General features: G+C 66.1%; 853 protein-coding genes, 9 tRNA genes, 8 pseudogenes and 4 riboswitches (1 of these 874 only partly in view). Of the genes and pseudogenes, 503 read left to right on the forward strand and 367 right to left on the reverse strand.

Going from position 1 to position 905,791, the window contains the following annotated elements; translation table 11 throughout:
* On the reverse strand, nt 1-1,283 hold the 5' portion of the coding sequence (locus JOF46_RS05785) for an MFS transporter (protein WP_209906446.1). The gene continues 73 nt to the left of window position 1, outside the view; only the first 1,283 of its 1,356 coding nucleotides appear in the window; the start codon lies at nt 1,281-1,283; its stop codon lies off the left edge, out of view.
* A gap of 330 nt (nt 1,284-1,613) precedes the next feature.
* Between JOF46_RS05785 and JOF46_RS05790 the strand changes: the two genes are divergently transcribed.
* Nucleotides 1,614-1,814 (forward strand): hypothetical protein, encoded by a 201-nt coding sequence (locus JOF46_RS05790; RefSeq protein WP_209906447.1) that lies wholly within the window; start codon nt 1,614-1,616, stop codon nt 1,812-1,814.
* A gap of 565 nt (nt 1,815-2,379) precedes the next feature.
* Here JOF46_RS05790 and JOF46_RS05795 read toward each other — a convergent pair.
* Genes JOF46_RS05795 through JOF46_RS05825 form a run of 7 tightly spaced genes read right to left on the reverse strand, consistent with a single transcriptional unit; the run spans nt 2,380 to nt 7,894 of the window.
* Nucleotides 2,380-3,453 carry an LLM class flavin-dependent oxidoreductase gene (locus tag JOF46_RS05795; protein WP_209906448.1) on the reverse strand — a complete coding sequence of 358 codons (1,074 nt, stop codon included), beginning with the start codon at nt 3,451-3,453 and terminating at the stop codon, nt 2,380-2,382.
* A gap of 18 nt (nt 3,454-3,471) precedes the next feature.
* Nucleotides 3,472-3,738, reverse strand: a complete 267-nt coding sequence (locus JOF46_RS05800) for a tautomerase family protein (RefSeq protein ID WP_425355034.1) — start codon at nt 3,736-3,738, stop codon at nt 3,472-3,474.
* Nucleotides 3,684-5,168, reverse strand: a complete 1,485-nt coding sequence (locus tag JOF46_RS05805; protein ID WP_209906449.1) for an aldehyde dehydrogenase — start codon at nt 5,166-5,168, stop codon at nt 3,684-3,686. The genes JOF46_RS05800 and JOF46_RS05805 overlap by 55 nt, the downstream gene beginning before the upstream one ends.
* Entirely contained in the window at nt 5,165-5,917 is a 753-nt protein-coding gene (locus JOF46_RS05810; RefSeq protein WP_209906450.1) for an alpha/beta fold hydrolase, read from the reverse strand. Before JOF46_RS05810 ends, JOF46_RS05805 begins: the two co-directional genes overlap by 4 nt.
* A gap of 17 nt (nt 5,918-5,934) precedes the next feature.
* Complete coding sequence (locus tag JOF46_RS05815; protein WP_209906451.1) at nt 5,935-6,486, reverse strand: amino acid synthesis family protein; 552 nt, start codon at nt 6,484-6,486, stop codon at nt 5,935-5,937.
* Nucleotides 6,483-7,151 carry an amino acid synthesis family protein gene (locus JOF46_RS05820; protein ID WP_209906452.1) on the reverse strand — a complete coding sequence of 223 codons (669 nt, stop codon included), beginning with the start codon at nt 7,149-7,151 and terminating at the stop codon, nt 6,483-6,485. Before JOF46_RS05820 ends, JOF46_RS05815 begins: the two co-directional genes overlap by 4 nt.
* Nucleotides 7,152-7,189: 38 nt before the next feature.
* Nucleotides 7,190-7,894 carry a GntR family transcriptional regulator gene (locus tag JOF46_RS05825; RefSeq protein ID WP_209906453.1) on the reverse strand — a complete coding sequence of 235 codons (705 nt, stop codon included), beginning with the start codon at nt 7,892-7,894 and terminating at the stop codon, nt 7,190-7,192.
* 117 nt (nt 7,895-8,011) lie between these two features.
* Here JOF46_RS05825 and JOF46_RS05830 point away from each other — a divergent pair, with 117 nt between their 5' ends.
* The 4 genes from JOF46_RS05830 (at nt 8,012) to JOF46_RS05845 (ending at nt 12,840) form a co-directional block, all read left to right on the forward strand.
* On the forward strand, nt 8,012-8,986 hold the full coding sequence (locus tag JOF46_RS05830) for a flavin reductase (protein ID WP_209906454.1): 975 nt from the start codon (nt 8,012-8,014) through the stop codon (nt 8,984-8,986).
* A gap of 41 nt (nt 8,987-9,027) precedes the next feature.
* Complete coding sequence (locus JOF46_RS05835) at nt 9,028-10,644, forward strand: BCCT family transporter (RefSeq protein WP_209906455.1); 1,617 nt, start codon at nt 9,028-9,030, stop codon at nt 10,642-10,644.
* A gap of 223 nt (nt 10,645-10,867) precedes the next feature.
* Complete coding sequence (locus tag JOF46_RS05840) at nt 10,868-12,265, forward strand: purine-cytosine permease family protein (protein WP_209906456.1); 1,398 nt, start codon at nt 10,868-10,870, stop codon at nt 12,263-12,265.
* Nucleotides 12,262-12,840: a cysteine hydrolase family protein gene (locus tag JOF46_RS05845; RefSeq protein ID WP_209906457.1), complete on the forward strand. Its 579-nt coding sequence runs from the start codon at nt 12,262-12,264 to the stop codon at nt 12,838-12,840. The genes JOF46_RS05840 and JOF46_RS05845 overlap by 4 nt, the downstream gene beginning before the upstream one ends.
* A 134-nt stretch (nt 12,841-12,974) precedes the next feature.
* On the opposite strand, the gene purB is transcribed toward JOF46_RS05845, so the two are convergent.
* Nucleotides 12,975-14,384, reverse strand: coding sequence for an adenylosuccinate lyase (purB, locus tag JOF46_RS05850; RefSeq protein WP_209906458.1), 1,410 nt, complete (start codon nt 14,382-14,384; stop codon nt 12,975-12,977).
* A gap of 201 nt (nt 14,385-14,585) precedes the next feature.
* Here purB and JOF46_RS05855 point away from each other — a divergent pair, with 201 nt between their 5' ends.
* Together JOF46_RS05855 and JOF46_RS05860 are read left to right on the forward strand one after the other, a co-directional pair.
* On the forward strand, nt 14,586-14,906 hold the full coding sequence (locus JOF46_RS05855; protein ID WP_209906459.1) for a hypothetical protein: 321 nt from the start codon (nt 14,586-14,588) through the stop codon (nt 14,904-14,906).
* 27 nt (nt 14,907-14,933) lie between these two features.
* Nucleotides 14,934-16,358 (forward strand): hypothetical protein, encoded by a 1,425-nt coding sequence (locus tag JOF46_RS05860; protein ID WP_209906460.1) that lies wholly within the window; start codon nt 14,934-14,936, stop codon nt 16,356-16,358.
* Nucleotides 16,359-16,402: 44 nt separating this feature from the next.
* On the opposite strand, the gene JOF46_RS05865 is transcribed toward JOF46_RS05860, so the two are convergent.
* Nucleotides 16,403-16,795, reverse strand: a complete 393-nt coding sequence (locus JOF46_RS05865; RefSeq protein ID WP_209906461.1) for a phage holin family protein — start codon at nt 16,793-16,795, stop codon at nt 16,403-16,405.
* A gap of 121 nt (nt 16,796-16,916) precedes the next feature.
* Between JOF46_RS05865 and JOF46_RS05870 the strand changes: the two genes are divergently transcribed.
* The 9 genes from JOF46_RS05870 to catC all read left to right on the forward strand — a co-directional run bounded on the left by JOF46_RS05870 (nt 16,917) and on the right by catC (nt 25,897).
* A complete protein-coding gene (locus JOF46_RS05870; protein WP_209906462.1) occupies nt 16,917-18,038 on the forward strand; it encodes a histidinol-phosphate transaminase in 1,122 nt (373 codons plus the stop codon).
* Nucleotides 18,039-18,161: 123 nt separating this feature from the next.
* The gene (locus JOF46_RS05875; RefSeq protein WP_209906463.1) at nt 18,162-19,310 is read left to right on the forward strand and encodes a thiamine pyrophosphate-dependent dehydrogenase E1 component subunit alpha; all 1,149 of its coding nucleotides are present in this window, start codon (nt 18,162-18,164) and stop codon (nt 19,308-19,310) included.
* A complete protein-coding gene (locus tag JOF46_RS05880; RefSeq protein ID WP_209906464.1) occupies nt 19,307-20,287 on the forward strand; it encodes an alpha-ketoacid dehydrogenase subunit beta in 981 nt (326 codons plus the stop codon). The genes JOF46_RS05875 and JOF46_RS05880 overlap by 4 nt, the downstream gene beginning before the upstream one ends.
* A gap of 62 nt (nt 20,288-20,349) precedes the next feature.
* Entirely contained in the window at nt 20,350-21,777 is a 1,428-nt protein-coding gene (locus JOF46_RS05885; protein ID WP_209906465.1) for a dihydrolipoamide acetyltransferase family protein, read from the forward strand.
* Nucleotides 21,778-21,936: 159 nt separating this feature from the next.
* Complete coding sequence (locus JOF46_RS05890; RefSeq protein WP_209906466.1) at nt 21,937-22,749, forward strand: hypothetical protein; 813 nt, start codon at nt 21,937-21,939, stop codon at nt 22,747-22,749.
* 42 nt (nt 22,750-22,791) lie between these two features.
* On the forward strand, nt 22,792-23,430 hold the full coding sequence (locus JOF46_RS05895; RefSeq protein ID WP_209906467.1) for a phosphoribosylanthranilate isomerase: 639 nt from the start codon (nt 22,792-22,794) through the stop codon (nt 23,428-23,430).
* A gap of 164 nt (nt 23,431-23,594) precedes the next feature.
* The gene (locus JOF46_RS05900) at nt 23,595-24,488 is read left to right on the forward strand and encodes a LysR substrate-binding domain-containing protein (protein ID WP_342592376.1); all 894 of its coding nucleotides are present in this window, start codon (nt 23,595-23,597) and stop codon (nt 24,486-24,488) included.
* A complete protein-coding gene (locus tag JOF46_RS05905) occupies nt 24,485-25,585 on the forward strand; it encodes an enolase C-terminal domain-like protein (protein ID WP_209906468.1) in 1,101 nt (366 codons plus the stop codon). Before JOF46_RS05900 ends, JOF46_RS05905 begins: the two co-directional genes overlap by 4 nt.
* A gap of 33 nt (nt 25,586-25,618) precedes the next feature.
* Entirely contained in the window at nt 25,619-25,897 is a 279-nt protein-coding gene (gene catC / locus JOF46_RS05910) for a muconolactone Delta-isomerase (protein WP_209906469.1), read from the forward strand.
* 137 nt (nt 25,898-26,034) lie between these two features.
* Here the strand turns inward: catC and JOF46_RS05915 are convergent, their stop codons facing one another.
* Nucleotides 26,035-27,420, reverse strand: a complete 1,386-nt coding sequence (locus JOF46_RS05915) for an HNH endonuclease (RefSeq protein ID WP_209906470.1) — start codon at nt 27,418-27,420, stop codon at nt 26,035-26,037.
* A 447-nt stretch (nt 27,421-27,867) separates the two neighbouring features.
* Here JOF46_RS05915 and catA point away from each other — a divergent pair, with 447 nt between their 5' ends.
* The 3 genes from catA to JOF46_RS05930 all read left to right on the forward strand — a co-directional run bounded on the left by catA (nt 27,868) and on the right by JOF46_RS05930 (nt 29,719).
* A complete protein-coding gene (gene catA / locus JOF46_RS05920; RefSeq protein WP_209906471.1) occupies nt 27,868-28,722 on the forward strand; it encodes a catechol 1,2-dioxygenase in 855 nt (284 codons plus the stop codon).
* A gap of 171 nt (nt 28,723-28,893) precedes the next feature.
* Entirely contained in the window at nt 28,894-29,454 is a 561-nt protein-coding gene (locus JOF46_RS05925) for a flavin reductase family protein (RefSeq protein WP_209906472.1), read from the forward strand.
* Between the two features lie 76 nt (nt 29,455-29,530).
* On the forward strand, nt 29,531-29,719 hold the full coding sequence (locus JOF46_RS05930) for a hypothetical protein (protein WP_209906473.1): 189 nt from the start codon (nt 29,531-29,533) through the stop codon (nt 29,717-29,719).
* Between the two features lie 102 nt (nt 29,720-29,821).
* On the opposite strand, the gene JOF46_RS05935 is transcribed toward JOF46_RS05930, so the two are convergent.
* The 7 genes from JOF46_RS05935 to benA form a co-directional block, all read right to left on the reverse strand.
* Nucleotides 29,822-30,616 (reverse strand): alpha/beta fold hydrolase, encoded by a 795-nt coding sequence (locus tag JOF46_RS05935; RefSeq protein WP_209906474.1) that lies wholly within the window; start codon nt 30,614-30,616, stop codon nt 29,822-29,824.
* Between the two features lie 39 nt (nt 30,617-30,655).
* A complete protein-coding gene (locus JOF46_RS05940; protein WP_209906475.1) occupies nt 30,656-33,307 on the reverse strand; it encodes a helix-turn-helix transcriptional regulator in 2,652 nt (883 codons plus the stop codon).
* A gap of 132 nt (nt 33,308-33,439) precedes the next feature.
* On the reverse strand, nt 33,440-34,798 hold the full coding sequence (locus JOF46_RS05945; RefSeq protein WP_342592377.1) for an MFS transporter: 1,359 nt from the start codon (nt 34,796-34,798) through the stop codon (nt 33,440-33,442).
* Nucleotides 34,799-35,023: 225 nt separating this feature from the next.
* Nucleotides 35,024-35,863: a 1,6-dihydroxycyclohexa-2,4-diene-1-carboxylate dehydrogenase gene (locus tag JOF46_RS05950; RefSeq protein ID WP_209906476.1), complete on the reverse strand. Its 840-nt coding sequence runs from the start codon at nt 35,861-35,863 to the stop codon at nt 35,024-35,026.
* Complete coding sequence (gene benC / locus JOF46_RS05955; RefSeq protein ID WP_209906477.1) at nt 35,860-37,416, reverse strand: benzoate 1,2-dioxygenase electron transfer component BenC; 1,557 nt, start codon at nt 37,414-37,416, stop codon at nt 35,860-35,862. The genes JOF46_RS05950 and benC overlap by 4 nt, the downstream gene beginning before the upstream one ends.
* A gap of 120 nt (nt 37,417-37,536) precedes the next feature.
* Nucleotides 37,537-38,082: a benzoate 1,2-dioxygenase small subunit gene (gene benB, locus JOF46_RS05960; RefSeq protein ID WP_209906478.1), complete on the reverse strand. Its 546-nt coding sequence runs from the start codon at nt 38,080-38,082 to the stop codon at nt 37,537-37,539.
* Nucleotides 38,060-39,460, reverse strand: coding sequence for a benzoate 1,2-dioxygenase large subunit (benA, locus tag JOF46_RS05965; protein WP_209906479.1), 1,401 nt, complete (start codon nt 39,458-39,460; stop codon nt 38,060-38,062). Before benA ends, benB begins: the two co-directional genes overlap by 23 nt.
* A gap of 292 nt (nt 39,461-39,752) precedes the next feature.
* On the opposite strand from benA, the gene JOF46_RS05970 reads away from it, so the two are divergent.
* On the forward strand, nt 39,753-41,054 hold the full coding sequence (locus JOF46_RS05970) for a benzoate/H(+) symporter BenE family transporter (RefSeq protein WP_342592379.1): 1,302 nt from the start codon (nt 39,753-39,755) through the stop codon (nt 41,052-41,054).
* 40 nt (nt 41,055-41,094) lie between these two features.
* Here JOF46_RS05970 and JOF46_RS05975 read toward each other — a convergent pair whose 3' ends face one another.
* From JOF46_RS05975 to JOF46_RS05990, 4 genes and pseudogenes are all read right to left on the reverse strand, one after another.
* A complete protein-coding gene (locus JOF46_RS05975; RefSeq protein WP_209906481.1) occupies nt 41,095-41,604 on the reverse strand; it encodes a DUF2127 domain-containing protein in 510 nt (169 codons plus the stop codon).
* Complete coding sequence (locus JOF46_RS22515; protein WP_209906482.1) at nt 41,601-42,056, reverse strand: DUF1232 domain-containing protein; 456 nt, start codon at nt 42,054-42,056, stop codon at nt 41,601-41,603. Before JOF46_RS22515 ends, JOF46_RS05975 begins: the two co-directional genes overlap by 4 nt.
* Before the next feature lie 7 nt (nt 42,057-42,063).
* Nucleotides 42,064-42,636 (reverse strand): Chromate resistance protein ChrB, encoded by a 573-nt coding sequence (locus tag JOF46_RS05985; RefSeq protein ID WP_209906483.1) that lies wholly within the window; start codon nt 42,634-42,636, stop codon nt 42,064-42,066.
* A gap of 77 nt (nt 42,637-42,713) precedes the next feature.
* Nucleotides 42,714-43,322, reverse strand: a pseudogene (locus JOF46_RS05990) (transposase); the annotation flags it as partial.
* Nucleotides 43,323-43,491: 169 nt separating this feature from the next.
* On the opposite strand from JOF46_RS05990, the gene JOF46_RS05995 reads away from it, so the two are divergent.
* The 3 genes from JOF46_RS05995 to JOF46_RS06005 are packed head-to-tail and all read left to right on the forward strand — an operon-like array spanning nt 43,492 to nt 46,645.
* On the forward strand, nt 43,492-44,709 hold the full coding sequence (locus tag JOF46_RS05995; protein ID WP_209906484.1) for a tyrosine-type recombinase/integrase: 1,218 nt from the start codon (nt 43,492-43,494) through the stop codon (nt 44,707-44,709).
* On the forward strand, nt 44,706-45,656 hold the full coding sequence (locus JOF46_RS06000) for a tyrosine-type recombinase/integrase (protein ID WP_209906485.1): 951 nt from the start codon (nt 44,706-44,708) through the stop codon (nt 45,654-45,656). The genes JOF46_RS05995 and JOF46_RS06000 overlap by 4 nt, the downstream gene beginning before the upstream one ends.
* Nucleotides 45,653-46,645: a tyrosine-type recombinase/integrase gene (locus JOF46_RS06005; protein ID WP_209906486.1), complete on the forward strand. Its 993-nt coding sequence runs from the start codon at nt 45,653-45,655 to the stop codon at nt 46,643-46,645. The genes JOF46_RS06000 and JOF46_RS06005 overlap by 4 nt, the downstream gene beginning before the upstream one ends.
* Here JOF46_RS06005 and JOF46_RS06010 read toward each other — a convergent pair whose 3' ends face one another.
* On the reverse strand, nt 46,646-46,918 hold the full coding sequence (locus tag JOF46_RS06010; protein ID WP_209906487.1) for a hypothetical protein: 273 nt from the start codon (nt 46,916-46,918) through the stop codon (nt 46,646-46,648).
* A 230-nt stretch (nt 46,919-47,148) separates the two neighbouring features.
* Complete coding sequence (locus JOF46_RS06015) at nt 47,149-47,553, reverse strand: hypothetical protein (protein ID WP_209906488.1); 405 nt, start codon at nt 47,551-47,553, stop codon at nt 47,149-47,151.
* Nucleotides 47,554-47,720: 167 nt separating this feature from the next.
* Between JOF46_RS06015 and JOF46_RS06020 the strand changes: the two genes are divergently transcribed.
* A complete protein-coding gene (locus JOF46_RS06020) occupies nt 47,721-48,077 on the forward strand; it encodes an ArsR/SmtB family transcription factor (protein ID WP_209906489.1) in 357 nt (118 codons plus the stop codon).
* Nucleotides 48,074-49,195: a cation diffusion facilitator family transporter gene (locus tag JOF46_RS06025; RefSeq protein WP_209906490.1), complete on the forward strand. Its 1,122-nt coding sequence runs from the start codon at nt 48,074-48,076 to the stop codon at nt 49,193-49,195. The genes JOF46_RS06020 and JOF46_RS06025 overlap by 4 nt, the downstream gene beginning before the upstream one ends.
* A gap of 106 nt (nt 49,196-49,301) precedes the next feature.
* Here JOF46_RS06025 and JOF46_RS06030 read toward each other — a convergent pair whose 3' ends face one another.
* The 6 genes from JOF46_RS06030 to JOF46_RS06055 all read right to left on the reverse strand — a co-directional run bounded on the left by JOF46_RS06030 (nt 49,302) and on the right by JOF46_RS06055 (nt 56,348).
* Nucleotides 49,302-49,676: a phosphoribosyltransferase gene (locus JOF46_RS06030; protein ID WP_209906491.1), complete on the reverse strand. Its 375-nt coding sequence runs from the start codon at nt 49,674-49,676 to the stop codon at nt 49,302-49,304.
* Nucleotides 49,677-50,110: 434 nt separating this feature from the next.
* A complete protein-coding gene (locus JOF46_RS06035; RefSeq protein WP_209906492.1) occupies nt 50,111-51,040 on the reverse strand; it encodes a DNA-processing protein DprA in 930 nt (309 codons plus the stop codon).
* Between the two features lie 98 nt (nt 51,041-51,138).
* Nucleotides 51,139-52,785 carry a dipeptide ABC transporter ATP-binding protein gene (locus JOF46_RS06040; RefSeq protein WP_209906493.1) on the reverse strand — a complete coding sequence of 549 codons (1,647 nt, stop codon included), beginning with the start codon at nt 52,783-52,785 and terminating at the stop codon, nt 51,139-51,141.
* Nucleotides 52,782-53,675, reverse strand: coding sequence for an ABC transporter permease (locus tag JOF46_RS06045; protein ID WP_209906494.1), 894 nt, complete (start codon nt 53,673-53,675; stop codon nt 52,782-52,784). Before JOF46_RS06045 ends, JOF46_RS06040 begins: the two co-directional genes overlap by 4 nt.
* Entirely contained in the window at nt 53,672-54,646 is a 975-nt protein-coding gene (locus tag JOF46_RS06050; RefSeq protein ID WP_209906495.1) for an ABC transporter permease, read from the reverse strand. Before JOF46_RS06050 ends, JOF46_RS06045 begins: the two co-directional genes overlap by 4 nt.
* Nucleotides 54,647-54,668: 22 nt before the next feature.
* Nucleotides 54,669-56,348 (reverse strand): ABC transporter substrate-binding protein, encoded by a 1,680-nt coding sequence (locus JOF46_RS06055; protein WP_209906496.1) that lies wholly within the window; start codon nt 56,346-56,348, stop codon nt 54,669-54,671.
* Nucleotides 56,349-56,718: 370 nt separating this feature from the next.
* Here JOF46_RS06055 and JOF46_RS06060 point away from each other — a divergent pair, with 370 nt between their 5' ends.
* Nucleotides 56,719-57,648, forward strand: coding sequence for an alpha/beta fold hydrolase (locus tag JOF46_RS06060; protein ID WP_209906497.1), 930 nt, complete (start codon nt 56,719-56,721; stop codon nt 57,646-57,648).
* A gap of 99 nt (nt 57,649-57,747) precedes the next feature.
* Here JOF46_RS06060 and JOF46_RS06065 read toward each other — a convergent pair whose 3' ends face one another.
* Nucleotides 57,748-58,356 carry an NAD(P)-dependent oxidoreductase gene (locus tag JOF46_RS06065; RefSeq protein ID WP_209906498.1) on the reverse strand — a complete coding sequence of 203 codons (609 nt, stop codon included), beginning with the start codon at nt 58,354-58,356 and terminating at the stop codon, nt 57,748-57,750.
* Nucleotides 58,357-58,462: 106 nt separating this feature from the next.
* Here JOF46_RS06065 and JOF46_RS06070 point away from each other — a divergent pair, with 106 nt between their 5' ends.
* The 4 genes from JOF46_RS06070 to JOF46_RS06085 all read left to right on the forward strand — a co-directional run bounded on the left by JOF46_RS06070 (nt 58,463) and on the right by JOF46_RS06085 (nt 62,607).
* Nucleotides 58,463-58,843, forward strand: coding sequence for a winged helix-turn-helix transcriptional regulator (locus JOF46_RS06070; protein WP_209906499.1), 381 nt, complete (start codon nt 58,463-58,465; stop codon nt 58,841-58,843).
* Nucleotides 58,844-58,962: 119 nt separating this feature from the next.
* Nucleotides 58,963-60,432, forward strand: coding sequence for an L-lactate permease (locus tag JOF46_RS06075; RefSeq protein WP_209906500.1), 1,470 nt, complete (start codon nt 58,963-58,965; stop codon nt 60,430-60,432).
* 406 nt (nt 60,433-60,838) lie between these two features.
* Nucleotides 60,839-61,825, forward strand: coding sequence for a helix-turn-helix domain-containing protein (locus tag JOF46_RS06080; RefSeq protein ID WP_209906501.1), 987 nt, complete (start codon nt 60,839-60,841; stop codon nt 61,823-61,825).
* A complete protein-coding gene (locus JOF46_RS06085) occupies nt 61,822-62,607 on the forward strand; it encodes a nucleotidyl transferase AbiEii/AbiGii toxin family protein (protein ID WP_209906502.1) in 786 nt (261 codons plus the stop codon). The genes JOF46_RS06080 and JOF46_RS06085 overlap by 4 nt, the downstream gene beginning before the upstream one ends.
* Nucleotides 62,608-62,791: 184 nt before the next feature.
* Here JOF46_RS06085 and JOF46_RS06090 read toward each other — a convergent pair whose 3' ends face one another.
* The 4 genes from JOF46_RS06090 to JOF46_RS06105 all read right to left on the reverse strand — a co-directional run bounded on the left by JOF46_RS06090 (nt 62,792) and on the right by JOF46_RS06105 (nt 65,648).
* Nucleotides 62,792-63,088, reverse strand: a complete 297-nt coding sequence (locus JOF46_RS06090; protein ID WP_209906503.1) for a DUF503 domain-containing protein — start codon at nt 63,086-63,088, stop codon at nt 62,792-62,794.
* Between the two features lie 59 nt (nt 63,089-63,147).
* A complete protein-coding gene (locus tag JOF46_RS06095) occupies nt 63,148-64,416 on the reverse strand; it encodes an aminotransferase-like domain-containing protein (protein ID WP_342592540.1) in 1,269 nt (422 codons plus the stop codon).
* 53 nt (nt 64,417-64,469) lie between these two features.
* Entirely contained in the window at nt 64,470-65,144 is a 675-nt protein-coding gene (locus JOF46_RS06100) for a GerMN domain-containing protein (RefSeq protein ID WP_209906505.1), read from the reverse strand.
* 102 nt (nt 65,145-65,246) lie between these two features.
* Entirely contained in the window at nt 65,247-65,648 is a 402-nt protein-coding gene (locus JOF46_RS06105) for a helix-turn-helix domain-containing protein (protein ID WP_209906506.1), read from the reverse strand.
* A gap of 356 nt (nt 65,649-66,004) precedes the next feature.
* On the opposite strand from JOF46_RS06105, the gene JOF46_RS06110 reads away from it, so the two are divergent.
* From JOF46_RS06110 to JOF46_RS06135, 6 genes are all read left to right on the forward strand, one after another.
* Entirely contained in the window at nt 66,005-67,180 is a 1,176-nt protein-coding gene (locus JOF46_RS06110) for an NAD(P)-dependent malic enzyme (RefSeq protein WP_209906507.1), read from the forward strand.
* A gap of 929 nt (nt 67,181-68,109) precedes the next feature.
* Nucleotides 68,110-68,583: a DUF4262 domain-containing protein gene (locus tag JOF46_RS06115; protein WP_209906508.1), complete on the forward strand. Its 474-nt coding sequence runs from the start codon at nt 68,110-68,112 to the stop codon at nt 68,581-68,583.
* Between the two features lie 15 nt (nt 68,584-68,598).
* The gene (locus tag JOF46_RS06120) at nt 68,599-69,042 is read left to right on the forward strand and encodes a hypothetical protein (protein ID WP_209906509.1); all 444 of its coding nucleotides are present in this window, start codon (nt 68,599-68,601) and stop codon (nt 69,040-69,042) included.
* Complete coding sequence (locus JOF46_RS06125; RefSeq protein WP_209906510.1) at nt 69,042-69,377, forward strand: hypothetical protein; 336 nt, start codon at nt 69,042-69,044, stop codon at nt 69,375-69,377. Before JOF46_RS06120 ends, JOF46_RS06125 begins: the two co-directional genes overlap by 1 nt.
* A gap of 321 nt (nt 69,378-69,698) precedes the next feature.
* The gene (locus JOF46_RS06130; RefSeq protein ID WP_209906511.1) at nt 69,699-70,544 is read left to right on the forward strand and encodes an HpcH/HpaI aldolase/citrate lyase family protein; all 846 of its coding nucleotides are present in this window, start codon (nt 69,699-69,701) and stop codon (nt 70,542-70,544) included.
* Between the two features lie 148 nt (nt 70,545-70,692).
* The gene (locus JOF46_RS06135; RefSeq protein ID WP_209906512.1) at nt 70,693-71,313 is read left to right on the forward strand and encodes a class I SAM-dependent methyltransferase; all 621 of its coding nucleotides are present in this window, start codon (nt 70,693-70,695) and stop codon (nt 71,311-71,313) included.
* Nucleotides 71,314-71,323: 10 nt separating this feature from the next.
* Here JOF46_RS06135 and JOF46_RS06140 read toward each other — a convergent pair whose 3' ends face one another.
* From JOF46_RS06140 to rraA, 3 genes are all read right to left on the reverse strand, one after another.
* Nucleotides 71,324-72,877, reverse strand: a complete 1,554-nt coding sequence (locus JOF46_RS06140) for a long-chain-fatty-acid--CoA ligase (protein WP_209906513.1) — start codon at nt 72,875-72,877, stop codon at nt 71,324-71,326.
* A 91-nt stretch (nt 72,878-72,968) separates the two neighbouring features.
* Entirely contained in the window at nt 72,969-73,622 is a 654-nt protein-coding gene (locus JOF46_RS06145) for an SDR family oxidoreductase (RefSeq protein ID WP_209911631.1), read from the reverse strand.
* Between the two features lie 226 nt (nt 73,623-73,848).
* A complete protein-coding gene (gene rraA / locus JOF46_RS06150; protein ID WP_209906514.1) occupies nt 73,849-74,313 on the reverse strand; it encodes a ribonuclease E activity regulator RraA in 465 nt (154 codons plus the stop codon).
* Nucleotides 74,314-74,705: 392 nt separating this feature from the next.
* Here rraA and JOF46_RS06155 point away from each other — a divergent pair, with 392 nt between their 5' ends.
* Nucleotides 74,706-75,071 (forward strand): type II toxin-antitoxin system RelE/ParE family toxin, encoded by a 366-nt coding sequence (locus JOF46_RS06155; RefSeq protein WP_209906515.1) that lies wholly within the window; start codon nt 74,706-74,708, stop codon nt 75,069-75,071.
* A gap of 1 nt (nt 75,072) precedes the next feature.
* Nucleotides 75,073-75,369, forward strand: coding sequence for a helix-turn-helix domain-containing protein (locus JOF46_RS06160; protein WP_209906516.1), 297 nt, complete (start codon nt 75,073-75,075; stop codon nt 75,367-75,369).
* 255 nt (nt 75,370-75,624) lie between these two features.
* On the opposite strand, the gene JOF46_RS06165 is transcribed toward JOF46_RS06160, so the two are convergent.
* The 3 genes from JOF46_RS06165 to JOF46_RS06175 form a co-directional block, all read right to left on the reverse strand.
* Complete coding sequence (locus tag JOF46_RS06165; RefSeq protein WP_209906517.1) at nt 75,625-76,473, reverse strand: fumarylacetoacetate hydrolase family protein; 849 nt, start codon at nt 76,471-76,473, stop codon at nt 75,625-75,627.
* 75 nt (nt 76,474-76,548) lie between these two features.
* The gene (locus JOF46_RS06170) at nt 76,549-77,184 is read right to left on the reverse strand and encodes a bifunctional 4-hydroxy-2-oxoglutarate aldolase/2-dehydro-3-deoxy-phosphogluconate aldolase (protein WP_209906518.1); all 636 of its coding nucleotides are present in this window, start codon (nt 77,182-77,184) and stop codon (nt 76,549-76,551) included.
* Entirely contained in the window at nt 77,181-78,794 is a 1,614-nt protein-coding gene (locus JOF46_RS06175) for an N-acyl-D-amino-acid deacylase family protein (protein WP_209906519.1), read from the reverse strand. The genes JOF46_RS06170 and JOF46_RS06175 overlap by 4 nt, the downstream gene beginning before the upstream one ends.
* A 1,377-nt stretch (nt 78,795-80,171) precedes the next feature.
* Here JOF46_RS06175 and JOF46_RS06180 point away from each other — a divergent pair.
* The 4 genes from JOF46_RS06180 to JOF46_RS06195 are packed head-to-tail and all read left to right on the forward strand — an operon-like array spanning nt 80,172 to nt 83,863.
* Nucleotides 80,172-80,813: an ABC transporter permease gene (locus tag JOF46_RS06180; RefSeq protein ID WP_209911634.1), complete on the forward strand. Its 642-nt coding sequence runs from the start codon at nt 80,172-80,174 to the stop codon at nt 80,811-80,813.
* Nucleotides 80,806-82,089, forward strand: coding sequence for an ABC transporter ATP-binding protein (locus JOF46_RS06185; RefSeq protein ID WP_209906520.1), 1,284 nt, complete (start codon nt 80,806-80,808; stop codon nt 82,087-82,089). The genes JOF46_RS06180 and JOF46_RS06185 overlap by 8 nt, the downstream gene beginning before the upstream one ends.
* A complete protein-coding gene (locus tag JOF46_RS06190) occupies nt 82,086-82,871 on the forward strand; it encodes an ABC transporter permease (RefSeq protein ID WP_209906521.1) in 786 nt (261 codons plus the stop codon). The genes JOF46_RS06185 and JOF46_RS06190 overlap by 4 nt, the downstream gene beginning before the upstream one ends.
* On the forward strand, nt 82,871-83,863 hold the full coding sequence (locus JOF46_RS06195; RefSeq protein WP_209906522.1) for a glycine betaine ABC transporter substrate-binding protein: 993 nt from the start codon (nt 82,871-82,873) through the stop codon (nt 83,861-83,863). The genes JOF46_RS06190 and JOF46_RS06195 overlap by 1 nt, the downstream gene beginning before the upstream one ends.
* Before the next feature lie 277 nt (nt 83,864-84,140).
* On the opposite strand, the gene JOF46_RS06200 is transcribed toward JOF46_RS06195, so the two are convergent.
* The 3 genes from JOF46_RS06200 to JOF46_RS06210 form a co-directional block, all read right to left on the reverse strand.
* The gene (locus JOF46_RS06200; RefSeq protein ID WP_209906523.1) at nt 84,141-84,632 is read right to left on the reverse strand and encodes a nucleoside deaminase; all 492 of its coding nucleotides are present in this window, start codon (nt 84,630-84,632) and stop codon (nt 84,141-84,143) included.
* Nucleotides 84,633-84,988: 356 nt separating this feature from the next.
* Nucleotides 84,989-85,804, reverse strand: a complete 816-nt coding sequence (locus JOF46_RS06205) for a DUF4184 family protein (RefSeq protein ID WP_209906524.1) — start codon at nt 85,802-85,804, stop codon at nt 84,989-84,991.
* A 143-nt stretch (nt 85,805-85,947) separates the two neighbouring features.
* Nucleotides 85,948-86,889: a LysR family transcriptional regulator gene (locus tag JOF46_RS06210; protein ID WP_209906525.1), complete on the reverse strand. Its 942-nt coding sequence runs from the start codon at nt 86,887-86,889 to the stop codon at nt 85,948-85,950.
* 78 nt (nt 86,890-86,967) lie between these two features.
* Here JOF46_RS06210 and JOF46_RS06215 point away from each other — a divergent pair, with 78 nt between their 5' ends.
* Both JOF46_RS06215 and JOF46_RS06220 read left to right on the forward strand, forming a co-directional pair.
* Nucleotides 86,968-88,707, forward strand: coding sequence for an L-aspartate oxidase (locus JOF46_RS06215; RefSeq protein ID WP_209906526.1), 1,740 nt, complete (start codon nt 86,968-86,970; stop codon nt 88,705-88,707).
* Nucleotides 88,708-88,711: 4 nt separating this feature from the next.
* Nucleotides 88,712-89,233: a hypothetical protein gene (locus JOF46_RS06220; protein ID WP_209906527.1), complete on the forward strand. Its 522-nt coding sequence runs from the start codon at nt 88,712-88,714 to the stop codon at nt 89,231-89,233.
* Between the two features lie 38 nt (nt 89,234-89,271).
* On the opposite strand, the gene JOF46_RS06225 is transcribed toward JOF46_RS06220, so the two are convergent.
* The 5 genes from JOF46_RS06225 to JOF46_RS06245 all read right to left on the reverse strand — a co-directional run bounded on the left by JOF46_RS06225 (nt 89,272) and on the right by JOF46_RS06245 (nt 94,089).
* The gene (locus JOF46_RS06225) at nt 89,272-89,805 is read right to left on the reverse strand and encodes a hypothetical protein (RefSeq protein WP_209906528.1); all 534 of its coding nucleotides are present in this window, start codon (nt 89,803-89,805) and stop codon (nt 89,272-89,274) included.
* Nucleotides 89,806-90,910: 1,105 nt separating this feature from the next.
* Nucleotides 90,911-91,225, reverse strand: coding sequence for a hypothetical protein (locus tag JOF46_RS06230; protein ID WP_209906529.1), 315 nt, complete (start codon nt 91,223-91,225; stop codon nt 90,911-90,913).
* Nucleotides 91,226-91,325: 100 nt separating this feature from the next.
* Nucleotides 91,326-92,012 (reverse strand): transposase, encoded by a 687-nt coding sequence (locus JOF46_RS22520; RefSeq protein ID WP_209906530.1) that lies wholly within the window; start codon nt 92,010-92,012, stop codon nt 91,326-91,328.
* On the reverse strand, nt 92,009-92,755 hold the full coding sequence (locus JOF46_RS22525) for an IS4 family transposase (RefSeq protein ID WP_209906531.1): 747 nt from the start codon (nt 92,753-92,755) through the stop codon (nt 92,009-92,011). The genes JOF46_RS22520 and JOF46_RS22525 overlap by 4 nt, the downstream gene beginning before the upstream one ends.
* 110 nt (nt 92,756-92,865) lie before the next feature.
* Nucleotides 92,866-94,089 (reverse strand): IS110 family RNA-guided transposase, encoded by a 1,224-nt coding sequence (locus JOF46_RS06245; protein WP_209906532.1) that lies wholly within the window; start codon nt 94,087-94,089, stop codon nt 92,866-92,868.
* 361 nt (nt 94,090-94,450) lie between these two features.
* Here JOF46_RS06245 and JOF46_RS06250 point away from each other — a divergent pair, with 361 nt between their 5' ends.
* Nucleotides 94,451-95,836 carry an integrase core domain-containing protein gene (locus tag JOF46_RS06250; protein ID WP_209906533.1) on the forward strand — a complete coding sequence of 462 codons (1,386 nt, stop codon included), beginning with the start codon at nt 94,451-94,453 and terminating at the stop codon, nt 95,834-95,836.
* A gap of 165 nt (nt 95,837-96,001) precedes the next feature.
* Here the strand turns inward: JOF46_RS06250 and JOF46_RS22530 are convergent, their stop codons facing one another.
* From JOF46_RS22530 to JOF46_RS06270, 5 genes are all read right to left on the reverse strand, one after another.
* Nucleotides 96,002-96,133: a hypothetical protein gene (locus JOF46_RS22530; protein ID WP_281070093.1), complete on the reverse strand. Its 132-nt coding sequence runs from the start codon at nt 96,131-96,133 to the stop codon at nt 96,002-96,004.
* 38 nt (nt 96,134-96,171) lie between these two features.
* Nucleotides 96,172-99,372, reverse strand: coding sequence for a type I restriction endonuclease subunit R (locus tag JOF46_RS06255; protein ID WP_209906534.1), 3,201 nt, complete (start codon nt 99,370-99,372; stop codon nt 96,172-96,174).
* Between the two features lie 100 nt (nt 99,373-99,472).
* Nucleotides 99,473-100,654, reverse strand: coding sequence for a restriction endonuclease subunit S (locus JOF46_RS06260; protein WP_209906535.1), 1,182 nt, complete (start codon nt 100,652-100,654; stop codon nt 99,473-99,475).
* Nucleotides 100,651-102,261 (reverse strand): class I SAM-dependent DNA methyltransferase, encoded by a 1,611-nt coding sequence (locus JOF46_RS06265; protein ID WP_209906536.1) that lies wholly within the window; start codon nt 102,259-102,261, stop codon nt 100,651-100,653. Before JOF46_RS06265 ends, JOF46_RS06260 begins: the two co-directional genes overlap by 4 nt.
* Entirely contained in the window at nt 102,261-104,261 is a 2,001-nt protein-coding gene (locus tag JOF46_RS06270) for a hypothetical protein (RefSeq protein WP_209906537.1), read from the reverse strand. Before JOF46_RS06270 ends, JOF46_RS06265 begins: the two co-directional genes overlap by 1 nt.
* Before the next feature lie 238 nt (nt 104,262-104,499).
* On the opposite strand from JOF46_RS06270, the gene JOF46_RS06275 reads away from it, so the two are divergent.
* From JOF46_RS06275 to JOF46_RS06315, 9 genes are all read left to right on the forward strand, one after another.
* On the forward strand, nt 104,500-105,003 hold the full coding sequence (locus JOF46_RS06275) for a hypothetical protein (protein ID WP_209906538.1): 504 nt from the start codon (nt 104,500-104,502) through the stop codon (nt 105,001-105,003).
* A gap of 41 nt (nt 105,004-105,044) precedes the next feature.
* Nucleotides 105,045-105,620: an Rv1352/Rv1906c domain-containing protein gene (locus JOF46_RS06280; protein WP_209906539.1), complete on the forward strand. Its 576-nt coding sequence runs from the start codon at nt 105,045-105,047 to the stop codon at nt 105,618-105,620.
* A gap of 91 nt (nt 105,621-105,711) precedes the next feature.
* Nucleotides 105,712-106,473 (forward strand): TM2 domain-containing protein, encoded by a 762-nt coding sequence (locus tag JOF46_RS06285; protein ID WP_245348025.1) that lies wholly within the window; start codon nt 105,712-105,714, stop codon nt 106,471-106,473.
* 438 nt (nt 106,474-106,911) lie between these two features.
* Nucleotides 106,912-107,922: an ABC transporter ATP-binding protein gene (locus JOF46_RS06290; RefSeq protein ID WP_425355035.1), complete on the forward strand. Its 1,011-nt coding sequence runs from the start codon at nt 106,912-106,914 to the stop codon at nt 107,920-107,922.
* Complete coding sequence (locus JOF46_RS06295; RefSeq protein WP_209906540.1) at nt 107,919-108,728, forward strand: ABC transporter permease subunit; 810 nt, start codon at nt 107,919-107,921, stop codon at nt 108,726-108,728. The genes JOF46_RS06290 and JOF46_RS06295 overlap by 4 nt, the downstream gene beginning before the upstream one ends.
* A gap of 159 nt (nt 108,729-108,887) precedes the next feature.
* Nucleotides 108,888-109,427, forward strand: coding sequence for a hypothetical protein (locus tag JOF46_RS06300; RefSeq protein ID WP_209906541.1), 540 nt, complete (start codon nt 108,888-108,890; stop codon nt 109,425-109,427).
* 432 nt (nt 109,428-109,859) lie between these two features.
* Entirely contained in the window at nt 109,860-110,945 is a 1,086-nt protein-coding gene (locus tag JOF46_RS06305) for a zinc-binding dehydrogenase (protein WP_209906542.1), read from the forward strand.
* Nucleotides 110,946-111,351: 406 nt separating this feature from the next.
* Complete coding sequence (locus JOF46_RS06310) at nt 111,352-111,909, forward strand: helix-turn-helix domain-containing protein (RefSeq protein ID WP_245348026.1); 558 nt, start codon at nt 111,352-111,354, stop codon at nt 111,907-111,909.
* Nucleotides 111,910-111,942: 33 nt separating this feature from the next.
* Nucleotides 111,943-112,446, forward strand: a complete 504-nt coding sequence (locus tag JOF46_RS06315) for a PIN domain-containing protein (RefSeq protein WP_245348027.1) — start codon at nt 111,943-111,945, stop codon at nt 112,444-112,446.
* Between the two features lie 192 nt (nt 112,447-112,638).
* On the opposite strand, the gene JOF46_RS06320 is transcribed toward JOF46_RS06315, so the two are convergent.
* The 3 genes from JOF46_RS06320 to JOF46_RS06330 are packed head-to-tail and all read right to left on the reverse strand — an operon-like array spanning nt 112,639 to nt 115,585.
* Nucleotides 112,639-113,277, reverse strand: coding sequence for a LutC/YkgG family protein (locus JOF46_RS06320; protein WP_209906543.1), 639 nt, complete (start codon nt 113,275-113,277; stop codon nt 112,639-112,641).
* Between the two features lie 5 nt (nt 113,278-113,282).
* Entirely contained in the window at nt 113,283-114,788 is a 1,506-nt protein-coding gene (locus JOF46_RS06325) for a LutB/LldF family L-lactate oxidation iron-sulfur protein (RefSeq protein WP_209906544.1), read from the reverse strand.
* Nucleotides 114,785-115,585 carry a (Fe-S)-binding protein gene (locus JOF46_RS06330; protein ID WP_209906545.1) on the reverse strand — a complete coding sequence of 267 codons (801 nt, stop codon included), beginning with the start codon at nt 115,583-115,585 and terminating at the stop codon, nt 114,785-114,787. Before JOF46_RS06330 ends, JOF46_RS06325 begins: the two co-directional genes overlap by 4 nt.
* A 237-nt stretch (nt 115,586-115,822) precedes the next feature.
* On the opposite strand from JOF46_RS06330, the gene JOF46_RS06335 reads away from it, so the two are divergent.
* Together JOF46_RS06335 and JOF46_RS06340 are read left to right on the forward strand one after the other, a co-directional pair.
* Nucleotides 115,823-117,550 (forward strand): L-lactate permease, encoded by a 1,728-nt coding sequence (locus tag JOF46_RS06335; RefSeq protein ID WP_209906546.1) that lies wholly within the window; start codon nt 115,823-115,825, stop codon nt 117,548-117,550.
* A gap of 172 nt (nt 117,551-117,722) precedes the next feature.
* Complete coding sequence (locus tag JOF46_RS06340; protein WP_209906547.1) at nt 117,723-118,457, forward strand: FadR/GntR family transcriptional regulator; 735 nt, start codon at nt 117,723-117,725, stop codon at nt 118,455-118,457.
* A 45-nt stretch (nt 118,458-118,502) separates the two neighbouring features.
* Here JOF46_RS06340 and JOF46_RS06345 read toward each other — a convergent pair whose 3' ends face one another.
* Together JOF46_RS06345 and JOF46_RS06350 are read right to left on the reverse strand one after the other, a co-directional pair.
* The gene (locus tag JOF46_RS06345; RefSeq protein WP_209906548.1) at nt 118,503-119,513 is read right to left on the reverse strand and encodes an NADP-dependent oxidoreductase; all 1,011 of its coding nucleotides are present in this window, start codon (nt 119,511-119,513) and stop codon (nt 118,503-118,505) included.
* 43 nt (nt 119,514-119,556) lie between these two features.
* Nucleotides 119,557-119,946: a DUF1304 domain-containing protein gene (locus tag JOF46_RS06350; RefSeq protein ID WP_209906549.1), complete on the reverse strand. Its 390-nt coding sequence runs from the start codon at nt 119,944-119,946 to the stop codon at nt 119,557-119,559.
* A 220-nt stretch (nt 119,947-120,166) separates the two neighbouring features.
* Here JOF46_RS06350 and JOF46_RS06355 point away from each other — a divergent pair, with 220 nt between their 5' ends.
* Nucleotides 120,167-121,390 (forward strand): MFS transporter, encoded by a 1,224-nt coding sequence (locus JOF46_RS06355; RefSeq protein WP_245348028.1) that lies wholly within the window; start codon nt 120,167-120,169, stop codon nt 121,388-121,390.
* 20 nt (nt 121,391-121,410) lie between these two features.
* On the opposite strand, the gene JOF46_RS06360 is transcribed toward JOF46_RS06355, so the two are convergent.
* Nucleotides 121,411-122,937, reverse strand: a complete 1,527-nt coding sequence (locus tag JOF46_RS06360) for an amino acid permease (protein WP_425355078.1) — start codon at nt 122,935-122,937, stop codon at nt 121,411-121,413.
* Nucleotides 122,938-123,525: 588 nt separating this feature from the next.
* On the reverse strand, nt 123,526-125,271 hold the full coding sequence (locus tag JOF46_RS06365; RefSeq protein WP_209906550.1) for a bifunctional metallophosphatase/5'-nucleotidase: 1,746 nt from the start codon (nt 125,269-125,271) through the stop codon (nt 123,526-123,528).
* A gap of 276 nt (nt 125,272-125,547) precedes the next feature.
* Here JOF46_RS06365 and JOF46_RS06370 point away from each other — a divergent pair, with 276 nt between their 5' ends.
* Nucleotides 125,548-126,840, forward strand: a complete 1,293-nt coding sequence (locus JOF46_RS06370) for a hypothetical protein (protein ID WP_209906551.1) — start codon at nt 125,548-125,550, stop codon at nt 126,838-126,840.
* Nucleotides 126,841-126,930: 90 nt separating this feature from the next.
* Here the strand turns inward: JOF46_RS06370 and JOF46_RS06375 are convergent, their stop codons facing one another.
* The 3 genes from JOF46_RS06375 to JOF46_RS06385 form a co-directional block, all read right to left on the reverse strand.
* Complete coding sequence (locus tag JOF46_RS06375; protein ID WP_209906552.1) at nt 126,931-127,476, reverse strand: OsmC family protein; 546 nt, start codon at nt 127,474-127,476, stop codon at nt 126,931-126,933.
* Nucleotides 127,477-127,517: 41 nt separating this feature from the next.
* Nucleotides 127,518-127,636: riboswitch (SAM riboswitch) on the reverse strand.
* A gap of 288 nt (nt 127,637-127,924) precedes the next feature.
* A complete protein-coding gene (locus JOF46_RS06380; RefSeq protein ID WP_209906553.1) occupies nt 127,925-128,428 on the reverse strand; it encodes a MarR family winged helix-turn-helix transcriptional regulator in 504 nt (167 codons plus the stop codon).
* A 10-nt stretch (nt 128,429-128,438) separates the two neighbouring features.
* Nucleotides 128,439-128,672, reverse strand: a complete 234-nt coding sequence (locus tag JOF46_RS06385) for a hypothetical protein (protein ID WP_209906554.1) — start codon at nt 128,670-128,672, stop codon at nt 128,439-128,441.
* On the opposite strand from JOF46_RS06385, the gene JOF46_RS06390 reads away from it, so the two are divergent.
* A complete protein-coding gene (locus tag JOF46_RS06390) occupies nt 128,671-129,102 on the forward strand; it encodes a VOC family protein (protein WP_209906555.1) in 432 nt (143 codons plus the stop codon). The two genes, JOF46_RS06385 and JOF46_RS06390, sit on opposite strands and share 2 nt — an antisense overlap.
* Nucleotides 129,103-129,202: 100 nt before the next feature.
* Here JOF46_RS06390 and JOF46_RS06395 read toward each other — a convergent pair whose 3' ends face one another.
* Nucleotides 129,203-129,523, reverse strand: coding sequence for a DUF2249 domain-containing protein (locus JOF46_RS06395; protein ID WP_209906556.1), 321 nt, complete (start codon nt 129,521-129,523; stop codon nt 129,203-129,205).
* 135 nt (nt 129,524-129,658) lie between these two features.
* On the opposite strand from JOF46_RS06395, the gene JOF46_RS06400 reads away from it, so the two are divergent.
* The 5 genes from JOF46_RS06400 (at nt 129,659) to JOF46_RS06420 (ending at nt 136,313) form a co-directional block, all read left to right on the forward strand.
* The gene (locus tag JOF46_RS06400) at nt 129,659-130,366 is read left to right on the forward strand and encodes a helix-turn-helix transcriptional regulator (RefSeq protein WP_425355036.1); all 708 of its coding nucleotides are present in this window, start codon (nt 129,659-129,661) and stop codon (nt 130,364-130,366) included.
* Nucleotides 130,363-131,643, forward strand: coding sequence for a hypothetical protein (locus JOF46_RS06405; RefSeq protein ID WP_209906558.1), 1,281 nt, complete (start codon nt 130,363-130,365; stop codon nt 131,641-131,643). Before JOF46_RS06400 ends, JOF46_RS06405 begins: the two co-directional genes overlap by 4 nt.
* Nucleotides 131,640-134,348, forward strand: a complete 2,709-nt coding sequence (locus tag JOF46_RS06410) for a multicopper oxidase domain-containing protein (protein ID WP_245348031.1) — start codon at nt 131,640-131,642, stop codon at nt 134,346-134,348. The genes JOF46_RS06405 and JOF46_RS06410 overlap by 4 nt, the downstream gene beginning before the upstream one ends.
* Before the next feature lie 140 nt (nt 134,349-134,488).
* Nucleotides 134,489-135,859: an FAD-dependent oxidoreductase gene (locus tag JOF46_RS06415; RefSeq protein ID WP_209906559.1), complete on the forward strand. Its 1,371-nt coding sequence runs from the start codon at nt 134,489-134,491 to the stop codon at nt 135,857-135,859.
* Nucleotides 135,860-135,923: 64 nt separating this feature from the next.
* On the forward strand, nt 135,924-136,313 hold the full coding sequence (locus tag JOF46_RS06420; RefSeq protein WP_209906560.1) for a hypothetical protein: 390 nt from the start codon (nt 135,924-135,926) through the stop codon (nt 136,311-136,313).
* On the opposite strand, the gene JOF46_RS06425 is transcribed toward JOF46_RS06420, so the two are convergent.
* From JOF46_RS06425 to JOF46_RS06440, 4 genes are all read right to left on the reverse strand, one after another.
* Complete coding sequence (locus tag JOF46_RS06425; RefSeq protein ID WP_209906561.1) at nt 136,314-137,429, reverse strand: PQQ-dependent sugar dehydrogenase; 1,116 nt, start codon at nt 137,427-137,429, stop codon at nt 136,314-136,316.
* Nucleotides 137,430-137,567: 138 nt separating this feature from the next.
* Nucleotides 137,568-138,479, reverse strand: coding sequence for a glycine betaine ABC transporter substrate-binding protein (locus JOF46_RS06430; RefSeq protein ID WP_209906562.1), 912 nt, complete (start codon nt 138,477-138,479; stop codon nt 137,568-137,570).
* A gap of 57 nt (nt 138,480-138,536) precedes the next feature.
* A complete protein-coding gene (locus JOF46_RS06435; RefSeq protein WP_209906563.1) occupies nt 138,537-139,382 on the reverse strand; it encodes an ABC transporter permease in 846 nt (281 codons plus the stop codon).
* Nucleotides 139,382-140,698, reverse strand: coding sequence for a quaternary amine ABC transporter ATP-binding protein (locus JOF46_RS06440; RefSeq protein WP_209906564.1), 1,317 nt, complete (start codon nt 140,696-140,698; stop codon nt 139,382-139,384). The genes JOF46_RS06435 and JOF46_RS06440 overlap by 1 nt, the downstream gene beginning before the upstream one ends.
* Nucleotides 140,699-141,227: 529 nt before the next feature.
* Here JOF46_RS06440 and JOF46_RS06445 point away from each other — a divergent pair.
* The 8 genes from JOF46_RS06445 (at nt 141,228) to JOF46_RS06480 (ending at nt 149,375) form a co-directional block, all read left to right on the forward strand.
* Nucleotides 141,228-141,566 (forward strand): bifunctional 3-phenylpropionate/cinnamic acid dioxygenase ferredoxin subunit, encoded by a 339-nt coding sequence (locus tag JOF46_RS06445; RefSeq protein ID WP_209906565.1) that lies wholly within the window; start codon nt 141,228-141,230, stop codon nt 141,564-141,566.
* 286 nt (nt 141,567-141,852) lie between these two features.
* Nucleotides 141,853-143,082, forward strand: a complete 1,230-nt coding sequence (gene bioB, locus JOF46_RS06450) for a biotin synthase BioB (RefSeq protein WP_209906566.1) — start codon at nt 141,853-141,855, stop codon at nt 143,080-143,082.
* Entirely contained in the window at nt 143,079-144,458 is a 1,380-nt protein-coding gene (gene bioA / locus JOF46_RS06455) for an adenosylmethionine--8-amino-7-oxononanoate transaminase (RefSeq protein WP_209906567.1), read from the forward strand. Before bioB ends, bioA begins: the two co-directional genes overlap by 4 nt.
* A complete protein-coding gene (locus JOF46_RS06460) occupies nt 144,442-145,656 on the forward strand; it encodes an aminotransferase class I/II-fold pyridoxal phosphate-dependent enzyme (protein WP_209906568.1) in 1,215 nt (404 codons plus the stop codon). Before bioA ends, JOF46_RS06460 begins: the two co-directional genes overlap by 17 nt.
* Complete coding sequence (locus tag JOF46_RS06465; protein ID WP_209906569.1) at nt 145,653-146,822, forward strand: cytochrome P450; 1,170 nt, start codon at nt 145,653-145,655, stop codon at nt 146,820-146,822. Before JOF46_RS06460 ends, JOF46_RS06465 begins: the two co-directional genes overlap by 4 nt.
* Nucleotides 146,819-147,604, forward strand: coding sequence for a dethiobiotin synthase (gene bioD, locus JOF46_RS06470; protein WP_209906570.1), 786 nt, complete (start codon nt 146,819-146,821; stop codon nt 147,602-147,604). Before JOF46_RS06465 ends, bioD begins: the two co-directional genes overlap by 4 nt.
* An 80-nt stretch (nt 147,605-147,684) precedes the next feature.
* Nucleotides 147,685-148,896, forward strand: a complete 1,212-nt coding sequence (locus JOF46_RS06475; protein ID WP_209906571.1) for an NAD(P)/FAD-dependent oxidoreductase — start codon at nt 147,685-147,687, stop codon at nt 148,894-148,896.
* A gap of 113 nt (nt 148,897-149,009) precedes the next feature.
* The gene (locus JOF46_RS06480; RefSeq protein WP_209906572.1) at nt 149,010-149,375 is read left to right on the forward strand and encodes a non-heme iron oxygenase ferredoxin subunit; all 366 of its coding nucleotides are present in this window, start codon (nt 149,010-149,012) and stop codon (nt 149,373-149,375) included.
* Here JOF46_RS06480 and JOF46_RS06485 read toward each other — a convergent pair.
* The 3 genes from JOF46_RS06485 to JOF46_RS06495 form a co-directional block, all read right to left on the reverse strand.
* Nucleotides 149,372-150,205, reverse strand: a complete 834-nt coding sequence (locus JOF46_RS06485; protein WP_209906573.1) for a hypothetical protein — start codon at nt 150,203-150,205, stop codon at nt 149,372-149,374. The two genes, JOF46_RS06480 and JOF46_RS06485, sit on opposite strands and share 4 nt — an antisense overlap.
* Nucleotides 150,202-150,708: a zinc ribbon domain-containing protein gene (locus JOF46_RS06490; protein ID WP_209906574.1), complete on the reverse strand. Its 507-nt coding sequence runs from the start codon at nt 150,706-150,708 to the stop codon at nt 150,202-150,204. The genes JOF46_RS06485 and JOF46_RS06490 overlap by 4 nt, the downstream gene beginning before the upstream one ends.
* Before the next feature lie 351 nt (nt 150,709-151,059).
* Nucleotides 151,060-151,935 (reverse strand): hypothetical protein, encoded by an 876-nt coding sequence (locus JOF46_RS06495; protein ID WP_209906575.1) that lies wholly within the window; start codon nt 151,933-151,935, stop codon nt 151,060-151,062.
* Nucleotides 151,936-152,404: 469 nt separating this feature from the next.
* On the opposite strand from JOF46_RS06495, the gene JOF46_RS06500 reads away from it, so the two are divergent.
* The 3 genes from JOF46_RS06500 (at nt 152,405) to JOF46_RS06510 (ending at nt 154,868) form a co-directional block, all read left to right on the forward strand.
* Nucleotides 152,405-153,691, forward strand: coding sequence for an MFS transporter (locus JOF46_RS06500; protein WP_209906576.1), 1,287 nt, complete (start codon nt 152,405-152,407; stop codon nt 153,689-153,691).
* 79 nt (nt 153,692-153,770) lie between these two features.
* On the forward strand, nt 153,771-154,223 hold the full coding sequence (locus JOF46_RS06505) for a DedA family protein (RefSeq protein WP_209906577.1): 453 nt from the start codon (nt 153,771-153,773) through the stop codon (nt 154,221-154,223).
* Nucleotides 154,224-154,373: 150 nt separating this feature from the next.
* Nucleotides 154,374-154,868 (forward strand): Lrp/AsnC family transcriptional regulator, encoded by a 495-nt coding sequence (locus JOF46_RS06510; protein ID WP_071214487.1) that lies wholly within the window; start codon nt 154,374-154,376, stop codon nt 154,866-154,868.
* A gap of 7 nt (nt 154,869-154,875) precedes the next feature.
* Here JOF46_RS06510 and JOF46_RS06515 read toward each other — a convergent pair whose 3' ends face one another.
* A complete protein-coding gene (locus tag JOF46_RS06515; RefSeq protein ID WP_209906578.1) occupies nt 154,876-156,333 on the reverse strand; it encodes a GuaB1 family IMP dehydrogenase-related protein in 1,458 nt (485 codons plus the stop codon).
* A gap of 239 nt (nt 156,334-156,572) precedes the next feature.
* Here JOF46_RS06515 and JOF46_RS06520 point away from each other — a divergent pair, with 239 nt between their 5' ends.
* The 3 genes from JOF46_RS06520 (at nt 156,573) to JOF46_RS06530 (ending at nt 159,207) form a co-directional block, all read left to right on the forward strand.
* Complete coding sequence (locus JOF46_RS06520) at nt 156,573-156,866, forward strand: DUF1540 domain-containing protein (protein WP_209906579.1); 294 nt, start codon at nt 156,573-156,575, stop codon at nt 156,864-156,866.
* Between the two features lie 238 nt (nt 156,867-157,104).
* Nucleotides 157,105-158,322 (forward strand): NRAMP family divalent metal transporter, encoded by a 1,218-nt coding sequence (locus tag JOF46_RS06525; protein ID WP_245348032.1) that lies wholly within the window; start codon nt 157,105-157,107, stop codon nt 158,320-158,322.
* 69 nt (nt 158,323-158,391) lie between these two features.
* Nucleotides 158,392-159,207, forward strand: coding sequence for a putative hydro-lyase (locus JOF46_RS06530; RefSeq protein WP_209906580.1), 816 nt, complete (start codon nt 158,392-158,394; stop codon nt 159,205-159,207).
* 95 nt (nt 159,208-159,302) lie between these two features.
* Here JOF46_RS06530 and JOF46_RS06535 read toward each other — a convergent pair whose 3' ends face one another.
* Nucleotides 159,303-160,292, reverse strand: a complete 990-nt coding sequence (locus JOF46_RS06535) for an adenosine deaminase (protein WP_209906581.1) — start codon at nt 160,290-160,292, stop codon at nt 159,303-159,305.
* Nucleotides 160,289-161,278, reverse strand: coding sequence for a nucleoside hydrolase (locus tag JOF46_RS06540; RefSeq protein ID WP_209906582.1), 990 nt, complete (start codon nt 161,276-161,278; stop codon nt 160,289-160,291). Before JOF46_RS06540 ends, JOF46_RS06535 begins: the two co-directional genes overlap by 4 nt.
* Nucleotides 161,279-161,567: 289 nt before the next feature.
* On the opposite strand from JOF46_RS06540, the gene JOF46_RS06545 reads away from it, so the two are divergent.
* Together JOF46_RS06545 and JOF46_RS06550 are read left to right on the forward strand one after the other, a co-directional pair.
* Entirely contained in the window at nt 161,568-162,842 is a 1,275-nt protein-coding gene (locus JOF46_RS06545) for an MFS transporter (RefSeq protein ID WP_209906583.1), read from the forward strand.
* Between the two features lie 115 nt (nt 162,843-162,957).
* A complete protein-coding gene (locus JOF46_RS06550; protein WP_209906584.1) occupies nt 162,958-164,208 on the forward strand; it encodes an MFS transporter in 1,251 nt (416 codons plus the stop codon).
* 27 nt (nt 164,209-164,235) lie between these two features.
* On the opposite strand, the gene JOF46_RS06555 is transcribed toward JOF46_RS06550, so the two are convergent.
* Both JOF46_RS06555 and JOF46_RS06560 read right to left on the reverse strand, forming a co-directional pair.
* Complete coding sequence (locus tag JOF46_RS06555) at nt 164,236-164,616, reverse strand: hypothetical protein (protein ID WP_209906585.1); 381 nt, start codon at nt 164,614-164,616, stop codon at nt 164,236-164,238.
* A 190-nt stretch (nt 164,617-164,806) separates the two neighbouring features.
* The gene (locus JOF46_RS06560) at nt 164,807-166,447 is read right to left on the reverse strand and encodes a helix-turn-helix domain-containing protein (protein WP_209906586.1); all 1,641 of its coding nucleotides are present in this window, start codon (nt 166,445-166,447) and stop codon (nt 164,807-164,809) included.
* A gap of 186 nt (nt 166,448-166,633) precedes the next feature.
* Between JOF46_RS06560 and lysA the strand changes: the two genes are divergently transcribed.
* The 5 genes from lysA (at nt 166,634) to JOF46_RS06585 (ending at nt 171,585) form a co-directional block, all read left to right on the forward strand.
* Nucleotides 166,634-167,938, forward strand: a complete 1,305-nt coding sequence (gene lysA, locus JOF46_RS06565; RefSeq protein ID WP_209906587.1) for a diaminopimelate decarboxylase — start codon at nt 166,634-166,636, stop codon at nt 167,936-167,938.
* Nucleotides 167,939-167,997: 59 nt separating this feature from the next.
* Complete coding sequence (locus JOF46_RS06570) at nt 167,998-168,939, forward strand: ABC transporter substrate-binding protein (RefSeq protein WP_209906588.1); 942 nt, start codon at nt 167,998-168,000, stop codon at nt 168,937-168,939.
* Between the two features lie 4 nt (nt 168,940-168,943).
* Nucleotides 168,944-169,897 carry an amino acid ABC transporter permease gene (locus tag JOF46_RS06575; RefSeq protein ID WP_342592381.1) on the forward strand — a complete coding sequence of 318 codons (954 nt, stop codon included), beginning with the start codon at nt 168,944-168,946 and terminating at the stop codon, nt 169,895-169,897.
* Nucleotides 169,894-170,703: an amino acid ABC transporter ATP-binding protein gene (locus JOF46_RS06580; RefSeq protein ID WP_281070094.1), complete on the forward strand. Its 810-nt coding sequence runs from the start codon at nt 169,894-169,896 to the stop codon at nt 170,701-170,703. Before JOF46_RS06575 ends, JOF46_RS06580 begins: the two co-directional genes overlap by 4 nt.
* Before the next feature lie 117 nt (nt 170,704-170,820).
* Nucleotides 170,821-171,585 (forward strand): SurA N-terminal domain-containing protein, encoded by a 765-nt coding sequence (locus tag JOF46_RS06585; protein WP_209906590.1) that lies wholly within the window; start codon nt 170,821-170,823, stop codon nt 171,583-171,585.
* A gap of 19 nt (nt 171,586-171,604) precedes the next feature.
* Here the strand turns inward: JOF46_RS06585 and JOF46_RS06590 are convergent, their stop codons facing one another.
* From JOF46_RS06590 to JOF46_RS06605, 4 genes are read right to left on the reverse strand one after another with little or no spacing between them, the layout of a single operon-like run.
* Nucleotides 171,605-172,291 (reverse strand): GntR family transcriptional regulator, encoded by a 687-nt coding sequence (locus JOF46_RS06590; RefSeq protein WP_209906591.1) that lies wholly within the window; start codon nt 172,289-172,291, stop codon nt 171,605-171,607.
* Between the two features lie 41 nt (nt 172,292-172,332).
* Nucleotides 172,333-174,075: an acetyl/propionyl/methylcrotonyl-CoA carboxylase subunit alpha gene (locus JOF46_RS06595; protein WP_209906592.1), complete on the reverse strand. Its 1,743-nt coding sequence runs from the start codon at nt 174,073-174,075 to the stop codon at nt 172,333-172,335.
* Nucleotides 174,072-175,694 (reverse strand): 5-oxoprolinase subunit B/C family protein, encoded by a 1,623-nt coding sequence (locus tag JOF46_RS06600; protein WP_209906593.1) that lies wholly within the window; start codon nt 175,692-175,694, stop codon nt 174,072-174,074. The genes JOF46_RS06595 and JOF46_RS06600 overlap by 4 nt, the downstream gene beginning before the upstream one ends.
* Complete coding sequence (locus tag JOF46_RS06605) at nt 175,691-176,449, reverse strand: LamB/YcsF family protein (protein ID WP_209906594.1); 759 nt, start codon at nt 176,447-176,449, stop codon at nt 175,691-175,693. The genes JOF46_RS06600 and JOF46_RS06605 overlap by 4 nt, the downstream gene beginning before the upstream one ends.
* 209 nt (nt 176,450-176,658) lie before the next feature.
* Between JOF46_RS06605 and JOF46_RS06610 the strand changes: the two genes are divergently transcribed.
* On the forward strand, nt 176,659-176,847 hold the full coding sequence (locus tag JOF46_RS06610; protein WP_209906595.1) for a hypothetical protein: 189 nt from the start codon (nt 176,659-176,661) through the stop codon (nt 176,845-176,847).
* 68 nt (nt 176,848-176,915) lie between these two features.
* On the forward strand, nt 176,916-177,416 hold the full coding sequence (locus JOF46_RS06615; protein ID WP_209906596.1) for a DUF456 domain-containing protein: 501 nt from the start codon (nt 176,916-176,918) through the stop codon (nt 177,414-177,416).
* Here JOF46_RS06615 and JOF46_RS06620 read toward each other — a convergent pair.
* The gene (locus JOF46_RS06620; protein WP_209906597.1) at nt 177,403-177,690 is read right to left on the reverse strand and encodes a hypothetical protein; all 288 of its coding nucleotides are present in this window, start codon (nt 177,688-177,690) and stop codon (nt 177,403-177,405) included. The two genes, JOF46_RS06615 and JOF46_RS06620, sit on opposite strands and share 14 nt — an antisense overlap.
* Before the next feature lie 230 nt (nt 177,691-177,920).
* Between JOF46_RS06620 and JOF46_RS06625 the strand changes: the two genes are divergently transcribed.
* The gene (locus JOF46_RS06625) at nt 177,921-178,304 is read left to right on the forward strand and encodes a hypothetical protein (RefSeq protein WP_209906598.1); all 384 of its coding nucleotides are present in this window, start codon (nt 177,921-177,923) and stop codon (nt 178,302-178,304) included.
* Between the two features lie 108 nt (nt 178,305-178,412).
* Here the strand turns inward: JOF46_RS06625 and JOF46_RS06630 are convergent, their stop codons facing one another.
* Together JOF46_RS06630 and JOF46_RS06635 are read right to left on the reverse strand one after the other, a co-directional pair.
* Nucleotides 178,413-178,652, reverse strand: a complete 240-nt coding sequence (locus JOF46_RS06630) for a LapA family protein (protein WP_209906599.1) — start codon at nt 178,650-178,652, stop codon at nt 178,413-178,415.
* Nucleotides 178,653-178,690: 38 nt separating this feature from the next.
* Nucleotides 178,691-179,365 (reverse strand): TetR/AcrR family transcriptional regulator, encoded by a 675-nt coding sequence (locus JOF46_RS06635; RefSeq protein ID WP_209906600.1) that lies wholly within the window; start codon nt 179,363-179,365, stop codon nt 178,691-178,693.
* Between the two features lie 110 nt (nt 179,366-179,475).
* Here JOF46_RS06635 and JOF46_RS06640 point away from each other — a divergent pair, with 110 nt between their 5' ends.
* The 8 genes from JOF46_RS06640 (at nt 179,476) to JOF46_RS06675 (ending at nt 188,255) form a co-directional block, all read left to right on the forward strand.
* A complete protein-coding gene (locus JOF46_RS06640) occupies nt 179,476-180,900 on the forward strand; it encodes a flavin monoamine oxidase family protein (protein ID WP_209906601.1) in 1,425 nt (474 codons plus the stop codon).
* Between the two features lie 5 nt (nt 180,901-180,905).
* On the forward strand, nt 180,906-181,784 hold the full coding sequence (locus JOF46_RS06645; RefSeq protein WP_209906602.1) for a universal stress protein: 879 nt from the start codon (nt 180,906-180,908) through the stop codon (nt 181,782-181,784).
* A gap of 85 nt (nt 181,785-181,869) precedes the next feature.
* The gene (locus JOF46_RS06650) at nt 181,870-183,396 is read left to right on the forward strand and encodes an APC family permease (RefSeq protein ID WP_209906603.1); all 1,527 of its coding nucleotides are present in this window, start codon (nt 181,870-181,872) and stop codon (nt 183,394-183,396) included.
* Between the two features lie 172 nt (nt 183,397-183,568).
* The gene (gene idi / locus JOF46_RS06655; protein WP_209906604.1) at nt 183,569-184,099 is read left to right on the forward strand and encodes an isopentenyl-diphosphate Delta-isomerase; all 531 of its coding nucleotides are present in this window, start codon (nt 183,569-183,571) and stop codon (nt 184,097-184,099) included.
* A 230-nt stretch (nt 184,100-184,329) separates the two neighbouring features.
* Nucleotides 184,330-185,094, forward strand: coding sequence for an electron transfer flavoprotein subunit beta/FixA family protein (locus JOF46_RS06660; RefSeq protein ID WP_209906605.1), 765 nt, complete (start codon nt 184,330-184,332; stop codon nt 185,092-185,094).
* A gap of 14 nt (nt 185,095-185,108) precedes the next feature.
* Nucleotides 185,109-186,077 carry an electron transfer flavoprotein subunit alpha/FixB family protein gene (locus JOF46_RS06665; protein WP_209906606.1) on the forward strand — a complete coding sequence of 323 codons (969 nt, stop codon included), beginning with the start codon at nt 185,109-185,111 and terminating at the stop codon, nt 186,075-186,077.
* Between the two features lie 51 nt (nt 186,078-186,128).
* The gene (locus tag JOF46_RS06670) at nt 186,129-187,061 is read left to right on the forward strand and encodes a cytochrome b/b6 domain-containing protein (protein WP_209906607.1); all 933 of its coding nucleotides are present in this window, start codon (nt 186,129-186,131) and stop codon (nt 187,059-187,061) included.
* A 57-nt stretch (nt 187,062-187,118) separates the two neighbouring features.
* Nucleotides 187,119-188,255, forward strand: coding sequence for an acyl-CoA dehydrogenase family protein (locus tag JOF46_RS06675; protein WP_209906608.1), 1,137 nt, complete (start codon nt 187,119-187,121; stop codon nt 188,253-188,255).
* 179 nt (nt 188,256-188,434) lie between these two features.
* On the opposite strand, the gene JOF46_RS06680 is transcribed toward JOF46_RS06675, so the two are convergent.
* A complete protein-coding gene (locus JOF46_RS06680) occupies nt 188,435-188,830 on the reverse strand; it encodes a RidA family protein (RefSeq protein ID WP_209906609.1) in 396 nt (131 codons plus the stop codon).
* Between the two features lie 106 nt (nt 188,831-188,936).
* The gene (locus JOF46_RS06685; RefSeq protein ID WP_209906610.1) at nt 188,937-189,413 is read right to left on the reverse strand and encodes an Lrp/AsnC family transcriptional regulator; all 477 of its coding nucleotides are present in this window, start codon (nt 189,411-189,413) and stop codon (nt 188,937-188,939) included.
* A 399-nt stretch (nt 189,414-189,812) separates the two neighbouring features.
* On the opposite strand from JOF46_RS06685, the gene JOF46_RS06690 reads away from it, so the two are divergent.
* Both JOF46_RS06690 and JOF46_RS06695 read left to right on the forward strand, forming a co-directional pair.
* A complete protein-coding gene (locus JOF46_RS06690) occupies nt 189,813-190,022 on the forward strand; it encodes a helix-turn-helix domain-containing protein (protein WP_209906611.1) in 210 nt (69 codons plus the stop codon).
* Nucleotides 190,023-190,100: 78 nt separating this feature from the next.
* A tRNA-Ala gene (locus JOF46_RS06695) sits at nt 190,101-190,173 on the forward strand.
* Nucleotides 190,174-190,195: 22 nt separating this feature from the next.
* On the opposite strand, the gene JOF46_RS06700 is transcribed toward JOF46_RS06695, so the two are convergent.
* Both JOF46_RS06700 and JOF46_RS06705 read right to left on the reverse strand, forming a co-directional pair.
* Nucleotides 190,196-191,374, reverse strand: coding sequence for a DUF4232 domain-containing protein (locus JOF46_RS06700; RefSeq protein WP_209906612.1), 1,179 nt, complete (start codon nt 191,372-191,374; stop codon nt 190,196-190,198).
* A gap of 47 nt (nt 191,375-191,421) precedes the next feature.
* Complete coding sequence (locus JOF46_RS06705) at nt 191,422-191,892, reverse strand: hemerythrin domain-containing protein (protein ID WP_209906613.1); 471 nt, start codon at nt 191,890-191,892, stop codon at nt 191,422-191,424.
* 135 nt (nt 191,893-192,027) lie between these two features.
* On the opposite strand from JOF46_RS06705, the gene JOF46_RS06710 reads away from it, so the two are divergent.
* The 3 genes from JOF46_RS06710 (at nt 192,028) to JOF46_RS06720 (ending at nt 195,245) form a co-directional block, all read left to right on the forward strand.
* On the forward strand, nt 192,028-193,263 hold the full coding sequence (locus tag JOF46_RS06710; protein ID WP_209906614.1) for a hypothetical protein: 1,236 nt from the start codon (nt 192,028-192,030) through the stop codon (nt 193,261-193,263).
* An 85-nt stretch (nt 193,264-193,348) separates the two neighbouring features.
* Nucleotides 193,349-194,503, forward strand: a complete 1,155-nt coding sequence (locus JOF46_RS06715) for a N(5)-(carboxyethyl)ornithine synthase (protein WP_209906615.1) — start codon at nt 193,349-193,351, stop codon at nt 194,501-194,503.
* A 70-nt stretch (nt 194,504-194,573) separates the two neighbouring features.
* On the forward strand, nt 194,574-195,245 hold the full coding sequence (locus JOF46_RS06720; RefSeq protein ID WP_209906616.1) for an alpha-ketoglutarate-dependent dioxygenase AlkB family protein: 672 nt from the start codon (nt 194,574-194,576) through the stop codon (nt 195,243-195,245).
* 24 nt (nt 195,246-195,269) lie between these two features.
* Here JOF46_RS06720 and JOF46_RS06725 read toward each other — a convergent pair whose 3' ends face one another.
* On the reverse strand, nt 195,270-196,172 hold the full coding sequence (locus JOF46_RS06725; RefSeq protein ID WP_209906617.1) for an endonuclease/exonuclease/phosphatase family protein: 903 nt from the start codon (nt 196,170-196,172) through the stop codon (nt 195,270-195,272).
* Between the two features lie 333 nt (nt 196,173-196,505).
* On the opposite strand from JOF46_RS06725, the gene JOF46_RS06730 reads away from it, so the two are divergent.
* A complete protein-coding gene (locus JOF46_RS06730; RefSeq protein WP_209906618.1) occupies nt 196,506-197,759 on the forward strand; it encodes an NAD(P)/FAD-dependent oxidoreductase in 1,254 nt (417 codons plus the stop codon).
* A gap of 173 nt (nt 197,760-197,932) precedes the next feature.
* On the forward strand, nt 197,933-199,165 hold the full coding sequence (locus tag JOF46_RS06735) for an MFS transporter (protein ID WP_425355037.1): 1,233 nt from the start codon (nt 197,933-197,935) through the stop codon (nt 199,163-199,165).
* 25 nt (nt 199,166-199,190) lie between these two features.
* On the opposite strand, the gene JOF46_RS22695 is transcribed toward JOF46_RS06735, so the two are convergent.
* Nucleotides 199,191-200,219 carry a TetR/AcrR family transcriptional regulator gene (locus tag JOF46_RS22695; RefSeq protein ID WP_342592382.1) on the reverse strand — a complete coding sequence of 343 codons (1,029 nt, stop codon included), beginning with the start codon at nt 200,217-200,219 and terminating at the stop codon, nt 199,191-199,193.
* Here JOF46_RS22695 and JOF46_RS06745 point away from each other — a divergent pair.
* Nucleotides 200,187-200,259, forward strand: a tRNA-Ala gene (locus JOF46_RS06745). The two genes, JOF46_RS22695 and JOF46_RS06745, sit on opposite strands and share 33 nt — an antisense overlap.
* Nucleotides 200,260-200,321: 62 nt before the next feature.
* Here the strand turns inward: JOF46_RS06745 and JOF46_RS06750 are convergent.
* Complete coding sequence (locus JOF46_RS06750; protein ID WP_209906620.1) at nt 200,322-200,738, reverse strand: hypothetical protein; 417 nt, start codon at nt 200,736-200,738, stop codon at nt 200,322-200,324.
* A 292-nt stretch (nt 200,739-201,030) separates the two neighbouring features.
* Here JOF46_RS06750 and JOF46_RS06755 point away from each other — a divergent pair, with 292 nt between their 5' ends.
* Nucleotides 201,031-202,212, forward strand: a complete 1,182-nt coding sequence (locus JOF46_RS06755; protein WP_209906621.1) for an SH3 domain-containing protein — start codon at nt 201,031-201,033, stop codon at nt 202,210-202,212.
* Here JOF46_RS06755 and galK read toward each other — a convergent pair whose 3' ends face one another.
* On the reverse strand, nt 202,213-203,379 hold the full coding sequence (galK, locus tag JOF46_RS06760; protein WP_209906622.1) for a galactokinase: 1,167 nt from the start codon (nt 203,377-203,379) through the stop codon (nt 202,213-202,215).
* Between the two features lie 11 nt (nt 203,380-203,390).
* Nucleotides 203,391-204,548, reverse strand: a complete 1,158-nt coding sequence (gene galT, locus JOF46_RS06765) for a galactose-1-phosphate uridylyltransferase (RefSeq protein WP_209906623.1) — start codon at nt 204,546-204,548, stop codon at nt 203,391-203,393.
* A gap of 248 nt (nt 204,549-204,796) precedes the next feature.
* Here galT and JOF46_RS06770 point away from each other — a divergent pair, with 248 nt between their 5' ends.
* The gene (locus JOF46_RS06770; protein ID WP_209906624.1) at nt 204,797-205,573 is read left to right on the forward strand and encodes a DeoR/GlpR family DNA-binding transcription regulator; all 777 of its coding nucleotides are present in this window, start codon (nt 204,797-204,799) and stop codon (nt 205,571-205,573) included.
* An 18-nt stretch (nt 205,574-205,591) separates the two neighbouring features.
* Here the strand turns inward: JOF46_RS06770 and JOF46_RS06775 are convergent, their stop codons facing one another.
* From JOF46_RS06775 to JOF46_RS06800, 6 genes are all read right to left on the reverse strand, one after another.
* Nucleotides 205,592-206,173, reverse strand: a complete 582-nt coding sequence (locus JOF46_RS06775) for a methylated-DNA--[protein]-cysteine S-methyltransferase (protein ID WP_209906625.1) — start codon at nt 206,171-206,173, stop codon at nt 205,592-205,594.
* The gene (locus JOF46_RS06780; RefSeq protein ID WP_209906626.1) at nt 206,112-207,512 is read right to left on the reverse strand and encodes a DUF1731 domain-containing protein; all 1,401 of its coding nucleotides are present in this window, start codon (nt 207,510-207,512) and stop codon (nt 206,112-206,114) included. The genes JOF46_RS06775 and JOF46_RS06780 overlap by 62 nt, the downstream gene beginning before the upstream one ends.
* A gap of 30 nt (nt 207,513-207,542) precedes the next feature.
* Entirely contained in the window at nt 207,543-209,063 is a 1,521-nt protein-coding gene (locus JOF46_RS06785; protein ID WP_209906627.1) for a S10 family peptidase, read from the reverse strand.
* Nucleotides 209,064-209,212: 149 nt separating this feature from the next.
* A complete protein-coding gene (locus JOF46_RS06790) occupies nt 209,213-209,620 on the reverse strand; it encodes a DUF4282 domain-containing protein (RefSeq protein ID WP_209906628.1) in 408 nt (135 codons plus the stop codon).
* A 122-nt stretch (nt 209,621-209,742) separates the two neighbouring features.
* Nucleotides 209,743-211,272, reverse strand: a complete 1,530-nt coding sequence (gene putP / locus JOF46_RS06795) for a sodium/proline symporter PutP (protein ID WP_209906629.1) — start codon at nt 211,270-211,272, stop codon at nt 209,743-209,745.
* A gap of 182 nt (nt 211,273-211,454) precedes the next feature.
* Entirely contained in the window at nt 211,455-212,399 is a 945-nt protein-coding gene (locus JOF46_RS06800; RefSeq protein ID WP_209906630.1) for a LysR substrate-binding domain-containing protein, read from the reverse strand.
* Nucleotides 212,400-212,632: 233 nt separating this feature from the next.
* Here JOF46_RS06800 and JOF46_RS06805 point away from each other — a divergent pair, with 233 nt between their 5' ends.
* The 3 genes from JOF46_RS06805 to JOF46_RS06815 all read left to right on the forward strand — a co-directional run bounded on the left by JOF46_RS06805 (nt 212,633) and on the right by JOF46_RS06815 (nt 217,012).
* Complete coding sequence (locus JOF46_RS06805) at nt 212,633-216,169, forward strand: bifunctional proline dehydrogenase/L-glutamate gamma-semialdehyde dehydrogenase (protein ID WP_209906631.1); 3,537 nt, start codon at nt 212,633-212,635, stop codon at nt 216,167-216,169.
* Between the two features lie 193 nt (nt 216,170-216,362).
* Nucleotides 216,363-216,587, forward strand: coding sequence for a hypothetical protein (locus JOF46_RS06810; RefSeq protein ID WP_209906632.1), 225 nt, complete (start codon nt 216,363-216,365; stop codon nt 216,585-216,587).
* Complete coding sequence (locus JOF46_RS06815; RefSeq protein ID WP_245348373.1) at nt 216,587-217,012, forward strand: PIN domain-containing protein; 426 nt, start codon at nt 216,587-216,589, stop codon at nt 217,010-217,012. The genes JOF46_RS06810 and JOF46_RS06815 overlap by 1 nt, the downstream gene beginning before the upstream one ends.
* A 9-nt stretch (nt 217,013-217,021) precedes the next feature.
* On the opposite strand, the gene JOF46_RS06820 is transcribed toward JOF46_RS06815, so the two are convergent.
* From JOF46_RS06820 to JOF46_RS06835, 4 genes are all read right to left on the reverse strand, one after another.
* On the reverse strand, nt 217,022-218,260 hold the full coding sequence (locus tag JOF46_RS06820) for an ABC transporter permease (RefSeq protein ID WP_209906633.1): 1,239 nt from the start codon (nt 218,258-218,260) through the stop codon (nt 217,022-217,024).
* Nucleotides 218,257-219,138, reverse strand: a complete 882-nt coding sequence (locus tag JOF46_RS06825) for an ABC transporter ATP-binding protein (protein ID WP_209906634.1) — start codon at nt 219,136-219,138, stop codon at nt 218,257-218,259. The genes JOF46_RS06820 and JOF46_RS06825 overlap by 4 nt, the downstream gene beginning before the upstream one ends.
* Nucleotides 219,139-219,256: 118 nt before the next feature.
* Nucleotides 219,257-219,949 (reverse strand): response regulator, encoded by a 693-nt coding sequence (locus JOF46_RS06830; protein WP_209906635.1) that lies wholly within the window; start codon nt 219,947-219,949, stop codon nt 219,257-219,259.
* The gene (locus tag JOF46_RS06835) at nt 219,946-221,310 is read right to left on the reverse strand and encodes a sensor histidine kinase (RefSeq protein ID WP_209906636.1); all 1,365 of its coding nucleotides are present in this window, start codon (nt 221,308-221,310) and stop codon (nt 219,946-219,948) included. Before JOF46_RS06835 ends, JOF46_RS06830 begins: the two co-directional genes overlap by 4 nt.
* Before the next feature lie 124 nt (nt 221,311-221,434).
* Here JOF46_RS06835 and JOF46_RS06840 point away from each other — a divergent pair, with 124 nt between their 5' ends.
* Nucleotides 221,435-223,270 (forward strand): glycoside hydrolase family 15 protein, encoded by a 1,836-nt coding sequence (locus tag JOF46_RS06840; protein ID WP_281070096.1) that lies wholly within the window; start codon nt 221,435-221,437, stop codon nt 223,268-223,270.
* A 28-nt stretch (nt 223,271-223,298) separates the two neighbouring features.
* Here JOF46_RS06840 and JOF46_RS06845 read toward each other — a convergent pair whose 3' ends face one another.
* Entirely contained in the window at nt 223,299-224,489 is a 1,191-nt protein-coding gene (locus JOF46_RS06845; RefSeq protein ID WP_209906638.1) for a metallophosphoesterase family protein, read from the reverse strand.
* 431 nt (nt 224,490-224,920) lie between these two features.
* Here JOF46_RS06845 and JOF46_RS06850 point away from each other — a divergent pair, with 431 nt between their 5' ends.
* Nucleotides 224,921-225,295: a VOC family protein gene (locus JOF46_RS06850; RefSeq protein ID WP_209906639.1), complete on the forward strand. Its 375-nt coding sequence runs from the start codon at nt 224,921-224,923 to the stop codon at nt 225,293-225,295.
* A gap of 63 nt (nt 225,296-225,358) precedes the next feature.
* Here JOF46_RS06850 and JOF46_RS06855 read toward each other — a convergent pair whose 3' ends face one another.
* From JOF46_RS06855 to JOF46_RS06865, 3 genes are all read right to left on the reverse strand, one after another.
* The gene (locus tag JOF46_RS06855; RefSeq protein WP_209906640.1) at nt 225,359-225,898 is read right to left on the reverse strand and encodes a hypothetical protein; all 540 of its coding nucleotides are present in this window, start codon (nt 225,896-225,898) and stop codon (nt 225,359-225,361) included.
* Nucleotides 225,899-226,295: 397 nt separating this feature from the next.
* Complete coding sequence (locus JOF46_RS06860; RefSeq protein ID WP_209906641.1) at nt 226,296-226,952, reverse strand: DUF6318 family protein; 657 nt, start codon at nt 226,950-226,952, stop codon at nt 226,296-226,298.
* Between the two features lie 145 nt (nt 226,953-227,097).
* Nucleotides 227,098-228,432, reverse strand: coding sequence for an MFS transporter (locus JOF46_RS06865; protein WP_425355038.1), 1,335 nt, complete (start codon nt 228,430-228,432; stop codon nt 227,098-227,100).
* A gap of 86 nt (nt 228,433-228,518) precedes the next feature.
* Here JOF46_RS06865 and JOF46_RS06870 point away from each other — a divergent pair, with 86 nt between their 5' ends.
* Nucleotides 228,519-229,067: an acyl-CoA thioesterase gene (locus JOF46_RS06870; protein WP_209906643.1), complete on the forward strand. Its 549-nt coding sequence runs from the start codon at nt 228,519-228,521 to the stop codon at nt 229,065-229,067.
* Here the strand turns inward: JOF46_RS06870 and JOF46_RS06875 are convergent.
* Nucleotides 229,064-229,798, reverse strand: coding sequence for a FadR/GntR family transcriptional regulator (locus JOF46_RS06875; protein WP_209906644.1), 735 nt, complete (start codon nt 229,796-229,798; stop codon nt 229,064-229,066). The genes JOF46_RS06870 and JOF46_RS06875 overlap by 4 nt on opposite strands.
* A 177-nt stretch (nt 229,799-229,975) precedes the next feature.
* Between JOF46_RS06875 and JOF46_RS06880 the strand changes: the two genes are divergently transcribed.
* The 7 genes from JOF46_RS06880 (at nt 229,976) to JOF46_RS06910 (ending at nt 238,165) form a co-directional block, all read left to right on the forward strand.
* Nucleotides 229,976-231,589 carry an ABC transporter substrate-binding protein gene (locus JOF46_RS06880; RefSeq protein ID WP_209906645.1) on the forward strand — a complete coding sequence of 538 codons (1,614 nt, stop codon included), beginning with the start codon at nt 229,976-229,978 and terminating at the stop codon, nt 231,587-231,589.
* Nucleotides 231,590-231,697: 108 nt separating this feature from the next.
* Nucleotides 231,698-232,654 carry an ABC transporter permease gene (locus tag JOF46_RS06885; protein WP_342592383.1) on the forward strand — a complete coding sequence of 319 codons (957 nt, stop codon included), beginning with the start codon at nt 231,698-231,700 and terminating at the stop codon, nt 232,652-232,654.
* Nucleotides 232,655-232,658: 4 nt separating this feature from the next.
* Nucleotides 232,659-234,668, forward strand: a complete 2,010-nt coding sequence (locus JOF46_RS06890; RefSeq protein WP_209906646.1) for a dipeptide/oligopeptide/nickel ABC transporter permease/ATP-binding protein — start codon at nt 232,659-232,661, stop codon at nt 234,666-234,668.
* A complete protein-coding gene (locus tag JOF46_RS06895; RefSeq protein ID WP_209906647.1) occupies nt 234,665-235,471 on the forward strand; it encodes an ATP-binding cassette domain-containing protein in 807 nt (268 codons plus the stop codon). The genes JOF46_RS06890 and JOF46_RS06895 overlap by 4 nt, the downstream gene beginning before the upstream one ends.
* Nucleotides 235,472-235,560: 89 nt before the next feature.
* A complete protein-coding gene (locus JOF46_RS06900; RefSeq protein ID WP_209906648.1) occupies nt 235,561-236,493 on the forward strand; it encodes a dihydrodipicolinate synthase family protein in 933 nt (310 codons plus the stop codon).
* Between the two features lie 6 nt (nt 236,494-236,499).
* Entirely contained in the window at nt 236,500-237,471 is a 972-nt protein-coding gene (locus tag JOF46_RS06905; RefSeq protein WP_209906649.1) for an ROK family protein, read from the forward strand.
* A 10-nt stretch (nt 237,472-237,481) separates the two neighbouring features.
* Nucleotides 237,482-238,165, forward strand: a complete 684-nt coding sequence (locus tag JOF46_RS06910; RefSeq protein WP_209906650.1) for an N-acetylmannosamine-6-phosphate 2-epimerase — start codon at nt 237,482-237,484, stop codon at nt 238,163-238,165.
* Here the strand turns inward: JOF46_RS06910 and JOF46_RS06915 are convergent.
* Nucleotides 238,162-238,542, reverse strand: coding sequence for an MbcA/ParS/Xre antitoxin family protein (locus tag JOF46_RS06915; protein ID WP_209906651.1), 381 nt, complete (start codon nt 238,540-238,542; stop codon nt 238,162-238,164). The two genes, JOF46_RS06910 and JOF46_RS06915, sit on opposite strands and share 4 nt — an antisense overlap.
* A 121-nt stretch (nt 238,543-238,663) precedes the next feature.
* Between JOF46_RS06915 and JOF46_RS06920 the strand changes: the two genes are divergently transcribed.
* Nucleotides 238,664-239,539, forward strand: a complete 876-nt coding sequence (locus tag JOF46_RS06920) for an SDR family oxidoreductase (RefSeq protein ID WP_209906652.1) — start codon at nt 238,664-238,666, stop codon at nt 239,537-239,539.
* On the opposite strand, the gene JOF46_RS06925 is transcribed toward JOF46_RS06920, so the two are convergent.
* The 4 genes from JOF46_RS06925 to JOF46_RS06940 all read right to left on the reverse strand — a co-directional run bounded on the left by JOF46_RS06925 (nt 239,522) and on the right by JOF46_RS06940 (nt 245,599).
* Nucleotides 239,522-240,814: a M20 family metallo-hydrolase gene (locus JOF46_RS06925; RefSeq protein WP_209906653.1), complete on the reverse strand. Its 1,293-nt coding sequence runs from the start codon at nt 240,812-240,814 to the stop codon at nt 239,522-239,524. The two genes, JOF46_RS06920 and JOF46_RS06925, sit on opposite strands and share 18 nt — an antisense overlap.
* A 40-nt stretch (nt 240,815-240,854) precedes the next feature.
* Nucleotides 240,855-242,522 (reverse strand): amidohydrolase, encoded by a 1,668-nt coding sequence (locus tag JOF46_RS06930; protein WP_209906654.1) that lies wholly within the window; start codon nt 242,520-242,522, stop codon nt 240,855-240,857.
* Nucleotides 242,519-244,174, reverse strand: coding sequence for a thiamine pyrophosphate-dependent enzyme (locus JOF46_RS06935; RefSeq protein WP_209906655.1), 1,656 nt, complete (start codon nt 244,172-244,174; stop codon nt 242,519-242,521). The genes JOF46_RS06930 and JOF46_RS06935 overlap by 4 nt, the downstream gene beginning before the upstream one ends.
* Before the next feature lie 102 nt (nt 244,175-244,276).
* On the reverse strand, nt 244,277-245,599 hold the full coding sequence (locus tag JOF46_RS06940) for an MFS transporter (protein WP_209906656.1): 1,323 nt from the start codon (nt 245,597-245,599) through the stop codon (nt 244,277-244,279).
* Nucleotides 245,600-245,761: 162 nt separating this feature from the next.
* Between JOF46_RS06940 and JOF46_RS06945 the strand changes: the two genes are divergently transcribed.
* The 3 genes from JOF46_RS06945 (at nt 245,762) to JOF46_RS06955 (ending at nt 249,556) form a co-directional block, all read left to right on the forward strand.
* Entirely contained in the window at nt 245,762-246,946 is a 1,185-nt protein-coding gene (locus JOF46_RS06945) for an RsbRD N-terminal domain-containing protein (protein WP_209906657.1), read from the forward strand.
* Nucleotides 246,947-247,428: 482 nt separating this feature from the next.
* Nucleotides 247,429-248,841 (forward strand): DUF222 domain-containing protein, encoded by a 1,413-nt coding sequence (locus tag JOF46_RS06950; protein WP_209906658.1) that lies wholly within the window; start codon nt 247,429-247,431, stop codon nt 248,839-248,841.
* A gap of 136 nt (nt 248,842-248,977) precedes the next feature.
* Nucleotides 248,978-249,556: an antibiotic biosynthesis monooxygenase gene (locus JOF46_RS06955; protein WP_425355039.1), complete on the forward strand. Its 579-nt coding sequence runs from the start codon at nt 248,978-248,980 to the stop codon at nt 249,554-249,556.
* A 77-nt stretch (nt 249,557-249,633) separates the two neighbouring features.
* Here the strand turns inward: JOF46_RS06955 and JOF46_RS06960 are convergent, their stop codons facing one another.
* From JOF46_RS06960 to JOF46_RS06970, 3 genes are all read right to left on the reverse strand, one after another.
* On the reverse strand, nt 249,634-250,617 hold the full coding sequence (locus tag JOF46_RS06960; RefSeq protein WP_209906660.1) for a diaminopimelate dehydrogenase: 984 nt from the start codon (nt 250,615-250,617) through the stop codon (nt 249,634-249,636).
* Between the two features lie 130 nt (nt 250,618-250,747).
* On the reverse strand, nt 250,748-251,230 hold the full coding sequence (locus JOF46_RS06965; RefSeq protein ID WP_209906661.1) for a glutathione peroxidase: 483 nt from the start codon (nt 251,228-251,230) through the stop codon (nt 250,748-250,750).
* Nucleotides 251,231-251,412: 182 nt separating this feature from the next.
* Nucleotides 251,413-253,821 carry a YhgE/Pip domain-containing protein gene (locus JOF46_RS06970; RefSeq protein WP_209906662.1) on the reverse strand — a complete coding sequence of 803 codons (2,409 nt, stop codon included), beginning with the start codon at nt 253,819-253,821 and terminating at the stop codon, nt 251,413-251,415.
* 351 nt (nt 253,822-254,172) lie between these two features.
* On the opposite strand from JOF46_RS06970, the gene JOF46_RS06975 reads away from it, so the two are divergent.
* Together JOF46_RS06975 and JOF46_RS06980 are read left to right on the forward strand one after the other, a co-directional pair.
* The gene (locus JOF46_RS06975; protein WP_209906663.1) at nt 254,173-255,930 is read left to right on the forward strand and encodes an FMN-binding glutamate synthase family protein; all 1,758 of its coding nucleotides are present in this window, start codon (nt 254,173-254,175) and stop codon (nt 255,928-255,930) included.
* Between the two features lie 50 nt (nt 255,931-255,980).
* Nucleotides 255,981-257,174, forward strand: coding sequence for an MFS transporter (locus JOF46_RS06980; protein WP_209906664.1), 1,194 nt, complete (start codon nt 255,981-255,983; stop codon nt 257,172-257,174).
* 5 nt (nt 257,175-257,179) lie between these two features.
* Here JOF46_RS06980 and JOF46_RS06985 read toward each other — a convergent pair whose 3' ends face one another.
* Complete coding sequence (locus JOF46_RS06985) at nt 257,180-258,253, reverse strand: enoyl-CoA hydratase/isomerase family protein (RefSeq protein WP_245348037.1); 1,074 nt, start codon at nt 258,251-258,253, stop codon at nt 257,180-257,182.
* 167 nt (nt 258,254-258,420) lie between these two features.
* Between JOF46_RS06985 and JOF46_RS06990 the strand changes: the two genes are divergently transcribed.
* The 4 genes and pseudogenes from JOF46_RS06990 to JOF46_RS22840 all read left to right on the forward strand — a co-directional run.
* Nucleotides 258,421-258,810, forward strand: coding sequence for a YidH family protein (locus JOF46_RS06990; RefSeq protein WP_209906665.1), 390 nt, complete (start codon nt 258,421-258,423; stop codon nt 258,808-258,810).
* Complete coding sequence (locus tag JOF46_RS06995; protein ID WP_209906666.1) at nt 258,807-259,142, forward strand: DUF202 domain-containing protein; 336 nt, start codon at nt 258,807-258,809, stop codon at nt 259,140-259,142. The genes JOF46_RS06990 and JOF46_RS06995 overlap by 4 nt, the downstream gene beginning before the upstream one ends.
* 776 nt (nt 259,143-259,918) lie before the next feature.
* Nucleotides 259,919-260,836 (forward strand): annotated as a pseudogene (locus tag JOF46_RS22835) (SpoIID/LytB domain-containing protein); the annotation flags it as partial.
* Nucleotides 260,837-261,508: 672 nt separating this feature from the next.
* Nucleotides 261,509-261,868: pseudogene (locus JOF46_RS22840) on the forward strand (right-handed parallel beta-helix repeat-containing protein); the annotation flags it as partial.
* Between the two features lie 4 nt (nt 261,869-261,872).
* Here JOF46_RS22840 and JOF46_RS07005 read toward each other — a convergent pair.
* On the reverse strand, nt 261,873-262,808 hold the full coding sequence (locus JOF46_RS07005) for a LysR family transcriptional regulator (RefSeq protein ID WP_209906668.1): 936 nt from the start codon (nt 262,806-262,808) through the stop codon (nt 261,873-261,875).
* A gap of 84 nt (nt 262,809-262,892) precedes the next feature.
* Nucleotides 262,893-263,150 (reverse strand): hypothetical protein, encoded by a 258-nt coding sequence (locus JOF46_RS07010; RefSeq protein WP_209906669.1) that lies wholly within the window; start codon nt 263,148-263,150, stop codon nt 262,893-262,895.
* A gap of 134 nt (nt 263,151-263,284) precedes the next feature.
* On the opposite strand from JOF46_RS07010, the gene JOF46_RS07015 reads away from it, so the two are divergent.
* Nucleotides 263,285-263,779: a hypothetical protein gene (locus tag JOF46_RS07015; protein WP_209906670.1), complete on the forward strand. Its 495-nt coding sequence runs from the start codon at nt 263,285-263,287 to the stop codon at nt 263,777-263,779.
* A 97-nt stretch (nt 263,780-263,876) separates the two neighbouring features.
* Here the strand turns inward: JOF46_RS07015 and JOF46_RS22535 are convergent.
* The 3 genes and pseudogenes from JOF46_RS22535 to JOF46_RS07030 all read right to left on the reverse strand — a co-directional run.
* A pseudogene (locus JOF46_RS22535) lies at nt 263,877-264,923 on the reverse strand (Tn3 family transposase); the annotation flags it as partial.
* 175 nt (nt 264,924-265,098) lie between these two features.
* Nucleotides 265,099-265,941, reverse strand: a complete 843-nt coding sequence (locus JOF46_RS07025; RefSeq protein ID WP_209906671.1) for an urea carboxylase-associated family protein — start codon at nt 265,939-265,941, stop codon at nt 265,099-265,101.
* 44 nt (nt 265,942-265,985) lie between these two features.
* Entirely contained in the window at nt 265,986-266,651 is a 666-nt protein-coding gene (locus tag JOF46_RS07030) for a GntR family transcriptional regulator (protein WP_209906672.1), read from the reverse strand.
* A 187-nt stretch (nt 266,652-266,838) separates the two neighbouring features.
* Here JOF46_RS07030 and JOF46_RS07035 point away from each other — a divergent pair, with 187 nt between their 5' ends.
* Entirely contained in the window at nt 266,839-268,134 is a 1,296-nt protein-coding gene (locus JOF46_RS07035; protein ID WP_209906673.1) for an Nramp family divalent metal transporter, read from the forward strand.
* 338 nt (nt 268,135-268,472) lie between these two features.
* Here the strand turns inward: JOF46_RS07035 and JOF46_RS07040 are convergent, their stop codons facing one another.
* Nucleotides 268,473-269,468: an LLM class flavin-dependent oxidoreductase gene (locus JOF46_RS07040; RefSeq protein ID WP_209906674.1), complete on the reverse strand. Its 996-nt coding sequence runs from the start codon at nt 269,466-269,468 to the stop codon at nt 268,473-268,475.
* An 87-nt stretch (nt 269,469-269,555) separates the two neighbouring features.
* Between JOF46_RS07040 and JOF46_RS07045 the strand changes: the two genes are divergently transcribed.
* On the forward strand, nt 269,556-270,218 hold the full coding sequence (locus tag JOF46_RS07045) for a hypothetical protein (protein WP_209906675.1): 663 nt from the start codon (nt 269,556-269,558) through the stop codon (nt 270,216-270,218).
* A 91-nt stretch (nt 270,219-270,309) separates the two neighbouring features.
* On the opposite strand, the gene cspE is transcribed toward JOF46_RS07045, so the two are convergent.
* The 3 genes from cspE to nirD all read right to left on the reverse strand — a co-directional run bounded on the left by cspE (nt 270,310) and on the right by nirD (nt 271,924).
* On the reverse strand, nt 270,310-270,513 hold the full coding sequence (cspE, locus tag JOF46_RS07050) for a transcription antiterminator/RNA stability regulator CspE (RefSeq protein ID WP_007271190.1): 204 nt from the start codon (nt 270,511-270,513) through the stop codon (nt 270,310-270,312).
* Between the two features lie 245 nt (nt 270,514-270,758).
* On the reverse strand, nt 270,759-271,550 hold the full coding sequence (locus tag JOF46_RS07055; RefSeq protein ID WP_209906676.1) for a sirohydrochlorin chelatase: 792 nt from the start codon (nt 271,548-271,550) through the stop codon (nt 270,759-270,761).
* Nucleotides 271,547-271,924: a nitrite reductase small subunit NirD gene (gene nirD / locus JOF46_RS07060; protein ID WP_209906677.1), complete on the reverse strand. Its 378-nt coding sequence runs from the start codon at nt 271,922-271,924 to the stop codon at nt 271,547-271,549. Before nirD ends, JOF46_RS07055 begins: the two co-directional genes overlap by 4 nt.
* A gap of 338 nt (nt 271,925-272,262) precedes the next feature.
* On the opposite strand from nirD, the gene nirB reads away from it, so the two are divergent.
* From nirB to JOF46_RS07075, 3 genes are read left to right on the forward strand one after another with little or no spacing between them, the layout of a single operon-like run.
* The gene (gene nirB, locus JOF46_RS07065) at nt 272,263-274,896 is read left to right on the forward strand and encodes a nitrite reductase large subunit NirB (protein ID WP_209906678.1); all 2,634 of its coding nucleotides are present in this window, start codon (nt 272,263-272,265) and stop codon (nt 274,894-274,896) included.
* A complete protein-coding gene (gene cobA / locus JOF46_RS07070) occupies nt 274,893-275,915 on the forward strand; it encodes a uroporphyrinogen-III C-methyltransferase (RefSeq protein ID WP_209906679.1) in 1,023 nt (340 codons plus the stop codon). Before nirB ends, cobA begins: the two co-directional genes overlap by 4 nt.
* Nucleotides 275,912-277,033, forward strand: a complete 1,122-nt coding sequence (locus JOF46_RS07075; protein ID WP_209906680.1) for a uroporphyrinogen-III synthase — start codon at nt 275,912-275,914, stop codon at nt 277,031-277,033. The genes cobA and JOF46_RS07075 overlap by 4 nt, the downstream gene beginning before the upstream one ends.
* Before the next feature lie 13 nt (nt 277,034-277,046).
* On the opposite strand, the gene JOF46_RS07080 is transcribed toward JOF46_RS07075, so the two are convergent.
* Nucleotides 277,047-278,594, reverse strand: coding sequence for an MFS transporter (locus JOF46_RS07080; RefSeq protein ID WP_209906681.1), 1,548 nt, complete (start codon nt 278,592-278,594; stop codon nt 277,047-277,049).
* A gap of 110 nt (nt 278,595-278,704) precedes the next feature.
* Between JOF46_RS07080 and JOF46_RS07085 the strand changes: the two genes are divergently transcribed.
* Both JOF46_RS07085 and JOF46_RS07090 read left to right on the forward strand, forming a co-directional pair.
* On the forward strand, nt 278,705-279,247 hold the full coding sequence (locus tag JOF46_RS07085) for a TetR/AcrR family transcriptional regulator (RefSeq protein WP_209906682.1): 543 nt from the start codon (nt 278,705-278,707) through the stop codon (nt 279,245-279,247).
* A gap of 5 nt (nt 279,248-279,252) precedes the next feature.
* A complete protein-coding gene (locus tag JOF46_RS07090) occupies nt 279,253-280,512 on the forward strand; it encodes an MFS transporter (RefSeq protein WP_209906683.1) in 1,260 nt (419 codons plus the stop codon).
* A 13-nt stretch (nt 280,513-280,525) separates the two neighbouring features.
* Here the strand turns inward: JOF46_RS07090 and JOF46_RS07095 are convergent, their stop codons facing one another.
* The 3 genes from JOF46_RS07095 to JOF46_RS07105 all read right to left on the reverse strand — a co-directional run bounded on the left by JOF46_RS07095 (nt 280,526) and on the right by JOF46_RS07105 (nt 283,222).
* Entirely contained in the window at nt 280,526-281,152 is a 627-nt protein-coding gene (locus JOF46_RS07095) for a trimeric intracellular cation channel family protein (protein ID WP_209911672.1), read from the reverse strand.
* Nucleotides 281,153-281,238: 86 nt separating this feature from the next.
* Nucleotides 281,239-281,790 carry a DUF1697 domain-containing protein gene (locus JOF46_RS07100; RefSeq protein WP_209906684.1) on the reverse strand — a complete coding sequence of 184 codons (552 nt, stop codon included), beginning with the start codon at nt 281,788-281,790 and terminating at the stop codon, nt 281,239-281,241.
* A gap of 124 nt (nt 281,791-281,914) precedes the next feature.
* Entirely contained in the window at nt 281,915-283,222 is a 1,308-nt protein-coding gene (locus JOF46_RS07105) for an Nramp family divalent metal transporter (protein ID WP_209906685.1), read from the reverse strand.
* A gap of 406 nt (nt 283,223-283,628) precedes the next feature.
* Here JOF46_RS07105 and JOF46_RS07110 point away from each other — a divergent pair, with 406 nt between their 5' ends.
* Nucleotides 283,629-285,587: a S9 family peptidase gene (locus tag JOF46_RS07110; RefSeq protein ID WP_209906686.1), complete on the forward strand. Its 1,959-nt coding sequence runs from the start codon at nt 283,629-283,631 to the stop codon at nt 285,585-285,587.
* Nucleotides 285,588-285,641: 54 nt separating this feature from the next.
* Nucleotides 285,642-287,030 carry an NAD(P)/FAD-dependent oxidoreductase gene (locus JOF46_RS07115; protein ID WP_209906687.1) on the forward strand — a complete coding sequence of 463 codons (1,389 nt, stop codon included), beginning with the start codon at nt 285,642-285,644 and terminating at the stop codon, nt 287,028-287,030.
* Between the two features lie 3 nt (nt 287,031-287,033).
* On the opposite strand, the gene JOF46_RS07120 is transcribed toward JOF46_RS07115, so the two are convergent.
* From JOF46_RS07120 to JOF46_RS07130, 3 genes are all read right to left on the reverse strand, one after another.
* Entirely contained in the window at nt 287,034-287,348 is a 315-nt protein-coding gene (locus JOF46_RS07120) for a winged helix-turn-helix domain-containing protein (RefSeq protein WP_209906688.1), read from the reverse strand.
* A complete protein-coding gene (locus JOF46_RS07125; RefSeq protein WP_209906689.1) occupies nt 287,345-287,782 on the reverse strand; it encodes a hypothetical protein in 438 nt (145 codons plus the stop codon). The genes JOF46_RS07120 and JOF46_RS07125 overlap by 4 nt, the downstream gene beginning before the upstream one ends.
* A 259-nt stretch (nt 287,783-288,041) precedes the next feature.
* Nucleotides 288,042-289,385, reverse strand: a complete 1,344-nt coding sequence (locus tag JOF46_RS07130; protein ID WP_209906690.1) for an MFS transporter — start codon at nt 289,383-289,385, stop codon at nt 288,042-288,044.
* A 94-nt stretch (nt 289,386-289,479) separates the two neighbouring features.
* Between JOF46_RS07130 and JOF46_RS07135 the strand changes: the two genes are divergently transcribed.
* Together JOF46_RS07135 and JOF46_RS07140 are read left to right on the forward strand one after the other, a co-directional pair.
* The gene (locus JOF46_RS07135) at nt 289,480-289,980 is read left to right on the forward strand and encodes an acyl-CoA thioesterase (protein ID WP_245348040.1); all 501 of its coding nucleotides are present in this window, start codon (nt 289,480-289,482) and stop codon (nt 289,978-289,980) included.
* A gap of 365 nt (nt 289,981-290,345) precedes the next feature.
* Nucleotides 290,346-291,293 (forward strand): LysR substrate-binding domain-containing protein, encoded by a 948-nt coding sequence (locus JOF46_RS07140; protein WP_209906691.1) that lies wholly within the window; start codon nt 290,346-290,348, stop codon nt 291,291-291,293.
* A 265-nt stretch (nt 291,294-291,558) separates the two neighbouring features.
* Here the strand turns inward: JOF46_RS07140 and JOF46_RS07145 are convergent, their stop codons facing one another.
* From JOF46_RS07145 to JOF46_RS07160, 4 genes are read right to left on the reverse strand one after another with little or no spacing between them, the layout of a single operon-like run.
* Complete coding sequence (locus JOF46_RS07145) at nt 291,559-292,179, reverse strand: Zn-ribbon domain-containing OB-fold protein (RefSeq protein ID WP_209906692.1); 621 nt, start codon at nt 292,177-292,179, stop codon at nt 291,559-291,561.
* Nucleotides 292,176-293,351, reverse strand: a complete 1,176-nt coding sequence (locus JOF46_RS07150) for a thiolase family protein (protein WP_209906693.1) — start codon at nt 293,349-293,351, stop codon at nt 292,176-292,178. Before JOF46_RS07150 ends, JOF46_RS07145 begins: the two co-directional genes overlap by 4 nt.
* Nucleotides 293,348-294,712, reverse strand: a complete 1,365-nt coding sequence (locus JOF46_RS07155) for an MFS transporter (protein WP_209906694.1) — start codon at nt 294,710-294,712, stop codon at nt 293,348-293,350. The genes JOF46_RS07150 and JOF46_RS07155 overlap by 4 nt, the downstream gene beginning before the upstream one ends.
* 48 nt (nt 294,713-294,760) lie before the next feature.
* A complete protein-coding gene (locus JOF46_RS07160; protein WP_209906695.1) occupies nt 294,761-296,395 on the reverse strand; it encodes an ATP-dependent acyl-CoA ligase in 1,635 nt (544 codons plus the stop codon).
* 506 nt (nt 296,396-296,901) lie between these two features.
* On the opposite strand from JOF46_RS07160, the gene JOF46_RS07165 reads away from it, so the two are divergent.
* Together JOF46_RS07165 and JOF46_RS07170 are read left to right on the forward strand one after the other, a co-directional pair.
* A complete protein-coding gene (locus tag JOF46_RS07165; protein ID WP_209906696.1) occupies nt 296,902-297,678 on the forward strand; it encodes a cyclase family protein in 777 nt (258 codons plus the stop codon).
* A gap of 2 nt (nt 297,679-297,680) precedes the next feature.
* Complete coding sequence (locus JOF46_RS07170; RefSeq protein ID WP_209906697.1) at nt 297,681-299,339, forward strand: thiamine pyrophosphate-binding protein; 1,659 nt, start codon at nt 297,681-297,683, stop codon at nt 299,337-299,339.
* Nucleotides 299,340-299,514: 175 nt separating this feature from the next.
* Here the strand turns inward: JOF46_RS07170 and JOF46_RS07175 are convergent, their stop codons facing one another.
* The 5 genes from JOF46_RS07175 to JOF46_RS07195 form a co-directional block, all read right to left on the reverse strand.
* Nucleotides 299,515-301,911: a bifunctional salicylyl-CoA 5-hydroxylase/oxidoreductase gene (locus tag JOF46_RS07175; RefSeq protein WP_209906698.1), complete on the reverse strand. Its 2,397-nt coding sequence runs from the start codon at nt 301,909-301,911 to the stop codon at nt 299,515-299,517.
* Nucleotides 301,912-302,011: 100 nt separating this feature from the next.
* On the reverse strand, nt 302,012-303,643 hold the full coding sequence (locus JOF46_RS07180; protein ID WP_209906699.1) for an AMP-binding protein: 1,632 nt from the start codon (nt 303,641-303,643) through the stop codon (nt 302,012-302,014).
* Between the two features lie 59 nt (nt 303,644-303,702).
* Nucleotides 303,703-304,569 carry an acyl-CoA thioesterase gene (locus JOF46_RS07185; RefSeq protein WP_209906700.1) on the reverse strand — a complete coding sequence of 289 codons (867 nt, stop codon included), beginning with the start codon at nt 304,567-304,569 and terminating at the stop codon, nt 303,703-303,705.
* Complete coding sequence (locus JOF46_RS07190; RefSeq protein WP_209906701.1) at nt 304,566-305,051, reverse strand: cupin domain-containing protein; 486 nt, start codon at nt 305,049-305,051, stop codon at nt 304,566-304,568. Before JOF46_RS07190 ends, JOF46_RS07185 begins: the two co-directional genes overlap by 4 nt.
* Nucleotides 305,052-305,107: 56 nt before the next feature.
* Nucleotides 305,108-305,959, reverse strand: coding sequence for a fumarylacetoacetate hydrolase family protein (locus tag JOF46_RS07195; RefSeq protein ID WP_209906702.1), 852 nt, complete (start codon nt 305,957-305,959; stop codon nt 305,108-305,110).
* Between the two features lie 141 nt (nt 305,960-306,100).
* Here JOF46_RS07195 and JOF46_RS07200 point away from each other — a divergent pair, with 141 nt between their 5' ends.
* Nucleotides 306,101-306,520: a RidA family protein gene (locus tag JOF46_RS07200; RefSeq protein WP_245348041.1), complete on the forward strand. Its 420-nt coding sequence runs from the start codon at nt 306,101-306,103 to the stop codon at nt 306,518-306,520.
* Nucleotides 306,521-306,630: 110 nt separating this feature from the next.
* Here JOF46_RS07200 and JOF46_RS07205 read toward each other — a convergent pair whose 3' ends face one another.
* Nucleotides 306,631-307,512 (reverse strand): PaaX family transcriptional regulator, encoded by an 882-nt coding sequence (locus tag JOF46_RS07205; RefSeq protein WP_209906703.1) that lies wholly within the window; start codon nt 307,510-307,512, stop codon nt 306,631-306,633.
* Between the two features lie 144 nt (nt 307,513-307,656).
* Here JOF46_RS07205 and JOF46_RS07210 point away from each other — a divergent pair, with 144 nt between their 5' ends.
* Entirely contained in the window at nt 307,657-308,673 is a 1,017-nt protein-coding gene (locus tag JOF46_RS07210) for a D-2-hydroxyacid dehydrogenase (RefSeq protein ID WP_209906704.1), read from the forward strand.
* On the opposite strand, the gene JOF46_RS22845 is transcribed toward JOF46_RS07210, so the two are convergent.
* The 10 genes from JOF46_RS22845 to JOF46_RS07260 all read right to left on the reverse strand — a co-directional run bounded on the left by JOF46_RS22845 (nt 308,670) and on the right by JOF46_RS07260 (nt 318,626).
* Entirely contained in the window at nt 308,670-309,386 is a 717-nt protein-coding gene (locus JOF46_RS22845) for a response regulator transcription factor (protein WP_425355079.1), read from the reverse strand. The two genes, JOF46_RS07210 and JOF46_RS22845, sit on opposite strands and share 4 nt — an antisense overlap.
* 1,088 nt (nt 309,387-310,474) lie before the next feature.
* Nucleotides 310,475-310,699 (reverse strand): PLDc N-terminal domain-containing protein, encoded by a 225-nt coding sequence (locus JOF46_RS07220; protein WP_209906706.1) that lies wholly within the window; start codon nt 310,697-310,699, stop codon nt 310,475-310,477.
* Nucleotides 310,700-310,779: 80 nt separating this feature from the next.
* Nucleotides 310,780-311,157: an RNA-binding S4 domain-containing protein gene (locus tag JOF46_RS07225; RefSeq protein ID WP_209906707.1), complete on the reverse strand. Its 378-nt coding sequence runs from the start codon at nt 311,155-311,157 to the stop codon at nt 310,780-310,782.
* A 93-nt stretch (nt 311,158-311,250) separates the two neighbouring features.
* On the reverse strand, nt 311,251-311,775 hold the full coding sequence (locus JOF46_RS07230) for a thermonuclease family protein (protein ID WP_209906708.1): 525 nt from the start codon (nt 311,773-311,775) through the stop codon (nt 311,251-311,253).
* A gap of 17 nt (nt 311,776-311,792) precedes the next feature.
* Nucleotides 311,793-312,149: a hypothetical protein gene (locus JOF46_RS07235; RefSeq protein ID WP_245348042.1), complete on the reverse strand. Its 357-nt coding sequence runs from the start codon at nt 312,147-312,149 to the stop codon at nt 311,793-311,795.
* Between the two features lie 74 nt (nt 312,150-312,223).
* Nucleotides 312,224-313,558: an LLM class flavin-dependent oxidoreductase gene (locus JOF46_RS07240; protein ID WP_209906710.1), complete on the reverse strand. Its 1,335-nt coding sequence runs from the start codon at nt 313,556-313,558 to the stop codon at nt 312,224-312,226.
* A gap of 19 nt (nt 313,559-313,577) precedes the next feature.
* Nucleotides 313,578-314,342, reverse strand: a complete 765-nt coding sequence (locus JOF46_RS07245; protein ID WP_209906711.1) for a 3-oxoacyl-ACP reductase — start codon at nt 314,340-314,342, stop codon at nt 313,578-313,580.
* A 77-nt stretch (nt 314,343-314,419) separates the two neighbouring features.
* Nucleotides 314,420-314,513, reverse strand: a riboswitch (TPP riboswitch).
* 152 nt (nt 314,514-314,665) lie between these two features.
* Nucleotides 314,666-315,955 carry an alpha/beta fold hydrolase gene (locus tag JOF46_RS07250; RefSeq protein ID WP_209906712.1) on the reverse strand — a complete coding sequence of 430 codons (1,290 nt, stop codon included), beginning with the start codon at nt 315,953-315,955 and terminating at the stop codon, nt 314,666-314,668.
* Nucleotides 315,952-317,172 (reverse strand): metal-dependent hydrolase family protein, encoded by a 1,221-nt coding sequence (locus JOF46_RS07255; RefSeq protein WP_209906713.1) that lies wholly within the window; start codon nt 317,170-317,172, stop codon nt 315,952-315,954. Before JOF46_RS07255 ends, JOF46_RS07250 begins: the two co-directional genes overlap by 4 nt.
* Entirely contained in the window at nt 317,169-318,626 is a 1,458-nt protein-coding gene (locus JOF46_RS07260; protein ID WP_342592386.1) for an aminopeptidase P family protein, read from the reverse strand. The genes JOF46_RS07255 and JOF46_RS07260 overlap by 4 nt, the downstream gene beginning before the upstream one ends.
* A gap of 198 nt (nt 318,627-318,824) precedes the next feature.
* On the opposite strand from JOF46_RS07260, the gene JOF46_RS07265 reads away from it, so the two are divergent.
* The 6 genes from JOF46_RS07265 to JOF46_RS07290 all read left to right on the forward strand — a co-directional run bounded on the left by JOF46_RS07265 (nt 318,825) and on the right by JOF46_RS07290 (nt 326,394).
* A complete protein-coding gene (locus JOF46_RS07265; protein ID WP_209906714.1) occupies nt 318,825-321,212 on the forward strand; it encodes a Tex family protein in 2,388 nt (795 codons plus the stop codon).
* A gap of 151 nt (nt 321,213-321,363) precedes the next feature.
* A complete protein-coding gene (locus tag JOF46_RS07270) occupies nt 321,364-321,759 on the forward strand; it encodes an SdpI family protein (protein ID WP_209906715.1) in 396 nt (131 codons plus the stop codon).
* Nucleotides 321,756-322,166, forward strand: coding sequence for an SdpI family protein (locus tag JOF46_RS07275; RefSeq protein ID WP_209906716.1), 411 nt, complete (start codon nt 321,756-321,758; stop codon nt 322,164-322,166). Before JOF46_RS07270 ends, JOF46_RS07275 begins: the two co-directional genes overlap by 4 nt.
* A gap of 111 nt (nt 322,167-322,277) precedes the next feature.
* The gene (locus JOF46_RS07280; protein WP_113762647.1) at nt 322,278-322,772 is read left to right on the forward strand and encodes a ferritin; all 495 of its coding nucleotides are present in this window, start codon (nt 322,278-322,280) and stop codon (nt 322,770-322,772) included.
* Between the two features lie 318 nt (nt 322,773-323,090).
* The gene (locus JOF46_RS07285; protein WP_209906717.1) at nt 323,091-324,032 is read left to right on the forward strand and encodes an SH3 domain-containing protein; all 942 of its coding nucleotides are present in this window, start codon (nt 323,091-323,093) and stop codon (nt 324,030-324,032) included.
* Between the two features lie 154 nt (nt 324,033-324,186).
* Entirely contained in the window at nt 324,187-326,394 is a 2,208-nt protein-coding gene (locus JOF46_RS07290) for an SH3 domain-containing protein (protein ID WP_209906718.1), read from the forward strand.
* A gap of 99 nt (nt 326,395-326,493) precedes the next feature.
* On the opposite strand, the gene JOF46_RS07295 is transcribed toward JOF46_RS07290, so the two are convergent.
* Complete coding sequence (locus JOF46_RS07295; protein WP_209906719.1) at nt 326,494-327,792, reverse strand: AI-2E family transporter; 1,299 nt, start codon at nt 327,790-327,792, stop codon at nt 326,494-326,496.
* A gap of 226 nt (nt 327,793-328,018) precedes the next feature.
* On the opposite strand from JOF46_RS07295, the gene JOF46_RS07300 reads away from it, so the two are divergent.
* Together JOF46_RS07300 and JOF46_RS07305 are read left to right on the forward strand one after the other, a co-directional pair.
* Complete coding sequence (locus tag JOF46_RS07300) at nt 328,019-329,281, forward strand: SH3 domain-containing protein (protein WP_209906720.1); 1,263 nt, start codon at nt 328,019-328,021, stop codon at nt 329,279-329,281.
* Between the two features lie 3 nt (nt 329,282-329,284).
* Nucleotides 329,285-329,650: an META domain-containing protein gene (locus JOF46_RS07305; protein ID WP_209906721.1), complete on the forward strand. Its 366-nt coding sequence runs from the start codon at nt 329,285-329,287 to the stop codon at nt 329,648-329,650.
* Nucleotides 329,651-329,742: 92 nt separating this feature from the next.
* On the opposite strand, the gene JOF46_RS07310 is transcribed toward JOF46_RS07305, so the two are convergent.
* The 4 genes from JOF46_RS07310 to JOF46_RS07325 all read right to left on the reverse strand — a co-directional run bounded on the left by JOF46_RS07310 (nt 329,743) and on the right by JOF46_RS07325 (nt 334,394).
* Nucleotides 329,743-331,155: an NAD-dependent succinate-semialdehyde dehydrogenase gene (locus tag JOF46_RS07310; protein WP_209906722.1), complete on the reverse strand. Its 1,413-nt coding sequence runs from the start codon at nt 331,153-331,155 to the stop codon at nt 329,743-329,745.
* A gap of 216 nt (nt 331,156-331,371) precedes the next feature.
* Nucleotides 331,372-332,436, reverse strand: coding sequence for an aldo/keto reductase (locus tag JOF46_RS07315; RefSeq protein WP_209906723.1), 1,065 nt, complete (start codon nt 332,434-332,436; stop codon nt 331,372-331,374).
* Nucleotides 332,437-332,766: 330 nt separating this feature from the next.
* Nucleotides 332,767-332,919 carry a hypothetical protein gene (locus tag JOF46_RS07320; RefSeq protein WP_209906724.1) on the reverse strand — a complete coding sequence of 51 codons (153 nt, stop codon included), beginning with the start codon at nt 332,917-332,919 and terminating at the stop codon, nt 332,767-332,769.
* Nucleotides 332,920-333,206: 287 nt separating this feature from the next.
* Nucleotides 333,207-334,394: an acetyl-CoA C-acetyltransferase gene (locus JOF46_RS07325; RefSeq protein WP_209906725.1), complete on the reverse strand. Its 1,188-nt coding sequence runs from the start codon at nt 334,392-334,394 to the stop codon at nt 333,207-333,209.
* 55 nt (nt 334,395-334,449) lie between these two features.
* Between JOF46_RS07325 and JOF46_RS07330 the strand changes: the two genes are divergently transcribed.
* The gene (locus JOF46_RS07330; RefSeq protein ID WP_209906726.1) at nt 334,450-335,241 is read left to right on the forward strand and encodes an alpha/beta fold hydrolase; all 792 of its coding nucleotides are present in this window, start codon (nt 334,450-334,452) and stop codon (nt 335,239-335,241) included.
* Between the two features lie 12 nt (nt 335,242-335,253).
* Here the strand turns inward: JOF46_RS07330 and JOF46_RS07335 are convergent, their stop codons facing one another.
* Nucleotides 335,254-335,787: a universal stress protein gene (locus JOF46_RS07335; RefSeq protein WP_245348043.1), complete on the reverse strand. Its 534-nt coding sequence runs from the start codon at nt 335,785-335,787 to the stop codon at nt 335,254-335,256.
* 151 nt (nt 335,788-335,938) lie between these two features.
* Between JOF46_RS07335 and JOF46_RS07340 the strand changes: the two genes are divergently transcribed.
* From JOF46_RS07340 to JOF46_RS07360, 5 genes are all read left to right on the forward strand, one after another.
* Nucleotides 335,939-336,715 (forward strand): ABC transporter ATP-binding protein, encoded by a 777-nt coding sequence (locus tag JOF46_RS07340; protein ID WP_209906728.1) that lies wholly within the window; start codon nt 335,939-335,941, stop codon nt 336,713-336,715.
* Nucleotides 336,712-337,446, forward strand: a complete 735-nt coding sequence (locus JOF46_RS07345) for an ABC transporter permease (protein ID WP_209906729.1) — start codon at nt 336,712-336,714, stop codon at nt 337,444-337,446. Before JOF46_RS07340 ends, JOF46_RS07345 begins: the two co-directional genes overlap by 4 nt.
* A 29-nt stretch (nt 337,447-337,475) precedes the next feature.
* Nucleotides 337,476-340,127 (forward strand): ATP-dependent helicase HrpB, encoded by a 2,652-nt coding sequence (gene hrpB / locus JOF46_RS07350; protein ID WP_209906730.1) that lies wholly within the window; start codon nt 337,476-337,478, stop codon nt 340,125-340,127.
* A 25-nt stretch (nt 340,128-340,152) separates the two neighbouring features.
* Nucleotides 340,153-341,136, forward strand: coding sequence for a DMT family transporter (locus JOF46_RS07355; protein WP_209906731.1), 984 nt, complete (start codon nt 340,153-340,155; stop codon nt 341,134-341,136).
* Nucleotides 341,137-341,702: 566 nt separating this feature from the next.
* On the forward strand, nt 341,703-342,686 hold the full coding sequence (locus tag JOF46_RS07360; RefSeq protein ID WP_209906732.1) for an intradiol ring-cleavage dioxygenase: 984 nt from the start codon (nt 341,703-341,705) through the stop codon (nt 342,684-342,686).
* 11 nt (nt 342,687-342,697) lie between these two features.
* On the opposite strand, the gene JOF46_RS07365 is transcribed toward JOF46_RS07360, so the two are convergent.
* From JOF46_RS07365 to JOF46_RS07375, 3 genes are all read right to left on the reverse strand, one after another.
* Nucleotides 342,698-343,279 (reverse strand): phosphatase PAP2 family protein, encoded by a 582-nt coding sequence (locus JOF46_RS07365; RefSeq protein WP_209906733.1) that lies wholly within the window; start codon nt 343,277-343,279, stop codon nt 342,698-342,700.
* A 98-nt stretch (nt 343,280-343,377) separates the two neighbouring features.
* On the reverse strand, nt 343,378-344,610 hold the full coding sequence (locus tag JOF46_RS07370) for an acyl-CoA dehydrogenase family protein (protein ID WP_209906734.1): 1,233 nt from the start codon (nt 344,608-344,610) through the stop codon (nt 343,378-343,380).
* Nucleotides 344,611-344,696: 86 nt separating this feature from the next.
* Complete coding sequence (locus JOF46_RS07375; RefSeq protein WP_209906735.1) at nt 344,697-345,380, reverse strand: TetR/AcrR family transcriptional regulator; 684 nt, start codon at nt 345,378-345,380, stop codon at nt 344,697-344,699.
* Between the two features lie 201 nt (nt 345,381-345,581).
* Between JOF46_RS07375 and JOF46_RS07380 the strand changes: the two genes are divergently transcribed.
* Nucleotides 345,582-346,028, forward strand: coding sequence for a DoxX family membrane protein (locus JOF46_RS07380; RefSeq protein ID WP_209906736.1), 447 nt, complete (start codon nt 345,582-345,584; stop codon nt 346,026-346,028).
* Nucleotides 346,029-346,117: 89 nt separating this feature from the next.
* Here JOF46_RS07380 and JOF46_RS07385 read toward each other — a convergent pair whose 3' ends face one another.
* From JOF46_RS07385 to JOF46_RS07395, 3 genes are all read right to left on the reverse strand, one after another.
* Nucleotides 346,118-347,635 carry a DHA2 family efflux MFS transporter permease subunit gene (locus tag JOF46_RS07385; protein ID WP_209906737.1) on the reverse strand — a complete coding sequence of 506 codons (1,518 nt, stop codon included), beginning with the start codon at nt 347,633-347,635 and terminating at the stop codon, nt 346,118-346,120.
* A gap of 78 nt (nt 347,636-347,713) precedes the next feature.
* Nucleotides 347,714-348,709 (reverse strand): PhzF family phenazine biosynthesis protein, encoded by a 996-nt coding sequence (locus JOF46_RS07390; RefSeq protein WP_209906738.1) that lies wholly within the window; start codon nt 348,707-348,709, stop codon nt 347,714-347,716.
* A 171-nt stretch (nt 348,710-348,880) separates the two neighbouring features.
* Nucleotides 348,881-349,444 (reverse strand): AMIN-like domain-containing (lipo)protein, encoded by a 564-nt coding sequence (locus tag JOF46_RS07395; protein ID WP_209906739.1) that lies wholly within the window; start codon nt 349,442-349,444, stop codon nt 348,881-348,883.
* A gap of 185 nt (nt 349,445-349,629) precedes the next feature.
* On the opposite strand from JOF46_RS07395, the gene JOF46_RS07400 reads away from it, so the two are divergent.
* On the forward strand, nt 349,630-350,724 hold the full coding sequence (locus JOF46_RS07400) for a mechanosensitive ion channel family protein (protein ID WP_209906740.1): 1,095 nt from the start codon (nt 349,630-349,632) through the stop codon (nt 350,722-350,724).
* On the opposite strand, the gene JOF46_RS07405 is transcribed toward JOF46_RS07400, so the two are convergent.
* Nucleotides 350,721-351,380 (reverse strand): YqaJ viral recombinase family protein, encoded by a 660-nt coding sequence (locus tag JOF46_RS07405; RefSeq protein WP_209906741.1) that lies wholly within the window; start codon nt 351,378-351,380, stop codon nt 350,721-350,723. The genes JOF46_RS07400 and JOF46_RS07405 overlap by 4 nt on opposite strands.
* Nucleotides 351,368-351,973 (reverse strand): hypothetical protein, encoded by a 606-nt coding sequence (locus JOF46_RS07410; RefSeq protein ID WP_209906742.1) that lies wholly within the window; start codon nt 351,971-351,973, stop codon nt 351,368-351,370. Before JOF46_RS07410 ends, JOF46_RS07405 begins: the two co-directional genes overlap by 13 nt.
* On the opposite strand from JOF46_RS07410, the gene JOF46_RS07415 reads away from it, so the two are divergent.
* Nucleotides 351,972-352,634 carry a hypothetical protein gene (locus JOF46_RS07415; RefSeq protein WP_209906743.1) on the forward strand — a complete coding sequence of 221 codons (663 nt, stop codon included), beginning with the start codon at nt 351,972-351,974 and terminating at the stop codon, nt 352,632-352,634. The two genes, JOF46_RS07410 and JOF46_RS07415, sit on opposite strands and share 2 nt — an antisense overlap.
* A 123-nt stretch (nt 352,635-352,757) precedes the next feature.
* Here the strand turns inward: JOF46_RS07415 and JOF46_RS07420 are convergent, their stop codons facing one another.
* On the reverse strand, nt 352,758-353,945 hold the full coding sequence (locus tag JOF46_RS07420; protein WP_209906744.1) for an ROK family transcriptional regulator: 1,188 nt from the start codon (nt 353,943-353,945) through the stop codon (nt 352,758-352,760).
* 115 nt (nt 353,946-354,060) lie between these two features.
* Between JOF46_RS07420 and JOF46_RS07425 the strand changes: the two genes are divergently transcribed.
* From JOF46_RS07425 to JOF46_RS07455, 7 genes are all read left to right on the forward strand, one after another.
* On the forward strand, nt 354,061-355,167 hold the full coding sequence (locus tag JOF46_RS07425) for a Gfo/Idh/MocA family protein (protein ID WP_209906745.1): 1,107 nt from the start codon (nt 354,061-354,063) through the stop codon (nt 355,165-355,167).
* A complete protein-coding gene (locus JOF46_RS07430) occupies nt 355,164-356,702 on the forward strand; it encodes a sugar ABC transporter ATP-binding protein (protein WP_209906746.1) in 1,539 nt (512 codons plus the stop codon). The genes JOF46_RS07425 and JOF46_RS07430 overlap by 4 nt, the downstream gene beginning before the upstream one ends.
* Nucleotides 356,699-357,790: an ABC transporter permease gene (locus JOF46_RS07435; protein ID WP_209906747.1), complete on the forward strand. Its 1,092-nt coding sequence runs from the start codon at nt 356,699-356,701 to the stop codon at nt 357,788-357,790. Before JOF46_RS07430 ends, JOF46_RS07435 begins: the two co-directional genes overlap by 4 nt.
* Nucleotides 357,787-358,824, forward strand: a complete 1,038-nt coding sequence (locus JOF46_RS07440; RefSeq protein WP_209906748.1) for an ABC transporter permease — start codon at nt 357,787-357,789, stop codon at nt 358,822-358,824. The genes JOF46_RS07435 and JOF46_RS07440 overlap by 4 nt, the downstream gene beginning before the upstream one ends.
* 78 nt (nt 358,825-358,902) lie before the next feature.
* Nucleotides 358,903-360,126, forward strand: a complete 1,224-nt coding sequence (locus JOF46_RS07445; protein ID WP_425355040.1) for a substrate-binding domain-containing protein — start codon at nt 358,903-358,905, stop codon at nt 360,124-360,126.
* A 157-nt stretch (nt 360,127-360,283) separates the two neighbouring features.
* On the forward strand, nt 360,284-361,150 hold the full coding sequence (locus JOF46_RS07450) for a sugar phosphate isomerase/epimerase family protein (protein ID WP_209906750.1): 867 nt from the start codon (nt 360,284-360,286) through the stop codon (nt 361,148-361,150).
* The gene (locus tag JOF46_RS07455) at nt 361,150-362,223 is read left to right on the forward strand and encodes a sugar phosphate isomerase/epimerase family protein (RefSeq protein WP_209906751.1); all 1,074 of its coding nucleotides are present in this window, start codon (nt 361,150-361,152) and stop codon (nt 362,221-362,223) included. The genes JOF46_RS07450 and JOF46_RS07455 overlap by 1 nt, the downstream gene beginning before the upstream one ends.
* Before the next feature lie 58 nt (nt 362,224-362,281).
* Here the strand turns inward: JOF46_RS07455 and JOF46_RS07460 are convergent, their stop codons facing one another.
* Nucleotides 362,282-362,854, reverse strand: coding sequence for a hypothetical protein (locus tag JOF46_RS07460; RefSeq protein WP_209906752.1), 573 nt, complete (start codon nt 362,852-362,854; stop codon nt 362,282-362,284).
* Nucleotides 362,855-363,085: 231 nt separating this feature from the next.
* Nucleotides 363,086-363,346: a glutaredoxin family protein gene (locus JOF46_RS07465; RefSeq protein WP_209906753.1), complete on the reverse strand. Its 261-nt coding sequence runs from the start codon at nt 363,344-363,346 to the stop codon at nt 363,086-363,088.
* A gap of 160 nt (nt 363,347-363,506) precedes the next feature.
* Between JOF46_RS07465 and JOF46_RS07470 the strand changes: the two genes are divergently transcribed.
* Together JOF46_RS07470 and JOF46_RS07475 are read left to right on the forward strand one after the other, a co-directional pair.
* Nucleotides 363,507-364,301, forward strand: coding sequence for an ABC transporter ATP-binding protein (locus JOF46_RS07470; protein ID WP_209906754.1), 795 nt, complete (start codon nt 363,507-363,509; stop codon nt 364,299-364,301).
* Nucleotides 364,301-365,629 (forward strand): ABC transporter permease family protein, encoded by a 1,329-nt coding sequence (locus tag JOF46_RS07475; RefSeq protein WP_209911681.1) that lies wholly within the window; start codon nt 364,301-364,303, stop codon nt 365,627-365,629. Before JOF46_RS07470 ends, JOF46_RS07475 begins: the two co-directional genes overlap by 1 nt.
* A gap of 91 nt (nt 365,630-365,720) precedes the next feature.
* On the opposite strand, the gene JOF46_RS07480 is transcribed toward JOF46_RS07475, so the two are convergent.
* The 6 genes from JOF46_RS07480 to JOF46_RS07505 form a co-directional block, all read right to left on the reverse strand.
* The gene (locus JOF46_RS07480; protein ID WP_209906755.1) at nt 365,721-367,184 is read right to left on the reverse strand and encodes an amino acid permease; all 1,464 of its coding nucleotides are present in this window, start codon (nt 367,182-367,184) and stop codon (nt 365,721-365,723) included.
* A 226-nt stretch (nt 367,185-367,410) separates the two neighbouring features.
* On the reverse strand, nt 367,411-368,169 hold the full coding sequence (locus tag JOF46_RS07485) for an iron ABC transporter ATP-binding protein (protein WP_209906756.1): 759 nt from the start codon (nt 368,167-368,169) through the stop codon (nt 367,411-367,413).
* Nucleotides 368,166-369,203, reverse strand: coding sequence for an iron chelate uptake ABC transporter family permease subunit (locus JOF46_RS07490; RefSeq protein ID WP_209906757.1), 1,038 nt, complete (start codon nt 369,201-369,203; stop codon nt 368,166-368,168). The genes JOF46_RS07485 and JOF46_RS07490 overlap by 4 nt, the downstream gene beginning before the upstream one ends.
* On the reverse strand, nt 369,196-370,236 hold the full coding sequence (locus tag JOF46_RS07495; protein ID WP_245348044.1) for an ABC transporter permease: 1,041 nt from the start codon (nt 370,234-370,236) through the stop codon (nt 369,196-369,198). The genes JOF46_RS07490 and JOF46_RS07495 overlap by 8 nt, the downstream gene beginning before the upstream one ends.
* 27 nt (nt 370,237-370,263) lie before the next feature.
* Nucleotides 370,264-371,208: a siderophore ABC transporter substrate-binding protein gene (locus JOF46_RS07500; RefSeq protein WP_209911687.1), complete on the reverse strand. Its 945-nt coding sequence runs from the start codon at nt 371,206-371,208 to the stop codon at nt 370,264-370,266.
* Nucleotides 371,209-371,590: 382 nt separating this feature from the next.
* The gene (locus JOF46_RS07505; protein WP_209906758.1) at nt 371,591-372,391 is read right to left on the reverse strand and encodes an SDR family NAD(P)-dependent oxidoreductase; all 801 of its coding nucleotides are present in this window, start codon (nt 372,389-372,391) and stop codon (nt 371,591-371,593) included.
* 240 nt (nt 372,392-372,631) lie between these two features.
* Between JOF46_RS07505 and JOF46_RS07510 the strand changes: the two genes are divergently transcribed.
* The gene (locus tag JOF46_RS07510) at nt 372,632-373,678 is read left to right on the forward strand and encodes an ABC transporter substrate-binding protein (RefSeq protein ID WP_209906759.1); all 1,047 of its coding nucleotides are present in this window, start codon (nt 372,632-372,634) and stop codon (nt 373,676-373,678) included.
* Nucleotides 373,679-373,733: 55 nt separating this feature from the next.
* On the opposite strand, the gene JOF46_RS07515 is transcribed toward JOF46_RS07510, so the two are convergent.
* Nucleotides 373,734-374,528 carry an MBL fold metallo-hydrolase gene (locus JOF46_RS07515; protein WP_209906760.1) on the reverse strand — a complete coding sequence of 265 codons (795 nt, stop codon included), beginning with the start codon at nt 374,526-374,528 and terminating at the stop codon, nt 373,734-373,736.
* A gap of 56 nt (nt 374,529-374,584) precedes the next feature.
* On the opposite strand from JOF46_RS07515, the gene JOF46_RS07520 reads away from it, so the two are divergent.
* Genes JOF46_RS07520 through JOF46_RS07530 form a run of 3 tightly spaced genes read left to right on the forward strand, consistent with a single transcriptional unit; the run spans nt 374,585 to nt 378,854 of the window.
* Nucleotides 374,585-375,670: a FecCD family ABC transporter permease gene (locus JOF46_RS07520; RefSeq protein WP_209906761.1), complete on the forward strand. Its 1,086-nt coding sequence runs from the start codon at nt 374,585-374,587 to the stop codon at nt 375,668-375,670.
* Nucleotides 375,667-376,821 carry a FecCD family ABC transporter permease gene (locus JOF46_RS07525; protein WP_342592389.1) on the forward strand — a complete coding sequence of 385 codons (1,155 nt, stop codon included), beginning with the start codon at nt 375,667-375,669 and terminating at the stop codon, nt 376,819-376,821. Before JOF46_RS07520 ends, JOF46_RS07525 begins: the two co-directional genes overlap by 4 nt.
* Nucleotides 376,822-376,829: 8 nt before the next feature.
* Nucleotides 376,830-378,854, forward strand: a complete 2,025-nt coding sequence (locus JOF46_RS07530; RefSeq protein ID WP_209906762.1) for an SIP domain-containing protein — start codon at nt 376,830-376,832, stop codon at nt 378,852-378,854.
* 21 nt (nt 378,855-378,875) lie between these two features.
* Here JOF46_RS07530 and JOF46_RS07535 read toward each other — a convergent pair whose 3' ends face one another.
* Nucleotides 378,876-379,337 carry a MarR family winged helix-turn-helix transcriptional regulator gene (locus JOF46_RS07535; protein ID WP_245348046.1) on the reverse strand — a complete coding sequence of 154 codons (462 nt, stop codon included), beginning with the start codon at nt 379,335-379,337 and terminating at the stop codon, nt 378,876-378,878.
* 118 nt (nt 379,338-379,455) lie between these two features.
* On the opposite strand from JOF46_RS07535, the gene JOF46_RS07540 reads away from it, so the two are divergent.
* On the forward strand, nt 379,456-381,366 hold the full coding sequence (locus JOF46_RS07540) for an ABC transporter ATP-binding protein (protein WP_209906763.1): 1,911 nt from the start codon (nt 379,456-379,458) through the stop codon (nt 381,364-381,366).
* Between the two features lie 147 nt (nt 381,367-381,513).
* Here the strand turns inward: JOF46_RS07540 and JOF46_RS07545 are convergent, their stop codons facing one another.
* The 4 genes from JOF46_RS07545 to ptsP form a co-directional block, all read right to left on the reverse strand.
* The gene (locus tag JOF46_RS07545; RefSeq protein ID WP_209906764.1) at nt 381,514-382,215 is read right to left on the reverse strand and encodes a class I SAM-dependent methyltransferase; all 702 of its coding nucleotides are present in this window, start codon (nt 382,213-382,215) and stop codon (nt 381,514-381,516) included.
* A 266-nt stretch (nt 382,216-382,481) separates the two neighbouring features.
* Nucleotides 382,482-383,189, reverse strand: coding sequence for an alpha/beta hydrolase (locus JOF46_RS07550; RefSeq protein ID WP_209906765.1), 708 nt, complete (start codon nt 383,187-383,189; stop codon nt 382,482-382,484).
* 561 nt (nt 383,190-383,750) lie between these two features.
* Nucleotides 383,751-384,029, reverse strand: coding sequence for an HPr family phosphocarrier protein (locus tag JOF46_RS07555; RefSeq protein ID WP_071216729.1), 279 nt, complete (start codon nt 384,027-384,029; stop codon nt 383,751-383,753).
* Between the two features lie 79 nt (nt 384,030-384,108).
* Nucleotides 384,109-385,794, reverse strand: coding sequence for a phosphoenolpyruvate--protein phosphotransferase (gene ptsP / locus JOF46_RS07560; RefSeq protein ID WP_209906766.1), 1,686 nt, complete (start codon nt 385,792-385,794; stop codon nt 384,109-384,111).
* A gap of 136 nt (nt 385,795-385,930) precedes the next feature.
* Between ptsP and JOF46_RS07565 the strand changes: the two genes are divergently transcribed.
* The 3 genes from JOF46_RS07565 to JOF46_RS07575 are packed head-to-tail and all read left to right on the forward strand — an operon-like array spanning nt 385,931 to nt 389,847.
* Complete coding sequence (locus tag JOF46_RS07565) at nt 385,931-386,653, forward strand: TetR/AcrR family transcriptional regulator (RefSeq protein WP_209906767.1); 723 nt, start codon at nt 385,931-385,933, stop codon at nt 386,651-386,653.
* Nucleotides 386,654-386,713: 60 nt separating this feature from the next.
* The gene (locus JOF46_RS07570) at nt 386,714-388,705 is read left to right on the forward strand and encodes a PTS mannitol transporter subunit IICBA (RefSeq protein ID WP_209906768.1); all 1,992 of its coding nucleotides are present in this window, start codon (nt 386,714-386,716) and stop codon (nt 388,703-388,705) included.
* Nucleotides 388,702-389,847, forward strand: a complete 1,146-nt coding sequence (locus JOF46_RS07575; protein ID WP_209906769.1) for a mannitol-1-phosphate 5-dehydrogenase — start codon at nt 388,702-388,704, stop codon at nt 389,845-389,847. Before JOF46_RS07570 ends, JOF46_RS07575 begins: the two co-directional genes overlap by 4 nt.
* A 268-nt stretch (nt 389,848-390,115) precedes the next feature.
* On the opposite strand, the gene JOF46_RS07580 is transcribed toward JOF46_RS07575, so the two are convergent.
* Nucleotides 390,116-390,427: a hypothetical protein gene (locus JOF46_RS07580; RefSeq protein ID WP_209906770.1), complete on the reverse strand. Its 312-nt coding sequence runs from the start codon at nt 390,425-390,427 to the stop codon at nt 390,116-390,118.
* 98 nt (nt 390,428-390,525) lie between these two features.
* Complete coding sequence (locus JOF46_RS07585; protein ID WP_209906771.1) at nt 390,526-392,277, reverse strand: HNH endonuclease signature motif containing protein; 1,752 nt, start codon at nt 392,275-392,277, stop codon at nt 390,526-390,528.
* Between the two features lie 168 nt (nt 392,278-392,445).
* Here JOF46_RS07585 and JOF46_RS07590 point away from each other — a divergent pair, with 168 nt between their 5' ends.
* A complete protein-coding gene (locus JOF46_RS07590) occupies nt 392,446-392,895 on the forward strand; it encodes a cytidine deaminase (RefSeq protein ID WP_209906772.1) in 450 nt (149 codons plus the stop codon).
* A 43-nt stretch (nt 392,896-392,938) separates the two neighbouring features.
* Here the strand turns inward: JOF46_RS07590 and JOF46_RS07595 are convergent, their stop codons facing one another.
* The gene (locus JOF46_RS07595; protein WP_209906773.1) at nt 392,939-393,406 is read right to left on the reverse strand and encodes a MarR family winged helix-turn-helix transcriptional regulator; all 468 of its coding nucleotides are present in this window, start codon (nt 393,404-393,406) and stop codon (nt 392,939-392,941) included.
* A 131-nt stretch (nt 393,407-393,537) separates the two neighbouring features.
* Between JOF46_RS07595 and JOF46_RS07600 the strand changes: the two genes are divergently transcribed.
* The 3 genes from JOF46_RS07600 (at nt 393,538) to JOF46_RS07610 (ending at nt 396,536) form a co-directional block, all read left to right on the forward strand.
* The gene (locus JOF46_RS07600) at nt 393,538-394,113 is read left to right on the forward strand and encodes an NADPH-dependent FMN reductase (RefSeq protein ID WP_209906774.1); all 576 of its coding nucleotides are present in this window, start codon (nt 393,538-393,540) and stop codon (nt 394,111-394,113) included.
* Nucleotides 394,114-394,328: 215 nt separating this feature from the next.
* Complete coding sequence (locus JOF46_RS07605) at nt 394,329-395,441, forward strand: glutathione S-transferase family protein (RefSeq protein ID WP_209906775.1); 1,113 nt, start codon at nt 394,329-394,331, stop codon at nt 395,439-395,441.
* Between the two features lie 177 nt (nt 395,442-395,618).
* A complete protein-coding gene (locus JOF46_RS07610) occupies nt 395,619-396,536 on the forward strand; it encodes an SDR family oxidoreductase (RefSeq protein WP_209906776.1) in 918 nt (305 codons plus the stop codon).
* On the opposite strand, the gene JOF46_RS07615 is transcribed toward JOF46_RS07610, so the two are convergent.
* Nucleotides 396,533-397,267 (reverse strand): class I SAM-dependent methyltransferase, encoded by a 735-nt coding sequence (locus tag JOF46_RS07615; RefSeq protein ID WP_209906777.1) that lies wholly within the window; start codon nt 397,265-397,267, stop codon nt 396,533-396,535. The genes JOF46_RS07610 and JOF46_RS07615 overlap by 4 nt on opposite strands.
* A 296-nt stretch (nt 397,268-397,563) precedes the next feature.
* Nucleotides 397,564-398,253: a ubiquinone/menaquinone biosynthesis methyltransferase gene (locus JOF46_RS07620; protein ID WP_209906778.1), complete on the reverse strand. Its 690-nt coding sequence runs from the start codon at nt 398,251-398,253 to the stop codon at nt 397,564-397,566.
* A gap of 139 nt (nt 398,254-398,392) precedes the next feature.
* On the opposite strand from JOF46_RS07620, the gene JOF46_RS07625 reads away from it, so the two are divergent.
* From JOF46_RS07625 to JOF46_RS07635, 3 genes are all read left to right on the forward strand, one after another.
* Complete coding sequence (locus JOF46_RS07625; protein WP_209906779.1) at nt 398,393-398,953, forward strand: GNAT family N-acetyltransferase; 561 nt, start codon at nt 398,393-398,395, stop codon at nt 398,951-398,953.
* An 823-nt stretch (nt 398,954-399,776) separates the two neighbouring features.
* Nucleotides 399,777-400,253 (forward strand): NfeD family protein, encoded by a 477-nt coding sequence (locus tag JOF46_RS07630; protein ID WP_209906780.1) that lies wholly within the window; start codon nt 399,777-399,779, stop codon nt 400,251-400,253.
* A 2-nt stretch (nt 400,254-400,255) separates the two neighbouring features.
* Nucleotides 400,256-401,818 carry an SPFH domain-containing protein gene (locus JOF46_RS07635; protein WP_209906781.1) on the forward strand — a complete coding sequence of 521 codons (1,563 nt, stop codon included), beginning with the start codon at nt 400,256-400,258 and terminating at the stop codon, nt 401,816-401,818.
* A gap of 108 nt (nt 401,819-401,926) precedes the next feature.
* Here the strand turns inward: JOF46_RS07635 and JOF46_RS07640 are convergent, their stop codons facing one another.
* Both JOF46_RS07640 and fdhA read right to left on the reverse strand, forming a co-directional pair.
* Nucleotides 401,927-402,325 (reverse strand): GlcG/HbpS family heme-binding protein, encoded by a 399-nt coding sequence (locus tag JOF46_RS07640; RefSeq protein WP_209906782.1) that lies wholly within the window; start codon nt 402,323-402,325, stop codon nt 401,927-401,929.
* Between the two features lie 35 nt (nt 402,326-402,360).
* Nucleotides 402,361-403,581 carry a formaldehyde dehydrogenase, glutathione-independent gene (fdhA, locus tag JOF46_RS07645; protein ID WP_209906783.1) on the reverse strand — a complete coding sequence of 407 codons (1,221 nt, stop codon included), beginning with the start codon at nt 403,579-403,581 and terminating at the stop codon, nt 402,361-402,363.
* Between the two features lie 272 nt (nt 403,582-403,853).
* On the opposite strand from fdhA, the gene JOF46_RS07650 reads away from it, so the two are divergent.
* Both JOF46_RS07650 and JOF46_RS07655 read left to right on the forward strand, forming a co-directional pair.
* On the forward strand, nt 403,854-404,843 hold the full coding sequence (locus JOF46_RS07650) for a ribonuclease HI family protein (RefSeq protein WP_209906784.1): 990 nt from the start codon (nt 403,854-403,856) through the stop codon (nt 404,841-404,843).
* Between the two features lie 47 nt (nt 404,844-404,890).
* Nucleotides 404,891-406,054: a serine hydrolase domain-containing protein gene (locus JOF46_RS07655; RefSeq protein WP_342592392.1), complete on the forward strand. Its 1,164-nt coding sequence runs from the start codon at nt 404,891-404,893 to the stop codon at nt 406,052-406,054.
* Here the strand turns inward: JOF46_RS07655 and JOF46_RS07660 are convergent.
* Nucleotides 406,051-406,323, reverse strand: a complete 273-nt coding sequence (locus JOF46_RS07660) for a hypothetical protein (protein ID WP_209906785.1) — start codon at nt 406,321-406,323, stop codon at nt 406,051-406,053. The two genes, JOF46_RS07655 and JOF46_RS07660, sit on opposite strands and share 4 nt — an antisense overlap.
* Nucleotides 406,324-406,473: 150 nt before the next feature.
* Here JOF46_RS07660 and JOF46_RS07665 point away from each other — a divergent pair, with 150 nt between their 5' ends.
* Both JOF46_RS07665 and JOF46_RS07670 read left to right on the forward strand, forming a co-directional pair.
* Nucleotides 406,474-407,250, forward strand: a complete 777-nt coding sequence (locus tag JOF46_RS07665) for an SGNH/GDSL hydrolase family protein (protein ID WP_209906786.1) — start codon at nt 406,474-406,476, stop codon at nt 407,248-407,250.
* 53 nt (nt 407,251-407,303) lie between these two features.
* Nucleotides 407,304-408,035 (forward strand): VIT1/CCC1 transporter family protein, encoded by a 732-nt coding sequence (locus JOF46_RS07670; protein WP_209906787.1) that lies wholly within the window; start codon nt 407,304-407,306, stop codon nt 408,033-408,035.
* 130 nt (nt 408,036-408,165) lie between these two features.
* Here JOF46_RS07670 and JOF46_RS07675 read toward each other — a convergent pair whose 3' ends face one another.
* Nucleotides 408,166-408,843: an NADPH-dependent F420 reductase gene (locus JOF46_RS07675; protein ID WP_245348047.1), complete on the reverse strand. Its 678-nt coding sequence runs from the start codon at nt 408,841-408,843 to the stop codon at nt 408,166-408,168.
* Between the two features lie 397 nt (nt 408,844-409,240).
* Between JOF46_RS07675 and JOF46_RS07680 the strand changes: the two genes are divergently transcribed.
* From JOF46_RS07680 to JOF46_RS07720, 9 genes are all read left to right on the forward strand, one after another.
* Complete coding sequence (locus JOF46_RS07680) at nt 409,241-409,825, forward strand: hypothetical protein (protein WP_209906788.1); 585 nt, start codon at nt 409,241-409,243, stop codon at nt 409,823-409,825.
* Nucleotides 409,826-409,990: 165 nt separating this feature from the next.
* Nucleotides 409,991-410,091, forward strand: a riboswitch (glycine riboswitch).
* A 181-nt stretch (nt 410,092-410,272) separates the two neighbouring features.
* A complete protein-coding gene (gcvP, locus tag JOF46_RS07685; protein WP_209906789.1) occupies nt 410,273-413,110 on the forward strand; it encodes an aminomethyl-transferring glycine dehydrogenase in 2,838 nt (945 codons plus the stop codon).
* A gap of 40 nt (nt 413,111-413,150) precedes the next feature.
* Nucleotides 413,151-414,263, forward strand: coding sequence for a glycine cleavage system aminomethyltransferase GcvT (gene gcvT, locus JOF46_RS07690; RefSeq protein WP_209906790.1), 1,113 nt, complete (start codon nt 413,151-413,153; stop codon nt 414,261-414,263).
* 89 nt (nt 414,264-414,352) lie between these two features.
* Complete coding sequence (gcvH, locus tag JOF46_RS07695; protein ID WP_209906791.1) at nt 414,353-414,733, forward strand: glycine cleavage system protein GcvH; 381 nt, start codon at nt 414,353-414,355, stop codon at nt 414,731-414,733.
* The gene (gene glyA, locus JOF46_RS07700; RefSeq protein WP_342592393.1) at nt 414,730-416,049 is read left to right on the forward strand and encodes a serine hydroxymethyltransferase; all 1,320 of its coding nucleotides are present in this window, start codon (nt 414,730-414,732) and stop codon (nt 416,047-416,049) included. The genes gcvH and glyA overlap by 4 nt, the downstream gene beginning before the upstream one ends.
* Nucleotides 416,050-416,192: 143 nt before the next feature.
* Entirely contained in the window at nt 416,193-417,608 is a 1,416-nt protein-coding gene (locus JOF46_RS07705; protein ID WP_209906792.1) for an L-serine ammonia-lyase, read from the forward strand.
* Between the two features lie 122 nt (nt 417,609-417,730).
* Nucleotides 417,731-418,252 (forward strand): GNAT family N-acetyltransferase, encoded by a 522-nt coding sequence (locus JOF46_RS07710; protein ID WP_209906793.1) that lies wholly within the window; start codon nt 417,731-417,733, stop codon nt 418,250-418,252.
* Nucleotides 418,253-418,748: 496 nt separating this feature from the next.
* Complete coding sequence (mgtE, locus tag JOF46_RS07715; RefSeq protein ID WP_209906794.1) at nt 418,749-420,107, forward strand: magnesium transporter; 1,359 nt, start codon at nt 418,749-418,751, stop codon at nt 420,105-420,107.
* 197 nt (nt 420,108-420,304) lie between these two features.
* Nucleotides 420,305-421,450 carry a baeRF2 domain-containing protein gene (locus JOF46_RS07720; protein ID WP_209906795.1) on the forward strand — a complete coding sequence of 382 codons (1,146 nt, stop codon included), beginning with the start codon at nt 420,305-420,307 and terminating at the stop codon, nt 421,448-421,450.
* Nucleotides 421,451-421,537: 87 nt separating this feature from the next.
* Here JOF46_RS07720 and JOF46_RS07725 read toward each other — a convergent pair whose 3' ends face one another.
* Both JOF46_RS07725 and JOF46_RS07730 read right to left on the reverse strand, forming a co-directional pair.
* Nucleotides 421,538-422,515: a metal ABC transporter solute-binding protein, Zn/Mn family gene (locus tag JOF46_RS07725; RefSeq protein WP_209906796.1), complete on the reverse strand. Its 978-nt coding sequence runs from the start codon at nt 422,513-422,515 to the stop codon at nt 421,538-421,540.
* Nucleotides 422,516-422,594: 79 nt separating this feature from the next.
* Nucleotides 422,595-423,926, reverse strand: a complete 1,332-nt coding sequence (locus tag JOF46_RS07730; RefSeq protein ID WP_209906797.1) for a YibE/F family protein — start codon at nt 423,924-423,926, stop codon at nt 422,595-422,597.
* A 189-nt stretch (nt 423,927-424,115) separates the two neighbouring features.
* Between JOF46_RS07730 and JOF46_RS07735 the strand changes: the two genes are divergently transcribed.
* Nucleotides 424,116-424,727 carry a class I SAM-dependent methyltransferase gene (locus JOF46_RS07735; RefSeq protein WP_209906798.1) on the forward strand — a complete coding sequence of 204 codons (612 nt, stop codon included), beginning with the start codon at nt 424,116-424,118 and terminating at the stop codon, nt 424,725-424,727.
* A 37-nt stretch (nt 424,728-424,764) separates the two neighbouring features.
* Here JOF46_RS07735 and JOF46_RS07740 read toward each other — a convergent pair whose 3' ends face one another.
* From JOF46_RS07740 to JOF46_RS07760, 5 genes are all read right to left on the reverse strand, one after another.
* Nucleotides 424,765-425,181 carry a hypothetical protein gene (locus tag JOF46_RS07740; RefSeq protein ID WP_209906799.1) on the reverse strand — a complete coding sequence of 139 codons (417 nt, stop codon included), beginning with the start codon at nt 425,179-425,181 and terminating at the stop codon, nt 424,765-424,767.
* A 73-nt stretch (nt 425,182-425,254) separates the two neighbouring features.
* On the reverse strand, nt 425,255-426,739 hold the full coding sequence (locus JOF46_RS07745; RefSeq protein ID WP_209906800.1) for a gamma-aminobutyraldehyde dehydrogenase: 1,485 nt from the start codon (nt 426,737-426,739) through the stop codon (nt 425,255-425,257).
* Nucleotides 426,736-427,134, reverse strand: coding sequence for a cupin domain-containing protein (locus JOF46_RS22540; RefSeq protein ID WP_209906801.1), 399 nt, complete (start codon nt 427,132-427,134; stop codon nt 426,736-426,738). The genes JOF46_RS07745 and JOF46_RS22540 overlap by 4 nt, the downstream gene beginning before the upstream one ends.
* Nucleotides 427,131-428,597, reverse strand: coding sequence for an NAD(P)/FAD-dependent oxidoreductase (locus tag JOF46_RS07755; RefSeq protein ID WP_209906802.1), 1,467 nt, complete (start codon nt 428,595-428,597; stop codon nt 427,131-427,133). Before JOF46_RS07755 ends, JOF46_RS22540 begins: the two co-directional genes overlap by 4 nt.
* Before the next feature lie 83 nt (nt 428,598-428,680).
* Nucleotides 428,681-430,348, reverse strand: a complete 1,668-nt coding sequence (locus tag JOF46_RS07760; RefSeq protein WP_209906803.1) for an amidohydrolase — start codon at nt 430,346-430,348, stop codon at nt 428,681-428,683.
* 138 nt (nt 430,349-430,486) lie between these two features.
* Here JOF46_RS07760 and JOF46_RS07765 point away from each other — a divergent pair, with 138 nt between their 5' ends.
* Nucleotides 430,487-431,173 (forward strand): TetR/AcrR family transcriptional regulator C-terminal domain-containing protein, encoded by a 687-nt coding sequence (locus JOF46_RS07765; protein ID WP_209906804.1) that lies wholly within the window; start codon nt 430,487-430,489, stop codon nt 431,171-431,173.
* A 58-nt stretch (nt 431,174-431,231) separates the two neighbouring features.
* On the opposite strand, the gene JOF46_RS07770 is transcribed toward JOF46_RS07765, so the two are convergent.
* From JOF46_RS07770 to JOF46_RS07790, 5 genes are all read right to left on the reverse strand, one after another.
* On the reverse strand, nt 431,232-431,825 hold the full coding sequence (locus tag JOF46_RS07770; RefSeq protein WP_209906805.1) for a hypothetical protein: 594 nt from the start codon (nt 431,823-431,825) through the stop codon (nt 431,232-431,234).
* Nucleotides 431,826-431,948: 123 nt separating this feature from the next.
* Entirely contained in the window at nt 431,949-432,425 is a 477-nt protein-coding gene (locus tag JOF46_RS07775; RefSeq protein WP_209906806.1) for a hypothetical protein, read from the reverse strand.
* 97 nt (nt 432,426-432,522) lie between these two features.
* Nucleotides 432,523-433,041 carry a hypothetical protein gene (locus JOF46_RS07780; protein WP_209906807.1) on the reverse strand — a complete coding sequence of 173 codons (519 nt, stop codon included), beginning with the start codon at nt 433,039-433,041 and terminating at the stop codon, nt 432,523-432,525.
* 69 nt (nt 433,042-433,110) lie between these two features.
* Nucleotides 433,111-434,481 carry an aspartate aminotransferase family protein gene (locus JOF46_RS07785; RefSeq protein ID WP_209906808.1) on the reverse strand — a complete coding sequence of 457 codons (1,371 nt, stop codon included), beginning with the start codon at nt 434,479-434,481 and terminating at the stop codon, nt 433,111-433,113.
* Nucleotides 434,482-434,516: 35 nt separating this feature from the next.
* Entirely contained in the window at nt 434,517-436,010 is a 1,494-nt protein-coding gene (locus JOF46_RS07790) for a CoA-acylating methylmalonate-semialdehyde dehydrogenase (protein WP_209906809.1), read from the reverse strand.
* Between the two features lie 115 nt (nt 436,011-436,125).
* On the opposite strand from JOF46_RS07790, the gene JOF46_RS07795 reads away from it, so the two are divergent.
* On the forward strand, nt 436,126-437,775 hold the full coding sequence (locus JOF46_RS07795; protein ID WP_209906810.1) for a PucR family transcriptional regulator: 1,650 nt from the start codon (nt 436,126-436,128) through the stop codon (nt 437,773-437,775).
* 213 nt (nt 437,776-437,988) lie between these two features.
* Here the strand turns inward: JOF46_RS07795 and JOF46_RS07800 are convergent, their stop codons facing one another.
* The 3 genes from JOF46_RS07800 to JOF46_RS07810 form a co-directional block, all read right to left on the reverse strand.
* Entirely contained in the window at nt 437,989-439,275 is a 1,287-nt protein-coding gene (locus JOF46_RS07800) for a dicarboxylate/amino acid:cation symporter (protein ID WP_209906811.1), read from the reverse strand.
* A 240-nt stretch (nt 439,276-439,515) separates the two neighbouring features.
* Nucleotides 439,516-441,465: an acyl-CoA dehydrogenase family protein gene (locus JOF46_RS07805; protein ID WP_209906812.1), complete on the reverse strand. Its 1,950-nt coding sequence runs from the start codon at nt 441,463-441,465 to the stop codon at nt 439,516-439,518.
* Between the two features lie 196 nt (nt 441,466-441,661).
* Nucleotides 441,662-442,333: a helix-turn-helix transcriptional regulator gene (locus JOF46_RS07810; protein WP_209906813.1), complete on the reverse strand. Its 672-nt coding sequence runs from the start codon at nt 442,331-442,333 to the stop codon at nt 441,662-441,664.
* A gap of 96 nt (nt 442,334-442,429) precedes the next feature.
* Here JOF46_RS07810 and JOF46_RS07815 point away from each other — a divergent pair, with 96 nt between their 5' ends.
* Nucleotides 442,430-442,837 (forward strand): DoxX family membrane protein, encoded by a 408-nt coding sequence (locus JOF46_RS07815; protein WP_209906814.1) that lies wholly within the window; start codon nt 442,430-442,432, stop codon nt 442,835-442,837.
* Here JOF46_RS07815 and JOF46_RS07820 read toward each other — a convergent pair.
* On the reverse strand, nt 442,834-443,097 hold the full coding sequence (locus JOF46_RS07820) for a hypothetical protein (RefSeq protein ID WP_209906815.1): 264 nt from the start codon (nt 443,095-443,097) through the stop codon (nt 442,834-442,836). The two genes, JOF46_RS07815 and JOF46_RS07820, sit on opposite strands and share 4 nt — an antisense overlap.
* A 209-nt stretch (nt 443,098-443,306) precedes the next feature.
* Here JOF46_RS07820 and JOF46_RS07825 point away from each other — a divergent pair, with 209 nt between their 5' ends.
* On the forward strand, nt 443,307-445,037 hold the full coding sequence (locus JOF46_RS07825) for an MDR family MFS transporter (RefSeq protein WP_209906816.1): 1,731 nt from the start codon (nt 443,307-443,309) through the stop codon (nt 445,035-445,037).
* 111 nt (nt 445,038-445,148) lie between these two features.
* Here the strand turns inward: JOF46_RS07825 and JOF46_RS07830 are convergent, their stop codons facing one another.
* Complete coding sequence (locus tag JOF46_RS07830; protein WP_209906817.1) at nt 445,149-446,564, reverse strand: aspartate aminotransferase family protein; 1,416 nt, start codon at nt 446,562-446,564, stop codon at nt 445,149-445,151.
* Complete coding sequence (locus JOF46_RS07835) at nt 446,561-446,998, reverse strand: Lrp/AsnC family transcriptional regulator (RefSeq protein WP_071213195.1); 438 nt, start codon at nt 446,996-446,998, stop codon at nt 446,561-446,563. The genes JOF46_RS07830 and JOF46_RS07835 overlap by 4 nt, the downstream gene beginning before the upstream one ends.
* 320 nt (nt 446,999-447,318) lie before the next feature.
* Here JOF46_RS07835 and JOF46_RS07840 point away from each other — a divergent pair, with 320 nt between their 5' ends.
* The 10 genes from JOF46_RS07840 (at nt 447,319) to JOF46_RS07885 (ending at nt 454,664) form a co-directional block, all read left to right on the forward strand.
* Nucleotides 447,319-448,554, forward strand: coding sequence for a polyamine ABC transporter substrate-binding protein (locus JOF46_RS07840; RefSeq protein WP_209906818.1), 1,236 nt, complete (start codon nt 447,319-447,321; stop codon nt 448,552-448,554).
* Complete coding sequence (locus tag JOF46_RS07845; protein ID WP_209906819.1) at nt 448,554-449,771, forward strand: ABC transporter substrate-binding protein; 1,218 nt, start codon at nt 448,554-448,556, stop codon at nt 449,769-449,771. The genes JOF46_RS07840 and JOF46_RS07845 overlap by 1 nt, the downstream gene beginning before the upstream one ends.
* Nucleotides 449,772-449,773: 2 nt before the next feature.
* Nucleotides 449,774-450,928: an ABC transporter ATP-binding protein gene (locus JOF46_RS07850; protein WP_245348049.1), complete on the forward strand. Its 1,155-nt coding sequence runs from the start codon at nt 449,774-449,776 to the stop codon at nt 450,926-450,928.
* Nucleotides 450,925-451,869 (forward strand): ABC transporter permease, encoded by a 945-nt coding sequence (locus JOF46_RS07855; protein ID WP_209906820.1) that lies wholly within the window; start codon nt 450,925-450,927, stop codon nt 451,867-451,869. The genes JOF46_RS07850 and JOF46_RS07855 overlap by 4 nt, the downstream gene beginning before the upstream one ends.
* An 11-nt stretch (nt 451,870-451,880) precedes the next feature.
* A complete protein-coding gene (locus tag JOF46_RS07860; protein ID WP_113761636.1) occupies nt 451,881-452,678 on the forward strand; it encodes an ABC transporter permease in 798 nt (265 codons plus the stop codon).
* 106 nt (nt 452,679-452,784) lie between these two features.
* Nucleotides 452,785-453,258 (forward strand): MarR family winged helix-turn-helix transcriptional regulator, encoded by a 474-nt coding sequence (locus JOF46_RS07865; RefSeq protein WP_209906821.1) that lies wholly within the window; start codon nt 452,785-452,787, stop codon nt 453,256-453,258.
* A gap of 409 nt (nt 453,259-453,667) precedes the next feature.
* Nucleotides 453,668-453,904, forward strand: coding sequence for a 50S ribosomal protein L28 (gene rpmB / locus JOF46_RS07870; RefSeq protein ID WP_071212671.1), 237 nt, complete (start codon nt 453,668-453,670; stop codon nt 453,902-453,904).
* Nucleotides 453,904-454,071: a 50S ribosomal protein L33 gene (gene rpmG, locus JOF46_RS07875; protein WP_007270730.1), complete on the forward strand. Its 168-nt coding sequence runs from the start codon at nt 453,904-453,906 to the stop codon at nt 454,069-454,071. The genes rpmB and rpmG overlap by 1 nt, the downstream gene beginning before the upstream one ends.
* Nucleotides 454,072-454,073: 2 nt before the next feature.
* Nucleotides 454,074-454,379, forward strand: a complete 306-nt coding sequence (gene rpsN / locus JOF46_RS07880; RefSeq protein WP_071212672.1) for a 30S ribosomal protein S14 — start codon at nt 454,074-454,076, stop codon at nt 454,377-454,379.
* 96 nt (nt 454,380-454,475) lie between these two features.
* On the forward strand, nt 454,476-454,664 hold the full coding sequence (locus JOF46_RS07885) for a hypothetical protein (protein WP_209906822.1): 189 nt from the start codon (nt 454,476-454,478) through the stop codon (nt 454,662-454,664).
* A 68-nt stretch (nt 454,665-454,732) separates the two neighbouring features.
* On the opposite strand, the gene JOF46_RS07890 is transcribed toward JOF46_RS07885, so the two are convergent.
* Entirely contained in the window at nt 454,733-455,380 is a 648-nt protein-coding gene (locus JOF46_RS07890) for a DnaJ family domain-containing protein (RefSeq protein WP_209906823.1), read from the reverse strand.
* Nucleotides 455,381-455,532: 152 nt separating this feature from the next.
* Here JOF46_RS07890 and JOF46_RS07895 point away from each other — a divergent pair, with 152 nt between their 5' ends.
* The 10 genes from JOF46_RS07895 to JOF46_RS07940 all read left to right on the forward strand — a co-directional run bounded on the left by JOF46_RS07895 (nt 455,533) and on the right by JOF46_RS07940 (nt 466,011).
* Complete coding sequence (locus JOF46_RS07895; RefSeq protein ID WP_209906824.1) at nt 455,533-455,700, forward strand: hypothetical protein; 168 nt, start codon at nt 455,533-455,535, stop codon at nt 455,698-455,700.
* A gap of 106 nt (nt 455,701-455,806) precedes the next feature.
* Nucleotides 455,807-456,793 carry an SDR family NAD(P)-dependent oxidoreductase gene (locus tag JOF46_RS07900; RefSeq protein WP_209906825.1) on the forward strand — a complete coding sequence of 329 codons (987 nt, stop codon included), beginning with the start codon at nt 455,807-455,809 and terminating at the stop codon, nt 456,791-456,793.
* 322 nt (nt 456,794-457,115) lie between these two features.
* Nucleotides 457,116-457,400 (forward strand): HU family DNA-binding protein, encoded by a 285-nt coding sequence (locus JOF46_RS07905; RefSeq protein WP_071212675.1) that lies wholly within the window; start codon nt 457,116-457,118, stop codon nt 457,398-457,400.
* A gap of 188 nt (nt 457,401-457,588) precedes the next feature.
* A complete protein-coding gene (locus JOF46_RS07910) occupies nt 457,589-458,224 on the forward strand; it encodes a hypothetical protein (protein ID WP_209906826.1) in 636 nt (211 codons plus the stop codon).
* A 59-nt stretch (nt 458,225-458,283) separates the two neighbouring features.
* Complete coding sequence (locus JOF46_RS07915; RefSeq protein ID WP_209906827.1) at nt 458,284-458,895, forward strand: copper resistance CopC family protein; 612 nt, start codon at nt 458,284-458,286, stop codon at nt 458,893-458,895.
* 144 nt (nt 458,896-459,039) lie between these two features.
* Nucleotides 459,040-461,169, forward strand: coding sequence for a bifunctional copper resistance protein CopD/cytochrome c oxidase assembly protein (locus JOF46_RS07920; protein ID WP_342592395.1), 2,130 nt, complete (start codon nt 459,040-459,042; stop codon nt 461,167-461,169).
* The gene (locus JOF46_RS07925; RefSeq protein ID WP_209906828.1) at nt 461,159-461,926 is read left to right on the forward strand and encodes a hypothetical protein; all 768 of its coding nucleotides are present in this window, start codon (nt 461,159-461,161) and stop codon (nt 461,924-461,926) included. The genes JOF46_RS07920 and JOF46_RS07925 overlap by 11 nt, the downstream gene beginning before the upstream one ends.
* Nucleotides 461,927-462,032: 106 nt before the next feature.
* Nucleotides 462,033-463,988 carry an NHL domain-containing thioredoxin family protein gene (locus tag JOF46_RS07930; RefSeq protein WP_209906829.1) on the forward strand — a complete coding sequence of 652 codons (1,956 nt, stop codon included), beginning with the start codon at nt 462,033-462,035 and terminating at the stop codon, nt 463,986-463,988.
* Between the two features lie 284 nt (nt 463,989-464,272).
* The gene (locus JOF46_RS07935) at nt 464,273-464,716 is read left to right on the forward strand and encodes a MarR family winged helix-turn-helix transcriptional regulator (RefSeq protein WP_209906830.1); all 444 of its coding nucleotides are present in this window, start codon (nt 464,273-464,275) and stop codon (nt 464,714-464,716) included.
* Complete coding sequence (locus tag JOF46_RS07940) at nt 464,713-466,011, forward strand: MFS transporter (protein WP_425355041.1); 1,299 nt, start codon at nt 464,713-464,715, stop codon at nt 466,009-466,011. Before JOF46_RS07935 ends, JOF46_RS07940 begins: the two co-directional genes overlap by 4 nt.
* 27 nt (nt 466,012-466,038) lie before the next feature.
* Here JOF46_RS07940 and JOF46_RS07945 read toward each other — a convergent pair whose 3' ends face one another.
* From JOF46_RS07945 to JOF46_RS07990, 10 genes are all read right to left on the reverse strand, one after another.
* Complete coding sequence (locus JOF46_RS07945; RefSeq protein WP_209906831.1) at nt 466,039-467,034, reverse strand: hypothetical protein; 996 nt, start codon at nt 467,032-467,034, stop codon at nt 466,039-466,041.
* Nucleotides 467,035-467,081: 47 nt separating this feature from the next.
* Entirely contained in the window at nt 467,082-468,785 is a 1,704-nt protein-coding gene (locus tag JOF46_RS07950; RefSeq protein WP_209906832.1) for a helicase HerA-like domain-containing protein, read from the reverse strand.
* Nucleotides 468,786-468,862: 77 nt separating this feature from the next.
* Nucleotides 468,863-469,642, reverse strand: a complete 780-nt coding sequence (locus JOF46_RS07955) for an amino acid ABC transporter ATP-binding protein (protein ID WP_209906833.1) — start codon at nt 469,640-469,642, stop codon at nt 468,863-468,865.
* Complete coding sequence (locus JOF46_RS07960; protein WP_209906834.1) at nt 469,629-470,294, reverse strand: amino acid ABC transporter permease; 666 nt, start codon at nt 470,292-470,294, stop codon at nt 469,629-469,631. Before JOF46_RS07960 ends, JOF46_RS07955 begins: the two co-directional genes overlap by 14 nt.
* Before the next feature lie 66 nt (nt 470,295-470,360).
* Nucleotides 470,361-471,182, reverse strand: coding sequence for an amino acid ABC transporter substrate-binding protein (locus JOF46_RS07965; protein WP_209906835.1), 822 nt, complete (start codon nt 471,180-471,182; stop codon nt 470,361-470,363).
* A 203-nt stretch (nt 471,183-471,385) separates the two neighbouring features.
* Nucleotides 471,386-472,312, reverse strand: coding sequence for an AEC family transporter (locus JOF46_RS07970; RefSeq protein ID WP_209906836.1), 927 nt, complete (start codon nt 472,310-472,312; stop codon nt 471,386-471,388).
* A 99-nt stretch (nt 472,313-472,411) separates the two neighbouring features.
* A tRNA-Gly gene (locus JOF46_RS07975) sits at nt 472,412-472,482 on the reverse strand.
* An 89-nt stretch (nt 472,483-472,571) separates the two neighbouring features.
* Nucleotides 472,572-473,759 (reverse strand): cation:proton antiporter, encoded by a 1,188-nt coding sequence (locus tag JOF46_RS07980; protein ID WP_209906837.1) that lies wholly within the window; start codon nt 473,757-473,759, stop codon nt 472,572-472,574.
* A gap of 19 nt (nt 473,760-473,778) precedes the next feature.
* On the reverse strand, nt 473,779-474,261 hold the full coding sequence (locus tag JOF46_RS07985; protein WP_113761656.1) for a cation:proton antiporter regulatory subunit: 483 nt from the start codon (nt 474,259-474,261) through the stop codon (nt 473,779-473,781).
* A 72-nt stretch (nt 474,262-474,333) separates the two neighbouring features.
* A complete protein-coding gene (locus tag JOF46_RS07990) occupies nt 474,334-474,825 on the reverse strand; it encodes an SseB family protein (protein WP_209906838.1) in 492 nt (163 codons plus the stop codon).
* Between the two features lie 109 nt (nt 474,826-474,934).
* On the opposite strand from JOF46_RS07990, the gene JOF46_RS07995 reads away from it, so the two are divergent.
* Nucleotides 474,935-476,641 carry a fumarate hydratase gene (locus tag JOF46_RS07995; protein ID WP_209906839.1) on the forward strand — a complete coding sequence of 569 codons (1,707 nt, stop codon included), beginning with the start codon at nt 474,935-474,937 and terminating at the stop codon, nt 476,639-476,641.
* A 107-nt stretch (nt 476,642-476,748) separates the two neighbouring features.
* Here JOF46_RS07995 and JOF46_RS08000 read toward each other — a convergent pair whose 3' ends face one another.
* Both JOF46_RS08000 and JOF46_RS08005 read right to left on the reverse strand, forming a co-directional pair.
* The gene (locus tag JOF46_RS08000; RefSeq protein WP_209906840.1) at nt 476,749-478,026 is read right to left on the reverse strand and encodes an Nramp family divalent metal transporter; all 1,278 of its coding nucleotides are present in this window, start codon (nt 478,024-478,026) and stop codon (nt 476,749-476,751) included.
* Between the two features lie 124 nt (nt 478,027-478,150).
* The gene (locus tag JOF46_RS08005) at nt 478,151-478,984 is read right to left on the reverse strand and encodes a M15 family metallopeptidase (protein ID WP_209906841.1); all 834 of its coding nucleotides are present in this window, start codon (nt 478,982-478,984) and stop codon (nt 478,151-478,153) included.
* Nucleotides 478,985-479,163: 179 nt separating this feature from the next.
* Here JOF46_RS08005 and dcd point away from each other — a divergent pair, with 179 nt between their 5' ends.
* Nucleotides 479,164-479,745, forward strand: coding sequence for a dCTP deaminase (gene dcd / locus JOF46_RS08010; RefSeq protein WP_113761661.1), 582 nt, complete (start codon nt 479,164-479,166; stop codon nt 479,743-479,745).
* 90 nt (nt 479,746-479,835) lie between these two features.
* On the opposite strand, the gene JOF46_RS08015 is transcribed toward dcd, so the two are convergent.
* The 3 genes from JOF46_RS08015 to JOF46_RS08025 are packed head-to-tail and all read right to left on the reverse strand — an operon-like array spanning nt 479,836 to nt 482,753.
* The gene (locus JOF46_RS08015; RefSeq protein ID WP_342592396.1) at nt 479,836-480,321 is read right to left on the reverse strand and encodes a GNAT family N-acetyltransferase; all 486 of its coding nucleotides are present in this window, start codon (nt 480,319-480,321) and stop codon (nt 479,836-479,838) included.
* Nucleotides 480,318-481,379 carry a malate dehydrogenase gene (locus JOF46_RS08020; RefSeq protein ID WP_209906842.1) on the reverse strand — a complete coding sequence of 354 codons (1,062 nt, stop codon included), beginning with the start codon at nt 481,377-481,379 and terminating at the stop codon, nt 480,318-480,320. Before JOF46_RS08020 ends, JOF46_RS08015 begins: the two co-directional genes overlap by 4 nt.
* 51 nt (nt 481,380-481,430) lie before the next feature.
* Complete coding sequence (locus JOF46_RS08025; RefSeq protein ID WP_209906843.1) at nt 481,431-482,753, reverse strand: MFS transporter; 1,323 nt, start codon at nt 482,751-482,753, stop codon at nt 481,431-481,433.
* Between the two features lie 244 nt (nt 482,754-482,997).
* On the opposite strand from JOF46_RS08025, the gene JOF46_RS08030 reads away from it, so the two are divergent.
* The 6 genes from JOF46_RS08030 to mnhG are packed head-to-tail and all read left to right on the forward strand — an operon-like array spanning nt 482,998 to nt 489,350.
* Nucleotides 482,998-485,985 (forward strand): Na+/H+ antiporter subunit A, encoded by a 2,988-nt coding sequence (locus JOF46_RS08030; RefSeq protein ID WP_209906844.1) that lies wholly within the window; start codon nt 482,998-483,000, stop codon nt 485,983-485,985.
* The gene (locus JOF46_RS08035; RefSeq protein ID WP_209906845.1) at nt 485,982-486,446 is read left to right on the forward strand and encodes a Na(+)/H(+) antiporter subunit C; all 465 of its coding nucleotides are present in this window, start codon (nt 485,982-485,984) and stop codon (nt 486,444-486,446) included. The genes JOF46_RS08030 and JOF46_RS08035 overlap by 4 nt, the downstream gene beginning before the upstream one ends.
* A complete protein-coding gene (locus tag JOF46_RS08040; RefSeq protein WP_245348051.1) occupies nt 486,443-488,068 on the forward strand; it encodes a Na+/H+ antiporter subunit D in 1,626 nt (541 codons plus the stop codon). The genes JOF46_RS08035 and JOF46_RS08040 overlap by 4 nt, the downstream gene beginning before the upstream one ends.
* Nucleotides 488,069-488,683, forward strand: a complete 615-nt coding sequence (locus tag JOF46_RS08045) for a Na+/H+ antiporter subunit E (RefSeq protein ID WP_209906846.1) — start codon at nt 488,069-488,071, stop codon at nt 488,681-488,683.
* The gene (locus JOF46_RS08050; protein ID WP_209906847.1) at nt 488,680-488,943 is read left to right on the forward strand and encodes an MrpF/PhaF family protein; all 264 of its coding nucleotides are present in this window, start codon (nt 488,680-488,682) and stop codon (nt 488,941-488,943) included. The genes JOF46_RS08045 and JOF46_RS08050 overlap by 4 nt, the downstream gene beginning before the upstream one ends.
* A complete protein-coding gene (gene mnhG, locus JOF46_RS08055) occupies nt 488,943-489,350 on the forward strand; it encodes a monovalent cation/H(+) antiporter subunit G (RefSeq protein ID WP_209906848.1) in 408 nt (135 codons plus the stop codon). Before JOF46_RS08050 ends, mnhG begins: the two co-directional genes overlap by 1 nt.
* Before the next feature lie 112 nt (nt 489,351-489,462).
* Here mnhG and JOF46_RS08060 read toward each other — a convergent pair whose 3' ends face one another.
* Nucleotides 489,463-489,723: a DUF4235 domain-containing protein gene (locus JOF46_RS08060; protein ID WP_209906849.1), complete on the reverse strand. Its 261-nt coding sequence runs from the start codon at nt 489,721-489,723 to the stop codon at nt 489,463-489,465.
* 69 nt (nt 489,724-489,792) lie between these two features.
* Nucleotides 489,793-489,914: riboswitch (TPP riboswitch) on the forward strand.
* 63 nt (nt 489,915-489,977) lie between these two features.
* Here JOF46_RS08060 and JOF46_RS08065 point away from each other — a divergent pair.
* Together JOF46_RS08065 and JOF46_RS08070 are read left to right on the forward strand one after the other, a co-directional pair.
* Nucleotides 489,978-490,604, forward strand: coding sequence for an ECF transporter S component (locus JOF46_RS08065; protein WP_209906850.1), 627 nt, complete (start codon nt 489,978-489,980; stop codon nt 490,602-490,604).
* A gap of 32 nt (nt 490,605-490,636) precedes the next feature.
* A complete protein-coding gene (locus tag JOF46_RS08070; RefSeq protein WP_209911716.1) occupies nt 490,637-492,991 on the forward strand; it encodes an ATP-binding cassette domain-containing protein in 2,355 nt (784 codons plus the stop codon).
* A gap of 94 nt (nt 492,992-493,085) precedes the next feature.
* Here the strand turns inward: JOF46_RS08070 and JOF46_RS22850 are convergent.
* Both JOF46_RS22850 and JOF46_RS08075 read right to left on the reverse strand, forming a co-directional pair.
* A pseudogene (locus JOF46_RS22850) lies at nt 493,086-493,309 on the reverse strand (IS5/IS1182 family transposase); the annotation flags it as partial.
* A gap of 451 nt (nt 493,310-493,760) precedes the next feature.
* Entirely contained in the window at nt 493,761-494,132 is a 372-nt protein-coding gene (locus tag JOF46_RS08075) for a hypothetical protein (RefSeq protein ID WP_209906851.1), read from the reverse strand.
* A gap of 248 nt (nt 494,133-494,380) precedes the next feature.
* On the opposite strand from JOF46_RS08075, the gene JOF46_RS22550 reads away from it, so the two are divergent.
* Nucleotides 494,381-494,512: a hypothetical protein gene (locus JOF46_RS22550; protein ID WP_281070210.1), complete on the forward strand. Its 132-nt coding sequence runs from the start codon at nt 494,381-494,383 to the stop codon at nt 494,510-494,512.
* Nucleotides 494,513-494,623: 111 nt separating this feature from the next.
* On the opposite strand, the gene JOF46_RS08080 is transcribed toward JOF46_RS22550, so the two are convergent.
* Nucleotides 494,624-495,085, reverse strand: coding sequence for an NUDIX domain-containing protein (locus JOF46_RS08080; protein ID WP_209906852.1), 462 nt, complete (start codon nt 495,083-495,085; stop codon nt 494,624-494,626).
* A 59-nt stretch (nt 495,086-495,144) separates the two neighbouring features.
* Nucleotides 495,145-496,020: an aminodeoxychorismate lyase gene (locus JOF46_RS08085; RefSeq protein WP_209906853.1), complete on the reverse strand. Its 876-nt coding sequence runs from the start codon at nt 496,018-496,020 to the stop codon at nt 495,145-495,147.
* Between the two features lie 101 nt (nt 496,021-496,121).
* On the opposite strand from JOF46_RS08085, the gene cls reads away from it, so the two are divergent.
* The gene (gene cls, locus JOF46_RS08090; protein ID WP_209906854.1) at nt 496,122-497,612 is read left to right on the forward strand and encodes a cardiolipin synthase; all 1,491 of its coding nucleotides are present in this window, start codon (nt 496,122-496,124) and stop codon (nt 497,610-497,612) included.
* Nucleotides 497,613-497,625: 13 nt separating this feature from the next.
* Here cls and JOF46_RS08095 read toward each other — a convergent pair whose 3' ends face one another.
* Complete coding sequence (locus JOF46_RS08095) at nt 497,626-498,189, reverse strand: TetR/AcrR family transcriptional regulator (RefSeq protein ID WP_209906855.1); 564 nt, start codon at nt 498,187-498,189, stop codon at nt 497,626-497,628.
* A 75-nt stretch (nt 498,190-498,264) separates the two neighbouring features.
* Here JOF46_RS08095 and JOF46_RS08100 point away from each other — a divergent pair, with 75 nt between their 5' ends.
* Nucleotides 498,265-499,161: an alpha/beta fold hydrolase gene (locus tag JOF46_RS08100; protein ID WP_209906856.1), complete on the forward strand. Its 897-nt coding sequence runs from the start codon at nt 498,265-498,267 to the stop codon at nt 499,159-499,161.
* Nucleotides 499,162-499,186: 25 nt separating this feature from the next.
* On the opposite strand, the gene JOF46_RS08105 is transcribed toward JOF46_RS08100, so the two are convergent.
* Complete coding sequence (locus tag JOF46_RS08105; protein WP_209906857.1) at nt 499,187-500,383, reverse strand: FAD-dependent monooxygenase; 1,197 nt, start codon at nt 500,381-500,383, stop codon at nt 499,187-499,189.
* A 371-nt stretch (nt 500,384-500,754) separates the two neighbouring features.
* Here JOF46_RS08105 and JOF46_RS08110 point away from each other — a divergent pair, with 371 nt between their 5' ends.
* From JOF46_RS08110 to JOF46_RS08130, 5 genes are all read left to right on the forward strand, one after another.
* Complete coding sequence (locus JOF46_RS08110) at nt 500,755-502,038, forward strand: MFS transporter (protein WP_209906858.1); 1,284 nt, start codon at nt 500,755-500,757, stop codon at nt 502,036-502,038.
* A gap of 226 nt (nt 502,039-502,264) precedes the next feature.
* Complete coding sequence (locus JOF46_RS08115; RefSeq protein ID WP_209906859.1) at nt 502,265-502,795, forward strand: class IV adenylate cyclase; 531 nt, start codon at nt 502,265-502,267, stop codon at nt 502,793-502,795.
* Nucleotides 502,796-503,080: 285 nt separating this feature from the next.
* Entirely contained in the window at nt 503,081-504,199 is a 1,119-nt protein-coding gene (gene srmL / locus JOF46_RS08120) for a PheS-related mystery ligase SrmL (RefSeq protein ID WP_209906860.1), read from the forward strand.
* 134 nt (nt 504,200-504,333) lie between these two features.
* Entirely contained in the window at nt 504,334-504,720 is a 387-nt protein-coding gene (locus tag JOF46_RS08125) for a VOC family protein (protein ID WP_245348052.1), read from the forward strand.
* A 360-nt stretch (nt 504,721-505,080) separates the two neighbouring features.
* Nucleotides 505,081-505,497, forward strand: coding sequence for a hypothetical protein (locus JOF46_RS08130; protein ID WP_209906861.1), 417 nt, complete (start codon nt 505,081-505,083; stop codon nt 505,495-505,497).
* 57 nt (nt 505,498-505,554) lie between these two features.
* On the opposite strand, the gene JOF46_RS08135 is transcribed toward JOF46_RS08130, so the two are convergent.
* From JOF46_RS08135 to JOF46_RS08155, 5 genes are all read right to left on the reverse strand, one after another.
* The gene (locus JOF46_RS08135; RefSeq protein WP_209906862.1) at nt 505,555-507,597 is read right to left on the reverse strand and encodes a chorismate-binding protein; all 2,043 of its coding nucleotides are present in this window, start codon (nt 507,595-507,597) and stop codon (nt 505,555-505,557) included.
* Nucleotides 507,587-508,096, reverse strand: a complete 510-nt coding sequence (locus JOF46_RS08140) for a low molecular weight protein-tyrosine-phosphatase (RefSeq protein ID WP_209906863.1) — start codon at nt 508,094-508,096, stop codon at nt 507,587-507,589. The genes JOF46_RS08135 and JOF46_RS08140 overlap by 11 nt, the downstream gene beginning before the upstream one ends.
* Before the next feature lie 114 nt (nt 508,097-508,210).
* A complete protein-coding gene (locus tag JOF46_RS08145; protein WP_209906864.1) occupies nt 508,211-508,831 on the reverse strand; it encodes a LysE family transporter in 621 nt (206 codons plus the stop codon).
* An 80-nt stretch (nt 508,832-508,911) separates the two neighbouring features.
* Complete coding sequence (locus JOF46_RS08150; RefSeq protein WP_209906865.1) at nt 508,912-510,402, reverse strand: glycoside hydrolase family 1 protein; 1,491 nt, start codon at nt 510,400-510,402, stop codon at nt 508,912-508,914.
* Between the two features lie 178 nt (nt 510,403-510,580).
* A complete protein-coding gene (locus tag JOF46_RS08155) occupies nt 510,581-511,045 on the reverse strand; it encodes a MarR family winged helix-turn-helix transcriptional regulator (RefSeq protein WP_209906866.1) in 465 nt (154 codons plus the stop codon).
* 152 nt (nt 511,046-511,197) lie between these two features.
* On the opposite strand from JOF46_RS08155, the gene JOF46_RS08160 reads away from it, so the two are divergent.
* From JOF46_RS08160 to JOF46_RS08195, 8 genes are all read left to right on the forward strand, one after another.
* Nucleotides 511,198-513,300, forward strand: a complete 2,103-nt coding sequence (locus tag JOF46_RS08160; protein ID WP_425355080.1) for an MMPL family transporter — start codon at nt 511,198-511,200, stop codon at nt 513,298-513,300.
* A 256-nt stretch (nt 513,301-513,556) separates the two neighbouring features.
* Nucleotides 513,557-515,332: a DEAD/DEAH box helicase gene (locus JOF46_RS08165; RefSeq protein WP_209906867.1), complete on the forward strand. Its 1,776-nt coding sequence runs from the start codon at nt 513,557-513,559 to the stop codon at nt 515,330-515,332.
* A gap of 297 nt (nt 515,333-515,629) precedes the next feature.
* Complete coding sequence (locus JOF46_RS08170) at nt 515,630-516,103, forward strand: hypothetical protein (RefSeq protein WP_209906868.1); 474 nt, start codon at nt 515,630-515,632, stop codon at nt 516,101-516,103.
* A gap of 346 nt (nt 516,104-516,449) precedes the next feature.
* Nucleotides 516,450-518,294, forward strand: coding sequence for a molecular chaperone DnaK (gene dnaK, locus JOF46_RS08175; RefSeq protein ID WP_209906869.1), 1,845 nt, complete (start codon nt 516,450-516,452; stop codon nt 518,292-518,294).
* A gap of 14 nt (nt 518,295-518,308) precedes the next feature.
* Nucleotides 518,309-518,866 carry a nucleotide exchange factor GrpE gene (locus JOF46_RS08180; protein WP_209906870.1) on the forward strand — a complete coding sequence of 186 codons (558 nt, stop codon included), beginning with the start codon at nt 518,309-518,311 and terminating at the stop codon, nt 518,864-518,866.
* Between the two features lie 188 nt (nt 518,867-519,054).
* Nucleotides 519,055-520,023, forward strand: coding sequence for a DnaJ C-terminal domain-containing protein (locus JOF46_RS08185; RefSeq protein ID WP_209906871.1), 969 nt, complete (start codon nt 519,055-519,057; stop codon nt 520,021-520,023).
* Between the two features lie 99 nt (nt 520,024-520,122).
* Complete coding sequence (locus JOF46_RS08190) at nt 520,123-520,554, forward strand: heat shock protein transcriptional repressor HspR (RefSeq protein ID WP_071212722.1); 432 nt, start codon at nt 520,123-520,125, stop codon at nt 520,552-520,554.
* 30 nt (nt 520,555-520,584) lie between these two features.
* Nucleotides 520,585-521,493 (forward strand): alpha/beta hydrolase, encoded by a 909-nt coding sequence (locus JOF46_RS08195; protein ID WP_209906872.1) that lies wholly within the window; start codon nt 520,585-520,587, stop codon nt 521,491-521,493.
* A 56-nt stretch (nt 521,494-521,549) separates the two neighbouring features.
* Here JOF46_RS08195 and trmB read toward each other — a convergent pair whose 3' ends face one another.
* Nucleotides 521,550-522,407 carry a tRNA (guanosine(46)-N7)-methyltransferase TrmB gene (gene trmB, locus JOF46_RS08200; protein WP_209906873.1) on the reverse strand — a complete coding sequence of 286 codons (858 nt, stop codon included), beginning with the start codon at nt 522,405-522,407 and terminating at the stop codon, nt 521,550-521,552.
* A 20-nt stretch (nt 522,408-522,427) separates the two neighbouring features.
* Nucleotides 522,428-523,816, reverse strand: a complete 1,389-nt coding sequence (locus JOF46_RS08205; protein ID WP_209906874.1) for a polysaccharide deacetylase family protein — start codon at nt 523,814-523,816, stop codon at nt 522,428-522,430.
* Nucleotides 523,817-524,163: 347 nt separating this feature from the next.
* Between JOF46_RS08205 and JOF46_RS08210 the strand changes: the two genes are divergently transcribed.
* From JOF46_RS08210 to clpB, 4 genes are all read left to right on the forward strand, one after another.
* Nucleotides 524,164-524,571: a YccF domain-containing protein gene (locus tag JOF46_RS08210; RefSeq protein WP_209911727.1), complete on the forward strand. Its 408-nt coding sequence runs from the start codon at nt 524,164-524,166 to the stop codon at nt 524,569-524,571.
* 105 nt (nt 524,572-524,676) lie between these two features.
* Nucleotides 524,677-525,213 (forward strand): VOC family protein, encoded by a 537-nt coding sequence (locus tag JOF46_RS08215; protein ID WP_342592397.1) that lies wholly within the window; start codon nt 524,677-524,679, stop codon nt 525,211-525,213.
* 320 nt (nt 525,214-525,533) lie between these two features.
* Nucleotides 525,534-526,106 carry a YceI family protein gene (locus tag JOF46_RS08220; protein WP_209906875.1) on the forward strand — a complete coding sequence of 191 codons (573 nt, stop codon included), beginning with the start codon at nt 525,534-525,536 and terminating at the stop codon, nt 526,104-526,106.
* A 178-nt stretch (nt 526,107-526,284) separates the two neighbouring features.
* Nucleotides 526,285-528,876: an ATP-dependent chaperone ClpB gene (gene clpB, locus JOF46_RS08225; protein WP_209906876.1), complete on the forward strand. Its 2,592-nt coding sequence runs from the start codon at nt 526,285-526,287 to the stop codon at nt 528,874-528,876.
* A 93-nt stretch (nt 528,877-528,969) separates the two neighbouring features.
* On the opposite strand, the gene JOF46_RS08230 is transcribed toward clpB, so the two are convergent.
* Nucleotides 528,970-529,512: a hypothetical protein gene (locus JOF46_RS08230; RefSeq protein WP_209906877.1), complete on the reverse strand. Its 543-nt coding sequence runs from the start codon at nt 529,510-529,512 to the stop codon at nt 528,970-528,972.
* A 248-nt stretch (nt 529,513-529,760) separates the two neighbouring features.
* Here JOF46_RS08230 and JOF46_RS08235 point away from each other — a divergent pair, with 248 nt between their 5' ends.
* Both JOF46_RS08235 and JOF46_RS08240 read left to right on the forward strand, forming a co-directional pair.
* Nucleotides 529,761-529,988 carry a DUF3073 domain-containing protein gene (locus tag JOF46_RS08235; RefSeq protein WP_071212731.1) on the forward strand — a complete coding sequence of 76 codons (228 nt, stop codon included), beginning with the start codon at nt 529,761-529,763 and terminating at the stop codon, nt 529,986-529,988.
* 173 nt (nt 529,989-530,161) lie between these two features.
* The gene (locus JOF46_RS08240; protein ID WP_245348053.1) at nt 530,162-531,085 is read left to right on the forward strand and encodes a Sir2 family NAD-dependent protein deacetylase; all 924 of its coding nucleotides are present in this window, start codon (nt 530,162-530,164) and stop codon (nt 531,083-531,085) included.
* A 227-nt stretch (nt 531,086-531,312) separates the two neighbouring features.
* On the opposite strand, the gene purM is transcribed toward JOF46_RS08240, so the two are convergent.
* The 6 genes from purM to JOF46_RS08270 form a co-directional block, all read right to left on the reverse strand.
* Nucleotides 531,313-532,455, reverse strand: coding sequence for a phosphoribosylformylglycinamidine cyclo-ligase (gene purM, locus JOF46_RS08245; protein ID WP_209906879.1), 1,143 nt, complete (start codon nt 532,453-532,455; stop codon nt 531,313-531,315).
* A gap of 17 nt (nt 532,456-532,472) precedes the next feature.
* Entirely contained in the window at nt 532,473-534,023 is a 1,551-nt protein-coding gene (gene purF, locus JOF46_RS08250) for an amidophosphoribosyltransferase (protein WP_209906880.1), read from the reverse strand.
* A 62-nt stretch (nt 534,024-534,085) separates the two neighbouring features.
* On the reverse strand, nt 534,086-534,412 hold the full coding sequence (locus JOF46_RS08255; protein ID WP_209906881.1) for a hypothetical protein: 327 nt from the start codon (nt 534,410-534,412) through the stop codon (nt 534,086-534,088).
* A gap of 13 nt (nt 534,413-534,425) precedes the next feature.
* Nucleotides 534,426-534,800, reverse strand: coding sequence for a sterol carrier family protein (locus JOF46_RS08260; RefSeq protein WP_209906882.1), 375 nt, complete (start codon nt 534,798-534,800; stop codon nt 534,426-534,428).
* 6 nt (nt 534,801-534,806) lie between these two features.
* On the reverse strand, nt 534,807-535,814 hold the full coding sequence (locus JOF46_RS08265; RefSeq protein WP_209906883.1) for an asparaginase: 1,008 nt from the start codon (nt 535,812-535,814) through the stop codon (nt 534,807-534,809).
* Nucleotides 535,815-535,819: 5 nt separating this feature from the next.
* Complete coding sequence (locus JOF46_RS08270) at nt 535,820-536,440, reverse strand: class I SAM-dependent methyltransferase (RefSeq protein ID WP_245348054.1); 621 nt, start codon at nt 536,438-536,440, stop codon at nt 535,820-535,822.
* Nucleotides 536,441-536,555: 115 nt separating this feature from the next.
* On the opposite strand from JOF46_RS08270, the gene purD reads away from it, so the two are divergent.
* Both purD and JOF46_RS08280 read left to right on the forward strand, forming a co-directional pair.
* Nucleotides 536,556-537,842, forward strand: a complete 1,287-nt coding sequence (gene purD, locus JOF46_RS08275) for a phosphoribosylamine--glycine ligase (protein WP_209906885.1) — start codon at nt 536,556-536,558, stop codon at nt 537,840-537,842.
* A complete protein-coding gene (locus JOF46_RS08280) occupies nt 537,843-538,748 on the forward strand; it encodes a phosphoribosylaminoimidazolesuccinocarboxamide synthase (protein WP_209906886.1) in 906 nt (301 codons plus the stop codon).
* On the opposite strand, the gene JOF46_RS08285 is transcribed toward JOF46_RS08280, so the two are convergent.
* From JOF46_RS08285 to JOF46_RS08305, 5 genes are all read right to left on the reverse strand, one after another.
* Complete coding sequence (locus tag JOF46_RS08285; RefSeq protein ID WP_209906887.1) at nt 538,738-539,199, reverse strand: hypothetical protein; 462 nt, start codon at nt 539,197-539,199, stop codon at nt 538,738-538,740. The two genes, JOF46_RS08280 and JOF46_RS08285, sit on opposite strands and share 11 nt — an antisense overlap.
* A gap of 97 nt (nt 539,200-539,296) precedes the next feature.
* Complete coding sequence (locus JOF46_RS08290) at nt 539,297-541,105, reverse strand: ABC transporter ATP-binding protein (protein WP_209906888.1); 1,809 nt, start codon at nt 541,103-541,105, stop codon at nt 539,297-539,299.
* Entirely contained in the window at nt 541,102-542,928 is a 1,827-nt protein-coding gene (locus JOF46_RS08295; RefSeq protein ID WP_209906889.1) for an ABC transporter ATP-binding protein, read from the reverse strand. The genes JOF46_RS08290 and JOF46_RS08295 overlap by 4 nt, the downstream gene beginning before the upstream one ends.
* A gap of 89 nt (nt 542,929-543,017) precedes the next feature.
* Complete coding sequence (locus tag JOF46_RS08300) at nt 543,018-543,971, reverse strand: metallophosphoesterase (protein WP_209906890.1); 954 nt, start codon at nt 543,969-543,971, stop codon at nt 543,018-543,020.
* 4 nt (nt 543,972-543,975) lie between these two features.
* Nucleotides 543,976-546,144 (reverse strand): transglycosylase domain-containing protein, encoded by a 2,169-nt coding sequence (locus JOF46_RS08305; protein WP_342592398.1) that lies wholly within the window; start codon nt 546,142-546,144, stop codon nt 543,976-543,978.
* A gap of 193 nt (nt 546,145-546,337) precedes the next feature.
* Between JOF46_RS08305 and sp36 the strand changes: the two genes are divergently transcribed.
* The 3 genes from sp36 (at nt 546,338) to JOF46_RS08315 (ending at nt 547,964) form a co-directional block, all read left to right on the forward strand.
* Entirely contained in the window at nt 546,338-546,493 is a 156-nt protein-coding gene (sp36, locus tag JOF46_RS22940; protein ID WP_181578252.1) for a Sp36 family protein, read from the forward strand.
* A gap of 21 nt (nt 546,494-546,514) precedes the next feature.
* Nucleotides 546,515-546,991, forward strand: coding sequence for a RidA family protein (locus JOF46_RS08310; protein WP_209906892.1), 477 nt, complete (start codon nt 546,515-546,517; stop codon nt 546,989-546,991).
* 97 nt (nt 546,992-547,088) lie between these two features.
* On the forward strand, nt 547,089-547,964 hold the full coding sequence (locus JOF46_RS08315; protein WP_209911732.1) for an NUDIX hydrolase: 876 nt from the start codon (nt 547,089-547,091) through the stop codon (nt 547,962-547,964).
* Between the two features lie 122 nt (nt 547,965-548,086).
* On the opposite strand, the gene JOF46_RS08320 is transcribed toward JOF46_RS08315, so the two are convergent.
* Entirely contained in the window at nt 548,087-548,764 is a 678-nt protein-coding gene (locus JOF46_RS08320) for a Crp/Fnr family transcriptional regulator (protein ID WP_113761716.1), read from the reverse strand.
* A 208-nt stretch (nt 548,765-548,972) separates the two neighbouring features.
* Between JOF46_RS08320 and JOF46_RS08325 the strand changes: the two genes are divergently transcribed.
* Nucleotides 548,973-550,157, forward strand: a complete 1,185-nt coding sequence (locus tag JOF46_RS08325; protein WP_209906893.1) for a MarP family serine protease — start codon at nt 548,973-548,975, stop codon at nt 550,155-550,157.
* A gap of 42 nt (nt 550,158-550,199) precedes the next feature.
* Here the strand turns inward: JOF46_RS08325 and JOF46_RS08330 are convergent, their stop codons facing one another.
* The 4 genes from JOF46_RS08330 to acs all read right to left on the reverse strand — a co-directional run bounded on the left by JOF46_RS08330 (nt 550,200) and on the right by acs (nt 554,271).
* Nucleotides 550,200-551,195 carry a DUF2332 domain-containing protein gene (locus JOF46_RS08330; RefSeq protein WP_342592400.1) on the reverse strand — a complete coding sequence of 332 codons (996 nt, stop codon included), beginning with the start codon at nt 551,193-551,195 and terminating at the stop codon, nt 550,200-550,202.
* 154 nt (nt 551,196-551,349) lie between these two features.
* Nucleotides 551,350-551,658 carry an MmcQ/YjbR family DNA-binding protein gene (locus JOF46_RS08335; RefSeq protein ID WP_209906894.1) on the reverse strand — a complete coding sequence of 103 codons (309 nt, stop codon included), beginning with the start codon at nt 551,656-551,658 and terminating at the stop codon, nt 551,350-551,352.
* A gap of 52 nt (nt 551,659-551,710) precedes the next feature.
* A complete protein-coding gene (gene aroQ, locus JOF46_RS08340; RefSeq protein ID WP_209906895.1) occupies nt 551,711-552,163 on the reverse strand; it encodes a type II 3-dehydroquinate dehydratase in 453 nt (150 codons plus the stop codon).
* A gap of 122 nt (nt 552,164-552,285) precedes the next feature.
* The gene (gene acs / locus JOF46_RS08345; protein WP_209906896.1) at nt 552,286-554,271 is read right to left on the reverse strand and encodes an acetate--CoA ligase; all 1,986 of its coding nucleotides are present in this window, start codon (nt 554,269-554,271) and stop codon (nt 552,286-552,288) included.
* Between the two features lie 422 nt (nt 554,272-554,693).
* Between acs and JOF46_RS08350 the strand changes: the two genes are divergently transcribed.
* The 3 genes from JOF46_RS08350 to JOF46_RS08360 are packed head-to-tail and all read left to right on the forward strand — an operon-like array spanning nt 554,694 to nt 557,916.
* Nucleotides 554,694-556,415 carry a hypothetical protein gene (locus JOF46_RS08350; protein ID WP_209906897.1) on the forward strand — a complete coding sequence of 574 codons (1,722 nt, stop codon included), beginning with the start codon at nt 554,694-554,696 and terminating at the stop codon, nt 556,413-556,415.
* Between the two features lie 2 nt (nt 556,416-556,417).
* Nucleotides 556,418-557,203 carry an endonuclease III gene (gene nth / locus JOF46_RS08355; protein WP_209906898.1) on the forward strand — a complete coding sequence of 262 codons (786 nt, stop codon included), beginning with the start codon at nt 556,418-556,420 and terminating at the stop codon, nt 557,201-557,203.
* Entirely contained in the window at nt 557,200-557,916 is a 717-nt protein-coding gene (locus JOF46_RS08360; RefSeq protein WP_209906899.1) for an NUDIX hydrolase, read from the forward strand. The genes nth and JOF46_RS08360 overlap by 4 nt, the downstream gene beginning before the upstream one ends.
* A 9-nt stretch (nt 557,917-557,925) precedes the next feature.
* On the opposite strand, the gene JOF46_RS08365 is transcribed toward JOF46_RS08360, so the two are convergent.
* Nucleotides 557,926-559,623: a bifunctional 3'-5' exonuclease/DNA polymerase gene (locus tag JOF46_RS08365; protein ID WP_342592401.1), complete on the reverse strand. Its 1,698-nt coding sequence runs from the start codon at nt 559,621-559,623 to the stop codon at nt 557,926-557,928.
* 172 nt (nt 559,624-559,795) lie between these two features.
* Between JOF46_RS08365 and ssd the strand changes: the two genes are divergently transcribed.
* From ssd to JOF46_RS08400, 7 genes are all read left to right on the forward strand, one after another.
* Nucleotides 559,796-561,049: a septum site-determining protein Ssd gene (ssd, locus tag JOF46_RS08370; protein WP_209906900.1), complete on the forward strand. Its 1,254-nt coding sequence runs from the start codon at nt 559,796-559,798 to the stop codon at nt 561,047-561,049.
* Nucleotides 561,046-562,305 carry a TadA family conjugal transfer-associated ATPase gene (locus JOF46_RS08375; protein ID WP_209906901.1) on the forward strand — a complete coding sequence of 420 codons (1,260 nt, stop codon included), beginning with the start codon at nt 561,046-561,048 and terminating at the stop codon, nt 562,303-562,305. The genes ssd and JOF46_RS08375 overlap by 4 nt, the downstream gene beginning before the upstream one ends.
* Nucleotides 562,302-563,072: a type II secretion system F family protein gene (locus JOF46_RS08380; RefSeq protein ID WP_209906902.1), complete on the forward strand. Its 771-nt coding sequence runs from the start codon at nt 562,302-562,304 to the stop codon at nt 563,070-563,072. The genes JOF46_RS08375 and JOF46_RS08380 overlap by 4 nt, the downstream gene beginning before the upstream one ends.
* A complete protein-coding gene (locus JOF46_RS08385) occupies nt 563,069-563,656 on the forward strand; it encodes a type II secretion system F family protein (protein WP_209906903.1) in 588 nt (195 codons plus the stop codon). Before JOF46_RS08380 ends, JOF46_RS08385 begins: the two co-directional genes overlap by 4 nt.
* A 216-nt stretch (nt 563,657-563,872) precedes the next feature.
* Entirely contained in the window at nt 563,873-564,097 is a 225-nt protein-coding gene (locus JOF46_RS08390; protein ID WP_245348055.1) for a DUF4244 domain-containing protein, read from the forward strand.
* Between the two features lie 17 nt (nt 564,098-564,114).
* A complete protein-coding gene (locus JOF46_RS08395) occupies nt 564,115-564,459 on the forward strand; it encodes a TadE family type IV pilus minor pilin (protein ID WP_209906904.1) in 345 nt (114 codons plus the stop codon).
* Nucleotides 564,456-564,863: an Rv3654c family TadE-like protein gene (locus JOF46_RS08400; protein ID WP_209906905.1), complete on the forward strand. Its 408-nt coding sequence runs from the start codon at nt 564,456-564,458 to the stop codon at nt 564,861-564,863. The genes JOF46_RS08395 and JOF46_RS08400 overlap by 4 nt, the downstream gene beginning before the upstream one ends.
* A 34-nt stretch (nt 564,864-564,897) precedes the next feature.
* Here the strand turns inward: JOF46_RS08400 and JOF46_RS08405 are convergent, their stop codons facing one another.
* Nucleotides 564,898-567,243: a DEAD/DEAH box helicase gene (locus JOF46_RS08405; RefSeq protein ID WP_209906906.1), complete on the reverse strand. Its 2,346-nt coding sequence runs from the start codon at nt 567,241-567,243 to the stop codon at nt 564,898-564,900.
* 104 nt (nt 567,244-567,347) lie between these two features.
* Nucleotides 567,348-568,016: a GNAT family N-acetyltransferase gene (locus JOF46_RS08410; protein ID WP_209906907.1), complete on the reverse strand. Its 669-nt coding sequence runs from the start codon at nt 568,014-568,016 to the stop codon at nt 567,348-567,350.
* Between the two features lie 137 nt (nt 568,017-568,153).
* Here JOF46_RS08410 and trhO point away from each other — a divergent pair, with 137 nt between their 5' ends.
* Complete coding sequence (gene trhO, locus JOF46_RS08415; protein WP_209906908.1) at nt 568,154-569,074, forward strand: oxygen-dependent tRNA uridine(34) hydroxylase TrhO; 921 nt, start codon at nt 568,154-568,156, stop codon at nt 569,072-569,074.
* 96 nt (nt 569,075-569,170) lie between these two features.
* Here the strand turns inward: trhO and JOF46_RS08420 are convergent, their stop codons facing one another.
* Nucleotides 569,171-570,778, reverse strand: a complete 1,608-nt coding sequence (locus JOF46_RS08420) for a PucR family transcriptional regulator (RefSeq protein WP_209906909.1) — start codon at nt 570,776-570,778, stop codon at nt 569,171-569,173.
* A gap of 257 nt (nt 570,779-571,035) precedes the next feature.
* Here JOF46_RS08420 and JOF46_RS08425 point away from each other — a divergent pair, with 257 nt between their 5' ends.
* From JOF46_RS08425 to speB, 5 genes are all read left to right on the forward strand, one after another.
* Nucleotides 571,036-571,233, forward strand: a complete 198-nt coding sequence (locus JOF46_RS08425) for a hypothetical protein (protein WP_209906910.1) — start codon at nt 571,036-571,038, stop codon at nt 571,231-571,233.
* 59 nt (nt 571,234-571,292) lie between these two features.
* Complete coding sequence (locus JOF46_RS08430) at nt 571,293-572,720, forward strand: purine-cytosine permease family protein (protein WP_209906911.1); 1,428 nt, start codon at nt 571,293-571,295, stop codon at nt 572,718-572,720.
* A gap of 12 nt (nt 572,721-572,732) precedes the next feature.
* Nucleotides 572,733-573,746, forward strand: a complete 1,014-nt coding sequence (locus JOF46_RS08435) for an alcohol dehydrogenase catalytic domain-containing protein (RefSeq protein WP_209906912.1) — start codon at nt 572,733-572,735, stop codon at nt 573,744-573,746.
* Nucleotides 573,747-573,810: 64 nt separating this feature from the next.
* Entirely contained in the window at nt 573,811-575,322 is a 1,512-nt protein-coding gene (locus JOF46_RS08440) for an aldehyde dehydrogenase family protein (protein WP_209906913.1), read from the forward strand.
* A 35-nt stretch (nt 575,323-575,357) separates the two neighbouring features.
* Complete coding sequence (gene speB / locus JOF46_RS08445) at nt 575,358-576,305, forward strand: agmatinase (RefSeq protein ID WP_209906914.1); 948 nt, start codon at nt 575,358-575,360, stop codon at nt 576,303-576,305.
* A 222-nt stretch (nt 576,306-576,527) separates the two neighbouring features.
* Here the strand turns inward: speB and JOF46_RS08450 are convergent, their stop codons facing one another.
* Genes JOF46_RS08450 through JOF46_RS08460 form a run of 3 tightly spaced genes read right to left on the reverse strand, consistent with a single transcriptional unit; the run spans nt 576,528 to nt 579,556 of the window.
* Entirely contained in the window at nt 576,528-578,363 is a 1,836-nt protein-coding gene (locus tag JOF46_RS08450; protein ID WP_245348056.1) for an HNH endonuclease signature motif containing protein, read from the reverse strand.
* 60 nt (nt 578,364-578,423) lie between these two features.
* Complete coding sequence (locus tag JOF46_RS08455; RefSeq protein WP_209906916.1) at nt 578,424-578,912, reverse strand: SatD family protein; 489 nt, start codon at nt 578,910-578,912, stop codon at nt 578,424-578,426.
* Between the two features lie 59 nt (nt 578,913-578,971).
* On the reverse strand, nt 578,972-579,556 hold the full coding sequence (locus JOF46_RS08460) for an N-acetyltransferase (RefSeq protein WP_245348057.1): 585 nt from the start codon (nt 579,554-579,556) through the stop codon (nt 578,972-578,974).
* Nucleotides 579,557-579,614: 58 nt separating this feature from the next.
* Here JOF46_RS08460 and JOF46_RS08465 point away from each other — a divergent pair, with 58 nt between their 5' ends.
* The 6 genes from JOF46_RS08465 to proC all read left to right on the forward strand — a co-directional run bounded on the left by JOF46_RS08465 (nt 579,615) and on the right by proC (nt 587,649).
* Nucleotides 579,615-581,228 carry a DUF7059 domain-containing protein gene (locus JOF46_RS08465; protein WP_342592404.1) on the forward strand — a complete coding sequence of 538 codons (1,614 nt, stop codon included), beginning with the start codon at nt 579,615-579,617 and terminating at the stop codon, nt 581,226-581,228.
* 11 nt (nt 581,229-581,239) lie between these two features.
* Complete coding sequence (locus JOF46_RS08470) at nt 581,240-581,884, forward strand: ArsR/SmtB family transcription factor (protein ID WP_209906917.1); 645 nt, start codon at nt 581,240-581,242, stop codon at nt 581,882-581,884.
* 135 nt (nt 581,885-582,019) lie between these two features.
* On the forward strand, nt 582,020-584,803 hold the full coding sequence (topA, locus tag JOF46_RS08475) for a type I DNA topoisomerase (protein WP_209906918.1): 2,784 nt from the start codon (nt 582,020-582,022) through the stop codon (nt 584,801-584,803).
* 39 nt (nt 584,804-584,842) lie between these two features.
* A complete protein-coding gene (locus tag JOF46_RS08480; RefSeq protein ID WP_209906919.1) occupies nt 584,843-585,868 on the forward strand; it encodes a Ppx/GppA family phosphatase in 1,026 nt (341 codons plus the stop codon).
* A 24-nt stretch (nt 585,869-585,892) separates the two neighbouring features.
* Nucleotides 585,893-586,732: a sugar phosphate isomerase/epimerase family protein gene (locus tag JOF46_RS08485; protein WP_209906920.1), complete on the forward strand. Its 840-nt coding sequence runs from the start codon at nt 585,893-585,895 to the stop codon at nt 586,730-586,732.
* Between the two features lie 56 nt (nt 586,733-586,788).
* The gene (proC, locus tag JOF46_RS08490; protein ID WP_209906921.1) at nt 586,789-587,649 is read left to right on the forward strand and encodes a pyrroline-5-carboxylate reductase; all 861 of its coding nucleotides are present in this window, start codon (nt 586,789-586,791) and stop codon (nt 587,647-587,649) included.
* 105 nt (nt 587,650-587,754) lie between these two features.
* On the opposite strand, the gene JOF46_RS08495 is transcribed toward proC, so the two are convergent.
* On the reverse strand, nt 587,755-588,393 hold the full coding sequence (locus tag JOF46_RS08495; protein WP_113761830.1) for a potassium channel family protein: 639 nt from the start codon (nt 588,391-588,393) through the stop codon (nt 587,755-587,757).
* 25 nt (nt 588,394-588,418) lie between these two features.
* Entirely contained in the window at nt 588,419-589,858 is a 1,440-nt protein-coding gene (locus JOF46_RS08500) for a TrkH family potassium uptake protein (RefSeq protein WP_209906922.1), read from the reverse strand.
* A gap of 243 nt (nt 589,859-590,101) precedes the next feature.
* Here JOF46_RS08500 and JOF46_RS08505 point away from each other — a divergent pair, with 243 nt between their 5' ends.
* The 6 genes from JOF46_RS08505 (at nt 590,102) to JOF46_RS08530 (ending at nt 595,448) form a co-directional block, all read left to right on the forward strand.
* Complete coding sequence (locus JOF46_RS08505) at nt 590,102-591,250, forward strand: acetoin utilization protein AcuC (RefSeq protein ID WP_209911749.1); 1,149 nt, start codon at nt 590,102-590,104, stop codon at nt 591,248-591,250.
* Between the two features lie 46 nt (nt 591,251-591,296).
* Nucleotides 591,297-591,749: an ArsR/SmtB family transcription factor gene (locus JOF46_RS08510; protein ID WP_209906923.1), complete on the forward strand. Its 453-nt coding sequence runs from the start codon at nt 591,297-591,299 to the stop codon at nt 591,747-591,749.
* A 187-nt stretch (nt 591,750-591,936) separates the two neighbouring features.
* Nucleotides 591,937-593,280 carry an NADP-specific glutamate dehydrogenase gene (gdhA, locus tag JOF46_RS08515; protein ID WP_209906924.1) on the forward strand — a complete coding sequence of 448 codons (1,344 nt, stop codon included), beginning with the start codon at nt 591,937-591,939 and terminating at the stop codon, nt 593,278-593,280.
* 403 nt (nt 593,281-593,683) lie between these two features.
* A complete protein-coding gene (locus JOF46_RS08520; protein ID WP_209906925.1) occupies nt 593,684-594,790 on the forward strand; it encodes a 3-deoxy-7-phosphoheptulonate synthase in 1,107 nt (368 codons plus the stop codon).
* A gap of 202 nt (nt 594,791-594,992) precedes the next feature.
* Nucleotides 594,993-595,205, forward strand: coding sequence for a helix-turn-helix domain-containing protein (locus JOF46_RS08525; RefSeq protein WP_209906926.1), 213 nt, complete (start codon nt 594,993-594,995; stop codon nt 595,203-595,205).
* Between the two features lie 144 nt (nt 595,206-595,349).
* Entirely contained in the window at nt 595,350-595,448 is a 99-nt protein-coding gene (locus JOF46_RS08530; RefSeq protein ID WP_003792170.1) for a 30S ribosomal protein bS22, read from the forward strand.
* Between the two features lie 116 nt (nt 595,449-595,564).
* Here JOF46_RS08530 and JOF46_RS08535 read toward each other — a convergent pair whose 3' ends face one another.
* Nucleotides 595,565-596,431 carry an HAD family hydrolase gene (locus JOF46_RS08535; protein ID WP_209906927.1) on the reverse strand — a complete coding sequence of 289 codons (867 nt, stop codon included), beginning with the start codon at nt 596,429-596,431 and terminating at the stop codon, nt 595,565-595,567.
* Here JOF46_RS08535 and JOF46_RS08540 point away from each other — a divergent pair.
* Both JOF46_RS08540 and JOF46_RS08545 read left to right on the forward strand, forming a co-directional pair.
* On the forward strand, nt 596,430-596,684 hold the full coding sequence (locus JOF46_RS08540; RefSeq protein ID WP_209906928.1) for a glutaredoxin family protein: 255 nt from the start codon (nt 596,430-596,432) through the stop codon (nt 596,682-596,684). The genes JOF46_RS08535 and JOF46_RS08540 overlap by 2 nt on opposite strands.
* 193 nt (nt 596,685-596,877) lie before the next feature.
* Complete coding sequence (locus tag JOF46_RS08545; RefSeq protein ID WP_245348408.1) at nt 596,878-597,537, forward strand: redox-sensing transcriptional repressor Rex; 660 nt, start codon at nt 596,878-596,880, stop codon at nt 597,535-597,537.
* A 106-nt stretch (nt 597,538-597,643) separates the two neighbouring features.
* On the opposite strand, the gene JOF46_RS08550 is transcribed toward JOF46_RS08545, so the two are convergent.
* Nucleotides 597,644-598,417, reverse strand: a complete 774-nt coding sequence (locus tag JOF46_RS08550) for a polyadenylate binding domain-containing protein (RefSeq protein ID WP_209906929.1) — start codon at nt 598,415-598,417, stop codon at nt 597,644-597,646.
* Nucleotides 598,418-598,688: 271 nt separating this feature from the next.
* On the opposite strand from JOF46_RS08550, the gene JOF46_RS08555 reads away from it, so the two are divergent.
* The 8 genes from JOF46_RS08555 (at nt 598,689) to JOF46_RS08590 (ending at nt 605,950) form a co-directional block, all read left to right on the forward strand.
* Nucleotides 598,689-599,351 (forward strand): histidine phosphatase family protein, encoded by a 663-nt coding sequence (locus tag JOF46_RS08555; protein ID WP_209906930.1) that lies wholly within the window; start codon nt 598,689-598,691, stop codon nt 599,349-599,351.
* Between the two features lie 4 nt (nt 599,352-599,355).
* Entirely contained in the window at nt 599,356-599,982 is a 627-nt protein-coding gene (locus tag JOF46_RS08560) for a TlpA family protein disulfide reductase (protein ID WP_209906931.1), read from the forward strand.
* A 26-nt stretch (nt 599,983-600,008) separates the two neighbouring features.
* Nucleotides 600,009-600,773 carry a cytochrome c biogenesis CcdA family protein gene (locus JOF46_RS08565; RefSeq protein WP_209911754.1) on the forward strand — a complete coding sequence of 255 codons (765 nt, stop codon included), beginning with the start codon at nt 600,009-600,011 and terminating at the stop codon, nt 600,771-600,773.
* 14 nt (nt 600,774-600,787) lie between these two features.
* Nucleotides 600,788-602,392: a cytochrome c biogenesis protein ResB gene (resB, locus tag JOF46_RS08570; protein ID WP_209906932.1), complete on the forward strand. Its 1,605-nt coding sequence runs from the start codon at nt 600,788-600,790 to the stop codon at nt 602,390-602,392.
* Between the two features lie 20 nt (nt 602,393-602,412).
* A complete protein-coding gene (gene ccsB, locus JOF46_RS08575; RefSeq protein ID WP_209911756.1) occupies nt 602,413-603,429 on the forward strand; it encodes a c-type cytochrome biogenesis protein CcsB in 1,017 nt (338 codons plus the stop codon).
* Between the two features lie 138 nt (nt 603,430-603,567).
* Nucleotides 603,568-603,972 carry a hypothetical protein gene (locus JOF46_RS08580; RefSeq protein WP_209906933.1) on the forward strand — a complete coding sequence of 135 codons (405 nt, stop codon included), beginning with the start codon at nt 603,568-603,570 and terminating at the stop codon, nt 603,970-603,972.
* 164 nt (nt 603,973-604,136) lie between these two features.
* Nucleotides 604,137-604,210 (forward strand) — tRNA-Met (locus JOF46_RS08585).
* Between the two features lie 573 nt (nt 604,211-604,783).
* Nucleotides 604,784-605,950 carry an RtcB family protein gene (locus tag JOF46_RS08590; protein ID WP_209911760.1) on the forward strand — a complete coding sequence of 389 codons (1,167 nt, stop codon included), beginning with the start codon at nt 604,784-604,786 and terminating at the stop codon, nt 605,948-605,950.
* 75 nt (nt 605,951-606,025) lie between these two features.
* Here the strand turns inward: JOF46_RS08590 and JOF46_RS08595 are convergent, their stop codons facing one another.
* On the reverse strand, nt 606,026-606,442 hold the full coding sequence (locus JOF46_RS08595) for a PLD nuclease N-terminal domain-containing protein (protein WP_209906934.1): 417 nt from the start codon (nt 606,440-606,442) through the stop codon (nt 606,026-606,028).
* 52 nt (nt 606,443-606,494) lie between these two features.
* On the opposite strand from JOF46_RS08595, the gene JOF46_RS08600 reads away from it, so the two are divergent.
* On the forward strand, nt 606,495-606,764 hold the full coding sequence (locus tag JOF46_RS08600) for a DUF4229 domain-containing protein (RefSeq protein WP_209906935.1): 270 nt from the start codon (nt 606,495-606,497) through the stop codon (nt 606,762-606,764).
* 92 nt (nt 606,765-606,856) lie between these two features.
* On the opposite strand, the gene JOF46_RS08605 is transcribed toward JOF46_RS08600, so the two are convergent.
* Nucleotides 606,857-607,522, reverse strand: a complete 666-nt coding sequence (locus JOF46_RS08605) for a GntR family transcriptional regulator (protein WP_209906936.1) — start codon at nt 607,520-607,522, stop codon at nt 606,857-606,859.
* A 158-nt stretch (nt 607,523-607,680) separates the two neighbouring features.
* Here JOF46_RS08605 and JOF46_RS08610 point away from each other — a divergent pair, with 158 nt between their 5' ends.
* Nucleotides 607,681-610,506: an FAD-binding and (Fe-S)-binding domain-containing protein gene (locus JOF46_RS08610; protein ID WP_209906937.1), complete on the forward strand. Its 2,826-nt coding sequence runs from the start codon at nt 607,681-607,683 to the stop codon at nt 610,504-610,506.
* Between the two features lie 244 nt (nt 610,507-610,750).
* On the opposite strand, the gene JOF46_RS08615 is transcribed toward JOF46_RS08610, so the two are convergent.
* From JOF46_RS08615 to JOF46_RS08630, 4 genes are all read right to left on the reverse strand, one after another.
* Nucleotides 610,751-611,638, reverse strand: coding sequence for a 1,4-dihydroxy-2-naphthoate polyprenyltransferase (locus JOF46_RS08615; RefSeq protein WP_209906938.1), 888 nt, complete (start codon nt 611,636-611,638; stop codon nt 610,751-610,753).
* 94 nt (nt 611,639-611,732) lie between these two features.
* A complete protein-coding gene (locus JOF46_RS08620) occupies nt 611,733-613,100 on the reverse strand; it encodes a short-chain fatty acid transporter (RefSeq protein ID WP_209906939.1) in 1,368 nt (455 codons plus the stop codon).
* A 169-nt stretch (nt 613,101-613,269) separates the two neighbouring features.
* Nucleotides 613,270-614,397 (reverse strand): AMP-binding protein, encoded by a 1,128-nt coding sequence (locus JOF46_RS08625; protein WP_209906940.1) that lies wholly within the window; start codon nt 614,395-614,397, stop codon nt 613,270-613,272.
* A 13-nt stretch (nt 614,398-614,410) separates the two neighbouring features.
* Entirely contained in the window at nt 614,411-615,376 is a 966-nt protein-coding gene (locus JOF46_RS08630; RefSeq protein WP_342592405.1) for a 1,4-dihydroxy-2-naphthoyl-CoA synthase, read from the reverse strand.
* A gap of 402 nt (nt 615,377-615,778) precedes the next feature.
* On the opposite strand from JOF46_RS08630, the gene JOF46_RS08635 reads away from it, so the two are divergent.
* The 7 genes from JOF46_RS08635 to JOF46_RS08665 all read left to right on the forward strand — a co-directional run bounded on the left by JOF46_RS08635 (nt 615,779) and on the right by JOF46_RS08665 (nt 622,516).
* Nucleotides 615,779-617,230, forward strand: coding sequence for an amino acid permease (locus JOF46_RS08635; RefSeq protein ID WP_209906942.1), 1,452 nt, complete (start codon nt 615,779-615,781; stop codon nt 617,228-617,230).
* A 617-nt stretch (nt 617,231-617,847) separates the two neighbouring features.
* Nucleotides 617,848-619,071, forward strand: coding sequence for a thiolase family protein (locus tag JOF46_RS08640; RefSeq protein WP_209906943.1), 1,224 nt, complete (start codon nt 617,848-617,850; stop codon nt 619,069-619,071).
* 14 nt (nt 619,072-619,085) lie between these two features.
* On the forward strand, nt 619,086-619,856 hold the full coding sequence (locus tag JOF46_RS08645; RefSeq protein WP_245348062.1) for an enoyl-CoA hydratase/isomerase family protein: 771 nt from the start codon (nt 619,086-619,088) through the stop codon (nt 619,854-619,856).
* A 2-nt stretch (nt 619,857-619,858) separates the two neighbouring features.
* Entirely contained in the window at nt 619,859-620,731 is an 873-nt protein-coding gene (locus JOF46_RS08650; protein WP_209906945.1) for a 3-hydroxyacyl-CoA dehydrogenase family protein, read from the forward strand.
* Nucleotides 620,732-620,844: 113 nt separating this feature from the next.
* Nucleotides 620,845-621,177 (forward strand): hypothetical protein, encoded by a 333-nt coding sequence (locus JOF46_RS08655; RefSeq protein WP_209906946.1) that lies wholly within the window; start codon nt 620,845-620,847, stop codon nt 621,175-621,177.
* Nucleotides 621,165-621,869, forward strand: coding sequence for a tyrosine-protein phosphatase (locus tag JOF46_RS08660; RefSeq protein WP_245348063.1), 705 nt, complete (start codon nt 621,165-621,167; stop codon nt 621,867-621,869). The genes JOF46_RS08655 and JOF46_RS08660 overlap by 13 nt, the downstream gene beginning before the upstream one ends.
* Before the next feature lie 41 nt (nt 621,870-621,910).
* Nucleotides 621,911-622,516 carry a GNAT family N-acetyltransferase gene (locus JOF46_RS08665; protein WP_209906948.1) on the forward strand — a complete coding sequence of 202 codons (606 nt, stop codon included), beginning with the start codon at nt 621,911-621,913 and terminating at the stop codon, nt 622,514-622,516.
* Nucleotides 622,517-622,560: 44 nt separating this feature from the next.
* Here JOF46_RS08665 and JOF46_RS08670 read toward each other — a convergent pair whose 3' ends face one another.
* The 8 genes from JOF46_RS08670 to JOF46_RS08705 form a co-directional block, all read right to left on the reverse strand.
* Nucleotides 622,561-623,046 carry a hypothetical protein gene (locus tag JOF46_RS08670; protein ID WP_209906949.1) on the reverse strand — a complete coding sequence of 162 codons (486 nt, stop codon included), beginning with the start codon at nt 623,044-623,046 and terminating at the stop codon, nt 622,561-622,563.
* A 170-nt stretch (nt 623,047-623,216) separates the two neighbouring features.
* On the reverse strand, nt 623,217-623,831 hold the full coding sequence (locus JOF46_RS08675; RefSeq protein WP_209906950.1) for a hypothetical protein: 615 nt from the start codon (nt 623,829-623,831) through the stop codon (nt 623,217-623,219).
* 9 nt (nt 623,832-623,840) lie between these two features.
* On the reverse strand, nt 623,841-624,416 hold the full coding sequence (locus tag JOF46_RS08680; protein WP_209906951.1) for a hypothetical protein: 576 nt from the start codon (nt 624,414-624,416) through the stop codon (nt 623,841-623,843).
* A gap of 191 nt (nt 624,417-624,607) precedes the next feature.
* Entirely contained in the window at nt 624,608-627,022 is a 2,415-nt protein-coding gene (locus tag JOF46_RS08685) for a GNAT family N-acetyltransferase (RefSeq protein ID WP_209906952.1), read from the reverse strand.
* Entirely contained in the window at nt 627,019-628,353 is a 1,335-nt protein-coding gene (locus tag JOF46_RS08690) for a lysine N(6)-hydroxylase/L-ornithine N(5)-oxygenase family protein (RefSeq protein WP_209906953.1), read from the reverse strand. Before JOF46_RS08690 ends, JOF46_RS08685 begins: the two co-directional genes overlap by 4 nt.
* Nucleotides 628,350-629,870, reverse strand: a complete 1,521-nt coding sequence (locus JOF46_RS08695) for a pyridoxal phosphate-dependent decarboxylase family protein (RefSeq protein ID WP_209906954.1) — start codon at nt 629,868-629,870, stop codon at nt 628,350-628,352. Before JOF46_RS08695 ends, JOF46_RS08690 begins: the two co-directional genes overlap by 4 nt.
* 345 nt (nt 629,871-630,215) lie before the next feature.
* On the reverse strand, nt 630,216-630,809 hold the full coding sequence (locus JOF46_RS08700) for a hypothetical protein (protein ID WP_209906955.1): 594 nt from the start codon (nt 630,807-630,809) through the stop codon (nt 630,216-630,218).
* 69 nt (nt 630,810-630,878) lie between these two features.
* Nucleotides 630,879-631,472 (reverse strand): hypothetical protein, encoded by a 594-nt coding sequence (locus tag JOF46_RS08705; protein WP_209906956.1) that lies wholly within the window; start codon nt 631,470-631,472, stop codon nt 630,879-630,881.
* A gap of 140 nt (nt 631,473-631,612) precedes the next feature.
* Between JOF46_RS08705 and JOF46_RS08710 the strand changes: the two genes are divergently transcribed.
* Nucleotides 631,613-632,656 (forward strand): NAD-dependent epimerase/dehydratase family protein, encoded by a 1,044-nt coding sequence (locus JOF46_RS08710; RefSeq protein ID WP_209906957.1) that lies wholly within the window; start codon nt 631,613-631,615, stop codon nt 632,654-632,656.
* Nucleotides 632,657-632,850: 194 nt separating this feature from the next.
* Nucleotides 632,851-634,515 (forward strand): ATP-binding cassette domain-containing protein, encoded by a 1,665-nt coding sequence (locus tag JOF46_RS08715; RefSeq protein WP_209906958.1) that lies wholly within the window; start codon nt 632,851-632,853, stop codon nt 634,513-634,515.
* On the opposite strand, the gene JOF46_RS08720 is transcribed toward JOF46_RS08715, so the two are convergent.
* Together JOF46_RS08720 and JOF46_RS08725 are read right to left on the reverse strand one after the other, a co-directional pair.
* Nucleotides 634,496-634,924: a hypothetical protein gene (locus JOF46_RS08720; protein ID WP_209906959.1), complete on the reverse strand. Its 429-nt coding sequence runs from the start codon at nt 634,922-634,924 to the stop codon at nt 634,496-634,498. The genes JOF46_RS08715 and JOF46_RS08720 overlap by 20 nt on opposite strands.
* A gap of 246 nt (nt 634,925-635,170) precedes the next feature.
* A complete protein-coding gene (locus tag JOF46_RS08725; protein ID WP_209906960.1) occupies nt 635,171-636,058 on the reverse strand; it encodes a serine protein kinase RIO in 888 nt (295 codons plus the stop codon).
* Between the two features lie 258 nt (nt 636,059-636,316).
* Here JOF46_RS08725 and JOF46_RS08730 point away from each other — a divergent pair, with 258 nt between their 5' ends.
* Both JOF46_RS08730 and JOF46_RS08735 read left to right on the forward strand, forming a co-directional pair.
* On the forward strand, nt 636,317-637,060 hold the full coding sequence (locus JOF46_RS08730) for a hypothetical protein (protein WP_209906961.1): 744 nt from the start codon (nt 636,317-636,319) through the stop codon (nt 637,058-637,060).
* Nucleotides 637,060-637,296 (forward strand): helix-turn-helix domain-containing protein, encoded by a 237-nt coding sequence (locus JOF46_RS08735; RefSeq protein ID WP_209906962.1) that lies wholly within the window; start codon nt 637,060-637,062, stop codon nt 637,294-637,296. The genes JOF46_RS08730 and JOF46_RS08735 overlap by 1 nt, the downstream gene beginning before the upstream one ends.
* A 45-nt stretch (nt 637,297-637,341) precedes the next feature.
* Here the strand turns inward: JOF46_RS08735 and JOF46_RS08740 are convergent, their stop codons facing one another.
* Complete coding sequence (locus tag JOF46_RS08740) at nt 637,342-637,782, reverse strand: PaaI family thioesterase (protein ID WP_209906963.1); 441 nt, start codon at nt 637,780-637,782, stop codon at nt 637,342-637,344.
* A 113-nt stretch (nt 637,783-637,895) separates the two neighbouring features.
* On the opposite strand from JOF46_RS08740, the gene paaZ reads away from it, so the two are divergent.
* The 6 genes and pseudogenes from paaZ to JOF46_RS08765 all read left to right on the forward strand — a co-directional run bounded on the left by paaZ (nt 637,896) and on the right by JOF46_RS08765 (nt 643,899).
* Nucleotides 637,896-640,025 (forward strand): phenylacetic acid degradation bifunctional protein PaaZ, encoded by a 2,130-nt coding sequence (gene paaZ, locus JOF46_RS08745; RefSeq protein WP_209906964.1) that lies wholly within the window; start codon nt 637,896-637,898, stop codon nt 640,023-640,025.
* A 228-nt stretch (nt 640,026-640,253) separates the two neighbouring features.
* The gene (locus JOF46_RS08750; RefSeq protein ID WP_209906965.1) at nt 640,254-641,471 is read left to right on the forward strand and encodes a phosphotransferase; all 1,218 of its coding nucleotides are present in this window, start codon (nt 640,254-640,256) and stop codon (nt 641,469-641,471) included.
* Nucleotides 641,472-641,564: 93 nt separating this feature from the next.
* Entirely contained in the window at nt 641,565-642,053 is a 489-nt protein-coding gene (locus JOF46_RS08755) for a hypothetical protein (RefSeq protein WP_209906966.1), read from the forward strand.
* A 151-nt stretch (nt 642,054-642,204) separates the two neighbouring features.
* A complete protein-coding gene (locus JOF46_RS22700) occupies nt 642,205-642,522 on the forward strand; it encodes a hypothetical protein (protein ID WP_342592406.1) in 318 nt (105 codons plus the stop codon).
* Nucleotides 642,523-642,537: 15 nt separating this feature from the next.
* A pseudogene (locus JOF46_RS22705) lies at nt 642,538-642,747 on the forward strand (hypothetical protein); the annotation flags it as partial.
* A gap of 261 nt (nt 642,748-643,008) precedes the next feature.
* On the forward strand, nt 643,009-643,899 hold the full coding sequence (locus JOF46_RS08765; RefSeq protein ID WP_209906967.1) for a hypothetical protein: 891 nt from the start codon (nt 643,009-643,011) through the stop codon (nt 643,897-643,899).
* 142 nt (nt 643,900-644,041) lie between these two features.
* On the opposite strand, the gene JOF46_RS08770 is transcribed toward JOF46_RS08765, so the two are convergent.
* Genes JOF46_RS08770 through JOF46_RS08780 form a run of 3 tightly spaced genes read right to left on the reverse strand, consistent with a single transcriptional unit; the run spans nt 644,042 to nt 646,572 of the window.
* The gene (locus tag JOF46_RS08770) at nt 644,042-644,710 is read right to left on the reverse strand and encodes a response regulator transcription factor (RefSeq protein WP_209906968.1); all 669 of its coding nucleotides are present in this window, start codon (nt 644,708-644,710) and stop codon (nt 644,042-644,044) included.
* Nucleotides 644,688-646,205: a sensor histidine kinase gene (locus JOF46_RS08775; RefSeq protein WP_245348064.1), complete on the reverse strand. Its 1,518-nt coding sequence runs from the start codon at nt 646,203-646,205 to the stop codon at nt 644,688-644,690. Before JOF46_RS08775 ends, JOF46_RS08770 begins: the two co-directional genes overlap by 23 nt.
* Nucleotides 646,195-646,572: a hypothetical protein gene (locus JOF46_RS08780; RefSeq protein ID WP_209906969.1), complete on the reverse strand. Its 378-nt coding sequence runs from the start codon at nt 646,570-646,572 to the stop codon at nt 646,195-646,197. Before JOF46_RS08780 ends, JOF46_RS08775 begins: the two co-directional genes overlap by 11 nt.
* A gap of 244 nt (nt 646,573-646,816) precedes the next feature.
* On the opposite strand from JOF46_RS08780, the gene JOF46_RS08785 reads away from it, so the two are divergent.
* On the forward strand, nt 646,817-647,581 hold the full coding sequence (locus tag JOF46_RS08785) for an SGNH/GDSL hydrolase family protein (protein WP_209906970.1): 765 nt from the start codon (nt 646,817-646,819) through the stop codon (nt 647,579-647,581).
* A gap of 93 nt (nt 647,582-647,674) precedes the next feature.
* On the opposite strand, the gene JOF46_RS08790 is transcribed toward JOF46_RS08785, so the two are convergent.
* Nucleotides 647,675-649,351 (reverse strand): thiamine pyrophosphate-dependent enzyme, encoded by a 1,677-nt coding sequence (locus JOF46_RS08790; RefSeq protein WP_209906971.1) that lies wholly within the window; start codon nt 649,349-649,351, stop codon nt 647,675-647,677.
* Between the two features lie 295 nt (nt 649,352-649,646).
* Between JOF46_RS08790 and JOF46_RS08795 the strand changes: the two genes are divergently transcribed.
* The 4 genes from JOF46_RS08795 to JOF46_RS08810 are packed head-to-tail and all read left to right on the forward strand — an operon-like array spanning nt 649,647 to nt 654,497.
* Nucleotides 649,647-650,234, forward strand: coding sequence for a PadR family transcriptional regulator (locus JOF46_RS08795; RefSeq protein ID WP_209906972.1), 588 nt, complete (start codon nt 649,647-649,649; stop codon nt 650,232-650,234).
* The gene (locus tag JOF46_RS08800; protein ID WP_425355042.1) at nt 650,231-650,962 is read left to right on the forward strand and encodes an ABC transporter ATP-binding protein; all 732 of its coding nucleotides are present in this window, start codon (nt 650,231-650,233) and stop codon (nt 650,960-650,962) included. Before JOF46_RS08795 ends, JOF46_RS08800 begins: the two co-directional genes overlap by 4 nt.
* A gap of 41 nt (nt 650,963-651,003) precedes the next feature.
* Complete coding sequence (locus JOF46_RS08805; protein ID WP_209906973.1) at nt 651,004-653,910, forward strand: FtsX-like permease family protein; 2,907 nt, start codon at nt 651,004-651,006, stop codon at nt 653,908-653,910.
* Nucleotides 653,907-654,497, forward strand: a complete 591-nt coding sequence (locus tag JOF46_RS08810) for a GNAT family N-acetyltransferase (protein ID WP_209906974.1) — start codon at nt 653,907-653,909, stop codon at nt 654,495-654,497. The genes JOF46_RS08805 and JOF46_RS08810 overlap by 4 nt, the downstream gene beginning before the upstream one ends.
* Before the next feature lie 82 nt (nt 654,498-654,579).
* On the opposite strand, the gene JOF46_RS08815 is transcribed toward JOF46_RS08810, so the two are convergent.
* From JOF46_RS08815 to paaI, 4 genes are all read right to left on the reverse strand, one after another.
* Nucleotides 654,580-655,281: a nicotinamide mononucleotide transporter gene (locus tag JOF46_RS08815; RefSeq protein WP_209906975.1), complete on the reverse strand. Its 702-nt coding sequence runs from the start codon at nt 655,279-655,281 to the stop codon at nt 654,580-654,582.
* A gap of 88 nt (nt 655,282-655,369) precedes the next feature.
* Nucleotides 655,370-655,987: a TetR/AcrR family transcriptional regulator gene (locus JOF46_RS08820; protein WP_209906976.1), complete on the reverse strand. Its 618-nt coding sequence runs from the start codon at nt 655,985-655,987 to the stop codon at nt 655,370-655,372.
* Between the two features lie 112 nt (nt 655,988-656,099).
* Entirely contained in the window at nt 656,100-657,422 is a 1,323-nt protein-coding gene (locus tag JOF46_RS08825; protein ID WP_209906977.1) for a phenylacetate--CoA ligase family protein, read from the reverse strand.
* Nucleotides 657,423-657,472: 50 nt separating this feature from the next.
* The gene (gene paaI, locus JOF46_RS08830; protein WP_209906978.1) at nt 657,473-657,913 is read right to left on the reverse strand and encodes a hydroxyphenylacetyl-CoA thioesterase PaaI; all 441 of its coding nucleotides are present in this window, start codon (nt 657,911-657,913) and stop codon (nt 657,473-657,475) included.
* A gap of 343 nt (nt 657,914-658,256) precedes the next feature.
* Here paaI and JOF46_RS08835 point away from each other — a divergent pair, with 343 nt between their 5' ends.
* Nucleotides 658,257-658,532, forward strand: a complete 276-nt coding sequence (locus JOF46_RS08835) for a hypothetical protein (protein ID WP_209906979.1) — start codon at nt 658,257-658,259, stop codon at nt 658,530-658,532.
* A 62-nt stretch (nt 658,533-658,594) separates the two neighbouring features.
* On the opposite strand, the gene JOF46_RS08840 is transcribed toward JOF46_RS08835, so the two are convergent.
* Complete coding sequence (locus tag JOF46_RS08840) at nt 658,595-659,842, reverse strand: MFS transporter (protein WP_209906980.1); 1,248 nt, start codon at nt 659,840-659,842, stop codon at nt 658,595-658,597.
* Between the two features lie 154 nt (nt 659,843-659,996).
* Between JOF46_RS08840 and JOF46_RS08845 the strand changes: the two genes are divergently transcribed.
* Together JOF46_RS08845 and JOF46_RS08850 are read left to right on the forward strand one after the other, a co-directional pair.
* On the forward strand, nt 659,997-660,380 hold the full coding sequence (locus tag JOF46_RS08845; protein WP_209906981.1) for a ClpX C4-type zinc finger protein: 384 nt from the start codon (nt 659,997-659,999) through the stop codon (nt 660,378-660,380).
* A gap of 51 nt (nt 660,381-660,431) precedes the next feature.
* Nucleotides 660,432-660,602, forward strand: a complete 171-nt coding sequence (locus tag JOF46_RS08850) for a hypothetical protein (protein WP_209906982.1) — start codon at nt 660,432-660,434, stop codon at nt 660,600-660,602.
* Here the strand turns inward: JOF46_RS08850 and JOF46_RS08855 are convergent.
* The 3 genes from JOF46_RS08855 to JOF46_RS08865 all read right to left on the reverse strand — a co-directional run bounded on the left by JOF46_RS08855 (nt 660,599) and on the right by JOF46_RS08865 (nt 665,587).
* Nucleotides 660,599-661,645 carry a GNAT family N-acetyltransferase gene (locus JOF46_RS08855; RefSeq protein WP_209906983.1) on the reverse strand — a complete coding sequence of 349 codons (1,047 nt, stop codon included), beginning with the start codon at nt 661,643-661,645 and terminating at the stop codon, nt 660,599-660,601. The genes JOF46_RS08850 and JOF46_RS08855 overlap by 4 nt on opposite strands.
* A complete protein-coding gene (locus JOF46_RS08860) occupies nt 661,642-663,804 on the reverse strand; it encodes a S9 family peptidase (RefSeq protein ID WP_209906984.1) in 2,163 nt (720 codons plus the stop codon). Before JOF46_RS08860 ends, JOF46_RS08855 begins: the two co-directional genes overlap by 4 nt.
* Before the next feature lie 154 nt (nt 663,805-663,958).
* Nucleotides 663,959-665,587, reverse strand: coding sequence for an alkaline phosphatase D family protein (locus JOF46_RS08865; protein ID WP_209906985.1), 1,629 nt, complete (start codon nt 665,585-665,587; stop codon nt 663,959-663,961).
* Nucleotides 665,588-665,727: 140 nt separating this feature from the next.
* On the opposite strand from JOF46_RS08865, the gene JOF46_RS08870 reads away from it, so the two are divergent.
* The 3 genes from JOF46_RS08870 to JOF46_RS08880 all read left to right on the forward strand — a co-directional run bounded on the left by JOF46_RS08870 (nt 665,728) and on the right by JOF46_RS08880 (nt 669,557).
* Nucleotides 665,728-667,161, forward strand: a complete 1,434-nt coding sequence (locus tag JOF46_RS08870; RefSeq protein WP_209906986.1) for a serine hydrolase domain-containing protein — start codon at nt 665,728-665,730, stop codon at nt 667,159-667,161.
* Between the two features lie 234 nt (nt 667,162-667,395).
* Nucleotides 667,396-668,802 carry an amino acid ABC transporter substrate-binding protein/permease gene (locus JOF46_RS08875; protein ID WP_209911767.1) on the forward strand — a complete coding sequence of 469 codons (1,407 nt, stop codon included), beginning with the start codon at nt 667,396-667,398 and terminating at the stop codon, nt 668,800-668,802.
* On the forward strand, nt 668,799-669,557 hold the full coding sequence (locus tag JOF46_RS08880) for an amino acid ABC transporter ATP-binding protein (RefSeq protein WP_342592407.1): 759 nt from the start codon (nt 668,799-668,801) through the stop codon (nt 669,555-669,557). Before JOF46_RS08875 ends, JOF46_RS08880 begins: the two co-directional genes overlap by 4 nt.
* 116 nt (nt 669,558-669,673) lie before the next feature.
* Here the strand turns inward: JOF46_RS08880 and JOF46_RS08885 are convergent, their stop codons facing one another.
* The gene (locus JOF46_RS08885; RefSeq protein ID WP_209906987.1) at nt 669,674-670,477 is read right to left on the reverse strand and encodes a polysaccharide deacetylase family protein; all 804 of its coding nucleotides are present in this window, start codon (nt 670,475-670,477) and stop codon (nt 669,674-669,676) included.
* Nucleotides 670,478-670,739: 262 nt separating this feature from the next.
* On the opposite strand from JOF46_RS08885, the gene JOF46_RS08890 reads away from it, so the two are divergent.
* Complete coding sequence (locus JOF46_RS08890; RefSeq protein WP_209906988.1) at nt 670,740-671,168, forward strand: DoxX family protein; 429 nt, start codon at nt 670,740-670,742, stop codon at nt 671,166-671,168.
* Between the two features lie 109 nt (nt 671,169-671,277).
* Here the strand turns inward: JOF46_RS08890 and JOF46_RS08895 are convergent, their stop codons facing one another.
* From JOF46_RS08895 to JOF46_RS08915, 5 genes are all read right to left on the reverse strand, one after another.
* Entirely contained in the window at nt 671,278-671,601 is a 324-nt protein-coding gene (locus JOF46_RS08895; protein ID WP_209906989.1) for a hypothetical protein, read from the reverse strand.
* A gap of 46 nt (nt 671,602-671,647) precedes the next feature.
* Nucleotides 671,648-671,950 carry a hypothetical protein gene (locus JOF46_RS08900; RefSeq protein WP_209906990.1) on the reverse strand — a complete coding sequence of 101 codons (303 nt, stop codon included), beginning with the start codon at nt 671,948-671,950 and terminating at the stop codon, nt 671,648-671,650.
* Nucleotides 671,951-672,071: 121 nt separating this feature from the next.
* On the reverse strand, nt 672,072-672,986 hold the full coding sequence (locus JOF46_RS08905; RefSeq protein WP_209906991.1) for a MetQ/NlpA family ABC transporter substrate-binding protein: 915 nt from the start codon (nt 672,984-672,986) through the stop codon (nt 672,072-672,074).
* Between the two features lie 96 nt (nt 672,987-673,082).
* Nucleotides 673,083-673,802: a methionine ABC transporter permease gene (locus JOF46_RS08910; RefSeq protein ID WP_209906992.1), complete on the reverse strand. Its 720-nt coding sequence runs from the start codon at nt 673,800-673,802 to the stop codon at nt 673,083-673,085.
* Nucleotides 673,793-674,827: a methionine ABC transporter ATP-binding protein gene (locus JOF46_RS08915; protein WP_209906993.1), complete on the reverse strand. Its 1,035-nt coding sequence runs from the start codon at nt 674,825-674,827 to the stop codon at nt 673,793-673,795. Before JOF46_RS08915 ends, JOF46_RS08910 begins: the two co-directional genes overlap by 10 nt.
* A gap of 716 nt (nt 674,828-675,543) precedes the next feature.
* On the opposite strand from JOF46_RS08915, the gene paaA reads away from it, so the two are divergent.
* The 6 genes from paaA to JOF46_RS08945 all read left to right on the forward strand — a co-directional run bounded on the left by paaA (nt 675,544) and on the right by JOF46_RS08945 (nt 680,251).
* Nucleotides 675,544-676,533, forward strand: a complete 990-nt coding sequence (gene paaA / locus JOF46_RS08920) for a 1,2-phenylacetyl-CoA epoxidase subunit PaaA (protein WP_209906994.1) — start codon at nt 675,544-675,546, stop codon at nt 676,531-676,533.
* Between the two features lie 3 nt (nt 676,534-676,536).
* Complete coding sequence (gene paaB / locus JOF46_RS08925) at nt 676,537-676,830, forward strand: 1,2-phenylacetyl-CoA epoxidase subunit PaaB (RefSeq protein WP_209906995.1); 294 nt, start codon at nt 676,537-676,539, stop codon at nt 676,828-676,830.
* Nucleotides 676,827-677,687 carry a 1,2-phenylacetyl-CoA epoxidase subunit PaaC gene (paaC, locus tag JOF46_RS08930; RefSeq protein WP_209906996.1) on the forward strand — a complete coding sequence of 287 codons (861 nt, stop codon included), beginning with the start codon at nt 676,827-676,829 and terminating at the stop codon, nt 677,685-677,687. The genes paaB and paaC overlap by 4 nt, the downstream gene beginning before the upstream one ends.
* A gap of 17 nt (nt 677,688-677,704) precedes the next feature.
* A complete protein-coding gene (paaD, locus tag JOF46_RS08935) occupies nt 677,705-678,190 on the forward strand; it encodes a 1,2-phenylacetyl-CoA epoxidase subunit PaaD (RefSeq protein WP_209906997.1) in 486 nt (161 codons plus the stop codon).
* The gene (gene paaE, locus JOF46_RS08940) at nt 678,187-679,383 is read left to right on the forward strand and encodes a 1,2-phenylacetyl-CoA epoxidase subunit PaaE (RefSeq protein WP_209906998.1); all 1,197 of its coding nucleotides are present in this window, start codon (nt 678,187-678,189) and stop codon (nt 679,381-679,383) included. Before paaD ends, paaE begins: the two co-directional genes overlap by 4 nt.
* 88 nt (nt 679,384-679,471) lie before the next feature.
* The gene (locus JOF46_RS08945; RefSeq protein WP_209906999.1) at nt 679,472-680,251 is read left to right on the forward strand and encodes an enoyl-CoA hydratase/isomerase family protein; all 780 of its coding nucleotides are present in this window, start codon (nt 679,472-679,474) and stop codon (nt 680,249-680,251) included.
* 243 nt (nt 680,252-680,494) lie between these two features.
* Here JOF46_RS08945 and JOF46_RS08950 read toward each other — a convergent pair whose 3' ends face one another.
* Nucleotides 680,495-681,190 (reverse strand): Abi family protein, encoded by a 696-nt coding sequence (locus JOF46_RS08950; protein WP_209907000.1) that lies wholly within the window; start codon nt 681,188-681,190, stop codon nt 680,495-680,497.
* A gap of 250 nt (nt 681,191-681,440) precedes the next feature.
* Between JOF46_RS08950 and JOF46_RS08955 the strand changes: the two genes are divergently transcribed.
* Nucleotides 681,441-681,953 (forward strand): hypothetical protein, encoded by a 513-nt coding sequence (locus JOF46_RS08955; RefSeq protein WP_209907001.1) that lies wholly within the window; start codon nt 681,441-681,443, stop codon nt 681,951-681,953.
* Complete coding sequence (locus JOF46_RS08960; RefSeq protein WP_209907002.1) at nt 681,947-682,186, forward strand: helix-turn-helix transcriptional regulator; 240 nt, start codon at nt 681,947-681,949, stop codon at nt 682,184-682,186. The genes JOF46_RS08955 and JOF46_RS08960 overlap by 7 nt, the downstream gene beginning before the upstream one ends.
* Here the strand turns inward: JOF46_RS08960 and JOF46_RS08965 are convergent.
* Nucleotides 682,183-683,478 (reverse strand): MFS transporter, encoded by a 1,296-nt coding sequence (locus JOF46_RS08965; RefSeq protein WP_209907003.1) that lies wholly within the window; start codon nt 683,476-683,478, stop codon nt 682,183-682,185. The two genes, JOF46_RS08960 and JOF46_RS08965, sit on opposite strands and share 4 nt — an antisense overlap.
* Nucleotides 683,479-683,540: 62 nt before the next feature.
* A complete protein-coding gene (locus JOF46_RS08970; RefSeq protein WP_113761810.1) occupies nt 683,541-683,990 on the reverse strand; it encodes an Lrp/AsnC family transcriptional regulator in 450 nt (149 codons plus the stop codon).
* A gap of 289 nt (nt 683,991-684,279) precedes the next feature.
* Here JOF46_RS08970 and JOF46_RS08975 point away from each other — a divergent pair, with 289 nt between their 5' ends.
* The 6 genes from JOF46_RS08975 (at nt 684,280) to JOF46_RS09000 (ending at nt 690,539) form a co-directional block, all read left to right on the forward strand.
* Nucleotides 684,280-685,377, forward strand: a complete 1,098-nt coding sequence (locus JOF46_RS08975) for a thiamine pyrophosphate-dependent enzyme (RefSeq protein ID WP_245348419.1) — start codon at nt 684,280-684,282, stop codon at nt 685,375-685,377.
* A complete protein-coding gene (locus JOF46_RS08980; protein WP_113761812.1) occupies nt 685,374-686,474 on the forward strand; it encodes an alpha-ketoacid dehydrogenase subunit beta in 1,101 nt (366 codons plus the stop codon). The genes JOF46_RS08975 and JOF46_RS08980 overlap by 4 nt, the downstream gene beginning before the upstream one ends.
* Nucleotides 686,471-687,916 carry a dihydrolipoamide acetyltransferase family protein gene (locus JOF46_RS08985; protein WP_209907005.1) on the forward strand — a complete coding sequence of 482 codons (1,446 nt, stop codon included), beginning with the start codon at nt 686,471-686,473 and terminating at the stop codon, nt 687,914-687,916. Before JOF46_RS08980 ends, JOF46_RS08985 begins: the two co-directional genes overlap by 4 nt.
* 214 nt (nt 687,917-688,130) lie before the next feature.
* Nucleotides 688,131-688,331 (forward strand): hypothetical protein, encoded by a 201-nt coding sequence (locus tag JOF46_RS08990; protein WP_209907006.1) that lies wholly within the window; start codon nt 688,131-688,133, stop codon nt 688,329-688,331.
* A gap of 150 nt (nt 688,332-688,481) precedes the next feature.
* Complete coding sequence (locus JOF46_RS08995) at nt 688,482-689,318, forward strand: MBL fold metallo-hydrolase (RefSeq protein WP_209907007.1); 837 nt, start codon at nt 688,482-688,484, stop codon at nt 689,316-689,318.
* Nucleotides 689,319-689,339: 21 nt separating this feature from the next.
* The gene (locus JOF46_RS09000; protein ID WP_209907008.1) at nt 689,340-690,539 is read left to right on the forward strand and encodes an MFS transporter; all 1,200 of its coding nucleotides are present in this window, start codon (nt 689,340-689,342) and stop codon (nt 690,537-690,539) included.
* Here JOF46_RS09000 and JOF46_RS09005 read toward each other — a convergent pair.
* Nucleotides 690,494-691,423, reverse strand: a complete 930-nt coding sequence (locus JOF46_RS09005; RefSeq protein WP_209907009.1) for a phosphatase PAP2 family protein — start codon at nt 691,421-691,423, stop codon at nt 690,494-690,496. The genes JOF46_RS09000 and JOF46_RS09005 overlap by 46 nt on opposite strands.
* Nucleotides 691,424-691,585: 162 nt before the next feature.
* On the opposite strand from JOF46_RS09005, the gene JOF46_RS09010 reads away from it, so the two are divergent.
* The 7 genes from JOF46_RS09010 (at nt 691,586) to menD (ending at nt 699,715) form a co-directional block, all read left to right on the forward strand.
* Nucleotides 691,586-692,179 (forward strand): winged helix-turn-helix domain-containing protein, encoded by a 594-nt coding sequence (locus JOF46_RS09010; RefSeq protein WP_209907010.1) that lies wholly within the window; start codon nt 691,586-691,588, stop codon nt 692,177-692,179.
* The gene (locus JOF46_RS09015) at nt 692,176-692,862 is read left to right on the forward strand and encodes an SRPBCC family protein (protein WP_209907011.1); all 687 of its coding nucleotides are present in this window, start codon (nt 692,176-692,178) and stop codon (nt 692,860-692,862) included. Before JOF46_RS09010 ends, JOF46_RS09015 begins: the two co-directional genes overlap by 4 nt.
* A 28-nt stretch (nt 692,863-692,890) precedes the next feature.
* Nucleotides 692,891-693,889 (forward strand): o-succinylbenzoate synthase, encoded by a 999-nt coding sequence (locus JOF46_RS09020; protein ID WP_209907012.1) that lies wholly within the window; start codon nt 692,891-692,893, stop codon nt 693,887-693,889.
* Nucleotides 693,890-694,085: 196 nt separating this feature from the next.
* Nucleotides 694,086-696,161, forward strand: a complete 2,076-nt coding sequence (locus tag JOF46_RS09025; protein WP_209907013.1) for a PhoX family protein — start codon at nt 694,086-694,088, stop codon at nt 696,159-696,161.
* Between the two features lie 186 nt (nt 696,162-696,347).
* Nucleotides 696,348-696,875 carry an RNA polymerase sigma factor gene (locus JOF46_RS09030; protein WP_209907014.1) on the forward strand — a complete coding sequence of 176 codons (528 nt, stop codon included), beginning with the start codon at nt 696,348-696,350 and terminating at the stop codon, nt 696,873-696,875.
* Entirely contained in the window at nt 696,868-697,974 is a 1,107-nt protein-coding gene (locus JOF46_RS09035) for a hypothetical protein (protein WP_209907015.1), read from the forward strand. The genes JOF46_RS09030 and JOF46_RS09035 overlap by 8 nt, the downstream gene beginning before the upstream one ends.
* Before the next feature lie 43 nt (nt 697,975-698,017).
* Entirely contained in the window at nt 698,018-699,715 is a 1,698-nt protein-coding gene (menD, locus tag JOF46_RS09040; RefSeq protein WP_209907016.1) for a 2-succinyl-5-enolpyruvyl-6-hydroxy-3-cyclohexene-1-carboxylic-acid synthase, read from the forward strand.
* 93 nt (nt 699,716-699,808) lie between these two features.
* On the opposite strand, the gene JOF46_RS09045 is transcribed toward menD, so the two are convergent.
* Nucleotides 699,809-701,563: a glycoside hydrolase family 35 protein gene (locus JOF46_RS09045; RefSeq protein ID WP_209907017.1), complete on the reverse strand. Its 1,755-nt coding sequence runs from the start codon at nt 701,561-701,563 to the stop codon at nt 699,809-699,811.
* Between the two features lie 168 nt (nt 701,564-701,731).
* On the reverse strand, nt 701,732-702,751 hold the full coding sequence (locus JOF46_RS09050; protein WP_209907018.1) for a LacI family DNA-binding transcriptional regulator: 1,020 nt from the start codon (nt 702,749-702,751) through the stop codon (nt 701,732-701,734).
* A gap of 304 nt (nt 702,752-703,055) precedes the next feature.
* Here JOF46_RS09050 and JOF46_RS09055 point away from each other — a divergent pair, with 304 nt between their 5' ends.
* The 3 genes from JOF46_RS09055 to JOF46_RS09065 all read left to right on the forward strand — a co-directional run bounded on the left by JOF46_RS09055 (nt 703,056) and on the right by JOF46_RS09065 (nt 706,355).
* Nucleotides 703,056-704,384 carry an ABC transporter substrate-binding protein gene (locus tag JOF46_RS09055; protein ID WP_209907019.1) on the forward strand — a complete coding sequence of 443 codons (1,329 nt, stop codon included), beginning with the start codon at nt 703,056-703,058 and terminating at the stop codon, nt 704,382-704,384.
* A gap of 76 nt (nt 704,385-704,460) precedes the next feature.
* A complete protein-coding gene (locus JOF46_RS09060; protein WP_209907020.1) occupies nt 704,461-705,390 on the forward strand; it encodes a carbohydrate ABC transporter permease in 930 nt (309 codons plus the stop codon).
* A complete protein-coding gene (locus JOF46_RS09065; protein ID WP_209907021.1) occupies nt 705,387-706,355 on the forward strand; it encodes a carbohydrate ABC transporter permease in 969 nt (322 codons plus the stop codon). Before JOF46_RS09060 ends, JOF46_RS09065 begins: the two co-directional genes overlap by 4 nt.
* A 265-nt stretch (nt 706,356-706,620) precedes the next feature.
* On the opposite strand, the gene JOF46_RS09070 is transcribed toward JOF46_RS09065, so the two are convergent.
* From JOF46_RS09070 to JOF46_RS09085, 4 genes are all read right to left on the reverse strand, one after another.
* A complete protein-coding gene (locus tag JOF46_RS09070; protein WP_209907022.1) occupies nt 706,621-707,409 on the reverse strand; it encodes an amino acid ABC transporter ATP-binding protein in 789 nt (262 codons plus the stop codon).
* A gap of 11 nt (nt 707,410-707,420) precedes the next feature.
* Nucleotides 707,421-708,215 carry an amino acid ABC transporter permease gene (locus JOF46_RS09075; protein WP_209907023.1) on the reverse strand — a complete coding sequence of 265 codons (795 nt, stop codon included), beginning with the start codon at nt 708,213-708,215 and terminating at the stop codon, nt 707,421-707,423.
* 92 nt (nt 708,216-708,307) lie between these two features.
* The gene (locus JOF46_RS09080) at nt 708,308-709,099 is read right to left on the reverse strand and encodes an ABC transporter substrate-binding protein (protein WP_209907024.1); all 792 of its coding nucleotides are present in this window, start codon (nt 709,097-709,099) and stop codon (nt 708,308-708,310) included.
* Between the two features lie 165 nt (nt 709,100-709,264).
* Entirely contained in the window at nt 709,265-710,602 is a 1,338-nt protein-coding gene (locus tag JOF46_RS09085) for an isochorismate synthase (RefSeq protein ID WP_209907025.1), read from the reverse strand.
* A 118-nt stretch (nt 710,603-710,720) separates the two neighbouring features.
* Between JOF46_RS09085 and JOF46_RS09090 the strand changes: the two genes are divergently transcribed.
* Together JOF46_RS09090 and JOF46_RS09095 are read left to right on the forward strand one after the other, a co-directional pair.
* Nucleotides 710,721-711,419 (forward strand): demethylmenaquinone methyltransferase, encoded by a 699-nt coding sequence (locus JOF46_RS09090; protein ID WP_209907026.1) that lies wholly within the window; start codon nt 710,721-710,723, stop codon nt 711,417-711,419.
* Between the two features lie 186 nt (nt 711,420-711,605).
* On the forward strand, nt 711,606-712,703 hold the full coding sequence (locus tag JOF46_RS09095; protein ID WP_209907027.1) for a polyprenyl synthetase family protein: 1,098 nt from the start codon (nt 711,606-711,608) through the stop codon (nt 712,701-712,703).
* Nucleotides 712,704-712,724: 21 nt separating this feature from the next.
* Here JOF46_RS09095 and JOF46_RS09100 read toward each other — a convergent pair whose 3' ends face one another.
* Genes JOF46_RS09100 through JOF46_RS09110 form a run of 3 tightly spaced genes read right to left on the reverse strand, consistent with a single transcriptional unit; the run spans nt 712,725 to nt 715,118 of the window.
* A complete protein-coding gene (locus JOF46_RS09100; RefSeq protein WP_209907028.1) occupies nt 712,725-713,240 on the reverse strand; it encodes an HIT family protein in 516 nt (171 codons plus the stop codon).
* A 10-nt stretch (nt 713,241-713,250) separates the two neighbouring features.
* Nucleotides 713,251-713,685, reverse strand: coding sequence for an SMI1/KNR4 family protein (locus JOF46_RS09105; protein ID WP_209907029.1), 435 nt, complete (start codon nt 713,683-713,685; stop codon nt 713,251-713,253).
* Nucleotides 713,686-713,711: 26 nt separating this feature from the next.
* Entirely contained in the window at nt 713,712-715,118 is a 1,407-nt protein-coding gene (locus JOF46_RS09110; RefSeq protein ID WP_209907030.1) for a PucR family transcriptional regulator, read from the reverse strand.
* A gap of 111 nt (nt 715,119-715,229) precedes the next feature.
* On the opposite strand from JOF46_RS09110, the gene JOF46_RS09115 reads away from it, so the two are divergent.
* From JOF46_RS09115 to gabT, 3 genes are all read left to right on the forward strand, one after another.
* Nucleotides 715,230-716,807, forward strand: coding sequence for a sodium-dependent transporter (locus JOF46_RS09115; protein ID WP_209907031.1), 1,578 nt, complete (start codon nt 715,230-715,232; stop codon nt 716,805-716,807).
* Nucleotides 716,804-716,941 carry a methionine/alanine import family NSS transporter small subunit gene (locus JOF46_RS09120; RefSeq protein ID WP_209907032.1) on the forward strand — a complete coding sequence of 46 codons (138 nt, stop codon included), beginning with the start codon at nt 716,804-716,806 and terminating at the stop codon, nt 716,939-716,941. Before JOF46_RS09115 ends, JOF46_RS09120 begins: the two co-directional genes overlap by 4 nt.
* Nucleotides 716,942-717,240: 299 nt before the next feature.
* Nucleotides 717,241-718,581, forward strand: a complete 1,341-nt coding sequence (gene gabT, locus JOF46_RS09125; protein WP_113762302.1) for a 4-aminobutyrate--2-oxoglutarate transaminase — start codon at nt 717,241-717,243, stop codon at nt 718,579-718,581.
* Between the two features lie 150 nt (nt 718,582-718,731).
* Here the strand turns inward: gabT and rarD are convergent, their stop codons facing one another.
* The gene (rarD, locus tag JOF46_RS09130) at nt 718,732-719,682 is read right to left on the reverse strand and encodes an EamA family transporter RarD (protein ID WP_209907033.1); all 951 of its coding nucleotides are present in this window, start codon (nt 719,680-719,682) and stop codon (nt 718,732-718,734) included.
* A gap of 357 nt (nt 719,683-720,039) precedes the next feature.
* Here rarD and JOF46_RS09135 point away from each other — a divergent pair, with 357 nt between their 5' ends.
* A complete protein-coding gene (locus JOF46_RS09135) occupies nt 720,040-721,437 on the forward strand; it encodes an FAD-dependent oxidoreductase (RefSeq protein ID WP_209907034.1) in 1,398 nt (465 codons plus the stop codon).
* 62 nt (nt 721,438-721,499) lie between these two features.
* Here JOF46_RS09135 and JOF46_RS09140 read toward each other — a convergent pair whose 3' ends face one another.
* A complete protein-coding gene (locus JOF46_RS09140; RefSeq protein ID WP_209907035.1) occupies nt 721,500-722,030 on the reverse strand; it encodes a hypothetical protein in 531 nt (176 codons plus the stop codon).
* A 186-nt stretch (nt 722,031-722,216) separates the two neighbouring features.
* On the opposite strand from JOF46_RS09140, the gene JOF46_RS09145 reads away from it, so the two are divergent.
* Genes JOF46_RS09145 through JOF46_RS09155 form a run of 3 tightly spaced genes read left to right on the forward strand, consistent with a single transcriptional unit; the run spans nt 722,217 to nt 724,128 of the window.
* Complete coding sequence (locus JOF46_RS09145; RefSeq protein ID WP_209907036.1) at nt 722,217-723,296, forward strand: sigma-70 family RNA polymerase sigma factor; 1,080 nt, start codon at nt 722,217-722,219, stop codon at nt 723,294-723,296.
* Nucleotides 723,283-723,714, forward strand: a complete 432-nt coding sequence (locus JOF46_RS09150) for a hypothetical protein (RefSeq protein ID WP_209907037.1) — start codon at nt 723,283-723,285, stop codon at nt 723,712-723,714. The genes JOF46_RS09145 and JOF46_RS09150 overlap by 14 nt, the downstream gene beginning before the upstream one ends.
* A gap of 30 nt (nt 723,715-723,744) precedes the next feature.
* Nucleotides 723,745-724,128, forward strand: a complete 384-nt coding sequence (locus tag JOF46_RS09155; RefSeq protein WP_209907038.1) for a hypothetical protein — start codon at nt 723,745-723,747, stop codon at nt 724,126-724,128.
* A 183-nt stretch (nt 724,129-724,311) separates the two neighbouring features.
* Here JOF46_RS09155 and JOF46_RS09160 read toward each other — a convergent pair whose 3' ends face one another.
* A complete protein-coding gene (locus JOF46_RS09160) occupies nt 724,312-725,823 on the reverse strand; it encodes a catalase (protein WP_425355043.1) in 1,512 nt (503 codons plus the stop codon).
* 40 nt (nt 725,824-725,863) lie between these two features.
* A complete protein-coding gene (locus tag JOF46_RS09165; protein ID WP_209907040.1) occupies nt 725,864-726,292 on the reverse strand; it encodes a Fur family transcriptional regulator in 429 nt (142 codons plus the stop codon).
* A gap of 71 nt (nt 726,293-726,363) precedes the next feature.
* Between JOF46_RS09165 and JOF46_RS09170 the strand changes: the two genes are divergently transcribed.
* The 5 genes from JOF46_RS09170 (at nt 726,364) to efeB (ending at nt 732,369) form a co-directional block, all read left to right on the forward strand.
* The gene (locus JOF46_RS09170; protein WP_209907041.1) at nt 726,364-727,644 is read left to right on the forward strand and encodes an MFS transporter; all 1,281 of its coding nucleotides are present in this window, start codon (nt 726,364-726,366) and stop codon (nt 727,642-727,644) included.
* A gap of 106 nt (nt 727,645-727,750) precedes the next feature.
* A complete protein-coding gene (gene htpX / locus JOF46_RS09175) occupies nt 727,751-728,623 on the forward strand; it encodes a zinc metalloprotease HtpX (protein WP_209907042.1) in 873 nt (290 codons plus the stop codon).
* A gap of 380 nt (nt 728,624-729,003) precedes the next feature.
* A complete protein-coding gene (gene efeU / locus JOF46_RS09180) occupies nt 729,004-729,849 on the forward strand; it encodes an iron uptake transporter permease EfeU (RefSeq protein WP_209907043.1) in 846 nt (281 codons plus the stop codon).
* A gap of 31 nt (nt 729,850-729,880) precedes the next feature.
* A complete protein-coding gene (gene efeO / locus JOF46_RS09185) occupies nt 729,881-731,041 on the forward strand; it encodes an iron uptake system protein EfeO (protein ID WP_209907044.1) in 1,161 nt (386 codons plus the stop codon).
* 5 nt (nt 731,042-731,046) lie between these two features.
* On the forward strand, nt 731,047-732,369 hold the full coding sequence (gene efeB / locus JOF46_RS09190) for an iron uptake transporter deferrochelatase/peroxidase subunit (protein WP_209907045.1): 1,323 nt from the start codon (nt 731,047-731,049) through the stop codon (nt 732,367-732,369).
* 124 nt (nt 732,370-732,493) lie between these two features.
* Here the strand turns inward: efeB and JOF46_RS09195 are convergent, their stop codons facing one another.
* Nucleotides 732,494-732,982, reverse strand: coding sequence for a YajQ family cyclic di-GMP-binding protein (locus tag JOF46_RS09195; RefSeq protein WP_209907046.1), 489 nt, complete (start codon nt 732,980-732,982; stop codon nt 732,494-732,496).
* 157 nt (nt 732,983-733,139) lie between these two features.
* Between JOF46_RS09195 and JOF46_RS09200 the strand changes: the two genes are divergently transcribed.
* Nucleotides 733,140-733,221: transfer RNA gene (locus JOF46_RS09200), tRNA-Tyr, on the forward strand.
* 169 nt (nt 733,222-733,390) lie between these two features.
* On the opposite strand, the gene JOF46_RS09205 is transcribed toward JOF46_RS09200, so the two are convergent.
* The gene (locus JOF46_RS09205) at nt 733,391-733,804 is read right to left on the reverse strand and encodes a hypothetical protein (RefSeq protein ID WP_209907047.1); all 414 of its coding nucleotides are present in this window, start codon (nt 733,802-733,804) and stop codon (nt 733,391-733,393) included.
* A 349-nt stretch (nt 733,805-734,153) separates the two neighbouring features.
* Between JOF46_RS09205 and trxA the strand changes: the two genes are divergently transcribed.
* Nucleotides 734,154-734,525 (forward strand): thioredoxin, encoded by a 372-nt coding sequence (gene trxA, locus JOF46_RS09210; RefSeq protein ID WP_209907048.1) that lies wholly within the window; start codon nt 734,154-734,156, stop codon nt 734,523-734,525.
* A 13-nt stretch (nt 734,526-734,538) separates the two neighbouring features.
* On the opposite strand, the gene JOF46_RS09215 is transcribed toward trxA, so the two are convergent.
* Nucleotides 734,539-735,531, reverse strand: coding sequence for a DNA-3-methyladenine glycosylase family protein (locus JOF46_RS09215; RefSeq protein WP_209907049.1), 993 nt, complete (start codon nt 735,529-735,531; stop codon nt 734,539-734,541).
* Between the two features lie 95 nt (nt 735,532-735,626).
* On the opposite strand from JOF46_RS09215, the gene JOF46_RS09220 reads away from it, so the two are divergent.
* Nucleotides 735,627-737,003, forward strand: coding sequence for a cystathionine beta-synthase (locus tag JOF46_RS09220; protein WP_209907050.1), 1,377 nt, complete (start codon nt 735,627-735,629; stop codon nt 737,001-737,003).
* A 19-nt stretch (nt 737,004-737,022) separates the two neighbouring features.
* Nucleotides 737,023-738,180, forward strand: coding sequence for a cystathionine gamma-synthase (locus JOF46_RS09225; RefSeq protein ID WP_209907051.1), 1,158 nt, complete (start codon nt 737,023-737,025; stop codon nt 738,178-738,180).
* Nucleotides 738,181-738,268: 88 nt separating this feature from the next.
* On the opposite strand, the gene JOF46_RS09230 is transcribed toward JOF46_RS09225, so the two are convergent.
* Both JOF46_RS09230 and JOF46_RS09235 read right to left on the reverse strand, forming a co-directional pair.
* Nucleotides 738,269-739,456 carry an amidohydrolase gene (locus tag JOF46_RS09230; RefSeq protein ID WP_209907052.1) on the reverse strand — a complete coding sequence of 396 codons (1,188 nt, stop codon included), beginning with the start codon at nt 739,454-739,456 and terminating at the stop codon, nt 738,269-738,271.
* 61 nt (nt 739,457-739,517) lie between these two features.
* Entirely contained in the window at nt 739,518-739,958 is a 441-nt protein-coding gene (locus JOF46_RS09235) for a hypothetical protein (protein WP_209907053.1), read from the reverse strand.
* A 129-nt stretch (nt 739,959-740,087) separates the two neighbouring features.
* On the opposite strand from JOF46_RS09235, the gene JOF46_RS09240 reads away from it, so the two are divergent.
* The 7 genes from JOF46_RS09240 to JOF46_RS09270 all read left to right on the forward strand — a co-directional run bounded on the left by JOF46_RS09240 (nt 740,088) and on the right by JOF46_RS09270 (nt 746,045).
* Nucleotides 740,088-740,360 (forward strand): metal-sensitive transcriptional regulator, encoded by a 273-nt coding sequence (locus JOF46_RS09240; protein WP_071212887.1) that lies wholly within the window; start codon nt 740,088-740,090, stop codon nt 740,358-740,360.
* Nucleotides 740,361-740,369: 9 nt separating this feature from the next.
* Nucleotides 740,370-741,056, forward strand: coding sequence for an MOSC domain-containing protein (locus tag JOF46_RS09245; protein ID WP_209907054.1), 687 nt, complete (start codon nt 740,370-740,372; stop codon nt 741,054-741,056).
* Nucleotides 741,057-741,396: 340 nt separating this feature from the next.
* Nucleotides 741,397-743,406, forward strand: coding sequence for a DEAD/DEAH box helicase (locus tag JOF46_RS09250; protein ID WP_209907055.1), 2,010 nt, complete (start codon nt 741,397-741,399; stop codon nt 743,404-743,406).
* 1,001 nt (nt 743,407-744,407) lie between these two features.
* Nucleotides 744,408-744,479 (forward strand) — tRNA-Thr (locus tag JOF46_RS09255).
* A 71-nt stretch (nt 744,480-744,550) separates the two neighbouring features.
* Nucleotides 744,551-744,624, forward strand: a tRNA-Met gene (locus JOF46_RS09260).
* Nucleotides 744,625-745,108: 484 nt separating this feature from the next.
* Nucleotides 745,109-745,804: a VTT domain-containing protein gene (locus tag JOF46_RS09265; RefSeq protein WP_209911772.1), complete on the forward strand. Its 696-nt coding sequence runs from the start codon at nt 745,109-745,111 to the stop codon at nt 745,802-745,804.
* Between the two features lie 169 nt (nt 745,805-745,973).
* Nucleotides 745,974-746,045: transfer RNA gene (locus tag JOF46_RS09270), tRNA-Thr, on the forward strand.
* 68 nt (nt 746,046-746,113) lie between these two features.
* Here the strand turns inward: JOF46_RS09270 and JOF46_RS09275 are convergent.
* Complete coding sequence (locus JOF46_RS09275; RefSeq protein WP_209911775.1) at nt 746,114-746,722, reverse strand: DedA family protein; 609 nt, start codon at nt 746,720-746,722, stop codon at nt 746,114-746,116.
* 352 nt (nt 746,723-747,074) lie between these two features.
* Between JOF46_RS09275 and JOF46_RS09280 the strand changes: the two genes are divergently transcribed.
* The 8 genes and pseudogenes from JOF46_RS09280 (at nt 747,075) to JOF46_RS09315 (ending at nt 754,802) form a co-directional block, all read left to right on the forward strand.
* Entirely contained in the window at nt 747,075-749,084 is a 2,010-nt protein-coding gene (locus JOF46_RS09280; RefSeq protein WP_209907056.1) for a MinD/ParA family ATP-binding protein, read from the forward strand.
* A gap of 1 nt (nt 749,085) precedes the next feature.
* A complete protein-coding gene (locus tag JOF46_RS09285) occupies nt 749,086-750,021 on the forward strand; it encodes a DUF2797 domain-containing protein (protein WP_209907057.1) in 936 nt (311 codons plus the stop codon).
* Between the two features lie 32 nt (nt 750,022-750,053).
* A complete protein-coding gene (locus JOF46_RS09290) occupies nt 750,054-750,347 on the forward strand; it encodes a hypothetical protein (RefSeq protein WP_209907058.1) in 294 nt (97 codons plus the stop codon).
* A gap of 70 nt (nt 750,348-750,417) precedes the next feature.
* Complete coding sequence (locus tag JOF46_RS09295) at nt 750,418-750,867, forward strand: FAS1-like dehydratase domain-containing protein (RefSeq protein WP_209907059.1); 450 nt, start codon at nt 750,418-750,420, stop codon at nt 750,865-750,867.
* Complete coding sequence (locus JOF46_RS09300) at nt 750,867-751,307, forward strand: MaoC family dehydratase (protein ID WP_209907060.1); 441 nt, start codon at nt 750,867-750,869, stop codon at nt 751,305-751,307. Before JOF46_RS09295 ends, JOF46_RS09300 begins: the two co-directional genes overlap by 1 nt.
* Before the next feature lie 56 nt (nt 751,308-751,363).
* Nucleotides 751,364-752,557 carry an MFS transporter gene (locus JOF46_RS09305; RefSeq protein WP_209907061.1) on the forward strand — a complete coding sequence of 398 codons (1,194 nt, stop codon included), beginning with the start codon at nt 751,364-751,366 and terminating at the stop codon, nt 752,555-752,557.
* A gap of 10 nt (nt 752,558-752,567) precedes the next feature.
* Nucleotides 752,568-753,647: pseudogene (locus tag JOF46_RS09310) on the forward strand (UDP-N-acetylmuramate dehydrogenase); the annotation flags it as partial.
* An 18-nt stretch (nt 753,648-753,665) separates the two neighbouring features.
* Complete coding sequence (locus tag JOF46_RS09315; RefSeq protein WP_209907063.1) at nt 753,666-754,802, forward strand: winged helix DNA-binding domain-containing protein; 1,137 nt, start codon at nt 753,666-753,668, stop codon at nt 754,800-754,802.
* Nucleotides 754,803-754,976: 174 nt separating this feature from the next.
* On the opposite strand, the gene asd is transcribed toward JOF46_RS09315, so the two are convergent.
* The 13 genes from asd to JOF46_RS09380 form a co-directional block, all read right to left on the reverse strand.
* Nucleotides 754,977-756,095, reverse strand: coding sequence for an aspartate-semialdehyde dehydrogenase (asd, locus tag JOF46_RS09320; RefSeq protein ID WP_209907064.1), 1,119 nt, complete (start codon nt 756,093-756,095; stop codon nt 754,977-754,979).
* A 73-nt stretch (nt 756,096-756,168) separates the two neighbouring features.
* Nucleotides 756,169-756,597 (reverse strand): hypothetical protein, encoded by a 429-nt coding sequence (locus JOF46_RS09325; RefSeq protein ID WP_209907065.1) that lies wholly within the window; start codon nt 756,595-756,597, stop codon nt 756,169-756,171.
* A gap of 66 nt (nt 756,598-756,663) precedes the next feature.
* Nucleotides 756,664-756,924 (reverse strand): NF038396 family protein, encoded by a 261-nt coding sequence (locus JOF46_RS09330; RefSeq protein WP_245348066.1) that lies wholly within the window; start codon nt 756,922-756,924, stop codon nt 756,664-756,666.
* Nucleotides 756,906-757,415 carry a dihydrofolate reductase gene (locus tag JOF46_RS09335; protein ID WP_425355081.1) on the reverse strand — a complete coding sequence of 170 codons (510 nt, stop codon included), beginning with the start codon at nt 757,413-757,415 and terminating at the stop codon, nt 756,906-756,908. Before JOF46_RS09335 ends, JOF46_RS09330 begins: the two co-directional genes overlap by 19 nt.
* A gap of 59 nt (nt 757,416-757,474) precedes the next feature.
* A complete protein-coding gene (locus JOF46_RS09340; protein WP_209907067.1) occupies nt 757,475-758,278 on the reverse strand; it encodes a thymidylate synthase in 804 nt (267 codons plus the stop codon).
* A 140-nt stretch (nt 758,279-758,418) separates the two neighbouring features.
* Nucleotides 758,419-758,805, reverse strand: a complete 387-nt coding sequence (locus JOF46_RS09345; RefSeq protein WP_209907068.1) for a GntR family transcriptional regulator — start codon at nt 758,803-758,805, stop codon at nt 758,419-758,421.
* Nucleotides 758,802-760,499, reverse strand: coding sequence for a hypothetical protein (locus JOF46_RS09350; protein ID WP_209907069.1), 1,698 nt, complete (start codon nt 760,497-760,499; stop codon nt 758,802-758,804). Before JOF46_RS09350 ends, JOF46_RS09345 begins: the two co-directional genes overlap by 4 nt.
* A 79-nt stretch (nt 760,500-760,578) precedes the next feature.
* Entirely contained in the window at nt 760,579-762,447 is a 1,869-nt protein-coding gene (locus tag JOF46_RS09355; protein ID WP_209907070.1) for a hypothetical protein, read from the reverse strand.
* A gap of 108 nt (nt 762,448-762,555) precedes the next feature.
* Entirely contained in the window at nt 762,556-762,891 is a 336-nt protein-coding gene (locus tag JOF46_RS09360; RefSeq protein ID WP_209907071.1) for a GNAT family N-acetyltransferase, read from the reverse strand.
* A 92-nt stretch (nt 762,892-762,983) separates the two neighbouring features.
* Nucleotides 762,984-763,949: an NUDIX hydrolase gene (locus JOF46_RS09365; RefSeq protein ID WP_209907072.1), complete on the reverse strand. Its 966-nt coding sequence runs from the start codon at nt 763,947-763,949 to the stop codon at nt 762,984-762,986.
* A gap of 4 nt (nt 763,950-763,953) precedes the next feature.
* A complete protein-coding gene (locus JOF46_RS09370) occupies nt 763,954-766,167 on the reverse strand; it encodes an RNA degradosome polyphosphate kinase (protein WP_209907073.1) in 2,214 nt (737 codons plus the stop codon).
* Nucleotides 766,168-766,254: 87 nt separating this feature from the next.
* Nucleotides 766,255-767,232, reverse strand: a complete 978-nt coding sequence (gene mshD, locus JOF46_RS09375; RefSeq protein ID WP_209907074.1) for a mycothiol synthase — start codon at nt 767,230-767,232, stop codon at nt 766,255-766,257.
* 25 nt (nt 767,233-767,257) lie between these two features.
* Nucleotides 767,258-767,956 carry a winged helix-turn-helix transcriptional regulator gene (locus tag JOF46_RS09380; protein ID WP_209907075.1) on the reverse strand — a complete coding sequence of 233 codons (699 nt, stop codon included), beginning with the start codon at nt 767,954-767,956 and terminating at the stop codon, nt 767,258-767,260.
* A 201-nt stretch (nt 767,957-768,157) separates the two neighbouring features.
* On the opposite strand from JOF46_RS09380, the gene JOF46_RS09385 reads away from it, so the two are divergent.
* The 3 genes from JOF46_RS09385 (at nt 768,158) to ygfZ (ending at nt 770,809) form a co-directional block, all read left to right on the forward strand.
* On the forward strand, nt 768,158-768,904 hold the full coding sequence (locus JOF46_RS09385) for a hypothetical protein (RefSeq protein ID WP_209907076.1): 747 nt from the start codon (nt 768,158-768,160) through the stop codon (nt 768,902-768,904).
* Nucleotides 768,905-769,136: 232 nt separating this feature from the next.
* Nucleotides 769,137-769,736 (forward strand): heme-binding beta-barrel domain-containing protein, encoded by a 600-nt coding sequence (locus tag JOF46_RS09390; RefSeq protein ID WP_209907077.1) that lies wholly within the window; start codon nt 769,137-769,139, stop codon nt 769,734-769,736.
* A 2-nt stretch (nt 769,737-769,738) separates the two neighbouring features.
* Nucleotides 769,739-770,809 (forward strand): CAF17-like 4Fe-4S cluster assembly/insertion protein YgfZ, encoded by a 1,071-nt coding sequence (gene ygfZ / locus JOF46_RS09395; protein ID WP_425355044.1) that lies wholly within the window; start codon nt 769,739-769,741, stop codon nt 770,807-770,809.
* A 107-nt stretch (nt 770,810-770,916) separates the two neighbouring features.
* On the opposite strand, the gene JOF46_RS09400 is transcribed toward ygfZ, so the two are convergent.
* Nucleotides 770,917-773,562, reverse strand: coding sequence for an AMP-binding protein (locus tag JOF46_RS09400; RefSeq protein WP_209907079.1), 2,646 nt, complete (start codon nt 773,560-773,562; stop codon nt 770,917-770,919).
* Nucleotides 773,563-773,616: 54 nt separating this feature from the next.
* On the opposite strand from JOF46_RS09400, the gene JOF46_RS09405 reads away from it, so the two are divergent.
* The 3 genes from JOF46_RS09405 to merA all read left to right on the forward strand — a co-directional run bounded on the left by JOF46_RS09405 (nt 773,617) and on the right by merA (nt 777,012).
* Nucleotides 773,617-774,201, forward strand: coding sequence for a 4'-phosphopantetheinyl transferase family protein (locus tag JOF46_RS09405; RefSeq protein ID WP_209907080.1), 585 nt, complete (start codon nt 773,617-773,619; stop codon nt 774,199-774,201).
* A gap of 286 nt (nt 774,202-774,487) precedes the next feature.
* Complete coding sequence (locus tag JOF46_RS09410; protein ID WP_209907081.1) at nt 774,488-775,024, forward strand: hypothetical protein; 537 nt, start codon at nt 774,488-774,490, stop codon at nt 775,022-775,024.
* Between the two features lie 506 nt (nt 775,025-775,530).
* The gene (gene merA, locus JOF46_RS09415) at nt 775,531-777,012 is read left to right on the forward strand and encodes a mercury(II) reductase (protein WP_209907082.1); all 1,482 of its coding nucleotides are present in this window, start codon (nt 775,531-775,533) and stop codon (nt 777,010-777,012) included.
* 53 nt (nt 777,013-777,065) lie between these two features.
* Here merA and JOF46_RS09420 read toward each other — a convergent pair whose 3' ends face one another.
* From JOF46_RS09420 to JOF46_RS09440, 5 genes are all read right to left on the reverse strand, one after another.
* The gene (locus JOF46_RS09420; protein WP_209907083.1) at nt 777,066-777,794 is read right to left on the reverse strand and encodes a GNAT family N-acetyltransferase; all 729 of its coding nucleotides are present in this window, start codon (nt 777,792-777,794) and stop codon (nt 777,066-777,068) included.
* A 91-nt stretch (nt 777,795-777,885) separates the two neighbouring features.
* Complete coding sequence (locus tag JOF46_RS09425; protein ID WP_209911781.1) at nt 777,886-778,914, reverse strand: 6-phosphofructokinase; 1,029 nt, start codon at nt 778,912-778,914, stop codon at nt 777,886-777,888.
* A gap of 288 nt (nt 778,915-779,202) precedes the next feature.
* On the reverse strand, nt 779,203-779,448 hold the full coding sequence (locus tag JOF46_RS09430) for a PspC domain-containing protein (protein WP_209907084.1): 246 nt from the start codon (nt 779,446-779,448) through the stop codon (nt 779,203-779,205).
* Nucleotides 779,449-779,521: 73 nt separating this feature from the next.
* Complete coding sequence (locus tag JOF46_RS09435) at nt 779,522-779,752, reverse strand: hypothetical protein (RefSeq protein WP_209907085.1); 231 nt, start codon at nt 779,750-779,752, stop codon at nt 779,522-779,524.
* A complete protein-coding gene (locus JOF46_RS09440) occupies nt 779,749-781,095 on the reverse strand; it encodes a PspC domain-containing protein (protein ID WP_209907086.1) in 1,347 nt (448 codons plus the stop codon). The genes JOF46_RS09435 and JOF46_RS09440 overlap by 4 nt, the downstream gene beginning before the upstream one ends.
* Before the next feature lie 125 nt (nt 781,096-781,220).
* On the opposite strand from JOF46_RS09440, the gene JOF46_RS09445 reads away from it, so the two are divergent.
* Complete coding sequence (locus JOF46_RS09445; RefSeq protein ID WP_209907087.1) at nt 781,221-782,480, forward strand: ATP-binding protein; 1,260 nt, start codon at nt 781,221-781,223, stop codon at nt 782,478-782,480.
* Nucleotides 782,473-783,123, forward strand: coding sequence for a LuxR C-terminal-related transcriptional regulator (locus JOF46_RS09450; RefSeq protein WP_209907088.1), 651 nt, complete (start codon nt 782,473-782,475; stop codon nt 783,121-783,123). Before JOF46_RS09445 ends, JOF46_RS09450 begins: the two co-directional genes overlap by 8 nt.
* Before the next feature lie 107 nt (nt 783,124-783,230).
* On the opposite strand, the gene JOF46_RS09455 is transcribed toward JOF46_RS09450, so the two are convergent.
* Both JOF46_RS09455 and JOF46_RS09460 read right to left on the reverse strand, forming a co-directional pair.
* Nucleotides 783,231-784,430: a pyridoxal phosphate-dependent aminotransferase gene (locus tag JOF46_RS09455; protein ID WP_209907089.1), complete on the reverse strand. Its 1,200-nt coding sequence runs from the start codon at nt 784,428-784,430 to the stop codon at nt 783,231-783,233.
* Nucleotides 784,431-784,628: 198 nt separating this feature from the next.
* Nucleotides 784,629-785,207, reverse strand: a complete 579-nt coding sequence (locus tag JOF46_RS09460) for a hypothetical protein (protein ID WP_209907090.1) — start codon at nt 785,205-785,207, stop codon at nt 784,629-784,631.
* A 171-nt stretch (nt 785,208-785,378) separates the two neighbouring features.
* On the opposite strand from JOF46_RS09460, the gene JOF46_RS09465 reads away from it, so the two are divergent.
* From JOF46_RS09465 to JOF46_RS09500, 8 genes are all read left to right on the forward strand, one after another.
* Nucleotides 785,379-785,451: transfer RNA gene (locus tag JOF46_RS09465), tRNA-Trp, on the forward strand.
* Between the two features lie 117 nt (nt 785,452-785,568).
* Entirely contained in the window at nt 785,569-785,835 is a 267-nt protein-coding gene (gene secE / locus JOF46_RS09470; protein ID WP_071212919.1) for a preprotein translocase subunit SecE, read from the forward strand.
* Between the two features lie 57 nt (nt 785,836-785,892).
* On the forward strand, nt 785,893-786,690 hold the full coding sequence (gene nusG / locus JOF46_RS09475) for a transcription termination/antitermination protein NusG (RefSeq protein ID WP_209907091.1): 798 nt from the start codon (nt 785,893-785,895) through the stop codon (nt 786,688-786,690).
* 132 nt (nt 786,691-786,822) lie between these two features.
* Entirely contained in the window at nt 786,823-787,254 is a 432-nt protein-coding gene (gene rplK / locus JOF46_RS09480; RefSeq protein ID WP_071212921.1) for a 50S ribosomal protein L11, read from the forward strand.
* Between the two features lie 158 nt (nt 787,255-787,412).
* On the forward strand, nt 787,413-788,123 hold the full coding sequence (rplA, locus tag JOF46_RS09485) for a 50S ribosomal protein L1 (protein WP_209907092.1): 711 nt from the start codon (nt 787,413-787,415) through the stop codon (nt 788,121-788,123).
* 1,058 nt (nt 788,124-789,181) lie between these two features.
* Entirely contained in the window at nt 789,182-789,736 is a 555-nt protein-coding gene (gene rplJ, locus JOF46_RS09490) for a 50S ribosomal protein L10 (protein WP_007271013.1), read from the forward strand.
* A 68-nt stretch (nt 789,737-789,804) separates the two neighbouring features.
* On the forward strand, nt 789,805-790,176 hold the full coding sequence (rplL, locus tag JOF46_RS09495; protein ID WP_071212923.1) for a 50S ribosomal protein L7/L12: 372 nt from the start codon (nt 789,805-789,807) through the stop codon (nt 790,174-790,176).
* A 204-nt stretch (nt 790,177-790,380) separates the two neighbouring features.
* Nucleotides 790,381-791,574 carry an acyltransferase family protein gene (locus JOF46_RS09500; RefSeq protein ID WP_209907093.1) on the forward strand — a complete coding sequence of 398 codons (1,194 nt, stop codon included), beginning with the start codon at nt 790,381-790,383 and terminating at the stop codon, nt 791,572-791,574.
* On the opposite strand, the gene JOF46_RS09505 is transcribed toward JOF46_RS09500, so the two are convergent.
* Together JOF46_RS09505 and JOF46_RS09510 are read right to left on the reverse strand one after the other, a co-directional pair.
* A complete protein-coding gene (locus tag JOF46_RS09505) occupies nt 791,537-792,004 on the reverse strand; it encodes an aminoacyl-tRNA deacylase (protein ID WP_425355045.1) in 468 nt (155 codons plus the stop codon). The genes JOF46_RS09500 and JOF46_RS09505 overlap by 38 nt on opposite strands.
* Before the next feature lie 41 nt (nt 792,005-792,045).
* Nucleotides 792,046-793,239 (reverse strand): acetyl-CoA C-acetyltransferase, encoded by a 1,194-nt coding sequence (locus JOF46_RS09510; RefSeq protein WP_209907095.1) that lies wholly within the window; start codon nt 793,237-793,239, stop codon nt 792,046-792,048.
* Between the two features lie 309 nt (nt 793,240-793,548).
* Between JOF46_RS09510 and rpoB the strand changes: the two genes are divergently transcribed.
* Together rpoB and JOF46_RS09520 are read left to right on the forward strand one after the other, a co-directional pair.
* The gene (gene rpoB / locus JOF46_RS09515) at nt 793,549-797,055 is read left to right on the forward strand and encodes a DNA-directed RNA polymerase subunit beta (protein ID WP_209907096.1); all 3,507 of its coding nucleotides are present in this window, start codon (nt 793,549-793,551) and stop codon (nt 797,053-797,055) included.
* Nucleotides 797,056-797,253: 198 nt separating this feature from the next.
* Complete coding sequence (locus JOF46_RS09520; RefSeq protein ID WP_209907097.1) at nt 797,254-801,147, forward strand: DNA-directed RNA polymerase subunit beta'; 3,894 nt, start codon at nt 797,254-797,256, stop codon at nt 801,145-801,147.
* Nucleotides 801,148-801,665: 518 nt separating this feature from the next.
* Here JOF46_RS09520 and JOF46_RS22710 read toward each other — a convergent pair.
* Complete coding sequence (locus JOF46_RS22710; RefSeq protein ID WP_209907098.1) at nt 801,666-803,348, reverse strand: HNH endonuclease signature motif containing protein; 1,683 nt, start codon at nt 803,346-803,348, stop codon at nt 801,666-801,668.
* Between the two features lie 611 nt (nt 803,349-803,959).
* Between JOF46_RS22710 and rpsL the strand changes: the two genes are divergently transcribed.
* The 41 genes from rpsL to JOF46_RS09725 all read left to right on the forward strand — a co-directional run bounded on the left by rpsL (nt 803,960) and on the right by JOF46_RS09725 (nt 836,289).
* Nucleotides 803,960-804,334 (forward strand): 30S ribosomal protein S12, encoded by a 375-nt coding sequence (gene rpsL / locus JOF46_RS09530; protein WP_007271021.1) that lies wholly within the window; start codon nt 803,960-803,962, stop codon nt 804,332-804,334.
* Nucleotides 804,334-804,804, forward strand: coding sequence for a 30S ribosomal protein S7 (gene rpsG, locus JOF46_RS09535; protein ID WP_113762243.1), 471 nt, complete (start codon nt 804,334-804,336; stop codon nt 804,802-804,804). The genes rpsL and rpsG overlap by 1 nt, the downstream gene beginning before the upstream one ends.
* A gap of 81 nt (nt 804,805-804,885) precedes the next feature.
* Complete coding sequence (gene fusA, locus JOF46_RS09540) at nt 804,886-807,000, forward strand: elongation factor G (RefSeq protein WP_209907099.1); 2,115 nt, start codon at nt 804,886-804,888, stop codon at nt 806,998-807,000.
* A gap of 235 nt (nt 807,001-807,235) precedes the next feature.
* Complete coding sequence (tuf, locus tag JOF46_RS09545) at nt 807,236-808,426, forward strand: elongation factor Tu (protein WP_209907100.1); 1,191 nt, start codon at nt 807,236-807,238, stop codon at nt 808,424-808,426.
* Between the two features lie 217 nt (nt 808,427-808,643).
* Nucleotides 808,644-812,741, forward strand: coding sequence for a hypothetical protein (locus tag JOF46_RS09550; protein WP_209907101.1), 4,098 nt, complete (start codon nt 808,644-808,646; stop codon nt 812,739-812,741).
* An 81-nt stretch (nt 812,742-812,822) separates the two neighbouring features.
* On the forward strand, nt 812,823-812,951 hold the full coding sequence (locus tag JOF46_RS22555; protein WP_281070099.1) for a hypothetical protein: 129 nt from the start codon (nt 812,823-812,825) through the stop codon (nt 812,949-812,951).
* Nucleotides 812,952-813,526: 575 nt separating this feature from the next.
* On the forward strand, nt 813,527-813,835 hold the full coding sequence (rpsJ, locus tag JOF46_RS09555; RefSeq protein WP_003803825.1) for a 30S ribosomal protein S10: 309 nt from the start codon (nt 813,527-813,529) through the stop codon (nt 813,833-813,835).
* 20 nt (nt 813,836-813,855) lie between these two features.
* Nucleotides 813,856-814,506, forward strand: coding sequence for a 50S ribosomal protein L3 (gene rplC / locus JOF46_RS09560; protein WP_071212933.1), 651 nt, complete (start codon nt 813,856-813,858; stop codon nt 814,504-814,506).
* A 4-nt stretch (nt 814,507-814,510) separates the two neighbouring features.
* Nucleotides 814,511-815,113 (forward strand): 50S ribosomal protein L4, encoded by a 603-nt coding sequence (rplD, locus tag JOF46_RS09565; RefSeq protein ID WP_209907102.1) that lies wholly within the window; start codon nt 814,511-814,513, stop codon nt 815,111-815,113.
* Nucleotides 815,110-815,412, forward strand: a complete 303-nt coding sequence (gene rplW / locus JOF46_RS09570; RefSeq protein WP_071212935.1) for a 50S ribosomal protein L23 — start codon at nt 815,110-815,112, stop codon at nt 815,410-815,412. The genes rplD and rplW overlap by 4 nt, the downstream gene beginning before the upstream one ends.
* A 30-nt stretch (nt 815,413-815,442) precedes the next feature.
* Nucleotides 815,443-816,282: a 50S ribosomal protein L2 gene (gene rplB / locus JOF46_RS09575; protein WP_071212936.1), complete on the forward strand. Its 840-nt coding sequence runs from the start codon at nt 815,443-815,445 to the stop codon at nt 816,280-816,282.
* A gap of 12 nt (nt 816,283-816,294) precedes the next feature.
* A complete protein-coding gene (rpsS, locus tag JOF46_RS09580; protein ID WP_068731512.1) occupies nt 816,295-816,576 on the forward strand; it encodes a 30S ribosomal protein S19 in 282 nt (93 codons plus the stop codon).
* Nucleotides 816,577-816,633: 57 nt separating this feature from the next.
* Complete coding sequence (gene rplV / locus JOF46_RS09585) at nt 816,634-816,999, forward strand: 50S ribosomal protein L22 (protein WP_071212937.1); 366 nt, start codon at nt 816,634-816,636, stop codon at nt 816,997-816,999.
* A 1-nt stretch (nt 817,000) separates the two neighbouring features.
* Nucleotides 817,001-817,831 carry a 30S ribosomal protein S3 gene (gene rpsC, locus JOF46_RS09590; RefSeq protein WP_113762237.1) on the forward strand — a complete coding sequence of 277 codons (831 nt, stop codon included), beginning with the start codon at nt 817,001-817,003 and terminating at the stop codon, nt 817,829-817,831.
* Nucleotides 817,832-818,248 (forward strand): 50S ribosomal protein L16, encoded by a 417-nt coding sequence (rplP, locus tag JOF46_RS09595; RefSeq protein WP_113762236.1) that lies wholly within the window; start codon nt 817,832-817,834, stop codon nt 818,246-818,248.
* Between the two features lie 2 nt (nt 818,249-818,250).
* Entirely contained in the window at nt 818,251-818,520 is a 270-nt protein-coding gene (rpmC, locus tag JOF46_RS09600) for a 50S ribosomal protein L29 (protein WP_071212940.1), read from the forward strand.
* Complete coding sequence (gene rpsQ / locus JOF46_RS09605) at nt 818,520-818,807, forward strand: 30S ribosomal protein S17 (RefSeq protein ID WP_113762234.1); 288 nt, start codon at nt 818,520-818,522, stop codon at nt 818,805-818,807. Before rpmC ends, rpsQ begins: the two co-directional genes overlap by 1 nt.
* A 176-nt stretch (nt 818,808-818,983) precedes the next feature.
* Nucleotides 818,984-819,964, forward strand: coding sequence for an endonuclease/exonuclease/phosphatase family protein (locus JOF46_RS09610; RefSeq protein ID WP_209907103.1), 981 nt, complete (start codon nt 818,984-818,986; stop codon nt 819,962-819,964).
* Nucleotides 819,965-820,331: 367 nt separating this feature from the next.
* Nucleotides 820,332-820,700, forward strand: a complete 369-nt coding sequence (gene rplN / locus JOF46_RS09615; RefSeq protein ID WP_071212943.1) for a 50S ribosomal protein L14 — start codon at nt 820,332-820,334, stop codon at nt 820,698-820,700.
* A gap of 2 nt (nt 820,701-820,702) precedes the next feature.
* Nucleotides 820,703-821,047, forward strand: a complete 345-nt coding sequence (gene rplX, locus JOF46_RS09620; protein ID WP_071212944.1) for a 50S ribosomal protein L24 — start codon at nt 820,703-820,705, stop codon at nt 821,045-821,047.
* Entirely contained in the window at nt 821,047-821,616 is a 570-nt protein-coding gene (gene rplE / locus JOF46_RS09625; RefSeq protein ID WP_209907104.1) for a 50S ribosomal protein L5, read from the forward strand. The genes rplX and rplE overlap by 1 nt, the downstream gene beginning before the upstream one ends.
* 62 nt (nt 821,617-821,678) lie before the next feature.
* A complete protein-coding gene (gene rpsH / locus JOF46_RS09630) occupies nt 821,679-822,077 on the forward strand; it encodes a 30S ribosomal protein S8 (protein WP_071212946.1) in 399 nt (132 codons plus the stop codon).
* A gap of 21 nt (nt 822,078-822,098) precedes the next feature.
* The gene (gene rplF / locus JOF46_RS09635) at nt 822,099-822,635 is read left to right on the forward strand and encodes a 50S ribosomal protein L6 (RefSeq protein WP_209907105.1); all 537 of its coding nucleotides are present in this window, start codon (nt 822,099-822,101) and stop codon (nt 822,633-822,635) included.
* A 2-nt stretch (nt 822,636-822,637) separates the two neighbouring features.
* On the forward strand, nt 822,638-823,009 hold the full coding sequence (gene rplR, locus JOF46_RS09640; RefSeq protein ID WP_209907106.1) for a 50S ribosomal protein L18: 372 nt from the start codon (nt 822,638-822,640) through the stop codon (nt 823,007-823,009).
* Complete coding sequence (gene rpsE, locus JOF46_RS09645) at nt 823,006-823,713, forward strand: 30S ribosomal protein S5 (RefSeq protein ID WP_209907107.1); 708 nt, start codon at nt 823,006-823,008, stop codon at nt 823,711-823,713. Before rplR ends, rpsE begins: the two co-directional genes overlap by 4 nt.
* Nucleotides 823,714-823,715: 2 nt before the next feature.
* On the forward strand, nt 823,716-823,922 hold the full coding sequence (gene rpmD, locus JOF46_RS09650) for a 50S ribosomal protein L30 (protein WP_113762227.1): 207 nt from the start codon (nt 823,716-823,718) through the stop codon (nt 823,920-823,922).
* Between the two features lie 2 nt (nt 823,923-823,924).
* Nucleotides 823,925-824,380 (forward strand): 50S ribosomal protein L15, encoded by a 456-nt coding sequence (gene rplO / locus JOF46_RS09655; RefSeq protein ID WP_113762226.1) that lies wholly within the window; start codon nt 823,925-823,927, stop codon nt 824,378-824,380.
* A 287-nt stretch (nt 824,381-824,667) separates the two neighbouring features.
* Nucleotides 824,668-825,972, forward strand: a complete 1,305-nt coding sequence (gene secY, locus JOF46_RS09660; protein WP_209907108.1) for a preprotein translocase subunit SecY — start codon at nt 824,668-824,670, stop codon at nt 825,970-825,972.
* A complete protein-coding gene (locus JOF46_RS09665) occupies nt 825,969-826,541 on the forward strand; it encodes an adenylate kinase (protein ID WP_209907109.1) in 573 nt (190 codons plus the stop codon). The genes secY and JOF46_RS09665 overlap by 4 nt, the downstream gene beginning before the upstream one ends.
* A 110-nt stretch (nt 826,542-826,651) precedes the next feature.
* Nucleotides 826,652-827,482, forward strand: coding sequence for a type I methionyl aminopeptidase (gene map / locus JOF46_RS09670; protein WP_209907110.1), 831 nt, complete (start codon nt 826,652-826,654; stop codon nt 827,480-827,482).
* A gap of 231 nt (nt 827,483-827,713) precedes the next feature.
* The gene (infA, locus tag JOF46_RS09675) at nt 827,714-827,935 is read left to right on the forward strand and encodes a translation initiation factor IF-1 (protein WP_068731548.1); all 222 of its coding nucleotides are present in this window, start codon (nt 827,714-827,716) and stop codon (nt 827,933-827,935) included.
* 85 nt (nt 827,936-828,020) lie between these two features.
* Complete coding sequence (rpmJ, locus tag JOF46_RS09680; RefSeq protein ID WP_013349661.1) at nt 828,021-828,134, forward strand: 50S ribosomal protein L36; 114 nt, start codon at nt 828,021-828,023, stop codon at nt 828,132-828,134.
* Between the two features lie 149 nt (nt 828,135-828,283).
* The gene (gene rpsM / locus JOF46_RS09685) at nt 828,284-828,658 is read left to right on the forward strand and encodes a 30S ribosomal protein S13 (protein WP_113762222.1); all 375 of its coding nucleotides are present in this window, start codon (nt 828,284-828,286) and stop codon (nt 828,656-828,658) included.
* Between the two features lie 43 nt (nt 828,659-828,701).
* Entirely contained in the window at nt 828,702-829,103 is a 402-nt protein-coding gene (gene rpsK / locus JOF46_RS09690; protein ID WP_113762221.1) for a 30S ribosomal protein S11, read from the forward strand.
* A 173-nt stretch (nt 829,104-829,276) separates the two neighbouring features.
* A complete protein-coding gene (locus tag JOF46_RS09695) occupies nt 829,277-830,284 on the forward strand; it encodes a DNA-directed RNA polymerase subunit alpha (protein ID WP_071212957.1) in 1,008 nt (335 codons plus the stop codon).
* 94 nt (nt 830,285-830,378) lie between these two features.
* Nucleotides 830,379-830,891, forward strand: coding sequence for a 50S ribosomal protein L17 (gene rplQ / locus JOF46_RS09700; RefSeq protein ID WP_071212958.1), 513 nt, complete (start codon nt 830,379-830,381; stop codon nt 830,889-830,891).
* 133 nt (nt 830,892-831,024) lie between these two features.
* Nucleotides 831,025-831,969, forward strand: a complete 945-nt coding sequence (truA, locus tag JOF46_RS09705) for a tRNA pseudouridine(38-40) synthase TruA (RefSeq protein ID WP_209907111.1) — start codon at nt 831,025-831,027, stop codon at nt 831,967-831,969.
* A gap of 343 nt (nt 831,970-832,312) precedes the next feature.
* Entirely contained in the window at nt 832,313-832,756 is a 444-nt protein-coding gene (gene rplM / locus JOF46_RS09710) for a 50S ribosomal protein L13 (RefSeq protein ID WP_071212959.1), read from the forward strand.
* A gap of 36 nt (nt 832,757-832,792) precedes the next feature.
* Nucleotides 832,793-833,293 (forward strand): 30S ribosomal protein S9, encoded by a 501-nt coding sequence (gene rpsI, locus JOF46_RS09715; RefSeq protein WP_113762218.1) that lies wholly within the window; start codon nt 832,793-832,795, stop codon nt 833,291-833,293.
* Nucleotides 833,294-833,469: 176 nt separating this feature from the next.
* Complete coding sequence (gene glmM / locus JOF46_RS09720) at nt 833,470-834,816, forward strand: phosphoglucosamine mutase (RefSeq protein WP_209907112.1); 1,347 nt, start codon at nt 833,470-833,472, stop codon at nt 834,814-834,816.
* Between the two features lie 129 nt (nt 834,817-834,945).
* Nucleotides 834,946-836,289, forward strand: a complete 1,344-nt coding sequence (locus tag JOF46_RS09725; protein WP_245348067.1) for a UDP-glucose dehydrogenase family protein — start codon at nt 834,946-834,948, stop codon at nt 836,287-836,289.
* Nucleotides 836,290-836,532: 243 nt separating this feature from the next.
* On the opposite strand, the gene JOF46_RS09730 is transcribed toward JOF46_RS09725, so the two are convergent.
* Both JOF46_RS09730 and JOF46_RS09735 read right to left on the reverse strand, forming a co-directional pair.
* A complete protein-coding gene (locus tag JOF46_RS09730) occupies nt 836,533-838,068 on the reverse strand; it encodes an NAD(P)H-hydrate dehydratase (RefSeq protein WP_209907113.1) in 1,536 nt (511 codons plus the stop codon).
* A gap of 86 nt (nt 838,069-838,154) precedes the next feature.
* On the reverse strand, nt 838,155-838,505 hold the full coding sequence (locus JOF46_RS09735; RefSeq protein ID WP_209907114.1) for a holo-ACP synthase: 351 nt from the start codon (nt 838,503-838,505) through the stop codon (nt 838,155-838,157).
* A 104-nt stretch (nt 838,506-838,609) separates the two neighbouring features.
* On the opposite strand from JOF46_RS09735, the gene JOF46_RS09740 reads away from it, so the two are divergent.
* Nucleotides 838,610-839,191, forward strand: a complete 582-nt coding sequence (locus JOF46_RS09740; protein WP_209907115.1) for a mycothiol transferase — start codon at nt 838,610-838,612, stop codon at nt 839,189-839,191.
* 81 nt (nt 839,192-839,272) lie between these two features.
* Here JOF46_RS09740 and glmS read toward each other — a convergent pair whose 3' ends face one another.
* Entirely contained in the window at nt 839,273-841,144 is a 1,872-nt protein-coding gene (gene glmS / locus JOF46_RS09745; RefSeq protein WP_209907116.1) for a glutamine--fructose-6-phosphate transaminase (isomerizing), read from the reverse strand.
* A gap of 148 nt (nt 841,145-841,292) precedes the next feature.
* Here glmS and coaA point away from each other — a divergent pair, with 148 nt between their 5' ends.
* The 7 genes from coaA to tsaD all read left to right on the forward strand — a co-directional run bounded on the left by coaA (nt 841,293) and on the right by tsaD (nt 847,003).
* Nucleotides 841,293-842,252, forward strand: a complete 960-nt coding sequence (gene coaA, locus JOF46_RS09750) for a type I pantothenate kinase (protein WP_209907117.1) — start codon at nt 841,293-841,295, stop codon at nt 842,250-842,252.
* A 95-nt stretch (nt 842,253-842,347) separates the two neighbouring features.
* Nucleotides 842,348-842,746: a large conductance mechanosensitive channel protein MscL gene (gene mscL / locus JOF46_RS09755; RefSeq protein WP_209911784.1), complete on the forward strand. Its 399-nt coding sequence runs from the start codon at nt 842,348-842,350 to the stop codon at nt 842,744-842,746.
* Nucleotides 842,747-842,912: 166 nt separating this feature from the next.
* Entirely contained in the window at nt 842,913-844,115 is a 1,203-nt protein-coding gene (gene alr / locus JOF46_RS09760) for an alanine racemase (protein WP_209907118.1), read from the forward strand.
* Entirely contained in the window at nt 844,108-844,656 is a 549-nt protein-coding gene (gene tsaE / locus JOF46_RS09765; RefSeq protein WP_425355046.1) for a tRNA (adenosine(37)-N6)-threonylcarbamoyltransferase complex ATPase subunit type 1 TsaE, read from the forward strand. The genes alr and tsaE overlap by 8 nt, the downstream gene beginning before the upstream one ends.
* A 15-nt stretch (nt 844,657-844,671) precedes the next feature.
* Nucleotides 844,672-845,343: a tRNA (adenosine(37)-N6)-threonylcarbamoyltransferase complex dimerization subunit type 1 TsaB gene (gene tsaB, locus JOF46_RS09770; protein ID WP_209907120.1), complete on the forward strand. Its 672-nt coding sequence runs from the start codon at nt 844,672-844,674 to the stop codon at nt 845,341-845,343.
* The gene (gene rimI, locus JOF46_RS09775) at nt 845,340-845,825 is read left to right on the forward strand and encodes a ribosomal protein S18-alanine N-acetyltransferase (protein WP_425355047.1); all 486 of its coding nucleotides are present in this window, start codon (nt 845,340-845,342) and stop codon (nt 845,823-845,825) included. Before tsaB ends, rimI begins: the two co-directional genes overlap by 4 nt.
* A gap of 104 nt (nt 845,826-845,929) precedes the next feature.
* Nucleotides 845,930-847,003 (forward strand): tRNA (adenosine(37)-N6)-threonylcarbamoyltransferase complex transferase subunit TsaD, encoded by a 1,074-nt coding sequence (gene tsaD, locus JOF46_RS09780; protein ID WP_209907121.1) that lies wholly within the window; start codon nt 845,930-845,932, stop codon nt 847,001-847,003.
* Between the two features lie 77 nt (nt 847,004-847,080).
* Here the strand turns inward: tsaD and JOF46_RS09785 are convergent, their stop codons facing one another.
* The 7 genes from JOF46_RS09785 to JOF46_RS09815 form a co-directional block, all read right to left on the reverse strand.
* Nucleotides 847,081-848,223 carry a glutamate--cysteine ligase gene (locus JOF46_RS09785; protein WP_209907122.1) on the reverse strand — a complete coding sequence of 381 codons (1,143 nt, stop codon included), beginning with the start codon at nt 848,221-848,223 and terminating at the stop codon, nt 847,081-847,083.
* Nucleotides 848,224-848,356: 133 nt separating this feature from the next.
* Nucleotides 848,357-849,619: a class I SAM-dependent methyltransferase gene (locus tag JOF46_RS09790; RefSeq protein WP_209907123.1), complete on the reverse strand. Its 1,263-nt coding sequence runs from the start codon at nt 849,617-849,619 to the stop codon at nt 848,357-848,359.
* A 117-nt stretch (nt 849,620-849,736) separates the two neighbouring features.
* On the reverse strand, nt 849,737-850,606 hold the full coding sequence (locus JOF46_RS09795) for a GDSL-type esterase/lipase family protein (protein ID WP_209907124.1): 870 nt from the start codon (nt 850,604-850,606) through the stop codon (nt 849,737-849,739).
* Nucleotides 850,607-850,998: 392 nt separating this feature from the next.
* Complete coding sequence (gene fliW, locus JOF46_RS09800) at nt 850,999-851,373, reverse strand: flagellar assembly protein FliW (RefSeq protein ID WP_209907125.1); 375 nt, start codon at nt 851,371-851,373, stop codon at nt 850,999-851,001.
* Nucleotides 851,370-852,248 carry a flagellar hook-associated protein FlgL gene (flgL, locus tag JOF46_RS09805; RefSeq protein WP_209907126.1) on the reverse strand — a complete coding sequence of 293 codons (879 nt, stop codon included), beginning with the start codon at nt 852,246-852,248 and terminating at the stop codon, nt 851,370-851,372. Before flgL ends, fliW begins: the two co-directional genes overlap by 4 nt.
* Before the next feature lie 16 nt (nt 852,249-852,264).
* Nucleotides 852,265-853,683, reverse strand: coding sequence for a flagellar hook-associated protein FlgK (flgK, locus tag JOF46_RS09810; RefSeq protein ID WP_209907127.1), 1,419 nt, complete (start codon nt 853,681-853,683; stop codon nt 852,265-852,267).
* 9 nt (nt 853,684-853,692) lie between these two features.
* Nucleotides 853,693-854,211: a flagellar protein FlgN gene (locus JOF46_RS09815; RefSeq protein WP_245348069.1), complete on the reverse strand. Its 519-nt coding sequence runs from the start codon at nt 854,209-854,211 to the stop codon at nt 853,693-853,695.
* A gap of 188 nt (nt 854,212-854,399) precedes the next feature.
* Here JOF46_RS09815 and JOF46_RS09820 point away from each other — a divergent pair, with 188 nt between their 5' ends.
* From JOF46_RS09820 to csrA, 33 genes and pseudogenes are all read left to right on the forward strand, one after another.
* A complete protein-coding gene (locus JOF46_RS09820) occupies nt 854,400-855,212 on the forward strand; it encodes a sigma-70 family RNA polymerase sigma factor (protein WP_209907128.1) in 813 nt (270 codons plus the stop codon).
* 118 nt (nt 855,213-855,330) lie between these two features.
* A pseudogene (locus JOF46_RS22855) lies at nt 855,331-855,963 on the forward strand (flagellin N-terminal helical domain-containing protein); the annotation flags it as partial.
* A gap of 93 nt (nt 855,964-856,056) precedes the next feature.
* Nucleotides 856,057-856,530 carry a flagellin gene (locus JOF46_RS22860; protein ID WP_425355082.1) on the forward strand — a complete coding sequence of 158 codons (474 nt, stop codon included), beginning with the start codon at nt 856,057-856,059 and terminating at the stop codon, nt 856,528-856,530.
* Between the two features lie 163 nt (nt 856,531-856,693).
* The gene (gene fliD / locus JOF46_RS09830) at nt 856,694-858,025 is read left to right on the forward strand and encodes a flagellar filament capping protein FliD (RefSeq protein WP_209907129.1); all 1,332 of its coding nucleotides are present in this window, start codon (nt 856,694-856,696) and stop codon (nt 858,023-858,025) included.
* Nucleotides 858,025-858,432, forward strand: coding sequence for a flagellar export chaperone FliS (locus JOF46_RS09835; protein WP_245348071.1), 408 nt, complete (start codon nt 858,025-858,027; stop codon nt 858,430-858,432). The genes fliD and JOF46_RS09835 overlap by 1 nt, the downstream gene beginning before the upstream one ends.
* The gene (locus JOF46_RS09840) at nt 858,425-858,754 is read left to right on the forward strand and encodes a hypothetical protein (protein WP_209907130.1); all 330 of its coding nucleotides are present in this window, start codon (nt 858,425-858,427) and stop codon (nt 858,752-858,754) included. Before JOF46_RS09835 ends, JOF46_RS09840 begins: the two co-directional genes overlap by 8 nt.
* A gap of 114 nt (nt 858,755-858,868) precedes the next feature.
* The gene (locus JOF46_RS09845; protein ID WP_209911792.1) at nt 858,869-859,210 is read left to right on the forward strand and encodes a flagellar basal body rod protein FlgB; all 342 of its coding nucleotides are present in this window, start codon (nt 858,869-858,871) and stop codon (nt 859,208-859,210) included.
* Nucleotides 859,210-859,602 (forward strand): flagellar basal body rod protein FlgC, encoded by a 393-nt coding sequence (locus tag JOF46_RS09850; protein WP_209907131.1) that lies wholly within the window; start codon nt 859,210-859,212, stop codon nt 859,600-859,602. Before JOF46_RS09845 ends, JOF46_RS09850 begins: the two co-directional genes overlap by 1 nt.
* A 5-nt stretch (nt 859,603-859,607) precedes the next feature.
* The gene (gene fliE / locus JOF46_RS09855; RefSeq protein WP_425355048.1) at nt 859,608-859,910 is read left to right on the forward strand and encodes a flagellar hook-basal body complex protein FliE; all 303 of its coding nucleotides are present in this window, start codon (nt 859,608-859,610) and stop codon (nt 859,908-859,910) included.
* On the forward strand, nt 859,910-861,502 hold the full coding sequence (fliF, locus tag JOF46_RS09860; protein WP_209907133.1) for a flagellar basal-body MS-ring/collar protein FliF: 1,593 nt from the start codon (nt 859,910-859,912) through the stop codon (nt 861,500-861,502). Before fliE ends, fliF begins: the two co-directional genes overlap by 1 nt.
* The gene (gene fliG, locus JOF46_RS09865; RefSeq protein ID WP_209907134.1) at nt 861,499-862,530 is read left to right on the forward strand and encodes a flagellar motor switch protein FliG; all 1,032 of its coding nucleotides are present in this window, start codon (nt 861,499-861,501) and stop codon (nt 862,528-862,530) included. Before fliF ends, fliG begins: the two co-directional genes overlap by 4 nt.
* On the forward strand, nt 862,520-863,134 hold the full coding sequence (locus JOF46_RS09870; protein ID WP_209907135.1) for a FliH/SctL family protein: 615 nt from the start codon (nt 862,520-862,522) through the stop codon (nt 863,132-863,134). The genes fliG and JOF46_RS09870 overlap by 11 nt, the downstream gene beginning before the upstream one ends.
* The gene (locus JOF46_RS09875) at nt 863,131-864,450 is read left to right on the forward strand and encodes a FliI/YscN family ATPase (protein ID WP_209907136.1); all 1,320 of its coding nucleotides are present in this window, start codon (nt 863,131-863,133) and stop codon (nt 864,448-864,450) included. The genes JOF46_RS09870 and JOF46_RS09875 overlap by 4 nt, the downstream gene beginning before the upstream one ends.
* Entirely contained in the window at nt 864,450-864,875 is a 426-nt protein-coding gene (locus JOF46_RS09880; RefSeq protein ID WP_209907137.1) for a flagellar FliJ family protein, read from the forward strand. Before JOF46_RS09875 ends, JOF46_RS09880 begins: the two co-directional genes overlap by 1 nt.
* Nucleotides 864,872-865,702 (forward strand): C40 family peptidase, encoded by an 831-nt coding sequence (locus JOF46_RS09885; RefSeq protein WP_209907138.1) that lies wholly within the window; start codon nt 864,872-864,874, stop codon nt 865,700-865,702. The genes JOF46_RS09880 and JOF46_RS09885 overlap by 4 nt, the downstream gene beginning before the upstream one ends.
* Nucleotides 865,703-866,154: 452 nt before the next feature.
* Nucleotides 866,155-867,297 (forward strand): flagellar hook-length control protein FliK, encoded by a 1,143-nt coding sequence (locus JOF46_RS09890; RefSeq protein ID WP_209907139.1) that lies wholly within the window; start codon nt 866,155-866,157, stop codon nt 867,295-867,297.
* Nucleotides 867,298-867,312: 15 nt separating this feature from the next.
* Nucleotides 867,313-867,792, forward strand: a complete 480-nt coding sequence (locus tag JOF46_RS09895; protein ID WP_209907140.1) for a flagellar hook assembly protein FlgD — start codon at nt 867,313-867,315, stop codon at nt 867,790-867,792.
* A 65-nt stretch (nt 867,793-867,857) separates the two neighbouring features.
* Nucleotides 867,858-869,063 (forward strand): flagellar hook protein FlgE, encoded by a 1,206-nt coding sequence (locus tag JOF46_RS09900; protein WP_209907141.1) that lies wholly within the window; start codon nt 867,858-867,860, stop codon nt 869,061-869,063.
* Between the two features lie 79 nt (nt 869,064-869,142).
* The gene (locus tag JOF46_RS09905; protein ID WP_209907142.1) at nt 869,143-869,370 is read left to right on the forward strand and encodes a flagellar FlbD family protein; all 228 of its coding nucleotides are present in this window, start codon (nt 869,143-869,145) and stop codon (nt 869,368-869,370) included.
* Nucleotides 869,371-869,382: 12 nt separating this feature from the next.
* Nucleotides 869,383-870,204 carry a motility protein A gene (locus JOF46_RS09910; RefSeq protein ID WP_209907143.1) on the forward strand — a complete coding sequence of 274 codons (822 nt, stop codon included), beginning with the start codon at nt 869,383-869,385 and terminating at the stop codon, nt 870,202-870,204.
* Nucleotides 870,201-871,022 (forward strand): OmpA/MotB family protein, encoded by an 822-nt coding sequence (locus JOF46_RS09915; protein ID WP_342592411.1) that lies wholly within the window; start codon nt 870,201-870,203, stop codon nt 871,020-871,022. The genes JOF46_RS09910 and JOF46_RS09915 overlap by 4 nt, the downstream gene beginning before the upstream one ends.
* 124 nt (nt 871,023-871,146) lie before the next feature.
* On the forward strand, nt 871,147-872,040 hold the full coding sequence (locus tag JOF46_RS09920) for a flagellar motor switch protein FliM (RefSeq protein WP_209907144.1): 894 nt from the start codon (nt 871,147-871,149) through the stop codon (nt 872,038-872,040).
* Nucleotides 872,037-872,783 carry a flagellar motor switch protein FliN gene (gene fliN, locus JOF46_RS09925; protein WP_209907145.1) on the forward strand — a complete coding sequence of 249 codons (747 nt, stop codon included), beginning with the start codon at nt 872,037-872,039 and terminating at the stop codon, nt 872,781-872,783. Before JOF46_RS09920 ends, fliN begins: the two co-directional genes overlap by 4 nt.
* A gap of 2 nt (nt 872,784-872,785) precedes the next feature.
* Nucleotides 872,786-873,328 carry a FliO/MopB family protein gene (locus JOF46_RS09930; protein ID WP_209907146.1) on the forward strand — a complete coding sequence of 181 codons (543 nt, stop codon included), beginning with the start codon at nt 872,786-872,788 and terminating at the stop codon, nt 873,326-873,328.
* Complete coding sequence (gene fliP, locus JOF46_RS09935; RefSeq protein ID WP_209907147.1) at nt 873,325-874,146, forward strand: flagellar type III secretion system pore protein FliP; 822 nt, start codon at nt 873,325-873,327, stop codon at nt 874,144-874,146. The genes JOF46_RS09930 and fliP overlap by 4 nt, the downstream gene beginning before the upstream one ends.
* 4 nt (nt 874,147-874,150) lie before the next feature.
* Nucleotides 874,151-874,426 carry a flagellar biosynthesis protein FliQ gene (fliQ, locus tag JOF46_RS09940; RefSeq protein WP_209907148.1) on the forward strand — a complete coding sequence of 92 codons (276 nt, stop codon included), beginning with the start codon at nt 874,151-874,153 and terminating at the stop codon, nt 874,424-874,426.
* Nucleotides 874,427-874,428: 2 nt separating this feature from the next.
* Nucleotides 874,429-875,193, forward strand: coding sequence for a flagellar biosynthetic protein FliR (locus tag JOF46_RS09945; RefSeq protein ID WP_342592412.1), 765 nt, complete (start codon nt 874,429-874,431; stop codon nt 875,191-875,193).
* On the forward strand, nt 875,190-876,305 hold the full coding sequence (locus JOF46_RS09950) for an EscU/YscU/HrcU family type III secretion system export apparatus switch protein (protein WP_209907149.1): 1,116 nt from the start codon (nt 875,190-875,192) through the stop codon (nt 876,303-876,305). Before JOF46_RS09945 ends, JOF46_RS09950 begins: the two co-directional genes overlap by 4 nt.
* A gap of 106 nt (nt 876,306-876,411) precedes the next feature.
* Nucleotides 876,412-878,466, forward strand: coding sequence for a flagellar biosynthesis protein FlhA (locus tag JOF46_RS09955; RefSeq protein WP_209907150.1), 2,055 nt, complete (start codon nt 876,412-876,414; stop codon nt 878,464-878,466).
* Nucleotides 878,450-879,604 carry a hypothetical protein gene (locus JOF46_RS09960; RefSeq protein ID WP_209907151.1) on the forward strand — a complete coding sequence of 385 codons (1,155 nt, stop codon included), beginning with the start codon at nt 878,450-878,452 and terminating at the stop codon, nt 879,602-879,604. Before JOF46_RS09955 ends, JOF46_RS09960 begins: the two co-directional genes overlap by 17 nt.
* A gap of 111 nt (nt 879,605-879,715) precedes the next feature.
* The gene (locus JOF46_RS09965) at nt 879,716-880,243 is read left to right on the forward strand and encodes a helix-turn-helix domain-containing protein (protein WP_209907152.1); all 528 of its coding nucleotides are present in this window, start codon (nt 879,716-879,718) and stop codon (nt 880,241-880,243) included.
* 303 nt (nt 880,244-880,546) lie between these two features.
* Nucleotides 880,547-880,900 (forward strand): Fic family protein, encoded by a 354-nt coding sequence (locus tag JOF46_RS22190; protein WP_245348073.1) that lies wholly within the window; start codon nt 880,547-880,549, stop codon nt 880,898-880,900.
* 505 nt (nt 880,901-881,405) lie between these two features.
* Complete coding sequence (csrA, locus tag JOF46_RS09975; RefSeq protein WP_209907153.1) at nt 881,406-881,672, forward strand: carbon storage regulator CsrA; 267 nt, start codon at nt 881,406-881,408, stop codon at nt 881,670-881,672.
* Between the two features lie 101 nt (nt 881,673-881,773).
* Here csrA and JOF46_RS09980 read toward each other — a convergent pair whose 3' ends face one another.
* Nucleotides 881,774-881,977: an XRE family transcriptional regulator gene (locus JOF46_RS09980; protein ID WP_209907154.1), complete on the reverse strand. Its 204-nt coding sequence runs from the start codon at nt 881,975-881,977 to the stop codon at nt 881,774-881,776.
* Between the two features lie 100 nt (nt 881,978-882,077).
* Nucleotides 882,078-882,308 carry a type II toxin-antitoxin system RelE/ParE family toxin gene (locus tag JOF46_RS09985; RefSeq protein WP_245348074.1) on the reverse strand — a complete coding sequence of 77 codons (231 nt, stop codon included), beginning with the start codon at nt 882,306-882,308 and terminating at the stop codon, nt 882,078-882,080.
* 451 nt (nt 882,309-882,759) lie between these two features.
* Between JOF46_RS09985 and JOF46_RS09990 the strand changes: the two genes are divergently transcribed.
* The 9 genes from JOF46_RS09990 (at nt 882,760) to guaB (ending at nt 893,275) form a co-directional block, all read left to right on the forward strand.
* A complete protein-coding gene (locus tag JOF46_RS09990) occupies nt 882,760-883,572 on the forward strand; it encodes a TIGR04255 family protein (RefSeq protein ID WP_209907155.1) in 813 nt (270 codons plus the stop codon).
* A gap of 8 nt (nt 883,573-883,580) precedes the next feature.
* Nucleotides 883,581-884,132: a helix-turn-helix domain-containing protein gene (locus tag JOF46_RS09995; protein WP_209907156.1), complete on the forward strand. Its 552-nt coding sequence runs from the start codon at nt 883,581-883,583 to the stop codon at nt 884,130-884,132.
* Nucleotides 884,129-885,067, forward strand: a complete 939-nt coding sequence (locus JOF46_RS10000) for a hypothetical protein (protein ID WP_209907157.1) — start codon at nt 884,129-884,131, stop codon at nt 885,065-885,067. The genes JOF46_RS09995 and JOF46_RS10000 overlap by 4 nt, the downstream gene beginning before the upstream one ends.
* A 4-nt stretch (nt 885,068-885,071) precedes the next feature.
* Entirely contained in the window at nt 885,072-885,194 is a 123-nt protein-coding gene (locus JOF46_RS22560) for a hypothetical protein (protein ID WP_281070100.1), read from the forward strand.
* Between the two features lie 242 nt (nt 885,195-885,436).
* A complete protein-coding gene (groES, locus tag JOF46_RS10005; RefSeq protein WP_071213005.1) occupies nt 885,437-885,733 on the forward strand; it encodes a co-chaperone GroES in 297 nt (98 codons plus the stop codon).
* A 60-nt stretch (nt 885,734-885,793) separates the two neighbouring features.
* Nucleotides 885,794-887,407, forward strand: a complete 1,614-nt coding sequence (gene groL, locus JOF46_RS10010; RefSeq protein ID WP_209907158.1) for a chaperonin GroEL — start codon at nt 885,794-885,796, stop codon at nt 887,405-887,407.
* A gap of 215 nt (nt 887,408-887,622) precedes the next feature.
* The gene (locus tag JOF46_RS10015; protein WP_209907159.1) at nt 887,623-889,725 is read left to right on the forward strand and encodes an acyltransferase family protein; all 2,103 of its coding nucleotides are present in this window, start codon (nt 887,623-887,625) and stop codon (nt 889,723-889,725) included.
* 185 nt (nt 889,726-889,910) lie between these two features.
* On the forward strand, nt 889,911-891,566 hold the full coding sequence (locus JOF46_RS10020) for a glycoside hydrolase family 10-like protein (RefSeq protein WP_209907160.1): 1,656 nt from the start codon (nt 889,911-889,913) through the stop codon (nt 891,564-891,566).
* A 203-nt stretch (nt 891,567-891,769) separates the two neighbouring features.
* Complete coding sequence (guaB, locus tag JOF46_RS10025) at nt 891,770-893,275, forward strand: IMP dehydrogenase (RefSeq protein ID WP_209907161.1); 1,506 nt, start codon at nt 891,770-891,772, stop codon at nt 893,273-893,275.
* A 588-nt stretch (nt 893,276-893,863) separates the two neighbouring features.
* Here the strand turns inward: guaB and JOF46_RS10030 are convergent.
* The 5 genes from JOF46_RS10030 to JOF46_RS10050 all read right to left on the reverse strand — a co-directional run bounded on the left by JOF46_RS10030 (nt 893,864) and on the right by JOF46_RS10050 (nt 898,117).
* Nucleotides 893,864-894,355, reverse strand: a complete 492-nt coding sequence (locus JOF46_RS10030) for a SipW-dependent-type signal peptide-containing protein (protein WP_209907162.1) — start codon at nt 894,353-894,355, stop codon at nt 893,864-893,866.
* On the reverse strand, nt 894,352-894,915 hold the full coding sequence (locus tag JOF46_RS10035) for a signal peptidase I (protein WP_209907163.1): 564 nt from the start codon (nt 894,913-894,915) through the stop codon (nt 894,352-894,354). The genes JOF46_RS10030 and JOF46_RS10035 overlap by 4 nt, the downstream gene beginning before the upstream one ends.
* Nucleotides 894,916-894,935: 20 nt before the next feature.
* Nucleotides 894,936-895,478 (reverse strand): SipW-dependent-type signal peptide-containing protein, encoded by a 543-nt coding sequence (locus JOF46_RS10040; protein WP_209907164.1) that lies wholly within the window; start codon nt 895,476-895,478, stop codon nt 894,936-894,938.
* Nucleotides 895,479-895,489: 11 nt separating this feature from the next.
* Nucleotides 895,490-896,038: an alternate-type signal peptide domain-containing protein gene (locus JOF46_RS10045; RefSeq protein WP_209907165.1), complete on the reverse strand. Its 549-nt coding sequence runs from the start codon at nt 896,036-896,038 to the stop codon at nt 895,490-895,492.
* A gap of 1,569 nt (nt 896,039-897,607) precedes the next feature.
* Complete coding sequence (locus JOF46_RS10050; RefSeq protein ID WP_209907166.1) at nt 897,608-898,117, reverse strand: VanZ family protein; 510 nt, start codon at nt 898,115-898,117, stop codon at nt 897,608-897,610.
* Nucleotides 898,118-898,274: 157 nt separating this feature from the next.
* On the opposite strand from JOF46_RS10050, the gene JOF46_RS10055 reads away from it, so the two are divergent.
* Entirely contained in the window at nt 898,275-898,823 is a 549-nt protein-coding gene (locus JOF46_RS10055) for a GNAT family N-acetyltransferase (RefSeq protein ID WP_209907167.1), read from the forward strand.
* A gap of 30 nt (nt 898,824-898,853) precedes the next feature.
* Here JOF46_RS10055 and JOF46_RS22565 read toward each other — a convergent pair whose 3' ends face one another.
* Nucleotides 898,854-899,654, reverse strand: coding sequence for a DUF427 domain-containing protein (locus JOF46_RS22565; protein WP_209907168.1), 801 nt, complete (start codon nt 899,652-899,654; stop codon nt 898,854-898,856).
* 218 nt (nt 899,655-899,872) lie between these two features.
* On the opposite strand from JOF46_RS22565, the gene JOF46_RS10065 reads away from it, so the two are divergent.
* The 5 genes from JOF46_RS10065 to JOF46_RS10085 all read left to right on the forward strand — a co-directional run bounded on the left by JOF46_RS10065 (nt 899,873) and on the right by JOF46_RS10085 (nt 905,620).
* Entirely contained in the window at nt 899,873-901,312 is a 1,440-nt protein-coding gene (locus JOF46_RS10065) for a J domain-containing protein (protein ID WP_209907169.1), read from the forward strand.
* Nucleotides 901,313-901,455: 143 nt separating this feature from the next.
* Nucleotides 901,456-902,268, forward strand: a complete 813-nt coding sequence (locus JOF46_RS10070) for a class I SAM-dependent methyltransferase (protein WP_209907170.1) — start codon at nt 901,456-901,458, stop codon at nt 902,266-902,268.
* A 123-nt stretch (nt 902,269-902,391) separates the two neighbouring features.
* The gene (locus tag JOF46_RS10075) at nt 902,392-903,636 is read left to right on the forward strand and encodes a BtrH N-terminal domain-containing protein (RefSeq protein WP_209907171.1); all 1,245 of its coding nucleotides are present in this window, start codon (nt 902,392-902,394) and stop codon (nt 903,634-903,636) included.
* Between the two features lie 90 nt (nt 903,637-903,726).
* On the forward strand, nt 903,727-904,872 hold the full coding sequence (locus JOF46_RS10080) for a GuaB3 family IMP dehydrogenase-related protein (protein ID WP_209907172.1): 1,146 nt from the start codon (nt 903,727-903,729) through the stop codon (nt 904,870-904,872).
* A 247-nt stretch (nt 904,873-905,119) separates the two neighbouring features.
* A complete protein-coding gene (locus tag JOF46_RS10085; RefSeq protein WP_209911799.1) occupies nt 905,120-905,620 on the forward strand; it encodes a PTS sugar transporter subunit IIA in 501 nt (166 codons plus the stop codon).
* Nucleotides 905,621-905,791 lie beyond the last annotated feature (171 nt).

A 905,791-nucleotide genomic window follows, 5' to 3' on the forward strand; every position in this document is an offset into this window, starting at 1 on the left:
TAGAGGGCCACGAACAGGATGAAGGCCGCGGTGTAGGAACCGGATTTGGACAGGGAGAGCCCGAGCGCCTGCGGGATCAGGAATCCGCCGTAGGCGCCGATGGCGGAGATCAGCCCGAGCGCCGCGGCACCCTTGCGTGCCGCCGAGACGTTGCCGGTTCCGGTTCCTGCGCGCAGCGCGAAGACGACGGGGATCATCCGGTAGGTCGATCCGTTGCCGATGCCGCTGGCGGTAAAGAGCACCAGGAACAGGGACAGGAAGACCCAGAAGTTCGCCGACGGAAGGATCATGACCACGGCCAGGGTCACCAGGCCCATGACCCCCAGGGCGCCCAGGGTGATGCGCGCCCCGCCGTGCCTGTCGGCAAGCTTGCCGCCGGCGGGCCGGGCGAGGGAACCGACCAGCGGGCCGAGGAAGGCCAGGGAGAGTGCCGCCGTGCCCAGGGCGAAGGTGGAGTAGTCGGGGAAGGTGTCACGGATGAGCTTGGGGAAGACCGCGGAGAATCCGATGAAGGAGCCGAAGGTGCCGATGTACAGGGCGGCGATGATCCACAGGTGCGGTTCCTTCAGGCAGGCCAGGGCACCGCGGACATCCGAACGGGCGTTGGACAGGTTGTGCATGTTGCGCTTGGCGCCCCAGGCGGCCAGCAGGATCAGCGGGATCCAGATCAGCCCGGCCAGCGGCAGTTGCAGGGAACCCGCGGCGAAGACGGTGATGGCGATGGGCACCAGCAGCTGGGCCACGGCCGCACCGAGGTTGCCGCCGGCGGCGTTCAGGCCCAGCGCCCACCCCTTCTGCGAGGCGGGGAAGAAGTAGGTGATGTTGGCCATCGAGGAGGCGAAGTTGCCGCCGCCGAATCCCGCAAGGCCCGCCAGGGTCAGCAACGCCCAGAAGGGGGTCGCGGGGTTTGACACCGCCAGGGCCAGGCCGCCGGCGGGTATCAGCAGCAACAGCGCCGAGACAATGGTCCAGTTGCGTCCGCCGAAGCGCGCGACCATGAAGGTGTAGGGAATCCGCAGCGTGGCACCGACCAGGCTGGGCATCGAGATCAGCCAGAAGAGCTGGCTGTTGTCCAACTCGAATCCCGCGGCCGGCAGGTACACGGCGACGACGGCAAAGAGCTGCCACACCACGAAGCCCAGGAATTCGGCGAAGATCGACCAGCGAAGATTGGTGCGGGCGGTGGCCCTGCCGATGCCCTCCCAGAATGCCGGGTTTTCCGCATCCCAGTTGTGTACCCAGCGTCCCGGACCCATCTCGAGACCGGCGTGCGTGGTCGGCATGCCCGTGCGATGTTGTTCTTGTTCTAGCTGTGCGCTCAAGGCGTATCGTCCCCTCGTCCCTGGTGGTTGATGCCTTAAGCATCCCGGGGGGAGGTTTCACTTGGCCGCACTTGATGTTGCCGGAAGCGAACATGTGGATCACCGCGGCGACGCGGGCGGGGAGACGACGGAAACGCGCCCGAAACACACGCGCCACCGGGACCGGGTCACCGGCCTTTCATGACAGCAGCCGGCGGACCCGGCGCCGAGTGGTTCGACGGTTCACGCGGGGACAGGAAGGGGTGCTTGCCGCCGAACGATTCCGGGTAGGCCGGGGCGCAGCTGCGCAGCGTGCTGGAATTCATCCGCATGGAGCTGGCTGCGGACAACGTGGAACTGACCCTTCCGCGCGACTCCTATGGCGCCGACTGGCGGCTTACCGCCGCCGAGCCGATTATTGCGAGCCGCGAATCGGAGATTGGTGTGGCGGCCGAGTTGCTCGGTGGGCATGTGCGCAGTATTGCAGGAAAATCGGTACCGGCAGGCGTCTAACCCAGGGCAATTTTGGTCCCCGGTGCTGGATGCTTTGGCATGGGGAATGGAACCCCGCCTGGAACCGAAAAGTGGGCAGAGCGCCCGGAGCGCCTCAGGTGTTCAGCTAATTAGAGGAGTCCGTCACGCACGGAAACTTGCTATTAACTGAACATGCCCGGCCGGGTTGACGTCGAGTCGATGGCCCGGGTCTTGTCAGCCGAGTCGGAAGGACTCGTGTGGGCCAAGGGGTTTCTCCAGGATGCAGCCGGGCGCTGGCATGAAGTCCAGCTGGCCGGCGGCCGCGTGAACGCCAAACATCGGAACTTGTGTGGAGGCGAAAACTTTCTGAAGAAGAAGGTGGTTCAAAGTCCAGCCAGGAACGTGCCGAATCTACAACAGACCGCGAAAAGCGATGGGTCCGAGATCCTCGGTCGACGATCCTTGCTTGATTCCGCGAGGGGAATCGGTGGGTTGCCGCCGGCATCGAGTAACCAACCCGATGTCTTGGTAGGTGGCACCAACGGGCATGGGCCCATCGAAAACGATGGGCCCATGCCGGGAGTTACTCGGATCAACCTGGCAGTTACTTCTCCATGGCCAAAACACTTGGCGCCTGGGCAAACTGCGGAACAACCTCATCGATGAACAGTTGCAGCGAACGCTTCTTTTCCTCGTGGCTGAGGGAGTTGTCGTTCCAGAAGCTGTACTCGGTCACACCCAACGCTTCGTAGCGGCGCAGACGCTCGACAACCTCGGCGGGGGTGCCGATCATCGCCGACTTGTGCAGCGATTCAACAGTGAAATCAGCGCGGCCCTCGAACTTCTCCAGCGGGCTGGGCTCCAGGAAGCCGTTGACAGGCGTGGTCTTGTTGCCGAACCAGGCATCGAAGGTCCGGTAGAACTTCTGGATTCCCTCTGCGGCCGGACGCCAGGCCTCCGGCTCGTCGGCCGAGTGGACGTAGGTGTGGCGCAGAACCATGATGTCAGGGCGTTCGGTGATCTCGGGGTGGTTGGCGATCGCGGTCTCGAACTTCTCGACCAGCGATTCCACCTCTTCATCCCCCTTCATCAGCGGGGTCACCATGACGTGGCAGCCGTTGGCCACGGCGTAGTCGTGGGATTCGGGGCTACGCGCCGCAACCCAGACCGGAACCTTCTTCTGCACCGGCTTGGGCACCGAGGTCGAAGTGGGGAACTGCCATACCTCGCCGTCGTGGGCGTAGTCGCCCTCCCAGAGCTTCTGGATCGCAGGGATGATCTCCTGCATGTGCTGGCCACCATCGGTGGCCGGCAGTCCACCGGCGACACGGTCGAATTCGAACTGGTAGGCGCCTCGGGCCACACCCAGTTCGGCGCGGCCGTTGCTGATGACATCGAGCAGGGCGACCTCGCCGGCAGCCCGAATCGGGTTCCAGAACGGGGCGATGATGGTGCCGGCACCCAGGCGGATGGTGGAGGTCTTGGCCGCGAGGTATGCCAGCTGCGGAAGCGGGTTCGGGGAAACCGTGTACTCCATGGAGTGGTGCTCGCCGATCCACACGGTGTCGAAGCCTCCGGCTTCGGCCATCTGGGTCAGCTCGACCAGGTTCTCCCAGTGCTGCTGGGTGGTGAGCGATTCATCGTAGCGTTCCATGTGGATAAAGAGGGAAAAGCGCATGGTTGCTTCCTTTCGGGCTTAGTTGGTGTTGTTTCGTTCGGCGATCGTCACGTTGGTGCGTGACCAGTGCTCGTGTTCGATCTCGCGGACGATGACCGTGATGTTTTCGGGGGCGGCGTCAACCGTTTGGACTGCTGCATGGTGCAGGGCGTCCATCAGTGCGCGTAGTTGTTCGGGGCTGCGGCCCTTGGCAATGGAGACATCTATCAGTGGCATGGTGCTTGTCCCTTCTAGGAGCGCATGACGAACGGGTCTGCAACGGGGGACTCGTCGGTGTTGATCCACACGCTCTTCAACCTGGTGTATTCGTTCATGGACTCCAGGCCGTGCTCGATGCCGACTCCCGAGTTCTTGAATCCCTGGCGTGGGGACATCGGGGACATGGCTCGGTAGGTGTTGACCCAGATCGTGCCGGCTTCAAGTTTGCGGGCCATGCGGTGTGCACGGGACAGGTTCTGCGTCCAGACACCTGCCGCCAGGCCGTATTCGGTGTCGTTGGCCATGCCGAGCAGCTCGTCCTCGTGCTCGAACGGCATGATCGCGGCGACCGGGCCGAAGATTTCCTCGCGGACCACGCGCATGTCGTTGTTGACGTCGGTGAGCACGGTGGGTGCGTAGTAGTAGCCGGGCAGCTCAAGCCCTTCGGGACGGCAGCCTCCGGCCAGCACGGTGGCACCCTCTTTGGCGCCGAGCTCCACGTAGGAGGACACCTTCTCAAGCTGGCCGGCAAATGCCAGCGGGCCCAATTCGGTGGAGTCGGCCAGCGGGTCGCCGATCACGATCGACCGGGCACGCGCGGTGACCTTCTCCACCAGCTCGTCGTAGACCGACTTGTGGGCGAACACCCGGCTGCCGGCGATGCAGGTCTGTCCCGCCGCCGCGTAGATGCCGGCGATGACACCCATTGCGGCATTTGAAACATTTGCGTCGTCAAAGATGATGTTTGGGCTCTTGCCGCCCAGCTCCAGCGTGCAGCCGATGAAGCGGCTGGCGGCCTGCGAGGCAATGTGCGAGCCGGTGGCCGTTGACCCGGTAAAGGAGATCTTTGCCAGCAGCGGGTGGGCCACCAATGCTGCACCGGCTTCGGCGCCGAATCCGGTGACCACGTTGATGACACCGGCCGGGAACCCGGCCTGGTCGGCAAGCTCGGCCAGCAGCAGCACCGTGCGCGAGGTGTATTCGCTGGGCTTGATCACCACGGTGTTGCCGGCGGCCAGCGCCGGTGCGATCTTGGAGGTGGTCAAGGTCAGGGGCGAGTTCCACGGGGTGATGGCACCGACCACGCCGAGCGGCTCGCGCTGGGTGTAGTTCAGGATCGCCGGGTTCATCGCCGGAATCTGGGCACCCTGGACCTTGTCGGCCAGTCCCGCGTAGTAGTAGAAGTACTCGGGCAGGGCAGCCATCTGGCCGCGCATCTCGCGCAGCAGCTTGCCGTTGTCCAAGGACTCGTCCATCGCCAGCTTCTCGGCGTTCTCGCCGACCAAATCGCCCAGGCGGCGCAGCAGGTGGCCGCGCTGGGTGGCGTTCAGCGAGCTCCAGGCCGAGGAGGTGAAGGCCGAATGGGCGGCCTTGACCGCGAGGTCAACGTCCTGGGCATTGCCGCGGGCCGCTTCGTAGAGTTCCTCGAGCGTCGCGGGGTTGGTGCTGGTGAAATAGCGGTCTTCGCTCGGGGCGACGTATTCGCCGTTGATGAAGTGCTGGTAGCGCTCGGTCATGATGGCATTCCTTCATTTTCACTAAAAAAACTGTTCAACTGTGCCGCCAGGGCCGGGGCATTTTCCACCGGCAACATGTGCCGGGCACCGGGAACGACATGCACCGTGCAATGGGGGATCGCAGCCCCCAGCCGGTGGGACATCTCCGGGGTCGATCCCGGATCCAGCTCACCGGTGATGGCCAGCGTCGGCTGGGTGATCGAGCCGAGTTCCCCGGCGATTTCCCGGTCGCCACGGGCGAAGACCGCGTAGGCGTGCAGGTAGGACTCCAGATCGTTGGCTGCCAGCACCCGCCGGGTATCGGCGATGATGTCGGCCGGAACGGTGCTTTGTTCCTTCGGGTACCAACGCTCAATGGCCTTGTCCACGCCCTCCTCGAAGTGCTCGCCGGCGGTGGCCAGGCGCTGCTCAACGGACGCGGATTCCTCCGCGGTGCGTTGGCAGACCGAATTGACCGCGGTGAGGGTCAGTACGCGTTCGGGGGCGAAGCGGGCGATGTGCTGGGCGACCAGTGCACCGAGTGAGAAACCCACCAGGTGTACGGGCCCGGATTCATCCATCCGTCCCAGCACGTCCCGGGCGAGGCTGGCCAGGTCCTGTGGTTCGCGCAGGGCCGGCTGTTGGCCATGCCCGGGCAGGTCCAGTGCCACGGATACGCGGCCCAGCTGCTGCTGGAGGGGCCGCCACATGGTGTGGTCCAAACCCACACCATGCAGCAGCACCACCGTGGCTTGCTTGGAATTCGTCATCTTCGCCCCCGACTTGCCTACAGTTCGGTGGACAGCGACGCGAGCCGCTGCTGCGGACGTCCCTGGGTGGAACCGGCCAACGCAATGAGGATCTCGCCGGCGTGGGGTGCATCGGCGATCTTCACCTCGATGCTCTGGTGGTGCGAGCGGATGGTCGCGTCGGTGAAGTGCTTGAGCGGGATGTCGAACTGCACGCCGGCCGGGCCGCGCTTCTCAACTGCCGGCAGCAGCGTGGTCGCGTTGGCGGCATCGCGGAAGTGGTTGCCGAACTTCAGGGTGTGGATCAGTGCCGAGCCATGCTCGATCTCCCCGTCCAGTCCCACGATTGCTGCCTTTCCGTAGGCCTCAAGCGGAGCGCCCAACGCTTCGATGACGCGTGGTGCCAGCAGTGCACCCAGATCGGAAGCGACCTTGTCGATGCCCTCGGTCAGGTCCTCAACGAACCCCTGCCCGGCCCACGGGTTGTCGAAGACCGCGGCAACGATGACCACGCGGGCCGCCGGATCCACCTGGCGGCCGCCCTCGGTGTTGGTCTCTTCAATGATGGTGACAAGCTTGCGGTAGTTCACAGTGTGATTCCTTTCAGGATTTCTGACGTGATCGTGCGGTCGGTGGTGCGGTCCCCGATCCGGGCATGTGGTCGTGGACCGGTGGAAGCTGCGGCGATGACCGCAATTTCACCTGCATGCGGGGCATCGGGCACAGTGAGCTCAATGGTTTGGTAGTGGCTGCGGGTAGCAGGGGAGGTCTTGTGCCACATCGGCACACGCAATTGTTCGCCGGCGGTGGCTCGACCATCCACGAAGCAGATGATTGAGGTTCCCTCGAGTGCCTCGCGCAGCAGGTTGCCGAAATACGGGGTGTGGATCAGCGCACCGGCATGTTCCAGCTCGCCATCGAGTCCCACGAGCGCGGCCTTGCCGAAGGCCTCGACCTTCTCGGCTCCACCCAAAGCGTCCAACAAGCGGTCGGAGAGAAGCTTGGCAAGCAGTGGGGCAATGCTTTCAGTTCGCTCGGACAGGTCATGGGAGGTTCCGGTGCCAAGCCATGGGTTGGCGATGACCGCGGTGGCCGTGGCCCGGGTGATCGTGCCGAGCGATTCGTGGGGGACTTCTTCAATGATGGAAGTGATCTTGCGCAGTCCGATCGCCCCAGCGATGTCGGAGTACTCGCCCAGCGTTGAGCGTTGGCTGAGATCGATGGTTTGTGCCGTAGTGGCGAGTGGGCTGTTCATGTACGTTCCTTTGACTATGAGGTCTAAATGCCGAGGCGCTAGTCCGAGTGTCCGGTGTCCTCGGACTCGCGCAGGGCTGCCAAGACTGCGGACTGGCTTGAGGATGCGACGTGGCGGCGCATCACCAGCTCGGCTGCCAGGGGATCCTTGGAGAGGATTGCATCGACGATGGCTTGGTGTTCGTTCACGGAGTTGCGTAGTCGCCCGGGAAGACTCAGCGTCTGGGAGACGATCCGGTGGTAGGCCAGCTGGTTCATCAACAGGTCGTAGTGTTCCGCGAGCTTGAGGTTGTCGGCCCCCGCTACCAACGTGCTGTGGAATTCGTGCACCAGCTGCGAATACCGCTCTGCGTCCCCCCGTTCAACTGCTTCCGTGGCCTGAGCAATGTTCTCCTGTAACAAGAGCAGCTCCGGGACTCGGCCGCGACGAGCCAACAGCCCGGCAGCCAGCCCTTCAAAGGCTTCCTTGAGTTGGAACATCTCGTGGATTTCTCGCTGCGTTGGTTTGCGAACGAAGGTTCCGACGCGGGCCCGGACTTCGACAAGCCCCTCACGCTCAAGCTGCTTGAGGGCTTCGCGGATCGGTGTGCGGCTGACCTCGAATTCCTGGGCCAAAGCGGTTTCGGCCAGCATGTTCCCGGGCTGCACCGTCCCGGTGACAATCATTTGACGCAGCCGGGTGAGTAGTGGCGGTTCGTTCGAATCCTGGCTGGGCTTTGGTTCCAGTGATGTGGTCTCTTGCATACAAGAACAATATCCCCGACTGCTGTTGTATGCAAGTGATTCCCTTGAAACCCCTGAATCATAGAAGAAAAATCGGAAGCCTGTTGACTCAGTCACATCAACTGCTACGATTCTTGCATGCAACATATTCAAGATTCTCAGATTCAGCTCACCAAGGACGCACTGACTGCCGCATGGGAGGCAGCGTGGGATCGCGGCGAAGTTGACGCGCTGGACGCCGTGCTGCACCCGGACTACCGCCGGGAGAGCACCCAGTCCAGCCACGTATCGAGCGCGCAGGATCTGAAGCAGGAAATCCTCGATGTGCGTGCAGCGTTCCCGGACCTGACCACCCAGATCGACAACATCCTGTTCGACTCGGAGACGGGAACCGCGGGCATCTTCTGGCGCACCACCGGAACCTTCACCAACGATCTGCAGGGCGTGCCCGCCACGGGCAGCACCGTTGAGACCCGCGGGTCCAACTTGCTGACGTTCCAGGGCGACAAGATCATGACCGAAAAGGTCACCTGGGACCAGAGTGAGCTGCTTGCGGATGTCGGCGTTCCCTCGCTGCGCTCGGCATTTGAAACCCCCGAGGACGCCGTGGTCGATGACCTGAGCGGCATTCCCGGACTAGATGAACTCAAGGGCTTCAACCGCCAGTTCATCACCGGTGTCACCGTGGTCACCACCATCGATGACGCCGGAAAGCCACGCGGTCTGGCCGCGAATTCCTACGTGTCGATTTCCCTGGAACCGCCCCTGGTGCTGGTCTGCGTGCAGAAGACCACCAGCACGTACTCCCCGCTGTTCAAGTCCACCCACCTGGGTATCAACATCATGAGCAACGAGCAGCGCGACACCCTGGGCGTCTTCGCATCCAAGGGCGATGACAAGTTCGCCAACATCCAGTGGCATGAGGGACCGAACGGCAGCCCGCTGATCGACGGTTCCGCGGCCTCGATCGAAGCCGAGATCAAGGAACGCTTCCAGGCCAAGACCCACACGGTCTTCATCGCCAAGGTCAAGCACTCCGAGGTCGCCGAGCTCGCCCCCATGGTCTACAAGGCCGGCCGCTTCTTTGACGGGGCAGAGCTCACCGAGCTTTAGTCCGTTCCCTCCCAACTCCGAGAACACGAAGTGCGAGAGTCATGAACACCAACACCGAAGATCAGCAGAGTTCCATACCGTTGGACGAATCGGCACCCCACGTCGGGAATCGACGCAGGGTCGGCGATGCCGCCGAAGCACGCGACCTGTATAAGAAGCTGCATGCCCCCGGCAGCGTGCTCTTTATCTCCCTGGCATTAGTTGCCGTATTCGTTCTTTGGGCGGCACTTGCACCGGAGCAGCTCAATCAGTGGATGTCCAGTGCCTCGGCGTGGTCCGCCGAATACATCGGCTGGTCCTACCTGCTAGTGACCGGTTCCTGTATTCTGCTGCTCCTGTTCCTGGCTTTCAGTCGCTACGGCGGGATCCGCCTCGGGAAGGACGGCGACCGCCCGGAGTTCAGCAACTGGGCTTGGATCGCCATGATCCTGGGCACCGTCATGGGTATCGGCCTGATCAGCTACGGCGCTGCTGAGCCCATGTCGCACTTCATGTCGCCGCCCCATGGCCGGGCGGAAGCCGGAACCATTGACGCGGCGGTAGTTGCGCTGCAATTCTCCTACTTCGACTGGGGGCCCAACGCCTGGGCCTTGTTCGGGGTGTTCGGCTTGGCAATTGCCTACTCGACCCACCGCCGCGGCAACTCCGGTCTGGTCTCGGCGATGCTGCGTCCGGTCCTGGGCAGGACCATGGACGGCTGGCTGGGCAAGGCCATTGACATCTTTACCGTTTTGGCCACCCTGTTCGGCACCACCACCTCACTGGGGCTGGGCGCCTCGCAAATTGCCGAGGGAATGAACCGGGTCCTGGGCCTGCCCACCGACCTGTTCGTCAAGATCGTCATCATCGCCGGCATCACGGTGATTTTCACCCTCTCCGCGCTCTCGGGCATCGGCAAAGGAATCAAATGGCTGAGCCAGGGAACCATGATCGGCGCGGCAATCATCGGCATCTTCGTGCTTTTCTCCGGGCCCACCGGATTCATCACGAACATCTACTTCCGTTCCATGGGACAGTTTCTTGGCGAGTTCCCGGCCGTGGCGCTACTGACACCCTCCAATGGGGAAGACCTGCAGTGGATGCAGTGGTGGACTTACTTCATGATGGCCTGGTGGCTGAGCTGGGGTGCCTTCGTGGGCATTTTCCTGGCCCGCATTTCCAAGGGCCGCACGGTAAGAGGATTCGTGGCCGCGGTGCTTGGCATCCCGACGCTGGTCTTCAGTGTGTGGTTCAGCATCTTCGGCGGCACCGCTATCCACCAGGAAATGAACCTGGACACCGGGATCGGTGAAGTCACGCTGGAGGACACCAACACGACCTTCTTCGCGCTGCTCGCCGAACTGCCGTTCGAGGGCATCACCTCTGTGCTCACGATCATCATGGTGATCTTGTTCTTCATCACCGGCGCGGATTCGAATACTTATGTCCTGGGGACGCTGACCTCCGGGGGGAACATGTATCCCAAGCGCCCGGTGCTGACCGTATGGGGCTTGCTCACCGGGGCCTGCGCAATCGTACTGATGTTGGTTGGTGGCCTGCAGGCACTACAACAGGCGGCGATCCTCTCGGCGGTACCGTTCACGGTGATCGTCGCCCTGCTGGGCTACGCACTGGTCAAGGAATTGAAGTCCGATTCCCGGCTGCACGTGACCGAGTAACCGAGCACCGAAACAGGCACAAGTCGCGGGTCGCCAGGCCCGCAAGCAGGACGAGGCCCCCGCGGCCGCGACCGGCCCAGGAGTTCTTGGGGTACACCGCTGGCCGACACAACACGCAGCAGTGGTTGGGTTCACCCGTTCGAACGACAACTACGCAAACACTCGAGAAAAGGACAGTCCAATGTCGCTACACGACGAGACAACGCCTGCCTATGGCACGTCGTTGACTAAGGCAGAACCGTTTGCCACGGAGCAAATCCCGGATTCCGAACGCCATGGCCACCCGCGCAGCCAGTTCACCCTGTGGTTTGCAGCGAACATGGTGCTGGCTGTAATGGTTTCCGGGTTCTTCTCCTCGCTGTTTGGCCTTTCGGTGATCCAGGGACTGACCGCAGTAGCCGCCGGAACCCTGTTGGGCGTTCTGGTCATGGGCCTTCTGGCGGGTATCGGCACCAAGCTGGGAGTGCCCCAGCAGGTCCAGGGCCGCGGTCCGATGGGCTTCTACGGCAACTTCCTGCCGATCACCGTGCTCACCATTGTCTCGGCCATTGGCTGGACTGCTGTCAACACCGTATTCGCGGTCATTGCGCTGCAGATGCTCATCGATGTGCCGTTCTTCTTGGCGGCAATCTCGATTTTCGCCGTACAGTCGGTATTCGCGATCTGGGGCCACAACCTGGTGCACCTGGTCAACAAGATCGCCACCGTGGTGTTGACCATCCTGTTCGTGGTCATCTCGATCCTGTCCCTGCGCGAGGCAGACTTCAGCCTCGGGGTGGACACCAGTGCGCCGTTGTACATGGGAAGCTTCGCTGGCTGGGTTACCTTCGCCGGGTTCTTCTTCGCCTACGTGATGACCTGGACCCCGTTCGCCTCCGACTTCTCGCGCTACCTGCCGCGCAACACCTCGCACGCCAAGGTGGTCGGTTACACCGCCGGAGGCAGCTTCATTGCCATGGTCTGGCTTGGCAGCATTGGCGTAGTGGTCTCCAGTTTTGCCGGGGAGCTTGACGCGATCCCGGCCCTGGCGCAATTGACCGGTAGCTGGGCCCCGATCGCCATGCTCACCGTGGTGCTCTCCACCCTGCCGGTCAGTGCCATGAACCTGTATGGAGGATCCCTGTCGCTGCTGACCATTAAAGTGCCGGTCAGCCGCATCGCAGGCGTGATCATCGTGGCTGCACTCAGCCTGGGCATGACCCTGCTGATGCAGACCAACCCGTACGGCGGCTTCTACGACTTCCTCTCCGTCCTTGCCTACCTGGTGGTCCCGTTCAGCGTGGTGCTGCTCCTCGACTACTACCTGCGCATGCGCAAGGACATCGCGGGGTCCGTCGCTGACTTGTTCAACACCGGTCGGCGCATCAACTGGGGCTTCTTTGCCTGGATCTTCGGATGCTTGGTCTCCGCATTGTTCTGGAACACGACCATGTTCACCGGGCCGTTTGCCTCGCTCGCCAACACCTTTGGCGATTTGGGCTTCCTGACCGGCGCGGTTGCCTCCGCGGTTGCCTACCTGGTCCTGTACAAGAAGCCGGTACCGTCGGGAATGCGCATGGCGGATCGGCCAGGCATCATCGAACTGCGGGACAACCTGGAAAAAGGAGTAAGCAAATCATGAAGCCCCAAGACCAGGCCACCGTGCGCGAAGGCAAGGCGCTGGTACTGATCGACATGCAGCGCATCTTCCAGGAACCGGAAAGCCAGTGGTTCGTCTCGAACTACCAAGACGTGGAGCAAAACGTCGGCAAGCTCCGGGACGCCTTTGACAACGTCATCTGGACGCGCTTCGTGCGAGACCCCCAGGAGTCCGGCGCATGGTCCGACTACTACGGCAGGTGGGACCAGTGCCGTGAGGAACCCGCATCCGCACGCTGGGACATCACGCTCCCGGTCCAGGAAAACGAAAAGGTCCTCTCGCTTCCGACATTCAGCAAATGGGGCGAAGAGCTGGCCCGGATGACCGATGGATACCAGCACCTGGTGGTGGCCGGGGTGGCCACGGACTGCTGCGTGCTTTCCACGGTGCTCGGAGCCGTCGACGCAGGGAAGCATGTAACAGTGGTTTCCGACGCCTGCGGCGGGGCCACGCCCCGCGCCCACGAGCAAGCACTGGAACTGATGGAACTGCTCTCGCCCATGGTGAAGGTTCAAACAACCGGGAGCCTGCGCGGCGAGGCCATCGAGTCACCCTGACATTGGCGCGGTGAAAGCTGCGGCATCACGGATCCGGACTTGCGTCCACGGTGCAGGTGAACCAGTCCCGGAAAACAGAAAGGTCCCCGGAACCGAGAATGATCTCGGTTCCGGGGACCTTTCTGCGTATGCAGCTACTTTGTCAGGTGGTCAACCAGCTTCGAGGCGATGCCGTTGTACGAACCCGGGGTCAGTGCCAGCAGGCGTGCCTCGGCCTCGGCAGACAGACCCAGCGAGGAGACGAACTCCTGCATGCGGGCGGCGTCCACGCGCTGGCCGCGGGTCAGGTCCTTGAGGCGCTCGTACGGGTTTTCCATGCCCTCGACACCGGCGATGGACTCGGCGCGCATGACCATCTGGATGGCCTCGCCGAGCACCTCCCAGTTGTGGTCGAGGTCGTCCGCAAGCACATCTTCGGCAACGTCCAGGCGGTCAAGGCCCTTGGCGACGTTGGAGATCGCCAGCAGCGAGTGGCCGAAGGCGGTGCCGATGTTGCGCTGCGAGGAGGAGTCGGTGAGGTCGCGCTGCCAGCGGCTGGTCACCAGGGTTGCACCCAGGGTGTCGAGCAGGCCGTTGGAGATTTCCAGGTTCGCCTCGGCGTTTTCGAAGCGGATCGGGTTGACCTTGTGCGGCATGGTCGAGGAACCGGTGGCACCTGCAACCGGGATCTGCGCGAAGTAGCCGATGGAGATGTAGCTCCACACGTCGGTGCACAGGTTGTGCAGCACGCGGTTGAAGCGTGCCATGTCCGCATACAGCTCTGCCTGCCAGTCGTGGGATTCGATCTGGGTGGTCAGCGGGTTCCAGGTCAGGCCCAGGCCCTCGACGAAGGTGCGCGAGACTTCCTGCCAGTCGGCGGACGGGACCGAGGCGTAGTGGGCGGCGTAGGTGCCGGTGGCGCCGTTGATCTTGCCCAGGAACTCGGTCTTCTCGATGCGGTCCAGCTGGCGGGTCAGGCGCCAGGCCAGCACGGCCATTTCCTTGCCCAGGGTGGTGGGGGTCGCCGGCTGGCCGTGGGTGCGCGAGAGCATCGGCACGTCGCGGGATTCTTCTGCCATGGCGGTGATCTGGGCGACCAGGGTGCGTGCGGCCGGCAGCCACACGTTCATGACCGCATCTTTGACGCCCAGGGCGTAGGAGAGGTTGTTGATGTCCTCGGAGGTGCAGCCGAAGTGCACCAGCGCGGTGAGGTTCGCGATGCCGATGCCCTCGAGGCGGCGGCCGATGTAGTACTCCACTGCCTTCACGTCGTGGACCGTGACGGCCTCGATCTCAGCCAGTTCTGCCACGGAGGCGGCGTTGAAGTCGGTGACGATCTTGCGCAGCGCGGAGCGCTGGGCCTCGGTGAGCGGGGAGGTGCCCGGCAGCACGGAGTTGTCGGTCAGGTGGATCAGCCATTCGACTTCCACGTGGACGCGGTCGCGGTTCAAGGCCGCTTCGGAGAGGTGGTCAACCAGCGGGGCCACTGCTGCACGGTAACGACCGTCCAGGGCACCAAGGGCGAGGGGTTCGGATGCAAGTGAAATGCGCGCGGAATCAGCCATGGTGCCCATTCTTTCATGATTCATCAGCCCAGCGCCCGGGACGTGACGCCGAGCACGTCGCATACGGGTCGAATTCGGATTTGGGTGGTTATCCACATGTTGCGGCCATCCGTCCTCCGGCGGCCCGAAGTGGTGTCAGCGTTGAACCCAACAAACATGACCGGGCCACCGGTACGAAGACGGAAAGGGTGCGGCAGAAAAATGCTCGAAGCAATTGCCGATGAAATGCTCATGCGGGTGGTCGCAACCCAGGCCGCGGTGTATCGGGCCCGCGAACAACTCGAACAGGTGCTGCGCCTGGAATGGGAATCCCCGGCCGGACGGGCGTTCAGGGACCGGGCTGCCGAACTGGCAGCCAAGGTCGGCGACCTGGACACCCGGCTGGAATCGGCCCGCGGTGAAATCTGGTCCGCCCGGGCAGACCTGGCCGAACTCGAATCCGCGATCCTGTCCACCATGGGTACCCTGGGTCCGATCATGACACCCGGCGGGTTGCCGCGCGGGCTGCTTGGCGGGTACTAGGGCACGGATCAAGGAGGCGAAGCGACCATGGGATATGAAGTGCATGGAGGACCGGGATCCATCCGGTTCTCCCTGACCGAACTCGAACGAACCACCTCGATGCTCACCCGGACCGGGACCGAACTGCTCGAAGGCGCTTCCTTCCTAGTTCGGTTCCCGCAAATCCCTGCGGCCATGTTGGCGCTGGGCACGATGATGTTGCGGGCCCGGGTCATCGGCGCCGTGCAGTCCCTGGCCGAAGCCGCCGGTTCGTGCACCGCGCGGGCAGCAGAGGCGGGGGTGTTGGCATTGTCAGTGGCGACCGCTCGAAGCACCTACGAACAGGCCGAATCCGCGGCGCAGCGCGGCATGAACGAGGCGCGCGGAAGCCTGCTGCCCTTGACTGTGATGCAGGACCTGGCCAACAACAAGGGCAGGCCACGTACCCAAACCACCGAGGACCTGATCAACGAGCTGCCAAGCTTCCTGGGGTTTCCCTTCGGGTTCTTGCGCGACACCGAGCACGGGGGAGTGTTCCAGGCCCCGCTGGCCGATCGGCTCTACCCACAGCTCACCGATTTCCTGCGCAGCCAGAACCTCATGCACCTGGGCCCCATCAAGGTCCGTGGACAGGGGCCCGACCGCGTCATGCAATTCGACGGGACCATCGAAACCCTGGTTGAGCTGCAGAAGCTGGCGGAGCGGGAACCCCCGGGCAGCCTGCTGGTCACCCGATTCGAGGGCAACGACGGACCGGTCTATGTCATGACGATCCCGGGCACGCAATCCGATCCGCTGAAAAACATCAACGAGAAATTCAGCCGCATCCGGGGCACTGAATCGGTGCCGGAGCTGGGCAACCCCTGGGACGGCACGGGGATTGTCGAGGGGATGGGCAACGACTCGAAGAACCTCATCCCGTCCATCGAGGAGGCATTGCGGCAATCGGGTGCCAACGACGGGGACCGCGTGGTGGTCACCGGGTACAGCCAGGGCGGGATCCACGCGGTAAACATCGTCAACGACGAGCACCTCAACCAACTGTTCGACTTCGAGTACCTGGCGACCTTCGGTTCCCCGACGGGACAGGTCCCGGTTCCCGAGGACACCCACGCGCTGCACCTGGAGGACAGGAACGACTTGGTTCCGGGGACCGACGGGAGCAGGAACCCCGAAGAGCGCAACAGGTTGACGATCGTCTTCGACGGACCCGACGGATCCATCGAGTTGGGCAACGACGGGTTCGGCGAGGCCCACAAGCTGGAGAACTACGAATCGCATGCCAAGGAATTGCGCGGCTCCCAGGATCCCGGCGTCATCGAGTCCCTGGGCCTGCTGGGAACCCTGTTCGGGCAATCCCGGCGCGGGAAAGTGCGCTCCCTCCAACTCGGGCGCCAACCCCGGCCGGAAATGAAGCCGCCGAAGAAGGACAAGAAGCTTGAGCGCCTTTCCAGAATCACCCCGGGACACTAGGGGGTGAAATTCCAGGTGGCTCTAGTTGTCTGACCGGCAGCGCATCAGCGCTTGGCCGGGGCGATCCAGCCCATCAGGGCCGAAACGATTGAAATGATCACCGAACCGATGATGGCATCCCAAAAGAACTTGTCGACATGCAGCCCCATGGGCAGGTACTGGGTCAACCAGGAGGTCAGCATCAACATTCCGGCGTTGATGACCAATGTGAACAGGCCAAGGGTCAAGCAGGTGATGGGCATCGACAGCAGGCTCACGATCGGCTTCACCACCGCATTGACCAGTCCAAAGACCAAGCCCACCACCAGGTACGCCAGGACCACGCCCAACGTGGCATCGGTGGACGATGCGGTGGTGACGGTGATGCCGGGCACGACCCACGCGGCAGCGGCAAGGGCCAGCGCGTTGATCACCACGCGAAAGATAAACGCAATCATGGACCCAATACTGGCACACCGCATCCCGGCCTCGCGGCAGTGAAACAGACTTCCCAGAAGCTTGGCAGGAACGGTGCGACACATGGGCTTCGGACGTGAAGCAGCAGATAGGGTGTAAGGCATGACCACCGAAAATCCTGCACCCCTCGATCCGGTCCAGCCCCGCACCATTATTGGTCGGATGCCCAAGTATGCTGCAGGCAAGCCGCCGCGTGAGGTGACGGGCCTGAGCGCCTTCAAGCTCTCCTCGAACGAGAATCCACTGCCGCCGATCCCCGAGGTCATGGACGCGATCCGTGCCCAGCTCGAGATCAACAGGTATCCCGATCCACTCTCGACCAAGCTGCGCAATGCCCTGTCGGAATTTCTGTCGGTCCCGGCCGACGACATCGTCACCGGCGCCGGCTCCCTCGGAGCGCTGACCCAGATCCTGGCAACCTTTGCCGGCCAGGACGACGACGGCGTGCAGGACGAAGTGGTCTTTGCCTGGCGCTCCTTCGAGGCCTACCCGATCGTGGTGGAAACCGCCGGGGCCCTGCCGGTGCAGGTTCCCCTGCTGGCAGATGGCCGCCACGACCTGGACGCCATGGCCGCAGCCGTCAACGAGAACACATCGGTGATCCTGCTCTGCACACCGAACAACCCCACCGGCCCGGCACTGCGCACCGAGGAGGTCGAAGCGTTCATCGCCAAGGTTCCTTCAAACGTGTTGATCGTCATCGACGAGGCCTACCAGGAATTTGTGCGCGACCCGCAGGCCGTCAACGGGATCGACACCTACCGCAAGCACTCCAATGTGATGGTGTTGCGGACATTCTCCAAGGCCCACAGCCTGGCCAACCTCCGTGTGGGATATTCGGTCTCGCACCCCGAGATCACCAATCACATCAGGGTCGTCGCCACCCCGTTCGCTGTCTCCTCGGTGGCCGAGGATGCGGCGGTTGCCTCCCTGGCCCACTTCGACAAGGTTGTGGAAAGGGTACAAAAGGTCGTTGACGAACGAACCCGCGTTGTTGCCGGCCTGCGGGAGCTTGGATGGCAGATTCCTGACGCCGACGGCAACTTCGTCTGGCTGCAACTGGGTGCCAATACCGCCGAATTTGCCGAGCTGGCCTCGGAACACGCGTTGGCGGTGCGTGCCTTCGGCAACGAGGGGGTCCGCGTGAGCATCGGGGAGGTTGAGGCCAATACCCGGTTCCTCGAGCTTTGTCGGAACTATCCAAAAGCCCCGACACTTTCCTAGGGGTGGATAAGTCGTGGTTTGCGGCAATCCACCGCTAGGCTAGAACAGACAATCCCGCTATATGCCCCATGGGGAATGTATTCCGTATGGGGCATATTTCATGTATGTAAGGACGCCCTCGGTATGACCAACACCGTGCACGAGCCCTCGGAGCAAGCGCTGATACAGCTACTTACCCCAGAAGGGGAACGTCGCTCGCACGCCGAGTACGACAGCTACATCCAGGACGTCGACGCGGAAATGTTGCGTGGGTTCTACCGCGACATGGCATTGACCCGCCGCTTCGACCAGGAAGCCACCGCGCTTCAGCGCCAGGGGCAGCTGGCCCTGTGGGTTCCCTTGCGCGGACAGGAAGCGGCACAGATCGGTTCGGGAAGGGCCACCCGCCCGTCCGACTACATCTTCCCCACCTACCGCGAACACGGCGTGGCGCTGACCCGCAATGTCGACTTCCCGCAGATGCTGCGGATCTTCCGCGGCATCTCCAACGGCGGCTGGGACCCGAGGGAAAACAACTTCCACATGTACACCATGGTGCTCGCGGCCCAGATGCCGCACGCCACGGGCTATGCCATGGGCATCCAGCGCGACCAGGCCGGCTGGGACGCCGAGCGCCTCGAAAAGGACGGCGAGGCGGTCGTCGCCTACTTCGGCGACGGTTCCTCCACCGAGGGCGAGGTCCATGAATCCATGGTCTTCGCCGCCAGCTTCAACTCCCCGGTCGTCTTCTTCTGCCAGAACAACCAGTGGGCCATCTCGGTCCCGTTCCACGTGCAGTCCAAGGTGCCGCTCGCCGACCGCGCCGCCGGCTACGGCTTCCCCGGAATCCGGGTGGACGGCAACGACGTGCTGGCCGTGCTGGCCGTGACCCGCTGGGCGCTCGAGCGCGCCCGCCGCGGCGAAGGCCCGGTGCTGATCGAGGCGGTCACCTACCGGATGAGCGCCCACACCACCGCCGACGACCCCACCAAATACCGCCTGGACGCCGACGAGGAAGCCTGGGTCGGCCGCGACCCGCTGGCCCGCCTGGAGAAGCACCTGCGCGACAACGACCTTGCCGACGAGCTGTTCTTCAAGCAGGTCGCCGTCGACGGCGACGAGATGGCCACCCGCGTCCGCGTCGAAGCCATGGCTTTCCCGGACCCGGAACTCGCCCAGTCCTTCGCCAACGTCTACGCCGAGGCACACCCGCTGATCCAGGAAGAGCTCAAGTGGCACCTGGAATACGAAGCAGGATTCGCCGACACCACCGAGGAAGGGGCCCCCCGATGAGCACCACCACGATGACCCTGGCCAAGGCCATCACCGCCGGACTCGACAAGGTCCTGGCAACAAACCCCAAGTCCCTGCTCATCGGCGAGGACATCGGACGCCTGGGCGGGGTCTACCGCGTCACCGACGGGCTGATCGACAGCTACGGCGCCGACCGTGTGATCGATTCCCCGCTGGGCGAGGCCGGGATCATCGGCACGTCCATCGGGATGGCAATCCGCGGCTACTCGCCGATCGCCGAGATCCAGTTCGACGGCTTCGTCTTCCCCGCCTTCAACCAGATCACCACCCAGCTGGCCAAGATGCGTGCCCGCTCCGAGGGCCGCTTCGGCGCCCCGGTGGTCATCCGGATCCCGTACGGCGGCGGCATCGGATCCATCGAGCACCACTCCGAATCCCCGGAGGCGCTCTTCGCGCACACCGCAGGGCTGCGCATCATGGCACCGTCCAACGCGCACGACGCCTACTGGATGATCCAGCAGGCCGCCGCCTGCCAGGACCCGGTGATCTTCTTCGAGCCCAAGCGCCGCTACTGGCTCAAGGGCGAGGTCGACACCGAGAACCCGGCCGCCGACGCCTTCAAGGCCCAGGTCATCCGGCCCGGCGAGGATGCCACCATCGTCACCTACGGCCCGCTGGTGCCCGTCGCCCTGGCCGCGGCCGAGGCTGCACGCGAGGACGGCCGCTCGGTGGAGGTCATCGACCTGCGCTCGGTCTCCCCGATCGACTTCGACACCATCACCGAGTCGGTGGAAAAGACCGGCCGGCTGATCGTCACGCACGAGGCACCGACCTTCGGCGGCATCGGCGGGGAAATCGCCGCCCGCATCTCCGAGCGCGCCTTCCTCTCGCTGGAGGCCCCGGTCATCCGCGTCGGCGGCTTCCACATGCCCTACCCGGTGGCCAAGGTCGAGGAACAGTACCTGCCCGACATCGACAAGGTCCTCGAGGCCCTCGATCGGTCCTTCGCCTACTAAATGAGTGGTGCGCACGAGCGCCACCGCACCGCTGCAGCATTGTTTCTTAAAGGAGTCAGACGATGAGCACCTTCAACCTTCCCGATGTCGGCGAAGGCCTCACCGAGGCCGAAATCGTCGGATGGAAAGTCAAGCCCGGGGACACCGTGGTCGTCAACCAGGTCTTCGTGGAAATCGAGACCGCCAAGTCGCTGGTCGAGCTGCCCAGCCCCTACGCCGGCGTGGTCAAGGAACTGCATGCCGCCGAGGGCGAGACCCTGGCCGTGGGTGCCCCGCTCTTCTCCGTGGACGAAGTCGGTTCCCGGCCGGCCCCGCTGACCAACGTGCCCCAGGTGGCCGACATCGCCGAATCCGACACCCCGGTTGCCAGCGAGGAGCCCGGCCCGCTGGTGGGCTCGGGCCCCAAGGCCGACGCCGTCAAGCGCCGCGCCCGCACCAACCGCCCGGCCCCGGCCAAGCCCGGCAAGGCCGCAGGCGCACCGGGTGCCCCAGCGATCCCCGCGGCGCTGGCCGACACCATTTCGCGCCGCGCCGCCGAGATCGGCCAGGCCTCCACCCGGCTGACCGCTGCGGCCAAGCCCGCGGTGGCCGCCTTCGTGGACCGTGTGCTGGCCAAGCCGCCCGTGCGCAAGGTCGCCAAGGAACTCGGCGTGGATTTGACCGAGGTCACCGGCACCGGCGGACAGGGTGAGATCACCCGAGACGACGTGATCTCCTACAAGTCCCAGCGCGAGGCCGAACGCGACGCCGCCCCGATGTTCTGGTCCTCCCGGGGCGTGGAGCGCGACGAGCGGATCGTGCGCACCCCAGTGCGCGGGGTGCGCAAGGCCACGGCCAAGGCCATGGTCGACTCGGCCTTCACCGCCCCGCACGTGTCGATCTTCGTTGACGTGGATGCCTCCCGGACCATGGAGTACGTGGCCCGGCTGAAGAAGAGCCGCGATTTCGAGGGCATCCGGGTTTCCCCGCTGCTGGTGCTGGCCAAGGCCGTCATCTGGGCGGCCGCCCGCAACCCCTCGGTCAACGCCTCGTGGGTGGAGACCGAGAACGGCGCCGAGATCCAGGTCAAGCACTTCATGAACCTGGGCATCGCCGCGGCAACCCCGCGCGGGCTGATCGTCCCGAACGTCAAGGAAGCGCAGAACCTGTCCATGCGCGAGCTGGCGATCGCGCTGAACGACCTGGCCGAGACCGCCCGCGCCGGCAAGACCTCCCCGGCCGACATGTCCGGCGGCACCCTGACGGTGACCAACATCGGCGTGCTGGGCATCGACACCGGAACCCCGATCATCAACCCCGGCGAGGTCGCGATCGTCGCCTTCGGTACCATCCGGCAGAAGCCGTGGGTCGTCGACGGTGCGGTGGTGCCGCGCTGGATCACCACCCTGGGCGGCTCCTTCGACCACCGCGTGGTGGACGGGGACCTGTCGGCCCGCTTCATGGCGGACGTGGCGGCCATCATGCAGGAACCGGCGCTGCTGCTGGACTGACACCTACAGCGGGAAAACCTGTCGGGCCCGGCCGGTGCGTGGAAGCGATTCCGCGCACCGGCCGCGGCACTTTTCCGCGCTGGCAATTCCACCGGTGCTGGGGCACAGTGGGAAGCGTATCGACGTCCGATTATGCACTCGCGCACAAGGAGACCACCGATGAGCATCAACCGGGCAGCCACCGCATTCGGTGTTGCATCCCTGCTGGGCATGGTTATGCTGGCCGGCTGCGCAGATGCCGCACCCCGCAACACCCTGGACCAAAGCACCATAGATTCGAGCCCTTTCGGCCCGCCCCAGGTGCCCTCCGCCTACCACGGGGAAGATTCCGGCAGCCAGACCCCGACCCCCACCCCGGCGGCCTCGAGCCAAACGTCCGGCACCCCGGTCCCCGCCGGCGAGATCGACACCACCGGGTGGAAGAGCTTCAGCACCCAGGGCGTGGGCTTCAAGTACCCGGCCGACTGGAACATCGAGGAAGACGACTGCAGCGACTGCAACTCCACGGCCAAGGCACTGGATGACCCGTTCGCCAAGTGGGACCTCGAAACCTCCGACGGCGACGAGATCGCGGAGTTCAGGGCCGACAGCGCGACGGACACCGACGGCGACACGGCAACCTACACCCGCACCGTCCTGGAATCCACGCCCCTGGACTCCGGCTTCCACCAACCGGCCGAGGTGCTCTTCGAACACACGGTGATCCAGGCCCCGGGCAAGAAGACCGAGCAAAAGGTCATGCTGATGATCAACGATTCCGCAGCGGCCAAGGACCGCGACGAACGCCCGGCGCTGGGCTTCTTCACGCCGATCAAGGGCCTGGCCAGCCAAATGGCCAGCACCGACGACCTGGCCGAGGAACTGGGGTTCGACGACGACCAGGTGAGCCTCGACGATGCCAGGAAGATCATGCGAAGCAGGGAATACCGGCAATTGCGGGCCGTCATGCTCAGCGTGCGGGTTGAGAAGTAGCATGGATGCAGACCAACCCATGTACCGACCCGGAAGTGCCGAGTGAAACACCCGCTGTACGTCAAGATCTGTGGACTGAGCACTCCGGCGACCGTGGAAGCGGCAGTGGCGGCCGGAGCAAACGCCGTGGGATTCGTCTTTGCCCCCGGAAGCCCCCGAACCGTGGACCCGGAACTCGTCAAGGCGCTCGTCACACGGGTGCCCGAGGACGTCGAGACCGTCGGTGTCTTCCGCAACCAGCCGCTGGACCAGGTCATCGACATCGCCAGGCGGGCCGGAGTGGGCACCGTGCAGCTGCACGGGGATGAAGCGTACTCGGATGTGCAGGAACTGCACGGGCAGGGATTTGCGACGCTGCGCGCCCTGTCCATCGATGCCTACCGTGCGCTGGCCGAGGCGGAGCGGGAACTCTGGGAGACCGAGCGGATCCTGCTGGACGCCGTGGAGCCGGGTGCCGGGGTCACCTTTGATGCCTCGGAGCTGCTGGCTGCACCTCCCGTCGGAACGTGGATCCTGGCCGGGGGACTGAACCCCGGCAACGTCGCGCACCTGGTCGAGACCCTGCACCCCGCCGGGGTGGATGTCTCCTCCGGCGTCGAATCCAGCCGCGGCACCAAGGACATCGGGTTGATCAAGGCGTTCATCGCCGCGGCACGTTCCACCGAAGCAACGGCCGAATAGGCGCGGCGTCTTGCGCCCCCGGAGGGCGCTGCAATGGGGACCCCACCGGTGACTGATACTTTTTACCTCTGAATCAAGCTGAAACATGTATTTCCCATAAGTAATCTTTGCGTCCTAATCTGGCTGTGGAGCACATCGGTGCCCGCAACCGGAGGGTGGACGACGTGGAAGTACGTCAGATGCGTTACTTCATTGCCGTGGCCGAGGAAAAACACTTTGGCCGCGCGGCACAACGCCTGCATATGGCCCAGCCTCCGCTGTCCCAGCAGATCAAGGCGCTCGAGGAGCAGCTGGGCACCCAACTGCTGGTGCGCACCACCCGCAAGGTAGACCTCACCGCTGCCGGCGAGTTGCTCCTGGCCCGGGCCAGGTTGCTGCTGGCCGAAATCGAGAAGCTCGAACAGGACGTCAAGCTCGTGGGCCAGGGCGCCAGCGGCGTGCTGCGGGTGGGCGTCTCCGGCACCGCCACCTACCGACTGATGCCCATCATCGTGCAAGCGGCCCGGAAACACATGCCGGGCCTGCGCCTGAGCGTGCAGGGCGAGATGCTCACCCCCGAGATGGAAATCGCGCTGGAAGAGCAGCGCGTGGATGTCGCGGTGCTGCGCCCGCCGATCCGTTCGAACCAGTTGAGCCTGAAGTTCCTTGAGAAGGACGAACTTGTCGTGGCACTGCCCGAGGACCACGAACTTGCCTCGCGCGGATTGCTCGACCTTGCGGACCTGGCCGATGAACCCTTCATCGCCTACCCGATGAGCTCCGCGGTGAATGCCATCTCCACCGAGGCCTGCCGCCGGGCCGGCTTCAGCCCCCAGATCGTCCAGGAAACCCAGGAGACCTCCACCCTGCTTTCATTCGTAGCGGCGGGGATGGGCGTGGCCCTGGTCCCCACCGCACGACGCATGTTTGCCCTGCAGGGCATCGTCTTCCGCCAGCTGCGCAATGCGCCCGCGGTCGACCTTGCCGTCGCCTGGAAGACCGACAACGAAACCGCCCTGCTGAAAAAGTTCCTGGACCTCTTCGAGACTCCAGCCACCACGGAAGGAAACCAGGCGTGAAGATCCTGCGCATTGAAGCGATTCCCTATTCGATTCCCTACAACCACCCGCTCAAGTTCGCCAGCGGCCAGGTCACCGATGCCGAGCACGTGCTGGTGCGCATCCACTCGGACGAGGGACTCATCGGGGAGGCCGATGCCCCGCCGCGGCCCTACACCTATGGCGAGACCCAGGAATCGATCATCACCATCATCGAGAAGGTCTTCGCCCCGCAACTCATCGGGCTCGATCCCTTCGACCGCGGCAAGGTCCACGAGGTGATGGCCCGGACCATCCACAACCAGGTCGCCAAGGGTGCCGTGGACATCGCGTTGTGGGACCTGCTGGGCAAGGCGCTGGGAACCCCGGTGCACAAGCTGCTGGGCGGCTACACCGATTCGATGCGCGTCTCGCACATGCTCGGTTTCAAGCCGGCCCAGGAACTGCTCGACGAGGCGCTGCGCTTCGGCGAGGAATACGGCATCACCACCTTCAAGCTCAAGGTCGGACGCCGCCCGCTGGCCCTGGACATCGAGGCCTGCCATGTGCTGCGCGCCGGGCTCGGCGACGACGTGGAACTCTACCTGGACGCCAACCGCGGCTGGAGCGCCAACGAGGCCATGGAGGTGCTTCGCCGCACCGAGGGCCTGGGGCTGACAGCCCTGGAGGAACCATGCGACGCGAAGGAAGCCATGAGCCGCCGCCGGCTGGTGGAAAAGTCCCCGATCCCCATCGTGGGCGACGAGTCGGTGCCCACGGCCGGGGATGTCTCTCGCGAACTGCTCTCCGGAGGTTCGAACGCGATCTGCATCAAGACTGCACGCAGCGGCTTCACCGAGGCCACCGAGATCCTGGGCCTGTGCACCGGGCTGGGCGTGGATGTCACCATGGGAAACCAGATCGACACGCAGGTCGGCTCGCTGGCCACCGTGACCTTCGGTGCCGCCCACGAGGCCACCGTCCGCCGGGCGGGCGAGCTGTCCAACTTCCTGGACATGGCCGACGACCTGCTGGCCGAACCCATCCGCATCAACGGCGGCCGCATCTCGGTGCGCAACGTCCCGGGGGTCGGCGCCGCCATCGACGAGGACAAGCTCTCCCAATACCGCCAGAACTAGCACCTACCCATCACGCCTAATCCAGGAGAAGACATGTTGTTCCTTGCCCGCATGGACGTAACGTTCCCGACCCACCTGACCGAGGCGCAGATCGCCGATTTCCAGGTCCGCGAGAAGGAGTACTCGGGATCGCTGCAAAGCAGCGGAAAAATGGCCGGCATCTGGCGCATCGTCGGTGAGTACGCCAACCACTCGCTGTTCGACGTCGAATCGAATGACGAGCTGCACCAGATCCTCAGCGGGTTCCCGATGTACCCGTACATGAAGATCAATGTCACCCCGCTGGCCAAGCACCCGAACTCGATTCGCTAATACCCTGTCTCTTTCGCACGCCGCGCGGTCCGTGGCGCCGGGGCACGCTTCAATGCGTGCCCGGGTGCCGCGGACCGTTTTCGTTGGCGGGCAGGCTGGCGCCGGGTGTGGTGCGGGTGTGGTGCGGGTCCCCGGCGTCAGCCGGGGGTGCCGGGCAGCGGCGGTGCGGTGGAGGTGTAGGTCGCCCCGACCGGGGTGGTGATCTCGATGGCGTGCCGCCCGCCGCTGTCCACGACGCGCTCCTCCCAGCCGGATTGTTCCTTGGTCTGGTTGCAACTTGCACACCTCCCGGCCGAATTGGCCTCGCTGGTCGGGCCGCCGCGGCTGTGTTGGACCACGTGGTCGAAGTGCTTGATCGGTGCGTTGCACCAGGGGGTGCGGCAGTACCTGTCGCGGATGCTGATCAGGTCCTTCAGGGCGGTGGGGAATTGGCGGGACCTGGAGTCCATGGCCACCAGCGCCCCGGTGTCGGGGTGGGTGTAGATCCTCTTGAGGGACACCAGCCCCCGGTAGCGTTCCCGGTCCTGGGGGTCCCGCCCGGCGACCACCATCCTGGCCCAGGTGGAGGGGACGGTGCCGTAGCCGACCAGGTGGGCCGGTTCGCTGGAGCCCTGGAAGAGGGTGCGGTCGTTCATGACCAGGTTCAGGACGACCTTCACGCCCTGGGCCGGCTTCCTCCCGCTGACCCGGTCCACCAGCACGTCGGCCCGGATCTGGGCCAGGGTGCGGGGGTCCCCGGCCGCCTTGATCTCCCGGGCCGCCTCGTCCAGGGCCTGGTGCACGGCCAGTCCGTCGTCGACGGGCAGCAGCCCGGCCAGCTGCATCATGCCGTCGCGGGCCGGGAACGCGGCCGCGTAGCGCCCGGCCCGGGCGTCCTCCAGGCGGGTCAGGGCGTCGAGCGAGTCGTACCTGTAGGCGAGGCGGCGCACGGTGTCCACCAGCTGCCGGTCGCACATCCCGTCCAGGGCGTGCGGGGTGCGCATCAGTTCGGCGTCCACTTCCTGGCGTTCCCGGGAGGGGAGGTTCCGGGTTTCGCTGTCGATGGCCATGGCCTGGGCCTCGTTGAGGTTCCCGGCCAGCAGTGCGGCGAAGGTCAGGGGCAGGTCCTGGACCATGCGGTTGGAGTAGGCCATGAAGGCCCTGCCCTTGTCCGGGGATTCGCGCCGCGCCATCCCGGCCTGGACGCCGACCCCGTAGGCGGGGTTGTTTTCGTGGACCCCGGCCTCGGTGCGGGCGTCGATGACGCTTTGCTGCATCATGGTGCCGGCGATGAGCTGTGCGCCGCAGGCCGCGCCCTTGATGCGTTCGAGCATGGCCATTTTTTCGTGTTGGTCCCGGGCGCTGCCGCCGGTGTGCAGGTTGGCGACGCCGTCCAGGAACGCGTGGAGGTAGGCCAGGTCTTCGGCGTGGCTGCGTCCGGGCACCGGCGGGAGGGGGATGGCCGGGGGCGTTGGGGCCGCCGGCGCACTGTTTTCGTCGGGGGGTTCGTCTTCCGAATCCTCTTTGTGGTATTCATCGAACATACCTCCATTCTACGCCGTAAGACCGGCAAAATGAAGACCCGGAGTGCGACCATTTTGGCACAAGAGTGCATGTCAGCATCGGTTTTTGGTTGTCCACAGAACTGCGCGGGGGGCTTGACAATCGGGCCCGGAATGGGCACCCAAGCCGCGGAAATTGCTGCTTCCCGGCCCCCGCGCGAGACCGCGAGATGGTGGTTGAATGCTTTCCCTCTGCAGGCGGGATCAAGTGCGGTTCGATCGGCGGGGCGCAGTTCACGGCAAATCGACCAAAGAAGCCGTCGACTTATATGCAGAAGCTCTGAATGAAGCCGAAAGAAGTATTTCCCTCTTCTCAATAACCGCCATAGATTGAAGACATGGAAAGTCGCTGTGAGCGCAGTCACCGGATGGTGTGACCGGCGTCCAGCGCAACAACACCCCTCCAGCAGGAGATAGAAGGAGCAACTCGTGAGCACCGAAACCACCGCCAGCGCAGCAGCATCAGGCAACGCAGCCACCGATCGTTTCCGCGAATCCGGCAAGACCTCGTCCCTCGCGGTTGACGTCGAGCGGGTCAACCTGCTGGCCAGCAAGCTGATCAAGGCCGCCAACGACATCGTCCTCGAAGAGCGCGTCAGCTACGACGAGTTCAACGCCCTGAAGTCCTGGCTGATCAAGGTCGGTGCCGACGGTGAATGGCCGCTGTTCCTCGATGTCTGGCTGGAGCACTCCGTTGAGGACGTCGCCACCGACCACCGCGAGGGCAACAAGGGCTCCATCGAGGGCCCGTACTACGTTCCCGAGGCTCCGGAGCAGAAGTCCCCGGCCACCATCCAGATGCGCGACGATGAGAAGGGCACCTCGCTGCTCTTCCAGGGCCAGGTCCGCAGCACCGACGGCAGCGCGCTGTCCAATGCGAAGATCGAGCTGTGGCACGCCGACGAAGAAGGCTTCTACTCCCAGTTCGCCCCGAACATCCCGCAGTGGAACCTGCGCGGCACCTTCATTGCCGATGCGGAAGGCAACTTCCAGATCAACACCATGCAGCCGGCCCCGTACCAGATCCCGACCGACGGTGCCTGCGGCCAGCTGATCGCCGCCGCCGGCTGGCACGCCTGGCGTCCGGCCCACCTTCACCTGAAGGTCTCGGCCCCGGGCCACGAGCTGCTCACCGCCCAGCTGTACTTCCCGGGCGACGAGCACAACGACGACGACATCGCGACCGCGGTGAAGCCGGAGCTGCTGCTGGACATCAAGCCGGCCACCGAAGGTACCGGCGTGCAGACCACCTACGACTTCGTGCTTGATCCCGTAGCCAAGTAGGTCCTCACCTCCCTCGTCACGGCGGGGCTCCTCGGATACGTTTCCGGGGGACCCCGCCGTTGTCGTACCCCCGCACTTCCGCGGAGCCGCGAGCGGTGCCGCAACCGGGTGCCACGACATCACCAAGACCACCGTCGCAACCCGGCAACAACATGCGAAAGAGAACCACCAATGACCCAGGAAACCATGTTGAACTCGGTGGATGCGAGTGATTTGAGCAGCGCGTTTGGACAATTCACCACCGGCGTCACCGTGGTCACCACGCAGGGAACCGACGGCAAACCCTACGGCGCCATGGTGACCGCTTTCGCAGCGGTGTCCGTGGACCCGCCGCTGGCCCAGATCACGCTGACCCGCAGCTCGCGGGCCGCCAAGCACCTGGACGGGTCCTCGTTCGCCATCAACATCCTCTCCGCTGACCAGCTGGAGGTTGCCAGGCACTTCGCCGGCCAGCCGTTGGACCGCGAACCGGAATGGGCCTTGAACGGAAGCGTCCCGGTGCTGGTGGGCAACGCCGCCACATTGGAATGCCGGGCCTGGAACCACTACGACGGCGGCGACCACATCATCGTGGTCGGCGAAGTCCGCTCGCTGGCCCTCGGCGATGCCGAGCCGCTGCTCTTCCACGGGGGAACCTTCCACCGCATCGGTGAACGCCTCACTGGCGGAGCAGGTGAAAGCTGGTTCGCCGGCGCCAAGGCCTTCCTGCCGTTTGCGCCCCAACGCCCCTGAACCGCGCCGTCCGGCTGCGCTGGACGACCACCACATCCAACCATCCATGCACTGCCTGGCAACAAAGGAGCACACCATGTTTGTCCCAACCCGGCGTAAGACCGCAGGAGAAAACCGCCCCGCGAATGTCCTGCGGAGCAGCACCGACACCGTCCAAAGCCTGAACCACTGGGCCTGGACCGGGTGGATGCCCGAAGCCGAGCGCGACCTCTCGCAGCCCGGAATGCAGGCCACCGAACACCGCACCACAATGCTTGCCGCCTAGGTTTCCGTCCCGAGCTGCACGGACGACCCAGGGGCCCAAGACAGCGATGGAGCTGTCTTGGGCCTCTGCCATGTTTGTCAAAGGTCCAGGGAGCACGTCGGCTCAACCGAGCGAACCAAGAAACTCCGACGCGTCTGCCGCCACGCGTTCAGGGCATTCCCACAGGACCAGGTGCCCGGCGTCCGGATAGATCTTCAGCACCGAACCGGCAATGCGCGCGGCCAGGGTCTGCTCATCGGCCAGTGAAAGCAGGTGGTCGTGCCCGCCCCACAGGACCAACGTGGGTGCCGCGATGGTTCCCGATTCGGTCGGGGGTACGGCCTCGCACAATCCGTCCAGGATGGCGCGCCACACGTGTGCGGGCATCCTGGTTCCGTCGTCCACGCGGTCGTCGATGTACCAGGCGGGCACCTCGTGCAGCAGCGGAAACCAGGTGAGCGATTCGCGGACCCACTCCGCGCCGACAGGGTCCACCAGGGTCTCGACTTCATTGGCGAAGTCGGGCCTGCCGCGCAGGCTCAGCGGAGCGCCGACCAGCACCAGGGCCGCGACCCGCTCCGGATGGTCCACGGCCAGAGCCTGGGCAACATATCCGCCGCTCGAGGAACCCAGGACGAAGGCCCGGGGGACGTCGAGCGCATCGAGGATCGCGGCGGCGTCCGCGGCCTGTTCCGCCAGCGAATATCCGCCCTGCGGCTTGTCGGCATCGCCCTGGCCGCGCAGGTCCGGCGCGTGGACCCTGAAGCCGGCCATCAGGGGCGCCAAGCGGTCGAAGCTCTCGAAGGATTCGCCCCACGCATGCAGCAACAGCAGCGGTGGCGCATCCGCGTCCCCGGCGGTGAAGCAGGGCACCTCGATGCCCGTGGATAGCTTGAGTTTCCTGATCGCGGATCCCATGCTTTCACGTTACGCCGGTGCTCCCGGCCCTGCCCATGCCTAGCCGTCGGACTCCCGGTACCGGGCGGCTAGCTCGGTGCGGGATGTCACCCCGAGCTTCGCATAGATCCTGGTCAAGTGGTACTGGACAGTCTTGGCGCCGATGAACAGCTCCTCTGCGGCCTTCTTGTTGCTGGCCCCGGCACAGACCAGCGAAGCCACCGCCTTTTCCTGGGAGGTGAGCGTCGACCAGTCCGCGGCGTCGCGGCGCGGGACGCTGATGCCGGTGGCCTGCAGCTCCCGGTTGCAGCGCTGGATGTAGATCGTGGCGCCGAGCTGGGTGTAACCGGCCAGCGCCCGGGTGAGCGGTCCGACGGCGTCCCCGCGTTTGCCCGCCCGGCGCAGGGCCTGCCCGTAGGCGTACTCCACCTGGGCCCGCAGCACCGGCAGGGCAGTTCCCTGCAGCTTGGCCAGGGCCTCGTCGAAGGCGGCCCGTGCTCCGTCGATGTCTCCGCGTGCACCGAGGATCTGTCCGCGCACCACCAGGGCGCGCGCCGTGGTCGAGCGGTGGTTGCGTGCCCTGGCCAGCGCTTCGTACGGTTCCAACAGCGCTTCAGCCTCGTCGAGGCGGTCCTTGCGCACCAGGGCATCGAGGTAGAGGTCTTGCCAGGGCCAGAAACCCGGTTCGTCGATCCCGCCCGAACGGTCGAACGCCAACAACGGCTCGAGGGCCAGAATCACCTCGTCGTGGTCGGCCCGGGCGCGGGCGGCCGACGCGCGGGCCATGCGGTACGGCACCTGCATCACCTCGTAGCTTCCGGTGCGTGCCCAGGCCTTGGCCAGGTGGGCCTGGGCCTCGTCCTGCTCCCCGCGCATGGAGTGGATCAGCACCGCGGTGTGGTGCAGCAACGGGCGCACCAACTCGATTCCGGAGCGCTCCTGCAGGAGAACTGCTGCACGCACCGTCTCCAGCGCCTGGTCCCAGTCCCCGGCGGCGAACTCGGCCCGGGCCAGCCAGGCCCTGGCCCACAGGGCAATGCGGTGGGAACCTTCGCTGTAATCGGTCGAGCTGGCGCCGGAAAGTTCGTGGCGGGCCAGTTCCACCTGGTCCGCGGCGACATGCAGCCATCCCAGCGACATCTCGGCGCGCTGGCGCTGGGCACCCGAAGGAAGCTTGGACAGAAGCGCTGCCAGCATCTCCTCACCCCTCGGTGCTTGGCCGATCATGCCCAGGCCCAGTCCCTGGATGACCGAGGCCTCCACGGCCAACGTGCTTTCCGGGTTGGCCAGCTCAAGGGTCTTTTCCGCCCACCCCACCAAGCCGGGACCATCGATCCGGCAGAGCGCGTCAAGGACCCGGCGTTGGGCCACCGTGGCCATGATCTCGGTCTGTCCCGAGTGGGCGGCGCTTCTCCAGGCGCTGGCCAGCCACAAGTCCGCGGTGTTTGCCAGGCCCTGGAGGATCGCGATGTAGCCCGAAAGCAGGTCGCGTGCCGGGCTGGCGGCCAGGGATGCCAGCTCGTCCGAACAGGCCAGCGCGCCGGGCAAATCACCGGCGGCCACCGTGGCGTCCACGGCACGCAGGAAGAGCGGGTCGCGGTGGGCGCTGTCGGTCGCCAGTCCCGCCGCCCGGTGCAGAGCCACCGCGGCCGAGGCCCACTGCCCCTTTTTTGCCTGCTTTTGGGCGTAGAGCTCCAATAGATGCGACAGCGCCGGGTCCGAGAGCAGCGTGGCATCGGCCCGGTGGGCCAGTGCGGTTCCTTCGCTCTCGCTCGTTTCGGCAGCGGCCGAATGCAGGGCCAGACGGCGCGAAAGCGGGATCAGGTGGTAGACGGCGACCTGCGCGATGGGTCCCGGGAACACCAGGGAGAGGTTTCCGCCGGTTCCGGCCACGGCGACCAGCCCGGAGGCCACGCATTCCTCCACCAACGGGAGCGGGTCCGTGGTTCCGGCCAGGCGAACAACGGCGTCCAGCCGGGCGCCGTGCTCCAGCACCGAGGCGGCTTCGATGAGGGACCTGGCAGCGGGCGAGAGCCCGTCCAGCCGCGCGGCCGTGTCGGCTGCCAGCGCACGGGGCACCGGGAACCGGTGGCCGGGTTGGTTCCAGGTTTCCCCGGGATTCTCCCTGACCAGGTCCAGCGCCGTGTGCAAGTTTCCGGCGGTGTAGGTGGCCAGCTGGTCGGCCGCGGCCGCCGAAAGCTCGACGCCGAGCCGGGCCACGGAGATTTCCCTCAGGACGGCACCGCTCGGCGGGTCCAGCTCGATCGTGGTGCTGCCCGGCGCCTCGATGAGTTCGCGGGCCCCGGGCGGGAGGAAGACTGCCTCCTCCTGGCGGAGGGTCAGAATCACCAGCACCCGTTCGTTGCGCAGCCGCCGCCAGGCGAACAGCAGGGCGGCGAGGGATTCGGCGTCCGCCCACTGCAGGTTTTCGACCAGGACGATGCCGGTGCGCTTGCCGACGGCCTGGAGGAAGGCGAGCAGGGCCTCGGGCAGCGGATCGGGACCCGCGGTGTCGGAGGACCCCAAAATTTCCTGAAGGGCCGATCCTGCAAGTTCCTGCTCCCAGCGGGCCCCGCCGGAGGTCCAGGCGGCAAGATGCTTGTGGTTTTCCATGAAGCGCCGCACCATGGTGGTCTTCCCGCACCCGGCCGGGCCGCGCACGATCAGCAGCTGCGCGGCACACCCCTCGGCGGCTTGCAGCAAGCGAGCCATCAAGGCCAATGACCGTTGTTGATCCATGGTTCCGCGTCTACCAATCTTTCAATGTACACAGGCGGGGCTGCGTGGACATCCTTGTCCACGCAGCCCCCCAATATTGCCGGTGTTCCACCCGACCCATGGCTGTTACTTCGCGAGCTCGACCCGTACAGCGGAGCCCGCGGGCAGCTGCGCCTCGGAGTTGCGCAGCGGAACGCATGCGGTGACCAATGCACCAACGATAGCAACCCCGGCAAAGACGTAGAAGGCGACGTGGTTCTCCACGCCCGCGGCCATGAGCAGCCCTCCGATCAACGGACCGAAGATGCCGCCCAACCGGCCGAATCCGGCGCACCAGGCCACACCTGCGCCGCGGGCGGCGGAGTTGTAGTAGTTGGAAACAAACCCGTAGATCAGCACCTGCGTGCCGATGGTTCCCACCCCGGCCACGGCAACAAGTGCGAGCAGGATTCCGAAGGGAAGCTGCATCGTCAGCAGCACCATGGCCACCGCGGCGAGGAAGAACGTCGTGGAGACCACGCGCTTGGCACCGATGCGGTCCGCGCCCACGGAGGCAATGAGCCCTCCGAAGACCGCACCGGCGTTGAGCACCAACAGGAATGCGAGCGAGTAGGACTTGCCGTAGCCGAACTGGGACATGATCTGCGGCAGCCAGGTGTTCAGGCCGTAGGTCAGCATCAGGCCGGCGAAGCTCATCAGGCCCAGCAATAAGGTCGGCAGCGCATACTTCCTGGAGGCCAATGCCCGGAAGCCGATCTTGGTGTCAACGGGTTCGGTCAGAAGCACGGGGGCTCCGGTGGCAACGGGCTCGGCGATCGGGACTCCGGTGCGGATCGAGACCCGCTGTGCTTCCTCGGTGCGGCCGCGGGCCATGAGCCATTCGGGGGATTCCGGAAGCTTGGCCAATGCCATGGGCAGCAGGAAGAGGATGGGGGTGGCGCCGATGAGGAAGAGCCCGCGCCAGCCGACGTGGTCAAGGAGAACGATGGCCAGCAGGGACGCCAGGACGCCGCCGACCGGGACACCCGAGTAGACGATGGCGTTGTAGTAGTTGCGCTTGCCCTTGGGGGCGAACTCTGCCACGACCGCGCCCGCGGTGGCCACCAACGCTCCGACGCCGAGCCCGGTGGCGAAGCGCAGGGCGCCGAACGCGAAGACGTTCGGGGCCAGGGCCGTCAGGCCCATGAACACGGAGAACCAGATGATGCCGGTGATCATGATCTTCCTCCGGCCCAGGTAGTCCCCGACCGCGCCGGTGGTCAACGCGCCGACCATGACACCGAACAAGGCCCAGCTGCCCAGCACCCCGGCGGTGGCGGGACCGATCTCGCCGAGCTGTGTGGGGTCGTTGAGCAGTGTGGAGACGATGGTTCCGTAGACAACAAGGTCGTATCCGTCGAAGATCAGGGCGATGGCGGCGATGGCCACCACCCAGGCCACGGTGCTTTTTTGCCTTGCGAGGGTGCTTGGTTCCGGTGATTTCACGTTGTGCTCCATTTGTCTCATGGGCCCGGCGCGCACGGCATTGTGCGGGTGTCAGGGCACGAACAAGTGCCTCAGGGGATTCCCTGGGGTGTGGAAGCCGTGGCCCGAAGGAATTTCGGGCGGCGGGCCGTGGAATTGCTGGGTGGAAACTTGGTGCTGGTGGATGCCGGTCGCAGGCGGCGGCAAGACCGCCGCCTGCGACCAAAATGGGGGTGGGAACGGGCCCTAGCCCAAATCCCCGCCCGCCACCGCAAGGGTGCTGCCGGTGATGTAGGAAGCCTCGTCGGAGGCCAGGAACGCGATGGGGCCGGCCTGCTCGTCAAGGGTTCCGTAGCGCTTGAGCAGGGTTGACTCGACGGTCTGGTCAACGATTTGCTGGTACCAGGCCTGCTCCTGCTCGCCCTCGGGGGACGGGCCGCGCTTCACCAGGCGTTCGGGGGCTTCGGTGCCGCCCGGCGCGGTGGCCACCACGCGGATCCCGTGGGCCGCCCCCTCCATGGCCAGGGCCGAGGTGATGGCCTTGACCCCGCCCTTGGCCCCGGCGTACGGGACGCGGTTGACGCCGCGGGTGGCAACCGAGGAGACGTTCACGATGGTGCCGGACCCGGCCTTGATCATTTCCGGGAACGCGGCGCGGCACATCCACAGCGTGGGGAAGAGCGAACGCTGGATTTCCTTCTGTATCTCCTCCGGCGCATAGTGCTCGAACGGCTTGGCCCAGATGGTCCCGCCGACGTTGTTGATCAGCACATCGATCCGGCCGTATTCGCTGACCGTGGCGGTGACAGCGGACATCGCGCCCTCGAAGGCCTCGAGGTCGGCTGTCACGCTCAGCGCGTGCACGCCGTGGGCACGCAGGCCCTCGGCGACGTCGTGGACCAGCGGGGAGCGGTCCACCAGGACCAGTTCCCCACCCTCGGCGGCGATCCGCCGGGCCACGGCCCAGCCGATTCCCTGGGCGGCCCCGGTGATCAGCACGACCTTGGAGGCGAAGCGGCCGGCGTGGAAGGACCCGGGCAGTGAAGCCGTGGCGGCCTGGTTCGCCGCCGTGTTGTCGGCGCTCATTTGCCCGGGGTGCGCGACGCTGCGGCCATGGTGGCCTTGGCGTGCTCGTTGTGGGCGATGATGGCCGTGCGTGCGGCGGGCAGGTCCTGGTTTTCGAAGGCGGCAACGATGGACAGGTGGTCGGCGTCGACGGCGCCGTCGATCCAGTGCTCCTTGCGCAGCACCTTGGCCATGGTCGCGGGGACCTCCAGACGCTGGTAGGCCTGGAGCAGGTGTTCGTTGCCGACGCAGTTGAACAGGAACTCGTGGAAGGCCTCGTTGGTGATGGTGAATTCCTCGGAGCTGACGAACTTCTCGCCGTCCAGGGTCTTGCCGGCCAGTTCGGCCAGCACCTTGAACTCGACAAGCTGCTCGGGCGTCAGCTTGCCCATGGTCAGTTCAACGATGGCCAGTTCCAGGGCCATGCGCGCGTCGAACTGCGCCTGAAACGTTGCATGCTCTTCGCCGATTTCGTAGGCGGGCAGGGCTGCCGGGGCCACTGCGGCAGGAGCTGCCGCCGGAGCCGGTGCCGCTGCGGGTGCCGGTGCCGCTGCAGCATCGGGGGTGACGGCCAGAGCGAACTTCTCGAAGTAGAAGTTCTGCGGCTTGATGCCCTCGGCCTCCAGGTGGCGGCGGACGCCCTCGACCATCGGCGGGGGACCGCAGAGGTAGATGTCGACGTCGCCCTCGACCAGGTGGTGCGGCTCGAAGTGGTTGGTGACGTAGCCCTTCTTTTCCGAGCTGCTGGCCGGGTCGCCCACGACGGTGTCGAAGGTGAAACCGTCGATGCGTGCCTTGTAGTCCTCGAGCACATCGATCTCGACCAGGTCGGTGTCGGTGTTGACGCCATAGATCAGGTGGACGGGGTGGGCGTTGCCCATGCCGGAGAGCTTTTCCAGGATGGCCAGCAGCGGAGCCAGGCCGGTGCCGCCGGCCAGCAGCAGCGAGGTGCGCTTGGGGTCGCGCAGGAAGAAGCTGCCCATCGGGCCGGTGAAGTTCAGCTGGTCCCCGACCTGCGCCGTGTCGCGCATGTAGGTGGACATCAGTCCGCCGTCGGTGATGCGGATCAGGAAGGAGAGGGTGGAGACCTCCGGGCCGGAGCTGAAGGAGTAGGAGCGGGTCTGGCCGTTGGAGCCGGGAACCTCGATGTTCACGTACTGGCCGGGCAGGAAGTTCAGGTCGTCACGGTTTTCGATCTCGAGGGTGAAGGCGTAGGTGGTCTCGGAGATCCGGCGGATCTCGGTCAGCGTCGAGGAGTACGTGGTCGCCGCCGTCTTGGCAACGTCCGAGGTGGTGGGGATCTGCAGCACGAGGTCGGACTCGGGGACCATCTGGCAGGGCAGGCAGAAGCCCTTCTCGGCTTCGTCGTCGGTCAGCGCCTCCTCGATGTAGTCGCCGGCGTCGAACGTGCCGGATTCGCAGAAGGCCTTGCAGGTGCCGCACGCGCCGTCACGGCAGTCGAGCGGGATGTTGATCCGTGCCTTGTAGGAGGCATCGGCGACGGTTTCGCGGGGTCCGACCTTGATGAACCGGGTAATTCCGTCCTCGAAGGCGAGGGCAACCTGATAGGTCATGAGGGGAGCTCTTTTCAAAATAGTGCAGGGAGGTGCAACGGCTGGTACGGGCAAGGGCGGGGCGGGGGCATCACTGCCCCCGCGCGCGCCTGCCGGTTTGCCCACCGGGGGCGCGGGGAATCAGATGTGGTAGATGTCCACGACGTGGTGGATGTAGTCGTTCTTCAGCACGACCTTCTTGGCCATGATCACCGGCTGGGTGCCGGAGTAGTCGATGGTGTAGAAGGATGCGCCGAAGTAGGTGTCGACGTTCTGGTAGCGGTAGTACAGCGTGAACCAGTTGAAACGCACGTCGACCCTGTCGCCGTCAACGGAGACGATCTCCACGTTGGAGATGTTGTGCCCGGTGCGCGGTTCCGGAAGGCTCGTGGCCGAGGAGCGGTCGGTCTTGATGCGGAAGACGCGGTCTTCCAACCCGCCGCGGTTTGCATAGAAGATCAGCGAGATCTCGCGCTGCGGGTCCTCGGTGAGCTTGTCGTCGTCGGCCCAGGCCGGCATCCAGAAGGTGGCCTCGGGGTGGTAGCAGTCGATCCAGCGGTCGAAGTCGCGGTCGTCCAGGAAGCGGGCCTCGCGGTAGAGGAACTGCTTGATGTCCTCCAGCGAGAGGGTCCCGGAGCTGGTGCGGACCTCCGTGACGATGGCGTCAGTGGTTGCAGTCAATGTCATGCCCCTTTTCGGTGGTTCCGTTGGTGGTGTTTGCCGCCTCGGCGGCAACGGCCTCGCGCATGGCGGAAAGCCAGTAGCCGTGCTGGATCGGGTACAGGCCCTCGTCCTCGGTGCGGGCGCCGGAGGAAATCGGCTCCAGGCCGATCTTCTTGGCGTTCTCGTCGGCGCCGGTGATCTGGTGGGCCTGGCCGCGGGAGAGGTCGTTCCACTTGGCGGCGGTGGCCATGTAGGTCTTCTGGCAGGACCGGAATTCCTCCAGGTCATCCGGGGTCGCCATGCCCGAGGCGTTGAAGAAGTCCTCGTACTGGCGGATGCGGTTGGCGCGGGCCTCGTCGGATTCGCCGACGGGCGCGATGCAGTAGATGGTGACCTCGGTCTTGTCCACGGCGACCGGGCGGAAGACCCGGATCTGCGAGGAGAACTGGTCCATCAGGTACACGTTGGGGTACAGGCAGAGGTTGCGGGAAACACCGATCATCCAGTCGGCCTTGGCCTCGCCGTGGGCGGCGACCAGTTCGTCGCGCTTCTCGGCCAACGGGCGGTTGGCCGGGTCCAGCCACTCGGTCCACAACAGCAGGTGGCCGTTGTCGAAGGAGTAGTAGCCGCCTTCCTGCTTGTCCCAGCCGCCGGCATCCATGGTCTTGGTGTCGTTGGTGGACTCCCCGGCGCTGCGGCGGGCCTGGGTGGCGGCGTAGTTCCAGTGGGTGGCCGAGACGTGGTAGCCATCGGCGCCGTTTTCCGCCTGCAGCTTCCAGTTGCCGTCGTAGGTGTAGGTGGAGGAACCGCGCAGCACCTCAAGGCCGTCGGGGGACTGGTCCACGATCATGTCCATGATCTTGGTGGATTCGCCCAGGTGCTCTTCCAGCGGCTTGACGTCCGCGTTCAGCGAGCCGAAGAGGAATCCGCGGTAGGACTCGAAGCGGGCGACCTTGGTCAAATCGTGCGAGCCGTCCTTGTTGAAGCCTTCCGGGTAGCCGGCGCCGCGGGAGTCCTTGACCTTGAGCAGCTTGCCGGAGTTGTTGAAGGTCCAGCCGTGGAAGGGGCAGGTGAACGTGGTGCGGTTGTCCGTCTTGCGGCGGCAGAGCATGGCCCCGCGGTGGCTGCACGCGTTGATGAGGGCGTTGAGCACGCCTTCCTTGTTGCGCGAGATCACGATCGGCTGGCGGCCGATGTTGGTGGTGAAATAGTCGCCGATGTTGGGGATCTGGGACTCGTGGGCCAGGTAGATCCAGTTGCCCTCCCAGATGTGCTTCATCTCCAGTTCGAAGATCTCTTCGTCGGTGAAGATGTTCCGGTTGGCGCGGAAGACGCCGGTCTCCGGGCTGTCGACGAGTGCGTCGTCGAGCAGTGTCGAGACTGCATTGAGAGTTTCAGTCATGGGGTGCTCCATCCTTCGTAGGGGCGTTGGCGCCCGGGTCCACCGCTGGGGTGGCGAAACCATGATCTACACCATGCCAGTACGTGCGCGACCTCACACTGGGCATATGCCTAGGCTTGGCCAAGGGTGGGGCCCATTGGGTGTCTTCCCCTATCAATCAAACTTTTTTGGATATTTGTCGGCCCGCTGTGAGCGACGTAACGTGGGTGCCCCAGGCGGTTTGCATCCCTGCATCGGCCCTGGCGCCGCTGCCGGCCGGCCGGCTCCCACCACCCGAAAGGCGGCCAACACCGTGCCCAAGAACCAACAAGGCGGAGCCGCGACCCGCGGCCGAAACGTCCGCCGCCCGGGGCTCCGGGGGGATGTCTCGATCAGTGCGATCTGCGCCGGATTCATCGCCGTGGCGGTTTCCTATGCCGGTCCGATGCTGGTCATCATCCAGGCCGCCGAGCGGGCGGGCCTCGATACGGCGCAGACCACGTCCTGGGTCTGGGCGGTGTCGGTGGGCAGCGGCATCGTGGGCCTGGTGCTGAGCTTTTTCACTCGCCAGCCCGTCGTGGTGGCCTGGTCGGTTCCGGGCTCGGCGCTGTTGCTGGCGGTGCTGGGGGACTACGAATTCTCCGATGCCGTCGGGGCCTACCTGGTGGCCGGGTTGCTGGGCCTGGTGCTCAGTTTGGGCGGGCTGTTCGGCAAATTGTTGGCCGTGGTTCCGCGGCCGATCCTTGCCGCGGTCCTGGCCGGGGTGCTGCTGCCGTTCGTCCTGAACGTCACCCATGCGGTGCTTGCCTCTCCGCTGGTTGCCGGTGGATTGGTGGTGGCATATTTTGCCGGGCGGCGCCTGTTCCCGAAGTACGCGGTGCCCGGCGCCCTGGTTGTTGGCGTGTTGCTGTCGGTGGCGGCCGGCCAAGCGCGGGCCCCGGAGTTGTCGCTGGCGCTGACCAGTCCGCTGTTCACCGTGCCCACCTTTTCCATACAGGCCATCATGGGCATTTCCATCCCGTTGCTGATCGTGACCATGGCCGGACAGAACGGCCCGGGGCTGGTGATGATGCGCACCAGCGGCTACGAGCCCAACGACCGGCTGCTGCTGACCGGCACCTGCGTGGCCAGCGTGCTGTTTGCGCCGTTCGGGTCCCACGCCATCAACCTCGCGGCCATCACCGCGGGAATCTGCTGCGGGCGCGAGGCCCACGAGGACCCGGCCAAGCGCTATGTCGCAGGGGTTGCCGGCGGCCTGTTCTTCATTGGCTTCGGGTTGTTCAGCGCCACGATCCTTGACCTCTTTGCCGCGGTGCCGGGCGAGCTGATCACCGCCATGGCCGGGGTGGCGCTGCTGGGCGCCCTGCACGGTTCGATGCTGGACATGCTCGATGCGGGGCCGCACGGACCGGCGGCCATCGAGGCCGCCGTCGTCACCCTGATCGTCACGGCCTCGGGCATCGCCCCGTTCGGCATCGTGGCACCGTTCTGGGGAGTGTTGGCAGGTGCCGGCGTGTACCTGGTGCTGACGGCCCTGCGGAATCCGCGCGGCCGGAAAAGTTCGGTGGGACAAGTTCGGGAGCGGCAGGTTCCGGTCCCCGAGCCTCTGGGATGAGTCGCCGGGGCGCCGATTCCGGGAGCGTCTCCGGGAAGGTTTAGCCGGATCCCACGTGGTGCGCCGGGTCGGAAGCCAGGTCGTGCCGACGCTTGTGGCGGCGGTATTCGTGCCAGGTCAGCACCGTGACCGCGGCGTCGAAGATGGTCAGTGCCCACAGTCCGCCGGTGGGTGCCACGACAAGTTCGTAGCCCTGGTAGGCGATGAAGGCCAGCAGCATGGCAATCATCCAGGGGTAGGCCCAGAACTGCTTGCGCAGCAGGGCGGTGACAAGCGCGATCTTCACCGCGCCGTGGATCAGCAGGTAGACGGCGGCGAACGTGATCCCCTGGTCGGTCAGCCCGCTGGCCACGTGGAGCAGGTGCGTGGCGATGAAGTCCGTGGGATCCTCGGAGAGCTCCTCGCGGGTCAGCAGCAGCACCAGGTGGTTAAGCGTCCCGGGGCTGGCGAAAAGCAGCAGCAGGCCGCCGATGACTTCCGCCAGGCCGTCGAGGCCCTTGCCGATGACGCCGACCCAAAACAGGCGTCCCCACCAATCAAGATTTCTCACGGGCGCTTCTCCCGGTGCACGGGCACCGGCAGGGGGGCTTCCGGGGCCAATCCCGCGAGTTTTTCGACCACGAGCAGGCCGGTCGCGGAACCTGTCCAGTTCCTTTCAAGTGGCTGCCTGCCGGAGGTGCGAACCACCAGGCGCAGCACCAGGGCCACGACCAGAACGTCGTCGGCGTAGCCGATCACCGGGATGAAGTCCGGCACCAGGTCGATCGGGGACGCGAGGTAGACGAGCAGGAACAGCAGGGCCAGGCGGGGACGCAGCGGCAATTCCCTGTCCGACACGAGCCGGCCCAGGAAGCGAAGCAGCTCGGGCAGCAGCCGCAGGGCTTCGCCCAGGTCGACGGTGCCGGGGTTCTTGCGCGCGTAAAGCCACAAGAGCGCCAGTGCCACCGCATAGGCCAGCAGCAGGCCGCCGAGGATGGCCAGCAGGGGCTCAAGCCAGGGCATCCCCGACTCAGCCCCGCCCGGAATCTGCGGATCCTGGTTCAACCGGGGCGCCGTCGTTGTGCAGCCGGGCATAGACCATGTCGGCATACTCCTCGAGGCGTGCGACGCAGTTCTTCAGGTGTTCCTCGGCCGCGGTGGCCTCGGCCAGTTCCAGCACGTCGCGGCTCTTCAGGTCGCGGTGCCACCGGCGCAGCCGTTCCAGGCTCTGTTCTTCCTCCTCCAGCTCGGCGAGCGTGAACTTTTCGATGCGGATCTCCTTGGCGATCTCGACCTCGAACTTCCCGCAATCGGCGGAGAATTCCTTCCATTCCTCGAGCCGCAGGGTTCGGAAGGCGGTGGCCACGGCTTCCTGGCCGGGCGCGCCGGTGGAGGCCGTGGAGAGCACGATGACATCGCCGGCGCCCTTGGCTGCCAGCTCCTGGACCTTGGTGAGGGAGCCTTGGAAATGTGGGGTATCGGGCACTGTCCACACCCCCTGGGAGACGGGGGCTGCGCCGATGCGGCGCAGTTCCCGCCACACGGCGACGCGGTGCCGCGACGAGGCCCCGGTCAAGCGAACGATCAATACCAACCATGTCATGCTGCAAGGTTAGACGGTTACAGCAAAAAATGTAACAAGTTATACAAGACCGAAAATTGTCAAGCTGTGTGGAGTCACTAGGCGCTTAGTCTTACTGGTTTCGTTTCGGGCAGGTTGATGCCGACCAGGTCGGCCGGGGATGGAGTGGTGGGTCGTCGGCGGAACCGTCCGGGGTTCTGGGCGTAGTACCCCTGGAGCGCGTGGTCGCGTGTTTTCCACACGTCCCTCCAGGAGCCGTCGTGGACCTGTGAGGGTGAGAACAGGGCGATGCCCGAGTGCTTGTGCTTGGTGTTGTACCAAGGCACGTAGTCGCCGATGTAGCTCCTGGCGGTCTCGACGGTCTTGAAGATGCGCGGGTAGCCCGGTCGGTATTTCATGGTCCGGAATCCGGACTCGCTGAACGGGTTGTCGTTGCTCACGTAGGGCCGGATATAGGACAGCTCCACGCCGTGGGCGGTGAGGGCATCGCGCAGCAGATGGGATTTCATCGCCGGGCCGGAGTCCGCGTGGACCAGCTGGGGTGCGCCGTGTTCGGCGATGGCCGTTTCGAACATCTCCACAGCCAAGTGGTTGGCCTCGCGTTCCTCCACCCTCCACCCCACGATCTGTCGGGAGAAGATGTCCATCACGGAGTAGACCTTGAAGACGATTTTGCGCCACGGCGAGTAGACATCGGTAATGTCCCACGACCTATGCCGATATCGGCATAGGTCGTGTTATGCCGAGGTTGTGGTTATGCCGATACCGGTGTCGGCGGCCCGGGTTCCGGAGGCGCCCGGGGCCGTCTTATCGGCATAATCATCGGCTCGTGTTCGACTTGTTTCCCATCAATTCAGGAGACAAGGAAGCGACATCATGGAGCTTGTTGGCACATCGAGCCGGGAGCATTCCGCTGCCCCGTTGGAAACGTACATCGAGGGATTCGAGACCGAGCTGATCCGGCTGGGATTCACCCCCTTCTCGACGCGGGGCCAGCTGAGCCTCATGAGGCATCTGAGCCGCTGGCTCCAATCCAGGGGCCTGGCGGTGGAAGAGCTGACGGTGGAAGTCATCGAGGTGTTCCTCCGTGAGCGGCGGGCATCACATGCTGCGCTCTTCACGTTCCGGGCCCTGAAACCGCTGCTGAAGTGGCTGGCCACCTCAGGGAGAATCGCCGTGGAGGCGGCTTCGCCGCGGCAGATCCAGGATCCGCCCGTGCTGATCCGGTTCGAGGAATACCTGCGTGGTGAGCGGCGGCTGAAGGAGATCTCCGTCCAGGCGCAGGTGTCCCGGGTACGTCGATTCCTCAACGGCTACACCCCGCCGGGAGGCCTCCGCACCCTGAGCGCGGCCGATGTCGTTCGGGCGTTGCTGGACGAGGGCGAGGGCAGGAAGCCCGTTTCGGTGAAGAAGTTCGGCTATGTGTTGCGTTCGTTTCTGCGGTTCTGCTTCCTGGTCGGAGAGCTGGATCGCGACCTGACCGGCGCGACCCTTGTGGTGCGGTTGCCACAGCCCTCGCTGCTGCCGATTGGCGTGAGCCCGGGCCAGATCCAGACCCTGCTGGATGCCTGCGACCGGAACACCTCGGTGGGAAAACGCGACTATGCGATGGTCCTCCTGCTCGCCCGATTGGGGTTGCGCGCCGGTGAAGTCGCGGGGCTGCACCTGGAGGACATCGACTGGCACCACGGCGAATTCATGGTCCGAGGCAAGGGGTCCAAGGACGAACGGCTGCCCCTGCCCGACGAGGTCGGCGCGGCAATCGCTGATTACCTGCTCCATGCCCGCCCGGCTGCACCGGATCTGCGCGAAGCGTTCAGCACGGTCAAGGCACCGTGGCGCGGGCTCAGCTCCCCGGCCGTCTGGGCAATCGTCGTGCGCGCCTGCAAGCGTGCCGGCATGCAGCCCTTCGGCGCGCACCGGCTGCGCCATTCCCTGGGTGAGGCCATGGTCAGAGCCGAGGTGCCACTGGCCGCGATCGGGCAGGTGCTGCGCCATGACGACCCGGTCACCACCGCAAATTATGCCCGCGTCGACGTGACCCGGCTGCGCACCTTGGCCCAGCCATGGGCCGCCGAGGGGAGCCCGTCATGAACGGGTGGGAGGAACACGTGGCCGACTACCTGCGGCTCCGTCGCCAACTCGGTGCCCACCTGGCAGAGGACGAACGGCTGTTGGGCCGGTACACGACCCACCTGGCCGCCAGCGGCAGCCCGAGCATCACCACCGCCAATGCCGTCTCGTGGGCGCAGGCCTCCTTCAGCGGAACGGGCAACCCCGTGGCCCGTGCGGCCAGGCGGCTCAGGGCCGTGCGGGGCTTTGCCACCTATATGCACGCGGTGGACCCCGCCCACGAGATCCCGCCCCAGGGGATCTTCGCCCACCCCGTCCACCGGACGGCACCGTACATTTACACCAGCGCCGAGACCTCCGCGCTGATCAAGGCCGCGGGGCATCTCGGCCACGGGATCCGGGCACGGACCTATCCCACGTTGTTTGGGCTGCTGGCTGCCACCGGGCTCAGGGTCGGTGAAGCGCTGGGCCTGGACCGTGGAGATGTCGACCTTGAAGCCGGGATATTAACGGTTAGCAGCGGCAAATCCCGCCACCAGCGACTGGTGCCGCTGCATGGGAGCACCACCGCGGCATTGGGCCGGTACTCGTCGTGGCGTGATGGGCATGAGCAGCAGAGATACGCCGGCAGTGCATCGTTTTTCATCAACCGTGACGGCGACCGGCTTCCCTATCACAACGTCCTGATGGCGTTCCGGCAGGCAGCCGGCGCAGCCGGGATACAAACCCATCGGCTGCATCCCCGGATGCATGACCTGAGACATGCCTTCGCGGTAAATGCCCTGCTGGGTTGGTACCGCGAGGGGGCCGACGTCGCGGCCATGATGCCCGCGCTCTCAACGTATTTGGGGCACAGCGACCCGGCCAACACCTATTGGTACCTCAGCGCGGTCCCCGAACTGTTGGCCCATGCCTCGGCCCGGTTGGCCGCCGGCGCCGCCACCCCGGAAGGGCAGGAAAGGCCATGACCAGTTTCGCCCCTTTGCTGCAGTCTTTCTTCACCGATCGGTTGATGACCCAGCGCCAGGCCAGTCCGAACACGATCGCCTCCTACCGGGACACCTTCAAGCTGCTGCTTGGCCACGTTCAGGAGCAGACGGGCAAGACGCCCTCGGCCATGGCGATCGGTGACCTGGATGCGGGCACCATCACCGGGTTCCTCACCCATTTGGAGACGGTCCGGGGAAACAGCGTGCGGACCCGCAACGCACGCCTGGCGGCCATCCATTCGCTGTTCGCCTACGCCGCACTGCGCCACCCCGAGCAGGCGGCGGTGATCCAGCGGGTCCTGGCAATTCCGACCGCACGAATCCAACGCAACATCGTCTCCTGGCTCGACCGGGACGAGGCCGATGCGTTGCTGGCCGCCTGCAACCAAGGCACCAGGACCGGCCGACGTGATCATGCACTCTTCAGCCTGGCGATCCAGACGGGGCTACGCGTCAGCGAACTGATCGGCCTGAACATCGCGGACATCCACACCGGAACCGGGCCGCACGTCCATTGCCTGGGCAAGGGCCGCAAGGAACGACGGACACCATTGCTCCCGGCGGTCCTGGAGATCCTGGGCAGCTGGATCGCGGAACGCGGCGGCACCGCCGAGGACCCGCTGTTCACGACCACGACCGGGCGCCGACTCAGCCGGGACGCGATCGAACAGCGCCTGCGCGTCACGGTGGCCACCGCTGCGGCATCACGCCCGTCATTGAACGGCAAGCGGGTCACCGCCCACACGATGCGTCACACGGCTGCGATGAGACTGCTCCAATCCGGGGTCGACACCACGGTCATCGCGCTCTGGCTAGGCCACGAGCAAATTTCCACGACGAATATTTACATCCATGCAGACATGACCCTCAAGGAGAACGCCATCGCGAAGGTCGCCCCGTCCGCGGTCGCCGCCCAGGGCCGCTACCAGCCCACGGACGCCGTCATTGCGTTCCTCGAGGCGCTCTGATTATGCCGATAAGACGGCCCCGGGCGCCGCCGGAACCCGGGCCGCCGACACCGGTATCGGCATAACCACAACCTCGGCATAACACGACCAGGCCTGACCCGGCCCGGTGGCCTTCACCACGGGCTTCTCCCGCCGCCCCTGCTTGTTCTCGCGTCTGGTGGGGATCGTGGGGCGCAGCATCTGGTCCTCGATCTCTGCCGCGATGCGCCACCAGGTGCGCCGGGAGGCGAGCATGACCCCGTCGTCCCACGCCGTGGCGAAGGAATGGTCCACGGAGACCTGATCGGCCCAGCCCAGCATGATGTATTCGCTGATTCGCTCCCGGTCCCCGGGACTGATGCGGCTCTCGTAGGCGCGCTCGGACTGGTGGATCGGGTCTTGGACTTGTTCCCGGGGATTTTGCCGGTAATGCCAGGTGGAACGCGATACGCCCGTCAGTTCAAGCGCCTTCCGCTGGGAGCCGGTGAACTCCGCCAGGGTGCGGACGAGGTGGTTCTCGGTGTCTAGGAACTTTTCGGATCGTTCGTCTGCTTCGTATCGGGCCCTGGCACGTTCAAGTCGTGCAAGAGCCCGATAGCTTTTCCCAGGGCCACGTTTGATCCCTCGAGTTCACGGATGCGGTCCTTGAGCTGCTCGACTTCTGACTGGTGTTCGGCGATCTCCTTGGCGCGCGCTTTTTCAAACGCGGACCGTTCGCCTTGTGTGCGGGCCATGTGTCCATGATCCCTTGGTATCAGGTTCCGGTCGAGGTCGCCCTCGTAGACCAGCTTCCGCCACTGCTGGAACTTCCACCTCGGCACCGACTGGGCGGCAAGCCATGCCACCTTCGTCCCGTGTGGCTGAAGATAGTACTCGTGCACGAACTGACGGATCTCCTCACGGGTTTGCCCCTGGGCGGTAACTGTCATGGCTGTCTCCTTCAATCACTTAAGAAAGAACCGGGTGGCTCACAACCAGCCTGACGTAGAGGGGACCTTGCTGTTTTCAGGGTCAATGCACAGCATGGGGCCGTGCCGGACATGGTTGAGCAGGTCCAATGCTTGCCAGCCCCATCGATATGTGCAACTATCTGCGTATGAATGCAGATAACAAGTCTTGTTCGTTGGACACCGACAGCCAGTACGTCGAACTGGCAGTTGAAGTGTTCAGCATGCTCGCGGACGCGACCCGGGTGCGGATCATCCTGGCCCTGAGGTCCGGGGAGATGGCGGTCGGCGCGCTGGCCGAGTTGCTGGGCAAGTCCCCGGCCTCGGTTTCCCAGCACCTGGCCAAGATGCGCCTGGCCCGAATGGTCTCGACCAGGCAGGAAGGGACCAAGGTGCTCTACCGCCTTGAAAATGAGCATGCGCGCCAGCTGGTCGTTGACGCCATCCACCAGGCCGAACACGCCTTGGGGGGTACCCCCGCCCACCATTCCCGAGGGCAACAGTGAGCGCGGCGAGCGGCCACGCGCCGGGGAACCCCGGCCACGATCACGGGCCGGCAGGGCACCACGACCACCCGCATGACCACGAGCACAACCATGACGGCCACAACCATGACGGCCACGGCCACAAGCATCGCTCCGGATTCACCGGATGGCTGTTCGAGCTCTTCGTCCCGCACACCCACGACGCAGCCGATTCCATCGACGACGCCCTGGAATCCAACGTCCAGGGGATCCGTGCGCTGAAAATCAGCCTGGCCATCCTGCTGGCAACCACCGTTCTGCAATTCATCGTGGTGGGTTTCAGCGGATCGGTGGCCCTGCTGGCCGACACCATCCACAACCTCTCCGACGCGCTCACCGCCGTGCCCCTGTGGATCGCCTTCATCCTCGGGCGCCGGGCCGCAAACCGGCGCTACACCTTTGGCTATGGGCGGGCCGAGGACCTGGCGGGGCTGTTCATCGTGGTTGTGGTGGCCCTGTCCGCGGTCCTCGCGGCCTGGCAGTCGATCGACCGGCTGCTCCATCCGCAACCACTGGAACACCTGGGCTGGGTGCTGGCCGCCGGCGTCGTGGGATTCATCGGCAACGAGGCCGTGGCCATGTACCGGATCAAGATCGGGCGCAGGATCGGCTCCGCCGCGCTGGTTGCCGACGGAGTGCACGCCCGCACCGACGGGTTCACCTCCCTGGCCGTCGTGCTGGGCGCCGGCGGTGCGATGCTGGGCTTCCCGCTGGCCGACCCCATCGTGGGCCTGCTCATTTCCGCGGCCATCTTCATCCTGCTGATCGGCACCATCTGCAGCATTGGGCGCAGGCTCATGGACGGCATCGAGCCCGACCTGCTGGCCAAGGCCGAGGAAGCGTTCGCCTCGGTTCCAGGGATCTTGGAAACGCCGCGGATCCAGTTGCGCTGGGTCGGCCACCGGCTGCACTGCACGGCCGTGGCCGTGGTCCGGGACGCGGCCCTCTCCGAGGTCGAGGCCACGCTGGCGGAGGCCAGGGCGGCCGTTGCCCGGGCGCTGCCCAAGCTCGATGACCTGCTGATTCAGACCGGGACACTGCGGATCGATGCGGTAGAAGGAAGTTCACAGTGTCATCAGAAAATCAGTCGAACGGGCTGAATGGCTTTCCTCAAGGTGACAGGTGCGAGGCTTATGAGCGAGCTGGCTGTGGATGCGCGAGTCTTCTATAGGATACTGATAATGCGCCTTGGTCCAGGCGAGGATTCTATGTCGGCGGAGGGCACTTGCCGCGGGTTACCGGGCAGAAAAACGGATCGTAGGGAGTCTTGGCAACACCTTTTTCCAGCCAGAGGCGGTTCACCGGCCACTCTGTGTTGAAATAGCGTCCAATGCTGAGGATGCTCACCTTCGCTGCGCCGCTTAGTCTTGCTTTGGCTGCCACCGCGACGGAGCTCTTGCCGGTTACCCAAGAATCTTCCAGCACCAGAATATGTTTTCCATTTAAGTCGTCTTCGAAGTGAAAGTAGCGGGGATCGAGGACTTTTGGCCTTGCGTTACGGACTTGGCCCACATAGGTGGCGGGGGTTCTGAAGATTTCACTCGGGAACATCTTTAGCAGTTCGTTGAGCGGATGCGGCATTCTGCCTCGTCCAGAAGGAACTATTGTGATTGCAGAAGTAGTCTGCAATGTATGTCTTGAAATGCATGCGGCATGTAACTCGAGAACCAATTATAGAAGTATGCCGAGGCGCCAACGTGCAGGTTCGCTTGGGTTTGTAGCGTTCTTGTATTGATAAAAGTCTGTCTGGGACTGCATCGTTGCGCCAGCGTATGCGAGCGTCACCACACAATCAGGAAGTTCATTCGGTGGAACTTGCTTGGCAATGGCATCGCAAGGAATACAACGACGGTACGTTGCAGAAATTGGAATTGAACAAATAGGGCAATATTTCAGACCGGTCGCAAACAGAGTTCCGTCGTTGTCGCTCGCATCAATCGGTAGGCCAGTATTGCGCATGATCTGTGCAATATGGGGTAGCAATTCTCCTACTCGACTGTGCGGCAAGCGTTCCACTAGGCGAAAGCCTCAATCGGCAGCCGAAGCTGGCTGCAGACTTCTCGTGGAGACGCAAGTTCGATCGCAAGTTCGGCAGCTTGGTCCGAGGAACGCGCAATATGAACATCATTAAGTGAACCGGTGGCCGTCAATTTTCGGCCCCAGGAAGTTTCCGTCGCGACCGCTGGTGCCAGTACCAAGGGACGCCCATGCTTGACTGCCGTCGAGGCTTGATGCCTGGTACCGGACTTTTCATCGGCTTCGACTATGACAGTAACTCTGGAATAGGCCGACATTACGGAATTTCGCATCGGAAAGTTACGTTGTTGGGGTTCCGAACCTGGCCAGAATTGGGATACAACAAGCCCCTCACCGCTGGCCAGACGAGCTTGAAGCTGGCTGGATGATCGAGGGTAACTAATGTCGATGCCTGTGCCGATTATGCCAACGGTACGGCCTCCGACGCTTAGCGCACCGGTTTGAGCCGCGTGATCGATACCTTCGGCCAGACCCGAGACAACCGTAACGCCACGAACAGCTAGTGTCTTGCCGAGGTTGTAAGCATCTCGCTTGCCATCGGGCGAAGCCGCGCGCGAGCCAACAATGCTCACTGCGATTTCCGGGACCCCTGCTTCAGGAAGGCGCCCGGCCGCAAATATGAACGGGGGGAAGTCATGGACCTCATGGAATTGAGCGGGGTACTCCGCATCAAGGTAGGTGATCAAAGTGTGGCCTTGACCCTCCCACGCTTGGATCCTCCGGCGACTGTGGGTAATGAGCAATTCTGCTTGGTCTGCTTCTCCGTGGAGTGCCTTCACGAGCAACGACGACGGAAGCACCCCATCCTCGATTATTTGCGTCCGATGTGAGGCCCACTTGAAAGTCCGAGGGGGGTGCAGCAGCGCCACCAATGCGGCACGTTCCGTGGCAAGTTCTTCGGGCGTCATTGGGCTCCTCCCCTCGTTTAAAGCGTGATTACAGCCTACACGTCCAGCATGCTCGGAGACCCGGCGAACAGGGCCCAAGCACGTTGGCAGGGCAGGGCTCAGCGTCCCGGAACCAGGCCCGGGGAGGCGGCGAGCAGCGTGCGCGTGTAGGGGTGCACCGGAGCGGTGAACACCGATTCGGTGGCCCCGGATTCCACGACCTTCCCGCCCTGCATCACCAGCACCTCGTCGCTCATGTGCCGGATCACCGACAGGTCGTGGGAGATGAACAGGTAGGACAGGCCGAGCCGAAACTGGAGGTCATCGAGCAAGTCCAGCACCTGCGCCTGGATGGAGACATCCAGCGCGGAGACCGGCTCGTCGCAGATCAGCACCCGCGGGTTCGGGGCCAGGGCCCGGGCAATGGCCAGGCGCTGGCGTTGCCCGCCCGAGAGCGTTGCCGGGTTCCGGCCTGCCAGTTCATCCTTCAGGCCCACCAGCGCGAGCAGCTCGGAGATCCTCGCTGCGTGCTTGCGCGGGTTGCGGGTGGACCCGAAGCTGACCGCGTCGGCCAGCAGGGACCCGGCGGAAAGGCGCGGGTCGAAGGAGGACAGCGGGTCCTGGTAGATGGCACCGAGCGCGGTGCGCCGGGTGCGCCGGGCGGCCTCGGGCACCTGGCTCCAGGGCTCGCCAAAGAGCTCCACGCTGCCGGTATCCGGGGCCAGCAGCCCCAGGGCCATGCGCGCCGTGGTGGTCTTGCCCGACCCCGATTCACCCACCACGCCCAGGGTCCGGCCGGCATGCAGCTCGAAGCCCACGTCCTTCACGGCCGCGAAGTCGGGGGAGCCGGGGACCTTGAAGCTCTTGGACAGCGATTCGGCGCGCAACACCGGTCGGCTTCCGGACGGCCCTTGGACCGCCGGCGGTGTGCCATGCAACGGGGCGGAAGTTGCCGTGGAGGCGGGGGAGAGCGGTGCGAAGCGGGGCTTGCCGGCGGGAACCGCGGCCAGCAGCGCCCGCGTGTATGGGTGCTGCGGGTCGCCCAGGATCCGTGCCGCGGGCCCGGATTCGACAATCCGCCCGCCCTGCATCACCGCGATCGAATCGGCGAGAGTGGCCACCGCGGCCAGGTCGTGGCTGATCAACAGCATGCCCGATCCTGCGGCACCCAGCCCGCCCAGCAGGTCCATGACCTGCGCGGCAATCGTCGCATCCAGCGCCGTGGTCGGCTCGTCGGCAATGAGCAGCACCGGGTCCAGCGCGATGGCCGAGGCAATCAGCGCGCGCTGGCGCATGCCTCCGGACAGCTCGCCCGAGCGCTGGCCGGCACGGCGCACCGGATCATCCAGGCCCACCGATTCCAGCAGCTCGATGACCCGGGCCGCACGCTCGGACCCGGAGCCGGACGAATGCAGGCGCAGGGCATCGTCGATCTCCTTGCCGATCGTGCGCAGCGGGTCCAGGGAGGTCAGCGCGTCCTGCAGGATGAAGCCGGCCGTCCTGCCGCGCAGCGTGCGCCAGGCGCGCTGGGACAGGGAGCGGGCGTCGGTGCCGGCGACCTGAAGCGCCCCGGCACGCACCCGGGAGCCGGCGCCGGCCAGCCCGATCAGTGAGCGGGCCGTCACCGACTTGCCGGACCCCGATTCGCCCACCAGTGCCAGGGTTTCGCCCGGGTTCACCGTGAATGACACCCCGGCGACCACCTCTGTGGCCCCGAAGGAGACGTGCAGGTTTTCCACCCGCAACACGGGGTTAGGCGTGCTCATCGGTTGCCTCCGGATTTCAGGGAGCGGGAGAGCACCGTGGAGGCGGCGGCGACCAGCACGATGGCCAGCCCGGGGAAGAAGGTCATCCACCACGCGAGCGCCAGGTAGGTGCGACCGGCCGAGAGCATGGCGCCCCATTCGGGGGCCGGCGGCGGGGCGCCCAGGCCCAGGAAGCTCAGTGACGCGGCCCAGACCACGGCCTGGCCCAGGCCCAGGGTGCCCAGCACCGCGATGGGCGCCAGCGCGTTGGGCAGGATGTGCGTGGCCAGGATGCGGGCGCGGGAGCGGCCCAGCACCGTGGCTGCCTCGACCATGGACGAGGTGCGCAGGGCAATGATCTGGGCGCGGATCATCCGCGCGTACCCCGGTGCGGTGGTCAGCCCGACGGCGATCACCGTGGTCCCGACCCCGGGCCCGGACAGCGCAATGAACACCAGCGCCAGCAGCAGCCCGGGCAGCGCGAAGAGCACCTCCAGGATGCGGCCCACCCCGAAGTCCAGCCATTTGCCGCCGAAGCCGGCGATCGTGCCGAGGACCAGCGCCAGGCCCAGCCCGATCGCGGTGGCGGCAGCGCCGATCAGCAGCGAGGGCCGGGAGCCGTGGACGATGCGGGAGTATATGTCGCGCCCGGATTCGTCGGTGCCCAGCAGGTGGTTGGCGCCGGGCGGCGAGAACGCGTCGGCGGGGTTGATGGCCAGCGGGTCGAAGGGCGCCAGCAGGTTGGGCGCAATGGCGGCCAAAACGAAGAAGGCCAGCACCGCGGATGCCAGCAGCAGCGGGGCCAGCGCGGCCACGCGGGCCAGCACCGGGGCGCCGGGCCGCGGGCGCGCGGCGGGGTGCTGCGCCAGCACCGGGTCGCTGGCGGGAAGTTTCTCGATTAATGGGTTCATGCGCGCGCCATCCTCGGGTCTGCCAGCTTCTCGGCGGCGTCGGAGAGCGCCATGATCAGCACGTAGGCTGCAGCGGATACCAGTGCCACGCCGGTGACCAGCGGGATGTCGCGGGCGGTGACCGCCGAGAGCAGCGAGCGGCCCAGCCCCGGCCGGGCAAAGATCGCCTCGACCACCACGGCCCCGGAGAGCAGCGAGCCGAACGCCCAGCCGGAGAGCGCAATGCCGGGCAACGCGGCGTGGCGCAGCGAGTGCCGCAGCAGCACCCCGATCTCGGACTCCCCGCGGGCCCGGGCCGAGAGCGCGAAGCCGGAGCGCTGCGCCGCATCCAGGGTGTCGCGCATGACCTGGCCCAGGAACCCGGCCAGCGGCAGGGCCAGGGTGGCCACCGGCAGCACCAGCCCCGCGCCGGTGGCCGTGCTGACCGGCGGAAGCCAGCCCAGCGCTGTGGCAAAGAGCATGATCAGCACGCTGGCCAGCCAGAAGTGCGGGACCGCAGCGGAGACGATTTCCAGGCCCGAGGCCAGCGCCATGCCTGCCCGCCCGCTGCGCGTGGAGGCCACCGCGAGTCCCAGCGCCAACACCCAGGCCACCAGCAGCGCGAGCACCGCCAGGGTGAGGGTGGGCGGCAGCAGCTCGCCCAGGACCTCGGAGACCGGGTTCTTCAGCGAATACGAGGTGCCCAGGTCCCCGGTGGCCAGGCGCCGGAGCGCGGTGAAATACTGCACGGCCAGGGGCTCGTCGAGCCCGTACTCGGCACGCGCCGCGGCCAGGGCCTCGGCCGAGGCCTGCGAGCCGGGCCCGCCCATGATCGCCTCGGCCGGGTCTCCCGGAATCATCCGGATGCCGAAGAAGATCGCGGTGGCCACGGCCCACAGCACGAAGATCCCGCCCAGGACCTTGCCCAGCACCCAGGAGGCGGCCCCGGTGATCCGGGTGCGCCGCCGCTGGGTGTGTGTGCCGGGGTTCATCGTTGCCGGGAGGGTCGCGTGCCTACTTGGCCAGCCAGGTGTCGAAGAAGGTCGGGGAGGCCACCGCGGTGGTGGAGCCGACGTTGTTCAGCTTGGAGGAGTACAGGAAGTGGTTCTGCTGGTCGTAGAGCGGCAGCAGGTAGTGCCCCTCGAGCACCAGCTTCTGCGCCCGGATGTACAGGCCCTTGCGCTTGCCCTCCTCGCTGATGGTCCCTGCCTCGTCGAGCAGCTTGTCCAGCGCCGGGTCCTTGACCTGGGAGAGGTTGGCGAAGTAGCCCGAGGGTGCGGGGATGGTGGAATCCGAGTGGAACAGGATGGAGAGCACCGAGGGGCCGACCTTGGTGTACGGGGCGGAAACCAGGTTGTAGTCGTTCTTCGCCAGGGCGCCGTACCAGCTGGAGAGGTCCAGCAGGTTGATCTTGATTTCGATGCCCGATTCCTTGGCGGTGGCCTGCAGCTGCTCGAAGAGCGACTGCTCGGCGGGGATCGACTGGCTGGTGCTCACCGGGAAGGTCAGCGAAAGCCGTGTCCCATCCTTCACGCGGTAGCCCTCGGCGTCGCGTTCACTCCATCCGGCGGCATCCAGCAGCTTGGCGGTCTTGGCCGGGTCGAAGTCGAAGAGCGACTTGTCGGCGAAGCCCAGCGGTTCGACGCTGGAAAGCGGGGAGTAGGAGCGCGGTGCGGTGCCGAAGAACAGCGAGTCGATGCCGGCGTCCACGTTGACCGCGTGGATGAAGGCCTCACGGACCGCAGGGTCGTTGAACGGCGCCTTGGAGGAGTTCAGCTCGATGCGGTTCGAGGCGCCGGGGCGCGGGGCGTCCAGGTGCTTGATGGTGTCGTTCTTGGCCGCGGCGGCAATGGTGTCCGGCTGGGCATTGTCGATGACCTGGACCTCGCCGGCCTGCAGCGCGGCGTAGCGGGTGGCGGCCTCGGGGATGAAGCGCCAGGTGATGGCGTCCAGGTAGGCCGGGCCGGTGTGGTCGGCGTCGGCGACCGGGCGCTTGTAGTCCTCGTTGCGGACCAGGTTCACCGCTTCCTGCTTCTTCCAGGACTCGACCTTGAACGGGCCGGTGCCCACGGGGGCGGCGCAGTTTTCCTCCTGCGAGCGCTTCAGCGCGGCGGGGGACTGGATGGCGACCCACGGCATCGAGAAGGACTCGAGCAGCGCGTTGTCCGGGGTGGAGAGCTTCAATTCGAGCGTGGTCGGATCCAGCGCCTTCATGGACTTGATCTTGCCCAGGGCAAGGTAGCCGGTGGAGGATGCAGTGGCGGGGTCGAGCAGGTGCTCGAAGTTGGCCTTGACGGCTTCGGCGGTCAGCGGGGTGCCGTCGGTGAAGCGGATGTCGCCGCGGACCTTCACGGTGCGGGTGAGCCCGTCGGCCGAGACGGTGGAGTCCTGGGCGAGCCACGGTACCAGTTCGCCGGCGGCGTCCTTGGTGTAGAGGGTCTCCAGGTACTGCGAGGAGACCAGCGCCTGCGGGTAGTTGCCGCCCACGTGCGGGTCAAGGCAAGAAGGTTCGGCGTCGCCCGAGGCATAGACCAGGGTGCCGCCGGCGACGGGTGTGGCGGCGGCCGGGGTGCCGGCGCCGTTGCCGGACTCGGGGGCAGGGGCGGCCGGGGCGCAGCCTGCGAGCACGAGTGCCGCGGCAAGGCCGAAGGCGGCCGGGAACAGGCGACGAGCCAAGGGACGAACGTTATTCATGAAGCTGCTTCCTGCGAACCAATGAAGATGAAGTGGAGTCGGGTGTCCGTCGCCGGCCCGATGGGGGTCTTGGCGGGTGGGCACCGCCATCAACCTTAGTCCGCACCATGCGCCCGGTCAGGGGTCTGTGGGAGAGGTCATAGCAGGCGCGGGCTGCCCCCAAGCTGCACGGTTTTGGGTCGCGGGGTGTGGTGGAACCGGCCATCCGCGGCCCCACCACATCCTTTGTGGATCACCGGGGTGTTGGGGATGCCGCCGGGGTGGAAGGTGCGGGGGCCGATGCCGGCGAGGGTGGCGTTCATCGGCCGGGCCCGGAAATCGGGTAAGCGCAGGCATGTTGTGGATGGGTGCACCGTGCCACCATGGGACCATGCAGATACCACTGCGGCCCGAAGACCTGCGCTCCTGCCTTTCCCACCCGCGCATCATCGTGGACACCGCCGCGGGACAGGTGGAATACGCCGACCGGGGCCCGGGGGAGCCGCTCCTTGCGGTGCACGGCACGCTGGGGGGCTGCGACCAGGGATTGGTGGCCACCGAATTCTTCCGGGCCAACGGGTTCCGCATCATTGCGCCGAGCCGTCCGGGCTACCTGGGGACCCCGCTGTCCACGGGAAGTTCGCCCGCGGAACAGGCCGATGCCCTGGCGGCCCTGCTGGACGAGATCGGCATCAGCAAGATCGCGGTGTTTGGTGGCTCGGGCGGTGGCCCGGCGGCCTATGCCCTGGCCGCCAGGCACCCGGAGAAGGTCTCGCGGCTGCTCCAGGTCGACTCCATCAGCCAAGCGGTCGCCCCGGTGCCGTTCGCCAGGCTGGGCGCCAGGGATTCGGCCATCAAGCTGCAGCTGTGGTTCCTCCGCCATTCCGCGGCGCCGATGCTGAAGTTCCTGTTCCGGCGGTTCGGCCAGATGCCCGGGGCCCGGGCCGCCGACCTGGCGGCCTCCGTGGCCGCCGATCCGGTCCGGGTTGCGCATCTCGAGGCCATCCTCCTGGCATCCTCCGGCTGGGCCGGACGCCGCGAAGGGCTCGACAACGACCTCGTGACGTTCAGGGCGCTGGCCCCGTTGGGCCTCGAGGCCATCACCTGCCCCACGCTCATCATGCATGCCTCCGGGGACGCGACCGTGCCGCCGGAGAACGCCCGGAACGCCCACGAGCGGATCCCCGGCTCCGAGCTCTACTGGATGGAGGGTTCCCACCTGTCCTTCTTTCTCGAGGAGGGCGACACGGCCCCCGGCTACGCGCTCGAGTGGCTACGGGGGAACAGTCCCGCGGGCCGGGTGCCCGAGCCAGGGCCTTGAGCAAGCCGCATTCCCGTGGGGTGGCGGGAAAAGGAAATCGCCGGGATCCCCGGCACTGCGGGGATCCCGGCGAGCCGCCAGGTGGAACTTCGGGCAGGATCAGGCGCTGGCCACGGTGAAGCGGCGGTGCAGGTGCCTGGGTTCCTCGAGTTCGTCGAGCGCTGCAACGGCGAAGTCGCCGGTGGTCACGTGGTCCCCGGCCGGGGAGTCATTGCCCAGCACGATGTTGCCGGTGGGCTCACCCGGGGCAATCACCGGGGCCGGGGCCAGCATGGTCCAGTCCAGGCCCGAGGCCGAGGTGTAGAAGTCCAGGACCTCGCCCATGGTGCGGGCCTCCGGCTTGTACTCCTCCGGGAAGCCCGGGGTGTTGAGCAGGCGCACCCCGTCGATCTCGGTGGCTCCGGCTCCGCCGACGACGAAGACGCGGGCCGGGACCAGGGTCTCGGAGATCTCTTCGTGGGCGTCGATGAACGGCTGGTGGGATTCGCCGGTGCGCGATGGCGGGATCGAGAAGACGACGACGTCGTTTTCCTTGGCCAGTGCGCGGTAGGCCGCTGTGTCGCCGAGCTCCGCGACGGCTGCGGAAGCGGCTCCGGCGACGTCGCGCCCGCCGCGGGACACCGCGGTGACCTCGTGGCCACGCTTGGCTGCCTCGGCAACGATCTGGCTGCCGACCATTCCGGTGGCTCCGTATACGGCAATCTTCATGGGTGGTTCCTTGATCTCTAGGGTGGCGGGCGGGGAGGCCCTACCGTGACATTGCCTCTATGGTATCTAATTGATATCGAGTACCTCAACGTAATATGGTTACCTCATGGATACCAATGGTGCGGCTTTCGATGTCATGAGCCCCGACTGCCCCTCGCGCCTGATCCTGCAACGCATGGGGGACAAATGGACGCCGCTGGTGTTCCTGGCCCTGGAATCCGGGCCCCGCCGCTTCTCCCAGCTGAGGGCCGACATCGGTGGCGTCACTCCCAAGGTTCTCACCCAAACACTTCGCCAGCTAGAACGTGACGGCTTGTTGACCCGCACCATCTACCCCGAGATCCCGCCCCGGGTGGAATACGAACTCACCGGCCTGGGAACAACCCTGCTTGGCCCGTTCGCCGTGATCCGCGACTGGGCGCAAACGCACGCCGCGCAGATCCTCGAATCCCGCGACAGCTTTGACGAGAAGGCCCAAGCTCGTTGACACGCAACGCCGCTTGATGACGAGTCCCCGCGGCGACGAATCGGCACCCTGCACCCGGCGACGGTATCCTCAACCCCAGTAGTGAGAAGCCCCTTCAGCGGTTAGGAATCCGAAGAAACATGCTGGCATTGGTCGCCGCCGCCCCCATCGTGGTGGCCATGGCCCTGTTCTTCGCCAAGACCAGGGCTACCACCATGGCGACCTGGTCGCTCGTCACCGGGGTGCTGGCAGCAATCTTCTTTTTCCCCACCCCGCTCGGTGACCTGCTGGACGCCGGGGCCATGTTCGGCCCCACCATCCTCGAGGTGCTGCTGATCCTCTTCGCCGGGGTGCTGCTTTCGCGCATCACCACCGAAACCGGTGCCATGGACAGGATCTCCGGCTGGCTGCGCCAAAGCTCATCGAACCAGCAGGCCGGAACGGTGCTGGTGATCTTCGGTCTGGTCCCGTTCGCCGAATCCGTCACCGGATTCGGCATCGGTGTCACCGTGGGAGTCCCGCTGCTGCTGCAGCTGGGGCACTCGATCAAGCACTCGGCGATCCTGAGCCTGCTGGGACTGGTGGCCGTCCCGTGGGGAGCACTCGGCCCCGGCACCCTCGTAGCGGCGGACCTGGCCGGACTCACCCTCTTCGACGTGGGCGTGCGCTCGGCCCTGATGACCCTGCCGGTGGTCCTGGGCGCGGGAATCGCGTCCTGGCTTGTGCTGCGAGCAGGCTCGCCGAGGCCCGGGCGGCTGCTGGCGCACCTGCTGGGTGCCGCGGTGCTGCTCAACGCCGGAATCCTCGCTGCCAACCTGCTCATGGGAACCCCTCCGGCAGGCATCGCCGGTTCCCTGCTGGTGCTGGCCGTGCACCTTCTGGCGTTCAGGGCCGGCGGAACCCTGGTGCCCGCCGGACGAGCGGTCTGGGTGGCGTTGCTGCCCTACGGGGTGCTCACCGTCGGGCTGCTGGTGGCCAGGGCGTTGACCTCGCCCATGGAACCCTCGCTGCTCAAGCGCGCACTGACCAGCGGCGGGGTGTGGCTGGTTGTCGCCTGCCTGGTCGCGCAATACGCCTCCGCCTCGCTGGGCGGAGGCAACCGGAAACTGCGCACCCGGGCCCATCTGGCCTACCGAAGCTGGATCCCGATCGGGGTGACCACCGGGGGATTCACGATCCTCGGAGCCCTGCTCGCTGCCACCGGGATGGGCAGGGAACTGGGTGCGGCGCTCGCCGGGATCGGCACCGGGTACCTGGTGCTGGGTCCGGTCATCAACGGGCTGGCCGGCTTCATCTCCGGATCCAACACCGCGGCAAACTCCATGCTCGCGGCCACCCAGGCGCAGGCGGCCACCGCGATGGGGTCCTCGGTGCTGCAGATCGTCGCGGTTTCCAATGTCACCGCCTCGATGGCCACCATGCTTGCGCCCTCGCGGATCCTGCTGGCCTACGAGCTGGCCATCCTACCGGTGGCGTCCATTTCCGGTTCCGTCCCGGACCAAGCGCCGCCGAGCGAGCACGAGGTCACCGCGTGGATCGCCCCGCGGCTCGGAATCCTCCTGGCCATTGTCGGTACGCTGCTTGGTCTGGTTACCTGGGCGATCCACTAGCTCACTGTCGTCCAATGCCCCCGTCCGCTATCAATTCCGGCGGTCGGGGACGAGCATTGGGGCCATGGACACCCGACGGTGTGCCGGTGAGGGTACTGCCAGCAACTCCTGAACCATTGGGCCGCAAAGGCGATATGCCTCGCATAGGTCGTGGGTCGGGGTTCAACCGTGCTTGGGTTGGCTGGGGCGCCGGTGATGCTCTCGAGTCGTTTGGGGATTGCATCGTGCCCAGAGCCACTGGCTTCCATGTCTTGGGTTATGCGCTTATTCATGATCTGCACTCTGGTAGAAACTTCATTGAATAACTGGACCAAGCAGACCAGCTGGACTATCTAACACACACATGATCAACTTGTCCAACAATCAAAACCCAAAAAACGGGATGAGAGTTGTAAAGGAGATGAGCATGGACGTCGATGTCGTAGCCCTGTTGCGCGAATTGGATTTCGGGATCGCAGAAGGCACCAGCGAACGCTCCTGGCTGCTGCGCTCGCCGGAGGGGGAGCGTTTCCTAGTCAACCTTGCAAAGCCGACCGAACGGATTACTGCGCACATTCTACGGAGCTACAAACCGCATCGGGGCTCGCCTGTCCGCCCACTCTATGCCGGTCGCACGGCAACCGCCGGTGTTATTGAACGGGCTAGGGCAGGTGAGATCGACATGCTGCTCGAAGAGCCCTTGCAGTTGATTTTGCACGGTCTGGTTTTCACGGCCGAATATGCCGACCAGCCGGTTCAAATACAGCAACGTTCACGCAGGATGGCGTGGGTACGCTGGGCCGTGAAACGGTGTCTTCTCTTGGCAGATGATCCCTTACGCCAATCGGAGATTGCGCGGCTCGTCGGCACTAGTCAGCAGTCTGTTTCTAACGTGTGTCGACAGCTTGGCGAACTCGTCACCGCCACGCCGGAAGGAACGGTAACCCGGGAACCCCAAGCCCTTTTGGAGCACTGGCTGAAAGAGTATCCCGGGGCCGGAGGACAGCAGTTCGGCTGGTACAGCCTAGACCCTATCGTTGAGCAAACGCTCAAAGCGGTTCAGGAAGCTCAGTTACTCGATGCGCACCCATTGGTCAGTGGCGATGTGGCTGCTGACCGACTAATGCCGTGGAAGCTGCCCGCTCGTGGTCGAATCTATATCAGCAGCCCCATTGACCTTGCCGACGTCGGGTTTGTGCCGGCACCACTGGATGAAGCCACTTTGGTCACCTGCGTGCCGGCAGACCCAACGCTGTGGCGGCTGACCGAGCTTGGCACATTCCCCGTTTACGATGACGTGGAGCTTGCTGATCCTGCCCTCGTTTACTGGGACGTGCATGACAGCAACGACATTGACAGCATCGAGGCGGCTGAACACCTTGAAGCACTCATCACAGGGATCCCTTCACTATGAATGAACCACTGACGATCCATGTATATGCGTTGAGCATCTCCGACGCTCTGGGATATCGCGGGCAGAAGGCCGTGGCCGATGCCACGGTCAAGGGGAGCGAATACCGAATTATTGGTGGGCATATGGTGCGCTTGTTGTTGCATGTTTACCCCACCGCGGCGGCCATACCTCGTTCAACCACCGACGCCGATACCGCCATCGGCGACCTTGAAGTCGCGGCTCCTCTAACGCAGAACTTTCTTGACCAGAATTTCACTAAACAGGGCGGGAATCTGTTCTACCGAGAAGTGGCGCCCGGACAACGTATTGAAATCAACGTTCTAGCTCCTCGGACGGGACCAACCCGCGGTATCAAACCAAGGACTGTTCCAGGCGTAGGCCAGATCGACACACTCCCAGAGCTGGCCTACGTATTCAACCACGAACCCCTGATCCTGAACGTGGAAGCAGAACTAAGTGAGAGCGAAACCATCACCTATCAGACGCGTGTACCTGACGTTGAAGAAGCAGTGGTGCTAAAGGCCCATGCGTGGAGAGAGCGTCAATCCGCGAAAGACGTTGCTGATCTGCACACGCTACTGGAAATCAGGGAAGCCCACCCCGAAGTGCCCTGGCATCTGCACGAAACAAATCCGATTGGGTTCCGCAAAGATACCGTGGAAATCCTGCAGACCCTACGTGATGGCATGGCCCGCAAACGCACGCCCTTCGCTGTGCCCAACAACTTGAACAAGATTCGCTTCGCCGCACTCATAGCCAAGCACGTCACCCGAAACCGGTAAGACCGGCCAGGGGCAGCATCATCACTGGCCACTGGCCACTGGCCACTGGCCCCTGGTGCCGGCGGCCGGTGGGGGCATACCGTGATCGGTCCTTGCATACCCTGAACAGGGATCGGTCCGGGTTGAATGACTCGCCCTGAAACGCCTAACAGCGTTCCAGCGCCGCTGCGCGCCGTGGAGCCGCCTATTCGTCCTCGGAGGAATGCAGTCGGCGACGTGCGCTGAGCAGTTCGACCTCCGGGCGACCCGCGACCAGCCGCTCGATCCCGTCGAGCACCTCGATCACGTGCGCGGCGTCCGCCGCGACGAGCCCAGCCGCCACCCCGGCGCGCCGGTGCAGCTCCTGCCCGCCGGTCTCCGCGACGGAGACCTCGAAGCGGCGTCTGATCTCGGCCAGAAGCGGGCGCACGACGGAGCGCTTGGCCTTCAGCGAGTGCACCTCGCCGAGCAACAAATCGAACTCGATCCATCCAAACCACATGGTTACATCATGCGCCACGCCTCACCGGATTTCCGGGCAGGCGGGGCTGTGCGTGGTTTCTAGCGCACACCGTTCCCGGCGATGGCGGCGGCCAGCACCGGGGCCAGGCGCTTGACGCCCTCGCGGATCTTCTCTTCGGGGACCGCGCTGAAGGCCAGGCGCAACCGGTGGCTGGGGGCGTCGTTCGGGCTGAAGGCGGCACCCGGGATGAAGACCACCCCGGCCTCGATGCCCTGGGACAGCAGCGCGTAGGTGTCGATGCCCTCCGGCAGGGTGACCCAGATGAAGAACCCGCCCTCGGGCCGGGTGTAGCTGACACCCTCCGGCATGTGCTCGTCCAGCGCCTCGAGCATCGCCGCGCAACGCCCGGCGTAGAGCTCCCGGTAGGTCTGGATCTGCCCGCGCCAGTCGTGCCCGTCGAGGTACTTGCTGATCAGCATCTGGTTGAAGGTTGCCGGGCAGAGCGTGACGGCCTCGGCGGCGAGGTAGAAGCGGCGGAACAGGTGGGTCGGAACCACCGCCCAGCCGATGCGCAGGCCGGGGGCCAGGATCTTGGAGAACGATCCCATGTAGATGACGTTCTCGGGGTAGTCGGCGCGCAGCGGGCGGATCGGCTCGCCGGAGTAGCGCAGCATCCCGTAGGGGTTGTCCTCCAGGATGAGGATGTTCTCCTCGATGCAGATCTCGGCGATCTCCGCGCGGCGCTCGGCGGCCAGGGTGATGCCCGAGGGGTTGTTGAAGTTGGGGATCGTGTAAAGGAACTTGATCCGTGCACCGGCCTCGCGCAGCTGCCCGATGCGTTGGCGCAGCGCGGAGGGAATGAGCCCGTGCTCGTCGGTGCCGACGGGTTCGGCGTGCACCTGGTAGGCCTCGAAGGTGTTCAGCGCACCCACATAGGTGGGGTCCTCGCACAACACGGTGTCCCCGGGATTGCAGAAGACCTTGCAGGCAACATCCTGTGCGGCTTGTGATCCGGTGGTGATGACAATGTTATCCGGGTCGACCCCGGTGATCCCTTCCTCGGCCATCACCTCGCAGATCTGGGCGCGAAGTTCCTCGGTGCCTTGCCCGCTGCCGTATTGCAGCGCCGTCATGCCCTGGGTCGCGATCAGCTCCGAGGCCATGGCCCCGAGCTTCTGAAGCGGCAGGGACTGCAGGTACGGGTTGCCGCCGGCCAGCGAGACCAACGACGGGTCCAGCGAGAGCTCAAAGACGTCGCGGACCGCGGATTGCTTGATATGCGAGGCGCGCTCGGAGAAGAGCGACTCGTGCGCGGCGGCGCGTTCGAGGGCGATTTCGGTTTCACTGCCCGCAAGGGGTCCTGTAATTGAGCTCACACCCGAACTTTATCAACACTTGTTGCCTATAAGTCAACATCCGATTATTTTTGGCTCAAATACTTGTTGATGTCGATCCCGTTGACCAGTATCTTCGCTTCGCCCGTGCCCGCGGCGACCATTGCGGTGTAGGTGAGTTGGGCAATGATGCGCGGGTCGTCGCACACCCCGCCCGAGCTGATCTGCCCGGAGAGTTCCACCGTGACGGTGTCGCCGGCGACGGAGGAGGAAACGTAGGTGAGATCGGAGCTCGCAAGCGCATTCATCAAGCCCGATTGGCCGTGCTGTGCGTCCTTGTCGTTAAGCAGGTCGCTCATCGCCGCCTCCACCTGGCTGGCGTACACCACCGGCCCGGTCTCGGTGGCCACGATGCTGTCGCCGCACCCGATCATCGGGCCCGATTTTCCCTGGTCGTTGAGGGCGACATAGAAGATCGTCAAGGCGGAAGTCATGGTCGAAGGGCTCGTGGCGGGCGCTGTTTGCGAGGGTGACGGTGTGGGCGTGGGCGTGGGTGTTGGTGTCGGCGTCGCCGAGGGGGACGGGGTGGCGGTTGTCGGGGTGTCCGTTGCCGGTGCCGTGGACGAGGGGACCCCGGATTGCGAAATCCCGGTGGTGCTGGGGGCTTCGGCCGGGCCGCCGAAGCAACCCGACAGGGACAAGGCCATGCCGGCACCCGCCAACGAGGCCAGCGAAAGCCTGATCAATCGATTTCGGAGCATGGCGCCCAACCCCTTCTTGCCAACGTTGCCGGCCACTGCGGCCACTTCCAACATAGGTAGGATGCGGGCGCCGAAACCAGCACGGTGGTGTTGCGGTTGGGTCTATTCCGGGGTGTCGGTGGGGCTTGCTGCCCGTGCATCCAGCCAGGCCTGGACGGCGGCCGGCCGGATCCGGCGGTGGGTGCCCCGGTATTCGACCGGGATGGTTCCCGAATCGGTGAGCTTGCGCAGGTAGCTGGCCGAGACCCCGGCCATTTTCGCCGCCTGCGAGGTGTTCAGCAGCGACTCGACGGTGCTCACGCTCACCTCGTCGCCGCGCGCCATGCGCTGCAGGACATCGATGAGCGCCGCATGGGCGACATCCGGCAATTGCAGGGTGGTGCCGTTGACGAAGACGGTGGTGTCTGCGGACTCGTCCAGGGCTGCCGCGAGCCGTGCCGCGGCCTTCTTCTCCAGCGCGGGGAAGGCCCGGACCTTGCTCAATGACGGTGTGGGAGACGACATGCTTCCATCATGCCCGATGCCGCACCAAAGCGCGGGTCGGGCGCGGCGGATGACGGCGCCCGCGCCCGGATGGCACGGAACCGAACGCCCCGGGCAACAGGGGAATGTTTCACGATCGTTGCGCCGAGCGGTGGCGTGGGCGCGGCGAAATGCCGTAGTGTGTTACTTACGGTCTAAAGAAAGTACTGACCAGTGCACCATCGCCGTACGCCCCAACCCCGGGCCGGCTGACGCACAGCGAGGCTAGCAAATAGGCGCTCACACATCGATGTGGGAACGGCTGAAACCTACGACATCCACGATCATCGAATCGATTCCTCGCTCCGATACATTTCAGAACTTTCTAGGAGACCCTCATGTCCATCGATGCTTCCCTCGACGCCGCCGCAGCCATCACCGAAGCCGACATTTTCGACGCCCACCTCGGTGGCAAGCTCAGTGTCCAGTCCAAGATGCCGCTGACCACCAAGCGCGACCTCTCCATTGCCTACACCCCGGGCGTCGCCCAGGTTTCCCGCGCCATTGCCGCGGATCCGGCACTGGCCGCCACCCACACCTGGGCCTCGCGCCTGGTCGTGGTGGTCTCCGACGGAACCGCGGTGCTGGGCCTGGGCGACATCGGCGCAGCCGCCTCGCTTCCGGTCATGGAAGGCAAGAGCGCGCTCTTCAAGGAATTCGGCGGCCTGGACTCGATCCCGCTGGTGCTGAACACCACCAACGTCGACGAGATCGTCGAGACCCTCGTGCGCCTTCGCCCCAGCTTCGGCGCGGTGAACCTCGAGGACGTCTCGGCCCCGCGCTGCTTCGAACTCGAAGAGCGCCTCATCGAGGCGCTGGACTGCCCGGTCATGCATGATGACCAGCACGGCACCGCCGTGGTGGTGCTGGCCGCGCTGATCAACGCCGCCAAGGTCGCCGGCAAGGAACTGGGCCAGATGCGCGCGGTCATTTCCGGTGCGGGTGCCGCCGGCATCGCGATCTCCGAGATCCTGATCAACGTCGGTCTGGGAGATGTGGTGATCGTCGATTCCAAGGGGATCGTCCACCGCGACCGCGACGACCTGAACGCCGTCAAGGCCAAGTACGCAGCCATCACCAACAAGGAAGGGTTGATCGGCGGGATCCGCGAGGCCCTCGACGGCGCGGACGTTGTGGTCGGGGTTTCCTCCTCGAAGTTCGAGGAAGCGGACCTGGCGAAGATGAACGAGAACGCGGTCATCTTCGCGCTGTCCAACCCGGACCCGGAGGTCATGCCGGATGTGGCACGCAAGTACGCGGCCGTCGTCGCCACCGGCCGCTCGGACTTCCCGAACCAGATCAACAACGTCCTGGCCTTCCCGGGCATCTTCCGCGGCGCCCTGGACGCCGGCGCCCGCCGCATCACCCCGGCGATGAAGCTTGCCGCAGCGCACGCCATTGCCGAGCTGGCCGAGGAGTCGCTCTCCAACGAGTTCATCGTTCCCTCGCCGCTTGACCCGCGCGTCATACCGGCGGTCTCCGCCGCCGTCCAGGCAGCGGTAGTCGCCGAGTAGCGAACACCCAGCAAGGCATCCCACGAAGGGGCGCCGGACAGGTACACCGGATACCCGGGACCCTGGCCGGCGCCCCTTCCTGCATGGCACCCGGTCCGGTCGAACAAAGCGGATGCTCCCCGCCCCGGGTTTCACCGATGGACCTCCGCCAGGTGCCCATCGGATAGAGCGGAAGGGGCAGGTCCAGGAACCACTCCGGGATGCAAACCCGGGTCCGGGCGTGACGCAGCATGTCGGAAAATCCGGACAAGAGACCTGACACAAGCGGGCCGACAAGTCTGCAGATGACAATTCGGGGCGATTCATGACTCGTATTGGCCGTCCATGACAGGCCGTTTGATCGGTCCCGCATTTCTGGGCTGAACTGCGTGGGCAGAGGTTCACCAAACGACCGGCGAACCGGGACCCGCCGAGGAGCAACCAGTGACCAATCGCCAGCCGGCGTACCGGAAAGAACCAACCAGCGACTCCCGATCCGTGGACCCACGCCACGCCACCACCTGGGTTCTTGTCAAGGGAACGCCGTTGGCCCTCGCGGCCGTCGGTGCATTGTTGGCCCTGACCGCTTGCGGGGGATCGGTCCACGCTGACCCGGGGAGGGGCGCCAACCGTGTGCCGGTCAACCCGGGAACCCATGTCCGCGCCATGACCGGCAACGAACCGACACTTCTGGCCACGAGCCGGAAACGCTCCGACGGCCGGCATTGGACGGAGGCATCGGCCCCCGGGGCAAAGCACGGGCCGGGAAGGCTCGATCGCCAACACCGGGACAGAGGCGCAAAGACCCGTGTTCCGGGTCGTCGAATTCGCCGCCGTCATACGTCCGGGAAGTTATCCACAATTTTCAAGAAACGCCCCACAGCATCGGGGGAACGGCGAACACTTGGTGGTGTCAGCGAAAGATCCTAGTGAACCAAGGAGCGGGAACCATGTGCCTCCAATGCGATGGGTGGTCGGCCGCGGAAGTCGAACGCCACATCAACAACCTGATCGAACAGCACGGCTGGGCCTTCCAATACGTGGAGGACCCGAACCCCCGTCGGTGCTTCGGCTACACCATGGGGCTGACCAAGCTTGGCGAACCGGAGTTCCTGGTGCGCGGGCTGGACATGGCCGACACCAACAAGATGTTCAGCGGCTTCGTCTCGTCGGTGATCGAACGCCGCGAACACTTCGACAACGGGCACACCGCAAACTGGGTGGACGGGAGATTGCTGTATTTCTCCACCATGCTCGGGGCCACCAAGTACGCACTGGGCGCGTACGCCCGGTACGGGCACGGCACCCGGGTGCTGGAAATCCATTTCATGGACAGCGAGGTGCCTCCGGCCACCCTGGCGCTGATGTACAAGTCCTTCTCAGCCACGGCCGGTTACGGGCCTGTCCCCGGCCGGAAACGCTAAGGGCAGGGGGTCGAAATGTTGTACGGACCGGCGGCGGATCCCGAAAGCCTGGCGTTGCTGCAACCATTTCGCGACCAAATCGAGCGGGAAGAATACTGCATCGTCAATGATGCCGACTCGGAACACCGGCAGGAGGTCTGCTACTCGGTCGGGCTCACGCAGCGGGGCCTGCCCGAGCTCATCGCCGGGATGGAGGACTTCACCGAATTTCCGCAAGGCACCCCGAGCCTCATGCACCATCTCGTTCGTACGTTGCTCGCGCGTGGCGGCAACTACGGGGAAGGGGACATCTTCGAATTCCACGGGCAGTGGGTACGCCTGGTGCCGGAGACCTTGTACAAGGCGCAGTGCAACGTCAACCTCGGCCTCTACGGCGAAAAGTTCTCCTTGCTGCAGGTCGCACCCTGTGCCCCGAATCCGACCGAACGCAAGGGCACCCAGCCGATCTGCCTGAACTGATGCAGTGGCAATGGCTGCCAGCGCCGTCCGGCGCGTGCACGGGGGAGTTGGGTGTGCAGACGGGCCCGGCGCTCGGCACGCTCGCGCGCGACCTCGGCATCGTGCGGGGCACCGACCGCCGCGTGCTGCTGATTCCGGCGCAGCATCCGGTAGCCCAAGCACATGGCCAAGAACCGCATCGGGGTGAAGTGGACCAGCGCGGCGCCGGTGTCAGGCCGGGTGGTCAGATCCCAGCCGCTGCAGGCGAAGAACGCCAGCACCACATAGGGCATGAACAATCCGCCGGCATCGTGAACCTGCCTTCCCCCTGCAGGAGCGGGCGGCGGCATCGGTAAACGTTGTAGCGGGCCAGGATGATGGTCCACACGAACATGAAGCACGGCCCGGAAATCGTGGTGACCGGCGTGAAGGTTCCCGCCACCTGGGGTCGTACCGTCTTTTCTGCCATGGCGCGCGGTCCTTGTGGAAATTGGTGCGCGTTTGCCTGTGACGGCCGACATAAGACCGAGAATCGGTACGCCCAGTTGACGCCGCCCGCGAAACATTCTCGACGCTTACGGGCGCCAATCACGGGTTTGGCGCACTTTCGCGACATGGAAGGCTCGCGGCGCCCCTCGCGTTGGTACCTTGGCATGCGTTGTCGGTAGGCTGGAGGCATGGCATTCCGTAATCGTCGCGCAGCTAACCTTCCAGCAAAACTCTCCCGCTCTTGGCTGCTTGTCAACGCCTCGAAGCCCGAGGACTTCGGCCCGGCGCTCGCGTCCGAGGCCGATTCGGTGATCTTCGACATGGAAGCAGCCGTCCCGGATGACAAGAAGGATGCCGCACGCGACGCCGTGGTCGAGGCCCTGTCAACGGGCATGACCGCCTGGGTGCGAGTCAACGGCATCGACACCGACTTCTGGGCCAGGGACCTGGCCGAACTGTCCAAGGCCCCGGGCCTGCGCGGGGTCATGCTCGCAATGACCGAGAAGCCGGAGCAGGTCACCTACACGGCCATGCGCCTGCAGGCGGGCACCCCGGTGCTCGCCCTGGTTGAAACGGCGCTCGGCATCGAGAACGCCACCGCCATCGCCTCGGCCCCCGGAACCTTCCGCCTGGCCTTTGGCGTCAACGACTTCCGCAAGGACACCGGAGTCTCCGGCGACCCGCTGGCCCTGGCCTACGCCCGCGGCAAGCTCGTGGTGGCCTCGCGTGTGGGCAAGCTCCCCGGCGCCATCGACGGCCCCCCTGCACCGGGCGCGGAAGCCGCCGAGGTCCTGGCCGACTCCGCCGTCACCGCCTCGATGGGCATGACCGGCAAGCTGGCGCTCTCGCGCACGCAGGTCGACGAGATCAACCTTGGCCTCTCGCCGAGCATCGACGAGCTGTCCTGGGCCCACGAAATGCTCGAGGCACACGCCGCCGGCGCTTCGGTGGGCGACGGTTCCTACCTGCCGCGTCTGGCCCGTGCGCAGAAGATCGCCGACCTGGCCGATTCCTACGGATTGTGGAACGCCTAAGCCCCGTTCTTTCCCTCGGCCCCCGTCCCGGAGCTCTGCTCCGGGACGGGGGCCGAGCTGTTTGCCGCGTCCTTGTGTCCCGCGGCGCGCGGGCAGAGACTTGAGGCATGAACCCGGAACCAAAAACCCGCCCGCACGGTGGAACCTGATGGCCAGCCTCTACGAAAAGCACCTGTTGCCGCGCCTGGTCGCGTACTCCTGCGGCAACGCCTCGCTGGCCCCGCTGCGCGCCAGGACATGCACCGGGCTGCGCGGGAAGGTGCTGGAGCTGGGGTTCGGCTCCGGGACCAACGTGCCGCACTACCCGAGGTCCGTCACCGAGCTGGTGGCCATCGAACCCTCCGACACCGCCTGGCGGCTCTCGGCCCCTGCACGCGCCTCCTCCGCCACCAGGATCCTGCGCGGGTCCCTCGATGGCCAGTCGCTTACCGAAGAAGACGGCGGCTTCGATGCCGCCCTGAGCACGTTCACGCTGTGCACCGTCCCGAACGCGGGCGCGGCGCTGGCGCAGATCCACCGGGTGCTCAAGCCCGGGGCGGCGCTGCACTTCCTCGAGCACGGACTGGCACCCGATGAGAAGGTCGCGCGCTTCCAGCGAAGGGTCGAGCCCATCCAGAAGGCGCTGGCCGGCGGCTGCCACCTCACCCGCTCCGTGGAGGGGATGCTGCTGGCGGCGGGCTTCGAGATCACCGGGTTGGAGACCTTCTACCTGCCCGGGGCCCCGCGCTTCGAGTCCGCGCTGAGCCTGGGCACGGCCATCCGCCCGTGACGGGCGCGGCCTAGTCCTCGGTGTAGCGGGACACCAGCTCGCGCTTGAGGATCTTCCCGCTGGGGCCCAGCGGGAATTCGACCACGATTTCCACCAGCCGCGGGTACTTGTAGGCGGCCAGCCGCTCCTGTGCGTAGTCGACGATGGCATTGGCGTCCAGCAGGCTTCCGGCCACCAGCGTCACGGCCGCCACGATCTCCTGCCCGTGCGTCTCATCGGGCACCCCGAAGACCGCCACGTTGGTGATCTCCGGGTGGGCGATCAGCACCTCCTCGACCTCGCGCGGGTACACGTTGTAGCCGTTGCGCAGGATCATGTCCTTCTTGCGGTCCACGATGGTGATGTAGCCCTCGGAGTCCTTGGTGCCCAGGTCCCCGGTGCGGAACCAGCCATCGACCATGGCCTCGGCGGTGGCCTCGGGCCGGTTCAGGTACCCGGAGAAGAGGTTGTGCCCCCGCACCACCAGCTCGCCCAGTTCGCCGGCGCCCAGCAGCTCGATGGCATCGTGGACCTCGGGGCGGGCCACCTCGATTTCCACGCCCCAGATCGCCTGGCCCACGGTGCCTGGCCGCGGCTCGGTGCCCACGTGGTTGAAGGATGCCACCGGGGAGGTCTCGGTCAGTCCGTACCCCTCGTGGATGGTGGCGCCGAAGTGCTCGCGGAAGCCATCGAGGATGGCCAGCGGCAGGGCCGCGCCCCCGGAGACCGCGTAGCGCAGTGATGGGGCCGGCTCGGGTCGCGCCTTGGCCGCGGCCAACAGCCCCACGTACATGGTCGGGACCCCGATGAAGATGTTCACGCCCTGATCGAGCAGCATGGACAGGGCGGCCTCGCCGGTGAACTTGGGCAGCAGCAGGATTTCGGCCCCGGCGCGCAACCCGGTGTTCAGCGCCACGGTCTGCCCGAAGGTGTGGAACAGCGGCAGCCCGCCGAAGATCTTGTCGCCGCGGCGCATGTCGAAGGTGTTCAGCAGCAGCACGTTGACCTGCTCGACCAGGGCGAAGTGGGTGCCCAGGGCGCCCTTGGGCTTGCCGGTGGTGCCCGAGGTGTACAGGATCGTGGCGATGTCCAGCGGGCCCCGCGGCAGGTAGGTGTCGATGGGGGCAGCGGCCCCGGCCAGGTCCTCGAGCCGGGCGAACTCCCCGGCCTCGGGGGAGAGCACGGTCAGCACGTTGGCGCCGGCGGCAACCGCTCCCGCGGCGCCCTCGACCAGCAGCGGGGCGGCGCACACCATCAGCTTGGCCTCGGCATCGGTGAGCACGTATTCGATCTCGTGGCGCTTGAGCAGCGCGTGGATGGGCACCGCCACCGCTCCCAGGGACAACACCGCGTAATAGACGCGGGCGAAGTCGGTGACGTTCGGGATCAGGATGGCGACCCTGTCCCCGTCCATGACCCCGGCCTCGCGCAGCGCCCCGGCGTAGGCCCGGGTCTGGTCCCAGAGGTCCCGGTAGCTGGTGCTGGCGCCGCCCAGGGTGATGGCGGGCAGCTCGCCGTGGCGCTTGGCGCCCTCGGCCAGGATCGCGGCGACGGACAGGGTGGCGTTTGGAACTGCTGCGTTCACGGCGATACTCCCAAGAGCGGTGCGGGTGGCTTATGCCCCATCCTGCGTGCCGCGCACGCACCTGTCAATGAACCGCGCGGCAGACGAGGCACTAGGCTCCGGCGACGACCTCGGCAACCGGGACGGTCCCGTCGGTGAAGTTGATGGTTTTCCCGATGCTTGCCGGCTGATCCAGGGCCGCGACGATGGCCAGGGCGGTGTTGGAGCGGGAGGTCAAGGTGTCGGATGCCAGGTCCGGGGCAGGATCCAGCAATCCGGTGGGTCCGTCCAGCGTCAGCACCCCGGGACCCAGAATGGTGTAGTCCAGGGTGCTCGCGCGCAGGTGCTCGTCGGCGGCGATCTTGGCGGCCATGTACGGGTAGAACGGGTCATCGAGCGGCACCAGGTGTTCGGTGCTGGCGGTGAGGAAGGAAACCATCACGTAGCGTGCGATGCCGGCGAGCTCGGCCGCGATCATGGAACGGATGGCCGCGTCGCGGTCCACCGCGTAGGTGCGCTCGGGGCTTCCGCCTCCTGCCCCCGCGGACCAGACGATCGCGTCGGCGCCCTTGAACGCCTCGGCCATCTCGGCGGCTGAGGCGTTCTCGATATCCAGCACCAGTGCCGTTGCGCCCGTGGCGGCGATTTCGGCGACGTGGTCGGGGTTGCGGATGACCGAGGTGACGGTGTCCCCGCGCTTGGCCAACTCGGCGGCTGCCAGCAGCGCGACCTTGCCGTGGCCGCCAATGATCGTGACCTTCATGATTGACCTGTTCTTCCGCTCGTTGACCCCGGAGCGCGTGCTCCGGCCGTGTTCTTGGGCTTGAGCCTACCCAAGAACAACGGCCACGGCCGGGTGCGGGCGTTCGATTGCCCGGAGGGCATATCCGGGAATAATCGAGGCGGTTGCCACACACCGATCCACCGCCAACACCCGGTCGCCGCTTCGGCAAGGGGAATCCATTGCCGAAACGGGGAAGTCCCGAACATGGTCAGCCGGTGACGAGGATTCCGTCTTCGTCCGAATACAGGGTGGCTCCGGGGGTGAAGGTGGCCCCGCCGAATTGAACGGGGATGTCCACCGCTCCGACCGAGTCCTTGGCGCTCTTGCGCGGGTTCGAGCCCAGGGCCTTGATGCCCAGCGGGGTGCCGGCCAGGGCCACGCGGTCGCGGATCGCCCCGAAGATCACGACCCCGGACCAGCCATTGGTGACGGCGGCTGCGGCAATCATGTCGCCCATCAGGGCCGATTCCAGCGACCCGGCACCGTCAACCACCAGCACTGCGCCGTCTCCGGGGGAGTTGAGCAGCGACTTGACCAGGCCGTTGTCGCGGTAGCAGCGCACCGTGCGCACCGGTCCGCTGAAGCGCGGGTGCGCACCGAGGTTTTCAAATTGCAGGGATACCGACTGCAGGGATTCGTCGGCGTCAAAGAGGTCACACGTCGTAAAGGTCATGGGACCTAGCCTACGATTCGCGGCCCGGGAATCCATGCGGTGTTACGCGCCGGTAGCAGCGCCGGGACGAGCGATTAAACAACTGATGCGAACGCTACCTAGCGATTCGACGGGGCACCGAGCTTTACACGGCAGCCCGGGCCAACCATTCGGGCAACACGATGTTTGAATGGCGGCCCGAGGCCAGGACCGCCTGCCGCTCAGGAAAGGCCATTGGCAGGGTTTCAACTTCAGCGGGTTGCAGCGTGCCGCATTTTGGTGACGGCTGACGTTGATTTCCGTGGTCTGGAAGGTGCTCACATCCTTGAAGGCGTCTTGGCCGTTCATGTGCTTGTTGATCCGCAGTGGTCAGGTCATTGCTTATAGCGTGAAGCGCATATAGCGTTTGATGCATGACCGAGCTCTATGAGGTCGAGATCGAACCCGAAGTACGATCCTGGTTGGAAAGCCTCACGGACCGTGACTTTGGTCGGGTCGACTTTCTCGTTGGCCTGCTCGCTGAAAACGCGGAGACACTTGGCGAACCGTATTCGCGCCACCTCGGTGGAAAAGTTCGCGAGTTGCGCTTCAGTCTGCTGCGTCAGCAGACCAGAGTGACCTATTGGTTGGCGCCGTCTCGCCGGGTGGTACTGCTGACCGTGTTTCGCAAAACCCGAAGGGTTGAATCCGATGAGGTCGAACGAGCCTTGCACGCGCAGCGGACTTGCGAGGGGTCCCATGATGCAGCACATGCCGTATACGAACGTGAAGGAAACTGAAATGCAAGAGAACCACAGCTCCTACGACGATGTTGCGCGCCGGCGTCGCGGAAGCGCGGACTATCGTCAGGGATATGACGAGGCCCGGCGGGCGTACTTGATAGGCCAGGAAATCCGTGAGCGGCGGCTGGCGCTGGGGTTGTCACAGACCGAAGTCGCCGCGGCTGCGGGAATGACCCAGCCGGCACTCTCTCGGCTCGAGGCCGGCGGTGTCGTGCCCACCATCACCGTGCTGGATCGAATCGCCACGGCTCTCGGTGCCGAACTCACCGTGACGATCACGCCGCACGCAGCCTGAACACCCCTGCCATGAACGGGCGAAAGGGCGCGATTGAAGGCGCATGCGGCTACGGCCAGGGACCCACATGCGCACGACTCCGTGCTGGGCCGCTCGTCGCCCCCGGAAAAACCAATAGGCCAATACCGGCCCTCGGATAGTTTGTGACCATCAGCGGGGCCGGTAGCTGGAAGCAACGGCGCGTATCTACGCACCGACCGATGTCCCGGGCGACGCGGCAGTCCTCCGGAAGCGTGCCGAAGGGTTACCAAGTACTCAGCTGAAGACGTTGCGGCTGGTGCCCAGTGACTCGATGGAGGTTTCCAGCACGTCCCCGGCCTTCAGCCACGGGTGGCGTCCGGCCTCGTTGCGCCGGCCCAGGGCCACGCCGGCCGGGGTCCCGGTGAGGATCACGTCGCCCGGGCGCAGCTCGTTGAACACCGACAGGTAGGCCACCAGCGCGGCGGGGGAGAAGACCAGATCGGCGGTCGAATCCTCCTGGACAACCTCGCCGTTCACGCGCGTGGTGATCTTCGCGCCATGCGCGAAGTCAGCGGCACTGACCAACCACGGGCCCAGCGGGGACGCCGCATCCCAGCACTTGCCCTGGGTCCACTCGGTGGTGCGGCCCTGGTAGCCGCGCATGGACACGTCGTTGGAGACCGCATAGCCGGCAATGTGCTGGTGGGCCTCGGCCTCGGGGATGCGGCGCCCGGGCTCGCCGATGATGACCGCCAGCTCGCCCTCCCAATCGATGCGGTGGTCCTCGGCCGGGATCTCGATCCCGTCGTTGGCACCGGTCAGCGAGGAAGCGAACTTGGTGAAGACCGTGGGGAACTCCGGTTCCTCCTTGCCGACCTCGGCAATGTGGTTCCTGTAGTTCAGCCCGATGCAGTAGACCTTGGCGGGGTTCACGATCAGCGGGGCGTAGTCGGCCTCCGACAGCGGAATCGCGGTGCCGAAATCGACGGCGGAATCCAGCGAATCAAGGCGGGCTTCCTCCGGTGCGCCAAGGAATGACCCGACGTCGGCGAAGCCCGAAAGCTCGAACGCGGCATCTCCCTCTATGAGTGCTGCAAAGGTGTCTTCGGGCGCACCGTTACGGCGCAACGTAGCAAGTTTCATGGGCCTATCCCATCACACCTGCAACCGCCCGCCGCCACCTGTGACGCACCTTGTCATCCATCCGAAGCCACGATCCTAGTGCAGGGCAGCGGTGAATTCGGAGGCGAGCCCGGTGATGGCCTCGTACTGGCCGGCCGCCACCAGGGCCCCCGGAAGGACCGCGGAGTCGACGCACACGGCCAGCGCGCCTGCGTCGAGGAACTCGTTGGCGTTGGCCAGGGTGATGCCGCCGGTGGGCAGCAGCCGCACGCCGGGGTACGGTTCCTGCAGGTCCATCAGGTAGCGCGAACCCATCGTTGCGGCGGGGAAGATCTTGACCATGGCACTGCCCAGGTCAAGGGCCATCGCGACCTCGGTCGGGGTCATGGCGCCCAGACAGAAGGGGATCCCTGCCTGCACGGCGACCTCCGCCACCTCCGGGCGGATGCCCGGAGCGATGATGAACCGTGCACCCGCATCGATGGCGGCGCGAGCCTGGTCGGCATGCAACACCGTGCCGGCCCCGACGATGGCGCCGTGCGTTTCGACGGTTTCGGCTGCCCTGGCCAGGTGGGTGAGCATGCCCGGGATCGTGAAGGTGAATTCGACCGCGTTGATGCCCCCGGCGACCAGTGCGCCGCAGAGTTCTGCGGCGTCGGTGATGGCCTCGGCGCGCACCACCGCCAGGGCCTTGTCCCGGTGGAGCAGCTCGATCATTTCCGGTGTGTTCATAAAGATTGTGTGGTTCCTTCCGGGCCGCGGCGCAAGGCGCGGCCGGCCAAGGCCGAGGTGGGTTGGTGCTCGGAAACGGCGGGCACGCCGTTGACGAACACGTGGTTGATTCCTGCCGCCGGTTGCCGCGGATCGGCAAAGGTGGCCATGTCAATGATGGCATCCGGGTCGAAGACGAGCACATCGGCGGCGTTTCCGGCGGCCAGCACCCCGCGGTTGGCCAGGTGCAGGCGCTGGGCCGGACGACCGGTCAGCTGGTGGATTGCCGCGGGAAGATCCATGGCCTTGGCCTCGCGCGCGAAGCCTCCGACAAAGCGTGGAAAACTTCCCCACACCCCGGGGTGCGCTGCGGCTTCCGAGCGGAATCCGACGCCGGCACCGGTGCGCGTGCGGTGGCCCATGATGGCCCGCAGGTCGTCCTCGCTGCCCGCGGCGTACAGGACGCCGGTGGCCAACGAATCCGAGAGCAGGATCCGCACCAACGTGGTGGCCGGATCCGATGACTGGATCGCTGCGATGCGCGCAATGCTTTGGCCCACCAGCATCCCAAACTGCCCGGATCCCACGAAGGCGATGGTGACCGCATCCCAGTTGATGTCCGTGGAGGCCTCAAGCTCGGAGCGGATCCGTGCAACAACCTCGGGGTCATCGAGCCGTGCCAGGACATCTTCGTCTTGCCCGTCCCGTGCCCAGCAGGGCAGCAGCGAGGCCAGCATGCCGGGGTTCTCGAGGTACGGGTGGGAATCGCAGGACAGGTCAACCCCCGCCTTCAGGGCCCGGTCAAGCACTGTCAACAGGTCTGCAGCCCCTGCGCCGTCCGCGGCGAGGTGCGTGAGGTGCACCGGCACCCCGGTCTTGGTGGCCACCTCAACGGACCGGGAGACGGACTCGGTGACAGGAACAGCCAGGGAGTTCCGGGCGGGTGCCCAATAACCGCCGTAGGCGCCAACCGCAGCGCACAGTGCCTCGAGTTCGGCGGTCTCTGCCGGTGTTGCCAAAGCACCCGGAGCGGAAGACGAAAGGCCCACCGCGCCTTGTTCCAGGGCATCGGCCATGGCCTTGACCTCTGCGACGAGCTGCTGCGCGGTGGGCGCAACCGCTGGGCTTCCCATGGCCAGGGCGCGCACGGCGTGCATTGGCACCAGATAGGCGGTGTTCGTGCCGGTGCCGGAATCGAGGTGGTCGAGATATTGGCCAACGGTGCGCCACTCAACGTCGCGGTCCGCCCATTCAGGGGCCACGCCAGCCAACTGGTGGCGCAGTAGTGATGCCGAAGCATCGGTCAGAGGGGCGCAATTTGCCCCGTCTTGGCCAAGTACCTCGGTGGTGACGCCCTGGGTGAGTGCCGAGTGGCGTGCCGGGTCCGTCAGTGGGGCGGTGTCCGAGGAACCTCGCAGGTCGATGAATCCCGGGCAGGTCACCAGCCCGGCGCCGTCAATGAGAATGGTGGTCCCGTCGTCCTTGAAGGATCCTGCCGGAAGGATGTCCGCAATGAGTCCTGACTCCAGCACGATGTCGCCCAGGTATTCGGGATTTCCGGTGCCATCGAGGATCCGGGTGTGGGTGATGGCGGTGCGAACCGCGGTGGGGCGCACCTCGTGGCCCCGCATTAAAGGGAGACGTGAACTAGGGAAACGGCATCTTGGCCGATTGCTGCCGGGGGAACCGGTTGGCGTCGCATGTTGGCAGTGGTACGTCTCGCGGCGGTGGGGCTTGCCGAGCGGTGGTTGTGCAACGTGGAGAGCGTCGAGTTTGAGGGGGTGAGGTTTTCCACGGCTATTTCCTTATAAAGAGGTCCAGCGGCGAAGTGCCCAATGAACAGCGCAAATGACGGGCACATAGGTCTCATGTCTAACACGGTCTGGAAAATACCGTCAATGCGCCCGACGGTGCAGGCAGGATTGAATGTCGCCAGATTCGCCAGGAACGCTGAAGGGATGGCTTGAACGTGATGGCAGGGCGAGCCGTCCGGTAGAGAGCACAGCGTCGTGGGAAGCCGGGGAGCCCGCTGTGCCAGGGGAAGGACGTTCCAGGATTCGTCACCTCATGGCCGTGCTCCACAGGCAACTTCCATCGAAGCAAGATGTTCCACCCAGACCACTTTTGGGGAACATCCGGGGAATCTGATAATCGACGAATGAGTATGAATATTCATGCACCGAAATGAACGATATTCTCGAACATTCAGATGCCCTGATTTGGGCCGTGGAACTTCCATATTGAGTTGACAGGAATACGTCGCGGGCTTGCCTCAACGCGGCCTTCCCAACATGGCCTGGATTGACCCAAGTGGCACCCGGAGACATGTTGCCCGAAATCAATGAATCTGCTGCCCGGACACCTTGCCAGACAGGTGCGGTGACACCAAATTCGCGCTCGTGAAGCGTGGCGAATCCGGGTTGGCCAGATGTTCGCATGGGCAGTGCGCGGCAGCCGGACACGGAACCGTCCGTGGGGCGGGTTGGACCGATGAGCGGAACCCGGTTCCCGCACCGGAATGCCGTGATCATGGCGATATTCGGCGTACCTATCGGCGAGTTGGATCGATGCTGGCCCAGAAAACAGCGGACCGGCCCAAGAGTTGCTCCGATCTTGTGCCGGAAAAGTGAGGGCCACCTGCGAATTGGTGTGAGCCTTGTTACGTCAGAAGCGTTGGTTTGGGAGCCGAAACACGGCTGCCGTGCGGCTTGCTGCCGCCACCCGAACCGAAGGTGGCGGCAGCAAGGGCCCGAAGGCCCAAAGGGATTATCTGCCCTACGTAGGCAAGGATTTTCCGACAGTCATTGTTGCAATCTGATGCCGATCTAAATGTGGTGATCAACGGATATATTCAACGAAATTCCACGAATTGCAAGGCAATCACAATGCCGCCGAACGGCCCCTCTCAGGTAGATACGAGGCCATTATTCACGTATGTTTGCAAGGTATCCAAGGTCGTTCGGGCCGACGAGAGCAGGCTACGTAACCAAAGTGAAGCAGGTTTTGATGTGTTTGAATTTATTGGCGAAAGGTACCGCCAAATATTGTTTGCCTCATGGCAGCATTTCTCGCTCGTTGCGCAGTGTCTGATCCTCGCAACGATGATCGCCGTGGTCATCGCGGCGCTGGTTTACCGAAATAAGTCTCTATCCTCCTTGGCCAATGGCATCTCGGCCATTGGTCTGACGGTTCCATCTTTCGCCGCGATTGGCTTGCTGATTGCACCGATCGGGTTTGGCGTCCCCCCGGCAGTCATCGTCGTGGCATTCTTCGCCGCACTGCCCATCCTCCGCAACGCGATCGTCGGGCTGGCCGGAATCGAGCCCTCCATCGTGGAATCGGCACGCGGCATCGGCATGGGCCGCATGCGCACCCTTGCCACCGTCGAACTTCCCATGGCGTGGCCGGTGATCCTGTCCGGAATTCGCGTCTCGGCCCAGATGGTCATGGGCGTTGCGGCAGTTGCCGCCTACGCGCTGGGCCCAGGCCTTGGCGGATTCATCTTCTCCGGACTTTCCCGCTCGGGCGGTGCCAAAGCCTTCGACTCTGTGCTCGTCGGCGTGATTGGCGTGGTCATCCTGGCCTTCATTCTTGATCTCATCCTGATCGGCATCGGCCGACTCACAACCCCGCGAGGTATCCGTGTCTGAGACCACCGACGCCATTACTGGCGCATCCATCCTGCTTGATGAAGTCACCAAGCAATACCCAGGCCAAACCAGGCCCGCCGTCGGCGGACTGACCCTGGAAATCCCCGCCGGCAGCATCGTCATGTTCGTGGGCCCTTCCGGTTGCGGCAAGACCACCACGTTGAAGATGATCAACCGCCTGATCGAGCCCAGCAGTGGCAAGATCGTGATCAATGGCGAAGACGTGACCAAGATGGACGGCGACACGCTGCGCCGCCGCATTGGCTACGTGATCCAGGCCGGCGGGCTCTTCCCGCACATGACCGTTGCCGCGAACATCGCCATCGTGCCCAAGATGCTTGGGTGGGACAAGGCAAAGATCGCTGCCCGCGTCGATGAGCTGCTGGAACTGGTGTCGCTGGATCCATCGATCTACCGCGACCGCTACCCCAAGGAACTCTCCGGCGGTCAGCAACAGCGTGTGGGCGTGGCCCGCGCACTGGCAGCCGACCCGCCGGTCCTGCTCATGGATGAGCCCTTCGGTGCGGTTGACCCCATCACCCGCCAGCGCCTGCAGGACGAACTGCTCAACATCCAGTCCGAGGTGCAGAAAACCATCGTCATGGTCACCCACGACTTCGACGAGGCGGTCAAGCTCGGGGACTGGATCGCGGTCTTCGACGAGGGCGCCCAGCTGGTCCAATACGATTCCCCCGAACGCGTCCTGGCCAACCCGGCCAACGAATTCGTGGAAAACTTCATCGGCTCCGGCGCCGGGCTCAAGCAGCTCACGCTCACCCGCGTGAACCAGGTCAAGCTCAACGAGGCCGTCACCGCATTGCCGGGCGAGCTTGCCAGCGATGTGCTTTCCCGAGTGCAGGGCGCCGGCCAGCCGCTGGCAGTGGTGCTGGACAAGCGCCGCCGCCCGGTCCGCCGCCTCACCCGCCGCCAGCTCTCCAGACTGCAGATCGTCGATGACACCATCGACGAGTCGATGCCTGTGGTTGGCGACCAGGCGACGCTGAACGACGCTCTGGACACCATGCTGGTGGCCAGCTCGGAAACCGCAGTGGTCACCGGCCGACGCGACGCGTTCCTGGGCGTCATCAACGTGCAGACGATCATGGAGGCCATCTCGGCCGCCAACGCCGCAGCCGCCGAGGCCGAGGGCGATGCACCTGTCGGGTTGAACTCCGGCGCCATCCCGGCCATCGCCATCGAGGGCGCCTTGGCCGCCAACGGCCACGACGGAGGGAACACATCCGAGGACCTGCAGGATGTGGAGGAGCCACGATGAGTTCCACCACGGCAACCACCGCGCCGGCGCAGGGCGGCATTCCGAAGCTGCGCCTCGAGCACCCCTGGCGGATCCTCGGGCTGCAGCTGGTTGGCATCGGGCTGGCATTCCTGGCCATGGTGCTTTGGCTGCTCAACGCGGATCTGACCGAAACCGAACGCACGACCCTGGGCCCCGGCGTGCTGTGGGGCTACACGGTTGAACACCTGCAGCTCACCGTGGTGGCGGCAGTCATCGTGCTTGCCATAGCCATCCCGCTGGGCATCGTGCTGACACGTCCCACGATGCGGCGCTTCACCGGTCCCGTCCTGGCCGTGGCCAACGTCGGCCAGGCCGCCCCTGCCATCGGCCTGATTGTCATCCTGGCCTTTTGGCTTGGCTTCGGCTTCTGGGCAGCGATCGTCTCGCTGGTGCTCTACGCCATCCTGCCGGTGCTCACCAACACCATGGTGGGACTCAAGCAGGTCGACGAGCGGCTTGTTGAGGCCGGACGCGGGATGGGCATGACCTCCATGGCCGTGCTCTTCAAGGTCGAGCTGCCGCTGGCCGTCCCGGTGATGCTCTCGGGCATCCGCACCGCACTGGTGCTGCTGGTCGGCACCGCCACGCTGGCCGTGTTCATCAACGGCGGCGGGCTGGGCATCCTGATCACCACCGGCGTGGGACTGAGCCTCACGGCGGTGCTGGTCTTCGGCTCCCTGCTGGTGGCCATGCTGGCACTGCTCATTGACTGGGTTGGCCGGGCCGTTGAAGAGCTCGCACGCCCGAAAGGACTCAAGTAATGCGCATTGGAAAACGGATCAAGGCCGCAGCACTGCTGGCATCGGCCGGAGTAGTGCTCACCGGTTGCGGGCTGGCCACGGCCACCGCGTACGTTCCCCCGGCAGGACCGGGAAGCATCCAGGTGCTTCCGGACCTGCCCGACAACGCGACCATGACCGTCACTTCCAAGAACTACACCGAACAGCTGATTCTCGGAAAGATCGCCGTCCTGGCCGGCCAGGCCGCCGGGTTCAAGATCAATGACCTGACCAATGTGCCGGGCAGCCAGCCCGCACGCGAACTGCTGAAATCCGGCCAGGCCGGGATGATGTGGGAATACACGGGTACCGCCTGGATGACCTATCTGGGGCACGAGGACGGCATCGCCGACCAGCAGGAAATGTGGGAGAAGGTTCGTGCCCAGGATGCGGGCAACGGGGTCATCTGGGGCGACCGCGCCCCGTTGAACAACACCTATGCCATGGCCGTTCGGTCCGAGGCACTCCCGAAGCTGGGCAACATCACCAAGCTCTCCCAGCTCAAGGACCTGAGCCCGAAGGACCTGACGTTCTGCGTTGATGCGGAATTCAACTCCCGCTCCGACGGGCTGAACCCGATGCTCGAGCTATACGGGCTCAAGCGCGGGGCCGCGGACTCGGTCCCTGACTCGAACGTGGGCCTGTATGACACCGGTGCGATCTACAGCGCCACGGATGCCGGGGCATGCAACTTCGGCGAGGTTTTCACCACCGACGGGCGCATCAAGGCCCTGGACCTGACGGTGTTGGAAGACGACCTGGGATACTTCCCGGCCTACAACGTGGTTCCGGTCTTCAACGGCAAATTCCTCGAAAAGTATCCGGGCATCGACAAGGTCTTTGCGAAGATCGCCCCGTTGCTGACCGATCAGGAAATGCAGTCGATGAACCTGGAGGTCGATGTCCACGGCGAGGAGCCTGCCGACGTCGCCTTCAAGTGGATGGTCAAGGAAGGCTTCATTTCGGAGCCGTAGCACGACGAATATTTGCAAGACAACCGGGTCGGATTGGTTTCACGTGAAACCAAACTGGCCCGGTTTCTTCTGCCTACCTGGCGGTTGCTCCAAAGGAAAGATCGGCACCCACCTGCCTAACACGGTTTGCGGCAGTCCGATGAGCCGAACATCGTTGGATCAAGCTCTCCGATCTTGAAGACACGCTCCAGCAGCGTGGCGGGGATGACCGGTTACGGCAGGGGTGCTTGTGTCTTTTCACGGTTCGAATTGGTGATGGTCATGGGATTCGCCACCCTCAGTATTCGATGCGGGTGTCGAGGTTCGACCACAGCGTGAATGGTTCGCGATGGTCGAACCCGTCATCGGCAATGCGCTCGACCGGCATCAGGGCGGTCCGGTCGGCCGGGTCGCCCTCGAAGAATTCGTAGAACGCCGCATCGTCGAATCCCGCGGCGGCGGCCTCGTGCCTGTCGGCGGCGTAGACCACACGTGAGATCCGGGCCCAGAGTGCGGAGGCCAGGCACATGGGGCAGGGCTCGCAGCTGGTGTAAAGCACGGCTCCGGACAAGTCGAAGGTGCCCAGGGCGGCGCATGCGGTGCGGATGGCGGTGACCTCTGCGTGGGCGGTGGGGTCGTTGTTGGCGGTGACCCTGTTGACGCCCTCGAAGCGTGCTCCGTCTGTGGTGACGATCAGGGCGCCGAAAGGGCCGCCCGCATTGCGGACGTTGTCAGCTGCGATGGCGACGGCTGCCGCGAGGTTTGCTGCTGCAAGGGTATGGCTGGTCATGGTGCGACTTCCTTATGCTCCAGACGAAGTGCTGGAGCAAAGGTGCCTTGGTCTTGCGCTGTCCCAGGCGACACTCCGCAGCTTCGAAATGGCTGATGGATTAGTTGCGCCTGGTTGATGACTTCCCCTTCAACAAGGTGAAGCCCGCCTTTGGCAAACAACAACTTAGCAAGGAATAGTGACTCGCGCCACTGTTGATTTGAAAGTAAATATTTGCATCGTGAAAGCTGCGCCCCATGGCCGACGATGCAGGCCAGCTGATTTTGGGCGTCCGAAAGCTCGAGGTGTGCGTTTCGGATTCAAGGCATGACGTTCGCCGATGGGAGCAGTGCCGGCGGTGCGTGGCCGGGTTGAAACTAGGCCCGGGAACGGCTCATGGAACGCAATTTTTTCGCCAATGCCATGCCCTGCCACACCAGGGAATATGCGGCCATTGTGACGATCAGGGCCGCCCCTCCGCGGGTGGTGATGATCCACAACAGGGATTCCGCGGTTGCTGCGACATTTGCGGAGAGTTCTCCGGATGCGGCAATGCCCGCAAAAGCCAGCGCGGGCCCCAGCAGGAGTGTTCCCACCAGCGTGGCCCGAAGCGCTGTTCCCCGGGTGCTCTTGATTTCCGTGGCCACCGGTGCCGCCTTCACCCGCTTGATGTACCAAAGGAGCATGACCGCCAGTCCCGCCAGGGAGCTCAGGTGCTGCAGGATCCGGTAGACGGGGAATCCGCGGATTGGTTCGGCACCAAGGAACGGCAGTTGCTGGACCACCCAGCCGTGGGAGTGGGTGAAGGCATCCCAGGCAATGTGCGTGAAAAGCCCGAGCATCAAGGAATAGAAGATCCACAGGGCAATGCGTGCGCTGCTGGGCTTGCGGCCCTTGAGCTTGGTCTTGGCGGGGACCCAGGCATCCGGTGTTGCCCAGCGCAGGGGTTGGGCCACGAGCCAGAGGAAGACGGACATGACCAGTGCCAGTGGCAGTCCGACCGTCAGGATCTGCGCAAAGTCATGCGAGTTGGCGCCGTTGAGCATGGGTGCGTACCAAGCGTTGCTGGTGGAGGAGACCATGGCGAAGTACGGGATGTCCGGTGCCATGGCGCCGGCAACCAAGGCGATCGGCACGAAGGGTTGGCGCAGGAAGGGCAGGACGGCAGCCGGGTGGGCCAGGGTGAAAGGCAAGATGATCCTCGAAAAGTTGCGTCAGAGCCCACGGGGCAACGAATTGAAGTTGCGAATGGGTCCACCATCCAGCCTAGTTGGCTCTGGGTTCGAATGCGGCCGGTGGGACTGTTGCAACCGACACGTTTGACCACCCGTGCCGATTACGAAACCCGAGTTACCAGTCCACTGGCTGAGGCAGCGCCAGACGCCAAGAGATTCGCTGTGTTGACGACCATGTCCTGCATGGCCTGCGCGGCACGGGTCAGCGAGACGTCGTTGCGGTGGGCCAGGCTGATGGTCCGCGACAACCCGGGATCGGTGAGCCGCACCGAACACAGGCGCGGCCGATCGAGCATGACCATGGCCGGGACCACCGCGACCCCCAAACCGCGTTCCACGCAGCGGAGCACCGCATCCATTTCCGGTCCCTCCAGGACCACGTTCGGGGCAAGTCCCGCAGCATGGAACGCCTGCATGGTGACCTCCCTCAGGTCGTAGCTCTCGTGATAGGTGATCTGCGGAAGTTCCGCCAGCTCGGCGAGCGTCAGGGAAGTGCGACCGGCAAGGTGGGGGCTGTTCGCCGAGGCGACGACCACGAGCTCCTCGGTGAGCAGCGGTGTGCGCTGCAGGGAAGCAGTCGAGGTCGCGCGATCCTCCGAGGTGACGATGAGCGCGAGGTCGAGGGCACCTCCGGCGAGCTCGTCGAGCAGGCCGGGGGAGCCCTGCTCGGTCAGGTGCAGGTCGATCCCCGGGTGGGCCGCATGGAACGACGCCAGTACATCCGGGACCAGGCTCACGCACAGGGTCGGGGTCGCACCGATCCGCACCCGCCCCATTTTCAGCCCCGCGAGTTCCTGCATCTCGTGGCGGACGGTTTCCGCGTCGGCGAGCATCCGTTTGGCCAGGGGGAGCAGTGATTCCCCGGCATCGGTGAGTGTGATGTTGCCCCGGGCACGGTGGAAAAGTTCGGCACCGAGGTCCGATTCCAGGGTGGAGATCTGCCGGCTCAGCGAGGGCTGGGCCAGGTGCAGAAGCGCGGCGGCACGCGTGAAATGGCCGGTGCGCGCAACTTCCACGAAGCTTTGAAGCTGTTCCAGGTTCATGGTCGATAGCGTATACGCATTGAAACGACTCGAATAATTCATTGGACGGATCAAGGGCAAGTTCCTAGCGTTGAAGACATGAGTGCAACAGCAACAAAAGAACAACAGATTTCCACGACCGTCCTGGTCATCGGCACCGGAGGATCGGGCCTGCGGGCAGCCATCGAGCTGGCCGAAATAGGGGTGGACGTGCTCGCCGTGGGCAAGCGCCCGCGCAACCACGCCCACACCTCGCTGGCGGCCGGCGGCATCAACGCGGCCCTCGGAACCATGGACAAGGACGACAGCTGGCAGCAGCACGCCGCGGACACCATCAAGGAAAGCTACTACCTGGCCAACCCGCGTACCGTGGAAATTGTCGCCCGCGGCGCGGCCCAGGGAATCGCCGACCTGGAACGCTACGGCATGGGATTTGCCCGGGAGTCGGACGGGAGGATCTCCCAGCGATTTTTCGGCGCCCATACCTTCCGTCGCACCGCCTTCGCCGGCGACTACACCGGCCTGGAAATCCAGCGCAGCCTGGTGAACCGGGCCGAACAGCTGCAGATCCCCATCCTTGACTCGGTCTACATCACCCGGCTGCTGGTGAAGGACAACCAGGTCTTTGGGGCCTACGGCTTCGACATCAACAGCGGCAAGCGCTACCTGATCCATGCGGACTCGGTCATCCTGGCCGCCGGAGGCCACACCCGCATCTGGCGCCGCACCTCCTCGCGCCGCGACGAAAACACCGGCGACGCCTTCCGCCTGGCCGTCGAGGCGGGAGCCAGGCTGCGCGACCCGGAACTGGTCCAGTTCCACCCCTCGGGCATCATCGAACCCGAGAATGCAGCCGGCACGCTGATCTCCGAGGCCGCACGCGGCGAGGGCGGCATCCTGCGCAACGGGCTGGGGGAGCGGTTCATGGACCGCTACGACCCGATCCGCAAGGAGCTCTCCACCCGCGACCGCGTGGCACTGGCCGCCTACACGGAAATCAAGGAAGGCCGCGGCACCAAGAACGGCGGAGTCTGGCTCGATGTCTCGCACCTGCCCCGCAAAACCATCATGGAGCGCCTGCCGCGTGTCTACCAGACCATGATGGAGGTGCAGATGCTCGATATCACCGCCGAACCCATCGAGATCGCCCCGACCGCACACTACTCAATGGGCGGGGTCTGGGTGCGGCCCGAGGACCACAGCACCGACGTCTCAGGGCTCTACGCCATTGGCGAGGCCTCCAGTGGACTGCATGGGGCCAACAGGCTCGGAGGCAACTCCCTGATCGAGTTGCTGGTCTTCGGCCGTATCGTCGCACGCGCTGCGGCCAAGTACTCGGCAGCCCTGGATTTCCAGCCGCGCTCGGCCGAGGCCATCGCCCGGGCCCGCGCCGAGATCGATGACCTGCTGGAGGCGGATGGGCAGGAAAACGTCCGGGAACTGCAACGTGCCATCCGCAACATGATGACCGACCACGCCGGCGTGGTGCGCGACGAGGAAGGCCTGCAAGCCGGACTGGCCAAGCTTGCCGACATCGAAGAACGCATGGAACACGTGGGGATCCACCCGGACATTGCCGGCTACCAGGACTTGGCGCACGCCTTCGACCTGATGGGTTCGGCATTGGCCGCCCGGGCCACCCTCGAGGCGGCCATCGAACGCCGGGAGACGCGCGGCTGCCACAACCGCAGCGACTACCCGGCCATGGACCCGTCGCTGCAGGTCAACCTGGTGTGGTCCCCGTCAGCGGGTATAGTTCGCGAACAGATCCCGGAGATTTCCGATGAGATCGCCGAGCTCATCAAGGAGGTCTCATCCGTGGGCAAGCTCGTCGAATAACAACATGCTGGATCGTATGATGTTGTGTCGTCAGCTGTCTCCCGTATGGAGGCATGGCATCCAACAGGTCTGGCATCTTTGTGATGAGGTTTCGGAGAACATCCCTCGCCTCGGTAGCGTCTTCAGCCAAGGCGAGGGGCTTTTTGGACACAGGGTATTCCGCGGCAGTTCGAAGCCGCTCCATCCAGGAGAAATCGCGCAGGACGTCACCGAGCGGTGGTACCGGCCGGGCTTCGAATACTTCTCCCAAGGCAAGGTGCCCACCAAGTTGTGTTCCTCCAAGTCCTTGATCGACAAATATGGCATCAAAATCTTGTGCATCGCATCGTACGATGTCTGGAACGAAGTCAAAGGAATGACCGAAAGGATGATCTGCGCGGCGCTGATTTGTTCCTTTGCGATTTCAACAAGCCTGTCTGCCCAGTCGCGACTTGCCGCCACCAACTCATGGCGCGACTTCCGCGACACCACACGAACATCGCCAGGAACCGTAAGCCCCCGCACACGCTACCCACCCACCGAATAGAAAAAGGCCGGGGCGCATTACGCGCCCCGGCCCAAGTGCTACTTGTACGCTTCCCAGGAATTTAGTTCGTCGAGAAGCCCCTGCATGCCCTGGGTGACATCCCAAAAGTAGGTGCCGCAACCCAGCGTCGGGTGGCAGTCCTTGTCGACTATTTTCTTAGCACTGTCCTGAATATCTTTCGCTGCACCAATCGACTTCTTCACCCGTGCAGCAAGCTCCACCGGCGGCGGGCCCACATAATACGTGGCCTTAGTTGAATTCATTCCTTCCAACGCCATGCCCGCCATATTTGCTTCCATCTCAGCGGTCATCATCTTCATTGAGCACAGCAAGTTGGTTTCAACTTCTCCAGCTCGGCAGGATGACTCTTCAAAGTCATCGATCCATTCCTGCAGCTGTCGGCGCGTTGTGGTGGTGCCGGCAATGTAATCGGCAACGCTGGCGGTCGCAGGCGCCGAGCTCGCTGGTGCGTCGCTGGTGGTCGGCGCCGCGGCGGGTGCCGGCGTCGTAGTTGCAGAGCATCCGGTGAGCGCGAGTCCTGCCAGAGCGAATAGTGCGAGTGCGCGTTTCATTGTTCCCCCAATGAGTGTTTAGTGGCCGGGTTCGTGATTCTCTTCCCCGAGTTGATCAATCTCTGAATCTATCCGATCCACTTCAATTGGCATATTTGGGTGCGCCGCTAAGTCGTATGTGAGTATTCGACGCTTTGGGGACCACCCATTATTGCCGTTGGGGGCCAGTACCTTCGGTGGTGGGAGCCACTGGCCTCCAGAGGGTCCGGCCACTACTGAACGGCGACAATCCTCTCACACAAGTTTTAACGATCGGTCTCGATCCAGTTGGTGTTGTGATCCGGTCCATGTTCGCGTCGGTACGGAGCCCGGACTCGAACCGCTGAAGCCAGTCGTTCTTCGGATATTGCGTGCACAACGCCGCCTGGGCTGCGTTGTCACGGCGTTCCACGGGCTCGAGCAGCCTGCGGACAAGCTTCCTGGCGGTGTGTTCCAGCAACCACTCTTCGATCGCCCACAGGACGGAAGCTCCCTAAGCTTTCTCAGGAACTGGACGGTGCACAGCGGCTTGTCCTGGGCTTGGACTCGTTCCACCGCCGGGTCGGGCTGGCCGATGTCGCGGGAACGACTCCTGCTTAGGAAAGATGGCTCCCAAGGACGCCACTGGTGGCTCTGAAGGAGAATATTCGCATTTTGGCGGGGTGGCTCTGAACGGCAATATTGATGGCTCCCAATGAGTCAAATATTCAAATACGTTTCAGAGTGGTTGAAGCCATTCTTCGATGCCGTACATACATTGCCTCCAAAGGCTCGAACCCGAAACGACTGGCGAATGCTGGTTGACGAAGAGAACACATGGCTCGATGGCACCGTAAAGCCCGCAGGGATGCCCGAACAGTCTGCTGTCTCAATTACCTACAAAGACGATTACGGCAATATGAGCAGAAGTCGCAAGTGCGGACCGTTGGGTGATTGTTCTTGAGTTAAGGGGTGACCCTAGCTCCGGATCAAGCCCGGCTTCCTGATCCACACTGGCTATCCAAGATAACTGAGCCGGGGTTTCCATGTGGAGCCCGAAAGGGCGTGCCCCGACGCAACGATCACGGGCGGAACTACACTCCTGGCATTTGCCCATTGGCATCCGGCCCATTATATGCGAGATCGATTAAGATGAAGCTTTGATGCGTTCAAGTAGCTTCGAAATGATTTCAAGTGCATAGACCGCTGAATCGCTTACTTCTCCGTTTTTACCGCTCGTACCGACATCGGTGGATAACTTGCCGAAGCGACGATCCAAGAATGCAATTTTTGCTCCGTCGGCGTCGTCGCTATTGTTCAGGGTCGCCAAGAACGGTCCAATCGCGCGCATTTCCAATTCAAGGTTTTTGGTATCGGATGCCTCTTGGAGGAATCGCGTCCCGAGCCGGAACAAGAGTCCCGCTGTGCCGAATACGGCCATGGAGATGGTTAGCTTTGACACGGCGAATGTCCACGAAATGGGGACGCTGGAATCTGCAGCGCCGAAACTGTGAAGGGTAACCATTACACCGGAGATGACCGCTAGTCCCAATGCCGTGAAGTTAAGCCGCGATCCCGTTTGGCAAGCCGGGCGCGGGGTCCACGATCTCAACGGTCAGGGTCGCCGGGAGTGTGGGGGTGTGCGGCCTGCTTGCCCGGGCCTGGAACTTTGAGATCGCCCGCTTGACGGTCCGCGAGCTGGTCCGCAGCCTTCGTGCCGGGAGCAGCCGGTCCAGGACCTCGTCGCCGATGCGGCCGGCCAGTGCCCGCCACCCCGGGCGTTCCCCGGTGGCGGGCCCGGCGGGCCCGAGGATGAGCAGGTCCCGGGCCATGGTCAACGCGACCGTGTAGCTGGCCCGGTCCGGGTCCAGGTCGGGCACCGCGTTGGTCGCCTCGCTCATCACCGTGCGCAGCAGCTGCTGGACGACCAGCAGCGCATAGATTTCCTGTTCCACCAGCAGCACGCTCCTGGAGCGCAGCACCCGGCCCTGCAGCAGGGTGGACTTGATTTCCCGGAACGTCGTTTCGATCTCCCACCGCTGGTGGTAAAGCTCCATCAGCTCCAGGGCCGTGCCCTCTGCCGGGTTGGTGAGGGAGGTGACCAGGCGGTAGGTCTCGCGATGGTCCCCGGCCTTGGTGTGCAGGGTGATGGTGGCATCGAGCACCCGCACCGGCACCCCGGCCAGCAGCGACAGGTAGGACCCGTCGGCCAGGGGCTGGTGCACCGGAAGGTTCCGCCGGTTTTTCACCCGCACCAGAAAGTGGGCCCCGCCTCGCCGATCCGGTGCAGCAGCTTGGCGGAGGCGAAGTTCCGGTCGGCCAGGACCAGCATGCCCGGTGCCATGGACGGCAGCAGGGCCGGGGTGTAGGTGGTTTCCCCGATGCTTGTCGGTCCGAAGACCGCGTCGATGATGCTGCGGGTGCCGCAGGCGACCAACGCCAGCACCCGGGCCTGCGGGTATCCGGTCCCGCCGTGGTTTCCGCGCTGCTTGGTGTATTTGGTGAGGATCTGCGGGGTGTCGGGCAGCGTGAGGACCATCCCGTCGATCGCGCAGATCCGGTACTTGCCGAAGAAGGACCCTTCGCGGGTGGTGGTCGGGGCCGGGCCGCGCAGCATCTCGAAGAGCCGCCGCAGCGGGGCGACCCCGATGCGGCGCCGTGCCTGGGTGAGTGCCGAGTCGGTGATCTTGGCGATCCCGGTGGTGTGCAGGCGGAGTTTGGTGAACACGTTCCGGTAGCCAAGATGGGGGAACAACGCCAGCGCCAACACAAAATACACGACCACCCGGGACGGCAGCTTGCGGATGCGGCGCTCCCGGGTGCCGGTCGCCTCCAAGGCCTCGTCGACCAGGTCGGCGGGGAGGTGTTCGGTCAGGGCACCGAGGTGCGCGGGGGCCCAGGCATCGGTGCAATGCCCGGGATCGGCCGCCGGAGGTCCCGCTCCGGGAAGGCCGGGTTGGTCAGCGGGGGCGGGGAAGTGAGAGGATGGCACGTAGGAACTCCTGTGCGGTCTGTGTGCTTGAACACTCACATTCTTGACAGGAGTTCCGCCGGATTAAAAGGGATTCCGGGACCCGTCTTGTTATGATGCTCCTATTGTTGTCAACGGCTTTCCGCGACCTGTTTCTCCAGCCATGTCCGGTAACGTTCAACGACCTCACGGTCCCGGCACAGACCACGCTCAATCCGTGAAATCGCGGTTGTCCAGCATCCCAAGGAGGAAGCTGCCACCACCTGCGTGAGGCCCAATGCCAGGCGCAGGGGACGTAGGTCATTGGTCAACGGGGTAGGCCTGGGATTCTTCATGACACGGAAGATTTCCCGGGCGACGTAGCGCTTCAGGCAGCGGATGATTTCCTTCTTGCTCAGGCCGTCCTCGGTGCGTTTGGCGACATATTCGCGCGTCCTGGGATCATTGGCCATGCGCACGAGCACGATGCGGTAAAGCGAAGCGTTTGCTTGCCTGTCACCGCCGCGGGAGAGCCTGTGGCGGTTCGTTTTCCCCGAGGACGCCGGCACCGGCGCAACGCCGGCCAGGGCCGCGAAAGCGGCCTCGCTTTCCATGCGTTCGGGGTTGTCCCCGAAGGTCACCAGCAACTGGGACGCGACCACGGTGCCAACGCCGTTGACCTCCAGAAGCTCCGGGGCATGGGCGGACACGATGGCGGCCAACTCGGCGTCGGTCTCGGCGATTTCCTCGCTGAGAAACCGGTACCGTGTGCCCATCCGCTTCAGCGTCAGCAGGGTCGCCACAACCGGGTCCGCAGGATCCCCGGAAGGCCTGCTCGCAGCCAAGGCCTTGGCCCGTGCCACGCTGGTCATGCCCCGATATCTGACTCTGACCTCCTCCGCTGCAGTGGTGAGGACTCCGCTGATCTGGTTCAGCAAGGCCGTGCGGGCCTTCATCGCGCTGGTGCGGGCGGTGCGCAGCACCCGCAACGCCTCGACGTACCCGTCACGCGTTTTGGGCGTGGAAGTGCCACGCTCCGCCAACACGGATTCAGCAGCCTGGTAGGCGTCCAAGGGATCTGACTTTCCGCGCAGTCGGCGCTCGGCGCGGTTGGGTCGGTTCACCTCCCTGACGGTGAATCCCTGGCCGGCCAGGACCCGGGCGAGCTCAGCCCCGTATGAGCCGGTTCCTTCGACGCCGACGGCAGTGACGGCACCGAAGCTAGTCAGGTAGGCGGCGATCTCCTGGTACCCGGATCCGACGGCCAGGAACTTGCGATCCCCGAGCCGTTTCCCGTAATCAGTGACGAGGGCAACGTGGTGGGTGTCGGCATGGGTATCGATGCCGGCGATGACTTTGTAGTTCTCATTTGTCATGATGGATGGAGCTCCTCTGAAACCGGTAAAGCAACAGGGTGGGCTCGTGTTGTCCAGCCGGGCAGACAGGACGGCGAGGGGACCTCTGGATCAGGCTCCTATGAAGTCATGTCCGGCCGGGCAGCACGCTTGGTGCTGGCCACCAGCCGGCGGACTGATCATTATCAAGACAACCCGTAAGGGTGTCAGTCTCAAGAAGGGTCACACCGGGCTGATGGCCTATTACCATCATCGCCGTCTCAAGAGATCGGTGACAGTTCTGCCCCAGCACATCGGTGACACTTCCGGGGGTCTTGGTGGTGACACTTCCCTGCGGTTAATGTGGCTTTGACCGGCAGGGCGCGGGCATGAAGAATGACGGGTGAACAAGAATGAGCCTGTCAATGCCCGTATCCGCCTGGCGATCGCCCAATGGCCCGAGGACGCACCACGCGGGTCGGTGACCACGTTCTGCGCCGAGCACGAGATCACCCGCAAGACGTTCTACGCGATCCGGGCCCGGGCACGCGACGAGGGCCAGGCCGCGGCCCTGGAGCCACGTTCCCGCCGCCCGAAGGCCTCGCCCACGCAGCTCACCGAGGAGCGCAAGCAGGAGGCGCTGCAGGTCCGGGCCGCCCTGGAATCCTCCGGGCTGGACCACGGACCGATCAGCGTGCACGACAAGATGCTGTCCCTGGGGATGCAGGCCCCCTCCGTGGCCTCGCTGGCCCGGATCTTCCGCGAGAAAAACGTGGCACGGTCCGAGCCGAACAAGAAACCCCGGGCCTCGTACCGCCGGTTCGTCTACCCGGCGCCAAACGCCTGCTGGCAGCTGGACGCCACCGAGTACGTGCTCGCCGGCGGACGCAAGTGCGTGATCTTCCAGCTGCAGGACGACCATTCGCGCCTTGCCGTCGCCACCCACGTGGCCTCCGGGGAGACCAGCGAGGCGGCCATCGCGGTCGTGCAAAAGGGCATCGCCGCCCGCGGGGTGCCACAGCGGCTTCTCACGGACAACGGCGCCGCGCTCAACCCCTCGCGGCGCGGGGTCGAAGGGCAACTGGTCGCCTACGTGACCTCGCTCGGGGTCAAGGCGATCACCGGCAAACCGTACAAGCCCACCACCCAGGGGAAGAACGAGCGCTTCCACCAGACCCTTTTCCGCTGGCTGGACAAGCAGCCCCTGGCCCAGTCCCACGCGGAGCTCCAGGCCCAGGTGGACCAATTCGACCACATCTACAACACCGAGCGTCCGCACCAGGGACTGCCCGGGCGCATCACCCCACAGCGGTCGTGGGATGCCACGCCCGTGGCCGAGGAACCCCGGCCCAGCCCGATCCCTCCGGAGGCCAATGTCCCCGAGGCAAGAATCCTGGGCGTTGCCCAACGCCTGACGGCAGCGGCGGAGCAGGAAGCCGCCGCTTCCACCGCCGGCACGGTGAACGAAGGGGCGCCGGCGACCGTTGGGCCGGAGCGGGTCACCGGCAGCATCATCCAGCCCTCCGGCGCCGGGAGCCGGACGCTGAAGGCCTATTCCAACGGCGTCGTCAACATCGGACGAACCATATTCTCCCTGACCGCATCGATGGGCGGACGAAACGTCATTGCGAGCTGGGATGACGACGGCGTCATCTTCGCCAACACCGAAGGGGAAGTCGTGGCCGACTATGCCTGGCCGCCGAAAGGCACGGCCTACGTCGGCATCTCCAAGTCCCGCCCGGTCCTTGGCAGGGACCGGGATTCAGGGCGACTGTCACCGAAGTCCTGATGCATCAACTGTCACCGGTGTCCTGAGGCAGAACTGTCACCGATCTCTTGAGACGGCACATTCCGGGACCCGTCTCACATTTTAAGACAGGTTCCCGCGTCCAGGGTCGTGCCACCGCCAGTGCGCCACATGCCACCGGGCGCCGAAGCCAACAAGGGCTTGACTTCAGCGGTGGACGTTTAACTTCATGGCATTGTCACTAGTGGAGGCATCCTTGGTACGGGCTTTGCCAAGCAGGTCATTGAATTGGTCCAGCAACAACCAGACGTTCTGAGCACCAAATTGTTCCGGGTTCACGCTAGTTTCCATTCTTTCGGGCTGTCGTCTGAATTAGGTCAGGCTGCAGATTTCATGGCCATGGCTTCCATCTGCTCGATGACTAGCTTGATCGCCTCTGGCGTCTGATCCGGCGGATAGCCATTGAGGATCAGCAGCCGTTTCACGGAGGACCGGAGCTTGGCTCGGACGTCCTCGCGAACAGTCCAGTCGGTGCGGACGTCACGTCGCATGACCGTCACCAACTGCCGCGCGATCTCGGCGAGCTTGCCCTCACCCTGGACCTCGACGGCGGACTCGTTCTGCGTGATGGCGTCGTAGAACGTCAGCTCCGCATAGTCCAACGGGGGAGAGAACTGCTTGCCGCGATCAGCCTCGGCAAGTGCTTCCTTTGCCATCTCCACGAGCTCCGCGATGACCTCTGCGGAAGTGAGTTGCTGGTTGGTGTACCTGTTCATTAGCTCGGTGATGCGATCCGAGAACGCACGTTGCCGGATGGTGTTGTGCGCGGTAGTCTTCGCGGACTCCTCAGCCACCAGCTTGCGCAGCGCTTCGATGGCCAGCTGCGGGTTCCGTGCCTTCTGGGTCTTGGCAATGAATTCCGGAGTCAAGTCATTCAGCGATGGTTTGGGCATGCCAGCTGCCTCGTAGATGTCCAAGACTTCCCCGGTGGCGTCCGTCGCCGTTGCAATCAATTGGCCAAGCATCCGCTGGATCTCTTCCGGCACTGGCTCGCCGCGTTCCTGCCGGTCCATGGCGTCGTACTTGCCCATCCAGACCCGGATTTCCTCGTAGACCTGGATTTCCGGCCGCAGCTCCTCGAGCTTTCCGGAGCCCGTGCACAACGACCATGCCCGGGCGAGCTGCCCGGACACCTGGCGGTACTGGACAGCCAAGGGCTGTGCCCCGTCCTCGGTTGTGGCGTTGCCTGGGCTGGCCGAATCGCGCAGGTAGTTGACCGCACCGGTGACGGCATTCAGAAACGCTTTCTGCCCTGGCCTGCGCAGCACCGCGCGCCAGTCGTAGCCGACCAGCAGCTCGCGGGCCTGGTTCACCAGTTCCACCGCAAGGCCCACGGCCTCATCAACGTTCTTTCCGACCGGCTTGTTCGCCCGGTCGTTGTCGGTGTACTCGGCCAGCGCCTTGGCGAGGTTCTCTGCCAGGGGTGCGTAGGCCACCAGCAGTCCGTCCGACTTGCCGCGGAACGTGCGGTTCACGCGGGCGAGCGTCTGCATCAGCAGGGCGCCCTTGAGCGGGCGGTCCAGATAGAGGGTGTGCAGGGGAGGGGCGTCGAACCCGGTGAGCATCATGTCCTTGACGATCACGAGTTCCAGCTCGTCTCCCGGATCCTTGAGCCGTTCCTTGATGGAGTTGTTTTCCGAGTCGCGGCGGACGTGGTCGATGACGGGTGGGGTATCGGACGCGGTCCCCGAATACACGACCTTGATCTTGCCCTTGTCCAGCTCGTCCGAGTGCCAGTCGGGGCGCAGGGCCACGATGGCCGAATAGAGGTTGGCGCAGATCTCGCGGGTTCCGCCGACGATCATGGCCTTGCCGAAAGTCGGGCTTCCCTTGGTATCGGCAATGAACGGGGCCACGGTGTCCCGACGACCCTCCCAGTGGGCCACCAGATCCCTAGCCAGTTCTGCCAAGCGTTCCGGTGCGCCGTAGACGGCGTTGACCACTGCAACGGATTGCTCGATCCGCGCGCGTTCGGTGTCATCCAGCCCGGTGGTGGCCTCGTCCGCTGCGGAATCCAGGTCCTCCTGCGTCACGCCGTCGGCCAGTTGCACCTTGATCAGGCGCGGTTCGAAGTACACCGGAACCGTAGCACCGTCTTCAACGGCACGGGAGAGGTCATAGACATCGATGTAGGGGCCGAACACGTCTCGGGTGTTGCGGTCATCGAAGGAGATGGGGGTTCCGGTGAAGGCGATCAGCGTGGCGTTGGGCAGCGCGTCGCGCAGGTGCCTCGCGTATCCGTCGAGGTCGTCGTAGTGGCTGCGGTGCGCCTCGTCCACGACGACTATGATGTTCTTCCGGTCGCTAAGCAGCGGGTGATCGGTGCCCGAGTCCTTCTCGCCCTTGGTCCGGCCGAACTTCTGCAGCGTGGTGAAGTAGATGCCTCCGGTGACCCGGCCGGAGAGCTCGGAGCGCAGCTCGGACCGGCGTCGGATTTGCTTCGGGGTGTCGGGGAGCAGTTGGGAGCGGGCGAATCCCGAGTAGAGCTGTCCGTCGAGTTCATTGCGGTCCGTGATCAGGACGACCGTCGGGTTCTTCAACGCAGGATGGCGCATTACGGCCGCGGTGTATAGCTCCATTTCCATGGACTTGCCCGAGCCTTGGGTGTGCCAGACAACGCCCGCCTTGCCATGTGTGCGCACCGCATCGATGGTGGACCCGAGGGCTTTGGTGACGGCGAAGTATTGGTGCGGCTTGGCAATGCGCTTGAGCAGGCCGCCGGCCCCGGCATCGAACGCGGTGTAGGAGCGTAGCAGCTGCAGGAAGCGTGTGGGGTTGTAGAGCCCGGCAATCGCGGTTTCGATGGGCAGGACCGCTTCGCCGTCGACGCTGTGTCCTGGAGGGACTGGCACACCCTCGTCGTCGACGTTCCATGGTGAGAAGTGGTTCAGCGGGGTGAACGGCGTTCCGTACTTTGCCTCCAACCCATCGGAGGCAAAGGTGAAGACGCAGAATCGGAAGGCGAGCGGGAATTCGCGCACATAAGTCTGCAGTTGGGCGTGGGCGGCTGCAACGTCGGCGCTCTTGGAACCGGCCTTCTTCAATTCCATGATGCTCACCGGCATGCCGTTGCAGTACAACACGATGTCGAAGCGGCGATGGTACTCACCCTGGATCAGCGTGACCTGGCTGACGGCAAGCCAGTCGTTGTCGGTCTCTTCGGTGCCGATGATCCGCAGCATGGGGTTTTGCTCGGTCCCGTCTGGTTCCAGGTAGGAGATCCGGTGCCCTTCCACGAACATCTTGTGGATGCGGTGGTTCTCGGTAATCGCGTCCTGTGACCCGGGAGCCACTATCTCCGCAAGTGCCTGCTGCAGATACTGACCTGGGACTCCCGGGTTCAGCCGTCGCAGGGCAGCGAGCAGGCGCGGTCGGATGAACAGCTCACTCCAGGTCTCCCGCTCGTGGGTGCCGGGGGCGATTTCATCCCCGTGAAGGGGCCGCCAATTTTCGTCGCCGAGCTGCTCGAGCGCGAGTGCCTCCCAGTCGGCCTCGGTAAAGCTGGTCTGCATAGTCATCGGTTGTACGTCCCCCAGAACTTGTTTCTGACCTGAATCTATCTTGTTTTGAACAAAGCGTTGGCCGTGTTGCAGATGGTGCTTGCAACTTGGTCCATCTCTAGATCGCTGTCGCCACGACCTGTTCGGCTTCCTTGACTTGGAGATTGCCCGACATGAGCTGGGGAAGCAGTGCCTCGCGAGTGGCAGCAAGCGTCTGGCTCTCGGATAGAACACCGATCACAAACGAGCGAACTGTTTGGACCCTGGCGCTTAAGGTTGCCGCGGCGATCTGACCTGGCCATGGCACTTCGACGTTGGACAGATCCTTCCAGCTTGTGCGAGGCATTCTGGTGCCTTCGCTGGCGGCGGTGACTGCCTGCACAACGCTGTCGTGGGAGAGCGACGCCAAAGCGTAGCCCGAGAGGGTCTCATTGATCGAAGTAAGTACAAGAATGTCGGTAGAACAAATTCCTGCTTTAGGTGCAGTGACAACCTTGTGGAAGTAAGGACGAAGCTTTCCGAAAAGGATATCTCCAGGCTGGAAATGGCTTTTATTGCTGCTGACTTCATCGGACGTTCCATGGGTCGCGAGCCACATGGAACGCCGAGGAATATGCTCGAGGCCAACATACGGAACGTGGACTTCAAATAATGCCGGGTCGGCTGCGTTTCGTCGATGAGTAACTAGATCCGCTATGGTGCGCTTCTCGTCACTTGAGTTGGCCATCCTGTCGTACTCGGCCCGAACCCATTCGTCGGCGGTGTTCACTAGCTTCGTATTCGCGGCGATCTTGTCGTCAAGGGCGCCGAGGATTTCAGCAATCGCTTTTTGTTCATATAGGGGAGGCGTGGAGTACTCAAATTGGCGAATTGTTTTCCCGCTTAGGTTTTGCTGAGCGGCACCCGTCGCCTGAGAAACGATAAAATCGCGATCGTTAAGTAGCGCGTAGAATAGCCATCGAGGGTCACAAATATTAGGGTTTGCAATCATCGCACACGCCGCTTGGTTACACGTTGCTTCTTCAATGAGCATGCCGAGCATTCCGACGGTTGCCCCATACATGGCCATGAGAACCGTGTTCGGCGGAAGTACTTTTGCGGACGATGCGCGGACGCCATCCTCAGAAATGCGTTCGCCGTAGTCCCGGATAAAAGCGTCTGTTAAGTCGCCTGTCTTGACCCACGGGATTGTCGCGGGTTCGTAGTATTCAGGATTCGAACGGTTTGGAGTGCCCCCGCTCGTTACTCGGAGACAAAGATCATCTACGGTTCGTATGATCCAGTGATCAGGCGTCGTCACGATATCCTCCCCATCTGCTCGCGCACGACAAGCGCCAGACGATCGGATTCGTCGAACTGCTCAAACAGTTCGTTCTTCAGCCGCTCGATCTTCTCTTCGATCGGCTCGCCGTCGTCTTCCACATCGACCGCTCCTACGTAGCGTCCTGGGGTGAGCGCGTAGTCCGCTTCCTTAATCTCTGCAAGTGTGGCCGAATAACAGAAGCCGGCCTCGTCGTTGTATTCCATGCCATCAGCTGACGCACTGCCGCGCCACGCGTGGAAGGTGTTGGCGATCTTCGCGATGTCCTCGTCGCTCAAGGCACGTTCGGCGCGGTCCACCATGTGACCCAGGTTCCGTGCGTCGATAAACAGAACCTGTCCGGTGCGTTCGACCGAGCCGTGCTCGCCGGCGGTCTTGTCCTTCACAAAGAACCAGGTGCATACCGGGATTGCGGTAGAACGGAAGAGTTGGGTCGGCAGTGCGACCATGCAGGCAACCAAGTCGGCTTCCACAAGCTGAGCCCGGATCTGCCCCTCGCCATTAGAGTTTGAGGACATTGAACCGTTGGCCATGACCACGCCGGCGGTGCCGCCCGGTGCCAGCTTGGAAATGATGTGCTGGATCCATGCGTAGTTGGCGTTGTTTGCCGGAGGGACACCGTAGCGCCAGCGCGGGTCGGACTCGTTGCGGGCCCAGTCCTTGATGTTGAACGGTGGGTTGGCCATGATGTAGTCGGCTTCCATGTCCGGGTGTACATCCCGGGCGAAGGTATCTTGCCAACGCGGACCCAGATTCGCATTGAGCCCGTGAATGGCAAGGTTCATCTTCGCCATCCGCCATGTGCGTTCGTTGAGTTCCTGCCCGTAGACGGAGATCGAAGTGCGATCCGCATTATGGGAATCAAGGAACTTCTCGGTCTGTACGAACATGCCGCCAGAGCCGCAGGCAGGATCGTAGACGCGGCCACTTGTCGGTTCGAGGACTTCGACCAGAACGCGGACAACGCCGGCGGGGGTGTAAAACTCCCCTCCGCGTTTTCCTTCGGCGCGGGCGAACTTTTCCAGGAAGTATTCGTAAACTTCGCCGAGCAGGTCGCGGGCACGTCCGGAACCCTGGCCCGTGAATCGGGCCGAGTTGAACAGGTCAATCAATTCACCCAAGCGACGCTGGTCCACGCTGTCGCGATTGAAGAGCTTTGGCAGGGTTGCCGCCAGAGAAGGGTTCGTGTTCATAACCGAATCCATGGCGGCATCCACGAGCTCACCAATGTTCTTGGGAGCACCGCCATCCATGGCAGGCAGTCCCTTAGCGTTTTCCGCTAAGTAGTTCCAACGGGCGTTGTCCGGAACCCAGAACACACCGCGTCCGGTGTACTCATCGGTGTCATCAATGAGCTGGTCGATCTGGACTTCATTCATGCCATCTGCTGCAAGCTCTTCGGCCAACTGCCCGCGACGTTCCTCAAAGGCATCGGAAACGTACTTCAGGAACACCAGGCCAAGGATCACGTCCTTGTACTGGGATGCATCCATGGAACCGCGGAGCTTGTCCGCCGCCTTCCAGAGGGTGTCCTTGAGTTCCTTCATGGTTGAGGGTGCTGTCTCAACCTTCTTCTTCGGAGGCACTAGTTGTTTCCTTCCAGGGTGGACGTACTGCGGGTAATTTGCAGGGCTGTGGTTGCGGAGCCCCTGGCAAGAAGCGTGGACAACTGTTCCAGCTGTGCCACGCGATCGAGCGCTTGCTGCCTGGATCTCTCGATCTCTTCAAGCACCGCCTTGGTGTTTTCCAAATGATCCTCATGGAATCGTTTCACATGCCACCGACGCCATGAGCCACGGGGCCCCGTGGCGATGTCGGTTGCCAGAACTGAGGGGATCAATCCGGAAGGGGCTTTGTGGTTGGTTCGGAGGATGCGCGCAGGGAACTCAACGACGCTGAGCCCCAGCGGATCGACCCAGGCATGAGGCCCACCAATGGTGGAGAAAATGACGTCGCCGGGCTCGGTCAGATGTGCCTGTGGATATAGGGCAGCCAATTGCAACCTGTCGAGGTGGCGAGTCCGTTCGCCATTGAGGAGTTCCGGCACTCCAATGACCATGAAGCCGTCAGCGGCTGCGGTGTCGTGTGCCTGGAACCGGGTGCCTGGAAGCAACTTGAGCTGCTTGGAATTCAGCAGGTCACCGAGCGCCGCCGTGGGCAACGCCACCCCGGAGCCAAGCTCAAGTTGGATATCCAAAGCGGCCGCATGCGAGGTCCTGTTGAGGGTTTCGATGGCCGTCTCTGCCCTGACCAATATCTCTGCCAAGTCTGGCGTTGCCGCTTTGATGTCGGCCGATTTGGGAGGGACCCGGTGGAGGTTCCCGTCACCGGAGAGGAGCAGCCTGGTCTTGACCAGCCGGGCGAAGCGAAACGCCCTGGCCTTGACATCGTCAAGGCCATGCAACGATGCCAGGAGATCGGCAACCAGGTCCTGGGTTCCGGATTTATCGAGCGAGAACCCCGAAAGGTCTGCAATTGCAGTCCACCGGTCGGCAATGGGTACGTTGGTTTGTTCCTTGCCCAGAAGCCAGAGTGCCAAGTGCTGACGGGGGTGGGATTTGAGCAAGCCGGCCGACAACCGAACGATCGCTCGGAGCTTGCCGGAGCGCATCAACGTGTCACGGATTTGCGACGGGGAACCGGCGGCCAACTTGTCGGTGAGCAGGCGAGCCGGGGCCAACACGACTGCAGCCTGGGTGCCATCCAACTCCAAGGCAATGTTGTCAATCGCCGTCAAGATTTGCGCATCGGTCATGGTCGCGTGGTTCTTGGCCGGGAAATGCGCAACCGTGATTTGTCCGGGTAACTCGGCATCCGGAGCACCGACTCGAAGGTTTTCCCGGCTGAACGCATGGACCTGGAGTCGACGAAGTGCCAGCCGGGAAGAATCCGGGGCCAGCGGTGCAACGGCAAGCGCCACTGATGTCGCTTCGTCGAAGCTGTCCGCGATTGCCAGCAGGAGATCGCTGCCACCGGGTGTCGCCTCGGCAAATGCAAGCTTGCCATCGGCCAGGGATCGTGCCAGGAGCGCGACGAGGTTGAGGACCATCGGATCGAAGAGCGCGTCGGTTCGTTGGAACCGCGACCTGTCATTCATGAGCTTCTCGAATGCAGCTGGTGCCGTGAAGGTAGCATCCACCAGCTGGTCGATGTAGAACAACAAGGGCTCCAGCGACGCGACGGCTGCCTCGAGCTCGGAGAAGATGAAGTCGTCGTCCGGGTCCTGTTCCTCGGCGAGGTCCAGGACATCTTCGGGATGCATGCCTGTGAGGGCTTCTCCGCTAAGCGTCCGCACCACGAGCAACGCGGTCACGAGGTCAAAGTTGTCGCGTGCGCTGCTGGCAAATGCCGCCATATCCTCAGCGGCTGCCGGGTTGTTTCCCCGACCGGTGTCTTGCAGCCATTCAACGATCTCGTCTGCGAGAAAAAGCTCTTGCTTGTTGCTCACTTCCACGGGTTCCGGGAAGCGCGGTGTTGATGTCTTGTGGCGAGTCCGCCACATGGAAACGACCGGGCGTTGGACCTTGGCCAACTTGGAGATGTCAACCAGCGAGAGCTTCAGTGCGGTGTCGCCGGGATATCCCATGTGACCTGTCCTCTCCGTGTCTCGTGTGGCTTATCTACACCCTACGACAAATCAACAGGTTGAGAATTGAATCTCTGATAACCCAGGTTATCAACCGAAACTTATGGCGTTAGATGGTTCTCTTCTAGCTTTGAAACAGGCCCGGTGCTTGGGGGAGTCCCGGGGCCAGGGCAGGTGGGCTTGCTTGGGTTCAGCCCACCTGCCCGACACGTCACCGCATCTTTCAGGAGGAACCGCCATGACCGCACCATCGGGAATCCAGCCGGGATTCGACCCCCAGCATTTTCAACCCGCCGCCCACTCGGCAGAGAAGAAGCACAACCCCTGGGTCTTTGGGATCGTGGGGCTCGTTGCCGGTGTGCTGATTGGCCTGGTGGCTGGATTTTCGTCCGCTACTCCGACAGTCCTTGACGCCTCGGCCAACGCGGCTACGGATGCCATCCCTTCCGCCGTCGAAACCTGCCAGGTGGTCGACAGCAAGGGCATCACCGTGATGGACGGCGGCGGGAGCATTGAACTGCAGACTTCGGGGAAGAGCTCCTGGGGGACGGGTGCACCGTTCTCCGACGTTACTTGCGTCCTGGACGAACTGGGTTCGCCGGCAAGCATCCAGGCGCGGATGGAAACCACTCGAGCCCTTGACGGACGACAAACCGGCTCGTGGTCCGGATTCACCGTCTCGTGGGGCTACCACCCGGATGACGGTCTCAACGTCATTGTCGAAACCCAGGAGCAGCCATGAACACGCCAAAAGACTCAACGGTTCAAGAAACGAAGTCTCCCATGAGCAAGGGCGGAAAAGTTACGCTCGCTGCGGCTCTGGCGGTCGGCCTGGTCATCGGCGGGATCTACGCCGGCATGGCGATGGCCGATCCCACCGCCAGCGAGGAGTACGCCACCGCGGTCAGCCACGCGCAGGTGGCGGGAGCAGACCGCGACAAGTACCGCGGCGAGCTTGCCGAGCTGACCACCAAACACGACACCCTGGCGTCGGAACTCGCGGACCGCGAAAGCGCATTGGAAGAACGCGAGAGTGCGGTGGGCGAGAAGGAAACCGAGGTCTCCGAAGCCGAAGCTGCGGTCAAGACGCGGGAGAAGGCCGTGGGCACCGCGGAGGCCGAAGCCGCCGCCAACACCGTGAGCGACGGAATGTGGACCGTCGGCGAAGACATCAAGCCCGGCACCTATCGGACCACCGGCAGCGTGGGCTCCCGCTGCTACTGGGGAATCTACCGCTCGGGCAGCAACGGAGACGACATCATCGACAACGACATCCCGGGCGGCGGCAAGCCCACGGTGAGGCTCTCCAAGGGCCAGGACTTCAAGTCGTCCAACTGCGGCGACTGGCGGAAAAAGTAGGCCCATGGACAAGGCCGGCCCGGCCGCACCCTGCCCCACACCCACAACCCGATCAACATTTGACCGCCGCAACCGCGGCAAGGAGGACATCATGAGCACCACCAATTCCTACCAGGGATACCCCCAGCAGCCGATGCAGGGCTACGCGCCGCCGGCACCGCGCAAGTCGTTCATTGCCACCTGGCTCTTCGCACTGTTCCTTGGCGTCTTCGGCGTCGATCGCTTCTACCTCGGCAAGGTCGGCACCGGCCTGCTGAAGCTGTTCACCATCGGTGGACTTGGAGTCTGGGTACTGGTCGACCTGATCCTGGTGCTGGCAGGCAAGCAGCGCGACAAGTCCGGGGCACCCCTGGACGGGTATGACAAGAGCAAGACCGTCGCTTGGATCGTCACCGGCGTGCTGATCGTTATCAGCGCCGTCTTCGGCCAGACCTCGTCGGGCGGAACAGCCGGTGCCGGTCTTCCTTCACCCGACACCGCACCTGTTCAACAGGCACCTGCTGCCGCACCGGCCGCGAAGGAAGCGCCCGCACCTGCCAAGCAGGAGAAGAAATGGACAAAGGTCACCACCCTCAAGGGTTCCAACGACAAGGCCAGCGGGGTCTTTGAACTGACCGGAGCCGAAGCACGACTGACCTACGACTTCGCCGGCAAGGGCAGCTTCCTGCTTGGCAGCGTGTACCTGGAAGAAGAAGGCGTGGACCTCATGACAGATGGCGGTATTCCGCTGCTGATGCTCGACAAGGCGGAGAAATCCAGCACCGCGTTGCACAAGAAGGCCGGAAACTACTACCTCGACGTCAATGCTGCCGGCTTTGCCGGATGGACCATTACCGTTGAGGAAAAGCGCTAGCAGCTTCGGGCCCTCAACGAGGCAGCACATGGTTCCGGTGTCCAATGCGTTCCAACGCATCGGACACCGGAGGTTCTGCTTCAGCACCGGCACGTCCATGGCACATGAATGCACGCATCCCACATCCCTTGGACGTAGATCGACCGGAACGTTCGTGCAGGCGGGTTTCGCACTTCCCTTCGGGATCCCTGCCAGTCCTGTTGCATTGGACCCGACCATGACGCCACGGTAATTGTGCAAGCGGGTCTTGCACAATCGACGAGGGCGGGGCGGTCTTTCGGAGCGACCGCTCCGCTTTGGATCATTTTCAGTCCTACTGCGGCCAGGAGATCGGGGCCGATGCGCTCCGTGCAGCATTCGGCGTCGTCCGGGCATTCCATGCCGACGCTTCCGGCGATCACCTACCGGCCCATGGCGTCCGGTCCTCTGGCGTGGATCGTGAGCAGCAACGACAATGAAGTGTGGGGGAGCCCCGAGGCGGGCACCCGGAAGGGCAGCGGCATGGAGAACGTCATCGAGGTGCAGGGCCTGGCCAAGAGCTTCGGCCACCGCGAGGCGCTGCGCGGCATCGACTTCGAAATCCCGCGCGGCAGCGTCTTCGGGGTGATCGGGCCCAACGGTGCCGGCAAGACGACCGCCATGCGCTGCCTGCTGGACATCATCAGGCCCACGGCCGGCCAGGTGCGGGTGCTGGGCACCGATCCGCGCCGGGCAGGCCCGGCGATCCGGCGCCGCATCGGATACCTCCCGGGCGAACTCGCCCTGGAACGGCGGATCACCGGGCGGAGGATGATGGCACACTTTGCCGCCATCAGCGGACCGGTGGCACCCGGCCGCATCGAGGAACTCGCCTCACGCCTGGGACTTGAGCTCGACCGGCAGTCTCGCAAGCTTTCCAAGGGCAACAAGCAGAAACTCGGACTGGTGCAGGCGTTCATGCACGATCCCGAGCTGCTCATCCTCGACGAACCCACCTCCGGCTTGGACCCGCTGATGCAGCGGGAATTCCTCGGCATGGTCGAGGACGCCCGCGGGCGCGGGCAGACGCTTTTCCTGTCTTCCCACATGATTGGGGAGATCGAACAGGCGGCGGACCGCGTGGCGATCCTGCGCGACGGATTGATCGTGCGCACCGCCACCGTCGAGGAGCTGCGGGCAGGTGCCCGTCGCCGGTTGCGCGTCGTGGCCGCCACGGACCCCGAGACACTTGCTGGGGCACTGGAACCGCTCCCCGGCCTGGAGCTGCTGGACACCAAACGGCTCGGCGAAGGGGCCGGCGCGCTCGAGGCGAGATTCGCCGGCGAGGTCGGTGCGCTCCTGCACGCCCTGGCCGGGGTCGAGGTGCTCGACCTGGTCCTTGAGGAACCGGACCTGGAGGAAGCGGTGCTCGAGCTCTACGGCTCCCCTCCCGGGAACGGACGCCATCGCGCGGGGGAGCCGCGGCCATGACGCCCGCCGGCCGCCGCCCGGTCCTGCCGCTGATGGGCAAGGCGCTGCTGGACACCTGGCGTTCCACGCTCGTCTGGGCCCTGGTGTTCCTGTCCGTGCTTGCGCTCTACCTTCCGCTCTACCCGTCCATGGCCGGCCCGGAAATGGAGAAACTGCTCGCCTCCCTGCCCGAGGAGCTGGTCCGTGCACTGAACTACGACCAGATCGCGACCGGTGCCGGCTACACCCAGGCAACCTTCTTCGGCTTGCTGGGATTCATGCTCTCCTCGGCCGTGGCCATCGGCACCGGGGCTGCGGCCATCGGCGGGGATGAGGACGAGGGCCTGCTCGAGCTCACGCTCGCCCACGGGGTGACGCGCACCCAGGTGGTCCTGGAACGGTCCCTGGCGCTGCTGCTGCGCATGGCCTTCCTGATGGTGGTGATCTACGCGGGGGTGCTGGCGCTGAACGGGCCCTCGGAGCTGGGACTTGACGCCGGAATGCTCTTCCAGGCGGTGGCACAGTTCCTGCTGCTGGTGCTGCTTGGCGGCACAGCGGCGCTGCTGGGCGGGGCCGTGGGTGGGCACCGGATGCACGGAAACTCGGCGGGCGCCCTGGTGGCGGTCGGGGGTTACCTGCTCAACGCGCTGGGCAACCAAAGCCCGGACCTGGAATGGATGCATGCTTTTTCGCCGTACCACTGGGCGCTCGGCGGGCAGCTCGTGGCCAACGGCATCGACTGGAGCGCGTTTTGGGGGCTGGCGGGCCTAAACATACTTTTCGTTGCACTGGCTGTTTTGGCGCTGCGGCACCGCGATGTCGGGTGAGCCTAGCTGCGGGATCGGTTCTTCCGCGATTAGCCACAGTCCGTTGACAGGTTCCCGACAATCCCGCCATATCAGCCACGGGCAAGGTGGAGTGGAGCCGGCGTTGCATGCCGGACCACCAACTGGTATCGCTGCGGGCGGCCACTGAAGGGAACACTCATGGCAACGAAGAAGACCATAGCGCTGGGCACATCCGCCGCGGCACTTGCCCTGGTCACCGGGCTGGGCCTGGCGTCGGTCGCATCCGCGGCTGACACGACGGGTACCGTCTCCGACACGACCAGCGGCATCACCCAGTCGCTGCCCTCCGAACGCGGCGGGCACGGCGGCCATCGCGGCGGAGGCCCGGAAATGGCCTCTGGCCTAGCCGAGAAGCTGGGCGTCGAGGAAAGCAAGCTCAGTGATGCCTTGGATACGTTCAGGGAAGCCAACAAGCCGGCCGAGCGCATCAAGGATGCCGCAAGGCCGGATCGTGAGGAAAGGGATGCAGCGCTTGCCAAGTCCCTGGCCCAAACGCTTGGCATCGAGGAATCCGAGGTCACTGCGGCACTGGAGGAACTCCGGACGGAGAGCAACGCCGAACGTGCGGCCGCGTTGACGTCGAAGCTTGATGCGGCGGTGAAGGACGGGACGCCCACCCAGGGCGAGGCCGACGCGGTAACCAAGGCCACCGAGAAAGGCGTGATCGGAGGGCGCTAGACCTAGGGTGCGACGCAGAGTGAGGTGGTACCCGCGAGCCGTGGGTACCACCTCACTGCATTCGGAGCATGGGATCCATCGCCAGTAGACGGTGATCTTTGGCAGGGAAGGCGGCAAATCCGCTGGATACTTCCACGAGACGGTCGTCACTGTTCGCCCAGTTGGCTATCGCTGGTAGCAGGGTTGACTATCACCCTTCGTCGGCCCGGCGCTGCTGCCCGCGGTGGAAGATTGCCGAATCGTTTGCCGGATCTACGAGAAGTTCCAAGTCAGACCTTGCTTCTTAAGAAGGAATCGTCGGGCGGAATAGGTGGGAAATGAGGCGGGTGGGCTGTGGCCCGGGGGCAATGGAGCAAAAGCGAGGCCATAGAGTGATCTGAAACACATGGTGTGCAGCCATCTGGCGGGATCGGTTCAAGGGAGAAATCAAGGATGCAAGCAGTAGTCGTGCACGAAATTGGCGGCGGATTCCACGTTGAGGACATCGCCATCGACGATCCGATTGGCCAGGAGGTCCTGGTCGAGGTCAAGGCATCCGGATTGTGCCGCACCGACCTGAGCGTGGCCAGCCACCGCCATGAGTATCCCGTACCAGCGGTTTTCGGCCACGAGCTTGCCGGCATCGTGACCAAGATCGGCCCCGAGGTCACCGACTTCGCGGTTGGCGACCACGTGGTCGGATCCCTCATCCAGTTCTGCGGGCGCTGCGCGAACTGCCTATCGGAGCGCAGCTTCCAGTGCCTCGACCGGGATGCCACGCTGCGCACCTCGGACCAGCCGTCGCGGCTAACCCGCGATGGTGTGGCAGTGGCCCAAGGCTTCGGGCTGGGCGCCTTTGCCCAGCAGGCCCTCGTCCACTCAAACCAGCTGGTGAAAATTGCGGACGAGATGCCATTTCCCCAGGCCGCGCTCCTCGGGTGCGGTGGATTGACCGGTACTGGTGCGGTGCTCAACACGGCCAAGGTAAAGCCGGGCGAAAGCGTCGTGATCGTGGGAGCCGGAGGCGTCGGCCTCAACGGGGTCAACGGCGCCGTGATTGCCGGGGCATCCCCAATCATCGTGATCGATGTGGCGGAGGCAAAGCTCGAGAAGGCGCGGGAATTCGGGGCGACGCACACCGTCAATTCCGCTGAGGAAGATCCAGTGGCTGCGGTCAAAGCGATCGCCGGGGGCGGCGCGGACCATGTCTTCGATTTCGTGGGCATCGGAAAGGTCCAGGAACAGGGCGTGGCGATGCTGGGCAAGGGCGGCGGCTTGTACCTGATCGGGGTGACCTCCGGCCAGACCATGAACATCGACGGACGTGCCCTGCTGCAGGGGCAGAATTCCATCACCGGCATCCACATGGGTTCGGGCGTGCTGCGCCGCGACGTGCCGGCGTACGTGGACCTGTACCTCGCCGGAAAGCTCAAGCTCGACGACATGATTTCGAAGGAAATCGGGTTGGGCGAGGTCGAAGCGGGCTACGAGATGCTCAAGGATCCCACCGTAACCAGGGTTGTCGTCACCAGCTTCTAAGCTGGCGCGGCTGAACGTGCTCTGTTCTGCCGCTCGGCCAATCACCCGATGAGCCCTGCCGCTGGTGCGCCTTGATGCACCAGCGGCAGGGTTCTTGTGTGTTTGGACGACAGAGTCCGTCGACGATGATCTTGTCCGGCTGGAGTGAGCCGCGCATGCCCTCGTCACGCTCAAACCCGCTCTCGCCGGTGGTGTTCGGCCGGAAAGACCCACTTCATCGGCCGGGTGAGTACCACAGGATGTCACCGGGAACATCTGCCCAACCAACGTTGGGTCTACCCTCGGATTCAGTCCATCCCGAGAATTGCTTGGACGAAAGCCAACAGCTGGACGTTAAAAGCGTAACCCCGGCGATATGGCGGGCCAGTGATCTCTCCGGGGTCTTCCACTTCAGCATAGGCGGTGAATGCTCAAAGCGCATGAATGGCGCTGCCTGTTCGAACGCAACTTCTTGCATTTATTTCACTTGTTTGGCATAGTTGAAATAAGTGAAAGGGTGATCGTGAGTTCAATCGCTACAATCCAAGGTATCCAGACCCTTGATGTGACTTCTGCCCAGCATGCAGAAGCCGTTGAGGTGCAACGTCGACTTCATGAGGTGGACCCGAAGAAGCTTAAGATTCGAATCGAATCCGCTGCTGGTGAAGAAGTCGTCATCCCCGCAGGATTGGCAAAACTCCTCCATCACATCCTTCGCCTGGCTGCATCCGGTAAATCCATCGCCATCACCCAATTGGCCCAGGAATTGACCAGTGTTGAAGCCGCCAAGATCTTGGGCATGTCCCGCCCTACACTCTTGAAGCTCGCAGCCAAAGGAGAGATCAGCTTTCATAAGGTCGGTACCCATTCGCGGTTCCTGCGTGAGGATTTACGGAAGTTTCAGGAGAAGCGGCTTGACTCCCGGCGTCGTGCATTCGACGAACTTCGTACATTCGAAGATTCGCTCGGACTGATCGAGGAGTAAGAACTGTCGTCACCGCTGCGTAGTATTCACTTTATGCAACAAGGGTCGACTCATTTGTTCTTGGACTCAAATATCCTTCTCTCGCGCACTCTGAGAGATTGGTTTTGCCTCATCGATTTGGAATCTGGGGCAGAGGGAATCAGGCTCCGTTGGAGCGAGGATGTCTTGGCTGAATTCCTCTATCACCTTCGAAAACGGAATCCTTCTGCGTCGGAGGTGGTAACCGGTGGTTTGCGACGGCGGCTTGAGAATGCCTGCCCTGACGCCATGGTCGAGGGCTATTCGATTCGCGCTGAACTCATTGCTTCCGGGCGAGACGAATTTGATGCACATGTAGTTGCTGCGGCCGAACACGGGCTGGTGGATTACCTCGTGACCAATAACATCAAACATTTCGAACCATTTCGGGAAGAATGCGAGTTCGAAATATGCACCGCGGATGACATGCTTTGTCTGGTCGATGAGCGCCGACCTGGCGTCGTCCTAATCAGTGGTGCAGAAACAGCTGCGTTATTGGGCCAAGAAACACAACGATAGAACACTCGACGAAGCCCTGTTTGCGGCTGGCGCGCCGAAATTTTCGGTCCGGGTGAGGAATCATCTGGGTGAGCTCGCAATGTCGGGAAAGTACTGAAGCGGATCTCAACCAAGTGCCGCCCAACAGGTGAAGTTTCCCCGCCGCCACATGACATTATGGGCGACGGAGAAACGATGATGCAGCTTGGGGCCTTACAGCCCCTTGACGATGATGACGTCCAGTTGCCGCGGGCCGTGCACGCCTTCGACGCGCTCAAGCTCGATGTCGCTGGTGGCACTCGGTCCGGAGATCCAGGTCAGCGGGCGGGTGATGTCCATGCGCGGCAGCGCCTCGGGCAGCAACTGCACGATGGTGGACACCGGGACCACGCACACGTGGTGGTCCGGAACCAACGAGATCGCGCGGCGGCCCTGGTCACCGGTGCCATCAAGCACGATGGTGCCCGACTCTGCAATGGAAACCGCCGAGGAAGTCAGCACGGCATCGGTGCCATCGAGCTCGGGAATGCCCAGGACCGCACCGGGGGCATCGACGCGGCGGCGCGCATCGTTGGCCAGGGCTGCATTGGTGAGCCATTCCCCGGCGATGCCGTGCGGCACCACGTAGCTGGTGGCGTCCTTCAGGCGTTCGGCAATGGTGGCCGAAAGCTCAGCCGCATCCACCACATTGACGTGGGCCTTGTAGTCCTCGAGCCGGTCGACCAACAGCTCAATGAGCGCGGACTCTTCCATGTCCGAGGTCTTGCGGTATTCGCGGGGGACCGGAGCCGGAACCGGGGCATCGCGCAGTGCGGAGCTGATGCGGGAGAGGATTTCTTCCTTGGCGCCCATGGTCTCTACTTCTCCTGCTTCATCGTGGTGGCTTCGCTCTGGTGTTCCTTCTTCCACCAGTCACGGAATGACTGGCTTGGGGGAGCGGGGATGTCGCGGGACTGGGTCCAGCCGGCGGCAATGCCCGGAAGCCGCTTGATCTTCTTGTCCTGTCCGGCGGCAAGCTTGCCCAGCGGCAGGCCCTTTTCCAACAGGCCCAGGTTCTTGCCCGAGGAGAACGCCCACTGGGCACCCTTCATCATCAGGTCCATCTGGGACGGAAGCTTCTTTTCGCCGCGCCTGGAATCGACGTCTTCGCCGCGCAGGTGCACCAGGATCTCGGGGATGTTGATCTTTACCGGGCAGGCGTCGAAGCAGGCGCCGCACAGCGATGAGGCGTAGGGCAGCGAGCTGTTTTCCTCGGACTTGATGCCGGTGAGCAGCGGGGAGAGGATCGCGCCGATCGGGCCCGGGTAGGTCGAACCGTAGGCATGGCCGCCGGTACGCTCGTAGACGGGGCACACGTTCATGCAGGCCGAGCAGCGGATGCAGTTCAACGCGGTGCGGCCGTACTTGTCGGCCAGCGCGGCGGTGCGGCCGTTGTCCAGCATCACCAAGTGCACATTCTGCGGTCCGTCGCCCTCGGTGACCCCTGTCCAGAGCGAGGTGTACGGGTTCATCCGCTCGCCGGTGGAGGAGCGCGGCAGCAGCTGCATGAAGACCTCGAGGTCCTCCTTGGCCGGCAGCAGCTTTTCTATGCCCATGACGGTGATCAGCGTTTCGGGCAGCGTCAGGCACATGCGCCCGTTGCCCTCCGACTCGACGACCGCCAGCGTGCCGGAGTCGGCCAGGGCGAAGTTGGCGCCGGAGACGGCGACCTTGGCGGAGAGGAACTTGCGGCGCAGGTGTTCGCGGGCGGCCATGGCAAGCAGTCGCGGTTCATCGGTCAGGTTCGGATCCACGTTCGGCATTTCCGCCAGGAAGATGTCGCGCACCTCGGTGCGGTTCTTGTGGATGGCCGGGACCAGGATGTGGCTGGGCTTGTCGTGGCCCAGCTGGACAATGAGCTCGGCCAAGTCGGTCTCGAAGGCGGAGATGCCTTGTTCCTCGAGGTATTCGTTGAGTCCGATTTCCTGGGTGGCCATGGACTTGACCTTGACGACCTCGGTGGTGTCTTGTTCCTTGATCAGATCCGAGACGATCCGGTTGGCCTCGTCGGCGTCGCGCGCCCAGTGGATGATGCCACCGCGGGCGGTGAAGTTCTTTTCGAACTCCTCTAGCAGCGCCGGCAGGTTCGCCATGACCTGGTTCTTGGTTGCCGCTCCGGCGTCGCGCAATTCCTCCCAGTCGGGAAGCTCGCCCACGACCTTGATGCGCTTGTCACGGATGGTGTGGGTCGCGTGGCGCAGGTTGGCCCGCATCTGGGTGTTGCCCAGTTCGCGGTGCGCGGCGGCCGGGAACGGCTCGTCGATGTGCAGGTTGCCGTCGCCGAAGACCGGCAGGCTCGGCATTCCCATGAAGACCCCGCTCATCGCTTGCCTCCCTTTCCTACGAATACCTCGCCCGTCACGGAGACGGGTTCGGCCATGGTGCTTGCCAGGATCTCGGCAAAGTGAAGCGTGGTGGTGTTGGACTTGGTCCGTGAAAGCCCGCCGCCGATGTGCATGAGGCAGGATGCGTCACCGCCGGAGCACAGCGAGGCACCGGTGGATTCGATGTTCTTGGCCTTGTCCTCGAGCATTGCCGAGGACACGTCGGCGTTCTTCATGGAGAAGGTTCCGCCGAAGCCGCAGCATTGGTCGGCCTCGGGCAGGTCGGCGACCTCGATGCCGCCGACACTCTTGAGCAGGTCCAACTGGCGGTCGCCCAGGTTCAGCGAGCGCATGCCGTGGCAGGAGGGGTGGTAGGTGACCTTGTGCGGGAAGTGCGAGCCGAGCTGTTCGCCGGCATTGGTCACGCCCAGGACATCGACCAGCAGCTGGGAAAGTTCGTAGGTCTTGGCGCCCACGGCCTCGGCGCGTGCCTTCAGCGCGGCGTCTCCGCAGCGTTCGGCAAGGATGGGGTGCTGGTGCTTGACCGAGGCGACGCAGGACCCGGACGGCGCGACGGCTACATCGTAGGCATCGGCCTCGAAGGCCTGCACGTGGTTGGCGACCACCGGCAGCGCTTCGTCCATGTATCCGGAGTTGATGTGCATCTGGCCGCAGCAGGCCTGGCCCGAGGGGAAGATGACCTCGTGGCCCAGTCGTTCAAGGATCTTGACGGTGGCACGCGCGGTTTGCGGATACATGGCATCAACGATGCAGGTGGCGAAAAGTGCGATTTTCATTCAACGGCCCTTCCGGCGTGCTCTGCCGAGGATTTGATGTGGTCTGACCATACTAGGTCGTGATCGGGCACACGTCTAGCCGGGTGGCCCCTGCGGGATTCTTGTGATGAGACTCACCGACGGACGGTTTTTTGGGCTACACTATCGTGGTCGGACCATAGTGGTCTGACCACGGACGCCCATCGGCAGCCACAAAACACTTTCCGCGCCCCACTCCCACACGCGAAGGAATCACCAGTGGACACATTCACACCCACGACCGATCCGCTGTCCGGAAGCATCGCGCTTTCGGCCATCGTCTCATTGCTGCCCCTGGTGACGTTCTTCGTCATGCTGGCCGTCGTCAAGGCCAAGGCGCACGTCTCCGGCCTGGCCTCGTTGCTGGTGGCCATCCTGGTCGCGATCTTCGTCTTCAAGATGCCGGCGGGCATGGCGCTGATGTCCGGAGTCATGGGTGCTGTGTTCGGTGCCTTCCCGGTGGTCTGGATCGTCATCATGGCGATCTGGCTCTACCAGGTCACCGTGATTTCGGGACGCTTCGAGGACCTGCGACGCGTCTTTGACGTGATCGGCGGCGGGGACGTGCGCATCCAGTCGATCCTGATCGCCTTCTGCTTCGGCGGCCTGCTCGAGGCGCTCGCCGGCTTCGGCGCCCCGGTGGCCATCACCGCCACGATGCTGCTCGCCCTGGGCATGTCGCCGTTGCGTGCCGCCGCAGCGGTGCTGGTGGCCAACACCGCACCGGTCGCCTTTGGCGCCGTGGCCATCCCGATCACGACCGCGGCCGGCCTGACCGGGCTGGACGCCAACCACATCGGCGCCATCGTCGGGCACCAGGCACCGATCCTGGCCATCTTCGTGCCGACATTGCTGCTGTTCATCCTTGACGGCAAGCGCGGCGTGAAGGAAGTCTGGCCGGCGGCCCTGGTCATCGGTGCCTCCTTCGCCGTTGCCCAGTTCTTCTGCGCCACCTACTTCTCCTACGAACTGACCGACATCGTCGCCTCACTCGCGGGCCTGGGTGCGGCAGTGGTCTTCCTGCGCTTCTGGTCCTCGAAGGGCCGCGACGAGGCACGTGCCCGCATCCTGGTGGGCGAGGTCGCCGGGTCGGCAGGATCGAACGGCAAGTCCGCCGGCAAGATCTCGACCTACGACGAGACGGACCGCAAGCTGCAGCCCGGCCCGACGTTCCTGGCGCTCTTCCCGTACCTGTTGGTCATTGTCATCTTCGGCATTGCCAAGCTCTGGACCTTGGGAGCCAATGTTCCCGGCGCCCTGGCCGCCACCGACGTCAAGGTCAAGTGGCCCATGCTTTACGGGCACATCCTTGACGGCGAGGGCAACCCCGTTTCCTCGACCATCTACAATTTCCAGTGGCTCTCGAACCCCGGCACCCTGCTGCTGTTCACCGGCCTGATCGTGGCGGTCGTCTACTCGCTCAACGACGCCGGCGGCAAGTACAAGATCAAGGTCTCGGACGCGGTGCTGGAAATCGGGCGCACCATCTACAACATGCGCTGGGCCGCCACCACGATCCTGTCCGTGCTGGCCCTGGCCTACGTCATGAACCTTTCCGGCCAGACCATCACCATCGGCACCTGGCTTGCCGGGACCGGCGCGTTCTTCGCCTTCCTGTCCCCGATCCTGGGCTGGATCGGCACCGCGGTGACCGGCTCGGACACCTCGGCCAACGCCCTGTTTGCGAAGCTGCAGCAGACCGCCGGAATCAACGCCGGAATCGACCCCAACCTGCTGGTTGCCGCCAACACCTCCGGCGGCGTGGTCGGCAAGCTGATCTCCCCGCAGAACCTTGCCATTGCCGCCACCGCGGTGGGCATGGAAGGCAAGGAATCGGTCATCCTGAAGAAGGTGGCCGGCTGGTCGGTGGGCATGCTGCTGATCCTGTGCGTGCTGGTCTACCTGCAGTCCACCCCGATCCTGAGCTGGATGCTGCCTACCCCGTAAGGGTGCCGGCACCGCCACGGTGCTGGATCTGGCGGGATGCGGCTCGTGCGCCGGCGACGAAAGTCGCCGTCACACGGGCCGCCTTTCTTTGGCCTGGCACGCACTAGGCTTGGAAGCATCGTTGTGTGGCCAGGGAGCCAGGCAAGAGTCGTGAGCATGGGAAAATGAAGCAGTGACTAGCAAAGCACGTACCTCGCCGCAGCCGGCCCGCGCCTATGAAACGGTTCTGAAAAGCATCGAGGCGGACCTGCGGTCAGGCAAGATCAAGATCGGCGACCAACTGCCCGGCGAACGCTTGCTGGCCGAAACCCACGGCATTTCCCGGGCCTCGGTCAGGGACGCGATCCGCATCCTCGACGCCATGGGCATGGTGCGCACCTCCACCGGTTCCGGACCAAACTCTGGGGCCGTGGTCATTTCCAATCCCGCGGTCGGGCTTTCTGCAACGCTGCGCCTCCACGTGGCCTCGCGCCAGCTCTCGGTTGCCGACATCGTCGAGTCCCGCATCCTCCTGGAAACCTGGGCGGCGCAGTCCGCCGACCTGGCCGGAAACCCGGAACACAGCCAAGCCGTGATCCGCCGAACCGGCGAGCTGCTTGAAGCCATGGACGAACCGGGGCTTGACCGCGAAGAATTCCATGACCTGGACGCGGAGTTCCATGTGCTGTTGTCCTCGCTGGCGGGCAACGCCGTGATCGAGGCCATGATGGAATCGCTGCGCCTGTCGATCAGCGACTACGTCAGCGAATCGGTGGCCAGCGACGCGGCCTGGCAGAAGATCGCCACGGTCCTGCGGTCCCAGCACCATGCGATACACCAGGCGGTCAAGGGCGGCGACGGACCCCTGGCCGCCCATCTCCTGCGCGAGCACATCCAGTGGTTCTACACGGAGTCGCGGCAGTACTGAGCCAAGGGCCAGAGACGGCCGGTCCCGGGATCCGGGTGGTGTTTTCTAGAGCTTGATGACCATTTTTCCTGTGTTGGCCCCGCGCATGAGCTCCAGGAAACCGTGGACCGCATTCTCCAGGCCCTCGATCACCGTTTCCTCGAACACGACCTCGCCGGAATCCAGCCACGCGGACATGTCCTTGACGAAGTCGGGGAAGAGCCCGGGATGGAACCCAACCGTGTAACCCTTCAGGCTCAGCCCCTGGGTGATCAAGTTCCCCATGTTCCGCGGACCCGCCGGGGCCTCGGTCGCGTTGTAGGAGGAGATGGACCCGCACAACGCGGCCCGCCCGTCGCGGTTGAAGACGGACAGTGCGGCCTCGAGGTGGTCCCCGCCGACATTGTCGAAGTACACGTCGATGCCCTCCGGCGCGGCAGCACGCAACTGCTCCAGCACCGGTGCGTCCTTGTAGTTGAATGCCGCGTCGAACCCGTACTTGTCTTTCAAGAGCGCGACCTTCTTGTCCGTGCCCGCCGAACCGATGACGCGGGCCGCGCCCTTGAGCCGGGCGATCTGCCCCGCCGCGCTGCCCACGGCTCCGGCCGCGCCGGAGATGAAGACGATATCGCCCTCCTTCAGCCTTGCGATTTCCAGCAGGCCGACATAGGCGGTGTAGGCGGTCATGCCAAGGATCCCCATGTAGGCGGACAGCGGCACCCCGGAAATCTCCTGGACCACGCGGAAGGCCGCGGCCGGCCCCTGGGACACCGAACGCCAGCCCAGGTGGTGCAGCACCTTGTCGCCCAGGGCAATGCCCTTGGCGCGGGACTCGACGACCTCGCCCACCGCCGCGCCGGTCATGACCTCGCCCAGCGCATAGGGCGCCGCATAGGACTTGGCATCATTCATCCGCCCGCGCATGTACGGATCCACGGAGAGGTACTCGTTGGATACCCGCACCTCGCCCTCGGCCAGGTCGGGCAGCTGGACGGTCGCGGTTTCAAAGTTTTCCGGTGTCGGCCAACCGGTGGGACGCGACGCCAAGCGAATTTCCGTGCTGGTGGGTTTTGACATCGGTTTCTCGTTTCCTGGTGCGGGGAAGGACTGGGCGCCTCTATCAAGGGGTCAAGGCGAATAAGCCGAAAATGATTCCCAGCGCTGGAGCCGTGAGCTGGACGAATGCGGCCTTGGCCAGCTTGGGGGAGGAGAGCAGCAGCACCAACCCGGCGGCAACCATTGAGCCGGTCCCGGCGAAGAACAAGGTTGCCCCTGCGACGGTGCTGCCGGCCAGGTAGAGGACCATGCCAAGGGCCACCAGGATGGCCAGGAACAGGTTGTAGAAACCCTGGTTGAAAGCCATCGGCCTGGTGGCCGTTGCCTCGGCGTCGGTGCGGATGCCGAAGGCCTTGCGGGTGGCCGGGCGGTCCCACACCAATGATTCCAGGACGAAGATGTAGAGGTGGATGGCGGCGGCCAGGGTCCCGAAGACCATTGCGGGAATCAGCATGTGGATCGAGCCTTTCAATCAGGTGCGGCCCCGTATGCGGATGCCCGGGTTGTTTTCCATCGTAGGGGGCGTACGCCTGGCGCGTCTTGGCCGTTGATGAATGCGAAATCCAAGCGTGTGCCGATAGCCGCGCCGTTGCCGCAGCGATGGCGTCGTAACAGGGACCGACATGGCCCGATGCCATTGGCTCCGCCATGGTGGCACCCCGTAACCTGTGAGCATGCAGCCCCCCGACTCGAAGCCCCAACAGCAACGTACCCAACCGCGCGGGTTCATGGTGCTCTCGATCCTGGCGGTGGTGTTGATCGGCCTGAACCTGCGCGCCGGGATCACCAGCGCAGCACCGCTCTTCCTGGACCTGCAGGAGTTCCTGGGCTACGGGGCGTTCGTCGCGGCGTTGCTGCCCTCGATCCCCACCCTGGTCTTCGCCGCGGCCGGGTTGAGCACCGCCTGGCTGGCCCGGCGCCTGGGCCTGAGCGGAACGATCCTCTTCGCCCTCTGCCTGCTCAGCGCGGGGCTGGCCTTCCGCGCCTTGCCCACCACCTGGGCGCTGCTGGCCGGCACGGTGGCGGCGATGTGCGGACTGGCGCTGTGCAACGTCTCCATGCCCTCGTTCATCCGGGAGAACTTCGCGCAGAAGACATCGCTGATGACCGGGCTCTATACGATCACCATGTCGCTGGGGGCCACCGCGGCCTCGGCGCTGAGCGTTCCGCTGGCCCTGGCCGCGGGCTCCCCGACGCTGGGCCTTGCCACCTGGAGCATCCTTGCGGCCGCCGCGGCGCTGGCATTCCTGCCCTTCATGCTCATGGCCCGCGCCGACCGCCCGGGCGCACCGGCCACGTCGGGCATCAGCCCGTTCTCGCTGATCCGCACCAAGCGCGGCCTGGTCATCACCGGGCTCTTCAGCGCCCAGGCGATCCTGGCCTACGCCATCATGAGCTGGCTGCCCACCATCCTGATTTCCCGGTCCATGGCCGCGGCCGATGCCGGAGTCATCCTGGGTGTGCTGCAGGTGATGTCGATCCCGGCCACGATGTTCTCCCTGTGGCTGGTGAACAAGCACGGCATGCTCCGCGGGGCATTCTTCCTGACCTCGATCTCCGCGGCCGCGGGCCTGGCCGGGTTGGTGTGGCTGCCGCTGTCGCTGGCCTGGCTGTGCGCGGTGGTGCTGGGCATCGGGTTCTCGATCTTCCCGCTGGTGCTGCTGGTGATCTCCTTCAGCGGCGAGAGCTCCGAGGAAACCACCGCCATGAGCACCCTGGCCCAGTCCCTCGGCTACCTGGTGGCCACCAGCGGCCCTTTCGGCATGGGCCTGCTGTATTCGCTCACCGGTTCCTGGACCGTGCCGTTGGTGCTGCTCATCGGGGTCACCGGCGTGATGCTTTGGCTCGGCGTGGTGGCCAGTGGCTACCGGCGGGCGGTCGTGCAGCGCGTCCAATAGCCCGCCGGAAACCTGCTTGCTCAGCGCTGGGAAGCGAGCTCGTCCTCGACGTCCTGGGGTGCCGTCAGGTCCATCTCGAGAAGCGGAACGACCTTGGACTTGGTGACCAGTCGGTGGACCAGCCACAGGCCCAGGAAGATCGGCAGGCCGATGTACGAGGAGAGCACTTCCATGCCGCGCCCGGCAAGCACCGCCTCGTAGTTCTGCCCGGCGATCACCAGGATCAGCACCGCGAAGGCCAGCAGCGGGCCGATGGGGAAGAGCGCGGCACGGTAGGGCAGGTCGCTGGTCTTGTTGCCCTGGGCCAGGAAGCCGCGCCTGAAGCGGTAGTGCGAGATCGCGATGCCTGCCCAGACGATGAAGCCGCACAACCCCGAGACGTTCAGCAGCCAGGCGTAGGCGGCGCCCTGTCCGACGATGGCCGAGAGGAACCCGAAGAGTCCCACCGCGGCGGTGGCCAGCAGCGCCGGGATCGGCACGCCGCGCGAGTTGGTCCGCCCGAAGATCTTCGGTGCCTTGCCGTCGTGGGCCATGGAGTAAAGCATGCGCGTGGAGGCATACAGCCCGGAGTTGCCGGCCGACAGGATGGCGGTGAGGATGACCGCGTTCATTAGCGCCGCGGCAAAGGCAATGCCCGCGCGGGAAAAGACCAGGGTGAACGGGGACGCCGCGACGTCGGCCTCGCCGGAGGCCAGCAGGCTCGGGTCGGTGAACGGGACCAGGCAGCCGATGATGAAGATCGCACCGATGTAGAAGAGCATGATGCGCCAGAAGACGGTGCGGATGGCCCGCGGGACCTCGCGCCGCGGATTCTTCGCCTCGCCGGCTGCAACGCCGACCAGCTCGGTGCCCTGGAAGGAGAAGCCGGCGATCATGAAGACCGAGATGATCGAGACCCAGCCGCCGTGGAAGACGTCCTCGCGGTTCTGCCAGTTGCTCAGCCCGGGGGAGTTGTCCCCGAGGATGCCGAAGATCATCAGCACGCCGGCGATCAGGAACAGCACCACGGCGGCGACCTTGATCAGCGAGAGCCAGAACTCGGACTCGCCGAAGGACTTGGCCGACAGGGCGTTCAGGCCGGTGAGCACGAGAAGGAACACCCCGGCCCAGACCCAGCCGGGCACCGACGGGAACCAGAAGTCCATGATGATGCCCGCGGCGACCAGTTCGGCGGCCACCGTGATGGCCCAGTTGAACCAGTAGTTCCAGCCGATCGCGAACCCGAAGGAGGGGGAGACGAATCGGGTGGCGAAGGTCTGGAAGGAACCGGCGACCGGGATCTTGGCCGCCATCTCGCCCAGGGACTGCATCAGCAGGAACACCATCAGGCCGACCAATGCGTAGGCGACCAATGCGCCGCCGGGGCCGGCCTGGGAGATCGTGCCGCCGGAGGCGACGAACAGCCCGGTGCCGATTGCACCGCCGATGGCGATCATCTGCAGGTGCCGGCTGCTGAGTCCGCGCTTGAGTTCGTTGTCGTTCTTGGCGGGGTCGGAGCCGGAGCCCGTGGTGGGGGAGGTTGGCCGGTGCTCCGTTGCGGCGGCCATGGGTTCTACGGATGTTCTGCTCATGGATGTCATGCAACACCACCAAGGGGTTTCGATGCGACCCGGCTCACAAGCGCGCCGTGGGGTGCTATCGGCACAGGCCCGGGCAATGCGCCCATGACGGCCGTGTGATCGGTGGCGAAAGCAGGAGAATACGCAGTTTTGGAGGCCGGTGGACGATATCGCACGAGCTGCCGTGGTGCGAATCCGGGGCGATGAGCCACAGATGATGGAATGAGTGGTCTTACTCTTGCGTGTCCCAAGACACAGCGTTGCTGATGCACAGACGGCTTCCCGGCGGATGGTCTAACTGGATCAAGACCATGCCGCGGTCCTTGACCTGGAGCCTGGCGGACTCCCATGCGCCGCCTTCACCCACCGGCCAGGGGGCCATTGCGCTGAAGGCGACACCACTTTTGAAGATGTGGATTCGTCTTATTATGACGCGAAATTGTCACAAAGGAGGAATCGAGCCAACCGTCGGGCCCTGTCGGCGGGCGGCGCCCGCGACCCGGCCGTGCCGACTGGTCCCGGCACGCAAAAGCGGCCTTCCGCTCGCTGTGCGGAAGGCCGCTTTGGCTGCCCTGCCTACTGGGCGATTTGGGCCCGGCCCAGTGGTGCCGGATCCACCATCGGGTGTGCCTTGAAGTACTCGATGCCAGCCACGAGGTCGATTTGGCCCGAGTCTGCCACGTTGGTGCCCTGGGCGAAGGTGAAGAAGTTGTCTCCGCCGGTGGCCAGGAACGAGTTGGTGACGATGCGGAACACCGCGTCGTTGGCGATCGGCTCTCCCTGGTAGCTCATCGAGATGATGTGCTGCCCGCGCGCCGCATTCGGGCTGTAGGTGTAGCTGAAGCCCCCGGAGATGCCCAGGTGCAGCTTGGGCCGGCTCGCGCCGTCGGGCTGCCACTGTTCCTCAAGCACCGACTTGATCTGTGCACCGGTCAAGTCCATGGTGAACAGCGTGTTGCCGAAGGGCTGCACCGATGCCGCGTCCTTGTAGGTCACGGTTCCGTCCGTGCCGTAGAGCAGGTCCGCGCGCAGGCCGCCGGGATTCATGAAGGCGATCTGTGCCGGGATGCCTCCGAAGCTCTCGTTGGAGGTCGCCCACAGGTGCATGTCGGCCACCAGGTTGCCCAAGGAGGATTCAACGCCGCGGTCCGAGCCATTGGTTCCGCCGCGGAGGATGTTGGCGCTGATGTTGCCGATCTTCTGGGCGCCGACGACCTCGGCCTGCTTGCTGGCCGCCTCGACGATCGTGGCGACCTCGGGCACGGCCTCGAAGCGCGGCACCGTGGTGCCGTCGGAGGCGATGGTGGTCAGCGAGATCAGCCCGCCTTCAAGGCCGGTGACCTGCTTGTGCTTCTTGGAGACGGTGATTTTCAAGGTGTCCAGCGTGGTGCCGTATTGATGTGCCTGGAGCACCGGGCGCTCAAGCCCCTTGGCCCAGCCGTCCACGGGGTAGGCGCAGGAGTAGCCGATGTGGGTGTGGCCCGAAATGATCGCGTCGATCTCGCCGGAGGCCTCGCGGACCAGGTCCCCGTACGAGGTGTCCTCGGTGCCGATGGAGGCGCAATTGCTGCTTGACGAGCCTTCGTGGGTGAGCAACACCAGCACGTCGGCCTCGCCGTTGGACTTGTCCCCGTCGGACAGCTGCGCGGCGACCCGGTTGGCCGCCTCGACCTGGTCGCCGAAGTCGAGCCCGGAAATGCCTGCCGGGGTGACCAGCGAGGCGGTCTGGTCCGTCACGGTGCCGATCAGCCCGACGGTGACGCCGTTGAGTTTCCGCAGCGTGTATTCCTTCAGGGCCGGGGTCTTGGTTCCCTTCAGGTAGACGTTGGCGCCCAGCGCGTAGTCGGCCCCGGCCGCCGCGTCGCCGTTCCCGTAGCGGGGGATGACCCGGTTGAGCAGGTCGTCGAACCCGCGGTCGAACTCGTGGTTCCCCACCGCGGAGGCGTCAAGCCCGGCGGCCTTCAGTGCGTCGATGGTGGGGTCGTCCTGCTGGGAGAAGGACGTGAAGGTGGAGGCGCCGATGTTGTCGCCCGCCGAGACGAAGAGCGTGTTGCGGTTTTTGGACTTGTAGTCCTTCACGGCTCCGGCGAGCACCGCCGCGCCGGCCTCGGCGCCGTTGGCCTCGATGCGGCCGTGGAAGTCGTTGATGCCCACCAGCTCGATGGTGGTGGACGGTGCGTTTTCCTGCTTGTTGGCCTGCCCCTGTGCGTTTGGATCCGCCGGCGCGGCCGTGGCTGGCCCGGCGACAGCTGTTGATGCCATGAGCGTGAGTGTTGCGGCTGCGACCAGGGCATTGCGCCGCAATTGATGTTTCTCGGACACGTGGTTCTCCCTCAAGAAAAGTGACGGACGAGTGGCGTGTTCCCGGCCGATGGCGCCGGCCGTGGGCACGTGGGGCTGATACTACCGAGCGGAACCTTCAAGTGAAAGGGTTCTTTGACGATTGCCCGGGTGATGGACCGGGCCCGGACCGCTCCCGGGTTCCGCGGGGTGCGGCCCGATGCGACGTTGACCAGCCACGACGCGGAAAGAGGCGCGGTCTGTATCTTGCCGGCTTCCTTGTTGCGAATCATTCTCATTTAACTTACCGTTATCGCCATGTCGCAACAAAAAACACGCACCACGCCCCATGCACCAACCGCCACCCGTTGGTGGCGCAACCGGGTCGGTGCCCTGGCACTCATCGCCACCGGGACGCTGCTGGCCGGATGCGGTTCCATCGCACCCGGGGCCGAGCAGGTGCCATCGCACCCTGTCCCGGCGGTGTCCGAGGCAGGCTCCGCGACGCCGCGGCTCGTGCTGACCTACGATGGGGGACTGCTGGTTGCCGATGCGCGCGATGGAGCGGTGCTCTCGGACCACAAGCTTGCGGGTTTCAACCGCGTCAATCCCGGCGGCGACGGCCGCCGGGTGCTCGTCTCCACCGCCGGGGGATTCAAGGTCCTGGATGCCGGCGCCTGGTCCGAGAAGCATGGGGAACACTCGCATCGCTACACCTCCGAACCCTCGCTGACCGAGCTGGTGTTCCCGGCCGGGAAGCCCGGGCACGCGGTGGTCCATGCCGGGCACACCGCCCTCTTCGACGACGCCACCGGCAAGATCAATATCTTCGAATCCACCAAGCTCGCCAACCATGAACTGCCGCGCACCGACGACGTGGCACTGCCCGAAGCCCACCACGGCGTGGCCGTGCGGCGCGAGGACGGGACACTGATGGTCACCGACGGTAATGCGGAGGCCGTCAACGCGGTGAAGCTGCTCTCCGCCCCGGACGCCGGGCACCGACGCACCACGGTGGCCGAGTCCACACAGTGCCCGGGTGTCCACGGCGAGGCGGTCGCCAAGGACGAGGCCATGGTGGTGGGTTGCGAGGACGGCATCCTGGTCATCAAGGGCGAAAAGATCGCCAAACTCGATGCCCCGGACGCGTACGGGCGGATTGGCAACCAGACCGGGTCCGAGGCCTCGTCCGTGGTGCTCGGGGACTACAAAACGGACAAGGAAGCCGAGCTCGAACGCCCGCGCACCTTCTCGCTGACCGACACCGCTACCAATTCCCTGAAGCTCATCGACATCGACTACAGCTATTCGTTCCGCTCCCTGGCCCGCAGCTCCTCGGGCGACGCACTGCTGCTGGGCACCGACGGCAAGCTGCACGCTTACGACGTGAAGACGGGCAAGGAAAAGCGGGCCATCTCGGTGGTCGAGGCGTGGGAGGAGCCGCTCGACTGGCAGCAGCCGCGCCCGACGGTTCACGTTTCCGGCTCTATCGCCTACGTCACCGAGCCGGCAAGCAAGCAGCTGCACCTCGTGGATCTGCAGACCGGCAAGGTGTCCGGCACCGTGGGCCTGCCCGAGGTGCCCAACGAGATCACCTCAATCGCGGGATAGCGCACCCGGGTCCGGGGGCGGAAACCAAAAACCGCGGGCCGGTGTCGATCCCCTCGATCGGCACCGGCCCGCGGCCGGATCATGGTCGTGCTAGCTTGCGGTGACCAATTCGACGCTCACCGGCGTCGGGTTGGTGAAGATGTCCAGCACCGGGCAGTGCTCATCCACGGCCGCCTGCAGTTCCTCGTAGCGCTCGCGGGTTTCCGGGCCCTGGATCTTCACGGTGAGGCGGACCTCGCCGAAGCCGGGGCGGATGGTCTTCTCGATGCCGAACAGCCCGCGCACATCCAGGTCCGCCTCGGCGTTGATCTCCAGCGAGTCGATCTTCAGGCCAAGCTGGTGCGCGTAGAGCCGGTAGACCACGACCTGGCACGAGATCAGCGCACCCAAGGCGAACTCGACGGGGCTGGCGGCCGCGTCGTCCCCGGCCAGGGCCTCGGGCTCGTCGACGATGAAACGGTGCTTCCCGGCGGTGATCTCGCTGGAGACCGATCCGGTGGACACGCCGCTGGTCTTGAAGGTGAGCGCCGCGCTGGCGGTGTTGGCGGCGATGCGCTCGCCCCAGGCGTTGCCGGCGGCGGTGAGCTTTTCGGCGCGAACCGATTCCAGGGTTTCTTCGATCAGGGTTTCGGACATGGGAAACGGATCCTTTCGTGGCTGGCGCATGCGCTTGCACGACGCCATACTTACGCCGGCCCGGTTGGGCGGCGTCGAATCGTCACCTGGAGCACCCCGCTATGACGAAGAGGGTTGCGGTCCAATCGGCCAGGGCCGTGAATGATTGGAGCTCGTGATTCTGCTGATGAGTCTTCCCGAATCCGCGCCGCCGAGGCAAGACGGGTGCTTAACAATTCGTCACGGCAAAGTGCCGATTGATCGAACAAGTGCCTGCCGGGTTCACTGGATACGGCATCCTGGCGAACGTGAACGGTGATTCCGGGCAATTCGTTGAAGAACCTTCGAAGCGCCTGACTGCGTTTCCGGTTCCCGACCCGGCATTGAATATCCATCTGGGCTCTGCCAAAAGCAGCGGCCCCGGCCCTTCGGTGTGAAGGGCCGGGGCCGGTAAATCCATGGAGTCAAATTATTTGCCGTGTTGCGGCTGGTCGTTGGCGTTGAGCCGGGCCAGCAGGTCCGTGAAGCGCTTGATTTCCTCGGGCTCCCAGGAGATCAGCCTGTTGCGCAGCAGCTGGCGCGAGGCAGCGCTCGAGGCGATCACCCCGGCACGGGCCGTGTTCGTGATGCTGACCAGCATGGCCCGTCCGTCGTTCGGATCCGGGACACGGGTGACCAGTTTCTTGGCCTCCAGCCACTTGATCATTCGGCTCATGGTGGCTTTGTCCACCTGGAGTTCCTCGGCCAGGATGATCTGTTGCTGGGCCTGCTCGCGGGCCAGGATGGAGAGCACCTTGTAGCCCAAGGGCTGAAGCTCCGGGTGGATGGAAGCGGCGCGCCTGCGGATGGCCTGGCGCGCCTTGACGACCATCATGGAGAACTCTTTTTCCACATCCTCGATCAGCGGATCAAGTGCGGTGGAGTCGGTGGCCGATCCCGGGTCGGGAAGGGAATCGGAAAACGGTGAAGTCATGTCATTCATTTTAGTAGCGATTTTCCGCTTCGACGTCCTTGTTGCCGCGGGATTTCCCGTGGTGCGGCATCGGTGCGACCGCCGCGAGGCCCGGCTTCGAGGCGGGCTGGGCCGTGCCACCATTCGCGCCTGCCCGTTTCCCGGCGAATTCCCGGCAAACATCCACCCGCAAGGGTTCCCGGAAGCGGGTGTGCCGGGCAGAATTGCTAGTTGTTGAACCCCGCCAAACGATGGAGAACACCATGGGCACGATCCTCAATCCCTACATCAGCTTCCGTGACACGGCGCGTCCCGCGCTCGAGTTCTACCAGTCGGTCTTCGGTGGCGAGCTGGACCTGCGTCCCTTTGCGGACTTCGAGTTCGCCAAGACGGACAATCCGGACGACAACAACAAGATCATGCACGGGCACCTGCGTGCTCCCAACGGCTTGAACCTGATGGCGGCCGACACCCCTGCCTCTATGGAATGGAAGGGAGGAACCGCCATCTCCGTCACCCTCAGCGGCGACGACAAGGAAGAAGTGACAGGTTACTGGGACAAGCTCAGCGACGGAGCCAAGATCGGCGAGCCGCTGGCCCAGGCGCCCTGGGGCGACTGGTTCGGCATGCTGACGGACAAGTTCGGTGTCGACTGGATGGTCAACATCGCCGGACCGGGCACCGCCGGGCAGTAGCGCAGGCCATGTTGGGCGCTCCGATGTCGGACGTGCCAAGGCAAGGACTCGTGGGGCCAGGCCGTCTCGGCCGGGCCCCACGAGTCTTCCCCGAGGTTTTCTAGGCCTTGCGCACCAATTGCAGGCGCCAGGCCTCCGGCCCCTCTTCGAGGTAGCTGATCTCGAAGGCGCCGGGCGCCCGGCCCTCGAGCTGGTCCAGCAGCGGCAGCGGGTTGTGCGGGGCCACCAGGACCAGGCCGCCGCCCACGGCGAGGGAATCCAGTGCTCCAAAGATCGTGGCGTGGCGGATCGCGTGCGGGATGGCCCGGGCGTCAAGCTCCGGAAGTTCGGCATCATGATCGCCGCAGGCGCACTCGTGGGCCGCGGGTTGGGTATGCTTCTCGGCTTCTTCCTTGCTGGAAGAGATAACAATGTCAGCCACGATGGGGTTCCTTTGCTCAAGAGGGGTTTCGATTTCCAGCATCGACTGGCAACCTTCGAATCATTTTAGTACAGTCAACTACGTGGAAAATAATCGTAGTCGCCGCCGCATGTCATTTGCCGCCTTGGCCACCCCGTGACCGGTCCCTCGGATCGTTCCCCGGCCCCCACCCGGCGCACCTCTTTCGGGCGCCCGCTCTCGCCCACACGCATGCGGATTCTTGAGCTGCTGGAAGCGCAGTCGGCCCCCGCCACGCTCGCTGCCGTCACACACATTTGCGGACTGCATGAAAACACCGTCCGGGCGCACCTCGAGGACCTGTTGCGCGACGGCTACCTGAGCCGCGAGCGCGCCGCCTCGAAAGGCCGTGGCCGCCCCGCATGGCTCTGGGAAGCCAAGAAACCCATCGAGCATTCCCCATATGCCTCCCTGGCCTCCGCGCTGGCCACCGTGCTGCATGAAACCAGTGCGCATCCGGTCCAGGATGCGGTGGATGCGGGGAAGGCCTGGGGCAGGGAATTGACGCTCAAGCAACAAGGTGAGCACCATGGACAGCGCCCCGCGGAGGCAGCCCGCTCCCACGTGGTCGACATGCTCGAAGCGGTCGGGTTCGCCCCCGAACCCGACGCCTCCAACGAACACGTGGTGCTGACCCGCTGCCCGCTCATTGAAGCGGCCAGCAAGCATCCGGACATCGTCTGCGGCGTCCACCTGGGGATCATCCAGGGGGCCTTCGCCGAGATGGGACTCGACGGTTCCTCCAGCACCCTTCTGCCGTTTTCGGCCCCCGGCCAGTGCGCCCTGCAGCTGCGCACCGCAGCCAGCGAAAACCACTCCGGATGAGAGTCGCCCGGAAATCCATCCAAGCCAAGCCCCGGCCGATCCCGGCACGTACCCTGTTCATGCTGCCCGCTGCCGCGAGCCTGCTGGCCGGGCTCAACGCCGCCCTGCTTCTCCTGGATTTGCCCGCTCCGCTGAACGCCGCCCACTGGGGAGAGGTCCACGGGATGGTGCTGGCCCTGGGGTTCGTGGGAACCCTGGTTGCCCTTGAACGCGCGGTGGCCCTGGGCCGGCGCGCCGGCTACCTCAGCCCGCTGCTGCTGGGAGTTGGATCCCTCCTGCTGCTTTCCGAGGTGCCGCGCTACGCCGGAAAGCTGGGCCTGCTCGCCGGGATGGCCGCCCTGGTGTGGGTCTACCTTCCGCTCTGGCGCCGCCAACGCGACCATGCCGTGCTCATCCAGCTGCTGGGCGCCGCGCTGGGCACGGGGGCTGCGATCCTGTGGCTCGGCGGGGTCGACATGGCCCTGCTGCTGCCCTGGCTGGTGGCCTTCCTGGTGCTGAGCATCGCGGGCGAGCGCGTCGAACTGGCGCGCATCTCCATGGGCCCGCTGGCCGGAACCCGGGCGCTCCAGCTCTCCTGGCTGCTCACCTTCGCGGTGGTGGCCTCGCTGTTGAACCCGTCGTGGGGATCGATCGGGTTCGGCCTGGCCCTTGCCGCGCTGGCGCTGTGGCTGGCGGCCCACGACGTTGCCCGCCGCACCATCCGTGCCACCGGCGCCACCCGGTTCATGGCCACCTGCATGCTCGCCGGCTACGGATGGCTGCTGGTTGCCGCAATCACCTGGTGCTTCGGATTCCCCGGCACCCGGGCCGCCTACGACACCGTCATCCACGCAGTGTTCCTGGGATTCACCATCTCGATGGTCATTGCACACTCCTCGAGCATCCTTCCCGCGATCCTGCGGCGCCCCTTGCCCTACCGCCCGATGATGTGGGCCCCGGCGATCCTGCTCTGGGCGGGGTTGCTGATGCGGCTGTGGCTCGGCAACGGACTGGGATACGACTGGGCCTGGCGTGCCGGTGGCGTGGCCAACGTCCTGGCCCTGTTGCTCTTCCTGGTCCTGGCCGTCGCCTCCGTGCTGCTCGGCGAGCCCCGGCCGAAGCCTGCGGCACCGGTGCCGCAGTCCGCGGTCCGGCCCGGGCCCGGCACTTCCTTGCTTGCGCCCAAGCCGCCGGGCATCGGCCCGCCGGACGGCGCAAGACCACTGCCCGGCACCAACCCCGCAGCGCGACCCCCGCGTTCCGGCCTAACGATATCGCTACGGGAGCCGGAAGAATGAGCAAGAACCCGGCCAGGGGCTTCTGGCCCATGCGCGATCTGCCGGTGGCCTTCTGGCTGGTTCTCCTGGTGGTTGCCACGCTGGTCCACCGCCAGATCCCCGCGCCCCGCTGGCTCATGATCCACCTGCTGCTGCTTGGTGCGATCTCCCACGCGATCCTGGTCTGGTCCCAGTACTTTGCCATCGCCCTGCTGCGCACCCCGGCCCGGCCCCATGACCGGGCCACCCAGAACTGGCGGCTTCTCATGCTCAACGCCGGCACCGTCGTGGTGGTCGCAGGGGTGCTGTCGATGCTCTGGCCGCTCACCGCGACCGGGGCCGCCCTGGTGGCAGGGGCCGTGATCTGGCACGGGGTGGACCTGTTCGCCCGCATGCGGCGCGCCCTGCCCTCCCGCTTCGGCGCGACCGTGAAGTACTACATCGCCGCGGCCGCCTTCCTGCCCGTCGGGGCGGTGCTGGGCACCGTGTTGGCCCATGGCACCGGCTCGCCGACCCATGAGCAGGTCACCCTGGCCCACGCGTTCCTCAACGTCCTGGGCTGGGTGGGCCTGACGGTGGCGGGAACCCTGGTCACGCTCTGGCCCACCATGCTGCGCACCAGGATCGCCGACCAGGCCGCGGTCAATTCCCGGCGGGCCCTGCCGGTGCTCATTGCCTCGGCCCTGGCCGCGGCGCTCGGCGCCGGATTCGGTCTCCTGCCGGTGGCCGCGGCGGGCCTGCTCGGCTACATTGCGGGCCTCGGGATGATGGCTTCGGCCTTCATCCAGGTCGCTCGGAACAAGCCACCAAAGACCTTCTCCACGCTCTCGGTGCTGGGCGCTGTCAGCTGGTGGATCGGGTGCCTGGTGGCCCTGGTCGTTTCCCTGCTGGGCACCGGCGACTGGCAGGTGGTCGGCCGTCTGTTCGCCTCCATCACCCCGTACCTGGTGGCCGGGTTCGCCGCGCAGGTGCTGCTCGGTGCGCTGTCCTACCTGGTGCCGGTGGTCCTGGGCGGCGGTCCGGCCCCGGTCAGGGCCGCGACCACGGTGCTGGACCGCGGGGCGGTGCTGCGCGTGTCCACCGCGAATGCCGCGCTGCTGGTGTGTGCGCTGCCGGTTCCCTCGCTGGTGCGGGTGCTGTGCTCGGGGCTGTACCTGGTGGCCATGGCAAGCTTCCTCCCGCTGCTCTTTATGGCCCTGCGGGCCCACCGCGGTGCCAAGGCCAAGGCGGCCGCAGGATTCAAGGCCCTGGGCCTGCCCGCCGGAACCCCGGCCCCGCGGGTGCGCCTGGAACCGGAAGGGGAGCGCCCCGCGGGCCAGCGTGCGGGCCAGGCCATGGCCGGGCTCATCGCCGTGGTGCTGGCCATCGCGGTGGGAGTGGCCATCGACCCGGCGGCCTCCGGCATCGCCGCGCCGCCCGCCCCGCCCGAAGCCGGCACAGCGGCACCGGCAACCACTGCCCAAACCATGACAGTGAAGGTCCAGGCCGCCGACATGGGCTTCACCCCCGCCAGCATCGAGGTTCCCGCCGGCACGCACCTGGTCATCGAGCTGACCAACACCGATGCGGCCGAAACGCACGACCTGGTGCTGGCGACCGGGGCGAACAGCGGTCGACTGGCCCCGGGCCAAAGCGCCACCGTGGACGCCGGAGTCATCACCTCCGATGTCTCGGCCTGGTGCTCGATCGTGGGCCACAGGCAAATGGGCATGGTGCTGGAGATCAAGGTCGCCGGCACGCCCGCGGCACCCGGCGAAGAACCCGGAGCGGCTGACCCGGGCCACGGGTCCATGCACCAGCCGGCGTCCCAGGCCCCGTCGGCCCCAGGCGCCCCGCTTGACTTGATGGCAGAACCCGATGCGTCCTTCACCGCGCACGACGCGTCGCTGCCCGCCCTTCCGCCACGGCCGAAGGACGGCAAGCCCGTGGTCCACCAGGCCACGTTCACCGCGCAGGAAGCAATCGCCGAGGTCTCCCCGGGAGTGCGGCAAAAACTCTGGACCTTCAACGGCACCGCGCCGGGCCCGCTGCTGCACGGCCGCGTCGGCGACAGGTTCGAGATCACGCTGGTCAACGACGGAACCATGGGCCACTCCATCGACTTCCATGCCGGTGCGCTGGCCCCGGACGAACCGATGCGCACCATCCAGCCCGGCGAATCGCTGCTCTACACGTTCACCGCCACCCGGGCGGGGATCTGGATGTACCACTGCTCGACCATGCCCATGAGCGCCCACATAGCCAACGGCATGTTCGGCACCGTGGTGATCGAGCCCGAGGGACTGCCCGAGGTGGACCGCTCCTACGTGCTGGCCCAGTCCGAATTCTATTTGGGGGCCCAGGACGCGGAGATCGACACCGGGAAGCTGGCCGCGGAGAAGCCGGACCTGGTGGTCTTCAACGGCTATGCGAACCAATACGTGCACCGGCCGCTTCCGGCCAGGGTCGGGGAACGCGTGCGGATCTGGCTGCTGGATGTCGGGCCCAACCGGGCCTCCTCGTTCCACGTGATCGGCGGGCAATTCGACACCACCTGGTTCGAGGGAAACTACCTGCTCGATGACCGAGAGGGTGGGGACGGCGGAAGCCAGGCCCTTGCGCTCGGCGTGGCGCAGGGCGGATTCGTGGAACTGCAGTTCCCGGAGGCGGGAAACTATCCCTTCGTTTCCCACGTGATGGTCGATGCCGAACGCGGTGCCCAGGGCGTGTTCAAGGTGGCCGAATAGAGGGCAGCGTTTCAACGAGTTGGGTGCAGCGTTTCAACGAGTTGCCTTGGGACAACCCAGGGGTTCCTTGACCGCCCGCACCGTGGCGGAGCACACTCGAGGCTAGTCAACACGAGAATTCCGAATCCGAGGACCGCTTGATGGAACACGAACTTGATATGATTGTCATTGGCTGGGGCAAGGGCGGAAAAACCTTGGCCGGGACCATGGCCCGCGCCGGGCAACGCGTGGCCATCGTCGAGGCCTCGGCCCGGATGTATGGCGGCACCTGCATCAACATCGGCTGCGTTCCCACCAAGGCCCTGATCCACGACGCGGAGACCCGCACCGGTAACGGGTTCGACCCCGGATACTTTGACACCGCGGTGCAACGCCGGGACAAGCTCACCGCCGCCATGCGGGCCAAGAACTTCTCCATGCTCGATGACCTCGACTCGGTCATGGCCATCACCGGGCGAGCCACCTTCATCGGCCCGCGCCGCCTCAGGATCCAGGCCGGGGAAAAGACCATGGAACTGGGCGCCAAGCGCATCATCATCAACACCGGAGCCGTGCCACAGGTCCCGGACCTCGGCGGCGTGCGCATCGGCGGGCGCATCCACGACTCCACCACGCTGCAGCATGCGCCCTTGCCCGCATCGCTGGTGGTGGTCGGCGGCGGATATGTCGGCACGGAGTTCGCCTCCATGTTCGCGCACTTCGGATCCAGGGTCACCGTGCTGGACCGCGGACCCCGGGCGCTGAAGAAGGAAGACGAAGACGTGGCCGCCGAGGTCCTCGGTGCGCTTGGAGATGTAGGCGTCGAGGTCCGCACCGGCGCCAGCGTGCAGCGCATCGAACAGGACGCCGGCAGCGCCCGGGTGCACTACATCCAAGACGGCCAGACACGCGAGATCGAAGCCGAGGCAGTGCTCATCGCCCTGGGCCGCACCCCGGCCACCGACGGGCTGGACCTGGCAGCCGCGGGGATCGAGCTCACCTCTTCCGGGGCCATCAAGGTCGACGAGCACCTTCGCACCACCGCCGAGGGCGTGTATGCGCTGGGCGACGTGAACGGCGGGCCACAGTTCACCTACGTTTCCCTGGACGACAACAGGATTGTCGCCGACGCGATCCTGGGGACCGGGACCCGTTCCACCGCGGACCGTGTTGCGGTTCCCTCCACCATCTTCACCACCCCGCCGCTGGCACGCGTCGGGCTCAGCGAGGAGGCGGCCCGGGCCCGGGGCCTGGAGATCAAGGTCGCCGTCAAGAAGGTCGCCGAGATCGCCGCGATGCCGCGGCCCAAGATCGTGGGCGATCCCCGCGGCATCATCAAGTTCGTGGTCGATGCCAACACGGACCTGGTTCTTGGGGCTGCCCTGATGCACGTGGATTCGCAGGAAGTCATCAACCTGGTTGCCCTGGCCATGCGCCAGAAAGTCACCTCTGCCGCGTTGCGCGATTCGATCTTCACGCACCCTTCGTCCACCGAGGCGCTGAATGAGGTTCTCGGGACCTTCAGCAGGTAGGGTCGCCGGGTTGTGCCGGTGAAGGGATACTGTGCCGGGAAGCTCCAGACCATAAGATGGGTACGTGCAAGACCTGCTGACCAGCCTGGGCCCGGCACTCGACCTCATTGGGTGGGTGGCGCTGATTGCCGCGGCCGGATTCTATGGCTTTGCGTTGGCCGAACGCCGCCGGGATGCGGAATGGAAGACCGCCGACTACGAGATCGCGATGCTCGAGGGCCAGGAATGCCTGGTTTTCCACACCTCCGACGGCACCGTCCGCAGCGAGCTGCTGGTGCTGGACAGCCCCCGGGCGCCCGAGGGCCAGGCCCTGGTGTACTACCGGGACGACAATACCGGATCCTGGCAGCTGGAAAAGCCCCGTTCACAGGTGCGCTTCCTGTATTGGACCGCCGCGGCACTGGTTGCCGGCTTTGTCCTGAGCAAGGTCCTTGGCATCATTGCCCACCTGTAACTAGGCGACGGGAAGTTCCAGGGCGATGATCCTCGAATCAGCACCCTCGTTGGTGGCCACCCACAATTCATCGCCCACCAACAGCGCGTCGCGCAGCCGGCCTTCCTGGCCGGAGAGCAGCTCGCGGGCTCCCGGAAGCGTTCCGCCGGCGGTCGGCTCCCCGGCCGGCAGCGGCAACTCCCACAGCCGCTCGCCGCGCAGGCAGGCCACATAGGCAATGTCCCCGGCAATGGCCAGCGCGCTCGGTGAGGCGTCGGCGGTGCTGGGCCACACATGGATCGGGTCGACAAAACGCGCATCGCGGGCCACCCCGGTGACAAACGGCCATCCGTAGTTCTTGCCGGGCTCGATCAGGTTCACTTCGTCGTTCTTTTCCGGGCCCAGCTCGCTGGCCCAGAGCCGGCCGCTCGAATCCCATCCGAGCCCCTGGACATTGCGGTGCCCGTAGGAATACACCGGGGAACCGGCAAAGGGATTGGCTTCCGGGATGCTTCCGTCCGGATTGATGCGCAGGATCTTGCCATTGAGCCGGGACGGGTCCTGGGCCGCCTCCCGGTCGGTGGCATCCCCGGTGCCGATGTAGAGCAGGCCGTCCGGACCCTGCTTGATGCGCCCGCCGTTGTGGATGTTGGCCCGCGGAATGCCGAGCAGGATGTCCTCGACCGGCCCGACCCCCGAACCCTGCAATTGCATGCGCACCACCCGGTTGTCGGTTTCGGTGCCCAGGTAGGCGTAGAGCCATTCAGCCTCGCCGGATGCGGCGATGATCTCGAGCCCCAGCAGCCCCGCTTCGCCGCCGGCGACCACCTGGGGCAGATGCACCAGGGGCATGAGGTTGCCGTCGGGGGAGAGGCTCAGTATCCGGGCGGTGTCGCGCTCGGAGACCAGGATGCGCCCGTCCTTGGCCCGGACCATGGACCAGGGGGTGTCAAGGCCGGTGGCCTTGAGTATTTTCCGGGGACCGATGCCGGTGGGCGCGGGGCCGGGCGTGGCAGTGGCGATGGGGTTCACCGGAGGTGAACATCCGGCCAGGGCCGCCAGGGACAGGGCCCCGCCGAGGGCCAGCACCGTGCGGCGATCCATCCGGAGGCCGGCCGCGGGCCCGTAAGCCGTCATGGCCTCGAGTCTAGTGCGCACCCGCGGCTCCGCGGAAGGACTGGTCGGAGGCAGCAAAAGGCCCGGGCCGTCCACGGACACCGCGGTGTTCAGCGGTGTCTGTCGACGGCCCGGGCCCCTGGAGCAGGTGCTGCGCGGTTACTTCTTCGCGGTCAGCGAGTCCACCCATTCCTGGTTTTCGGAGATCCACTTGTCAACGAGCGGTCCGTAGTCCTGGGTGTCGGTGTCGTTGAACAGCGCGTTTTCCAAGGAGAAGAGCTTCTCGTCGTCCATCTTGAAGTCCTTCATCCACCCGGTCAAGGTCGGGAAGTCCTCCTTGAAGGTGAGGGATCCGTAGGTGCTGATCTTCTCGGCGACACCCAGTGTGCCCTTGGGGTCCTCGAGGTCCTTGATCGGGAACGCGTCATAGGCCCAGTGCGGGCGCCACAGCGTCACCAGGATGTTGTCCCCGGCGGTGGTTGCCTTCTTCAGCTCGGTCAGCATGGCGGTGGTCGAGGAGGTCACGAAGTCCATCTTCTCCAGGCCGTACTCCGGGATGACACGTTCCTTCACGGCCTTGGTCAGGCCCGCCCCCGGGTCGATGCCCACGATGCGGTTGCCGAACATGTCTGCCTTGCCGGCGAGCTCGTCCAGCGAGGTGATGTCAGCGTCCTCGTTCACCGCGATGGTGAGCTTGGCGTTTTCGTTCCAGGTGCCCAGTTCCTGCATCTTGTCGCCGTACTTCTTCAGGTACTCGGCGTGGGTTTCCGGAAGCCAGACGTCCATGGTCATGTCGAAGTCGCCGGTGGTGATGCCGGTGAAGACCGGTGCCGCGTCGGCGGTGGTCAGCGTGACATCGTAGCCTTCCTTCTCAAGGATGCGCTCCCACAGGTTGGACACTGCGATGCCTTCGTCCCAGCCCGCGAAGACACCGATGGTCACTTCCTTCTTGTCTCCGGTGTCACCCCCGGAAGGAGACGCGGCACCTTCAGGGGTGCTGGAACCGCACGCGGTCAGGGCCAGGGCCGAGGCGGCTGCCACGGCCAGGAATGATACGAGTTTTTTCCTCATGGTTCTTGCCTTTCTTGGCGGTACCCATCGATTCCGGTGCCGCAGATTGGTGAATGGTTATGCTGCTACGAGGGTCTTCTTCCTGCTCAAGGAAGCAGTGACGCGGTCAAGGTAGATCGCCAGGATGACGACCGAGAGACCGGATTCCACGCCCAGCGGCGTGTTCAGCCCGGTCAGTGCCTGGTAGACGGCACCGCCCAGGCCGCCGGCGCCGACCATGCCGGCAATGACGACCATGGACAGCGAGAGCATGATGATCTGGTTGATGCCGGCCATGATGGTGGGCATGGCCAGCGGGATCTGGATCTGGCGCAGGATGCGCATCGGCGAGGCACCGAAGGCCTGCCCGGCCTCGACGACTTCGCTGTCCACGGAGCGGATGCCCAGCTCGGTGAAGCGTGCCCCGGGGGCCAGCGCGAACACGATGGTCGCCACGATGCCCGGGACCGGCCCGATGCCCAGCAACAGCAGCACCGGAATCAGGTACACGAACGCCGGCATGGTCTGCAGGAAGTCCATCACGGGTTTCACGGTGCCCGATACCGCCGGGGACTTGGCGGCGGCGATGCCCAGCGGAACGGATATGACCACGGCAACCACGGAAGCGACAAGGACCAGCGCCAGGGAATGCATGGCGTTGGTCCACTGGTTCATGCCGTAGATCAGCAGGAACCCGGCGACACTGCCCACGCCGAGCTTCCAGCCCTTGAGCCAGAAGGCCAGGCCCGAAAGCACGACGATCACCGCCCAGAACGGCGGGGTGGTCAAAACCCAGTCAAGCGCGCTGTAGAACTGCGCAAAGAAGGCCTTGATGCCGTCGAAGAAGGCGCCGAGGTTATCGATCACCCAATCCAGGGCTGTCTCGGCCCATTTGCCAACGGGAATCCGGAACAAGTCGTCCATTAGAGGTTCCCTCCGCTTTCAGTGGTCGGTTCCGTCGCGAAGATTCCTGGTGGTTGGCTGCCGTCGTTGCTTCCGGCGGTCTGCCCCGGGGTGAGGATCTCCATGGAACTGGTCGATGAGGGCACGTTGCCCAGGGCCGCCAGCAGGGTGGCCCGGGCAACAGCGCCGACCAGGCGTCCCTCGTCATCGACGACGGGCAGCGGCGTGCTGCTTTCCACGGCCCGGCCGAAGAGGTCGTTGAGTGCGGTTTCGGCGGAGACTGCTTCGTCTTCGCGCGCCAGGATCCCGGTGAGATCCGATTCCCCGCTGTCAACCAGCGCCATGACCTCGCGGTCGGTGACAATGCCGCGGAACTTCCGGTGCCGGTCGACGACGAAGGCGCCTGAGGTCTGCTGCTGGCGCATGGTCAGCAGTGCGGCACGGGCGCCGCCGCTCACGCTGACCACTGCCCGCGGGTTCTGCATGACGCTGCCGGCGGTGAGCACCCGGGTGCGGTCCACGTCGCGAACGAACGAGGCCACGTATTCGGTGGCCGGGTGGGTCAGGATGTCGTCGGGGGTGCCGATCTGCACGATTTCCCCGTCCTTCATCACCGCAATGCGGTCCCCGAGGAACATCGCTTCGTTCAGGTCGTGGGTGATGAAGATGATGGTCTTGCCCAGGTCAGCCTGCAGGGAGGCAAGCTGCTCCTGCATATCGCGGCGGATCAACGGGTCGAGTGCCGAAAACGCCTCGTCCATGAGCAGGATGTCGGTTTCCGCGCACAACGCGCGGGCCAGCCCGACGCGTTGCTGCATGCCGCCGGAGAGCTGCGAGGGATACTTTTCGCCCCAACCCTCCAGACCCACGGTCTTGAGCATCTTGGTGGCCAGTTCGGTGCGCTTCTTCTTGTCCATGCCCTGGATCTCCAGGGCGTAGGCGGCGTTCTCCAGCACGGTGCGGTGCGGCAGCAACGCGAAGTGCTGGAAGACCATGGAAACGCTCTTCTGCCGCACCTCGCGCAGGCGCTTTCCGGAGATCTTGGAAATGTCGGTGTCGCCGATGTGGACCGAACCGCTGGTCATCGTCCACAGGCCGTTGAGCATCCGGATCAACGTTGATTTTCCGGAGCCGGACAGGCCCATGACGACGAAGATTTCGCCGGGTTTGACCTCGAACGACGCATCGATGACGGCGGCGGTGCCCATCGCGGCGACGTCCTGGCGCGTCTTGCCCTCCTTGAGGGCCTTCACGGCTTCTTGCGGCCTGCGCCCAAACACCTTGAAGGCGTTGGCGACACGTAGGGCCGGAGAAGCCGCTCCTGGTGCTGCATTCATGCGTCGTTCCATCCACGTGCCGCGCGGAAGATCCGGCAACACGATTTGTGCTTTCTGGATCACAGGGCCGTTGCGGGCGGCTGAATGAGCCCCTCGCAACGGATGAGACTTAGAGCACCCACGCTAACAGGAGCATGTCCTAAAAGGCCATGAAAACAGCCGGTTTTGCTGAATATACCGGACGGGGAAAGTGATTCTGGCCCGTAAACACGGGCCCAAAACGGAGTTACGACATCGTGATATTGACGGTAGTAGTAAACCGGCTTATAGTGCGGAATCCACGAAAACGGATTTCGTTGAGCCGGTACAGATTGCCTGGATTCATAAAAGATATCGCAGGTTTATACGGTGATTTCCGAAGCCCAATTCACGTAACGGATAGTTGGTTGAAGGATTGCCGTGGCGGTCACGGAACCATGCGGCAGTTGGGTTACGGGGCCAAGGCGCGGGATGATGGAGGCACACCTTTTCTTTTATCCACTCTCCTCGCGCCAGTGCGAACGAGGTGGGACACCCAGGAGGCATCCTCATGAGCGAGGCAATCAACATCGGTTCCGTCGACAGCATCGACGAGGGCGAGGCCATCGTGATCCCCTCGGAAGAGAACGGCACGAAGGAAGACATCGCCGTGTTCCACGCCGAGGACGGCAACTTCTACGCCATCAACGACGAGTGCACCCACGAAACCGCCTCGTTGGCCGACGGCTGGATCGAAGGCACGGAGGTCGAGTGCCCGGTGCACGCGGCGAAGTTCTGCCTGAAGTCCGGCACGGCACTTTGCCTGCCTGCCACCGTGGCCGCGCGCACCCACAAGATCGAGGTCCAGGACGGGGAGCTGCTGCTCTACCCCGACACCCCGGCCGTCTAGGAGCTGTGGCCCAAGGGGCCCGTCCGGATGGTGGCAGGAGATTGTTCCTGGCGCCACCAGGACGGGCCCCTTTGTCGTTGCCGGGCGCCGGCGGTGCGACGCGGCGTGGTGGCGGCCAATCGCGGTGATAGGCGATGTGACGCCGTCATCGTTGAACGGTGTTCAATGGATGTGTAATGTGATGCGGGAATCATTGAACGGTGTTCAATATGTTGTTCGGGCCGCCAACGCATGGCCCGGCTCCCCTGGCACCGCCCAGAAGCGCCCGACCGGAAGGCCCCCCGCCATGACCACGACCAACACCATCCCCGCGCCCGCCGCAGCTGCCGCCACCGGGATCCTGGATGCCGCCGACCTGGCCGCGCGCATCGACGCCGGACACCTGCTCACCACCGACGAAGCGCTTGCCGTCCTGCAGACCCCGGACGCGGCCACCCTCGGGCTGGTCGCCGCGGCTTCGACCCTGCGCCGCAAGCACTTCGGGAACACCGTGAAGGTCAACTACCTGGTGAACCTCAAGTCCGGGCTCTGCCCCGAGGACTGCACCTACTGCTCCCAGCGCCTGGGCTCGAAGGCCGAGATCCTCAAGTACACCTGGCTCAAGCCCGACGAGGCCGTGCACCAGGCGGGGCTCGGCATCGCCGGCGGCGCCTCGCGCGTCTGCATGGTCGCCTCCGGCAAGGGACCCAGCGACCGCGACGTGGACCGCGTGGCCACCATGATCGGCCAGATCAAGGACGAGCACCCGCAGGTGGAGGTCTGCGCCTGCCTCGGCATCCTCAAGGCCGGGCAGGCCGAACGGCTCGCCGCCTCCGGCGCCGATGCCTACAACCACAACCTGAACACCGCCGAGTCCCTCTACCCGGAGATCTGCTCGACCCACACCTTCGCCGAACGCGTGGACACCGTCGGGCAGGCCAAGGACGCCGGGCTCTCCCCGTGCTCCGGGCTCATCGTGGGCATGGGGGAGACCCCCGAGCAGCTCGTCGAGGCCGTCTTCGCGCTGCGCGAGCTGGAAGCCGACTCGATCCCGGTGAACTTCCTGATGCCCTTCGACGGGACCCCGCTGGCCGGGACCTGGCACCTGACCCCGATGGCGTGCCTGCGCATCCTCGCCCTGGTCCGTCTCGCCGCCCCCGCCAGCGAGCTGCGCATGGCCGGCGGGCGCGAAATGCACCTGCGCACCCTGCAATCCACCGCGCTGGCCGTGGCCAACTCGCTGTTCCTCGGCGACTACCTCACCAGTGAGGGCCAGGATGCGCGCCGCGACCTGGAAATGATCTCGGACGCCGGGTACGTGATCCTGGGCCAGGAGGACACCGACCCGGCCGAGCTCGCCGCGCGCCTGCGCCACCGGGCCGACGAAGCCCCGGCCACCACCGAGGCCCCGGGCTGCGGAAGTGCCTGCGGTTCCGGCTGCGGCGCCGGTGCATCGCTGGGCTGCGGCCCGGTGCACGGCGCCGAACCGGTGCTGCGACGCCGCGGTGCAGGAACCGGCGAATTCCCCAACGCATGAACGCCGCAACCAGCCTGGTGAGCCGGGGACAGGACTTGCTGGCCCGGGACTCCGGGCTGCTCTGGCACCCCTACGCCTCCCTGGATGACGGGGCACGCTACGCCGTCACCGCTGCCCAAGGCGTGCGGCTCACCCTGCAGGACGCCGCCGGCGGGACCCACGAGGTCATCGACGGCATGGGCTCCTGGTGGTCGATGGTGCACGGCTACCGCAACCAGGTGCTTGATGCCGCCGCCCACGCACAGATCGATTCGTTCAGCCACGTGATGTTCGGCGGGCTGACCCACGCCCCGGCCGTGGAACTTGCCGAGCGGCTCGTGGCCATGGCCCCGGGCGACCTGTCCCACGTGTTCCTGGCCGACTCCGGGTCGATCTCCGTGGAGGTCGCGCTCAAGCTGGTGCTGCAGTACCAGCACGCCCGCGGGCACACCGGCCGGCAGCGCTTCGCCGCGCTGCGCGGCGGCTACCACGGGGACACCTTCGCCGCGATGGGCGTCTGCGACCCGGTCGACGGCATGCACGCGGCCTTCGCCCGACCCGGGGCCGAACAGCTCTTCCTGCCCCGGCCCCCGGCCGCCCGGCTCACCGAGGCCGGGTACTGGGAATTCGATGCGGCCGCATTCGCCGCCTGGGAAACCGATGCCCGGGCGCTGGCCGCTGCCCACGCGGCGGAACTGGCAGGGATCATTGCCGAACCGGTGCTGCAGGGCGCCGGGGGCATGTACGTCTACGCCCCGGCGGCGCTGCGAGTGCTGCGATCGATCGCCGACGAGCACGGCCTGCTGCTGGTGCTCGACGAGATCGCCACCGGCTTCGGGCGCACCGGCAAGCTCTTCGCCTCCGAATGGGCCGGGGTTCTCCCGGATGTGATGTGCGTGGGCAAGGCGCTGACCGGCGGCTACATGACCCTGGCCGCGATGCTCTGCACACCAAAGGTCGCAGCCGCGCTGGCCGGTGCTCCCGGGGGCGGCTCGGCGCTGCTGCACGGACCCACCTTCATGGGCAACCCGCTGGCCTGCGCCGTGGCCAACGCCTCGCTGGGACTGCTCACCGGACCCGGCGACCCGCGCGCCGCCGACGCCCCCTGGCGCGGGCAGGTCGCCTCCTTGGAAACCGGGCTGCGCGAAGCCCTGGCCCCGGCCGCCGTGCTGCCCTCCGTGAAGGACGTGCGGGTGCTGGGCGGGGTCGGCGTCATCCAGCTGCACGAGCAGGTGCGCGTGGCCGAGGTGACCGCGGCCGCGGTCCGCCACGGGGCCTGGGTTCGCCCCTTCCGCGATCTTCTCTATGTCATGCCGCCCTACATCAGCAGCAAGGACGAGATCCGGGAACTGGGTGCGGCCCTTGTCGTGGCGGTGGAACATGTCCACGGCGCCTAGCATCGCCCCGGCCGCCGAAATATGCGCGGCGGTTCCGGAGGCGTGGGGGAGATGGCTGGGCGGACGGGCGCGGGTGCGCGCGGCCCGCGGGCTGCACCGGGTGGAGAGCAACCGCGGGCAATTGGTGGACCTGGCCTCCAACGACTACCTGGGCCTGGGTGCGCACCCGGCGGTGCGTGCCGCCGCCGGGGAGGCCGCGTCCCGCCACGGGGCCGGTGCCGCCGCCAGCCGCGTGGCCACCGGCACCCTGGCGGTGCACACCGCGCTCGAGGAGGCGCTGTGCGACTACACCGGCAGGGCAGCGGCCCTGGTCTTTTCCAGCGGGTACACCGCGAACATCGGTCTCCTGCAGGCCTTGGGCGGACCGGGCAGCCACTTAATCCTGGACGCCCACGCCCATGCCTGCCTGATCGACGGCGCCCGCCTCTCCGGGGCCAGGGTGGCCACCGCCGCCCACAACGACCTCGACGCCGCCAGGGCCCTGCTCGAGGCAAACCGCGATTCGCCCGCACCGGCCCCGCGCGTGGCACTGGTGCTCGAATCCGTCTATTCGGTGCTGGGGGACGCCGCCGACCTGGCCGCCGCGGCTGCGCTGTGCACCGAGTTCGGAGCGCTGCTTCTCATCGACGAGGCCCACTCGCTGGCCGCCACGCACACCGGCTCGGCGCTGCGCGCCGCCGGGCTGGCCGGGGCAGGGCACGTCATCGCCACCGCCACGCTCTCCAAGGCCCTGGGTGCCCAGGGCGGGGTGGTGCTGCTGGGCGGGGAAGCGGCGGGGTTGCTGCGCGAGCACCTGGTGAACACCGCCCGCACCTTCCTCTTCGACACCGCGCTGGCCCCGGCCGCGGCCGGGGCCGCACTGGCCGCCCTGGAACTGGCCGACGCGCAGCTGCTGGGACGGCTGGGGCGCAACGCCGCACTGGTGCACGACACCCTGGCCGCGGTGCCGCAGCTGTCCGGGCGCATCGAGCGGGGTGCCGGCGCGGTGCACTCGATCACCATGGCGGACGCCGCCACCGCGGTGCGCACCGCCGCGGCCCTGCGCGCCCGCGGCATCGCCGTGGCCTGCTTCCGGCCACCCTCCGTGCCCGACGGGGTGTCCCGGCTGCGGATCACCGCCCACGCCAACCACCACCGGCGCGAACTGCTCGCCGCGCTGCACACCATAGCCGCCACCATCCTGGAGGAAGAATCATGAGTTGTCCCTTTGCCGGGTCCACGGCCATTGCCCCGACGCCCGCGCCGCTGGCCACGGCCCTGCCAGATGCCTACCCCGAGGTGGTCAACAACCGCTACCGCAGCATCGAGGACCCCGCCCTGGTGCGCCGGATCCTGCAGCGCCCCGAAGACTTCACCCCGGCCAACGCCCTGGACACCGCCATCGACCTGGAACCGGCGGCCCTGCGCATCCTGGCCGCCGAGCGCTTCTTCCTGCCCCCGGTGCTGGCCAGCGCAGGCGGGGCGGCGCACCTGGCGGTCCGCCGCATCGTGGCACGCTTCTTCAGCCCCGCCAGGGTCGCCGCGCAGGCGGAGCCCATCAGGGAACGGGTGCGGGAAATATGTGCGGGGCTCCAGGCACGCTACCGTGCCGGGGAGGCCGTCGACCTGGCCGCGCACCTGGCCGCGGTCATCCCGCCCGAGGTCATGGCCCGGCTCACCGGGATCCCGGTCCCGCCCGCCGCCGACCTCAAGGCCTGGAGCCTTGATTCCCTGGAGCTCTTCTGGGGCTGGCCCGATGCCGCCCGCCAGCTGGAACTTGCCGCCAGCGCCGCCGGATTCCACGCGTGGCTGCGCACCTCGGTCGCGCAGGCCGTGGCCCGCGACGACGGAAACCTCTATGCGGCGCTGCACCAGGGCGGGGTGGACCTGGACCGGATCCGCTCGCTGGGCTACTTCCTGACCATTGCCGGGCAGGAGACCACCGCGATGCTCATCTCCACGACGCTGGCCGCCGCGCTGCACGAGGGCCGCTGGGAATCCTGCGCGCAGGAATCCGCTGCCGCACAGCTGGTGGCCCGGTCGCTGGCACGGGCCTCCTCGGTGCCGACCTGGCGCCGGGTGGTGCGGGCCGACATCGAGCTGGACGGGGTGCGCTTTGCCGCCGGGGAGCAGCTGGTACTCAGGCTCTCCGGGGGAGTGCTGATGGAGGGGGACGATGATTCGCTGGCCTTCGGGTTCGGGATCCACCGCTGCCTGGGCGCCGCGCTGGCCCGGATGGAAACCGAGGTGGTGCTGCACACCGCGGCCCGCGCGCTGCCGGGGCTCGAACCGGCCGGCGGGGAACCGGAATGGATGCACCTGCTCTCCTTCCAGTCCCCGCGCACCGTGTTCAGCTCGCGCCCGGGTGCGGGGGCGGCGGCATGATCATCGCCGTCACCGGAACCGACACCGACGTCGGCAAGACCGTCCTCACCGCGGCCCTGGCCGCCGGCGCCATGGATGCGGGGCATTCGGTGGCCATCTACAAGCCCACCCAAACCGGCGTGGAACCCGGGCAGGAAGGTGACATCCACGCGATCGGGAACTGGCTGGGGAACCCGCCGCAGCTCACCGTGTCCGAGGGCGTGCGGCTGGCCGATCCGATGGCGCCGGTGGATGCCGCACTGCACGCCGGGGGAGCTGCCGCAGCCGCGGCGCTGCCCACCCTGGCCGACCACCTGCGCCGTGCCCGGGCCCTGGCCAAGTGGCACGATGTGCTGCTCATCGAGGGGGCCGGAGGCCTGCTGGTGTCACTGACCCTCGCGGGGGACACCATCGCGGATATTGCCCGCGGGCTGGATGCCCGGTTGGTCGTGGCCACCCGACCGGACCTGGGAACGTTGAACCACACGGCGCTGACCCTGGAAGCCGCCGCGGCGCGCGGCTTTGCCCGCGGTTTCCTGGTGCCGGGAAGCTTCCCGGCCGACCCCGCCGCGCTGCAGCAGCGGAACCGGACGAACTTGCGCGAGCTGGCCGGGCGCCACGGCTGGGCCTGGGTCGACGGGCCGCCGGCCGGAGCCGTCGCCGACCCCGCGCAACGACAACGGATCCTGCACGCGGCGGGCCGGAAGCTGGCCCCGGTGCTCGCCGAGGCACCGTTGCAGGTTGCCCCGGACGCCACGGACGGCCGTCCCGACTTTGTGCCGGAGCCCGCCCACGCGGGATGATGGGAGGGCGGCAGGCGGCCACCGGTGTGTGCCGGCCCGCCGCACACCCCCTGACAATCCCACGGATCGGCAACCCCCCCATGAGCATTGAATCCATCCTGATCGTTGGCGGCGGCCTGGCAGGGTTCACCGTCGCGCAGAACCTGCGGACGCGCGGCTTCACCGGCACCATCGACATCATCGACCCCGCCGGGATCCCGTACGACCGCCCGCCGCTGAGCAAGGCGTACCTGCTGGGGGACAAGGACGCCGCTGGCATCGAACTGGCGCCGGCCTCCTGGTTCGCCGAACACCGGGTCGGCCTGGTCCGTGCCACGGTGCACGCGCTGGCGACCGAACCGCTGGGCGTGGAACTTGGGGACGGCAGGAAGCTGCACGCCGACACCCTGGTGCTGGCCACCGGCGGCTCCGCGCGCCCGCTGCCGGTGGCAGGCGGGGACCTGGACTCGGTGCTGGTGCTGCGCAGCCGCGCCGATGCAGACACGTTGCGCGGCAAGCTCGCCCCGGGCATCCGGCTGGCCATCGTCGGGGCCGGGCTCATCGGCGCCGAGGTCGCCTCCTCGGCGCTCGCGCTGGGCGCCGAGGTCACGCTGATCGACCCCCTCGAGACCCCGCTGGTGCCCGCCGTTGGCCCGGAACTGGCGCACCGCCTGCACGCCATGCACGCCGGGGCCGGGATCACGGTGGTCCACGGGACCCCCGCGGGCATCAAGCGGACCGGGGCGGGCCACCGGATCGAGCTGGCCGACGGCCGGGTCATCGAGTGCGACGAGGTGCTCGTGGGCATCGGCATCATCCCCAACACCGCACTGGCCCGGGCCGCGGGCCTGGCGACCGAGAACGGGGTGCTGGTCGACGAGCACCAGCGCACCAGCCACCCGGGTGTCTTTGCCGTGGGGGACATGGCCCGCACCAGGTCCGCCGACGGGACGCTGCAACGGCGCGGGGAACACTGGGAACACGCCATGAACACCGGGGCCACCGCGGCCGCCGCGATCCTGGGCCAGGAACCGCCGGTGCACGGCGCCTCGTGGTTCTGGTCCGACCGCCACGGCACCCACGTCGAGGGCGTGGGGGACATGAACGCCGAGGGCACCACCATCCTGCGCCTGAAGGAGGGGGAACCGGTGGCCGCCTTCAACGTTGCCGCGGACGGGCGGATGCTCGGGGCCGCGGCGATCGACGGCGGGCTGATGATCCGGGCAGCCCGGCGCATCATCGACCGCGGCATCGTCGTCCCGGCCGAAGCGCTCGCCGACCCCGAGGTCCCGCTGAAGAAACTGGCCCGCTGAACCTTGCGCCTGGGTGGCGCACCTTGCCCGCCCGGGCACGGAAGGGCAAGACTGGGGGCAGTGGCGGCCGGTTCTCCCGGCCTGTCCTCCCGACGGAGAGGTGCGCGAATCGCATGGACACCGAAAACAGCCCCGGTTTGCCGGTCGTCGACCTGGGCGGCGAGGAACTGCTGGAACCGGGCACGGCCCTGCTGGTCCCCGGGGAAACCAGCGGGTACCCCGAAGACATAGCGCTCTTTCGCGCCGACTCCGGGGTGTACTACGCGCTGGACGATGAATGCCCGCACGAGGTCGCGTCCCTGTCCGAGGGCTGGATCGAGGACGACGAGGTCGAATGCCCTTTGCATTCCTCGCGCTTTTGCCTGCGCGACGGCAAGGTGCTGTGCCTGCCGGCCGTCCGCGATGCCCGCACCCACAAGGTCCAGGTCCTTGCCGGGAGGGTGCTGCTGCATCCGGGAACGGCCGCGGGCGGAAACTAGGGCAGCGGCTCGAACCCCCGCACGCGTTCCAGCGCAGCAGCGGTCCCCAGCTCGGCCCGGTCCGCCGGGTTGGCCCAATAGTGCTCCAGGGTGCGCATCAGCTGGTCCGGGTTGGCGGTGAGCTCGTGGACCAGGATCACCAGGGGCTTGGCGCCGACGGCGTCCCCGGCCCGGGGACGCACCACGATCCATGCCGGGCCGCGCTTGCCCAGAGGCCGGTGGCGGGCCGGATCGGTTGGCTCGATGCCCTCGAGGTCGTTCCAGTAGATTTCCCGGGTGCCGCGCGAGGAGTGCAGCACGATGCGGCTGCGGGTGAGGTAGACCCCGGGATCCTGGGATGCGGCGGCAATGCGCGCCATGCGGATCCCGCGGTTCAAGACATAGACGCCGATCCCGAGCAGGAAAATCGTCAGCAAGACGATCAGGACCATCGGGTCGTAGCTGTGGATGATCAACAGCCGTGCGCTTAGCGCCACCGTGGCCACCAGGATCACCACCGCCAGGCCCATCACCGCGGCTGCCCACTGCGGCGAGGTCCGGAACATCGGGAAGCACGTGGCTGCCCGCGGTCCCGTGCTGGTGCCGACCGCCTCGGTCCCGGCCGCCTGGTCCGCGGTGGGGCGGCGATAGGCAGCGACGACGCCCATCAGCACGGCCAGGGCGCTGGCCAGTAGCCCGGTGGAAAGCACCGGCCGCTCGTGCAGCAGCGCGTAGACCCCGGTGCCGGCCAGGAAGGCCAGCAACACAAAGGACGGCAGCAGATGGTGGGCCAGATTCCAGCCGCTGTGGCGCGGGGCCCACAACATTGGCTCGGATCCGCTTTTGCTCATGCCAGTAGCGTATACGGATCCCTGTCACTTCCCGATGCCGGGGCATCGGGGGCTGGGAGCCGTGGTGCACGGGTGCCCGGGGGCTTCTCCGTGTCCCACACCGACGCTGGGGGTGCAGGAAAAATGGTTGTGGCCGTTTTCACCCCCGCCGGTGCCACGGAGTTCCTGACCCGCTTGTGGCGGGGTCTTGTGGGGGTGGGGGCGTTCTTGGCCGGCCGCACGCGCTTCACCCGGGCATGCACGGCCTTTTTGATGCGCTTGCGCCCGGTTTTCCTGTCGCTTGTGAGAGTGTCCTGGCCGGCGATGGCGCGCTTGGCGATGTTCACCGCGGCGACCTGGTCCCGGTTCCCCTCCAGCCCGCAGGCCCGGCACCGGGCACGGTGGTAGCCGCCGGGACGGGTGAGTTCCGCGTCGCAGCCGGGGCAGCGGGCGCTGGTGCCCCGGGCCGGGACCTCGATGACCTCCAGCCCGGCCCGGGTGCCCAGGTGCGTGGTGGCGTCCACGGCCTTGCGGCGTGCGGATTGGGCGACGCGGTTGTTGTTGGTCCGCCCGATGCCGCCGGCGCCCAGGGTGGAGAGGTCCTCGATGGCGATGGTCGTGGCACCGACCCGGTGAGCGTAGCCGGTGGCCCAGCCGGCGAAGTGGAAGGCCAGCTCCCGGTTGACCCTTGCGCGCTTGGCCCCGAGACTGCTGCGCTGCTGCTTCCAGGTGGCGATCTTTGCCTCCAGCCGTGCGCGCAGGGGTGAGGATTCCGCGAGCCCGTCGGCCAGCTGACCGGTGCGCGCGATCTTGCCGCTCAGGATTTCGCCTTCGGCCTGGAGCCGGGCCAGCTTGGTGCCCAGCCCGCGGTCGTCTTACCTGTGCCCCTCGAACGCCGAGGACAATTCCCCGGCGGGGTCGGCGGTGACGCGGGACATGACGCCCAAGGCACTGGGTGACCAGTCGATCCCGACCACCGAGGTGATCGGCGTTCCGTTCCCTCGCATCGGGGCGTCCGGTTCGGTGTAGGCGACGTGGAAGCGGGCGATGCCGGGTTTGGCCGGGTGTGCGGTGATGGTGGGCAGGTGCCACCGGGTGATCGGTCGGCCCCGCAGGTGCCTCGGGATGGGCAGGACGATCTCGGCCGCCACCCAGTGCCCGCGGCCCGCGGGTCTGGCCCGGGTGGGCAGGCGCACGGTAAGCACCGGCGCGGTGCCCGAGGGGGCCGGTTCCAGGGTGGCGAATTGCTTGTCCACCGCGCCGAGGACCAGCCGGTACCCGGGGGCAGGGGCGGCCTGGAGCACCGGCAGGCGCAGGGACCCGATCTCGGCGCCGGGATGGTTTGTGAGGTGCCGGGCCACCTGGCGGCCCAGGTTTTTGGCAACCCCGGCGCGGACCTTCGGGTGGGACGCTGCCAGGCAACCGGTTTCGGTCAGCCGGTGCAGGGCGGTGTCCCGCGCGGCCAAGGTCCGCAGGACGGAGACGACATTCGCCTGGATCATCCGGTCCACCCGGCTGGGCACATACACGCCCTTGCGGTGCACGGGCACCAGGCCGAGGCGGGTGCCGGCCACGTGGGCGCTGGCCGGCAGCCGCCGACCCTCGGCATCGGTCCCGGACGCGAGCCGGTCCAACACCGCGGTGGTGAAGCCCCGTTCCATCAGCCCGGCGGCCGAGGCGTCGGCGAGGGCGAACAGGCGGGCCAGGCCCGGGGGCATCGGGACGTTCACGCCCACCCCGGAGACCGTCACGGGGCATCACTGCTGCCGGGTGACGGTGCACCGGCACCCCGTGTGCTGGATTTTGTGTCCATGGTTCCAGTGTGCTCCGGGCCACCGACATTTCGCGCCCACATGACACACGGGTGTGGACGAAGGCTCCTGCGCCCGAGGCCCGGGAACCAGGCCATCCTGCCGCGGCGCCGGGCGGGCCGGTACCCGGGGTCCACCGTGGAAGACCCTGCCTCCACACGCCGCCGCCAGCAAGTGGCAACAAGGGCAGGGAACCTTGCGAACTTTTGACCAGCCTAATCCGCCGTCACCGGAAAGGAACTGCGGCGCAAGCAATGCAGGCTTCTTCAAGGGGACATCGGGACCCAAACTCGCCTACGATAAACGCACTATGGAATCGATTCGCAAACGCGTCAAAGTGATCACCTGGCTGCTCATCGGGGCCCTGCTCGTGGGAACCGGAGCAGGCATGCTCTCGGGCGTGATCTAGTTGGCGCGCACACCCGACGATCCCACGGCCCTTGCCGGCGGCGGCGAGGCCGGGCTTCCCGAGGCCCTGCGCACGCCGACCAAGGACGTCACCCGCAGCTGGGTGGCCTCGGTCGTGGCGATCAACATCGGCATCAACATCGTCTTCTTCGCCCCCATCAACGTGTTGCTGGGGTTGCAGGCCACGGCCATCGACGCCGGGTCCAAGGAAGCGATCCTGTCGCTGGTCACCGCCTGCGGCGCATCGGTGGCCCTGGTGGCCAACCCGCTCTTCGGGGCGTTGTCGGACCGCACGGTCTCCAAGATGGGCCGCCGCTCGCCGTGGATCCTCGCCGGGGCCATCCTGGGTGCGGCCGCGCTGCTGGTGCTCTCCGGGGCGACCACCGTCGGGCTGATGCTGCTGGGCTGGTGCGGCCTGCAGGCCGCCGCCAACGCCGCCTATTCCACCGTCACCGCCACCATCCCCGACCGCGTGCCCGAACGCCGGCGCGGCGGCATCGGGGGACTGGCGGCCATGGGGCAAACCGTCGGCATCCTGCTCGGGGCCGTGGTGGGCTTCGTGATCTCGGGGAACATCGCCGTTGGCTACATGATCTGCGCCGTCGCCCTGGTGGTTTCTGTCATCCCCTACGTGCTGCGCCCCAACGACCCGCAGCTGCCGCGCGAATTCCGCACCGACTTCAACCTGCTGGACTTCGCCAAGGGCTTTTGGATCAACCCGCTGACGCACCGGGACTTCGGCTGGGCCTGGCTGACCCGGTTCATGATGAACACCGGCAACCAGATGACCATCGTCTACCTGCTCTTCTTCCTCACCGACGTGGTCCACCACCCGGACCCCGCCGGCGGGGTGCTGGTGTTGACCGGCATCTACGCGGTCATGGTCATCATCAGTGCCGTGATCCTGGGACCCATCAGCGACAGGAGCGGGAAGCGGAAGATCTTCGTGATCATCTCCTCGATCGTCGTCGCCTGCTCCGCGCTGATCATTGCCGTGTCGCAGAACTTCACCGGCGCCATCATCGGGGCGGCGGTGCTGGGGCTCGGTTTCGGCGCGTACCTGGCCGTGGACTTTGCGCTGCTGACCCAGGTGCTGCCCTCGGCCAAGTCCCGGGGCAAGGACATGGGCGTGATCAATGTGGCCAACTCGCTGCCCCAGGTCATCGCCCCGGCGCTCGCGTTCGTTTCGGTGAAGATGCTCGGCGGGTACACGGCCCTGTTCATCGTGGCGGCCGTCATCGGCATCTTCGGTGCCCTGCTGGTGCGCAACATCCGCTCGGTTCCGTAGGAAAAACGCACTTACCGTTCGATGTATGGTGGCTCACGAAAGTCAGGTTCCGCGGCCCGGCACAGATAGGCTGGGAACCATGGACTGGTTAAAAGACGCACCCTTCGGCTGGGCGTTTGCCTTTCTGTTCCTGCTTTCCATGGCCCGTGCGAACACCACCTACTGGCTGGGCCGCGGCATCGCCGCCGGGGTGAAGCACACCCGCTTCCAGCATGTGCTCACCGGGCCGATCTACCAGCGGGCCGAACGCTTCATCCAGCGCTGGGGCATCTTTGCCATACCGCTGTCGTTCATGACCGTGGGCATCCAGACCGCGGTCAACGCCAGCGCTGGTGTCGCCCGGATGCCGGTGCAGCGCTACCTCCCGGCGGCCGTTGTCGGCTGCCTGATCTGGGCCACCATCTATTCCACCGTGGGCATGGCAGTGATCTACGCCTGGATGGCCCTGGGTTGGCAGTGGATCGTGGCGGGGGCGCTGGTGCTGGCGATCACGACCCTGGCGTGGATTCGCTACCGCCGGCAAAACTCCTGACGCAGGCTCCCGCAACCGGCCCGGCCACGGGGTCCGGGCATTGAGTGGACGCACTGTCGTGTTCTTCCTGCGGCGCGTTGAGCGCTTTGGCAAATATTCGTCGGTACGATTCAGGAAACCAATGTTTTAGTGCGAAAGCTGGGTACCGGCATGGCCATCACTCAAAGGAATATTCGCCAGTCCAACCCCGTGGAGCTGGACGACATCGACCGCGGGCTGCTGCGCATGCTCACGGAGAACGCACGCCGCACCAACAACTCGCTCGCCGAGGAACTGGGCATCGCCCCCTCCACCTGCCTGGCCCGGCTCAACGCCCTGCGCTCGGCCGGGGTCATCCGCCGCTTCACCCTCGAAATCGACCCCGAGGTGCTGGGGCACGCGCTCGAGGCGTTGATCTTCGTGAAGATCCGCCCCGGCGCCCGCCACCTGATGTCCTCCTTTGCCGAGGAAATGCGCGCCAAGCCCGGGGTCACCCAGCTTTTCTTCCTGGGCGGTGCCGACGACTTCCTGATCCACGTGGCGGTGCGCGACTCCAAGGACGTGCGCCAGTTCGTGCTGGACAACCTCTCGGCGAACCCGGCGGTGGCCACCACCCAGACCTCGCTGGTCTTCGAGCACAGCCAGGGCGCGGTGCCCTGGCTGTAGCCCCGTCCTACCAGGACACCTCGCGCGGGCGTCCCTCCTCGTAGCCGGCGGCGGACTGCACCCCGACGATGACGCGCTCGCGGAACTCGGCGATCGAGGCTGCCCCGGCGTAGCTGAAGGACGAGCGGACCCCGGAAACGATCGAATCGATCAGGTCCTCCACGCCCGGTCGCTGCGTATCCAGGTACATGCGCGAATGCGAGATCCCCTCCTCGAAGAGCGCGGCGCGGGCTCGCTCGAGGGCAGACTGGTGCCGGGTTCGTTGCTGCACCGCGCGCGCCGAGGCCATGCCGAAGCTCTCCTTGTAGAGCCGGCCCTCGCCGTCGGAGGCCAGGTCCCCGGCCGATTCGTAGGTCCCGGCGAACCAGGAGCCGATCATCACGCTGGCGGCTCCGGCGGCCAGCGCCAGGGCCACGTCGCGCGGGTACTTGACCCCGCCGTCGGCCCACACCTCGACCCCGGCCTGGCGCGCGGCGTCGGCGCATTCCAGGACCGCGGAGAATTGCGGGCGCCCCACCCCGGTCATCATCCGGGTGGTGCACATGGCCCCTGGCCCCACCCCGACCTTCAGGATGTCGGCGCCGGCCGCGGCCAGGTCGCGGGTTCCTGCGGCCGTGACCACGTTTCCTGCAGCAATCTGGATCCGGCGTCCGGTGCGCCGGGCAAAGGCGTCGCGGGCGGCGACCGCCAGCGGCAGGGCCTCGATCATCTTTTCCTGGTGCCCGTGGGCGGTGTCCAGCACGATCACATCCACTCCGGCCTCGAGCAGTTCGGCGGTCTTGGAACCGACGTCTCCGTTGATGCCCACGGCCGCACCGACCATGAGCCGGCCGTCCGGGTCGACCGCCGGGGTGTATAGCCCGGAGCGCAGCACGCCCTTGCGCGTCAGCACGCCGGCCAGGTGCTCGCCATCGAGCACCGGGACCATGCCCAGGTGCCGGATGGCCAGGGTGTCGAACACCGAGTCAAGGTCCGCGTCCTTGGCCACCGTGACGATGTCCGGGGTCATGACCTTGTTGATCGGGGTGAAGCGGTCGACCTCGAAGCAGTCCTTTTCCGCGACGATGCCCACCGGGCGGTGCCCGTCGAGCACCACCGCCGCACCGTGGGAGCGCTTGCCCAGCAGGGCCAGCGCGGTGGAGACCGAGTCGTTGACATCCACGGTGATGGGCGTTTCAAAGACGGTGTGTGCGGCCTTGACCTTCGTGACCATGTCGGTGAGGGCGGCCAGGGAGATGTCCTGGGGCAGGATCGTGACCCCGCCGCGGCGGGCGACGGTTTCGGCCATGCGCTTGCCGGCGACGGCCGTCATGTTGGAGACCACCAGCGGAATGGAGGTCCCCACGCGATCGGGGGTGGCAAGGTCCACCCCGGAGCGGGACACCACCGCCGATCGCGAGGGAACCATGAAGGTGTCGCTGTAGGTCAGGTCGTGGGCGGGGCGCACATCGTTGAGAAACTTCACGTCTTCAGGCTACAGCCGGAGCCCCGCGTGCGTGAGGCCCGTCACCCCGGCGCTTGCGGGCCGGGCGGATTGGGTCATGCCCGGTGCACGGAATAGGCGGCCGCAAACCGCGTACCCGTGGGTAGCAACGACCCCGATTAGGGCCCGGAAACTGCACTAATTTCTTGCACCTCTTTGGGGTTATCTTGGTAGGCAGAGCGGTTCGAATTCCGCGTGGCCGCCCGTTCCAGGAGTGCATCATGACCGTCACCGCGTCCGTCACCGAGTGTTCGGTGTCAAATTGCTCGTTCAACGACCACACCCATTGCGGTGCAGCGGGCATCACCATCGGCGGAAACGCCGACCACGCCCAGTGCGCCACGTTCATCGACACCGGCTCGCACGGCGGCCTGCCCAAGATCCTGGCCTCGGTGGGCGCCTGCCAGCGGGTCGAATGCGTCCACAACGACCACCTGATGTGTGGCGCGGAGTCGGTGCGCGTGGGCCCCGGGGCCGACAATGCCGACTGCCTGACCTACGAACACGGGGCCTGAACCGCGACAAATTGAACCCTCCCCGGCCTGGGGGATGCGCCTGCCTTCAGGGATGGCAGGCCCTTGTCATGCCCTGGTTTCGGGGTGCATCAGGCGGTGCCGGCGGAACGGGAGCGAGGAGGAAGGCGAAGTAAATTGTTGAACAACCTATTGCCATGATTGTTCAACAACCTGTAATGTACCTTTCATCGCTCCCCACTTGTGACAGCTGTCACCCGCACCCCCGACGGATGGAATCATGGCCACTCCAAGCACGAAACCGAAGCTCAGCACTTCCGCCAGGCGCACAGCAATGCTTGGCGCCATGTTCCTCATGGCCACCAGCGCCATTGGGCCCGGCTTCATCACCCAGACCACCGAATTCACGGTCCAGATCGGCGCCTCCTTCGCCTTCGCGATCGTCGTCTCCATCCTGGTGGACATCGCCGTCCAGCTGAACGTGTGGCGGATCATCGGCGTCTCGGGCCTCCGCGCCCAGGAACTAGGCAACAAGGTGCTCCCCGGCATCGGCTGGATCCTGGCCGCGCTGGTCTTCATCGGCGGCATGGTCTTCAACATCGGCAACATCGCCGGCACCGGCCTGGGCATGAACGCCATGATGGGGCTCGACCCCAAGATCGGCGGCATCATTTCCGCCGTCGTGGCGATCCTGATCTTCCTCTCCAAGCGCGCCGGCATGGCCCTGGACAAGATCGTGGTCCTGCTCGGCGCGATCATGATCCTTTTGATGCTCTACGTGGCAATCGTTGCCGCGCCCCCGGTGGGCGAGGCCCTGAAGAATGCCGTCCTGCCGGAAAACATCAGCTTCCTGATCATCACCACGCTGATCGGCGGCACCGTCGGTGGCTACATCACCTATGCCGGCGCCCACCGCATGCTCGACTCCGGCGCCGCCGGCGTCGAGAACGTCAAGGACATCACCAAGACCTCGATCCTGAGCATCATCGTCACCGGCATCATGCGCGTGCTGCTGTTCCTGGCCATCCTCGGCGTCGTCGCCGGGGGAGTCGTGCTGACCAGCGACAACAAGGCCGCCGAGGCCTTCGGCCACGCTGCGGGCGAGATCGGCATGCGTTCCTTCGGCGTGATCCTCTGGGCCGCCGCCCTGACGTCCGTCATCGGCGCCGCGTACACCTCGGTTTCCTTCGTCACCAAGTCGACCACCCCCGAGCGCACCCGCAACCTGATCACCGTCGCGTTCATCGCGGTCTGTACCGTCATCTACATGTTCCTGGGCCAGGCCCCGCAGACGCTGCTGATCTTCGCCGGCGCCTTCAACGGTCTGATCCTGCCGGTCGGCTTCGCGGTCCTGCTCTGGGCCGCCTGGCGCCGCCGCGACCTGCTGCAGGGCTACGTCTACCCCAAGTGGCTGCTGATTATCGGCGTCGCCACCTGGCTGCTGACCCTGTTCCTGGGCTGGAACTCGTTGGCCGGCCTGGCCAAGCTCTGGGCCTAGCCCCAAAGCCCGAACGCCCGCCAACATCCCCGCCAGCCAAAACACGCCCTCGAAAGGACGCCAGCCGTCATGACACCCGCCAATTCGCCAACACCCGGAGCCGGGGAACGCGCATCACTTTCCCCGGCCCAGGCACGTGAACTGTTCCGCAACGGATTGGCCGTGCCGACCGCCGGATTCTCCCTCGGCTACGCCCAGGCAAACCTGATCATCGTGCCCAGGGACCAAGCCTACGACGTGTTGCTCTTCGCCCAGCGCAACCCCAAGTCCTGCCCGATCCTGGGCGTGCTGGACGCGGGGGAGACCAGCGGGGAACTGCTGGCCGGCGGGGACATTCGGACCGACGTGCCGAAGTACGTGGTCTACGAAAACGGCGTGAAGGTCGCAGAACCAACCGACCTGTCCGGGTACTGGCGCGATGACCTGGTCACCTTCATCGTGGGCTGTTCGTTCACCTTCGAGACCGCGCTGATGGAGGGCGGGATCAAGATCGCGCACATCGACCAGGGCGTGAACGTGCCGATGTTCAAGTCGAACATCCGCAGTGCCTCCGCCGGGTCGATGTCCGGGCCCATGGTGGTGTCGATGCGCCCGATCCCCGCTTCCCAGGTGTCCGATGCCGTGCGCATCACCTCCCGCTACCCGGCGGTGCACGGGGCCCCGGTGCACATCGGCAACCCGGAGGAGCTCGGCATCACGGACTTGTCGAAGCCCGACTTCGGCGATGCCGTGGACATCCCGGCCGGCCACATCCCGGTGTTCTGGGCCTGCGGGGTCACCCCGCAGGCTGCGGTCATGGAGTCCAAGCCGGCACTGGCCATCGGACATGCGCCCGGGCACATGCTCATCACCGACGCACGGGACAGCAACTACCTGGTGCCGTAGCCACAAACCGTATTCATACGCTGCAACAACATAGCGGTGCCCGCCCGGTCCCTCCGGGCGGGCATCGCTGTGCCACGGGGGTTCTTGGCCTGAATCTAGCGTGATCCCAGCCAAGTGTTCACTTCGCCCAAAAGCAGGTCCTTGGCCGGGGCGTCGAGGAAGGAAGCCTCGATCGAGTTCCTGGCCAACACCGCCTGCTCCTCGCGGCTCAGGTCGAACTGCCCGATGACCGCGGCGAAGTTCGCGTCCAGGTAGCCGCCGAAGTAGGCGGGGTCATCCGAGTGGATCGATACCTTCAGTCCCGCCTCCAGCATCCGCCGCAGCGGATGCTCGGCCATGGTGTCAACCGTTCGCAGCCGCACGTTCGAGAGCGGGCAAACGGTCAGCGGCACCTGCTCCTTCACCAGCCGTTCAACCAGGGCCGGGTCCTCGAGGCAGCGGATTCCGTGGTCGATGCGCTCGACCTTCAGCAGGTCAAGGGCCTGGACGATGTACTCGGCCGGGCCCTCCTCGCCGGCATGGGCCACGACGTGCAAGCCGTTTTCCCGGGCGTAGGCGAAGACCTCCCGGAACAGGACCGGCGGGTAGCCGAGCTCCGAGGAATCCAGCCCGATGCCATCGACGGCGTGCTTCTCTTGCACCAGGGTGCGCAGGATCTCCATCGCGGATTCGGCGGGGGCATGGCGCCAGAAGCAGGCGATGAGCCGGTGCGTGATGCCCCAGCGGGCCAGTCCCTCGTCGAGGCCCGCACGGATCCCGGAGATCACCTCGGCAAGCGTCAGGCCGCGTTCGAGGTGGGCCTGCGGGTCGAAGAACAACTCAACGTGCCGCACTCCCGATGCTTGGGCCCGCGTCAGGTAGGCGGTGGTGATCTGGTGGAAGTCCGCGGCGGTGCGCAGCACCGCCATGTTCGCGTAGAACAGGTCAAGGAAGGACTGCAGGTTGCTGAAGTCGTACTGCGCGCGCAGCTCCTGAATCGAGGGCCACGGCAATTCAACGTTGTTCTGCCCGGCCAGGCGCAGGATGGCCTCGGGCTCCAGCGTTCCTTCCAGATGTATGTGCAGTTCGGCAACGGGCAATTTCACGGGAGAACCACCAACGACGCATCGGCCAGCGCCAGCGTGCCGCGCACGATCTCCCCGATGGCGTCCTCGGTGGCCGCCAGCACCACGCGGCAGTGCGCGCCGTCCGGCTTGGGGTGGCCCTTGTAGCGTCCGCGCAGGTCGCAGATGGTCTGCCCGCGCCCGGGCCCGTCGGTGGCGTCCACGACCACGCGCGCGTACGGTGCGGAGGTCGGCCGCACCTTCCCGATCGCGATGGCGGCGGCCAGCGGGTCGTGCATGACCGAGCAGCGCCTGCCGAAGACGCTCTTGTAGAAATCGAAGTAGTAGCCGAGCATTGCTGCGACGGCCTGCACGGCCGGGGCCTCGCTGGCAGCCAGGGTCTGCAGGTCGTGTTCCTCCAGCACGTGGTTCATTGTCACATCCAGCGGCACCAGCACGATCTCCCAGTCGGCGGCAAAGACCTCCGCGGCGGCCTCGGGGTCGTTGTGGATGTTGGCCTCGGCGGCGGCGGTGATGTTGCCCGGGGCCAGGGCCGCGCCACCCATGATGGTCAGCTCCCTCACCAGCGACGGAAGCTCGGGGTCCAGGCGCAGCGCGGCGGCGATGTTGGTCAGCGGGCCGATGGCGATGACGCGCAATTCCCCGGCGTGCGCCCGGGCCAGCCGCACCAGCATCTCCGGGGCCGACTCCGGCGCGAGTTCCAGGCCCGCGTCGGGAAGCTGGACCTCGCCGATGCCGTTGTTCCCGTGCACGTGGGGTGCCCCTCCGCCGTACGGGCGTGCCTGCGCGTCGTGGTGGCCCAGCGCGACGGGGATTCCCGCGTGGCCGGACAGCGCGAGCAGGTTCTGCGTGTTCAGCGCCCCCTGCGCCGCACTGGTGTTCCCGGAGACCGAGCCGATGCCCACCAGGTTGGCCCCGGCACCCAGCAGGTAGGCCAGCGCCAGGGCGTCATCGATGCCGGTGTCGCAGTCCAGGAAGAACGGCCGTGTGTCGGTGGTTGTGCCCATGGGGTGGTGGTTTCCTTGCTCTTGGATCGATTCGCCTGCCACAGGCACGGCTCCCCGTGCGCGGTGCATCGTGCACGGGGAGCCGTGTGTGGAGCCAGGTATCCAGAATACCGGGCCGCCGGCGGGGCATCGGGCACCGTTTCAGTCACGTCCGCCCCTGCATGGCAGGTTCCTTCCCGTCCGCGGCCGGCGGTGCGTCTTCAATCCAACGCGGTGCGCAGAACCGTGGAACACTGGCGTGCAATGCCTGTGATGCGCATCGCCTAGAAACTTGAAAGAGCCTCGACCCATGTCACGTCCCGCCAAGTACTGGTTTCCTGCGGCACTAAGCCTGACGATGGTCGGTTGGGGTGCCAACCAGTACGTTTCGCTGCTGGTCCATTACCGGGAGGAACACGGATTCTCCGACGTCCTGGTGACCTCGCTGCTGGGTGTGTACGTGGTGGGCCTGGTCCCGGCGCTGCTGCTGGGCGGGCGGTACTCGGACCGCACCGGACGCAAGCGGCTGGCGATCCTGGCCGTGGCCCTGTCCATGGCGGCCAGCCTTGCGCTGATGTTTTCGGCCTTCGGCCCGGTGCCGCTGGTCATCGGCAGGCTGCTGGCCGGAACCGCGACGGGCCTGGCCATGGCCGCTGCGACAAGCTGGGTGAAGGAACTCTCCCAGCTGCCATGGGACGCTACCTCGGTGCCGGGCTCCGGGGCGCGGCGCGCCTCGTTGCTGACCTCGGCGGGCTTCTGGCTTGGCCCGGTGACCGGCGGGATGCTGGTGGCCTGGGCGCCTGTCCCCGACATCCTCCCGTACGCGGTGCACATCCTGCTCTGCGTCCCGCTGCTCTTCGTGCTGGTGCGGCTGCCCGAAACCAGGACGCGGCAACCGCGCCCGGTCCCGAGCGTGGCAAGGCCGGTAGCCTCGGGCGGTGCCCCCGCCCCGCGCGCCGGCGCCGGACGCAAGCGCTTCCGGGCGGTCATCGCCCCGGCTGCACCCTGGGTCTTCGCGGCCGCCACCATGGGGTTTGTCGTCATCCCCGAAATGGTCCCGGCCATGCGGGAAGAACGCCTGGCCTACACCACCGTGGCGGTGGCGATCACCATGGGCTGCGGCGTGCTCATCCAGCCGCTGGCCCGCCGCGTGGACACGACCAGCAATGCCCGCTCGCTGCTGACCGGTGTCGCGGTGGTGCTGCTGGGCATGGGCACCGTGCTGGCAGCGATCCTGCTGAACAGCCCGGTGCTGGGGCTCGCGGCGGCGGCCCTGCTGGGCTGCGGCAACGGGCTGTTGATGGTCGGCGGGCTGCTTGAGCTGCAGCGTGCGTCCGGTCCCGACGAGCTCGGCACACTGACCGGGTTCTTCTACACGCTGGCCTACGCGGGGTTCCTCGCGCCGACCGCGGTGGCGTTCATCGCCCAGTGGGTCTCGAACACGTGGATCATGGCCGGGACCATCGTGCTGTGCGCCATCTCGTTGGGCGTCGTCGCGCTGAACTCGCGCAAGCACCTGCCGCATGCCCTGGAGCGGGTCGAGTCCCGCAAGGTGCGCCGGGCCCGGCCCGAAGCGACCCGGTAGCCGCCGGCTCGTCATGAAGCCGGGCCGGGCCGGCCGGGCGTGAAACACTGGCGTGCACGGTTTCCTGAATTCTTCACCGATCCCCGCCGAACGAAAGCCAAGAGTACACATCCCGATGTCCCGCACGCCCAAGCCCTGGTTCCCCGCAGCACTGAGCCTGATGATGGTCGGCTGGGGCGCGAACCAGTTCGTCTCCCTGCTGGTGTACTACCGGCAGGAGCACGGCTTCTCCGAGGTCATGGTCACCTCGATGCTCGGCGTGTACGTGCTGGGCCTGGTGCCGGCGTTGTTGCTTGGCGGGCGCTATTCGGACCGGACCGGGCGCAAACACATCACCCTCTTTGCCGTGGCCCTGTCCATGGCGGCCAACGTGGCGATGATGGGCTCGGTCTTCGGGGCCCTTCCGCTCTTTGCCGGGCGCCTCATGGCCGGCGTCGCCACGGGCCTGGTGATGGCCGCCGCCACCAGTTGGGTCAAGGAACTCTCCCAGGCGCCGTGGGACCTGCACTCGGTGGCAGGCTCGGGAGCCCGGCGTGCGTCCCTGCTGACCAGCGCCGGGTTCTGGTTCGGCCCGGTGGTCGGCGGATTACTGGCCAACAACGCCCCCGCCCCGGCGTTCCTCCCGTACGCGGTGCACATCGCACTGTGCGTTCCCGTGCTCTTCGTGGTGGCCAGGCTGCCCGAGACCCGCAGCGCAGGAGCCTCCTTAGGCGGGGCCGCGGAAGCGCAGGCCGCCAACCCGCGGGCCCGCAAGCGGTTCCGGCTGGTGGTCGCGCCGGCGGCGCTGTGGGTGTTTGCCTCCGGCACCACCGGATTTGCCGTCGTCCCCGCCGTCATCCCCGGGCTGGGGGAGGGGCGGCTGGCGTACGCCACCGCCGCGGTGGCCATCACGTTGGGCTGCAGCGTGCTGATACAGCCGCTGGCCCGCCGGCTGGACACCGTGGTTTCGGCCCGCTCGCTGCTCACCGGCACCGTCGTCGTTTTCGTGGGCCTGGCTTCCCTGCTTGCGGCAATCCTTTTGCCAAGCCCGGCGCTGGGGCTGGTGGCATCCGCGGTGCTGGGCTGCGGCAACGGGCTGCTGATGGTCGGCGGGCTGCTGGAGATCCAACGGCTGGCCGCGGCCCACGAGCTGGGCAAGCTCACCGGGTTCTTCTACACGCTGGCCTACGTGGGATTCCTGGCCCCGACCGCCGTGGCCGTGGCCGCGCAATGGATCGACGGCGCCTGGATCATGCTCGCCATGATGGCCCTGGCCCTGGTGTCGCTGGCCTTCATCGGGACGAACTCGCGCAAGTTCCTGCCGCACGCCCTGGAACGCGTGGACCCGGTTCCGGCCGGACAAGACCGAGAGCCAGAAACACGCTGACCCAAGCCGCCCACATGGGTGGGGCTGCTACCTGGCGACCTGGAACCCCACGAAGGGCTCGGCGCACGAGACCCGCAGCATGCCCAATCCTGTTGTGCCGAATCCGGGATTCTCCACCCTGTTGTTTCGTCCGGTGTCGTCGCACCAATCCACACCCTCGGGGAACGCTGAAATGCCGTAGTCGCCGGGTCGCAGGATGGTCGGGAGTTCGATGGCGTGGGTGAAGGCACCGGTATCCGACATGGACGCCAACACCGAGAGCAGGACCTCGTGGTGCTCATCGAGGAGGTCGATGCGGATCCGGGCCTGATCGCCATAGCGCGGGTTGCAGGTGGCTTCGGGCGCCGAAACCACAAGGGTCCCGCCCGGGGCAACGACGCTGGAATCCAGGGTGTAAGCAGGCGGCATGCAGGGTGCGGATAGATGGAATACGGCTGAACACCCGGACATGCCAAACAACACAGCCACACCAAATGCGGCGAGCACCAGGGCACGGAGGGAGCCAACCAAGCCGGGCACGCATCCGGCAAACCATCTCATGGCACCAAGTGTCGACCACCGGAGTGCGCATGGATAGGTCGGTGGCAGCAACGTTGCCTCATCGTTGTGCACGGCCAGGCGACGGCCGGGACGCGTGCGGCTTCGCCACGCGCAGTTGCACCCACAGCGCCAGCTGCTCGTCGCCGGTCGAGAAGTCCAGCCCGAAGAGCTCGGTGGCGCGCTTGATCCGGTAGCGCAGCGTGTTGGGGTGCACATTCAGCGCGCGGGCGGCGGCCGCCACGTCTCCGGTGGCGGCAAAATATGCGGACAGGCTCGCCCGGTACTCGGTCCCCGAGTCGGCGTCGTGTTCCAGCAGCTCCCGCACCCCCGGATGCAGCAGCCGGGGCCGCGACTCCAGGATGCGTGCGAGCTGGTCCAGCAGCAGGGCAGCATTCACGTCCCTGGAGCCGACCACACGTCCGGCGGCACCGCGCGGACCGGGGACCTCCAGCACCTGCACCACCTCCTCGAGTTCCTTGCGCAATTCGGGCAGGCCCGGGGTGCCCGGTTCCACGGAGCCCACGGCGACATCCACCTGGAAACCCAAGCGGGCCGCCAGCGCGGTGGATGCCCCGCCGGCCAGGCGCATGGCCGCCTGCGCGGTGCCGATGGCCGGAACCAGGACATAGACCATGCGCCCGGATTCCACCGAGGAGACATTGGGGTGGAAGATCGAGCAGTACTGCTCGGCGGCAATGGCCAGCTGGCGGGTCAGCGGCAACGCGTGGCTGGGACGTTGGCCCGCGGGGTCCGGGGCGAAGATGAAACCCAGAAGCACCGGTGCCACCCCGTCCATGAGCCCGAAACGCGCCGAGGTCCCCGGATCGGAACCGTGGCCCTCGAGCGCCGAGCGCAACCATTCGGTGCGCACCTGGCGTTCCAGGTCCACCGCGTTCTGCGAGCGCAGGATGTGGATGGCCGCCAGCCGGGCGACTTCCAGGATTGCCGCCTCGCCGTCCGGCCCCAGCGGCGCCTTGTCCTCGATCACCCAGATCGAACCGAGCATCTGCCGGCCCGCGCGCACCGGCGCCGCGCAGCGGGGCAACTCGCCGTCGAGCGGATCGTAGGGGAAGTGGACCACCGAATCGGTGAGCATCACGGCCCGGTACTGGACGGCGTTCTTCTCCATTTCCGGCACCTGCCGGGCCAGGATGCCGCTGCGGCGCAACGGATCGACGGCGTGCCGCTCGAGGTTCGAGTAGGCCAGGATGTTCTGGTCAAGGTCCTCGATGGCCACCGCGCCGTCGGTGGCCGTGGCCAGGGCGTTGGCCAATACGAACAGGTCCTCGCCGTGGGCGCCGGCGCCCCTGCCGCCTGCGGGACGGCCCCTGGTCACCGCCGTGATGAGGTTGTCCAGGTGCAGCCAGGGAACCTGGTCATCCACGACCAGGACGGGCAAGCCGGCACCGGCCAGTTGCGCTGCATCGGGTTCCCGCCCATGGCTCTTGATCACGACCGCGCCGAATCCGTTCTCGGCCGCCCGCCCGATGAGGTCGGCCAGGTCGGGGTTGGCCGGGCCGACTCCCACCAGCAGCAGGATGCCCCCGGGAATTTCGGGCAGTGGATCCAGCTGGTCGTGGATGACCGGGACGGAGATCGAGGCGTCAAGGCCCTGGGCGCCGGTGAGCGGTGTCAGCAGCGGGGCTCCCAGGCTTTCCAGGAGCCCGGCCAAGGTCAGTGGTGCTCCGGAGCTGTTCAACGAGATCCATTCCTTTCGTCCCGAACACGTCTTTAGCGGATCGGACAAATACTCAAGCTGAAGCTTGGATTCCACTACGAACTTTTTCGATGATGCCAATCCTACAGTTGACGCAGATCACATTCGTTCCCGGGGCTTGCCGAGGCAAGGACCGGTCGGAAACACCAGAAAGCACGGCACACCACCATGACAGTGACCCAGCAGCTGCAGCACCCGGACATCAACTTGTTGATGGACATCCTCCCGGAGGAATCAACCGTCTCCGACACCGGGGAACTGTCCATTGGCGGGGTACCGGTCAGCGAACTGGCCCGCCGGTACGGAACCCCGGCCTACATCATGGACGAGACCGGGCTGCGCCGGCAGATCCGCCGCTTCGTCCAGGGCCTGGGCTCCCGGCGCCCGAACTCCGAGGTGCTTTTCGCCTCCAAGTCCCTGCCGTGCGTTGCCATGTACGCCATCGCCCAGGCCGAAGGCCTCAGCGTCGACGTGGCCGGCGGCGGGGAGCTCATGATGGCGCTGACCGCCGGGGTCAGCCCCTCGAACATCTACCTGCACGGCAATGCCAAGTCCGACCAGGAAATCCAGATGGCGCTGACTGCGGGAATCCGGGCGATCATCGTGGACAATTTCGACGACCTGGACCGCCTCGAGGCCATGGCCACCAAGGAACAGCGTGTCCTGCTTCGAATGATCCCGGGGATCACCCCGGCCACCCACGCCTCGCAGGTCACCGGCGGCAACGACTCGAAGTTCGGGCTTCCCCCCGCGGACATCACGCGCGCCATCGAACGCATCGCCAAGCACCCGCTGCTGCACTTCGAGGGCATCCACGTCCACATCGGCTCCCAGGTGCTGGACACCGAGCCGTTCGCGCAGGCCGTGAAATCCGTTGCCGAGTTCGGCACCTTCGACACCTACGACGTGGGCGGGGGGCTGGGCGTGAAATACACCTACGACGAGATCGCCCCCAGCGTCGAGGCCTACCTGGACACCCTGACCGAGGCGGCCGACCGGCTGCTGCCCGCCGGGGCGAAGCTCATCATCGAGCCGGGCCGCTCGCTCGTGGCCCGCGCCGGCATCACGCTGTATTCGGTCAACACGGTCAAGACCACGGGCAAGACCTTCGTCGCCGTCAATGGCGGCATGGCAGACAACATCGACATCGCCCTGACCGGACAGCGCTACGAGGCCCTGATGGCCACCAAGATCGGCGCCGAACCCACCGTCATCGCCGACGTGGTGGGGCGCCAATGCGAATCGGGCGACCTCATGTCCGCCGGCGTGCCGCTGGCCGATCCGCAGGTCGGGGACCTGGTGGCCATGCCGGCCACCGGCGCCTACGCCTACACCCTGGCCAACAACTACAACGGGGCCTGCAAGCCGCCGGTCGTCTTCTGCGCCGACGGCTCCTCCACGCTCGCTGTCGCCAGGGAAACCTACGAGGACCTGCTGCGCACCCAACAGCCGGCCCTGCTGCGCCGTTGGTAACCACGCAGCACCCTATGCATTCCTCCTTGACTCCCACTTCCAAAGGAAACCGCACCGCCATGAACACCACATCGCACAAGAACCGTCCCGGGCTGATCACTCTTTCGGCCGCCGCCCTAGCCATGGGACTGGCCCTCACCGGCTGCTCCGTCGATGAGCCGGTCACCGCGGGACCCCCGGCACCCCAGGTGAGCGTCGAGGTCGATGCGGCCGCGGCGGCTGCCCTGCCGGAAAAATACAAGGACGCCGGGGCCATCAACGTGGCCGCCGACATCCCCAACCCGCCCATGGAAATGCTGGACGAGAACAACAACCCCACCGGCCTTGACTACGACCTCTCCCAGGCCATGGGCGGGAAGCTGGGGGTCAAGTTCAATTTCCAGCAGCAGGCCTTCGACTCCTCGATCCCGTCGCTGCAGGCGGGGAAGAACGACATCATCTTCGCCGGGATGAACGACACCGCCGAACGCCAGAAGGTGCTGAACTTCGTGGACTACTTCCATGCCGGGTTCAAGATCCTGGTCAACGCGGGGAACCCCGAGGGGATCGGATCCATCATCGATTTGTGCGGCAAGCCGGTTGCCGTCCAGAAGGCGACGGTGCAGGGCGAGTACCTGGCCGCTTTCGCCGCCAAGTGCCAGGAGGCCGGCAAGTCCCCGATCGAGCTGGTTCAACTACCCAGCGAGCTTGACGCCCAAACCGCGGTGCGCTCGGGCAAGGCCGTCGCCGACGTCGTGGACGCCTCGGTGGCCACCTACGCCGCGGCCACCGCCGGAGACGGCAAGCTCTTCGAGCTGGTCAAGGACCCCGAGTTCCCCAACGGCTACAACCCGGTCTACACCGGCATCGGCCTGCTGAAGGAAAACAAGGACCTCACCGAGGCGCTGCGCCTGGCACTGCAGTCCCTGGTCGAGGACGGCACCTACACCCGGCTCATGGAAAAGTACGACCTGTCCGACTTCGCCGTGACCGAGGCCGGTGTGAACAATGGCGGGAAATAGCACCGTGCACCGGCAACCCGCACCGCCGTCCCACGTGGCGGTGGAACCCGGTGCCCACGACATCGTCGCGGTCCCGCTGCGCCACCCCGGCCGCTGGGTCCTGGCATCCCTGATCCTGCTGGCCCTTCTCGGCGTGGCAACCTCGCTGTGGCGCAACCCCAACATCGACCACCCCACGATCGCCAGGTACCTCTTCAGCGACCGGATCGTGGCCGGTGCGGTGCTCACCGTGGCCCTGACGATCCTGACCATGGTCCTGTCCACCATCCTGGGCATCGTGCTGGCGCTGATGCGGCTCTCGGCCAACCCGGTGCTGAACTCCGTCGCCTGGCTGTACATCTGGATCTTCCGGGGCACGCCCCTGCTGGTGCAGATCGTGTTCTGGGGCTACCTCGGGTTGCTCTACAAGCAGTTGTCCCTGGGCGTTCCCTTCACCGACTTCACGGTCTTCACCGTGGACACCAACGCGCTGATCCCGGCATTCGTGGCCGGCGTGATCGCCCTGACCACCAACCAGGCCGCCTACACCGCGGAGATCGTCCGCGCCGGCATGCTCTCGGTCGACCAAGGGCAAAAGGAGGCCTGCTACTCACTGGGCATGACCCCGCTGTTCACCCTGTTCAAGGTGGAGCTGCCGCAGGCCATGCGGGTCATCATCCCGCCCATGGGTAACGAGACGATCTCCATGCTCAAGGACACCGCACTGCTCTCGCTGATCGCCGTGGCCGAGCTCTACACGGTGGCCGCGCGGATCTCCTCGCAGAACCTGCACCAGGTGGAACTGCTGATCGTGGTGAGCATCTGGTACCTGGCGCTGACCTCCATCCTGTCGGTGCCGCAGTACTACCTCGAACGCCACTACGGCCGGGGGTCCCGCACCCTGGGACCCACACCCATCGGCCGGGCCGTGGCCCTTGCCCATCGCGTACGCCGCAGCCAGAAAGGCATCAGATCATGAACTCGATCCTTGAGTCCCCGTCCCCGGTCCGCACCGACGAGAACCGCTTGCCGCTGGTCCAGGCCCAGGGGGTGCGCAAGAACTACGGCCAGCTGCAGGTGCTCAAGGGCATCGACCTGCAGGTCGATGCCGGCCAGGTGATGTGCCTGCTCGGGCCCTCGGGCTCGGGAAAGTCCACCTTCCTGCGCTGCATCAACCACCTCGAACGCATCGACGGCGGGAGGATCAACTTCGATGGCGAACTCATCGGCTACGCCCAGCGCAACGGCAAGCTCCACGAGATGAAGCCGCGCGAGGTCGCACGGCAACGCCGGGGCATCGGGATGGTGTTCCAGCGCTTCAACCTCTTCCCGCACCTGACCGCGCTGGAAAACATCATCGCCGCACCCATCGGCATCAAGCGGATCCCCAAGGCCCAAGCCATTGCCCAGGCCCACGAATTGCTCGAACAGGTCGGGCTGGGAGACAAGGCGTCGCTGCACCCGGCCAAGCTCTCCGGCGGCCAGCAGCAGCGCGTGGCCATTGCCAGGGCGCTGGCCATGGAACCGAAGCTGATGCTCTTTGACGAGCCGACCAGCGCACTGGACCCGGAACTGGTGGGAGATGTGCTGGACGTGATGCAAAAGCTCGCAGCCAGCGGCATGACCATGATCGTGGTGACCCACGAGATCGGGTTCGCGCGCAACGTCGCCGACGAGGTGGTGTTCATGGACGGCGGCGTCGTGGTGGAATCCGGTTCGCCGGCCGCCGTGCTGGGCAACCCCAGCCACGAACGCACCCGCGCCTTCCTGGAAAACGTGATCTAGCGGCGGTGCTCCGGGCCGTGGGTGCCGGTCTTGCGGCCGCCTACACCTGCGGGTGTCCAGCGGCCGCCCGGTTTCGCCTGTTAGTGTTCCAAAGGTCGATCCAAATGCTGGGAGTTTATGTTGCAGAAGAAGTGGTTCCTTTCCATGGCCCTTGTTGCCTCGTTGTCGTTCATGACCGGGTGCAGTGCCACGGCCGAACCGGAAGCGGCTCCCGCCTCCAGCAGCGCGGCCGTTGAGGCAGCACCATCAGATGCCGCAAGCCCGACCCCGGACCTCACCGGGGTCCCCGAGATAGTCGCCACCGTCAACGGCGAGGAAATCACCAAGGCCGATTTCACCCGTATCTACGAGGGCCAGTTCGCCCAGGTCCTGCAGCAGGCGCAACTCTCCGGCGAGGAACTCGACCAGGAGCAATTGCGCAAGCAAACGGCAGAAGGCCTGGTGAACACCGAACTGCTGATCCAGCAGGCGGCCAAGAAGAAGGTCTTTGCCACGTCCAAGGACCTGGACGCGGCATTGGGGGACGTTGCCAAGTCCAACGACATGGATTCCAAGGAATTCCTGGCGGCCATGGATGCCCAGGGCCTGAATGAGGACGCGGTGCGCGCGCAGCTGAAGACCCAGCTGGAGGTCGAACGGTTGATCGCCAAGGAGGTGGGCGATTTCCGGCCCTCCGAAAAGGAAACCAAGGCCGCGTACCAGGTGGTCCTCGATCAGTTCAAGAAGCAGTCGGCCACCGACAAGGACGCGCCCAAGGCGCCAAGCTACAAGACGATGAAGGTCGAGCTCGAACAGCAGCTCAAGCTCCAGAAGGAGGCAGCCGCGGTCAAGGATTACGTCGCGGTGCTCCGCAAGGACGCCAAGGTCACCATGAACATGTAGGACCGCCCGGCGGGGTGACTCAGTTTCCTTCGGAGTCGCCCAGGTGCGATAGCAACTCGGCCTCGGCGCGGTCCAGGTAGCCGCGCAGCGCGGTGCAGGCCTCTTCGCGCTGGCCCGCTTCCAGCAACTCGACCAGCGCGGCGTTCAGCTCCACGTAATGCGAGTGGAAGTCGGGGGCGTCCCCCATGGCATGGAAGACCAGCCGCATCTGCGCCAGTACCTTGGTCATGAGTTCCTGCAGGTGCACGCTGCCGGTGGCCCGGACCAGCTCCTCGTGGAAGCACTGGTTGGCATCGGCCATCTTGGCGATGTTGCCGGCCTCCAGCGCGGCGCGGGCGTCCACGATGATGTCTTCAAGGGCCGAGACGTCCAGGTCGGGCCCCCAGAGCACCGCGGCGGGCTCGATCATCCGGCGCACCGCATAGATCTCCCGCACGCCCTCGGGCCCGGGGGAGGAAACGAAAACGCCGCGGTTGGGGATGCGGGTGATGACCAGCTCGCGGTCCAGCACCGCGAAGGCCTCGCGCAGCGTGTTGCGCGAAACCCCCAGGGCGTTGGAGAGCGACTGCTCGGAAAGCTTGGCGCCGGGCAGCAGCTGTCCCTCGGCGATCCGTGAGCGCAACACCGCGGCAACCCACGCACCGGTGTGCGCGTGGGTTGACCCCTCGGCCAGGGGCAGGGACGATAACAAGGCGTTCACTGGCATCCTTTCAATCTAATCGAACCCTTCCCCGCAGACAGCAAGCGTTAAGCGATGCTCCCGAGTGCTTCGCCGCGGACGATGGCGGTTCCCGGTTCCTGGGTTCCGCGGCTGAAGCTGCCTGCACGGTGGGCGGTGATGTTCGATTCCATCTTCATGGCCTCAAGCACAGCCACGGTGTCGCCCTCGGCCACGGCTGCGCCTTCCTCGACGACCCACTTGACCAGGTTCCCGTTCATCGGGGCGGCCAGGGTCGATTCGTCGGCCGCGGCCGCGATGTTCTGCGCCGCAGCATCGAAGGCGGCACCGGTGCCGCCGTGGCGGATCGAGTCCACCAGCGAGGCCGGAAGGCCGATGTTCATGGCCTTGCCGTCAACCTCGATCGTGAGGGTCTCGCGCGCCGAGCCCGGCTCCGCCGCGGCGATCTCGGGGCTGGAGGCCAGCTCGGCCGCGAACTCGGACTCGATCCAGGTGGTGTAGACCCCGTAGTGCTCGTTGTTGGCGAAGTCAGCGTTGCGCACCACGGCACGGTGGAACGGCAGCACCGACGGAACGCCGGAGATGACCATCTCGTCCAGGGCGACCTTGGCCCGGCGCAGCGCCTGGGCGCGGGTGGCACCGGTGACGATCAGCTTGGCCATCAGCGAGTCGTAGTGCGGGGGGATCACCGAGCCGGTGCGCACGCCGGAGTCGACGCGGATGCCCGATCCGGTGGGGGCCTCGAACGCGGTGATGCGGCCCGGGCCCGGCAGGAAACCGCGGGCCGGGTCCTCGGCGTTGAGCCGGAACTCGAAGGAGTGGCCCTGCGGGGTCGGGTCTTCGGTGATCGAGATGGCATCGCCGGAGGCGATGCGGAACTGCTCGGCCACCAGGTCCACGCCGGTGGTTTCCTCGGTGATCGGGTGCTCTACCTGCAGGCGGGTGTTGACCTCCAGAAAGGAGATCAGCCCGTCGGGTGCCACCAGATACTCGACGGTGCCGGCACCCACATAGCCGGCTTCGCGGCAGATGGCCTTGGCCGAGGAATGGATGGAGGCGCGCTGCTCGTCGGAAAGGAACGGCGCCGGGGCCTCCTCGACGAGTTTCTGGTGGCGGCGCTGCAGCGAGCAGTCGCGGGTGCCGACGACCACGACGTTGCCGTGGGTGTCGGCCAGCACCTGGGCCTCGACGTGGCGCGGCCGATCCAGGAAGCGCTCGACGTAGCACTCGCCGCGGCCGAAGGCCACGATGGCCTCGCGCACCGCGGAATCGAAGGCGTCGTCGATTTCCTCGAAGTTGCGCACGATCTTGATGCCGCGCCCGCCGCCGCCGAAGGCGGCCTTGATGGCCACCGGCAGCCCGAATTCCTCGGCAAAGGCGCGCACCTCGGCGCCGGATGCCACGGGTCCGTCGGTGCCGGGCACCAGCGGGGCGTTGGCGCGCACAGCGATCTCGCGGGCGGTGACCTTGTTGCCCAGCGCGCGGATGGCATCGGGGCCCGGGCCGATCCAGGCCATGCCGGCCTCGATGACGGCCTGGGCGAAGTCGGCGTTCTCGGCCAGGAAGCCGTAGCCGGGGTGCACCGCGTCGGCGCCGGAGCGCTTGGCGATGTCCAGGATCTTTTCGATGTCCAGGTAGGTCTCGGAGCTGGCCGAGCCGCCCAGCGCGTAGGCCTCATCGGCGCGTCGCACGTGCAGCGCGTCGGCATCCGGATCCGAGTAGACGGCCACGGAAACCAGCGATGCGTCGGCGCAGGCGCGGGCAATGCGCACGGCGATTTCCCCGCGGTTGGCGATCAGTACTTTTTTCATGCGAGGTTTCCTTCGTCGGTGGGGGTTCCGGTGGCCGGAGCGGTGAGAAGTTCAAAGCGGATGGAGGAGCCCGGGGGCAGCTGCGCCGCGGCGCCGATGTCCTCGGCGATAACCCCGGCGATGACCGGGTATCCGCCGGTGACGGGGTGGTCGGCCAGGAAGAGCACCGGCAGCCCGGAGGGCGGAACCTGCAGGGAACCGACGGCGACGCCCTCGGAGGCCAGCTCGCCGGTGCGGATGCGCTCAAGCGGTGCGGCGTCCTCGCCCAGGGCCAGGCGCACCCCGACGCGGTTGGTGTCGGGGGAGACCTTCCAGGTTTGCCCGGTCAACCGGTCCAGTCCGGCGTCGCCGAACCAGTCGTCGCGCGGGCCTGCAACGACACGCAGCGTGTAGACGCCGTGGGCATCCGGGACCGGCAGGGTCGAGGGTTCGGGGTTGCCCACCACGTGGGCGCCGTGGATGGCACCGACAGGCAGCAGCGTGCCGGCCGCCAGCGGGGCCGGCCCGATGCCGGACATCGAGTCGGTGGAGCGCGAACCAAGCACCGTGGGCACGTCGATGCCGCCGCGCACCGCCAGGTAGCTGCGCAGTCCGTTGCGGGCCGGGGTGAGTTTCAGGACCTCGCCGTCGAGCAGGGCAAACGGGGTGTCCATCGGGATCTCGCGCTCGGTGTGGAAGTCGTCCCCGTCCACCGGGTCGATGTGGATGCGCGCGCCGGCGCCGCTGACCGCGAGCACCGCGTCCCCGTGGGCGCGCAGGGTGATGCGCCCCATGAGGTTTTCGATGACGGCGTTTCCGGGACGGTTGCCCACCAGGCGATTGGCCTGGGTGGCGGAACCGGAATCGGCGAAGCCTGCCGCGGAGACGCCGAGGTCGCCGTAGCCGGGGCGGCCGGAGTCCTGGATGAGCGATTGCAGGCCTGGGTTGATGACCTCGAGCAGGTTCCCGGCCACCGGTGCGGGGCTTGCGGCGGGTTCGGGCCTGGTGCCCAGGCTCAGCGAGGTGCGGGAAGGCACGAAGCGCACGCGGTCCTGCGGGCGGATCAGTGCCGGGTTGGCGCGGTCCAGGTCCCAGAGCACCGCGTCGGTGTGGCCGACCAGCTGCCAGCCGCCGGGGGACTGGCGCGGGTACACCGCGGAGTAGTCCCCGGCCAGTGCGACGGCACCGGAGGGCACCACCTTGCGCGGGGTGGCGCGGCGCGGGACGTGCAATTGCTGGTTTTCGCCCAGCAGGTAGGCGAAACCGGGGGCGAAACCGCCAAAGGCTGCCCGCCAGGTCTGGCTCGAGTGGGCGTTGATGACGCCCTCGACGCTCAGGCCCGTCAGCTCGGCGACCTCGGCCAGGTCCTCCCCGTCGTAGTGCACCGGCACCTCGACGAGCGATCCGGCGTTGGCCGGGGCGGAGCCAAGTTCAAGGGAGCGCACGGTGCCGGCGATGGCCCGGGCGTTGGCGGCGCAGTCCGCCTTGATGAACAGCGTGCTGGCCGCGGCGAGCACGTCGACCTGGCCCGGCAGCGGGGTGGCTTTCAGCAGCGCGGAGAGCGCCAGCACCGAGTCCAGGTCGGAGAGTTCGACCAGCACGGAACGGGTGCCGGCGAAGCGCACGCCCGACACGCTCATGCGAAGCTCTTGATGGTGACGCCGGCGGATTCCAGTCCCGCGCGCACCGCGGCGGCCATGGCGACGGCCCCGGCGGTGTCCCCGTGCACGCAGATGCTCTCGGCGTCCATGGGGATGACCGAGCCGTCGATGGCGACAATGGTCTTCTCGGTGGCCAGGCGGACCATGTTGGCGGTGACGGTTGCCGGGTCGTGCAGCACCGCATTGGCCTCGCGGCGCGAGACCAGGGTTCCGGCGGGGGTGTAGTTCCTGTCGGCGAAGGCCTCGGCGACCGGGCGCAGGCCCGCGGCCTCGGCCTTGGCCAGGGCCACGGAGCCGGGAAGCAGCAGCACCGGCAACTCCGAGCCGAAGGCGCGGATGGCGTCGACGACGGCCTGGGCGTGGGCCTCGTGGTGCACGATGGTGTTGTAGAGCGCGCCGTGCGGCTTGACGTACTTGATGGACGAGCCGGCGGCGCGGGCCAGGGCCTCGAGGGCACCAAGCTGGTAGAGCACGTCGTCGGCCAGCTCGACGGGGGAGCAGTCCAGGAAGCGGCGGCCGAAGCCGGCCAGGTCCCGGTAGCCCACGTGGGCGCCGATGGTGACCCCTGCGGCGACGGCGTCGCGGCAGGTCTGGGCGATGACGCTGGGGTCCCCGGCGTGGAATCCGCAGGCAACGTTTGCCGAGGATACGGAGGTGAAGATGGCGGCGTCGTCGCCCATCACCCAGTTGCCGAAGGATTCCCCGACGTCGGAATTCAGGTCGATGTAAGGCATTTGTGACCCCCGTCTCGTGTTGTGGTTCCCTTAAGGATGCACTATGAACGCGGATTGTTCAACAATCTTTCGTTGCTGGTTTTCTCCGCCGCCACCGTTCGTCCCCGCGATTCGCCGTGGCGCATCCGCCGATTCGGCGCCTAGGATGGGAAAACACAGGCAGTGGTGCCACCAAGCGGGCATCGCACCGATCCAAGGGGAGTGGACAGATGAGATTCATTTTCGAAGTCGACATGGGCACCGAGGCCATGAAGCTGGACCCCGAGGCGGAGATCTCCCGTGCGTTGCGCTACTGGGCAGGGAACCTCAAGAACTACCCCATGGATCCGGGCGCGGGCGAAGACATCTACGACAGCGACTACAAGCCCGCGGGCAGCTGGGCCATCGTCGACGACTGAGCCCCTTTCCTGCCCGGGGGTCGGCGCGCCCCTCGGCACCGGGCCCCGCGGGTGCCAGACTTGCACGTGTGGATATCCAAATCATCAGCACCGTTGTTGCCGGGTTGCTCCTGGCGGTCGCCGTCGTGGGAACCATCGTTCCGGTGCTCCCCGGAAGCCTGTTGGCCATCGGCACGCTGCTGGCCTGGGGCTGGATCCTGGGCAGCCCCGCCGCCTGGTGGTGCGCCGGGATCGGCATGGGCCTGACGCTCGCCGGCTGGAGCGCCTCGACGGTGCTGACCGGACGGAACCTCAAGCAGCAGAAGATCCCGCGCGGCTCCATTGCCCTGGCCATCGCGTTGGCCGTGGTGGGCATGTTCGTCATTCCCGTGCTGGGGCTCTTCATCGGCTTTGCGCTGGGGCTGGTGCTGGGGGAATACGGGCGGCGCAAGGATTTCCCCGCCGCGTTGCGGGCCTCGGGCTCCGCGCTCAAGGCCATGGGGATCGGTGTCCTGGTCGAATTCGGCTGCGCGGCCATGGCCTCTTCGGTGTGGATGATCGGCGTGATCGTGCACTTCACCACCCGCTGAGCCGGGCCCGACGGGCCCAATCGGGGGCCGACCCGCCCAGGCGGATCGGAACCACGGTTCTCTCGCCACGCTCCATGTAGGCAAATTCAGCGCAAATGGAAGCCGCCCTGCCCGCGGCATGCGCTTGCGCCCACCGCAGCAGCTCGTGGTCGTCGCCGGCGCCGGTCAGGCGCCATTCATCGCTTGCACCGTATTCGTGCCGGAGGTCCACGCGGTAGGCCGGCCGCAGCTCTTCCGTCTGCACGAAGCGGGGGTCGAGGTTGGTGGCGGTCATGGTGCCGGCCCGGCTGCGGGGCAACGGAACCGCCGGGGATCGACCCCGATCCGGGGTATTGTGCCGCCCGCCACGGTAAAAGCGCGGTCCAGGCCACAACCCCCTGTGAGCTTGCCAACCGAAAGCGCATAATAGCGCACCCGGGCGCGAAAGCACACGTAATCTCGAGGGTATAACGAACGATTCTTGGACGGGTGTGGATTTCCCCGCGAGCTGAAAAGGGGTAGGGAATGCGATTGCTGCAAAAGACAATGCCACTGGGTGAAGACATCTTGCTGGCACGTCACGGGTCGAACATCGTCGAGATGACCCAGGACCGCAAGAACAACCTGACCCGCGCCCGCCTTGTCGACGGAAGCATCGACACGGCCTCGAACTTCCTGGTGAGCCTGCACGCCATGGCCGCGACCACCCCCGCCGAGCGTTTCACCAAGGTCGCCGGCGACTACTCGGCGGACCGGCTCCCGGTCAGCCGCCAGGAAATCCGGTTCATGGCCAAGATCACCGGCATCTGGGCCGTTGCCTCGACCGTCTTCATTGGCGCACTGGGCTGGGTCATCTTCAACTACGGCGATCCGGAATCGCTGGTGGGAATGATGAGCGCCGCCTACTAGGAACGGACCCGCACCACCTGCTTGCCGCCTCGTCGCGACGCACCTTGTCAAAGGGTGTCGGCCGACGGGGCTTTTTTGCGCCCGTGCAGGATGAGGGAAGGCTCCTCCCTAGCGCTTGCGGAACGAGAAGCGCCCGATGATCCAGCCAATGAGCAGCACCGCGCCCAGGGAAATCCATAGCGGTGCGTTCAGGTCCAGGAACAGCAGCTCGATGCGGACCCGTTGGCGGTTCTGCAGGATGAAGACCAGCACCGCGACGGCGCCGACGATCGCGATCCAGTTCTTGACGGTCATCCGCGAGAGGAATCGCACCACGGGGTTCGTTCCGGTTCCAGGGGTTTCGCTCATGGGGTCAGCGTATCGCGGATTCGTGGTTTGACGGGTGGCTATGCGGTCCGGGAAGTTGCCAGCAGACCGTTGACGATCGCGCGCAGCCCCGTGTGGAACGCGGCGTCGGCGCTGTGCCGGCCCGTGGCCCGCTGCGCCTCCAGGGCGCCCTCGAAGTTCGGGATGCTTCCCGCGTTCTCGCCGGGGTCGAAGATGTCCAGCGGGGCGGTGGCATCGAGGGCGGAGCCGAAGATGAACGATTCCAGGGCCACGATGGCGGGGATGATGTCTTCCTGCTTCCAGCCGGCGCTGGTGAATCCGGCCGCAACCTTTTCATACATTTCCAGCGTGCGCGGGGACCCCGAGACCGGCAGCACCGCGATCAGCGGGATCAGCGGCGCGTGCCCCGCGAAGATGTCGCGGTAGGTCACCGCCCAGGCCATCAGCGCCTCATCCAGCGGCAGGGTCTCGAACACCGTCGAGTCGACCCCGTCCATCACGATTTCCTGGATCCACTGCATGATCTCCTGCTTGGACTCCACGTGGTTGTACAGCGCCGAGGGGGAGACCGACAGGGATCTGGCCAGTGCCGACATGGTCAGGGTGGAGTATCCGCCCGCGACCACGAGCTTCAGCGCGGCCCGGGCAATGAGCTCCCGGTCCAGCACCACCGACCTCGGGCGCCCGGCGCGGCGGCGCGGCGCGGCCGTGGAAGATGCTGGTTCGTGGTTCAAGTTCCGCTCCTGACGTGGCCCACTTCACAATACTGCACAACATGGCCTAATATGGAACCAGTCTAGTAAATGAACGTCATTCATTTAGAACATCGGAAGAAGTGGACATCATGACAACCCTGGATCGCGACGTCGTCATCATCGGAGCCGGCCCCTCGGGCCTGACCGCAGCCTACGAGCTGCGCAAGGCGGGAAAGACCGTCGCAGTGCTCGAGGCCCGCGACCGCGTCGGCGGCCGCACCTGGAGCCAGGACATGGATGGGGCCACCATCGAAATCGGCGGCCAGTGGATCTCCCCGGACCAGACGGGCCTATACTCGCTGATCGAGGAACTGGGCATCGAGACCTTCGAACGCTACAAGGAAGGCGCCTCGGTCTACATGGCGGCAGACGGCACCCGCACCGTCTACACCGGCGAGGACTTCCCGGTGGCCGAATCCACCGTCGCCGAAATGAACAAGCTCATCGCCGAGATGGACCGCCTCACCGCGCAGGTCGACCCGGACGCCCCGTGGGAGCACCCGCAGGCAGCCGAACTGGACATGATCTCCTTCCACCACTGGCTGCGCACCCTCTCCGACGACGAGGTGGCCTGCAACAACGTCGGCCTGTTCATCGCCGGCGGCATGCTCACCAAGCCCGCCCACACCTTCTCCGCACTGCAGGCGCTGTTGATGTCCTCCTCCGCCGGTTCCTTCTCCAACCTGGTCGACGAGGACTTCATCCTGGACCGCCGCATGGTCGGCACCATGCAGGGCGTCTCCATCGCCGTGGCGCAGCGCCTGGGCGAGGACGTGTACCTGAACAACCCGGTCCTCAAGCTCGACTGGTCCGACGAGGGCGTGACCGCCTACGGCGCGGACGTCACCGTCACCGCCAAGAAGGTCATTATTGCCGTTCCGCCGAACCTGTACTCGCGCATCTCCTACAACCCGCCGCTGCCGCGCCGCCAGCACGTGACCCACCAGCACCAGTCCATGGGCCTGGTCATCAAGGTCCACGCCGTCTACGAGACCCCGTTCTGGCGCGAAGAGGGCCTCTCGGGCACCTGCTTCGGCCCGTCCTCGATCGTGCAGGAAATCTACGACAACACCTACCACGAGGAAACCACCGGCACCCTGGTCGGCTTCATCTCCGACCTGCAGGCCGACGCGATGTTCGAGCTCTCCGAAACCGAGCGCAAGGAAACCATCCTCAAGGACATGGCCACCTACCTGGGCCCCAAGGCGCTGGAAGCGAAGGTCTTCTACCTCTCCGACTTCGGCTCGGAGGAATGGACCCGCGGCGCCTACGCCACCAGCTACGACCTGGGCGGGCTGTTCCGCTTCGGGCCCGACCAGAACAAGAACGTCGGCCCGATCTACTTCTCCTCCTCGGACCTGGCCGGCGAGGGCTACCAGCACGTGGACGGTGCCGTGCGCATGGGACGGCGCGCCGCCGCCCGCATCGCCGCTGCCGTCGACGGCACCGACGAAGACCTGGGGTACGACGGAGTCATCTCCAAGTTCGGCACCCTGACCTCGCTGGACGCCTAGGTTCCATGCGCTATTTGATCGGATACACCGCCGACGCCCGCGGCGCGGAGGCCATCGCGCTCGCCGCGGCGCTGGGCGGGCCCACGGCCCACCTGGACATCGCCCTGGTCCTGCCCGAGGACACCCCGTTCTCGGCCACCTACCCGGGCAGCGACCACGGCTACTCCTCCATCCTGGCGGACCAGGTCGACGCCTGGGCCAAGGAAGCGCTCAACCTGGTTCCGGCCGGCCCCACCGCCCGGGTCATCGCCCGCGCGGTCGCCTCCCCGGCCGCCGGATTGATCGCCATGGCCAAGGAAACCGGTGCCCAGGTCATCGTGCTCGGCGGGCGCAAGCGCCACGTGGCCGGGTTCTTTGTCCCGGGCTCGGTGGCCAGCTCGCTGCTGCACGCCTCGCCGTTCCCGGTGGCCATGAGCACCCCCGGCGCCGTCGCGTCCCTGGAAAGGGCAGCGGGCAAGCTCAGCCGGATCACCGCATTCGTCGGGACCCGGCCCGGTGCCCGCTCCGTGGTGCAGGCGGCCGCAACTGCGGCGAGCAACCAGAAACTGGCGTTGCGCGTGGTGTCCCTGGTGGCCCAGGACCGTGCCTCTGCCGATTCCGCGGAAGCGGGCGACTGCCTCGAACGCGCCCGGGCCACCGCCGCCGCGATCGTTCAGGAGCTTGGCGTCACCGCCGAGATCACAGTGGCCTCCGGCACCGGCATCGACGATGCCATCGCCGAACTCGACTGGGAGGACGGCGAAATCGCCGTCGTCGGCTCGAGCCGCCTGGCGCGCAAGCGCCGGCTCTTCCTGGGCACCACGGCCCAACGCATGCTGCGGACCCTGCCTGTCCCGATGGTTGTGGTTCCCAAGAACCACAAGCCCGAACCGGTCAGCTCCTAGCACCAATCCCCGCATGACGGTGCCGCGCTTCCCCCTGCCCGCCAGGGAAGGAGGCGCGGCACCGCCTGGATGAAGGAATACAACCATGAGTCGTGACACAGCGACCGAATCCCGCGCCACACAGGCGGCCGAATCAGGCCTGGGCGACAAGGGCCTGTCCAAGGGCACCGTCGGCGTGCTTGGTGCCGTGGTCATCGGCATCTCCTGCATTGCCCCGGCCTACACCCTGACCGCCGCCCTGGGCCCCACGGTCGCCGAGGTCGGCACCCAGCTGCCGGCGATCTTCCTGGCCGGGTTCCTGCCGATGCTGCTGGTGGCCCTGGGCTACCGCGAGCTGAACTCGGCGATGCCGGACTCCGGCACCTCGTTCACCTGGGCCACCCGCGCCTTCGGCCCCTGGATCGGCTGGATGGGCGGCTGGGGCCTGATCGCCGCCACCATCATCGTGCTCTCCAACCTGGCAGCGGTCGCGGTGGACTTCTTCTACCTGCTGATCGCCCAGCTCACCGGCAACGACGCCATCGCCGAGCTGACGCGCAACCTGTGGGTCAACATCCCCACGACGCTGGTGTTCATCGCCGCCGCCTGCTGGATCTCCTACCGCGGCATGCAAACCACCAAGACCTTCCAATACGCACTGGTCGCCTTCCAGCTCGTGGTGCTCACCTGGTTCGCCGTGGCCGCATTCAGCCACGTGAACAACGGCACCGCCTTCGACCCGACGCCGATCTCGCTGGATTGGTTCAACCCCATGGCCGTTGAATCCTTCGGCGCCTTCGCAGCCGGCGTCTCGCTGTCGATCTTCATCTTCTGGGGCTGGGACGTCACCCTGACAATGAACGAGGAAACCACGAACCCCGCCAAGGTCCCGGGCCGCGCCGCAACGCTGACGATCCTGATCATCATGGGCATCTACATGGTCATATCTCTGGCCGTGATCTCCTACGCGGGCATCGGCGAGACGGGCCTGGGCGCCGGCAACCCGGAGAACCAGGAGTCGATCTTCGCGGTGCTGGCCGGACCGATCATGGGCCCGTTCGCGATCCTGATGTCCCTGGCCATCCTCTCCTCTTCGGCAGCCTCGCTGCAGTCCACCCTGGTGTCCCCGGCCCGAACCATCCTGGCCATGGGCTACTACAAGGCGCTGCCCGAGCGCTTCGGCAAGGTCTCCCCGCGCTTCATGTCCCCCTCCACGGCCACCATCACCGCCGGCTCCGCCGCCGCGGTGTTCTACGTGGTCACCCGGTTGCTGAGCGAAAACGCCCTGTGGGACACCATCACGGCCCTGGGCCTGATGATCTGCTTCTACTACGGCGTCACCGCACTGGCCTGCGTCTGGTACTTCCGCCGCGAGGCGTTCGACACCGTGCGCGGCTTCTTCTTCAAGTTCCTGGCCCCGCTGGTGGGCGGGGTGATCCTGCTGGTGATGTTCGCCAGCACCGCACGCGATTCCATGGACCCGGACTACGGCTCGGGTTCCAACATCGCGGGGCTGGGCATGGTGTTCATCCTGGGCATGGGCGTGCTGCTCCTGGGCGTGGGCGTGATGTTCTACATGCGCATCCGCCAACCCGGGTTCTTCAAGGGCGAGACGCTCAAGCGCATGCTGTAGCCGTCGGCCCGGCAATACCCCTTGTGGCTGTCGGTTTGGCGGGGGACATGTTCCCCGCCAAACCGGCAGCCACCTCGTTAAGCCCGAAACGCGACCACGTACCGGGCCCGGGCGGGCATGGGATGATTGAGGCCCGGGGGCATTGCCCCGGCACCTTCGAAGAAAGAGAGTCATGAGCGAGGAACTTGTGGTGTTGTTGGCCGACGACGGCACCCGCATCGGAACGGCATCCAAGGCGCTGGTGCACACCGCGCACACGCCCCTGCACCTGGCCTTCTCCTGCTACCTCTACGATGGCCAGGGCCGGATCCTGATGACCCGGCGGGCCCTGTCCAAGAAGACCTGGGCCGGGGTGTGGACCAACTCGTTCTGCGGGCACCCGGGCGAGGGTGAATCATTCGAGGACGCCATCGCCAGACGCGCCGAGCAGGAACTGGGCACCACGATCTCCTCGATCGCCCCGCTGCTTCCGGACTTCGCCTACCGCGCAGTGGATGCCTCCGGAATCGTCGAGAACGAGATCTGCCCGGTCTTCTCCGCGCTGATCACTTCCGAGCTGGCCCCCAACCCGGACGAGGTCGCAGAGTACGCATGGGTCGACCCCCAGGCGCTGAAGACCGCCGCGCTGGCCACGCCATTCGCCTTTTCCCCGTGGCTGCTGGAGCAGATCGGCCAGGGTTCGCTGGACGGCACCCGCCCCTGAATGGTGCCCGGCACAGTCCGCCGACCTTCCCTCGCCTTGGCGCGGGGGAAGGTTTTCGCATTTCCCGGACCGCTACGTGAAACACCGTCGGTACAGGCCAGGGTTCGGATCAAGGGGAAAAGCGGCGAGCATCGCCACGGCAAATTTACTAGGAAGACCTAGTAAATTTTGGCCCTTCCCAGTAGAGTCGCGAATGAGTGAATGACACTGCACCCGGGAAGGGAAAACGGATGAAGATCGCGGTTTTGATCAAGCAGGTTCCGGACACCGCCGAGGAACGGATCCTGGATCCGGGAAGCGGACGGGTGGACCGCGAGGCAAGCGACCCGGTGATCGACGAGATCACCGAGCGCGCCCTGGAACTGGCCCTGACCGTCAAGGACCGGGACAAGTCCACCGAGGTGGTGGTCGTGTCCATGGGGCCGGCCGACACCGTCAAATCCATTCGCAAGGCCCTGTCGATGGGCGCCGACTCCGGGATCCACGTGCTGGATGACTTCCTGGCCGGGGCCGATCTGGTGCTCACCGCCAGGATGCTGGCCGCCGCGCTGCGCGACACCGGTGCGGACCTGGTCATCGCCGGCAACGAGTCCACCGACGGGCGCGCCGGAATGCTCCCGGCCATGGTCGCAGAGCACCTTTCCCTGCCCATGCTCGGCTCCCTGGTTTCCGTGGAGATCGGCAGCGACTCGGTCACCGGCCGTCGGCAAAACGAATCCGGCACCCAGGAGGTCGCCGCGACCTACCCGGCCATCATCACCGTGACCGAACGCTTCCCCGAGGCCCGCTTCCCCAACTTCAAGGGCATCCTGGGCGCCAAGCGCAAGCCCGTGCAAACCCTCTCCGCCACCGATCTCGGCGGGGAGACCAGAGCGGCCAGCACCGTGCTTGATGTCTCCCAGCGCCCGGCCCGCACCGCCGGGGCCAAGATCACCGACGACGGTAACGCCGCCGCCGAACTCGTCGACTTCCTCGCCGCCCGGCGCCTGATCTAGCAAAGGACCGTTCCATGGCAAACATCCTGGCCCTGGTAGAACTGACCCACACCGGACACCTGGCCGCATCGGCCCGCGGCCTGCTGGCCGTCGCCGCCCGGCTCGGCACCCCCGTGGCCGTCACCGCCTCCGAAACCGCCTTGGACCCGGCCGCCGCTGCGCGGCTGGCCGACCTCGGAGCCGCCACCATCCATGCGGTCCAGGTCCCCGGGGCCAACGGCACACTCATTACCCCGCTGGTCGACGCCCTTGCCGACGCCGTGGCCGCCCACGCACCGGCCGCGGTGCTCGTGGATGCCTCCGTCGACGGGCGCGAGGCTGCCGCACGCCTGGCCGTGCGCACCGGCGGCGGCCTGCTGGCCGACGTCGTGGACGCCGCATCCACGGATGCCGGCATCGTCACCGAGCACTCGGTCTTCGGCGGCGGCTACACCGTCCACGCACAGGTCTCCGGCGCCCTGCCCATCATCACGCTGCGCTCCGGAGCCATCGACGAGTCCGCGGCCCCGGCCGCCGGAACGCTCAACGCGGTGACCCTCGCGCCACCCGCCACCCGCAGCGGGACCGTGACCTCCTTTGCCGATGCCCCGGAAGACTCCGCGCGGCCCGAGCTGCGCGGTGCCGCCACCGTGGTCTCCGGCGGGCGCGGCCTGGGCTCGGCGGAAAACTTCGTGCTGGTCGAACAGCTCGCCGACGCACTTGGCGGCGCAGTGGGCGCCTCCCGGGCCGCGGTCGACGCCGGCTACATCGCCCAGACCGCGCAGGTCGGGCAGACCGGCGTATCGGTATCCCCGCAGCTCTACGTGGCCCTGGGGATCTCCGGGGCCATCCAGCACCGCGCCGGGATGCAGACGGCCAAGACCATCGTGGCGATCAACAAGGACGAGGACGCCCCGATCTTTGACATCGCCGACTTGGGGATCGTCGGAGATGTCTTTACGCTGGTTCCGCAGGTGATTGAGCTGCTCAAGTCCCGGACCTAGCACCCGGGACACCCCGAAGACGATCCAAACCACGAACGCGAGGCACCACAGATGACGGCCCGGTCCACCCCCAAAAAGCAGGCCACCAACACCTGGGCACGAGCCGGCATCATCGCCGGGTCCCTGGTCGTCCTGCTGGTCATCGCCGTCTTCGTGGCCCGCTGGCTGGTCGGCCTCGAGTCGGTCAAGACGTGGTTGGAAACCTACACCGGGCACTCTGCGCTGCCCACCGGCGCCCCGGTCGGGTTCCCGGCGTGGCTGGGCTGGCAGCACTTCCTGAACGTGTTCTTCCTGGTGCTGATCGTGCGCACCGGCTGGCAGGTGCGCACCAATACCCGGCCCGCCGCCCACTGGGTGCGCAACAACAAGGGCTTGGTCCGCACCAAGGGCGCCCCGACAAAGATCAGCCTTGACCTCTGGTTCCACCTGACCCTCGATGCCCTGTGGGTGCTCAACGGCATCGTCTTCATCATCGTGCTCTTTATTTCCGGGCAGTGGGTGAGGATCGTGCCCACCAGCTGGGACATTTTCCCCAACGCGCTCTCGGCCGGGCTGCAGTACCTCTCGCTGGACTGGCCCACCGAGACCGGCTGGGTCAACTACAACGCCCTGCAGGTGCTCGCCTACTTCGTGACCGTCTTCATCGCCGCCCCGCTGGCGATCGCCACGGGACTGCGCATGTCCGGCGCCTGGCCGAAGCAGGCCAAGGCCCTGAACAAGGCCTACCCGATGGAACTGGCCCGTGCCCTGCACTTCCCGGTCATGATCTACTTCGTTGCCTTCACCGTGGTGCACGTGGCCCTGGTGCTGGCCACCGGGGTGCTTCGGAACCTGAACCACATGTATGCGGCCAACGACTCGGCAGGATTCGCCGGGCTCATCATCTTCGCGGTGTCCATCGTGGTGATCGTGGGCGTCTGGTTCCTGGCCCAACCCGTCTTCCTGCGCCCGCTGGCCTCGCTGACCGGCAAGGTCGGCAAGTAACCAGGAAACACCTTCCGTCCATCCGCCCGCCCGCCACCGAAGACCCAGGAGCCGAGAATGTTCGAACTCACCGAAGACCAAAAGGCCATTGTCGAGATGGTGGCCGATTTCGCCACCGAGAACATCGCACCGCATGCAGCGGTCTGGGACCGGGACCACCATTTCCCCGTCGACGTGCTGGCACAGGCCGGGGAACTGGGCATGGGCGGGATCTATGTGCGGGAGGACTTCGGCGGATCGGGCATGAGCCGGCTGGATGCGGCGCTGATCTTCGAGGAGCTGTCCAAGGCCGACCCGACGATCGCCGCCTACATCTCCATCCACAACATGGTCGCCTGGATGATCGACCGCTTCGGCAACGACGAGCAGCGGGGTACATGGCTTCCGGCGCTGTGCACCATGGAGATGCTCGGCAGCTACTGCCTGACCGAGCCAGGGGTGGGCTCCGACGCCGCGGCATTGAGCACCCGGGCCGTGCTCGACGGGGAGCACTACGTGCTCAACGGGACCAAGCAATTCATTTCCGGCGCCGGGGCCTCGGGCGTGTACCTGGTGATGGCACGGACCTCGGACACCGGCAGTGCCGGGATCACCGCCTTCATCGTCCCCGACGGATCCGAGGGCCTGTCCTTCGGGGCATTGGAGGCAAAGATGGGCTGGAACGCCCAGCCCACCCGCCAGGTGGTCATGGAAAACGTCAGGATTCCCGTGGGCAACCGCCTCGGCGAGGAGGGAACGGGTTTCGGGATCGCCATGAAGGGCCTGAACGGGGGCCGGGTGAACATCGGGGCGTGCTCGGTCGGCGGCGGCCAGTCCGCGCTGGACAAATCCATTGCCTACCTGAAGGAACGCGAGGCCTTTGGGGCACCGCTGATCGGGCAGCAGGCGTTGCTCTTTGCCATCGCCGACATGGAGACCGAACTTGAGATCGCCAGGACCATGATCTGGCGTGCCGCCGACGCCCTGGAACGGGGCACCGCGGATACGGTCAAGCTCTGCGCGATGGCCAAGCTGGTGGCCACGGATGCGGGGTTCAATGCTGCCAATACCGCCCTGCAACTGCACGGCGGCTACGGCTACCTCAGTGAATACGGGATCGAGAAGATCGTCCGCGACCTGCGCGTGCACCAGATCCTGGAGGGCAGCAACGAGATCATGCGGCTGGTCATCGGGCGCCTGGCCGTGGAGAAGTAGGCTCGCCGCGCGGCATGGGCCGAGCCCGGCCACCATGGCTGGGCTCGGTGGGGTCGTGAAGCTTACTGTCCTCGGGGATTGGGTTTCCCCCGAGCGCGACGAGGACACGAAGGACCGGCTCCAATCAATTGTTGGGATCGGTCCTTCGCGTCCCTACAAGTTCATGTTCTGCGAGAGGGCTAGTTTCCAGCCCAGGCGGTGGCCTGGACCTCGACCAGCAGTTCGGGGGCGAGCAGCGGCGCGACGATGGTGGCGCGCGAGGGGCGGTGCATGCCGAAGGCGTCGACCCAGGCGCGGTTGTATTCCCCGGCCATGGCCGCGTCGTTGATGTAGACCGTGGCCGTCGCGACCGCATCGAGACCGAGGTCGTAGGCTGCCAGGACGGTGCGAAGGTTCTTGAGCGTCTGGACCGTTTGCGCGTAGATGTCGCCGGCTCCGACCAGGACCTTGTTTTCGTCCTTGGAGACCATGCCGGAAACGAAGACCAGGTCTCCGGCGCGGGTGGCGCTCGGGAACGGGCTTGCCTCGGTGGTGATGCCGGCAACGTCGATGTTCGTAAGGCCCGAAGTGCCCATGATGCTCCTCAATCAAATGTGGTGCGGACGGCAAAACTCCGCCCGGAAAAAGACTAGGGCATCAAGGGCAAGGTCGCCGGAACCTTGCCGGGCATGTTTCGGCCGGTTAGCTCAGGTGGTCGAGCAGCGCGGTGGTGCGGTAGGGAATCACGTCGCGCAGGATCATCGAGGTGGAGGTCCGGGTGATTCCCGGGCACAGCCGGATTTCCTCGCTGACCCGGTAGAGGTCATCCGGATCGGTGGCGACAGCCCGGATCAGCAGGTCGGTGTCGCCGGCCGGGGCCACGCACTCGAGCACCTCGGGGATCTTGCGCAGGGCCTCTATTGCCTCGTTGAGGTGGGACTGGTCGAGTTCCGCACTGACCATGGCCGAGACGCCGCGTCCGACCGAAGAGGGCTTCACGCGGCTGGAGTTGGGGCGCAAGGCGCCGGAACTGGCAAGGCGTTCCATGCGGGTCTGGACGGTGCCGCGGGCCAAGCCCAGGCGCTGCGCCAGCATCATGGTGGGGACGCGGGGATCTTCGTCCAGGGCCAAGAGAATGCGCCTGTCCGTATCATCCAGTTGGTACGATTCCGGCGTCATTCCGGCTCCTTCGCCTAGGTTCGGTCAGACTGACCAAGTTGTTCGGTAGCTACCGCTCAATGTTAGTCAAAATGATCAGTGAATCCCAACTGTGTTGCACGGTATGCCCGGTTGTTGCTTTAGTGGTTGTTAGAAGCTCAACCAAGGTCACAAGCCACGGGGAGCAGACCCCCGTAGCGGAACCAGATCCCGGGCGTGCTATGGGTTGGCCCACGAGGTCTCAGGTCGCATATCAAGAGTGGCCCGCAAAGATTCCAAGAACTTGGAGTCATCGCGGGCCACTCTTTATGATTGGTCAGCGTTCGGGCCGGAAACGGCATTGCCAGCGAAGTTATCCACAATTGTGACGGTGGCGTTCCGGTGATCCCGGATGCGGGTAGCCTTCTTTACATGAGGTTCATGCGTCTAGAAGATGTCGCCGACGAGTTGAATGTAAACCTGCCGCAGGTGCGGTCTTTGGTGCGCAGCGGAGACCTGCCGGCCATCAAGATCGGCGGTCGCGGGGTCTGGCGGGTGGAGCGCAGTGAACTCGAGGCCTACATCCAGCGCCAGTACACCGTGGCGCGCGAATCCATTGAAGCCGGTGCCGCCGAGGGCGACGAGGAATAGGCGCCCGGTGACCATCGATTTTGCATGCGGGTCGCCACGGGTTTAGGCTGAAAATGTTGGGGCTCGACGCCGTCACATGGGGCATTAGCTCAGTTGGTAGAGCGCTTCGTTCGCATCGAAGAGGTCAGCGGTTCGATTCCGCTATGCTCCACACATCGGCACCCGCCGGAACCCTATGGGTTTGGGCGGGTGTTTTTGTTTGTGCCGGATGGATCCTTGACGAGCTCCCATGCGGTGACCGATACGGCGCCGCCGTCGATGATGTCCAGGTCCACCGTCGAACTGTGGCGCAACGTCCCTGCATAGGGTGCCACCAGCATGGTTCCTGTGCGCACATCGCCCGCTGCAGCCATCGCGTTCCAGCCGAGGAAGGCCCGTGCGCTTTGGCCTGGCAACAGGGTGATGGCCGAGACCCCGGGGTCATCGGTCATGAACGAACCGCCATGGACCACCATCACTTCGATCGCCCACCCTTCGGCGTTGTTGAAGGCGATGTCTGGGTAGGACTCCAAGACGCAAGGTCCGGTCCCGGCATTTGTCAGGTCGAAGGCCATGCCTCGGTGTCCCGTTGCACCTTCCGGTTCATGCCATGAAATTGACACGCCTTCGCCCGAACACCAGTTTTCCCCGGCTGGTTGGAAGGCATCCGACCGGTCGGGCCAGCCGTACGGGGTCTGTGAGGGAGCCGAGGTCGGCGGGGGAGCAGCCTGCGCGGTTTGGGATTCGTTGGTGTAGTTGTAGGCGGCGGGGATCGTGACGACGAGTATCACCGCGAGCAGCCCGGCCACCAGCAACGGCATGGCATCGGGCTGTCGCCGCTCAGTCTTTGGGATGGGGGGCGGCTTGGCGGATTTCATGGCGAGGGTTCCCGCAAGTGCCGGCAGCCAGCCCCAGATGATTCCCCAGTAGCCGGCCGCGAGCAACGTGGGTTGGACTCCGTCCAGCAACCACGCCAACCGTGCAGGCGGCCATGAGGCGATGACGTAGCCGAGGGAGGCGAAGGTGGCCGTGGCGAAACCGGCAAGGACGATGGACATCCACACGGCAAGGAATCCGATGGGTTGGTCGCCGGTTTGCTTGCCCGTACGCATGCCGGCTCCGCGCAGCAGTAGGAGCGTAAAGGCCATCAATGCCAGGACGGAAAACAGGGTTAGCAGGATCGGCCACGGCTGGGCCGATTGCCAGGTCCGCATGGCGATCGTCTCGGGAAAAAGCATCCGGGTGAATTGGGCGGGCAGGCGGACCTGGTGGGTGAGCATCCAGCCGTTCAGCGCGCCGCTGAACAGCCAGAGGAATCCTGCCCCGGCAACGATCCATGCGGTGCCGATGGTTGTTTTTCCGCGTTGTCCCATGCCACCGAGCCTATCCGAGCTGGCTCGGGGGCGGTGCCACCGGCGGGTCAGCCGCGGGCCGAATGCGGCGACCAGTCCGCAGGAAGGACCCCGGAACCAAGGAAATCACCCAATGCCGACGACGCCGTTTCGTCGAGCAGCCCATCGGCCTGGGCATAAATGACTTTCTCCTCCATGGCGTTGTGCTTGCCCAGGAGCGCGAGCAGCTGAGTGCAAGCGGTGCGGGTGCCGGGGGCGTCTCCGTGTTCGATCGAGCTGTCGATGCCGGCCATGGTGTCCCACAACTGGCCGTGTTCTCGTTCCATGGCGAAGATCGGCCCCATCAGGCCGCTCCTTTTCAGGGGCGGGAAAAGGAACTCTTCCTCCAGGTAGATGTGGCGGCGAAGTCCGGCCAGGGAACGCACCAGGGTATCGGACGGGTCCTGCCCGGTACCGTCCGCGGCCAGATACGCCTCGATCCCGCCATCGATTTCGCGGTGCTCCGCCTCGAGTGCTGCACCCAGTGTCTGCTGTTCCACGACGTCTCCTTTTCCGAATCCACGAGGGGATCCCCAGCATAGGCACGTTCGGCGTCGGGACGATCCCTCGGCAGCCGAGGAGGTGCCCCGTGCAAAATCACGAATCGATGGGTAAACCCCGTGTAACATGTATCGGTGACCAGGCACAGCAAGGACCGCCGCCTCACCCAGACCCAGGGAAAGATTCCTTACATGCCCCTGACCCGCAGGTACGACCCCACGATCGAGGATCCCCGGATCCCCGATGCCAACGAATTCCAGCACATGGCACTCGGATTCGTGGAACGGCGCATCCGCATCCTCCACTTCATGCTTTACGGCGCAGGGATCTTCCTGGCCTCGTCAGCGGCATTGCTGGTGCGTTGGCTCACCGACGTTGATCCGTGGGGAGCTACCGTGATGACCGGTCTGGGTATCGTGGTCCTGCTCGTCTCTTGGGCTGTCGCAGGGTTGGCGGCCCTGCGCCCGATCAGGCCGTCGGTGGCGTTTACCGTGGCCGACCAGTCGATCCGGGGCGACAAGGCTGCCGCCATCAGCGTCGCCATGACCGGTGCGGTCTTCACCGTGGTTGTCGCCTTCATGGCCGGTGACCACGACATCGCCAGGGTGGCGAGCATCTTGGTGGGGACGTGGGTGGCCATCGCCGTTGCGATCCATGGCCTGCTCCACGCACGCAGGCTGCGCATGGAGCGCGACGAGGTCTACGCCGCGCACCTGGCCAAGAACGGGGCCTCGCCGCAACCCAACCGGCGGGTGGTCCGCGAGGTCATGCCCGGTCCGCAGGTCTTCGACACCGAGCCCACCGAATTCGAACTGGAAGCCGCTGCCTATGCCGGGACCCGGGTCCGTGCCTGGGCCTGGATGCTTTTCGGTCCGCTCTTTGTGTATTTTCTTGCCCCGCTGCTGGTGATGAGTTGGGCCATGGGGTTCGACTACGAAATGTGGATCGTGCCGGTGCTTGTCGCCCTTGGCTTCGCGCTGGCGTGCTTCGTCCACGGCTTGCTGAAGCTGAAAAGAGACCGCCGCGGCAAGGTGCGGTTCAGGCAGTGGTACGGGCGCAACATGTACCAATCGGTGGGAAGCAATCGCAAGACTGGCATCCTGTACTACAGCATGGCGGCGGGCATTTTCATCACCGGGGCGCTGCTTGCGGGGATTGCCGCCAGCCCCGAATTCGTCCTCTATCCAACGGCATTCGCCATCATGGTTGCCGCGATGAGCCCGTTGATGTTCATCGCCAGCAGGATCCTGCACCGGCGCCGCGAACTCTACACCGCATGGCTGCTGCGCAACGGCTTGCCAGTGGAGAACACACCGAGCGAACGACCGGAGAATCCGCCGCGGAGCGCAGGTAACACGGGCCGAACCTGAGTGCCCCAGATCACGGCCCGGTGTACCGTGAGCCCTATGGGGCGGGTCATTTTGGCCTGCTCCACCTAGGAAGAGAACAAGACGCATGGAATTTACAAACGAACTTACACTGGGTGTTATTGCCACTTCCAACAAAGTGGACGAGCAACGTTTGCCGATCCACCCGTCTCACTTTGAACGTATCGACGAGCGCTTCCGAGACCGCATCACGGTCGAATCCGGTTACGGGGTGGCCTGCGGAATGGACGATGAAGACCTCGCGCCATTCGTTGGAAAATTTGCCACTCGCGAAGAAGTCATGGCCGGCAGCGACATCGTTCTCTTGCCCAAGCCCCAGGCCTCGGATCTGGCGCAGATGCACGAGGGCCAGACACTGTGGGGCTGGCCGCACTGTGTCCAGGACACTGCACTGACGCAGCTGGCCATTGACAAGAAACTCAACATCATTGCCTTCGAAGCCATGAACCACTGGGGAACCGACGGCAGCTTCGGGCTGCATGTGTTCCACAAGAACAATGAATTGGCGGGCTACTCATCGGTCATCCACGCCCTGCAACTGTGCGGCAACACGGGTGACTACGGGCGCAGGCTCTCGGCAACCGTGATCGGGTTCGGCGCCACCGCCCGTGGAGCTGTCACCGCGCTGCGCGCCCACGGCATCCACGACGTGCGTGTCCTGACCGGACGCTCCGTCGCGGCCGTCGCTTCACCCATCCACGCCGTCCAAATGGTCCAGTTCGACCACGACGGCGGACCGAACCTGAGCGAGGTCATCACGGACGAGGGACGCTTGCCGCTGGCACCGTTCTTGGCCGAAAGCGACATCGTGGTGAACTGCACCCTGCAGGATCCCAACGCGCCGTTGATGTACCTGCAGACCGAGGACCTGACGGCGTTTTATCCAGGCAGCCTGATCATCGATGTCTCCTGCGACGAGGGCATGGGATTCGAATGGGCCAAGCCCACCACCTTCGCCAACCCGATGTTCACCGTTGGCCGGAACGTCAACTACTACGCTGTCGACCACTCACCCTCGTACCTGTGGAACTCCGCCAGCTGGGAAATCAGCGAGGCACTCCTGCCCTTCCTGGATGTGGTGCTGGACGGGCCTGCCGCCTGGAAGGAAAATGAGACGATAGCCCGCGCCATCGAGATCCGGGACGGCGTGATCGTGAATCCGGCCATTCTCGAATTCCAGAACCGGACCGCTGCCTACCCGCACCTCATCAACGCCGGCTGACCCCGGCGCAGTTCCGTGTCCCGGGGGTCAGGGGGCACGGAACCGAACCGACAGGAAGGACCCCCGACCCATGGACGCACTCTTTTCCGACAGCTTCCTGGGCCGCCCCCGGCGGGAGCTGGCACCCGGCGCCCAATGGGTTCCAGACTGGCTGGGCCTGGAGGAACAACGCTGGATCGTGGCCCGCTTCCACGAATGGGGGCGGGGCCCGGTGCCGCCGCGCGCGGCCAAGGTCGGCGCACACGAGATGTCGGTCCGGACCGTGTGCCTCGGGTGGCACTGGCGGCCCTACGCCTACTCCCGCGAGGCCGTCGACGTCAACGGGAACCGGGTGCTGGAGTTTCCCGACTGGATGGTGCGGCTGGGACGCAAGGCCTTGTTGGCCGCCACCGGGGACCAAGCCGCGGCCGGGGCCTACACGCCCGACACCGCTCTGGTGAACTACTACGGGGCCGACTCCAGGATGGGCATGCACCAGGACCGCGACGAGCGCTCGGTGGCCCCGGTGGTCTCGATTTCCATCGGGGACACCTGCTCGTTCCGCTTCGGCAACACCCTGAACCGGAACAAGCCGTTTCAAGACATCGCGTTGGCCTCCGGGGACCTGTTCGTCTTCGGCGGCCCGGCGCGCCTTGCGTACCACGGCGTCACCAAGGTCCTGTCCGGTACCGCTCCCGCCGGTTGTGGGCTGGAATCCGGACGCATCAACATCACCATGAGGGTCACCGGACTGGAGGGATGAACCTCGACGATCGGCGGCGCCGAATCAGTCCCCGGGCAGGTTCACCGTGGCCCGAACGGCCAGGTGGTCGCTGAGCCCGGCTTCGACGTTGGTGTTCGAGGTGACGTCCAGACCGCGCACCAGCACGTGGTCAAGGCGCATCATGGCAAAGGGAGCCCGCGGCCAGGTGAACCCGAAGAGCCCGTCGTCCTGGTTGGGCTCTTCCAGCACCGTGGACATTTCCGCGAACGCCCGGTCGGTGCTGGTCGCATTGAAGTCGCCCACGGCCATGACGTTCTTGTGCGGGTCGGCCCGCACCACGGCGGCCAGCTGCTCAAGCATCACGTCGCGGTCGACGTGGTCGTTGGGCCGGGCCGAGGCCGCGTGGATGACATAGAGCGAAACCTCGCCCTGCCCGGTGGCAACCCGTGTCGACAGGGCGCGCTTCCATCCCAGCCCCAGGTCCAGGGAACGGGACCCCTCAAGCGGATACTTGCTCCAGACCCCGACGGTGCCCACCACGAAGTGGTGCGGATACGCGGCGCCCAGGGCATCGGTGACGCGTTGGACGCTGCCGGCGTCGAGTTCCTGCAGGGCAACGATGTCGCTTCCGTTTGCCGCCAGCTCCCGCGCGGACTGCGCGGCCGCCCCGGTTCCGGCCTTGATGTTCTGGCTGGAAACCGTCAACGTGTGGGCAGCGGCTGCCGGCGCCGTCCAGGACAACGGAACGATGGCCGGGCCAAAAATGAGGACCCAGGTCAGCGCGGGCACCAACAGGACCGCCAGCGAGGTGCGGCTGCGCGAGGCCAGCGCCACCAGCAACAGCAGTGGAACCACGAGCCCCAGCCAAGGTGCTGCGTTGTCCAGCAGCAGGCCCAGTCCCGTGGCATCCGGTATGCGGGTGTGGAAAGCGATCAGCAGCGCGGTGCCCAGCGCGCCGAGAAACACCAGGAATCTCAGGAATCGCTGGGCGCGCGAGGGAGGTCGACGGGTACGTTTCGCAGCGCGTGGCCGGGGCGGGTAAACAGACATCGCTACCAAGAATCGCACATCGGCCTGTTCGGTGCATGGACGGCGGCTGTGATTCCGCCCAGAGATCTGTCACGTGATTCCCAGCCGGAATGCTGCAGTTTTTCGGCTCCCATCCATCGGCCACGCCCGACCCCTCGACTCTTGACACGCCAAGTGACATTCTGAAGAGAGGAATACACACGGTCACCACCACTTTCCCGAAAATCCCGAAACACGGCGGTGGCACCATCCTGGCAGGAGACGAAAACCATGAGTGAAGCGGCGACGACAGAAGCGGCAGCGCAAGGAGAATTGGGGACGGTGGTGATTGGCGGCGGACTTGCCGCGGCCCATTGCATCCACGAATTGCGCGAGGGCGGCTACGCCAAGCCCATCACACTCATCTCCTCCGAAAACGAAGTTCCCTACGAACGACCGCCGCTGTCCAAGGAATTCCTCCAGGGCAGCAAGCCCGCCCTGGAACTCGAGCCCTTCCCCGGAAGCTGGTACACCGACGCGGACATCGCGATGCGCCTGGGCACCACTGCCGAATCCATCGACACCGCAGCCAAGACCGTCTCCCTGTCGGACTCCTCGACCCTGGGCTACGAAAACCTCGTGATCGCCACCGGATGCCGTTCCCGGCTGGGCGGGCGCAACGCCAACATGACCGGGTGGGACCTGCCCGGCGTCTACACGCTGCGGTCGCTGGAAGACTCCAAGGCCATCAAGGAGCAACTGGTTTCCGGAAAGCACCTGGTCATCATCGGTGCCGGGTGGATCGGGATGGAGGTCGGGGCCTCGGCACGCGCTGCCGGCCTCGAGGTCACGGTGCTCACCCCTGACCAGGTCCCCCTCGCGGTGGCCATGGGCTCCGAATTCGGGTCGCACGTGGCACAGCTCCACGTCGCCAACGGCGTCCAGTGCCACTTCGGGACCGGGGTCACCGGAATCGCCGCGGACCCCGGGAAGGGGCTGGTCGTGCAGACCCCGACCGGGGACATCCCCGCGGATCTCGTCCTGCTGGCCATCGGCGCGGTGCCCAACAACGAGCTGGCCGTCGCCGCGGGCCTCGAGGTCGGCAGCGGGGTGGTGGTCGATCAGCGCCTGCGCAGCAGCGACAAGAGCATCCTGGCCATCGGCGACATCGCCGAGGCCTACAACACCACCCTGGGACGGAACATGCGGGTCGAGCACTGGGACAACGCGATCCGCCAGGGCAAGCTCGCCGCCGCCACCATCCTGGGACGCGATCAATCCTATGACTGGTTGCCGTACTTCTTCACCGACCAGTTCGATCTGGGCATGGAATACGTCGGGGACCGGCAGGCCGAGGACGACGTGGTGGTGCGCGGGGACATGGCCTCGGGGGAGTTCATCATCTTCTGGCTGCGCCAGGGCGTGATCACCGCCGCCATGAACGTGAACATCTGGGACGTCAACGACCACCTGCGCTCGATGATCAGCAAGAACATCCCGGTGGCGACCCTTCAGGACACGGGCAACGACCTGATGGCGCTCTAAGGCCGGAACCACAGGTCTCGGAACACGCGTGGCACCCTCCCTTTCGCACCGGCTGTGGGGGTGCTCACCAAGGCCCCTTGGTTGCCAGCGGCCACGTAGGCTGGAGACTGCGGCGGCAAAAACGCAAGCATTCGCCCGCCGCCTTCTCCGCACCGAACCTCGAAAAGGGACCCGTGAATTCCGACGCCATCGCCCCGGGCAGCACCAACCTGAAACGCTCCACCCAACTTTCGGGGCGGGCACTGCTGCTGGCGGTCGTGGCCCTGGCCATGGGCGGGTTCGGCATCGGCACCACCGAATTCACCATCATGGGCCTGCTCCAGGAGGGAGCGGCGGACCTCGGCGTCACCAACGCCCGGATGGGCCTGCTGATCTCCGCCTACGCACTGGGCGTCGTGGTGGGGGCCCCGATCCTCACGGCACTGGGTGCCCGGGTCGCCCGAAAGACCATGGTCCTGTGGCTCATGGCGTTCTTCACGTTGGCCAACCTCAGCTCCCTGTTCGCCGCGAACTACGAGTGGATGCTCGTGTCCCGTTTCCTCGCCGGGCTGCCGCACGGCGCGTACTTCGGCATCGCCGCGATCCTTGCGGGCACCCTGGTGCCCGCGTCGATGCGCGGGCGCGCCATCGCCTGGGTGATGCTGGGGCTGTCCGTCGCCAACGTGCTTGGCGTGCCCGTGGTGACGTTCCTGGGGCAGGCCTTCGGCTGGCGCTGGATGTTTGCCGTGGTCGGCCTCGTCGGGGCGCTGACCTGGATCGCCATCCGCATCTTCGTGCCCTTCTCCCCGGTGCACGAGGGAGCCAGCATCCGCAGGGAACTGTCTGCGCTGCGCAGTGGTCAGGTGTGGATGGCGATGCTCACCGGCATCGTCGGTTTCGGCGGGTTCTTTGCCGTGTATTCCTACATCAGCCCGATCCTCACCGATGTCACCGGGCTGCCGATCCGGGCGGTGCCGCTGGTGCTGGGACTCTACGGCATCGGCATGGTGGTCGGTTCGCTGATCGGCGGAAGGCTTGCCGACTGGTCGGTGCTTGGCGCCATCTACGTCGCTACCTCCGCCATGGTCGTCTTCATGGCGTTGTTCGGAGTGGTGGCAACCCATCTGGTGCCGACCCTGGTGCTGGTCTTCATCCTCGGCGGCACCGGCTCGCTGCTGGTGCCCGCGCTGCAGGCACTGCTCATGGATTCGGCCCCGCACGCGCAGTCGCTGGCCGCCTCGCTGAACCACTCGGCACTGAATGTCGCCAACGCCCTGGGCGCGGCCCTGGGTGCAGCTGTCATCACCGCCGGGCTCGGCTACCGGGCCCCGGCATTCCTCGGTGCGGGCCTGGCGCTCCTCGGGCTGCTGCTGGCCCTGGCCACGGGAATCCGGGCCAAGCGCCTGGCAGCAGCCGCGGCAAGGTAGCCGCGCCCGCGGGCGCGGCGGAGCGCTACTCGGACGTTGCCGCCAAGCGCCCCAGCTTCTTGTCCATGGCGTCGTGCATCTGGGACATCAGTTCCTGCATGGTGCCCACGACATCGATGCTGCGGTCCACCAGCCACTGCAGCTGCAGGCCATCGGCCGCGGCCAGGATCAAGCGGGTCATGGTGCGGAAATACTCCAGTTCCTCGGCCGACGGCGCCGGCTTGCCGGCGTAATAGGAGTCTTCGGAGATCTTCAGCAACCGGGCGTTGCGTTCCTGGAAGTAGGCTGCCGCGGGATGCTCCGGGTTCGAGGCCGCCGCGGCCATCGTCACGTACAGGGCAATCAGGCCGGGCTCGCTGGGGCCCTGCCCCAAGATGTCGGCAAACTGGTCCTCTTGCTGCTCCAGGGTGCCGGTGATTTCATTGCGGGCGTCGCGCCTGCGCAGGATCTGGACGAGAAGGTCTTCCTTCGAGTCGAAGTAATGCATCACCCCGGCCAGGGACAGGTTGCACAGGCTTGCGACCTTGCGCAGGGATGTTCCCCGGTAGCCTTCAAGTGCAAACACCTCCAGCGCCACATCTAGAATCTCGGCACGCTTTGCTATGCCCTTTGCGTATGAACCACGTATTGCCATGTTGCTAGAGTAGCGAGATTTTGGGCCATCTCTTACTAACCTGACATCCCCCGGTATTAGGTGTGTCACCTGACCTGCAAAGACGCGCGGGAAGCGGATTCTGCGGCGCGGGCGAGGACGGCTGGCTGCCCAGGGGATCGAAGCGTGTGGGCACTGCGTCGCCGCACCGCGCCCGGGGCCCGAAAAGCCGCTGTGATCGACGTCATGTTTGGGTTTGCGGTGCTGGTTTTGCCGCGTGTTTTTGCGCTTTCCTGCGGCCGTTGGAGTGGATGCACCTGGTGTGCGGGGCGGGTATGCCCGGGCCGATTGGCATTTGGGTGCCGGGGTGCTGTAGATTGTTATCTCGGTTCGGCAGCCCTTCGGGAAAGCCTGAAACCAAACCTTTTCGGGGGTATGGCGCAGTTGGTAGCGCGTCTGCATGGCATGCAGAAGGTCAGGGGTTCGAATCCCCTTACCTCCACGAAATGCGGAAGGCCTCAAACATCATGTTTGGGGCCTTTCGTGTATTTCGCGCCGTTCTGCTCAGCCGATGGCCCGGTATCCCGAATAGCCGATCATGGCGCGCAACCATGTCACCAAGGGTGCAATCCCGGCGTGCGGAAGGTCGCTGCCTCCGGCCGTGAACACCGGAACCTCCCCGCGCATGTGCTTGGGCAGCAGGCGCAGGATGCGGTCGCTGTCGCCGGCACCGGTCAGCAGCAGGGCAACGGGCCGGAATCCGAACACGGCCTTGACCAGTGCCAGACCGTGCATGCGTGAAAAACGCAGCGGGCCCACCAGGACCACGCCGTCGAAGTAGATGAGCTCGTGGGCCGATGAACTGGTGACTTCAAGGATTTCCGAGCGCAGCTCATGGGCGTGCAATTGCTCGGCAAGCTCAGCGGAACGCAGCTTGGAAAGTGCATCACGTTGGTAGTAGACGATGGCAACGCGATCCATGCGAATCCCTCAATCCTGCAACGAACGCAGCGCGCGGGCAGGACCCGCGCGTCATTCCCTCCCACAATATGCGCACTTGCAGGGAAATGGCTAGGAGTGCGATGCCCGGGGGCGCACCCCAAGACGTTATCCAACGGGTGCGAATGCATCGTGTTGCGCACAATAAGGGCACAACATGGAACATCGATTGCGGGTGGCAACCGGCGGCCGCATACTGGCTACAACAGTCTTCTGGGGGGAAGCAATCAAGGGGTGTGTTCTGATGTTGGGGTCTTGGGGACAACACAATTCCGTGAGGGGTGCCTGCGGGCTCCTGGTGGCCGCGGCGCTGCTGGTTTCGTCGGTCCCGACGATGGCTGCCGGACCATCCGAGGTGCCCGCCGCTGCGTCCGTGACGGTGGCGGCGGCGCTTCCGGCGTCGGTGCGCACCACCGCTAACCTGAACCTGCGCACGGGCCCCAGCACCGGGTACCGGATCCTGGTGACCATTCCGAAGGGCACCACGGTCAAGGTGCTCTCGCGTGCCTCCAACGGCTGGTACAAGGTCAGCTACGCCGGGCGCACCGGATGGGTGAGCAACTACTACGTCACCGCCGTGGGTTCCTCGTCCCCGGGGGCGTTGCCGGCATCGGTGCGCACCACCGCGAACCTGAACCTGCGCACGGGCCCCAGCACCGCGTACCGGATCTTGCTGACGATTCCGCGGGGCACCTCGGTCAAGGTGCTGTCGCGTGCCTCCAACGGCTGGTACAAGGTCAGCTACGCCGGGCGCACCGGATGGGTTTCCAATTCGTACGTCACCACCGGCAGCGGAACCTCCACGCCACCGGCGCCCAGCACGCCCCGATCCACCGGCCCGAACCGCACTTCGCGGGTGGTGTTGACCTTTGACGACTGCCCGCGCACGCTCAGCGCCTTCACCGCGGCCATCGACTACGCTTCAAGCCACAACATCGGCCTGGTCATCGCGCCGACCGGCAACTGCCTCTCGGCGTTCAAGTCGCGCTACGGCGTCGATCTGGCGGCGCGGGCCCGGGCCAAGGGGCAATGGGTCATCAACCACTCGGTGAGCCATCCGGACCTGCGCCCGCTGAGTTGTTCGGCCGCCGCCGCCCAACTGGGCGGCACCGGGGTGCACACCAACTTTGGACGTCCCCCGTACGGGGCTGTCGATGGCAGCGTGCTATGCGCATACGACCGGGTGGGCATGGCGATCTGGACCTGGTCGCGCGACACCCTTGACTGGAGCACCAAGTCGAAGGCGACCACCGTGGCCCGGGCCTCGGCCGCCAGGGCCGGGGACACCGTGCTGATGCACATGCAGTGGCAGGGATTCGCCCCCGACTCGCTACGGCAGATCAAGGCCAACCTGGCCAACCGCGGGCTGGGCGTGTGCCGCGCCTACCGCGGCACCGACGGGGCCGGTGCCGTGGTGAGGACGCCCGTGCGGCTTCCTTCCTCGTTGCCCTGCTGACTACAGGTGCCGGGCGCCGGGTCCGGGGACGACGGAGAAGATTTCCGGGGCGATGTACCCGGCCGCCGCAAAGGCCGCCAGCACCGCGGCAGAGACTTCCGCTGCGCGCGAGGCCGCAACCAGCGCGATCGCCGAGCCGCCGAAGCCGCCGCCGGTCATCCGGGCACCGATGGCGCCCGCTGCCATGGCGGTGTCCACGGCCAGGTCCAGCTCGACGCTGGAGATCCCGAAGTCGTCGCGCATCGAGGCGTGGCTGGCCACCAGCAGGTCTCCGATGGCCGCCGGCCCCCGGCTCTCCAGCAGCTCGACGGTCCGAAGCACCCGCTGGTTCTCGGTGACGATGTGCTTGACCCGCCGGTAGATCTCCGGGGCCAGGGTGCCCTCGGCCTCCGCCAGGCGTTCGATCCCCACATCACGCAGGGCCTTGACTCCCAGTTCCTTCGCCCCGCGGGTGCAGGCGGCCACCAATTCCTTGTAGCCGCCCGAATCGTGGGCGTGGCTGACCCGGGTGTCGATGACAAGCATCACCAGGCCCGCGGCCGCCAACGGCAGGGCCACCTGGCGCCCTTGGCGGGTGCGGCAGTCAAGGAACAGGGCGTGGTCGGGTGTGCTCAGCAGCGAGGCCGACTGGTCAAGGATCCCGGTGGGTGCCCCGACGAAATCGTTTTCGGCCGATTGGCACACCAACACCAGCTCCTCGCGGGAAAGCCCCAGGCCCAACTGCTCGTTCAGGCCAAAGGCCACGGCGCATTCGAGGGCAGCGGAGGAGGACAGGCCCGCCCCGATCGGAACCGTGGAATCCACCAGGATGTCGGAGCCGGGCAGGGTGAAACCGCGTTGTTCCAACGCCCAGAAGACCCCGGCGACGTACCGTGCCCACGGGGCAACCGACCGGGTCTCCAGCGAATCCAGCTCGGCCTCGACGACCGGGCCGCCCCGGGTCGAGGCGACGCGCAGCAGCCGCCCGGATCCCTCCGGGCGGATCCGCAGCCCGACGCCCGCGGCCCTGTCGATGGCAAAGGGCAGCACAAAGCCCTCGTTGTAGTCGGTGTGCTCGCCAATGAGGTTCACCCGGCCGGGGGCGGCAAAGCACGCGTCGGGGGACGCGCCGTACAGCTCGGTGAAGGAAGCGGGCAGGGCGTCGAAGGCGGTGGGCAGGGCGGTCATGGCATCGTCTTTCACAGGGCGGGAATGGTGTTCGTCAGGCGGGCTGCGGACTCGCGCAGCGCCGCGGCGGCGGCCTCGGGGGTGACATCCCCGATGAACGCGCCCATGGCGGCCTCGGAGCCGGCCAGGTACTTGAGCTTGTTCTCGGCGCGGCGCGGGGAAGTCAGCTGCAGGTGCAGCCAGGCCTCGGTGCGGTGCTCGTGGGTCCGCGGGGCCTGGAACCAGCCGGAGATGTACGGGGTGGGGGTGGAATACAGCCCGTCCACGGTGAGCAGCAGCCGGTGGTACATCGCGGCCAGCTCGTCGCGCTCATCTCCGGTCAGCTCGCCCAGGTCCGCGACCTGGCGGTGCGGAACCAGGTGGACCTCCACGGGCATGCGCGCGGCATAGGGCACGAAGGTGGTGAAGTGGGTGCCGCGTTCGAGCACGCGCCGCCCGTCGGCGACCTCGAAGTCCAGGACGTCGGCCATGAGGTTGTTCCCGGTGCGAGCCCTGTGTGCGGCGGCCCGCGCCAGGTGGTTCTCCGTGCGCGGGGTGGTGTACGGGTAGGCATAGACCTGCCCGTGCGGGTGGTGCAGCGTCACCCCGATCTCGGCTCCCCGGTTCTCGAACGGGAAGACCTGCTCGATGCCCTCAAGCGCGCCCAGTTCCGTGGTGCGCTGGGCCCACGCCTCGATCACGGTGCGGATGCGGCGCTCGCCGAGCGTGGTGAGCGAATCGGTGTGCCCGGGGCCGAAGGCAATGACCTCGCAGCGGCCGTGGGACGGGCGCTGCGCGCCGAGTTCGGCCTCCACCTGCGAGGCGTGCTGCCCGGGCCCGAAGGAGGGGAAGCGGTTTTCGAAGACCACGACGTCGTAGGTGTCCGCCGGGATCTCGCTGGCCATGTCCGCGCGCGTGGGGCACAGCGGGCATTCGCTGGCCGCTGGCAGGTGCGTGCGGCCCTGGCGATGGGCGGCGAAGGAAATCCAGTCCCCGGCCAGCGCGTCGTAGCGCAGTTGCGAGGTTGCCGGGCGGGCGGGCAGGTCGCGGGTGTCGGCCGGGGCGGTGAAACCGGCCGGGACCGTGGCCTCGTCGAAGAAATAGAGCAGCTCACGTCCGTCCGCCAGGGTGGTGCGCACCGGTTCGCTCGGGCTGGGGTTCTGGTCCACTGCTGCTCCTTGGCGAGACATGTCAACGATTCAAATCAAACAATATCGATCAAATTCTATCAGAAGGCAACGTGAGACGGAAGGGCGGGAGCGTGCTCCCACGTGCCCGCTGCCGGGCCTCCGCAACATTCGTGGATGTGGCCCCCGGGAAAATCCCGGCATGGGCCGGCGGAGTCTTTCCGCGCAACTTCGAACACCAAACGACGATTTGTGTTCGTTTTTTCGCTACGATGGATTACTGAACCAGATGCCCAACCGAACGGATCGCCATGACCGAGATGCTGGCCAGTGCCAGGCAACAACGCATCCTCGATGCCCTGCGCGAACGAGAGCAGGTGCGCGTGACATCCCTTGCCGCCGAGCTGGGCGTCTCGGAGATGACGGTGCGGCGCGACCTGAACGCGCTGGCCGAGCGTGGCGCGCTGGTCAAGGTCCACGGAGGGGCCACGCTGGATGCCGCCCCGACCAGCAGCGAGCCGGGCTTCACGCACAAGCTCGCACTGGAATCCGGAGAAAAGCAGGCCATTGCCCAGGCCGCCGTGAAGCTGATCAAGCCCGGCATGTCGATCGCGCTGAACTCGGGCACCACCACCTACGCCCTGGCCTCGCAGTGCACCGGCATCAAGGACCTGACCGTGGTGACCAACTCCCCGCGGATCGCCGAGATCTTCTATGCGGCGGCGAACCCGAGCCAGAACATCATCCTCACCGGCGGGATCCGCACCGTTTCCGACGCACTGGTCGGGCCGCTGGCCCTGTCCGCGCTGGGCCAGCTCCATGTCGACATCCTCTTCCTGGGTGTCCACGGCATGACCGTCGAGGACGGATTCACGACCCCGAACATGCTCGAGGCGCAGACCAACCAGGCCTTCATCAGGGCTGCGGCACGGCAGATCATCGTGGCAGACCACACCAAGTGGGGAGTGACCGGGTTGTGCCAGATCGCCCCGCTGTCCCAGGTCGACGCGCTGATCACAGGAACACGTCTGGACGAGGAAGCCAAGGTCCTGCTGCGCCAGGCCCTGGACACGCTGATCCTGGCCTGATCCGTGTTCGACCCTTTCCTAGAACAGGGTTGCCTCGGGCGGCGGCTCGATGCCCTCAAGGCGCAGCAGGAACAGCTTGGCGTCGAGCCCTCCGGCATATCCGGTCAGCGAGCCGTCCGCACCGATGACCCGGTGGCACGGAACGATGATCGAGATCGGGTTGCGCCCGTTGGCGGTTCCCACCGCCCGGGTCAGCTTCTCGTCGCCCAGTGCCAGGGCCAGCTGGCCGTAGGTGCGGGAGGTGCCGAATTCAATGCGAGCCAGTTGCTCCCAGACCCGCTTCTGGAAATCGGTTCCCCGTGCATCCAGCGGCACCCCGAATGTGGTCCGGGTGCCGGCGAAGTATTCGGCAAGCTCGCCCGCGCATTGGGAGATGAGCGGGTCGTCTGCCGCCGAGTCCAGCAGCTGCCCCAGCGCCTCGGGGTCCGGCGGGTGGGAGTGGTTTTCCATGTAGATCCCGGTGATCCCGCGGGTCGAGGCCACGATCCGCAGCTCGCCGAGGGGCGAGTCCATTACCGCGTGGCGAAGCCGGCGTTCCTCAGCCAAGGATCTGCCCCAACGCCGCCTCGAAGTCGGGGTGGGCGAACTCGAACCCGGCATCGGCCAGGACCCTGGAGGTCACGTGCCGTCCGGCGGTGCCCAGGGCCGGATCGGTGTGCAGCAGCACCGCGCCGGCTGCCAGCACCGGTGCCGGGGTGGACAGCGAGAACCTGCGCAGTGGCCCGGGTGCCACCCGGGCACGCAGCGCGGCCATCATCTGGCTATTGCGCACCGGGTGCGGGGCAGCCAGGTGGATGATCCCGGACGGGAGGACGAGGTTTTCCTCCAGCCCCAGGGCCGCGCGGACGATGCGCAGCCAATCTGCCAGGTGGATCCAGCTGACCCATTGCTCCCCGCCGGCCACGGGGCCGCCCAGGCCGACCCGGGCCAGCAGCGAGAGCCGGTCCACCAGCGGGCTCTCCTGCTCGAAGACCAGGGAGGTGCGCAGGATGTTCAACCGCTTCGTGTGCGCTCCGGCCGCCGCTTCTTCCCAGGGCTTGGCCACCCCTGTCATCTGCGCCAGCGCGGCCGTGCCGGTGGGCAGGGGCGAATCCTCGGTGAGGTGCCGCTCTCCGGCGTCGGCGAAGATCGCGGTGGTGCTGGCCTGCAGGAACGCGGCCAGCGGTTCCGGGGCGGCATTCGAGGCGTCCACCAGCGCGCGGGTGGAATCCACGCGCGAGGAACGCAGGCGCGCGATGTTGGCCTCGGTCGGCGGCAGGTCCACCAGTTCCCCGGCCAGGTTCAGCACCGCGGTGTCGCGTCCGGCGCGATACAACTTGGTTGACCAGGGGCCCTGGTTCTTCCCGTCCCACAGGACCTGGGTGTAGGGGCTGTCGGGACGGACGGTGCGGGTGAGGATCGTGACCTCGTGCCCGCGGCAGTACAGGTCCGCCGCGGCGCGTGAGCCGAGGAACCCGTGGCCCCCGGCAATGACGATGCGCAACTCCTGCGTGGGGGTTCCGCCGGCCAGCGCGTAGAGCCGGGCGCAGTTCTCGGCGAAGTGCGCGGCAATCGGCTTGGCCGCGGTCTCGGCGAACACGACCGATGCCGGGCCGGCGACCGAGACCGACTGGGTCAGCTCGGTGCCCCCGGGAACCTCGCGCAGCGACCAGTCCACCAGCAGGTGCCCGCCGGGCTGCGGCTGGCGCCAGGCGATGGAGGCGCCCTCGTCGAACCTGGTGATGGTTGCCGCAGGTGCGGTGGCCGAATGGATCGGTCCGATAAACTTCCCCGCGGGGGCCAGCTCCAGTTCGGTCCCGGCGGCCGCCGGCACTTCGTGCGGTTCCAGGCGCGCAACGGCCCGGTTCCATTGGGGAACCCGGGACGGGTCGCGCAGCACCTCCCACACCGAGGCGACGGGACGTGCGAGGAAGTGGGTTTGCGTGCGCTGCCAGGCCATGGTCCCAGCTTAGCCACCCGGACTGGCGTGCTACACCCCCGTGACGAACTCGGCCAGGGCGGCCAGCTGTGCGGCGCGCACGGCCGGGTCCAGGTACATCATGTGCCCGGCGGCGTGGTAGTGGTGGCTGAAGCGTGCCCGGGCTGCCGCCGGGACATCCAGGTGCGCCCAGACGTATTCGGCGGCATAGTGCGGGGTGGCGCCGTCGTGGTAGCCGTAGTCCACGTGCACGCGCAGCTCGGGGATGTCGATGAGCAGGCGCTCGAGGTCCCCGGTGACGTCGATGGGCTTGCCCTCGAAGGCGTCGTAGCTCCACGGGTGCACCCGGCCGGTGAGCACCTCGTAGGGCAGGTCCGATTCGTAGCCGAGCTCGGCGCGCACGTAGTGGTTGATGGCCGCGGCGTAGGCCGGGGTGATGGCCCGCAGCGAGGGATCGTCCCAGGTGTGGGATTCCTGCAGGCGCGGGGGAACCCCGGTGAAGCGCCCGTCGATGCGCCCGACCATCAGCCCGTTTTCGCGCAGCAGCTCGGTGGCGAACTCCATGTAGTCCCAGCGCAGGTTGGTGCGCCGGATGAAGGATTCCGAGAGCGTGGTGAGCTCGGCCAGGTGCTTGACCACGCCGTCGAACTTGCGCTTGGACAGCCGGTTGCCCAGGTGCAGGGCCACCACGTAGTCGCCCGAGGCGTAGTCCTCGGCATCGCGCACGATCTCTTCCAGCGGGCGGTTGCCGTGCCGGCCGTGGTAGTGGGCGATCGCCGCGTAGGTGGGCAGGTGCAGGGCGTAGGGGGTGTCGTTGCCCGGGGCGAAGTCCAGGGTGGACATGTTCAGCACGGTGGAGATCAGCCCCAGCCCGTTGACCGCCATGCCGTGGGCCTCCTGCAGGCGCCGGGCCACGGCCACCGCGCGCATGGTGCCGTAGGACTCGCCAACCAGGTACTTGGGGGAGAGCCAGCGCTGGTTGCGTGTGACCCAGAGCCGGATGACCTCGGCGACCAGGTCGCGGTCGGCGGTGAAGGAATGGAATTCGTCGGTGGTGCCGCCCTCAACGACGCGGGAGAACCCGGTGTTCACCGGGTCGATCATCACCACGTCGGCGTGCTCGAGCAGCGACTCGGGGTTGTCGATGACCCCGTAGGGTGCCGGGGTCATGTTTCCCACGTCCCCGGAATCGACGATGCGCGGGCCCAGCAGGCCCATGTGCAGCCAGAGGCTGGCCGAGCCGGGACCGCCGTTGAAGGCGAACACCACCGGCCGCCGGTTGGCCGCCACCACTCCGGCGGGCTTCTTGGCGCGGGACTTGGTCCCGTTCCCGCCGGCGGATGCTTCCTCGGTCTCGGCGGTGTAGGCGACCAGGAAGATCTCCGCCTTGGCATTGAAGCCCTCGGTCTTGCCCTCGGCGTCTTCTTCCTTGCGCAGCACCAGCCGGCCGGTGGTGCTGGAGTAGCGCAAGCCGGAGGCGGTGCGGTGGCTGCGGGTGACAAAGTCGTCCACGACCTCGGGCTTGGGGGTGGTCTCGGGCGCGTTCGGGGAGGGAACAGAGGCATCAGGCATGCCACGATCCTATCCTTGAAAACCCGTGGTTTCCCGGTGCGCCCGCGCCCGGCGGTGACGGGAGAAAACGGAAGCGGCGGTGGATTCGCGGGGCCGCTTGGGCCTTTCGATGAATCCACCGCCGGATCACGGCGTCGCTGGTGCTGCGGCTAGACCTGCGGTGCGTTCCCGTAGGGGTTGGCCGGAGGTGCCGGCGGGCCCGCGGGGCCGCCGAACGAGGGTCCGTTGCCGCCCGGGTAGGTGCCCGGGGCGGGCAGGTTGGAGCCAGCGGCGTTGCCGCCGGCAAGGCGCACCAGTTCGCCGGTGTTCTGCGCGGTGCGGATCGTGGCGATCAACGATTCCAGGCCCATGCGTGCCAGGGCCAGGTAGATCAGCACCACCAGCGGGCCGACCACGATCATCGCGAAGAAGCCCCAGGCGACCTGCCGGGAGGCGAACGCACCGATCACGATGGCCAGGTACAGGATGCCCAGGCCGATGGTGATCAGGATGTAGACGATCTTGACGACCTTGGGGGTGATAAAGCTGTCGAAGTTGAAATCAAAAAGTTCTTTCATGCGGCTTTCCTCTCTCAGGGGGTCTTTGTATAAGCGAATGATTATTTGTCGTTCCAAGTCAAACACGACAGGGCTCCCTCGCCGAAAATCGGAGAGGGAGCCCTGTCACATCAACGCGTTGGCTACGGGGCGATGGGTGCCTCGACGTAGGGTGCGTTCTCCTCGATTTCCGCTTCCATCGCGGAGAACTCATCCTCGATGGCGGCGTTGTGCTTGTAGGTGGCACGGGAGACCAGCACGGCAACGACGAGGTTGAGCACGAAGCCCGGAACGATCTCGTACATGGCCGAGGACAACACATCGATGTTGCCCCAGACGAAGACCGTCACGGCGCCGGTGAGCATGCCCGCCAGGGCGCCGGTGGAGGACAGCTTGCGCCAGTACAGGCTCAGCAGCACGATCGGTCCGAAGGCCGCGCCGAAGCCGGCCCAGGCGAAGGAAACCAGCTCCAGGATGCTTGAGTTCCGGTTCAGGGCCAGCGCAGCTGCGACGATGGCCACGACCAGCACGCCGGTGCGCCCGAGCATGACTTCGCGCTTGGGGCTCAGCTTCTTGCCGGCGATGTTGTACAAATCCTCGACCAGGGCCGAGGAACAGACGATCAGCTGCGAGGACATGGTGGACATGATGGCCGCCAGCACCGCGGCGAGCACCAGCCCGGCCACGAACGGGTGGAAGAAGATCTGGCTCAGCAACAGGAAGACCGTCTCCGGGTCGGTGATCTCCTTTTCCGGGCTGCCGGCAAAGTAGGCGATGCCGACCAGCGCGGTGACGATTGCGCCCAGTGCCGTGAGCATCATCCAGCCAATGCCGATCCGGCGGGCCGTCTTGGCCTCGGACGGGGAGCGCAGGGCCATGAAGCGCACGATGATGTGCGGCTGGCCGAAGTAGCCCAGGCCCCAGGCTGCGGTGGAGAAGATGGCGACGGCGGCCAGGAAGCCATTGGTCGTGTTGAAGGACGAGAACAGGTTCAGCGCCTCCGGGTTGACCTGCGTGATCTTTTCACCGATTTGCCCGATGTTGCCCATCTGGAAGATGGCCACGATCGGGACGGCAATGAGCGCGGCAAACATCAGCAGCCCCTGGGCCACGTCGGTGAGGGTTGCCCCGAGGAATCCCCCAAAGAGCGTGTAGAGCAGCGTGACGGCGGCAACCACGAACAGGCCGGTGAAGTAGTTCCAGCCGAAGGAGGACTCGAAGAACTTTCCGGCGGCCACCATGCCGGAGGAGACGTAGAAGGTGAAGAACGCCAGGATGATCACCGAGGCGGCGATGCGCAGGAAATGGCTGTTGTCCTTCAGGCGCTTCTCGAAGAAGCTCGGGATGGTGATCGCGTTCTGTGCCACCGCCGTGTAGGAGCGCAGGCGCGGGGCCACGAACTTCCAGTTCAGCCACGCGCCGATGGTCAGGCCGATGGCGATCCAGGCCTCGATGAGGCCATTGAGGTAGATCGCGCCGGGCAGGCCCATCAGCAGCCAGCCGGACATGTCGGAGGCGCCGGCGGAGAGCGCAGCAACCCCGGGCTTCAACCCGCGGCCCGCGAGCATGTAGTCGTCGATGTTGTTGGTGCGCTTGAATGCGAAGTAGCCGATGCCCAGCATGGCGGCAAGGTACACCGCGATGGCTATCAGCTGGAATGTTGAATCGGACATGATGGGGTCCTCATGAAGGTTGGGGCGTCCCGGGGAAGGGTGATCTCCGGGGTCTTTCGTTGCCGGCGGCACGGTTGCACTGCCGCACCGGCACGTGCCTATGGAACGCAACCGGTCTCGAGTATGACAGCAAAGTTCGCCGGGTTGTGGCGGCCCTCACGCCGCCGTTACGCGTTTGTGATCTAAGTAACCGTACTATCACCGACGGCATGCGGTCCCGGAAGCGCCACCGCCTGCTCGTGCAGCGCCCTGCGCACGGCCACCAATCCGGGGTGCTGCGCGGAGGAATGGCGCATGGCGGTGAAGATGGTCCGGTGCGGGGCGCCGGGCAAATCGACCACGCGCAGGTCCCGGGCCCGGTAGGCCCAGACCAAATCCGGCAGCAGGGCCACGGCATTGCCGGATTCGACCAGTCGCACGTGGGCCTGCAGGTCCGCGGTCTCGTAGCGCACGTCCGGCTCGAAGCCCGCGGTGCGGCAGGCCTGCTCGGCCCAGTGCCTGGAGGCCGCGCCGCGCGGCTCCATAACCCAGGGGAGGCCCGCCGCGGCCTCGATGGAGGAGACATGGCGGAACTCCGTGGGCATCTCGTCGTTGTTTCCCGGCAGCGCCAGGCGGATGGCGTCGTGGGCCAGGATCTTGCGGTCCAGGGCCTTGTAGTGCGGGGCCGCATGCCCGGGGTACTGCTCGGCGACGACCAGGTCGAAATCCCGCGCCCACGTCTCATGCAGTGCGGTTTCCGGCTCGTGCTGCACCATCTCGACCCGCAAGTGCGGGTACTGTCGCCGCAGCTCGCGCAGCACCGGGGGAATCAGCGAGAGCACCGCGGTCTGGAACACCGCCAGGCGCACCGTCCCGGCAATCGCCGGCTGGGTCGAGGCGAGATCGGCCTCGGCCCGTTCCATGGAGTCGAGCAACTCGTCGGTGTGGGCGACCAGGACCTCGGCCTGCGGGGTCAGTTGCAGGCGCCGGCCGACCTTGCGCAGCAGCTTCACGCCGGTTTCCTTTTCCAGCAGCGAAAGCTGCTGGGAAACGGATGAGGGGCTGTAGCTCAGGGCGTCGGAAACCTCGGCGATGGTGCCGCGGATGCTCAGCTCGCGCAGCAGCCGCAGGCGGCGGATTTCAAGCATGGTTGGCTCCCTGGGATGCTCGGAGGGGCCGCCGGAATGCGGCCTTTGTCGACACCCCAACGATACATTGGGAAAGCCGAAGTAAATCGTTCGGGTTTGTTCACTTTTGCCGAAGTGATGGTTGGGTCCATACTGACTGGTGAACCCGCCTATCAAAGCGACACCTTTCGTGTGCAAGATGGGTAGTGGTAGCCCCTTTTCAGCCACCCACTTTCCTCCAAGGAGAAGCAGCCGTGTCCCTTACGACCCCGCACGTGCGTGTAGTCCCGCCGGCCCTCGCCGCCGACGGCACCGCTCTGGTCCGCCCCCAGGACCTTGCAGACGAAGCCATCAAGCTGGTGCGCCACTGGCTCACCGAAGGCTCGAAGGTTCCCGTCGATGCCTCCGCCGCGCAACTTGCCGGTGTGCTCAAGGACCCCAACGGCCTGGACTTCACCGTCGGCTTCGTCGACGGCGTGATCCGCCCCGAGGACCTGTTGGTCGCCGCCCGCAACCTCAAGGCCCTGGCTCCGAAGGTCCCCTCCTTCCTGCCCTGGTACATGAAGTCGGCCGTCGCCCTGGGTGGCACCATGGCCCCGATCCTGCCGGGCATCGTGGTCCCGGTGGCCCGCCGCGTGCTGCGCGAAATGGTCGGCCACCTGATCATCGACGCCACCGACGCCAAGCTCGGCGCCTCGATCTCCAAGATCAAGAAGGAGGGCATCGACCTCAACGTCAACCTCCTGGGAGAAGCGATCCTCGGCGAGGGCGAAGCCGCCCGCCGCCTCGAGGGAACCCACAAGCTGCTGGCCCGCGACGATGTCGACTACGTGTCCATCAAGGTCTCCTCCACCGTGGCCCCGCACAACCACTGGGCCTTCGACGAGGCCGTCGAGCACATCATCGAAAAACTCATCCCGCTCTACCGCCTGGCCGCCACCGCCGCGCCCAAGAAGAAGTTCATCAACCTGGACATGGAGGAGTACAAGGACCTGGATTTGACCATTGCGGTCTTCACCAAGATCCTTGACCTGCCCGAGTTCCGCGACCTGGAGGCCGGCATCGTGCTGCAGGCCTACCTGCCCGACGCCCTGTCGGCCATGATCCACCTGCAGGAATGGTCCGCCAAGCGCGTGGACCTCGGCGGTGCCCCGATCAAGGTCCGCGTCGTGAAGGGTGCAAACCTTCCGATGGAGCAGGTCGAGGCAAACCTGCACGGTTGGCCGGTTGCCACCTGGAACACCAAGCAGGACTCCGACACCTCCTACAAGTCGGTGCTGGACTACGCGCTGCGCCCGGGCCACGTGGAAAACGTGCGCATCGGCATTGCCGGCCACAACCTCTTCGACGTTGCCCTGGCCTGGCTGCTGGCCCAGGGCCGCGGTGTCACCGAGGGCATCGAATTCGAGATGCTGCTGGGCATGGCCACCGGCCAGGCCGAGGCAGTGCGCAAGGACGTCGGGCGCCTGCTGCTCTACACGCCGGTCGTGCACCCGGGCGAGTTCGACGTGGCGATCGCCTACCTGATCCGCCGCCTCGAAGAGGGCGCCAGCCAGGAAAACTTCATGTCCGCCGTCTTCGAGCTGGATAAGAACGAGGCCCTGTTCGAGCGCGAGAAGCAGCGCTTCCTCGCGTCCCTGGCGGACCTGGACGACTCCGTCCCGGCCCCGCACCGCATCCAGGACCGCAACATCGTGGACCCTGAGGCGATCGAGGCCAAGCTGGCTGCGCTGGCCGACGGCACCGCCGGCTTCACCAACACCCCGGACACCGACCCCGACCTGCCGGGCAACCGCGCCTGGGGCCGGGACATCGTCAACAAGATGGTCGGTTCGACCCTCGGCAACGACTCCGTGGCGAAGGCCATGATCCACACCGAGGACGAGCTGAACCAGGTCGTCGAGACCGCCGTCGCTGCCTCCGAGTCCTGGCAGGCCATGGGCGCCGCCGCCCGCGCAGCCATCCTGCACCGCGCCGGTGCCGCCCTGGGGGCGCACCGCGCCGACCTGCTCGAGGTCATGGGTTCCGAATGCGGCAAGACCCTGGACCAGGGGGACCCCGAGGTCTCCGAGGCCATTGACTTCGCCCACTACTACGCCCAGCGCGGCCTGGAGCTGGAAAACGTCGACGGCGCCACCTTCGTTCCGTCCAAGTTGACCGTGGTCACTCCGCCGTGGAACTTCCCGGTCGCCATCCCTGCCGGCTCCACCCTCTCGGCCCTGGCTTCCGGCTCCTCGGTCATCATCAAGCCCGCGGGCCAGGCGGCACGCTCCGGCGCCGTCATGGTCGAGGCACTCTGGGAAGCCGGCGTGCCGCGCGACGTCCTGCAGCTGGTCCAGCTCTCCGAGCGCGGGCTGGGCACCGAACTGGTATCCCACCCGAGCGTCGACCGCCTGATCCTGACCGGCGGCTACGAGACCGCGCAGCTCTTCCGTTCCTTCCGCAAGGACCTCCCGCTGCTGGCCGAAACCTCGGGCAAGAACGCCGTGATCGTCACCCCGCACGCCGACCTGGACCTGGCCGCCAAGGACGTCGCGGCATCGGCATTCGGCCACGCCGGACAGAAGTGCTCGGCCGCCTCGCTGGTGATCCTGGTGGGTTCGGCTGCGGACTCCAAGCGCTTCCACAACCAGCTGGTCGATGACATCCGCTCGCTGAAGGTCGGCTACCCGCAGGACCCGCAGACCCAGATGGGCCCGGTCATCGAGCCGGCGCAGGGCAAGCTGCTGCGCGGCCTGACCACCCTGGGCGAGGGCGAGAAGTGGGTGCTTGAGCCCAAGAAGCTCGACGAGTCGGGCAAGCTGTGGAGCCCGGGCGTTCGCTCCGGTGTCAAGCGCGGTTCCGAGTACCACCTGACCGAGTACTTCGGCCCGATCCTCGGCGTCATGACCGCCGAAACCCTCGAAGAAGCAGTGGCGATCGTCAACGACATCGACTACGGCCTGACCAGCGGCCTGCACTCGCTGGACTCGGATGAGATGGGCTACTGGCTGGAGAACATCCAGGCCGGCAACCTCTACATCAACCGCGGCATCACCGGTGCCATCGTGCAGCGCCAGCCGTTCGGCGGCTGGAAGAAGTCGGCCATCGGTGCCGGCACCAAGGCCGGCGGACCGAACTACCTGGTGGGCATGGGCTCCTGGGAAGACGCCCCGGTGGCACACACCGGTGCGCTCTCGGCAACCTCAACCGCGCTGCTGAAGGCTGCCGGCGAATCCGGCCTCGAGGCTGCGGACCTGTCCTGGCTTCAGGGCGCGCTGGCCTCCGATGCCACCGTATGGGCCAACGAGTTCAACACCGCCAAGGACGTCTCCGGCCTGCACGCCGAGCGCAACGTCTTCCGCTACCGCGCCCTGCCGGTGACCGTGCGCTTCGAGAACGAGACCTCGGGCCACGGCATCGCCGAGCTGGTTCGCGTCGTTGCCGCGGGCATCGCCGCCGGGTCCCGCGTCACGGTGTCCTCCGCCATCGAGGTTCCCGCAGCGCTCCGCACGGTGCTGGCCGAATCCTCCGCCACCGTCGTGGTTGAGGATGCCCAGGGCTTCGGCGCCCGCGCCGCACGCCTTGCAGCCAAGACCGGCCCGGACTCCGCGGCCCGCATCCGCCTGATCGGTGGCTCGGTCATGGATGTTGCCGAGGCCACCAACGGCAAGCCCGATGTCGCCATCTACGGCAACAACGTGGTTTCCGCGGGACGGGTGGAGATGCTGACCTTCCTGCACGAGCAGGCAGTCTCCATCACCGCGCACCGCTTCGGCACCCCGAACCACCTGAGCGACTCGGTCATCTAACAACCGCGGTCCGCTGATGCGAAGGCCCGCAGCCCCCTGTCCGGGAGCTGCGGGCCTTCGCTGTTTGCTGCAGAGGCGGGCAACACTTGGCTGGGGACGGCCCCCGAACTTCAGGTCGTCCGAAGCCTTCCAACGAAAACCAGTGACCTATATACTCACCTATATACGCAGAATTGAAGGGGACGTGGTCGTCATGGCTATCACTTCTGTCGATGTCGACAAAGCCAAAATTGAGGAAGCCAAAAGGATCTTGTCCGCAGGCTCGGCCCGGGAAGCCATCGACATGGCCCTGGACGTCGTGCTTGCCTTGAACCACCAGCAAGCCGTGTTGGATGAAATGAAAGCCCATCCCATGACTGCGGAACAACGACGAGCCACCGTTATCGACTACCCGGATTCAGATACTTCCGTGGCGTGATGAACGGCCTCGGGTCGACGCTTCCGCTGTATCTCATCGATGCCAGCGCATGGTCACATTATGGCTCCAGGAATCCGGTGACCGGATTTATCGACCACATTTCTCACCGAGGAGTGATCATGACATGCCCGCCTGCCGCCCTGGAATATTGCTTCATGGCGCGAAACAAGGTGGAGCATGATAATTACCGAATGCGGATGGAAAAACTGTTGCAACCCTTGGTTCATCCAACAGTGCATGACGTACTCGTGATCCAATCCGCACTGTGGGGGAGCGGACTGGTTTGTGCCGCTGGAGCAAGCGACACGCTTATCGCGTCTTACGCCATGCTCAACAATGCCACCGTGATTTCATGTGACAAGGATTTTGGACATATCGCGGCCGCGCTAGATGGCGCCCTGCGGCAAATTCGACTTGTTCCTTGAAGGCTGTGGCTAATCCTCGAGCTTCAGCGCCTTGCGCCAGGACAGCGAAGAACCCGTCTGCATGATGGCCCGGCGGTAGATCTTCTCGCCGAACAGCACCATGGCCCAGGCCGCCGCGACGGCAACGGCCAGCGAGGCGAACGGCTCCCACAGCGGAACATCGCTGCTGAGCAAACGGATGGGCATGGCCACCGAGGAGATCACCGGAACATAAGACGCGATGACCAGCAACGTGCCCTTGGCGTAGATGCCGGTGAACAACACCGCCACCAGCACCATGATCACCGGGCCCGTGGACTGCTGCAAGTCCTCGGTCCGCGAGGCCATCGCACCCAGCGCCGCCCACACCGCGGCCAGGATCAGGAAGCCGGCCACGAAGAAGGCCAGGAACCAACCGGCGGTTGCGAACACCACTGAAATGAACGGGACCTGGGTGGGCATCATGTTCAGGGCCAACAGGCCGATCCCCGTGAACAGGCACAGCTGCCCCATGGCCAGGACCATGTTGCCCAGGATCTTGCCCGCGAGCAGCTGGCGGATGGGGATGGCGGTGGCCAGGATCTCCACCACCCGGTTCTGCTTTTCCTCCACCACCGAGTTGGCGATCGGCATCCCGAAGATCATCGCGGACATGTAGAAGAGGAAGGAGAAGATGAAGCCCATGACCATGGCCATCGAGTTGCGTTCCGAATCCCCGTCGAGCAGCACCGGGCTCACGATGGAACCTGCGGTCAGCGATTCGGGGGAGACCCCCAGCTTCCCGGCGTTGAATTCCAGTGCCTGGGCGCTTGCGGCTTCTCCGAGCAGCGACTGGACCGGGCCGGGCACCTCCTTCAGCGCGGTGAGGCTGTAGCCATCCGGGGTGGGCGCGAGCACCAGGTCCGCGTCCTTGGCACGCAGGGCATCGAGGGCCGCGGTCCCTGACGGCACTGGATGGGAAATCAATTCGACCTTCTGGTCGTTGGCGAGGGCCAGCTCGTTGGCCGAAGCAACCAGGGCGGCGGTCCTGCCGTTCTCGGCGAACGCAATCGTTGCGGTCGTGGTCTTGTCTCCCATGATGCCGGCGAACACCACCGACCCCACGATCAGCGCGAGGGTGATCAGCGTGGTGATGATGAACGACTTGTCCCGGATCTTCACCGTGACCTCGCGCAGGGTCACGATCAGCCATGGCGCGCTTGGCTGCCCGGAAGCTGCGGACCGGTTCGGTGCGTCGGTGGGCCTGGTGCGGTGATCGGTGATGCTCATCGGATGACCTCCCGGTAGATTTCTGCCAACGACGGACGTTGCGGGGCGAATTCGGTGACGGCCCCGCGATCCACCGCGGTGCGCAGCACGCGCTGGGCAGCCGCGTCGTCGGTGAACTCCACCAGGGCGCGCGGACCCGCGACATCCATTACCCGCACCCCGGGCTGCTCGCGCAGCCATCCGGCATCTGGCGGGGTCACCACCACGTGCTTGGCGCTGGCCCGCGCCCGCAGCTCCTCGGCGCTGCCGGAGGCCACGATCTTGCCCCCTGCCAGCACCACGAGGTTGTCGCAGAGCGTATCGATCAGATCCAGCTGGTGGCTGGAGAACAGGATCGGCACCCCGGTGGCGGCCCGCTCGGCCAGCAGCTTGGTCATCGAGTCCACGGCCAGCGGATCCAACCCGGAAAACGGCTCGTCCAGGACCAACGCGGTCGGGTGGTGCATCAGCGAGGCGGCGACCTGCACGCGCTGCTGGTTGCCCAGCGAGAGGGACTCGAGCTTGTCCTTGGTCCGGTCGACAATGCCGAAGCGGTCCAGCAGGTCCAGGGCCTCGGTGCGGGCATCGGTGCGGCTCATGCCGTGGAGCTGGCCCAGGTATTGGAGCTGGTCCAGCACCTGCTGCTTGGGGTAGAGCCCGCGTTCCTCGGGCATGTAGCCGAAGCGCGCCCGGTCGGTGTCGGTGATCTGCGTGCCGTTGAAGTACACCGAGCCGGAATGGGACTTGAGCACTCCCATGATGATGCGCATGGTGGTGGTCTTGCCGGCGCCGTTGGCCCCGACGAAGCCTGTCATGCCGTCGGCGGGGACGGAAAACGACACATCGTCGAGCACCGTCCGGTCACCGAATCGCCTGGTGAGACCTTGTACCTCTAACACGGTGGGACATTCCTTTGGTTGGCGGGAGTTCTCCTGCCTTCCAATCTATGTGCCGGGCCCGCCGCGGGGGATCGTTCGAAGGAATGAAATTCGCCTGCACGGAGCCTGCGCCCCGGCCTCAGGCCTCCGTCAAAGGGATGAGTCCGACGCGGTAGGCAAAGACGACGGCCTGCACCCTGTCCCGAACCCCGGCCTTGGCCAGGACGTTGGACAGATGCGTCTTCACTGTCGCCTCCGAGACATGCAGGGCAGCGGCGATCTCCGCGTTCGACAGGCCCGAGGCCAGCTTCGTGAGCACCTCGCGTTCCCTGTTGGTCAGCTCGTGAAGCACCCGCCGGTCATCCGGGGCAAGTGCGGCCGCCGGTGCCGCGGGCGTGCCCGGCGCCGAAGAGGCAGTGCCGCGCTGGATGATGCGCAGCGTGACCTCGGGGGAGAGCAACGCCTGGCCGCCGGCCGCCGCGTGCACCGCCTGGATGATCATTTCCGGTTCGGTGTTCTTCAGCAGGAACCCGCTGGCCCCGGCATCGATCGCGGCAAAAAGGTAGTCGTCGCGGTCGAAGGTGGTCAGCACGACGACCTTGGCGTCGGTGCCCGAGGTGATCTGCGCGGTGGCGGCGACCCCGTCGAGCACCGGCATCTGGATGTCCATGAGCACCACGTCCGGGTCCAGGTCCAGGGCAGCGGCGACAGCTTCCTGCCCGTCGGCGGCCGTGCCCACGACCTCCAGGGCCTCGTCGGTGCCCAGGATCAGGGCCAGGGAGGAGCGGATCAGCGGCTGGTCGTCGCAGACAAGGATGCGGATGGGACTCATGGGGTTCCTTCAACGGTGTCGGGGGTGTGCAGGGTGCGCAGCCGGGCGCGGGTGCGCCACCCGGCCGGCGAGCGCGGGCCGATGTCCACCAATCCGTGGTGCAGCGCCGCGCGTTCCTTGATGCCGCGCAGGCCGTAGCCGCTGCCGGCGGTTCCCGGGCGCGGGGCCCCGTCATCGACGACCTCGACCTCCACCCAGTCGCCGTTCCCGTCGCTGCCGCTGCGCAGCGAGAGCACCGCCGAGCGTGCGGTGGAGTGCTCGCGCACGTTGGCCAGGGACTCTGCGGCGATCCGGTACAGCGCCAGGCCCAGCCCGGGGCCGACCTCGCCCAGGAAACCCGGCCGGTGTTCGACGGTGATCAACTGCACCGCGACCCCGGCGCGGGCGGACTGCTCCACCAGCCCCGGCAGCTGCCCCAGGGAGGGCTCCGGGGAACGGTCGGTGGCGCCTTCGGCGTCGGAGTCCCCGTGGCGCAGCACCCGCAGCAGCGAGCGGGTCTCGCCCACCGCCCGGCGGGCCGAGTCCTCGATGCCGAGCATCAGCGCGGCCGCGCGTTCCGGGTCCCGCGGCTGGACCATGCGGGCGGCTGCCGCCTGCACCCCGACGGCCGAGATGTGGTGGGCCACCACGTCGTGCAGTTCGCGGGCAATGCGCAGGCGCTCGTCGACCACCGCCCGGCGGGCCAGCTCCTCGGACTGCTCCTTCAGCTGTGCGGCCTGTTCCACGACGACCTCGTGCCGCCAGGCGCTGCGCCAGGAGGTCATCCCCAGGAAGATGGCCCCGCCGAAGTAGAAGAGGTTGACCAGGAAGTTGTACCCGGCGTAGGCGATGACCGGGTCGATGAAGCCGGAAGTCTCGATGGCCGTGGGCAGCTCCAGCTCGGTGCCGTAGAACAGCTTCGCGTTGGTGATGGCCACCAGCAGCCACACGGCCATGGCCAGGATGACGCCGCCCAGTGCCAGCCGCAGGCCGCGCCGGTCGCGCGCCCAGGTGACCGCAGAATAGAGCCCGACGAAGTAGGCGATCTGCGGTGCCAGTTGCATCATGACCGTCGGAAGCCAGGTGCCGAAGCCGATGAACAGTGCGGAAAGGACCAGCATCGAGGCGATCGGGAAGCGCCGGCGCACCGCCAGCGGGGCAATCATCGCGCACATGGCCAGGTAGGCCGGGACACGGTCGGGGGCATCCTGCGCGGGGGCGAAGCTGAGGATCATTTCCATGCCGAGCAGCGCCGCGGCCATGACCAGCAGCGTCACCCACGCATCGCGCCGCAACTGCTGGATGCCTGGTTGCCGGCGTTCCCATTCCTCGGGCGGAAAATCGCCGGGCAGGAAGCGTTGGCGCAAGGCCAGGAAATTCATCGTTCATCCTCTGGTTGCGCGGCTGTCGTCATCATTCCCACCCACGAACCTATCGCATCGGGAACCTGCGGGGCATGTTCTGTTGCGGCACCGGAACCCAAATTCCCTTGTCTGGGAGCGGCAAATGCGATTGGGTGGGGCCATGGGCACTTTCATCGAGGACTACGCGTTGCTTTCCGACCAGCGCACCGCAGCACTGGTCTCCCGGCGGGGCTCGGTGGATTGGCTGTGTTTCCCGCGCTTCGACTCGGGATCGGTCTTCTCCTCGCTGCTGGGCGGCCAGGAGAACGGCCGCTGGCTGCTGGCGCCGCTGCAGGGCGAGGTGGTGAGCCGCAACTACCTCGACGCCTCCTTCGTGCTGCGCACCCTGTGGGCCAGTGACACCGGGCAGATCCTGGTCACCGACTTCATGCCGACGGGCAACGGGCACTCGGGCATCATGCGGCGCGTGGAGGGGCTCTCGGGAACCATGCGCATGGAACATGAACTGGTCATCAGGTACAACTACGGGGCGGTGCTGCCGTGGGTGCGGCGCAGCTTCGACCCGGTGAAGGGCACCGAGTCGCTGGTGGCGGTCGCCGGGCCGAAGGCCGCGGTGCTGCATGCCGCCCGGCTTCCCAAGGCCAGGCACCACACCCACCGCGACGAATTCGATGTGCGGGCCGGGGACGTGTTCGACTTCGAGTTCGCCTGCTATCCCGGACACGCGGCGACGCCCGAACCCAGCGACGTGGGCCTGGCCATGACCCAGACCGCCAAGCACTGGCACGACTGGGCCGCGAAGATCCCCAGGCACGAGGCCCATGACGCGCTGGTGCGCCGCTCGCTGCTGGTGCTCAAGGCGCTGACCCACCGCGAGACCGGCGGCATCGTTGCCGCACCCACCACCTCGTTGCCGGAGTTCTTCGGCGGGGAACGCAATTGGGACTATCGCTTCTGCTGGTTGCGCGACGCCGCGCTGACCTTGCAGGTGATGATGACCCACGGCTACGAGCAGGAGGCGCTGCATTGGCGCGACTGGCTGCTGCGGGCCATTGCCGGGGACCACAACAACCTGCAGATCATGTACGGGGTCGGCGGGGAGCGCGAGCTGCCCGAGCGGGTCCTGCAGCACCTGCCCGGGTACGGGGGAGCGAAGCCGGTGCGGGTGGGCAACGCCGCGGTGAACCAATACCAGGGGGACGTGGTCGGCGAGGTCATGGTCGCGCTCGATGAGTTGCGCACCATGGGCGGGCACGAGGACCACTTCTCCTGGCCGCTGCAGAAGGCGTTGATCCAGTACGTGATCACCAACCTGAAACGCAAGGACCACGGTTTGTGGGAAATGCGCGGGACCCCGGAGTACTTCACGCACTCGCGGGCCATGATGTGGGCCGCCCTGGACGCCGGGGTCCGGGCAGTGAAGCACCACGGGCTGACCGGCGACGTGCAGGCGTGGGAGTCCGCCCGCGACAAGCTGCGCGCCGAGATCATGGAAAAGGGCTTCAACGCGGATCTGGACTCTTTCACGCAGACCTACGCCACCACCGAGGTCGATGCCTCGCTGCTGGTCCTTGCCCAGGTCGGCTTCGTCGACTACGAAGACCCCCGGATGCTGGGGACCGTGGCACGGCTGGAGAAGGACCTGCTCGACGAACACGGGTTCATCCGCCGCTACCGCACCGAGGCCGGGGGAGACGGGCTGCCGCCGGGGGAGTACACCTTCCTGGTGTGCACCTGCTGGCTCGTGGAGCAGTATGCCCACTCCGGGCGCCTCGACGATGCCCGGGCCCTGTTCGAGAAGCTCGCCGGGACCGTCAACGACCTGGGGCTGGTGGCCGAGGAATTCGACCCGGCCTCCGGGCACATGGCCGGGAACTTCCCGCAGGCGCTCTCGCACCTGGGGCTGATCCGTGCCGCCGACGCCATCGCGGAGGCCGAGGGAACGCGTCCGTTCCGGCCGCGCCGCGGACCGAAATAGGCCCGCGGGAGCCTCGGCCTCCCAACGGTTACATGCCCTCGGGCAGTGGCAGCGGTTCGGCTAGCGGCTGGCGGGCGGCATCCATATCGATTCCATGGTCCTTGGCGAAGACCGTGCGGGTTGAGGTGTAGATGTCGTTGGCGTTCTCATCGAGCTCGAAGACGCGGGCACCGCGCAGGTTGTGCTGCTTTGCCCCGCCCAGGCCGTAGGGACCGAAACCGGTGCCCGGGCCGTACCCCAGCTCGATGCCGAAGTAATTGCCCATGTAGGTATTGATGTGGTCGTGGCCGCAATAGGCACCGCGCACGTCCCCACGCTCCAGCATCGCGGTGAACAGCCCCGAGTTGAATGCCCCGACGTAGACGCCCTCGTTCTTCTCGCCCACGATGCCGTGCTTCTTGGCCGCTTTGGCGTGGTCCGCGTCGTTGGACGTGAACTGGGAACCGAACCACATGTGGTGGTGTTCCCACAGCGGGATGTGGAAGAACATCAGCGACGGGACCTTGCCGAAGCGCTGTTCGGTGGCCTTTGAGGCCTCGCGGTACCAGGCAACCTGCTCGGGTCGGATCCAGTCGTAGGACTTCAAGCCGGCAAAGTCCTGCCCGCCGACCTTTGAATCGGCGTAGCGTCCCGAGTCCAGCAGCCAGATGCCGAACACCGGCTTGTTGCCGCGCGAGGAGGAGATCAGCAGCTGGGAGTTCGAGGACCCGAACACCGCGTCATCCTTGGTGTTCACGTTGTACTTGTAACCGCGCACGAACTCGAGCATTTTTGGCTCGGTCATCCCGGTGCCATGCACCAGGGAATCCTCGTCATGGTTGCCAAAGGTCAGCGCCCAGGGGATCTGCCGGGATTCCATGGGCATCACGACGTTGTTGATGGCCTGCTTGACCTCGGTGGCCGTGGTGGGCTTGCCATCGATGACATCCCCGTTGATCACCACGAAGCCAGGCTTCTCGGCGTCCAGCACGTTGCCCATGAGCTCGAGGGTGCGCTTGTCGGTCAGGTGGCCGTCCTGGGTGTCGTTGAACTGGACGATCTTGAACTTGCCGTCTGACCCGAACCTTAGCTTGCCGCCGGGTGTGGCCACCGGCTGCACGGGAGTGGGGGTGGTTGTTGCATTGGCCGGGGCGGTTCCGGCGGCCAGCGCACCGGAGATGGCCGCGGCGGTGCCGCCGAGCAGGATGCCTCGGCGGGGTACGAACGAGGGAGTTTTCACGTGATGCCTTTCAGTGTTTGCGCCTCGGGGGATGTTCGAACGCGATGGTTCGAGGGCGCGAACAAGACCTTAGAAAGGTTTGGTGACCAAGGGGTTAATGCAGGGTTGACGTGGGATTCGGATGAGTGAAGTCGAAGGTGAAAACGGTCGGGGTGCGGGCGGCGCTCGCCGAAGACCTCCTTGCGGCGAGCACCGTTACCTGCAAGAATTCTTGATGCGCCCCAGATGGGCCGAGCTTCCAGGAGGTCAAGGCAACTCACGTTGTTGCCACAACGCAGCGGTTCACGGACCGTCCTGCACCGTGGTGATGATCTTGCGTGTAGCAAGAGCCCCTCCGTATCCGGCGCACACACTTTTCCACACTGCCTGTCGACTGGGCCATGTGTTGCCTGCATCCTTCGGATTCACCGATTCGAGAAACAGGAAAAACCATGAGCATTTCTTTCAACCACACCATCATTGCCGCCAAGGACCGCGAGGCCTCGGCGCAGTTCTACGTTGATCTCGCGGAGGCCCACCGCATCGAAAGCTGGGGCCCGTTCACCAATCTCCAGCTGGACGACGGGGTCATGTTGCAGTTCGCCGAACCGCCCATCGACTTCCCGCCGCAGCACTACGCGTTTCTCGTCGACGACGCGCACTTCGAGCGCACCTATGCGCGCATCCAGGAACGCGGTATTGAGCATTGGGCCGATCCGCAGCGAACCCTCCCGGGCCAGACGAACACCGAACACGGCGGCCGCGGCGTGTACCTTCTGGACCCGGCGGGCCACTACATCGAGTTCATCACGCACCCGTACCTGTAAGAGCCTCGGGCAGCGAGGTGTGGGGCGTCAGCTGTGTGGCGGCCCGGGGGAGCCGTCCGGGGGCTACTTGTCGAACAGCGAAGCGCAGCCCGGTGCGTCGAGGTTCCGATTGCAGTTCTCGGCGACCAGGATCTTCTTGGTCCGCCACACGCTCATCGTGATCTGTTCGCTGGGCACGTTGGCGACGCCCGGGATCGGGGTCCACGGGCCGCCCTCGGTCGAGTACTCCCCGCGGAACCGGGTGGTCAGGCCGACCCTGAAATCGCCGGTGTCCTGGTAGACGTGGCTGGTGCTGGTCGGTTCGTCGAAGCCGCGCTCGGCCACGGGGCCGCCGGGGAACGAGAGTGTCCGGGAGGTTCCGTCGCCGTAGGTCCAGAGGTAGGACACGGGGATCGCCCGCACCCGGATGTCTTGGTCGAACAGGGTGATGTTGAAGTTCTGGGGTTTGGATTCGGCGTACATGTGGGCGTGCCCGTTGCGCAGCGAGAAGTTCTCGGGCTGGCTGACGATGCTCGAAGCGAGGATCCGCAGTTTCCGGAAGTCGCTGAGGCTTACCTTGGCGATGTCGCCTTCCGCGCCCGGAATCGTTGTTGGGGGCTCCACCTGGCAGTACTGCGTTGTCGATACCGTTTGCCCCTTTCGCGGCCCGTTAATGGCGCGGATGGTCCGAATCACTCGGTATCCACCTTCGGGACATGTCGGGTCGGAGATGGCTTCGCAGGAGAGTCTGCGTGACAGATCAGGGGTGCATTCGCTGAAATACTGAACGTCGTACCGAAGTTTCGGCCCGTTGGATAGGATCTTGGATTTCCTCGGATTGTTCACGAACTTTGCGGAGTTCTCGACACTTTCCTCTGGACATTTCACGCGTACTTCGATGTGGCTGTTGCCCATGCGTTCCATGCTGGTGCAAACCTTATCGGCGAAAGCGGGTGGCGGGGCAACGAATGGGTTAGCCACCAGTGCGACTGCCAAAAGGCCGGCGAAGATAATTGGATTTCTATGATTTTTCATCCAAATACTCCATGCTTTCCACAAGCCAGCCCTTCTCGAATTTGAGCAGCATCATCATGGGTGCCGGCTTAGGTGTTGCAGGAAATACGCCTTGCAGTGTTCCATCGCTCATATAAAGTGTCATTTCACCTTGGGTTGTGGTGTACAAGGCAATACCTTGATCGGGTTGCAATATGGTTTTGGTGATCACGGCCTTTATGTCGGCTCCGGCAAGCCAAGAACCAGCTTTCTTGTTGTTGTCGAACGGATCGATGTAGGTGCTGCCACACTCAACACAAGTACGTTTTGTCACCTGCTTGATCGGTTTCGTATCGTTCGTTTGGATCGTGTACTCAATGAGCGCGTAGTAGTACTCGGCAAATGCCTTAATGCCTGCTTCTGACTTTTTCATTGCGGCATCCGGCATCTTGGGGACCGGCCAGTTCTTTGCAGGGCCCTTGGAACTTCCCGGAACAGGTGTGGGGGTTGGCTTCGCAGTGGGGCTCGAAGAGACAGGCGGGGGCGAATTCGTTGCGGTTGTTGTAGGCGCTGGAGACGACTTGGTGGGCTCAACGGGATCAGCGCTTCCGCCGCAACCTGCCGCAGTGAGGACGAGCGCTCCGGAGCAGAAGACGAGCATGACCTTCTTGAATTTCGCAAACATGCCGACGGCCTACGATTCGGTTGGAGTCAATTAGCAGACATCCTAACCCCGTTGCCAAATGTTTGGGAGAGGTTTTCCACAGGCGCTCCATGCAGGTGACTGTCAGGGGTCCAGGGCCATGTCGCGAGACATGGCCCGGGACACCTCAGGCGTCGGCCTGCTGCGGTGCGTCCACTCGATCGAGCGGATGATCGATTTCGTCCCGGTACATTCGTCCTGCAAGCCAAGCCAGGACGCCGATCACCGGTGAAGCCACACCCGCCACCACGAAGATGATCCACAGCGGCATGATTGCGCCCAGCGGGCCGGCAAGCGCCATCGATACCGGCATGAGAGCCAGCGAGACGAAGAAGTCCAACGAGGACACCCGTCCGAGCATGTGGGTCGGCACCCGGCGCTGCAACAGCGTTCCCCAGATGACCTGCCCGAGCCCGCCGGTGATTCCCACGACGACCAGCAGCGCGGCCAGCTGCCACGGGGACCGGGTCAGCCCGATCAACGCCAGGGGGATCGTGCCGAAAGCCCAGAACGCCATCATGAAGGTCAGGTAGCGCCGAGGCAGGGGAAGCGATGCGGTGACCATCGAGCCAAGTGCACTGCCGATGCCGAAAGCCGCCAGCATGAAGCCAAAGGTCTTTGCATTGCCGTTGAGCTGGTCCTCCACGATGAAAGGCAGCAGAACCTCGATCGGGCCAATGAAACTGAGCACGGCGACAACGGCAAACAACAGGGTCCACAGCAGCCACGGGGTGCCCAGCGTGTAGCCGACCGCCTCGCGCAGGTCGGCCAGGACACTGGGACGCTTCTGGTCGGGATTCAGGTGCGCGTCGTAGGCACGGTGGTGGCCAAGCAGGTTCAACACCACGAAGGCCACCAGGTGGCAGGCTGCAATCCCGACAATGGCCATCGAGGGCGCAAAGGAGGCGACGAGCACGCCGGCGATGGCGGGACCCGCGGCCTGCTGCAGCACCGGGCGGAACATGCCCTCCATGCCGTTTGCTGCCAACAGGTCCTCTGCCGGCAGGATGCGGGGAAGCAGCGCCGAGTACGCGGGGAAGAAGAATGCGGCACCGGCACCCTGGATGAAACCTGCCACGGCGAGGTGCCAGAGCTGGATGGAGCCGGTGAGTGCCAGGATCGACAGGGTGCTCATCACCGTGAGCGAGACGACCTCGACGGCGATGATGATCTTCCTGCAGCTGACCCGGTCCGCGGTGATGCCGCCAATGAGAACGAAGCCAAGCAAGCCGAGCGAGGTTGCGGTGGCCACGACCGAGAGCTGGGCCGGGCCGCCGCCCAGGTGCTTGACCTGGTAGACCATGGCCACGGCCCACATTCCATGGGCAAAGACGCTGATGGCCATGGCGATGAGCAGGATGCGGTAATCGCGGTGGGCGAAGGGTCGAAGTGCGCGCGGGGCCATGGTGGGGTCCTGAAGGTGGATGCGATGTCCGGAAGCACGGTGGTGTCCGGATACCATCTTGAATCAACCCATTGACATAAGTCAATCACTAGGTTGCCGCGATGCGGGCGACAGATAAGTTACTCATGAGTAGGATAGGGTTCATGCACGCTCTCTTTCGACTCCTGGTCCTGCTTGCCACTGCCGGCAGGCGCCCCAAGCTGTCCATGTTCGATACATCGTCCGTGCCGATGCGGGCGCTGCTCACCGACATCGACGTGGCCGGACACATCAACAACGGCATGTACTTCTCGCTCTTCGATCTTGGCCGGTTTGACCTCATGGTCCGCGCCGGGGTGTGGAAGGTGATGAAGAAGAACAAATGGACCCCGGTGATCCAGGCCGAGACGATTTCCTTCCGCAAATCAGTGGTCTTCAACCAGAAGTTCACGCAGGAGACCCGCATCCTGGGCATGGACGACAGGTGCATCTACTTTGAGCAGCGGATGGTCGCGGACGGTGAAATCTACGTGCACGCAACGATGGCCACCCGGTTGCTCTCCAAGAAGGGCCCGGTGTCCAACGAGGAGATCCTTGCCGCGATGGGGCTTGAGATTCCGGCGGACCTGGTGCTGCCCGAGTGGGTGGCACGCTGGCGCGAGGACACCGCGTTGCCCGGCGCCCGAAAGCCCGCGCCGCACCTCTGGGGCTAGTCGGCCGAGGCGTTGAAGTCCGCGAGCTGGCCGCGGATTCCGTCGAAGTGGCAGGCGAGCAGCGAGCTGGCCAGCGGCTTGTCGCCGGACTTCACTGCCTCGAACAGTTCGCGGTGCGAATGCGCGGTTTCGGCCAGGTGCGCGCGGGTGCTGTCCTTGGCATCGATGCTCTGGTGGATGGTGCGGTACACATCCCAAAAGACGCCCAGGAGGTTGCTCAGCAGTTGGTTGTTCAGGGGCTCGAACAGGATCCGGTGGAAATTCCTGTCGGCGTCGATGAAGCTGTGTCCGTCGGCGGCGAGCTGCTCCATGTCCACCACGGTGGCCTCGAGGTCGGCCAGGTGCTGCTCGGTGATCGCCGACATTGCCGTCCCCACGAGCCCTGCCTCGAGCGCCTGTCGCACGTCCACGAGCTCGTTGGCCTCGTGCCCCTTGTGGCGCAGCGACATCTGCCCGCGGAAGGTCAGCGAGTCGGACAGCGCCACGAGGTTCTCCTCGGCCACGAACATGCCGAAGCCGTGGCGGATTTCCACCACGCCCAGGGCCTGCAGGACCTTGATGGCCTCGCGCAGGGTGTTGCGCCCCACGCCCAGCTCCGCCATCAGCTCCTGCTCGGTGGGCATGGCGTCGCCCGGCAAAAGGCCGCGGTCCAGGATCAGGTCGGTGATGTCGGAAGTGAGCGCACGCAGCCTGGCGTGGGCATCGAGACGAGGTGGTCGCGAGACGATCATGAGCGGCTGATTCCCCTTTCGGATGGGCGGTGGGAATTCCCTGCTGAATCAATGATGATGCAAGGTTTCCAATGTGACGCGGTTGACGTTTGGTGGTGATGGCGCTTACAGTCTATCTCACAGCATAGGACGTCCTACGTCCGACTTTCACCGTCTGGGAAATGAAAGAGATTAAATATGACCATCAAGGATTTGGCCAGCAAGCCCCGTGGCCGTCGCGAATTTCTCAAGATGACCGGCATGCTTGGTGCAGCCGCTGCCTTCTCGGCAACGGTTGCGGCCTGCTCGAGCCCAGGGACCGCAACCGGCGGCAGCGCCGCCGCAACCGGTGCCGCCACCCACCTGGAAGCCGGCATCTCCTACGCCCTGTCCACCGGCTTCGACCCGATGACCTCCTCCGGCGCCACCCCGTTCGCCGCCAACATGCACATCTTCGAGGGCCTGGTCGACCTGCACCCGGCAACCCGCGAACCGTACCTGGCGCTGGCCGCCGCCGACCCGAAGCAGCTGACCGACACCAGCTGGGAGATCAAGCTTCGCTCCGGCGCCAAGTTCCACAACGGCGACCCGGTCACCGTCGAGGACGTCGTCTACTCCTTCGACCGAGTCACCGACACCAAGAACGCCTCGCTGTTCGCGCAGTTCGTGCCGTTCATCAAGTCGGTCAAGGCCAAGGGCGAAGACACCGTTGTGTTCACCCTGAACTACGCCTTCCCGCTATTTGCCACCCGCATCTCCGTGGTCAAGATCGTCCCGAAGAAGCTCGCCTCGGCGGACCAGGCGGCATTCGACGCGGCCCCGGTCGGCTCGGGCCCGTACAAGCTGGTCTCCGCCACCAAGGACGACAAGATCGTCTTCGAGAAGTTCGCCGACTACAACGGCGCCTACGCCGCCAAGGCAGACACCATGACCTGGTACCTGCTCTCGGATGCCGCCGCCCGCGTCACCGCGGCCGAATCCGGCCGCGTCGCGGCCATCGAGGACGTCCCGTATCTGGACGTCGACCGCCTCAAGTCCAAGATGAACGTCGAATCGGTGCAGTCCTTCGGCCTGCTCTTCCTGATGTTCAACTGCGAGTCCGGCCCGTTCGCCGACAAGCGCGTGCGCCAGGCGTTCCACTACGCCACCGACACGCAGACGGTCATCGACCGTGCACTGCTGGGCAACGCCAAGCCGGCCACCTCCTACGTGCAGGAAACCCACCCGCAGTACGTCAAGGCCGCAAACGTCTACGGCTACGACGCCGCCAAGGCCGAGGCCCTGCTCAAGGAAGCCGGCGTCACCAACCTCGAGATCGAGTTGCTGACCACCGACACCTCCTGGGTCAAGGACATTGCCCCGTTGCTGCTCGAATCCTGGAACAAGCTCCCGGGCGTCAAGGTCACCATGCAGAACCTGCAGTCCGGTGCCCTGTACACCGAGCACGTCGACACCGGAAAGTTCACCATCGTGGCCGCCCCGGGCGACCCGTCGGTCTTCGGCAACGACCTGGATTTGCTGCTGAGCTGGTTCTACCGCGGCGATGTCTGGCCGACCAACCGCTTCCGCTGGTCCAAGACCGCCGAGTACAAGGCACTGCAGGGCATGCTCGACGCCGCGGTCAAGGCCAAGGACGAGGCCGGCGCGGTCAAGGCCTGGACCGAGGCCATCAACCTGCTCTCCGACCAGGTTCCGCTCTACCCGGTGCTGCACCGCCAGCTGCCGACCGCCTGGGACGAGAAGAAGCTCGAGGGCTTCAAGCCTCTTCCGACCACCGGCATCTCCTTCGTCGGCGTGGCCCCCAAGGCCTAGTCCTCGAACGTTCCGGTTGCGCCGCCGATTCTCCCAAGCCGGCGGCGCAACCGCAACCCTTCTGCAACACCCCTTGCCAACTCATTGCCTACCCATCGGAGTTCTTGCGTGGGAACCCTCCTACGGCTGCTGCTACGCCGCCTCGCCGCCCTGCCCCTGATGATCCTGGGAGTCACCTTCCTGGTCTTCATCATCCTCAAGCTTGCACCCGGTGACGAGGCCACCTCCGCCCTGGGCGAAGGCGCCAGCGCGGCGGCCAAGGACGCCTACCGCGCCGAACGCGGGCTGAACGACCCGCTGGTCATCCAGTACGTCTCCTTCCTGGGCCGGCTGATCCGCCTGGACTTCGGCGTGACCACCCCGCCGGCCCGCCCGGTCGGCGAAATGATCGCCAACGCGTTCCCGCTGACCCTGCAGCTGACCTTCTTCGGCGTGCTGATCGCCGTGGTGATCTCCCTGGTCTTCGGCGTGCTCGGCGCCCTCTATCGCGACCGCTGGCCAGACCAGCTGGTCCGCGTCTTCTCCATTGCCGCGATCGCCACCCCGTCCTTCTGGCTGGGCATCCTGCTGATCCAGTGGCTCGCCCTGGGCGCCAACCCGCTGTTCCCCTCCGGCGGCGCCGCCGCCGCGGGCACCGGGCTCGGCGGCTGGCTCGCCCACATGACCCTTCCGGCACTCGCGCTGGCCATCCCGGTCTCCGCCTCGCTGATCCGGGTGGTGCGCACCTCGATGGTCGAGGAACTCGACAAGGACTACGTCCGCACCGCCATCGGCAACGGCGTCCCGCGCGGCGAGGTGCTCACCCGCAACGTGCTGCGCAACGCGCTGGTCACCCCGGTCACGGTGCTGGGCCTGCGCATCGGGTACCTGCTGGGAGGTGCCGTGGTGATCGAGATGATCTTCTCGCTGCCCGGCATGGGCCAGCTGATCATGAACGGCATCACCAACTCCGACGTGAACCTGGTCCAGGGCGTGGTGCTGGCCATCGCGGTCACCTTCGTGCTGGTCAACATCGCCGTGGACCTGCTCTACCTGCTCATCAACCCGCGCATCAGGACGGTGTAACTTCATGGCTCCCCTCGCCCCCCGCAACGGACTTGTCGCCCGCCTGAGTGCCGGCGGCACGCGCTTCACCGCGCTGCCGCTGGGCTCCAAGATCTCCCTGGCCTTCCTGGTGCTGATCGCCCTCGCGGCACTCTTCGCCCCGCTGCTGGCCCCGCAGGACCCGCTGGCCTCCGGCATCCCCGCCCAGGGCCCCAGCGCCGAGAACCCCTTCGGCACCGACCGGCTGGGCCGCGACATCCTCTCCCGGCTGCTCTTCGGCGCACAGGCCTCGCTGCTGGTCGGCCTGGGCTCGGTTGCCCTGGCCCTTCTCATGGGCGGGCTGCTCGGCGCGCTTGCCGCCACCAGCGCCAAGTGGGCCAACGAGACCATCATGCGCATCATGGACATGCTCATGGCCTTCCCCGGCATCGCCCTGGCCGCGGCGCTGCTGGCCTCGCTGGGCAACTCGCTGCCGGTGATCATCCTGTCGATCGCCATCATCTACACCCCGCAGATCGCCCGCGTGGTCCGCGCCAACGTGCTGGCCCAGTGGGGCGAGGACTACGTGCGCGCCGAACGCGTCATCGGCGCCGGGCGCTTCTACATCCTGGGCACCCACGTGCTGCGCAACTGCGCGGCACCGGTGCTGGTGTTCGCCACCATCATGGTCGCCGACGCGATCATCCTCGAGGCCTCGCTCTCCTTCCTGGGCGCAGGCATCCAGGACCCGGCACCAAGCTGGGGCAATGTGATCTCGTACGGGCGCACCCTGGTGCTCAACGGCGCCTGGTGGGCCACCACCTTCGCCGGCGTGACCATCCTGCTGACCGTGCTGGCGCTGAACATCCTGGCCGAGGGCATGACCGATGCACTGGTGAACCCCAAGTCCACCAGGAAGTCGGCCTCCACCTCGGAGCGGGCCGCGGCCAAGGCCGCCAAGCCGGCCGTCGACACCGCCGCCCTGGCCCGCCTGCGCTCCGAGCTCGAGCTGCTCGCGGCCACCGAGGCCAAGCGCACCGACCGACTGGTGCTCGATTCCTCGAACGGGGAACCGAAAACCATCCTGGAGGTTGCGAACCTCTCGATCCGCTTCCCGGCCCGCTTCGGCGAGACCCGGATCGTGGACAACGTCTCCTTCACCGTCCGCGAGGGCGAGACCATGGCGCTGGTCGGGGAATCGGGCTGCGGCAAGTCCATCACCTCGCTGGCCATCATGGGCCTGCTGCCGGACACCGCGGTCGTCACCGGGTCGATCAAGTTCAACGGCAAGGAACTGCTGCCCGTTTCTCCCGACGGGAACCACCTCGCCGGGGACGACAAGGTCTACAAGGGACTGCGCGGCGAGCAGATCGCGATGGTCTACCAGGATGCGCTCTCCTCGCTGAACCCCTCGATGCTCGTGGGCGACCAGCTTCGCCAGCTGACCCGCCGCGGCGGGCGCACCAGCCCGGAGGAGCTGCTGCGCCTGGTCAAGCTCGACCCGGTGCGCACGCTGCGCTCCTACCCGCACGAGCTTTCCGGCGGCCAGCGCCAGCGCGTGCTGATCGCCATGGCGCTTTCCCGCAAGCCCAAGCTCGTGGTCTGCGACGAGCCGACCACCGCACTGGATGTCACGGTCCAGAAGCAGGTCGTTGACCTGCTCAACGAACTGCGCGAATCGCTGGGCTTCGCAATGGTCTTCGTCAGCCACGACCTGGCGCTGGTCGCCTCGCTGGCGCACCGCGTGACGGTGATGTACGCCGGCCAGGTCGTCGAATCCGGCCCGGTCCCGGCGGTGCTCGCCGCCCCGGCGCACGAGTACACCCAGGGCCTGCTCGGAGCGGTGCTCTCGATCGAATCCGGCGCCACGCGCCTGCACCAGATCCCCGGCACGGTTCCCTCCCCGTACTCGTTCGCCGCCGGGGACAGGTTCGCCGAACGCTCCCAGCGCGCCGCGGCGGATCCGAACCGTCCCACCGACTTCGTGCCGGCCGGGGAGCACCCGGAACACTTCTGGGCCAGCCACGAACCAGTTTCCCCAGGAGTCTCGCGATGAGCAACGCATCCACCACCCCCGTCGTTGAGCTGCGCGACATCCATGTGCACCACCGGGCCCGTGGCGGCAAGCTCTTCAAGCCGAACATCGTCAAGGCCGTGAACGGCGTGGACTTCTCCGTCTCGCGCGGGGAAACCGTGGGCATCGTGGGCGAGTCCGGTTGCGGCAAGTCCACCCTCGCCTCGGTGCTGGTGGGCCTGCAGGAACCGACCAGCGGCCAGGTGCTCTTCCGCGGCAAGGACGCGGCCAAGCGCAACGCCGCGGGACGCAAGGAATTCGGCCGCTCGGTGGCCGTGGTCTTCCAGGACCCCTCCACCGCGCTGAACCCGCGCATGACCATCAGCGACATCCTCACCGACCCGCTGAAGATCCACGGCATCGGCAACGCGGCATCCCGCGCGGCCAAGGTCGCGGACCTGCTCTCCGTGGTGGGCCTGCCGGCCTCGGCCGCCTCCGCGATGCCCAACCAGGTCTCCGGCGGGCAGCGCCAGCGCGTGGCCATCGCCCGCGCCCTGGCCCTGGACCCGGACGTGATCGTCGCCGACGAGCCGACCAGCGCGCTGGACGTCTCGGTGCGCGCCCAGGTGCTGAACCTGCTCACCGACCTGAAGACCACACTGAACCTCGGCATGGTGTTCATCTCCCACGACATCCAGACCGTGCGCTACATCTCCGACCGGATCTGCGTGATGAACGCGGGCAAGATCGTCGAATCGGGCACCGCGGAGCAGGTCTTCGAGAACCCGTCGGACCCCTACACCCGCACGCTGCTCGGCGCGGCCCCCACGCTGCTGCAGCACTAAAGACCCGGCGGGCGGGAACGCGGCACCACACATCCGCGCCCCGCCGCCACCCTCCACACCAGGCAACACCCTAAAAGAAAGATTTTCTCGTGGCATTCGCTAACAACCCCAAGTACTCCGGCGTCATCCCCCCGGTCGTGACCCCGCGCACCGCGGATGGGGCCATCGATGTGGCGGGCCTGAAGGCCGTGGTCGAACACCTCATCTCCGGGGGCGTCACCGGCCTGTTCGTGCTCGGTTCCTCCGGCGAGGTCCCGTACCTGACCAACACCGAGCGCGAGCTCGTGGTCACCACCATCAACGCGGCCAACGCCGGCCGCGTCCCGCTGGTCGTGGGCGCCAACGAGCAGACCACCAACCGCGTCATCGAGGAAGGCCGCAAGATGGTCGAACTCGGCGCCGACGCCCTGGTCGTCACCACCCCGTACTACGCGCTGTCCAACGCCGCCGAGGTCGAGGCGCACTTCCGCGCCATCCACGCCGCCCTGCAGGTCGACATCTTCGCCTACGACGTGCCGGTGCGCACCCACGTCAAGCTGTCGGTGGCCACCGCCGTGGCCCTGGCCCAGGACGGGGTCATCGTCGGGGTCAAGGATTCCTCGGGCGACGACGTCTCCTTCCGCCAGCTGCTGCTGGCAACCCGCGACATCGAGGGCTTCTCGGTCTTCACCGGCCACGAGGTCGTCGTCGACGGCGCGCTGCTGGGCGGCGCGCACGGCGTGGTCCCGGGCCTGGGCAACGTCGACCCGGCCGGCTACCGCCGCCTCTTCGACGCCGCGGCCGCCGGCGACTTCGCCACCGCCGCCAAGGAACAGGACCGCCTGGCCCGCGTCTTTGACATCGTCTACACCCCGGATTCCGCACGCGTCTCGGGAGGCGCAGCGGGCCTGGGCGCCTTCAAGACCGCACTGGTCGCCCAGGGCGTCATCGATTGCAACAAGATGAGCGTCCCGATGGTGGACCTGAACGACTCCGAGGCCACCGCGATCACCGCGATCCTCGCCGAGACCGGCCTGCTCTAGGCGTCCATGGACTACGCAACAGCATTGGTGCGCCCCGGGATTCCGGGGCGCACCGCCGCGTTCGGCATCGATTTGGGCGGCACCAAGATCGCCGCCGGGCTGGTTGACGCCGCCGGCACCGTGCTGGCCGCCGCCTCGGTCCCGACCCCCGCCACCGCCGGCGCACGGGCGGTCCTGGACGCCGTGGCAACGCTGGTGGCCGAGCTTTCGGCCACCGAAGCCGCGGCGAACCTGCACATCATCGGCCTGGGCCTGGGCGCCGCCGGGGTCATCGACCCGGCCACCGCCCGGGTGCTCTCGGCCACCGACACCATTGCGCGCTGGGCCGGCACCGACCTGGCCGCCGAGCTGTACACCCGCACCAACCTGCCCGTGCGTGCGGTCAACGACGTGCACGCCCACGGCCTCGGCGAGGCCTGGTGCGGCGCCGCCGCGGGCAAGGCCAACGTGCTGTTGCTGGCCGTGGGCACCGGAGTGGGCGGCTCGCACCTGCTGCACGGGGTGCCGCAGACCGGCGCGCACCACGTCGGCGGGCACATGGGGCACTTCGCCTCCCCGCTGGCCACCGGGGTGCCCTGCTCCTGCGGGCGCACCGGCCACCTGGAGGCCATCGCCGCGGGCCCCGGAATCCACCGCAACTACCTGCGCCTGGGCGGCGATCCGTCCGTTCCCGACACCCGCGAACTGACAGCCCGCGCCTATGCGGGGGACCGGTTGGCTCTTGCGGCTCTGCGTACCGGGGCGCTGGCCGCCGGGATCGCCGCCGGTTCGCTGGCCAACATCCTGGACCCGGAGGCGATCGTGCTCTCCGGGGGCATGAGCGGGGCCGGAACCCTGTGGTGGGATGGTGTGCGGGAAGGCTTCGCCACCGAGGCCATCGACCCGCTGGCGCACCTGGAACTGCTTCCCGCGGCCCTGGGGAACGACGCGGCGCTGATCGGCGCCGCCGGCCTCTTCCTGGCCCCGACCGATAGATAAAGGAACACCCATGCTCTTGACCCCCGCCGAACTCGAGGCCCTGCGCGGACGCCTGATCGTCTCCGCGCAGGCCTACCCGGGCGAGCCCATGCGCACCCCCACCACGATGGCGCAGGTCGCCGCATCCGCAGTCATCGGGGGAGCCGCTGCCATCCGCGTGCAGGGCATCGCGGATGTGCAATTCACCCGCAGCGCCGTGGAGGTGCCGGTGATCGGGCTCTGGAAGGACGGGCACGAGGGCGTCTTCATCACCCCCACGGCCCGCCATGCGCTGGCCGTGGCCCATGCCGGGGCGCACATCGTCGCGCTGGACGGCACCCGCCGGGCACGCCCGGACGGATTGTCGCTGCAGCAGACCATCGAGCTGGTCCACGCCGAATCCCACGCCCTGGTCATGGCTGACTGCGGGTCGCTGGAAGACGCGCTGAACGCGGCCGAGGCCGGGGCCGACCTGGTCGGGACCACGCTGGCGGGCTACTCGGGGGAACGGCCCAAGACCGAGGGCCCGGACCTGGAGCTGCTGGCGGCCATCGCCGCCGCAGGTCTTTCGGTGCCGCTGGTCGCCGAGGGCCGCATCCACACCCCGGCCCAGGCCCGCGCGGCCCTGGACGCCGGGGCGTTTGCCGTGGTGGTCGGCACCGCGATCACCCACCCGGCAACCATCACCGGCTGGTTCGACGCAGCGCTGCGCTAACGCCGGTCCTCGTGGGTGACCAGCGACTCGGCGGTGTTCACGACCTGCTGGGCATGCAGGCGCGCAATGAAGTCCATGGGCCGTTCCTCGTCCAGCGCCCGGTTCGGCGACATGAGCCAGTCGACAGCCGCCTGCGGGTCCTCCAGGGGCTGCAGGGTCAGCCAGACCCGGTAGCCCAGGCGCAGCCGCTGCTCCGTCATGGTGTCCGGTTCCGTGCTGTCCGGGTGGGCCCAGCGGTGCGGTGCGGTGGCGTCATTCGTGCCGGCCAGCTGCTGCACCGCGGGAGCGCCGATGGCATCAACCAAGGTGCGGACGATGTCATGGATGTCTGTCCGTGTTGCTTCGACATATACGGCACTGTGGTTCAACTCTTTCATGCCTTAAGCATCGTCCTGCCGGGCCCGAAAATCCATGGGCATTCGCGGTCTTTTTGCCCAGCCGGGGACACGGTTCTTGGCTCGCTGTACCCCGGGGCCGTTTCAGTGATGGAATGGAGACATGATCATTGTTCCCCCGCCGCTGGCCGTCACCGGGTCCACCGGAAAGCTCGGCGGCAAGGTCGCCGCCATGCTCGCCGCCGCGGGTGTGAAGCAGCGCTTGCTGGCCAGGACCCCGCGCAAGGCCCCGCCGCTTCACGGCGCCACGGTGCTGGCGGCCGCGTACGAGAACACCTCCGCCACGCGCACGGCGCTTGCCGGGGCCGAGACGGTGTTCATGGTCTCGGCCTCCGAGTCCCTGGATCGGCTCGAGAAGCACTGCGACTTCGTTGATGCGGCACTCGAGGCCGGGGTCCGCCACCTGGTGTATGTCTCGTTCGTCGGTGCCGCCCAGGACGCGGTGTTCACCCTGGCCCGGGACCACTTCGCCACCGAGGAGTACATCCGGGCCTCGGGCCTGGACTTCACCTTCCTGCGGGACAACCTCTATGCCGACTTCCTGCCGGGGCTGGTGGGAACGGACGGGGCCATCCGCGGACCCGCCGGCGCGGGCAGGGTGGCGGTGGTGGCCCAGCACGACATCGCACGCACCGCCGTGGCGATCCTGCGCGACCCGGCACCGCATGCCGGCGCGACCTACGAGCTGACCGGCCCGGACGCCCTTTCCCTGGACGAAGTGGCCCGGGAGCTGGGGGAGGCCCGCGGGGAGCCGGTCTCCTACATCGATGAGGGCGTTGAGGAGGCCTATGCCTCGCGGGCACCGTACGGGGCGCCGAAGTGGCAGGTGGAGGCCTGGGTTTCCACCTACCTCTCGATTGCCGCCGGGGCCATGGAACGCGTCAGCGGCGACATCGAGGCGATCACCGGGGTGCCGCCGATGACGTTTGCGCAGTTGCTGGCAACCCTGCCGCGAGCAGCCTCAGGACACGAGGGTTGAACCCCCGGCCGGTTCCTCCACGATTCCGGATGGCGAGACGAATTCGCCGCGCACCACACGCGCCAGCACCTCGGTGAGCAGGTCGACACCTTTGAGCATGTCCGCGTCGTAGGTCAGCTCGCGTTCATTGTGGCTGATGCCCTCGACGCTGGGCACGAAGAGCATGATGGTCGGGACGATGTCCTTCATGTTCGTCGAGTCGTGGCCCGCCAGGGTGCGCACCACCCCGTGGCTCAGGCCCAGTGATTCGGCGGCCCGCGCCGCCAGCTCCAGCCCGGCCTTGTCGTAGGCCTTGGCGCCCCACACGTGCTCCTTGCCGCGCTCGATCCGCACGTTGGCCATCTTCTCGATTCCTTCGATGCGGGCGTGCAGGTCGGCATCCGCGGCGGCCAGCACGTCGGGGTCGGTGGAGCGCACATCCACCAGCAGGTTCACGCGGCTTGCCACCACCACGGGGGAGTTGGGGAAGACGGTGAACTCGCCGCAGGAGGTGATGACCATGTGCTCGTCCGTGGAGTGTGCCAGCGCGATCTCGCGGGCGGCCACCACCAGCGCGGAGGCGCCCAGCAGTGCGTCCCGGCGGTCGGCAATGATCGTCGCGCCGGTGTGTGCCTGGTCCCCGTGCACCGTGAACTCGTACTTGTTCGCGCCCCAGGTCGACTCGACCAGGCCGATGCTCAGGCCGCGGTCTTCCAGGGAGCGGCCCTGCTCGATGTGGATCTCCACGTAGGCGGCCACGGGCAGCTCGAAGTCGCCGATGGTCCCGATGGCCTCGAGCGCCTCGCGCACGGTGGTGCCGGCCGGGTCGGCGGTTTCCAGGACCTGCGCCGCCGAAAGCTTGCCGGTGTAGACCGAGCTGCCCATCATCGAGGGCTTGAACCTGCAGCCCTCCTCGTTGAACCAATTGATGACCACAATGTTGAACAGCGCGGTGCCATTGGTTCCGTCGAGGGATTGCCTCACGCGCTGTGCTGCATGCGCCCCGGCCAGCACGCCGTAGGCGCCGTCGAAGCGGCCGCCCAACGGCTGGGAATCCAGGTGCGAGCCCACCGCGATCCACGGGGCGCCGGGGTTCAGCTCGAGCATCGAGTACTGGTTGCCGACCGCGTCGTAGCGCACGGTGAAGCCGTGGCCCTCCACCAGGCCGCGGAACCAGTTGCGGGTCTGCCCGTCGGCCACGGTGGCCGCCTGGCGGTCCACTCCGCCGCCGGCTGTCGCGCCGTGGCTGCTCATCGAGGTGAAATCGGCAAGGAATGGATTGTTGGTCGGGGTCATGGTCTCTCCTGCAAAGTGGTGGGGGCGGGGAACGGGGGGCTCAGGCGGTGGCGGGAACTGCGGCGGCGGAGCGCGCGTAGCTGGACTTTCCGCCGACGAAGGTGCCCAGGATTTCGAGCGCGGCAATGTCCTGGGTTTGCAGCGGGGATTCGGAAAGCACCACGAAGTCCGCGAGCTTGCCGCGGGCCAGGGACCCGCGGTCGGCGAACAGTCCGGTGGCCTTGGCCGCATTGACGGTGTAGAGACGCAGCGCCTCGCCCGGGCTCAGGCATTCGGCGGCCCCGCCGAGCACCTTGCCGGTTTCGGTCCTGCGGTCCACGGCCGAGGCCATGGCCCGGCGCACGTTGTTGTCGGCCACCGGAAGATCCGAGCTGCCGGCGGCCAGGACGCCCGCCTCCAGCAGCGATTGGCCCCGGTAGAGCCAGCCCTCGCGCCCGGGCCCGACGAGCGTGGCGAACTGGTCGCCCAGCGGGCCGATGAAGGAGGCCTGCGGGGTCACCGCGATCCCGTGCCTGGCCACGGCCGCGACCTGGTCGGGGCGGGCGATGCCGAAGTGCTCGATGCGGTTGGGCAGCGCGTTGGGGCCGTGCTTCTCCTGCAGCCCGGAGATGATCTCGATGGCCAGGTCGATGGCCGCGTCCCCGATGGCGTGCAGGGCCACGGGCCAGCCGGAGCGGTAGGCGGCGGAGATCCGGTCGCGGTAGGCCCGGGGGTCATCGAGCAGGTAGCCGCTGTTGTGCAGGTGCCCGCAATAGTCCTCGGTCACCGCGGCGGTGGCCCCCAGCAGGGAGCCGTCCATGAACACCTTGACCGGGCCCAAAGAGAGGTGCTCGTTGCCGAATCCGGCCGTCACGCCCAGGTCCAGCCCCAGCCCGGTTCCGCTGCCGTGGGCATCGGTGGGGTGTGACTCCTGCTCGCGCAGCGCGTCGAGCGTCGGCATCAGTTGGGCGCGGGCATGCAGCTTCCCGGCGGCCAGCGCCTTTTGGTAGGCGGTGACTTCCACGGGGGAGTGGCCGATCCAGCCGCCGCCGATGCCGGCCTCGGTGAAGGAAGTGATGCCTTCGGCGGCGTAACGGGACGTTGCGGCATCCAGGGCCCCGACGATCTGCTCCACGGAGTAGGGCAGGAGCATCTTCTGGATGATGCCCTGGGCCGCTTCCTCGACCAGCCCGGTGGGCGATCCTTGCGCATCGCGCACCACGGCGCCGCCCACGGGATCGGCAAAGCCGGGTTCCAGGGCCCCGGCCAGGGCGAGGGTGGCGGTGTTGGTGATCGAGGCGTGCCCGGAGATATGGCGCAGGTACAGCGGGCGGTCCCCGGTGATCGCGTCGAGCCGCAGGATGTCGGGGAACGCACCGCCGTGGTTCTTGTGGTTGAATCCGGTGCCGTTGAGCCACACGCCCGGCTTGCCGGCCAGCCGATCCATCTCGTCTTCGAGCAGCGCGTAGAGTTCCTCGAGCCCGCGTGCTTCCGAGAGGTCCAGGGCATCGAGTCCCAGCCCCCACCAGGTGGTGTGGCAGTGGGCATCGATGAAGCCCGGGGTGATGGTGGCATCGCCGAAGTCCTCGATGCGATCGGCCGTGCACCCGGAAAGCTCCTCGTCGAATCCGACGATGCGCCCGGAGATGATTCCCATCTCGCGGGCAGAGGGGCGTGCCTCGTCCATGGTCAGGATGCTGCCGGCACGGACCAATAGATCGAGTCTCATGCGTTGGCCCCCGCACTGTTTTCAACGGTGTGGTGTGCCACGGTGCCCGGGCCCATGGTGGTTGGGTCGGTTTTCAGGTGCAGCACCGCCGGCAGGCCGCTGGCCAGGGCCCTTTCCAGGGCCGGGGCAAAGTCCTCGGTTGACTCGACGAATTCGCCGTGGCCGCCGAACGAAGCAATCCACTGCGCGAAGTTGGGATTGGTCATCGTGGTGCCGGAGGGGCGCTGAGGGTAGTGCCGTTGCTGGTGGTCGACGATCGTGCCGAAGATCCCGTTGTCCGCCACGATGACCAACGGGGTGCCTCCGTGGGCAAAGGACACGGCCAGTTCCTGGGCGTTCATGAAGAAATCCCCGTCGCCGCAGATGGCCACGACGTGGCGGCCCGGATGCATGATGCTTGCCGCCACGGCCGCCGGAACGGAGAGTCCCATGGCACCGTTGCGTGGTCCCACCAGTGACTTGGGTCCGTGGTGGGACAGGTAGCGGTGGCCCCACAGGGTTGCATTGCCCGCGCCGTAGGTCAGGATCCGGTCCGCATCCAGTGCAGCTTCCAGGGATTCGAAGGCGATGCCCAGATCCACGCCGATGCCGCCATCGGCTCCGGGGACAATGAAGTCCAGCTGCTCGGCGCGCAGTGTTTCCATCCACTGCGGGCCGCGCGAACCGCGGACCTGCTCGCCGGCGGGAAGCGCCGCAACAAGTTGTGCGGGGCTAACTCCCAGGTGCGCATCGATGCGTCCGGCGTGGCCGGTCAGCTCGGCATCGGCGGTCACCACGATGGTCGGGGTGTTCAGGGCAGCCGTGTAGCCCTCGGAGAGCACGTCGCCGCGGGTGCAGCCGATGAAGACCAGCAGGTCTGCATCGTTCAGTGCCTTGACGGTGCGTTCGGCACGGCCGTAGCCCAGCCATCCGGCGTAGGCGGGAGCATCATGATCGATTGCATCGTAGGCGCGCCAGTCCGCAAGCACCGGGGTGTGTGCCGCGGCAGCGAAGTTCGCAAGTGCAGCAGAACTTTGCGCATCCCAGGCATCGCCACCGACGATGATCGCCGGCCGGGTTGCTTCGCGCAGCAGGGACGTCAACGATTCGAGGCCCGCACTCGAGGGGGAGGCCTCCGGAAGTGGCAGGACGGTGGGGAGGGGGGAATCGGTCGTGCGGACCAGGACGTCCTCGGGCAGCCCGACCACGACGGGTCCCGGGCGTCCGGTGGAGGCCAGGCGCATGGCCCGCGCGACCACGTCGCCGGCCTGGTGCTCGTCATCGAGCACAAACACCGCCTTGGCGGTGGTGGAGAACCAACCCTCCAGGCTGAACTCCTGGAACGAGTCGCGTCCGCGGTCTGCCAGCGGGATCAATCCGACAAACAGCACCATCGCGGTGGCGTCCTGCCATGCGGTGTGGATCGCGATCATGGCGTTGGCGGCACCGGGGCCGCGGGTGACCATGGCAATGCCGGGCACGCTTCCCAGCCTGCCCTCGGCCAGGGCCATGAAGCCGGCCCCGCCCTCGTGGCGGGTGACGACGGTGTGGATCGGGGAATCGTGAAGTCCGTCGAGCACATCGAGGTAGCTTTCACCCGGAACCGCGTAGATGCGCTCCACGCCGTGGGCTTCGAGGGTCTTGACGATGAGGTGGCCGGCTGACATGGTCATGGGCTGTCGTGGTCCTTTGTGGTGGAGCGTAAGAATGGGGAACTGAAGCGGTATGCACCGCAGGATTTAGGTGGGGGTCCTGCGGTGCACACCGAAGGGTCGCTAGTGCTTGAAGCCGGGAAGGTCGACGCTGAGCTTCGGGGCGATGACGCCCGCAACCGCGGTGAACAGCGAGAGGAAGACCAGCATGGCTGCCGCCGGCCACCAGCGGTTGGAAGCGGCGGCGACCAGGGCGGTGGCTGCCAGCGGGATGAACCCGGAGATCATCCCGGCGGTGTTCTGGGCGAAACCGACACCGGTGTAGCGGGTCTTGGCGGGGAACAGGCCGGTGAGCACCGTGCCGGAGGCCGCGTAGGGAAGGGAGAGCGCCGCGACGGCCAGGGTCATGCCGGAAATGACCAGCACGTCGTTGCCCGAATCGATGAGCATGAAGGCGGGCCAGGCGATGATGGCGGAGAAGATGCCGCCGTAGGTGATGACCTTGGAGGAGCCGAAGCGCTCGCCGAGGCGGCCGCCAAGGATCAGTACCGGGATTTCCACCACGGCGGCAATGATGCCGCCCAGCAGCATGAGGGAGCGCTCGTATTCCAGCACATTGACCCCGTACCAGACCACGAACGCGGTGACCAGGTAGAAGCCTCCGATGCCCAGCATGCCGGCTGCCATGCCGATGATGATGTGCTTCCATGATTCCTTGAGCGTGGTGCGGATCGGGGCCTTCTCGGTCTCGCCCTTCTCCATCAGTTCCTTGAACACGGGGGACTCGTCAAGGCGGCTGCGGATGTACAGTGCCACGAGCAGCATCGGAATCGCGGCCAGGAACGGGATGCGCCAGCCCCAGGCATCGAAGCTCTCCTGGGACAGGAACACCGTCATCAGGAAGAAGCCTCCCGAGGAGAGAATGGTGCCAATGGGCGAACCGATCTGCGGAAGGGCCGCGTAACGGGCACGGCGGTGCAGCGGCGCGTTTTCCACCACGATGGTCATGGCGCCGGACCATTCGCCGCCCACGAACAGGCCCTGGGCGATGCGCAGCAGAACCAGCAGGACCGGGGCTGCGATGCCGATGGCCGCGTAGGTCGGCAGCAAGCCGATCAGGCCGGTGATGATGCCGATGCCGACGATGGTGACCATGAGTGTCTTGCGGCGCCCGATCTTGTCACCCATCACCCCGAAGATCATTCCGCCGATGGGGCGGGCCACGAGTCCCACGCCGAAGGTGGCGAAGGCTGCCATTGCGGCAGCCGTGGCGTTCTGGCTGTCGAAGAACTGGATGTTGAATACCAGCGCGGCGGCGGCGCTGAAGAGGAAGAAGTCGTACCACTCCATGGCGGTGCCAATGAGGGCGCCAATGGCAACCTTGGTGGCCTCCTTGTCGGAGATCTGCCGTGTTGCACCCGCTTCGAGTGTTCCAGTGTGGGTCATGGGATTTTTCTGCCTGATCTCAAGGGGAGGCCCGGTGCGTTGCTGCAAGCCATCCGGATTGTGGGGATGATGAATATCTTGCCAAGGATCCACCGTGATGCGCCGCACGATTCACAACGAGTTCCACGCCACAAACGGTGCAAAAGCACATAATATGATCGAATGGCACTGAACCAAGGCTCCGAAAGCAAGCAAAACGGCCAACCTGGCGATTCAGGGCGCTGGAGCGCCCTGCTGGATGGGTTGGACGTCGTAAAGCTGACCGACGAATTCATAGCTCGCCTGGGCGCCATTTCGATCTATGCCCAATCACCGTTGCCGATCAGTGAGATCAGGCGCACCGGCAGCGCATCGTTCGAGGCGCTGATCCTGGCCATGAAGGCGGACGACGACGAACCGGGCTACCTGCGCGAACGCGATGCCATCGCGCTGGATGTGGGCGTCTCCAGGGCGCGGGCAGGAGTTCCCATCGAGGCGCTGATGACCGCAATCCGCTTGGACTTCTCGGTGATCTGGGAAGCCATTACCGCCATTGCCGCGCCCGCAGACTCGCAATTGCTCGTCGAGCACACCGCCCGTGTCTGGGAAGTCGTAGACGGCTACGCGGGGGAAACCCAGAGGGCCTATGTCGCCGAGCTGGCCAGGATCCAGGCGGAGGCCGCAAGCAAGAGGCAGGGCTACCTGGCCACGCTCTTTAGCGAGAAAAAATTGGCGCCTTCCGCGTTGGACCGGATAGCAGAGGAACTCGGCCAGGACCCCGGCACCGAATATGTGGTCGCGGTCGCGCCGTGGGACCATATTCCTGCACTGCGACTTGCGTTGGCCAATGCGCAGGCGAGCAACCAGGTGTTCACCTATTCCATGGCGGATGCACTTGTGGTTTTTTATCCACTCGAGGAGCGTGCCGGCTCGGAGGCCCAGCGGCTCAACGAGAGCCTTGGGCGACTCTCCTGCGGCTTGATAGGGGAGGGCTGCCTGTTGGAGCAGGTTCCGCACGCCGCCGCCGTGGCCGCCGCGTTGGCAAGGCTGCTGGAGCCGACGGAAGATGGCGCAATGACTTGGGCCCGGGGATGGGCGCGCATGGCCCGGCGAGAGCTGGAACGGGCGGGAGCTCCGGGGCTGGGCGAGGTGGAGCGCGCGCTGGACCACTGCGGCGCGACCGAGCGTCGTCGACTGGGCGAAGCGGTGCAGGCCTACCTGCAAACCGGGAGCATTGCGCATGCCGCCGAACAGCTGTACTGCCACCGCAACACCTTGATGAACCGACTCAAACGCTTCGCCCAACTAACCGGAGTGGACCCCACCATTCCCGTCCAGGCGGCACGACTGGTGGTGGGTTGGTCGTAGGAGCCAGCAGGCTCGGGCGGGGTCGCAGTGACGGTGCAGCGCGATCTCGCGCGGCCATGGCGTTGGTGCGTGATCCTGCCGGGCGTGTTGGTGCAACCTGCGAGCGGGGCTGTCGCGAAGGCCCTTCCCTCGACGAGGTGGCTTGGGTGCCAGTGGCGGTCCATGGACGGCCGGTTTCCGAAGTCGTTGAAGCGTTTGCCTCGCGGGAACCTGGCAAGTCCCCGAGATGGCAGGGCGCAACGGGGTTCCACCTATCTGTCGGATGCCTCCGGGACAATTGAGCATGACCCGGCGACATCGAGGCCATCACCGCGGTCCCGTCGAAGGTTTTGGTCCAGCTTCTGGAGTCTTAGCTGGCAGGCCGTTCATGGACCTAGGGTGCATTTGCCGACGATCGGAGCCCTTTCATTCAGTTAGAATATTTTTTCTATTGCTTGCCAACATGTCTTCTAATTGACGTCGTTTAGTTCTATAATTGTGGTATGGCAACGGCGTCATCGAGCAGCAGCAACCCGCTTCATGGGACCGCGATGTCGACCGCCGGTCAAGCCCCCACTTATGATGCGCTGGTGCTTGCGGGAGTTGACTTGGATGCGATGGTGGCCGAGCACGTGTCACGCACCGGCATTGACGGGATCCGCTGCGTGGCCTCGGCCGTGAACGCTGCCCCACTGCACGAGGGAACTCACCCGGCGATTGAATCCTTGGGGGCTTTGGAGGCCCTGAAAACGGCCACATGGGCGAAGCAAGTAGCGCAAGCGGTGGCCTTCGAGGATACTGTGATCGCCGAGCGTGTGGAAGCAGGGACGCGGAAGAACAACCCCGCGTGGGGAACCCGCGGTGAAGTGGCTCTGGCTTTGCATGTTTCCCCGGACAGCGGGGCCAGCTTCATGAACAACTCGCGGCTCCTGGCCGAAGATCTGCCCAGCACCCTCCGGGGCATGCGTTCCGGACTGATCACGTTCGAGCAAGCCCTGGTGGTGGTTTCTGGCGTGCGTGACCTGCGGGTCGAAAACCGGCAGCTGATTGATGCGCTGCTGTGGAACGGGCAGCAATCCTGCTTCGAGGCTGGAACCGCCATGTTGAGGGACCGGATCCATTGCTGGGCGCTGGCCCTGGAACCCAAGGCTGCTGCGGATCTGGAGGATCTTGCTATCAAGCGCCGCTACTTCGATGGCTACCAAATTGATGACTACACCGTGAAATTCGGCGGCAGATTGCCCCTGGAGCAGGGCCTGCCGATGTTGCAGGCTATACGCAACGCAGTGGACAAGCCCAGGAGTGCGGAAGACGACCGGTCCCGGGCCCAAGTGGCCGCTGACACCGCATTCGAGAAGATAACGGGCACCAAGGCGGGAGACAGTGTTCCTGTCGAACTCCTGCTGGTGATGAATGCCGAGAACCTGACCGAAGATGCCCAGCACCCGGTGCTGGTTCCCGGCCATGGTTTCCTCAGTGCAGCCAAGGGCCTCGAACTGTTGGCAGGGAGCCCGGAAAATCCATTGGACACCTGGCTTCGGAACCTATATGTGGCCCCGGAGACCGGGAAATTGGTGGCCATGGAATCCACCGGGCGGCTCTTCACCGGGCAGCTCAAGAAATTCATCAAGGTCCGTGACCAATATTGCCGGACCCCCTTTTGCAACGGCAGGATCCAGGAACTTGACCATGTGGTTCAGGTGAGCCGTGACGGGAAAACCACCGAAGAAAATTCATCGGGACGCTGCAAACGCTGCAACATGACCAAGGAAGCGCCAGGCTGGAAGGAATCCCCCATTTCCGGCGCCGGCCGGCATGCCTTCGAGATCACCACGCCCAGCAGCCACACCTACATCTCGATGGCACCGGCCCAGATAAATGGATCGGGCCCCCAGTGGCCACCCAAGCGGCTATAGACGCCCACTTCCAAGCGCGGAAGCCATCACCGGGAACACGCATGTGCTCCCGGCATATCCATGGGCTCGAGCCTTCGAATCGCTGAAATTTTCCTCGGATTCGTGGTGGGAACCGGGAGGGCACTAGATTATGGGAATGCCACAAGCAACCCCAATCACCGTATCGATAACCCGGACGGTACTTCCAGAACATCACCGTCGTTTCAATGCCTGGGTCCAGGCCGGCCAGGTGCTGGCCCGGGAGTGGGACGGCTACCTTGGATCCGGATGGATCCGCACCGCTCCCGACTCCAACGAATGGCATGTCCTCTACCGGTTCTCCTCCGCCAAGGCCTTGGCGGCGTGGGACGAATCCGAGGAACGTCGCTGGTGGATCGACAGCGCGGCCGAACTAGTGGAGATCACCAAGGTCGAACACCGCACCGGAATCGAGGGCTGGTTCGAACAGCCCGGGGACACGAACCTCACCATTGCAGAGACCGTGGTGCCGCCGCGCTGGAAGCAAGCGGTCAGCATCTTCCTGCCGTTCTTCCCGCTGAGCCTGCTGTCCAACTTCCTGCTGATGCCCTTCTTGGGGGATTGGCCGCTGGTACTGGCGGTGCTGCTGAATATATGTATTCTCACCCCGCTGATGACCTACATCTTCCTGCCGGTAACCACGCAGTTGCTGCGACCATGGTTGCACAAACCGCGGCGGGACAAACGCAAGAAGTGATCTGGTAGGCCGTGAAAAACGGGTGGGCGCAGACCCCGCGGTCTGCGCCCACCCGAAGAACAAAGTCTTGCTGCGAACTACAGCAGCTCTGCGCGCAGTTGCTCCGGGGACTTCGGCGACAGCAGGCCCGGGGCCACATCGAAGACGGTCTTGGCACCGATCTGGCCGGCCTGGTTCATCTTGTGCACCGCACGGGCGTAGGCCACCAGCACGCTGGAGGTGAACTCAGGGTTGGACTGCAGGGTCAGCGAATATTCGATGACTTGGGAGTGCTCGTCGGTGGTGTTGCCGCTGCGGAAGACAAAGCCGCCGTGCGGCATGGAGGAATGCTCCGAGGCCAGGGTGGCGGCATCGATGAAGTTCACGGTGGTGTCGTACTGGTCGAAGTAGTGCTCCATGGTCACGATGGCCTCGCGCACCGCCTCGGCGTCGGCGCCGTCCTCGAGCACCACGAAGCACTCACGCACGTGCTTCTCGCGGGTGCTCAGGGTCGGGCGTTCGCCCGCGCGTACCTTGGCGATGGCCTCGGTGCTGGGGATCGTGTACTGGACGCCGCCGGCAACGCCGGGCACCCTGCGGATGGCGTCGGAGTGGCCCTGGCTCAGGCCGCGGCCCCAGAAGGTGTAGGTTTCGCCGTCGGGAAGCAACGCCTCGCCGTAGACGCGGTTGATGGAGAACATGCCCGGGTCCCAGCCCGCGGAGATCAGCGCGGTCTTGCCGGCTGAGGTGGCCGGGGCATCGACTGCGGCGAAGTGCTCGGGGATCTTGGCGTGGGTGTCGAAGCTGTCGACGGTGTTGAACATGGCGGCCAAGGCCGGACCCTGCTCGGGCAGGTCGGACTTCGAGCCTCCGCACAGGACCAGCACGTCGATGTCTTCGGTATGCTGGGCCAGCTCATCCATATGGAAGGCCGTGGCACCTCCGGGAAGGGACAATGCTGCCGGGTCGCGTCGGGTGTAGACGCCGACCAACTCCATGTCGGGGTTCTTGGCAATGGCTGCCTGCACCCCGCGTCCCAGGTTTCCATAACCGGCAATGCCAATGCGGATTGATGCTCCCACTAAATTCCTCACTTCAAACTATTCTTGCGACCCCTCACACGCTAGTGCCTGCGGGGCCCGAACACCTAGAACGGTGACGGGCACCGGAACGGAACACCGCTCGAACCGGTCTGCGTGGGGGACCGTGTCGCTAGCCCGGGAGATTGGCTTCGATTGCGCGAATGATTTCGGGGTCATCGGGCACGGTCTGCGGGCGGAATCGCCGGACTTCGCCCGAGGGCATCAGCAGGAACTTCTCGAAGTTCCACGTGATGCGCGCTGCCTTGCCGGAAGCGTCCTTCGTCTTCTTCAGCTCGGTGTACAGCGGGTGTTCATGCTTGCCGTTGACCCGAATGCGGTCGAAGACCGGGAAGGTGACGCCGTAGGTGCTCGAGCAGAACTCCGCGATCGCCTCGTTGCTGGACAGTTCCTGCAGGAACTGGTTGCTGGGGAAGCCGAGCACGGTGAAACCGCGGTTTCCGTAGGTGCGTTGCAGCTGTTCAAGCTGCGCGTATTGCGGGGTGAGCCCGCAACGCGAAGCGACATTGACCAGAAGGACTACCTGACTGGCGTAGGCATCGAGGTTTGTCATCGTTCCATCCATTTTTGCGATGGGAATGGTGTTGATGTTCATGCAAGGTACAGCAACGAGGGGGGTGTCTTGCATTCCCGATGGTGCACGTTTTTCAGGGTTTCCTGGTTCGAGGTGCTTGAAACCAACGGCTGCAACGGGGAAAGCGCAGGCGGAGCGGCCCCAAACCGGGGCCACACCACCTGCGCCTCCTTTCAACGCATGGGTGCGATGGGAACCGCGTTCTAGCCGCGCAGGTACCTGCGGTTGCGGACCATGACCAACACAGGGATCAGCAACAATGCCAGTGGGATGAGCAGCAGCAGCGCGCTGGGGCCACTGCTGATCTTGGCCGCCGAGACCGCCTGCGTGCTGGCTTCCAGCCTCGAAGTGCCGCTGGCCAGCTGCGTGGAACCCTCCGAGAGGGTGGACAGGCCGGTGGCGAGCTGGGAGTTGCCATCGGCCAGCTTCGCCGCACCTTCATCGAGCTTGGTGGCTCCGCTGGACAGGTCCGCGGAACCCTTGCGCAGGGCCTCGAGGCCGAACGCCAGTGTTTCGGTGCCGCCTGCGAGCTTTGCCGCACCGGCGTCGAGGTCTTCGGCGCCGCGGGCTAGTTTTGCATTGCCTGCAGCCAGGCTGCCGGCACCGCTCTTGACCTTGGCTGCACCTGCTGCTGCCGAGCCGGCGCCCTGGGCCAGGGCGGGGGTGTTGGCCGCCAGCTTGGAGGTTCCGTCCTTGAGCTCGCCGGTTCCTGCGGCCAGCTTGTCCGTCCCTGCCGCAAGCTTCTTGCCGCCCGCTGCCAGATCCTTGGCGCCGGTGTTGAGCTTGGCTGCCCCGGCATCCAGGGCCGAGGTGCCGGCCGCTAGCTTGGTTCCGCCCTGTGCCAGGGCTTCGGCACCGGTGCCGAGCTTGCCGGCTCCTTCTTCCAGCGAAGCGGTTCCCTGCGCCAGGGCACCGGCCCCGGTGCTGAGCTTGGTGGTGCCGGCCGCCAAGGCATCGGTGCCCTCGGCCAGCTGCGAGGCGCCGTTGCCCAGTGAACCCAGGCCCGCCAACAGTCCCTTGGAAGAATCGTTGAACCCGGCGTCGAGTTGGCCGAGTCCCGCGTTGAGGTTCTTGGCGCCGGCATCCAGGTCGGTGGCCCCGGCCTTCAGCGCGCCAATGCCCTGGCCCAGGGCCTTGGAGCCTTCGCTGAGTTTCCCCAGCCCTCCATCGAGCCGCGCGGCACCGGTCTTCAGCGCCTGTGCGCCGTCGTCCAGCGCGGCTGTCTGTTCTGGAAGGGACCTGGTTCCAGCCTTCAGGGTATCCATGCCCTGCGCGAGCTGCTTGCTGCCGGCGGCAAGATCCTGGGCGCCGGCGGACAGGTTGGTGGTGCCGGCGTGCAGCTTCTTCAACCCGCCGTTGAGGTCCTGGGAACCCGAACTCAGGGCGTTGACCTTCTCCAGCAACAGGCCCGCTGGCACTGCCGGGTTTTCTTTCACGAATGCTGCCAGGTCCTCGAGGCCGCCAGCGAGGCGTGCGCTTCCGGCGGCCAGTTCGGAGGTCTTCGCATCGGCCGTGGCCAGCCCGTCGGACAGGTTCTTGGCACCGGCCTCGACGCCGGAGGCACCCTGTTGCGCCGCGACGATCCCGCCTCGCAATTGCGGTGCGGCGGCGGCCAGCGACTTGGTGCCCGCGGCCAGCTTGGTGCTTCCGGAGGCCAGCTGACCCGAGCCGTCCTTCAGGCCCGCCACGCCTTCGAGCAGGGCGGGAGCCTTGGAGGCAAGTTCCTCGACGCCGCCAAGCAGCTTGCCGCTTCCGGCGGCCAAGGCACCGGATCCGGCCGCGGCGCTCGAGGTGCCATACGCGAGTTTTTGCGCGCCCGCGTTTGCCGCCTGAGTTCCGGCGGCGAGTTTCTGCGCGCCGTCCCGGGTGGCATCCGCACCGGCAGCTACCTGCTGCGCGCCGGCGGACAGGTCCTGGGCTCCGGCGTTGGCCTGGCCCGTTCCCAGGCCCAGCTTCGCCATTCCCGTGGACAGTTCGAGGGATCCGGCCTTGATCGACTGCGCGCCGGAGTCCAGCGTGGCGGTGCCCGTGGCCAGCGAGTCGGTGCCGGCGGCGAGCTTGGTCGAACCCGCACTCAGTGCACCTGCACCTCTATGTGCATCCTTGGCACCGGTGGCCAGCTTGCCGGCACCGGCATCGAGCTTGCCCGCCGCAGCGTCGAGGGAAAGGGCTCCCGCGGCAAGCTTGTCCACGCCCGTTGCCAGGTCGCCGGCCCCGCTGCCCAGCTTGGAGGCGCCTGCCGCGGCATCCCGGGCACCGAGGGAAAGCTTTGAGGTGCCCGCGTGCAGGGAGGTCGCGCCGTCGCCGAGCTTGCCGGCGCCCGCAGCGGCATCTTGGGCCCCTTCGGCCAGCTTCTGCGCGCCGGTGGACAGGGCACCGGTGCCGTTGGCCAGCTCCGTGGCTCCGGAGGCTGCTGCGCCGGAGCCGTCGGCCAGCTTGGCGACCCCGTCATTGGCCTTGCCCATGCCGTTGTTCAACTCGGAGGCGCCGGTGGCGACCTGCGAGGAGAACATTGCGTAGAACGCCACGAAGGCGATCAGGAACAGGCCGAGCAAAACCGTGATGACGGCATGCAGCAACGTGTGCCGCTTGGCGGCAATATGTGCATTCAACTGGACTCCTTGGGGGGAAAATCGTTGGATGGTGCAGTGTCTTGCCGCAGCGTTTTTGGGCGCACCGAAGTACGCCGAGCACTGCGGCAGGGTGGATCGGGAGGATCAGCGGCCGGCGGCCGGAAGGACCCGGGTTCGAGCTGTGATGGGAGTAACAAAATGGGCTAGACCCATTGAACTTACTCGCGGGTAGGTTTGCAAGCGTTTTGGGGAAAAAACTTACCCGACAGTAGGTTGTGACCTCTTTTGGGTTTTTGCTTGGGCCTTCGCAAATGCCCTTCAGTTGGTGCCAGTTGGTGCCGGATTCCTGAATCGGCCCAAACGGCGCGCGAAAGTTGTAGGCTCGCAGGCATGGTGAGATTCCTGATTATCGCGTTGTTGTCATTGCTCGGCTTCATCACGATCGTTGCCGCGTCCTTCGGCCGCGATGGATGGTGGGCGATTGCGGCGCTGGCCTTGTTGCTGCTGGGGCTGGGCATCCACGACGTGATCCAGACCAAGCACGCGATCCTGAGAAACTTCCCGGTGCTCGGACGCATGCGCTTCCTCTTCGAGTCCATCCGCCCCGAGATCCAGCAGTACTTCATTGAGCGGAACACCGACGGACGGCCCTTTGACCGCGACACCCGCTCGCTGGTCTACGCTCGTGCCAAGGGCGCCGACAGCCACAAGGCCTTCGGCACCGAACGCGACGTCAACGAGGTCGGCTACGAATTCCTGCTGCATTCCACCGCCCCGGTGCCAGTCAGTGGCGAACAGCACCGGGTGCGGATCGGCGGACCGGACTGCACCCAGCCCTACGACATGTCGCTGATGAACGTCTCCTCCATGAGCTTCGGGGCGCTGTCCAAGAACGCGGTGCTGGCCATGAACAAGGGCGCTGCCATGGGCGGGTTCGTCCAGGAAACCGGAGAGGGCGGACTGGCCCCGTACCACTTGGAGCACGGGGCGGACATTTTCTGGGAAATCGGGTCCGGGTACTTCGGCTGCAGGGATGCGGAAGGAAACTTTGACCCCGAAGTCTTCGCCCAAAAGGCGGCCAACGAACACGTCAAGGGCATCACCATCAAGCTCTCCCAGGGTGCCAAGCCGGGATTGGGCGGGGTGCTTCCGGCGGCCAAGATCACCCCGGAAATCGCCGAGACCCGCGGGGTTCCGATGGGCGTGGACTGCATTTCCCCGGCATCGCACTCGGCCTTCGGCACCCCGGCCGAACTCATGGAGTTCGTTGCCCGGCTACGGGAGCTTTCCGGCGGCAAGCCGATCGGCTACAAGTTCTGCGTGGGGTCGCGCACCGACGTGCTGGCCATGTGCAAGGCCATGCTGGAAACGGGGATCACCCCCGATTTCATCACCATCGACGGTTCCGAGGGCGGCACGGGTGCCGCCCCGCTGGAGTACGAGGACCACATGGGCACCCCGCTGACCGAGGGGCTGATGCTGGTACACAACGCCCTGGTCGGCAGCGGGCTGCGCGGCAGGATCCGGCTGGGTGCCGCCGGAAAGATCGCCACCGGCTCCGACGTGGTCAAGCGACTGATCCAGGGCGCCGACTTCACCTTCAGCGCGCGCGCCATGATGATGGCCACCGGATGCATCCAGGCGCAGAAATGCCACACCAACCGCTGCCCGGTCGGCGTGGCCACCCAGGACCCGCGGCTGATGCGGGCGCTGGACGTCACGGACAAGGGCAACCGCGTCTACAACTACCACAAGCTCACCGTCCAGGAGGCCGCGCAGCTGATGGCCTCGATGGGCGTGGGGGCTCCCGGCCAGCTGAATCTGCGGATGCTGCGCCGGCGCACCGACCAGTTCAGCACGCGCAGCTACGCCGGCCTGCACAACTGGCTGTCCCCCGGGGTACTGCTTGAGGACCCGCCACGCGGCTGGGCACAGGATTGGGCGGAAGCCGACTCCGGCACCTTCGGCGAACACGTACCGCTGCTGTGGTCGCATGACCGCGAACCGGCCCCGGTGATTGCCGGGACGGTGCCGACCAAGCGCGTGGAACCCAAGGACTCCACGCACCACACCGTGGCCCCGGTGCATCCCAACGCCGAACGGCCCGAGGGACGCCCGGCACCCAAGGCCACGCCCAAGGCAGGCTAACTTCGTCATGAATGCGTAGGGCCGGGCAGCCCAGCGGAATAATTGCCACCATGGACGCACCCGGAACCGCACCGAAAATCGGATTCCCCTCGGTGCTTGCCCACGCCTTCTTCCTGCAGGGCGCGGTGTACCTGGTGCGCCCTGCAACCTCCTACAAGGCGCTCGAGCTGGGGGTGAACCCCGGGCTGCTGGGACTGGTCGTGGCCAGCTTCTCGATCCTGCCGGTTTTCCTGGCCATCGCCATCGGGCGCGCCACCGACAGGGGACGCGAAAAGCAGGTGCTGCTCGGCGGCGCGGGGCTGATGCTGGCCTCGGGCGCCGGGTTGCTCTTTGCCGCACCCTCGCTCCCGGCACTGCTGGGCTGGAACGTGGTCCTGGGCGTGGGCCACCTGATGAGCATCATCGGGGAACAAGGCCGGCTGGCCTCGGCCAATGCCCGGAACATGGATAAGGTCTTCGGCTTCTACACCATGGTCACAGCGGTGGCGCAGGCCGCGGCCCCGCTGCTGCTGGGGTTCCTGGGAGGGGCGGCGGTGAACCCGGACACCGCGGTGCTGCTGGGCGCCTACCTGCTGGCCACCGCCGCGATGCTGGTGGCCACCTTCTTCATGGTGCGGCACTCGGTCCCGGTGGCTCCCGGCGGCTCCAAGGCCCCGGTGAAGCTGGGCACCGCGTTGAAGGTCGCACCCGCCGCCCGCAACACGCTCATCGCCTCGATCGGGCTGAGCATGATGGTGCTGTGCAGCATCGACCTGCTGCAGGTCTACCTTCCGGCGCTTGGCGTCGAACGGGGGATCCCCACGCAAACCATCGGCGGGTTGCTGGCGCTGCGTGCCGCGGCCACGGTGCTCTCCCGGCTGGGCATGGACCGATTGGTCCGCGCCGTGGGCAGGGCCCGGCTGTTGTTGGTTTCCACGGGTGCTTCGGCGCTGCTGGTCGGTCTGCTGGTGCTGGATCTGCCGGTGCCCGCGGTGGCGGCGCTGCTGGCGGCGGCCGGTTTGGGCCTGGGGCTGGGGCAGCCGCTGAGCATGACCGTGGTGTCCACCGCGGCCACGGAGGGCACCCGCGGGACCTGGATGTCGATCCGGCTGCTGGGCAACAGGCTGGGCCAGGCCGTGATCCCGGTGGGCGTGGGCGTCTTTGCCACCTCGCTGGGCGCCGGGGGAGTGTTCCTGGTCCTGGGCACGCTCATGGGGGCGGCGACGCTCGGGTCGATCGCGCCGCTGCGCACCTTGCGGAAGTGAAGTGGCTACGGGGCCTCGGCAACGACCGCGGCAACCGCGGCGGTGTCCACCTCATCCAGCCGGGCCGGGTTCCACGCGGGGTTCCGGTCCTTGTCGATGACCTGGGCGCGAATGCCCTCGGCGAGGTCGGGGCGGTGCATCAGGTAACCGGCGACCCGCAGCTCGCGATCCAGCGCAGAGCGCAGGTGGTCCTCGGCGCGCGCGGCCCGCACCGCGGCCAACGCGCATTCAAGCGACGTGGGGCTGTTCGCCCGGATCGCCGCGGCGGCCTCGGCGGCGGCGCCGTGGCCCATCGCGTCGAGGCGCTCCAGGATCCCGGCCAGATCCGGCGCGGAAAACGCAGCATCGATCCACGGCCTTGCCGCGGCCAGCCCGGATGCGGCGAAGGACCCGAAAAGCACCTCGAGCCCGGAGGCGATCTCGGCTGCCGGCATCGCCTCGAAGTCCGCCAGCGAGTCGATGGCCTCCTCGAAGCGATCGGATTCCACCATCATGTCCGCGAAGCCCAGCTCCACGGCATCGGCACCGCTGAAGGTGGAGGCGGTGAGCACCAGGTATTCGCCCAGGTGCCCCGGAGCGCGGCCCATCAGGTGAGTGCCACCCACGTCGGGGCTGTAGCCGATGCGGGTCTCGGGCATCGCGAAGCGCGCTTCGGGGGTGGTGATGCGGATCGAGGCGTGCGCGGACAGCCCGATCCCGCCACCCATGCACAACCCGTGGACCAGGGTGAGCACCGGCTTGGGGTAGGAGGAGATCATCTCGTTCAGGTCGAACTCCAGGCTCAATAGCTCCAGGAAGCTGTCGGGGTTCGGCCCGGTGACGGCCTCGTGGAAGCCCTTGATGTCCCCTCCGGCGCAGAAGCCGCGCTCCCCGGCACCGCGCAGCACCACCATGGAGACGGTCGGGTCATGCGCCCAGGCGGTGAACACCTCGGTGAGTTCCTTCAGCATCGGCAGGGTCAACGCATTGATGGCCTCGGGACGGTGCAGCTCGATCAGGCCCAGCGGCCCGGTGCGGGTGGAATGGATCAGGGATGTGATGGCGATCGTCCTTCGATGGTTCCGTGGGGTTGCTGCCAAGATATCGCCGATGCACCCCGAATGTGAAACCACCGGCGCGGCAACATCGCCGACTTGAACAGCGGGACACCGCTGCTTCGCCGGTATCCTGAACAGGAATTCACCACACCGGAGCGGTGCACCGCCGCACCCGAGGGAAGCACTGCGCAAGGGAGCACTCCTCAGCCATGGGATCGACCAAGGACAACGACGAACGCGGGTCCATTGCCAGACGTGTGCTGCCCGGCGGCAAGGAACCCGATCCGCGTTTCACCCTGGCCAACGAGCGTACGTTCCTGGCCTGGATCCGCACCGCCCTGGCGTTCCTGGCCGGAGGCATCGCACTTGAGGCATTCGCCGCCGACGCCTTCCCGGGCCCGCTGCGCACCGGGATCTCGGTGCTGCTGATCGTGATCGGCATGCTGGTCAGTGCCGGTGCGGCCCTGCGCTGGCGGAGGATCGAGATGTCGATGCGCCATTCACGGCCGCTGCCGTTGCCGCTGATCGTTCCCCTTCTGGGCCTGGGCGCGGCCCTGGCCGCCGCGGTGGTGGCCGTGCTGATCGCCCTGGACCGATGAGCGCCGGCCCGCGGGCGCCGATCCACCAGGATCCCGGGCTGCAGCCCGAACGCACCGTGATGTCCTGGGGGCGGACCACGCTCGCGCTGTGCGTCGCGGCCCTGGTGTTCCTGCGCTGGCTGCCGCACTACGGGGCGGGAATCCTGGCCATGGTCGTGTTGGCGACGGCTGCCGCCGGGGGCATCTACGCCACCCAGCGCCGCCGCTACGCACGCTCCTCCCGCGGGATCAGCTCCGAGCTCTTGCACGCCGACGTCGTGGCCGTGCTGTCCATCAGCGCACTGGTGCTGGGTCTGGGCGTGATCGGGATCCTCGTGGTGCTGGGCCCGTAGCGCCCGAAACCGGCAGGTCATCTGGGGTAACGGCCGCTGGCCGGTGGCATATGATCGGTAGTTGATGTTCCGTCGGGAAAACGCCCGGTTCCCCGCCGCACCGAGGTCCAAGGATCAACATGAGAAAAACCGCCCTGGCCGTATCGGCCGTGCTGATTGCCGCACTGCTGGTTCCCGGCGTCCCTGCCCTGGCCGTGGCCCCCGCCAGCGCCGCCGTGGCCACCGCGAGCACCAAGGACACCAACAAGGCCTACCTGGCCAAGGCCGCCAAGGCGCTCGGCGGGGCCGACGCGGCAACGGGCAAGCTCAGGGACGGGACGCTGTGGCGGTCGCACCGCGACGGCATCGTGGTGTACTCCGACAAGCGCCGCGCGCTGACGGTGCGCAACGCGATGGCCCGGGCGTGGGCGGACACCGGCTGGGAAAACGGCCGCTTCGGCTACCCGGCGGGCGAGCAATACAAATCGGGGGCCGACACCCGGCAAAACTTCGGCGGCGGCGTCATCGGCGTGCGCCCCAACGGAACCTCGTACTGGCTGCCCAAGGCCCCGAAGCTCCCGGACTTCACCGTCACCGGGGCCGGCTGGGGACACGGCGTGGGCATGAGCCAATACGGGGCCCGGGCCATGGCCGCCGAGGGCAAGAGCGCCACCGGCATCCTGCAGTACTACTACAACCCCGCCAAGGTCACCGCCGGCAAGAGTGCACCGGCCGGAGACATCCGGGTGCAGGTGCTCAAGTCAACCAGCAGCTCCCTGGCCGTTGCCGGCGCGCGCATGCGCGTCACCGACCCGGCGGCCAGGAAGACCTACACCGCCCCGGCCGGCTCCACGCTCACCCTGAAGCGCAGCGGCTCGCAACTGTCCTACGTGCTGAAGACCGCCGCCGGATACGACGTCATCCCGCGCGATGCGAACAAGGACGGGGTCAACGACAAGGACCCCGCACCGCAGGAAAACAAGACCAGCGGCAAGCTGCGGATCACCTGGGAGGGCACGCGCGCCTGGGCCTCGTCCAAGCGCGCCTCCATCTCCATCCCCAAGGCCAACGCCGAGTCCTCGGCGCCGGGGCTCTACCGCCACGGATACCTGGAAGCTGGACTGCTCAAGGACCAGGTGAACCTGGTGACTTCGCTGCGGCTGAACGACGAATACCTCTACGGCCTGGCCGAGGTCCCGTCCTCCTGGCCTTCCGCGGTGCTGCAGGCCCAGGCCATCGCCGGGCGCACCTACGCCATGCGCAAGGTCACCAGGCTCAAGGAATCCTGCGACTGCAACGTCACCGACGAGGTCCAGGACCAGAAATTCACCGGCTGGACGAAGGAAAACGAACAGCCCGGCTACGGGGCCAGGTGGAAGGCGGCGGTGAACGCGACGCTGACGCGCAACGCCGCGGGCGTGCCCACCTCCGGCAAGGTCGTCACCTACGCCGGGCGGCTGGCCGAGACCCTGTACTCGTCCTCGACCGGCGGGGCCACCCGCAACAGCGAGGACGTATGGGGCGGGGCCGCGCTGCCCTACCTGCGCTCGCGCACCGACCCCTGGTCGCTGAAGGCCAGCGCCAACAACCCCTACCGGACCTGGACCCAGCGCACCTCCCAGCGGGACATGGCCAAGGTCTTCGGACTGAACGATGTGGTGGGCGTGAAGTTCACCCGTGCCAAGGACCTGACCATCAGCTCGGCCACCGCCAGGACCTCCTCCGGGGCGGCCAAGACCCTGGCGGGGAACGCCTTCCGCTCCTGGGCCTCCGGCATCGGCGCGCACTCGGCCTGGATCACCGGCATCAAGGCCAGCACTACCGTCCCCAAGGCCACGGCCATCAACCCCCGGAACTTCTGCACCACCACGGTGAAACCCGGGACGAGCCTTGCCAAGGCCGCCTCCAAGGCCCGCGACGGGGCAGTCATCTGCCTGAAGGCCGGAACGCACAAGGCCGGCAACGTGGTGCTCAAGCCGCGCCAAACCCTCATCGGGCACACCCGCTCCAATACCCGGCTCAACGGGACCATCTCGGTCACCACGAAGAAGTCCGGCAAGCTGCACCGGATCGGCACGGCGCGTATCCCCGCCAAGGCCCCCACAAGGCTTTCCTGCAACACCTCGAGCCAGTGCAACTCCGCGCAGGTGCTCTTCGCCAACGGGGCCCAGCTGACCGCGGTCTCCTCCAAGTCCAGGGTCAAGGCCGGAACGTACTGGATCGACCACAGGAACCGGTCCATCTTCACGTCCAAGGCAAGCAGCAAGAAGTACAAGTACACCCTGGCCACCACGGCGCGCGCGGCAACGCTGGGCACGTGGGCGCGGATGGGCAACGTGACCGTGTCCGGCTACGCCAACCCGGGCAACACCGGGGCGGTGTGGCTGCGCGGCGCACACTCCACGCTGAGCGGCTCGACCGTCGCCTCGAACCACGGCATCGGCGTGCAATCCAACGGCCAGGCCACGGCGGTCCTGGACTCCTTCGTCCGGCGCAACGGCCAGGCGGGCATCAGTGCCTCGGGCGGGAAGAACACCGTGGTGCGGGGCACCGAGGTCGGCAAGAACGGATGGGCAGGCTTCAGGCCCGCGACCTTCACCGGCGGCATCGCCGCCTCCAACAAGGCCACGGTAAAGGTATCGGCCTCCAGGATCCTGGACAACAGGGGAGCGGGGACCCGCGGGGTGCGCGCCAAGAAGGGTGCCAAGGTCTCTGTCGTTTCCAGCACGGTGCGCGGAAACAGGTAGGGCGCTAGCGGCGCCTGGGCCCGATGGCGGTTTCCGCCAGCACCTTGGTCAGCCGGTCCATGAACACCCCGGTCTTGGGGTTGTCCCTGCCTTCGGGCCGCAGCGCGAAGATGCTGCGGGCCAGGCGGATTTCCGGGGCGTCAATGACCTGGATGCCCTCGGGGGCCCGCAGCATGGCCAGCTCGGGGACCAGGGCCGCGCCCAGCCCCGCGGCGACCATGTGCAGCGAGGCGTTGAAGTCATCGGAGTGGGCGACCACGCGCGGGTGGATGTTGAAGGCGGCAAAGAGCCGGGAGATCACCGTTGCATCGGACGTGCCAGGATGGTGCATGATCCAGGGCATGTCGGCCAGCTGGGAAGCGGAAAAGACCGAGGAACCATCGAGATTCCAGGCGGCGGGGACCACGACGCGGAACGGGTCGTCGCCCAGCCACTGGCGCTCGAGCTGCGCCGGCCAGGCCAGTCCGGCCTGTCCGACCTGGAAGATCAGCGCCAAATCCAGTTCCCCGTCCCGGCGCAACCCGGTGATGGTCTGGTGCGGTTCGCCCACGTTCACGCGCAGCGCTATGCCCAGCCGGTCCCATTCCTTGGAGCCGAGCAGCCGCGGCAGGGCGAAGGTGGCCAGTGACGGGAAGATCCCGATGCGCAGTTCCTGCAGCGGCTTGCCGCTGGGGTCAAGGTCGGGGGTGGAGGTCGCTGCCATGAGCGCATCGATGTCGGTGAGCACGCGCTTGGCGTGGCGCACCATGGTCAGCGCGGCGGGCGTCGGCTCGATGCTCTTGGCACTTCGGGCAAAGAGCGTGGTTGAGGTGTCTCGTTCCAGGGCCGACATCTGCTGGGAGACCGCCGAGGGCGTGTAGCCCAGGGCCAGGGCGGCGGCGGCGAAGGACTTGTGCCTCACCACTTCCAGCAGGGTGCGCAGATGAACCGGATTGACCACGTAAGGACTCCTGTGCCTGGGAACGGGTTGAGGGCGCGAACCGGTGAGGCTCGCGCTCCCATCAATCCTAGGCGGACAGGGAAGCTATTCGGTTTCCTCGGCGAGGACTTCCTCTTCGGTCCATTCCTCTTCGACGGTTTCCTCGTCGTCGTCCTGGTCCTGCGCGGTGAGGTCGTCATCGAGCAGGTACAGGTGCTTGCGCAGCGGATCCAGGGCGGTCATGGTCTCCGGGCTGTCGGAGGAACCCTCGTAGGGCTGGCCGTCACGGCCGTCGTCCGGCTCGTACATGTCGTCGTCAATCGGCTCGTCAAAGATGGTGTCATCAAAGCTGTTGCCCATCATGTCCCTCTTTCCTCGATCGTGCGGGATTTGCGGCTGAACCCCGATTGATTACAGCCTATGTTGACTCGACGCGTATGGGAATGGGCACTTTTTCGCGGGCGGATCCGGGTGCCGGCGCGCGGTAGGGTCGACATATGGACAGCGACACCACACCCAGGTTCTTCACCCCGGCCATCAGCCGCCCGGCATTGCTTGCCGCGGCCGGAAGGATCCTGGCACCTGCCTTGTGGCTGGGATTGCTGATCGGGATTTCCTTCATCGAGACGCCGCTGAAGTTCCTGGCCCCGGGCATGACCCTGGCCCTGGGGCTCGGGATCGGGCAGCTGGTGTTCGCCGCCATGAACATCGTGGAGGTCGTGTTCTTCATCGTGCTCGCTGCCTCCTGCATCAAGCGCGGCCTGGACAGGGCATTCCTGTGGGTCGTCGCGTCGACAGGACTGGTGCTGCTGGCCAAGGTAGCATTGATCCGCCCGTTCCTGGCCAAGCGCACCGAGGCGGTGCTGGCCGGTGTCGAGGCCGGCGGATCGAGCTGGCACTACTTCTACATCGCCGCCGATGGGCTGCTGACCGTCTTGCTGGTCACGCTGCTGGTGATGGGCGTGCGCCGCTGGGTCCTCCCGGGACGTTGAGCCGGGCGGGCACCGGGGCACAAGAAGGCCGCGCCGTGCAGAAGCCGGTGAACACGCAGGTGTTCGGGGGCCTTCGCACGACGCGGCCTGTTTGGTTGCGGCGCAGGTCGGGATATTGGAGCCAATCCAACGGGAAAAGCGTTCGTTCCAACCTGCCCAGCTCCCGCAGCGCGTGGCGAGGCCGTTTTGGCGTGGGTAGGCGCCGAGCTTGCGCATCATCAAGGATGCGGTCACGGGGCCTGTCTTATGGATGTGGCCAGCCGGAGGATTTCATCCCAGTGCGCGGTGATGGTCTTGGTGTTGATGGTTCCTCCGATCAGCGGCGCCAGAGTGGCAGGTCCTGGCGCATTGGTAGGTGTGTAGAAGCGGGTGTCGCCGATGTTGCGGATCCGGGGTGCGAACCGGTATCCGAGCAGATCCATGAGGGCGAAGAGATGGTCGGTGAACCCTGCGGTGTCGGTGCAATGCTCCTGGATCGCCAGGTCGGGCTCGTGATACAGCAGCCCGTCCAAGACGTAGGTCGCGTCGCGGTCCCCGACGTTGATGAGTTTGCTGTGGAAGGGCGAATATTTATCCGAGACGTGGGTGTAGATCATTCGTCCGGGTTCGGCCCCGTACTTCGGGTTCACATGCCCGGTGGAATCGGCATGGCTTCCGGCACGGAAGCGCTGCCCGTCCGAGGAAGATGTGGCGCCGTCCCCCAGTGCGCGCCGAATGGGTGTGCGTGCTGGGTATTGACCAGCTCGACCAGGGCGGCACTATATGTTTCATCCCGGATGTGGGAAGCCTGCTGGCGGTCCAGTGGGGCGTAGATGACGCCGGTGCATGACTCGGACATCTTCGTCAATCCCAGGTTGATTCCATCGGCCAGGATTGCGGTGAGCAGAAGCTGATTGTCCTTGGAGGGTTGGCCGGACTTGAGGTTGGTGAAGTGGAGGGTGAAGCCCGTCCAGCCGTCTGTTTTCTTCAACAGGTCGGTGATTCGTATCCGCGGGAACATGGCGCAGGCCCGGTCGATCAAGGGCTACGCGTGTTGCGGCACGATCGTCTCGAGCGGGGTGATCTTCACGCCGCTGGCAGTGATCAGCACCCCGGGCGGTTCATCACGGGAGACAAGAGAGTTGACTTGGTGCAGACGTTCGCCGTCGATGATCTCCAGGCGTACTACGAAAGTCTCACAGTTCTCGGTCCCACGCTGAGGCAGTCGCCAACTGGCATGGGTCCGGAGATCGCCGTCGTACTCGATGGCATTTGCAGCAACCTGATCTAGGTCGTCTTCATAGTCCGTTGAGCACGACGGCGGTGCGCCAGGGAGTGGTTTAGCTCCAGGTCTTGGCGCGCAACCCGTGGGCTCCCAGGTAGCGCGGGGAAGTGGGTTCGGTCCACCCGTTGGTCAAGTCCTCGTCGAGGGCGTAGACGGACACGTTCAGTGGGTGGCAGTTCTCCACGGGGTCCTCATTGCCGGAGCCAAACATGGGCTGGGACAGATCGCCACCGGGGCAGGTCGAGAGGGCTACGAGCAGGTCCTGCTCGGCGAAGAACTCGAAGTGGTCCCCCGGCTGGGCGGGACATGTCTTCATGAAGTACTCGTCCCGGTCGTTGAGGCCGGTGCACTGGAAGACGTTGAGCACGTCGTGCACGTCGAACTCGGTCAGTCCGAACGGGAGAACCGCGCGCACGAGGTTGGAGTGGCAGTGGTAGTCGAAGCTCACGTCGTTGAGCATCTGCGACACGTAGGGGTCGCAGCGTGTGCCCAGCGTGTCGTGCAACCGCCCGCCCTCAGCGTCGGTCCCGTAGTCGGCGAGGGTGTCGCCCACGATGGTTGCCATGGGCCGCAGGAATGGCAGGGTCGACCAGAGGCGGTCATAGGTGCTCAGGTGTGCGGCCTGAAGCTGGCGGGTGCGGGCCGCCCAGAAGCGTTCGCGAGGATCATGGAGGTTCCACATGTTCAGGTCGCCGACCTGTGGGCCATCAACGGTGGAAATCCGGCACACGTGGCCGGCAGGCACTTCCCACGCCTGCCCAGAGCGGATCTGGACCGTGAATTCCTGCACCAGGGTGCGCTTTTCGGTCTGCTCACCGATGCGTTTGTAGAAGTCCTGGTCGACTTTCAGGGCGGTGCCTTGGTAGGCGGCTTCGGTCAAGCGTGGATCGGCGGTCATGTGGGCTCCTTATACTGGGGTGAACGTTGGGATGCGGGCGGGATCTAGGGGTGGTTGCGCTGGGCTGCGCGCACTGCATCGACGACGGCCGCCTCGGAATCGGCCAGGTAGCCCAGCAGTTCGATCTCGGCGGACTCCCGCCGGCCGGCCAACAACAGATCGGCAATGGATCGATCGCGGTCAACCCACTGCGCTTGGAACGCCGCTTCATCGGGCATGACGGCGAAGGCCAGTCGGAGCTGGGCGGCCATGCCGGCGAAGAATCGGTCCAGTCGGGCAGACCCGGCCAGGGCGACGAGCGCCGAGTGGAAGGCCAAGCTGGCCGTTCCAGCATCGCGCCACTGCTGCAGGCGCCGATCCTCAATGCTGGCCTGGGCTGCTTCGTCCAATCGCCGCAGCGTGGCGTCGCTTGCTTGACTGCTGGCCCGAACCCCACCGACCTCAAGGATCCGCCGGGCAGCGTAGATGTCCGAAACATCCGCGGGTGTCAGCACCCGCACCGAGGCGCCGGCATTGACCGTTGAGGCGACCAGCCCGTCGTTGACGAGCAGGCGCAGTGCCTCCCGGACGCTGTTGCGGGAAACGCCGTGCTCGGGGGCTAGGGCCCGGTCCATTAGGCGTGTGCCCGGGGGCAGTTCGCCACGCAGTATCTGCAGGCGCAACTTCTCACGAACCCTGCCGGAAGCGCTGGTGTCGTCGTCCTCTATCATGTATCGAAGATAACATGGTTCAACCATTCCAACGGCATGAAAATGATTCTTGGACCAATTTTCGCTCCAATAGCGTAGATGGGACGACTCATTTCTGAATTTTGTCGAAATGCTCTTGCCAGATGGTTCAACCATCCATAGTGTGGGGCATCACAAGATTATTGCCGCCATTGTTGAGGAGAACATCATGAAGGAAGCGCAGCCAGGAGCACCGGAGGCCTCCGGGACACTCAGGGTCAGGCCCGCCCTGCAGCAGGGCCGTGGCAAGCGGCATTCACGCTTCGGTCCCGGCCTGATCATTGCCGCTTCCTTCATTGGACCTGGGACAATCACGACGTCGATCGTCACCGGGGCCTCGTATGGGTTCACACTGGCCTGGGCCGTGGTTTTTTCGATCATCGCGACCATCGTGTTGCAGGAGATGAGCGGGCGACTGGGAATCGCCACGCGGTTGAGTTTGGGTGAGGCCCTGCGTACGGTGTTTGCCTCGAAGCTGGCGCGCGGGATCATGGTGGTGCTGGTCGTGGCCGCCATCGGCATCGGTGGGGCCAGCTACGCGGGCGGGGACACCACGGGAACGGCCCTGGCGCTCAACACCGTCACAGGGCTGGACATGCGCATACTGGTCGTGGTCCTGCTCGTGTTCATCGGGACGCTGCTGTGGACCGGGAGCTATAAGGCCATCGAGGTCGTGCTGACAATCATGGTGGTCATCTTGGGCGGCATCTTCTTGCTCACTGCCATCGCGGTGCGTCCTCCCGTTGGAGAGATGCTCGCCGGAATGTTGATTCCTACCGTGCCATCAGGGGCCATGCTCACGACCATCGCCCTGATTGGCACGACAGTGGTTCCCTATAACTTGTTTTTGCAGTCGAGTTTGGTCCAGGAAAAGTGGGGCAGGGAGCTGGATCCACGCGCTTCGATCCGGGAATCCCGGGTGGATACCGCGGTGTCCATCTCGGTTGGCGGCCTGATCACCCTCGCAGTCATGGCCACAGCCATGGGGGCAATGTACCTGAACGGGTTGGCAGCCGAGACCGGCGAGGACCTCACGCGCGCGCTGGAACCCCTGCTCGGCGACGCCTCGCCATGGGTCTTTGCCACCGGTCTATTCGCGGCCGGCTTCACTTCCGCCGTGGCCGGACCGCTGGGCGCCGCCTACGCGATCAGCGGCACGCTGGGACGCAGCACCGACCTCAGGAGCACGCCGGCACGCGCCGTGTGGATCGGCATCCTGATCGTTGGCGGACTGATTGCGGTCACGGGCACTAATCCCGTACAGATGATCATCATCGCACAGGCAGCCAACGGCCTGCTGCTCCCGATCATCGCGATCTTCCTAATGGTAGTGATGAACAACAAACAACTGATGGGAGCCTACCGCAACGGCCCGCTGGCCAACGTCTTTGGCTGGATCATTTGCCTCGTTGTCACTGGTCTGGCGGGCTACCAGCTTGGCGATCTGGGCGGACTGTGGGGGTAGACCGCAGTTTTCCACCAGTTCGATCGGGGCTCGAGGGTTCCCGATTCCCCTTCGATCAAGGATCATGAGGGCATACTTGGATCCTGTCGATCGTGGCGAAGCGTCAAATAGAGCATCACGGGTAGGGGCGCGCCGTTTGGGTGCACCCCTACTTTGTGGTGGTGCCGCGGTCTCCACCGTGAACTCCAACCCCGAAGGCTGGGGTAAACGAGCAATGCTGCTCCTTTGCTACCCAAATACCGGCTACAAACCGGGCCGAATACTGTTCAACGGCTGCACACTTCGGGCGAAAAATCGCACAGACGTCGGATATTCGACTTTTTCACAAGCCACCCCTGCTAGACGCCTGCTGGCGCCATGGCCTTGGCGGTGATCTTCACCGAGGCCAGGCGCTGGGCCGGGTCGCTGGCATTGTGCACGGTGATCAGCTCATCGGCCTGCGCGGTGCGCGCGAACTCCTCGAGGTACTGCGCCACGGCCGCCCCGTCGCCGACAGCGGTGTACTTGAGCATGTTCATGATCGAATCCCCGTGTGGGGAATCCAGCAGCATCTCCACCTCGTCGTCGGTGAACTCGACGGGGCGGTTGCGCCCGAGGAAGAGCCGGATGCGGTCGCGGCGGACCTGCTCGAAGATGGCATGGGCCTCGCTGTTGGTCTCTGCGGCCACCACGCCGACCCCGGCGATGACCCAAGGCTCGGCGAGGAATTCGGAGGGCTGGAATTCGTTGCGGTACGCGGTGGTCGCCTGGATGAGCGCGTCGGGGGCAAAGTGCGAGGCGAAGGAATAGGGCAGGCCCAGCTGGGCGGCTAGCCTGGCCCCGAACAGGCTGGAGCCCAGGATGTACAGCGGGACGTTGGTACCGTGGCCCGGGTAGGCGTTGACGCCCTCGATGCGTGATTCCTTCCCGAAGTACGCCTGCAGCTCCAGCACGTCGTGCGGGAACGCGTCGGAGGCGGATGGGTCCCGGCGCAGGGCCCGGAATGTGGCCTGGTCGGTGCCCGGCGCGCGGCCCAGGCCCAGGTCGATGCGGCCCGGGAAGAGCGTTTCCAGGGTGCCGAACTGTTCGGCGATCACCAGCGGGGAGTGGTTGGGCAGCATGACGCCGCCGGCGCCCAGCCGGATGGTGTTGGTGTGGTGGGCGACGTGGCCAATGAGCACCGAGGTTGCCGAGGAGGCGATCGAGCTCATGTTGTGGTGTTCGGCGTACCAGACGCGTTTGTAGCCGTTCGCCTCGGCGGTTTGCGCCAATTCGACGCTCTGGGCGAAGGTCTCGGCGGCTGAACCGCCACGGCGGATGGGGGCAAGATCAAGGATCGACATAGGAATGCTCACATAGGCGGCAACCAGCGCCCGCCCGCATTCATTCCCCGGCATCGGGCACGCCACACCGCGACCGGGTCCGGGCGTAGGCTTTGGGGCATGAGGCGGATTCCGTTGATGATGGCGCCCGGACTGCTGGCCTGTTTCCTGGGCGCCTGCACCACCCTTGTGCCCGATCCGCCCGAACCTGCGCCCTCCACCCAGGCGAACGCCCAGCCACTTCCGCTACCCGGCGATTGCCCGCAGGCCGGCGCGGTCGAACCGGTGAAGGGCATCGCGGCGGGGACCGATGCCCAGATTGCCGCGGACCTGTTGGCTGCGGTGGGGCGGTGGACCAACGCCGGAACGGCAATGGTCACCAATGAACCGGCCTGGATCGGCCCCGGGGTGCGCGGGCATTGCCTGGCGGACCTGGCCGAGGCACTCGGGCGGATCTACGGACCGGTGCTGTTTGCCGGGAACGCGGACGAGACGCTGGCGAGTTTTCGGTCCGAGGTTGTGCAGGAGAACCTGGCGAACCTGAAAACCGCGCAGGAGCAGGGCCGGGCCACCGATGCCAAGCGGGAACTGGTGCTGATCCAGCAGTCGTCGCAATCGGAGTCCGGGACATTCTTGAATCTCGTCGTGCGCCGGTTCGAGAGCGGGTCGATCCAGCCGGCAGGCATGGAGACATGGTTCGTCATCGTGGGGCCGCCGGAATCGCAAAACCTAGTGTTCCACCTGGAGAGAAAGGCGAGCCCGCACGGATCGTTCAGTTGGTGAGGCGCAAATCGTTAAACAGCAAGGGCGCCACTCCCGTAAGGAGTGACGCCCTCGCCTAGTCAGCTAAAAGCCGCAGGTGATGATCCGGAGCTTAGACAGCGCGGATATCGGTGGCCTGCAGGCCCTTCTGGCCCTGGGTAACTTCGAACTCTACGCGCTGGCCCTCTTCGAGCGAGCGGAAGCCGTTCGACTGAATGGCGGAGTAGTGTGCAAAGACATCATCCGAGTTGTCGTCCGGAGCGATGAAGCCGAAGCCCTTTTCGGCGTTGAACCACTTAACGGTACCTGTTGCCATGATGGGTGTGTCCTTTCGAGACTGTCCTGAAATGGGACGTAGGGGAGCGAACTCCACTGTGGAATTCACTTGCAGCTACGTGATTCAACGCGGTTCAGAAAGGTACTCGCCCCGGCAACGGGGTATTTGCACTGCTTTACTGCGAGAAAAACTAGAACTACAAGCTCAACGGTACGCTACTTAGCGCCGAGTTACTACCATCGGGGTACTTTCGAGACAAAATTAGCCCGAAAAACCCCGTTTGTTTACCTCTTGGTGGACTGGTGATACCGGTTGACAACGATATCCACCAGCTCCTTCGGAGGACGTTGCGTGGAATCCAAAAGGGGAGCGCTCAGCACGTCGGGGGCGCATTTGGCCGCCATTTGGGCGAAGTGTCCCGGTGCCAGCAGGTAGCTGGCCACCACCGTGCGCCGCCCCGGATTGTGTGATCGGGCATAGGCGAGCGCATCTTCCAGGCGAGGTTCCTCCGCTGAGATGTAGGCAACAGTCACCGGCACCTGCAAGCTGCCCGCAAGCAGCTGTGCCATGGTGCGGCAGTCGTTGACCCCCACCGGATCCGTGGTTCCGGCGCAGGCCATGATCACCGCCTCCCCGGGAACCCAGCCCGCCTGCAGTAGCCTCCGGTGCATCACCGCCGCAAGGGAAGCATCGGGGCCCAATGGGGCGGCCACGGTGGTGCCCGCGCGCAGGGCAGCGGCGGCGCCCAGATCTTTTGAGGCATGGGTTCCGGCAGATAGCAGGAGGGGAATCAGGGTGGCCCGATTCCCGGGGTTCATGGTGGGTGACGCCATCAGGTCTTCCACGCGTGGCCGCTGCACGTCAACAAAAGCGCCGTGCACCGTGATGCCGTCAAGCGCCCTGGCCACCTCCTCAACCAGGGAGAGCACGGCTGCGCTCCCGGAGGGACTATCCGTCCCGTGCGACACCGCCACCAGATCCGGGTAGGGATCGGCTTCCATCCAGCCGAGCCATGCCGAATGTTCAAGGCGTGGTGCCAATTGCGTGCTGTTGCGTGGTGCGGCGTCGATGCTCATTGCCCGGCCTCCATCCAGAGCGTGTCATCCAGGCGGTGCACGGCGAAGACCGGCAGTGGAGCAGTGGCCGCGCTGAGGCATGCGCCGGTGTCCAACCGGTACACCTCCTTGTGCAGCGGGCAGGCAATGGTGGGAACCCGGGACCCGTCGATGGTCCTGTCTCCGAGAATGCCGCGTGCCATGACCTTGGCGCCGGAACCCGGGCAGTGGTGTGAGGTGGCGAAGTACTCATCGGACTCGGTGCGGTACATGGCGACCTGAGTGCCGTCGACCCATGCGGCTTCACCCCACCCCGGTTCGAGGTCTCCGGCGTTGCACACGGCCACCATGGGCGTGGTGCCCTCGAGCGTGGTTTCTTGAACTGATGCACTCATCGCTTGTCCTTTCATCGGGGTGTTTATTCGATGAATCGAGCTTGGCAGGGGCTTGTTACAGCGGTGCGGGTCGGATATTGCCGGTGGGTAAATCCCGGCTCACGAGTGGGGGCCGGGCCCGTGAACACCGTGCGAGCGGTGCAACCACTTCCGGCACGCCCAACTTTCGGTCCTTCTATTTCGAACGTGTTTCCCGATTCTCACGAGTTGGTATGCGTGGGGGATAGAGAGTTGTCCTGAATGAAACAAAGAGGAAATTGGTAGGCAAAGCGCGTTTCCTAGGCTGAAGGCAATCAAGCACGCGTCACAAGCGCAAGAGTGAAAGTCGGGTAACAGGCATGGGTACAGGAAACGGCATACGCCGCATCGTAGTCATCGGTGGCGGTCCAGCCGCACATCGCTTCACCGAAGCCATGGCAAAACGTGAACCAAGCAATCTCGAAATCACCGTACTGACCGAGGAAGCGCACGTTCCCTATGACCGGGTTGCCCTGACCAAGGCGCTGACCAATACCTCGGTGGACCTCACGCTGGGGGATCCGGGACTCTGGGCCCGTGAAAACGTCACCCTTGAAACCGGTGCCGGCGTGAAAACACTGGACAGCATCAACAAGCACGTGACCACCCACGATGGGCGCAGCTTCGGCTACGACGAACTGGTCCTGGCCACCGGATCGAATGCGGCAACTCTGCCGATCCCGGGCAACGAGCACACCCACGTGTACCGCACGCTCGAAGATGTCTGGGCGATCAACGCCGGCATTCGGAGCCTCGCCGCCCAACTGGGGCGCAAGCCCGTGGTCGCCACCATCGGTGGCGGACTGCTGGGGCTGGAGGCGGCTGCCGGCTCCCAGTCATTGGGTGCCGAGGCAGTGGTCATCGATGGCGGCAAATGGCTGATGGGCACCCAGCTGGATGAGGGCGCCGGCCAGGCCATGGGCCGACTGATCGCGCAGACCGGATTCACGGTCCATGGCGGGGTCTTCCCCAAGGAAGTCACCACCGAAACGGTGAACGGCATTGACAAGGTCACCGGCGTGCTGATGGCCGATGACAAACACATCGCCGCCGACATGGTCATCGTCTCAATCGGTGTGCGTCCCCGTGATGAGCTGGCCCGGAACCACAACCAGGTCCTTGAAGAAAGCAGCATGCAGGCGCCGGTCTTTGGCATCGGTCCGCGCGGCGGCATTGAGATCGACGAGCACTGCGCCACCGCTGTGCCCAACGTCTGGGCCATCGGTGAGGTAGCAAACTTTGGCGGCATGTGCATCGGACTGGTGGCCCCGGCCAACGCCATGGCCGAGGTGCTCGCGGCCCACCTGCAGGGCGGTGACGCCGAATTCACAGGCTTCGACACCGCCACCAAGCTCAAGCTCTCCGGGGTTGACGTGGCAAGCTTCGGTGACGGGTTCGCCCGCACCGAGGGAGCGTTGGAGGTCGTCTACGCGGACGCGGCCCGCGGCCTGTACCAAAAGATCGTCGTCTCCGCCGACGCCAAGGTCCTGCTTGGCGGCATCTTTGTGGGGGATGCCAGCCCGTACCAGTCCCTGCGCCCGCTGCTGGGCCGCGAGCTGCCCGCCGAGGCCGGCGCCTACCTCAGCGCACTGGGCGGCGAGGTACCCGACGGGGAACTGCCCGATGACGCGGTGCTGTGTTCCTGCAACGGCGTGTCCGTCGGATCCATCAAGGACGCCGTGGGTGGCTGCGGGTCCTGCGAGGGCAGCGAACCGGTCAACGACCTGGCCTCGCTGAAGACCTGCACCCGGGCCGGAACCCAGTGCGGATCCTGTGTCCCGATGCTCAAGAAGCTCATGGAATCGGAGATGACCAAGAACGGCGTCGTCGTTTCCACCGCCATGTGCGAGCACTTCGAGCTCTCGCGCTCCGAGCTCTTCGAGGCCGTCCAAGTTGCCGGGCTGCACAGCTACCCGCAGATCATGGAGCGCTTCGGAAAGGGCAGTGGCTGCGACATCTGCAAGCCGGTGATCGCCTCGGTCCTGGCCTCGCAGACCTCGGGCCACCCGATGGAGGCCGGCCTGGCCGGCGCGCAGGACACCAACGACCGCGTCATGGCCAACATGCAGAAGGACGGCACCTACTCGGTGGTCCCGCGCATCCCCGGCGGGGAGATCACCCCGGAAAAGCTCGGCGTGATCGCCGCGGTCGCGGCGAAGTACAAGCTGTACACCAAGCTCACCGGCGGGCTGCGCATCGACATGTTCGGCGCCCGGCTCGAGCAGCTGCCGGAAATCTGGAAGGAACTGGTGGACGCCGGCTTCGAGTCCGGGCAGGCCTACGGCAAGTCGCTGCGCAACGTGAAGACCTGCGTCGGGTCCTCCTGGTGCCGCTACGGGATGCTGGACTCGGTGGCCATGGGCATCGAAATGGAGCTGCGCTACCGCGGGCTGCGCGCCCCGCACAAGTTCAAGATGGGCGTCTCGGGCTGTGCCCGCGAATGCGCCGAGGCCCGCGCCAAGGACGTGGGAGTCATCGCCACCGCCGAGGGCTGGAACCTCTACGTGGGCGGCAACGGCGGGGCGAACCCCGCGCACGGGCAGTTGCTGGCCGGCGGGATCGACGACGCGACGCTGATCCGCTACATCGATCGGTACCTGATGTACTACATCCGCACCGCGGACAAGCTCCAGCGCACCGCGCACTGGATGCAGGACCTGGACGGCGGCATCACCCATGTGCAGCGCGTGGTCGTCGAGGACTCCCTGGGCCTGGGCGCGGAGCTGGAGGCCGCCATGGAAACCCACGTGGGCAACTACCAGGACGAATGGGCAGCCACGCTCGCGGACCCGGAAAAGCTGCGCCGCTTCCGCTCCTTCGTCAACGCCCCGGAACAGGCCGACCCCGACCTGCACTACGTGCCCGAACGCGGGCAGCACCGCCCCGCCGAGCCGGTGCGCCTCGGCGCCACCATCTCCATCGGCGCCCCGACCACGACCCTGGAGTCCTCATGAACATCACCGGACTGCAACTGCACGGCCAATTCGTCCTGGTCGCCGGCGCCCGCTGGGCCGCCCGCCACGTGGTGGCACGCTACGTGTCCGCCGGAGCGCTGGTGTTGCGGGTGCACCACCCCCACGAGCTGGAGGACCACCGGCAGATGCTGGCCTCGGTCCGGCTGCTGGTGGCCGTCGATGACGGCGCCCCGGGCTGGGAGGTGCTTGATGGCCTGGCCAGGCGCGAATCGATCCTGCTTTCACGCGAACCCGCGGCCTCGCGCAACGGCAGCATCACGCTGCTGGGCGGGGGCCCGGGAAGCAGCGACCTGCTCACGGTGCGCGGCGCCGCCGCGCTGGCGAACGCGGACGTGGTCTTCCACGACCGGCTGGGCCCGGGGGAAGACCTGGCCGCAATGGCACCCGGAGCGCAGCTGGTCGACGTGGGCAAGGCCCCCGGGAACCACAAGGTGCCCCAGGAACGCATCAACCTGCTGCTCATCGCCGAGGCCCGGGCCGGGCGCACCGTGGTGCGGCTCAAGGGCGGGGATCCCTTCGTCTTCGGCCGCGGCTCCGAGGAACGCGACGCCGCGCTGGCCGCGGGCATCCCGGTCACGGTGGTGCCGGGGATCAGCAGCGCGATCTCGGTGCCCGGCGCCGCCGGGATCCCGGTGACAGCGCGCGGGGTTTCGAAGTCCTTCACCGTCATCTCGGGCCACGACCCCTTCACCGAGGCGGAGCTGGTGCACCTTGCCGGCATCGGCGGGACGCTGGTGGTGCTCATGGGCGTGGCCACGCTGCAGCAAAACGTCGCCGGGCTGCTGCGCCGCGGCCTGGCGCCCGACACTCCGGCGGCCATCATCGAACGCGGCTTCGCGGACACCCAGCGCAGCACCCGCGCCACCCTGGGCACGCTCGCGGAAGCCGCGCGGGCCGCGGGCTGCTCGAACCCGGCGGTCATCGTCATCGGGTCCGTCGCGGCCCTGGGTGTCGGCACCGACGACATCGCCGCACTGCTGCCGGCGGCAGCGCGATGAGCGCGGCGGCAACCGCAACGACCGGGGTGCTGTCCGGATTCCGCATCGCGGTGACCTCCCAGCGGCGCTCGGCCGAGTTCATCGAGGCCCTTGAGCGACGGGGCGCGCAGGTGCTGCACGCCCCCGCCCTGGCCACCGCCCCGCTGCAGGGCGAGGCGGAGCTGCTTGGAAGCACCCGCCGGGTCCTGGAGCTGCGCCCGGACCATGTACTGGTGTGCACCGCCTACGGGTTCCGCCGCTGGTTCGAATCCGCGGAGGCCGCCGGGATGGGCGAGGAGCTGGCCGAGGTGCTGCACGCCTCAAGGATCCACGTGCGCGGGCCCAAGGCCCTGGGTGCGGTGCGCGCGCTGGGCTTTGACGCCGAGTCGGTGGCGGCCGATGAGCTGACCGGCACGCTGGTGGCACAGCTGGCCCCGGGCCTGGCCGGGAAATCGGTGGTGCTGCAGCACCACGGGCACCCGGACACCGAGGCCACCGCCGCACTGCTGGCGGCCGGCGCCACGGAGGTGGTGGGGATCAGCCCCTACCGCTGGGTGGCCCCGGAGGAGCCCGGGAGGCTCGAGGTGCTGCTGCGTGCGCTGTGTTCCGGCTCGCTGGACGTGCTCACCTTCACCAGCGCCCCGGCGGTGCTCGCCCTGCTGGAGGCCGCGCGCCTGCATGATTGCGGCGACGAGGTGCTCGCTGCCCTGCAGTCCACGGTGTGCACCGTGGCGGTGGGGCCGGTGACCGCCGCCCCGCTGCGGGAGATGGGCATCGAGCCGCTGGTGCCCGAGCGGCACCGGATGGGGGCGATGATCCGCACGCTGGTGGAGCACCTGGGGACCAACGGGTCGATCCAATGCGCCACGGCGCTCGGGAACCTGAGGCTGCGCGGGGACACCGTGAAGTTGGAGGGGGCGGGGGAGGCCCGGGAACTGGGGGAGTCGCAGCTGCGGATCTTCAAGTCCCTGGTCTCGGCCGGGGGCAACGTGGTGGCCCGGCCCGCGCTGGCGGCGCTGCTGCCCGCCGGCTCCTCGGACCACGCGCTGGACATGGCGGTGAGCCGGCTGCGCCGGGCGCTGCCCGATGCCCGGCTCATCTCCACGGTCCTCAAGCGCGGTTACCGGCTCAACACCTGAGCCGGCACAGCGACTAGGCCCGGGGCCGCTCCTTGACCGAGCGCAGCGCGATCGCCACGATCACCGCGGAGGCCAGGGCCAGCACCATGGCGATGGCCGAGGTGTAGACCACGCCCTTGTCGAAGGCGTGCGCGGCGGATTCCAGCAGCCTGCCGGCAGCCGGCTCGCCCAGGGACCTGGCCACCTCGTGTGCGCCGCCCAGGGTCTGCCGGGCGGTTTCGACCGCGGCCTCCCCCAGCTGTCCGGGGAGCTGGATGTTGCTGCGGTATGCGGCGTTGAGGATCGAGCCGAGCACGGCCGTGCCGAGCACCGAGCCCACCTCGTAGGCGGTTTCGGAGATCGCCGAGGCGGCACCGGCCTGTGCCGGGGGCACCGCGGCCAGTGCCATGTCGTTGGACAGGGTCTCGCTCATGCCCACGCCCGCGCCCAGCACGCCGAAAGCCACCATGAGCATCGGCACCGATCCGGACTGGCCGGTGAGCATCACGATGCCGTAGGCCAGCGCGTTCATGACCAGCCCCCACACCATCACGTGCTTGACCTCGAAGCGCCGGGTCAGGCGCACCGCCAGCAGGCCGAAGCCCACCGTCAGCGCCAGCCCGGGAAGCATCAGCACCCCGGCCATCATCGGGGTGTAGCCGGCAACCAGCTGCAGGTGCTGGGAGATGAAGTAGATGAAGCCGACCAGCGCGAAGATGCTCAGCAGGTTCACCGCCAGGGCCGCGGAGAAGGACGGGTTGGCAAACAGGCGCACATCCAGCATCGGGTTGGCGCGCCCCAGCTGGCGCCGGGTGAAGGCCACCCCGGCGGCAAGCCCCACGGCAATGGCAAGGCACGGCAGCACCGGGGATCCGGCATTGGTCAGTTCCTTGATGCCGTAGACGATCGGCAGCAGGGTCATGATGGCCAGCCCGATGGAGATCGGGTCGATGGCACCGGGGTTCGGGTCGCGGGATTCGGGGACCAGTGCCGGGGCCAGCACCAGCAGCGGCAGCAGCATCGGGACGGCCAGCAGGAAGACCGAGCCCCACCAGTAGTGCTCGAGCAGGAAGCCGCCGACGATCGGGCCCAGGGCGGCGCCGCCGGAGAACCCGGCGGCCCAGATGGCGATGGCCTTGCGGCGTTCGAGGGGGTCGGTGAAGATGTTGCGGATCAGCGAGAGCGTCGCGGGCATCAGCATCGCGCCGAAGATGCCCAGCAGGGCGCGTGCGGCGATGAGCTGCTCGGCGCTGGTGGCAAAGGCGGCGGCCGCGGAGATCGCGGCGAACCCGCTGGATCCGACCAACAGCAGCTTGCGGCGGCCGAACCTGTCGCCGAGCGATCCCATGGGCACCAACAGGCCGGCGAGCACCAATGGGTAGATGTCAATGATCCACAGCAGCTGGTTTCCGCTGGGCGTCAGGGCCTCCGAGAGCGCGGGAACGGCGAAGCTGAGCACCGTGTTGTCGACCGAGATCAGCAGGACCGGGAACATGAGCACGGCAAGGGCCGCCCAGCGTCGGCGGTGCATGGAGCCGGTGATCGTCTGCGTGGATGGGCGGCTCAGGCGGGGAGTGCTCATGGGGATCTGTTTCCTGGAAAGGTATGTGCGGGTTGACAACAATAACTGTACCGTCCAGACGGTACAGTTTCAATGTGACGATGCCTACAGGAAAGGATAAGGTTCAGTACATGTCTCGACCGCCATTAGCCAAGGAAAAGATCGTCGACGCCTACGCCTCGATGCTCTGCGACGAGGGCGAGCGCGCTGCGACCATCGAAGCCACCGCCGCACGCGCCGGGGTCTCCAAAGGCGGACTGCTTTACCACTTTGCCTCCAAGGAGGCCCTGGCGCAGGCCGTCATCGAAGGGCTGCTCCAGGCGCACGCCGAAGACCTGGAACGCATGTCGGCATCCCCGGAGGGCGCCTCGCGGTACTTCGTGCGCACCTCGACCATCATCGGCAGCGAACTGGACAGGTACTTCCTGGCCGTGCTGCGCCTGGCCCAATCCGGGCACGAGCCCTCCATCGAGGCGCTGGACGTGGTGCACGCCGGATGGCTGGATTTGATCCGCGTCGAGGTGAAGGACAAGTACGTGGCCGAAACCATCATGCTCATCGGCGAGGGGCTGTACTACCAAACCTCCATGCCCGGGCCCTGGTCCAAGGGGACCTTCGCCAAGGACCTGGAACACCTGCTGCTCCAGGTGGAACGACTCAAGAACGGTAACTAAGCTCCATGGCACTGACCCCACCCCGACAAAAACTGGCCGGCCGGATCGGTGCGTTGCTGGGCATCATCCTGATGGCCCTGTCCCTGCGCGCGGCCGTCGTCTCGGTGCCCCCGCTGCTGGGAAGCATCGGTCCGGAACTGGGATTCGATTCCTTCTCCACCGGCCTGCTGGCCATGCTGGCCCCCGTCGTCTTTGCCGGGTTCGGGCTGCTGACCCCGCGCCTGATCCGCTGGTGGGGGCTGGAGAAGGTGCTGGTGGCAGCGGTCCTGCTGGCCGTGGCAGGGCAGCTGCTGCGCGCCGCGATGGGGGATGTGACAAGCTTCCTGCTGCTCTCGGTCATCACCCTGGCCGGCTACGGCATGGGCAACGTGGTGCTGCCGCCGCTGGTGAAGAAGTACTTCCCCGACTACCTGGCGATCGTCACCTCGGGCTACGTCACGATGCTTGCGGTGGGCACCTGGATGGCCCCGCAATTCTCCGTGCCGCTGTCCAACGCCACGGGCAACTGGCGCACCTCCATCGCCGCCTGGGCGCTGCTGTCGGCGGTGGTCCTGGTGCCCTGGGGCATCCAGATCTTCAGGGACCGCAAGAGCCCGCGCCCGGACACCCCGCTGGTCAACGGGCTGGTGGCAGCGCCCCCGGCACGGATCAACCCGTGGAAGTCCCCGGTGGCCTGGGGCCTGGCCATCTTCCTGGCCGGCAACTCGGCCCAGACCTACGTCTACTTCACCTGGATGCCGCCCTACCTCTCGGAGCAGGGGCTGGACACCATGGCCGCCGGTTCGATGCTGGCCCTGTTCGCGATCCTGGGCCTTCCGGTGAGCCTGCTGGTGCCCTTGTGGGTTCCGCGCCTGCGCCACCCGATCGTGGCGGTGCTGGTCTTCACGGTCTTCTGGATCACCGGCCACCTGGGCCTGTATCTCTCGCCGACCGAGCACACCGTGCTGTGGGTCATCTCCGCCGGCCTGGGCCAGGGCACCTTCGCCATTGCCCTGCTGATGATGAACCTGCGCTCGCGCAGCACCTACGGCTCCGGCGTGCTGGCCGGCTTCAGCCAGGGGCTGGGCTATGCCGGCGCGGCGATCGCCCCGCTGCTCTTTGGCATCGTCAAGGACGCCACCGGCGGCTGGAGCGCCTCGTTCGCGATGCTCGGTATCTGCATCGTGGTGATGCTCACCGGTGCGGTGATGATCAACGGCCCGCGCAAGATCGAGGACGGCCAGGGCGAGGCCGAACACCTCGGCGAGCTCGAACGCGTCACCTGAGCCGGACCGGCCCCTAATGCAGTTCTGCGTCGCGGTGCCAGGACCCGACGGCCTTGGGCACGCGCCAGCGGAACTTCAGCGAGAGCACGCGCAGGATGAAGACCACGGCCGCCACGGCCAGCTCCCACACCCAGCCCCTCACGCCGAGGACCCACAACCCGGCCATGAGTCCGGCACCCAGCATGGCCGGGACCGCGTAGAGGTCGCGCGGGTCAAAGATCGAGGGGGTCTTGTTGGCGACCACGTCGCGCAGCAGTCCGCCGCCCACCGCTGTGGTGACGCCCAGCAGCGTGGCGGCAAAGGGATTCATCCCCGCCTCCAGCGCCTTGATGGTGCCGGCGGTGCAGAACAGGGCCAGGCCGGCGGCGTCAAAGACCAGCAGCGGCCGCTTCAGCCGCTGCACTCCGGGGGCCACGAAGTAGACCAGCAGCGCGGCCAGGGTCGGTGGAATGAAGTAGTACGGGTTCTCGAATGCGGTGGGCACCACGCCCAGGATCACGTCGCGCACGATGCCGCCGCCGATCCCGGTCAACCCGGCCAGCAGCAGGGAACCGACGATGTCGAAACCGCGCCGCGCGGCCAGCAGCGACCCGGAGACGCCAAAGAAAAAGACCCCCAGGAGGTCAAAGAGCAGGGGCATGGTCAACGGGTCGTATCCTCGGGTTTCATGTTCGTGGGCGGTGCGGCAGTGGAGGTTCCATTACAACATGGGCCGCTGCGGCGGGTTCACCGCGCAAGGACGCGAAGGGCAACCAGGACCTTGTTGACGGTGTTCATGTTCCGGGTGGTCACCAGCGTGGAGGATGCCACCTTGGCGAAGTGCTTCGCCAGGGGCGTGCCCAGGGAATCCCCGCGCGGCACCTCCCAGCAGATGCACGAGCCCAGCTGCGCCACGCGCTCGGAATCGCCGGGTGCGGGGGCGCTGCCCAGGATCTCGCCGGCATCCCGGTCGCCGGGCGTGAACACCAGGTAGCGGTGCCGCTGGACCCCGTCATCGGGGGATTCGAAGGGGTAGTTCTCCGTGATCGATTCCAGCTGGTCCCCGTCCTGGACGATCACGCCGATGTCCCGGCCGTAATGCTCCAGCAGGGCCTGCTCGATTCTTTCCTTCACGCGCGAGGGATCGGATTCGTCGGCTCCGACCACCACGTTGCCGCTGGCCAGCAGGGTCTTCACCGGCGCGAAACCGGCCTCCTGCAGCAGCGCAGCGAGGTCCTTCATCAGCACCTTGACCCCGCCGACGTTGACCCCGCGCAGGAAAACAGCATAGAAGATCATGGGGCCAAGTCTGCGCCGCGGGCCATGGTGCTGTCCATCTGCGCCTTCACGCACGAACGGGGCCGCACCCGCGAAAAACGGATACGGCCCCGGGGGATTCGTGCGTTGCGCCGAACGGTGAGTGCTAGCCCTCCCAGAGCGGCGAGGCTGCCTTGTACAGCTGTTGGACGCCCAGGGAAATGAACAGGGCGGCGGTGATGGCCAGCAGGACGTTGGTGTGGACCTTGTTGGCCCAGACCTTGGGGATCCGCTTGCCGTTGAGCAGGCCCAGCAGGGTCACGGCGAGGAACGGCATGAACAGCGAACCGAGCACGCCGTAGGCCAGGATCAGGGCGATCGGCTTGTCCAGCAGGAACAGCACCATCGGCGGGAAGGTCAGCCACAGCACGTAGAACTTGAAGTACTTGCCGCCCACGCGGGTGTCCGGGTGCCCGGATTCCTTGCCGCGGATGTTGCCCCAGAAGTCGGCGAACATCAGCGAGACGCCGTTCCACACCCCGATGATCGAGGAGAAGGAAGCGGCCCAGAATCCGATGAGGAACCCGGTGCCGACCACGTCGCCGTACTTCTCGTTCAGCACGGTGGTCAGGTCCAGCAGCCCGGCATCGCCGGCGCTCAGCGAGACGCCCGCGGCGCGCACTACCTCGGCGCCGACGATCAGCATGGCGATCACGAAGATGCCGGTGATCACGTAGGCCATGGAGTTGTCGATCCGCATGACCTTCATCCACTTGGGCGTGTACCAGCCCTTTTCCCGCAGCCAGTAGCCGTAGGCGGCCAGGGTGATGGTGCCGCCGACGCCTCCGGCCAGCGCCAGGGTGTAGACCACGCCGCCCTTGGGGATCATCGGGATCAGGCCGGAGAACATCTCGGGGATGTTCGGCGCGGCAATGATCGCCAGACCGACGACGGTGACGAACATGATGCCTACCAGCACCGCGGTGATCTTCTCGAAGAAGGAGTAGCGGCCGAACCAGACCATGGCGAAGCCGGCCAGGCCCATCAGGACCGCCCAGATCTTCAGGTCCACGCCCGGGAACAGGGCGGCCAGCGGCATTGCCGCCGAGGACATCGCGGTGGCTCCGTAGACGAAGCCCCAGATGATGATGTACGGGCCGAAGTACCAGGTGGTCCACTTGCCCAGGGACTTCCAGCCCTCGAAGATGGTCTTGCCGGTGGCCAGGGTGAAGCGCCCGGCGCCCTCGACCAGGATGATCTTCAGGATGACGCCGAGGATCACCGCCCAGAGCAGCGCATAGCCGTAGCGCGAGCCGGCCACCAGAGTGGCGACCATGTCTGCGGCGCCGACGCCGGTGGCCGCGACGACCAGGCCGGGGCCGACGATCTTCCATTTGGCCGGCTTGCCGCCGTCGTCGTCGATGCGGTCGGCGTGCAACGCCTTGACCGCTGGTGCATTCTCTTCTGTTGGCATCTGCCTTCGGTTCCTAACCGGTTGAATTTGCCGTGGGTGCGCGCGGTGCCGCTTTGCACGGCGGCGCGTCCATGTCGATTCCGCATCCCGCTGGCGGGCCGGCATGTTGCCCGGGGGACGAATCGTGGAATTCTCCATTGTTTTCTCTGGGAACCGGGCCGGGATCCATGCCGCTTCCTTGCGGCATTCCCCTGCCGCGTTTCCAGCGCGAGAGTCACATCACAGGAAACGTTATAGGTGATCGCATACACAATCGCCCTTGCGGGGTGTTTCCTAACACTTCCTTAGGAATCGGCGAGCGGTTCCCGGGCCTTGTGCCCGGGCAGCGCCCGTCGCCGGAGTGGAAGGAAAAATCCCTTGTCGGGTGATGATTCACTCCTGGAGCGGGGAGGACTAGGATCGCATCATGACATCGCGTTTGCCCTATGGCTCCTGGCCCTCGCCCATTTCCGCCTCACAGGTGGCTGCCGGCACCACGCCGGTGGGAGGCGGTGGATTCGTCGGGGATGAATTGTGGTGGCTCGAGGGCCGCCCGGCCGAGGGCGGGCGGCTGACGGTCCTGGCCCGGGCCGCTGCATCCGACTCACCGGCGCGCGAACTCGTGGCCGCACCCTTCAACGTCCGCAGCCGCGTGAATGAATACGGCGGAGCGTCCTGGGCCGCAGTGGGCACCGGGGACGGGCATCAGCTGGTGTTCGCGAACTTCCGCGACCAGCGCCTCTACCTCGTCGATGCCCACGGCGGCACGCCCGTTCCCCTGACCCCGGAGTCATCCGGGGCCGACGGGGAACCGGCCCTGCGCTTCGCCGAGATCATCCAGGGACCCGCCGGGCACGTGCTGGCCATCTGCGAGGACCACCGCACACAGCTGCGCCGCTACATCGCCGCGATCCCGCTCGACGGCTCCGCCGCCGCGGATCCCGACGCGCTGAAAGAGGTCACGGCCTCCTCGCGCTTTGTCGCGGCCCCGCGGCTGAACCCCTCGGGCACCCGGATCAGCTGGATTTCCTGGGAACACCCGCAGATGCCCTGGGACGGAACCGAACTGCATGTGGCCGACCTCAAAGAACTGGCGGCCGTGCACGACACGGTGCTGGCCGGTTCCACCACCGAATCGGTGATGCAACCCGAATGGCTCGACGAGGACCGGCTCGTGTTCATCTCCGACCGCAACGGCTGGTGGAACCCCTACCTGCACGATCTGTCCTCCTCGTCCCAGCGCCCGCTGTGCGAAAGGGAAGAGGAATTCGCCGGACCGCTGTGGACCGTGGGCCAGAATTGGTACAAGGTCATCGACGCCGACACCCTGCTTCTGACCCACGGCACCCACGGAAGCTCGCTGGCCACGCTGGATGTTCCCAGCGGCAAGCTGCAGCAGCTCGTGCTGCCCTTCACCCGCATCTCGCCCACCGGGCTGCGCGGAAACGAGCTGCTGGCCACCGCCACCTCGCTGGTTCAGGGCGACGGGCTGCGGCTGATCGACCTGGACACCCTGGCGGTGCAGGACATCTCCCTGGCCCTGAAGGACCTGCCCGATCCCGAGGCGCTGCCCGGCGCCGAGGCCATGGAATTCACCGCCGCCGACGGCTCGCGCGTCTACGCCCACGTGTACGAGCCGAGGCTCGGAAACCTCACCGGGTCCACGGACGAGCTGCCGCCCTACGTGGCCTTCGTGCACGGCGGACCCACCTCCCAGGCGTTCGCGCAGCTCTCGCTGTCGATCGCCTACTACACCTCCCGCGGCATCGGGGTCGTGGATGTGAACTACGGAGGATCCACCGGGTTCGGCCGCGCCTACCGCCAGCGACTGAACGGGCAATGGGGAGTGGTCGATGTCCAGGACACCGTCGCGGTGCTCGAGGGCCTGGCCGCCGCCGGCATGGCGGATCCGAAGCGCCTGGCCATCGAGGGCGGGAGTGCCGGAGGCTGGACCGTGCTGTCCGCGCTGACCACCACCAAGACCTTTTCCGCGGGCATTTCCCGCTACGGGGTTTCGGACCTGGTCGGCTTGGTGCGCGACACCCACGACTTCGAATCGCGTTACATGGACTCGCTGGTCGGCCCCTACCCGGAGGCCGCCGAGCTCTACGCGCAACGCGCGCCGATCAACCACGTTGCGGACATCAGCTGCCCGGTGCTGCTGCTGCAGGGGGACCAGGACAAGGTGGTGCCCCCGGCCCAGTCCCGGGTGGTTGCCGATGCTCTGGCCGCCAACGGCATCCCGCACGCCTACGTGCTTTACGAGGGCGAGCAACACGGCTTCCGCCGCGCCGAGAACATCGTCAACGCGCTGGAAACCTCCCTCGGCTTCTATGCCGCGGTCTTCGGCTTCGAATCCGACGTCCCGGTGCTCAAGCTCAGCTAGCCACCACGCAGCCTTCCGCCCGCACGCCCGCCCAACGCAAGGACAATCCGAAGAATGACCACCAACGGGAACGTGTCGTTTTGGTATGCCGAGGACGGGCTTCCGGCCCCGCGCCCGGCGCTCGCCGGGGACCTGGAGGTCGATGTGGCCATCGTCGGGGCCGGGTACACCGGGCTGTGGAGCGCCTACTACCTGGCCAAGGCCGATCCGTCGCTGCGCATCGCGGTGCTCGAGTCCCGCTTCGCCGGGTTCGGCGCCTCGGGTCGCAACGGCGGTTGGCTGGCCAACACCATCACCGGCGGACGTGACGGGTACGTCAAGAGCCACGGCCGTGCCCTGGTGGGGGACTTCCAGCGGATGCTCAACGACACCGTCGACGAGGTCATCAAGGTTGCCGCGGACGAGGGCATCGACGCACACGTTAACAAGGGCGGGGAACTGCTGGTGGCCCGCAACCCTGCGCAACTCGGCCGGCTCGAGGCCATGGCCGCGGAGCAGCTGAGGTGGCCGGAGGATGACGCGGTGCGGCTTTCGGCCGCAGCGACGCGTGAGCGGATCAACGTGGCCGGCGCCCTGGGTTCGATGCACATCCCGCATTGCGCCCGCATCCATCCGGCGAAGCTGGTACGCGGGCTGGCCGAGGCGGTTGAACGCCGCGGCGTCACCATCTATGAGAACACCCTGGTCACCGAGATCAACGCCGGGGCCAGCGGGGCACCTGCCGCCGCGGTGACCGAACGCGGGACCGTGCGCGCCGCACACATCCTGCGGGCCACCGAGGGCTTCACCGCGAACCTGGCGGGGGCGCACCGCGACTGGCTGCCGATGAACTCCTCGATGATCGTCACCGAGCCGCTGGATGCGGGTACCTGGGAGCAGATCGGCTGGGAGGGGTGCGAGACCCTGGAGGATTTCGCCCACGCGTATGTGTACCTGCAGCGCACGGCCGACGGCCGCATCGCCATCGGCGGCCGCGGGGTGCCCTACCGCTTTGGCTCGCGCACCGACATGGACGGGGCAACCCAGCCCAAGACCATCAAGGCGCTGACCGGGATCCTGCACGAGATGTTCCCGGCGGCGGGAGGGGCCCGGATCGAGCATGCCTGGTCCGGGGTCTTGGGGGTGCCGCGCGATTGGCGGGCGACGGTGAACTACGACCCGGCCACGGGCCTGGGCTTTGCCGGGGGATATGTCGGCACCGGGGTCACCGCGACCAACCTGGCCGGCCGGACGCTCACGGACCTGGTGCTGGGGCGGGACACCAAGGCCACCGTCATGCCGTGGGTCAACCGCACCGTGCGCCGCTGGGAACCCGAGCCGGTGCGCTGGCTCGGGGTCCAGGGCATGTACGCCATGTACCACCGGGCCGATGCCCAGGAAAGGGACGGCAGGGCCGCCACCGCCCCGATCGCACGGCTCGCGGATCTGGTCTCCGGCCGGTAGGACTCAGCCGCCGGAGGCGATGGCCTGCAGCGCGGCCAGGTGCCGGGCCCACGTCTCCCGCCCGGCCTTGGTCAGCGAGAGCCAGGTGCGCGGACGCTTGCCGATGTAGCCCTTTCGGATGCGCACGATGCCCGCGGCCTCCAAGGCGGAGGCCTGGCGGCTGAGCACCGAGTCGCTGACCTGCAGGTGGTCGCGAAGCACCGCGAACTCCGTCTCGTCCGTGGCGGCGAGCGCGGCGGCCATCGAGAAGCGCACCGGGTGCGCGAGGTCCTCGGCCAGCTGGTGGCGGGGGTGCGAAGGAATCTCCGGCGTGCTCACTTGGAGGCCTCGGTCCAGGCACCGACGACGGTGGCGATCGTGATGGCGGCCGCGGTGGCGGCGAAGAACCACAAGTCATCGGCAAAGAAGTTGAGCCCGACGACGCAGCCGATGCCCCACAACACGGCCCAGACTCCGATGCAGATGCCCCAGCGGACGGTGAAGCCCTGCTTGGTGGACCTGCCGAAGTACAGCATCACGGCCATGAAGATGCCCAGCCAGGCGAGCATCCCGACCATGGGGATCCAGATCAGTGACTCGTCGACCCGGCCGACGAGCCAAAACGCGAGCAGCGACAGCGAAGAAATGGCGCCCAAGCCCAACAGCATCGTGATGTGCGGCCAGCTGGCACCGGAGCGCGAGGCGGCGCCGAGCCGGCCCGCCTCGTTGAGCAGGTCCCGGGCGGCTGATGGTGAAAGCTTGTTGTTGTCCATGGCGGTCTCCTTGCGGATGGTTGCTGGGGATCCAGCGCTTAAACCATGGTACGTAAATACTTTCCAATATAGCAAGTACTTTTCGAATCGGATTGGGACTGCCCTGCATATGGCGGAAGCGGCCGGAGATTTTTCCTCGGGCAGCGGTTTGGGGGACGGGCCGGGCAAGCGAGGGGCGGAGCGTCCGCGAACCGGGCGAACAAGTTGTTCGGTTCCGGCCGCGGGCGCCCCGCCCCGTCGTGCAAGGTGGTGCATGCCTCTAGTCGAACGATGCCTCGTGCTCGAAGTTTTCCGCCGGAGCCGGCGTCTCGACGATCCGCTTCGGGATCAGCGCGACCGCAATGGCCGCCACCACGCCAACGATGGCGAAGAAGATGAAGTTGAACTCGAAGCTCAGTCCCGTCGAGGCAATCCAGCCGCCGATGATCGGCCCGGAGATGGCACCGATGCGGGCGAACGACAGGGCCCAGCCGGTGGCGGTGCCGCGCTGGGCGGCCGGGTAGTAGTCGGCAATGTATCCGGTGAGCACCAGGGAGGTGGAGATCGATCCGATGCCGGCAAACGCCACAAAGCAGAGGTTCACGAACATGGTGTTCGGGAACATCAGCAACAGGATGCCGCCGGCGCCGAGCAGGTAGAAGAGCACCAGGATGGTCTTCTGCCCGTATTTGTCGGCGAGGAAGCCCAGAACCAGGCCGCCGATGGCGGAGGCCAGGGAGAACACGAGCAGGAAGGCCAGGGAGGATCCCAGGTCGTAGCCTGCCTTGCGCATGATCTGCGGCAACCAGGTGTTCAGGCCATAGACCAGCACCATCCCGCAGAACAGCGAGATCCAGAAGAACACCGTGGAGCGCAGATACTTGCCGGAGAACATGGAGGCCATGACCTCGCGCCAAGGGATCCTCCGGCCCGGGTTCGCCGGCGCCACCGGCCGGTAGTTGCGCACCTTCAACTTCGCGGCCAGGGCCTTGGCCTCGGGGATCCTGCCCTTGGCCACCAGGTATTCAAGGGATTCGGGAACGAGCCAAGCGACCACCGGAAGGATCAAGATCGGCAGCGTGCCCACGGCAATCACCCAACGCCAGCCAAGCGTCGGCAGCAACGCCATGGCCACCAGGGCCGCGGCGACGATGCCCAGCGAATATCCCGAGTACATGATTCCGTAGTTCAGCGACCGCTTCCTGGGTGCCGAGTATTCGATCGTCAGTGCCGCGGCGACGGGAATGATTCCGCCCATGCCCAGGCCGCCGAGAAAGCGGAACAAGCCAAACATCTCCGGGGTCGGGGCCAGGGCGGCCCCGGCCTGGGTGATGGTGAAGATCGCCATCGAGAGCAGGAGCATCCTGCGCCGACCGATGACATCGCTCAGGGTTCCGATGAACAGGGCACCAAAAAGCATGCCGACCAGCGCGTAGGCGCCCAGTCCGCCAAGCTGCAACGGGGTCAGTGACCATTCCTGGTACTCGGCCAACGCCGGCAGGACGGCGCCAAGGACTCCAACGTCGTAGCCTTCGGCCAGGATCGCCAGCCAACAGGCAAAGAGGACCACCGAGGTGGTGCGTTTGGGGATGTTCCAGTCGGTGCTGGTTTGTGTTGCCGCCATGCTTAGGGCTCCTCATGTGAAGGGGTCAAGTCTTGAAGGAGGTGGAACAACGAACGCTTGTATTATGTCGTTAAGGTGACGTGCGTAACAATAGATGGATGGAGAAAACTTTACGATGATCGGAAATTCGGATGATACGGGTGCACCGCAAGAGTCTGCCGTTGCGGATGCGGCAGAGGAATTCCTCGCCGCTGGCTTGGCCGGCAGCGTGCTTGATCGCCACATCGAATGGATCGACACCGATGCGGCAGGACATCAACACAACTCCGTGGTCATGCGGTTTGTCGAGGCCGCCGAAGCCAAGCTCTTTCGGGAGCTCGGAGTTGTTTCCTACTTCGGAAATGCACCTCGGGTACGTCATGAAATCGACTACCGCGCAAAACTCTACTTCGGGCAACGCGTGAGCACCGCAGTGGCCATTGAACATGTCGGAACCTCCTCCATGTCCTTTGCCTTCAAGGTCTGGGGGCATCCACACGAAGGCCGCCAAGCCGTACTTGCGGCCGAGGGCCGCTTTGTTACGGTTTGCGTGCCGGAAGGCACCGAAAAATCGGCGCCCTGGCCCGCAGGGATCCGACGGGCCCTGTCAATGTAGAGGCAAACATTGCCGGGAGCACAGGGATTCAAGTCTGCTTGAGCTTTGCTCAGTAGCTGCCAATAATGAAGCCATTACTAGGGTGAAACGGTTTCGGCTCGTCCGCTGTACTTCCGGCATCTCCGTGTAGAACGAGGCAGGTTACCTAGGAAAGGGAACCTGAGCAAAGCTGGCTCAGGCCGAATTCTTGGGATATCCACGTCCCATGCCGCGCGTGGGCGGCACAACCACGCTTTCGGATTGCGAAACTCATTTCAGCGAGAGCCTTGGGCGATTCGTGAGCCGGCACCTCGGCGTGTTTGGTCGGCTGTGGCAATGGTGCATGCTGCGAAATCCTGTGATGACCGACACTGTAGGATCGGAGCATGGATTTGCGGGCTTTGATGGGCAGCCATTTGAAGTTGCGCCATCTGATTCTTGTACTGGCCGTCGCCGAGTACCGAAGCCTGGCTCGAACGGCAACGGAACTCTTCTTGACCCAACCGGCACTGAGTCGTGCCCTGCGGGAAGCCGAGTCGGCGGTGGGCGTGGCCCTCTTTGAACGAACCCGGCACGGAATGGTCCCCACAACTGCGGGGGTTGCGTATTTGGAACATGCGCTCGTAATCGTCGGACAGGCCGAGGTTCTTCGCCGCCGTCTGGAGGAACTCACGGATCCTCAAGGTGGGTCCGTGAGCATCGGGGCTTTCGTGACCGGGGCAAATCTCTTGGTACCCCGGGCCGTGGCACGATTGGCAAACGCGCGGCCGAAGACGAATGTGCGAATCAGCGAGGCACCGCCAGATACCCTGATCCAGGAGCTGATCTCCGGAGACCTGGACCTGCTGGTTGGACGCATTACACGCCACGCCAGCACGTCGGCTTTGACTCTGGTCCCGCTCTACCGAGAGCCCTACAGAATCGTCGCAGCCACTGGACACCCTGCTCTTCTGCCGGGAGCATCGAATCTGGCGGACCTTGCAGCTTTTCCCTGGGCCATGCCGGTTGCAGGTACGCCGCTGTATGACACGCTCGTGGACGAGTTCCGCAAAACGGGCACGGCGATGCCCGATCACCAAGTCGAGTGTGCGACCCCTGCACCGTTGAGAACCTTGGTTGTCGAAGCGGGATACCTGACTGTAATGCAGGAGTCGATGGCCGCCGCAGATCCAGATTTCAGGATGCACCCCCTCGTCATTGAGGGCCTTGCGCAAGATGTGGGATACATGTTGAGTCCGGATCGGCCCCTGACATCCGCCGCCCAACTTTTGGTGGACTGCCTGCATGAAGAAAGCAAGCGCATCATTCGCGAACTCTCTGCCGCGAGCCCTTGACCAGTTCCACCGTCCGAGTTGAGCCGTATTGTCCAGTAATTCTTGGAGGTGTCATGCGTTGCCGGCGCGATTCGCGGCTCTCTGTCGTTTGACTTCCCGTGGCTTGGCCACGACCCGCGGCAGGTTCTATTGGCCTTTGCCTGGTTGGAATCACGGTGTAGCAAACGGACGATGCGGACGTCGGCGGGAAAACCCGCTCGACGTCCGCATCGTCCGTTTTTCCCATCCGGCCGTAGACACACGACGGCTCACGGCCGAGCCCGGACTAGCCCACTCGGATAGCCAGTCCGGTCGATGCCCCGGTTTCACCAGCTTCGGAAACCACGACTCGAGCCCCGCGCTTCAATGCGGCCTCGGAAAGCACCCTAGCAAGGTCTGATTCCAAACCATTTAGGATGAGCGTTCGTCCTTGCACGTCCGATACGAAGTCGTTCGCAACTGGCCTGGATCCGTTGCTAGAGACGCCGTCCAATGACTCGTCCACGCTGGCAACGACGACGGCGCACCCGGCCTCATCAAAGCGAAGGCTCATTGTCACGGGTTCGCCCACCGAACACGAGGGCAGCACATGGCAAACAACCGATATTCCCATCGGCGAGGCGACAATTCCCGTGCGCCACGGCAGGCGTTCCCTAAAGTACGGCTCGTTGCTGGAGTGAATAAAAGTTTCGGCAATAAGTGTCCCTGCCGGATCCACTTCTCCCCAAGCCATCGATTCACCGAGACAGTGATGGCATGCGTCGCGCGGCGGGTATTGAACCATTCCGCATTCGACACATTCCTGCAGAATGAATTTTCCTGAAACTGCGCCGATCAAGAGACCCGTGGCGGTTGTACTGCGGGCAATTGGCGGTATGTGGGACGAAGTTTCCACTGTCGTTGTCATGCACGCTCCTTGGCTAGGATGGCCGCGGCCGAGCACAAACCGCGGTCGTAATTGATCATTCCGAACCCGGAAACCAAGCCGGCCCGCGCGTCCTTTACTTGGCGACCGACCGTGGAACCGAGAACTTGGCGAATGGCTTCCACCGTACCCAGATGCCCGCCGGCGGCCCCGGCCTGCCCCGTCGACAGCTGGCCGCCCGAGGTATTATGCGGAAACGTTCCGTCCGTGGTGAAAGAATGCCGCCGAACGAACTCCGGCCCCTCGCCCTTACTGCAGAAACCGAGGTCCTCGAACTGCATCATCGAAATGACCGGGTAGTCGTCATAGGTCTGGACCACATCGATGTCGTCATGCCGAAGTCCCGACATGTCCCAGAGCTCGTCTATGTCGACCTGCCATCCTCCACGCGTTTGGATTTCATCTTCCTGGAATGCATTGTGGCGCTCTATTGCCCCCAACAGGTGCGCGTAGTCCAGTCCGAGTTCCTTCGCCGTGTCTTCATGCATCACGAGATAGGCTTCGGCCCCCGAGCATGGCATGACGCAATCGAAAAGCCGGAGCGGATCGGCAATGGGCCGGCTGTTCAGGTACTCATCCATGGTCAGTGGCTTCTTGAACAATGCGTTGGGATTGGACAGTGCATTTTCACGCTGCGAAATGGCGAGCTTACCGAAATCCTTTTCCGTGGCACCGTATGCACGCATGTAGTAATCCGTGAGCATGGCAAAACTTGCATTGGGACCGGCACCGCCGTAGGGGTACGCACCGTCCTGGGCGAAACGGCTGAATGAAGTGACCAGGTCCCGAAAGGCACCGGGCCGGTTGATGTCTGCTCCGATGCAGGCCACGATGCCTGCATCGCCCGCCTGCACTGCCCGGGCTGCCCTGCGGAGACCAACAACGCTTGATGCCCCTCCCAGGGAAATTCCATCAAGCCAGCGCAGTTCCAAGCCCAGATGTTGCGTCATTGCCACCGGGCTGTCGGGTGCCAAGGTGAAGGAAGCAAGGGACAGCCCATCGATCTGGTTCTTGGGGATTCCTGCTTCATCGCAAAGGGCCCTGAGGGCTTTACCGATCCACCACTGCACAGGCTGTTCGGAGTTCCGCGTGTAGGGCACGGTCACCGGAGTCGCGACAACCACGCCTTCGTAGTTTTTCCTTGCAACGCTCATTTGTTTGTTCCCGTCCCGAGTGTGTCCAGCGCGACGGGTGACTTGGCCGTCGAGTCCTCTGACCGAGCCGGGCGCATGTCACCCACCTTGCCTGACAAGGCGAGAGCCAGCAAGGTTATGCAGGCAAGGCCGATGGCATAAATTGCGACCGGGACGTAACTGTCGAATTTGATTAGCAATGCCGTCGCGATCAGAGGAGCCAAGCCACCCGCGAAGACTGCGGCAACTTCATGGGCGATGGACATTCCGGAATAGCGGATCTTGGCGTCGAAGAGTTCGTGGAAGAACGCTGGCTGTGTTCCGATCATTGCTGCATGGCAGACGCCATTGGCAATGAAATAGGCCAGGATGACCAGCGTATTTGAGTTGGATCCGATCATGGCAAAGAACGGGAATGCGATGACCACAAGCATCACTGCGCCGAACGCATAGACCTTGCGCCGGCCGATTTTGTCGGACAGGTGACCAAAGAACAGGGTCATGCCGAACGAGAAGAGCATCGAGAGCATGACACCGGCAAGCAAGATGCCCCTGTCGACGCCAACGTGCACACCGTAGACGATTGAGAACGAAAGGAAGAGGTATGAACCACCATTCTCGGCAACGCGCAGTCCCATTCCCACGAGGATTTCTTTGGGGTGGGTTTTGATGGCTTCGATGAACGGGAGCCGGTGGCTAGTTGCCTGGGCATCGCCTTTCTTGAAGTCCTGGTTATCAGGCAATCGGAATCGAATGTACATCCCAACACCGAAGATCAGCACGGAAAGCAGGAATGGGAGACGCCAACCCCAGCTAAGGAACTGTTCCTCTGGCAACAGCTGAACCAGGAAGAACGCACCCGCTGATAAGACGAAGCCGAGCGAGACGCCGGACTGGCTGAAGGCAGAGAGCAGCCCCCGGCGGCTGCTGCCCGTGTTCTCGCTAATCAGCAGGACACCTCCGCCCCATTCGCCGCCGGCAGCGATGCCTTGCACTACGCGGAGGACAAGGAGAAGGATCGGGGCAAAGATTCCGATTTGGGCGTAGGTCGGCAGCAATCCCATGATGAATGTCGCAGCACCCATGATTGAAAGAGTGAGGACCAATGAGGTCTTGCGGCTAATCTTGTCCCCAATGTGGCCGAAAATGATTCCGCCAATTGGCCGGGCCGCGAAGCCGACGGCAAATCCTGCGAAAGCGCCCATCGTGGCGACGAGTGGATCTGTGTCAGGGGGAAAGAAGAGCTTGCCTAGGACGAGCGAGGCGGCTGTTGCATAGAGAAAGAAGTCATACCATTCAAGGGCACTGCCGAACAATGAAGCCACAACGTACTGCTTGACGCTTTTCTGGCCGCTGACGGCCGAAACTTTTGAGAAAGTCATGAGAATTCTCCTCTAAGGGTGGTTGCTTAAAGTGGTAGGGGGCCAGGTCTAGCGGACCAGTACGTAGCCTGAGTGCTCGCGGTCCCACGTGTTAGGCGTAATACCTGTCTCGCGCAGTTTGAACTTTCGGATTTTGCCGTTCTCAGTTGTAGGCAATGTGTTCACGAAATCGATAAATCGTGGCACGGCGAAATATGCGATGAGGGGCTGGCAGTGATCCATGAGCTCCGATGGCGTCAAGGTCGCATTGTCGTGCAGTATGACCGAGGCCATCACTTCATCTTCTGCGAGTTCCGATTTCACCGGGTAGACAGCGACGTTTTTCACTGCCGGATGTGTGCCAATAGCCTGCTCGACTTCATACGACGAGATGTTCTCTCCGCGGCGTCGGATTACGTCCTTGATCCGGTCCATGAACCTGAAGTATCCGTCGACGTCTTGGATAACACGGTCGCCAGTATGGAGCCAGAGGTTCCTCCAACTTTCAACCGTCTTGTCGGGCATTCCGAAGTATCCGGTTGCGAATGCAAAACTGTCGCTGGCGCGAAGCAGCAACTCGCCAGGTGTGCCAATGGACACTTCAACGTCGAGTTCGTCGACAATTCTTGCTTCGAAGCCCGGGCGGAGCTTCCCCATCGTGCCGCGCTTTCGCTCGGACTGGGGGGAACCAATCACGAAGTTCGATTCTGTGGAGGCAAATCCGTCGAGTAGGACGGTCCCAAATCTTTCTTCGAACTCGCTGGCCGCTTCGGCCGGAACACCAGGTGCAAGAATGACCCGCAGGCCATGATCGTTGTCGTTCTCCGTTTTCGGTGTAGACAACAGAATTGGAACCATCGCACCTAAAAGATACGTCACCGTGGCACCCGAATTCTGGATGGAGCGCAGAAACCCCGAGGCAGAGAATTTCGTTTCAACGAAAATCGAAGATCCAGTTAGCAGTGCTTGGAAGAAGGTGCTCAAGGCATTCGTGTGGAACAACGGGAGCGTGGTGAGCAACTTATCGCCTTGAACAATCTCCAGGATGTTGGCGTTGTGGAATGCCCACCAGAAATATTGGGCGTGCGCACAGATTACGCCCTTGGAAACCCCGGTGGTCCCGGACGTGTACAAGATGGCCAGGGGGTCGCTTGGAGCTAGCAGCGGTCTTGGCGCAGCCGATGATGCAAGCTGCCACGCTGCGGATCGGGTTGAATTGATAAGCAGATCCGGCTGTTCTTCCTTTTCCCCGATGGAAAGGACCGCAGTCAACTGAATCCGAGACTGGTCAATAAGTTCAAGTCTCGAGAGAAACGTCGCCTCGGCCACGAGAAGTTCTGCCCCGCTGTTTTCGAGCATGTGCTGGAGTTGGGTACCTCTGATCGCGGTATTCAACGGCACTGTAATGGCTCCCAGCCAGGCGGCGCCCAAGAAAACCTCGAAGAATTCGGGGCGATTACCGCAAACTAATGCGACTCTATCGCCCTTTGATACACCGGCAAGATGCAATGTTTGCGCGCCGCGTGAGGCAATCGAGATGGCTTCCGAGTAGGTGACTCGTTTCCCATGAAATTCATAGAGCACGCGATCGCCAAATCGAAGAGCTTGCGCCTGCAACATCACCGGCAGCGTTCGATCTTCCACTGCAAATTCACGTGTGAGCGCGTCCCAGGGAAGCGGTGTTGAGATCGTATTGTGGGGCATCGGTGGTAACTCCGTTTCCAAATGAGGCTTGCGTCACAGCGAAGCTATAGCAACGGCTTGACGGTCGTCAATGAGGCGGGATCGATTCCGTGTCTTTGGCCGTCGGTGGGGGCTTGGGCCTGGGGCGGCGATGGGGAGGGTGCTCGCCCCTGAATTCGTCGCCCTAGGGTCGATATGGGCGTTGGCGGGAGAGCTTGTCATGGCCTAAATAGGCAATCTGATTTGGAATGATGCAAAAATATGCGAATCACGCGAGTGCGTTGGCGGGCGACGGCGGAGAGTGATTTTGGGCGCGAAGCTCCAGACTGTGGGGTTAGCATTTTCGTTACCGATAGGCCGAAAGTGTAATGGCTCTCCGTTGCCGCAGGCTTCATTTTCACTTGTCGAATTCCAGTGCGCTGATAGATTGAATCCCAAGCGAAGAGTGGTGACGATCGTCACTCATCTTCGATATATATTCCTTATCGGGCACGAAGCTGCCCTCACGCCTGAACACTGGAGATTCGATGAGTCCTGTACATGAAGTCCTGGCATCGCTGGCTACCGGCGCCGTTGAAGTCCTTGACCTGACGGCGCCACTATCCGCCGATACCCCGACGTTGGTGCTGCCCGAGCCGTTCGCCAACCTGATCGATTTCCGCATCGACGAGGTCTCTGCCTACAACGAGCCCGGCCCGTACTGGAAGCACCACAACATCCACACCGGTGAGCACATCGGCACGCACATCGATGCCCCAATCCACTGGATCTCCGGCCGCGAGGGCAAGGACGTCTCCCAGCTCGATCCAGCACGCCTGGTCGGCCCCGCGGTGGTCCTGGACTTCAGCGAGCAATCATCCGCGGACCCCGATTTCCTGATCGACGTCGAGCACCTGGTGACCTGGCAGGAGGAGCACGGAGCCTTCCCCGCCAATGCGTGGTTGCTCTTCCGCACCGGGTGGGACCAGTACGGGCACGACAAGCAGGCATTTCTGAATCTGGACGAGACCGGATCCCACACCCCGGGCTTCACCGCCGAGTGCGCGAAATGGATCGCTGAGGAACTCGATATCTCCGGCGTCGGGGTGGAAACCGTGGGCATCGACGCCGGGAACGCCGGGGCGCTGAACCCGCCGTTCCCGATGCACTACTTCCTGCTGGGCGCCGACAAATACGGGATCACCTCGCTGAAGAACCTGGACAAGCTGCCCACCCACGGGGCCATGATCATGGTGGCCCCGCTGCCGATCGTCGGCGGAACCGGCGCCCCGACCCGCGTGCTGGCCATGGTCGGAAGGAGCTGACCATGAACGTTGCACAACTTGTCGGCAAGACCCTGGCCGAGCTCGGCGTCGGCCACTGCTTCGGAGTGGTGGGCTCGGGCAACTTCACCATCACCAACACCCTGGTCGAACACGGGGTTCCCTTCACCGCGGCCCGGCACGAGGGCGGGGCCGCCACCATGGCCGATGCCTACTCCCGGGCCAGCGGGCAGGTGGCCCTGCTCTCGGTGCACCAGGGCTGCGGGCTGACCAACGCGGCAACCGGCATCGGGGAGGCGGCCAAGTCCCGCACCCCGATGATCGTGCTGGCTGCCGAGGCGGCGCCATCCGCGGTTTACTCGAACTTCGCCATGGACCAGGACGCCTTCGCTGCCTCGGTCTACGCCATCCCGGAACGGGTCCACAGCGCAGCAAGCGCGGTGGCGGACACGGTGCGTGCCTACCGCCGCGCGGTGAACGACCGCCGCACCGTCGTGTTGAACCTGCCGTTGAATGTCCAGGCACAAGAAGCCACGGACGAGCAGTCCCGTGCGTCGGCGTCCATGGCACCGGCCGAACCGATCCGGCCCTCGCGCGCCTCGGTGGAGGCCCTCACGGAGCTGATCGGCAAGGCCACGCGCCCGGTGTTCGTCGCCGGCCGCGGCGGGCGCGGGGCCCGGGACGAGATCCTGGACCTGGCGAAGCACGCCGGTGCCCTGGTGGCGACCTCCGCGGTGGCCAAGGGCCTGTTCAACGAGGACGAGTTCAACCTGGGCATCTCCGGCGGGTTCTCCTCGCCGCTCGCGGCCGAGCTGATCACCGACGCGGATCTCATCATCGGCTTCGGCTGCGCGCTGAACATGTGGACCATGCGCCACGGGCACCTGATCGGCACCGGCACCAGGGTCGTCCAGGTCGACCTCGAGGAACAAGCGCTGGGTGCCAACCGGCCCATCGACCTGGGAATCGTGGGGGACTCGGCGCAGTGCGCGGCAGACGTGCTCGAAGAGCTCGTCGGTCGAAACATTCAGGCCCGCGAGGGCTACCGCACCGTCGCCGTTGCCGCGCGCATCAAGGAATCCATCGACTGGAACCAGGTTGACTTCGATGACCTGTCCGACGCTCGGCTCATCGACCCGCGCGCGCTGACCAAGCGCCTTGACGAGATGCTTCCGGCCGAGCGCATCGTCAGCGTGGACTCGGGGAACTTCATGGGCTACCCCAGCCAGTACCTCTCCGTGCCCGACGAATTCGGCTTCTGCTTCACCCAGGCGTTCCAGTCCATCGGGCTGGGCCTGTACACGGCCATCGGCGCGGGCCTGGCGCAGCCCGGACGCATGCCGGTGCTGGGCACCGGTGACGGCGGTTTCCACATGGCCATCGCCGAGCTGGACACCGCGGTGCGGCTGGGCATGCCGCTGGTCTGCATCGTCTACAACGACGCGGCCTACGGCGCCGAAGTGCACCACTTCGGGACCGGGAACCCGGAAGCGGACATGGGCATCGTGCAATTCCCGGACACCGACTTCGCCGCCATCGGCCGCGGCTTCGGCGCCGACGGGATCACGGTGCGCACGCTCGCGGACCTGGACGCGGTGCAGGCATGGCTGGATTCGGGCCCGGGCAGGCCGCTGGTCATCGACGCGAAGATCGCCTCGGACTCGGGCGCCTGGTGGCTCGCGGAGGCCTTCAAGGGGCACTAAGGCAATCGCCCGGAATCACCGGCGCGGAGTGCCGGGTGGGAAACGTTCCCCGCCGGCACTCCGCGCATTTCGGTGTCTTCTGCATGGCGCCGCTCCGGATCTTGGCGGGAATGCACAGAGGGAGCGGCTCGACCCGCTCCACGCGAATCGAGCCACTCCCGCCCTGCTTCCGATGCTAGACGCTCGGCACCAGGTTCTTAGTTGCCTTGTCCTTGGCCGGGGTCCAGCGCAGATGGACCTGCTCGTCGATCTGCTCTTCCTTCAGCAGCGAGAGGCGCGGGCGGACCGCGTCGGTGCGGGCGCTGGGCGGCTTGCGGCGCCCGGCCTTGAACGGCAGCGGCCAGGTGGCACCGGCACCGACGTAGTCCTGCTCGGCCGCTGCCTGCAGCGTCCACTGCGGGTTGTACAGGTGTGTGCGGCCCAGAGCGACCAGGTCCGCGCGTCCCGCCAGCAGGATCGAGTTCACGTCGTCGTAGGAGGAGATCGCCCCGACCGCGATGACCGCGACGCCCGCCGCCGCCGCGACCTGGTTGCGGATCTTGTCCGCGAACGGGGTCTGGTAGCTGCGCCCGAACGCGGGGCGTTCATTGCGCACGATCTGACCGGAGGACACGTCGATGGACTTGACCCCGTGCTCGATGAACGCCTGGGCGATGACCAGCGCGTCGTCCTCGGTGTTCCCGCCCTCGGTCCAGTCGGTGGCGGAGATGCGCACGCCGATGGGCTTGTGCGCCGGCCACGCCTCGCGCACCGCATCGAGCACCTCGAGCGGGTAGCGCAGGCGGTTCTGAAGCGATCCGCCGTACTCGTCGGGGCGCTTGTTCGACAGCGGGGAAAGGAAGGAGGAAAGCAGGTAGCCGTGGGCCGCGTGCAGCTCCAGCAGGTCGAAGCCCGCCGCATCGGCCCGGCGCGCGGCGGCCACAAACTCATCGCGGACCGTATCCATCGCGGCGCGGTCCATTTCCACCGGGACGTGGCAGCCCTCGCCGTAGGGGATCGCGCTGGGTGCCAGCACCTCCCAGTTGCCGGTCTCCAGGGGCTCGTCGATGCCCTCCCACATGAGCCTGGTGGAGCCCTTGCGGCCGGAGTGGCCGATCTGCGCGCCGATCTTGGCGTTGGAGTTGGAGTGCACGTACTCGGTGATGCGCTTCCACGCGCTGCCCTGTTCGTCGGTGTACAGGCCGGTGCAGCCCGGGGTGATGCGCCCGATGTCCGAGACGCAGACCATTTCGGTCATGACCAAACCGGCGCCGCCCATGGCCTTGGAGCCCAGGTGCACCAGGTGGAAATCCCCGGGGACGCCGTCGGTCGCGGAGTACATGTCCATGGGGGAGACGACCACGCGGTTGGCTAGTTCCAGCTCGCCGATCTTGTACGGCTGGAACATGGCCGGTGCGGTCTCCGCGGAGCCGGCCAGGCGGGCGAAGTCGGCATCGACCTTCGCGGCGAAGCCGGTGTCGCGCAGCTTCAGGTTCTCGTAGGTGATGCGGCGGGAGCGGGTGAGCAGGTTGAAACAGAACTGCACCGGGTCCTGGTCCTTGTACTGCCCGATGTTCTCGAACCACTCCAGCGAGGCCTGGGCCGCACGCTGGGTCGATGCCACCACCGGGCGGCGCTCGGTCTCGTAGGCGGCAAGGGCGGCCGCGACGGAAACGTGTTCGTGCAGGCAGGCGGCCAGGGCCAGGGAGTCCTCCATGGCCAGTTTGGTGCCCGAGCCGATGGAGAAGTGTGCGGTGTGCGCGGCATCCCCGAGCAGCACGATGTTCTCGTGGCGCCAGTTTTCGTTCCGCACGGTGGTGAAGTTGATCCACTTCGAGTTGTTGGTCAGCACGTTGTAGCCGGCCAGTTCCTCGGCGAAGATCTCCTTGACCTTGGCCACCGCCTTTTCGTCGCTCACCCCGGGGGCGAAGACCTCGTGCTGGGTCTCGTCGAAGCCGGCGGCGCGCCAGACGTCCTCGTGCATTTCCACGATGAAGGTCGAGCCCGTCTCCGAGTAGGGGTAGCCATGGATCTGCATGGTCCCGGCGTCGGTTTCCTTGACGAAGAACTTGAACGCCTCGAAGACCTGGTCGGTGCCCAGCCACATGTACTTGGAGGTGCGCGCATCGAGGGATGGCTTGAAGGACCCGGCGAAGCGGGTGCGGATCGCGGAGTTCAACCCGTCCGCGGCCAGCACCAGGTCATGGTTTGCCGACAGCTCTTCGACGTCCGGGGCGATGGTGGAGAAGCGCACGTCGACGCCCAGTTCGATGGCGCGGCGCTGCAGCAGCTGAAGCAGTTCCTTGCGGCTCATGGCGGCAAAGCCCTGACCGCCCACGGTGTGCATCTGCCCGCGGAAGTGGATGTCGATGTCACTCCAGCGGGCGAAGCGCCGGGACATGTAGTCGGCAATGACGGTGTCGGCGTTGCCGATGCCGCCAAGGGTTTCGTCCGAGAAAACGACGCCGAAGCCGAAGGTGTCCGATGCCGCGTTGCGCTCCCAGACGGTGACCTCGTGGGAGGGATCAAGCTGCTTCATCAGGGACGCGAAGTACAGGCCGCCGGGGCCGCCGCCAACAACTGCAATTTTCATGTCTGGGTCCTTTCAGGGGTCGGCAGGGCTGCGGCGGCCGGGGCTGATCCCGGGGCCGTGCGGTGCTGACAGGGGGGGTGGGGAAGAATAGGGAAAGTGGTTAGGAGGCCGGGGATTGGGCCAATGCCTCGCGCAGCTTGAAGTGCTGGAGCTTGCCGCTGGGGTTGCGGGGCAGCTCATCGACGAAGCGGACCTCGCGCGGGTACTTGTACGGTGCGATGACGGTCTTGACGAAGTCCTGGAGTTCCTTGGCCTTCTCGGGCGAACCGGTGACCCCGTCGACCAGCACCACGAAGGCGCAGACCACCGAGCCGCGGTGTTCGTCGGGCCGTGCGACGACGGCGGTTTCCATCACGTCTGGGTGCTGGATGATGGCTTCCTCGACCTCGGGCCCGCCGATGTTGTAGCCGGAGGAAATGATCATGTTGTCGCTGCGTGCCTGGTAGGTGAAGTAGCCGTCGGCGTCGCGCACGAAGGTGTCCCCGGTGACGTTCCAGCCGTTGGAAACGTAGGCGTGCTGGCGCTCGTCATCGAGGTACCGGCAGCCCGTGGGGCCGATGACCGCGAGGCGCCCGACCTCGTCCGGCCCGAGTTCGTTGCCGTCAAGGTCAAGAATCGTTGCGCGGTAGCCGGGGACCGCCGTCCCGGTGGTGCCGGGGCGGATGTCCGCCCCGGCGGCGGAGATGAACACGTGCAGCAGCTCGGTCGAACCGATCCCGTCGATCAGCTCCAGACCGGTGGCGTCCTTGACAGCCTCCCAGGTGGCCGCCGGAAGGTGTTCGCCGGCCGAGACGGCGATGCGCAGCGGGCGCAGCAACTCGGCCTTGCCCTCCTTGAGGATGGCGCGGTAGGCGGTGGGTGCCGTGAAGAGGATCGTGGCACCGGCGTCGTGGGAGAACTGCGCCAGCTCCACCGGGGTGGTGCGCTCGGTGAGCAGGGTGCTGGCGCCGAAGCGCAGCGGGAAGACGACCAGCCCGCCCAGGCCAAAGGTGAAGGCCAGGGGAGGAGAGCCTGCGAATACGTCGTCGGGCGTCGGGGCCAGGATGTGCCGGGCGAAGGTGTCCGCGTTGGCCAGGATGTCGCGGTGGAAGTGCATGGTGATCTTCGGGACCCCGGTGGTCCCGGAGGTCGGGCCCAGCAGGGCCACGTCGTCGGCCGCGGTGTCGACGTTGGCGAACTCGCCGGACCTGGAGCCGGAGAGCGCCACCAGATCCGCCGGGTCCTGGGATCCGACTGCCACGACGGGGTAGGAGGAACCCGCGGCGTCGCGGGCGTCATCCAGGAAGCGGTGGTCGCACAGCATCAGGGCGGGTTTGGTCAGCTGGGCCAGCTTGGCGATTTCCGGGGCGCGCAGGGCAGGCATGGTGGTGACCACCACGGCGCCGGCCTTCAGAACCCCGAGCCAGCATGCCACGAGCCAGGCATTGTTGGGGGCCCGGAGCATGACCCGGTTTCCGGGGACGATCCCGAAGTCCTCGACCAGCACCTGGGCGACCTGGTTGGAACGGGTGAGCAGCTCCCCGTAGCTTTGCACGGTTCCGTCGGGAGCCAGCAGTGCCGGGGATTCGGCCCCGAACTTTGCCACGGCGTCGTCGATCAGCACCGTCGCGGCGTTGAGCCTTTCGGGGTATTGCAGCTCGGGCAGCGTGAACTCCAGGGTTGGCCACAGCTCGTGTGGCGGCAGGTGGTCGCGCGTGAAGGTGTCTTGATGGGACGAAAGCGATAATTCCATGAACTTGCCGTCTCTTTCCAGGAGTCGATTTTCAAGATTGCAATGGTGCTTGTGGTGCCTTAGCGCGGTCCGCGGATCATGCCCTCCTGGGCAACGGTGGCCAGCAGCCGGCCATCCCGGGTGTAGAAGCGGCCGATGGCCAGGCCGCGGTTGTTTTGGCTGGAGATGGCTTCCTGGACGTAGAGCACCCAGTCGTCCACGCGCCCGCTGCGGTGGAACCACATGGAGTGGTCAAGGCTTGCGGTGACGAGCCCTTCGGTGCTCCAGGACAGGTTCTGGGTCCGCAACAGCGGTTCCAGGATGGTGTAGTCGCACACGTAGGCCAGGGCCGCGCGCTGGGTGATCTGGTCATCGGGAAGTTCGGTGAACGCCTTGACCCAGACCGCTTGGTGGGCCGAGGGCCTGCCGTCTACCTCGAGGTACAGGGCCCCGGGAACGTGGCGCATGTCGAAAGACCGGCCGGTGGACCAGTACTCGGCGGCAGGGCCCTCGGCCGAGGCGAGGACGCTGGCCGCGCTGGCCAGGGTTTCGGGATCCAGATCCAGGAATTCGGCCGGTGCCGTGGAGGACTGTTCGGGACCGGTTTCGGGTACGTGGAAGGAGCCCAGGGCGGTGTAGACGGCCTTGCCGTTCTGGAAGCCGCGGACCTGGCGGGTGGAGTAGCCGCGGCCATCGCGCATCAGCTCGACCTCGTAGCGGACCGGCACGTGCATGTCCACGGGGCGCAGGAAGTAGGAATGCATGGAATGCAGTTCCCGGTCCCCGTCGACCGAGCGCATCATGGCCGAGGCGCCCTGGGCCACCATGTCCCCGCCGTAGGCCTTGGGCCACGGAACGTACTGGGGGATGGCGGTGAAAGCCGTGTCAAAGACCTCGGCTTCGCAAGCGGTCAAGTCAATGGCATCAAGGAAAATTTGTGAGCTCATGCCCGGCGGTATCCTTCCAGGGTTTCGTCGGCGACTTCTTCGAGGTTCACCACGATGTTTTCCGGGGTGCGGGCGGTGAGCCAGACGAGGTCCTCGGTGATCGACATGTTGGCCTCGACGTGCGGCATGAACGGAGGGACAAAGACCCAGTCGCCGGCGGTCATGTCCAGGAACTGCTCGTAGTTCTCGCCGAAGTAGATCCGGCCGTGGCCGCGCAGCACGTAGCCGCCGGTCTCCGCTTCGCCGTGGTGGTGGGGGAGGGACCGGTATCCGGGGGTGTTGGAGACCTGGCCGAACCAGAGCTTCGTGGCCGGTGTGTGCTGGATGCTGACCCCGGAGACGCGGATGCAGTCCCCGGATTGCGCGGTGTTGGTGTCTTCTTCGCCCTTGCGGGTGACCACGGGCACGACGACTCCGTCGGAGTTGGCGTAGACGGTGTTCTCACCCTCGGTGCGGTAGATGGTGGGGGTCGGGTTGTTCATGGGCTTGGCTCCTTGGTCTGTGGCTGGATGCATGGATGAGGTGGTTGTCATGTTGTCTAGAGTGAAGCGTTGATTCGCAGGCTGATGCGGTTGGACAGGGTTCCGATTCCGGGGATCTCGGTGACAAGCTCGTCCCCGTCCTTCAGGAAGCGCGGCGGGACCATGCCCATGCCGACCCCGCCGGGGGTTCCGGTGAGAACGACGTCGCCGGGGCGCAGCACGGTGAAGGTGGAGATGTAGGACAGGAGTTTGGCGGCGGAGAAGACCAGGGTCTTGGTGTTGCCGCGCTGGACCTCTTCGCCGTTGAGGGTGCAGATGACCTCGAGGCCGGCCTCCGGGTCCAGCGCGTCGGCGGTGACCAACACGGGGCCCAGTGGCGTTGTGCGGTCAAAGGCCTTGCCCTGGAACCACTGCAGTGTGCGGCGCTGCCAGTCGCGCATGGAAATGTCGTTGGCCACGGTGTAACCGGCGATGGCGGCTGCCGCCTCGTCCTCGGAGGCGTCCTTCAGGGTGGATCCGACAACCACGGCCAGCTCGGCCTCCCAGTCCAGGTCCACCGATTCGTCGGCGACGATCGGGGCATCGGGGTCGGTGAGGGTGTCGGCGAACTTTGCAAAGAGCGTGGGGAATGAGGGGAGCTCGCGTCCCATTTCCAGGATGTGCTCCGAATAGTTCAGGCCGCAGCAAATGACCTTCGCCGGGCTCGGCACCGGGTTCAACAGCTCGACCTCGGATGCGGGCAGGACATCGGGACCACAGTGGCCGGAAGAAGCTTCCTTGAGGATCGCCTTCCACCCGGGAAGGGCAAGCAACTCGCTGAGATTGCGTGCGGGCAGCGGCTGGTATCCGCCTGCCACCACCAATGCGGCGGTGGTGCGCCCACCATGTCGAACCGTTGCGAGTTTCATTCCTTGGGCTCCTTCGCCATTCATCAAATCTACTGTGTCGACTTTTTGACTGCCGTCACGTATCCTCAATGTAACACGCATCACTAACCTGCGCCAGAGCGGAAGCCGCTCAACCGCCACAAGAACCCACAGGAGAGCACGATGACCGAAACCACCCTCATTCAGAACCTCACCATCAACCCCGATTCATTGGGCAAGCCCTCCGGATTTGCCCACGGCGTGCTCGCCGGCAAGACCGTGTACCTGGGTGGCCAGACGGCCCTGGACAAGGACATGAAGATCGTCCCGGGCAACATCGTGGACCAGTTCAAGCAGGCGTTCTCCAACGTCCTGGCAACACTCGTCGAGGCCGGCGGACAGCCCGAGGACCTGGTGTCGGTGACCATCTACCTCACCGATGTCGATGACTACCTGGCCAACGGCCGCGAGATCGGCCGGCTCTGGCGCGAAATGGCAGGCAGCAAGTACCCGGCGCTCGCCGGCATCGGTGTCAGCCGCCTGTGGCAGCCGGAGGCACTCATTGAGATCCAGGGCGTTGCGGTGATCCAGGACCGCGCCTAGATAATCGGGCAGGCAAGAAGAGCAGATAGCCAAGGAAGCCGTGCTGCGCAACCATTTCCCCGCAAGGGGACGGTTGCACGGCACGGCTTCCTTTTGATGTGGGGGAGCAACTAAGCGGTGACCGCGTGGTCGGCAATGGCGCGGTCGGCATGGCGCTGAGCACGTGGGGCCAGCAGGGTGTGGAGCTGCTGGAAGAGGTGCTCGGCCTCCAGGGCGTTCCAATTATCGGGCAGGAACTCGGTGGGTAGTCCCGGGTCGAGGTAGGGCAGGCGCCGCCACTGGGTGACCAGGACCAGGTAGTCGCCGAAGGCCCTGGCGTCGGAATCGGGATCGGCGTCGAACCCGTCGCGCTGGACCCATGACTCCAGCAGCTCCCGGTTGTGCTCGAGGAAGTCCGAGTAAAGGGAATCCAGTGCCGGCAGGTCCCACCAGGATCCGATGTTCTTGTGCAGGTCGGCCCCGCCGACATGGTCGGCCATGAAGAATTCGAGGTACTCGTTCAGCCCGCGGGTGTCGAAATAGGCCAGCACTGCGTCGCGGAGGTGGCCCGGAGCGATCCACAGTCCCGGGGTCACCGAGCCGAAGCCCATACGCACCAGCGAGGAACGGATCTTGTGACGGATGTTGCGCTGGGACTCGGGGACCGTGAAGGTCGCCAGCAACCATTGATCGCCCTTCTTGGCCCGCCTGGGGTGGAAGATGCGTTCGTCGCCCTCGATGAACGTGGCGATGACCGAAGACGCCAAGGCATACCCGTTGCGGCCGTTGACCTGCACGCTGTCGATGACACCTCGCTTCTTCAGGCGGGAGATCGAGGACCTGGTACCAGTGGATTCGACCCCGATATCACGCATCAGGTCAATGATGGTGGCCACGGCCAAGGCACCGCCATGTTGGCGTGCGTACAGACCGAACAAAGAGACGATGAGCTGGTGGTGCCGAGGTACCGGGGTCTCACTGGGGCCCTTGCGGTCACCTACGTGTGTGGTCATGCGCTCACCTTATCGAATCACCCAAGGTAGCCTGTCCGAGGGGCCCGGTTTTCTTGTCGTGTCGTTCTCGTGACGCCGGAGACCACAACAGATGAGTCGCGCCCCGTTCGTCCCGCCACTCAATGAAAGAGGTCCCGGAGCTCCATGCGCCCACAGGTCTTGATTTGTTCGTATCTCCAGGAAGAGCTGGTTGGCCGGCTGATCGATGCCACTCCCGAGGTCGAGGTCATTTACCGGCCCGAACTGTTGCCGGTCCCGCAATTCGAGGCTGACCACTGGGGCAAGCCTCGTGAACTCACCGAAGGACAGTTGGCCGAGTGGCAGAGGCACCTGGCCAATGCCACCATCATGTTCGACTTCGACTGGTGGCAACCGCGCGATTGGCAAGAACACAGCCCACGGCTCGAATGGATCCAGGCTTCGCAGGCCGGAGTCGGTGCCCGGGCAGCAGCGATGGGGCACACCGACGACAAGGTTCGCATCACCACGGCTGCGGGCGTGCATGCCAAGCCCTTGGCGGAATTTGCCTTGGCCGGGCTGCTTTATTTCATCCGAGAACTTCCACGCCTCGAATCCCAGCGAAAGGCACACCGTTGGACAAACGGTGCGTCGAAGACCCTTCACGGACTTCGTGCCCTGATCATCGGGGCGGGCAGCATTGGTAGCGAAGTAGCCAAGACCTTGAGCTTCATGGGAGTCAGCTGCGACGGGACCACCCGAGCGGGCAGACTGCTGGACAAGCCATTTGAACGCTCCGTCGGCCTGCAGGAATGTCAGCTGGGGGAGTACGACATCGTGGTTCTTGCCTGCCCGCTGACAGAAGAAACCGCGGGGCTCATGGACAAACGGAGGCTGTCCGACATGAAGCAAGGGGCATTTCTCGTAAATCTGGCCCGCGGCCCGGTCATCGACCAGGAAGCCCTTCTCGATGTGCTCGCCACAGGGCACCTTGGCGGGGCCGTTCTTGACGTGGCAAATCCGGAACCACTGCCAGCCGGGCACCCCTTGTGGGACGCCCCGAACCTGATTCTCTCCCCTCATACCGCCGCAAACGTGGACGCGGAGAATTCACGCCTGGTGGAACTCTTCACGAAAAACCTGCGCCGCTACCTGGACGGAGAGGCATTGTTCAATACCTATGACCCGTTGCAGGGGTATTAGTTCTGGCCAAGATTTAGGCTCGGGGCGTTGCATGACGCAAGCGGCCGACACCCAGTGGCACGGTCGTGCGCAATTCTTCGAGTAGCCCGGCCTGAACGGCCAAGACAGCGAGCTGGACACGGTTGCTGACGCCAAGTGGCTCCATGATTTTTTGCCAGTTGCGCCTTGACCGTGCCCTCACTGACATGGAGCAATGCGGCGATTTGGACGTTGGTGAGGCCTTCTGACAGTGCTTGAAGTATGCGTCGATCTCGAGGTCCGGTCTGACGCAATAGTTGCGATTTCAAGTCATACTTGCTCGTGGAGTGGGGCGGGAACTGGTCCGCATCCGTGGGCTTGGAGAAAATCATGTTTCCCGAGTGGATCATTCGAAGCGCGGAGCCCAGGTCTGTTGAAATCGAATTCTTGGCCAGGTAGCTACAGGCACCCGCCGAATGGGCCCTGGCCATGGTCTCGATATCGTGGGTCGCCGAAAGCATCACCACTTTCGTCTCAGGGGCCGCCGACACGATCCGCCGGGTAGCTTCCACGCTGCACATGTTGCTGAGACTGCTTTCCATGAGAACCAAGTCGGGTCTCTTCTCGAGTGCCGCGTCAACTGCGTCGTTGCCGGTGCCGGTAACCTGTTCAAGTTGGACATCCGGGCTTGCAGCCAAAAGACTTTCCAGGCCAAGTCGAAGAAAGTAGTCACTATCTGCAAGATGGACTCGTATTTGGGGCTACATCAGGGATCTCCTATAGATTCTGCGAATGCCTCTGGAATAACTCAATAACTCACGAACAGAAACATCGACCAAAGCCCAAAAACTCTATTCCTCGATGTATTCTTTTCCATACTAGCTAGTTGGTCTAACCGGTTGGCGAGCCGAGACGGCCGAAAGCGTGCACATTACGGTAAACGGACGGAATCATAGACAAGCGGCCATTCCCTCGTGCTGGAGCAGCGATGGAAGCTGAGGCCTTGATGCGTGGCGACAATCGTTCGATGGCCGGAGCCTGTCCGTGCGGGGCAAGGCAAACATCCGATTGCTTTCCCAAGGTCACGATTCGGGATATTGATTGCCGATACTTCCAGCTGCTGGTCCGTCTACGCGACGCGACGGGAACGTGATGTCCCCGTACCGAACTTTTTGGTCCGGTTGTGGAGAGGCAACGCCGTCTTGCTGCAACCGTTGGTGAACATGGCACACAACCTCGTCATCGTGACGTTGATTTGCCACGTTGTATTCATTTACGTTTCCGGTGCACTATGGAAGGCTGTCGGAACGCCTTGGCCAAATGGAACTGTCGCTTACGCGCCACTCCAAATCACGAGGCTTGTCCCTTGGCTGGAACTTAGCAATTTGGCCACTGCGTGCCCACCGGCAGTTGCAGCGGTGACCACTGGTTCCCTCTTGGTTCAGCTTTTCCCCGGGAACATTGTGCTTCCGTCGGACACGGATCCCAACCTTCTTCGCGATGCCTGGTTCACGTGCAGGCAACGGGCAGCTTATGGGATTGCCATGTTTTTCTCTTGGCTTGGTCGCCGTCTACTCGATATTTGTCCGAGTTCTCACTTGGCAACGAATAGAGAACTGGTTCAAGAAGGTAACCGCCGGCAAGCCTCACGTGGAACCTGTCGATTCCGAAGATGCTGGAGCTCCCATGGAGGAATTGTCACCATCAGCAGGTGGCTCCGCCAGCCTGGCATCAGACCTGTTGGAGGTTGGGCGTCGCTAACGTCGGGATAGACAGCGGTTCGGAGTGCCGTGAACCGAAGGGCAATGATCTGGCAGACACCCAACGAGCGTTGGCCGGATCATTACTTTTTGATGTGCCGGCCGAAAACCAGGTAAGCGACGGGGCCCAGGAAATTAATGAACGATGCGGCAGCCCAGGCACCCTTGGCCCCCCGAACATCGGAGGCTGGGCGCTTGACCAGATCGCGCAAGGCGACGAACTGCAAGGCCAGCTGGATGATGCCCAAGACAACGATGCGCCAGCGTGAAACTACAGAAAGTTCGTTCCAGCGTTTCTTCTGCGCCATGTTTCTCCTCAATCAGGGGTTCGGGTACAACGACTTCAATGCACGTATCCAATGACTTACTATTCATCGTAGTCGCGGGGCTAACGGAAATTGTCGCGAAGCCGTTCCATCTCACGCCGATCCTTCTTCGTCGGTCGACCCGCGCCCCTGTCCCTGATCGGGACCTGGGGGATGACTTCCTTGGGCCGGACAGGTGTGTGGTCAACGTAGCAGCGTGCTGCGATGTCGGCACCGACCCTTTTGGCAATCACTGCCGTAACTTCCACGATCCGGTCGAAACCTGCCTGCCTGACCCTGATGGTGTCGCCCGGAACAACAATTTGTGCCGCTTTCGCTGGCTTGTCGTTCAGGCGTACGTGGCCGGCTCTGCACGCCGTGGTCGCCGCCGAGCGGGTCTTGTAGATTCGAATCGACCATAGCCAGGCGTCGATTCTGACGGCTCTTGATTCTTGCTTCACCTCGCCAGTCTAGCCATCTAAGTACGAACGGTCAGGCCATGTTGCGCCAGGCCGGGACCGCCAACTGTGGCATGGACCCATTCGAACGCGGTCTTAGTTGCAACCGTTGGCAGGATTGAACATTCCTGCGTTGTCTCGTTGCGCCTGCTTTTGTGCCGTGAGCAGCTGGGCATAGAACTGCACGTTTGGTTCCACCTTCATCGCCTTGGCATGGCCCGAGGCGACCAACGACCCGTTGATGGATTCGCCTTTGTAATTCACCAAGGCAAGGGTGCGCCCGTAACAGTCGTATCGCTCGACGTCGAATGCAAGCTGGATCGTTGAACCCTTGGGCAGCTTCTTGGAAAGATACCGAGAGGCCTCCTGGCCGAAGCACTGTCCGGGCTGATCACCGTGGGTGAGCTCCGGCGCATCCACATTGAGCAGTCGGACCTTGGTTCGTTCCCCGCCCAGCAGGACGTACAAGGTATCGCCATCAACGACATGTTGAACCGTTGCGCTGCTCGACAGATGGCCGGGGTCGTCGTTCTTCGGCATGAACAGCCAGTAACCGACGATGACGGCTGCGCAAAGAAGCACGCCGATCACTGCAAACCCGCTGCGGTTTCCTCTTCCCAAGGCTGCGGCCCGTTCGCCTAGACCAAAGCGTTGTCGCAAGCGGTGACGAGCCTGGCCTGGACATCGGCGGGAACCTTGTCGCCCGAGGCAGCAACGTCGTCAAGGGCGCTGACGATCTCCTGGGGCAAGCCGCCCTCGCGGACAGCATCCACCATGGACGAGACGACCTTGAGGTCGGAGGCGTTGATGCTGCCGTCCTTGATAGGTGCGCACACCTTCTTGATGAGTTCCTTCTTTGCCCCATCGGCCAGCTGAGTAGCCGCCGAGGATGCGGCGGAGGAAGCGGTGTCGGCGATGGTCGCGCAACCGCTCACCGAGAGCAGCAAGATGGCAGCGGAAAGGAGCACGGCATTTTTGGAACGTGAAAATCTCATGCGTTCCATCGTAGTGGCTCGAAGGTGGGAGAACGCCGGGAACTCCGAGGCCCCCCACCCGCGGGCGCTGGCGACTATCCCGAAACCGGTACGTCCTCCAAGCGTGCTGGCCTGGACAAGCCCAGGGTCTCGCGCAGGGTGCTGCCCGGGTATGAGGAGCGGAACAGGCCCCGTGTCTGCAGGATCGGAACCACGAGTTCCACGAAGTCATCCAATCCCGCCGGGAAGCTTGGGCACATGAGATTGAAGCCGTCGCAGGCGCCGGAGGTGAACCACTCCTCGATCTCGTCGGCGACCTCGGTGGGAGTGCCAATCATGGTGGCATGTCCGCCGCCGGCCGCCAGGAATCCCAGCAGCTCGCGAAGCGTGGGCTGCTTCGTTTCGATGATGCGCTGCACCGTGAGGTAACGGCCCTGCGGACCCGAGAATCCCTCGACCGGGGGCAACTGCGCCACCGGATCATCCAGCGGATGCGAGGTGTAGTCCTGGCCAGTGAACATGTTCAGCTGGGCAATGGCCGAGTCGATATCCAAGTAGGCATCCAATGCGGCCTTCTTTTCCCGAGCTTCCTCCCGGGTTGCCCCGATGTAGGTGACCAGCCCGGGAAGGATGGGAACCGAATGCCCGTCCCGTCCCACACCTTCCAGACGCCTCCGGATGTCCGCGGCGTACTCCAAGGCCGATTCCCGGTCCCAGGAAACCGAGTAGATGGCTTCGGCGTGCCGGGCGGCAAAACTACGCCCGGCCTCCGAGGACCCGGCCTGGAAGAGCACCGGCCGTCCCTGCGGGCACCGCGGGACCGTCAGCGGGCCGGAAACCGAGAAATGCTTGCCGTCATGGTTGATCGGGCGGATCTGTGAGGGATCGAGGTACTGCCCGGCCTCGCGGTCGACCACCAGCGCCGAATCCGACCACGAATCCCACAGTCCCTGCATCGCGTCAACGAACTCCTCGGCGCGTTCGTAGCGTTGTGCGTGCCCGGGCAAGGCATCCATCCCGTGGTTGCGGGCCTCGGCGTCAAACATGGAGGTCACCACGTTGATGCCCGCACGACCCGCACTGATGTGGTCGAGGGACGCCAGCAGCCGGGCGGCATGGAACGGGGTGTAGAAGCTCGCAGAGATCGTGGTGACCAAACCAATGTGCTTGGTGGCCCGTGCCATGGCGCTCAGCGCCGTCACCGGTTCCAGGAACCAGGGGATCCCCGCAGCGTACTCGTGGTTGACGCTTTGCCCGTCGGCAAAGAACACCGCATCCAGGCAGCCGGACTCGGCCAGCCGGGCCAGTTCGTCGTAGTAGGCGATGTCGCCGACGCGGTCGGCACTGGAGTCGGGGTGGCGCCACCCCATGGTGTGGTGGCCGGCGCCGTAGATGAAGGCGTTCAGGTGCAATTGGCGTGTCGAATCCATGGTTGTTCCGTCCCGGTTCCTAGTTCATTACCAGGCCGCCGTCGACAACCAGGTTCTGCCCGGTCACCGCCCGCGACCACGGGGAGGCAAACAGCAGGGCAGCATCGGCGAACTCGGTCGGAGTGGTGACGCGGCGCAGGGGAGTGGATCCGGCGATCAGGTCAAAGACCTCTTCCGGGGTGGCGGCCGAGGCATCGGTGGTGCGCAGCAGTCCGCCGGAGATCATGTTGACGCGGATGTTCTCCGGGCCCAGGTCCGAGGCGAACGTGCGGGTCAGGGACAACAAGGCTGCCTTGGCCGCGGTGTAGTCGTGGTACGGGACCACGGGGTTTTGGAAGAGGTTGGTGCCGATGTTGACGATGTTGCCGAAGCCCGCGGATTTCATGCCCGGCAAGGTCGCTTGGATGGTGTTCAGGGCACCACCGATGATGCCGGTGAATTGTGCCCCGAATTCCGTGTAGCCGATCCCGTCCGCCTTGGAGCGGGCATCGCCGTTGAACGAAAAGTCCGGCAGGGCATTGTTGATCACCGTGGTGATCGGGGCGCCAAAGTGTGCCTGTGCCGTGGCAACCATCCCGGCGACCTGCTTCGGGTCAGAGACGTCGGCGCGGACCGCGATCGCGCGATCCGCCCCGATTTCGGTGGCCAGTTCCTGGGCCGCGGATTCACTGGAGCGGTAGTTCAGCACGAGGCGTGCGCCCTCGCGGGCGAAGGCGCGGGCCAGGTCGGTCCCCAGCCCGCGGCCGGAACCGGTGATAAGTACGATTTGGTCCTTGATGAGCATTCTCTTGCACCTTTCGTTGGAGCGAAAGGATGCCATGGAACCGCCCAATGGTACCCAAAAGCGAGGTGCCACAATGCGACATGCCGGACCGGCATCCCTTCGCTCGGATTATCGAGATCAGGTTCAACGGGTCTATCTCTCAGCCGCCAGGCGGCACCCCGTGTCGAGTCCTACGGCCAACCTAACATCGGTCCAAGTCATCCGGGAAACCTATGAACACCTAGCCAGCCCAATAAGACCGAGAAGCCCCGGTTCCCCACCAACGGGGGAACCGAAGCTCCTCGGCTTGGTGCGCGGCCACGAGGGCGGGTGCGGCCCGGGCGCTAAGCCTCCAACGGCCCGCCCAGCTCGTCAACGATCTCGAAAAGGCGCGGCAGCACGGTTCCCGAACCGATGCCGTCATGCTCGAATTCGTTGGTGACCCAGGCCTTCAGGTTGCCCACCCGCGAGGCGGTGTCCAGCGACAGACCGGCATCCACATACATGTCGTCGTGGTAGACGATCGCTGCCATGGGAACCGTGTTGGCGGCGAGCTTCTCGACGTCGTAGAGGGACGACCATTCGGTCTTCCGGGCCATGACGTCAACCGCGTCCTTGAAGGGGCGCAACAGCTTCGTCTCCTCGAACATCCACGGGTACATCATTTCCCCGGTGAACATGAGCGGGCGGGCAGTCGGGTTGAACTCCGGGTGAAGTTCGAGCTGTGCCTGAGCCGCCCATGCCGTGGCTCCGTTGTCGCCATGTCCGTAGATGCTCTCCTGCATCACGGCAAAGAGCGGGTTCCCGGCAAAGGAGGTCCGGGCCTGCACCTCGGCCAGGAACACGTCGCTCAAGCCTTCGCCGGTGAGCGCCTCGTCGAGCAGCCAGTTCAGCCGCTCGAAGCCAGGCTTCATCCCGAAGTCGATGCCCAGGGACTGGAAGCGGCGCACGGTGAGCCTGTCCCCGTCCGGGAGCCTCACATCGCTGGCATCCAGCAGGTCGGCGATCTTCGCGGTCGTGTCAACGTGGTGCGGGTAGAGCGCATAGAATTCGGCGGTCTTGGCTGCCGTGCGCGGGTATGTGCGGGCGTAGACCCCGGCTGCACTGGGCTCCAGGGCGGGCAAGCCCCCGGTGATGTGGCAGGCGGTGAGCGCTTCGGGGTACATGGACAGGTAGCCCAGGGTCAGGAAGCCGCCGTAGCTTTGGCCCAGGGTTGCCCAGCGGACGGACCCGTAGATTTCCTTGCGCACCTGCTCGGCGTCCCTGACGATCGAGTCGGCACGGAACTTCAGCAGGTAATCGGCACCCTCGTCGGCGCCGGCGAAGCGTTCCATGGTGGCGGCGCTGACCGGGGTGGAGCGTCCGGTGCCGCGCTGGTCGAGCAGCACCACACGGTAGCGTTCCAGGGCAGCATCGAGCCAGCCGGCCGATCCCACCGGGCGCGGACCCTTGCCGCCGGGGCCGCCCTGCAGGAAGAGCAACAGCGGAAGCTCCCGGTTGCGGTCCTTGGCCAGGGAGACCTCGCGCACAAAGACGCTGATCCGTTCCGATGACTCGGGGTTCTCCCAGTCCAACGGAACATCCAGGGTGTGGTCGCGGAAGAACTTGCCGGCCGCAATGTACTCGGTGCTCAATTGGTGTCCCTTGAAACGGCGGTCGGCAGCACGCGGCCGCCCTGGATGATCGTGCGGGGGCGGGACTCGTCGAAGAGCACCGACGGGTCCTCGAATGGATTCCCGTCCAGCAGCAGCGCATCCCCGGCCATGCCCGGTGCAAGCCTGCCCAGCGTCGGTTCCTGCAGCAGGGCAGCATTCACGCTCGTGGCCGAGCGCAGCGTCTCGAAGACGCCGACGGCCTCGATCTGCAGTGCCAGACCGTTGAGCTGCTCGTCGGCCAAATCTCCCATCAGGTCCGAACCGAAGCCCACCTTGATCCCGGCCTTCAAGGCAATCTTGATGGCTTCGCGCCCGGCGGTGAGGACCTCGAGGTTCTTGGCCTTGGAAACCTCGGGCAACCCGACCTCGTCCCCTCGTCGGTCCATGGCGGCGTAGGCGGCCAGCGTGGGCACCAGGAATGCGCTGTGCTCGGCCATCAGCGTTGCGGTGGGCGTATCGAGCAGGTTGCCGTGCTCGATGGAACGCACGCCGTTGCGCACCGAGTGGGCGATGGCCTCGGGGGAGTACGCGTGGGCGGCCACGTAGGAGCCGCGGCGGGCCGCCTCCGCGACAACCACGGAGATTTCCTCGTCCGAGTACTGCGGGATGGCCAGCGGGTCGGTCAGCGAGACCACGCCGCCGCTGGCCATGATCTTGATCGCGTGGGCCCCGGTGCGCAGGCGCTCGCGCACGGCGATGCGCAAAGGCTCGGGCCCGTCCACGACCTCGCACATGTGGCCGTGGCCGAAGCAGACATCCACGTCGGCCTCGCGCGGGTCGCCGTGTCCGCCGGTCTGGCTCAGGGCAGGGCCGGTGTAAAAGTAGCGCGGGGATTCCAGCAGACCGGCCTTGATGGCGGAGGACAGGCCGATGTCCCCGCCTGCAACGTCGCGCACGGTGGTGAAGCCGCGGGCCAGGGCCTGCCCCAGGCGCTTGGCCCCGGCCAGGGCCGCGAAGGAGAGCGGGCCGCGTTCGTTGCGGAAGCCGTCAAGCGAGATGGCGTAGGCGTGGAAGTGGGCATCGATGAGCCCGGGGACCAGGACCTTGCCGTTGGCCGGGAGCAGTTTCCCCTCTTCCTGGGCGCCGATGGCCGCGACCATTCCGTCCTTGAAGGTCACGTTGCCGCGGAGAAGCTCGGGGTTTTCGCCGTCAAAGACCAGCGCGTCGGTGACGGTCAGGACAGGTGCGTGGCTCATGCCTTTGCCCCTGCCTGTGCTGCCATCCAGGCCTCGATGCCCGCGGCATCGATGGGCAGCGGGTCGGAGAGGTTCTCGTAGCCGTCGGCGGTGATCAGCAGGTCGTCCTCGAGGCGCACGCCCATGCCGCGCAGTTCCGGCGGGACCATGGTGTCGTGCTTGTGGAAGTAGAGGCCCGGTTCCACGGTGAGGACCATGTTCTCCTGCAGCACCGCGCCCTGGTATTCCTCGTAGGAGGCCGAGGAGCAGTCGTGCACGTCAAGGCCCAGGTGGTGGCCGACGCCGCAGACCAGCCAGCGGCGGTGGTGCTGGCCAGCGGGGGAGAGCGCCTCGTCGACGGAGACCGGGAGCATGCCCCAGTCGCTCAGGCCGTTGGCGATGACCTCCATGATGGAGGTGTGGAAGGCGGTGAAGTTCTTGCCGGGGGCCAGCTCGGCCAGGCCGGCGCGGTGCGCCTTCTCGACCAGGTCGTGGACCTCGCGCTGGGCGGTGGTGAAGCGGCCGTTGGCCGGGAAGGTGCGGGTGACGTCCGCGGTGTAGAAACTGCTTTCCTCCACGCCCATGTCCAGCAGGAGCAACTCGGATTCCTGGACCGGTCCGTCGCAACGGACCCAGTGCAGGGTGGGGGCGTGGTGGCCGGAGCCGATGATGGTGGCGTAGCCGGGGCCGTGGCCGTGGGTGCGGGCCACCCGGTCGAAGGTGCCCTGCAGCCAGCGTTCGCCGCCGCCTGCGATGGCGGTGGGGATCTCGTTGATGACCTGGGAGAAGCCCTCGATGGTGTGGATGACCGAGTTGCGCAGCTCGGTGATTTCCCATTCGTCCTTGAGCAGGCGCAGTTCGCCCAGGGTGCGGCGCAGGGTGGCGGAGGGGTTCAGCCCGTGCGTGGAGACCATGGAGGAATCCAGGTTGCCGGCTGCCTCGGCGCCGGAGAGCCGTGCCAGCGCCTCGTCCAGCGCACCGAGCGGGGATGTCGGCAGACCGAGTGCCTGTTCCCAGTGGGTGGGGCCGTGGGCGGCTCCGACCCAGAGTTCGCCGTGCGCGGCGCTGGTGAAGAACGCGGGATCCCCGGGCAGTGCCGGGGCCGGAACAAAGAGGCGGTAGTCGTGCCCGCCGGAGGACGGGGTGCCCACCAGCACCGCGCCCTCGGCGTGGCAATTGGTCAGCCACAGGAAGTCCGAGTGGGGTCGGAAGTCGTAGAAGCAGTCGTTGCTGCGCACCGGCGCCCAGCCCGCGGCCACGACGAAGGCCACCCCGGGCAGCGCTGCGGAGAGCTTGGCACGGTGGGCAGCTGCGGCGCCCGCGGCATCGGGTGTGGCGGCGGGGGTGCGCTCAGGCTCTGCCCACCCCTGGGACATCCACTGCGTGAAGGCCGGCACTTCGGCCAGCCTTGGCAGCTTCGGGTCGGCCTCGGTGGGTGCGGGCATGGAGGCTGTTTTTTGCTCGGAAGTGTTCACGACTGCTCTGGCTTTCGGTTCAAGGGTGCCGGTGGTGAATAGGTGGCGCGGGTCTCGACGCACACCCCATGCCTTCCAGCATCACATATCGGCGGTGTTTGGTGGGCCCCGGCACCTTGTCGTCTTGGCGACACGGTGCCGTGCGCCTTGTGAAACATCCACGGCACGCGGCGGCGACGGTGGGGCCAGCCGGCATGGATGCGGCAAACTGGAGGGGTGAGCCAGAGCCGAATAATCCAGACCATTGCCGCAGAACTTTCCAAAGCCGGGGCACCCGTTGCCCCTTGGCAAGTCAAGGCCGCCATTGAGCTGCTTGACGCCGGATCCACCGTTCCCTTTATCGCCAGGTACCGCAAGGAAGTCACCGGGACCCTTGACGATGCGCAATTGCGCATGCTCGAGGAACGACTGCGTTACCTGCGCGAACTCGAGGAACGCCGGGCCGCCATCCTCAAGGCCATCGCGGAAGCCGGCAAGCTCACCGAGGAGCTGGAAGCCGCAATCGGGGCCGCAACCACCAAGGCGGAACTCGAAGACCTCTACCTGCCCTACAAGTCCAAGCGGCGCACCAAGGCCCAGATCGCCCGCGAGGCGGGCCTTGAACCTCTGGCCGATTCGCTCATCAAGGATCCGTCCCAGGATCCGGAGGCGCTGGGGGCAAGGTTCCTGAACCCGGAGCACGAGGTCAACGCAGCCACCGAGGCGCTCGCCGGTGCCCGCGCCATCCTCACCGAGCGGGCCTCCCAGGACGCTGTGCTGGTCTCCGAACTGCGCGAGCGCTTGTGGACCCGGGGCAAGATCGCCTCGAAGACCGCGGCAGGTGCCCCGGCCGCGGACGCCGCGAAGTTCTCCGACTACGAGGACTTCGTCCAGCCCGTGGCCACCCAGCCCTCGCACCGAATCCTGGCACTGTTGCGCGGGGAACGCGAGGGCGTGCTGGACCTGGAACTTGCCGAGGCGGACCCGCGCGACGACGCGGCACTGGCCGAGGCGCGTGCCTCCTACGAGGCTGCGGTCGCCAAGTCCCTGGGCATCACCGCTGCCGTGGATGCGCCGGCCGGAAAATGGCTGGCCCAGACCGTGCGGCTGGCCTGGCGCGGCCGCCTGCTGGCCCGGCTCGAATCCGACCTGCGCACCCGCCTCTTCGAAGCCGCGGAGGAAGCATCCGTGAAGGTCTTCGCCGCGAACCTGCGCGACGTGCTGCTCGCGGCCCCGGCAGGGAACCGCGCGGTGCTGGGGCTGGACCCGGGGCTGCGCACCGGGGTGAAGGTCGCTGTCGTTGATGCCACCGGGAAGGTCGTGGACATCGCCACGATCTACCCGCACGCCCCGGCCAACAAGTGGAACCAATCCGTTGACACATTGGTGGCCCTGGCCGCCAAGCACGGCACCGAGCTCATCGCCGTGGGCAACGGAACGGCCAGCCGGGAAACCGACAAGCTCGCCGGCGAGGTCATCGCCAAGCTGACCAACAAGCCCGCCAAGGTCATCGTCTCCGAGGCGGGTGCCTCGGTGTATTCGGCCTCCGCGCTGGCCAGTGCGGAACTTCCGGAGCTGGACGTGTCCATCCGCGGGGCGGTCTCGATAGCCCGACGCCTGCAAGACCCGCTGGCCGAGCTGGTGAAGATCGAACCCAAATCCATCGGCGTGGGCCAGTACCAGCACGATTTGACCCCGGCGAAGCTGGACCGCTCGCTGGATGCGGTGGTCGAGGACTGCGTGAACGCGGTGGGTGTGGACGTGAACACCGCATCCCCTGCGCTGCTGGCCCGGGTCGCCGGCGTCGGCGCGCTGCTGAGCCGCAACATCGTCGAGCACCGCAACGCCAACGGCCCCTTTGCCAGCCGCAAGGCGCTGCTGAAGGTCCCGCGCCTGGGCGCCAAGGCATTCGAGCAGTGCGCCGGGTTCCTGCGCGTCACCGGCGGCAAGCAGCCGTTGGATGCCTCGGCCGTGCACCCCGAGGCCTACGGCCTGGCAGAGACCCTGCTGGCCGCGGCCACCGCCAAGAACCAGTCCGTGGATTCGTTGGATGCCAGGGAATTTGTCTCCGAGCAATTCGGGTTGCCCACCGTCAAGGACGTCATTTCCGAGCTGGTGCGCCCGGCCCGGGATCCGCGCCCCGACTTCAAGACCGCGAACCTCAAGGAGGGCGTGGAGAAGATCGGGGACCTGGAAGTCGGCATGATCCTTGAGGGCACCGTCTCCAATGTGGCCGCCTTTGGCGCCTTCGTCGACGTGGGCGTCCACCAGGACGGGCTGGTGCACGTCTCGGCCATGAGCAACAAGTTCATTTCCGATCCGCGCGAGGTCGTCACCTCCGGGCAGGTCGTGAGGGTCAAGGTCCTCGAGGTGGATCCGGCGCGCAAGCGCATCTCCCTGACCCTGCGCCTGGACGACGAGCCAGGTGCCAAGGCGGAGAAGCCCGAGCGCGGGCCGCGGGGCCCTCGCGATGGCGGGTCCCGTGCCCCGCGCGAGGCCCACGGTGCTCCGCGCGGCAACAAACCGGCAGCTTCCCGCGAGGCCAAGCCTGCCGGTGGCAACACGGCCATGGCCGAGGCCCTGCGCCGCGCCGGGCTGAGCGGCTAGGGACTGCCAACCACTCCATCAACACGCTGGAGGCCCTCCAGATAGCGGACCGCCGACGACCCCTCCCGGAGGGCCATGGACACCGACTTTCGCCCACGTGGCGTAGCGTTGAGTGCAAATGTCGGCGAGGCACAAGGAGCGAACCACACCCATGGACGGCGAGACGTTGACGGATTTGATCATGACGGTGTTCATGGTGCTGCTGATGGCGGGATTGGCCTGGACGATGAAGGCCGCGGCCACGGGACAGATCAAGCGCAATTCCTGGGTGGGGATCCGCACCCCCGCCTTGATGCACTGCGACGAATGCTGGCTGCTGGGCCACCACGCCGCCGCCCAGAAGGGCACCATCGGCTGCTTGCTTGCCGCGGTGGTCATGGCGGCCGGCGGCGTCGCCGCGCTGCTGGTCCCGGGCGCGGACTACCTCCAGCCCGTGTCCCTGATGATTGGGGTGCTGGTCATGGTCGGCGGCCTGCTGCTGGGCCTGCGCGATGCGAACACCATGCTGGCCAAGATGCACGGAGGCGATCGGGCAACCCGCCCGTGAGCGAAAACCAGGTTGCGGTCCTGCTCTGCGCCGCACTGGCGGTGGCCTTCGCCTGGGCCGTGCGAGCCGCCAACGGGACCGTCGAGCGCGGGAGTTCCGGCGTCGACCCGGCCATGGGCATCCGCACCACCGCCACCATGCACTGCGAGGAATGCTGGGACACAGGCCACCGTGCCGCGGCGGAACCGCTGCGCCGGATGCGCCTTCCCGTGGCTCTGTTTGGCCTCGCCGCGCTGCCCGCAGCCCTCCTCGAACCGGTGATCGGGCCGGCGCCGGCTTGGATCGCGGTGATTGCCGGATGGATTTGGGCCATGGCCGCAGTGTTCGCCGCCTTGAGGGCGGCCAACGCCGCAGCGCGGGAGTTGCACCCGCCAAGTTCGCCCTCCGAGGTCCATCGACCAAGGTGAGCATCACCTTGGTCGGCCCGCATCTTGGCCCAAGGCATGCCATATTTATGGCGAGGTAAGTGCGGCCATACTTCGGTGACAAGGCACAAAAGAGTCGGTAGCGTGTGTGCCATGGAACTTAAAGGAAAGCTTGCAGACGCATTCAACGACCAAATCACCCTGGAACTTGCGGCCTCGACCGTTTATCGCCAGCTGGCCATTGAAATGGATGTGTTGAGCCTGCCCGGCGTTGCCGGCTGGTTCCGCGCCCAGGCCGCAGAGGAACTGGTGCACGCGGAAAAGTTCATCACGCACATGACCGACCGCGGCGCACACCCGGCGATCGGCGACATCTCGGCCCCAGCGCTGCGGGTCTCCACCGTGGATGGTGCCTTCCAGGCCTCGCTGGACCACGAGAAGAAGGTCTCCGAGTCCATCCGCGACCTCTACCGCCTGGCGCACAACGAGGGCGACATCGACTCGGTGCCGCTGCTGAACTGGTTCATCGAGGAGCAGGTCGAAGAGGAAGCCACCGTTGGCGAGATCCTTGACCGCGTGAAGATGATCAACAACGACGGCAACGGACTGCTGCGCCTCGACAGCGAACTGGCCGCCCGCCAGGTGTGACCGCTTCGGGTCCTGGGTCGCTGCGGCACCCAACGGCCCGACACCATGATGTGACCAAGGCCCCCGGACGTAGACTGGGGGCCTTGGCCGTCTGTGCAATAACATGGGGTGTAGGCATGTCCAAGTGCCCGCACCCCGGCACGAGGTTGTTGCCAACGGTCCGGGTGGGGCATCGCGCCGTGCAATGAGTTGCCGCCGCGCATGCCAGTCTCCGGTCAACCACTTTCCCAGTGAGGTCATCCAAACGTGCTCCACGTCCGTGCATGCCTCGCCATGGCCGTTCCCGATGCCCCCATGCCGCCGCGGGGTGATGCCTGAATGAAGAAATTCGACTTTGCACGCACGAATCCCGTACCCGTGCCGGTGGAGGTCCCCGGACCGACACACCGCACGACGGCCGAGCTCAAGCTGCGCAAGGGCGCCGGCCGGCACTACGCCACCCAGTACCTGATCGCGGAAAACACCCCCGTGTACCTGCTGCGCGTCAGCGGCCTGTGGGCCAGCGTGCAGCACGGGCAGACCTTCGGCTGGCTTCCGACCCAATGCCTCGAGCGGCTCGAGGCACCCAGGCAACGCACGCAGGTCCCGGTGCGTCCGGTGGCCAGCCAGGCAGCTGCCATGGCCGGAGGAGCCTCCGGCGCCCCTGAAGTTCCCAATGAGGAATTCGTCCCCACCCACCGCAGCACCGCGGACCTGAACCTGCGCAAGGGCTCGGGCACCAACTACCCGGTGCTTCGCGTGCTGGCGGCAAACCTCCAGGTCCGGAAGCTGGAGGAGCTGGGCACATGGGCCAAGGTATCCACCGGCAAGGACATCGGCTGGGTTCCCAGCGCCTACCTTGCCCGCATCAATGTGCGGCGCCCGGCAACGGGCATCCAGCCCATGGCACCGACGGAGTACACCACCACCGTGCGCCTGAATGTCCGCAAGGATGCCGGGGATCATTTCCCTGTCATGCGCATCATGCAAGCCGGGACCCTGGTGAGGGTCAACGGGAAGCTCGGTCCGTGGTGCCGGATCATGCTGGAGCAGGATGCCGGGTGGGTGCCGGCCAGCCAATTGCAATTGCGCTACCTGGCGTCCACCACACCTGTCACGATCGCGGAGACCACCCTGTACCAGGGAGCATCCGCCAACTACCGGGCCGTGGCGCAGCTCGGGGCCGGCCAACAGGTCGAGGTCCTGGCCAGCAGGGGACAGTGGACGAAGGTCCGTGCCGGACGGCTTGAAGGCTGGGTCCACAGCACCCACCTGGGCTGACACGCGAAGCAAGAATTGCCGTTTCCCGGCACAGGCGGTGGATTTTGCATAGGGTAGTGACTTGGGGGCGATGCTTGGGTGACGCTCCCGACCACTCGCACATCGCGTTGCTCCCTTTCGGGGCGACACACCCCTTAGAGGAAGACCACTGACAATGGCCATACCGAAATCCATTCGCGCCCTTTTCTCGGGGGTGTTGGCGGCAGGGCTGGTGTTCACGGCTTTGCCTTCCACCGCACTGCCTGCCACGACGCTGCCTGTCACCTCGCAGGGGCGCACAGACTTCCCAGAGACCAGTCCTGTACGCGCCGGGGCGTTCTCCCTGCCGCTTGTCCCGAAAACCTACCGAATGACCTCGCCCATGGGGCCGCGCTGCATGCCTGTGGTTGGCGGATCGACCCACCACCTGGGCCAGGACATGGGCACCAAGGACAACAACCCGATCTATGCGGTGGCCGACGGCACCGTGCGCAAGATCGTCCGGGGCACCGGCTCGACCTCGGGCCAGGTGATTGTCACCCACCGGTTCGGCAAGGACACCTACGAATCGGCCTACATGCACATGTGGCCCAATGACGTCTTGGTCAGGGAGGGCCAGAAGGTCAAGTCCGGGCAGAAGATCGCCCTGGTGGGCTCATCCGGTCCCTCGACGGGCCCGCACCTGCACTTGGAGATCTGGAAGGATCGCTTCTATTCCAAGGACGGGAACGTGCGCAATCCAGCGGCGTTCCTCAAGGCCCGCGGGCTCAACCTGGGTTCCCACGCCACCGCAAGTTATTCCGAGTCGCAGAAGACCTGCACGTACTTTGCTCGCGGCAAAGCGGAGCTTTTTGCCTCCGCATCCGCTACCTCGAAGGTCCTGGCCAGGCCGTCGCGCAGCGCCAAGGTCACCAGCCAGCCAGGTGCCATCAACGGACTGCTCAACGGCTCATTCATCAAGGTCAGGTACGGCTCCACGACCGGCTGGATGAACCGTTTTGCCGTCACGCCCAACCCGATGGCCGCGGCGCCCGAGTGGGCGCTGACGCCCACCGGCACTGTCACCAACGGCGTCCGGGTGCCCTTCGCCAAGTACACCAACCCCAACGGCCTGAACATGCGCTCTGGGGCCGCCACCTGGTATTCGAAGCTCCTGATGATTCCCGCCGGAGCCACCTTCGAAGCCTATGAGAGCTCCGCCGGCTGGCTGCGGGTCAAGTACAAGGGAACCGACGGCTGGGTCTCGGCGGGCCTGACGCGCAAGGTCGCCACCGTCAACCAGACGACACTGCCAGCGACGCACGAGGTCCTTCGCAACCTGAAGTTGCGTTCCGGAGCTGGAACGACCTACAAGGAAACCCAGACACTGGGCCGCGGCGCCAAGGTTGCCCTGCGACAGGTACGGGGCACCTGGTCCCAGATCCAGGCGGGGAAGCACGCGGGGTGGATCAGCTCGGCGGACATGAAGAAGATCGGTTCCATCACGCCCCAGACATCGAAGCCGCCGGTCGCCAAGCCCGCGCCGACCAAGCCGACCCATGAGGCCACGGCGAACCTGAACATGCGCAGCGGGCCCGGCACCAACACCAAGATCGTCAAGGTCCTGCGCAAGGGCACCGACGTCATCGAGCTGAAGCGCCAAGGCACCTGGAGCCAGGTCAAGGTCGGGAACTCCACCGGCTGGGTCAGCAACCGCTACCTGCGCGTGGTCAAGGCCGGTGCAGCCCCGGCCAAACCCAAGCCGACGGCGAAGCCGAAGCCCCCGGCGATCCAGTCGGTGAAGAAGACCACGTACCAAACCAAGTCGAAGGTCGTGGCCCGCAAGTCGGCCGATGCGAAGTCGACTTCGGTGGTGGGCATTGCGGCGAAGAAGCAGGTTGTCGTCGATGCCAAGAGCGGGTCGTGGCTGCGCGTGCGCTACGCCGGGAAGACCGGCTGGGTGCCGGCGAACCAGCTGGCCCTCTACAAGGCCCCGGCCAAGCCGAAGCCCTCGGCAATCCAGTCGGTGAAGAAGACCACGTACCAAACCAAGTCGAAGGTCGTGGCCCGCAAGTCGGCCGATGCGAAGTCGGCTTCGGTGGTGGGCATTGCGGCGAAGAAGCAGGTCGTCGTTGATGCCAAGAGCGGGTCGTGGCTGCGCGTGCGCTACGGGGGGAAGACCGGATGGGTGCCGGCGAAGCAACTTGCCGTATACAAGGCCCCGGCCAAGGTGAAGACGACCACCGCCCGGCTTAACCTGCGCACCGGAACCAGCACGTCGACACGATCCTTGCTGGTTATCCCCAAGGGCAAGAAGGTCACCGTCAAGGCCACGCGCAGCGGCTGGACACAGACCAGCCATGGCGGGAAGACCGGCTGGGTCAGCTCGAAGTACCTGCGTTAACACCATTACGTCCCGGGGGCTACGTCCCGACGTGAAACGGGCCGTGGATCCAACCAAAAGGTTGGTTCCACGGCCCGCAATATTTTGCGAAGCTCGCGGTCAGGAACGCTTGGTGCGCAGACCCGGGGACGGGGAACCGGTCTCGCGCTCGGCGTCGGCATCCTGCGCCCGCTCGGCCGCACCGACCTCGGCATGGGCCAGGACCTGCTCCTCGGTGGGCTCCTGCGCGGCATCGTCATTCTTGGAATCGGCGCCGGGATCCAGCCCCGGAAGGTCGCGGCCGGACCAGATCTTCACGATCGCCCAGGCCACGGCCGTCAGCGGCACGGCCAGCACCGCACCCACCAACCCGCCGAGCACCGTGCCGGCGGCCAGCGACAGCAGGATCACCAGCGCGTGCAGGTTCAGGGCGTGGGCCATGACCACCGGCTGCAGGAAGTTGCCCTCCAGCTGGTTCACCACGATCACCGCACCCAGGACAATCAGGGCAACCACGGGGCCATTGGTCACCAGGGCGATCAAGGTCGCCAGGATCCCGGCAAAGGTCGCACCCACCAAGGGGATGAACGAGCTCATGAACACCACGACGCCAAGCGGGATGGCCAGCGGGACCCGCAACACGAGCAATGCCACGGTGATGCCAATGGCATCCACCGCAGCCACTGTGGCGGTGCCACGCATGTAACCGCCGAGGGTTTCCACGGTGCGGCCTCCGGTGGAAAGCCAGCGGTGCATCTGGTGGTCGGGCATCCAGGAGAGGAAGAAGGCCCAGATCTTGTCGCCGTCCTTCAGGAAGAAGAACAGGATCACCAGCAGCAAGGCCAAGCCGGTAAAGAAATTGCCCGCTGCGGAGAGCCCGTTCAGGGCTCCGGCACCAAACTGGGAGCTGGTCAGGAAACCGGTGACCTGGCTGACTGCCTGGTCGATCTGTTCGCTGGATATGCTCCACGGCAGCTGGTTCAGCATTTCCTGGAGCTTGTTGAAGCCTTCAACGCCCTTGTCCACCAGCGTGGACCATTCGGCAAGCACCGAATAGACCAAGGCGGTCCCGATGCCGCCGAGCACGAGCAGCGAACCCAGGAACACAGACCAGGCTGCCAGCAGGGCCGACATGACCTTGCGCAGCAGGCGCACCAGCGGCCACAACGCGCAGGAAAGAATCAAGGCAATCAGGATCGGCAGCGCGATCACGCTCAAGCGCAGGAGGCTGAAGACGACAGCCGAGGCCAACACCAGTACCACCAACAATTGGACCGATCGCGTGGCCACCCGTCCCAGGGGATCGATCCACATCCCGGACACGCTGTGGGCCGGTGGAGCCACGACGGCAGCCGCAGCGGGGGCTTCCTCTGGCGGGATCGTGCGCGGCTTTCTCTTGAAACCTAGTTTCGCTGACATCCAGTGACTCCTCGCAATTGGCAACGGCTCCACCCCGGGCACGGAACGTGCGGGGCGGGCGCCGGAAAAACCTCTTAGCAAAAAGGTTAGTCTAATAGTGCACTAGTGGGCGCCGCATGCCCCGTGTTAGGTATGTCGCGTGAACGTGGATGGTGGGGGAGCTATGCAGGGCAAAGGCAAACGGGATGGCTCATGGCCACCCAACAGGGTTTCTACGGCATTGTTCATGGGAGCCGCGCTCGTGCTGGCCACCCTGAGCCCGGCGCAGGCACAGCAGGCTCCGTCGGCATCCATGCAGGGTTCGTTCGTGTCCGCCGCTGCATCGTCGCACCCGGCATTGTGGCTGCCGGGCAGGATCAGCGCGGCCGCCGTGAAGACCGTCCAAACGACGGCAAACCTGAACCTGCGCGCGAAGCCCGCCACCTCGGGGAAGAAGCTGGCGGTCATTCCCAAGGGCACCAAGCTGACCGTGGGCTCGACGAAGCCAGGCTGGAGCCAGGTCCGTTACGCCGGGAAAACCGGTTGGGCCTCGAGCACCTATTTGCGTGCAGTTCCCACGAAGGCCTCGCCGGCAATCAAGCGCGGGGACCTGGGCAAGAGCACCGTCGCGCTGAAGCTGCGCCGGCAAGCGAACACCACCTCCAAGGCCTTGGCCACGGTGCCCAAGGCCGGGATCTACACGGTCAAGAAGGTATCGGCGGGATTCAGCCAGATCACCAGCCGGGGAAAAACCGGATGGGTGCAGAGCAAATACCTGAAGGTTGTTGCGAAAAAGCCCGGCCGCGAGATCTACATCGACAAGAAATACACCTCCAACCGTGCCGGTCTGACCGACCGGTACTGGACCAGGGTCTCCGGCAGCGACCTCTATGAGAGCGTGAAGGGCAAGATCCGCATCGGCGACATCCCACGCAACTCGGTGGTGTACCGCGACAAGAAGATGGAAAAAACCGCAGGCTCGGTCAAGGGGTGGATTTTCGTCCGGACGCAGGGGATGAGTGGCTGGATGAAGACCATCCAGCTGGCCCGGAAAACCACTGCGACAACCAATCCCGGAAAATATTCGGCCAAGACCGTGCTGGCACAGATAAACGGCAAGGTCCCGGAACGGATGCTAGTGGCCATCGGGTGGGACAAGGAAAAGACCCTCATCGCCGCTCCCGCGGTGAAGGACCTGAACCGGCTCAACGCCGCCTTCAAGAAGAAGTTCGGCCACAATCTCGACATCGACCTGGCCTACCGGACCCGCGCTACCCAGGATGCGTACTGGGTCGAACTCGGACCCTATGTCGCGGCGCGCCCCGGAACCTCCAACCACGGTTGGGGCACAGCCATCGACGTGCCCGAGACCTACAACTATTCCTTCCGCGGCAAATACCACAAGTGGTTGAAAGCCAACTCCAAGAAGTTCAACTGGGTTCACCGCAAGATCCTTGAAGAAGGCTCGCCCTATGCCGAGGCCTGGCACTTCGACTACGTGGGGAAGTAGGCAATGACGAGGAAGATTTCCGCACTCGCCCTGCTGGGAACGATCCTGCTGCTGTCCTCCTGCGCTTCCTCGGCGCGCGTGCCGCCCGATCCGGTGGGCGGCTGGGGAACCGATGGGCCCGGGCAACCGAACCTGGTGCTCGAAGCCAACGGAAAACTGCACGGCACGGACGGCTGCAACCGCTTGGTGGGCAGCTACGAGGCATCCGGCACGGACATCACCTTCGGCCCCTTGGGAGGAACCAGGATGTTCTGCGAGGGCGTCGACACCTGGCTGTCGAATGCCGCCGGCGGCACGCTCGGGGCCGACACGCTCGAGATCACTGACGCGCAGGGCCAGCGGATCGGCACGCTGGAACGCATGCCGTAACGGGCCCCTGCAGAGAACAAAAAGCGAGGCTTCGTGCAATCCCCCAGGGGGATCGCACGAAGCCTCGCTTCATGTCGCGGTGGTGCGTGTGGTTAGTCGGCCACGTAGAAGAGGCGCTTGTTGACGAACTCCTCCATGCCCAGCGGGCCCAGCTCGCGGCCGAAGCCCGAGCGCTTCACGCCGCCGAAGGGCATGTCTGCGCCTTCGGCTGCCGGGGCGTTGACGTTGGCCATGCCGACCTGAAGGCCGGCGGCAACCTTTGCCGCACGGGCCGGATCGGTGGAGAACACCGCGCCGCCCAAGCCGTACTGGGTGTCGTTTGCCATTTCCAGGGCTTCCTCGTCGGAGGACACCTTGTAGACGATCGCCACCGGGCCGAAGAGCTCTTCGTAGTAGGCGCGCATGCCCTTGGTGATCCCGGAAAGGATCGTCGGGGCCAGGTAGGCTCCCGGGCCCTCGTGCAGCACGCCGCCGGCGTGCAGCGTTGCACCCTTGTCGATGGCGTCCTGGACCTGTGCGGCAACGCCTTCAGCGGCGCCACGGGTGGAGAGCGGCCCGAAGGTGCCTTCCTCTTCCTTGGCAGGATCGCCCGGTACCAGGTCGACGGCAAGCTTGGTCAGTTCGCCGACGAAGTCATCGAAGATGTCCTCCATGACGATCATGCGCTTGTTGGAGTTGCAGGCCTGGCCGGTGTTCTCCATGCGGGTGGCCCACGCGGTGGCCGCGTCCCCGGCGATGTCCGCCGAGTCCAGGATCACGTACGGGTCCGAGCCGCCCAGTTCCAGCACGGCCTTCTTCAGGTTGCGGCCGGCCTGCTCGCCGATGATGGCCCCGGCGCGTTCCGAACCGGTCAGCGAGACGCCCTGGATCCGGTCGTCCGCGATGATGGTGGAGATCTGCTCGTGGCTGGCGAAGACGTTGTTGTACACGCCGGCCGGTACGCCTGCATCGTCCATGATCTGCGCGATGGCCAGGGCCGAACGAGGGCAGGTCTCGGCGTGCTTAAGCACGATGGTGTTGCCCAGCATCAGGTTCGGGGCCACAAAGCGGGCGACCTGGTAGTACGGGTAGTTCCACGGCATGATGCCCAGCAGCGGGCCGACGGGCAGGCGCTGGATGATGGCCTTGCCACCGCCGATGGTCTTGATTTCCGTGTCCGCGGCCAGGGTCGGGCCCTCGGTGGCGAAGTACTCGAAGATGTCCTTGCAGAACTCGGCCTCGCCCTTGGACTCGGACAGTGCCTTGCCCATTTCCTGGGTGATGATCGCGGCAAGCTCGTCGGCGCGTTCGGCAAAGAGCTCGCCGACGCGGGAAACGATCTTGGCGCGTTCGTTGATGTCGACATCCTTCCACACCTGGTAGCCGGATTCGGCCGCGGCAATGGCTTCCTGGACCTCGGCGTCTGTGGCGGTGGCGAATTCCTCGACCACGGCGCCGGTGGCGGGGTTGAGGACTCGGTATCCGGTGGCGGTTGGCGTCGTCTGGGCGTTGGCGGTCAAGGCCATGCTCCTTCTGGTAGTCACTGGGCGGCGAAAATCTGCGTTGCGCGCCACGTACGTTTACATCATGTCGCGAAAACTGCGATTTGTGAAGCCGGTCACGCGGGATCGGTGGCGATATCCGCCGTCAGCGAATTGTTCGCCTGCGGTATCCGTTGTTAACGACGAGAAACCCTGCGGAATACGTATTCGCAGGGTTTCAAGTCAGGGCGCTTTGGCTGCTCAGCTCGTGGCTGCCGCGCGCCAGTGGTCGATGCCGGCATCGCCGGCGGCGATCCTGTCGATCAGTTCCAGTTCCGCGGGGCTGAAGGCGGTGTTGCCCAGGGCCCCGAGGTTCTCATCCAGCTGGGCGGTCGAGGACGCCCCGAGCAGCACCGAGGTCACCCCGCCCTCGCGCAGCAGCCAAGCGATGGCCAGCTGGGCCAGGGACTGGCCGCGCGCTTCGGCGACCTTGGACAGGTCGCGGGCCTTGGACAGGTTCTCCTCGGTCAGGTGCCCGGCCAGCGAGTTCCGTCCGCCGGACGGGATGGCCGACTCGTTCTTGAGGTACTTTCCGGTCAACAGCCCCTGGGCCAGCGGGGTGAAGGCGATCGAGCCCATGCCGTGTTCCTGCAGGGTGTCCAGCAATCCGTCTTCCACCCAGCGGTTGAGCATCGAGTAGGAGGGCTGGTGGATGACCAGCGGGGTGCCCATGTCCTTGGCGACCTTCGCGGCCTCGGCCGTGCGCTCGGGGGAATAGGAGGAGATGCCCACGTAGAGGGCCTTGCCCTGGCGGACCAGCGTGTCCAGCGCGCCGATGGTTTCCTCGATCGGGGTGTCGGGGTCCGGGCGGTGCGAGTAGAAGATGTCCACGTAGTCAAGGTTCATGCGGGCCAGGGACTCGTCGGCCGAGGCCATGATGTACTTGCGCGAGCCAAGGTTTCCGTACGGGCCCGGCCACATGTCCCAGCCGGCCTTGGAGGAAATGATGAGCTCGTTGCGGTAGGCCTTGAAGTCGCCGCGCATCATGCGGCCAAAGTTTTCCTCGGCCGAGCCGTAGGGCGGGCCGTAGTTGTTGGCCAGGTCGAAGTGCGTGATGCCGTGGTCGAAGGCGTGGCGCAGCACTTCGCGCTGGGTGTCGAAGGGTCGGTTGTCTCCGAAGTTCCACCACAGGCCCAAGGAGATCGGGGGAAGGACCAGGCCGGAGTTGCCGACGCGGCGGTAGCCGGTGGACTCGTAGCGATCCGCGGCGGCCACATAGGGTGCGTGGGTTTCGGGGACGGGGGCATACCGGAGCTCTTCGGCCATGGTGGTGGTGTTCTCCTGAAAATAGGTGGGACGGAAAAATCCTCTGAAGCCTTCTTGGCTTCATCCGTTTCCATTCTTGTCCCCCGGGGCGTCGATAGTCCACGGCGGCGGGCTCGGCACGCTGGGGAGAAAAGAAATCCCCTGCTTTGTGACCCGTGGAGGCTCGTTTTGGGACCTGCGTTATTAAAGTGAAGAACCGGTCGTGACGGCTAAGGAGGTGAGACTCCGCCGCGACCGGTTCTTCTGATCACTCGCACCTTGAGAAGGTAGCTTCAGCCTAAGAGGCCAAGCTGAGTGTGGGCTGAGGATTGGTTGTCAGTCAGCCGAGAGTCAGTAATTCGATGGGGGATCGGAAGCGGGGAAGGACTCGTCTTCCCATTCCTCGACCAGCGCCTCGTCGTGGGCGCTGGCAACATGTTCCGGTTCTGCGGCAGTTTCTTCCGCATTGACATCTTCTTCGTCGCCGATTGGTTTTTCACTCATCACGCGTGCTCCTTGGTCCGTAGAACATGTCGCCCGATTCACCGGCGCGACCGGTATCTTCAGTTTGGTCCGAAGTTCCGTCGTTGTCGAGGGCGCTGCATGCCACCTCGCGGCGCCGTGACAGGGCGCAGCCGAGTTTAAATGGTTGAGCACCGGTCGGAAGGCTGGGGGGAATCTGCCTTGTATCCGACCGGTGCTCTCATCACTCGCACCTTCATGAGGTAGTTATTACTCTAGGAACCCAACCTATGTGCAGGCTGTACAGGGCCCGGCAACCACGTGTGAACTCAGGCCCGAAGCACCAGCGCATCGCCCTGGCCACCGCCGCCGCACAGCGAGACGATCCCGGTTCCGCCGCCGCGCCGCGCCAGGTCCATGGCCATGTGCAACACCAGCCGTGCCCCGGAAGCACCCACCGGGTGGCCCAGTGCGATGGCCCCGCCCTCGGTGTTGACCTTGGCAGGATCCACGCCGAGGTCCTTGGCCGATTGCAGCACCACCGAGGCGAAGGCCTCGTTGATCTCGATCGCGTCAAGGTCCCCGGCCTTCAGCCCCTCCTTCTCCAAAGCCGCGAGGATCGAGGTGCTGGGCTGGGAATGCAGTTGCCCGTCGGGTCCGGCTGTCTGTCCGTGCGCACCGATCTCGCACAGCCATTTGAGCCCCGCCTTGCGGGCGGCTCCCTTGGAGGCCACGACCAACGCGGCGGCCCCGTCCGACAGCGGCGAGGAGGAACCTGCGGTGATGGTTGCCCCGGGGTCCTTGGAGAACGCCGGCCGCAGCGCCGCCAGCTTCTCCACCGTGGTCTCGGGGCGGATGCCCTCGTCGGTGGAGACGACCAGGTCCTCGCCGCGGCGCTGCGGGATGGAGATCGGTGCGATCTCCGCATCCAGGTGCTCCCGGGCGGCTGCCGCGCGCTGGTGCGAGGCCGCTGCGTATGCATCCTGTTCAGCCCGGCCGAAGCCCAGCTTGGCGTTGCCGCGTTCGGTGGTCGATCCCATGAGCTCGCCGGTCAGCGGGTCGGCCAGGGCATCGTGGTTCAGCGAGTCTTCCAGGCCGCGGTCCCCGATCGCCAGCCCCGTGCGCATGCCGCGAACCAGGTGCGGGGCGTTGGACATGGACTCCTGGCCGGCGGCGACGATGAAGTCGGCCTCCCCGGCCCGGATCATCCGTGCGGCGTCGATGACCGCGGTCAGCCCTGAAAGGCAGAGCTTGTTGATGGTCACCGTGGGCACGTCCCAGCCGATGCCGGCCTTCAAGGAGGCCTGGCGGGCCGGACCCTGTCCGGTGCCGGCCAGGATCACCTGGCCCATGATGACGTGGTTGATGTCGCTGGCCTTGACCCCGCTGCGTTCCAGTGCCGCCTTGATGGCATGGGCGCCGAGGTCGGTGGCCGGCACCGAAGAGATGGCCCCGCGGAACCTGCCAAAGGGCGTGCGCGCCCCGCCAATGATCACGGGGGTCAGATCGTCATTCATTGCTGCATCCTTAGCGCTTGGGAAAAGACCGGTTCGGTGCCATAGGCTCATTCACATGCCCCTTGCAGTGAACCCGATTGATGCCCAGACTATCTACTTCGACGCCAGCGACACAGGGGCCCCACCGGTCCTGCTGCTGCACGGCTCGGCACTCTCCCGTTCCATCTGGCGCGGACTGGGCTACGTGAAGGCACTGGAGCCGGAGTTCGACACCATCCGCATGGACCTGCGCGGGCACGGGCGCTCGGGAAAGCCGCACGATCCGGCCGCCTACAACATGGACCTGGTCCTGGCGGACGTCAAGGCGGTGCTGGCGGCCACCGGCCACGAGTCGATCCACGTCGTGGGATATTCCTTCGGCTCGCGCGTGGGCCTCTCGCTGGCCATCAAGCACCCGTCGATGGTGCGCTCGCTGACCATGCTCGGCGGAACACACGCCATCGAGGCCCAGCACATCAGCACGCTCTTCTTCGACGGCTATCTCGAGGCCCTCAAGACCGGTGACATGGACGCCTTCATCACCGGGATGGAAGCCGACGGCGGGAAACTCGACCCCGCAACACGCCTGGCCTTCGCCTCCAACGATGCGCTGGCGCTGGCGGCCTACTTCGAATCGACCGAGGCCGGAAACGCGGTCAGCGAGATGCTGCTGGCACAACTGGACACCCCGACGCTGCTGATGACAGGAACCCGGGACAGGCCGCGCATCGAGCACTCACGGACCATGGCCTCGGTGATGCCGAACGCCCGGTTGGTTGAGCTGGAGGGCCGCACCCATGGAGGCACTCTCTTCCCGCCACAGCCCATCCTGGAGCAGTTGCTGCCGTTCCTGCGGACCAATGCCTAGGATTCCTCGGCGTCAGGGCATGGGCAGATAGGGTGTATCCGGTTTCCCCGGCGTGAACTCCGGCGGAACCACCAGCACCGGCACCGTACGGTGGGACAGCAACCGGGCCAGGGTAGAGGTGCGGAGCCGGGCGGAGGTGCTGCCGAAGAGCCGCCGCTTCGGGGAACCGAGGACCAGCAGCGAGGCGCCCAGTGCCGTGGCGTAGGCCTCGAGCGCACCCGCGGGAGCGCCCACCAGGATGCGCAGCATCCAGTGCACGGGAGAATCCTGCAACGTCGCTCCGAGGCCGGAGTGGAGCTCGCGGACAACCGTGACGCCGATTTCCTCCTGCTCGTCCCGACCCAGCGTCTCGAAATCGATGATTGCCTTCGCCTTCCACTCGGAAGATTCCAACCCCGTGACGGCGTAGGCACACACCAGATCCAGTTCCAGGGCCACCGCCAGGCGTGCCGCGGTAGCCACCACCTCCGGATGCTGCTTCTGGCACACTCCCACGAGCACGGGATGAGGTGTGCGAATACTTCCTTCTCCGCGCAGCTCGTTCATCGCGCGCTCCTGGTGGTGGTCGGTGGCAGCGGGCCGGGCGGCAGCCTTTCACCCAGTATGCCCGGACCTCGCCGGGCAAGGATAGGGCGGGGCCGTGCCCGGGCGCCGGGCCGCTCTTGACCGGGACCGCAACAGGGGCGAGACTCAAGAAATGGATGCTGACACGGCGGCAATCTCGATCACCGGACTGAAGGTGTTGCGCGGGAAAAACCTCGTGCTGCCGGGCCTTGACCTGCTGGTTCCGCGCGGCGAGGTCGTGGGGCTGCTCGGTCCCAGCGGCTGCGGCAAATCCACCCTGATGCGTGCGATCGTGGGCACCCAGATCATCTCCGGCGGGGACGTGAAAGTGCTGGGGGACACCGCAGGTTCCGCGGCGCTGCGCCGCCGTGTGGGGTACATGACCCAGGAAGCGAGCATCTACGACGACCTGCCGGTCACCGCGAACCTGAACTACTTCGCCAAGATCATCGGCGCCCCGCCCGCGCAGGTCGCCGAGATCATCGAACGCACCGATCTGGGGTCGGTGGCCAGGGCCATGGCCGCGGACCTCTCCGGGGGGCAGCGCAGCAGGCTCTCGCTGGCCATCGCGCTGCTGGGTTCCCCCGAGCTGCTGGTGCTGGACGAGCCCACCGTCGGGCTGGATCCGGTGCTGCGCGTGGCCTTGTGGGAACTGTTCGCCGAGCTCGCCGCCGAGGGCGTGACGCTGCTGGTCTCCAGCCACGTCATGGACGAGGCGACGCGCTGCGACCGGCTGATCCTGATGCGCGAGGGGCAGATCATCGCCCAGGAAACCCCCGGCTCACTTCTGGAGCGCACAGGAACCGACAATGCCGAGGACGCCTTCCTCGCCCTGATCCGCGGGGCGCAGGAGTCCGGGACCGACACGCCGCACGTCCCCAAGCACCGCGCCGGGTCGGAGGAGCCATGAGCGCCACCCGCATCCTTGCCACCACCGCCCGGGTGCTGAACCAGGTGCGGCACGACCACCGCACCCTGGGACTGCTGCTGCTGGTCCCCGCGCTGCTGGTGGGCCTGGTCGCCTGGATCTTCACCGACACCCCGGTGTTCGCGCAAATCGGCCCGGCGATGATCGCGCTCTTCCCCTTCATCGTGATGTTCCTGGTCACCTCCATTGCCACGCTGCGCGAGCGGCGCAGCGGCACCCTGGAACGCCTGCTGTCCCTGCCGCTGGGCAAGGCCGACTTCATCCTGGGCTACGCGCTGGCCTTCGGGTTGCTGGCGATCGCGCAGACCGCGATCGCGGTGGGCTTCGCCGTGTGGGTCTGCGGGTTGGACGTGGGCGGGAACCTGGGACTGCTGTTCGCCGTGGCGATCGTCGACGCACTGCTGGGCACCTCGCTGGGTCTTTTGGCCAGCGCCTTTGCCCGCAGCGAGTTCCAGGTCGTCCAATTCATGCCGGCCTTCATCTTCCCGCAGGTGCTGCTCGGCGGAATTTTCCTGCCCCGGGGCCAGCTGCCCGAGGTCCTGGAGAAGATCGGCGACTGGCTGCCGCTGAGCCACGCCATCGATGCGCTGAACGCAGTGGCCCGCAACGACCAGGACGCCGGCTACATCTGGCTGCGCATCGGCTTCATTGCCGCATGGATCCTGGCCGCCATCGTCGTGGGCTCCATGACGCTGCGCCGCCGCACCCCCTGATCGGCGGGACCCGGCGGCGACACTGGATAATGGGGCGGGTGAGCACCCAGCAGATCCGGCAGGAAAACCCCCTACCCACCCACGACTTCGACCTGGCAGCCATCGGGCACGGGCTGGTCTTTGCCCATTCCCTGCCAGAACTTGCCCAGGTGATTGAGGCCGGCGGGGCCAGCGCCACCGCGGTCATCCAGGCACCCCCGGGCACCGGCAAGACCACCCTGGTCCCGCCGCTGGTCGCCAACGCAGTGGCCGCACGCACCGGGGCGCCCGCCCGCATCGTGGTCACCCAGCCGCGCCGTGTCGCCGCCCGTTCGGCCGCCCGCCGCCTGTCCTTCCTGGACGGCAGCAGCATGGGGGCCCGGGTGGGCTTCACGGTGCGCGGGGAACGCACCGCCGGGGACCACACGCTGGTGGAGTTCGTGACCCCCGGGATCCTGCTGCGCCGGCTGCTGGCCGACCCCGGACTGGAAAACGTGGACGCGGTGATCATCGACGAGGTGCACGAACGCGGGCTGGAAACCGACCTGCTGCTGGGCATGCTGCGCGAGGTCCACGAACTGCGCGGGGACCTCACCCTGGTGGCCATGTCAGCCACGCTCGATGCCCCGCGCTTCGCGCAACTGCTGGGGGATGCCACCGGCAGCAGGGAGGCGCCGCTGGTTGACTGTCCTTCCGCGCTGCACGAACTGGCCGTGCGCTGGGCACCGCAGGCCGCCCCAAGACTGACCGACCGCGGGGTCTCACGCACCTTCCTCACCCACGTGGCTGCCGTCGCCGCCGAGGCCCATGCCAAGGCACTGGAAACCGACCCGGGCATCGACGCGTTGGTGTTCCTGCCCGGGGCCTGGGAAGTTGCCGACGTCGCGGCCCAGCTGCGCACCAGGGCCGAAGGCACCGAGGTGCTCGAGCTGCACGGCCAGGTGCCCGCCAATGAGCAGGACCGCGCGGTCTCCGGGCGCCAACCCGGTGGCAAACCGCGCATCATCGTCTCCACCTCGCTGGCCGAATCCTCGCTCACCGTCCCCGGGGTACGGCTGGTCATCGACTCCGGGCTGGCCCGCGAACCGCGCCGCGACGCGGCCCGCGGCATGAGCGGACTGGTCACTGTCTCCGCCTCTCGGGCCTCGTGCATCCAGCGCGCCGGGCGTGCCGCCCGCCTGGGCCCGGGCACCGTGGTGCGCTGCTTCGAGGAAAAGAGCTTCGCCGCGGCGCCGGCACACCCCCGCGCCGAGATCACCGTGGCGGACCTCGCCTCCGCAGCCCTCATCCTGGCCTGCTGGGGCGCCCCCGGCGGGGAAGGGCTGGCGCTGCCCGAAGCGCCGCCTGCCTCCAGCCTGCAGGCCGCCACCACGGTGCTCGAACACCTCGGCGCGATCGAGCACACAGGGCACGCCACCGCGCTGGGCCGGCGCCTGGCCTCGATCCCGGCCGACCCGCGGCTCGGGCGTGCCTTGCTTGACGGTGCGCCGCTGGCCGGGGCTGCCACCGCCGCACGCATCGTCGCGTTGCTGGCCGGTGACTACCGTGCCCAGGGTGCCGACCTCGGGGCGTTGCTGGCCTCCCTGCGCAGCGGCAAGCACCCCGGCTCCGGTGCCTGGAAGCGCGAAGCGGCCCGCCTCGAACGCATCGCCAAGCAGGCAGCAGGCAAGACGGACCGGTCCGCGGACCCGTTCCCCGGCGATCCGCTGGGCCTCATCACAGCGTTGGCCTTCCCTGGCCAGGTGGCCCGGCGGGTCGAAGGCGCCGCCGGGACCACGTACCTGCTGGCCTCCGGCACCCGGGCCGGGCTTCCGGCGTCAAGCCCCGTGGCGCACCACGCCTGGATCGCGGTGGCCGAGGTGGCCCGGGCCGCCGGACGCGATGCGGCGGGCACCGGCGCGCTGGTCCGCGCCGCGGCGCCGCTGGACGAGGCCACCGCGCTGCTTGCAGCAGCGCACCTGGAAACCCAGGACACTGCCACGGTCTTTGCCAACCGGAAGCTCACCGCCCGGGACGTGCACCGGCTCGGAGCCATCGAGCTGACCAGCACCCCCGTGGCACCCACCCGCGCCCAGGGCCGCACCGCGGTGCTCGACGCGCTGCGGGCCAACGGACTGGGCATGCTGAGGTTCTCCGTCTCCGCCACGGCGCTGCGCAACAGGCTGGCCATGGTGCACCGCGAGCTCGGGGACCCGTGGCCGTCGATGGATGACGCAGCGCTGCTGGAGGCTGCAGAGACCTGGCTGGCCCCGGAACTCGAGGCGCTCGCCGGGGGCAAGCCCGCCGGCTCCCTGCACCTGGCCGATGCGCTGCGCAGGATGCTGCCCTGGCCCGAGGCCAGCCACCTCGACGAGTTGGTCCCCGAGCGCCTCGCGGTGCCCAGCGGATCGAAGATCCGCATCGACTACCCGGGCGTCGATGACTCTGGAGCGCCGCCGGTGGTAGCGGTGAAGCTGCAGGAATGCTTCGGGCTCGCGACCTCCCCGGCGCTGGTGCGCGGCCGGGTCCCGGTGCTTTTCCACCTGCTCTCCCCGGCCGGACGCCCGCTGGCCGTCACCGACGACCTGGCCTCCTTCTGGTCAGGGCCCTACACGCAGGTGCGTGCGGAAAACCGCGGACGCTACCCCAAGCACCCGTGGCCCGAGGACCCGTGGACTGCCCCGGCGACCCGCCACGTGAAAAAGCGCATGGGCCAGCCCTAGGCACCTCCATGGCACACTGGTGGGCATGAGCCCGCGCAGACCCATTCCCCTCGCCACCAGGCGCCGCCCGTCCGGGCTGCTGCTGATCTGCCTGGCCGGGATCGCCTGGGGCACCATCGGCCCGGCCGTCCAGCTCGCGCACCGGGCCTCGGGGCTTTCGCCCTCGCTGCTCGGCTCCTACCGGGCCGCCGCGGCCGCCCTCGCATTGCTGGTGGCGGCCTTGGTTGCAGGTCGGCTGCGCGAGTGCTGGGTGCTGGGCCGGGCAAACCCCGGGCGCGCGGTGGCCGTGGGGTCCTTGACGGCGGTCTTCCAGTTCTTCTTTTTCCTGGCTGTGGTGTGGGCAGGGGTCAGCGTCGGCACGGTGGTGGCCCTGGGCCTGGCACCGGTGTTGTTGCTCGTGCTCAAGTCCGTCCGCTCCAGGGCCCTGCCGCGGCCCGGGGCGCTGGCCACGGTCGCCGTGGCGCTGGCGGGGCTGTGCCTGGTGAGTCTTGCCGGTGCCGAGGTTTCCACCGCACCGCACCCGGTGCTGGGAATCCTGGCCGCGCTGGTCTCGGGGACGGGGTTTGCGCTGGCTGCCGATGCGGCCGTGCCGCTGGCCCGGGTGCTGGACCCCTTCGCGTTGACCGTCATCACCATGGTGCTGGCCGCCGTCTGCCTGGTCCCAGCAGGCCTGGTGCTGGCCTGGGTGAACACCGAGCCGCTTGGCACGACCGATGCCGGGTCCTGGTGGCTGGTCATCTATCTGGGTGTGGTGACCATGGCGCTGGCCTACGGCCTGTTCTATGCCGGGTTGCGCACCACCTCAAGCGCCAACGCGGTGGTTGCCACGCTGCTCGAACCTGCAACGGCGGTGCTGATCGCGGTGCTCTTTCTGGGCGATGAGCCCACGCCCGCCTCCGCGACCGGATTCTTCCTGATCATTGCGGCAATCGCCACGCTGGGCCGTGCGCCGAAGGACCCCGTACCTGGTGTTCGGCGCACAAGTATCGCCGTTCCGGACCCGGACTGACGGCGTTCGCCGGCATGCGGACCGGGCGGCGGTGCCACCGATTTGACGCCCAACAGCCCTGAAAGGCACGGGCAGCAGGCCGGTCGGAGCGGAGTGCCATGGTGCGGTGATGGTGAACGGGGTGTGGTTTGCGATCCCGTTGACCGCGTCGATTTCCCTGGTTTCGCCCTCGGCGAGGTTCACCCGGATCGGGGTGGTGCCGAGCACGGCCCGGGTGCCGCGGTAGCGCAAGCCGGCAGCCACCTCGTGGGTGCCCGCAGGCAGCTGAACCGTGCAGGGTTTGCCCCATGCCCCGGGATGCTCGATGGCATCAACAACGACGACGGGCCGGGCCGCGGGGCGCAGGAACCACGCAGCCACCGGGTGCGGGCGGACGGTGAGGCTCAGATAGGCGGCAGGCATGACCGAAGCCTAGGTCCGGGATTGTCCGCGCATCGAACCCGCCGACCACATGGTCCGCTCTTGGCCGGGCCACAGCGGGGTCAAATCCGCCGGGCCTAGCGTGGGAAACCAACCCACCACGCGCCGGCATGCGGCGCACGAGCTGCCCCAAGGAGCACCCGACCATGGAGAACCAGACCCGCCACCGCACACCGAGTTCCGGGCATCCCACGTACAAGGGCAGGGCCCTGCCGCGACCCGCGGAAGACCTCGAGGACCAGGGACTCGGCTTCGACGTCCAGACGCTGCTGGGGCGCCGCAGTGCATTGAAGGCGTTCGGGGTTGGGGCCCTGGCGCTGGGCCTGGCCGCCTGCAGCGCCACCGCGGATGCGGAAGCACCCGCCGGATCGGGTGGAACCTCCGCCGGGGAAATCCCCGATGAAACCGCCGGCCCCTACCCGGGTGACGGGTCCAACGGCCCGGACGTGCTGGAGCAAAGCGGCATCGTGCGCTCCGACATCCGCTCCAGCTTCGGGGACTCGACCACCACCGCGGCCGGCATCCCGATGACCCTCGAGCTGAACATCAAGGACCTGGCCAACGCCTCGGCGCCCTTCGCCGGGGTCGCCGTCTACGTCTGGCATTGCGACCGCGAAGGCAACTACTCCATGTACTCCGCCGCCGTGGAGAACGAGAACTACCTGCGCGGGGTGCAGGTCGCCGATGCACAGGGCACCGTGCGCTTCACCAGCATCTTCCCGGCCTGCTACACCGGCCGCTGGCCGCACATCCACTTCGAGGTCTACCCCGACGCGGCATCGATCACGGACACGGCCAACGCCATCGCCACCTCCCAGGTGGCGCTGCCCGAGGACGCCTCCGCGAAGGCCTATGCCACCGCCGGGTACGAGTCCTCGGTCAAGAACATGGCCCAGCTGTCCCTGGCCAGCGACAACGTCTTTGGCGACGACGGCGGTGCCAGCCAGCTGGGCACCGTCACCGGGGACGTGTCCGCCGGGTACAAGGTGGTGCTCGATGTCGGGGTGGACACCCGGACCACGCCCGCCGCAGGCGGCGGTGCCCCTGGTGGCGGCCAGGGCGGAACGCCACCCAGTGGCGGACCCGGCGGAACCCCTCCGAGCGGTGCACCCGGGGGCTCCGGCAGCTAGATTGCCGGGGCTCAGGGGAGGGCAAGGCCTGCCGCATACACGGCGCAGCCGACCACAAGACCGGCCAGGACCTGTGTGGCTGTGTGGTCCTTCAGCTCGATCCGCGACCATCCCACGGTTGCCGCAAGGACCAGGGCCAACGCGGCGCCAACCTGCCCCACGGGCGTCAGGAGCTCCAACGACACATAGGCCGCCACCGCGCTGTGGACGGAAAGCTTCCAGACGAGGTTGGCCAGTAGACACACAAGCAGGCCCAGGAATATGGTGCCCACGGCACTGAAAAGACCTGGGGGAGCGTCAAGCACAAAGAGCAACAGGGCACCGACCAGCAGCGAAGTTCCGGCCATCGCCATCACCGGTGCCCGTTGCCGGCGATCTCCCACGTGGTGGTCGGTGACCTTGCCCCGGTGCTTCATCCACAGCAGCGCCGCAAATGGCAGCCCGGTCACGAACAAGAAGGCCACCAGGGCCTGGGGCCAAGTGGTTCCCGGCGTGAGAAACGGCTGCAGCAGCAACAGCACGCTCACCAGGATTGCCGGGGACAGGATTTCGGTCACGTACCGGGCTGGGCACAGCGTGGGGGTTTCGCTCATCCACTGATCATACGAAAGATCGCCGATCGGCCGCGGGCCGAGGCGGGCGGTGCCGGTGGCCGGGGTGCCGTCGTGGTGCCCCGGCCGTTCGCCCGTCCTTAGGCGAAGGCGGAGATCCCGGTGATCGAGCGGCCGATGATCAGTGCCTGCACGGTCTCGGTGCCCTCGTAGGTGTGGATCGCCTCGATGTCGGCGATGTGCCGGGCCACGCGGTTCTGAAGCAGGATGCCGTTGCCGCCGAGCAGGTCGCGGGCGTTGGACGCGATGGTGCGCGCGATCCTGGTGCAGGTGAACTTGGCCAGCGAGGCCTGCACCGGGGTCAGCGTGCCGGCTTCCTCGCGGCGGGTGGCCTGCATGACCATCAGCTGCATGGTGGACAGCTCCGAGTGCATGCGGGCCAGGCGTTCCTGGACGATCTGGCTGGCTGCCAGCGGGCGGCCGAACTGGATGCGCTGGGCAGCGTACTGCACCGCGGTCTCGTAGCAGGCGGTTGCGTGGCCCACCGCGGACCAGGCGACGCCCAGCCGGGTGGCGAAGAGGACCTTGGCGGTGTCCTTGAAGCTGTTGGCCCCGGGCAGCACGTGCGAGTCGGGGACGAACACGTTTTCCATGCGGATGTGCGCCTGCCAGATGGCGCGCAGGGAAAGCTTGCCCTCGATCGTGGTGCCGGTGTAACCCTCCCACTCCTGCTGCACGATGAAGCCGCGGACCTTGTCGGCCTCGTCGCGGGCCCACACGATGGTGATCCCGCCGGTGGAGCCGTTGCCGATCCACTTCTTCTCGCCGTTGATCCGGTAGCCGCCCTCCACCTTGGTGGCGCGGGTTTCCAGCGACACCGAGTCCGAGCCATGGGTGGGTTCGGTCAGCGCGAAGGCGCCGAGCACCTCGGCGGTGGCAAGCTTCGGTGCCCACTGCTCGATCTGTTCGGGGGAGCCGCAGTAGACGATGGAGCGCAGCGCCAGCCCGGCCTGCACCGCGGCGATGGTGCCCACCGATCCGTCGGCGCGGGAGAGTTCCATGTTGACCAGCCCGGCGGCGAGCACGCTCATCCCGGGGTAGCCCTCGAGAGTGAGTCCGTCGCGCAGCAGGTCCAGATCGCCGAGGCGCTTGGCCAGGCCCAGCGGGTAGTCGGAGTTGTTCCAGTATTCGTCGATGACCGGGCGGACCTCATCGAGCCCGAACTTCCTCGCACGGTCCCAGTATTCGCGGTCGGCCGCATCGATGTCCTCGAAGAGGCCGGCAGGATCGACGTCCACCTCGCCCCAGAGTTCGTACTCGGGTTCAACGACCCCTGCGGGGAAATCGGTGCTGAGGCTGGCTTCGATGCTCATGGAAGGTGGTGCCCTTTCGTCGGCGGCGGGAATGTCGCTAGGGCACCAGCATACTGGAACTGAGTATCACGTCAAGAGACTGAGGTTCATCTTGGGTTGCGGTCCAGGGCCTCGCGCACCTGGGAGAGCACGGCCTCGGTGTCCGGGGTTCCGCCGGCAATGGTGATGACCACCGTCGTCGGCTGGGGCGCCGGGGTCGATTCCTGCGGCTCGAGCACCGGGGCGAACAGCGTGCCCAGCGCGGTCAGCTCGCGCTCCAGCTCCGGGCGGCGGGTGTCCTCCGGATGGCGCAGCCAGCGCCGCAGGTGGTCGTTGTGCACCGAGACGATCCCGGAGGCGAAGGCGATGCACATCGCCCGCCCGTTGGGCAGCGAGTACAGCCCGCGGTCGCGCAGGTGGTTGCGGAAGACCCGCTCGTAGCGGTGGATGGAGACCAGTTCGCGGTCGCGCAGCGAGGGCACATCGAGCAGCAGGCGGTGGCGCAGGCCAGCGGCCTCGGGCCGGGCGGTGTGCTGGTCGAAGACCGTCAGCCCCGCATGGACCAGCGAGGCCACGGGCCCGGCCGAGGAGGTTGCAAGCACTGTTTCAAGGTGGTGGATGATCGTTTCCATGTCCGCGAAGACCATCTCTTCCTTGGAACCGAAGCGCCGGAAGAAGGTGGAACGCGAGATTCCCGCGGCCTGGGCCAGCGCATCGACGCTCGTGGCGTCGAAACCCTTTTCGACGAGCAGGCGCAGTGCGGCATCGGGAACCGCAGAGGAGGTGATCATGCACGAGAATCTAGCACGCCGCCCGATTTCGGCGCCCCCTTGGTGACGCGTGATTTCGCGAATGTGCGACAAGCCACAGCCCGCGCGTGCGCCCGCAGCCGCCCCGCGCCACACCGGGGGAGCTATAGCCGTAGCGGAGGGCCAAACCATAGGGTGGGGTGAGAAGTAGCAAGACCGCGACCCACGACCAGGAGAAAACACATGGGCTTCAACATCGCCAACGCCGCACTACGACTCGTCTCGGGTGCCTACATCCTCAACAGCGGCATCGGGAAGCTGCGGCTGCCGGCAGAATCCGCCCAGGGCCTGCACTCCATGACAGCCAACGCCATCCCGCAGGTCGAAAAGCTGGAACCCGCCGTCTTCGGCAAGGCCGTTGCCGTCGGCGAGATCGGCCTGGGCGCCGCCCTGCTGACCCCGTTCCTGCCCTCGCGCCTGGTGGGCCTGGGACTGGGAGCCTTCGCCGCGGGACTGGTGGCGGTCTACCTGAAGACCCCGGGGCTGACCGAGTCCGACGGCATCCGCCCCACCGCCAACGGAGGAGCGATGGCCAAGGACTTCTGGCTTGCCGGCATCGCCGCCGCACTGGTCTTCGGCCGCGGCAAGGCCAAGACCAAGATCAAGGAAGTCGCCAAGCCCGCCAAGTAGCCCAAGGCACAAATAGCGCCGGGCCGTTGCGCACGATTTGATCGTGCACAACGGCCCGGCGCCGTGCGTCTGCGTGTGGGATGGGACGACTACTTGGCCGCGGCGTGCGCACCCTTGCGGAACATCAAGGCCACCAGCGCCGCAGCCATCGCGACGATGCCTGGCAGCAGCAGCGCCTGGCCCAAGGCCAGCGAGAACGCCTGGTGCAGGAATTCGGGCACCTGTGCCCCGCTTCCGGGCTCCGCGCCGACCCCGGCCGGCGCTCCGGAGGCACCGGCGGCCATGGAGGCCACGACCTTTTCGGACTCGACGGCAATGCGCGATTCCATCATCAGCGCGATCAACGCCGAGCCGAGCACCGCACCGACCTGCCGGGTGGTGTTGTAGACCCCGGACCCGGCGCCGGCATTTGCCTGGCCCAGGTCGCGGGTGGCGGTCAGCGAGACCGAGGGCCAGATCATGGCCGAGCCCAGCCCCATGAACACCGGCGGAAGCAGCAGCACCCAGAACGGGGTGTCGGCGCGCAGGATCAGCCCGTAGGCGGTGATCGCCGCGCCAAAGAGAAAGAACCCGGGGACCGCGAAGTACTTGGCCTCGATCTTCCCGACGCTCTTGCCGATGACCGGGGCCAGCACCCCGGCCACCACGGCCATCGGGGCGAGCATCAGCGCCGAGAGCGTGGGGGTCAGCCCGCGCACCGACTGCAGGTACAGGATCATCGGGAAGCTCATGGCGGTGATCGACAGGCCCATGAAGGCGATCGCGATGTTGGCCAGCGAGAAGTTCTTGTCCTTGAACAACCCCAGCGGCACCAGCGGCTCGGCGCGGGTGGCGGCCTGCCACCAGATGAACAGCCCCAGCAGCACCACGCCGCCGATGATCAGGTGCCAGGAACCGATGGGGCCGATGAACGGTCCCCAGTCGTGTCCGTTGCCTTCCTGGATGCCGAAGACCAGCGCAAACATCGCAGAAGCACTCAGGCCCACGCCGAGCCAGTCGAAGGAGTGCGAGTGGCGTTCGAGTTCGGGGACCTTCACCAGCACCCGCCAGATGGCCAGCACGCCGACCGGAACGTTGACGAAGAAGATCCATTCCCAGCCCAGGGTGTCAACGAACACCCCGCCGAGGATCGGGCCCACCAGCGTGGCGATGCCCGCGACGGCACCCCAGACGCCCATGGCCGCGCCGCGGCGGGCGTAGGGGAACATGCGGGTAATGAAGGTCATGGTCTGCGGGCTCATCATGGAGGCGCCCAGTCCCTGGACCACGCGCGCAATGATCAGCGTGCTGATGTCGCCGGAGAGCCCGCACCACAGCGAGGAGAGCGTGAAGACCACAAGCCCGATGAGGTAGATGGTGCGCGGGCCGAACCGGTCTCCCAGCCGCCCGGTGATCAGCAGCGGCACCGCGAAGGCCAGCAGGTAGGCGCTGTTGACCCAGATGACGCCGTTGATGTCGGTGTCCAGGCCGTTCATGATCGCCGGCATGGCGGTCGAAACGATGGTGGAGTCCACCAGGATCATGAAGAAGCCGATGACCAGCGCCCACAGGGCACCCCATGCGCGCTTGTCCTCGGCCGTTTTGGTATCTGTCTGGTTCGCACTCACCGCTTGAGTGTACGCGCGGCCCCGGTGCTTCAACAGGGTCCTGAGCCCAACCTCACAGCCGGGCGAAGGGTGCCGCCACTAGGGCAGATTGACGAAGCCCTCGATGCAGGTGACCGACTGCCCGGCGATCCACACACCGGCCGGATCGCGGTCCACGTGCAGGATCGCGGAGCGGCCCAGCCGGGTGCCCTGGCGCACCGTGTAGGACTCCGGGGCCAGCCCGGAACCGGTCAGCCAGACCCCGAACCCGGCGTTCAGCGATCCGGTGGCCGGGTCCTCGGGAAGCCCCTCGCCGGGGCAGAATGCGCGGACCTCGTAGTCGGCCGGGATGCCGGTGACCACGTTGCGGAAGCGCTGGGAACCGCGGCGCTCGTCGGCCTCGGAGACCGGGCGCAACTCCTCGCGCGCCCCGGAGGGGCGGTCGGTGGGCACATTGGGGTCGTAGGAGCGTGTCGGGATGCCCGGGACGGTGTGCGGGCCGATGACCCCGACCTCCAGCCCGGCCAGGATCGAGTAGTCCGGTTCCAGGGCGAGCACCATTTCCGCGTCGCGCAGCAGCAGCCCGGCGAATTGCGGCCCGTTGGCCAGCCACTGGTGCCCGATGACGACCTCGCGCTTGATGCCCAGCCCGGTCAGGGCCCACTCCAGCACGTCGTCCTCGAGCTCGCCGGTGCGCACCATGGGCGGTGCCTTGAACGCCAGGGACTCGGGATCGGACGGGTCCTCGCCCGGGACGCGGCGGACCTCGATGAGCCCGGCGTCGCATTGCTGGATCAGCGCGGCGGGGTTCTTGGGCACCCCTCCGGCCTCGAGCCATGCGTGGGCCGCACCCAGGGTGGGGTGGCCGGCGAAGGGCAGCTCGGTGGTGGTGGTGAAGATGCGCACGCGGTAGTCGGCGTCGGGGTGCGTGGCCGGCAGCAGGAACGCGGTCTCGGCCAGGTTGGTCCAATTGGCGAAGTTCAGCATTTGCGCGTCGCTGAGCCCCTCGCCGTCCAGCACCACGGCCAGGCCGTTGCCGGTGTAGGGGGAGGAAGAGAAGACATCGACTTGCTTGTACGGGCGGGCAATACTCATGAATGAATCGTGACACATCCGCCGGTGCGGCGCGCCGGATGACGCCGTTTTGTCATCCAGCGGCGCAACAAACCCCGGAGGCAAGCAACCGACACCGGGGAAGGGCGTCGGCCGCACGCCACGAAACCCGTGGTGTGCGACCGGCGCCCTTCGTGCCGGGAACGAGGCGGCCTACCAGCGGTGGGCCACATCGATCACCAGGCGGCTGGTGTTGTCCGGGCCCACCAGCACGAAGGTCCGGAACGGCAGCCGGGCGCGGACGCCCAGGCCGAAGGAGCTCTGGCCCTCGAAGCTGCCCAGGAATGCCACCTGCCTGAAGGTGGTGTAGCCCGAAACATTGCGCACGTTCAGCCGGTTGGCCGGGTAGTACGTCGGGGTCCCGGAGGTCGTGTAGGCAGGCGACTTGACGACGATGCGCAGGTCCGCGGCCCCGGCCAGCGGGACCAGCTTGCCCTGGCCCTCGGTGTAGACGGCCGACACGTAGCGCACGTCGTAGCCCTTCACCTTGCCCTTGAGGTCGATGACCATCCGGTCGAAGCAGTCGTGGCGGCCGGTGCGGACGTTGGTGACGGTGGCTGACGAGTGGCCGGCGACCGAGTCGGCCAGCGAGCCCCAGGTGATGCCGCAGTACGGTGCGCTCACCGCGGTGGGGGTTGCGGCGGGGGCGGCAGGTGCGATGCCGAGCCCCGCAATGAGCAGTGCGCCGGCCAGGCCGGCGGCGATCCTGGTTTTCATGGTGATCCTCGCTTGGTGCGGAAAATCCGGGTGTGGGTGGATGGTGAAATCAGCATGCGCGCAGGAAAATCGGGCCGCAAGGGGGTATATCCACAATCCATTCCATTGCAATGCACAGGAGATATGCCTAACGTCGGGCGGTCATAACCAGCGTGCGCCCACGGGGGTATGACAACCTTGTTGATATGCAGATTTTTGCCACCGGAACACTTGACGACGCCCTGAACGAGGTAGTGGAGAACACGAACGCATTACCGGATCCCATCCGACCATGGGTTGTGGTTGCGATCGGGTTACTGGCCGCGGTGCTCATCACCGTGCTCGTCTCCTTCATCCTCTCCCGCGCGCTGCGCCGGATCCCGACGCTTTCGCAACACCACACCCCCGGTCGCCTGCCGCTGCTGCTGACCCTGGCCTTCGCGTTCACCAAGATCGCCATCTCGCTGACCTTCACCCCGAACCAATGGGTCGCGCTGTGGCAATTCGTGCTGCTGCTGGGGTTGATCGCCGCCATCGCCTGGCTGCTGATCGTCTCGATGCGCGTCTTCGAGGACATCGTGCTGGCAAAGTACCGCGACGATGACGGGAACCCGCGGCGCCTGGCCAAGATCCAGACGCAGGTCGGGTTGCTGCGCCGGGTCGCCACCGCACTGATCGTCACCCTGGCGGTTGCGGGTGCCCTGCTCACGATTCCCGAGGTCAGGGCGCTGGGCGCCGGGCTGCTGGCCTCGGCCGGACTGATCTCCGTGGTGGCAGCGCTCGCCGTGCAGTCCTCGCTGGCCAACGTGTTTGCCGGGCTGCAGATCGCCTTCACCGACGCCATCCGGGTCAACGACACCGTGGTGGTGGAGACCCAGCGCGGCAGCATCGAGGAAATCACCCTCACCTACGTGGTGGTGCTGCTGCTGGACGGGCGCCGGCTGATCATCCCCTCGACGCACTTCACCACGACGCCGTTCGAGAACTGGTCGCGCCGCAGCACCGAGATCAGCGGGTCGGTGCTGCTGGATTTGAACTGGAACGCGCCCATCGAGCACCTGCGCACGCGCACCGAGCAATTGCTCGCCTCCACGGATTTGTGGGACGGACGCACCGGGTCCCTGAACGTGACAGATGCCATCGGCGGCATCCTGAAGGTCACGATTGCGTTGTCCGCGCGCAACCCCGGCGACCTCTACGACCTGCGCAACTTCATCCGCGAGCACCTGATTGCGGAGCTGCGCAGGGATTACCCGGACGCGCTGCCCAAGCCCATGATGCCGGGCGCCGCCCCGGCCTAGAGGCGCAGTGCCGCCGGCCCGTAGTCCTCGTAGGCCCGGGCCCGGGCGGTGCTTTCGCGCAGGATTGCCACCATCGCATCGGCCTTGGAGATCAGGTCGGCGATCTCGGCATCGTCACGGTCCACCCAGCGGGTCAGCGGCTCCCGGTGGACCGGGACGAAGTCCTTGTGCGGTTCCCACACAAAGAGCGTGCGCTCGGCCCCGAGCACGTATTGCTGCCAGAACACCTGGCGCAGGTAGTTGCGCGGGATGGTCTTGAACGGCTTGTTGGTGGTCTTGATTTCCGCCAGCTCCACCCGCCCGTGCTCCCGGATGCCCAACCCGTCGGGGGTGGCCAGGTGGATGTGGTTCTCCGCGGCGTGGAAGAGCTGGGTGGAGGGCACGATCCCGTAGTTCTGCTGCACCCACGCGGCGATCACCGGTTCGCGGGCCCGCCCGTGGTCGGTGTACGGGTTCCCGCCGAAGCCCGAGCCGTTCAGCTTGTCCCAGGCCGCGGACGCGATGGACTTCGGGGTGGAGAGCCTGGCCGCGTCCGTGGCCGTGATGCCCTGCGATCGGGCCCGCAGCCACGCGATCCGGTCCGAGGAATCAGCGACGATGCGCTGCAGGCATGCGGCGGGGGCGGGGTCAAGCGGGGAGGGGATCACCTGACCCATTGTTCACAAAAAAACCGGGCACCGCGAACCCGCGGCGCGTCGGGCGCCGGTCCCCGCGGCCCGGCCGGGCGAGAATGGATGCCATGAACGTCGAAGAACTCTTGTCCCAGGTGGAACGACTCAAGAAGGACCTGGTCGCCTACGCCACCTCGCCGGGGTTCGCCAAGCGGACCAGGGCACTGCTGGCCGCCAAGCGTGCCCAGGGCCCGGCCACCGAGGGCGATGCCGTCATGGCCGTCGAATCGGTGATCTACGAACGCGATCGCCAGGGACGCGAATCGCTGCTCGAGAGGTTCCTGCGCGCCAACAAGAACCTGGCCCCCGCGGACCGCGAGATGTATGAGCAATGGCTCGGGCATTCTTTCCTCGGTGTGTTCAGCCTCCGGGGGTACGACGGCACGCGGATGCGGTTGCACGGCCTCATCGACGACATGGACTACGACGTGTATCCCACCGTCGGCAGGCAGGAACTGGAGCCGCTGCACCGCGGCGACTTTGCGGTGGCCCGCCTGGTGCCCATGGGGGCAGGCCTGGACCATCAGCGGGAACATCACGAAATTTCCCGCCAAGCACCGTGCCGAGATCTTCTCCATGGCGGCCTCCCTGGCCACGGGCAACCCGTTGCTCGTGCTGGCCAACCCGGGCATCGCCGCCGAAAGCCGCGCACTGGTGGCCGACCAGCACCGGGTGTTCGTGAAACTTTTCGGGTCCCACATCGTGCGGGGCACCGGTGCGCAGGTCATTGCCGCCTACCGGCTCTTCCTCACCACCTACGCCGCCGAGGCCTCGAACCGGAACCCGGGGGATGCGGGCGGGGAACGGACCGGCGAGCAGCTGGCGCCGGACTCCATGTTCGCGTCGGAGCTGTTCGGGAACGACGACGTGGCGATGCTGCACCACCGGTTGAAATCAGCGTCCTTCCTGCAGGGATACTCGGTGCTCGAAGACGCGCACCGTAACCCCGCGACGGACCGATGCGACCCGAAGGCCGAGGCCATTCGTGCCTACGTCCAGGAGCCCGGCAGCATCCCCGACATCCTGGAGGAACTGGCCACACGCTTCCCCGGGACGGTCGACGCGGCCTACGAGGTGGCGTTCTCCCGGCCGGGCTTCTCCTGGGAACGGGACGGCGAAGCCCTCTTGCGCAGGTACAAGCCCGAGGAGTTCCGCACCCGGGACCTTCCCTCGATCGCGGTGCTGCCGCCCTGGCTGAAAGATGCCGTCCACGGCAGGGCCCGGGCCCCGCGGGCCTGAGGTCCCACCCGGAGCACGCCATTTGCGATCCGAACGACGTGGCTTGGCAGCCGATGGAACGCCCGCGGCACCAGCCGGTTGATGCGACCGGGCTGGATGCAGGGTTGGATGTCGGCCGAGGCCTCAGCGTCCGGCCAGCGCGTCGATGCCCTCGGGGGACAAGGCGTGGTGCACCGCCAGGGCGCTGGCACCGAGCACCCCGGCCCGGGCCGCCGAGGTGGAGGGAACAATATGCAGGTGTTCGGTGGCCAGCGGCATGGACCTGGAATAGACGACCTCGCGCACCCCGGCAATCAGGTGTTCGCCGGCCCTGGCCATGGAACCTCCGATGGCGATGACCGAGGGGTTCACCAGCGAGACGCAGGCGCTGAGCACCTCGCCGATGTCGCGGCCCGCCTGCCGCACGGCCTGGATCGCGAGCGTGTTGCCGGTCTTGACCAGCTCGATGACCTCCGTGCCGGAGCCGGCGTCGACGCCTTGGGCGCGCAGGGACGCGGCAATGGCCGGACCGGAGGCCAGCGCCTCGAGGCAACCGCGGTTCCCGCAATGGCACAGCGTGTCCCCGCCGCGTCCCACCCGGATGTGCCCGATGTCCCCGGCGATGCCCTGGGCTCCGCGTTGCAGCCTCCCGCCGGAAATGAGCCCGGCACCGATTCCTGTGGCGACCTTGACCAGCATGAAGTGTTCAACGGTCGGGAAATGCGTGGCGCGTTCGCCCAGCGCCATGATGTTCACGTCGTTGTCCACCAGCACCGGAACCGACAGGTGCTGGCGCACCCAGCCGGGCACGTCGAACCGGTCCCAGCCGGGCATGATCGGCGGATTCACCGGCTGTCCGGTGTCGAAGTGCACGGGCCCGGGAACCCCGATGCCGATGGCCACCAGGTCCCGCTCGCTCAGCGAGAGCCGGTTCAGCAACTCATGGGCGGTGTCCACCAGCCAGGAAAGGATCGGCACCGGACCTGCGGCGATGTCCAGCGGCTCGTTGTGCTCGGCCAGCACCGTGCCGGCCAGATCGGTGATGGCCACGGTGGCGTGGGAGGCTCCCAGGTCCGCGGCGAGCACCACGCGGGCCTGCGGGTTCAGGGCGAACTGGGACGGCGGACGCCCTCCGGTGGACAGCGCCTCGGAGACCGGAAGCACCAGGCCAAGGCCCATGAGTTCCTCCACGCGGGCGGTGATGGTGGAGCGGGCCAGTCCGGTCTCAAGCGCCAGCTGGGCCCGCGTGCGCGGGTTTCCGTCGCGCAGCAGCTGGAAAAGCTCCGAGGCTCCGGAAGCTCCAAGGGCCGACCCGCGGGTGTACTCGCTCATGGCTGTCAGTAAACCACAGCCACTTCGTTGAGTAAAACAACAGAAGATGATTTTGGGCAACATACTTTTGTTTGTCTCTTGACAGAAGTGGTGTGACCCATGCCACTATGGGGGCATGAGTCAGTCAGCGATGGCCCCACCGAGGATGTTGCAGGCAGCAGTGGTTGGCGCCGGTTTCATGGCAGCGGTCCATTCCCGTGCCATCCGCAACGCCGGCGGATTGCTGGCGGCGGGAACATCGTCCACCCCCGCAGGTGCCCGCGACGCGGCGGCACGGCTCGGCATCGCCACCGCCTACGACACGCTCGAAGACCTGCTGGCCGATGAATCCGTCGATGTCGTGCACATCTGCACGCCGAACACCACCCACCACGCGCTGGCCGCGGCCGCCCTGCGCGCCGGAAAACACGTCATCTGCGAAAAGCCGCTGACCACCACCCTGGCCGACGCCCTGGAACTGGACAGGCTTGCCGCCGAACGCGGGCTGCACGGCTCGGTCCCGTTCATCTACCGCTTCCACCCCATGGTGCGCGAGGCCCGCGCCCGGATTGCCGCAGGAACCACCGGCCGGCTGCTGACCCTGCAGGCCAGCTACCTGCAGGACTGGCTGCTGGGCGTTTCCGACGACGACTGGCGCGTGGACCCCAAGCGCGGAGGGCCCTCGCGGGCCTTCGCCGACATCGGTTCCCACCTCTGCGACCTCATCGAATTCACCACAGGCCAGCGAATCACCCGGCTCAACGCCACCAAGCGCACCGTCCATGCCCAACGCGCCACGCACAGCAACATCGCCACCGAGGACGTGGTGGCGCTCGTGGCCGAATTCGACGGCGGGCTGCTGGGCACGCTGCTGGTCTCCCAGGTCGCCCCCGGCCACAAGAACGCCCTGGTCTTCGAGGTCGCCGGCACCGCAGAGTCGGTGCGCTTCGCCCAGGAAACGCCGGAAGAGCTATGGATCGGCACGAAGGCCGGAAACCGGCTCCTGCCCCGCGACGCGGCACTGCTCACCCCCGACGCCGCCCGGCTATCCCTGGTCCCGGCAGGACACCCGATGGGATACCAGGACGCATTCAACGCCTTTGTCGCCGATTCCTACGCGGCAATCGCCGGGGAAACCCCCGACGGCCTGCCCACCTTCGCCGATGGGCTGCGCGCGGTGCGCCTGACCGAGGCGGTCCTGGAATCCGCGGCCACCGGGCACTGGGTCGAGGTGCCGTCATGACCACCAACATCTTCGACGCCCCGGCACCCGGCACCTCCCCGAGCACCGCACCGGTGCTGCGCGCCACGGATCTGTCCAAGGAATTCTTCGGCGTGCGCGTGCTGCACGGGGTCTCCATCGACCTCTATCCCGGGCGGGTCCACGGACTGGTGGGGGAGAACGGCGCCGGGAAGTCCACGCTCATGAAGATCCTCGCCGGGGTCTACCAGCGCGACGGCGGCACCGTGGAATTCAACGGGGGCCCGGTCTCCTTCACCCACCCCGTCCAGGCCATGGACGCCGGGCTGGCCACCGTCTTCCAGGAATTCAACCTGCTGCCCGAACGTACCGTGGCGCAGAACGTGTTCATCGGACGCGAACCCCGCCGCGGCGGATTCGTCGACCAAAAGGGCATGGTCACCCGCACCGCCGCGTTGCTCAAGGACCTGGGCATCGACTTCATCGACCCCACCGCGCGGGTCTCGCGGCTCTCGGTGGCCGAGCAGCAGATCGTGGAAATCACCAAGGCCCTGTCCCGCGACGCCAAGGTCATCTCCATGGACGAGCCCACCGCCGCGCTGGCCGGGCACGAGGTCGAGCTGCTCTACACGATCATCCGCAGGCTTGCCGCACGCGGGGTCGCCATCCTCTACGTCTCGCACCGGTTGCGCGAGATCTTCGATTTGTGCGACGAGATCACCGTGCTCAAGGACGGCGCGTTCATCTCCCACACCCCCGCCGCCGAGCTGGACACCGCCGAACTGGTCCGCCTGATGGTGGGCCGCTCCATCAGCACCTACTTTCCCGCCGCACTCGAGGGCACCGTGCCGGGGGACACCCGCCTGCGGATCCGCGGCGGCGGCAACGACTGGATCGACGGGATCGACCTGCAGCTGCATGCCGGGCACATCACCGGGCTCGCCGGGCTCCAGGGCGCCGGGCGCACCGAACTGGCCGAGGCGATCTTCGGCGCTGCCCCCTTCACCCGCGGGACCCTGGCCATCGACGGACGCGAAGCACGCATCACCTCCATCCGCACGGCGGTTCGCTCCGGCATCGCGCTGATCACCGAGGACCGCAAGGCCCAGGGCCTTGCCCTGGGCCAGTCGGTGCTCAACAACGCGCTGCTGGCGGTCCGCTCGGTCTTCTCCCGGCGCTCCGCCGCCGCTGCCGCCGCGCTGCCCGGGGTGCTGAACACCCTTGAACTCTCCTCCCGCGGCACCGACCAGGAGGTCCAATTCCTCTCCGGCGGCAACCAGCAGAAGGTCGTGCTGGCCAAGTGGCTGCTCACCAAGCCCCGGATCGTGGTGCTCGACGAACCAACGCGCGGCATCGACGTCGGCGCGAAGGTCGCCGTCTACCAGCTGATCCGCGAGCTCGCCCGCGAAGGGGTCGCGATCCTGCTGATCTCCTCCGAACTGCCCGAGGTCATCGGCATGGCCGACACCATCCTGGCCATGCACGACGGGCGCATCGTCGCGCAGCTCCCGGCCGGCTCCAGCGAACAAGACGTGCTGGCCGCCGCCGTGGCCGCACCGGGCGGGGGAACGCCATGAACACCGCAACCGGCCGCGGACGCCGGCAACTGGACACCACCGCCATCGTCTTCATCGCCCTGGCCGCGGTCATGGCCATCGGCGCCATCCTGGTGGGAACCGTGGGACGGAACTTCCTGTCCCCGGGCAACATCCGCGACATCCTCACCTCCATGAGCGTGCTCGGATTCGTCGCCATCGGCCAGACCCTGGTCATCCTCGGTTCCTCCCTGGACCTCTCGGTGCCCTACGTCGTCTCGCTCTCCTCGCTGATCGCCGCCGACACGATGGCCGGATCCAACGCCAGGATCCTCCCGGCGGTGCTCGCCGCACTGGGGGCGTGCGCGCTGATTGGGCTGGCCAACGGGCTGATCGTCACCAAGCTCAAGGTCCACGGCTTCATGGCAACCCTGGGCATGGGCCTGGTCGTGAAGGGCTACCTCGATACCCAATACAAGGGCACCAGCGGAAACGTGCCCTGGAACTTCCAGCTCATCGGTGCCACAGGAATCGGCCCGGTGCCGATCTCCACGCTGCTGATGCTCGGCTTCGCCGCGCTGGTGGCGCTGTACCTGGCCCGGACGCGCACCGGAAACCACCTCTTCGCCGTCGGCGACAACGTGGAGGTCTCCCGGCTCTCGGGCATCCGCACCGCCCGCCCGGTGATCGCCGCACACATGCTCTGCTCCGTCTTTGCGGGCCTGGCCGGGCTGCTGCTGGCCAGCCGGCTTGGCGTCGGCTCCCCGACCGTGGGCACCCAGGGCGGCTACGACCTGCTGTCCATCGCCGCGGTGGTGCTCGGCGGCACGCTGCTGATGGGCGGGCGCGGCTCGGTCTGGGGCACCATCGGCGGGGTTGCGATCTTCGCGGTGCTCGACAACGTCATGAGCGTGATGCAGCTGAACCCGTTCCTGAAGGAAGTGGTCCGCGGGGTGGTCATCGTGCTGGCCGTGGCCATCTACACCGGGCGAAGCATCGCCCGCCGGCGCGCCAGGTTCGGGCCCGACACCCCGCCGCCGGTGCCAGGGCCGAGCGATGCCGCGGCACCGGGACCCGCTTCCGCGAGCGCCCCAAGCACGAACCCCGGCGCGCGGGAGGCCCGGAGATGAACGCCATCCGCACCCTGCTCAGCCCGCGCGGCGCCGTCTTCCTGCTGCTGGCGGGCCTGCTCATCGCCATCACCGTAATCAGCCCGTCCTTCGCCGAACCCAGCCAACTGATCCGCTTCACCCAGCGCGTGGCCCCCATCGCGATCGTGGCCATCGGGCAGTACTTCGTGATCGTCGGAGGCGAATTCGACCTGTCCATGGGCTCGCTGATCACCGCCCAGGTGGTCATCGCCGGCAACCTGATCGGGCAGGACGCCGGCCGCATCTTCCCGGTGCTGATCCTGATGCTGGTGCTTGGCGTGCTGGTGGGATTGGTCAACGGGCTGCTGGTCACCTTGCTGAAGGTCCCCTCCTTCATCGTCACCCTGGGGATGATGCTCGCGCTGCTGGGCGGTGTCATGTACTGGACCGGGGGAGCGGCCACCGGCAACCCGGTCGATTCCTTCCGGCAGCTGGGCCGCGGCGGCATCCGCGGCGTGCCGGTCATCGAGATCCTGCCCTACTCGGTGCTGGTCCTGGCCGCCGTGCTCGCCGCGGCGATCTGGCTCACCCGCACCTCCTTCGGCCGCACCATCATCGCCCTGGGCGACAACCCGCGGGCCGTCCGCTACGCCGGGGCAAGGTCCTGGTGGGTCACAACCTCCACCTTCGTGATCTCCGCACTGACCGCCACCATCTCCGGGATCCTGCTGGTCGGCTACGCCGGGGTCCACCCCAAGGTCGGGCAGGGCTACGAATTCATCGCGATCACCGCGGTGGTCCTCGGCGGAGTGGTGCTCGGCGGCGGACGCGGCTGGGTGGTTGCCGCGATGGCCGGGGCGTTCGCGCTCGAGGCCCTGTTCACGCTGCTGAACTTCGCCGAGGTCCCCTCCACGCTGCGCGACGGCATCCAGGGCATCATCATCATTGCCGCCGTCGCCTACTCCGCCTCCCCACTCGGCGGCGCCAGGCGCAAGTCCGCCCCGCCGGCCCCGCCACAGACTTCCCCGCCAGACGGGAAGGAGCCGGTCGCACCCGCGCACCTTGGCTCATGAAACACTCGCAACCCGGCCGGCACCACGCACCGGGACCAATCAACCTTTAGGAGGTTAGTGATGCGACGCAAAGCAGTAATGACCCTCGCGGTCGGTGCCGTGGCAGCTCTTGCCCTGGTCGGGTGCACCACGGATCCGACCGTCACCGGGCCCGGAGCCAGTACCACCCCGGCGACCACCAGCGCCGCGGCCGAGTCATCCACCGCGCCCAGCACCCCGTCCACCGAGTGGTTCGACCAGGCGGTCTACGACGAACAGTTCGCCCAACGCTCGGTCACCCCCGAAGGGCCCGCCGACAAGCCCTACCTGCAGCACATCAACGCGGAGATGGTCTCCACCGCAAAGTACAAGTCCACCGGCGCCAAGAAGGCCTGCTTCGCCAACGCCTCGATCTCCAACCCGTGGCGGCAGACCGGCTGGATCACCATGAACGAGCAGCTCAAGGAACTGCAGAAATCCGGTGCCATCTCCGAGATGGAAACCCGTGATGCCAAGGACTCCGACGACACCCAGATCGCCGACATCGACTACTTCATCAACGAGGGCGAGTGCGATGTCTTCATCATCTCCCCGAACTCCACCGCGGCGATGACCCCGGCCGTGGAACGCGCCTGCAAGACCGACAAACCGGTCATCGTCTTTGACCGCGGCGTCCAGACCGACTGCCCCGTCACCTTCATCCACCCCATTGGCGGCTTCGCCTGGGGCATCGACACCGCGGAGTTCCTCAACGACAACCTCCAGTCCGGCGACAAGGTCGTCGCCCTGCGCATCCTGCCGGGAGTGGACGTGCTCGAACAGCGCTGGGCCGCGGCCGAGAAGCTCTTCAAGGAATCCGGCGTCGAGGCCGTTGACTACTTCACCGGCGCCGACCCGGTGGAGATCAAGAAGATCATCTCCGACGAGCTGGCCAAGGGCGAAGTGAAGGGCATCTGGATGGACGCCGGCGACGGCGCCGTGGCAGCCATCGAGGCGTTCGAGGACGCCGGCAAGGCCCTGCCGGTGATGACCGGCGAGGACGAGCTTTCCTTCCTGCGCAAGTGGAAGGACACCGGCATCACCGCGCTGGGCCCGGTCTACTCCAACTTCCAGTGGCGCACCCCGCTGCTGGCAGCCGCCGACATCTTCGCCGGCAAGGAGGTCCCGAAGGAATGGGTGCTGCCGCAGTCCCCGATCACCTCGGCCGACCTTGACTCCTACCTCACCGCGAACGAGGGCATGCCCGACGGGCACTACGCCAAGTTCGGCGGCGAGGACCTGCCGGGCTACCCGCAGATCTGGCAGAAGCGCGTCATCCCATAGCCGCGCACCGCACCGGTGCACCTTCCCGGGTGCACCGGTTGGCGCTAGCCTGTCCCCAGGAGCCGGAACCCTCCGGCGCCCGGGGACAGGCTAGCGGCACCACCACCTGCGAACCCCGCCCGACGGACGCACCAACTGATACGGAGAAGGCACCACGATGGAACGCAAACTGGGCGTCAACACCTGGATCTGGACCTCCCCGCTGCGCGACGACGACGTCCCGGAACTGGCAGCCCACGTCGCCTCCCTGGGGTTCGACGCGATCGAGCTGCCGCTGGAGAACCTCGGCGACTGGGACCCGAAGCGCACCGCCGGCGTGCTGGCCAAGCATTCCCTGGCCCCGGTCCTCATCGGCGCGATGTCCCCGGGCCGCAACCTGGTCTCCGCACCCGACACCGAGATCGCCGCCACCCAGACCTACCTGCGCGGACTCATCGACGCCGCCGCAGCCCTCGGGGCGAGCACCATCGCCGGCCCGTTCTACGCAGCCACCGGACGGACCTGGTCGATGAACGAGGTCCACCGCCGGGCCACCTACACCCAGTTGCGCGAGAACCTCGCCCCGCTGGTTGACCACGCCGCATCCAAGGGCGTGATGCTGGCCATCGAGCCGCTGAACCGCTACGAAACCTCGCTGATCAACACCGTGGACCAAGCCTTCGACGCGCTCGAGCCGTTGCTCGGGCCCGGGCTCGGGATCGCGCTGGACAGCTACCACCTGAACATCGAGGAACAAGACATCGCCGCCGCCGTCGCCCGCGCCACCGGGCACATCGCCCACGTGCAGGTTTGCGGCAACGACCGCGGCACCGTGGGTGCCGACCACTTCGACTGGCACGGCTTCATCCGCGCCCTGGACCTGGCCGGGTACGACGGCCCGCTGTGCGTGGAATCGTTCACCCCGGAGAACGCCTCGATCGCGGTCGCCGCCTCCATTTGGCGGCCGCTGGCCAGCAGCCAGGACGCGCTGGCCGCGGACTCGCTGGGCTACCTGAGGAACCTGCAAGCGGGGGGACTGCGCTGATGGCCACGGAACCAACCGCCGGCACTGCCACCGAACCGGCCACCAAACCGGCCACCGGCCAAGGGACGCATCCGGTCACGCTGTTCACCGGCCAATGGGCGGACCTGCCCCTCGAGGAGGTCGCACGGCTCGCCGCGTCCTGGGGCTACGACGGGCTGGAGATCGCTGCCTCCGGCGACCACCTGGATTTGAAACGTGCCGACGAAGATGCCGCCTACCTGGACTCCCGCCGCGAAATCCTGGACCGCCACGGCCTTGGCGTCCACGCCATCTCCAACCACCTCACCGGCCAGGCGGTGTGCGACGACCCCATCGACTTCCGCCACCAAAACATCGTGCGCGACTACACCTGGGGCGACGGGGACCCCGAGGGCGTGCGGCAGCGCGCGGCCGAGGACATGAAGCGCGCGGCCCGGGTGGCGCGCAAGCTCGGGGTCGACACCGTCGTGGGGTTCACCGGCTCGAAGATCTGGCAGTACATCGCGATGTTCCCGCCCGTTCCCGCGGCGGTCATCGAGGCGGGGTACGAGGACTTCGCCGCGCGCTGGAACCCGATCCTGGACGTGTTCGACGACCAGGGTGTCCGCTTCGCCCACGAGGTCCACCCGTCCGAGATCGCCTACGACTACCACTCCTCCATCCGGACCCTGGAGGCCATCGGGCACCGGGAAGCGTTCGGCTTCAACTGGGACCCCAGCCACATGATGTGGCAGAACATCGACCCGGTGGCCTTCATCTGGGACTTCAAGGACCGGATCTACCATGTCGACTGCAAGGACACCCGGATGCGCACCCCCAACGGCCGGGCCGGGGTGCTCGGCTCCCACCTGCCCTGGGGGGATCCGCGCCGCGGCTGGGACTTCGTCTCCACCGGGCGCGGGGACGTGCCCTGGGAAGATGCGTTCCGGACGCTGCGCTCCATCGGCTACACCGGACCGATCTCCGTGGAATGGGAAGACGCCGGGATGGACCGGCTGCACGGGGCCGCCGAGGCGCACGACTTCGTGCGCTCGCTGCTCTGGGAAACCCCGGCAACAAGCTTCGACGCCGCCTTCAGCAACCAGGACCGGTAGCGCCGGACCAACGGACCGGCCCGGGACGGCAAGTCCATCACCGAGCCCCGTCCGGTGCTCAAATCCCGGATTCCAGCCTGTCGACGTAGCCCACCAGCGGACTGGCCACGACGGTGACGGCCTGCCCCGGCCGCAGCCCGCGGGCCTTCTGCCGGTTCCGCAGCGTCCAGGCACGGGTCCCGTGGCCGGTGTCGATGACCAGCTCGTGGCGGACCCTGCGCCGCTCGGCCCAGGACTGCCCGACGGTGTTCTTCCGGTCCCACAGCGCATTGTTCACCGCATCGGGCAGGAAATCCAGGAACTTGCGCTCGGAGATACTCACGACCGTCCCGGGAACCGAGGTTCGCGGCACCAAATCGAGGATGCCCACGGCGATCTTCACCAGCGCAGCCAGCGCCAGCACCACCAGCACGACCCCGGCCAGCACCAGGACTCCGCCCAGTCGGGACGCCCCGGCATCCACGGCCGCGAGATGACGGATCTCGGCGCGCATCCTGGCGCCCACCACCAGCAGCACGATGCAGATGGCTGCCTGGAGCGCGCCGCGCAGGATCAGTGAAAGGGGCGCGTGCCCCGAGAACGGGCGCAGCGAAACCCCCAGGAACCGCGTCCACGACGTTGCTTTTTCCATGTCCAACCATCCCCCTTGGTCATGCCCCACCCGGCGGAGGACAACCACCCCCCCCCGGACCGGAGCAGAATAGATGCTTAAGCAGTGCGCCACACTCGAAATCCCCAAAACGCACTGGTCAGCACAGCATAGCCCGAAGCGGTAGGAAGGGGAACGGGTGCCCGCGCCGGCCTGACGGGCAGGCTTCCAGCCACCCGGGGTCCACGTGCCCACTGGCACCGGACCCGGCGGCTAATCCAGTGCGAGCGCCGCCGCGGCCAGGACCTGCTGCACGCTGGGCACCCCCGAAGCCCTGAACACCTCGGTGCCGTCCCTGCGTACCACCAGCGTGGGGGTGGAAACGATGCCCGCCTCCTCGGATTCGGCCAGGTGCGAGAGCACATCGACCTCGCGGATGTTCGCCTGCGCCAGCAGCTTGCCCGCATCGCGGAGCACGGAGCGGGCGCGCACGCACGGTGCACAGAATGCGGAGGTGTAAAGGGTAAGTTCCATCACCGGGATACAACCGCGCCCCGGCGCATTCGATTCCCGCGCTGTGCACCGCAGGTGCCGGATGGGGCGCCCCCGTCTCCACCCTGGGGTGGAGACGGGCCGAAAACAATTCATCACCTGCTCCGATGCCGTGGCGGTGCGGATTTGAAATGCTGGTGGCATGATCGAAGCAAACCCCGCACCCGAGACCGCCGCTTCCCCTGCGGCACCCCCATCCACCACCCTGGTGCTTTCCGCCCGGTCCCTGCGCCGCGCCTATGGATCGACCTTGGCGCTGGACGGCGTGGACCTGGACATCCGCACCGGAGAGTCCGTGGCCATCATGGGTCCCTCAGGCTCGGGCAAGTCCACGCTGCTGCACACCCTGGCCGGCATCGAACGCCCGGACTCCGGCTCGGTGCTCTTCACCCCGGCCCATGGGGCACCGCGGGAAATCACCGCGTTGGGGGAGTCCGAACGCTCCGGGCTGCGCCGCGGGTCCTTCGGCTTCGTCTTCCAGTCCGGGCTGCTGATCCCGGAGCTCACCGCGGTGGAGAACGTGGCGATGGCGCTGCTGATCAACGGGACCCCGCGCGCCGCGGCGCTGCCCCGCGCCACCGAATGGCTGCGTGCGCTGGGACTGGGCGGCATGGAGGAGCGGCGCATCGGCCAGCTCTCCGGCGGCCAGACCCAGCGCGTGGCCATCGCCCGCGCCCAGGTCACCGGCGCGCAGGTGACCTTCGCCGACGAGCCCACCGGCGCCCTGGATTCGGGCACCGGTGCCGAGGTCCTGGCGATCCTGATGGATTCCACCACCGGGCGCGGAAACACGCTGGTCATGGTGACCCACGATGCCGAGGTTGCCGCACGCTGCGACAGGACCATCAGGCTGCGCGACGGACGCATCCTCGCCGAACAGACCGCGGCTGCAGCCTCGGGAAGCCCTCGGACCGAAACCCCGGGAACGGCGCAGTGATGCGCGCGCTGGCCCTGGCCTGGATGCTGGGCCGGCCCGGCCACGGGCGCCGGGCCCCGTTGCTGCTCACCATGGGGGCCTATGCCCTGGTCTCGGCGCTGGTGCTCACCGTCACCGCCGGCGCCCTGTCCTTCACCCGCGTGCAAAACGAGTTGACCGGCATGTACCTGATGCTGGCCGGGCTCGCGGTGGTGCTGCTGCTGGTTCCGCTGGCGGTGCTCGGCGCGGCCGCCGCCCGGCTCTCGGCCCGTAGCCAGGACACCAGGCTGTCCACCGTCCGCCTGCTCGGAGGCACCCCGGGGCTGGTTGTGGGAATCACCATCATCGAATCCAGCGCAACCGCCCTGGCCGGTGCGGTGGGCGGGGTGCTGCTCTATGCCGCCGCCGCTCCGGCGGTCGGCCTGGTCCACTTCCAGGGCTCTGCCATCGGGTCCGCGATGTGGCTGGAACCGGGCATTATCGCCCTGATGGTGGGGGCCGTGGCGCTCATCGCCGCGATCTCCGCGGCCGTGGGCCTGCGCAAGGTCATCGTCTCCCCGTTGGGCGTGCGCAACCGCACCACCACCCCGAAGCCGCGCTGGATCCGCGCGGTGATCGTTGCGGCCCTGATCCTGGTGGTTTCCCTGGCTTTTTCGATGCTCTCGGTCTTTGCCTCCATGGCGGTCATCCTTGCCGTGCTGCTCGGCGGCTTCGCGCTGGGCCTGGGCGCGTTGAACCTGGTGGGCCCGTGGGCCGTGCGGGTCATCGGGACCTCCAAGCTCAAGCGCGCGCAGGGCCCGGCCCAGCTGCTGGCCGCCCGGGTGATCCTGGAAAACCCGGCGCAGGCCTGGCGGCAGGTTTCCGGCGTCGCGATGACCAGTTTCGTCGCGGTGGTCGGTGGAAGCGGCGCCGCGCTGATGAACACGGCGGGTGCCGAGTCCGACCCCGGCAGCCCGGACTCGCTGCTGGCCGCCGACGTGATGACCGGCGTGCTGATCACCCTGGTCGCCTCGTTCATCTCGGTGGCCTGCTCCACGGCCATCACCCAGGCGGCGGCCACGCTGGATCGTGCCGACCTTTACTCCGGGCTTCACCGGCTGGGCATGGAGCGGGCCACCATGGAAAAGGCGCGCGTCGGCTCCGTCATGGCCCCGGTGATCGGGGTCGGCATCGGCGCGGTCATCGTCAGCGGCGTGCTGGTCTTCCCGCTGGCCGGCATGGCCGTCATCTTCGCCCCGGTCTCGGTGGGCATCATCCTGCTCACCCTGCTGGCCGGGGTGCTTGCGGTGCGCGGCGCCGTGGCCCTGACCGCCACCGGCGGCGTGCTGAAGCTGGGCAAATCCGGCTAGCCGTGACGCAAGACCGAACAAGAAACGCCGCTGTCTGGGCACCAACCATCGGTGCCCGGGCAGCGGCGTGTGCACGGCGTTTGCGCAGGGCCTACTTCCGCAGGCTGCCCCAGTCGGCGGCAAGCTTCGAGTGCCTGCGCCCGTAGCCCAGGTAGATGAAGGCACCCACGACCATCCAGGCCCCGAAGACCACCCAGGTGCTTACCCCGAGGTTTGCCATCAGGTACCCGCAGAACAGGATCGCCAGGATCGGGGTCAGCGGGTAGAACGGCACGTTGAAGGTGCGCGGCAGTTCCGGCTGGGTCCGGCGCAGGAAGATGACCGCCAGGGACACCAGCGAGAACGCGAAGAGCGTGCCGATGGAAGTCGCGTCGGCCAGCTGGCCCAGCGGAACCAGGCCGGCCACCAGGGCCACGGCCCCGCCGGTGATCCAGGTGCCGGCCACCGGTGCGCCGTTGCGCGGCGAGATCCGCCCGAAGACCGCCGGGACCATGCCGTCGCGGCTCATCGCCACCAGGATGCGGGTCTGCCCGTAGAGCACGGTGATGACGATGGAGACGATGGAGAGCACAGCGCCGGCGGCGAAGAGCAGCGCCACCCAGCCCTGTCCGGTGACCTCCTGAAGCAGCTGCGCCAGCGCCGCCTCCTTGCCCTCGAACCAGTTCCACTGGCGGGCGCCGATCGCGGAGATTGCCACCAGGATGTACAGCGAGGTGATGATGACCATCGACAGCACGATGGCACGGGGCAGGTCGCGCTGCGGGTTCTTGGCTTCCTCCCCGGCCGTGGAGGCCGCGTCGAAGCCGATGTAGGAGAAGAACAGGCGCGCCGCGGCGGCCGAGACCCCGGCGGTGCCCATGGGCAACAGCGGGTCGAAGTTGCCGGAGGTGAAGGCGCTGAAGGCGATCACGATGAAGAAGAGCAGCACAGCGATCTTGATGAACACCAGCACGGTGTTGACCATGGCCGATTCGTGGGTCCCGCGCACCAGCAGCACCGTGGCAAACAGGACGATCAGCAGGGCGGGGATGTTAAAGACCCCTCCGTCGGTGCCCGGGGGATTGGTCAGTGCGGCGGGCAGGTCGATGCCCAGCGTGCGGGCCATCTCGTTGAGGTATTCGCCGGCTCCCACGGCGATCGCGGCAACGGAAACCGCGTATTCGAGCACCAGGCACCAGCCGCAGATCCAGGCCAGCCCCTCGCCCATGGTCGCGTACGTGTAGGTGTAGCTTGACCCCGACACCGGGACGGCGCCGGCCATTTCCGCGTAGGACAGTGCTGCGAAAAGGGCGGCAAGCCCGGCGATGGCGAAGGAGATCCACACTGCGGGCCCTGCCATCGGCACCGAGGAGGAGAGCACCACGAAGATGCCGGTGCCCAGCGTGGCCCCGACGCTGATCATGGTCAGGTGCAGCAGCCCAAGGGTGCGGCGCAGCTTGGGGCCGTCGGTGCCGTTGCCGGCCTCGGCCATGAATGCCTCGATGGGCTTGCGTGCGCCCAGTTGTTGGCGCAGCGTGGGCTTGGATGTGCCCGCTGCAATGTTTTGCGTGGTCATGCATAAATCTTTGCATTCTTTGGCGATCCGCCACGCGCTGCGGTACTCCCGGAAAGCCCATGAAATGCATCTAAAGACACAGGTCAAATACGGGTTCATGGGTCATCGCCGCGTAGCGCACTGTGGCAAAACTTACCTCGGAAACCCGCAATCAACGCCCGGAAACATGCATGGTGATGAATTATTTTGCATCAGCTCCGGCCGCCGCCGGGACGCGCAGCCAACCTCAGGCGAAGTACACGCCGATCCGGTTGCCGTCGATCTCCTCGATCCGGATGTCGATGTCGTAGATGTCGCGCAGCACCTCTTGGGTCATGATTTCGGAGGGCGCGCCCTGGTGCACCAGCACGCCTCGGCGCATCGCCAGGATGGTGTCCGAGTAGCAGGAAGCGAAGTTGATGTCGTGGATGACGATCACCACGGTCTTGCCCAGGTCGTCGGCCAGCTTGCGGATCATCCGCATCATTTCCACCGAGTGCTTCATGTCCAGGTTGTTCAGCGGTTCGTCCAGCAGCAGGTAGTCGGTGTCCTGCGCCAGCACCATCGCGATGTAGGCGCGCTGGCGCTGTCCGCCGGAGAGCTCGTCGAGGAAGCTGTCGGCCATCTCGGCCAAATCCAGCTGGTCCATGGCGGCCTCGATGTGCGCGCGGTCCTCGGTGGTCGGGTGCCCGCCGGAGTGCGGGAAGCGCCCGAAGCCCACCAGGTCGCGCACGCGCAGGCGCATGGTGATGTGGTTTTCCTGCCGCAGGATCGCCATCGACTTGGCCAGGTCCTTGCTGGGGGTGCGCCCGATATCCAGCCCGGCAATCGACACCGCACCGGAATCCATCGGGATCAGCCGCGAAATCAGCGACAGCAGCGTGGACTTGCCCGCGCCGTTGGGCCCGATGATGGAGGTGACACCGCCGGCGGGAATGGTGGTGCTCACCGCGTCCACCACGGTTTTGCCGGAGTAGGACTTGGTCACCGAATCAATGCGGATCACTTCAGGGAACCCTTCAGGAGCAGGTAGAGGAACAGCAGGCCGCCGGCGAACTCGATGATCACGCTCAGCGCGGTGGCGAAGCCGAAGACCCGTTCGAGCAGCAGCTGGCCGCCGATCAGCGTGATGGCCCCGAGCAGGCAGACGATGGGGATGAGGGCGGCGTGGGAGAACTTGCGCACCATTTGGTAGGCCAGCGAGACCACCAGCAGCCCGAAGAAGGTCACCGGTCCCACCAACGCCGTGGAGATCGCGACCAGGATCGAGCAGAGCACCAGCACCAGGGTGACGATGCGCCGGTGGTCCACACCCAGGTTGATGGCCGTTTCGCGGCCGAGGGCCAGCACGTCGAAGCTCTTGCGCAGCTTCCACACCACGGCCGCAACCAGCGCCACAATGACCGCGGAGATCCCCAGCAGCAGCGGCTCGACCTGGTTGAAGGAGGCGAAGAAGAGGTCCTGCAGCACGATGTATTCGCTCGGTTCCATCAAGCGCTGCAGCAATGAGGAGAATCCGCGGAAGAGCGTGCCGATCACGATGCCCACCAGCAGCATCAGGTGCAGCGCCCCGGTGCCGCCGGTGAACAACCAGCGGTAGAGCAGCGCGGAGAACACGATCATCAGCCCCACTTCCACCCCGAACTTCAGCGCGGGGGAGGCGGTGAGCAACGTGGAGGAGCCCAGCGTGAACACCAACGCGGTCTGGATCAGGATGTACAGCGAGTCGAAGCCCATGATCGAGGGGGTCAGGATGCGGTTGGCCGTCACGGTCTGGAACATCAGCGTGGACAGGCCCACCGCGACGGCCACCACGACCATGGCTCCGACGCGGATGCCGCGGCGACTCAGCGCGTAGGAGAGGTTCCCACGCAGGTCGATCACCATGAAGGCCACGACGCAGCCCAGGGTGATCACGGCCAGCACCGTGATCAGCGCGGCGGGGGAGATCCGCTTGGGCGAGAGCAGCGCGGGGGAGAAATTGCGCCGGGGCAGGGCCCGGAGGGTCCCGGCGCTTGCCGGCGGGAGTGTCTTAGGCATGTCGTTTCCTGGTTCTCAGCAGCAGGGCCAGGAAGATGGTGGCGCCGAGTACGCTCATCACCATGCCCACGGGGACCTCGTAGGGGAAGCGGATGGTCCGCCCGATGATGTCGCAGACAAGCACGAAGCCGGCGCCGAAGAGTGCTGTCCACGGCACCGCGCGGCGCAGGTTGTCGCCGAAGAGCAGCGAGACGATGTTCGGCACGATCAACCCCAGGAACGGGACCGCGCCGACGGTGGTGACCACGACGGCGGAGATCAGCGAGACCAGCACCAGCCCCAAGCGCATGATCGCCTTGTGGTTCATGCCGAGGTTGGTGGTGAAGTCCGCGCCCAGGCCCGCGACGGTGAACCTGTCCGCGGCAAGGTACCCGGCCAGCGTGAGCGCCGCGACGATCCACAGCAGCTCGTAGCGTCCGCGCAGCACCCCGGAGAAATCCCCGATCATCCAGTTGCCCAGCGTCTGGAGCAGGTCGTACTTGTAGGCAAAGAACGTGGTGACCGAGCCGATGACCCCGCCGAGCATGATGCCCACGATGGGCACCAGCAGCGTGTTGCGCGCCGGCAGCCTGCCCAGCACCGCCAGGAAGAGGGCCGTGCCGCCGAGCGCGAACACCGAGGCCACACCCATCTTCATCATGATCGGGGCGGCGGGGAGAAGCACGGTGACCACCAGGATGCCCAGCGTTGCCGACTCCACGGTGCCCACGGTGGAGGGCTCGACGAAGCGGTTGCGCACCATCAGCTGCATGATCAGCCCGGCCACCGCCACCGCGGTTCCGGCCAGGATCACGGCCAGGGTACGCGGCACGCGGGAGATCCACACCAGGTCCCAGGCCTCCGGGTCGCCGGCCAGCAGCCGGGGAAGGCTGACGTCGGAAACCCCGACGAACAGGCTCACGACGGCGAGCAGTCCCACCAGGACGGTGCCGGCGATCAGCCACGTGGTTTCGGATGGCTTCTTGGAACGCCGAACGGCCACCGCGGGATCCTGCTCCGCGGCGGCCGAACGGCTGAGTACTGGTGCGCTCATGATGGGTTTGCGACTGTGGGCAGCTGCCTACAGGCCCGCAGCGACCTCGTCGATCATCTTTTCGGTGTTGTTCAGGCCGTAGCCGACCATGTACCAGGCGTTGGAATCCAGGTTCACGATCTTGTTGTTCTTGGCGGCGTTCGTCGAGGCGACCAGCTCGTTGTCCAGGACGGCCTTGGCGGCATCGCCCGAGGTGCCCATGGCCGAGTCGCGGTCCACCACGTACAGGGTGTCGGGGTTGTTGGTCTTCAGGAACTCGAAGGAGATCGATTCGCCGTGGGCGCCCTCGGACTTGATGTCGGCAACGGTGGACACCCCGAGCACGTCGTGGATCAGGCCGAAGCGCGAGCCGGCGCCGTAGGCGGTCAGTTCGCCGCCGGAGGTCATGATGATCAGTCCCTTGCCGGCGTTGGCGCTCTTGGCCTTGGCGTCGGCGATCTTGGTGTCGATGGCGGCGAGCTGCTCGTCGACCTTGGTTTCGACGTCGAAGATCTGGCCCAGCTTGCCGGCCTGTTCCTTGAAGGAGTCCAGCGGCTTCTTGATGTCCACCGACAAATCGATGGTCGGGGCGATCTTGGACAGTTCCCCGTAGGAGGAGGCTGCGCGGCCGGTGATGATGATCAGGTCCGGGTTGCCGTTGGAGATGGCTTCGAAGTCCGGTTCCTTCATGGACCCGATCTTGGCGACGGCGGCATCGTTGTACTTGGCCAGCGACTCGGGGTATTTGGTTTCCGGAACGCCGTCGGCTTCCAGCCCCAGGGCGGTCATTGAGTCGAGCACACCCAGGTCGAAGGTGTAGACGGTCTCCGGGTTCACCGGAACCTCGGTGGTTCCCTGGGCGTGGGTGATGCTCACGGTCTTGCCGCTGTCGGCCTGGGCACCTGCCTCGGTGGAACCGCCGCAAGCGGTCAGGGCGAGCAGGGATGCGCCGGCGGCAAATGCGCCAAGGACGACGCGAACGGGGGTCTTCACGATGATTTCTCCGATGGTGGGGCAGCTGCCCAAGGCCTGTGCCAATTAGCGAACAGCCTTGTAACGTAAATGAACTCAAGGGAGACGCTATAGATAAGGCGTGCCTATGCGCAAGCCGATCAACCTCGATAGGTTGTCGGCGCGCTTCGATTGGGAGGGCGGGGCGGCCCCGGGAAGCCCTTCGTTGCGGGGAATCCGTGACCCACTTGGCCCGGAAAGTGATGTCGGTCACCCTCTGGCCATGGGTTCGGCAAAAGGGCATGTCGTGACGTTTTTTGACGTCCGGCGAGGCATGGATGGACACGGACGGGTCCATCCACGGCCGCAGTGGCCGCGCAGATGGTTTGGGGGGCGTGGAAGTGGGCGGCCCGGCCGGGCCCGGCTAGCGTCCGCGCCTGGCCAAGCGCTCAACCAGTGCATCGGGTGCGATCCGGGCCAGTGTGGCGGCGAGCTTGTAGCGCATCGAGGGGATCGACAAGGACTTGCCCGCGTCGCTGTCGGCCAGCGCCTGCCGCACCACGTCCGGGGCATCCAGCCATCCCCATGCGGGGATCTTGGTCTTGTCCACGCCCATCCGGTCATGGAACTCGGTACGCACGAAGCCGGGGCACACGGCGGTGACGGAGATGCCGCGGCCGGCGTAGAAAACGTTTGCCCAGCGGCTGAAGTTCACGATCAGCGCCTTGGCTGCCGAGTAGCTGCCGCGCGGGGTGAAGGCGGCGACCGAGGCGACGTTGATGATCTTTCCTCCTCCGCCGGAGCCCATGGCGTTCAGTGCCGCATGCATCAGCACCAGCGGAGTCTGGGTATGGATCCGCAGGTGGTCGAGTTCCTTGTTGAGGTCGTTGTCGGCGAAGTTGCCGCGCAAGCCGTACCCGGCGTTGTTGACCAGCAGGTTGACGGGTCGAGAGGCTTGGGCCAGGCGGGCGGACACCCGTTCGGTTCCCTCGTCGGTCACCAGGTCCGCGGCCAGCACCTCGACGTTGATGGCGAATTGCGCGTGGAGCCGCGCGGCCAGTTCCGCCAGCCGCTGCCCGTCACGGGCCGTGATCACCAGGTCGTGTCCGCGGGCCGCCAATTGCGCGCAGAATTCGGCGCCCAGCCCCGAGGTGGCGCCCGTGACCAGCGCCGTGCCCGGGCTGCGGTGCGGGTTGCTGGTTTCCGGCGGCAAGAAATCACTCATGGTGTGAGCCTAGTCACCGGATGGCCGGATGGCCCGCGAAATGACGGGCATTTGTCATCCCCGGCCGCGGTGGCGTTCAGCCAATTAGGGCCGAGCCGTGTTGCGTAATCCGAATTGGTGAGGTTAGCCTTACTCGTCAGGTGTCGGTGTGACGGCCGAAGCACGAAGCCTGCCGACCGAGCACCTCCTCCGCCGTTTCCATCGCTTGCACCGCCGAATCGCAAAGGATTCCACACCCACATGAAGTTCACTCGACGCGCCGGCCTCATCGCCGCAGCAACCACCGCCCTTGCCTTGACCCTCAGCGCCTGCGGCGGAACCGCCGAAAGCGCCCCGGCCAGCAGCACCGCAGCGGCAAGCGCCGCGTTCCCGGTCAGCATCAAGCACATCTACGGCACGACCGAGATCGCCAAGAAGCCCGAGCGCGTGGCCACGGTTTCCTGGGTCAACGCCGATGCGGTGCTGGCACTGGGCGTCGTTCCGGTGGCCATGGCCGAGGACACCTGGGGAAACAACAAGCAGGGCTCCACCGACTGGAAGGATGCCAAGCTCGCCGAGCTCGGCGCCTCGATCGGCAGCGAGAAGGCACCGGTGCAGTACTCCGAGAAGGACGGCGTGAACTTCACCGCGCTGGCCGAGGCACAGCCCGACCTCATCGTGGCCGGGTACTCGGGCCTGACACAGGAGGAATACGACAAGCTCTCGAAGATCGCCCCGGTCATCGGCCCGATCGCCCCGAGCTACACCTCCGGCTGGCAGGACGTGACCACCGCGGTTGGCCAGGCACTGGGCAAGGACGCCGAGGCCAAGGCCGTCATCAGCGAGGTCGAAGGCAAGATCGCCGCTGCCGCCGCGGCAAACACGGTCTTCAAGGACACCACCTTCATCGCCGGAAACCTGGAGCCGTCCGACAACACCATCAGCCTCTACGCCACCGGGGATTCGCGCCCGCGCTTCCTCACCGCACTGGGCATGACCCAGGCGGCAATCGTCGATGCGAACGCCAAGGACGGCGAGTTCTTCCTTCCATGGGCCGCGGAACGCGCGAACGAGCTGGACTCCGACATCTTCTTCACCTGGGCCGCCGAGGGCACCGGCACCGATGGGATTGCCAAGAACAAGCTCTTCGCCCAGATCCCCGCCGTCTCCAAGGGCGGGCTGGTGGCCGCGGCCAACGACATGGAGGTGCTTGCCATCTCGGCGGCGTCCCCGCTGTCGGTGCCCTACGCCATCGACAAGGTCGTCCCGGCCTTCGCTGCAGCCGCACAGGCTGCCGCCGGCAAGTAGCGGGCACGCACCACCCACGCACCGGCACCGATTCAGGCGGGAACCACAGGCAATGTCAGGAAGCTTCGGACTCCATGAGGTAGTGCAATTGCGCTGCCACCGAGATCTCCGCTGCCCGTCGCACCCGCGGATCCACGTCGGCGTAGACCACGTCGGTGACCTGGGCGATGGTGGGCTCAACGGCGGAATCGGCCCGGATCTGCGCCAGCGCGGAGCGGATCTGGGCCAGCCGCTCAAGCCGGTGCGCCCGGTATTCGCGCACGATTCCGTGCAGGGATCCCAACATCGGGCCATGCGCCGGAAGCACCAGCGCATCGGGGCCGGCCTCCAGCTTGTCCAGCGAGGACAGGTAGCCGCCCAGGGTGCCGTCGGGCGCATCCAGGATCGTGGTGCCGCGGCCCAGGATGGTGTCCCCGGTGAGCATCGAGCCGTTTTCCCCGTCATCGGGCAGCAGGAAACACAGCGAATCGGAGGTGTGGCCGGGGGTTGCGAGAACGCGCAGCCGCAGGCCAGCCGCGTGGATTTCCTCCCCGTCGACCAAGACCCCGGCCTCGCGGCAATGCTCCGGCAGCGCCGCACGCACCGGGGCCCCGGTGAGCCGGTGCAGCGTGTCGATGCCCTCGGTGTGGTCGTGGTGGCGGTGCGTGACCAGGATCAGCTCGACGGATTCGGCGGCCAGCGACCCAAGGTGCCCGGCGTCGTCGGGCCCGGGATCCACGATGACGGCATGCTCGGAACCCGGTGCACGCAGGATCCAGGAATTGGTTCCCTCCAGCGACATCGGTCCGGGGTTCGGGGCCAGGTAATAGGATGCCTGCTCGGTCACGACGGTGGCTTGCTGCTTGATCATGGCCACCAGTCTAGGGCCACGACGTGGGCCTCCGCCCGGAACCGGATGGGCAATCCATGAGCGCGCCACCAGCCGGATCAAGAACGTCCGAGCCCCTGCCGGTGTCCGCACGGAAAACCGATTCCCCCGCGCCCGCACGGCGCCCCGGGCTCATGCCCGCGCCGGTGCTCGGTCTTCTCCTGGCGGCAGCCCTGGCACTGCTGCTCTTCCTGTCCCTGCTGATCGGCGCCCGGCCCATCGCCCCGTCCACGGTCCTCGATGTGCTGGTGCACCTGGACCCGGCCAACGGAGAGCACGCGGTTATCGCCTCGCGCATCCCGCGCACGGTCGCCGGGCTGCTCATCGGTGCCGCCCTGGGACTCGCCGGGGCCGGGATGCAGGGCATCACCCGCAACCCGCTGGCCGACCCGGGCATCCTGGGCGTCAATGCCGGTGCCGCGCTGGCCGTGGTGGCCGGCATCCACTTCTTCGCCGTGTCCACGCTGCACGGCTACATCCTTTTCGCCTTCGCGGGCGCCGCCGGCGCCTCGCTGCTGGTCTACCTGGTGGCGTCGCTGGGCCGCGACGGCGCCACGGGGCTGAAGCTCGCCCTGGCCGGGGCGGCCATGGCCGCGGGCCTCGGGTCACTGACCAACGCCGTGCTGATGATCGGCCAGGAGGCGCTGGACCGCTTCAGGTTCTGGCAGGTCGGCACCCTGGCCGCCCGCGAGGTGCCCGAGATGCTCTCCGTCGCCCCGTTCCTGGCGCTCGGTGCTGTCGCGGTGCTGGCAGGTGCCAGGTTGTTCAATGCGTTGGCACTGGGAGACGACTCGGCCGTGGGGCTCGGGTTCCGCGTGGGCCGCGGGCGTGCGGTGTCGGCGGCGGGAGTGGTGCTGCTGTGCGGGGCGGCCACCGCGCTGGCCGGGCCCATCGGCTTCGTCGGGCTGATCGTGCCCCACGCGATCCGCGTGCTGGCCGGCGGGGACTACCGCTGGCTGCTGCCGCTGTCCATGCTGGCCGGGCCGGTACTGCTGCTGGGCGCCGACGTGGTGGGCCGGGTCATCGCCCCGCCGGCCGAGGTCCAGGTCGGGGTCATGACCGCGGTGATCGGCGCGCCGCTGTTCCTCTGGCTGCTGCGCCGCGGAAAGAAGGTCACGCTGTGAGCCGCCAGATGCTTTCCGGGGTTGGCGACACCGCCGAGGCTGCCCCTGCCATGAAGCGGGCCGAAGTTCCCGGCGCGCCTTCCGGAGGACCGCCCCCGGGCGCGACGCGGTCCAAGCCCCGGCACACGCCCGGGCCCCCGCACCAATCCACACCCCGCCCCGGCCGCCGCATCGGGCCGGTGGCCCGGGTGAACCTGCTGGCCGCCGCCGGCATCGTGGTCGCGGTGCTCCTGAACCTGGTGGCCGGGCGCCACCCCATCGCCATCGACGACCTGCTCGCTGCCCTGGCCGGCGAACGCGTTCCGGGTGTCTCCTTCATGCTGTGGGAGGACCGGCTGCCGCAGGCCGCCGTCGGCGTGCTGGCCGGGGCCGCGTTCGGCGCCTCAGGGGCCATCTTCCAGCGCATGCTGCGCAACCCGTTGGCCAGCCCCGATGTGATCGGCGTCGGCTACGGGGCGTCCGCCGCCGCGGTGGCGGGAATGCTGTTCTTCGGCGCCCAGGGGATTGGCCTCTCGCTGATCGCCTGCGCCGGCGCACTGGCCGTGGCGCTGCTGATCTACGCCATCGCCGATGCCGGGAAGCACACCGGGGCCCGGCTGATCCTGGCCGGCATCGCGGTGGCGGCGATGCTGCAGGGCATCATCTCCTACCTGCTCACCCGCACCGATATCCGGATGGCCTCCGACGCGCTGCGCTGGCTCACCGGATCGCTGTCCGCCAGCACCTGGGACCGGGCGGGCTTGCTGGGCGCGGCGCTGGCGATCCTGCTGCCGCTCCTGGTGCCCGCCGCGGCGAAGCTGCGGATCCTGGAACTGGGCGACGACACCGCCGCCGGTCTGGGGCTGGGCGTGCGGTCCACCCGGCTGGGGCTGATCCTGCTGGGGGTCGGGCTGTGTGCCGTGGCCACCGCGGTGACCGGCCCGCTGGCGTTCGTCGCGTTCCTGGCCGGGCCGTTGGCGCTGCGCCTGTGCAATGGCCGCAGCCACCTGGGCTCCGCCGCCGGCATCGGCGCGCTGCTGGTGGTCTCGGCGACGTTCATCGCCACCAACATCCTGCCCGACATACAACTACCAGTCGGCGTCGTCACCGGCGCACTGGGAGCACCATTCCTGATCTGGGTCTTGGTGCGTTCCAACAAGGAAGGAACCTGAGGGTTTCCATGGCACTTCTCGAAGCACAGGACCTCACGCTCGCCTACGATGCGGTCAGCATCGTCGACGAGCTCTCGTTGCAGCTGCCCGCCGGCGAGGTGACGATCATCGTGGGAGCCAACGGCTGCGGCAAGTCCACGCTGCTGCGCGGGCTGTCCCGGCTGCTGAAGCCCGCCGGGGGCAAGGTCCTGCTCAACGGCGAGGACATCCACACCCGGCCGGCCCGCGAGGTCGCCAAGATGCTGGGCCTGCTGCCGCAGACCCCGACCGCGCCCGACGGGATCACGGTGCGCGAGCTCATCGGCCGCGGCCGCTACCCGCACCAGGGCTGGTTCAAGCGCTTCTCCTCCGAGGACGAGGCAGCGGTGGCCCGTGCCATGGCCGTCACCGGGACCACCGACCTGGCCGAGCGGCCCATCGACGAACTCTCCGGCGGGCAGCGCCAACGCGTCTGGATCGCCATGGCGCTGGCCCAGGAAACCGAGCTGCTGCTGCTCGACGAGCCGACCACCTACCTGGACGTCGCCCACCAGCTGGAGGTGCTCGATGTGATCTCCGAGCTGAACCGCACCCGCGGCACCACCGTGGTGATCGTGCTGCACGACCTCAACCTCGCCGCCCGCTACGCCGACCACCTGGTGGCGCTGAAGCACGGCAAGATCGTCGCCGCCGGTCACCCGGCCGCGGTGGTCACCGAGGAGATGGTGAAAAACGTTTTCGGCATGCCATGCCGGGTCATCCCTGACCCGGTGGCCGGCACCCCGCTGGTGCTGCCCATCGGGCGGCACCGGGTGCTGCGCGCCGAGTCGGTGCTGGCGGCCAAGGGCATCCACCGCACCACGAATCCCGACGCCCGGCTCGATGCCGGTCCGGTGACGTCCGAGGTTCCCGCGGCCGCGAATGCGCCCGGAGCCGCAAGCCCCGCCGCCGATGGCGTTGCGGATGCAGCCACAGGTTCCTTGGCGGAAGTAGGTACCGTGGCCGCAGCCACGGAAGCGGACGCCCCGGCGCCGGCGGAACCGGAGGTGCCCGAACGCGCCGAGGAGATCAGCGAGATGCTGGCCTTCGCCACGCACGTGGTGGCGGTGCAGGGCATCGGGGAGAACTTCAAGCGCATCACCCTGGCCGGGGCGGACCTGGCGCACTTCGGCGCCGGGGATTCCCCGCTGGATTTGCGCATCAAGCTGATGATCCAGCCGGCCGCAGAACCCGGGGTCCCGGCTGCCGGGCTGCCTTCGGAATTCGAGTCCCTGCGCCCGGGCGCCTGGCTGTCCCGTGCCGAGGCCACCGGCTGGTACCGGCGCTGGCTCGCGCTGCCGGCCGAATCCCGCGGCGCCATGCGCACCTACACCGTCCGGGCCCTGCGCCCGGCGGGCCACCGGGACAATCGCGGCACCGAGGCGGAGATCGACATCGACTTCGTGCTTCACCTGCGCAACGAGAACGGCAAGCTGGCCGGCGGCCCGGCCACGGTGTGGGCGGCCCGGGCCAAGGCCGGGGACGAATTGCTGTTGCTGGGCCCCAACGCTGGCCTGTGCGGGCCCGACTACGGAGGCATCGAGTTCCGCCCGGGCTCGGCCAAGCGGATCCTGCTGGCCGGGGACGAGACCGCTGCCCCGGCCATCTGCTCGATCCTCGAAGCGCTGCCGGCCGGGATCACCGGACATGCGCTCATCGAGGTGCCCGACACCGGGGATATCCAGGGTTCCTCGACCCGCTCGGGCGTGTCCGTGCAGTGGCTGCCGCGCGGTTCCCACCCGCACGGCGAACTGCTGGCGGCCGCGGTGCGCGACGTCGTGGCGATTCCCGCCGCCGGCGCGGTGATGCCCGGTGCCGACCCGGAGGACGTCGACGTCGACACCCAGATCCTTTGGGAGACGGCCACCGCCTCCACCCAGCCGTTCTACGCCTGGCTGGCCGGCGAGGCGGAAATGATCAAGGGCATGCGACGCTACCTGGTCCGCGAGGCCGGCATGGACCGCAAGCAGGTTGCGTTCATGGGGTACTGGCGCCGGGGCAGGTCCGAGAACTAGGACCCTGGCCGGGGGTGGGGTTCAGCGTTCCGGGTGGCCGCCGAGCTTGCCCAGGATGCGGGCCAGCTCGGCGCGTTCCTGCGCATCGAGCCGCCCGAAGTAGCTCTCCGTGTGTTCGCGGCGTGCCGCACGGACCTCCTCGGTCAGGCCGAGCCCCTGGGGCGTCAGCGTGACCAGCGTGGCGCGGCGATCGACGGGGTCGGCGCTGCGGGCCACCAGCCCCTTGGCCTCGAGGTTCTCGATGACCTCGGTGGCCGAGCGCGGGGCGATGCGCAGGCGTTCGGCGACGTCCTTGAGCCGCATTCCGTCGGCGGACGCCGGATCCGCGGCATTGCGCGCGAGCGAGTGCAGGGCGCGGAACTGGTGCGGGGTCAGCTCGAAGGGGGCGAGGCGTTGCGACCAGGAATGGCGCAGCGAACGAAAAGCGCGGTGGAAAAGCTCCGAAAGGTCCCCGGGAAGTGCCGGATTGTTGCTGGCTGGCATGCCTTTCAGCCTACCGTCCGGCTGGTGCGGAATTTGACGGGCAACCACATAGTGAGGTAACCTCACTAATGACGTGGTGCGAGTCCCGCACCCACGACCACCACGAAAGGTGGTGCATATGTTGGAATCGAGTTCATCTTCCAGCGCGTCCCGTTCGGGCCAGGGCCAATCGGCCAAGAACCAAGCCGGTGCCGCTTCCGCACCCGGCGGCGGGGGAGGCCGCGGCGGTCCCGTCGCCCGCCTGAACCCCGCGGACCTCAAGCAGGTCAAGCTCCACCCGGTGAAGCCGGCCCGGATCGCGGCCCTCTTCAAGCCGCACAAGCTCACCATCGCCATCGTCGCGCTGCTCATCTCCGCAGCTTCGGTGATCGGGCTGGCCCAGCCGTTTTTGATCCGCGCCATCATCGACGATGCGCTGCCGCAGCAGGACACCGCACTGCTCGCCTGGCTTGCCGGCGGGCTGGTGGCGGTCGCCGCCGCGACAGCTGCCATCGGCGTGATCCAGACCTGGATGGCCACCAAGATGGGCCAGAAGGTCATGCACACGCTGCGGACCCGCCTATTCACGCACCTGCAGGCCCAGTCGCTGGGCTTCTTCACCCGCACCCGCTCCGGGGAGGTGCAATCGAGGCTGACCAACGACATCGCCGGCATGCAGTCGGTGGTGACCTCCACCGCCACCTCGGTGGCCTCCAACCTGACCACGGCCGTGGCCACGGCCATTGCGATGGCCGCTCTCTCCTGGCGGATGAGCCTGCTCTCGCTGGTGGTGCTGCCGCCGGCGATCTGGCTTTCGCGCAAGGTGGCGTTGATGCGCCGCGACGTGACCAGTGCACGCCAGGCCGAGCTTGCCGGGATGTACACGCAGATCGAGGAGGGGCTCTCGGTCTCCGGCATCCGCCTGGCCAAGACCCTGGGCACCACCGGGCGGGATGTGGAGCGCTTCGCCGGTTCCTCGCACCGACTCGTCGACCTGGAAATGCGCAGCCAGCTGGCCGGGCGCTGGCGCATGGCCACCATGGGCATCGTGTTCGCCGCGATCCCCGCGGTCATCTACCTGGCCGCCGGCTTCCCCGCCACCTCCGGGGGGATGACCATCGGCACGCTGGTGGCGTTCACCGCGCTGCAGGGCGCGATCTTCCGCCCCATCATGGGCCTGCTGAACGTCGGGGTCCAATGGGTCACCGCGATGGCCCTGTTCAGCCGCATCTTCGAGTACCTGGACATGGACCCGGAAATCAAGGCGCCGGCGAACCCGACGACGCTGGACCCGGAGTCCGTCCAGGGGAGGGTGCGCTTCGGTGGCGTTTCCTTCGCCTACCGTGGCGGGGCCGACGTGCTGCGCGGGATCGACCTGGAGCTGGCTCCGGGCACCGCCACGGCCATCGTCGGGCCCACCGGATCGGGCAAGTCCACGCTCGGTTCGCTGCTGCCGCGCCTGCATGACCCAAGCCGCGGCAGCATCACCATCGACGGCATCGACATCCGCGAACTCGCCCCGGAAACCCTGAACAGGATCGTGGGCGTGGTCTCCCAGGAGACCTACCTGGTCCACGCCTCGATCCGCGAGAACCTGCTGCTGGCCGATCCCGGGGCCGACGACGCGACGCTGTGGAAGGCGCTGGCCTCCGCGCAGATCGCCGACCTGGTGGCCGGCCTGCCCGAGGGGCTGGACACCCTGGTGGGTGCCCGCGGGCACCGCTTCTCCGGGGGAGAGCAGCAGCGCCTGGCCATCGCCCGCACCATCCTGCGCAACCCGAAGGTGCTGGTGCTCGACGAGGCAACCAGCGCGCTGGACAACACGACCGAGGCGCTGGTGCAGCAGGCACTGGACCTGCTGGCCGTCGGGCGCACCACGCTCACCATCGCCCACCGCCTGTCCACCGTCGAGGGTGCCGACCAGTTGGTTGTCCTTGAGGCCGGGCGCATCGTCGAACGGGGCCTGCCTGCCACACTGCGCGAGAACGACGGACCCTATGCCAGGCTCGTGGCGGCGCGCGAGGAAAAGGTCACCGAGCTGGTCCCCTGAGAGGCGATGCCCGATTACGGACGGTGCGCAAATTCACGCCAAGGGGCCCCACCTGCGGTGAAGGCCCGCGGAAAAACCGAAGGCAAATCAGCCGATCCCCGGACGGACCAGCTGGTTCCTGCCTGCCAAAGCCCGGGAGAACCACCGTCACTTCGCGCGGAGCACGAAGAAAATAAAGCTCAGGAATGATTCCCGGTCCTTGAATTGCGGGGGAACGATTTCCGCAGGCGCATCGGTCGAGTACGGTGGTTCGCTGACCACCTCGATCTGGAATCCCGCCCTGGCAAACGCATCCGTCATGGCGTGCAATGGCCGGTGCCAGTATGTGAGGGTGGCCGCTTGGCCGTTGAAGGTGTGTTCATCCGAGTACTTTGTGGGCTTGAAGTAGTCCGTGCCGGGGTTTGTCCAGGGGTAAAGGATCGGGTGGTTTACCGACATGATGAGTCTGCCTTGCGGCCGCAGGACGCGCCGTATCTCGCTCAGCGGGCCAACCCAGTCTTCCAAATAGTGGAAGACCAGCGATGCCACCACGTCGTCGAACGTGTCGTCGGCGAAGGGAAGGGGCTGGCCGAGGTCGGCCACGAGGAGTTCCGCCCCTGCGCCCAGTCTTTGCCGGGCCAGATCGACCATTGCTTCGCTGGAGTCGAATCCCGATACGGTGGCGCCGCGTTCACCGAGCGCTGCCGCCAGCGGTCCGGAACCGCAGCCGGCGTCAAGAATCCGGTGATTGCGGACATCTCCGGCGAGGTTGAGCATTGCCGGCCGTTCGTAGAAGCCATTAAGCAGACTGGTTTCGTTCTCGGCCGAGTACGCCTCGGCAAAGGTGTCGTAATTGGTGTCCTGTGGCATCTGGTCAGTTCCTCCGGAGCTCGGAATGGGCGCAAGCATTTGGATGAGGCTAACAGCCGCAACCCGGTCCCACTGGGAAGAATCGCTGTTCTTGCCCGCAAGGCGCCCTCCGGGATGACTCGATGTGGGGATTCGGTCGTAGGCGGTGGGGCCGAAGAATGCCGATGGATCACCGAGTAGTGGCGTCGGCTGTCGGGAGTGTCATCCGAAAGGTTCGACGCTCCGAGAAGCCCAAGACTCCGTTCACTCGGGCGACACCGCGCGACTCACCGCCGCTGCAACAGCTCCAGCACTTGTTCGACGACCAGATCGGGTCGGGAAATGAACGGATGGTGCCCGGTCTGCAGTTCGACGGAGTGCGTCGCTCGGCTCGCATGGAAGCGTTGCAACTTGAGCGACGTGCTGCGGTCCTGCCCGCAGATGATGTACGTTGAATCGATTCCCTCCCAGCCGGCAGCACTCGTCGGAGTCGTGAACGCCCCGGCAGCCTGTGCGGTCACCCGCGCCCACGCCTGGTGCTGGGTCTCGTCGTCTGCGTCCTGAAGGAATCGGGCTCCAAACGAAGTTGCGTCGTAGCCGGACACGCCCAGCGTGCCGTCACTGTTGTCACCGATGGACACCGGGTCGACTTCACCGTTCATGATCGCACCCTGGGACTGCCCGACCTCGGGCAGGTACGACGACACATAGAGCAAGTGCGCAATTGCCGGATGCTGGCCGGCTTCGGCGATAACGGTGCCGCCGTAGGAGTGACCGACAACGATTGCGGAGTCCACCTCGCCCAGTGCGCCGCGAAGCACCGCCGCGTCGGCAATGAGGCCGCCGGCAACCTCTTCAGGTGCTCCCTCGCCACAGGAGGGCAACGCAATGGCTCTGCTCCGGATCCCGGTGTGTTGGTGGAGCAGCTCTGCGGTCCGCTGCCACCACCACTGTCCATCGCGCACCAAGGCACCGTGGACAAAGATCAGTTCCATGTCCTGTTCCTCCCCTGAGTTACTCGTTGGGTCGGTCCGAAAAAGACGCCCAGAGCGGGACGCTGTCGACATTTGTGGTCGGCTCGCCGTCGAAGTGCCATGTATGCGCTACCGTACCTCGCGAGAACCGGTGGCCGGAAGACCACAACAGTCTCTTCTTGAACGGCATCATCCGGTCCTCAAATCATGCGACGAGATGGATACTGTGGCAAAAGGTCAAAACTGACGGACCCTTCCGGGACGGTTCTGCCCTCGCGCGTCCCAAGGGCCGTGATCGAACGCTTCGGGGTTGCGCGGATTCACGGGCTGCTGACTGAGCCGCTTGCTGCGAGGCCAAGACAGCCTATGGGAAGGGATTTCCGCTCCCGGGCGCGGCCCCGTTCGGAGCAACGTTGATCCGTGCGTGGCTGAACCTCGTGGAGTGAATTTTCGGCCAGTGGACCACACGGCGTCCACCCAGGGCCATGCACGTGCAGTTGGCCCCAGGGCAAAACACCGATGGCGTGGAACCCGGGCCATCGGCTCGGGATCCACGCCATCGGCGGTGGTCTGCGGGGTTGGCTAAACGGCGTCCAGGTCCGTTTCCAGCAATGCAACCAGGGAATCCAGTGCGGCTTCGGCGCCGTCGCCGGATGCGCGCAGCACCACCTCGTCGCCCTTGGCTGCGCCCAGCGTCATCAGGGAGAGGATGCTCGAGGCGTCGAGGGCATCGTCCTCCGGAGCTCCCTTGGGTGCGATGGTGACCTCGATGTCCAGGGCGCCTGCTGCTTCGGCGAAGAGCGCGGCGGGACGGGCATGCAGGCCTGAGGCGCTGGCGATGGTGGCAAGACGTTCGGACATGTGTTTTCTCCTGTGTACGAAGGTGTTTGGGAAACAGTTGGGGGCAGGCAGGACCAATCCTACGGTGCCGGGGTATTGGCTACAGGCCCAGTTCGGCCAGTGCCGGCAGCGCCTCGCGCACCGCGGTGCGTGCTGCCTCGGCGCTCGGTGCGGCCAGGGCCAGCTGAGCCAATTCGCCGGCGCGGTCCAGCGTGACGGTCTTGAGCACCGCGGCCACGGAGGCCAGCGAGCGGGCGGACATCGACAGGGTCGAGACGCCCAAACCAACCAGCACCACGGCCAGTGCCGGATCCGCCGCGGCCTCGCCGCAGACGCCCACGGGTTTGTGGTTGCCCTCGGCGCGTGAGCCGGCGACAGTCAATTCGATCAGGCGCAGCACCGCGGGCTGCCATGGGTTGTTCAGCGCGGCCAGCGGGCCGAGCTGCCGGTCCGCGGCCATGGTGTACTGCGTCAGGTCGTTGGTGCCCAGGGACGCGAAGGACACCTGGCCCAGGATGGACTCGGAGCTCAGTGCCGCGGAGGGGACCTCGACCATCACCCCGGGGATGGACAGTCCCGCGTCGGCGCACATTGCGGCGAAGTCGGCAGCCTCGGACGGCGTGGAAATCATCGGGGCCATGACCCACACCTCGGCCTCGGAGCCGGCGGATGCGGTGGCGATGGCGGAGAGCTGGCGGGCCAGCACCCCGGGCGAGGTGGTGTCGGTGCGGTAGCCGCGCACGCCCAGTGCGGGGTTGGGTTCCGAGGCGTCGGTGAGGAACGGCAGCGGCTTGTCGGCACCCGCGTCCAGCGTGCGCACCACGACCTTCTTGGATCCGAAGGCGTCGAAGACGGCCTTGTACTCGGCGACCTGCTCCTCGATGGACGGCTCGGTGTCGCGGCCCAGGAAGCAGAATTCGGTGCGCAGCAGCCCCACGCCCTGGGCACCGGCCGCAGCGGCCTTCACCGCGTCCTTGCCGCCGCCGACATTGGCCAGCAGCGGAACCAGGTGCCCGTCGGCCATCACGCCGTTGCCGTCAAAGACCGAGAGCAGCGCTGCGTTCTTCAGCCAGGCGTCCACGGCCGCGCGCTCGGTGTCGCCCGGGGAGGTGGAAATGGTTCCGGCGGCGCCGTCGACGAAGACCACGGTGCCGGATTCCAGCGCCTCCAGTCCCTTGGCCGCGACGATGGCGGTCAATCCCATGGCGCGGGCGATGATGGCGGTGTGCGACTGCGGTCCGCCGCCGGTGGTCAGCAGGGCAACGACCTTTGCCGGGTCCAGCGTGGCGGTGTCCGCCGGGGCCAGGTCCTCGGCCACCAGGATGAAAGGGTCAGTCGAATCGGGGATGCCGGGGGCGGGGACCCCGCGCAATGCGGCCACGATGCGGGCGCGGACGTCCAGCACGTCGGTGGCGCGTTCGGCCATGTAGCCGCCGAGGGTGATGAGCATCTGGGCGACGGTTTCGCCCGACTCCCAGATGCCGCGTTCGGCCGAAAGGCCGGTGGTGATCAGCTTGTTTGCACCCTTGAGCAGCATCGAGTCGGTGGCCATCTGCGCGGTGGCCTCAAGCACGGCCTTGGCCTCGGGGCTGGCGGTTGCGGCGCGGGTGCGCAGGTCCTTCTGCACGGACGCGGCGGCCTCCTTGAGCCCGGCGATGGCCTGCTCCGCGGTGACCGCGGCGTCCAGCTTCTCGCCGGCCGGCGGCTCGGAAAGCGCCGGGGGCATATGCCGGATGGTTCCGATGACGCGTCCGGGCATGACGCCCACTCCGGAGAAGTTTTGCACTTGAGTTCCTCGTTCCCGTGGGTTGCTCTTGGGTTGTCCGTTGCGCGATGCAGACGATGACCACGCAGGACTCGAGCATAAACTCAAGCTGTGATCCCCTTCATATAGCAATGCTATAGGTGCTAGGGTAGCAGTCATGAGTCTAGACATCCAGCTTCCGCCGAGGGAGCGACTGCTGCAGGCAGCCGTCGAGCTCTTGGCCAATTCGGACGGGGCTCCGGTCTCCACCCGGAAGATCACCGAGCTGGCGGGGGTCACGGCGCCGACGCTGTACCACCACTTCGGGGACAAGGAAGGCCTGTTCGACGCGGTCGTTGCCGTCGGTTTCGAGCAGTACGTGGCCAGTGAAATGGACCTTGAACCCACCGGGAAGCCGCTGGACGACGTGCGGCGCATGTGGGACCAGCACGTGCGCTTCGGCATCGAGAAACCGCACCTGTACCTGGTGATGTTCGGCAAGGTCAGGCCCGGGAACCGTTCCAACAGGGTCTCGGAGGCGGAGGCGCTGCTGCGCGGGAAGCTCGACCGGGCCGCGGAAGCCGGGCACCTGAACGTGCCCCCGGCCGACGCGGTGCGCAGCATCCTGGCCGCGAACATCGGGGTCACCCTGATGCTCATCTCCGAGCCGGAGAAGGAGCGGAACTTCGAGCTGTCCGACATGACGCGCGATGCCGTGATCACCGCGGTGTCCTCGGAGGCCGGCATTGCCGACTCCGCCACCCCGGTGGGTGCCTCCGCGGTCGTCGTGGCCGCCATCGCGCTGAACGCCGCGCTGGAGTCCTCGAACCCGCAGCAACTTTCCAACACCGAAATGAAGATGTTCCTCGAATGGCTGCATCGCATCTCCAAGACGACATAACCGTCCACACACGTCGGTTCCTTCCCTGCGACGGCGCAGGACAAACGATTAGGAAAAATCATGGCAACACAAACTGAGGCGGCCACCCGCGGCGGCCTGCGGGTCGGGGTGCAGAAGTTCGGCACTTTCCTCTCGGGAATGATCATGCCCAACATCGGGGCGTTCATCGCCTGGGGGTTGATCACCGCGCTGTTCATCCCCGCCGGCTACTTCCCCAACGAGGACCTCGGGGCGCTCGTGGGGCCGATGATCACCTACCTGCTGCCGTTGCTGATCGGCTACACCGGCGGCAAGATGGTCCACGGCGTGCGCGGCGGGGTGCTCGGCGCGATCGCCACCATGGGCGTGATCGTCGGCGCCGACATCCCGATGTTCATCGGCGCGATGATCATGGGCCCGCTGGCGGCCTACGTCATGAAGCGGCTGGACCGGATCTGGGAAGGGAAGGTCAAGCCGGGCTTCGAAATGCTCATCGACAACTTCTCCGCCGGCATCGTCGGTGCCTTCATGGCCGTCGTCGGGCTGTGGGTGGTCAAGCCGCTGGTGGAGGCCTTCTCCATCGGAGCCGGCAACGTCGTCCAGTTCCTGGTCGCCCACGGGCTGCTGCCGCTGACCAGCATCTTCATCGAGCCGGCCAAGGTCCTGTTCCTGAACAACGCCGTCAACCACGGCATCCTCACCCCGCTGGGCACCGAGCAGGCCCTGGAGCAGGGCAAGTCCATCCTCTTCCTGCTTGAGGCCAACCCCGGCCCGGGCCTTGGCATCCTGCTGGCCTACTCGTTCTTCGGCAAGGGCCTGGCCAAGGGCTCGGCACCGGGCGCCGCGGTCATCCAGTTCCTTGGCGGCATCCACGAAATCTACTTCCCGTACGTCCTGATGAAGCCGATCATGATCCTGGCCGCCATCGGCGGCGGCATGACCGGTGTGTTCATGCTGGTCATCACCGGCGCGGGCCTGCGTGCCCCGGCCGCCCCGGGCAGCATCTTCGCCGTGTTCGCCATGACCCCGCCGGACAGCTTCTTCGGTGTGGGCCTGTCCGTCACCCTGGCCACCGCCGTGTCATTCCTCATCGGTTCGTTCATCCTCAAGGTCAGCAAGACCCCCGAGGACGACGGCCTGGGCGATGCCACCGCCAAGATGGAAGCGATGAAGGGCAAGAAGAGCTCGGTCGCCTTCGCGCTGGCCGGGGACGGGGCCGCCGGCCCGGTCCGCAACGTGGTCTTCGCCTGCGACGCCGGCATGGGATCGAGCGCCATGGGCGCCTCGGTGCTGCGCAACATGTTCAAGAAGGAAGGGCTGGTGGACGTCAAGGTCACCAACTCGGCCATCGCGAACCTCTCCGACACCTACGACATCGTGGTCACCCACCAGGACCTGGCAGCCCGCGCCAAGCCCGTGACGGCCAGCGCCGTGCATGTCTCGGTCGACAACTTCATGAACAGCCCGCGCTACGAGGAAATCGTGGAACTGGTGCGCACCCGCAACGCCGGGCCCGCGGAAACCGTATCCGTGGGTGCCCCGGGCGCCGCGGACCACGCCGCCAGGCATGCGGCCGCCCCCGCCGAAACCGGGGCCGCCGTTTCGGGTGCACCGGTGCAGGAAACCGCGACCCCGGCACGTGAGGTGCTGGTCGCCGACAGCGTCGTGCTCACCGGCACCGCCGCGTCGCGCGATGCAGCCATCGACGAGGCCGGAGCCCTGCTGCTGGCACGCGGTGCCGTCAACGGGGAATACGTGGCCTCGATGCACACCCGCGAGGCCTCGGTGTCCACCTACATGGGCAACTTCCTGGCCATCCCGCACGGAACCAACGAGGCCAAGGGCAATATCGCCAGCTCCGCGGTGTCGATCATCCGCTACCCCGAGGGCATCGACTGGAACGGCAAGGAGGTCAAGTTCGTGGTCGGCATCGCCGGGGTGAACAACGAGCACCTGGCCATCCTGTCCTCGATCGCGCGGGTCTTCACCGACAAGGCGCAGGTGGCACGGCTGGAAACCGCCACCACCCGCGAGGAAATCCTGGACATCTTCGGAAAGGTCAACGCATCGTGAAGGTAGTACATTTTGGGGCAGGGAACATCGGCCGGGGATTCGTCGGGCTGCTGCTGCACGACGCGGGCTACGAGATCGTGTTTGCCGACGTGGCCGACGCGCTGATCTCCGCGCTGGATGCGGCGGAGAGCTACCAGGTGCACGAGGTCGGACAGGATCCGAAGGTGCGCACGGTGGACAACTTCCGCGCGCTGAATTCCTCGACCCAGGCCGACGCGGTCATCGACGAGATCGCCACGGCGGACATGGTCACCACGGCGGTCGGCCCGCACATCCTGAAGTTCGTCGCCCCGCTGATTGCCGCCGGCATCGCCAAGCGCGACACCGCGCTGGCACCGCTGCAGGTCATGGCGTGCGAGAACGCCATCAACGCCACGGACATCCTTGAAGCGGCCGTGCGTGCCGACGGCGCCGCCGCTGCGGAGGCGGTAGACGCCAACGCGATCTTCGCCAACACCGCGGTGGATCGCATCGTGCCGAACCAGGCGCCCGGACAGGGCCTGGACGTCACGGTGGAAACCTTCTTCGAGTGGGTCATCGACAAGACCCCGTTCGGGGATGCAGTGCCCCAGATCGGCGGAGCGACGTTCGTGGAGGACCTGGGTCCGTACATCGAGCGCAAGCTCTTCACCGTGAACACCGGGCACGCCTCCACGGCGTACCTGGGCTTTGCCGCCGGCCTGGAGAAGATCTCCGAGGCGATGGCCGACCCGCAGGTCTTTGCCAAGGTTGCCGCCGTGCTGGCGGAAACGAAGTCCCTGCTGGTGTCCAAGCACGGCTTTGCCGAGGCCGACCAAGAGGCCTATGTGCAAAAGATCCTGGCCCGGTTCTCCAACGAGTACCTGCCCGACACCGTGGTGCGCGTGGGCCGGGCGCCGCTGCGCAAGCTCAGCCGGCACGAGCGGTTCATCGGCCCGGCCGCCGAGCTGGCGGAGAACGGCATCAAGCCGGTGGCGCTGCTCGAGGCCATGGCCGCGGCGTTGCGGTTCAACGATCCGGAAGACACCGAGGCCGCCGAAATGGCGGTGATCCTGGCGGGCAACCCGAGTGAAGCGGCCACCGAGAAGATCACCGGGCTGGCTGCAGACCACCCGCTCTTCGGATCGGTGAACGAACTGGTCAAGGCCGCGCAGGCCGGCTGATTCCACCATGTGGGTCCGGGCATTGGCCGGGCTCCTTGAACGGACAGGCATTAGGGTGCCGGTTTCCTTCTCCGCTGGAGCAGGAAACCGGCACCCTTTGTCGTTGGTCGGGAGCTCGGGGGAGCGCGCCGGATGCGAGGGCCGGGCATGGGCAGATGCGACGGTGGGCAGCTGCCGGGGGGAGCAGATATTCCCGGCGCCCGTGTCTACAGGGACGCCAAGAAATGCAGCGCATTTCGACGTCGGGTGATGACCCGCACCGCAGCGGCTACAAGGTGGGAATGGTGAGGGCGGCGACCGCCGCGAGGGCGCCGATTCCGAGGAGGATGGCACTGCCGGTCGCGACCGTGAGACCCCTGCCTTGTTGTCGTTTGCCGGCAACCACGCCGGTGGTGATGCCTGCCGCGACAGCAAGACCGCAGCCCAGGTAGGCGATGAGGGCTTCCATTGCGTAATCGGGTACAGGCAGTGGCGGGTCCACGAGCGCGATTGAATACCGCATCGACGCGATGAACAGGAGGACCGCGACAACAATTGCGGTCACGGCCGCCGTGCTGGCCCAGGCGGTTGCCTTCGTCACGGGTTCCCCTCCATCCCTCAAGGATGATCGTATCTCCCGGCGGGTGGGCGGCAGCTCGCTGCGGCGACATGGACCTCCCGCCGCGGGTGGAACCGCGGTTAGAAGAGGGTGGTTTGGTTTTGCGGCCAGTAGGGGTTGCGGCGGGGGACCTGCTCGGGGTCCAGGTGCCGGGGCAGCAGGACATGGGGGAGCCCGTTGTGGATGAGCAGGTGCAGCAGGCCGTTGTCGGCCATGTGGTGGTGGCAGGCGCAGCCGGGGGTCAGCCCGGCGACGCCGGTGCCCCCGCCGGCTGCCCAGCCGTCGATGTGGCATATCTCCAGGTGTTCGGGCGGGACGCTGCAGCCGGGGTAGAAGCAGCCGCCGTCGCGGGCCAGGACGGCGCGCCGGATGGTGTCGTTGGCCAGGCGCATTTCCCGCCCGACGTCGAGGACCTCGCTTTGCCCGCCCAGCACGAGCGGGATGGCGCCGTCGGTGGCCAGTCGCCGGCGGATCTCGCCGATGGGGATTTCCAGTCCGTTGGCGCTCCAGCCGTTGCCCTTGGCCAGGCCCAGCAGGGTTTCGAGGCGGCAGTGGATGACCAGTTGGGCGGTGGGCAGCCCGGTGGTGCCCCGGGGCGGGGCGCCCTGCGGTGCCCGCATGAGGTTCAGCAGCAGCTGGAGGTGTCGCTGGGCCGCGGTGAGTCCGTCCGGTCCGGGCTCCGGAGGGGAGCCGGGGTCCGGGTCCGGGAAGGATTCGGCGTTTTCGGGGCGGGTGAACCAATCCGGGCCGTCCGGGGGAGCCATGGCGGTGCCCGGTTCGGGCCCGGGTGCCTGGCTGGTGCTATCCGTGGTGGTGCCGGTGTTCCATGTGCCGTTTCCGGTTGCTTCCGTGGTCTTGGTGTCGGAGTTCCCGGCCCCGTTCCCGGCGGTGGGGTTCATGCCGGTGGCCGAGGCGGCGAGCCCCTGGCGGTTTCCGGCCAGGGTCCGGGGGTTGTCGGCGGCGGCGAAGTGGGAGAGGAAGACCTCGGCATCGGCGTTGAGCATGCAGGCGGAAAAGTGGGTGTAGTGCCGGGTGCGCTTGGTGACGACGATGCCGGTCCGCTCGCGGATCTCGGCGGGTGACGGGGGCTGCCCGGCGTCGGGGGACTGGTCCAGTTCGTCGCCTATGCCCGCCAGCAGCCGGCCGGTGTCCCTCGGGATGCCGGCGGCCACGGAACCGGCGACCTTCTCCTCGATCCGGGCGGCGAGGTCCCCGGGGGAAGGCTGGCGGGCGATGGCGTGGGCAAGCTTGTCGAGCCGGCGGGCCGCGGCCGAAACCGGTCCCAGGCGTGCGGCCCCGGATTCCAGCGCTTCGGCGAGCCTGGGGTAGCGGGGTCCGGCGGGGTTGCCGTGGACATCGGTGCCCGGCAGCAGGGAGTTGGCGGCGTGCAGGCGGTGGAGGGCGAGGGTGCGGGGGATGCGCAGGTCGTGTTCCAGGAAGCCGGAGGTGTCCTTGAAGGGCATGATGCCCCTCGGGACGGTGGCGGGGTCCGCGGGCAGTTCCCGGTTCCCGGCAATGAACGCGGTCGGGTCGGCTGCGATGGAGCGCACCTCGTCCAGGGACTCGGGCCCCAGGTCCTGGACGAGGGTGCGTTGGGCGGCGCGGGCGGCGCGAAGCTGGGTGATTTCGCCTCGCTGGTGGGCGCGTTCGACGGTGTGGGCGAGAAGCGCGGCCTGGGTGGGGGAGGTGGTCTCGGCGGCCAGTTCGGCGGCCAGGGCCGCGGCCCGCCATTCCAGGGCTGCAAGCAGGCGCAGCTTATCGACCGGCGACACTGGGTGTCCCGGCTCGCCACCGGTGGTGGTGAGGGCGTCGATGAGCTGGCATGTTTCCATGGCACCAGTGTGCGCCGCGGGGCCGGCGGGGCGCGGATAAATGCCGGGGACCTGTGGAGACCGGTCCGGGCAGCATGTGCGGGAAAGCGGCCGCGAACGGTTGCCCCCGCGGGGAACAAGTCCCATCGGCAGCGGCCGGAACCCGGTATCGCGTGGCAGAATAAAAACATGGACTCGAACCAACTGCTTGTCAATTCCGCCATTGAACAACTGCGGAGCAGGTGGCCAGGGGCGCAGGACTCGGTGGCGGCCGCTGCCGTTGTTCTGGAGGACGGGCAGATCCTGACCAGCGTCAGCTTCGACAATTTCAACGCCGCCGCGACGCTGTGCGCCGAGGCCGGCGCGGTCGCCCAGGCCTACACCCTCGGAAAGCGCGTGGTGGCTTCGGCCTGCGTGACCAATGGAACCGAAGAAGGAACCTATCAGGTGCTTGCGCCCTGCGGCATCTGCCAAGAGCGCCTGGCCGTCTGGGGACCCGAGGTCCTGGCCGCGGTGCCGGGTTCGGCGGGAAACGATACGTGGGAAATGCTGACCCTGCGGGAACTGAACCCCTACTACTGGGCAACCTCGTTCACTGCGGACGGACACTGGCCCTCAACCGCCGAGCACGGGGAATAGGCTTTACGAACCGCCCCGGCATCCAATCAGGGGGCCGGCGCGGTCACCAGAGGTCGCGGTCGACCACTGCCGAACGGATCTTGGCCAGCATGGCCCCGAATTGTTCCTGTTCGGCCACGGATAGCGGGTCGAAGAGCGTTTCGCGCACGAACGAGACGTGGTCGGGGGCCGCGCCGCGAATCGTTTTCCAGCCTGCCTCGGTCAGCTTGATGTCCTGGCCGCGGCCATCGCAGCTGGAGGCGCAGCGCTCGATCAGGCCCTTGGCCTCCATCCGGCGCAACAGGTGCGAGACCCGGGAGCGCTCCCATTGCAGCGTCGCGGCCAGGTCGCCCGAGCGCAGCGCGTCGGGAGCTGTCTGCGAAACCGCGGCAAGGACCGCGTACTCGCCGCTGGACATCCCGGCGTCGCGGGTGAGCTGGCGATCCATCGCGCTGGGGAAGCCCCAGAGGAATTCCCGGAACTCGAGCCACAGCTGGGCTTCTTCTTTGTTGAGCCAACGGGGCTCGGACATGGTGCGCCTCACACTTCTTCATATTTGGTTGACATGTCAATTTTCTCGCGGCAGAATGGAGATATCAAGTTTTAGTTGACACGTCAACAAACAGCCCGCGTGTCACCCCCCCCAGACCAAGGAGACCCCGCATGACCAAGATTGCCATCATCACCGGTTCAACCCGCCCGGGACGCAACAACGCCGGCGTGGCCCAGTGGGTCCTGGAACAGGCCAACCTGCGCGGCGACGCCGACTACGAGCTCGTTGACATCGCCGATTTCAACCTGGCACTGCTGGATGAAGCCTACCCGGCTGCCTACCAGAACTACCAGAACGAGGCCACCAAGGCCTGGTCCGCCAAGATCGCCGAATTCGATGGCTATGTCTTCGTCACCCCCGAGTACAACCACTCGGTCGCCCCGGCCCTGGCCAACGCGCTGTCCTACCTGAACGCCGAGTTCGCCAACAAGGCCGCCGGCATCGTCTCCTACGGCTCGGCCCACGGCGTGCGCGCCGTCGAGCACCTGCGCGGCATCCTCTCCGAGCTGCAGATCGCCCACGTGCAGAAGACCGGCATGTTCTCGCTGTTCACCGACTTCGAGAACTTCTCGGTGTTCAAGCCGACCGAGATGCAGGCAGCCTCGCTGGCACCGGTCCTGGACCAGCTGGTGCCGTGGACCGTTGCACTGAAGTCGGTTCGCGACGCCGCACTGGTTTCCGCCTAAGGGATTATCCCCCCAAGGCAACATCGCCTGGCCGCTCCCCGTGCAACATGGGGGCGCGGGAACCGGCCAGGCAAATCCCCGGGCCGCCCGCCTCGTGTCGTTCAACGGACGAGTGCGCCGGCCCGCGGGATGAAGGCCTGCCCCGGAGAAATCCACGGGCAGGCCATTCCTTTTCCTCCATGGTGCTTCAGGGCACCCGAACATAGGGTTGGGTTATGAGCGAGCAGCAGCACAGCACCGCCGGTGCATATGTCACGGGCGCGGAATTCACGCGCGACACCAACTACATCCAGGACCGGATCGTCGCAGATCCCGACGCCGTGCGCGCCTCCGGCGGGCCGACCGCGGGGACCATCGGCAACGTGCATGCGGGCGTGGCCGAAGGCGCCGAGCTCTGGCCGGTTCAGGCCGGCCGCTACCGGCTGGTTGCCGCCCGCGCCTGCCCGTGGGCCAACCGTGCCATCATCGTGCGGCGCCTGCTGGGACTGGAAGACGCGATCTCGCTGGGCACACCCGGACCGGTGCACGACGTCCGCTCGTGGACCTTCGACCTGGATGACGGCGGGGTGGACCCGGTGCTGGGCACCGAGCGGATCCAGGAGAACTACTTCAAGCGCTTCGCGAACTACCCGCGCGGCATCACCGTGCCGGCGATCGTCGATGTGCCATCCGGTGCCGTGGTCACCAACGACTACCCGCAGATCACCCTGGACCTCGCCACCCAGTGGAAGGAGTTCCAGCGCGAAGGCGCCCCGGACCTGTTGCCGGAGGACAAGCTCGAGGAGATGATGCCGATCATCAAGCGCATCTTCACCGAGGTCAACAACGGGGTCTACCGCTGCGGCTTCGCCGGAAGCCAGCAGGCCTACGACGAGGCCTACGACCGGCTCTGGACAGCCATGGACTGGCTCGAGGAACGCCTGGCAACCCGCCGCTTCCTGATGGGGGACTCGATCACCGAGGCCGACGTGCGGCTGTTCACCACCCTGGTCCGCTTCGACCCGGTCTACCACGGGCACTTCAAGGCCAACCGGAACAAGCTCACCGAGATGCCGAACCTCTGGGGCTACGCCCGCGACCTGTTCGCGCTGCCCGGATTCGGCGACACCATCGACTTCGAGCAGATCAAGAAGCACTACTACGTGGTCCATGAGGACATCAACCCGACGCAGATCGTCCCGGTCGGCCCGGACCTGGAAAACTGGCTCGAACCGCACGGTCGCGAGGCCCTCGGCGGGAACCCGTGGGGGACCGGCACCGCTCCGGAACCGGTGCGTGATTCCGAGAAGGTCGCCGCCGGGCACAACCCGCTCTACCCGCTGGCCTAAGTTCCACCGGGCCAAGAAGCACGTGTGAAGCAGGCCAGGAACCCCCACTCGATATTCTTCGGTTGGGGGTTCTTGGCTCCTGCGTGGTTCCACCGCGAGTTGATGGCTCCGAAAGCGGGCCGAAGCCACCGCCAACAACTCTGGCCGCGGCCAGCGGGCCGGGTTTAGCGTGAAAGCATGGAGCGAACACTTAAAGGAAAGATCGCCCTGGTTGCCGGGGCGACGCGCGGGGCCGGACGTGGCATTGCCGTCGCGCTGGGCGAGGCCGGGGCCACGGTGTACTGCACCGGGCGCAGCACCCGGGCCGCGCGCAGCGAGTACGACCGCCCCGAAACCATCGAGGAAACCGCTGAACGTGTCACCGCGGCCGGAGGCACCGGGATCGCGGTGGCCGTTGACCACCTGGATTCCGATGCGGTTGCCGCGCTCGTGGCACGCATCGATGCCGAGCAGGGCAGGCTGGACCTGCTGGTCAACGACATCTGGGGCGGGGAAAAACTCATTCAGTGGGAACAGAACATCTGGGAGCACGACCTCGAGGCCGGCCTGCACATGCTGGAACTTGGGGTGAAGACGCACCTGATCACCTCCCACCACGCGCTGGGGCTGCTTTCCCGGAAGCCCGGAGGCCTGGTGGTCGAGGTGACCGACGGGACCAAGGAATTCAACGGAAGCCACTACCGGGTCTCCACGTTCTACGACCTGGCCAAGAACGCTGCGTTGCGCATGGCCTTCACGCTCGCCCACGAACTCAAGGCCCACGGGTGCGCTGCAGTGGTCGTGAGCCCGGGGTGGCTGCGCTCGGAGATGATGCTGGAAAACTACGGGGTCACCGAGGACAACTGGCAAAGCTCCCCGGAGGAGGACGGGCACTTTGCCGCGATCAGCGAATCCCCGCGTTTCGTGGGCCGGGCAATCTCCGCGCTCGCCGCGGATCCCGAGGTCCTCTCGCGCAGCGGCGGATCATTCTCGAGCGGGGGGCTTGCCCGCGAATACGGATTCACGGACCTGGACGGTTCGGCACCAGATTGCTGGCGCTACATGGACGAGGTGCAGGGGGCCGGGCTGCCGGCCAACGGTGCCGGGTACCGCTAGCGGTGTGCCACCACGATGAGTTCCCCGGCGCCGCGGCCCACCGGTTCCCGCTGCCATCCGCCTAACACCGAATCGACGCACAGGCCCGAGGCGGCCAGGTCGGTTCGCAATTGCTGCTCGTTGCGGAAGGCCAGCACCGCGTCCTCGAACTCCCGGTTGCCATCGGCCAGCAGCCGGTGCTCGGTGATGGCCACCAAGCCGCGCTCGCGTTCCTGGGCATCGATCCACAATTGGACGCCGGTCCCGTCGGGCAGCGTGTGCTGGCTGCGTGTGGTGCCCGGGGTCCAGCGTTCCCAGGCCCGTGCCTGCGGATCGCGGGAATCGAAGACCAGCCGTCCGCCGGGCCGCAAGGCGCGGTGGACATCGGCCAAGGTGCGGTGCCATTCGTTATCGTCGTTGATGGCCTGGGCCACGTGCGAACTCATCAGCACCGCATCGAACACGGCATCCGGAGGCAGCTGCGCCGAGGTGCCATCGATCCAGTCAACAGCATGGGCGCCGGGCTTTGCCCTGGCCGCGGCCAACGAGCCGGCGTGCGGGTCCAGGCCGGTGACCCGGTGTCCGGCTTCGGCCAGGGCGATGGTCAGTCGACCGGTTCCGCAGCCGAGGTCAAGGACCCTGCTGCGGGGTTGTTCGTCGATGAAGCCAAGGAAGAAGTCCTCGGCCACGGTCCAGGTGTTCTCGGCATCGTAGAGGTCCGCGTGCTGCTCCGGGGTCAGGAATGACTGCATGGGCCGAGCCTAAACGAATTTTGCCAAAGATTGTATAAACGTTGTGTTGCAATTGCTGCGAACACCCTCGACGCCGGTGGTGCCGGGAACTGGGCCCAGCCGGGGCCGGTGGAGAATCCGGGCGCTTCCGCGGAGCAACGTGGTGTTTCGGACGGACGCCGGCCCCGCGGTGTGGAGCGCCGGAGGCGCGGGCGACGACGGAGGGCCAGTGCCCTGCCTGAGCGCCACCACACCCACCCCGAGATGCCATGGACTGGTGATGGATGCGGCGGCAGCTCGGTGCGGACGCCGAGGAATCAGCTGGGCTTGCGGGCGGACCAGATCATGTTGGTGCGCAGGTACTTCGGCTTGACCTGGACGTCCTCGAAGCCTGCCTGGATGAAGCGCTCGCGCAGCGCCTCGGGGGCCAGGAAGCCCAAGGTCGAATCGACGAGGTATTCGTAGGACGCCCGGTCCTTGCCGATGAACTGCCCCAATACCGGGATCACGATGCGCATGCCCAGGCGGATGGCCGGTGCCAGCGGCCCGGCCGGGGGAGATGACTCCAATGCGGAGACCATGCCGCCGGGCTTGAGCACGCGGAACTGTTCGGCCAGCACCTTGTCCAGGTCGCTGACGTTGCGCAGCAGGTAGCCGTGGGTGACCGCATCGAAGGAGGCATCGGCGAAGGGAAGCTCGTGGGCGTCGGCAAACTGCCATTCGATACCGTCGCCGCCGTTGATCTGCCGGGCCAGGGCCAACATCGAGTCGGAGAAATCGGCGCCGGTGATGCTGGCCGCGGGGTACTGCTTGCGGATTTCGCGGGCGATGACGCCCGTTCCGGTGGCCAGGTCAAGGTAGTCGCGTCCCGGGAACGAGGTGGCGCGGGCGGCGACCTCGCGGCACCAGGTTTGGTGCGAGCCCAGGGTCATCAGGCGGTTGATCAGGTCGTAGCGCCGAGCGACGGAATTGAAGGTCGCCTGGACTGAGGAATCTTTGTTTTGCATTGCCGCCGGTTCTTGCGTGGGAGTGCTGGTGGGGTTCGTCTTCGAGTCTATGTGAGGGCGCGGTCCGAGGCGGCATTGCGCGCACCCGGTCCGGGACGCCGGAGGGCAAGGTGGGAGGCGCCGTGCCACCATGGGAAGCATGGAGATTTCCACCAAGCGGCTGCTGCTGCGCGAATACGGCCCCGGTGACCAGAACGCCGTGCATGCCTTCGCCTCCGACCCGGTGGTGTGTGCCTTCGCCGAATGGGGGCCCAACACGCCGCAGGAGACGGCGGTGTTTTTGGAGGAATGTGCCGCGGTGCAGGCTGCGGCGCCACGGGAGACCTGGACCTTGGCCGTTGACTTGGGCGGCTCGGTCATCGGTTCGGTGGCGCTGATGACCGGGAAATCGGATCTGGTCCACGGGCCCCGTGAAGCGGAGATCGGCTATGTCCTGCGCCGTGACGCCTGGGGCAACGGGTACGCGGCGGAAGCCGCCGAGGCGCTGCTGTCCTGGGCCGGGGCGCACCTGGGGCTCACGAGGGTGGTGGCCACCTGCCGACCGGAGAACACCGGCTCGGTGCGGGTGCTGGAAAAGATCGGAATGCGGCAGGTGGACTACCTGCCCGGCCACAAGCGCATCGACGGAAAGGCGCGGGATTCGCTCGTGTTTGCCGGCCTGCTTCCGGTGGGCGAACCCGCGGGGACATCGGCCGGCTAAAGGGTCACCGCCCAGTATGCAGGGCTGCCGGTTGCGGGAAGCCCTCGCCGCCACTTTCGGTGTTCCACCGCCAAGGATGGGCCCACCCCGGGTAGGCCGCGAGCTGAATTATGGCTCGAAAATGCTTCACGGGTCCTGTCCAGGGACACCCCCGGTCGCCGCGGCTGAAACAGCCAACCGGGGCCTGGTGTGGGAGGCATGTGGCAGCGGTAAATCCACTTCATCGATTACTGTCGGCCGCCGATCCGGAGGTCTCGGCGTGTCCTTTTGATGGACCCTCCGCCGGTATTGGGTCTGGTCCGGTATTGGGGCTGCTCGGGCTTGGGTGACGGCAGGTCGCTGCCTCCCCGTGGCCGTTTGCCCCTGGGTAGGGACCCATCGAAGGCGTCTTCAACGTTGTCGGCGACGGGCTCTTCCTGCCCGGGCCACGGCGGAATTGTCTGCGCCGGGATCGAATCCTCGGTCGCCTTGGCGCCGGAACAGCGAGTTTCGATCAACCCTTGCCCGGAGTGTTGAGAGCTTCGGGCAAGTCTCGATGGATGCTCCCTTTCGGCGAACCAGCCATGCGGGTTTGCAGCTTCCGGGCAGCAACTGCATTCCGCATATGGCGGGCTTGTGACTTCGCTGACCCAACTTTATACAGCTAACCAATAGACTTTATGTCAGGTGAGGCAATCGAGGGAGTCCGACCGGGTGCCCAAACCGACGCTTCAGGAAGCAAAGACACCACGGGAAGCGCCGGAAACTTGGGGCTTAGCCAATGCCGAATCCTTGAATCATGCCGTGCCATGTGGCCCGGCCATCAACCCACGAAGGAATCCACATGCTCACATTCGCAGTGATCGGAGGCAGTGGCCTCCTGCTCCTCATCGTGTCCATGACCCTGGGAGAGCTTGTCGATTTCTTCGACGGAATCATCTCCACCACTGCCGTCGGTGCGGCAGCGACGCTTTTCGGCGCCGCGGGTGCGATTGTGTTGCTCAACGACGGTCCACTCTTTCTGGCCTACAGCGCGGGAGCCATTCTGGGGGTCATTGCCATCGTCGGCGTAGCGCTGCTTGCCCGAAAGATGGCCAGTATCTCCAACGCACAGCCGCACGAAGTCATCGGCCTTCTGGGCGTCGCCACCACAGACATCAACGACATCGTCGGGAAAGTTCAGCTGGACCACCCCGATGAAATCAACCAGCGCCTCGTCTTTTCAAGCAGCCCCATCGAGCAGGGCACACCAATTGCCGTCGTGGCAATTGTTGGAGACCGCATCAGGGTCGCATCCACCTCTGAACTGAACGGAATTTAACCATGGATCTTGCCGTAAATGGAACCGTCATCGCAGTCGCAGCAATCCTCGCTGTCCTCATAGCCCTCATCTGGTACGCCACCACCCGACTGGTTACCGTGGCACCCAACCAGGCAATCATCCGTGCCGGCAAGGGATCGAAGGGCCAGGTGCAGATCTTCACCAAGGGCATCGTGCTTTTCCTGCCGGTCATCCACCAGAAATACGTCATGTCGCTCGAGCAACGCCAGGTGGAGCTTGCCGTGGAAGGCGTTGACAAGAACTTCATCACCACCTCGGTGACAGCCAGCCTGAACTTCAAGTTCGACGATTCGGTCGAGGGAATGAGCAAGGCCGTCCAACGGTTCCTCACCCACTCGAAGGAGGACCTGAACGCCTCGGTGACCAAGTCGGCCGAGGGCGTGCTGCGCGGCATCGTTTCGGCGATGTCGGTCGAGGACGCCAACAACAACCGCAAGGAATTCCAGGACCAGTCGCTGGAATCGGCGGTCACCCAGTTCGCCGAGCAGGGCATCCAGATCGATGCCTTCAACATCTCTTCGGTCAGCACCCCGTCCCGCACGGTGCTGGGCCCGGACAACAAGCCGACGACCATCGACTACCTCGAGGAAGTCGGAAAGCCGGGCCTGGAACGGGCCAAGCGCGAAGCACGCATCGCGACCTCCAAGGCCTTCCAGGAATCCGAAGCCGCCCGCATTGCGCAGGAGGGCGAGACCGCAGCCCTCGAGCGGGACCTTGCCATCAGGAAGGCGGAGTTCAAGGCCGAACGGGACCGCGCCGAAGCCATTGCGGAGGCCGCCAAGGGGATCGCCACCGCGGAGCAGGATGTGACCGTCGCCGAGCTGGAGCGCAAGGCCCTGGCCGAGAAGGCCCTGGTGGAGCAGGAGCGCCTGGACATCGAGGTGCACAAGCCGGCCGACGCCCAGGCCTACAAGATGCGCACCGACGCCGAGGCCAAGCGGGACGCGGACGTGTTCAGCGCCACCGCGCGAGCCAACTCGAAGGCCATCGAGGCCGAGGGCTCCAAGAAGGCGTCCATCGCCGATGCCGAGGCCCGCGCCGCTGCCCAGACCGTTGAGGCCGAGGCGTCCAAGAACGCCGAGGTGTTCAAGGCCCAGGGTCTGGCAACGGCGATCGAGCTCAATGCCAAGGCGGAAGCCGACGCCGTGCGCCTGCGTGGCGAAGCGGAGGGCGCATCGATTGCCGCCATTGGCGAAGCCACCGCCAAGGCCGAGGACGCGAAGGCCGTGGCCTTGACCGGCCACACCCAGGCCTCGCTGGCTTTCCTGGCGATCAGCGCCCTGCCGGACATCGTCAAGGCCAGCTCCGATGCCGTGGCCGGCATCGACAACTACACGGTGATCAGCTCGGACGGTGCATCCGATGCCGTCAAGCAGGCCAACCGCATCGTCACCGAGGGCCTGGCGATGATCAAGGGCAGCACCGAGATCGACATCGCCGGAATGCTTTCCGGACTCCTGAACGGCGCGGGAACAACCCCGGAAGCGGTCTCGGCATCGGCACCTGTCGTGCGATCCGAGGAATCGGTCGCCGAGCGGAACTGACCGAACACGCTTGCCACACCCGCCGATCGCCCCGCCAAACCGGCGGGACGATCGGCCGTGGTGCACCCTGCCCGGGGACTGCACGCAAGGGCGGGCATCCGGGACCGGCTACAGCGCGGTGCTGCCGGCCTCCGCGACCTCCTGGTCCTGGGCACCGGAGCCACCGCTGACCCCGACGGCGCCGACGACCACGCCGTCGCGGCGGATCGGGATGCCGCCGGCGAAGATCATGATGCGCCCGTGGTTGGAGGCGTGGATGCCGTAGAACTGCTGGGTCGGCTGCGAATTCTCCGCCAGGTCCTTGGTGGGAAGGTCGAAGGCCCGGGCGGTGAAGGCCTTGTTGATGGAGATGTCGATGCTGCCCAGCCAGGCACCGTCCATCCGCACGTGGGAGACCAGGTTCCCGCCGGCGTCGACGACGGCGATGTTCATGGGCTGGCCGATTTCGGCCGCGCGCGCCTCGGCGGCGGCAGTGATGGTGCGGGCGTCCGCGAGATTCAGTGACATGGCAATGCTCCTACAGGGGGGTTGGTTGTGGATGGCTACCGGGTGAGGTAGCCGTTGGGATCCAGGACGTATTTGGTGGCCGCCCCGGCGTCGAACTCGGCGTAGCCGCGCGGGGCGTCGGACAGCGGGATCGCCTGGGCGTTGACGGCCTTGGCGATGTGGATCTTCTCGTGCAGGATCGCCATCATCAGCTGCCGGTTGTACTTCATCACCGGGCACTGGCCGGTGGCGAAGGACAGGGACTTGGCCCAGCCGGTGCCCAGCGACAGGGACAGGCTGCCCTGCTTCGCCGCCTCGTCCACCGCTCCGGGGTCCCCGGTGACATAGAGCCCGGGGATGCCCAGGGATCCGCCGGCCCGGGTGAGGTCCATGAGCGAGTTCAGCACGGTGGCCGGGGCTTCCTGCGCGCCGGAGCCGTGCCCGTGGCCGCGGGCCTCGAAGCCGACCGCGTCGATGCCGCAGTCGACCTCGCGCACGCCGAGGATTTGCTCGATCTGGTCGGCCGGGTCCCCGGCCCCGACGTTGATGGTTTCGCAGCCGAAGGACCGTGCCTGGGCGAGGCGGTCCTCGTTCAGGTCGCCCACGATGACCACAGCCGCCCCCAGCAGCTGGGCGGACGCGGCGGCGGCGAGCCCGACGGGCCCGGCCCCTGCCACGTAGACGGTCGAGCCGACGGTGACCCCGGCGGTGACGGCGCCGTGGAAGCCGGTGGGCAGGATGTCCGAGAGCATGGTCAGGTCCATGATCTTTTCCAGCGCCTGGTCCCGGTCGGGGAACCTGAGCAGGTTCCAGTCGGCGTAGGGGACCAGGACGAACTCGGCCTGGCCGCCGACCCAGCCGCCCATGTCGACGTAGCCGTAGGCGCTTCCGGGGCGGTCGGGGTTCACGTTCAGGCAGATCCCCGTCTGCCCCTCCTTGCAGTTGCGGCAGCGGCCGCAGGAGATGTTGAAGGGCACCGAGACGATGTCCCCGACCTTGAGGAACTCCACGTCGGGGCCGGTCTCGATGACCTCCCCGGTGATCTCGTGGCCCAGGACCAGGCCGGCCGGTGCGGTGGTGCGGCCGCGGACCATGTGCTGGTCCGAACCGCAGATGTTGGTGCTCACGGTGCGCAGGATGGCCCCGTGGGGGACCTTGCGCCCGACGTTGGCGGGGTTGACCCCGGGTCCGTCCCTGAGCTCGAGGGTGGGGTACGGGGTGTCGATGACCTCGACGACCCCGGGTTTCACGTAGGCGACGGCCTTGTTTCCGGGCACGGGCACCACTACCTTCCGCAGTTCTGTTCTCTCCGTCGGACGGGAACCGGGAAGCGAATGCCAATGTGGGCGTTGCGGTGCGCGGGGAAAAGCAGGTCCCCGGGCGCGATGATGGCCCCAAGCCTTCGATGGCCGTGTTGCATGTGCCGCGGTCTCCGGCCCCCATCCCTTATGGCCCCAGCGTACGACCTGGACGCGGACAAGGCCATGGGTGGGCCCCGCCGATCGGCGCCGATGTGAAAGCGTCGGTGGGGCCGTGGCAGGATTGAAATATGACGATCACCGCAGCCGCAGACGGATCAGCCCTTGGAAACCCGGGACCGGCAGGATGGGCCTGGTACATCGACGACGACCGCTGGGCCGCCGGCGGCTGGGCCCACGGCACCAACAACATGGGCGAGCTCATGGCCGTGCTTGACCTTTTCCGCGCCACCGCGCACCTGCCCGAGGAGGAACTGCACATCCTGTGCGATTCCCAATACGTGATCAACTCGGTGACCAAGTGGATGCCGGGCTGGAAGAAGAAGGGCTGGAAGAAGTCCGACGGCAAGCCGGTGCTGAACCTGGAGCTGCTCAAGGACATCGACGCCGCCATCACGGGCCGCAAGTACCGATTCGAATGGGTCAAGGGCCACGCCGGGCACGAGCTGAACGAGGCCGCCGACGACCGCGCCCGCGCCGCCGCCACCGCCTACCAGGCAGGCAAGGAGCCGGACGCCGGACCGGGGCTCGACGGTGTGCAGGGGGCCGCCGAAGCAACCGCCAACCACGAGGTTCCGGCGCCCGACGGCCACGACTCGATGATCTTCGAGGACCTGGATGTGCAGGTGCCGAGGTCAGCGGTTGCCGCCGAATCGGCGCCGGCCGAACCTGTTGCCACCGATTCGGTGCCTGCCGACCCGGCGGCTCAACTCGCCGCGGACGTGCAGATGGTCTTCGAACTGGAAACCGAGCTTCTCTCCCCGGCGGTGCGCGGGGACCTGACAGAGGTCATGGCATTCCTGCACCCGGAGTTCCAGGAGATCAGCCGCGACGGTTCGTTGACAGACCGCTCCACCATCATCGCCGCGTTCAACGCCGCCGAGCCGCTGCCCGTCGGCGGCGCCTTGCAGGTTCTGGCCGCCACGCCCTGGGGCCTGGACAAGGTGCAGCTGGCCTACCGGCTGCTGGCCGGGGACCAAGCGGTGCTGTGCTCGTCGTTCTGGCAGCGGGTCGAGGGTCGCTGGCTGCTGCGCTACCGCCAGGAAACGCCGACCGCCTGAGCAGGTCGGCGGCCGTCGGGTACGGGTGGGTCGGTAATGTGGGGGTCGTGACTACGCAGAGCAACCACACCACTGTCATTGACCAGCGCTTCGCCCCGGTGGCCGAGCTGATGTCTTCCTTCGCCGCCAACGATCCGGACTACTCCGGCCAGCTGGCCGTTTACCAGGACGGAAACCTGGCGCTGGACATGAGCGTGGGTGAGAACTGCACCCCCGACTCGATGACCGGGGTGTTCTCCTGTTCCAAGGGGGCCGGGGCCATCGTCATGGCGCTGCTGGTGCAACAGGGGCTGCTGGACCTGGAGGCACCGGTGGCCGTGTACTGGCCCGAGTTCGCCGCTGCCGGGAAGGCCTCGATCACCGTGGCGCAGCTGCTCAGCCACCAGGCGGGCCTGCCCGGGGTCGCCGGGGGGTTCACCCAGGAGGAACTGGTTGATTCGCGGCTGGCCGCCGGCATCCTGGCGGCGACCGCACCGCTGTGGACCCCGGGCAGCACGCACAGCTACCACGCGCTGACCATGGGCGTGTTCATGGAGGAACTCGCCCGCCGCTGCGCACAGGAAACCCTGCAGGAGATCTTCGAGCGCCGCATTCGGGCCCCGCACGACATCGACTTCCACCTGGGCCTGCCCGAGGATCTTGAACCGCGCTTCCGCCCGGTCCTGGCGGCCCTCGACGCCGGTCCGGCTCCCTTCCTCGACCCGTTCTCCCCGATGGGGCTGGCCATGAACTCGACCGGCGGGTTCGAAGGACCCAAGGGGCCCAGCTTCGAGATCATGGACGTGCCCAATGTGCGCGCCATCCGCGAGGCCGGCCTGGCCGCGATCGGCGGGGTGGCCAACGCCCGCGGGCTGGCCAGGCTCTATGCGCTGGCCAGCACCGGGTTCGTCGACGAGTCCGGGGACGAGCATGCGCCGCTGCTCACCGAGGCCACGATCGCGCAGGTGTCCCAGGACCGGGTGTTCGGACTGGACCGGGCCGGAGGCTCTCCCGGGGCCTTCGGCATCGGGTTCATGAAGGCCCACGCGAACAACGACTTCGGGTCCGCGCGGGCCTTTGGCCACGACGGGGCCAACGCCTCGCTGGGATATGCGGATCCGGCCTACGGGCTGGCGCTGGGCTATGTCCCGGCACGGGCCGAAGCCAACGGGACCGGTTCGCGCGGCGGGCAGCTGAGCGTGCTGGCCCGCCAGGTGCTGCTGGCCGGCTAGATGACCCCGGAGAAGGAGTCGTTCAGGTGCTGGTCGCCGCGGATTTCCTCGAGCCAGGGGATCTGCGCGGGGTCGGCGCCCTGGTGGGTCGGCACGATGTCGCAGCGCACCTCGTAGGTGTCCGGGCCCACGGAAACCGGACCGTTGCCATGCGCCGCGGGCTCGGGCGCGTGCTCCGGCATGCCCAGGGGATCGGCACCGTGGCCGATGACGTTCCTGGCGGGATGCCCGTTGGTGCGGTGGGTCTTGCGGCGGTTTGTGGTCTTCATGTTTTCCAGCGTGCGCGCGTTGGCTAGGTGCTTGCTGTGTGCCGGCACAGCGCAGCCGGTGAGTCGTGTCAACGAGGTTGGGCCCCGGGTGTTGCGCAGCGTGTCGCCGCGGTGCCTGAACAAGGGCGGTGGCGGCGATACGCTGGGGGCGTGGAATTTTCGAAACGATATCTGGCCCTGGGCGACTCGTTCACCGAGGGCATGGGCGATGTGGACGGGAACCGGCCGAACCAGGTGCGCGGTTGGGCCGACCGGGTTGCCGAGCAACTCTGTGCGGACCCGGACTGGGGATATGCCAACCTGGCGATCCGCGGCAAGAAGGTCGGGCAGGTGATCGCCGAACAGCTGCCCGTGGCGCTGACCATGCGCCCGACGCTGGTCAGCCTGTACATGGGCGGCAACGACATCCTGCGCCCCAGCGTCGACATCGACACCATGATGTCCAGGTACGAGGAGACGGTGGGCCAGCTGGCCGCAACCGGCGCCTCGCTGCTGCTGTTCACCGGGTTCGATTCCAACGGCTCGGCAATCTTCGAAAAGACCCGCGGCCGCACCGCCATCTACAACGAGGCCGTGCGCGAAATCGCCGAACGCCACGGGGCAGTGATCGCCGACTACTGGCGCTGGCGCGAATTCCGGGACTGGCGCTACTGGGCCACCGACCGACTGCACATGGGCACCGCCGGGCACACCCTGATGGCCGGGAAGGTGCTCGAGGTCCTGGAACGGGACAGCGCCATCCAGCCTCCGGAGCTCCCGCCGCTGGTCGCGCAGTCACGGGCCGAAAAGCTGCGAGCGGACGCGGTCTGGGCCAAGGAATTCCTGGCCCCGTGGGTCAAGCGCCGGCTCACCGGGACCTCGTCGGGGGACAACCTGTCCGCCCGCTACCCGCGCTACGTCTCGCTTCAGGCACCGGCGGCCCGGTAACCAAAGGTCGCGCCGCTGGCCAAGAAGTGTTCGAGGGTGCTTTGCTGGTGGGCATGGACGGGCAGCAGGAACCGCAGGGACAACACGAGGACGAACCGCACAACCAGGGCGTGGCCGAAAGGCTTAACTGGCTGCGTGCCGGGGTGCTGGGCGCCAACGACGGGATCGTCTCGGTCGCAGCGGTGGTCGTCGGTGTTGCCGGTGCCACCACGGCCCACGGACCGATCCTTGCGGCCGGGGCGGCCGCCGCCATCGGCGGGGCGATCTCCATGGCGCTGGGGGAGTACGTCTCGGTGTCCAGTTCGGCGGATTCGCAAAAGGCGCTCATCGAGAAGGAACGCCTCGAGCTGGCCCAGATGCCGCAGGAAGAACTGGCGGAGCTGGCCGGACTATACGAGGCCAAGGGGCTGAGCCAGGAAACCGCCGCCCGGGTGGCCCACGAACTGACCGCCCACGATGCGCTGGCCGCGCACCTTGATGCAGAGCTGCAGCTCGACGAACAAGAGGTGCTGAACCCGTGGAACGCCGCCGTGGCCTCGGCGGTGTCCTTCACGGTGGGGGCCGCGTTGCCCTTCGCCACCGCGGTGTTCCTGCCCGGGCCACTGAAGATCCCGGTGACCTTCATCGCCGTGATGCTGGCGCTGGGAATCACCGGTGCGCTCGGCGCCCGGCTGGGCGGGGCCCCGATGCTTCGACCGACGCTGCGGGTGCTCATCGGCGGGGCCGCGGCTCTCGGGATCACCTTCGCCATCGGCTCCTGGCTGGGTGTCGCCGGGATCGTGTAGCTGCGGCTCGGCGCGCTTGCGGTCGGGTCCGGACTGGATCTGCCTGGTTTGGGTGGTGGAACACCACGGGGAGCCCGACCTTGTGGCCGGGCTCCCCGTGGTGCTGGAGACGTGTGTCGCCGGGCCTGGATCAGCCGGCGATCTTCAGTGCGGTGCCCCAGTTGAAATCGGGCAGTGCGGGGTTGGCCTGCATGGCCATGACCAGAAGCTGGAATCCTTCGAGCTCGCGGGCGTGGTGCAGGCCGCCGACCTCGATAGGGCGCATCCCTGCGGCCGTGGCGAAGGCGGCAACTTCGGTGCGTGCCGAGTCCTCGCCGGCGACGAAGACATCCAGCGGCTCGCCTGCAGCCGAACCGGCGGTCAGCGGGCCGGCAAAGGTGGTGTTGAAGGCCTTGACGACGGTGGCCGAGGTCAGCGCGGCGATTTCCTCGGCGGCGGAGCTGCCTGCCGCGGTGGTCAGTGAATCGAAGGTCGAGAAGTCCACCGGGTTGGTGATGTCGATGACGATTTTGGAATCGAGGGCGGCGCCCTGGGCCGTGACGTATTCCTTGGCGGCGTCGAAGGGCAGCGCCAGGACGACGATACGCCCGGCCGGGGCCTCGGTGAGATTTCCGCCGGTGGTGCCACCGCCGAGCTCCGCGGCGAGCGTGGCCGAAGCCTCGGTGTCGCGGGCGAGGACCTGGAGGTTCTTGCCTGCTGCGAGGGTGCGGGCTGCCAGTGCGCGTCCCATGTTGCCGGTTCCGATGATGCTGATGTCGATGGACATTGCTGCCTTCTTTCCGAAGAGTCGAGCGAGGAAGTTTTTCATGTGGTCTCAATCCGTATGGTTGAAGCTTCAAGTATCACAGTACGCCCCACTTGATTGAAGTGTCAAGTATTTTTTGGCTGAGGTATTGGGGAACCGTTGCCGGCACGCGGGCGGCCTGCGTATTCCAGTGCTGTCCCATGGCCTGGTTGACGTGGGGAACATGTCGGTCTTTGTCTTCCTCAACCTCTATATACCGCCCGGAATGTGATGCCTGGCCTGGCTCCGTGGGAACCCGAAACCGAAAGGAAGATGCCTGCCCGAAACCGAAAGGAAGATGCCTGCCCGAAACCGAGCGTCCCTTGCAACGTGGCGCGCCTTGGAAACGGGACCTAGGATGGGCTGAATACCCACTCCGCAGGTCGGAGAGCCACTCCAGTTCAGTCAAGGAGACTTCACGATGGAAAGGTCGATCCATGCGGATGCGGGCACCTTCCGGAGCAGTCCGCTGACGGTCGTGTCCATCGGAGTGCTTGCCGTGGTGGTCGCCATCGCAGGCTGGGCGGGCTACCGGATGATGGATCCGGTGGCTGGGTACGGCCAGGGCAACTTGACCTGCCATAGCACCGCAGCCCCCGGGGTGGCTTCGGGCGTCTTGACCACTCCATGGATCGAGGTGAAGCCCGGGCGTTCGATCCAGGTGCGGGCGCTCACGTTGGTGGCCCCGGTGAACTATGCACTTGCCGGAACCGGTATCCAGCACGACGGTGTGCAACTTGGTGCGTGGGAGTACCCGGTGGGCGATGGTGATCCGGAAATGCAGGCCACATGGCTTTCCCGCACCGAGTTGCCAGCCACCTTGGAGGACCGGCCCGAACATTCAATCATCATGGCGCTTGAACCCGTCGACGTGAACCAAGAGTCCTCGCTGGATTCCGTGCGCGTGCGCTATGACAACCAGTGGGGCATTCCGTATTCCATAGACGTCGGACCGCGCTTCGAGGCCAAGCCGAATTGCCTGCTTGACGACGAGGAAGCGGACTGAGGGCACCCCCCCGGCCCCGCGGGGTGGGCAGCATCGGCTGAAAGCCCGGAAATTCCCTGGTGGAGCCCCAAAAGTTGGCCCTGGCTTGAGGCGGAGCACCCCGTGTTGTTTGCCTCATGCTTCGCCGGTAGGATGGGAACCGTGCCTCGCAGGAGGCGCAGCCACTGACATGCGGCGGGAGAGTCCCGTTCAGCGAAAGTTGGTCGGGCGCCGTAGGAGCAATTCCTCCCCGGGAAACTCTCAGGCCCCCGTACCGCCGCGAAGAGGCAACTCTGGAAAGTAGCAACATCGCCGTTCGGCGGTGCGGCTCACCGAAGGTGCAAGCACGTCCCTCCTACCTAGTGTCGGATACGTCGCGGAAACTCTCAGGTCACAGCAACAGGGTCGGGGAGGAACTTGCAGCTCGTTCGGTGTGCGCGCACGCCGATGACCCAATGGAGTTCCCCCATGACCGTGACCCCGTCCGCTGAGTTCGTCGCCCGCCACATTGGCCCACAGGGCAGCGACATCGACACCATGCTTTCGCAGCTTGGTTATTCCTCCATCGACGAACTCGTCGACACGGCCGTCCCGGCCGACATCCGCCAGTCCGAGCCGTTGGATCTGCCCGCACCCCGCACCGAAGCCGAAGTCCTGGGCGACCTGCGCGCGCTGGCGAACAAGAACGTGATGAAGACCCAGATGATCGGCCAGGGCTTCTCCGACACCTACACTCCGCCGGTCATCCTGCGCAACGTGCTCGAGGATCCGGCCTGGTACACCGCATACACGCCGTACCAGCCGGAAATCTCCCAGGGCCGCCTCGAGGCCCTCATCAACTTCCAGACCATGGTCATGGACCTGACCGCGATGCCGATCGCCAACGCCTCGATGCTTGACGAAGCCTCCGCCGTCGCCGAATCCGTGTTGCTGATGCGCCGCGGCAACAAGGCCAAGGGCACCGCCAAGACCGTGCTGGATGCCAACCTCTTCCCGCAGTCCATCGCCGTGGTCCAGGGCCGCGCCGAGGCCCTCGGCTTCGAGGTCGAAATCGCCGACCTGTCCCAGGGCCTGCCCGAGGGTGACATCTCCGGCATCGTGCTGCAGCAGCCGGGCAACAACGGCGCCGTGGTTGACCACACCGCCGTCATTGCCGCCGCCAAGGAACGCGGCGCGATGGTCACCATTGCCGCCGACATCCTGGCCCTGACCATGATCACCGCACCGGGCGAGCAGGGTGCCGACATCGCCGTGGGCAACACCCAGCGCTTCGGTGTCCCGCTGTTCTTCGGTGGCCCGCACGCCGCCTACCTGGCCGTGCGCACCGGCCTGGAGCGCCAGCTGCCCGGCCGCCTGGTCGGCGTGTCCAAGGATGACGCCGGATACCCGGCCTACCGCCTGGCACTGCAGACCCGCGAGCAGCACATCCGCCGCGAAAAGGCCACCTCCAACATCTGCACCGCCCAGGCGCTGCTGGCCATCACGGCCTCGATGTACGCGGTCTACCACGGCCCGGCGGGCCTCAAGCGCATCGCCCAGCGCGCCCACAACCACGCCCGCACCATCGCCACGTTCCTTTCCGGTGCCGGCCTCCAGCTGGTTGCCGACTCGTTCTTCGACACCGTGCAGGTGAAGGTCGCCGACGCCGGCGCCATCATCGCCAAGGCCGAGGCAGCGGGCATCAACCTGCGCCGCGTGGACGCCACCACCGTGGGCATCTCCACCGATGAGGCCACCACCTCCGCACACGTGGCCGCTCTCGCGGGGGTCTTCGGCATCGAGGGCGAGTCCTTCACGGCCGAGGGCTTCGAACTGCCGGCCGCGGTGCAGCGCACCAGCGACTACCTGACCCACCCGATCTTCAACACCATCAAGTCCGAGACCCAGATGCTGCGCTACCTGCGCAAGCTCTCGGACCGCGACCTGGCCCTGGACCGCACCATGATCCCGCTGGGCTCGTGCACCATGAAGCTGAACTCCACCGCCGAGATGGAATCCATCTCCTGGCCGGAATTCGCCTCCATCCACCCGTTCGCCCCGGCGCACCAGACCGAGGGCTGGCGCGAACTGATCACCGACCTCGAGGGCCGCCTGACAGAGATCACCGGCTACGCCGGAGTCTCGATCCAGCCCAACGCCGGTTCGCAGGGTGAGTACGCGGGCCTGCTGGCAATCCGCGGCTACCACCTGTCCAACGGCGACACCGCCCGCGAGGTCTGCCTGATCCCGGCCTCCGCGCACGGCACCAACGCCGCTTCCGCGGTGCTCGCCGGAATGAAGGTCGTCGTGGTCAAGACCGCGGCCGACGGCTCCATCGACGCCGCGGACCTGGATGCCAAGATCGAGGCAAACAAGGACGTCCTTGCCGCCATCATGATCACCTACCCCTCCACGCACGGCGTGTACGACGCCGACGTGCGCGAGGTCTGCGACAAGGTCCACGCGGCCGGTGGCCAGGTCTACATCGACGGTGCCAACATGAACGCCCTGGTGGGCCTGGCCCAGCCGGGCAAGTTCGGCGGAGATGTCTCGCACCTGAACCTGCACAAGACCTTCTGCATCCCGCACGGCGGCGGCGGACCGGGCGTGGGCCCGATCGGCGTTGCCGAGCACCTGATCCCGTTCCTGCCGGGCGACGCCTCGGGCAGCTACTCGATCCGCGACGGCATCCCCGTGGTCGCCACCATGTTCGGCTCCGCCGGCGTGCTGCCGATCTCCTGGGCCTACATCGCGATGATGGGCGGCGAAGGACTGACCGACGCCACCAAGACGGCCATCCTCTCGGCGAACTACATCGCCAGCCGCCTCAACGAGTACTTCCCGATCCTGTTCACCGGCAACAAGGGCCTGGTTGCGCACGAGTGCATCCTGGATTTGCGCGAGCTGACCAACAAGACCGGCGTCACCGCCGAGGACGTGGCCAAGCGCCTGATCGACTTCGGCTTCCACGCCCCGACGCTGTCCTTCCCGGTTGCCGGCACCCTGATGGTGGAGCCGACCGAGTCCGAGGACCTGGGCGAGATCGAGCGCTTCATCGAGGCCATGATCGCCATCCACGCCGAGATGCAGCAGGTGCTCGCCGGGGACTTCTCCATCGAGGAATCCCCGCTGCGCAACGCCCCGCACACCGTGGCAGCAGTGGTCAACACCGCCTGGGACCGCAAGTACACCGTCGAGCAGGCCGCCTTCCCGGTCCATGCCCTGCGCGTGGACAAGTACTTCCCGACGGTGGGACGCATCGACGGCGCAGGCGGAGACCGCAACCTGATCTGCTCCTGCCCGGCTCCCGAAGCCTTCGAAGACTAATCCAAGACCACTCGTTTCTTGCCTCACGAAAGGTAGCTTGATGAGCGACCCGAAGAAAACCTCCCTGCATGCCAAGCATGCTGAACTCGGCGCCTCCTTCACCGACTTCGGTGGCTGGGACATGCCGCTGAAGTACGGTTCGGAACTGGCCGAACACAAGGCAGTGCGCGCCACCGCGGGCCTGTTCGACCTCTCCCACATGGGCGAGGTCTGGGTCGAGGGACCCGAGGCGGCGAAGTTCCTGAACTCCGCGCTGGCCGGAAACATGGCAATCATGGCCGTGGGCCGCGCCAAGTACTCGGTCATCTGCAACGAAGCAGGCGGCATCATTGACGACCTGATCACCTACCGCCGCGGCGAGGAGAAGTTCCTCGTGGTGCCCAACGCCGGCAACGCCCCGGTGGTTGCCGCGGCACTTGCCGAACGTGCGGCCGGCTTCGACGTGGTTGTCACCGACGCCTCGGCGGACACCTCGCTGATCGCCGTGCAGGGCCCGGCCTCCGTGGCCATCCTGCACGAACTGGTCGACGAGGCCACCAAGTCGCTGGTCAGCGACATGAAGTACTACGCTGCCGACGACGCCACGGTGGCAGGCTTCGACGTGCTGCTGGCCCGCACCGGATACACCGGCGAGGACGGCTTCGAGCTGTACCTGCCCAACGACCAGGCCCCGGCACTCTGGGAAGCACTGATGAACGCGGGAGCAAACCACGGGCTGATCCCCGCGGGCCTGGCCTGCCGCGACTCGCTGCGCCTGGAAGCCGGCATGCCGCTGTACGGCAACGAGCTGTCCCTCGAAGGCAACCCGTTTGAGGCCAACCTCGGCCCGATCGTGTCCTTCAAGAAGGAAGAGGACTTCACGGGCCGCAAGGCGTTGGAGGCCATCAAGGCCGAGGGCGCCAAGAAGGTCCTGGTGGGCCTGAAGGGCCTGGGCCGTCGCGCCGGCCGCGGCGGCTACCCGGTTTCGGTTGACGGCACCCAGATTGGCGCCGTCACCTCCGGCCAGCCGTCCCCGACCCTGGGTTACCCGGTGGCCCTGGCCTACGTCGAGCCGGCCTTCGCCGAGATCGGCACGAAGGTCGACGTCGACCTTCGCGGCAAGCCCGAGGCCTTCGAGGTCGTCGCGCTGCCGTTCTACACCCGAGCCAAGTAACGTTGTCGGTGGCGGGGGCGCTCCGTGCCCCAGCCACCGATCAACCGGCTTAACTTCTTTACCCACATTCTTTGAGAGGAAACACCCCCATGAGCAAGGTTCTCGCATCCCTTCGTTACTCGGCCGAGCACGAATGGGTTGACGCCTCGACCCCGACCAAGGTCGGCATCACCCAGGTTGCCGCCGACGCACTGGGCGACGTCGTGTATGTCGACCTGCCCGAGGTCGGCGACTCCATCACCGCCGGCGAGACCTGCGGCGAGGTCGAGTCGACCAAGTCCGTTTCCGACCTGTACGCACCGGTCACCGGCACCATCGTTGCCGTCAACCAGGACGCCATCGACAACCCGGCCATCCTGAACGAGGACCCGTACGGCGCCGGCTGGCTGTTCACCGTCGAGGTCACCGAAGAGGGCCCGCTGCTCTCGGCAGCCGACTACGCCTCCGCCAACGGCGGCGATGTAGCGTGACCGCAGTTTACGAATCCCTTGCCCCCGCGTCGCTGACGCAGGACATCGGGACGCTCGATCCGGAGATCGCCCAGCGCATCGACGCGGAGCTGGCCCGCCAGCAGCGCGGCCTGGAGATGATCGCCTCGGAGAACCACACCGCGCTGGCCGTGATGCAGGCGCAGGGCTCGGTGCTGACCAACAAGTACGCCGAGGGCTACCCGGGCCGCCGTTACTACGGCGGTTGCGAGGAGGTCGACGTCGTCGAGACGCTGGCCATCGAACGCGTCAAGGCCCTGTTCGGTGCCAAGTTCGCCAACGTGCAGCCGCACTCCGGTGCCCAGGCCAACGCCTCGGTCATGCACGCGCTGATCCGTCCGGGCGACACCGTCATGGGCCTGAACCTGGCCCACGGCGGTCACCTGACCCACGGGATGAAGATCAACTTCTCCGGGCGCCTCTACAACATCGTCCCGTACGGTGTCGAGGAGGACACCCTGGTCATCGACATGGACAAGGTCGAGGCCCTGGCCATCGAACACCAGCCCAAGATGATCGTGGCCGGCTGGTCCGCCTACCCGCGCCAGCTCGACTTCGAGCGCTTCCGCGCGATCGCCGACAAGGTCGGCGCGTACCTGTTCGTGGACATGGCGCACTTCGCCGGCCTGGTGGCCGCCGGTCTGCACCCGTCCCCGGTTCCGCACGCCCACGTCACCAGCTCCACCACGCACAAGACCCTGGCCGGTCCGCGCGGCGGCATCATCCTGACCAACGACGCGGAGATTGCCAAGAAGATCAACTCCGCGGTGTTCCCCGGACAGCAGGGCGGCCCGCTGGAGCACGTGATTGCCGGCAAGGCGGTCGCGTTCAAGATCGCGGCCACGCCCGAGTTCGCCGAACGCCAGGCACGCACCATTGCCGGGGCCAAGATCCTGGCCGAACGCCTGTGCGCCCCGGACGTCGCGGCGGCCGGCATTTCCGTGCTCACCGGCGGCACCGACGTGCACCTGGTCCTGGTGGATTTGCGCCACTCGGAGCTGGACGGGCAGCAGGGCGAGGACCTGCTGGCGAAGGTGGAGATCACCGTGAACCGCAACGCGGTCCCCTTTGATCCGCGCCCGCCGATGGTCACCTCGGGGTTGCGGATCGGCACCCCGGCGCTGGCCACCCGCGGCTTCTCCGAGGCCGCCTTCGTGGAGGTCGCGGACATCATCGCCGAAACCCTCATCGCGGGCACCACGGAGAACAACCAGGACACCCTCGCGGCCCTCAAGGACCGCGTCACCGCCCTGGCCAACGCCCACCCGCTGTACCCGGAATTGGCAAAACTGGCCTAATCCCGGTTCGCCAACAACCTCGCTGCGAGCCCGGGATCCACAAGGTCCCGGGCTCGCGGTCTCTGCACCACCGACAGTGACGCGCCTCACCAATCCGCGCGTCGGCTCCCACCCCAGCAGTGTCTCTTGAAAGAAGTATTCTCGTGGCTATCAGCGTTTTTGATCTTTTCACCGTCGGCATCGGGCCATCGTCCTCGCATACGGTGGGACCCATGCGTGCGGCCCACGCGTTCGCCGCCAAGCTGGTGCGCGAACAACATCTCGCGAACATCGCCACCATGCGCGTCGATGTCTACGGTTCGCTGGCCGCCACCGGCCGCGGACACGGAACATTCACCGCGATCATGCTGGGCCTCGAGGGCTACGAGCCCGAGGCCATCTTGCCCGAGGAAGTCGATGCGCGCCTGGAAGACATGGCCGCCACGGGCAAGCTGCAGTTGTGCAAGGCCGTGGGTGAGGGTGAAGGCAAGGAGATCGACTACAAGGTCGAGGACATGATCCAGCACCCGCTGACCATCCTGCCGCGGCACACCAACGGCATGAAGATGGCGGCCCTGGATGCGGACGGCAACGTCCTGGCCGAGGACACCTACTACTCGGTGGGCGGCGGCTTCATCGTGCGCGAGGGCGCCGAGGACAAGCTGGCGGAAAACTTCAAGGAAGCGGTCAACAAGCAGCCCTACCCGTTCACCACCGCCGCGAAGCTCCTCGAGCACTGCGCCACCACCGGGCTGTCCATCGCCGGGGTCATGGCCGCCAACGAGGAAGCCTACCGCTCCAAGGAAGAGATCCGTTCCGGCCTGCTGCACATCTGGCAGGTCATGGAGGACTGCAAGAACGCCTCGCTGGAACGCGAGGGCGTGCTGCCCGGCGGGCTGAAGGTCCGCCGCCGCGCACCGGAATGGCACAAGCGCCTGGCCAAGGAAGACAAGGACCGCGACCCGGTGTTCTGGCAGGAATGGGTCAACCTGGTGGCCCTGGCCGTCAACGAGGAAAACGCCTCCGGCGGACGGGTGGTCACCGCCCCGACCAACGGCGCTGCCGGCATCATCCCCGCGGTGATGTTCTACGCGACCCACTACGCACCCGGAGCCAAGTACTGGAACCAGGAGGAGCGCGAGGACGTGATCGTGCGCTTCATGCTCACCGCCGCGGCGATCGGGGTGCTCTACAAGGAGCAGGCCTCGATCTCCGGCGCAGAGGTCGGCTGCCAGGGCGAGGTCGGCTCGGCCTCCTCGATGGCCGCCGGCGGACTGGCCGAGATCCTCGGCGGCACCGTTGACCAGGTGGAAAACGCCGCGGAAATCGCTATGGAACACAACCTGGGCCTGACCTGCGACCCGATCGGCGGGCTCGTGCAGATCCCGTGCATCGAGCGCAACGCGATCGCCGCGTCCAAGGCCATCAACGCCGCCAAGATGGCCTTGATGGGAGATGGGCAGCACCACGTGACCCTCGACGAGGTCATCATCACCATGCGCGAGACCGGCAAGGACATGAGCTCGAAGTACAAGGAAACCGCGATGGGCGGCCTGGCCGTGAACGTCATCGAATGCTAGCGGCGTAGCCCGTAGCTTGTTGCGGCCCGTTCGGTGCCGTGTCCCGGAATCCTCCGGGTCGCGGCACCGAACGGGCCGTCGCCCTTTTCCGGTGCGGGGCTCCGGCTGGTAGCGTTCGATCCATGCTTGAGATACGCCCCTTCACGGCCGCCGACAGCTCCGAGGCGCTTGCCGCGCGCACCGAACTGGACGCCGAGGACTTCGATTTCCTGCTCGGCTACTCATCCCGACGGGGCTTTGATTCCTACCTGGAACAGTTGCAGGCGCACGAGGACGGACTGGGCCTGCCTCCGGGATGGGTGCGCTCGGCACTGTGGGGTGCCTTCGTCGACGGGCAGTTGGTGGGCCGCACATCCATCCGGTTCGAGCTCAACGAGAACCTGCGGGCCGTCGGCGGGCACATCGGCTACGCGGTGCGTCCGGCGCACCGGCGGCGCGGCCACGCCACGGAGATCCTGCGCCAGTCCCTGGCGCAACTGGCCCAGCGCAACATCGGCACGGCGCTGGTGACCTGCCGGGAAGACAACCTCGCCTCGGCCCGCACCATCGAGGCCAACGGGGGAGTGCTGGAAAACATCATCGAGGCCTCCGACGGGCCCACCAAGCGGTACTGGGTTCCCACCGCCGCGACGCCCCGGGGCTGAACCCTGGGGCAGGACCCGCATTGGCCGTTCGAAGCAGTGGTGGCCTAGGATGGGAAGGACGCCCCGACCCGGTGCGACCTGCCCGGAAAACGGAGGCCGCCCAGGGAATTTCGGGCCCTGAGGACGGATGGAGGTGACCGCACGCATGGATGACGGACCTAGTCGATCTACCACGCCGCGCGAGCACCACCCGGGTGCCCGGGAACCCCTGACCCTCCAGCACTGATCCTCCCCTCCTCCGCCGGATGCCACGCACCGGTGCGCCGGGGGGAATGGACCCCACGCACCCCCTGGCGCGCACCGCGCCCAGGGATGCAGATCCCCGATGAACGGATCACGGCTGGAGGCCACCGCGGGCCGTCCCGAGGATTCCGGCGCTTGCTGCGCGGTTGTGTCTTTTGCGCAACACCCAGCCCACACCACCCATTCCTGGCACACGTCGCCGGCACGCGCCGGCGCGATGCATGCGTGTGTTTTCACCGGAGGGAACCGGATCATGATCAAGACGCCCACCAGCTCGTTTGATTTCAGCGCGGAACAACTGGCCAAGGCCCTGGCCGCCAACGACATTGCCGCGACATCAAAGGTGTTCCACCCCCTGGGGACCGCCGAGGCGCTGGAACAGCTTGAACGCCTGAACACCTTTGACCGGGCGCTTGCCTACCGAACCCTGCCCAAGGACCGGGCCATGGAGGTCTTCGAGCGACTTGACGCCTCGTTGCAGGCCGACCTGGTCGCTGGCCTGCAGGAAGCCGACGTTGCCGAGGTCTTTGCGGCGATGAGCCCCGATGACCGGGTGGCGCTGCTCGACGAGCTGCCGGCATCGGTGGCGAACCGGTTGATCCTGGGACTGACCGAGAAGGAACGCGCGCTGACCAGCACCGTGCTGGGCTACCCGCAGGGCGCGGTCGGGCGCTACATGAGCCCGGAGTTCGTGATCACCCACCCCGGGCTGAGCGCGGGCCAGACCCTGGAGCGGGTGCGCAAGCAGCTCGACGACGCCGAGTCCGTCTACACCATCCTGGTCACGGACACGGGCCGGCACCTGGTGGGCGTGGTGTCTTTGCGCGACGTGCTGCGCGCCGAACCGGCCGAACGCGTGCAGGACATCATGAAGAAGCCGATCAGCGTGGGGGCGACGCTCGACGCGGAGGAAGCCGCCCGCTATTGCGCCGACGCCAAGGTCCTGGTGCTGCCGATCGTTGACGCCGAGGAACGCCTCGTGGGCATCCTGACGGTCGATGACGCGCTGCGGATCCTGGAGGACGCCGAGTCCGAGGACGCGGCCCGGTCCGGCGGCACCGAGCCGCTGCGCCGGCCCTACCTGGCAACCCCGGTGCGCGCCATCGTGCGGGCCCGGGTGGTGTGGCTGCTGGTGCTGGCGCTCGGTGCGACGCTGACTGTCCAGGTCATCGGCGCGTTCGAGGCGACCCTCGAGGCACAGGTGGTGCTCTCGCTGTTCATCCCGCTGCTGATCGGCACCGGCGGGAACACCGGCAACCAGGCGGCCACCACCATCACCCGCGCCCTGGCGCTGGGGGACGTGCGCCCGCGCGACGTGTTCAAGGTGTTTGTGCGCGAGGTGCGGGTCGGGGCCATGCTGGGGTTGCTGCTCGGCTCCCTGGGCTTCGCGATCGCCTCGCTGGCCTTCACCGTGCCCATCGGGCTGGTCATCGGGCTCACGCTGCTGGGGGTGTGCACCATGGCCGCGAGCATCGGCGGGCTGATGCCGTTGCTGGGGAAGGCCGTGCGCGCGGATCCGGCGGTGTTCTCCAACCCGTTCATCTCCACCTTCGTGGATGCGGCCGGGCTGATCATCTACTTCCTCATCGCCACCAGCGTGCTGGGGCTCTAGGAAAAGCACGGCAAACAGGCCCCGACGTGCCGGTTCATTCGGGCTCACGGGCCGGGGCCGCGGGGCACGGATGAGATCATCGTACCGGCTGGACGCCCTTCTGGGCAGACCCTTTCGGCGGGACCTCCAGCGGTGCTACGGTGAGCAGACGGTTCGAATCGGCACGCGGGCTTCCCCGCGTGGGAAGGAGCTCCCCCATGGCATCACGCGCAGGTTCCACAGGAATCGACGCCTCGCTCTACCGTCGAGAGGGCCAATGGTGTACCGCCCTCGTAGACGTTTCGCTTGGAACGACCGCGGCCCAGGAAGCGGTTGACGCACTGCCCGGGGTCGTGGGCAAGCTGCTCGCTTCGCAGCAGGCCTCGGAGGCCGACATCGCCGCCCTGGCCGAAGCGCTGGTGCCGGCGCAGGGCCATGCATCCCCGGTGGCCCGCTTCGTTGCGGTGAACAACGGGGAGGTCGTACTCGACGAGCTCATTGACGGGCTGAAGGTCGAGGCAGCGGACGTCGACTGCGGCCCGTTCCCCAACCTGGTCGCCCTGGCCCGGGCCCGCGGTGGGCAATTCCCCTACCTGGTGGCCGAGGCCAGCAAGGACGGCGGCGAGGTGCGGCTCTACCATTCCTCGGTCCAGGGCGTCGGCGAGAGCCGCGGCGTCACCGGGGACCCCGAGGAGGCACACCATGCCCGGAAGGTTCCGGGACGCTACGACGAACCCAAGAACCGCTCCAACACCGAGGAGATCTGGCGGCGCAACGCCGACGAGCTGGCCAAGCAGATCGACGAGCTGGCCCGCGAGAACTACGTGAGGCTGATCGTGCTGGCCGGGGACATCAAGGCCCGCGAGCTGGTGGCAAGCAAGCTCGGTTCGGCGCACAAGCCGATCACCAGCATCCTCGAGCAGCACACGCGCACCGGAGGCGCGGACCAGGCGGCCTTCGCCGCCGCGGTGCAGGGACAGGTCGACGAGGTCCTGGGCCGGGATGTGGAGGAATTGTCCAAGCGCGTGGCCAACCGCACCGGAAACGACCGGCCGGACTTGGCCCTGGGCTTCGACGAGGTCGTGGCCGCGTTGCAGCAGGCACAGGCCGACACGGTGCTGGTGGGCCAGTACCAGGACGATGAGACGCTCATGGCCCTGGATGCCGACCCGTGGCTGTGCGGCGAGGACTCCGAGGAACATTCCGAATCGGTCATCGGGTCCTGGCCGGCCCCCGAGGTGCTGCTGCGTGCCACGGCGTTGACCGATGCCACCATCCGCTATGTGCCCGAGGGCGTGCTGCCCGAGGGCGTGGGCATCGCCGCGCTGCTGCGCTGGCCCAACGCCGCCGAACCGGCGACCTGAGCGCAGTAGGAAAACGGCAAGGTCCGTGGGGTGCGAACCACCGGTTCGCACCCCACGGACCTTTTTCCTGCCCGGCGGGAGGCAATGCTACTTCGCCAGTGCCTCCAGGGCCCGGATGTTGGCGTCCATCCAGGAGACGTAGTCGGTGTTCGGCGGCAGGGTCTCGGTGAAGTCGATGACCTCGACGTTGGCCGCGTCGGCCAGGGCCCGGATGCGTTCGGTCTGCGGGCTTTCGGTCTGGGTGTTGTAGGCCAGCACGTCGATGGCGCCGTTGTCGAACAACGTGCCCATCTCGTTGAACGCCTGCGGGGAGACCTCGCCGCCGCCCTCGATGGATTCGCTCAGGCCCTCGGGGGTGGCGTCCTCCATTCCCAGGTCCTCGAGCAGGTGGAAGGGCACCGGTTCGGTCATGGCGAAGTGCTTGGCTTCCAGCGACCCGCGCAGGATTGCGACCTTGGTTTCCAGGCCCTGGAGCTCGGTGGCCAGTTCCGTCGCGTTCGCGGTGAAGGTGGAGGCCTTCGCCGGCTCGAGGGTGGCCAGGCGTGCGGCGATCTCGGCGGTGAGCAGGCGCATGGATTCGAGGTCGTACCAGATGTGCTCGTTGAAGGCCGCGTGGTCGTGGCCGGCATGGTCCTCGGTGGTTTCGCCCGCGTGGTCGTCGTGTTCGTCGGCGGCTTCGTCTTCCTCGGCCACCGGGGAGGTGTCCACGGCGGTGATCACCGTGGCCGCGGGAAGGCCAAGGTCCTTGGCCAGCACATCCATGAAGGCGTCGTATCCGCCGCCGTTGGCGATGACCAGCCGGGCCTTGGACATCGCGAGCTTGTCACGCGAGGTGGCCTCGTAGGAGTGGGGGTCCTGGGACAGGGAGTCGATGAGGGCGGTGGCCTGGACCGCGTCGCCGCCGATCTTTTCGACGAGGTTGGCGTACACGGTGGTGCTGGTGACCACCTGGAGCTTCTCGCTGCCGGGGGCGGGCTCGTCGCCGGCGGCGTTGCCGCCGCAGGCGGCAAGTGCGAGGGTTCCGGCGAGGGCCAGGGGAAGCAGGGTGCGGGTGCGGCGATTCATGGGGCGGGAAGTTCCTTGTGTCAGGTGAAGGGATGATGCGTTCGGATTCCCACCCTAACTTAAACAAGAATCATTCGCATTAGTCGTCGGGGTGTCGGCCCGCATCCACCGGGACTCCTGCCGGCCGGGGCGCATCCGGAACCGGTGTCGACGGCTGCTGCACCAGGGCCCGCCGTCCGGCTTGCCGGGAGATGGTTTCGGCGGGCGCGGCGCCCGAGCCGACCGCCTTGACAACGGCCACCGCTATCGCGGTGGTCACCGGGATGGCCAGGACCAGGCCGATCGAGCCCACCAGGATGCGGATGACCTCCTCTGCCATCTGGCCCGTGGTGAGGGTGTCGACCAGGGGCCTGTCGTACAGGCTGACCAGCACCAGGATCGGCAGGGCGGCGCCGGCGTAGGCGAAGGCGATGGTGTACACGGTCGAGGCGATGTGGTCCCGGCCGATGCGCATCCCCGAGGCGAAAAGCTGCCGGGCGGTGGAATGAGGGGCGATCTCCGCCAACTCCCACACCGCGGAGGACTGGGTGATGGTCACGTCATTGAGCACTCCCATGCCGGCAATGAGCAGGCCGCACAACAGCAACCCGGACAGGCTCAGCTGCGGCACCACGGTGCTCAGTGTTAGCGCCGCGTCGTCGGTGGCCCCGGTCAGCGCCGCCGCATCGGTGGCCCAGACGGCAATCGCCGCGGTGACTCCCAGCCCGAAAAGTGTCCCGAGCAGGGCCGTGGAGGTCCTGGCCGAGAAACCGTGGGCAAAATACAGGGCGGCAAACATGACGACGGTGGAGGTGGTCAGTCCAACCAGCATCGGGGACTCGCCTTCCAGCAGCGCCGGGATCATGAAGCCGACGATGAAGGCCAGCCCGCCAACGAGCCCGGCCAGGGCACGCAGCCCGCGCCACCGCGCGACCAGGCAGACGACCACCGCGTAGATGATTCCCAGCAGGGCCAGCGGGGTCGAGCGCACGAAGTCAACAAAGACGTAGGGTGCCGAGGAATCGGTGGTGTGCGACAGATCGAGGTACTTGATCTTGTCCCCTGCCACCAGGGGCCGGGACTGGGTCGTCTCCGGGGGCACCTCCAGGGCGAAGGATGCGCCACCGGCTTCGGGCGAAACGTAGGAAATATCGCACAGCAGTTCCTTGCCGCCGACCTCGTCCAGGCCCTGGGTGGAGGGGCAGGTCTCGCTCACGGTCCGGGTGACGGTGCCGGTGGAGAGCTCCACGCCGTTCGCGGTGTCAAAGACATCACCCAGGGGTGCCTGGGTGATGCCGCCGCTGGGCCAGAGCACCAGGGTTGCCACGAAGGCGAGCACCCCGACCGGGGCCAACAGGAACCACAGGATGAGGTTGGCGCGGCGGCGCCTGGCCGGGTCGACGAGCACGTCGCCGTGGTGGTGTCCACCCATGAAAGTTCAGCTCCAGATCGGTTGGAAGGCCTTGTGACCCCAAGTATTGCCCAAGGAAACAGTGTAGCGATTCGACAAGAACAACTGGGGTGTGTGCCCGCCGGCGGTGGCCGGGGACGGTGTCGGAACGGGACATCGGATGGCGGCCGGGTCGCGGATGTACTGGTGCCTCTGGCTAGAATTGATCCCATGTCCAGAGCCCACGTGCGCGATGCCTACTCCCGGCGTGCCGATGAATACATCCAGGCCGTGGGCTCCATGGAACACGTGCATCGAGATGACCTAGACCTGGTGCTCGAGATGGCGAAGCTTGCCGACGGGTTGATCCTCGATGCCGGCTGCGGGCCAGGCCAGTGGACCAATTTCCTGCAGGAACACGGTGCCGAGGTCCTGGGGGTGGATCTTGTCCCGGCCTTCGTCGAGTGTGCGCGGGAACGCTTCCCCCGGGTGCCCTTCACGGAGGGAAACCTCGAAGACCTCCAGATGCCGGACGGATCGGTGGCCGGGATCCTGTCCTGGTACTCGATCATCCACACCGATCCCGCGGACGTGGGCAGGATCCTGCGCGAATTCGCCCGCTGCCTCAAGCCCGGCGGATACCTCGTGACCGGGTTCTTCGAGGGTGCGCGCCTCGAGGACTTCGACCACCAGGTCGTGACGGCCTACCGGTGGCCGGTGCGGGAACTGTCCGGCGAGCTCGAGGACGCCGGATTCACCGTGCATGGGGTCCACACGCGGACCGACCCGGGCCGGCGGCCCCACGGCGCGATTCTCGCCCGAAGGAACGTCGGAGACAACTAGCCCGGGTCAGTGATAAGGGGCATGGCTTTTCGCCACTTCACCGGGTCTCGTGCAGCGGTGCCCGGAATCCGTCCCGGTGCTCCTCGGTGTCCACGGGAACCACGACGACCTGGACCTCGTCTTCATGCATGATCGTCCCCGGGCTTGTTGAACGCAGCTCGATCCAGCCGATGCCGTACTTGTCCAGTAGCCGAAGGTACCCCTGGGTCATCTCCAGCAGGTGCGTTGCCGAAACCTTGAACCATGAACGGGCGCCGGGCAGCGCATAGCAGTCCGGTGTGGCAAGGGTCGGGTCCGGGTACAGTGCGTTGGCCGCGGCATTGGCGGTGCGGTGCCAGGCCAGGTCAGCACGATCCAGGGCCCCGGCGGCGGCCAGCCCGTTCGCCAGCGCAAACACGCCCGGAAACCGGCCGTGCCGGTTCGGGGCGGTGCCCTGGTAGAGGATGAATTCCATGCCTCGACACTACTGCAGCGGGCGGTTGCCGGACCCCTGTGGATCCCGCAACCGCCCGCCGGCGTGCCGGGACCTACCGCTGCTTGAAGACGGTGTCCTGCCAGGCCTTGTGCACGTCGGTGTCATGGGAGATCAGCACGTGCTTGACGTTGGTGTATTCCTCGAAGGAGTAGGAACTCATGTCCTTGCCGAAGCCCGAGGCCTTGTACCCGCCGTGTGGCATTTCCGAGACGATCGGGATGTGCTCGTTGATCCACACGCAGCCGGCCTGGATCTGGGCTGCGGCACGCATGGCCAGGTTCACGTTGCCGGTCCAGGCCGAGGCGGCCAGCCCGTAGGGAGTGTCGTTGGCCAGGTCGATGCCCTGCTCGTCGGTCTCGAAGGGAAGCGCGACCAGCACGGGGCCGAAGATCTCGTCCTGGACGATCTCGGAATCCTGCGCGGCTCCGGTGATGAGCGTGGGGCGGTAGAACGCCCCGGGCAGCTGAGGTGCCAGCCCGCCGGCCAGCACGTTGGCACCGGATTGCCGTGCCCGCTCGACCATGGAGGCGACCTTGTCGCGGTGGGCGAGGGAGATCAGCGAGCCCATGTCGGTGTCCGGGTCGGTGGGATCGCCCACGACCATCGCGTCCATGAGTTCGGCCACCCGCGCGGTGAACTTCCCAAACAGCGAGGAATGCACGTAGGCGCGGGTCGCGGCGGTGCAGTCCTGGCCGGCGTTGATGGTGGAACCGGCCACCGCGCCGTGGGCTGCGGCCTCCACGTCGGCGTCGGCAAAGACGACCAGCGGCGCCTTGCCGCCAAGTTCCAGGTGCACGCGCTTGCCGGTCTCGGCGGCCATTTCCATGATCCGCCTGCCCACGGCCGTGGATCCGGTGAAGGAGCTCATGGCCACCTGCGGGTGGCGGACCAGGGTCTCGCCGACCTCGCGACCGGAACCCGTGACGATGTTGATGACCCCGTCGGGGATGCCGGCGGCGGTGGCTGCCTCGGCGAAGATGAGCGAGGTCGCAGGGGTCAGCTCGCTGGGCTTGAGCACGATGGTGTTGCCCGCCGCGATCGCCGGAAGGATCTTCCACGCCGCCATCTGCAGCGGGTAGTTCCATGGGGCGATCGAGCCGATCACGCCGATGGCCTCACGGCGGATCATCGAGGTGGAGTTCCCGGCGTAGTCCCCGGAGGCTTGGCCCTGCAGGTTGCGTGCGGCACCGGCAAAGAAGTTGATGTTGTCGATGGTTCCGGGCACGTCGAACTCGGTGGACATGCGCGTGGACTTGCCTGTCTGGGCGGTTTCCAGCGCGGCGAGTTGCCCGGCGCGGGAGGCCAGCTCGGTGGCGAAGGCCAGCAGGAAGTCGGAGCGGGCACCGGGGGTCAGCCTCGACCAGGTGGTGAAGGCGGCCGCGGCGGCCGCCACCGCGTCCTCGACATCCCCGGTGCCTGCATAATCGATGACCGAGTCGACCACCCCGGTGGCGGGGTTGATGCGTTCGGCGGTGGGGCCCGAACCCACGCGGTAGGCGCCGTTGATGTACTGGTTGCCCTGGCTGGTGGTGCTCATGAATTGCTCCCGGTGGTGTCCGTGGGGGTGAAATAGATCTTGCGAAGCGGCTCGGTGACGGTCCAGGTGGTCTGCATGCCCGCGCTCAGGCGCATGATGGTTCCCGGCACCAGATCGGCGGTGCGGGCGGGGTGGCCCTCGAAGGGGGCGATGACCACGGTGCCGTGCCCGGCGGTGACGACGAAGATTTCCTCGGCCTCCACGTCGTACATGGAACCTGCGGCCATCTCCCAGATCCCGAACTCGGCCCCGGCGAGCGTGCCGAGTTCCACCACCGCAGTGGTGGTGGTTTCGTCGGCCGCCTGCCCGGGGGCCACCGGTTCGTGGTCCATGGGCACGCGGTTCACACGCAGTGCCTGGCCGCCCAGAAGGTGCGGGAAGTCGGGGGTGCTCACGAGTCGAACCCCATTCCCACGGAGTCCATGACCTTGAGGAACGGGCCGCGCTTGCCCTCGTTCCGGTCGGCCTTGACCAGCCCGTTGGTCATCAACTTGACGCCCATCCAGGCCACCGGTTCCGGGGGGAAGGGCAGCGGCTTCTTCCTGACCATTTCCAGCTCGGTCAGCTCCGTCTTGGCGCCCGAGAGCAGGTCCAGCATGACCCGTGCCCCGAAGCGCGTGGCGCCCACGCCCAGGCCGGTGTACCCGGCGCAATAGGCGACCCGGCCGCCGTGCGAGGTGTCGAAGAAGGCGAAGAAGCGGCTGCAGGTGTCGATGGCACCGCCCCAGGCGTGGGAGAACTTGATGCCCTCCAGCTGCGGGAAGGTGCCCACGAAGTGCGCGGCGAGCTTCCGGAAGGTCTCGTGGTGGGTGTCGTATTGGTGCTTGACGCCCCGCCCATAGTGGTAGACGGCGTCGTAGCCGCCAAAGAGGATGCGCCAGCCGCCGTTCTCATCCACGGTGGGGCGGGAGTAGTGGAAACGGTTGTTCATGTCGGCCAGGCCCATGCCTTCCTCCCAGCCGATGGCCGCACGCTGTTGCTCGGTCAGCGGCTCGGTCATCAAGGCGTAGTCGTACACCGGGATGGTGTGCATCCGATGGCGCTTGAGCAGCGAGGGGAACACGTTGGTGGCCAGCGCGACCCGCGCGGCGGTGATGTGCCCCGCCCCGGTGCGCACCCCGATCGAATCGGGGGTGGAAACGAGTTCCTCGCCCTTGGTGTGCTCGAAGATCTTCACGCCCAGCTCCAGGGCGACCCGGCGCAGGCCCCAGGCGAGCTTGGCCGGGTGGACCAGCACGGCGGTGTGCTTTTCCCAGTTTCCGCCCTCGAAGATCGGCGAGTTGATGTGGCTGCGCACCTCGTCGGCATCCATGAAGGGCGCCCCGGGATTGGCCGCCGCTTCCTCCTTGAGCCAGGACACCTGGTACTTTTCCGTGGCGACGTTCAGCACCCCGGTTGGTGCCAGGTCGCAGTCGATGTTGTACTTCCGGATGGTTTCAACGATGCCGGCGAGGTTTTCGGCGCCGAGCTCGGTGAGCCGCTTGTTTTCCTTGGGCAGGTGCTTTTCGCCGTTGGATTCCCCGTGCACCAGGGATGCCTCGCAGAACCCGCCGTTGCGCCCGGAGGCGGCCCAGCCGATGGTCTCGGATTCGATCAGGGTGACATCGCGGGCCGGGTCCGCTTCCTTGGCCAGCAGCGCGGTCCACAACCCGGAGTAGCCGCCGCCGACGACCAGCAGGTCGGTGGACATGCTGCCTTCCAACGCGGGGAGCGGGGCCGGGCGGTCGGGGTGCTGCAGCCAATAGGGGGAGTAGTCGGTGCCGGACAGGGACGCGTCGATGGTGGACCCGGAGACGGCCGCCTCGATGCGGTCAAAGGAGACGGGGATGCCATTGGAGGTGGCAGGAATGCTGCTCATGGAGGTTCCTTGCATGAATGAAGTGAACGTGGGTTCGTGTGAAGAATGCGTGCGGGGGGAGAACTTGAGGGGAACCGGTGGCCCTAGACGCCCGAGGTGGCACGGGTGAAGACCGCGTGCCCGGAGGCGAGGGTGAGTTCCACCCCCACCCGGTGCAGGTCGTGGGCGGGGATGGAGAACGGATCGGCATCCAACAGCACCAGGTCGGCCCGTGCCCCGGGGCGAAGGTTTCCGCCGGCATGGTCCCGGTTCACCCAGGCGCTGCCGGCCGTGTACCCGCGCATGGCCTCCAGCACCGTGATGGCCTGCTCCGGGACCAGCGGTGCGGCCTCCGGGTGGTCGGGGTCGGTGCGGTTGACCGCGACATGGATGGCCGCGAGCGGGTCGGGCGTGGAGACCGGCCAGTCCGATCCCATGACCAGGTGTGCCCCGGCGTCGATCAGGGAACGGAAGGGGTACTGCCATCCGGCTCGTTCCTCGCCCAGGATCGGGTTGGTCAGCTCCACCATTTGCTCGTCGTTGCAGGCCCAGAGCGCCTGGGCGTTGATGCTCAGGCCCAGGGCCCCGAATCGGGCGACGTCCTCGGGGTGGATGACCTGCAGGTGGGCGAAGTGGTGGCGCCCGCCGGTGGCGCCGTTGGCCGCACGGGCAGCCTCGAGTGCATCCAGGCCCATGCGGGCGGCACCGTCGCCGATGACGTGCAGGTGCAGGTCGAACCCGGCGGCGTCCAGCGCCACGGCAACAGCCGTGAGCACCTCGGCGGAGAGGTAGCGCAGCCCGGTGTCGCCCGGGGAGCCGGGGACGCAATCGCAGGAGCGCAGGTAGGGATCGAGCATGGCAGCGGTCCGGTTTTCCGCGACCCCGTCGACCATGATCTTCGCGGTGGTGGTGCGGAACCCGGCGGCGGCGTTTTCCTTCCGGCGGGCCAGGAAGTCCTGGACCAGGGCGGGAACGGAGGCGAGGGTGGTCTCGCGGGGAACCCAGAGGGCTCCGGCGGCCTGCCCGGTGAGCATGCCCTGGGCGTGCAGTTCGCGGTAGATCACGGAGGCGTCGGTGTATCCGGCGTAGTTGCCCAGGATCGCTTCCTGCCATCCGGTGATCCCGAAGGAATGAAGGTACCGTTGGCCAGCCAGCAGCCCGGCGCGCAGGGTGGCTGCCTCGGGGGCGGGGATGAGGGAGTTGACCAGGTCCATGGCGCCCTCGTGCAGGGTCCCGGTGGGATTTCCCTGCGCATCGCGCTCGATGCGCCCGTCCGCCGGTTCCGGCGTATCCGCGGTGATCCCGGCCCGTTCAAGTGCCGCGGAATTGACCCAGGCGCCGTGGTGGTCGCGATTGATCAGGTAGGTGGGGGTCGCACCGGTGAGCGGGTCCAGCAATTCGGCGGTGGGGGTGCCCCCGGGGAAGTCGCTCATGGTCCAGCCGCCGCCGGTGAGCCAGCCGCCGGTGTGGGTGGCGGCAAAGGAGGCGATGGCTGCCAGGGTTTCGTCCGGGCCGTCGGCGCCGGTGAGGTCGCAGGCCAGGGATTCCACGCCGCCCATCAGGGCGTGGACGTGGGCGTCGGTGAAGCCGGGGGACAGCGCGCGGCCGGCCAGGGAAACATCGTTCTCCGGGTCCGGAAGCGCGCGGCGGACCTGCGCCTCGGAGCCCACGGCCAGGACCCGGCCGTTGCGCACGGCGAGCGCGCTGCCGGCGGCCAAGACGTTGTGGCCATCGAAGATGGTGCCCGAGTGGAATAGCCAGGTCTCGCTCACTGATGCCCTTGTCTACGCGGAGGTGCACAGGATTTGCCTGCGACCTTGAAGAAGTGTCCCACTTCATAAAATCGCACCCATGGCCTAAAGTCAACACTGTTGACTTGAGTGCGAGACAAGAGGGAGCGACACCCGCCGATGGATAAAGACAAGCCAGTGAACAAGGCACCTGCCCCGCGCCGCCGGGCCCAGGGACTCGGACGCGAGGTCATCCTCGAGGCCTGCCTGAGGCTTGCGGCCGGAACCGAACCCGATGCGCTCTCCTTCCGGAAGATCGGCAGGGAGCTCGGGGCCGATCCCACAGCGCTCTACCGCCATTTCGCGGACAAGGACGAACTGCTGCTGGCGCTCGCCGACCGGGTGATCGCCATGGGCATGGACGGCTATGTCCCGGGCACGGGCTGGGAGGACTCGGTGCGGGATCTGATGCTGCGGATCCGGGCGGGCTTCCTTCACTACCCCCAGGTCGCCACGCTTGCCGCATTGCGGGTGACGCGCCAGGAAGGCGAACGCGAATTCATCGAGGCGATGCTCGCGGCGCTTAGCCAGGCGGGATTCGGACGGCGGGAGGCGGCACTGGTGTACCGGGCATGCGGGGACTTCGTGCTGGCCTGGACCGGCTTCAGTGCCGGCCTGCTGCTGCTGGGCGAAAAGTCCGCGCAGGACGACGAGGCCTGGGTGCGCAGCTACGCCCAGGTGCCCAAGGGGAAGTATCCGCTGGCAACCGAATCGGTGGAGGTGATGGCCCGGGTCCAGGACGAGGAGAACTACCGGTTCGCGCTCGAGCTGTTGCTGGGCGGGATCGCCGCGCGGCTTCGAGCCTGAGCGGCGCACCTGTTTCGGCTGCTGCCTTGGCCGTCGGCCCCGGCCCGCAAGCGCGCGGCTACTTTCCTTCCGCGCGCTGGGCCTTGGCCTGCTCCGCGAGGATGCTTTCGGCAATGCCCTTGAGCTCCGGCGTGTAGGCGGTGAGATGCCCGGCTTCCTGGGACACCCACCACTTTCCGCACAGATGCGTGGTCTTTCCCTCCTGGCCGGTGGGCCACCAGTCCGCAGCCAGCAGGGGTGTTTGGTACTGGGATTCCACGCGTCCGGCGATCTCCTGGGCGGCTGCCGGATCCTCGGTGTCCAGCCCCACCGACAGCTCGGCACCGCTTGGCTTGCCCGTTTCGGCGATCGCCGTGCAGCTTGCCGGCAGCGCGCCGCCGAACTCCATGCGCAAGATGCGCTCGTTTCCCGTGGTGCGCACAACCTCCTTGAGGTTCGTCGCCTCGTCGGGGACCCATGACGGAAGGACCTTCCTTTCCTTGCCCTCGGCCCCGGTGGCGAATTCGTGGCTGGCGCTCTTGTCGTACTTGGACTCGATGCCCAGGGCGCCGCACCCGGTGAGCGCCAGGGCCGCCAGGGCGGCAGCGGAGGCCAGGAAGATGGCCTTGGAGCGTGCGGTCGTGGAGGGAAGGGATGGCGCTGTCTGTGTCATGCCTATGAGCCTATGAAGCCGAAGGGCTGCGGCGCATCGGAGTCCGGGCGCAGGTTTCGGGCTTCCGACTAGGCCCTGGGGTGGAGAAGCACGGCCCCTGGGTAGACCAAGGTACCGATTCTCTCAGCCCTGGCGCAGGTCCAGGGCGTGTTCCACGGCATGCTTCGGATCCAGCCCGAACGCCGCATCGCGCAGGACCGGTGCACCCACGGCGTCGAAGGACACCTCGATCCCCGTGGCGGCAACGCCCTTGGCGTCCACCAGGTCGACCAGGGCAGTCGAACCGTTCCAGCTGGTCATCACCACATCGGACACGACGTAGCGGGTTTCGACGTTGGCCTCGAGATTCTTTTCGGATTGCTTCCATCCGATTGAGAACATGCCGGCGAACACCAGGGCGCCGATGATTCCGAGGGCGGCGACAGCCGATTCGATGCCCACATCCCTGCGCCGCGCGTAGGTCTGCTGCTGGGCCGGGTCCTTGCGGAACTTGCGCCAGCGAACCAGTGCGTGGATGCCCATGGGCATGGCAAACACGGCGATGATCCCGGCCACGGCGAGGTGGATCTGCGGGGTTGCGAAATCCACTGGCTGGTACATGGCCCCAGACTAACAAGGCATTTGCGCGTGCCGCATCGACCTTTAGGCGTATTACCGAGCCGTGTTGTGACTGGTCAGTCGACCTAAAACAGGGGAGCTAGGCACCGGGCTCGGTGCTTGGGCGGAACCGTACCTGCCACATGGTGTTTGGATCGCCGCTCACGGCAGTGGCGGAGATTGACCCGGCCGGCAAATCCATGGTTGTTGTTGTGAACCCGGATTCGCCGCAAGGGATGGTTCCTTCACCCAAGGTTGAATCTTCCTGGGAGACGGTGAAAGTTGCTTCCTTCTTGCCATTGCAGGCAAGGTCCACCGAATACCAGCCGCCGGGGATCTCGTTGGCGGTGTAGGCAGTTCCCAGGATTCCTCCGCCACGTGGGAATTGCTTGATATCGGTCTTGCCATCGTCGAAGACCGCATCAAACCATTGTTGGTCCAGTCCGTGAACCGGTGGATCTTGCGCGGCGGAACATCCGGCCAGGGCCAAGCCGGTCATGCAGAGGATAACTGCCATCGCATGCCTTGAAATTATTTGCATGGCCCAATCTAAGCAGGTGAGCGTTGCTTTACGGGGGTCTTGACGCTGATTCGTTAATGCGGCAAAGGCCAGATGCAAAGAAAATGATTTTCTTGCGCATCCGGCCTTTGCGGATTCTGCTGTCTGGTTTTGCCCAGTGCCCAGTGCTCAGGCGTCGACGAATCCGTCGGCGACCGTGAGTGCCTCGTCCAAGACCGCAAGACCTGCACGCAGGTCCTCGTCGCTGATGTTCAGCGGCGGAACCACATGGACGCGGTTGAAGTTCACGAACGGCAGCACGCCGCCGGACTTCAACGCCGCTGTCACCGCGGCCATGGCCGGCGAGGAACCGCCGTAGGGTGCCATGGGTTCGCGGGTTTCGCGGTTGGTGACCAGTTCGACGGCCCAGAAGCAGCCGGTGCCGCGCACATCGCCCACCGACGGGTGCTTGGCCTTGAGCTCTTCCAGGGCCGGGCCGATGATGTCGGCGCCCAGGCGGGCGGCGTTCTCCACCATCCCCTCGTCCTTCATGGCATTGATGGTTGCCACGACGGCCGCGGAGGCCAGCGGGTGGCCCGAGTAGGTCAGGCCGCCCGGGTAGACGCGTTCACGGAAGGTCTCGAAGATGGCATCCGAGATGGCAACCCCGCCCAGCGGCACGTAGCCGGAGTTCACGCCCTTGGCGAAGGTGAGCAGGTCCGGGGTCACGTTCCAGTGGTTCACCGCGAACCACTTTCCGGCGCGGCCGAAGCCGGCCATGACCTCGTCGGCGATGAAGACGATGCCGTACTTGCGGGTCAGCTGGCGCACGCCCTCCATGTAGCCGGTCGGCGGCACGTAGATGCCGCAGCTGCCCGGGATCGATTCGAGGATCAAGGCGGCAATGTTGGAAGGGCCCTCGAGCACGATGGTGTCTTCCAGGTGGCGCAGTGCGCGCTCGGTCTCTTCGGCCTCGGTTGTGGAGTTGAAGTAGGAGCGGTACGGGTAGGCCGGGAAGAAGTGCACGACGCCGTCGGACGCGTTGTCGGATGCCACGCGGCGCGGGTCTCCGGTGACGTTCACGGCCAGGTGCGTGCCGCCATGGTAGCTGCGGTACGCCGAGAGGACCTTGTGCCTGCCGGTGTGCACGCGTGCCATGCGGATCGCGTGCTCGTTGGCGTCCGCCCCGCCGTTGGTGAAGAAGATCCTGTTCAGGTCCCCGGGGGTCAGCTCCGCGATCAGGCGGGCCGCCTCCGAGCGGGCATTGTTGACGTACTGCGGCGCAATGGTGCAGATGTCTGCCGCCTGCGCCTGGATCGCCGCAACGACCTTCGGGTGCTGGTGGCCGATGTTGGTGTTGACCAGCTGCGAGGAGAGGTCAAGGAGCTTGTTGCCCTCGCCGTCCCAGATCCAGGAACCCTCGGCCTTGATGATGGTCATCGGGTCGAACGGGCCCTGGGCCTGCCAGGAATGGAAGACGTGTTCGCGGTCCAGGTCGTGGGCGACCTTGCCCGCGGCAATCTGCTCCGCGGTGATCACGGTGTTCACGGAAGTGCTCATGGGAGTAGTCCCTTTCTGGATTCTGGGCTGGACGCTTAGGCGTTCTGCGGGAAGCCGAGGTTCAGGCCGCCGTGGCTCGGGTCGAGCCAGCGCGAGGTGACGACCTTGCCGCGGGTGAAGAAGTTGATGCCCTCGGCGCCGTAGGCGTGGGTGTCGCCGAAGAGCGAGTTCTTCCAGCCGCCGAAGGAGTAGTAGGCCATCGGCACCGGGATCGGCACGTTGATGCCGACCATGCCGACCTGGATCTCGTTCTCGAAGCGGCGGGCTGCGCCGCCGTCGTTGGTGAAGATCGCGGTGCCGTTGCCGTACTCGTTGGCGTTGATGGTGTCGATGCCTTCTTCGAAGGACTCGACGCGGAGCACGGAAAGGACGGGGCCGAAGATCTCGTCGGTGTAGATCGACATGTCGGTGGTGACGTTGTCGAAGAGCGTCGGGTTCAGGAAGAAGCCCTCGCCGTCGGAATCCGGGTCCACCTTGCGGCCGTCCAGCACCATGGTGGCACCCGCCGCCTCACCGGCGTCGATGTAGCCTGCAACCTTGTCGCGGTGCGCGGCGGTGACCAGCGGGCCCATGTCGCAGCCGCGGGTGCCGTCGCCCACGCGCAGGGTCTGGGTGCGCTCGGCGATCTTGGCAACCAGTTCATCGGCGATCGAGTCGATGGCGACGATCGCGGAGATGGCCATGCAGCGCTCGCCGGCGGCGCCGAAGCCGGCGTTCACTGCCGCGTCGGCTGCCAGGTCCAGGTCCGCATCCGGGAGGACCAGCATGTGGTTCTTCGCCCCGCCCAGGGCCTGGACGCGCTTGCCGTGCGCGGTGCCGGTGGCATAGACGTACTGGGCAATCGGGGTGGAGCCCACGAAGGAGACCGAGGAGACGCGCGGGTCGGTCAGCAGCGTGTCGACCGATTCCTTGTCGCCGTTGACCACGTTGAAGACGCCGTCCGGAAGTCCTGCTTCCTTCCAGAGCTCGGCCATCCAGATGGCTGCGGTCGGATCCTTCTCGGACGGCTTGAGCACCACGGTGTTGCCGGCGGCGATGGCGATGGGGAAGAACCACATCGGGACCATGGCCGGGAAGTTGAAGGGGGAGATGATGGCCGTTACGCCCAGGGGCTGACGGATCGAGTGGACGTCGATCTTGGTGGAGGCGTTCTCCGTGTAGCCGCCCTTGACCAGGTGCGGGATGCCGCAGGCGTATTCGACGACTTCCTGGCCGCGGGAGATCTCGCCCATGGCGTCGTCCAGGACCTTGCCGTGCTCGGCGGTGATGATCGCGGCGAGCTCGCCCTTGCGCTTGTTGAGCAGTTCGCGGTAGTTGAACAGGATGTTGGCGCGGCGGGTCAGCGAGGTGTCGCGCCAGGCCGGGAAGGCTGCGTGGGCGGCGGCGATGACCTCGGCGGTGGTGTCGGCACTGGCCAGGGCCACGCGGGAGGAAACCTCGCCGGTGGCTGGGTTCATGACATCGGCGTGGCGCGAGTCGGCCGGTGCTTCGAGGGTGGTGCCGTTGGACCAGTGTGCGAGGGTTTCCACGGAGGTGGGTGTCCTTTCAAGACGGGGGTTCTGTTGCCTCCATTGTGTCGTCCGGGACACACCCGCAACACCGGCAACATGTAATCTCTTGACACAAAAGCAATACACTCTGTTCATGAGTCCCCTGAACACCCACCCGCAGCCGGCCGTGGCCGGGACGTTGAGCATCGCCCGGATCCTTGAATTGCCGGCCGTTGCCGCCGGCGAGCCGGAGGTCCTGGCAGGCTCCGCATTGCTTCGGAGCCCGGTGCGCTGGGTGCACGTGGCAGAGACCCCCCAGCTGGCGGACCTGCTCTCCGGAGGGGAGCTGGTGCTGACCACCGGCATGACCTTCGGGGAGACGGGCAGCGGGGTCGCCGACTTCCTGGACCAGGTGCGCCGCGCGGGGGCGGCGGGGATCATTGTCGAGCTGGTTGCCTCGCCGGCCGCGGAACGTTCCCTGGCCATCGAGGCGCTGCGCCAGGTGGCCGCCCGCAACGACTTCCCGGTGGTGCTGCTGCACCGGAGGGTCAGGTTCGTTGAGATCACCGAGGTGGTGCACCGGATGCTGGTCTCGGACCAGTTCGCCGCACTGGAGCGCTCGCGGATGATCCACGAGGTCTTCACGGCACTGAGCCTGCAAAACGCCACCGAGGAAGGGATCGTGGAGCGCGCGGCGGAACTCATCGGCGCCCCCGTCGTCCTGGAGGACGTGGCCCACCTGGTTCTGGGCTTCGACCCAGGGCCGCATCCGGATGCCGGGTTGCTGGCGCACTGGCCCGAGCGCTCCCGCCGGGTCGGCTACCTGGATACCACCGGACGCGGCAGGGGGGAGGAAAGCTGGCTGCAGACACCGGTGGGGATCCAGGGCCAACGCTGGGGACGGCTGGTGGTGCCCGGGGAACCGGGCAACGACGCGGACGCGGCCATGGTGCTCGAACGCGCCGGGCAGACCCTGTCCATCGCCCGGCTGGCCGGGCGGGACCAGAAGGAATTGCTCCACCAGGCCCGGGCCGGGCTGCTGCATGAACTGCGCCAGCCCCACGCCCTGGGCGCAGAGGAGGTGCTGATCCGGGCGCAGGCGCTGGGGCTGGTCGAGTCCCCGCACTACGTCCCGGTGGTGTTCAGGCTCGATGTCCGGCGCGGGCAGGCGCCCACCGGCGTGCAGCTGCGCGAGCGTGCCCTGCTCGATGCGATCAACATCGTGGTGGAATCCACCAGGGCCACCGCGCTGGCCGCCAGCCTGCAAAGCGGGCAGGTCGGCATGGTGCTGGGCGTCGGGGCCAAGCAGCTCGAGGAACCGCTGCTGGAGCGGATCTGCCGGCAACTGGCCCACAGCCAGCCCGCCATTGACTGGTCGGTGGGCGTGGGCCGGGGGCGGCGCAGCGTGAAAGAGGCCGCGCACGGGCTGGAGGAAGCCATCCAGGTCGCCGAGACCGTGGCGACCTTCGACACCCGCGCCAGGCCCTTCTACCGCTTTGCCGACGTGCGACTGCGTGGCTTGCTGGCGCTGATGCGCGAGGATGCCCGGCTGAAATCCTTCGCCGAGGCCGAACTGGCCGGGATCCTCGACCCGCTCGACGAGCCCGCGCTCGAGCTGCTCGGTTTGTACCTGAAGCACGGCGGAAACAAGTCGGCGCTGGCCCGCACCGGGTTTCTGAGCCGGCCGGCGCTCTATGCGCGGCTGGAGAAGCTCGAGGACAAGCTCGGGGTCAGCCTGGAGGATGCCGAATCACGCACGTCCCTGCACGTGGCACTGCTCTGGCTCGGGCTGGGCGGGAAGTAGCCTGCCGGCCACCGGCCACCGGCCACCGCCGGGTGCGGTTCCCCGTCCCGCCCGGTTGGCGTGGCGGAAAAGATCGGCGTGGTCCCTTCCTGGTGGAACGAGCAAGGCCGCCCGGACCGCGACTTGCGCGGCGGCCCGGGCGGCCTTCTTGGCATCACCCACAGCGGGGATGCCCCTGGCCGGCGTCGTTGGAGGACGCCGGCCGGGTTGGTGTTAGTTGCTCGGCAGGGCGTGCTCTTCGACCTTGCCGCCCGCTGCCGGCTCGACGTTTTCGTCCCTCGGGTCCTGCGCCTGCGTGCCGAGGTGGCCACGGGTGAGCTTGTTCATGATCAGCGCGATGGCGCCGTCGCCGGTCACGTTGGTTGCCGTGCCGAAGCTGTCCAGCGCGATGTAGGCGGCGAACATGAGGCCGACCTCGACCTCGCCGAAGCCGAGCATTTGTGCCAGCAGGCCCGCGGCCGCAGCGATCGCGCCGCCGGGAACGCCCGGGGCGGCGATCATCATGATGCCGAGCATCATGATGAAGGGCAGGTACGCGCCGAAAGAGACATTCCCGCCGGTGAGCAGCAGCACCGCGATGGAGAAGCAGGTGATCTTGACCATCGAGCCGGAGAGGTGGATGGTTGCGCACAGCGGGACCACGAAGCCGGCCACCGAGTTGGAGACGCCGTTCTTCTTGGTCGATTCGAGGGTGACCGGAATCGTGGCGGCCGAGGAGGACGTGCCCAGGGCCGTGAAGTAGGCATCGCGCATGTTCCACAGCGCCTTCAGCGGGTTCTGGCTCGTCATGGCACCTGCCACCGAGTACTGGATGAGCAGCACGACGAGGCACAGCGCGAACGAAACCACGGCAACGAGCAGGAACTTGGTGACAATGGTGACCGCCGAGCCGCTGGCCGAAAGATCCATGAAGATGCCGAAGATGAACAGCGGCAGGGCCGGAACGATGATGCGGCGGATGACCGACTCGACGATGGTGCGGAACTCGACGGCTCCGCGGAAGAGCACCTTGGAGTGGAAAGCGGTCAGGCCGACACCGATCACGAAGGCGAGCACCAGTGCGCTCATTACGTCGATGACCGGAGGCAACACGATTTCGGTCGCCGAGTCGCTGGCACGACTCACCACGGTCAGGTAGGGGGTGAACCCGGAGCCCGATTCGTCGCCGAGCTCCTCAAGCCCGCCGCCGGCCAGCGACGGGGTGAACAGCCAGCGGCTCACGAAGTATGCGAGCAGCCCGGCAATGATGGTGGAACCGTATGCGATGCCTGCGGTGGCGCCGAGCCACTTGCCCGCACCCTTGCCGAGTTCGGCGATGGCGGGCATGACGAGGCCCAGGATAATCAGCGGCACGATGAAGCCGAGGAATCCGGAGAAGATCGAGTTGTAGGTCAGGAACGCCCCGCCGAGCCACTCGGGCATGATCGGGCCGGTCAGGATGCCCAGGACGATGGCTACGATAATCCAGCCGAGCAGGGGGATCGATTTCAGGAAATTCATGGGGTCCTCAAGGTGACGGAAACGAGTGCCGCGGGTATGCGAAACATGGTGGTGGCGCAGATCACGCCTCAGTAATCGTAGGCGGTGCGGGCCGTTACTCGAAATCCGCGGGCCACGCCCCTCGCGCCCGCAGCGCAGGCGGGAGGGGCAGCGTCCGGTGCCGGCCGGCCACGCCACGGTGCACCCGGGGCAGCATTCACCGGGGGAACCGCGTCGTGCCGCAGGGAGGCAGCCGCCGCGCTAGGACCCGTAGGGGCGCCGGCGATCGGGCAACGTCTCGGTCGACCAGGGGGCGATCCATTCCCCGGTCCCCTCGGAGGAGTCGATGATCCCGGATTCCAGCCACGTGAAATCCCCGGCAAGGACCTTTTTGGACAGCTTCCGGTCGGTCTTGTCGCTGTTGGCCCACAGGTCGCGGAACAGGGTTTCGCAGTGGTGCTCGGATTGTTCGCAGAAGGCCAGGGCCAGCAGCTCGGCCGAGGCCGCGTTCGCCGGGTCCTGGGTGCGCATGAGTTCAACCCGGGAGATGCAGGCGGCCATGGCGAAGAGCTCGGCGCCCAGGTCCACGACCCGGCCCAGGAATGCCTGGTGGCTTTCCATGCCGGCCTGCCAGGTGGCCATGCCGGCGAAGGTGTGCCGCGCCAGGCGCCGCGAGGCCCGCTCGATGAAGCGCAAGTATTTGGCCAGCCTGCCGATCTCCGAATAGGAATTGGGCAGCAGCCCGGAACCGATCGCCAGAGTCGGCAGCCACTTGGCATAGAAGCCGGAGGCGCCCATGGCTGCCTTGGCCTTCGCCGGCAGGTCCGCGTCCTTGTTGGCCAGGTCCCCGGCGGCCTTCAGGTGGGCGTCTACCGCCTCGCGGGCAATGAGCAGGTGCATGATTTCGGTGGAGCCCTCGAAGATCCGGTTGATGCGCAAATCCCGCAGCAGTTGCTCGACGGGGACCGATCGTTCCCCTCGGGCCTGCTGTGATGCAGCGGTTTCGTAGCCCCGCCCGCCGCGGATCTGCAGCAGCTCATCGGCGATCTTGTAGGAGACCTCGGAGGAGAAGAGCTTGGCCAGGGCCGCCTCGATGCGCACGTCCTTCATTCCGGCATCCGCGAGGGCGGCCGAGAGCTCGAAGACCGCTTCAAGGGCAAAGGTGTTGGCGGCGATGTAGGCGATCTTCTTGCCGACCGCCTCGTGTTCCCCGACCGGCTTGCCCCACTGGATGCGGGCGTTGGACCATTCGCGGGCGATCTTCAGCGACCACTTCCCGGCTCCTGCGCACATGGCAGGGATGGACAGGCGTCCGGTGTTCAGGGTGCTCAGGGCGATCTTGAGCCCGGCGCCTTCCTTGCCCAGGCGGTTTTCGACCGGGACCACCACGTCGTGGAAGCGGGTCACTCCGTTTTCGATGCCGCGCAGCCCCATGAAGGCGTTGCGGTTCTCCACGATGATTCCGGGGGAGTCGGCCTCCACGACGAAGGCACTGATTCCGCCGCGGGACTTGCTGCCGTCGGGCAGCTCGTGGGGCGGGACCGCCGCCATGACCACGAGCAACTCGGCCACCACCCCGTTGGTGGTCCAGAGCTTGGCCCCGTTGAGGGTGTAGCTCGTGCCGTCCGCCGAAAGGGTCGCCGTGGTGCCCAAGCGTGCAGGGTCCGAGCCGACATCGTTTTCGGTCAGCAGGAATGCCGAGATGGACCCGGAGGCGCAGCGGGGAAGGAAGGCCCGCTTTTGCTCCTCGGTGCCGAACATCTTCACGGGCTCCGGAACGCCAATGGATTGGTGGGCCGAGAGCAGCGCACCGAGGCTGGGGTTCAGCGTGCCCACCAGCATCAGGGCCCGGCCGTAGTCGGCCAGATCCAGGCCGAGCCCGCCGTATTCCACCGGGATCTTCATGCCGAATGCGCCGACCTCGCGCAGTGCCCTGATGATCTCGTCGGGGATCCGGGACTCGCGCTCGATGGCACCGGTGTCGAGGTCCTTGATGGCCTCGCGCAGCCGTGCCATGAATGCCGTGCCGCGCGCTGCGGCCTGCGGGTCGGGTTGCGGATGCGGGTGGATCAGGCCCCAGTCGAAGTCGCCCATGTACAGGCCCTTGGCGAAGCTGGGACGCTCCCACTTCTGCTCGCGGGCGGCTTCGGCCACCTGGCGTGCAACCTTCTCATCGACGCGTTCACCGAAATGCTGTTCATCAATGCTCATGGCGCTTCCTTTGTCCAAAACAAAGGGCCTGACACGGGGACTTACAGGCCCTGACGTATTGATGCCAGCCTAGCCGCGGTGCCCGGTTGCCGATAGGGGCCTTGGTGCGGTGCGGCGTGGACCGCCAAGGGGCAGGGGGATCACGAGCGGGTCGCGGGCGCAACGGAAATGGTTGGCGCACAGGCCCGCTGTGCGGCTAGCTCTCGTGCGGGTCGAGCCGTACGCAGCAGTGGTGCTCATTCGTGGGTGGGTCGAAGCAGGCGCGGTACGGCGCGTTGGCGCCGTCGACCGCGGCCGTAAGCAGCTCGAAGTTCATGGTGCAAACGGTGGCGCGGTGGCTGCCCGAAAGCTGGTGGAACGGGCAGTCCAGCAGGCCTACGGAGCCGTCCTCGCGTACTTCGGGTCGGTATCCGTGGTCCGTCAGTGCCTGCGTCAGCGAGCTGGCATGTGCACCAATTGACTGACCGGCTTCGCGTGCCACCTCCGCCAACACGGGTGCGACGGGCCGGTTCTGTTTTCCGGCACGTTCGATGGCGCTGGCCATGATATTGGCGGCCAACGCATATTCGCGGTGCGGAATGCTTGCGGATACGTCGATCTGGGTGGCCGCGTACAGCTTTGCCGGCCGCCCCGACCCCGGCCCGCCCTTTCCGTTGAGCCGCCGAAACTCCACGGAAAGGAGGCCTTGGTCTGCAAGTTTGTCCAGTTGGAAGGCCACGGTGTTGCGTGGGAGATCGAGGGCCGAAGCACATTCGTCGCGGCCCACGGCAGCTTCACTCGTGCGCACGAATTCATAGACGGCCTTGCGTACCGGATCGGCCAAAGCCGCCACGGCATTGAGCCCTTGATCCTCTGCCTGAAACTTCATGACTCCAGTCTAAATCTAAAGTTAGCAACTGTTGACTTAGAGCGGGTAATGTTTCTAAAGTTAGACATCATCACTTTAGAGGAAAGGGTCGAGATCATGGCCACCCACACCGTGAACACCGCGGCTGAGAAAAGCGCCCAGCTTCATCACCAGGCGTTCTTCGTTTTGCGCACTATCTTCACCGTCGCACCCATCGTCTTTGGACTCGACAAGTTCACCAACCTGCTCACCGACTGGACGCATTACCTGGCTCCCTTGGCCACCGACATCATCCCGGTCAGCCCGCAGGTCTTCATGTATGCGGTCGGCGTCGTCGAGATCATCGCCGGCATCCTCGTGGCACTTCGCCCCAAGATCGGCTCCTTGGTCGTTTGCCTCTGGTTGCTGGGAATCATCGTGAACCTGATCATCCTGCCGGGGTTCTTCGACGTTGCCCTTCGTGACTTCGGCCTGCTGGTGGCCGCATTTGCCCTGAACCGCCTGGCATTGGCGCGAGACGTTTAGGGTTCCTTGCGGTCCTCGGGACGCGGCGGCACCGAAATCGTGGCTGGCCACGTGAGCGAAGAAGATTCGTCCACCTGGCCGGCCACTTCCCTGTGCGGCGGTGTGCCGGCCCCAGTGCCGCGGCGGGCACCCAAGCCGTCCATGGACGCGCGTGTGGTCAGGTGGCGCTGCACGCCGGGCCACACGTGCGAGGCGATCGGGCCCGAAAGCCCGATCCTGTAGGCCTGCTGTGCAGCGGCCGAAAGCCATTGTTTCCACATGGTCCTCCTGCCACCATGGAGACATGTTCCTTGAACCGGCCGGAATCCCACGTGCTGCGCTGACAAGAAGCGTGTGGCTCCGGGAAACCCAACATTTTCCCTAGTCCCGTGCCGGGGCAGTAGACGAACCAACCCCCACGCGTGCGGCGGCGACCGGAGAAACGGTACTTTGGCGGCACACGGTTCTTGCAACGAACGGGATGCTTCCAATGACGATTCCAACGGCACGCGCGGAACGAACCGACGAACAAAAACAACACCGCAACATCCTGCTGGTCTTTGCCGGGCTGGTCATGACGATGCTGCTGGCCTCCCTGGACCAAACGATCTTCTCAACCGCACTGCCAACGATCGTCGGCGAACTCAACGGCGTCAACGAAATGCTGTGGGTCATCACGATATACATCCTGGCGTCCACCATCACCCTTCCGATCTACGGGAAGATGGGCGACCTGGTGGGCCGCAAGGGCATCTTCATGGGGGCCATCAGCCTGTTCATCTTCGGATCGATAGTGGGTGGCTTTGCCCCGGACATGGCTTGGTTGATTGCCGGGCGCGGCATCCAGGGGCTGGGCGGCGGCGGGCTGATGGTGCTCTCCCAGGCGATCATCGCCGACGTGGTTCCGGCCCGCGAGCGCGGCAAGTACATGGGCATCATGGGCGGGGTCTTCGCGCTGTCCTCGGTGGCGGGTCCATTGCTGGGCGGCTGGTTCACCGAGGAAGTGACATGGCGGTGGTGCCTGTGGATGAACATCCCGCTGGGCATCATGGCCTTGGTTGCGGCGCTGTTCTTCCTCCACCTTCCCGAGACCGCCGCCGGGGAACGGCCTCGTGTGGATGTCGGCGGCATGCTGCTGCTGGCGGTGGCCTCCACGGCGTTGGTGCTGACCACCACCTGGGGCGGGACCACCTACGCGTGGGATTCGGCAATGGTGCTCTTCCTCATTGGCCTCACGCTGGCTGCCGCGGTGCTGTTCGTGCTGGTGGAACGGCGGGCCCAGGCCCCGATCATGTCCATGAAGTTGTTCAGGGAGCCCAACTTCATCAGGACCACCCTGGCCGGCCTGGTCATCGGGGTGGCCATGTTCGGGGCGCTGGCCTACCTGCCGACATTCCTGCAGATGGTCACCGGGGCCAACGCCACCCAGGCGGGTTTGCTGATGATCCCGATGATGGGCGGGCTGCTGGTGACATCCATTGGTTCCGGCGCCTTCGTCAGCAAGACCGGGCGCTACAAGTGGTTCCCCGTGGTGGGAACGCTCGTGGTCGCCGGGGCGCTGGCCCTGCTCTCGACCATGGATGCAGACCTCCAGGTGTGGATCATCTGTTGCTATCTCGCGCTGATGGGCGTCGGGCTCGGGCTCGGGATGCAGATCCTGGTGTTGATCGTGCAAAACACCTTTCCCAACTCGCAGGTGGGCATGGCCACGGCGGCCAACAACTACTTCCGGCAGATCGGTGCCTCGATCGGCACGGCCGTTGTCGGCAGCGTTTTCGTCACGAACCTGGGCAACCTGCTGACCGAAAGGATGCCGGCCGCAGGTGCCGGCCCGCAGGGCGATTCCAACTCGTTCACCCCGGAGTTGGTGCGGTCCCTTCCCGAGGGAATTCGCCACATCATTGTCGGGGCCTACAGCGATGCGCTGACTCCGGTGTTCCTCTACATGGTGCCGTTGGTGATTGCCGCCGCCATCGTGCTGGTGTTCCTGAGGGAAAAGCCCTTGGCCACCTCCATCGAGCGTGACGGGCACAAGAAGCCGGTCCCGGTTGCGGACTCCGGGCCCTACCCCGGAAACGGGGAACCTGAAACCGTAACGGTTCCCGGGACACCATCGAGCGGGGATGCCGCCACGGCAGCGCCGGATTCGGGAACCGCGCCCGGTGCGGTGCCGGGAACCCCGTCACCTCGCCACCGGGCGACGCCCCCCGGCGACGGGTAGGCGCGGCCCACGGATGGAATCGGCCGTCGGCGCCGGCGGACAACGCGCGGGAGGCCGGGTCGGTGATTGCCTCACCGGCCCGGCCTCCCGCGTTGCGTTTCCGCGGTTTTCCTAGAGGTGGTTTTCCGCCTCGGTGAGCACCGAGCGCAGGATCGATTCCATCGCATCGAATTCCGGCGGGCCCACGGTCAGCGGCGGGGCCAGCTGGATCACCGGGTCCCCACGGTCGTCGGCGCGGCAGTACAGCCCGGCGTCATAGAGCGCGGTGGACAGGAAGCCGCGCAGCAGGCGCTCGGATTCGTCGTCGTTGAACGTCTCCTTGGTCTTCTTGTCCTTGACCAGCTCGATGCCGTAGAAGTAGCCCGCCCCGCGCACGTCCCCGACGATCGGCAGGTCCTTGAGCTTCTCCAGCGTGGATTTGAAGATCGGGGCGTTGTCCTTGACCCTCTGGTTCAGGCCCTCGCGCTCGAAGATGTCCAGGTTTGCCATGGCCACCGCGGTCGACACCGGGTGTCCACCGAAGGTATAGCCGTGGTAGAACGTGGTGTCCCCGTGCTTGAAGGGTTCGAAGAGCCTCTCGGAGGCGATCATGGCACCCAGCGGCGAGTAGCCGCTGGTGATGCCCTTGGCGCAGGTGATGATGTCCGGGACGTAGCCGAAGTCGTCGCAGGCGAACATCGAGCCGATGCGGCCGAAGGCGCAGATGACCTCGTCCGAGACCAGCAGCACGTCGTACTCGTCGCAGATTTCGCGCACCCGCTGGAAGTAGCCCGGGGGTGGCGGGAAGCAGCCGCCGGAGTTCTGCACCGGTTCCAGGAAGACCGCGGCGACCGAATCGGCGCCCTCGAACTCGATGGCCTCGCGGATGCGCTCGGCGGCCCAGAATCCGAAGTCTTTCTCGTTGTCCGCGAACTGTTCCGGCGCGCGGTAGAAGTTGGTGTTCGGGACCCGGAAGGTGCCCGGCACCAACGGCTCGAAGGGTGTCTTCATGCCTGGCAGGGAGGTGATGGCCAGGGCACCCTGCGGGGTGCCGTGGTAGGCGAGCGCCCGGGAAATCACCTTGTACTTGCCGGGCTTGCCCTGCAGCTTGAAGTACTGCTTGGCGAGCTTGAACGCCGATTCGACCGCTTCGCCGCCGCCGGTGGTGAAGAAGACGCGGTTCAAATCGCCAGGTGCGTAGTTGGCCAGGCGCTCGGCGAGGTCGATGGCCGGTTCGTGCGCGTAGGACCAAAGCGGCATGAAGGCAAGCTTTTCGGCCTGCTTGGCTGCGGCCTCGGCCAGTTCGGCGCGGCCGTGCCCCGCGTTGACGACAAAGAGGCCGGCAAGCCCGTCAATGTAGCTTTTGCCCTGGTCGTCCCAGAGGGTGTGGCCCTTGCCTCGGGTGATGATCGGGACGCGGCCGCCCTCCTGCAGGACGGAGTGGCGTGCCATGTGCATCCACAAGTGGTCCCTGGCGGCGACCTGGCGGTCGGTGCCCAGGGGCGTGGTGTTGGCGGTGGTGCTGGTCGTGGTGCTGGAAATGCTCATCGGGTACCCCAGTTGTATTCCTGTTTGCGTAGCGAGAGATACATGAACGTTTCGGTTTCACGCACCCCCTCCACGGATCGAATTTCTGTGATGATACGAAGCAGGTCCTCATCATTGGCGCAGATGACTTCCGCAATGATGTCCGAAGGTCCGGCCACCACAACGCAGTAGTCGACCTCGGGCAGGGCCGCGATCCTGTCGGCGGTGGCAATGATGTCGCCGGTGGATCGGATGCCCAGGAGGGCCTGGCGCTTGAAACCAAGTTGCAGCGGGTCGGTGACCGCCACTACCTGCATGACTTTGCTGTCGACGAGTTTTTGGACCCGCTGCCGTACGGCTGCCTCGCTGAGGCCCACGGCCTTGCCAATGGCGGCGTATGAACGCCGCCCGTCTTGCTGCAATTGCTCAATGATCGCCTTGGACGTTTCATCCATGGCGAAGCCATTGGATGTGCCGTTGGGTGCGGATTGGGTCACTTCCTATCGACCTCCTGATCGAACGAATTGGGTGGCCAAGCTCGCGGATGTGGCTTCCGCCCCACCACTTGGGAATGAGCATAGCCCGAAGGAATCAGTTGTGGAAGGGGTGTTTTACGGCAGATTTCCGTGGTGCTGGAAATGCAACTCAACGAAAACTATTGTCAGCTCGGAAAATTCCTGACATGATCCATGTCAAGAGTTGGGCGTGACGAGCGTCACGATCGCCCAGTGTTCATCAAGGGAAGATGCAACGCCAGTTGAAGGGGAACCAGATGATGTCCAACCAGAACCAGCGCGAAATGCCTCGGGATCCGGCCGTACGGGCCCTGATCGGACAGGCGCAGCGCATGCAGTTGTCACGCCGCAAGCTGCTGGCAGGTGCCGGAGGCCTGGGGTTGGCAGCCTTCCTGGCTGCCTGCGGCACCGGAGGCGGAGGAGGCAGCGCCACCAGCGCCGCCGCGGCCGTAACGGACATGTCCGAAAGCGACAAGAACGTCTTCTGGGCCAACTGGACCCTGTACCTGGACTACGACGACAAGGCCAAGAAATATCCAACGCTCGAGGAATTCACCAAGCGCACCGGGATCAAGACGCATTACGCCGAGGACATCGACGGCAACGATTCCTACTACGGCAAGGTCCAGGCGCAGCTCTCCGCGGGCCAGGACATCGGCCAGGACATCATGACGCTGACCGACTGGATGACCGGCCGGGTCATCCGCCAGGGCTTCACCCAGGAACTGGACCACGCCAATATCCCGAACATGAAGAACCTGCTGCCAACCTTGAAAGACGTTGACTTCGATCCGGGCCGGAAGAACTCGCTGACCTGGCAAAGCGGCTACGCGGGCATCGCGTACAACAAGGCCAAGTACCCCAAGGGACTGCGCAACGTCTCCGACCTGTGGAACCCGGATCTCAAGGGCCGGATCACGGTGCTCGATGAAATGCGCGACACCATGGGCCTGTTGCTGCTCGACAACGGCGTGGAAATCTCCGACAAATGGGGAGACACCGAATTCGCCGCGGCCACCGATGTGCTCTCCAAGCAAATCGCCAACGGCCAGATCCGCCAGGTGAAGGGCAACTCCTACAAGGAGGACTTCATCTCGGGTGACGCCATCGCCGGAATCGTCTGGAGCGGGGATATCACCCAGATGAACTTCGAGAACGACAACCAGTGGGAGTTCGTGCTTCCCGATGCGGGCGGAACCCTGTGGAGCGACAACCTCATGGTCCCTGTCGCCTCCCCACGCAAGGCCAACGCCGAGAAGCTCATGGACTACTACTACGAACCGGAGGTCGCCGCCCAGGTGGCCGCCTACGTGAACTTCATTTCCCCGGTCGAGGGTGCCAAGGAAGCCATGGAAAAGATCGACCCGGAACTGATGAACAATCCGCTGATCTTCCCGTCCGAATCCGACCTGGCCAAGGCGCACGTCTTCAGGTCACTGAGCGCCGAGGAAGAAACCAACTTCAACAGCCAGTTCCAAACCGCGATCGGAGCCTAATGTCCCGCCACGACCATCAGTTCTCTTCCCGTCGACGCATCGCGCGCGGGATTGCGGAAGCCCAGGCTTCACGCAGGGGCGTGTTGGCCGGTGCCGGCGGGCTGGCATTGGCCGGCCTGCTGGCAGCCTGCGGGACCTCCGGTCCCAAGTCCTCCGCCGGCCCCAGCGCCGCAGTCGATGTGTCCGGCGAGCAAAAGCTCGTCAACTGGGCCAACTGGACGTTGTACCTGGACTACGACGACAAGACCAAGAAGTATCCGACCCTCGAACGGTTCATGAAGGAAAGCGGCATCACCGCCAAGTACGCGGAGGACATCGACTCCAACGACACCTACTACGGCAAGATCCAGGCCCAGCTGGCTGCCGGCAAGGACATCGGGCAGGACATCATCACCCCCAGCGACTGGATGTCCGAGCGGCTGATCCGCCAGGGCTACGTCCAGGAACTCGACCACGCCAACATCCCCAACATCAAGAACCTGCTGCCGGAACTGCGCGATGTCCGCTTCGACCCCGGACGCACGAAGTCCCTGACCTGGCAATCAGGGTTCACCGGGCTGGCCTGGAACAAGGAGGCCTTCCCGAAGGGCCTGAAAAACGTCTCGGACCTGTGGGACCCGGCGCTCAAGGGCCGGGTCACGGTGCTGGACGAAATGCGCGACACCATGCCGATGCTGTTGCTCGACGACGGCGTGGACATCCAGGGCGACTGGGGAGAGAACGAATACGGGAACTCGCTGGACGTGCTGGAAAAGAACATCGCCAACGGCCAGATCCGCCAGGTGAAGGGCAACTCCTACAAGCAGGATTTCATTTCCGGGGATGCGATCGCCGGGCTGGTCTACTCCGGGGACATCACCCAGTTGAACTTCGAAGAGGGCGACAAATGGGAATTCGTGATGCCCGAGGCCAAGGGCCTGATCTGGAGCGACAACTTCATGGTCCCGATCGGTGCCACGCACAAGACCAACGCCGAGAAGCTCATGGACTTCTACTACGACCCGGACGTCGCAGCCGAGGTGGCGGCCTACGTGAACTACGTCTGCCCCGTGGTCGGCGCACGTGAGGCCATGGAAAAGATCGACCCGGAACTCGTGGACAACCCGCTGATCTTCCCGACCGAGGAATTCCTGTCCCTTTCCTCCACCGAGCGCGCGATGAGCGTGGAGGAAGAAACCCAGTTCCAGAACATGTTCCAGCAAGTGATTGGTGCCTGACAATGACAACCACGACTTCCCTGAAGGGAAAGGCCCAGCCCATGACATCCTCCGGGGCGGACCTTCACCTGGGCAACGTCACCAAGCGGTTTGCCGACTTCACCGCGGTTGACGACCTGACCCTGACGGTGCCCAGCGGCACTTTCTTCGCACTCCTGGGCCCCTCGGGCTGCGGCAAGACCACCACGTTGCGGATGATCGCAGGCCTTGAACAACCCACCAGCGGGACCATCAGCATCGGCGGGCAGGACGTCACCAAGCTCGCCTCGTACCAGCGCCAGGTCAACACCGTTTTCCAGTCCTACGCGCTCTTCCCGCACATGAGCGTGCTGGACAACGTGGCCTTCGGGCTCAAGCGCAAGGGGGTCAAGGACTCGGTGTCCCGGGCCAAGGCCGCACTGGAAATGGTGGAGCTCGAACACCTCGCGTCGCGCAAGCCGGTCCAGCTCTCCGGCGGGCAGCAGCAGCGCGTGGCCCTGGCACGGGCCCTGGTCAACCGCCCCGCGGTCCTGCTGCTCGACGAGCCGCTCGGCGCCCTGGACATGAAGCTGCGCCGGCAGATGCAGGTGGAGCTCAAATCCATCCAGACCGAGGTCGGCCTGACCTTCATCCACGTGACCCACGACCAGGAAGAGGCCATGACCATGGCCGACACCGTCGCGGTCATGAACAAGGGCAAGATCGAGCAGATGGGTGCCCCGCGCGACCTGTACGAACTGCCCAAGACCGCCTTCGTGGCCAACTTCCTGGGCAAGTCCAACCTCATGCATGGAACGGTGACCGAGGACCTCGGCGACGCCGTCGCCGTGAACGCGGCCGGGCACCGACTGGTCATGCCCAAGGACCGGTCGGTGGCCCACAGCGGTGCCGCCGTGGTGGGAGTGCGCCCGGAAAAGATGCGGGTGCTGAACCTGCCCGACGACTACTCGCCCACGGCCAACATGCTCACCGGCACGGTGCTGGACGCCTCCTTCACCGGGGTCAGCACCGAGTACCTGGTGGAGGTCCAGGGCATCGGAACCATCGGGACATTCTCGCAGAACATGGGCCAACCACCGGCACAGCGCGGGGACACCGTGCGCATGACCTGGGAACCGGAATTCTCCTTCGGACTTGACGGGGCCGAAGAGGCAACCGCAGGGAGGGACGCGATATGACCACCACCGGATCCCGCCCCCGGAACAAGAAAAAGCCGGCAACCCTGGACCTGCGCAGCGAGGAGGAACTTGCCGCCGAGCGGCGCAAGGGAAGGGTCGGGCTGTACCTGATCATTCCCGGCATGGCCGTCTTGGCACTGTTTTTCGCTGCCCCGGTGCTGGTCCTCTTGAGCATGTCGCTGTACGCCAAGCCCCCGGGGGCCGAAATCGGCGAGTTCGTCCCGGCACTGGAGTTCGGCAACTACGTCACCGTCATCGGCGCCTACTGGGACGTCTTCCTGCGCTCGTTCTTCTTCGCCCTGATCGCCACGGTCGCGGCCCTGCTCATCGGCTACCCCATGGCCTACCTGGTGGCGGTGCGGCTGCGCGGGCGCCAGCTGATGCAGGGGATCTTGCTGGTGCTGCTGATTGCACCGTTCTTCTCCAGCTTCATCCTGCGCACCCAGGCCTGGAAGCAGATCCTCTCCGACGAGGGCCCGGTGGTCACGGTGCTGCGGGCCATTGCGATCCTTCCAGCGGATGGACACCTCACCGCCACGGCCTTCGCCGTGGTGTGCGGGCTGACCTACAACTTCCTGCCGTTCATGATGCTGCCGATCTACGCCAACCTCGACCGCCTGGACACCAACCTGCTGGAGGCCTCGGGGGACCTGTATGCCAGCCCGCTGACCACCTTCTTCAAGGTGACACTGCCGCTGTCGATGCCCGGTGTCTTTGCCGGCACGCTGCTCACGTTCATTCCCGCGGCCGGCGACTATGTCAACGCGGCACTGCTGGGCAACAACCGGGACACGGCCATGATCGGGCAGATCATTGATTCGCGCTTCTTCAAGGTGGTCGACTACCCCGGCGCCTCGGCACTGAGCTTCATCCTGATGATCCTGATCCTTGCCTTGGTCATGATCTACATCAAACGCTTTGGCACCAAGGAACTGTTCTAGGAAGGCTTGGAATGCGACAAAAATTTGGGCGCTGGTTCATCCCGGTCGCCGGAGGCCTGGCCTTCATCTATCTCTTGGTACCGATTGCGTACATCTTCGTGTTTTCGTTCAATGATGCCGGACGCACCAACCTCGAGTGGCGCGGATTCACGCTCGAGAACTGGAAGAATCCCTGCGGGGCACCGAATGTGTGCGAGTCGCTGGTCAACTCGCTGCAGATCGGGTTGGTCGCCACGATCTTCGCCACGGTGCTGGGCACCTGCGTGGCCCTGGGCCTGGTGCGCTACAAGTTCAAGTTCCGCAACACCGCGGACCTGTTGATCATCCTGCCGCTGGCCACCCCGGAGGTCGTGCTCGGTGCCTCGCTGCTGGCCCAGTTCCTGAACCTGGGATGGGAGCTTGGCTTCAGCACCATCGTGATTTCCCACGTGATCTTCTGCATGTCGTTCGTGGTGGTTACGGTCAGGGCGCGCGTGTCCTCGCTGGATCCCAGGTTGGAAGAGGCGGCATCGGACTTGTACGCCAGCCCGTTCCTCACGTTCTGGAAGGTCACCTTCCCCCTGCTGCTTCCGGGGATCGTGGCCGCGGCACTGCTGTCCTTCGCGATGAGTTTCGACGACTTCATCATCACGAACTTCAACTCCGGAAACTTCTCGACCTTCCCGAAGTTCATCTACGTCTCGGCTACCCGCGGCATCCCCGCGCAGGCCAACGTGATCGGGTCGGCAATGTTCATCCTGGCACTGGTGGTCGTGGTCACCTCGCAGGTCATTGCCTACCGCCGACGCAAGGCCCTGGCCGCCCGCTAGGAAAGCGGCGGGGCCGTGCCGCGCGGTGTGCCCTTCACCAACGGTGAACGGGCACACCGGAGCGCGGAATCCGGAAGCGGGCATGAGCTATGCAAGGATAGTGCCCATGAGCGAACCTAAGTGGCTAAGCCCCGTTGAAAGAGACGCTTGGCTGGCCCTGGTGTCCGTCACGACGTTGCTGCCCGCCGCACTCGACAGCGAGTTGCAGGTCCAGGCCAAGATCACCCTTTTCGACTACAACGTGCTCGCCATGCTGTCGGAGGCCACCGAACGGATCCTGCCGATGAGCGAACTGGCTTCCCGGACCAGTGCCTCGCTCTCGCGGCTATCGCACGTGGTCAAGAAGCTCGAAAGCCGGGGATGGGTTGAACGGTCCAGGTCTCCGGAGGATGCCCGCGTGACCATCGCCAGGCTCACGGACGATGGATGGAACAAGGTCGAGTCCCTTGCCCCCGAACACGTTGGTTCGGTGCGGAAGCTGATTTTCCAGGGTTTGGACGACCGCGACGTGGCCGAGCTGGCACGCATCGGCCAGAAGCTCGTGGGTCGGCTGGACCCCGAGCACTGGATTCTGCGCTAGGAACGCCTCGGGCCCGGTGGTCCCGCCTCGGCGCCCTTGATTCGGACGTGAGGCAGATCGCATGCCGGGGACACGAAAAGACCTGTTGTCGATTTGGCTGCCGATGTGTTAATCGCCTAGAATGGTGAGGCGTTAAGTCGTGCATGCCCAAACGGGTTTGCACGGTTGCCCGTAAAACCGAATATCATGGTCAGCCGAGTAGGGAAAAGTACTCATTGGCCATGAGGTTCACCGTCTTTCACGCTAAAAAAGGCTCTTCGGTTGGTTCTCACCCAGCCTGGTTACCTTCTGCAGTAATAACGGTGTCACAACTGGTGGCGGGACTCTTATACGCAGATTCAGAGGCAGCAGTTTCCGCTGTATCTGTAAAACGAGTACCGCCAATATTTACTACAACTGAGGAGTGATCATGGCAGCTGTATGCCAGGTGACTGGTGCGGTTCCGAACTTCGGACACAGCATCTCCCACTCGCACCGCCGCAACAAGCGTCGGTTCGACCCGAATATCCAAAAGAAGCGCTACTGGGTTCCGTCCCTGCGTCGCAACGTGACCCTGACCCTTTCGGTCAAGGGCATCAAGCGCATTGACGTCCGCGGCATTGATGCCGTTGTAGCCGACCTGCTTGCAAAGGGTGTGAAGCTCTAGTGGCTAAGGATAAGGACGTACGTCCGATCATTAAGCTCAAGTCGACCGCCGGTACCGGGTTCACCTACGTGACCCGCAAGAACCGTCGTAACAACCCAGACCGCATGGTTCTGAAGAAGTACGACCCGGTAGTCCGCAAGCACGTCGAATTCCGAGAGGAGCGCTAAACATGGCCAAGAAGTCTATGATTGCTAAGAACGAGCAGCGCAAGGTCATTGTTGAGCGTTACGCCGAAAAGCGTGCAGCCCTCAAGAAGACCTTGGTTGATCCGAACGCAACCGATGAGGCACGTGAAGAGGCCCGCTTGGGCCTGCAGAAGCTGCCCCGCAATGCTTCGCCGGTACGCGTTCGTAACCGCGATTCCATTGACGGCCGCCCGCGCGGCACCCTCCAGAAGTTCGGTATCTCCCGTGTTCGCTTCCGCGACATGGCACACCGTGGCGAGCTTCCGGGCATCACCAAGTCTTCCTGGTAAATTCCAGAAGCAGTCGAAGGCCCCAACCGATTCGGTTGGGGCCTTCGGCCATTTAACCAGCGCTTTCCCGATCCGGAACGAGAGTAGGCTCGCAGTATGGACATGCCATCGATCTTGATCGTCGCGGGGATTCTCGTGCTGTGTCTGTTGTCCGTCGGAATCGGAATGCGCAGGACCCTGGACAAGCGAGCAGGCGACATTCTGCGGACGGATCCCGAGACGGCTCGCGCCCTGCGCGAAGCCCGACGCAACATCGATCAGGGCAGAGGCCTCTACCGCCGCTGAATGTGTCCGTCGCCCGCACCGGGGCAGGGCGGGTGACGCCGCCGACGGCCTGAGTGGCCCACGGTCGGTTACCGCTTTCGTGCCGAGCCGAACAAGCGCCCGAACCACCCGGGACGATGTTCCTGCCGTGCCTGCTCTGCGGGTGCCGCAGCCACCGCACGGGCGGTGCGGCGTTCCCGCCACGCGGCGACTTCGTCCCCGACATCACGCAGCGCGGTGATCACCGGTGGACCGCCCAGCAGCTGGCGGCGGGCCTCGATGATCCGGGCGTTGAAATCTTCCAGCAATGCACGCACCGCGGCGGGATCCGCCATCCGGTCCAAGGTCTCTTCCAGTTCTTCGTCTTCCTTGCGCAGCAGCAACGCCGGGGGACCGACACCGCTGATGTGTTCACGCTTCATCATCCCCTTGATCCACCAATCGGGATCCGCGGTGGACCCAAGGCCGGGTATCGGCTTGCCCGCATAGGCGAGGTTGTCGAAGTCGCCCCGGGCGAACGCTGCGTCAAGGGCGCTGTTGGCGACTTCCCAGACCTCGTCGTCGGCGTGGAAGCTGCGGACCTCGGCTGCCGGCTCGGACCCATCGCCCAGCGTCCGCCCGGTCCTTTCGGCATACTCATCGATTGGGAGCTGCTCCTCCGCAGCTTCGCGAGCCAACCGGTAGCGGGCCGAACGCAATGCGGCTTCACGGTCTTCATCGAGATTGCGTCGGGACATGTGCTGGGACCACCCTTCCGGGATGTTTCCTTAACCTTAACAACGCGCTGGTCCAGCATCAACAGGCGGGCAATGGTGGTTCCCGGGGGATGGGCCCACAACGTGTCGTCCGACCCAAGCCCTGATTTTATTCGCTCGGTAGGATGTGTCGCATGAAGGCACTTTTTGGCACCTCAACCGTTCTGTTCCTGCTGACCGCCGCCATTGCCCTGGGCATCGACCCGCTGTGGGGGTTTCTCAGTGCAGCTGCCGCGTTGTCATCGGGCATTGGCTATCTTCTCTGCCGCAACCAAGCCAAGGGCGGCTTCCAGGAGCGCTGAGGCAACGACCGGCAGGGGCATGAGCCACCGAATGCCGGGGGGAGAACTGGCAGGGCGACCTCCCTCATCGGGCGCTGCTGTCGGGAAGACTGTAGCTTTGGACATCATGGACCAGTTCAAGACCACAGGCATCAACAAGACCCGAACCTCCAGGCAGGAAGACGAGGTGGCGGCACATCGTCGGAACGGCGACGCCAGCGGCTTGCGCATCATGGTCACCGGAGCCAATGCCGGGATCGGATTCTGGACCAGTCTCCAATTGGCCCGGCGCGGGGCCGAAGTCATCATGGCGTGCCGCGACAGACTCAAGGCGGAAACCGCAGCCAAGGCAATCCGGGCACGGATCCCCGGGGCCAGGCTTCGCCTCACGACCCTTGATGTTTCCAGTCTCGGATCCGTCGCCACGGCCATTGCCGAACTTGACCGGCTCGAGCACCTGGATGTGCTGATCGCCAACGCCGGCATGGTCCATGCCCCATCCACGCGCCAGCGGAGCGCGGACGGGCTGGAACTGGTGGCAGCGACCAACTACTTTGGGCACTTTGCGCTGGTTGCCGGGCTGTTGCCGCTCCTGGGGCGTGCCCCGGCCGCCCGCGTGGTGACCCTGGGCTCGCTGTCAACCCTGCTGGTTCGCCCGCACCTTGATGATCCGCAATTGGAGCGCAACTATTCCTCATGGCAGGCATACGCCCAATCCAAGATCATGCTCCAATCCTTCGCTTTTGAACTTGACCGACGGCTGCAGCGAACCACAAGCACCACCCGGGCGCTGAGCGCCCATCCCGGCTATTCGCTCTCCGGGCGCACACCCAGGATTGCAGGAGTCAACGAGCCCGGCACATTCAAACGTGTCGTGGATACGCTCCAGGCACCCTTTACCCAGGGCAAGGACCACGGCGCCTGGCCGATAGTTCGGGCGGCCGTTGACCCCGACGCCTTCAGCACTCCGGGACCGGTCTTTTACGGGCCGAGGGGGCTGGTCAAGGGCGGCCCGTGCAAGGCCACACCCGCCTCAATCACCACCGATTCGGCGGCTGCCGAAAGCATCTGGAAGGCAGCCGAATCCGCCACCGGAATTTCCCTTTTAGGCTAGGAACGTGGCCGCTTGCCGGTGCGCAGATGTCCGTGTCCGGGGCGCCTGAAACCGTTGGGCAGGGAGCCCGAAATGGACGCGGGGACCGGACTGCCGGATTGTGTCGGCTTGGACGCCCAAGAGTGCTGTTCGTCTCTCTTTCGGAGTAAAACGGGCCGCTGAACGCGAAAAAACCTCCAAACTTCAAAAAATTCCCGGGAATTCGGCCCGTATCGGGCGTTTCGCGCAGGAACATTTGGTAAGTTCTCACACAGAAGTCCCCGCGAACGCGAGGCGACCCGGGCCGATTGCGCCCGGGAAGAGAAGTCCAGGAGGACATACTTTGGCTATGAACCGTAGTGAACTTGTTGCAGCTGTCGCCGAGAAGACCGGCAACTCCCAGGTAGCCGTCAACGGTGTTTTGGATGCAGTGTTCGACGTATTCGTTTCCCAGATTTCCAAGGGCGAGAAGGTCTCGATCCCGGGCTGGCTCGCAGTTGAGCGCACCGACCGTGCAGCACGCACCGGCCGCAACCCGCAGACCGGCGAAGCCATCCAGATTCCGGCTGGCCACTCGGTCAAGCTGACCGCTGGCTCCAAGCTGAAGGCTGCCGTTACCGGCAAGTAGTCTGCGCTGCGCGCAAGAGCTTTCAAGCCGCCTCCCGCATTGGTCCCATGGACCGGATGCAGGGGGCGGCTTTGGCTTTAACGGGTGCCGTGGGCGAAATTCGAATTCTACGAATCGTAGAATCGCGTAGAATGGCTTGCTGGAACCATTAGGCATTACCTTTCAATCCCTTGGCGGAGGAAAACGGCATGAAGGATCACGGCCTGCGCATCGTGCGTGGCTGGATTGGTGCATTGATTTGCACCTGCCTTGCTGCTGCCTCCCATACCGCCGTGGACGGGGTCATGCCGCCGCCGGCCATCCTCGGGCTCCTGCTATGCATCAGTGCCGTCATATGCACGGCCTTGGCTTCCGGCAAGATCTCACTGATGCGCACCAGCCTGGCGGTGTTGCTGAGCCAGGGCGCCTACCATGGCGCATTCGGCCTATTCGGCCACCAGCACCCGGGTGCCGGGCTCATCCGCGAAGCCGGAGCCCATGCGGCCCACACAGGACACGGCCTGGAACTGGGCCTTGATCCAACGGTGGCTGCCGCAACCGCCGCCGACTCGCCCGCTGGCTGGCTGATGACCGCGGCACACGTGGTTGCAGCAATCGCGACCATCGCGGCCATGCGCCGCGGTGAGATTGCCGCCCGCACTTTTGCCGAGGCTATCTCCCTGTACGTCCCGCGCTTGATCCTCTTTGTGCGCGGGCTGCAGGCAGCTCGAGGCAAACAGCCCTTGCTCGGGGTTGCCTATCGCATGCTTGTCCTTCGTGACGTGCTGCGCCCGGCCCTGCACCGCCGTGGTCCTCCACGGGGACCTGCTTTCGCACACCCGTAAAGCAACCCCCCAACTTTCTGCGAGCCACCATCGCCGCGGAGAAAAGGACCACATACCCCATGACTGAAGCAATCCGAGCCCCACGCACCGCCACCCGAGTCGGCGTCCTCGTCGCCGCCGTGCTGCTGTGCCTGATGACCGTCTTCGGCGTGTCAAGCGCCCAGGCACACGACGAACTGATTTCCTCGACACCGGCCAGCGGCGAGGTGCTCAAGACCGCACCCAAATCCTTGGTGCTGACCTTCAGCGGAGACATCAAGAAGATTGGCACGATCCTTGAGCTTTCGGATGCCAAGGGAAACAGCGTCGATACCACCTTCACGATCGACCGCCGCGATGTCACCGTCACCCCGTCCACCGCCTTGGCCAACGGCAAGTACACACTGGCTGCCCGCGTGGTCTCCTCCGACGGCCACCCGATCGCCAAGGACATCGCCTTCCAGGTCAGCGACCCGGCGGCCGTGGCCAGCAGCGCACCGGCAACCGCGAGCGCTCCGGGAGCGTCCACTGCGCCGAGCGCCACGCCGTCTGCGCAGCCGAGCGCCGAGGCCAGCGACACCGCCACTCCCGTGGCCGGCATGCCCGCGGGCCTTGTATGGACGATCGTCGCCCTCGCCGGTGCCGGCATGATCGCCCTGGTGATACTGAAGGTCCGCCGCCAGGCCAAGTAGGCGGCTACCGGGCTCCGGTACCGACCGGAGCCCGGCAATAGCCGGAACCTCCGTGGCGGGCCCAAGGTGGCGTGAGCCACCTTGGGCCCCGGAGCGCGGTCGATCGGTGGGAGAATGGATCGGCGAGGAAGCTGAGAGGACATTGTGAACAAGTCACGGAACACGCAGGCCACGGCCACCAAGGTCGAGGCATCGATGCCAGGCAAGAGGCTCTGGCTCCTGCTGACCCTTCCCGCACTCGTTGTCGGGGTGCTGGTGATCATTGCGGCCAGCTACTTTGCCGGCACCGCCCAGGCCAGTGAGCTGGGGGACCCCGGACCCTTCGTGCGGTGGGCACTGCCCGCGGCCAAGGCGCTTCACCACTCATCGATGGCCATCACGATCGCCGCACTGGTCTTCGCCGCAACGATCCTGCCGCGTTCCACCCGGCCCAAGCGACCGGAACCGGGCAAGCACGACACCGACGGCGGCCAAACCCACCCCGCCTTTGCACGCACCATGAACCTGGCCGCCGCCTCCGGCATGGTCTGGACGGTGTCCGCTGCCGCGGTGCTTGTATTCACCTTCTGGGACCTGGTCGGCAAGCCGATGAGCGCCGACCCCAGCTACACCTCCGCCATGCTCGACTACGTCCTGAACATCTCCGTGGGCCGGGCCTGGGCCTGGATGATCGTGATTGCTGCGATCACCTCATCCCTGGCCTTCGGCGTGCGCTCCCCGGCCTGGGTCGGGGCCACGACCGCCTTCTCCTTCGCCGGGATCCTGCCGATGTCGCTGATCGGCCACGCCGCCGGCGGAGACGACCACTGGGGTGCGGTCAACTCGATCATGCTGCACCTGGCCGGGGTGTGCCTGTGGTTCGGCGGCATCGTGGTGCTGGCCGCGCTGGCACCGCTGCTGGCCACCAAGGCCCCGGGACGCTTTACCGGCACCCGCCCGATCCTTGCCGGCACCGTGTTGCACCGATTCTCCGCGCTGGCCACCATCTCCATCATCCTGGTTGCCGGCTCCGGCGTCGTGAACGCGACCATCCGCATCACCGACTGGGACCAGTGGATGACCCCCTACGGATGGCTGGTGATCGCCAAGGCCTTGGCCACCATCGCCCTGGGCGCGCTGGGCCTGGCCCACCGCCGCCGGGTCATCCCCGCGCTGGAAGCCGGAAAGCTTGCCGCAACCCGCGCGGCCTGGCTGGTCGTGGGAGCCGAAACCATCATCATGGCCACGGTCATGGCCCTGGCCACCGTGCTGGCCCGCACCGCGCCGCCCACCCCCGACACCGCCCCGGTGCTGCCCACCCCGGCACGGCTGCTCACCGGGTACGAACTGCCCCCGGAACTGACCAACTCCAGCTGGACGGAAGTCTGGCGCTTTGACTGGCTGTGGATCGCCATCGTGCTTTTCCTGGCAATCGCCTACCTGTGGGCCGTGGTGACGGTGCGCCGTCGCGGCGACAAATGGTCGATCCTGCTGACCATTTCCTGGCTCCTCGGACTGACGGCCCTGTTCTACTTCACCTCGGGCGCGCTGGCCGTCTACGGCAAGATCCTCTTCTCCGTGCACATGGTGGACCACATGGCCCTGACCATGGTGGCCCCGCTGCTCCTGGTCATCGGCTCGCCCGTCACCCTGGCGTTGAAGGCACTGGGCTCGCGCACCGACGGGACCCGTGGGCCCCGTGAATGGATCCTGGTGCTGGTGCACTCGAAGTTCTCTGCCGTTGTCACCAACCCGCTCTTTGCCGCGGCCAACTTCGCCGGTTCCATCATCATCTTCTACGAATCCTCGGCCTTCGGCTTCGCGCTGCGCAACCACATGGGCCACGAGCTGATGAACCTGCACTTCCTCATCACCGGGTACCTCTTTGCACTGTCCATGATCGGCACCGACCCCGTCCCGAAGCGGGCACCGCACGCCATGCGCTTGGTGATCCTGCTGGCCACCATGGCCTTCCACGCCTTCTACGGCGTCTCCATCATGAGCTCCACCTCGCTCTACCAGGCCGACTGGTTCGGCAACATGGGCAGGACCTGGGGCGAGGGCGCGCTGGCCGACCAGCGGCTGGGTGCCGGGGCCATGTGGGGGATCGGGGAGATCCCGACGCTGCTGCTGGCCCTGGGCGTGATGGTGTCCTGGAACCGGGACGACACCAAGGAATCCAAGCGGAAGGACCGGCAGGCGGACCGCGACAACGACGCGGAACTGCACGCCTACAACGAGATGTTTGCCCAATTGAAGAAGCAGGACGAGGAGATTGCGCGCCGTGGCCGCTAGGACCAAGACGGGTGCCTTGCGCACCCTTGCCCTGACCCTGGCCCTCGGGCTGGCACTTGCCGGCTGCGCCGGGGCCCCGCAAGCCGTGGAGCTGCCCGAAGGGCACGCGCCGCTGCCCACTGACGCCTCCGCAACGCCCAGCGGCGAGGCCGCGGAACTGAACGTCTCCGAACTCTCGGTGGCCTCGGGCATCTCCATGGCCGCACGGCTGGGCTTCGACAAGGCCCGGGTGATCTCCGGGACCGAACTCACCGACCTGAAGAAGGCCCCAGAGGACACCCTGGGCGGGGTCGCGGTGCTGCCCACCCAATGCGCGGATGTCATCGAGTCGCTGAACTGGTCCCCGGTGCAAATGGGCGCCGAGGGTGCGAGGACCGACTTCCTGACAGAGAAGATCCCCGCCACCGGATCGGTCGAGGTCGCGAAGATCACCGACAAGTCGGCGCTGGAGGCGCACTACGCCACGGTGCTGGCGATGCTCACCGAATGCAAGAAGGTGACCCTGCACCAGGAAACCGAGACCGTTCCCTTCACCACCGAGAAGCCGGTGCTGAAGGCCGGGGACGCGGATTCGGCAATCCTGTGGACCCGCGGCACCAAGGGCCAGGGAATGCGCCAGCAGGCCCTGGTGTTGATCAAGGCCAAGGGGGATTACGTGGGAATGGTTTCGTTCATTGCCGCCGACGGCCTGAAGGCACCGGAGTTCAGCCAAATGGCGGCCCAGGTGCTCAACGCCGCCCTGACCCAGGCCCGCTAGCCAAGCGTCCGGATCGTCGCATCATGTCATGATGTCCGCTCCGGCGGGCAAAAACGGGATAATTGAATACAGCACAACGTCAGCCGACAAGCCCAGGAGCAGATCCATGACAGCAACCCCCAGCACCGGAACCGAATCCGTACGCACCTCCTACAAGGTCCGTGCCTCAGAACTGGTCGGCCGCAACTGGCTGAACACCGGCGGGAAGCAACTGACGCTGGAAGACTTCCGCGGCAAGATCACGATCCTCGATTTTTGGACGTTCTGCTGCATCAACTGCCTGCACGTGCTCGACGAGCTGCGTCCGCTGGAAGCCAAGTACTCCGATGTCCTGGTGACCGTGGGCGTGCACTCCCCGAAGTTCGAGTACGAGGCCGACCCGGTCGCGCTGGCCGCCGCCGTGGAACGCTACGAGATCGAACACCCGGTGCTGGACGACCCGGAGCTGGTCACCTGGCAGGCCTACGCCGCCCGCGCCTGGCCCACCCTGGTGGTCGTTGACCCCGAGGGCTACATCGTCGCCCACCTCTCCGGCGAGGGCCACGCCGCCGGCCTGGAATCCCTGGTCGAGGAACTCATCGCCGAGCACGATGCCAAGGGCACGCTGCACCGCGGCACCGGCCCCTACGTGGCACCGCCCGCCCGCGAGGGCGACCTGCGCTTCCCGGGCAAGGCCGTGGCTCTCCAAAACGGGAACTTCCTCATCGGGGACTCGGGCCACCACCGCATCGTGGAACTGGGCAACGACCTGTCCACCGTGGTGCGCACCTTCGGATCCGGCGTGAAGGGCTTCGCCGACGGGGATGCGGAAACCGCGCAATTCAACGAACCACAGGGCCTGGCGCTGCTCCCGGCCGAGCTCGCCGCCACGCTGGGCTACCACGCGGTCATCGCGGACACCGTGAACCACCGCCTGCGCGGACTGGACCTGGAGACCGGGAACGTCACCACTCTGGCCGGCAACGGCATCCAGCGGCTGCTCGACGCCGACCAGGCCCGCGCAGCAGTCGACGAGAACAACGAGGAAGCCTGGATCAGCGAGTTGGGCAGCGACCCGCTGGGCACCTCGCTGTCCTCCCCGTGGGACGTGCTGTGGAGCCCCAAGACGCAGGCCGTGCTCATCGCGATGGCCGGAACCCACCAGATCTTCGCCTTCAACCCGGTGACCAGCGCGCTCTCGGTCTTCGCCGGCACCGGCCTGGAAGGCCTGGCCGACGGCGGCCCGGAGGCCAGCTGGTTCGCCCAGCCCTCGGGCCTGGCCCTGGACAAGGACGAGAACATCTGGGTCGCCGACTCGGAGACCTCCGCGCTGCGCCGCCTGGTGCTGGCAGATGACGGGTCGGTCGCGGCAGTGGAGTCGGCCATCGGTGCCGGGCTCTTCGACTTCGGCTTCCGCGACGGCGCCGCCGCCGAGGCCCGCCTGCAGCACCCGCTGGGTGTCGCGGCGCTGCCCGACGGCTCGATCGCCATCGCCGACACCTACAACGGCGCGGTGCGCCGCTACGACCCGGCAACTGCGACCGTCAGCACGCTGGCCCGCGGCCTGAACGAGCCGGCGGACGTGCAGCTGGATACCTCGGTGGACGGCGAGCCGGTGCTGCTGGTCGTGGAGACCAACAACCACCAGTTGGTGCGCCTGCCGCTTCCGGCCGAGGCCCTTCTCGTCGACGAAGGCGCGTCCCAGACCCAGCGCCCCAAGACCAAGGTCGCTGCCGGCGAGCACGCGCTGAGCGTGCGCTTCTCCGCACCCAAGGGCCAGAAGCTCGATGACCGCTGGGGGGACCCGACCCAGCTGAAGATCTCCTCGTCCCCGGAGGAGCTGCTGCTCTCCGGCGGCGGCACCTCCACCGGGCTGACCCGGACCCTGGAGCTGAACCCGGACATCGCCGAGGGCGTCCTGCACATCACCGCCCGTGCCGCGGCCTGCGACGGCGAGCCCGGCGGGGAGATCCCCATGCACGCCGCCTGCCACCTGTACCAGCAGGACTGGGGCATCCCGGTGCTGGTGGATGCCGAGGGCGAGACCGAGCTGGTCCTGGACCTGCGCGGCATGGACAACTAAGCGACACGACCACACACCGATGCGAGGCCCGTCCCCTGAATCCAGGGGGGCGGGCCTCGCTCGTGGTTGACGCCGGGACCCGGCGTTAGGCATCTCACCCGTCGCCGGGGCACCCAAGGTGACGCCCGTCATGGCGGGAATATTTCGGCCCACGTATTGTTAGCAATGCTAAGTAACTAATGAGGTCGAAACCCAAGACGCCGGATGACCGGCGCGATGAAGGAGGATCCGTGGCCAGCCCGGATCAAGTGAACGAAACCGATAATGCCCCGAATCCCGTAAGAATGGCCCCCACCCGGGTCAGCAATGCAACGAACACCGGCGACCTTGCCGCGGAACTGCGCGTGGCCGTGATGAAGACATCCCGCCGCCTGCGCCTGGAATCAAGTTCCGACACGCTGACCCCCGCCCAGTACTCCGTGCTTGCGGGCCTGCGGACCGAAGAGCACACCATTGGGGAGCTGGCCGGCCGCGAGCAGGTCGCCGCCCCGTCCATGACCCGAATCGTCAAGGGCCTGCTGGAAGCGGGCCTGGTCACCCGCACCAGCAGCGAACACGACGGGCGCCTCGTGATGGTGGCGCTGAGCCCGGCAGGACGCAAGGCCTTCCACGCGGCCCGCAACCAGCGCACCGCATGGCTGGCCGTGCGCCTGGAAACGCTCGATGCCAAGGACCGGGCAACCCTGGCGCGGGCAGCGGCACTGCTGCAGGAAATGAGCGCCAAATGAGCAAGATGTTCAGCGCCCTGAAGATCCCGAACTACCGGCTCTGGACCGCCGGCGCCCTGGTCTCCAACATCGGCACCTGGATGCAGCGCGTCGCCCAGGACTGGCTGGTGCTCACCATCCTGACCAACCACGACGGAACCGCCACCGGCATCACCACAGGCCTGCAGTTCCTGCCCATCCTGTTCCTGGGCCCGTTCGCCGGAGTGCTCGCGGACCGCATGAACAAGCGCAAGCTGCTGCTGATCACCCAGTCGTCCATGGGCGTCTTCGCCACCATCCTGGGCGTGCTGGTGGCCACCGGCACCGCCGAGCTCTGGCACGTATACCTGCTGGCCTTCGGCCTGGGCGTGGCCAGCGCCTTTGATGCCCCGGCACGCCAGGCCTTCGTCTCCGAGCTCGTCCCGGCGCGCGAACTGCCCAACGCGGTTGCCCTGAACAGCGCCTCGTTCAACCTGGCCCGCCTGGCCGGCCCCGGCGTCGCCGGGCTGCTGATCGCCGCCTTCGGCACCGGACCGGCATTCCTCGTCAACGCCGCAAGCTTCGGGGCAGTGATCTTCTCGCTGGGCAAGATGCGCAGCGAACAGTTCCAGCCCACCAGGCTGGTGGCCCGCCAGAAGGGCCAGATCCGCGACGGGCTGGCCTATGTGCGCAAGCGCCCGGACCTGCTGCTGATCTTCGCGCTGGCCTTCGTCGTGGCCACCTTCGGACTGAACTTCCAGCTCACCAACGCCATGATGGCCACCGACATCTTCCACGTGGGGGCAGGGGCCTTCGGCCTGCTGGGAACCATCATGGCGATCGGCACGCTCGCCGGCGCGCTGCTGGCCGCCCGCCGCGGCAAGCCGCGGATGCGCTACCTGCTCGGCGGGGCCGTCGGATTCGGGGCCATGGCCCTGACCGCCAGCTTCATGCCCACCTTCTTCTGGTACGCGGTGATGATGGTGCCGGTGGGGCTGGCCTCGCTGACCTTCCTGAACAGCGCCAACACCATGATCCAGCTGTCGGTCGACCCCGCCTACCGCGGGCGCGTGCTCGGCCTCTACATCATGGTGGTCCAGGGCGGAACACCGCTGGGCGCCCCGCTGGTGGGCTGGCTCGGCACCGAGTTCGGTGCCCGCTGGTCTGTCGGCAGCGGCGCGGTGCTCTCCCTGGTTGCAGGTCTCATCGCCGTCATCGTGGTGCTGCGCCGGGCGCGCCGCACCCCGAAGCTGGGTGCCGGGGCCCCGGCACGGCACAAGGCCGCAACAAAATCCCGGTCCAAGGTCCGCACCCTGGTTCCCTTGCTGGGCAGATAGGGGCAATCGGGCCAGGGACCGGGAAGGCTACTCGCTGGAGACCGGGGTGACCCGGACCTTGGTCGTGCTGGCCTTGAGCACGGCGGTGAATCCGAAGCTGTCATCCACGGTCTGCTCGGTGTACCGCCCGGTGCGCAGGTCCTGTTCGGTGACGTCCAGGCGTGCCTTCACCGTCAGGGGGCGCAGGGCCCAGGAGCCGTCGTAGGCCACGATCGCGGCCGAAGGGTAGTCAACGATGCTCCAGTGGATGGAATCCGAACGCACCCTCGCCGAGGTGGAGTAACTCATCGGGCAGCCCGCCGGCATGAGGACCTGCTGCTGAGCGCAGCCATCCAGGTACGCGGTGATCTGCTTGTTGACCTCGTCGAGCAGCTTCTTGGTCGGCTGGGTGCGAAGCTTGACCTCCGTGGCCTTCTTGGAGAACCCGGTGACCGCCAGGCCGCGGGAATCTGCGCTGAAGTTCGGGGTGGCGAAGCTGGTGTCGATGACGGCCGGGACAAACACCGGGACCGTGGTCTTGCCCTTGACCAGCGGTGCGGGCCGCGAATTCACGACCACCTCGTTGGTGGTGTTCGCGGAGATGGCCACGGTGGGAAGCGTCGTGGGGACAAAGGACCAGTTATCGAAGAACAGCCAGCTGCGACCCGTGCGTTCCAGCTGGTAGCTCGATTGCTGCGCCACCCCGTGGATGGAGTAGGTCGCCGTGACGGTGGCAAGGTCATCGGCGCCGGTGACCGCTTCGGGCTTGCCCACCGTGAAGTCCTTGATGTCGGCGCTGGCTGCCTTCAGGCCCTCGCCGTCAAGCAGCAGGGCATTGCCCTTGGGAACCGTGGCGTGGAGCAGCCCCAGCGCCGCGGCGCCTTCGCCGCGGGTGAGATGCGCCTGCAGTTCCTTGACCTTCTGGGCGGGCCCGAAGGTGTTGTGGTTGACCAGGGCAATGGCAGCAAAAGCCATGACGGCCAGCACCACAAGGGCCGCCGCCCATGTGGCGGCGACCCTTGTGGGAGATAAACGTTCGCTCATTGTGTCCAAGGCTACCGGGAATCCGGCGTGGTTCGCGCCGACCCTCCCTAGCGGCGGCGGCGCCGCTTGGTGCCGAACATGCCGCGAAACAGCTCTCTTCCGATCATGTTTGCGGCCTGCAAGGCCATGTCAAGCACGGGATTGTCGGGTTTCGGCGCGGGAGCCGGGGTGCTTGAACTGCGCTTGGGCGGATTTTTTGTTGCCACCGGTGGGTCGGGCATGGCGTAATCCGTGGCACCGGGTTCCGGTGCGGAATGCGGGATCGACGAGGGCCGGCCCAGGATCGATTCCTCGATTTCGCGTGCCGCGGCGTCGATGTCCGCCTGGCTTTGCCCCGGGCCGGGGACCCGCGCGGCCACCGATCCGCCCGTGGGGACCTGGGCAGCAGTCGGCGTCGCGGCGCCGGTGGTGAGTTTCTCGTACGCGGATTCCCGGTCAACTGCCGTGCCGTAGACCTGCATCAGGGCCGAGGTGCCAATGATCCCGGAAACCGTTTCCGGGGCCGAGGGGCCCATGGTTGATTCCGGGCTCCACATCCGGGTCCAGGCCACAGGGGTCGGTGCGCCCTTCTCGTTCATCACGGTGACCACCGCCTCCCCGGTCCCGGCCTGCGTCAACGCCGCATCCAGGTCGTAGTCGCTGGTGGGGAACGTGGAGATGGTCGCCTTAAGCGCCTTGGCATCGTCCGGGGTGAAGGCACGCAGGGCATGCTGGACGCGGTTGGCCAGCTGCCCGAGCACGTCCGCGGGGACGTCCTTGGGCGTCTGGGTCACGAAGAACACCCCGACGCCCTTGGAACGGATCAGGCGGACCGTGGCGGTGATCGAGGCCAGGAACGCCTTGGAAGCCCCGTTGAAGAGCAGGTGGGCCTCGTCGAGGAAGAACACCAGCTTCGGCTTGTCCGGGTTTCCGACCTCGGGCAGCTCGGAGAAGAGATCGGCGAGCAGCCAGATCATGAAGGTGGAGAAGAGCACCGGCTTTTCCATGAGCGTGGGAAGTTCCAGGCAGCTGATGATTCCCCGCCCGTCGGGCGCCTGGCGCAGCAGCTCGGCGGTGTCGAATTCCGGTTCGCCGAAGAAGGACTCCATGCCCTGGGCCTGCAGGGTGACCAGCTCGCGCAGGATCACCCCGGCGGTGGCCTTGGAGACCCCTCCCAGGCCCTCGAGTTCGGTCTTGCCCTCGTCGCTGGTCAGATGCGTGATGACCGCGCGCAGGTCCTTGAGGTCGTGCAGCTCGAGGTCCTTGGTGTCCGCGTAGTGGAAGATCAGCTGCAGGCAGGATTCCTGGGTCTCGTTCAACTCCATGATCCGCGAGAGCAGCAGCGGACCGAAGGAGGAGATGGTGGCCCGGATCGGGATCCCCTGCCCGTCCCCGCCCAGCGAGTAGTACTCCACGGGGAAGGACTTCGCTTCCCAGGCCATGCCGACCGAGGCGGTGCGCGCCGTGAGTTTTTCCGTGGGTGTACCCGGGGTGGAAAGTCCGGTGAGGTCGCCCTTGATGTCCGCCAGGAACACCGGGACCCCATGGGAGGAGAGCTGCTCGGCCATCAACTGCAAGGTGATGGTCTTGCCGGTGCCGGTGGCGCCGGCCACCAGTCCGTGCCGGTTCATCATGCGCAGCGGCAAGCGGACCTGCGCCTCGGGGAAGAGCTGGTCATCGACCAGCGCCGCTCCGAGTGTCACGGCCGGGCCTTCGAAGGCGTAACCGGCGGTTATGGTTTCCACGTGCTGGGATGTCGTCATCTTGGCCATGTCCATAGCCTACGGTCTGGAACACGTCCGTGGTGGTGGGCGCACCAATTCTTTTTCGCCTGTCAGGGCGGCGGTCCCTAGAACGGGTTGAGCAGCCGGTGCACAAACTGCTTGGTGCGCTCGTTCTGCGGGGTGCGCAGCACCACCTCGGGATGCCCGCGCTCGACGACCACGCCCTGGTCCATGAACACGATCTCGTCGGCGACCTCCCGGGCGAAGGCCAGCTCGTGGGTCACCAGCACCATGGTCCAGCCCTCGTCGGCGAGTTCCTTGATCACCCTGAGCACGTCTCCCACCAGTTCCGGGTCCAGGGCCGAGGTCGGCTCGTCGAAGAGCAGCAGCGACGGCTTCAGCGCCAGCGCCCGGACAATGCCCACGCGCTGCTGCTGGCCTCCGGAGAGCTGGTGCGGATACTGGTCGCGCTTCTCGGCCAGCCCGACCCGGGCCAGCAGCGACTCGGCCTCGGCGACCACCTCGGCGCGTTTGCGGCGCTGGACCTGGAGGGGGCCCTCGATGACATTTTCCAGCACCGTCATGTGCGGGAAGAGGTTGTAGTTCTGGAACACCATGGCGCTGCGGGTGCGCAGCACCTGCGCCTGCTTCTGCGTGGTGCCCGGGGCGAAGGCCACCGCCGGTCCGCCGTCGAAGGCCACCTCGCCGCCGTCGGGGATCTCCAGGCCGTTGAGGCAGCGCAGCACCGTGGTCTTGCCGGAACCGGACGGACCGATCAATGCCAGGACCTGCCCCTTGCCGATCAACAGGTCAATGGACTTGAGCACCTGGTGCTCGCCGAAGCTCTTTTGCAGGTCGGTGGCTCTCAGCAGGGGCCGGGCGTTGCCGGGGTCAGTGTGCGACATAGCGGTCAAACCTTCTTTCCAGTCGGGTCTGGCCCGAGGAAAGCACCAGGCAGAACACCCAGTACACCAGGGCTGCCTCGATGTAGACGAGCATGAATTCCTGGCTGAAAGCGGCGATTTCCTGGGCGCGGCGGAACAGTTCGGTGAATGTGATCAGCGAGGCCAGGGAGGTGTCCTTGACCAGGGAAATGAATGTGTTTGACAGCGGCGGGACGGAAACCCTGGCCGCCTGCGGCAAGATCAGCCGGCGCAGCGTGGTGGTGCGCGACATGCCAATGGTGTAGCCGGCCTCCCACTGCCCCTTGGGGACCGAAAGGATGGCCGCCCGGATCACCTCCGCCGCATAGCCGCCGACGTTCATCGAGAAGGCAATGATGGCGCTTGGCCACGGGCTCAGGGTCACGCCGATGGAGGGCAGCCCGTAGAAGATGACGAAGAGCTGGACCAGCAACGGGGTGCCGCGGATCACCGAGATGTATGCCCGGGCGATGAAGGACACCACCGGGTTTCGGCTCAGCCGCATCAGCGCCATGACCAGCGCAATCGCCAGGCCGATGGCAAAGCTTGCCAACGACAGCGGAATGGTGCCGCTCAGACCGCCCAGCACAATGGGCCAGAGGGAATCGCCGATCAGTTCCCAGTCGATGTCCATGGGCAGGACTCCTTCGCACGGTGGAGTCGCGGGCCGCCGGGATGCAGTCCGCGATGCTGCAGGAAACTACTTGGTGACGTCGGCCCCGAAGTACTTCTCGGAGATCGTGGACAGGGTCCCGTCACTCGAGAGCTCTTCGAGCGCCTTGTCCACGGCCTTGACCAGGTCCTCGCTGCCCTGCCGGAAGGCCATGGCGCTGAGGGACTTCTCGGCGGTCTCTGCCGCGATCTTGATGCCGTCGTCCTGCTTGGTTTTCTGCGAATCCAGGTAGGTGAGCTTGTCATTGATGGTGGCATCGACGCGGCCCTGCTTCAGCAACGTGATGGCCTGGGCCCAGCCCTCGACGGCCTCGATATTCGCCCCGGAGTCCTTGGCCAGCTGCTGCCAGTTGCTGGTCAGGGACTGGGCGGTGGTCTTGCCCTTCAAATCCGCGAAGGAGGAAATGTCGGTATTGCCGGACTTGGTCACGATGACCCCGGTGCTCACGGTATAGGGCTTGGAAAACTCGTACTTGGCCTCGCGCTCCGGGGTGATGGAGACCTGGTTGGCGATCACGTCGGAGCGCCCGGCTTCCAGTCCGGCAAAGATCGCATCCCACTGGGTTTCCTCGAACTGCGGCTTCACGCCCAGCTTCTGGGCCACGGCGGTGACGACGTCCACGTCGAAGCCGGTCAGCGCGCCGGTGCCCCCTTCGTGGAAGGAGAACGGCTTGTAGGTTCCCTCGGTGCCGATCTTCAGCACCCCGGCATCCTGGACCTGCTTGAGCGTCAGGCCGGTCGCGGTGCCGCTGGCGGAAGGGGACCCGGAAGGATCGGTGGAGCCGCTGCACCCGGTGACCGACACGGCGAGCAATGCGGCGGTGGCCAGGGCGATGATGTGGCGCTTCATGGGAAACGGTCCTTTCGGTCACGGTCGTCCACCCGCCGACCGGCAGCTGCCGCCTTCGCGAATCGAGGCGGGCACCGGATGCCGAACAAGTGAACCTTGCTCAGACGCTAACACGGAGGTGGGAATCGCATAAGCCCTTTGTTCCGAAGTGCGTCGACACGTCGCGTTCCGGCCCGCAACGCGGTGCCACTCCGGGAAGAAGCTCAGGTCAGCAACAGGGGAACGAGCATCATGGCCGGGACCGCGACGATGGTGGTGAGCAGGACGGTGTCCTTGGCCAGGACGATGCCGCGCTCGTAGCGCGAGGCGGTGACGAAGATGTTTTGGGCCGTGGGCAGCGCGGCCATGATGACCGAGACAAACACCGCGTGGCTGTCCAGGCGGAACACCCACACGGCCAGCGCCCAGGCGACCACGGGCTGGAACACCAGCTTCATGCCGGTGGCCACCAGCGTGTCGGCCCTCCGGCCGCCGGAGGCCTCCAGGGGCTTGGAGCCCACCAGCGAAATGCCGAAGGCGATGAGCATGGCCGGGATCGAGGCCCCGGCGATCAGCTCGATGGGGTCGGCCAGCGGCTGGGGGAGTCGGATCTCGAACAGTGCACATACCAGTCCGGCCAGCGAACCGACGATCATCGGGTTTTTCAGGGTCTGGACCATCATCGAAAACACCGTGGTGCGGTGCCGTGAGGTGCTGGCATCCAGGATGGCCAGGCAGACGGGGGAGTAAAGGGCCAGCTGCCACAGGATCACCGGCGCCGCGTGCGCCATGTCGCCCAGGACGTACAGGGCAATGGGCAGCCCCAGGTTGGCCGAGTTCACGGTGGAGGCACTCATGGCGCCGATGGTCGACTCGGTCAAGTCCCGCCGCAGCCACCAGCGGGTCACCAGCACGAAGGCGATGGCAGTGGCCAGCGAGGAAAGCGCTGCAACACCCAGGAACGGGCCAAGCACCGAGGCCGGGTTGGAATCGGCCAGGGTGGTGAACAGCAGTGCGGGGCTGGCGACGAAGAAGGTCAGGCGGTTGAGCACATAGCGCGCGTCATCCCCCAGGACACCGGTTCTCCCGACCAGGTACCCCACGGCAATGACGGTCCAGACCACGGCAAAACCAGAGAGTACTCCGCTCATGAGCTTGAAGGGCCCGCTTCCCGCTGTTGGTGGCCACGCACTGCGCAAATGGCTTAACGACGTGGGACCCGGCCACCGGCCGGGTCCCACATCCTTGCGAGCGGGCGACGGGAATCGAACCCGCGTGTCCAGCTTGGGAAGCTGGCGCTCTACCATTGAGCTACGCCCGCAGTGCGCCGGAAAGCCTATTGACCGCCCGGGCAGAAAACAGCATATCCCAAGGTGGGGTGCGAAAACCTAATCGGCGATCCCGGGCGCGTCAAAAAGCGGTGTCCGGGGCGGGGGCCGCCTTGGGCAGGAACGGACGGGATAGGGGCTCGGCCAGGCGGGCCGCCACGGGACCGAAGACCGCCAGCAGCAGCACATAGGCGGTCGAGAGCGCCGCGAGCTCCCCGGTGATCGCCCCGGAGGCGACGGCCAGGCCCGCAATGACAATGGAGAATTCGCCGCGCGCAATCAAGGCGAGGCCGGCGCGGATGCGCCCGGGGACCCCGATTCCGACGCGCTTCGCGGCCCAGACGCCGGTGGCGACCTTGGTCAGCGAGGTGACCACGGCCAGCAGGATCGCCATGGGAAGCACCGCGGGAATGGTGGTGGGGTCGGTGTTCAACCCGAAGACCACAAAGAACATCGCGGCAAACAGGTCCCGCAGCGGCTCCAGGACCTTGGTGGCCGAGTGCGCGGTGGAACCGGAGATCGCGATGCCGAGCATGAACGCGCCGACGGCGGCGGAGACCTGCAGTGCCGAGGCGAGCCCGGCGACCAGCAGGGCCGCGCCAATGAGCTTGAGCAGGAAGTTTTCCCGGTCTGCGGAGTGGATCAGCCGGGAGATCTGCGGGCCGAAGCGCAACGCCGCCAGCAGCACCAGGGTGATGGTCCCCAGCGCGATCCCCACGGTGCGCAACCCGCCCAGGAAGCTGAGCCCGGCCAGCGTGGCGGTGAGCACCGGCAGGTAGATGGCCATGGCCAGGTCCTCGAGCACCAGGATGGAGAGCACCACCGGGGTCTCCCTGTTGCCCAGGCGACCCAGGTCCGAAAGGACCTTGGCAATGATGCCGGAGGAGGAGACATAGGTGACCCCGCCCAGGACCAACGCCCCGGGAAAGCCCCAGCCCATGAGCAGGGCCAGGCCGGCGCCAGGGGTGAAATTCAGGACCAGGTCCACCACCCCGGCGAGCCAGGACCCCTTGAGTCCGGTGACAAGTTCACGGGCGGTGTATTCCAGCCCCAGCATCAGCAGGAGCAGGATCACCCCGATCTCGCTGGCGATCTCCCCGAATTCGGTGATGCCCGCCAGGTTGACCACGCCGCCGCTGCCAAAGAGCAGCCCGCCGAGCAGGTACAACGGAACGGGGGACATGCCGACCCGTGCGGCCAACCTCCCCAACAACCCAAGCCCCAAGAAAACGGCGCCAAGCTCAACCAATATCAGCGCAGTGCCGTCCATGCCCCCGTGCACCTCTCCCTTAGCCGTCGTTGATCAGGTGCGCTGCGTTTTCCAAACCTGCAGAGGTTCCGACAATGACAAGTACGTCCCCGGCGTTGAGCTCGAAGCCGGGACTGGGGGAGGGGAAGACGCTGCCGCTGCGTGAGATCGCGACGACCGAGGCGCCCGTGCGGGTGCGCAGGTGCGTGTCCCCGAGGGTCTGGTTCACGTATGGGCTTTCGTGGCTGAGCACGAATTGCTGCGTGTTGACCCCGGGCAGATCCCGGTGTTGGTCCGACAGCTGGGTGACCAGTTGCGGGGCGCCGAGCATGGCGCCGATGGCCCCGGCCTCCTCGGTGCTCAACGGTATTGCCGCCGCACAGGCGTCCGGGTCCTCGCGCTGGGAAATGATCAGCTGCATGGTTCCGTCACGCAGGATCACCACGCCCACCCGGCGCCCGGACGCGAGGGTGATTTCGCGACGGACGCCGAGGCCGGGCAGCGACGTATCTTCAAAATTCATGCTCCCACTCTAGTCCGCGCTTCAGGCAAATGCAGGAGCCTGGACCGGTGTCGGGCGGGAGGGGCCACGGGCCTACTTCGAGGGCTTTTTGAGACTGCCGTCGAGGTTGAATTCCTGGCGGATGGTCTTGATCCCGGCGGCGTCGATTTCCAGGCAGAGATCGTGGCCCGGGTTGATGACCAGTCCGGTGTCTTGCAGCGAGCGGATGATGGTGCCGCCCAGCAGCTGCACCCCGTAGGGTGCGACGTCGATGTAGGCGCCCGGGATCCGGGCCAGGTGGGTGAACAGGGCGATGACGGGTTCGCCGGCAGCGTTCTGCAGCAGCATCGGCTGCGCGTTGGTGGTTTCGCCGGAGACCGCCTCGCGGCTGAGGAAATACACTTCCGAGTTCATGAAGCTGGCGATGACCTGCCCATTTAGCGCCGGATCATTCTGAGCCGCACGGATCATCATCTCCAGGTGGGTGGCCGGCTCGTTGCCGATGGTCGTCGGTTCGATGCCCAAGGCCGCCTGGATGTCCTCGGCATTGGTGTTGGTCTTGGCTTGCTCGTTCTCTTCGCTCATGCCCCCAAGCATGTCGACTAAGCGACCGGCGGCGCAACCCGATGTCTGGTTGGAGGGCCAACCGTTCTAGAGTGGAGGGACAAAATTGTTTCTGTTGCGAGGAAGCCTGATGCCCGAATTCCAGTACGAAGACCTCCTGCCCATCGGGGCGGACGAGACCACCTACCGCCAGATTTCCACCGAAGGCGTACGCACCATCGAGGGTCCGGGCGGCCGGACGTACCTCGAGGTCGACCCCGAGGCGCTCGAACTGCTGGCCTCCACAGCACTGCACGACATCTCGCACTACCTGCGCCCGGCGCACCTGCAGCAGCTGCGCAACATCCTCGATGACGAGGAAGCCAGCCCGAACGACAAGTTCGTCGCCCTTGACCTGTTGAAGAACGCCAACATCGCCGCCGGCGGCATCCTGCCCATGTGCCAGGACACCGGAACGGCAATCGTCATGGGCAAGCGCGGCCAGCAGGTGCTGACCCAGGGCCCGGACGAGAAGGACCTGTCCAAGGGCATCTACAACGCCTACACCACGCTGAACCTGCGCTACTCGCAGCTGGCCCCGCTGACCACCTGGGAAGAAAAGTCCACGGGGAACAACCTTCCGGCGCAGATCGAGCTGTACGCGGACACCACCCCGGGGCACGAGAACCAGTACAAGTTCCTCTTCATGGCCAAGGGCGGCGGATCGGCCAACAAGTCCTTCCTGTACCAGGAGACCAAGGCCATCCTGAACCCGAACGCGATGCTCCGCTTCCTGGATGAGAAGCTGCGCTCGCTGGGCACCGCCGCATGCCCGCCGTACCACCTGTCCATCGTCATCGGCGGCACCAGCGCCGAATTCGCGCTGAAGACCGCCAAGTACGGTTCGGCCAAGTACCTGGACAACCTGCCGACCACCGGTGCGATCACAGGCCGCGGTTTCCGCGACACCGAGCTGGAGGAACAGGTCCTGGAGCTGACCCGCAACTTCGGCATCGGCGCCCAGTTCGGCGGCAAGTACTTCTGCCACGACGTGCGCGTGGTGCGCCTCCCGCGCCACGGCGCCTCGCTGCCGGTCGCCATTGCCGTCTCGTGCTCGGCCGACCGCCAGATGCTGGCCAAGATCACCCCCGAGGGCGTGTTCGTGGAGCAGCTGGAAACCGATCCGGCCCGCTTCATGCCGGAGTCCGACCACCCGGCCATCGCCGCGCACGACAACGAGACCGACGGGGTCACCGGCACCGGCGGCTCCTCGGTGGTGAAGATCGATTTGAACCAACCCATGGAGCAGATCCTGGCCGAGCTGACCAAGCACCCGGTCAAGACCCGCCTGTCGCTGTCCGGACCGCTGGTGGTGGCCCGCGACATCGCGCACGCCAAGATCAAGGAACGCCTGGACGCCGGCGAGGAGATGCCGCAGTACCTCAAGGACCACCCGGTCTACTACGCGGGCCCGGCCAAGACCCCCGAAGGCATGGCCTCGGGTTCCTTCGGCCCGACCACCGCCGGTCGCATGGACTCCTACGTCGACCAGTTCCAGGCCGCCGGCGGCTCGATGGTCATGCTGGCCAAGGGCAACCGCTCCAAGGCAGTCACCGACGCCTGCAACACCCACGGCGGTTTCTACCTGGGCTCCATCGGCGGTCCCGCCGCCCGCCTGGCCCTGGATTGCATCAAGAAGGTCGAGGTTGTCGAATACGAGGAGCTCGGCATGGAAGCGATCTGGAAGATCGAGGTCGAGGACTTCCCGGCGTTCATCGTCGTCGATGACAAGGGCAACGACTTCTTCGCCGAATCCTCCAAGCCGACCTTCACGGGCCTGCCGATCCGCACCAAGTAGGCATCACGCATCGGACCCTCCGGGGTTCCACGGCACCCAAGTGGGGGTGCGGGCATCGGTGCCCGCACCCCCACCGGCGTCTTGACGCCCGGGGAGCCCTGCGGATTTCAGCCCCGGACGGTGAGCACGATCAGCAGCACGTTCAGCGACACCAGGAGCACGGAGATCAGGATCCCGGCCCCGGTCGTGAACCAGCGGTTGGCGTGTTCCCCCATGACGGCCTTGCGGGCCGTGAGGTTCACCAGCGGGATCAGCGCGAAGGGGATGCCGAAGGACAGGGCGACCTGGCTGATGATCAGCGCGAAGGTCGGTTCCACGCCGGAGGCCAGCAGGGCCAGGGCCGGGGCGAGGGTGATCAGGCGCCTGGCCAACAAGGAAATGCGCCGGTGCAGCAGCCCGGCCATGATCTCGGCCCCGGCGTAGGCGCCCACCGCGGTGGAGGCAAGGCCGGAGGCCAGCAGGCCCACGGCGAAGAGCGTGGCGACCACCGGGCCCAGGGCAACCTCGAGCGCGGCGTGCGCCCCCTCGAGGGATTCGGTGCCCTGGACCCCGGCCAGGTTCACCGCGGCCAGCAGCAGCATCGCGACGTTGACCGACCCGGCGACGAGCATGGCGATCGAGACGTCCCAGCGCGTGGCCTTCAGCAGCCGGGGGATGGAACGGAGCAGCGGCTTGGAGCCGAAGCGGTCCCGCGCCAACGAGGAATGCGCGTAGATCGCGTGCGGCATGATCGTGGCACCGAGGATGGACACGGCCAGCAGCACCGAGTTGGTGTCGGCAAAGCGGGGAACCAGCCCGCCGGCCAACCCGGCCGCCTCGGGCGGTGCGATGAACACCCCGGCACAAAACCCCACGGCAATGACCAGCAGCAGGCCGATCACGATCCGCTCGAAGACCCAGGGCCCGCGGCGGGACTGGACCAGCAGAAGCCCCATGGAGACGACCCCGGTGATCAGGCCCCCGGCCAGCAGCGGCAAATCGAAGAGCAGGTAGAGGGCCACGGCCCCGCCGATGACCTCGGCGACATCGGTGGCCATGGCCACGGCCTCGGCCTGGAGCCAGTAGGCGATCCGGCCCGCACGGCTGCCGAAACGCTCGCGCAGCACCTCGGGCAGCGATTTTCCGGTTACCACGCCCAGCTTCGCCGAGAGGTACTGCACCAGCCAGGCCATGATGTTGCCGCTGAGCACCACCCACACCAGCAGGTACCCGTACTGCGCCCCGGCGCTCATGTTGGCCGCGACGTTGCCCGGGTCCAGGTAGGCCACCCCGGCCACCAGTGCCGGGCCCAGCAGCCAGAGCAGGCGGCGGGTCGCCGGCAGGTGCGTGCCGGGGGTCGTGGATTGCCCCGTTGTTACCGGGGCCTCGGGGGTGTCTTTCGCCATGGCTACAGAATAACCTGTTTTAGGCATGGCTAAAATACCTGGGTGGTTGATGTGTGCACGGCCTTGGCGGCCGATTCACCCGGCGAACCATCGCCGGGAGGGAACCCGAAAGCCCCGTGGATTGCTAGCGGGCGAAGTCGTAGCCAATCGACCAGTCGCGGTACGGCGGCAGGAACCGCAGCACCAGCAGGGACTCGCGCTGCTTCTTGATCTCGGCGGCCGTCAGCGGCTTGACCTTGGACGCCTTGACCAGGGCCGCGTGGAATGCCTCGAAGGTGCCGGCCTTGGATTTTGCCATGGCCTTGGCCTGGTCGACGCCGATGTAGCGCAGGTGCCACGGCTCGTACTTGTATCCGGTGACCTTTTCGCCGTCGGCCGGGTAGCGGACGATGAAGCCGAAGTCCGCGGCATTGGCGGCCAACCACTTCCCGCCGGCGGTGTCGCCGAAGCATGCCTTGAGGTTGCAATGTCCGCTGGACAGGCCGATGTCCGCGGCCAGCCCGATCTGGTGTTCGCTGGTTCCGGCCGGTGCCGACAACCGCGTGGCGTATTCGATCCCGTAACGGGCCTTGTACCCGTTGAACAAGGACAGCTGGCGGTCATAGGAACGGTAGGCGCTGAGCACGGCCAGGGACTGGGAATCCTTGCGCGCCCCCTTGAGCAGGGACTCCAGCGCGGTGGCGGCATCCTTGCGCAACTCGTGCCCGCTGCCGGCCACGCCGCGCAGGTCCTTGGGCTTGTAGTTCACCGGATCCAGGGGGTGGTCCCTACTCACCAGCGCCAGGTAGGAACCCTGGTCCTTGGTCAGCTCCTCGGTCGTCGGTGGTTTCGGCTGCTTTTCGACATGCACCCGCGCCGCAGCGGGTGCCGCGGGAGCGGCCTGTGCGGCGATCGGGGCTGCCAGCACCAGGCTGGCGCCCAGCAACAGGGCGGGAATGCCGGCACGAAACAAAGACACGATGTCCCTTCGGGGAATGTAGCAAGATGGATCCCCTTCAGGATAGCCGCTGGGGCCATGGTTCGCCCATGTCGGAGGGCGCGCAGCGCCCGGTCCCGGGCCGGATGCGGCACGGTCCGGCCGGCTCGGCGAGGTCACCAATGCCCGGTCCACGTGCCCAATGGGATATTTTGGGTAGCGTGCTGATTTCTGATGGTGATATTCGACGCGAGCTGGCCTCCGAACGTATTAAGTTGGACCCCTACGACCCGGAGATGATCCAGCCGGCGAGCGTGGATGTGAGGCTCGATAGGTTCTTCCGGCTTTTCGACAACCACAAGTACGCCCACATCGATCCGGCCGCGGACCAGCCCGAGCTGACGCGCCTGGTGGAGGTCGCTCCCGACGAGGCATTCATCCTGCACCCGGGGGAATTCGTGCTGGGCTCGACGTACGAAACCGTCACGCTGCCCACCGACATCGCCGCCCGGCTCGAGGGCAAGAGCTCGCTGGGCCGTCTGGGCCTGTTGACCCACTCGACCGCCGGATTCATCGACCCGGGCTTCTCCGGGCATGTGACCCTGGAACTGTCGAACATGGCGACCCTGCCGATCAAGCTGTGGCCGGGATCGAAGATCGGGCAGCTGTGCTTCTTCAAGCTGTCCTCGCCGGCCGAGCACCCCTACGGGTCGGGTGCCTACGGCAACCGCTACCAGGGCCAGCGCGGTCCCACCGCATCGCGCAGCCACCTGAACTTCCACCGCACGACGCTGGAAAACTAGCCACAACCTTTTTGGTGTTCGTGTGCGTGCGCAGGTCCGGGGAACCGGGCCTGCGCACGTGCTTAAGCGCCAGACCGGGGCCGCACGTCCCTACAGCTGCAACTTCATGCCCTCGTGGCTCGCGGTGAATCCGAGCTCCGCATAGAAACGGTGCGCGTCGGCGCGGCTCTTGTCTGTCGTCAACTGCACCAACGAGCAGCCCTGGGACCGCGCGTACCCGATGCACCACTGCAGGAATTTCCTCCCCACGCCGCGCCCGCGGTAGTCGGCATGGGTGCGCACCGCCTCGATCTGCGCGCGCCAGGCCCCGCGGCGGGACAGACCCGGGATGAGCGAGAGCTGCAGCATGGCGATGACCTGCCCGGCATGCTCGCACACCAGCAAGCGGTGCGCCGGGTCCCTCTCGATTGCCTCGAAGGCCGCCAAATAAGGCCCCGAATCGTCCCTGGGTGCGTCCCGTGTTGCGCCCAGTTGGTCATCGGCCAGCATCGACAGGAGCGCGGGAAGGTCGGCCCGAGCCGCATCGCGAACCGCGACCTCCAGCCCGGGGACCTCCAAACGGGCAAGGTGCTTCACCGGCCGTCCCTTCCGTAACCGCGTTCGATCAGCCCCATGGAGGCGACCATCTCGCGTTCCTCCTCCAGCTCGCTGACCGAGGCCGCGATCCGGGCACGCACCCCGGCTTCCGGCTCTAGCCCCTGCTGGATCTGCCAGGCGCCGTCGCGCGAGTGCACGGGGAAGGAACTGACCAGGCCCCGCGGCACGCCGTAGGATCCGTCCGAGACCACCCCCGCCGAGGTCCACGAATCGGTGGTTCCCGAGACCCAGTCATGGACGTGGTCGATGGCGGCGGCCGCGGCCGAGGCCGCCGAGGAGGAGCCGCGCACCGCAATGATCTCCGCCCCGCGCTTGGCAACCCGGGGGATGAAGGTCTCCGCCAACCAGGACTCGAGGCTGCAGGTGCCGCCCAGGGCCTCGGTCAGCGCCTGGGGCAGCGGGCGGCGCGTGCCGTCGGGGCCCCGGACCCAGCCGTGGGAGATGTCCGGGACCTGGGAGGCGGAGTGGTTGCCCCAGATGATGACGTTGCCGATTCCCGCCACGGGGACATCCAGGGTGCGGGCCACTTGCGCCAGCGCCCTGTTGTGGTCCAGGCGGGTCATGGCGGTGAAGCGTTCGGGGGGAACGTCCGGTGCATGGGCCGCGGCGATCAACGCGTTGGTGTTGGCGGGGTTTCCCACCACCAGCACGCGCACGTCGGCGGCCGCATGGGCGTTGATGGCAGCACCCTGCGGGCCGAAGATCGCACCGTTGGCCGACAGCAGGTCAGCGCGTTCCATCCCGGCCCCGCGCGGCCGGGAACCGACAAGCAGGGCCACGTTGGCGCCCTCGAAGCCGCGGGCAGGATCGCTTGTCACTTCCACCGATGCCAGCGAGCCGAACGCACAGTCCTGCAATTCCAGGGCGCTGCCCTCGGCCGATTTCATGCCGGCAGGGATTTCCAGCAGCTGCAGTCTCACCGGGGTTCCGGGTCCGAACATGGCCCCGGAGGCGATGCGGAACAGCAGCGCGTAGCCGATCTGCCCTCCGGCTCCGGTCACGGTGACGGTGACGGTCACGGGTGTTGGTGTGCTCATGGCTTCATGCAACCACCAATGACGGGCAAAAGCCACGGTCCGCCAAGCGGCCTACGCGGATGCGCGTGGGCCCCGAACCGGGATCAGCAACAGCAGCCCCAACAGCAGCACCACCAGGATGCCCAGGATGCCGTAGCGCTGGGCCTGCGCCACGTGCGGGGCAGCCAACGCGATGGAGGCGGCAAAGAGCGCCGGGGCCAGGAAGCTGACGGCGCGGCCGGTGGTGGCATAGAGCCCGAACAGCTCGCCCTCCTGCCCGGCCGGGGCCAGCCGGGCCAGGAAGGCGCGGCTGGAGGCCTGGGCGGGACCGACGAACAGGCACAGCAGCAACCCGAAGATCCAGAAGCCCGAGGCATCGGGGGAGAAGAACACCCCTAGGCCGGCGACCAACAACCCGATGAGCGAAATGACGATGACCCGCTTGGGGCCGATCCTGTCATCGAGCATGCCACCGACCATGGCCCCGGCCGCGGCGACCACGTTGCCGACGATCGCGAAGATGATCACCTGCTGCAGCGGGAAGTCGAAGGTGCCCGCGGCGATGATCCCGCCGAAGGTGAACACCGCAGCCAGCCCGTCGCGGAAGACCGCACTGGCGAACAGGAAGTAGACCGTGTGGCGATCCGCACGGGCCAGGGCCACGACCCGGCGCCACAATTCCTGGTAGGACTGCACGATGGTGAAGCGCGGGCCCCCGGGCTCCCCGGGGATCTCGGGCACCGCAAAGAGCACCGGCAGGCCGAAGCCCATGAACCACACGGCGGAGAACACCGCGACCAGTCGCAGGTTAAGCGAGTTGGCATCGGATGCCCCGGCCCAGTCGAAGAGCGGGGTCACCAGGGTGAACAGCACGATCGCCAGGGCCAGGATGCCGCCGAGGTAGCCCATGCCCCAGCCGAAGCCGGAGACCTTGCCAATGGTGGAAGGGGTCGAAATCTGCGGCAGCATCGCGTTGTAGTTCACCGCGGCGAACTCCGAGAAGACCGAGGCCAACGCAATCAGGGTCACCCCGAGGATGAGGAAGCGCGGTTCGGGGAAAACGAAGAAGCAGGCGGCCGTGAGAAGGGCCACGATCACGGTGTTCACGCCCAGCCAGAAACGCCTCCGGCCCCCGGCATCCGAGCGCAGCCCGGTGACCGGGGCCAGCAGCGCAATGGCCACCCCGGCGATGGCCAGTCCGTTGCCCAGGACCACCGAATTGGCGTCCTTGTTGCCGAAAAGGTCGCTGGTCAGGTACACGGTGAAGACGAAGGTCGTCATCACCGCGTTGATCGCGGCGGAACCCCAATCCCAGGATGCCCATGCCAAGACGGGTTTGGTGATTATTTTCCGCCGGTCGGTCGATGCCGAGGGTGCCGCAGGAAACTCGCTCATGGGTGCATAGTAACTCGCCGACACAAACAACGGGGGATCACCGGCCAATTTCGTGTTCGTTTCGGAGAAATATTCTTTGCAATTGGGGTCTTTAACAATCAGGAAACGTGTATTATTCCTCAAAATTTCATCAGCTGAATCCCGTGCCAAACAACGGTTCAACACCGGCCGGCTGTTAGGCTGGGAGCTGCCCTTTTGACCGTTTTTTGCCAGGGCACTGGCCTGCCGACCATGGGAGATAAGTGTGCTCCTAGTCCTGATTGCGCTTTTTGTTGTTGCGGCAATTGCACCATTGATTTTTAGACTGCTAGGCCGTTCAACCTTTTATGTTTTGGCGGCGGTTCCCGCCGTGGCCTTCGCCTGGCTCGTGGCCAACTTCCCCTCGTTCCTGGGTGCCGAGCAGGCCGCCGCGAGCGGCGAGCCAAACGCACCGCCCTCCGAGCTATACAGCTGGATCGGCCCGCTGAACGCCCATCTCGATTTCCGGATGGATGCCCTGGCCGCGGTGTTGTGCCTGCTGGTGCTCGGGGTCGGTTCCCTGGTGCTGTTTTACTGCGCGCGCTACTTCAAGAACGAGGACCCGCACACCGGGGCCTTCGGCGCCCAATTGCTGGCCTTTGCCGCCTCGATGTTCGGCCTGGTCACCGCCGACGACATGATCATGCTCTTCATCTTCTGGGAGCTGACCACGATCCTGTCCTTCCTGCTGATCGGGTTCAACCGCACCAGGATGAGCGCACGGCGTTCGGCCCTGACCGCACTGATGGTCACCACCTTTGGCGGCCTGACGATGCTCGCCGGACTGGTCATGCTCGGCAACGCGGCCGGCACGTACCGCATCTCCGAGATCCTGGCCATGGCTCCGGAGCTCACCGCACTGGGCACCTACATCGACGTGGCCATCGCCCTGGTGCTCATCGGCGCGATCTCGAAGTCCGCGTTGGTCCCCTTCCACTTCTGGCTTCCCGGCGCCATGGCGGCCCCCACCCCGGTCTCGGCGTACCTGCACGCGGCGGCCATGGTCAAGGCCGGCATCTACCTGGTGGCACGGCTGGCCCCGGGCTTCAACGAAACCGCTTTCTGGCAGCCCATGCTGCTTTGGCTGGGACTGGCGACATTGCTGATCGGCGGCTGGCGCGCGCTGAAGCAACACGACCTCAAGCTGCTGCTGGCCTACGGCACGGTCTCCCAGCTGGGCTTCCTGATCCTGGTCATGGGCATGGGAAACCCCAACGCGGCGCTCGCGGGCCTGGCCATGATGCTGGCCCACGGCTTCTTCAAGGCAACGCTCTTCCTGGTCGTGGGAATCATTGACCACAAGTCCGGAACCCGCGACCTGCACCAACTCTCCGGGCTCTACCGGTCCTCGCCGGTCCTCTTTGCCGTCGCTGCCATAGCCGCGGCCTCGATGGCAGGGTTCCCGCCGCTCTACGGCTTCGTGGCCAAGGAAGCGGTCTACGAGGCGCTGCTCGAGCACGCCCAGGGCAATGGCGCCGCGGGCGTGGTGCTGCTGGTGGGCGTCCTGCTCGGAGCCGTGATGACCTTCGCCTACGCCGCACGTTTCCTCTGGGGCGGCTTCGCCTCCAAGAAGGACATGGAACCCACCGCGTTCCCGCGCGTCCCGGCGCTTTTCCTGGCCCCGCTGCTGGTCCTCACCGGCGCCACGGTCGTGTTCGCCTGGATCCCGCACGTGCTCGAGGACGCGATCGCCCCCTACCTGGGCCTGTTCGAATCCACCGAGAGCCCCATCCACCTGGGCCTCTGGCACGGGTTCACCCCCGCGCTGGGGCTGAGCATCCTGACCATGGTCACGGGCACCGCGCTCTTCCTTGCCCGGGAGCGGACCTTCCACCTCCAGTCCCGGGTCCCGGCGCTGCTGGATGCCGAACGCGACTACAAGCACCTGGTCACCGGCGTGGACAACCTGGCCATCTGGCTCACCGGACGCACCCAGCGCGGTTCTCTGTCCTTCTACCTCGTGGTGATCCTCATCGTGGCGCTGCTGCTGCCGGCCGGCACCGCGATCTGGCTCAGCACCCCGGCACCGGGAAACTTCATCGCCTTCGACCACCCCGCCCAGCTGGTCATCGGGCTCATCATGATCCTCGGCGCCCTGGGCGCGCTGCAGGCCAACCGCCGCTTCCTGGCGGTGCTGATGGTCTCGGTCAGCGGCTACGGCATGGCCGCGATCTTCGCGCTGCAGGGAGCGCCGGATTTGGCCGTGACCCAGCTCTTGGTCGAAACCATCGTGCTGGTCGCCTTCGTGCTGGCGCTGCGCGCATTGCCGGTGGAACTGTGGGCCAAGAACCCTACCGGGCACCGGCTGGGCCGGGCGCTGATCGGCATCGGATTCGGCGCCTCCATGATCTACATCGCCGCGACCTCGATGGCCTCGCGCGTCGCGGAACCGATCTCCCTGGCCTACCCGGAGCTGGCCTACACCGGCGGGGCGGGCAAGAACATCGTCAACGTCACCTTGGTGGACATGCGCGCCTGGGACACCTTCGGGGAAATCACGGTGCTGGCCGCGGCCGCCACCGGCGTGGCCTCGCTGATCTTCGTGCGCGGGCGCGGGGACAAGCGGGTGCGCGCCTCGAACGTGCCGCGCGGATCGGTCGACCACGGCTCCGAGGCCATCGGCGGGGCCAGCCCCAGCCGCGCCGGGCTGGCCGTGGCCAGGACCTTTGCGATCTCCAAGAAGGATTCCTGGTTGGTTGCCGGGCACACGCTGGCCCCCGAGCGCCGCTCGATCACCTTCGAGGTGGTCACCCGGCTGCTCTTCCACACCATCCTGCTGGCCTCGGTGTACCTGCTGCTGGCCGGCCACAACACCCCCGGCGGCGGCTTTGCCGGCGGGCTGCTGGCCGGGTTGGCCCTGACCATTCGCTACCTGGCCGGCGGCCGGGTGGAACTGGCCGAGGCCACCCCGGTGAGCCCTGGCACGCTGATGGGCACCGGGCTGGGCCTGGCGGCCCTTACCGCCGCGGCGCCGCTGCTCCTGGGCGCCCAGATGTTCACCTCCGCGGCCATCGAATTCACCTGGCCGATCTTCGGGGAACAGAAGTTCGTGACCTCCACGGTCTTCGACATCGGGGTGTACCTGGTGGTGGTCGGGCTGGTCATCGACGTGCTGCGCTCCCTGGGCTCGGAGATCGATGACCGTTCCGAGGGCCGCAGCCCCACCGACACACATGACATGGTTTCCGACGCGGATACGGGAGTTGGACGATGAGCACCAATATCACCTTGCTCATCGTGATGGGCGTGCTCTTCGCGGTGGGCATCTACCTTTTGCTGGAGCGCTCGCTGACCCGGGTGCTGCTGGGCATCGTGCTGCTGGGCAACGGGGTGAACCTGTTGATCCTCACCGCCGGCGGACGACGCGGGCAGGCGCCGCTGTACCAGGACGGGCTGGCCGCGGCGGCCTACACCGACCCGCTGCCGCAGGCGCTGATCCTCACGGCCATCGTGATCACCTTCGCGGTGACGGCGTTCATGCTGGGCATCATCTACCGCTCCTGGGTCATCTCCCGGGCCGACGTGGTCGCCGACGACGACGAGGACCTTCGCGTCTCGCAGCAGTCGACCTTCGACTTCGAGGAAGACTCCCCGGTCCCCGAGGACACCACCGAATTCGAGGGCGAGGACTCCGAGCCCGCAGGGAACCACCCAGAGAAGGGGCCGCGCGCATGATCGATGCACCACTGACCGCCGTTTCATTTGCCCCGCTGGCCGTGGCCCTGCCGATCTTCGGTGCCGCGCTGGCCTTTATCCTGCGCCGCAAGCGCCGCACCCAGCGACTGGTGACCATCGGGGTGCTGGTCATCACGCTGTGCCTCGAGGCCTGGATGCTGGCCACGGTCTGGGGCGGGGGGACCTACTCGGTGACCCTCGGCGGCTGGGCGCCGCCGTTTGGCATCTCCATGGTCGTGGACGGGTTCTCGGCCTTCATGCTGGTGGTCTCCTCCATCGTTTCCCTGGCCGTGCTGCTCTACGCCACCAGCCAGGGCATGGCCGACGGGGACGAGGACGGGCCCGTCTCGATCTTCCACCCCGCCTACCTGATCCTGGTTGCCGGGGTCTCCAACGCCTTTTTGGCCGGGGACCTGTTCAACCTCTACGTGGGCTTCGAGATCCTGCTGACGGCCTCCTACGTGCTGCTGACCCTGGGCGGGACCACCGCGCGGATCCGCGCCGGCACCACCTACGTGGTGGTCTCTGTCGCCTCCTCGATTCTCTTCCTGATCGCCATCGGCATGATCTATGCGGCCGCCGGCACCGTGAACATGGCCGACCTTGCGGTGAAGCTGCCGGACATCTCCGAAGGCACCCAGACCGTGCTGCACGTGATGCTGCTGGTCGCCTTCGGGATCAAGGCAGCGGTCTTCCCGCTGTCCTTCTGGCTCCCGGACTCCTATCCGACCGCCCCGGCCCCGGTGACCGCGGTGTTCGCCGGGCTGCTGACCAAGGTCGGGGTCTACGCGATCATCCGCACCGAGACGCTGCTCTTCCCCGGGAACCGGCTCTCCGAACCGCTGATGGTCGTCGCCGGACTGACCATGCTGGTGGGCATCCTGGGCGCCGTGGCGCAGACCGACATCAAGCGCATGCTCTCCTTCACGCTCACCAGCCACATCGGCTTCTTGATCTTCGGGGTGGCCGTGGGCAACCAGTTGGGGCTGGGGGCCACCGTCTACTACGTGGCCCACCACATCGTGGTGCAGACCTCGCTCTTCCTGGTCGCCGGGCTCATCGAGCGCCGGGCCGGGACCTCGAACATCGAGCGGCTCGGCTCGCTGGCCAAGCTCTCCCCGCTGCTGTCCCTGCTCTTCTTCATCCCGGCGATGAACCTGGGCGGCATCCCGCCGTTCTCCGGCTTCCTGGGCAAGCTCGGGCTGGTGCAGGGCGGCGCCGAACTGGGTTCGCCCGTGGCCTGGGTGCTGGTGGGAGTCTCCCTGTTGACCTCGCTGCTGACACTGCTGGCGATCGCGCGCGTGTGGAACAGGGCGTTCTGGCGCAAGGCCGAGGACGCCACGGAACCGGATCCGCTGCTGCTGGTGGGCGTGGAAGCCGCACGCGGGGCGACCTACGACATCGTGGCCGACGAGCCGGCCAGCCGCTATTCGGACCGCGGCAACACGGCGCTGCTGCCCAACGGCATGCTGGCCATGACCGCGGCCCTGGTGCTGGTGGGCGTGGCGCTGACCGTGTTCGCCGGGCCGCTGTTCGAATTCAGCGACCAGGTCGCCGGCCAGCTGCTGGACCGGAACAACTACATCGAGGCGGTCCTCGGAACCGGGCAGGGGGTACGGTAAATGACCAAGGAACAACGGCTGAAAGACGCCACCGACGAGTCCGGGGCACGCCAGCGCGCCACCCTGCGCCAGGAGCTGCCGCTGCTGGCGGGCATGATGCTGGTCTGGGGTGCGCTCTGGCAGGACTTCGCCATCGGCAACCTCGTCTTCGGGCTGCTGATCTCGCTGGTGCTGGTGCGGGTCTTCCGGCTGCCGCCGGTGATCCTGTCCGGGCGCTTCAATGCTTGGCGCGCCGCGGTGTTCGCCGGGGCGTTCCTGCGGGATGTGACCCTGGCCAGCTTCGAGGTCCTGTACCTGGCGGTGTTCCGCGGCCCGCGCACCACAAGCGCGATCATCACCGTCACGCTGCGCACCGAATCGGACTTGCTGGTCACCTTCGTGGGCCACGTGCTGACGCTGGTCCCCGGCTCGTACGTCGTGGAGGTGGACCGGCGGACCTCGACCCTGTACCTGCACGTGCTCAACGTCAACGACGAATCCGGGGTGGAGAAGGCCCGGGCCTCGGTGATGATGATCGAGGAACGGTTGATCCGCATGATGGGAACCAAGGAAGAACTGGCCGGGTTGAATGCCGAGAAGTCGGCCCCGGGCAAGGAACACGGAGAGACACCATGAACATCGTCCTGTGGATCTGCGGAATCACGCTCTCGATCGCCGGTGCCCTGGCCATGGTCAGGCTGGCCAAGGGGCCCTCGATCCTTGAACGCGTCATCGCCACCGACGTGTTGCTGCTGATCGTCTCCGCGGCGCTGTGCGTCGACATGACCATCAACAAGCACACCGACAACCTCGTCTTCGTGCTGCTGGCATGCCTGGTCGGGTTCGTCGGCTCGGTGACGGTCTCGCGCTTCGTCACGGACCGGAGGAACGCCTGATGCTTGACACCGTCATCGACATCGTGGCCGGGACGTTCATGATCGTCGGCTGCCTGATGTCCCTGGCCGCGGGCATCGGCATGCTGCGCTTCCCGGATCTGCTCTCGCGCCTGCACGCGGCAACCAAGCCGCAGGTGCTGGGGCTGTTCCTGCTGCTGGCCGCGCTCGGGCTTGAACTGCGCTCCTGGGTCGTGCTGCCGGTCCTGGCCCTGGCCTGGCTGCTGCAGTTGCTCACCGCCCCGGTCTCGGCGCACATGGTGGGACGGGCCGGCTACCGGACCCGGCACCTGAAGCGCGAGACCCTCATCGCGGACGAACTGGCCGCGGTGGTCGAGGCCGCCGAGCAGCGCGAGGAGGCCGAGCACGGCCAGAACGGCAACCGGGACCGCGCCGACTTCATCGACTAGTTCATCGACATCGACCGGGTCGTCCCTCATTCGGTCGGGGCAGCCAACAGGCGCCGGGCACACCCAAGTGATCCGGCCGAACGCATCCGGCCGGCACCCCGTGTGCGGAAGCTCAGGCCTTCTTGGAGAACTTCGCGATGGCCCGCTGCGTGCCGCGGTCGGTGAGCACCTGGATCAACGCGGCGGTGACGGCCGACAGCACGGCGAACCCGATGGCCTGGCGCATCGTCGCCTCGGCCTGGGCCTCCTTGTTGCCGTGCTTGGGCGGCTGCTGGCCGGTGAAACCGATCCAGGCCTTGTCGACGATCTTCCCTCCCAGGAAACCCGCGGCGATGGAAATTGCTGGACCGATCAGTTTCATCAGGCTGTTCATGGGGACTCCCAAATATTGCGGCAAAGGTACTTGGCCCAGCCTAGCTGAGGTAGCATCATAGAACTGAAACAATCACGACAGGGGAGCGTCGTGCGGGGCAACCCGCACCTAGGCGCTGAGAGTGCGGATAACCGCAGACCCTCGAACCTGCCCCGGCTAGTACCGGCGAAGGAAGTCGAGTTCTCAGGGGTGCGCGCGGAAGCGGAATATGCGCGCATTCCCTCCCCTCCTTGAATCCAAGGAGGATCAACACCATGGGTATCACCCACCAGCCCGCCGGGCACAAAACGGCAACCACATCCTGGCGCGTCGTCGACATCGTCATCGCGGCCGTCATCGCCGTGTCCTCGGGCGTCATCTTCTGGGCGTGGAACAGCACCCACCACCTGCTCGACGTCCTCTTCCTGGCCTTCCCGCCCTCGGCCGCACTGGTCTCGGGCATGTGGCTCTTCCCCGCGGTGCTCGGCGCACTGATCATCCGCAAGCCCGGCGCGGCGCTCTTCTGCGAACTGGTCGCCGCGATGGTCTCCGCGCTCATGGGCTCGGAATTCGGGCTGACGGTCCTGGCCTCGGGCCTGATCCAGGGCCTGGGCGCCGAAGCGGTCTTCGCCGCGTTCCGCTACCGCACCTTCAACCTGCCCGTGGCGCTGCTGGCCGGCGCCGGGGCAGGACTCTTCGGAAGCATCAACGACACCTTCATCTTCCGCTGGTTCCCCGAATACACCACCGGAATGCTCTTGGCCTACATCGGGTTCATGACCATCTCGGGCATCGTCATTGCCGGGCTGCTCTCCTTCCTGGGAACCCGTGCCCTGGCCAAGACCGGCGCACTGGGAGCGCTTGCCAGCCGCAAGGCAGCCACCGAACCCATCCTCGGCTGATGGGCACGGGCATCACCATGTCTTCAGCCTCGATGCTGCATCGCGAAAACGACAGCGCAGCCACGCTGCAACACCGCAGCGACGCGGTGTCCGTCAGCGTCAGGAACTGGGCGTGGCGGCACGCCGGACGCGCCCACGCAGCGCTCTCTGGCCTGGACCTGGAGATCCGGGCCGGGGAACGCGTGTTGCTGGCCGGGCCCTCGGGCGCCGGGAAATCCACGCTGCTCTACGCGCTGGCCGGGGTCCTGGACGAGGACGACGAAACCTATTCCTCCGGCGAACTGCTGCTGGACGGGGCTCCTGCGGCCCAGGGCCGCGGACTGGTCGGGCTCATGCAGCAGGACCCCGAGACCCAGGTCGTCCAGGCCCGGGTCGGGGACGATGTGGCCTTCGGCGCGGAGAACCTTTCGGTGCCGCCCGCGCAGATCCGGCAACGGATTGTCGATGCACTCGACGCCGTGGGACTCGATGTCCCGCAGGACCACCCCACCTCCGCGCTTTCGGGCGGGCAAAAGCAGCGCCTGGCCCTGGCCGGGATCCTGGCCATGGGCCCGGGGCTGGTGTTGCTGGACGAGCCCACGGCAAACCTGGACCCGGACGGGGTGCTGGAGGTCCGCGACGCGGTGCTGGCCGCACTGGATTCCACCGGCGCGACCCTGCTGATCGTCGAACACCGGCTCGAGGCGTGGGCGGCGCACATGGACCGGGTCATCGTGCTGGAACCGGGCGGCGGCATCGCCCATGACGGCACCCCCGCCGAGCTCTTTGCCCCGGGCCCGGTCCGCGAGAAACTGATTGCCGCAGGGGTCTGGGTGCCCGGGTACACCCCGGCGTTCGATCCGTTGCCTGCCCCCGAACAGCCCGGTGCGTTGCTGCTGGAGGCCACGGACCTTGCAGTCACGCGCAAGCGCGGCGCCAAGCCGGCCGCTTCCGGCCTGGCCCTGCGCCTGGGTGCGGGCGAGGCCTGGTGCGTACGCGGGGCCAACGGCTCGGGCAAGTCGACCTTCGCCCTGACCCTTGGCGGACTGCTGCCGGTCGGATCCGGCACGGTGCTGGCCACCGGGGAACTGGCGTCCGGCACCGAGGCACGGCCCTACCACTGGCGCGCCACCGAATTGGTGGGACGGATCGGCTCGGTCTTCCAGGAGCCCGAGCACCAATTCGTCACCAACACCGTGGCCGAGGAACTGGCCTACGGACCGCGGCACGCGGTCAAGCCGGGAACCCGGGAACCGCTGTTCACCGAGCAGGAGATCTCCTTGCGGGTCTCGTCGCTGCTGTCCCGGCTGCGGCTGGGACACCTGGCGGAGGCAAACCCCTTCACCCTCTCGGGCGGGGAAAAGCGCCGGCTCTCGGTCGCCACGGTGCTGGCCGCGGGCCCGCAGGTCCTCATCCTTGACGAGCCGACCTTCGGCCAGGACGCCAACACCTGGCGCGAACTGGCCCTGCTGCTGCGCGAGGAACTGGCCCGCGGAACCGCGATCATCGCTGTGACGCACGACGCCGACTTCGCCCGCGCCCTGGGCGCGCACGAATTCGTGCTGGCGTCCCCGGCCACCGCTGAGGGCACCGCCCCCGTCGCCGCACGGCCCGGGTTGCTCGAGGCCGATGTGCGCGGGGGGACAAGCTTCCTGGGCCGGGCCAACCCGCTGGCCAAGCTGGCCGCCGTCGCGCTGGCCACGATCCCGCTGGTCGCGTCCATGGACTGGGTCAGCAGCGGGATCGTGGTGGCCGCGACGATCCTGGCGCTGCCGCTGGCCGGGCTGTCGATCCCGCGCTTCCTGGCCCGCGGCTGGCCGCTGCTGCTCGCCGCGATCTTCGGGGCCTGGGGCACCGCGCTGGTGGGCAACGACTCCGGGGCGGTGCTGCTGGATCTTGGCCTCTTCACCATCACCGAGGGCTCGCTCGCCGCCGGTGCGGCCACCGGGATGCGCGCCTTTGCGGTGGCGATCCCGGCGGTGCTGGTGCTGTTCACCACCGATCCGACGGACCTGGCCAACGCGCTGGCGCAAAAGGCGCGGTTGCCGCACCGCTTTGTGCTCGGCGCGCTGGCGGGCATGCGGCTGCTGGGTCTGTTGATCGAGGAATGGACCACGCTGGGCATGGCCCGGCGGGCCCGGGGAGTGGGCAGCCGCGGCTCGGCCGCGGCCCGGCTGCGGGCGAACCTGGGGCAGGTCTTCGGGCTGCTGGTCCAGGCCATCCGGCGGGCCTCCCGGCTGGCGGTGACCATGGAGGCCAAGGGCTTCGGCACCGCCGAACGGACCTGGCTGCGGCCCTCGAGATACGGCCTGCGGGATGCGGGGATCGTTGCCGCCGGGCTGCTGCTGGGCACCGCCGCAACATGGGCATCGTTGGCCCTGGGCACCTGGAACCTGGTCTGGAGCTAGGGAGTGTCTCCCCATGGGGATTTCTCGATGTCCGCGCTCCGGATGGGCACGGCATGGAGCACTGAGGCCGGGCGGTAGGCCAGGGCGCGCAAGGCGCAGCGCGTCGCCATGCCGCGCCACTGCTTCAGGGCGTTAGAGCTGCGCTCCACTTTCGTTGCGCCGCTTGTAGGCTTCTTTGTCATGGTTCACCGGGCGGCCGCCTGCCGAGTCCTTGCGCTTGCGGTTGGCTTTCTGGTCGTCCTTTTTGGTGATCACGCACTGGATGCAGCGCTCGCGCAGGAGTTTCCTGTTGCCCCGGGATGATGAGGCCTTGTCGGCGATGGCCCGTTCGGCGCTTCTCCGGGTGGTTCAGGTCGCGGGGTTCTTGATGTTCAGGGCGTCCAAGAGGACTTGAACATCGGGGAGTCGCCGGCCTGCCCGCGTCCACCGACAACTCCCAGCCGATCCGGCCGCTGGCTTGGGGGTGGCCCAGCAGGGTCGCCAACACCGTGTTGCAGCTGCCGTCGGCGGCGTAGCGGCGGTGGCGCTTCCACACGGTCTTTCAGGACCCGAAGTGCTCGGGCAGGTCGCGTCAGGGGAGGCCGTCGCGGTAGCGGTGGACGATGCTCAACCACGAGTCGGTGGTCCGCGAACCGGCGCCCCGCCCGGCCCGTGGTATCGGGCATGAACGGGGCGATCGGCTCCCCTGGACATCGCAGAGGCGGGTGCAACGCGAATTCAGCCGATATCCATGCCGAACCACGCCAATCCGAATTGGATGAAGGTCCTATTACTCCCCGCAACCTGATTGAACACCATGGGTGGTCTGGCGTGCCGTGGCGCCGCCGTCACACCAGGCGCTGTTTTGCAGCAGCCACGAGAAGCCGTCGGTGGAAGCGTTGAGGTAGTTTCCGTTGGCGCCGGGCAGGCCCGCCCCAACTGAAGGGATGGATCCTGGGGTGCCGAAGCCCCAGGCAGCTTCCGGGACGCCGATGCTGGGCAGCCACACCCAGTTGCCAACGATGACGGGTGCGGTGCAGGTCATTCCGCAGGCAGCCGGCGGGCGGCTGACGTTGAGACAGTCGTCGGCCATGGCGGCCGTTGGGGCAAGGAGGGCCAGGGCGGCGGTTGCGCCGGCCACGGCCAGGAACCTTCTGAGCATGATGAACTCCGAACTTTGGGCCCGGTAAATGGATGCCCGGACCGTTTGTTGTTTCGAACCAGTACACGCAAAAGCGTTAACGGCGGCACAATGGTGTCGTCCGAATTTCACATCGATTCCCCAGCCTGGGTTCAGACTAGCCCTGCACGGTCAACGGCAGCAATAGCCGGTGACAGTGAATCTGGAACCGTCATGTTCAACGGATAACGTGTGGTCGCTCCGCGGCGCCCTCGGGTTGCCCTGCAGCGGTGATCCCGAGAATTGGGCTTTTCGCCACCGGCATCGTTGCTGCCATGTATCTGGGCACCGCACAGACCACCGCGGCGATCCCGGAACGGCTGGGGCACGGGGTGGTGTTCCCACCCGAACAGGCCCGCTGAGGCCAGATGCACGTGAATTCACCCGACAACCATGCCGAACCACGCCAACCGGAATTGGGGGACACTCCCCGGGCGCAGGACCCGCTTGTTTCCGCCATGTGCACCCCGGGGTTACCGGGTGAAGCCCAGGGACGCGATGGCCGGAAGGGTCCCGGCAGCAAGGTTCTGCAGCACGTAGCGTTCATGCTCCGGCATGGGCTCGGGCAGGTGGTCCAGGTCGAACCATTCCATGGCGGCGCACTTTTCCGGTTCCATGATGCGGGCCTCGCCCCGCCACACCGTGGTGGCGAAGAAGAAATCCACGCGCTGGGCACGCGGCGAATCGCCGCCATTGGTGCGGTGCAGGGTCGACAGCGGAACGAGGTCCGCCGGGTCCAGCAGGACCCCGGTCTCCTCGGCGGCCTCGCGCACCGCCGCGGCGAGCACCGATTCGCCCGCTTCCACGTGCCCGGCCGCGGCACAGGCCCAGTGCCCGTCCATGAACCCGGTGTTCTGCCGCAATTGCAGCAGCACCTGCGCGTCGCGGCGGAACACCACGTAGGCGGCCGGCACCACTTGGAACAGCTCTTGCACGATGGAACCTCGAATCCGTTGCTTCACCCCCCGGCAGCGGGGGATGGCCGATGGGCAGCTTATTGGATGGCGTCGACCATGGCCGTGAGCTCGGCATGCAGCTGCCCGTCGCGGGCGATGGCGGTGCCGTCGATGGAGTTCACCGGGGTGAGCAGGCGGACGCTGGAGACCAGCCACACACCCTCGGCATCCAGCAGGTTTTCCGGGGTCAGTGGCCCGTAGCCCAGTTCCCACCCGGCCTCTCGGGCGGCGGAGAAAATGGCGCCCTGGGTGGTTCCCGGCAGGATGCCGGTTTCCAGGGTCGGGGTGATCAACCGCTTGGTGTCCCCGTCGCGGTGCGCGATCAGCACCGTGGAGGTGGGGCCCTCCAGCACGATTCCGTCGCTTGAGGTGAAGATGACGTCATCGGCGCCCAACTTCTTGGCGTGGCGCAGTGCCGCCATGTTCACCGCGTAGGACAGGGTCTTGGCGCCCATCAACAGCCAGGGGGCGCGCTCGGCCACCCTGGAGTCGTAGCCGCGGTCCAGGAAGATCACCGAGATCCCGCTCTGGCGCTGTCGGCGACCCAGCTCGGGGGCGGGGGAGACCATGACCCAGGAGGTGCCGTGGCCGGTGCCCTCGGTGCCGCGGGTGGCCACGAGCTTCACCACCGCTTCCTCGGCCGGGGTTGCGGCATCGAATGCCGCCACGGCGGTGGCGATAGCCGCGCGCCACGCTTCCTCATGCGGAACCAGCAGGTCGCAGGTCGAGGCAGAGACGCGCAGCCGCGCCAGGTGGGCGTCGATCTTGCGCACGATCCCGTCGGTGTACAGCGCGGATTCGAAGATCCCGTCCCCGCGGGTCACTCCCTGGTCAAGGACCGAAAGCTGGGCGGTGGCGGCATCGGCGACGCGGCCGGCGGGAAAATCGGGATCGAGGAACACAAGAGCAGTCATGGATACCAGATTACCTCCGGGCACGCGGTTCCCCGGTGTTCCACGCACTGGCGGTAGTCTGGGACAAAGATCCGGAACCACACTCTGGCAAGGAGGGATCCATGAACGAGGGCAACGACGCGCTGACGATTGGCGCCGCCTTGTGGTCCGTGGCGGTGGGGATCGAGCTGACCATCCGCATCACCATGGTGGGCATCGTGCCCGGCAACCGCCGCCCCACCACCGCCATGGCCTGGCTGCTGGCGATCTTCTTCATCCCCGTGGTGGGCCTGCTGCTCTACCTGCTCTTTGCCAACATCAAGCTTTCGAGGCGCCGGATCGAACGGCAGAAAAACGTCAACGAATCGATCCTCGAAGCCACCCAGCACATGATCGGCGGAAACCGCTCGCCCGAGGCCCCGGACTGGGTGCTCTCGGCGGTCGAGCTGAACCGGACCCTGGGGGCGCTGCCGCTGCAGGCCGGGAACGCGGTGGAATTCATCACCGGGTACCGCGAATCCCTCGATGCGATGCGCCTGGAGATCGACAAGGCCCGACGCTACGTGCACGTGCAGTTCTACATCATCGGCGAGGACGATGTGTACGTCGGCCCGATTCTCGAGGCCCTGGAACACGCGGTCGCCCGCGGGGTCAAGGTGCGGGTGCTCTTCGACCACCTGGGCTCGCTGCGCGTGAAAGGCTACTTCGGGTTGATTCGGCGGATGAGTGCGGCCGGGATCAATTGGCGGCGGATGCTTCCGCTGGCACCCTTCCAGCGGCGATGGCGGCGCCCGGATCTGCGCAACCACCGCAAGATCGTGGTTGTGGACGGGCAGGTCGCCTTCACCGGTTCGCAGAACCTCATCGAGCCCGGATACAAGCGTGCATCCGCGCACAAGATCGGCCGCGAATGGGTCGAGCTGATGGCCAAGGTCCGCGGTCCGCTGGTGACCAGCCTGGACGTGGTCTTTGCCACCGACTGGTCGCAGGAATCCGACGAGGACCTGCTCCACGATCTGGCCGCGGTGGAGGATGCCATGCGCGAGGCACCCGACGCGGGTGAGGACATCGGCCAGCTGGTGCCCAGCGGGCCGGGCTTCGAGGCGGAGAACAACCTGCGGCTGTTCAACACGCTGATCTATTCGGCCACCGAACGGCTCTCGATCACCAGCCCCTACTTCGTCCCGGACGATTCGCTGCTCTATGCCATCACCACCGCCGCCCAGCGCGGGGTGGCGGTGGAATTGTTCGTCTGCGAGAAGGGCGACCAGGCCCTGGTGCAGCACGCCCAGCAGTCCTACTACGAGGCACTCCTGCGCGCCGGGGTGCGGATCTACCGGTACAAGGCGCCCACGGTGCTGCATTCAAAGTGCATGGCAGTGGACGACGAGGTGGTGGTCATGGGCTCCTCCAACATGGACATGCGCTCCTTCTCGCTGAACCTCGAGATCACCCTGATGCTCCTGGGCTCCGACCTGGTCAACGAGTTGATGAAGGTGCAGGACGGGTACCGGGCCAACTCCACCGAGCTGACCCTGGAGCAATGGTCCAAGCGCACCCCGGTGAGCCGCTGGATCGACAACGTCGCCCGGCTCTCGGCCACCTTGCAATAGGCTGAACCGCCACTCATTGTGGTGGCGACGCGGGGGCGGGCACGGCCGCGCGCAGGACCAGTTCGAGCACCGGTTCAGGGTCCGGCCCAAGTCCGCGGGCCAGGTGGTAGAGCAACATCCCCTCGTAGGCGGACATCAAGGCCATGGCGGCGACCTCCGGCTCCGCGGCCCCGAGCCGGCCCAGCAGCGGAACGATCATCCGCTCGAACCCGGCCCGTCCGCGGGAGACGGCGTCGCGGACCTCCGGGTGCCCGATGCCCTCGACGAACAGGGCGAAGCGGGCCGCGGTCAGTCCTTGTCCTGCCGTGGTGGCGGCGCGGAATTGCGCACAGAGGACCTCCAGCAGGCCCTGGGCGCTGTCGGGTGGCAGGGCCGCTGCCACCTCGGCGGCCTCGCGGGCCCCGAGTTCCTCCACGGCGCCGACCAGCAGGGCCGAGCGCGTGCGGAAGTAATTGGAGGCCGAGCCCCTGGGCAGCCCGGCTTGGGCATCGACGCGGGCATGGGTCAAAGCCCGGATCCCGCCGGTGCCCAGCAGCTCGAGGGCGGCCTGCAGCGCACGGGCCTTGGTAGGTGGCATGGGACCAGAATAGGTGCCCAAACCTTGTACTACAACCATAGTGACCGGATACTACAGACGTAGTATTTTTGTTTCATGGACATCAACACGGGGTCCGCACCGGCCGCTTCCGGGATCGGACACATATACATTGACCTGCCGGGCGTGCGCCTGCACATTGCCGAGGCCGGGGCCGGAACGCCCCTGCTGCTGCTGCACGGGGTTCCGCAGGACGCCAGCGTCTTCAACGGCATGATCCCGGCGCTCGCCGAGGGGCACCGGGTGATCGCCTTGGACACGCGCGGCTTCGGGCAAAGCTCGATGCCCGCAACCGGATACGCGCTGGATACCCAGGTGGCCGACCTCGTGGGGCTGCTTGATGCCCTGGGCGTGGACAAGACCCGGATCCTCGCCCACGACCTGGGCGCCGTGTACGCCATGATGCTGTGCCTGGCTCACCCCGAGCGGGTGCACTCGCTGGTATCGCTGTCCATCCCGCACCTGTTCCTGCGCTTCAACCTGGCGTTCCTGCCCCTGTTCAAAAACGCATGGTTTGATCCGGTGCTCGCGATTCCCGGCATGGCAAGACTGCTCATGGGCAGCGGACGCCAGGTGCTTGCCAGATACATGTTTAATCACTTTGTGCACGACCCCGGCTGCTTGGACCCGGAACAGGTGGAAGCTTATCTCGCTCGATTGCGCGAACCAGGACGAGCGGCCGCCCTGGGGGCACTGTACCGCCAATGCGTGATGCCGACCTTCATCAAGCTGATGCGCGGGGGATACCTGGATCAGCGATTGACGGTACCGACGCTGCTGGCGGTCGGCGAGCATGACGAAGCGATGTCGGCGAGCCTGCTGGAAGGCTACGAGCCGTACGCCGATGCCCTCGAGCTGGTGCGGATCCCCGGGGCAGCACACTTTGTCGTCGACGAGCAGCCCGGAGCGGTGTTGGCAATGGCCCGGGAGTTCTTCGCCCGGCCCGGCCACTGACCACTGATACCGCGTGCCAGGGGGATCAAGGCCCGGGATGGCCCTTGCCCACCACGGAGGCACCAAAGACGCGCCTGGCGATCACGGCGTTCACCGGGGCCAGATTCATCAGGTGCAGCGACCACCGGCGCAGCAACAGCGCCCGGCGGCCGGAGGGCACAAAGAACCGGGCGTTGCGCCGTCCGGCTTCCTGCTGCTGCTCCACCAGGGGACGCCAGCTCGCCTCATAGCCGGCCAGGGCCGCGGGGATGTCGTTGCCGGATCCCAACGCATCGGCGAGCACCTTCGCCCCGGCAATGGCCAATGAGGCGCCCTGCCCGGCCAGCAGCGAGACGGCGAAGGCAGCGTCCCCCAGCAGCACGCATCGCCCGGCGCTCCAGGCCGGGACCACCGCCTGGGCGACGACATCCTCGAAGATCTCCGCCGGACGTTGGTCCAGCGCCCGGTCGACATCGCTCCCCAGGCCGCGGAACTTCGTGAACAGCTCCTCCCGGGTGTCCGGGGCCGGATCCGGATCGTGGCACTCGACCACCCCAAAGAAGGTCACGCGCCCGTCGGAGAGGGCATACAGCGTCGCCTGGCGGACCAGCGAATCGCTCAGCACCACCTCGCGCCCGAGGTTTGCGGCAAGCTCGGGATCATAAAAGACGTATCCGAAGACGTGCAATCCCAAATGCCGCAGCACCCTGGTCCCGGGAATGGCGGGCATGGCGCCGCGCACCGTGGAGTGGATGCCGTCGGCGCCGATGAGCAGGTCCGCCTCGAAGTCGCGGCCGTCGGCCACCACGGCGCGTGCGGGAACCCCTGGCCCGTCGGTGCCCGGGCACCGGCCCGGGTCCACGGACACGACCCTCGCACCCTGGACGATGCCCACCGAATCGCCGACCCATTCGCGCAATCCCGTTTCGATGTCGGGGCGAAGGATGGAGAAGAACTTCCCGTGGGCGGCGTTCAGGAATGATTCCATGGCGAACTTCGCCCTGGTTCGCCCGGTCTGGTCGACGTAGCGGGCCCGTGAATACATTTCTCCGTGGCGTTGCAGGTGCGCGATGGCGCCCAGGGACTCGGCCGCGGCAAAACCGGGACCGAAGAAATCGATCATGTAGCCGGTGGTGCGCGGTGCCGGTGCCTGCTCCAGCACCGTGGTCTCCCAGCCGTTTTGTGCCAGTGCCCCGGCGGCGGCCAGCCCGCCGATTCCCGCGCCGACGACCAATGCCCGCATGGTTCTTCACCCCATTCGATCCGCCGGGGCAATCGCTGCCCCTTTGCGGCCACGATACCGACGTTCCACGCCAACGGCGCCCCAGCGTTTCCACCGGAAATCTACCCGTGGGAAATTGAAGGCCTTCGCTTGAGGTGTTGTGCGGAGGCCAAGAGCCGGGATGACACCAAAGCCCTTGCCGAAGCTCCAGCCGGTTTCATCCCGTTGTCCGGGATGAAACGCGTTGGACACTTCGCACGGCTGTCGATGTGGTTGCACGGCGTCGCAAATTCGACAGGGCCATTGCCCTTGAGTGTCGACGGGTGGGCGACCACGGATGCTGGCATACTCGGTGGCCTACGACACGAAGCCGCGAAGGAGCCTGCCGAGCCGTGAACAGCATCAAGGAAGCAGCGGTCGTCCTGCGCCACCGGCAGTTTCGAAGCTTCTGGACCGGGCGGGTGGTTTCATCACTCGGATCGGCTGCGGCCCCGATCGCTGTCGCATTTGCCGCCCTTGAGGCGGGCGGGGGAGTCGAATGGCTGGGGTTCATCCTCGCCCTCAACATCGCCCCGCAGGTCCTCCTGCTGCTCGTGGGCGGAGTGCTGGGCGACAGGGTCCGGCGTGACCGTGTCATGGTTGTCGCCAACGCCGTCTCCGGGGTCGTGCAGGTGGCCATTGCGATCTTGATCCTGACGGGTGTGGCCGAACTGTGGATGCTGGCGGCTTCCGTCTTTTTGCTGGGCATTGCCTCGGCCTTCTTCCAGCCGGCCTCCCAGGGTTCCATCGTCCAGTTGGTTCCGGCGGAGCTTCGGGTGGCAGCGAACGCGGTGCTCCGCCTGCCGCTGAACATCGCCAAGGTGCTGGGCCCGGCACTTGGCGGACTGGCGGTGGCCCTGGTGGGCCCGGGCTGGGCGCTGGCGTTCAATGCCTCGACGTTCCTCGTGTCGGTGTTCTTTCTCGCGGCCATCCGCCTGCCGCAACCGATCAAGAGCAAGGCCTCTGCCATCTCTGCCTTCCGGACCGGTTGGAAGGAATTCAGGGCCCGGCGTTGGTACGTCATCATGGTGGCGCAGTCCGCCGCCACGGTGCTGATGTGGCTTGTGGGCTTCCAGCTCTTCGGACCCGTCATTTCCCACTCGTCGCTGGGCGGTGCCTTCGCCTGGGGCCTGATCAGCGGGGGATTCGCCTTCGGGCTGGTCGGAGGCTCGCTGGTCGCCGTCGCGGTCCGGCCGCAACGGGTGGGCGTCACCGTGTCTCTCTGCCTGGCGACCCAGGCGTTGCCGCTGGTTGCGCTGGGGTTCGTGGCACCGATCTGGGTGATCGTCGGTGCCGCCGCTCTGGCCGGCGTTGCCCTGGATATCTCGATCGTGTCTTGGTCCGCGTTTTTCCAGGAACAAATACCCGAAGGCTTGCAGTCCCGCTTGTCCTCGATCAGCACCTTCGGCCAGCTGCTGCCCGTTCCGATCGGGTACATCCTGTTCGGTGCGCTGAGCCGGAACCACGGCACCCCGGGCATCATGGGCCTGATGTCGACGGTCCTCGTTGTCGCGGCGTTGCTGCCGCTGCTTCTTCCCTCCATTCGCCATCTGAGGCTCGGACAAGTCGTCGACGGGGACAGTGCCACGATTCCGGGTGGGGCATCCAAAGTGGGCACGGGTGGCGATTCCCGCTGACGATCGGCATCCATGGGATGGTTACGCGGAACGGCCATGGGCTGCCGGAGAGACGATCCGCGGACCGGCAAGTGGTCACCAAGCCCTGATGCGTCACGACCACGATGCCGAACGACATCGGGATCGAATTCGGGTGACACATGTTTCCTGCGAATGCCCGTGCCGCCACGAACTGGATACGGGCGGACCGGGCGCGTCTACAAGCACGACGTGGTTGAGTGGTGGGATGCCCACGAACATCGAAATCAAGGCACGTGTGGACGACCTGCAAGCGTTGTTTCTGCGGGTGGCCGCCTTGGCGGACTCCGGCCCGACACGCGTTGATCAGGACGACACCTTCTTCTCATGCCCGAACGGCAGGCTCAAGCTTCGAGTTCTCACGGACGGCAGCGGTGTGCTGATCTTCTATCGCCGGGATGACGCGCTCGGTCCAAAACCCTCGTTTTATGTCCACTCCAAAACCTCGGACCCGGACGGGCTGCGAGCCGTCCTGGCCACCTCTTTCGGAGAAGTCGGGCGAGTCCGCAAGCAACGGGTTGTCTTCCATGCCGCCCAGGCCAAGATCCACCTTGACACCGTCGACGGCTTGGGAGAATTCCTGGAACTTGAAATCGCCGTGGACGGCATCCTCACTCCCGAGGCCGCGCAAGCCGAGGCCCACCGACTGCTCCGCGCACTCGGAATTGAGGACAACGCGCTGGTGAAGGGCGCATATCTGGATCTCCTCGAAACCGAGCGCGTCCAACGGGGCCGGTAGGGGTATTTCTTGCGCTCCCGCAACCGCGGTGCAGCCGATTCAGCACGCCAGATGCGGTCGCCCCGGGGGAATGACGGCGTTCCTGCGGGCGTCTGTTCAGGGACCCCCACGTTTCCCGGATCGACAGAGGCACCCTGCTATCCTTGGGAACATGCGTAGCCCACAGCGATTTATCGGCCCCCGACCGTTTACCGGTCGCGAGGGCTTCTTGGCGCGCGCCTAGGTCCTGGCGGTGGAGCGGATCGGGGGATTGCCCACCGATCCATTCCCATCCGAGGACCCCTGATGACTAAGTATCTCTCCCCGAACGAACTCCATGAGGCGCTGACATTGCGCGACCTCTCCGATCCCGAACACGGGCCCCACGCCATGCAAGAGCTGCTGGGCCACGTGGAAAAAGCCCTCACCCGATCGTGGGGCGTTGATGCACGAACGCTGCGAAACAGCCCGCTGGTCTCGGTGGCCGACAACTACGACAAGCTCGGCTTCTCCGCATCGACGGTGACCCGCGACCAACGGTATTCGCGCTACGCGAGTCCCACGGTGATGCTTCGAAGCCACACCTCGGCCTCCGTCCCGGCCCTGCTCAGGAACCTGTCGCCAAACAAATACATGGATGAGCTGGTGGTGATGCCGGGGCTGGTCTACCGCCGGGACGCCATTGACCGGACGCACGTCGGTGCACCCCACCAGGTTGATCTCTGGCGGATCGCATCCACCCCCACGCTGGCGCCGCGCGACCTGGAATCCATGGTGGCCGAGCTTGTCGATGCCGTCCTGCCCGGCGCCCAATGGCGAACGGTTCCGGCCGTGCATCCATACACGAGACACGGGATGCAGGTGGACGTGCTGGTGGGGAACGGCTGGCTGGAACTGGCCGAGTGCGGCATGATGGCGCCCGGGCTCTTCGCCGATGCGGGACTCGACCCGGAGCAGTGGTCGGGACTGGCCCTGGGCATGGGCCTGGACCGCGCCCTGATGCTGCGCAAGGGAATCCCCGACATCCGCCTCCTGCGCGCCGGAAACGAACGCATCGCATCCCAGATGCTCGACCTGGAGCCGTGGCAGCACGTCTCCCTGCTTCCTGCCACGCGCAGGGACATCTCGATCGTCGTGCCCGAAGCATTCGACGACGAGATCCTGGGGGACGAAGTCCGCCAAGCCCTGGGAACGCGCATGGACGACCTCGAATCCGTCGAGCTCCTGGACCTGACTCCCTTCACGGAGCTGCCCGCCGCGGCACGGGACCGGCTGCGGATCGAGCCAGGACAGGCCAACGCCCTGATCCGCCTGGTGTTGCGGCCCATCGAGCGAACACTGACGGCGCCGGAAGCCAACCTCATTCGCGACGACATCTACAGGGCGCTGCACCAGGGCCCGGTCATGGAACTCATCGCCGGTTGACCCTGCGCGGGCGCGGGCAGCCGCAACACCAAGCCGGCCGCGCCCCCGGCAAGGTTCGGCAAGCCGGATGGCCACGGGCGTTGCCGGAGCGACCGCGACCCGAGTGATGGACGCCCGACCGACCAGGTTGCATGATGGAAAGACCTCGAGAACTGGAGAAGCGCATGAACGTCATCCGAATAACGATCGACCTCACCGTGGAAGACATCGAGGCGGCGAAAGCCTTCTATTCCGACTACCTGGGGCTGGACGGGCAGGACATGGGACTGGACTGGGTCACCCGTTTCGTGGTGCCCGGATCCGGGGAGCACCTCCAGCTGGTCTCGCGGGACGCGACGGCACCCGAGAACCCAAGGCTCACGGTCAAGGTCGACGACGTCGACGGAGCCTACGCCGAGGCCATCCGCCGTGGCTACGAGGTTGTCCACCCCCTGACCACGGAGCCCTGGGGCATCCGCCGGTTTTTCGTCCGGGCACCCGACGGGACGGTGCTCAACATCGCCCAACACAGCGACACCTAGCCTCATCCACCGACGATGCGGACACCGGCTTCCAAAATGCCCGCCAATCTGCGAATCCCAGGTTGGGAACGGAACCGGTGAATTGATTCAAGTGCGCTGGCAAGAAAGGGCGTGGGCGCTGCACTGCGATTGAACCAGGACCAGCATGTCGGGATGGCCCGCGTTTGCACCGGCTGCAACGAACGGCCAACATCGGGGGTGTGGCGACTCGAAGCAGGCGGTCCGGGGGCGGAGATCACTCGGTGGACTCGCCGGCCGCATCCAATGCAGGACGGCCAAGCCAGCAGGATTCAAGAAGCGCACGCCGTTGGATCCACCTAGAGTAAATGGCGTAACGCAGACGATCGAGAGGAACCAGCCATGAGCACGACCTTCAGCAAAGAGGAAAAGGCAGCGATGCGGGCTGCCGCAGCCGAGGCCAAGGCCTCAAAGGCCGCGGCCGACCTGGAAGCGGCATGCCTTGCCGCCATCAGGGAGATGACCGGCACGGACAAGGAGCTGGCCGAGACCCTGCACGAGCTGGTCAAGAAGCACACGTCCCTGGGGGCGAAGACCTGGTACGGCATGCCCGCCTACACCAACGCGGAGGGCAAGGTGGTGGTGTTCTTCCAGAGCGCCGCCAAGTTCAAGGTGCGCTATGCGACGATCGGGTTCCAGCCGGACGCGAACCTCGACGACGGCAATTTCTGGCCAAGCTCCTACGCCGTGACCAAGCTGACCGCCGACGACAAGAAGCAATTGGTTCAGCTGCTGAAGAAGGCCGTCAGCCAGGCATAGCCCCCATGGGCTGCCGCCGGCCCGCCGCAGCGCAACAACCGCGGGCCGGCATGCCTGCTAGCTGCCCGGGAAGATGGTGCCCAGGGCCGAGAGCACGCCGAAGGCCTTGGTGCGGACCTCGTCCCATTCCTCCTCGGGGGAGGAATCCGCGGTGATTGCCCCGCCCACGCCCAGGGACAGGTCCCAGGACCCGGGGCCGGCCCCGGGCGTCCGGCTCATCACCAGGGTGCGGATCACCACCGACAGGTCCGCGGATCCGGTGGCGGAGAAATATCCGACGGCCCCGGAATACAGGCCGCGGGCCGCCCCGTCCTCCAGGGAATCAAGGATCGCCATGGTGGAGACCTTTGGCGCCCCGGTCATCGAACCGGCGGGGAACGCCGCGGCGATGGCCTCGGCGCGCGGGGCGCCCGGGCGCAGCTTCGCATCGATGGTGGAGACCATCTGGTGCACCGTGGCATAGCTTTCAATGGCACAGAGCCGCGGCACCGACAAGGTTCCGGGCACCGCGAAGTGCGAGAGGTCGTTGCGCAGCAAATCCACGATCATGATGTTCTCGGCACGGTCCTTGGGCGAGGATGCCAGGTCCCGGTGAAGCCGTTGGTCGGCTTCCGGTGTTTGACCGCGCGGCCGGGTGCCCTTGATGGGCTCGGCCCGCATCCAGCCGTTGGCGCCGATGGACATGAACCGCTCGGGGGAGGTGCTGGCCGCCGCCATGTTCCCGAAGCGCAGGTAGTGGGCGAAGGGCGCGGGATTGGCCGCGCGTAGTCGCAGGTAGTTTTCCCACGGGTCGCACGGTACACCCGGGGCGGCCAACGCGGTGGTCAGGCAGACCTCGTAGCTGTTGCCCTGGCGGATCTGCTCCTGGGCCGCACGGACCTTGGCCAGGTAGCCGTCGCGCTCGTCGCGCACCGTGAACCCGGGTGCCGGCTCCAGGGCCGCGGGAACCGCCGGTGCCTCCACGGCTGCGGGCAGCACCTTGCTGACCCGGGCATGGAATCCGGCCGCGTCGCTGGTGGCCAGCAGGTGCACGGTGGAGGTGTGGTGGTCAACGACCACGACCTGGGAGGGCCTGACCAGGGCCGCGTCGGCCGGCCCGCCGGGAACCTGTGCCGCAGCCACGTTGTCGCTGCCGCCGGTCTCCCGCTTGAGCTCGTAGCCCAGGTAACCGAGCCAGCCGGGAAGGAAGGGCAGGCCGGTCTGGTCCGGCTGGAAGCTTCCGGCTTCCCAGACGCGGGAGAGCCAATCGAAGAAGCCGCCGGCGAGCCGTGCGGTGGCGGTTCCCTCGGTGAGGATCCCGACCCCGCCGCGTTGTTCGTAGATGGCGCACTCATCGGTGTTGGCCGCGGCCATGATGGAATAGCGGTTGCGTTGGCGCGGGTCCATGAAGCCGAGGTTGCTTGATTCGAGCAGCACGGCATGTTCGGCCCCGGAATAGAGCGCGGCGAAGAGCGCGGCGGCATCCGGTGCGGCATCCAGGGCCAGGTGGACCGGTTCCAGCGCGGCGGACTCGGCGCGCTCGGGCGCGAGCACGCGGTGGCAGGCCGGCAATGCCCGCAGCGCCCGCAACACGTGCCCCGGGGCACTGCCGTCGGCCCGGTTCTCCACGGTGACATCGGCGTGGTCCTGCACCGAATCGGCGGCCAGGTAGGCGTCCTCCTGGGCGGCCCATGCGTCCCAGTGCGCGGCGAAGACCTCCCCGTCGCGTTCCAGGGCACGGGTCTTGCGCATGTCGTCGGGCACCTGGACCCAGAGGAGGGCATCGAGCAGCGGGCGGGCTGCTGCACAGCCGGCCCCGACACCCTCGATGATGATGACCGGGGCCGGATCCAGCGCTGTCCGGGTGCCGGGGGCGCCCGAGCCCCAATCCCAGGTGTCCCAGCCGGCGGCGCGGCCCTGGGCCAGCGGGGTCAGGACCTGCTCGACGTAGGCTGCGGTGCCGGCGGCCAAGCCGTCCCATCCGGGGTAGATGTCCTCGAGGTGGAAGACGGAGACCTCGCGGTGGCGGCGCAGGACGGTGGCCAGTTCCGCGGCAAGGGTGCTCTTCCCGGCGCCGGAGCGGCCGTCGATGCCAAGGACCAGGACGGGGCTAGTTGCCACGTTGGGGCATGATGTGGGCGCGCACGTAGTCGAGCACTCCCGGGATGGCGGCGTTGACCATTTGCCAGCACAGGCGGAAATCCGCCGAGTCGCCGAACCATGGATCGTAGATGCCCTGGTCCTCGAGCGGGGTCGCGGACAGGGCGGTGTCGAAGGAGCGCATCATGCGCAGTTCAGGTCGCGGGGCCGAGGCATCGGCGGGCAGCAGCTTCGCCAGCGCCGCGTAGTGGTCCTGGTCCATGGCCAGCAGCAGGTCCATCCCGGGCAACGAATCGGGGTCAAGGACGCGGGCGACGTGTTCCCCGGCATCGATGCCGTGGGACTGCAGGACGGCCGCGGCCCGCGGGTCGATGCCGTGGCCGGCCTCGCCGTCGCGGGTGCCGGCGGACTCCACCGAGACGTCGGTGATCCCGGCATCGTTGAGTGCCGTGCGAAGCATGTACTCGGCCATGGGGGAGCGGCAGATGTTGCCCGTGCACACTGTCATTATCCGAAACATGGTTTTAGTCTATGGCCCTTACGCACCTAGTGACAGGCCCAAACACGCTTCCGCCCGATGGTTATCGGATTGTGCCCTTCCCCGTGCCTGCCGACCGGGGTGCGCTGCGAGGGGTCAGTGGATGAAGACCAGCAGGGCGGCGACGAAAATGAACAGGGTGCCGAAGGTCAGGTTCAGGATCTTTTGCCCGCGCTCGGTGGCGGTGAAGCGGCTGAAGCTCTTGGCCGAGGCGGCGAAGAAAAGCCACATCACCACGATGTCCACGGCCACGATGGTGCCGATGAAGACCAGGTACTGGGGCAGTGCCGGGGCATCGAGGCGGATGAACTGCGGGGTGAAGGCCAGGAAGAACACGATGGCCTTGGGGTTGAGCAGGTTGACCCACAGCCCGCGGCGGAACATCGAAAGGGAAGATTCGCGCCCGCGCAGGTCGATTTCCTCGCTTCCCTGCGGCTTGGCCAGGATCAGCCGCACGCCCAGGTACACCAGGTAGGCGGCGCCGGCGTAGCGGATGCCGGTGAAAAACAGCGGGGAACGGGACACCAGCAGCCCCACGCCGGCGGCCACCACGATCACATGGATGAGCAGGGCTGCCTGCTGGCCCAGGATGCCCCACATGGAGCGGCGGAAGCCGGAGTTCAGCGAATTGGTCATGGTGTTGATGGCCCCGGCGCCGGGGGTGAAGCTGATCAACGTGGAAGCGCCTAGCAGCGAGAGCCAAAGGGAAAGAGTCACCGGACAAGTTTAGGGGAGCACGGGCCCGCTCCCGTACCCGCCCGGCCCGGGAGTCCGGCAGGTGGGACGGCCGGCGAACGCTACTCCCAGGCCGGCACCCGGTGCGAGGAGGCGACCTGCGCATACCAGCGGGCCGAGGCCTTGGGGATGCGGGCCTGGGTGTCGTAGTCGACCCGCACGATCCCGAAGCGCTTGTCGTAGCCGAAGGCCCACTCGAAGTTGTCCAGCAGCGACCACACCAGGTACCCGCGCACCTCGGCCCCGCGTTCCATGGCCCGGTGCACGGCCCGCAGGTGCGCATCGATGAACGCCAGCCGCCCGGCACTGTCATCGACGAACCCGCTCTCATCGGGTTCGTCGTCGTAGGCGGCGCCGTTCTCGGTGATGACCATGGGGATCCCGGCAGGCCCGGTGTATTGATCCTGCAGGCGCAGCAGCAACCGTTCGAGCCCCTCGGGTTGGACCTCCCAGCCCATGGCGGTGCGCGGCAGTGGCCGGTCGATGTTTTGCACCCGCTCGCTGCCCACCGCTGGGCTCCGGCGCGGGAGCCCGCGCCCGGAGGCGAACACCAGCGACTGCTCGGAGCCCTGCGGGTCCTGGCCAGCGGCAACCAGCACCCCGTTGTAGTAGTTCACGCCCAGCACGTCGATGGGTGCGGCAATGGTTTCCAGGTCGTTGTCCCTGATATGTCCTGCCAAGCCGGCCTCGGCCATGTCCCCAAGCACGTCTTCGGGGTACTGGCCGCGGAAGATGGGGTCCAGGAAGACCCTGTTGAAGGAGCCGTCGATGCGCCGGGCTGCATCCACGTCCCCGGGGTTTGCCGGGTCTGCGGGGTCGGCGACGGTGAAATTCAGCGTGATGCCCAGCCGGTGCTCCCTGCCCGCGGACTCCCGCATCGCTTCGGTGGCCAGCCCGTGGCCCAGCAGCAGGTGGTGCGCCGCGGCCACCGCCTCGGCTGGATCCGTGTGCCCGGGAGCATGCTCGCCGCCGGCATGGGAGAGGAAGGACGAGCACCACGGTTCGTTCAGCGTGGTCCAATCCACGACCCGGTCCTTGAGGTGTTCGAACACCTCCAGGGCGTAGTCGGCAAAGCGGTAGGCGGTGTCGCGGTTGGCCCAGCCGCCGCGTTCGCCCAGGGCCTGCGGCAAGTCCCAGTGGTAGAGGGTGAGCCACGGGGAGATCCCGTTTTCCAGCAGCTCGTCGACCAGCCGTGAGTAGAAATCCAGGCCCTTGGGATTCAGCTCCCTGTCACCGGGCTTGATGCGCGCCCAGGAGGTGGAGAAACGGTAGGTGTCCAGGCCCAGCTCGGCCATCAGCGCCACGTCCTGCGGCATCCGGTGGTAGTGGTCGGCGGCAACCGATCCGTCGTGGCCGGAAAACACCGCGCCGTCGACCCGGCAAAACGCATCCCAGATGGAATCCTCCCGGCCGTCCTCGTGGCTTGCGCCCTCGATCTGGAAGGCGGCGGTTGCCGACCCGAAGTGGAATCCGGGGGGAAATTCCAGGGTGCTCGTGGAATCGAATCCGGCGGCAAGGGGATTGGGCGTGCCCGTGGTGGGTAGTTCGGTCATGGCGGGGACTGGTCCTCAACGATCATGAACGCACCAGCGTTCGGCCGACGGTTGCCACGAGCCTAGTGCGAATCCCCGCTGCGGGCCAGGTCCGGCCGGGAAGGCCGGGGCAGGAGCCCTTCGAAGGGGCCCGGTCCGTGGCGCGCCCGCCGGGAAGAGGCCAGGCCAGCGGTGGCGGCTACGTGTGTTCCGCGTCGTGCCTGGCCTTGTCCACGCCGGCCGTTGCGTCGGCCATGAAGCGGGACACCAGCTTCACTTCCTGATCGGTGTAGGTGGAAATGACCTCCATCATGCTCGCCGCCAGGGGTGCGAACATGGCGCGCCCGTCGGCCTGCGCCTTGGGGGTGAGCTTGATGCGGACCACACGGCGGTCCTTGTCGACGCGCAGGCGCTCGATGTGGCCGATGCGCTCGAGACGGTCCAGCATCGCGCTGGTGGCCGGTGAACTGAGTTGCAAGGTCCGCGAGAGCTCCCCCGGGGTCGGCGGGGTCCCCGCGCGTTCGAACCGCATGATGACGGCCAGCGCATTCATGTCCGTGCGGTGGGTCTTGTGCCGGGTGCCGGTGGATTCGACGTAGCGGTCCGATGCCTGCCCGAACTGCTGAAGCAGCAGGACGAGTTCGAAGGCGGCGGCGGGATCCATGGTGACCATTCTATGCCGCGGCTTGAAATAGTTCCATGATGGAAATACTCTTTGATGGAGGCATAGCGGAATGCGGGCCCAAGGTCGCCCGCACAACGAGGGGTTGGATCGTGGGCAATCAGATATTGGACGCCGGGGCGGGCACCGGCAGGCTGGGAAATAAGCACCGGCCGGGCACGGGCAAGGCCGTCTTCCGCGCGGTGCTGGCCGTGGCGTTGGTGGCCATCTGGCTGGGGGTGGCAGGGGTCGGCGGACCCACCTTCGGGAAACTCGGCGACGTTCAAACCAATGACCAGGCAGCCTTCCTGCCTGCCACCGCCGAGGCGACCCGGGCCCTGGAATGGCAGGCGAAATTCCGTACCTCTGACGCCATTCCGGCGGTCGTGGTGATCGCCGGAGAATCGGTCCTTGACCAAGCGGCAATCAAGGACGTGGTGGCATCGCTCAAGGACCTGAAGGGCCTTGACGGCGACATCGTCGGGCCCTTCGCCTCCGAAGACGGACTTGCCGCGCAGCTGCTCGTCCCGCTGGACGGCAACGTGGAAGTCGACGAAGCCGTCGACTCCCTGCGGGCGGAACTCGCCGATCGGATCCCCGAGGGGACCCGCGCCTACGTCACCGGCCCCGCCGGTTTCAGCGCCGATCTGGTCGAGGCCTTCGGCGGCATCGACGGTGTGCTGCTGGGCGTGGCACTCGGTGCCGTCTTCCTGATCCTGCTGCTGGTCTATCGCTCCGTCCTGTTGCCGGTCACCGTGCTGTTCACCTCGGTCGCAGCTCTCTGCGCGGCCATCCTGGCCGTGTACTTCATGGCCCAGGAGGGCTGGATCCGGCTCGACGGGCAAAGCCAGGGAATCCTCTCGATCCTTGTCATCGGCGCGGCAACCGACTACTCGCTGCTGCTGGTCGCCAGGCACAAGGAGGCGCTCGCCGGAGGGCAAGGCCGCTGGGAGGCCGCGGCCACCGCATGGAAGCGGTCCGTGGAGCCCATCCTGGCCTCCGGCGGCACCGTGACCGCGGGCCTGCTGTGCCTGCTCTTCTCGGACCTGAACTCCAACAAGGCGCTGGGGCCCATCGGAGCCAGCGGCATCATCTTCTCCATCTTCGCAGCCCTGACGTTTCTGCCCGCCGCACTGGCGCTGCTGGGAAGGGCTGCCTACTGGCCGTTCCCGCCGAAACCGCAGGCCCCGCTTGGGCCCGAGGAGCTTCCCGCGGGATTGTGGGGTCGCGTCGCGGGATTCGTTGGACGCCATCCTCGTTCGATTTGGGTGCTCACCGCGCTGGTGCTGGCTGCCGGGGCCCTGGGCATGACGCAGCTCAAGGCCTCCGGTGTGCCGCAAAGCGAACTGGTCCTGGGCCAGACCGACTCCCGGGACGGGCAGATCGCGCTCGGCGAGCATTTCCCCGGCGGAACCGGCAGCCCGCTGTTCGCCATCGTCGATGAAGCACGGGCAGCCGACCTGGTGCCCCTGGTCGAGGACGTCAACGGGGTGGCTTCGGCCTACCTCCAGGCCGCGGACGGGGGACCGGCGCTGGCCCGGGCAGGAGGCGAACCTCAGGTCGTCGAGGGACGATCCCTGCTGTCCATCACGCTTGGTGACGCCGCCGACTCGGACGCCGCCAAGTCGACGCTGCTCGACCTGCGGAGGCTTCTCCACCACGAAGACCCCGGGTCGCTGGTGGGTGGAACCACCGCCACGCTCAGAGACACGGCGACCACCGCCCAGACGGACCTGGTCAAGATCATTCCGCTGGTGCTGGGTGCCATCCTGGTCATCCTGATGTTGCTGCTGCGCTCGATCCTCGCACCGGTGCTCCTGGTGGCGACCACCCTGCTTTCCTACGGGACGGCGATGGGGGTTTCGGCCTGGGTCTTCAACGGCATCTTCAACTTCGTCGGGGCCGACCCGTCCGTTCCGCTCTTCGGGTTCGTGTTCCTGGTGGCGTTGGGCGTGGACTACAACATCTTCCTGATGACCCGGGTCAGGGAGGAATCCCTGGAGCACGGCACGCGTGCGGGCGTCCTGCGGGGCCTGGCCGTCACCGGTGGCGTCATCACCTCCGCGGGCGTGGTGCTGGCGGCCACATTTGCCGCGCTGGGCATCATCCCCATCATGTTCCTTCTGCAGCTCGGATTCATCGTCGCCTTCGGCGTGCTGCTTGACACCCTGGTGGTCAGGTCGCTGCTGGTGCCGGCCCTGATCCATGATCTCGGCGGGAAAGTTTGGTGGCCGAGCAAGCTCGGACGCGCAAGGTAACGGATCTCTCGTTCGGTGACGCCCCGGGTGCTGATAAGCTGGGTACTTGTAGATCGGTAAGGTGCGAGCACTCTGCTTGCAGTCCGAGGGTCTATGCGTCGACAGATTAGATTTCCCGATCCGCCGTATGCCTTGCTTCCTTCCAGGGGAGCGAACGCGGCCGGTCAATGTGCGCTTAGCGCCATCTTGGCTCTCTCTTTCTTCGGCGACCACGCGCGCCGAAACCGTCGTGCGAAGCTTTGAGAGAAAGTACCACGTGAGTCCTTCATTCACTTCCCTTGGCGTGCCCGCAACCTTCGCTGACGTCCTCGCGTCGCAGGGGATCGAGAGCGCATTCCCCATCCAGGAAGCAACCCTTCCCACCACCCTCAACGGTGGAGACGTGCTCGGCCGCGGCCAGACCGGCTCGGGCAAGACCCTTGCCTTCTCCCTTCCGGTGGTCGCCCGCCTGGCAGCCAACCCCAAGCCACGCAAGGCCCGCTTCCCGCGCGCCCTGATCATGGCACCCACCCGCGAACTGGCCACGCAGATCGCCAAGGTCGTAGAGCCGCTGGCCAAGGCCGTGGACCTGCGCGTTGCCGTCGTCTTCGGCGGCGTCTCGCAGGTGCGCCAGGAAAAGGACCTCAACGCCGGCGTTGACATCCTCATCGCCTGCCCGGGCCGCCTCGAGGACCTGCTCAAGCAGCGTGTCGCCGATCTCTCCCGCGTGGAAATCTCCGTGCTGGACGAGGCCGACCACATGGCCGACCTCGGCTTCCTGCCGGTCGTCAAGCGCATCCTGGACCAGGCCCCGCGCGGCATCCAGCACATGCTCTTCTCCGCCACACTGGACAACGGCGTGGACAAGCTGGTCCAGCGCTACCTCGAGAACCCGACCGTGCACTCGGTCGATGCGCCTTCGGCTTCGGTGAACACCATGGAGCACCACGTGTTCCTGGTGTCCAACGACGACAAGAAGGAACTGGTGCGCACCCTGGCCTCCGGCTCCGGACGCCGCATCATGTTCATGCGCACCAAGCACCACGCCAAGAAGATGGCCGTCTGGCTGTCCAAGTGCGGCATCCCCACCGTGGACCTGCACGGCAACCTGAGCCAGAACGCCCGCGACCGCAACCTTGCCGCCTTCTCGGCCGGGGATGCCCGCGTGTTGGTGGCCACCGATGTTGCCGCCCGCGGCGTGCACGTCGACGGTGTCGAGCTCGTGGTCCACATCGACCCGCCGGCAGAGCACAAGGCATACCTGCACCGCTCGGGCCGCACCGCCCGTGCCGGTTCCAGCGGAACCGTCGTCACCATCGCCACCCCGGACCAGCAGAGCGACGTCAAGTCGCTGCTGAAGGCCGCGGGCATCAAGGTGCCAATGGTCAAGGTCACCCCGAACGCCCAGGTCGTTTCCGACGTCGTTGGCGAGCGGGCCGAGCCCGTTGCCTATGTTGCCCCGCAGCTGCGCAGCACCGCCAGCGTCCGCAAGGACACCCTGAACGATTCCGACGCAGCCGGCGGCCGTGGCCGTCGCCGCGGCGGACGCGGCACCGCCAAGGGCGCCGGTGGCGAGGCACCTCGCAACCGCGACGAAAACCGTGGTGAGCGTCGCACCGAGAGCCGCGGCGGCAGCGCCCCGGCAGCACGTGGCGGCGAACGCCGCACCGAGAACCGCACCGAGAACCGTGGCGAAGGCCGCGGCTACGCCGCTGCCGGCGGTCGTGGTGGAGAACGCCGCAATGACAGCCGCGGCGCCTCGGCTTCGCGTGGCGGCGAGCGTCGCACCGACAACCGCGCCGACCGTCGTGTCGACGTGCGCCAGGACGACCGCGATGTAGCACGTCGCAGCCCCGTTCCGAACCGCGGTTCGGCAGCGGCACGCAACAACTCGGGCCAGCGCCAAGGGTCGGGTGCCGGCTCCCGCCCGCGCGGCGGCAACACCATCGCCGAGGCACTGGGTGCCTCCAAGGTGGAAGCCGCAACCGGTGCAGGTCGTGGACGCGGTCCGCGCCGCGCCTCGGCTCCGGCCTCGAACGGCCGCAACTTCTAGGATCGTTCCGGCCACCGCTGGTGGCCAGCCTGATCCAACAGGTGGGCCCGGGAATGCAACAATCGTTGCAATCCCGGGCCCACCTGGCATTTAAGGAACGCTCGGCGAGGTTTGCGGAATCATCCCTTTGATTGAATCCGGTCCGGTCCCGGCCCCGGGAGATCATCCTTTGGATGCCCGGAGCGGGCGGAAAGAACCAATAATCTGGGGAAATGACACCGCGGCAAGCACTCGAATCATTCGATCCGCAGGCAAACCGCGCAGACGACCGCGACCTGACGACATTGGAGACCCACCTTGATTGAATCGCTGCAGCAGTTCACCGCCGAATTCCCGCCCGCACTGCAGTGGCTCGCCGTGATGCTGGCCGCGGCCGTCCCCTTCATCGAGTCCTACTTCGGCTCGGCGCTCGGAGTGGTCATCGGGATCAACCCGGTGATTGCAGTGGGGGCCGCTGTCATTGGAAACGTCGCCTCGATGCTCCTGCTGGTCAACGGGGCCCACCTGGTGCGCCGGAAGGTTGCCAAGGAGAATGCCTCCCCGTCGGTGAAGTACGCCAAGTTGCGTTCGGCGTTCGACAAGTACGGCATCGCCGGCGTCAGCCTGTTGGGGCAGACCATCCTGCCAAGCCAGATCACCTCGGCAGCGCTGGTGTCCTTCGGCGCCGCCAAGGAAAAGGTGATCTTCTGGCAGGTCATTTCCATCATCCTGTGGGGTGCGGCATTCGGCCTGCTTGCCTACCTCGGTGTGGACCTGGTCCTGGCTCGCTGACCCGGTCGGCCTCGCGCGGTGGCCGCACGGTATGTTGCGGGCCGAGCGCTCCCGTGGCGTCCAGCCCCGGATGAAGGCCGGTTCCACGGCACCGGCAAAAGGCCTTTCCCGCATGATCTCTGCCGGCGAACAGCGTTCACAGCAAACTCCAAGTTCCCCGGAATTCCGGGGAACTTTTGTTGGTTTCGGGATTGAATCCACGCCTCAACGGCAAAGTTGAGCCATGCGCGCTCAACTTTGAATTGACATCGATTTTGCGGTGGGTAAACTTGAGTCCAGAACGCTCAACCGATTTGAATCGTGCTGGCGTTGGAACATTTTCCCAAGGTAATGAAGGAGCATCCCCATGTCACGTGCCGTAGGTATTGACCTCGGAACCACCAACTCCGTTGTATCCGTCCTCGAAGGTGGCGAGCCCACCGTCATCGCCAACGCCGAAGGCAACCGCACCACCCCGTCGGTCGTTGCCTTCGCCAAGAGCGGCGAGGTCCTGGTTGGCGACATCGCCAAGCGCCAGGCCGTGAACAACATCGATCGCACCATCGCCTCGGTCAAGCGCCACATGGGCACCGACTGGTCGGTCGCCATTGACGACAAGAAGTACACCGCGCAGGAAATCTCCGCACGTACCCTGATGAAGCTCAAGACCGACGCCGAGTCGTACCTGGGCGAGAAGGTCACCGACGCGGTCATCACCGTGCCGGCATACTTCAACGACGCCGAGCGCCAGGCCACCAAGGAGGCCGGCGAGATCGCGGGCCTGAACGTCCTGCGCATTGTCAACGAGCCGACCGCAGCCGCCCTGGCCTACGGCCTGGACAAGGGCAAGGAAGACGAGCTCATCCTGGTCTTCGACCTCGGCGGCGGAACCTTCGACGTCTCCCTGCTGGAAGTCGGCAAGGACGAAGACGACTTCTCCACCATCCAGGTGCGTTCCACCTCGGGCGACAACCGCCTCGGCGGCGACGACTGGGACCAACGCGTCGTTGACTGGCTGCTGGCCCAGGCCAAGCAGAAGGGCGCAGACCTGTCCAAGGACAAGATCGCCCTGCAGCGCCTGAAGGAAGCAGCGGAGCAGGCCAAGAAGGAACTCTCCTCGGCCACCTCCACCAACATCTCCCTGCAGTACCTCTCGGTCACCGCCGACGGCCCGGTCCACCTGGACGAGCACCTCTCGCGCGCCAAGTTCCAGGAACTGACCAACGACCTGCTCGAGCGCACCCGCAAGCCGTTCAAGGACGTCATCGCCGAAGCCGGCGTGAAGGTCTCCGAGATCGCCCACGTGATCCTCGTCGGCGGCTCGACCCGCATGCCCGCAGTTGTCGAACTGGTCAAGGAACTGGCCGGCAAGGACGCCAACAAGGGTGTCAACCCGGACGAGGTCGTCGCCGTTGGCGCCGCACTGCAGGCCGGCGTGCTGAAGGGCGAGCGCAAGGACGTGCTGCTCATCGACGTCACCCCGCTGTCCCTGGGCATCGAAACCAAGGGTGGTGTGATGACCAAGCTGATCGAGCGCAACACCGCGATCCCGACCAAGCGTTCGGAGACCTTCACCACCGCCGAGGACAACCAGCCGTCGGTTTCCATCCAGGTCTTCCAGGGCGAGCGCGAGTTCACCCGCGACAACAAGGCCCTGGGCACCTTCGAGCTGACCGGCATCGCGCCGGCACCGCGCGGCATCCCGCAGGTCGAGGTCACCTTCGACATCGACGCCAACGGCATCGTGCACGTCTCGGCCAAGGACAAGGGCACCGGCGTCGAGCAGTCGATGACCATCACCGGCGGCACCGCGCTGTCCAAGGACGACATCGACCGCATGGTCCGCGAAGCCGAGGAGCACGCCTCCGAGGACAAGGCCCGCCGCGAGGCAGCCGAAGTCCGCAACGCCGCCGAGCAGTCTGCATACTCTGTCGACAAGCTCATCAAGGACAATGCCGACAAGCTGCCCGAAGAGGTCAAGACCGAGGTCCAGGCCGACGTCGACGCGCTGAAGGCCGCCCTTGAGAAGCAGGACAACGACGACGAGGTCAAGGCCGCGTACGAGAAGCTGCAGGCTTCGCAGACCAAGCTGGGCGAGGCCATCTACTCGCAGGCACAGTCCGAGGGCGCAGCAGCCGACGATGCCGAGGCCCCGAACGCCGAAGAGGACATCGTCGACGCCGAGGTCATCGACGAAGACGAAAAGAAGTAAGGGGCGCATCAACCATGTCAGAGGAAAACCACGACGAGGGCATCTCCAAGGACGAGGTGACCCCCGTTGACGAGGCCCACGACTCGGGCGACGCGTTGAGCCAGGCCGAAGCCATCCTCAACGAGGCCGCGGCCGACGCCGAGGCGCCGGAGGCAAGCGACAAGGAAGCCGAATTGCGCGACGACCTGTTGCGCCTGCAGGCCGAGTACGTCAACTACCGCAAGCGCGTCGAGCGCGACCGCGACGTGGCACGCGACGTCGCCGTGCAGTCGGTGTTCGTCAACCTGCTGCCGGTGCTTGACGACATCGATGCGGCCCGCGCCCACGGAGACCTGGTCGATGGACCCTTCGCCTCGATCGCCAACAAGCTCGACGCAGTGCTCGAGGGCCTCGGCCTGGAGCGCATCGCCGAGGCCGGTGTCGCCTTCGACCCGAACATCCACGAGGCGCTGATCCAGCAGCCGCACGCGGAGATCCCGGCGGACCACGTGGCCCAGGTGCTGCGCACCGGGTTCAAGAAGGGCGAACGCATCCTGCGCGCAGCCCAGGTGATTGTTTCCCTCGGGGAGTAAACACCACCGGCAACGACTGCAGCAATGCAGCAATTGCACCACCGTATGCGGCGGATCGCCTCGCTTCCCCTTCGCGGGAACCGGCGATCCGCCGCACACTTGGTGAAGCACCACCCACAGATTTCTGGTCCGCCGCGAATTTCCGGCGGGCCGCCCACAACGAATTTCACCACCAAAGGAGGCGCCTGATGGCAAGTCAGGACTGGGTCGAAAAGGATTTCTACGCCATTCTTGGCGTCTCCAAGGACGCCAGCGACGCGGACATCAAGAAGGCGTACCGGAAGCTTGCCCGCAAGCACCACCCGGACACCAACGCCGGGGACCCCGCGTCCGAGCGCAAGTTCAAGGACATCACCGAGGCGCACTCGGTGCTCTCGGACCCAGAGGACCGCCAGCAATACGACGCCATCCGTGCCATGGGCTCCGGGGCGCGCTTCAGCGCCGGCGGCCAGGGCGGCGCACCGGGCAACGGCGGATTCGAGGACGTCTTCTCCAACCTCTTCGGCGGCGGCGGAGGCGGAGGAAGCCGACGCGGCGGCCAGGTGCCGCCGGAATTCGCCGACCTCTTTGGCGGCGGGGGCGGCTTCGGCGGCTTCGGCCAGCAGGCGCCGCGCAAGGGCGCGGACCGCACCGCAAGCACCACCATTTCCTTCGCCGGTTCCATGAAGGGAACCACCATCGGCCTGCGCGAGGCCAACGGCGAGGTCATCGACGTGCGGATCCCCGCGGGGATCAAGGACGGGCAGTCGGTGCGCGTGCGCGGCAAGGGCTCACCCGGTTCCGCCGGCGCCGGCGACCTGATCGTCAAGGTCACCGTCAACCCGCACCCGGTCTTCATCCGCGAAGACAACAACATCCGCATCCACGTCCCGGTCACCTTCGACGAGGCCGCACTGGGCGGACAGATCGAGGTGCCGACACTGACCGGGGAAAGTGTCAAGATGAAGGTCCCCGCGGGATCGGCAACCGGGCGCACGCTGCGCCTCAAGGGCCGCGGCGTCAAGACCTCCAAGGCCACCGGAGACCTGCTGGTCACCCTGGACGTGGTGGTCCCGCAGAACCTCTCCAAGGAAGCCAAGGCAGCCGTCGAGGCCTTCGCCGAGGCAACCAAGGGCGAGAACCCGCGCGAGGCACTGGTCTCCCGGGCAAAACTCTAAGCACCTCCAGGCCCCGCGCCGCTTGACCGGCGACGCGGGGCCATTGGCCCCACCGGGGAATTGGCTACGGTGGATGAAACCGGATGAAAGGCAGGGATCATGGGCAATGACCGACTAAGGCCGATCTTCGTCATTTCAGTTGCAGCCGAATTGGCCGACATGCACCCCCAGACGCTGCGCCAATACGACCGCCTCGGCCTGGTTTCCCCCTCCCGCCAGGGCGGCAAGCAACGCCGGTACTCCGAGCACGACGTGGAACTGCTGCGCGAGATCCAGCGCCTGTCCAAGGACGGGGTCTCGCTGGAAGGCATCAGGCGCATCATGGCCCTGGAAAACCAGGTCGCGGCCCTGCGCATGCGGATCGGCGAACTGAGCAACGAGGTTTTCGCCCTGCGCAGCGCCCACCAGGCCGCGGGCCTGGGACGCGTCTTTGCCGCCGGGAGCACCGGGGACGTGGTCTCCCTGGCCCGGGGGCAGCGCCCGCGCGGCCGCAGCCAGGCCGTGGTGGTATGGAAACCACGAGGCAAGTAGCCACTGGCGATGCCGGGCGAAGGCGGTGCCATGCCGGTGCGTGAGAGCTACGCCCGGCTCTCCGGCGCGGCCCAGCGCCGCTTCGAGGCGTTGTGCAAGATCCGCGGACGGCTGCGCACCAGCCACCGCCAGGCCCTCGACGGGACAGCCCATGCGCTGCGCCCCGGAGCCATGGACCCGGCCATTCCCGCACGCCACCTGCTGTACCTGGATTTGTCCGGCCGCGAGCCGCTGGCCGCGGTCGCCGTGGGCGACCTGGACACCGCCACGCACGTGACCTTCCAGCTTTCCGGAACCGGGATCAGGGCGCGCAACGCGATGTGGGGCAGCGTCAGGGAAGCCGGACAGCTCTACCTGGAACAACGCAAGGTCGGGATCGCCGAACCCGCGGTGGTCGCATGGCTGGGCTACCCCGCCCCGAACCTGGCCAGCGCCCTGCTGGACACTGCCGCCCGGCGGGGCCTGCATCGGCTCGGACAGGACCTGGGCACCTTTGCCCGCCTGAGGCCCGATGCCCCGCACCTGGCACTCGAAGCCCACTCCTACGCCGCCACGCTTGCCGCCCAGGTGCTCGATCCGGCATCCGGGTACGCGGTCCACGCCCAGGCGCTGGCCACGATCGGTTCCGCCGGGATTCCCCGGCACCTGTCCCGCAGCCCGGGGCGGCTGAACGTCCCGCCACAAAACATCTACGAGGCCGTCGCCCCCGGCGACCGATTGGCGTGGTTCGGCCGCGCGCTCTCGGGCCGCAAGCTGCTTTCGGGGCACCGGTTTAGCGTCGGTGCCATCCCGGAGCTGGGACTGCATGCCGCCACCGGGCACAACACCTCCCAGCACCTTCCGGGGGATCCGCGTTCGCCCCGGGGCTACCGGGACCCCGGCACGCTGTGCCTGCGCAACCTGGCGTTGATCACCACCGGGCAGCAACCCCTGGCTTAAGCACGGCGGGCGGTGCCGGGGAGAAGCCCGACACCGCCCGCAGCAACACCGACCGGCTACAGCGCCTTGCGGTAGGCCAGATCGAAGATCATCCGGCCGGCCTTGAGCGCCTTGCCCTCGAAGCTGGTCAACGTGCGGCCCTCGAAGCGGGGAGCCCAGCCCCCGCGCTCGTCGATGAATTCGGGATCCTTCTCGTCCTTCTCCAGGCCCAAGCGGCGGACCTTGGTGAGGTTGCTGTCCTCGCCGGCAAGCTCGCCCGGGTGCAGGCTGGTGAACGCGTCGGCCGCGTCAAAGACCTCGCGCATCTGCTCGGCGTAGTTGGACCAGTCGGTGGCGAGGCGGACCACGCCGCCGGGGACCAGTACGCGCTCAAGCTTCTTCACAAACGAATCCTTGATCAGGCGGCGCTTGTGGTGGCGGATCTTGTGCCACGGGTCGGAGAAGAAGATCCAGACCTCGTCGGCCGAGGCCGCCGGGAGCATCGAGTCCAGGACCTCCGGTGCGTTTGCCTGGACCGCGCGCACATTGGTCAGCTCGTTGTTTTCCACCCGCACCATAAGCGCTGCCAGCCCGGGACGGTAGACCTCGACGGCCAGGAAGTCCTTGTCGCGGTGCTCGCTGGCTGCATAGGCCATGGCTTCGCCCAGGCCCGAGCCGATCTCCACGATCAGCGGGGCCTTGCGGCCGTAGATGGCCTCTTGGTCGAACTGGTAGCCCTCGGCCACGGAGGTGTCGGCCTGCTCGCGCGGCGGCTCGATGATGTACTTTTGGGCGGTGCGTTCCCAGGCGTCGGCACGGCGGCCCTGCAGGCGGTTGCCACGGCGGACAAACGAGACTGGTTCGGTTCGGTAAAAGGCGAGGTCTTCGACGGCGCGGCCGCTGACCGGCATCTTGCGCTCTGGGGGAATGCTCATGGGCTTAAGGGTAGCGAACTTCACCGGGTGGCTTTGGCGCCCTTGGCACCGGATGCTTTTGCCGGTTGCGGGGCGCGGGCGTAGCTCTCCCCGGCCTTGAGCCCCGAATCGCCCATGAGCTCGGTGACCGTGACAAAGGTGTAGCCCTTGGCGCGCAGGCCGGAAAGGATCTTGGGGACCGCCGCCACGGTGCTGGAATGAATGTCGTGCATCAACACGATCGACCCCGGTGTGGTCTGGGAAATCGCGGCGTCGACGACCTTTTCGGTGTTGCGGTGCTTCCAGTCCAGGGTGTCGACGTCCCACAGGATCACCGGGGTGCTCGCGAGCCGGTCGCTGATGGAGTTGTGTGCGCCGTAGGGAGGGCGCATCAGGGCGGCAGGCTGGTCGATGGCCTGGGTGATCGCTGCATTGGTGCGGTCAATCTCACGTTGGATCTGGGCCGAGGACAGCGAGGTGAGCGACCGGTGGTTCCACGTGTGGTTCCCGATTTCGTGGCCCTCGGCCACCATGCGGGCCAGGATCTCGGGCCGCAGCTTGGCGTTGGGGCCGGTGACGAAGAACGTGGAGGGCGCGTTGCCCTCGCGCAGGGTGTCGAGCAGTTTCCCGGTCTTCGGGCCCGGTCCGTCGTCGAAGGTCAATGCCACGCACTTTGTAGCAGTGCAGTCGACGGCACGTTGCGCCGGCCGGTTGCGGCCGGCCCCATCGGGTTCGGTGCCGGCATCGGGAGCGGATTCCGGAGTTGTCGCCGCGACACCGCCGTCGGGTGCCTGGCTGGCACGGTCCTGCAGCAGGCCCAGCTGGACCCGGGGGCTCGGAGACGTTGCGGCGGTGCGGGCCAGGGTTCCGAATCCTGAGAGCAGCGAGGCAACGTGCCCGGCATCGACCTTCACGACGATTGGGCCGGCCGAGTCGGGGCCGACGCTGTTGTCATCGAATTCCACCAGGGCGTTTCCGTACGCATCGAAATTCACGGAGTCCAGCCAGGCATCATCGAGGTCCATCAGGCTCCCGACAAAGACCCTGGGGTCGGCGGTTGCGGCCTGGGCGACGAATTCCTTGAACTGCGCCCAGTCCTCGTCGCTGTCAAACAAATCCCTGGTTCCCAGTGCCGCGGGTGCGTCCTGGTCGAACCACTGAGTCAAGTACCGGGTCCCGGCACCAGCGCCGGTGGACTCATAGGTGTTGACCCGGATGCCAAGGACCCGGGTGGAAACGGCCGTGAGATGGCTGCGCATGTTCAGTTCCGCCACGGGCAGTTCCCCCGTAGCCACATCCGGAACATTCGTGGACTTGAACGCGTCGACCTGCTCCGTGACAAGTTCGGCCTGGGACCGGGCCACCGCGGGGACGGAAGGAACCTCGAAATGCTTGGTAAAGATACGGCGGTGCTCATCGGTCGCGGTCACCGCATCCAGGTCAGGGACCAGGAACAGGGGTAGGGAGTCGGAGTTATGCCCCTCCGAATTGGATGACGCGTGAGTGATCTCCTGGTGCGAATCCTGCGGGGACTTGGGGGATCCTGGTGCCGGTGCGCAACCTGCCAGAAGTCCGATCATGAGGAGTCCAGAAACAAGTAGGGAAGATTTTCGAGCAAACGCATACGGCATCCAATAATCTTCCCTGTTTGCCCCACGCTTATCGAATCCTCGGGGGCCATTGGCGCGAATCGTTAGAAAGCGTTACCAAGCAATTGGGGGAAGGCTCAGGGTGTTACCCCATGGCGCGGCAGGGGATGATGGGCGAAAGTGGATGTATGCGAAACACTCTCTCCGTGGTCCTGAACGTCATCTGGCTTGTTTTCGGCGGTATCTGGCTGGCGGCGGGATACATGCTGGCCGGCATCGTTTGCTGCCTGCTTATTGTCACCATCCCCTTCGGCATTGCTTCCTTCCGGATTGCCCTTTATGCGCTGTGGCCCTTTGGACGCACGGTGGTGGACCGAGGTCGGGTAGGAGCTTTTTCAACTATTGGAAATGTCATCTGGGTATTGGTGGCCGGCATCTGGATCGCCATCGGCCATGTGCTGACCGCGATCCCGATGTTCGTGAGCATCGTTGGCATCCCGCTGGGCATCGCCAACCTCAAGATGATCCCGATTTCCCTCATGCCCCTGGGCAAGGAAATCGTTCCCAGCACCCAGTACATCCCCACGTACCGGTAGGTCCGCCGACTGTGTGGATCCGGGGCAACACCCGCGGGCCGGACGAAGCCCGTGAATGAGGCCTGGCAAACTTCCGCACCCGTTTTTGTCGCTGCCCCTTGAATCATGCCGAACACCTTTCTAGCCTTTGGGGGTGGGAAACAACTCCGCACACCAACCGGATGGGACCATCACATGAAAGACCTGATCAACTGCCTGTGGTTTGACGGCCAGGGGCTGGATGCTGCCCGGTTCTACACCGGGATCTTTCCGAATTCCGCAATCGTCTCCCACCTCGACATGGACTCGCAGGGCAATCCGTCCAGCGAGCCTTTGACGGTGGAATTCAACCTCAACGGCCGATCCTTCGTGGCTCTCAACGGAGGCCCGCTTTTCAAGTTCAACGAGTCGATTTCCTTCCAAATCATGTGCGAGGACCAGGCCGAGGTCGACTACTACTGGGAAAAGCTGACCGCCGGCGGAGAAGAAAGCCAGTGCGGATGGCTCAAGGACCGTTTCGGGTTGTCCTGGCAGGTGGTCCCGGTGCGGATGGTAGAGCTGCTCGGCGACCCGGATCCGGAGGTTACGCGTCGGGTGACGGAGGCGTTCCTGCCCATGCGGAAGTTGGACATCGCCGTGCTTGAGGCCGCCGCCCGGGGATAAGTCGGTCCGCGCATCCCTGATGCGCATGTTCCGGGCTATGCCGGGGGGTTCATGGATCCGCCAGTTGTCGACCTCCGTGCGAATGCCCATGGCATTTCGAAGTCCTGCCCGGCCCCGGGTTTTCGTCGTGTCGCTGGTCCTACCGGCCGTCCGGCGCCGGGGGATGGCCCGTACGTCCCCGGCGGAGGCGCCATCGGTTGCTGCGGCGCGGACCTTGGCAAAAAGTCGCGGGCAACAGGAGACGGGTGGACGTTGCGTTGGTAGTGTAAGCACCAGCCGGGCGGACACGTCCACCCGTACAGCAACCACAAGGGGGACCAATGACCCAGCTCGATCCAGCCTACGCGGGGACGTGGCGATTCGATCCAGGGCACACTCGCATCGGCTTCAATGCGCGCCACGCGATGGTGACGAAGGTGCGGGGCGCCTTCAACGATGTGGAGGGAACCGTCCACATCGATGCCGAAGACATGGGCAAATGCAGCGTGGAGATGACCGTGAAGGTCGCCAGCGTCGACACTCGCAATGCCGACCGCGACCAGCACCTGCGGACCAACGACTTCTTCGATGCACCCAAGTACCCAAACATCGTTTTCCGCTCCACGCGGATAGACCAGGTGGACGAGAATAGCTTCATCGTCAACGGCGAACTGACGATCAAGGAAACGACGCGCGAGATTGCCGTACCCCTCGAATTCACCGGCGTCGAGACCGATCCATTCGGCAACCTACGCGCCGGCTTCGAGGGCAGCCGGCGTATCGACCGCCGCGAGTACGGCGTCAGTTGGAACAAGGCGCTTGATTCCGGGGGAGTCCTGGTATCCGAACGGATACTGCTTGAGTTCGAGATCTCCGCCATTAAGGATGCCAAGGACGGGGCCGGGGCGGCCTAGACAATACCGAACCTCACGGCATCGGCTCGCAACCGTGCCTCACCCGTATGCCGAAGCGCCGGTGACCCATGCCCGGGTCGCCGGTGTTTTGCATTTCACGGGGAGTATTCCTCTCCGGAGCATAGTTGAGTGGAGTAGACTCAAGTTTGAGTGAATGCCCAACTACGAAAGGACGAGCGTGGACACCAAACTAACAACCAAAAGCCAGGAGGCGCTCGCCGCGTCGGGAATGAACGCCTCCACCGCGGGGAATCCCCAAGTGGAACCCGCCCACCTGCTCAAGGCGCTGGTCGACCAGCGCGAATCGGTCGCGGTCGCCCTGCTGAAGGCCGCCGGTGCCGACCCGGACCAGGTCTCGGTCCGGGCCAGTGCCGCCATCAAGGCCCTGCCAAGCTCCTCGGGAAGCAACGTGGCGCAGGCCCAGTATTCCCGCGGCATACTGCAGGCCATCACCGCCGCCCAGCAGGCCGCCGCGTCCATGGGTGACAGCTTCGTTTCCACCGAACACCTGTTGCTTGGACTCAGCGAGGACACGGGGGCTGCAGGCAAGGCGTTGCGCGAAACCGGGGCCACGCGCAAGGCCCTGGACAGCGCGCTGCCCGGCATCAGGGGCGACCGCAAGGTCAACAACCCCGACCCCGAAAACACCTTCCAGGCCCTGGAAAAATTCGGCACGGACATGACGGCCATCGCCCGCTCGGGAAAGCTCGACCCGGTGATCGGGCGCGACGCCGAGATCCGCCGTGTCGTCCAGGTGCTCTCCCGGCGCACCAAGAACAACCCGGTGCTGATCGGGGAACCCGGCGTGGGCAAGACCGCCGTGGTCGAGGGCCTGGCCCAGCGCATGGTCGCGGGGGACGTTCCCGAGTCCCTGCGCGGCAAGACCCTGATCGCCCTGGACCTGGGATCGATGATCGCCGGGGCCAAGTACCGCGGCGAGTTCGAGGAGCGGCTCAAGGCCGTCCTGGAGGAAATCAAGTCCTCCGATGGGCAGATCGTCACCTTCATCGACGAGATCCACACCGTCGTGGGCGCGGGCGCCTCCGAGGGGGCAATGGATGCGGGCAACATGCTCAAGCCGATGCTGGCCCGCGGCGAGCTGCGCCTGATCGGTGCCACGACGCTGGACGAGTACCGCCAGAACATCGAGAAGGACCCGGCCCTCGAACGCCGCTTCGCCCAGGTCTACGTGGGCGAGCCGAGCGTGGATGACACCATCGCGATCCTGCGCGGGCTCAAGCAGCGCTACGAGGCCCACCACAAGGTGACCATCGCCGACTCCGCACTCGTGGCCGCAGCCACGCTGTCCAACCGCTACATCGCCGGCCGCCAGCTCCCGGACAAGGCCATCGACCTGGTCGACGAGGCAGCCAGCCGGCTGCGCATGGAGATCGACTCCGCACCGGAGGAGATCGATGCGCTGCGCCGTTCGGTGGACCGGCTGACCATGGAGGAGCTCGCCCTGGCAGGGGAGACCGATCCCGCCTCCCGCGAACGCCTCGGGGCGCTGCGCGCGGACATGGCCGACAGGAAAGAGGAGCTCGATGCGCTGAACGCCCGTTGGGAGGCCGAGAAGGCCGGACTAAACCGGGTCGGAGACCTGAAGGTCAGGCTGGACGAGGCGCGCTCGAGTGCCGAGAAGCTGCAGCGAGAGGGTGATTTGGAAAGCGCCTCGCGCCTGCTCTACGGGGAGATCCCCGCGCTGGAAAAGGAGATGAAGGACGCCGCGGCGGCTGAAGCCACCGCCGAACCCCAGGAATCGATGGTCGCAGAGGAGGTCACCGCAGACGACATCGCCGAGGTCATCTCCGCCTGGACCGGCATCCCCGCCGGGCGAATGCTGCAGGGCGAGAGCCAGAAGCTGCTTGAGATGGAGGACTTCCTGGGCCACCGGCTGATCGGCCAGCGGAAGGCTGTCGCCTCGGTTTCCGATGCGGTGCGCCGTGCCCGGGCGGGGATCTCGGATCCCGACCGCCCCACCGGCTCGTTCCTGTTCCTGGGCCCCACCGGCGTGGGCAAGACCGAGCTGGCCAAGGCGTTGGCCGACTTCCTCTTCGATGACGAGCGCGCCATGGTGCGCATCGACATGTCCGAGTACTCGGAGAAGCACACTGTTGCCCGACTGGTCGGTGCCCCTCCGGGCTACGTCGGCTACGAGGAGGGCGGGCAGCTCACCGAGGCGGTGCGCCGTCGCCCCTACTCGGTGGTGCTGCTCGACGAGGTCGAAAAGGCCCACCCCGAGGTCTTCGACATCCTGCTGCAGGTGCTCGACGACGGGCGCCTGACCGACGGGCAGGGACGCACCGTCGACTTCCGCAACGTCATCCTGATCATGACCTCGAACCTCGGATCGCAGTTCATGGTTGACCAGACGCTGGAGGATGGCATCAAGCGGGAGGCCGTGATGAACCTGGTCAACGCCTCGTTCAAGCCCGAGTTCCTGAACCGGCTGGACGATGTGATCATGTTCGACGCGCTCTCGCTGGACGAGCTCGGCTCGATCGTCGCCCTTCAGGTCGACGCGCTGGCCAAGCGCCTGGCGGGACGCCGCCTGGTGCTCGAGGTCGACGACGATGCACGCGACTGGCTGGCCTTCACCGGCTTCGACCCGGCCTTCGGCGCCCGGCCGCTGCGCCGCCTGGTGCAGCGCGAGATCGGGGACAGGCTGGCCCGCCAACTGCTGCTCGGGACCATCCTGGACGGCGACACCGTCGTGGTGGGTGTCGGCGAGGACGGCAACGGCCTGTCCCTCACCTCCCGCCGCAACTAACCGTCCACGGGGAACGGCTGGCGCCCGAACGACGCTTCGGGCGCCGGCCGTGTGGTCCCCGGCTGCCTTCGGTGCATGGGTGGGCAGCAGGTGTCAGGTGTTCAATGCCGCGGATTCGGAGGGCAGCATCGAGACCCGAACGCTGCCCTCGTTCAGGGCCAGGAAGCAGGCGACCAGCCGGTCGCCGTTCTTCCAGGTGGCTTCGGACGGGCGCGAGAAGTGATACGACCAACCCGTGTCCAGGGGGCTGGCGGGATCCAGTGCAACGGACTTGCACAGTTCCTCGGACCGGGACAGGATTCCTGCCGGTCCGGGGAACTGGTCTCCATCCATGGTGAAGGTCCCGATCAGCTGTGCGTTGTGTGCGGTCAGGCAGGTCACCACCGTGGAGGTTTCCAGCGGGCTGTTGAATCCCTGGAGGCAATCGCCGACCCGCAACTGGTCCGCCGGGACGTTGGTGGCAATGACCCCGTCGATGCCGGGGGATGCGTTTCGCGTCACTTCGGCGACCGGCGCCGCGGCGTCGTCCTGGCCAAAAAACTTGTTGGCTCCGTAGATGACAATCAGCATGATTCCCAGTGCCCCGAGCAGTGCCCAAAGCGCCGGGGCGCGCCACCACGAACGCGTCTGTGACATGGCACTTAGAGCAGGAAGCGCGGCTCTTGGCTCTGGCTGTGGCGGATCAGGCAAGCAAGCTCCAGGGCAGGTGGCAGTCGACTTGGTGGACAAAATAATACTCTACCGGCGGAACGGTGGTTCCGGGCAGGCACTCGCCGCGGAATCATGTTAACCTTGAAATACGAAAGAATTAGTCACATATTCTGGGGCCTCCGCCTGACACAGGTGGACCACCTCCAGATCTACTGAAAAAAGGGGGTCACGCCATGGGGCGCGGCCGTCAGAAGGCAAAAGCGACACGACAGGCCAGGGACATGAAATATTTCTCCCCGGCCACTGATTTGTCCGCCTTGGAACGCGAGCTTGGGAAGAGTCGTGGTCACAGCACCACGACACCAAGCCCTGTCGACGTACCCTTCGAATCCGATTATTCGGATTACGAAGACAAGTACGCAGACGATGACGACGAGGACGACCAACGGCGCATCAGCTGATGCGCCGACTCCCTGAAGTGACCCCAGAGAAATCTGTGGTTATCGGTTCTCCAATACGTGAACACGGCAGCCGTGGCCACTACGCCCCAGCGGCGCTAGTGACCGCGGCCTTTGCCATGCCCGGGAAACTGCGATAGGTCCACATGCTGCATGAAGGCGAACTAGGCATCCGGATGGCGCATCGTGCCGCCATCCGTTCCATTGAACGCGTGGTGGGGGAGACCGCACCGCTGCAGGATCCGCAGGTCGCGGCCGCCGGCATCCGCATGATGCTCGAGGCGGGCTCGGTGCTGGTGCTCACCGGCGCCGGGGTCTCGACCGACTCCGGAATCCCCGATTACCGGGGGCCCAAGGGGTCTCTGCTTCGCCATCGGCCCATGACCTACCAGGAATTCCAGCACGAGCCCAGCGCCCGCCACCGGTATTGGGCGCGCAGCTTCGTGGGATGGCGGCACATGGCCCAGGCCTCGCCCAACCCCATCCACCAACGCCTGGCCCAATGGGAGGCACAGGGCAGGATCAGCGGCATCGTGACGCAAAACGTCGACGGACTGCATGTTGCCGCCGGCTCGCTGAACGTCATTCCCCTGCACGGGGACCTGCAACAGATCAGCTGCCTGAACTGCGGGGCCCTGGAAGACCGCAAGCACCTCGATGCGAGGTTGCACGAGGCCAACCCGGGGTATCTTGAACGCGTCGACCTGGATCCCTCGCTGGTGAACCCGGACGGCGACGTGTCGCTGGATGACGCGCATGTGGCCGAGTTCCACATGGTCGGCTGCCTGGTCTGTGGTTCGCAGGCCTTGAAGCCCAACGTGGTCTATTTCGGGGAAAACGTCCCGGCCGAACGCAAGGTCCGGCTCAAGGCGATGGAGGCGCGCTCCGCCTCGCTGCTGGTGATCGGTTCCTCCCTGGCGGTCATGAGCGGTTACAAGCTGCTGCTGGACGCCCGCAACGCCGGCAAGCCGGTCGGGCTGATCAACGGCGGTCCCACCCGGGGAGATGCAAAGGCCGATTTCCGGTGGCGCAGCAACATCGCCGAGGCACTGGACATCCTGGAGGAACCTGTCGACGGGGCCGTGCGCCGGCCCATGTAGGGCTTTGGCATCCGCGACCTGCCGTCGATGCAGGCCAGGCGTTGTCGCCGAAGCCGGCCACCGGCAGGGGGCCGGGCAGGCTCGACCCGTTGGGGCGCCGGGGTTTCCCCTGCCGCAGGAGGCAGCACCACCACGGGAGCCCGCCTCCCGGCCGCGACCAAGAACCTTAACGAGCGAGGGACCGCACCCATCGGGTACGGTCCCTCGACCTTGTGGCCTTGTGGCAGTTAGCCGGCGAAGTTTCCGCGCATCAGCACGGCACCGCCGTCGACGCCCTTGGCGCCCTGGACGTAATCCAGGCCGGCGGTCTTGGCCTCGTCGGTGATGGTGCCGACCTTGCCCATGACCCAGGAAGTCATGCCGCGGGCGTTGAGGCGGGCCAGCGCAGCGTCGGCCACCGAGGCGTCAACGATGGCAACCATGCCCACACCGAGGTTCAACGTGCGTTCCAGGTCCGGCTGCGGCACGGAACCAAGCTCGGCCATCACCTTGAACACGGCCGGAAGTTCCCAGCTGTTGCGCTCCACGGTGGCCATCAGGCCCTGGGGCAGCACGCGGGCCAGGTTGGCGGCCAGACCGCCGCCGGTGACGTGGCTGAAGCCGTGGATGTCGATGGCACCGTCCACGTTGAATGCACGGATCAGATCCAGGCAGTCCATGGTGTAGATGCGGGTCGGTTCGAGCAGCTCCTCGCCCAGGGTGCGGCCGAACTCCGGCACGTGGCGGTCAAGCGCCCAGCCCGCGTGGGCCACGACGCTGCGGACCAGCGAGTAGCCGTTGGAGTGGATGCCCGAGGCGGCCATCCCGATGACGACGTCGCCGTCCTTCACGCGCTCCGGGCCCAGCAGGCCGTCGGCCTCGACGATGCCGGTTGCGGCACCGGCGACATCGTATTCGTGCTCGCCCAGCAGGCCCGGGTGCTCGGCGGTTTCCCCGCCGACCAGTGCGGTGCCGGCAATGGTGCAGCCCTCGGCGATGCCGCGGACGATGTCCGCGATGCGCTCCGGGACGACCTTGCCGCAGGCAATGTAATCGGTCATGAACAGCGGCTCGGCGCCGACCACGACGATGTCATCAACGACCATCCCGACCAGGTCCTGGCCGATGGTGTGGTGGATGTCCATGGCCTGGGCGATGGCGACCTTGGTGCCGACGCCATCGGTGGAGGTGGCCAGCAGCGGCTTCTTGTAGGAAAGGAACTTCGAGGCGTCGTAGAGGCCTGCGAATCCGCCCACACCGCCCAGGACGTTGGCGTTGTGGGTGGCCTTGATGGCGCCCTTCATCAATTCAACGGCGCGGTCACCGGCCTCGACATCGACACCGGCCGAAGCGTAGGTGATTCCGGAATTCTCAGGGGTGGCGCTTGTCATCTCTGATGGTCCTTTACTTAGTTGCGCGGTGTTTTGTCTTCGGCGGTGAGGGCCGACTCGAACTCTGCATCCGGGCCCGGCTCACATCCCGCCTGGTTGCTACGTTCAAGCAGGTTCTTGCCGATGCGGTCGGAACCCGGCAAGGCGATCGGGTAGTCCCCGGTGAAGCAGGCGGTGCACAGGCGTTCGCGCTTCTGCTCGGTGGCATTGATCATGCCGTCCTCGGAAATGTAGGCCAGGGAGTCGGCGCCGATGGACTTGCTGATTTCCTCCACGGCGGCGCCGTTGGCAATCAGCTCGGCCCGGGTCGCGAAGTCGATGCCGTAGAAGCAGGGCCACTTCACCGGCGGGGAGGAGATCTTTACGTGGATCTCGGCCGCGCCGGCTTCGCGCAGCATGCGCACCACGGCGCGCTGGGTGTTGCCGCGCACGATCGAGTCATCGACCACGACCACGCGCTTGCCCTTGATCACCGGTTCCAGGGCATTGAGCTTGAGCTTGATGCCCAGCTGGCGCAGCGTCTGGGACGGCTGGATGAAGGTTCGTCCAACGTAGGCGTTCTTGACGAAGCCGTGGGCAAAGGGGATGCCGGACTGCTCGGCGTAGCCGATGGCTGCCGGGGTGCCGGACTCGGGGACCGGGATGACGATGTCGGCGTCGGCGGAGTTTTCGCGGGCCAGCTGGCGACCCATCTCCACGCGGGACTCGTACACGGAGCGGCCGTTGATGGACGCATCCGGGCGGGCCAGGTAGACGTACTCGAAGACGCATGCCGCGGGGGTTGCCGCACCGAAGCGCTGTGAGCGCACGCCTTCTTCGTCGATGGCAATGAATTCACCCGGCTCGATCTCGCGGATGAAGCTGGCGCCAACGGTGGCCAGTGCGGCCTGCTCGGAGGCCACGACCCAGCCGCGTTCGAGGCGGCCAAGCACCAGCGGGCGAACGCCGTAGGTGTCGCGTGCCGCGTAAAGGGTGTGTTCGTCCATGAAGACGAAGCAGAAGGCGCCGCGCAGCTTGGGCAGCAACGACAGGGCGGTCTCTTCGAGGGATTCGCCTTCGGCGCCGTTGAGCAGAGCCGTCACCAACGCGGTGTCGGTGGTGTTGCCCTGGGCGATTTCGCCGCGGACCTTTTCCCCGGACTCTTCCTGCTCGTCCTTGACCATTTCCATCAGCTCTGCCGAGTTGGTCAGGTTCCCGTTGTGGGCCAAGGCGACAGTGCCTGCGGAGGTGGGGCCAAGCGTCGGCTGGGCGTTGGCCCAGTGGCTGGCACCCGTGGTCGAGTAACGGCAGTGGCCAATGGCCAGGTGCCCCTGCATCGAATTGAGGGTGTTCTCGTCGAACACCTGGGAGACCAGACCCATGTCCTTGTAGACATTGATCCGGGCCCCGTCACTGGTGGCCAATCCGGCCGATTCCTGCCCGCGATGCTGCAGCGCATAGAGACCGTAATAGGTCAGCTTCGCCACTTCTTCGCCGGGAGCCCACACGCCAAAGACACCGCACTCATCCTGCGGGCCCTTCTCGTTGGGTAAAAGATCATGATTTAGGTTTCCGTCACCACGCGCCATAGCAATTATTCTCTCATGAGCCGGGTGCCCGTTTGGGCGTGAAGTCTCCCACAAGCCGGCTTCTAGCGGTGTTCTGGGTCACCCATCGGCACTGCAAGCGCGCGACGTGCCTTTTTGCGTGTGATGCGATCCACAACCAGAAAGACGATGCCGGCGAGCAATACGCCGAAGAAAGCGAAGGCGACCGACAGGAAGCCGGCCACCGCGGCGCGGGAGAAGTCGGCGGACTCCTCGCCGGTGAAGGCGGAAACAAACGCAATGACGACGCCCAGCAGGGCGCCGATGCCCACGAACGGCCAGAACCTGGGTGCAGCGTAGACCTCGACCTCGATGTCGCCGGGGGCCTTGTCTGCGGGGGTGGGAGTGCTGGGGTGCTGGCTGGATTCCATACCCTCTAGGGTACTAAACCAGCGGCAGTTCGGCCGACAGGTCCGCCCTCAGCCCGGAGGCGGTGACCTTGCCCGTGGCCAGCGCGGCTTCCCAGCCGATCTTGCCCGATGCGAGCGCGAGCCAGATCGCCGCGGGCAGCTCGATGACGTTCGGGGGCGTGCCGCGGGTGTGCCGGGGACCCGGAATGCACTGGGTCACCCCGAAGGGCGGGACCCGCACCTCCACGGAGTTGCCTTCGGCCCGGCTGGCCAGTTCCTCCAGGGTGTAGCGCACCGCCATGGCGATGAGCGGGCGCGGCAGCGCGTCCGCCTGCGCCGCGTCGTTCTCGATCCAGCGGCGGAAGGCACGGTTGCCTTCGGCCGGATCGATGCGTCGCTTGATGGCCATGGCTTCTCAGGAATCCAGCAGGTCCAGGACGGGGGAGGCCAGGCGCAGCGCACCCACCGGGAGCCCGCCGCCGAGCACCGGCCGGGTCAGCTTGGCCAGGGTGTCGGTGAGCTGGTCGGTGGAAATGGCACCGGCGTTGGCCAGCAGCGTGAGCCCCAGCAGGTCGCCTCCGCGTCCCGAACCGTCGCTCATCTTCACCGCCACCGCGGTCCCGCATGGCGCTGCCAGCAGCAGCACGCCCTCGGCGCCGAGCTTGGCAATGACACCGAGGTCCTCCATCACCACGGAGTTGGGCTTGCCGTGGCCCTGGACGGCCCACGGATAGTCGAGCATCGCGGTGGCAATCGTCGCCGCCCGCGCATCGGCATGCTTGTTGCCGGGGGCCTGGGCAAGCTTTGAGGCGGCACGGGCCAGCCCGGCCAGGGAGATCACCGGAACCGGCGCGCCGCAGCCGTCCACGCCCAGGTGCGCGATGGTTTCGCCGGCGTACTCCTCGATGACGCCGATGACCCGTTGCTGCACCGGGTGCCCGGGGGACAGATAGGTCTTGGTGTCCCACCCGTTCTCTGTGCACGCCCACAGGAACGCGGCATGCTTCCCCGAGCAGTTGAAACTGATCGCGGACTTCCCAAGCCCCGCACGGATCCGCTCGGTGCGGGTTTCCTCGTGCGACGGCCAGGCGGCCGGGCACAACAGGTCGGCTTCCGACAGGCCGGCCTTGGCCAGCATGGAATCGACCACCTCCGTGTGTTCGGTGCTGCCGTCGTGGCTGGCGCACGCCATGGCCACCTGCGCGCCGCGCAACGGGACCCCGCACTGCATGGAGGCCAAGGCCTGGAACGGCTTGAGCGCCGATCGCGGATACATCAGGGCATTGGGGTTTCCCAGGGAGTTGAGCACTTCGCCCGCGGCATTGACGACCACCGCTGTTCCGCGGTGGCGGGATTCAATGAAGCCGTTGCGCTCGAGCACAACGAGGTCCACGGTGTCGGAAGCAAGCAAGGTTTCGGCCATGTGACCTAGTTTACTGTCTGCCTAGGCTCCAGCAGCGCAACGACGAAGTCCGAGCCGGGCAGCATGGGCCGCATGTCCCAGGTGGAAAAGAGGGTGTCGATCCGGAGCCCCGCAGCCGCAGCATCCTCCTTGAAGGTCTCCAGCGAGTAGCCCTTGAGCGGGGAGAATCCGACGACGAGCCGACCGGCCGGTGCCAGGTGGGCGGCCAGCGCGCCCAGCACGGTTCCGGCGGTCCCCGGGGCGACGAAGGCCAGGACGTTGCCCGGGGAGATCACCAGGTCGAAGCACTCGCGGTTTCCGGCCTCGTCACGGATATCCAGCGTTGCGAGGTTTCCCTCCAGCCAGCGCGAGCCGGGAAAATCGGCCCGGGCAGCGGCGAGCAGCTCGGCATCCAGGTCCACCCCGGTGACCCGGTGGCCGCGCGCGGCCAGCTCTCCGCCGACCCGGCCGGTCCCGCAACCGGCATCCAGCACCCGTGAGCCGCGGGAAAGCATCGCATCGGCGAATCTTGCCTCGCCGTCAAGATCTGCGCCGGATGAGCGCAACTCGGCGAACCTGCCGATGTAGTTCCGGGCCTGGGCGGGGTCCCGGCGAGCCTGCTGCTGCCACTTGGTTTCCTGATCCATATACACGAGCATAGGCGGGACCGCCGGGCCTGACGGAGGCAAGGCCGGCGGCAATGCGTCGGGATCGCGACCCGGTGCGGGAACGGCCGGGCCAGACCCGGTAGGCTTAAGCCTCGTGAAGGTACTGGTTATTGGCCCCGGCGGCCGCGAACATGCACTGATCCGCGCTTTGGCTGCGGATCCCTACGTCTCCGACCTGCATTGCGCACCCGGCAATGCCGGGATTTCGCGTGATGTCACCACCCACCAAATCGATGCCCAGGACCCCGCCGCGGTGGTGGCCCTGGCCCGCGAGCTGGGTTCGGAACTGGTCGTGGTCGGCCCCGAGGCACCGCTGGCGGCGGGTGTGGCCGACGCACTGCTGGCCGCAGGCATCCCCGTCTTCGGCCCCACCAAGGCGGCTGCCCAGCTGGAGGCCTCCAAGGCCTTCGCCAAGACCGTCATGGCCGAGGCCGGCGTTCCCACCGCGATGGCCAAGGTCGCCACCAACACCGACGAGGCAGCCGCGGCGCTCGATGCCTTCGGGGCCCCCTACGTGGTCAAGGACGACGGACTGGCCGCCGGCAAGGGCGTGGTGGTCACCTCCGACCGCGCCGAGGCCCTGGCCCACGCCGAAACCTGCTTCGAAGCCGGCGGCACCGTGGTCATCGAGGAATTCCTCGACGGACCCGAGGTCTCCCTCTTTGTGATCTGCGACGGCACCCACGCCGTCCCGCTGGCCCCGGCCCAGGACTTCAAGCGCATCTTCGATGGCGACGAGGGCCCGAACACCGGCGGCATGGGCGCCTACTCGCCGCTGCCGTGGCTGCCCGCCGGCTTCGTCGACGAGGTCATGGACCGCGTTGCCTACCCGACGCTGCGCGACATGGAATCCCGCGGCACCCCCTTCACCGGGGTGCTCTACTGCGGCCTGGCCATCACCACGCGCGGGATCCGCGTGATCGAATTCAACGCACGCTTCGGCGACCCGGAAACCCAGGCAGTGCTCGCACGCCTGAAGACCCCGCTCGGTGCCCTGCTCATGGCCGCGGCCACGGGCGAGCTCGACGACGCCGAGCAGCTGCACTGGCGCCCCGAAACCGCCGTCGGCGTGGTAATGGCCGCCGAAAACTACCCGGAGGACCCCGTCAAGGGTGCCGCCATCCGCGGACTGGATGCGGCCGAGGCCCTCGAGGACGTCTCGGTGCTGCACGCCGGAACCACATCCAACGAGGCAGGGGAGGTCATCGTCGCCGGTGGCCGCGTGCTCGCGGTCGTTGGCCTGGGTGCCGACCTGCACGCAGCCCGCGACAAGGCCTACGCCGGGGTCGCAGCCATCTCCTGGGACGGTGCCCAGCACCGCACCGACATCGCGTTGAAGGCCGCCAACGGCCAGATCAGCGTCGCGGAAGGAAGCAACTAAATGTCAGGCCTGCAAACAGAAACCCTGGAACTTCCGGGCTGGACCCATTTCTACTCGGGCAAGGTCCGCGACCTGTACGTCCCGGCCGGTTCCTCCTTCGAGGAAACCGACCGCGTGCTGGTGGTCGCCTCCGACCGGATCAGCGCCTTCGACTTCGTGCTGGAGTCCGAGATCCCCGACAAGGGCAAGGTGCTCACGCAGCTGAGCCTGTGGTGGTTCGACCAGCTGGGCGAAATCCCGAACCACGTGATCTCCACCGATGTCCCCGAGGCCGTCGCAGGGCGTGCCATGGTGTGCAAGAAGCTGGACATGTTCCCGATCGAGTGCATCGCCCGCGGCTACCTGACCGGCTCGGGCCTGGTGGAGTACAAGGAACGCCAGACCGTGTGCGCACTGCCGCTGAAGGGCGGCATGGTCGACGGTTCCAAGCTCGAACCGGCGATCTTCACCCCCTCGGCCAAGGCCGAGGTCGGCGAGCACGACGAGAACATCACGTTCGAGGAAACCGCCGCACGCATCGGCGGCCAGCAGGCAGCGGACCTGCGCGACGCCACGCTGGCCCTGTACATGCGTGCCGAACAGATCGCCCGCACCCGCGGCATCATCCTGGCCGACACCAAGGTCGAGTTCGGCATCGATCCGTCCAACGGCGAGATCACCCTGGGCGACGAGGTGCTGACCCCGGATTCCTCGCGCTTCTGGGACGCCGAGACCTACGCTCCGGGCAAGGCCCAGCCCTCGTTCGACAAGCAGTTCGTGCGCGACTGGCTCACCTCGGATGCCTCCGGCTGGGACAAATCCTCGGGCGCCGAACCCCCGGCGTTGCCGGCGGACATCATCGAGCGCACCCGCGGACGCTACATCGAGGCCTACGAGCGCCTGACCGGGCTCACCTTCACGGCCTAGCCGCCGCGTCGGGTCGTTGAACGACCGGGGGCCCGGAACCGCAACCTCGGATGCGGTTCCGGGCCCCCTGCTGCGTTAAGCGCCGGCCCTTGGCCTGGCCCGTGTCGGCATCGTCGCGCACGAGCACCACCGTGCGCGCTGGGTTGGAGCTCGAGACCTCCACGATCTCGCCGGCGGCACCCGCGCCGCCGCACCCGGCGAACCGGTCCGGCTCGTTTTCCGCGGGATGGACCAGGATGCAGGCGGTTGCCTTGTCGGTGGGGGTGCCCGCGAAATACCTTGTGCCCTCGTGGGCGGCCAGCAGGCGGATGCTTGCCGCATCGATGTCCCCGCCCATCGTGATGCCCGGCGGCAGCACATCCTCGGGGCCGGCGGCACTCTCCAGCTCGCCCACCCCGGTGTATCCGGAGCTGCCCGCCAACACCAATGCCGCACCCGGCAATCCCGCCACGGCCCCAAACCGATTCTTCCGCACACCGAACCCCTAAGAACCCGTCGTTGCCGGCAATGCTGCCGCGAAAGCCGCGCCGATTGCGCCCGGGGGCGGGTCAGACCAGCGAGTCCTTCCAAGCCTTGTGCAGGGCGGCGAAGCGGCCCGCCGAGCCGATCAGCTCGGCCGGGGACCCGTCCTCGACGATCTTCCCGTCGTGGACCACCAGCACCCGGTCGGCGATCTGCACGGTGGACAGGCGGTGCGCAATGATCAGCGCCGTGCGGTTGCCCAGCAGCGTCTGCAGGCCGCGCTGCACGGCCCGCTCGGAGGGGATGTCCAGCGAGCTGGTGGCCTCGTCGAGGATCAGCACCGCCGGGTCCGCCAGGAACGCCCGGGCGAAGGAGATCAGCTGGCGTTGCCCGGCCGAGACCCGCCCGCCACGCTTGTTCACGTCGGTGTCGTAGGCTTCGGGCAGCGCGGTGATGAACTCGTGGGCCCCCACCGCGCGGGCGGCCAGGATGATCTCCTCGATGCTGGCCCCGGGCTTGCCCAAGGCGATGTTCTCCGCCACCGTGCCGGAGAACAGGAACGACTCCTGGGTCACCATGACCACGTGCCGGCGCAGGTCGTCGTTGGCGATCTGGTCGATGGGCACCGAATCCAGGGTCAGCGTGCCGGAGCGCAGGTCGTAGAACCGGGCGATCAGCTTGGCCAGCGTGGACTTCCCCGCGCCGGTTTGGCCGACCACCGCCACGGTCTGCCCCGCCGGGATGTCCAGGTCGAAGCTGTCCATGATGACCGGGCCGTCGCCGTAGCCGAAGACCGCGTCCTCGAACTTCAGTGCACCGGCCACCTCGCCCAGCGGCTGCGGCCTGGCCGGTTCCACCACGGTGGGGGATTCCTCGAGCAGCCCGGAGACCTTTTCCAGGGCGGCCGTCGCTGCCTGCAGCGAGGAGTAGAACATGGCGATGTTCTCCACCGGCTGGAACACCCGCTTGGTGGCCAGCAGCAGGGCCACCAGCACGCCGACGGCCAGGGTGCCGTCCAGGATGCGGAATCCACCCCAGGCCAGCACCGCGGCCACCGACAGGTTCCCGACGAGCACCAGGCCCGGCTGCAGCACCCCGAAGAGGTTGATGGAGCGGATGGAGTTGTCCCGGTATTCCCCGGCAACGGAGGCGTAGTTCGCGTCGTTGGCCTTCTCCTTGCGGAAGGCCTTGACCGCGCGGATGCCCGTCATGGTTTCCACGAAGGTGCCGATCAGCCGCGCGGAGACCACGCGCGACTCGCGGTAGACGACCTCGCTACGGCGCTGGTACCAGCCAAAGAGCAGCGAGATGGGGATCGCGGCGATCATCACCACGATCCCGGAACGCCAGTCCAGCACGAAGATCGAGATCAGCGTGAAGGTCACGAAGACGCAGGCGGAGACCAGCTCGGAGATGCCCTGGTCCAGCAGTTCGCGCAGCGTCTCCAGGTCGGAGGTCTGCCGGGAAATGATGCGCCCGGAGGTGTACTTCTCGTGGAATTCCAGGCTCAGGCGCTGGGTGTGCCGAAAGACGCGCAGCCGCAGGTCCAGCAGCATCGCCTGGGAGATCTTGGCGGTGCACAGCACGTACCAGCCCAACAGCGAGCCGGCCGTGATGGCGGAGAACACGTAGGCGCCGCCGGTGATGCCCAGGGCGGCGAGGTTGCCGCCGGTGACCTGCGGCAGGCCCCAGTCGATGGCCCAGGCGATGATGATGGGGAAGGAGGCGCGGGCGGCATTGGAGATGACCACCAGCACCACGGTTAGCACCAGCATCGGCTTCTGCCTGGAGGCCAGGGTGGCCAGCAGCCGCCAGGAGCGGGTGCGCACGCGCTTGCGTTCGGCCGCGCTCAGGGTGATGGCGTCCTCGTTGGACACTCCGGTGTTCGTGCTCATGCCCGTGGCCCGCCTTCCAGCACGTTGGTGTCTTCGTCTTCGAGGCTGGCGATCACGAAACGGTAGTGCTCGTTGCGTGCCAGCAGTTCCGAGTGCGTGCCGACGTCGTCGATCGCACCGTCCTTGAGCAGCGCCACCCGGTCGGCCAGGGCCACCGTGGAGGGCCGGTGGGCGACGATCAGCGTGGTGGTCCCGGCCAGCGTGATGCGCAGCTTTTCGGTGACGGCTTCCTCGGTGCGCACATCCAGTGCCGAGAGCGGGTCGTCGAGCACCAGCACGCGCGGCCGGGCGGCGATGGCCCGGGCCAGGGCGATGCGCTGGCGCTGGCCTCCGGAGAGCGAGAGCCCTTCCTCGCCGATGACGGTGTCCAGCCCCTCGGGCAGGGTGCGGGCGAACCCGGCCTGCGCGGTGTCGATGGCCTCGTTGAGCAGCGCCGCCAGCTGCTCCTCGGGGAGATCGGGGGCGCCGAGCAGCACGTTCTCGCGGATCGAGGAGGAAAACAGGATGGTGTCCTCGAAGGCGACGGCCACCGCGCGGCGCAGCTGGATCAGGTCCCAGTCGCGCACGTCGATCCCGTCGATCAGCACCCGCCCGGCGGTGACCTCGTGGAGCCGGGGGACCAGCGCCAGGAGCGTGGACTTGCCGGTGCCGGTCATGCCGACCAGGGCCATGGTCTCCCCGGGCCGGACCCGCAGGTCGACGCCGCGCAGCGTCGGGACTACGGTGCCGGCCGCGTCGGGGAAACTGAAGTGCACGTTGCGCAGCTCCAGCTCGCCGCGCCCGTTCGCCGGGGTGCGCGGATCCTGCGGGGAGGTGATGGTGTTGGGCGTGTCCATGACCTCGAAGTGGCGGTCCAGGGCGGTCTTGGTGGTCAGCGTCATGCCCAGCAGCATGCCCATGCCTTCGACCGGTCCGGCCAGCACGGTGGCGGTGGCGAAGTAGGCGACCAGGGCGCCGACGCTCAACTCTCCCTGGGCGGTGAGCCAGAGCCCGGCGACCAGGCCAAGGCCCAGGGTGGTTTCGGGGATCGCGACGACGTAGAGCAGGAAGCTGGCCAGGGTCCTGGCCTTGACGACCTCGGTGTCGCGCAATTGCTTGGCCCGGGAGTTGAAGCCGTCGTACATGTGCCGGCCGCGGCCGAAGGCCTTGATGACGCGGATGCCGTGCACCGATTCCTCCACCGCGGTGGCCAGGTCCCCGGCCTGGTCCTGGCTCAGCCGGCTGGCCGCGCGGTAGGTGTTGCGGAAGTAGAAGGCCTTGATGCTGATCGGGATCGCCCCGGCCAGGTAGATGGCGCCGAGCACCCAGCTGGAGGAGAACATCAGCACCAGCCCGGTGATCACCGTGACGGTGGAGACGACCAGCATCAGGGCGCCGAAGGCCAGCCACCGGCGCAGCAGGCTCAAATCCGACATGGAGCGCGAGAGCAGCTGACCGGAGCCCCAGCGTTCGTGGAAGGCGACAGGAAGCTGCTGGAGGTGCTCGTAGAAGCGCACCCGCATCTGGGTTTCGAGGCGGGCGGCGGGGGTGATCACGAATTGCCGGCGCAGGAACACCAGCAGCGCCTCGAGGGCGCCCAGCCCCGCGACAAGGCCCACGGCAAGCCAAACCTCGGAGTCCTTGCCCTCGGGGTGCAGCACGTTGTTCACTAGCCAGGCCAGCACCTGGGGGATGGTCAGGGCGACGATGCCTGCGGCCAGCGCACAGAGGAAGCCGAAGAAGAGCCGCGGCAGGATGGGCTTGACGAAGGGGGCGAGCCGGGCAAAGGTCCGGCCAAGCGTGGGTGTGCCCGCCGCGGGGGCGTGTCCTTGTTGTACTGCCACCGGTGTCCGACCTCAATCCCCGCGCGCCAATTCGCTACTGGGAATACCCTACAGTGTGGGGTTGGGATTGTTCAATCAGAGGCGTCGGGCTAGTTCCGGGCGGTCAAGGTCAGCAATATTGCTTCCGGAGGGCATGCGATCCGCACCGGGGCGAAGCGCGAGGTGCCGATGCCCGCGGACACGTTCAGCGGAGCGGTTTTGCCCGCGTGCTCCCACTGGGTCAGCCCGCTGGCGCGCCAGGTCGGCAGGTCGCAATTGGTCACCAAGGCACCGTATCCCGGGATGCAGACCTGTCCGCCGTGGGTGTGCCCAGCCAGGATCAGGTCGGTGCCCGCGTCGGTGAACGTGTCCAGCACCCGTTGGTACGGGGCGTGGGTCAGGGCGATCCGCAGGTGGGGAGCGGCGCCGGACGACACCGAGCCGGCCGGCCAGCCGGCGAAACGTTCCAGGTGCAGGTGCGGGTCATCGACCCCGGTGAAATCCAGGCGCGTGCCGTTCACGGCCATGGAGTGGTTCCGGTTGGTCAGGTTGACCCAGCCGGCGGCACCGAAGGCGCTGTGCATCTGCTGCCACGGCAATTGGTACTTGGGGGAGTTGCGCGGCACATCCGGGCGCTTGCCCAGGTAGCGCAACGGGTTTTTCAGGCGCGGCCCGAAGTAGCAGTTCGATCCCGGAACGAAGGCCCCGGGGAACGCCATCAGCGGGCCCAGTGCCTCGAGCAAGGATTCCAAGCCATCCATGTGGCCCAGGTTGTCACCGGTGTTGATGACCAGGTCGGGCTTCAGCTCCGCCAGAGAGTGCAGCCAGCGACGCTTGAGTTCCTGGTTGGGCACCATGTGGATGTCCGACAGATGCAGCAGCCGGATAGGGGACGACCCCGGTGGAAGCAGCGCCAGGGACTCCTCCCGGAGGACAAAACGCGTCGTCTGGCCCAGCCCGTAGCCAAAGGCGATGCCGGCCGAGGCAGTTGCCGCTGCAGCCGCCAAAGCGGCCCCACGCACAGTGCGTGAGACCGCTTCGGCCAGCGAGGTTGGGTTCGCCATGGAACTAGTCACCATTCGTCTTCTTGGGAGGAGTCGGCGTCTTGCCGCTGTTTCCCTTCGGCTTGGCACTCTCGGTTGCCTTCGGCGTTTCAGTGGCCTTGGGCTTTTCCTCGGTGTCCTTCGGAGCGGAGGACTCGGTCGTTGCCGACTTCGAATCGTCCTTTTCTTCCTTCTTGGGTTCAGGCTTGGGTGCTGCCTTGGCCTTGCCGAAGGACTTGGCCGGGTACAGGGTACCGACCTGCTTCATGTAGTTGGTCCACAGCGGTGCGGCCCAGGTGCCGGAGTCGGTCCAGGCGCGTGCAACACCGTCGATGACCTTGCCCTGTGTTTCCAGATTCTGCTGCTTGTCGTAGCGACCAACCCATGCGGCGGAGGACATTCCGGTGGTGTAGCCGACGAACCAGGTCGAGTTGGCACCGTTGTTGGTACCGGTCTTGCCGGCGATCGGGAGGCTGATTTGGCCCTTGGTGGCCTTCTTGCCGATCTTTTTCATGGTGCCGTTCATGTCGGCGACAACCTGCGGGCTGATTTCCTGGCGACAGGTGACGGGCTTGACCTTGTAGTCATTGCCTGCCGCGTCGGTCACGGAGGTCAGGGCGCGGTTTTCGCAGAACTCGCCGTTGTTGGCGAATGCTGCAAATGCGGTGGCCTGTGCCAGCGGGGTGATGCGCGCGGAGCCAATGATGAAGGACGGGTTGGCCGCTGAAATCGGGTATGACTCGTTGGTGATTTCGCCGGTCTTTGGATCCTTGTGGTTGTCGTAATCGATCAGGCCCAGGCGTTGGGTGCCCTTGGCGATGTCACACAGATCCAACTTGGAAGCCTCGGCGACTGTTGCCGTGTTCACGGAGTTGAACAGGCCGTAGTCCACGGTCATCGAGGACGGGTATCCCTTGACAGCATTGTTGGGGTTCCAGCCTTCACCATTCTTGCCAAGGACTGTGGTGTAACCGCGAGGGAGGCAGGTAGCCTTCCACTTGTAGTTGGCGGGCCACGCACGTTTCGGCGCGCTGATCCGGTCCCACATGTTGTGGCCGGCCTCGAGCCAGGCCATCGTGGTGTACGGCTTCATCGTCGAGCCGCCCTGGAACCCTCCGGCACCGCCGTAGGCTTTCTCGACAGCGAAGTTAAAGGTTGTAATCGGGCCCTTGTCCTCGTTCGTGGGGCCAAAGGTCTTGTTCTGGGCCATGGCCAGGATGTTGCCGGTGCCCGGCTCGACGGTCACGATCGAGGCACCCATGTTCGACTTGTCGTCGGACGGGATCATGCGCTCGGACTGCTTGGCAGCTTCCTTCTGCAGACGCGGATCCAGCGTGGTCTTGATCTTCAGGCCCCCGCGGTACAGGAGGTTTTCGCGGTCCTTCTTGGTCTTGCCGAAGGCCGTGTCGGCAGTAACCATTCGGGTCACGTAGTCACAGAAGTACGCGGAGTCCTTGGCGGCAATGCAACCGGACTTCAGTTCCTTCGGCTTGATCCCCAGCTTCGTCTTGACGGCCTTGTCGTAGGCCTTTTTGTCGATGGCACCGGTGCGCAGCATGGCAGCCAGCACGGTGTTGCGACGCTTGAGGCTCCGCTCGGGGTACTTTTGCGGGTTGTAGGCGTTCGGGAGCTGAACCATGCCGGCTAGCATGGCGGACTGCTGCAGGTTCAGGTCCTTGGCATCCACCGAGTAGAAACGCTGCGCGGCGGCCTGGATCCCGTAGTTGCGTCCGGAGAACAACACGAGGTTCAGGTAACCCTCAAGGATTTCGTCCTTGGTCATTTCCTTCTCGATGGAGATGGCCAGCTTGGCTTCGCGGGCCTTGTCCGCAATGTCCTTCGTGCCGGAGATCGTCATCTCGGAGCGATCCACTCCGTTGACGACGTCGGCGTTCACCAGCAGGTTGTTGACGTATTGCTGCGTCAGCGTGGAAGCGCCCTGCTGGGAGGAAGAGGTGAAGTTGTTGACGGCGGCGCGGGCAATGCCTCGGACATCGACGCCGTTGTGCTCGTAGAAGCGCTCGTCCTCGATGGAGACGATGGCCTTCTGCATGATCTTGGAAATGTCCTTGAGCTTCACCGGCTGCCGGTTTTCCGAGTAGAACGTGGCGATGGTCGAGCCATCGGATGCCAAGACCTTGGAAGGCTGGGCGATCGGCTCTCCCTTGAAGCTGGCCGGCAAAGCGTCAAACACTTCCGCACCTGCGGTAGCGCCGCTGCCGGCAAGGGAAGCGACGGGGACCATGAGTCCTGCCGCGAGTACGCCACATAAAGCGCTCACCCCAAAGAAGGCAACGATCTTGCCGAGGGTGGTAGCCGTATCAAAAAAAGGGGACTTTTTAGCTGCCATGCCCACTAGTTTACAAGGACGCGCTAACGTATCGGTTATGACCAAATGGGAGTACGCCACTTTGCCACTCATTATTCACGCCACAAAGCAGATCCTGGATCAGTGGGGAGACGACGGCTGGGAGCTTGTTGCCGTCGTTCCCGGACCCAATGGAAATGCACCGGTCGCTTACCTCAAGCGCCCCAAGGCCTAATCACAGAAACGAGAAATACCCATGCAACAAGAGACTTCTTCAGCAGTGGAGGCACGCCTGGCCGAGCTCGGCCACGCCCTCCCCGCCGTCGTCGCACCGGTGGCCGCATACGTGCCGGCAACCGTCACCGGCAACCTCGTCTACACCTCGGGTCAGCTGCCGTTTATTAACGGGGAACTCACAGCCACAGGAAAGGTCGGAGCCGCGGTTTCGGCCGAGGTCGCTGCGGGCCAGGCACAGGCCTGCGCGCTGAACGCACTGGCAGCCATCAAGGACGTCATCGGGGACCTGGATCGCATTGTCCGCGTGGTCAAGGTCGTTGGCTTCGTTGCCTCGGATCCGTCCTTCACCGGCCAGCCGGCCGTCATCAACGGTGCCTCCGAGTTCCTTGGTGCCGTGCTTGGTGACAAGGGCGTGCACGCCCGTTCGGCAGTCGGCGTTGCCGCCCTGCCGCTGGACGCCCCGGTCGAGGTTGAACTGATTGTCGAATTTGCCTAACCAGCACGACAACAGCGGCCCCGTGAACGAGATTCCCGCGGTGAAACCACGCAATCCGTCCACGGGGCTGCTGCGCCGGCTTTTTGACTTGCCGCCGATGCAATATGACGCTGCGGAAAATTGGGTTTCCTATGGAAGCCGCACGCCCCGGGCTGTGCGGCGAGCGTCGTCCGTGGTGCTGATCCGCGACTCCCCGAAAGGTGTCGAAACTTACCTCGGATACCGTCCCGGTGGTTCTCCGCTCGGGAGTGTCGCCTTTCCCGGCGGCAGTCTGGAGGCCGACGACGAACATGACATTCCCTGGTACGGGCCGACCCTCTCCGAGTGGTCAAAACGCCTAGGCATCCTTGACCAGCGCCTGGTGCGGGCGCACATCGTGTGTGCCATCCGCGAGCTCTTCGAGGAAACCGGTGTGCTTTTGGCAGGCACCGACGAGCTCTCCGTGGTCGAAAACTGCGACAGCGAGGATTGGATGGCCGTGCGCGAGGCGGTTGCGGGCCAGGACAAGTCGCTTTCGGACGTGTTGGCCAAGCGCGGGCTGGGCCTGCGCACCGATCTGTTGCGGCCGCTGTCGCATTGGATCTCCCCGAACTTCGCGCTGCGGCGCTTCGACACCCGCTACTTCGCCGCGGCGCTGCCGGTGCGCCAGGAACCGTCGCTCTTGCGCGGCAAGGGGATCTGGGCCACCTGGCAGGTGGCCTCCGAGGTCATCGCGCAACGCAACACCACCGCGCTGGGCGACGAAGCGGGTGCACCGGACACCAAGGGCCTGCCCTTGAGCATGGTCACCACCCCGGCCGTGGAAGTATTCCTGGAAAAGATGGCCTCCACCCGGGGCACAGTCGCCTACCTGTCGGTGCGGCGGGAACTGAAAAGCTACCATCCCGAACTCGTCCAGGTGGGCGGGAAATTCTATCTGGATGTCACCACCACGACTGCGGCCGAGGGCGGCGGATTGGGACGCGGCCGTTGAGCCCCAACTCCTTAGGCCCGTCGACCCCTGATCCTGGATCGGTGGCCGAAGCTTAAACGGGTGTGGCGGGGTTCCCCTTCGAAGGGGAACCCCGCCACACCCGTTGGTGCACTTTTGCGTTTTTAGCGTGAACGCTGGCGCAAACGCTGGATGTCCAGGATCACGACCGCGCGTGCCTCAAGACGCAACCAGCCACGCTGCACGAACTCGGCCAGGGCCTTGTTCACGGTTTCGCGCGAGGCGCCCACCAGCTGGGCCAGTTCTTCCTGCGTCAGTTCGTGGGCAACCAGGATGCCGTCCGTTGCCGGACGACCGAAGCGGTCGGCCAGATCCAGGAGCGCCTTGGCGACACGTCCCGGAACATCGGAGAAGACCAGGTCGGCCAGCGACTCGTTGGTGCGTCGCAGGCGCGAAGCCAGGGCCTGCAGCAACTGGACCGAAACCTCCGGGCTGGTCAGGATGACCTTGCGCAGGTTTTCGTGACGCAGGCCGGCAAGGCGGGTCTCGGAGACTGCCGTTGCCGTGGCGTTGCGTGGGCTCGGATCGAACAGTGCCATCTCGCCGAACAATTCGCCCGGGCCGAGGACCGCAATGAGGTTTTCACGTCCATCGGAAGAGGTGCGGCCCAGCTTGATCTTGCCCGAAACGATGAAGTAGAGCTGGTCGCCCTGGTCACCCTCGCGGAATACCGAAGCACCACGGGACAGATCCACTTCAGTTAGTTCTTCAGTCAATGCAGAGAACACCTCGTCGCCCAATGAAGCGAAGAGTGGTGCTCGGCGCAGTACCTCGATGTCCATAAAATCTCCTGTCAACTGTCGTTAGCGCTCACCTAATTGTGCCGTACGGTTGGCCCATGTGACAGCTTCCACACGCCATATGTGGCCAAATGTGGTTAGAATCGCGGGGAACCGACGCCGCCCCGACTAGACTCGGGGCAGCGGATAGTGTTTTGGGGCCTTGGTTTGGGTCGTGCGGCACGGTATGAAGAGTGGGAGTCCAAACTGAATGTTGGGATTGACATGGTTGGACCTGTTGCTCATCGTTTCCTTGATCAGCTTTCTGGCCTCTGGCCTGCGTAAAGGCTTCTTCGTCACGCTCGGAGCCATCATTGGTTTCCTCGCCGGCGGCATCGCGGCGTTCTACGGAATCCCATTGGTTTCCACCTGGGTGACCAACCCCGGATGGCGAATCTTCTGGATCGTGGCCTCCGGGTTGATCTTCATCCTCATCGGCCAGGGAATTGGCATGGCCATCGGAGCGAGAATCCGCTTATGGCTGAACTTCCCGGTCCTGAAGTCCTTTGACAGGCTCCTTGGAGGCCTGGCCAACACCGTCATGGCTGCCCTGGTCATCTCCGCCATCGCCCTTTCGGCCGCCACCATGGGCGTGCCGTGGGTGTCCCAGCAGGTCGCAGACTCGCGGGTCCTGACGGGAATCCAGAACCTGACCCCGAAGCCGATCACCAACTTCGTCACCCAGGCCCGTGCACAGGTCATGGGCCAGACCATCCCCGAGCTCCTTGAGCCCTTCGCGCCGAAGGTGCCGATCGCCGTGCCCGAGGCGGAATCGCTGGGTGCAGGTGTTGACGCGGCCGCGGGTTCGGTCGTCAAGATCATTGGCACCGCCTACGCCTGCGGCGTGAACCAATCCGGTTCCGGCTTCGTGTTCGCTTCGGACCGCGTGCTGACCAACGCGCACGTGGTGGCCGGGATCAGCGAACCGTCGGTGACCACGCAGGACGGGCGCGTACTCTCGGGCAACGTCGTCTACTTCGACTCCGTGGCCGACATCGCCGTGCTTGCGGTGCCGGAACTTGGGCTGGATCCGCTGGAGTTCGGCAAGGACCTGGGACGCGGGGACACCGCGGCATTCCTGGGCTTCCCCGGCGGCGGTTCCTTCCGCGCCATGGGTGCGGTCGTCGAATCGCTGAGCACCATTTCGATCCAGAACATCTACGGAGCCGAACCCACTCCGCTGCGCATCTACCAATTGGCAGGCGATGTCGAGCAGGGCAACTCCGGTGGGCCGCTGCTCGATTCCTCCGGCAGGGTCGTGGGCATGGTCTTCGCCAAGGCCAAGGGCGGTGCCGAGGTCGGGTACGCGTTGGCGCTTGACGAGATCAACGCGGCACTGTCCAAGTCTGCTTCCTCCCGCGAACCGGTGCCCACCGGGGCCTGTTCCCCGCACTAAGGGCCATGCCGGGCAGATCCCGGCCCGGGGAAACGCAGGGGGTCAGAGCCAGTGGAGTTCGGCCCCGTGTTGTCCGGTGCGCGCCAGCGGAACCCGGTCCAGGGCCAGGGTGAAGTAGTTGGTGTCGGTCCCCGCCCTGGTCTGGTTCGCCGCATCCATGAAGAACGACTCGTTGGAGATCCAACGGCAACCCAGCGCTGCGACGGTATCGGCGAAGCGGGCGCGTTGGGCCTCGTCAAGGTACGCCAGCACGGCCGAGTGCATGACCACCGGCACCGCGTGCTTCGGCGCCGCATCCACCAGGTCGGCGATGCGTTCGTTCAGGTCCCCGGACAGCAGCAGCGGGGCGCCGGCCGAGGCCTGCAGCGCACCGGCCTTCAGTGCGGCCAACGTCGACAGGGCCGCATCCAGCCGTTCCAGGCGCTCGTCTTGCCCGGGCCAAACCAGGGCCCGCAGCCACGCCACGGTGTCCGGGTCGGTGCCGTCGAGCGGATTCAAGTCCACCCCTGCCCGCCAGGCGATCTCCGGCAGCTGCCGCGGGATCGGGGGATTTCCGGTGGTGGTGCAGCGCAGCAACGGGGACCCGTCCCCGAGCGGCGCGGCCCCGTCGTAGGAATACGAGTAGAGATCCGGCAGCAGGCACAGGCCCGCGGAGGGACCGACCTCGATCAGCGCCAGCGGCCGCCGTTCCTGGTCAGCCACCATTGCCAGGGCCGGCAGCAGCGTGGCGCAGCGGGCGGCCTCGTTGGTTTGGGTCGCGTGGGTCATGATGATCGCGCGGACAGCCGGCCAGTGCGCGGCGAGGTACCCTTCCATGGTCCCGAACGGCTCGTCCGGGCAGCCGTGGAAGCGGGCGGCGGCAAAGACCAGGTTCGGTTGGCGCTTGGGTTCGGGCAGCGCGGAAACCAGGGCCAGCAGCTCCTGGCTGGAGGCGAGGCCCGTTGCCCATTGGACGTAGAGCTCGCTGTGGCCGGGGAACCATCGGCGTGCGTAGTCACGGTAGATGGATGCGGTGGGTTCCGTTGCCTGGGTGCTCACGTTCCTGCCTCACGTCGTCGGATCCAACGGGTGCCTGCAATGCTGGGTTCGTCTCCAGCTTCGCCCGGAACCGCCCCGTGGCTCAAGGGGGGGCATTTCCGGTGCGACGGGTGCCGGGCACCGACCGGGTGCGGGCAATCCAGCCACCGCGGTCTCATCGGCGGGCGCCGCCGGCCAGCCGGTGCGACTCGGCCAGAAGCTCGGCCAGTTCCACCGGGTCGACGCGTTCGAGCCGCAGAAGCACCAGCAGCGGCGAGCGCTCATGGTGCGGCGTCCAGAAGTAGATCTCCGGTTCCATGGCCGCGAGCGCCTCACGCTCGGTGGTCTTCACGGTGAGCACGCCGTCCTCCCAGATGCGGGCCAGAAGTGTCTTGGCGAACCAGGCGGGCCGCTGCCAGCTCAACCTCTCGGTGACGCCGGGAAGGGCCAGGCACAGCCGGCGGACGTCGTCCTCGGTGCTCATGGCCACACCCTACCGGCCGGCCGGCCCCACGCACAGGGGGCCAGGGGCCCGGTTACCGGGAGGCGAGGTGGATCAGTTGCTGCACGCCCAGCACGTACCCGTTGACCCCGGCTCCGACAATGATGGAGGCCGCGACCGGGGAGATGTAGGAATGGTGGCGGAAGGCCTCGCGCTTGTGGACATTGGAGATGTGCACCTCGATGGCCGGCAGCTGCACCCCGGAAATGGCGTCGGCCAGCGCCACGGAGGTGTGGGTGAAGGCGCCGGGGTTGATCACGATGCCGGTGACCTGACCGCGGGCCGCGTGGATCGCATCGATCAGCACGCCCTCGTGGTTGGACTGCAGGAACTCGACCTCGTAGCCGGCCTTCGCGGCGGCGGCGCGGCACAGCTCCTCGACATCCTTCAGGGTCTCGTGCCCGTAGATCTCCGGTTCCCGGGTGCCCAGGAGGTTCAGGTTCGGGCCGTTGAGGACCAGGATGCGCGCAGGGGTGTTTTCACTCATCCCACCAGCTTAGGCAGTCGGGGCGGGGCGGGCAGTGGCGGCAAGCCGGGTTTGCGTTAAATGACGCCAGCGGGCGGGGGATGGCCAGTGGGCCTTCCCCCGCCCGCCGGCGGCTTGCGCGGTTACTTCCGCATCGAGTCGGCGATCTGCGTCATCACGGTGTTGTCCGCCAGCGTGGTGGAGTCCCCGACCTCGCGGCCCTCGGCGACGTCCTTGAGCAGCCGGCGCATGATCTTGCCCGAACGGGTCTTGGGCAACTCCGGGACCACCAGGATGTGGCGCGGCTTGGCGATCGGGCCGATGTCCTTGCCGACGTGGGCACGCAGCGTCGCGACCACGTCCTCGCCCTCGGCCGGTTCGATCTGCAGGATCACGAATGCGACAACCGCCTCGCCGGTGGTCTCGTCCTTCGCCCCGACGACCGCGGCCTCGGCCACATACGGGTGGGCGACCAGCGAGGACTCGATCTCGGTGGTGGACAGCCGGTGGCCGGAGACGTTCATGACGTCGTCCACCCGGCCCAGCAGCCAGATGTCCCCGTCCTCGTCCTTCTTGGCGCCGTCGCCGGCGAAGTACATGCCCTCGAAGCGGGACCAGTAGGTCTCCTTGTAGCGGTCCATGTCGCCCCAGATGCCGCGCAGCATGCCCGGCCACGGGTCGCGGATGACCAGGAAGCCGCCCTCGCCGTTGCCTACCGACTGGCCCAGCTCGTCGACGACGTCCACGGTGATGCCCGGGACCGGGGTCTGTGCGGAGCCGGGCTTGGTGGCGGTGACGCCGGGCAGCGGGGCGATCATGTGCGCACCGGTCTCGGTCTGCCACCAGGTGTCCACGATCGGGGTCGGGTGTTCCTTCTTTTCCCCGTTGGCGCCGTTGTTGGAGCCGATGACCTCGCGGTACCACATCCAGGCCTCGGGGTTGATGGGTTCGCCGACCGAGCCGAGCAGGCGCAGCGAGGACAGGTCGTAGGAGTCCGGGATCTGCCGGCCCCACTTCATGAACGTGCGGATGGCGGTGGGGGCGGTGTACAGGATGGTCACCCCGTACTTGGCCACGATTTCCCACCAGCGGCCCTGGTGCGGGGAATCCGGGGTGCCCTCGTACATGACCTGAGTGGCGCCGTTGATCAGCGGGGCGTAGGTGACGTAGGTGTGGCCGGTGACCCAGCCGATGTCGGCGGTGCACCAGAACACGTCGGTCTCCGGGTGCAGGTCGAAGGTGTCGCGGTGCGTGGCGGCGGCCTGGACCAGGTAGCCGCCGGTGGTGTGGATGATGCCCTTGGGCTTGCCGGTGGTCCCGGAGGTGTAGAGCACGAAGAGCGGGTGCTCGGATTCATGTCCCACGGCGGTGTGCTCGGTGTCGGCGGTGTCAACGACATCGGACCACCACTTGTCCAGCTTCTCGTTCCAGGCGACGTCCTGGCCGTTGCGCTTGACCACCAGCACGTTTTGCACGGTGTGGCCGGGGGCCGCGAGGGCCTCGTCGACGGCCGGCTTCAGGGCCGAGGGCTTGCCGCGGCGCCAGGTGCCGTCGGCGGTGACCACGAGCTTGGCCTCGGCGTCGTCGACGCGGGAGCGCAGCGCGTCGGCGGAGAAGCCGCCGAAGACCACCGAGTGGATCGCGCCGATGCGGGCGCAGGCCAGCATCGTGATGACGGCCTCGGGGATCATCGGCAGGTAGACGGCCACGCGGTCGCCCTTGGCCACACCGAGGGACTCGAAGGCGTTGGCGGCCTGCTTCACGGCCGTGGTGAGCTGGGAGTAGGTGTAGGAGCGGGTGTCGCCCGGTTCGCCCTCGAAGTGGATGGCGACGCGGTCGCCGAGCCCGTTCTCGACGTGGCGGTCCAGTGCGTTGTAGGCGGCGTTGACCTTGCCGTCGGCGAACCACTTGGCCACCGGCGCCTCGGACCAGTCCAGCACCTCGGTGAAGTCGGTGTCCCAGGTCAAGACCTTGCGGGCCGTCTCGGCCCAGTAGCCCAGGCGGTCGGCCTTGGCAGCCTCGTACTGTTCCGGCTTGCCGATGGCGTTGGCCACGAACTCGGCGCTCGGGGCAAAGGCGCGGGTCTCATGCGAGAGGTTGTCCAGCGTGGGAGTGTGGGTGTCCGACACGGTTTTGGTCCTTCCAACAACTAAATGGGGTCTGGTGATTCAGGTTACAGCCGCGAAGCCTCCCCGGGTGTGCCCCGTCACAAGTATGACAGTGGAGGGGTGGTGATTGTGCGTTGAACGGCAAATGTTCACGCCCAATGGTCGTACGGATCGCGGGATCGCGGGCCCCGGAATCCTGCCCGGGAACGGCTCCGGGTGGGTGTCGTGCGGGACACCGGAGGGGGCGTTGGCCAACGATGGCGTAACACCAGCGGTATTCGCGGTGCGCCGAATCGCGCGCGTTGGACTGCGGCGCGGATAGGGTTGTAGCTAGCCTTGCCTTTAAGGTGCAACCGGTCGAAGCGCACGCCCAATGGGTACGCGTCGACCGGTCGCCGATGCAGGGCCAAGGAAGCAACACGAACAAGAAGCGGGGTCTTCACATGGACAAGGTGCATACCAAGGCAGAGGGTTCGACGCGCGGGCGCACGCCCAAGGCGGTTTTGGGGCCGCTGACGACGCGCGACGGGTTCGTCATCCTCGGCGGGGTGCTGGTGCTGGTGGGTTCGCTGGTCCCGATCCCGTGGACCAAGACCGTCTCGGTGAACATGTGGATCTTCCCGGGCCTGCCCTTCCACCTGCTGGTCTCGCTGCTGCTGCCGCTGCTGGTTGCCGCCGGGTTCACCTGGCGACGGCTCACCGGACGCACCCGGGTGCGCATCGGGTCGCTGAGCCTTGACCAGGCCGGATCGGTCGTGTCGCTGTTTGCCGCCGCCTACTTCTTCAACTCCTACGTGGCGTCCATGTCCCCGGCCTACCTCATCGGGCTCATCGGGGCACTGGCCATGATCGCCGGCACGACGCTGGCCAGCTACCTCGGGGCCTTCCGCCGCGACTTCGTTCCCGGCGGCGAAACCGTGCTGGGTTCAGACGTCCTGGCATCGGCACCTCCTGCCGCGAAACCGTCAGCTGCCACCGCATCGACCGAGTCCGAAAGCTTCGGCGCCAGCAGCGCCGGTGCCCCGGCAACCTCGGCCACCTCGACCAGCCACGCCGCGAACCGCCCGGGCATGCCGGTGACGGGCAAGGACGAGGTGCGCCGCGAGGTCGCACCCGTTGCGGTTCCGGCACAGGATGCCAACGCTTCCGCTTCCGCTTCCGCTTCCGCGGCCGCCTCGTCCGCAGCTTCCGCCCCGGTTACGGCATCGGCCACCGGCGCAACGGCAGGCGCCACGGATAGCGCAGCGAACAAGACCGACCACGCGCCGTTCACGAAGGATGCCGACCAGGTTTCGGCCTCCGGGTCCAACTCGTCCGACACCGACGCACCGGAGCCGGACAAGAACACACCTCCGGAATCCGCCAAGGAAGCCTCCGTCGTCGATGAAGCCCGGGCCGAGGAGTCGGAGAGCGTACCGGAATCGGGCACCGCCAAGTCCGCGGAACCGTCCGAGGCTGCCGATGCCGCACAGGCCACGGAAGCCGGCCCCAAGCCATCGACCGGCAACAACGAGGACCCGGACGCCGAGGCGGAGCCCGGCACAAGTGACGGCAAGGCTGCTGAAGTGAAGGACTCCAAGCCCGAGGCCGAAGCTGCGTCGACCCGGAAGCCGGAACCGGCTGCCCCTGCCCCGAACGATCGCGGCAAGGACGACTCCGAACCCGGCCGGGACCTCGCGAACGCCGCAGGCCACCAGGGGAAGGCGAACGAAGCCGCCGCTGAGGCGAAGCCCGCCGAGGCATCCAAACCTGCTGCCGTCGACCTTGCTGCCGCTGAATCCGGCGTCCCGGCCGCCGGGAACCCGAACCCGGCAACCATGGCCGTCCCGCGGACCGGCGACATCAAGGCCACCGCCGCGCTCTCGCGCACCGAGATTGACGCGCACCGCGCCGCCGCCGAGCACGCCAAGGCCGAGGCCGAGTCCTCCTTCGGGGCCCGGGCCGAGGTTGCCGCGGCCGATCCGGAGCCCGCCAGCTTCTGGTTCGCCCTGAACCACTCGCGCCCGGTCTTCCACCCGGTCAACGGCACCATGCTCGCGACGCTGAACCCCGGCAAGTGGATCCTGTGCCTGGAGGACCGCGGCACCGAATACCTCATCAACCTCGCCGAGGGCCGCCCCGCGGTGCTGCGCGACCTCGACGACCTGCAATTCCCGGACAAGTAGGCATGGCACGCGAAGAGACGGCGCTGGGGCGCAAGCGCCGGGCGCGGAAGATCAACCGGATCCTGGCCGAGACCTACCCGTACGCGGTCGCGGAACTGGACTTCACCAACGCCTTCGAGCTGCTGGTGGCCACGGTGCTCTCGGCCCAGACCACCGACGTGCGGGTCAACGCGATCACCCCGGCGCTCTTTGCCGCCTACCCCGATCCGCTGGCCATGAGCCAGGCCGAGCCCGCGGCGCTGCAGGAGCTGATCCGTTCCACCGGGTTCTTCCGCGCCAAGGCGAACTCGCTGCTGGCCCTGTCCACCCGGATCGTCGACGAATACGACGGGGAGGTGCCCGGGCGGCTCGAGGACCTCATCACGCTGGCCGGGGTGGGGCGCAAGACAGCCAACGTGGTGCTCGGCAACGCGTTCGGGGTCCCGGGGATCACCGTGGACACCCACTTCATCCGCCTCGCGAGGCGCTTTGGCTGGACGAGCGAAACGGACCCGGTGAAGATCGAGCACGAGGTCGGTGCGCTCTTCGAGCCGGCGGACTGGACCATGCTCAGCCACCGGGTGGTCTTCCACGGCCGGCGCATCTGCCTGGCCCGCAAGCCCGCCTGCGGCGCCTGCCCGCTGACCACGCTCTGCCCCGCCTACGGGGAGGGCGAGACCGACGAGGCCAAGGCCGCCAAGCTGCTCAAGTACGAACTGGCGCCGGGCCGCGGGGAACTGCTGGAAAAGATGCGCGCCGGGGCCACCCGCCGCGAGCTGCGCGCGCAAGGATACGGACTGGAAGCATGAGCGTACGCACGGAATTGCTGGAGATGATCGCGGCCAAGGCGCACCTGGTGGGCAACGGAATCCAGGACGCGACGAAGATGCCCGAGACCTGGGTGTTCAACCCGCTGGACCCCGAAACGGCCAGGCACGCGGCGGTGCTGATCCTCTTCGGGCGGCTCGACGACGTGCCGGCGACCAGCGCGGTGAAGTCGGTGCACGAGGATTTGGACGTGCTCTTCGTGACCCGGGCGGACACGCTGCGCAAGCACGCCGGGCAGGTCGCCTTCCCCGGCGGCAAGGTCGACCCGGAGGATCAGGACGCGATCGCCGCGGCCCTGCGCGAGGCCCGCGAGGAGACCGGGCTCGACCCCGACGGGGTGGAGATCCTGGGCGTGCTGCCAGATACGGAGCTGCCCATCACCAACTTCATCGTCACCCCGGTCATCGGCTGGTGGCACGCGCCCTCGGAGGTTTTCGTGGTGGACACCGCGGAGTCCTCCACGGTCTTCCGCGCGCCGGTGGCCGACCTGCTGGATCCCGCCCGCCGGGTCTCCTCGGTGATCGAGCGCGACGGGCGGCGCTTCTCCGCACCGGCCTTCGACGTGGACGGCGGTTTCATCTGGGGCTTCACCGGGATCCTGATGGACCGGATCTTCAACGACCTGGGCTGGACCGTGCCCTGGGACGAGGGCCGCGAGGTCTCGATCCAGGTCGGCGGGCGTCGGAACCCCTGAGGCAACCGGCTATTTGGCCTGGTCGTAGGAATCGACGATGACCGCGGTGACCGGGAAGTCCACGGGGATCTTCCCGAAGAGCAGCTCGGAGGCGGACCTGGCCGACTCGTGCACCAGATCCACCACGGTGCGGGCCTGCGCCGCCGGGACGTGCAGCATGATCTCGTCGTGCAGGAAAAACACCAACTCGCCGGTGTCCACCCCGGCCGCCTTGCCCGCGTTCATCCTCCGGCGCAGCTCGCCCATCCAGCACAGCGCCCACTCCGCGGCGGTGCCCTGGACGATGAAGTTGCGGGTGAAGCGCCCGCGCGAGCGGCCCTCGGCCTCCACCGCGCGCTGCTCGGCCTCCGTGGAGGCGCGCGACCTGGACTTCAGCCACCCTTCGGGTGCCTCTGGGGTTCCGCGGCCCAGGAACGTTGAAACGCCCGCCCCGGCCTCGCCCTGTGCCGCGGCCCATTCGACCAGGCCCACGGCCTTGGGGTAGGTGGCCTTGAGCTTGGGCATCAGCCGGCCGGATTCGCCGCTGGTGGCCCCGTACATCGCCCCGAGCATCGCGACCTTGGCGTGCGCCCGGTCCCCGCCGAACCCTGCATCGGCAATCCCCTGGTACAGGTCCCGGGCCGTTGCGGCCGCCGCGAGCGCGGTGTCGCGCGAGAGCGCGGCCAGGATCCGCGGCTCCAGCTGCGCGGCATCTGCGACCACCAGCACCTTGCCGGGATCGGCGCGCACGGCCGAGCGGACCTGGTGCGGGATCTGCAGCGCCCCGCCGCCGTGGGACGCCCAGCGACCGGTGACCACCCCGCCGACGATGTATTCGGGGCGGAAACGCCCCCCATGCACCCAGCGGTCCACCCAGGCGTAGCCGTTGGCGGTGGCCAGCCGGGCGATCTTCTTGTAGGCCAGCAGCGGCTCGATGACCGGGTGCTTGATCTCCGTCAGCTCCCAGGCCCGCGTGTTGGCCACCGCGATGCCCGCCCGGTTCATGGCCTTGAGCAGCTCGGCCGGGGAATCGGGGTTCAGCGTCGGGGCATCGAGCAGGGCGCGGAGTTGCCCGGCCAGTTCCTCCATGCGCGGCGGACGCACCCCGGCCGGAACGCGCTCACCCAGCGCCTCGTGCAGCAGCCGGTGGTGCTCTTCCACGTCCCAGGGCACCCCGGCGTGGGTCATTTCCGCGGCGATCAGCGCCCCGGCGGACTCGGCCGCCAGCAGCAGGCCCAGCCGGGCCCCGCGCTCGGAATCCGGCACCGCGGCACGCTGGGCCAGGAACTCGGCGAGCACGTTTTCCAGCGCGCCGGTGCTGTCCTTGGGCTCGGAAAACAGCTCGCCCTGGTTCTCCGGAACCCGTGCAGGCGGCAAGAGGTGTGCCGGGGCGGCGTTGGCCGGATCCGCTTCCCGGCCGATGGCCGTCAGGTATTCCCCTGGCACCGCATAGGGCGCGTTGCGCAGGATGGCGCGGACCAGCCGCACATCGTGGGCGCGTTCGATGCGCACGCCGGCGGCCAGCAGCCCCGGGTACCAGGCGTGCACCGAGTCGAAGACCCAGCGCGGCCGCCGCGTGGCCTCCAGCTCCGCGACCACGGCTGGAAGCTGGTTGCCGTAGACCTGCACGGGCGGGATGAGCGCGGTGCCTTCCGCGTCGACCAATTGGACCACCGCGGTGGCGGAACCGGCTTCGGGTTCGGGCTGGGAGATGGAGTGGGTGGCCACTACCGCAAATTGCTGCACGGTTCATTCTCGCAGTTCCCGGCGTGCACGTACCGGTCCGCCCCTCCGCCGGGGCGCCTTCCCGCACACGCCGGCCGGCGCCCGCGGGCGGTTGTCCGTTCCCCGGCCACCGGGGGCTTCACCGGGACAGCGCCGAGGGACCACGCTGGATGGCATGAATGAACAGAGAAGATTTGTGGCCCGGCTGCCCGGGGCCGACCCGCGAAACCTGCAGCTTCCGGCGCTGCGGGCGGCCCGGGCGCAGGCACGGACCCCATCGCCGGATGCCGCCCCGGTGCCCTCGACCCCCGACGCGTCGGTGAACCCTGCCGCGGTGGTGAACCTCAACCTGCCGGTGATCCCTGCCGGGAACCGGCCGGCGGAACTGGCCCGCTGCATCCTGTTCAGCCGCGACGTGGAGCTGGCGCAGGTGCTGGCCGCGGTCGCCGTGGGAGCCGGGGTGCAGCTGCTGCCGTGCCGGGACGCCGCACGGGTGGCCGAACACCGCGACGAGGTGATCCTGGTGGGGCAGGACTGCGTCGCGGAAATCGATGCCAGGCTTGCCGCCTCCACGCTGGTGCTCACCGGCCGGGAGGAGCACCAGGACGTGCTGTGGCGTGCTGCCGCCACCTGCCCCGGGGCCCGGGTGGCGGTGCTGCCGCAGGCCGCCGCATGGCTGGGCGAATACCTCGGGGAGCTGGGCCTGCATTCGGGGCGCGCCCACACCACCATCGTTGCCGGGGCCGGCGGCGGGGCGGGGACCTCGACCTTTGCCGCCCTGCTGGCCGCGACGGCCACGCTGGACGGGCACCGGACGTTGCTGCTGGATGCCGACCCGCACTCGCCCGGGCTCTGGCCGGTGCTGCGGGCCCGCGAACCGGACGGCCTGGGCTGGGAGGACCTGCAGCACGCCCGCGGCCAGCTTTCCCCGGGCCAGCTCGCCGAGATCCTCCCGCTGTCGGCGGGCACCGCGGTGCTCTCCTGGGTGCGGAACCCGGGCTGCTTCACGCCCTCCGAGGCCCTGCTCACCGAGGTGCTGGCCGCCTCCCGGCGTATCTACGAACGCATCGTGATCGACGCCGGACACCTCACCGGGGTCCCCGCGTCCATGGCCGCGCTGGCCAACACCCGGCTGCTGCTGCTATCCGCGCGGCCCGGGAACGGAGCGGCGGGAACCGCGGCGCGGCTGGGGGAGCACGCCGCGAACTGGCGGCTGGTCCTCACCGGGAAGCTGGCCTCCGGGACGGACACCCGAGCCCTTGCCCTGCTCACCGGCGTGGAGCTGGGCGGGTACTTCGCCCCGGCCCGGCGCATCGAACGATGCGCGGCGGACGGGGCGCTGATGAACGCGCTGGCGCACCGCCCGCTGCGCCGCGCGGTCGCCAGGCTCGGCGGCCAACCCGATACGGCCCTGGGGCAGGCGGCATGAGCACCCCGGAACCGACGGGAAACCCGGCAGCCACCGGCACGCCGGCGCGAAGCCCCGCCCGTGGAAGGCGGCGCTGGGCGGCCGCGGCACCCGTGCAGGCCCGGGCCGCCGACCCGAGGGTGCTCGAGGAGATCCGCAGCCGGGCAATGGACACGGCCGGCGGTCTCACCGAGATCGACCTGGCCGCCGCGGTGCGCGCCTCGGGCAGCGTGATGGGGGCCGCTTCCAGCACCGAGATGCTGCGCAGCCTCAGCGATGACATCCACGGGCTCGGGGTCCTCGAACGTCTCGCCCAGGTACCGGGCACCACCGACATCCTCATCGACGCCACCGGCCGGGTATGGGTCGACGGCAGGGCCGGGCTGCACGCCTCCGAGCTGGAGTTCACCGACCCGGCAGCGATCCGCGCGCTGGCGGTGCGCCTGGCCGCCGCCGGGGGACGGCGGCTGGACGACGCCGCTCCCTTCGTCGATGTGTCGCTGGGCAACTACCGCATCCACGCGGTGCTGCCCCCGATTTCCACCGGCGGCCCGCTGCTGTCCATCCGCATCAAGTCCAACAGCAACCAGAAGCTGGACACCCTGGTCACCGACCCGGACTGGCTCGCGGCCCTGGAGGCCGTCGTCGCGGCGAAATTGAACTTCCTGGTCTCCGGCGGCACCGGGGCAGGCAAGACCACCCTGCTGGCCGCGATGCTGGGGCGGGTGCCGGGAAACCAGCGGATCATCGTGGTCGAGGACTCCGCGGAGCTCGCCCCTTCCCACCCGCACCTGGTCGGGCTGCAGGCGCGCGGCGGCAACGTCGAGGGCGCCGGCGAAATCGGGTTGCAGGCCCTGGTGCGCCAGGCGCTGCGCATGCGCCCGGACCGGCTGGTGGTCGGGGAATGCCGGGGAGCGGAGGTGCGCGAGTTCCTCGGCGCCATGAACACCGGGCACGAGGGGGCCGCCGGCACGCTGCACGCCAACTCCGTGGCGGCGGTTCCCGCACGGCTCGCGGCGATGGGCGCACTGGCGTCCATGGACGCCGCGGCCACCGCGCTGCAGGCGGCCAGCGCCCTGGATGTGCTCATCCATGTGCGGCGGGACCCCGCCACCGGGGCCAGGGCGCCGGTCCAGCTGGGCCGGCTGGTCCTCACCGATGCCGGGACGCTGGCGGTGCACCTGATCCACGAACAGGGCTCCGATTCCGTCGACCCCGATGCCCTGGCGTGGTTCCGCTCCCGCCTTGGGGCCGCCGGGGAAACGAGCCCGTGGTGAGCCCGGCCCTCGCCGTCCTGGCCGTGTTGCTGGCAGGTGCCGCCCCCTGGCTGTGGCTCGGCGGCGGGAACGCCGGGGGCCGGCGGCTGCCGATGCCGCCCGGTCGCCCGGGGAGCCAGCCACACGATGCCCCCGCCGGCAGGCCATCGCGCCGCACCCTGCGCACCCGCCGCGAACGCACCAACCACGCGGCCGACACCGAGGAATACGCGAAGTTCCTGCGCCAGCTCGCCGCGCTGCTGCGTGCCGGGACCGGCCCTGCCGCCGCCTTCGGGCTGCTCGCCGAGCTCTGGGCCCAGGGCACCACCGGCACCGCAAACGACCTGTGCTCCGGGGCAAGCCGCGCACTGGCCCAGGTGCACACCGGCGGAACGCTGCAGCAGGGCCTGGCTGCCCACGCCGCCACCCACCCGGGCAACCGGCGGCTGTGGACGCGGCTGGCCTGGTGCCTGGCGATCTGCGAGGAATCCGGGGCGGCGCTCGCGGAGCTGCTCGACACCCTGGCCGAGGACGCGGAAACCGCCGCCGACATGCACCGGGCCCTGCACTCCGCGCTCGCCGGACCGCGCGCCACCAGCAGGCTGCTGACCTTCCTGCCCGGAATCGGGCTGGGCCTGGGCCAGCTGCTGGGCATCAACCCGCTGGCGGTCCTCACCACGCATCCCGCCGGGCGCATCGCGCTGGTGGCAGGTGCCTGCCTGTGGCTGGGCAACCGCTTCTGGTGCGGCAGGATGCTGCGAGCCATCACCAACAAGGTGCCCTCGTGATTCCCGCACTTCTCGCGGTGCTCCTGGCCGGTGCCGCGGTGTGGATCTTCACCGGTGCCGGGTCCCTGCCGCGGGGCCGGTCCAGGGACCGGTCCGCGTCCGCTCTCCTGCAGCGCAGCGGCGCGCCGGCCCCGGCCGGTGCCGCTGCCGGTTCCGGCGCCGAAGGCCCCGCGGAACCACTTCCGCTGGTGCTGGAAATGTGCGCCACGCTGCTCGAATCCGGGCTGCCGATCCGCTCGGTGCTGCGGATCATCGGCACCAACGTCCCTGGGTACGCCTCGCTGCTGCTGGTCTCCCGCGCACTGGACCTGAACGTCGGATGGGAGCGCGCCTGGGGCCGGGGTGCGGGGCCGGCACGCGAACTGGAGCAGGCGCTGCGCCTGACCCGGCTCTCCGGCGCCCCGGCAGCTGCCCTGCTGCGTTCGGCCGCGGCCTCCGCCCGCAAGCGCGGTGTCCGGGAGGCCGAGGCCCGCGGCGCCGAGTTCGGGATCAAGCTGGTGATCCCGCTGGGGCTCTGCGCGCTGCCGGCCTTCATCTGCCTCGGCGTGGTGCCCGTGGTGATCTCCCTGCTCCCGAGCTTCTAGCCTCCCCGCACCTTCCGGCACCGGGCAGACGCCGGCGCGCCTGCCGCCCAAGCCGCCCGCCGCCGGTTATCCCCAGCCCGCACCAGCCCCGGCCAAGGGCCAGGGGCCGACGCCCACACTCGAAGTGGGAGCCGCACGCCACACCCCCGTGGCGGCACGCGGAGCAACCCGCAGTTCCAGGAGCAACCACACAACGACCGAACAAAGGACAAGAACATGGACAACCACATGACCGACGCAGCACCCGGACACATCGACCTGCATCGGGGCACCGAGCCGACTCCCGCGGCACTGGCCGACGAGGAAGGCAGCACCACCGCCGAATTCGCCATCGTCACCCTGGCCGCGGTGGCCTTCGCCGGGCTGCTGGTGAGCATCCTCTCCAGCGGCGACGTGCGCGGATTGCTGATGGGCCTGATCCGCCAGGCCCTGTCCTTCTAGCCGGAGGCGGGCGCGCCATGGCCAGGCATTCGCAAGCCGGTTCCGCCACCGCCGAGGTGGCGGTGCTGCTGCCCGCGGTGGCCATCTTGTTGGCCGTGGTCGCCGGGGCCGGTGCCGTGGGCGGCCAGCAGGTTCGCATCCAGCAGGCCGCCAGTGCCGCGGCCCGGGAACTGGCCCGCGGGACCTTGGCCTCCGAGGCCATCGGCACCGCCCACCGCATTGCCGGGGACCGGATCAGCGTGAGCACCGGCGAATCCGGCGGCTACGGGCACGTGGTCATCCGGGCCGCGGTGGACCTGCCGCTGCTCGGGGACATCGAATTGCGGGCCGAAGCCAATGCACGCACGGAGCAGCAGCCATGAGCCGGACCACGTCTCCGGCCCAGGACCGGCGCCAACGCGGCAGCGGCACAGTGCTGATGCTCGCGGTGGTGTGCGTGGCCGTGCTGGGGCTGGCGGCGGTGCTGATGTTCAGCGCGGTCTCCAACGCCGGGGCCAAGGCAGGCACGGCGGCGGACCTGGCGGCACTGGCTGCCGCGGACGCCGCCCGCCAGCTGTTGCCCGGGGACCCGTGCGCCGTAGCCGCTGCAACCGCCGCCGCGAACGATGCAACCCTGGACGGCTGCACGCGGCAGGGCCCGGGCGGTCAGATCGTGACGGTGCGTGTCCAGGTGCCGGTGTCCCCGGTGGGCTGGCTGCCGCCGCTGACCCGGGCGCACTCGGTGGCCCGGGCCGGGCCGCCGCCGCAACCCTGGCGCGGCGATTGATCGCCGCGGCGGGCACCGCGGGCGGCCGGGCCGGCTATCCCAGGGGGAGCGGCCCGGCCGCCCGTTGCGCTTCGGACAGGATCGCGGAAAGCAGGCGCACGGCCCCGGCCTTGTCCAGCGGGTTGTTCTTGTTCCCGCACTTGGGGGACTGCACGCAGGAGGGGCAGCCGGTGGCGCATTCGCAGGCGGCAATCGCATCCCGGGTGGCGGCCAGCCAGGTGCGTGCCGCCTCGAAGCCGCGCTCGGCGAAACCGGCACCGCCCGGGTGCCCGTCGTACACGAAAATCGTCGGCATCCCGGTGTCCATGTGCAGCGCCGTGGACACCCCGCCGATGTCCCACCTGTCGCTGGAGGCCACCAGCGGCAGCAGCCCGATGGCCGCGTGTTCGGCCGCATGCAGCGACCCGGGGAATTCCTCCGGGGTGATCCCGGCGGCCAGCAACCGGGTCTCGGGGATGGTGAACCACACGGACTTGGTGTGCAGGTCCCGGGCCTCCAGCTCCAGCGGCTCCTCGGAGAGGATCTCGTTGCTCATCACCGACTTGCGCTGGAAGGACACCACCTGGGTGGTCACCACCACGTCGCCGAAGTTCGCGGTGATCGGCCCCCACGCCACCGAGCGGTCGCAAGTGACGACCTCGACCGTGGTGATGTCCCGGGCCTGGGTGTAGAAATCCGGGTTGGCGCGGGTGACCATGACGCAGTGGTCGGTTTCGTTCAGCTCGTCGACCACATAGGTGGCGCCCTGGTGCACGTAGATGGCCCCGTCGTGCGCCTGGTAGTGCGTCTGCGGGGAGTCCATGGTGCCCAGCAGCGCGCCGGTGTCGGATTCGATGATGCTCACCGGCCCGCCGCCGTCGCCGCGCAGCTTCACCATGGAGGCTGCGTGCTCGGGGTGCGTCCAGAACCAGCCGGCCGGGCGGCGGCGCAGGAACCCGCGTTCCACCAGCGAGTCCAGCAGCCCGTGGGCGCTGGGCCCGAAGGCCGCCAGGTCCTCGGTGCGCAGCGGCAGTTCCTCGGCTGCGGCGCACAGGTGCCCGGAGAGCACATAGGGGTTTTCCGGGTCGAAGACGGTGGCCTCGACCCCGGCCTCGAAGATCGCCTCGGGGTGGTTGACCAGGTAGGTGTCCAGCGGGTCGTCGCTGGCCACCAGCACCGCCAGCGAGTCCTGCCCGGCTCGCCCTGCCCGCCCGATCTGCTGGAAAAACGAGGCGCGGGTCCCGGGCCAGCCGGCGACCAGCACCGCGTCGAGCCCGGCCACGTCGATGCCCAGTTCCAGTGCCGAGGTGGAGGCGACCCCCAGCAGGGTTCCGTCGCGCAGCGCATTCTCCAGCTCCCGGCGCTCGGCGGGAAGGTAGCCGGAGCGGTAGGCCGCCACCCGGTCGGGGAGCGAGGGGTGGACCTGGTCCACCATCGAGCGGGTGATCGTGGCGATGGTTTCGGCCCCGCGCCGCGACTTGATGAATGCCAGGGTCCGCACGTGGGAGCAGACCAGGTTCGCCAAAAGGTTCGAGGTCTCGGCGATGACGGTGCGCCGGGTAGGTGCGCCGTTCTCCCCGTGCAGCTCGGTCAGCGGCGGCTCCCACAGCGCAATGGTCACCGAGCCCTTGGGGGAGAAGTCGTTGGTGACCTCGGTGGCCGGGGCGCCGATGAGCCTGGAGAAGGAGGCGGCCGGGTCGGCACTGGTTGCCGAGGCCCCGATGAACACCGGGTTGGCCCCGTAATGCGCGCAGATCCGGCGCAGGCGCCGTAGCAGGTTGGCGATATTGGAGCCGAAGACCCCGCGGTATGAGTGGGCTTCGTCGATGATCACGAATTTCAGCCGGCGCAGCACCCGCGCCCACCAGGTGTGGTTGGGCAGGATCCCGAAGTGCAGCATATCGGGGTTGGAGAGGATGAAGTTCGAGTGGTCGCGGATCCAGCGCCGGGCCGAGACCTCGGTGTCCCCGTCGTAGCTGGCAGCCCGCACGGTGGGCAGCCGGTAGCCCTCGATCGCCTTGAGCTGGTCGGCGGCCAGGGCCTTGGTGGGTGCCAGGTAGAGCACCGTGGCGTCGTTGGGGACCAGGCTGGCCTGGTTCTGCAGGGCCGAGGTGTGGATCGCGTTCAGGGCCGGAAGCTGGTAGGCCAGCGACTTGCCCGAGGCGGTGCCGGTGGCCACGATGGTGTTGCTGCCCTCGAATGCGAGGTTGGCGGCTTGCACCTGGTGCAGCCACGGGGAGGCCACGCCCGTGCGTTCGAAGGCGGTTTGCACTTCGGGGTGCACCCAGTTGGGCCACGGGCCGGGCAGCGCGTCCCTGGCCTCGATGATCCGGGAATGGAGCAGCGCCTGGGGAGTTGGCCCGTGGCCCAGCAAGGCGATCTGTTCCGAATAAGCGTTCACCGCTTCATTGTGGCATCACCGGGCACCGGCCCGTGGCCAAGTGAAAAAGAAAGTGGTGGGCCTCGCATCAGCGAGGCCCACCACTTCGAGGTGCCGGAGGCTGCTTAGGCTTCCTGCTTGCCTTCAAAAAGTACGACGTTGCCCAGGTTGGTCCAGCCCAGGGACTTGTACAGCTGCTGCCCGTCGATGCTGGCGATCAGCAGGCCTTCCTCGACGTCGTGTTCCAGGGCCAGGGAGACCAGGGCGCGCATGGTCAGGCTGCCCAGGCCGCGGCGCCGGAATTCCGGGGCCGTGATGATGCGGTCGAAGATGGCGTAGCCGTTGACGGCGGAAACGTGGCCGCTGGCCGCAACGACTTCCGGGTCCTCGACCGGGTGGATGGACACATAGGCGTGCGTCTGGTCGCGTTCGATCTGGAAGGCGAAGCCATCGGCCGGACGTGGTTCCTCGACATCGTGGCCGCCCATCGCCGTGACCATCAGGACCTCGTCGGAATTGAGCACGTTGAGCCCTGCCGCCCGGGCGGCATCGATCAGGGTCGAGGTTTCGTCGGCGAATGCCGTCAGGCGACGCTTGGGATGCTTGTGGAGCGTCTCCGCGACGGCCACCAATTCTTCGTTGGAAGGCTCGTAAATGACGTATTCCCAGTCACCCGAGGTGTCATGGCGCAGGGCTGCATGGACGCGGCCCTCGTGCCTGCTCTCGTAGCCCCGTGCACCGGCCCAGCCAGATACCCATGTACCGATTAGTTCATCGCTTGCAGTAGATCCCATGTTCCGACCCTACCCCGTGTACTGCCTACCTGGCGTCCATTTAGGGGAACTGTTGCAAGCTTGAAACACTGCGTTAACCAGGTGATCACTGCCACCTCACGTGCGCCGCATGGGTTTTAGGCCATACCCTTAAGAGCGTGTCGCAGAACCGAATTGTCTTGTATTACGCCTTTGTCCCGATTGCCGATCCCGAGGCCGTGCGCCTATGGCAGCGTGCCTTGCTGGAGAGGTGGGGCCTGCGTGGCCGCATCATCATCTCCAAGGACGGCATCAACGGAACGGTCGGGGGTGGCATCAAGGAAGTCAAGAAGTATGTGAAGGCCACCCGGGAGTATCCGGCGTTCAAGAAAATGGACATCAAGTGGTCGGAAGGCTCGGCCGAGGACTTCCCCCGGATATCGGTCAAGGTCCGTGACGAAGTGGTTTCCTTTGGTGCCCCCGGCGAGCTGGAAGTCGATGAAAACGGTGTGGTCGGCGGCGGTGTCCACCTCAAGCCCGAGGCACTGCACGAGCTGGTGGAGTCCAAGAAGGCCGCCGGCCAGGAGGTCCTGTTCTTCGACGGCCGCAACGCCTTTGAGGCGCAGATCGGCAAATTCAAGAACGCGATCGTGCCCGAGGTTGAAACCACCCACGACTTCATCGCCGAGATCGAGTCGGGCAAGTACGACGGGATGAAGGACCAGCCGATTGTCACCTATTGCACCGGCGGCATCCGCTGCGAGGTGCTCTCGGCACTGATGGTCAAGCGCGGCTTCACCGAGGTCTACCAGATGCAGGGCGGCATCGTTCGCTACGGGGAAACCTACGGGGACAAGGGACTGTGGGAAGGATCACTGTATGTCTTCGACAAGCGCATGCACATGGAGTTCAGCGACGACGCCGTGACCATCGGCAAATGCGTGTGCTGCGAGGCACCGACGAACAAGTTCGAGAACTGTTCGAACCTCTCCTGCCGGAACCTGCGACTCTTCTGCGCCGAATGCGCCGCGACCGACGAACTGCGCCAGTGCCCCGACTGCGTCGGCACCGTCGTCGAGCTCGAGACAGCCCAGCAGTAGCGGCGACTACGCCGATCCAGGAGTCGATGATGGGCCGGGTTCGAGGGAATATTCCCTTGACCTCGGCCCATATGCCTATCCAGATGCCCCGGCGGATCAGCTTTCTTGGTCGCGGACACCGAGCCGGTACAAGGTGACGGCCAAGTGCAACGACGTCATGGTATCGGCGTCCGTTAGTTCGTGGCCCAGCACCTTTTCTATCCGGCGCATCCGTGCATAGACGCTTGGCCGGCTTAGATGCAGGGCCCGGGATATTTCGGTGACGCTGCCATTGGTCTGGAGATACGTTTCGATGAAGTCGAGGTACTCCGGCTCATCCAGAAACGGAGCCAGTTGATCGTGCAAGTAGGTCCGTGTCTCTTCCAAGTCGAGCAGCTGTTGCATGAGCCAACGGAAGCCAAGGTCGCCGGCGCGGTGATAGGACGCCGAAGAATGATCCATCGATGAAGCCGAATGGGCAACACGGCAGGCGTCATCAAGTCCGCCAAGCGCGGCGGCCCCCAGTTCACTGCTTCCCGTGCCCACACCCATCGTCCAGGTGAGATTTCTGTTGAATGGATCCAGCGCCCGCCCGATCCTCAAATGGAGCTCGGCAAGTGTGCCTTCAAGGTCTGCCGATGGGGACAGGCAAAGTACGATACCGGCTTCGCTTTTGCCCAATACACAGGCAAATGCGCGATGCGGCGCATCAAGCAGGGCGCGCTGAAGCGTTGCGACCACGGAATGAACGTCTTGTGCTGCGTCTGATGACACTGCGCGGGCGCTTGGTTTGAAATTGACGGCGATCGGGACGAACTGGTCAACCGATTTAGCGCCGAGCATTCGAGCGCGCAGGGTCAAGCCATTTTCATCCGGCGAGTCACCGGAACGAGCGTCCTTGATCAAAAGCGCCAGGGAACCCTGCCTCAGTAACGCGATGTCTTCGGGGCCGTTGGGAAGCATTGCACCCAGAACCGTGGCGATGTCCTCGAGGACCCGGGAGGCGCGCAGGTTCCCGGCACCCACCGGTGTGACCAGCTGCCCCAGGCTCCGTCCGTGGATCACCACCGGGTACACCAGCCAAGTGGCTTCCCCGACCGTGCGAGCCCCGGTTCCGAGGCCTTTCGGCATGGCTGGTGCTGCCGTGAAGCGGCGAATCTGTTTGGGGCTCAGGCCCCGTTGCAGGACAACACCGGACTCCGAATCCTCGAGGACCAGCGGTTCATCCAGCGTGTCCGCAATGGTTGAGAACATTTCCCGCAAGTCCAGGTGGGCAGCGGCGGTGGATGACAAGAAACTTGATACAGCATCGACGCCGCTCAAACCTCGGGCAGCCGAGTAGATCAGGCTGTGGACGGTTTCGGTGATTTCCACGAAACGAGCCCGGTCATCGAGAAGCACGACGGGCAACGGGGCGGTCTCTGCCGCCACGGCCAGGCATTTCTTGACTTCGGGCACATCGGAGAGAAACGAAAAAATCACGCCCGCAGCACCGGCCTCGGCGAGACCTTCCAAGAACGTCTTGGTTGCTTCAAGCGAAGTGGTCAGGCACAAGCCGGAGCTGAGAATCAGTTCGCCGCCCTCCAACAATCCCGACAAGTCCGCGGACTCGGTCAGGTGGATACCCAGCACGGGTGAATCAAGGAGATGCGCCTGGCCGAGAACCTGCGGGTGAACGTCATTGACCGCCGCGAACCCGAGGATCCGGCGAATGGTTAGGGCCATTTACAGAGTGTAACAGCGTGAAAAAGCAAGTGGTTACAGTATTTCTGTTGTGCGGATCACACGTCTCGGACGAGCATGTAGGTAATGACTTTCAGAGCAGAAGTCGCCCGGATCGCCATCTGATTCGACGCCATTTCTGGTCATTTCGGTTATTTTCCCCAGGCTCCGCATGCGTGCGGACAAAGCACGCCCGAGAACCGACTGCGCATCGAATGAGCCGTTGGTTTTCAGGTGAGATAACGAAGGATCGACAGAAAATGAAGAGCACTAACGATTCTGAAGTCCAATGCCCCGAAATGGGCATTCAGGAATTCGAGGCAGAACGTGATCGTGTGTGTGACGATTTCGCAGCCCACGAATTGGCAAAGCAGCCCGGGCAGCTTGGACGGATGGAGTACATCTTCGTAGGCCTCCTGCTGACCGTCAGTTTTGCCCTGGTCTTGTTGATTCAGTAAGCAAGATCCGCTTTCCACCATCCCGAAATATTGGCGCAAACGATCACATAGGAATCCCGATGGACTACACCGTTGAAGCAGAACGAGGAAGAGCCCCCTTGCCGCCGGCCAAGCGGCTATGGGGCTTCTGGGAATACACATGGGCCAACGCGGCCCTGGCGATTGCCACTTGGGGTTTCCTCATCGGTGGTTCGCTTGCGCTGATTGTCGATGTCAAGCACGGGCTGCTGGCGATTGTCCTGGGCAACGTCCTGGGCGTCCTGCTGGTGGGCCTCGCTGTCTCCATCAGCGCCGGCAAGTATGGAACCGAGCAATACACCTTCCTGCGCAGCGTCTTCGGCCACAACGGCAGCCGACTGATCTACACGATCGCCATGGTCCTGTTGACCGTCGGATGGCTGGTTGTCCTGGGCACGATGTTCGGCCGGTCCATCGATTCGGCGATCAGCGTCATCGGCAACAAAGAACCGGATCCAAACGCCGGGTACATCTACCTCATCACGATCGTTGCCATCGCGCTGACGGCCTACATCGTCGCCAAGGGACCGACCTCGATCAAGGTCTTCAACACGATCGTCGCCCCGGCATTGATCCTGGTCATGGGGTTCATGATCTGGCTGTTCCTTTCGGATTCCTCGCTTGCGGATATCTTGGCTCTTGACGCCCTGGCAAGGCCGTTTGATTCCAATGCCGTGAACTTCATGATTGCCGTGGAGATCAACATCGCGGCGGGATTCTCCTGGTGGCCGTACATCGGTAACCTGTCCCGCATCACCAAGAACGAGCGCACCGCATTCTGGCCCAACCTGATCGGCATCGGATTCGCCGCTAGCCTCGGTGAGGCAGTGGGCCTGATCGGAGCCATCAAGTACGGAAATGCCGACCCGACGCAGTGGATGGCGGAAACCGGTGGGGTTTGGCTGAGCGCCATCGTGCTGGTGTTCATCGCCTTCGCAAACATCACCAGCATGGCAAACATCCTCTACACGGCCATCGTTGGGCTCCGGCAAATGTTCGGCGCATTGTTCAAAAACGTTTCCTGGGAATGGCTTGTCGCGGGGTTCTGCGTGGTTCCCGTGATCGTCATGTTCGCCATCCCCGGACTCTACGACGGCTTCATGACCTTCCTGGTCTGGACCGCCGCCATCTACAGCGCACTGACCGGGATCATGATCGTCGACTACTTCTTCCTGCGCCACCAGAAGGTCGACCTGAAGAACCTTTTCATCGAGGGCAAATCCTCCATCTACTACTTCACCGGCGGCTACAACGTCGCGGCCCTGGCCGCAACGGTGATCGGCATTGCCATCTTCACCATCACCTTCAACCCGCTGACTTTCGAGCACACCGGGTACTTCCGGTACACCACCGCCTCGCTGCTTGCAGCGTTGGCTGCGGGACTCTGCTACTGGCTTCTGTCCGTATTGATCATCATTCCCCGGGGGCTTGGCGGATACCGCGCCGTTCCCGAAAAAGCACACCACTAGGAGCAGAACATCATGACCGAAACAATGCTGGCCGCTTACTACACCGAAGACAACAGCCCGCTGGAAATCCGCGAAACCGCTATCCCGCAGCCGGGCAAGGGCGAGGTCCTCATCAAGATGGAAAGCTGCGGCGTCTGCCACACCGACGTGCACTTCTGGAAGGGCGAAGACGAGCTTCCCCGCCCGAAGCCGGCCATCCTGGGCCACGAGGGCGTCGGTTCCATCGTTGCCGTTGGCGACGACGTGGACCTCACCACCGGTGAGCGCGTTGGCGTCGGCTTCGTATACTCCGCATGCGGCAACTGCCGCGAATGCCGCAAGGGCCTGGAAACCTACTGCCAGAACTCCCAAGCAACCGGCGTCCACGTCGATGGCTGCTTCGCCCAGTACATTGTCGCCCCGGCCGAATGGGTCACCCACATCCCGGGTGAGCTTTCCTCCGAAGACGCCTGCCCGCTGCTGTGCGCCGGGGTCACCGCCTACAGCGCGGTGCGCAAGGCCGGCATCGAACCGGGCTCCGTGGTGGTGGTCTTCGGACTCGGCGGCCTGGGCCAGTACGCAATCCAGTTCGCCCGCCTCTTCGGTGCCAAGGTTGTTGGCATCGACCTGGATCCGAAGAAGCTGGAAACCGCCAAGCGCCTGGGTGCCCACGCAGCCTACGCACCGGGAGAGGAAGCCGAAAAGGCCATCCACGAACTCGGCGGCGCCGATGCACTGCTCAGCTTCGCACCCTCGCCGCAGGTCTTCCGCAACATGTTCACCCTGGCGGCCCCGACCGCGCGCTTCATCCAGGTGGCACTGCCGAACAACCCGTTCACCTTCAAGGCTGCGGAACTGATCGACCTGGGCATCACCATCATCGGCAGCGCCGACGGAACCCGCCTGGAACGCGACCAGGTCATGCAGCTTGCCAAGGACGGCCTGGTGGAGTCGAACGTGGAAACCATGGATTTCGGCAACATCAACGAAGCCTTCCGTCGCCTGGAAGCCGGCGACGCCGAAGGCCGCCTGGTGGTCCAGTTCTAGTTCTTCCCAGCTTCACCGCCGCATAGACACCATGTTTCCAACACCAAACCGAGAGGGGCTTCAGATGAGCTTCGTCAGCGCTGAAACCTACTTTGACACCTACCAGGTCCCTGCCTCCGTCCGTTCATTCCTGGAACGGTCGCACAAGCTGTTTATCGACGGCGCCTGGGTGGATTCTTCCGACGGCGCCACGGTGCCCGTCATCGAACCTTCCACCACCCACACGATTTCCAGCATTGCGGCCGCCACGGTACTCGACCTGGACACTGCGGTTTCCGCGGCCCGCCGCGAATTCGATGGTGGCTCCTGGAGCCAGCTGACCCCGCTGGAACGCGAGGGCCTGCTGCACAAGCTCGCCGACCTGATCGAGGCGAACACCCAAGAGCTGGCCCTTCTTGAATCGATCGACGTGGGCAAGCCCCTGGCCGAGGCCGAGATGGATATCCAGGGCACCATCGACACCTACCGCTACTTCGCCGGCTGGGCCTCGAAGATCTCGGGCCGCAGCGGCGAAGCCGCAAGCCTTCCCGGTGACTACGTGACCTACACCCGCAAGGAACCGGTCGGCGTCGTCGGCGTCATCGTTCCGTGGAACTTCCCGCTGCAGACCCTGGCCTGGAAGCTCGGCGCGGCCCTGGCCGCGGGTTGCACCACCGTGGTGAAGCCACCGGAGATCACCTCATTGACCACCCTTCGGTTCGCCGAATTGGTCAGCGAGGCCGGCATTCCCGGCGGCGTTGTCAACATCCTCACCGGCAAGGGCTCGGTTGTTGGCGCCGCACTGGCCGGGCACAAGGGCATCGACAAGGTGACCTTCACCGGCTCGACCCCCACCGGCAAGTCCGTGGGCCACGCGGCACTGGACAACATGACCCGGATGACCCTGGAACTCGGCGGCAAGTCCCCGGTCCTGGTCTTCGCCGATTCGGACCTGGACAAGGCGGTCGAGGAGGTCGCCTTCGGCATCTTCTTCAACGCCGGCCAGATCTGCGATGCCGGCTCCCGCCTCTACGTCGAGGACGCAATCTACGACGAGTTCATGGGCAAGCTCGTGGAAAACGCCAAGAGCTGGGTCATCGGCCCGGGCCTCGACTCGGAAAGCACCATCGGCCCGGTCGTGTCCGAAAGCCAGTGCAACTCGGTGATGGGCTACATCCAGACCGGCATCGAGGAGGGCGCCACCCTGCTGTGCGGCGGCAATCGCGTGGATCGCACCGGCTACTTCATCGAGCCGACCATCTTCGGCGACTGCAACAACCGGATGACGATCGTCCAGGAAGAGATCTTCGGCCCGGTGCTCGTTGCCCAGCGCTTCACCACCGAGGAGCAGGCCATCGAACTGGCAAATGACAGCCAGTACGGCCTGGCAGCCACGATCTACTCGCAGAACCTGAACCGCGTGCACCGCCTGTCCAAGGTGCTCAAGGCCGGTTCGGTGTATGTGAATGCGCAGAGCTCCATCGACCCGGCCATGCCGTTCGGCGGATTCAAGAACTCCGGCTTCGGCCGCGACCTGGGCCCGGAGCAGCTCGATTCGGTGACCGAAACCAAGACCGTATGGATCACGCTGTCCTAACACGCTAGACGCTGGATTTTTGAAGGAGAAGTACATTGGTAGATTTCACGCCCGTCGGCCCCGTTGCGGCCACCGAGGTCCCGCGCTATGCGGGGCTGGGGACATTCGCCCGGCTCCCGCAATTGGGGGCGGTACCCGACTATGACGTGGCCATCGTCGGGATTCCGTTTGACGGCGGGAGCTCGTTCAGGCCGGGTGCCCGTTTTGGCCCTTCGGCGGTGCGCGAAGCCTCGCGGCTGCTACGGCCCGGGTACCACGTTGAACTGGCAACGACTCCGGTCGAACGCCTCCAATTCGTCGATGCCGGAGACATCGCCTGCACCCCCTACGACAACAACAAGGCGGTAAGCCAGATCCAGGAACAGGCCACGAACCTCGTGGCCAAGGGCAAGACCGTGATTGCCATCGGCGGCGACCACACCATCGCGCTGCCGATGATCAGGGCGACCTCCGCCGTCCACGGCCCTGTTGCGTTGCTGCACTTCGACGCCCACCTGGATACCTGGGACACCTACTTCGGCGAGGAAATCACCCACGGAACGATGTTCCGCCGGGCCTTCGAAGAGGGCCTGTTGATTGAAGACCGCTCCATGCACGTAGGCATCCGCGGTCCGGTCTATGACACGGACGACTTCCTGAACGACCACGAGTTCGGATTCCAGATCATCCGTTGTTCCGATATCGACAAGATCGGACCGCTGGGTACCATCGAGCGAATCAAGGAACGTATCGGCGATCTTCCGGTCTACCTGTCGATCGATATCGATGTGCTTGACCCCGCATTTGCGCCGGGGACCGGCACCCCGGAAATGGGTGGCATGTACTCGCGGGAAATGCTGCAGATACTGCGCGGGCTGAAGGGTCTCAATATCGTTGGCGCCGATGTGGTCGAGATTGCGCCGGCCTACGACCACGCCGATGTGACGTCGCTGGCCGCGGCCACCATCGTATTCGAGATGATGGCCCTGCTGACCGCCGAATAGCGGCCATCCATTTGCGCGCATGACAAAAGCAGTGCCTTCGCCATTGCGGCGATGGCACTGCTTTTGCGTGTGCGCCATTCTGGCAATGCCCGACGCCGCCCCAAGAATTCGGGAAATCCGGGGTCCGCGTTGGTTGGAAAACCTTTGTCGGGTGGCTCAAGGAGGCAACCATTCCGATTCGTTGCGAATTCCCGGCCCAGTGTCCGGTGTAATGATCAGCACCTAGAACAGGCGTGGTTCAGGGGTGCGCCAGTAGGTGTTGCGCCTCGGTTTTTGTTCGGGGTCCATGAACTTGGGCAGGATGACCGAGAAGAGACCGTCGTCGTCGCGGACGACCTTGAAGAGCCCGGCATGGAAGCCATGGTGGGCGTCGGGACAGCAGGGGGCCCCGAGGTGGATCGCGGTCCTGCCGCCGTCGGCGTAGAAATCAAAATGGTGGATCTCGAGGTGTTCGGGCGGAACCGCGCAGCCTGGCATGATGCATCCTCCGTAGAGGGCAATGATGGCCGCGCGCATGTAGTCGGGAAAGAATCGTTCCTCCTGGCCGAGGTCCAGGATCCGGGATTTTCCGTTGAGGGTCATGGGCACGGCTCCGCCGTTGCACAGGGCCTGGCGCAATTCCGCCGGTGTCAGTTTTTGGCCATGGCTGGTGATGCCGTGGGTGTCGGCCAGTCCGCGCAGTTCGTCCAGGGTCGCAACGATGAAGGTCGTTGGGGAGGGTATGCCGATGGTTTTCTTCCTGGTGCGTGGTTGGCCGGCCGCCCGGATGAGGTTGACCAGTCCCTGAAGGTGTCGTTGCGGCGGGGTGAGCCCGTCGCCTCCATGGGCGGTGGCGTTCAGTGTTCCTGGATCGAATCGCCCGCCGCCGACCGTGGTGGTTCCGTTGCCGGCGAAGAGGCTACCGGGATTGCCCAGGCCCTCGGGATCCAGCGACAGCTTCCGGATGGTGTCCGGGTCGGTGAGCGGGGCGCCGGTGGCGGGGTCGGTGAGGAAATCTGGGAACCCCGAGCTGGTGCCGGGCTGGCCGTTGGAACCGTTGGAACCGTTGGAACCGTTGGAACCGTTGGAACCGTTGGTCCCGGCGTCGTTGGCCGTGGCGGGCGCGCCTGCACCGGTGCCTGTTGTCGTGATGGTGGCCAGTGCCTGGGCGAGCAGCCCGTCGCGGTCACCGGCCTTGGTCTTCGGGTTGTCGGTGCTGGCGCACAGGGCCAGCAGGGCCTCGGTGTCCCGCGGCATGGTGCGCAGCAGGAACTCGCCGACGCCGCCGGTGGTGCCGCGGTAGAACAGTCCGGTCTTGGCCCGCAGGATCTCCTCGGGGATCTCCTTGGGTCCCTTTTCGAGGGAAGTTTGGATCCCGGCCAGCAGCTTCGCGGTGGTGCGGGGATCCTGGGTGCGCACGGACTCGGCGACCTGGTCCTCCAGCTCCCCGGCCAACCGCGCTGGTTCGGGGCGCTGGTTGATGTGCGGGGCGAGTTCCTCCAGCTTCCGTGCTGCGGCCCCGATCTGGCCGGGGTCGGCGGTCCCGTTGGCCAGGTCCCGTGCCAATACCGGGAACTTCGGCGGGGTCGGAGCTCCGTCGTGGTCGGTGCCCGGCAGCAGCCGATCGGTCGAACGCATCCGTTCGCGGGCCACGAAGAAGTTGATGTGCAGCAAGCCGGTGAGCATCGCGGTGGTGTCCTTGAAGACCGGCCTCCCGGTGGGGACCGTGGCCGGATCCTCCGGCAAGAGCACCGTCCCCTCCACATAGGGGGCCGGGTTGTCGTGGATGGCGGTGATCCTGGTGAAGGTCTCTTGCGGGAGCTCGTGGGCCAGGGTGCGGCGTGCGGTCTCGGCGGCCAGCAGCTGGGTGTGCACGGCGGTGCGGTGCGAGTCCTCGGCAAGCTGGGCGAACAGCACTGCCTGCACGGGGGACTTGGTGCGTGCGGCAATGCTACGGCCCAGGTCCCTGACCAGGGCCTGGGCCTCGAGCAGGGCGCGCAGTTCATCGTCCGGCGACACGTGGTGTCCCGGGGCGCCGCGGGTGCCCGCGGTGAGTTCGATGAACCGGTCCGTTTCCATGTCCACCAGCATGCGCCGAACCGGGGTGCCGCGGGGGCGGTCGCAGGAATCTGTGGATAACTATTTTTCCGGGACCGGATGTCGGGGGACCACCGGCACCAGCAGGCAGGAATTGATGGTCGCGGCCCGGCTGCGCGCCCCGGCGTCCTCGGCGGGGTCGCGGAACCATGAGCGCAGGGCGGGGTTGCGTGCCTTCTCGCGTCGACGCGCCTCGTCGATGGCCGCGCGTGCCGCCCACCAGCCCGGGCCGTCCTGGATGCGGGCGGTGCTTTGCGACGCCACGGACCTGTTTGTCCCGAAGCCGATCCCGAATCGGCAGTCGCTGTCCTCCGGCAGGGCCAGGCGCAGCATCAAGGTGGCGCGCAGTGCGTCGGGGACGGCCTGGAACTCGTCACCGACCGTGGCTTCCCAGTCTTCAAGCGCAGTGACATGGCTGGCGATGTCGGTGAAGGCGGATTCAATGGTGCGTTGGCTGGCCTCGCGGTCATCATGCGAGCGCGAACCGACGATGTCCATGATCACCGGCACGACGGTTGGGGTGGGGCTCATGACCCGAGTACAGAACCAATATCGTTCCAGAAATAAGTGTCTGGCCTATGTCTCGGGGGTCATGAGGTGGCGGATTCGGCCGGCCACATGCCGACGGCCCCGTCGCCGGGGGAAGCCATTTCGCGTTCCGTGTGGAAAGCCCGCAGGCCGCGGGCCTGGTAGTTGGCGATGGCGGTCGGTCCGTCCAGGGTGCAGGTTTGCACCCAGACCCGCGACACTGCGCCGAAGCCTTCGAAGCGTGTATCCAGGTCCCACGCCCGGGAAATCCCCTCGGTCAGCAACGCGCCGCCCAGGCCCCGGCCGATGCAATGGGGGAACAGGCCGAAATACGCGATCTCGACCTCGGTCGCACCACCCTGGGCGCGTCCCGCCAGTTCGATGTAACCGCCCGGTGCCCCGTCGACGTAAAGCACATGTGTTTCGGTGCCCGGGGCCAGCAACAGCGATTCCCACGCGCTGCGGGTCAGAGCCAGGCGGTCGGCCCAGTTCCATCCGCTGCCCACGCCCCGGTAGAGGAACTTGCTGAATTCCGGGGTGATCGCCTCGACCCGTTCGATCCTCGCCCCGTCCGGCAGGGCCCGCCCGGAAGGGACCAGTTCGTCGGGGGAAAGCTGCTGCAGATGCGTGGTGGTGACTTCAATCATGGCTTCCATGATAGGCAAGGCGGTGCCCGGCTTTGGCGACGTCGATAGACTGTGAGGCGTGACTTCCACCATTGATTTTGCCCAGGTTCCCGATGCCCCCCGCAGCGACGATGCCGCGCTCCTGGATCGGTTTGCCACCGACCTGCGGGCGGCCGGATACGGGCACGAGTCCATCACCGAGTTCCTGGGCGAGGTCGCCCACGAGGCGTTGATGCGCGATGCACTCGTCCCGGCACTGCGCCGCATCTCCTCGCTGCCGGAGCCCAGCGCGCTGGGGACCATGCTCGGGCTGTTCATGCTGGGAACCGATGCGGGGCACGACGAGCTCGCCGCCGCGTTCGAGGCCACGGGAATCGACGGGCTGTTGCGGCTCGATGCCATCGAACCGTCCGACGGAGGCAAGGGACGGTGGCGGGCCAAGATCGACCTGCGCCCGCACGCCTCGGATGCCGACGCCGAGCTCTGGGTCGCCAGCGACCTCGGCGCCCACCAGCGCCAGGGGGTGCTGCGCCACGACCACGTGCTGGGCATCGGCCAGGCCTCGTTGACCCTGGCACAGACCACCATCCGCCCGCAGGTGGACACCGCCCTGGACCTGGGCACCGGCTGCGGGATCCAGGCCTTCCACCTGCTGTCCCACGCCAGCAAGGTCGTAGCCACCGACATCTCGTCCCGCGCCCTGGGCTTCACCCGCTTCAACCTGTTGCTGAACCACCGGGCGCTGGGCATCGACCCGGGGAACCTCGCCGCACGCGTCGAGCTGCGCCTGGGCTCCCTGCTCGAGCCGGTGGAGGGCGAGCGCTTCGACCTGGTGGTTTCCAACCCGCCATTCGTCATCACCCCGCGACCCGAGGGCCAAGACGACGCCGAGCGCTTCACCTACCGCGACGGCGGGATGCCCGGGGACACCCTGGTGGCAACCCTGGTGCGTTCGATCCCCGGGATCCTGAACCCCGGGGGCAGCGCGCAGATGCTCGCCAACTGGGAAATCACCGCCGCGGCATCCGAGGGGGAGGAACCGCAGTGGAGCGACGGCCCTCGCTCCTGGCTCACCGCAGACACCGAGGCGTGGTTCATCCAACGCGAGGCGGTCAGCCCCACGCAGTACGCCGAGACCTGGCTTCGCGATGCCTCGCAGGGGCGGGATCCGAAGGAGTTCGCCCTGCAGTACGGCGCGTACCTGGATGACTTCGCCTCGCGCAATGTCGCAGCCATCGGGTTCGGCATGGTGTGGCTGCGCCGCCCGGTGGCCGGGAGCGCCGGAATCGGGAGGCTCTTCGAGTCCATCGGCTACCCCATCGAGCAACCAGTTGGCCCGTACCTGGGCCGCGACATCGCCGTGGCCGACGAGCTGGAGTCTCGGGACGTGGGCGCCCTGCACCTGGTGGTGGCCGAGGACGTCACCGAGGAACGCCACCAGCGTCCGGGCGCCGAGCATCCGGGCGTGATCTTGTTACGCCAAGGTGCCGGATTGCGGCGGACCGAAATACTTGACACCGCCCTGGCCGGCTTCGTTTCCGCCTGCGACGGGGATCTGGATGTATCGTCCCTAGTCGGTGCGCTGGAGTCGCTGATTGCCCCGGGCGATCCGGAGTTTTCCGCAAGGCTTTATGAAGGGGTCGTTCGGCTAATTAAGCGTGGCTTCCTTTTGGAGATGCGAAACAACCGCTAAAGTTTTTTTATATGAGCCAGAACACTTCCCCGGGACCGGGTGCCAGCAGCCCTGGCCTGTCACCGGCGCCGCCCCAGCCGGTGTCCATCAGCGACCCGCAAGCCATCCGGGCCCTCGCCCACGAGGCGCGGTTGACGGTGCTCGAGGAACTCTTCGCCTCGCAGTCCACGCGCACCGCCACCGAGCTGGCCACGCGCTGCGAATTGACCCCCAGCGCCATGAGCTACCACCTGCGCGCCTTGGAGAAATACGGCTACGTGGTCCGCGCCGCCAGCGAGGGCGACGGACGTGAGCGCCGGTGGAAGGCGGCCGGCAGCCAGCTCGTGCTCGGCTCGCTCTCGGATTCCACCTCCGCGAAGAACGCCTACCTGAACGTGCAGCTCAACGCGTTCCGCGAACGGCTCTCCGCGGAGATCGCCCGCCGTGACAAAGAACGCAGGGAAGGCAAGGCACCGGAGCCGGACCGCGCCCCGGTGCTGACCACCGGGGTGGTCTTCCTCTCGGAATCCCAGCGCAAGGAATTCATCGCCAAGGTCTACGACCTGCTCTATGAATACGAGGCCCTGGCCGAACCCGAGGCCCGCGGCGTGGACGGGGACCGGCTCTACTACATGCTTTCCTTCCTGCCCGAAATCCGCGACGGCCAGGTCCGCTGACACCACGCGGCACGGGCGGGAAAACGGGGTCCCGGAGTCGCTGCTTGCCTTGGGGCGCAAAAATACGGCTAACCTAGAGCAGGGAATGTGCTGTGCGCCCACTTTGGTGCACCACTGGTTGCTAATAGGAGTGCTGTGCCCGCCAAGGCCAAGGAAAAGACCGGAATGAAACTCGTGATCGTGGAGTCCCCGGCTAAAAGCAAGTCGATCGCCAAGTACCTGGGCGACGGCTTTGAAGTCGATGCCTCGGTGGGGCACATCCGCGATCTGGCGCAACCCGCCGATCTGCCCGCGGAGATGAAGAAGGGCCCCTACGGCAAGTTCGCCGTGGACGTCGAGAACGACTTCGACCCCTACTACGTCGTGTACCCGGACAAGAAGAAGCGGGTCGCCGAACTCAAGGCCAAGCTCAAGGGCGCCGACGCGCTCTATCTCGCAACAGATGCGGACCGCGAGGGCGAAGCCATCGCGTGGCACCTGCTCGAGGTGCTCAAGCCCAAGGTCCCGGTGTACCGCATGGCGTTCACCGAGATCACCCAAGAGGGCATCAACCGTGCCATGGAGAACATCCGGGAGCTGGACACCGACCTGGTCAACGCCCAGGAAACCCGCCGCGTGCTCGACCGCCTCTACGGCTACGAGATCTCCCCGGTGCTCTGGCGCAAGGTGGCCCGCGGCCTGTCCGCCGGACGCGTGCAGTCGGTGGCAACCCGCCTGGTCGTCGAACGCGAACGCGAACGCATGGCCTTCCGCAGCGCCTCCTACTGGGACCTGACCGGAACCTTCGCCACGTCCAACGGCGAATCCTTCGGCGCGAAGCTCTCCTCCGTCGACGGGGCCCGCGTGGCCACCGGCCGCGACTTCACCGACCGCGGCGAGCTGAAGACCCCCAAGACCGGCTCCGTCGCGCACCTGGACGAGGCCAAGGCACAGGCCCTGTCCGCCGGTTTGGCCGATGCGGACTTCGCCGTCACCAACGTCGACGAGAAGCCCTACACCCGCCGTCCGGCAGCGCCCTTCACCACCTCGACGCTGCAGCAGGAAGCAAGCCGCAAGCTGCGCTGGAGTTCGAAGTCCACCATGCAGGTCGCCCAGCGCCTGTATGAAAACGGCTACATCACCTACATGCGTACCGACTCGGTGTTCCTGTCCAACGAGGCGGTCAACGCCGCACGCAAGCAGGCCGCCGAACTCTACGGATCCGAATCCGTACCGGCCTCCCCGCGGCTCTACAAGGCCAAGTCCGGATCCGCGCAGGAGGCCCACGAGGCCATCCGCCCGGCCGGCGACTCCTTCCGCCGCCCCGCCACCGTGCGCGCCCAGCTTTCGGCCGACGAGTTCAAGCTCTACGAGCTGATCTGGAAGCGCACCGTCGCCTCGCAGATGGCCGACGCCAAGGGCTTCACGGCCACCATCAAGCTGGCCGGCACGGCAACCACCGGGCAGGTCGCGGAATTCTCCGCCTCCGGCACCGTGATCACCTTCCGCGGGTTCATGGCAGCCTACGAGGAGGGCCGCGACGCAGCCCGCGAGGCCGAGGCCGCGGAGGCGGCCGAGGAGGCACGCCTGCCGCAGCTGAAGGTCGACGACGCACTGGCCGGCACCGGCATCGACGCCATCGGGCACACCACTTCCCCGCCGGCACGCTACACCGAGGCCTCGATCGTCGCGGAGCTGGAGGCCCGGGAGATCGGGCGCCCCTCGACCTTCGCACCGACCATCTCCACCATCATGGACCGCGGCTACGTGACCAAGCGCGGAGGCGCCCTGGTGCCCAGCTGGATCGCGTTCTCCGTGATCCGCCTGCTGGAGGAGCACTTCGGCAAGTACGTCGACTACGACTTCACCGCGCGCCTGGAAGACGACCTGGACGAGATCGCCCACGGCCAGAAGGGCCGCACCGCCTGGCTGAAGGACTTCTACTTCGGCTCGCCCGAGACCGGGCAGGTCGGCCTGGAATCGGTGGTCAACAACCTCGGCGACATCGACGCCCGCGCCATCAACTCCATCGAGATCGCCCCGGGCATCGTGCTGCGCGTGGGCAAGTTCGGCCCGTACCTGGAAAAGCCGCTGCCGGCCGACGCCCCCGAGGGCACCGACCCGCAGCGCGCCAACGTGCCCGAGGACCTGGCCCCGGACGAGCTCACCGCCGAGAAGGCCATCGAGCTGATGGAGACCCAGGGCCCGAGTGAGCGCGTGCTGGGCACCGACCCGGAGACCGGGCGCACCATCGTGGCCAAGGACGGGCGCTACGGCACCTACGTCACCGAGGTCATCGTGGAGCCCACGGCCGAGGAACTGGCCGCCATGCCGGTGGAGTACTACAAGAACGGCAAGCCCAAGCCGCCGAAGAAGCCGGTCAAGGCCAAGCCGCGCACCGGTTCGCTGTTCAGCTCGATGACCGTGGAAACCGTCACGCTCGAGGAAGCACTGCGGCTGATCTCGCTGCCGCGCGTGCTGGGCGTGGACGCCGAGGGCGTGGAGATCACCGTGCAGAACGGCCGCTTCGGGCCCTACCTGAAGAAGGGCACCGACTCGCGCTCCATCGGCTCCGAGGAGGAGATCTTCACGATCACCCTCGAGGAGGCGCTGGCGATCTACTCGACGCCCAAGGTCCGTGGCGCCCGTGCCGCGGTGCCGCCGCTGGCCGAGTTCGGCGTGGACCCGGTCTCGGAGAAGAACATCGTGGTCAAGGAGGGACGCTTCGGTGCCTACATCACCGACGGCGTCACCAACATCACGATCCCGCGCGACACCACCCTGGAGGAGCTGACCCGGGAGAAGGCCATCGAGCTGCTCGCCGACAAGCGGGCCCGCGGTCCGGTCAAGCGCACCTCCGCGGCCAAGGCGCCGGCGAAGAAGGCACCGGCGAAAAAGGCCCCGGCCAAAAAGCCGGCGGCCAAGAAGACCGGCAACTAGCCGCACGCGGCAAGGGGCCACACACATGAGGATGACACCATGAGGCTGGGCGTACTGGATATCGGGTCGAACACTGTTCACCTGTTGCTGGTCGACGCATATCCGGGCGCCCGGCCGGTGCCCTTCGCCTCGCACAAGCGCCCGCTCTCGCTGGTCGCCTACCTGGACGAGCACGGGGCGATCACCCAGGCCGGCCAGGACGAGCTGCTGGACTTCGTGCACGAGGCCGCGCAGTTCGCGATCAACCACCACGCGGAGGACCTGTTGGCCTTCTGCACCTCGGCGATCCGCGAATCGGCCAACGGCGAGGCCGTCCTGGCCCGGGTCGTGGCCGAGACCGGGGTGAAGCTGACCGAGCTGACCGGTGAGCAGGAGGCCGGGATGACGTACTACGCGGTGCGCCGCTGGTTCGGCTGGAGCTCGGATTCACTGCTGAACCTGGACATGGGCGGCGGCTCCTTCGAGCTCGCCCTGGGCCAGGACGAATTCCCCACCGTGGCCCATTCGGTGCCGCTGGGCGCCGGAAGGCTGACCCGCGACTGGCTGGAGGCGGACCCGCCCTCGATCAAGGACGTCAAGGCGTTGCGCCACCACGTCCGCGAGGTGCTGGCCGAGCCGGTGGCCGAGCTGCGCCAGTTCGGCAAGCCGACCATGGTCACCGGCACCTCGAAGACCTTCAGGTCGCTGGCCCGGATCACCGGGGCCGCCCCGTCCGCGGAAGGGCCCTACGTCAAGCGGGTGCTGCGCGCCGAGTCGCTGAAGCTCTGGACCAACCGGCTCACGGCGATGAACTGGGAGGAGCGTTCCGAGCTTCCGGGGGTCTCGGCGATCCGTGCCCCGCAGCTGCTGGCCGGTGCCATCGTGGCGCTGGAGGCGATGAACGCGATGAAGGTCAAGAGCCTGCGGATCTGTCCGTGGGCGCTGCGCGAGGGATTGATGCTGCGTAGGTTCGACCACGTCCTGTTTGACTCCACCGCTCCGCTCAGTAGTAGCGTGGGTGTCGGAGAGGTGGCACTGGGACAATCATCGGTATTGTCGATGTCCCAGGGCAGCAACGTTCTGTAGCGAAAGACAAGGGGCACAGGATCCATGGTCGAGTCAGGCACGGGCGCCAAGGCCCCGATCCCGGTGGCGCTTTCCAGCGCATCGGTCTACCCGCTGAATGTCCACGACGCCTTCGCGGTGTCCAACGACCTGGGCTACGACGGCGTCGAGGTGCTGGTCACCGGGAACCAGGTGTCGCAGGACGCGATGGCGCTGAACCGGCTGGCCGAACGCTACGAGCAGCCGGTCATGGCCATCCACGCCCCCACGCTGCTGCTGACCCAGCAGGTCTGGGGGACCGCGTGGAACAAGATCGAATCCGCCGCCGCGATGGCCGTGCAGGTCGGCTGCGACGTCGTGGTGGCCCACCCGCCGTTCCGCTGGCAGGGCACCTACGCCACCGAGTTCGCCACCGGCATCCGCCGCATCATGGAGGAGTACGGGGTGAAGATCGCGGTGGAAAACATGTACCCGTGGCGGGCCCGGGGCCGCGAGGCCAAGATGTACCTGCCGCACTGGAACCCGGTCCCCGAACCCTACGAGTTCGTCACCTGGGACTTCTCGCACTCGGCGATCGCCGACATGGACTCGGCGGTGGCCTTCCGCGACCTGGGCCGGCGGCTGACCCACGTGCACCTGTGCGACGGGCTGAACAACGGCAAGGACGAGCACCTGGTGCCCGGCCGCGGCACCCAGCCGGTCATCGAGGCCATCGAGTACCTGCGCGACTCGGACTGGGACGGGGTGGTGGCCGTGGAGGTCTCCACGCGCAAGGCCAAGGGCGCCGGGGAGCGCGAGGCCTGGCTGGGCGAGACCCTCGAGTTCGCCCGGAGGCACCTGGCCCCGGCCAACGAGGGCGCCGCCTCGGGAACCCACTCGAACTAGGCGCCGCACGCCGGCAAACCGGCCGGGCCGGGCGCCGGACGTGGAACAATGGGCAGATGACTTCCGTGCTTTCGACTTCCGCCCTGGCCGCCAACAGACTTGCCTTCCTGGGCACCGGATCCATGAACGGGGCGGTGCTGCGCGGCATCATCGCCACCGGCTACAGCCCGGCGGCGATCGTCGCGACGTTGCGCAGCAATGCCAAGGCCCACGACCTGCGCGCCGAGACCGGGGTCACGGTCCTGGTCGGGGAACACGACCCGGAAGCCAACCGCAACGCCGCCAGGGGAGCCGACATCGTCTTCCTGGGTGTCAAGCCCGTGGGCATCGCCGCCCTGTGCGACGAGATCAGGGACGTGCTCAAGCCCACCGCCGTGGTCGTCTCGGTGGCCGCCGCCATCACGATCGAGATGATCGCCGCCCACCTGGCCCCTGGCCAGCCCGTGGTCCGCTCCATGCCCAACACCCCGCTGAAGGTGGGCGCCGGCGCCGTGGGCCTCAGCGCCGGGGAGACAGTCACGGAAGCCGCACTGGCCGCGGTCGCCAACCTGTTTGCCGGCTCCGGGGTGGTGCACGTGGTGCCCGAGTCCCAGCAGGACGCCGTCTCGGCAGTCAGCGGTTCCGGGCCGGCCTACGTGTTCTACCTGGTCGAGGCCATGGCCGCGGCCGGGGTCGAGCTGGGCCTGGATGCGGCGCTGGCCACCGACCTGGCCCGCGCCACCGTTGCCGGGGCCGGGAAAATGCTCTCCGATGCGCAGGCCGATCCCTCCGCCCTGCGCCAGGGCGTGACCAGCCCCAACGGCACCACCGAGCAGGCCATTGCCACCTTCGACAAGGAGGGCCTGCCGGGAATCATTGCCCGCGGGGCCGCCGCCGCTGCGGCCCGCGCCGCGGCCATCACCCGGGAACTGGCCTAGGACAAACAAAAGTTCCCCCTGCCTGCGTGTTCACGCAGCGGCAAGGGGAACTTTCCACTTCCCGCCGCGGCCCGGGACCGGGGCGGCACCGGTGCGTCGGTGGCCTTAGGGCCGGGCGGCGAAGCGCTCGAGCAGGTCCACGTGCCCGGAGACGATCAGCACGTCGCGCCGGGTGACCTTGGTGTCGGGCTGGGCGTAGGTGAAGTCCTCGCCCGGGGACTTGACCCCCACCACGGTGATCCCGTACTTGGAGCGCACCTGGGACTCGGCCAGCGTGAAGCCCTGGGTTTCCTTCGGCGGGTACATCTTCACGATCGCAAAGCCGTCGTCGAACTCGATGAAGTCAAGCATCCGCCCGCCCACCAGGTGCGCGGCGCGGACCCCGGCGTCGGCCTCCGGGTAGATCACGTGGTTGGCGCCGATGCGGGTGAGGATCTTGCCGTGCGATGGCGTGATCGCCTTGACCCACAGGTGCTCGATGCCCAGGTCCACCAGGTTCACGGTGATCAGCACGGAGGACTCGATCGAGGTGCCCACGCCCACGACGGCGGAGGTGAACTCCTGGGCGCCGAGCTGGCGCAGCGCATCGATGTTGGTCGCGTCGGCCTCCACCACGTGGGTGAGCACCGAAGCCCACTTCTGCACCAGTTCCTGGTTGCGTTCGATGGCCAGCACCTCGCGTCCCTGCTTGACCAGTTGCTCGGCCACGGAGGCGCCGAAGCGGCCCAGCCCGATGACCAGCACCGGGGCGTTGTGGTCCGTGTTCTTCTCAGCCAATGATGGGCCTCTCTTCGGGGAAGTGGTAGAGCTGGTTGCGTTGGCGCAGGGTCAGCGCCGCCGCAAGGGTAATCGTACCGATTCGGCCGGCAAACATCAGCGCGGAGAGCACATACTTGCCCGCCGGCGGCAATTCGGCCGACAGGTTGGTGCTCAGCCCCACGGTAGCGAAGGCCGAGATCGACTCGAACAGCGCCCGCGAGAGCGAGGTCCCGGAAATCACCAGCAGCGAGGCGGTCGCCAGCATCACCAGCGTGGCGCCCAGGACGATGACCGAGATGGCCACGCGCATGGTGCCCTCGGGGATGCGCCGGCCGAAGGCGCGCACGTCGGTGTCGCCGCGGGCCTCGGCGAAGATCGCCAGGAACATCACCGCGATGGTGGTGACCTTGATGCCGCCGGCCGTGGAGGCCGAGCCGCCGCCGGCGAACATCAGCGCGTTGGACAGCAGCATCGTCACCTGGTGCATCTCGCCCTGCTCCACCAGGTTGAACCCGCCCGAGCGGGTCATCACCGAGGCGAATACCGAGTGGATGACCTTGTCGCCGTCGGACATGTAGCCGATGGTGTCCGGGTTGGTCCATTCGGCCGCGGCCCACAGCAGCGCCCCGGCCACCAGCAGGATGCCGGTGACCAGCAGGGTCAGCTTGGCGTGCAGCGACCACTTGCGCGTGTTGAAGCGGTGGGCCAGCAGCACCATCAGCACCGGGAAGCCCAGCGAGCCCAGGAAGACCCCGAGCATCAGCGGGACCAGGATCCACAGGTCCGTCTCGTAGGGGACCAGCCCGTCGGAGTGCGGCGTGAACCCGGCATTGTTGAAGGAAGAGACGGAGTAGAAGATCCCGTGCCACACGGCCTCGCCCACCGGTTCGCCCAGGATCAAAAAGCGCGGGACCAGCATCAGGGCCAGCGCGATCTCGATGGCGACCGAGGTGGTGATCACGATGCGCAGCAGCGAACCGACCTCGCCCAGGGTGGAGGCGGCGGAGGTGTTCATGGAGTTCTGCGCCATCAGCTTCCCGCGCACGCCCAGCCGCTTGGACACCGCCAGCGAGAGCACCGAGGCCAGGGTCAGGATCCCCAACCCGCCGACGAACACCGCGATGATCATCACCAGCTGGCCGAAGAACGACCAGTGGGTGGCGGTGGAGACGACGGTCAGCCCGGTGACGCAGACCGCGGAGACCGCGGTGAACAGGGCGTCGTAGAAGGGCGTGGGTTCGCCGATCGCCGAGGACACCGGCAGCGCCAGCAGGGAGGTGAACAGCGAGATCACGATGACGAAGGTGAACAGGGCCAGGCGCGCGGGGGAGCGGACGGTGAAGTCCGAGACCAGCGCCCGCCACTGGCCCACGCGCGTGCGCCATCTGGCCGGTGCGCCGGATTCGGCGCCGGCCCGTCGTGCTGGTTCGGAAAAGGGAGGCGTTCCCATGTGTATAGCTCGGCTCCAAGACTTGGACATCTTCGGTGCGGAAGCCCTGCCCCGCAAGCTCCCACAATAAACCATGCCGCCACGGGTTCCGCCGGGGAACGGCGCGACGCGCGGCCCCGGGGTGGGAAGGGCGGTGCGCCGCGGGTGTCTTGACGCACACCGAGCTCGCCGATCGCGTAGCCTGAGTGTGTGTTTGCCGTAAATGCGCCCGTGCCCCCGACCCAGGTGATCTGGAGCGAGCAGATGATGGCCTACCGCTTCAGCGAGACCCATCCGATGCACCCGATCCGGCTCGAACTCACCGCCCGACTCTGTGCGGACCTGGGCCTCTTCGCCCGTGCCAACCTCACGCTGGTCCAGCCCGGGATCGCCACCGACGAGCAGCTGGCCGCGGTGCACGATGCCGACTACATCGCAGCCGTCCACCGGGTCAGCGCCCATCCGGAGGTGCCCGACGAGGCCCGCGGGCTGGGCACCGAGGACAACCCCGCCTACGCCGGGATCCACGAGGCCAGCGCCCGGCTGGCCGGCGGATCGCTGGCAGCGGCCGAGGCGATCCTTGGACAGAAGGCCCTGCACGTGGTGAACTTCGGCGGCGGCATGCACCACGCCGCCGCGGGCAAGGCCAGCGGCTTCTGCATCTACAACGACGCCGCCCTGGCCATCCAGCGGTTGCTCGACGGCGGGGTGAAAAAGGTCCTGTACATCGACGTGGACGCGCACCACGGGGACGGGACCCAATCCATTTTCTGGAACGACCCGCGGGTCATGACCATATCGATCCACGAATCCGGGATGTCGCTGTTCCCCGGCACCGGGTACGCCAACGAGATCGGCGGGCCCGACGCGCAGGGAACCGCGGTGAACGTGGCCGTTCCCGCGCGCACCACCGATGCCGCCTGGCTGCGCGCCTTCCACGCGGTCGTCCCGCAGCTGGCTGCCGCCTTCGCCCCGGAGGTCATCGTCTCGCAGCACGGCTGCGACGGGCACCGCGACGACGACCTGTCCAACCTGCGCCTGACCATCGATGCCCAGCGGCAAAACGCGCTGGACATCGCCGAGCTGGCGGCCCGGCACTGCGAGGGCCGCTGGATCGCCACCGGCGGAGGGGGCTACAACACCGCCTCGGTGGTTCCGCGGGCCTGGAGCCACCTGGTGGCCATCGCCTCGGGCAAGCCGGTGCCGCTGGCCACGCCCGTGCCGCGCCAATGGCGCGACTACGTGCTCGAACGCTACGGGGTCCGCACCCCCGAATCCATGGGTGACAACGCCGAACTGTGGTGGCGTTCCTGGGAGGTCGGCTACGACCCGGCGGACCCGGTGGACCGCACCATCATGGCCACCCGCAAGGAGATCTTCCCGCTTTTCGGGCTGGACCCCTGGTTCGATTAGGGCAGCCCAAGATGCCAACGCACGTATATGCAGATAGGGTTATGCGGTGGCTCATGATGATATTTTCTCCGCGCTGGCAGACCCCACCCGGCGCCGGTTGCTCGAGGCCCTGCGCGAGGATTCGTGCTCGGTCGGTTCCCTGGTCGAGGCGTTGGGTGTTTCCCAGCCGACCGTATCCAAGCACCTGAAGGTGTTGCGCGAGGCCGGGCTGGTCTCGATGCGCGCCGACGGGCAGCGCCGCTACTACGCCCTGGAACCTGCGACGTTCCTTGAACTGGAGACCTGGCTGCACCGATACCTGCCTCCGGCCCCGGCCTTGTCCCTGGTTCCGGAGCATTACCCGGAGCAGGGTGCCGGATCGCACGAGGTCGCCAGCCAGGCGACGGTGGCGGCCGCACAGCTGGGGCGCACCGTCGGTCGCGGCCTGGAACAGGTCACCGGCCGCGCCCAGGATTTCCTCGAGCGGTTCCCCAAGCCGAAGTTCGGCAGAAAGCGCTAGCCGCACCCCCAATTGCTGCGCGCCATCGTAGGGCTAGAGGCAAAAACGTTACGCGGGCGTGGTTCCATGATTACGCCCGGGTTGTGCCACCGTGCGCTACCCGTGTCATTCTCTAATGCGGGGCAGCGTTGCCAGTCATGGCGGTCGCGTGCCCTCGTGCCTGCCCCAAGTGATGAGGAGATAAGACTTGGACCAGCATCTTGCGACCATTCGCGACGAAGTTTTCCGTCGCAACCCCGGTGAAGCGGAATTCCACCAGGCGGTGACCGAGGTTTTCGAAAGCCTCGAAGCGGTCTCCCGCAAGCGCCCCGAATACGCCGAAGCGGCCATCCTGCAGCGCTTGTGTGAGCCGGAGCGCCAGATCATCTTCCGTGTCCCGTGGACCGACGATGAAGGACGCGTGCAGATCAACCGCGGTTTCCGTGTGGAATTCAACTCCGCACTGGGCCCGTACAAGGGCGGCCTGCGCTTCCACCCCTCGGTTTACCTGGGCATCGTGAAGTTCCTGGGCTTCGAGCAGATCTTCAAGAACTCGCTCACCGGCATGCCCATCGGCGGCGGCAAGGGAGGTTCCGACTTCGACCCGCGCGGCAAGACCGATGCCGAGGTCATGCGCTTCTGCCAGTCCTTCATGACAGAGCTCTACCGGCACATCGGCGAGTACACAGACGTGCCCGCCGGCGACATCGGAGTGGGCGGCCGCGAGATCGGCTACCTCTTTGGCCAGTACAAGCGCATCACCAACCGCTACGAGTCCGGTGTGCTCACCGGCAAGGGCATCAGCTGGGGAGGCTCACTGGTTCGTCCCGAGGCCACCGGCTTTGGTGCAGTGATCTTTACCCAGGAAATGCTCAAGACCCGCGGGACGAGCTTTGACGGCCAGCGCGTCGTCGTTTCCGGTTCGGGCAACGTCGCCATCAACGCCATCGACAAGGCCCAGAGCCTCGGAGCCCGCGTCCTGACGGCGTCGGATTCCTCCGGCTACATCCTCGACGAGCGCGGCATCGACATCGAGTTGCTTCGCCAGATCAAGGAAGTGGAACGCGGACGCATCAGCGAGTACGCCGAGCGCGCCAAGTCCAAGAAGGTGCACTATGTCGAGGGCGGCAACGTCTGGGACGTGGATGCCACCGTGGCGCTGCCCTGCGCCACGCAGAACGAGCTGGACGCCAAGCACGCCAAACGCTTGATCTCCGCAGGTGTCCTGGCCGTGGCCGAAGGCGCCAACATGCCTTGCACCGCCGCGGCAACCTCGCTCTTCCAGGACGCAGGGGTGCTCTTCGCCCCGGGCAAGGCAGCCAACGCCGGCGGCGTGGCCACCTCGGCACTGGAAATGCAGCAGAACGCCAGCCGCGACTCGTGGACCTTCGCGCACACCGAGGCCCGCCTGACCGAAATCATGGTCGGCATCCACGACCGCTGTGCCTCGACCGCCGACGAATACGGGGTACCGGGCAACTACGTGGCCGGCGCCAACATCGCAGGCTTCGTCAAGGTCGCCGACGCCATGCTGGCCCAGGGCCTGATCTAGCAAGCTCCGCAGCGGCCGTCGCACGAGGCACCAAGGCCGGGACCGGCAAGCACGAACGCCCAGGGGTTCTGCTTGCCGGCCCGGCCTTTTGCGTTTTTGAGACGTAATGTTTCGCCGGGTCCCGGTGCCGGGTTTGTGCTTTTCGAGGACCCGGGGGTACATTTTCAACCATGACTAATCGTTGGTATGCGTATTTTGTGTCGGCTCTGGAGGGGCCTAAGACGCGATAATTTCGCATACCCACCTTCAGAGCCGACAAGGGCCGCAAGCTATTGCTTGCCGGCCCTTCGCTATTTCCAAGATAGCGGCCCTGGAGGAATACGGAGACGTGTCAGCGGGGGCCGCATTGAAACCAATGGGCCCCGCCAAGACGCGCAGGGCCGAAACCGAAAGGCCCCCAACCATGAGCATCGCAGTCGCCACCGAGTCCCAGCAACGCGCAAACACCAATGAACGCGTGCTGGGCATCACCGAACTTCCCACCCCCGCCGAGCTGGTCGCCGAACTTCCCGTGGGAGATGCCCAGGGATACCGGATCATGCGGGCCCGGCAGGAAGTCCGCGCCGTGCTCTCCGGCCTCGATGAGCGCCTACTGGTCATCATTGGCCCCTGCTCGATCCACGACCCGATTTCCGGGCTTGAATACGCCACCAGGCTCGCCGCAGCGGCCAGGGAGCACGAAGGCGAGCTGCTGGTGGTGATGCGCAGCTACTTCGAAAAGCCGCGGACCACAGTGGGCTGGAAAGGCCTGGTCAACGACCCGCACCTGGATGGCAGCCACGACATGGCCGCTGGGCTTCGTGCCGCGCGCGAGTTCATGCTCGCGGCCAGCAACCTGGGGCTGCCGCTGGCCACCGAATTCCTGGAACCGCTCAGCGCCCAGTACCTTGCCGACGTGATCAGCTGGGGAGCCATCGGCGCCCGAACCACCGAAAGCCAGACCCACCGCCAACTGGTCTCAGGACTATCGATGCCCGTGGGATTCAAGAACGGCACCGACGGATCGGTACAGGTCGCGATCGACGCCTGCCAGGCCGCCGGCGCCCCGCAGTCGTTCATGGGAATCAGCGACGAGGGACGCACCGCCATCGTGCAGACCGCAGGAAACCAGGACGCACACCTGATCCTGCGTGGTGGCGCGGACGGACCCAACTTCGCCGCGGAACCGGTGGCCAAGGCCTCGGCAGCCATGGAAAGCGCCGGCATGAACCCGCGGGTGATCGTCGATGCCTCCCACGCGAACTCGGGCAAGTCCCACGTACGCCAGGGCGAGGTCATTGCGGAATTGGCCGCCCGGATTGCCGCAGGTGACCAAAAGATTGCAGGAATCATGGCCGAAAGCTTCCTGGTCCCGGGTGCCCAGAAGCATGACCCGGACACCGTGGCGGCGGGCTCCGACGTGCTCTCGGGGCTGACCTACGGCCAGTCCGTCACCGATGCTTGCATGGGCTGGGACGCCAGCGCGGAACTGCTCCAGACCTTGGCAGCTGCGGTGCGCGCAGCACGCTAGCGGTTGTGCACGCCTGTTTGCCCCGAGCCGGGACTATGGCCTACGCATTGTTGCACGTCGCGCAGTTCACATTGGCCCCGCGAGCCACTAAAGTGTGACATAAGAACATAGGGTATCTTGGGGTGTTGGCGTGGGCAAGGAACACTCCCTAGTTTGCGCCAAGGCATGACTGCTATGTGAATATTGTCAGGAGAATCAGGGAATGGTCGAATCGCAAAACTTTGCCAACGCGCGTTTCATGACGGTGGCCGAGGTTGCCGAGGTGATGCGCGTGTCAAAGATGACCGTCTACCGCCTCGTTCACGCCGGTGATTTGCCGGCCGTTCGATTCGGTCGTTCCTACCGGGTGCCCGAGAGCGCAGTGCAGGAATACCTGCGAGCGGCCGGGTTCGGGCGGGACTCCAGCACTGGCTAGCGCCGACGGTTTTCATGAGTGGTCAGAATCCGCTCTGGAAGCAGGTAATCTGTTAAGGAACGTTTAACGTCCCGTTGGCTATTCTGGTGCTTTGGTGCCGAAGAAGTAGTAGTCGGCAATCGAATCAGTTTGTGAGGAACCATTATGGGCTCTGTTATTAAGAAGCGCCGCAAGCGTATGGCCAAGAAGAAGCACCGTAAATTGCTTCGTAAGACCCGTCACCAGCGTCGTAATAAGAAGTAAATGCCGGCTCCGGGCTTGCCCGGAATCGAGCATGTGAAAAGGTGCGGTTTCCCTTCAGGGGGAACCGCACCTTTTTGCATGTCATGGAGTTCGCCGCGGACCCGGCGGACGGGGCCTCAGGGGCGGCGGCGAAGCGCACCAACGCTGCGCCACAAGCCCCATAGCGCGCCCGAGACCCCGGCAGCCTTCAGGCCAAAGGTCGCGGCCCTGCGACCGGTCCGAAAATCGTAAATTGGCCAGTTTTGCTCCCTGGCATGGCGGCGAAGCCTGCCGTCCGGATTGATCGCCACGGGGTGGCCAACAGCCTCCAACAGGGGGATGTCGTTGTGGGAGTCGCTGTACCCCCAGCATTCGGCCAGATCCAACCCCTTTTCCCGGGCAAGGTCCTGGACCGCGACGGCCTTCGCCGCCCCGTGCAGGATCTCGCCGACCAGGCGGCCGGTGTAGACACCTTCGACATGTTCCACGCTGGTTCCAAGCGCTCCGCTGAGGCCCAGCCGCCGGGCCATGACCGTTGCAACCTCCAGCGGCGTGGCGGTGACAAGCCAGACCTGGCGCCCTGCGTGCATGTGCTGGTCGGCGATGGCGCGGGTGCCGGGCCAGATTTTCGACTCAATGAACTCGTCATAAATTTCATCCCCGAGCGCAACCATGTCCGCCACGGAGAACCCCGAAGCCAGCAAAAGCGCGCGGTCACGGATGGCGTGGATGTCACCGAGGTTTTCTCCCCGGGTCACGAACCGCAGCTGGTGAAGGGCAAACCACGCTACCTCGCGCAAGGTAAAAGCCCGGCGTTGGTACATTTTCCGGGCAACCGCATACAACGATGCGCCACGCATCATGGTGTTGTCGACGTCAAAAAAGGCGGCCGCCGTGCTGGATATCACCGGCTCTTGCCCAAGGTGGGACACGGGAAAAGGGTTGGAGGGCATCCGCCCAGTGTATTGCAATCTTTTTTCACCGGAGCTGTAGCGTTGGATCATGAGCAGTGTGCAGACCCCTCGAGAGATCAAGTTGTTGGTTCGTTCCGGATGCCATTTGTGCCTCGCCGCGGCGAAGACCGTCGAAGAGGTCACCAGCAGGATGGGATATGCGTGGCAGAGCGTTGACATCGACCAGGACCCGGAACTCCTGGCACAGCACTCGGAAGAAGTCCCGGTGCTGTTGGTGGACGGACGGGTTCGGGACTTCTGGGTGATAGACGCCCAGCGACTTGAGTCCTTGTTGTCCGGATAGCGTCGAGGCCAGCAGCAGGCCGCCCAAGTGAAACCCCGCGGCGGTGAAGCGGCCCGAACGGACCGGTTGGGACGTCATGAACTCATCAAAGGAATCGAGCCAGAACCCCATGTCCATTGAGCACCACCCCGCAGACAGCGACGTGAACGTATCTGCCGACGGCTTCCAGATCGCTGAGGACCTCGGGCCCGGAATGGAGCAAGGCCAGCCGCCGACCGGTTCGCTGGCCAGGATCCTTCCGGAGGCGACCCTGGCTCGATTGACGCAGTACCTGCGGGCGCTGAACGCGATGCAGGCCCGCGGCGCGGAACGCACTTCCTCGGGTGTCCTGGCCGCAGAGGCGGGGGTCAACCCCGCCATCCTCCGCAAGGATCTGTCCCTGCTGGGGTCGTACGGGACCCGCGGGGTGGGCTACGTGGTGACCGAACTGACCGAACACATTTCAAAGGCCATGGGCCTGATGCAGCATTGGCGTGTTGCCATCATCGGCGCCGGCAACCTGGGCCGGGCGCTATCGGGATATGGGGGATTCAGGAGCCGAGGATTTGAAATCGTGGCGCTGCTGGATTCCGCACCAGAGGTTATCGGCACCGCGGTAGGGGACCTGGAGGTCCAAGACATTGCCGACCTGGACCAGATTCTCGAAGCCACCGATGCCAACATTGCGGTGCTCTCCGTTCCCGGCGCCGCCGCCCAGGACCTGTGCGACAAGCTGGTGGGCCGTGGCGTGCGCAGCATCCTGAGCTTTGCCCCGGTGGTCCTGCAGGTGCCGTCCGGAGTGAACCTGCGCAAGGTCGATCTGGCCACCGAACTCCAGATCCTGGCCTACCACGCACAGAACCTGGGTTCCTAGTCTCCAGCGGCCGCTTGCACAACGGCGCCGGTGCCAACAAAAATGGTCCGCGGGAGCCAGCCGCCACCGGCTGATTCCCACGGACCATTCGCAATCAATGAGCGGTTTAGCGGTATCCCGCGGCGCGTGCCGCACGGCGGGCGGCAATGTACTGGCTTGACGGGCGCAACCAGGCGAAGACAACGCCAACGACGCCAAGCACGACCGACAGCAGGATCAGTAGGCCGCTTCCGAGGCTCAAGAGCGAGAGCGCGGCAAGGATGGTGGCGAAGATGCGTGCCACGTTGCTTCCCTTGCGGACCATGAATGCAATCAGCACGTAGATGCCCAGGAAGACCAGGGCGACGATGAGCACGGTCGTCTGGATAGCGGGAAGCATCCCCACGACGTCGTCGAGGGTCAGCCCGGATGCCTTTAGCTGGTCTTCCATGCCCGGCATGGCACCGAGCTCGCTGCTCAGCGTTGCCGAGTTCAGGTTGAAGATCGAGGTGACAAAGCCGATGGCAAAGACCACACCGGCTGCCAGGATGGCCCAGAACGACGTGTCCAGTTCCTTGGGGCGGTGCGTTGGCATCTGGGGTGCCGCAAAGTTGCCCTGCGGCGGCACCGGGAAGCCGCCCGGGTACGGCTGCTGGCCGTAGGGCGAGGGGGCTTGCGGAGGCTGCTGGCCATAGGGGTTGTTGGCGGGTGGCTGCTGGCCGTACGGGTTGGGGTTCTGCCCGTAGGGGTTGGGCTGCTGGGCGCCATACTGCGGCGGCTGGCCATAGGGCGGCTGGCCGGCGGCGTTCGGATCCTGCGGTGCACGCTGCCCGTACTGCGGCGGGTTCGGTTCGCCCGACGGCGGCTTCGGGTTCTGGGGATCATTTTCAGGGGTAGACATAACCTGCTCCTTTTGGTGGAAAACTACGGCTTACCCCTCACGATATAGGGTGCGGTTTCCATTTTGACCCTCCCTAAGGATGGTTTTTCGTGGCATTTGGACGATTTGTCCAACGAGGTGGCAAAGCCCGGGGCATTTGCGGTGCTGATTGCGGCCGGACTTGTACGGGTTGTAGAAATTGAAGCTGTTTCCCCGCGCTTTCCGGTCGGTGCAAGGGCAAAGTCACGTTTGCGGTTTAGGTATCGGAACAAAGTTTTGAGACACTTAACCCATGTCGACTGCTACCGTTCACCTTCTGCGTCATGGCGAAGTGTATAACCCGGACAGGGTCCTTTACGGTCGGCTACCGGAGTTCCACCTTTCCGATCTTGGTCACCAAATGGCCGACCGCGCTGCGGAGTACTTCACCGCGCAGCGAAATGCGGGAGCCAACATCACGCATTTGGTCTCCTCCCCGCTTGTGCGGGCACAGGAAACGGCCGAACCGACTTCCAAGGCGTTGGGCCTGGAAATCGTGACCGATGACCGGATCATCGAGGCTGCGAACCGCTTCGAGGGACTGTCGCAGATCAAGAACCGGCTGAAGGAACCAAAGTACTGGTCCTATGTCGTTAATCCTTTTCGTCCATCCTGGGGGGAGCCCTACCGGGACCAGGTGGCACGAATGATGACCGCCATTGTTGAACACCGCGATCGAGCGGTTGAACTTGGCGGCCGTGGAGCCGAAGCCATTTTGGTCAGCCACCAGCTGCCGATCTGGGTAACGCGCCGCTCTGCCGAGGGCAAGGCCCTGTGGCATGACCCGCGGAAACGCGAGTGCACTCTCACCTCCGTGACTAGCCTGGACTTTGAAGGTGAAAGTCTGGTCGCAGTCCGTTATGCAGAACCTAGCGTGGACCTCTTGGCCAACGCTGCGAACATCCCTGGAGCTTGAGATCATGACCGATCCCATCTCGGCCCAAGCACAGCGCTTGGGCCGACGTACATTCTTGCGCGCAGCCTTGATTGGTGCTGCCGTGCTGCCGCTGGCCGCATGCGTTGGCGACGAGGATCCCCTGGCCAAGCAGGCCCGCGAGGGCAACAACAAGAATTACATCGCCGGTGACGGCTCCGTGCAGGAATACGGTCCGGAGTCGCGTACGGCACCGGTGGAGATCCAGGCCGTTGCCTACGACGGAACCAAGATCGATTCGGCCGACTGGGCCGACCAGGCGACCGTCCTGAACTTCTGGTACGCGGCTTGTGCCCCGTGCCGCATCGAGGCACCGCACATGGTTGAACTCAGCAAGGAGTTCAAGGGCAAGGTCGAATTCATCGGGATCAACGTGCGCGACGAGAAGGAAGCCGCCGAGGCATTCGAGCGCACCTTCGGCATCAAGTACCCCTCGATCCAGGACACCCAGGGTGCGATCCAGCTGGCGATGACCAAATACGTCCCGCTCAAGGCCGTGCCCACCACGCTGGTGCTGGACAAACAGGGCCGGGTCTCGGCGCGCATCCTCGGAGTCGCCGAGAAACCAACGCTCAAGGCACTGATCAATACGGCTCTGACCGAGTCGTTGTGATCAACCCCGTGCTGGCCGGCGCCTTGATGCTGCCGGCCCAAGGTAACCAGTTTGCCGAGATCGTCCAGGACGGATCGCTGATTCTCGCTGTCCCCGTGGCCATCCTGGCAGGCCTCGTTTCATTCTTGTCGCCCTGCGTACTGCCACTGGTGCCGGGGTACCTGGGTTACGTCACCGGCCTTTCCGGCGCCGATCTCGCCGAGCAGAAACGCGGCCGCATGGTCGCCGGAATCGGCCTGTTCATCCTCGGATTCACGGTTGTCTTCATGCTCGCCGGTGTGCTCTTTTCACAGATCGCCGGGTGGATGATCTACAAGGGTGCGTGGGTCACGCAGCTCTTGGGCCTCGTGGTGATCTTCATGGGCATAGTCTTCATGGGGAAGTTCTCCTTCATGCAGCGAGAGGCCAAGATACACCGCAAGCCACCGGCGGGCCTCTGGGGGGCCCCTGTCCTGGGTCTGACCTTCGGATTGGGATGGGCGCCATGCATCGGCCCGACGCTGGCCGCTGTGTTGGCGATGAGCTCCGGCGTGGATCCGAATCCGGGCAAGGGTGCACTGCTGACTTTCTTCTACTGCATGGGACTGGGACTGCCGTTCCTCTTTATCGCCATGGCAATACGCCGCGGCATGGGAGCCATGCAATTCTTCCGTCGACACCAGTTGGCGATCATGCGCTTCGGCGGCGGCATGTTGATTCTTCTGGGAATCCTGATGGCCACGGGCCTGTGGGGTACCTGGGTTACGCAATTGCAGGATTGGTTCACCAATGAGATCAGGTTGCCCATCTAATGGCGAATAATGACATGAAAAAAGACGTAGCGGTCCCGGCCCTTGGGTTCGTTGGCATGCTGCGCTGGGCCTGGACCCAGCTGACCAGCATGAAAACGGCGCTCTTCCTGCTGCTGCTCCTGGCGGTGGCTGCGGTGCCCGGGTCGCTCTTCCCCCAGCGTTCGGTGAATCCGGAGCAGGTGACCATCTACCTGACCAACAAGCCAACCGCCGGCGAATGGCTGGACCGCTTCCAGCTCTTTGACGTGTACTCCTCGGTGTGGTTCTCGGCGATCTACATGTTGCTGTTTGTCTCGCTGATCGGTTGCATCCTGCCGCGCGTGAAAAAGCATGCGAAGGCGTTGCGCACCCCGCCGCCGCGCACTCCCTCGAGGTTGAACCGCCTGCCGCAAAACGGCACCATCGAGATCCAGTCCGCGTCGGACTCCGGCCTCAGCGACGCGGAAATCGCCAGGCAGGCCGCGGCGCTCTTGAAGAAGCGCGGCTACCGGTCCGAAGCCCGTATCGAGGGTTCGACCCCGTCGGTGGGTGCCGAGCGCGGATATATCCGTGAAATCGGCAACCTGCTGTTCCACATATCCCTGGTGGGGCTCTTGGCCTCGGTGGGCATCGGCGGTGCCTTCGGGTACAACGGGCAACGCGTCCTGGTAGAGGGCGAGACATTCGTGAACTCGCTGGTTTCCTACGATTCGTTCAAGCCCGGCACCTTCTTCAAGGAAGACTCCCTGGACCCGTATTCGGTGAAGCTCGACAAGTTCAACATCACCTTCGACCGCGAATCGACGACCCACTTCGGCCAGCCGATCGACTTCACCGCGGAGGTCGAAACCCGCCGCAGCCCGGATGCCGAACCCCAGAAGGAAACGATCCGGGTCAACCATCCGCTGCGCATCGATGGCGCGGACATGTACCTGGTCGGCAACGGCTATGCACCGGTGGTCACCGTCCGTGACGGCGCAGGAAACGTTGCGTTCAGCGGACCGGTGGTGTCGGTGCCCCAGGACGGCATGTACACCTCGCTGATGGTGATCAAGGCTCCCGACGCCAAGCCGGACCAGCTGGGCTTCCAGGGCTTCCTGCTGCCCACCGCGATGACGGACGAGACGGGGTTCGCGATTTCCGGGGACCCCAACGCCATCAACCCGCAATTGCAGCTGAACTCGTACTACGGAAACCTGGGACTGGACGACGGCAATCCGCAAAACGTCTACGTTCTTGAAACCGACGCCCTGAAGGAACTGAACAACCGAAACCTCGACACCGGGGGCATCGTGCTGTCGGCAGGACAGACCTACAAGCTGCCGGACGGCAAGGGAAGCATTTCCTTTGACGGACTCAAGCGCTTTATCGGCGTGGACATCGCCTACGACCCGAGCAAGCGCCCCGTGGCGATCTTTGCAGCGCTTTCGCTGCTGGGACTGGGCATCTCACTGTTCACTGCTCGACGCCGTGCCTGGGTGAAGGTCAAGACCTCGGTTGACGGATCGGGCCGTGAAGAGCGGATAATCGAATACGGATTGCTGGCCCGCGGTGAAGACCACGGACTTGAATCCGAAGCCAAGGAGCTGCGCAAGCTTCTTGAGCAGCAGTGGCCCGCCGTTGAGCGAGCCGGAGTCTAGGAGACCGAATGGAAAACAACATGCCCACGATCAACGTGGCCTTGGGTCAGTACAGCGACCTGTTCATGTTGCTTGCCGCAATTGTCTACGCATCGGCCTTCGTGGCGTTCGCGTGGGATCTTGCGAAGTCAAGCAAGCTAATCCAGGAAATCGACGCCGCGACGCTTGCTTCGGAAAAGAAGGTCCTCGTCGCGGCCGGCGCCGTGGGAACACCACCGCCAAGTGGCGCGGAAAATGAGCTGGTCAATGACTCCATGACCTACACGGCCACCTCAGCCAAGCGCATGGCGGCCAAGGTTGCGGTCTCCCTGACCTGGCTTGGTGTGCTGTTGCAGGGCTTTGCCGTGGTCGCCCGCGGCATTGCTGCCGGCCGGGTGCCGTGGGGCAACATGTATGAGTTCCTGTCCACCGGTTCCTTCCTGGTGGCCCTCGTGTTCTCGCTCGTGTTGCTGAAGAAGGACCTGCGCTTCATGGGCACCTTCGTTATCGGCCTTGTCACCGTGATGCTGTGTGGCGCCACCATGGGCTTTCCCACACCGGTCGCACACCTGGTGCCCGCCCTGCAGAGCTACTGGCTGATCATTCATGTGTCCATTGCCGTGCTGGCCTCGTCGTTGTTCACCATCACCTTCGCGATGAACGTGCTCCAGCTGGTCCAGCACGCGCGGATGGATTCGCTGGCCGCGGGCAAGCCGGACAAGTTGCAGTTCATGCGGCTGGTCCCCGGTGCCGCTCCCTTGGAAAACTTCGCCTACCGCATCAATGCGGTGGCGTTCGTGATGTGGACCTTCACCGTGATGGCCGGCGCCATCTGGGCCGAAGCCGCCTGGGGCCGTTACTGGGGCTGGGACACCAAGGAAGTGTGGAGCTTCGTGATCTGGGTTGTCTACGCCGGCTACCTGCACGCCCGTGCAACCGGCGGCTGGACAGGTGCCCGCTCGGCATGGCTGAGCATCATCGGCTACCTGTGCATCGTCTTCAACTTCACCGTTGTGAATATCTACTTCAACGGACTACACTCCTACGCGGGCCTGTAAAGACCCCACGCTTTACCTGGTGGCCCCGTACCCGCATTTGCGGGTGCGGGGCCACTGTTGCGTTAACCGGCCCGTCGAGGGCCCGCTGGCAGCCTTGGGCCAAGAAGCCGGGACCGCACTGCGAGGGGAGCTCGACAGATGAAGATCGTCCGAGACAGCACGGGATTCATTCACGAAACAGCGGCAGACCGATACCTGGTCACCAACGCCGTCGCGCACGACCCCACGTACCTGCTGACGGAGGTCTTCGAGGCTCGCGGCTCCGAGTGGCATCCGCTGGTGTGTGCACCGTTCGACGACCAGCGGGTCGCTGCCTGCCTCGAGCTCATCGGCAGCGATGGGGTCCGGTCGGAGCTGCCGCTGCCGCAGGGGCTGCCCGAACCCGTGGGCAGGGAACCGGGGACAAGCTGGGTGCAATACCGGAGGCAACGAATCGCCGTGTGGGGACCTGGGTACTCGTTGTGGCAACGGCTGCGACACAGGGTAACCGGTTGGCACCCGGACATCGGGTCGCACACGACCGTTAATGGCGCGACTTTGTGATCGATGTCACGACCGAGTGCGCGTGAATATCATGCGCTTCGAGTCGAATGGTGCGAAATATCCATCGAATTCGGGCCCAAATTGCCGCGATTCGGGTGGACTGCGCTTGATTCGGCACCCGATTAGGATGCTGGGCAAACCACTGTTACTGTTGTATTTACCGACGCGGGGTGGAGCAGTTCGGTAGCTCGCCGGGCTCATAACCCGGAGGTCACAGGTTCAAATCCTGTCCCCGCCACAAAGAAGAAGCTCTTGTCCCAGACCCGGGACAAGGGCTTCTTGCATTTCCGGGATAAGCGGGGCCCTGCCTGCTGCAATGCCCCCGCACCTCACAGCGCCTGCCAAGCGAGCATGGCTCGATGCTCCCGGCTCCGCCTTGCGGCCCGTCGGCACCGCGGAAGCCCGGATGGTGACCGCCGGAAACGGAGCGGCGTTCCGAGATGAATCAAGAATCTCTTGCTCAAAATGAATTCTCGATGCTAGGCTCGGCGTTTGTTGGTCATTGAATATGGTCGACTTAATCTAGATCCCGATCCATGGGAAACCGCCTGAACTGAAGGGAAAGAACCGTGTTGAATCTGCAAATGACTCACGCAAGCGCTCTATCCCTGCGCGTTTTCAATCGCCAGTACAAGCAAGAACCAAGCCGTCGGTTGCCCCGCGCATAGACTTCTGCACGCCAGCAGCAAGCCAAGCCCCGCAACCACACAATGGTTCGGGGTTACTTTTTTGGATCCGATCGTTTCCCCGAACCTTTCTAGCTTTGCCGTGAATCCCCGCAGCAAGGAAAATGACACCAGAAAGTGAAATCGTGGAGACCATCAACAGCCGGCTCAAGAACTGGGCATCCATCCTGGATGAGAAAACCCGGGAGCAGGCCATCACCGCCTCGAAGATGGCGTTCATCTTCCCCCACTTGGCATTGATGCCCGATGCCCACCTTGGCAAGGGAGCAACCGTCGGGTCCGTCATCCCCACCCTGGGAGCCATCATTCCCGCAGCGGTCGGGGTGGATATCGGTTGCGGCATGATCGCCGTGAAGACCCAGTACACCGCACGCCAGCTGCCCAAGGACCGCAAGCCGCTGCGTGAGGACATCGAACGCGCCATTCCACTCTCGGCGGGCAAGTACAACCGCAAGGTCGTAGCCACCGCGGTGCCACGCATCACCGAGCTCAAGGACCTTGCGGATCGGGCAGGCTTCGACCCGGCAAGCTACGCGGGAAACTGGGAACTGCAGCTGGGGTCGCTCGGCTCGGGAAACCACTTCATTGAGGTCTCCCTGGACGAGGACGACAACGTGTGGCTGTTCCTGCACTCAGGCTCCCGCGGGGTGGGGAACCGGATCGCCACCAAGCACATCAAGGTTGCCCAGCAGGTCGCCAAGAAGTACTGGATCGAGCTTCCCGACCCTGACCTTGCTTACCTGGTGGAGGGGACCGAGGAATTCGATGCCTACATCCGGGAACTGCGGTGGGCGCAGCATTTCGCCCTGCTCAACCGCGAGGAAATGATGGACCGGGTCATCCGCCAGTTCAGTGAATGGGTTGGGGGAGAGGTGCGGGAAATCGAGCGGATCAACTGCCACCACAACTTCACCGAGAAGGAAACGCACTTCGGCAAGTCGGTGTGGCTCTCGCGCAAGGGGGCCATCCGGGCCCGCGAGGGGGATCCGGGGCTGATCCCCGGGTCCATGGGCACTGCATCCTACGTGGTCGTCGGTAAGGGCAATATCGTGGCGCTGGATTCCTCGCCACACGGTGCCGGACGGGAATACTCGCGTTCGGCAGCCCGCAAGACCTTCAGCGTCGAGCAGCTGCGTGAAGCGATGAAGGGGATCGAGTACCGCGACACCGACGCGTTCATCGATGAGATACCCGGTGCCTACAAGCCGATTGACCAGGTCATGGAGGACGCCTCCGACCTGGTGGACGTGAGGCACAAGCTGCGCCAGATCATCAACGTCAAGGGCGATTAAACCAAGCGGAGGGGTGGTGGCCCAGGAAAATCCTTGGTCCACCACCCCTCCGGAGTTTCGGGATCGTGCAAGTGGCTACGGCGTGTGTCGCGGGGTTTCCTCGGTGGGGTTGCCGCCTTCGTCGCGGGGCTTGCCCTCTTCGCGAAGCTTGCGTTCGCGGGCTTCGAGTTCGGCTTCCTTGCGGCGCAGTTCGTCCTCGCGGGCCTTGTTGCGGCGCTGCGTTTCCAGGTTGCGGAGGAATTCCGGGTCGTCGTCCGGTGCGCCGGTGGCAGGCCTGTTGGCCTGGGTGGGCTGCGCGTAGGTGCTGGAGGACGGGCGGCCCAACCAGAACCACAGTCCCGCTCCGATCAGCGGAAGCAGGACGATTGCCGCTATCCAACCTGCCTTGGGCAGCGAACGCACATCACTCGGACGCGTACGCACGCATTCGATCAAGGCATAGATGGTTACTGCGAGTGCAACCAACGCCATAAAAATAAAGTTCCTGACCATGCCTACAGTCTAGTGAATTTATCTGTGTTCTGGCTGCGTCTAGACTGGAGGGGTGCAGTTCTTCAAGTACACCGTGATCCGGTTAGCCCTTTTCTTCGTAGTTTTCCTTCCACTGGTCTTCCTTTTGCAGTGGCCGTTGTACACGGCCGGCCTCATCGCACTGGTGATCGCCTTTGCGCTGAGCTACCTGTTCCTGAACAAGATGCGACTGGCGGCAAACGCCGAGGTGCAGAAAATGTTCAACGCAAAGGGGCCCAAGAAGACCAAGCACGACTTGGAAGACGAGGAAGCCGAAGACCGCTTCCTCGACAACGGACAGTAATTTTCGCATCCATGCGGCCGAGGGGCTGCGCGTTGCACGCATCAGTGTGCAGGGCGCGGCCCCTCGGGCTTTAAGGGGATATCCGGCGCTGGTCAGGAACGCTGTCCCGCGTTCCCTTCGAGTTCGGCTGCCAGCAGTTCCCTGGCGTGGGCCAAGTGCCCATCGAGTGCGCCGGCCGCACCTTCCGGGTCCCCGGCGGCAATCCGTTCCAGGATGGTGGCGTGCTCCCTGGCGATCTGGGCGGAATCGAGCAATTCCAGTGATTGCACACGAGTCATGCAGAGCCGGACTTCGCCCAGGAGCGAGCGGTACATTGCGCTGGTCCGCTGGTTGCCCATCGCGTCAACCAAGGCGGTGTGGAATTCCATGTCGGGGTCGATGATTGCCGTTGCCGGCTGTGAAAGACGGGCCTCAATCTCGGCATTCGCGCTGAGCGCGGCTTGCGGGACGGCGGCGGTCTTGGCCAGGCGCCGGACCACCTCGGATTCCAGGAACGCCCGCGCGAAATAGATGTCCCGGACCGATTCGGCCCCCAACGTCTTCACACGTGCCGTCTTGTGGACTCCGCGCTCCAGCAGGGAATCCGCGACCAGTCGCTCGATGGCAGCCTTGGCCGTTGGCCGGGCGACGTCATATGTCCCCGCCAGCTCCGCCTCGGTCAGTGCGGTTCCCTGTGCGAGGTCGCCCGCATGGATTCGTCGGCGCAGATCCTCGACGATGGCATCAATGATGGAAAGCGCGGAGACGCGTTGGGTCATGAAGATGGGATCCTTCGAATGGCGGGCAACAGGGACAACAATCGTGACAGATTTTTTCAACGGCAGCTTGATACACAAGTGTACTTGTAAGACAATCGTAGGGTCGATGGCTTGCGCACTCAAGGCCCCCTGCACGCCCGACGGAGTATTCTCACCTGATGGAACGGAAGAGCCACACCTTGATTCCCACACTGCGCAATGCGCTGGGCAACGACGACCAGCTCACCCAGCGCGCCATCGACCTGCACGCCTACGCCAACGATGCCTCCCACTTCCTGCTGACACCGCAAGCCGTGGCGATCCCGAACAATGCGGCCGAGGTCGGCGCCCTGCTCAAGGCAAGTGCCGAGCTCAACCTGCCGCTGACGTTCCGCTCGGGTGGGACCTCGCTCTCGGGGCAGGGGGTCACCGACTCGCTGCTGGTCGACGTGCGAAAGAACTTCAAGGACATCGAGGTCCTGGACAACGGCATGCGCGTGCGGGTCCAGCCCGGGGTCACGGTACGTGCCCTGAACGCACGGCTGGCGCTCTACGGACGCAAGTTCGGTCCGGACCCGGCCTCCGAGGTGGCCTGCACCATCGGCGGGGTGGTGGCCAACAATTCCTCCGGGATGCACTGCGGAACCGTGGACAACGTCTACCGCACCCTGGAGTCGCTGGTCATCGTGCTCACCAGCGGAACCGTCATCGACACCGGCGCCCCCGATGCAAACGCGAGGCTCCGTGCCCTGGAGCCGGCGCTCTTTGAGGGACTTGAACAACTCACCCGGCGGGTACGGTCCAACCCCGACTCGGTGGCAAGAATCAAGCACCAGTTCTCCATGAAAAACACCATGGGATACGGGCTGAACTCGTTCCTGGACTACGAGGATCCCGCCCAGGTCCTGGCCCACCTGATCGTCGGTTCCGAGGGAACCCTCGGGTTCGTGGCCGAGGCGACGTTCAGGACCGTGCCCACCTACAAGCACGTGACCACGTCCCTGCTGGTTTTCAACGACCTCTTTACCGCCAACGAGTCCCTCGAAGCACTGGTGGGCTCGGGGGCAGCCACCGTGGAGCTCATGGATTCGCTCTCGTTGAAGGTCGGGCAGGCGCTGCCCGGGAGCCCGGCTATCGTCACCGACCTTGACGTGCAGTCGCATGCCGCGTTCCTGGTCGAATACACCGCAACAAATGCCGAGGAACTTGCCGAACGCCAAGCGGCGGGCATGGCGCTGGCGAACTCGCTCGAGCTCAGCACCCCGGCGCGGTTCAGCCCCGATGCCAAGACCCGCGCCGAGTTGTGGCAGCTGCGCAAGGGCCTCTATGCCTCGGTGGCGGGGGCGCGCACCCAGGGGACCACGGCCCTGCTGGAAGATGTGGTCGTGCCGGTTCCGGCACTGGCCAGGACCTGCGCCGAGCTCTCGGTGCTCTTCGAGCGGTACGGATACGAAAACTCGGTCATCTTCGGCCACGCCAAGGACGGCAACGTCCACTTCATGCTCACCGACGGTTTCCACACCAAGGACCAGATCGAGCGCTACTCGGCATTCACCGAGGACATGGTCGACCTGGTGCTCGGCGAGGGCGGCTCGCTCAAGGCCGAACACGGCACCGGCCGGATGATGGCACCCTATGTGCGCCGCCAATACGGCGACGAGCTCTACTCGGTCATGCGCGAGCTCAAGACCTTGCTTGACCCGGCGGGCCTGCTGAACCCCGGGGTCATCCTGGACGAGGACCCGCGGGCGCACCTGCGCCACATCAAGGTCACCCCGGCAGTGGATCCGGAGGTGGACCGTTGCGTGGCCTGCGGATACTGCGAGCCCGTCTGCCCCTCGCGAAACCTCACGCTGACACCGCGCCAGCGCATTGTCACGTTGCGGGCCATCGAGACCGCCCGGCAGGCCGGTGACGAAAAGCTGGTGGCCGAGCTCGAGAAGGACTACACCTACGAATCGGTGGACACCTGCGCGGTCGATGGCATGTGCCAGACCGCCTGCCCGGTGGACATCAACACGGGAACCCTGGTGAAAAAACTGCGCGCCAAGGAAGCCGGCAAGCTCGAGGGCGCGGTCTGGAACGGAGCCGCAAAACACTGGTCGACCGTGACCCGCGGCGCCGGCACGGCGCTGACCATTGCCGTGAAGATCCCGGTTCCGCTGGTGCTTGGCGCCAACAAGGCGGGTCGTGCGGTGCTGGGGGACGACACACTGCCGTTGTACTCCGCCGAGCTGCCCGCAGGAGGCACCCGGCGCGCACGCCCGGCACCGGCCGGTGAACCGGTCGCGGTGTACTTCCCGGCCTGCGTGAACACCATGTTCGGACCGGCGGACCCGGCCCAGCCCGGCATCCAGGAAAGCTTCAGCGCCCTGGCCGAACGCACCGGGGTTCAGCTGCTGGTGCCGACGGGCATCGATTCGCTGTGCTGCGGCACCCCGTGGTCCTCCAAGGGCATGGAAGCCGGGCACGCGAGCATGGGGGAGCGCACCGTGGCGGCACTGCGCGAAGCCAGCGGGAACGGGGAGCTGCCGATCCTGTGCGATGCCTCCTCATGCACCGAGGGGTTGCGCCACAGCATCGAAACCGAAGTGGTCCCGGTGGGCGGCAAGCCGCTGCGGATCATCGACGTGGTCGACTACACCGCGCAACACATCTTGCCGCTGCTGCCAGCAGCGCAGAAGGTGGCCTCCCTGGCGTTGCACCCGACCTGTTCCTCCACGCGCCTGGGACTGAACCCCGCGCTGCAGAAGGTCGCCTCGGCTGTGGCCGACACCGTGCAGGTCCCGGAGAGCTGGGGGTGCTGCGCGTTCGCCGGGGACCGCGGGATGCTGCACCCGGAGCTGACCGCCTCGGCCACCGAGGCGCAGGCCGCCGAGGTCCGGGCCTTCGGCGCGGCCGCGCACGCCTCGTGCAACCGGACCTGCGAGCTGGGCATGACCCGGGCGACGGAACAGCCCTACGAGCACGTGCTGGAATTGCTGGAGCGCGCCACTCGGCCGTAGGTGCGGTTCGAAGCCTGCGGGCACTTTGCGGGCGTCGGCTGTCCGGGCCACCGAGGAGCCGGGGCCACAACCGCCCCCGTCTGCGCGGCCATCGGGCGGGCCGCGACCTTCCGACGTCGCTGGGCCCTCCTCCGGCCAACGGCGTGAAGATCAGCAGATTCCGACACCGGCCGGTGGGATGCAAGGGGCCCGGCCACTTTCGTGGCCGGGCCCGTCGCTTCGGTCGTTGGATCGTTGGGAGTACCTAGGCCAGGGCCTTGTCCATCACGATGGCCACGGTGAACAACGCGGCGTAGGCAAGGTTGATGATGCCGGTCTGCTTGAGCACCGGGATCAGGGCGCCGGGCTCGTGCCTGCGCAGCACGGTCCAGCTCGGCATGCCGCCCAGCAACGCGGTGAGCAGGATCAGCCACATCCACGGATGGGTGGACACCAGCACCAGCGGCAGCAGGATCGCCACGGCCAGCATCATCACGTAGCTGATGCGTGCCGCCTCGTCGCCCAGCCGCACGGCCAGGGTCATCTTGCCGACTTCCTTGTCGGTGGGGATGTCGCGGATGTTGTTGGCCATCAGCAGGGCGGTGGCGATGAGTCCGGTGCCCACGGCCCCGATGTATGCCGGCAGGGTGAGCTGGTGGGCCTGGGTGTAGGCGGTGCCCAGGGTGGCCACGAGGCCGAAGAAGATGAAGACGAACACCTCGCCGAGCCCCCGGTAGCCATAGGGGTTCTTGCCGCCGGTGTAGCCCCACGCCGCGACGATGGCCGCGACGCCCACGAGCAGCAGCGGCCAGGATCCGGTGTACACCACGAGGAAAGCGCCGACGATGCCGGCCAGCCCGAAGCAGGCGAAGGCCGCGTTGCGGACGGTGGTCGGATCGGCCAGGCCCGAGCCGGTCAAGCGCAGCGGACCCACGCGCACGTCATCGGTGCCGCGGATCCCGTCGGAGTAGTCGTTGGAGTAGTTCACCCCGACCTGCAGCAACAGGCCCACCACCAGGGCCAGGACGGCTTCGAACCAGGCCAGCTTCCCCGTGGTGTCCACGGCGGCCGCGGTTCCGATGACTACCGGGGCAATCACAATGGGCAGGGTGCGCAGGCGTGCCCCCGCTACCCACTGGGCAATCGTAGCCACCATCAATCCTCTCGCTGCTTGGATAAAACTTGCAGCCCTCATTCTCCCTTGCCCGCGGGCAAGGGAGAAATTCCGGACCCGTCGCCGCGGGTGGCTAGAGCGAAACGATCAGCAGCGTTGCGGCAAAAACAATGCCCGAGGCGATCAGCACGATCGTGGTGTAGCCCAGGATGTCACGCATCTTCAATCCCGCAATGGCCAGCAGCGGCAGGGCCCAGAAGGGCTGGATCATATTGGTCCACTGGTCGCCGTAGGCCACCGCCATGATGGGGATGGACGGGTCCACGCCGAGTTCGGCGGCCGCCGTGAGCATGATCGGCGCCTGCACGGCGAACTGCCCGCCGCCGGAGGGGACGAAGAAGTTCACCAGCCCGGCCGAGAGGAATGCCAGCACGCCGAAGGTCTGCGGCGTGGAGATCGACACGAATACGTCGGAGAGCACCTGGATCAGGCCGGTGCCGGTCATGATGCCCAGGATCCCGGCGTAAAGCGGGAACTGCAGCAGGATCTCGCCGACGTTCGATGCCGCGTGCTTGGTCAGCGCCATCAGCTCGAAGGGGCTGCGCACCAGCAACAGGATCAGCGCCAGGAAGGACCAGTTCACAATGTCCAGGGTCAGGGTGCCGCCGGTGGAGAAGTGGATGACCAGGTAGGCCAGCAGCATCACGCCCAACAGCAACGTGGGCAGCCGGCTGGCGTCCAGGCGGTCGGCGGGCGTGCTGACCTCGTCGTCGACGGCCACGAGTTCCTCGCGGGCGTCCTGGACCAATTCCACGATCTTGTCGTTCCCGCGCGGAGCCACCAGGTACAGGGAGGCAGCGACCAGGATGATGGTGGCCACCGTGGCGATCATGTTCCAGGAGGAGAAGGTGGTCTCCGAGATCGAGAGCGGCCCGCCGAGCTGCTTGGCGATGAACGAGTCGGGAGTGGCGGCGGTCAGCGGCCCGGAGCCGGAGTAGCCCATGTGCCAGACCACGAACCCGGCGAATCCCGCGGCCACGAGCATCGGGAAGTGGAAGCGGATGCCGCGTTCGCGTCCCTGGGCGGCGACTTCCCTGGCCAGCAGGCCGCCGACCACAAGTCCCAGGCCCCACGTGATCAGGGAGGCCACTGCGGCCACGAGGAACACGAACACGTAGCCCTGGAGCGGGTTCTTGGGGATGCGCCCCAGGAACCGCAGGAGCTTTCGCACGGGCCGGGTGTTGGCCAGGATGAATCCGAGCATCAGCACCAGGGCCATTTGGGTGATGAAGGCCAACAGCCCGGCCAGCCCGTCGCCCCAGCTTTGCACGATGAGCAGCGGGCTGGAGCCGGTGATCAACAGCGCGAGGATGGCGACGATGAAGGTCAGGGCGATGGCGAAGACAAAGGCCGAGGGGATGAATCGTTCAACAAGGTTGTTGATGGGCCGCATGGCCCGTGAGATCGCTGTTCCACCTTGCGGTGTGGCGGTTTTGCTCATGAACTAACACCTCTTTGTGCAGGTCCGACAGGGGAGCTGGCCAGGAAATGCGCACTGACCAGTGATGTTGCCAACGTTACGCCAGGGGGTGTTGGTTTGGTGCCGGCAGCCGGCCGGGCGGGGGATCGTGTCGTCAAACCCGATCCGAGCCCGGGCACGGCCGGGGCTGTCAGTCCGAGGAGGCAGCCAAGTCGGAGGCCAGCTGCATCCGGTCGACCTTGCCGTTGGGCAGTAGCGGCAACGACGGCAGGTTCATCATCCGCCGGGGCACCGCCGCGGCGCCGAGCGCTTGGCGCACCGCTGCGGCCATGGACTCCTGGGCGGCGTTCCCCGCATAGGCGGCACCGATCTGCTGACCCCACTGCGCATCGGGCACCGGAACCACCGCCACCGCCGACACGCCGGGCACTGATTCCAGGACGTGCTGGACCTCTGCGGCGGAGACCTTCACCCCGCCGGTGATGATCACGTCGTCGGCGCGTCCGGTCACCGACAGCACGCCGTCGGTGTAGCTGCCCAGGTCTTCTGTCGCGTACCAGCGCACGCCTGAATCATCGACGGTGAAGTGCTTGGCTGTCAGCCCGGGGTTGCCGAGGTAGCCGGAGGCGATGGTGGGTCCGCCCAGCCAGATCCGGCCATCGACGGTCTTGACCTCGACCCCGGGAAGTGCGCGGGCGTTGTAGACGCAGCCGCCGGCGGTCTCGCTGGACCCGTAGGTGAGGTGGAGCTTCAGCGAGTGCTTGGCCGCCTCCTCCAGGACGGCCCGCGGTGCGCGCGCCCCTCCGAGCAGGATCGCGTCGAAGCGCCGCAGCGTGGCCAGGGTTTCATCAGTCGGCTCGGTGAGCAGGCGCTGCAGCTGCGTGGGAACCAGGGAGACCAGTCGCCTGGAATCGGTCAGGGCGCAGGCCGCCTCGTTGAACCCGGCGGCGTCGAAGCCGGTGTCCAGGTCCATGGCCCAGGGGCGGGTGCCGGCGTAGAGGCTGCGGGTGAGCACCGCGAGCCCGGCAACGTAGTGCAGGGGCAGGGCCAGCAGCCACTGGCCCTCGAAACCCAGGTATTCGGCAGTTGCCATGGACGAGGTGGCCAGGGCCTCCACGGACAGCGCGGTGCGCTTCGGGGTTCCGGTGGAACCCGAGGTGCGCACCACCGCCGCGATTTCCTCCAGGCCCTCCAGCTCCGTCTCGTCCACGGGGTTCACCAGGTAGTCGTTGTTGGTGGTGCCGGGCAGGATTTCCACCGCGGGGCCGTCCTCGTTGAGCGAGGCGGACAGGGCAACGAGCGCGGAATCTGGATTCATGAGCCTGGGGGTCCTAGAAGTAGTACGGGTGGCCGGACCAGTCGGGGTTGCGCTTTTGCAAGAAGGCGTCCCGTCCCTCGACGGCCTCGTCGGTCATGTAGGCCATGCGGGTGGCCTCGCCGGCGAAGACCTGCTGGCCGGCCAGCCCGTCGTCGGCCAGGTTGAAGGCGAACTTGAGCATGCGGATGGCCTGCGGGGACTGACGTGCGATGTCCGCGGCGTATTCAAGGGCGACTTCCTCGAGGCGGGCGTGGTCGACGGCCTCGTTGACAGCTCCCATGGCCACCATGTCCTCCGCGGAGTGCTCGCGGGCAAGGAAGAAGATCGATCGGGCGTTCTTTTGCCCGACCTGGCGTGCCAGCAGGGCCGAGCCGTAGCCGGCGTCGAAGGAACCGACGGTGGCGTCGGTCTGCTTGAACTTGCCGTGCTGGCGCGAGGCGATGGTCAGGTCCGAGACGACGTGCAGCGAGTGCCCGCCGCCGGCGGCCCAGCCGTTGACCACGGCAATGACGACCTTGGGCATGGTGCGCATCAGGCGCTGGACCTCGAGGATGTGCAGGCGTCCGGCGCGTGCCGGGTCGATCGAGTCGGCGGTCTCGCCCTCGGCGTAGCGGTAGCCGTCGCGGCCGCGGATGCGCTGGTCCCCGCCGGAGCAGAACGAGTGCCCGCCGTCCTTGGCCGAGGGGCCGTTGCCGGTGAGCAATACCGTTGCCACGTCCGAGCTCATGCGGGCGTGGTCCATGATGCGGTAGAGCTCGTCGACCGTGCCTGGGCGGAACGCGTTGCGGACCTCGGGGCGGTTGAAGGCGATGCGCACGGTCGGCAGGTCGCGGACGATGTTGCCGTCGGCGTCGCGCTCGACCTGGCGGTGGTAGGTCATGTCTTCAAGGTCGAAGCCCTCGACAACGCGCCACTGCACGGGGTCGAAGATGTCGGAAACCTTGGCTGGCAACTGGGGTGCGGATTCAACGGTGCTCACAATCATGAATGCTATCCGCTGCCTGCCCCCGGGGGCGAAAGGGCGGTGGTGCAAGGGGCTTTGGGGCATCCGCTGCACGCCGGAAAGGCCGTGGTGTCGAGGTGGTGGCCGCGGACCGGAAGCCAAACTGTTCAACAATTAATATTGGGATTTTCCTTGACAGTGTGACCTTCATCAAAGCGCACTCCCACTTGGATACTTGTGTTTGATGTGATGGTGTGCATCACGTTGTGTCGTTGTGCTCCAGTCCACATTCGACTTCATGTTGTGACGAAAAATACGGTAAGTTGGCCAATTGCACCCCCACGTAAATGTGTGATCGGGCGCCCTGAAACGGGTCTCGCCGGGTGTACTCCCCGCATTACCCATGCGGGTTGATTGAGTCACCAAAGGAGTTGCACGTTGGAACCACACAACGTACGAGAGCACCAGCACCACGCGTCCACCAAGGGCGCGGAGGTGTCTGCCGAAGGCTACAAGAAGACGCTGACCCGTCGCCACGTCCAGATGATCGCCATGGGAGGTGCCATTGGCGTGGGCCTGTTCATGGGTGCCGGTGGCCGCCTGGCTTCCACCGGTCCGGCCCTGATTTTCTCCTACGCGCTGGCCGGCCTGATCGCCTACTTCCTGATGCGTGCCCTGGGCGAGCTGATCATGTACCGCCAGTCCTCGGGTTCCTTCGTTTCCTACTCCGGTGAGCTCTTTGGCCCCAAGGGCGCCTTCCTCTCCGGCTGGATGTACGTGCTGAACTGGGTGATGACCGGCATTGCCGAGCTGATCGCCATTGGCCTGTACTTCACCTACTTCTTCCCCGGCGTCCGGGTGGAGGCCGCGGCGCTCTGCGCCCTGGGCCTGCTGGTGGCCGTGAACCTCTTCAGCGCCAAGGCCTTTGCCGAATTCGAGTTCTGGGCATCCTTCCTGAAGGTCGCCGCGATCGTGCTCTTCCTGCTGATCGGCATCTACCTGGTGGTCACCAACGCCCAGGTCGGCGACGGACACGCAGCGGTGAGCAACCTGTTCGCCAGCGAGGGCGGCATGTTCCCGCGCGGCGTGCTGATCTCCATCCTGGTCCTGAACGCAGTCATCTTCGCCTACAACGGCATCGAACTGGTCGGCATCACCGCCGGCGAAATGGAAGACCCTGAACGCGAAGTCCCCGCAGCCATCCGCGCCGTGGTCGTGCGCATCGTGGTCTTCTACGTCGGCTCGGTCACCCTGCTGGCGATGATCCTTCCATGGAACCAGTTCAAGGCCGGCGAAAGCCCGTTCGTGACGGTCTTCGACCAGCTGGGCTGGGGCTGGATCGGCAGCGTCATGAACTTCATCGTCATCACCGCCGCACTGAGCTCCTGCAACTCGGGCATCTACTCGATCGGCCGCGTCTTCCGCGCAATGGCCAACAACGGCCACGCCCCGCAGTGGCTGACCAAGATGAACAAGCGCCACGTCCCGTACGCAGCCATTTGGGCGATTGCCGCCGTCTACTTCGTTGGCGTCATGCTGAACATCTGGCTCGGCGGATCCTACGCGTTCGACCTCGCGCTGAACACCGCCTCGATCGGCGTGCTGTTCACCTGGGCCTCGATCTTCGCCTGCCAGATCATGCTGCGCAGGAAGAAGGGCAAGATCTCCAAGCTCCCGATGTCCGGTTCCCCATACACCAGCTGGGCGGGCCTGGTGTCACTTGCCATCATCACCGTGTTGATTGGCTTTGACACCATGGTGGGCAAGGACGGCGAGGTCTTCCACCTGGGCCTTTACACCATTGGCTGCATCCCGATCATTGCGGTGGGCCTGTGGATCGGCTGGCGCAAGGTGCGCCACAACAAGCCGAAGTCCGAGCTGTACGCCTAAGCAAGCAGGCGCGATAACGCCGCGGCGGGTGGGCCGGTTCAGGGGGAAACCCCGGGCCGGGCCACCCGCCTTTTTGCGTCCGACTGGTCAACTTTCGGGTTGGGGCGGCAAAGCGGCCACCAGGCTGGCGGGGATGCCAGTCGGGACTGTGCCGGGGAACCGGGGCGGCGCGCATTTGGCGGGCCCGATCGAAGGGGCGCATCACGCCGATCAGGGGACAGGCTCCATGACGCGGATTTTCCGGCCGGGCCGAGGGCCGGCTTGTTGTTCGCTGGGTCGTTGGGTGGGCGGCTGTCCCGCGGCCCCGGTTCATTACGGCGGTATTTGGCAGGTGTGTCCCTTCGAGCCGGGTGCCCGGGCCTCGGCCAGACCGAAGACAGTACGCCAGTGCCCGGCATGCGTCAACGCTTTCGGGTTTTGTGTCGGAACGTGGTTGACCACACATATGACAAGATGGGAATCTAGGTGTGTTTCAATTAGCGAACGAATGGTCGGTAATTCTGCCGGACCCGTTTCGGGGCCGGCAAACGGAGCCAAAACACGGAACATGAACGGTTCATTCCGCCGGGAAACCGCGGAACGGACCATGGCGTGTGCCGACTGACAAAGGAGTTGTGATGACCGAGGCATTCTTGGTGGGCGGAGCCCGCACCCCGGTGGGACGTTACGGCGGAGCGCTGTCCAGCGTGCGCCCCGATGACCTGGCGGCAATCGCCATCAAGGCCGCCGTCGAGCGCGCCGGCATCGACCCGGCCGACGTCGACGAGGTCATCTTCGGCAACGCCAACGGCGCCGGCGAGGAAAACCGCAACGTCGCGCGCATGGCCTGGCTGTTGGCCGGCTTCGAGGACACCGTCCCGGGCATCACCGTCAACCGCCTCTGCGCATCGGGCATGAGCGCCATCACCATGGCGAGCCACATGATCAAGGCAGGTGCCGCGGACATCGTCGTCGCCGGCGGCGTCGAGTCCATGAGCCGCGCCCCCTGGGTCCAGGCAAAGCCAACGACTGCCTTTGCCAAGCCGGGAGAAAGCTACGACACCTCCATCGGCTGGCGCTTCCCGAACCCCGAGTTCCTCTCCGGCGAGCTGTCCCGCGAGGGCAAGGCCACCTTCTCGATGCCTGAAACGGCCGAGGAAGTCGCCCGCGTCTTCAACACCTCCCGCGAGGACTGCGACGCCTTTGCCGTGCGCTCGCACGAACGCGCGCTTGCCGCAATTGAGGCAGGGCACTTCAAGGACGAGATCGTCCCGGTCACGGTTAAGACCCGCAAGGGCGAGATCATCGTCGACACCGACGAGGGCCCGCGCCCCGGCACCACCCTGGAAGTCCTCTCCAAGCTGCGCCCCGTGGTCAAGGGCGGCACCGTGGTCACCGCGGGCAACGCCTCGACCCTCAACGACGGCGCATCGGCCATCATCGTGGCCTCCGAGGCCGCCATCAAGAAGTACGGACTTGTCCCGCGCGCCCGCATCATCGACGGTGCCTCCGCCGGCCTGGCCCCGGAGATCATGGGCGTCGGTCCGGTCCCTGCCACCCGCAAGGTCATGGAGCGTTCCGGCTACAAGATCGAGGACCTGGCCGCAGCCGAACTCAACGAGGCCTTCTCCTCGCAGTCGCTGGCTTCCATGCGCGAGCTGGGCATCGACCCGGAGATCGTGAACAACGACGGCGGAGCCATCGCGCTGGGCCACCCGCTGGGCTCCTCGGGTTCACGCATCGTGATCACGCTGCTGGGCCGCCTGGAGCGCGAAGCCAAGGAAGGCGGGTCCAAGCTGGGCCTGGCCACCATGTGCGTCGGCGTCGGCCAGGGCGCCGCGCTGCTCATCGAGGGTGTCTAGGGGTGGCGGAGCGCTTGGAACCTTCCGGTTTCACGACCCTGAAGCTCACCGAGTTCGACGACCGGCTCTATGTCCAGCTTGACCGCCCGGAGGTCAGGAACGCCATCGACCAGTTGATGGTCGACGAGCTGCACGCCGTGTGTGCCTACCTGGAACGCACCCCGAAGATCATGGTGCTCTCCGGCACCCCCGCGGACCCGGAAAACGGCACCAAGGGCATCTTCGCCTCCGGTGCCGACATCGCCCAGCTGCGCGAACGCCGACGCGACGATGCGCTTGCAGGGATCAACTCGGGCATCTTCGACAGGCTTGCAAAGCTGCCGATGCCGGTCATCGCGGCCCTTGACGGGTTCGCGCTGGGCGGCGGGGCCGAGCTGGCCTTTGCCGCGGACTTCCGCATCGGCACCCCCGAGCTGCGCATGGGCAACCCGGAAACCGGCCTGGGCATCATGGCCGCCGCGGGTGCCACCTGGCGCCTGAAGGAACTCGTGGGCGAACCTGTCGCCAAGGAGATCCTGCTGGCCGGCAAGGTGCTCAAGGGGGAGGAATGCCTGCGCGTCGGGCTCATCACCGAGCTCGTCGAGGGCAAGGACCTGCTGGAGGCCGCCTCCGCGCTGGCCGACCGCATCGGCAAGCAGGACGCACTGGCAGTGCGCATCACCAAGTCGGTGTTCCACGCCCCGCGCGAGGCGCACCCCGTCATCGACACCCTGGCCCAGGGCATGCTGTTCGAATCCCAGGCAAAATTCGACCGCATGGCCGCCTTCTTGGATCGGAAGAAATAACAATGACAACACTTCCCAACACGCTCCCGGCCAAGGTCGGCGTACTCGGCGGCGGACGCATGGGCGCCGGCATTGCCCACGCGTTCCTCATCAACGGCTCCGACGTCCTCGTCGTCGAACGCGACGAAGCCAGCGCCCAGGGTGCCCTGGAACGCGTCACCGAATCCGTGGCCAAGTCGATCGCCCGGGGCGGCATCGACGAGACCCAGGAGCAGATCACCTCACGCCTGCGCGTCTCGGTGGACTACGCCGACTTCGGCGACCGCGGACTGGTGGTCGAGGCCGTCCCGGAAATCTGGGACCTGAAGGTCTCCTCGCTCAAGAAGGTCGAGGAAAACCTCGCGCCCGACGCGATCCTGGCCTCCAACACCTCCTCGCTGTCGATGAGCGGGCTGGCCGCCGAACTGCAGCGCCCGGAAAACTTCCTGGGCCTGCACTTCTTCAATCCGGTCCCGGCCTCGACACTGATCGAGGTGGTCATCGCCAAGCAGAGCGCCGAGGCACTGATCGAGCGCTCGCGCGGCTGGGTTGCCGGACTGGGCAAGACCGCGGTCGTCGTCAACGACGCCCCCGGCTTCGCCTCCTCCCGCCTGGGCGTGGCCATCGCGCTGGAGGCCATGCGCATGGTCGAGGAGGGCGTGGCGTCCGCCGAGGACATCGACAACGCCATGGTGCTTGGCTACAAGCACCCGACCGGTCCGCTGAAGACCACCGACATCGTGGGCCTTGATGTGCGCCTGGGGATCGCCGAGTACCTGCACGAGACCCTGGGCGACCGCTTCGCCCCGCCGCAGATCCTGCGCGACCTGGTCGAGGCCGGCCACTTGGGCCGCAAGACCGGCAAGGGCTTCTACGACTGGAACGACGCCAAGTAGCTGGTTGTGCCGCCCAGGCCGGTGCCCGGAAGCGTTCCACCCGCTTCCTGGCACCGGCTTTTGCGTACCCGTCAGCCGGGCCATGCGGGAAACCGTGGGAGATCTTCGGTAGCGTGGAGCAAAGGCCCGCAGGGCGGGCCAACACGATGTGGACCGGGGGAGGGGCAGTGCCGCAGATCCATGTACTGACCATGCGCATCGAGGTGGCGCCCGAGGAGGCAAGGGCCTTCGAACGGCGCTTCATCGACCACCTGTGCACCACCTTCACGGAAGTTCCCGGGCTTGCCTCGGCGGAGCTGGAATATCCCCGGGGCGAAGAGACCCGCCACGCGGTGGTGCTGGAGTTCGACTCCGAGCGGGCAGCCGGCGTCTTCGGGGACTCCGAAGTGTCGGCAACGGTGTTTTCTGGAGGCTCCTGGGAGCAGGATGGAGCATGGATTCCGTGAGCAATTCGATGGACCAGCCTCGGTGGGATGGCGCCGTGAATGCGCGCCTGGTGCTGGGGAAGCTCTACCGCATGGGACGCAGCGAGTGGCTGACCACCACCGGATGGCAGCAGGCCTACGCGGACGGGGTGCGCACCGTCATCGACCTGCGCAATCCCGGCGAACGGGCCCGCCGGCACACCGATCCCGACGTCGACGAGGCGGCCAAGGCCGGGATCACGATCATCAATTCCCCCACCGAGGAGTCCGGCCACCCGGAGTTCGAGGCACTCGCGGTACCCTACATGAACCACCCGCGGATGTACCCGGAAAACCTCGCGTTCTTCCCCGAACGGATTGCCGAGGTGTTCCACCACATCGCCGCGGCCGAAGGCAAGATCGTGCTGCATTGCTCGGCGGGACGGGACCGCACCGGGCTGATCGTCTCGATGCTGCTCGAGTTGGTGGACCGCGAGGATCTGCTCGAACCCCAATACGAGGCGGCCCTGCGCGGGATCAACGACTGGCACAGGATCAGCGCCTACAAGCACCCCCACGAGTCCTACCTCGAGGAACGAGACCTCCTCGGCCCGCTGCACGAACGGCTTCGGGCGCTGGGCGAGTTCGTCGCCTCGCTGCGTGTCGAAGACTTCCTGCGGGAGCACGGGCTCAGCGAGACGGAGCTCGAAGCGATCAAGAAACGGCTCGCCTGAATTTCCCGGCCACCGGAGCCCGCGCGCCGTAGGCTGAAATCATGACGCCGATTGCACCCGTGACCCTCGCCGGACGGCTGGTCACGCTCGAACCGCTGGAAAAATCCCACCACGACGAACTGGTCGCCGCGGTGCGCGACGGGGAGGTCTGGAAGCTCTGGTTCACGGCGGTGCCGTCGCCCCAAGAAATGGGCGCGGAGATCGAGCGCCGGCTGGAACTGCAGGAGGCCGGCTCGATGCTGCCCTTCGTCACCCGGCGCAATGCCGATTCGGTGGTGCTGGGCATGACCACCTTCATGGACATCGACGCAGGTCTGCCCCGGGTGGAGATCGGCTCGACGTGGAACCGGGCCTCGGTGCGCGGGACCGGCACGAACGTCGATGCCAAGCTCCTGCTGCTCACCCATGCCTTCGAGGTCCTGGGCTGCCCGGCCGTGGAATTCCGCACGCATTGGATGAACATGGCCTCGCGCGCCGCGATCGAGCGCCTGGGGGCCAAGCTCGACGGGGTGCTGCGGGCGCACCGGCGCATGGCCGACGGTTCGTTGCGCGACACCTGTGTGTACTCGATCATCGCCTCCGAATGGCCGCAGGTGCGCTCCGGGCTCGAATTCCGGCTGGCCGGGCACCTGGATTCCGCCCGGTAGCGGCTGCTGTCCCGGCACGGTGTTGGTGCAGCAGGCGTGGAGATTCACTCGGTGTACAGCTCCGAGGAAATGACGCTGACGTCGTATTCCACATCCGGATCGGTCCATACCTCCACGAAGGTTGAGGTGCTGTCCGCGGTCCCGCCTCCGCCCTCGGCGACACGGCACGGTTCCAAGTCATAGCTGGCCACCACGAAACCGTGGACGTCGAACGACCGGATGCCCAAGGGCGCCTCGGTCTCGCAACCCACCAGCAGCCACAGCAGCGCGCCCGAACGCTGGTACGGCAGGATGATTCTTGAATCGCCCCGTCCGTGAAAGTGCATCAAGACTTTTTCGGTGCCGGCAAGGGAACCGGGCAACGGGCTCTTGCCCCCGGCGATGAGATCGGCATGGGACGGTGGATTGGTCTCGGTGCCATCAGGGCTCGGCGCGGGAACGATGCGAATGACCTTGATTTCCGGAATGAACGACGGCCCGTGATCCGGGGGGACTGCCGAGGGAGCGGGCAACGAATCGTCCACGAGCATGGTGCATCCAGCGAGCAGAAGGACCAGGCAAGCCCGTGTCGCCAGGGTGAGACCCGGATGCCGTCCGGGGCGGAACCTCCGTGTCGGCCCGGAAACGGCGGAGAGATCTTGCCTGTCGGTTCTTCCACGCGCCATCCGGGCACCCGGGGCCCTGCCGCGGGAGCGCCGCTTCACCGCCGGGGCCCGTCGGTGTGGGCGCGTATCTCCGAGGAAATGATGCTCAGGTCGTACTCCACGTCCGGACTGGTCCAGATCTCCACCAGGGTGGAGGTGCCGTCCTCGGTGCCCCCGCCGCCCTCGGCGGCACGGCAAGGCTCCAAATCGTAGCGGGCCACCACGACGCCGTAGAGGTTCAGCGTCCGGATGGTCAGCGGCGCCTCGATCTCGCAGCCGGCCAGGATCCACAGCAGCGCGCCGGATCGTTGGGCCGGCAGCACGATCCTGGCCTCGCCCTTGCCGTGGACGTGCATCAGGACCTTTTCGCTGCCGGGCAGGGCCCCGGGCAGCGGGCTCTTGCCCTGCTCGATGAGCTCGGCGTGGGTCGGGCGCTTGTTGCCCAGGCCGGGTTCTTGCGGGGACGGGGTCACGGGGAAGACCTGGGTTTCGGGGATGAAGGACGGCCCGGACGCCGTGGGGCTTGGGCTCGGGAGGGGAGCGGGATCATCCACGAGGGTGGTGCACCCGGCGGCCAGGCACGCCAAGCCAAGCAGGGCCGCCAGGGCCAGCGGATGAAGCCCGGCCCGGGTACGGCGGGTCGGGCCCGATGCGCGCGAGAATTCCTTCATGGCCGTTCCTCACCTCAGGAATTTTCGCGGCCAGCGGGTGCCGGGACGGTCATCGGTGTTCGCGAGCTTTCCGGAGACCAGCGTGAAGTGCATCGGTGCGCCGTTAGGGATGGTCACGATGCCCCTGGTTTCCGTGGTGTCCAGGGGACCGGCCACCAGGTCGGTGGCCGGGCATCGGTCCGGCGTGTACATGAGCGTGGTGCGGCCGGCGGCATCGAATGCCATCAGCGACAGCGGAACCGGCCGCCGGCACCGCACCGCGATCCACAGGGACACGCCCCGGGCCCGAGCCGGGAGGGCAAAGGAGAAGCCGCGGCTCCGCTCGACGCTGAGCACCACCTGCTCGGAGCCCGGGACGGCACCGGCCAACGGGTGCTCGCCGGAGAGCAACAGCGCCTCGATGCTGCGCGATTCATGTTGCGGATCGGGAGCAGCCGACAGGGTGGGAGTGGCTACGGCCGGCGGAAGCATGGCAACGGGTGGCCGGGGCGCGGGGCGCGACGACGGCTCGGTGGTGGCCATGTCCACGTCATCGACCACCGAGGTGCACCCCGAAAGGCTGGAGGCAAGTGTGATGGCGACCATGAGATCAATCGCCCAGTGCTTCATGTCCGAAGGGTAGAAGCATGCCGGGGAGCCCGCCAGAACGACCTTGCCCACAAACGGCGAGTCGATTGTGTGGGATGGCCCAGTAGCAGGGGGTTCACGTGGTTCGCAGAAAAGCGGTGTGCCCCACGGCCTGCGGGAGGCCGCGAATTTGCGGCCTCCCGCGGGCGTTAGATCCCGAGCCCGGCCATCGGGTTGGCCAGGGTGCCGGCGTAGATCAGCCCGCCGGACTGGTCGGTGAGATCGAGCATCCGGGCGTTGTTGCGCAGCTGCAGCCGGTTCAGGCAGGAGAGCTCGAAGTCCGGTGCGAACAGCTCCAGCGCGTCGAATGCCGCAGTGGTTTCCGGGTTACGGGCCCGGTAGGCCAGCAGCCTCTCCGCCGCGGTTTCCCAGAAGACGTCCTCGCTGCAGATCCCCTCGCGGGCCAGCATTGGTGCCAGGAAGCGCAGGAAGCAGTCGACGATGTCGGTGAAGACCACCAGCCGGCGCTCGGAATCCGGGACCGCGGCGCGGATCCGCTCCACCTCGGGCGGCAGCGCCAGCCGGTCCCCGAGCACCGCGATCTCCTCGGCCAGGTCCTTGTGCAGCACCCTCACCGGCACCGAATCCTCCAGCACCAGGATGACGTTCTCCCCGTGCGGCATGAATGCCAGGTCGTAGCGGCACAGGGCATGCACCAGCGGGACCAGGTAGGCATCGAAGTAGCGGGTGAGCCAGTCCGTGGCCTCCAGCGACGAGCGCCGGATGTGCGCCGCGGCCAGCGAGGCACCGGCCGCGTCCAGGTGCAGCAACGAGGCCATGGTGGCCAGCTGCTGCCCGGGCTCGATCGACCCGGCAGGGGATTCGCGCCAGAGCGCGGCCAGCATCTTGCGCTGCGGGGCATCCGGGCCGGCCGCCTCGTAGAGCGGGTTGGCGTAGCCGACCGCGGCGACCTCCCGCAGCAGCCCCGTGTTGCAGCGGCGCAGCTCCTCGTCGTTTTCGAAGATCGAGGTGAGCCACGCGTTGATGGCCGGGGTGTTCTCCATGTAGGCGGCCGAGAGCCCGCGCATGAAGCCCATGTTCAACACCGACAGCGCGGTCTTGACGTAGTGGCGTTCGGGGCTGCTGCGGTTGAAGAAGGTGCGGATCGATTGCTGCGGCTGGTACAGGTCCTCCCCGGCGCCCAGGTGCACCAGGTGGCCGGTGGCCACGTCGGCGGCGAATGCCACCGCGAGCTTGTGCTCCCACTGCCACGGGTGGATGGGCATCAGCACGAAGTCTTCCGGCTCCAGGCCGCTGGAGCCACAGTCCTCGGCGATCCGTGCCCGGAAGCGGGCCAGCTGCCGGGTCCCCAGCTCGCCCTGCAGCAGGGACTCGGCGTCCAGTCCCGGCACGGCGCTGTAGCGGGCCCGGGAGCCGTGCGCGGCGACCCAGTGCAGGGCCAGGGCCGAGCCGGTCTCCGGGGCGTGGTCGAGGTAGTCGGTGGCGCCCAGGCCCAGGCGGCCGTTGTTGGCCACGAAGCAGGGGTGCCCCTCGGTCATTGCGGCCTCGGTGCGCTGGAAGTCGGCGACCCCGTCCCCGGTCCCGGCGGCCAGCTCTGCCGCGCTCGCCGTGGAGTGCAGCTGCTTGTAGCAGTGCGAAGCCAGGGTGCTGGTGATTTCCTCGAGGTACACCGGCAACTGGGCTTCGGACAGGTCCAGGGTATTATGGAAGGCCAGCACGAAGCCGGCGGCATCGACGGCGGCGGCTTCCCCGTCGATGGAAACCACCAGCGAATCCGGGTCGATGACCCAGTGCTCCAGGGCGTGAACGGTCGCGGCAAAGCGGTATTCGTGGGCATCGCTGCCCAGCAGCCAGCCGCCGTCCGCGGGAACCGGGGCCAGCAGCCGCTCGTGGGTGAACTCTGCGATGGCCTTGGCCAGCAGGTGGCGGTTGGCGGTCTCCCAGCGGGTGGGGGACAGATGCGCCGTGGCGGACGAGGGGCGGCCGGTCGCCGCGGCGAAGTCCGCCCGGGTGCAGAGGGAAAGCAGCGCGGTCTTGACCCCGGTGTCATCCCCGGCCGGCAGCTCGATCCGGCCGGCGGGGCGGAAACCGAGCCGGGAGTTCAGCGAGTGGATGGCGGTGTTCGCCGCGTCGGGTTCGACCACGATCCGCAGCACCGCCGGGTCCGCGAAGAGGTGGGCGAGCGTCGCCTCCATGGCCGCCGCGCTGAGGCCGGGCAACGGTCTGCCCTCTCCGGGGCCGGCGAGCAGCAGGTGCATGCCGACATCCCCGTTCCGGTGGGCATAGCGGCCGGCAAGCACCGAGTGCTCCGGGGAATAGTGTTCGAGCAGGAACGCCGGTTCCGGCTCGGCCGCACCGTGCGGGGCGGGCAGCAGACCCAGCAGCACTTGGTGGTGCGCCGAGACATCGAGCTGCCCGTAGGCAGCGCGGACCTCGGGGACGGTCGTGCCGAGCATGCCCCAGTAGCGGGCCCGCTCGGTGTTCACCCATCCGTGCAGCAAAGGGGCGTCGGTTCCCGGGTCGAAGCGGCGGAAGGCGAAGTCGCCGGCTTCCGGCGCGGTGCGGCGGGCCGGGGGAAGGACGATGGAGGGTGTGGAAATCATGCGTGGGCTCCTTCGAGCGAGGGGGAGGGCGATGCGGGGGCGGCGGCGGGGCTGCCGAAGGACTGGAACCCGATGCGTTTTTCCACCGCGTAGTGCTCGTACCCCAGGATCCGGTTGATGATCACCGAGTTGCGGTAGGCGCCCATGCCCAAATCGGGGGCCGTGAAGCCGTGGGTGTGCAGCTCGGCGTTCTGCACCAGCACGTCGGCATCGTCGCTGATCGCGTAGTGCCGGTCCACATCCAACCTGCCGCCGGGCAGCCGGTTGATGCGTTTCCCGAGGCCGGCCAGGAAGGCCGGCTCGCGGTAGGAATAGCCGGTGGCAAGCACCAGGGTGTCGGTGGCCGCGGAGAACTCCCCGCCGTCGTCCTGGTTGCGCAGGCGCAGCTGAAGGGCGCCGTCGCGGTGCTCGATTCCCTGCAGGGAAGTGGCGGCACGGAGTGTGACCGGGGCGTGCCCCGAAACCTGGCGGCGGTAGAGCATCTCGTGGATCTCGTCGATCAGGTCCGCGTTGATGCCCTTGTACAGCCCCTTCTGGCTGGCCGAAAGCGTGTCGCGGGTGCCCTGCGGCAACCCGTGGAAGTGGTCGATGTATTCCGGGGAGGTCATTTCCAGGGTCAGTTTGGTGTATTCGAGCGGGAAGAATCGCGCGGAGCGGGTCACCCACTGCAGGTGCTGCTCCGGGCCCAGGGTTCCGAGCAGGTCGGCGAAGACCTCCGCGGCGCTCTGCCCGCTGCCCACCACCGCGATGCGGGAGCCTGCGGCGATCGCTGCGCGGGCGGGGCGGTAGCCGCTGCTGTGTACCGCGGCCCCGGTTCCCAACACGCATTCGGGGACGACGGAGGGAACATGCGGGGTGGTGCCGGTGCCCAGCACCAGGCGCCGGGTGCGCACGGTGGAGACCCCGTCGCCGGTGTGCACGTCGAGCTCGTACACGCCGTTGGCGTAGCGGGCGGCGGCCACGTGCGCACCGAAGCGGACCGCGGGCAGGCGGGCGGCCGCCCAGCGCAGGTAGTTGTTGTACTCCTCGCGCAGCGGGTAGAAGTTCTCGCGGATGTAGAACGGGTAGAGGCGTCCGGTGTCCTTCAGGTGGTTCAGGAAGGACAGCGGGTGGGCGGGGTCGGCCATGGTGACCAGGTCGGCCATGAAGGGAACCTGCAGGTGGGTTCCCTCGAGCATCATGCCCGGGTGCCAGGCGAATTCCTCGGCGCGCTCAAGCACCAGCACCTCGAGCCCGGGCACGGTGTCCGCCAGCGCGGCGAAGCCGAGGTTGAAGGGGCCGGCGCCGATGCCCACGGCATCCCAGATGCGGTCGTGAAGCGGCGCGCTCATGCGGCGGCCATCCCGGTGCGCATCTGGCAGATCGCCCGGCCGTGGGACACCACGGCGTCGAGGATTCCAGCGATGTCCCCGGGCGTGGTGTTCGGGTTCAGCAACGTCAGTTTCAGGTGGCGCACCCCGTCGATGGTGGTGGCGGCGACCATGGCTGCCCCGGAGTCGTAGAGTGCGGTGCGGATGGCGTTGGCCAGCGGCTCGGTCGCGGTGTCCGTGGCGGGTTCGGGTCCCGGCGGCACATAGCGGAAGACCACGGTGCTCAATTGCACCTCTGCGGCCAGCTCGAGCTCGGGGTGCGCATGGACCATCGAGGCGGCGGCGGCCGCGAGGTCCATGACCGAGTCGAACATCTGCCCAATCGCCTCGGTGCCGAGCGCGCGCAGCGTCACCCAGAGCTTGAGGGCGTCGAAGCGGCGGGTGGTGGCCAGGGACTTGTCGACCTGGTTGGGGGTGCGACCGGCCTCGGCGGCGGGGTTCAGGTACTCGGCGTGGTGCGAGACCAGGGCGAGGGCGGCCCGGTTGCGGACCAGGATGGCGCTGGAACCGATGGGCTGGAAGAAGGACTTGTGGAAGTCGACGGTCACCGAATCGGCTGCCTCGATCCCGGTGAGCATCCCGCGGTGGCGCGCCGAGGCCAGCAGCCCGCAACCGTAGGCGGCGTCGACGTGGAACCAGGCCCCGTGCTCGGCGGCCAGGGAACCGATGGCCCCCAGCGGGTCGATGGAGCCGAAGTCGGTGGTCCCCGCGGTGGCCACGATGGCCATGGCGCGCAGGCCCGCGGCCCGGTCCTTCTCCAGCGCGTGCCGCAGGGCGGAGACATCCATCCGGTGGAGCTCGTCGCACTCGATGGCAACGACCGCCTCGGCGCCCAGCCCCAGCAGGGACGCGGAGGTGGAGATGCTGAAGTGGCTGTCGGCGGAGGCATAGATGCGCAGACCCGCCAGGCGTTCGGGCAGCGAGCCGGTGGCCCCTGCCACCGCACTGTTGCGGGCCAGCAGCATGGCCTGGAGGTTCGAGGCGGTGCCGCCGCTGGTGAACACGCCGTCGGCTTCCGGACCCAGCCCGGCCAGGCCGGCTGCCCAGTCGATGAGCCGCTGTTCGATGAGGGTGGCGCCGGCGCTTTGGTCCCAGGTGTCCATCGAGGTGTTCACCGTGGTGACCAGGGCCTCGGCGGCAATGGCGGGCAGGGCGACCGGGCAGTTCAGGTGCGCCGCGTAGCGCGGATGGTGGAAGTAGACCGCATCTCGCAGGTACAGCTCGGTCGCCTCTTCCAGGGCTGCGGCAGTGCTGCCCAGCGGTGTGCGCAGGTCCACGGCGTCGAGCCGGGCGCGCAAGGCTTCCGGGCGGGGCCCGGTGGTGGGGCCCGTGGCGGCGGCAATCGATCGGGCAGCGAGCCGGGCTGCGGAGGCGAATTCCTCGGCCATTCGTTCGGCGGTTTCGCTGGTGAGCAATTGCCCGGCAGCAAGATCTGCGGGGGAGGACAGTGGTTGCGCCAGTTGACGTTGGGGCGTCATGGGGCTCCTTCAATATCGGGGACTGCCACGATGCGAGATGGAAAGGTTATGCTTACCTAACTCGTGACCAGATATTAAAGACATAGGCACGGGAGCTAATACAACTTAAGTTCAACGAACAACCAAAAAGCCCACGTCGGACGGTGCAAAGTGGCCGCCGTGTTTCGGCGTGCCCGGAAACGGCCGGAGCACCCGAATAGCGGGTGTAACAATTCGCAAGGAACCAAGGAAGAGGCCGGGGGTGGACAGCGCGGGTGGCGTCGGGAAGCGGCCCTTTCAGGAGTTGTGCGTGTCCACCATGGTTGGAATGCGCGCCCGGAGATCGGGTGCGGTCTTGGGGGTTCTTCAGTCCTCGTGCGTACCGGTGTAGGCGACCACGCTGAGCACCATGTCGGATTCACCCTCGAAGCGGACCTGTATCTGCCCGGCTTCCTGGGTATCCCGCAGGCCGGTACGCATGCCGCTGGGACCCTCGGAACCGCATGAGCCCATGCTGCTGCCGCCTGTTTCCCGTCCATTGCCGTCGATGATCGAGAAAGAGTGAGATACGGACCTTGAACAGGTCAATTCAACGCTTATGTGATCGCTGGTGAGATTGCGGGGCAGTTCAAAGTCCATGCTGGATGAGAAGCGTTCGGCGAGCACCACGTGCTCGCTGCCCGGTTCGCCATCGTCGAGCGGGTGCAGGCCCTGCTGGATCTGGTGGGCGGCCATGGAAGGAGGCAGCTGCGAGATTCGCTGGTCCAGTCCGTCCGCGGAATACGGCTGCAGGGGAACTGGTGTTTCGGGCACCTGGATGGGCAGCGGGTGGGCATCGTGGCTTCCGCCGCTCGAGGAGGAAGGCTCCGGGGCATCGTTGATCTCGTCGATCGGCATGCAGGCCGTCATCAACAGCCCCAGCCCGGCCAGGGTCGCAACCACCATCGAAAAACGCTTCATGACCTGACCCTATACGCATGCTTCGGCGTGCGGGCGGTTTACTGGGTTCGATCCCGCATCATTCGGGATTCACTGCCCTTCAGCGCGCGTGAAGGTCACGACGCTGAGTTCCATCCCGGATTCCCGGTCAAAGGCGAGTTGCACCTGGCCCAGCCGGGGGTTGCCCCGGATGCCGATCCCAAAGCCGTTGGGCACGCCGGGCGAACACTCCGATGACGAGCCGCCGCCCAGCGGGGCCCCGTCGATGTCGAAGAGCATGACCTCGAAGCCGATGCTGTTGGAGCAGGCCACCTCGATGAGGACCATGTCGCCCGGGTTTTCCCGGGGCAGGGCAAAACGGCTGCTTGCGGTCAATTGCTCCGCCAGAAGCACCAGTTCGCTGCCCGGCACTCCATAGTCGATGGGGTGCGAACCCTGTTGGATCTGGGGTGCGGCCATCGAGTGCGGCAGCTTGGCGATCCGCTGGTCGAGGTCGATGGTGCTGTATTCCTGCAGCGGTAGATCCTCACGCGGCGCTTCGACGGGCGGCACATAGGTGTCGCCGGTGGAGTTCGTGGATTCGTCGGGTGTCGGGACGGAGGTGTTCCCGTCAATCGGCATGCAGGCCGTCAACAAGAGGCCAAGGCCGGCCAATGCTGCGATCAATCCCGAAAAACGCTTCATGGCCTCACCTTATCTGCGCCGCCCGATACCCGCTCGCTTCGGCAACCCATCCTTGCAATGTGTCGGATTCCGTCGGGGTGTTCCTACGCCAAGAACGAAGAGGCCTTGCCGCTGGACCGGGCGCGATGTTGGCTCGAGACATGAAGCAAATACTGTTGCTGGGCGGGACCGGGTGGCTGGGACAAACACTTTCCCGCCAGGTGCTGGATCGCGGACACGCGGTGACCGCGCTGGCCCGCGGCACCAAGCCATTTGCCCCTGGTGTCAGCGCCGTGATCGCCGATCGCCAAGCACCTGACGCCTACGGACAGGTGGCGGGCCGGGCCTGGGACCTGGTCATCGAGCTCACCGACAGGCCGCGGTTCGCCCGCGAAGCGGTCCGGTTCCTGGGTACGGCCGCCCGGAACTGGGTCTTGGTCTCCTCGTGTTCGGCCTATGCCCTGCAGTCCGAGCCCGGCGCCGACGAAACGGCGGCGATCCTGGAACCGCTTCCCGAGTCCGAGGACGGGGTGAGCGCGGATTTCGGGCGGGCCAAGGCGGCCTGCGAGTTGGTGACCATTCAATCGCGCCAGGGGAAGGCGCTGGTGGTACGTCCGGGGCTGATCGGCGGTCCGGGGGACCCGAGCGGCCGCAGCAGCTACTGGCCGCTGCGCTTTGCCGATCCCCGGGAACCGGTGTTGGTTCCGTGGGCCCCCGAGGGGCAGGCCCATGTGCAGGTCATCGATGTGAGGGACCTTGCCGCATTCATCATGGAGGCGGGAATCGCCGGTGAACACGGACCGATCAATGCCGTGGGGCGGGTGCACGAGCTGGGGGAAGCCTTGGATCTCGCGCAACGGGCGGCGCAACGGGTCGATCTTTCGCGAGCGGCACCCGTGCGGGAGGCCACTTGCGTGCGCTACGGGGTGGAGCACATGGGCCTGGACGGCGTGAATCCCTGGGCCGGCCCCAAATCGCTTCCGCTGGTCCTTCCCGAGGGCAGCGGGTACGCGGGTTTCGCCCGGCGCTCCGGCGCCCGTGCAACGGCTGCCGGGTTGCACCGCAGGAGCCTGGGCGAGACTTTCGAAGACATCGTGCGGCACGCTGGCGGCAGCGGAACCGGGATGCTGCCCTCCGGGCTCAGCGCCGCGGAGGAAACCGCCGTGCTGGGGGCCGTGCGGAAGCGCGGCGGTGCCTCCGGTTGACATCCGGCATCCGCGGCCCGCAGGATTGAAGGGTCCCATTGCCTACGAACGGACCTGACGTGCTCCTGGTTCTCGCCTTCGCCTAATCCGCGCCAAGGGAAACCCGCCTGCCCGCTCCGCCCCCGCATTCCGGGGAAGCCTGGGGCCGCCAGTGCGGAAGTTTCGGCGCACCCTTCGTCGAAACGAGCACCACCATGCAGCACCAAACACCCATCGTCATTGACCGCCTCGGCTTTTCCTGGCCCGATGGCGGCACGGTTTTCGACGGCCTTTCCACCGTATTCTCCCGCGGCACCACCGGCCTGATCGGGCCCAACGGGTCGGGAAAATCCACGCTGTTGCGGCTCATCGCCGGGGAACTGGCCCCCGTGCACGGAACCATCCACGTGGACTCCCGGCCCGCCTACCTGGCCCAAAACATCGTCCTGGACTCCCACCGCAGCGTGGCGGAGCTGATGGGGATATCCCGTGCACGTGCGGCGCTGCACCGTGTCCTGGGCAACAGTTCCGAGGACCTGGAGCTCGACCTGGAGACCATCGGGGACGATTGGGACCTGGAGGAACGTTCCGCGGCCCTGCTGAACGGCTACCTCGAAGCTGACATCAGCCCTCAATTCCTTGGACGGACCGTGGGCACGCTCTCGGGCGGCGAGACCATGGCCGTGGGGCTGGCCGGCCTTGAGATCCGCGGCGACGCGATCATGCTGCTGGACGAGCCAACGAACAACCTCGACCGGGCGGCCCGGCACCGCCTGTACGAGATGGTGCAGCGCCACCCCGGGACCCTGGTCGTCTCCACGCATGACAAGACGCTGCTGGGCCTGGTTGGTTCGCTGGCCGAGCTGCGCCCGCTGAACGTGCGTGCGCTGCGGGCCGAGAAGATCGAGGTGGTGCGTTTTGGGGACTGGGCATCGCGGGAGGAAGCCCTGGGCCACGAGGGGGACAGCGCCGCCCGCAGGCTCAGCGATGCCCGCCGGAAATTGGCCATCGAGAAGCGCCAGGCCCGGGAGGCCGAAACCAAGATCGCCAGGCGCTCCAAGCAGGGGCAGAAGGCAGCCGAGTCCATGCCCAAGATCCTGGCCAACACGTTGCGCAACAAGGCCGAGGTCTCCGCGGCCAGAAGCCGCGGCATCATGAAATCGCACGAGGTCGATGCCGCTGCGGAGCTGGCAGCAGCACGCGACGCCTTGCCGGTGGACCTGCGCATATCCATCGAGCTGCCCGGCACCCGGGTGTCGGCCGGGCGCAGCATCGTCGAGCTGCCCGGCGGGTCAATCGCCCGTGGGGTCTTGCACGAGGACTCGGAACCCATCGACCAGGAAGCGGTGCTCGGGATCATGGGGCCCGAGCGCATCGGGCTGGTGGGCGGGAACGGGGTCGGCAAGTCCACGCTCCTGGACCAGATCAACGCCCAAGCCAAGGTACCCACGGGTTTCCTGCGCCAGCGCCTTGACGCCGGGGAACCCGGAAGCTGGGCCGGACTCCGGGATGAAGTGAGCATGCTGGAGAACCTGCGCCTTGCCGCGCCGGGCGTGGCTCCGGGGGTGCTGAGGGACCAGTTGGCGGCGTTCCATTTCCGGGCAGGCCGGGTCGATGAGCCGGTGTCTCAGCTTTCCGGGGGCGAGCGGTTCAGGGTGGCGTTGGCGATGATCCTGCTGGCAGACCCGGCCCCGCAATTGCTGCTGCTCGACGAGCCAACGAACAACCTGGACATGGCCACCGTTGAACAACTGCTCTCGGCGCTCGAGTCCTTTGGGGGTGCCATGGTGGTGGCCAGCCACGACGAGGAATTCCTCGCCGCGCTGGCCACCGACCGCGAATGGGAAATGCGGCGCCCGGCTAAACTGCCGGTCGCATGACGTGCTTGGTGCCCGGCACGTGTTCGGGTGCATGGGCAACCGCCCGGACCCCGAGCTCGGCCAACGCAATGATGGTGAACGCGTTGAGGCCGTGCAGGGCGCCAACCCAGGCGGTTTCGAACGCCGCGAAGGCCAGCGAGATCTGTACCAGCACGGCGAGCACGAGCCACAGGGCCCATCTCAGGCCGGCATGGGCGAAGATCGATATGACCAGCAATGCCAGCACGAGCACCGGGATCGCGAGCATCCCGACCTCGCCGTGCATGATGGCTGTCAGGGGCGGTTCTGATGGGAGAACCCCGGATTCGAAGGACGGGATCAGCCCGAACATCGTCCAGGCAATGAGGGCCGCCTGAACGACAACGGCGGCAGCGATGATGTGGGCAACAACCTTGTATGCGGTACGCACCTTGGATGGCCTTTCTTGCGAGTGCGGAGGTGCTTCTCAAGGATGGCCAACAGTGGCCCCGTGGCCGCGAAGTCATCTCAATGAGGTGCGAGTAATTCGGTTGTGTATGGGCGGCCCAAGCAGATTGATGGGCTTACGGTAGTCCCCGTCCTGCGCCATTACCAGCACAGCGGAGGTATCAATTTGCACAGGATTCGCGGGGCCCTCCGCCGAGCCCTCCGCCGAGCCCTCCGCCGAGCCCAGCGCTTACCACGCCTCGGCAATGATTTCCGCCAACAAGGCATCGCCGTCGACAGCCAGACCCCGCGCAGAGAACCACGCGCACACGTTGTGGCAGTCGCGCTGCAGCAACCCGACCCCGCGTTCGTTGCCCGCCAAATCGACGAACTGGGGCAGGTCGATGACCACGAGGCGCTCGCCGGCGGCCAGGACGTTGTAGGGCGAAAGGTCCCCGTGGGCAAAGCCCAGCCGGGCAAAGGTCTTCATGGCCTCGACAAGCTGCATCCAGTAGCTCTCCAGCCGCTCCGGGCCGGGACGCACATGCTGCAGCCGCGGCGCCGCGGCGCCCGGGGCTTCAGGATCCTCGATGAACTCCATCAGGATTTCCGTGCCCATGATCTGTACCGGATAGGGAACCGGGGCGCCCGCCTCGAAACAGAGCCTGAGGTATTGCCACTCGGAATTGGCCCAACGTGAGGCCTCGACGATTCGCCCGTAGGTGCTGCCGTTTTTCAGGGCTCGGGCATCACGTGAACGCTTGACGTTGCGCCCCTCGGTGTAGGTCGAGGACCGGGTGAAGGACCTCTGCTCCGGTGACCGATAGCGCTTGGCAGCCAACAGCACGTGCTGGTCCGTGGTGGCCCGCTCGATCAAGAAGACGTCGGCTTCCTTGCCGGTCTTGAGCACACCGAGCTCGGTATCGATTGCACCGGCATCCTCGATGACGAACTCGGGGTACGGCAAGGGCCCCCGCATGAGCTTCTCGGTGGCCGGCCAGGTAGACCAGCGTTGGGATTCCGAGAGCTGGTCGTCAAGATAGTTCCAGTCATTCGCACGATCGGTGTGCCTGGCGTCGGCGCCGGCGGATCGCCGTTCAAAGGTGTCTGGAAAGTTGTTTTCTACGTAATTCTGCATTGCTGGAGTAACTCCTGTGGGAAGGAAAACATGGATCCGGGGTCATGGCTGGGACACTCATTGGTTTCCTCCTCGGGTAGTTACTGTCGCTGGTTATTCAAGGACACCACAACTCATTGATGTATGTCAATCACTTGGGACTTCGGGTTTGTGGTGAGGGTGGGTGCCATTGCCGAGCATAATGATAAGCGTTATGGTTGCGGCATGATCCGGGGAGCTACGTCCCCGGGCCACATCAAGCGGGACGGAGCCGGGACAATGTCCATATTGGGAACTTTCGTCATGTTGCTTATGGCGTTTCTGGTGGCACTGCTTGCGGCGCCGCATGTGGCCCGGAAGGGCAAGACCCCGGAAGTTGGGCTCACTCGTTGGGTGGCCATCGCCTACGTGGTGATTGCCGGCGGAGCAACAATCTACCGGCTTGCCGAGATCGCCATGAGCCCCAACCTGAGAATCAGTATGCCGGTGAGGGAGTTCTGGCCGCGGATCCCCGCAAGTGCGGGTGTGGAGGGGCCAACCGCCCAGGTGGTTTCCGGTGGAATCACCCGGGCCCTCGTCGAAGTCCAGGGGCTGGCATCCGGAACCCGGTGGCTGCTTGGGGCAGGAGAGCTTCTCCAGGGGATTGCGGCACTTTTTATTGGTGCAGCGGTCATCAGCATGTGCAACGGACATCTCAGGAAGGTGAGTTTCAGGCCGGCGCTCGTCAAGTGGTTCTCCGCCGCGGCCGTGGTGATTGTGGTGTGCGGGCTGGCCTGGCAGGTGCTCGAAGGCATTGCGGGAATGCAGGCATCCGAGCAGGTGCTGGGGGTTGTCGGGGCGCACTGGGATACGGCCAGCATGGGCCGCGAAAGCCTGAATGACATCATTGGCCAGCTGGAGCCAAGCGGGCTCGAGCTTGAGGTCAATTTCTGGCCGCTTTGGGCCGGTCTTGGGCTGTTCACCACTGCACAGATCTTCAAGCGCGGACTTGAAATGCAAAAAGACACGGCAGGACTGATTTAGTGGCTCGCGAAGAGCCCGAGGACCACACCGAGATCAGGTGCCGCTTGGGAGAACTGCTTGAAGAAAGGTCGATGACGCTGGTCGAACTGAGCGAGCGGGTGGATATCAGCGTGGTGAATCTGTCGATCCTGAAGAACAACCGCGCCAGGGCGATGCGCTTCTCCACGCTGCAGGCGATCTGCAAGGCCCTGGACTGCGAGGTCGGGGAGCTGCTCAGCTACGCGCCGTTGCGGTAGCAAGCCACCGGTCGCCTGCCGGCCTTGAGTCGGTGGCGTTGCGCGCTACTTCTTGATGTCGATGATCAGATTGGTGATCCGCAGGGTGCACAGGCGCTCGCCGGCCTCGTTCTCGATGAGGACCTGGTGGCTGGCCATGCGGCGTCCCAGGCTGATCGGTGTGGCGGTGATCGTGATGATCCCCTCGCGCGCTCCTTTGTGGTGGGTGGCCGAGATGTCCACTCCCACCGCGGACTTGCCCATGGTCGAGGCGTGCTTCACCGCGGCCCATGAGCCAACTGCCTCGCCAACGGCCAGCGAGGCGCCGCCGTGCAGCAGCCCGAAGGACTGGCGGTTTCCCTCCACCGGCATGGTCGCCACGACCCGCTGCACCGATTCCTCGATGATCTTGACGCCCATCTTGATATCAAGTTCGCCCAGGGCAATCTGCCAGACTCCGTCGATGGAGGTTTCCGGGGTGGGCGCGGTGGGGCGCTCTGCGCTCATGCTGCATTTCTCCTGAATGTCGGGGCTGTGTGACGCCCGAGACTCGTGGCGTTCCTCCCCATACTGTACTGTGGTTGCTAATACTGACCGATCGTTCAGGAAGGATTTCGTCGATGACGACAACTCCCATGGCTCCACTGGTTCCCAGCTTCGTCCAAAACTCCTGGTGGACCCCCTCCGATCCAGACGGTGGGACCTCCGTGCTGGATGCCAACACCGGCGAGCCCCTGGCCACGGTCAACAGCGACGGCCTGGACCTGGCCGCCGTCGTCGAGTACGGCCGCACCGTCGGCCAGCGCGAACTGGGCAAGCTGAGCCTGCACGAACGCGCCCTGAAGCTCAAGGAACTGGCACAGTTCCTCAACGAACGCCGCGAGGAACTCTACGAGATCTCCTACCGCACCGGCGCCACCAAGATCGACTCGATGGTGGACATCGACGGCGGCATCGGCGTGCTGTTCACCTTCTCCTCCAAGGGCCGGCGCGAACTGCCCAACTCCAACGTCATCCTCGACGGTCCCATGGAGGTGCTCTCGCGCGACGGCTCCTTCGCCGGCGAGCACATCTACACCCGCATCCCGGGTGTTGCCGCACAGATCAACGCCTTCAACTTCCCGGTCTGGGGCATGCTCGAGAAGTTTGCACCCGCCTTCATCGCCGGGGTGCCGACGATTGCCAAGCCAGCCACCCCCACCGGCTACGTCGCCGAGGCGATGGTGCGCCTGATGGTCGAATCGGGCATCCTGCCCGCAGGTTCCATCCAGCTGATTTCCGGTTCCGCACGGACCCTGCTTGACGTGCTGGACTACCGCGACATGCTTTCCTTTACCGGATCCGCCTCCACCGCCTCGGCGCTGAAGTCCCACAAGAACGTCATCGACGGCGGTGTGCGCTTCACCGCGGAGACCGACTCGCTCAACGCGGCCATCCTGGGCCCCGACGCGGTGACCGGCACCCCCGAATTCGAGGCCTTCGTCAAGGCCGTCACCACGGAGATGACCTCCAAGGCCGGGCAGAAGTGCACCGCCATCCGCCGCAACATCGTCCCGGCCGCGCTGGTCGACGACGTGGTCAAGGCCGTGGGCGAGCGCCTCGATGCGCGCGTGGTCATTGGCGACCCGCGCGCCGAGGGCGTGACCATGGGAGCCCTGGCTTCCCTGGAACAGCTGCGCGACGTGCGCGGCGCCGTCGAGGAAATGATCGCCGCCGGCGGCGAGATCGCCTACGGAACCCTTGACGCACCTGTGGTTCGCACCATGGGCGGCGAGGAAAAGACCGTCGATGCCGGGGCCTTCATGTCCCCGCTGATCCTCACCTGGGACGACGTGGAAAACCAGGCCGTGCACAGCCGCGAGGCCTTCGGCCCGGTCTCCTCGGTGATCGGCTACACCGACCTGGACGACGCCATCCACCTGGCGGCCATGGGCGCCGGTTCGCTGGTGGCCACGGTCTGCACCAACGACGCGGACACCGCACGGATACTGACCACCGGAATCGCCTCGCACCACGGGCGCGTGCACATGCTCAACCGCGAAACCGCACGTTCGTCCACCGGCCACGGCTCCCCGGTCCCGCACCTGGTCCACGGCGGCCCGGGCCGCGCCGGCGGCGGCGAGGAACTCGGCGGCATCCGCTCGGTCAAGCACCACATGCAGCGCACCGCCATCCAGGGCTCGCCCAACATGCTCACCGCCGTCACCGGCGTCTGGCACACCGGTGCCGACCGCGTCATTGCGGGGGACCCGGAATTCGGCGCCGTCGCCGGTGCCATCCACCCGTTCCGGAAGTCGTTGGCCGAGCTGAAGATCGGCGACGCCTACGCCTCACCGCTGCGCAAGGTATCCCTGGAGGAGATCACCGCTTTCGCCAACGAAACCGGCGACACCTTCTACGCGCACACCGACCGCGCCGCGGCCGAGGCCAACCCGTTCTTCCCCGGCATCGTCGCCCACGGGTACCTGCTGGTCTCCTGGGCTGCAGGGCTCTTCGTCCAGCCCGCCCCAGGGCCGGTGCTGGCCAACTATGGCCTGGAGAACCTGCGCTTCATCACCCCGGTGCCCGACGGGGACTCGATCCGCGTCACCCTGACCGCCAAGAAGATCACCCCGCGCGTCACCGACGAGTACGGCGAGGTCGCCTGGGATGCGGTCATCAACAACCAGGACGGCGAGATCGTGGCCACCTACGATGTGCTGACCCTGGTGGAGAAGGAAGACACCACCTACGCCAACTGGGGCAAGTAGCACCACGCCGCGCGCCCGCGCCGGCACTTCCATTGGCCGGCCGCCTGTTTCCCTTCGCGGGTGCAGGCGGCCGGCCATTGCCGTTTGCCGGTGGCCTGGACCGCGGGCGGGGCGCGTGGTGGGCCGTGCCCCGGATGTGAGAAGGTAGCGGGCAGGGGAATGAACCGCCTTTCGCATGGCCCCCGGCGCCGGTTTGCCCCGCGTGCGCACACGAGGAACGAGGAATCGATGAATGCACCGGTCATCCAGGATGCCAATGCCTGGACCGAACGCGAACAACTTGAATTCTTCGGTTCGCCGGAGTTCGCCGGGATCCTGGCCGATGTCGTACGGCCCATGGGACTGGCGGATGCCAGGGTCACCGTGGCCGAGTTGCACCACCGGCCCGGGGCTGGGGTCTCCGGGGTCTTCGAGGCCACCAATGGATCCACCACCCTGTACCTGGGAGCCACCGCCGAAAAGCTTGAGGTGGTTCCCGAGGGAACCGTGCACCTGGACAGCGGGCAGGGAAGCGTCATCGTCTGGCTTCACCCGGCCGACCCGCTGCTGCCCGGACTTCCCCTGGCAACCACCCCGGCGCTGGTCGAGGAGCACTGGGGCGGGGGCCGGGCGATCGAGGAACTGCGGACCCTGGCCTATCGACCGCTGCGCCGGGCGGTGATGCTGGCGCGGTTCGGCGACGGGCAGCAATTGTTTCTCAAGGTGCTGCGCAAGGACGCCGAGCTGCTGCACGAGAAGCACCTGGCGCTGCTGGCCGCCGGAATCCCGGCACCGATCCCGGCGGGGCCGCCGATCGACGGGGTCCTGGCATTTCACCGGGCGCACGGGGTGCCCCTGGCCGAGGACCTCATGCACGCCCCGGAACTGCCGCTGGCGCCGCAACACATCATCGGGCTGCTCGACGCGTTGCCGCAAACCCTCCTGGAGGTCCCGGCGCGGCCGGCTTGGTCCGATCGCCTGGGCTGGTACGGGCATGCCGCGCAAACCGCGGTCCCCGACCAGGCCGGACATATCGGGGAGCTGCTCACACGCCTGGCCCGCATCCTGGAAACCGCGCACCGCGGTGAGCTGGTGCCCAGCCACGGGGACTTCTACGAGGCGAACATCTTCGTCGAGAACGGAACCATCACCGGGCTGCTCGACATCGATTCGGCCGGTCCCGGGTACCTGGTCGACGATCTGGCCTGTTTCCTGGGACACCTGGCGGTCCTGCCGGACCTGGACTCGCGCTACGGGCGCGTCAACGGCTACTTCGAGGCCTATGCCGCGGCCTTCGAAGCGGAACTCTCGAACCGCGGGGTCTGCGCCAAGGGGCTGTACGCCCGGGCGGCGTGCGTGGTCCTGTCGCTCGTGGCAGGGGCCCGTGACGAGGCGAATCCCGACTGGCATGCCGTGGCCCTGGCCCGGTTGGCGCTGGCGGGACAGCTGCTGGCCCGCGCCGAATAAGTCCACGATGGCGAAGATGAGAGCGTTCTCATCGAGCTCTCCTCTTCGGCTCACATTCATTGGTCATGCTGGAAGCAGAGCAAGGGCAAGACAATGAACGAGAGGTTCGCAGCCATGAAGAAGTCACGTACGTTTTGGTCCATCACTGGTGCGCTGGGCGTAGTCGCCATCGGCGCGGGCGTTGCAGTCGCCCAGCCGATCGCCCCGGTCAACGAAACCGTTCTCATGCAGGAAAGCGCTGCACAGCACGGATTCTCCTCCGTGGAGCGGGTCGCCGAAAAGGCCGATGCCTCTGCCGCGGTGGCCGACTCGGCACAGTCTGCAACATCCGCGGTGTCGGCGAAGTCCGCAGTTTCCCCGGTGTCGGCGAAGTCCGCGGTTTCCCCGGTGTCGGCGAAGTCCGCGGTTTCCCCGGTGTCGGCGAAGTCCGCCGTTTCGCCGGTGTCTGCCAAGTCCGCGGTATCCCCGGTGTCTGCCAAGTCGGCTGTCTCCCCGGTGTCGGCCGTCTCGCCCGTCTCGGCGAAGTCCGCGGTCTCCCCGATGTCGCCGCAGTCCGCACCCTCGGCCGCCAGCGCCATCTGACGGACAGAAGCCAAGACATGCGGCGGGTGCCGGTTCCAAACCAGGAGCCGGCACCCGCCGCATTCTTGGACCCGGCCACGCCGGGCCAGTCTTCGCACCCGCCCGATGTCGTGCCTGATCAGTGTACGATCGCCGTGGCATACTGTGGTTAGTGAAACCAGAAGACGCCAATCCAGGCCGCCTGGACATGGAAGCCGCCGCCCGGATGTGGGACGAGTATGCAACGGCCCACCCGGAGGCAGTGCGCCTGTGCGCGGAGTATTCGGTCGAGCGCTTTGGGGATTCGGTCGAGCTGGCCGATGCCCTGCCGCATGAAGTGATCCCTGGCAGCAAGTGCGCAACCTCGACCCTGGCCCGGGAATTCCCGGACGACGGGGAATCCCTACCCCGCCTGGGCTCGCACTGGATCGCCTGCGACGGCGCGGGCACCCCGAGGGTCATCCTGCCCAGCATCGAACTGAGGTTGTGATCTTTCAACGACGCTGACGCCGATTTTGCCAGGGACGAGGGCGAAGACGATCGGTCCCTGGAAAGCTGGCGGCACGAACACCGCAAGTACTGGCAGTGCACCGAAGCCGCCCGCGGACGGATCTGGAACGAAGACGATCCGATAGTTTTCGAACGCTTCCGGATTGCCTGGCCGCCGGCGCATTCGGGCAAGGAATCCGAAGCGAGGGCAACCGGGTCCTTGTAGGGAGCGAAAACACCGCAACCGAGTGCCATGCGAAGCCAGGGGGAGCCGAATTCAAGTGGTGCGCGCAATATCAGGTAGTTAATGGGGGTAGCCACACCTGTTGTCCGCCCGTTGTGGCGGATGTACCCTTCGTACATCTGGAACGCAGCATATCCACAGGGTCCTTGTGGGGAACACAAAGTGGGGCTCGTGCTTGCTGGGAGTGCAATCGATCTGTTGGGTGCCGGATGCAGTGTCCAACTCGTCGATCAGAGGGATCCCATGAACAAGATCTTTGCCATTCCCAGCGCAATCTTCATCGCTTGCGCGACCATGCTGGTGGCCCCGGCAACCGCAGCACCGCCGGCCGGCTCCCAGCTCTCCGGGGCGATCTTCACCTCGGATGTCACCGGCACGCCGGTCAACCTGAACGTCTACGATGCCAAGGAAGATGTCTACCTCAACGGCGGGCCCGGTATCAATGCCCCCGACGACGCGGCGGGCCTGCCCGCCGGAACCTATTCCTTCCAGGTCACCGATCCCTCGGGAAAGGTGCTGCTGTCTTCGGACCCGGTTGCCTGTCGCCAGTTCACGGTGAATGCCAGCGGCGTCATCCAGGACACTTCGCCCTCGGGCGCCTGCGCCCACGCCACCGGGCTCGACGGTGAAGACGGAGGGGCAACCGTTCAGTTGTTCCCGTACGCCGACACCCCGAACAACGGCGGGGTCTACAAGGTCTGGGTCACCCCCACCGACAAGCTGGACTGCTCGGACCGGAGCAGCAAGAACTGTTTCGTGCCGCGCTACAGCAAGGTGGACAACTACAAGGTCCTCAGCGACATGATCGTCGAGATCGACGTGCGGTTCTGGAAGAACGGGGTGGCCATGGATGGCTACGCCGCCACGTGGACCGACACCAACGGCGCCCACAACGTGAAGTTCTCCGAATGGAACCCTGCGGTGCTGGCCTTCCACGAGGCCCACTTCGAGGCAACCGAGCAGGGCACGCACTCCATCCGTGTGGCCAGCCAGCCCGGCTGCACCATCGTGTCCGTCCAGGCGCCCGACGGCTCCGCGGCCAAGGTGAAGGGCTCGACCTCGGACGTGGCGGTGACCGTCGCCGACCACGCCGACGGGAACCACACCTACTGGGTGGATGTCACCTGCAAGTAGACAAGCAAGGAAGCGTTCCGGCCGGGTGCCCATTTCGGGCATCCGGCCGGAGCACGCCAGGCACGCAAACCGTGCCGGAGCGACCGGCGGGACGCGTGGCCGCAACCTCGCCGGCCACCCGGGCCCGAAGCCGGACCGCCGGCTAGCTCGGTTCCTCGAAGCGGTAGCCCATGCCACGTACCGTGGTGAACCATTCGGCTCCCAGCTTGTTGCGCAGGTAGCGCACGTACACGTCCACGACGTTGGAGCCCGGGTCGAAGTCATAGCCCCAGACCCGGGAGAGCAGCTGTTCGCGGCTGAGGACCTGCCCGGGGTTGCGCATGAAGGCCTCGGCCAACCCGAATTCCCTGGCCGAGAGGTCGATCTCGCGCCCGTGCAGGCGGGTGCGGCGGCTGCCGGCATCGAGCTCCAACGGCCCCACGCGGATCACCTGGTCCTCGGGCACAGCCGCCTGCGGACGCAGTCGCAGCCGCACCCTGGCCAGGAGCTCCTCGAAGCGGAAGGGCTTGGCCATGTAGTCATCCGCCCCGCCCTCGAGCCCGGCAACGGTGTCGTCGATGCTTGAGCGCGCGGTCAGGATGATGACCGGGGTATCGACATTCGTGGAGCGGATCCGCGAGAGCACCGAGAACCCGTCCTCGTCGGGCAACCCGAGGTCGAGGATGATCAGCTCGAAGTCCCCGGTCTGGGCCAGGTAGCCGCCCTCCTTGCCGGTATCGGCGACGGTCGGCTGGAAGCCGGAGGACTTCAGTCCCTTGGCAACGAAGGAGCTGATGCGCTCTTCGTCCTCAATGATCAGTATCCGGCTCATCTTCTTCTCTTTCCAGGCTGGTGGGGATTTCAATGACGAAGGTCGAGCCGACGCCCACGTCGGAGCTCACCCCGACGGACCCGTGGTGTGCCTCGGCGATGGCCGAGACGATGTTCAAGCCCAGGCCAGAACCCTCGGTGCGCTTGGAATTGCGGCCCCGCCCGAAGCGCTCGAAGATCCGTGACTGGTCCTCGGCCCCGATGCCGACCCCCTCGTCGCGCACCCAGATGCGCAGCACCGATTCCCCGTTGGTGCCGGCGGTGATGTTGGTTCCCATGGTGATCGTGGACCCGTCGGCGGAGAACTTCACCGCGTTGGAACACAATTGCAGCACGGCCTGGGTGATCCGCTGGGGATCGACGTTGGCGGTGGCCTCCACGCGGTGCCCGATCCGCCAGACCCGCTCGCCCAGCGGGCGGGCCCGGTCCAGCAACTCGTCCAGCAGCGTGCCGATGTTCGTGGGCACGGGTTGGACGAAGTCGACGCTGTTGGAGGTGGCCAGGGTGACCAGGTCATTGATCAGCAGGGACATCCGGTCCAGTTCGGCCAGGGCGATGTCCCGCGACTGGTCCACGTCCACCGGATCGGACCGGTCCATGAGTTCGAGGTGCCCCTGGATGATGGTCACCGGGGTTCGCAGTTCGTGGCCCACGTCGTCAAGCAGCTGCCGCTGGGAGACCATGGCGTTTTCCACGCGGTCCAGCATGGCGTTGACGGTGATCGTCAACTCGGCCAGGTCGTCGCGCCCGACGACCTCGATGCGCTGGGACAGATCGGATTCGGAGATCTTCCGGGCCGTGTCGCGCAGCAACGCCACAGGGCGCAGGAACCTGCCCACCAGCAGCCATCCGGCGGTCCCCGCGGCCAGCAGGATGACAATCCCGACCACCATGTACATCACGAAGCCGCGGTTCAGTGCCTGCTTCTCGGCCGCGTAGTCGTAGGCGAAGACCAGGTGTGCCGGGGTCCGGGGCTGGGTGACAGTCAGCGGGATGCTGACCGCGCGGTAGGTGGACTGGCTGGTCGGCACGGTCTGCAGCATGATTTTCTCGTCGGGGGCCTCGTGAGCCGCCCAGGCGACGAATCCCGGGTCGTTTTCCAGGCGGGTCTGCACGACCTCGGGGGCCGTCCAACGCACCTTCTGGTTGACCAGGCTCAACATCCCCTCGTGCCGTGCCGGCAGGGTTTGCTGCATCGCGGTGTACAGCAGCACCTCGGCCGTGAGCGGTTCGGCGGCGGTCGCCAGGTCGGAGCTGCGTGCGGTGAGCACCTGGAACTCCTGGACGCTGCGCTTGAGCGAGTCGTCGATGCGGGCGTCCATGGTCTTGACCTGCAAGAGGTAGACCACGGTTCCGGTGACGGCGAAGGCCAGGGTCATCAACCCGAGCATCCCGGCCAGCACCCGGGTGCGGACGGAGAACCCGCGGCGGGCAAAACGGGTGCCTTCGGGCGCGGAGGCAAGTTGTTGGGCGAGCTCGGGAATCCTAATCATCATCGTCCCCGTCCCCGTCGTCGTCATCTCGATCATCGTCATCATCATCGTCGTAGGCCTTGGACGGCGGCAGCGGCTTGACCGGCGCCGACTTGCTGGGCAGGACCGTGGGCTTCTTGGACGGGGGACTGGTCGAAGGCCTGGGCGATGTTGAAACCGATGGCTTCGGCGTGGGCACGGCCGAGGGGCTTGGAGTCGCGGATGTCGGTGACGGGGTGGCAGGTGCTGTGCCTTGCTCGATCGTGATCCCCGGGCCCAGGTTCACCGCCGGCGGAGCCGAAAGCTCCAGGGCAACCACGTAGGCGCCGAAACCCAGTGCCAAGAGCGCCGCCAGCGCGGCCACGATCTTGCCGATCTTTCCCAATCCCATGACCCCAAGTATGGCCGAGATTGATGAGACCCAAATGAGAGGGAGCCCATGTCGGCGTCGTTTCCCGCAACAAGGCCCCGGCAACCGGCCCGCCCGGGCACCGAAGGGGCAGTGTCCGCCCGGCATCCGGCTCATTGACAGGGGCCCGGGGAAGGTCGACCCTGAGGACGGGGACAGCACGGGAAATCGTGGCGGTGGGCGCACGGGGTTGGTTCAGGGGCAGGGCTATGCGAAGGGAACCACAATGAGCAGCTTCGGAGGCATCGAACGAGTCCGGCGAGTTTGGCTGGATGCAGTGCAGGCGGGACCTTCCTTGCTGCAGGGACACCGGATCGCCAGGAACATCCCGAGGCTCGAGGAAGCGGCCGGACCCAACCGGGGCCTGGTCGATGCGGCCGGAAGCGGCGGGCTACCGCTGCGGCTGCTGGTCATCGGGGATTCCAATGTTGCCGGGACCGGGGCTCCCACGCACTCCGTGGCGCTGACCGGCCAGCTGGCGGTGCGTCTGTCGGCGCGGCGGCACCGCCCGGTGGCGTGGGAAGCCGATGGAGCCAACGGCGCCACCATGGAACGCATCCGGCTCGAAGTGCTCGGACTCATCCAGGAACACGACCCCGACATCGTCGTGCTGGTCGCCGGGGCCAACGATGCGATGGCCGGACGGAGCCCCGCGCATTGGGGCAGTGACCTGCGGGCGGTGCTGGGGGCCTTCCTGGATCCGGGCAGGGACCGGGAAATCGTCGTGGCGGGGGTTCCGCCGTTTCGGTATTTCCCGGCGCTGCCGACACCGCTGAACGAGTTCCTGGAACGCCGGGCCAGCCGTCTGGACGCTGTCTCGGCAGCGGTGTGCGCGGAATGGGGACTGGACTTCGTGTCCTTTGCCGATGATCCGCCGCTCGGGGAGGCCTTCTTCGCCACCGACCGCTTCCATCCCTCGGTGGCCGGTTACGGGCATTGGGCGGGGTACCTGCTCGATGTCTTGCAGGATCGCCGTTCGAACACCGGCTGAGGTGGACGGCCCTGCGGCAAACGGCAGGTGCCTGCCGCTTCCCCGGAGGCGGGGATGCGACAGGCACCGGTGGTTCTCTAGCGCGTGGCCGGGTCAGTAGGCCTTGACGCGCTGTTCCACGATCAGGTGGACGAGGGCGAACTGGCCCTTCTGGTCAATGGCCTCCAGCGCGGCCTCGAGGGCGGCGGGAATGTCGGCGTCGTTCTCGACGCGGATGCCGAAGCCGCCGAAGGCCTGGGCCATCAACGCGAAGTCCGGGTTCTTCAGCTGGGTGCCCGAGATCCGCTGCGGGTAGTGGCGTTCCTGGTGTGTGCGGATGGTTCCGTATTCCTGGTTGTCCATCACGATGACCAGCGGGGTGGCGCCGTACTGTGCCGCGGTGGCCAGTTCCTGGCCGTTCATCAGGAACTCGCCGTCACCGGCGATGGTCACCACGCGGCGGCCAGGGAAGTTCAACGAGGCCGCGATGGCGGAGGGAACCGAGTACCCCATGGACCCGTTGCGGGCCGAAATCATCGAGGCGTATTCCTCGGTCGGGAAGTAGCGGTGCGCCCAGTTGGTGTGCTCGCCGGCACCCAGGGTGATGATGGCGTCCTTGGGCAGGGACGGGACCAGGTTGGCCATGAGCGTGTCCATGCGTGCCGGCCCCGCCGAGGGAGTGGCAGGGGGCAGGGCAGCGAACTTTTCCTGTTCGCCGCGCATGCGTTCGGTGAAGGACTTCCATTCGGGTTTGCCGGAGAATTCCATCATGACCAGGTCCCGGACAAAGACATCGGGCTTGGACACGATCTGGTGGGAGACCGGGCCGGAGCGGCCGCGCAGAGACGGGTCGATGGTGACCAGGAAGTTCTTCTTGGACCAGTCCTGGCGCACCAGGAAGCCGTCGGTGATGACATCGCCCGGGACGGTGCCGACGAAGATCAGCAGGTCGGTTTCCTCGAGCAGGTCGTAGGTGGGCTTCGGGCGGCCGTAGCCGATGGGCCCGACGTACGAGGGCGAGCTGAAGGGGATGTTGCCTTCGCAGCGCCATTCGACGGCTGCCGGCAGGTGGTGTTCCTCGAGCCAGGTGGTGAGCTGGCTGGTCCCTTCCTGGGTCCAGTCGTTGCCGCCCAGCACGAACAGGGGCTTGGAGGATTGCTGGAGTGCGTTCTTGAGCTCCTTCCAGTCCGTCACGGTCATGCCGCCGCTGGCCACCGGGATCACCGGGTGCAGGGAGGGGTCGACCATTTCCCGGATGACGTCCTCGGGCAATCCGACGACCACGGGTCCGGGGCGTCCGCTCATGGCGGCGAACATGGCTTCGGCCACGATTTCCGAGGCCCGCTCCGCGTGGTCCAGGACCATCACGCGCTTGGCTCCGGTGTCGAACCATGCCTTGATGTCGAATTCCTGGAAGGCCTCGCGGTCGCGGTGGGCGAAGGGAATCAGACCCACGAACAGGACCAGAGGGGTCGAGTCCTGCCATGCGGTGTGCAGCCCGACGTGCGCGTTGGCGGCACCCGGTCCGCGGGTCACCATGGCGATGCCCGGGCGCTGGTGCATCTTGCCGTCGGCCTCGGCCATGTAGACAGCACCGCCTTCGTGGCGGCAGACGACGGTCTCGATGGGGGAGTGGTGCAGCCCGTCCAAGACGTCCAGGTAGCTCTCCCCGGGAATCACGTACGTGCGTTCCACACCGTGGGCCACCAGGGTGTCAACGATGATGTGTCCGGCCGACTTCTTGGTCGGCACCTGGACCTCGGCGGGTTCTTGCAGTGCTTGGGTGCTCATGCGTCATTGCTCCTTGCTGTCACCACGGCGAACGGGGACAAGTGTTGCACGGCGGACACGTCGTTGTGCCGCGTCGGGTCGAACGAAAGCTCAAGTTTCAGTAAATGTACATGATGCTCGGGACTGACCCTAAGTATGGCGCGAAATGCTTCTGTCACAATGGGTGATTGATCACTATGACTTGTTTTTGCTATCGCACCTCCCGGTAAAACTGGGGTATTGGACCCGGGTCCACGGCCATTGAATACCGAGTATGTAGGATGGTCGGAAGCATACTGAGTATTTAGGGGTCGATGTGTCAATCAAGCATTCATTGCTGGTCATGCTGGAACAGCAGCAACGTTATGGGTTCGAGCTGCGCGAGGAGTTCGAACGTTCCACCGGAAGCACCTGGCCGCTGAACATCGGGCAGGTCTACACAACACTGGACCGGCTTGAACGCGACGGACTGGTCAGCGACCTGGGCACGGACGAACGCGGTCACCGCTACTACTCCATCACCGAGGCGGGGCGGATGGAGGTCGCCACATGGTTCTCCACCCCGGTGGCACCCAGCACCCCGCCGCGCAACGAGCTGGCCATCAAGCTCGCCCTGGCGCTTGGAATACCGCGGGTCGACGTCGCCGCGGTCATCCAGACCCAACGGCTCTCGACCATCCAGACCATGCAGGGATACGTGAGGTCCCGGCGCGAGGCCGACAAGGCCAACAAGGCAGAGGACTTTTCCTGGCGGTTGGTCCTGGAGTCGCTGATCTACTCGGCGGAGGCCGAGCTGAAGTGGCTGGACCACTGCGAGGCGAAAATGCTGACCATGGCCAAGCCCCCCACCTCGGGAACCGCATCCGCGCAAGCCGCACCTGCCCGCACGCTGGAACTATCGTGAGCGCCCCGGTGAAACGGCAGTTGCTGGAACTGTCGGGCGTGACCAAGACCTACGGCACCGGGGACACCGCCGTTGCCGCATTGCGCGATGTCTCATTCAGCGTCGACGAGGGGGAATTCGTCGCGGTGATGGGTCCCTCCGGGTCCGGCAAGTCCTCCTTGCTCGCGCTGGCCGGCGGGCTCGACGCAGCCACCAGCGGAGAGGTGTACATCCAGGACACACCGCTGGGCCGGTTGGGCCGGGCCGAATTGGCCCGGCTGCGCCGCCGGGCGGTGGGCTACGTCTTCCAGGACTTCAACCTGATTCCCACGCTGACCGCGGTGGAGAACGCCGCACTGCCGCTGGAGCTCGATGGCTGGAAGCCGGCGAAGGCGCACCGGGTGGCGCGCAACGCCCTGCGCCAGGTGGGCATCGAACACCTGGCCGAGCGGTTCATGGACCAGCTCTCCGGTGGCCAGCAGCAACGGGTCGCCATCGCCCGGGCGGTCATCGGGGAACGCTCCCTGATCCTTGCCGACGAGCCAACCGGGGCGCTGGACTCGGTGACCGGCAACGGTGTCCTCGAGGTGCTGCGCCAGCGCGCGGATGCCGGGGCCGCGGTGGTCATGGTGACGCACGAGCCCCGTCACGCGGGGTGGGCGGACCGTGTGGTGTTCCTCAAGGACGGACGCATCGTGGACCAGACCGCGCTGCAGACCGACCCGGCTTCGTTGTTGGTGACTGGCTGATGTTCAAACCCAAAACCCGGAGGCATCCCTCATCCAATTCCGTGCGTGCCACGACGCTGGCCCGGCGCATGGCCTGGCGGGACATCAACAAGAGCAAGCCGCGCTCGGTACTGGTCATCTCTTTGGTTGCCCTGCCGCTGATGGTGATGGTCCTGGTCGCCACCCTCCTGGACAGCAGCACTCCCAGCGCAGCCGAAAAGACGGCCACGCAGCTGGGTCTCTTTGACCAGCAACTCGTGTCGATGGAGGGCACGGTGGGGATGGTACAGAACCCCCGGGACCCCAGCTCCTGGCACAGCACCGAGGACTACCAGGAAGGCGCGGCGACGATACCCGCGGCCAGCCTCAAGACCATGCTCGGCGCCGTGCCGCCCGGCGCGCACGCCACGGCCGTCGTGCGCGGCTTTGCGACGGTGAAGGGGCCCGAGTTCTCCGTGGGTGCACCGATCAGCGCCGGAACGTTTTTGGACCCGCTCTTTTCCGGTCGCTATCTCCTGCGCGAGGGGAACTGGGGAAGCGACTCCTCGGTGCTGCTGACCGGCGACCTGGCCACGGAACTCGGCGTGGGCCTTGGCGGCACAGTCTCATTGGGCGAGGAAGAATACCCGGTCGCCGGGATACTGGAAGACAGGTCGGAGGATTCCTCGCTGGCCACCGACCTGGCCGCGGCGTTCGGGCTCGGAAACCACAAATCCCATGGGGTCTTCATTGCTCCCGGGCATCCCTTCGCCGAGGAATTCGAGGCGTGGTCAACCAGCGTCTTTGTCGAAGGCATGTCGGTGACCAGAGCGGAACAAGAGGCACTGAACGGAAAAGGCATGGGCAGCTATGACCGTGCCACCATGCTGGGAGCCGGATCGGCCGGCATCTGGGGACAGGCAAATCCGGACTCCGATGCCTCGGACGCTCTCGCCCGGATCCTGGTCCTCTTTGTCATCGGGTTCTTCGTGTTCCTGGAAGTCGGGCTGCTTGCCGGCGCGGCCTTTGCCGTGGGTGCCCGAAAACAACGAAGGTCCCTGGCGCTGCTGTCCGCCAACGGTGCCGAAGCCGGAACCATCCGGTCGATCAGCGGGTACTCCGGGTTGTTCCTTGGGGGAATCGCGGTCCTGCTGGGAACCGGGCTCGGATTGTTGGTTGCCTGGGCCACGATCCGATGGAGCGAGCAATTTGCCGGCGGGTTTTCGGGCTGGCACGTTCCCCGGGACCTGGTCGTCGCCTTGATGCTGCTGGCACTGGCCAGTTCCGTCATTGCCGCGCTGGTTCCGGCATGGTCGGTGGCCAGCCACAGCGCCCTTTCGGCCCTGCGCAGCGTCGGGGAGGGCGCTGCACGCAAGCCCAGGTTCCCGGTGGCCGGGTTCGTGCTCCTGGGACTGGGGCTTGCCGCCTGGGCCACGGCGCTGTTCCTGGGACTGGGCGCCGGCACCTACGGATTGCTGCAGGCGCGCAGCAGTTACATCGTCCTGGGATTCGTCGTCGGAATGGTTCTGTGCACCGTGGGCATGATGCTGGGCATCGGTCACATCCTTTCGCTCGTGGGGAAGGCCGGACACCGGCTGCCGCTGGCTGCACGCCTCGCGATCCGCGACATCCAGCGCAACAAGGGACGCACCGTGCCGGCGGTGTCCGCCGTGATTGCCGGCACCGCGCTGGCCGCGGCCCTGGCGCTCGCCGTGGGACACGGCGTCGCGGGGGCCGGTTACCTCGATGCCGCCCGGTCCTCATCGGTGGTCTCGGTGTATTCCACGGGAGAGTTGGACACGGCAAACACCGCTGACCTGGACAGGGACACAGCCCAGGAAAACGTGGTGCTGGAACAGCTGGCCCGGGAGGGGCATGCGGTGCGCGCCAACTCCCGCTTCGGGATGTTTCACGACGGTCATTTCAACGTCGGAACCGACGAGGAAACCATGGACACCTTCGTGGCGCTGCTGGCCCGCGGGAGCGCCTGCCGATTCGGGGCCCGCGAGCCGCTTGTCTCGGAGAAACCAAGCAGTGCGTCCATCCAGCAACAGATCGACTCCATGCGTGCCCGGGTCGAGGCGAGTGACAGGTTCACCGTGAACTACTGCGGCGTCGACGACGGATCCAACGCTTCCGTACCCGGCGACGTCTCGGTGGATGTCACCGACCAGACCGGACTGGAGATGGTGCTGGGGAAGAACTACGCCCCGGAGGTCGGTGAGGCATTCAATCGCGGCAGCGCCATCGTCACGGTGCCCGAATTTGTCGACGACGGCGGCCGACTCACCATCGGCGTACCCGACTATAGGTATCCAGGGATCTACACCGGCGAGGTGTCCATCGGGTCATCGGGTGCCGTGGTCTTCGCCCCGCTGAAACGCACCATGGAATTCGACGCAGTGGAAGTGCCCAACGGCGGGGCAAGCTCCCTGCCCAGGGTCATGGTCTCAGCGAAAGCGATCCTTGGCTCCGGGGGCTTCGTCGCGGACCCGAGGCAAATGGTGGAACTTGAACGATCATTGGAATCCGGGGAAATCGAGAAGCTGAACCAGGGGCTGCAGAAGTTTGGGGCGTCCATTGGCGGAAGCTACGGCCCGACGGGCATCGACCGGCTGATGGTCCAGGTGCCGTGGCTGCTGGTCATCGCCGCATCGCTGTTGATCCTCACCACCGCTGCCATCACCACGGGCCTGGCCCTGGCCGACGGCCGCGAGGACGCCCGGGTCATGGTGGGCGTGGGTGCGTCCCAGAAGACCAGGCGCCGCCTTGGCGGGGTGCAGGCCGGATTGGTGGCCGTCCTGGGCGTGGTCCTGGGACTCGGCCTGGGTGCCGTGCCGGTGGGGATCCTGATGCTGATCCTGGAAGGAACGATCGACACCAGGATCCTGGTGCCATTGCTCGGGCTGCTGGTGATCCCGGTGCTGGCGGCCGGCATCGGCTGGGCCATGGTGGAGCGCAAGATCCCGGGAACTAGGGTGGGTGCATGAGCCACAGACCAGATCCCCGTTCTGCGGCGTGCCTGCGCCCCTGGACCGACTCCGTCAATGACATCGCCGCGATCCTCGATGCCTTCGACAGCGATGACATGGCGGCACAGGCCGGGGAGCCCATCAGCACCGAGGCAGCCGCACGGCGCTGGGTGGCACAGTGGATCGATCCCGGGAACGCGGGCGCCGTGGCCTTCGCCATTGACGTGGCGGGCAGGGCCGTCGGGCACGCGATGGCCGGCGCCATCGACCGCCGCCACGACACGGCATGGGTGTCGTACTGGGTCGCGACCGAGGCCCGCGGTACGGGGCTGGCCTCGCGGGCGACCGCCGGCCTGGCCGAGCACTGCTTCGGTGCCCTGGGGCTCTTTCGCCTCGAACTGGCCTACCGGGCAAACAATCCAGGCTCAGCCGGAGTGGCCAGGAACGCAGGGTTCCGCATCGAGGGCCTGGAACGCGCGAAGCTGCGCTACCTGGACGAACACGGCAACCCGGTCCGGTACGACGTGCAGACCTGCGCCCGGCTGCGCAGCGACGGCCCCGCACTTGTCCCGCCGCTGCCGCTCGCCCCTGCGGGTACCGCGTAAACCGGGGAACGACCTTGGACGGCAAATGGCCCGGAACCAACAGGTTCCGGACCATTGCCGTGACGAAAAAACGCGCCTGTGCCTAAGCGGCGTACGGGCTTGGCGGGTACTTCGCGCCAGGAGTCGCATCGGCTTCCATCGAGGCCTGGGTGGGCAGGTTGCGCCAGGCGAACCAGCCGTAGATTCCGGCCAGGGCCTGGAAGACCGTGACGCCGAGCAGTGCGAGGGCGGGGTTGGTGTCAAAGAGCAGGGCGACATAGACGATGGCCGATGCGGTGCTGGCCAGCCATGCCCAGCGGTAACCGCACGCGATGCCGAGAAGTGACACGATCAGCGCGGCCTCGGCCGCGAAGGAGATCCACAAGGCCGAGGTTCCCTCCGTGAAGATGAACCCGGAAGTCAGCATGCGGCCCATGCGCAGGGCCGTGAACACCAGCACCAGCAGCACGCCGATCAGCAGGGACTTGACGCTGAACCCGCGCTGGATGACCTTGCGTCCGAACCTCCCGGAGATTTCGAACTTGGAGAAGCGCCACAGGCCGAAGGCCGCCGCCAGCAGGGCCGGCACGGCATAGGCGAGTAGGGACGCCTCGAATTGCAGGGCGATGACCAGCGGTCCGGCGAAGACCGCGAGGACCTGTGCCCACCAGCCCAGGTCGTTGCGCCGGGCAAGCACCACCATGGCGATGCAGCTGAGCAGTGCCGAGAGGGCAAAGAGTGCCACCTGGGTTCCGGAATCCGTTCCGGGGGCCTGGGTGAAGAGATTGTAGAAAAGTTCGTCCACGAAGAATGCTGCCTATTCACAAAGAAAATCGGTGGGGGCGGTGCGGTGCCTCAGCTATTGATCGTAGCGCGACTTGAGGTGGTGAACCCTATTGGCCGTTCTGGTGCAACCCGTCGAACATCATGGTGATGGCATGCTCCTCGACCTCTTCGGCCGTGACGTTTCCATCTTCCCTGAACCATTCGACCAGGGAGTTGATGGTGCCGAAGAGCAGGCGGGTGGTGGTGCGCGGGTCGATATCGCTGCGCAGCGAGCCTTCCTGCTGGGCCTCGACCACCAGGTCAGAGACCTTGCGGTCCACGGCGCGACGGCGCTGGAGCGCATCGCGCTCGATCTCGGTGTTCCCGCGCAGCCGCAGCAGCAGCGTCACGTATTGCTGGCGCTTGACCAGGACCCGGATCGTGGAACGGAGGAAGAACTTCAGGCGTTCCTCGGCGGTGCCCACGCTGGCACGTTCGTCCTCGGCGATGGCCTCGAGCGGAACCAACGCCTCATCGAGGGCCAGGCGCAGCAAGTCGCCCTTGGAGGGGACATGGTGGTAGATCGCGGACTTGCTGATGCCAAGGTTCTCGGCGAGCTTGCCCATGGAGGTGGCGTCGTAGCCGTGCTTGTTGAACACCTCCACGGCAATCGAGAGGACGGATTCCTGGTCGTATCCGGGTCGACCGCGCTTGGTCGGTGAGGAGTTCGTAACGCTGGCAGTCATGATTCCTCATTCTCTCACGAACGGTCGGTCCGTAAAGCCGGGCCTGGATGCCGCCTGGAGGGGCGGACGGTGGCGTGCCCATCGCCCGCCCCTTCGGGCGGCGGTGGTCGACCTACTTCTTCTCGCGCAGGTCGTAGATGCGGCGCAGCTTGCCCGAGGAACGGGCCAGGGAACCGGGGTCCACGACGTCGATCTCGCAGGACGAACCGACATGGATCTTGATTTCCCTGGCAAGTTCCCTGCCGGCAGCGATCGCGCGGTCGGCGTCGCAGTCCTCGCGGCGCTCGATGCGCACCGCCAGCTGGTCCATGCGGCCCGGCCGGGTGATCTCCAGCTGGAAGTGCGGGGAAAGTCCCGGCACCCGCAACGCGATCTCCTCGATCTGCGACGGGAAGAGGTTCACGCCCCGCAGGATGATCATGTCGTCGCTGCGCCCGGTGATCCTGCCCATGCGGCGGTGCCCCGGCCGGGCGGTGCCCGGCAGCAGGCGGGTGAGGTCGTGGGTGCGGTAGCGGATGATCGGCAGGGCCTGCTTGGTCAGCGAGGTGAACACCAGTTCGCCGTGCTCGCCGTCGCGCAGGACCCGGGTCTCGTCGAAGGCGTCGATGATCTCCGGGCGGAAGTGGTCCTCCCAGATGTGGCTGCCGTCCTTGGTCTCGTTGGACTCGCCGGCAACGCCGGGGCCCATGACCTCGGACAGGCCGTAGATGTCGCAGGCGTCCAGGTCGAACATGACCTCGAGCTCGTGGCGCATTTCCTCGGTCCACGGCTCGGCCCCGAGAACCGCGGTCTTCAGCGAGGTCTTGCGCGGGTCGATCCCGGCCCGCTGCATGGCATCGCCGATGGTCAGCAGGTAGGTGGGTGTGCACAGGATCGCGTCGGGCTCGAAGTCCTGGATCAGCGTGATCTGCTTTTCGGTCTGGCCGCCGGACATCGGGATCACGGTGGTGCCCAGGCGCTCGGCCGCGGCGTGGGCACCGAGCCCGCCGGTGAACAAGCCGTAGCCGTAGGCGTTGTGGACCTTCCATCCCGGCTTCACGCCCGAGAGGCGCAGGCAGCGGGCGCCCATCTTGGCCCAGTCGTCCAGGTCCTTCTGGGTGTAGCCGACCACGGTGGCCCGGCCGGTGGTGCCGGAGGATGCGTGGATGCGGGCGACCTCGTGCTGCGGAACGGCGAACATGCCAAACGGGTAGGTCTTGCGCAGGTCTTCCTTTTCCGTGAACGGGAACTTGGACAGGTCCGCCAGTTCCTTCAGGTCGCTCGGGTGCACGCCGGCGGCATCGTACTTTTCCTTGTACAGGGGAACCCTGTCGTACGCGTAGGCCAGGGTGTCCTGCAGGCGCGTGAGCTGGATCGATTCGATCTGGTCGCGGCTCATGGTTTCTTCCGGGTCCAACGGGTTGGGCAGTTCGATCCGGGTGGAGGTCTGGGTCATGTCGTGGCCTTACATGCGATGGGTTTTTTGGGAGGGGTAAAGGTCTGGCCCTAGGAGGGCCTGGGGATGGTGCGGGAACGGCCGCGGAATTCGGCCAGCACCTCGTCCTCGGAATCGGGGACGGACTGGAAGATCTGGATGTCGTAGATTCCGCTGCGCCCGGATTGCTGGCGGCGGTTGGCCACGGCGGTCAGGGTCCGGCCGGGGATGCCCGGCTTGAGGAAGTTGATGTCCACGCCCGCTGCCACGGTCATGGTGTCGACCGAGCCGGTGTGCGGGTTGCAGGAGAGCGCGAAGGCGGTGTCGGCGAAGGCGAAGATCATGCCTCCGTGGGCGATGCCGAATCCGTTGAGCATTTCCTTGCGCAATTTCATGGTGATCGTGGCGTGCCCGTCGTCGACCTTGAGCACCTCGATGCCCATCCACTCGGAGGCATAGTCGTTCTTCAGCAGGGGATGTGCCAGGGGTGCATCGACGCCGGTGTCGCTCATGAAGGGCCTCTCAGTTATTTACCGAACGATCATTAGGTAATCCTGAAATGTGAGATAAGTCAAGACGGGAGGGCTGGAATCCCGAGTTTTCGGGCGACATCCATTCGTCATCAAGGACCCAACCGAGCCAAGCGTCCAACGAGGAGCGCCGGGTCGGGCCCGAATGCACCTGCGGGACGAAAGCCCCTACACGCCACGGCGCACCCGGCCCAGACTGAAGACAGGAGCAAGTACGTGGCATCAAAGGAGTTGAAGTCCGATGCGTAGATTCAGGCGTTGGGAAGATTGGGTCGTGGTGGTCGTTGGGCTCGTGATGGCCTTGACGCCCATATGGTCGGAGGGCATGGGCAATTCGGTGTCGATGCTGATCATCTCCGGTGTGCTGTTGCTGGCTGTCGGGGTGGTCAACCTGGCCGGGCCAAACCTGTACGGAATCGAGATCGGGCAGGTCCTGGCTTCCATCCTGGCCATCATCCTGCCCTGGCTGGGCCACTTCAACGGGGCAAATGTCCCGGCGCTGACCGCATGGATCGGCGGGGGATTGGCTTTGCTGGCAACCTTCCTGGCCATGAAGCCAAGCATCGACATCTCGGAAAAGCTGCACCACCAAGAGGGGTAGCTGGGGTCCTTTGCCTCCAGTGCATCCGCCGGCGCATCCGTGCGTCGGCGGATGCCTGCGTCTCAGGCGTTGGTTCCCTGGGGTTCGGGGCCCTGGTGCCAGGTGCGCAGCGGGGAGAAGAGGATGGGCAGGGCCGAGAACCCTGCCAGCAACGCCCACGCCCACAGCACCGGCTGGATCCCGAGGGTGGATGCCGCGATACCCCCGGCGATGCTGGCAAGCGGCATGATCCCGAGCGTGAAGAATCGGTTGCCGGCCATGACCGTGCCAAGCAGCGATTCCTCGCACAGCTGCGGGATGACCCCGGCGCCGGCGACGGTGGCCAGCACCAGCATGAAGGCCCAGAGGAATGACTCCGCGGCCACCCAGGCCAGGGTCGGACCCGGAAGGATTTCGGCCAGCGCCAGGGCCGCAACCGCCGGCACGCAGCCGAGCGATGCCGCGATCTTCAGCCTTCCGATGCCCATGCGCACGAGCAGCCGCGGGGCAACAAGCGAGGCAACCAGGCCGCCGCTTGCCGAGACGGTCCCGACCAAGGCGAAGGATGCGGCGGAAAACCCCAGCGATGAGATCACGAAGACGGCGAGGACCGAGTTTCCCAGCATCGCTGCGGCGTTGAGCAGCATGTTCGACAGCAGCAGCGCGCGCATCGAGCGATGGCGAACGGCCATCGACAATCCTTGGGCGATCGAGTGCCAGAACCGCTGCCGTGGCCCGGTTGCCGGGGGTGGGACGTGGCCGGTGGTTCGGGGCAGCAAAAGTGCGGAGCACAGGTATCCACCGCTGCCCAGGACCAGGGCCAGCGGTGCGGCGAGGATCTTCAACCCCGCGGTCGCCACCGCCGGGGTGCCGATCGAGGCCAGGCTGGAGACGCGCTGGAGTCTGGCATAGGCGACACCCAGTTCGTTGGTCCCCACAAGGGATGGGACCAGCGCCCCGCTGGCCGAGGTGAAGAAGACATCGGCGATGCCCAGCAGTGCGGCGGCCAACAGCAAATGCCACGTGTCCAGGGAACCCAGCAGGAAGAGCAGCGGGATCGACAGGGTGAGTGCGGCCCGGGCGAGGTCCGCAGCGCGCATGGCACGGAGCTTGGGGAGCCGGTCGACCAGGGCGCCGATCGGCAGTCCCAGGACCAGGAAGGCCCCGAGTCCCAGGGCGTTGAGCAGGCCGACCTCCGCCGTGCCCGCGCCGAGGCTTGCCACGGCGATCACCGGCAGTAGGGTTCGGGTGGCGTTGTCGGCCACGGACTCGAAGGCGTTGGACGCCAGGAGCCTGCCGAAGGCCGCGGGGTTTCCCTGCCTTTTCGCCACTGTTCGTGCTGGTGCCGGACTCACTGGGGTGCCTCTCGATCATGTCAGGTAATTCCTGACACACTGTCAGGTTAAGCCTGACGGTGCAACCCCGTTGATCACGTAGTGTTGGGATGTGAGCGATACAGGGGCAATGAAGGAACCGGCCGACCGGATGGCGGATACCGGCCAGTGCAGCTTTTGCGGGCGTTCCCGGGAAGCCTGCGGCAAGCTTGCCTATGGGCCGGGTGTCGCCATTTGTTCCGACTGCACGGAAAACTGCGCTTCCCTGCATGCCGGCGGGGTCGCCTCCGAGCCGTGGCTCGAAATGACCCGGGAGCAGGTGCTGGAGCTGTTGCCCCGGATTTCCGCGGTGGCCGCGCAGGTCGAGCAGCGCTTGGCCGCGTGGGTGGGCGTCGCCCGGGACAAGGGCGCCAGCTGGGCGCGCGTGGGCGAGGCCCTGGCCATGACACGGCAATCGGCCTGGGAACGGTTCAAGCAGCCCGGCAACCATCGGACCAAGGGCCACGAACCGCCGATGGCGGATACACAGGGCTGAACGCCGGCGCATCCCCGCGACCGGGCCAGGGGGTTCCGCTAGGATCGGGCCATGGATGCAAGCATGCTCTCGGCCCTTGTCTTGGCCATCGTGTTTGCGCTGGTGGCGCTGTACGCCCTGTACTTCGTCATCCGTGCCGCCGTGCGTGACGGCATTTCACTGGCCCGCGCCAAGGAAACCGCCCCGGAGCGGTCCCGGGCGGCGGGCGAAGAGGCCGACTAGCCTTCCTCCGGCCCCGGGCGCCCTTGCAGGATCCGTGCGTAGAGGTCGCGGATGAACGGTTCCTTGGTCCGGTTGTAGTCCATCACCAGCCCGGCACCGCCGCCGCGTTCATTGATCCGCTCGGCGGACGCCCGCTTGATGCGCGCATAGGCATCCAGGTCGGCCGGATGCGTGCGCAGCCACTGGCGGAACGCGACCATGCGTGCGGTCTCGGGGCAGCCCGGGGCAAAGACATGGATGTTGGCAGCCGGCAGCCCGGAGCCGGATCCGGAAACCAGCAGCCGGTGGCCGTACCAATTGCGCTCACGGAGGCGGAAGACGAAACCCGCCGCCTCAAGCCGGGGCACATAGTGCTCTTCAACCCCGGGAGCCTCGACGGTCAACACCACGTCAATGACCGGCTTGGCCCAAAGCCCCGGCACCGAAGTGGAACCCAGGTGCTCGATGGCCAGCGCCCGGGAACCCAGGGCATCGCGCAGGCACCCGGCGAGCGCGGCAAAATCCTGCGGCCAGGATGCCGACGGCGGAACAACCCGTACGGGGGCCGGGACCGGTTCGCCATGGATCCACTCCACGGAACCGTCATCCGGCACGGGGTTGCGCAGCAGCGGCAGGTGGGGCAACACGCAGAGGTAGCGGCGGCGAGAAGGCCGGCGGGAATCGGCCGGGGAAGCGCTGGCGTGGAACCCTGCGGCCCGGTAGAAGCCGACGGCGTCGTCATCGGCGCGGGCGATGACCATGGCGGCCTCGTCCGCCCGGATCCGCCGCACCAGCGCGGTGGCAACCCCCTGGTGCCGCAGCCCCGGGGCCACGGCGAGGTATTCGATCTCGACCGCGAAACCATCGATGCGCCGGTATGCGGCCAATGCCAGCGGGTCGCCTTGCGGGCCGGGCACCACCAGCAGTTCCAGGTCTGCGACCTGTGCGGCCAGGGCATCGAGCCGTGCGCCGGTGGCGTCGGAGGCTGCGGTGAGCAGCGCCCGGAACGCGGGGTTCATGGCGAACCCCGCGCCGGACGTGCGGGTTATTTCCGGTGTGCTCATGCGCCTTCGGGGTTCAGGCCCAGTGTGTCCAGCGCGAAGGCGTAGTCCCAGGCGCGGGTCTTCCAACCCTCGTAGCGCCCCGAGGCCCCGCCGTGCCCGCCGTCCATCTCGATCTTCATGACGATCGGGGCACTCCCGGTGGTTTCCTCGCGCAGCTTCGCCACCCACTTGGCCGGCTCCACGTACAGCACGCGGGTGTCGTTCAGCGAGGTGACGGCCGCGATCCTCGGATAGGGCAGGGCCGCGACGTTCTCGTACGGGCTGTAGGACTTCATGTAGTCGTACACGTCCTTGTCCTCGATGGGGTTTCCCCATTCCTCCCACTCCAATGCCGAGAGCGGCAGATCCGGATCCAGTATGGAGGTCAGCGCGTCCACGAAGGGCACCTGGGCGATGATGCCGGCGTAGAGCTGCGGGGCGAGGTTGGCCACCGCGCCCATGAGCAGCCCGCCGGCCGATCCACCCAGGGCCACGATGCGCGCCGGGTCCGCCCAACCGGTTTCCAGCAGGTGCCTGGTGGCGTCCACGAAGTCGGTGAAGGTGTTCTTCTTGGTCAGCTTCTTCCCGTCCAGGTACCACTGGCGGCCCAGTTCACCGCCGCCGCGCACGTGGGCGATGACGAACACGACGCCGCGGTCCAGCAGCGAGAGCCGCGGGATGCCGAAGCCCGGGTCCATGGACATCTCGTAGCTGCCGTAGCCGTAGACGAGCACCGGGTTGGGGGACTCGTTGGTGATGTCCGCCCGGCGCAGGATGGTCAGCGGGATCCTGGTGCCGTCCGCCGCGGTGGCCCATTCGCGGGTGGCGCGGTAGTTGGCCGGGTCGTAGTTGTTGACCCGGGTCTGCTTGCGCAGGGACAGGGTGCCGTCGGCCAGGGTGTAGTCGTAGACGCGGGCCGGGGTGAAGTCCGAGGTGTAGGACAGCCGGATCATCGGCGCCTCGAGCTCCGCGTTGGCCAGCGAGCAGGTGTACAGCTCCTCGTCGAATGCCGGTTCCACGGCCGGGAGCTGGGATTCGGTGCCCAGGCCTGCCAACGGAAGGACCTGGATGCGTTCGGTGGTGTCCTTGCGCACGGAAATGACCAGGTGGGTGGCCGTGGCGGCGGTGCCCTCGACCTTGACGGTGTCGCGGTGCTCGATCACCGTGTCCCAGCGCTGCTGGGCGTAGGGCAGGGCGAGCTGGTCGGCGCGCAGCAGCGAGACCATGTTGTTCAGGGCCTTGCGGTCGTGGGTGATGACGTAGGCGCGCCGCCCCTCCAGGGTGACGGGGTCCGCGGTGTGCAGGATGCGGTGCTCCCGGGAGACCAGCATCACCGGGACCGCCCGCTCGTCGGCCAAATCCAGGGTGAGGGTCTCGGAGTACTCGGAGTTGCCGATGGAGACCAACAGCTCGGTGCGGTCCGCGGAGAGGTCGAAGCCCAGCCACATGCCCGGGTCGTCCTCCTGGAAGATGACCACGTCGGTTTCCGGGTCGGTGCCCAGGGTGTGTGCCTTGATCTGGTGGGGGCGCCAGGACTCGTCGACCACGGTGTAGAAGACCCGGGTTCCGTCGGGGGAGAACACCAGCCCGTAGAACACGTTTTCGATGGTGTCCGGGAGCAGCGCCCCGGTGGCGAGGTCCTTGAGACGCAGGGTGAAGCGCTCGTCCCCGGCATTGTCCTGGGCGTAGGCCAGCAGGGTGCCGTCCTCGCTGACGGCCATCCCGCCCAGGGAGAAGAAGGGCTTGCCCTCGGCCTCCTTGTTCCCGTCCAGCAGCACCTGTTCCCCGGCGATCGCCACACCCGCCTCGATGGCCGGAGGCGTCCAGTCCGCGGCCAGGTCCCCGGTGTCGGTGGCTGCCACGCGGCAGTGGATGGCGTATTGGGAGCCTTCGGCGGTGCGGGTGAAGTACCACCATCCGCGCTTGCGGGCGGGGACCGAAAGATCGGTTTCCACGGTGCGCGCCTTGATCTCGTTGAAGATGGCCTCGCGCAGCGGTTCCTGGTTGGCGGTCACCGCCTCGGCGTAGGCGTTCTCATCCTGAAGGTGGGCCCGGACCGCGGGGCTGTCCTTGTCCCGCAACCATTCGTAGTCGTCGGTGAAGGCATCTCCGTGGTGGGTGCGAACGGTGGGGACCTTGGGGGTCTGCGGGGCGGGGAGTGCGTGCTCGGCGTGGCTCATGCTTCCATTCAATCCGACGTGACGCCCATTGGGCCCATGGCTTCGCCCAACGCGGACAAAACCGCAGCGCGGGCGCCGGCCCGCGACGGCACAGGGAGCGGTCCCGGGCCCCGTTCGACCTTGGGACCGCTCCCTTGTTGGGGATTGATATGGATCAGCGTTGCCGGGTCAGCGTCTTGGTGTACTGCACGGCCCCGTTGGCATTGATCAGCTTCACCGTGAAGGCGGAGCCGTCGTCGGGAATCTCCACGTGGCCGAAGTACTGGTGCTCTCCCGAACGCGGGGAGGCCATGGTGGGTCCGGCCTGCTGGAAGTCGACCCGCGGGCCGAAGGTGCCATCCAGGGCGTTGGGCCCGAAGGAACCGGCATTGATGGGCCCGGCCACGAACTCCCAGAACTCGTTGAAGTCGGAGAATGCGGCGCTCTCGGGGGAGTAGTGGTGGGCGGCGCAATAGTGCACGTCCCCGGTCAGGAACACCACGTTCTTGATGTCGTGCTTCTTGATTGCCGCCAGCAGGCGGGCCAGTTCTAGCTCGCGGCCCAGCGGGGCTCCGTGCTCGGCGTTGGAGATCGACTCCTGCGCCTTCCCGTCGGGCACGATGAGCCCCAGCGGCAGGTCGTTGCCGATGACCTTCCATGTCGCGTCCGAGTCGCGCAGCGAGCGGACCAGCCACTGCAGCTGTTCCTCGCCCAGCAGTGGGGTCTCCCGGGTTTCCATGCCCGCGGTGTTCGGACCCTTGTAGGAGCGCATGTCCAGGGCGAACACGTCCAGGTGCGGCCCGCGACGGATCCGGCGGTAGATGCGGGCAGGTTCGAACCCGGTGCCCGGGCGCAGGGCTCTCGCGTCGGCGATAGGCATGTATTCCTGCCATGCCCGGCGTCCGCGGGCCGCCAGGGTGTCCACGTCGCGCACGGTGTAGCGCGGATCGTCGATGATCTCGCCCGGGTACCAGTTGTTGACCGTCTCGTGGTCGTCCCATTGGGCGATCACCGGGACCTGGGCATACATGGCCCGCAGGTTGGCATCCATCATGTTGTAGCGGTGGCGGCCGCGGTATTCGTTGAGCGTCTCGGCGACTTTGGAGACCTCCTCCGTGATGACGTTGCGCCAAATGTTCCCGTCCGGCTCGGTCATCTGCGCTGACATCGGCCCGTCCGCGTAGATGGTGTCGCCCGAGTGCAGGAAGAAATCGGGCTTCGTCGCCGCCATGGCCGCGTAGCCGCGCATCCCGCCGATCTCCTCGTTGATGCCGTAGCCCTGTCCGGCGGTGTCGGCGGTCCAGACGAAGCTCTGCGCCGCGGACTCGCGGTTGCGCCCCTTGCCGGGGGCCGGAGCGGTGCTGAAGGAACCGGTGCCGCTTTCGCTGCGCCGGCCGGATTCGTCCTCGAAGTACAGTTCCATGTCGAAGCGCGTTCCCGCGGGCAGACCGCGCGCATTGATCTTGGCCGTGAAGTCGGTGCCGGCGTGCGCCCGCGAACCGGCGAGATTCACCGTGCGGGCGAAGCGCCCCGCCAGTGGCTGGCCCGCCTCGTCGGCGGCACGCAGGGTGGCGTGCAGGCGCCCCGGTCCGGAGGCGCGTGACCACAGGACAGCGGAATTCGTGGAGACATCCCCGGTGGAGATGCCCGAGGGCAGGGTCAGCCGGCGGGCGAGAAGCGGAACAGCGGAGGGACGCGGCGCCGCAAGGGCGGAGGGCGCGGCGAGGGAGGTTGCGGCGAGGGCGGAGAGCGCGCCGACGCCCTTCAGGAGCGAGCGGCGATTCGGGAGCGGGGAGATATCCATGGACCCCAGCCAACAGCACCCCGGAAACCGGAACCTTGCGCCGCGGTTAACCTCCGTCGAACCTTTGCCGGAACGGCCGGCTGCCGTGCCGTGCGGAGCCAATACGTCGACCACCTGCCACCCGGTGGCAGGATGGCTTCATGGGCACAGCGCACGGGACCGGCGGGCAACAATCCACCAAGGACATCTGGAAGTCGGTGCTGGCCTATGCGCCGGGCAACCTTGAATACGACCGTGCGCTGTCGCGCCACCCCGGCTACCAGGCGGCCGTGGCCGTGGACGGGGAAATCCTCGGGGCCTTCAGCGGCGGGTACGCACGGATCGACCCCGAAGAGGCCATGACCGACGGGCACCTGTTCCGGGTCGCCTCGCACTCCAAGACCTTCACCGCCACCGCCGTGATGCTGCTGCGCGAGGAAGGCAAGCTGAGCCTCGAGGACACCCTGGGCCAATGGCTTGCACCGCTGGCCGGCAGCCCGGTTCAGCACGTGAGAGTGCGCGAACTGCTCTCCCACTCCGCGGGGATCACCCGCGACGGGGCCGAGGCCGACTTCTGGTCCCTGGGCCGGGCGTTCCCCGGTGCCGGGGAACTGCTGCAGGGTGCCGCAACCGGGAAGGTGATCGAACGCAACGAACACTTCAAGTACTCGAACATCGGGTACGGGCTGCTCGGCCCGCTCGTCGAGGCGGCAGGGGGACTTCCCTTCGCCGACTTCGTGGACACGCGCATCCTGGCACCCCTGCAGCTGCGCGACACCGGCGCGGACCTCGACGCACGCGAGGGGGAGCTCGCCGCCGGGTACGGGACGCTCGCGCTCGCCGGAGACCACGGCGCCCTGACGGGACGCACCCGGATCGAACACCTCCACACCCGGGCGCTGGGAGCCGCCACGGGCTTCTACTCCACGGCCTCGGACATGGCCAGGTACTTCTCCTCCCACTTCGTGGGATCCGGAACCGGTGTACTGGGCGATGACTCCAAGCGCCTGATGCAGCGCAAGGCCGAGGACTCCGGGGCGCCGGGGCGCGGCTACGGGCTGGGATTGATCATCCAGGACGTTGCCGGCCACAGGAGTTTCGGGCACAGCGGCGGCTACCCCGGGCACATCACCCGCACCTGGGCGGTTCCCAAGACCAAGGTGGTGCTCAGCATGCTGACCAACGCCATCGACGGGCCGGCCACCGAATACGGCGAACGGCTCTTTGCCCTCGCGGCGCTCGCCGAGAAACCCACGCCCGATTCCCTCGCCGGGGTGGATGAAGAGGTCTTGCTCCGCTTCACCGGCCGGTTTGCCGCCCTGTGGGGCGTGGTGGACATCGCGGAGCTCGGCGGGAAACTGTACTGGATCAATCCGGCGGCACCCGTCGCCGTCGAGACCACCGTGCCGCTGGAATTCGTGGACGAGTCCACCCTCCGGTCCGTCGATCCCAACGGATTTTCCGGGTACGGGGAAGCGATCCGCTTCGAGTTCGACGTGGCGGGAGCATTGACGATGCGCGGACCCGGCGGCATGCTCTTTGAACGTGCATCGGACTTCCACGCCCCCGCGGTGCTGCGGGCCCCGGCCGGCTGATCGGGGCATGGAACCCGGCGCAGTGTCACGGTCGGGCAACAATGCCGGAGCAAACCGGTGCACGTCCCGCGTGGATGGTGCCATGGGCCACCATCAGCATCTAGGCTTTGACCCGTGTTAGCGCCCTCGCACCACGGAGGCGGAACCTGCAACCAAGGAGATGAACGACTTTTGAAGACGTCCAGAACGACTCGAGGTCCCAGGACCTGGCCCAGGGTGGTGATTGCCGCCGTCATGGGCATGTTCCTGGTGTTCGGCGGCGCCGGAGCCGCCATGGCGGCCCCGGCCGACAGCGGTGTCGAGGGCAAGACCTTCGTCATCGGCACAGACACCACCTTCGCTCCCTTTGAGTTCCGCGAGAACGGGGAGCTGACCGGAATCGACATGGATCTGGTCCGCGCCATCGGCGAGGCCGAGGGCTTCAAGGTCGAGATCCGTTCCCTTGGATTCAACGCCGCATTGCAGGCGCTGACCTCCAACCAGGTCGACGGCGTGATCGCGGGCATGTCGATCACCGACGAACGCAAGCAGGTCTACGACTTCTCGGAACCCTATTTCGAGTCCGGCATCCAGATGGCGGTCGCCAAGAACGACGACACCATCAAGGGCTATGAGGACCTCAAGGGCAAGACCGTGGTCGCCAAGACCGGATCCGAGGGCGAGGCCTACGCCAAGTCGATTGCCGGGCAGTACGGTTTCACCGTCAAGTCCCTGGACCAATCGGCAACCATGTACGAGTCCGTCAAATCCGGTTCCGCCGTGGCCGTCTTCGACGACTACCCGGTGCTCGCCTACGGCGTGGCCCAGAACAACGGGCTGAAGACAGTCACCGACAAGGTCCCCGGCGGCTCCTACGGATTCGCCGTGAACAAGGGCAAGAACACCGCCCTGCTGGCCGCCTTCAACGACGGGCTGGCCAAGCTGAAGGCCGACGGCGACTACCAGAAGATCCTGGACAAGTACCTGGCCAATCCGACCGCCGCACAACCCACCACCTTCCTGGACCTGCTGGCCAAGTCCTTCCCGGCCCTGATGAGCGGCCTGAAAAACACGCTGCTGGTGACGATCATTTCCTTCGCCGTTGCCATGGCGATCGGCCTCTTGGCCGGGTTCATGAAGATCTCCCACAACATCGTGTTGCGCGGAATCGCCACGACCTTCGTCAACATCTTCCGCGGCACCCCGCTGCTGCTGTGGGCCTTCATGTTCTACTTCGGCCTCCCGCAGCTGACCGGGCAGCCGATCAACATCTGGGTTGCCGGCGTGCTGACGCTGTCGCTGAACTCCGGCGCCTACGTCGCGGAGATCGTGCGCGGCGGCATCCAGTCGGTGGACCCCGGGCAGCTTGAGGCCTCGCGTTCGCTGGGCCTGGGCTACGGCAAATCCATGCAGAAGGTCGTGGTCCCGCAGGCGTTCAAGATGATGACCCCTTCCCTGATCAACCAGCTGATCATCATGCTCAAGGACTCCTCGCTGCTGTTGGCCATCGGCTTCGCCGAGCTCCTGTACCAGGGCCAGCAGATCTACGCGGCGAACTTCCGCGTCACCGAGACCCTGCTGATCGTGGGCGTCATCTACTTCGTGGCCGTCATGGCCCTGACCAAACTGGCAAACTACGCCGATCGGAGGTTCAACAAGTGAGTGCATCACCGGTTGAAACACAAAAGCCAGCCAAGATCACCGTCAAGGGACTGCGCAAGTCCTTTGGCGCCAACGAGGTGCTCAAGGGCATCGACGTGGAAATCGCCGAGGGCGAGGTGGTGTGCGTGATCGGTCCCTCGGGCTCGGGCAAATCCACGCTGCTGCGCTGCCTGAACAAGCTGGAGGAGATCTCCGCCGGCCACGTCATCGTCGACGGCTTCGACGTCACCGACCCGAAGGTCGACATCAACGAGGTCCGCCGCCACGTGGGCATGGTCTTCCAGCACTTCAACCTCTTCCCGCACATGTCGGTGGCCGAGAACATCATGCTCGCCCCGGTGGAACTGAAGAAGGCAACCAAGGTCGAGGCCCGCGCCCAGGCCATGAAGCTGCTTGACCGCGTGGGCTTGAAGGAGAAGGCAGACGCCCGCCCGGCATCGCTCTCCGGCGGCCAGAAGCAGCGTGTGGCCATCGCCCGCGCGCTGGCCATGAACCCCGGCATCATGCTCTTTGACGAGGCCACCAGCGCCCTTGACCCGGAAATGGTCGGCGAGGTGCTCCAGGTCATCCGCGACCTGGCGGCCGAGGGCATGACCATGGTCCTGGTGACCCACGAGATGGGCTTCGCCAAGGAAATCGGGGACCGGGTGATCTTCATGGACGCAGGAGTGGTCTGCGAGTCGGGCCGGCCGGACGAACTGTTCGGCAACCCGCAGCAGGAGCGCACCAAGGAGTTCCTCTCCAAGGTCCTCTAGGCGGGAGTCCTTCACACGTAGCGGTGAAAGCCCGCGTTGCCCCCTGTGGTTCCCTTTCCGGAATCCAGCGCGGCGACGCGGGCTTTCGTGTATTCACCGGCGGTTGGCCGGACGGCTCAATTCTTCGTCCCCGGATGCTGGCCGGTCTCGTAGCCGACTCCGGGCTTGGGCTGGCCGATCAGCTGGCTGACAGTGACGAAATGGTAGCCCTGGGCCCCCAGGTCCTCGAGGATCTTCGGTACGGCATCGATCGTGGACTTGTGGATGTCGTGCATCAAGACGATGGAGCCGGGCTTGATGTCCTCGGCCGCCTTGACGGTTTTCTTGGTACTACGGGTCTTCCAGTCCAGGGTATCGTCGCTCCACAACACCACGGGCACGGGCTGGGCCTTCTTCAGGCTCTCGGTAATCGTGCCGTACGGGGGCCGCATCAACGTCGGGGTGGCGCCGGTCGCCTTCTTGATGGCCTCGTCCGCCTTGCTGAGTTCGCGTTGGGCGGCGGCCGGGGACAGCTTGGCGAGGTCCTGGTGCGACCAAGTGTGGTTTCCGATTTCATGCCCCCTGGCCAATTCCTCCCGCACGGTATCGGGAAACTTTGCGACGTCCTTGCCGATGAGGAAGAACGACGCCTTGGCATGGTGCTTGTCCAGGACATCGAGCAGCGACTCGGTGTAGGGACCGGGCCCGTCGTCAAAGGTCAGCGCCACACACTTGACCTCGGCGCAGTCAGGCCCTTCCTGGGTGCCGGGCGCGTTCTGGGCGCCGGGCGCGTCCTGGGATTCCGCGGTTGCACCCGGTTCTGACGGCGCCTTCGCCGGAAATCCCTGCCAGTGCGCACTGAGAGGGGCGCCGCAGCCGGCCAAGGAGAGGGCCAGTGCCGGAACAAGGAGAAAACGAAAAGCCGTGGAGCGAGAAATCATGCTGACCATCCTCTCAAACCAACCTGCGAGAATGCACAACGGATCCCTGATGCGTGGCACCGCGCCGCGGCTTCCCGGGAGTCCGCCCCCCGGCACCGGTGGGTGTTTCGTTTTGTGTCGCGAGGCGTATCTCACATCACTTGAAGATTCAAGTAAAGTTGTGCCATGGTGGATGCGAGCTTTCGGACCGGATGAACAGGTCCGCCGCGACCGACGTCCACGCCGATGTCTGGTTTGCTACGAAACGACACAAGGAATCTTCATGGACACTGCAGTAAAGAACCCCGCACTGGTGACCGCCGCACAGATCACGCTGCGCATCGTCATCGGCTTCCTCTTCGCCGCCCACGGATGGCAGAAGTACTTCCAATTCACGCTGGACGGCACCACGGCCGCATTCGGCCAGATGGGGGTGCCCGCAGCCGGCCTGGTGGCCCCCGTCATTGCAACCCTCGAAATCGTCGGCGGCATCGCCTTGGTCCTCGGTGTGCTCACCCGCATCTTCGCCATGTTGCTGACCGTGAACATGCTCGGCGCGTTGTTCCTGGTGCACGCTCCCGCGGGCGTGTTCGTCGAGGCCGGCGGCTTCGAGCTTGTGCTTGCCCTGGCCGCAGGCGCTGCAGCCATCGCCCTGATGGGCCCGGGCCGCATGTCCGTGGACCGGTTCATTCCCTCTCGCATCGCCGCATAGCCGGCATTCGCAATCCCAGCAAGGAACGCCCTGGGGCACCGGAATTCTCCGGTGCCCCAGGGCGTTGCTGCTTGCTGTCCGGGGGCATTCGGTGGCGGAGAGGCCGGCGCTACGTCCCGGTCCGCAATGGCGCTGCCATGGCGAGAGCCGCGGGCAAGCTGCCGGCCAGCAACAGCGCCAGGGCAACGACGCCGACGGTGGTCCTGGCGCTTGAACGGAAGGCAAAGGCCGCAACCGTCAACGGACTGCTTGCCGCCATCGCCCATGCCGCCCAGCGTGGAATGATGCGGCCCCGGCCCAGGATGATGCCGAACATCACGTACGCCACCAAATGGAAGACGACATAGACGACCAGATAGGTCGCCATGACCGCATCGTTGGTGAAGGCATCCAGCAACGCGCCGAGGTCCCCGCCGGGAGTAAGTTGTCCCATGGTATCGGGCCAGGTCGTCCCGGGCCGTCAGCGCCGAGAACGGGAGTCATCCCAGTACGCCCAACGTCCCGGCAGCGAGGGCGAGGCGAGGGTTGCGCGGGTATCCAAGAGAGCCAAGGCCCGCCGCGCCGACCGGCAGCAGATACGAGGCCACCATGAAGGCTGCCCTGTGCATCGCGTTGATGGCCGGATTCGCCGCGGTGTTCGCCGCAATGGTTGCCGGACCAGGGGTATGGATGGCCGGTGCCAGGAATCCTCCGACCAGGTAGCCCAACGGCCCGCCAATGATTGCCACTGCCACGAATAACCGCAGCAACCGCTCGGTGCCGCGCATGGATTGAGCGCTCATGGCACCATGCCATTCCCGTCAGCGGCCCGGTCGGCCTCGAACCGTGGATCTTCTTTGCGGGGCAGAAATCGGGATAACACCTGGTGCAAAGGCAGTGGATCCTGACTGCTGCGCCGGATGCCTACTTGGCGTCGATGGGGATCAAAAGGTCCTTGACGGACGGGTCGGTGCGCAGGAACTCCTGCACCGCGGGGTCCTGGAATGCCGCCACCAGGTTCTTCACGTTCTCGCTGTCCGCGTACTCGGTGCCGATGGTCAGCTGCCCGGCGAATTCGTCGGGGGCCGCCGGGGCGAAGATCTGCTGCGTCAGCGGAACCTTGGCCGAGACGTAGTACTCGGTGTAGCCAACCGCAGCATCAAGGTCCGGCAGGGAACGCGACTGGGCGGCGAAGTCCAGCAACTTGAACTTGATGCCCTTGGGGTTTTCCGCGATGTCCTTTTGCGTGGCCTTCCACTTGTCCACCGAGGGGTCGAGCTTGATCAGCCCGGCGCGCTCCAGCAGCCACAGGCCCTGTGCTTCGTTGGCGGGGTCGGAGTACAGGGAAACGGTGGCCCCGTCCGGGATCTCGTCGACAGACTTGTACTTCTCGCTCCAGATCCCGAACCCCCAGCGGAAGACCGGGGTGGCCGCGGCGAGCTTGAAGTCGGGATTGGCCTCCAGCACCTGGGAGAGCCAGAGCTTGTGCTGGTAGATGGTTCCGGCGACCTCGCCGGTGGATACGGCCCGGTTCAGCGTCGTCGAATCGGCCAGGCCCTTGAAGGCCACCTTGATGCCGTACTTGGGTGCAACGTTTTCGGCCACGAAGTTCACCAGGGCCTGCTCGGCGTGGTTGCCCTCGGCGGTGACCACGGTCAGCGTGGCCCCGGCAACGGTGTTCGGTGACTGGGTGTCCGCGTTGGAGCCGATGATAGCGCCCGCCGTGATGGCTGCGGCCAGGGCGATGGCGGCGAGGGTCCAGGGCCACTTCTTGTGCTTTTGGATGGTGAAGCCGTGGGAATCGGTCTCTGGCTTGGTCTCGGGATCTGTGATGGTCATGGGGGAACTGCCTTTCGGGGGCGGGAGTGAAGAAACGAATGTTGGTCGGGAGCAGGAGGATTGCCTGGGCCCGGGAGCGGCGCGGTGCCGGGTTGGCTAGGGGCGGCGGCGCAGGTGCGGTGTGGTGGCCTTGACCAGGGCGTCTCCGCCGAGTTGGACGATGCTGACCATCGCGATCAGCAGCAGCACGGTGGCCAGCATGACCGTCTGGTCGAAGCGCTGGTAGCCGTAGGTGACGGCAACATAGCCGATGCCGCCGGCGCCGATGGTCCCGGCGATGGCCGAGTACTCGATCATCGCGATGGTGTTGATGGTCAGTCCTCCCAGGATCGCCGGGACGGCCTCGCCCAGCTGGGCGCTGCGGATGATCTGCAGCGGGGAGCCGCCCGAGGCCCGGGCCGCGGCGGTGACCGAGCGCGGGACATCGCGCAAACAGTTCTCCACGAGCCGGGCGAAGAACGGGATGCCGGCCAGCGACATGGGGACAACGGCGGCGGCAACGCCGATGTTGGTCCCGGTGACAAAGCGGGTGAACGGGACGATCGCGGCCATCAGCACCAGGAACGGCAGGGACCGGCCGATGTTCACGATCCAGCTGAGCACCGAATAGGTGCCGCGGTGTTCGAAGAGCCCTCCGGGGGCCATGTTGTGCAGGGCGACGGCGATCGGGGTTCCCAGGGAGACGACGACCAGCATCACGATGCCGACCATGGCCAGGGTCTCGCCCAGGGCCGGGAGCAGCAACGCCGGAAGCTCCGGCAGGGGAGTGTCGGCCAGAGCGCGGATCTGCACCGCGGCGGAAATGTTCAGGCCCATTGGAGTTCCTCCGTGGATCGGGTTGCGGGTGCGGATGGATGCGCGGCGGCGGCGCGGGGGACCGCGCGCAGCCCGTAACGGGCGAAGGCCGCGGCTGCCAGCCGCTCGGGGGAGCGCAGCCCGACGGTCGCGTTGCCGGTGCTGGTCCCGCTGATGGACTGGATGGTGGCGGCCAACAGGGCAGCAGGCTCGCCGAGGTCGGCCGAGATCCGCTGCAGCCAGTCCGCCGGGACGGAGCGCGAATCGTAGGTTACGTGCCAGGCCCGTGATCCGGCCGCCGGATCGGCCGAAGACAGCTGCGGCTGCAGGGCCCGGCCCAGGATCGAGTCGTGGTCGGTGAGCAGGTCCACCAGGGAGCCCTGTTCGGCGATGCGTCCGTGCTCCAGCCGGGCCGCGGAGTCTGCCACGTGCAGCACGGTGTCCATTTCATGGGTGATGAACACGACCGCCAAGTCCAGGTCGTCGCGCAGCTGGCGCAGCAGCGCGACGACAGAGCGGGTGGTTTCCGGGTCCAGGCCGGAAGTCGCCTCGTCGGAGAGCAGCACCGAGGGGCGCAGCGCCAGGGCGCGGGCGATGCCCACGCGCTGGAGCTGACCGCCGGACAACTCGAACGGGTAGTGGTTGGCGCGGTGCGAAAGCCCGACGCGTTCGAGCAGCTCGGCAACCCGCGCCTTCGTCTCTGCCGGGGTCACCCCGAGGTATTCGAGCGGCAGGGCGATGTTTTGCGCCGCGGTGCGGCGCGAGAGCAGGCTGGCGGACTGGAAAATCGTGCCGATCCGGCGCCGGGCGACCCGCAGCCTGCGTTCGGGGAGGCGTGCGAGGTCTTCGCCGTTGACGATGACCTGCCCGGAGGTGGGGCGTTCGAGCAGGTTGATGCACTGGGCCAGGGTCGACTTGCCGGCGCCGGAGGGGCCCACGACGGCAAGGATCTGGCCGGTGGCGACCTCGATGTCGAGGCCGTCGAGCACCGTGACGGAGTTGTCCCCGTGTCCGTAGACCTTGGTGAGGTTCTTCAGGCTGATCATGCGTTTGGCTCTCCGTGCTGGCGTGGCACCGTGGGGTGCCATCGGGTGTTCGGTTTCAGGTCCGGCGGTCGACGCCGGGGGATGAACCATTGTGTTCCGGGGGAAAAGGCGCGCGCCATGGGTCGGTCACACGGTGGAACGGAACGACTTCTTGCGTCATCTGCACGTTTCCAATCCAGGCCGCGTCGGTGTCAGGCTGACGGTGGCGGCATCGATGCAGACTTTCTCCGTCATGTTCGAGCGGCGTCGTGCCCGGGCGTGCTATCGGCCGCCGCAACGGCTGTTCCGCCTTATTACGGGTGTGGCGGATTGTCCCGGTTTGCCTCATTGCATCTGAGGCAACTCGGAGAGCCGGGCCCGTATAGGCTGCCGTGCGACGAATCAGTGGTGAGTTTTCAAAGTCAGTCATCCAACGACGCGCCAGAAGGTCATTGGTCGTGACAGAGGAAAATTGCTCCCTAAAAATGAGGGAACCAGCAGGACGATTAAGCCTGGCCCGAAAGTCGTACTCCAGCAACGTGCGTCCCATGGCGCCCGGTGTAATGAGAAAACACCCGGATGCCTCGGGTGTAGTGAGACAAAAACACCAGATGCCTCACTTGTAGTGAGACAGGACAACCGCCGAAATCGGGTCGGTGATTGACGAAAAGGCGGTCGCCCGCATATATTGAACGAACGGTCAGTAAATAATTCTTTGTCACAGTGAGGTGAGCACTATGGCTGCACAGCAAGAAAGCGGCGGATCGCTATCCGCGGTACTTTCTCCTGAGGAGCAAGCAGGGCAGGATCGGTTCGACCAGATCATTGCCGACGATTCGCGCATCGAACCGCGCGATTGGATGCCCGAGGCATACCGCAAGACCCTGACGCGGCAGATGTCGCAGCACGCGCACTCCGAGATCATCGGAATGCAGCCCGAAGCCAACTGGATCACCCGGGCCCCGTCCCTGAAGCGCAAGGCCATCCTGATGGCCAAGGTGCAGGATGAAGCGGGCCACGGACTCTACCTGTATTCGGGCACCGAGACCCTGGGCACCCCGCGCGACGTACTCAACGAGCAGCTGATGACGGGCAAGGCCAAGTACTCCTCGATCTTCAACTACCCGGCACGCTCCTGGGCCGACATGGGCGCGATCGGCTGGCTGGTCGACGGCGCGGCCATCGCCAACCAGGTCCCGCTGTGCCGCGCCTCCTACGGCCCCTACGGCCGTGCCATGGTGCGCATCTGCAAGGAAGAATCCTTCCACCAGCGCCAGGGATTCGAGATCCTGCTGGAGCTGGCCAACGGCACGCAGGCACAGAAGAAGATGGCACAGGATGCCATCAACCGCTTCTACGCCCCGTCCCTGATGATGTTCGGCCCGCCGGATTCCGATTCCCCGAACTCGGGCCAGTCCACCGCGTGGAAGATCAAGCGCTTCTCCAACGACGAATTGCGCCAGCGCTTCGTGGGCATGATCGTCGAGCAGGTCAAGGTCCTGGGCCTGACCCTTCCGGACCCGGAGCTGCGTTTCGATGCGGAAACCGGGACCTGGATCCACATGGAACTGGACTGGGTGGAGTTCAAGGCCGTCATCGCCGGCAACGGACCTTGCAACGCACAGCGCTTGCAGCGCCGCCGCGATGCACACAACGAAGGCGCCTGGGTGCGCGAAGCTGCCGCGGCCTACGCGGCAAAGATGGCTCGAAAGACCGAGGTTGCATAACTCATGACCGAAACACACGGAACCTGGCCGCTCTGGGAAGTATTCGTCCGCTCCTCGCGCGGGCTCTCGCACGTCCACGCCGGCTCGCTGCATGCACCCGATTCCGAGATGGCATTGAAGAACGCCCGGGACCTGTACACCCGCCGCAACGAAGGCATTTCACTGTGGGTCGTGGCCAGCACCGACATCATCGCCTCGGACCCCGATGCCAAGGGCATGTACTTCGAGTCCCCGCAGGGCAAGGACTACCGCCACGCAACGTACTACACCAAGAGTGAGGGCGTGAAGCACCTGTGAGCGCACACGACATCGACCATTCGCTTGATTCCTTCGGCGACGCCACGGCCTCGGCCACCCGCGTCACCCCGGGCAACGCCCTGCGCCCCGAGGACATCGCCATCGCGCAGGACAAGCCCAACGAGCAGGTCGCCGAATACGCGCTGCGCCTGGGCGACGACGCGTTGATCCTGGCCCAGCGCCTCTCGCACTGGATCTCGCGCGGACCGGAGATCGAGGAAGACATCGCCCTGGGCAACATCGCCCTGGACCAGCTGGGCCACGCCCGTTCCTTCCTCTCGTACGCCGCCAAGGCCTGGGGCAAGACCGAGGACGACCTGGCCTACTGGCGCGAGGAGGAGGAGTTCCGCTGCCTGCACATCGTCGAACAGCCCAACGGCGACTTCGGCGTGACCATCGTGCGCCAGCTGATCATCTCCATCTACCAGCACCTGCTCTACACCGCGTTGCTGAAGTCGAGCGACGAGACCATCGCGGCGATTTCCGCCAAGGCCGTCAAGGAGGTCGACTACCACCGCGACCACGCCATCGCCTGGACCCTGCGCCTGGGCCTGGGCACCGAGGAATCGGCCCGCCGGATGCGCCACGCCCTGGACATCCTCTGGCCCTACGTGGGGGAGATGTTCGAGGACGAGGAACTCATCGACGCCCTGGGAGATGCCGCAGTGGCACCCTCCTCGCTGCGCGCGGCCTGGGACGAGGAATTCACCGCCGTGCTCAGGGACGCCGAACTGGAGCTGCCCACCGTTCCGTTTGCAATGGCCCGTGGACGGCGCGGCGAGCATTCCGAACACCTCGGCTTCATCCTGGCCGAGATGCAGGTGCTGGCGCGCAAGCACCCCGGCGCCACCTGGTAAGCAAAGGAAAGAAAGAAATGACTGCCACCATCACCGAGCTTCGCGAGATCGCCTCGCGCGTCACCGACCCCGAGATCCCGGTGCTCACCATCGCGGATCTGGGGATCCTGCGGGACGTGGAAATGGCGGGCGACACCGTGGTCGTCACCATCACCCCCACGTACTCGGGATGCCCGGCGATGGACGCAATCACCGAGGACCTCGGGATCGTCTTCAAGGAATCCGGATACCAGGACGTGAGGGTCAACCTGGTCCTGTCCCCGGCCTGGAGCACCGACTGGATGACCGAGTCGGGCAAGTCCAAGCTCCAGGCCTACGGCATTGCCCCGCCCACCGGCACCGGCCACCGCGGTCCGGTGACCTTGGGGCTGGCCGTGAAGTGCCCGCAATGCCATTCGCTCAATACCAAGGAACTATCCCGCTTCGGTTCCACCGCGTGCAAGTCCATGTACCAATGCAAGGACTGCCTGGAACCCTTCGACTACTTCAAGGTGCTCTCATGACAGACACGACTGCCTCCCTGCCCGCCAACGAGGGCATCGATCCAGAGGTCCCGGGCAGACGCCGGACCACCTTCCACACCCTGGAGGTCGCCGAGGTTCGCCGGCTCACCGCCGACGCCATCGAGGTGACCTTCGCGGTACCCTCGCCGCTGCAGGGCCAGTACGACTACCTGCCGGGCCAGTACGTGGCCCTGCGCAAGGAACTCGAGGACGCCGACGGAAACCTCGTGGAGCTGCGCCGCAGCTACTCGATCTGCGCCGAGCCGACCCCCGGCGCCATCCACGTGGCCATCAAGCGCGACATCGGCGGCATCTTCTCCACCTGGGCCAACGAGTCCCTGGTGGCCGGGGACACCATGGATGTCATGAGCCCCACCGGCGGCTTCATCTCCAAGCACAAGATGAACGGGATGAACGACCCCGAAGACATCGACGTGGAAAACGAGGACACCTTCGTGGCCGTGGCCGCCGGATCGGGCATCACCCCGGTCATGGCCATCGCCCGCACCGTGCTGGCCGCGAACAAGAACGTCCACTTCGATTTGATCTACGCGAACAAGGCCGCCATGGACGTGATGTTCCTGGAGGAACTGGCCGACCTCAAGGACCGCTACCCGGCCCGCTTTGCCCTGCACCACGTGCTGAGCCGCGAACAGCGCATCTCCCCGCTGCTCTCGGGCCGCATCGATGCCGAGAAGCTGAACAAGATGCTGGGCGCGGTCATCCGCACCGACCAGGTCGACGAATGGTTCCTCTGTGGCCCCTTCGAACTGGTCCAGCTGGTGCGCGACAACCTCGCCGCCAAGGGCGTGCCGGCCGAAAAGGTCCGCTATGAGCTGTTCACCACCGGCGAGCCGCACCGCCCCGAGGGAAACATCGGCCGCCCGGTGCTGATCGACGAGTCCGACGAGACCTACTCGATCGCGTTCAAGCTCGACGGGCTGCAGGGCGAGGTCAAGAGCCCTGTCAACGCCCGCGAGACCATCCTGAATGCCGCCCTGCGGGTCCGCCCGGATGTCCCGTTCGCCTGTGCCGGCGGGGTCTGCGGAACCTGCCGCGCCAAGGTCGTCGAAGGCGCGGTGAACATGGACGAGAACTACGCCCTGGAACCGGACGAGGTCGAGAAGGGCTACGTGCTCACCTGCCAGTCGCGCCCCACCACCGAACGCGTGCTGGTCGACTACGACGCCTAGGAACAAACAACACCGGCAAGGATCCATCCGCGAAAGCGGGTGGATCCTTGCCATAGGACCCGAGAAACCCCCAGTGAACGGACCCACGATGATTGAACTGAACATCACCGGCGGCGTGGCAGAGATCGTGCTCAACGCCCCGGAAAAGATGAACTCGCTGAACGAGGCCGCGCTGGCCGAGCTCGAGGCCGCCTATGACAAGGCAGCCGAGGGCGTGGAAACCGGGCAGGTGCGCGCGCTGCTGCTGCGCGGCGAAGGCCGCGGATTCTGCGCGGGCCGCGACATCTCCGGAATCGTCCCGGCGGACGACGACGTCATGGGTTACCTCGGCGGCAAGGTCCAGCCGCTGCTGGCCAAGATGTCTTCCTTCCCGGCACCGACCTTCGCCGCGGTGCAGGGTGCCTGCCTGGGGGTCGGGCTTGGACTGGCCATCGCCACCGACGTGGTCTATGTTGCTGAAAACGCCAAGATCGGTTCGCCCTTCGCCAACCTGGGTGCGACGCTGGATTCGGGCGGCCACTGGCTGTTCACCGAGCGCCTGGGCACCCACCGCACGCTGGACCTCATCTACACCGCGGAGCTGATCAGCGGTGCCGACGCCGTGGCTTCGGGGCTCTTCTCCCGTGCCATGCCGGCCGACGAGCTGCTGGAAACCACGCGCGGGATCGTGGCAAAGGTCGCCACCGGCGCCACCGAGGCGTTCCGCGCCTCGAAGGAACTGGTCGCCGAGATCCGCGACGCCCGCCTGGGTCTGTGGGAATCGATGGCCAACGAGAACCAGGCGCAGGCCGACCTGTGCGACACCGCGGACTACGCCGAGGGGTTCGCGGCGTTCCAGGAAAAGCGCAAGCCGGTCTTCAAGGGCTAGGTTTCCCGGCTGTACCCCGAACGGCGTCCCCGCACTGCGTGGGGGCGCCGTTCGTGTATGCGGGCAGTGCTTCCCCCGCCGGGGTTACCTTGGCATTCCGGGTGCGGCCTGCCCGATCCAGGGTGGCTCCAACCATGGATCCGGTGTGGCATCGGATCTGGTTTTGGAGTGCCGGTCCAAGGTACTTGAGTCACGCGCCGGGGCACTCCGTGGTGCACTCGTGAACGAAGCTCCTCTGGTTTCCTATGGGCGCTTCGTTAGTATCATGGCAACGTCGCTGTTCGTCTGAAGATGCTCCAGCGCATCGGGGGACAACAGCCGTACCAGGTAGACGATTCGGCGGCGTTCGCCCTCCGAGCCCTGGAGAATGTTCTCGTGGTGGGCCACTCGATTCCGAAAGCGACGAAGGGAGGCAAGTGAGTCGTTGAGTCGGCTCCGGTCTGTCCCTGGAGGGAACGCCTTGTGGAGATAGGGAACCCAGATCGTTTTCTCATGCGAGTCAGACAGGAGATATGTCCAGAACCCGAACATGATCTCAGCGACCGTCTTTCCTGGCAACGGCGGGGTATGTGGCTTTGTCGCTGCGCTTGTTCGCGCACGTTCAACGTTGTTCCTGGGGATCTTGTTCACGTCATGCTGCCGACCGGTCAGCTTGTTTCGTCGCATCAAGATGGGGAACAGGGTAAGTAGCGTAGCTGGGTCGGTCCAATGGAGGTCGCCGGGAAGCGTTGCTGCTGCAAGTTGGCGGTCGCACGCGTTCCGCAGCCCGACTTCGAGGTGGCTGAGGTCGTGAAGAAAAGCGGCGCTGAGTTTGGCGTTCCACTCGTATAGATCGAGGGCGCGTGTGCGAGAGCCTCCTGCCGATTCGAGGTAGGTGGAAAAGCGGTCCACGCTCAGCCAGTTTTCGATCCAGGCGTCATTGCCCGGTGTCGTCGCCATGCGTCACCTTCCGGGGTAGGATTGATATGTAAGCCCTTGATGACCGCTGTTTCATGTTACTTGGGCCATGAATTGGAAACTCCGGTATTTCGCCTCGGCGGACCCGGAGTTTTTCTTTTCGTGTAGCTTACCTGCTTAGAGCAGGTGGGCTCGGCCTGCGTGTTCAATGGAGCCGGTTGCTGGGGCGCAGGGGTGGCACCGGAACCGGCGAGAGTAGTCCGGGGACTTCACTCTTTCCTGTATCGTCTGCATGTCAAAAATCCTTTACATCGGCTTGTCTTCAATTTATGCTCAGAAGTCAAAGATATTTGACATTGGAGGGATGCTAGACATGGCGGATGAAGAACGCATTTCCTGGGTGAGCGTGGTTTCCTGCGGCCTTGGCATGCTGGCCTTCGCCGGGGTGGTGTTGATGCGCGTTATCGGGGGGACGGCTGTGGCGGAGCAGAACTATTCGATGCCGATGATTGCCTGCATGGCTGTCATGATGGTGCCGATCCTGGCCGCCAAGATTTGGACAGGAACGCGGAACCAGGACAAGGAAGACGGCCCCGACGAGCGGGACCGGGAGATTGCCCGTCGCGGCGACCAGGCCAGGTACCAGGTGCTGCTGGCGACATGTGTTCCGGTGCTGTCGATGGCGTTCAGCGGCGCCGAACATTTCTGGATCGCAGCGGCGGTCTTTGCCGGTCTCGGTACCTCGTTCATCGTCGGAGCCGGGGTGCAGATCGGCGGATACCGGCGCGGCGTGCCCGCATGGTGAACCGTGGCCGGCTCGGCAATTCCATCCGCGGGCTCAGGGCTACCGCCGGCGGTATGACGCAGGCCGAGCTCGGGGCCATGGTCGGGGTGACGCGCCAGACCATCATTGCCATTGAGCAGGGGAAGTACTCACCGTCACTGGAAACGGCGTTCCTGATTGCCGGAGCCCTGAAGCACCCGCTCACTGAGGTGTTCACGTACGAATACGCGACCCCGGTGGGCGCCGGGAACTAGGTTTCCTTGCGGTTTCCTCCACGCGGCAGCACAAGCAGCGGGACCGCGGCGAAGGCCGTTATTCCCACCCAGATCCATATGGCGTTCTGCAGGCCCAGCGCGTCCCCGGCCAGGCCCCCAATGATTCCCAGGACCGGCACCGGCCCCATGGTGAACACCAGCCGGAATCCTTGCTGTCGTCCCATCATCTCGTCCGGGGTGAACTTGGCCAACAAGCCGTAGGCCGTGGCGTTGTAGGAAACCATCAGCGCGTTGTAAAGAACCGAATGGCACACCACCAAGGCGAGGGCTGCACCCGGGGCGGACGCGGTCAGGGGGAGAAGGGCAACGGCAAGCGGCAGGCTGAGGATCGACAGTGCCAAGACCCGGTTCTCACCCAGCTTCCTGACGAGCGCTGGAACTGCAAGGGAGCCGAGCAATCCGCCGACGGCGATGGTGGAGATGACCAGCCCGATGACCTGGGGGCTGAAGCCCAGGACCTTGACGAAATAGAGGGTCTCCAACGCCGAACCGAATGCGAGGCCCATGTTGGTGATCGCGGATGAGGAAACCAGGGCACGAATGGCTCGGTGCTTGAGGGTGAAGCGCAGACCTTCGCCGAAGGACTCCCTGAATCCGACCCTTGGGGCGGGATCTTCCGGGGACGCGACGGACCCGGATTTCTTCCTGAAGCCCCACAACAGGGTTGCTGCGGCCAGCAGGTTTGCAGCCCCTGCCACGATGAGGGTGAACGGTGCCGACATGACGGCGACAAGTACGCCGGCGAATCCCGGGGAGATGACCCCCACCGAGGTGTCCACGGTTTCCTTGCGGGCATAAGCGCTGGAAACCAAATCGCGTCCCACGATGCCGGGGATCGCCGATCCGGCACCCATGCCCCACAGCATGCCTGCCACTCCGACCAGGAACGACACGATCACCAGCTGCTGGTAGGTCAGCACGCCGGCTGACCAGGTCAGCGGCACCGAGAAAATCGCCAACCCGGAGGCCAGTTGCGCCCAAAACATGGTCTTCACCCGGTTGACGCGGTCGAGCATGATGCCCGCGGGGATGGCCAGAAACAGGAAGGCAACCGACTCGGAGGCGTTGAGGAATCCGATCTGGGTGGCGTTGGCGCCGAGGGCGTAGATGGCGACGAGGTCGTTGGCAACGTTCAGGATGCCCGAGGCCACGGCGCCAAACGCGATGGACAGCAGCAACGTCGGGAACCCGGGGCGGTGTCGCAGCAGTTGGACGGGTGCGGCCGCCAGGGGATCGGTGCCGACCGTCTTGTCCACCGTTTCCTCGTCCACGAAGTCCCTGTTCTCCCGTCCCAGATCAAGCCATTGGGAAGAGTCTATGGGTGCTGCGACACTTAGCGAGTGTCGACATCCTCAAAGACCAGGAACGTCTGGGTGTCCAGCACGCCGGGCATGGCCTGGATCTGCTCAAAGATCACCCGGCGCAAGTCCACGTTGTCCCTGGCGCGGACCAAGAGGATCACGTCGAAGTTCCCGCCGACCAGGCCGATGTGGTGGACCTCGGGCATCGCAGCGAGGCGCTCGCGCAGCTCGCGCCAGGAGTGTTGGCGCAATTTCAGGGTGACGTAGGCACTGGCCCGCAGGCCGGCGCGGAGCGGATCGATGACCGCGGTGTAGCGCGTGATGACACCCTCGTCCTGGAGCCGGTTGATCCGGGAATAGGCGTGCGCGCGAGAGACATGGACCTTTTGCGCGACGGTGGTCACCGACTGGCGACCGTCCTTGGTGAGTTCCTCCAGGATCCGTCGATCCACCTCATCGAGCCGAACCGAGGGAGTCTCCATCAAATGCCTCTTTCCACTTTGTCCAAAAACCGTCATGTAGCGACGGTCACACTTTCAATCTGTCTCCAAGAGTAGCGATCCTATGCGCACTTTTCCAGAATATTCCAAGAAGCTGGATACATTTCAGTCCAAATACCCATACTTAAGGCAAGAACTGATGCTTGGGTGGACAAGGCCCAACGCCCGCGTCCCGCAAAAAACCAGAAAGGCGTGAACCGTGACGACCACCGAACCACGCGATGCAATCGAGCAGGTGAGCAGCAAATTCGGGATCACCCCCGAGGACTACATGCTCCCGGCGCGCACCGAAATCCACATGCTCGACATCAACGGCAAGCTGCACCCCTCGGGGCAGCAAGGGGCCGAACCCGGCCACGAATACCCGCTGCCGAGCCCCAAGGCCCTGGTGGACGCCTACGAACAGCTGGTGATCGGCCGCCGCGTCAACGACCAGAATTCCGCCCTGGTGCGCCAGGGCCGCATGGCCGTCTATCCCTCCAGCCACGGGCAGGAGGCCTGCCAGGTGGCAGCCGCCCTGTGCCTGGGCGAAGACGACTGGATGTTCCCCACCTACCGCGACACCGTCGCTGTGATGGCCAAGGGCGTGGCACCCATGGAGGTGATGGCCGGGTTCCGCGGGGACTGGCACAGCGGGTACGACCCGAAGCAGTACAAGGTCTCGATCCAATCCACGCCGTTGACCACCCAGCTGCTGCACGCGGTGGGCGTGGCCCATGCGGCCAAGCTTCGCGGCGAGGACACCGTGGTGCTGGCCATGTGCGGCGACGGCGCCACGTCCGAGGGCGACTTCCATGAGGCACTGAACTTCGCGGCGGTCTTCAACCTGCCGGTGATCTTCTTCGTGCAGAACAACCAGTACGCGATCTCGGTGCCGCTGTCCCAGCAGTCGGTTGCCCCTTCCCTGGCCCACAAGGCCGTTGGCTACGGCATGGCCGGCGAGCGCGTGGACGGCAACGACCTGGTGGCCCTTTTGGCCGTGCTGGGCCGTGCGGTCCGCCTGGCCCGCGAGGGCAACGGCCCGCTGCTGGTCGAGGCACACACCTACCGGATGCAGGCACACACCAACGCCGACGACGCCACCCGCTACCGCGAGGATTCCGAGGTCCAGGGCTGGATCGCCAAGGACCCGGTCACCCGCATGCGCACCTACCTGGCCGATGCCGGACTGCTGCCCCAGGACACCGAAGCGCGGATCACCGCCAACGCCGAGGCCGTCGCCAAGAACCTGCGCGACGGCATGAACTCTGAAAACGTTCCGGACCCGGCCGACCTGTTCGCCCACGTCTATTCGACACCCACCACCCAGATGGCCGAGCAGGCAGCGATGCTGGCCGATGAACTCGCCCGCGAGGAGGACGCAAAATGAGCCCCACGGTAACCACTTCTTCGGCGGCCAACGGCAACGTCAGTGCCGCCACCGCCGCTGCAGCGGCACGCACCGCCGACGCCGGCACCCAGCCGGTCACCTTTGCCAAGGCCCTGAACACCGCGCTGGCCGACTCCATGGCCCTTGAGGAATCGGTCCTGGTCTTCGGCGAGGACGTCGGGGTCCTGGGCGGGGTCTTCCGCATCACCGACGGACTGACCAAGCGCTTCGGCACCGGACGCTGCTTCGACACCCCGCTGGCCGAATCCGGCATCGTGGGCATGGCCATCGGCATGGCGATGAACGGGATGCGCCCGGTCATCGAGATGCAGTTCGACGCATTCGCCTACCCGGCCTTCGAGCAGATCGCCTCGCACGTGGCCAAGATGCACAACCGCACCAAGGGCAAGATGCCCCTGCCGATGGTCATCCGGATCCCGTATGCCGGCGGCATCGGGGGAGTGGAGCACCACTGCGACTCCTCGGAGTCCTACTACGCCCACACCCCGGGGCTGAAGGTCTTCACCCCGGCGACGGTGCGCGACGCGTACCTGATGCTGCGCGAGGCCATCGACTCCCCGGACCCGGTCATCTTCATGGAACCCAAGAAACTGTACTGGACCAAGGAGCAGGTGGACCTCGAGGCGCTGCGGCTCTCGCACGAGACCGACGCCGTGCCGCCGACCGAGGGCCGGGCTGCCATCGCACGCTCCGGCACCGACGCGACGCTGATCGCCTACGGCCCCTCGGTGTCCACCGCCATGGCCGCGGCCGAGGCGGCAGCCCTGGAGGGCCGCAGCCTCGAGGTCATCGACGTGCGCACCATCGTCCCGCTGGACGACGCGACGATTTGCGCCTCGGTCCGCAAGACCGGGCGCGCCGTGGTCATTGCCGAGGCCCCGGGCTTCGCCTCGGTCTCCAGCGAGATCGTCGCCCGGATCCAGGAGCGGTGCTTCCACTCGCTGGCCGCGCCGGTGCTGCGTGTGACCGGGTTCGACACCCCGTACCCGGCACCGAAACTCGAGAAGTACTACCTGCCGTCCGTCGACCGCATCCTGGATGCCGTGGATGCACTGCAATGGGAGGAAGGGGCATGAGCGTGAAAACCTTTTTGTTGCCGGACCTCGGTGAGGGACTGACCGAGGCAGAGCTGGTGAAATGGCTGGTTGCCGTGGGCGACACCATCGTCATCGACCAGCCCGTCGCGGAGGTCGAAACCGCCAAGTCGATGGTGGAGGTGCCAAGCCCCTACGCCGGAACCGTGCACGAGCTGCACGGGACCGTCGGCGAGATGGTGCTGGTGGATTCCCCGCTGTTCTCGGTGCTTGAGGAGGGGGCCATGGCCCCGGCAGCGCCCGCCGCGGAACCCAAGGCCAGCATCCCGGAGCGCGAGGTCGCCCAAAGCTACCGCGAGGAGGAGCGGGCCGGAGCCAAGGCCCCGGCGAGCGAAGGCTCGGGCAACGTGCTGATCGGCTACGGAACCCCGGAGGGTCTCTCGGCCAAGGCACGCAAGCGCCGCCCGCGCACCGGAGCCGGCACCGCACCTGCCACCGCCATCGGGGTGACCGCCGCTGCCGCGCCGCGCCGCGCACCGCTGGTGATCTCCCCGTTGGTGCGCAAGCTGGCCAGGGACCACGGCATCGACATCGCCACGCTCAACGGCAGCGGTGCCGGCGGGCTGGTGCTGCGTTCGGACGTCGAGGCGGCTGCCACCGCAACGGCAGCGCCGGTGGCACGGACCGCGGCACCGGTCGCCGAACCGGCACGCGTGGCTGTTCCCGCGGCGGCCGCGGCATCCGCAGTCGAAGGCGGCATCGATGCGCGCTCGGGCCTGGGGATTTCCTCCAGGACCCCGATCAACGGTGTTCGCAAGACCATCGCCCAGGCCATGAGCCGCTCACGCAGCGAGATCCCCGAGGCCACGGTGTGGGTGGACGTGGACGCCACCAACCTGTTGCAGATGCGTTCGGCCATGAAATCCACCAACCCGGAAAACACCCCGGGACTGCTGGCCTTCATTGCGCGCTTCGTGGTTGCCGGGCTGCAAAAATACCCGGCGCTGAACACCCGCATCGAGCACAACGAGCAGGGCGAGGCCGAGATCATCGGCTTCGACGGCATCAACCTGGGCATTGCCGCGCAGACCGAACGGGGCCTGATGGTCCCGTCCATCCGCAACGCCCAGCAGCTCAGCGCCCGCGGGCTCAATGCCGAACTGGCACGGCTGACCGAGGTCACCCGTTCCGGCAAGGCCACGGTCGCGGAGCTCACCAGCGGCACCTTCACCCTGAACAACTACGGGGTTTTCGGTGTCGACGGGTCCGCGGCGATCATCAACTACCCGGAGGTCGCGATCCTGGGCGTCGGGCGGATCATCGACAAGCCGTGGGTCGTGGGCGGCGAGCTCGCGGTCCGCAAGGTCACCGAGCTGACGCTGGCCTTCGACCACCGGGTCTGCGACGGCGCCACGGCCGCGGGCTTCCTGCGCTTCGTGGCCGATGCGATGGAGAACCCGGCCTCGGTGCTGGCGGACCTGTAACGGTTTTCCGCATCGCGGCCAAGCGGGTGCCCGCGGCGACAGGTTCCTCGCGGACCCTCGCCGCGGGCATCTGTGCATCCGCCGCCGAAGGGCACAGGGATACCGCCGCTGGTGCGTTGTTCGGGTCGCCATCGCCAACCGCTTTGGCCTCAGGTCTGGATCAGCTTCCCACCACCCCCTATTGAAAGCGGCGGCGACCAACTATCCTGATGCCATGGAAAAACTACCTGCTGAATACGAGCATTACCTTGTAGGCAAGGACGAACTCCACATCGAAACGATCATGCCGATCTTCCGGGAGTCCTTGGCCGAGGGCAAGTACGGGGTTCACATCCGCGGGCTCGGCGGTCATTCCGAACAGGCCTTCGTTGACGAGACCGTCCCCTTCGGGAAGATCAAGATCACCGTTCCCTAGCACCTGCCGTTCCACGGTGGTGCAACTCGATTCCCCGGCATGCCCGAGCGGTCGCCGGGGAATTGGTTTTGCCCGGACTGATTTTCATGCAGAATGTGGATATCGCCAAAACATCGGCATCGCCCGGTACCGAGGAAACGGGGAACCGCCATGAAGCAACCCTTGGTGCCCAAAGTGGAACAGCTTGCCCCGCATTGCTGGCGGCTGCTCAACCACGGATTTTCCATGAACACCGGCCTGATCGTGGGCCAGGACCGCGCCGCCGTCATCGACACCGGCTCCGGGCCGCGGGAAGCGGCGGGTCTGTATGCAGCCATCCGCAGGATCACCGACGTCCCCTTGCTTGTGGTCAACACCCATGCCCATGGAGACCACGTCTTTGGCAACGGCTACTTTGCCGCAAAGGGCGTGGAGAACTTTCACGCCACGGCAGCGGCAATCGAGCATCTGCGCCGCAACGGCGAGAGCGAGCGTCAGATGGTGCGCTTCCTGGAACCGGAGATGGCACTGCGCCAGGGAGACCACTCGGGCATCATCGTGCCAGGCAACATCGTCGCGGAAACCGGGGGCACGCTGGACCTTGGCGGTGTCACGGTGCAGCTCTTTGGCCTGGGCCCCGGGCACACCAGCGGGGACCTGCTTGTGCGCTGCGGCAAGGTGTTGTTCGCCGGCGACCTCGTCGAGGAGGGCGGGCCGCCGAACTTCGAGGACTCGGACCCCTACCTCTGGGCGGAGTTGCTGGGCCGGCTCGTGCGCGAATGCGACGTCGACGTGGTGGTGGTGCCCGGGCACGGAAACCAGGTGGACCTGGAATTCGTGCGCCGGCAGCACCGCGAAATGCTGGCCGCGATCCTGGAGGGGGAATCCATCGTGCGATCTTGGCCGGCCGGAAGCTTCGACCCCACCGCCCACCAATTGGAAGTGCTGCCCTATGGCCCCGAACAATCGACGATCTTCCTGCAAAGGCTGAGCGAAACCATGCCATAGCCGGTTCAGTAGGATGAACACATGAGTGAGCAACCTTTCAGCCTGCGCAGGATCGCGGTGAAAGTGTACTCACCTTCCCTGCTGTACGGCCTGGGGTTGGGAGCGGTCACGCCCATCATCGCCCTGTCCGCCCTGGAACGCGGGGCCAACCTGGCCACGGCCGCATTGGTCGTCACCTTGGTCGGTGTCGGTTCCCTGGTCTCAAACGTCCCCGCCGCGGTGCTGACCACGAAGGTCGGCGAACGCCTGGCCATGGTTTGTGCGGCCGGGTGGGCGGCCCTGGGCATGGTGCTTGGCATCGTGCCTTCGAACCTTGGCCTCTTTGCCGTGGGCGTGATGATGCTGGGCATGGCCGGGGCCGTGTTCAACCTGGCCCGGCAGACCTATCTGGCCGAGGCCGTTCCGCTGGAATTCAGGGCCAGGGCCATGTCGACCCTGGGCGGGGTGATGCGCATCGGGGTGTTCATCGGGCCCTTCGCCGCCACGCTGGCCATGAAGTGGCTGGGCATCGCCGGCGCCTACTGGGTTGGCATGGTGGCCATGGCCATCGCCACGGTCGTGTGCCTGGGGATACCGGACCTCGAGACCCGGGCACCGGTGGAAGCGGGCCAAAGCCGCGACGGAGGCTCGATGCTTTCCATCGCCAAGGACCAGTGGCGGATCCTGCTGGGGATCGGGTTGGGCATCGTGTGCATCTCCGCGGTGCGTTCCACCCGCCAGGTCGTCCTTCCCCTGTGGGGCGAAAGCATCGGGCTGGACGCCGCAACGATCTCGCTGGTCTACGGGTTCTCCGGGGCCATCGACATGCTCATTTTCTACCCCGCGGGCAAGGTCATGGACAAGCGCGGTCGGGCCTGGGTCGCGGTGCCCTGCATGGCGGTGATGTCGCTGGCCCTGTTCCTGCTGCCGCTGACCCACTCCATGCCCACGATGCTGGCCGTGGCCATGGTGCTGGGATTCGGCAACGGCATCGGTTCGGGAATCGTGATGACCCTGGGCGCCGACTACTCGCCGGTGGCCGGGCGGCCCAAGTTCCTGGGACTGTGGCGGTTGATGTCCGACACCGGCGCGATGGCCGGGCCGGTGCTGCTCTCGGTCCTGGTGGCCGTGGCGACGCTGGGCGCCGGGGTGATGGCGATCGGCGGGATCTCGCTGCTGGGAGCGGGGATCTTCGGTTACTTCATTCCCCGGACCAACCGGCGGCGGATGGGTGCCCCGTAGCGGGCAAAGAGCTCGTGGACGAACCAGCCGGTGACCATGGCGGTGCCCAGGACCAATGCCAGGCCCACGGCCAGGAAGACGAGCAAGGCGCCATTCTGCACGCTGCCGATCGCCGGGTGGTCCATTGACAGCGCGAGTCCCAGTGCCGCTGCCGCCGCCACGGCGCCCAACACCGCCAACGCGCGCAAGAGCCGCTCGGGAACAGACCGCGATCCGGCGGCAGTGGTGCGGGGTCCCGGTCCGCTCCCGTGGGCATGGCGCAGGAACAGGCCGGCCAGCACGCTCCACCAGGCAACCACCAGGTAGGCGGCAATCACGTCGCTGGGACGGTGCCAGCCCAGCACCAGCGTCGAGGCCCCGGCGACCGCGGCATAGGACCAGCCCAGCAGGGCAACCGGCGGGCGGTGCGCCACGGGGGCGACAATGAAGATCGCGGCCATGGCCGCGGCAGCGAAGGTCGTGTGCCCCGAGGGGAACGAATTCATCGAGGCCCCCGAGATGTTCAAATCCGGCCGTACCAACACCACGTGCTTGAGCAGTTGGGTGGTTCCGGCGGCGCCGAGCAACAGGGCCCCGGCCACCGTGGGGCGCAGGAAATCGCGCCTGCGAACCAGTGCGAAGAGGATGAATCCGCCGGCCAGAAGCGCCGACGCTGCCGGCATGTGGTCCAAAAAGGCCAGTGCAGGTCCCCGGGTCTTGTCCGCAGCCAGGAACGCCTCGCCGCCCAGCAGTGCCGCCTCGTCGATCCATTGCCCGAGCTTGGTCCGGACGAAGAATCCGTAGCAGGCCAAAAAGAGGGCAGCCAGCAGCACCAGTGCGCCGTACCAGGGGAGCAGCGCGCTGCCCTTTGATTGGCTGGGTGGGGTCTTGGAGGAAAAACTCATTGCCAACAGGGTTTCACACAATCCTTGCCGGTGGCCCGGAACGTGGGCTTTCTCCCATGGATCCGCCGAGCCTGAATGCAGGGGCGACGGCAACCTGACGACGGGATTTCGATCTCCGGTAGCCCCTTGACAAATTTATTTGTCAGTGAAATTCTTGGAAGCATGTTGGACCTCGAAGTGATTGAAGACCCGCGGGCCGCGGCCGCAACGCTGGACCCGATGCGGCAGCGGCTGCTTGCCGAACTTGCCGAACCCGCATCCGCAAGCATGCTGGCGGCCAGGCTGGAGATCCCGCGCCAGAAAATCACCTACCACCTGAACCAAATGGCCGAGGTTGGGCTGCTGGCCCAGGTGGAACTTCGCCACAAGGGCATCATGACCGAACGGCTCATGCAGGCAACCGCGGCGTCCTACGTGATCTCGCCGCAGAGCCTTGCTGCCCTCACCCCGGCACCCGCGGACCTGCGAAACGAATTCTCCGCAACCTGGCTGCTGGCCCTGGCCGCGCGGACAATCCGCGAAGTCGGCGCCCTTCTGATCGGCGCACGCAGGGCCCGCAAGGGCTTCGGAACCTTCGCCATCGACACGGACATCGTCTTCGCTTCCGCCCGCGAACGGGCGGAATTCAGCGCCGAACTCGGCCTCGCCGTAGCCCGGCTCGCCACCAAATACCACGACAACACCAACGCAACCACCGGCCGGGCCCACCGCCTGGTCGTGGCCCTGCACCCAACCTTGAAGGAAGACACGCCATGAGCAAGGAATTCGAGATCGTCGAAGAACTGACGATCGACAGCAGCCCCGAACGCATCTGGGAAGCTGTCACCAACGGCACCGCTGCCTGGATGTTCCCCACGGACCAGTGGCCCTCGGTGCGCACGGTGGACGAGTACCCCACGCACCTGGTCGCCCGGATGGACGGGCCCGACGGCTGGTTCAACCAGCTCGAGCACGTGCTGACCCCGGGCGGGAACGGCACCGCGGTGCGCTACGTCCATTCGGGGATCTTCGTCGACGACTGGGACAACCAATACGACGGGGCCTCCAAGCACACCGTCTTCTACCTGCACACCCTGGGCGAGTACCTGCGCCACTTCGATGGGCTCCCGGTGGTCTTCAGCGACATCCAGGGACCCGAGGCCTCGAAGGCCCCGGATGCACTGGGGACATGGCTTTCGGCCCTGGGCCTGGACAACGCCGCGGCCGGCGCCGAACTGGAACTCCAACTGCCCGGGCGAGGAACCACCCGCGCCACCGTGGACTTCCGCAACGAAAACTTTGTGGGGCTGCGCACTTCCGACGCGCTGGTGCGGATCTTTGGCCGCAACGCCTTCGGCGGCCCCGTCGGGGTGACCGTCCACGACTTCGCGGCCGGCGCCGATGCCCACGCCAACACAGCGGCTTGGCAGGAAGCGCTCGACGCCGCCTACCGGAGCTGACCGGGTAAGGGAAGATAGGCTGGAACCCATGAACCAGATGCCGGACCTTGACGAGCTAATCAACGCCTCACATGTGGTTTCCCTGCCCATGACCGTGCAATTCCGCGGGGTGCGGCACCGCGAGGCGATGCTCCTTCACGGCCCGGCAGGCTGGGGCGAGTTTTCCCCCTTCCTGGAATACGGCCCGGCCGAGGCCTCCGCCTGGCTGCGCTCGGCCATCGAGGCCGCCTGGGACGGATACCCGGAGCCGGTGCGCCAATCCATTCCGGTCAACGCCACGTTGCCGGCCGTGGGCCCGGAACGGGTCGAAGCGGTGCTGGCCTCCTACGACGCCGCACACACCATCAAGGTCAAGGTCGCCGAAACCGGCCAGGACCTCGCCCAGGACGTGGCCCGGGTGTCAGAGGTCCGCCGCCTGTTTCCCGCTGCCGCGATCCGCATCGACGCCAATGCCGGGTGGGGCCACGGTGAAGCGATGGCGGCACTGGAAGCGCTGGCCGGCTTCGGGCTGCAATACGCCGAACAGCCCGTGGCAGGCATCGACGGCCTGGCGCGGGTGCGCAAGGAAGTCGCACGCCGCGGACTCGGGGTGCTGATCGCCGCCGACGAATCCGTACGCAAGGAATCGGACCCGCTCGCGGTGGCCCGCGCCGGCGCGGCCGACCTGATCGTGATCAAGGCCCAGCCGCTGGGCGGGGTCCGCCGGGCGCTGCAGGTGGTGCGCGACGCCGGGTTGCCCGCAGTGGTTTCCTCGGCCCTGGACACCTCAATCGGCCTGCGCCAGGGAGCCGCCCTGGCCGCCGCGCTGCCGGAGCTGCCCTACGCCTGCGGCCTGGCCACCGGATCGCTCTTTTCCTCAGATATCACCACCGACAGGTTTCTGGCCGTGAACGGGGAACTGCACTTGCGCGACATCGCCGCCGACCCCGACCTGCTGGCCAAGCACGCGGTCCCCGCCGAACGCCTCACCTGGTGGCACCAGCGACTGGCCGACTGCCACCGGGAATTGTTGGCGGCCAACCGCTAGCCGGTGCATGGGCCTTGCCGTCGCCAGAGCCGGATCTCGGCCGGCTTCGTGACTCGTGCCACAAAGTGGCCCCCGCGTCTCGAAACCGACACCCTCCGGTTGCCCGCCGTTAACCTCGTGGCGGCCGGACGCTCACTGGTGGCTGGAACGCTGGGAATCGAAGTCATCCACTCGATAGCGTTGCACGGAGAAAACCATGAGCCTCACACGTACCTTCCTTCCCATGCTCGGCCACACCCGTGGCAACCGAGACGCGGCCACCTGCCACTTCAAGTGCGGCAATGCGTGCGCCAAGGACGTCTGCAACACCAGCACCAACAGCTACTTCCGCGACATCGCCGACGCCGCCCTGAGCCGCCGCTCCATCCTGGGCCTCGGCGCCGTGGCCTCCGCCGCACTGGTCATCGGCGTGGACACCCTTGCGGCTCCGGCAGCCCAGGCCGACACCCTCGTGGCCCCCCAGGGTGGCGGCAAGCTGTCCTTCAAGGCCATCGCCCCGGTGCCGCGCACCGTTGATGCCATGACCGTTCCCGAGGGCTACGACTGGGCCCCGATCATCCGCTGGGGCGACCCGCTGTTCAACCACGCCCCGAAGTTCGACATCACCAACCAGAGTGCCAAGCGCCAGGCCGGACAGTTCGGCTACAACAACGACTACCTGAACATCATCGTGGACAAGTACTCCGGACGCTCCGGCGTGCTGGTGGCCAACCACGAATACACCAACGAAGACCTGATGTTCGACCCGGCCTGGTTCGAGGCCAACAAGACCGAGGCCGCCAAGATCGCCATGGCCGCCCACGGGTTCTCCGTGGTCGAGGTCAAGCGCGTCAAGGCCGGCACCCCGTGGACCTACATCCGCGGGGGCGAGTGCAACCGCCGCATCACCGCCACCACGGCCTTTGCCATCGACGGCCCGGCCGCCGGCTCCGAACTGCTCAAGACCGTCGCGGACCCCACGGGCCGCAAGGCTCTGGGCACCTTGAACAACTGCGCCGGCGGCACCACCCCGTGGGGCACCGTGCTCTCCGGGGAGGAAAACTTCAACCAGTACTTCCGCGGCACCGGATCTGCCACCGATGCCCGCTACGGCATCTCCGACACGGCAACGGAACGCGGCTGGGAAGACGTCGACCCGCGCTTCTCCGCCCGCAATGCCGGCTACGAGAACGAGATCAACCGTTTCGGCTGGATCGTGGAGATCGACCCGCAGAACCCGGACTCGACCCCAGTGAAGCACACCGCGCTGGGCCGCTTCAAGCACGAGGGCGCCAACGTGCGCATCGCCGAGGACGGCCGCGTCGTGGCCTACTCGGGCGACGACGAGCGCTTCGACTACGTCTACAAGTTCGTCTCCGCGGCCAAGTACCGCCGCGGGGACCGCAAGCACAACATGACCCTGCTCTCGGCAGGCGACCTCTACGTCGCCAAGTTCTCAGGGAACTCCCCGGCCTCCCAGATCGACGGGTCTGCCGCCGTTCCCGTCGACGGTTCCTTCGACGGCACCGGCACCTGGATTCCGCTGGTCAAGGACGGCGCCTCCAAGGTGCCGGGCATGAGCCTGGAAGAAGTACTCGTCTACACGCGCCTGGCCGGCGACAAGGTCGGGGCCACCAAGATGGACCGCCCCGAGGACGTCGAGCCGAGCCCTGTCACCGGCAAGCTCTACATCGCCCTGACCAACAACACCCAGCGCAACACCACCGGCAAGGCAACCGTGGACGAGGCCAACCCGCGCACCAAGAACCGCGACGGCCACGTCATCGAACTGACCGAACGCAACAACGAAGCTACGGCCACCGAGTTCTCCTGGAACATCCTGCTGGTCGCCGGGGACCCGTCCAAGGACGCCAGCACCTACTTCTCCGGGTACCCCAAGGAAAAGGTCTCGCCGATCTCCTGCCCGGACAACCTGGCATTCGACTCCAAGGGCAACCTGTGGATCTCCACCGACGGCCAGCCCGGCACCATCGGGTACTGCGACGCCCTGCACAAGGTCACCCTGACCGGGGCGGAGCGCGGGAAGGTCGAGCAGTTCCTGGCCGTCCCGGCCGGCGCCGAGACCTGCGGCCCGCTGATCCACGACCGCGACGGCTCGGTGTTCGTGGCCGTGCAGCATCCCGGCGAGGGCGGCACCTTCGCCGACCCGATCTCGTTCTTCCCGGACTACGTGCTGAACCCCTCCAAGGCCAAGCGCGGACAGGTCTACGGCCCCCGCCCCTCGGTGGTCCAGGTCTTCACCTCGGCCAAGGGCCACGGTCCCAAGAAGTAGCCGCGCTTTGCCGCATGCGTGCGGCGTTGATGCACCACCAAGTGCCCTTGGGGACAACGAGACGACTCGTTGCCCCCAAGGGCACTTTGGCGTGCCCGGAAGTTTTTCGGTTTCCCCATGTCAGGAACGCCCCGATGGCGGAAATAGATAGGGTGTAAGACTTACCAACGAGATCGAGGGCGGCCCATGCAACCGGATGCAAGGTTGCTGGAGGGCGAAAGCAGACCCCCAAGCGCACCCGAAGAGCGGTTCGGCAATTTCTACCGTCAGCATTATTGGCCGGTGCTGGCGTTTGCCCAACGCCGGATCAACAACCACGAGACGGCGCGCGACCTGGCCAGCGAAACATTCAGGGTGGCCTGGTCCAAGTTCGAGCAGGCCGAGCACCTGGGCCTGGCATTCCTGTACCAGACCTGCAAGAACCTCATCGGCAACGAGTACCGGCGCCAGCTCCGGGTTGCCGCACTCGAGGTCAAGCTGCAGCACTGCCCCGAACGCCATGCTTCGGACGAGCACTCCCTGCAGCTGCGCGAGGCCATGCTGGGCATGCGGGATGCCGAACGCGAGATCCTGTACCTGACCTACTGGGAGGAGCTCAGCGCCCAACAACTGGCCAACGTCCTGGGCTGCTCCCAGGAAGCGGCCTGGGCACGGGTCAGCCGCGCGCGCAAGTCACTCAAGAACATCCTACGAAGCGGGGTCCACCATGCCTAAGCAACTTTTCGAGGACGACAGCAAGCTCGATGCGGGGATCCGGAATGCCAACCCGTTCCCCGTCGAACAGACCCCGGAGCTGGATCAGCGAGCCCTGGACGACCTGGCCTCCATCCTGGCCACACCAGCCGCAACCGACCCTGTCGCGGAGCCGGCCGCAAGGGCAGCGGAGGAACCGGCACCGAGCAACGTCGTGGCGCTGGATGCCAAGCGCAAGACCACGCGCAGGTGGGTGCTCGGAGCCCTGGCCGCCGTCGCCGCCGGAGTGCTCGTGGCCGTGCCGCTGGGATCCGCTTTGGATGGCACCACCAAGGCGACCGCATCACCCATGCCCTTGGAAAAGATGACGCCAAGCACCGTGGGCACCAAGGAAGCCTTGGGGAAGCTGGTCAAGGCCGCGGAATCCCATCCGGATCCGGCCGGTTTTGATCCGAGCCGGATCGACATCGGGCATTGGGAGGGCGGTGCCTACGGCGATGGCGGAATCTATGATGACCGCTTGTCGATCCCGACGTTCAACGAACATCGTGTGAACCCGGACGGCAGCAGCTCCATCCGGCAAACCGTCGGAGAGCCCTTTTCGTTGACCGGCGAGTCCGTCAAGTACAACCGCAAGAACCTGATGGACAAGCCAGGCACGGTGATCAACTACGAATTCGCTCCCGGCGAGCAAAGGAACATGTTCGACACCACGCTGGGTCGCACCGCCGAGGACTTCTATTCGAGCATCCACGACCAATTGCGGCCGGACAGTGCGATGGTAAACGATGGTCCCCAGGGGTTCTTGCAGATCATGGGCTTTGCCATGATGGACCGAAGGCTCGATCAGGCGGAATCCGCTTCGCTGTTGGGAGCGCTGGCCAAACTCGAGGGGCTGAAGGTCATCGGGACCACCACCGATCGCTGGGACCGGGAAGCCGTCGCTTTCGGTGTGGAAATATCCGACGACGGCGGGGAGTACCGGACCATGCTGATGTTCAACCCGGAGACCGGGCGACTGACGAACTACATGGAAGAGTTCTTGGTCGACGACGACCCGGAAACCCGGGGGCACTTCGACACAAGCATGGTCACCCGCTACATCGCCATCTCCGAATAGTCGGAAAGAGGTTCTGGTCGGGGACGGAATTAGGATGGTACCCATGCCCTCCGATTCCGTCCCCGAACTTTCTTCCATGGAAGTCGCCCGCCTGTTGCTTGCCGCACTGCAGACCCACGGGGTCCGCGACGTGGTGATTTGCCCCGGATCACGCAGCGCCCCGCTGGCCTACGCCCTGGCCGAGGCGGAAGCCGCAGGAACCATTCGCCTGCATGTGCGGATCGACGAACGCGTCGCCGGATTCACCGCGCTGGGGCTGACCCTGGCAAGCGACGCCCCGGTCCCGGTGCTGACCACCTCGGGCACCGCCGTGGGGGAGCTGCTGCCGGCAGTCATGGAGGCCAACCACGTCGGGGCCAAGCTGGTGGTCCTCTCGGCCGACCGGCCCGCCGAGCTCCACGGGACCGGAGCGAACCAGACCACCAACCAGGTCGACCTGTTCGGTGCACATGTGCGCGGCAGCGTCACCATTCCCGCCGGAACGCACCCCGATGCCCTGGTGGCCGATGCCCTGGTCTTCGCGCGGGGCACCGCCGCGGTGGCGCAGGGCCCGGTTCAGATCAATGTGGCATTCCGGGACCCACTTGTTCCGGCACCCGGGGACAAGCTGCCGGAATTCGGAGCCAACATCACCCACCCACCCGTCGCTCTCGCATCCGAAAACGAACCGGAATGGCGGAACCACATACCGGGGACCGAACGCCGAACCGTCGTGGTGGCCGGCCACGGTGCCGGCCGCGAGGCCGAGGACTTCGCCCGGGCGCTGGGCCTGCCGCTCTTTGCCGAGCCAAGTTCCAACGCGCGATTCGGGCCCAACGCCATTGGCCCGTACCGGACGCTGCTGGCCGGGCACATGGCACGGATCGAGCGAGTGGTCCTCTTCGGCCGGCCGACCCTGACCCGGCCCGTGGGCATGCTGCTGGGCAACCCGGACATCGACACGGCGCTGTGGGCCCCGGCCCCCGCCCCGTGGTTTGAACCGGGACGCCGGCGCGAGCAAGCCATCGGAAATCCCGCAGCACTGGCGGAGTTCGCCGGGGTCGGATCCGAGGGCTGGCTGGGGCAGTGGCAGGGCCTGGGGCGGCAGGCGGAGGAAGCCATCGGGGAAGCCATCTTCATTGACGGCGGCCTGAACGGACCGGCGGTCGCACGTGAAGTCTGGGCACTGTCACGCGGGAACCTGGTCCTGGGATCCTCCAACGTCATCCGCGACGCCGACCTCTGCGGACACCCGGCACCTCGTCCCGCCGCAACGGTCTACGCGAACCGGGGACTGGCCGGGATCGACGGGACCTTGGCCACCGCCACGGGCATCGCCCAGGCGCGCGGCGGGCGCAAGACCACGCTCCTGGTCGGGGACGTGACATTCCTGCATGACGCGGGTGCGCTGCTCATCGGCGAGGGGGAGCCCGAACCCGAGCTGGACGTCGTGGTCCTCAACGATTCAGGCGGTGCCATCTTCTCCACCCTGGAACACGGTGCGGTGGAGGAATCCGGGCGCTACGCCAACACCGTCGAGCGCCTCTTCGGTACGCCGCACCGGGTGAAAATCCAGCCGCTGGCTGCTGCCTACGGGTGGGAATACCTGGCCGTGGACACCGTTGACGAGCTGCGGGACGCACTGCAGCGCCCCGGTACCCGCCGCATCATCGAGGTGGCCGTTCCGCGGTCGGGGTTGCGCGCCCTGCATGCCGGGATCACCGCTCGAACCAGCGCACTGGCCTGGCCCCGAGTTCACTAGGCCCATGCCGCGGGATACGGGCGGGCCCGCCCGAGGATGCCAGGTGGCGCATCTTCGAGTCGGGCCCGTGCCTTTAGCGGGGGATCGGCCGTCCTATTGCGGCGCCAATGGCGCGGCGCCGGCACCAAGATCCGGGGCGGGGAAGATGGCCGGGGCATCCGCGGACCGTCCGTCCAGTTCCAGGATGAGCACCCGATTGTCCCCGGACCGGACCACGGGGGCCGGGACGTAGAGCCTGGCCTGGGGGCCCGCGTCCCAGAACCTGCCCAGAGAGAAACCGTTGACCCAGACGTAGCCCTTGCCCCAGCCGGACAGGTCAATGAAGCCATCAGCAGGTCCTGCCGCAACAAAGCCGAAGGCATGGAATGCCGCGTCGCCGGGGGAAGCCGCGGGCACCTGGAAAAGCAGTTCGTCATCGGGGGCCTGGGGGAGCTCAAGGGCGGTCATCTGCCAGCCATGAAGTTCCTGGCGCTCGTGCAGCACCGCACCCAGAATGCCCTTGCGTTCCCCGACCAGCCGCCCGTAATTGACCCGGCCCATGGATTCGACATAGAGCTCGATAGCCAGTCCCTCGGGAGGGACTGGCAGGTCGTAGGATTGCTGGTCGTTGCGTTCAAAGACGTGGACAACACGTCCTCCGACGACAAGGTGGGCGCGGTCGTTGAGCCCGTCGATGCTCAAGGGGTAGGCGCGTCGCGGGCCGGGGATGGTGGTGGCGTAGCGGACCACGCCGTGGGATATTCCCAACTCCTCGAAGCTCAGGGGGTGGCCCGATTCAACGGTCGCGTTCTGCTGGCTGGCGAAGAGGTCCAGGTAGGCGCGCAGTCCCACGGGTGCGGCCTCCGGAACCAGCAGGGTGCGGGGCAACAGCGGCTCGTTGAATTCCTCGAGCTCCGGCACCTGCCGGTACTTCGCGATGATCTCCCGGTAGGCGTGGAACTTTGGCGTGGGCGCCCCGCGTTCGTCCAGCGGAGCATCGTAATCGTAGGAGGTGACGGTGGGCTGGTAGGTGCCACCGGACACGGCGTGGGGAGGATCGTAATTCGCCCCAGCCCCGGTGCCGAAGTTGGTTCCACCGTGCGCCATGTAGAAGTTCACCGATGAGCCCATGGCGAGCATTTCATCCAGGGCCTCGGCGGCGTCCCGGGGCTGGCGGACATGGTGTTCCTCGCCCCAGTGGTCGAACCAGCCGTTCCAGAATTCCATGCAGAAAAGCGGGTCGTTGGGGCGGTGTCGGCGGAAGTTGGCGAAGGCCCCGCCGGCGCCGGAGCCGAAGTTTGCCGTTGCGGTGATTCCCGGAACCATGCCGCCGGTGAGCATGTGGTCCTCCGGGCCGTCGGAGGTGAACAGCGGGACGTCGATGCCGCGCTGGACAAGCGCCTTGTGCACCAATTCCAGGTAACGGGCATCGGATCCGAAGGAGCCGTATTCGTTCTCCACCTGCACCATGGAGATGGGGCCGCCATGGGTTTCCAGCAGCGGCACCATGCGCGGCAGCAACTCGTCGAAGAAGGCTTCCACGGCGGCAACGTAGCGGGTGTCGCGGGTCCGGACACGGATCCCTGGCTGGGCCGTCAGCCATGAGGGCAGGCCTCCGTTGTCCCACTCGGCGCAAATGTACGGTCCGGGGCGCAGGATGACCTTGAGCCCTTCCTCCGCCGCAAGCTTCACGAAGCGTTCGAGGTCGGCGCCGCCGCTGAAATTGAACTGGCCTTGGCGCGGTTCGTGGAGGTTCCAGGGCACATAGGTTTCAACCGAGTCCAACCCCATGAGCCTGAGCCAATGCAACCTGCTGCGCCACTGCTCGGGGTGCGTCCGAAAGTAGTGAAGGGCTCCGCTGATGATCACGTTCTGGTTCCTCGGTTCTGGCTCGAAGCTGGTTCCCAGCCACGAAGTGAAGGCGCTGGCATTACATCGCACTGCAGAGGAACCATGCTTTCCCCGTTGTCGTGTCATTCGATTGTTATCGATAACAACAAATATTGCAATGGGGGAGGAAAACGTTGCCCGAGGTTCCTAGCGGGTCGAGGTGCTGGAACGGACGATGAGTTCGGGGGTGATGAACCTGGTTTGGTTCCGGGGCTCGCTCTCCTCGTGCTCACCGAGTTCGGAGTCCAACTGTTGTACCGCGTGCCGGCCGATCTCCTCCAGTGGCTGGCGGACGGTTGTCAGCGGGGGAGTGCAATACGGGGCCAGTTCGATGTCGTCGATCCCGACCACCGAAATGTCCCGGGGCACCGCGCGCCCCAGCTCCGTGACCGCCTTGATGAGCCCGAAGGCCATCTCGTCGCTGGCCACGAAGACCGCCGTGACATCCGGCATCCGCCCCAGGATCAGCCCCGCCCGATATCCGGATGCAGCGCTCCAGTCTCCATAGATTTCCGGGGGAACCTGCAGGCCCGCGGATTCAAGGGCGTCTCTCCAGCCGGTGATCCGTGCGTCTGACTCGACCCAGTCCTTAGGTCCGGCGACATGCCAGATGTTGGTGTGGCCGCGCTCGATCAGGTGTTCGACGGCGAGTCTGGCGGCGTGGACCTGGTCAAAGGCCACGACCTGTTGGCCCGCGGGGAGGGGGGAGTCGATGGCCACCGAGGGGACCTCGTTCAGCAGGCTCTCGACTTCTGCGGATGAGCCTTGGAGCGGGACTGCGGTGATGATTCCGTCCACGCCCTGGGCAACAAGCCTGCTCAGGCCCTCTTCCAGGGACCTGGCCGACAGGTCGGTGATGGAAACGAAGGTGACCGAATACCCGCGTGCGGCAGCTTCACGCTCAATGCCGACAATCAGGGTCATGCGCGAGTAGGAGCTGGAGGAGAGCGTGATGACGCCAAGCATGTTGCTGCGCCCGGTGACCAGCGCGCGGGCCGTGGCATTCCTGCGGTAACCCAGGGACCGGGCAGCTTCCCTGACAGCCTGGCGCGTTTCCGGCTGCACGTTCGGGTGGTCGCTCAGGACGCGAGAAACGGTTTGTGCCGAAACCCCTGCGAGCTGGGCAACATCGCGCATGGAAGGTGCGCGGGACGGTTTTTGGACCATCGAATCCCTCGTTTCTGTCGGAGTGCGTCATGTGTCAGGCGTTGGAAACGAATGTTACACGTCAAGTGACTCTATGTGATGCCAACCATTCTTGGCCACGAAATACGAAACCCGAGAAAAGTTCACGGAACGCTTGTTATCGATAACAACCTATGGCATTCTGGTTTTCACGCTTGATGTTGCGCGGCTCACAGGAATTCACCCCTGGGAGATCCCGGGCAGGTTCAGGTATCGGGGGTGAAATCCCGAAGACCCAGTCTTTGACAGCCGTACCGGACAGCCGGTGGTAGCAAGTGGAGGAAACATGAAGAGTTTGAAGCGTTGGGGGATCACCACAGTCGGTGCCCTCGCAGCGACCCTGGCCCTGACCGCATGCGGCGGCGCCAGCGGAGCCCCGGTCGAGACGGGAACTCCCGCGCCCTCGAGCAGCGAGGCCGCGGCTCCGGCAGAACTGACCTTCTGGGGGTGGGCTCCGGGCTATGCGGATTCCGTGAAGGCCTTCAACGCTTCCCAATCCGACGTCGTGGTGAAGTATGAGGAGATCCAGCCCGGTTCGCGCGGCGGCTATGAGAAGATGCTCAACGCCGTGCAGGCCGGCAACGCAGCCTGCCTGGGACAGGTCGGATACGAAACCCTCACCAGCTTCGCCGCGCAGGGTGCGCTTGAAGACGTCTCGCAGTACGCCAACGCCAACCAGGGCGAATACGTGGAATTCGCATGGAACAGCGTCAAGGTCGGCGACAAGGTGTTCGGCGCCCCCGTGGACACCGGCCCTATGGCCATGTACTACAACAAGGAACTCTTCGAAAAGCACAACATCGAGGTTCCGGCGACCTGGGACGAGTACAAGACCGCGGCCGAGAAGCTGAAGGCAGCCAACCCCAAGATCAAGATCAGCTCCCCGTACGCGAACTACGACTATGCCGGGATGTCCTGGCAGGCGGGTGCCCTCTGGTTCGGCATCGAGGGCGACAGCTGGAAGGTTTCCGTCGATTCGGACGAGAACAAGAAGGTTGCCGAATACTGGCAGTCGCTGGTGGACGCCGGCACCATCTCCAAGGCGCCGATGTACGATCCTGCATGGTTCAAGGGACTGGGCGACGGATCGATCGCCACCTTGGTCGGCGCGGTGTGGCAGGCAGGGGTCATCAAGGGAGACGCAGCGGATGGCGCCGGCAAGTGGGCCGTGGCCCCGATGCCGCAGTGGGATGCCGCAAACCCCTCGGTGGGCAACGTCGGCGGCTCCGCCACCGCGGTGCTCAAGGGGTGCGAAACCCCCGAGGCGGCCTGGAAGTTCGCCAACTTCCTGTCCACCGATGCCGACAGCTACGGCAACCTGATTGACAAGGCGGCCCTCTACCCGGCGGCCAAGGCACTGCTGGACCTGCCACAACTGACCAAGGAAGACAAGTACTTCTCCGGGCAGAAGATCTTCGACGTGTTCAAGGAAGAGGCCCTGAAGGTCAACACCGACTGGACCTGGGGACCAAACATGCCGCTGACCACCACGAAGCTTGACGACGGCCTGAACAAGGGCTGGGCAGGCAACGGCAAGCTGGTCGACGCATTGGTCGAGGCCAACACCGCTACCGTGGAGAACATGAAGAGCCAGGGCATCAACGTCGCTGACTAACCCGAATCCCGTGGCGGCCCGGACGGGCCGCCACGGGATTCAACCATTGCACCAAGCACCGGAAGGCAGCAGCACCATGAGCGTGGGCACCCCAACCCGATCAACGATTCCCAAGACCAGGACCAGCGGCCGCCAGGCACGTACCGCAGCCTTGCTGCTGGCCCCGTTCGCGGTGATCTTCCTGGGCATGTACCTGGCGCCGCTGTGCTTCGCGGTCTACCGCAGCCTGTTTGTGCTCAAGCGCGACGGCCTGGGGCTCACGGCGCCGACACTCGTCTTTGACCCGTTCACCAATTACCTCAAGGCGTTCACCGACCCGGTGTTCATCGAGTCCCTCGGCCGGGTGCTGCTCTTTGGCGTCGTCCAGGTGCCCGTCATGCTCGCCCTCGCCACCGGGCTCGCCTTGCTGATCGATTCACGCTCGGCACGGGCCAAGGGATTCTTCCGGCTCACCAGCTTCCTGCCCTACGCGGTTCCCGGCGTCATCGCGGCGCTCATGTGGTCATTCCTCTACTCGGGAACCTCCAGCCCGATCAACGCACTGCTCGCACCGCTGGGCATCGAGATTCCGTTCCTTGGACAGGACATGGTCCTGTGGTCGGTCGCCAACATCGTGACCTGGGGCTGGACCGGCTACAACATGATCATCATCTACGCCGCACTCCAGTCGATTCCCGGGGAAATACTCGAGGCGGCCAAGATCGACGGCGCCTCGGCCTGGAACATTGCCTGGAACATCAAGATCCCCATGGTCCGCCCGGCACTCATCCTGACCGCGGTATTCTCCATCATCGGCACGGCCCAGCTCTACAACGAGCCCAAGGTGCTGCAAAGCGTCTCGGGCGGCTCCATCGACTCGGCCTTCACCCCGATCATGGCGGCCCAGGCAGCCACCGCCGCACAGAACTATCCCTACGCCGCAGCCACCTCGGTGATTCTCGCGGTGCTGGTTGGCATCTTGTCCATCACCTTCTTCAAGATCACGAACCGAGGCTCGGACGCATGAGCAGCCAATTGACCGCCGGCGATTCCCTGGCCCCGGCCGACACCAAGACGAACACGGCACCGGCCCCGGCAACCCGTGCCCGCACCGGCCGGAACTTTGGCGCCGCGCGGGGCTCCGGGCCACGCAACAACCGCGAGACCTCGCTGGCCAGCCGCCTGGTGGTCACCATTGTGCTGGGCTGTTTCGCGCTCTACTTCCTGGTGCCGATCTGGTGGCTGCTGGTCGCGGCCTCCAAGCCCATGGGGGAGCAGTTCTCGGCCCCCGGTTTCTGGTTCAACGGGATGCACCTGGGCGCCAACGTCGGTGAGCTGCTGACCTCGCGCGATGGCATCTTCATGCGCTGGATCCTCAATTCCATCTTCTACGCCGGTGTGGGTGCCATCGTGGGCACGCTGCTTGCCTCGATGGCCGGCTACGCCTTGGCCAAGTACCGCTTCCGAGGCCGTGAGGTCGTCTTCGGGGTGGTGCTGGCCGCGGTCTTGATCCCCAAGATCCTGTTCACCCTGCCGCTGTACCTGATGTTCTCCGAGGTCGGGCTGATCAACAACCCTCTGGCGGTGATCCTGCCCAGCATCGTCAGTCCCTTCGGCGTTTACCTCTCGCGCGTCTTTGCGGCCCAATCGGTGCCCGACGAGATCATCGAGGCCGCCCGGATCGACGGGGTGGGCGAGGTGGGGATCTACTTCCGGATAGGCCTGCGCATGATGACCCCGGCGCTGGTGACGATCTTCCTGTTCAACTTCGTGGAAATCTGGAACAACTACCTGTTGCCGGCGATGGTCATCAACGATTCCTCGCTGCAGCCGGTCACTGTCGGCTTGGTCTCCTGGTTCGCTTCCAACGGCAAGGTCCCGATGTCACTGGTGGTCATTGGTGCGCTGGTATCGATCATTCCGCTGCTGCTGCTCTTCCTGTTCCTTCAGCGCTTCTGGAAGGCAGGGCTCACCGCCGGAGCGCTGAAATAGTCAACCGAGCCATTGCTCCGGCACCGCCACGGGAACCCGGGTTGGAACGGACGAAGGGTAGTCGGCATTCCTGGCAACAGGAATGCCGACCACCCTTCATTAACGTTGGACGTTTCAGGATCATTCGCGCCGTACCGCAGTGTCCATGGATAAAGAGGCAGCGAAGGCCGCAGGAGCACCATTGGCGGGGTCGTTAAGGACCGAGGGGGCGGCTGGCGTCCGCGTGGATGCCAGCCACCCCCTCGGGGATTCTGCCGTGCGGGATCTACTCTGCGATCTCCACGTGGGTGGGATCGAGCACGCGCTTGAGGAAGTCCTGGGTGCGCGGCTGCTGCGGGTTGCCGATGACCTCCTTGGCGGGCCCCTGCTCGACGACGACGCCGCCGTCCATGAAGATCACCCGGTCTGCGACCTCCTTGGCAAAGGACATCTCGTGGGTCACCACCAGCATGGTCATGCCGCCCTTGGCCAACGAGCGCATGATGGCCAGCACCTCGCCCACGGTCTCCGGGTCGAGCGCCGAGGTCGGCTCGTCAAAGAGCATCAGGGTTGGATCCATCGACAGCGCACGGGCGATGGCCACGCGCTGTTGCTGCCCGCCGGAGAGCTGGTCGGGGTAGCGGTCACCGAAGTCCCCCAGACCCACACGGTTGAGGTTCTTCTGGGCGGTTTCCTGGGCCTGCGCCGCCGGCCGCTTCAGGACCTTGGTCTGTGCAACGGTGCAGTTTTGCAGGACCGTCAGGTGCGGGAACAGGTTGAACTGCTGGAAGACCATGCCAACCTTTTGGCGCATCTTGTCCAGATCCACATCGAGGTCGGTGGCGTCGAATCCGCCGACATGGATGACGCCGGCATTCGGCTTTTCCAGAAGGTTGACGCAGCGCAGCAACGTCGATTTCCCCGAGCCCGAGGGGCCGATAAGGCACACGACTTCTCCGGGCTTGACCTCCAGGTCAATGCCCTTGAGGACTTCGTTGTCGCCGTAGGACTTGTGCAGGCCGCGGATATCCACGCCTGATGCCTTGAAAGTGGTTTGGGTGTTGTTGTCAGACATGAGGTACTTCCCTAACGCTTCGTCCGTGCAGAACGGGATTCAAACTTTCGAGCGATCAGGCTCAAAGGAATGGTGATGACGAGGTAGAACGCACCGGCCACGATCAAGGGGGTGATGCCGGCACCGAGGGAGGTGATGCCGTCTCGACCGATCTTGGTCATTTCGTACTGTGCCATGCTCGCCCCCAAGATGAAGGCCAGGGACGAGTCCTTGGTCAGCAAGATGACTTCGTTGGTCATCGGCGGGAGGACGATCTTGAACGCCTGGGGGATCACGATGGTGACCATGGCGCGCCACGCGGGCATGCCCAGCGACCTGGCGGCTTCGATCTGCCCCTTGGGTACGGCTTGCAGGCCCGCGCGCAGGGTCTCGGCGATGTAGGCCGCTGAAACCAGACCAAGGGAAACCATGACCACCACCGGTTGCGGCCAGCTCGTGCCGGGGAAGGCGGTAGGCACGCCGTAGCCAAAAGCGATCAGGACCAGGATTGCGGGAACCCCGCGGAAGAACTCGATGAAACCGGTCGCGAACCAGCGGTACGGAGCGAAGCTGGCCATCTTCATGAGCGCCAGGAGCAGGCCCAGGGCCAATCCGAAGGCAAAGGAGATCACCGTGTAGTACAGGGTGTTCTTCAGGCCGACCGTGATCAGCTCGGGGAAGATGGGGCCCAGCTTGTCGAACGCGAAGAAATTGTCGCCGAGGATCCTCCAGTCGACTTGGAGCACCACCGCCACGATGACGCCGACGAAGATGACGATCTGAATGATTTTGCTTAATCGGGCGCGTTGACGAGTGGTCATGGCCATGGGATTGAAGCCTTCCGTGAAAGATGGCGAGGCCCCGGTTCCGATCGGGAGCCAGGGCCTCGCCTGTGTGCCTGCATCAAATGAGGTTGACGTTAGTTGGTGGTGCCGAACCAGGTCGCGGTGAACTTGGCGAGTGAACCGTCATCGGTCAGGCGCTTGAGCGTGGTGTTGACCTGGTCGAGCATCGGGGTCGCACCCTTGGGAACTGCAACACCCAGCTGTTCGCCGGTCTTGAAATCGGCAACGCGCTTGAGCGTGGGGTCATCCTTGATGGCGTAGCCCAGCACCGACTGGTTTCCCAAGGTTGCAACGGTGGTTCCCGCCTTGAGCGAGGCGAGCTGGAGGCCCGAGTCCTCGTAGCCGATGGCGTCAAGTCCGTTTTCCGTGGCGAACTTCGCACCGGTGGTGGCCTGCTGTACGCCGACCTTCTTGCCCTTGGCCGACTCCAGGTCGGTGACACCCGAGCCTTCCTTGGCGACGAGGGTCAGGTCGTCATCCATGTACGGGGTGGAGAAATCCATGTTTCCCTTGCGCGCGTCGGTGATGGACACCGAGGAAATGGCGATATCGCACTGCGTTTTGAACAACCCCGACTCGATGGCGTCGAAGCTGGAATCGATCACGGTGAGTTCGACCTTCATGTCCTTGGCGATCTCGGCGGCGATGTCCATGTCGAAGCCGACGTTCTTGCCGTCCTTGACGAATTCGAACGGCTCGTACGGGATGTCGGAGCAAACGGTGAGCTTGCCGGCATTGATGAGCTTAAGCGCGTTGGCGTCAGTCGAGGATGCAGCAGGGGTTTCGCTGCTGCCGCAGGCAGTCAAGGCCAGGGCCCCCACGGCCGCTACTGCCAATGACTTGAGCACGGTTGATGTAATCCGCATGGAGTGTGATCCTTCTCTAGGTGAACGCTCGCAGGTTTTGCGTTGAAGATCATTCTAACCGGCAGCGCAGCCCTTGTGAGATGTGCCTCACAGGCTACATTGTTTTTCTCATGGTAAACAAGTTTCGTTGTTCAATCGTTGTACGACGTGGGCTTGCCCAAAAACCTAGATGCCAAGTGCCTCGCGCATGGGACGCATCTTGGCCCAGGACTCGGCAAGCTCGGCCACCGGATCGGAAGCGGCAACTACGCCGCACCCGGCGTAGAGCCTAACCGAGGTGGGTGATTCGATGACTCCACCACGCAGGGCAATGCCGAACTCGCCGTTTCCGCGGGTATCGATCCATCCCACGGGTCCTGCGTAGGGCCCGCGGTCCATACCTTCAAGCTCGCGCAGGATCCGGCCCGCCTCCTTGGTGGGAGTCCCGCACACGGCTGCCGTCGGGTGGAAGACCTCGGCCAAATCAAGCACGCTGGGCACCGAACCGTCGGCCCTCGCCGCGAGGGACGCCTTGACATCCGAGGCCAGGTGCCAGACGTTGGGCAGCTGCAGGACAAAGGGCTCGTCAGGGGCGTCCATGCCCGAGGAAAGCGGGCCGAGCTGCTCGGTGAGCGAGTCGATGGCCAACTGGTGCTCGTGGCGCTGCTTCTCGTCCTCGATCAGCATGCGGTGGGCGTAGCGGGAATCCCCGCTCGGGGCAGTGGCTCGGTCAAGGGTCCCGGCCAGGACCCTGGCCTCGGCAATGTCCCCGCGCACGCGCACCAACATTTCGGGGGTGGCTCCGATGAGCCCGTCCACCGAGTAGGTCCAGCAGTCGTCGTAGCGCAGCACCAGCTGGCGCAGGACCTGGGCGACGGCGATCGGGGAAGCGAGCTCGGCCACCGCGTCGCGGGCGAGCACCAGCTTGGTCGCGGCACCGGATTCGATGACCGCAACACCCTTGCGCACCGAGTCCTTGTATTCCTGCTCCGAGATTTGCCCGGCCACGAGCCGGTCGAGGCCCTCCCCCAGCTCGTGCTCGGGGGAGTAGTCCTCCAGCAAGGCAGCCAGTTCCGCCTCGGCCGCCTCCGCGCTCAGTTCCGTCTCCGGGTCCGCCACGGTGTAGGTGATCCAGCTGCAGGTCTCGTTGCGGCCCACCACGATCCGCGGCACGATCAAGCGCGAGGAATAGTTGCTGGAAAACGAGAAGGCGAACGCCCCGAAGGCGATCAGCCCCGTGCCCGGTAAATCCAGCGGGTCACTTACCTGCGCCGCATCGGAAACCGCATCCCACCACGCGTGTGCCAGGGCAAAACGCTGGGGGCCGGTGGATTCGAACCTCGCCACCTGGCCAAAACCGATGGTTCCCTCGCCATGACGGGACCACACCAGGGAATCGTCGCGGGTGATGTAGTCGAGCAGGCCGTGCTCGCTCATGGCCGGCCGCTGGACGGTGATCGAACGCAGGAGCGGGACGGTGCCCGGGGCCGGGGTTCCCAATGCGGCGGAAATTTGCGAAGTCATGATCTGCCTAGCTTACCGCCGCCGAACGGGCCCCATGGGGCGGTAGTGGCCCCGCTCACCCGGGCGCCGGAGCCGCAAGGGTTTTCCCGATGCCGGTGAACTTTGCAACAATGAAACGGTGAGCCGTGCATCGCTGGAAAAGCGCCCCGAAGAAGTCCAAGCCATGTTTGATGATGTCGCCCCGCGTTACGACGTGATGAACGACGTCCTCTCCCTGGGCCAGACCCGGCGATGGCGCAAGATCGTCGTCGAGGCGGTGGGCGCCAAGCGCGGCCAGCGGGTCCTTGACCTGGCCGCGGGCACCGGAACCTCATCGGAACCGTACGCGGATGCCGGAATCGGCGTCGTGGCGTGCGATTTCTCCCAGGGCATGCTGAAGGTCGGCAAGCGCCGCCGTCCCGACATCGACTTCGTTGCCGGGGACGCCACCAACCTGCCCTTCGCCGAGAACAGCTTCGATGCCTCCACCATCAGTTTCGGGCTGCGCAACGTCAATGAGCCCAAGCTGGCGCTGGCGGAAATGCTGCGAGTGACCAAGCCCGGCGGAACCCTGGTCATTGCCGAGTTCTCCCACCCCACCTTCGCCCCGTTCCGCACCGTTTACTCCGAGTACCTGATGCGGGCGCTGCCGCCGGTGGCCACCAAGCTTTCCTCCAATCCCGCCGCCTACGTTTACCTGGCCGAATCCATCCGTGCCTGGCCCACCCAGGACGGGCTGGCCGCGTGGATCCAGGAAGCCGGCTGGGAAAACTGCCGCTACCGCAACCTCTCCGGAGGCATCGTGGCGGTGCACCGGGCCACCAAGCCACGGGCCTGAGAATGGCCAAGTGCGTCTCCCCGGGGTCCTCGACCTGCCGCGATCCCGGCACAAAGGGAGCCCCCGCGGTGAATGGCGATAGAGTGAACCTTGTACTTGAGCAGCTGGTGCCAACCGACCAGCACCCAGAATCGGCCACCCGCCGCCCCTGGAGCCGACCGTCGAGAGATAGTAAGTCTTAGAACAGTGACCGATTCCCAGACAAACTGGACAGCTGCCGGACACGGCGTGCACGACTCCTTCGATTTGAACCCGGAAACCAGCGTGCTGGCCGCCGCGGTCAACCTTCCCGGCGGTTTTGGGCTCATCGCCCAGGACCCCGAGTTCGGTCCCGCCATCGCCACCGGGCTGGCCAAGGTAGAGAAGCTGCTGCGCGATGCGATCGCCAATTCCGACCCGCTGATCGATGCCACCAGCCGACACCTGGTCGAGGCCGGTGGCAAGCGCATCCGGCCCCTGCTGGTGATCCTCGCTTCCCTGCTGGGTGACGGCGTGACCGAGGACGTCATCAAGGCCGCTGCCATCGTGGAACTGACCCACCTGGCCACGCTTTACCACGACGACGTCATGGACTCGGCGCCGCTGCGCCGCGGCGCTCCCACCGCGCACGAGGTCTGGGGCAACTCCGTGGCCATCCTCACCGGCGACTTGATCTTCGCCCGCGCCTCGGTGATCGGCGCGGAGCTGGGACCGGAGGCCGTGTCCATGCAGGCGCGCACCTTCGAGCGGCTCTGCCTGGGCCAGCTGCACGAATCCGTCGGCCCGCGCGAGGACGACGACCCGATCGAGCACCACCTGAACGTCATCTCCGACAAGACCGCATCGCTGTTGGCCACCTCCGGTGCCTTCGGCGCGCTCTTTGGAGGGGTGGCGCAATACGTGGAGGTGCTGCGTTCCTACGGCGAGAAGGTCGGGGTGGCCTTCCAGGTCGCCGACGACGTCATCGACGTCACCGGCGCGCAGGTCCGTTCGGGCAAGACCCCGGGCACAGACCTGCGCGAGGGCGTCCCGACGCTGCCGATCCTGCTGATGCGCGATGCCGCAGCGGCCGGGGACACCGCAGCGGCGAAGGTGCTGGAGCTGGTGGACGGGGACCTGACCGAGGACGCCGCGCTGGCCAGCGCCGTGGCCGCGGTGGCCTCAAACCCCGCGACCAACCAGGCCTGGGACGTGGCCCGGCACTGGGCCGATGCCGCCATCGAGGCCCTGGCTCCGCTGCCGGAGGGAACCGTCAAGGAATCCCTGGCCGCCTTTGCCGACGCCGTGGTCACCCGCGAGCTCTAGGCCGGGGTTGGACACCAAGAACTAAAAACTGAATCCTTCGGGGGTTTCTCCCCAAAGGTTCGCCTCGTCAAGGGCCGCCCGCAACCGGGCGGCCTTTTGCGCGCGTTCCTCCACCGATACGCGGTGGCGCAGGTGCCCATAGAGGTTGTCTCCGGGGAAGCGCGGAAAGACATGCTGGTGGTAGTGCCACACGTGCTGGTTCCCGGCCGGCTCGTTGTGCTGCCGGGTGCTGGTGCCCTCCGGGTTCCAAGCCTGTTTCATGGCCAGGGCGATGCGCCTGGTTTCCAACATGATGTTCGCGGCGACCTCGTCGGGCAGGTCGTAGAGCGCCTCGTGGTGCTGGACCGGGATGACCATCGCATGCCCGCCATAGGGACCGAAGCCGTCACAGGCCATGATGACCGCGACGGATTCGGTGCGGTAGATCAGGTCCGAGGGCACACAGAGGTTTCTCTCCGAGAGCGTACCTCCGGCCAGCAGCTCACAAAACGGGCAGGCATAGCCTTGCGGGGCATGCGATTTCCATAATCCGCCCATGGGCCGTGCGTTAGTTGTTCAGCTCGGGGGAGAGCTCGTCGAACACCCAGGTGAACATGTCCAGGACGTATTCGCTGAAGGTGCCTTCCTCGGACTTCCAGATGCCGCGGGCGTTCTGGCGGCGGTACACGATCGGGTCCGGGACCTCGAGCTGGTCCACGCGGATGCCCCACACGTACTTTTCCTCTTCGTCCTCCAGGAACAAGAGGTAGCCGTCTTCGATCTCGAGCTCATCGGGGTCGAAGAAGTAGTGGTAGGCCTCCATGAGGTCCTCGCAGCCGCCCAGGGCCATGTAGAACTCGCGCAGGACCAGCGGGATGGGGGAGCCGACCTCGGACAGGGCGTCTTCGATTTCGGATTCGGTCAGTCCGTCTTCAACTTGCCACTCGTCCTCGAGGTAAAGCGGAACCAGCGAACGGAACTTCTCAAGGAACATTTCAGCCATGCCCACCATCTTAGTCGGCCAGCGCCCTAGTTCAGGTCCAAGGCGGTCAGCGCCAGCCACAATTGCACCCGGTCCGCGGTGGTGGTGGGGTCGTAGCCGGAGAGCTCGCTGATTTGCTGCAGCCGGTAGCGCACGGTGTTCCGGTGCAACCCCAGGGCCTCGGCAACAGCGCCGACGCTTCCGTCGAGTTCCAGGTAGCTGCGCAATGTGCCCAACAACTCGGCCGAGTGCTTCTTGTCAAAGACCTGCAGCGGCTCCAGGGCCTCTTGCGCCAGGGCCTGCAGCGGCACGTCGCGGGCTGCCAGCAGAAGCGACGTCAGGGACAGCTTGGAAGGGGTGTTGATGCGTTCGCCGTGACGCAAGGCCTCGATGGCCTCGAAGAAGCTCCAACGCAGGCCGTTGGGTTGGGTGTAGCCGCCGCCGAACCCGACACGCGCCCCGATGCCCGCACCCTGGAGGTAGCTGTCGATCCCGTCGGCGACCTCGGTGCCGTCGTTGCGTGCCACCACCAATGCCAGCCGGTCCTCGACGATGGCCGAGACGATGTGCTCGAATTGCGGCGGGATGGGCAGGGTGCGCAGGGCCTTTTCCTGGCCCGGGGCCGCGGCGACCAGCACCACCGAGTGCGGCTGGCTGGGAACCACGCCGATTCCCTGGAGCCTCGCGTTGGCCTCCGAGCCCTTGAGGGTTCCGGCCATCAGATCGGAGAACGCCTGCCCGGCGACCAGCCGGTTGGATTCGCGCAACCTGGCCTGGTTGGCCAGTTCCAGGCCGATCAGGCCCTGGGCATAGTGCACCAACCCGTCATGCTCGTAGGGCTCGGACAGGTAAAGGGTGCACTTGTCCCGCAGCCCGGTGGCGATGGGCACCTCGTGCCAGGTGTCGTCGCCCAATTCGGGTCCGTGGATCCGGGCGGCATATTGCGTCAGGGCCACCGCGGTGCCAAGCATCCGGGCCAGTTCGCGCAACATGGCACGCAACCCGCCGGTCAGCAGGGTGGAGGCGAGTTGCTGGTGTCCCTGGAGAAGCTGCTCGAGGCGCTTGAGGTGGTCGTCGTTCAAGGCGTCGGCGATGAGCTTGGTGATGGCGACGAAAGGGGTTTCGTAGGGGACCTCGAACACGGGCAGGCCCAGCTCGGTGGCCTTGCGGATCACCGCGGCCGGGACGCTGCGGTGGCTCAGGCCGGTCCCGTAGCCCAGCGCCAGGGCGCCCGCACCGTGGACCGTGGCGACGAAGGCCTCCTGGTTGGCAATCGTGTTTTGCCGCAGTCCCGTGGTGAGCACGATTTCCCCTCCGCTGAGGAAGGGGGAGGGATCGCGCAGTTCGGTGACGGCGGCCCACTCAATGGGTTTGTGTCCCACCCCGGAGATGTCGGTGTGGGCCTTGAGCCCAAGGGTGCGGGACTCAAGAAGTTTCAACAGGGTGATCGCCATGCACTAATACTAGGAGATTTTTTGTGCACTCGTACTACGGAGAAGGTCGGAAGAGACCGCTTAAGGGATTCAATTCACAAGTTGGGATGCAATCTTGGGTAACGTTGGTCCATGACCACTCCATCTTCAGTCCAGGGCGGAAAACCCGACCTGGTGCGCAGGGAAACATTCTCTACGCGAAAACTTTTCATACTCTCGGCCATCGGCTCCGCCGTCGGCCTGGGTAACATCTGGCGCTTCCCCTACATCGCATATGAAAACGGTGGCGGCGCTTTCCTGGTTCCGTATCTGGCGGCACTGCTGAGCGCGGGCATTCCCCTGCTCTTCCTCGACTATGCGATCGGGCACAAGTTCCGTGGTTCCGCGCCGCTGGCCTACCGCCGGCTACACCGTAGCGCAGAGGTCCTTGGCTGGTGGCAGGTCCTTGTCTGCTTCATCATCGCCATCTACTATGCGGTCATCATTGCCTGGGCCGCCATGTATACCTGGTTTTCGATGACGAAGGCTTGGGGCGGGGACCCTGGGGCCTTCTTCACCGGAGAATTCCTCCAGGTCTCCGAGACCGTCAACGTCGGGTTCAACTTCGTGCCGGGTGTGTTCTGGCCGCTGCTGATCACCTGGGTTGCCGTCATCGGCATCATGGTCGCCGGCGTGAACAAGGGCATCTCCCGCGCCAACGCGGTGTTCCTGCCGCTGTTGGTCGTCATGTTCATCATCCTGGTCGTCCAGTCGCTGTTCCTGCCCGGGGCCATCGATGGTCTGAATGCATTCTTCACCCCCAACTGGGAAGCGCTGGGCAACCCGGGGGTGTGGGCGGCAGCCTACGGCCACATCTTCTTCTCGTTGTCGGTGGCCTTCGGCATCATGGTCACCTACTCCTCCTACCTGAAGCGCAAGACGGACCTGACCGGTTCGGGCATGGTTGTCGCATTCGCCAACTCCGGCTTCGAGATCCTCGCGGGCATCGGAGTCTTCGCGGCCCTGGGCTTCATGGCCTTCACCGCCGGAACGGCCGTGGGGGACGTGGCGGTTCCGGGCATCGGCCTGGCCTTCATCGCCTTCCCCACGATCGTCTCCGAGGCGCCGCTGGGCGCGCTGATGGGCGTGCTGTTCTTCGGGTCGCTGGTCTTTGCCGGGGTGACCTCGCTGATCTCGATCCTCGAGGTCATCGTCGCAGCAGTGCAGGACAAGCTGGGATGGTCGCGCGTGAAGGCCTCGCTGGCGGTGAGCATCCCGGTGGCGTTCGTGTCGCTGTTGCTTTTCCCGACGGCTACCGGACTGTACCTGCTGGACACCTTCGACGCGTTCGTGAACAGCTTCGGCATCCTCGCCGGCGCCCTGGTCGCAGTGATCCTCGTGGCCTGGGGCCTGCGCAAGCTGCCGATGCTTTCGGACCACCTCAACAAGTTCTCCTCGGTGCGCATGCGCACCGTCTGGATCGTCCTGGTCTCCGTGATCGCCCCGGTGGTGCTCGGCTACATCCTGTACAACGAGTTCGCGACCAAGATCACCGAGACGTATGAGGGCTACCCGGTCTGGTTCGTCGGGGTGTTCGGCTGGGGAATGGCCGGTGCCTTGGTCCTCGGCGCGATTCTGCTCACGCTGATTCCGTGGAGCTCGAAGTCCAAGCTCAATGATCCCGAATACGCGGCCGCGCTGGCCGCAGAGAAAGTGGAGGATGCGGCATGACTCCCATTGCCATCACCATGATGATCATCGCCATGGTCACGATTTGGGGCGGGCTTATCCTCTCCCTGGTCAACCTGGCCCGGCACCCCGAGGACGAGGGCAACCTGCCCGAGGAAATCGCTCCGGAGCTGTAGATGCACCCAGGTGCAGCCACACGTCCAACCCCTTGATCGGCCCGGTGCGGCGGCAGGAACAAACTGCCGCCGCACCGGGCCGATCGTGCATGGGAAAACGCCCCCTGCCCCCTGTGCATTTGCACTGCAATCCGCGAGGTCGACTGTGCCAATTCCACTGGCGGGTGCTCCGCGCCACGGCATAGGCTTCGAGGTAGAAAACACCACCACATCACCGGGTTTCCCCGCGCGTCTTCGTCGCAATTGCCGCCGAATGGTGCAACCTGGGGGAACCGGGTCCGGGAAAGGACTGAACGTTCATGGCCATCACCTACCGCATTGAACAAAAACGACAGATCAACGGCGCATTCCCCGGACCGAAGTCGGTGGAGCTGGCGGCACGCCGCACCAACGCCGTCGCCGCGGGCGTGGCCTCGGCTCTTCCGGTGTACGTCGCGGATGCCGACGGCGGCATCATCGTCGATGTCGACGGCAACTCGATCATCGACCTGGGATCCGGCATCGCCGTGACGTCCGTGGGCGCCTCCAACGAAAAGGTTGCCGCAGCGGTTGCCGCACAGGCCGCCCGCTTCACCCACACCTGCTTCATGGTCACCCCGTACGAGGGCTACGTCGAGCTGGCCGAGAAGCTTGCCGAAATCACCCCTGGCACCCACGCGAAGAAGGCAGTCTTCTTCAACTCCGGTTCCGAGGCCGTGGAGAACGCCATCAAGGTTGCCCGCGTGGCCACCGGCCGCCAGGCAGTTGTCGCCTTCGACCACGCCTACCACGGCCGCACCAACCTCACCATGGGCCTGACCGCCAAGGCAGCCCCGTACAAGCGAGGCTTCGGCCCGCTGGCACCGGAAATCTACCGCATGCCGATGAGCTACCCGTACCGCGAGGAAAACCCGAACATTTCGGGCAAGGAAGCCGCCGAGCGCGCCATCCTGGCCATGGAGAAGCAGATCGGCGGCGACCAGATCGCTGCAATCATCATCGAACCGATCCAGGGCGAGGGCGGCTTCATCGTCCCGGCCGAGGGCTTCCTGGGCCGCATCGCCGAATGGGCCAAGGAGCAGGGCATCGTCTTCGTCGCCGACGAGGTGCAGGCCGGCTTCTGCCGCGCCGGTGCCTGGTTCGCCTCCGACATCGAGGGCATCGTCCCGGACATCATCACCGTGGCCAAGGGCATCGCCGGTGGCATGCCGCTGTCGGGCATCGTGGGACGCGCCGAGCTGCTTGACTCGGTCCACCCCGGCGGCCTGGGCGGCACCTACGGCGGCAACCCGGTTGCCGTCGCTGCAGCACTGGAAACCATCAAGTACATGGAAGAGCACGATCTCGCGGCCCGCGCCCGCGAGATCGAAGAACAGTTCTTCACCCGCATGCGCAAGATCGCCTCCGAGGTTTCGGTCATCGGTGACATCCGCGGCCGCGGCGCCATGGTTGCCATCGAGCTGGTCAAGGCCGGCGGCACCGAGCCGGATGCGGAGATCACCAAGAAGATCGCCGCCGACTGCCTGGCTGCCGGCGTGCTGATCCTCACCTGCGGAACCTACGGCAACGTCATCCGCCTGCTGCCGCCGCTGGTCATCAGCGACGAGCTGCTGGCCGAGGCGTTCGAAGTCCTCGAGGGTGCGATCCGCGCCAACGCCTAGCCCATGGGCTAGCGCCAGACCACGAAAGGGACCGATCCGGTCGTCCAGTTCACTTTGGACGACCGGATCGGTCCCTTTTTTTGATCCCCTACCCGAACGCCCCTGGAGCCGCCGCGATGGCCACGCCGAATTCCGGGGTGCGAAAGCGGTCTAGGAAACCTTTATCGCGGTGAGCCGGCGTGGCTGTCGGGCCATGTCGATGCACAGCATGGCCACGGCGACCCAGACCAAGGCAAAACCAATCAGCCGTTCCACCGGCATGGGTTCATTGAAGACCACCAGGGCCACGATGAACTGCAGGATCGGGGCCAGGAACTGCAAGGTGCCCAGCGTCGTCAGCGGAAGGCGCCGCGCCGCGGCCCCGAAGAGCAGCAACGGGACGGCGGTGATGATTCCGCTGGCGGCCAGCAGCCAGAAGTGTGCCGGCCCGGCGGAAAGAACAGTGTCGGTGTTCGAGGCGACCAGCCAGACCAGGAACCCCAGGGCCGGGAGGGCGAGGATCGCTGTTTCCATGCTCAGGGACGTCAGTGCCGTGGCGGTGCGGCCCACGCGGTTTTTCACGAAGCCGTACAGGCCGAAGGAAAACGCCAGGGTCAACGCGATGTAGGGGACGTTGCCGTAGGCAAAGGTGAGCGTGATGACCGCTGCCAGCCCGAACCCGATGGCCACCCACTGCAACCTGCGCAGTTTTTCCTTCAGGAAGATCACGCCCAGGGCAATGGATACCAGCGGGTTGATGAAGTATCCCAGGGCGGCCTCCGCCGCATGCCCGTTGAGCACCGCATAGGTGTAGGTCAACCAGTTCACCGCAATGAGCACCGAGGCCACCGACAGGCGAACCATCGCCTGGCGGTCACGGCCCAGCGCGAGGAAATGCCCCCAGTTCTTTGTCACGGTCAACAGGATCGCGCAGAAAACCAGCGACCAGACGATGCGGCTGGCAACGATCTCCCAGGGGGAGGCGATGGCGATGGTCAGGAAGTACAGCGGCAGCAGTCCCCACAGGCCGTATGCACCCAGGCCCTGGAGCAGGCCCCTGGTGCGTTCGGCGGGCCCGCCCGCGATGGCGGTGGTCGTTGCTGTGGACGGCGTTTGGGTCATGATCGACTCAACAGGGCGTGCATTGGTTCCATTCCGGGCGCGCGAACCCGTCAGGGATTCGCGCAGGTCTTGGGTCGGCCAGGCGCCGGTTCACGATGCTCACGGGTAGCATGGGTGTTTGGCGTCGTGTTGGGGCACGTTTTGCCCCTTCTATGTGAGCCTATCGCGGGCCCGCGCCCGCCGGAGGCCCGGATGCGGTGCCGGAACGTGCTGATTGCCCACAGCAAGCGGGGGCAGGGCACCCAGGGCGTGAGCATCCCCACAATGGTTCACGTTCGGCGACCGGTGCCAATTAGACTAGTTGGGTGTGCGCTATTTGCGCTGTCCAGTGATCATTCTCCGGAAGGAACCTCCCTCGTGTCCGATTCAGCAGTACGCCCGCTCCGTGTCGCCATTATCGGGGCAGGTCCGGCCGGCGTTTATGCTGCCGACATCCTGACCAAGGCAGAGCGCGAGTTCGAGGTCAGCATCGACCTGCTTGACGCCTACCCGGCACCCTACGGGCTGATCCGCTACGGCGTCGCCCCGGACCACCCGCGCATCAAGGGCATCGTCAATGCCCTGCACAAGGTGCTTGACCGCGGCGACATCCGCTTCCTGGGCAACGTGACCTACGGCCGGGACCTGACGCTGCGCGACATCCGCAACATGTACGACGCGGTCATCTTCGCCACCGGCGCCATCAAGGACGCCCGCATGGAGATCCCGGGAATCGACCTCGAGGGGTCCTTCGGCGCGGCCGACTTCGTCTCCTGGTACGACGGCCAGCCGGACGTTCCGCGCACCTGGCCGCTGGAAGCCAAGGAAATCGCGGTGCTGGGCAACGGCAACGTGGCCCTGGACGTGGCCCGGGTGCTCTCCAAGCATGCCGAGGATCTCTTGGTCACCGAGATCCCCGAGAACGTCTTTGAGGGCCTGAAGGACTCGCCCGTCACTGACGTGCACATCTTTGGCCGCCGCGGCCCGGCCCAGGTGAAGTTCACGCCGCTGGAACTGCGCGAACTCAGCCACAGCCGCGACGTCGACATCGTGCTTTACCCGGAGGACTTCGAGTTCGACGAGGCCTCGGACGCGTTGATCAAGTCGAACAACCAGGTCAAGACGATGGTCAACACGCTGACCAACTGGATCGTGGAGGAGCAGGACACCGGCGCCTCGCGCCGCCTGCACCTGCACTTCCTGCACAACCCGATCGAGATCACCGGGGCGGACGGCAAGGTCTCCGGGATCAAGTTCGAGCGCCAGGAACTCGACGGCACCGGGAACGTCAAGGGCACCGGCGAGTTCATCGACTACCCGGTCCAGGCCGTCTACCGCGCCATCGGCTACCTCGGCTCGGAGCTGGCGGAGCTCGAATTCGACGAACGCCGCGGTGTCATCCCCAACGAGGGTGGGCGCGTGCTTGATACCGACGGCACCCATGTTCCGGGTCTCTACGCCACGGGTTGGATCAAGCGCGGCCCCGTCGGCCTGATCGGCCACACGAAGGGCGATGCCCTCGAGACCATCGGAAACCTTCTCGAGGATCGCCTCTCTTTGCCGGTGGCAAGCCACCCGGGCGAGGACGAGATCATCAAGCTGCTGGAATCCCGCGGCGTCCAGTACACGACCTGGGACGGCTGGAAGAAGCTGGACGCCCACGAGATTTCCCTGGGTGCCGCAGCCTCCCCGGCGCAGACCTCAAACGGTCCGGTGGACCGCGCCCGCGTGAAGGTTGTGGAGCGCGAGGAAATGGTCAAGATTTCCCGAGGCTAGACTGTATAGCGCAAGGGCCTGTGTTTTCCGAAGTAGCGGAGAACATGGGCCCTTGTTTTTGCCTAATGCCACAGGGTTCCCAGTAGCCGTCGAAGCGCCCTTACGTCGACGGGCACCGGCTCGACGTCCAGGTGCAGGCTCTGCCCGGGGACGCCATGTCTTTCCAGAACCCGCTCGAGCTCCAACCCCAGTTCATGGACCCGGCGTTCAAAGTGCTGCCGGTTTGACAGTCCGCTGCCGGGGTCCCAGCACGTGAGCTGGTGGCTGAACAGATCCGTGGATTCCACCCAGGCGTCGGCAAAGACCACCTGGAGGCCTTGGGAATCGGGGTGCGGAAACACCTCGAAGAGTGCCTGGAGGTCGGTCAGGGACTCCGCGATCCCCACGCCCTGGGCGGCCCTGCGGGAAGCGAGCGACCGAACGGCCGAATCCGGGTCCCGGCGTTTGGACAGCATGACGGCGGCCACACGGGTGGCCGAGCAATGCCAGTCGGAATCGCGAAGCCAGCCGCGGTCCTGGGACTTTGCACGCCAGAGTTCCACGAGCGCTTCGGGACCGATTCCGGTCTCGGACCGACGGGGAAAATACTTCATGGTTCCTTAGAGAACCCTGGGGAACAAACATGACGCGAAAGATCCGAAAGTTCCCTTCGTTTTCTGCGTCACAAAAGCGTGCGTCGTCTGTCTTTGGTATATGGCACGCTGCGTGGAGACTTGGGGATAGGAACCCATGGTGTTCCGCGGGAGCAACAGTAGAGCCATTCGCAGCGAAAGGTATCCGTGAATACTTCCCCTGGCCCCAGCAAGGAGCCAATTGAACCAGGCGACTCGGAACTCATCGTCCAAGTACGCGCGGGAAGTGTGCGCGCCCAGGAACTTCTGTATGCCCGCCACCACGACGCTGCCCTGCGCGTTGCCTACCGCCATTCCAACAGTTCCTACGAGGCCGAAGACCTGGCGGCCGAGGGCTTTGAAAAGGTCTTTGCCGTGCTGCGGACCGACAAGGGGCCGGACGCATTCTTTCGTGCCTACTTGTGCACGACCGTTTCACGGCTGGCGTTCGCCTACAACAACAAGGAAAAACGCCAGGCGCTGACCGACGAATTCACGACCTTCGATACCGGGGACGACTATTCCGACCCGGTCATGAACCAGTTTGAATCCGGCATTGTCGGCGGGGCGTTCTCATCGTTGCCCGAACGTTGGCAGGCGGTGCTGTGGTACACGGAAATCGACGGGCTCAAGCCCTCGCGCATAGCTCCCCTGCTGGGCCTTTCCCCCAACGGGGTGTCTGTCCTCGCGGTGCGTGCGCGCGAGGGGCTCCGGCAGGCCTACCTGCAAGGCCATGTCGGTGCCTCGGTGGGGGACGGCTGCCACGGCTACTCCGGCCAGCTGGGGGCGTATGCGCGCGGCGGCCTCAGCGCCCGCAACGAGGCCAAGGTCGAAGAGCATCTCAACGAGTGCTCGAAATGCACGGCAATCCTCGTCCAGGTCAATGACGTCGGCGCATCCATGCGTGGCGTCATTGCACCGTTGTTCCTGGGCGGGATCACGGCGCTGGGCATACCCGCTGCCATCTCTTCGGCAACCGCGGGCGGTTCCGGCGCAGGGTCGGCGGCGGGTTCCGTTTCTGCCGCCACGGGCACGGTGGCCGCCGGAACCGGTTCGGCAAGCTCGGGTGCGACCTTCTGGGCAGTGCTTGGGTCAACCATCGGTGCGAACGCCGTTGCCATTGCCGCCACCGCGGTGGCGATGGCCGCCGTCGTGGCCGGGGTGGCCTTCGGCGTCAATGAGACCGGCGACCGGGGCAAGGCCGCCGTCGGCGATGACGGGGGTGCAACTCACCGTGCCACACGATGAACTTGGTTTCGACGACGATGTCATGATTCCCATGGATCTGGTTGACAGGTTCCACGATCCACAGATACTGCCGGTTGCCTCGGAACCGGCGCAGGGTTCCCCGATCGGCGGTAGCCGGCAGAACGAGCGCCATGCGGCACCACCCGCGGTTGGGCGGATGAACCTGATCCTTCCGCGCACCAACGAACTGCAGCGTGAGGTCGAAACCATCGTCGCCCTGGACGAACCGGAACCCGGGAGCAGCCTCCCCGAGGCTTCCCCGACCGATGCCACCGACCCGGTCCCCGGACCCACTACCTCGAGAACACCTGACGAGGTAGACCCGTCACCCGTGGATCCGACCGAAACTGCGCCGAGCGAACCTGCTGAACCGACGCCGCCAGTCAATCCGACGGTGGAGCCGACCGAGCCGACATAGGCGCCCGCCGAGCCGACTCCGACCCCGACGGTGGAACCCACCGAGCCGACCCCGACGCCGAGCGAGCCGACAGACCCGCCCGCCACGTCCGAGCACATCAATGTGGAAGCCGCGGGCGATGGGTACGAGGTCTTGGTGGATGCGCGTGCCTTCGGGGCCGGAGGCTCAGTGAGCATACTCTTCGAGCGGCTGTCCGGGGAAGGCACCTTTGCGGTGTTCCGGGAAACGGGCGCTGGATGCTCGGAGCCCACCGAATCCGGCGGCGTGGTGTCATACTCGTGCTCCGGCCCGGGTGCGGGAAAGGACTCATTCAACGTCGAGGGAACACCGGTGCCCGGGACCGCGTTGGTGGTCCGGGTGACACTGGCCGACAAGCAAGGCAGCCAGACCCAGGCAGACCTCGTGTTCGAGTAGCCCGATGGTTCGCGGCGCGAGCCCCGTCACCGTGGCCTCGGGTGGCACCGCGCGTACTTGGATGCCGCCGGGGCCAGGGGCCATCCATGACCGGTCGGCAACTGGAAACGGTTCGGCCCGGCCTCACCATGGTGGGGGGAGTCCGGGCCGAACCGTTGTTACGTGTTGGATTCCAGGGGCGGGTTAGGCCTTGGACGCCATTTCTGCTGCACCGTCGGTGGAGCCTGCAACGCCGGCCGCGTAGCCGTCGCGCAGGATCGCACCGAGGTTTGCATCGACGCTGCCCCAGTACTGGAAGAAGCGCTCACGGATGTCATCACGGGTGATGCCGTTGGCCTGGCCCAGCAGGGTTGCGTGGAAGCGTTCCTTCGACTCGGCGCTGTAGACGTCGCGGTACAGCGTGCCTGCCTGGCCGAAATCGGAGTCCTCGGAGCGCAGGGTCTGCGCGGCGCGCACCAGCTCGCCGTCGTTTTCCCAGCTGCCTTCGGCTGCACGGGTCGGATCGGCTGCCGGTCCACCGTAGGAGTTCGGGGTGTAGACGCGCGCATCGGTGTCGTTGAAGTGGTACTGCATGGCACCTTCGTGCATGTAGGTGGTCACCTTGGACGCGTGCGGCTGGTTCACCGGCAGCTGGTTGTAGTTCGTGCCGATGCGGTTGCGCTGGGCATCCGGGTAGGAGAACACGCGGGCCATCAGCATCTTGTCGGGGCTGATGTCGATGCCCGGAACCAGGTTCGACGGCGAGAAGGCTGCCTGCTCGATCTCGGCGAAGAAGTTGCGCGGGTTGCGGTTCAGCGTGAAGTGGCCAACCGGGATCAACGGGTAGTCGGCGTGCGGCCAGACCTTGGTGATGTCGAACGGGTTGAAGCGGTAGGTCTTGCCCTCTTCGTACGGCATGATCTGCACCGAGACGTCCCAGGTCGGGAAGTTGCCGGCCTCGATGTTCTCGTACAGGTCGCGGCGGTAGTAGTCGGCGTCCGAGCCGGCAAGCTTCTCGGCTTCCTCGGCACCCATGTTGTGCACGCCCTGGCGGGAGTGGAAGTGGTACTGCACCCAGAAGCGCTCGCCCTCGGCGTTGATCCACTGGTAGGTGTGCGAGCCGTAGCCGTTCATCTCGCGCCAGGAGGTCGGCAGGCCGCGGTCGCCCATGACGTAGGTGACCTGGTGGGCCGACTCCGGGGAAAGGGTCCAGAAATCCCACTGCATGTCGGCATCGCGCAGGGCGGAGCCGCCCAGACGCTTCTGCGAGTGGATGAAGTCCGGGAACTTGATGCCGTCGCGGATGAAGAACACCGGGGTGTTGTTGCCCACGACGTCGTAGTTGCCCTCGGTGGTGTAGAAGCGAAGTGCGAAGCCACGCACGTCGCGCCAGGTGTCCGGGGAGCCCTGCTCGCCGGCCACCGAGGAGAAGCGCAGCAGCGTCTCGGACTTGGCGCCCGGCTGGAAGACAGCTGCGCGGGTGTACTTGGAAACGTCCGCGGTCACGACGAACTCGCCGAAGGCGCCGCCGCCCTTGGCGTGCGGGTTGCGCTCCGGGACACGCTCGCGGTTGAACGAGGCCAGCTTTTCGACGAGGTAGCGGTCGTGAAGCGCGGTGATGCCGTCGGGACCGGCGGTCAGCGAGTGTGCGTCGCTGGCGACCGGGGCACCGGACTGGGTGGTGGTGAAGTTCTCGCTCAAGAGATTCTCCTTCATTGTGGGTTGGTAACTCTTCTGCCGGTGTCCCGGAGCGCAGCTAGGCGGCGCCGGTCTTCCTGCAGTCTTCACAGATGCCCTGGTAAAGGACATCAGCAATCTGGATGACCATGCCGTGGCTGTCCGAGGGGGTCAGGCAGGGGGCATGGCCCACCGCGCATTCCACATCCTCGATCCGGCCGCAGCTGGTGCATATGGCATGGTGGTGGTTGTCGTTCACGCGGGTCTCGTAGAGGGCCGGCGAGTGCGGGGGACTGAAGCGGCGCAGCATGCCCTGCTCCGTCAGATCATTAAGCACGTTGTAAACGGACTGGATGGAAACATCGGGCAACGCGTGGTGGACCGCATCGACAACCTTCTCCGCCGAGGAGTGCGGGTGTTCGTCCAGGACCTCGAGCACGGCCAAGCGGCCGCGGGTAACCCGCAGGCCGAGGTCCCGCATCTGCGCCGAATAGTCCATGTGATCCATTCCACCTCCTTATTTTGAATCTGTCAAGATAGCGGTCTTTTCGGCGTGGCGCCTGTGGCTAGACTCGATTCGTGGCACGACTCCTGGCTGACCTCACCCCTTTGCGCGAAAGCCCCGCATTCAAGCGGCTGTGGATCGGCAACGCCCTCGCGGCCGTCGGCGGGCAGCTGACCCTGGTGGCGGTCAGCCTCGAGGTCTACGCGCTCACCGGTTCCAGCCTGCACGTCGGGCTGCTCGGTGCCTTCGCGCTGGTGCCGCTGGTGCTCACCGGCCTGTACGGCGGATCGATCGCCGATGCGCACGACCGGCGCAAGGTCGCCCTGGGCTCCGCCCTGGTGCTGTGGGTGGCCACCGCCGCCATCGCGGCCCAGGCTTGGCTGGGCGTGGACAACGTCTGGGTGCTTTACGGGCTGGTGGCCATCCACTCGGCGGCCGGCGGCATCAACCAGCCCACCCGCGGGGCCATCATCCCGGCCATCGTGGGCCTGAAACTGCTGCCGGCGGCGAACTCGCTGAACATGGTCACCTTCGGCATCGCCCAGATGGTCGGCCCGCTGCTCGGCGGGCTGCTGGTAGCGCAGGTCGGCTTCGGCTGGACCTACTCCATCGACGTGCTCACCTATGCCGCCGCCGTCTGGTCCGTCTACAAGCTGCCGTCGATGCCTCCCTCCGGCACCCCGGCCAAGGCGGGGCTGCGGTCGGTCATCGAGGGATTCAGGTTCCTGGGTTCCCAGCCCAACGTGCGCATGACGTTCCTCATCGACCTGGCGGCCATGGTGCTGGCCGCGCCGCGCGCGCTGCTGCCGGCCATCGGCGCGGTGCTGATCGGCGGGGGCGAGCTGACCATGGGACTGTTGCTGGCGGCAACCGCCATGGGCGCTTTCCTGGCCGGAATGTTCTCCGGGCCCGTGGGCCGCATCCACCGCCAGGGCGTGGCGGTGTTCGTCTGCGTGAGTGTCTGGGGCGCCAGCATCGGCCTGTTCGGGGTCGTGGTCATCCTGGCCGCACGCGGCCCGGTCCCCGCCGACGGCTCGGCCGGCGCGTGGATCTGGCCCGCCGCCGCCTGCATGGCGCTGGCCGGGGTCGCGGACGCGATTTCCTCGGTCTTCCGCACCACCATCTTGCAGACCGCGACGCCCGACCACCTGCGCGGACGCCTGCAGGGCGTGTTCATCGTGGTGGTCGCCGGCGGGCCGCGGTTGGGGGAGATGCTCTCCGGGACCGTGGCCACCGGGCTGGGCGAGGGAGCCACGCTGCTGGCCGGCGGCGTCGCGTGCATCGTGGTTGCGGCCGCCTTGATGCGCTGGGAGCCGGGATTCCTGCGTTACGACGCCAGGCACCCACGATCCTGAAAGCCGGGCTCCAGCGGGAACAAAGCCGGCGCACAGCAGGTTTGAGTAAACTGTATGCAAGCATCGATCCGGCAAATCCGGAACGTCTAACGAGGAGTGAACCGCAGTGCACAATCACAACAACGGCCTGAAGACGGCGGGGTTGCTCGGCGGCCTGTTCGCGCTGCTGCTGGCCATTGGTGCCTTGCTGGCGTCGGGAACCGGAAGCAGCAGCTTCATCTGGATCTTCGCACTCATCGGCGTGGCCACCACCGCCTACGGGTACTGGAATTCCGACAAGCTGGCGATCCGCTCGATGCAGGCCTACCCGGTCACCGAGGCGGACCAGCCGGCCATGTACCGGATCGTGCACGAGCTCTCGGTTGCCGCCCAGCAGCCGATGCCGCGCCTCTTCGTCTCACCGACCAACGCGCCCAATGCCTTCGCCACCGGGCGCAACCCGGAAAACGCCGCGGTCTGCTGCACCGAGGGAATCCTGCAGCTGCTCAACGAGCGCGAGCTGCGCGGGGTGCTGGGCCACGAACTCATGCACGTGTACAACCGCGACATCCTCACCTCCTCGGTTGCCGCTGCCGTAGCCGGCGTCATCACCTCCGTGGCGCAGATGATGCTCTTCTTCGGCGGCGGGGACCGGCGCAACGCCAACCCCATCGCCCTGATCGCCATGTCGCTGCTGGCGCCGCTGGCTTCCACCGTCATCCAGATGGCCATCAGCCGCACCCGCGAATACGACGCGGACGAGGACGGGGCCAAGCTGACCAACGACCCGCTGGCGCTGGCCTCGGCCCTGCGCAAGCTCGAGGGCGGGGTTCAGCGCGCACCGCTGCCCGCCGACGACCAGCGCTTGGTGAACACCTCGCACCTGATGATCGCCAACCCCTTCCTGGGCGGAGCCAAGAAACTCTTCGCCACCCACCCGCCGATGAACGACCGCATTGCCAGGCTGGAAAAGATGGCAGGCCAGTCCCTGGGCTACTGACCCGGCGGACACCAGCGAACAAGCAAGCGACAAGGCGGTTCCCTTTGGGAGCCGCCTTTGCCGTGCCACGGCGTTTCGGCAGCGAAAGCATCATGGGCCGGGGCCTCGACTTTTCTCGCAATCTTCGGGAATCTGCATTTTTCCGGGCGCTTCCTTATCCGCCCAAGTGAAATGTCGTTTTGTCGCCTGACGGCGGTCGGGGCGCGTTGTGCGGCGTCCGAATCGAAGCGGATTTCGGTTTGCGGTGGGAACTAAGCCGGGCGTAACCTCATTAGGCAATGGGTGCATGGCCTATTGAACCCAGTCACGCCTAAGTCCAACCAACGGCCTGCCCCGCAGGCCCATTGCGACCGGCGGTGAACCACGAAGGTACCCCAGATATGACCGGAAACTTCCTTATCGGCCTGCGCGAAGGCCTCGAAGCGGTACTCCTCGTTGTCCTCCTGCTGGCCTACCTGCGCAAAAGCGGACGCACCGCACTGATCCCGCGGATCTTCACCGGCGTCGCGGTCGCAATCGCCGTCTCGCTGGGTTTCGGAGCCCTGCTGACCTTCGGGCCGCGGGGCCTGACCTTCGAAGCCCAGGAAGCCATCGGCGGAGGACTGTCGATCCTCGCCGTCGGATTCGTGACCTGGATGGTCTTCTGGATGGCGAGCGCGTCAAAGACGCTGGCCAGCGACCTGCGCGGCAAGGTCGATGAGGCCGCCGAAGGTTCGGGCTGGGCGCTGGTGCTGGTCGCTGCCCTGGCAGTGGGGCGTGAGGGCCTGGAAACCGCGCTGTTCCTCTGGGCCGCGACGCGGGCCACAGGGGAAACCTGGCAGCCGCTGCTTGGCGCCACCCTGGGAATCCTGGTCGCCGTGGGGCTCGGTGCACTGCTGCACCGCGGCGTGCTGCGCATCAACCTCTCGAAGTTCTTCACCTGGACCGGGGCCGCGCTGATCGTCGTCGCCGGCGGCGTCCTGGCCTACGGGGTCCATGACCTGCAGGAAGCCGGAATCCTCCCGGGCCTGCACCACCTCGCCTTCGATGTCTCGCACCTCATTGCCCCCTCGGGCTTCCTCGGCACCCTGCTCAAGGGAATCTTCAATTTCTCGCCCGCCACCACCTGGGTCGAGGCCATCACCTGGGTCGCCTACGTCGTGCCGGTGACAATCCTTTATTTCCGCAAGATCCACACCCACAATGGAGCCAAGCGGGCAGCATCCCCGCAGCCGGTCTCCGCCTGACACCCTCTCGCACCCAACCCCGAGGACCTTCATGAAACTCGCTCGCCCGCTGCAGATCACCGCGGCACTGTCCGTGGCAGCCCTGTCCATCACCGGCTGCACCACCAACACGCCCGAGGCCGAGGGCGACGGGGCCATCGCGGTCACCAGCACTGCCGACGCCTGCACGCTCTCGACCACCAGCGCCCCGGGCGGAACGGTCAAGTTCACCGTCAAGAACGAGGGCACCCAGGTCACCGAGTTCTACCTGTTGGCCCAGGACGGGCTGCGGATCATCGGCGAAGTCGAAAACATCGGCCCGGGCCTGAGCCGCGACCTGGTCGTGGTGGCTCCCGAAGGCAACTACATCACCGCCTGCAAGCCTGGCATGGTGGGAGACGGCATCCGGGCCGAGCTTGCCCTGGGCGCGGCACCGGCGGGCCAGAGCGTCAGCACCGACCGGGCCGAAAAGCAGAAGCAGGCCGTCGCGCTGTACGCCGCCTACGTCAAGGACCAGACCGAGCAACTGGTCACCGGCACCAAGGACTTTGCCCAGGCCTTCGCGGCGGGGGACACCTCCACCGCCAAGGACCTCTACCCCAGCGTGCGCATGCACTGGGAACGCATCGAACCGGTCGCCGAATCCTTCGGCGACCTGGACCCGATCCTCGACGCCCGCGAGGCAGACCTGGAAAAGGGACAGGAATGGACCGGCTGGCACCGCGCGGAAAAGGACCTTTGGCCGCCGGCCAGCGGATACCGGGCCATGAGCGACGCCGAACGATCCGCATTGGCCACCAAGATGGTTGCCGACACCGAGGAACTCTACGCACGCACCCGCGAGCTGACCTACACCCCGGACAAGCTCGCCAACGGCGCCAAGGAACTTCTCGACGAGGTCGCCACCGGCAAGGTCACCGGCGAGGAGGAAATCTGGTCGCACACCGACCTCTGGGACTTCCAGGCCAACGTCGATGGCGCCCGCATCGCCTATGAGGACCTCAAGCCGCTGCTGACCGACTCCGACGCCGAACTCGACGCCACCTTGCAAAAGAACTTCGACGCCCTGCAGAAGCTGCTCGACGGCCACAAGAAGGGCCAGGGCTTCGTGTTCTACGACGAATTGGACCAGGCCCAGGTGCAGGAACTGAGCGCAGCGGTTGACGCACTGGCCGAGCCGCTGTCCAAGTTGACCGCCGCCGTGGTGAAGTAGGAATCATGCTCGGCAGGAACAAGACCGGGGCCAAGGCCCCGGACCAGACCACCCAAGGTGGCGAAGCTGCGCCCAAGGCCGCGCCCAGCCGCCGTTCGCTGCTGGTCGCCGCCGGGGCCGGCGGTCTCGGAATCGCCGCGGGGGCGCTGGGACATGCTGCCCTGGGCGCGGAAGCCTCCTCGGGCGCGCAGGTCGAGGACATCGTCCCGTTCCACGGGCAGCACCAGGCCGGGATCGCAACCCCCATGCAGGACCGCATGCACATCGCCGCATTCGATGTCACGGTCGAAGGCCGGGACGAGCTCGTGGCCCTGTTGAAGGACTGGACCGCTGCCATCGAGCACCTGATGAAGGGCGCGGACGTCGGGGAGTTCGGTGCGACCGGGGGCAACTACGACGCCCCGCCGGAGGACACCGGCGAGGCCATCGGGCTGCCGGCCAGCCACCTGAGCGTCACCGTCGGCTTCGGGCGGACGCTCTTCGAGGATTCCCGCGGGCCGCGCTTCGGGCTGCAGGGGCGCATCCCCGCCGCACTGATCGACCTGCCGCATTTCCCCGGCGACGCGCTGGAGGAAGCCCGCAGCGGGGGAGACCTCGTGATCCAGGCCTGCGCCGACGACCCGCAGGTCGCGGTCCACGCCATCCGCAACCTGGCACGCATCGGATTTGGCCGCGCCCGGGTGCGATGGTCCCAAATCGGGTTCGGACGCACCTCCTCGACCTCCACCAGCCAGATGACCCCGCGAAACCTCTTCGGCTTTAAGGACGGCACGGCAAACCTGAAGGCCGAGGAGCAAAAGGCGCTGGACACGCACGTCTGGGTCGGCGGCAACACCGGAAATGAAGCATGGATGAACGGGGGGACCTATCTGGTGGCCCGGCGCATCCGCATGCACATCGAAACCTGGGACCGGACGTCCCTGGGCGAACAGGAAACCATCTTCGGCCGGACCAAGCGCGAGGGGGCGCCATTGTCCGGCGGCACGGAATTCTCCGAACCCGACTTCGCCATGCCCGGACGCGGCGGACCGATCATGCCGGTGGATTCACACGTGGCACTTGCCCACCCCTCGGCCAACGGCGGGGTGCAGATGCTGCGCCGCGGATTCAACTACACCGACGGATCCGATGGCCTGGGCCGGCTGGACGCCGGGCTCTTCTTCATCGCCTTCGTCATCGACCCGCGCACGCACTATGTGCCGATGCAAAACGCCATGGCCAAGAACGATGCGCTCGTGGAGTACTTGAAACACACCGGCTCCGGGCTCTTCGCGGTCCCTCCGGGAATCGCCCAGGGCCAGTTCCTGGGGCAGTCCCTGTTTTCCTGAGGGCACGATACCCGGCCCGAAACCCGTCGTGAACGCAAAAGGGGAGGACGGTTGGAACCACCACGGGTGGTTCCAACCGTCCTCCCCTTGCATGCGGCAGTGCCGCGGGGGACGGAAGGTCCGCTTAGCGGAAGTTCACGAACTGCAGGTCGGCTTCCTCGAAGCTGCGCAGCAACGCCATGGTGGTCTGCAGGTCGTCGCGGGACTTGGAGGACACGCGGAGTTCGTCACCCTGGATGGTGGACTTCACGCCCTTGGGTGCCTCGTCGCGAATGAGCTTATTGATCTTCTTCGCCACGTCCTGGGCGATGCCCTCGACGATCTCGGCCTCGATGCGGTACTCCTTGCCCGAGGCGAACGGCTCTCCGGCTTCCAGGGACTTCAAGGAAATGTTCCGTCGGACCAGCTTGGACTGGAACACGTCGAGAACGGCCTTGACGCGTTCCTCGGAGTTTGCCTTCATCAGGATCTTCTCGCCGCTGAAGTCGATCTCGGCACCGATGCCCTTGAAGTCGTAGCGCTGGACGATTTCCTTCTGCGCCTGGTTCATTGCATTGGACACCTCCTGGCTGTCGACCTTGCTGACAACATCAAAAGTTGAATCGCTCGCCATGTGAGCCTCCTCGTATAGGGAATGTGTGCTTTGCCTACAAGAATACCGGGGAGCCGCAAATGGCCGAAAACCCGGGGTTTTGCCCCTCGGGCGGCACCCGATTTTATTTTTGTGAAAAAGCCATGTAGAGTTTCTACTCGTTCCGAAGAGAACATTCGGCAGATTACCCGAGTGGCCAAAGGGGGCTGACTGTAAATCAGCTGGCAACGCCTTCACTGGTTCGAATCCAGTATCTGCCACCGAATGAACGAAGTCCGTGTTCAAATCCCAGGATTTGAACACGGACTTTTTTCATGCCCGCCAGACGTTGACGCAAGCCACACGGGCAACGAGGTTGGGCGGACCGACGAGTCACCCGGGATGCGACCCACATCAACATCCAGTGGCAATTCCCCGGCCACCCAAGTTTCAAGCCGCCATCTGCTCGCTCATCGGCACCACATAGATGTCCCAGAGCAACATGATCGAATCCTTCGGGGCCGCCAACACGGCGTGATAGTGGGCCCACTGCCATTCGGTGGCCCCGTTGTCTTTCAGCGGCCTGGGAGGGCATGATCCGGGAGTGAGCCACCGGCTCCCGTCCCAGATGGCCTGCAGCGGGCCAACGGACGTGGCCGCGGCCGTGCTGTCTTCGAGCGGAACGGGAAATGACACCCGTTCCTGGATCCGCAACGATGGGGCGACCGCGAACGGCGTGGACTCAACGATGGCCAAATCCATGGGGAGCGCATCGACGTAGCGCTCGGCCAACAGCATTCCCTCGGAAAGGGCCTTGCGTCCGGACCCTCCCGTGGTTACCAACAACAATGTGCAGCGTGTCATATCCTTGTCGGCATCCTGCCGCGTTTCCGACAATTCGGTCGCGGCCCTGATGCATCCTTCCTGTTATCCGTGGAACCGGTGCTCCCGGCAGGGGAGCGGGGCGCTCTGGCGAACCCGATGGGGCGGCGATGCCCGTGGGTTCCTTGGTGGTGCGGTCGATGGCTGCCTCCTTGGGTGGTGACGAGGATTCCTTCGAGCATAAGGGCGTGAGAAAGCCCGCGGGGGCGAAGCCGCGAATCTGTGGATAAGTTTCCACGGCCGGCCCTGTGCCGCCGCGGGCAGGGGCGATGCACACCGAAAATCGGGGCCCGACTGCGGCACCAACGGCATCACGCGGTACCGTTGGTACATGGCTACTATCAATATCACCGAGTCTGAGTTCACGACGACGCTGGAAGAAAATGACATTGTCTTCGTAGATTTCTGGGCAGCGTGGTGCGGACCTTGCCGCCAGTTTGCCCCGGTATACGACGCAATCTCCGAGAAATTCACCGAAGTGAAGTTCGCCAAGGTGGACACCGAAGCCGAACAGGGCTTGGCGCGCGCCGCGAACATCACCTCCATCCCCACCCTGATGGCGTTCCGCGACAAGGTGCTGGTCTTCTCGCAGCCCGGCGCCATGAATGCCTCGCAGCTGGACGACCTCGTGGTCGCCGTCAAGGGCATCGACATGCAGCAGGTCCACGCACAGATCGCCCAGCAGGAAGCCGAAGCCAAGTAGCTTCCGCACCTCGCTAGCTACGTCGATGGTCCATGGGCGCCAGCCGAGGACCAAAGGACTGCTTGCGCTGCCCGGAAAGGCCGATCAGGCGCACCACGCGCTGGCGGTGCCCGCTGAAGGGCGCCAACAACTCCAGCATCCCGGCATCATCCACCCGACGGCCGGTGAGCACCTGGCCGACGAATGCGGCCAGGTGGTAGTCACCCACCGACACATGGTCGGGCGCGCCATGGGTGCGTTGCAGCACCTCGGCAATGCTCCATGGGCCCACCCCGGGAATCGATCCCAACGCGGCGGCCAGGGTCCCTTCGCCCATCACGTTTTCGCGCACGGCCCCCAGCTCCAACACCGCCCAGCGTTCGAGGCTTGCGGCGGCCGCCGCCGCACGAACCGCGGTGGCCGATCTCTTGGAATCCACGCGTGCCTGGTGCCATTGCCACGGCTGCAATGAACGGACGGCCGCCGGGGACGGGGGCAATCGCATGTCCGCCGGTGCGGGACCCGGAGGGATCTCGCCCACTGCCCGGCAGAGGTAGCGCCAGGCAAAGTGGGCCTCGATGAGGGTGACCTTCTGCTCGAGGATGGCCGGCAGCAGGGCATCGAACACGCGCCCGGTGGACGGAAACCTCAGGCCCGGATTGAACTTCCTGCTCCGGGCCACCACAGGGTGCAGCAACGCCGAGGTTTCCGGGGCGTCGAAGGCGCGCCAGTCGTCGTAGGCGCCCAGCAGGTGCAGCCCGCGCTCCACCGCATGCTCCGCACCCGGGCCCCAGGCCTTGAGGAAGACCTCGGTGTCGCGACCCGCAGGGTGCCTGGCCAGCAGCGTGACAGGTCCGCCCGGGGCGTGGAAGCACAGCCAGGCCGTGTCGTCCGTGACCTGGGCGGTCGGGTCGCCGGCACCGCGTTGCAGGATGCCCAGGGACTGGCGCAGCGAATACGAGCCGTGCGGCTTCCACGAGGCTTGCGCATCGCACCCCGGCAAGGTGGTTGCTGTCGAATCGGGCATGCCTCCATACTCCCACCGGGCCACCCCGTTTCGACGCATGAAGATTCACTACGAACGGCGTCTTCAATGTGACGACGCGCCGGTAGAGTGGCGCCATGAAGTATGCGCGCACAGTCCTGGACCTGATCGGCAACACGCCGCTGGTCAAGCTCAATTCGGTCACCGCCGGCGTCGAGGCCACGGTCTTGGTCAAGCTGGAATACCTGAACCCCGGCGGCTCCATCAAGGACCGCATCGCCCTGAAGATGGTGGAGAACGCCGAGGCCGACGGGCAACTGCTGCCCGGGGGCACGATCGTGGAACCCACCAGCGGCAACACCGGCGTGGGGCTGGCCATGGTCGGCCAGCTCAAGGGCTACAAGACCATCTTCGTTACCCCCGACAAGGTCGGGGAGGAAAAGCGCGACGTGCTGCGCGCCTACGGGGCGCAGGTCGTGGTGACCCCCACCGCGGTCGCCCCCGATTCCCCCGAGTCCTACTACGGCGTCTCGGACCGGCTGGTGCGCGAGATCCCCGGGGCCTACAAGCCCGACCAGTTCTCCAACCCCGCGGCCCCGGCCAGCCACTACGAAACCACCGGCCCGGAAATCTGGAACGACACCGACGGCACGCTGACCCACGTGGTCATCAGCGCCGGCACCGGCGGCACCATCACCGGCACCGGTCGCTACCTCAAGGACATTTCCGCCGACCGCGCTGCCGGCCCGGTCAGGGTCATCGGCGTGGACCCGGACGGCTCGGTCTACTCCGGGGGCACCGGCCGGCCCTACTTCGTCGAGGGCGTCGGCGAAGACATGTGGCCGGGGAACTACGACCCGAAGGTCCCCGACGAGGTCATCGCCGTGAGTGACGCGGACGCGTTCGCGATGACCCGCCGACTGGCCAAGGAGGAGGGCCTGCTGGTTGGCGGTTCCTCGGGCATGGCCGTGGTCGCCGCCCTGCAGGTGGCCAAGGACCTTCCGGCCGAGGCCATTGTCGTGGTGATCGCCCCCGATGGCGGGCGCGGCTACCTGGGCAAGATCTTCAACGACACCTGGATGCGCTCCTACGGCTTTTTGCGCGACGACGCCACCGACACCGTCGGCGCGCTGTTGGCCGCCAAGCCGGCGGGCCTGCCGGCGCTGGTGCACACCCACCCCAATGAGTCGGTCCGCGACGCGATCGGCATCATGGGCGAATACGGGGTCTCGGCCCTGCCGGTGCTCTCCGCCGAACCCCCGGTGCGCCTGGGCGAGGTCCGCGGCTACATCGACGAGCGCACGCTGACCGAGAAGCTCTTCCGCAACGAGATCGCCCTGACCGACCCGGTGGGCCCGCTGGTGGCCACCGCGCTGCCGCTGATCGGCATCCACGAAACCATTGACCGGGCCAAGGAACAGCTCTCCAAGCACGACGCCCTGCTGGTCACCGACGACGGGGCCGCGGCCGGGGTCATCACCCGGCACGACCTGCTCACCTACCTCACCCACTAAGAAAGTTGGCTCCCCTTTCATGACTGAGAACATCCAAGGATTCAACACCCGCGCCGTCCACGCCGGGCAGGCGTTCGAGCCGCGCACCGGGGCCGTGGTCCCGCCGCTGCACTTCTCCTCGACCTACGCCCAGGACGGCATCGGGAACCTGCGCGCCGGCTACGAATACGGCCGCGGCGGCAACCCCACCCGCGACGCCCTGCAGGAACAGCTCGCCGCCGTGGAGCACGGCACCCACGCCTACTCGTTCTCCTCGGGCCTGGCCGCCGAGGACTCGCTGATCCGCGCGCTGGCCGAACCCGGGGACCACATCGTGCTGGGCAACGACGCCTACGGCGGAACCTACCGGCTCATCTCCCGCGTGCTCGGCGGCTGGGGCATCGGCAACACCCCGGTGGACATGTCCGACCACGCCGCGCTGAAGGCAGCGATCGCGGCCAACAAGACCCGCCTGGTCTGGGTGGAAACCCCGTCGAACCCGATGATGCGCATCACCGACATCGCCGCGGTCGCCAAGATCGCCCACGATGCCGGCGCCTTGCTGGTGGTCGACAACACCTTCGCCTCCCCGGCGCTGCAGCAGCCGCTGGACCTGGGTGCCGACGTGGTCGTGCACTCCACCACCAAGTACATCGGAGGGCACTCCGATGTGGTCGGCGGCGCCGTGGTGGTCAAGGACCCGGTGCTGGCCGAGGCCATCGGCTTCATCCAGTTCGCAGTCGGCGCGGTCTCCGGCCCGATGGACGCGTTCCTGACCACGCGCGGGCTCAAGACCCTGGGCGTGCGCATGCGCACCCACTCGGAGAACGCGATGGCCGTCGCGCAGTGGCTGGCCCAGCGCCCCGAGGTTCAGGCCGTGCACTACCCTGGCCTGGAATCGCACCCGGAGCACGAGCTGGCCAAGAAGCAGATGAGCGGCTTCGGCGGCATGGTCTCGGTGCAGTTCACCGGCGGCGAGGACGCCGCCCGCACCGTGGCCGAGGCGACCCGCGTGTTCACCCTGGCCGAGTCCCTGGGTGGCATCGAGTCGCTGATGAACTACCCCTCGGAGATGACCCACGCCTCGGTCAAGGGCACCGAGCTGGCCGTGCCGGTGAACCTGCTGCGCCTCTCAGTGGGCATCGAGGACATCGCCGACCTGATCGCCGACCTCGAGCAGGCCTTCGCCCGGCTGTAGGCAGCAGCAACCACGCGGGGTGCGTGCCCGACGGGAGAACCCGGCAGGCACGCACCTCGCGTTTTTGGGTTCCGGGGTTCTTGTGCGCCTATTCGGGCACGACCTTGCGGGAGGCAACCACCGGGGTGCGGGTGGCCGCATCGTATTCCATGACCTGCTTCCCGCCGATCCACACGCGCATCGCCCGGGAGAAGACATCGAGCGGGTCCCCGCTCCAGAGCACCAGGTCCGCGTCCTTGCCGGCTTCCAGCGAGCCGATGCGCTCGGCCAGGCCCAGCACCTTCGCCGGGTGGATGGTCACGGCCCGCAGCGCGGTGTCCCGGTCCAGGCCCTCCTTCACCGCCAGGGTGCACTGGTGGATGAGGAAGTTGATCGGGATCACCGGATGGTCGGTGATGATCGAGATCTCCACCCCGGCCTCGGCCAGCCGGCGCGGGTTGGCCAGCGACCGGCCGCGCAGCTCCACCTTGGACTTGGTGGTGAACAGCGGGCCGATGAGCACCGGCACCCCGGCGGCGGCCACCACGTCGCCGATCACATGCGCCTCGGTGCCGTGGTCAAGGACCAGCTCATAGCCGAACTCCGCGGCCAAGCGCAGCGCGGTGGCCACGTCGTCGGTGCGGTGGGCGTGCTGGCGCCACGGGATCTCCCGGCGCAGCACCATTCCCAGGGCCTCGAGCCGTGCGTCGCGCTTGGCCGGGTCGTTGGCGGCCAGGTAGTTCTGCGCCTCGATGAACCCCTGGCGGATCACCATTGCGGTGCCCAGCCGGGTGGAGGGCGTCTTGTCCTTGGCCCCGTACACGCGCTTGGGATTCTCGCCCAGGGCCGACTTGATGCCGCTGGGGGCCCGCAGCACCATCTCATCGACGTAGCGCCCGTGCGTGTGGATCGCGGCGGTCTGCCCGCCGATCGGGTTGCCCGACCCGGGGTTCACGTTCACGGTGGTGACCCCGCCGGACAGTGCGTCGTCGAAGCCGGGGTCGAAGGGATCGATGGCGTCGATGGCACGCACCGCGGCCATGTTCGGGTCCGTCATCTCATTCACGTCGGCCCCGGAACCATCCTCGCCTTCCGGGTGCATGCCCAGGTGCACGTGCGCGTCGATGAACCCGGGCAGCAGCCATGCTCCGTCCGCGTCGAGGACCCGGGCGCCCGCCGGGACCTTCGCCTGCGGTCCCAGCGCGGTGATGACCGATCCGGTGACCACGACGGTCCCGGTGAACGGTTCCCCGATGATCGGGACGACATGTGCATTGGTGATCGCAAAAGTGTTCATGGGTGCACTCTGCCGTGGATTGCCGCGCTCCGACATGGGCAAATGCCCGGGTGCCGGGGATTCACCGACGCTGGTTGCGGGCCTTCTCGGCGCTGCGTTCGGCCCGGCGCTTGGCGCGGGCGACCTTGGATTGCGGGGCGAAGTACCTGGTGGTTCCCGGGCTCCAGAGCAGCGCGACGCCCACCAGCAGCAGCGCGCCGAAGATGCCCAACCGCACCCCGCGGGTCAGCAGCGGGATGCCCACGATGATCCCGCACCAGGTCAGTGACATCCGCCCGGCCAGTTTGCCCAACCAGAGCTGGAGGGTGCAGTACCCGATGACCAGGCCCAGCCCGACCAGGGCAATGCCCGCGCCCCAGAATCCCGGTGCCTCGTTGGCCGGGCGCGAGGCGGCGTTGAGAAAGAACCCGGCGGCGAATGCCAGCGCGGAGGCGCAGGCGGCGGCCCACCACCAGCGGGCGGTGCGCAGCGAGGCCGGCAGCGCGTCCTTCACGGTTTTCACTGCGTTGCCCCGGGGGCGTTTTGCTTCTTCTCCATGCACCGCAGGTTACCCGATGCGCGGGCCCCGCGCGGATTCGGAGTCCGCCCCGGGGCGCCCGGCACCCGTACCCTCGGGGGTATTCTTGGGGGCATGGAACTTGACCCCGTGGAACTGAAACCGGTGCTCAACCGCCTCAAGCGTGCCCAGGGCCAGCTGGCTGCGGTGATCCGGATGATCGAGGAGGGGCGCGAATGCAGCGAGGTCATCACCCAGCTCTCGGCCGCCTCCAAGGCCATGGACCGGGCCGGCTTCAGCATCATTGCCAGCGGCCTGCAATCCTGCATGCTCGCCGAGGCCCGGGAGCCCGGGTCCGCGCAGCTGGACCGGGACAAGCTGGAAAAGCTCTTCCTGTCCCTGGCATAGGATTTTCCCATGAGCCCGAACCCCGCCACCGGCCACCCCGAATCCGCCGACATCGCCCGCGGGCACCTGGAGGCGGTGTGCGTCGTCCACGCGCTGAAGCCCGACGCCGGCGCGGTGGGCATCACCGCCATCGACAAGCGGCCCGTCACCGGGCCGGTCAAGGTGCGCAAGATCGGGCTCTACGCCGACACCCAGGTGGACCGCGAGCACCACGGCGGCTACGACCAGGCGATCTACGCCTACTCCACGGCCGAGGCCGAACGCTGGGGTGCGGAACTGGGTCGGGAAATCGTCGCCGGGCTCTTCGGGGAGAACCTGCGGATCTCCGGCATCGAAACCTCCGACGCCGTGGTGGGGGAGCGCTGGCGGATCGGCGCCTCCGTCGTCGTCGAGGTCACCTGCCCGCGGATTCCCTGCTCCACCTTTGCCCGGCACCTCGAGGAGGAAAACTGGGTGCCCCGGTTCACCGAACGCGGGGACGTCGGCTGCTTCCTGAGGGTCATCCGCACCGGCAAGATCCGTGCGGGCGACGAGGTCGTGGTGCTTTCGCGTCCCGGTCACGGGGTGCGGATCCGCGATGTCTTCTTCGGCCCCACACCCGGGCAGGCACAGGCGCTGCTGGCCCACCAGGAGGCCACCGGCCACCGGCTTCCGGACAAGGTCCTGCGCACGCTGCCCGGTGCCGCGGGGCAGTAGTCCGGAAGGTCCCGGACCCGGCAAAAGAACGGATTCAAGCCGCGAACGGGCACATCATAGTCCGGTTTGCCACCCCGTGTGCGCAACCTCACCGGCATTAAGTACCCCATGTTGCGCCAAGGGCGATAAGATTAGGTGTTCACTGTATCCGGCTTCCCTCGCATTCTGCCCAATTCTTGAGGCAGGAGCTGTCGTGTGTGAGCCCGCCATCTGATGCGGGTTGTTCCTTTCATAGGGGAGTCGCCGGACCAAAGTGATTGAGTCCGATTGTGCTGCGGAACCTCGTTGATACGGGGTCCATCCGCCCCTATGAATGAGGTAATTCTCTTTGTCTTCTGACATGCCCGAAAACCAGCCCACCGCCGAAACCAAGACCGAAGAAGACTCGATCCTCTTCACCGATCTGGGCCTCGACGGCCGCGTTCTCGCCGCCGTCTCCGACCTGGGCTACGAAAAGCCCTCCCCGATCCAGGCAGCCACCATCCCGCTGCTGCTCGAAGGCCGCGACGTCGTGGGCGTTGCCCAGACCGGCACCGGCAAGACCGCCGCGTTCGCCCTTCCCGCGCTGTCGAAGATGGCCGAACTGGCCGACCTCAACGGCACCGCCCGCAAGACCCAGGTCCTGGTCCTTGCCCCGACCCGCGAGCTCGCGCTCCAGGTCGCCGAGGCCTTCACCTCCTACGCCAAGCACATGGGCGACTTCACCGTCCTTCCCGTGTACGGCGGATCCGCCTACGGCCCGCAGCTTGCAGGCCTGCGCCGCGGCGCCCAGGTTGTCGTTGGCACCCCGGGCCGCGTCATCGACCACATCAACAAGGGTTCCCTGGACCTGTCGGACCTGCAGTACGTGGTCCTTGATGAGGCCGACGAAATGCTGCGCATGGGCTTCGCCGAAGAGGTCGACAAGATCTTGGAGGCCACCCCGGAAGAGAAGCAGGTGGTGCTGTTCTCGGCCACCATGCCTTCCTCGATCCGCCGCATCTCCAAGCAGTACCTGCGCAACCCGCAGGAAGTCTCGGTCAAGTCGAACACCTCGACCGGCAGCAACATCCGCCAGCGCTACGTGCAGGTCATGGGAGCCCACAAGCTCGATGCCATGACCCGCATCCTGGAGTCGGAGAAGTCCGAGGGCGTCATCGCCTTCGTTCGCACCAAGATGGCAACCGAGGACCTGGCCGACAAGCTCAAGTCCCGCGGCTTCACCGCTGCAGCCATCAACGGCGACATCCCGCAGCAGCAGCGCGAGCGCACCATCGAGAACCTTCGCGATGGCAAGATCGACATCCTGGTTGCCACCGATGTCGCGGCCCGTGGCCTCGACGTGGAGCGCGTCTCCCACGTGATCAACTTCGACATCCCGCACGACACCGAGTCCTACGTGCACCGCATCGGCCGCACCGGCCGTGCCGGCCGCTCGGGCGACGCGATCCTCTTCATGACCCCGCGCGAAAAGTACTTGCTGCGTGCCATCGAAAAGGCCACCCGCCAGACGGTGGAGCACATGCACCTGCCGAGCGTTGACGCAGTCAACGACAAGCGCCTGGCCAAGTTCGCCGACCAGATCGGCGAGACCATCTCCTCGCAGGACCTGACGGTCTTCCGCAACCTGGTGGAAAAGTACTCGGCCGAGCACGAGGACATCACCGAGGTCGAGATCGCCGCGGCGCTGGCCCATATGGCACAGGGCGGCCGCCCGCTGCTCATGCAGGAAATGCCTGCGGCCCCGGCCAAGCAGGCACGCCTGGCCAGTGGCGGACGCGACGGATTCAACTCCCGCGGCCCGTCCCGCTCCCTGACCGAAGGCAACGCCACCTACCGCATCGCGGTCGGCCGTCGCCAGCGCGTCATGCCCGGCTCCATCGTTGGCGCACTTGCCAACGAAGGCGGCCTGACCTCCGCCCAGATCGGTGGCATCGACATCCGTGCCGACCACACCCTGGTGGAACTGCCGGCAGACCTCTCCTCGGAGCAGATCCGCTCGCTGTCCCGCACCCGCATCGGTGGCGAACTGATCCACCTCGAGCTGGACAACGGCCGCAGCCCGAAGTCCGACCGCGAAGGCGGCTACCAGGGTGGCGGCGGACGCGGCGGCTACAGCGGTGGCCGTGGCGGTGGCGGCGGCTACCAGGGCGGCGCACGCAGCGGTGGCGGCGGTGGCTACCGCGGTGGCAACGACCGTCGTACCGAAGGCGGCTCCTCCGAGGGCGACCGCGGCTACGACCGCAACGCCGGTGGCGAGCGCAGCGGTGGATACCGCGGCAACGCCGGTGCCGGTGCAGGAGAGCGCAGCTTCGGCGGCTCCTCGCGCAAGCCACGCACCACGGGCGGCCCGCGCCGTCGCGATTACTAAGCACTAAATAGCCAAGACCCCCGGTGAGGGGTGTCCTTCCTGACAAGGAGGGGCACTCCCGCCGGGGGTCTTGCTTTTCCCGGCCCCGGCCCCTTGCGTGTTTGGCCCGTTCCCCGCCGTGCGGCGAGGAGCCGGCAGACCATGAACCAGATGCGTCCATGCCGTGGGGGATCATCTGCAACCACGGGTGCCAACCGGAATTTGAGCGTGCCTTCGCGCAACCGCCGGATCTCCGCGGAGGCGACATCCGGCCGCCCATGCGGGATGCGGGTTCGTGCATTGGAAGGGCAGCCAGGGAGCCCCGGACGAAGACCGTTGAGCTGTGAGCCGTTCCCGGCCCATCGCCGCCGTGGTGGGGGCGGTAGCGTCCCTTGCCGGCCAGCCAGGGAGAAGCCCGTGAGGTGGCCAGCGACAGTTCACGGACTCGCGATGGGAGCGCTGCCACCAAGGCCGCAGCAGTGCCCTCGGCGGGACCCCGCGACTCCAGCCGAAGCAGGTCGCGCCTGCGGGTGATTGGGGGACCCCTGCGCGAGCGCGCATCCCCTTTTGAGTTGCTTCGGCTCCTGTGCAGAACCCACGGTGCGTCCAGGATGCGATCCCGCCTGGAAGCTTCCCTGCGCATCCGGAGGAATTACGGAGCCCATCCATGAAGCGGGACAATAGTCCGGATCCGATGCCTGCCTGTTTCCGCCAACGGCAACCCGTCCCAACACGGGGGAGAAGGCGGAAGGGGAGCCAGGCGCGATTCCGGACCGGCGCATGAGCGAACCTCCCGGCTAAGGCGTCCCGGAGGCGACACCCGTGGCCGCCGTCGCCGCCATCACGGGAACAGGAGCATTCTGCGGCATCGCCCCGCACCGAATGATCGGTGATTTGCGTCACTGCATCCCGGCGCGAATGACAGCCTGACGTGCCGCTTTCGGCGGATTTTGTGCGGTCGATCACAAAGTGCCATCCCGATTTCACAGCGCCGAAAATTGCTGGTAGAGTTCTTACTCGTTGCCCCCCTAGCTCAGTGGTAGAGCGCGTTCTTGGTAAGAACGAGGTCACCGGATCGATTCCGGTGGGGGGCTCTGAATGGAATGGCCCGCGTCTGAGTCGGCCCGCAAGGGAACCTGACGCGGACGCGGGTCTTATCATTCGTGGCGGCTTAGCTCAGCTGGTTAGAGCGCACGACTCATAATCGTGAGGTCCCGGGATCGAGTCCCGGAGCCGCTACACAATGAAAACCCCGGAAGCCCAACGGTTTCCGGGGTTTTTTGTGCCCAAAAGCAGGCCGAAAATTGCCGAGGTGTGCCCGAAGGTGGGCCCCGTTTTGTCTTCCCGCGCGTTCCTTCCGGTGGCATCCTTGGGCCTATCCGCTGAGTGAGCGGCGCGGGCGGTTGCATGGCTGTGGCCTGCGAGGCATGAAATGCCGGTCCGCCCGAGATCCGGGATTCCGGGCGGATGGAATTCCGCTGCGGTCGAGCCCACTGGAGTCGGCGGTACCGGACCGGCAATCGCCGTTTCCGCTGTCCACCAGATCCGGCTTGTAGGTTGGCCGGCTCGGTTGATTCAACGATGGTGGCGCAACGCGGCTTTCGCTCCCGGGATCAGCCCGGCGGACGTGTCCGAGTGCAAGCCGTGAGTTGGCTGGCAAACCGGTTCCGACCGGTGTTGGCCTGCCTGGGGAACGAAGTGGTGCCGTAGGCTTTGTTCGGTGATCCCACTCCTGAATTTGCATGCAACGCTGGCTGCGATTGCGGTGCGGCCGGTGTCGGCGAGCTTCCTGCCGGACTGGCTGAACCCCGATGTCTTCCTGCGGAATCCCGCATTGGGCCCGTGGGCGATCCTGCTGATCTGCGGCATCGTGTTTGCCGAGACCGGACTGCTGGTGGGTTTCTTCCTGCCAGGTGATTCCATGCTTTTCACCGCAGGGCTTCTGGTTGCCACCGGCGCCCTGGATGTCAGCCTGCCGTTGTTTGCGCTGTTCATCTTTATTGCGGCCTTCGCCGGTGACCAAACCGGATACCTGATCGGCCGCAAGGCCGGCCCCGCAATCTTCAACAAGCCCGATTCGAGGCTCTTCCGCAAGGAGCATGTCTACAAGGCGCATGTCTTCTTCGAACGCTTCGGCGGGCGGGCCGTGGTTCTTGCCCGATTCGTCCCGATCGTCAGGACGTTCGTCCCGGTGATCGCCGGGGTGGCGCACATGCGGTACCGAGTCTTCGCGCTCTACAACCTCCTGGGTGCCCTGCTGTGGGGCGTGGGCGTGACACTGCTGGGTTTCTGGTTGGGCCAATACGAGTGGGTCGGCAAGAACATCGATGTCATCTTCATCGCGATCGTTCTCGTTTCCGTCATCCCCATTGGACTCGAGCTGCTGAAGGCAGGGCGGCGCAAGGCAGCCGAAAGCTGAGGCACCGGGCCATCGGGATAGTGGGTCGGCATGGCCCCCGGATGGGGCCGGCGGCCGGCTTCGAGGGAACGGAAACGCACGCTCGAGGACACCAGAGTGTGGCGTTGGTCATGTCCGCGGTTTTCGATGTGCAATTTGGGTCGATCATTGGGTAGAGTATTTTCTCGTTGCCCCCCTAGCTCAGTGGTAGAGCGCGTTCTTGGTAAGAACGAGGTCACCGGATCGATTCCGGTGGGGGGCTCGATATAAAATCGCGGTTTGACCCTGATGAAGGGTCCAACCGCGGTTTTCGTTTTGCGTCGGAGCCGGCTATTTCCGCAACGACGTGTTCCCGCTGACCCGGGAAACGATCCGGTCGATGAGGATCCCCAATCCGATGGCCACCGCCACGGCGACCGCCATGCCCAGGAGATGGTGTTCCTCGAACCACCGGCCGGCCAGAATCCCGATGAGGACGGAATAGGTCGCCCAGCCCAGGCTGGAGAAGCAGGTCAGGATGATGAAGGTCCGGTGCGGGAAACCCGTGGCTCCCGCCACCAGGTTCACCGCGACACGACCGATGGGAACGAACCGGGCAACCAGGATCAGGGAGACCGGGCGAAGCCGCAATTCGTAGCCGGCCCAGGCAAAGGCGTGCTGGAGTCGCTTGCGGCGCATCCAGGAAAACCTGTCGGTTCCGATGCTGCGCCCGATCAGGTATGCCACGTTGTCGCCGACGAAGGCACCGAGGCCGGCGACCAGCCCCAGTAGCCAGGGGTTCGGGTTTCCGTGGGTTGGCACCAGGGAAGCCAGCGCAACAACCAGCGATTCGCTGGGCACCGGCGGGAAGAAGCCGTCAATCGCGCAAAACAGGAAAATCATCAAATACGACAAGGGGTTTCCGGCAGCCGCGAAGATGAAGGCACTTAGCGCGTCCAAGGCGGTGGAGAAAAAGTCCAAGAGAATTCCTGTTCGTTCAATGTCCCGGGTTGCCAATCAGGTCAGCGCGAGCTTCCACCTCCAAGGCTAGCCACGACACATACCATTTCCTACTTTGGTGGCGCCTGTGATCAAGCCGACTCAATCCGGCGGTTCACGTGGGTTGCCCGATAAGATGGACGAAGTGCGAAAGCCGCAATCATGCGTGCCCGACCTGGAAGGTTGGACTCGTTGGGGTCATTCGCTCTCGACGACCATGAATCTCCAGGAGAGGACGAAGCACATGCCGAAAGCGGACTTCAACCAAGAGTTCCCGACCCGTGCTTCCCTGCGGCGCGCCCGCCAAGCCGAAGTGGCAGCACAAGAACAGGCCAAGGACCAAGCGAAGAAGGCCGCGGCAAAGCCTCGGGTGCTGGATGAATTCGATGCCGTTCCCGAAGCCGGCCTCGAAGGAGCCCCGGCCGCAACCGCCAAGCCAGGACCTGCCGGCCCTGTCAACACCGCAGGCGCCGCAACCGCCAAGCCAGGACCTGCCGGCCCTGTCAACACCGCAGGCGCCGCAAACGCCAAGACCGCACCGACAGCCGCGTCGAGCGCAACGGCCCCCGCAAAGCCGCAACCCAAACCGGCTCCGTCAGCTTCGGTGAGGCCCGCACCCGCAGCCGCCGAACCCGCCCCGGAGAAGGGCGGCAACGACACCAAGAACGTGAACAAGCCCGCTGCCGCTGCGCAGGCGCCGACAATTGCCAAGCCCGCGGCCAAACCAGCAGCACCAGCGCCAGCAGCCGCAAAAGCACCGGATGCCAAGGCCGTGCCGCCCAAGGCCGAGGTGCAGACTGCAGCCGTCGCCAAGCCCGCGGCCCCAGCTGTAAACGCCGCCAAGCCCGCCGCGCCCGCAGCCACTGCTTCCCCGAAGCCTGCCGCGGCCGCTGCCCCGGCCAAGCCCGCTGCCCCGGCCGCGAAGCCGGAAGCTGCCAAGCCGGCGGCCACCCCCGCAGCAAAGCAGGCTCCCGAGGCGCCAAAGCCAGCACAGGCCGCCGCCACACCTGCAGCGAAACCCGCTCCAGCCGCAGCAAAGCCCGCACCTACCGTGGCAAAGCCTGCTCCGGCGGCCGCAACGCCCGCAGCAAAGCCTGCTCCCGCGGCAGCTACCCCCGCAGCAAAGCCTGCTCCCGCGGCCGCCACACCGGGTGCGAAGCCCGCGGCAACACCCGCCAAGCCGACGGCCGCGACGGACAACAAGCCTGCCGCTGCCCCAGCCAAGCCTGCTGCACCCAAGCCGGTTGCTCCGAAGCCGGTCGAACCCAAGGCCACCGGCAACCCTGCAGCGCCCGCCGCGGCAGCGGCCAAGGCCGCGGAGACCGCCGCACCGACCGAGGACCTCACGACGCCCGAAGGACGCCGCCAGGCCTTCCGCGAGATGAACCCGGCAGCCGGGACCCGCGACACGTTCCTGCGCCCCGAGGACGAGACCACGTTCCGTGCCGAACGTGGTTTCCGCGGCTTCCTCACTCGCCTGGGCTTCAACATGGAACCCTCGGCCGAGGAAGTCGAGGAACGCAAATGGCGTCGCGTCGTCGGCACCCGGATCACCGAACACAAGACCATCTCCGTGGTCAACGGCAAGGGCGGAGCCAACAAGACTCCCACCGCGGTGCTGCTCTCGGCCGTCTTCGGCCGCAACACCGGTGACCCGGTCCTGGTCTGGGACAACAACGGAACCCGCGGAACCCTGGGCTGGCGCACCGTCCAGGGGCCGCACACCGCCCATTCCATGGACCTGCTGGCTGCCGCACCGCGGCTCAAGGACGTGAAGGTCGGGGATCCCGTCATCCACGACTACACGCACTATCAGCCAGAGGACTGCTACAGCGTCCTGCGCACCGACCCGACGTTGCTGGCCAGTGAGCAGTTCGTCAACGCCGCGGACTTCGACGCGCTGCACTCGATAGCTTCGCGCTTCTTCTCCCTGACCATCATGGACTCGGGCAACGACGAGTCGGCCGAACGCTGGATGCGCATGATCGACCACACCGACCAGCTGGTCATCGCCAGCACCACCGTGGAGGAACACGCCGAGGCCGGCGCCCTGCTGCTAGAGGCCTTGGCCAAGCGCGGGGGACACTACAAGGATCTGGCCCAGAACGCCGTCGTCATCGTTTCCCAGCACCAGCCCCACGGCAACAGCGAACAGCTTGACCGCATCGCCCACGGCTTCGGCCGCCTGGCCCGCTCCGTAGTCACAGTCCCCTACGACGCGGCACTGGTCAAGGGGCAGATCCGTTTTGAGGGACTGCGCCCGGCAACGCGCCGGGCCTGGCTGCACGCCACCGCCGCCGTGGCCGGGGCACTGCACGGCTGAGGTGGCAACCCCCGCCCTGCTCTGCCGCGGGATCCGCTGGCCAGCGGCCCCCGGAACCCCGTCGCTGGTCCTCGATGATGAAAACCAGCACGCCCGCGACGTGGCGCTCGAAGAGGGAACCCGGCTTGGCTTCACGGTGCTGCCCGGACGCTGGTGCCTGGGTCACCAATTGATCGCCGACAGGACCCACCGCACCCTAGTGCCCTGCCCGACCGGCTCCCTGGTTGCCAGCGGCACCCAGTGCGCACCTTGCGAGGCCGCCGACCAATCCCGGCCGATGCATGAATTCCATCGCACGGGCCGCGCTTCTCCTGGCCTGCGCGACTACCTGGACCAGCCGCACTGGCTCTACGTGGCGACGTTCGCCCAGGGAACCACCAAGGTCGGCACGGCCGCGAACCCCAGCAAGTGGCGCCGCCTGGCCGAACAGGGCGCGATCAGCGCCCGCTATGTCGCCTGGTGCCCCGACGGGGTCTCGGTGCGCAACCTCGAGGACCTTCTCACCAGCGAGCTTGGATTCACCCAACAGGTCAGGGCCAACTCCAAGGTCCGCGGCCTGCTGGAAAACCACGCGACCACCGCGGAACTCGATGAGCTCAACGCGTCCAGGGCCGAGGCCGCGCGCACCCTTCTCGCCCAGCTGGACCCGGGAACCCTGGCCGGTTCGCATGCGGTCGAGGAAGCCTGGACCCCGCCGCCCCAGGGACAGGTCCTGCTGGCCGGGTTCGACGCCCACCGGCTGCAGCCCTACCCGGGGAACCTGGCCGAAGGATCCCACGGTTTTTGCGTGGCCGCGGTCTCCGGGCAGGTGCTGGGCGTGGAATTGGGCGGGCAACCGGAGATGTTCGTGGCCAATGCGGCACTGTTGAAGGGGCGCAAGCTGGCGCTGGGCGAACATGTGACACAGTCGCCACCGGTCCAGGGCGCACTGTTCTAAGCCGATTTGCGGCGCTGAATTAGGATTGGAGCATGACCAATACCCCCTGGGAAGCTTCCTCCGGACTGTACAAGAAACTGGCCATCGGGTCGATGGTGGTTTCGGGCACTGGCATCGTCCTGGCCCTGATCGGTGCCAACACGCACAACCGGCCGCTGATGTACACGGCCATGGGCATCATCGGCATCGGACTGGTGACCCACATGATCGGGATGGGGATCCGCGCCCGCGACGCCAGGGCCTGGCGCGTCTCCCAGGGCCTGGTCCGGCCCCGGCCGCCCAGGCGCGGCAAGCGCAACAAGAACACCCCCGGGGACACCCCCTAGCAGGATCCCGGGCCCCACAGCTTTCACACCCAAGCATCAGCACTCGTCCCACACAGGAGCGGCACAACCGATGAGCATCAATCCCGACTTGGCAGGCCGGATCTACCCGGCCCAGGAGCCCTACGTGGTGGGCCGCGAAAAGATCCGCGAATTCGCCGCCGCCGTGAAGGCCACCCACCGGGCCCACTACGACGTTGACGCCGCGGCCGAACTGGGCCACGGCGACCTGCTGGCCCCGCCGACCTTCGCGATCATCGTCGCCCAGCGCGCCGACGCGCTGTTGGTCAATGATTCGACCAGCGGCATCGACTTCTCCCGCGTGGTGCACGCCGACCAGCGCTTCACCCACCACCGCCCCATCGTGGCCGGGGACCAGCTGGTCGCCGAACTGCACGTGGACACCGTGCGCGCCATGGGCGGCGGGGCCATGATCAGCACCCGCGCCGAGATCGCCACCGTCGACGGCGAAAAGGTCGCCACCACCGTTTCCTCGATTTTGGTACGCGGAGAGGACCAGTAATGATCGACTTCGACACCCTTGAAAAGGGCCAGCAGATAGGCTCCACCACCGTTTTCGTGAACCGCGCGGACCTGGTGCGCTACGCCGGCGCCTCGGGGGACTTCAACCCCATCCACTGGAACGAGCGCTTCGCCACCGAGGTCGGGCTGCCCGGGGTCATCGCCCACGGCATGTTCACCATGGGGGCCGCGGTGCAGCTGGTCACCGACTGGGCGCAAGACCCCGGCGCCATCGTGGACTACCAGACCCGCTTCACCAAGCCCGTCCCCGTCGCGGACCCGGCCGGAACCAACCCGTCCGAGACCCGGGGCACAGCCATCGAGGTCGTGGGCACCATCGGCGCACTGGACACCGAGGCCCGCACCGCCCGCGTGGACCTGGTGGTCAGCGTCGAGGGCACCAAGGTCCTGGTCAAGGCCCAGGCCGTGGTGCAACTCTGAAACCAGCACCGGAATCCGCGGCGCCCGCCCCGGCCGGGCGCCGGGGCAACCCCGAGGTGATTCCCTGGCGCAACGGCGTGCTCGCGCTGTACCTGGGCTCCGGGTTGCTGCTCTCCACGCTGGTCTCCCGGCTGCCCTCGGTGCGCGACGCGCTGGGGCTGAGCCACGGGGAGGTCGGCCTGCTGCTGCTGTGCATGACGGCCGGGTCCTTCGCCTCGGTCTCGGTCTCCGGGTTCGTGGTGATGCGCCTGGGCTCCAAGCGGACCCTGGTGCTCGCCGCCTCGCTGGCCGCCGTGTCGCTGGGCATGGTCGGCCTCGCGGCCGCCGGCATGCACTCGCTGCTGCTCACCGGGACCGCGCTGGGGCTCATGGGGGCGGGCAACGCCGCCTGGAACGTCTCCTCCAACGTCCAGGGGGCCGCCATGGAGCGGGCCCTGGGCGTGCCGATCATGCCGGTGCTGCACGGCTTCTTCTCCGTGGGCACCGTGCTGGGCGCCGCGGCCGGGGCCCTGGGCGCCGCGCTGCACCTGCCCATTTCCTGGCACTTCGCATTGATGTCCGTGGCCGTGCTGGCCATCATCCACACCGGCACCCGGACCTTCAGGCCCGATGCCTCCAACGTCGGGTCCGGGCACTCCAACAAGTCGCTGCTGGCCGACGCCTGGCGCGAACCGCGCACCATGCTGCTCGGCGTGCTGGTGCTGGGCATGGCACTGGCCGAGGGCGCGGCGGGGGACTGGGTCGCCCTGGCCCTGTCAGACGGCTACGGGGCCATCAACTCCGTGGGCGCCATCGGCTACGGGGTCTTCGTCACCGCGATGACCCTGGCCCGCCTCGGCGGCGGGTTCGTCCTGGCCCGGCTCGGGCGCGTGGTGGTCATCCGGATCTCCGCGGCTTCCACCCTGGCCGGACTGCTGCTCTTCGTCTTCGGGCCCTCGATGCACACGGCCTTCGCGGCCCTGGTGTTCTGGGGCCTGGGGGTCGCGCTGAGCTTCCCGGTGGCGATGACCGCGGCGTCGGATGACCCGATGCGTGCCGCCGCCCGCGTCTCGGTGGTCTCCACCATCGGCTACGGCGCGTTCCTGGGCGGGCCCCCGCTGCTGGGCCTGCTGGCCGATGCCGTCGGGCTGCTGCATGCCCTGGGCTACGTGGGCATCCTCGTGGCCGTCTCCTTCTTCCTGGCCCCGGCCGCCGGCCCCCGCAAGGCCGCCGCCGTGCCGGAACCCGCAACCAACACCACCGAACACTAAGGCGCACACCACCGTGAACACCCAGCTGCTCGCACCCCTGACCACCACCGGCGTCGGCGGCCCCGCCGGCACGTTCGTCCGAGCGCACACCGAAGCGCAGATCACCTCCGCGGTGGCCGCCGCGGACGCGTCCGGGGAGGAACTGCTGATCGTCGCCGGCGGCTCGAACCTGGTGATCGACGACGCCGGGTACCCCGGCACGGTGCTGCAGGTCGCCAATCGCGGGGTGGTGATGGGCAAGAAGCTCTCCGACGGGCGCATCCGCGTGGACATCGCAGCCGGGCACCCGTGGGACGACGCCGTCGCCCAGACCCTGGCCGCGGGGCTCTCGGGGCTCGAGGCCCTGTCCGGGATCCCCGGATCGGCCGGGGCCACCCCGGTGCAGAACGTCGGCGCCTACGGCTCCGAGGTCGCCCACACGCTGCTCGAGGCCAAGGTCTACGAACGTGCCACGGGCACCACCACCCACTTCGGGAATGCCGGGCTGGGATTCGGCTACCGCGATTCGCTGCTCAAGCGCACCACCGCCAACGGCTCCCCGCAATACGTGGTGCTCTCGGTGTCCTTCGCGCTGGAGGCCCGGCCCGACTCCGCACCGATCCGCTACAAGGAGCTGGCCCGCACCCTGGGCGTGGCGGTGGGCGAACGCGCCGACGCCGCGGCGGTGCGCGCCACGGTGCTCCGGTTGCGTGCCTCCAAGGGCATGGTGCTGGACGCTGCGGACCGCGACACCTATTCCACCGGCTCCTTCTTCACCAACCCGATCGTCCCGGCCGCGGTGCTCGACTCGCTGCCCGAAGGCGCCCCGAACTTCCCGGTGGACACCCCGGGCATGGTCAAGCTCTCGGCGGCCTGGCTGATCGAGCAGGCCGGCTTCGCCAAGGGCTTCGGGCTTGCCGGCACCGCCGGAGAGCAGCTGGCCGGAGGGCGGGCGGCGCTGTCCACCAAGCACACCCTGGCCATCACCAACCGCGGACACGCGTCCAGCGCCGACGTGCTGGCCATTGCCCGCGCGGTGCGCGCCGGGGTGCTGACGCGCTTCGGCATCGAGTTGCACAACGAGCCGCTCTTGATCGGCTGCGCCCTGTAGGGAATCGTGGGGTGCACCATGGCACCGCACCCGATCAAGCTCAGTAGCCCGCAGCGCACCGCCGTCGCGCGCATGCGCCTGGCCGCCCAGGGCCTGCTGCCGCGCATTCCCGTGGCCACCATGGCGGCGGGGGCGTCCAGCCCGGCCGGCGTCGTCTCGGCGATGGGCATGGTCCAGGCCCAGGACCTGCCCCAGGGATGCTGGGCCGTGGGGGTGCGGCTGCCGGGTTCCGGGCTCAGCGACATCCACGCGGCCCTGGCCGACGGGTCGGTGATCCGCTGCTGGGGCGCCCGCGGCACGCTGATGCTCATCGCCCCGGCGCTGCACGCCGTCTTGCTCTCGGTCACCGGACCGCGGATGGACGCCGCGATGGCCGCGACCCGGGCGGCGGAAGGCATCACCGAGGCCGAAATCGCGCGCCTGGCCGATGTCGCGCTCGAACGCTGCTCCGGGGCCGGGGCAACCCGTGCCCAGCTGCTGGCGGCCTTCGAACAGGCAGGTTCCAGCATCGCCGGGCAGCGCGGCTACCACCTGATCGTGGCGGTGAGCCTGCGCGGGGTGATCGTGCAGGGCCCGATGGAGCCCGGCAGCAACACCCGCCAGCTGTTCATGGCCACCGACCAGTGGATCGGGCGCCGCGAGCCCTCCCCGGACCCCGAGGAGGCGCTGCGGCTGCTGGCCGGGAACTACATCCGCTCCCACGGGCCGGCGACCGCCGCGGATTGCGCCTGGTGGCTGGGCATGCCGCTGGTTCCGGTGCGCGGGGCGCTTGCCGCGCAGCAGCGGCAGCTGCCCGGGCGCTCGCTGGGCGGGGAGGTGTTCCACTTTGCCGAGGAGCATTCAAACCGCTGGGCAAGCCTGCACGGGGCACGCGGGATGCTCGCGCTGCCGGGTTTCGACGAATTCCTGCTGGGCTACAAGGACCGCTCTGCGGCGCTGGCCCCCGAACACGCCCAGGCCGTGACCCCGGGAAAGAACGGGATCTTCCTGCGGACCCTGGTCTCCTCCGGGCACGTGGTGGGGACCTGGGCCGTGGAGGGCAGCGGGGGAACCCTGCGCGCGCGAAGCACCGTCTTCGAACCGGCGCACTCGGCCCGCAACGAGGCAGCGATCCGGCGTGCCATGCAGGCCTACATGGATTTCCGGGCTTCCTAAACGGGCCTCCCCAACGTGCTTCCAAGAGCTCGACGGCGGCCCGGGTCCAGGCAGCCGCCACCGACTCCCGCCCCCGGGGTTCCGGACAGTCACCTTCCGGGCACGCAAAAGGCCGGCCGCCGCCCGCAGCCCCGGCCAGGGGGCAACGGACGGCGACCGGCCGGCAAGCTGTGCCTAGAGGCGGCCCTGCGCGATGGCCAGCATGCGGCGCAGCGGCTCGGCAGCGCCCCAGAGCAGCTGGTCGCCCACGGTGAAGGCGGAGATGTACTTCGGGCCCATCTCCAGCTTGCGGATGCGGCCCACCGGGATGTCCAGGGTGCCGGAGGCGGCGACCGGGGTCAGCGCGTCGACGGTGGCTTCCTTGGTGTTCGGTACGACCTTGGCCCACTCGTTGTCCTCGGCCAGCAGCTTCTCGATCTCGGAGACCGACAGGTCCTCGGTGAGCTTGAGGGTCAGGGCCTGGGAGTGCGAGCGCATGGCGCCGATGCGGACGCAGAGCCCGTCCACGACGACCTTGTTGGCCTCGGTGTTGCCCAGGATCTTGTTGGTCTCTACCCCGGCCTTCCACTCTTCCTTGGACTGCCCGTTGCCCAGGTCCGAGTCGATCCACGGGATCAGCGAGCCGGCCAGCGGCACGCCGAACTGGGTGGCGTCCAGCCCGCCGCGCTGGGCGGCAAGGACCTTGCGGTCGATTTCCAGGATCGCGGAGGCCGGGTCGTCGAGCTCGGAGGCAACGTGGTTGTTGATGTCGCCGAACTGGGTCAGCAGCTCGCGCATGTGCCGGGCGCCGCCGCCGGAGGCCGCCTGGTAGGTCATCGAGGTGCCCCACTCGACCAGGCCGTTCTTGAACAGCCCGCCCAGGCCCATGAGCATGCAGGAGACGGTGCAGTTGCCGCCGACGAAGTCCTTGGTCCCGTCGCCCAGCGACTTGTCGATGACGTTGCGGTTGACCGGGTCAAGCACGATCACCGAGTCGTCGTTCATGCGCAGGGTTGAGGCCGCATCGATCCACAGGCCGTCCCAGCCGCGCTTGCGCAGGTCGCCGTGGACCGCCGAGGTGTAGTCCCCGCCCTGGGCGGTGACGATGATCGGCAGCTTGGCCAGGGTGTCCAGGTCGTAGGCGTCCTGCAGGGCGGGTGCGCCCTCGGCGAAGGCCGGGGCCGCGCCGCCTGCATTGGAGGTGGAGAAAAATACTGGGTCGAGGTTCGCGAAGTCGCCCTCGTCCTGCATGCGTTGCATCAGGACGGAGCCGACCATGCCGCGGTAACCGACAAAGCCAACGGAAGAAGTCATGGTTCCAGCTTAAGGGGTGAAGGCCCCGCACGCGGATTCGGTTACGGAATGCGCAGGTGCGCAGGTGCGGCGCTCAGGGCAGGTCCAGGGGTGCAGCCAGCAGCGGCTTGGGCAGCTTCCGGGCCTTGCGCAGTTTCCGGGCGCGGTGCTCGGCCATGCCCAGGCGCGTGAAGTACCAGGCGATGACGGCCGCGAACAGCTCGACAAAGGGCAATCCCGCCATTTCACCGGCCGTGAACACCGGTCCCGAGACCATGAAGATCCCCAGGGACAGGACCATGGCCCAGAGGAAGCCGGCGCCAACGAACATGCCCGGCCCGGTGGTGATCTTGGCACCCGCGCCGCCGGTGGTGAAACCGATCTCTTCGGCCAGGTAGCTGAACAGCTCCCCGTCGGTGGTGCGCACCAGGAGCCGTTTTTCACCCCGGGCCACGGCCGGTTCATGGGCCAGGACCACTGCCTTGTCACGTTCAACGAGTTCGGGATCGTAGTACTTGAACATGCTCTTGCGGGGCCGGCCGGGCGGGTTGGGCTGTTCAGGCCGCTGGGGTGCCCCCGGGGGCGCGGCTCACTTGCCCTGGCCGTCGTCCTGCCCGGCCAGCAGCGCCTTGCGCATGCCCACCAGCTTCAGCGAGCCGAACGCGAAGACCTGCGTGAAGACCAGCAGCAGCACCAGGCCCATGATCTTGGAGCCGGTGAGGACCATGAACAGGCCCAGCCCGGCAAGGATCAGTGCGAATAGCGGGAAGAGCATGTAGCCGAGCACAAAGAGTCCCTCGGGGCTGGTCTTCAGCGCGTTGATGGCGTCCTTCATGCCTTCTGCTCCCATGCCTCGACGCGGTACTGCGTGCCGTTGGCGGCGGTGAGCCATCCGGCCTCCGGCTCCGAGAGCGACTTGCTCCATCCGTTATCCAGCGCCGGGGCACGGGTGTCGCCCTTCGGGGAGGCGTTGATGACGGTCTTGACAGCCAGGTGGGACTGGCCGGCGAACATCGAGTAGATCTCGCCGCCGCCGATGACCCAGATTTCTTCGGCGCCCTCGGCCGCGCGGGCGGCCTTTAGTGCCTCCTCGGCGGTGGCGACGGGCACCGCTCCGGCGGTGCGCAACGCGGTGTGGCGTGTTCCATCGCGGGTGATCACGATGTTGGTGCGCCCGGGCAGCGGGCGGAACTTTTCCGGGAACGACTCCCAGGTCTTGCGGCCCATGATCACCGGGTGGCCGGTGGTGGTGGCCTTGAAGTGGGCCAGGTCCTCGGGCAGGGACCACGGCATGGTGCCGTTCGCTCCGATGACGCCGTCCGCGGCCTCGGCCCAGATCATGCCGATGCGTTCGGGGGCGGTGGTTTCGGCGCGGTGTCCGGCGCCTTGGTTTTGGTTGCTCATACGGCGATGGGGGCCTTAATCGTCGGGTGGTGTTGGTAGTCCTCGATCACGAAGTCCTCGAGCGTGTAGTCGAAGATCGAATCGGGGGTGCGCGTGATGCGCAGCTGCGGGTAAGGGTACGGCTCGCGGGTGAGCTGCTCCTTGACCTGCTCCAGGTGGTTGTCGTAGATGTGGGTGTCCCCGCCGGTCCAGACGAACTCGCCGCGCTGCAGACCGAGCTGGTCGGCCATCATGCAGGTCAGCAGCGCGTAGGAGGCGATGTTGAAGGGGACGCCCAGGAACATGTCGGCGCTGCGCTGGTAGAGCTGGCAGGAAAGCTTGCCGTCGGCCACGTAGAACTGGAAGAACGCGTGGCAGGGAGGCAGCGCCATGTTCTCGATCTCGGCGACGTTCCAGGCCGAGACGATGTGTCGGCGCGAGTCCGGGTTGGCGCGCAGCGAATCCACGACCTGGGAAATCTGGTCGATGTGCCGTCCGTCCGCGGTGGGCCAGGAGCGCCACTGCACCCCGTAGACCGGTCCGAGCTCGCCGTTCTCGTCGGCCCACTCGTCCCAGATCCTCACGCCGTTCTCGCGCAGGTAGGAGGTGTTCGAGTCGCCGCGCAGGAACCACAGCAGCTCCACGGCCACGGACTTGAAGTGCACCCGCTTGGTGGTGATCAGCGGGAAGGATTCGGAGAGGTCAAAGCGCATTTGTCGGCCAAAAACGCTCGAGGTACCGGTGCCGGTCCGGTCTCCCTTGGCGGTGCCATGGGCCAGGACGTCACGCAGCAGGTCTTCATACGGGGTTTGAATCGTCACCGCATCAGTCTAGCCGCGGGCGGGCTGGTCAGGCGGAAACGACTGTCCCGGACACCCCGAATGCGCTAATGATCACCACGAAGGGACCGGCTGCAAACAGGGTCGCGGCTGGTCCCGCACCCTTGGGTTGCCGCCTGGAATCAGGCCCGGTCGGTGGCCCGCAACCGCCCCTGGACCAGTGAGAGCAAGGTGGCGTCCTCGATGCCGGCGGCGCGCGAGGCGGCGATGAGTTCGGTGATCCGCAGCTGGATGTCCAGGTCGGCTTCCAACTTGCTGCCCGACGGGGTGTGGGTCACCACGGTGCCCAGCCTGCGCCTGGATTCGATCAGTCCCAGTGCCTCGAGCTCCTTGTAGGCGCGGGCCACGGTTCCGGTGGCCACGCCTAGGTCCGAGGCCAGGGCCCGGACGGTGGGCAGGCGCGAGCCGTCGGCCAGCTGACCCACGGCGATGAGTGAGGCGATCTGCGTGCGGATCTGTTCGAACGGGGGAGTGGCATCGCGCAGGTCGACGGTGACCAGGGCGCTCATGGGGTGCTCGTCGCGGGCGTCGGGGTGGCGGGCTTGGGTGACGGATACGCGGTGGCGGCCGGCAGCAGGCACAACGCCACCCCGAGCACCAGGCACAGGACCTGGGCTCCGGAGGGAGCTGCGCCGGCTTCCTCGGGCATGTAGTCGGCGTACCTGGCCGGAACCCACCACCACGGGCTATACACGATGCCGGACACGACCAGCGACACCCCGCCGAGCACGCGGGCGCCGCGATGGGCAAGGACCACCCGGAGCTGGAGGTCCTCGGCGGCGCTTGCCCCGGCGACCGCGGGGCGGCGCGCCGCGTGGCGATGGAGCAACACCGCCAACAGTGCGGTTCCGCCCAGGATGCCGAGCATCCAGGCCACCGCGATCGAGAATTCGTCGGGGGAGCCGAGCGCGAACATGGCGATGCTCGCCAGGCCGAAGGCCACCGCGGCACCGATCAGCGTCGTGAACCAGCGGGGCAGCAGGTTCCGCCGGGGAACGTCCAGCTCCACGGAATCACCCAGGCGGCGCTTGATGAGGTGCGAGGCCAGAAGCTGCAGCAGCAGGTAGTAGCCGGCAGCCAGGGCGAGCGCGAGCGCCATCGCCTCGATCCCCTCAAGCCGGCTCGGGGGCGGGAGGTGGACCAACGTCTCAACGGCTTGGCCGTCGACCATGGTCGTCTCCCAGGTGGCGGTGCCCGCCTCCGGGGATCCGAGCCCCGCGGCCAGCGCCGCGACCCCCACGAGGGCCACCGCCAGCACCTGGGCAAAGAGCAGGATTCCACGCGCCTTGGCGAATCCGGCGGAATTCCGGTCGGCGGTGCGCGGGGTGTCGGAGAGCACCTTCGGCAAGCGCGGCGGAGCCCAGGCGGCCATGGCCACGATGGCGGCGATCATCCACACGGCTCCGCCGCCCAGCAGCCAGGACACGGCGGCATCGGTCTCGATGTAGTGCGTGGCATCCACGACCGCGCCCGGCCCAAACCGGGCGGCGCGGCCACTGGCGCTTTCCGCCAGGTAGTTCAGCGCCATGGCCCCGAAACCGGAAACCACGATGACCGCGGTGCGCAGCAGCCGGTTGATCCAGATGCGCCGCAAGGTGTCGTTTTCCTCGGTGCTCAACGTCTGCAGGGGAGGGCGCTTGACGACCAGGACGATGACGGCCAGGGTGCTCGCCAGGACGGTGCCCAGGCCACCGGCGAGGTAGGGGGCGACCCGGTGGCCCGGCAGCGTTCCCGACATGTCGGCCGACAGCTGCGCGGCGCCTGGATCGTTCCAGGCCACGGCGATTGCGACGCCGGCCAGCAGGGCAGCGAGCACCAGCAGGCCGGCCATCAGCTTCGGTATCAGGCCGGCGACGCTGCGCACCTGGAGCGAGGCCGAACGCACCGGCTGCAGGTGCCTCGGCCAGGTGAACTGCCCCAGGACATAGATGAGTCCGAGCCACAGGCCCGGCGAGGCCGCCGTGATGATGCGCGAGGCCGTGCCGGGATCCCCGGGGACCGGGGTGTCGGGGATGGACCAGAGGCCATCCAGACCCGAGACGCCGCTGGCGAAGAGCGCGATGACCGCGGTCCAGAAGGCATGGCTGGAAATGTTGCGGGCCCGGTTGCCGTGTGTCGCATTGCTGACAAAGAACCTGAGCAGGAAGTAGATGAACGCGGCGGACAGCGCGAAGCCGACGCCGGCGGCGGTTGCTGCATTCATTTCTTGGGCTCCCCACGGGTTTGACGAACTGCGGTGGATGGGTGCCGGACGGTGTGCGTCCGGGCGGTGGCCAGAGCGCTCAATGGTTGCTCAGGCTAAGGTCCGGGGTGTCGAACAGCGCAGGGCGGTAGGCGGTGGACGCCGGCAGCAGACACAACGCCACCCCGAGCACCAGGCAGGTGATCTGGAAGCCGGAGGGGCCCGGGTCCTGGAACGAACCCGCAACATAGCCGAAGTCGGTCGCGACCCAGTAGCCGGGGGTGCCCAGGATGCCAGCGATGATGAACGACGCCCCGCCGAAGGTGCGGGCCCCGCGCTGGGCCACCAGCACACGCAGCTGGTCGTCTTCGACGCCGCTGGCCCCGCGGAGCACCGGCCGGCGTGCGGCCATGCGATACAAGCCCCAGGTGAGCGCTGCGGCCAGCAGCAGGATGCCCAGCAGCCACCAGGCCGCGGCGGCAAGCGCCGGCGGGCCGGCGAGCAGGAACGTGGCGATGCTCGCCACGCCCGTGGTCGCGGCCAGGCACAGCACGACCACAAACCAGGTGGGCAGCAGGTCGGTGCGCGGCCGACCGAGGGCAACACCGCTGCCCAGCCGGCGGGACACGATCCAGGCCGCCAGTCCCTGGACCAGGAAGTATCCGGCGATGACCAGCAACATCGTGACGGCGTAGCCGCCCAGCTCGTCCAGCTGCGCGGGCCCGTCGGATGAGACCAAGCGGTGGACCTCGTCCCCGTTCCCGTCCACGACTTCCCACACCTGGCTGCCGGTCGAGGACGACGCGGTCCAGGAGGGGAGCAACCCGAGCATCGCCACGGCGATGACCGAGGCACCCTGGGCCAGCAGCAGGAAATCCCGGGCCTTGGAAAACGATGCGGACGGCGCTCCGGGTCGGCGGCCGGTGAACGAAGCCGAGGCGTCCAGCTTCGGCGGCCCGAAGGCCACGATGAGCACCAGCACCAGCAGCATCCAGATCGTTGCGATGCCGTTCATCGCGTTGGCCTGGTCCTGGGCCGTCGAATCGAAGTGGGAACCGGCGTCGCCGAGGGGAATGCCCCAGTCGGCGCGGGCCCGCATGCCCTCGGCGACGTAGCCCAGGGCGGCCATGCCGAAGCCGGTGACGGCGAAGATCGTGGTGCGCAGCAGCCGGTTGATCCAGATGGCGCGCAGCACCGCGTTCTCCTCGGCGTCCAGGGAATCCAGCGGCGGGCGGCGCACGACCGCGGTGGCAGCACCCAGGGAACCGAGCAGCACCAGCCCGAGCCCGCCGAGCAGGTACGGGCCCACCATGTCGCCGGGCCGGGTTCCGGTGATGGGCCAGATGGCCGGCTCGTCGGCCTCGGCGCGGGTGGTGTGGCCTTCCGGGTCATCGAGGTCCAGCAGGTTGCCGTCCGTGTCGACCGGATTGCCGTACCCGTCGGTGCCCCCGTCGTAGATCGGCAGTTCCATGCCCATGGATGCTTGGTTGCCCACCCGGTCGGGGACCCCGGAATCGTTCCAGGCCACGATGATGAGCACCGTGCTGATCGCGGTGCACAGCAGCAGGAAGCCGGCCAGGAACCTCGGGACGAGGGTCTTGAGCCGGCGCACCTCCAGAGAGGCGGCGCGCACCGGCTTGAGGTGCCGCGGCCAGGTGAACTGGCCCAGTATGTAGACGATGCCCAGCCAGAGCCCGGGGGCCGCGGCATGCATGATGAGCGTCGGGACGCTCGTGGTCGCGCTGCCGGTCTCCCTGAACAGGTTTTCTCCCGGGTTGGCCCACAGGTTGGACAGCCCGGAGGTGCCCGAGGCCAGGAACGCGATCAGCGCGGTCCAGAAGGCGTGGCGCGAGATTGCGGCCGTGGCGTTGGACGCGCTGGGCTCGGCGACCAGGAAGCGCAGCAGCACGTAGATCAGCGCCGCCGAGATGGCCAGGCCGGAACCGATGGCGGTCAACGCACCCATCATGGGGAACCCCTTTGCTTGGAACTTTGTCTCAATGTATCAACTCATTGAGACAAAGTCCGTCCGTTCGGGGATTTCGGTCCGGCGCGGCCAAATCGTTACGGAAGGTGCTCAGGCGAGCAGGTCGTTGTACTCCGGGTAGCGGCGCAGGTAGTCCTGCACATAGGAGCACTCCGGGACGATCTTCAGCTTGCGGGCACGCATGTCCTCGAGCACCAGGGTGACCAGCGCACGGGCATAGCCGCGCCGTCCGTACTCCTCGTTGATGATGGTGTGCTGCAACGTGGCCACCTCGCCCTCGACGCTGAAGCCCAGGAATCCCACGTAGGTCGCGCCGTGCCACAGGCTGTAGCGGCCGCGGTCCTCGTCGTGGTCCAGCCGCAACCCCTGGTGCGCGATCTTCTCCCCGGCGTTGCCGTGGACTGGTGGGGAATCGTGTCGGGCCATGATGCACTCCTTGAACCGTTGAGCCGTGAAAAACACAACCGGGGCGCCGCGCATTCGGGCACCTACCTAGAGACTACCGCGAAGGGTGCACGCTAGTCCTCAAACGCGTCGTAAACTTCCACGGAGACGAGTTTGCGCTTGCCAGAGACCGGTTGGTGGACCACGATGAGCGCCCCGGGGCGCAGGAACGGGTCCAGCTCGGGCAGGAAGGCGGCCAGCACCGAATCCATCCGGCCGCGCAGCTCGGAAAGCACCAGCGGCAGCACCGGGCGGTGCGTGCACACCGCCTGCGCGCGGCGCTTGTCCAGCAGCTTGGCGACGGTGCGCTGGGCCTTTTCCGGGCGGCGCGTGGCCTCGTGCTCGGTGATCGCCGGCAGCATCTTCACGATGAAGCGGTGCTGCTTCACATAGGGTGCGACGGTCTGCACGCAACGGGTCCACGGGCTGGAGGCGACCTTGGCCGGGCGCCAGGAACCCAGCAGCCGGGCCACGGCCAGCGCCTGCCGCTGGCCGGTGGCCGCCAGCGGGCGCTTGCCCTCCTCGCGGGTCCAGTTGGAGCGCGGCTTGGCCTTGGCGTGGCGCACCACCACAAAGGGGTGGGTGTCCAGCTTCCCGGCCCGGTGCGCCGCGACCAGCGCCTCCAGCGGTTCCAGGTCCCCGGGGTTGGTCAGCCAGGAGCGGGCCATCTTCGGGGTGGCCCAGCGCACCGCGTCGGTTTCCTTCCCGTCCGGGACCGGCGGGGTGCCTGGGGACTTCGCGGCCCAGTAGTAAACGACCTTGGACCCGGCGCCCACCTGGTAGGTCATCGCCGGCAGCGGGATGCCCAGCACGATGTCCAGCCCGACCTCCTCGAAGACCTCGCGGGTGGCGCACTCGGGCAGGGTCTCCCCGGGATCGAGCTTGCCCTTGGGCCAGGACCAGTCGTCGTACCGGTCCCGGTGGATCATCAGGACCTCGAGCCCGCCGCCGTTGACCCGCCAGACCAGGGCCCCGGCCGCCCGCACCGCGAAGTCGCCGGCGCGGATCTGCTCCGAATCGCTTGAACGCACGAAATGCACGCCCCTAGCGCCTGACCACGGTCCGCTGGCGGGTGCGCGACTCGATCAGCCACGACTGGATGTCTTCCAGCGGTGCGCCGTCCACGTCCTTGTGGTGCCGGGTCCACTGTCCCTCGGCATCCAGGTGCCAGCTGGCGGTGCCCGGATCCATGTAGCGGTCAAGCAACGCGACCAGCTCGGCGGTGTCCTCGCGGCTGCTCAGCGACACCAGGGCCTCGACGCGGCGGTCCAGGTTCCGGTGCATCATGTCGGCCGAGCCGATGAACACCACCGGCTCGCCGGCGTTGTGGAACATGAACACCCGGCTGTGCTCCAGGAAGCGTCCCAGGATCGAGCGGACCGAAATGTTCTCGCTCAGCCCCGGCACCCCGGGGCGCAGCGCGCAGATCCCGCGCACGATCACATCGACGGCCACCCCGGCCTGCGAGGCGCGGTAGAGCGCGTCGATGACCGCCTCGTCGACCATCGAGTTGACCTTGATGACCACCCGGGCCGCCAGGCCCGCCTTGCGGTTGGCGATCTCCGCCTCGATCCGGTCGATCAGCCCCGAGCGCAGCGAGCGCGGGGCCACCAAAAGCCGCTTGAAGGTGGAGCGCGGCGCGTACCCCGAGAGCTGGTTGAACAGCCTCGAAAGGTCCTCGCCGACCGCGTCGTCTGAAGTCAGCAGGCCCAAATCCTCGTAGTAGCGGGCGGTGCGCGGGTGGTAGTTGCCGGTGCCGATGTGGCAGTAGCGGCGCAACCGCTCGCCCTCGCGGCGGATCACCAGGGAAAGCTTGGAGTGCGTCTTCAGGCCCACGATCCCGTAGACCACGTGCACCCCGGCCTGCTCCAGCTTCCGTGCCCAGGAGATGTTGGCCTGCTCGTCGAAGCGGGCCTTGATCTCGACCAGCGCGAGGACCTGCTTGCCGGACTCGGCCGCGTCGATCAGCGCATCAACGATGGGGGAGTCTCCGGACGTGCGGTACAGCGTCTGCTTGATGGCCATGACCTTGGGGTCGTTTGCGGCCTGCTCCAGGAACGCCTGGACGGAGGTGGAGAAGGAGTCGTAGGGGTGGTGCAGCAGGATGTCGCGCCGGCGCATCGCGGCAAAGACGTTCGCGGCCTTGGAGGTCTCGGACTCGTTGAGGAAGCGCGAGGTGTGCGCCAGGTGCTTGGGGAAGTGCAAATCGGAGCGGTCGATGTTGGCGATCACGCCCAGCCCGCGCAGATCCAGCGGGGCCGGAAGCGCGAAGACCTCGTCGTCCTCGATGCCCAGCTCACGCACCAGCAGCGCACGGATGTTGGGGTTGATGTCCTCGACCACCTCAAGGCGCACCGGCGGGCCGAAGCGGCGGCGCAGCAGCTCCTTCTCCAGGGCCTGGAGCAGGTTCTCCGCGTCGTCCTCCTCGACCTCGAGGTCCTCGTTGCGGGTGACGCGGAAGAAATGGTGCTCGACGATGTCCATGCCCGGGAACAGGTGTTCCAGGTGCACCGCGATCACGTCCTCGAGCGTGATGAAGCGTGCCACGCGGCCCGCCGAGTTCCCGGCGCGCGGCCCGTCGACCGAGATCAGCCGCGCCATGGTGTCCGGGACCTTCAGCCGGGCGAAGAGCTCCTTGCCGGTCACCGGGTTGCGGACCACCACGGCCAGGTTCAGCGAGAGCCCGGAGATGTAGGGGAAGGGGTGGGCGGGGTCCACCGCCAGCGGGGTGAGGATCGGGAAGACCTGGTCGATGAACCAGCGGTGCAGCTCCTCGCGGGCGCGCTCGTCCAGGTCCTCCCAGCACACCAGCAGGAGCTGCTCTTTTTCCAGGGCGGGGCGGACCTGTTCGGCGAAGACCTGCGCGTGGCGCAGCTGCAGTGCGTGCGCGTCGCCCAGCAGCATTTCCAGCTGGTCGATGGGGCTCATCCCGGCCGCCGAGGGCACCGCCAGGCCGGTGGCGATGCGGCGCTTGAGCCCGGCGACGCGCACCATGAAGAACTCGTCAAGGTTCGAGGAGAAGATCGACAGGAAGTTGACCCGCTCCAGCAGGTGCATTTCCGCATCCTCGGCCAGCTCCAGCACCCGGGCGTTGAAGTGCAGCCAGCTCAGCTCGCGGTCCAGGAACCTGTCGTCGGCGAAGTCGCCGTCGGGGATCGGGGAGGGCTCGAAGTCGGGCAGCTCGATCCGGTCCTGGGTGGCGCGGGCCGCCGGGACGTCGGTGATGCCCAGGGAGGAGGTGGGTGGGTGCGAATCCATGAGCGTTGCCCCTAGCGTGAAATGTTGGTGGTGGTGCGTGCTTTTCACGGCGGGCCGTGGAATGGGCACGCGGCCTTGCGTCTCTCTCTAGCTTACCGAAGCCGGGGCGTACATGACGTCGACATCCCACTTGGTGAAGCCCAGTTTCCGGTAGAGCGAAACCGCCGGGGCGTTGTCGGCATCCACGTAGAGCATCAGCGCATCCAGGCCCAGGGAGTCCAGGTACTCGATGCCGGCCAGCGTGAGCACCTTGCCCAGGCCGGTGCCCTGCGCCTCGGGGATCACCCCGACCACGTAGATCTCCCCGATGGCCTGGTGCTCCCCGGTGGTGGGGGAGGACAGCGCCGGGTGCACCTTGGTCCAGTGGAAGCCCAGGATCTTCCCTGCATCGTCGACGGCCAGCAGGAACCCGGCGGGGTCGAACCAGTCTTCGGCCATGCGCGCGGCCAGGTCCACGTCGGTCAGCGCCCCCTGTTCGGGGTGGTGGGCGAAGGCCGCGGCGTTGGCTGCGACCCAGCCGGGTCCGTCGGTGGCCGGGTCGAAGGCGCGGATGGTGATGCCCTCGGGGATGACGGCGGCGGGCACCGGGGTGCCGGCGACCATGCGCATGCGCCACAGCTCGCGCACCGGGGTGTAGCCGAAGCGCTCGGCGAGCTTGGCGGCGGCCTCGTGGTTGCCGTGCGCCCAGGCGCGCAGCGTGCCCAGCCCGGTGTTCTTTCCCAGCGCGTCGACCATGGCCCCGGCGATGCCCGAATCACGGAAGGAGGGGTGCACGACCATTTCCAGCGTGCCCGGTGCCCCGCCGGTGCCGTGCACCGCGACGGCGGCGCCGACCAGGTCGGTGGAGACGGTGTCGTCGTCCTGGCCCAGGTAGGCGTAGGCGCCCACCAGCAGCCCGGAGGCCGAGGGCGTGCGCAGGTCGAGCAGGGTCTGTTCGCTCAGCGGCGGGTTGCCGTCGGCTTCCTCGCCGGCGGCCACCAGTGCATGCAGCTCGGCGAGCACCTCGGGGTCCGGGGTGCCGGTGACGACTTGGATGCTGACTTCGGGATTCGGTGCGGCGTTCATATCCCTAAGATAGCCGCAGCGGCGCCTAGGCGTCGATGACCTCGGTGTTTTCGTGGCGTGCCGAGGCAAAGCGGTAGCCGACGTTGCGCACCGTGCCGATGAGCTGCTCGTGGTCGGTGCCCAGCTTGGCACGCAGCCGGCGCACGTGCACGTCCACGGTGCGGGTGCCCCCGTAGTAGTCGTATCCCCAGACCTCGTGCAGCAATTGCTCGCGGGTGAACACCCGCCCCGGGTGCGCCGCCAGGTACTTGAGCAGCTCGAATTCCTTGTAGGTGAGGTTCAGCGGGGTGCCGTGGACCTTGGCGGTGTAGCTGGCCTCGTCGATGATGACCCCGGCGGCGCGGATGGGCGCGCCGGTGGTTCCCGCGGCGGGCGCCGAGCGGGCGATGGCCAGGCGCAGGCGCGCCTCGACCTCGGCGGGCCCGGCGGTGTCAAGCAGCACGTCGTCGACCTGCCAGGACGCGGAGATCGCCGCCATCCCGCCCTCGGTGAGCACCAGCAGCAGCGGGGCCGAGACGCCGGTGGTGCGCAACAGCTGGCACAGCGTGCGGGAGGCGGCCAGGTCCTTGCGCCCGTCCACCAGCACGACCTCGGCGCCGTCGGCGGCCAGCAGGGCGGAGCCCTGCGCCGGCAATACCCGGACCTGGTGGGAGAGCAGCTCCAGCGACGGGACGATCTGGGCGGAGGTGCCGGGGGTGTTGGTCAGCAGCGCGATGATCGCCATCGGGACCTCCCCCTTGTGCTTGGGTTGCCGCTTCTCCCCGTGCGGCGCCGCCTGCGCGGCGGACCGAATGGGGACAAACGGTGCTTACAAGATGAAGTATAGATTGCGACGGGTTTCGAACATGTTTCGGTGCGCGCAACTTGTGCACCGCGCCCACGCCCGAATGGGGGCCCCGGTGGTGGGGGTGGCAGGATGTAACCTGTGAGACTCAAAGTTTTGGCCACCGGAACCATTGCCCTGGCACTGCTAGTGACGGCCAGCTACCTGCCCGGCCAGCTGGAAGGCGCGACCAACTGGCCGCTGGCCGCCGTGACCCTGGTGCTGATTGCCGCCTTCGCGCTCGGCTGGCCGCGGCTCATGAAGCTCTCGGCCCCGCTCCCGGTGTCGGTGGTGATCTTCCTGGCGGGTGCCGGTTCGACGGCGCTGGGCCTGTGGGCCCCTCCGCGCCCCTCGCTGGGCTGGGTGGCACCGGCCCTGGCGGCCGGCGTCATCCTGGTGTTCCTGACCCAGCTGGTGCGCGGCACCGATGCCACCAAGCGCCTGGAATCGGCCGCCGTGGGCATCGTCGGACTGCTGATTGCCGCCTTCGGCTCCGGCTGGGCGGTGTTGGGCACCGAACCGGCCTGGCGCTCGGTGGCGCTGATGGCCGGGATCAGCATCCTGGCCGCCGCGGTGCCCGGGGTGCTGCGGCTGCCGGACCGCATCGTCTTCCCGCTGGGCTTCGTGCTGGCGGTGCTGGCCGGCGGGGCCGCGAGCATGCTCCACCCGCAGGTCCAGCTGGCCCCGGCGCTGGTGCTTGGCGCCGCGTGCGGGCTGGTGGTGGTCGGCTCGCGGGCCATGCTGGTGTCCCTCGGCGGACCGAAGGGGACCGGCCAGATGGCCGCCGCGGCGCTGGCCCCGCTGCTGGTGTGCGGATCCGTCACCTGGTACGTGTTGCTGCTGCTCTAGCGGCTGCGGCGTGTTGGCACCCAATGCGTGGCTGGCGTCATGAAAGAGGCAAGTGCCGGCCCGAAGCGGTTAGGATGGTGGCATGAACGAATACCTTGGACTTGAAATCTTCTTCCTCTCCCTGCTGGTCATCGCGGGCCTGGGCATGGCCGGCTTCGCCGGGCTCGTGGTCGCGCGCCTCTTCAAGGGCCAGAAGTAAACCACCACCCCCAGCAGCAAAGAAGCACACGCGATGGCCATTGAGATTCCCACCGACCTGACCCCCGAATTGGTGCCGCTGTCGTGGCTGATCGGTTCCTGGGAAGGGACCGGGCGCCTCGGCGAAGGGGAAGCCGACGACGAACACTTCCTCCAGCGCGTGAGCTTCACCCAGCACGGCTTGCCGTTCCTGGAATACCGGTCCGAAACCTGGATCACCGACGAGCAGGGCAACACGTTGCGCCCGCTCACCGTCGAGACCGGGTTCTGGTCCCTGGAACGTCCCATGGTCGAGGCCGACCTCGGCCCGGGCATGGTGCCCGGTGACGTGGTGCCGGCACTTCGCTCGGCCCAGGACGTCGAGGACCTGCGCAGCGACGAGGGCGGGTTCAAGATCCAGGTCAACATCGCGCACCCCGGGGCGATCTCCGAACTTTATTACGGCGTCATCAAGGGCCCGCAGATCCACCTGGCCACGGACCTGGTGATGCGCGGCACCAACGCCAAGGACTACGCCTCGGCCACCCGCATCTACGGGCTGGTCAACGGCGACCTGTTCTGGCGCTGGGATGTATCCACCGGCGGCAACGACCTGAAGGCCCACGCGTCGGCCGCCCTCAAGAAACAGGGATGACCATGGCGAATTCGCCGTTATTGTCACGACCCGGCGCAGTCGCCGGATCAGGGATCGACGCGGGCACGGCAGCCCACTACGGGGAACTGAACAAGGAACAACGCGCGCTGTCCAACGGCGCCGCGGTGGCCGACATGTCCCACTTCGAGGTGGTGACCCTGGCCGGCGAGGACCGCCTGACCTGGCTCAACACGCTCTCCAGCCAGGCGGTGACCGGGCTGCTCCCGGGACAAAGCACCCAGACGCTGCTGCTCACCGTGCAGGGACGCATCGAATTCGACATCCGCGTGCTGGCCGGCGAGGACAGGCTCTGGCTGCTGGTGGAACCGGGCCAGGCCGAGCCGCTGGTCGCGTTCCTGACGCGCATGCGCTTCATGCTGCGCGTTCAGATCACCGACGTCTCCGAACGGTTCGCGATCCTCGGGGCGTGCGCGGCGCAGCCGGCACTGGAAAAGTACCCGGTGTGGGTCGATCCGTGGCCCGGCGTCACCGAGGGCGGCTACGCCTACTCCGCTCCCGATCACCCCGGTGCCGAGCGCCCGTGGTTCGAATACATCGTGCCTGCCGACGAGCTGGAAACCGCAGTCGGGGACCTGCCGCTGGCCGGGATGCTCGCGGTGGAGGCGCTGCGCATCGCCGCCTGGCGCCCGCGCTTCGGCTTCGACACCGACGAGAAGACCATTCCGCAGGAACTTGACCTGCTGCGCACCGCGGTGCACCTGGACAAGGGCTGCTACAAGGGCCAGGAGACCGTGGCCCGCGTGCACAACATCGGCCGGCCCCCGCGCCGCCTGGTGTTCCTGCAGCTGGACGGCTCGATGCACACGTTGCCCGCCCTGGGCTCGGAGGTCCGCATCGGGGAGAAGTCCGTTGGCACGTTGACCTCGGTGGCCTCGCACTTCGAGGCCGGCCCCATCGGCCTGGCCCTCATCAAGCGCAACATCGACCCGGAGACCGACGTCGAGGTGGTGGATGGCGAGGAACGCTACGCCGCGAAGCAGGAGACCATCGTGAGCCCGGACGCCGGGCAGATCGCCGGGCGCTTCACCGGGTTCCTGCGCACCCCGCACTAAGCCTGAGCCCGGGCTGCACCCGGGACCGCGCACGCACCAAGGCGGCTGGAGGAACACGGTTCCTCCAGCCGCCTTTCGGGTTTCCTGCCCGGGTTGGCGAGTGAAGCTCAGCGACCGCGCATCGGGATCAGCGCATCCTGCAGGTGCCGCACCGGGCGATCGGCCACGAGCCAGAGCAGGGTCCCGGCGGCCAGCGCCGCGATCGTCTCCACGACGTCGTTCTCGAACATCGACAGCACCAGGAACTGCACCAGGTAGATGTACAGCGAGGCCGAGGCCAGCAGGCTCAGCAGCGGCAGTGCTGCGGCGGGCACCGGCAGGCGCTGGATGAACAGCAGCACCGCGACGCCGGCCAGGACCGTGGCGCAGTGCTGCGGGTCGCCGGGGAAGAAGGTGGCCCCGCCGAGCACCGCCAGGGCGAAGGTCGCCCAGCGCCGCCCCCGGGTCCCTGCGTAAGCGGCGGCCGCCCCCGCGGCAACCAGCCAGAAGACCGTGGGCATGATGGACTGCTCCATCGGGCCCTGGGTCAGTGCCGGCACCGCGAAACGCGGAACCAGCGCCAGCGCGGTGAGCACCGCGGCAACCCGCCACGGGTCGCGGGCCCAGGCGCGTGAGACGGCGGGGACCGAGAGCACCGCCGCAAGCACCACGATGCCGGCGGCCAGCGCGTCAATGAACCAGTACTCGTTGCGTGTCGAGCCGGCGACAGGGTGGCCGAAGAGCCAGTGGCCCAGCAGCACGTTGGACCAGCCGTAGCGCTGCGTGGCAAGCATGCCGAAGAGCGCCACCGCCATGGTGGGCACCGCCACCCCGAGCAGCATCCGCGCCGCCGCCCGCCAGCGGGCCGTGATGCCCGGCACGGCGAGCCCAAAGCGGACCGTGTTGTAGCCAGCCACGGCCAGCAGGATGTGCGCACCTCCCAGCAGGTCGAAAAGCTGCGCATGCGAACCGCAGATTGCCACGACGGCCAGCGCCCGCAGCACCACGGTGCTCTCCACGCTGCGGAACCGCAGCCGGGCCCGGACACCGCGCCGGGCCGCGGGACCCGGACCGTCCCCGGGGGAACCGGCGGAGCCCGGTGCCACGGGGAACGGTTCCCGGCGGGGCAACCCGGCCAGTTCGGCCAGCGGGCGGTGGTGCCAACCGCGCGGCAGCGGCCCGAGGAATGATTCGAGTTTCAGCGAGGCCTGCACGTGGCTGAGCGAGTCCCCGCCGTGCTGCACGAAGCTGCGTCCCGGGTCCACGGCCTCGATCCCCAGCACCGCGCCAATGGTGCCGGCGATCCGCGCCACCGGAGACTTCTCCCCTCCCTGCATGCCGGTGCCCGGTGCGCTGCCGGTTCCGGAAACCAGGGCCGCGCAGCCGGGCCGGTCCACCTTGCCGTTGGGCAGCCGGGGCAGCGTCGCGACGGCCAGGGCCACGGCCGCGGGCCCCAATCCCGAGGCCCGCACCGCCACGGCCCGTGCCCCGGCGGCCACCTCGGCGGCATCGCGGCCGGGCAGCGGTTCGACGGCCACGGCCAGCACTGCGCCATCGGCGCCCACGCATCCGGTGTAGCCGGCGGATTCCAGGGCGTTTTCGACAACCGCCACGTCGATGCGCACGCCCATGACCTTGACGAAGCCCGAGCGCCGCCCGACCAGGCGCAGCAGTCCATCGGGGCCGATTCGGCCCAGGTCCCCGGTGCGCAGTTCGCTGTGCATGGCCCCGAGCGCCAGGTCGTCGGGGTGCTCGGCATAGCCCATCATGACCCCGGGCCCGCGGACCAGCACCTCGCCGCTGCCTGCCTGCGCCTCCGGCACCGAGGTGTCAAGATGCAGGGAGGTCCCTGCCACCGGGTGTCCCACGGCGTCGGGGTTTTGCGCCACCAGTGCCGGGTCCAGCACGCAGATGCGCGCGGTGGCCTCGGTCTGCCCGTACATCACCGCCAGCTCCCAGCCGCCCTCGCGGCCAAGGTCTACGGTGCGCTGCACCCGCCCGGGGGACATCCTTCCGCCGGCTTGGGCCAGCAGCCGCAGCGAGGGGTGAGGGCGTTCGAGCACGCCGGTGGATTCCATGAGTTCGACCATGTGCGGGACCACCGCCAGTGTGGTGACCTGGCGCCCGTCGATCGCCTCCCACAACGAGGGCTCCACCACCGAGCCCTCGTGCAGCAGCACCGATCCGCCGGCCACCAGGTGCGAATGCAGCACCGAGAGCCCGAAGCAGTAGTGCAGAGGCAGGCTGGTGACGGCCCGGTCGGCCGCGGTCAGCTGCAGCGCACGGGCGATGGCCTCGGCGTTGGAGCGCAGGTTGCGCGCCGAGAGCCGCACCAGCTTGGGCGAACCGGTGCTGCCCGAGGTGCTCAGCAGCAGTGCGAGCTCGGGGTGCAGCAGGTGGCGCGGGGCCACCGAGTGCAATTCGAAGGGCCGGTTCATCTGGCCGGTGGCCGAGATGTCGGGTGGGTAGCGCTGCAGGATCGCGGCGCTTTGTGCCGCCTCCGCGGTCACCAGGGCAACGTGCCCTGCCTCGAGGGTTGCGAGGTAGGAGAGCACGCTGGCCAGGTCGCGGCGCATCGGCAGGTGCACCAGCCTCCGTCCGGTGGAAACATCGGGCAGCCGTGCGGCGAGTTCCGCCACGGTACTGCGCAGCTGCCCGTGCGAGAACAGCTCGCCGGTCCCGGTGAGCAACGCCGGATGGCCGGCCTGGTCCGGATCCGGCTGCGGGATCGGCGGTGCGCCGCGGTGGCGCGTGGGTGCGAGGAGGTCAATCACGGAGGAAAGTCTAACCTAAGCTGAATAGGGCCCGTGAACGAGAGGTAATGCAAGATGGTGGAAATATGGTGGTCGACGCTGGCCGCTGCCGATGCGCGGCTGGCGGAAATGCTCGACGCCACCGAGCGCTCCCGGCTGGAATCGCTGCAGCGCCCCGCCGACCGCGGCCGGTCCATGGTCGCGGCCGCGCTGCTGCGCGTTGCCGCCGGCGCCCGGCTGGGCATCGACCCGGCGGATGTCGTGGTGGAGCGCGGCTGCCCCGAATGCGGGGCGCCCCACGGGCCGCCGCGGATCCTGCGCACCGGGCAGGCGGTTCCCTGGGTTTCGGTGAGCCACTCCGGACTTTTGGTGCTGGTGGCGTTGGGCACCAACGGGCCGCTCGGGGTGGACGTGCAGAGGCTCGCCGACCTCCCGGAACCCGGCCACGGCATGGCGTGGGTGCGGCGCGAGGCGATGTTCAAGGCCGGTGCCGCCGGGCAAGGCGGCGGCGCGATCTTCCGCGAACTTGCCGCCCCGCTGGGTGGCTATGCCGCGGGCCTGGCCGTGCTGGCACCGGCCGATGCCCGGGGTGCGGTGCGCTGGGTGGATGCGGCCGGCGACGGGGTCCTGGCGGTGTCCCGCGGGCAAACCGGGACGTAGAATTTCCGGGCGGCGGTGCCCCGGCAGGACACCGTTCCGGTGCCAGGCCGAGTGTGTCCGTGGCGGCTGCGCCGCGCATCGAGGCCACCGGGTCCAGTCCGGGGGTTTGGCGGATTTGCTTGCGTGGAGCGTTGGGGTTTCGGGGCCGGTGCGGTGGGTGGTTGCGGGGCCCGGGTGCTTGCGGGGCGCAAAAGTCCGGCCCGCGTCATAAACCGACGCACGTTCCATGCGCTGCCAAGGCTCGTGAATAAGGTAAGCCTCACCAAACCTAGAAAGGTGTTTTCCTATGGCGACTGCCACTTCCAACCTCCACGCGCACCCCGCTCCGGCCGCCACCCGGCTACCCGTAGCACCGGCGAAAGCGCTGGCCATCCTTCGAATCCTGCTTGGAGCGGTGTTCTTGTGGGCCTTCCTGGACAAGACCTTCGGGCTGGGCTTTTCCACCAAGCCCGAACGGGCCTGGCTCGCCGGCGGGTCGCCGACCACCGGCTACCTGGGCAACCTCGAAGGGGCACTCGCCCCGGGCTTCTCAGCGCTGGCTGGGCAGGGATGGGTCGATGCGGCATTCATGTTTGGCATGCTGGCCGTTGGCGCCGCTTTGGTGCTGGGCGTCGCGCTCCGTGCGGCAGCCATCGGTGGGACCATGATGATGGGCCTGATGTGGCTGAGCTCGCTGCCCCTGGCCAACAACCCGGTCATCGACGACCACATTATCTACATTGCGGCCCTGTGGGTCCTGCCTGCCACAGGTGCTGGACGCACCTGGGGGCTGGGGCGGATGAGCGAGACATTTGTGCCCCGCCAGCTTCGTTTCCTGGGCTGAAAACACCGGCCTTCCTGCACTGCCGTATCCGTGGTGCGGGCCCAGTGGTTCAGGCAGCGCGAGCGGGGGGCAACGCCAATGGCCCGGTCGGCAAGGGGGGATCGGCGCGGGTGGCGGACGGCAATCCGAGGAATGCCTCCTGCCACCGCATGGCACCGGCATCCGGCCACCCACCTCCTGGCACATCAATGAATTGCCCCGCCCCGTGGCAGAGCAATTCCAGTTGGCCCAGGCCGAACACGGCGCAGTCGCGGGACATGCCCCGCCGCGCACCGGGCTGGGTTGCTGGCGCAGCGGAATGAATCGGCCTTTCGATCACGCGTGAGGAATCCAGCGACGTGAAAGCCAGTCCCTGCGTCCGCTTTCCCGTGCCAGCCGCGCGCCGAATGTGCCGTGGCAGGCCATGGGCGAAGCGCGAAGCTGGATCCAGTGGGCGGGGCACGATGGCTGCTCCCGGTTCGGTCCGCGGCACACCATGTTTGGCAGGCACCGGCACGTGCAGGAAGATGCAAGGTAGAGCCGGAAGTAGTTGGATCACAGGGAAAGAGGACGCTGGAACGGCAAACGAACACTTCGATTTGGCGATTGTTGGATCCGGTGGAGGGGCGTTTGCTGCCGCGATCCGGGCCGTTGGCCTGGGCAAGCGAGTGCTGATGGTGGAGCGCGGCACCGTGGGCGGGACCTGCGTAAACACCGGGTGCGTGCCGTCCAAGGCGCTGCTTGCTGCCGCCGAGGCCCGCCACGTGGCGTTGGATTCGGTCCGATTCCCCGGGATCGCGGCCGCCGCGGGCCCGGTCGACATGCCGGCACTGATCGGCGGGAAGGCAGCGCTTGTCGAAGGCATGCGCACCGAGAAGTACATTGACCTGGCGGCCGACTACGGCTGGGAAATGGCCCAGGGCGATGCGTCGTTCACCGGGACGCCGCAGGCACCGCTGCTGCGGGTCACCTCGACGGAGGGCACGGCCAGGACGATCGAGGCCGGGCACTACCTGGTGGCCACCGGCTCCGCCCCCTGGATCCCGCCGGTTCCCGGGCTCGAGGATTCCGGCTACCTGACCTCGACCACGGCGATGGAACTGGACGAGCTGCCCGACTCCCTGCTGGTGGTGGGCGGCGGATATGTTGCCCTGGAAATGGCGCAGCTTTTCTCCCGGCTGGGCTCCAAGGTGACCATGCTGGTCCGTTCCCGGTTGGCCTCACATGAGGAACCCGAAGCCTCCAAGGCGTTGGCCGGGGTGTTTGCCGATGAAGGAATCCGGGTCATCCGCCGTGCCGTGCTGGATTCCGTTCAGCGCGATGACGCCAGCGGAATGCTCAGCGTTTCCGCGACGGTGGCCGGCGGCAAGGAAACGTTCAAGGCCGCCCGGTTGCTGGTGGCCACCGGACGCCGGCCCGTCACCGAGGGGCTGGGCCTGGACGCCGTGGGGGTGAAGACCGGTGGCTCCGGCCAAGTCGTGGTCGATTCCTGCCTTGCCACCTCCAACCCGCGGATCTGGGCCGCAGGGGATGTAACGGGGCACCGGGAGTTCGTGTACGTCGCGGCCGCCCACGGTGCACTGGCCGTGGAGAACGCGTTCACCGGGGCCTCGAAAGAGATCGATTACCGGTTCCTGCCCCGTGTCACCTTCACCGGCCCCGCCCTGGCTGCGGTGGGGATGACGGAAAAGGACGCAGTTGCCGCCGGGATCCGTTGCGACTGCCGGGTCCTGCCCCTGGAATATGTGCCCCGTGCCGTGGTGAACCGAGACACCCGGGGCTTCATCAAGGTCGTTGCGGAGCTCGACACCGGACGCATCCTGGGCATCGCCGCGGTGGCCAGGGACGCGGGCGAGCTGGCGGCTGCCGGGGTCTACATGCTCGAGGCGGGCATGACCACCGGGCAGGTCGCTGCTGCCTGGAGCCCGTACCTGACGATGGCCGAGGGCTTGCGGATCGCCTGCAAGGCGTTCAGCACCGATGTCACCAAGCTCTCCTGCTGCGCTTGATCTTCGCCCGCGGCTTTCGGGTTCCGGGACGCTTGCCGTGCCGGCGGCGGGCCCTAGAGCCCGTTGTGCAGCTTCAGGGTCATCAGCGAGCCGACCATCTCGAATCCCAGCGAGGTGGCCAGCGCGTTGGCGGCGTCCTGCCCCTCCTTGATGCGGGCCTGCGGGACCAATCCCTCGGACAACGCGTCGTCAACGGCCAGCGCCGCGGCGTACCTGCCCAGCCCGTGGCCGCGCAGCCCCGGCAGCGTGAGCACCGTGGTGTCGGCCAGCAACCCGCCCGGCGCCCAGTAGCCGGCACCTGCCACCGGGTCCTCCCGGGCGTCGGAAAACAGCACGAAGCATTGGTCCCAGCCGGCCAGCGCGGTGGAGGAGGCATCGTCGCGCGGGCTGTGCTCGCGCAGCTCCGCCAGGTCCTCGGCATCGACGGAGACCGTGATGTGCTCCGAGTCCACGATCTCGAACGGCGCGTCCAGGTAGGTCAGTGCGTCCACGCCCAGCGAGCGGACCGAGGGGGCCAGCCCGGAGGCATGCAGCAGGCCCAGCAGCGCCCGGTCATCGACGAAGCGCTGGTCCCCGGCATCGCGCAGCAGCGGCAGGATCTCCGCCGGGGCGCGGACCACCTGGTGGTCGCCCAGGTGCAGCACCTCCACGCGGTCGCTGCCCAGCGACGGGACGAACAGGCCCACCGGCGGTCGGTCGGGTTGCAGCGCCGAGTCGGGCACGGAAAATTCGCGTGCCCAGGACAGCGCAATGATGGCACGGGTGCCGAATTCAAGATTCACGTTTCGAGCCTAATGCAGGTGCGCCGGTCCCGGGCGCCGCCGGCGGCGTGCAAAACACTGCGGCGTTGCGCCCGGCCCGCCGAAGGGCGCATCAGCCGAAGAGGATCCGTGCCTCGTCGTAGCGGTCCTGCGGGACGCGCTTGAGGTTGTTCAGTGCCGCCTGGAACGGCACCCGGTTGATCTTGGTGCCGCGCAGCGAGACCATCGAGCCCCAGGCATGGTCGGCCACCGAATCCACCGCGGCCATGCCCAGCCGGGTGGCCAGCACGCGGTCGAAGGCGCTGGGCACCCCGCCGCGCTGGATGTGCCCGAGCACCGTGGCGCGGGTCTCGATGCCGGTGGCGTCCTCGATGAAGGGGGCCAGCTGCTCGCCGATGCCGCCCAGGCGCGGGCGGCCGAAGGCGTCAAGCCCGCGCTCGGAGAAGGCCCCGTCGGCGCCCTCGGGGACGAAGCCCTCGGCCACGACGACCAGCGGGGCGCGCCCGCGGTCGTGGGCCTCGGAAACCCAGGCGTAGATCTGTTCCATGGTGGTGGACTGCTCGGGGATCAGGATCGCGTGCGCGCCGGTGGCCATGCCCGCGTGCAGCGCCAGCCAGCCCACGTGCCTCCCCATGACCTCGGCGATCATGCAGCGGTGGTGGGACTCGCCGGTGGTGCGCAGCCGGTCGATGGCCTCCACGGCGATCTGGTTGGCGGTGTCGAAGCCGAAGGTGTAGTCGGTGGCATCCAGGTCGTTGTCGATGGTCTTGGGCACGCCGACGATCTTCAGCCCGGCGTCGGTCAGCCGCTTGGCCCCGGCCAGGGTGCCTTCCCCGCCGATGGCGATCATCGCGTCCACGCCGAGGCGCTCGAGGGTGGCGGCGATGTTCGCGGCCCCGCCGTTTTCGCCCTCGAACGCGTTGGTGCGCGAGGTGCCCAAGATGGTGCCGCCCTGCTTGGAGATGCCGCGGACCGCGTGGCGGGGAAGGTCGATGACGTCCCCGTCCTTGACCCCGCGCCAGCCGTCGCGGAAGCCGACGAATTCATGGTCGTAGCTCTTGATGCCGTTCAGGACGGCTCCGCGGATGACGGCGTTCAATCCGGGGCAGTCCCCGCCGCTGGTCATGATCCCGATGCGCATGCTCACTCAATTCTTGTCCGTGCTCGATCACCCACGAAGGACCTGACTTTGGTCCGGGCGTTGTGTTGGAGCGCGACGTTGAGCTCGCCGAGAACAAGTGTAGCCAAGCAACACTTGTGATCGCCAACACCGCGTCGGCCTTGCGCCGCCTGGATGACGCCGCCGCCGTGTTTGCAGCTTTCCGGCGCGCCGTCCCCCGGGGGTCTTTTGGATGCGCAAGGGGCCATGCCGCATGGGGAGGTTTCTCCTCGGCGGCATGGCCCCTCGGGCAATGCATGGTCGGTCGCGTCAGCCCACGGAGCGGATCAGCTTCTGCAGGGCGATCGTGTCGTCCTGGTTGGGGATCAGCAGCCAGGCGATCACGTAGGCGCCGATGCCGAAGACCGGCAGCAGGAAACTGAGCAGCACCCCGATGCGCACCAGGGTGACGTCCCAGCCGAACTTGTCGGCGATGCCGCCGGCGATGCCGCCGACCAGTCGCTTGGGGCCGCGGCGCAGCGGGATCGAGCGAAGGGAATTGAAAAAGGTGTCCATGGTGTCAAAGTCTTTCATGCCTGGCACGGATTCGTGCGGTGGAGCCTGCCGGGGTTTTTCCGAGGCGGCCGGCCTAGTCGTGCCTGCGGCTGGCGGCGATCCCGCCGATGACCATCGCCAGGCCCGCGAAGACCAGCACGCCGATGGCCAGCAGCCCTCCGTTGACCTGGATGCCGGTCAGCAGCGAGAGCAGCACGGCGGCCGCGATGACGATCAGGATGAGTCCGAAAACCAGGGTCCCGACGGGGAACCTGGTGGATTCGGTTCCGGAAGCGGTGTGTTCATTGACGGAGTGCTCGCTCATGGCGTGACCGCTGCTTTCTGTGGGGTGACGGTCACGGTGTTGAACGCGCCGTCGAATTCGATGGTCAGGGTGGGGCCGGTGGCCTCGGGGTTGAGCCGGTTGCTGCTGCCGGGTTGCGCCGTGTTCACATTCGACAGCCGCACGACGCTGAAGGCGCCCTCGGCGTTGACGATGACCGGGATGTTGTCGGGAACCATGATCTCCATGTTGCTGAACGCGTTGTCCACATTCACGGTGGTGTCAGTCGTGATCGTGGAATATCCGGTCAGATCCAGGCTGCCGTTGTGGAAGGCGATGTCGTAGTTGTTCCCGCTGTGCTCCGTGATGCCGGAGGACGAGAACCAGGACGGGTGGTTGTTGGCGGTCACCGATGCGCCGCCGACCACCAGCGTCAGGATCAGCACCGGGATGCCGAGCCCGACCAGCACGCCACCGGTGCGTCGCGAGGCGGCCGCGCCGACGACGCCGATGCCGATCACCAACAGTGCCGAGGCCAGGGCCACCGCGGCGGTGGAACGGCCCAGGTCGATGTAGCCGAGGTTCTCCATGCCCAGGACCAGCCCGCCGACCACCGCGGCGACGCCCAGCACGATCGCCCCCTGGTGCCCGGGCAACGAAAGCGGGCGCGGTGTCTTGGGCCCGCGGGGCTCCGGCGGAGCCAGGACGTAGGTGGCGGGGCCGGTGTGGCCCGGTCCGGTGTTCTCGCTTACCGACCCGGAAGCAGGTCCGGGGGTGTTGAAGGAGACCGTCGGAGGATTGTTCCCCATGGTTGTCCTGCTTTCGGGGGTTGGATGGGTGGCGCCGGAGAACGGCGTTTCGGGACCCGGAACGGAGGGTTCGGGTTGAGGTCCGAAGGGCATCGGTTCGGAGGGGGCCGGGCCGAAGGGCCCGGGTGAGCCGCCGTGGCGGGAGACGGGGGCCCCGGGGCGGCGGGAGAAGACCAGCCAGAGCACCAGACCCACGACGACAGCGGGGACGATCCATCCGCCCCACCAGCCGCCCCGGTTCCAGGAGTCGAAGGCCCAGGGCCGTCCGATGCTGCCGACGACAAAGAACAGCACGGCGCCGGTCATCCCGCTTGACCAGCGGCCGCGGGCGGCTTCCTGCAGGTGGATCCGCCCGTCGTGTCCGGGCAGCAGGGCCCAGGCCAGGCCGTAGGCGGCAAGGCCGACCCCGCCGAACAGGCACAAGACCAGCAGGATGCCACGGGCCAGGATCGGGTCGATGCCGAAGCGATTGCCGACCCCGGCCGCCACGCCGCCGATCCAGGCGTGTTCGCTGCGGTTGACCCCGAGGTCTCGGACCCAGCGGAAGAATCCATTCTCAACAGGTGTTTGGTTCATGTCTCCAATCCTTTCGCGACGCGGGCCTCCCCGCCATGGGGGTCGGCCCTGATTGAACCCTGAACCTTGGCCGGGGTACCCCCGAACGGCACCGTGGCGGGGTCGAATCGTGCTTGGATGGAAGCATGACACAAGCACCGAGCCGTCCCGCACTGGTCCGCGGGGAACCACGCATCCTGGCCGGGGTGTGTGCGGGGGTCGCGGCCCACCTGGGGCTGTCGCTGCGGGCCGTCCGCGTGCTGATGGCCATCGCGGTGCTGGCCGGCGGGGCCGGGATCGTGCTCTACGGCTGGTTGTGGATCTTCATGCCATCCTCCGAGGACAAGGCCCGCGAGGAACAGCTTCATGCCGGCCCGCGGCGTCCCACCCTGGCCGAATCGCTGAACCGGGTTGCCGAGGGACCGCGCAGTGCGCGGCAGGGTGCCCACCGCGAGATCCTGGCCGGTGCGGCGCTGCTGGCGTTGGCGGGCCTGGTGTCCGCGCAGTTGATGGGCCTGGCCCTCGACTGGGGCATCATCTGGCCGGTGGTGATCATCCTTGCCGGTGCGGTGACCGCCTGGACGCAGCTCGATGCCAGCGGGCGCGAGGGACTCATCCGCCGTGCGGGGGCCGACCGCCGCTCCGGTGTCGCCCGGTTGGCGGCAGGGGTGGCACTGGTGGTGCTGGGCCTGGTCTTCCTGCTCTCGGGAACGGTCTCCTGGGCGGCGCTGTTCTCCGGGTTGCTGGTGGGCACCGTGGTCCTGTGCGGAGTGGGCCTGGTGCTGCTGCCCTGGGCACTGCGCTTCTGGCGCGACTACACCACCGAACGCTCCTCGCGGGTGCGCGCCGACGAACGCGCCGAGATCGCCGCGCACCTGCACGACTCGGTGCTCCAGACCCTGGCCCTGATCCAGCGCCGGTCCACCGACCCCGCCCAGGTGATGCGGCTGGCCCGTGCCCAGGAACGCGAACTGCGCCAATGGCTCTACCGCGAGGCCCCGGCCGCCGAGGGCGACATCGCCGAGGCCATCCGCGGGGAGGCTGCCAGCATCGAGGACAGCCACGACGCCCACATCGACGTGGTCGTCGTGGGGGCCCGCAGCGGCCTGGCCGGGCACGACGCGCTGCTGCAGGCGGCCCGCGAGGCCATGGTCAACGCCGCCAAGCACGCCGGCGGAGAGGTCTCGGTGTACGTCGAGGCCCGCGACGACGGCGTGGACGTTTTCATCCGCGACCGCGGGCCGGGCTTCGAGCTCTCGCAGGTGGCCGGGGACCGGCTGGGCGTGCGCGAATCAATCATCGGGCGGATGAACCGCAACGGCGGATCCGCCGACATCCGCAGTTCGGAAGGCGGCACCGAGGTGCACCTGTCCATGAAACACACCCAGGGAGAAGAACATGAGTGAGACCCTTCGCGTGGTCGTCGTCGATGACCACGCCATTTTCAGGTCCGGGCTCAAGGCCGACCTCGACGCGCGCATCACGGTGGCAGGGGAGGCGGCAACCGTCGAGGAAGCGATTGCCGTGATCCACGCCGAGCGGCCCGACGTGGTGCTGCTGGACGTACACCTGCCCGGGGGCCGCGGCGGCGGCGGCGCCGAGGTGCTGGCCGGCTGCGCCGAGCTGTTCACGGCAACCCGTTTCCTGGCCCTGAGCGTCTCTGATGCCGCAGAGGACGTGGTCACGGTGATCCGTGCCGGGGCCCGCGGCTACGTCACCAAGTCCATCTCCGGGGCGCAGATCTCCGACGCCGTGGCACGGGTGGCGGGCGGCGACGCGGTGTTTTCCCCGCGGCTGGCCGGATTCGTGCTCGATGCCTTCGGCACGCAGGCGGCGATCAGCGCCGACGAGGACCTGGATCTGCTCAGCGCCCGCGAGCTGGAGGTCATGCGCCTGATCGCGCGCGGCTACAGCTACAAGGAGGTCGCCAAGGACCTGTTCATCTCGGTCAAGACCGTCGAGACCCACGTCTCGAGCGTGCTGCGCAAGCTGCAGCTTTCCAACCGGCACGAACTCACGCGCTGGGCCGTGGACCGCCGGATCCTCTGAAATCCCCGCGCCCGGGATAATCCCGGTCCACCGAACGCAAGAAGGCCGGCGGCCGGAATCCCCACAGGGGATCCGGCCACCGGCCTTCGTTTCGGCAGGCGGTTCGGCTATTTGGCCTCGCCCAGCAGGGTTGCCAGGCGGCCGACGCCCTCGGCCAGGTCCTCGTCGCCCAGCGCGTAGGACATGCGGATGTAGCCCGAGGGGCCGAAGGCCTCGCCCGGGACCACCGCCACCTCGACCTGTTCCAGGATCAGTGCGGCCAGTTCCGCCGACGTCGTGGGGACCACGCCGCGGATCTCGCGGCCCAGCAGCCCGCGCACGTCCGAGTACGCGTAGAACGCGCCCTCGGGGACCGGGCAGTTGACCCCGTCGATGGCGTTCAGCGCCGAGACCATGGCCTTGCGGCGGCGGTCGAAGGCGGTGCGCATCTGCGCGACCGCATCCAGCGGTCCCGAGACGGCGGCCAGCGCGGCGACCTGCGAGATGTTCGAGACGTTGGAGGTCGCGTGCGACTGCAGGTTCGTGGCGGCCTTGATGACGTCCAGCGGCCCGGCCATCCATCCCACGCGCCAGCCGGTCATCGCGTAGGTCTTGGCCACGCCGTTGAGCACGATGACCTTGTCGCCCAGCTCCGGGGCGGCCGTGGCGATCGAGGTGAACACCGCATCGTCGTAGGTCAGGTGCTCGTAGATTTCGTCGGTGATGACCCACAGGTCCTTGGAGGCGGCCCAGCGGCCGATTTCCGCGACCTGGTCCGGGGAGTACACCGCACCGGTCGGGTTCGACGGGGAGACGAAGAGCAGCACCTTGGTCTTGTCCGTGACCGCCGCGTCGAGCTGGTCGACGGTGACCTTGTAACCCTGCTCCGGGCCCGCGAACACCTCGACCGGGACACCGCCGGCCAGGCGGATGGCCTCGGGGTAGGTGGTCCAGTAGGGGGTAGGCACGATGACCTCGTCGCCCGGATCCAGCAGCGTGGCAAACGCGTTGTACACGGCCTGCTTGCCGCCGTTGGTGACCATGACCTGCGAGGCATCGAGCTGGTAGCCCGAGTCGCGCATGGTCTTGGCGGCGATGGCCGCACGCAACTCGGGCAGGCCGGCGGCGGGGGAGTAGCGGTGGTACTTGGGGTTGCGTGCCGCGGCTACGGCCGCCTCGACGATGTAGTCGGGGGTGGCGAAGTCCGGCTCGCCGGCGCCGAAGCCGATGACGGGCCGGCCCGCCGCCTTCAGTGCCTTGGCCTTGGCGTCTACGGCCAGCGTGGCGGATTCTGCGATGGACCCGATACGTCGGGAAATGCGTGGCATGTCGTCGCTTCCTGGAAAGGGAGGTGTGGGTGTGCGTATGGAACAAGCTTAGTGGTCGCGGCGGTGGCGGCACCATTATTTGTTGACGCGCCGTCGTAGTGTGAAGCCGCATTTTTCCGCCGGACCGAGGCAATCGCCGGCCGGGCCCACGGCGGCACCGAGAATGGCGCGCAGACCGGTCCCGGAAGGGTTGGGGACCTAGTGGCCCGGCTCGCGGCCGTAGCGATTCCGATGCAGCTGTGCGGACTGCTCCGCGTCGATGTCCGTCTCCAGCTGGCTGTGGCGCACCTGGTGCCACTGGTAGTAGGCCGCGGCACCGAGGAACAGCGGAGGGGTCAGGGCGAAGGGCAGGAACAGCACCCCGGAGAAATCGATCATTCCGAACTGGGCCCCTCCCGCCAGCACCAGAAGGCTGGTGCCCACCCACATCAACAGGCTCCGGCCCAGACGCATCGCCCAGAGCACCAGGCCGATGCCGAGGTACCAGGACAGCGGAAGCGCCGAGCGCATGGTCAGCACTCCAACCCCGATGGCCAGCAGCAATTGCAGGAACAGGCTCCCGGACAGCCCCTTCTGGCCACGCAGGCAGATCCAGACGCCAATGGCGATGAACATCGGTACGGCGGCGAGCAGCAACTGCGGCAGCATCCCGGTTGCCGGTGAATACCGCGAGGTTGCGCGCAGGATGGAATCAAGCACCGAACCGCCGGCAAAGACGAGCAAGACCAAGGCGGTGGCGGAACCGGGGCGCGGGCGCCTGGCAGTCAAGGGGAGCATGCAACCAACCTAGCAGGGCGTTTACGGGGCAAATATCGGCTGGAAAACGCCTACGGGGCCCCCGGTTCGACAATCGGCACATTCTTTGCGTAGACTTGATCCTCGGTGTTGGAAAACATCTGGATCACCAAGTCCGAGAAGGATTTGATGGTCTGCGAGCTTGATGCTCGAAGGGTAGTGGCGCAATTGGTAGCGCAGCGGTCTCCAAAACCGCAGGTTGCAGGTTCGAGTCCTGTCTGCCCTGCGCAGTGGCAATCATCTAAGGTTGCTCGGCGAATATTCACGTCACGGTGTGTTGTGGTCGATACGGCTGCGGCACACCGTGATTGTTTCAAGTGGGATAATCTGAAACGAGGAATCGGTGACCGAAACGACTGCGAGCGATTCGCATGGCGCTGGGCACAACAAGAAACCGTCGAAAGCAGGCTTCTTCGCAGGCATTGCCCTCTTCTTCCGCCAGATGATTTCCGAGCTGAAGAAAGTCGTCACGCCAACCCGCAGTGAGCTGGTCAACTACACCTTGGTTGTCATCGGCTTCGTGGTGTTGATGATGTTGATCATCTCCGGTCTGGACTTCGTGTTCGGCAACGGATCGATTCTGATCTTCACCAATTCGCCCGAACAGTAACCCGGGACCAATCGCCCCACATTTCTGGTGAACCAGTAACAGAAAGCAGGAACCGCAGTGTCCGAGCAGGAACTCGAACCGCAGGCCACCGAAGAACTCGAAGGCCAGGCAGTAGAGGTCGATACCGATGAGGTGTCGGCCGATTCCGTCGTTTCCGAGGACGCCGAGCAGGCTCCCGAGGTAACCGAAGACGCCGCGCAGGCCTCCGAGGATGCCGAGCAGGATGAAGCAGCCGAGGAAATTCCGGCCGTGGATCCCATTGAAGAATTCCGCACCAAGCTTCGCCGCCAGCCCGGCGACTGGTACGTCATCCACTCGTACGCAGGTTACGAAAACCGCGTCAAGGTGAACCTCGAGACCCGTATCCAGACCCTGGGCATGGAGGAATTCATTTATGAAATCCAGGTCCCGATGGAAGAAGTCGTCGAGATCAAGAACACCACGCGCAAGATCGTGCGTCGTGTTCGCATCCCCGGCTACGTGCTGGTCCGCATGGAACTGACCGACGCCTCGTGGGGTGCGGTTCGCCACACTCCGGGTGTCACCGGCTTCGTCGGCAACGCCCACGATCCGGTCCCGCTGCGTCTTGAGGAAGTCTTCTCGATGCTTGAGCACACCATCGTGACCGAGGAAGCCGGCGAGCACTCGAAGGCCGGCCGCGCACCGATCACCGAGGTCCACGTCGACTTCGAGGTCGGCGAATCGGTCATCGTCAACGACGGCCCGTTCGAGACGTTGCCTGCAACGATCAGCGAGATCAAGCTGGAATCCTCGACCATGGTCGTCCTGGTCTCGATCTTCGAACGCGAGACCCCGGTGACCCTGTCGTTCAGCCAGGTCACCAAGATCCAGTAACATTAGAGACTTCGTGCCTTCCCGGTTTGCTTTACCGGGAAATCGGCACGACTCGGCCGCCGCGCCACGGCGGTCAACCCCCCGAGGCACGCTCCTGTGCAGCGGGGCAACGCAAAAGAAGAAGGACCCGACATGGCCCCCAAGAAAAAGGTCACCGGACTCATCAAGCTGCAGATCCAGGCAGGCGCCGCCAACCCGGCACCTCCGATCGGCCCGGCGCTTGGTCAGCACGGCGTCAACATCATGGAATTCTGCAAGGCGTACAACGCCGCCACCGAGTCGCAGCGCGGCAACGTGGTTCCGGTTGAAATTACTGTCTACGAAGACCGTTCCTTCACCTTCATCACGAAGACCCCGCCGGCCGCCGAGCTCATCAAGAAGGCTGCAGGCGTTGCCAAGGGTTCAGCTACCCCGCACACCGTCAAGGTTGCCAAGCTGACCCAGGCACAGGTTGAAGAGATCGCCACCACCAAGATGGAAGATCTCAACGCCAACGACATCAAGGCTGCTGCCTTGATCATCGCCGGCACCGCCCGCTCGATGGGCATCACCGTAGAAGGCTAATAACGCCCTTTACACCGCGCACCTGGCCAGCCAGGAACGCACACCCAAAACAACCAGACGATGCGGAACCAGCCGGACCTAACCGGTGCACCACATCGCAAGTGGCAGGGTCGCGCGCGACCCAAACATGACCACGACTGCATAAGGAGAAAAAGCAGATGGCAAAGCGCAGTAAAGCATTCGTAGCCGCCGCGGCGAAGATCGAAGAAGACAAGTTCTACGCTCCGGTCGAGGCAATTGCCCTGGCCAAGGAGATCGCCTTCTCGAAGGCCGATGAGACCGTTGAGGTTGCTTTCCGCTTGGGCGTTGACCCTCGCAAGGCAGACCAGATGGTTCGCGGCACCGTGATCCTTCCCCACGGCACCGGCAAGACCGCCCGCGTCCTCGTGTTCGCGAACGGCGACAAGGCAGAGGCTGCAATCGCAGCCGGCGCCGACTTCGTTGGCTCGGACGACCTGATCGCCAAGATCGCCGGCGGCTGGACCGACTTCGACGCAGCAGTTGCAACCCCTGACCTCATGGGCAAGGTTGGCCGCTTGGGCAAGGTACTGGGTCCCCGTAACCTGATGCCGAACCCGAAGACCGGCACCGTCACCATGGACGTCGCCAAGGCTGTCAACGACATCAAGGGTGGCAAGATCGACTTCCGCGTCGACAAGCACTCGAACCTGCACTTCATCATCGGCAAGGTATCCTTCGATGCGCTGAAGCTTGCAGAGAACTACGCAGCAGCACTGGACGAGGTGCTTCGCCTGAAGCCTTCCTCTTCCAAGGGCCGCTACATCACCAAGGCCACCTTGACCACCACGTTCGGCCCGGGCATTGCGGTTGACTCCAACGTCACCCGTGTTCTGCCTGACGCTTCCTAATTACGCGTCCAGGTCGCGGACCCGGTATCAGCCCCTCACGGGTGCTGGTACCGGGTCCGCCCGTTTAACGAGCATGACGACGTCTGCCGGACACCGGGAGCTTGCGCGGACACCGGACCGCCCCGGATCAACACGCCTGTGCAACGTCAAGGCATGAAGGCCGGATGGGTGACAGGCAACGTGGACCAACTCCGCCGAATGTCTCCGGCCGCGCCCGGGGTCGGCACAGGGACTTGGTTCCGGTTGTGGGCGGGGGCGGGCCGGGCAGGCGGGAACCCGGTGCCGTACCGGGGGACTGCCAACGATGGCGTGCTCGGGCCCTTGCCCTGGCGGCTGGCCGGCGAGTCACGGGAGGGCCGGCCACGCTTGGGTCATTGCTGCTCAAGATGATGTCGGCCACGGGTGTTTTCCGACGTTTTTTCTCCCGGTAAACCCCGGCAATCCACGGTTTCTCGGTCGGACGAGGGACTGCTGGCCGCCGTCAGAATTGCCTTTCGCCTGATCAGCGGGACTTCGGGAAAAATTTTGGCCCAGTGAGTTGTTGGATGCCACATTCCTGATAAGGTTAAGTGGTCGCGATCTGATTGCGACCGGTGACTATGTCACCACGCGCTCCACGGCGGAGACCCCAAGCCCCGCCCTGAGCGTGATACCGCAGCAATGCGTTCCCCCAAGTTGCATTGCTGCACAGACGGGCCCCTCCCTTCCGCTATCCCCCAAGTTGCGGAACCCGAGGGGCCCGTCGCTTTTTCCCGCCAAACCGTATGCGGGCGCCGTCCCGGCGCTGTTGCAAAGAACACCCCGTACTCGATTTGGAGCCGGTGGTGTTCCGCTGTTAGGCTTGGAACTACCGAAGACCGTCGGTCGAGGATTGCTGTTTACGCGGTAAGACTCCGAAAGTCCCACAAAGGACGACCTGCGCAGGTGAACGAAGTGAATTTTCCGCAATACTATTGCGTTCTTTCCGCCCCGTGCATCTGCATGGGGCGTTTTTTATGTCAGTACTCCTGACCGGGCCAGATTGACAGGTTTCAGATCTATACCCCGGAAGGAGTGTTATGGCAACGCCGACTAAGGTTTCCGCAGTTGAGGAAATCACCGCCGACTTCAAGGAGTCGACCGCCGCTGTCCTGACCGAATACCGTGGGCTTACTGTTGCGCAGCTCAAGCAGCTTCGCCGCTCACTTGGTCAGGAGACCAAGTACGCGGTAGTGAAGAACACCTTGACTGGTATCGCAGCAAAGGAAGCCGGCATCGAAGCATTCGAAGGCCAGCTTGCTGGCCCGACTGCAATCGCCTTCATCAAGGGTGATGCAATCGCTGCCGCTAAGAGCCTCACGGATTTTGCGAAGGACAACAAGCAGCTCATCATCAAGACCGGTTTCTTCGAGGGCAAGGCCCTTGACGCAGCCGGAGTTGCCGCACTGGCAGCCCTTGAATCGCGTGAGTTCCAGCTGGCACGTGTTGCCGGTGTGCTGCAGGCTCCGGCTTCCGCCGCAGTCCGCACCATCGAAGCACTGCGTGCAAAGCTCGAAGAAGCAAACGGTGGCGCTGCTGAAGCACCTGCCGAGGCCGAGGCACCTGCTGCCGAAGCCGCCACCGAAGAAGCCTAAGCTTTCTTCAACCCCTCACTCAAGTAACTTGCGGCACATAAGTGCCGCCGACGGAAAGGCTGCCCACCATGGCTAAGCTGTCCACCGAAGAGCTTTTGGAAGCCTTCAAGGAAATGACCATCATCGAGCTCTCCGAGTTCGTAAAGACCTTCGAGGAGACCTTCGAGGTCTCCGCAGCTGCTGTTGCAGTTGCCGGCCCGGCCGCTGGTGCCGCTGAAGCCGAAGAGCAGACCGAATTCGACGTTATCCTCGAATCGGCCGGCGAAAAGAAGATCGCAGTCATCAAGGAAGTTCGTGCCCTGACTTCGTTGGGTCTGAAGGAAGCCAAGGATATGGTTGACGCCGCTCCGAAGGCCATCCTCGAAGCTGCCACCAAGGAAGCTGCAGAGAAGGCAAAGGAGGCCCTGGAGGCCGCCGGCGCAACGGTTACTGTCAAGTAACTCTTTGCTTCATTGCCTCTGGCCCGCAAACCTCTTGGGTTTGCGGGCCAGAGGTCTTTAACCCCCCGAACTTCCGGAGAAAGAGCTCATGACTTGCTGTGACATGCATCTCTTGTTGAACTTTGGGGTACCGCAACTAATGTTCTTTGATACCGTAGATAACGGATCTATAACGAACTAAGTCAAGCGCAGGGGGAAGCAGCAATGTCGCACAACGTCACGGCAACCGTCACCCCCCCGGCCGCCGCAACCCAGACCAAGCCTGCCCATAGAGCTGAAACCCCTCCGAAGCGGGCCCCACGCCTTGCCCTCCTCGACGGACTGCGATTCGCCGCAGCCGTACTGGTGGTGCTCTTTCACTACACCGCGTGGCACCACGGTTTCTGGGGAACCGATGAAGCCAGGGACGCCTGGCCGCTACTCTCCAAGTTCACCGCATACGGCAACATGGGTGTGCAGCTCTTCTTCATCATCAGCGGATTCGTCATCCTGCTCTCCGCCTACGGAAAAGGTGCCGGACGCTTCATCGGTTCACGGATCGGCCGGCTGTATCCCGCCTACTGGTTCGCCGTGTTGGCCACTGGAACACTAGTGATTTACGTGTGGCCGCAGATGGGTGCCGGACTGGGCATCAAGGAGCTGCTGGCCAACCTCACGATGTTCCACCCGGCCATGGGCCTGCGACACATCGACGGGGTCTACTGGACCTTGTGGGTCGAAATGCGGTTCTACCTGCTTATTCTTGCGCTGATCATGTTGCGTCTGCTGACCATTCGGACAATGACCATCTTGGCCGCCGTCTGGCCCGTGACTGGCCTGGCATTGCACATCGCGAACCGCGAGGCCGCGGCACAGTTCCTCATGAGTGAATATGCGCCGCTCTTTTGCGGCGGCATCATGCTCTTCCTCATCTACCGCTTTGGGCACAGCCCGATGCGATGGTCCCTGCTGGCGCTCAATGCCATCATCGCCGCGTTCTTCACGGGTGTGAAGGGACCCGCCGAGGCACTGGAACTGGTCGGCTATGTCATCCCGGCTTGGCACTATTGGCTGATCATTGCCGGGCTTTTTGCCGCCGTGATCCTGCTGTCGCTCACGCCCCTGCGCAACGTGCAATGGAAATTCCTGGCCACGTTGGGTGCGCTGACTTATCCGGTCTATCTCTTGCACCAGGTGTGGGGCTGGTGGCTGATCGAGCACCTTAACCCGGTGCTGGGTCAATATCTGACGCTGTTCCTGGTCGTTGGCATTGTGTTTGGTGCCGCATACCTCGTCCAGAGATTCATTGAACGCCCGCTGGCCAAACCACTGGCCGCCGCGACCACCAGGTCCCTGGACTACCTGGGCGGCCGGCTCGGGCTCACGAAGAAGATTGAGGCGGCGGCTCGGGATCGCTGATGTCGGCCACCGTGGCATCAAGTGCCCCGATCAGGTCCGTCGAATCCACGAACGCCGAATGCCCATGGGCGCCGGCACCGATGCAGATGCGCCCCGGTTCGATGCCGAAATCAGCGTAGACCGGCCACGGTGTGCGCGAGCCCAGCGGGGTGATGGTGCCGCGCTCGTATCCCGTCGCAGCGAAGGCCACGTCGGAGTGCGGCAAGGACAACTTGTTCACGCCAAGCAGGGAACGCAACTTGGGCCAGGAAATGACCCTGTCGCCCGGAACCAGGGCAAAGAAGAACGACCCGTCCTTGTGCTTGACCACCAGCGACTTGATGATCTCGCGCGGCTGGATTCCCAGGAGGCCGGCAGCCTCGGCCAGGCTGCCGGCCGGTGGGCGGGAAACGACTTCGACATCAAGTCCACGTGCCGATGCGTCATTCATCATCCGTTCCACACCTGCCGGCAGCTGATCCGACATCTTGCCTAGGCCTCCCGGCTCAGCAGCAGGGCATCGCCCTGGCCGCCGCCGCCGCACAGACTGACGGCGGTCTTGCCGGACCCGCGGCGCTTGAGTTCAAGTGCCGCGGTCAGGGCCAAGCGGGCGCCGGAAGCGCCGATCGGGTGGCCGAGCGCAATCGCACCGCCGTGGATGTTGGTCTTTTCCAGCGGGTAGTCCAGGTCCTTCAGCGACTGGCAGGCCACAGCGCCGAAGGCCTCGTTGATCTCAATGAAATCAAGATCCGAGGTGGTCCAGCCCTGGGTCTTCAGCGCGGCGGCAATCGAGTGCGACGGCTGGGAATGCAGTGAGTTGTCGGGGCCGGCGACCTGGCCGGCCGCCCCGATGGTCGCCAGGACCTCCAGGTTGTGCGAATCGGCGTATGCGCGCGAGGTGACGATGACCGCTGCGGCCCCGTCCGACAGGGGAGAGGAGTTGCCGGCGGTAATGCTGCCGTCCTTGGCGAAGGCCGGGCGCAACCCGGCCAAGGTTTCGACGGTCGTGTTCGACCGGATGCCCTCATCGGTGTCGACTACCAAGGCATCGCCCTTGCGCTGCGGGATGCTGACCGGCACGATCTCCTCGGCAAAGACGCCCGATTCGACGGCGGCTGCGGCACGCTGGTGCGATGCCGCGGCAACCTCGTCCTGCTGGAGTCGCGTCAGGCCCAGTTCGGTGTTCTTGGTTTCGGTGCTCACACCCATCGAGTTCCCGTCGAAGGCGTCGGTCAGCCCGTCGTTGGCGACAGAGTCGATTGCGGTGATGTTCCCGTAGGTCCAGCCCTTGCGTGAACCCGGCAGCAGGTGCGGGGTCTGCGACATGGATTCCTGGCCGCCGGCAACCACAACGTCGGCATCGCCCACGCGGATCAGCCGCGCCGCATCGGTGACGGCTGCGAGTCCGGAGAGGCAGACCTTGTTCAGCGTGGTGGCATTGACGTCCCAGCCGATCCCGGCCGCGATCGAGCTCTGGCGGGCAGGGTTCTGGCCGCAGCCGGCCTGGACCACATGCCCCATGATGACAGCCTGCACGTCTCCGACCGCGACGCCCGAGCGTTCCAGTGCCCCGCGGATGGCGGCGGCACCTAGGTCAACGGCACTGAGGGTGGAGAGCTGGCCATTGAGGCGGCCGAAGGGGGTGCGCGCTCCGGCGACTATGACTGCGTCTCGTGGTGAGGACATGATTGCTGATCTCGCTTTCGGGGGTTGCGGTGAAACAACTGCTACCTCTACGCTAGCGCGCTGTGGCTTGGACCACAGGACTTCTACCCAACAGTGATGGAAATCTCATCGAAATCGGCTGCTGGGGTGCCGGGTTGCACGCAAGCCGATGGACATGGTAAGTCGCATGGTGTAGCGTGGAGATTTGCGTCTTCTCTTTTCATCTCCGGCCTTCATATAGCGGTGGGCCTGCTCAGCGGTGCTGTAAACAGTGAAACTGTTCACAGAGAGACGACGCCGGAAACCTGACGGTCTGTGGAAGGATCCATCTTGGTCGCCTCGAGCACCTCTAACAACCAAACCGCTAGTTCGGCCCGCAGCGCGGAATATGCTGGCCGACTTTCTTTTGCAAAGATTCACGAACCACTTGACGTCCCGAACCTCTTGGCACTTCAGACCGAGAGCTTCGACTGGCTCATCGGCAACGAGCGCTGGAAGAACCGTCTGGCATACGCCCAGACCATTGGTGACACCAGTGTAGCCAACGTCTCTGGCCTGGCCGAGATCTTCGAAGAGATCTCCCCGATTGAAGACTTCCAGGAGACCATGTCCCTGAGCTTCTCGGAGCCGGAGTTCGCTGATCCCAAGTACACGATGGCCGAGTGCAAGGACCGCGACGCAACATACGCGGCTCCGCTGTACGTCAAGGCCGAGTTCATGAACAACAACACGGGCGAAATCAAGCAGCAGACCGTGTTCATGGGCGACTTCCCGCTGATGACCGACAAGGGCACCTTCATCATCAACGGCACCGAGCGTGTCGTGGTGTCCCAGCTCGTGCGTTCCCCGGGAGCCTACTTCGAGCGCACCCCCGACAAGACCAGTGACAAGGACATCTTCACCGCGAAGATCATCCCGTCGCGTGGTGCTTGGTTCGAACTCGAAATCGACAAGCGCGATCAGGTCGGCGTACGCCTCGACCGCAAGCGCAAGCAGTCGGTCACCGTCCTGCTCAAGGCCCTTGGCTGGACCGAAGGTCGCATCCTCGAGGAATTCGGTCAGTACGACTCGATCCGCGCCACCCTGGAGAAGGACACCACCGATACCCAGGAAGAAGCACTCCTGGATATCTACCGCAAGCTTCGCCCGGGCGAGCCGCCGACGGTCGATGCCGCACAGGCGTTGCTGAAGAACCTCTACTTCGAGGCGAAGCGCTACGACCTGGCCAAGGTTGGCCGTTACAAGATCAACCGCAAGCTCGGTGTCGACACTCCGCTAAACTCCCCGGACGCATCGGTACTGAACATCGACGACATCGTCGCAATGATCAAGTTCCTTGTTGCCCTGCACGCAGGCGAGAAGACCACCCCGGGCATCCGCGATGGCAAGCCTGTCGACCTCACCGTCAGCATCGATGACATCGACCACTTCGGCAACCGTCGCATCCGCGCCGTGGGCGAATTGATCGAGAACCAGGTCCGCACGGGTCTTTCCCGCATGGAGCGCGTGGTTCGCGAACGCATGACCACCCAGGACGTCGAGGCGATCACCCCGCAGACGCTGATCAACATCCGCCCGGTTGTTGCAGCGATCAAGGAGTTCTTCGGAACCTCCCAGCTCTCGCAGTTCATGGACCAGAACAACCCGCTGGCCGGTCTGACGCACAAGCGTCGTCTCTCCGCGCTGGGCCCGGGCGGTCTGTCCCGTGACCGTGCAGGCATGGAAGTTCGAGACGTCCACCCGTCCCACTACGGACGTATGTGCCCGATTGAAACCCCTGAAGGCCCGAACATTGGTCTGATCGGCTCGTTGGCTACCTACGGACGCATCAACGCCTTCGGCTTCATCGAAACCCCGTACCGCCAGGTCGTCAACGGCCAGGTCACCGGCCAGATCGATTACCTGACCGCGGACGACGAGCTGGACCACTTCATCGCACAGGCCAACGCGCCGCTGAGCGAGGATGGCCACTTCATCGAAGATGGCGTCCTGGTTCGTGAAAAGGGCGGTGGCGGCGAGCCCGTCATCGTTGAGCCGCACGAGATCGCATACATGGACGTTTCCCCGCGCCAGATGGTGTCCGTGGCAACCGCCCTGATTCCGTTCCTCGAGCACGACGATGCCAACCGCGCACTCATGGGTGCCAACATGCAGCGCCAGGCTGTGCCGCTGCTGGCTTCCGAGTCCCCGCTCGTGGGCACCGGCATGGAGAAGTTCGCAGCAGTGGATGCCGGCGACTCCGTCGTTGCCTCCACCGGCGGCGTGGTCTCCGAGGTCTCGGCCGACCTGGTCACCGTCATGAACGACGACGGCACCGAGACGGCCTACCCGATCATGAAGTTTGCACGCTCCAACCAGGGCAACGCATACAACCAGCGCGTGATGGTTTCCGAGGGCGACCGGGTTGACTACAACTCGATCATCGCCGACGGCCCGTCCACCGACAAGGGCGAGCTCGCCCTGGGCAAGAACCTCCTCGTGGCGTTCATGTCCTGGGAAGGCCACAACTTCGAGGATGCGATCATCCTTTCGCAGCGCATGGTCTCCGACGACGTGCTGACCTCGATCCACATCGAAGAGCACGAAGTCGATGCCCGTGACACCAAGCTCGGTGCCGAGGAGATCACCCGGGACATCCCGAACGTCTCCGAGGAAATCCTGGCGCAGCTCGACGAGCGCGGCATCATCCACATCGGTGCCGAGGTCGAAGCCGGCGACATCCTCGTTGGCCGTGTCACGCCCAAGGGCGAGACCGAGCTGACCCCGGAAGAGCGCCTGTTGCGCGCCATCTTCGGCGAGAAGTCCCGCGAAGTGCGCGACACCTCCCTGAAGGTGCCGCACGGCGAGTCCGGCGTGGTCATCGGTGTTCGCATCTTCGATCGCGACAACGACGACGACCTGCCCCCGGGCGTCAACCAGCTGGTCCGCGTTTACGTGGCCCAGAAGCGCAAGATCACCAACGGTGACAAGCTCGCCGGCCGCCACGGCAACAAGGGCGTCATCTCCAAGATCCTGCCGATCGAGGACATGCCGTTCCTGGAAGACGGAACCGCCGTCGACATCGTCCTGAACCCGTTGGGTGTTCCGGGTCGAATGAACGTCGGACAGGTCCTGGAAATCCACCTGGCCTGGGCCGCGAAGCAGGGCTGGAAGATCGAGGGCGAGCCCGAGTGGGTCAAGAACCTGCCGGCCCTCCCGCGTGAAATGGGATCCACCAAGGTTGCCAGCCCCGTCTTCGACGGTGCGTCGGAGGACGAAATCCGCGGGCTGCTCGACCACACTGCGGTGACCCGCGACGGCGTGCGCCTGATCGGCAACTCCGGCAAGACCCGTCTGTTTGACGGCCGCTCCGGCGAGCCGTTCCCGGATCCGGTCTCCGTGGGCTACATGTACATCCTGAAGCTCCACCACCTGGTGGACGACAAGATCCACGCCCGCTCCACCGGCCCGTACTCCATGATCACCCAGCAGCCGCTGGGTGGTAAGGCACAGTTCGGTGGCCAGCGCTTTGGTGAGATGGAAGTGTGGGCCCTGGAGGCCTACGGTGCCGCATACACCTTGCAGGAACTGCTCACGATCAAGTCCGATGACATCCACGGTCGCGTGAAGGTCTACGAGGCGATCGTCAAGGGCGAGAACATCCCGGAGCCTGGCGTTCCGGAATCGTTCAAGGTCCTGATCAAGGAAATGCAGTCGTTGTGCTTGAACGTCGAGGTCCTTGGAACCGACGGCCAAACCATCGAAATGCGAGACTCGGATGAAGAAGTCTTCCGGGCCGCGGAAGAACTCGGCATCGACCTTTCCCGGTCGGAACCGAACTCCGTCGAAGAAGTTTAGTTCGCGCCAAGTGAGCCTTTGTTCCCGGGTACAGCGGAGGGGCACGCAGCAATGCGTCCCCCCGCTCGCCCGGGAACAGCGGACCAGCTTGCAAGGACTGAAACTCTTTCAGACCCACGGTGAGCGCCCAGCCAACAGGTTGGGCGAACACCTCACCACATTAGACTTCAGAGAACTTAGAAGAGAGATAAGGACCATATGTCCAGCGAATCCTCATTCGGCCTCATGCGCATCGGCCTGGCAACTGCGGAAGAGATCCGCGGGTGGAGCTACGGCGAGGTAAAGAAGCCCGAAACCATCAACTACCGCACCCTCAAGCCGGAAAAGGACGGTCTTTTCTGCGAAAAGATCTTCGGTCCCACCCGTGACTGGGAGTGCAACTGCGGCAAGTACAAGCGCGTGCGTTTCAAGGGCATCATTTGCGAACGCTGTGGCGTAGAAGTCACCCGCGCCAAGGTCCGCCGCGAACGCATGGGCCACATCGAGCTCGCCGCTCCGGTGACCCACATCTGGTACTTCAAGGGCGTTCCCTCGCGCTTGGGCTACCTGCTTGACCTGGCCCCGAAGGATCTTGAGAAGATCATTTACTTCGCGGCCTACATGGTCACCGCCGTTGATGAAGAGCGCCGCCACGCCGAGCTGCCGAACCTCCAGGCCCAGCATGACCTGGAACGCAAGCAGCTGGTTGACACCCGCGACTCCGACATCGCCTCCATCGCCCGCGAACTCGAGGACCAGCTTGCTGCCCTCGAAGCCGACGGCGCCAAGGCAGCGGAAAAGAAGAAGACCCGCGACCTCGCGGACAAGACCATGGCCCAGGTGCGCAAGCGCGCCGACGCCGACATCGAGCGTCTTGACCAGGTCTGGGACCGCTTCAAGAACCTGAAGGTCGCTGACCTCGAGGGTGACGAAGGCCTGTTCCGTTCGCTGCGCGAACGCTACGGACTGTACTTCGAAGGCTCCATGGGTGCCGAAGCCATCAAGAAGCGCCTCGAGTCCTTCGACATGGAAGCGGAAGCCGAGATCCTTCGGGAAATCATCGAGACCGGCAAGGGCCAGCGCAAGACCCGTGCCCTGAAGCGCCTCAAGGTCGTCAACGCGTTCCTGACCACCACCAACTCCCCGTTGGGCATGGTCCTGGACGCCGTTCCGGTGATCCCGCCGGAGCTTCGCCCGATGGTGCAGCTGGACGGTGGCCGCTTCGCGACCTCCGACCTCAACGACCTGTACCGCCGCGTGATCAACCGCAACAACCGCCTCAAGCGCTTGTTGGACCTCGGCGCGCCGGAAATCATCGTGAACAACGAAAAGCGCATGCTGCAGGAAGCTGTGGACTCGCTCTTCGACAACGGCCGTCGTGGCCGTCCGGTGACCGGTCCGGGTAACCGTCCGCTGAAGTCCCTGAGCGACATGCTCAAGGGCAAGCAGGGACGATTCCGCCAGAACCTCCTCGGCAAGCGCGTCGACTACTCGGGCCGTTCGGTCATCGTGGTCGGCCCGCAGCTGAAGCTGCACCAGTGTGGCCTGCCCAAGCAGATGGCCCTGGAGCTCTTCAAGCCGTTCGTGATGAAGCGCCTGGTTGACCTCAACCACGCACAGAACATCAAGAGCGCCAAGCGCATGGTCGAGCGTTACCGTCCGCAGGTCTGGGACGTTCTCGAAGAGATCATCACCGAGCACCCGGTGCTGCTGAACCGTGCACCCACCCTGCACCGTTTGGGCATCCAGGCGTTCGAGCCGCAGCTGGTTGAAGGCAAGGCCCTTCAGCTCCACCCGCTGGTTTGTGCTGCCTTCAACGCCGACTTCGACGGTGACCAGATGGCAGTTCACCTGCCGCTGAGCCCCGAGGCCCAGGCCGAGGCACGCATCTTGATGCTGTCCTCGAACAACATCCTGAAGCCGTCCGATGGCCGCCCGGTTGCACTTCCTTCGCAGGATATGATCATCGGTCTGCACCACTTGACCACCAAGCGCCTGGACGAGAAGGGCGCCGGTCGTGCGTTCTCCTCGGCCGCCGAGGCGATCATGGCGATGGACCGCGGCGAGCTGCACCTGAACGCACCGGCCAAGATCCGCGTTTCGGGCTTCGTCCCGTCCGCTGACCAGCCGGCTCCGGATGGTTGGGTCGAGGGCACCGAGGCGCTCATCGATACCTCCCTCGGACAGGTCCTGTTCAACGAGACCCTGCCTGCGGATTACCCGTGGGTTGAGCGTGTCGCTGGCAAGGATGCCCTCTCGGACATCGTCAACGACCTGGCCGAGCGGTACCCGAAGGTTGTTACCGCGGCAACGCTGGACAACCTGAAGGATGCAGGCTTCAAGTGGGCCACCCGCTCGGGCATCACCGTTGCCATCTCCGACATCACCTCGAACATGGACAAGGCCACCATCCTTGCCCCGTACGAGGAGAAGGCGCGTCGCGTCCAGTCGCAGTACGACAAGGGCCTGATTGCCGACTCGGAGCGCCGCCAGGACCTGATCGACATCTGGACCAAGGCGACCGACGAGGTTGCCGCGGCCATGCAGGCCGGCATGGAAGAGCTGAACACCATCAACCGCATGGTGACCTCCAAGGCTCGTGGTAACTGGCTGCAGCTGCGCCAGATTGCCGGTATCCGTGGCCTGGTGTCCAACCCCAAGGGTGAGATCATCCCGCGTCCGATCAAGTCTTCATACCGTGAAGGCCTGTCGGTTCTCGAGTACTTCATCGCGACCCACGGTGCCCGTAAGGGCCTGGCGGATACCGCGCTGAAGACCGCCAACTCGGGTTACCTGACCCGTCGACTGGTGGACGTCTCGCAGGATGTCATCGTGCGCGAGCAGGATTGCGGCACCAGCCGTGGCCTGAACGTGCCGATCGCCTACACCGACGAGATCGGTACCGTGCGCATGCACGAAACCGTTGAGAACTCGGCCTACACCCGTACCTTGGCCACCGACGTCGTAGACGCCGACGGCAAGGTGCTGGCAGCAGGCGGCTCGGACGTGGGCGACGTGCTCATCGACGAACTGTTCGCAGCCGGTGTCACCGACATCAAGGTCCGCTCCGTGCTGACCTGTGAGTCGGCAGTCGGAACTTGTGCACTGTGCTACGGTCGCTCGCTTGCAAGCGGCAAGACCGTTGACATCGGTGAGGCTGTTGGCATTATTGCCGCTCAGTCCATTGGTGAGCCCGGTACCCAGCTGACCATGCGTACCTTCCACACCGGTGGCGCTGCCTCCGCGGAAGATATCACCCAGGGTCTGCCGCGTATCCAGGAGCTCTTCGAGGCACGTACCCCCAAGGGTGTTGCCCCGATCTCCGAGGTTGCCGGTCGCGTGACCATCGAGGATTCCGAGAAGCAGCTTCGCATCGTGATCACCCCGGACAACGGCGACGAAGAAATCGCCTACCCGGTGCTGCGTCGTGCACGTCTGTTGGTTATCGAGGGCGAATCCGTCACCGTTGGCCAGCAGCTGGTTGCCGGTGCGATCGATCCGAAGCAGGTCCTGCGAGTTCTTGGCCCGCGTGAGGCACAAAAGTTCCTCGTACGCGAAGTCCAGGAGGTCTACCAGTCCCAGGGCGTTGGCATCCACGACAAGCACGTGGAAGTCATCGTTCGCCAGATGCTTCGCCGCATCACCGTCATCGAGTCGGGCGAAACCGACTTGCTGCCGGGCGAGCTTGCGGACAAGGCACGCTTCCAGTCGGAGAACCGCAAGGCCGTCTCCGAGGGCAAGCGTCCGGCATCCGGTCGCGACGAGCTGATGGGTATCACCAAGGCTTCCTTGGCCACCGATTCCTGGCTCTCGGCCGCGTCCTTCCAGGAGACCACTCGTGTCCTGACCCAGGCCGCAATGGAAGGCAAGTCCGATCCATTGCTCGGCCTGAAGGAAAACGTCATCATCGGTAAGCTCATCCCGGCCGGTACCGGCCTGGACCGCTACACCCAGGTGAACGTGGAACCGACCGAGGCAGCGAAGGCTTCGCTGTTCACCGGGCAGTCCGCCTTCTCCACCGGCATGGACTACGAAGGTCTGGAGCCGGGCCTGAGCCCGGAATTCCACGCCATCGCCATGGATGACTACGATCTCGGCAACGATTTCCGCTAAGGCGTAGTTCTTCTTCCCGGCATCGCCGGGAAGAAGAACACGTAACGAGGCCGGCCCGTGCCGCACTTCCCGCTCCTTGAAAGAGGAGCAGGGGAGTGCGGTGCGGGCCGGCCTTTTTCATGCCCAAGGGTGCCGGTCCCGTATCGGGGGACCTGGGCCCGGGGCCTGGCCGCAAGTGCTGGTGGCAGGTGTCCGGGCGGGTACACGACGGTGTCACGGTTCGCAGATGGTGTGGGAACAGTTGTAAATGCACCCAGGTTTCGACGGGTGGTCCCCTGATGCACACGATTGCGGGGCAGCACGTGCGGTCTCATTTCGCGGAATGATGCGGAATTTCGGACGCGCACGAGAGCGGCCATGGGCTTGTGCACCTAGGTGACAAGTTGCCTGGTGATGTCTTGGCAAGCGGAGGAATGGTGACAGGTGCCGAGCGCTTCTGCATGGGACCGAACGGCCTTGCCGCTTCCGCTTTGGAAGGCATGCAACGTGAACCTCGGAGGGGCCGGGCGGTGTGCCGGTCAGCCGATGGCCTTGGCTCTCGGGTGGAAGATCCAATTTCGGCGGAGCCGCTGTTCGGGATCACGGGCCTTGTTTTGCAAGACGTAGGGGATCGAATTCACCACCACGATCTTGAAGTGTCCGGCATGGAAGGAAGCATGGCATGCCGGGCAAAGAAGCGCGCCATTGGCCAGGTTGGTTTCGCCGCCGAGGTACCAGGGCTTGATGTGGTTCGCTTCGCAGCGGTGCCCTGCCATGCTGCACCCGGGATTGATGCAGCCCCTGTCTCGCAGCATCATGGCCCGTCTTTGTGCACGGTTGAAGAAGCGTTGGGTCCTGCCGAGATCCAAAGGTTGCGACTCCGTCCCCAGCACGGCGGGAATGACGTTGGCGGAACAGGCGAGTCTTCGCGCGTAGCCGGCCGAAACCAGGTGGTTGTGGCTGGTGATGCCCGGGTCGTTCAGCTTCCCGATCAGGGAATCCCAGGAAATCGTGACGATCAATTCCACATTGGGCCTCATGGGCAGATCCGGCGCGGCTTCCTGATCACCGTCGGCAACGAAGCGCGCGGAATCGAACAGGAACTGGAGCAAGCTCCTTGCCTTCAGCCGTTCCCGGGCCGCTGCCGGCGTTTCGCCGGGCTGGAGCTGCAACCCGGGCATCTGGTCTTCGGCGCTTCCCGGCAGTCCAACATCTGTAAACCCTGCTCGCGGACGCTGGTCTTCGGGCATATCGGGATCGACGGCCCACGGCGGGATCAGATGCGCAGCCGGGGAAAGGGGGCCGGTCGAAAGGCCCGGAAGCTCGGGTTGCCCACCGGCATATTCCCCTGGCTGTTGCCCATTGCTGTCTCCAGCGGGGGATGTGGCGTCACGTCCGAATGCGGACCGCGGATTGGAGAGTTGGTCCGATAGCTTCTGGAGCATCTCATGTCCCCGGAGGTCGGTGCAGAGCTCCCAGATGAATCCGCGTGACTGCTTGCCCTTGTAACGCAGCCCGACGTGGGCTTCCATCTCCGCCTCGCTGCGTTCCAGCGCGCAAGCGTCGAGTTCCGCGCAGAAGCGCTTGAAAAGCTGGGCGGTGCCGGCGGTGTTCCTGTCTGCCAATGATTCGGCGAGCTGCTGCTCAATGGCCGCGGCTGTTGCCACGGGATCCTGCTGGGCATCGATGCCTGGTTGCAGCGCGAGCATTCGCCGGGCGGCGAGTGCGACCTGGTGGGGGTCGGCCGAACCGTCATTGAACACGCTGGCCAGCTGCCCAAAGCGCGGCGGGACAACGGAGCCGTTGAACCCAGCATGGGGGAGCAGCAGGTCGTGAACGATGATCCGGTGCTTGGCCTGGGCAAAGGAAAGTTGCAGCTGGTCCTTGACCAGCTCGGTGGCGTCCTTGAACAGCATCTTGGTCCCGGGAGCGTTGCGCTGGTCATCGGGCAGCGAAGTGCTTCCTCCGATGAATGCAGCCAAGTCGCGATGCACTTCTTGAAGCCGGGCAAGGGGTTCTTCCCGCAGGGTGTGGGCCTCGGTTTCCTCGAGTTTCCCCGCTGCAACGATCTGGGCGCGGCCGGCGGTCCGGGCCAGGTCCTCGGTCAGCAGTGCCAGGAAGACGGCCCTGGCAGGCGACGAGGAGACGGCTTGTGCGAGGTCGTCATGGAGGATCTTCTGCATGGAGTTCAGGACGGCGAGCAGGCGCAACTTTTCGTCCACCGTGGCTGCGGATGGGTTTGCATCCGGGCCTTCAGTGGACGGAGCCAGGATTTGCTGGAGACCAGCCAATCCGGCAGTCGCGAGTGTTGCCGTCGTCGTCATGCCATCCACCATGGACCTTTGCCGGGTCGAAATGTTGGGTCTGGGCAAATATGTGGATAACTTTCGGTGGATTGACGGTGGCGCCGGGATCGGATGGAAAGGTATTGGGGTTCCCGGGATCGGTCGGATGGCGGCGGAAATTAAGTGATGTGCGTTTCAGTGCAGGCACGCGGGGCAGCCCTGATGGCGGGGGACTATGGCGGAATCACTGTGGTTCCTGAAGCGACGGGGGGGAGCATGGCCCGAATCCATGGGCATTGGGGGCCTGTACGGAAGAAGCGCGGTGTCAGGCGACGGGTGATCCGCGTGCTAAGCTTGTGCTAATTGTTTTTCATGTGTGGCAAATGGACACGGTCCGGGTTGCGGGTAGGTTGCGCAACAGATGCCACACTTTCGCACGCCTAGGGTCAAATCCGAAATCGCTGTGATGAAACGACTATAAACGCAGCGTCTCCAAGCAGTTTGATTGTGGGTGGCGCCGCAGAACAAAGAAACCGGAGGACACGAAAGTGCCTACTATTCAGCAGCTGATCCGCAAGGGTCGCTCGCCGAAGGTCACCAAGACCAAGGCCCCAGCCCTTAAGGGCAACCCAATGCGTCGTGGCGTATGCACCCGTGTGTACACCACCACCCCGAAGAAGCCGAACTCCGCACTTCGTAAGGTCGCACGTGTGCGTCTTGCCGGTGGCGTCGAAGTTACCGCTTACATTCCGGGTGTCGGCCACAACCTGCAGGAACACTCCATCGTGCTGGTGCGCGGCGGACGTGTGAAGGACCTCCCGGGTGTGCGCTACAAGATCGTACGTGGCGCTCTCGATACCCAGGGTGTCAAGAACCGTAAGCAGGCTCGTTCCCGCTACGGCGCCAAGAAGGAAGGTAAGTAATGCCTCGTAAGGGCCCCGCGCCACAGCGCCCCCTCGTCTCGGATCCGGTATACGGTTCCCCGCTTGTTACCCAGCTGATCAATAAGGTTTTGGTCGACGGTAAGAAGTCCACCGCAGAGCGTATCGTTTACGGTGCACTCGCAGGTGCCTTGGCCAAGAACGGTACCGACCCGGTTGTGACCCTGAAGAAGGCCATGGATAACATCCGCCCGGCCCTCGAGGTTCGCTCCCGCCGTGTTGGTGGCGCAACCTACCAGGTTCCCGTTGAGGTCAAGCCCGGACGCTCCACCGCGCTGGCTCTTCGCTGGCTCGTTGGCTACTCCAAGGCTCGCCGCGAGAAGACGATGATTGAGCGTCTCATGAACGAGATCCTCGACGCATCGAATGGTCTTGGTGCCGCTGTCAAGCGTCGCGAAGACACTCACAAGATGGCAGAGTCCAACAAGGCCTTCGCCCACTACCGCTGGTAAAAAGCGTTTAGTCCGGTTGGCGGGATTGGTCGCAGACCGGTTCCGCCAACGTCGCGGGCATAATCAACAAAGGGAGACATCGTGGCACAGGACGTGCTTACCGACCTTAACAAGGTCCGCAATATCGGCATCATGGCCCACATCGATGCCGGTAAGACCACTACTACGGAACGCATCCTGTTCTACACGGGTGTGAACCACAAGCTCGGCGAAACGCACGACGGTGCCTCGACGACCGACTGGATGGAACAGGAAAAGGAACGCGGCATTACGATCACGTCTGCCGCCGTGACCTGCTTCTGGAACAACAACCAGATCAACATCATTGACACCCCGGGCCACGTTGACTTCACCGTTGAGGTAGAGCGCTCGCTGCGCGTCCTCGATGGCGCAGTTGCCGTGTTCGATGGCAAGGAAGGCGTGGAGCCGCAGTCCGAGACTGTTTGGCGCCAGGCCGACAAGTACAACGTGCCGCGTATCTGCTTCGTCAACAAGATGGACAAGCTGGGTGCTGACTTCTACTTCACCGTAGACACCATCATCAAGCGCCTCGGTGCCAAGCCGCTGGTCATGCAGCTGCCGATCGGCTCCGAGTCCGAGTTCACCGGCGTTGTCGACCTGATGACCATGAAGGCTTTCGTTTGGGAAGGTGACTCCAAGGGTGACGTCACCATGGGTGCCGCCTACGAAACCCGCGAAATCCCGGCCGACCTGCTGGAAAAGGCCGTGGAATACCGCGCCAATCTGGTAGAGGCCGTCGCCGAGGGCTCTGACGAGCTCATGGAGAAGTTCCTCGAAGGCGAAGAGATCAGCATTGCCGAGCTCAAGGCCGGCATCCGCACGATGGTCGTCAACTCGCAGCTCTACCCGGTCTTCTGTGGTTCCGCATTCAAGAACCGCGGTGTCCAGCCGATGCTCGATGCTGTCATCGACTACCTGCCGAATCCCATGGATGTTGGCGCGACGGTCGGTCACGATCCGAAGAACGAAGAGATCGAGATCCGGCGCGAGCCGAATGAAACCGAGCCCTTCTCGGCACTTGCCTTCAAGATTGCAACTCACCCGTTCTTCGGCCAGTTGAACTTCATCCGCGTGTACTCGGGCAAGGCAACTCCCGGTACCCAGCTGCTGAACTCGACGAAGCAGAAGAAGGAACGTATTGGCAAGCTCTTCCAGATGCACGCCAACAAGGAAATGCCCGTAGACGAGGTCCACGCCGGCCACATCTACGCTGTGATTGGCCTCAAGGACACCACCACCGGTGATACCTTGTGCGATCCGGCACACCCGATCGTTCTTGAGTCGATGTCCTTCCCTGATCCCGTGATCTTCGTTGCCATCGAGCCGAAGACCAAGGGTGACCAGGAGAAGCTCTCGACTGCAATCCAGAAGCTTTCGGCCGAGGACCCGACGTTCACCGTCTCCCTCAACGAAGACACCGGCCAGACCGAAATCGGCGGCATGGGCGAGCTTCACCTGGACATCCTGGTGGACCGCATGCGTCGCGAATTCCGTGTGGAAGCCAACGTTGGCAAGCCGCAGGTTGCATACCGCGAAACCATCAAGAAGGCTGTGGAGAAGGTTGACTTCACCCACAAGAAGCAGACCGGTGGTTCGGGCCAGTTCGCAAAGGTCCAGGTCTCGTTCGAGCCCCTGGAAGTTGTCGACGGTGTCATCTACGAATTCAAGAACGGCGTCACCGGTGGACGTATTCCTCGCGAATACATCCCTTCGGTAGACGCAGGTATCCAGGACGCCATGCAGTTCGGCATCCTGGCCGGCTACCCGATGGTGGGCGTCAAGGCGACCCTCCTCGACGGTGCCTACCACGACGTTGACTCCTCGGAAATGGCGTTCAAGATCGCTGGTTCACAGGTGTTCAAGGAAGGCGCACGCCGCGCCCAGCCGATCATCCTCGAGCCGGTCATGGATGTCGAAGTCCGTACTCCCGAGGAGTACATGGGCGACGTCATCGGTGACTTGAACTCCCGCCGTGGTTCCATCGCCTCGATGGAAGACGCTGCAGGCGTGAAGGTCATTCGTGCAACGGTTCCGCTGTCTGAGATGTTCGGTTACATTGGTGACCTGCGTTCGAAGACCCAGGGCCGTGCAGTGTACTCGATGACCTTCTCCAGCTACGCAGAGGTCCCGAAGGCAGTTGCCGAAGAGATCATCCAGAAGTCCCGCGGCGAGTAATCGTCCGGACCAAGAATTGGCCTTGACCCCGATCATCGGGTGAGCGGCCGCACGATGGGGCCGGTGCAGAGAAATCCAATCCGGCCCCGCCAGGCCAACTAAAGGATCCCACGTTGGATCCCGCAGCTAACCACAATTTAAACATTTCACTAAGCCCCCAGTAGACTTGTACAAGTTTCGTCCGCGACCCGTGTGGACGAGGTACGTCTTCTGTAAACGTTTCTAGGAGGAACCTGTGGCAAAGGCAAAGTTCGAGCGGACCAAGCCGCACGTCAACATCGGCACCATTGGTCACGTTGACCATGGTAAGACCACGTTGACCGCCGCCATTTCCAAGGTGCTTGCTGACAAGTACCCGGATCTGAACGAGCAGCGCGATTTCGCCAATATCGACTCGGCGCCGGAAGAGCGCCAGCGCGGTATTACCATCAACATCTCTCACGTCGAGTACCAGACCGAGAAGCGCCACTACGCGCACGTTGATGCCCCGGGTCACGCTGACTACATCAAGAACATGATCACCGGTGCTGCTCAGATGGACGGCGCGATCCTCGTGGTTGCCGCTACCGACGGCCCGATGGCTCAGACCCGCGAGCACGTTCTGCTGGCCCGCCAGGTTGGCGTTCCCTACCTGCTGGTCGCACTGAACAAGTCCGACATGGTCGATGACGAAGAGCTTCTGGACCTCGTGGAAATGGAAGTTCGCGAACTTCTCTCCTCGCAGGGCTTCGATGGCGACGAGGCACCGGTTATGCGTGTTTCGGGCCTGAAGGCACTGGAAGGCGACCCGGTTTGGGTCAAGGCCGTCGAGGACCTCATGGACGCCGTTGACGAGCACGTTCCGACCCCGGTTCGTGACCGCGACAAGCCGTTCCTGATGCCGGTTGAAGACGTCTTCACCATCACCGGTCGTGGCACCGTTGTTACGGGCCGCGCCGAGCGTGGAACCCTCGCCATCAACTCCGAGGTCGAGATCGTCGGCATCCGCCCGGTCCAGAAGACCACGGTTACCGGTATCGAGATGTTCCACAAGCAGCTCGACGAGGCATGGGCCGGCGAGAACTGTGGTCTGCTGCTTCGCGGCATCAAGCGCGAAGACGTAGAGCGTGGCCAGGTCATCGTGAAGCCGGGTTCCATCACCCCGCACACCGATTTCGAGGCCAACGTGTACATCCTTTCCAAGGATGAGGGCGGGCGTCACAACCCGTTCTACTCGAACTACCGCCCGCAGTTCTACTTCCGCACCACGGACGTCACCGGCGTTATCACCCTGCCGGAAGGCACGGAAATGGTTATGCCTGGCGACAACACCGAAATGTCTGTCGTGCTGATCCAGCCGATCGCCATGGAAGAGGGCCTCGGCTTCGCAATTCGCGAAGGCGGCCGCACCGTTGGTTCGGGCAAGGTCACCAAGATCACCAAGTAGTCTTTTCTACTCGGGTATCTTGACCTAAGGGTCTGGAAAAGACCCCCGCTGCACTGTTTCGACAGTGCAGCGGGGGTCTTTTTTCTTTGCCCGGAACTTGTGCAGAAACCGCCGGGCATTTATATCAAACGAATGTTCTGAATGGGGTACGCTGGAGTCCGCAAGCGGCCCTTTGTCCCGGGTGGCATAAAGACATAGGTGGAGGCGGGAAACCAGTATGAATGGGTTCGTCCTGATCGTGGTGGCCGTGGCCATGTTCCTTGCAGGGTTGTTCCTGGGCAAGCAGCTGGCGGCCAACAAGTTCCAGTCCCGGCAACCGGCCCAAGCCCCGGCCCCCGACCGGGCAGCGCTCGCCCTTGCCTGGCAGCGCGGCTTCGACGCGGCAACGCAGGAGGCTGCCCGGAAGCGGGAAACCGGCGATGCCCTCGTGCCCCAAGATGCCCAGACCGGGGCCCCGGGACCGGCTCTCGGGGAGCAAGGAACGTCCACCGCCGGTTCGATGCAACCCGGCCCGGCCGCCCCGGTCCCATTCGCCCCGACCCCGTCCGCCCCGCCGGCGGCAGTTGGAGATCCCGGGCCCGGAAGCGGACAACCGCAATACTCCGGCGCCATGCCCGCAGCCACCCACGTCGGACAGCCCGCAATGCCGGCCCCGCCTCCTCGGGTGCCAGCTGTTCCGGTGGACCCGCGCGTGCGCGCACTGCGGAACATCAACATCACCTTGTACGTCGCCGCACTGCTCATGGTTGCCGCGGCCTCGCTCTTCATCGCCCTGGCACTGCCAGCGGCGGCCAAGGTCGTGGGGCTGGGCCTGGTCGCCGCGGGATTCTACGGGGTTGGCCTGCTGATGCACGCACGCAGCGTCCGGCTGCGCCCGGCCGCCGCAGCCTTCACCGCGACCGGGCTCGCACTGATCCCGATGACCGGGCTGGCCCATTTCCTGCTGCTGTCCACCACCCCCGGGGCCAGCTGGTTCGTCACCTCCGTGGTGGGAACCGTCGCCTTCGCCTATGCCGCCGGGAAGTTGCAATCGCGCATCGTCGCCGGCCTTGGCACCACCTTCCTGGTCTCCACCGCCTACTCCGGCGGCGCAGTGCTCAACCGCGGACTGATCTACTACTTCCTCTTCAGCATGCTGCTGGCCACCGCGATCACGCTGGTCGGGGCCAGGAAGCCACGCTGGGTCGGCAATATCTACGTGCAGTCATTCGCGCTCGCCCACCGGTACCTGGTTCCGGCCACCGTGCTCGCCGCGCTCTTGTCGTTCGCCGTGCTTCAGGCCAGGGACTACGGATGGATCTTTGCCGCGGCGGCACTGTACTACGCCGTTGCGTTGATCGCGGCACCTGCGACCGAACGGTTCGCGCACCTGGCCGCGGCCCGCATCTCGGCCATGGCAAGCATCGGGGCCTTCCTGCACGTGGCCGATGTTTCGGCGACGGACATCTTCCGCATCATGGCCGCGCTGCTCGTGGCGCAGCTGGTGCTGCTGGCCCAATTCGCCCCGAACTATGCACGCAAGCTGCGCCTCAAGCAGGCCTTTGCCACCGGTGAAACCTGGATCCTGCTGGCCCTGGCGGGGCTGGGGGCGCTGATGGGTGCCGAGTCGCTGCTGCGTGATCCGGGGCTTGCCGGATCCGGGGGTGGCCTCGACCTGAACTGGGCCCTGGCATTGCTGCTGGCGGCCGGAGTCTTCGTTGGCGCACGACGTGGCGGGAATTTCCGCTGGGTACCGTTGGGCGTCGCGGTCCTGGGGATCGTGGAACCGATGGACGGCAACCAGGGGCGTCAGGGGATCCTGCTCGCCGCAGCGGTGCTGGCCACGTGGTGGCTGGCGCGCAATGCCTCAGGCACCGCACGCTCGTCGCTTCGGTGGGCCGCGCGGATCGCATCGGTCCCCGCAACGGGGGCATTGTTCTCCTATGCGGCGGCGGGCTGGGCGCTCCAGCCGCGGTTTGGCAGCACCCTGACGGTGCTGCCCGGCACCGCGAATCCGGCCCAGGCCGCGGCCCTGGAGCGCACCATCGAGGTGGCGACGCTGGTCGGGGTCGTGCTGGCGCTGCTCATCCAGCTTTGCGTTGCCGCAGCACTGCTGTCCAGGATGCGGCGGACCGCACAGACGGCAGCGGCGACGGCCCCCCGCCTGGAGTCGTTCGGGGAATCGCTCATCTTTGCCGGCGGCGTGCTGTGCGCGGCGGTGGCCACGTGGTCCCTGTCGATGAAGCTCGGCTGGGGCGGCTCGTTGCTCTACTCCGACGTGGATCCGGGCACCGCCGGGTTCGCCACGGTGCTGTGGCTGGGCTACCAGTGGGACACCATCTTGTTGTGGATGGGCCTGCTCGCGGGCCTGGTGGGCGCCACCGCCATCCTGGGCCACCGGCGGGCACCACATCGCATCCCGGGGGAGCGGACCGGGGCAGTCCTGGAAGGGGTCCCGATGGCACTGGGCCACCTCGGCGGATTGGCCGCCCTGGGTGCAGGGCTTGGCATGGCCGCGGGCCGCGACCCCTCCTGGATGGTCGAACTCGTTGCCGTCCTGGGCCTGGCCCATGTCGGAATCCGGATCCTGGCCGGCACCGGCCTGGCGGAGAAGGTGGGCTATTCGGTGCTGGCCCAGGCGCTCTTCTCCGGCACCGCATGGCACATTGCCGACCGCTTCGACATGGACGCCCATGGCCAGTTTGCGCTGTTTGCCTTCACCATCGCGCTGGCCCAATCCGTCCGTGCCGCCCTGGGACGGAAGTCGGCCATGCCGAAGTACTCCGACCCCCGCACGCTGATGACCCTTGCCGCGGTGGCCCTGCTGTTGCTGGTCCCGGCCGTCTACCTGATGGATCATGCAGGTGGATACGACCAGGCCGGGCTGTTGGTCCAGTTCCTGTGCCTGCTGGCCTTTTCCGGTGTCGTTGTCACGACCCATGTCCGCCGGGCTCCGGCCTTCCGGTACGTTGCGGTTCCCGCCGCACTGGGGCTGCTGGGCCTGGTGCTTGTCCCGGCCCTTGGGCAGTCGCTGCGCCTCGGAGGCTGGTTGCCGACGCCGTTGTGGACCAAGGACGTCGCCGGCACGGTGTTGGTACTGTTGCTTCTCGGCATCCTCGTCTCCGAGGTGCGCAACCTGGCCGGGAAGGACTGGCGCTGGGTGCGTGCCGTGGTGGCCGTGGTGTACTGGGCGGCGCTCTTCGGGCTGCATGACTGGCAGGAGCCCGGATGGCAGGTAACCGCAGGGCTGCTGGGCGCGGCCGGCTTCATGGTCTTCTCCGCCACCTGGGGCATCCCGCTGTTGCTGCTGGGCAGCGCCGCGCTGGTGCTGTTGGCATCGCTGCGCGGGGTGGACCTCATCCACGACCTGGCCCTGGAGCGGGGGAGCGAACCGCTGGACGGCATGATCGGACTCGGGGCCACCTGGGTCATCTTGCTGATCGCCTCGATCTTCGGTGGCCGTTTTGGCGGGGATCCGGTGCCGTTTGCCGCCCTCGTGCGGCGGACTGCCGGCTGGGACCCGGCCCACGCCCGGGTGCTTTTTGCCGCCTCGCTGGCGGCCCTCGGCTTCGGCGGATTGCTCGGGCAGTCCGACCAAATCGACAGGCACGTCTATGCCGGTGCGGTGATGCTGCTGGTGGCCGTCTTCGCCGCGGCGGCACTGGAGGTACCGGCCCGACTGCGCGAAACCGGATACGAGGTCGCAGCCCTGATGGGCGCCGCGGTCATCCACCGTTGCTGGTGGGTCGGGGTTGGCGGGACAAGCGCGTTTGCGGCCTTCTACTACTGGATCATCGTCCTGGGACTGCTTGCTGCCTACGAATTCCGGCGCAAGCGCGAACGGAACGGCATCGTTGTCCTGGGTGCGTCCTCGGTCTTGCTGTCGCTGGCGGGGCTGGGAACCTTCCTTTCCTCCACCCTGGCCCAGCAGCTGGTGGTGTTGCTGACCTTCACGGCGCTGCTGGTCTTCGGACTGGTGACCAACCGGAAGATCTTCACGGTGTGGGGCGCGGTCGGGGTAGCCGTGGCGGTGCTGTGGTTCCTGCGTGGGTACACGTTCCTGCTGCTGTTGCTGATCGCGGCCGGTTTGATCGCCCTGGCACTGTGGAGGCTGGGAAAGATGAACAAGGGTTCCCAGGACCACGATTCTCCCGCCCAACCGTATCCGCCGGCAGCTGCGCCGGCTGCCTGGCAGGCGCCCGCCGCCGACCCTTCGGTCCCGGACCAAACGGTATACGGGCCGACCGGACCACAGGCTCCGCCTGCGCCACCGGCCGGCAGCGGCATGCCGTGGATGAGGCCGCACGGCCAGGATGCCTCCGACGATTCGCACTGAGCCGATGGTGCCGGAGAGCAGCGTGCCATTCATTTGGCCGGATCCGGTGACCGGCTCGAGCCAAGCGGTTACGCTGGCCACATGAAGTTCTTGATTTTCGTGTTGATCGTGGTGGTTGTCGTCGTGGTCGTCATGCGGGTGCGCAAGCAGTTCTCCAAGGAGATCCAGCGGGCCAAGGAGATCCGGCGATCCCGGGAAGACGACCAGTAGCAGTCCGGCGGGCTAAAGTGCATCGGTGAGCTTTCTCACGCGATTTTGCCCGAGCCTGCTCGAACCTGCGCACCGAACCACCAAGGTCAGGGAATCGACGACCGAAATTCCGGTGATTTTCCCGTGGCAGCGTTCGTGCGCGTCAATGTCCGGGCGCCGGCTGCGCCAGCGGGCAGTTGGCGGGGGAGAGCAAAGATTTGGTGTTTGGGCCCCGAACCTGACACACTAGACAAGTTGTTCGTGAGCATTTCCATGCTTCATGTCTGCTGATCGGGAAACCGACACCGGGACATGGATTTTTCAACCGAGATTGTGTCTCACCCGGGATAATGCCCGGGGCTGGGGAGCAATACAACCGAAATTCCTGGAAACACGAACAATGTCCCCCAAGGTTTTATACGGGTTCGGTGTCGCTGAAAAGTGCGACACGCCCGACCGCGGGGGTCGGGCTTCGGCGGATTGAGGAACCCGGATTTATCCGGATTCAGTTCGATGCGAGGCGTGCCGGTCCCGAAAGGGGCCCGTAGGGCACAGTAACTGTACAGAGAGTGCTAATTAGAAAGAGGCATCAAGCCATGGCGGGACAAAAAATCCGCATCCGGCTGAAGTCGTATGACCACGAGGTCATTGACGTTTCTGCCCGGAAGATCGTTGAGACGGTGACGCGCGCTGGCGCAACCGTAGTCGGCCCAGTGCCGCTCCCAACGGAAAAGAACGTGTACTGCGTTATCCGTTCGCCCCACAAGTACAAAGACAGCCGTGAGCACTTCGAAATGCGCACGCACAAGCGTCTGATCGACATCATCGATCCGACCCCGAAGGCCGTAGATTCGCTGATGCGTCTTGACCTGCCGGCGGATGTCAACATCGAAATCAAGCTCTAAGGGGAGGTGGCGAGAAAACTATGACCGCAACCCGTAATGTAAAGGGCCTGCTGGGCACGAAGCTCGGCATGACCCAGGTTTGGGACGAGAACAACAACCTCATCCCGGTAACCGTTGTACAGGCCGACAGCAATGTCGTCACTCAGCTGCGCAACGCAGAGCGCGATGGCTACACCGCGGTTCAGATCGGCTACGGCCAGATCGACCCGCGCAAGGTCACCCAGCCGCTCGCCGGCCACTTCGAGGCAGCAGGGGTTACCCCGCGCCGCCACGTCGTTGAGCTGCGCACTGCCGACGCCGATTCCTACGCCGCAGGCCAGGAACTCACCGTCGAAATCTTCGCCGCCGGCCAGAAGGTCGACGTCGTTGGAACTTCCAAGGGTAAGGGCTTCGCCGGCGTCATGAAGCGCCACGGCTTCCACGGTGCTCCGGCATCGCACGGTGCTCACAAGAACCACCGTAAGCCGGGCTCCATCGGCGGCGCATCGACCCCGGGCCGTGTGTTCCAGGGCCAGAAGATGGCCGGTCGCATGGGCGCCGAGCGCGTCACCACGCAGAACCTCACCGTTCACGCTGTGGATGCCGAGAAGAACCTCCTGCTGATCAAGGGTGCCGTTCCAGGCGCTCGCGGCCGCGTCGTACTCGTGCGCACCGCTGTGAAGGGAGCATAACTAAATGTCTAAGGCACTTACTGTCGAGTTCCCTTCGGAGATCTTCGACGTTCAGACCAACGTTCCGCTGCTGCACCAGGTCGTCGTGGCCCAGCTGGCAGCTGCTCGCCAGGGCACGCACAAGACCAAGAACCGCGCCGAAGTTTCCGGTGCCGGTCGCAAGCCGTTCGCACAGAAGGGCACCGGCCGCGCCCGTCAGGGTTCAATCCGTGCTCCTCACATGACCGGCGGTGGCGTTGTCCACGGACCGACTCCTCGCGATTACAGCCAGCGCACCCCCAAGAAGATGAAGGCTGCTGCATTGCGCGGCGCCCTGTCTGACCGCGCTCGCAACAACCGCATTCACGTCATTGAAGCCCTGGTTGAAGGCACCACGCCGAACACCAAGGCAGCACTGGCCACCCTGCGCGCTCTGTCCGAGCGCAAGAACCTGCTCGTAGTCATCGAGCGCGCCAACGACGTTGCAGCCCTTTCGGTCCGCAACCTCCCCGAGGTCCACGTCCTGTACGTTGACCAGCTCAACACTTACGATGTGCTGGTTTCCGACGACGTTGTCTTCACCAAGGCCGCATTCGATGCCCTGGTCCAGAAGGAGGAAGCCAAGTGAGCACCTTCTCAAAGGCTCCGCACGATGTGGTCATCGCACCCGTTGTTTCGGAAAAGAGCTACGGTCTGATCGACGAAGGCAAGTACACCTTCCTCGTTGACCCGCGTTCAAACAAGACGGAAATCAAGAACGCCGTGGAAGCTATCTTCTCGGTCAAGGTTGACTCCGTAAACACCCTTAATCGTGCCGGCAAGCGCAAGCGCACCAAATTCGGATGGGGGACTCGCAAGGCTACCAAGCGCGCGATCGTCTCCCTGAAGGAAGGCTCGATTGACATCTTCGGCGGTCCGCTTTCTTAAGCGGAGACCACTTTAACGAGGAATTAAACTATGGGAATCCGTAAGTACAAGCCGACAACCCCGGGCCTTCGCGGCTCGAGCGTTGCCGACTTCGCAGAAATCACCCGATCGACTCCGGAAAAGTCGTTGCTTCGCCCGCTCCACAAGACTGGCGGCCGCAACAACACCGGTAAGATCACCACCCGTCACAAGGGTGGCGGACACAAGCGCCAGTACCGTCTGATCGACTTCCGTCGCCACGACAAGGACGGCGTGCCGGCAAAGGTCGCTCACATCGAGTACGACCCGAACCGCACCGCTCGCATTGCGCTTCTTCACTACGCTGATGGAACCAAGCGTTACATCATCGCACCGAACAAGCTCTCCCAGGGCGACACCGTTGAGGCCGGCGCAAATGCCGACATCAAGCCTGGCAACAACCTGCCTTTGCGCAACATCCCGGTCGGTACCGTAATCCACGCTGTGGAATTGCGTCCCGGCGGCGGTGCAAAGATGGCTCGTTCCGCAGGTGCCTCGGTGCAGCTGGTGGCCCGTGAGGGTCGCTTCGCTCAGCTCCGTTTGCCTTCCGGCGAAATCCGCAACGTTGACGTGCGCTGCCGCGCAACCGTCGGCGAGGTCGGCAACGCCGAGCAGTCGAACATCAACTGGGGCAAGGCCGGCCGCATGCGCTGGAAGGGCGTTCGCCCGACCGTGCGTGGCGTGGCCATGAACCCTGTTGACCACCCGCATGGTGGTGGCGAAGGCAAGACGTCCGGTGGCCGTCACCCGGTCAACCCGAACGGCAAGCGCGAGGGACGCACCCGTCGTCCCAACAAGGACAGCGACAAGTTGATTGTTCGCCGTCGTCGTACCGGCAAGAACAAGCGATAGGAGCCTGGAGACATGCCACGCAGCCTGAAGAAAGGCCCCTTCGTCGATCAGCACCTTTTTGTAAAGGTCGCTGCTGAGAACGAAAAGGGCACCAAAAACGTCATCAAGACGTGGTCCCGCCGTTCGATGATCATCCCCGACATGCTCGGGCACACGATCGCCGTACACGACGGACGCAAGCACATCCCCGTGTTTGTCACCGAGTCGATGGTCGGGCACAAGCTCGGCGAGTTTAGCCCGACCCGGACGTTCCGCAGCCACGTGAAGGACGACAAGAAGGGCAAGCGCCGCTAACCCGCAAGGGTTCAGCGAGTGCTTAGCACTTCTTCGAGAGACGAGAGAAGGAAAGCAATGGAAGCCAAGGCAATTGCGCGCCATATCCGCGTGACGCCTATGAAGGCCCGGCGCGTCGTCAACCTTGTTCGTGGCAAGCAGACGAACGAAGCACTGGCGATCCTGAAGTTTGCCCCGCAGGCAGCTTCAGAGCCAGTGTTCAAGGTTGTAGCATCGGCAGTGGCTAACGCCCGTGCCGCCGCAGACCGCGAGGGTGTCGCGTTCAACGAAGACGAGCTGTTCATCAGCGAAGCGTTTGTTGACGAGGGTCCGACCATGAAGCGGTTCCAGCCGCGTGCTCAGGGTCGGGCATACCAGATCAAGAAGCGCACGAGCCACATCACTGTGGTCGTCGCAACCCCTAAGAAGGGTGGGGAAGAGTAAAATGGGACAGAAGGTTAACCCGCATGGGTTCCGTCTCGGTATCACTACCGACCATGTTTCGCACTGGTTCGCCGACAGCACCAAGGTCGGACAGCGTTACAAGGACTTCGTAAAAGAAGACATCCGTATCCGCGAACTGATGACCGTTGGCATGGAACGCGCCGGCATCGCCCGCGTGGAGATCGAGCGCACCCGTGACCGTGTTCGTGTGGATATCCACACCGCACGCCCGGGCATCGTTATCGGTCGCCGCGGCGCCGAAGCCGATCGCATCCGTGGCGAGCTCGAAAAGCTCACCGCCAAGCAGGTTCAGCTGAACATCCTCGAGGTCAAGAACCCCGAGATCGAAGCCCAGCTTGTTGCACAGGGCATCGCCGAGCAGCTTGCTTCGCGTGTGGCTTTCCGCCGCGCGATGAAGAAGGCCATGCAGTCGGCAATGCGCGCAGGTGCCAAGGGCATCCGCGTGCAGTGCTCCGGTCGTCTTGGCGGTGCAGAAATGTCCCGCAAGGAGTTCTACCGCGAAGGCCGTGTGCCGCTGCACACCCTGCGTGCGAACATCGACTACGGCAAGTTCGAAGCCAAGACCACCTTCGGCCGCATCGGCGTGAAGGTCTGGATCTACAAGGGCGACGTAACTTCGAAGGAACTGGCAGCCCAGGCTGCAGCAGCTCCGGCCCGCGGCCGCGGCGATCGTCCCGGCGGACGTCCGGGTGGACGCCCCGAAGGTGGCGAACGTCGTCGTCGCCCCGAGCGCAGCGCAGCTCCAGGTGCAGAAGCAGCTCCGGCTGTTGAGGCTCCCGCAGCAGCAGTTGCAGAAGGAGGACAGGCTTAAATGCTTATCCCACGCCGAGTAAAGTACCGCAAGCAGCACCACCCCGGTCGGAGTGGCGCAGCTTCGGGCGGTACCACGGTAGCCTTCGGCGAGTACGGTATCCAGGCCCTTACACCGGCCTACGTTACCAACCGCCAGATCGAGGCAGCTCGTATCGCAATGACCCGCCACATCAAGCGTGGCGGCAAGGTCTGGATCAACATTTATCCGGACCGTCCGCTGACCAAGAAGCCTGCCGAAACCCGCATGGGTTCCGGTAAGGGTTCGCCGGAATGGTGGGTCGCAAACGTAAAGCCGGGACGGGTTCTCTTTGAACTCTCCGGTGTCAGTGAAGAGGTAGCACGCGAGGCATTGCGCCTGGCAATCCACAAGCTGCCGTTGAAGGCACGCATTGTGCGTCGCGAAGGTGGTGAATAGGAATGGCAATCGGATCCAAGGATCTAGCAACCGAAGCACTGGACGGCTTTGATAACGCCCGTCTGGTCGAGGAGCTCAAGAAGGCCAAGGAGGAGCTGTTCAACCTCCGTTTCCAGTCGGCCACCGGTCAGCTCGAATCGCATGGCAACCTGAAGGCTGTCAAGCGTGACATCGCTCGTATCTACACCGTGCTTCGCGAACGCGAGCTGGGCATTCGTCCCGACGTTGTAGTGCCGGTCGAAGAGACCAAGAAGAGCAAGGAAGCCAAGTAATGAGCGAGAAGGATAACGTCGTGGATGCAGCTGCAGAGCGCAACGACCGCAAGACCCTCCGTGGTTACGTGGTTTCCGACAAGATGCAGAAGACCATCGTCGTTGACGTCGAGGACCGTGTAAAGCACGCCCTCTACGGCAAGGTCATGCGTCGCAACAAGAACGTCAAGGCTCACGACGAAGAGAACAGCGCCGGCATCGGCGACCTCGTTCTCATCGCCGAGACCCGCCCGCTGTCTGCCGACAAGCGCTGGCGCCTCGTGGAAATCCTCGAAAAGGCCAAGTAAGCCCTTTCGCTGGTTTTCACTCTGACGTGAACCAAGCTCAACACCCCGGGACCGCTGGATTTATCCAGCCGGTGCCGGGGTGTTTTGCGTTCCGGCGGATACACCGCCGGTAGCATGGGAGCCTTGGCCCGGCCCCGGAGCGGCAGGCTTCAGCACAAGCGGTGGGGAGCACCACGATGGGCAATGCCGGAGCGGGACGGGTGCGGGTGGTCCGAGCTCCCAAAACCCGTGGCCTGCTCCCCTTGGTTCTTGCCGGGGCGCTGTTGGCGGCCCTGCCGCACCTGGACTTCGCAGCCTCCAGGTCCCTGGCGGTGCTCCAGGCACTGCTTCCGGTCCTCTGCCTGGCCGCGCTGGCGCTGGGCCCGGTGCTGGCCTATCGACGCGCCTGGATTCCAGCGACGGTGCTGCTGGGGTGCACGGCCCTGTCGTTGGCCCCCGTACTCCAACCCGTTGCCGGGGGAGCGTGCGGACCGGGGGAGCCGGTCACGGTGCTGTCCCTGAACGCCGGGCGCGGGCATGCCGATCCGTCGATCATTGCCGCTGCGATCATCGCCTCCGCCCCGGATGTGCTGGTGCTGGTCGAGGCAAGCGAACCGATGCTGCAGGCATTGGCCACGGCACTGCCACAGTGGCACTACACCAACAGGACCGGGCCCGTTGTCACCGGGGGAGCAGTGGATACCGTCATCCTCTCCAAGCACCCGATGCATTCCGAGGCGCCCGCAGCCCGGCAATCGGCAGGCTCGCTCTTTGACGTACCCGTGGCGGCCATCGACCACCCGCGGGCGGGCCGGATCCGTGTGGCAGGGATCCATCCGGTGCCGCCAACCCACGGCCCGGACTCCTGGGCCGGCACCTTGGCCACCGCGGAACGCTGGACGGGGCAAAACACCGACTTGCCGCTCGTGCTGGCGGGGGACTTCAACGCCACCAGGGCGCACCCCGGGTTCCGGGCACTGGCGCACGGATTTTCTGATGCTTCCCCGGCGTTCGGGCCCCTGGCCGCCGCAACCTGGCCGGCCAACGGCGCGGTTCCCGCCTTTGCCGCCATCGACCACGTGCTGGTCCGCGGCCTTGGCATCATGGACTCCTCGCGCATTGCGGTGGAGGGAACCGACCACCTCGGGATCGTGGCCAAGCTGTCCAGCTGCCGGTGAGCGACCGGCCATCGGCACCCGAATCGACGCGGATCATGTGACCAAGGACCCCATGTTGCCCCATAGCACACGGTTTCGGGATCACGCATTCTTGCGGTAGACTTTTTATTCTGTGCGCGTTAAGTATGGGGACTATCCACCTCCTGCGTAAGGCATAGTGCAGCCGGAGGGTTTTTTACGGGCCCGGAAGGTTGTGCGGCACAGCTCTGAGCCTAAGCCTCGGCCCTGCTTCCCCAGCATCATGTTGTTGCGCATTCGTGCGTTGCGAACAGCGGTGTATGGAGGTGGGGGTAAGCAGAAGCTGAGATGGACCATATCCGTTCCGCAAGGCTCCCTAGGAGAACCAGCGAGACGACAGGAGTAAAAAGTGATTCAGCAGGAATCGCGACTGAAGGTTGCCGACAACACCGGTGCTAAGGAAATCCTTACCATTCGTGTTCTCGGTGGCTCTGGCCGTCGCTATGCAGGCATCGGCGACGTAATCGTCGCCACCGTCAAGGATGCAATCCCTGGCGGAAACGTAAAGAAGGGTGACGTCGTCAAGGCTGTCATCGTTCGCACCAAGAAGGAGCGCCGTCGTGTAGACGGTTCCTACATCAAGTTCGACGAGAACGCAGCTGTCATCCTCAAGGCTGACGGCGAGCCCCGCGGAACCCGTATTTTCGGACCGGTTGGGCGTGAACTTCGCGACAAGAAGTTCATGAAGATCGTTTCCCTGGCTCCGGAGGTGCTGTAACCATGGGTGCAAAAATTAAGAAGGGTGACCTTGTTCAGGTCATCGCCGGTTCCGACCGCAACAAGCAGGGCAAGGTGCTGAAGGTATTCCCCGCAGCGCAGCGCGTTCTTGTTGAGGGCGTCAACCGCGTCACCAAGCACACCAAGGCCGGCCAGACCGAGCGTGGCACGCAGACCGGTGGCATTGAGGTCGTTGAGGCCCCGATGCACATCTCGAATGTCGCAATCGTTGACCCGGAGACCAAGAAGCCGACCCGCGTTGGCTTCCGCGAGGAAACCGTGGAGAAGAACGGCGTGTCCAAGACCGTCCGTGTTCGCTTCGCCAAGTCTTCCGGAAAGGCACTGTAATGACTGAAGCAGCTGTGAACATCCAGCCCCGCCTCAAGGCCAAGTACAAGTCTGAAATCCGCGAAGTCCTGACGAGCGAGTTCAACTACGCCAACCCGATGCAGGTCCCTGGCCTGGTCAAGGTTGTTGTGAACATGGGTGTCGGCGAAGCCGCCAAGGACTCCAAGCTCATCGAAGGCGCAGTCCGCGACCTCACCGCCATCACCGGCCAGAAGCCGTTGGTAACCAAGGCACGCAAGTCGATCGCACAGTTCAAGCTGCGCGAAGGCATGCCGATTGGTACCCACGCCACCCTGCGCGGAGATCGCATGTGGGAATTCGTGGATCGTCTGGTGTCGCTGGCACTGCCGCGTATCCGTGACTTCCGTGGCCTGAGCCCGAAGCAGTTCGACGGCAACGGCAACTACACCTTCGGTCTCACGGAACAGTCCATGTTCCACGAAATCGATGTTGATTCCGTTGACCGCGTTCGCGGCATGGACATCACCGTAGTGACCACCGCGAAGACCGACGACGAAGGCCGCGCCTTGCTCAAGGCCCTGGGCTTCCCGTTCAAGACCGCCAACTAGATCAACTACGTTGCAGGTCCGCGCTTGCGCGGAAACCGTAGCGAGGAAGGGCAGAAGCCCAAATGACAATGACAGATCCTGTCGCAGATATGCTGACTCGTCTGCGCAACGCCAACTCGGCTTACCACGACACGGTTTCCATGCCGTCGTCGAAGCTGAAGGTACGCGTTGCCCAGATCCTCAAGGAACAGGGCTACATCGGCTCGTTCGTTGAGGAAGCAGCGGAGGTTGGCAAGAAGCTGACCATCACCCTGAAGTTCGGCCCGAGCCGCGAGCGTTCAATCGCTGGCGTTCGCCGTATTTCGAAGCCGGGCCTGCGTGTATACGCAAAGTCCACCAATTTGCCGCACGTCCTTGGTGGCCTCGGCATTGCAATCCTGTCCACGTCCTCCGGTCTCCTCACGGACCGCCAGGCAGCCAAGAAGGGCGTAGGTGGGGAAGTCCTCGCCTACGTCTGGTAACGGGAAAGGGAGAAAGAAACCATGTCACGTATTGGACGTCTTCCGATCACTGTTCCTGCCGGCGTTGAGCTCAAGATTGATGGCGACGTTGTCTCCGTCAAGGGCGCCAAGGGCGAACTGACCCACACCGTAGCAAGCCCGATCGCTGTTGTTCTCGAAGAGAACACCGTGACCGTGTCCCGCCCGAACGACGAGCGCGATTCGCGTTCGCTGCACGGCTTGACCCGCACCCTGATCGAAAACATGATCATCGGTGTCACCGCTGGCTACGAAAAGAAGCTCGAAATCCACGGTACCGGTTACCGCGTTGCAGCAAAGGGCTCGAACCTCGAGTTCGCCCTTGGCTTCTCGCACCCGGTTGTTGTCGAGGCTCCCGAGGGCATTGCCTTCGTGGTCGAGGGCAACACCAAGATCACCGTTTCGGGTATCAACAAGCAGCAGGTTGGCGAAGTATCCGCCAACATCCGCAAGCTCCGCAAGCCTGACCCGTACAAGGGCAAGGGCGTTCGGTACGCTGGCGAAATCATCCGCCGCAAGGTCGGAAAGGCTGGTAAGTAACCATGGCTCTCGGAATCAAGGGTAAGAGCAAGGCAGCCGCACGCGGCCGTCGCCACCTGCGCGTTCGCAAGCGCATCACCGGCACCGAGGTGCGTCCGCGCCTGGTCGTCAACCGTTCGGCGCGCCACATCTTCGTCCAGGTCGTTGACGACAGCAAGGGCATCACCCTTGCCTACGCGTCGACGATGGAAGCCGACATGCGCGGCTTCGAAGGTGACAAGTCCGCCAAGGCCAAGCGCGTTGGTGAGCTCGTCGCCGAGCGCGCCAAGGCCGCAGGCATCGAATCCGTGGTCTTCGACCGCGGCGGCAACAAGTACCACGGTCGCGTGGCTGCCGTTGCTGACGGTGCACGCGAAGGTGGGCTGGCGCTGTGAGCGAAGCAACTAACAAGAAGGAAACTCAGGTGTCTGAAGCTACTGAGGCAGTCGCGACTGCTCCTGCCGCTGACAAGGCCGGAGCCGCTCGCGGCGAAGGCCGTGGACGTGGCGGCGAAGGCCGTGGCCGTGGCGAGGGTCGTGGCCGTGGCCGCGACCAGAAGGACAGCCGCAACGATGACAAGGACAAGTTCCTTGAGCGCGTTGTAGCCATCAACCGCGTATCCAAGGTCGTCAAGGGTGGTCGTCGCTTTAGCTTCACCGCGCTTGTGGTTGTGGGTGACGGCAACGGTCTCGTTGGCGTTGGCTACGGCAAGGCCAAGGAAGTTCCGGCAGCAATCGCCAAGGGCGTTGAAGAAGCCAAGAAGTCCTTCTTCCGCGTTCCCCGCGTCGGCACCACCATCCCGCACCTGGTGCAGGGTGAAGCCGCTGCCGGCGTTGTCCTCCTGCGTCCGGCCGCTCCGGGTACCGGCGTTATCGCCGGTGGTCCGGTTCGCGCCGTACTGGAATGCGCAGGCATCCATGATGTTCTGTCGAAGTCCATGGGCTCGAGCAACCAGATCAACATCGTCCACGGCACCGTTGCCGCACTGAAGCTCCTTGAAGAGCCTCAGGCAGTAGCAGCACGTCGTGGCCTGCCGTTGGAAGAAGTTGTTTCGGCACAGATGCTCTGGAACATCCAGAACCAGAAGGCAGGTGCGTAATAGTGGCGAAGAACATTGTCCCTAGCGACGCAACTCTGACAATCACCCAGATAAGGTCCACCATTGGTGGCAAGCAGAACCAGCGCGACACCCTTCGCTCGCTCGGTCTGAAGCGCATCGGCCACACCGTGGTCCGTACCGCCGACGCCGTCACCGTAGGCATGGTCAACACGGTTCCGCACCTCGTAAAGGTTGAGGAGGCGAAGTAATCATGGCTGAAAAAGAAAACGCACTGAAGGTACACCACCTGCGTCCAGCCGAAGGTGCCAAGAAGGCCAAGACCCGTGTGGGTCGTGGTGAGGCATCCAAGGGTAAGACCGCTGGTCGCGGTATGAAGGGCACCAAGGCGCGCTACCAGGTCAAGGCCGGCTTCGCCGGTGGCCAGTTGCCGCTGCACATGCGCCTTCCGAAGCTTCGCGGCTTCAAGAACCCGTTCCGCGTCGAGTTCCAGGTTGTAAACCTGGACAAGATCTCGGAGCTGTTCCCCGAAGGTGGCGAAGTCACCGTTGAGGCATTGGTCGCGAAGGGCGCCGTTCGCAAGAACGAGCCAGTCAAGGTCCTTGGCTCGGGCGAACTGACCGTCAAGGTCGACGTGAAGGTCAACGCCTTCTCCTCGTCCGCGTCGGAAAAGATCGTCGCAGCCGGCGGCTCTGCAGTAGAGCTCTAAGCTACGTGGTCTCTTGATCACACAGTGAGAAGGGGTGGACCCGGAATTCGCTAAGCGGATTTCCGGGGACACCCCTTTTTTCTTGCAGCACTACACCTTCGGGAACCGGCTGGCATCCAGTTATGCCGTAGGCATGGTTCGAAGGTGGTTTCCCGCTGAAAATATCGATCAGCTGGGGAATGATTACAGTCCCAGCCGCGGTTCATTTGGTTTGTAACGCTCACCACCCGATAGAATCGATAGGTCAACCCCCGGGTACCCCCGGCCACCATCAATCAGGAGGACGCTTGTTCAGCGCCATTGCCCGGGTATTCCGGACGCCTGACCTGCGACGCAAGTTGTTGTTCACGCTCGCCATCATTGCGATCTACCGTGCAGGTGTCTACATCCCTGCACCCGGTGTGGACTATTCCAACGTCCAACAGTGTCTTGCCGCGGGTAACACCACCGGCGGCCTGTACCAGTTCGTGAACCTGTTCAGTGGCGGTGCTTTGCTGCAGGTCTCGATCTTCGCCATGGGCATCATGCCCTACATCACGGCCTCCATCATCGTCCAGCTGCTGCGTGTGGTGATCCCTCGCTTCGAGGAGCTGCACAAGGAAGGACAGGCCGGACAGGCCATCCTGACCCAGTACACCCGGTACCTGACCATTGCGCTGGGCCTGTTGCAGGCAACCACGCTGGTCTCGCTGGCACGCAGCGGAATGCTCTTCCCCTCCTGCCAGCTCCCGATCGTTCCCGAGGACAACCTCTGGGTCATCATCCTGATGATCTTCACGCTCACGGCAGGCACGGGCCTGATCATGTGGATGGGCGAGCTGGCCACCGAACGCGGCGTCGGCAACGGCATGTCGCTGTTGATCTTCGTGTCCATCGCCTCGGGCTTCCCCTCGGCCATGGGCGCCATCGCCACCTCGCAGGGTTGGGGCGTCTTCGTTGGAGTCATCCTCATCGGCCTGGCGGTCATCGCCCTGGTCGTCTTCGTGGAGCAGTCCCAGCGCCGCATCCCGGTGCAGTACGCCAAGCGGATGATCGGACGCCGCACCGTGGGCGGAACCTCCACCTACATCCCGATCAAGGTCAACATGGCCGGCGTGATCCCGGTGATCTTCGCATCCTCGATGCTGGCACTGCCCTCGATGGTCGTGCAGTTCAACACGCGCACCGACGGCACGCTGCCGGACTGGGCGCTGTGGGTGCAGACGAACTTCTCCGGTTCGTCCCCGTTGTACATGGTTGCCTACACGCTGCTGACCATCGGCTTCACCTACTTCTACGTCGCCATCACGTTCAACCCGACCGAGGTTGCCGACAACATGAAGCAGTACGGCGGATTCATCCCCGGCATCCGTGCCGGACGCCCGACGGCCGAGTACCTCGAGTACATCCTCAGCCGCATCACGTTCCCCGGTGCCCTTTACCTGGCATTCGTGGCCCTGATTCCGTTGATCGCCTTCGTGCTGATCAACGCCGATCAGAACTTCCCATTTGGCGGCACCTCGATCCTCATCATGGTTGGTGTGGGTCTTGAGACCGTCAAGCAAATCAACGCACAAATGCAGCAGCGACACTACGAAGGACTTCTGCGATGACAAGACTGTTGATCATTGGACCACCCGGTGCCGGCAAGGGCACCCAGGCGGACCGCATCTCCGAGCGCCTCAATGTGGTGGCCATCTCCACCGGCGACATCTTCCGCGCCAACGTCAAGGGCGGAACCCCGCTGGGCGTCGAGGCCAAGAAGTACATCGACGCCGGGAACTTCGTTCCCGACTCGGTCACCAACTCGATGGTGCGCGACCGCCTGGCCCAGGACGACGTCAAGGACGGCTTCCTGCTGGACGGCTACCCGCGCACCAGCGCCCAGGTCGACGAGCTGGATTCGATCCTGGCCGACGCCGGGGTTCAGCTCGATGCAGTGCTGCAGCTGACCGCCGACGACGAGGAACTCGTCGCCCGCCTGCTCAAGCGCGCTCAGATCGAGGGCCGTGCCGATGACAACGAAGAGGTCATCCGCCACCGCCTGGGCCTGTACCACGAGGAAACGGCCGTCGTGGTCAACCGCTACCAGGAGCGCGGCATCGTGCGCCTGGTCGACGGCATCGGCGAGATCGATGAAGTCACCAACCGCGTCATGGGCGCGCTGGGACAGAACGTCTAAATCGCTTACACACGCAAGAACCGCGGGGACCGGCACACCAGTGCCGCCATCCCCGCGGTTTTTTGCGATAATGACGTGTAGCAACGTCTTTGGAAAGGGACATACACACCATGGCTTTCAGCCAACGCAAGATCGAGTACAAGACCAACGGGCAGATCCTGAAGATGCGCGAGGCGGGCTTGGTCCTGGCCGAGGCATTGGATGAAGCCGTTGCCGCCGCACAAATCGGCGTGACCACCGCCCACCTGGATGCGGTCTTCGCCTCGGTGCTCGAACGCCACGGGGCCACCAGCAACTTCAAGGGCTACCACGGGTTCCCGGCCACCATCTGCGCCTCGGTCAACGAGGAGGTCGTCCACGGGTTCCCCAGCGAGTACGAGTTGGCCGACGGAGACGTGCTGAAGATCGACGGCGGAGCCATCATCGACGGCTGGCATGCCGACTCGGCACGCACTGTCATCGTCGGCACCGCGGCTCCCGAGGACCAGCGCCTGTCCGACATCACCCAGGAAGCCATGTGGCGGGGGATTGCAGCGCTGGCCGAGGCACGCTTCGTGGGCCAGATCGGCGACGCCATCGACGACTTCGTCTCCGGGGTCCCGGGCGCTCCGCTTGGCATCCTGGAGGACTACGTGGGCCACGGCATCGGATCGGAGATGCACCAGGCACCCGATGTCCTGAACTACCGCACCGGACACCGCGGTGCCCGTGTGAAGCCGGGCATGTGCCTGGCCATCGAACCCATGCTGGTGCGCGGGGGACTTGAGACAAAGGTGCTGGCCGACGACTGGACCGTGGTGACCGTCGATGGGCAGCGTGCTTCGCAGTGGGAACACTCGGTGGCCGTACACATGGGTGGCATCTGGGTACTGACGGCCCACGACGGGGGAGCGGCAGGGCTTGCGCCGTTCGGCGTCGTCCCGTCCCCGATCGTTTCCTAGCGCCGGTCCGCATTCCGGCGCACCAGGTGGCGCGAGGGGGATGTGGCCAACCTAACAAAATCGGTTGACCCTTCTGGTTTCCCTTTAAGCCATCTACCGCGTAGGCTTGACTGTTGGTTGTCTGTTCCTTGGTGCCCAAAAGCTGTTGCCGCGGGTACCTCTGTGATCGATGGCCGAGACCATAAATCTGTTGGCGGTAAATATCGCCAGCAACAAAAGTTAGCGGAGGATATGGCCAAGAAAGAGGGTGTCATCGAGGTAGAAGGCACCGTGTCAGAGGCACTGCCCAACGCGATGTTCCGTGTTGAGCTGCCCAACGGGCACGTTGTACTTGCAACTATCTCGGGAAAGATGCGTCAGCACTACATTCGAATCCTCCCTGAGGATCGCGTAGTGGTGGAACTCAGTCCGTATGACCTCAACCGCGGACGTATCGTTTACCGCTACAAGTAAAGATTTTTGCCATTCTTCCCTTCGGGGAAGGGCGACGAAGGTAATTACGCTCCACTTGAAACCGCAACCGCAAAAGGAAATTGCCTTGAAGGTTAACCCTAGCGTGAAGCCGATCTGCGATAAGTGCAAGGTGATCCGCCGTAATGGCGTGGTCATGGTGATCTGCGAAAACCCACGCCATAAGCAGCGCCAGGGCTAATTTCCCTTACGGGAAATCCTGCGCGTAGTAATGAAATCGGCAGTACAGCATCCATCGCGCGATGCATACCCACGGCACGGAGGCCGCGGACCGGGAACACCCGGGATTGTACTGCTTTAGACCTCCGAATATCGAAAGGTAGACAGCATATGGCTCGTCTAGCTGGCGTAGACATCCCGCGCGAAAAGCGCGTGATCATTGCGCTTACATACATTTACGGCGTGGGCAAGACCCGTGCAGAACAGACCATCGCCGAGACCGGGATCAACCCGGACACTCGTGTGAAGGATCTCTCCGACGCTGAGCTGGTACAGCTGCGTGACTTCATTGAAGGAAGCTTCAAGGTTGAGGGCGACCTCCGCCGTGAAGTGGCAGCTGACATTCGCCGCAAGGTTGAAATCGGCTCCTACGAAGGCATCCGCCACCGCAAGGGCCTGCCGGTCCGCGGTCAGCGCACCAAGACCAACGCTCGTACCCGCAAGGGCCCGAAGCGCACCGTCGCCGGTAAGAAGAAGACTCGCTAAATCTAGCGGTCATCACTAAGCCAAATTTCTCGTAGGAGTAAGTATGCCCCCCAAGACTCGTGGAGCGGTGCGTAAGCCGCGTCGCAAGGACAAAAAGAATATCCCGCTCGGCCAGGCGCACATCAAGAGCACCTTCAACAACACCATCGTTTCCATCACGGATCCGAACGGTGCTGTAATCGCGTGGGCCTCGGCCGGCGAGGTTGGCTTCAAGGGCTCGCGTAAGTCGACTCCGTACGCCGCACAGATGGCCGCCGAGGCCGCTGCAAAGCGCGCACAGGAGCACGGCCTTCGCAAGGTCGACGTTTTCGTCAAGGGCCCCGGCTCGGGACGCGAAACCGCGATCCGCTCGCTGCAGGCTGCTGGCCTTGAGGTTGGGTCCATCCAGGACGTTTCCCCAAGCGCACACAACGGCTGCCGCCCGCCAAAGCGTCGCCGCGTCTAATAATGACTGTCTGGCTTTGATGCCGCCGCGTCTTTCCCCCGCAAGGGGGTTGGGCGCGGCGGCATGATCGCCACGGCAAGCCAGACCGAACCAGACGAACGCCGACGAGGCATACGTCGTTTCCACCCCCTGTGTTGCGTCATATAGCGGACGCTCGCTGAAAGGAAATGTAAGTGCTCATTGCACAGCGCCCTACCCTGACCGAAGAAGTCGTAGCGGAGAACCGCTCCCGTTTCGTAATTGAACCGTTGGAGCCTGGCTTCGGCTACACCCTGGGTAACTCGCTTCGCCGTACCCTGCTCTCCTCCATCCCTGGTGCAGCTGTCACCAGTGTGCGGATCGACGGGGTATTGCACGAGTTCACCACCGTAGCCGGTGTGAAGGAAGACGTCACCGAGTTGATTCTGAACATCAAGAATCTCTCAGTGTCCTCCGAACATGACGAGCCGGTCGTCGCCTACCTGCGCAAGCAGGGCCCGGGCGTCGTCACCGCAGCCGACATCACCCCGCCAGCCGGCGTGGAATTCCACAACCCGGACCTGCACATCGCGACATTGAACGCGAAGGGCAAGTTCGACATGGAACTGACCATCGAACGTGGCCGCGGTTATGTTTCTGCAGCGCAGAACAAGAACGTGGACGCAGAGATCGGTCGCATCCCCGTGGATTCGATCTACTCGCCGGTACTCAAGGTGACCTTCCGCGTGGAGGCCACCCGTGTCGAGCAGCGCACCGACTTTGACAAGCTCATCGTCGATGTCGAAACCAAGGACTCGATGCTCCCGCGCGATGCAGTTGCATCCGCCGGCACCACCCTGGTTGAACTGTTCGGCCTGGCACGCGAGCTGAACACCGCCGCTGAAGGCATCGAGATCGGCCCGTCCCCGACGGACGCCGCACTCGCAGCCGACATGGCACTGCCGATCGAAGATCTCGAATTGACGGTTCGCTCGTACAACTGCCTCAAGCGTGAGGGCATCCACTCCGTGGGTGAACTCGTTGCACGCTCCGAGGCCGACCTGATGGACATCCGTAACTTCGGTGCGAAGTCCATCGACGAGGTCAAGGCGAAGCTGATCGATTTGGGTCTGGCCCTGAAGGATTCCCCTCCGGGCTTCGATCTTGCAGCACGTGCCGCCGCCATTGGCGACGATGACGTCTACGGTGAGGAAGAAGTCTAAGACTTCTTGGCCCACCAGCTATAGAACTTAAACCTTTGCGCCCGGTTTCCCACCGGGGCCCCGGGCGCAAAGGCCACCATACTAGGAGAACACTATGCCTACCCCTCCCAAGGGTCCGCGTCTCGGCGGCAGCGCAGCTCACGAGCGTTTGATGCTCGCGAACCTGTCCGCGCAGCTGTTCGAGAACAAATCCATCACCACCACGCTGACCAAGGCCAAGCGCCTTCGTCCGCACGCAGAGCGCCTGATCACCTTCGCCAAGCGCGGAGACCTGGCCTCGCGTCGCCGCGTCCAGGCAGTCATTGCCTCGCGCAGCCGCACCAACAAGTCGATCGTTCACGAGCTGTTCGAGAACATCGCACCGGTCATGGCCGAGCGTCCGGGTGGCTACACCCGCATCACCAAGATCGGCAACCGCAAGGGCGACAACGCCCCGATGGCTGTCATCGAATTGGTCATGGAGCCGGTTTCCCCGAAGCAGGCCGTTGTGAAGGAAGCCGAAAAGGCTGCCGCAGTGGCTGCTCCGGTTGAAGAGGTCGTCGAGACCGAAGCAACCGAAACCGCCGAGGTCGTTGAGACCGAAGCAGCAGAGGAGAACAAGGCCTAGTCCTTGTCCCCTTGGCAACAGCCAAAACATTGGCCCGGTGCGGCTTCCCCGATTACGGGGGAAAAGCACCGGGCCAATGGCTTTAAACGGCGCCGTCCCGCAGTGGGCAGGCGCGTGGATCTAGGATTGAAACATGTTGATTCCCGCCAATGATTCGGTGGATTCCTCCCTGGCCCCCAGCGGCAGCCCCACCGGGCCGGCGCTGGTGCGCATGTGCGTGCAGCTGGGGTATGACGGCACCGGATACAACGGCTGGGCCATCCAGCCGGGCCTTCCCACGGTGCAAGGCGTGGTGGAAGCGGCCCTTGCCATGCTCCTGCGCCGGCCCGTGCGCACCACGGTGGCCGGGCGCACCGACGCCGGGGTCCACGCCCGGAACCAGGTGGTCCATTTCGACCTTACCGCCGCCGAGTTCGAGTCCCTGCCCCGCGGCGCGGCCATCTCCCCGGAACGCGCTCTGGTGCGCAGGCTGCGCGGGGTGCTGACCCGGGAACGCGGGGCCATCCTCATCCACCAGGCCGCGGTCGCCCCGCCCGGGTTCGACGCGCGGTTCTCCGCGCTGTGGCGCCGCTATTCCTACCGGATCGCCGACGGCGCCGGGAACTGGGACCCGCTCTCGCGCGCCTACACGATGTGGCACAAGCGCGAGGTCGATGCGGATTTGCTGGACGCCGAGGCGAGAAGCCTGTTGGGCCGCCACGACTTCCTGTCGTTCTGCAAACCCCGGGACCACGCCACCACCATCCGCACGCTGACCGAGTTCTCCTTCGCCCGCGACGAGCGCGGAATCGTGGTGGCGCACCTGAAGGCCGACGCGTTCTGCCACAACATGGTCCGCGCCCTCATCGGGGCGTGCCTGCTGGTGGGTGACGGGCGGGAGGAACCCGGCTGGGTTGCCACCCGGCTCGCCGAGGAACTGCGTGATTCCAAGACGTTGCTGGCCGATCCCCGGGCCCTGGTGCTCGAGGAAGTCGCCTACCCCGACGGGCGCGAGGCGGCGGCGCGTGCCGAGCTCACCCGTGCCAGGCGCCTTCCGCACGACGTGGGAATCCCCATCGGGGGAGTGTCGCTGGAATAGCGGCAAAACCCGTGCTCCGGTGCCCCTCACTGGCTGGTGAGAGGCGAATCACGCCTGCGTAGCGCGGTTCACGGCGCACGCTTTGGTGGTGCCGGGGTTAATCCGATAGACTAACGGCTGTTGTGCGTGTCCTTTGTTCGACACAACCTTCTCCGCGTGACGGCTCAGTTGCAGAGCCACTGGTCTGCTGGGATTGCGAACATTCATGGACGGCCGGTCTTTTCAGTCCTCACCTGGCGAACTGGTACAGCGCATCGAACACAGCACGTTCTAGGACAGCGGATCTCACAGCCGCTGACCAAAAGTGTGCTTGACCAGTAACCAATAAACAAAGGCAATTACAGTGCGTACGTTCACTCCAAAGCCGGCTGACCAGACCCGCCAGTGGCACATCATTGATGCCACTGACGTTGTACTTGGCCGCCTCGCCGTCCAGGCCGCAACCCTGCTGCGCGGCAAGCACAAGGCTACCTTCGCCCCCCACATGGACATGGGCGATCACGTCATCATCATCAACGCCGAGAAGGTTGCCCTCACCGGCGCCAAGCTCGAAAACAAGCGCGCCTACCGCCACTCGGGTTTCCCGGGCGGCCTGAAGTCCGTTACCTACGCCGAGCTTCTTGAAAAGAACCCGGTCCAGGCAGTGGAGAAGGCCATCAAGGGCATGCTCCCGAAGAACTCGCTGGCTGCAGATCAGCTGTCCAAGTTGAAGGTCTACCGCGGTGCCGAGCACCCGCACGCTGCACAGCAGCCGCAGACCTTCGAAATCACCCAGGTCGCGCAGTAGCGCTGGGCCCCGAGAACAAGACTTTAGGAGATTATCGTGGCTCAGAACACTGAAGAGATCACTGAATTCGAGGGTGAAGCTCCGACTTCGTACACCTCGGAGACCGTTGCCGTAGAGGTAGAAGCAGTCAAGGAACGTCCGGCACTGACCGTTGCAGGCGCAGCAGTCGGCCGTCGCAAGCAGGCAATTGCCCGCGTTCGCGTCGTTCCGGGCACCGGTCAGTGGACCCTCAACGGCCGCTCGCTGGACAACTACTTCCCGAACAAGCTGCACCAGCAGGACGTCAACGAACCGTTCAAGCTCCTCGAGCTGGACGGCGCATACGACGTCATTGCACGCATCCACGGTGGCGGCCCCTCGGGCCAGGCCGGTGCGTTGCGCCTGGGCATCGCCCGCTCGCTGAACGAGATCGACCGCGACAACAACCGCGCCGCCCTCAAGAAGGCCGGCTACTTGACTCGTGACGCCCGCGTCATCGAGCGCAAGAAGGCTGGTCTCAAGAAGGCTCGCAAGGCTTCGCAGTTCTCCAAGCGCTAAACCGCTTGCGCCGGGTTTCCACCCGGCACCGAAGGGTCCCGGCATTCGTGCCGGGGCCCTTCGCCCGTTAAGGCGCGGTGCCTTAGTGGGATATGGCACATGATTAGACAAAGAATGCCTTGATAAACCCCACAGATGCCGGACTTCGGGGATTCCTGGCCCTATGATGGATGACGATGGCAAGGTTATTTGGGACCGACGGTGTCCGAGGAAAAGCAAACGAACTTCTGACCCCCGAGCTGGCGATGGCGCTTTCACAGGCCGCCGCCATGGTGCTGGGGCACGAGAAAATACATGACGGGCGCAGGCCCGTGGCGGTGGTGGCCAAGGATCCGAGGATCAGTGGCGACTTCCTCTCTGCTGCAATCGAGGCGGGGCTCGCAGCCTCCGGCGTCGACGTGCACGATGCGGGGACCCTTCCGACGCCGGCGGCCGCGTACCTGGTCGCGGATCTGGGTGCCGACTTCGGCGTCATGATCTCCGCCTCGCACAACGCCGCCCCGGACAACGGGATCAAGTTCCTGGCCCGCGGCGGCAAGAAACTCGACGACGCCCTCGAGGACGCCATCGAGGCGGCCCTCGACAAGCCCAAGTACCGCCCGGTGGGCGGGGACGTGGGGCGCATCAACAGGTTCGCGGACGCCGAGGATCGCTACATCATGCACCTCCTGCAGACGCTGCCGAACCGCCTTGACGGCATGAAGATCGTCCTGGACTGCGCCCACGGCGCGGCCAGTGGATGTTCCCCGGAGGTCTTCAACGCCGCCGGAGCCCAGGTCGTGGTCATCGGTGCGGAACCCGACGGCATCAATATCAACGACGGCTACGGCTCAACGCACCTCGAGCGCCTGCAGGCCGCCGTGCTGGACAACCGCGCGGACCTGGGCATCGCCCACGACGGCGACGCCGACCGCTGCCTGGCCGTCGACCACGAAGGCACCATCGTGGACGGGGACCAGATCATGGCGATCATGGCCGCCGATATGAAGGAACGCGGCGTCCTGAAGGACAACACCCTGGTGGCCACCGTGATGAGCAACCTCGGCCTGAAGATCGCCATGCGTGAGGCCGGGATCACCATCCTGGAAACAGGCGTGGGTGACCGCTACGTGCTCGAGGGCATGCGCACCGGCAATTACAACCTGGGCGGGGAACAGTCCGGCCACGTGATCTTCGCCGACCACGCCACCACCGGCGACGGGGTGCTGACAGGACTTCACATCGCCGCCCGCGTCAAGGCCACCGGCAAGACCCTCAAGGAGCTTGCCGCCGCCATGACGGTGCTCCCTCAGGTGCTGATCAACGTCAAGGGCGTCGACAAGGAAGCTGCGCCCAGCAACAAGACGCTGATCACCGCGATCGCCGCCGCCGAGGCCGAACTGGGCGAGAACGGACGCGTGCTGCTTCGCCCCTCGGGAACCGAGCCGGTGGTCCGCGTGATGGTCGAGGCCACCTCGCACGCCATGGCGAGTTCCCTGGCGCAGTCGCTGGCCGACGTCGTCCTGCGCGAACTGGCGCTTTAATATCCACTCCCGCATTGCCACTGTGGCCGAGCGTTCCGGCACCACGGGTGCCCGGCGCTCGGCCACGTTCATTTGTGCAGGTGCAACACGTTCGTTGCACCCCAAAAAGTTGAAGGGTTTCCCACGGGCATGAGCATGAAGATATCGGTGGTGGGCACCGGGTACCTGGGCGTCACGCACGCGGCCTGCATGGCGGAGCTGGGCTTCGAGGTCATCGGCGTCGACGTCGACCCGGCCAAGATCGAGGCGCTCTCGGCGGGCCTGCTGCCCTTCCACGAGCCCGGCCTCCCCGAGCTGCTGCGCAAGCACGTGGCCTCCGGCCGTTTGCGCTTCACCACCGACTACGAGCAGGTTTCCTCCTGGGCCGACGTGCACTTCATCGGCGTCGGCACCCCGCAGCGCGCCGACGGGCACGGGGCCGACATGCGCTACGTGGACGCGGCCGTCGCCGAGCTGGCCACCCGCATCCGTGGCAAGGCCCTGATCGTGGGCAAGTCCACGGTGCCGGTGGGCACCGCCCGCCGCCTGCGCACCCTGATTGCCGCCAACGCCCACCCGGACGCCGAGATCACCCTGGCCTGGAACCCCGAGTTCCTGCGCGAGGGTTTCGCCGTGGCCGACACCATGACTCCCGACCGGCTGGTGCTCGGTGTCGAGGACGAAACCTCCGAGGCCCTCCTGCGCGGCATCTATGCAAGCGCCCTGGCGGCAGCGACCCCGTTGATCGTGACGGACTTCGAGACCGCCGAACTGGTCAAGGTCGCCGCCAACGCGTTCCTGGCCACCAAGATCTCCTTCATCAACTCCTTTGCCGAGATCACCGAGACCATCGGCGGGGACATCACCGTGCTGGCCGACGCGCTGGGCCACGATGCGCGCATCGGCCGCAAGTTCCTCAACGCCGGGGTCGGATTCGGCGGCGGTTGTCTGCCCAAGGACATCCGCGCGCTGCAGGCACGCACCAGCGAGCTGGGCCTGACGCACACCATGGGGTTCCTGGCCGAGGTCGACGAGATCAACCTGCGCCGCCGCGAACGCGTGGTGCGCCTGGCCCACACCATGCTCAACGAGAAGCTGGTCGGTGCGCGCATCGCGGTGCTCGGGGTGACCTTCAAGCCCGATTCGGACGACGTGCGCGACTCCCCGGCGCTGGACATCGCGGTGCGGCTCTTCAACGCCGGCGCCGAGGTGCTGGTGTACGACCCCAAGGGCAACAAGAACGCGGCCGAGCGCTTCCCGCGGCTGCACTACGCCAAGGACCTGCCCGAGGCCGTGGCCCAGGCGGACCTGGTGCTGCTGCTGACGGAGTGGGCCGAGTTCAGGGCCCTGGTTCCCGCGGACCTGGAGCCGCTGGTGGCGGAGCGCCGGATCATCGATGGACGCAACGTGCTTTCCCGGGGCCAATGGGAGGCCGCCGGCTGGGAAATCGTGGGCATGGGCCAGCACCACGCCCCGCTGGACGGGGAACTGTAGGACTGCCCTTCGTGGCCCGCCCGCCCGTATTTTGTAACATCGGCGGTTGGACGTGCCAAATCGGGAAAATTGGGTAGCATGTTCATCAGCGTTGGTTACCCCAATTACCCGCGTCAGCATGCTGCGGATACCCCAAGTTTCCGCAAGTGCGAAAAGGGCCCACTATTACTCGCAAGTTTGGTGGGCCCTTTTTCAATGCCCAAAACCGGGCCCGGGCGCCGGGCCCGATGCCTGCTTTTGCGCCTAGAGCCCCAGGTCCCTGGCCGCGCGTGGAAGCTCCACCAGCAGGTCCACGGCGCTAACCGTACCCTCGCGTGCCGCCAGGGCACCGGCATGGGCGTGGATCAACGCACCGGCAGCGGCAAGGTCGGTCAGCCGGTGGGTCAGCGCGGTGGCATCGACGGTTGCGGGCGTGGCCGGGAAGTTGGCTGCAGCCAGCAACGTGCCCAGGATGCCGGTGAGCACGTCCCCGCTGCCGGCCGTGGCTAGATCCGGGGTCGAGGCGTGCACGATCAATGCGTAGCCGTCCGGGGCGGTGCAAATGGTGGCTGAGCCCTTGAGCAACACGACGCAGTCGTAGGCTACGGCGGCCCAGCGGGCCCAGCGGATCGGGTCGGCGGCGATGTCCCGGGGGCTGACCCGCACCCCGGCCTTGGCCAGCAGGGCGTTGAGCTCCCCGGCGTGCGGGGTGAGGATGCGCAGCTGGCTGTGTTCGCCCGGTTCGAGCATTGCCAGCGCGCTGGCGTCGATGACGCATGGGTTGTTGGCCGCCAGGATCTGCTGCAGGTGCCGGCGGGTCTCGGGCGTGTCCTCCAGCCCGGGGCCGATGGCCCAGGCGCCGATCCGGGTGGCGCCCTCGCGCCCGTTGCGGCGGTTGTGCGCCAGCAGGGCGGTGAGCTCGTCGGTGCCCAGCGGGACGGCCTCCGGGACCTGGCTGGTCAGGGCCGCGGCCACGTTCTCCGGGACGATGGTGCGCAGCAGCCCCAGCCCGGTGGCAACGGCGGCGCGGGCGCTGAGCACCGCGGCGCCGGGATAGCGGGCGGAGCCGGCCAGCAGTCCCAGCACCCCGCGCTGGTACTTGTGCCTGCCCGCCGCCGACCAGCCGAGGTCGCGGTCCAGCAGCAGGCCCAGGTCGTCTCCCTGCACGACCCAGGCCTCAGGTTCGCCGAGTGTCGGATTGAGCCCGAGGTCGGTGACGCGGATGCGCCCGGAGACCAGGTGCCCGGCTCCCACCACCAGGCCGGTCTTCAGCGCCCCGAAGGTCACGGTCCGCTCGGCCGGGATCACGCTGTCCGCCGCCGCACCGGTGTCGGCATCGACGCCGCTGGGCACGTCGCAGGCGAGCACCGGGATGTGGCGGGGGATGGCCGGCAGACGGACCCCGGGGCGCAGCCCGGTGCCGTAGGCGGCGTCGATGAGCAGGTCGCATTCCTCGAGCAGCCCATCCAGGGCCTTGGCGGCGGCGGTGCGGCCGCCTGCGCGCACCAGCGCGGCGAGGCCCTCCTGGTGGGCGTGGGAGGCCAGCAGCACGGCGGTGACTGCGACCCCGCGCCTGGCCATGGCGGACAGGGCAAAGAGTCCGTCGCCGCCGTTGTTGCCCGGACCGACCAGTGCCACGACGCGGGACCCATAGAGCCTGCCGGTGTGTTCCTTGAGCATCAGCACCGCCTGGTGGGCCAGCGCGTCGGCGGCCCGGCGCATCAGGCTCAGGTCGCTGGAATCGCGCAGCAGCGGAATCTCGGCATCTCGAACACGGGAACCTGCGTAGACGGGGATCATGACTTCAGAATACCCAACTGCGGGTGGTATTTGCCGCACTTTTAGGATGACGGGGCACGGGCGCGTCCGCTGTGGGCGGCAGGTCCTCAGCGTTCGGCGACGACCATGGCCGTGGCCAGGTCCCCGTCGTGGCTCATGGACAGGTGCCAATGCACCACGCCCTTCTTTGCCGCGGCCTCGGCCACCGAACCGTCGAGCACCACGTAGGGATCGCCGGCCTCGTCCTTTTCGATCCTGCAGTGCTGCCAGTTCATGCCGGCCGGGGCGCCGAGCGCCTTGGCAATGGCCTCCTTGGCGGCAAAGCGCGCGGCCAGGGAGCGGACGTGCAGCGCTCGTTCCTCGGGCACGAAAAGGCGTTCGAGCAATGCGGGGGTCCGCTGAAGCTGCGCCCTGAAACGAGACACCTGGACCACGTCAACACCAATTCCCACGATCATGCCTTCGAGTTTATCGGCTCACCGCTCCCGTCCCGTGCCGGTGAGCTGCGGGCGTAGGCTTCAAGGCACCGCGTGCAGGGTGCAGGCGGGGAAGGGGAATGGCTGTGGGAGCGAACGGGAGCGAACCGGAACCAAGCGCGATCGGCCTGCTGCGCGACGGGTTCACGCGGGTGAGTGAGGGGATCGAGGCCCTGCTGGAGGCCGCCGAGCCGCGGATGCTGCGTTTCCGGGCCAGCAGCTCCGCGAACCCAGTGGCATGGCTCATCTGGCACCTGAGCCGGGTGCAGGATGACCACTTCACCTTCCTGGCCCGGGCACTGGATCCGGAATCGGTGACGGAGCAGCGCTGGATCGCCGACGACTGGGTGTCCCGCTTCAACCTGCCCTACCGGCGGCTGGACACCGGATTCGGGCACAGCAGCGAACAGGTCGCGGACTTCGGGATGTACGACGGGGCGTACCTGCGCGGCTACCACCTGGACGTGCACCGGCAATGCCTGGAAATCCTGGGGACGCTGCGCGAATCGGACCTTGACGTGGTCGTCGACCGGCGCTGGGACCCGCCGGTGACCGCGGCGGCGCGGTTGGTGAGCATCCTGGGGGAGACCACCGCGCACCTTGCCCAGGCAGAGTTCGTGCGCGGGATCTTCCTGGACGTGGAGCGCACCCGGCGCCCTGGGGCTTAACGCCGAACGGTGCCGGCGCCTCCCCGCAAGGGGGGAAGGTACCGGCACCGCACGATGGTGGGACGTTGGAGAGCCCGGTGGCTACTCGACCGTGACCGACTTGGCCAGGTTTCGCGGCTGGTCGACGTCCAGGCCCTTGGCCGTGGCCAGTTCGCAGGCGAAGAGCTGCAACGGAACGGTGGCCAGCAACGGCATCAGCAGCGTCGGGGTCTCCGGAACGTAGAACACGAACTCGGCGTAGTCGCGAACTGATTCGTCGCCTTCCTCGGCGATGACCAGGGTCTTGGCGCCGCGGGCGCGGACCTCCTGGATGTTGGAGACGACCTTGGAATGCAGCGAGTCGCGGCCGCGCGGGGACGGGACCACCACGAAGACGGCCTTGTCCTGCTCGATCAGTGCGATCGGGCCGTGCTTGAGCTCGCCGGCGGCAAAGCCCTCGGCATGGATGTAGGCGATTTCCTTGAGCTTCAGCGCGCCTTCCATGGCGACCGGGTAGCCCACGTGGCGGCCCAGGAAGAGCACCGACTCGGTGTCCTTCATGGAGCGTGCCAGCTCCTTGATTTCCTCGGCGCGGTCCAGGATGTCCTGGATCTTCGCCGGGATCTTGCCCAGGTCGGCGAGGATGTCCTTGATCTGGCCGCTGAACAGGTTCCCGCGCAGCTGGCCCAGGTACAGGCCCAGCAGGTAGGTTGCGGTGATCTGGGCCAGGAATGCCTTGGTGGAGGCCACGGCGATTTCCGGTCCGGCGTGCGTGTAGAGCACGGCGTCGGACTCGCGCGGGATGGTCGACCCGTTGGTGTTGCAGATCGACAGGGTCTTGGCGCCCTGCTCCTTGGCGTAGCGGACGGCCATGAGCGTGTCCATGGTTTCGCCGGACTGGGAGATGGAGACGACCAGGGTGTTGGAGTCAACGATCGGGTCGCGGTAGCGGAACTCGTGGCTCAGCTCGACCTCGACCGGGATGCGGCACCAGTTCTCGATGGCGTACTTGGCGACCGATCCGCCGTAGGCGGAGGTGCCGCAGGCAAGCACGACGATCTTGGTGACGGAGGCAAGTTCCTCGGGGGAGATGCGAAGCTCGTCGAGGGTCAGGCGGCCAAAGGCGTCTGAGCGGCCCAGCAGGGTGTCCGCGACCGCGGCGGGCTGGTCGAAGATTTCCTTTTCCATGAAGGAGGCGAAGCCGCCCTTTTCGGCGCTGGCGGCGTCCCAATCGACATGGAATTCCTTGCCTTCGGCGGGGTTGCCCTCGAAGTCGGTGATGCTGTGGGACTCGGGGGTGATGGTGACGATCTGGTCCTGGCCGAGTTCAACCGCGCGGCGGGTGAAGTCGATGAAGCCCGAGACATCCGAACCCAGGAAGTTTTCTCCGTCGCCCAGTCCCAGCACCAGCGGGGAGTTGCGGCGTGCGGCCACGACGACACCGGGGTGTTCGGCGTGCACGGCCAGCAGGGTGAAGGCACCCTCGAGCTGGCGGGCGGTCAGCTCCATGGAGCGGGTGAGGTTCCCTTCGCCGGCGCCTCGGTAGACGGAGCCGAGCAGGGCCGCTGCGACTTCGGTGTCGGTATCGGAGATGAACTCGACGCCTTCTGCGCGAAGCTTGGCCTTCAGTTCGGCGAAGTTCTCGATGATGCCGTTGTGGATCATGGCGAGGTTGCCGTTGTCGGCAAGGTGCGGGTGGGCGTTGGCGTCGGTCGGTCCGCCGTGGGTCGCCCAGCGGGTGTGCCCGATGCCGGTCAATGCCGCGGGAAGCGGTTCCTCTTCCAGCGACTGGACGAGGTTGGCGAGCTTGCCAGCCTTCTTGCGCGAGTCGATGCCCGCGTCGGTGACAACGGCCAGGCCGGCCGAGTCGTAACCGCGATATTCGAGGCGCCGCAGGCCCTCAAGAATCACATCGAGCGCGCCGTGATCGGCCGCGCGTCCAGCATTACCTACGTATCCAACAATTCCACACATGAAAAAAAGAGTACCGTGTCGCACAAGGCCGCAGATACGTTTGCCCCGTCGGATGGGCATAAAATTTTGTGGTCATGAACATAGGCCGAAAGTATGGCCAAACGGTGAAGTTTGGGAATACAGGTGGATTGTTGGCACAATTCAAGGCGTGAATGGACAGCGTGCGGTCGACTACAGTGCAACACCCTTTGTCGAATTGGACCGCCAGACATGGGCAAGACTGTCCAATGAACTGAAGCAGCCACTGGACGAAGCGGACCTCCGCCGCCTCAGCGGCTTGGGTGAACAGCTCAACCTCGCCGAGGTGCGCGAGGTGTACCTGCCTTTGTCGCGCCTGCTTAACCTCTATGTCCAGGGCGCGGCCTCGCTGCACCAGGCCACCAACACGTTCCTGGGGGAGAAGACCGGGCGCACCCCCTTCGTCATCGGCGTGGCAGGTTCGGTGGCCGTGGGAAAGTCCACGACCGCCCGTGTGCTGCAGGAATTGTTGCGCCGCTGGCCCGACACCCCCGACGTGCAATTGATCACGACCGACGGCTTCCTGTACCCGAACTCGGATCTGGAAAAACGCGGCATCATGCACCGCAAGGGATTCCCCGAGTCCTACGACCGCCGCCGCCTGTTGCGTTTCGTCTCGGAAGTGAAATCCGGCGCCCCCGAGGTTCGCGCCCCCTGGTACTCGCACCTGAGCTATGACATCGTTCCAGGGAAGGAAGTGGTGGTGCGCTCCCCGCAGGTGCTGATCGTGGAGGGACTGAACGTCCTGCAGCCGGCCAGGGCACGGATGGACGGCACCGCGGGCCTGGCGCTGAGCGACTTCTTCGACTTCTCCGTCTATGTCGACGCGCGGACCGCGGACATCGAGGAGTGGTACATCCGTCGCTTCATGAAGCTGCGTTCGGGCGCGTTCTCGGATCCCGCGTCCTATTTCCACCGCTACGCATCGCTCAGCGACGACGAAGCCAGGGAAACGGCACACGGCATCTGGAAGCGCATCAACGAGCCGAACCTGCGGGAAAATGTCATTCCCACCCGAGGTCGCGCGCAGCTCGTATTAAGCAAATCGGCGGACCATTCGATCCGCCGAATGCTGCTGCGCAAGATCTGAAACAGGAATGTTTTCGATGAACTGTTCGTAAACTTTTCGAAAAAATACCGCGACACCACCTGTTGACCACTGGCATTGTGTGCAAAGCTGGGCACATGCTCAAAGGATTCAGAGATTTCATTATGCAGGGCAACGTTGTTGACCTTGCCGTTGCCGTCGTCATTGGTGCCGCTTTTGGCGCCGTGATCAATTCATTGGTTGAGAACATTCTCATGCCATTGATCGCAGCATTGGTTGGTTCGCCGAACTTCGACAACTTCCTCGTTGTCACGATCGGTGACGGTGTCGCCATCAAGTTCGGTGTCTTCCTGACCGTCTTGGTGAACTTCATCCTGATTGCTGCCGCCATCTACTTCATCGTCGTTGTGCCGATGAAGCACCTCGCCGAGATGCGCCAGGCTCGCCTGGGCGTCGAGGAACCCGCCGAGGAACTCGATCCGCAGGTTGCCCTGCTGGCCGAGATCCGCGACGAATTGCGCAATCGAACCGTCTGATCAACCGCGCACCTTCGGGTGCCACGAACGATGATGCCCCGGCGGCTGTGATCCTTGTGATCCGGCCGCCGGGGCATTCTCGTGCCCAAGACCTGGCACGGTGCCGGCCCGGGCAGGCGGTGTGCCCATGAAGCAGGCACCGCATTGAAAGTGGGATGATGGAGCGGTGAGTGCACAATCTACCGATCAGACCGAAAATCCAACCCACACCCAGGACCCGACAACGACGTCGGACTGGGAACGGCGCGCCATCATCGATCTGGCCAACGTCCGCGAAAACGTCAAGCGCGTGGCCGAGCTCGTGGCGCCGGCAGCCATCATGGGCGTGATCAAGGCCGATGGCTACGGGCACGGAGCCGTGGCCGTGGGACGCGCCGCGGTGCAGGCAGGGGCCACCTGGCTGGGCTGCGCCCACGTCACCGAGGCCCTGAAGGTGCGGGAAGCGGGGATCGAGGTCCCCATGCTGGCGTGGTTGCACACCAAGGGAACCCCCTTCGCCGAGGCCATCGCCGCAAACATCGACCTGGCCGTGTCCGGCTGGGAACTTGAGCATGTGGCCCGCGCCGCGCAGGCCGCAGCCCAACCTGCACGCGTGCACCTGAAGATCGACACCGGACTGGGCCGCAACGGCAGCACCCCCGAGGAATGGGAACTGCTGCTGGGCCGGGCGGCCAGCTACCAGGACGAAGGATTGATGCGCGTGGTGGGAGTCTTTTCCCACCTGGCGGTCGCCGACGAACCCGAACGCCCGGAAACCGACGACCAGCTCGAGGCCTTCAACCAGGCCGTGGCACTGGCCGAGGACGCTGGCTTCGACCTCGAGGTGCGGCACATCGCCAACACCCCGGCGATCCTCACCCGACCTGACGCCCACTACGACATGGTCCGCCTGGGCCTGGGCCTGTACGGCCTGAGCCCCTTTGCCGGGGAAGACCCGGCACGCTACGGACTGCGCCCGGCCATGACGCTGGTCAGCAGGATCGCGAACGTCAAAAAGGTCCCGGCCGGGCAGGGAGTGGGCTACGGCCTGCGCTACCACACGGAGAGGGAAACATACCTGGGCCTGGTCCCGATGGGCTACGCCGACGGGGTGCCGCGCGTCGCGCTGAACGCACCGGTGAGCATCAACGGAACGATCTACCGGGTCCGGGGCACCATCGCCATGGACCAGTTCGTGGTGGACCTGGGCCCGGATATCGACGTCGACCAGATGCTGGGCTCCGAGGTCATCCTCTTTGGCGAGGGCGGTCCCTCGGTCACCGAATGGGCCGACGCCGCCGGCACCATCAACTACGAGATCGTCACCCGCATTTCCCCGCGGGTCCCGCGCCGGCTGGTGGAAGGCACCTGGGGTGAATCCGGTGAGTGAGCCCTCCGTGGCCGTCGAGCTCGCGGTGCACGACATTGCCCAGACCAAGGAGTTCGCGCACAGGCTCGGGGCGATCCTGGCCCCGGGGGACCTGCTGGTGCTCACCGGCGAGCTCGGGGCCGGCAAGACCACCTTCACCCAGGGCCTGGGGCTGGGGATGGGGGTGCGCGAGGGCATTATCTCGCCCACTTTCGTGATCTCCCGGACCCATCCGACCCTGGGCACCGGGCCGGACCTGGTGCACGTGGACGCCTACCGGCTGGACAGCGCCGCCGAGCTCGACGACCTCGACCTGGAAGCGGGCATGGGCACCGCGGTCACGGTCGTGGAATGGGGCGCGGGCAAGGTCGAACAGCTCAGCGACTCCCGCCTGGAGATCGTGCTGCTGCGCCCCGGGTCGGTGCAGAACCACGAGGACCTGGTCTTCGACTTCCACGAGGGCGAGGACGACGAGCCGCGCACCATCAGGCTCACGGCCATCGGCCCGCGCTGGGACAACGACCCGGCGCTTGCGGCCCTGCTGAACGACTTCACGAGCTAAGGGAAAAGATTAGAGATGCTCTTATTGGCCATTGACACCTCCGCCAACGCCTCGGCGGCGCTGCTGCGCGCAGAGGGCACCGCCATCGAGGTGCTCGGCTCCTTCACCTCCACCGAAAGCAACGACCACTCCGAGGTCCTGGCCCCGGCCATCGAATCCCTGCTGGCCGCCGCCGGCGGGGTGGTTCCCGAGGCGATCGCGGTCGGGGTGGGCCCCGGGCCCTTCACCGGGCTGCGTGTGGGCCTGGCCACTGCCCGCACCCTCGGCTTTGTCTGGGGCGTGCCGGTCCACGGGGTGATGAGCCTGGACGCGATCGCGCTGGATGCGGTGGCGCAGCAACCCGCAGGGGACTTCACCGTCGCCATCGACGCGCGGCGCAAGGAGCTCTACTGGGCACGCTACGACAAGTCAGGTGCGCTGCTCGACGGACCGCACGTCACCGTTGCCGAGGAACTGCCCGCAGGCCCGGTGTACGGGGCCGGGGCGGGCCTGTACGACGAACGCCTGGCCGCGCTGGGTGCCAAGGCCGTGGAAGGCTTCGAAAACTCCCACCCCGGCGCCGTCGCGCTGGGCACGCGCGCGCTGCGCACCCTGGCCGCCGGGGAGGAGCTGTTGGGCACCGAGCCGCTGTATCTGCGCGAATCCGACGCCAAGGTGCCCGCGGTGATGAAGGGCAAACTGCTGTGATTCCGCCACAGCCCAACCCCGCGCCGGAGGGCCTGGAAACCAGGCCCATGCTCCACTCGGATGTGGACGAGGTCTGGGAGATGGAAAAGGCGCTCTTCCCGGCGGATGCCTGGCCGCGGGAGATGTTCATCGGCGAGCTGGACCTGGTGGACACCCGGAACTACTGGGTGGTGCAGGACGCCGGGAAAACAATCGCGTACTGCGGGCTGATGTGCGTGCTGCCGTTGGCGGACGTGCAGACCATCGCCGTGGACCCGCACTACGAGGGCCGGGGGATCGGGACGCACCTGTTGCGCCTGATGATCGACACCGCCGTGGCACGCAGCGCCACCGACCTATTGCTGGAGGTCCGCGAGGACAACCCCCGCGCCCAGGGCCTGTACGAGCGCCATGGCTTCGAGGCCATCCACCGCCGCAAGCGGTACTACCGCGACGGCGTCGATGCCATCATCATGCGCAAGGTGCTGTTCACTCCCGCTTGATCCTGCCGCATCCACGCTTCCGGGTGGCCCGTGGCCGGCGGGCAACGCATCGGTGAATGTGCCCGCTTCGCCCAAAGCGGGGCATCGGCCCTAAAATTGGAACCATGTCCCTTACTGCACCGCTTGTTCTTGGCATTGAATCCTCCTGTGATGAAACCGGGGTGGGTATCGTGCGTGGAACCGAGCTCCTGGTCAACGCCGTGGCCTCGTCCATGGAAGAGCATGTGCGCTTCGGCGGGGTCATCCCCGAGATTGCCTCCCGTGCCCACCTGGACGCCTTCGTGCCGACGCTGTCCTCCGCGCTGAAGGACGCGGGGGTGTCGCTGGATGAGATCGACGCGATCGCCGTGACCAGCGGCCCCGGGCTCTCCGGTGCCCTGATGGTGGGGGTATCCGCCGCCAAGGCCCTGGCCCTGGCCACGGGCAAGCCGCTGTACGCGATCAACCACCTGGTCGCCCACGTCGGAGTGGGCATCCTCGACGGGGGTAAGCTCCCGGAAAACCTCGGGGCGCTGTTGGTCTCCGGCGGCCACACCGAGATCCTGCAGGTCAACTCGCTTGCCTCCGATGTGCGCCTGCTCGGGGCCACGATCGACGACGCCGCGGGGGAGGCCTACGACAAGGTCGCCCGGCTGCTGGGCCTGGGCTACCCCGGCGGACCTGTCATTGACAGGATCGCCAAGGACGGGGATCCCAAGGCCATCCGCTTCCCGCGCGGGCTGACCCTGCCCAAGTTCATCGGCACCGCCGAGGAACCGGGCAAGCACCGCCATGACTTTTCCTTCTCCGGGCTCAAGACCGCGGTGGCACGCTGCGTGGAGCAGTACCAGAAGCGCGGCGAGGAGGTGCCGGTGGCCGACATCGCCGCCGGCTTCCAGGAGGCAGTGGTCGATGTGATCACCTCCAAGGCGGTGCGCGCCTGCCAGGAACACGGGCTGACCAACCTGATGCTCGGGGGAGGGGTGGCGGCGAACTCGCGGCTGCGCGAGCTGCTGGCCGCGCGCTGCGCCTCGGCCGGGATCACCCTGCGGGTGCCGCCGCGGAACCTGTGCACCGACAACGGCGCAATGGTCGCGGCCCTCGGCGCCCAGCTGGTCGCCGGCGGCATTGCCCCGACCGGATTGGGGTTCTCCACCGACTCCGGGCAGCCGGTATCCCTGGTGTCCCTGGTCGCCTGACGCCGGGACACGAACGGCAACAAGAGGGGTGGACGGGAAATTTCCCGTCCACCCCTTCGCGTTTTTGGATCCTGGGCTCAGGCCAGGTGCATCCGCCGGACATTGTCCTTGACGATCTCGTGGAGGTCGCCGTTGTTCGCCGAGGCGATCTTGTGCTGCCACTGGTAGCCGGCGCCGCCGGTGATGATGCGTTCCACATCGGCCAGCTCGGCGCTGCAGCCGAGCTTTTCGGCGACCGGGGCCAGCCGTTCGAGCTCCAGGCGCAGGTGGTCGGTGACGAGCATTTCGTCGCCGGCGGCGTTGAGGATGATGATCGCATCCATGCCATAGCGGGCGGCACGCCACTTGTTCTCGACCCGGAACCACGGAGGCATGACCGGGATGGTTCCCCCGGCATCCAGCGTGGAGGACATGTCATCGACCAGGCACTGGGTCAGTGCGGCGATCGCACCGATGTCCTGCAGCGAGGAGAGCCCGTCGGGGATGCGCATTTCCACCGTCCCGAAGCGCGGGACCGGGCGCACGTCCCAGCGGATCTCGGAGATATCGTCGATGACCCCGGTGTGCAGCATGTCCGCGACGTAGGCCTCGTATTGCTCCCAGGCCCCGAAGTGGTAGGGAATCCCGGCGGTGGGAAGCTGCTGGAACATCAGGGCACGGTGCGAGGCGTAGCCGGTGTCTTCCCCTCCCCAGAAGGGGCTGGAGGCCGAGAGCGCCTGGAAGTGCGCCTGGTAGTTGATCAGACCGTCGACGATCGGCAGGGCCTTGGCCCGGGAATCGAGGCCCACGTGCACGTGCACCCCGTAGATGACCATCTGCTGGCCCCACCACTGGGTGCGATCGATCATCTTGGCGTAGCGGTCCTTGTCGGTGACCGGCTGAAGCTTCGGCGGGGCAAACGGGTGGGACCCGGCGCAGTACAAATCCACGCCCATGGGGTCGGTGACCTCGCGGACGGCCACCAGGTTCTCATGCAGTTCGGCCTTGGCCTGCGCCACGGTTTCGCACACACCCGTCACGATTTCCACGGTGTTCAGCAGCAACTCCTGCTTCACATGGGGATGCTCGTCGCCGACGCCCAGGGATCCGTGCCGCACGTTCAGCTCGGCGAGGACTTCCTCGGCGACCGAACGCAGGTCGGAAGTATGGCGATCCACCAACGCAACTTCCCATTCCACACCGAGCGTGGACTGGCGTGATGATGCGAAATCTATTTGCATCGAACCTCCATGATTCATGAGGCGAACCACCCCAATATGTTCTTCCCGCCAGTCTATCGAGCGAAACCGCACAGTTGATGCCACCGATGGAGGTTCGGTGGTATTTGGCGGTCCAAAGGTCGTGTAATTGCCCTCACACGGGGAAGGCGACCGGTTCCACCTCGATAGCCAGGCGCGTATCGCCGATGCGGGTGAGCACCAGTGTCGCCTTGTTTTTCGCATCGCGCCCGGTGCCGGCCAGCAGGATCTTGCGCAGCTCCTCCGGGGTGACGTCCATGCCGCGCTTCTTGATGTCCAGCACGCCGATCTTTTCGGCCTTGACCCACGCGCGCAGGTTCTTCACGTGGTACGGGCGGACCGCCAGAACCTTGTAGGCCTTGGCCAGCGGGGTGTCCACGGCTTCAGCGGTGCTGAAGTAGGCGATGTGCGGGTCGAGAAGGTGCCCGCCGGTGTCCTTGAGCAGCTGGTCGATCAGCCCGGCGCGGATCACCGCACCGTCTGGTTCGTAGATGTAGGAGTCGATCGCGCCCACCGGGACGTCCCCGCGCAGCGCCGCGTCGGGGTCGAAGTCCACACCGCTAGTTAGTTCCGTGGCACCGTGTGCACCGATCACCAGGGCCGCACGGCGGATGCCGGGGCGGGCCAGCGGGCCGAACCAGAGGGCAGCCTCGGTGACATCCCCGTTGATGGAGACCCACTGGACCTCGCAATTGGCCGGAACCGCACTGTGCGGCAGACCAGGGCCCATCTTCACGCCCACGGCCAGCCCGCGGTCGGCCAGCGACTCGACGAAGGACAGCGGAGGGGAGAACGCCTCGGGATCGAAGATCCGCGAGGTGCCGGAGGTGTCGGTGGTGCGCCGGGCCGGGTCCAGCCAGACCCCGTCGAAGCCGGTGAGGTCGAACTCGGTCGCGTCCGCGTTGACGACCGTGGCCGTGGGCCACGGCATGAGGTTCAAGGTGGCCGCGGCCGCGGTGGTCTCGTCCATCTCCACGGCGGTCACCTCGATCTCGGCGCTGGCCAAGGCGAGGGAATCGGCGCCGATGCCGCATCCAAGGTCGGCGACCTTCTTGATCCCGGCACGGGTGAAACGCTGGGCATGCAGGCCCGCAAGCTTGAGGCGCGTGGCCTGTTCGAGTCCGGCGGGGGTGAAAACCATGCGGTCGGCGAAGGGCCCGAACTTGACCCGGGCCTTGGAACGCAACTGCGCCTGCTGGACCACGGCGGTGACCAGTTCCACCGGGTGCCCGTCCTTGCGCAGCGACAGGTTGAGGTTCAGTGCCGCCTCCTTGGTGCCGGCGGCGGACGGGTCGACCGAGTTCAGCAGTTCCCACCCCTGGGGTGTCAACAGTATTTCCAGCTGGGATGCTGCGGCCTCGGAGCTTTGGTTTGCCATGGAATCAAGCCTAGTACGGATGGCGGGCCACCCGCGGCGCGGCAAAGGGAAGTCCCGTTGTGCCGCACCCGGATTGATGCCGCACAGCGGGACTTCCCTCACACCCGTTCGCGGGTGTCAGCGCACCAACAGATTCATGTGGATGTGGTTGCGCACCGCCGGGTAGTAGCCATTGAGGTAGCCACTGGTGGTGGGGTGCAGGTTGAACGGGTCGCCAAGGTTGGCCATGTTGAAGTAGATCCAGGAATCCGTTGCACCCAGACCGTGGTCGTTGAACGGGCCCAGCACCGAAACGAACGTGGCGCTGGTGCCGTCCGTGGCATCGCGGATGACCCGGTTCAGCGAGTCGCCCAGCTTGTTCAGGTCCCGGGCGTGGCTGGCGCTCATCAGCGGCTGGTCGCCGTTGGAGGCAGTGAAGAGCCTTGGGTAGCCCAGCACCAGGATCTCGCCGGGCGTCGCAGCATCAATGAATTGCAACGTTTGGTGGGCGGACGCTCCAACCATTGGGAGCGCGGCGTTCCCTGCTGCCAGGGCTTGTTCGCACGCGGCATCCGATCCGAGGGTGCTGCAGGCGAGGACCAGGCCGGCAAGGTTCAGGTCGTTGCCGCCGAGCGTGAGTGTCGTCAAGTCCGCCGTGGCCAGGTAGGGGGTGATCTGCTGGGCCACTGCCCCGATCTGTGCGGTGGTCATTCCTGCGCAGGCAACGTTGGCGGTGAGGTTGACGTTGTCCATGGAAGCGATCTTGGTGACGTGTGTTTGGCCGTTGCCTTGCAGGCAACCCGGGAACGGACCGGGGACCAGGGCCCCGGAGCCGAATCCGGCGGAGTACGAGTCGCCGAGGTTGACGTAGTACACGATCCCCGAGGTGCTGGTTTCCGTCGGCGGCGCCAGCGCGGCGGCCGGGCCCATCCCGGTGAGGGACAGGGCACACGCGGCAATGCCGGCGGCGAATATGGCGAAAATTCGAGATGGTGCGAAGCGAGCCATGGGAAAGATCCCCCTGCTTTCAACATGGCGGGGCGTCGGTGACGCGCCGCCGGTTTCCCGAAGGGTCGGGTGGCCGTGTGAGGCGCCGCGCCGTTGCCGGAGGGTGCCCCGTGGTTCGGATCCCCAAGGATGGGAACCACCGTCCGGCCGGGCGCGAGGCACGGCCGGTGTGCCAGGGTGCGGGACCGAGGCTCTCGGCTCGCACGTATTGCCAATCCTAGGACTGCTCTTGGACATAAGACAGGGTTGGGAAGGAGGGAACATGGCACGCCACTGCGCTCCGGTGCCGGGGAAGCAGCATGCGGAAGGCTACGGCGCCGCTGGTGCGCGGGTCGGAACGGGGTTGGTGGAGCCGGCCAGGTGCCGACGGATGGGTTGCGGGCCCCGGGGGATCAGAGCGGCAGTGCCGAGCGGATGGGCCAGTCCTGGCCCTCGAGGATGAGTTGGGCGCAGGCCCCGGTGTCGGTGTTGAACACGAGCGGGGCCAGCAGGTTGACGCTCGCTTGGCTGTCGGAGGTGTTCACGACAACCAGGACGCAGCGGGACGCGGGCTCGGGCTCCCCGAGCAACGCCATTTGCTCGTTGGTGAACACCGGCTTGTAGTCGGCCAGGTGCAATGCCGCATCCAGCACGAAGAGGCGCAGCGCGGCGGCCTGCGGGGAAGCCAACGAGTACAGCCCCAGCGCACCCTCGACGGGTTCCAGGGACAGGGTGGAGGCCTCGGGGAATCCCGGCAGCGCGGCGGCGGGAACCAATACGCGGCTCATCGCAGGAAGTCCATCAGCGAGGGCTGCAGGGTGCGGGCCGCGGCCGAGAGGGCCGCCTGGTAGGCGACCTCCTGGGTCTTGAGCTCCAGGATGACCTTGCCCAGGTCAATGTCCTCGATGCCGCTGCGGCGTGCCTCCAGCGAGACGGCGTCGGAGAGCAGGGCGTCGTCGGCTGCCAGCACCGCTGCGTGGCTGGCGCCGATGGTGGCCTGGGCCCCGAGGACCTGTTGGAGGTGCTTGTCGACGTCACCGATCTTGGGGGAGATGTTGGTCCCCGCGCGCAATGCATCGGCAATGTTCTTCACGAGCTTGAACACGCTGTCGTCCCCTTCCCCGAAGACGGTGGCCCCGGCGGCGTCGACGCGGACCATTGAGTTGGGGCCGATGCGCCGTTCCACCTTATCGGTGGTGTGGAACTGGTAGGTGGTCTTGTCCAGTGCTTCGGATTCGTTGGTGGTTCCGGCAAATACATGGCGGCCCATGAACTGGGTGTTGGCTGCGGTGACCAGAGAGTTGAGTAGTTGGTCCAGTTCCAGGGCGATGGCTTCCTTGGCGTCCGGATTCAGGGCGCCGTCGTTGGCTCCCTTGACCGTGAGGTCGCGGACCTGCTGGATGATGTCGGTCGCGCTGGTCAGGGCCTTGTCCGTGGTGGAGAGCCAGCCATTGGCGTCCTGCACGTTGCGGGAGAACTGTGTGTTCAGCCGCTGTTCGGCGCGCAGGGCCATGACATTTGCGGTGCCCGAAGGATCGTCGCTGGGCTTGCCGATTTCCTTCTGGGTGCCGGCCTTGTTCTGGATGGTGGCCAGCCGGGTCATGGCTGCCTGCAAGTTGCGCTCGGCATTGAGGTTGAGTGCCGCGGTCGTGATTCTGGTCATGGGTTTGGTTCCTTCCCTAGCGTCCGACGAGTCCGGTGCGGTTGATCAGCGTGTCAAGCATTTCATCGATGGCTGTCATGACGCGCGCGGCCCCCTGGAAGGCATGCTGGTTGGCGATCAGTGCAACGTTCTCTTCATCGAGGGACACCGCGGAGACCGATTGCTGGGCGTTGATGGCGCCTGAGGCCGCCACCGCGGTGGAGACCGCTTGCTGGGCCTCGGCGCGGGTGGTCGTGCCGATCTTGATGACCAGGTTCGCCCATAGGGCGTCGGGACCGTCTGACTCGTTGCCAATAGCCGCCATCTTCGCGGCGTTGGAGCCGTCCAGGTTCCCTCCGGCTGTGCCGCTGGTTGCCAGGTCTGCGGCTCCCTTGGCCAGAACTTCAAGGGTTCCTGCAGGGTCGCTTGAGTCGAACTTGAAGAAGGGCGGGCCCTTGACACCAGCCACGGTGTACCCGTCGTCCTGCATGTCGTTGACGCGTGTGGCCAGTTTTACGGCGATGCCTTCGAGCGATTTGGCGGCTTCGGCGAGCGAGCCGCCGGTTCCGTAGTCGTCGGCCGGGGCCAGAACCGTGAGCGCCCCGGCGAGCCGTCCGGACTGCAGGGCAATGGGCGACCCGGCGCGGTGGGCCCATTGGATGGACGGCGGGTCACCTGCGCCACCGAAGATCGTGGCCCCGGTGGCTTCCAAGGGTCGGACCGTGCCTCCGGTGACCAGGGCGTTTCCGTCGATCAGCACGTCGATGGTGCCGTCGGGCAATTCGCGGACGGTCGCGCCGGAAAGCTCGGCGATGTTTTGGGTGAGCAGGGCCCGCTGGTCGAGCAGGGCGTTGGGCGTGCCGCCGGATGCGACGGTCGATCGGATCTGTTCGTTCAGGCCGGCGATGGCGGTTGCCGCGGCGTTGATGTCTCCGACCATGGTGTCCAGGCTTTGGCGTTGGGCCTCCCACTGGTCGGAGATCTCGGTTCGGGAGAGCCCGATGCGGTTGGCCACGGCCTTGGCGCGCTCGATCAGGACCGCGGCGGGAGAGGTCTCGCCGGGTTGATTGGCGACGTCCTGCCAGCCGGCCCAAAAATCGTTGAGCAGTGCAGAGAGCCCGTTCTCGCCCGGTTCCCGCAGGATCCCCTCGAGGTTCGTCATGGCCTCGGCACGGGTGTCGGACTGGGCAGCCAGTGCGATGGTGCCGCGCACGCGGGCATCGAGATGGGCATCGGCCAAGCGGGCGATCCCTGTCAGGGCCACTCCTTGTCCGACGCCGGGCCGGGAAGCCAGCAGGCCGGTCGATGCTACGGAGCCAACGGAGAGGAAGTCGGCGCGTTGCCGGGTGTAACCGGCCGTGCCCACGTTGGCCATGTTGTTGCCGGCCGTCTCCATCGCCAGGCGCGCGGCATTCAGGCCGGACATGGCCGTGTTCAGGCCACTGAATGTACTCACGTCGGTTCCTTAGAGGTTGGTGTCGATGATGTGGGCGCCGGCGTTTCGCGACGCGGTTGCTCCGGCCGGGCCATACAACGAGGGGTCGTCACCCAGGGTTGCGAGGGTTTCCTGCGTGGAGCGGTGGGCGGCTCGTAGGTATTGTTCGTTGGCATCCCGCAGCTGGCCGATTTCGGAACCGGTGTTTCGCAGTGCCGCCAGATGTGCGCCCAGGATTTCGTTCCACGGACCTTCGGGTGCCGCTTTGATGATTTCCGACAGCGGCGCAGCTGCGTCAAGTCCCCAAGACAAGGCAACGCGCGCCGCTTCGACGGCACGGTTCAGTCCCGCAGCGTTGACCTTCTCCAAGACGTTTTCAATCTCACGTGTGGCCAGTTGGATCCATTGGGACTTGCCGGCAACGAGCAAAAGATGCTGTTCTTCCAACTTGAAGTGCAGCAGCTCAAGTAGTTCCCGTTCTTTCCACAACAGGGCCGAAAGCTCATTGGTACCCATGATTTTTATCTCTCCAAAACTGTTGTGCCCCAATAATTTCCCCCAGTCATTGGAGTCTATCGGCCGACACAAAGTGAACGTTAGTTATCCAACGGGTCATTTAGGCCGGATTGCGGCTAACATCTGTTCTTGGGGAATTACGCATTTGGGGAAAATGGCTAGTTGGCCAGAGGCAATGGCTTCTGGACTTTTGATCACTCAAATGGACAAGGACGATCCGGTTGGAGCGACAAGTACGCAACCAGATGGTGCTCGATAACCTTCCGCTGGTAGGTTATCTCGCCGCAGAATTGTGCGCGAAGGCGACGCATCTCTCCCGCGAGGATTTGGCGTCGGTGGGGGCCATTGCCCTGATCACCGCGGCGGATTCCTTCGACGACACCCTCGGGGTTCCTTTCGGGGCCTACGCCCGGCGGCGCATCGTGGGCGCCTTCGCCGATGACATGCGCTCCAACGACTGGGCGACGCGTGGCGCACGCAAGAAAATCACCGAAACACGCACCGTCCAGGATTCCCTGACTGCCGCACTGGGTCGAACCCCGACGGTTGTCGAGCTATCCGAAGCGTTGGGCCTTGACCAGACGGCTACTCTCGCGATCTTGAGCGACTCGGCACGCACTGTGGTGGCGATAGACGACACCATGAACGACTACCTTTCTTCCGGCATCGAGACACCAGAAGAATCAATGCTCGAAGTGGAACGCACCAAGGTCATCCGGGATGCCGTTGCGGCGCTGCCCGAGAACCTGCGCGTGGTCATCGAACGCATCTACTTCGAAGGCTCCACCGTGAAGGAACTCGCAGCCGAAATGGGGGTCACGCACTCTGCGGTGTCCCAACGGAGAACCGCTGCCATGAAGCTGCTTCATGAAGGCTTGCAAACGCGTTACATCCCGGACCAGGCGTCATTGCCCGAATCAAGTCTCAGCAGGGCGGCCACCCAGCGGCGGGAGCAGTACCTCAAAGATTTTGGTGAGCGCGTCGCCGGGGGCATCGTGCGGTTGGCTGGCCAGCCTGCATGGCCCTCTGCATAGCGACCCAACACCTACTTTCCCATGACTGCTAACCGTCCATGTTCAATGGTCGATAGTCGGTGATTGAGGTCCACGGACGGACCTTGGTACATACACCCGTCTCACGGAGGAAATCACCATGGGTATGCAGATCAACACCAACCTTGCGGCACTGAACGCTCACCGCAACCTTTCCAACACGCAGAACGACCTCTCCAAGTCGCTGGAGAAGCTCTCTTCGGGCCTGCGCATCAACCGCGCGGCCGACGACGCCGCCGGCCTGGCGATCTCCGAGGGCCTGCGTTCGCAGGTCAACGGCCTGAGTGTTGCTGCCCGCAACGCGCAGGACGGCATCTCGGTCATCCAGACTGCTGAAGGTGGCCTCACGGAGGCACACTCCATTCTCCAGCGCTTGCGTGACCTGTCTGTCCAAGCCGGAAACGATTCCAACAACGCCGATTCGCGTGCGGCAATTACGAAGGAAGCCGATGAGCTGGTTTCGGAACTGGCGCGCATTGGCCAGTCGACCAACTTCAATGGCATTAAGCTTCTCAGCGGTGACGTCGATGCTGCTGCTGTGGGCAAGCAGGCCACGCTGAACTTCCAGATTGGCGCGGACGGCGATGCGTCGAGCCAGATCGATGTCCAGCTGGCAAACGCCGACGTCACGGGCGTTGCCTCGCGGCTAAGCACGGGTACAGGATCCACCTTCTCCCTAGATGCATCAGCGACACTCGCTACTCTGACCTTCACAGCTGAAGATGGTGCGGCTACTCCGAATACTCTTGCAACTGCCGCCGTTGATATTTCTGGTCTGACGCTCGAAGGTGGAGCCGCCCCGACGACCGCTCAAGCTGCCTCCAACATGGACAAGATCGTCAATGCGTTGAACGGCGACACCAACTTTGCGAAGAACTTCACCGCGACCAAAAACGATGCTGGCGAACTCGTCGTGAAGTCGACTACGGGTGCGGTAGTCGACACGGACACAGCTCCGGGTGCTGGACTGACCGGTGTTGTCCAGGGCGCTGTTGGTTCGTTGGACTTCAGTACCGCTGCTGGTGCCCAGGCCGCCATCTCGGCCATCGACATCGAAATTACCGGTATCTCCTCTGCTCGTGCCGAACTCGGCGCCAAGCAGAACCGCTTCGAGTCCGCCATCAACTCCCTCAACGTTTCACGTGAGAACCTGCAGGCCGCAGAGTCCCGCATCCGCGACGTCGACATGGCCGCCGAAATGGTGAACTTCACCCGCTCGAACATCCTGTCCCAGGCCGGTACCGCCATGCTCGCGCAGGCCAACCAGTCCAACCAGGGTGTCTTGCAGCTCCTCGGCTAAGCATCCAAGACAGTTTGGCAACCAGGCGGCTTCTAGGTCATGGAAGGTTTAGAAGCCGCGCCAAACAACCACTGATCTCCCGTGGCAGGTTTCGACTTATCGAGTCGGGTACCTGCCGCGGGAGATCAGTGGTATCCACACCATAGGTAGAAGCGGAGACAATATGGGCCTGGCACTCGACGGACTTGCGAGTGGTCTTGACACCACGGCGCTGATCAATTCCCTGATGCAGGTCGAGGCGATCCCGCAGAACATCCTGAAAAACAAGGTTAGCTCGACCAAGACCATGGTTTCCGCCTTGCAGGCGTTGAACACCCGTGTCGCGGATCTCGCCACCTTGGCCACGAAGCTGGCTAAACCGGATTCGCTGCAGCTGTTCACCACCGCTGCCAGTTCCGAGGGTCTGAAGGTGACGGCTTCCGCCGGAGCCAGCACTGGTTCCATCGATCTTGCGGTCGACCAGCTGGCAACCAGCCAAGTGCAGGTAACTGGGGCGATCACGGAATGGGATGCATCCGAGTTCTCCATTACCGTCGATGGTGCCGAGACGACGATCATCGCCGCATCGAATTCATTGGATGACATCATTACCGCTGTCAACGCCTCCGACATAGGAGTCAAAGCGGTGAAGGTGTCCGCCGGCCAGACCTCGGACGGCACTGAGCAGTACAAGCTACAGTTCTCCGCAACCGAGACCGGCGCAGCCAACGCATTCAAGGTTTCCATAGCCGGAACCGACGTGCCGATGACAGTAGTCCGTGAGGCGCGTGACGCCGAGGTCACGCTCTGGGCCGGGGCCGGAAGTGGAGTCGAGCAAAAAATCACCTCTTCCTCCAACACCTTCACGGGGCTGCTACCCGGGGTGGATGTGACGGTTTCAAAGGTCTCGACCGAGGCAGTGACCGTTTCGGTTGAGCGTGATTCCAAGGCAGCCTCAAATGCCGCCTCGGGCCTAGTCGATTCCCTCAACGGGCTGTTTAACTTCATTGCCACTAATTCCGCAGTCACCTCGGGAGCCGGCGGAGCCACCAGCGGCATGATCTTCACCGGCGACAGCACCGCCCGAGACGTGAAGCAGCGCATTATGGATGCGGCAATCATGCCGGTTGATGGAAAGTCACCCTCCGAGATCGGCATCTCGATCACCAAGGACGGCAAGCTCGAATTCGACGCCGAAAAATTCTCCAAGGCCCTGGCTGAGGATCCCGCCCGGGTAGAGACGGTGTTGCAGACCATTTCCTCGCGAGTCTTAGCGGTGTCCACGGCCATGTCCGACAAACACGACGGCATGATCACTTCCCGGATCAAGGGCCAGGAATCCATGATCTCGCGATTAGATACCCAAGTCGCTGACTGGGACCGCCGGTTAGACAGCCGCGAGGCCACGCTGAAGCGGATTTACTCCTCACTTGAAGTGCAGTTGAGCAACCTCAATTCCCAACAGTCCTACCTGGCTTCCCAGCTGGCTTCTCTCCCGACCACGCAGAAGAAGTGATGATGAACCCGGCTCTCAAACGTGCGCAGCTTAACCGCGAGGCGATCCTTTCGGCCAGCCCCGCGCGACTGCTCACCATGCTCTACGACCGCCTGCTGGTGGACCTCAACCGTGCCGAAGCCGCCCAGCTGGCAGGGCACTGGCCGGTGGCTTCTGAAAACCTGGTGCACGCCCAGTCGATCATTGCCGAGCTCATCTCCTCCCTGAACAGCGATCTCTGGTCGGGGGCCACGCAGCTGCACAGCATCTACGCCTTCGCCACCCAGCTGCTCATCGATGCCAACATCAAGCGCGATCCCGCACTGACCCGCCAGGCCATCACGTTGATGGAACCGTTGCGCCAGACCTGGCACGAGGCAGCCGCTGCCCCGGCAGCACCGCTTGCCGGTGACGAACACATTGGCTGATATCCCTGCACCGCACCGCGGCGCCGAGTCCTGGGAGCAGTTCCTGGACGAGCTGGCCACCGACGTGGCAACGCTCCGATCGGCTGCCACGGATGAAACCATGCTGCTCGAACTGCCCGTCGCTCCCTGGCTCCCGCCTGACGACCTTGGTGAGATCCCGCAGGAGCTCGCAACTCGGGCAGCGGACCTGTTGTCGGACATGCAGGACCTTGCGCCGCTGCTCGAACAGCGCCGCGAGGCGACCGTGAAGCAGCTGCGCGCCGTCGACTCGGTTCCCCGAGACACCGGGCAGACGTCCATCTACCTGGATTCAATCGGATAGAACAAACAGCTAACGGATAGCTGACATCGGCCGATGGTCTAGGAAGAGCACGGATAGCTCACTTTCCTTTTGCGCCCACGGATGGGCCACGCACCGACCCTGGAGCAATTCGTCGTGTTCGATTCCGTCACGTCCCTGGCGCTGGAAAGCGCGCTGGACGGCCTGGCCCTGCGCCAGCGTGCCATCGCAACCAACATCGCGAACGTCAACACCCCCGGCTACCACGCCCGCCGTGTCGAGTTCGAGTCCGCCCTGGCCAAATCCGTGTCCGAGGGCAACGGCCACGTTGCCGCAACCACGTCGACCTCGCTGGAGCCCACGCGCCTTGACGGAAACAACGTGAACCTGGACACCGAGACACTATCCAACATCGACACCGTGCTGCGCTACCAATTCGCCACCCAGGCGGCCTCCGGGCCGTTCAACTCCATCCGCACCGCACTTCGGAGCAACTAATGCTTGATGCCATCGGAATCGCGGGAACCGCGCTGACCGTCCACCGCAAGTGGCTTGACGCCGTTTCCGACAACCTCGCCAACGTCAACACCGCCACCTCCACCGACGGCGACGCCTTCCGGGCCCGCTACGTCCTGGCCCAGGCCGGCGCCGAAAACACCGGGGTCTACGTTGCCGGGACCGAGCTGGGGGACGCGGCCGGGCGCATCGTGCACGAACCGGACCACCCGCTGGCCGATGCCGAGGGCAACGTCCGCTACCCGGACATCGACATGTCCGAACAAATGGGATCGCTGATCATGGCCCAGCGCGGCTACCAGGTCAATGCGGCCGTTGTTGACCGCGCCAAGGAAACCTACCAGGCCGCACTGCAGATCGGACGCAACCAGTAATGCCCATGGATATTGCCCCCGTCGCCGGGGTCTCACCGACCCTGCCCACCGGGTACCTGAAGCCTGCCGGAACGCCGGCCACCGATGGCTCGGCCTTTGCCACCGCCCTGGGCGGGGCCGTGGATTCGGTCCAGTCCCTGCAGGCCACCTCGAATGATCTTTCGATCAAGGCCGTGACCGGGGATTTGACCGACATCCATGCAGCCACGCTGGCCTCGACGCGTGCCGCGGTCGCCCTGGAAATGGTTTCCACCTTCCGCAACCGCGGTGTTGAGGCGTTCAACGAAATCATGAGGATGCAAGCCTAGTGGCCAATGTTCCAGCGCCCGTGACCAAGGCACTCGATGCCGTGCGCGGCTTTTCCCTGGCCCAGCGCACCATCGCCCTGATCGGCGTCGCTGTCCTGGTCCTGGGCACCATTGCGTTGGTGGCCTTCATGAGCCAGCCCAAGCTGACCCCGCTGTTCACGGGCCTGGCGCCCGAGGACGCCGCGGGCATCGTCGAACAGCTCAAGACCGATGCGGTTCCCTACGAGCTGACCGGGGGAGGGGGCACCATCCTGGTGCCCGAGGCCAATGTCTACGACTCGCGGCTCAAGGCCGCCGCCGCGGGGATGCCCAGCGCCGGAACCAGCGGCTACTCGCTGCTTGACGACATGGGCGTGACCTCGAGCGAGTTCCAGCAGTCCATCACCTACAAGCGTGCCCTCGAGGGGGAGTTGGCCATGACCATTGGTGCCATGGACGGCATCAAGCTCGCTTCGGTCAAGCTGGCCATCCCCGAGCAGACCGTCTTCGTGGATTCCAAGACCAACCCCACCGCCTCGATCTTCGTCGAGACCAAGCCGAACGTAAACCTGTCTAGCAGCCAGGTCCAGTCCATCGTCCATTTGACCTCCTCTGCCGTCGACGGACTCAAGGCAGAGGACATCTCGGTCGTGGATTCCACCGGCAAGCTGCTCTCCGCCGCGGGCGTCGGGCTCACCGGAGGGGCCGAGAAGCAAACGGCCGACTACGAGTCCAGGGTTGCCAGCGTCATCCAGGGAATGCTGGACCGCGTGGTGGGACCGGGCAACGCCACGGTCGCCGTCGCCGCGGACCTCTCCCTGGAATCTGCCGAACGCACCGAGGAATCCTTCACCAACCCCGAAGGAAACCCCGCGCTGACCGAGTCGAGCAAGGAAGAAGAATACGAGGGCAGCGGCGGGGCAGGAGCCGGGGTCCTGGGACCTGACAACATTGCTGTGCCCGGCGGCTCCAACGGCGAGGGAACCTTCAACTCCACCGACACCCAACGCACCAACGCGGTGAACAAGGTGACCGAAAACCGGTTGATCCCCTCCGGCACGCTCAACCGCCAAAGCGTGTCAGTCGCACTGGACTCCGCGGCCGCCCAGGGCCTGGACATCCCCGAAATCACCCGAATGGTCAGCACCGCGGCAGGCATCGACACCGAGCGCAACGACACGGTCAACGTCTCGGTGGTCCCGTTCAACGCGGATGCCGCCACCGCCGCGCAGGACGCCCTGGCTGCCGCAGCCGCTGCGGAGACCGCGGCGCGCAACGCCGCCCTGCAGAAAAACCTGATCATTGCCGGGGTCATCGCCCTGGCCCTGGTGCTGGCAACCGTCTACGCGCTGTACGTGCGACGCAACAAGCAGAACCGGGAACCGGTGGACCTTGGCGAGTTCCGCGAGTTCGCCCCACTGTCTGCTGCCCCCGCAGATGTCACGCACCCCGAGACCATGGCCATCAGCCAGGTGCCGATCCCGGAACCGGTTCTCGCGCTGGCCACCCCGCACCACGTCAAGCGCGATGAACTCTCCGCACTGGCCGCCAGCGACCCGGCCAAGATGGCCGACTACCTGCGCGCCGTGATGGACGACAGGGGCAACGAATGAAGCAGGAACCGAGCAATGGCGCCCGGAAGCTGACCGGCACCCAAAAGGTTGCCATTGTGTTGATGCAGCTGGACCAACACCACGCGGCCGAGGTCATGCGCCAATTCAGCGAGTTCGAGGCGGACGAGATCGCCGCGGAGCTGGTGCGCCTGCGCCGGGTCGACGCCGTGTCCGTCGAGGACACCATCGATGAGATCCACGAGATGGCCACCTCCGGCAAACCCACCGCACGCGGGGGCCGCGACGTGGCGGCGGGCCTGCTGGAGGCTTCCTTTGGCAGCGAGAAGGCCACCACGGTGATGAACCGACTCTCCTCCTCGATGTCCGGGATGACCTTCGAGTTCCTCGACGGCAGCGACCCGGCGCACATCGCCTCGCTGCTCGACGGCGAACTGCCGCAGACCGTCGCATTGGTGCTGGCCCACCTGCGTCCCGAGGTCGCTTCGGTGGTGCTGGCCGGGTTCGAAGGCCCGGCCCGCACCGACACCGCCAGGGCCCTGGCCACCATGGGCACCGCGGTGCCCGAGGCCGTGCGCGTGGTCGCCGAGGAATTGAAGAAGCGCACCGGATCGGTGATGACGAGCCACGAACCGCTCGAGACGGTCGGCGGGATCCAGCCCCTGGTGGATATCCTGAACCGCTCGGACGTCACGATGGAGAAGGACCTGCTGGCCTCACTTGACGAACGGGACCCCGAACTGGCCGAGGAAGTGCGCTCGCGCATGCTCTCCTTTGCGGACCTGGTCAAGTTCGAACGCCGCGACGTGCAGCGCGTGCTGCGCGGGGTCGACCCGACCACGCTGGCCTTCGCGCTCAAGGGTGCGGCGGCCGAGGTCGAGGAAACCATCCGCGCCAACATCTCCGACCGCACCAAGGAAATCCTTGACGCGGAAATCTCCTCCATGGGCAAGGTACGTCTCTCGCAGGTCGAGGAAGCACGCGCAGACGTCGTCCAGTCGATCCGGGCGCTGGAAGCCAGCGGCGAGATCACCATCAAGCGCGGCGAGGAAGATGATTATGTCCTCTGACGCCCAGGAATTCGAACCGGTGCACTTCAGCGTGCTGGCACCCTCGCCCGGGGACCGGCGGGAGAACGACGCCTCGCAGGCGCACGGCTATGCCACCGGCTACGCACAGGGCATCCGCGCCGCCGAAGCCGTGGCACGGGCCGCACGCGAGAAAGCGGCGCGAACGGCCGCCGAGGCCGAGGCCGCGCGGGCGGTCGAGCACGCCGACGCGTTGCGCGCCCTGACCGGTGCCGCGGCGGCGTTGCACGCACGCACCGTCCCGGTGCTGGAAGCGGCCTCCGGTGTGCTGGTGGAATCCGCCCTGCTGCTTGCGGAAAAGATCGTCGGCAGGGAGCTGTCCAACGACCGCTTCGGGGCCAAGGCCGCACTGGACCGCGCCATGACCGGCATCGACGCGGCCACCGTGCGCCAGGTGCGGATGAACCCGCAGGATCTGGCCCTGCTGGAACTGGACACCGTGCCGGGCACCTCGATCGCGCTGCTCCCCGATCCAACGCTGGCCCGCGGGGACGCGCTGACCTCCTTCGAGGCCGGATTCCTCGACGCACGCATCTCCACCGCGTTCGAGCGGGCAGCCACCGCCCTGCAGAGCGGAATCGCATGAGCCTGGATACGAGTTCCTGGACGGGCCTTGGCGCCGCGCTTTCAGCGGCAGGACCGGTGCCCATGGGGGTCGTCTCCTCCGTGGTGGGCCTGGGCCTGGAGGTCGCCGGGCTCAACGCCCCGGTGGGCACGGTGCTGCACATCGGGGACGGGAAGGTCCCCGCCGAGGTCGTGGCCGCCCGCCGAGACACCCTGCATTGCATGCCGCTGGGCGCCCTGGATGAGATCCAGGTGGGCGACTTCGTGCACAGCAGCGGCACCGCGGCCTACATCCCGGTCGGCACAGGCCTGCTGGGACGGGTGCTGAACGGACTTGGCGCGCCAATCGACGGCAAGGGCGCACTGGGGGAGCACACCATGGTGCCCATGGAGAACCAGGCACCGGCCGCCCTGGAACGCAGCAGGATCACCGACCCGTTGCAACTGGGGGTCCGGGTCATGGACACGCTCACCGCGGTGGGTGCCGGGCAACGCATCGGCCTGTTCGCCGGGTCCGGCGTCGGCAAGTCCTCGCTGCTGTCCATGATTGCCCGCGGCACCGCCGCGCAAATCAACGTCATCGCCCTGGTCGGCGAGCGCGGGCGCGAGGTGCGCGAGTTCCTCGAGGAGGACCTCGGCTCTACGGGCCTGGCCCGCTCCATCGTCGTGGTTTCCACCGCGGACGAGCCGGCCCGGATGCGCCTGCGGGCGGCCTTCGTCGCCACCCGCATCGCCGAGCATTTCCGCGAATCCGGTGCGCAGGTGCTGCTGATGATGGACTCGCTCACCCGCGTGGCCATGGCCCAGCGCGAGATCGGGCTCTCCGCAGGCGAGCCCCCGGCAACCCGCGGCTACCCGCCCTCGACCTTCTCGTTGCTGGCCAGGCTCCTGGAACGTGCAGGGACCTCGGCGTCCGGCTCGATCACCGGGATCTACACGGTGCTGGTGGACGGGGACGACCACAACGAACCCATCGCCGATGCGACCCGCTCGCTGTTGGACGGGCACATCGTGCTTGACCGCAAACTGGCCATCTCCGGGCATTTCCCCTCCATCGACGCCCTGGCTTCGGTCTCGCGCGTCGCCTCGAAGGTCACCACCCGGGACCAGGCCCGGGCCGCAGGGACGCTGCGCAAGGTCTTGGCCGCGCGGCGTTCGGTGCAGGACCTGCTCGACGTGGGCGCATACCAGCGCGGCAGCAACCCGCTGGCCGATGCCGCGGTCGACCATGAGTCGGCCATCAATAACTTCTTGCAGCAACGGCTCGAGGAACCGGTGCCCAGCGCCCGGTCCTGGGTCGAGCTTGAAGCGCTGCTGCTTTCCATGGGGGTGTCCTGATGTCCAAGGGATTTGCACTGTCCGGCCTGTTGCGGCTGCGCGGCCTGCAGGAAACCAAGGCCGCCGGCGAACTCGCCGCGGCCAACCACGCCCTGCGCCGGCGCACCGGCGAGCGCAACGTCGTGCGGGAGTCCATCGCGGCTCCCGAGGATGCACCGGTGGACAGCGAAACGCTGTTGGCGCTCATGGCCGCCCGTGCTTCCACGCGCGGGATGCTGCTGGAGCTGGACGCGGTGGTCGCGACCCTGGACTCGGACGCGGACCGCGCCCGCGAGGCGCACCGGCAGGCCCGGGCCGAGCTGAAGTCCTTGGAAAAACTGGCCGACCGCCACGAGATCACCATCCGCAACCAGGCCCTGGCCCGCGAGCAGGTACTGCTTGACGACCTGGGTGCCACCAACGCCTTCGAAGGGACCTCACCGTGAGCTTCACCGACATGGCCTCGCGCATCGGTGCGATCCAGGGAACCCTGGCACGCGTCAGCGGCACCACTGCGACGGCGAGCCCGGAACCGTTGTCGACCGGCACCGGCACGGCGGCCACCATGTATGCAGGGGGAACCACGGGCACAAATTCCGCGTTGTCCGCAGCCCCTTCAACCCCTGCGGCCTTCACCCAGGCCCTGCAGGAAGCCATGGCCTCCCCGGCGGTGCCCGCCCCGAAGACGGCGCCCCCGGCACCGGCACCCTTCGTTGCCCCGGGCTCCGGCGCAGCCGTTGCCAAGCCGGATGCTGTGCGCAACGAACCGCAGGCAAGGGCCGGCGGCGTTGCCGGATCGGACGTAGTGGCGGCCGCGAAGAAGTACCTTGGCGTTCCCTACGTGTGGGGCGGCAACAACCCGAAGATCGGCCTTGACTGCTCCTCCTTCGTCCAGCACACCTTCAGGGACCTGGGCGTGGACCTGCCGCGCGTTGCCCGGCAACAGGCCACGGAAGGCACCGAGGTTCCGTCGCTGGCCCAGGCGAAGCCGGGGGATTTGATCGTCACCCGGGGTGGTGGCCATATCGGCATCTACCTGGGGGACAACAAGATGATCCATGCCCCGCGCCCCGGCGAAAGCGTGAGCATCCGCAAACTCTTCGAAACGGACGCCACGATCATGACCATTCGCCGGATCGTCCCCTCCGAAACCCCCGCCCCGGCCGCGGCGAAGCCGGCGGCCGGCGCGACCAAGGACGCAGCCATCGAACAGGCCGAACTGACTGCCGCCGTGCAGCGCGCCCTTTTCTCGACGGCGGTGAACGGCGCATGATGCCCCTGATACCAACAACTTCACCCCACCCGACCGGTGCATCAACCACGGGCACCGGCACATCGACCCGTGCCGGTGGAACCGAGCTCCCCGGGGCAGCGGCGCCGGGCCTGTTCGCGGAACTTTTCGCCTCCATGGTCCCCGTTTCGGCACCTCGGCAAGAAGCGGACGCTTCTGTCCGATCGAAGACGGATCCATCCACGGCCTCGGAGGACCCCGCCGCGGACGGCCAACCCGCTGCCGCAACACCCCAGACGACGGAAGCCCCACCGGAGGGCTTGCTGCTGGCGCAGCGGGCGCACTATCCGACCTTGGCACCTGTCGAAGCCACACCGGATGAGGCTTTGCCCGGTTCGACGGACATTGCCCCATCGACGAACGAGCCCGCTTCACCGGTCCAGACCGAAATCCCAACTGCACAGGCTCCGGACCTCCGCGCCGACAGTGATCCGTTGGCAACCGGTTCCGCGGCCCGGGCATCCTTCCCGGTCGCCGTTGCCCCCCTGCTCACGGTTCCGGTGCCCGGGGCACCAACCCCCGAGACCACTGCGCCGCCACAGGTCGCTCCGCTGCCGCTGGCCGAGGCCCCGCTGCTCAACTTGCGGCTTCCAGGGGCACCCTCGCCGGAGACAGCTGCGCCGCCGCAGGTTCCGCCGCTGCCGGTGGCCAAATCCCCGTTGCTGGTCATCGAGATGCCGGAGTCGGTCGATTCCGTGGCGGGTGCCCTCGAGCTGGCGGATTCTGCTGTCGATCCGGGGACCCCGGATGCGAGCCGAACTGCGACCACCGACACCCTGCCCGCCACATCGCCGGGGACCGCATCGGTGCAGGATGCGGCACCGGCCGCGATCCACCCAGGAGTCCCGGAATCCGGGTCCGACACGGCTGAACCTTCCATCCCCGCGGGTGACGGCCCCCGGGCCGGAGGCGGGCCGTCACCTGCTGCCGCCGGCGTCGCCCTTGCCGAACCAGTGCCGTCCGCCGCGCCTCCAGCCCCGGTGCCGGCATCGGCCACCGCTGCACACTCCGTTGCCCAAGCCGCGGAACCCGGCCCGGCCGCCGCAACTCGCCCGTCGAATGACTTGGCTGTGGGGGCCATCGACCCGATCGAGGTGCCATCGGCCACGGCAGCACCGGCGCGAACCCATACCCCGCCGCTGCACCGGCAATTGCTCGGGCCCATCGCCACGCTGGCAGCCGGCCCCAACGGCGAACGCACGCTGAGCGTGAACATCGCCCCGGAGGCACTGGGACCCATCACGGTCAAGGCCCACCTGGGATCCGAAGGCATCCGCATGGACCTCTCCGCCCCCACCGAAGCCGGACGCGAGGCGCTGCGAGCCATGCTGCCGGAGCTGCGCCGCGAGCTGGCGGCCAGCGGCGGGGGCAATATCACCCTGAACACCACCGCGGACGGCTCGTCCTCCGGGGGAAGTCCCAGGGGCGAAGCGTTCGGAAGCGGGGGAGAGCAACGTGCTGCCACCGGCCCCCGGTCCGCTGTGTCGCCCGGGGGCACCGGACAACCGCCCGAATTTCAAGCCCCGCCGGAACTCCCGACGCACCGTGCCACATCCCATCTCGACGTGATGGCCTAGGAAGGAAATACGCCCATGACCGTGCCACCCATCGAGGCCGCCCAATTCGGGGCAGGCGCAGCACCTGCCCGCGCACCCAAGCAGACCATGGACGGGGAGATGTTCCTGCACCTGCTGGTCACCCAGCTGGCCAACCAGGACCCCAGCTCGCCCATGGACACCAACGACATGATTTCGCAGACCACGCAGCTGGCCTCCATGGAACGGCTGAACCAGCTCAGCGCCACCCAAGACGTGTCCCTGGCCATCCAGCAGCGCCTGGCCGTTTCGGCGTTGATCGGACAGCAGATAACGACCGGTGGCGATGACCCCATCACGGGTGTCGTCACGGCTGTCTCCTTTGCCGGGATCAACCCGGTGGTCACAGTGGGGGACAAGCAGATCCCCTACGGGCAGATCATCACCGTCGGGATACCGGAGGATCCGCCGGCGGTGGATGCTCCCGTCGAGGACCCCGAACCCGAAACCACGGAACCCGATCCCGCCGTCGTCTAACCGCAGTCCCGCAATTCCCCTTGATCCACCAGCCTTTCCTTCAACGCAGAAAGTGACCACACACCATGCTTCGTTCACTGTATTCAGGAATTTCCGGTCTTCGCGCCCACCAGACCATGCTTGACACCACCGGCAACAACATCGCCAACGTCAACACGGCAGGCTTCAAGTCATCTTCGGTCCAGTTCCAGGACACGCTCTCGCAGATGACGCAGGGAGCGACCACTCCCGGTGCCAACACCGGCGGACGCAACCCGGCCCAGGTGGGCCTGGGCGTGCAGGTGGCCGGCATCGCCACCAACTTCGGACAGGGCTCGTCCCAGAGCACTGGGCGAGCCTCGGACATGATGATTTCCGGGGACGGGTTCTTCATCACCCGCTCGGGCAACGCGACCACCCTGACCCGCGCCGGTGCCTTCGAATTCGACGCCAACGGCCGGCTCACCAGCCCCGACGGCGGCATCGTGCAGGGCCGCATGGCAGTCGACGGTGTGCTGGCCACTGGCGGCGCACTGGGCGACATCGTCCTGCCCCGCGACCTGGTCTCGCCGGGTACCGCCACGAAGCAGGCGTCCCTGACAGGCAACCTGCCCAAGGAAACCCCCGTCGGAGAGTCCATCACCCAGGACAAGGAAATCTTCGCCGCCGACGGCACCAGCCGCACCATGTCCCTGACGTTCACGCGCGACTCGGATACCGTATGGTCAGTGTCTGCCACCGATGGTGCGTTGCCACCTGCCACCGCCACCGCCACCGCCACGCTGACGCTGCGTAATGATGGAACCTTGGACGATGGGGGTACGCTCATCGACGGCAAGATGAACCTCGGCGGCATCGCTGTGGACCTGTCCAAGGTCACCGGGTACGCCGGCCTGAAGACCGTGTCGATCGCCTCGGCGGACGGCAACGCCGCCGGCACCCTGGAGTCCTACACCCTGGGTTCGGACGGCACGCTGACCGGCACCTTCTCCAACGGCAAGCAGCAGGCCATCGCCCAGATAGTGCTGGGAACAGTGGCCAACCCCTCGGGCCTGCAGAAGACCGGCGGCTCGGGCTACACCGTCACCGCGAACTCCGGGAACATCGAATTCGGAGCGCCGGGCGACCCGGGCATGGGCTCGATCGCCGGCGGCATGCTGGAGATGTCCAACGTCGATTTGTCCCAGGAGTTCACCAACCTGATCGTCGCCCAGCGTGGCTTCCAGGCCAACGCCCGGATCATCACCACCAGCGACGAGGTCCTGCAGGAACTGGCCAACCTCAAGCGCTAGCCAACGGGTGGGCGGTGCCGTTGGCTAACGGTGCCGCCCTTCCTGCCGAGAGTGCACCTGTGAAAGGACGGGCGCATTCATGATCGTAGTCACCAGGCTCAATGCCACACGCTTTGCGATCAATGCCGACCTCATCGAGCGGATCCAGGAAAACCCCGACACCGTCGTGGTCATGGTCAACGGTGCCAAGTACGTGGTGCGCGAAACCATGGAAGAGGTCATCTCCCTGGTGGCGGGGCACCGCGCCCGCGTGGTGTCGCTGGCCCGCCAATCCGTGCCGTCCGACCCGCCGCTGCCGCACCGATAAGAGGACGCCACATTGGATCCCGCAACACTCATAGGCCTGCTGCTGGCCTTCGGCGCCATGTTCACCATGCTGTACATGGAGGGCGCATCAGTCTCCTCCATCCTGCTGCCGGCCCCCATGATCATTGTCTTCTTCGGGACCATTGCCGTGGGCATCGCCAGCGGAACCATCGGGGACACGATCCTGGCCGTCAAGGCGCTGCCCTCGGCCTTCCGCGGCAAGCTTCCGGCGGCACGTGCCACCATCTCCAAGCTGGTCGAACTGGCAGAGGTGGCCCGCAAGGACGGGCTGCTGGCCCTGGAATCCGAGGCCCGCGAGGCCAAGGACCCCTTCCTGGGCCGGGCCCTGCAGTCCCTGGCCGACGGCATGGACGGCGACGAACTGCGCGAGACCCTCGAGGACGAGATCACCACGCGCGAGGGCACCAACGCGATCGCGCACAAGTGGTTCTCCACCCTGGGCGGCTACGCACCCACCGTGGGGATTATCGGCACCGTGGTCTCGCTGACCCACGTGCTGGAAAACCTCTCCAAGCCCGACGAGCTGGGCCACATGATCGCCGCGGCCTTCGTGGCGACCCTTTGGGGCCTGGTCTCGGCCAACTTCATCTGGCTGCCCATCGGCTCGCGCCTGCGCCGGCTCTCCGAGCTGGAAATCGACTCGATGACCCTGGTGATGGAGGGCGTGCTCGCCATCCAGGGCGGCAGCCAGCCGATCCTGCTCGAGGAGAAGCTCCAGGCCATGGTCCCGGCCCACGTGCTGGGCAAGGAACCGGCCCAGGAGAAGGCCAGCGACGCCAGGGCCATGCTCGATGACTTCAAGGAAGCCGCGTGAGCAGGTCCAGGCGCGGGGGCCGGCGGGGCCGCGGGGGCGCCGAATCCGGGCACGAGGGCCCGGACGAGCGCTGGATGGCCTCCTACATGGACATGGTCACGGTGCTGATGTGCCTGTTCATCGTGCTCTACGCCATGTCCACGGTTGACCAGGACAAGTTCGAGGCGCTGAAGAACTCCTTGGCCACCGGGTTCGGCGTGGAACAAAGCATCACGGCAGACACCGCCGACGGCATCGTGGTCCCGCCCGAGCTCGTGGGCACCGAGGGGCTGCTGGCCAGCACCAAGATCGACGGGCAGACCAAGGAAGCGCTGCTCGCCCTGGCCCGGGACGAGGAAGCGGACCTGCTGGAACTCAAGAGCCGCATCGAAAAGCGGCTGAAGGATTCCGGGCACGAGGGAGCGGCGGCGTTCTCCGTTGACAACCGCGGATTGACGGTGCGGCTGGTCAGCGCCGAAACCTTCTTCGTGCCCAACAGCGCCAAGCTAACCGAGAACGCCCGCGGGATCATCGACGCCATCGCCCCGGTGCTGGCCCCGACCAAGCGGCACTTCGAGGTGGAGGGTTTCGCCGACGTGCGCCGGCCGGTGGATCCGTACCCGACCAATTGGGAGCTCTCGGCCTCCCGGGCCACCGGGGTGCTGCGCTCCCTGGTCGAGGACGGGGGAGTGAACCCGGCGCGGATCTCCTCGGTCGGCTACGGGGACGCCCGGCCCCTGAAGGGAACCAAGGACCTGTCGCTGAACCGCCGAGTGGACATCGTGGTGCTCTCCAGCCAGCCCGAGTCCGTGCGCAACCTGCTGCAGCAAACGCCCTAGTGGGCCCCGCAACGGGCGATCCAGCCCGGAGCGGGCCGAAATTGGCTGCCCGCCCCGGCTAACGCATGCCCCGTTCCTGCCGATAGTGGTGCCAGTGACGCTCTTGCCTGCGGGACACCCCGGTATGGGTGGACCGACCCCGACCCCCGAGGACCCGGCCATTGCCGTGCCCTACGACTTCCGCCGGCCCACGACCCTGGCCCGCGAGCACGCTCGCGTGCTCGAGCTGGCTTTTGAGACCTTTGCCCGGCAGTGGGGCACCCAGCTGACCGCGAAGATCCGCGTGATGTCCCAGGTGACCCTCGAGTCGGTGTCGATGGCTTCCTACGACGACTACGTCGCCGGGCTGCCGCCTGCCACCACCATGGTGCTGGCCGAGGCCGCCGGGCACGAGGCCCGCACCGTGATCCAGTTCCCTGCCGCGGCCGCGCTGAACTGGATCTCCCACATGCTCGGCAGCCCCGTGCCCACCGACGTCCCCGAACGCAAGTTCACCCGCATCGAGTCCACCTTGGTGCGCGGGCTGATGGACGAGGCGCTTGAGGACCTGCACTATTCCCTGGGAGTGCTGCTGCGCAGCCAGCTTTCCGTGGCCGCCATGGGGCACAATTCCCAGTTTGCACAGGCCGCCACGAAATCCGAGATCGTCATCACCGCCGCGCTGCGCGTGCGCGTGGGCGAACGCAGCGCCCCGGCCACCGTCGCGCTGCCGGCGGAGATGCTGTTGCCGCAGCTGGGGGAGACCAACCCGCGCTCGGCGGTCGAGGATGCGCCGGGCCTGCTGGCCGAGGCCGTCGCCGGGGTGCCGGTGGACCTGTCGATGGCGCTGGTCCCGGCCCAGGTGCTGCCCGGCACCATCCTGAACCTGGCGGTGGGGGACGTGCTGCCGCTGCCGCACCCGGTCCACCGGCCCTTCGAGCTGTCCGTCGGCGGGCGCCGCCTGGGCACGGCCGCGGCCGGAACCCGCAGCGGCCGGATAGCCGCCGTCGTCGTTTCTACCGAGGAGACTCCCGCATGATTCCCGAACCATCCGCCATCCCGGTCCTGCACTCGACCGCGCTGTACACCGCCGCGGCCGAGGCCCTGGCCGGAATGCTGCCCACCGGATCCCCTGTCGAGGCCGTGCTGCAGCACGGGGCCCGCGACGCCGCGCTGGATGCCGGGCACGGTGAGCTGGTCTCCGCGAGCTTCGTGGGCCAGCACTCCGCCGACGTGCTGCTGCAGGTTGTCGCGCCGCTGCTGGGCGGGGCCCCTGGAGGGCCCGGTTCGCTGGTCGCGGCCTCCGACGTTTTGCGTCCCTCGCTCGAGGCTGCCACCGGGGTGCTGGGTGCCGGGGTGCTGTCCACCGAGGCCGCTGTGCGCCCCGACGCGCTGCTGGGGGATTCCGAGACCGTGTGCTTCGAGCTGCGCAGCGCCGGGGAAAAGATCGGGTTCTTCGCCATCCGCATCCGCGAAAACGACCCGGTTCCCGCCCCGCAGGCCCCGGGAGCCGGGGTGCGCGAGGACATGTCCAGCAAGCTGGGCCGGATCAACAACGTGGAAATGGCCCTGACCGTGGAGATCGGGCGCACCCGCATGTCGGTGCGCGACGTTTTGGGCCTGGAGCCCGGCGCCGTGGTGGAGCTTGACCGCTCCGCAGGGGCCCCCGCGGACATCCTGCTCAACGGCCGGCTCATCGCACTGGGCGAGGTCGTGGTCATGGACCAGGACTACGGGGTGCGCATCACCCAGATCCTCGACGTGAACGAGGGCTTGTCCTAGGCGTGGAATCTTTCTTCTTGCTGCTGCGGGTGCTCGTCTCGCTCGCGGCGGTCTTCGGCCTGTTGTTCTACCTGCGCAAGCGTCTCGGAGCGCGCTTCGGCGCACCGGCCGCGGCACAGCTGAACCTCGTCGAGCGCCGGAACCTGGGCCCGAAGTCCTCCGTGGTGCTGCTCGATGTCCAGGGCAGGCGCTACCTGCTGGGCGTGGCCGAGTCCTCGATCAGCGTGCTTGACTCCTTCGAGGCCCCCGAGCCGGCACCCGCCCCGACCCCGGACACCGAGGCCGCGACCCCTCGTTCATTCGCCTCGGTGTTGGAGTCCCTGCGGGCACCTGCCGCTGCGCAAGCCACCGTGGCCCCGCACGATCCGGACGCCGCTGTCCTCACTGATGCCCCGCACCGCGAAGCCCAGAACGCCGGGACGGCGCAGCCCGCCGGTGCCGTGTCGGTGGCGGGCCCCGCGGCGGGTCCGCTGGCCGGCTCGATCCTCTCCCCGGACACCTGGCGCCGTGCCGTTGCGGCCCTGCGCCCCGGTCGCGGCGCATGAGCACCACCCGCCGTTGCCCGTCCCTGCGCGCCCGGCTGCCCTGGCTGCTCGCGTTGCTGCTGGTGCTGCTGGCCTCGTTCGCCCTCCTGGGACCCGCCGGAGCCATGGCCGCGCCCGTCGAGCCCGGGACCCCGGGGGACAACGGCGGGCTGTCGGTGGAGATCAACGGCCCCAACGGCACCCCCAGCTCCGCGATCGTCACCCTCATCGCGATCACGCTGCTCTCGGTCGCCCCGGCCCTGCTGCTGATGATGAGCTCGTTCACCAAGATCTTCGTGGTGCTGGCATTCACCCGCAACGCCCTGGCCCTGCCGACCATCCCGCCGAACCAGGTGCTCGCCGGCCTGGCGCTCTTCCTCTCCTTGTTCATCATGGCCCCGGTGCTCACCTCCATGAACGAGACCGGCGTGCAGCCCTACCTGGACGGGTCCATCGACCTGTCCCGGGCCCTGGAGGTGGGGGTGGTGCCGCTGCGCGACTTCATGTTGGCCCACACCCGGGAGGCCGACATCGCCCTGATGACCCGGGCCGCCCAGCTGCCCAACCCCGCCTCCCCGGAGGATGTCGCACTGACCACGCTGATCCCGGCGTTCATGATCTCCGAGCTGCGCGCCGCCTTCATCATCGGTTTTGTGATCTTCGTGCCGTTCCTGGTCATCGACCTGGTGGTCGCCTCGGCCCTGATGTCCATGGGCATGATGATGCTCCCGCCGGTGATGATCTCCCTGCCCTTCAAGATCCTGCTCTTCGTGCTGGTGGACGGATGGGCGCTGATCCTCACCGCGCTCATCGGCTCCTACAACGTCGGAGGTGGCTAGGAACATGGACTCCAACGCCGTCCTGGACATCGGCCTGTCCGGCCTGGTGGTCGCGGCGAAGCTCGCCGCCCCGGTGCTGGTCACCTCGCTGGTGGTGGGTTTCGCGATCTCGCTGTTCCAGTCCATGACCCAGATCCAGGAAATCACCCTCTCCTTCGTGCCCAAGGCCACCGCGGTCGCGATCGCGCTGCTGGTCTGCGGGCACTGGATGATTGCCGAAATGGTGCTCTTCACCCACGAGCTCTTCGAGAAGATCCCGGCGCTGCTGGGAGGCACGTAACGGTGCTGGCGACCCTGCCGCTGGTCTCTCTGGAGGTGATGATGCTGGCCGCCGTGCGCGTCACCGCCTTCCTGGTGATTGCCCCGCCGTTCTCGCACAACGCCATCCCGCTGCGGATCAAGGGCATGCTCGGAATCGGGCTGGCCCTGGCTGTGACCCCGCGGATGTCCGCCGGCTACGAGTCCCTGGACACCGGTGCATTCCTGGCCGCGATCCTCGCCGAACTGCTGGCCGGTGCCGCCATGGGCTTCCTGGTCATGGTGCTCTTCGCCGCCATCCAGGCCGCCGGCGGGCTCCTTGACCTCTTCGGCGGCTTCGCCATGGCCCAGGGCTTCGACCCCCAGTCCATGGTCAACGGCGCCCAGTTCACCCGCTTCTTCCACTTTGCCGCCCTGGCCCTGCTGGTCGCCTCCGACGGGTACCAGCTGGTGCTCGCCGGAATCTTCCGCTCCTTCGACGCGATCCCGCTGGGCGGCGGCATCGGGCTGCCGGGGCTCTCCGAATCCCTGGTCTCGGCGGTGGGCAGCATGTTCCTGGCCGCGGTGCAGATCGCCGGCCCGCTGCTGGTGGTCCTCGTGCTAGCGGACATCGGGCTGGGCCTGCTGACCCGGGCCGCCCCGGCGCTGAACGCCTTTGCCATGGGCTTCCCGCTGAAGATCATGCTGACCCTGATGCTGGTCGGGACCGTGTTCGTGGTGCTGCCGGCGCTGGTCTCCTCGCTGGTGCGCAGCGCCCTGGGACTGCTGGGGGCGGTGATGGGCCAATGAGCCAGGATTCGGGGGAGCGCAGCGAAAAGGCCACCGCCCAGCGTATGAAGGAGAACCGCGAGAAGGGCAAGACGACCCGCTCGCAGGACCTGGCCGCCTGGCTGGGCATCGGCGCTGCGGCGTTGATGGTACCGGGACTGCTTTCACTGGCCGAGGCGGCCGGCCGCAGCCAGCTTCAGGCCGTGCGCCTGGTCATTGCAGATCCCGACCCCCAGGCCGCAGTCGGCGCCCTCGGCAACGGACTGGGGTCGCTCTCCGGCACCATGCTTCCCCTGTTCGCCGTGGTGCTCGTCGTCGTGATCGCCACCGCCGCGCTGCAGGGCGGGATCCGGTTCAAGAAGTTCAAGCTGGACCCGGCCAACCTGAACCTGCTCTCGGGCATGAAGCGGGTCTTCGGGTTCCAGGCGCTCTGGCAGGGGCTCAAGGCCCTGCTCAAGGTCGCCGTCATCGGCTTCGTGCTCTGGTTCGTGGTCTCCTCGCTGATGCCGCTGCTGCTGCAGTCCGGCTCCCTGCCGCTGGCCTCGCTGCTGGCCGCCGGCGGCGACGGGGCCGCCTCGCTGATCCGGGCCTCGGTCATCGCCGGGCTGGTGCTGGCCGCCGCCGACGTGCTGGTGGTCATGCGCCGGAACCGCAAGCACACCCGGATGACCCGCAAGGAGGTCACCGACGAGAACAAGCGCACCGACGGGGACCCGCTGATCAAGTCCCAGCGCCGGAGCCGCCAGATGGCGATGAGCCGCAACCGCATGATCGCGGCGATCGCCGACGCCGACGTGGTCATCGTGAATCCCACCCACGTGGCCGTGGCCCTGAAGTACGAGCCCGGAGTCTCCGCACCCCGGCTGGTGGCCAAGGGCGCCGGGAACATCGCCACGCGCATCCGCGAGGAGGCCGTGGCCCACCGGGTGCCGATGGTCAAGGACGTGCCGCTGGCGCGGAGCTTGCACGAAGCCTGCAACATCGGGGACGAGATCCCCGCCGGGACCTACAATGAGGTGGCCCGCGTGCTGGCCTTCGTCATGACGCTCAAGTCCCGTGGGCGGCCCGACGGCATCCACACGGTACCCGAGGCCCAGCCAACGTCTTCCGGGCGACGGGCTGGAACGCCATGACGCCCAAGACCCCCCATGCCTCGCATGCATGCCGTCGTTCAAAGCCATTTGGCCCACCTGCGATCCAACCGACAGCCAACCACCTCGCCCCAAGGAGCAAGACCGCATGAAATTCGCATCCCTGGCCAAGATCGCCGTGCCGCTGGGCGTGGTGGGCATCATCATGCTGCTGGTGGTCCCGGTCCCGGCCTCCCTGCTGGACGTGCTGATCTCGGTATCCATCCTGCTTGCCCTGGTGATCCTGCTGACCACCATGTTCGCCAAGCGGCCGCTGGACTTCTCGGTATTCCCCTCGCTGCTGCTGGTGGCCACGCTGCTGCGCCTGGGACTGAACGTCGCCTCCACGCGCCTGGTGCTCGGGGACGCGTACGCCGGGGAAGTGATCGCCGCGTTCGGGAACATCGCGGTGGGCGGCTCGCTGATCATCGGCTGCGTGATCTTCCTGATCCTGGTGGTCATCCAGTTCGTGGTGGTCACCAAGGGCGCCGAGCGCGTCGCCGAGGTCGGTGCGCGCTTCACCCTCGATGCGATGCCGGGCAAGCAGATGGCCATCGACGCGGATTTGAACGCCGGGCTGATCACCGACACCCAGGCGCGCGAGCGCCGCGCGGATGTCGCAGCGGAGGCCGACTTCTACGGGGCCATGGACGGCGCCTCCAAGTTCGTCAAGGGCGACGCCATCGCCGGGCTGATCATCATCATCATCAACCTCGTCGGCGGCATCGCCATCGGCATGGTGCAGCGCGGCATGGGCGTGGGCGAGGCGCTGAACACCTATGCGCTGCTGACCATCGGCGACGGCCTGGCCACGCAGATCCCGGCGCTGCTGATGGCCGTGTCCACCGGCATGATCGTCACCCGCTCCAATGCGTCATCCGACATGGGCTCCACCGCCTCGGCGCAGCTGGCCCAGTCGCGCACCGCGTTGCTGATTGCCGGGTCCGCGGCGATCGCCCTGGCGCTGGTGCCGGGGATGCCGAAGCTGCCCTTCGTGCTCATCGGCTCACTGCTGATCTTCGCCGCCCAGCGCATCAAGGCCAACCAAGCCAAGGAGGACACCCGGGCGGAGGTGGCACGCCAGAACGAGGCAGCGGTGGTGCCGGCCGAAACCACCGAGGACCTGATCGAGAAGATGAAGGTGCACGCCCTGGAGATCCAGTTGGCCCCGGATCTGGTGGACGTGGTCAACGGGGGAGGGGACGACCTGCTGGCCCGGGTGCGCGCGCTGCGCCGCCGCGTGGCCATGGAGCTGGGCATCGTGCTGCCTCCGGTGCGCACCCGCGATTCGGTCGACCTGCCCCCTGCCACCTACGCGATCAGGATCGCCGGGGTGGAGGCCGGGCGCGGCACCGCGCCGCGCGGGAAGATCCTGGCCCTGGGCGACCACCTGGATTCGCTGCCCGGGGCCATGGTCGTGGAACCGGTCTTCGGGCTGGCGGGCAAGTGGGTCCCGGCCGAGCTGCGGCACAACGCCGAGATGGCCGGGGCCACCACCATCGACCGGGTGTCGGTGATCGTCACCCATCTGTCCTCGATCGTCAAGGACCAGGCCGCGAGGCTGCTGACCCGGGAGGACGTGCGGGTGCTCACCGATGCGGTGCGCGAGGCGAACCCCTCGGCCGTGGAGGAACTGGTGCCCTCGCTGCTGTCCCTGGCCGAGGTCCAGCGGGTGCTCCAGGGCCTGCTCGCCGAATCGGTGCCGATCAACGACCTGGCACGCATCTACGAGGCCCTGGCCCTGCGGGCCAAGGCCGGCACCGACCCGGAGGGCCTGATCGAGGCCGCCCGCACCGCCCTGGGCCCGGCCATCGCCGCCGGCTATCTGGAAGGCAAATTGTTGCGGGTCGTGATGGTCGACCCGGTCCTGGAACAGGGCATGCTCGAGGGGTTGCGCCCCTCCGAGGCAGGAAGCCAGATCATGCTCGATGCCGCCCGTCTCGAGGCGGTGCTGGCCTCGGTGAAGCAGATCGCCGCCGACCTGGAAACCCGCGGCTACTCCGCGGTGCTGGTCTGCGCCCCGGCCCTGCGCCCTGCGGTGCGCCGCCTGCTGGGCACAGCGCCCGGCTCCATCCCGGTGCTCTCCTACCAGGAGGCCACCGCCGGTGGGGCCGACATTGAGACCGTGGGGGTGGTGCGCGGTGCCGATGCGATTTCAGCTTGAGGGTCCCAGCCTCGAATCCATCCACGCCGAGGCAGTCGCCGCGCACGGGCCGTCCGCACGCATCGTCTCGGCGGAGAAGGTCACCACCGGCGGCTTCGGCCGGTTCCTGGCCAAGGAACACTACGAAGCAATCATCGAGGTGCCCGACGAAAACGCCCCCGACGGGCGGGTCATGGGCCCCGGGGACGAACCCCTCGACATCCGGGACCTCGAGATTGTTGCGGGTCGCGCCGCGGTCGGCCGCCCATCCTTGGAACCGGATCCGGATTCCGGGGACGCCGAGCCGCAGGGCTCCGGCGGGGGCATCAACGGCTTGCTGGAACGGGCCGATGCCGCCGAACTGCGCCTAGCCCCGGCACCGCCACGGCAGACGCGCCGCGGCGGGCGGCCGACGGTTCCCGGTGCACCGGATTTTGCCCGGTTGCTGGATGGGCAGGCCTTTGCCCTCGAACCGTCAACGGGCGCCCGGGCGGCGGACCGCGGCCCGGCAGCAACCGAAGCCACCGGTGCCCCGGGCGCCGGTTTCCTTCCTTCGGGCCTGCTCCCGGCGGCAACCGAAGCCCGGGACACCTCAGTCCGGGGAATCCTTGTTCCGGGCCCCGGCCCCGCGGCCACTGCATCCGGGCTCCGACCGGGACGGGACCACGACATCGTTCCCTCGCCGCTGGCCGGTCCCGGGGACCTGGTGGTCGTCATCGGGCTGTGGGGGGATGCCGGGATGGCCGCGGAGGAGCTCCACGACGGCACCGCCCTGCGGCGCAATGCCGGGGAGCTGGCGCAGAAGTTCGACGTGGACTCCCTGGCCCGCAGGCCCGTGACCGACAGGCGCGGCATCCTTCGGGCGCGCGCCGCCGCGGTTGCCGAAGGCGTTCCGTTGCTCGTGGCGGTGGCCATCAATCCGCAACAGGCACTGCTGCCGCAATTGGAACTGCTCGAGGTGCTGGAGGCCGACCAGCTCTGGGCAGCCGTCGACGCCGGGCGGAAAGTCGAGGACACCGCGGTCTGGGTCAAGCACGTGGCCTCGGGCCACGGGCTCTACGCGGTGGTGTCCCTGCATGCCGACGAGACCCTTTCGCCGGAATCGGTGTGGGAGCTGGGGTTCCCGGTGATTGAGGCCCGAGGGCCTTCCTCGGGCTGATGCGTCGGAATGTGATGTCTCACCCGACTTGGAAGTCACGAGGGGCGCACCGTTGACATTCGGTGTGCGCGGTATGTATGCGTACGCCGACATTGAAGATAGAATTGATCCATGAAGACCAGCCCTTCTCTTGATGCCGTCCATGGTGTTGGCGCGGTTGTCCGTGACGTGCGCAAAAAGAAAAGGCTCACTCAAGCGGAGCTTGCCATCAAGGCACATGTAAGCCGTACATTCGTAGGTGAACTAGAAAAGGGACACCCCGGAGCCGAACTCAGCAAGGTCATCGACGTTTTCAGTGCATTGGGCTTGTCCCACATATTCGGAGCATCTATTGAGACGCCGAAACCCCCTAAGAAGCCTGGACCCCAGGCTCGATTTCGTTCCAAGAGCCGGTCAGGCAAGCGACTTGCCGTGAGCTCGGGCACGATGCGACAAACAGCCGTACCGCTTACTGCGGCACTCACACAAGAAACGTTAGCTAAAGCCGATGATCGCCTGAGATTTGCAGACGCCGGTCTGGCCCTAGCCGGTCACAAGGTCACTGACCCCGTCTTGCGCGACATCGTCAAACGTTCAGCGACCCAGTCGCTCACACCTGAAGAGGCCATTGCGGCAGCCCGTCGGCACGTTCAAGGCTAATGGTTCCAAATAATACTCAGCGAAACATTTTTCGTACCTGGGATGACTATTTCATCCCAGGTACATCTGTCTTGAAGAACAAATTCACGCGACCTGATATGCCCTTCGGAGAAACAGATCCGGATAAATTGCAGACACTTGAAAACGTAACCACCAATATTAGGCTTCAAGCCCTCTTTGATGACCCCATCCAGGGTCAGTTCGATTATGCGCACATGAAAGCAATCCACAAGCATGTGTTCCAAGACGTCTACGAATGGGCCGGACAGGAACGCGTGGGGCCCAGTGGATTCATGAACAAAAATGGTCATATTCTACTATGCGGCGGGGCCAGCACTCACCGAAGCCGCTGAGGTGCAGTACGCCAGACTTGCGGACAAGCAGTTCTTACAAGGCTTGCCGATAGAGAAGTTCGTCGCTGAATTGGCGGAGTGCTGGGGTGAAATCAACGTCATTCACAGCTTCCGCGAGGGCAACACCCGAACGCAATTCGTATTCTTCGCCCAACTGGTAGAACAGGGTGGATATCGCATAGACACTTCACAATTTTCCTTTGACTCACCGCTGCGTGACGAATTCGTGCAGGCTCGTTTCGACAGCCAAGATAATGGAAGTAACGCCAGGCTAGCAACGGTCCTGAGCAAAGTAGTCAGCTGAGCACGAACACGCTTCGTCGTTGGTGGAATGGTCCCGCGCATCAGCCCGCCAGCAGGTTCCAGTTTTTCATTCTGTGTTATGCGGTGGTGAGCAGAAGGGTCCGGTGGTGTCCCCAACAGTTCTGCTTTCACACGACCTGCTGGGCTTGTCTGCGTGGGAGTTGACCTATGAGAATCCTTGACTCGATGCGATAAATGGACACCTCTATCAAGATCCCATGCTTGTCGAGTTCGCCCAATTGTCGTAGGTTGATTTTTATGGCCACCAACAGGGCCGGCAATCAGTCGTGCGGAAGCCATGGAACGGGAAGCGCACGATTCACCGAAGGTCTCGTTCGTCGCATAGCGAGACCTCAAGGCATGACGAACCGACGATGTGCGCTTACATCCATTCTCATGGATCGGCTCCGTTGCGAGATTTGCATCCCTGCGCAGAATCCACCCGGACATGTTGAGGCATCGTGGCTGTCGGAAGCCGAGGTCGAGAGCCGGGTTATGATTGTGCGGTGCTGGTACTTACTCGGAAGGTCGGAGAACAGGTCCTGATTGGCGAGGACATCGTGGTGACGATCCTCGATGTCAAGGGCGATTCGATCAAAATCGGATTCGACGCCCCCCGCGGCATCAAGATCCAGCGGGCCGAGATGCTCGCCGCCGTGACCGAGGCAAACCAGCAGGCAGCTGCAGCCGCCAACGAGGCCGCCGAAGCGCGGCTGAAGGCCCTCTTCCCGGCGTCTCCCAAGCCGTACGCACCCGATGCGCCGAGCGCCTGAACGTCGGGACCAATCCCGCCGCGGGCAATAGGCACATGCCCGTGTTTGATTTCTGCGACACCTAGACTTCGGGTGTGCCAACTGGGGTCTGAAGTTCCCCGTCAGGCGATTTGGATGAGTTCGTCTCCAAGCTCAACCTCGACACGGAGCTTGCCGCCAATGGCCTCAACATACTTGCGCAATGTATCAACCTGCGTCCGCTCGATATCCCCGTGCTCTATTCGCGGCACCCGGTTCTGCGTGACTTGGAGGCGTCCGGCAAGCTGGACCTGCGTCAAGTCCGAAGCTTCGCGCAATTCGCGCAAGCGGTAGGCTCGAATCTCTTCGAGCTTGCGTTAATATGGGCATCAACGACGGCCCTGTCAACAGGACGATTCGCCAACATTCCCTCCATGGTCTTTGCCATCACGGCGCTCCTTTCAGCATCTTCAAATGATTGCCGAATAGGTCATGGGCAATCGGAATATTCGTCACATACCATTTGCGCCAGCTCCCTGGTTTGTCACCGGCAACCAACAAGATGGCTAGGCGCTTGGGATCGAACGCAAACAGCACTCGCAATTCTGATCTACCCCCGGAACCTGGTTGCAATACCTTCATGTTCTCGTGCCGGGACTGCTCCACGGTATCGACCAAGGGTCGATCGAGCTATGCGGCCGCGTTTGATAAACGATGCGCCTCACCACCCTGAGAAGACAACGTGCAGGTTACCTAGCTCATGTGTTTTGTGAGAAAAATGGTGCGCGTGGAGTTTTCTGGCAATGGTGGTTCGTTCAAAATCGCAGCTGGCAGTTTGGTTGTCTTGTCTACGGAAGACTAAAATGGATAGGCGTGCCGAACTGTGAGGCTGTCACGAAAACGGGCCCCCTCACCGAATTATCCCCGACTTTCCATTAGCAGGATGAGAACATCATTGCTTGGGACTGGACTTCTGATCTCGCGGTTTTGTGTTCACAAGCATTGACTGGTCTTCCATGGAACGTGTATTGAATCATGCACATGTAGGTTGCGAGGCAGCTTCAGATTTCCGTGTGATTCTCGAGAAAGCCACTCGTCTCTGACGGTGGTGTGAAGTAGAGTGTGAACTATGCATGAACGTGAACGCTTTCGTCCCTTTACTGGCGACACTTCCAAGCGAATTCTTCTGAACGATGCGCCATTGTCGATGGTCCTATGCCAGATTCGGTGGCCAGAGCTTGGTCACCTGCAACTCGACATGAAACCACGTGTGCTGGAGTTTGGGTCGAAGCTTAGTGACTACCCGATCTTCCAAGAGTCTCAAGAAATTTCCTACACGGTCACGCCCGAAGGCGTGCACCAAGGGGGCGGCGGGACCGTTTTTCAGTGGCGTTCTATCGACGGTACCTGGAACGTCAGCCTAGGACGACGATTTCTAAGTTTGTACTGTACTGATTATCCAGGGTTCACAATTTTCAGCGAACGACTAACTAAAATTCTCGAGCTCTTAGAAGAGCATATGGGCGTGCCCCTGATCGAGCGTGTCGGAGTGCGATACGTAAACCAGATCGTTGACGCTCGACTTATTGACAATCTCGAAGAGTATGTAAGCCCTGTTGTGCTGGGATACTCGTCACTCGTTCCTGCTTCTCCGGAAATAATGTTGGTCAGCAACGCGAACCAAGCACTGTACTCGATCGAGGACGTGATGTTGCAGGTTCGTTCAGGCATGGTTCCTGCCGATCAGTCAGTAGATCCGGCAGTCCCAGCCGCGAACACTGAGTCGTGGGTGTTGGACCTAGACGCATTTAATGGAAATGTTCTTCCCTTTAGTGTTCCCGATGTATTGGACGCGGTTGGCAAGCTGTCAGACACTGCATACGACTTTTTTAAGTTGGTTGTAACCGACGGATTCATACGAGAGTTTGGTGGTGAGTCGTGACAGTGACAATGACGATGATGACGACAACGACACCGCCCCTAACGACACAGAAGGTCAGTGTTCCATTCGTGCTCGCGTTTGGGGCAGCTCTGGCCGTTTCCTCGGCCTTGTCTCCGACAGCTCCGGTCAGTGATTGGACCGTACTGTGGGTGAACAATGCCTCGATCGGCATGCCTGACCAAGCAATGGAGACCTCAACCGGACAGTCAACTACGACTCAGCCCGTCGCAAGCAGCCTCACCCCCGCTGAAAACATCTCGAAGCTTCGTGTACTTTCCGGTCTGACCGCAGATCAGGTCGGTCGTCTTCTCGGGGTGAGCCGGCGGTCGGTGCAGAACTGGGTGGCAGGCAATGCTATGGCCGCACAGCATGAAGAGCACGTATCCCGGCTCTTGTCGGTCGTTCAAGCGCTTCCAGGTTCGACCGCAGAAGAGCGCAGGAGTGCGCTCCTTGACTCCAGCAATGGGGAGAGCCTGTTCCACAAGCTTCTGGCCCAGCGCGCGGAGGCTAGCAGGGTGCAAGGTCGACCACTTTCGGTGGGAGAGCGGATTTCTTTGTGAAGCAGGGGAACGAAGTTGTCGCTGCTGATTGCGGCAATTTACGACAAGGTGACGTCATCCAGTACTTTTGGCTTGACGCGGCTGGCGATAGCTCGGCACCTAATGGGGTCGCAATTCTCAGCCAAACTTGCGACGTGGTTCAGCCATCGAAAGTTCGTTGTCTCATCGCTCCGGTGATTGAGGCGAATGAAAGTTCCCTTCGAGACGCACGCAAGGGACGCAAACCTTTGCACCTCTTCCTTGAGCCAGAGAATGGAAGCGGCTTACTTCCATGCGTTGCCGATATGGAGCAAGCAACGTCTGTCCTCAAAAGTGACATTGTGGGGAAACCGGTGCTGGCGAGGTACGTGCCGGAGGCGAGCAGTGTTCATGCAGGTAACATTGCGGCTCGCGTTGGTCGGGCATTCAACAGATTCCCATTTCCAGATGAGGTCTATCCATTCTTCAATAAGCTGCGCTCTAACGTGCAAAGCAAATCCGGGACGCTGAGTCCGTTCGGTCAAGTGATTGATCTTGTCTCAGATTTGAGAGTGAGCGCGAATCATTGGACAGACTCGGGTCGGCAATTAAAGCTGTACGTCGTCATCGAGGAGGAACGCTTAATCCCTCGCGATGATTTCGACCCACAGTGGGTGTGGGGAGACGCTCGAGTGCTTGATCTACGGAAATCCGAGGAGCTCGCCTCGTTGAATTTGAGCCGTGTATGTGAGTTGCTTCTGAAGAACGACCGTGGCGATCCAACGACGTTAGCAAATCTCTGGATTCGCCTCGGGTCCTGCATGACCACCGAGCTGCTGCACCCGTATCTCAACGATGAGGTCACCGAATGCTACGTTGAAGTGCTTGCGGACACAGAGATGACGTACAGACAGTACCAGCGGACCGTGAGTCTTGATCTCGAAGTGTTATCGGACTCAAACGTCTCGAAACCCTAGTGAAATGAGCCGTCTCGACGACTGGCTGACCAAGCATGGCGACAGGGAGAAACTGACTTTCGGGGCAATGATGGAATTCGTGCAGGCCAGCGATTCTCGTAGCAAAATTTCGAAACTTTTCGCTTGAATCGGCCTGCTCATCGTCAGTGACGAGATTTCTTGGGAACCCGATGCGCCGAGCGCTTAAAAAACGCCGCAATTAGCACTCGCCTTGACCGAGTGCTAATGGTTGCCTAGAGTCATTCATGGTGCTTGTCGTTCCCGGCAAGCGCTGAAAGCCTGAGGTAATTCACCAGCTGGCACCGCGACGACGGTTGGTACCACCCGAACGGCCCGTAAACCATTGGTAACTCACGCAAAGGAGAGACGATGTCCGTCTCCATTAAGCCTCTCGAGGACCGCATTGTCGTCCAGCCGCTCGAAGCAGAAACCACCACTGCTTCCGGTCTGGTCATCCCTGATTCCGCCAAGGAAAAGCCGCAGGAAGGCAAGGTCGTAGCAGTTGGACCGGGCCGTGTCGATGACAACGGCAACCGCGTTCCGGTAGACGTAGCCGAGGGCGACGTCGTGATCTACTCCAAGTACGGCGGAACCGAAGTCAAGGTCGGCGGTGCAGAGTACCTGGTGCTCTCGGCACGCGACGTCCTGGCCATCGTCGTAAAGTAGTTTTCCTCATAAAGCCCCGGCCCCTGGCCGGGGCTTTATGCAGCTTATAAGGAGCAAGACATGGCAAAGCAGCTAGCTTTCAATGAAGAGGCGCGACGTGCCCTCGAAGCGGGCATCGACAAGCTCGCAAACACCGTCAAGGTGACCCTCGGCCCGCGCGGCCGCAACGTGGTGCTGGCAAAGGCCTGGGGCGCACCGACCATCACCAACGATGGCGTGACCATCGCTCGTGAGATCGAGCTGGAGGATCCGTACGAGAACCTCGGCGCGCAGCTGGCCAAGGAAGTAGCCACCAAGACCAACGACGTGGCAGGCGACGGCACCACCACCGCCACCGTGCTCGCCCAGGCATTCGTCAAGGAGGGCCTGCGCAACGTTGCCGCAGGTGCCGCCCCTGGTGAAATCAAGCGCGGCATCGAGGTAGCCGTCGAGGCTGTCGCCGCACGCCTGGCCGAAAACTCGGTCCCGGTCGAAGGCAAGCAGGTCGCCAATGTGGCAGCCATTTCCGCGCAGAGCGAGGAAATCGGCGAGCTGTTGGCCCAGGCCTTCGAAACCGTGGGCACCGACGGTGTCATCACCATCGAAGAGTCCTCGACCACCGCCACCGAGCTGGTTGTCACCGAGGGCATGCAGTTTGACAAGGGCTACCTGTCCCCGCAGTTCGTCACCGACCCGGAACGCCAGGAGGCAGTCCTTGAGGACGCGCTGATCCTGGTCAACTCCGGCAAGATCTCCACGGTTGCAGAATTCCTGCCGCTGCTGGAAAAGGTGCTGGCAGCAGGCAAGCCGCTGTTCATCATCGCCGAGGACACCGAGGGCGAAGCCCTCTCCACCCTCGTGGTGAACAAGATCCGCGGCACCCTGAACGCCGTGGCCGTCAAGGCCCCGGGCTTCGGCGACCGCCGCAAGGCCATGCTGCAGGACATTGCGATCCTCACCGGTGCACAGGTTGTCTCCCCGGACCTGGGGCTGCAGCTTGACCAGGTCGGGCTCGAGGTGCTGGGAGCGGCTCGCCGCATCACCATCACCAAGGATTCGACCACCATCGTCGACGGTGCCGGCACCGCCGAGGACGTGGCCGACCGAGTTTCGCAGCTGAAGGCCGAACTGACCCGCACCGATTCCGAGTGGGACCGCGAGAAGCTCAACGAGCGCCTCGCCAAGCTCTCGGGCGGCATCGGCGTGATCAAGGTCGGCGCAGCCACCGAGGTCGAGCTGAAGGAACGCAAGGCACGCATCGAAGATGCAGTTTCCTCCACCCGCGCGGCCCTCGAAGAGGGAATCGTTGCAGGCGGCGGCACCGCATTGGTTGACGCCCTTGCCGTGCTGGACACCGACCCGAAGGTGCTCGCCCTGACCGGCGACGCCCTCGCGGGTGTCGGCATTGCCCGCCGGGCACTGGTCCAGCCGCTGCGCTGGATCGCCCAGAACGCCGGCTTCGACGGCTACGTCGTCACCGCCAAGGTCTCCGAATCGCCGGCCAACGAGGGCTTCAACGCCCTGACCGGCGTGTACGAGAACCTGATCGACGCCGGTGTCATCGACCCGGTCAAGGTCACCCGCTCGGCGCTGCGCAACGCGGCATCGATCGCGGCCCTCGTGCTGACCACCGAAACCCTTGTCGCCGAAAAGCCGGCCGGGGAAGCGGACTCGCACGCAGGCCACAAGCACTAACACCGCCCACACGGCAGTGCGTCCACGCGCCGCCGGCACCAGCACTGGCGCCCACACCGGGCGGCAGGGCCGGACGCCGGCGGCGTTTGGCGTCTGGGCCCGGGTGCCGGCAAATCCCCTTCGGTAACGAAACCATAACGGACTTTGCTAGGGTGGGATGTCCATGCCCAACGTTCCGGGCCTGGACACACCGCAAGTTTTTTCAGGATGTACTGATGCCTATCCCCACACCTGCCCCGGTTTCGGCAGTGCGGAGCAACGCACCGGTCACGTACCCCGCCGAACGCTTCAGGCCCGAACTCCAGGGCCTGCGGGCGTTGGCGGTCGTGCTCGTGATGGTCTACCACGTCTGGTTTGGCCGGGTTTCCGGAGGCGTGGACGTCTTTTTGCTGCTCTCCGCGTTCTTCCTCGCCGGCGCTTTCATCCGCAAGGTCGAGACCTCGCGGCCCCTGGCGCTGCTTTCCTACTGGCTCGGCGTCTTTCGCCGGCTACTGCCCGCCGCGGTCCTGGTCCTGCTTTCCGTCATCGCCGCCAGCATCGTGCTGCTGCCCAAGGCTCGCTGGAGCTCGATCATGGAGCAAACCGCCGCCAGCCTCTTCTACCGGCAGAACTGGCAGCTTGCGGCGGACTCGGTGGACTACTACGCCGCGGACCACGCCACGGCCAGCCCGCTGCAGCACTTCTGGTCGCTGTCCATCCAGGGCCAGGTCTTCATCCTGTGGCCGCTGCTGCTCGCCGCGGGCCTGGTCCTGTTCAAGGCCCTGTCCGGCAGGTTCCCCTCGCTGAGCTACCGGAACACCATGGGCATGCTCTTCGGAGCCGTGTTCACCACGTCCCTGGCCTACTCGATCCACATCACCGCAACCGCCCAGGAATGGGCCTACTTCGACACCGGAGCCAGGCTCTGGGAGTTCGCTCTCGGTTCCTTGCTGGCCGTATACCTGCCGCAGCTGCAAAGACTGCCCAAGGCCCTGACCGTGCCGCTGGGCTGGGTGGGCCTGGCCGCGATCCTGGCCTGCGGCATGCTGCTGCAGGTGGAGCACGAGTTCCCCGGTTACCTGGCCCTGTGGCCGACCCTGGCCGCGGCCTTCATCGTCATGGCCCCGAACAACCGCTTCGGGGTGCAACGGGTGCTGGTCCTGGGCCCGCTGGTGAAGCTGGGGGACGTGTCCTATGCGCTGTACCTGTGGCACTGGCCGGTGATGATCTTCTTCCTCGTCGAAACGGGAAACGCGGAGATCTCCTTCGCCACAGGCCTGGGCCTGATGCTGGTTTCCCTGTTGCTGGCCTGGGCCACCACCCGCGTCGTCGAATCCCCGATGCGATCCTGGCAATGGCTCTCGGCCAAGCGCCGGCGCGCGGGCCTGGGCATCGCGGTGCTGCTGTCCCTGGTGCTGCTGCCGCTGACCGGCTGGGAACACCGGGTCGCCGCCGAGGAACTGCGTGCGGCCTCCCAGGCGGAGATCGACAACCCCGGTGCAGCAATCATGGACCCCGGGTTCGGACACGAGCCAAGCTCCGAGGCCGTCACGATCCCGCTGACCAGCAAGCTCGACGAGGAATGGTCGAACTTCGGGGCCGACTGCACCGGCGCATGGGCGCCTGAGACGCCCGAGGTCGAATACTGCCAGCAGGGCGGCAACGAGGACGCGGAAAAGACCATCGTGGTGCTGGGGGACTCGCACGCCCAGCACTGGAGCGGCGCGGTGGATGTGATGGCGCAAAAGCACGGCTGGCGCTGGATCCTGCTGACCAAGCCGTCATGCCGCTTCGGAGGCCCCTCGGACACCCGCGGCGAGGAATGCGGGGCATTCAACAAGGCCGCAGGCAACTACGTGCTGGAACACGAACCCGATGCGGTGCTCACCCTGGGCACCTTCACCGCCCTGGGCGAAGACGCCGAAGGCCGCTCCCCGGCGCAGCAGGAGCGGATCGTGCCCGGCTACGAGGCGGGAATCCGCCCGCTGCTTGAGGCCGGCATCCCGGTGGTGGCGCTGCGCGACACTCCGCGCTTTACCACCCCGGCCCCCGAGTGCGTGGACAGGTTCGGGGCGGAATCGGAGAAATGCAGTGCCCCGGTTTCCGAGCTCATGGCCGCGGCCTCGCCGCTGGAGGACCTGGAAGCCGGCGGCACCCTGGGGGAGAACTTCTCCACCATGGACATGACCGACCAGCTCTGCCCCGAGGGCACCTGCCTCCCGGTCATCGGCAACGTGCTGGTTTACATGGACCAGTCCCACCTGACCAGTACGTATGTCCTCACGACGGCGGTCCAATTCGAGAGGCGATTCCTGGAAGCACTCAGCGGCTCGCACTGATTCCGGGCGCCTGTCCAGGGCCGAAAAAGCACCGTTGGGACGCGCAGGTGCGGCGTGACCAAAGTGCCGTGCAAGCGTGACTCCGAGGGCCTTTTGCGCCGTCCACGAGCGGCGTAGTGTTGCCTCCAAGCGGCCGAACGATCCAGCCCGGCCGTGCCCACTTGCGCACCATCGGAGTCAATGCCATGAAAACGGAAATGGCACCCTTGTCCCTGGCCCTGGCCGGCCCCGTGAGCAGGAGGGCGGTGCTCTCGGCCGCCGTGGCGGTGCTGGGAGGAGCCGTGCTGGGCCCGGGCCTGGTGGCGGCGCCCGCCGCGGCGGCGGTCATCCGCAACCACGTCTACACCATCTCCTCGCGCAACACCTTCACGTCCGCCACCTACCCGCGCACAGAATTCCGCGCCCTGTGGACCGCGAGCGTGGTGAACATCGACTGGCCCTCCAAATCCGGGCTGCCGGTGGCGACCCAACAGGCGGAACTCCGCTCGATCCTGGACCTTGCGGTGTCCCGGAACCTCAACGCCGTGCTGCTGCAGGTCCGCCCGGCCGCGGACCGGATGTGGAAGGCCACCCTGGGCGAGCCATGGTCCAAGTACCTCACCGGAACCCAGGGCACGGACCCCGGCTACGACCCGCTGGCCTACGCCATCTCCGAGGCGCACAAGCGCGGGATCGCCCTGCACGCCTGGATCAACCCGTTCCGCGTCTCGATGGACACCTCGCTGAGCTCGCTGGTGGCCAGCCACCCGGCGCGACTGAACCCCTCGTGGTCCTTCGTCTACGGTCCGCGGCGCTACTACAACCCCGGGATCCCGGCGGTGCGCACGTTCATTCGCAACGTGGTCGTCGACCTGGTCAAGCGCTACGACGTGGACGGGGTGCACTTCGACGACTACTTCTACCCCTACCCGGTGGCAGGGGTCTCGATCCCGGATTCCTCGACCTACAACACCTACAAGGGCTCCTTCACCTCGATCTCCAGCTGGCGGCGAAACAACATCAACGTGTTCGTGCGCGACACCCACGCCGCGATCCACGCCGCCAAACCCCGGGTGGTGTTCGGCATCGGCCCCTTCGGCATCTGGGCCAACAGCTCCTCGAGCTCTCTGGGCTCGGCCACCAGCGGGCTGGAGAGCTTCTACGCCCTCTACGCGGACACCCGGCGCTGGGTCAAGGAAGGCTGGGTCGACTACATCGCCCCGCAGTTGTACTGGTACCAGGGCTACACGGTGGCCAACTACAACGTGCTGGTCGACTGGTGGGCCAAGCAGGTCGCCGGAACCAGCGTCAAGCTCTACACCGGTGAGGCCGCCTACAAGGTCGGCGACCCCGCCACACCGGCCTGGCAGGACCCCAACGAGCTGCGCGACCACGTGACCAAGTGCCGTTCGGTCCCGGCGGTGCGCGGCCAGGCGTACTACAACACCACCGCCGTGCGGGCGAACAAGCTCAACGCCATCGGCATCCTCAAGGCCGCCAAGTACGCGCGCCCCGGCCTTCCCGTTCCCTACACGCAGCTGAACTCCGTGCGCCCCTACACGCCCACGATCGCCAAGGCCGTGCGCGAGGGCAGCGGGGTGCGGCTGAGCTGGACCTCCAGTTCCAGCGGCGAGCCGATCAAGCTCATCGCCATCTGGCGCTGGGAATCCACCGGATCGATCGTCCCGTACATCCAGTCCACCGGAACCTACCTGCGCAGCGTGCGCCGGCGCACCGCCTCCGCCCAGTCCTGGCTGGATTCCGGGGTGGTGCTCGGGCACTACTACTGGTACATGATCCAATCGATCAGCCAGACCGGCGTTGACTCCTCGCGGGCCACCGCGATCTTCATCAGGGCGTGAGGCCCCGACGCCATGCGGCCGCATCGTGCCGCACCGTTCCGGAGAAACGGGAGGTCCCGGGAGCTCCCCAGCGGTGCGGTCGGATGGCGGGGCACGGGCGGCGGCGGGAGTTGCGTTCGCCACACCCTGCATGCGGGAATGTTGCTTGGCGGTGAACCGTTCTAGGATGTAATCAATCCCCGCACCGGCGTGAAAGGTCCCCCGTGACTGAGTTCAACCCATTTGCCTTTGAAGGCCTCACCTACGATGACGTCTTGCTGCTTCCCGGCCCGACGGATGTGATCCCCTCGGAGGCAGATACCACCACGCGCCTGACCAAGCGGATCAACATCAACATCCCGCTGCTTTCGGCCGCGATGGACACCGTCACCGAGGCGCCGATGGCGATCGCGCTGGCCCGCCAGGGCGGCATCGGCATCATCCACCGCAACCTTTCCATCGAGGACCAATCCGACCAGGTGGACCAGGTCAAGCGCAGCGAATCGGGCATGATCACCAACCCGGTGACAGTGAACCCCGGGGCGACGCTGGCCGAATGGGACGATTTGTGCGCGCACTACCGCGTCTCGGGCCTGCCGGTGGTTGATGAGAACCGCAAGCTGCTGGGCATCATCACCAACCGCGACACCCGCTTCGTGCCGCGCGAGAACTATATGACCACCAAGGTCTACGAGGTCATGACGGCCATGCCGCTGATCACCGCCAAGGTCGGGGTGCCGCGCGCGGAGGTCATCAACCTGCTGGGCAAGCACCGCATCGAGAAGCTGCCGCTGGTCGACGACCACGACATCCTGCAGGGCCTGATCACCGTCAAGGACTTCGACAAGGCCGAGCAGTACCCGCAGGCCACCAAGGACGACGAGGGCCGCCTGCGCGTCGGCGCTGCCGTCGGCTTCTTCGGCGAGGGCTACGACCGCGCCATGGCGCTGATCGAGGCAGGCGTGGACGTGCTGGTCGTCGACACCGCCAACGGCCACTCCCAGGGCGTGCTGGACATGATCGCCCGCCTGAAGAAGGACCCGGCCGCGGCACACGTGGACGTCATCGGCGGCCAAGCGGCAACCCGCGAGGGCGCACAGGCACTGATCGACGCAGGCGCCGACGCCATCAAGGTCGGCGTGGGCCCGGGCTCCATCTGCACCACCCGCATCGTCGCAGGCGTCGGCGTCCCGCAGGTCACCGCAATCTACGAGGCAGCCAAGGCAGCCATCCCGGCCGGCGTGCCGGTCATCGCCGACGGCGGCCTGCAGCACTCGGGCGACATCGGCAAGGCATTGGTTGCAGGCGCCAACTCCGTCATGCTCGGCTCGCTGCTCGCCGGCACCGCCGAGTCCCCGGGCGATTTGGTCTTCATGAACGGCAAGCAGTTCAAGGCCTACCGCGGCATGGGCTCGCTGGGCGCCATGGAAACCCGCGGCAAGAACACCTCCTACTCCAAGGACCGCTACTTCCAGTCGGACGTTCCGTCCAACGAGAAGCTCATTCCCGAGGGCATCGAGGGCCAGGTCCCGTACCGCGGCCCGCTCTCCGCAGTTGCGCACCAGCTGGTCGGCGGCCTGCGCCAGACCATGTTCTACGTGGGCGGCCACAATATCGAGGAACTGAAGAACCGCGGCAAGTTCGTTCGCATCACGGCCGCAGGCCTGAAGGAATCGCACCCGCACGACATCATGATGACCGTCGAAGCCCCGAACTACCGTTCGCGCTAAGCACCCATCACGACAAGGCCCCGGCCACCGGCTCCCACCAAAGGGAAATCGGTGGCCGGGGCCTTTTGCATTTACCTCGACGGGGATCAACGGCTTCGTCCGGCACCTCGAGAAGGCGCCGGACGACCATGGAATGAGCCCGACGTTCCGCCGATTGGGCAACTGGACGCTCGGTAGGTAAGCTGATTTGGTTGGTCCTGCCACCCCCCTATGCGCAGGACCATTTTCGGAAGAATCTGGCACCCCCAAGTACCAGATCCTTCCAAGGGAGATACGCCGCAGACCCCAAGCTGCGGGTTCTCCGGGCAGGGGCTCGCTGACGTAGCGCGGGTTCCTGTCTTCCCTTTTTCCGATGGATCCCATGTGCAGTGCCGGGCAGATGGTTGGGTTTGGACCGCTTGATGCGTTGGTGCCGGACATCCGGGAACGATCGGACGGGACCCTGATTTGCAATACAAAGGCTCCAACACCCCGTAAAACGCTGCACCACTACGGCTGGCTAACCCGCACGTTGAAACAGGCATCTGCCGCAGGGGACTTCTGGAGGCAGCGCCGTTTCCCTAAGCCGGTTAGGCGCCTGGGGTCGACTCAGTCCAGTGGCTTGCAGCTGAGGCTGCCCACGTGCTTATGATCCAATTCGACGGCGATCTTCGTCGCAGTACCCGGCTTGCCGTCGAGCATCGGGGTGATGGAGAGCGTGAAATTGCCGAAACCGCTCATGCTCGGCCGCTTGAAGGTGAGGATCTGGCTGACGCTGTGACCTGGACCGGTGGGCACAACGTCGAGGGGGTTGATGTCCATGAAGCTTTCCGGTGTCGTGGATAACCGGTATCCGGTCGCGTCGACTGCTTCCCACATCACGGTTACCTGTGCATCCCAGCCTTCGTCCGCCCGGTTGCTGCAAGTGACTGTGTTGGCGTCCACCGTCCCCGCCGGAGCCCAGGTTCCGGCGGTGACGGCCACAGCGACGGTCCCGCTCTGGCTCCACAGGGCGTGCGCCCCGGCGGCACCAAGTCCGAGCACAACGACGAGCACGTAGGTGAACATTGCGGCGCGCAGGCCCGGAAGTTTGCGGCTCATGCTGCGGTCTCCTGTCGACGGTTGGTGCGCCGGGCGATCACGGCGCGGGTCATGCTGATTGCGCCGTAGCCGATCAAAGCGAGTGCCGCGAGCTTCGTGGCCAGGCCGCGGTCCTGGTTGCCAAACCAATTGGCGGCGTACCCGGCGAAGGGAACGGCATAGAGCAGCTTGCCGCGGACCTGGATCTCTGCGACAGGTGCGGGGTCGGCGACGTCGTTGTTGTCGCCCTTCGTGACCAGCAGGGAATCGCCCTCTTGGTCAACAGCGACGCTGGTGATCCGGTGGGTGATCACCTCGGGGCGCCCGGACTCGAGCTGGTACGTCACCACATCCCCGACGGCAAGCTCATCGAAGGCGGTGGGCTTGACCACCAAGAAGGTGCCGGGACCATAGTGCGGCTTCATTGAATTGGTGAGCACCGAGTAGGTCTGGGATCCGGTGGCCAACGGGCCAATGATCAGTACCACTGCGGCGAGGACAGAGAAAATCAGTGCCGTGAAGCTGGCGATGCGTCCCGTTGTGCGAAGGAACGCGCCTCCGGCGGTGGTTGTGGCGTGCATGGGCCGGGCCTTTCTCGTGCTCAGCGCGATTGCTGTTCGGCGGTGAGCACGACCGCGATGGATGCCCCGGTGCCACCAAATGTTGCGGGTGTGTTTTCCTTCAGGGCGGTGGCCAGACAGAGGGTTCCGCTGGCGTCCTTGGCCAGGTCCACGCTGCTGGCCTGCTGGAGCGGCGCGCATTTGCCGTTGTGTCCCACGGTGATGCTGCTCATCAAGTACGGAGCCAGTTCACCGGTGGCCGTTGCCACCGCCGTGACCCGGATGGTGAAGGTTCCGCCGGCGTCCGTCGCGTTGGTGACCACGATCGGCGTTACAGCGCTCTTTCCGGGTGCCAGATTTGCCGGTCCCTGCACGTTGAGGTTCCCGCCAATGGGCAACCGCTGCTCCTTGCCGCCGTCGACCGCGACTGCCACCTTGAAGTCAGCCGATTGAATGGTTGGGCTATTCGAGGTGGCCGTTGCGTTCCACATGGCCAAGGTCCCCTGGACGGTGAGCAGTGCCAAGACGATGGCGGCGCTGATCGTTGCGGTGGCTTTCAGCGCCGACATCGTCTTCACGGTCATGCTCCAGTGGTTTAGTTGGACGGCTGCTGGTTGCTGATGGACTGTTGGACAAGCCTGAAGGTGATCCCCGACAAATTCGTCGAGAGATTCGCACCGTCCAATTTTTCCGTCTCCTCCGGCAGGGTAACGGTCACCTTGGCGGTGAACTTCCCGTCAGTGGCAGGCGTCAAAGGTTCCGGGAATTCCTTGCCGTCCTTGAACAGTTCCGGTTTTTCGATTTCGAGGAAGCTGTCCACTGCTTTTTTCCCTCCACCGATTTTGGTGGCCACGCCGGCGACGTCGTCGACAGTGAGTTCGGCCTCCATGAGGTCTCCCTCCAAGGTCACCTCGACAGGCTGGGTCAAGGTGAGCTTGTCGCCCGGGACCACCTTGTACGTGCTGAGGACGACATCGGTTCCCGCGGCGTTTTCCCACGTGCCGGTCCCGGCCTTAAGAGTCATGTTTCCGGACGTGATCGTGCCGGCGTGCGCCGTGGCTTCGACGTTCCACACTGCGAGTGTGCTGCCTCCGCCAATCAGCAACGCAATGCCCAGCCCCGTGGCCAATGCGCCCTTAGTCATCTTATTCATTTTTACCTTTGTACTTCTTTTCTGTCGCCGGCCCCCATGACCGGCAGAAAATAACTATGCCGGACAATCCTCAAGATTGGCGCAAGATTTCACAAAAGGACTACTCAACGTCGAAGAAAATCGCCCGATGCCAAAGTTGAACCAACCTTGTGCAATAATTTCGCCCTCTCCCTACCGACCGGTAGTCATCCTGACTCACGGGCTCCAATGTTGCGGGACGCCATGGAAAGAAAACGTGTGTTCATCGCAGTCCTGTCGGATCTGGCCAAGGATGACGGACTCGAAGTCGCCGTCCGATTCATCTGCGACTTCGAGACCCATTCGCCGCCGGCGGATTCACACGGTGCACGGAGGCCACGATGAGGCCGCACCAATGGAATCGTTCCTGTCGTTGTGCGCGGGGCTTCGATGATCGGAGCCCCGCCTCCGTCCGACCGCACGGACCGGGACCGCGGCTTGCGGCTTGGCCCGAATGAGCCCGGTTGGGGCAACGCCCCCAGCTCCCGGCGTCGCCGGACGATCTTGGGGACCGAACCATGAAAACAATGTCCTCAAGCTGCGCCTGATGATCGTGATGCTGCCGGACGTGCCGCTCATGTTGCCGGCGCAGGGCCATATCAATACCCAAGGCCACATAGATACTCCGGCGAGCTCCACGCCACAACGGAGACTTCGCCCACTCCGTCACGAGTTGTCGCTAGCCAAATTCTTCCGGCCGACCCACCCCGCGGACTTGGCATGACGATTCAAGTTCCCGTAACTCGCGGAAGGGTTGGGCCTCTTTGGGTTTTCGCCGTGACAGGCGCCTCATGGGGGAGTCTTTGGCTCCATGCATTGGTGCGCCCCGAAGTAGCTGAACACTTCGCTGCCTTCGATCGGATTGCGTTCCCCGGGGACAAATGGGTGCCCGGGCACGACCTCGAGGGCGTTCGGGCGCAAGTGCAATGGGCGCTCGACCGCGGATGCAAGATACTCGACCGGGAAGGGCTCGCGGGCGGTATGGCCGTCTTGCCCGCCATGCTGTCGTTGAGGAACGCTCGAATCGTCGGGCAGGGAAGGAGGAAACGGTCAGCCGCTGGTATCTCCTTGGGGGGTGCCGGCGCTTGAACGTGTGGGTGTGTGCTCGCCGGCAAACGGATTCCGGGGAAGCCGGGAAGGCCGCGCCGATAGCGCAGAAGCGCACCCGTGCGTTCCGTTCCAAGCTTGTGCACCCCCCTCATGGGGGTCAGCTTTGACCAACTCGTTGCCATTAGAACCGGTTGGTCACCCATGGCTACAAGATGCTCCACGGTTTCAAGCCGGAGGCCACCACTGGATCCAACCCCCGAGTCGCGGGGGAGTGCCGTTGGCGAGTTGAAGCGAGTGTCATGGCCGGGAACCAACGATCACGACCCAGGGGGTTGACCGCTGGCCGTGGTGAGCAACCTCCGAAGCGAAGCTGTGGATGCCGGAAGAATGGCTGTGGTCTCTAGACCCCGTCGATAGACGTAGCGAGCCGAACCGGGCAAACTCGCGCATTTCTACTGCCGGGATATTCCGTGGCCGTGCTTTCGGAAGGGACTACGAAATCGAGGAACCGCTGTGCTGGATTGCGCCGGTCTCGCAAACGCGATCCGGGTCCGACCCGGATTCGGCGGCAGGACGAGACTCCAACTGCGGGTCAGTGTGCAGTCTGTGCAGGAAGAAGTGGATGCCGATGCCGAGGGCCACGCCCATGGTGTTGGCCACGATGTCCATCGGCGAGGCAAAGCGGTTCGGCAACAACAATGCCTGGCCCAGCTCAATGAGGCAAGACGCAGCGAAACCGGCAACCAGTGCGTGCGACCACTTCTTGGTCCATGCGGCCGCGAGGTATCCGAACGGGAGGAAAAGCAGGATGTTCGCGCCGAATTCAATCTTGTTGTAACCGATGAAGGAGGGCATGCCGTGTGCGTGGAGCCAACCGATGACATTGGCCAGGCTCCCGCTCACGGGTTGATCCACCGGGGTCGGCCAAAAGGCGATCATCGCCAGCGCCAGGAGGTAGGCGAGGGCAAGGAGCGCTGCGAAACGGAGATGCGACTTGGTCATGGGGCTCAGACGGATCGGGGTGTACGGAAAAGTGGTCGGCCGCATGGCCTGCGGCCCGCCACCCAAGGCAAGTCTACGGCAGGGCACCTGGGGTACCGGGCCGTGCGGACCCGCGGAATTCCCCGGATTCCGGTGGCCGCGCGCTAGCATTGCCACCATGGAACCCGCCGCGACCCAGAACCCGAACCCTGACGAAGCCGGCCTCGTGCGCCGGGCGGTCGAGCAGGACGCAGGGGCCCTGGCCGAGGCACTGGTGCAGGCCTGGCGGGCAGCCTACCCAGGCATCATCGACGCGGATTTCCTGGAATCCATGGACGTGCAGCAGATCTCCGGCCGCTGGGCGCACTCGCTCGGGCGGGACACCGGGGAGAAACCCCTGGTTGCGGTCCTGGACGGCGAGGTCGTGGGCTTTTGCCAGTTCGGCGTGCCACGGGACGAATCCGCCAAAGGCACCGGGGAACTGTATGCGCTGAACCTGCTCCCGGCCTGCTGGGGCCGCGGGCTGGGAACCTTGCTGCTGCTCGAGGCCACGGCTGCGCTGCGCCGACTGGGATACTCGACGGCCTACCTGTGGGTGGCCGAGGGGAACCGGCGGGCCATGGACCTCTACGAGCGCCACGGCTGGCACGACACTGGAACCATGAAGGAAGATGCGCGGTTCACTCCGGGCTTGCCCGAGCGCCGCTTCGCCATCGACCTGGCCTGAGCCGGGCGGCGGGTGGTCCCGATTGCCCGGCTAGTCAAAGGGCGTATGCGGGCGCGCCAGGCGCTTGCCGTCGAGGATGAAATCGGTCCGCTCGCTGTAGAAGCACACCAGCCCGGCGATCGCGGCGGCCTCGGGAAGCGGGTTGGCGTAGCTCCACGCCACGTCCCGGCCGCCGCTTGCCGGGGCCCAGTAATTGGCCGTGCCCTTGTAGGGGCACTTGCTGGAACTGTCCGTGCCCACCAGCGCATCCCACTGGACCTCGCCGGGCCGCACGTAGTAGCGGGTCGGCACATGCGTCTCGAAAAGCAGCTTGGGGTGCCGGGTCTCGGCCAGCAGCATGCCCTCTAGCTCGACGCGCAGGTGCCTGCTCGAGGCCAGGACCTCGACCCGCTTGAATGGGTCGCGCGGGTGCGCATCGATGGGCTCGTCCTCCTCGAACCAATCAAACGCCCTGAAGTCGAAGGCGACGAAGCCCTGCAGCACGGGGTCCGACAGCCGGAAGGCCGCGCCCGGAAGCGTGCGCCCGCCAACCTTGACATCCAGCGCCGCCCCTTCTGCGGTGTGCAGCGCGAAGGCGTCCTCCGGGGTCAGGATCCCGGTCTTGGCCGGGACCTCGGGGCCGGTGCCGGACGTCGGCACCAGGTGCGCCTGCACACTGGATTCGGGGACCGCATAGATCGGCACGACGCGCCGCGGTTCCCACACAAGCACGGCGGAGGACGTGTCAAGGACCGGGGTCTTCCCGAAGTTGGCCCGCACCCGTTTCTGTGTCGGTTCGTACCGGAGCATGGGCAAGGACTGGTTGATCAGGTCTGAGATTCGGGTGGCCACGGCGCCAGTATGCGCGCGCCCGGCGCGGTGGTCAAGAGAGAACATTGCTTGCAGCGGGACCGGAAGCATTCCGGCGCCCAACCCTAAACAAACGGGCCACTTGTTGGTAGGTTCGGGAGGACATCACGGATGCAGCTTGTTGGTCTTGGGGACCACGAATGGGGGATTGGGGGCGTCGTGTTTGTTGTGCGATTCTTCGGCCGTGGCGGGGCAACCACATGAGCGCCGCCAACCACTACGACGTGCTGCGCGTGAGCACCACGGCACCGGTGGCGGTGATCAGGGCGGCCCACCGGGCCCTGATGCGTGAACACCACCCGGATGCCGGTGGCGCCACCGACGCGATGGCCAAGTCGTTGAACGAGGCCCTGCGGGTGTTGGCCGACGAAAGGCTGCGAGCCGCCTACGACGCCGCGCTCGCCGGCGATGCCGATGCCGAGCGAACGCGCCGGACCGCCGAAGACCAGGCCAAGGCGAACACAGACGCGAGAGCCAAAAGCCAGCGCGACCGTGAGCGAGAACGCGTTCGCGCCGAGGCCGGGGCCCGTGCCGAGGCGGCGGCCCGGACCAGGGAGAAATGGTTGGAGTACCGGGACCCGGCAAGCCCTGCCGGTTTCAACGTCTTTGAACGCAACCGGATCAACCTTTCCGCGATGGATTGGTACACGCGTGACTATCCGCCGCTGGGGATCCGGGACGGATCCGCCAAGCGGGCGGGCCCCCTGCGGTTCCTGGCCTGGTTCCTGCTGGAACTCAACATCATTCTTGCGGGCCTCTTCGTGGCCGGCATCGTGGCGGGCAGCGCCTCGCCGGCCTGGTGGAGGATCGCGCTGCTGGTGCTGTTGGTTCCGGTGGCGGCGCTGGCCGGCGGCTGGGCCAGGGCCCGCGCCCGCGGACGCGGACTCGTGCGCTACCTGTTGTTCCTTGGCTTCGCCGGGGGGATCCTGGTCCCGGCGCTCGTCGACGGGCGCGCGGGAATGCTTGCGGCCATCGGCTGGCTGGGCCTGTATCTGCTGACCGTCGAGATCCTGCGCGCCAGCGCCACCCGGCTCCGGCGCCCGGATGCGAAGGAGTTGCTGGGCCTGGAGGAAATCACCGGCTACAACCACTGGGACCTGGGCGCCTCCGATACCGGCGACGCTGCCGGCAACGGCGGCATCCATCCGGGGAAGATCGCGGAGTTGCTCACCGGCCAGCTGCTCGAATCACTGCACGTGGTTCCCGGTGCCAGGACGCTGGCCGGTCTGTCCGTCCCCGGGAATCCGCAGCTGCACATCGGCCATGCGGTGCTGTGCGGGGACAGGCTGGCCCTTGTCGATTCGCGCTGCTGTCCCGGGGGACAGTACTACTGGTGGGAAAACCAGCTGGTCTGCAAGCTGCCCGGCGACGCCCCGGTCTTCCTGTCCCATCCCTTCCCTGGAGCCGTTCAGGAATACCGTGCCCGGTTTCCCGAGCTGAAGGTGCGGGGCTGGTCGGTGTTCCACCCGATGGACGGCGCGGCGGTGTTGGTCAACAACCGGGCCACCGGCGCAAATCCGCGGCTGGCGACGGCTGAGGCGTTCCTGGAAGAGGCCGGGGAATGGCTTGGCGACGGACCTGCACACATCGTGGACCGGGTGGCGCTCACGCGCCTGGTCAACGGCTTCGGCGCCCGGTGACTTCACCTCCTTGCCGCGGCGGGAATCGGGTGTGAACCACCGGTGACGGCCGCTTTGTCCCGGGTTTATCATGGGGGCAGGCGTTGGGCACAGCATGCCGCGAGAGGCGGGATGGAGCCCCGGCCGGCCCCAAGGAGCCCACGATGAGCGACACCGACCAATCCATCAGGCGCTACACCTCCGGCAACCTGCGCGAGCGGCTCTACGCGGCGCTGCGCAGCGCCGGGAAGGAACCGGAGGTCCTGCTTCCGGGGGACCTGGGCGACGCCGACCAGTTCCACTCCGGCGGCGCCAACGCCACCGCGGAGGTGGCCCGGGCGGCAGGCATCGGCCTCGGGACCCGCGTGCTGGACGTGGGGGCCGGCATCGGGGGCCCGGCGCGCCGCTTCGCGCAGCTCGGCGCGGTGGTCACCGGGGTCGACGTCACCGAGGAATTCGTGCTGCTGGCCCGGGAACTGAACGCCGCCTGCTCCATGGCCGGGTCCATCACGATGCTGCTGGCCCCGGCGCAGGCCACCAACCTGCCGGCGGGCTCCTTCGACGCGGCGACGATGCTGCACGTGGGCATGAACCTGGAGAACAAGCCCGCGGTGTTCGCCGAGGTGCACCGGCTGCTGCGACCCGGGGGAGTGTTCGTCATCTACGACCTGATGGGCACCAACGCCCTGGACTACCCGATGCCGTGGGCCGACGCTGCCTCCGCGTCCTACGTGGAACCCGCCGAGGCGTACCACCGGCACCTGCGTGTGGCCGGATTCACTCCCGGGACCGACGAGGACCGCACCGCGGCGGTGCTGGCGTCGATGCCGGGGCCAGGCAAGGGCCCCGCGACGCCGCTGGGCGCCCCGATCCTGCTGGGCACCGACCCCGTGGACCGGCTGGGCAACGTGGCCGCGGCCATGAAATCCGGTGCCGTGGCTCCGCGCATCCTGGTCTCGGTGCGCTCGGGCACGTGAGGGGCCCGGCGCGCGCGGCCCGGGTGCGGTGTGCCCCCACGTAGAATGTTTCACTGGCGCTGCCCCCCTGGCGTGCGGGACCACCCGCGCCGATGCGCACACGCAACACCTAAGGAGCACACCGTGGCCCAGCCGAAGAACCTGAAGAAACTCACCCGCGCCCGCATGGACCGCACCGGTGAGAGCTACACCACCGCCCGCAAGGCGATCCTGTCCGCGAAGCCCAACCGCCCGGCCAGCGCCCAGGATGCCGCCGACGCCGCCGCCGCGGCCCAGGAAGCCGAGCTGCCCGAGTACCCGGCACCCGGAAACGTCCTGCAATACGACGCCGGGCTGTGGCACCGCGTGCTCACCCAGGCCGGGGTGAAGCACCCGCTGACCGGCGAGCCGATGAGCGAGGCGCTGCTGGCGGGGCTGGCCGGCGGCATCGGCTTCATGGTCTTCACCTTCGTCTACGAGGAGACGACCACGGCAACCATCGTCACCCGGGCGCACCCCGAGCCGTACACCGCGAACCTCTTGGCCCGCTGCGGGGCCAAGGCCATGGAGCGCACCACCGGCAGCGCCCGGCTGGCCGCCGACTACCTCGACGCCGGGCTGGATGCCGGCCGCGCCGTGGTCGTGCGCGCCTCCGTGGCCGCGCTGCCGTGGATCGATGCCGATGCCGTGGAGGAATCGGATTCCATCGACCTGGTCGTGGTCGGTGAACACGGGGACGACCTGCTCATCGACGACGGCTCCGGCTCGCTGACCCCGATTTCCCCCGAGGACCTGGCCCTGGCCCGTTCCCGGCGCAAGAAGGACAAGCACTGGCAGGCCTGGATCCCGGAGCGCACCGGGCCCGACGCCGCGGCCCTGGCCGCCTCCGTGCGCGAGGCCGTCGCGCAGACCACCGGGCGCCTGCTGGGCACTTCCGAGCTGGAGGGCATCCCGGCGCACTTCGCCAAGAACTTCGGCGTCGCGGGAATGAACAACTGGGCCGAGCGCCTGCGCGACTCCACCACCAAGAAGGGCTGGACGCGGATCTTCGAGGACCCCGCACGCCTGGAATCGGGCCTGAACCAGATCCTGGGGTTCCTCACAGACACCCGCTTCGGCGGCGTGGGTGCCCTGCGCGGGCAATACGCCGACTTCCTCGCCGAGGCTTCCGCGCTGCCGGGCCTCGAGGCCCTGGGCGCGCACGCGGCCGACTACGCGCACCTGGCCCAGGACTGGATCGTGTTCACCGACCTGGTGGATCCGCAGATCGAGGTGCAGGACCGCACCGGGCACTTCGCGGTGCTCGCCGACCAGCTGGAGGTCATCGCCGCGGGCGAGGAACGCGCAGCGAAGGCGCTCGCCGAGACCCTCGGAACCCTGGCCGGCTGAAACGCGCCGCCGGGTCCGCGCCGACGCACCGCGGGCCCGGCGCGCACCGATGGGCGGCCCGGCCCGCCGGCGTGCTGATAGGGTGGTGCGGTGACTTACGAGATTGAAATCGGCCGTTCCAAGCGCGCAGCCCAGGCGTACTCCCTTGACGATGTGGCGATTGTTCCCAACCGCCGCACCCGTGACCCGCACGACGTGTCGGTGGCCTGGCAGATCGACGCCTACAAATTCGAGACCCCGATCCTGGGTGCCCCCATGGACTCGGTCATGAGCCCGGCCACGGCCATCGCGCTGGGCAAGCTCGGCGGCCTGGGCGTGCTGAACCTCGAGGGCCTGTGGACCCGCTACGAGGACCCGACCAAGGTGCTCGAGGAAATCGCCGCCCTGAAGTCCGCCAACGGCGGCCACTTCGACCCGGCCATCACCGCGCGCCTGCAGGAACTGTACGCAGCTCCCATCCAGCCCGAGCTGATCACCGCCCGCCTGGCCGAGATCCGCGACGCCGGGGTGACCGTGGCCGGCTCGCTGACCCCGCAGCGCACCCAGGAACACTACAAGACTGTCGTGGCCGCAGGGGTCGACGTCTTCGTCATCCGCGGCACCACCGTTTCGGCCGAGCACGTCTCCAAGACCCACGAGCCGCTGAACCTCAAGCAGTTCATCTACGAGCTCGACGTCCCGGTCATCGTCGGGGGAGCGGCCGGCTACACCCCGGCCCTGCACCTGATGCGCACCGGCGCCGCCGGCGTGCTGGTCGGCTTCGGCGGCGGCGCCTCGGGCACCACCCGCCGCGCGCTGGGCATCCACGCGCCGATGGCCACCGCCATCTCCAACGTCGCAGCGGCCCGCCGCGACTACCTGGATGAGTCCGGCGGACGCTACGTGCACGTGATCGCCGACGGCGGCCTGGGCACCAGCGGCGACATCGTCAAGGCCATCGCCATGGGCGCCGACGCCGTGATGCTCGGCACCGCACTGGCCCGCGCCGAGGAAGCTCCGGGAGCCGGCTGGCACTGGGGCATGGAGGCCACGCACGAGAACAACCCGCGCGGGGACCGGGTCAAGGTCGGCACCGTGGCGCCGCTGCAGCAGCTGCTCTTCGGCCCCTCGCACCACACCAACGGAACCTCCAACCTGATCGGTGCGCTGCGCCGCTCGATGGCCACCACCGGCTATTCGGACCTGAAGGAATTCCAGCGCGTCGACGTCGTGGTTTCCCCCTACGAGGCCGACTAGCACTTTAGGATCCACGCCGGGGCGACCGGGTCAGCTTCCTTCCTCCACCACGGTGGAGGCGGTGCGGACCCGGTCGTTTTGCGTCCCGGCACCCCGGCACCCCGGCAAAGGTCCGTCCCGGCAGGGATCGAGATCGGGCCAAACCCCGCTGCGCGCCGGGCCCGGGCCCGTGTACTGTACAAACCAGGCGCACACCATGCGCGCCGCACCCCCGAACACCGAACGCCGCCTCCCTCGAATCGATGCCATGACCTTCTCCCAGACGACGCCCGCAAGCGACGACGCCCCAGAGATCACCACGCAGGAGCTGGTGGTCCTCGAACTGGCGACACCCACCCGGGAAGAAACCGTCGCGGTCCTGGCCGGCAAGCTGCTGGCAGCCGACCGGATCAAGGACCTGCCCGGCTTCCTGGCCGATGTCCACCGCCACGAACACCAGCTGGCCACCGGGCTCCCCGGCGGCATCGGGCTCGCCCACGCACGCAGCGATTTCGTTGCCGCACCCAGCATCGCCGTCGGCGTGATGGCCTACGGCAAGGGACTGGACTTCGGGGCCAAGGACGGCCCGGCGCACGTGGTGCTGCTGCTGGCCACCCCGGCCTCGAGCTACTCCGGGCACCTGATGATGCTCGCCGCGCTGGCCCGCTCGCTGGCCAAGGATTCGTTCCGCGAGTCCCTGCGCCGCGCCAACGACACCGGGGTCATCGCCGAACTGGTCAATTCCACCGTCGACTTCTCCACCGTCTGAGGCTGGAGTGTCCCGTGCCGGCCGGGCCCGGCCCGGAGGCTCGACGCGAAGGGTGTAATCCCGGCCACGTTGCCGTCCCCGGCGCCCGGACCGGGCAGCACCCGCCCGCGGTGCGGGTCCGAAGCCGGAACCCGCGCCCCACCGCACCCTGCGGCACCCGATGCCGCCCCA

The sequence above is a fragment of the Paeniglutamicibacter psychrophenolicus genome, from assembly GCF_017876575.1.
In the GTDB taxonomy this organism is placed as follows: Bacteria; Actinomycetota; Actinomycetes; order Actinomycetales; family Micrococcaceae; genus Paeniglutamicibacter; species Paeniglutamicibacter psychrophenolicus.

Excerpts from the sequence above, each read along its gene's own strand:
- JOF46_RS09295 (WP_209907059.1), top strand. The coding sequence starts at position 750,418 with ATGAGCATCAATCCCGACTTGGCAGGCCGGATCTACCCGGCCCAGGAG.
- JOF46_RS06170 (WP_209906518.1), bottom strand. The coding sequence starts at position 77,184 with ATGAACACACCGGAAATGATCGAGCTGCTCCACCGGGACAAGGCCCTG.
- JOF46_RS08755 (WP_209906966.1), top strand. The coding sequence starts at position 641,565 with ATGAACGAGAGGTTCGCAGCCATGAAGAAGTCACGTACGTTTTGGTCC.
- JOF46_RS08485 (WP_209906920.1), top strand. The coding sequence starts at position 585,893 with ATGGTCGAGTCAGGCACGGGCGCCAAGGCCCCGATCCCGGTGGCGCTT.
- JOF46_RS09500 (WP_209907093.1), top strand. The coding sequence starts at position 790,381 with ATGTCGCACAACGTCACGGCAACCGTCACCCCCCCGGCCGCCGCAACC.
- JOF46_RS07030 (WP_209906672.1), bottom strand. The coding sequence starts at position 266,651 with ATGATAGAGGACGACGACACCAGCGCTTCCGGCAGGGTTCGTGAGAAG.
- infA (WP_068731548.1), top strand. The coding sequence starts at position 827,714 with ATGGCCAAGAAAGAGGGTGTCATCGAGGTAGAAGGCACCGTGTCAGAG.
- JOF46_RS07960 (WP_209906834.1), bottom strand. The coding sequence starts at position 470,294 with ATGGACATCGACTGGGAACTGATCGGCGATTCCCTCTGGCCCATTGTG.
- JOF46_RS08970 (WP_113761810.1), bottom strand. The coding sequence starts at position 683,990 with ATGGAGACTCCCTCGGTTCGGCTCGATGAGGTGGATCGACGGATCCTG.
- JOF46_RS07285 (WP_209906717.1), top strand. The coding sequence starts at position 323,091 with ATGAAGAAATTCGACTTTGCACGCACGAATCCCGTACCCGTGCCGGTG.
- JOF46_RS07370 (WP_209906734.1), bottom strand. The coding sequence starts at position 344,610 with ATGAGCATCGAAGCCAGCCTCAGCACCGATTTCCCCGCAGGGGTCGTT.
- putP (WP_209906629.1), bottom strand. The coding sequence starts at position 211,272 with ATGTCCGATTCAACATTCCAGCTGATAGCCATCGCGGTGTACCTTGCC.
- JOF46_RS08210 (WP_209911727.1), top strand. The coding sequence starts at position 524,164 with ATGCGAAACACTCTCTCCGTGGTCCTGAACGTCATCTGGCTTGTTTTC.
- JOF46_RS08875 (WP_209911767.1), top strand. The coding sequence starts at position 667,396 with ATGGGCATGTTCCTGGTGTTCGGCGGCGCCGGAGCCGCCATGGCGGCC.
- JOF46_RS08350 (WP_209906897.1), top strand. The coding sequence starts at position 554,694 with ATGGACAAGGTGCATACCAAGGCAGAGGGTTCGACGCGCGGGCGCACG.
- JOF46_RS09110 (WP_209907030.1), bottom strand. The coding sequence starts at position 715,118 with ATGGCGATCACCCTGTTGAAACTTCTTGAGTCCCGCACCCTTGGGCTC.
- JOF46_RS06100 (WP_209906505.1), bottom strand. The coding sequence starts at position 65,144 with ATGCTCCGAAATCGATTGATCAGGCTTTCGCTGGCCTCGTTGGCGGGT.
- JOF46_RS09730 (WP_209907113.1), bottom strand. The coding sequence starts at position 838,068 with ATGATCCCCGTCTACGCAGGTTCCCGTGTTCGAGATGCCGAGATTCCG.
- fliW (WP_209907125.1), bottom strand. The coding sequence starts at position 851,373 with ATGAGCCGCGTATTGGTTCCCGCCGCCGCGCTGCCGGGATTCCCCGAG.
- rplR (WP_209907106.1), top strand. The coding sequence starts at position 822,638 with ATGGCTCTCGGAATCAAGGGTAAGAGCAAGGCAGCCGCACGCGGCCGT.
- JOF46_RS08395 (WP_209906904.1), top strand. The coding sequence starts at position 564,115 with ATGGCCAGGCATTCGCAAGCCGGTTCCGCCACCGCCGAGGTGGCGGTG.
- JOF46_RS07615 (WP_209906777.1), bottom strand. The coding sequence starts at position 397,267 with ATGCAGTCATTCCTGACCCCGGAGCAGCACGCGGACCTCTACGATGCC.
- JOF46_RS05930 (WP_209906473.1), top strand. The coding sequence starts at position 29,531 with ATGTTTGTCCCAACCCGGCGTAAGACCGCAGGAGAAAACCGCCCCGCG.
- JOF46_RS05835 (WP_209906455.1), top strand. The coding sequence starts at position 9,028 with ATGAACACCAACACCGAAGATCAGCAGAGTTCCATACCGTTGGACGAA.
- JOF46_RS08325 (WP_209906893.1), top strand. The coding sequence starts at position 548,973 with ATGTTGGGATTGACATGGTTGGACCTGTTGCTCATCGTTTCCTTGATC.
- JOF46_RS07720 (WP_209906795.1), top strand. The coding sequence starts at position 420,305 with ATGGCATCACGCGCAGGTTCCACAGGAATCGACGCCTCGCTCTACCGT.
- JOF46_RS07240 (WP_209906710.1), bottom strand. The coding sequence starts at position 313,558 with ATGGATTCGACACGCCAATTGCACCTGAACGCCTTCATCTACGGCGCC.
- JOF46_RS09055 (WP_209907019.1), top strand. The coding sequence starts at position 703,056 with ATGAAGAGTTTGAAGCGTTGGGGGATCACCACAGTCGGTGCCCTCGCA.
- JOF46_RS08065 (WP_209906850.1), top strand. The coding sequence starts at position 489,978 with ATGGGTATCACCCACCAGCCCGCCGGGCACAAAACGGCAACCACATCC.
- JOF46_RS09355 (WP_209907070.1), bottom strand. The coding sequence starts at position 762,447 with ATGATGGGTGCGTTGACCGCCATCGGTTCCGGCCTGGCCATCTCGGCG.
- JOF46_RS07205 (WP_209906703.1), bottom strand. The coding sequence starts at position 307,512 with ATGACCACACACGTAGGTGACCGCAAGGGCCCCAGTGAGACCCCGGTA.
- JOF46_RS07845 (WP_209906819.1), top strand. The coding sequence starts at position 448,554 with ATGTCCCGCCACGACCATCAGTTCTCTTCCCGTCGACGCATCGCGCGC.
- JOF46_RS07190 (WP_209906701.1), bottom strand. The coding sequence starts at position 305,051 with ATGAACAACCCGACCCCCACCATCTACCGCACCGAGGGTGAGAACACC.
- JOF46_RS07110 (WP_209906686.1), top strand. The coding sequence starts at position 283,629 with ATGACATCGCGTTTGCCCTATGGCTCCTGGCCCTCGCCCATTTCCGCC.
- JOF46_RS06520 (WP_209906579.1), top strand. The coding sequence starts at position 156,573 with ATGACCGTCACCGCGTCCGTCACCGAGTGTTCGGTGTCAAATTGCTCG.
- rpsK (WP_113762221.1), top strand. The coding sequence starts at position 828,702 with ATGCCCCCCAAGACTCGTGGAGCGGTGCGTAAGCCGCGTCGCAAGGAC.
- dnaK (WP_209906869.1), top strand. The coding sequence starts at position 516,450 with ATGTCACGTGCCGTAGGTATTGACCTCGGAACCACCAACTCCGTTGTA.
- JOF46_RS09665 (WP_209907109.1), top strand. The coding sequence starts at position 825,969 with ATGACAAGACTGTTGATCATTGGACCACCCGGTGCCGGCAAGGGCACC.
- JOF46_RS07740 (WP_209906799.1), bottom strand. The coding sequence starts at position 425,181 with ATGGAATTCATCCTCTACCAGGGCACCGCCCCGAACCGGCACGGCCGG.
- JOF46_RS07255 (WP_209906713.1), bottom strand. The coding sequence starts at position 317,172 with ATGAGCCACGCACCTGTCCTGACCGTCACCGACGCGCTGGTCTTTGAC.
- JOF46_RS07825 (WP_209906816.1), top strand. The coding sequence starts at position 443,307 with ATGACGATTCCAACGGCACGCGCGGAACGAACCGACGAACAAAAACAA.
- JOF46_RS07725 (WP_209906796.1), bottom strand. The coding sequence starts at position 422,515 with ATGAATCGCCGCACCCGCACCCTGCTTCCCCTGGCCCTCGCCGGAACC.
- rpsN (WP_071212672.1), top strand. The coding sequence starts at position 454,074 with ATGGCCAAGAAGTCTATGATTGCTAAGAACGAGCAGCGCAAGGTCATT.
- JOF46_RS06155 (WP_209906515.1), top strand. The coding sequence starts at position 74,706 with ATGACCGAGCTCTATGAGGTCGAGATCGAACCCGAAGTACGATCCTGG.
- JOF46_RS08040 (WP_245348051.1), top strand. The coding sequence starts at position 486,443 with ATGATCGATGCACCACTGACCGCCGTTTCATTTGCCCCGCTGGCCGTG.
- JOF46_RS07420 (WP_209906744.1), bottom strand. The coding sequence starts at position 353,945 with ATGAGCGAGTACACCCGCGGGTCGGCCCTTGGAGCTTCCGGAGCCTCG.
- JOF46_RS07805 (WP_209906812.1), bottom strand. The coding sequence starts at position 441,465 with ATGAGCATTGATGAACAGCATTTCGGTGAACGCGTCGATGAGAAGGTT.
- JOF46_RS06645 (WP_209906602.1), top strand. The coding sequence starts at position 180,906 with ATGCGCTATTTGATCGGATACACCGCCGACGCCCGCGGCGCGGAGGCC.
- JOF46_RS06600 (WP_209906593.1), bottom strand. The coding sequence starts at position 175,694 with ATGAGCGTGTCGGGCGTGCGCTTCGCCGGCACCCGTTCCGTGCTGGTC.
- JOF46_RS06785 (WP_209906627.1), bottom strand. The coding sequence starts at position 209,063 with ATGCCTGATGCCTCTGTTCCCTCCCCGAACGCGCCCGAGACCACCCCC.
- paaI (WP_209906978.1), bottom strand. The coding sequence starts at position 657,913 with ATGAGCGACACCGGCGTCGATGCACCCCTGGCACATCCCCTGCTGAAG.
- JOF46_RS06715 (WP_209906615.1), top strand. The coding sequence starts at position 193,349 with ATGGAATTTACAAACGAACTTACACTGGGTGTTATTGCCACTTCCAAC.
- JOF46_RS06875 (WP_209906644.1), bottom strand. The coding sequence starts at position 229,798 with ATGATCGTCTCGCGACCACCTCGTCTCGATGCCCACGCCAGGCTGCGT.
- JOF46_RS06840 (WP_281070096.1), top strand. The coding sequence starts at position 221,435 with ATGCGATTGGGTGGGGCCATGGGCACTTTCATCGAGGACTACGCGTTG.
- JOF46_RS07290 (WP_209906718.1), top strand. The coding sequence starts at position 324,187 with ATGGCCATACCGAAATCCATTCGCGCCCTTTTCTCGGGGGTGTTGGCG.
- JOF46_RS07600 (WP_209906774.1), top strand. The coding sequence starts at position 393,538 with ATGACCAAGATTGCCATCATCACCGGTTCAACCCGCCCGGGACGCAAC.
- nirD (WP_209906677.1), bottom strand. The coding sequence starts at position 271,924 with ATGAGTGCATCAGTTCAAGAAACCACGCTCGAGGGCACCACGCCCATG.
- JOF46_RS07055 (WP_209906676.1), bottom strand. The coding sequence starts at position 271,550 with ATGAGCATCGACGCCGCACCACGCAACAGCACGCAATTGGCACCACGC.
- JOF46_RS08775 (WP_245348064.1), bottom strand. The coding sequence starts at position 646,205 with ATGATGATTAGGATTCCCGAGCTCGCCCAACAACTTGCCTCCGCGCCC.
- JOF46_RS06270 (WP_209906537.1), bottom strand. The coding sequence starts at position 104,261 with ATGGGATATCCCGGCGACACCGCACTGAAGCTCTCGCTGGTTGACATC.
- JOF46_RS10085 (WP_209911799.1), top strand. The coding sequence starts at position 905,120 with ATGACCTTCTCCCAGACGACGCCCGCAAGCGACGACGCCCCAGAGATC.
- JOF46_RS22860 (WP_425355082.1), top strand. The coding sequence starts at position 856,057 with ATGGACAAGATCGTCAATGCGTTGAACGGCGACACCAACTTTGCGAAG.
- JOF46_RS08910 (WP_209906992.1), bottom strand. The coding sequence starts at position 673,802 with ATGGGCCTGAACATTTCCGCCGCGGTGCAGATCCGCGCTCTGGCCGAC.
- JOF46_RS07125 (WP_209906689.1), bottom strand. The coding sequence starts at position 287,782 with ATGGACAACAACAAGCTTTCACCATCAGCCGCCCGGGACCTGCTCAAC.
- JOF46_RS08825 (WP_209906977.1), bottom strand. The coding sequence starts at position 657,422 with ATGACCCAGACCTCCACCCGGATCGAACTGCCCAACCCGTTGGACCCG.
- JOF46_RS07625 (WP_209906779.1), top strand. The coding sequence starts at position 398,393 with ATGGAGATTTCCACCAAGCGGCTGCTGCTGCGCGAATACGGCCCCGGT.
- JOF46_RS07085 (WP_209906682.1), top strand. The coding sequence starts at position 278,705 with ATGTCTCGACCGCCATTAGCCAAGGAAAAGATCGTCGACGCCTACGCC.
- JOF46_RS09455 (WP_209907089.1), bottom strand. The coding sequence starts at position 784,430 with ATGCCACGCATTTCCCGACGTATCGGGTCCATCGCAGAATCCGCCACG.
- mscL (WP_209911784.1), top strand. The coding sequence starts at position 842,348 with ATGCTCAAAGGATTCAGAGATTTCATTATGCAGGGCAACGTTGTTGAC.
- JOF46_RS08955 (WP_209907001.1), top strand. The coding sequence starts at position 681,441 with ATGTCAAAAATCCTTTACATCGGCTTGTCTTCAATTTATGCTCAGAAG.
- JOF46_RS08975 (WP_245348419.1), top strand. The coding sequence starts at position 684,280 with ATGCTCCCGGCGCGCACCGAAATCCACATGCTCGACATCAACGGCAAG.
- paaE (WP_209906998.1), top strand. The coding sequence starts at position 678,187 with ATGACAGACACGACTGCCTCCCTGCCCGCCAACGAGGGCATCGATCCA.
- JOF46_RS05845 (WP_209906457.1), top strand. The coding sequence starts at position 12,262 with ATGAAGCCCCAAGACCAGGCCACCGTGCGCGAAGGCAAGGCGCTGGTA.
- benA (WP_209906479.1), bottom strand. The coding sequence starts at position 39,460 with ATGACTGAAACTCTCAATGCAGTCTCGACACTGCTCGACGACGCACTC.
- JOF46_RS08470 (WP_209906917.1), top strand. The coding sequence starts at position 581,240 with ATGAGCCAGAACACTTCCCCGGGACCGGGTGCCAGCAGCCCTGGCCTG.
- JOF46_RS06625 (WP_209906598.1), top strand. The coding sequence starts at position 177,921 with ATGCGATTGCTGCAAAAGACAATGCCACTGGGTGAAGACATCTTGCTG.
- JOF46_RS07405 (WP_209906741.1), bottom strand. The coding sequence starts at position 351,380 with ATGGGTCAGGTGATCCCCTCCCCGCTTGACCCCGCCCCCGCCGCATGC.
- JOF46_RS08860 (WP_209906984.1), bottom strand. The coding sequence starts at position 663,804 with ATGAGCCACGCCGAGCACGCACTCCCCGCCCCGCAGACCCCCAAGGTC.
- JOF46_RS07710 (WP_209906793.1), top strand. The coding sequence starts at position 417,731 with ATGCTTGAGATACGCCCCTTCACGGCCGCCGACAGCTCCGAGGCGCTT.
- JOF46_RS08260 (WP_209906882.1), bottom strand. The coding sequence starts at position 534,800 with ATGGCCATCAAGCGACGCATCGATCCGGCCGAAGGCAACCGTGCCTTC.
- JOF46_RS08715 (WP_209906958.1), top strand. The coding sequence starts at position 632,851 with ATGCAGCACCAAACACCCATCGTCATTGACCGCCTCGGCTTTTCCTGG.
- JOF46_RS06130 (WP_209906511.1), top strand. The coding sequence starts at position 69,699 with ATGGCATTCCGTAATCGTCGCGCAGCTAACCTTCCAGCAAAACTCTCC.
- JOF46_RS08375 (WP_209906901.1), top strand. The coding sequence starts at position 561,046 with ATGAGCACCCCGGAACCGACGGGAAACCCGGCAGCCACCGGCACGCCG.
- JOF46_RS08895 (WP_209906989.1), bottom strand. The coding sequence starts at position 671,601 with ATGGGACAACTTACTCCCGGCGGGGACCTCGGCGCGTTGCTGGATGCC.
- rplV (WP_071212937.1), top strand. The coding sequence starts at position 816,634 with ATGGAAGCCAAGGCAATTGCGCGCCATATCCGCGTGACGCCTATGAAG.
- JOF46_RS07940 (WP_425355041.1), top strand. The coding sequence starts at position 464,713 with ATGAGCAAGATGTTCAGCGCCCTGAAGATCCCGAACTACCGGCTCTGG.
- JOF46_RS06315 (WP_245348027.1), top strand. The coding sequence starts at position 111,943 with ATGCAACAAGGGTCGACTCATTTGTTCTTGGACTCAAATATCCTTCTC.
- JOF46_RS09870 (WP_209907135.1), top strand. The coding sequence starts at position 862,520 with ATGTCCTCTGACGCCCAGGAATTCGAACCGGTGCACTTCAGCGTGCTG.
- JOF46_RS05880 (WP_209906464.1), top strand. The coding sequence starts at position 19,307 with ATGAGCACCACCACGATGACCCTGGCCAAGGCCATCACCGCCGGACTC.
- rplB (WP_071212936.1), top strand. The coding sequence starts at position 815,443 with ATGGGAATCCGTAAGTACAAGCCGACAACCCCGGGCCTTCGCGGCTCG.
- JOF46_RS07755 (WP_209906802.1), bottom strand. The coding sequence starts at position 428,597 with ATGAGCAGCATTCCTGCCACCTCCAATGGCATCCCCGTCTCCTTTGAC.
- JOF46_RS07595 (WP_209906773.1), bottom strand. The coding sequence starts at position 393,406 with ATGTCCGAGCCCCGTTGGCTCAACAAAGAAGAAGCCCAGCTGTGGCTC.
- JOF46_RS09850 (WP_209907131.1), top strand. The coding sequence starts at position 859,210 with ATGCTTGATGCCATCGGAATCGCGGGAACCGCGCTGACCGTCCACCGC.
- JOF46_RS08440 (WP_209906913.1), top strand. The coding sequence starts at position 573,811 with ATGAGCTTCGTCAGCGCTGAAACCTACTTTGACACCTACCAGGTCCCT.
- JOF46_RS09100 (WP_209907028.1), bottom strand. The coding sequence starts at position 713,240 with ATGGGCGGATTATGGAAATCGCATGCCCCGCAAGGCTATGCCTGCCCG.
- idi (WP_209906604.1), top strand. The coding sequence starts at position 183,569 with ATGAGCGAGGAACTTGTGGTGTTGTTGGCCGACGACGGCACCCGCATC.
- JOF46_RS06295 (WP_209906540.1), top strand. The coding sequence starts at position 107,919 with ATGACGCCCGCCGGCCGCCGCCCGGTCCTGCCGCTGATGGGCAAGGCG.
- JOF46_RS08945 (WP_209906999.1), top strand. The coding sequence starts at position 679,472 with ATGATTGAACTGAACATCACCGGCGGCGTGGCAGAGATCGTGCTCAAC.
- JOF46_RS08660 (WP_245348063.1), top strand. The coding sequence starts at position 621,165 with ATGGATTCCGTGAGCAATTCGATGGACCAGCCTCGGTGGGATGGCGCC.
- JOF46_RS07315 (WP_209906723.1), bottom strand. The coding sequence starts at position 332,436 with ATGGCCGAAGAGCTCCGGTATGCCCCCGTCCCCGAAACCCACGCACCC.
- truA (WP_209907111.1), top strand. The coding sequence starts at position 831,025 with ATGTTGATTCCCGCCAATGATTCGGTGGATTCCTCCCTGGCCCCCAGC.
- JOF46_RS05830 (WP_209906454.1), top strand. The coding sequence starts at position 8,012 with ATGCAACATATTCAAGATTCTCAGATTCAGCTCACCAAGGACGCACTG.
- rraA (WP_209906514.1), bottom strand. The coding sequence starts at position 74,313 with ATGACCTTTACGACGTGTGACCTCTTTGACGCCGACGAATCCCTGCAG.
- JOF46_RS06920 (WP_209906652.1), top strand. The coding sequence starts at position 238,664 with ATGATCATTGTTCCCCCGCCGCTGGCCGTCACCGGGTCCACCGGAAAG.
- JOF46_RS22515 (WP_209906482.1), bottom strand. The coding sequence starts at position 42,056 with ATGCCCTGGCTTGAGCCCCTGCTGGCCATCCTCGGCGGCCTGCTGCTG.
- JOF46_RS09050 (WP_209907018.1), bottom strand. The coding sequence starts at position 702,751 with ATGGTCCAAAAACCGTCCCGCGCACCTTCCATGCGCGATGTTGCCCAG.
- JOF46_RS07235 (WP_245348042.1), bottom strand. The coding sequence starts at position 312,149 with ATGAGATTTTCACGTTCCAAAAATGCCGTGCTCCTTTCCGCTGCCATC.
- JOF46_RS08790 (WP_209906971.1), bottom strand. The coding sequence starts at position 649,351 with ATGAGCACCCAAGCACTGCAAGAACCCGCCGAGGTCCAGGTGCCGACC.
- JOF46_RS07100 (WP_209906684.1), bottom strand. The coding sequence starts at position 281,790 with ATGATCTTCTATGCTGTTTTCCTGCGCGGGGTCAACGTCGGCGGGGTC.
- JOF46_RS07365 (WP_209906733.1), bottom strand. The coding sequence starts at position 343,279 with ATGAGCGAAACCCCCACGCTGTGCCCAGCCCGGTACGTGACCGAAATC.
- map (WP_209907110.1), top strand. The coding sequence starts at position 826,652 with ATGGCTTTCAGCCAACGCAAGATCGAGTACAAGACCAACGGGCAGATC.
- JOF46_RS06355 (WP_245348028.1), top strand. The coding sequence starts at position 120,167 with ATGCAGCCCCCCGACTCGAAGCCCCAACAGCAACGTACCCAACCGCGC.
- JOF46_RS08450 (WP_245348056.1), bottom strand. The coding sequence starts at position 578,363 with ATGGAAACGGACCGGTTCATCGAACTCACCGCGGGCACCCGCGGCGCC.
- JOF46_RS08360 (WP_209906899.1), top strand. The coding sequence starts at position 557,200 with ATGAGCGTACGCACGGAATTGCTGGAGATGATCGCGGCCAAGGCGCAC.
- JOF46_RS09955 (WP_209907150.1), top strand. The coding sequence starts at position 876,412 with ATGAAATTCGCATCCCTGGCCAAGATCGCCGTGCCGCTGGGCGTGGTG.
- JOF46_RS07320 (WP_209906724.1), bottom strand. The coding sequence starts at position 332,919 with ATGAGTGAAAAACCAATCGGCGACGAAGAAGATGTCAATGCGGAAGAA.
- rpsG (WP_113762243.1), top strand. The coding sequence starts at position 804,334 with ATGCCTCGTAAGGGCCCCGCGCCACAGCGCCCCCTCGTCTCGGATCCG.
- JOF46_RS06750 (WP_209906620.1), bottom strand. The coding sequence starts at position 200,738 with ATGGATCGCGTTGCCATCGTCTACTACCAACGTGATGCACTTTCCAAG.
- JOF46_RS09880 (WP_209907137.1), top strand. The coding sequence starts at position 864,450 with ATGTCCAAGGGATTTGCACTGTCCGGCCTGTTGCGGCTGCGCGGCCTG.
- JOF46_RS06425 (WP_209906561.1), bottom strand. The coding sequence starts at position 137,429 with ATGACGGCTTACGGGCCCGCGGCCGGCCTCCGGATGGATCGCCGCACG.
- mnhG (WP_209906848.1), top strand. The coding sequence starts at position 488,943 with ATGCTTGACACCGTCATCGACATCGTGGCCGGGACGTTCATGATCGTC.
- JOF46_RS08125 (WP_245348052.1), top strand. The coding sequence starts at position 504,334 with ATGGAAAGACCTCGAGAACTGGAGAAGCGCATGAACGTCATCCGAATA.
- JOF46_RS08750 (WP_209906965.1), top strand. The coding sequence starts at position 640,254 with ATGAATGCACCGGTCATCCAGGATGCCAATGCCTGGACCGAACGCGAA.
- JOF46_RS08685 (WP_209906952.1), bottom strand. The coding sequence starts at position 627,022 with ATGATTTCCACACCCTCCATCGTCCTTCCCCCGGCCCGCCGCACCGCG.
- paaD (WP_209906997.1), top strand. The coding sequence starts at position 677,705 with ATGACTGCCACCATCACCGAGCTTCGCGAGATCGCCTCGCGCGTCACC.
- JOF46_RS06860 (WP_209906641.1), bottom strand. The coding sequence starts at position 226,952 with ATGTTTGCGAAATTCAAGAAGGTCATGCTCGTCTTCTGCTCCGGAGCG.
- JOF46_RS07245 (WP_209906711.1), bottom strand. The coding sequence starts at position 314,342 with ATGCTCATCAAGGACCAAATCGTACTTATCACCGGTTCCGGCCGCGGG.
- mgtE (WP_209906794.1), top strand. The coding sequence starts at position 418,749 with ATGATCAAGACGCCCACCAGCTCGTTTGATTTCAGCGCGGAACAACTG.
- JOF46_RS07810 (WP_209906813.1), bottom strand. The coding sequence starts at position 442,333 with ATGAAGTTTCAGGCAGAGGATCAAGGGCTCAATGCCGTGGCGGCTTTG.
- JOF46_RS07865 (WP_209906821.1), top strand. The coding sequence starts at position 452,785 with ATGAGCGAACCTAAGTGGCTAAGCCCCGTTGAAAGAGACGCTTGGCTG.
- JOF46_RS06075 (WP_209906500.1), top strand. The coding sequence starts at position 58,963 with ATGCTGGCATTGGTCGCCGCCGCCCCCATCGTGGTGGCCATGGCCCTG.
- JOF46_RS06935 (WP_209906655.1), bottom strand. The coding sequence starts at position 244,174 with ATGACCATGTCAGCCGGCCACCTCATCGTCAAGACCCTCGAAGCCCAC.
- JOF46_RS08060 (WP_209906849.1), bottom strand. The coding sequence starts at position 489,723 with ATGAACAGCCTGATGAAACTGATCGGTCCAGCAATTTCCATCGCCGCG.
- bioD (WP_209906570.1), top strand. The coding sequence starts at position 146,819 with ATGATCATCGCCGTCACCGGAACCGACACCGACGTCGGCAAGACCGTC.
- JOF46_RS05820 (WP_209906452.1), bottom strand. The coding sequence starts at position 7,151 with ATGAACAGCCCACTCGCCACTACGGCACAAACCATCGATCTCAGCCAA.
- JOF46_RS07855 (WP_209906820.1), top strand. The coding sequence starts at position 450,925 with ATGACCACCACCGGATCCCGCCCCCGGAACAAGAAAAAGCCGGCAACC.
- JOF46_RS09080 (WP_209907024.1), bottom strand. The coding sequence starts at position 709,099 with ATGCGGATTACATCAACCGTGCTCAAGTCATTGGCAGTAGCGGCCGTG.
- JOF46_RS10045 (WP_209907165.1), bottom strand. The coding sequence starts at position 896,038 with ATGACTAAGGGCGCATTGGCCACGGGGCTGGGCATTGCGTTGCTGATT.
- JOF46_RS08460 (WP_245348057.1), bottom strand. The coding sequence starts at position 579,556 with ATGATTGAAGTCACCACCACGCATCTGCAGCAGCTTTCCCCCGACGAA.
- JOF46_RS09010 (WP_209907010.1), top strand. The coding sequence starts at position 691,586 with ATGTTGGACCTCGAAGTGATTGAAGACCCGCGGGCCGCGGCCGCAACG.
- JOF46_RS09610 (WP_209907103.1), top strand. The coding sequence starts at position 818,984 with ATGGGCAATGCCGGAGCGGGACGGGTGCGGGTGGTCCGAGCTCCCAAA.
- JOF46_RS06440 (WP_209906564.1), bottom strand. The coding sequence starts at position 140,698 with ATGAATGCAGCACCAGGAGCGGCTTCTCCGGCCCTACGTGTCGCCAAC.
- JOF46_RS07555 (WP_071216729.1), bottom strand. The coding sequence starts at position 384,029 with ATGTCCGAACGTCTTGCCACCATCGCCAGCGCCTCAGGCCTGCATGCC.
- JOF46_RS07965 (WP_209906835.1), bottom strand. The coding sequence starts at position 471,182 with ATGAAGCGCCACATCATCGCCCTGGCCACCGCCGCATTGCTCGCCGTG.
- JOF46_RS09425 (WP_209911781.1), bottom strand. The coding sequence starts at position 778,914 with ATGCGCATCGGGATCATGACCAGCGGCGGGGACTGCCCCGGATTGAAC.
- JOF46_RS09205 (WP_209907047.1), bottom strand. The coding sequence starts at position 733,804 with ATGACACGCTGCACATTGTTGTTGGTAACCACGGGAGGGTCCGGACGC.
- JOF46_RS07010 (WP_209906669.1), bottom strand. The coding sequence starts at position 263,150 with ATGATGGGCAACAGCTTTGATGACACCATCTTTGACGAGCCGATTGAC.
- JOF46_RS07990 (WP_209906838.1), bottom strand. The coding sequence starts at position 474,825 with ATGAGCGAAGAGAACGAGCAAGCCAAGACCAACACCAATGCCGAGGAC.
- JOF46_RS05805 (WP_209906449.1), bottom strand. The coding sequence starts at position 5,168 with ATGACCGAGCGCTACCAGCACTTCATCAACGGCGAATACGTCGCCCCG.
- JOF46_RS07570 (WP_209906768.1), top strand. The coding sequence starts at position 386,714 with ATGGCAACACAAACTGAGGCGGCCACCCGCGGCGGCCTGCGGGTCGGG.
- JOF46_RS07795 (WP_209906810.1), top strand. The coding sequence starts at position 436,126 with ATGAGTCCCCTGAACACCCACCCGCAGCCGGCCGTGGCCGGGACGTTG.
- JOF46_RS06580 (WP_281070094.1), top strand. The coding sequence starts at position 169,894 with ATGAACTCGATCCTTGAGTCCCCGTCCCCGGTCCGCACCGACGAGAAC.
- JOF46_RS09300 (WP_209907060.1), top strand. The coding sequence starts at position 750,867 with ATGATCGACTTCGACACCCTTGAAAAGGGCCAGCAGATAGGCTCCACC.
- benB (WP_209906478.1), bottom strand. The coding sequence starts at position 38,082 with ATGACATTGACTGCAACCACTGACGCCATCGTCACGGAGGTCCGCACC.
- JOF46_RS08870 (WP_209906986.1), top strand. The coding sequence starts at position 665,728 with ATGGGCACAGCGCACGGGACCGGCGGGCAACAATCCACCAAGGACATC.
- JOF46_RS06670 (WP_209906607.1), top strand. The coding sequence starts at position 186,129 with ATGACGGCCCGGTCCACCCCCAAAAAGCAGGCCACCAACACCTGGGCA.
- JOF46_RS09085 (WP_209907025.1), bottom strand. The coding sequence starts at position 710,602 with ATGACTTCGCAAATTTCCGCCGCATTGGGAACCCCGGCCCCGGGCACC.
- JOF46_RS09505 (WP_425355045.1), bottom strand. The coding sequence starts at position 792,004 with ATGAATGACGCATCGGCACGTGGACTTGATGTCGAAGTCGTTTCCCGC.
- JOF46_RS07340 (WP_209906728.1), top strand. The coding sequence starts at position 335,939 with ATGGATGCTGACACGGCGGCAATCTCGATCACCGGACTGAAGGTGTTG.
- JOF46_RS09005 (WP_209907009.1), bottom strand. The coding sequence starts at position 691,423 with ATGAGTTTTTCCTCCAAGACCCCACCCAGCCAATCAAAGGGCAGCGCG.
- JOF46_RS09875 (WP_209907136.1), top strand. The coding sequence starts at position 863,131 with ATGAGCCTGGATACGAGTTCCTGGACGGGCCTTGGCGCCGCGCTTTCA.
- JOF46_RS09965 (WP_209907152.1), top strand. The coding sequence starts at position 879,716 with ATGAAGACCAGCCCTTCTCTTGATGCCGTCCATGGTGTTGGCGCGGTT.
- JOF46_RS08505 (WP_209911749.1), top strand. The coding sequence starts at position 590,102 with ATGATGGCCTACCGCTTCAGCGAGACCCATCCGATGCACCCGATCCGG.
- efeO (WP_209907044.1), top strand. The coding sequence starts at position 729,881 with ATGAAACTCGCTCGCCCGCTGCAGATCACCGCGGCACTGTCCGTGGCA.
- JOF46_RS06700 (WP_209906612.1), bottom strand. The coding sequence starts at position 191,374 with ATGGGACAACGCGGAAAAACAACCATCGGCACCGCATGGATCGTTGCC.
- fliN (WP_209907145.1), top strand. The coding sequence starts at position 872,037 with ATGATTCCCGAACCATCCGCCATCCCGGTCCTGCACTCGACCGCGCTG.
- JOF46_RS09325 (WP_209907065.1), bottom strand. The coding sequence starts at position 756,597 with ATGTTCAAGTACTACGATCCCGAACTCGTTGAACGTGACAAGGCAGTG.
- hrpB (WP_209906730.1), top strand. The coding sequence starts at position 337,476 with ATGGGGCGGGTGAGCACCCAGCAGATCCGGCAGGAAAACCCCCTACCC.
- JOF46_RS07480 (WP_209906755.1), bottom strand. The coding sequence starts at position 367,184 with ATGACCACGCAAAACATTGCAGCGGGCACATCCAAGCCCACGCTGCGC.
- JOF46_RS06110 (WP_209906507.1), top strand. The coding sequence starts at position 66,005 with ATGTCCATCGATGCTTCCCTCGACGCCGCCGCAGCCATCACCGAAGCC.
- JOF46_RS07045 (WP_209906675.1), top strand. The coding sequence starts at position 269,556 with ATGAGGCGGATTCCGTTGATGATGGCGCCCGGACTGCTGGCCTGTTTC.
- JOF46_RS06585 (WP_209906590.1), top strand. The coding sequence starts at position 170,821 with ATGTTGCAGAAGAAGTGGTTCCTTTCCATGGCCCTTGTTGCCTCGTTG.
- gabT (WP_113762302.1), top strand. The coding sequence starts at position 717,241 with ATGGCCATCACCTACCGCATTGAACAAAAACGACAGATCAACGGCGCA.
- JOF46_RS08270 (WP_245348054.1), bottom strand. The coding sequence starts at position 536,440 with ATGGATCAGGAAACCAAGTGGCAGCAGCAGGCTCGCCGGGACCCCGCC.
- JOF46_RS07735 (WP_209906798.1), top strand. The coding sequence starts at position 424,116 with ATGTCCAGAGCCCACGTGCGCGATGCCTACTCCCGGCGTGCCGATGAA.
- JOF46_RS07955 (WP_209906833.1), bottom strand. The coding sequence starts at position 469,642 with ATGTCGCACACTGACCCCGGCAACGCCCGGCCCCTGCTGAGAGCCACC.
- JOF46_RS06445 (WP_209906565.1), top strand. The coding sequence starts at position 141,228 with ATGAGCGAGGCAATCAACATCGGTTCCGTCGACAGCATCGACGAGGGC.
- JOF46_RS06815 (WP_245348373.1), top strand. The coding sequence starts at position 216,587 with ATGAACGGCCTCGGGTCGACGCTTCCGCTGTATCTCATCGATGCCAGC.
- nth (WP_209906898.1), top strand. The coding sequence starts at position 556,418 with ATGGCACGCGAAGAGACGGCGCTGGGGCGCAAGCGCCGGGCGCGGAAG.
- rpsQ (WP_113762234.1), top strand. The coding sequence starts at position 818,520 with ATGAGCGAGAAGGATAACGTCGTGGATGCAGCTGCAGAGCGCAACGAC.
- JOF46_RS07650 (WP_209906784.1), top strand. The coding sequence starts at position 403,854 with ATGACGATCACCGCAGCCGCAGACGGATCAGCCCTTGGAAACCCGGGA.
- JOF46_RS07565 (WP_209906767.1), top strand. The coding sequence starts at position 385,931 with ATGAGTCTAGACATCCAGCTTCCGCCGAGGGAGCGACTGCTGCAGGCA.
- JOF46_RS07590 (WP_209906772.1), top strand. The coding sequence starts at position 392,446 with ATGGACTCGAACCAACTGCTTGTCAATTCCGCCATTGAACAACTGCGG.
- JOF46_RS07280 (WP_113762647.1), top strand. The coding sequence starts at position 322,278 with ATGGAACTTAAAGGAAAGCTTGCAGACGCATTCAACGACCAAATCACC.
- JOF46_RS07080 (WP_209906681.1), bottom strand. The coding sequence starts at position 278,594 with ATGAGCACTCCCCGCCTGAGCCGCCCATCCACGCAGACGATCACCGGC.
- menD (WP_209907016.1), top strand. The coding sequence starts at position 698,018 with ATGCCCTCCGATTCCGTCCCCGAACTTTCTTCCATGGAAGTCGCCCGC.
- JOF46_RS05985 (WP_209906483.1), bottom strand. The coding sequence starts at position 42,636 with ATGACATGGTTGGTATTGATCGTTCGCTTGACCGGGGCCTCGTCGCGG.
- JOF46_RS07505 (WP_209906758.1), bottom strand. The coding sequence starts at position 372,391 with ATGAGTGATTTCTTGCCGCCGGAAACCAGCAACCCGCACCGCAGCCCG.
- JOF46_RS08625 (WP_209906940.1), bottom strand. The coding sequence starts at position 614,397 with ATGAATCCAGATTCCGCGCTCGTTGCCCTGTCCGCCTCGCTCAACGAG.
- rplO (WP_113762226.1), top strand. The coding sequence starts at position 823,925 with ATGGCTGAAAAAGAAAACGCACTGAAGGTACACCACCTGCGTCCAGCC.
- JOF46_RS06275 (WP_209906538.1), top strand. The coding sequence starts at position 104,500 with ATGACCGCACCATCGGGAATCCAGCCGGGATTCGACCCCCAGCATTTT.
- bioA (WP_209906567.1), top strand. The coding sequence starts at position 143,079 with ATGAACGCCGCAACCAGCCTGGTGAGCCGGGGACAGGACTTGCTGGCC.
- JOF46_RS07180 (WP_209906699.1), bottom strand. The coding sequence starts at position 303,643 with ATGGAATTATCGCTTTCGTCCCATCAAGACACCTTCACGCGCGACCAC.
- JOF46_RS06175 (WP_209906519.1), bottom strand. The coding sequence starts at position 78,794 with ATGCGGGGCCACGAGGTGCGCCCCACCGCGGTTCGCACCGCCATCACC.
- glmS (WP_209907116.1), bottom strand. The coding sequence starts at position 841,144 with ATGTGTGGAATTGTTGGATACGTAGGTAATGCTGGACGCGCGGCCGAT.
- rpmB (WP_071212671.1), top strand. The coding sequence starts at position 453,668 with ATGGCAGCTGTATGCCAGGTGACTGGTGCGGTTCCGAACTTCGGACAC.
- JOF46_RS06410 (WP_245348031.1), top strand. The coding sequence starts at position 131,640 with ATGAGCAAGAACCCGGCCAGGGGCTTCTGGCCCATGCGCGATCTGCCG.
- JOF46_RS08740 (WP_209906963.1), bottom strand. The coding sequence starts at position 637,782 with ATGAGCGCAGAGCGCCCCACCGCGCCCACCCCGGAAACCTCCATCGAC.
- JOF46_RS08845 (WP_209906981.1), top strand. The coding sequence starts at position 659,997 with ATGGCGGATACCGGCCAGTGCAGCTTTTGCGGGCGTTCCCGGGAAGCC.
- JOF46_RS07635 (WP_209906781.1), top strand. The coding sequence starts at position 400,256 with ATGGATCTTGCCGTAAATGGAACCGTCATCGCAGTCGCAGCAATCCTC.
- JOF46_RS07035 (WP_209906673.1), top strand. The coding sequence starts at position 266,839 with ATGAAGGAAGCGCAGCCAGGAGCACCGGAGGCCTCCGGGACACTCAGG.
- JOF46_RS06280 (WP_209906539.1), top strand. The coding sequence starts at position 105,045 with ATGAGCAAGGGCGGAAAAGTTACGCTCGCTGCGGCTCTGGCGGTCGGC.
- JOF46_RS08780 (WP_209906969.1), bottom strand. The coding sequence starts at position 646,572 with ATGGGATTGGGAAAGATCGGCAAGATCGTGGCCGCGCTGGCGGCGCTC.
- JOF46_RS06480 (WP_209906572.1), top strand. The coding sequence starts at position 149,010 with ATGGACACCGAAAACAGCCCCGGTTTGCCGGTCGTCGACCTGGGCGGC.
- JOF46_RS07995 (WP_209906839.1), top strand. The coding sequence starts at position 474,935 with ATGCCCGAATTCCAGTACGAAGACCTCCTGCCCATCGGGGCGGACGAG.
- JOF46_RS06245 (WP_209906532.1), bottom strand. The coding sequence starts at position 94,089 with ATGACAAATGAGAACTACAAAGTCATCGCCGGCATCGATACCCATGCC.
- JOF46_RS06525 (WP_245348032.1), top strand. The coding sequence starts at position 157,105 with ATGGCCACTCCAAGCACGAAACCGAAGCTCAGCACTTCCGCCAGGCGC.
- JOF46_RS10030 (WP_209907162.1), bottom strand. The coding sequence starts at position 894,355 with ATGAGCCGCAAACTTCCGGGCCTGCGCGCCGCAATGTTCACCTACGTG.
- JOF46_RS06620 (WP_209906597.1), bottom strand. The coding sequence starts at position 177,690 with ATGACCGCCACCAACCTCGACCCCCGCTTCGTGCAGACGGAAGAGCTG.
- JOF46_RS06945 (WP_209906657.1), top strand. The coding sequence starts at position 245,762 with ATGGCACTGAACCAAGGCTCCGAAAGCAAGCAAAACGGCCAACCTGGC.
- JOF46_RS06890 (WP_209906646.1), top strand. The coding sequence starts at position 232,659 with ATGGCTCCCCTCGCCCCCCGCAACGGACTTGTCGCCCGCCTGAGTGCC.
- JOF46_RS22695 (WP_342592382.1), bottom strand. The coding sequence starts at position 200,219 with ATGCAGACGCGCTACCAACTGCGCCATACCCCCGAAAAGGTTTGGTTT.
- JOF46_RS07435 (WP_209906747.1), top strand. The coding sequence starts at position 356,699 with ATGAACACCGCAACCGGCCGCGGACGCCGGCAACTGGACACCACCGCC.
- JOF46_RS06545 (WP_209906583.1), top strand. The coding sequence starts at position 161,568 with ATGTCACGTCCCGCCAAGTACTGGTTTCCTGCGGCACTAAGCCTGACG.
- JOF46_RS07670 (WP_209906787.1), top strand. The coding sequence starts at position 407,304 with ATGGACGGGCAGCAGGAACCGCAGGGACAACACGAGGACGAACCGCAC.
- JOF46_RS08240 (WP_245348053.1), top strand. The coding sequence starts at position 530,162 with ATGGCGCATCGTGCCGCCATCCGTTCCATTGAACGCGTGGTGGGGGAG.
- JOF46_RS06220 (WP_209906527.1), top strand. The coding sequence starts at position 88,712 with ATGCTGGATCGTATGATGTTGTGTCGTCAGCTGTCTCCCGTATGGAGG.
- JOF46_RS07835 (WP_071213195.1), bottom strand. The coding sequence starts at position 446,998 with ATGGATGAAACGTCCAAGGCGATCATTGAGCAATTGCAGCAAGACGGG.
- JOF46_RS07640 (WP_209906782.1), bottom strand. The coding sequence starts at position 402,325 with ATGTCACTGAATCTCGCGGACGCCCGCACCATCACTGCCGCCGCCGAG.
- JOF46_RS08690 (WP_209906953.1), bottom strand. The coding sequence starts at position 628,353 with ATGAGCGCGCCGCTTCACGACCGCATCTGGGATGCCGTGGGCATCGGC.
- JOF46_RS09960 (WP_209907151.1), top strand. The coding sequence starts at position 878,450 with ATGCGATTTCAGCTTGAGGGTCCCAGCCTCGAATCCATCCACGCCGAG.
- JOF46_RS07015 (WP_209906670.1), top strand. The coding sequence starts at position 263,285 with ATGGACAGCGACACCACACCCAGGTTCTTCACCCCGGCCATCAGCCGC.
- srmL (WP_209906860.1), top strand. The coding sequence starts at position 503,081 with ATGACTAAGTATCTCTCCCCGAACGAACTCCATGAGGCGCTGACATTG.
- JOF46_RS07220 (WP_209906706.1), bottom strand. The coding sequence starts at position 310,699 with ATGGCGCAGAAGAAACGCTGGAACGAACTTTCTGTAGTTTCACGCTGG.
- JOF46_RS06930 (WP_209906654.1), bottom strand. The coding sequence starts at position 242,522 with ATGAGACTCGATCTATTGGTCCGTGCCGGCAGCATCCTGACCATGGAC.
- rplJ (WP_007271013.1), top strand. The coding sequence starts at position 789,182 with ATGGCAACGCCGACTAAGGTTTCCGCAGTTGAGGAAATCACCGCCGAC.
- JOF46_RS05925 (WP_209906472.1), top strand. The coding sequence starts at position 28,894 with ATGACCCAGGAAACCATGTTGAACTCGGTGGATGCGAGTGATTTGAGC.
- JOF46_RS08025 (WP_209906843.1), bottom strand. The coding sequence starts at position 482,753 with ATGAGCGAGTTTCCTGCGGCACCCTCGGCATCGACCGACCGGCGGAAA.
- purM (WP_209906879.1), bottom strand. The coding sequence starts at position 532,455 with ATGACAAGCGCCACCCCTGAGAATTCCGGAATCACCTACGCTTCGGCC.
- JOF46_RS07950 (WP_209906832.1), bottom strand. The coding sequence starts at position 468,785 with ATGGCCAAGATGACGACATCCCAGCACGTGGAAACCATAACCGCCGGT.
- JOF46_RS05795 (WP_209906448.1), bottom strand. The coding sequence starts at position 3,453 with ATGCGCTTTTCCCTCTTTATCCACATGGAACGCTACGATGAATCGCTC.
- JOF46_RS08520 (WP_209906925.1), top strand. The coding sequence starts at position 593,684 with ATGAGCATCGCAGTCGCCACCGAGTCCCAGCAACGCGCAAACACCAAT.
- JOF46_RS06830 (WP_209906635.1), bottom strand. The coding sequence starts at position 219,949 with ATGAGTCCCATCCGCATCCTTGTCTGCGACGACCAGCCGCTGATCCGC.
- JOF46_RS07360 (WP_209906732.1), top strand. The coding sequence starts at position 341,703 with ATGGAGAACCAGACCCGCCACCGCACACCGAGTTCCGGGCATCCCACG.
- JOF46_RS07465 (WP_209906753.1), bottom strand. The coding sequence starts at position 363,346 with ATGGAACTTACCCTTTACACCTCCGCATTCTGTGCACCGTGCGTGCGC.
- JOF46_RS09920 (WP_209907144.1), top strand. The coding sequence starts at position 871,147 with ATGGGTGGACCGACCCCGACCCCCGAGGACCCGGCCATTGCCGTGCCC.
- JOF46_RS09990 (WP_209907155.1), top strand. The coding sequence starts at position 882,760 with ATGCATGAACGTGAACGCTTTCGTCCCTTTACTGGCGACACTTCCAAG.
- JOF46_RS06685 (WP_209906610.1), bottom strand. The coding sequence starts at position 189,413 with ATGACGCCGGAATCGTACCAACTGGATGATACGGACAGGCGCATTCTC.
- JOF46_RS06200 (WP_209906523.1), bottom strand. The coding sequence starts at position 84,632 with ATGACCAGCCATACCCTTGCAGCAGCAAACCTCGCGGCAGCCGTCGCC.
- JOF46_RS06485 (WP_209906573.1), bottom strand. The coding sequence starts at position 150,205 with ATGAGCAAAAGCGGATCCGAGCCAATGTTGTGGGCCCCGCGCCACAGC.
- JOF46_RS08480 (WP_209906919.1), top strand. The coding sequence starts at position 584,843 with ATGAGGCTGGGCGTACTGGATATCGGGTCGAACACTGTTCACCTGTTG.
- JOF46_RS08610 (WP_209906937.1), top strand. The coding sequence starts at position 607,681 with ATGGAACGGAAGAGCCACACCTTGATTCCCACACTGCGCAATGCGCTG.
- asd (WP_209907064.1), bottom strand. The coding sequence starts at position 756,095 with ATGACTTCTTCCGTTGGCTTTGTCGGTTACCGCGGCATGGTCGGCTCC.
- JOF46_RS07540 (WP_209906763.1), top strand. The coding sequence starts at position 379,456 with ATGTTGGAATCGAGTTCATCTTCCAGCGCGTCCCGTTCGGGCCAGGGC.
- JOF46_RS08695 (WP_209906954.1), bottom strand. The coding sequence starts at position 629,870 with ATGACGCCCCAACGTCAACTGGCGCAACCACTGTCCTCCCCCGCAGAT.
- gcvP (WP_209906789.1), top strand. The coding sequence starts at position 410,273 with ATGACCGTGACCCCGTCCGCTGAGTTCGTCGCCCGCCACATTGGCCCA.
- JOF46_RS06255 (WP_209906534.1), bottom strand. The coding sequence starts at position 99,372 with ATGACTATGCAGACCAGCTTTACCGAGGCCGACTGGGAGGCACTCGCG.
- JOF46_RS07210 (WP_209906704.1), top strand. The coding sequence starts at position 307,657 with ATGCGCCCACAGGTCTTGATTTGTTCGTATCTCCAGGAAGAGCTGGTT.
- JOF46_RS07195 (WP_209906702.1), bottom strand. The coding sequence starts at position 305,959 with ATGAAACTCGCAACGGTTCGACATGGTGGGCGCACCACCGCCGCATTG.
- JOF46_RS09450 (WP_209907088.1), top strand. The coding sequence starts at position 782,473 with ATGAGTGAGACCCTTCGCGTGGTCGTCGTCGATGACCACGCCATTTTC.
- JOF46_RS08675 (WP_209906950.1), bottom strand. The coding sequence starts at position 623,831 with ATGAAGGAATTCTCGCGCGCATCGGGCCCGACCCGCCGTACCCGGGCC.
- fliD (WP_209907129.1), top strand. The coding sequence starts at position 856,694 with ATGGGCCTGGCACTCGACGGACTTGCGAGTGGTCTTGACACCACGGCG.
- catC (WP_209906469.1), top strand. The coding sequence starts at position 25,619 with ATGTTGTTCCTTGCCCGCATGGACGTAACGTTCCCGACCCACCTGACC.
- JOF46_RS07800 (WP_209906811.1), bottom strand. The coding sequence starts at position 439,275 with ATGAATTTCCTGAAATCGATCCCCCTGCTCGGCTGGATTATCGTAGCC.
- JOF46_RS06435 (WP_209906563.1), bottom strand. The coding sequence starts at position 139,382 with ATGGACGACTTGTTCCGGATTCCCGTTGGCAAATGGGCCGAGACAGCC.
- JOF46_RS07470 (WP_209906754.1), top strand. The coding sequence starts at position 363,507 with ATGATCGAAGCAAACCCCGCACCCGAGACCGCCGCTTCCCCTGCGGCA.
- JOF46_RS09510 (WP_209907095.1), bottom strand. The coding sequence starts at position 793,239 with ATGTCCTCACCACGAGACGCAGTCATAGTCGCCGGAGCGCGCACCCCC.
- JOF46_RS07095 (WP_209911672.1), bottom strand. The coding sequence starts at position 281,152 with ATGCCCCTGCTCTTTGACCTCCTGGGGGTCTTTTTCTTTGGCGTCTCC.
- JOF46_RS07860 (WP_113761636.1), top strand. The coding sequence starts at position 451,881 with ATGCGACAAAAATTTGGGCGCTGGTTCATCCCGGTCGCCGGAGGCCTG.
- JOF46_RS07335 (WP_245348043.1), bottom strand. The coding sequence starts at position 335,787 with ATGAACGAGCTGCGCGGAGAAGGAAGTATTCGCACACCTCATCCCGTG.
- JOF46_RS08290 (WP_209906888.1), bottom strand. The coding sequence starts at position 541,105 with ATGAGCACGAACACCGGAGTGTCCAACGAGGACGCCATCACCCTGAGC.
- JOF46_RS06605 (WP_209906594.1), bottom strand. The coding sequence starts at position 176,449 with ATGCCTTACATCGACCTGAATTCCGACGTCGGGGAATCCTTCGGCAAC.
- JOF46_RS08075 (WP_209906851.1), bottom strand. The coding sequence starts at position 494,132 with ATGCTCAGAAGGTTCCTGGCCGTGGCCGGCGCAACCGCCGCCCTGGCC.
- fliE (WP_425355048.1), top strand. The coding sequence starts at position 859,608 with ATGGATATTGCCCCCGTCGCCGGGGTCTCACCGACCCTGCCCACCGGG.
- JOF46_RS09220 (WP_209907050.1), top strand. The coding sequence starts at position 735,627 with ATGAAGTATGCGCGCACAGTCCTGGACCTGATCGGCAACACGCCGCTG.
- JOF46_RS08130 (WP_209906861.1), top strand. The coding sequence starts at position 505,081 with ATGAGCACGACCTTCAGCAAAGAGGAAAAGGCAGCGATGCGGGCTGCC.
- JOF46_RS09520 (WP_209907097.1), top strand. The coding sequence starts at position 797,254 with ATGTCCAGCGAATCCTCATTCGGCCTCATGCGCATCGGCCTGGCAACT.
- trmB (WP_209906873.1), bottom strand. The coding sequence starts at position 522,407 with ATGAGCATTCCCCCAGAGCGCAAGATGCCGGTCAGCGGCCGCGCCGTC.
- JOF46_RS06405 (WP_209906558.1), top strand. The coding sequence starts at position 130,363 with ATGAGAGTCGCCCGGAAATCCATCCAAGCCAAGCCCCGGCCGATCCCG.
- JOF46_RS07175 (WP_209906698.1), bottom strand. The coding sequence starts at position 301,911 with ATGAAAATTGCAGTTGTTGGCGGCGGCCCCGGCGGCCTGTACTTCGCG.
- JOF46_RS08915 (WP_209906993.1), bottom strand. The coding sequence starts at position 674,827 with ATGATCAGCCTGAAGAACCTCACCAAGGTCTACGGACACGGGGACAAC.
- JOF46_RS08185 (WP_209906871.1), top strand. The coding sequence starts at position 519,055 with ATGGCAAGTCAGGACTGGGTCGAAAAGGATTTCTACGCCATTCTTGGC.
- JOF46_RS08095 (WP_209906855.1), bottom strand. The coding sequence starts at position 498,189 with ATGCCACCTACCAAGGCCCGTGCGCTGCAGGCCGCCCTCGAGCTGCTG.
- JOF46_RS06610 (WP_209906595.1), top strand. The coding sequence starts at position 176,659 with ATGAGATTCATTTTCGAAGTCGACATGGGCACCGAGGCCATGAAGCTG.
- JOF46_RS09030 (WP_209907014.1), top strand. The coding sequence starts at position 696,348 with ATGCAACCGGATGCAAGGTTGCTGGAGGGCGAAAGCAGACCCCCAAGC.
- JOF46_RS06345 (WP_209906548.1), bottom strand. The coding sequence starts at position 119,513 with ATGTCAAAACCCACCAGCACGGAAATTCGCTTGGCGTCGCGTCCCACC.
- JOF46_RS06125 (WP_209906510.1), top strand. The coding sequence starts at position 69,042 with ATGCAGTGGCAATGGCTGCCAGCGCCGTCCGGCGCGTGCACGGGGGAG.
- JOF46_RS07910 (WP_209906826.1), top strand. The coding sequence starts at position 457,589 with ATGAAGGATCACGGCCTGCGCATCGTGCGTGGCTGGATTGGTGCATTG.
- JOF46_RS09950 (WP_209907149.1), top strand. The coding sequence starts at position 875,190 with ATGAGCCAGGATTCGGGGGAGCGCAGCGAAAAGGCCACCGCCCAGCGT.
- glmM (WP_209907112.1), top strand. The coding sequence starts at position 833,470 with ATGGCAAGGTTATTTGGGACCGACGGTGTCCGAGGAAAAGCAAACGAA.
- JOF46_RS06910 (WP_209906650.1), top strand. The coding sequence starts at position 237,482 with ATGCTCTTGACCCCCGCCGAACTCGAGGCCCTGCGCGGACGCCTGATC.
- JOF46_RS07730 (WP_209906797.1), bottom strand. The coding sequence starts at position 423,926 with ATGGGTGGACACCACCACGGCGACGTGCTCGTCGACCCGGCCAGGCGC.
- JOF46_RS09240 (WP_071212887.1), top strand. The coding sequence starts at position 740,088 with ATGGAACTTGACCCCGTGGAACTGAAACCGGTGCTCAACCGCCTCAAG.
- JOF46_RS07820 (WP_209906815.1), bottom strand. The coding sequence starts at position 443,097 with ATGTGGAAACAATGGCTTTCGGCCGCTGCACAGCAGGCCTACAGGATC.
- JOF46_RS06390 (WP_209906555.1), top strand. The coding sequence starts at position 128,671 with ATGGGCACGATCCTCAATCCCTACATCAGCTTCCGTGACACGGCGCGT.
- JOF46_RS06320 (WP_209906543.1), bottom strand. The coding sequence starts at position 113,277 with ATGGGCGCCAAGGAAGAAATCCTCTCCCGCATCAGCTCCGCACTGCGC.
- JOF46_RS08400 (WP_209906905.1), top strand. The coding sequence starts at position 564,456 with ATGAGCCGGACCACGTCTCCGGCCCAGGACCGGCGCCAACGCGGCAGC.
- merA (WP_209907082.1), top strand. The coding sequence starts at position 775,531 with ATGCAAGGTAGAGCCGGAAGTAGTTGGATCACAGGGAAAGAGGACGCT.
- JOF46_RS08265 (WP_209906883.1), bottom strand. The coding sequence starts at position 535,814 with ATGGCCGAAACCTTGCTTGCTTCCGACACCGTGGACCTCGTTGTGCTC.
- rplQ (WP_071212958.1), top strand. The coding sequence starts at position 830,379 with ATGCCTACCCCTCCCAAGGGTCCGCGTCTCGGCGGCAGCGCAGCTCAC.
- JOF46_RS06060 (WP_209906497.1), top strand. The coding sequence starts at position 56,719 with ATGCAGATACCACTGCGGCCCGAAGACCTGCGCTCCTGCCTTTCCCAC.
- paaB (WP_209906995.1), top strand. The coding sequence starts at position 676,537 with ATGACCGAAACACACGGAACCTGGCCGCTCTGGGAAGTATTCGTCCGC.
- JOF46_RS06505 (WP_209906577.1), top strand. The coding sequence starts at position 153,771 with ATGGACTGGTTAAAAGACGCACCCTTCGGCTGGGCGTTTGCCTTTCTG.
- JOF46_RS07915 (WP_209906827.1), top strand. The coding sequence starts at position 458,284 with ATGACTGAAGCAATCCGAGCCCCACGCACCGCCACCCGAGTCGGCGTC.
- JOF46_RS06530 (WP_209906580.1), top strand. The coding sequence starts at position 158,392 with ATGACACCCGCCAATTCGCCAACACCCGGAGCCGGGGAACGCGCATCA.
- JOF46_RS06915 (WP_209906651.1), bottom strand. The coding sequence starts at position 238,542 with ATGAAAGAGTTGAACCACAGTGCCGTATATGTCGAAGCAACACGGACA.
- JOF46_RS07090 (WP_209906683.1), top strand. The coding sequence starts at position 279,253 with ATGGCACTGACCCCACCCCGACAAAAACTGGCCGGCCGGATCGGTGCG.
- JOF46_RS08725 (WP_209906960.1), bottom strand. The coding sequence starts at position 636,058 with ATGCAGAATTACGTAGAAAACAACTTTCCAGACACCTTTGAACGGCGA.
- JOF46_RS05810 (WP_209906450.1), bottom strand. The coding sequence starts at position 5,917 with ATGACGAATTCCAAGCAAGCCACGGTGGTGCTGCTGCATGGTGTGGGT.
- JOF46_RS07330 (WP_209906726.1), top strand. The coding sequence starts at position 334,450 with ATGCCCCTTGCAGTGAACCCGATTGATGCCCAGACTATCTACTTCGAC.
- JOF46_RS08530 (WP_003792170.1), top strand. The coding sequence starts at position 595,350 with ATGGGCTCTGTTATTAAGAAGCGCCGCAAGCGTATGGCCAAGAAGAAG.
- JOF46_RS09410 (WP_209907081.1), top strand. The coding sequence starts at position 774,488 with ATGGCGACTGCCACTTCCAACCTCCACGCGCACCCCGCTCCGGCCGCC.
- JOF46_RS07620 (WP_209906778.1), bottom strand. The coding sequence starts at position 398,253 with ATGCAAAACAAAGATTCCTCAGTCCAGGCGACCTTCAATTCCGTCGCT.
- JOF46_RS09250 (WP_209907055.1), top strand. The coding sequence starts at position 741,397 with ATGCCCGAAAACCAGCCCACCGCCGAAACCAAGACCGAAGAAGACTCG.
- JOF46_RS08155 (WP_209906866.1), bottom strand. The coding sequence starts at position 511,045 with ATGGATCCCGCCGCCGCCTTCGAACTCGTCCTGCTGCTTCAGCAGTTC.
- JOF46_RS09035 (WP_209907015.1), top strand. The coding sequence starts at position 696,868 with ATGCCTAAGCAACTTTTCGAGGACGACAGCAAGCTCGATGCGGGGATC.
- JOF46_RS08020 (WP_209906842.1), bottom strand. The coding sequence starts at position 481,379 with ATGAGCACACCAACACCCGTGACCGTCACCGTCACCGTGACCGGAGCC.
- mshD (WP_209907074.1), bottom strand. The coding sequence starts at position 767,232 with ATGAACGCCGCACCGAATCCCGAAGTCAGCATCCAAGTCGTCACCGGC.
- JOF46_RS09435 (WP_209907085.1), bottom strand. The coding sequence starts at position 779,752 with ATGAGCGAGCACTCCGTCAATGAACACACCGCTTCCGGAACCGAATCC.
- JOF46_RS05950 (WP_209906476.1), bottom strand. The coding sequence starts at position 35,863 with ATGAGCGCCGACAACACGGCGGCGAACCAGGCCGCCACGGCTTCACTG.
- JOF46_RS09370 (WP_209907073.1), bottom strand. The coding sequence starts at position 766,167 with ATGGATTCGCACCCACCCACCTCCTCCCTGGGCATCACCGACGTCCCG.
- JOF46_RS08765 (WP_209906967.1), top strand. The coding sequence starts at position 643,009 with ATGAACAAGATCTTTGCCATTCCCAGCGCAATCTTCATCGCTTGCGCG.
- JOF46_RS08700 (WP_209906955.1), bottom strand. The coding sequence starts at position 630,809 with ATGAAGCGTTTTTCGATGGTGGTTGCGACCCTGGCCGGGCTGGGGCTG.
- JOF46_RS08320 (WP_113761716.1), bottom strand. The coding sequence starts at position 548,764 with ATGGACATCGAGGTACTGCGCCGAGCACCACTCTTCGCTTCATTGGGC.
- JOF46_RS07515 (WP_209906760.1), bottom strand. The coding sequence starts at position 374,528 with ATGATCAAGCAGCAAGCCACCGTCGTGACCGAGCAGGCATCCTATTAC.
- JOF46_RS07830 (WP_209906817.1), bottom strand. The coding sequence starts at position 446,564 with ATGAGCATTTCCAGCACCACGACCAGCACCACCGCCAACACCACGCCC.
- JOF46_RS05870 (WP_209906462.1), top strand. The coding sequence starts at position 16,917 with ATGACCACCGAAAATCCTGCACCCCTCGATCCGGTCCAGCCCCGCACC.
- JOF46_RS07430 (WP_209906746.1), top strand. The coding sequence starts at position 355,164 with ATGACCACCAACATCTTCGACGCCCCGGCACCCGGCACCTCCCCGAGC.
- JOF46_RS09735 (WP_209907114.1), bottom strand. The coding sequence starts at position 838,505 with ATGATCGTGGGAATTGGTGTTGACGTGGTCCAGGTGTCTCGTTTCAGG.
- JOF46_RS07425 (WP_209906745.1), top strand. The coding sequence starts at position 354,061 with ATGAGTCAGTCAGCGATGGCCCCACCGAGGATGTTGCAGGCAGCAGTG.
- proC (WP_209906921.1), top strand. The coding sequence starts at position 586,789 with ATGACTTCCGTGCTTTCGACTTCCGCCCTGGCCGCCAACAGACTTGCC.
- rpsM (WP_113762222.1), top strand. The coding sequence starts at position 828,284 with ATGGCTCGTCTAGCTGGCGTAGACATCCCGCGCGAAAAGCGCGTGATC.
- JOF46_RS07140 (WP_209906691.1), top strand. The coding sequence starts at position 290,346 with ATGGATTTGCGGGCTTTGATGGGCAGCCATTTGAAGTTGCGCCATCTG.
- JOF46_RS08045 (WP_209906846.1), top strand. The coding sequence starts at position 488,069 with ATGACCAAGGAACAACGGCTGAAAGACGCCACCGACGAGTCCGGGGCA.
- JOF46_RS06225 (WP_209906528.1), bottom strand. The coding sequence starts at position 89,805 with ATGAAACGCGCACTCGCACTATTCGCTCTGGCAGGACTCGCGCTCACC.
- JOF46_RS10040 (WP_209907164.1), bottom strand. The coding sequence starts at position 895,478 with ATGACCGTGAAGACGATGTCGGCGCTGAAAGCCACCGCAACGATCAGC.
- JOF46_RS07495 (WP_245348044.1), bottom strand. The coding sequence starts at position 370,236 with ATGAGCGCACCAGTACTCAGCCGTTCGGCCGCCGCGGAGCAGGATCCC.
- JOF46_RS08770 (WP_209906968.1), bottom strand. The coding sequence starts at position 644,710 with ATGAGCCGGATACTGATCATTGAGGACGAAGAGCGCATCAGCTCCTTC.
- JOF46_RS07135 (WP_245348040.1), top strand. The coding sequence starts at position 289,480 with ATGGATGGAGAAAACTTTACGATGATCGGAAATTCGGATGATACGGGT.
- JOF46_RS08710 (WP_209906957.1), top strand. The coding sequence starts at position 631,613 with ATGAAGCAAATACTGTTGCTGGGCGGGACCGGGTGGCTGGGACAAACA.
- JOF46_RS08595 (WP_209906934.1), bottom strand. The coding sequence starts at position 606,442 with ATGGTCAGGAACTTTATTTTTATGGCGTTGGTTGCACTCGCAGTAACC.
- JOF46_RS09165 (WP_209907040.1), bottom strand. The coding sequence starts at position 726,292 with ATGGATCACATGGACTATTCGGCGCAGATGCGGGACCTCGGCCTGCGG.
- JOF46_RS07345 (WP_209906729.1), top strand. The coding sequence starts at position 336,712 with ATGAGCGCCACCCGCATCCTTGCCACCACCGCCCGGGTGCTGAACCAG.
- JOF46_RS08555 (WP_209906930.1), top strand. The coding sequence starts at position 598,689 with ATGTCGACTGCTACCGTTCACCTTCTGCGTCATGGCGAAGTGTATAAC.
- JOF46_RS08680 (WP_209906951.1), bottom strand. The coding sequence starts at position 624,416 with ATGGTCGCCATCACACTTGCCTCCAGCCTTTCGGGGTGCACCTCGGTG.
- JOF46_RS06065 (WP_209906498.1), bottom strand. The coding sequence starts at position 58,356 with ATGAAGATTGCCGTATACGGAGCCACCGGAATGGTCGGCAGCCAGATC.
- JOF46_RS08230 (WP_209906877.1), bottom strand. The coding sequence starts at position 529,512 with ATGTCACAGACGCGTTCGTGGTGGCGCGCCCCGGCGCTTTGGGCACTG.
- JOF46_RS07200 (WP_245348041.1), top strand. The coding sequence starts at position 306,101 with ATGACCGAAACCACCCTCATTCAGAACCTCACCATCAACCCCGATTCA.
- JOF46_RS06820 (WP_209906633.1), bottom strand. The coding sequence starts at position 218,260 with ATGAGCATCACCGATCACCGCACCAGGCCCACCGACGCACCGAACCGG.
- JOF46_RS09230 (WP_209907052.1), bottom strand. The coding sequence starts at position 739,456 with ATGAACACTTTTGCGATCACCAATGCACATGTCGTCCCGATCATCGGG.
- JOF46_RS06680 (WP_209906609.1), bottom strand. The coding sequence starts at position 188,830 with ATGGGCACTTCGGGCCTTACGAACATCGACGTTGCCGGCATCACCACC.
- JOF46_RS09245 (WP_209907054.1), top strand. The coding sequence starts at position 740,370 with ATGAGCCCGAACCCCGCCACCGGCCACCCCGAATCCGCCGACATCGCC.
- JOF46_RS07490 (WP_209906757.1), bottom strand. The coding sequence starts at position 369,203 with ATGCCTAAGACACTCCCGCCGGCAAGCGCCGGGACCCTCCGGGCCCTG.
- JOF46_RS08540 (WP_209906928.1), top strand. The coding sequence starts at position 596,430 with ATGAGCAGTGTGCAGACCCCTCGAGAGATCAAGTTGTTGGTTCGTTCC.
- JOF46_RS07450 (WP_209906750.1), top strand. The coding sequence starts at position 360,284 with ATGGAACGCAAACTGGGCGTCAACACCTGGATCTGGACCTCCCCGCTG.
- JOF46_RS05825 (WP_209906453.1), bottom strand. The coding sequence starts at position 7,894 with ATGCAAGAGACCACATCACTGGAACCAAAGCCCAGCCAGGATTCGAAC.
- JOF46_RS06375 (WP_209906552.1), bottom strand. The coding sequence starts at position 127,476 with ATGTCCGAAACCCTGATCGAAGAAACCCTGGAATCGGTTCGCGCCGAA.
- benC (WP_209906477.1), bottom strand. The coding sequence starts at position 37,416 with ATGACCTATCAGGTTGCCCTCGCCTTCGAGGACGGAATTACCCGGTTC.
- JOF46_RS06595 (WP_209906592.1), bottom strand. The coding sequence starts at position 174,075 with ATGAAAAAAGTACTGATCGCCAACCGCGGGGAAATCGCCGTGCGCATT.
- JOF46_RS07025 (WP_209906671.1), bottom strand. The coding sequence starts at position 265,941 with ATGACCGCCGATCCACGCTTGACCGAAGCCGCCTACCAAGGCACCGCC.
- JOF46_RS06630 (WP_209906599.1), bottom strand. The coding sequence starts at position 178,652 with ATGAGCGAAACCCCTGGAACCGGAACGAACCCCGTGGTGCGATTCCTC.
- JOF46_RS07415 (WP_209906743.1), top strand. The coding sequence starts at position 351,972 with ATGGCGGCCTCCCTGGCCACGGGCAACCCGTTGCTCGTGCTGGCCAAC.
- JOF46_RS06895 (WP_209906647.1), top strand. The coding sequence starts at position 234,665 with ATGAGCAACGCATCCACCACCCCCGTCGTTGAGCTGCGCGACATCCAT.
- JOF46_RS06050 (WP_209906495.1), bottom strand. The coding sequence starts at position 54,646 with ATGAACCCCGGCACACACACCCAGCGGCGGCGCACCCGGATCACCGGG.
- JOF46_RS06850 (WP_209906639.1), top strand. The coding sequence starts at position 224,921 with ATGAGCATTTCTTTCAACCACACCATCATTGCCGCCAAGGACCGCGAG.
- JOF46_RS06000 (WP_209906485.1), top strand. The coding sequence starts at position 44,706 with ATGAACGGGTGGGAGGAACACGTGGCCGACTACCTGCGGCTCCGTCGC.
- JOF46_RS06080 (WP_209906501.1), top strand. The coding sequence starts at position 60,839 with ATGGACGTCGATGTCGTAGCCCTGTTGCGCGAATTGGATTTCGGGATC.
- JOF46_RS06800 (WP_209906630.1), bottom strand. The coding sequence starts at position 212,399 with ATGCTTGAAATCCGCCGCCTGCGGCTGCTGCGCGAGCTGAGCATCCGC.
- JOF46_RS07840 (WP_209906818.1), top strand. The coding sequence starts at position 447,319 with ATGTCCAACCAGAACCAGCGCGAAATGCCTCGGGATCCGGCCGTACGG.
- JOF46_RS07400 (WP_209906740.1), top strand. The coding sequence starts at position 349,630 with ATGCAGATTTTTGCCACCGGAACACTTGACGACGCCCTGAACGAGGTA.
- JOF46_RS09725 (WP_245348067.1), top strand. The coding sequence starts at position 834,946 with ATGAGCATGAAGATATCGGTGGTGGGCACCGGGTACCTGGGCGTCACG.
- JOF46_RS08070 (WP_209911716.1), top strand. The coding sequence starts at position 490,637 with ATGCTGCATCGCGAAAACGACAGCGCAGCCACGCTGCAACACCGCAGC.
- JOF46_RS07300 (WP_209906720.1), top strand. The coding sequence starts at position 328,019 with ATGGGAGCCGCGCTCGTGCTGGCCACCCTGAGCCCGGCGCAGGCACAG.
- JOF46_RS07130 (WP_209906690.1), bottom strand. The coding sequence starts at position 289,385 with ATGGCGGCAACACAAACCAGCACCGACTGGAACATCCCCAAACGCACC.
- JOF46_RS06020 (WP_209906489.1), top strand. The coding sequence starts at position 47,721 with ATGAATGCAGATAACAAGTCTTGTTCGTTGGACACCGACAGCCAGTAC.
- JOF46_RS07890 (WP_209906823.1), bottom strand. The coding sequence starts at position 455,380 with ATGTCCCGACGCAATCTCGATGAAGACCGTGAAGCCGCATTGCGTTCG.
- JOF46_RS07945 (WP_209906831.1), bottom strand. The coding sequence starts at position 467,034 with ATGAGCGAACGTTTATCTCCCACAAGGGTCGCCGCCACATGGGCGGCG.
- JOF46_RS06990 (WP_209906665.1), top strand. The coding sequence starts at position 258,421 with ATGGGATCGACCAAGGACAACGACGAACGCGGGTCCATTGCCAGACGT.
- JOF46_RS09290 (WP_209907058.1), top strand. The coding sequence starts at position 750,054 with ATGACCAATACCCCCTGGGAAGCTTCCTCCGGACTGTACAAGAAACTG.
- JOF46_RS07185 (WP_209906700.1), bottom strand. The coding sequence starts at position 304,569 with ATGAGCTCACAAATTTTCCTTGATGCCATTGACTTGACCGCTTGCGAA.
- rplC (WP_071212933.1), top strand. The coding sequence starts at position 813,856 with ATGACCGCAACCCGTAATGTAAAGGGCCTGCTGGGCACGAAGCTCGGC.
- JOF46_RS09105 (WP_209907029.1), bottom strand. The coding sequence starts at position 713,685 with ATGGCTGAAATGTTCCTTGAGAAGTTCCGTTCGCTGGTTCCGCTTTAC.
- JOF46_RS08420 (WP_209906909.1), bottom strand. The coding sequence starts at position 570,778 with ATGGCCCTAACCATTCGCCGGATCCTCGGGTTCGCGGCGGTCAATGAC.
- JOF46_RS06980 (WP_209906664.1), top strand. The coding sequence starts at position 255,981 with ATGGACGCACCCGGAACCGCACCGAAAATCGGATTCCCCTCGGTGCTT.
- JOF46_RS07145 (WP_209906692.1), bottom strand. The coding sequence starts at position 292,179 with ATGACAACGACAGTGGAAACTTCGTCCCACATACCGCCAATTGCCCGC.
- JOF46_RS09380 (WP_209907075.1), bottom strand. The coding sequence starts at position 767,956 with ATGGCGATCATCGCGCTGCTGACCAACACCCCCGGCACCTCCGCCCAG.
- JOF46_RS07390 (WP_209906738.1), bottom strand. The coding sequence starts at position 348,709 with ATGAGTATTGCCCGCCCGTACAAGCAAGTCGATGTCTTCTCTTCCTCC.
- JOF46_RS08730 (WP_209906961.1), top strand. The coding sequence starts at position 636,317 with ATGTCCATATTGGGAACTTTCGTCATGTTGCTTATGGCGTTTCTGGTG.
- JOF46_RS07675 (WP_245348047.1), bottom strand. The coding sequence starts at position 408,843 with ATGAAAAACTTCCTCGCTCGACTCTTCGGAAAGAAGGCAGCAATGTCC.
- JOF46_RS10035 (WP_209907163.1), bottom strand. The coding sequence starts at position 894,915 with ATGCACGCCACAACCACCGCCGGAGGCGCGTTCCTTCGCACAACGGGA.
- JOF46_RS07380 (WP_209906736.1), top strand. The coding sequence starts at position 345,582 with ATGGGCTTCAACATCGCCAACGCCGCACTACGACTCGTCTCGGGTGCC.
- JOF46_RS08190 (WP_071212722.1), top strand. The coding sequence starts at position 520,123 with ATGGGCAATGACCGACTAAGGCCGATCTTCGTCATTTCAGTTGCAGCC.
- JOF46_RS06770 (WP_209906624.1), top strand. The coding sequence starts at position 204,797 with ATGACCGAGATGCTGGCCAGTGCCAGGCAACAACGCATCCTCGATGCC.
- JOF46_RS06165 (WP_209906517.1), bottom strand. The coding sequence starts at position 76,473 with ATGAAACTTGCTACGTTGCGCCGTAACGGTGCGCCCGAAGACACCTTT.
- JOF46_RS07660 (WP_209906785.1), bottom strand. The coding sequence starts at position 406,323 with ATGAAGACCACAAACCGCCGCAAGACCCACCGCACCAACGGGCATCCC.
- cspE (WP_007271190.1), bottom strand. The coding sequence starts at position 270,513 with ATGGCAACAGGTACCGTTAAGTGGTTCAACGCCGAAAAGGGCTTCGGC.
- JOF46_RS08820 (WP_209906976.1), bottom strand. The coding sequence starts at position 655,987 with ATGACTGCCAGCGTTACGAACTCCTCACCGACCAAGCGCGGTCGACCC.
- JOF46_RS09345 (WP_209907068.1), bottom strand. The coding sequence starts at position 758,805 with ATGAGCGCCCTGGTCACCGTCGACCTGCGCGATGCCACTCCCCCGTTC.
- JOF46_RS07295 (WP_209906719.1), bottom strand. The coding sequence starts at position 327,792 with ATGTCAGCGAAACTAGGTTTCAAGAGAAAGCCGCGCACGATCCCGCCA.
- JOF46_RS08990 (WP_209907006.1), top strand. The coding sequence starts at position 688,131 with ATGGAAAAACTACCTGCTGAATACGAGCATTACCTTGTAGGCAAGGAC.
- JOF46_RS08525 (WP_209906926.1), top strand. The coding sequence starts at position 594,993 with ATGGTCGAATCGCAAAACTTTGCCAACGCGCGTTTCATGACGGTGGCC.
- JOF46_RS06415 (WP_209906559.1), top strand. The coding sequence starts at position 134,489 with ATGGAACACGAACTTGATATGATTGTCATTGGCTGGGGCAAGGGCGGA.
- JOF46_RS07440 (WP_209906748.1), top strand. The coding sequence starts at position 357,787 with ATGAACGCCATCCGCACCCTGCTCAGCCCGCGCGGCGCCGTCTTCCTG.
- JOF46_RS09795 (WP_209907124.1), bottom strand. The coding sequence starts at position 850,606 with ATGGCTCGCTTCGCACCATCTCGAATTTTCGCCATATTCGCCGCCGGC.
- JOF46_RS06160 (WP_209906516.1), top strand. The coding sequence starts at position 75,073 with ATGCAAGAGAACCACAGCTCCTACGACGATGTTGCGCGCCGGCGTCGC.
- JOF46_RS07630 (WP_209906780.1), top strand. The coding sequence starts at position 399,777 with ATGCTCACATTCGCAGTGATCGGAGGCAGTGGCCTCCTGCTCCTCATC.
- JOF46_RS06965 (WP_209906661.1), bottom strand. The coding sequence starts at position 251,230 with ATGAACATCAACACCATTCCCATCGCAAAAATGGATGGAACGATGACA.
- JOF46_RS06105 (WP_209906506.1), bottom strand. The coding sequence starts at position 65,648 with ATGTCGTCTCCCACACCGTCATTGAGCAAGGTCCGGGCCTTCCCCGCG.
- JOF46_RS09445 (WP_209907087.1), top strand. The coding sequence starts at position 781,221 with ATGACACAAGCACCGAGCCGTCCCGCACTGGTCCGCGGGGAACCACGC.
- JOF46_RS07775 (WP_209906806.1), bottom strand. The coding sequence starts at position 432,425 with ATGTACCAGCCAGTGGATTTCGCAACCCCGCAGATCCACCTCGCCGTG.
- paaA (WP_209906994.1), top strand. The coding sequence starts at position 675,544 with ATGGCTGCACAGCAAGAAAGCGGCGGATCGCTATCCGCGGTACTTTCT.
- ygfZ (WP_425355044.1), top strand. The coding sequence starts at position 769,739 with ATGGCGAATTCGCCGTTATTGTCACGACCCGGCGCAGTCGCCGGATCA.
- JOF46_RS07460 (WP_209906752.1), bottom strand. The coding sequence starts at position 362,854 with ATGGAAAAAGCAACGTCGTGGACGCGGTTCCTGGGGGTTTCGCTGCGC.
- JOF46_RS09160 (WP_425355043.1), bottom strand. The coding sequence starts at position 725,823 with ATGAAGGAGAATCTCTTGAGCGAGAACTTCACCACCACCCAGTCCGGT.
- JOF46_RS07930 (WP_209906829.1), top strand. The coding sequence starts at position 462,033 with ATGACAGCAACCCCCAGCACCGGAACCGAATCCGTACGCACCTCCTAC.
- JOF46_RS08180 (WP_209906870.1), top strand. The coding sequence starts at position 518,309 with ATGTCAGAGGAAAACCACGACGAGGGCATCTCCAAGGACGAGGTGACC.
- JOF46_RS06090 (WP_209906503.1), bottom strand. The coding sequence starts at position 63,088 with ATGTGGTTTGGATGGATCGAGTTCGATTTGTTGCTCGGCGAGGTGCAC.
- JOF46_RS09025 (WP_209907013.1), top strand. The coding sequence starts at position 694,086 with ATGAGCCTCACACGTACCTTCCTTCCCATGCTCGGCCACACCCGTGGC.
- JOF46_RS05890 (WP_209906466.1), top strand. The coding sequence starts at position 21,937 with ATGAGCATCAACCGGGCAGCCACCGCATTCGGTGTTGCATCCCTGCTG.
- JOF46_RS06975 (WP_209906663.1), top strand. The coding sequence starts at position 254,173 with ATGGTGAGATTCCTGATTATCGCGTTGTTGTCATTGCTCGGCTTCATC.
- rplE (WP_209907104.1), top strand. The coding sequence starts at position 821,047 with ATGACTGAAGCAGCTGTGAACATCCAGCCCCGCCTCAAGGCCAAGTAC.
- JOF46_RS08835 (WP_209906979.1), top strand. The coding sequence starts at position 658,257 with ATGGGCAATTCGGTGTCGATGCTGATCATCTCCGGTGTGCTGTTGCTG.
- JOF46_RS08605 (WP_209906936.1), bottom strand. The coding sequence starts at position 607,522 with ATGACCCAACGCGTCTCCGCGCTTTCCATCATTGATGCCATCGTCGAG.
- JOF46_RS07900 (WP_209906825.1), top strand. The coding sequence starts at position 455,807 with ATGGACCAGTTCAAGACCACAGGCATCAACAAGACCCGAACCTCCAGG.
- JOF46_RS05995 (WP_209906484.1), top strand. The coding sequence starts at position 43,492 with ATGGAGCTTGTTGGCACATCGAGCCGGGAGCATTCCGCTGCCCCGTTG.
- JOF46_RS06430 (WP_209906562.1), bottom strand. The coding sequence starts at position 138,479 with ATGAGGAAAAAACTCGTATCATTCCTGGCCGTGGCAGCCGCCTCGGCC.
- JOF46_RS08550 (WP_209906929.1), bottom strand. The coding sequence starts at position 598,417 with ATGTCTACCCCTGAAAATGATCCCCAGAACCCGAAGCCGCCGTCGGGC.
- JOF46_RS08535 (WP_209906927.1), bottom strand. The coding sequence starts at position 596,431 with ATGATCCAACGCTACAGCTCCGGTGAAAAAAGATTGCAATACACTGGG.
- JOF46_RS08035 (WP_209906845.1), top strand. The coding sequence starts at position 485,982 with ATGAGCACCAATATCACCTTGCTCATCGTGATGGGCGTGCTCTTCGCG.
- JOF46_RS08150 (WP_209906865.1), bottom strand. The coding sequence starts at position 510,402 with ATGACCGAACTACCCACCACGGGCACGCCCAATCCCCTTGCCGCCGGA.
- JOF46_RS07150 (WP_209906693.1), bottom strand. The coding sequence starts at position 293,351 with ATGAGCGTTGCAAGGAAAAACTACGAAGGCGTGGTTGTCGCGACTCCG.
- JOF46_RS08115 (WP_209906859.1), top strand. The coding sequence starts at position 502,265 with ATGCCCACGAACATCGAAATCAAGGCACGTGTGGACGACCTGCAAGCG.
- JOF46_RS06880 (WP_209906645.1), top strand. The coding sequence starts at position 229,976 with ATGACCATCAAGGATTTGGCCAGCAAGCCCCGTGGCCGTCGCGAATTT.
- JOF46_RS08960 (WP_209907002.1), top strand. The coding sequence starts at position 681,947 with ATGGTGAACCGTGGCCGGCTCGGCAATTCCATCCGCGGGCTCAGGGCT.
- JOF46_RS07355 (WP_209906731.1), top strand. The coding sequence starts at position 340,153 with ATGAGCCCGCGCAGACCCATTCCCCTCGCCACCAGGCGCCGCCCGTCC.
- JOF46_RS05915 (WP_209906470.1), bottom strand. The coding sequence starts at position 27,420 with ATGTTCGATGAATACCACAAAGAGGATTCGGAAGACGAACCCCCCGAC.
- JOF46_RS07530 (WP_209906762.1), top strand. The coding sequence starts at position 376,830 with ATGGCACTTCTCGAAGCACAGGACCTCACGCTCGCCTACGATGCGGTC.
- rplF (WP_209907105.1), top strand. The coding sequence starts at position 822,099 with ATGTCACGTATTGGACGTCTTCCGATCACTGTTCCTGCCGGCGTTGAG.
- rarD (WP_209907033.1), bottom strand. The coding sequence starts at position 719,682 with ATGACCCAAACGCCGTCCACAGCAACGACCACCGCCATCGCGGGCGGG.
- JOF46_RS08885 (WP_209906987.1), bottom strand. The coding sequence starts at position 670,477 with ATGATTTCTCGCTCCACGGCTTTTCGTTTTCTCCTTGTTCCGGCACTG.
- JOF46_RS08050 (WP_209906847.1), top strand. The coding sequence starts at position 488,680 with ATGAACATCGTCCTGTGGATCTGCGGAATCACGCTCTCGATCGCCGGT.
- rpsS (WP_068731512.1), top strand. The coding sequence starts at position 816,295 with ATGCCACGCAGCCTGAAGAAAGGCCCCTTCGTCGATCAGCACCTTTTT.
- JOF46_RS07585 (WP_209906771.1), bottom strand. The coding sequence starts at position 392,277 with ATGGAAACATGCCAGCTCATCGACGCCCTCACCACCACCGGTGGCGAG.
- JOF46_RS07605 (WP_209906775.1), top strand. The coding sequence starts at position 394,329 with ATGAGCGAGCAGCAGCACAGCACCGCCGGTGCATATGTCACGGGCGCG.
- JOF46_RS07885 (WP_209906822.1), top strand. The coding sequence starts at position 454,476 with ATGGACATGCCATCGATCTTGATCGTCGCGGGGATTCTCGTGCTGTGT.
- JOF46_RS10065 (WP_209907169.1), top strand. The coding sequence starts at position 899,873 with ATGAGCGCCGCCAACCACTACGACGTGCTGCGCGTGAGCACCACGGCA.
- resB (WP_209906932.1), top strand. The coding sequence starts at position 600,788 with ATGAAAAAAGACGTAGCGGTCCCGGCCCTTGGGTTCGTTGGCATGCTG.
- JOF46_RS07115 (WP_209906687.1), top strand. The coding sequence starts at position 285,642 with ATGACCACCAACGGGAACGTGTCGTTTTGGTATGCCGAGGACGGGCTT.
- JOF46_RS07610 (WP_209906776.1), top strand. The coding sequence starts at position 395,619 with ATGGAGCGAACACTTAAAGGAAAGATCGCCCTGGTTGCCGGGGCGACG.
- JOF46_RS09460 (WP_209907090.1), bottom strand. The coding sequence starts at position 785,207 with ATGCTCCCCTTGACTGCCAGGCGCCCGCGCCCCGGTTCCGCCACCGCC.
- JOF46_RS05875 (WP_209906463.1), top strand. The coding sequence starts at position 18,162 with ATGACCAACACCGTGCACGAGCCCTCGGAGCAAGCGCTGATACAGCTA.
- JOF46_RS06835 (WP_209906636.1), bottom strand. The coding sequence starts at position 221,310 with ATGAATTTCCTGGCCTTGCGCCAACGCTTCCTGCCCGGCGATTTTCCG.
- JOF46_RS08425 (WP_209906910.1), top strand. The coding sequence starts at position 571,036 with ATGAAGAGCACTAACGATTCTGAAGTCCAATGCCCCGAAATGGGCATT.
- JOF46_RS07970 (WP_209906836.1), bottom strand. The coding sequence starts at position 472,312 with ATGAGCGGAGTACTCTCTGGTTTTGCCGTGGTCTGGACCGTCATTGCC.
- JOF46_RS06085 (WP_209906502.1), top strand. The coding sequence starts at position 61,822 with ATGAATGAACCACTGACGATCCATGTATATGCGTTGAGCATCTCCGAC.
- JOF46_RS08105 (WP_209906857.1), bottom strand. The coding sequence starts at position 500,383 with ATGCGGGCATTGGTCGTCGGCGCGGGAATCGGCGGGCTGGCCGCCGCC.
- JOF46_RS08620 (WP_209906939.1), bottom strand. The coding sequence starts at position 613,100 with ATGAGCAAAACCGCCACACCGCAAGGTGGAACAGCGATCTCACGGGCC.
- galK (WP_209906622.1), bottom strand. The coding sequence starts at position 203,379 with ATGACCGCCCTGCCCACCGCCTTCGACGCCCTGCCCGCTTCCTTCACC.
- JOF46_RS06300 (WP_209906541.1), top strand. The coding sequence starts at position 108,888 with ATGGCAACGAAGAAGACCATAGCGCTGGGCACATCCGCCGCGGCACTT.
- JOF46_RS08560 (WP_209906931.1), top strand. The coding sequence starts at position 599,356 with ATGACCGATCCCATCTCGGCCCAAGCACAGCGCTTGGGCCGACGTACA.
- JOF46_RS08850 (WP_209906982.1), top strand. The coding sequence starts at position 660,432 with ATGGATGCAAGCATGCTCTCGGCCCTTGTCTTGGCCATCGTGTTTGCG.
- JOF46_RS07455 (WP_209906751.1), top strand. The coding sequence starts at position 361,150 with ATGGCCACGGAACCAACCGCCGGCACTGCCACCGAACCGGCCACCAAA.
- rplL (WP_071212923.1), top strand. The coding sequence starts at position 789,805 with ATGGCTAAGCTGTCCACCGAAGAGCTTTTGGAAGCCTTCAAGGAAATG.
- JOF46_RS09020 (WP_209907012.1), top strand. The coding sequence starts at position 692,891 with ATGAACCAGATGCCGGACCTTGACGAGCTAATCAACGCCTCACATGTG.
- JOF46_RS06650 (WP_209906603.1), top strand. The coding sequence starts at position 181,870 with ATGAGTCGTGACACAGCGACCGAATCCCGCGCCACACAGGCGGCCGAA.
- JOF46_RS08235 (WP_071212731.1), top strand. The coding sequence starts at position 529,761 with ATGGGGCGCGGCCGTCAGAAGGCAAAAGCGACACGACAGGCCAGGGAC.
- JOF46_RS07850 (WP_245348049.1), top strand. The coding sequence starts at position 449,774 with ATGACAACCACGACTTCCCTGAAGGGAAAGGCCCAGCCCATGACATCC.
- JOF46_RS08310 (WP_209906892.1), top strand. The coding sequence starts at position 546,515 with ATGCAACAAGAGACTTCTTCAGCAGTGGAGGCACGCCTGGCCGAGCTC.
- JOF46_RS08670 (WP_209906949.1), bottom strand. The coding sequence starts at position 623,046 with ATGCTCGTGGACGATTCGTTGCCCGCTCCCTCGGCAGTCCCCCCGGAT.
- rpmC (WP_071212940.1), top strand. The coding sequence starts at position 818,251 with ATGGCAATCGGATCCAAGGATCTAGCAACCGAAGCACTGGACGGCTTT.
- JOF46_RS06540 (WP_209906582.1), bottom strand. The coding sequence starts at position 161,278 with ATGGGCACAACCACCGACACACGGCCGTTCTTCCTGGACTGCGACACC.
- JOF46_RS09330 (WP_245348066.1), bottom strand. The coding sequence starts at position 756,924 with ATGGGAGCAGAAGGCATGAAGGACGCCATCAACGCGCTGAAGACCAGC.
- JOF46_RS08890 (WP_209906988.1), top strand. The coding sequence starts at position 670,740 with ATGGACACTGCAGTAAAGAACCCCGCACTGGTGACCGCCGCACAGATC.
- JOF46_RS07305 (WP_209906721.1), top strand. The coding sequence starts at position 329,285 with ATGACGAGGAAGATTTCCGCACTCGCCCTGCTGGGAACGATCCTGCTG.
- JOF46_RS06045 (WP_209906494.1), bottom strand. The coding sequence starts at position 53,675 with ATGAACCCATTAATCGAGAAACTTCCCGCCAGCGACCCGGTGCTGGCG.
- JOF46_RS06905 (WP_209906649.1), top strand. The coding sequence starts at position 236,500 with ATGGACTACGCAACAGCATTGGTGCGCCCCGGGATTCCGGGGCGCACC.
- JOF46_RS06675 (WP_209906608.1), top strand. The coding sequence starts at position 187,119 with ATGTTCGAACTCACCGAAGACCAAAAGGCCATTGTCGAGATGGTGGCC.
- JOF46_RS08455 (WP_209906916.1), bottom strand. The coding sequence starts at position 578,912 with ATGAGCCCCACCCCAACCGTCGTGCCGGTGATCATGGACATCGTCGGT.
- trxA (WP_209907048.1), top strand. The coding sequence starts at position 734,154 with ATGGCTACTATCAATATCACCGAGTCTGAGTTCACGACGACGCTGGAA.
- JOF46_RS07170 (WP_209906697.1), top strand. The coding sequence starts at position 297,681 with ATGAACGTTGCACAACTTGTCGGCAAGACCCTGGCCGAGCTCGGCGTC.
- JOF46_RS06310 (WP_245348026.1), top strand. The coding sequence starts at position 111,352 with ATGCTCAAAGCGCATGAATGGCGCTGCCTGTTCGAACGCAACTTCTTG.
- JOF46_RS07815 (WP_209906814.1), top strand. The coding sequence starts at position 442,430 with ATGGCCACCCACACCGTGAACACCGCGGCTGAGAAAAGCGCCCAGCTT.
- JOF46_RS07550 (WP_209906765.1), bottom strand. The coding sequence starts at position 383,189 with ATGGAACTGATCTTTGTCCACGGTGCCTTGGTGCGCGATGGACAGTGG.
- JOF46_RS07375 (WP_209906735.1), bottom strand. The coding sequence starts at position 345,380 with ATGATCACCTCCTCTGCGGTTCCCGATGCCGCACTGCGCCTGCTCGTC.
- JOF46_RS06780 (WP_209906626.1), bottom strand. The coding sequence starts at position 207,512 with ATGGCCTGGCAGCGCACGCAAACCCACTTCCTCGCACGTCCCGTCGCC.
- JOF46_RS06385 (WP_209906554.1), bottom strand. The coding sequence starts at position 128,672 with ATGGTGTTCTCCATCGTTTGGCGGGGTTCAACAACTAGCAATTCTGCC.
- JOF46_RS09440 (WP_209907086.1), bottom strand. The coding sequence starts at position 781,095 with ATGAACCAAACACCTGTTGAGAATGGATTCTTCCGCTGGGTCCGAGAC.
- JOF46_RS09000 (WP_209907008.1), top strand. The coding sequence starts at position 689,340 with ATGAGTGAGCAACCTTTCAGCCTGCGCAGGATCGCGGTGAAAGTGTAC.
- JOF46_RS06775 (WP_209906625.1), bottom strand. The coding sequence starts at position 206,173 with ATGCCGGGTTCGAGTTCGCCCACCCCGACTTCGAGGCGGCGTTGGGGC.
- JOF46_RS08280 (WP_209906886.1), top strand. The coding sequence starts at position 537,843 with ATGTCAGGCCTGCAAACAGAAACCCTGGAACTTCCGGGCTGGACCCAT.
- JOF46_RS07785 (WP_209906808.1), bottom strand. The coding sequence starts at position 434,481 with ATGAGCACTTCCGTGAACACCGTGATCACCGCGGAGCAGATTGCCGCG.
- JOF46_RS06940 (WP_209906656.1), bottom strand. The coding sequence starts at position 245,599 with ATGACCCACACTGGAACACTCGAAGCGGGTGCAACACGGCAGATCTCC.
- JOF46_RS07980 (WP_209906837.1), bottom strand. The coding sequence starts at position 473,759 with ATGGACGGCACTGCGCTGATATTGGTTGAGCTTGGCGCCGTTTTCTTG.
- JOF46_RS06690 (WP_209906611.1), top strand. The coding sequence starts at position 189,813 with ATGCGTCTAGAAGATGTCGCCGACGAGTTGAATGTAAACCTGCCGCAG.
- JOF46_RS06070 (WP_209906499.1), top strand. The coding sequence starts at position 58,463 with ATGGATACCAATGGTGCGGCTTTCGATGTCATGAGCCCCGACTGCCCC.
- JOF46_RS06380 (WP_209906553.1), bottom strand. The coding sequence starts at position 128,428 with ATGACTTCACCGTTTTCCGATTCCCTTCCCGACCCGGGATCGGCCACC.
- JOF46_RS06360 (WP_425355078.1), bottom strand. The coding sequence starts at position 122,937 with ATGGCCGCCGCAACGGAGCACCGGCCAACCTCCCCCACCACGGGCTCC.
- paaZ (WP_209906964.1), top strand. The coding sequence starts at position 637,896 with ATGACGACAACTCCCATGGCTCCACTGGTTCCCAGCTTCGTCCAAAAC.
- cls (WP_209906854.1), top strand. The coding sequence starts at position 496,122 with ATGAACGAGGGCAACGACGCGCTGACGATTGGCGCCGCCTTGTGGTCC.
- JOF46_RS08905 (WP_209906991.1), bottom strand. The coding sequence starts at position 672,986 with ATGACCATCACAGATCCCGAGACCAAGCCAGAGACCGATTCCCACGGC.
- JOF46_RS06640 (WP_209906601.1), top strand. The coding sequence starts at position 179,476 with ATGACAACCCTGGATCGCGACGTCGTCATCATCGGAGCCGGCCCCTCG.
- JOF46_RS07985 (WP_113761656.1), bottom strand. The coding sequence starts at position 474,261 with ATGAATTTTGAAGATACGTCGCTGCCCGGCCTCGGCGTCCGTCGCGAA.
- galT (WP_209906623.1), bottom strand. The coding sequence starts at position 204,548 with ATGTCTCGCCAAGGAGCAGCAGTGGACCAGAACCCCAGCCCGAGCGAA.
- JOF46_RS06325 (WP_209906544.1), bottom strand. The coding sequence starts at position 114,788 with ATGAGCGGGGTCTTCATGGGAATGCCGAGCCTGCCGGTCTTCGGCGAC.
- JOF46_RS06950 (WP_209906658.1), top strand. The coding sequence starts at position 247,429 with ATGGCAACGGCGTCATCGAGCAGCAGCAACCCGCTTCATGGGACCGCG.
- JOF46_RS06465 (WP_209906569.1), top strand. The coding sequence starts at position 145,653 with ATGAGTTGTCCCTTTGCCGGGTCCACGGCCATTGCCCCGACGCCCGCG.
- JOF46_RS10070 (WP_209907170.1), top strand. The coding sequence starts at position 901,456 with ATGAGCGACACCGACCAATCCATCAGGCGCTACACCTCCGGCAACCTG.
- JOF46_RS06190 (WP_209906521.1), top strand. The coding sequence starts at position 82,086 with ATGAGTTCCACCACGGCAACCACCGCGCCGGCGCAGGGCGGCATTCCG.
- JOF46_RS09360 (WP_209907071.1), bottom strand. The coding sequence starts at position 762,891 with ATGGCCCGACACGATTCCCCACCAGTCCACGGCAACGCCGGGGAGAAG.
- bioB (WP_209906566.1), top strand. The coding sequence starts at position 141,853 with ATGACCACGACCAACACCATCCCCGCGCCCGCCGCAGCTGCCGCCACC.
- JOF46_RS08785 (WP_209906970.1), top strand. The coding sequence starts at position 646,817 with ATGAGCAGCTTCGGAGGCATCGAACGAGTCCGGCGAGTTTGGCTGGAT.
- gcvT (WP_209906790.1), top strand. The coding sequence starts at position 413,151 with ATGAGCGACCCGAAGAAAACCTCCCTGCATGCCAAGCATGCTGAACTC.
- JOF46_RS09790 (WP_209907123.1), bottom strand. The coding sequence starts at position 849,619 with ATGGCAAACCAAAGCTCCGAGGCCGCAGCATCCCAGCTGGAAATACTG.
- JOF46_RS06870 (WP_209906643.1), top strand. The coding sequence starts at position 228,519 with ATGCACGCTCTCTTTCGACTCCTGGTCCTGCTTGCCACTGCCGGCAGG.
- JOF46_RS07765 (WP_209906804.1), top strand. The coding sequence starts at position 430,487 with ATGGATAAAGACAAGCCAGTGAACAAGGCACCTGCCCCGCGCCGCCGG.
- JOF46_RS07155 (WP_209906694.1), bottom strand. The coding sequence starts at position 294,712 with ATGACTTTCTCAAAAGTTTCGGCCGTCAGCGGCCAGAAAAGCGTCAAG.
- JOF46_RS06030 (WP_209906491.1), bottom strand. The coding sequence starts at position 49,676 with ATGCCGCATCCGCTCAACGAACTGCTAAAGATGTTCCCGAGTGAAATC.
- JOF46_RS06210 (WP_209906525.1), bottom strand. The coding sequence starts at position 86,889 with ATGAACCTGGAACAGCTTCAAAGCTTCGTGGAAGTTGCGCGCACCGGC.
- JOF46_RS09405 (WP_209907080.1), top strand. The coding sequence starts at position 773,617 with ATGGTGGAAATATGGTGGTCGACGCTGGCCGCTGCCGATGCGCGGCTG.
- tsaB (WP_209907120.1), top strand. The coding sequence starts at position 844,672 with ATGCTCTTATTGGCCATTGACACCTCCGCCAACGCCTCGGCGGCGCTG.
- JOF46_RS06790 (WP_209906628.1), bottom strand. The coding sequence starts at position 209,620 with ATGAAAGAACTTTTTGATTTCAACTTCGACAGCTTTATCACCCCCAAG.
- JOF46_RS06925 (WP_209906653.1), bottom strand. The coding sequence starts at position 240,814 with ATGACCCCGACCAACAATCCATTCCTTGCCGATTTCACCTCGATGAGC.
- JOF46_RS07325 (WP_209906725.1), bottom strand. The coding sequence starts at position 334,394 with ATGAATGACGATCTGACCCCCGTGATCATTGGCGGGGCGCGCACGCCC.
- JOF46_RS09905 (WP_209907142.1), top strand. The coding sequence starts at position 869,143 with ATGATCGTAGTCACCAGGCTCAATGCCACACGCTTTGCGATCAATGCC.
- gcvH (WP_209906791.1), top strand. The coding sequence starts at position 414,353 with ATGAGCAAGGTTCTCGCATCCCTTCGTTACTCGGCCGAGCACGAATGG.
- rpsJ (WP_003803825.1), top strand. The coding sequence starts at position 813,527 with ATGGCGGGACAAAAAATCCGCATCCGGCTGAAGTCGTATGACCACGAG.
- JOF46_RS06475 (WP_209906571.1), top strand. The coding sequence starts at position 147,685 with ATGAGCATTGAATCCATCCTGATCGTTGGCGGCGGCCTGGCAGGGTTC.
- JOF46_RS06550 (WP_209906584.1), top strand. The coding sequence starts at position 162,958 with ATGTCCCGCACGCCCAAGCCCTGGTTCCCCGCAGCACTGAGCCTGATG.
- rplA (WP_209907092.1), top strand. The coding sequence starts at position 787,413 with ATGGCAAAGCGCAGTAAAGCATTCGTAGCCGCCGCGGCGAAGATCGAA.
- JOF46_RS07160 (WP_209906695.1), bottom strand. The coding sequence starts at position 296,395 with ATGCCCCACAATACGATCTCAACACCGCTTCCCTGGGACGCGCTCACA.
- JOF46_RS07935 (WP_209906830.1), top strand. The coding sequence starts at position 464,273 with ATGGCCCCCACCCGGGTCAGCAATGCAACGAACACCGGCGACCTTGCC.
- JOF46_RS07310 (WP_209906722.1), bottom strand. The coding sequence starts at position 331,155 with ATGGCCTTGACCGCCAACGCCCAGACGACGCCAACCGCCACCGGATAC.
- JOF46_RS09195 (WP_209907046.1), bottom strand. The coding sequence starts at position 732,982 with ATGGCGAGCGATTCAACTTTTGATGTTGTCAGCAAGGTCGACAGCCAG.
- lysA (WP_209906587.1), top strand. The coding sequence starts at position 166,634 with ATGACAGTGACCCAGCAGCTGCAGCACCCGGACATCAACTTGTTGATG.
- rplK (WP_071212921.1), top strand. The coding sequence starts at position 786,823 with ATGGCCCCCAAGAAAAAGGTCACCGGACTCATCAAGCTGCAGATCCAG.
- JOF46_RS08950 (WP_209907000.1), bottom strand. The coding sequence starts at position 681,190 with ATGGCGACGACACCGGGCAATGACGCCTGGATCGAAAACTGGCTGAGC.
- JOF46_RS07270 (WP_209906715.1), top strand. The coding sequence starts at position 321,364 with ATGGACGGCGAGACGTTGACGGATTTGATCATGACGGTGTTCATGGTG.
- JOF46_RS06350 (WP_209906549.1), bottom strand. The coding sequence starts at position 119,946 with ATGCTGATTCCCGCAATGGTCTTCGGGACCCTGGCCGCCGCCATCCAC.
- JOF46_RS10015 (WP_209907159.1), top strand. The coding sequence starts at position 887,623 with ATGCCTATCCCCACACCTGCCCCGGTTTCGGCAGTGCGGAGCAACGCA.
- JOF46_RS09115 (WP_209907031.1), top strand. The coding sequence starts at position 715,230 with ATGACCACTCCATCTTCAGTCCAGGGCGGAAAACCCGACCTGGTGCGC.
- JOF46_RS08705 (WP_209906956.1), bottom strand. The coding sequence starts at position 631,472 with ATGAAGCGTTTTTCGGGATTGATCGCAGCATTGGCCGGCCTTGGCCTC.
- JOF46_RS08580 (WP_209906933.1), top strand. The coding sequence starts at position 603,568 with ATGAAGATCGTCCGAGACAGCACGGGATTCATTCACGAAACAGCGGCA.
- JOF46_RS06555 (WP_209906585.1), bottom strand. The coding sequence starts at position 164,616 with ATGCCGCCTGCTTACACCCTGGATTCCAGCGTCGTTGCCCCGGGCGGG.
- JOF46_RS08390 (WP_245348055.1), top strand. The coding sequence starts at position 563,873 with ATGGACAACCACATGACCGACGCAGCACCCGGACACATCGACCTGCAT.
- JOF46_RS10050 (WP_209907166.1), bottom strand. The coding sequence starts at position 898,117 with ATGACCAAGTCGCATCTCCGTTTCGCAGCGCTCCTTGCCCTCGCCTAC.
- JOF46_RS08085 (WP_209906853.1), bottom strand. The coding sequence starts at position 496,020 with ATGACTGCTCTTGTGTTCCTCGATCCCGATTTTCCCGCCGGCCGCGTC.
- JOF46_RS07535 (WP_245348046.1), bottom strand. The coding sequence starts at position 379,337 with ATGCCAGCCAGCAACAATCCGGCACTTCCCGGGGACCTTTCGGAGCTT.
- JOF46_RS09060 (WP_209907020.1), top strand. The coding sequence starts at position 704,461 with ATGAGCGTGGGCACCCCAACCCGATCAACGATTCCCAAGACCAGGACC.
- JOF46_RS06460 (WP_209906568.1), top strand. The coding sequence starts at position 144,442 with ATGTCCACGGCGCCTAGCATCGCCCCGGCCGCCGAAATATGCGCGGCG.
- JOF46_RS07410 (WP_209906742.1), bottom strand. The coding sequence starts at position 351,973 with ATGGAGAAGATCTCGGCACGGTGCTTGGCGGGAAATTTCGTGATGTTC.
- fliP (WP_209907147.1), top strand. The coding sequence starts at position 873,325 with ATGAGCACCACCCGCCGTTGCCCGTCCCTGCGCGCCCGGCTGCCCTGG.
- JOF46_RS08100 (WP_209906856.1), top strand. The coding sequence starts at position 498,265 with ATGGACATCAACACGGGGTCCGCACCGGCCGCTTCCGGGATCGGACAC.
- JOF46_RS06720 (WP_209906616.1), top strand. The coding sequence starts at position 194,574 with ATGGACGCACTCTTTTCCGACAGCTTCCTGGGCCGCCCCCGGCGGGAG.
- JOF46_RS07475 (WP_209911681.1), top strand. The coding sequence starts at position 364,301 with ATGCGCGCGCTGGCCCTGGCCTGGATGCTGGGCCGGCCCGGCCACGGG.
- ccsB (WP_209911756.1), top strand. The coding sequence starts at position 602,413 with ATGCCCACGATCAACGTGGCCTTGGGTCAGTACAGCGACCTGTTCATG.
- JOF46_RS09430 (WP_209907084.1), bottom strand. The coding sequence starts at position 779,448 with ATGGACACCTTTTTCAATTCCCTTCGCTCGATCCCGCTGCGCCGCGGC.
- JOF46_RS08995 (WP_209907007.1), top strand. The coding sequence starts at position 688,482 with ATGAAGCAACCCTTGGTGCCCAAAGTGGAACAGCTTGCCCCGCATTGC.
- JOF46_RS06370 (WP_209906551.1), top strand. The coding sequence starts at position 125,548 with ATGTCGCAACAAAAAACACGCACCACGCCCCATGCACCAACCGCCACC.
- JOF46_RS06810 (WP_209906632.1), top strand. The coding sequence starts at position 216,363 with ATGGCTATCACTTCTGTCGATGTCGACAAAGCCAAAATTGAGGAAGCC.
- JOF46_RS07075 (WP_209906680.1), top strand. The coding sequence starts at position 275,912 with ATGAGCGCGGCGGCAACCGCAACGACCGGGGTGCTGTCCGGATTCCGC.
- JOF46_RS06120 (WP_209906509.1), top strand. The coding sequence starts at position 68,599 with ATGTTGTACGGACCGGCGGCGGATCCCGAAAGCCTGGCGTTGCTGCAA.
- JOF46_RS08335 (WP_209906894.1), bottom strand. The coding sequence starts at position 551,658 with ATGAGCACCGAGGACGACGTCCGCCGGCTGTGCCTGGCCCTTCCCGGC.
- JOF46_RS06660 (WP_209906605.1), top strand. The coding sequence starts at position 184,330 with ATGAAGATCGCGGTTTTGATCAAGCAGGTTCCGGACACCGCCGAGGAA.
- JOF46_RS06330 (WP_209906545.1), bottom strand. The coding sequence starts at position 115,585 with ATGAAAATCGCACTTTTCGCCACCTGCATCGTTGATGCCATGTATCCG.
- JOF46_RS06590 (WP_209906591.1), bottom strand. The coding sequence starts at position 172,291 with ATGCCAGTGAACGCCTTGTTATCGTCCCTGCCCCTGGCCGAGGGGTCA.
- JOF46_RS06135 (WP_209906512.1), top strand. The coding sequence starts at position 70,693 with ATGGCCAGCCTCTACGAAAAGCACCTGTTGCCGCGCCTGGTCGCGTAC.
- JOF46_RS08140 (WP_209906863.1), bottom strand. The coding sequence starts at position 508,096 with ATGTTTCGGATAATGACAGTGTGCACGGGCAACATCTGCCGCTCCCCC.
- nirB (WP_209906678.1), top strand. The coding sequence starts at position 272,263 with ATGGGTACAGGAAACGGCATACGCCGCATCGTAGTCATCGGTGGCGGT.
- JOF46_RS07105 (WP_209906685.1), bottom strand. The coding sequence starts at position 283,222 with ATGCCAACAGAAGAGAATGCACCAGCGGTCAAGGCGTTGCACGCCGAC.
- JOF46_RS07510 (WP_209906759.1), top strand. The coding sequence starts at position 372,632 with ATGAAGTTCACTCGACGCGCCGGCCTCATCGCCGCAGCAACCACCGCC.
- purB (WP_209906458.1), bottom strand. The coding sequence starts at position 14,384 with ATGGCTGATTCCGCGCGCATTTCACTTGCATCCGAACCCCTCGCCCTT.
- flgL (WP_209907126.1), bottom strand. The coding sequence starts at position 852,248 with ATGACCAGAATCACGACCGCGGCACTCAACCTCAATGCCGAGCGCAAC.
- groL (WP_209907158.1), top strand. The coding sequence starts at position 885,794 with ATGGCAAAGCAGCTAGCTTTCAATGAAGAGGCGCGACGTGCCCTCGAA.
- JOF46_RS06195 (WP_209906522.1), top strand. The coding sequence starts at position 82,871 with ATGCGCATTGGAAAACGGATCAAGGCCGCAGCACTGCTGGCATCGGCC.
- rplX (WP_071212944.1), top strand. The coding sequence starts at position 820,703 with ATGGGTGCAAAAATTAAGAAGGGTGACCTTGTTCAGGTCATCGCCGGT.
- rpsH (WP_071212946.1), top strand. The coding sequence starts at position 821,679 with ATGACAATGACAGATCCTGTCGCAGATATGCTGACTCGTCTGCGCAAC.
- JOF46_RS06570 (WP_209906588.1), top strand. The coding sequence starts at position 167,998 with ATGAACACCACATCGCACAAGAACCGTCCCGGGCTGATCACTCTTTCG.
- JOF46_RS05860 (WP_209906460.1), top strand. The coding sequence starts at position 14,934 with ATGGGATATGAAGTGCATGGAGGACCGGGATCCATCCGGTTCTCCCTG.
- cobA (WP_209906679.1), top strand. The coding sequence starts at position 274,893 with ATGAACATCACCGGACTGCAACTGCACGGCCAATTCGTCCTGGTCGCC.
- efeB (WP_209907045.1), top strand. The coding sequence starts at position 731,047 with ATGCTCGGCAGGAACAAGACCGGGGCCAAGGCCCCGGACCAGACCACC.
- JOF46_RS10055 (WP_209907167.1), top strand. The coding sequence starts at position 898,275 with ATGGAACCCGCCGCGACCCAGAACCCGAACCCTGACGAAGCCGGCCTC.
- JOF46_RS08215 (WP_342592397.1), top strand. The coding sequence starts at position 524,677 with ATGCCGAACACCTTTCTAGCCTTTGGGGGTGGGAAACAACTCCGCACA.
- rplP (WP_113762236.1), top strand. The coding sequence starts at position 817,832 with ATGCTTATCCCACGCCGAGTAAAGTACCGCAAGCAGCACCACCCCGGT.
- JOF46_RS07395 (WP_209906739.1), bottom strand. The coding sequence starts at position 349,444 with ATGAAAACCAGGATCGCCGCCGGCCTGGCCGGCGCACTGCTCATTGCG.
- JOF46_RS09075 (WP_209907023.1), bottom strand. The coding sequence starts at position 708,215 with ATGGCCATGACCACTCGTCAACGCGCCCGATTAAGCAAAATCATTCAG.
- JOF46_RS09315 (WP_209907063.1), top strand. The coding sequence starts at position 753,666 with ATGGCACCGCACCCGATCAAGCTCAGTAGCCCGCAGCGCACCGCCGTC.
- JOF46_RS09785 (WP_209907122.1), bottom strand. The coding sequence starts at position 848,223 with ATGCAAATAGATTTCGCATCATCACGCCAGTCCACGCTCGGTGTGGAA.
- JOF46_RS08865 (WP_209906985.1), bottom strand. The coding sequence starts at position 665,587 with ATGGATATCTCCCCGCTCCCGAATCGCCGCTCGCTCCTGAAGGGCGTC.
- JOF46_RS09350 (WP_209907069.1), bottom strand. The coding sequence starts at position 760,499 with ATGAATGCAGCAACCGCCGCCGGCGTCGGCTTCGCGCTGTCCGCCGCG.
- JOF46_RS06665 (WP_209906606.1), top strand. The coding sequence starts at position 185,109 with ATGGCAAACATCCTGGCCCTGGTAGAACTGACCCACACCGGACACCTG.
- JOF46_RS05940 (WP_209906475.1), bottom strand. The coding sequence starts at position 33,307 with ATGGCTCGCTTGCTGCAAGCCGCCGAGGGGTGTGCCGCGCAGCTGCTG.
- JOF46_RS05885 (WP_209906465.1), top strand. The coding sequence starts at position 20,350 with ATGAGCACCTTCAACCTTCCCGATGTCGGCGAAGGCCTCACCGAGGCC.
- JOF46_RS08500 (WP_209906922.1), bottom strand. The coding sequence starts at position 589,858 with ATGGGAACGCCTCCCTTTTCCGAACCAGCACGACGGGCCGGCGCCGAA.
- JOF46_RS06215 (WP_209906526.1), top strand. The coding sequence starts at position 86,968 with ATGAGTGCAACAGCAACAAAAGAACAACAGATTTCCACGACCGTCCTG.
- JOF46_RS09995 (WP_209907156.1), top strand. The coding sequence starts at position 883,581 with ATGACGATGATGACGACAACGACACCGCCCCTAACGACACAGAAGGTC.
- JOF46_RS05855 (WP_209906459.1), top strand. The coding sequence starts at position 14,586 with ATGCTCGAAGCAATTGCCGATGAAATGCTCATGCGGGTGGTCGCAACC.
- ssd (WP_209906900.1), top strand. The coding sequence starts at position 559,796 with ATGAATGAACAGAGAAGATTTGTGGCCCGGCTGCCCGGGGCCGACCCG.
- JOF46_RS06865 (WP_425355038.1), bottom strand. The coding sequence starts at position 228,432 with ATGGTATCCGGACACCACCGTGCTTCCGGACATCGCATCCACCTTCAG.
- JOF46_RS08565 (WP_209911754.1), top strand. The coding sequence starts at position 600,009 with ATGCTGCCGGCCCAAGGTAACCAGTTTGCCGAGATCGTCCAGGACGGA.
- JOF46_RS09900 (WP_209907141.1), top strand. The coding sequence starts at position 867,858 with ATGCTTCGTTCACTGTATTCAGGAATTTCCGGTCTTCGCGCCCACCAG.
- JOF46_RS09140 (WP_209907035.1), bottom strand. The coding sequence starts at position 722,030 with ATGAAGTATTTTCCCCGTCGGTCCGAGACCGGAATCGGTCCCGAAGCG.
- JOF46_RS08410 (WP_209906907.1), bottom strand. The coding sequence starts at position 568,016 with ATGGGATCTACTGCAAGCGATGAACTAATCGGTACATGGGTATCTGGC.
- JOF46_RS09215 (WP_209907049.1), bottom strand. The coding sequence starts at position 735,531 with ATGCCCGATTCGACAGCAACCACCTTGCCGGGGTGCGATGCGCAAGCC.
- JOF46_RS06055 (WP_209906496.1), bottom strand. The coding sequence starts at position 56,348 with ATGAATAACGTTCGTCCCTTGGCTCGTCGCCTGTTCCCGGCCGCCTTC.
- JOF46_RS06040 (WP_209906493.1), bottom strand. The coding sequence starts at position 52,785 with ATGAGCACGCCTAACCCCGTGTTGCGGGTGGAAAACCTGCACGTCTCC.
- JOF46_RS09550 (WP_209907101.1), top strand. The coding sequence starts at position 808,644 with ATGAATGGGTTCGTCCTGATCGTGGTGGCCGTGGCCATGTTCCTTGCA.
- JOF46_RS06730 (WP_209906618.1), top strand. The coding sequence starts at position 196,506 with ATGAGTGAAGCGGCGACGACAGAAGCGGCAGCGCAAGGAGAATTGGGG.
- JOF46_RS08855 (WP_209906983.1), bottom strand. The coding sequence starts at position 661,645 with ATGAGCACACCGGAAATAACCCGCACGTCCGGCGCGGGGTTCGCCATG.
- JOF46_RS07445 (WP_425355040.1), top strand. The coding sequence starts at position 358,903 with ATGACCCTCGCGGTCGGTGCCGTGGCAGCTCTTGCCCTGGTCGGGTGC.
- JOF46_RS08430 (WP_209906911.1), top strand. The coding sequence starts at position 571,293 with ATGGACTACACCGTTGAAGCAGAACGAGGAAGAGCCCCCTTGCCGCCG.
- tsaD (WP_209907121.1), top strand. The coding sequence starts at position 845,930 with ATGTCCCTTACTGCACCGCTTGTTCTTGGCATTGAATCCTCCTGTGAT.
- JOF46_RS05865 (WP_209906461.1), bottom strand. The coding sequence starts at position 16,795 with ATGATTGCGTTTATCTTTCGCGTGGTGATCAACGCGCTGGCCCTTGCC.
- JOF46_RS08000 (WP_209906840.1), bottom strand. The coding sequence starts at position 478,026 with ATGGCGAAAGACACCCCCGAGGCCCCGGTAACAACGGGGCAATCCACG.
- JOF46_RS09225 (WP_209907051.1), top strand. The coding sequence starts at position 737,023 with ATGACTGAGAACATCCAAGGATTCAACACCCGCGCCGTCCACGCCGGG.
- JOF46_RS07680 (WP_209906788.1), top strand. The coding sequence starts at position 409,241 with ATGGAAAGGTCGATCCATGCGGATGCGGGCACCTTCCGGAGCAGTCCG.
- JOF46_RS07545 (WP_209906764.1), bottom strand. The coding sequence starts at position 382,215 with ATGCCACAGGACACCAATTACGACACCTTTGCCGAGGCGTACTCGGCC.
- JOF46_RS08545 (WP_245348408.1), top strand. The coding sequence starts at position 596,878 with ATGGAGCAAGGCCAGCCGCCGACCGGTTCGCTGGCCAGGATCCTTCCG.
- JOF46_RS06015 (WP_209906488.1), bottom strand. The coding sequence starts at position 47,553 with ATGACAGTTACCGCCCAGGGGCAAACCCGTGAGGAGATCCGTCAGTTC.
- JOF46_RS22560 (WP_281070100.1), top strand. The coding sequence starts at position 885,072 with ATGAGCCGTCTCGACGACTGGCTGACCAAGCATGGCGACAGGGAGAAA.
- fliG (WP_209907134.1), top strand. The coding sequence starts at position 861,499 with ATGAAGCAGGAACCGAGCAATGGCGCCCGGAAGCTGACCGGCACCCAA.
- JOF46_RS08255 (WP_209906881.1), bottom strand. The coding sequence starts at position 534,412 with ATGGAATCCAGCCAGCACCCCAGCACTCCCACCCCCGCAGACAAGGCC.
- JOF46_RS07165 (WP_209906696.1), top strand. The coding sequence starts at position 296,902 with ATGAGTCCTGTACATGAAGTCCTGGCATCGCTGGCTACCGGCGCCGTT.
- JOF46_RS06995 (WP_209906666.1), top strand. The coding sequence starts at position 258,807 with ATGAGCGCCGGCCCGCGGGCGCCGATCCACCAGGATCCCGGGCTGCAG.
- rpsC (WP_113762237.1), top strand. The coding sequence starts at position 817,001 with ATGGGACAGAAGGTTAACCCGCATGGGTTCCGTCTCGGTATCACTACC.
- JOF46_RS06955 (WP_425355039.1), top strand. The coding sequence starts at position 248,978 with ATGCCACAAGCAACCCCAATCACCGTATCGATAACCCGGACGGTACTT.
- groES (WP_071213005.1), top strand. The coding sequence starts at position 885,437 with ATGTCCGTCTCCATTAAGCCTCTCGAGGACCGCATTGTCGTCCAGCCG.
- JOF46_RS06115 (WP_209906508.1), top strand. The coding sequence starts at position 68,110 with ATGTGCCTCCAATGCGATGGGTGGTCGGCCGCGGAAGTCGAACGCCAC.
- JOF46_RS10020 (WP_209907160.1), top strand. The coding sequence starts at position 889,911 with ATGAAAACGGAAATGGCACCCTTGTCCCTGGCCCTGGCCGGCCCCGTG.
- JOF46_RS08900 (WP_209906990.1), bottom strand. The coding sequence starts at position 671,950 with ATGAGCGCTCAATCCATGCGCGGCACCGAGCGGTTGCTGCGGTTATTC.
- JOF46_RS08665 (WP_209906948.1), top strand. The coding sequence starts at position 621,911 with ATGACGCCGATTGCACCCGTGACCCTCGCCGGACGGCTGGTCACGCTC.
- JOF46_RS09335 (WP_425355081.1), bottom strand. The coding sequence starts at position 757,415 with ATGATCTGGGCCGAGGCCGCGGACGGCGTCATCGGAGCGAACGGCACC.
- JOF46_RS08315 (WP_209911732.1), top strand. The coding sequence starts at position 547,089 with ATGCAATATGACGCTGCGGAAAATTGGGTTTCCTATGGAAGCCGCACG.
- JOF46_RS09895 (WP_209907140.1), top strand. The coding sequence starts at position 867,313 with ATGACCGTGCCACCCATCGAGGCCGCCCAATTCGGGGCAGGCGCAGCA.
- JOF46_RS22555 (WP_281070099.1), top strand. The coding sequence starts at position 812,823 with ATGAAGTTCTTGATTTTCGTGTTGATCGTGGTGGTTGTCGTCGTGGTC.
- JOF46_RS08640 (WP_209906943.1), top strand. The coding sequence starts at position 617,848 with ATGACCGAGGCATTCTTGGTGGGCGGAGCCCGCACCCCGGTGGGACGT.
- JOF46_RS08980 (WP_113761812.1), top strand. The coding sequence starts at position 685,374 with ATGAGCCCCACGGTAACCACTTCTTCGGCGGCCAACGGCAACGTCAGT.
- JOF46_RS07520 (WP_209906761.1), top strand. The coding sequence starts at position 374,585 with ATGAGCGCGCCACCAGCCGGATCAAGAACGTCCGAGCCCCTGCCGGTG.
- JOF46_RS08220 (WP_209906875.1), top strand. The coding sequence starts at position 525,534 with ATGACCCAGCTCGATCCAGCCTACGCGGGGACGTGGCGATTCGATCCA.
- JOF46_RS08985 (WP_209907005.1), top strand. The coding sequence starts at position 686,471 with ATGAGCGTGAAAACCTTTTTGTTGCCGGACCTCGGTGAGGGACTGACC.
- JOF46_RS09015 (WP_209907011.1), top strand. The coding sequence starts at position 692,176 with ATGAGCAAGGAATTCGAGATCGTCGAAGAACTGACGATCGACAGCAGC.
- JOF46_RS22190 (WP_245348073.1), top strand. The coding sequence starts at position 880,547 with ATGGTCATATTCTACTATGCGGCGGGGCCAGCACTCACCGAAGCCGCT.
- JOF46_RS07770 (WP_209906805.1), bottom strand. The coding sequence starts at position 431,825 with ATGACACAGACAGCGCCATCCCTTCCCTCCACGACCGCACGCTCCAAG.
- JOF46_RS09120 (WP_209907032.1), top strand. The coding sequence starts at position 716,804 with ATGACTCCCATTGCCATCACCATGATGATCATCGCCATGGTCACGATT.
- JOF46_RS06510 (WP_071214487.1), top strand. The coding sequence starts at position 154,374 with ATGGCCATCACTCAAAGGAATATTCGCCAGTCCAACCCCGTGGAGCTG.
- JOF46_RS08650 (WP_209906945.1), top strand. The coding sequence starts at position 619,859 with ATGACAACACTTCCCAACACGCTCCCGGCCAAGGTCGGCGTACTCGGC.
- purF (WP_209906880.1), bottom strand. The coding sequence starts at position 534,023 with ATGGCGCGTGGTGACGGAAACCTAAATCATGATCTTTTACCCAACGAG.
- efeU (WP_209907043.1), top strand. The coding sequence starts at position 729,004 with ATGACCGGAAACTTCCTTATCGGCCTGCGCGAAGGCCTCGAAGCGGTA.
- JOF46_RS08435 (WP_209906912.1), top strand. The coding sequence starts at position 572,733 with ATGACCGAAACAATGCTGGCCGCTTACTACACCGAAGACAACAGCCCG.
- JOF46_RS07895 (WP_209906824.1), top strand. The coding sequence starts at position 455,533 with ATGAAGGCACTTTTTGGCACCTCAACCGTTCTGTTCCTGCTGACCGCC.
- JOF46_RS08195 (WP_209906872.1), top strand. The coding sequence starts at position 520,585 with ATGCCGGTGCGTGAGAGCTACGCCCGGCTCTCCGGCGCGGCCCAGCGC.
- aroQ (WP_209906895.1), bottom strand. The coding sequence starts at position 552,163 with ATGAGTGAAAACACCCCTGCGCGCATCCTGGTCCTCAACGGCCCGAAC.
- JOF46_RS06305 (WP_209906542.1), top strand. The coding sequence starts at position 109,860 with ATGCAAGCAGTAGTCGTGCACGAAATTGGCGGCGGATTCCACGTTGAG.
- JOF46_RS09065 (WP_209907021.1), top strand. The coding sequence starts at position 705,387 with ATGAGCAGCCAATTGACCGCCGGCGATTCCCTGGCCCCGGCCGACACC.
- JOF46_RS05935 (WP_209906474.1), bottom strand. The coding sequence starts at position 30,616 with ATGGGATCCGCGATCAGGAAACTCAAGCTATCCACGGGCATCGAGGTG.
- JOF46_RS06285 (WP_245348025.1), top strand. The coding sequence starts at position 105,712 with ATGAGCACCACCAATTCCTACCAGGGATACCCCCAGCAGCCGATGCAG.
- JOF46_RS06035 (WP_209906492.1), bottom strand. The coding sequence starts at position 51,040 with ATGACGCCCGAAGAACTTGCCACGGAACGTGCCGCATTGGTGGCGCTG.
- JOF46_RS07745 (WP_209906800.1), bottom strand. The coding sequence starts at position 426,739 with ATGAGCACCACCAGCCAGGGCAACCAGTACATCAACGGCGCCTACCGC.
- rplD (WP_209907102.1), top strand. The coding sequence starts at position 814,511 with ATGTCTAAGGCACTTACTGTCGAGTTCCCTTCGGAGATCTTCGACGTT.
- JOF46_RS08300 (WP_209906890.1), bottom strand. The coding sequence starts at position 543,971 with ATGGCGAACCCAACCTCGCTGGCCGAAGCGGTCTCACGCACTGTGCGT.
- JOF46_RS09390 (WP_209907077.1), top strand. The coding sequence starts at position 769,137 with ATGGCCATTGAGATTCCCACCGACCTGACCCCCGAATTGGTGCCGCTG.
- JOF46_RS06005 (WP_209906486.1), top strand. The coding sequence starts at position 45,653 with ATGACCAGTTTCGCCCCTTTGCTGCAGTCTTTCTTCACCGATCGGTTG.
- JOF46_RS09070 (WP_209907022.1), bottom strand. The coding sequence starts at position 707,409 with ATGTCTGACAACAACACCCAAACCACTTTCAAGGCATCAGGCGTGGAT.
- JOF46_RS08810 (WP_209906974.1), top strand. The coding sequence starts at position 653,907 with ATGAGCCACAGACCAGATCCCCGTTCTGCGGCGTGCCTGCGCCCCTGG.
- sp36 (WP_181578252.1), top strand. The coding sequence starts at position 546,338 with ATGACCAAATGGGAGTACGCCACTTTGCCACTCATTATTCACGCCACA.
- JOF46_RS09835 (WP_245348071.1), top strand. The coding sequence starts at position 858,025 with ATGATGAACCCGGCTCTCAAACGTGCGCAGCTTAACCGCGAGGCGATC.
- fliQ (WP_209907148.1), top strand. The coding sequence starts at position 874,151 with ATGGACTCCAACGCCGTCCTGGACATCGGCCTGTCCGGCCTGGTGGTC.
- JOF46_RS07265 (WP_209906714.1), top strand. The coding sequence starts at position 318,825 with ATGCGGCAAACTGGAGGGGTGAGCCAGAGCCGAATAATCCAGACCATT.